Origin of the sequence: Thiocapsa bogorovii (genome assembly GCF_021228795.1) — a bacterium.
GTDB classification, from domain to species: domain Bacteria; phylum Pseudomonadota; class Gammaproteobacteria; order Chromatiales; family Chromatiaceae; genus Thiocapsa; species Thiocapsa bogorovii.
Genome location: NZ_CP089309.1, coordinates 460,830 through 1,383,575 on the forward strand (window position 1 = coordinate 460,830; position 922,746 = coordinate 1,383,575).

Below are 922,746 nucleotides of genomic sequence, written 5' to 3' on the forward strand. Positions count from 1 at the left end.
AATTCCGTCCAAGCGACTCGATCGCCTGCTGGAACAGCTCGCGGCGACCGCCTAGATTGGCCAAAGTCGAGTGTAAATGAACGCGCACAAATACAGAATACTCATTATTACCGCCGACCTAGGCATGGGTGGCGCTCAACCTATGAACGTGCGCCTCGCGCACAGACTCCGTACTCGCGGCCATACGGTTCGCATCGTCAGTCTTTTCCCGCGTGCAGATGCGATCAATGCCGAAGCGATTGCCGGTCTAGAAATTCTGCGAATGAATGCACGAGGATTCCTGCAAAAGTCAGTTTTACCGTTTCGCCTGGCCAGACTAGCCAAGCTATGTCACATCATCATCGGGGGCGCTGAACATGCGGCGACCACCTATGGCTATTTGGCTAGTCAAATCGCTAACGTACCTTTTGTGTCCTGGACTCATATCGCACTCAGCGAGCGAATAATCGACGAGGGCAAACCTATCGATAGTGCTGTCTCGATGGCGATTTATCGCCGTTTACGCTACGTCGTCTTCCCTTCGCAGGGTGCCTTGGACGATCTTCATCATCTACTCGGTCAATTTCCGCGCAATGCCGACTGGCGCGCCATTCCAAACTTTATCAACAAACCGGCTCCTCTTTTCAAGCCACCTCTCCCAGATGCACCAAGTTTTTCCAAACCTGTCGTACTAAGTGCCGGACGCTTCCAGTCACAAAAAGCCTTCGACCGCCTGATACGCGCGCATGCTGTGTTGAGAGGGGAAGGGTTAGATCATCATTTAGTGCTTCTTGGCGACGGTCCGTTGCGTGCTGCATTGATGGACGAAGCGCGCGCACTCGGAGTTCAGGATAGTGTCTTTTTTCCCGGACATAAAGCCGACGTCTCTGCCTGGATGGCGCACGCCTGCGTCTTTGCATTGTGTTCGCGCTATGAGGGATTTGGACTTGTAATCCTTGAAGCTCTTGTTGCCGGCACGCCAGTCGTTGCGATGGACTGCCCTTCCGGGCCGGCAGAGATACTCGACGACGGACGTTATGGCATCCTGACTCCACATGACGACGAAGCGGCGTTTTCCGCGGCCATTGGCCGACTGCTCCGGGACGCTGGCTTACGCAAAGCGTTGTCGAACTTAGGTCGCGAAAGAGCTGAGGATTACAAACCGGAGAAAATCGTGCCGCAGTGGGAAGTGCTCTTCGACGAAATAAGTTCAGTGCAGTCTTGGGGTTGAATCGGTGGGCAAGGCCGGTCGTGCCAAACGCCAACCTTCACGCAACGCGCCTAACGGCACGAAGCTCCGATACCGCGCCGCCCGCAATACAGCGCGCGCGCCCAAGCTTAACGCACGGCCAAGTATCAGCGCAATGAAGTCCAGACGACTTCGCGCGATCTTGCGCGCAATGACCAAGTGGCTTGCCACCAGGCACGTTTCGTAAAAACGCGAAGCCATGCGGCTGCTAGCCGATCCTTCATGCCTCACCCAGACCCCTGGGGTATAGGCTAGCCGCCCGGTATTGCGGTGCGTCCAGCCAAGGAATGCGTCTTCGCCGTACATGAAAAAGTCTTCATCGAATAAGCGCGTCGGCCAGCGCTCCGGGGAAAAGATAATGGCACAGCCGCTTGCGTAGGGAAAACTGCCCGGAAGCGGCGCTAAGGTGATCAGCGCAAACCAGCGCTGGTAGTAAATCGGACCCAGTAATCGACCTCCCTGATCGATGTCAGGGTAGGCGAGAATAGCCTGCGGACGGGCAAGCAATGTACCATGCAATGTGTGCAAGGCCCCCGGCAAGACAGTCGCATCGTTATTGATCAGGAAGATCAATGCTCCGGGATGATGCGCGCGAATCCAATCGATCCCCCGGTTGGCGCCGGCGGCAAAGCCAAGGTTTACCGAGCTATCTTCGATCGAAACACGCGACTCGCCCACCCAATCATCACGAAGTGCCGTAGCGCTTTCGCCGCAATCGGCAGAGTTGTCCCACACCAGCACATGCGCCGCGCCGTCATCAAGCAGACTTTGAACACAGCGCTTGGTACGCCCAGCATCGCGATAATTCAGCGTCAGCCCAACGATGATCGGGTGCATTTCGGCGACTGCGGACATGATATCAAGCTTAACCTCTCTCTTCTAACGGCAGCAACCTATGCTTTTTACAGCACATTTTACAATCTCAGAACACCCGCCCGCCGATTTCACCTTGACGAATGTTCAGTAGAATCTACCTCACGATAGGGAGAGCCCATCTTGTCTCGAATCGTCTGAATCCGGGCACGCACAAACCGATCCGTCAGATGCTGACTGTCACGAAACACCAGCAAACCATCCTCGGTCACGGCGTTGCAAATCCCTTCGGGGCAGACGAGATCGTTCAAGTCCAGAAGACGGACATTGTCGAATCGTTCCGCACTCCGCCCTAGATCCCGCGTGACCCACAACATGCGCTTGGCGGTCCGTCGCCCCGCAGGCAGTGCGGCCGATCTGTCCATCCGCCGACAGGCTTCGCGCCACACAGCCGGGGCCGTCGAAGGGCAGGCTCGGTGTTCCGGGGATGACGATGACGGTGGCGGCGGCCTTGCTGAGCCGCGAGAACACCCGGGCGCTGCCTTCAATCCACTGGGCTTCGGTGAAGTCGTAGGTGGCTGCGCTGCCGGTGATCACCACATCCGGTCGAATACGCTCGATTTCTTCCAGAACCGCGTCGCGCCATTCGTTGCAGACAGTGTAGACCTGTCCGATCCTCGGGTAGAAATAGTCTTCATCGACCATCGCGCAGGCGGATTTCGTCAAGACGACGATACGCCAAGCGGGTGCCGGAAACAGGGCCGGCACCATCGAAAACCATTGTGCCAGGATGCTGTCCCCCACCAGAACAACTGTGCGGGGCGCGTCGTCCGGTCCGAAGATGCATGGCTCCACATCGGCGTGGTGGTACCAGGCATCGCAGGGCATCCGGTAGATCACCGGAAGATCCGTCTGCCATTCGGTCATGTTCGCACCCGGCATATCGTCGCTCTTCGGCGCAAGTCCTCGCCAGAGGTGGAAGAGCACGGCGATCAGGACGGCCATGATCAAGAGGCTCACGAGCAGAATCCTTCGCGGTTCCGCGTAACTGAAACGGCCTTTCCAGATGGGGTACTCGACTAAGCGGTAGCTGAGGATCGCGGCCAGGAGCGACAGCAGCACCAGACCCAGAGTCGGGATGGGCTGACCTTCGAAGCCGAGGGAGAAGCCGAGCATCAGCACCGGCCAATGCCACAGATACCAGGCGTAGGAGCGATCGCCCAACCAGACGAGCGCGGGATGGGCGAGCGGCCCGGCCTGCCCACCGGCCAGACCGTGTCCGGCGGCGATGACGAGGGCGGTTCCCAAGGAGGGGATGAGCGCCCAAAACCCTGGATACCCGAGATGCGGATTCAGAAACAGGGCGCTCCCCACAATCATGGCCAGTCCGCATCCGAGCGCCGGCCAGGCGATGATCCCGGTGGACTGAAGTGACCGGATGCGTGGATGGTCTGCGACGCGTGGCGCGTTGAGCGGTGATGTCTCGAACAGGGCCAGGAAGACGACTGCGCCGAGCGCGAACTGCCAGATGCGCGACGGCATCAGGTAGAAGGCGTAGCCGGGTGCGGTGGATGTCCAGAACAGCGCGAGGGCGAGGCTGGCGACGAGGAGCAATCCCAGGCCCCACCACCAGACGCTCTGTCGACGCCCGGAGCCCGCAGCGCTGCGAGCGATCAGGAAGAGCCCGAGCAGGATCGGAGGCCAAATCAGATAAAACTGCTCCTCGACGCCCAGAGACCAGGTGTGCAGGAAGAGATCACGCGCGGCCAGCTCGTTGAAATAGTCCACGCCGAGGAAGGCGAAGTAGAGGTTGCTGGTCCAGGCCGCGGCGAAGGGTGCGGAAGCCAGTTGCGCACGCGCTTCGAGCTCCGACAGGAGCCAGAGCGCAACGGCGGTGCCGACGACGATCATCGCCGCGAGGGCGGGCAGAAGGCGTTTCAACCGCCTGGCGTAGAAGCGCAGAAAGCGGATGCGGCCGGTTTAGCGAAGGTCCCGGATCAGGAGCCCGCTGATCAAATAGCCGGAGAGGACGAAGAAGACATCGACGCCGATGAAGCCGCCCTGTGCGAACGGCACGTTCGCATGTGCGAGAACAACGAGCAGGATGGCGATGGCGCGCAATTCTTGAAGGTCAGGGCGGAAATCCGGTCGATCCGAGGTCGTGGACATGGGCGTACGCTCCGTGCGAGTCGGGGGCATGGTACACCGATGGGGGTATCATTTTTGGGAAGCCGGTTGGGATTCAGAGCTGGCGTCGACGTCTTCTCGCTCCGCGCTCCGGGGACGATCTCGCTTGACGATCATGCCGCATGGCGTTGGGCTGATGAGGCAGAGTCTTTATCGTGTACGATCGAGTAAGATTCGCAACGACACGAAAATCTGTCCAAGGGGATGCGGCAACTGAACGGTGTCTACACGCAGCATGTCAACCAGACCCCGTGGCCGCGTCGGACATCTGTTTCAGGGTCGCTTCAAGGGGATTTTGGTCGAGAAGGAGTCTCATCTGTTGGAGTTGGCACGTTACGTCGTCTTGAATCCGGTCCGCGCCGGGATGTTTGCGACGCCGAAGGACTGGCGCTGGGGCAGCGATCGTGCGACTGCGGGACTCGATGCGCCGGCGCCCTTTCTGACGACCGATTGGCTGCTGCGGTCGTTCGGCGAAGCGCGCGCACCGGCCGAGGCGGGGTATCGGGGTTTCGGCGCCGCGGGTATCAACACGCCCTGCCCTTGGGATGCCCTGAAGAATCAGATCTTTCTCGGATCGGAGGCTTTCGTCGCTCGGATGCAGGCGATGATCGACCCGGATCGCGCACTGCTAGAACCCCCCGGCAGCAGCGCCGTGCGGCGGCGAAACCGCTGGCTGAGTGTGCTGCGCGATATCCCAAGCGTGATCAAGCGATGGCGCAAGCCTACCGAAACGGCGAGTACAGCCTGCAAGCCATCGCGGACTTCTTCGGGGTCGGGCGGATGACGGTGAGTCGCGCCGTGAAACGAGGCGGCGCGCGAACCTGATGTCGTCGAAAACAGCGCCCAGTGCTCTGGACGCGCGCTGCAGAGCGGCGTTCAATCTTCTCAAGAATCTTCTCAGATGACAGTCCACCGCCCAATGACGACCAAGCATCGACTGGCCCGAGATCGGTTGAGAACGGTTCTCGCCCATCGCGCGGCGATCAAGGCCGCTGACCTGGCGAAGGAACTCGGGGTGAGCGTCCCAACCCTGCACCGGCTGTTGCAGGAAAGCCCCGAGCCGATCCTGGTTGCCGGAAAAGCCCGCCGCACACGCTATGCGTTGCGCCGTCCCCTGCGTGGTGACACAGCGGATCTGCCCCTTTACGCCGTCGATGACACCGGTTGCGCGTCGCTGCTGACGCGGCTTGTGACGGTTTTTCCGTCTGGCTGCTGGATGCCGCTGCATGACACCGATTGGCCACTGGCCGACGACCTGCACGATGGGTGATGGGACGGCTTGCCCTATCCACTCTACGACATGCGACCGCAAGGCTTCATGGGACGGCAAGTGGCCCGCGGTGCGCACCAGTCACTTGGTGTTCCCGAAAACCCGACCTTGTGGACCGACGATCACATCCTGTTCGCGCTGAGTCGGATCGGCACCCGATCTACCGGGCAATCTGATCCTGGGTGACTCCGCCTGCGAGCGCTGGCAGCAGGACTGCCTTCGCCCGGCCGATCCGTGGCGCAAATCCGACACACCCATCCGTTATCTCCAAGCCGCCGAAGCGGCATTAGCCTTGGGACTGGCGGGTTCCAGTGCCGCCGGTGAATTCCCCAAGTTCACCGCCCTGCGCGAGTTGCCCGGAAGCCTGACACCTCATGTCCTGGTCAAGTTTTCCGGGACCGATGCGTCGCCAACCGTCACCCGCTGGAGCGATCTCCTGACCTGTGAGCAGCTTGCCCTGGACTACGCGCAACGCCTGCCAACTGTGGTCAGCGCCCGCAACCGTATCATCGCTCACGGCGGACGGACCTTTCTGGAAGTCGAGCGGTTCGATCGACACGGCCGTTTTGGCCGCAGCCCGCTCATCAGCTTGGAAACGGTCAACGCGGCCCTGTTGGGCAAGGATCCCAGCGACTGGCGTCCATTGGCCGATGCGTTGGTCGCCGCCCGCCTGCTGAGTGTCGAAGAGGGCCGTCGCATTCATGTGATCTGGTGGTTTGGCCGCTTGATCGCCAATACCGACATGCACCTGGGAAATCTGAGCTTTCGCCCGGACAAGGGTCGCCTATTCTTGGCGCCGGTCTATGACATGCTTCCCATGCTCTATGCTCCTCTGGCCGGGGGCGAAGTGCCGACGCGCACCTTTGAGCCACTCTTGCCGCTGCCCCGCGAGCGCGACACCTGGCTCATCGCCTGCGAAGCCGCTGCCGGCTTTTGGGATGGGGGCAGCGCGGATTCGCGCATCAGCGCCGATTTCCGTGTGATGGTTCGGGACCACGGGGCGCGGCTATGGGCAGCCTGCGAGCGGGATTGGTGCAGTTCCGGTCATCGATCGCAACTTCAAGCCGACGTATCCCATGGATTGAGCACCTTGGCGCCAGTGGGCACAAAGTGTCGGAGATTACGCGTCGCGACGGTGAGGCCGTCCTCCCGAGCCGTCGCGGCAATCAGAACATCAGCGCTCTCATGACCGATCTCCGCCGAGAGCCGCCCCCAACGGCGTGCCGCGGCCGTGTCGATAGCGAGTATCCGATCAGCATATCAATGCAGGATCGTTTCCAACCATCCCGCTAAGGTCGATGCAAGCGGGACGTTTTTGGTCTGCTGCAGCAGGATGCCGCGCTCGATCTTGCCGATGTTCACCACGCTGAGAAACAGCTCGGAGGAGCGTTGGCTCGCAAGCCAATTGACCACCCTCGGATTGCGCTCACGACGGCGGAGTTCGGAAAGAACAACGGTATCCAGCAAATACCTCAGAACTCCACATCGCGCTGGCGCAGCAGCATCCGCTCGAAAGGTACATCGTCTTGAGGCAAATCCAGCAGAGAGCCCGTGAACGACGGTGCTGCCGCTCTCTCAAACGCTTAGGAGCACGCAGCGAGGACTCGCGAGTTGCGTGGCCGTGGTGCATGCCGAGGTCTCGGAGTGGACCGATCAGCCGGATCGGTTACCCGGCAGCCGAGACAGCTGGAACCTCAGTCGGCGCGACGCGCGCAACCCATGCTGCTTCACACTCGGCAACGGCGCCGCCGTCAAGGCAGGGGCACGCGCAGCGACCGGCGACATCTTCATTTTAATGGACGGCGACTTCATGGACGGCGACGGACAGCACGACCCGGCCGACATTCCGCGTCTATTCGCCAAACTCGACGAGGGCTACGACATGGTCGTCGGCGCCTGTGGCGACGGCTCGCAGGCCAGCGTCGGCCGTTCGTTGGCCAACGGCTTCTCTAATCGGTTCGCCACCCTCATCACCAGCCACAAGATCCTGGACCTGACCTCCAATTTGCCGGCAAGCGGGTGAAGCGCTGGGGGCCCGATTTGATGCAGCAAGCGCAACGCAAGCTTGCAATGTTGAACTGCGCGGGATCGCTCGACGATCTGCGCGTGCCGCCGCGGAATCGACTCGAAACCCTGAGCGGCGATCGGGATGGCCAATGCAGCATCCGCATCAACGATCAGTGGCGTCTGTGCTTCGAGTGGCGTGAGGGGCAGGCGTGGAACGTTTTGATCGTCGACTATCATTAGGAGAATCGGACGATGGCAATTGCCGTGGAAGACTTGGGTCAACTGGATTTTTCGGATGTCGCAAACGGCGACCTAGCGCCCGTCCCGCCGGGCGAGATCCTGGCGCGCGAGTTTCTGGAACCACTGAACATTTCCCCTTATCGCCTAGCGAAGGCCCTCGGGGTACCGCAACAACGTATCGGCGAAATCCTGGCCGGTCGACGGGCGATCAGCGCCGATACCGGGCTGCGTCTGTCGCGCGTCTTCGCCCTGAGCGATGGCTTCTGGGTAGGATTGCAGGCCGACTACGATGCGGCGAAAGCGCGTCAAACGCTGGGCGCAACCTTGGAACGCATTACGCCTTTCATACAGCGCATCGAACCGCATCGGTGACTGTCTTCGTGCTCATAAACAGGGACGGCAAGATCACATTACCTCCTGCGGCGGAACAACTTCAGGGTCTTTCGTTGCACGCCTGATCGGACATCAAGGTCCTCGGGATCGTGGCCGGATCGCCGCGACTTGAGAGCTCCCCAGGCATACCGGCGAGGAACAAGTCAGGATCTGCACCCGCCCTCCCGGCCGTCTTCCGCGTCGCGGCGCTCTCCAACGCCTTGCGTTTGCTGTTTCCCAAGCTAAGGTACATACACTGTACATCCCTGATCGCGAGCTGCTCATGCGCATCACGAAAGCGTTTAAAAATGGTCATTCGCAAGCCGTGCGGATCCCCGCCGAGCTGGCTTTCGAGCGCATGGATATTGAACTGGAGATCGAAAGATGCGGCGACGAACTGCGTATTCGCCCCGCACGGCGGTCATTGGCAGGGGTATTGACCAAGTTTGCCCGATTCTCCCCTGACTTCATGGCGGACGGTCGCGGCGAGCAAGAGCAGGACGGTCGGGATCGCCTCTGATGCCGCGCTACATGCTCGATACGAACATGTGTGTCTATCTGATCAAGCATCAGCCCGAGATCGTCGCCCGACGCTTTGCCCAATGTCATGTCGGCGATGTCGTGATGTCCGCGATCACCTTCGCCGAGCTGGAATATGGCGTCGCGGTCGCGGCCCATCCGGAAACGGAACGCGGTTATCTGGACAGCCTGATTCAAGACATCCCGGTTGCACCCTTCGATGTGGCAGCGGGCCGAGCCTATGCGTCCGTTAGACTCGCGACACGCGACAGCCGGAAAAACGCTCTCGACAAGCTGATTGCGGCCCATGCACAGTCGCTCAACGTCACGCTCGTCACAAACAACACGAAAGACTTCGCCGGATATCCCGGCGTCATGATCGAAAACTGGCTGATGCCAAACACCTGAAACCCTGAATCCCCCCAGGTCGGATTCCGGGGGCGATCCGGGCCGGCCACAGCGCCCGGGGCCAAAGGGTTACCCTTAACTTACGCCTTTTCCGAGCTATCTTCGGAGTCATGGCCAGACCCCTGCGACTTGAGGTTTGCCGGTGCACTCTTTGACGTCACCTCGCGCGGTGACGGACGGGAGGACATCGTTCGAGACGTCGAGAACCGGCGGCGGTTTTGCGACGTGCTTGCAGGGGTGTGGGAGCGGTTCAACTGGGTCATCCACGCCTGCTGCGTGATGACCAACCATGACCATCTGCTCGTCGAGACGCCCCACGATAATCGCTCCAAAGGAATGCGCGAGCTCAACGGTGTTTACACAAGTGGAATCCGCTGGCCACCCTCGACTTCTCCGCGCGCCGGGGACGATCTCGCTTGAAGATCATCCTGCTTGGCGCCGGGCTGATGACGCGGCGACTTTATCGTGTACGATCGGGTAAGATTCGCGGCGACACGAACACGCCACGGAGAGGCCCATGCGCAAGCCCGCCGCCGATCGCGACGATTATGATTCCCCCTGGAAGGATCTGCTCGAGCGTTGGCAGCGGCCTTTTCTGGAGTTCTTCTTCCCGACGATCGCGGCCGACATCGACTGGTCGCGCGGCTTGGAGTTTCTCGACAAGGAGCTGCAGAAGGTGACGCGCCGCGCCGTGGTCGGTCGCCGTTATGTCGACAAGCTGGTCAAGGTCTGGCGCTTGGGCGGCGAGGAGACCTGGGTGCTGATCCACACCGGGGTGCAGGGCGAGCCGGATCCGGGGTTTGCGCGGCGGCTCTACACCTGCCACTCGCGCCTGATGGACCGCTACGATCGTCCGGTCGCGACCTTGGTGATCCTGGCCGATGAGCGGCGTAACTGGCGCCCGGAGCGCTATCGTCATGCACTCTGGGGCTGCGAAGCGGTGCCGGTGTTTCCGGTCGTGAAGCTGCTGGATTTCAAGACCCGCACGGCCGAGCTGGAGGCAAGTGCCAATCTCTTCGCGCTGGTCGTCCTGGCGCAGCTAGCCGCCACCGAGGCCAAACGCGACCCGACCGCGCGCCTGGATCGCAAGATCGGGCTGACTCGGCGTCTGTACCGTTCCGGACTGAGCCGCGACGAGGTCTTGAGTCTGTATGCCTTCGTCGATTAGGTCATGACATGGCCCGCACCCTTGGAGGACGACTACCATCGGGCTATTGAAGCCATCGAAGAGGCGGAATAGATGCGATACGTGACCACGGCCGAGCGAATCGGCATTCGGAAGGGGATGGAGCGTGGGATAGAGAAGGGTCTGGAATCCGAACGTGCATTGCTGCAGCGCCAAGCTCGGCGACGCTTCGGAGACGCCGTCGCCGAGCGCGCCGCTGTTCTGTTGGCGATGATTCGGGCGCCGGAGACCCTTGAGCAGCTCGGCGAAACCCTGCTCGATGATGACGACGGCGAGGTCTGGTTGACGGCGGTGCAGGCACAGGCTGAACGCGCGGACAATCGCGTCGATGCCGCGGGAGACGCCTCGCCGGCAGGATGAAGGCGTGGTCGCCCCGGACGGCAGCTCGATGGAGATGCTCGAAGGTTCCAAAGGCTGGGGGTCAATCTTCTGGGGCGTGGGTGTCTTTCTCCTCCGTGCTCGGCGGACTTCGGGGCGACGGCATTGACGAGCACGGGATCCAGTGCAACACTGATTTACGTGTTCCACGCTCGGATCAGGAAACGACCAATGGCCAATGTTAACTTTACAGCCGCGATCGACCGCGATCTGCTCAAGCGGGCTAAGGTGCTTGCCGCAAAGGCAGAGACATCGGTCAATGCACTGTTTAACGCCGAGCTGCGTTATTTGGTGGAGACATTCGATGCAGCCGAGGCGACGGGAAACCAAAATTTCCTCGTCTTGCTCGATTTTTCCTTGGGCCGTCGCGATGGCCGGGAAACAATGGATGCGCTCGGCATCGACAGCGAGGAAGATTTGTTCTTGTTGATGGCCCAGGCACATCTGCCCACGCCACGTTTGCCGGAATCCGCGACACGCGGCATTGTCGACGAGTTGAACGCGTTGGCGGACTAAGTGGCCGTGCCTGCGGCACATGGCCCGGTGGTGCTGCCCGATGCGGGGCCACTGATCGCGCTGGCTTATGCCGATGCCTTGGACCTGCTGCTCAAACCGGGGTGGCCGGTACGGATTGTGGACATGGTGCTGCATGAGGTGACGCGCAACGACACCCCTACCAGCGCAAAAATCGGGGCCTGGGTAGCGGAACGTTCGATACCGATCGAGTCGACCCGGACTTTTGCGCACTATTGCGACGCCCAGGCCGAGTCCCTCAGCCAGGTGCGGAAGGCGAATCTCGGCGAGATCGCGGTGCAGGAGGCGATGAACGCACTGGCATTGGCCGCCCCCGGCACGACTGGCGTTTTCCTGTTCGAGGACCACAAGATCGCACGTCCCAGCTTTTTGTTGCCGGACAATTGCCGCAAGGTGAGCACGCGCGCTTGGCTGCTCTTCCTGGAGGGGAAGGGCTGGATCGATTCCGCCGCCGATATCGAGCGCGCGGCGATCTCGAATGGCCGTAGCTTTTCGCGCCTGCGTTTTCCTCGCTAGACTGTTTTCATCGCGCTCGTTCGATCGCGAGTCCAACCGAAAAAGTGAGTTGCCCACGTTTCAACGCCCCCAGGCATGCGTGACAGCACGGAGCGGGTGTCATGAGTCTCTGTAAGGTTTGGATGGTCGACATCATGAGAGAGACCGCAGATCGCCTCGCCAGGCTGCGAGGCCGGACCCAAAAGGAGATTGATGATCCATTGCCCTCGCCGTTGGAGGACGACTGCCATCGGGCCATTCAAGCCATCGAAGAGGCGGAGCAGGTGCGATACGTGACCACGGCCGAGCGAATCGGCATTCGGAAGGGGATGGAGCGAGGCATGGAGCGCGGGATAAAGCGAGGGATGGAGAAAGGCCTCGAATCCGAACGTGCGTTACTGCAGCGCCAAGCTCGGCGGCGCTTCGGAGACGCCGTCACCGAGCGCGCCGCTGTTCTGTTGGCGCTGATTCGGGCGCCGGAGACCCTTGAGCAGCTCGGCGAAGCCCTGCTCGACGATAAAGATGGCGAGCTCTGGTTGACGGCGGTGCAGGCACAGGTTGAACGCGCGGGCGATCGCATGGATGCCGCGGGAGACGCATCGCCGGCAGGATGACAGCCCGGTCGCCCTGGACCGCTGCCGCGCCATTGGGCCGACCGCGCCCGGCCCGAAGGATCGCGGCAACGGAATCACATTGCCGGCGCTCACCCGCCAAGATCGTGCAGCGGAACATGGTCCCGAGAAGCCGATTCCGAGGGTCCGACCGGGGAGATATCCGATGCATGAGAAAGAAGGCGACTTCTGCGTCAAGCTAAAATTGCCTCACCGTCAGGCCCATCGCCGAGGCGGCTTCGGCCATCACGCAATCCGCGGTGGCCAGTACCTCAACAGCCAGATGATTGGCCAGCGCCAAGTGCAGCGCGTCGAGTGTGCGCAGCGGGTGCTCCGGATAACGGGTCATCAGGTTCACGGCTTGGTCGAAGCAGACGTCATTCACAGGGTGATCCTGCAGCCAGCCGCGGGCGATGTCGTCCAGGAACGCGGCATAGAGGACGGATTCGAGCTCAGCGCTCAGTTCGCCCATGCGCCGGCGACGGCTCAGCAGTGAGCGCATCTCGGTGCGGGTGAGCCGGCTGATGACGGCAACATCGACACCCTGCAGGTATTCGGCAAAGACATCGGAACCCGGTTCGTTGAGATACCACTTTGCCAGGGCGCTGGTATCCAGGTAGACGCGATCATCCTCGCTCATCACGTTCGGCGCGGATCAGCACTGCCGAGGAGGTCGACAGCCGCCGGGTACGGGCGCGCAAGTCGGCATGGTCCGGCCGCCGCCGCTTCCCGGCAATTGGCAGGATGCGGACGATCGGCCTCCCGCGGCGACTGACGATGATCTCGCCGGCCTCCTCCACCAACTTGTCGAGCTGACCCATCACTGCCCGCATTTCTCTGACATTCAGTTCTTTCATGGCGTTCGTTCCCGATGTGCTGCAATTACTGATAGTGTGGCACATTCGGCGAGCGTCCTCTTGAAAGATTCTCATATGGAGAAAGGCCTCGAATCCGAACGTGCGTAATTGCAGCGTCTGGCTCGGCGTCGCTTCGGAGACGCAGTCGCCCAGCGCGCCGCTGTGCTGTTGGCGCTGATTCGGGCGCCGGAGACCCTCGAGCAGCTCGGCGAAGCCCTGCGCGATGATGACGATGGCGAGGTCTGGTTGACGGCGGTGCAGGCACAGGTTGAACGCGCGGGCAATCGCGTCGATGCTGCGGGAGACGCGTCGCCGGCGGGATACGAGCGGAGTCGCTCGTCGCGGGGTCGCAGGGTCTTGGCGTTTAAGGACCTCAGTCCGCCGCGGCACACGCATAGCAGATCGGCCCAAGAGAGGCTGTCTCATCGACAAATCCTAGACAAGACAAGGACATCGACGGTGAAACCACATCAGCAAGGATTCAACCTGATCGAGCTGATGATCGTCGTGGCGATCATCGGCATCCTCGCCGCTGTTGCGGTGCCTCAGTACCGCGATTATGCGATTCGCGCGAAGGTCACCGAGGTCCTCCTCGAGGTCGGCAGGGTCAAGACCGATCTGAGCCTTTTCTATGCCAATCATGGTCGGTTCCCGATCGACTCCGCCGAGCGAGAGCAGTTCGAGATCGTCTCCACCGATGACCACCCCACCATTCGCCGGCTGGAGCTCAAAGGAGTCGGGGCCTGTAATGCCAACGCGGGCTGCGCGAAGGCCCGGATGGAGGTGATGCTGCGCCGCTCCGTCTACAACGGCATCGGCGGCGATGCGAACAGTCAGCTGCGCCTCGAAGGGCATGGCGGGCCAAACGGCGGCGTCGTGACCTGGCTGTGCGGACCACGTGATGTCCAACCACTCAGATTGGAATGGCTGCCTGCGACCTGTCGGCATCCGCCGTCTTGAGGAGCGGTGCGGCTTGGATTCAAACACCGGGGCGCCGAGTTGGAGCGAAGCCGAATCCCGCGAGAAACCATTTGGATCTGGAAATCAAAACGTTGCTGCAAATCAGAAGGGGAGCCTTGAGAAGGCCGGCGGATCGGTCGGACCGAGGCACACGAGGCGTTTTGTTGCCGAGACGCCGTGTCCGAGGGCCCGCGACCGGGGAGACATCCGATTCAAACCTACGAAGACGATATCGTTGCGTGGGCGAACGAGCAGGCTCGGCTCTTGCGGGAAGGACAGTTTGACCGATTGGATATCACGCACATCGCCGAGGAGATCGACGATGTGGGAAAGAGCGAGCAGCGCGAGCTGGCGAGACGAATGGCCGTGTTGCTCGCCCATCTGTTGAAATGGAGGTACCAACCGGAGCAACGTGACCCCTCATGGGAAATCACCATTTGCAATCAGCGCAATGGGGTCCGGCGTCGTCTGGCCAAGACGCCAAGCTTGAAGGCAGACCTTGGGGACGCCGAGTGGTGGGACGACGCAACCATCCGGGCGGTTCAAGAAACCCGGTTGACCGGATTTCCCGAACACTGCCCTTGCAGGTCTTGAATCCGGGATTCCAACCCGATTGACAACACGGCGGCATCAGCCGTGCCGACGTCATGCACCGCCCGGATGCTCGGCTGGTCGCGTACAACACACCGGTCCCACGAATCGTGCGGTCGCTGGGGTTCGGCACAATCCGGCGATGTTCGAAAGCGACTCTCGACGGGACGTTCAGGCGCGGACTTGTCGTGCGCGAACGACCTCCTCGCGCTCGAGCTCTTCAAGTGCGGACTCCACTGCTCGCAGGGTCTCGTCGATCTCGGGGAGGAGGACGTCTTCGAGTGCGCGAGCGCGACGGGCGGTGCGGGCGTAGTCGGCACGCAGGCGTTGGAGATTGCCGACCATGGCAGCGAGACGGGCGATGCGCGGGATCAGGGCCTGGAAGGCTCGCCGACAACGATCGGCCTCGGGGCTGTCGGAGACGCTCGGCGGAGGCGATTGCGGCTGCCGGTCGCTTTCGACCAGATCGTGCAGCGTCACGCCGAGGACGCGCCGCGGCGCGAGCCGGCAATCGGTGTCGAGCGGCGGTGCCGGCGGGTGAACGGCGAGTCCTTCCAGGCCGTGACGGGCGACGGCGCCTTGGAGTGCAGCGACGGCCTCGCGGTAGTCGGCTCGAAAGGCGGCCAATTCATGCTCGTAGCGGCCGAGCTCGGCGAGGATCTCGGCGGCGAGGATGAGCCGCTTCTCGTCGAGGAATCGATACCCTTCCCGCATGCCAGAGCGCTCTTCCTTGAGCTCGAGGAAGGCGCTGTGGGTCGGAACGACGGCGCGCTCGGTCATGAGACGGGCTCTCTTCGCGGGGCTTGATCGAGCAGATGCTCGCGGATCTGGCGGTCGTCGAGTCGATGGAGCTCGCCCGCCGGTAAGCCGCGCAGTGCGGACCAGCCGGCGGCCATGCTCTCTTCCAGCGTTCGGGCATCGACGCCTTGATGGATGACCTTTTGCTCGAAGTCGTCGCCGAAGAGGAGCAGCTTGCGATCGTCTTCGGAAAGACCGTCCTCCCCGACCACACCCGCCAGCACCCGTGTCTGCTGGGCCTGGCTGTAGGTGGCATAGAGCTGGGCGGCGAGCGCCGGATGGTCGGCATGGGTGCGGCCTTTGCCGATGCCGTCCTTCATCAGGCGCGAAAGACTCGGAAGCAGGCGGATCGGCGGATAGATGTCGCGCCGATGCAGATCCCGATCGAGCACGATCTGGCCCTCGGTGATATAGCCGGTGAGATCCGGGATCGGGTGGGTGATGTCGTCGTTCGGCATGGTCAGGATAGGGATCTGCGTGACCGAGCCGGGCTTCCCGCGGATGCGACCGGCGCGCTCGTAGAGGGTCGCCAGGTCCGAGTACATGTAGCCCGGATAGCCCTTGCGGCTGGGGACCTCGCCGCGGCTCGCCGAAACCTCGCGCAGGGCCTCGCAGTAGTTGGTGAGATCGGTCAGGATCACCAGGACATGCATGCCTTCGACGAAGGCGAGATATTCGGCCGCGGTCAAGGCGAAGCGAGGGGCGAGCAGGCGCTGGGCGCTCGAATCGCTGGCCAGGTTGAGAAAGAGCACGGTGCGGGCGAGCGCCCCGCTCTTCTCCATCTCCTCGCGAAAGAACTCGGCGCTGTCGTGCGGGATGCCGATGCCCGCGAAGACAATGGCGAACCCTTCCGCCTCTTCGGCATCGCCCGGCAGGCGGGCGTTGCAGGCGATGTCCACCGCGATGCGGTCATGAGGGAGCCCGCCGCCCGAGAAGAGCGGCAGCTTCTGTCCACGCACCAGGCTGTTCATGAGGTCGATCGAGGTGAATCCGGTTTCCAGGAACTCGCTCGGCGCCTCGCGCGCGGTCGGCTTGATCGGCAGCCCATCGACTCGGTAGGCGTGCTCGGCCGCGAGCGGCGGTCCACCGTCGAGCGGTTTGCCGATGCCGTTGAAGACGCGCCCCAGCAGCCCCGGACCGACATGGAAGCGCAGCGGCTCACCGAAGAAGCGCACGCGCGTACCCTGCAGGGCGAGGCCGGCGGTGTCGTCGAGCATCTCGACGGTAATGGAGTCCTCGTCCAAGGCGGCGATGCGCCCAAGTCGCACCGAGCCGTCCGTACCCTCCACCTCGACCGCCTCGTTCAGACCCACGTCGAGGCTGCGGCTCAAGAACAGCAGCGGACCCTCGGCACGATTGGCGATCTCTTCTCCGACGAGTCTGGCGTATGTCATTGGCGTACCTGCTTGCGTGCGATGGGCGCTGGAGGCTCCTGCCTCCTGCTATCAGCAATCGTCAACTCCGTGGTGGTGGCTGATGGCTGATGGCTGATGGCGCGAAGCTATCCTCCGACCTCTTCCCGCGCCTCGTTGATCAGCCTCCGAATCGTTGCGGTCAGCTCCTGATCAAGCGCTGAGAAGGCCTCCCAGTCGCCCTCTTCGATCTCCTCGCCCATGCGCATGAGGCGACGGAAGACGGGTTGATCGCGGATCGCCTCGGGTGCGACGCCGGCATCGAGCAGGCGTTCGGAGCCTTCGATGAAACTGCCGATCAGGCGCATCATGACCGCTTGGCGCGACGGGCTGGCGTAGCGGTCGTTGATGGAGTACGCGGACTGGCGCAGGAAGCACTCGTTGACGAGTTGGGCGCAGATGAGCACGAGCCGCTGACGCGCGGGCATGGCGTCGCGACCGATGATGCGGGCCATGCGCTCCAGGCGGGCCTCGTCCTCCAAGAGCGTTAGAAAGCGTCGACGCAGCTCCTGCCAGCGTGTACATCCGGTGGTGTGCCACCAGCGCGCGAGGTTTCCGGCGACCAGGCTGTAGGATTGCAGCGGGTGAATCGCCGGATAGAAGCGCGCTTGGGCACGCTTGGCGTCGAGGCCCCAGAGCGAGCCGACGTAGCGCCGGGTATGCGTGGTCACGGGTTCGGAGAAGTCGCCCGAGGGCGGACTGACCGCGCCGAGCAGCGTCACCGATCCGGTTTCCCCGCCCAATGTGCGCACCCGTGCTGCGCGCTCGTAGAAGTCGGCCAAGCGACTGCTGAGATAGGCCGGATAGCCGGCCTCGCCGGGCAGCTCGCCGAGTCGGCCGGAGACCTCGCGCAGGGCCTCGGCCCAGCGACTGGTGGAGTCCGCCATCAGGGTGACGTTCATGCCCTGGTCGCGGAAATACTCCGCCACCGTAATGCCCGTGTAGATACTGGCCTCGCGTGCCGAAACGGGCATGTTCGAGGTGTTGGCGATCACGACGGTGCGCTCGAGCAAGGGGCGCCCGCTGCGCGGATCTTCCAGCTCGCTGAACTCGGCGAGCAAGCCCGCCATCTCGTTGCCGCGCTCGCCGCAACCGACATAGACGATGACATCGGCGTTGCACCACTTACCGACGGTCTCGAGCAAGACCGTCTTGCCGGTACCGAAGCCGCCCGGAATAGCCCCGGTGCCGCCGCGCGCGACCGGGAACAGACAGTCGATGACGCGCTGCCCGGTCAACATCGGCTCGTCCGAAGGCAGACGCGCCTGTACGGGCCGCGGCACCCGAACCGGCCACGCGTGAGTCATGGCGACCGCGAGACGTCGACCGTCGGCGGCGTCCATCCAGCAGATCGGCTGGTCGTCCGGGTACTCGCCGGCGTCGGCAATCGCGGACACACGCCCGCCGGGCAGATCCGCGGGCACCAGGCAGCGCTGAGCGATGCCCGTCCCGTTCGCAACCTCGCCGATCGCTGCTCCGGGACGCAGGGAGTCGCCGACGCAGATGCTCGGGGTGAAGTGAAACCGCCGGGCGGCGTGGACCTGCATCCCCGGCTTGACGTAGGGATCGGCGATATCCGCGATGGGGCGCAGCAACCCGTCGAAGATCCCGGCAAGAATGGCGGGCCCGAGCCGGATCGAGAGCAGCCGACCGGATCCCGTGACCTCGATCCCGGGCCTCAGGCCGCTGGTGTCCTCGTAGAGCTGGACGGTGATCTCGTCGCGGGCGATCCGGATCACCTCGCCGAGAAGTGCCTGATCACCGACGGTGACCGACTCGCGCAGACGGAAGGCTCCGTCGGGACGTGCCCGCAGGACGGGGCCGCTGATCCAGGTGGTTTCCGCCGTGCTCATGTTTCGACCCCTGCACCCTTCGGGTGCCGTGCCAATACCGCCAACAGGCGCGCCTCCAACCGTCGGCGGTCACGCATCAGACCTTCGAGGCTTGCATCCAGCACGGCGCCCTGTGTCTCGATGACGAGGCCGGCAGACACGGCGCCGTCGGCCCGAAAATGCGGCGCCTGACCCAAGACCTGGGTCAGCTCGGCCTCGAACGGTTCCCATTCGGCCGCTGACCAATCGGGCGGATGGCGCACCGTCCAAAGGCCTGTCGGGAGCAGTCGCTGCGCTTGCTCGATGGCATGCCTCGACCAGATCGCGCGCGTCTCTTTCACCGCCCAGCGCCTGCTCAGCGCCTCGTGCAGACGCGGCCACGCCAGATCCAAGAGTCGCGTGTTGGCCCGATCGCCGCTCGCACGTAGACGGGTATCGCGCTCCGCACGAGCGGCGTGGAGCCGGGACCGCGCATTCGCCCGTTCCGAAACGACGCGCTGGTGAAGCTGCGCGCGTGCGCGTCGGTAAGCGTCGGCGAGCAGGGTCTTCGCCTCGGCGCGCGCCGTCTCCAAGAGCGTCCGGCACTCCGCGTCCCGATACTCCTGAACCAGGGTCAGCAAACCACGTTCGCGCTCCTCGAGCTTCATTCGGCCATCCCCAAGCGGCGCCGCACATCGGCGACGAGATCCGGTGCAGCAACGCGGTTGCGTACGTCCGGGACGACGAGGACCAGCGGCCAGGTCGCCAACTCCGCCTCTCGCAACTGCTCGGGCGGCAGTGTGGCCGCAATCTCAGCCGTCATGACGATGACCCGGGACTCCTCGCACAGCCGCTGAAAGAGCGCACGCACATCCTGAGGCTCGGGGCAGTGAACCTCGACCCCCGCGAGCCGGAACCCGAGCCCGCTGACCTCGTCGCCGAGAAAGGCACAGGTCACCATCGCGATCCGCCCCTCAGCCGAGCCGGTTGAGGATCAATACCGAGATGATCAGGCCATAGATGGCGATACCTTCCGCGAGCCCGACCAGGATCACCATTCGTCCGAACAGTTCGGGCTTCTCGGCCAAGGCGCCGACGGCCGCGGCGCCGATGGTGGCGACCGCATAGGCCGCCGCAATCGAGCCAGCCATGGTCGCGAGAGCGGCCGCCAGATAGCCCCAGCGCAGCACATCCGGATCCAGCGGCATCACCTCGAGCGCGACGACCTCGGAGGCAAACGCACCCGACTGCCAAAACACCACGCTGGAGATTCCGGCGAGCAGAGCAACGCCCAGCACCATCACGCCGGCGAACAGGATTTGTCGATTCATGACTTCACTCCTTCTTAAACCGCGCCCGGCGCGGTGTGCGATGTGTTTGGATGGGATCGGCCCCGGCAGACTTGACGGCCGTTGGAGCCGGCGCGGTTTAAGTCATAAAAAATAAATCCCTTCTCAACCGCATCCCCGCGAAGGCTCGTGATTGCACCCAATGTCGATCTCACTCGAACATGCGCGTCTGGCTCTGGACGCTGTTCAGCGCGCGTGGAACCGCCGACGGACCCAGGTCCGCTCACGCCGCATCCTGGACGGCCTCCCGCACAATGGGCGGCGGCGCCGGGAGCGGCCGGAAGACCCTCCCGGTGCCCTGCAGGAAGCGGTTGAAGAACTCGAACAGCACGAGCCGCGTGGTCTGAATCGAGACCACCAGCCCTTCCAAAAGGATGATCAGGAGATTGCCCAGGATCATGATGAGGATCCCGGCCCAGAGCGGTACCGCATCCGCCATCGTCACCACGGCGACCGAGAGTGCCGAATGCGCCAACGCAAAGGCGCCGACGCGGGCGAACGAGAGCGTATTGACCAGGATCTGGACGCCCGACTCCAGGAGGTGGCCAATGGCGGCGAGACCGCCGAGCAGGGCGCGATGGACCATGAAGGCGCCGATCAGGTACCACGCCAAACCGAGCAGCGCGACCCAGCCGAGGCCCGGGCGGAAAACCGTCGCGATCAACCCCAGATAGAGGACCAGAAAGCCCAGATCCTGCATCAGCCAGCGCCCGAGCTCGCCGCGCCAGAGTGCGCTCAGGCCCGATAGAAGATGGCCCAAACTCAACAACACGACGGCGAAGAGCAGAGGGACGCCGAGCAAGGTCAATGGATCATGCAGCGGGTGCATCCAGAGTGCGGGGATGATGTCCTCGCGACCGAAGAGGCTCCCGAACAGGACCCCGAAAACCATCGCAGAGCCACCGCCGAGCACCATCAGGCGCGCCTCCGGCCAGCGCCGCTGCAACCAAAGCCCGACGCCGACCAACACCGCGCCCTGCCCCACGTCGCCGAACATGTAGCCGAACAGCAGGGGCACCACGACGATCAGCACCGGCGTCGGATCCGCCTCGTCCGAGCCCGGGACACCCAAGGCTCGCGCGAACAACTCGAACGGACGCATCCAGGGCGGATTGTCGAGGATCTGCGGCGGACGCTTGCCGGGCGGAGGGTTGGTCAGGCGCAGCAACGCGCGGGTCCGTCCCGAGTCGAGGGCCGCTCGGAGCCGCTCGCCGCCGAGATCGTCGGTCCAACCCGTGACCCAAACCAGAAGCTCGCCGGCGCGTTCCAGACAGCCGACATGTTCGGCAAACCAAGCCAGCCCGGCGACCTCGCCCAGCGTGTCGCCGAGATCGTATTCGTCGAACAGGGTGTCCAGCTCCGCCTTCAGATAGACGACCCGCGTCGAGAGAAACTCCCGCCGCGCACCGATCCTTGCCAGCGAATCGCGCGCATCGCCCTTCAGCCAGGGCGGCCGCTCGATGACCCGTCCCTTGGCCGCCTGCACCAAACGCTTAACCGCGTCGAGCCGATCGCGCGGACCTAGAATCATGGCGCAATATTCGTCGCCCCAGGGGATCTGACGCGGAATGACGTCGTCCGGCAACTGCGGCCGCGCATCCCTCGGCAAGATCGTGCAGAAGGTCCCGAGAACCGGTCCGCTGCGCGCCACCGCGCCGAAGTCGAGCGGACTGTCGATGATCTTGCCGATCACTTGCGCCAACCATTTGAGCCGGGTCAACTCCTCCTCGCAGGACTGGAGGATGTCGATCAGCGGATCGGCCTCGTGCCGCCACGCCCCGATCCGCGCCAGAGCGCGCTCCAAGACGACGTCGGGCGACTCGACCAACATCTTGCGGCGCAGCCGTGCGCGCTCCCAATAGCGTGCGTAGCGCACCCTCAGCGCCTCGTAGACCCCGAGCCCTTCGGAGAGATACTCGAGCGAGAAATCCCCGCAGACCCGATCGCGGATCTCGATCTCCACCGCGCCGGTGCGCGCGAGCTCGGTCACGGTGCGCACGCTTTCGCGCCGTGGGCACAGCACTTCGAACCAGCGCGTGGAAGCAGGACGCAACATCAGGAATCCAGATGCCCCCCGTCGAAGAGCGCCCGACTGATCAGGGCCCCTCGCAGCCGCTCGAGATCCAAGAAGACGATCGCGAGATATGCGAAGAGTGCGACGGGCTGAACCGGATGTTGGTGGAAATAGGCACGCAGGCGATCCCGCAGGGCTTCGCGCAGCTCCCACGCGGAGGCGGCAGGCGCACCGCGGAAGCGATCCAGATGGTCTTGGACCAGCCGCGAGAATCCGTCCAGATCGCGCCGGCAACGGCCTCCACAGGTCGGCCAGCGCTCGCGCCAAGCCGCTTGCCAGCGCTCGCCGAGATCGCGCGACGCACTGCTCGCCTCGGTTTTCGCCAACAGCGCGGCGAGCCCGTGCGCCTCCCAAGCCTGCGTATCAAGAGCACCATCCTCGCCGACCAGTCCACGCAGCCGGACGTCCAGGGTCGACCAGTCCGGCAGGGTTTCGCGGCGCGCCAAGTGCTCGAGCTGCGACAACCAAGGCAGCCAGGCCACCCATTCGATCGCTGCCCGCCAGCGCTTGGGCGACCAGTCGGCGACGTGCACTGCCGTATCCAGCGCCAGGGCGCGACAGCCGCGATCCAGCTCATGGGCCTGACTCAACCCGGAGAAGGACCTGACCCAATCGACCAGCCCGGTGACGCGCGCCTCTTCCAGATAGGCTGCCAGGGTGCGTGCGCTGGACAGGCGCTGCCAATCCGCCGCGGTAGGCAGCCGTGAGAAACGCGCTTGAAGGCGGGCCTGGGCGTAGGCGAGACGGGGGCCGGGGTTCATCGAGGAGCGCCCTCGCGACCCACGAAGCCGACCGCAGCTCCGATCATCTCGTCGGCGAGAGCGCCGATGGCTGCGTCCAATCGAGCATCGTCGGCGGCGTCGAGGCCCTCGCCGAGCGGCTCGACCACACGGTCGAGTAGCTCGGAGAGCGCGTGCTGCAGACTCGTGTCTGCGATCCGCTGAACAGCGAGGAGGCGTCGGTCGGTCCGCTCGACGAGGCGACGCGCATGGTCTTCGGCATCGGCCAGCAGTCGATCCGCTTCGATCCGACAGGCCGAGACCGACTCGCGAGCGGCTGCCTCCGCGGCCAGTGCTCGGTTGAACGCGGCATCGATCCGCTCCAGGTCAGCATCGGAGGGCTGCTTGATCACGCCGCGTCTCGCTCCATCGCGCCTCGACCGCGTTCCCGGGATGGCGAGGACCAAAGCCATCGGGCCTCGACCGCGCCTCTCCGTCCCTCGTACCCGTGCATTCCACTCGGGAACCGGTTTCGTTAGAATACGATGATATTCTAGTTCAGGCATCGCAGGATGCGGGGCGACGGCACTCGTTGGATTTGATCCGTGTCAGCTTCGTGACCGATTGCCTCGCCGGCGTGTGCGCATCGAGGCCGATCGAGGGACAACACCTCGCATCGTCGCGCGCATTTTGCCCGGTCTTCGGTTAAGGTAACGCCCCGTACCTCTGTTGTTCTGGCAGGTAGACCACGATGGACGACACCCTCCAACGCCTTCTTGAAGCCGAGATGCGCGCCGAGAAGATCGCTCAGCAGGCCGAGGCCGAGCAGGAGCGGACGATTCAAAAAGCGATGGCGGATGCCAAATCCGAGAACGATCGCTTCACCGCCAGGATCCCGGATCTGCATCGGGGCTTTATCGCCAAGGCCGAGGAACGCGCCGAGCAGAACGTCGCGGAGCTTCGCCGTCGATACGACGAGCGTCACGTCCAATTGCGCGACCAGGCCGAGCGCCGCGAGGGCGAGGCGTTGGATGCCGCCTTTCAGGTCTTGATCGACCCCGATCGCTGAAGGTCGGATACAGGCCTCAACGACGCGCCGACCCACCGGCAGCTTACCCGCGGTGTCTTCATGACCATCATTGCCGATCATGCCTACCTCAACACCCGCGTCTCCGTGATGGCGACGCAGCTGTTGGAGCCGACAGAGATCGCGGCGCTGGCGCACCTGCCCTTGCCCACCCTGGCGGAGCGTTTCGGGTTGACCGCCATCCTCGACGCACAACAGTCCACGCGCGCGCGCAGTCGGGCGGTCGAGCAAAGTCTCATCCAGGTCTTACTCTCGGAGCTTCTCATCTTGGTTCGGCCGATGAATACGGCCGAGCGGGCTCTCGTCCTCGACTGGGGCCGCAAGTACGCCCTCTTCAACCTCAAGACACTGATCCGCGGCAAGCTCTACGACCTCGATCAAAAGGAGATCCACGACAATCTCTATGAGCTCCCGGAGTACATGCGATTGTCGGAGGATATGCACACCGATCTCTTCCGTGCCGAGAACGTGCTGGAGCTCCTGCGGCAGCTGGAGGCCGGGGCCCATCGCACGCTGGCCCGCCAAGCGCGCGAGGTCTACGAGCAACAACGCGAGCCTTTCGCCTTGGAGGCCGCGATCGATCAGCGGTATTACGCCGCGTTGCAACGGCACGTGATGGCTTTCGGCGACCCGGATCTGGCGCCCTTGAAGCGACTTGTGGGCGCTGAGCTGGATCGCATCAATTTGTTGTGGCTGCTGCGTTTTCGGTTCTCCTATCAGCTCTCCGCCTCGGAGACCTTCTACCATCTTGTCCCGTCGATGCGTCTCCTGACGCGGGATCGGCTGCTGAATCTGGCCAATATCGAAACCTTCGAGGGTATCCTCGCGACATTGCCCGCGCCGCTGGATCGGCTGCTTGCCGGCAGCAAGAACATCGTGGAGATTCAGAAGCGCATCGGCGCCTACGCGGCGCACGAGGCGCATTGGGTCCTGCACCGCACGCGATCGGGCGTCGCGCGCGCATTGGCCTACCTGATGCTGCGTGAGCGCGACCTACTGTTGTTGTTCGCACTGGCCCAAGGCCAGATCCTGAATCTCCCGTCCGCCGCCATCGAGATCGCGGTGGAGCTGGCCGAGCCCGGATGTCCCTGGGCAGGCGGTCGAGCCGCCTGATGCGCACCCCGATTCAACATCCAACGCAGAGGGGCTGACACATGTTGCGGTCGACACCGATGAAACATGTCCGGCTCCTGGTTCTTACCGAGGATCTTCCGCAGGCATCGCTCGCCTTGGCGGACATGGAGAGCTTTCACCCGGATACCCGCCCGCCGACCGAGGCCCGACTCGCCGGTCTGCCGGGTCGCGAGTACCGCGAGGTCTTCGCCCAGGCCAATGCCCGTCTCGAGAAGATCGGCAAGTTGATCCCGGTGCCGGCGACTCCCGAGATCGAGCAAGTCCGTGTGGTCGATTTCGCGGAGCTGCAAACCTTGAACGAATGGCTGGGCAAGGTCTGGAACGAGACATCCAGCTACGAGGAGGATCTGCGTCGTCTCGACGACGAGGAGCGATTGGTCAAGGACCAGCAAGCCGCTCTGGCCAACTTCGCGCATCTCAACATCGATCTGGGGATGCTCCGCAGCAAAACGCGTTTCCTGGACTTTTACGTCGGCCTGGTCCCGCGCGAGAACCTGCGCCAACTGGAAGGCGCCATCGGCCTCGCCGGATACATCCTGCACCTTTATATGCAGCAGGGCGAAAACGCCCATGTCGTGATCGTCGGCCCCGCCGGAACCAAAGAGAGCCAGCTCTCCGCCGTGCTCGACGCCGCAGGCTTCCAAAACTTACCGATTCCGCAGGAGCTCGACCGCAACCCCGCGGAGCTGCAACGCGACCTCGATGCCCAGCGCCGATCCATCGACACGCAGCGCAAGACCCTGCTTGAGACGCTCGAGCGGTGGTCCGATCCCTTTGCCGGCCCTTTGCTGGAGGCGCGCCGGACCCTCATGCTCGCCGAACCCTTGGTTTCGCTCGATCCCTCGATCCGCAGCGCGGGCGCCCTCGCCTACCTCGCAGGCTGGGTCCCGGCACGTTCGGCGGAACGTCTCGAGGCACGCCTGCGCGAGTCCCTGAACCATCCCTTCGAGATGAGCGTGCGCAACCCGACGGCGGACGAGCGCGCCCTGGTGCCGACCGTTCCTGTGAAGAGCCGTCTCCTCGCACCCTTCGCCATGCTGGTGAAACAATACGGCGTGCCCGAGTACGGCGAGGTCGATCCCACGCCGCTCTTCGCGGTGACCTTCATCTTGATGTTCGGAAGCATGTTCGGCGACATCGGCCAAGGCGCCGTGATCGCCTTGGCCGCCTGGCTCCTGCGCAAGAAGCTCGGGGGCTTTTGGCCGTTCGGATTGATGGCCGGCCTCTCCTCGATGTTCTTCGGGGTCCTGTTCGGCAGCATCTTCGGCAAGGAACACCTGTTGCCCGCGCTCTGGATGAGCCCGCTCAGCGACCCGCTCCTGATGATGAGGATCGCCTTGGGATGGGGTGTGGTCTTTTTGACCATCGCCTGCCTCCTGGCAATCTACAATCGACTGGTGATCCGCAACTGGTCGGGTGCCGTTTTCGGACATCACGGCGTCGTCAACCTGATCTTCTATCTCGCGCTGATCGGCGGCGCAGTGAACATCGCCACGGCCGGTGAGAGCACAGCCGGGGTTCAGGCGAGCGCAGCCGATACGTTCGGAACGATCCCACTATTGCTGGTGATCGGCTCGCTTGCCGCGCTCGCCTGGCACAGTTGGCAGCACCAGCAGGCGCCGATCAGCGAGAAGATCCTGGTGGTCGTGATCGAGACCCTGGAGACCGTGATCGGCTATGTCTCCAACACCTTGTCGTTCCTGCGTGTCGCCGCCTTCAGTCTCAATCACGTCGCGCTCTCGATCGCCATCTTTACCCTGGCCGGCATGATGGGTGCATTCGGCCATGTCGTGACCCTGATCTTGGGCAACATCTTCGTCATCGTCCTCGAGGGCGGAATCGTGATGATTCAGGTGATGCGTCTGCAATATTTCGAGGGGTTCTCGCGTTACTTCTCGGGGAACGGCCATGAGTTCGCGCCCTTGAAGTTCCGGCGTGGATCGGTCTGAGCCGGTCGTGCATCGGGAGTAAGGCATGGGACTCATCTACGCGGACATCGAACTGATCAACCCAGCGAGCCCGAATAGACCGACGGCAGTCGTCAAGTCTGCCGATCCGTCCGGTGAACCAAACCCTTAATCGCACCGACTCCACGCGCACCGCGAGTCGCCGAAGAAACCTATCGTCACAACCGAAACACAACACTGGAGCATGCAATGTACTGGCTCGTCGCCCTCATGACCTTTGCCGTCCTCGGCCTCATCCTGCTCGGACTCATGCTCGAATTTCGACCGAACCTCGCTACCCGGGCCCGGCCTTGGTACAAACCGGCGATGGCGACCCAGCTGGTGGTCTTCGTCGGCGCACAGCTCGGCTTGCTGGTGTTCGGTATCAGCGACGCGTTTGCCGTGGAGCCGGGCATGGAGGGCGTTGCCGCAGCGGGTGAGTTATCCGTCGGCATGGGCCTGGCCATCATCGGTGCCGGCATCCCCACCGCGCTTTCGACCATCGGTGCCGGTATTGCCGTCGGACCGATCGGCGCCGCGTCGCTCGCCGCCATCACCGAAAAGCCCGAGAACCTCGGCCGCACCCTCATCTATCTGGGCCTGGCCGAGGGTATCGCCATCTATGGGTTGGTCATCTCGATCCTGTTGCTCAACCGGATCTGAGCAGGCTCGGCGTGGACGCGCAGCAGACCTACGATTACGAACGGCCCACCCGGATGGTTTTTTTGGGCGAGGATCGGCTTTCGGACGGCTTTCGACTCATCGGCTTCGAGACCCATCCCAATCCCGATCCGGAGCTCGTCGACCGAACCATCCGGGAGCTCCTGCGCGGACGGGAGAAGGCCTTCGTGGTCGTCGACGATGCCGTCATGCAGCAGGACATCCCAAGCCTCAAGCGTGTGCGCCGTGAGGGAGGCCGCATCGTCGTGATCGCGGTGCCGCCGCTCGGCGAGCAGCCGCAGCTGGGTAGCGATGTGGCGCGACGCCTGGCGGCCCTGTTCGGCAACGCCGTGGTAAACGCCAAGGCAGAGCCGTGAGCCGCCGGGTCTCGCAAGTCGGCGGGTGCGCCCGTGAAGACCTTGGTTGTCATCGAACAGTATTCATTCACTTAAATCGCGTCTGAACCGTCGCGCCCTGGTGTCCACAAGGCAGCAGCAAGCGACAAAACGATGTTTTTCGCTCCGGACGCGATTTAACGAGGGTCGATCGTGAATCAAGTACAAGAGCTTGAGCAGGCCATTCTGGCCCGCGCGGAACGGCTGGCCGGGGAGTATCGCGATCGCGCCAACCGCAGCCGCGACAACATCCTGCGCGAGGCCGCGGAACGGCTGCGCATGCGCGAGAGCCGCGAGGAGAGCATCGCCAAGACGCTCGCGGACCGGACCTTCCGCCAGCACGTGCAGGCCAGCGAGCTGAAGATGCAGACGCACCTGGACCGCATGCGCTGGAACCTCGTGCAGGATGTCGAACGCGCCCTCGCCGGACGCATGAAGTCGTTCAGCGAAGACCTTCAGCGCTACGACCCCTGGCTGGACGGCCTGATCGCGCGCGCAACCAACCTGATCGAGGAAAACGCTCTGATTATCTCCGCGAATGCGCGCGATCAGAAACGCCTGGCCGAGCGCTGGGACGCCATCCTCGAGACCCTGCCGAGCCACAAGAGCGCGACGCTCTCCAAAGAGCCGATCGAAACCCTCGGCGGGGTGCTCGTCACCAGCCGCGACCAGCGCATCCGCGTCGACAACACCTACGAGGGCCGACTCGAGCGTCTGCGTCCCGCCGTCCAACAGGTCATCCTCGAACGGCTGTTGCCGAGCGGGTTCGACACCGGCAACCTATTCAGCGGATGAGGCCATGAGCGAAACCAAGAGAACAGGGATCATCCGAGACATCAACGGTCCCATCGTCACCGTCGAGCTGCCGGGTGTGCGCAGCGGCGAGCAGGTGAAGATCGGCGACCTGGGTCTCTTCGGCGAGGTGATCTCGCTTCGGGGTCAGCTGGCGGTCGTGCAGACCTATGAGTCCACCGACGGGGTGCGCCCGGGCGAGCCTGCGCTGGGCCTGGGCTGGCCGCTTTCGGTCGAGCTCGGTCCGGGTCTGATGGGCGGCATCTTCGACGGCGTGCAGCGTCCGCTCGAGAAGATCGCCTTGGAATCCGGCGACTACATCCGACGCGGCATCTCGGTGCCCGCGCTGGACCGGGCGCGCGAGTGGGAGTTCGAGCCCAATCGTGAGCTGAGCCCAGGCGCCAAGGTCGGGCCCGGCGTTGTCCTGGGCACCGTCCAGGAGACAACAACGGTCCTGCACCGGATCATGGTTCCGCCCGGGGTCGAGGGCGAGTTACTCGAGGTGGCGCCGGCTGGCGATTACGACATCGAGTCGACCATTGCTCGGGTGCGCGATCCACGCGGCATCAGTCACCGCCTGAGCATGTATCAGCGTTGGCCGGTGCGCAAACCACGGCCTTACCTGCGTCGCGACGACGGCATCTCGCCCCTGATTACGGGCCAACGGGTCATCGACACCTTCTTCCCGCAGCTCAAGGGCGGCAAGGGCGCGGTGCCCGGACCCTTCGGTGCCGGCAAAACGGTCGTACAGCAGCAGATCGCGCGCTGGTCGAACGCCGACATCGTCATCTATGTCGGCTGCGGCGAACGCGGCAACGAGCTGGTCGATGTGCTCGAAAGCTTCCCCGAGCTGGACGACCCCTACACGGGGCGCAAGCTGATGGAGCGCACACTGCTGGTCGCCAACACCTCCAACATGCCGGTGGTGGCGCGCGAGGCGTCGGTCTATGTCGGCATCACCATGGCCGAGTATTACCGCGACATGGGCTACGACGTGGTCATGCTGGCCGACTCCACCAGCCGCTGGGCCGAGGCCCTGCGCGAGGTTTCCGGGCGACTCGGTCAGATGCCGGTCGAGGAAGGCTACCCGGCCTACCTGGCCTCGCGCCTCGCTGCGGTCTACGAGCGCGCCGGACGTGTCGAGACCTACGGCGCGGGCTCCGGCTCGGTCACCCTGATCGGCGCGGTCTCGCCCCCGGGCGGCGACTTCTCCGAGCCCGTCACCAGCCACACCAAGGACATCATCGAGACCTTCTGGGCACTCTCCAAGGAACTGGCCGACGCGCGGCACTATCCTTCGATCGACTGGGTGACCAGCTTCTCCAAGCACGTGCACACCGCCGCGCAGTGGTGGCACAAAGAGATCGACCCGGATTGGGAGAAGCGTCGCACCGCCGCACTCGCACTCCTCGCGCGCGACGCCGAGCTCTCCCGAATCGTCAATCTGGTCGGACCCGAAGCACTCTCGGATGCGCAACGCTGGGAGCTGGAGGGCGCCTCGCTGATCAAGGAAGGCGTGCTCCAACAAAGCGCCCTCGACGAGATCGACACCTTCTGCTCACCCCAGAAACAATACGCCCTGCTCGATCTCGCGATCACCATCTACAAGCGCGGCGCCGCCCTGATCAAGCTCGGCGTACCGGTCTCGGAGCTGCAGCATCTACCGCTGATGGCGAAGATGCGACGCCTCAAGTCGATGTACTCCAGCGAGCAGCTCGATCAGCTCCTCGCCTTCCGCGAAGAGGTCAATCACGCGATGGAGTCGGTGCGGATCGAATACGCCAAACACGGCGAGCAGAGCTGAACCGCGTCCGGAGGGGGATGGGGCGTTTCCGGGCGAGCTTAAACTTGTCCCAAACAATGGCGACGGTAGGACGCGGTTCAGGAAAGTAAACATTTTAAGAGACTTGAACCGCGTCTGCGCCAGCGGTCGTGGGCTGAGACGACATCGGATCAACATGAAAAAAATGCATATCATGCGGGACGCGGTTCAATGAGCATCAAAGAATATCGCACCGCAATCGAGGCCCGCGGCGGACTGCTGGTCGTGAAGGACACCGCCGGAATCGCCTTCGGCGATCGCGTGCAGATCAAGGACCACGCGGGCAACACCCGCAACGGCCAGGTCATCCGCAGCGCCGACAACGAGGTCTTGATCCTGGTCTTCGAAGGCACCGACGATCTGGACCTGGAGAACACCTGGGTACGCTTCCTCGACGAGCCGGTCGAGATCGCACTCTCGCCCGAGATCCTCGGCCGCGAGTTCAACGGGCTCGGCGAGCCGCGCGACGGTCGCCCGCCGGTGCTCTCCAACATCCGGCGGCCGGTCGGCGGATCGGCCATCAACCCTGCCGCCCGCACCTATCCGCGCGAGTTCATCCAGACGGGAATCTCCACCATCGACGGGCTGAACAGCCTGGTGCGCGGTCAGAAGCTGCCGATCTTCTCGGGGTCGGGTCTGCCGCACAATCGGCTCGCCGCCCAGATCGGACGCCAGGCCAAGCTGGTCGACCAGGAGTCGAGCTTCTCGGTCGTCTTCGCGGCGATGGGTGTGTCCTACGCGGACGCGAAGTTCTTCCGCGACGAGTTCGCCAGCTCCGGCGTACTGCGCAACGTCGTGATGTTCATCAACCTCGCCGACGACCCGCCGGTCGAGCGCCTCACGCTACCCCGCACCGCCCTGACCGCCGCCGAGTATCTGGCCTACGATCTGGATCGGCACGTCCTGGTCATCCTCACGGACATGACCAACTACGCCGAGGCGTTGCGCGAGGTCGCAACCGCTAAGGGCGACGTTCCGGCCCGCAAGGGCTACCCGGGTTATCTCTATTCGGACCTGGCCGAGATCTACGAGCGCTGCGGACGCATCCACCAGCGTCACGGCTCCATCACCATGATGCCCGTAGTCTCCATGCCCTCGGACGACATCACGCACCCGATCCCGGACCTCACCGGTTACATCACCGAGGGGCAGATCGTGCTCTCGCGCGAGCTACACAACCAGGGCATCTATCCGCCCGTGCACATCTCGCCGAGCCTCTCCCGTCTGATGAAGGACGGCATCGGCAAGGACGACACCCGCGAGGACCATCCCCGCGTCGCCGGCCAGATCTACGCCCTTTACGCCCGCGCCCAAGAGACCCGCAACCTCGCCTCCATCATCGGTGCGGACGAGCTCTCCGAGCGCGACCGCCGCTATCTCACCTTCGCCGACGCCTTCGACGAACGCTTTGTCGGCCAAGGCGAATCCGAAGACCGCTCCATCGAGGCCACACTCAACCTCGCCTGGGAGCTGATGAGCATGTTCCCGCGCGACATGCTCACGCGCGTGAAGGAAACGGACTTGGCGAAGTATTATCAGGGGACCGATTAAAGCGACGCGGAAGCGGATTCAGAAACCTCAACCGAGCTTCGACTCTTACAGGCAGCAGCCCAGGATCAACGCCTTCAGATCTGCAATGCTCGAGCAGCCGTTCAGGGCCAGCGCGTCCAGGCAGAGCTTCGGCCCCTCGTCCGTCACGCGGAACACCGCCGGAAGCGTGGCCGCGAGGCCCGGTTCGCGTTTGTGGAACTCATCGCGGTGCAGAAACTCGCACTCTGCGTCGATGGATGAGACGAACTCTCGCCATTCGGCCTTTTCGCTCAGAAGGCCGTATGTGATGGCACACAGCCGGCAAGCGTAGGTCTCGGGCGAGAAGATTTTGTGGCCGATGTCGGCCATGGCATTGAAGAGTCCGCTGTCGGCGTTGTAGACGAACAGCAGTCGAACGCGGCTTGTCTTAGTCACGCGGCTTCTCGCGCAGCGGCAGCATCAGGAGCTGAAGCGGCGTCTGAAACTGCGGGCCGTCGAAATAGCCGATTCCGAAGCGGATCCGGGCAAGGTCGTCGCGCAGTCGGAAGCTCCCGAGGAGTCGATCCCAGAAGGAGAAGATGGTCCCGTAGTTGGAGTTGGTCTCGGCGATGATCTGCGAATGATGGACACGGTGCATCGAGGGCGGCACGACCAGGATGCGCAGTCGCCGATCCCAGGCCTCGGGCAGGCGGATGTTGCTGTGATGCAGGAGAATGACAACGACCATCAGTGATTTGTAGAGGATCAAGGTCCCGAGACCGAGTCCGAGCCCGAGGATCACGGCGGCATTCAGGAGGGTCGAAAGGGCGATCTCGCCGGGATGAAAGCGAAACGCGGTCGTCGAGTCCATCCGCGGGTCGGTGTGATGGACACGGTGGAGCCGCCACAGCAGCGGGATCTCGTGGTTGGCGCGGTGCCAAACATACATCCAAAGATCGAACAGCAAGAGGCCCGCAACCACCGCGATCGGGGCCGGCACCTCGATCGCGTTCAGGAGGCCCCAGTCGCGGGTCTGCGCGAGCACGATCGACATCATGATCAGTGGCGCCATCAAGGCACCGACGAGGCCGGTCATGAGGGCGAGGCCGATATTGCGAGCCGCGTGGGACCAGCGTCCGGTGGCCTGATCGTAGAAGGGGATCACGCCTTCCAGGGCAAACAGCGTCGCCAGAACCGCGAGAGCCACCCACTGGTCGATGCTCATCCTCGATCTCGCTCGTAGAGCTCGGCGAGCCGCGTCGGGGCTGCGCCGAGCAGATATCTCAGGATAAGCCCCGCATTCATAAGCTGCTGGCGGACCATGCCGTTGCGACGAAAGCGCACGGCGGAGGTCGTCACCACACCGGGAAGCTTGAGAACGCGCGCGCGGCGTCGGGCGCGACGGAGCAACTCGACATCCTCGAACAGGGGCCACTGGGGAAAACCACCGAGATGGTCGAAGGCGCGTCGCCGGATCAGGATCCCCTGGTCGCCGAAGCTGGTGAGGACCGAGTCGAACCGCGAGAACCAGCCGTAAACGCCGAGCAGCCAGTGGGCGTCGTCGAAGCGCAGCCGAAAACAGGCCAGCTCGACCTGGTCCGAAGCGAAGGCGGACTGCGTCAGCGCGGCGGCTTGCCGCGGCAGGATACTGTCGTCATGAAGAAAAAGCAGAAGATCGCCCCGGGCCACGGAAGCGCCGGCATTGCATTGCGGACCGCGCCCCCGGGTTGCGGAAAGGACGTGTGTCGCTCCTTCGATCGGGCCCGGCAGACCTAGCGGATCTGACTGCTCGACAGGTTGAACAGAGTCGGCTCCCGCAGAGGCCACGACAACAATGATCTCGGCGCCTGGGAGGGAGCGTCGACAGGCATCGAGACAGGGCTTGAGATGAGGACCGACGCGCCTGGTCGGGATGACGATCGAGAGGCTTAGCATACTGTGGACTGCGTCGGCGCACCTTTAGCGGGGATAGCATGGATCTGGCCCGCCCGACGCCGAAATCAACCCGTGCGGCCGTCAAGGAAACCCGAGCAGCTTGTGGGTCTGGATGCTCAGACGCCAGCGCGGCCTGGCTTGGCAGTAGGAAATCGCCTGGCGGGTATGCTCTTGCAGGTGCAGGCCATCCATGGGCTGAAGGAAGAAGTGATCGAACGCGAGGTGTTCGAGATCGTCCGGCGAGAGGCCGGGCTGGGGGAAGACGAGCTTGAGTTCCGAACCGTTCTGCTGGAGCAGATCGGCGCCGGCCTTCGGGCTGACGCAGACCCAGTCGATGCCGTCCGGAACGTGCCGTGTACCATTGGTCTCGACGGCGATCTCGAAACCCACAGCATGCAGCGCGTTGATCAAGGCAACGTCGAGTTGGAGCAGCGGCTCGCCTCCGGTCAGCACCACGAAGGGCCGACCACCAGCGCCGGCGTGCTCGGACCAGGTTGCTCCGATCCGTCCGACCAGGGTCTCGGGGTCTCCGAACAGTCCCCCGCCTGCGCCGTCGGTGCCGCGAAAATCGGTATCGCAGAATCGGCAGACCGCCGTCGCACGATCTTGCTCGCGTCCGGACCAGAGGTTGCAGCCTGCAAATCGGCAGAACACCGCCGCTCGTCCCGCCTGCGCGCCCTCGCCCTGCAGAGTGTAGAAGATCTCCTTGACGCTGTAGCTCATAGCGGAAGCGCCGGCCCCAACGCGCCCCAACAGAGCACGGCGCCGCAGCCCGGGGTTTCGTGCAGGTCGATCCGATCCAATCGCGGTAACGTCGCGGTGACCTCTTCGCGGATCCAGAGCAGCAGGTTGGCCGGATCGGCTTGGCGCAGCCGCGGTAGCGCGTCGAGCCGTTGATGGTCGAGGCGGTCGTAGATCGGCTTGAATTGTCTCTTCACATCGCCGTAGTCGATCGTCCAGCCGAGCACCTCGTCCAGCGGGGCAGTCAGATGCAGGCGCATCAGATAGCTGTGGCCGTGTAGGCGGCGGCGCCGATCGTCCTCCGGCGCCTGCACCAACTGCAGGGCGCTCTCGAAGCGTTGCTCCTTCCAGATGCGATAGTGCACACCGTCGTAGTGACAGCCTGCGGTTGCCGTCTCGTAGACCGTCACAACGGACAACTGCGGAAAGACCGGTTGGAGTCGCTCCCAGATCCAACACGCCAACATCTCGCTGGTCGGGTTCTCCAGGCCGGGGATCTCGTTCAGGCAAGCGTGGTCGAGCTCTGCGAACAGAGGCCACCAGATGGCCTCGAGCCGATCGAAATCGATGCCCATGTCGCTTCCGGCAAGATCCTGATTGGCATGAAGGATCACCTCGAATCCGTGGCCGTGCATACGCCCGCACGGGTGACCCTCGGGCACATTCGGCAAGCGGTGGGCAGCCTCGAAACGAAAACGTCGCCAGACATGCGCCTGCTCGATGCCGTCCAGGTCGACACCCTGATCGCGGGTACTCTGGACACCGACCGAAACAACCCCGGGAACGACGAGATGCGCCCGCACCCAGCGTGCTAGATTCTCGTCGGTCGGAATCGGCAGGTGTTCGTTGAGGTCGCTGTAATCGAGCGGGGCGATCGCTTTTGTAAGCGCCTGTGCGAGGGCGTCCGTCTCCCCACCGGGAAAGTGAGCCCAATCGATCGGGAGCTCCGCGCGCACCTTGGCGACGAAGCCGTGGCCGTGCAGACGGCGCGACCGATGTCCGGCAGGCAGGATGGAGACGCGCCGCGCGGCCTCGAAAGGGATTGCGGCGACGTGAAACAGCTGTTCACTCATGGGACGACAAGACCGAACCGAAGGCTGAGAGGATCCGGGCAACCTGCATCCGCGAAGCCCTTGGCGCGAAGCAAGCAGGAATCACAGAGACCACAGGGACGACCGTCCGTTCCGGGATCGTAGCAACTACTGGTGAGGCCGTAATCGACACCGAGCGACAGACCCCGGACAATAATCTCGGCCTTGGTCATCTGCATCAAAGGTGCGTGGATCTTGAGCCTTTGACGCCCTTCGACACCGGCGGCGGTCGCGAGATTAGCCATGTTCTCGAACGCCTCGATGAACGCCGGCCGACAGTCGGGATAACCGGAGTAATCCTGCACGTTCACGCCGATGAAGATGTCCTCGGATCCGAGGGTCTCCGCCCAGGCGAGCGCAAAGGACAAAAAGACGGTGTTGCGTGCCGGGACATAGGTGACCGGAATCCCCTCGCCGATCGCGCCAGCGGAACGTCCCTTGGGGACCGGGATGTCCGCCGTCAGCGCCGAGCCGCCGAAGCGCCGCAAATCAATATCGACGATCGCATGCTCCACGACGCCCAGCGCCTCCGCGACACGGGCAGCGGATTCGAGCTCGACGCCGTGGCGCTGGCCATACCGAAACGACAATGCATGGATCGCGAATCCTTCGGATTGCGCAATGGCCGATGCGGTTGCGGAGTCCAAACCTCCGCTCAAAAGAACGACCGCCGGTTTCATGGTGCTGGAACGCGGAGCATCGCGGCAGGGCGCATCGGACCAGGTCCAAGCCGGCACTCGACGCTCAGTTGCGTTCGCCCGTCGGTCGGACAATCGAGCGGATTCGGGCCAGCGCCGTGTCGCCGACATCGGAGAACTCGATCCCGAGCAACCAGCGCTCCTCGGACGTGCTCGGAGACACCCACGCCACGGAGCCCACAGCTTGGATGCCTTCCGGGATTTCCGGCGCCTCCATCTCGACCAACAGGCGAGAACGCACGGCGAACATGCGATCGGCCCAGACTTGCAGCCCGCCCTCGCTGATGTTCCGCCCGAGCACCGGGTGCATGCCCGGGGCACCGCCACCCGCATCGCTGCCGAGTTGCATCAGGCGGGCGTGGCAATCCCAGGTCACCCGCTCGTAGCTCCGTCGGTCCGCATCTGCTTCGCTGGCCGCCATAAACACCCCAAACGGTCTGATTGATCGAAACGCCTCGCGGCACCCCGGCATCGCGGCAAGCGGGACGACGGTCGCGGGCAATGTGGCACGAATCGCTTTAACGCTGCGCGGTGCTAAGGATAGCGCTCGTTCGGGAGACTGTCGACCGACGATGCGGACGCTCGGAAACGGCAGCAGAGGGATCGGGGATCCCGCATACAGGCCAATCGAGTCGGGATGGGGATGGTTCGTCGAATCGGAAAGAGCGAGGGCGGTGGCCCCAGGCAAGACGCGTGATCGAAGCGCAGACGATCGGTTTTGGCCATGCTCAACGGCACGAAACCGGTGAGCATGTCACGATCCCCGAAAACGCGATAGGCGATAGGCGATAGGCGATAGGCGATGTTGCACGCGAATTCGATCCACGGATGGACACGAATTCGCGTTTCCTTGACTCGGCTCTAGAGCATCGGTTCCGGGGAATCGGTTCTAGTGGTTCAATTCCAGGGGTTCGGATCAGGCCCAACCAAAGCCCATCTGGAACACGACAGCGTGGAGCACCAATGCAATGATCAACAAGAGAAAGAAGATCGGCATCAGCCATGTCGCGGGATTGAGAACCAGCCACACCTTCCAATCGTCTTCCGGGTTCTTCGGCTTTGCAATCTGAACATCACTCATAATCTTGATCTCGTCGAAGTCGAATTAGAACCAGGGATTGGCAGCGATCACGAAGAGGTGAACCAATGCGGCGATCCCTACGTATGCGGTGTAGGTCACCTTGAACTGTTCATGAAACTCTTTTGCTTGTTGGTCGGTAAGGCCGGACAGAGACTGTGCCATGATTCAACTCCTTTGCTGGGTTTTCCTCGAGCGCTACACGCCAAACTGACGCCAGGCGAGCGAAGAGGCTTAGGCTGCCTCGGGAACCACGATCACTTCCACCGGAACCGGCACGACCGCGGGCGCACCTTCTTCGGCAGCAGGTGCGGCTTCGACCGGCGCGGCCTCGGCAGCAGGCGCGGCTTCAACCGGCGCTTCCTCAGCAGCAGGTGCGGCTTCGGCCGGAGCGGCCTCGGCAGCAGGTGCGGCTTCGGCCGGAGCGGCCTCGGCAGCAGGTGCGGCTTCTACCGGAGCAGCCTCGGCGGCAGGTGCGGCTTCGGCCGGCGCTTCCTCGGCGACGGGCACGATCTCCTCGACGACGACGATCACTTCCTCGACGACGGGCGCCTCGGCAACCGGAGCAGGCTCGACGGCCTTGCCGGGCTCCCATGCGTTACCCGGTAGGGAGAAGGCATACAGGTGCACACCCAATGCGATCACGAGGAGGGCCGCCAACATCGGCACCAACCAAACGGCCGGGTTGATCACCAGCCAAATCCGGTAGTCCTGCTGGCTCGGGCTGTAATTGAGAACGTTGCGGAAAGCATCTTGAAGCATGAGTGGGGCCTCCTTGACTTAGAACCAGGGGTTGCTCGCAATGATGAACAGATGCACGAGTGCTGCGATCCCGACGTACGCGGTGTAGGTGACCTTGAACTGCTCGTGGAATTCTTTTGCTTGCTCCGGGGTGAGCCCGGACAGGCTCTTTTCTTGCTGCTGCGCGACGGCAGGCTTAGCTTGTCCGCGCGCTTTGCCGCCGGTCGATGGTGCGGCGGGAGATTGCTGCCCAGCCATTGGGTTGGCCTCCATACGGGTTGTGCCGAGGTCGCCGCCCAGAATTTGTGCGACGGGGGTCGATTTGGTGAGCACCGACGCGGGAGCGAGCCACTCTGCGCGATGCTTCAAATACCACGGGATTTACATGTCATCCCAAGTGTCATATTAGCTTGACGCTTGGCAATGTCAACAAACTTTGACACATAAGCCGTGGGGGCATGGAGGATTCGCCTGCCGCCTGCCGCCTGCCGCCTGCCGCCTGCCGCCTGCCGCCTGCCGCCTGCTGCGAGCGTTCTGACTTTGGTGGCGGGTTGCGCGGCGCTTCCTCAATCGATGGCGTATCGACGCTTCGGAAGCGCGCATGATTTGGAGTCTCGCGCAAATGCTCACCGGGCCGCCTGTCGAGGGCTCTCGGCGATGATCTGAAAAGGCACGAAAAACACTTCCAGTTGCGGCCCGAAGGCCCTAGGCCGAACGCTGGAAGCCGACGGACGCTATACGGCCGCTGGAGGCTGGAGGCTGGAGGCTGGAAGCCGAAGGGTGGTGGCTGGTGGCTGAAAGCTAACGCATCAGCCCGGCCGCGATCTGCCGAATCCGCTCGACCATTGAGACGAGACCGTTGCGGCGGGTCATGCTGAGGTGCTCGTCGAGACCGAGACGGCTGAAGAAGGCTTGCGCATCGAAGGCGAGGATGGCGCCGGCCGTTTGGCCGGAGTAGAGCTGCTGCAGGAGGGCGATGAGGCCGCGGACGATGTTGGCGTCGCTGTCGGCGAGGAACTCGATGACGTCTTGCGAGCCGGGCCGCACGCGTGCCGCAAGATGAACACGACTCTGGCAACCGGGGACAAAGGTCTCGGGGGTCTTCAATGCATCCGGCATGGGTGTCAGATGCTCGCCGAGATCCATGATCTGCTGATGGCGCATGGGCCAATCGGGCAAAAGCTCGAAGATCTCGGCGATCTCTTCCGCGGCCGACTCGGGCGATTCCGCTGCTGCCGCCGGATAGACGACCTCGTCGACCATCGAGCCGGTCACCGCCTTGCGGACGGTCGTAACGCGAGCACCCGAGACGATCTCGGCGAGCGCATCGGCAAGCCGCTCGACTTCGGCCTCGGTGTTGTAGACACCGAAGGAGGCGCGCGCGGTCGAGGCGACCCCCAAGCGCTCCATCAGCGGCTGGCAGCAATGGTGGCCGGTGCGGATACAGATACCCCGAAGGTCGAGCTGCATGCCGATATCGAGGGTTCCGATCGGTGGATCGACGTTGACCCAGGAGACCACGGCAGCCTTATGCGCTGCGGTGCCTTTGATCACGAGGCCGGGGATCGCCGACAGCCGCTCGGTAGCCAGCCGCAGAAGACGCTGCTCGTGCGCGCAGATCCGCTCGAAACCGACCCCTTCGAGCCACTCGATGGCCGCGGCCAGACCGACCGCGCCGGCGATATGGGGCGTGCCGGCCTCGAACTTGTTCGGAATCTGGGCGTAGGTCGTCTTCTCGAAGGTCACCTGCTCGATCATGTCCCCGCCGCCCTGATACGGCGGCATCGCCTCGAGCAGGGTGCGCTTCCCGTAGAGCACCCCGATGCCGGTCGGCCCGTAAATCTTGTGTCCGGAGAAGGCATAGAAATCGGCGTCGAGCGCCTGGACATCGGTCGCACCGTGAGCGACCCACTGGGCGCCGTCGATCAGCGCGAGCGCTCCCGCAGCATGGGCCTCTTCGATGATCGTCTTGACCGGGTTGATGGTTCCGAGTGCATTGGAGACGTGATTGACCGCGACCAGCCGGGTGCGCGGGGAGAGCAAACGACGGTAGGCGTTCATGTCGAGCTCACCGGCATCGTCGATCGGGATGACCCGGATGCGCGCACCCGTGGCCTCGCAGGCCATCTGCCACGGGACGATGTTGGAGTGATGCTCCAAGTGAGAAAGGATGATCTCGTCGCCGGGCTTCAGGTTGGCCCGACCCCAGGAGGCGGCGACCAGATTGATGGACTCGGTCGTCCCGCGCGTAAAGAGACACTCGACCGGCTCGGCGGCGTGCAGGAAGTGCGCAACCATCTCGCGCGCATAGTCGTGCATCCGTGTCGCATTGCGCGAGAGCTGGTAGACGCCGCGATGGATGTTGGCATGGTATTGCTGGTGATAGTCGCTGACCGCCTGGATGACCTGGAGCGGCTGCTGGGTGCTCGCGGCGTTGTCCAGATAGGCCAAGCGCTGGTCGTGCACCCGGGTTTCGAGGATCGGAAATTGGGCGCGCAAGGCCGTCAGATCCAAGGGCACGGAGGGTGCGGGGGTCGGGGAGAGTCGCGGAGTCATCTCGGTTCAGTGCACTCGGATATGGTCATAGATCTCCAGGTACTGACGTGCCGGTCGGCCCCATGAGCGATCCACACGCATCCCGTTGATCTGGAGCTGGCGAAAATACTCGCGGTGATTGCGCCACAGATCGATCGCGCGCTCCATGGCGGCGGCCAGGGCGGACTCGGTCAGATCGTCGAAGAGATAGCCGTTGCGCTCCTCGAAGGGACGATCCGAGTAGTTGGCGTCGAAGACCGTATCGGCGAGCCCCCCGACACGCCGCGCGATCGGGACCACGCCGTACTTCATCGCAATCATCTGGGTCAACCCGCAAGGCTCGTAGATGCTCGGGATGAGGATCAGGTCGGTGCCTGCATAGATGAGATGGGACAACTCCTCGTCATACGCAAGGACCAGGCGGCAATCCGGGTGCCCCTCGGTGTCTTCTTGAAGGCGCCGGAACTGATCGGCGACCACCGGGTCGAGCGCAGCCCCGAGCAGCGCGAGCTGGCAGTCGCAGGCACATGCGTGCGCGATGCCGAAGCGCAGGAGATGCACGCCTTTCTGATAATCGAGCCGGCTGACGACGGCCACGATGGGCTTCTCGTTCTGAACGAGGCCCAAATAAGCGCGCAAGGCCTGCCGATTGGCCTCTTTGCCGTCGAGCCGATCGGCATCGAAGGGCTCCGGGATATGCCGATCGGTCGCGGGGTTCCAGACCGCATCGTCGATACCGTTCAGCACACCGCCGAACTTGCCGTCATGGGTCTTCAGAACGTCCTGAAGACCCATCCCCTGCTCGGTGTTCTGGATCTCCCAGGCATAGCGCGGCGAGACGGTGTTGACGAAGTTGGAAAAAACGATTCCTCCCTTCATCAGATTCACCGCGCGCGGATTGCCGGGATCCTGGAGACGATCCGGCGTGATGAGCCGAGCCGGATCCAGTCCGACCTGCCGCAGGATGGATTCTCCGACGACACCCTGGTAGCCGAGGTTGTGGAGGCTGTAGCAGACGCGCACGTCGGTCATTCCGAGCCGTTGGTACCTCTCGAACAGGAGGACGGGGACCAGCGCGGTCTGCCAATCGTGACAATGGATCACCTCCGGACGCCTTCCCGAGATCAGCATGAATTCCAGCACCGCCCGACAGAAGAAGGCGAAGCGATCCGCATCGTCCGCCTCGCCGTAGATCCGGCCGCGCTGAAAAAACCGATGGGGCGAATCGGACTCGATGAAGAAGCAGCTGATCCCGTCGACCTCGCCCGCATCCACGCGACAATCGATCCATTGGTCGTAATAGGGGACGCGCAGGTCAGGGTAGACCTCGCGGCGCCCCTCGATCAGGTCGTGCCGCAGCGAATCGTATCCCGGTAAAAAGACCTCGACCCTCTGCCCGAGCGCAAGAAGCTCCCGCGAAAGTCCGTGCACGACATCGCCGAGCCCGCCAGCTTTTGCGATCGGCGCACACTCCGCGCTGACCATGGCGATATACATACCCTGATTCCCGATTGGCATTTTTGAATGGCGGACAGGCCGAAACCCTCGACCTGCCCAGGCGCGATATTGCCCCGCACGCGGGACGATCCGGATAACCCCCGGTCCGGTCTTACGACGGCTCGTTCCCGCCGCGCGCCGCGATGTATTCCAACGCCTTATCGATACGGCGCAGCGTCGCGTCCTTGCCGACCAGCCGCAGGGTCTCGTCGATACCCGGCGAGGCGGCACGTCCGACGATAGCCACGCGCAGGGGCTGAGCGACCTTGCCCATCGCGGTCCCGAGCTCCTCGGCGACCCCTTCGACGACGTGCTTGAGCCCCTCGAGCGTCCAATCCTCGTAGGCCATCAGCTCAAAGGCCGCGCGCAGGCGCTCCAGCCCCTCGCGGGCCACCAGGCGCAGATGCTTCTTCGCCGATGCCTCGTCGAAGGTCTCGAAGTCACGATAGAAGAAAGCGCTGATCTCGGCCAGCTCGGTCAGCGTCTTGGCACGCGCGGCCTGGGCCTTGACCACCTCGACCAGGTCCGGGCCGGTCGCCGGATCGATGTCGAGCCGCCCCATGTGCGGGCTGAGCAGACGGGCGATCCGTGCCGGATCGGCGTGATGCAGATACTGCTGATTGAGCCAATCAAGCTTTTCGGTGTTGAAGGCGGAGGCGGCCTTGTTGACGTCGCCGATCTCGAAGAGCTTGATCATCTCTTCAAGGGAGAAGAGTTCCTGATCGCCGTGCGACCACCCCAGACGGACCAGATAATTGAGCAGGGCTTCGGGAAGATAGCCTTGATCGCGATAGGCGATGACGCCTACGGCGCCGTGGCGCTTGGACAGGCGCGCCCCGTCGTCTCCTAGGATCATCGGGACATGGGCGTAGCGCGGCGGCTCGTGGCCGAGCGCACGCAAGATATTGATCTGACGTGGCGTGTTGTTGATATGATCGTCGCCGCGGATGACATGGGTGATGCCCATATCCGAGTCGTCCACGACCACGCTCAGGTTGTAGGTCGGCGCACCGTCGCTGCGTCGGATGACCAGGTCGTCCAACTCGGCGTTGGCGAAGACGATCCGCCCGCGGATCATATCGTCGACGACCACGACGCCGTCGGCGGGATTCTTGAAGCGGACGACGTGCGGCTCGTTCGGGTCGATCTCATGGCCGCGACAATGGCCGTCGTAGCGCGGTTTGAGCCGCTGCGCCATCTGGTCCTCGCGCAGTGTCTCCAAGCGCTCCTTGGAGCAAACGCAGCGATAGGCCAGGCCCTTGGCGAGCAGCTCGTCAATCACCTGGTTGTAACGCTCGAAGCGCTGGGTCTGATAGAAGGGCCCCTCGTCGTAGTCCAAGCCGAGCCAGGTCATGCCCTCGAGAATGGCGTTCACGGACTCCGCCGTCGAGCGTTCCAAGTCCGTATCCTCGATCCGCAGCACGAACTGCCCTCCGTGCTTGCGCGCAAAGAGATAGCTGAAGAGCGCCGTGCGGGCACCTCCGACGTGCAGATAACCGGTAGGGGACGGGGCGAATCGGGTACGGACGGTCATGGGGTTCCGGATCGGTTGTATGAGACGCGTGACGCGATTCTAACAGAGCCCCTTCGACCTGCCCGCTTGTTCGCTCGCCTTCGTCCCTCACCTTGTTCGCGCCTCACCTTGTTCGAGCAAGCGGCATTCGGTTATGTTCGCGCCATGAGATTTTCCGAAGCAGACGGCAGCAGCGGTCAACTGATCGACGCCTACGGGGACGACGGCATCCTGATCGGGGGCCGACGCTTCACCCGCGGGCTGATCGTGACGCCCAACCGGGTCGAAGAGGGCTGGGGTCCGGCGCACCCGGCCGATTTGACGGTCGAGCACTTGGATGCACTGCTCGCGATCGAGCCCGAGACCCAGGTCATTGTGCTCGGCACAGGCGAGACACAGGTCTTCCCCGATCCGGCGCTTTACTTTGCCGTGATCGGGCGCGGTGTCGGCTTCGAGGTCATGGATACAGGTGCCGCCTGTCGGACCTACAACATCCTAATTTCGGAAGGACGGCGCGTCGTCGCCGGCCTGCTGCCCCTGGCGCTGAACCACGCTGAACCGGGCTGAACCGCATCCGGCGTGATCAATGCTGTTTCAGCGATGCGTCGCGTTCGGCTTGGCCCATTCGACTTGGAGTCGACGCGGTTCAGGTGATTTGTTCGGTCTTTTCGGGCTCGAATCTTTACGCCCCACGGGTCGGCTTAAATCTCGCTCGATCGTCATCGCATCATTCGGAGCGCTCTATATCCATGGATCGACAGATTATTCTCTCCGTCCTCGGCGTCGCCGTCTTGGGCTTTTTGGGCGTTCTTCTCTTGATGCCCTCGTCCATCGAGGACGGCCCGGATCGCTTGCCTTGGCGCGTCTCGCACGACGTCGCCGGTCGCACGCAGGTCTTTGGCTTTACCATCGGGGAGACCACGTTGGCGGAGGTTCGCGCGCTCTTCGGAGAAGACGGCAAGGTCAACCTCTTCCAAGACCCGTCGCAAGCCGAGCCCTACGGCGTGGAAGCCTTCTTCGACCAGATCCATCTGCAGCGCCTGCGCGCGGACTTCGTAATCACGCTCGATGTCGACCAGGCCACGCTCGCCGCCATGTACGAGCGCGGTCTGCGGATCAGCCAGGTCGGGAGTGGCAGCCGCAAGGTCAAGCTCGACCCGAACGATGTCGAGACCCTGGCCTCCCTCCCGATTCGGTCCATCAGTTACCTCCCGAAGGCGCGACTGGACAACGATCTGATCGAACAACGCTTCGGTACACCCGAACTGCGCCTGACCGAGCCGGAGACCGAGATCGTCCATTGGCTCTACCCGGAACGCGGAATGGACATCGGCCGCAGCCCGAACGGGACCGTGGTTATCCAATACGTGAACCCGGTCGACTTCGACCGGCTCCTGAGCCCACTGCAGGATGCCGCCCCCGCGGACGAGACGCAGCCGGAGACCTGAGCATGTCGAAGCACGCACTGATCTTCGCATTGGCCTTGGTGGGTTTCGCGTTCTCAGGGTCGACGGCGGCCGCCGACCCGACCAAGATCCGTTTCGTCACCGACTGGAAGGCACAGGCCCCCCTGGGCGGCTTCTATCAAGCCAAGGCGCTCGGGCTCTATGCCGAGCAGGGACTCGATGTCGAGATCATTCAGGGCGGCCCCTCGGTGAATGTCCCGCTCTTGTTGGGCTCCAACCAGGTCGATTTCGGGATCGGCTCCAACAGCTTCATCCCGCTCAATATCGTCGAGTCGGGGATCCCGGCCACGGCCGTCGCGGCCATCTTCCAGAAAGACCCGCAGGTCCTGATCACGCACTCGCGCGAGGATATTCGATCCATCGCCGACATGAAGGGCAAACCGATCATGATCTCGGATGCCGGCGTCGGTAGCCACTGGATCTGGCTCAAGGCCAAATTCGGATTCACGGATCGGCAGATCCGCAAATACACCTACAATCTTGCCCCCTTCCTCGTCGACCCGAGTGCGATCCAACAAGGCTACGTTACCAGCGAGCCCTACGAGATCGAGAAGGCGAGCGGCATCGCGCCGCAGGTGTTTCTGCTCGCCGACGAGGACTACCCCTCCTACGGGACCCTGATCTTGGCCTCGGACGCGCGCATCCGAAGCGATCCGCAGCAGGTCCGGGCCTTCGTCGCGGCCTCCATCGCCGGCTGGGAGGACTATCTCACCGGCGACCCGACACCGGGAAATACGCTGATCAAGGCCGACAATCCGGAGATGACCGACGAGGTGCTCCGACACGCCATCGCCGAGATGAACCGCAACCGGCTCGCCACCGCGGGCGATGCCGAGACCGCCGGGATCGGCGTCATGACCGACGCGCGCTGGCAGGCCTTCTTCGAGACCATGTCCGGCGACGGGGTCTATCCGGCGAACCTGGATTGGCGGCGCGCCTATTCGCTCGACTTTCTTCCCACGGCCATCCCCTCAAGGCCGTGAGCAGGGAGCTGCGCCTCGACGGGCTGAGCAAGACCTTCCCCAACGGTACCGCCGCGTTGGGGGAGCTGAGCGCCGACATCGAATCCGGCGCCTTCGTCTCCCTGCTCGGTCCCTCCGGATGCGGAAAGAGCACGGTCCTGAGGCTCATCGCAGGGCTGGAGGAGCCCACACGGGGTCGGGTCGACTGGCCGCAGTCACGCGGCTCACTCGGCTTCATCTTCCAGGAACCAACCCTCATGGCCTGGGCGAGCGCGGCCAAGAACATCGCCTTGCCGCTCGAGCTTGACGGTATAGCCAAGACCGAAGCGCGTGAGCGAGCCTGTATCGCGCTGGAGAAGGTGGGCCTCGCGGGCTTTGCCGATGCCCTGCCCCGAGAGCTCTCGGGCGGAATGCGCATGCGCGTCTCCATCGCACGCGCGGTGGTCGCCGACCCCGATGTCTTACTGATGGACGAGCCCTTCGCGGCACTCGACGAATTCACCCGCGGCAAGCTCAACGACGACCTGTTGCGCCTCTGGGCCGAGCGCGGCTTCACCGGGATCTTCGTCACCCACTCCGTCTTCGAGGCCGTGTATCTGTCTCAACGCATCCTGATCCTTAGCGGGCGTCCGGGACATCTGGTTGCCGACATCGAAAACCCCGCGCCCTACCCGCGCGAACGCGGCTACCGGACATCCGCCGGCTTCAGTGCGACCGCGCGCGACATCCTCGACACGTTGGAGGATGTCTCGACATGCTGATGCGGGGCCTGCGGATCATCCTGCCGATCGCGCTCTTCCTGGGATTGATCCAATTCTGGGAGTGGTCCGTCGTCTATTGGGAGATCAAGCCCTTCATCCTGCCGCCGCCGAGCGCCATCCTGGCGGTCTTCGCGACCGACGGGGCCTCTCTGCTCGGCTCGGCCTGGACCACCTTGGGCACAACGTTGGCCGCGTTCGCTCTGGCAGTGGTCTCGGGCACGGCGCTCGCGACGCTCTTCGCCTCCAGTCGCATCGCGGAGGCGGCGCTCTCGCCCTATGCCGTGATCCTGCAGGTCACCCCGATCATCGCCATCGCCCCCTTGATCATCGTCTGGGTCGGGCTCGACAACGCCTGGCTCGCCGTGCTGTTACTCGCTTGGATCGCGGCCTTCTTCCCGGTCCTCGCAAGCGCGACCGCCGGTCTCAAGGCTGTCGACCCCAATCTACGCGACCTCTTCAGGCTCTATCGCGCGGACTTCCGGCAGACCTTCGTCAGGCTCATGGTTCCATCCTCCCTGCCCTATCTCCTCGCCGGCATCAAGACAGCGGGGGGACTCGCCCTGGTCGGCGCGGTGGTCGCCGAGTTTGCCGCCGCCTCAGGTAACACGAACGGTCTGGCTTGGCGCATCCTCGAGGCCGGCAATCGGCTGCAGATCGCCAAGATGTTCGCCGCCCTGTTACTGCTCGCAATCATGGGCGTCGCCCTCTACGCGATCCTGAGCTTCGTGGAATGGCTGCTCCTGCATCGTTGGCACGGGGATCAGCGGCGGGCGTAAGGTAGCGTGTCAGATGTCGGTTGAGCACCGAATCTAATCGTTGTCGAATGCGATTACGACAACGACAACGGTGGGAAAAGTCTTCGCGATCAGAGTTTTTTTCCGGTTCCAAGTGCAAAAGCGCAGCGGTTTCGCTTCGGTATTCGCGTGCGGCTCCAACGAGGGTGCCGGAGCCTTCAAGTGAAGAGGGTCAAGACGCCCGTATAGCCGTAGAGACGGTCCTGCGAGATCTCGCCGTTGGCATAAAAACCGACGATGGGCACATCGCCGAGTGCGGCTTGGATCTGCTTGAGCTCGGCCGAATCCGGACCGAACAGGTTGACCCCGCGCCCCAAACAGGAGACGTAGACGCCGCCCCTGGGCGGAGCGGTCAGGCGTCCCTTGATGCCGTTGAGCATGCGGTCGAGATCTTCGCGCGCGGTGTCGGCATCGCGCCTGCAGAACATCAGCTCGCGTCCGGGCTCCACCAAGTCGCCGATCGCGACGAGGCCATGATTGGGATCGATGCCGACCAGATTGCGCACCAAATAATCGCCTGTATCCGAGCCCTGAATCGGCAAACCAGCAAAGATGTAGCCGCCGAGACGCGACAGATCGCGGGCCAGGATCTCGCCGATATCCTCCTTGAGAACATCGAGCGCGGGCTCGCCGTCGAGCCGCATCAGGATGTTGCGTTGGCCTTCGGTGATCAGATGGTGCGGGCCGATCGGCGAGCAGCCTTGGCTAAGCCGAGTCAGGATCCCGACCCGCTCGGAAAAGAGGACGCCGGACAGACCGCCGCGCGTCACTCCGTCGGCGATGGTCAGGGCGTCTGCACGCGCGCTGGCGAGGCCGCCGACAAGAAAACCGGCGGTCGTGCGCTGGGCGAGTTGTTGGATCAGGGTCTCGGTCAGGCCGTTGGAGGGGTCGCCGTGGACCAGGCCCAGGTACGGCGGGTTGGCACGCATCCAGTCCCCGTGGCGCAGGTCGAAGTCGTCGAGATCCTCGACCAGGCTCGGGAAAACGCGAAAATCATCGCTCGGAAACTCGCCGAGCATGACCGCGATTGCGGGCTCTTCGTAGTACTCGGCACCGGTCGCACAGATGCCCATGCCGACGCTTCCGACCCACTGATCGATGCCGGTCGCTTCGCGAAAGGTCCGAAGGATCTCGTCCAGCGCATCGGCGAGGCTGTCCGTCACGTAGAGGAATCCCAGGGTCGCCGTCGCAGGTACCGGGCCAATGCAGGTCAAGCAGAGGTCGGCGGCCTGACGCCAATCAGGATCCGCGGCATGTCCGAGGCGGAATGGAGTCATGGTGATTTTGTTACCTCGGGTGGTCATGTCGAACCGCACCAACCTTGGCCTAAACCTCGGCGAGGTCGCCCTTCTCCTGTAGCCAGGCTCGTCGGTCGGATGCGCGCTTCTTCGCCAGCAACATGTCGAGGAGGTTGTTGCTGTCGTCCTCGGCTTCAACCGTGAGCTGAACCAGGCGCCGGGTATCCGGGTGGATGGTCGTTTCGCGCAACTGGCCAGGATTCATCTCGCCCAATCCTTTGAAGCGCTGAACATTCACCTTGCCCTTGATCTTCTCGGCCTCGATACGGTCCAGGATGCCGCGCTTCTCGCTGTCGTCCAGGGCATAGAAGACCTGCTTGCCGACATCGATCCGATAGAGCGGCGGCATGGCGACGAAGACGTGGCCTTCGGCGACCAGGCGCCTGAAATGACGCAGAAAGAGGGCACACAGAAGGGTTGCGATGTGCGCACCGTCGGAGTCGGCGTCGGCGAGGATGCAGATCTTGCCGAAGCGCAGCCGGGCGAGATCGTCGCTGCCCGGATCCACGCCGATCGCCACGGCGATGTCGTGCACCTCTTGCGAACCCAGGACCTCGGCCGGATCGACCTCCCAGGTGTTGAGGATCTTACCGCGCAGCGGCAGGATGGCCTGGAACTCGCGATCGCGTGCCTGCTTGGCCGAACCGCCAGCGGAGTCGCCCTCCACCAGAAAGAGCTCACCGCGCTCGGGGTCGGTCGTCGTGCAGTCGGCGAGCTTGCCCGGCAGGGCCGGCCCCTGCGTGATCTTCTTGCGGGTCACGGTGCGGCCGGCACGCAGCCGTGCCTGGGCGGCACCGATGACCAGCTCGGCGATCCGCTCGCCCTCGGCCACATGCTGATTCAGCCAGAGGCTGAAGGCGTCCTTGACCACGCCGGAGACAAAAGCGGCACACTCGCGCGAGGACAGGCGTTCCTTGGTCTGCCCGGAGAACTGCGGCTCGATCAGCTTGACCGAAAGGATATAGCTGACCCGACCCCAGACATCCTCCGGGGCGACCTTCACGCCGCGCGGCAGCAGGTTGCGGAACTCGCAGAACTCGCGCACCGCCTCGGTCAGCCCGGTGCGCAAACCGTTGACGTGGGTGCCGCCCTGCACCGTCGGGATGAGATTCACATAGCTCTCGGCGACCGCCTCTCCGCCCTCGGGCAACCAGCCCAGCGCCCAGCTTGCGGCCTCGTTGGCCCCTTCCAGATCGCCGACGAAGAGCTGCGACGGCAGGGTCTCGGCACCGCTCAACGCTTGCAGGAGGTAATCCTTGAGACCGTCCCGGTAGCACCAGACCTGCTCGTCCCCGCTCGCCTCGTCGCGAAAGCGGACCTCGAGTCCGGGGCAGAGTACGGCCTTGGCCTGCAGCAGGTGGGTCAGCGCACGCGTGGCGATCTTGGGTGTATCGAAATACTTCGGGTCCGGCCAAAACCGCAATCGGGTGCCGGTGTTGCCGCGCCCGACGCTTCCGAGCTGAATAAGATCGCTCGCCTTCTCTCCGCCTGCAAAGGCCATGTGGTGCTCGTGACCGCCGCGTTTGACCCAGACATCCAGGCGTTGCGACAAGGCATTCACGACCGAGACGCCGACCCCGTGCAGCCCGCCTGAGAAGCGATAGTTGTCGCCGTTGAACTTGCCGCCCGCGTGCAGCTTGGTGAGGATGACCTCGACGCCGGGCAGACCCTGCTCGGGGTGGATATCCACCGGCATGCCGCGCCCGTCGTCGCTGACCTCGAGCGAGCCGTCGGCGAAGAGCACCACATCGATGCGGCGGGCGTGCCCGGCGAGCGCCTCGTCGACGCTGTTGTCGATGACCTCCTGAGCGAGGTGGTTGGGGCGGGTTGTGTCGGTGTACATCCCGGGGCGCTTGCGCACCGGGTCGAGGCCGCTGAGGACCTCGATGGCTGAGGCATCGTAGTGGCCGGTCATGGGGACTGTAGGTCGATCCTATGTGGTGTCGTGATCGGGTGGAACTGAATGGGTTTGCGGACGAGCGCGCGGCCGCTGCCCTGCTTGCGCGCCGGGATTGCTCGGCCGCCCGCCCGTCTAAGACGCGATGCCGCGCACCACGGGCAGGTGCAGAAGCCTTCCCGCGCGAATGAATCCGGCATCGAGCGTCAAGATCGTTTCGGCGCCTTGCCCCGCCGCGATCGCCAAGTGCAGCGCGTCGCCGGCGCGCAGACCGGTCTCGGGCGTTTCCAGATATCGTGCGGCGAGGTCAAAGTCAGCCGCGGTCGGCACGAGCAACACAAACGACTCATCCAGGACCTGTGTGAGCTCACGGCGAACCGCCTCGGCCTGGGTCTCGGACAACTCGCCGATGCGCCGCTTGCGCGAGATCAGACTCGCCAGCTCGACCCGGGTCCAAAGACTCGCTGCAAGGTCGCCCGGACGCAATGTCATGACGAATGCCTCGACCGCGTCGCTGGTCTTCTCGGCAATGACCAGCGGCGCGATAAAGCTCGTATCCAGGTAGACCATCAGTCGTCTTCGTCGCGCAGCTCTCGAATCAGCTCCGCGCTCGATCGACAGGCCTGCGGCAGGCCGGCACGGAACTGCAAGCGCGAGCGCAGTGCCTTCTTCGGCTCGACGATCGGGACCAGCCTGGCCACGGGCTGCCCGCGACGGGTGATGATGGTCTCCTCGCCGCTCTCGGCCTTGCTGACGAGCTCGCTCAGATGCGCTTTGGCTTCCGCCAGATTGACTGCACCCATGGCCGGCTCCGAATGGTCACATTGTTGGTCATCATTGTAACGCGGATCCGCCGACGACGAGTGCCGGGTGGCGTCGAGCCCGGCGCAACGGCGCCGGGTGAGGCAAGGTTTGCGGTTTGACCCATCCCAGGAGCTGGGGTAACTTACGCGGATACCCGAAAGTCCTCAAACCGCGTCCGGCCAGAACCCGTTGGATTCAACCGAGCGGCGTGATCCAACGAAGCATCGGTATCCGTTCAGGACGCGGTTTAAGCGAATGAAAAAGCCAGTCGCTCCGCCCCCGCCTTCCTTCGAGCAGTCGCTCGCCGAACTGGAATTAATCGTCGATGCCCTCGAGAAGGGCGAGATGAGCCTCGAAGAGTCACTGTCCGTTTTCGAGCGTGGCATCGGCCTGACCCGTGCCTGCCAGCAGGCGCTGGATGCGGCCGAGCAACGCGTGCGTATCCTCACCGACACTCGGCCCGAGGCCGGACCTCGGTCCGATTCCGGCGCCGATCTAGAGCCCTTCGAATCCAATGACTGACGCCACTCTGGACGACTTCCGCGCGCGATGCTGCGCCCGGGTCGAAGCCACGCTCGACACGCTGCTGCCGTCTGCAAGCGTGCAACCGGTCCGTCTGCACGAGGCCATGCGCTACACGGTCCTCGGCGGCGGCAAGCGCATCCGTCCGCTCCTGGCCTACGCCGCCGGCGAGGCACTCGGTGTGGATCCCGCCCTGCTCGACCGCCCTGCCTGTGCCGTCGAGCTCATCCATGCCTACTCCCTAATCCACGACGACCTCCCGGCGATGGACGACGACGATCTGAGGCGGGGGCGCCCGACCTGTCATCGCGCCTTCGACGAGGCGACCGCGATCCTGGCCGGCGATGCACTCCAGACCCTCGCCTTCCAGGCGTTGGCCGAGTCGCCCGGGCTGGATGCCGCCAAACGCATCGACATGGTCGCAAGCCTCGCGCGCGCGAGCGGGGCACGCGGCATGGTCGGCGGTCAGGCGCTCGATCTAGCTGCAGAAGGCAGCGTCCTGGACGTCGCCATGCTCGAGCACATCCACATCCACAAGACCGGCGCGCTCATCAGGGCAGCCGTGCAAATGGGCATACTCGCCCACGATGCGCCCGACCCGGATCACGCCGAACGTCTCGATCGCTACGCCAAATGTATCGGTCTTGCCTTTCAGATTCAGGACGACGTCCTCGACGTCGAGGGCGACACCGACTTGATCGGCAAGACGGCCGGCCGCGATCAGGTCCTGGAGAAGGCGACTTACCCTGCCCTCGTCGGGCTGCCCGAAGCCAAGGAGATGGCCGCTACCTTGATTGCCGATGCCCTTGAAAGTATAAAGATTTTTTCATCCGGTGCCGAGCCCCTGCGCTGGATCGCCGGCGCGCTGATCGGGCGTAAGCACTGAGACGCGCATCGTCTCCGCAAAGGCGACCTCACCAAAGTCTGGCACCGCAGATCGGCACGGGTAAGCCGCGCCGGTTTGTCTTGTCGGCCTCAGCCCCCAAATCTCGGGTTTGAGACCAAAGACGATCCATCGAGAGAAGTCACATCATGGAGCAAGTGCTCGAGCCCAACTGCTGCGCCGCACCCGACAGCGCCGAAATTGCCGACGTCCAGGGGAGCGCCGACTCTCGTCGGATCGCCATCGACAAGGTGGGGATCAAGGACATCCGCCACCCCGTGCGGGTGAGTGATCGCAGCGGCATCGAGCAGCATACGGTCGCCAATTTCAACATGTACGTCTACCTGCCGCACGACTTCAAAGGGACCCACATGTCCCGGTTCGTGCAAATCCTGAACAATCACGAGCGCGAGATCGGCGTGTCCTCCTTCAAAGAGATGCTGACCGAGATGTCGCAGCGTCTGGAGTCCGAAGCGGGACACATCGAGATGCGCTTCCCCTTCTTCGTGAACAAGAAGGCCCCCGTCACCGGCGTAGAGAGCCTACTCGACTACGAGGTCACCTTCATCGGCGAGATCCAGAGGGGCCTCCCGAGCCTGGAGATCAAGGTGATCGTGCCCGTCACCAGCCTGTGCCCGTGCTCGAAGAAGATCTCTGCCTACGGTGCGCACAATCAGCGCTCCCACGTGACGGTTCAGGTTCGCTCGCAGGGTCACATCTGGATCGAAGAGCTCATCGAGATGGTCGAGGCCGAGGCATCCTCGGAACTCTTCGGATTGCTGAAGCGACCGGACGAGAAGTACGTGACTGAACATGCCTACGATAACCCCAAGTTCGTCGAGGACCTGGTACGGGACGTCGCCACACGCCTGAACGAGGATGACCGGGTCACCGCTTACGTGGTCGAGGCCGAGAATTTCGAGTCTATTCACAACCATTCGGCCTACGCCCTGATCGAGCGCGACAAAGACCGCGAGGCCCGCATCGCCGAGGCGACGCTCTGATCCTGTTGCTGCACGGGTTTACCGGCAGCAGCGAAGACTGGTGGGCCTGCTGCCCGCGCCTGAAAGGGCGTGCGATAGCCATCGACCTGCCCGGACATGGCACCCACACGGCACCCGTTCGGTCATTCCGAGACAGCATCGGCGACATTCTCGGCGCCCTACCCGAGGGTATCGACGAGGTCGTGGGTTATTCGATGGGCGGACGATTCGCGCTCGGCATGATGGCGCTCGACCCGGAACGCTTTCGCCGTGCAACCGTCATCTCCGCACATCCGGGCCTCGAAGACGCATCGCAGAGGGCCGATCGGCTCGCAGGTGACCAGGCGTGGATCCGACGACTTCTCGACAACGGGATCGAGGCGTTCGTCGATGCCTGGGAGTCACAACCCTTGTTCGCAACCCAGGTCGGCCTGCCGGCCGCGGTGCTGGAACGACAGCGTCGGCGGCGCTTGAACCAACGCCCGACGGGGCTCGCGGCCTCTCTCGAGCAGCACGGGCTCGGGCGCATGCCGAGCCTTTGGGAGCCTGCTGCGGCCTTTCCGGGAGAGCTGACCTGGATCGTCGGAGCTTCCGATACGCGCTTTCTCGGGATCGCTCGGGAGGTCGCGTGCCGGCGTCCCGCGACAAGACTGCATGTCCTTCCGGGCGTGGGCCACAATCCGTTGCTCGAGTGCCCCGAGATCTTGGGCGATCTTTTGGTCTAAACCGCGCCCGTTACGGTATGCCACGAATGTTGGTTGGCTTGGCCGCGCCGGATCCGATCACTGTTGGAGCTGGGGCGATTTAAGATATTAAACAATATCGACTTTTAAACCGAGCACCCACGAAAGCCGGAAAAGTTCTCAAGCCCGACACCACATGAAAATGACGCATTTCACTCTGGATGCGGTTTAGAATCACGTCTCCGGCATGGTCTCACGGATGCGCCCCCCGGAAACCCGATCACCCGGGGATCGCTGCCCGCGAGGCGACATCGCCAAGAACCCATCGAACCGACACCTCGACCCAAGCCGGAGGAGGCATCCATGCAACACACACCGTCCGAGCCGCAACCGGCAACACCCATGTCCGGTCAAACGCCGGGGACCGACCATGTCCGATCCGAGGACAGCAACCTGACCGTCTTCTTGGGTGAGTGGGGCTTCAAGGCCTTGTTCGCGTTCCTGGGTGCCGCGGCAACGCTGCTCAGCCTGCTCGCACCGCGTCGGCGAGAGCGTTCCTGAGCGACCTCCTCCACCAGGGGTTCGGATTCGACGACTTCCGGAGCAGGCGCTACCGTCGCGCCTTGGAGATCGATCCGATGCCGACGCTCGCGATAAGACCTGAATTCCGAAATCCCTCCGTCGAGTCGGTTTTTTTCGCTCGACAAGTACATTGCAATTCCTGCACCCTTTGATCCTCGCCAACACCTGCTATGATTCAGCGGCAATGTTTTGCGGAAGGCCGTAGATTCTGCGCGGCGAGACGCGGGATAATGTAGGAGCGGACCGAGGGAGCGCCGGGAAGGGAAAGATCCTTTGCCGAGCACGTCTCTATAGAAGCCCGGTGGTCGGCGGCGACTGCCGATGCAAGGCAAGACGAGTCACTTCAGTCCGGAGAATCCAGTGTCCGGCCGCGGCAGTCGATCGACGCCGAGGCAATGGGTCTGAATTGTCCGATTCGTGCGACCAGTAAGGAGAAGAAGCAAGTGAAAACAAAGCAAATCCTGTCCAGTTCTGCTGCGGCACTCGCCATTGTTCTCGCCGGCACTGTTGCCGCCGAGCAGCCTGCCACGCCGTTCGTCTCCGGCGATACGCCGATGAATGTCGGACAAGAGGCCCAGGTCAAGAATCCGACCCCGAATGCCGCGGAACAGGCGGCAACCGAGAAGATGCTCAAGAACGAGAGCGAGGAGCTGACCGGCGAGTATCCGACCGACATGGGCGATCAGAAGCAGATCAAGAATCCGACGCCGAATGCCGCGGAGCAGCAGGCAACGTCCAAGATGCTCAAGAACGAGAGCGAGGAGCTGACCGGCGAGTATCCCACCGACATGGGTGATCAAAAGCAGATAGACCAAAAGGACTAAGACTCCACTTGCACCACCGGCGGCCTGGGCGATCAGTCCGGCGCGCGATGTCCGGGAGGCCGCAACGGCCTCCCACTCCACCGGGACCAAACTTGTTGACCGCGTTGTGACCATGGGTTCCTTTTCACACTGGACAGCGGAAACGGACCCGCATTGAACCAAGTCGTCACTGCACGACCTGGAGCGCGTCGCGCGGATGGAAAACCCGACATGGATTCCACGAATCAAATCACTTGCGAGACCTGTGCCGCCTGCTGCTGCCGCCTTGAGGTCTGGTGCGTGACCGATACCGGCGTCCCCGACCATCTGACCTGCACCGACCCACTCGGCGGAACCCTGATGGATCGCCTCGACGACGGCTGGTGCGCCGCACTGGACCGCGACACACTGCTATGCCGGATCTACACGCATCGCCCCCTCGTCTGTCGGGAGTTGGAAGTCGGCAGCCCCGAGTGCCTTGTCGAGCGCGGCCAGATCTACAGCGGCACCTGACCGCCGCGATATCGAAGCTGCCGGGCGGCGCGATGTCGCGGCTCAAGTGTCGGGTTTGCAGGAGGCCACCCTGTCGGCGACGCGAAGCGGCGGTTTCCTACGGTGTAAACGATTTCCGACCCCGGGGTCGTCAAAGCGGATGGGCGCCGCACCAAAGAGCACCCGCGAGCAGTCGAGAATCGCTATGGCACAACAACTGATCAAGGTTCCGCCGACCAAGAACACCCTCCTCCGACTGAAGAAGCAGGAGAAATTTCTCGAAGAAGGCCACGACCTGCTCGAGCGCAAGCGCGAGTTGCTGACGCGTCTGGTCTACGAACGCATCGGCGAGTACCGTCGGCTTCGGGACGCGTCCGAAAAGGCACTCGCCGAGGCCTATCGCTGTCTCAGCATCACACACTTACGCATGGGCAGCCGCGGGATCCATCAGGCCGCCCTCGGCTCGGAGCTGGCCCTGACGGTCGACATCCTGCCGCGCCGAGCGCTCGGCGTGGAATATCCCGCCGTCACCAGCGAGCGGATCCCGCTCAAGCCGGTCGGCCTTTTGGGGACGGACGCGAGCTTCGACACCACCCGCGAGAACCTCGCCAACGCCTGCGTGCTGCTCGCCCGCCTCGCCGAGGTCGAGACCGCGCTGCACCGCCTGATGGAGGAGCAGCGCAAGGCCCAGAAGCGGGTCAACGCGCTTAAGTACAACATCATTCCGCTCTATCGGCGGACCATCCACTTCATCCAATCCTCGCTCGAAGAAGAGGAGCGCAACACGCTCTTCCAGGTCAAGTTGCTGCGGCAACGGGCCGAGGCTTAAAGAGCCGTCCACCATGCCCGAATTCCCTCGAAAGGTCCTAGGCCTGCTCCTGATCCTATCTGCCGTCGGCATCGCCTCTTGGCAGGCGCTGGCGGTTTCCTGCTCGTCTCCTGCCGCTGCCGCCGAGGCCACCCGGCACGCCGTCCCGCCACGCTGAGCACCCGGGAGCCACGTCCATGATCCGCGTGCTTGCGCTTGTCGTGATCCTCGCCACGATCGCTGTCCTGATCCCGGTCGTCCGCTCCAAACTCGTCGGCACCGCTGAAGACGAGCCCGCGGTTCCGAATCAGCCGAGCCCAGCCAAGGGGCTCTTGATGTTCCTCCTGACGCTGCCGGTCTTGATCGCCGCGGTTGTCGCCATGGCGCGCGGGCTCTTGATGCCGATGATCGGCAACGCCGTCGGTTACGGGCTGCTGCTGGGCGGGGCCTGGTTGCTGTGGCGCGGGCTGGTCTCGGAAGCCGCCTACGCGCGCCGGCTCGTCGCCAAGACCCCTTGGCCGCTCAAGACCTCGGGCGGCGTCCTGATCGCTTTAGGCACAGGTCTGACCGCCTGGCTGGGCGTCGGACACCATCCCGGCATCGCCTTCGCCTTCGGTGTCGTGGCACTGCTCGGGTGCCGACTTTTTTACGGGGGCGATCCGGTTGCTCCCAAGCGTGTGACGGCAGCCTCCGGGCTGGACACCACGGAGCAGGTGCTTGCCGCCTTGGCGCAAGCCGAGCACTCGATCGCCGCCGTCGAGCAGTCGAGCCGCGAGATCCGACAACCCGAGCTCAATCAGCGTCTGCGGCGCGTCGCCGCGCTCGCCCGCGAGATTCTAACCTTGCTTGAAGAAGACCCACGCGACCTGCGACGCGCCCGCAAATTCTTGAACGTCTATCTGGATGGTGTGCAGCGCGTCGTCGAGGGCTACGCGAGGACGCACGCACGCGCCGCTTCGCCCGATCTCGACGCCAACTTCCGTCGGGTCCTGACGAGCATCGAGGAGGTGTTCAACGAGCAACGTCAGAAGCTCTTGGAGTCCGACATCATGGACCTAGACGTGCAGATCGAGGTGCTGACGAGCCAATTGAAGCGCGAGGGGATCATATGAACCGCGTCGAGGAGCGATCCTGAAACGTCGATGCGCTACTCAGCCTTACCGCATTCCAAAAAGGTCGAGGCGACGCGGTTCAGAGGGTAAAGCCGAGAGCGGAAAAGACGCATCGATTTCTTGGAAACGCGTTCGCCGAGCCGATGATTCATGATCTAAACCGCGTCAACGAAGCCCTCTTTGGCTCATGCCAGGTCTAGACCGGATTGAAACCTTGCCTGTCGCTCCGGGCGCGGTTTAAGCGACATCTCGATCACCCTCGCCACGGCGGCGAACCCGAACGTCGCTGTCACGAAGCTTGCCGACCCATAGCCGAGCCGACAGTCGAGCGAGACGCCGCTGATGCCGGGCTTTTGATGGCTGACACATCCATCCGCCCGCGGATACACCGGCTGCTCGAGCGAGTAGACGCAGTCGACCTTGAAACGCCGTTTCGGGTCTCTGGGAAATCCATACGCCTCGCGCAAGCGGCGCCGCACCTTCGAGGCGAGTGGGTCATGCTCCGTTCGGCTCAGATCGGCCACCCTGACCGCGGTCGGGTCGCGGCGCCCGCCTGCCCCCCCGGTTGTGACGATCGGGAGCCTTTGCGCCGTGCAGTAGGCAATTATTGCCGCCTTGAACCGGATGCTGTCGATCGCGTCGATGACCGCGTCATAGCCGCGGCTCAGATACGCCTCGAGCGTCCGATCGGTCACGAAGTCGCGGATCGGCTCGCACCGGCAAAGCGGATGGATGTCCCGGATACGGTCGGCCATGACCTCAACCTTCGGCCGATCAAACTGGCTGGTCACGGCATGGCTCTGCCGATTCACGTTGCCCGGCTCGATCGTGTCGTCGTCGATCAAGGTAATGGCACCCACGCCCGTGCGCGCGAGTGCCTCCGCCGCCCAAGAGCCTACCCCGCCCACGCCGACAACACAGACATGCAGCTCGGCGATCCGCGCGCTCTCCGCCGCACCGTAGAGCCGAGCGATCCCGCCGAAACGCGCCTCGCGCCCGACCGAAACCTCCGAATCGAGCTGCGCATGAGTGTCCAATGTCTCCATCTCGGCATCATCCTCGATCTATGCCCGGACTGAAAGCGTCCGCCCAACGCGACCCCGAACCCTCAAACCGCACCCGATTCTCCGAAATCCCGAATCTCCTGAACCGCACCCCCCGACAGCCATTGAGAAGCAAGGGGTCGAAATCACCGACGCCGGATCGGAGGACTCCGAACGCGGTTCAGCAGCGCTTGACATCCGCGGATTTTTCTCTAGATTGTTAGCACTCGATCCGACCGAGTGCTAACAGCCCGTCGAGATCGCGAACTTTCGCTTTCTTCGCTCAAGGAGTCACGTCGTTTATGAACCTACGTCCTTTGCATGACCGTGTCGTCGTTCGCCGCAAGGAGGAGGAGCGCACCTCCGCCGGTGGAATCCTGATCCCGGACTCGGCGGCCGAGAAGCCGATCGAAGGCGAAGTGATCGCCGTCGGCAACGGCAAGCTGCTGGATAACGGCGATATCCGCCGCCTGGATGTGAAGGTCGGCGACCGCGTGTTGTTCGGCAAATACTCGGGCACAGAGGTCAAGCTCTCCGAGGAGAAGCTGCTGGTGATGCGCGAAGACGACATCATGGGCGTCATCGAATAGCGGACATCCGCCCGCTTACGCCACATCCCCCATTTCGCTCTACCGAGGCAAGCCATCCATGAGTGCAAAACAGATTTCCTTCAGCGAGCAAGCCCGTGCCCGGATGCTCCACGGCGTGGACATCCTCGCCAATGCGGTCAAGGTCACGCTGGGTCCCAAGGGACGCAACGTCGTCATCGAGAAGTCCTGGGGCGCCCCCACCGTCACGAAGGACGGTGTCTCCGTGGCCAAGGCGATCGAGCTCAAAGACAAGCTCGAAAACATGGGCGCCCAAATGGTCAAGGAGGTCGCTTCCAAGACCTCCGACATCGCCGGCGACGGCACCACCACCGCCACCGTGCTGGCGCAGGCGATGGTCCGCGAGGGTCTCAAGGCGGTTGCCGCCGGCATGAACCCGATGGACATCAAGCGCGGCATCGATAAGGCCGTGGAGGCCTCGGTGACCGAACTGAAGACGCTCTCGCGGCCCTGTTCGACCAACAAAGCGATCGCGCAGGTCGGCACCATCTCGGCCAACTCGGACGAGTCGATCGGCCAGATCATCGCCGAGGCCATGGAAAAGGTCGGCAAGGAAGGCGTGATCACGGTCGAGGAAGGCAAGTCGCTGCAAAACGAGCTCGACTTGGTCGAAGGCATGCAGTTCGACCGTGGCTATCTCTCTCCCTACTTCATCAACAACCAGACGAGCCAAAAGGCCGAGCTGGACGCCCCTTACATCCTGCTCTACGACAAGAAGATCTCCAACATCCGTGATCTGCTACCCGTGCTCGAGGCGGTCGCAAAGGCCGGCAAGCCGCTGCTGATCGTCGCCGAAGATGTCGAGGGCGAGGCACTGGCGACCCTGGTCGTCAACAACCTGCGCGGTATTCTAAAGGTCTGTGCGGTCAAGGCACCGGGCTTCGGCGACCGTCGCAAGGCCATGCTGCAGGATATTGCCATCCTCACCGGCGGCACCGTAATCTCCGAGGAGGTCGGGCTGTCGCTGGAGAAGGCGACCCTGAACGATCTGGGATCCGCCAAGACGGTCCAGATCGCCAAGGAAGACACCACCATCATCGACGGCGCCGGCTCCCATGACGATATCAAGGGCCGTTGCGATCAGATCCGCAGTCAGATCGAGGACACCACCTCCGACTACGACCGCGAGAAGCTGCAAGAGCGTCTGGCCAAGCTGGCCGGCGGTGTCGCGGTCGTGAAGGTCGGCGCGGCCACCGAGATGGAGATGAAGGAGAAGAAGGCGCGCGTTGAAGACGCACTGCACGCCACCCGCGCGGCTGTCGAGGAAGGCATCGTTCCCGGCGGCGGCGTGGCCCTGATCCGTGCCATCGGCGCGGTCGTGGGGCTGAAAGGCGCCAATACCGACCAGGATCTCGGCATCGCCATCGCGCGCCGCGCCTTGGAAGAACCGCTGCGTCAGATCGTCACCAACGCCGGTGACGAGGCCTCCGTGGTCATGAGCAAGGTCGCCGAAGGCACCGGCAGCTTCGGCTACAACGCCGCTACCGGCGAGTACGGCGACATGATGGACATGGGCATCATCGATCCGACCAAGGTGACCCGCACGGCGCTTCAAAACGCCGCGTCCATCGCCGGCCTGATGATCACCACCGAAGCCATGGTGGCGGACGAGCCGAAGAAGGATAAGGGCGGCCCCGCCCCGGGCGGCGGCATGGACGATATGGACTACTAAGCAGAACCACCGGGCTTCCGTCTTCGTTTTCCCCCGAGAAGCCCGAAACAACGCGCCCCGCAAGACAGCGGGGCGCGTGCACAATCCGCACCCTGAACGGCCTGCCGATCACCGCAGCCGATTTTGACCAACCACCTCACTCCCCATCGACCTTGCGCTGTCGAGATCCGCTCGGCGGGAGGACGAACGAGCGTTGCCTGCAGGTGGAGCCGACATGTCGTGCCTCGCCGTCGGGACTCTCCGAAGCCCGCAGGCCATGCGGATCAGGTGGGCCAGGCAAAGCAGGCGCTGATCCGGATCGCCATACGCCCAAGACCCCGCCGCTCATCATCCAGCCACGTGGCGTTGATGCCCCTTACTCACCTAAATCCTTCCGAAACGAAGCGACAGCTATCACGACCCCGGCCGCCTTAGCCGAGGGACGATGGGCAAAACTGCCGAATTCAGGTTGAAATCGGCGCCCACGCTCCTGACTCTTCTCCGTGGAACGACGAACTGAAAACGATGCGGAACCACAAGAGGAGTCGCCTGAATGAAGAAGAATGTCTCACGACTGTCGCCCATGGCCCTGTTGATCGCCGCGGGCTTAACCCTTGGCGCGCTGAACGCTTTCGGTGCAGTCGAACGAACCCCGGCACCCGAGGGCGCCCGTGCGTATATCATCACTCCCGAGGACGGTGCGACCGTACCCCAGACCTTCGTGGTGCGATTCGGGCTGTCGGGAATGGGGGTTGCACCGGCGGGCGCCGATCTACCCAAAACGGGACATCATCACCTGTTGGTCGATATGGACAGCCTTCCCCCGCTCGATCAACCGATGAGCGCGGATATCCTGCATTTCGGGGGCGGACAGACGGAGACCGAGATCACCTTGCCGCCGGGCGAGCACACCTTGCAGATTATCTTGGGGGACAAGAATCATATCCCGCACGATCCACCGATCGTCTCGGATCGGATTACCGTCACGGTCGAGTAGGCAACCCGCGGACCCTGCGTGCGCTCCGTCTCAGCGCATTGCGGGTCTCGCATCACCTGCAGACGGCGAAACCGTCTTCGTTGCTGTTCGCGCCCCCCGAGACGCTCGACTAACGATCGCTGTCCATAATCAAACGTTCGATGTCTGCAATTCGAATCTCTCTACCGTCGGCGGTCAAGAATCGCCGGCCGTCGACACTCCCGCGAAGGACCTCGTACCGAGTCACCTCGCCCGTATTGGCATTGACGACCTGAACAGGGATGATCTCCCGATCGCGATCCCAGTCCCGAACGAGATAAGCCACGCTGCCGATCAGCATGACGGCCAATAGCCCATACGCCAGCGGGCGAATCAGCGCCGGCGGGATGAGAGGCGGTCGTGACGCGATCAAGCCGGCGGCTTCGCGAGAGCGCCGGATGCGTGCCCGGATCACCAGGTAGGCCACGAAGATGACAGCTGCAGTGAGGAGGAGTTTCGAGATCATGGCGGTTACGTTAGCACGACCGACCCGATGCAGCAGCCCGCAAGCGCCGCCCGAGAACGAATGCCGAGCGCAACCCGATGCCCCTCGGCAGCGAAGCCGGGCCGAGGGCGTCAAGCGTCGCTCGGGCCGCGCTCTGATCCTCCTCGCGGCCCTCTTCCTCACGGGCTGTACCGAGCCCGCCGAACCGACGGTAAATCTACACCGAGCAGTCGAGATCGGGGACATCGATCAGGTCTCGCGTCACATCTACTGGAAGAGCGACCTCGGTGAGCCCGACGCACACGGCGACCCGCCCCTACACGTCGCCGCGCGCGCCGGGCGTGTCGCCATCACGCGGGAGCTCGCCCGAAACGGCGCGGATCTCGAGGCCCCCAACGCCGCGGGAAAGACCCCGCTGCGCGTCGCACTCGAGAACGATCGCACTCAGGTCGCCGACATGCTCATCAACCAAGGGGCTCCGCTCGATGCGCAGGGCATGCTGATCGAGCTTGTGGGGGCGGGGGCGATCAAACGCGAAACCCTGGATTTCCTCCTTCATGCCGGCGCGCAGCTCGACGGACGGGGCCAGAGCGGGGATGCCCCCCTGCACGTCGCCATTCGAAACGGGCAGCTCGAGACGGTCCGACAACTGATCCTCGCCGGTGCCAATGTGAATCAACCCGCCGACGACGGTCGCTTGCCGCTGCGGATTGCGCGAGAATCGGCGCCCGGGCGCGACGCCCGATTTATCGTCTCGACCCTCGAGCGCAACGGTGCAAGGGTCGTCCCACCCCCCTGACAGACACGCAGAGGTGCGCCGCATGACCGAACGGATCGAAGATCTGACGGTGAAGTACACGGAAGACGGTATCGATACAACCAAGGAGATCGGCAAGGTCGTACTCTCCAAGGGAAGTTGGACCACCATCCTCTTTCGCTACCAAGATTGGGACCGCGTAAAAGAGGCGTACGGTCCGGACAAATATACGATTCGCCGCTATCAGAAGCGCAACGGCGAGTACCGGCAGCAGTCAAAGTTCAATATCTCCAGTCGCGCGCAGGCCCAGGCTCTCGTCGAGGCATTACAGGGTTGGCTGACCGACGACTGATCGCGCGAGAGCGGGAGATCACCGATGACTCGGACTGGTCGCTGAAGCCGGGGGCGGAACCATGACTGCAGACACCCGGACGCGCCGATGGTACGACCTGAGTGTCGCCGAGACGACCGAGGCGTTAGGCGTCGATCCCGCCCGGGGCCTGTCGAGCGCCGAAGCCGAGCTGCGACGTCAAGGTTACGGCGACAACGCCCTTGACGAAACCAAGTCGCGCCCGCTCTGGCAGAGATTCCTGGACCAGTTCAGGAACCTTCTGGTGATCGTGCTCCTCTTCGCCGCCGCACTGGCGTGGACGGTCGGGGATCTCAAAGACGCGGTGGTGATCCTGGTCGTCGTGATCCTGAATGCCGCGCTCGGCTTCTATCAAGAGCACCGCGCCGAGCGCACACTCTCCACCCTCAAGGCGATGGTCGCCGTCCGCGCGCGCGTGCGTCGGGATGGTCGGATCGGCGAGGTCGAAGCGACCGAGTTGGTGCCCGGGGATCTCGTCCTGCTCGAGGCAGGCGATCGCGTGCCTGCGGATGGGCGGCTCCTTACGGCGCTCAACCTGGAGGTCGAGGAGGCCGCCCTGACGGGTGAGTCCCAGCCAGTCGGGAAATGCACGCAGGCCATGGAGGAGGCCGATCCACCGCTGGCCGAACGACTGAACATGCTCTACATGAATACTGTGGTGACGCGCGGCCGGGCCGAGATGCTGGTCGTCGACACCGGCATGACGACCGAGATCGGACGGCTGGCCGGGCTGATCGCCGAGACGCCGGAGTCCGAGACACCCCTGCAGCGGCAGTTGGATACGCTCGGTAAGCGGCTGGCGGCAATCGCCGGAATGATCGTCGCCGCGATCTTCCTTCTCGACCTGACGCGCGGACTGCCCTGGACGCAGGCCGCGATCACCGCCGTAGCCCTTGCAGTGGCGGCGATACCCGAGGGGCTGCCGGCGGTCGTCACCGTGACCCTGGCGATCGGCATGTGGCGAATGGCCCAGAATCGGGCGATCCTCAAGAAACTCTCGGCGGTGGAGACCCTCGGGTCCACCACGGTCATCTGTTCGGATAAGACCGGTACGCTCACGCTCAACCGGATGACCGCGCGCGCCGTCTGGTTTGCGGGCCAACGATTCAATGTCGACGGCGACGGCTACGGGGCCGAGGGCGCGATCCTTCGGGACGATCCGAGCGACTCGAGCGATCGGATCGATCCAATCGACTTGGCCCGTCCGATGGCGCTCTGCAACGAGTCGCGGGTGCGCGACGGCGAGTTGATCGGAGACCCCACCGAGGGCGCGCTCTGGGTTCTCGCCCGCAAGGCCGGCCTCGACCCCGAGTCCGAACAGGCTCGCCGCCCGCGAATCGGCGAGATCCCCTTCGACTCGGCCCACAAATTCATGGCGACCTTTCACCGCGCCGGCGACCAGGTCGAGTTGTTCGTCAAAGGTGCCCCGGACGTCCTGCTCGCCCGCGCGTCGCACTGGCTGGCCGCAAGCGGCGAGCAACCACTCGATGCCGCGACCCGCAAGCGCATCGAGTTCGAGAACGAGCACCTCGCGCGTCAAGCCCTGAGGGTGCTCGCGGTGACTCGGCGGATCATCCCGGCCCGTGATTTCGACCCTGCAGAGGATCTCTGGCGATGGGCCGATGGCTGGACCTTCCTGGGGCTTGCGGGCCTGATGGACCCACCGCGCCCGGAGGCGGCCGATGCCATCGCCCGCTGTCGTCGGGCCGGCATCCAGGTGAAGATGATTACGGGCGACCACAAACTGACCGCGGAGGCGATCGGGCGCGAGCTGGGGCTGACCGGCAAGGTCGTTACGGGAGCCGAGCTCGACGCAATGGGAGAGGCGGATCTCGGGCGCCGGATCGAGGACATCGACGTCATCGCCAGAGTCTCGCCGGCCCACAAGGTCAGGATCGTGAAGGCGCTCAAGGCGCGCGGCCATGTGGTCGCCATGACCGGCGACGGTGTCAACGACGCACCCGCGGTCAAGGCAGCCGATATCGGTGTTGCCATGGGTCTGAACGGCACTGCGGTCACGCGCGAGGCCGCCACCATGGTGCTGATGGACGATAACTTCGCGACCATCGTCAGGGCGGTGGAGGAAGGACGCGTCATCTTCGACAACATCGTGAAGTTCGTGCGCTTCCAGCTCTCGACCAACATCGGCGCCATCCTGACGGTACTGACGGCAACCCTGATGGGGCTTCCGACACCCTTCACGGCGATCCAACTCCTGTGGATCAATATCATCATGGACGGCCCCCCTGCGATGACGCTCGGTGTCGAGCCCGCGCGCCCCGGCATCATGCAGGCCCTGCCCCGCCGACAGGATTCTCAGATCCTCACGCTCAAGCGCTCGGCCGTCCTCGGACTCTACGGCACCACCATGATGGTCGGCACCCTCTGGCTGTTTCAGGATGCTTTGACCAGCCAAGGCGAGGCCTATGCCCTTACCCTTGCCTTCACCACCTTCGTGCTCTTTCAGTTCTTCAACGTCTTCAATGCCCGCAGCGAGCATGGCAGCGCCTTCAACGTACACTTCCTCGCAAACGGCAAACTCTGGCTGGCGCTCGGCGCCGTCCTGGCACTCCAGGTCTTGGTCGTGAATTGGCCCGAGGCTCAGGATATCTTCGCGACCACCCACCTGAGCCTCGAGGACTGGCTCAAAGCCGCGTTCGTTGCATCCAGCGTGCTCTTGCTCGACGAGGCCAGAAAAGCCGTACAGGCGATCACATCCAGGATCAAGAGCGGGGGCGATTCAACCTAGATCCGGCAGCGGCCGGCACCCGGCAGGTGGGGCGTCAGATGTCCAAGATCGTCAACCGCGTCGAACCCTTGCATCGGGCACAAAGCGGTCAACTGCCGGCTTCAGGTTCAAGAACAGAACGAACAGCTGATCCAGGCTAAGCGTCACGCCGGTCTCAGTCGGGCGGATCTTCAACATGGGCACCAGACGCTCGGTCTGTCCTGCTCCAGGATCAATGTCCGCTCGGCGAGCGATTCGCAGACACCGCGGATACTTGCGCCAACCAGATCGGGATGGTTGTTGGTCTCGCTGACGTGGGCCACGCAGAGTCGCGCGATGGCGCGGTGCGGCAAGGCGTCGAGCAGGCGGGCGGCTTGCAGGTTGCTGAGATGGCCGAAGTCACCGGCGACACGTCGCTGCAGGCTCGGCGGATAGGGGCCGCGCCGCAGGAGTTCCGGATCATGGTTGAGTTCCAGGATCAGCGCGTCGCAATCCTGAAGAACCTGCGTCATGTGGGGTGTCACACAGCCGGTATCGGTCAACATCCCCAAACGACGCCCATCGGCCTCGAACAGGAACTGACAGGGCTCGCGGGCGTCATGCGGAACCGGGTAGGAGCGGATACGGAGGCCATCGATCCTGACCGACTGCCCCTGACCGGAGAGCAGCCGCAACCTCGGGATCTCGGGAGCGCCAACGGCCCGCCACGTCCCGGGTGTTGTCCAGACCTCCACGCGATGGCGCCTCGCGAAGGACCAGACACCCTTCACATGGTCGCCATGCTCGTGGGTCAGGAGCAGAACATCGATACTGTCCGGCTCCACATCCGCCGCGAGCAGACGCTGATGCAGCTCGCGTAGGCTGAAGCCATTGTCCACCAGAACGCGGCAACCCGCACTTTCCACCAGCGTGGCGTTGCCGCGGCTGCCGCTGCCGAGAGAGCAGAAACGCACGTCGGGGCAGGTCTAACGAATCTGTTCCTTCATCAGCGTCAGGATCCGTTGGCTCGACTCAGATGTATCCGGTTTCCCGCTCGCATCCAGCACGGTGACACGAGATTCGGTCTCGCCCCCTTGCACACGTACCTGATACTGCTTGACGGGATCGACCTCGTTCTTCTTCCAGAAGGCCATCCGGGAAAGGAGTCCGGGGCTCTTCCTGTCGGAAGCGCCGTCCTGCCCTGCGTATCGGACATAGTAGACGCCTTGACTGAGATCGCGGTCCTCAACCGAGAATCCGGCGCGATCCAGGGCCGAACCGGTGGTTCTCCAAGCGCGGCGGAAATCCTCCTGAATCACCAGCGCTTGAGAGCCTCCCTCGGTGACAAGTCGAGCGCTGACAGGCTGGATCGCAAGACCTCCTCCCGCACGGCCGGAGCTGGCCCCGGACGCGGGGCTCACCGCCGCGGCCCGCTGCTCGGATGCACCAAGGAAAACCATGAGGCGCCGCAGCATCTCGGCTTCCTTTCCCGAATCGGTACCGCTGGGCTCCCAAATGGTTCGGCTCCCGTCACCGATCGCGTTGGTCACGAGGCGTTCTTCCATCCCGCGATGCGTGAGATGGATTTCGGTGGTTCCGGGGGACGTACCGGGCTCGATACGAACGCTGTACTGATCTCGCGTCGAGGTCGCATAGACCCCTTCGACGACCTTGCTGATCATCCGCGTCACGAAATCACGCCGGATCTCAGCGCGATTGTCCAACCAATCCGTGCGCATCACACCGACGGTCGGATTCTGTTCGACCAGGAGGATACCCTGCTCCCGCCAGAAGGAGATGACCTGCGGCCACACCTGCTGCGGCGAGGCCTGGACCTCGAGCCAGCGCTCGTTGTCACGCCGCTTCAGCTCCACATCGGGTGTTTCGGGGAGGACCTCGCCCGAGGCCGCGACCCGCTGGCGTTTAGCGCGACTCCCGCTGTACTCCGAGTAGGTCGCCCCGCCGGCTGGCGGAATATCCAGGGCATCATCGAACGTTCCCGAGGTCAAGTCCGGCGGGATCTCCAGATTCTCCCCGGCCTCCTGCTGCTTTTTATAGGCAAGTCGCTGGTCGGGGATCGCGTCGTTGATGACGTCCGAGCCGCAACCGGACAGAAGCAAAGTCAGCGCCAGTCCGGCGCAGACGCCGCCCGCCAACGAAAAACGTGGTCTCAAGGTGAGCGACCTCTTTAGTCGATTGAGCATACGCAGCTGCTCGGGCGCGTCGACGCGGCCAACGGCGTCAAAGCACACCCGCCAGCTCCATCGCAGCGCGGACGCGTGCATGATGCTCTTCGGAGAGCCAGGTGAGTGGAAGGCGGATACCTTTCGCGCATAACCCGATCTCGGCAACACCCCATTTTACCGGGATCGGATTGGACTGCACGAACAGGTCGTGATGCAGTGCATCGAGTCGCCGATTGATGGCCTCGGCGTTTTCGCGATCGCCCGCGAGCGCTGCATCGCACATGTCCTGCATCAATCGAGGCGCCAGATTCGAGGTCACCGAGATGACCCCGTCGCCGCCGGTCAGCATGAACTCGCATCCGGTTGCATCGTCTCCGCTGTAGAGCGCGAATCCGTCGCCGCAACCGGCCCGCAACCGCGCGACACGGGTCAGATCGCCCGTCGCGTCCTTGATGCCGACGATATTCTCGATGGGCGCGAGCCGAGCCGCCGTCTCGGGCAGCAGGTCGCATGCCGTCCGACCGGGCACGTTGTAGAGGATCTGCGGGATGTCGACGGCCTCGGCGATCGCGCGATAATGGAGATACAACCCCTCTTGAGTGGGCTTGTTGTAATAGGGCGTCACCAGAAGGGCCGCCTGAGCGCCGGCCTCTTTGGCGCAACGGGTCAGGTTGATCGCCTCGCGCGTCGAGTTGGCCCCCGTGCCCGCGATGACGGGGATCCTGCCACCGGCAAGCTCCAGCGTCCGGCGAATGACGGCGCAGTGCTCCTCCTCGTCGAGCGTCGCCGACTCTCCGGTGGTCCCGACAGCGACGATGGCCGTGGTCCCCGCGTCGACATGGAAGTCGACGAGACGCGCTAGGCTCGCGTCGTCGATGCCCCCGTCCTCGTGCATGGGGGTGATGAGGGCAACGATGCTGCCGCGAAGCATGTCCGACTCCGTTAAGCGAAAACCCCGATGGTAGTACGCGAGACGGCGCCGACACAACCGAGATGATCCGAACCGGGGTGCGCGGACCTCGGGCGCTCCAAGCCTAGAGGCTTAAACAAAGACACTTTGGCACCAGCTCAAGAGGGTCGCCGGGAAGAGGCCGAGCACCAAAAGGGAAAGACCGTTGAGACTCATGGCGACGCGCACGCCGCTGCTGGTCGTCAGGACGGGCATGTCCGGGTTCGGCTTGTCGAAATAGATCACCTTGACCACGCGCAGGTAGTAGAAGGCCCCGATGATCGAAAAGGCGACGGCAACAAGTGCGAGCCAGACGAGGTCGATCCGAACAACAGCCTCGAGCACCAGCAGCTTTGCCATGAAGCCGACTGTCGGCGGGACACCGGCCATCGAGAACATCACCAATGCCATCATGGCCGCATACCAGGAATCTCGGTCGTTCAGTCCCTTGAGGTCGTCCAGATTCTCCGCATCGAAGCCTTTGCGGCTCAGGATCAGCAGGATGCCGAAGGCGCCGGTCGACATGACGGCGTAGACGATCGCGTAGAACATCGCCGACGCGTAGCCTTGAGCGGAACCGGCCAAGAGCCCGAGAAAGATGAACCCAACGTGCGAGATGGTCGAGTAGGCCAGCATGCGCTTGATGTTGGTCTGCGCGATCGCGACCAGGTTGCCAAGACCCATGGAGAGCACGGCGAGAATCAGGAGCATGCCCTGCCAATCCGGCTGGATCGCCTCGAGGCCATCGACCAACATACGAATCGCCAACGCGAAGGCCGCGATCTTCGGCGCACTGCCGAGCAACAGAACGGCCGGCGTAGGCGCGCCCTCGTAGATGTCGGGGACCCACATATGGAAGGGCACGGCACCGAACTTGAAGCCCACGCCGATGACCAGGAAGACCACGCCGAAGACCAGGACCTTATTGTCCATGCCCTGCTCGGCCACCGCCTGTGCGACCGGACCGAACTCGATCGAGCCGGTGGCGCCGTAAATCATGGAGACGCCATAGAGGAGCATTCCCGAGCCGAGCGCGCCCAGCACGAAATATTTCATCGCGGCTTCGGCGCCCTTCTTCGAGTCGCGATCGAAGGCGACCAGGGCATAGAGACAGAGCGCTTGGAGCTCGAGACCGAGATAGATCGTCAGGAAACTGTTGGCCGACACCATGATCAGCATCCCGAGGATCGCAAAGAGCCCCAAGACGTAGAACTCGCCGACGAAGAGTCCGCGATCCTTCAGCCACGGGCGTGCATAGACGAAGGCGAGCAGGCTGACGACCAGGATCGCGCCTCTGAGCAGATCGGTCAGGCCGTCGCGCACGACATTGCCGTCGAAGATGATGCGCGCCTCGCCGCCGCCCACGGCACCCGTCAGACCGATCGCGACCAGCAGTCCGATCAGGGTCAGGGTATGGTTGATGTCCTTGTCCTTCTCCTTGAGATAGAGATCCAGCACCAGCACGAGAGTGGCGGTGACCAGGATCGCGATCTCCGGCAGGATAGGGAACAGATTGGCGGCGTCGAATGGCATGTGAGAATTCCGATTAAACCGCGCCCGGTGCGGCATGCTTCGTTTGTTGGATTGGCTTGGCCGCGCCAGCTCCGACGTCTGTCGGAGGTGGCGCGGTTCAAGGTATTCAAAAATATGAAGTGAGACCCGCGCCCGAGCGCATCCTTACGGCTGTCCGGTCAAACCAGCCACGGATGCGGGCACCGCAAGGACGCAGTCCGCCGCCTCGGAGGCCGGCAACTTGCACTCGCTGACGTGGGCGACCAGGTTCTCGACCGAGGCGTGCATCACCTCCATCAAGGGCGCGGGCCAGACCCCGAGGGCCAGGACAGCAGCAGCCAGTACCCCGAGATTCAGCGTTTCGCGGCGGTTGAGGTCTTGCAGACCGGCTACCTTCTCGTTCTTGACCTCCCCGAAGATCACCCGTTTGACCATCCAGAGGGTGAAGGCCGCCGCTAGAATCAAGGTGGTCGCAGCCAGGAAGGCCCACCAGAAATCGGCCCTGAAGGTCGCGAGGATCACCATGAACTCGCCGACGAAACCGGAAGTCCCGGGCAGACCCGCGTTGGCCATCGCGAAAAACACCACGAAGGCACCAAACCAAGGCATCGTGTTGATCACACCGCCGTAGTCGGCGATCTCGCGCGAATGAACCCGGTCGTAAAGCACGCCCACGCAAAGGAAGAGCGCGCCCGAGATGAATCCATGGGAAATCATCTGCACCATACCACCCTCGATCCCCATGACCGACCCGCCGGCGACCTCCGGGTTGCGGATGATGGTGAAGACGATAAAAAAGCCGAGCGTCACAAAGCCCATGTGCGCGATCGACGAATAGGCGATCAGCTTCTTCATGTCCTGCTGAACGAGGGCCACGAATCCGATGTAGACCACGGCGATCAGGGACAACGCAATGATCAGCCAATCGAGCGAGGCGCTGGCGTCCGGTGTGATCGGCATGGAAAAGCGCAGGAACCCGTAACCGCCGATCTTCAGCATGATGGCCGCCAGGATCACCGACCCGCCGGTCGGCGCCTCGACATGCGCATCCGGCAGCCAGGTGTGAACCGGGAACATGGGCACCTTGACCGCAAAGGCGAGCAGAAAGGCGATGAAGATCAGAATTTGATCCGTCATGCCCAATTCCAGATCGTGGAAGTCGAGGATGCTGAAGCTGTCGGCCTGGAAGAACATGTAGATCAAGGCGACCAACATGAACACCGAGCCGAAGAAGGTATAGAGGAAGAACTTGATGGTCGCATAGACCCGATTCGGCCCGCCCCAGACCCCGATGATGATGAACATCGGGATCAGCATCGCCTCCCAGAAGACATAAAAGAGGATGGCGTCGAGTGCCGAAAATACGCCGACCATCACGCCTTCCATGATCAGGAAGGCCGCCATGTAATGGGACGGTTTATACGTAATGACGTCCCACCCCGCGATGATCACGAAGATGGTGATGAAGGTCGTCAGGATAATCAGTGGCATGGAGATGCCGTCGACACCGAGGTAGTACTCGACGTTGAAGGTCGGGATCCAGGCCGCGCGCTCGACGAACTGCATCTGCCCGTTGCCGGCGTCGAAACCTGTCCAAAGGCCGAGGCTGACGGCAAAGGTCAGGATCGCAAAGGCGAGCGCGATCCACTTGGAGATGTCGGAGGCCCGATCACCGCTCGCCAGCACGGCGATGCCGCCGATGATGGGCAACCAGATGACCAGCGTCAGGAGAGGTAACTCGTACATGCGGGGCGTCTCCTTCCGCTTTAGAGCACGACGAAGAACGTCAAGAGCCCGACGAGCCCGACGATCATCGCAATCGCGTAGTGATAGAGGTAACCGGTCTGCAAATGCCGCGCACGCTGCGCCAGCGCTGCAACCCCATGAGCCGATCCGTTGACCACGCCGTCGTCGATGATCGCGCGGTCACCGCCGAGCCAGAGCACCTTACCCAGCCAACGGCCGCCTCCGGCAAAGACCTTCTGATTGAAGTCGTCGAACCCGTATTTGGCCTGCAGGATCTTGGTGACGGGGCCACCCATCGCCTGCAGTTGCTCGTCGATCTTCGGATTCTTTGCGAAGGTGAACCACCAGACGACGGCGGCCAAGACCAGCCCACCCATCGCCAGGAAGAAGGGCGGCATGGTCATGCCGTGCAGGACGAAGGCCCACTGGCCGTGCCAATGCTCGCGCAGGGCGTGCAGGGTATCGTGCTCGGGCGCCACGACGATGGGGTTCCAGTCGCCGGTGGCGAACCAATTGGTCACCAACAGCGGCTCGATGACCAGCCAGCCGAGCACCACCGAGGGTATCGCCAGAAGCACCAGCGGTAAGGTCACGACCCATGGGGTCTCGTGCAGATGGTGTCTGGTATGCTCGTCCATCCGCGGCTTGCCGTGGAAGACCAGGAAATACATGCGAAAGCTGTAGGCCGCGGTCACGAAGACACCGATCGTCAACAGGAGCGAGGCATAACCGGAACCGTAGAGGGTCGAGTGACCTACCGCCTCGATGATGGCGTCCTTCGAGAAAAAGCCGGAGAAGGCCGGGAACCCGATCAGGGCGAGCGAGCCGATCAATGCGGTGATCCAGGTGATCGGCATGTAACGGCGCAGGCCGCCCATCTCGCGGATGTCCTGCTTGTGATGCATGGCGATGATCACCGAGCCGGCAGCCAGGAACAGCAGCGCCTTGAAGAAGGCGTGGGTCATGAGATGGAACATCCCGGCGGCGTAGGCCGAGGCTCCGAGCGCCGTCACCATATAGCCGAGCTGCGACAGGGTCGAATAGGCGACGACCCGCTTGATGTCGTTCTGCACCAGACCGATCAGGCCCATGAAGAGTGCCGTGGTCGCGCCGATGATGAGGATGAAGCTGAGCGCCGTCTCGGACATCTCGAACAGCGGCGACATGCGCGCCACCATGAAGACGCCCGCCGTGACCATGGTCGCGGCGTGAATCAAGGCCGAGATGGGCGTGGGGCCTTCCATCGAGTCCGGCAGCCAGACATGCAGGGGAACCTGCGCCGACTTACCCATGGCACCGATGAAGAGCAGAATACAGATCAGGGTCATGAGCGAGACGCCGCCAAACAGGGCGAGCTGGGTGTCGGCGTGGTCGGGCGCAGCGGCAAAGACCTCGACGTAATCCATGCTGTTGAAATACATTCCGATCGCAGCGATGCCCAGAATGAAGCCAAAATCGCCGACCCGGTTGACCAGGAAGGCCTTCATGTTGGCAAAGATCGCCGTCTCGCGCGTCGACCAGAAGCCGATGAGTAGATAGGAGACCAAACCGACCGCCTCCCACCCGAAGAAGAGCTGCATGAAGTTGTTGGACATAACCAACATCAACATGGAAAAGGTAAAGAGCGAGATGTAGCTGAAGAAACGCTGATAGCTGTTCTTGCCGGTCAGCGCACCGTGCGGCCAGTTGTGCTCGTCATCGGCCATGTAGCCGATCGTATAGATGTGGACCATCAAGGAGACGAAGGTTACGGTCGCCATCATGAGCGCCGTGAGCCGATCGACCAGGAAGCCGATCTCGAAGCGGATGCCGTCCGACACCATCCAGGTATAGACGGCCTCGTTGTAGACCGGCAGATCACCCCAGATAAAGCGCGCGAGCACCATGAGCGAAAGCGCCGTAGAGAGCCCGACGCCGGCAATGGTCACCGCATGCGCCCCCTGTCGGCCGATTCGGCCGCCGAAAAAGCCGGCGATGATGGCGCCCAAGAGCGGCGCAAGCACGATGGTCAGGTAGACGTTTTCCACTGTTTAGTTCGCTCTTTCGCTTGATGTGATCCGGATCGACCCGCGAGCCGCGCAGACGCCGTGCGCGCTACCCCTTGAGGCTATCCAAATCCTCCACGTTGATCGTCTGCCGATTACGGAAAAGCACCACCAGGATCGCAAGCCCGATCGCAGCCTCGGCCGCCGCCACGGTCAGAATGAAGAAGACGAAGACCTGACCCGTCATATCCCCGAGAAAATGGGAAAAGGCCACGAAATTCATATTCACCGCCAAGAGCATCAGCTCGATGCACATCAGCAGCAGGATGACGTTCTTGCGATTCAGGAAGATCCCGGCAACCGCCAGCATGAAGAGCCCGGCAGCCAGGATCAAATAGTCGGAGAGCGCGATCATTCGGTCGATTCCTGTGGTGCAGCCGAGGCGGCGACGGCCGGAACCGCGGCACTCTCTGAAGGCATCTTGACGATACGAATCCGGTCCGGACCCTTTTTGACCCTGACCTGCTTCCCCGGATCCATATATTTGGAGTCGGGCCGACGGCGCAGCGTCAAGCGAATCGCGGCGACGATCGCGACAAGCAGGATGATGGCGGCAATCTCGAACGGATAGACATAGAGGGTATAGAGCAGGAGACCGAGCTCTTCGGTATTGCTCGCCTCGGGGCCGGCCGGCACGGGCGACGGGAAATGCTGCAATCCGAAATTCGCCGGCCCGACGATCAGGAAGATCTCGAGGGCCAGCACGACCGCAATCAGCGCACCGATCGGCAAATAGCGAATAAAGCCGGCACGGAGCGTCGCGATATCGACGTCGAGCATCATCACCACGAAGAGGAAGAGCACCATGACTGCACCGACATAAACCAGGATCAGCACGATGCCGAGGAACTCAGCCTCGAGCAGGATCCACAGGGCCGCGCTGCTGATGAAGGCCAGCACCAAATAGAGGACGGCGTGGACCGGATTGCGGCGCGTGATCACCATCCCTGCAGCAATTAGGGTTATGGCGGCAAAGACATAGAAGAGGAATTTTTCAAAGCCCATGATTCATCCGAATGCCGTGGTTAGGCGCAATGGTCAAATGAGCGCCAACGGAGCGCCCGATCGGCGCCTGATCACCTTGTGATCGATCGAGCCCCGACGCGCCGTAAGAGCGGATCGACGAAAACCCCGGAACGCTGCGCACGAAGGCACCGATCCTCCAGCGTGCCTTCACCCACCGGCTGCGGTCCCTGCGATCCGGGGCCCATCGCGTTCAGCGGTAGGGCGCGTCCGCCGCGCGAGCCGCGGCGATGTCCGCCTCGTACTTGTCACCGATCGCGAGGAGCTTGTCCTTGGTCATGATGTTCTCGCCGCGATTCTCGAAGTGATATTCGTAGACCCCGGTCTCGACGATCGAGTCTACCGGGCAAGACTCCTCGCAGAAGCCGCAATAAATGCACTTGAAGAGGTCGATATCGTAGCGCGTCGTCCGCCTGGATCCGTCCTCGCGCGGCTCGGCCTCGATCGTGATGGCCAGTGCCGGACAGACCGCCTCGCAGAGCTTGCAGGCGATGCAGCGTTCCTCGCCGTTGGGATAGCGCCGCAAGGCATGCAGGCCGCGAAAACGCGGCGAGATCGGGGCCTTCTCCTCCGGATACTGGACCGTGAATTTGCGCTTGAACAGATAAGCGCCCGTCAGGCTCAAGCCCTTGAAGAGCTCGACCATCAAAAGGCTTTGGAGGTATTCGCGTGTGGCTTTCAACATCGGTCGTCTCCGGGTCAGGCGGACCACCAAGGGGGCAGCTCGGCGAGCACCGCAAGCGCCACCACCAGGATCCAGACGATCGTGATCGGGATGAAGACCTTCCAACCCAGACGCATGATCTGGTCGTAGCGATACCGCGGGAAGGTCGCCCGTAACCACAAGAATACGAACATGAAGAAGAAGGTCTTGAGCAGCAGCCAATGGAAGCCGTCACCCAGGATCGGAACGCCTTCGATCCAGCCCTGCGGGAAGGGCGATAGCCAGCCTCCCATGAAGAGCAGGGCCGAAAGTGCCGAGATGAGGATCATGTTCGCGTATTCGGCGAGGAAGAAGACCGCGAAGGCCATCCCGGAATACTCCACATGGAAACCCGCGACGATCTCGGACTCGCCTTCGGCGACGTCGAAGGGCGCACGGTTGGTTTCGGCAATCCCCGAGATCAGATAGACGCCGAACAAGGGCAACAACGGCAGCCAGAACCAGGTGAGGAGGTTACCCTCTTGGGCCGCGACGATGGCGCCCAGATTCAGGCTCCCGGCCGCGACGAGAACGCCGACCAGCGCGAAGCCCATCGCGATCTCGTAGGCGACGATCTGAGCGGCCGAGCGCATAGCGCCGAGCAGGGCATATTTGGAGTTCGACGCCCACCCCGCGATGATGATGCCGTAGACACCGAGAGAGGTCAGCGCAAGCAAATAGAGCAAGCCGGCATTGATGTCGGACAGCACCAGCCCTTCGTCGAAGGGGAACACCGCCCAGGCAGCCAAGGCCGGCGCGATCGCGATCATGGGCGCCAACAAGAACAAAGCTTTGTCGGCCTTGGTCGGGATGACGATCTCCTTCATCATCAGCTTGACCGCATCCGCAATCGGCTGCAGCGAGCCGCGCCAGCCGACCCGGTTGGGTCCGATGCGGACCTGGATATAGCCGATCACCTTGCGCTCGGCCAAGGTGTAATAGGCGACCATTCCGAGGAGCGGCAAAACGATTGCGATGATCTTGATCAGGATCTGGATCACCACGGGAAGCGCATTCCATAGTTCGATCATCGTTGACTCATCCCGCCTCGCTGCCCGTCTCGCCGAACCACGGCCTGATCTCGACCGGGCCGATCTGCGCGCCCAGCCGCCCGCTTCCGGTCACGGCTGCCGGGATCCGCGCACAGCCCATCGCGATAGCGTCGTCCAGGAAGACATTGGCCTCGACCTCGTGGCCGTTCTGAATGATCAAGACCGTCTGATCGGCAATCAGTCCATCGCCACGCGCCTGCTCTGGATGCAGATAGACACCGAAAGCCGCGCCGTGCACGGGTGTGCGCTGCAGGGCCGGAGCCCGTCGGACCAGCGGATCCAGGGCATAGATGGGCACGCTCCCGAGCCGCATCAGGCCGGCGGTTGTGCTGGGTGTAGCCGTCGGATAATCCCTGCGCGGGGTGTTGTCGAGCGAGGCATCGCCGCACAGCCCGTCAAGCTCGTCGCGCACCTGCGCCGCATCCCGATACTCGAAGCCCGGAAGATCCAGCAGATTGCCCAGCACGCGCAACACCTTCCAGCCGGGACGTGCCTCGCCGGGGGGCGCGACCGCACCCTGAAACCGCTGCCACAGCCCCCCCGCGTTGACAAAGGTGCCGGAGGTTTCGGCAAACGCACCGATCGGAAGCAGGACGTCGGCAACGGCCTCGAGCGAAGGCGAGCGAAAAGCCGAGCAGGCAATCACGCGATCGGCCGATTCGCACATGGCCATCGCCCGCGCGGGGTCGATGAGATCCCGATCCGGCTCCAAGCCCCAGAGGACCAGCGTGCTCGGCGGCGCACTCAGCATCTCGCCGACCCCGCGGCCCTTCGACTCGGCCGCCCGACCGCCGGGCAGACCCTGGGGCACGGCGCCGGCCAGATGCGCGCCGATGCTGTTCGCCGAGGCCGGCAGGAAACCCACGACGGCGCCGCTCAATTTACCGATCCGATAGGCCAGCGCCTTGAGCAGCGCGTAGTCCGGATGAGCGGCGGCCAGCGCGCCCAGCAAGACCGCGCCGGCAGACTTCTCTCCCGCAGCACGCAGGGCCTCGGCGATCGCCTGATGGGCGTCGTCGGGCTTGGCCGCGCCGATGACTGTCTTGAGTGTCTTCGACGCCTTGGCACCCAGCGCCTTGGCGATCGCCGCGAGGTCCGCGACCATCTGCGCAGGCGTCCCGACCAACTGCCGGGCGGGATGGGTCAGCGCCAGGGTCAAGGGATTCACGCAGGCGACGGTCGCACCCTCCAGCGCAGCCTTTCGGATGCGGTGGGCCAACAGCGGCTGCTCTTGGCGGATCTCGGTTCCGATTAGGAGGATCGCCTCGCGGGTCTCCAGGTCGGCGATCGGCAGACCCAGCCAAGGCAGCATCGGATCGGCGTCGTCACCGCTGAAGTCCTGCTGGCGCAGACGATGATCGATATTGGCGCAACCCAGGCCGCGCGCAACCCGCTGCGCCAGATAGAGCTCCTCGAGCGTCGCGTTCGGGGCCATCAGCCAGCCCATGCGGCTCGCATCGGCGGCCTTTAGATGTTCGGCGACCGCAGTCAGGGCCTCTTGCCACTCGACCTCGCGCCAGACCCCGTCGATCTTGATCATGGGCGCAGTCAGGCGATCCTCGGCATTCAGACCCGCATAGCTGAAACGGTCGCGATCCGAGATCCAGGTCTCGTTGACCGCCTCGTTGTCGCGCGGATGCACCCGCATGACCCGCCCGCCGCGCACATGCAGACGAATGTTCGAGCCGACCCCGTCATGTGGGGCAATGCTGTCGGCGTCGGTCAGCTCCCAGGCCCGCGCCGTGAAGCGGTACGGCTTGGAGGTCAGCGCACCGACAGGGCAGAGATCGATGATATTGCCCGAGAGTTCGTGGCTCACGGTATGGGCGACGAAGGTCCCGATGCGCATATCTTCGCCGCGACCCGTCGCGCCGAGCTCACGTACGCCGGCGATCTCTGCGCCGAAGCGTACGCAGCGGGTGCAATGGATGCAGCGTGTCATATCGGTGGCGATGAGCGGCCCGAGATCCTCGTCCTTGACAACCCGCTTGCGCTCGGAGAAGCGCGAGACGTCGCCGCCGTAGCCCATCGCGACGTCCTGTAGCTCGCATTCGCCGCCCTGGTCGCAAATCGGACAGTCGAGCGGATGATTGATGAGCAGGAACTCCATCGTCCCCTGCTGGGCATCGATGGCCTTGGGCGAGCGCGTCTGGACCTTCATGCCCGTACCGACCGGAGTGGCGCACGCGGGTACCGGCTTGGGAAAAGGGCGACCGCCCTGCTCCGCCTCGACCAGACACATGCGGCAGTTGGCCGCGATGGACAGCTTCTTGTGATAGCAGAAACGCGGGATGATGATCCCCTCGCGGTCCGCGACCGCGATGATCATCTCTCCCGGTTCCGCCTCGCAGGTGCGGCCGTCGATCTCGATCGTGATCTTATCCGTCATTCAGCTCTCTCGATCGGCGCCCTTGGGCCGGGTGTCGCGCACCGGTGCGGCGCACGTTCTCGGACCTGCTCGCTCGCGCGAACGGGGCCATTCTACAAGTTTGCGATTCCGGGGCGAGGACGGCGAGCCGCGCCCGCCCCGATTCGGATCAGGCCGCAGGTTTCTAGGCTGCCATGCTTTGGCCGTGCTCGATCAGGTGCTCGAATTCGTGTCGATAATGCTTGAGAAAGCTCTGCACCGGCATTGCGGCGGCATCGCCGAGGGCACAAATGGTCCGACCGCCGATCCGACCCGCGACACTGTCGAGCAAATCCAGGTCGCCCGGCCGGCCCTTGCCGTCCAGGATGCGGCGCAGCACCCGCTCCAGCCAACCGGTACCTTCGCGACAGGGCGTGCACTGACCGCAGGACTCGTGCATGTAGAAGTGCGCCAGGTTGTGAAGCACCCTGACCATGCAGGTCCCCTCGGCGATCACGATCACGGCGCCCGAGCCCAGCATCGAGCCGGCCTTGGCGATCGAGTCGTAGTCCATGTCCACATCCATCATGATCTCGCCGGGCACGACCGGGACGGACGATCCGCCGGGAATCACGGCCTTGAGCGCACGGCCGTCTTTCATCCCGCCGGCCAGCTCGAGCAGATCCCGGAAGGGTGTGCCCAGTGGAATCTCGAAGTTATCCGGACGCGCGACATGCCCGGTGACCGAGAAGAGCTTGGGGCCGCCGTTGTTCGGGCGCCCCTGCTCCAAGAACCACTGCCCGCCCTTCTCCAGGATGACCGGGATCGAAGCCAGCGACTCGGTGTTGTTGATGGTGGTCGGACGCCCGTAGAGACCGAACTGGGCCGGGAACGGCGGCTTGAAGCGCGGCTGTCCCTTCTTGCCCTCGATCGACTCGAGTAGAGCGGTTTCCTCGCCGCAGATGTAGGCGCCGGCGCCAAGATGGTTGTAGAGGTCGAAATCCACACCCGAGCCCTGGATGTCCTTGCCCAACAGACCCGCCGCGTAGGCCTCGCGGATGGCCTCCTCGCACCGTTCGATCGGCTCGTAGAACTCGCCGCGGATATAGTTGTAGCCGACCGTTGCGCCGATGCAGTAGCCGGCGATCGCCATGCCTTCAATCAACTGATGCGGGTTATAGCGCAGGATGTCGCGATCCTTGCAGGTCCCCGGCTCACCCTCGTCGGAGTTACAGACGATGTACTTTTGGCCGGGCGCCGTGCGGGGCATGAAGCTCCACTTCAGGCCGGTCGGGAAGCCCGCACCGCCGCGACCGCGCAGTGCCGAGAGCTTGATCTCTTCAATGATGTCGGCCGGATCCGGACGCTCGCGCAGGATCTTTTCCCATTGCACATAGCCGCCGAGGCTGCGATAGGCATCCAAGGTATGCCGGGTCGTCGCATCCAGGTGCATGTTGCGAAAACAGACGCTGTTCTGATTCGGGACCATCGGCCTACTCCAGCTCGTCGATCAACTTATCGAGCGCTTGGGGCGAGAGGTTCTCGTGATAGGTCTTGTCGACCAGCACCGCCGGCGCATGCCGACACGCACCGAGACACTCCACCTCTTTGAAGGTGAAGCGACCGTCGGCGGTCGTCTCGCCGAGACGCACGTCGTACTTGTGCTCGACATGCTCGATCAGCTCCTCGGAGCCCAGCAGCAGGCAAGACACGCTGTTGCAAACGCACACCTTGTGTCGACCCTGGGGCTCCAGATCATACATGCCGTAGAAGGTCGCGACCTCGTAAACGGACACCTCCGGCATATCCAGATAGGCGGCGACATCATTCATGAGCTCGGGGGTCAGCCAGCCGCCATTGGCATCCTGCACGATGGTCAGCGCGGGCATCACCGCGGACTGTTTCCATTCGGCTGGATACTTGGCGATCCACGCATCAATCTGCTCGCGAATCTCGGCGGTGAAGAGGGTCGATTTATCGCGATCGTGAATGACCGCAAGCGGCGCGTTGCGAAAGCTCATCAGCGATCGATCTCCCCGAAGACAACATCCAGCGTCCCGATGATCGCCACGACGTCGGCGAGCATGTGGCCTTGCGACATCTCGTCCAATGCGGCGAGATGCGGAAAGCCTGGCGCACGGACCTTCAGACGATAGGGCTTATTGGCACCGTCCGAGACGATGTAGCAACCGAACTCGCCCTTCGGGGCCTCGACGGCGGCATACACCTCGCCGGGCGGCGGACAATAGCCCTCGGTAAAGAGTTTGAAGTGGTGGATCAAGGCTTCCATGTCGTCCTTCATGTCGGCGCGCGACGGCGGCATGACCTTGTGGTCATCGATCGCGACCGGGCCGGGATTCTCGCGCAGCCATTGCACGCACTGCTTGATGATCCGATTGGACTGGCGCATTTCCTCCATACGGACCAGATAGCGGTCATAGCAATCGCCGTTGACCCCGACCGGGATATCGAAGTCCATCTTGTCGTAGGCGGCATAAGGCTGCTTCTTGCGCAGATCCCATTCGACACCGGACCCACGCAGCATCGGACCCGTAAACCCAAGCTGGAGCGCACGCTCTGGCGAAACGACACCGATCCCGACGGTGCGCTGCTTCCAGATCCGATTATCCGTCAGCAGGGTCTCGTATTCGTCGACATGAGCCGGAAAGCGATCGGCAAAATCCTCGATGAAGTCGAGCAGCGAGCCCTGACGCGGTCCGTTGCGCTTTGCGATGGTCTTGGCGCTGTGCCACTTGGAGCTTCCCGAGTACTGCGGCATCCGATCGGGCAGATCCCGGTAGACACCGCCGGGGCGATAATAGGTGGCGTGCATCCGCGCGCCCGAAACCGCCTCGTAACAGTCGAGCAGGTCTTCACGCTCGCGGAAGCAGTAGAGGAAAACCGTCATGGCCCCGATGTCCAGACCATGCGCGGCGAGCCACATCAGATGATTCAGGATGCGGGTAATCTCGTCGAACATGGTGCGGATGTACTGAGCGCGCTCCGGGGCCTCGACCCCGAGCAGCTTCTCGATCGCCCGGACATAGCCATGCTCGTTGCACATCATCGACACATAGTCGAGCCGATCCATGTAGCCGATGCTCTGGTTGAACGGTTTGGACTCGGCAAGCTTCTCGGTCGCGCGATGCAGCAAACCGATATGCGGATCGGCCCGCTCGATGACCTCGCCGTCCATCTCGAGCACCAGACGCAGAACGCCGTGGGCCGAGGGATGCTGAGGCCCGAAGTTCAGCGTGTAGTTGCGAATCTCAGGCATCCGATGACTCCGAGCTCACGCCCGTCTGCACGTATCGACTGTCGGAGCGGATCACGCGCGGCACCAGGACACGCGGCGGGATCGAGACCGGTTCGTAGATGACCCGACCTTGCTCCGGGTCGTAGCGCATCTCCACATGCCCTGATAGGGGGAAATCCTTCCGAAAGGGATGCCCGACAAAGCCGTAGTCGGTGAGGATTCGACGCAAATCGGGATGGCCCCGGAAAAGGATCCCGAAAAGATCGAAGGCCTCGCGCTCGAACCAATTGGCCGCCGCCCAGACGGGGACGACCGAGTCGACCATCGGCTGACTGCTCCCCGTATAGACGCGCAGACGAACCCGCCGATTGTGTACGAGCGACAGGAGGTGGTAGACGACAGCAAAGCGCTTGGGGTCGTCGACGGCCAGCTCCTGGTCTCGATCGACGCCTCGGCCGAAACCCGTCGTGGATGCCTCTTCAGTCGCCCACTCGGACTTGCCGTAAGCGGCGTAGTCGACACCGCAGAGGTCGATCAGCTGCTCGAACCGCAACTGTGGATGGTCACGAAGGATCCACGCCACGTCGGTCAAACGCTCCGACGGCACGATCAGGGTGACCTCGCCGAGGTCCGTGACGGTCTCGCACCCCTGGCCGAGCAGCGCCTCGCCGAGTGCATCGACGAGCGCGGTCAACCTGGCGGGGTTGGACAGGATGTCTTTTGCCATTGGAATAGGGTACGACTCTAGCGAGCGATGGTATTGGTACGGCGAATCTTGTTCTGCAACTGCAGGATGCCGTAAAGCAAGGCCTCGGCAGTGGGCGGGCATCCCGGCACGTAAATATCGACCGGAACAATCCGATCACAACCGCGCACGACCGCGTAGGAATAGTGGTAGTAGCCGCCGCCGTTCGCACAGGACCCCATCGAGATCACCCACCGCGGCTCGGCCATCTGGTCGTAGACCTTACGCAGCGCCGGAGCCATTTTGTTGACCAGGGTACCCGCAACGATCATGACGTCGGATTGGCGGGGGCTGGGCCGAAACACGATCCCGAAGCGGTCCAGGTCATAGCGCGCCGCACCTGCGTGCATCATCTCGATCGCACAGCAGGCCAAGCCAAAGGTCATCGGCCACAGGGATCCGGTTCGGGCCCAATTGATGAGCTTGTCGGCCGTCGTGGTGACGACGCCTTCTTCGAGGATGCCCTCTATTCCCATTCTAGCGCCCCCTTCTTCCACTCGTAGATGAAGCCGACCACTAGGATCCCGAGGAAGACGAACATGGCCCAGAAGCCGTACATGCCGAGCTCGTCGAGCACCACCGCCCACGGGAAGAGGAAGGCGATCTCCAGATCAAAGACGATGAAGAGGATCGCAACCAAGTAGTAGCGTACGTCGAACTTTAAACGCGCACTCTCGAAGGCCGCAAACCCACATTCATAGGGGGAGTCTTTCTCCGCGTCCGGGCGGCGAGGTCCCAAAAGGTAACCCAATACGAGCGGGCCGACACCGACCAGGATCCCGACAATAATGAAGATCAGGATCGGCAGATAATTGTCGAGCATCAGTCCTCCCGAATTTACTTATTCTCTGACGTCGAGCCGGACGGAGAGTCTAGTGCAGCCATCACGGCACTGTCAACCCGCGGCTCTATTCAAATTATTAGGCTTTTCAAACCTTTGCGCAAAAAAAAGGCATGCCGCGAGAGCGGCATGCCGTTTGCTTTACTGAACTTGCAGATGGTGCCGACGGCCAGACTCGAACTGGCACGGCTTACGCCACTACCCCCTCAAGATAGCGTGTCTACCAATTTCACCACGTCGGCGTTAACTCTCTAATTGCCTGTCGCCGGGTCGGCGCTCACGTCCTTATTCTGCTCTTCGGGCGCACTCCCGTCGAGAGTCGCCTCGGTTGTGTCGACCTCGACAGCGCCCTCTGGCGTCTCCTCGATGACCGTCTCCACAACGGTCTCGGTCGACACGTCGGCAGCGGGTACCTCCCCCACCGGAACATCCGAAGAGGATACCCCCGCTCTTTCAACCTCGCCCCCGGGGATCGCCGGGATATCAGAGGTCGGCGGCACGGCTGCGGGCGGGGGAACAAGGATCGTGCGCTCGTCCACACGGTCCATGATCGTCACCGGCTCTGACCCCTTCGTCGCATAGTACGCTAGAGCCATGCTGGTGAGAAAGAACATTGTGGCCATGATGCCCGTGGTACGCGTCAGGAATGAACCCGACCCGCGAGCACCGAAGACGGTTGCGGACGCGCCACTTCCGAACGCCGCACCGGCATCAGCACCCTTCCCGTGTTGGATCAGGATCAACCCGATCAATCCAAGCGACAGGAAGACCTGCATGACGGTCAAAATGGTTTGCATACGTGTCTCGTTGCCGCAGCATTAGGCCGCGAGCTGTTCTCCGGCCTGACAAATCGCTAGAAAATCGTCGGCGCTCAGCGACGCGCCGCCGATCAGGCCGCCGTCGATGTCCGGCTGCCCCAGCAACTCCGCGGCATTTCCGGGCTTCATGCTTCCTCCGTAAAGGATGCGCAACTTCTCGGCGATCGGACCCTTGAGCGCAGCGATCCGTCCGCGGATGAAGGCGTGAACGGCTTGGGCCTGCTCGGGCGTCGCCGTCATTCCGGTGCCGATCGCCCACACAGGCTCGTACGCGATCTCGATCCCGTCAAAGGCATCGATGCCGATGCGTTCGATGATACCGTCGATCTGAGTGCCGATAACCGACTCCGTTTCGCCGGCCTCGCGCTGCTGGAGCGTCTCGCCGACACACAGGATCGGCGTCAAGCCGCTCTCCACCGCACGTACCATCTTCTGCGCGATGGATGCCTCGTTCTCGCCATAGTACTCGCGACGTTCGGAATGACCACAGATCACGTACCCGCATCCGAAGTCAGCAAGCATCGATCCCGACACCTCGCCCGTGAAAGCGCCACCGGCTTCCGTACAGAGGTTTTGGGCACCTAGCCGAACCGAGCTTCCGGCAAGCAACGATTCGCCGAGATAGAGGTACGGATACGGGACGCACACTGCAACGTCGGTCTTGGAGAGACCGCGAGCGCCTGACACGACGCCGTTCAACAGCGACTCGGCACTGGACTTGCTGCCGTTCATTTTCCAGTTTCCGGCGATCAGCGGCTGGCGCATGGGACCCTCCAGGTAAGTCGAGCCCGCAAATTTAGCCGGCCTCCGTGCGGAAATCAAGCCTCGTTTGATTTACACTTTGAAATGCGTCCGGTGCATCCTGTCTTCTCCGAGCCCGTCGGCCACGCTCGGAGCCAGCAACGAGCGCCGTCCAGACGCATTTCAATCATTTTTTATTCTTAATAAGCCGCGTCCGACGCGAGGCTCGCGTGGGCCTCCCCAGAGCGGCCTCCGATCCGAACGTGGGTTTTTGACTTCCGGGACGCGGCTTATGGCGAAAGGAAAGAAGAAGAACGATGGCGGCTCGACCATCGCGCTCAACAAGAAGGCCGGGCACGAGTATTTCATCGAGCAGCGCATCGAGGCCGGCCTTGTCTTGGAAGGCTGGGAGGTCAAGAGCCTGCGAGCCGGCCGCATCCAGCTCAAAGAGGGTTACGTCAAGATCCTGCACGGCGAGGCGTTCCTGATCGGCGCACACATTTCCGCCTTGGCCGCCGCCTCTACCCATGTCAATCCGGATCCGACGCGCAGCCGGAAACTGCTGCTCAAACGCAGCGAGATCAACCGCCTGATCGGCCAGACCGAGCGCGCCGGCTACACGCTCGTCCCCACGGCCATGTATTGGAAGCGCGGCAACGCCAAGCTCGAGATCGGGCTCGCCAAGGGCAAGAAACAACACGACAAGCGCGACACCGAGAAGGATCGCGACTGGCAACGCGACAAGGAACGCCTCTTCAAGACCGGCTGAGCTTGCCGCGGAACCCCGGTTACTCTAGAGTGTCTGACTCGTGACTTGGGGGCGACATGGTTTCGACGTGGGTCGCAAAACCTGAGGTGCATGCCGAGGTGCGGGTGACCTCGTAAATCCAACCGCAAATCTATAGTTGCCAACGACGACAACTACGCTCTCGCGGCTTAGGCCAGCGAGCCTCTGACCGTTCCCTGCCTATGGGGGGCGGATTCCAGGGGTAACATTACATGGGATCGCGGTGACGGGGGCTCGGACCTGATCCGCTAAAACCTAATTCGAGATCGCCGACTGATCGCCCTGCCCTTCGGGCGGCGGAAGGCTAAAAACAATAGAACGGGCTAAGCATGTAGGGCCAATGGCAGAGGGCTTGCGGACGCGGGTTCGATCAACGCAAAGGTCGCCTTTGCTCGTGAGGGCAAAGTGAAAACGGGGCTCACATCGGCGAACCCTGCAGTCGGCTCAGACCGACACGGCAACGCCGAGGGGTAGGAAGAGGGCCAACCTCAGACCTGCCCTGTAGAGACTCATAGAGACGCTGATCCGGCAACGGTAGAGCGTTCACTAGGATCCGCGGTAACGCGGATAACACGCCCCGCATCCGGACCCCATCGGGTCGTATCCGATACGGATGAAGGCATAGTCCAGGCCTCACCGAAAGGTGGGGAATCACTGTCCCGCCGCCTCCACCAATCAGCGGGCCTTGGAGTCCACTCCAAGGCCCGTTTTCTTTTTGTGTTCAGAGAATCCGTGGCGAATTATGGCAAAGTCAACACCTTGAGCGGCATCGACTCAGCCTATATCGCCGGTTTGATCGACGGGGAAGGCACGGTCTCCCTGCTGCGAAAGCACAAACAGGACAACCGCCAGGTCGTGGTCTCCATTTCCAACACAGACCGCCCGTTGATCAACTACCTGCTCGAGGCCATCGGAGCCGGCAAGGCGACAAGCAAGCGCACCTATTCCGAGCGGCATACGCCGAGTTTCATGTACGCCATCACCAACCGTCACGCGCTCGATCTGCTCCGGCAGGTCGCCCCGCACCTGGGACCTACGAAGCCCGGCGAACCGAGCTGCTCCTTGCCGACGACATCAGGCTCACCCCGCGCAATGGCCGATACTCCCTGGGTGTAGCATTGGAGAGGGATGCCTTCATCGACGCCTTCTTCGCAATCGAGCCGTAGTTTTCCCGAGATGGACTTGGCCCGGCCCGATCCGGAACTTCGTGGTACGCCAGACGTAAGCAGGTCATTGATGTCTTAGAGGGACTTGCCCGGCGAACATCCGACCTTGATCTTGGATAGACCTGAGTAGCCGGTGGGAAACAGCGCGGCGTGCCAGCCGAACAACCGCTCGCGCGTCACCGGCGCACGGCAGTCGGCGGTGGCATCAAGCACCATCTCGACCACGCCTTCGACGTGGCGATCGACCGGGGCCAGGGCGCCGATGTCCACGCCAAGACGACGGGCGATGGACGAACGCACGGATTCGACATCGAGCTGCTCGCCCTCGATCTCGCTGGTCTTCACCACGTCCGCGGTGAGCGCGCCAAGGCTGGCCTGATCGCGCAGCGCGATCCCGACATCGGCCAGGTGTCCCAGCAAGAAACCCGGGGCGCGACTCACGTCCGCCATCGGACCGGCCAATGCCGTCAAGGCAAAGCGCCACCTCGGCCAATCGTTGGCCTGCCAGATGTATGTGTAATCACCGATGTTCATGCGGAAATTGTGGGCGGGATTCCCCGCATGCTCAAGTTATTCGGGAGACGTTGTGCAGTGAAAGTGCGCGCGATTCGCCTTAGTCGGTGGTCAGTCACTCCTCGATGCCCTATCCTGTGATATCAAGATTCATCTTGACGGAATCGCCCATGTCCACCACTGCTCGAGAGAAGTTCTCTTCCCAAGCTGCGCCCGAGGTCCTGGCAGCACTGCGTCAGATCGCCGAAGCCCAAGGGCGCCAATTTCAATCCGTGTTGGACGAAGCCCTGCGCGAGTACATCGACCGCCAGCAGAAAGAGCGGCCGCGACGGCATGTCATGAACGCGTTCGCCTCCAGTCTCGACGAGTTCGACAGCCTCTATCGCGAACTGGCCAAGTGACCGACCGCGATTTTCCAACCGTAGCCGACGTCCTTGGCATGCACACTGTCTTGATCCGGCGCTACGGCGGTGCGCTCGGCGTACGCGATCCAGGCGCGCTGGAATCCGCACTGTTCCGGCCGCAGACCGGTTACTACGACGACATCGTGGCCGAGGCGGCCGCATTGTTCGAGAGCCTCGCCATCAACCACCCTTTCGTGGACGGCAACAAGCGTGTCGCCTTTGCTGCCGTCGACGTCTTTCTGCGCATCGACGGCTGGCACTTACAGCGCTCTCCCATGCAGATCCACGCCGAGATGATTCAGATGTTCGACACCGGCACATTCGACATCGCCCATCTCGATCCCTGGCTACGGGACTTCGCCACGCCCGACGAGTCGAGTTGAGACCTGTTTGAGCCGGGCCCCTCACCCTTCCCGATGACAACGCGTACCAACAAGCCGGACGCAGACGCGATGTCGGGCTTGACATTCGCATCGCTCAAGGCGGCCGACTCGCGGGGCAGCGGAACGGAAGCAACAGCGACTGGCACGGAAGCCCGCGCAGTGCCACACTAAGCCTTCATTGACACGTCGGCGGTCGGTATGGCAACCACTCCTTCCAGCAACGAGATCCAGATCGGCGCCCAGGGGCGGCTGGTGATCCCGGCGGCGCTTCGTAAGGCGTTGAACCTGAAACCGGGCGATCGGCTGGTGGCCCGGCAGGACGGCGAGGCGCTCGTGCTGGAGCGGCGCGAGGCCATCGAGAAACGGTTGCAGGATCGCTTTCGCCACATTCCGGGGGAGGTCAGTCTGGTGGATGAACTGATCGCGGAGCGCCGCGCCGAGGCGGCGAAAGAGGCGCTCGAGGAGTGACACTCGTCCTCGATGCATCGAGTCTGCTGGCGTTTCTGCACGACGAGCCAGGGGCGGAGCGTGTTCGGTCCGCATTCGCGGGTGCGCTGGTTTCAGCCGTGAACTGGTCCGAGGTTGTCCAGAAATCACTGCAACGTCAAGTCAATGTCTCGGGGATGCGGCAGGAATTCATCGAGGTGGGCGTCATTTTTGTCCCTTTCACGGAGGAGCAGGCCGAAATCGCCGCCTATTTGTGGAATCAAACCCGTCATCAGGGATTGTCGCTCGCGGACCGCGCCTGTCTGGCCCTGGCCATAGAACGCAAGCGGCCAATCCTCACGGCGGACCGGGTCTGGTCCGAGCTGGGTCTCGATCTGGATATCCTGCCAATCCGCTGAGATGCGCCGATGGCGGAAAGTCGGTCTGGGACAAACCGCGCGTGATCGGCTCTGCGGAAAGCGATCCCCGGCATCGCGCGCTACCGCGCGGATGCCTCGACCCCGCCCTGAAGCCGCTCCAAGCCAACGGTATTGGATCGCGGAGGACGATCGCATGATCTGATCCGCGGTCTGCGCCCTCGGTCCATCAAAGGTCGCAGACGATCCGGTCCTGAGGCATCATCCGCGGACCATGGACTTCACCACCCTCGACACCCTGCGCACCCACCACCCCGCATGGCGGCTGCTGCGCTCGGATCATGCACCGCTGGTGGCGAGCTTTCTGAACCGCGTCTTCGTGCAGCCCAATGTCCGCGTGATGGCGGCGGCGGATCTGGCCGAGGCGCTCGAAGACGAGTTGTATGCCCTGCGCGAGCGTCTCGGCGAGGGCAGCTTCCCCAAATCGGCGTTGGACTATCTCAACGACTGGGCCGGCCCGGATAAAGGTTGGCTGCGCAAGTTCTACGCCCGTGACTCGGACGAGCCGCAATTCGATCTGACCCCGGCGACCGAGAAGGCCATCGCCTGGCTCGGCACCCTCTCGGAGCGCAGCTTCGTGGGGACGGAGTCGCGGCTCTTGACCCTGTTCGAGCTGCTCAAACAGATGAGCGAGGGCAGCGAGGCCGACCCCGAGAAGCGCATCGCGGAGCTCGTCAAGCGGCGTGACGAGATCGATGCCGAGATCGCGCGCGTGCTGGGGGGCGACGTGCCGCTGCTGGACGACACGGCGCTGAAGGATCGCTTCCAGCAGTTCATGCAGTTGGCGCGCGAGCTGTTGACCGATTTCCGCGAGGTGGAGCACAACTTCCGTCTGCTCGATCGGCGGGTGCGCGAGCGGATCGCGCTCTGGGAGGGCGCGAAGGGTGCGCTCTTGGAAGAAATCATGGGCGAGCGCGACGCCATCGCCGACTCCGACCAAGGGCGCAGCTTCCGGGCCTTTTGGGATTTCCTCATGTCCAGTCGCCGGCAGGAGGAGCTGACCGAGCTGTTGGACCGGGTGCTCGCCCTCCCCCCGGTCGCAGACCTGAAGCCTGATGCGCGCACCCGTCGGGTACATTACGACTGGCTCGAGGCCGGCGAGCACACCCAACGCACGGTTGCGCAGCTCTCGCAGCAGCTGCGGCGCTTTCTGGACGACCAGGCGTGGCTGGAGAACCGGCGCATCATGGACATCCTGCACGGGATCGAGGCCAAGGCGCTGGCCCTGCGCGAGCATCAGCCGACCGGCGAGGTGATGCGCGTTGCCGAGTCCGCCGCCGCGGTGGAGCTGCCGATGGAGCGCCCGCTCTACAGCCCGCCGCTGAAGCCGGTCATCGCGGATCTGGAGCTCGAGGCAGGCGACGCCGATCTGGACGCCGATGCGCTCTATGCGCAGGTCGTGGTCGACCGCGCGCAGCTGGCCCGCCACATCCGTCATGCCTTGCAGGATCGCGCCCAGATCACCCTGCGCGAGCTGACCGAGCTGCAGCCCTTAAAACAGGGCCTCGCGGAGCTGGTGGCCTATCTTCAGCTGGGCAGCGGCGCCTTCAGGACGACCCTCGACGAGGCAACCCCTGAAGTGATCGTCTGGGAGACGCGCGCCGGCGACGGCATGGCGGTGCGAAAGGCCGCCCGACTGCCCCGCGTCATCTTTGTCAGAGAGAGGTGAGGATGGACGACGACCAAGGACAGGCCAGGGACGTCCCGGCGCTCGCGACCGGGGCGGAGCTGTCCGCGTTGGTGATCGGCCTGCTCAAAGGGGTCATCTATCGCGAGGGCGACGAGCGACTCTGGGGCACGCTGCTCGACCTGCAGGCGCGCGTGCGGGACTATGTGTCGGTGCTCGGGCTGGAGCTGGTGCTCGACGAGGCGGAAGGGTACGCCTTCCTCAAGAGCCGCGCCCAGACCGCCGAGGACGAGGCCGCGCCCAAGCTGCCGCGTCTGGTCGCGCGTCGGCCGCTGTCGTTTCCGGTCAGCCTCTTGCTGGCCTTGCTGCGCAAGAAGCTCGCCGAGTTCGATGCCGGCGGGGCCGAGACGCGGCTCGTGCTCTCGCGCGACGAGATCGTCGAGCTGGTGCGGGTCTTTCTGCCCCAAAGCAGCAACGAGGCGAGACTCATCGACCAGATCGAGACCCACATCAACAAGGTCGTCGAGCTGGGCTTCCTGCGCCGTCTGAAGTCTGCCGGCGGCTCAGCCCGCGGCCCGGACAGCTATGAGGTGCGGCGGATCCTCAAAGCATTCGTCGATGCCCAGTGGTTGGCGGACTTCGATGCACGGCTGGCGGTCTATCGAATGCAGGTCGATCCGGACAAGAGCGCTTGAGCCGTCAGGGGCGACGGCCTCGATCATCGTCTCGGCCACATCGGCAGTGTCCAGATCGCCGGAGTTTGGCATCCGGTCGGGGAACCCGAGGGGCCTGGACGAGGGGATGGGCCAAGCTGGGGAGACGAACGCAAGGGGTTGAAACCATGCGACAATCGCGTGACGATGTGACGATCATGCAACGCGAAGGGTGTCAGGAAAGCGATGACAGCGCTCTATGAGCAGGATTTTTCGGAATGGGCCGAGCGCCAGGCGAGCCTCCTGCGGCAAGGGCGGTTCGATGACTTGGATGTTGCGCATCTGATCGAGGAGTTGGACAGCATGGGGGCAAGCGAGCGGCGCGAGTTGATCAACCGTCTGGCGATCCTCCTGGCGCATCTGCTGAAGTGGCGCTATCAGCCGGAAAGACGCGGCAACAGTTGGCGTTTGACCATCAAGATCCAACGACTCGATGTCGCTGCTTTGCTCCGCGACAATCCGAGCCTGCGCGCCCGCCTCGATGGGTTTCTCCCCGACGCTTACGCCAAGGCCACACTCCAGGCCGCACGGGAGATCGGCGTCGAGGAAACACTGTTTCCCGCCGTATGCCCTTTCACCGTCGAACAGATACTAAATGATCACTGGCCCGATGCAGCCGCTTGAATCGCTCGACCTAGACTTCGTCGCCGACGACCGCCTATCCGGCTTTCGTCTGTCGCGCCTGGAGGTCTTCAACTGGGGCACCTTCGACGGGCGCGTCTGGACCCTTTTGCTCGACGGCAAGAACGGGCTGCTGACCGGGGATATCGGCTCGGGCAAGTCGACCCTGGTGGATGCTGTGACGACCCTTTTGGTCCCAGCTCAGCGCATCGCCTACAACAAGGCCGCGGGTGCGGACAGCAAGGAGCGCACGCTGCGCTCCTACGTGCTGGGGCATTACAAATCGGAGCGCAACGAGGTGACCGGGGCGGCCAAGCCCGTGAGTCTGCGCGACCACAACAAGTACTCCGTCATCCTCGGCGTCTTCCACAACGCCGGCTACGACCAGACCGTGACACTCGCGCAGGTCTTCTGGATGAAGGAGGCGCAGGGTCAGCCGGCCCGCTTCTTCGTCTGCGCCGAGCGTGATCTCGCGATCGCGACCGACTTCTCCCGCTTCGGGACCGACATCGCCCAACTGCGCAAGAAGCTGCGCGGACTCGGCGCCGAGATCGAGGACGGTTTCCCCAAATACGGCGCTTGGTTCAGGCGCCGGCTGGGTATCGACGGCGAGCAGGCGCTCGAGCTCTTTCATCAGACGGTCTCGATGAAATCGGTCGGCAACCTCACCGATTTCGTGCGCGGACACATGCTGGAGCCCTTCGCGGTGGAGCCCCGCATCAAGGCGCTGATCGCTCACTTCGACGATCTCAACCGCGCGCACGAGGCGGTGCTCAAGGCCAAGCGGCAGGTCGACATGCTCACGCCCTTGGTGGCGGACTGCGAGCGTCACGCCGGCCTGACTCGGGAGGTCGAGGACCTCAGAGGCTGCCGCGACGGATTGCGTGTCCACTTCGCCGGTTTGAAACTGGCGCTGCTCGGGAAACGTCTGGCGCATTTGCAGGAGGAGCGAGAGCGCGTCGATGCCCTGGTCAAGCGCCTGGAAGGCCGCCGCGAGGATCAGCGGATCCAGGTCGACGAGCTCAAGCGCGCGGTGGCCGAAAACGGCGGGGACCGACTCGAACGCCTGGCCGCCGAGATCAAGAAGCTGGAGGCGCTGCGCGACGCCCGGCAGACCAAGGCACGACGCTATGCCGAGCTGACTGCCGGTCTCGACGAGAGCCCGGCCGCGGACGAAACGGCCTTTCTCGCGCAACGGCGTCGGCTCGGGGAGATCCGGGAGGGTTTGCAGGCTCGCGACATCGATCTGCAAAACGCGGTGACCGAGCATAGCGTGACCCTGCGCCAAGGCCAGCTCGAGCACGATGCCCTTCAGGCCGAGATCGAGAGCCTGAAGCGCCGCCGCAGCAATATCGACGACCAGCAGATCCGGATCCGTGCCGCGCTCTGCGACGCCCTGGGTCTTTCCGAGGAGTCGATGCCCTTCGCGGGCGAGCTGCTGCAGGTGCGCGACGAGGAGCGCGACTGGGAAGGTGCAGCCGAGCGACTGATGCGCGGCTTCGGCCTGTCCCTGTTGGTGCCGGACACGGCCTACAAGACCGTCGCCGAGTGGGTCGACAGCAGCCAGTTGCGCGGTCGTCTGGTCTATTTCCACGTGCGCGCCCGGGTACGGACCGGGGGCCGAGGCGACCTGCCCGAGCTGCACCGCGACTCGCTGGTGCGCAAGATCGCCGTCAAACCCGACTCGCCCTTCTACGACTGGCTCGAGCGCGAGCTGGCGCATCGTTTCGACGTGGCCTGCTGCATCACGCAGGAGCAGTTCAGGCGCGAGACCCGCGCCATCACACGCGCCGGCCAGATCAAGGACCCGACCGGACGGCACGAGAAGGACGACCGTCACCGCATCGACGACCGCAGTCGCTATGTGCTGGGTTGGACCAACGCGGCCAAGATCGAGACGCTGGAGGCCAAGCGTCGCCGGCTCGAGGCGCATCTCGCCGAGATCGGCGCACTCACGAGCAAGCTCCTGTCCGAGCGAAAGGCGCTCGGTGATCGCCTGAACGCACTGGCGCGACTGGAAGAGTTTGTCGACTTCAACGAGCTGGATTGGGCCTCCGTCGCAACCGAGGTCGCCGCGCTGATTGACGAGCGACAACGCTTGGAATCGGCCTCGAATCTCCTCAAACAGCTCAATGAGCGCCTGGGCGAGGCCGTCCAAGCACTCGCGGTGATCGAGGGCGAGCTGGAAGAGGCGAGATCGAAACGCGCCAAGATCGAGCAGAAGCAGGAGGATGCCGAGGCGCTCCGAGCTCAGACCCAAGCGATCCTCGCGCCGAGTGGGGACGAGGACCGTCCCGCGCCATCGGCCGAGCTGACCGAGCGGCTAGAGGCCATGCGCGCCGAGGCGCTCGGCGAGCATCAACTGACCGTGGAGTCCTGCGACAACCGCGAGCAGGACATGCGTGCCTGGCTGCAGAGTCGGATCGACAGCGAAGAACGCAAGATCAAGGGTCTGCGCGATCGGATCATCACCGCGATGGTGGCCTACAAGGACGCCTTCAAGCTCGAAACCCAGGAGCTCGACGCCAACGTCGAGGCGGCCTTCGAGTACCGACAACAGCTCGATCAGCTGGGACGCGACGACCTGCCCCGCTTCGAGGCGCGTTTCAAGGAGCTGTTGAACGTCAACACCATCAACGAGATCGCCAACTTCAATGCCCAGCTCGCCCGCGAGCGCGAGACCATCAAGGAGCGCATCGGGCGTATCAACGAGTCGCTGACCCAGATCGACTACAACCCGGGACGCTACATTGCGCTCGAATCCCAGACCAGCCCTGACGCCGAGATCCGCGACTTCCAGTCCGAGCTGCGCGCCTGCACCGAGGGCGCCCTTACCGGCTCCGAGGATGCGCAGTACTCCGAAGCCAAGTTTCTGCAGGTCAAGACCATCATCGAGCGCTTCCGGGGACGCGAGGGTCAGACCGACCAGGACAGGCGCTGGACCGCCAAGGTCACCGACGTGCGCAACTGGTTCCTATTCGCCGCGAGCGAGCGCTGGCGCGAGGACGGAACCGAGTTCGAGCACTATTCGGACTCAGGCGGCAAATCCGGCGGCCAGAAGGAGAAGCTTGCCTACACCATCCTGGCCGCCAGCCTCGCCTATCAATTCGGGCTGGAATGGGGCGCCGTGCGCTCGCGATCCTTCCGCTTCGTCGTGATCGACGAGGCCTTCGGGCGGGGCTCGGACGAGTCGGCCCAGTACGGTCTACGGCTCTTTCAACAGCTCAACCTGCAACTGCTGATCGTCACGCCGCTGCAGAAGATCCACATCATCGAGCCCTTCGTCTCGGCCGTGGGCTTCGTGCACAACGAAGGCGGTCGCGAGTCCAAGCTGCGCAATCTGACGATCGAGGAATATCGCGAAGAGTCCAGGGCGCGCAAGGCCGAGTCGGGGGCAAGCGTGGCGGCATGAGCTGGACAACGGCGGCGGATCTCAAGGCGCAGCTGAACCGACTCTGGGAGCGCGGCGATCTGCTGCGCCCTCTGGTCACGGACGACGTGGCCGGCGCGAGCGGATTCCCGCTGCGTCTGCGATTGAAGGGACCCGGCTCCGCAGATCTGGCCGATCGGTTCGAGGCGGTGCGGGCTTGGATCGCCGAGCTGACGGCCGTCCCGCGTCTGCGGATCGAATGGCGCGCGGTCAATCATCGCGTGCTCGGCCCTCAGCGTCTGCCCGAGACCCTCTGGGTCGACCGACTCGAGGACGCGCTCGCCCTGATCGGCCGACGGGGCGATGCGGCCCGGTTCAGGCGTTGCCTGGAGATGACGCGATCGCGACAGCCGGCGCTGCTCGATTGGCTCGCCAAACGACCCTTGCAGGCCATCGCGCTCGCCGAGGACTGGGAACGCCTGCTGGCGGTGGTGGACTGGCTGAGCCGCCACCCGCGCCCGAGGATCTACATCCGGCAGGTCGACATCCCCGGCGTCCACAGCAAGTTCATCGAGGCGCACCGCGGCGTCCTCTCGGAGCTTTTCGATCTTGTCCTGCCGGCGACCGCGGTCGATGCCGAACGCGTCGGCGTCGGTCGGTTCGCCGCCCGCTACGGCTTTCTCGACAAGCCCAACCGGATCCGGTTTCGCCTGCTCGATGACGCCGTTCCCTTGCTGCCTGGACCGGTGCGAGCCGACATCACACTGGATGCCGAGGGTTTCGCCCGGCTCGCGATCCCGATTCGGCACGTCTTCATCACCGAGAACGAGACCAACTTTCTCGCCTTCCCCTACGCGGCCGCCTCGCTGGTCGTCTTCGGTTCCGGCTATGGGTGGGAAGCGCTATCCCGGGCCGAGTGGCTCGGGGCCTGCACCCTGCACTACTGGGGCGACATCGACACCCACGGCTTCGCCATTCTCGACCAGCTCCGCACCCGATTCCGCAAGGTCGCCTCCTTCCTGATGGACCGCGACACCCTGGTGGCGCACGAGGCCTTCTGGGGCGAGGAGTCCGATCAGGTCATGCACGATCTGCCGCGCCTCTCGGCGTCGGAGCGGCCCCTGTTCGATGATCTGCGCGATAACCGCATCCGCAAAGGGCTGCGTCTGGAGCAGGAACGGATCGGGTTCACATGGGTGGAGACGGCGCTCGCGGATGCGCTGCTCGACAACAGCGGCCGGGCGGTGGAGGAGATCGACACGATCGCCGCACCGATCAGGCGTTGTTCATCATCCCTGCCGTAGGACGAGCGAGAGCGAAGTCCACCGGCCCCCGCGCCGGCGCTGGGGGACTGTGCTGCGCGTGTCCACCCTACGGCGACGACCGGCGACGTGGCCGAGCTCATGAGCACGCCCACCGATCAACTCACTCGGGACGCGGTTTCGGATCGTCTACCGGAGCGGCACCGTCTTGCCGTTGACGGTCAAGAGCCCGTCGCCCAGACGCAACGCCGAGGAGATCCGGGTATCGCGCCGGGTGACCCAACCCTCGCGGATCCATCCTTCGAGCAGGGTCTCCGCCTCCTGGCGCCCGGCTTTCTCGGCCGAAGGCTCCGACGTCGGGAGAGCCCGATCCTCGATGTCGGGTCCGAGCACGCGGGCGATCCAGTCCAATGCGACCGCTTCGGGAAGCTCCAGGTCACCGTCGGCTCGCAGGAGGACCAGCCAATCGACGACACCCGAGGTCAGCCGGCTCTGTGAATCGTTGCCTGGGTCCAAACGCAGATCCAGGCGCCCCAAGGCAAGGCCGTCGGGGGTCTCGATCCGGATTGGCTCGACGCCGATCCGGGTCCCGCTTGCTACGAAACGCGGTGCCAGACGCGCGATCAGCCCGCCCGCAATCAGACCGCGCATCTCTTGCCCGACCTGGTCGGAGGCCAGCAGGCGGATGCCCTTTCCCAGATCGGCGAGGGCCTCGGCGTCCAGACGCTCGGCCGAGAGGCCGAGCTCCGATCGACCGTAGGTCATGGAGGCGGTGGCGAGTTGCTGGGCGGCGAGTCCGAGGCGCAGATCCAGGAGACCCTCGCGAAGCGCGTGCGATAGGGTTGCCGAGAGGCCCTCAAGCCGCAGTGCCGGCGGTGCAGATGTCGCCGAGACCACCGCGCCCGCGGCACCCTCGAGCTCGACCGATGCAACCTGCAAGCGACCCGTGCCGGAAGCAGCATCGGGCCGATCGGCCTTGAATCGGAGATCGGACAGGCGGACGAGCGGTCCCGTCGGCGTCGTCAGGACACCCTCGGAGAGCATCAAACGAAACTCGATGGCCTCCTGACCCGGCGCAACAAGCAACTCCCCGTCGAGCGATCCGTAGCGCAGCCCCATCACCTGCGACGTCGCTAGGGTCTCCCCCGGCGGCACCCGCAGCTGCATCCGACCCGAACCGTCCGCATACAGATCGATACTCACCGGCAGCACCGGCAGGGCAACCGGGAACCCCTGGACCTCGATCCGGGTGTGGACACGACCTAGGACGGGGGGAAGGCGCGTGGTGAGCCAGGTCCAAGGCCCTTGCTCGATGCGACTGTCCAGTCGAATCCGAGTGGGGCGCAGCGGCGCTTGGGACGCCGAATCAGGCGGGATCAGCACCTCGAATGCGGCGCTGGAGTCAAACCAGCCTCGATGGAAGCTGTTCTCCAAGATCTCCCGGTCCGGCAGATCTTTCATGAGATCGGCCAGGAGATCCTCGTAGCCGACCTTGGCGAGATATCCGAGCGCCAGAGGTCCGACCGCGAGAACGAGGCCGAGCAGGATCGCGACCGTGAGGACCGTCCCGCCGAGAAATCGCCTCATGCGGCGCCGGCGCCCTGGTGTCTGACCCGTGCGCCGCCCGCGGACTTCGCGTCCGCGACCGCCGACAGGTCACGATCGGGAAACCGAACCCCGTAGGCGTCACGCACGGAGGCAAGAATTCCGTCGGCATCCAAACCGCACGCGGCGAGCTGTTGGGCATGCTCGGCATGATCGATATAGCGATCCGGCAACCCGAGATGCACGCACGGGATATCGATGCCCTCTGCAGCCAGCCACTCGGCCACGCCACTCCCGGCGCCTCCGGCGATGCTGTTCTCCTCGACGGTCACCAAGAGATCATGGCCCTCGGCCAGCGCCCGGATCAGCGGACCATCGAGCGGCTTGACGAAGCGCATATTGGCCACTGTCGCGTCCACGGCCTCTGCTGCCGTCAACGCGGGCGTCACCATGCTGCCGAAGGCGAGCAGGGACACCCGGCTCCCCTGCCGGACGACCTCGCCGCGACCGATCGACAGGGCCGGCGTCTCGGGGTCGATCGCCACACCGGGCCCGTTGCCGCGCGGATAGCGAACCATGGCGGGCCCCGGATACTCATACGCGGTCCGAAGCATGGCGCGACACTCGTTCTCGTCTGCCGGGGCCATAATGACGAGCTTGGGAAGCGGCCGGCCGAAGCTCAAATCGAAGCTGCCGGCATGGGTCGCCCCGTCCGCGCCGACCAAACCGCCGCGGTCGACCGCGAAGGTGACGTCAAGACCCTGCAGACAAACGTCGTGGATCAGCTGATCGTAGGCGCGCTGCAGGAAGCTCGAATAGATGGCGACCACGGGTTTAACGCCCTCGCAGGCCATTCCCGCCGCCAGGGTCACCGCGTGCTGCTCGGCGATCCCGACATCGAAAAAGCGCTCGGGAAAGCGTTTCGAAAAGACCGTTAGGCCGGAGCCTTCGCACATCGCCGGAGTGATGCCGACCAGGCGCGAATCCGCCTCGGCCGTGTCGCAGAGCCAGCTCCCGAAGATCTGCGTGTAGGTCGGGCCCTTGGAGGCACCCTTGCGCAGCTCGCCGGTGCGTCGATCGAACGGGGTCACCCCGTGATAGGTGACCGGCTGGCCCTCGGCAGGTTCGTAGCCGTGGCCCTTCTGGGTCACCACATGAAGGAAGCGTTGACCGCGCATCCCCTTGATGTTGCGAAGGGTCTTGACCACCGAATGCACGTCGTGGCCATCGATGGGGCCGATGTAGTTGAACCCGAGCTCCTCGAACAGGGTACTCGGCATCAACATGCCTTTCATGTGCTCTTCCCAGCGACCGACCAGATGACGCAGCTGCGGCATCCCGCGCAGGGCGGTCTTGCTGCCCTCGCGCATGGTCGTATAGATCTTGCCCGAAAGCAGCCGCGCGAGATGGTTTGTAATGGCGCCGACGGGCGGCGAGATGGACATCTCGTTGTCGTTGAGAATGACGACCAGATCGATATCCATCGAGCCCGCGTGGTTCAGTGCCTCGAATGCCATGCCTGCACTCAAGGCCCCATCGCCGATGATGGCGACTGCGTCGCGGCCTTCGCCTTGTTGTCTCGCAGCCAACGCCATCCCGAGCGCGGCACTGATGGAGGTGCTGGAATGGCCGACGCCGAAGCAGTCGTAGTCGCTCTCGCAGCGCTTGGGAAAGCCGGAGAGTCCGTCTTTCTGGCGCAAGGTGGGCATGCGATCGCGCCGCCCGGTCAGGATCTTATGCGGGTAGGCTTGGTGGCCGACGTCCCAGACCAGCCGGTCGTCGGGGGTGTCGAAGACGTAGTGCAAACCGACCGTCAACTCGACCACGCCGAGACCGGCAGCAAGATGACCGCCGGTTTGCGAGACAGTGTCGACGAGAAAGCCTCGCAGTTCGTTGACGACCGAAGGCAACAGATGCTCCGGCAAGGCGCGAAGGTCCGCCGGGGAGTTGATCGAAGCCAGCAACGGATAGCGGTGCAGGGTGATACCGGTGTCACTCGAAGGGCGGTCGGGCATGGTCGGCATTCGCGCATAGCTGAGACGGTCGGCTAGTTTAGACGAATCCCCGCGCGGCTGCGAAGCGGCAGATCCTTTTCACCCCCTGTCTTATCGTGGTAGCGAGCGGGCAGACGCAGACGGTCAACGACCGAACCACGGCGCCGATCGACGGGATCCGACCAACCCACCGGTCTCAAGCGGCGGTCTTACCGAAGATGACGACGAGACTGGTCGTCCCGAGTGCGAACAGCAGCAGAAGTATGCCGACGCCCGGATGGACGAGCATCTCGGGGGCAAGGAGCATGACAGCCCCCAGCCCCAGCATCATCAGGCCCGAGAGAAGCTTCAGGATTCGCCCCTGGCGCTCGGTGAGTTTCTTTGCCCCCAGCGTGAAGGTAAAGACAAGAACGATGGCCAGAAGCGGCAGAACGTAGATCAGATTGTAGAGTGCCAGATACCCGTAATAGGCGGGCGCGGAAAGGTCATGTAGCGTCAGCACCCGCGTGTAGACCATCGGGAACCCCGCGGTGCAGAGCAGCTCGTAGCTGTTCGCCGCCAACGCCAAGACGAGCGTTCCGATCAACATGGCCCCGAGCCGATCCGCCGCCAGCAGAACGCGCATCCGCGCGAAGAGTCCGGGCTTCGCATGGTCGGGGATCGACAGGCTCGGTCCCCGGCGGAAGAAGAAATAGTCCTTCACGTTCAGCCCGCCGACCAGCAGCGCGACCAGCCCGGCGACCGTCGTCACCACCGCCGCCCCGCCGACGACCAGGAAGAGATTCAGCCAAGCGGCCATGAACAGGAAATAGACCAAGCCGGAAAAGAGCACGAAGGTACCGCCGATCAACAGCATCCGCGTCCGGCTGCGGGCATGGACCATCAGACTGAGCAGGAAAAAGAGGACAAAGAAGGCGCAGGGATTAAAGGCATCGAGCCCTGCCAGCAGCAGCGTAAAGACCGGCACCGACATGGCCCCGGGATCGAGATCTCCCAAAAGCGGCACACGGATGCCGTCGAACGGCGGCGACACGGGAGCCTCGGCATCGAGCGCGCCGCCCTGACCCGCGACCTGACGACAGACGCGCGCCAGACCGACCAGCTGCGCCCCGACCCCTTCGGCGTCGTCGAATCCAGTCAACATGCGCCCGCACACGAAGAAGGCCGGCACCGAGCGAGCCTCTTCGCCCAGAGCGGCCGCCATCTCGACATAGCGCCGGACATGCGCGCGATCGGCCGCAAGCTCGTAGGAACGGACCTGGATCCAGGGCGTCTCCTGGCGCAACCTGTCCAGAAAAGCGAGGGCCGCTTTGCAATGCGGACAGGTCCGGGACCAATAGACGTAGAGCGGTACCCGGATTTCGCCTTCGGCGTCGGTCACGACCCAATCCGGGACGGGATCGGGGAGCGGATCGGCGTGCCGATCGGACGATGCGGCAAAGACGATGCTCGGCACCACCGACAGCGAGGCCAGAAAAAGAATCCGCAAGAAGCCCGACAAGAACTTCCTCAGCACCGGACATGGGACCCGCGGCGCGGGTCCGCCGCGGCCTCGTGCCCAACGGAAGACCTGCTTTTTCACGCATGTCTCAGGCGGCATCAGGCGCCACCTTCCGACAGCCGAGAAAGGCTTTTGGGCGCGGCGATGAGTGCGGCCTCCGTCAGCACGAACTCCCGAAAGGCGTTGGCCGCAGGCGAGAGGCGCTTGCCCCGGCGATAGACCAGATACCACTGCCGCTGGTCCGGGAAGCCCTGCACATCCAGCATGACCAGCCGCCGGGTCTCGAGCTCCAGCTCGATGGTATGGAGCGACACGACACTCAGCCCCAGCCCGGAGCGGACCGCCTGTTTCACGGCCTCGTTGCGGGTCATTTGCATCCCGTGGCGGATCGCTAGACCGCGCTCGCCGAAGAAGCGCTCCATCGTCTGCCGCGTACCCGAGCCGGGCTCGCGCATCACGAAGACCTCCTCGGCCAGCTGCGCGAGACTGATCGCCGGCTCGCTCGCGAGCGGATGACCGGGCGGCGCGATCACCACCAACGGGTTTGCCATGAATGCCTCGGACTCGACATCCATGTCAGTCGGAGGCACCCCCATCAACACGAGATCGACCGTGTTGTCGCACAGCATGCGCACCAGTTGCTCGCGATTGGTGACGTCGAGCTGCAAACCGATCCCCGGGTAGCGCTGATGGAAGATCGCCAAGAGGCGCGGCGCAAAGTAGTTGACCGTGCTCGCGACCGCAAGGTGCAGCCGACCTCGGCTGACCCCTTTCAGGGACTCGAGCACCTCCTCCATCTCCTGCAATGCGCTGTTGATGGTCCGGCCGTAGTCGTAGACCTCCCGACCGGCCTCGGTCAGCAGGATGCGATTGCCGAGACGCTCGAACAGGGACAATCCGGCCTCCTCTTCGAGCTGCCGCACCTGCATCGAGACTGCCGGCTGACTCAAATGCAACTCCTCGGCGGCTCGCGTGTAACTGAGGTGGCGCGCCACCGCCTCGAAGACCTTAAGTTGCCGGAGCGAGACGTGCACGAGTAGTGTCCTCTTTCGACTGAGCCGTCTGCCGCCTGCCGTGATCCTTGAGCCCCGCGCACGGCTGAGCCCGGACCGTGGAAGCCGGTCGCATGCCATCTGCTGGCGGCTGGCGGCTGGCGGCTGGCGGCTGGCGGACGAACCATAGACATAAGTCTATGCTTATGACGACTATAAGCAATATTAACTAGTAATTATAGGGTTTTTGCATATACTGCCGCCTCAAGTTCCAAGCGCGCAGCGCATCATGCGGGACTGCGGACCAGCACAGAACTGGACCGGCGAATTTCTTCACAATTTCCGAGGACAAGCGAACATGGCAAAGACCTACAGCGCGGGCGTCAAAGAGTATCGCGAAACATATTGGATGCCGGAATACACCCCGTCGGAGACCGACCTCCTAGCCTGTTTCAAGATCACCCCGCAAGCCGGCGTTCCGCGTGAAGAGGCCGCTGCCGCCGTTGCCGCCGAGTCGTCCACCGGCACCTGGACCACGGTCTGGACCGACCTGCTGACCGACATGGACCACTACAAGGGCCGCGCCTACGCCATCGAGGACGTCCCGGGGAACGACGACGCCTTCTATGCCTTCATCGCCTACCCGATCGACCTCTTCGAAGAAGGCTCGGTCGTCAACGTCTTCACCTCGCTGGTCGGCAACGTCTTCGGCTTCAAGGCCGTGCGTGCCCTGCGCCTGGAAGACGTGCGTTTCCCGATCGCCTATGTGATGACCTGCAACGGCCCGCCGCACGGCATCCAGGTCGAGCGCGACATCATGAACAAGTATGGCCGCCCGATGCTCGGCTGCACCATCAAGCCCAAGCTGGGTCTGTCGGCCAAGAACTACGGCCGTGCCGTCTACGAGTGTCTGCGCGGCGGTCTGGACTTCACCAAGGACGACGAGAACGTCAACTCGCAGCCCTTCATGCGCTGGCGTCAACGCTTCGATTTCGTCATGGACGCGATCGACAAGTCCGAGCGCGAGACCGGCGAGCGCAAGGGCCATTACCTGAACGTCACCGCACCGACCCCGGACGAGATGTTCAAGCGTGCCGAGTATGCCAAAGAGATCGGCGCGCCCATCATCATGCACGACTACATCACCGGCGGCTTCTGCGCCAACACCGGCCTGGCCCAGTGGTGTCGCGACAACGGCGTGCTGCTGCACATCCATCGCGCCATGCATGCCGTGCTCGACCGCAACCCGAACCACGGTATCCATTTCCGTGTGTTGACCAAGATCCTGCGCCTGTCCGGCGGCGACCATCTGCATACCGGCACCGTCGTCGGCAAGCTCGAGGGCGACCGCGAGTCGACCATCGGCTGGATCGACCTGCTGCGTGAGTCCTATGTCAAGGAAGACCGTTCGCGCGGCATCTTCTTCGATCAGGACTGGGGCGCCATGCCCGGTGCCTTCGCGGTCGCCTCCGGCGGCATCCACATCTGGCACATGCCTGCGCTGGTCAGCATCTTCGGCGACGACGCCGTCCTGCAGTTCGGCGGCGGCACCCTGGGCCATCCCTGGGGCAACGCAGCCGGCGCCGCGGCCAACCGTGTCGCGCTCGAAGCCTGCGTCGAGGCCCGTAACCAGGGCGTCCAGATCGAGAAGGAAGGCAAGGAGATCCTCACCAACGCCGCCAAGCACAGCCCCGAGCTCAAGATCGCCATGGAGACCTGGAAGGAGATCAAGTTCGAGTTCGATACCGTCGACAAGCTCGACGTGTCGCATAAGTAAGCTGTCAGCGATTAGCTGTCAGCCATCAGCTACGGGCTATCGCCGCGAAGCGCCGGCCTTACGCTGAGAGCTGACGGCTGAAAGCTCGACGCCAGCGACGCTTGCGATCGACGTTCCAACCGATTTTCACCACGAACCCAGTTTCGGAGCCACACCCATGAGCACCATGCAGGACTATCAATCCAGCCTCGACGATCCGAGCAGCCGTAAGTTCGAGACCTTCTCCTACCTGCCCGAGATGGACCAGGCCCGCATTCGCAAGCAGGTCGAATACATCGTCTCCAAGGGCTGGAATCCGGCCATCGAGCACAGCGAGCCGGAAAACGCCTTCGACCACTACTGGTACATGTGGAAGCTGCCGATGTTCGGCGAGACCGACGTGGACACCATCCTGGCCGAGGCCGAGGCCTGCCACAAGGCACATCCCGACAACCATGTGCGTCTGGTCGGCTACGACAACTACGCCCAGTCCAAGGGCGCGGAAATGGTCGTCTTCCGGGGCAAGCCGGTCTGAGGATCGGTTTTCGCTTGGGCGAAAACCGATGATCCAACAACGGATTGACGGAAGAAGCCCCTGTCCTGACGTGCGGGGCGGGGGCTTTTTTGTCGTCGGCTTGTAAACGAGAGAGCAATGAAATGAGCGAGATCGACCGCAACCAATATCTGATCAAGGACGAGCCCTATTACCGCCCCGTGCAGAACGAGGTCGTCATGTACGAGGCGGCCTACGACGCCCGCATGCCGGTGATGCTCAAAGGACCGACCGGATGCGGTAAATCGCGCTTCGTCGAATACATGGCCTGGAAGATCGGCGCCCCGCTCATCACGGTTGCCTGCAACGAGGACATGACCGCCTCCGACCTGGTCGGGCGTTTTCTGCTGGACATCAACGGCACCAAATGGCAGGACGGCCCGCTCACGGTGGCCGCACGCATCGGCGCCATCTGCTATCTGGACGAGGTCGTCGAGGCCCGCCAGGACACCACGGTCGTCATCCATCCGCTAACCGACCATCGCCGCCAGCTTCCGCTCGAGAAGAAGGGCGAGCTGGTGCACGCGCACCCCGATTTTCAGATCGTCATCTCCTACAACCCCGGCTACCAGAGCCTGATGAAGGATCTGAAGCAATCGACCAAGCAGCGTTTCGGTGCCCTGGACTTCGACTACCCCTCGGCCGATATCGAGACCGAGATCGTCGCCCACGAGGGTCATGTCGACAAGGCGACCGCCGAGAAGCTGGTCCAGGTCGCCCAACGCAGCCGCAATCTCAAGGGTCACGGGCTCGACGAAGGCATGTCCACCCGCCTGCTGGTCTATGCCGCCCAACTCATCGGGAAGGGCATCGATCCACAATCCGCCTGCCGGATGGCGTTGGTCCGACCGCTGACCGATGATCCGGATATGCGCGATACGCTGGATGCGGCGGTGAGTACATATTTTTAGCTATCAGCTATCAGCTATCAGCTATCAGCTATCAGCTATCAGCTATTGGAGCTCAGCTTCGGGCGGTTAGAAGTTTAACTCATGCAGGATTTCCGCGACCTCTTGGTCTGGGTGAAGGCGCATGACGCGACGCTCGCGGTCTATCGTTACACGCAAACCTTCCCATCGGATGAGCGGTTCGGGCTCACATTTCAAATTAGACGGGCCGCCGTTTCGGTAGCTTCCAATATCGCGGAGGGTTCCGGAAGGCGAAGCGACGCAGATTTCGCGCGTTTTCTTTCGATTGCGTTCGGCTCTGCCTCGGAGGTGGAGTACCAAGCACTACTGGCAAGGGATCTAGGCTATATGAGCGATTCCGAGCATCAGGAAATCCGCGACCGACTCTCGGAAGTCAAACGAATGCTCTCATCTTTGATCAAGCGGCTAACCACTGAAAACCGATAGCTAATAGCTGATCGCTGAAAGCTCAATCAAATCATGATCGACTTCTCCGAATACCTCTCCTGCCTTAAGGCCGACGTGGATCACCCGCACACCCAGGCGTTGGAAGCGAGCTACCACGAAGCCGCGCGCGTCATGTCGCCGCGCGGACTGGAGCATTACCTGACCGGCATCAAGGCGATGTGCGGCCTCAATAAAGGCGCCGATCTGGTCCTGACCTATGTGCAGGAGATGCCGCGGGTCGCCAAGGAGGTGGGCGAGGACATCACCCCCGAGGTGGTGAGCGCACTGATGAAGCTGGCATCGCACACCTCGGGAACGGTGGTGGCACTGATCATGGCCAGCATGCCGCTGGCCGCGAGCCGGCTCGGGGATGCGGAGGTGCTGCGCGGGTATCTCAACCTGCTGCATCAGCTCTCGGGCAAGTCGCCGCGGGGCCTGCGCCCGATGATGGAGAACATGGACGAGCTGCTCTCCAAACTCACGCTCGGCGGTTTGCGACGTTGGGCACTCTGGGGCGCTCAGGCCCATGCACGCGATCTTGACGGTCAGATGGCCTATTTCGGTCTTCAGACGGAGTCCTCGCGCGCGGTGCTTCAGAAGGAACGGCGCGGGACCCTGCTCGTCGACAACCAACGCAAGCTCAACTTCTATCTTCGCGCACTCTGGGCCCGGTCGTTCTTCATGCGCCCGACCTCGGGCGACTTCGAGTCGCGCCAAGGACTGCGACCCTTCATCGAAGACTTCCAGATCCATCTGCCGGACGCCTTCGACAGCTTCCGTGGCATCTCCGGGATCGAGACCTACCGCGCTGCCGCCGCCCACTGCGCGGCCCACATGGTCTACGGCACCCGTGCAATCAGCGCCGAACAGCTGATGCCGGCACAGATGAAGCTGATCGAGATGTTCGAGGACGCGCGTGTCGAGGCCCTGGCGATCCGGGATTTTCCGGGACTCAGAAAGCTCTGGCTGTCATTCTTCACGGCGCAGCTCGGGCCGATGGACGACGCCGTCGATCCGCATCCCATGATGGATCTGATGCTGCGCCAGGCGCGCGCCCTACTGGATCCGGACTATGTCGACGGACTCCCGCTCATCGACGACACCGCCGTCGCCTTCCGCGCCGCACTGGCCGAGCGTCCGCACGACAACCGCATCAGTTGGGACGCCGGCGTCACCTTCTACAACCAGGCCATCAAGACCGTCGCGCTGCCCAATTTGCGCATCCTGGAAAGCTGGCCAATCCCCTATCGGGACGACAATCGCTATGTTTGGAACTGTGGCGAGAACCTCTTCCTGAGCCGCGGCGTCGACTATCTGCCCGCCTCGCAGCAACAGGTGCGCAAGTACGTCTCGGCGACGGAGATGGCGAACGAGGTCGATGTCGAGACCGCCGGGGACGACGCTCAGGAGATCTGGGTCTGCGCGACGGAGTTCTTCCCCTACGAAGACGAGGGCGTCTCCTTCAACGCGATGGAGGGCAAGGAGCCCATCTCGGACCCCTACCACTATCAGGAGTGGGACTATCAGGTCCAACTCTTCCGCCCGGATTGGGCGACCGTCATCGAACGGCGTCAAGGCCGCGGCGACCCGGCGCTTATGGACGAGATCCTCACCAAGCACAAGCCGGTCGCGAGCCGCATCCGCCGTCTGATCGACGCACTCCAGCCGCAGGGCAACGTGCGCCGACGCGGCTACGAGGAGGGCGAGGAGCTGGATCTGAACGCCGCCGTGCGCGCCATGATCGACGTGCGCCGCGGCACCATGCCGGATCCAAGGATCAATATCCGCATCACCCGCCATGTCAGGGATCTCGCCATCGTGGTGCTCATGGATCTCTCGGAATCGACCAACGAGAAGGTCGGGGTCAAGAAGGACGACCCGGATTACGCAACGGCACCGAGCATCCTCAGCCTCACCCGCGAGGCGACCGGGCTTCTGGCCTGGGCGATCGACGGCATCGGTGACCGCTTCGCCGTGCATGGCTTCGCCTCCGACGGCCGACACGACGTCCAGTACTATCGCTTCAAGGATTTCGACCAGTCCTACGACGACAACGCCAAGTCACGCATGGCCGGCATGAAGGGCGGACTCTCGACCCGCATGGGTGCGGCGCTGCGCCATGCCGGCTGGCACCTCACGCGCCAACCGGCCCAAAAGCGCTTGGTCCTGGTGATCACCGACGGCGAGCCCGCGGATATCGACGAACGCGATCCGCAATACCTGCGCCACGACACCAAGAAGGCCGTCGAGGAGCTGCGCATGCAGGGCATCCACAGCTACTGCCTCACGCTCGACCCGCAGGCCGACCGCTATGTGGCCCGGATCTTCGGCGAGAACCAGTACTCCATCGTCGATCATGTGGAGCGCCTGCCCGAACGGCTACCGGCAGTCTTCGCTGCGCTCACCGGATAGGCCGGGAGCGCGAAACCGAAGGCTATTCCAGTTGCGCCGCGAACGACACGACGGCATCGGCCGCCATGCTCAGATTCTGCTCAAGTGTGACCCCGGATGCCCGACGCGGCTTGAAGCTGTGCTCTCCGTCCGTGATCCAGACGATCTCGATCGACGGGCTCAAATCATAGCGAACGATCTCCTCCCGGCTCCCGAAAGGATCGCGCTCGCCTTGGCAGATCAGCGTCGGCGTGCGCAGCCCGGACAGATGCGCGACTCGCGTGCGCTCCGGGCGACCCGGAGGATGAAAGGGATACCCCAGACAGGCCAGACCATTCACGCCGGCCTCGTCCGCAATCAGACTGGCGATACGCCCGCCCATCGATTTGCCGCCGATCAGCAGGCGTCGATCCGCGCCATGGGCAGCTTTTTGCTCGGCGATCACCCGCAGCCAGGTCTCGATCAGGATCGGCTCGCGATCGGGAGGACGCCGCCGTCCGTCCACCTCGCTTCGCACCATATAGGGGAACGAGAAGCGAACGACGTGCAGCCCGGCGGCTGCCAACGCATGGGCAACCGCGCTCATGAAGGGGGAGTCGGCGCCCTGCCCTGCCCCGTGTGCCAAAATCAGACGGCAAGACGCATCGGCCGGACCATCGACCAGCAGAGGATCCATCATGCAAGCCCTCTTTTTCGCAAAGCTCTATCTCCTGACCGTTCCGGTCTTCTTCGCCATCGATCTGCTCTGGTTGGGCGTCGTCGCGAAGACCTTCTATCGCGACAACCTCGCCCACGCCCTGAGCCCGACGGTGAACTGGCCGGCCGCATTGAGCTTCTACCTCATCTATATCGCCGGCATCCTCTATTTTGCCGTCGCTCCTGCGCTCGCGCAGGACTCGCTCGGCCGGGCCTTCCTCAACGGCGCACTCTTCGGCTTTTTCACCTACATCACCTACGAGCTGACCAACATGGCCACGCTCCCGAACTGGCCCATCAAGGTGGTGATCGTGGATACACTCTGGGGCATCGCGCTCTGTGCCAGCGTCGCCGCCGGCAGCTTCATGATCGGGAAATGGCTCGGTGGGGTCTGATGGTCCAACCGGGTATACAGCACCGCCTTCGAGCGCCCGCCCGGTCTATGCTTTTCGCCGAACTGCTGCGCCAAGAGTCACCAAATCACCTCCACGTCATAAGGCCCCATAGCCGCATCAGCGGTGACCAGCGCCATGCCTTCGAACTGAGCCTGAGCAACCAGCATCCGGTCGAAAGGATCGCCATGATGCATCGGCAGTTGGCCGAGTTGCACGATATGGGGCAAAGAAACCGGCAATATCCGCAAGCCATTCTGCGCCTGTTGCACATTCAACATCTGTTGCCAGGATACCTTGAGATCACGCTTGCCCAGCTGATGCTTGATCTGGAGCTCCCACAGGGAAATCAGGCTGAGAAACAGGGGGTTTTTCGGATCCCGGCAGGCGTTCAACGACACGGCGCCTAGCTTCTCAGGCTGACCGTTGAGCCAGAGAAAGCAATGGGTGTCGAGCAAGAGCCTCATGGATGGCCTCCCAGCCAGAAATCATCCGGCAAGGGCGCATCGAAGTCATCGCTCATCCAGATCTGGCTGCGAAACTGACCGAATTCCCTGGATGACTTGGCGGCATCGTGTTGAGCCGGAATGTCCCGGTCGGTCGCAGACTCGGCCTCCTCGTACAGCACCACGACCCTGGCCTTGCGCGCCCGGATCGCCTCCGGCAGTTTCAGGCGGATCTCGTGGTTTTCGTCGATTTCGGTCTCGAGTTCGATGGCTTGCATGGCATTCACTCCACTGGGTTGGTTGGCGGCTGACCGAGAGAATCGGCAGAAAACCAGGAGAGGAACAGGGTTTCCTGCAAGGCTCGCCCGGCCGCGCCCTGCTCAACGATGCACTCTTCGGCCTACTCACCTAAATCACCTTCGAGCTGACCGGCACGACCACGCTCCCGGCCTGGCCCGTGTAAGGTCGAGATCATCGACACACTCCCCGGGGTCGCAATCTGCGGCAGTATCGCCGCCGGCAGCTTGATGATCGGGAAATCGCTCGGCGGGGTTTGATGTTCCGGTCGACATGCTAAACGCTGCGCAGCGAAAACGCCGGCGCATGAAATTGCCGGCTTTGTGGTTACCAGCGCCGCCTATGGCCGGTAACCGAACCTCGTCTTTCGTCGATGGTCTCGGGTTTGAGGGATTCGTACCGAGGCCCCAAGACTCACCGATTGCCCCGCCTGTTACCCCATTTCAGAATCGAGGTCTTGCTGGGCCGTCGGCAACTTCATCCAACGGCGCCGTCGTGGACGAGTTTCTTCAGTGCCTCAGGAGCCTCTTTTTCGATGCAGGCATCCGCGACTGACGAAAACTCGGACGCATAATCCCTGAGTCGAATCAGCTCCGCTTTCGCGGTGGTCTGCTGTACGAGCTTGAGTGATTGTGCTCTGAATGTCCTGTGGGTGCTGACATAATCCGAGATGTGCCGAAGGCAATCGTCCAACTTCTCCTTGCGCTTTCGATTGAGCTGGTCCCGAATATTGAGGCCAAGGATTTCGATCGTCTGCTTGGCCCGGATGCGATCCTGGTCGTCGTTCCCTAAGGCGGGCACGGCGCGGCAACCGTCCTCGTCGTCTCTTGGCTGAAAGCAAGAAACGACTCCAGTTGACGTCGGGCGTCCCGGTGCCGCAGGCCGCTGAGGATCTCGTAGTAGGTCCGGAGAGTCGCGTGTCGCTCGTGAATCCGTCCGGGGGCTCCTGCGGCCGGACGGACTCGCTCCTTGGCGACGACCTGTTTTGGCCCCGGTTCGCCCCGCTCCGGGCCGCGCTGCGCCACGACGTGCGCCCGAGGGGCGCGGTCGGGCTGCGCACGGCCCTGCGACGAATGGCTTGACGGCGTGTCCGATGCGCTTTGCATACCGCCTCCGCGGCTTCGCGACCACGGCCGCTTCGCCACTACGGCGCCACGCACGCGCCGACGCCTACCGGGGGCCGCTCGGCCTCGCTCCGCTCTCCATGCCTCGCGGAGACGATACTGAACGTGACGATGTCGTATTGTGCGGTGTAGTCGCCGAACCGCTTGACGACCTGTCCGTGTCCTCGAAAGAACCGCGAGAGGACGTCGGTATCAATCAGCGCCGGTTTCATCGCGACGCCTCGATGCGAATGCCGCGTGCCGGCGCTGGCGCAGCTCGGCCTCGACTCCATCCGGATCCTCCATGTCCTCCCAGGCACCGGCAAAACGCATGACGTTGGAAACGGTTGTCGTAGGCTCGCGCTCCAAGCCGAGTCGAAAAAAATGAATGATGTCGAACACCTCTTGTAAGTGCGAATCGAGAAGCTCCCGGATCTCGTCTCGCAGTTTGTTGCGTAGCTCGCTTGTCGTCATGGTTTGAACCTCGCAAATCGGGTCTAGGCCGTGTCGCGATACAGGCGATGCTCTAGCTCGCTGAGAGCCTCGGTAAATTTGTCGGGCCGGCCGAAGACCCGTCGCCGAATCTGTGTTTTGCTGCCGAGCCGACTGAAGGGCGGCAGCTCCAACACTTTGGGTCTTCGATCTCGGTGATGCCGTGGTCGGCATACTTGTCCAGCAGAGCCTCCAGGACGGCGCGCGCGTCTTCGCCATACTTGCCGAAATAGTTGCGTTTGCGCACCTTGTCTGCACGTTCCTTGCGTCTCAGCGGCGGCTGGTCGAAAGCAATATGCGCAGCTAGATCGAAGGCGTCGAGATCGTCGCCGCCCGGGACCGCCTCTCGCAAGACGGCCAAGGGAACGCCGATCTCTGCCAGTTCATCGATTAAGGCCTGCTTTCGCTCGGATCCGTTCCAGCGGCGCAGGAAATCGTCCAACGATGCGAACTCGTGCCTGAGGCTGCGCTTGAGCTTGTTCTAGAGTGGAGTCCGATAGTACTCGGTCACCAGCCTGCCGTTGGCATCGAGATACTGACCCCGTTCGATCGCCGTCCGACCCTCGACATCTTCAATGGTGTCGCGGAGGCCTGCGGGCGGCGACTGGGGGTTCTCAGGCTGACCTTCGGGGCCAGACTGGGTCGTAGCACCCTCGTCCCCAATCCCCTGACCGTCGAACACCCCTGTCTCCTCGATCTCGGCGGCGTCTGCGCTCCGGTCCTCTGGCGGTACGATCGGCTCGCTCGGCTTCGGTTCATAGACCGTGATCGGTTCACCGTCGAACTCCGGATCCTGGAAAAGACGAGTCGCGTTCTTGAAGTCCACGATGGTGAAGTAGAGCTTGTTGTAGTCCTCGCGAATACGCGTGCCCCGGCCGATCACCTGCTTGAACTGAGTCATGGAATTGATGGTCTGGTCCAGCACGATCAGCTTGCAGGTCTTTGCGTCGACCCCGGTCGAGAGCAGCTTGGATGTTGTGGCGATGACCGGAAAGGGCTCGTCGTTGTCGATGAAGTAGGCGAGTTGGGCCTTACCTTCCTTGTCGTCGCCGATGATGCGCACGACATAGCGCCGGTTGGCGGCGGCCTCCGGAAACAGGTTGACCAGGGCCTGGCGCATGCGCTCGGCATGGGTTTGATCGTCGCAGAAGACGATGGTCTTGGCCATCGGGTCGGTCGCCTCGAGGTACTCCCAGACCCGTCGAGCGACCAGTTCGGTGCGTTTGGTCAGGATCAGTGTCCGGTCGAAGTCCTTCGTGTTGTACTGACGCTACTCGAAGAGTTGGCCGTCCTTGTCGCGCTTGTTCTGCTCCGGCGTGTAACCCAAGGCATCGGCGTCCGTCACGACCCGGATGACCCTGTAGGGCGCGAGGAACCCGTCTTCGATCCCATGTCTCAGCGAGTAGGTATAAATGGGGTTTCCGAAGTATTTCAGGTGGCCATGACCAGCAGGATTCGCTGTTGTCCGCGGGCAATCGCCTCGATCGTGCGGTTGATCGCGACGCGCTGATAGTAACGGGGCTCTTTGCCGCTTCCGTCAGTGTGGTAGGGCTGGGCGACGAGCGCGATCTGAGGTACGGACTGGATTCCTTTCCACTGACGGTAGATGGCCCAGAGATCGTCGAAGGCGGGAAACTCGTCAAGTCCGAGCTCGCGTTCAGCAGGCTGGGTGATGCCGGTGCGGTCGTGGCGTAGAAATCCCTCGCCGTTGGAGCTGATGGCGATCGGGGCGTCGAGCATCTCGGCATACTCGAGCGCCTGTTACATGCCGGCGCCGATCGCATAGACGGCGCGCTTCACCTCGATGACGGCGATCGGGATGTTCCCTCTGGCGTAGATCACGAAATCCGCGCGTTTTGGCCCGCCTTTGGCCGTCGCCTTACTGATGCGGTAGGCAATCTTGCCGCGCACGATGACACGCCCGGCGGAAAGTCGGACCTCCTCGCGGATTTGGCCCTGAGTCCATCCGGCGGTCAGAAGTGCCGGGGTGATGAGCTTGGTGCAGATGTCGCGCTCGCTAAGATCCTTCTTGTTCACAAGACCGGCATCCTCCGGGTATCGCCGAACACGGCAGATGAGAACAGGGTCGCCAACGCGACCGGCCTCGGTTAGGGCTTGAGGCTAGCCGCGGAGCGGGGGCCGGTCAATCCAGCAGTGACGAGACTCAAAGAACACCCGGATGAGGAGTTTCGAAACCCGGAGCCAGGCGCGTAAACGGCTCGGGTAAGATCGGCGAACCCGGGCGGCACTTACCGCCCGGTCCTTTCTTAGTCCTTGTTGCCTTTAAACATCTGCATCGGGTTCGGCATCATCTTCATCGGGTTCATGCCGCTTCCGCCGCGATCATCCTCGCCGGGTCCGTAGCCGGGTCCGTATTCGGGGCCATAACCCTGCCCGTAACCCGGTCCGTATCCCTGCCCGACGCCAGGGGGCGGGGCATAGCCCTGGTCATAGCCTTGGCCGTAACCTGGCGCGTAACCCTGGCCATAACCGGGCGTGTAACCCTGGCCGTAGGCAGGAGCGGGCGGATAGCCTTCTGCGTTGCCTGCTCCGTAACCGGGGACTTGTCCGTAACCCGGCGCTCCGCCGTATCCCTGCGGGGGAATTTGCTGCATCGGAGCAGCCCCCGCTTGCGGGTCTGCGTAGCCGGGCGGAGGCCCGTAGCCTTGGCCGGGTGCGACGCCGTAACCCGGCTGCGTGGATCCGTAGCCCGGTGCCGTTCCGTACCCCGGCGCACCACCGTAACCGGGTCCGCTTTGCGGGTAATAACCCTGAGGCGGCGGATAGTCACCCTCCCCGCGGCGTTCCTTGTTGCCGCCCATCCATTTGGATGGATTCATCATGTCGCCCATGTCGACTGCGACGGCTGGTCCGTTCAGGACCAAGCTCGCAATCCCGGCTGTCACTGCTGCCTTGATGATGTTCATAGCTCTTCGATGCGCTCCTCGTCTGTTGTCGTGATGTTGTCGTCCCACGAGACAATTATGGACCCCGCGAGACCGGATGCCATCACCCGTCCACGGGCTCGGCGCTGTTTGCTCCGCCGTCATGGTGCGACTCGCGGGAAGCTGGGGTACGATTGCCCCGTCTGAAAAGGGCAATGGGAAACGCCTTGGCTCGGCCGCGTTCGAGATGCCGGCTCAAGACACCATCGACCGGCCCCAATCACCCGAGGATCCGACACGATGAGCAACGTACTGAGCGGTTTCAGTCCACCCGCGCGCGGACTCCTCGTCGCGGGCGCCTTCGCGCTGGTGGTCGGCCTCATGAAGATCTCGGCGCCTATCCTGGTGCCGCTCCTGCTGGCCGTATTCATTGCCATCGTCGCCACGCCGGCGCTCAAATGGATGCGGCGGCGCGGTGTCCCGAAATGGGGCGCGCTGGCGATCATCGTCTTCGTGCTGCTGGATGTCGGGAGTCTCCTGGCTCTCGTCACCACGGGGGCGATAGAGGGGTTCCGGGACAGCCTGCCGACCTATCAGGAGCGCTTCATGCTCCTGAGCGATCAGCTCGGAGGCTGGATGGAGGGCGTCGGCGTCGGCGGCTCGCGCGAGGCGATCCCGGATTTGCTGGACCCCAACAAGGTTGCGATCGCCGTTCGGTATCTCTTGTCCAACGCCAGCGGGTTCTTCGCCACCGGGCTTCTGGTGCTGCTCGCCGTCGTCTTCATTCTGCTCGAGGCCAATGCACTTCCGGCCAAGCTGCAGGTCGCCTTCCGGATGACGGAGGCAGGCAATGCGCGCCTGAAACGGCTGTTGGACGCGATCAAAGGCTACATGCTGATCAAGAGCCTCACCAGCCTGGGGACAGCCGTGTGCGTCTGGCTCTGGCTGTGGTTTCTCGGCATCGACTTCGCCATCCTCTGGGCCGTGCTGGCCTTCTTCCTGAACTTCATCCCCGTTGTCGGCAACATCGTGATGATGATCCCGGCGGTTCTGCTCGCCCTGGTGCAGGTGGATGTGTCCACCGCCATCTGGGTGGCGGTGGGCTATCTCGTCATCAATACGGTCATCGGCAATGTCCTGGAGCCGCGGATCATGGGCAAAGGGCTGGGGATCTCGACGCTGGCCGTCTTCATCGCCTTATTGTTTTGGGGTTGGTTGTTCGGCACGGTCGGCATGTTCCTGGCTGTACCGCTCACCGCTACCCTGATCATCGCCCTGGACGCGAGCCCGCATACGCGTCCGATTGCCATCCTGCTCGGTCCCGATATCGAGACCGCAGCCGAATCGGAGTCAGAACGCTAGCGCACACCGCCCCCGAGACGCTCTGCCGATCGGCGCGCAAAACGCGGTCGGATACCCTCAAGGTAACCTTATCGCGTGGAACATGCGTCCGTCGCCGCGTTGAACCAAAACCGCCACCGATCGACCGGACGGTATCGCCTCGAGGATCCTGTTGAAGCCCGCCAAATCCTGCACCGGCTGGTTGTCGAGCATCAGGATCACATCACCGGAGGTCAGCCCCGCCTGCTCCGCAGGCCCGCGCTCGACGCCCTCCACCAGCACGCCACCGCCGGTGACGGACAACTCTTCGCGCTGCTCCGGTGTGATCTCGCTGACGAAGAGACCGATCCGATTCGCAGACGCCTTCTCCGGCTCGCTCGGCCGCGCGGCGAGTTGATCTTCCTCGGGCAGCTCGCCGATCTCGACCTCGAGATCGACCAGCTCGCCGCCCCTGAGCACTTGCAGCGTCACCCGATCGCCGACCGGCGTAATCCCCACCATCGGAGGCAATGCGCTCGAGGTCAGAATGTCGCGTCCGTTGTAGGTGACGATGATATCGCCGGGACGGACCTTCGCCCCCTCGGCAGGACTCCCCGGAAGGATCTGGGCCACCAATGCGCCGCGGGGCTGCTTCATACCGAAACTCTCGGCCAGCTCGCGGGTCACGTCCTGAATCAACACGCCGAGCCAACCGCGACTGACCCGACCTTTGGTCTGCAACTGGTCGACCACGTCCATCACGACGTCGATCGGGATCGAGAACGAGAGCCCCATGAAGCCTCCCGTGCGGCTGTAGATTTGGCTGTTGACACCGACCACCTCGCCGTCGAGGTTGAACAGGGGCCCGCCCGAATTTCCCGGATTGATGGCCACATCGGTCTGGATGAACGGGATATAGTTCTCGCTCGGGAGGCTGCGGCCCTTGGCACTGACAATGCCGGCCGTGGCCGAGGATTCGAACCCGAAAGGCGAGCCGATCGCCAGCACCCACTCGCCGACCTTGAGGTCTTGAGCGGCGCCGATTTTGACCGCCGGGAGCCCCTCGCCCTCGATCTTGAGCAATGCAATGTCGCTGCGCTTGTCGGTTCCGACCAGGGAGGCCACGAATTCGCGCCGATCGCTGGTGCGCACGATGATCTCTTCGGCACCCTCCACGACATGGGCGTTGGTTAGGACGAATCCGTCGGTCGAGACGATGAACCCGGATCCGAGCGAGCGCGACGGGAGGCTATCGTTCGGCAGCTCGCCGTCCTCGCCGAAGAAATGCCGAAAGAAATCCTGCAAGGGGCTCTCTTCCGGGAGGTCGGGAACGGAAAACTCCGGCAACTGCTCGACCGTCACCTGCGCCTGTTTCGTACTGATGTTGACGACGGAGGGGGCGTTCTCGGCGACCAGATCCACGAAGTCGGGAAGCATACGGCTGGCCGCAAGACCCGGCATGAGCGCGCCGCAGACCAATGCCGCGAGGGCGAAGGAGAAGGTTGGTATGGGACGCATGAATGCTCCGGGATCAGTGGATTCGATCGGCTGGCCGCCTCGATGACGGCGTTGCCGGACGTGGCGGAAAAAGGATTTGGAGGGTATCTAAACACGCTCGACCGCCGGGCCGGACCGGCCCTGCGTTTTGTGTCGCCGAACGCTCGCGTCGACGGTCGTCTCGGGGTCGATTCGGATCAGGGCCCCGGAAGGATCTGTACCGGCACGCCCTGCTCGATCCGGGACACCACCGCTTGCTGCTCCGGACGGCTCCATGAGCGCGCACTGTAGCCGCGCAGCCAGAACAACGCCAGACCGAAGCCGAGTGCAGCACCGACCAGAGCCCCCGCATCCGTCCAGGCGCCTTCGGCGACTCCGGTAAGCAGGGCATCTCCCGCGAACGCACCGCCGAGCAGACCGACCAAGGGTGCAAAGTAGACCGCGAAAGACGCCGAAAGAAGGCCACGCTCCGAGATCGCGAGCATCACCCGCTCGCCGACCGATGCGTCCACCTGATTCAGCGCTCGAACCTGCATCGAGCCGCGCCCGAAAAAGCGCTCGATCAAAGATGTACCGCAGGCGCCGTTTGCGGCGCAACCGCCGCAGACCGAGCGCCGCGTGATACGGACCCAGGCATAACGGCCTTCGGTCGAGACGACGACACCTGATTCCTCGATCATCGGCGGATTAGTCCGACGGATCGTCGACGCGCCGTACACTGAGCACGGCCGCTTCGACGGTCTCGGGCGGAACCTCCCCGACGGCCGTAATCTGGTAGCCGTCGATCTGCCGCCCGGCCGCATGTACGGCACCGATGTGGGTCGATCCACGCAGCCCGTCGCGGGTGTCGTCTTCGATATAGATCGAGTACGCGGAAAGCCGATCGGTAAAGAGGAAGTGCTCGACCAGCGCGCCACTCGGATTGTCCATCACGCCCTGACTCACCAATTGAAATCCCACCGGAGGCTCGTCGAAGCGCCAGCGGCCTTCGACGGGGGCCACGGGGGCGCCCCGCAGTCCGGATTCCTCAACCCGCGCAGATACGGTCGGGGTATTCCCGTCGACTGTGATGGCGGTGAACATCAACTGCTCCAGCGATGCACCGTTGCTGTCGATCAGATCCGACTTCAGCGGAAGAAAGGTTTCCTGATCGACATAAAACCGGTACCCGTACCTCAAATCATCGCGCGGAATAATACCGACCACCTCGGTATCACGACCGGCGACCCGCGCGATACCCTGGATCTCGATGCGATAGTGATCACCGAGATGCTCCGGGAATATTCCGTCGGTATTCAAGAGTCCGCCTGCGCCGGATGGACGTTTGACCGAGATCGGATGCCCGTCGGGCAGCACGCACATCACCCGGTCGGGTTCGCGGGTCACGGCCCGCACCGGGCCGTTCAGGGAGAGTAACCGCTCTTGAACCTGTCCCTCCTCGTAGCGGTGGACCAGGTGAAGGGCTTCGAGCCGGTTCTCGTGAGAGTAAACCAAGGTTCCTTCGTAGTTGAGCGACTTCAGCGCATCGGCCATCCTTTGAAGCAGATCACTCGCGCGCTGGATCACGTCATCCGCAAGGCTCGCCTGGACCACGAGCGCGAGCAAGAAGAATATGCCCAACCGGGCCGGGAGCCATGAATCAGCGACCCGCTTCATAACCGACAAAGGTCGCATAAGGCAGCATGCCCTTGGCCCCGGTCGTCGGGGCGGTTTCTTGGTGGGTAACGAGGAAAAGATCGAGCTTGTTGGCCAATTCGGGGTGCTCCAAGTCCCAGCGCTGCGCCGGTATCGCCACAACTCCCGGTTGCGCAGCGAGGGTCGGCGCCGTGCGGACGCTCGGGAGTGGACTCACGCCGTCGAACAGCCCGGGGACGACGAAAACCGCGAGAAAGGCGGCTGCTGCCGCGAGCGCCACGGCTGCGACCGGCCTCTTGGCCTTCGGCGGCTTCGCATCGCCGCGGGGCGGGGCCAAGACCGTCGGCTCATGCGCGATGCGTTCGCGAACCACATCGGCAACACCTCGACGGGTTGCGTGAACGGACTCGCCCCGAATCGCCAGACCAATCGTATGGTAGCGCTCCCATGTACCTCGCAGGCCCGGATTGCCTGCCATGGCATCGACCAGTCGCGCGGTGCCGGCGGGATCGAGCTCGCCGTCCTGAAGCTCGGAAATGCGTTGTCGTAGCTCGTCGCTCATTGCTTCATGCCTGGGCTGAGAAGTCGTGTCGTTGGGATGGCCGTCGTCGCGCCCGGATCTCGAGATCGCGGGCCCGGCGAGCTGGCCGATGAGGAAACCGCACCGCATCTGGAGCAATCGTCCTCGCTGCCTGTTTGACGCGTCGGGATCATCATGGTTCGAGGAGCGGCCTCAACCGCTTGTCGATTGCGTCGCGGGCCCGGAAGATGCGTGAGCGCACTGTACCGATCGGGCACGCCATTGCGGTCGCGATCTCTTCGTAGCTCATACCCTCGAGCTCGCGCAGAACAATGGCCGTGCGCAGATCGTCGGGGAGGTCGTCGAGCGCGCGCTGAACCGTTTGTGCGATCTCTTCGGTCAGAGCGAGCCGTTCGGGCGTCCCCGAGTCACGAAGGCGAACGCCCATATCCATTTGCTCGGCGACCTCGGCCTCGACATCGTCTCCCGGAGGACGACGTCCCTGTGCCACTAAGTGATTCTTTACCGTGTTCACCGCGATGCGATACAGCCAGGTGTAAAACGCACTCTCGCCGCGAAACGCAGGGAGTGCGCGATATGCCTTCAGGAAGGCATCCTGACTGACGTCCATCACCTCGCTCGGGTCGCGGACGTAGCGGGAAATCAGGTTTGCCACCCTCTGCTGATACTTCAACACCAGCAAGTCGAACGCGCGCTTGTCTCCGTTCTGGGCGCGCGTCACAAGCTCCTGATCGGCGGTGCGCTCAGACATGGACACGAGCCTTGGCGCTGCTGACCAGCAATCCCGTTGGCATGGACAATTCCCCGATTCGGAAGTTCGTGAGCCTCCTCAATTGCGGCCGAGGCCCCCTAAAAAAAGCGACAAACCTTGATCCCGCCCATGAAATGGGCGAGTTTACGGCGAACCGCGCCGATCACCCAAACTCAACCCGATCACGTTGGGGATCGAAGGGTCGCCAAGACGTCGAACCTCAACACGTCGCCGACCTCGACGCCCGTGAGATCCCCAAACGAAGGTTCCGATCATGCCAACCACGCCTTACCGCCACGACGTCCTGATTCTCGGCAGCGGCGCCGCGGGACTAAGCCTCGCACTGCGACTGCACGAGGATCTGTCGGTCGCCGTCATCTCCAAGCGCGAGCTCAAAGAAGGAAGCACGCTCTATGCGCAAGGCGGCATTTCGGCCGTGCTGGATGCGACGGACTCGATCGAATCGCACGTCCAGGACACCCTCAAGGCCGGCGCCGGGCTCTGCGACCGTCGCGTGGTTAAGCACATCGTTGAGCGCGGACCGGACAACATCCGCTGGTTACTCGATCAGGGCGTGGAGTTTACACGCGATGAGGCAAGCGCATCGACAGGCGGCTATCACCTGACCCGCGAAGGGGGCCACACCCATCGCCGCGTCATCCACGCCGCCGACGCAACCGGCCGAGCAGTGTCGACGACGCTCGAGGCACAGGTGCGTAACAAGCCGAACGTCACGCTGTTCGAGGAGCACATCGCGGTCGATCTCATCACCTCCAAACATCGCCCCGGCAAGAAAGACCACCGCTGTCTAGGCGCCTACATCCTTGATCTGGGCACGGGACAGGTCGAAGTCCACCTTGCACGTTTTGTCGTCTTGGCGACCGGGGGCGCAAACAAGGTCTATCTCTACACCAGCAACCCCGATGTCTCAACCGGCGACGGCATCGCAATGGCCTGGCGAGCCGGGTGTCGGGTGGCGAACATGGAATTCATGCAGTTTCACCCGACCTGCCTCTATCACGCCGAGGCGCGTTCCTTTCTGATTACCGAGGCGCTGCGCGGGGAAGGCGCACGTTTACTGTTGCCCGACGGAGAGCGCTTCATGCCCCGGTTCGACCCACGTGCCGAGCTCGCCCCGCGCGACATCGTGGCACGCGCCATCGACCATGAGATGAAGCGGCTCGGGACCGCTTGTGTCTATCTCGATATCTCGCATCGTCCCGCCGATTTCGTCATCGAGCACTTCCCGACCATCCACCGTCGCTGCCTCGAGCTCGGCATCGACATCACAACCGACCCCATACCGGTGGTCCCGGCGGCACATTACACGTGCGGCGGCGTGATGGTCGATGACCGAGCCCGTACCGATCTACCCGGCCTCTACGCCAGCGGCGAGACCGCCTACACGGGCCTGCACGGGGCGAACCGGATGGCGAGCAATTCCCTTCTCGAGTGCCTGGTGTACTCCGAGCTGGCGGCCGAAGACATCGCACGCCTGATGAACGACATTCCGCAGCCGCCCGAGGTGCAGCCCTGGGACGAGAGCCGGGTCACCGAGCCGGATGAAGAGGTCGTGGTAACACACAACTGGGACGAGCTGCGTCGCTTTATGTGGGACTACGTCGGCATCGTGCGCACCAACAAACGCCTGCGCCGCGCCAAGCGCCGTGCGGACTTGCTCCAACAGGAGGTCATCGAGTACTACAGCAAGTTCAGGGTCAGCAACGACCTGATCGAGCTGCGCAACCTGCTCGAGGTCGCGGACCTGATCATCCAATCGGCGCTGCGCCGACGCGAGAGTCGCGGGCTGCACTACACCCTGGATTTTCCGGACAAGGACACGACCCAGCGCACCCCGACCATTCTGATCCCGGACACTTACAGACCACGACACGGCGAGTGAGCAAAAAGCCACCGCCGAGCTGTTGACTGAACCGTTTGTGTCACCCCGACGCGCCCTGCCGGGGCCGTGATGTGGATGTGGTGACGAAGGAACCGCTCCGATGCCCGGTGCGGTCGTCGCACTACCCGTTGAGCACGGTGCGGTTCGTACCTCACCGCACCTACGCGCTGAGTCAATCCTCAAGATTGACCCAGGTCGAAGGCGGCCGTTTTCGAACTAGGCTATATTGCCTCGTTACGTCGGAACGATTACAGAGTCTGGCGCGCACCGGGTTTCGCTGTCCAAATGACGATGCGCCATCCCGGATCGAACGTCGAGCACCCGCGGCACAACGGCACTGCCCGGCCCCGAAGCGGTTCCTAGGAGTTCCGCCCGACATCCTCTGAAACTGGAGAACGATCAAGATGACCGACTATGTCCGCTGGCTGAGCGAGCTCGGAATGGACGACGTCCCCGTCGTCGGCGGCAAGAACGCGTCGCTCGGCGAGATGATCCAGAACCTCACCGACGTGGACGTTCAGGTGCCGGGCGGGTTCGCGACGACCGCCGACGCCTACCGCGAGTTTCTCGCCAAAGACGGACTGGACGAGCGCATCCAAACGGTCCTCGACGCATTGGACGTCGACGACGTCACGGCGCTCTCCCAAGCCGGTCCACGCATCCGCGGCTGGGTCATGGAGCAGCCCTTCCCGGCGGCACTGGAAGCGGCGATCGACGACGCCTTCGCCCGCCTCACCGCAGAAGCCGGCACCGCTGCGGTCTCCTGGGCCGTGCGCTCTTCGGCCACCGCCGAGGATCTGCCCGACGCCTCCTTTGCGGGTCAGCAAGAAACCTTCCTCAACGTCGAGGGTCTGGACAACATCAAACACCGGATTAAGGAGGTCTTCGCCTCCCTGTTCAACGACCGGGCCATCTCCTATCGCGTGCACCAGGGCTTCGAGCACCGCAATGTCGCCCTCTCGGCCGGCATTCAGCGCATGGTGCGCAGCGATCTGGCCGCCTCCGGCGTCATGTTCACCCTGGATACCGAATCGGGCTTTCGCGACGCCGTCTTCATCACCTCGAGCTACGGACTCGGCGAGATGGTCGTACAGGGCGCGGTCAACCCGGACGAGTTCTACGTCCACAAGCCGACGCTGGCTGCCGGCCGTCCCGCGATCCTGCGACGCAGTGTCGGCGACAAGGCGATCCGAATGGTCTACGACGACGCAGCGGGCGCCAAAAGCCCGGTGCGCACCGAAGACGTCCCGGATGCCGACCGCCCACGCTTCAGCATCACCGACGCCGAGGTCGAGCAGCTCGCGCGGCAAGCCGTTCTGATCGAGCAGCACTACGGCCGCCCGATGGACATCGAATGGGCGAAAGACGGCAACGACGGCAAGCTCTACGTCGTGCAGGCGCGTCCCGAGACCGTCCAGAGCCGCTCGGGCAACATCATCGAGCGCTACGTCCTGCGCGAGAAGGGTCCGGTGCTCACCACCGGACGCAGCATCGGCAGCCGTATCGGCGCCGGCGCGGCCAAGATCGTCTCGAGCATCGCCGACATGCATCGCGTCGAGGCCGGCGACGTCCTTATCACCGACATGACCGATCCGGATTGGGAGCCGGTCATGAAGCGCGCGGCAGCGATCGTTACCAACCGCGGCGGGCGCACCTGTCATGCTGCCATCATCGCCCGCGAGCTGGGTGTACCCGCCGTGGTCGGCTGCAACGACGCGACCGAGGTGGTGAAGGATGGCCAGCTCGTCACCGTCAGCTGCGCGGAGGGCGACACCGGCCTTATCTACGACGGCAAGCTGGCGTTCGACTACAAGACCGTGGAGCTCTCGGCCATGCCCGAGATCCCGGTCAAGATCATGATGAACGTCGGCAACCCGGACCGCGCCTTCGCCTTTGCGGCGACGCCGAACGCCGGTATCGGTCTTGCGCGTCTGGAATTCATCATCAATAACATGATCGGAATCCATCCAAAGGCGCTGCTCGAATTCGACCAGCTCCCGGCAGACCTCAAGGCCAAGATCGCGCCACGGATCGCCGCCTACGCGAGTCCGCGCGAGTTCTACATCGCCAAGCTTGCCGAGGGCATCTCAACCTTGGCAGCCGCCTTCGCTCCCAACACGGTCATCGTGCGCATGTCGGACTTCAAGTCCAACGAGTACGCCAACCTGGTCGGCGGAACCCGCTACGAACCCGAGGAAGAGAACCCGATGATCGGGTTCCGCGGGGCCGGACGCTACGTGGCGGAGAACTTCAAGGACTGCTTCGAGCTCGAGTGCGAGGCGCTCAAGCGGGTGCGCGACGACATGGGTCTGACCAACGTCGAGATCATGATTCCGTTCGTGCGGACGCTCAAACAGGCCAAAGCGGTCGTCGAGGCGCTCGCCGAGCAAGGCCTGGAGCGCGGCAAGAACGCGCTGCGCCTTATTATGATGTGCGAGCTACCCTCCAACGCCGTACTGGCCGATGAGTTTCTTGAATATTTCGACGGTTTTTCGATCGGCTCCAACGACATGACCCAGCTCACGCTGGGCCTGGATCGCGACTCGAGCCTGGTCGCCGAGAGCTTCGACGAGCGCGACCCGGCCGTGAAGAAGATGCTCTCGATGGCGATCGCCGCCTGCCGCGCCCAAGGCAAATATGTCGGCATCTGCGGTCAGGGTCCGTCGGATCACAAGGACTTCGCAGACTGGCTCCTCAAGGAAGGGATCACCAGCATCTCGCTCAACCCGGATACCGTCATCGATACCTGGATCTACCTCGCGGAACAGGCAAAGACGCTCTGAGGCTGAACCGCGTCTCGTTGCGTGCATGCCGGTGCCGAGGTCGATAGAGCCTCGGTCAACTCCTGCGACCTCGAGCGGACGCGGTTCAGGACGTCGGGGCGGATGAGCGATCGCGTCATCCGCCGCACGCCCTCGGCGGTCCGTGACGCCAACATGTAGGCCGGGGTGAGCTTGCGAACCCCGGCAGGTCACCGACGCCGCGGATTCCGGCGTTTGCTCTGCTCACCCGGGCCGACCCGTCGATCAAAGGTGTTCACCTTATTTGCGAATCGTTACCGAATTGCTTGCCGGGCTGCACGATGAATAGGACCGGTTACCTGCGGGCACGCACCTCGACCTTGACCAGCGGATGCGCCGCACCATCGCGCACGACGGCGCGATTCCAAGGCACCAAGGCCGTCTGAATCGCCTCGCGAAATCGCGCGCGCTCGGAGCTGTCCAGATCCACGGTGATTAGACAGCGATAGCCGCGAATCCCGAAGCCGTCGTCCGGACGCAACTTCAGATCAAAGCCTGCGGCCGGGATGATGCCTTCCCGACGACAGTCTGCGATGACTTGAATGATGCAGGCCGTCATCGTCTCGGTGTTCAGCTCGGCGTTATGCCGAGAACCCGTCCATCCGAGTGCTCTCGCGCGCATTGCCTCGTCGGGCGCCTCGAGAAGCTGCTGTCGCCGCTCCGTGATCCACTCCCCCGCCACCAACTGCACGGCCACCGAGGCCACGCACTCCGACGCAAACCGTTGACCTGCCAGCGCAACAACCGGGCGCGGAACAAAGGTGCCGTAGAGACGCATCGTCCGATTCATGCACGGCGCCCCGGCCCCGCGATCGGCCAGCACATACCAACGCCGGGCCTCGGCCATCGCATGGGTGTCGCGCACCGCCACCTCGCCGCCGGCACCGAGCTCCCATCCGTCGGGCCAGAGTGCGACCTGATAGGCCGGTAAGGCCGCGACGACACGGGCGGCCCGATCCGGGTGCCCTCCCGCGCTGGCGCCCGCGACCGATCGCTTGAGCCGCAACGGCGACAGGGACGCAAACAGTCTCGACGGACCGGCCGCGAAGGATCGGCTCGGCACCCGCTCAGGACCTCTTGGTGCTGGAAAGATCCCAAAGCGCCGGCGAGTGGAAGAGCCGGGCAAGCTGCAGCTCGCGCTCGCTCTCGAGCTCGCGTGGCATGTGGTCGCCGAAGCGCGTGAAGAGCTCCTCCTGATCGTGGGTCTCGAGTCGAGCCGATTCGCGATCGATATTCATGATCGAGTAGAACCGCTCGCGATCGAAATCCAGCCCGTCCCAGTTGAAGGCCTCATAGTCCGGAATCCAGCCGATCGGGCTCTCGACCGCCGAGCCGTCGTCGTTGCAGCGTTTGACGATCCATTCGAGCACGCGCATGTTCTCGCCGAAGCCCGGCCAGATGAAGCGCCCGTGCTCGTCCTTGCGAAACCAATTGACGCGGAAGATCCGCGGCGGGGTGGAGACGCAGCGCCGACCGATCCGCAGCCAATGCCGCCAATAGTCGGCCATGTTGTAGCCGCAGAAGGGCAGCATTGCCATGGGATCGCGCCGCACCGCCGCCTGCCCGATCGCCGCCGCAGTCGCCTCCGACCCCATGGTCGCGGCCAGATAGACCCCGTGTTCCCAGTTGTAGCTCTGAAAGGCGAGCGGGAAATGCCGACTGACCCGGCCGCCGAACAGGAAGGCACTGATGGGCACGCCCTTGGGGTTCTCCCATTCCGGATCGATCGAGGGGCAGGCCGAGGCGGGTGCGGTGAAGCGCGCATTCGGATGGGCCGCGGGCCGACCGCACCCCGGAGTCCAATCCTCGCCCTTCCAATCGATCAGGTGGTCGGGGGGCTCCTTGGTCATACCCTCCCACCAGACGCCGCCGTCGTCGGTCAATGCGCAATTGGTGAAGATGGCGTTCTCACGCAGCGCCGCCATGGCGTTGGGGTTGGAGTCGTCGTTCGTCCCCGGGGCCACGCCGAACAGGCCGTATTCGGGATTGATCGCGTAAAAACGCCCGTCGGCGGGATTGGGCTTGATCCAGGCGATGTCGTCGCCCACCGTGGTGATCTTCCAGCCCTCGAACCCCTTGGGCGGGATCAGCATGGCGAAGTTGGTCTTTCCGCAGGCGCTCGGGAATGCCGCGGCCACATAGCGCTTCTCATGCTCGGGCGACTCCACGCCCATCACCAACATATGCTCGGCCAGCCAACCCTCGTCGCGCGCCATCACCGAGGCGATGCGCAGCGCGAAACACTTCTTGCCGAGCAGGGCATTGCCGCCGTAACCACTGCCGAAAGACCAGATCTCGCGGGTCTCGGGGAAATGCGCGATGTACTTGTCCTCGATGCTGTTCGCGCAGGGCCAGGGAACATCCTGCTCGCCGGGTTGAAGGGGTGCGCCCACGGAATGCACGCAGGGCACGAAGTCGCCGTGATCGCCCAGGGTATCCAACACTCGCTGGCCCATCCGGGTCATGATCCGCTGGTTCACCACGACATAGGGCGAATCGGTAATCTGTACACCGATATGCGCGATCGGCGAGCCGATTGGACCCATGCTGAACGGGATCACGTAAAGCGTGCGCCCGCGCATGCAGTCTTTGAACAGACCCTTGAGCAGGGCCTTCGCCTTGCGCGGCTCGAGCCAGTTGTTGGTGGGGCCCGCGTCTTCCTCGCGAAGCGAGCAGATGAAGGTGCGGTCCTCGACGCGGGCCACGTCGCTCGGATGCGAGTGGGCAAGAAAGCTGTTGGGATGCTTCTCGGGATTCAGCCGGACGAAGGTGCCGGCATCGACCATCTCGGCGCAGAGTCGGTCGTACTCTTTTTGAGAACCGTCGCACCAGTAAACGCGATCGGGTTGGCACAGCTCGGCCAATTGCGTCACCCAGTCCAGAAGATGACGGTTCTGAGTACGGGTCTCCCCGTCGTGCCTGGTAGTCATGCCGGACTCCTCATTGTTGAAAAGGTGCGCGGAACGGGTGCGAATCGGGGTGAGGATACCTTCAGGACGACCACCGCGCATCGTCGAATGCTCGGAGGAACGGTTTTTCCGATCTCGGCATCGACTCGGACTGAATCCTGCGCACGGTGCCTCGAGGGTTCGGCAGCAGTCTTCCTTCGGCATACGCCGGTGCTCGGCTCGGATGCTGGAACCTCATGACGAGCACGCGTAAGATCGAGATCGATCGCGGCAATTTCCCGACGTCCCTGCCACGGCCGGACCCGTGATGCGTCATGGGCAATAGCGAGACTCCTAAGGTTATGAGGGACCTTGTTCAACCCTGATTCGGCGACGCTGCTCACACTGCGCGACCGCCGGAATCGACGTACCGAGATCATCTTCGACGGTGCCGGACTCGACCGACCCGGCGCGGATTTCACCTCGAGACCGGGATGAAACCTAGCTCATCACGGCAATCAGGATGCGACATGAATGCCTCACGCGACCGGGTGGCCCGACAGGGAGCCCAACTTCACCCCGATCAATCGCGACCGGCCTCGACAACCGGCCCTGCATCGACGACAGTCCGGGCTGTCCGCCTCGGCTGGTCGCTCGCCCTGTGGCTCTGTCTATTCGCGTTCGGGGCGAGCGCCGCCCCGGCCCCCGAGGCGATCGCCGAGCCGGTCGGCGATGCCCTGGACATTGATCGCGCCGAAGCCTCGGCGGATCGGCACGCCTGCCTGCGCTGCCATGCCATGTCGACCCTTGCGTACCGCGATCCCGATGACGGGGAGATCGTCGATCTCTCGATCGATCGCGAGGGCCTCGCGCACTCGGTCCACGGCGAGCTGGCCTGCATCGACTGTCATCGCCGCAGCTATCGACGCTACCCGCACCCGAACCGGCCTGCTCCGGGCGATCTGGACTGTATCGGCTGTCACGAAGACGACGACCACGACCTGAGCCGAGGGTGGATCGACATCGATGCCGAGTTCAAACGCAGCGTCCACGCCGTGTCGGACGCACCGGAGGCCTTGGGTTTCAGTTGCCACTCCTGTCACGATCCGCATCGTTTCCGCCCGGCGGTGGTAGGAGAGCCCATCGCCCGGATCGTACGGAACCACAACGAGGTCTGCCTGTCTTGCCATATGCAGCTGGTCGGGCCGTCGAGTACAAGCCACGACTGGCTGCCGAACCGAGACGCTCACTGGACATCGGTGCGTTGCGTGGACTGTCACACGCCCGTCGCCGTGTTTGCGCATCATGAAATTCTGCCCGCCGAGGACAGCGAGCAGAATTGCGTGAGCTGTCACTCCGCCGACCCGCAGCTCCTCGCGCGGCTCTATCAATTCCGATCGGAGGAGGATATCGCCCGCCGCGGCTTGCTCGCCAAGGCCGTATTCAACGAGGCCTATGTGGTCGGAATGAGCAAAAGCCCGGCGCTCGACCGACTCAGCTTGGTGATCATGGGCCTGATGGTCCTGCTGCTTGCGGCGCACGGCCTCGGTCGCTATCTCGCCCGTCGGGCAAACAGGAGGGCATGATGACATCGCTGTATCTCTATCCGGCTTGGCTGCGGCTTTGGCACTGGATAAACGCGCTCTTGTTCCTGGCCTTGATCGCCTCCGGGGTCAGCATGCATTACGCCGGGGCCGATTGGCTGATGCCCTTCGCCACCGCACGCGTCGTGCACAATACAGCCGGGATATTGCTGACCATCGCTTGGATCGGATTCGTCGTGACGAATGCCCGAAGCGAGAATGCACGCCACTATCGCGTCCGGTTTCGCACACTCATCGGGGATTTGATCGCCCAGACGCGCTACTACATGATCGGAATCTTCCGGCTTGAGCCGCATCCGTTTCACGTCACCGAGGCCATGAAGTTCAACACACTTCAACAACTCAGCTATCTCGGCGTCATGTACGGCCTGATGCCGATCCTCCTCATCAGCGGCTGGGCCTTCCTCTATTCGGTCTATCTGCCGGAGACCCTATTCGGCCTCGGAAGCGTTTGGGTCGTCGCCATGACCCATGTCGTCGTCAGCTATCTTCTGGCACTCTTCCTCTTGGTGCACATGTACATCATTACCACCGGCGAGACGGTCTTTTCGAATCTCCGCGCGATGATCACCGGATGGCATCGCGAAACCGACCCTCCCCGTCCCGAGACCCCGGCTTCAGCCCCGCGTGAGACGCCATGAACGCATTCGCCAAAACCCTGTTGACACCCAAGAACGCACGCCGGCTTCTCGTCACGGTTGCGGTGGGACTGCTCGTCTTGTTCGTGCTCTACAAGGTCGTCTATCCGATCGCTTTCGACGCCTACGTGGGGAAATCAAACGCACCTTTGACCTATGCCAACAGTCAGCCGATCACGGAGGAGGAGCTCGAGGCGATGGCGAACGAGCTCTCTATGAGCGCTCGCCGCGCGGCCGCCGAGGCCATCGTCGGGCAAGACGACAACGCCTTCGCGCGACGGGTCAAGGTCGAGATGCTGATGAACACGCAGTCCTTCATGCGTGAGCACGAGCCGACGCACATCAAGTATTTTCGTGATGCGAAGATTCTGCAGTACGAAGGACCCGAGACCTGCCTGCAGTGCCACGCCACCATCACCGTCCGGCATCACGACGGGCGTCTCTCCGAGGTCGACACCCTCGACGACATCGTCAACTCGGTCCATTTCAAGTTTCAAAGCGACGGCGGCGGCGGATTCTCGACCTACGGCTACGACGGACGCCAGGTGAACGCAGAGGGCAGCCGTCCGATCCCGGTCGGCAAGATCAACCGCGCCTGCGGCATCCCCGGCAGCTTCTCCTGGACCGGCTGGGCGGCGCTGGTGGAGAGTAGGCCAGAATCAACGCATGGCGAGGTTGAGTTACGCAGCGAAGGCTGCGGCCAATGCCATATCGGCGGGAACTATCAGCCGGCGACCGAAAAGATGATGCCGATCGGCGACGTGCCCGATGTCGCCAAAGAGGGGATCGACTGTTTGATCTGTCATTCCAGCAAATACGACATGAACCAGCGATACGTGATCCGCGACGATGTCGGACTGCGTTGGAATCAGGACCGCACGATGCGAGCAGCACTCACCGTGGGGCGCTCGACGACCAAGAACTGTCTGAACTGTCATCAGCACAATATGGGCGGGGATGCCTATCTGCACAACGAGGCCGCAAAGGCACTCGGAGACAAGCACCAGCGCCTGCTGCATACGGGCGCCAAACGCGGCAACCCCTTCAGCCCGCAGGACGACGTGCATGCCGCGGCCGGTCTGCAATGCACCGATTGCCATGTCCCGGAAGGCCACAAGATCCCGCGCGGCCGAATGGGTGTCGATCTCGTCGCCAACGACCTGCCGAATGTCGATGTCTCCTGCATCACCTGTCACAGCGTCGCACCGCACAACCGCTCCGAGCACAAGGCGCTGCTCAACGGGCATCTTGATCGGATCGCCTGCGAGACGTGTCATATCAGGGAGCTCCAGGAGAACAACGTCGTGCTCCGCGACTGGGTTCACCCGACGTGGGATGCGGAGGAAGGCATCTTCACGCCCACCGACATCTATCGCTCCGGCGAGGTCAACAAGGGCTTCACCTTCCTCTGGTTCAACGGCAACGGAACCTTCCTGGCGAACGCCCTGGGCAACAACCCCAATGGCTCGACCGAATACAATCCGCTCATGCACCAACTGGCCCGGATCGATGACCCGGAGGTCGTCGCCGCTGTACGCGAACGAGCGATCGAGCTGAAGAAGACCTATCCGGATATCGATGTGGATGCCTATGTCGAAGCCGCGACCGATCCGCTCTCCCAACTCACGCCCGAGCAATTGGACGAGCGGCGTCGAATGCTGGACGAAAACCTGCGTGCGCACATGAACAACGGGGAGAGCCGTATCTATCCCTTCAAGCTCTTCAACGCCATGATGTACGAGGATATGGGGAATCAAGGTCCGTTCGGCGCCATGATCCTGCCGTTCGATTACGCGACCTACTACGAGACGGGAGACACGACCGCGTCCGTGAAGCAGGCGATCCGTGACCCCATCGTCCAGCGCATGTACCAAGAGCCGTTCAAGCTCTACATGATGGACGAGTTCATGGCCTACTTCGGGGTCAGCGGCGGATGGAAGACCGATTACCCGCTGGTCGACGGCACCCTCGAGAACGTCGAGCCTAAATGGATGCGACAGATGGGCTCGCTCATGGTCAATCACGGCATTCAACCCGTGGGCCGCGATTGCGTCGAGTGCCATTCGCCCGACGGCATCCTCGATTATCGTGCCTTGGGCTATTCGGAGGAGCGTGCAGCTGAGCTCGAGACTCTCGACATGGTCGAGAATCTCCGCCCCGCGGCAAAGCTCTCCGCAAAGGGCGACGGGTGGTCCCGAATCCGGTAACGACCTTGCCGACTCGGAAGCCCGCGATGGCGAGCCGTCCGGTCCAATTGAGTCGAGGAGCAACGCATGGGACTCGCCCTGAGATTGTACGAGAACCTGACCGAGGCGCCGGACGACGCAACGCGCTTTAGGCTGATCGTCGAGACGATCGATGCCTTGGAGCAACAGTGGCCGCGCGCCGGCGATGTCGCCCTTCGGTCGGATGTCCGCGAGTCCGAGCTGCGGATCCAAAAAGAAATCGCCGAGCTTCGGGCCGAGGTAAAACGGGATATCGCCGCGCTTCGGGCCGAGGTCCAAAAGGATATCGCCAATGTCCATGCCACCATCGAGCGAACAAAGGTCGATCTGCTGAAGTGGATCGTACCCTTGATGCTGGGCCAGGTGGCCGCCCTCGCGGCATTAGTCAAGCTCCTCTGAACAGACCGCAGGACTCCTGCTGTACCACGTTCCCCCAGGTCCGACAGCCCCGCCGAGCACGCCGGTGACTTCCGTGCCCGGCCTATAGACAGGCATCCCTCAGCGCCTTCATGTATTCAAGTCCCTTCTGGCGGGCGAATGCAATATTACGTTCGGGGATGCCATCCGGATCGGGATAGTGTTGCAGCACGCTCTCGATGCTCTCTTCGCGGAGCAGATGCAACATCGGATACGGGGATCTGTTCGTATAATTTGCCGGATCATCCGCGGGCGCATCCGCAAACCGATAATCGGGATGGAAGCCGGCAACCTGATAATGACCTTCATAGCCTTCCGCTTCCAGAAGCCCTTCCGCCAGCGCAACCAAGTCCAGATAGGCCTCGAAATCCGGAAAGGCTCCCGGCAGGATCAACAGTGTTGTTTCAATCGACGGAGTCGTATCAAGGCGGCGGCATTCCGAAAAAAACGCTTTCAAGCAGGATTCCTGATCGGAGGCGTCCCCGACTTGGTAATGTATCGCGCCGCGATTGAACTCTCGTGCCGCAAAGGGACATAGACGACACCCGATCACGACCTCTGAGATCCATTTTTTGGTCCGCACGATCGCGTCCTCGGATTCACTCATCATCTGTTCCATTCATTCCGGCGAGTCGGTATCTGTATTCGGCGCGGCTCGGGAACCCGCGAGACACGGGTGCAGTATACGCATGCCCCGGCACACTCGATGGAAATCCATCGCAGACGGGCTCGACGACGCTGAAGGGCGCGATCTCCCGCAGTCCCATGCGCGGCTAGGATGGCCGCGACGAGCGGATACGGGTGAACTGCAAGGTTTCCTTGCAAGCCGTCACCGGAAATGCCTGAAAACTTTGCAGTTAGGATTGAGCGCATGCCCAAGAACACACCTAAAATACTGTTTTGATGGACTATAAAGCATGTGGTACAGCGATTGCGTTGTATCGCCTCGACCGTCCGGCTCCATTCAGGCGCCGACGCACAGCGGGGACGACAACCAGATGCCAACCACCGAAACCTATTACGAGGTCATGCGGCGCCAGGGGATCACGCGCCGCAGCTTCCTCAAATTCTGCAGCCTGACGGCCACCGCGCTCGGGCTCGCGCCGACCTTCGCCGGGAAGATCGCGCACGCCATGGAGACCAAGCCGCGGATTCCGGTCGTTTGGCTGCATGGGCTCGAATGCACCTGCTGCTCCGAGTCCTTTATCCGCTCCGCCCATCCGCTGGTGTCCGACGTGATCCTCTCCATGATCTCGCTCGATTACGACGATCTCATCATGGCGGCGGCCGGGCACCAGGCGGAGGCCATCCTGGAAGAGGTGCGCCACAAGCACGCCGGGAACTACATCCTCGCCGTCGAGGGCAATCCGCCCCTCAACCAGGACGGGATGAGCTGCATCATCGGCGGGCGTCCCTTCCTCGAGCAGCTCCTGGAGATGGCCGACAGCTGCAAGGCGGTGATCTCCTGGGGCTCCTGCGCCTCATGGGGCTGCGTTCAAGCGGCCCGTCCCAATCCGACACGCGCGACCCCGGTTCACGAGGTCATCCGGGACAAACCCGTGATCAAGGTCCCGGGCTGTCCGCCAATCGCAGAGGTCATGACCGGGGTCCTGACCTACATCCTGACCTTCGATCGGCTGCCCGAGTTGGACCGCCAGGGTCGGCCGCTGATGTTCTACGGTCAGCGCATCCACGACAAGTGCTACCGACGACCGCACTTCGACGCCGGCCAGTTCGTCGAGTCATGGGACGACGAGGGTGCGCGGCGCGGCTACTGTCTTTACAAGGTCGGATGCAAGGGACCGACCACCTACAACGCCTGCTCGACGATCCGATGGAACGGCGGGGTGTCCTTCCCGATCCAGTCCGGGCACGGCTGTATCGGCTGCTCCGAGGACGGTTTCTGGGACAAGGGCAGCTTCTATCAGCATGTCACCGACACCCACGCCTTCGGTATCGAGGCCAATGCGGACCGCACCGGCATCGCCGTCGCCACCGGCGTGGGCGCCGCCATCGCGGCGCACGCCGCGGTCAGCGTCGTCAAACGCGTTCAACAGAAGAAGGAAGAGGACCAGTCATGAGCGTCACCACGGCCAACGGCTTCGAGCTCGATACCGCCGGGCGACGCCTCGTCGTCGACCCGGTCACCCGCATCGAGGGGCACCTGCGCTGCGAGGTGAATCTCGACGAGAACAATGTGATCCGCAACGCGGTCAGCACCGGGACCATGTGGCGCGGACTCGAGGTCATCCTGCGCGGCCGCGATCCGCGCGACGCCTGGGCCTTCACGGAGAGGATTTGCGGCGTCTGCACCGGGACCCATGCCCTGACCTCGGTGCGCGCAGTCGAGGATGCACTCGGGATCCCGATCCCGGAGAACGCCAACTCCATCCGCAACATCATGCAGCTCACGCTCCAGGCACACGATCACCTGGTGCACTTCTATCATCTGCATGCGCTGGATTGGGTGGACGTGGTCTCCGCACTCGGGGCCGATCCCAAGGCGACGAGCGCACTCGCGCAGAGCATCAGCGACTGGCCCAAGTCCTCCCCGGGCTATTTCCGAGATGTTCAGAATCGGCTCAAGCGCTTCGTGGAGTCGGGTCAGCTGGGACCCTTCATGAACGGCTACTGGGGCAGCCCGGCCTACAAGTTGCCGCCCGAAGCCAACCTCATGGCGGTCACGCACTATCTGGAGGCGCTCGATTTCCAAAAAGAGATCGTCAAGATCCACACCGTCTACGGCGGCAAGAACCCGCACCCGAACTGGCTGGTCGGCGGGATGCCCTGCGCCATCAACGTGGACGGCACGGGCGCGGTCGGCGCGATCAACATGGAGCGGCTGAACCTGGTCAGCAGCATCATCGACCAGACCATCGCGTTCATCGACAAGGTCTATATTCCGGACCTGATCGCGATCGCCTCTTTCTATAAAGACTGGACCTACGGGGGCGGACTGAGCAGTCAGGCGGTGATGTCCTACGGGGACATTCCGGATCATGCCAACGACATGTCCTCGAAGAATCTGCTCCTGCCGCGCGGGGCCATCATCAACGGCAATCTCAACGAGATCCACGAGATCGATCTGCGCAACCCCGAGGAGATCCAGGAGTTTGTCGACCACTCCTGGTTCAGCTACAAAGACGAGACGCGTGGCCTCCATCCCTGGGACGGGGTCACCGAGCCCAATTTCGTGCTGGGGCCCAACGCCGTCGGCAGCCGCACCCGGATCGAGGCGCTCGACGAGCAGGCCAAGTATTCCTGGATCAAGGCCCCGCGGTGGCGCGGCCATGCGATGGAGGTCGGTCCGCTGGCGCGCTACGTCATCGGCTACGCCAAGGGCATCCCCGAGTTCAAGGAACCGGTCGACAAGGTGCTGACCGATCTCGGACTGCCGCTCGAGGCGATTTTCTCGACCCTCGGGCGCACTGCCGCACGTGGCCTCGAGGCCTCCTGGGCGGCCCACAAGATGCGCTATTTCCAGGACAAGCTGGTCGCCAACATCAGGGCCGGCGACACCGCAACCGCCAACGTCGACAACTGGGATCCCAAAACCTGGCCGAAGGAGGCGCGTGGTGTGGGCACGACCGAGGCCCCGCGCGGCGCGCTCGGACACTGGATCGTCATCAAGGACGGCAAGATCGACAACTACCAGGCCGTCGTTCCGACGACCTGGAACGGCTCGCCGCGCGACCCCGCCGGGAACATCGGTGCCTTCGAGGCCTCGCTGCTGAACACGCCGCTGGCCAAGGCGGACGAGCCATTGGAGATCCTGCGGACCCTTCACAGCTTCGATCCATGTTTGGCCTGTGCGACACACATCATGGGGCCTGACGGGGAGGAGCTCACTCGCATCAAGGTCCGCTGAAACGCGTCTCGAGGTCGCTTGACGGCCTCGGGGTAAGTTTGGCCTCGACACCGCATGCGGACCTGGCGGGGACGCGTTTCAGGTGATTATTTTTTTGTGAGAGAAGGGGATCAACGGGGTTTGCATGCTCGCGAGACCGTTCCTGCGATGTCGCGAGCTGCGTCGCGCCTCGCGCCGGGTGCGCCGACAGCCGAGATCCGCCTGACCAACATCCGGGACAACGCCATGAACACCAGCCTTCCCAACGTCAAACAGACCGCGGTCTATGTCTATCAGGCGCCGCTGCGAGCCTGGCATTGGATCAATGCACTCTCGATCACGATCCTGGCCATCACCGGCTACCTCATCGGCAGCCCGCTTCCGACATTGCCCGGAGAGGCGAGCGATCACTATGTCATGGGTTATATCCGATTTGCGCACTTCGCCGCGGCCTATGTCTTCGTGATTGCCTTCATCTTCCGGATCTATTGGGCATTCGTCGGCAATCGCTATTCTCACCAATTGTTCACCCTGCCCTTCTGGCGTGCGAGCTTCTGGCATGAGCTGATTCACGAGGTCCGCTGGTATGCCTTCAAGGAGACCGAGCCCGCGAAATATATCGGCCACAATCCGCTGGCTCACCTCTTCATGGTGGTCATCATCACCGTCGGCGGTTTGGTGATGATCGTCACCGGCTTCGCTCTCTATTCCGAGCAGACCGGCCTCGGCACTTGGCAAGACCAGCTGTTCGGCTGGGTCATCCCCTTCGTCGGTCAGAGTCAGGACGTGCGTATGTGGCACCACTGGGGCATGTGGGTCATCGTGATCTTCGTGATGCTGCACGTCTATACGGCGATTCGCGAGGACATCATGTCGCGTCAGAGTCTGATCAGCACAATGGTCAGCGGCTGGCGGATGTTCAAGGACGATCGGCCATGAGCCCCGTTGGCATGAGCCCCGACGCGACGGGGCCTGAGTCGATGCGATCCGATCCGGAGATCCTTGTCCTCGGCATCGGCAATCTCCTCTGGGCCGACGAAGGCTTCGGCGTGCGCGCGGTGGAGGCCCTTCAAAGACACTGGGTGATGTCGTCCAACGTGCAGCTGCTCGACGGCGGGACACAGGGGATCTACCTGGTTGATCGGGTGCGCAAGGCCGATGTACTGGTGGTCTTCGACGCGGTCGACTACGGGCTGCCGCCGGGCACCATGAAGCGGGTCGAGGACGACGAGGTGCCGCGCTTCCTCGGTGCCAAGAAGATGAGCCTGCACCAAACCGGCTTTCAGGAGGTGCTCGCGCTTGCCGCCATGCTCGGCGACTATCCGAAGCATCTCCTCCTGATCGGCGTTCAGCCTGTCGAGTTGGATGACTTCGGCGGTAGCCTCCGCCCGCAGATCAAGGAGCGGATCACCCCGGCGATCGAGATGGCATTGGAGTATCTGGCGCAGTTCGGTGTCGTCGCGCGGCGGCGAGAGGATTCGACTGTCGACTCCCCTCATCTGCCACACCCGTCGCTCGATTTGATCGCGTACGAATCCGGCCGACCGGGACCCGAGATCGCCTGCCGCATCGGCGACGAGCGCGTCCTGACGAGCCTGTCCGCCCGGACCGTCCAACCCGGAAATCCACACGGAGATCGTCAATGACCACACCGATAGACCTCACCGAGACGCGGCGGATGCCGGGAACGACCTTCAGTGTCGTGGTCGACGACGGCCCTGACTATCTCTCGATGCCCAAGGGGATGGCGACCTATCAAGCCCCGCTGCTGCCCGAGCCGGAGTTGCTCGAGGGCTGCACGGCCGGACTGGAGCTGTTGCGGCAACTGCAAAGGTCCCTGTCGCGACATCGCGTCGGCCGGCCGGCCGATGTCCTGGATCTGGGCCCACTCGACCTCGTGAATCGCCGGCTTGTCGACCAGACCCTCGGCGAGGGCGAGGTCAGCGTGATTGAGCAGGGTCTGCAAGGAACCCGCGCGCAGGAAACACGCCTGGCCGGGGTCTGGCGGCTAGAGGTTCCCGCCTCGGGCGACTGCGCGGGACGCGAACTGATCGAGGTGGCGGAGATCCCTCGCTTCGTGCGGGAGAGCGCCTTTATCGGCACAATCGAGACGATCGGACCCGTCGCCGATCTCGCGGACGGTGTCATGAACGCGCCGGCGCTGATCGCCGAGATCGAGGCCAAGGTCGCCGAATGGCGTCCCGGGGACTCGGCCCACATCATCAATCTGACCTTGCTCCCCATGACGGAGCAGGATCACGCCTATCTCGACGAGCGCCTCGGCCGAGGGCACGTGACCATCCTCTCGCGCGGCTACGGGAGTTGTCGGATCGTCGCGAGCGGCATTCGACAGGTCTGGTGGGTGCAGCACTTCAACTCCGACGATCGTCTCATCCTGAGCACACTCGAGGTCACGGATGTCCCGATCGCCGCGCTCGCTGCACAGGAGGACATCGACGACAGCCGCGACCGGTTGGCGGAGATTCTGGAGGCATTGGGTTGAATCCTAGCCGAGGCATCGACGGGCCGGATAGGGATCCCGTTGATGATGGTGAACGCGACGGCGATCCGCGCATGGAATGCCGGATCTGCTGGTCCATCTATGACCCGGCCGCGGGAGATTCTGTCGGCGAGGTGCCGCCAGGCACCGCCTTCGACGGCCTTCCGGACGCTTGGCGATGCCCCCGTTGCGACAGCGATAAGTCCTATTTTCTGCCCGTCACCTAAACCGCGTCCAGAGCGAGATGCTCGCTTTCGGGGGAGCCGGACCCTTGTTGCGTCCCTGGCCCTTAGCGGGGACGCGGTTTAAACTTTTTATATCTTTTAATATCTTAAACCGCGCCGACTCCAACGCTCGTCAAGGCTGCCGGGGCCGATCCGATCCAAAAACATCCCATACATCGCTGGGCGCGGTTTAGTCCTGAAGGCCGGATCAGCGCAGTGCATCTCGACAGGCGAGCGCGTAACCTTCTGCCGGCGTCGATGCCGGGTGTCGAGGCGCACCGGCTTTGACGTTAACCCGATGCGGGAACCGGCGCGCGTCATCCGACCCGTACCACGATCACCGAGAGACCTTGCGCGCTAGGCTCCTTTCCGGTTCAAATCCAGGTCGAACCCTCATCGACCGCGACGGAATCCCCACCCGGAACGATGCCCAAACCCGAGACTCCGGCATGAGCGCCGCCCGCCCGACCGTCCTGCTGGTCGACGACGAGCCGCTGTCGCTCGAGACCCTCACCCGGACGCTCGACGAGCCGTTCGAGGTCCTGACGGCGACCAGCGCCGCCGCCGCCGAGGAAATCCTCGCGGAGGAATGGGTCCAGGTCGTCGTCACCGATCAGCGGATGCCCGAGACCACCGGAGTGGAATTTCTCTCACGGGTCAGGGAGCGTTGGCCGGACGTCGTGCGCATCATCATCTCGGGCTACACGGATCCTGGAGACATCATCGACGGTATCAACCGCGCGGGCATCTATCAGTACATCACCAAACCCTGGCATCCCGACACTCTCCTGCTGACCGTCGGGAACGCCTGCCATCTTTATCGCCTCCAGCGCGAGCATGAGCTGCTCTCGCTCGAAACCCGCCTCACCGCCGCGACCCTGGAGCAGAAACTCGCCGCACACCGCGCGCGACTGAAACGGACCTTTCGGCTCGACGCCATCGTGCGCAGTCCCGGCGGCCCTCTCGACGCGGTGTGCGACCTGGTTGAACGTGTCGCACCCTACGACATCCCGGTGCTGTTGACCGGCGAGTCCGGCACCGGGAAGGAGCTCTTTGCGCGCGCCCTGCACTACAACAGCCACCGAGCCGACAAGCCTTTCGTCGCGGAGAATTGCGGCGCCATGCCGGATCAACTCCTCGAGAGCGAGCTATTCGGCCACAAGAAAGGCGCCTTTACGGGCGCCGTGAACGATCGAATCGGTCTCTTCGAGCAGGCGGACGGCGGTACCATCTTTCTCGACGAGATCGGCGAGGTCTCGCGGGCGTTTCAGGTCAAACTGCTGCGGGTCCTGCAGGAAGGCGACGTGCGCCCGCTCGGAAGCAACCAGCGTCGCCGCGTCGACGTGCGTGTGGTGGCAGCCACGAATCGGTCGCTGGAGACCGAGATCGGCGAAGGCCGCTTTCGGGAGGATCTCTATTACAGGGTCGCCGCGGTGCGCCTGCATCTGCCGCCGCTGCGCGAACGCCCGGACGACATCCCGGTGCTCGCACGTCATCACCTCGCGGCGGCCATGACGGCTTTCGGAAAGCCCGTGACAGGACTCAGCGACGATTTGATCGACCGCCTCCAACGCTATCATTGGCCGGGAAACGTGCGGGAGCTGCAGAACGAAATCCAACGAATGCTGGTCATGTGCGACGGCAACCAGCTCGGAGCGGACTTGCTCGATCCCGGCATCCCGGGTGCCGATTCGCGCTCCAGGCCCCCGATCCCGGAGCCGTTCCCGGGCCAAACCCTCAAGGCCCGAATCGAAGCCCTCGAGGCCGGCGTCCTCGTCGAGACACTCGAACGCAATCGCTGGAACAAGTCAAAGACGGCCGTCGAGCTCGGCCTGTCGCGCGTCGGCCTCAGTGCAAAGATCGAGCGTTACGGGCTGGAGAAACCGCCGTAGAAGGCTCGACGCGATCCGCACTGAGAGACCGCCGGGCCGGTCGTAGAACCCGTCTCGAAGGTCTGCCCTGTCGCCCGCGAACGCTCGGCGTCAGCAAAGAAGGCATGCTTCGCCCTGGTGCGCGTCGGGCAGTTCACTGCCCGACGCCCGTCTCCGCTAATGCGTATGTGCCTTCATCATCAGCTTCAGAATCTTTAGATTGATGACGATGAAGCGATAGAACTGCCAGACGAGCGATGTCCGCATGTATCGCGTGAAGCCTGTAGGCACCGGCGGATAGTAAGCCTGTTGATAGGGCTCTCGGTTCTTGGCGGTCATGGACGTGTTTCCTCGACGATCTGAAGGTTGTTACCGAGCGCGCCCGGGGCTTTCGCCGCATGCGCACCCGGGGCAGGCCTGCTCGGTCCATCAATCGGGCAGCATCGACCAACCGGGCCTGAGCTTCGCCTGATAGATAAAGACGTGGTGCAGGATGTATTTCATCCAATGCCCCGCCAAGCCGATCTCGCCGAAGGTCAGATCCATGTCGCGACCGTATTCCGGGTATTTGTCGTAGTCCGGCACCACCGGAAACACGGTCATGGTGGCTGCAGTCCCTTTGAAGATGTCCGATCCGGTCGAGGCCACGCAGGCCGCACCGATCTCGGCCATAGACGCCGTCTGCGTGGGAGCGGATGCACCCTTGATCATGTCCCGAATGCTTGTGGCTACAGCCTTTCCGATCGCGGCTGACGGCATGCCCGTCCGTGGCGGCGTCGGGTTGATCGGGGTGCCGTTTGCGCTCTTCATGGGCTTGCTGATCAGGTGCGGGGGCGCAAAGGCGATCCCCACGGCGAACATGTTCTTGTACAGCGGGGTTTGATAGGTCTTCGGCCAGTCCTTCGGACCCCAATCCTCGTAGGGCTTCGGCTCGTAATCGGCGTCCACCTTCATGAAGCCGTTCGGCGCGAAGATCTTGCTCGTGATGTCCTCGCCGGATTTGTCGAACGCCTTCAAGGGCTGTCCGGCAAACGGCGGGATCAGCATGGCGAAATCGAAGTCGATCTCGTGGAAGCTGCCGTCGAGCATTTCGTAGTGGACCTTACCCGGCTCGACCTTCGAAACGGCCGCGCGCGTGATCCATTCCATGCCGCGCTCGACCATGAGCGATTCGGCGAAGACCTTGCCGTTCGTGACGTAGCCGCCGCGGTGGATATGCACGCCGCCCATGCCGAAGTCGCCGAGCTCGTACTCGTTGCTGATCCAGATCAGCCGCCCCTTATCGCGCACGCCGGCCTCGCGCAAGGCGTGGTCGACGTTGTAGATGTATTCGAAGGCTGCGCCCTGGCAGGTGCACATACCATGACCGGTGCCGACGACAAAGGTCTTGGTGGCGCCGGCCTTCATCTCCGCGATCATCTTCTGCAGATGTTCGTTGGCCTCCTTTGCATGGTCCGGGGTGCAGACCGAAAGGCTATGGCCGCCGTCCGGGCCGAGACCCGGGGTCGCGCCGAAGTTCAGCTTCGGACCGGTCGCGTTGACCAAGTAGTCGTATTCGACCGCTTCGGTCTGACCGGCTCGCTCAGCGTCCGTGTACTCGATCGTGACATAAGGATCGTTATGCTCGGCACCACCCTCGGGATGGATCGAAACAGCACCCGCCTGGCGAAAATCGACACCGAGCTTCTTGTAGATGGGGGCCAGCTCGAAGGTCACCTGCTTCTCGGTCATCTCCCCGACGCCGACCCAGATGTTGGACGGGATCCAATTCCACTTCGGTTTGGGCGAAACGACGGTAATCGAATGCGACTTGCCGAGCCATTTTCCGAGATATCGGGCAACCGTGTGCCCGGAGATTCCCGCTCCGAGGATAAGGATTCGTGCCATCTGTGCAGCCTCGTTATGGTGGTCAAGCCACGAACGCTAGCAAGACGGTCGAGACCTGACAAAGACCTGGATCAATGGAATCGACATCCGTCAGGGGCTCGCCGAGGGCTTGCCCCGATTAGCCCCGCACTCGATAAAGATCGGCTTCGGACAGGTCGCGCAGATCGACTTGTCCAGTTTCTGGTAGATCGCGCGAATGGCCGCGTTCTTGGCCTGAAAGACATTACGTCCGCCGGTCGCGTCGATACAGCCGCAGCGCTCGAGCGCCTCCCAGAGGCCGGCCTTGACATTGATCAGATAGAGCCCGCCGCCCTCGGCTTGGCGCCGCTTGGCCTCGCGCACCAAGGTCTCGCCGCCCTGCAGATCGACAAAGTTGATGCCGTCGGCGAGGATCGCGAGATGCTTCTGCTCGGGATGGGTCGCGCGCAGGCGATCGAAGGCGCTCTCGACATGCGCGACCGAACCGAAGAAGAGCGAGCCGTCGATCCGCATAATGCGCAGCTGCGGGCATTGCGCGACGTCCGGCTCGGAGGAGAAGGCTCGATTGGGCAGACGCGAATCCGGTGCCAGCTGGACGATGCGCGGCTTGGATGTACGATCCAGATAGAGGACCAGCGATAGCAAGACACCGGCGAAGATCGCAAACTCGAGCTCCAAGAAGAGCGCCGAGAAGAAGGTGACCGCCAAGACCGAGGTCTCGCGCTTGGAGGCCTTGAGGATATGCCCGATCTCCTTGAAATCGACAAGCCCCCAAGCGACCAGGAAGAGCAATCCGGCCATCGCCGCCTTCGGCAGATAACTGGCATAGGGTGCAACCAAGGGCACGATCCCGATCAGCAGCACGCCCGCGAAGATAGCCGCCAACGGCGTTCGTGCGCCGGCGGCATAGTTCACGCCGCTGCGGTTGAAGGAACCGGTCGCAACGTAGGCCGAAAAGAAGGAGCCGGCGATGTTCGATAGGCCTTGGCCGATAAACTCTTGGTTGCCGTCGATGCGGTAACCCCCGCGCGCCGCGAGAGAGCGGCCGATCGACACCGCCTCGGTGAGTGCGAAAAGGGTGACCGCCAAAGCGGTCGGAGCCAACTCCTTGATGTGGTTAAGCTCCAAGTCAGGGACCGACAGCGGCGGGAAGCCCGCAGGCAAGGCCCCGACGGTCGCGATCCGCGTGACCTCGTTGCCGAGCCAGGCGTCGAGCCCGACGGCGATCAGACTGCCGCCGAGCATGGCGGCGATCATGTAGGGAATCTTCGGCAACCAAAGTTTGAAAGCGATGCCGATCAGCAGGGTCGAGACCGCCACCAGGGTGGTCGCCGGGTTGATCTCGAGCGCGTGATGACCGAACTGGATCAAGATGTCGTGCAAGTGTCCCCCGCTGTCCATCTCGATACCGAAGAAATGCTTGAGCTGCTTGGCCGCAATCAAGAGCGCCGCGCCGGCGGTGAAGCCCACGACCACCGAATGCGAGATGAAGTTGACCAAGGTCCCCATCCGCGCGAGACCGAGTGCAAGCTCCATGAGGCCAACCATGAAGGTCAAGGTCAAGGCAAGGGTGACATAGTCCGGCGAGCCGGGCATCGCCATCACCGACAAGGCCGAGAACAGGACGACCGAGGCCGCCGTCGTCGGCCCGGAAACCAGGTGACGCGACGACCCGAACAGCGCCGCGATGATGGCGGGCACCATCCCGGCATAGAGTCCATATTCCGGTGGCATGCCTGCGATGGTCGCGAAGGCCACTGCCTGCGGCAGCACGACCAGGGCACCGATGGCGGCAGCGAGCGCATCCGCCTTCATCTCCGCGCGCCCGACCGCGGGCAGCCAGGACATGAAGGGGACGAGCCAAGACCAGCGATGCGAGACCGAGTACGACATGATGGCAGCATCTCGAAAGGCGTATCGAAAGCGGCGGCCGGCAGGCGCCGCGCAAGTGGCCGCAGCGACTGAACCGCGGCTCGGCGATCGGCACAGGCCACATGCGCCGCGCACCAACCCCCCGGATTGTACGCGATTTACCACCGGCACCGTCGCGCCGATCGCGTCGAGCCGGCGAACCGACGCGCGCTCTGCTTCATGTGCCGACCAGCGCGAGCTCGCGCTGGTCGGCTATCGATTGGCGAAGGACACGCACGTGGTGATGAAGCGGCGCGATGCACTGCGCCTCTCGAAGAGCGCGCGAGCATAGGCGGTTCTGCGCGTGAAACACCTGGTCGACACCCTGGAGCTAGCCGGTCTGAAGGCGGACGACGACGTGTATCTCATCGCGGACCCGGCAGAGCTCGCCGAGCTGGGTCGGCTCTTCATCGCGAGCGCAGCACCCGCGCGCTCGTCGAATCAGGTCTTCTTCGGGGAGTACGTTCTAAACGGCGAGTCGCGGTTAGGCGATCTTGCGGCCGCCGACGGACTGGATCTACCCACGTCGGACCATGCCCTTGATTCGGATGTAATCGGCCGGCGCGATTTGGACATGGCTCACCCGGTCGTGGGCGACAGGCTCCGACTCAAGTCGGTCGAAGCCCCGCCTCACCAGTCAGACGACGCATTCAGTGCGGCCCGGGCCTCCTCGCTCGGAAACAGGACCACGCCCGCCTCGTCGATCAGCGAGATCGCCAAGGTGGGACAACCCTCTGCAGCAGCACGCATGATGTGCTGGTCACCCAGCCCGCCCGTCGGGAGTGCCTTGAGGTCGTCCCCGATATCGTGCTCTTTGAAGGCTTGGGGGCAAGCGACCCAGCAGGTCCCGCAGCCGATGCAGGCGACGTCGATAACCTCGATTTTACTGATCATAAGTGCGAGCAATCCGTATTCAGAGTCGTTGGGCGGCCCGGGCCGCGCGCGTCGGGCGGAAAGATTACGCCGCACGCCGCCATGGCGCAACGATGCAGGGTAAGGACCTGAGCCTGACGAATCACGCCCTTCGGTGTACCTTACGCGATCCTCAAGATTCAGACGAAACCCAGGAGACGCTTCATGTCAGATGCCCCGTTCGAGCTCGTCGATGCCAAAGACAGCTTCGTCGACAGCGACTGGTTCCATCACTGCCGCGAAACCCGCACACCCTTCGTCGTCGTGCGCAGCGGCGAGCACTCTGCCGATGTCCTCTGGGATTACATCACGTTGCCGCCCGAGTGCGACGCGGCGCTGCAGGAGAACCTGCCCGCATTGGAGCGTGACGCCCGCGCGATTTTCGATCGCTACGCCATTCCCGAGTCCTATCTCCGCGTCAAGGCGACCCTGATCGGCTTCGATCGCCTGCCGTTCGATCGTGCAAAAAGCGCCGCGGCGGATCTCTACTCACTCATCGCCGCCTACCTTCCGGCCGCAGAGGCTGGGGGCGTCGCTGCCGCCGGCGCGCCGCCCGACCGACACACGGAAAACGACCCGCGGGGCGACGCTCCTGCGTCGACATCGCTCCGACTCTGGGTCGAAGCGGTCAGCACTCCGTCCGCAGCCTGAGATCCATGAGGTGCGCGTGAGCACAACATAGGGTCTTTGGCTTCCGATTCGCCCACAAGATCTTGTGTCCTGGTACTGGACATCCGTGACGAATGCCCTAAACTCACGAGTCACGAACGGACGAGACCGACCACCGACATTTTCGGCCGACGGCCGTCGGCAGCCGCCCGAATGCCGATCAGGTCAACCGAATCCCATCGAGGAGACACACGATGCTGAACTGGGACGATCCACTCGCCACGACCGGACCCGCCGCCCGTGATCAGGGAAGGGCATTCATCGTCGATCCGACCGAAACGCCCGACGACTGGGCCGCCGACCGGCAGCCCGACATCGACACCGCGACCCCGGCTCGTGCGACCCTCGAAACCGCGCATGTGCGCCCAGGCCACGGCCTGGTCAGCAATGCCGACCTGATGTCTACCGCCGGCGCGGCCCCGGTCGTCGACCCCAACCCCTTCCCCGCATCCGCCTCGCTCCAGAGCGAGCTGCCGATCGGGGACACCCTGGTGCCCACCGAGCCCCGGCTGCAGACGCAGCATTCGGACGAGGGCATCGTCGGCGGCGCCACCGGTCTCGAGTCGCTTGAGATGGGCGCGGGGCGGGTGCGCGTCGACGACAAGAAGATCATCAACTGTCACGCCGATCTGAACCAGCTCGTCCCCTTCAAATACGAGTGGGCGTGGCAAAAGTATCTCGACGCCTGCGCCAACCACTGGATGCCGCAAGAGATCAACATGAACGCGGATATCGCGCTCTGGAAGGACCCCAACGGACTGACCGAGGACGAGCGCACCATCATCAAACGCAACCTCGGCTTCTTTTCCACGGCCGACTCCCTGGTCGCAAACAACCTGGTGCTCGCGGTCTATCGCCACATCTCCAACCCCGAGTGTCGGCAATACCTTCTGCGCCAAGCCTTCGAGGAGGCGCTGCATACCCACGCCTATCAGTACGTCGTCGAGAGCCTTGGCCTGGATGAAGGCGAAATCTTCAATATGTACCGAGAGGTCCCCTCGGTGGCGCGCAAAGCCGAATGGGCCCTACCCTATACCCAGCACCTTGCCGACCCGCACTTCAAGACCGGAACGCCCGAGAACGACCGCAAGTTGCTGCGCGAGCTGGTCGCCTTCTACGTGATCTTTGAAGGCATCTTTTTCTATGTCGGATTCGTGCAGGTCCTGAGCATGGGCCGGCGCAACAAGATGACCGGCACCGCCGAGCAGTTCCAATACATCCTGCGCGACGAATCCATGCACATGAACTTCGGCATCGACGTGATCAACCAGATCAAGATCGAAAACCCCCATCTGTGGAGCCCGGAGTTCAAGCAAGAGCTCATCACCATGATCCGCGATGCGGTGACCATGGAATCGCGCTATGCCCACGACACCATGCCGCGCGGTGTCCTCGGGCTCAACGCACCCATGTTCGAAGAGTATCTGCAATTCATCGCCAATCGGCGTTGCGCACAGATTGGTCTGCCTGAGCAATATCCTGGCGCATCCAACCCCTTCCCTTGGATGTCCGAAGTGCTTGACCTGAAGAAGGAAAAGAACTTCTTCGAGACCCGGGTGACGGAATATCAGACGGGTGGTGCGCTGAACTGGGATTAAACCGCGTCTTAGTGGCCACTCGCCGGGTATGAGCGGACACCAGCCACAGGAGCATCAATAGACCTTGGCGTCACGCGGTTTAAGATTTTAAAATGCAGTGATGGGCCTCGCTCATTAGACCAGCCACACAAGAGTCAAGGGACTCGTGACACCCGCTTCGCGGTGTCACGAATGCCCGGAGTTGCGGACAAGACACCGTTTGAGGACTTAAACCGCGTCTGCTCCGAGAGTGGCTGGTTTCTATGGCGCTCACCCGGCGCGCATCGGGCGCATATCAAAGGGAGACGGGGGTTAATGCGCACTGAAACGAGCGTTTATGTCTCGATGACGGACGAGGAGAATCTGCTCTCCGCCGTATCGCCTCGACCCTTCTCCCTCGACGGCGCCGAATGGCCGACAGCCGAGCATTATGTGTTGGGCATGCTGTTCGAGGATCCCGCGCTTAGGGCAGAGATCCGCTCGGACCCCGACCCGCAGCAAGCCCGCAAGCTCGCCAAGCGCCACAAGCGCAAGATCCGCAGCGACTGGGACTCGGTGCGACGCGTCTACATGACCCGCGCCATCTATACCCTTTGCCGGAGCCACCCCGCGTCCGCACAGGCACTCCTCCAAACCAGCGACAAACGCATCGTCGAGAGCAGCCTCTATGATTACTACTGGGGCTGCGGCCGTGACGGGCGTGGACTGAACACCTATGGGGAGGTGCTCATGGATGTACGGCAGAAGCTCAGGTCGGCGAAGGTGGACTCTCCGGGCTTATCGAACGGTCAAGCTCTTGATTCACCGAGGCAAACTTGACCGAGGGTATCCACAGTATGCTCATTCAACGACGGAGCTGATGCAGCATCGCGAGATGCAAGAACCGATGCTCGCCGAGAAGCGTTCAGGAGCTCAGTTTCCCGATATGGCCCAAAATGATCACACTTGAATCGATGGAGCTCGGTCTGAGACGGGGTGAGTTCTTCCTCGAGTATCTACCTACGATTTCCCTCGCGAATGGACGCTGTACAGGTGCCGAGGCCCTCATCCGCTGGCGGCGTCCCGATCACGTGATCATGCCTCCCGGGGACTTTATCCCCATTGCCGAGAATACCCGCGTTTCCGGGCTCCTCACCTATTGGGTGGTCGAGACCGTTGCAGCGGAATTGAGCGACTGGCTCAGGGCCAACCCGGACGCGAATCTCGGGATCAACGTACCGCCTGAAATCGTGGGCCGCGGCGGGATACGTTATGCCGCAGATCGCAGCGGCCTCAGCGAATTCACCAAGCAAATCATCCTGGAGATAACCGAGCGGGGCATACCGGACATGATGGCGGTCACGGCGATCAACGACTATTTGTCGATCGGCGGTCGCGTTGCCCTCGACGACGTCACCTTGGTCGGCGGCGGCAACCTGGCCGTCCTCGCGCGCTGCAGCATCAGCATCATCAAGCTCGACCGGTCCCTCGTCTCCCAAATCGTCGAACAAAACCCGGCGCCCGCTTGGCTGGATAGCGTCAGGGCCTTGCTGGGTTCCTCGCAACTGAAGGTCGTCGCCGAAGGGGTCGAAACGCAGTTTCAGCTTGCCTCAATCCGGACCGCCGGCATTCAAGAGGCACAAGGCTTCTATTTTTCCCGCCCCATCCCAGCGGCTGAATTCGTGGCCTTTCATCATAAGACTCGCGGTTATGAGTCACTTGACCGCTGGGCTCAATGACCTTGACCGAGATTTCTCAACGCACGAGATTCGCATGGTCCTCCGGCGGATCGAACAGGTCGGGACAGACCATCCCTTCCGAGCGCTCGATCCCGACCTCGGATCGGCCGTTTTAGATTCGATCCGGGATCTCTGAACTTAAAGCCCGACCGCGATCGCGAGCAAGACCCCGACCTAGGGCAAGACCGAGGCCATCGCCGCCACCCTGGCCAACAACAACGACAACGACTTCAATGACGCCACTGGTCTGGTCGTCGAAAACGGGTCCCGTGACTCATGACCGCCCTGCTCCCAAGCCCCTCCGCACGCGACTCAGCCTGTGCGGCTTTCTGTACCGACCGGACGAAAAGGGCCGCCCGGCTCGGGCGGCCCCAATGCCCGCTTCCGCGAGCAGCGCTCTCAGTCCTCGCCGCGAGTCAGGCTCAACCCCCGCTCCGGCCGCGAGAAGTTGTGACAGGCGGAACAGTCCTTGCGCTCTTCCTGGACATGGCGGCTGTGCACGGACGCAAAATCACGATCTTCGGATTCATTCTCATGACACTGGGTACAGATCGTGTTGAGGGAGCCGTTGAGCGCGGCCCTGCGCGTCCCGATCACGACGCTCGGCAAGGTCCGCAAACCGTAACCGAGCCCCTGCATATCCAGCCGCGTCGGACCGCCACGGAGCGCGCCATGGCAGGAACCGCAACCCGTCGCCTCTCCGCCCAAGGCGTTGGAGTCGGGTTCGACCCCATGGTTGATGGTCTGGTAGGTGAAGACCGGGACCGTGGTCGTTCCGACGGGCATCTCGGTATCGCCCGGGGTGCCGTTGCAGGCGAGGTCGGGATCGTCGCCGAGACCAACCGCCACCGCGCGGCAGAAGCTGCCGGTTCGGAAGAACTCGAAGGTCGAGTGTCCGACCAGGCTTTTTTCGGGGTCATTGCGGTCATTGCGCGCCAGTTTTCCCCAGTGCTTCTTCATGGGATAAAGTTTGGCGGTCGCGCTCGTGACGTCGCCATTGGGCATCCCGAGGGCGTAAGCCGGGCTGCCGGCACTGAAGCCGCCGACGAAATTGGCCGCCACCGCGGCATCCAACGGGACCGTAGGCACGCCGGCGAGCGATTCTTCCAGATAGACCACCTCGGAGGTACCGTCGAACCAGGTGTAGCTGGGGATGAGCGACGTGGCCCCCAGGCCACCCTTATCCTCGCGGGGGAGCCAGCCGCCGCGGCCGTTGCAGGCCGCATCCGACGGATGTGGATCCTGCCAGTCGCGAGCGATCTCGGTGCCGACCGCCGCCTTGGCATAGCTCGGGATGTGGCATGTCTGGCAGGCGACCTTCATGGCGTGCTTGTCCTTGCTGGAGCCTCGGGTGTTGCTGAAGTCGCCATGCGGACGGGTGTCGTGGCAGCCGCCGGTCTCGCAGGTGAAACGCTCGGCCACGTCGTTGGGCCGCAGGTCGAGTCCGCGACCGCGTATGCGATGGCTCTCGCCGTTGTTTCCAATGGCGCTGTGGCAATCCGAGCAGGTCAGATCGGCGCCGTCCGGACTCATATGCAGGTCGTGCGTGACGCTCGGGTTGATGTTTTCCTTCGACAGATCGCCGCGCTTGGCGCCATCCGCCCCGGCCGCCCCGGCATGGCAGTTGAGACAGGACTGGCGGGTGGTGGCATGGACGTTCTGCGCCGCCGCCAGGGTGGTCAGCGGCATCGGCGTCATCGGGACGGACGCGGGCAGTGTGTCGAGGCCCGCCGGCTTGAACAGGAAGTCGCCCGCCGGGCTCACATTCGGGATGCCCTGGAAGCCGGTACGCAGCACCGAGTTGCCGTCGGAGCGGATCAACGCACCGGTCGTGTCCTCGGCCAGGTTGAGCAAGCTGAAATCGCTGAAGCCCTCTCCCGAGGCGGTCCAGTCCGGGAAGCGTTTGTAGACCTCCTGATGGCAGGTTAGGCAGTCGATGTTGGCGAGTTGCGCGTGGGCCCCCGCGGACGCCGGATCAAGCTGCTCGAACAGCGACTGGGCCATCGGAAACCGCCCGTTCCCGACATGACAGCCGGCGCAGGTGAAGCGCGGCGAGTTCTCGTGTGTCCCGCAGTAGGTATTGACGCCGGTCGCAACCAGATCGCCCGCCGCCTTGGCGGGTCGCTCGCCGGCCGCCGCGAAGTCGACCGGGATGTTGGTGACGAAGTCGAAGGCCCCGCCCTGCTGGTAATGCACCGAGCCGTGCATGTCGCGCGCCTCGTCCCGGTGGCAGGCGACGCAGACCTCGGGGCCGCTATAGGCGGTGATGTCGCAGTGATCCTGGATGGGCGAGGTACATCCGACCTGGGGTGAATCCGAGATGGTGGCGGTCGTGGTCGAGGGCGCGGACGTCGCGCCTGCGTTGTCGGTCACCGTCAGGGTGACGCTGTAGCTGCCGACCGCCGCATAGACATGGCTGGGATTGGCCTGAGTGCTCGTCGCGCCGTCGCCGAAGGTCCAGGTGTAGCCGGCGATGCTGCCGTCCGGATCGGTCGAGCCGGCGCTGCTGAAGCTGATCGCCGTGCCGAGAAGGCCGCTGTAGGGGCCGTTGGCGCGTGCCGAGGGGATTTGGTTCCCGCCACCCGGCGCCTTGGGTGCACAGTCGGATGGCGCCTTGTCCACCGCACGCTCGGCCGTCTTTCCGTCCCTTTGGACGGCGCGCACCCGGCAGGGCACCGGCCTGGGCCGCTCTTCACGGATGGACCAGGCACCGTCGCGTTCATCGGCTTCGTCGTCGTCGAGCTTTTGGGCAGGGCATACGCATTGACCAGGGTCACCTTCGCTCGGGGCGTGCCATGCCCGGAGACGCGCAGGCGTCGCTCGCGGCTGTCCCAGGAAGCACTGTCGATGCGTAGCGGCGATGGGGAGGAACCACGCTCGTCATCGTCCTCGCCGTGACGATCCCGGTGGTCGTCCGCCAGGACGAGACCGGCGGCGAAGAGGCAGATCGCGCCCAAGAGGCACGCGCTCGTCCAGCCGTGCCGCATCTGTCCAGGATCGCGTATCGGGGGTGCGCCAAGGGCGCTCGGCGGTTCGAACGGTGTCATCGCTTACCCTCTTGCTGAAAGGCATCGGGCGAACATGCGCGCGCGCCTTGCGTTCATCGAGCCGACTGACCCGACGGAGCGCCCCGGCAAGCCCAAAGGGCCGGCCCGGTCGAAGAAGTGGACACGGCGGTTCGGGAAAGCGGGGCTTATTCCACCCCGACACTAACCCGCCATGCCTTAAGCGAACCTTAAGGCGGCCTTCCGCCCGGGAAGGGAAAATGCAGTTTTGTGACCGACGTCTCACCCCTACGCCACCTTGCGAAAACGCACCTCGACGCGCAGGCCCGGCCCATCCCGGGCGTCGAGCAACTCGATCCCGGCGTCATGCAGCTCACAGATGCGCCGCACGATCGCCAGACCGAGCCCGGCGCCGCTCTCGGTCTGACCGGCGGGGCGATAGAAGCGATTGAAGACCCGCGTCCGGTCCGCGGGCGGGATGCCGCGCCCCGCGTCCTCCACGCAGAGCAGGACGCCATCGCGCAGCGCACTGACCGTCACGGAGACACGCCCGCCCGCCGGGCTGAATTTGATCGCGTTATCCAGAAGGTTGCCGATCAAGATCGCCAAGGAATCCGCCGCGACCTCGGCCAGACACGGTTCGCCTTCAGGGATTTGGCACACTAGTTCGACGGCTTTGGCGCTCGCCGTGCTCCGTCTCTCCGCCACCAACTGCTGCGTCGCCTCGGCCAGCGAGGAGGTTGGGTGCCCGCTGCCGTCCGCCCGCGGTTGCAGCCGGGACAGGGTCAGCAGCTGGGCGATCAGATGCGTCGCCCGGTCGACCCCGCGGATGAGCGCATCGAGCGCCGCCGCGCGTTCGCCGCGGTCGGTGCTGCGTCGCGCAATCTGGGCGTGGGTACGGATGATGGCGAAGGGGGTCCGTAGCTCATGCGAGGCATCGGCGGCGAAATGCCGCTCCGTGTCCAAGGCGGATTCAAGCCGATGCATCAGTCCATCGAGCGCCTCGATCAATGGTTGGATCTCGGTCGGCGCCCGGCTCGCGTCGAGCGGCGCCAGTTGGTCCGCCGAACGCTGCCTGATCGCGTAGGCTAGCCGGCTCAAGGGGCGCAGTCCGTCCGTCACCGCGAGCCAGATCAGCAGCACCGTGAGCGGCAGCGACCAAAGGATGGGTTGCAGCGCATGGAGGGTCAGGTATTCGCTCAACTCCTGCCGGATCCCGTGATTCTGCGCCACATAGACTATCTCGCCGGAGCGCCCCGTCGGGAGCCCGAAGACGCGCCACCGAGTCGTTCCGATCGTCTGATCCGAGAATCCCGGCTGCACTGCCAGCGGTTCCGGCGGCGCCGCCCCGAAGCTCCCGATAAGCACCCCGTCCCGCCAGAGCTGGAAACTGATCATGGATTCGTAGGGATGACCGATAGGCGAAAGGGTTTGGGGCGTGCCGGCGATGGTGGGCAGGTCGCCGGCCAGCGTGATTTGACGCAGCACATGGGCGGTCTGCGCCAATTGCGCATCCATCAATTCACCGACCTCATGCCCCGAGCGGTTCCAGGCAATCAGGGCCACCGCGATCCAGATGACGGTCCAGACGACGCTGAGCGAGAGCAGCAGACGACTGCGCAGCGAGCTCACGGCTGCGGAACCGAGACCAGCCGATAGCCGACCCCGCGGACGGTGAGGATGCGGTGTTTCCCGAGCTTGTTGCGTAGATTGTGGATATGCACTTCCAGTGCATTGCTCCCGATCTCGTCGCGCCAGCCATAGGCCGTTGCCGCCAACCGCGCGCGCGGCGCCACCCGGTCGGCATTGGCGATCAGCGTTTCCAGCAGGGCGTACTCCCTGGGCGACAGGGATAGCGGTCGATCGCCGAGACTGACCTCGCGGCGCACGGTGTCCAACGCCAGGTCGCCGGCCAGCAACCGGGGGGTCGCATGGCCGTCGCGGCGACGCGTCAGCGCACGAATCCGCGCGCTCAGCTCATCGAGATCGAAGGGTTTGACCAGATAGTCGTCTGCGCCCGCGTCCAGCCCCGCCACCCTATCCGCCACCGCATCGCGCGCGGTGAGAATCAGAATCGGCAGATCGATCCCCTGGCTGCGCAGAGCGCGCAGCAGCGAGAGACCATCGCGTCCCGGCAGCCCCAGGTCGAGCAGCAGGACATCGAAGTGCTCCGCCCGCAGCGCGTGCTCGGCCGGGTCGGCGCTGTCGACCCAGTCTGCCCGATAGCCGTCCTGACAGAGTCCGGTGCGCAGGCCCGCGCCGAGGAGCGGGTCATCTTCGACGATCAGGATGCGCATGAATCCGTCAGCCGAGTGCAGCACGGCAGATGTGTCGAGACCGCTCGTTGTCGTTGTCTTTGTCGTAATCGACCATCGATACGACCACGATTGCGACAACGACAACGACAACGTGAATGATCTCGGATGGTCTCGGATTCTCTGCACTGCGCCACTAGGCCGCTTCCCGCCTGTCGTGATCACCCCCGGAGAGCGCCCGGAGAACGCACTTCGGACCTAGGCCGCCCGCGGCCGCTTCCAAGTGTAGACGGCCGTCACCGCATAGTTCCAAACCGCGCCGACCAGGATCCCGGCGAGCGCCGAGAGGAACCAGCCGGAGTGCCCGCCTTGGAAGAGATAGTCCGCGATGCCGACATTGGCCAGTGCACCGACGCTGCAGGCGGCGACGAAGGACAGCCACCCTCGGATCAACTGGCGACCGCGCAGACGCATGTCGCGATAGGTCAGGATGTTGTTCAGAAAGAAGTTGCTGGTCATGGCAACCAGTGTCGCAACGGACTGGCCGATCAGGAAGGCGTCCGTCCCGAGCAGGGTCAGCATGGGCCAGAGCACGGCCATGTGCACGAAAACACCGAGCCCGCCGATCGCCGAGAAGGCGATGAAGCGCACCGGGATCACCGGGCCGATCAGCTTCTGAGTCAGCATCAGCAGGTATTCCCACAGGACCGCGTTGTCGAGCTTGCTGCTGCCGGCCTCGCGCGCACGGAAGGTATAGGGCAGCTCGCGAAAGCGCAGGGGCTGCTCGGCTTCGGCGAAGATGTCGAGCAGGATCTTGAAGCCGACCCCGCTGAGACGCCGCACGCACCCCTGAACAACGGAGGCACGCACCAGAAAGAACCCGCTCATCGGATCCTGCAGGTCCGCATGGATCAAGTACTGGCCGATCCGCGTCGCGAACCGGCTCATGGATTGGCGACGGGCATTCCAGTCACCCATGCCGCCGCCGGAGACGTAGCGACTTCCGACCACGATGTCCAGGTTTTCCGCCTTGATGACCTCGAGCATATTGGGCAAAAGGGTCTCGTCGTGCTGGAGGTCGCCGTCCATCACTGCCATAAAGGGTGCGGCGGTGGACATCATGCCTTCGATACAGGCCGACGAGAGTCCGCGTCGACCGATTCGCTGAACCAGCCTGACACGCGAATCCCGTCGCGCAATCGCGCGGACCCGGTCCGAGGTCCCGTCGGGCGAGTCGTCGTCGACGAAGATCAACTCCCAGTCGATCCCCTGCAACACCGCCTCGACCCGCCGGACGACCTCGTCGACCATATCCGACTCTTGGTAGGTCGGTACGATGACGGCTAACTCGGGCGGAGGGCAGTTGTGTTGGGGCATCGGCTGATCGGAGATCCTGTTGGCCATGAGCGAAGGGTCGATTCGTCGCGGGAAGGAACGTGCGGGGCGCGCCTTTGAAGTAGACTGCCGCCCGCGGACGCCGGAACGGTGACGAGAGCGCAGAGCCGTGCTCCGAAGTCGTTCTATTCTAAACCGCGTCCAGAGCGACATGCGTCATTTTCATGTTGTGTTGGGCTTAGTGATTTTTCCGACCTTTGCGGAGACGCGGTTTAGAATTTAATATTTTTTAATCTCTTAAACCGCGCCGACTCCAACGAAAGTCAAGTCTGCGGGCGCCGATCCCATCCAAGAACGTCGCATACCGCGCTGGGCGCGGTCTAACGCGATCGCGTCCCCTGCACCTCGACCGATCGCGACCGAGCTCCGCCGCATCAGATCACCGACCGAGTCACTGGACCATGGAAACGACCCGAGGCATCGATACACCCCGTCAAGCATGGGGCCTACTGCTCGCCCTGATCGCGGCCATGACGGCTTGGCGGATGGGCGTCGCCGGAATCCTGCCCGTTACGCAGGACGAGGCCTATTATTTCGACTGGGCCCGCAGCCTTGCCTGGGGCTATTTCGATCATCCCCCAGGTGTGGCCCTGCTCGGCATCGGCACCTGGCTCGCCCCGGGGTCCGCGCTCGCAGCACGCACGGGGACACTGATCGCCGGCGCACTGACCCTGCTCATCCTTGCACGCTTCTTCCGCAACTGCGGCCTCACGGCGACGCGCGACCTGGCCTTGGCGTTGGTCCTGGTCTTCGCGACCATTCCCGGATTCGTCGGCGGCGTCATCACGACGCCCGACACCCTGCTGGGCCTGGCCTGGGCGCTCGCCCTGCACGAGAGCGAGCGCGCGCTCGCAGGTCAGAGTCGGCGCTGGCTCACCGCCGGGGCAGCGGTCGGTCTCGGTCTGCTCGGGAAATACACCATGGTCCTGATCGGGCCGGTGCTACTGTTGGCCATCCTTTTCAGCGACCCGCATGCGCTGCGCACACGTTGGCCTTACCTCGGCGGGCTCGTCGCACTGCTGGTCTTTGCGCCGAACATCCTTTGGAATCAGCAGAACGAGTGGCTCACCATGCGCTTTCAGTTCGGCCACGGCTTCTCGACCGAGGTCGGGGCGCTGCCAGTCGGCACGCCCGGTTCCATCGAAAACGCCGGCCCCCAATCGGTCGGAGAGCGTCTCGGCAGCCTTTCGGGTTATCTGGGCACCCAGCTCGCGTTTTGGGGATTGATCGCGATTCCCCTTCTTCTTGCGCCTTTTCTCAACCGGGCGCGAGGTAACAAACCTAGCCAGGAGATGACCGGGACACTCGCTCGACACGCCAAACCTCTGCTGTGGGCGGCGACACTCTTCCCCTTGGGATTCTTTGCGCTGGTCGCAACCGGCAGCGACGTGGAGCCGAACTGGCCGGCCGTCTATTTGATCTCGGCAGCGCCCTTGGCAGCGCTGCTGCTCCGCAATCTGCGCCCTTGGGCCATCGGCGCCGCACTGGGCAATCTGCTGCTTCTGAGTCTCTACGCGTTCCATGCGGCAACCGCGGCACTGCCGCTCGGAGACAGCCAGAATCGCGTCCTGCGCGAGACCCATGGGTTTCGGGAGTTGGCCGAGATCGTCGCCACGCTGGGGGAGCCCGTCTTTGCCGACCGGTATCAGACGACGGCGATGCTGCGGTTTTATACGTCGGGCTTAGACACCACGACCCAATGGCCCGGCCTCACCCGACCCTCCGAGTATCTGCGAGGACAGATCGCACCGCGAATCAACCCGGAATCCGTCGACTCCGCCTTCTGGCTGGTCTCCGGATTCGGGGCGCCGCCCGCCATCGCGGGTTTTCGCAGCGACACCCATCGCCGGCTCTTCGATTGCGCCGGGCAGCCAGTGAGCGAAGCCGCGGAAGCGCCATGCCCGCGCCCGGTGCACACTTGGAATCTGTATCGGTACCTTCCGGAGGGATGAGGCAAACGGTAGGGAGAGGGTGCACGCGGGATTTGTTAAACGACATCGAACAACCGCGTTGTCATGCGCGCCGTCGTTTTTCCTAGCCCGGACAACGTGGCGCGGAGCGCCAAGGGAGGCGTGACACCGCCGGAGCGATGTCACGAGTGTTTTCGGAGAGCGGGTGGCCAGTTGAACGAGTCGTGCTTCAGCATCTAACCCGAAGCACCCGACTGCAGCATTTCACGGACCTCATCGATCGAACGCGTGCATCCTCCGAGATGGATATCGGGTTTCGATTGATCCCTGCATCGTCGCACATTGCAACGATATTCTGGATCTTCATGCTGATTGATGAACGACTGCGTGATTGCAGTGCGTGGATGGTCTCGATGCCTCCGATCTCGGCGATGTCGTATCGCGCGGCATAGATGCAGAGCACGATTTCATCTCGGGTGAAGCGCTTACGAGTTGCCATTGGCGTCTTTCATGTCCCACCGAACCTCTTCGCATCGAAACGTGCCTTTCATAACGCCGCCCCGTAGGATGGACGAGCGAGAGCGAAGTCCATCAAACCCTGCGACTCCGCCGGTGGCCTGCGCTGCACTTGTCCACCCTCCGATGAGCAACGTGGTCAGGTTGATGAGCGAGCCCGACGGGCAAGCAATCAGGAGCGAAGCTCAACCCTCGGGAGCGATGCGGTTGGCTGGATCACCGCATCCGACCGGATGGGTGTTCGAGACGGACTAGGTCGATCAATGATCCTCACCGCGATTGCTCGCCTTGTCCGCCGAGATCCGATCCATCAACGCGAACAAGACACCGGAGACCACGAAGGTCATGTGGATGCCGACCTTCCAGGCCAGCTCCTCGTTGGTCAAGCGATCGACGTACATGAACGCCTTGAGTAGCTCGATGCCGGAGATGGCGACGATGGAGCCGATGAGCTTCATCTTCAGCTCGGCGAAGCCGACATGACCCATCCAGTTGGGTCGGTCCTCGTGGCTTCCCGTATCGATTCGGGAGACGAAGTTCTCGTAGCCGGCGAGCACGATAATGAGAACAAGGTTGGCGATCATCACGACGTCGATCAGTGAGAGCAGCCCGATGATCACCTCGCCGGCCTCGGCATTGAAGACCAGCGGGACGAAGTGGATGAACTCCTTGACGAATTTGACCAGCAGGAGCGCGATCGCGAGGACAAGGCCCAGGTAGAAGGGCGCAAGCAGCCAACGGCTGCTGAAGATCACCAATTCCAGGAAGTGTTCGATCCGTTTCATGTCGAGGTTCCGGTTTGCGTGCAAGCCATTGAGTCGGGGTCCGGCGATTGCGAGCTGCGGACACCGGGACGAAAGCGGGCGGGATGCTACGCGGGCCCGGCCGTCACTTCAACGGCGCGCGGTTGTTCAGCCCTCGAACCTCGGCTTGGGCGTGCGCTCAGGTGACCGGCGGCTCCTCCTCGAAGCCGATCCGGACGATCATGCACGCGGAAAGCGTGCGATAGACCGGGCTGTGGGCGGCGATCCCGAGCAGACGGGTCCGTTCCTCGGGCGTGAGTGCGCCGAGGATGTTCAGACGCACCTCGATCCTCTCGACCCTGCCTTCCTCTTGGTCGCAATCGCGGCAATCCCGACCGTGCACCCGGTCTTGGCTCAGACGCACCTCGACGTCGTCCAACGCAAGCCCTTGGTGCCTGGCGTAGGTCCGCACCGTCATGGAAATGCACGCGCCGAGCGACATGAGCATTAGATCGTAGGGCGTCGGTCCCAGATCCGAGCCGCCGACCGACTTGGGCTCGTCGGCCAGCCATTGATGGCGATGGGTGTAGAGTCCGCGCTGGAAACGGGTATCGAGCTCGGTGACCAGGACCTCTTTCTCGGCCACGCGAGGTGCGGTCCCGATGCTCTGCTCGAAGCCGTGCTGGCCGAGGCCCAGATAACGGCTCGCCCAAGCGACCAGGGTCTCTGCGACGTACTCGGCATCTTCGCGGTTGCTGAGCAGATGGTCGGCCTTGTCGAGCGAGATGAAGCTCTTGGGATGGCGCGCCGCTTGGAAGATCTTGCCGGCCTCCCCGATCGAGACGATGGTGTCGAGCGGCGAGTGAAACACCAGAAGGGCGCGGTTGAGGTGACGGATGTGATCCGCCGAGGCGTATTGATCCAGGTCTTCCAGCAACTGTTTGCGAATGCGGAAGCGCCGCTGCCCGATTTGCACCTCGGCCTCGCCCGTCTCCTCCAACTGGCCGCGCGCCCCGCTGAGGAGGTGTTGAACATGCGAGGCGGTGGCCGGGGAGGCGATGGTCACCACCGCCTCGACGGACGGGAGCGCATGCACCGCGGCCAAGACCGCCGCGCCGCCCAGGCTGTGTCCGATCAGGAGCGCCGGGGCCTCGTACTCCTCCTCGAGCTTGCGCGCCGCGGCGAGCAAGTCGGCAACGTTCGAGGAGAAATTGGTGTTGGCGAAGTCGCCGTCGCTGTTGCCGAGCCCGGTGAAGTCGAAGCGCAGCACGGCGATCCCACGCGCAGCCAGGGCTCGACTGATCCGGGTCGCAGCGGCGATATCCTTACTGCAGGTAAAGCAGTGCGCGAAGAGGGCATAACGCGACGTCGGCACGCGATCCGGAGGGGTCTCTAGCAGACCGACCAGCGTGTGCCCCTCGGGATTCGGAAATTCGAGCTTGATACGAGCCATGCCAGTTCCTCTCGTTGGAGATCCATCGGTTCGGAAAGAGCCTCCAGCTTCCAGCCGCCGGCCACCAGCTTTTTTTGTTTATCCAATGGATAGCGTCGGGATAAGCCGGGCGATTGCCGATCGGATCGGTGGACAAACGCAGCGCAGTCCATCAATGCCGGCGCGGAAATCGGTGGACTTCGGTCTCGCTCGTCCACCGCCTACGGGCTGGAAGCTCTTTCCGGATTCAACCACATCGGCACACCCACAACCGCGCCCGCGGATTAGGCGACGTACCCGCCCTCCCCCGCCCGGCAGAGTGCCTGAAGGCGATCGAGCTCGACCTCGTCGAAGCCGGCCTCGCGACGGGCCGGGAGGTTGAGCGGACAGCGAATCTCGGCACGCATGTATTCCCGCAGTAGCTCGAAATAGAGCGGACCCGGGTCGAGACCGCGGTCATTGCACAGACGCCTGAACCAACGCGAGCCGACAGCGACATGACCAACCTCGTCGCGGAGGATGACACCCAGGCAGGCCGCCGTTTCTGGGTCGCCCGCCGCTTCGAAGCGCGCGATCATCCCGGGCGTCACGTCCAGACCGCGCGCCTCCAAGACACGCGGGACCAATGCCATTCGCACGAGCGGGTCATGTGCGGTTGCGCGTGCCATCTCCCAGAGACCGTCATGGGCGGGGAAATCGCCGTATGCGTAGCCGAGATCTTGAAGTCGGTTGCGCATGAGTCCGAAATGCTCCGCCTCCTCGGCCGCGACCTGGATCCAGTCGGCGTAATACTCCGTCGGCATCTCGCGGAAGCGTTGTACCGCGTCCAAGGCGAGGTTGATGGCGTTGAACTCGATGTGTGCGACCGCATGGATCATGGCCGCCCGGCCCTCGCGGCTCTTGAGCTTGCGCGCCTTGAGCGCACGCGGCGGGACCAGCTCGGGTCTCGCCGGACGCCCGGGCAGATCCCGAACGGGGGACGCATCCGCGGCGTCCGCACGCAGCCCCCCGGCGCGCCATTGCTCGGCCGCCGCCTGCGTCGCGGCCTGCTTTCGGGTCGGATCCGGCTCGCCGAGACAGGCGGCTGCAGCATCGAAGAGGTTGGCCTGCACAGGCGTCATCCTCGCCACCCCAAAATCAGATCCATCACGTTGGTCCCCGTCGGTCCGGTACGGATCAGGTCGCCGCTCGCCTCGAGCAGCGTACCCGAATCAGCCCCTCTCAACCCCTGCTCGGCGTCGAGTCCGGCGTCACGAACCCGTTCCAGCGTGGTGCCGTCGACCAAGGCCCCAGCGTCGTCGGTCGGGCCGTCGGTTCCGTCGGTCCCCGCGCTCAGCAACGCGACATCGGCATGACCGGCAAGCTCGATTGCCGCGGCCAGGGCGAGGTGTTGATTCCGACCGCCCCGTCCCGGAGCACCCGGCAGACGCAGCGTCGTCTCCCCGCCAGCGATCGAGAGACCCCCCGGTCCGGCCAACACGGCGCGAGCCAGGCGTCGACCGGCGAGGGCGGCATCGCCTTCTACCGGCTGCGCGTCGACCCGGACCGCGACACCCGCACGACGCCCAGCCTCGGCCGCGGCGGACTTGGCGGTTTCTAGGGTCGCGACCAGCTCGACCCGCGGACCACGCCTCGGCAACGGACCCCCCTCCGTCAGACCGCGCTCGACCCAATCCGACAGCCAAGTCGGCAGATCAAGCCGAGCAATCGCCTCGGCCAAGCCGACCTCGGGAACCAACAACCCGGAGCCGATCACGCCCGGATCATCGCCCGGCACATCCGAAATCGCCAACACGCGCGCCGGCCGCCCCCCGAGCTCGCTGAGCAGCCCTCCGCCCTTGATCCGAGAGACCGACTTGCGCACCCGATTTACCGCGTCGATCGGCAGACCGCTGCCGAGCAACCATTGGTTCATGCGCTGCAGATCGGCGAGACCCAGTCCCGCGATCGGCACCTCGACCAGACTCGAGGCCCCGCCGGAGAGCAGGAAGAGCACCTCGGCCTGCGACGGCAGTGCGCCGAGCGCGACGATCAAGCGCCGGCCGGCCGCCAGACTCCCCGCATCCGGCAAGGGATGTCCGCCGATTAGGCTTTCGATCCCGAGCCCGGCAAGTGCCGGGGGATGCAAATGACCCGGCTTGGTGATCAGTAGTCCGCCGACAACGCGCGGACCCAGTGCATCGCAGACTCCGAGCACCATGGACTGCGCGGCCTTGCCGATCGCACAGATCCACACCGGGCCGTCCAAGGGTCGCGCGACGAGCGCCTGCCCGACAACCGCACGCCCCTCCGTCGCGCGCAGGGCCGCGGCAAAGACCTCGAGCAACAGACGACGCGCGAAGGCGGCGTCAGCCATCGAGACCAACCCGAGCGAGGGGTTGGAAAACAACAACCCAAGCCTTCAAATTGACAATTCTCAATGTCATCGAGCGAAAAGAAATGTCTAAGTGATGATTAGAAAAGAATCCGGCAGCAAGGAAAGGGACGTAGACGGCCGAAACCCGAGAACAAAAGGACCTACCACTGAAACCTATCCGAACGAGTCCAATCCATGAAGCTGTGCCCGAAATGTAGTCGTTCCCCGTTGCCCTTCGTCATGGTCGTGCTGATCTCGAGCGTGCTCGCCTTCATCACCTGGCTCGTGCTGGGACTCTCCCAGATCGAGCCCACTGTCAGATTGGCCGCCGGCGCGGCGGTCTTCCTCGCCGTCGGCGGCACCCTGGTCCACTATGTGATCACTTGTCTCAAGCGTCATTGCCGGCACGACCACGAACATCAACAGGTCCAGCACGGCCAGACCTTCAGCCGACCCGCGTAACGCGATCCCGCAGATAGACGGGTGCCGCCAGCTCGGGCGGCACCCCATGCCCCGCGGCAAGCTCGGCGGCGCCGAGTACGGCCAGATCCCGTGCCTCGCAGATCGCCTCGCAGAAAGAGGCGTTCGGCGATACGCGGGTTCGCCGGGCAAGCTCGGCGCCGTACACGGACCAGCCCGGCCCCACACCGAACCATCCCTTGCCGTCCGGAGCCTCGACCGCCTCCGGAGGACACACGCGTTCCTCGCAGCGGGCCACCGCCAAGCCGCTGTCGTCGATCTCGAAACACCCCCAGTAGACCTCGCCCATCCGCGCATCCAGTGCCACCAGGAGACGCCGTTCACCGCTGCGCCGGAACGCTCCCTGCGCGATGGCGGCCAGCGTCGAGATCGGCACGAGCGGCAAACCGGCGCCGAAGCCGACCCCCTGCGCGACGGCGACCGCGATCCGCACTCCCGTGAAGGATCCGGGACCGCGCGCGAAGGCGATCGCGTCGAGTTCGTCCAGACGGGTTCCGGCGCTCGCCAGAACCTGCTGAATCATGCCCAGAATCAGCTCGCCGTGCCGACGCGGCGCGGTCTCGAGCACTTGCTCGATCCGCTCGCCCGACAGCAGGGCCGCCGAGCAGGCGTCGCCCGAGGTATCGATCGCGAGAAGAGTCGTCATAAGCAAAGAAGGGAATCAACGCTGCCAAGGGATCGTTGGCAGCGATTCTATACGGAGTCGGCGGCGCGCTGCGGATATCCGACCGAATCGTGGCGCTCGGCATCGCTCTCCAAGCAACATCCCGGAAATCAGTCGAGCACCGAATCCCATCGGTGTGATTATCGTTGCCGTTGTGTTCGCCGTTGTCGGCGTCGAACTCGACAACAACAACCGCGGCAAGGATATTCTCTCGTCGAGCTGTTTTGCTTTTTGGAACCGTTCCTAGACGGGGGACGAGAGAGCACCCCGGTCGCGAAGCAAGGTCTCGGACAGACGCGCCGAGTCGAGCATGCGAACAAAATCCTCCGGCGGGAATAGGACCCAGCCACGAAACTCCGGGCCCAATGGCCCGGTGCACTCGCACGGCGGGGCGTCGTCTGCGAGATCCACGAGCCATAATCCACGCTGGCCGATCAAACCGAACGGATTCTCCAAGCGGGTTTCGACCGCCCAAGCGTGAAAGCCGTTCGCGCAATCCGGTATTGCGGTGACGGCAACCTGCGCGATGAGTCCTAGCAGAAGGACCTCCTTGTATCTCAGCTCGATCGACCTGACGCCCTGATGGCCGACCTCGCAACCGGCATCACGGGAACCGTCGCCCGCTCGCCGAGATCTGGCGCTCACCACGAGCCGCACCGACAGGGCATGAAGATCACGCCACGATCCGGCGGGGAGCGGGATCTGCAGGCGCGCGGCGTGCCGGATCTGATGCTGAAAGACATGGAACAAGTTACGGACCGCCCACGCGTTCAAATCGGCATCGGTAGCACGGTGTCGGTCCGCAGCCCTCTCGATGGCCGCTGCGAGGTTGCGGAACATCAGTCGATAGAGACGCCCCTCGAACACCGATCCGGATCCACCGCCGCTCGCGCCGGTCGCATCGCCGGTCCGCGAACCCGTGTCGACATCGGCGTGTTCGCAGGCATCCAACAAGGGAGCCTTGCAGGCATGGAGAAACCGCAGTCGTTGGGCGGCGTCCAAGTCGCTTGCCAGCAACGCCTCCAACATCTCCGTGAGCTTGGCGGGAGAGATCCGATCCCCGACCGACGGCAGAGTCCCGAGCAGGCTGCTTGCAGATTTGAGATGAGCGGAGGACCCTGAATCGCCGATCGCAATCGACAAGGTCATCCCGGTCGGAAAGCCGGGTATGGGTTGTGCAAAAGTCTGCAAGGTCATCGTGCGAAATCCGCGGGTCGATGACGAACCGCCGCGGATCTCTCGATCGACCAATCCGCGGAAACCCCCTCCCCTGGAGCAAGTCCGTACGCTGAGCAGAATCCATTGACTGAATCCTAGCCCCGGTGGACCCCCTCGAACTGCCGACCGCTCCGCAGAATCGGAACACGATCGATCAGATGTCGAAGCCTTTCAGAATCGCCTGTGTCTCATCGGCGGAAATCCGCGGACCGAGACTGGTCACCAGCTTGGCCGAAGCCGCCGATGCCAGACAGCCCGCCCGCGCAAATCCCCAGCCCTGGCTGAGCCCGTAGATGAAGGCACCGGCGAACATATCCCCCGCACCGACCGTATCGACGGCCTTGACCTTCACCGGCGCAATCTCGATCAGGCTCTCGCCGTCCCAGACCAAGGCGCCTTCGGGCCCGCGCGTGACGGCGAAGGTCCGGCTGATGGTCTTGAGATACTCCACCGCGACACCGAGGTCCTCGCTGCCGGCCATGCCCATCGCCTCGAACTCGTTGGCGAACAGCAGATCCACCCCGGACCCGATCATGTCGAGCAGGCCGGCCTTGAAGAACTTCACCATATTCGGATCGGACAGCGAGATCGCGGTCTTCACCCCCGCCGCGTCTGCGATCCCCTTCGCGAGAACGGACGCCTCGCGAGCGGCATCCGAGGTCACCAGATAGCCCTCCGTGTAGAACCACTCGGAGCCGCGCAGCGCATCCTCGACCAGCTCGTTGGCGGAGAGTGCACCGCTCACCCCCAGGAAGGTACACATGGTGCGATCGCTGTCCGGCGTCACCAGAACCACGCAGCGTCCGGTGTGGCCTTCATCCTTGCGGGTGTGGTTGTTGGTATCCACGCCGCCGCGGATCAGGTCGTTCATATAGAAGTTGAGCACGGCCACCTTCCCTGATGGTTATTTCCCCTTAAATCGTCATCTTTCATGAGGGCGAGCGGTGGGCCTCCCTCGGGGTGCTTGAACAACAGCACCCGTCGGGAGAGTCTCTTGTTTGCGAAGACAAAGAGACGCCATCAGTGTGCCACGCCGTCCTTGAAAGCCCCACGTTTTTCGCCTTGTTGCTGCACATCGACGAGGATCTCGCCGAGGCCGCCCGAGAGGCCGGTTGTCCCGCCTGCGGCGGCACGCTGCATCAGGCCGACTACCCCCGTAAACCGCGCGGCTGTCCGGAGCCATGGCGCGAGGCGTTCGCCACGCGTCGCAGCTTTTGCTGTGCGCAGTGTCGGCGACGCCTGACGCCGCGCTCGGTGCGGTTCTTGGGCCGGCGGGTCTATCTCGGCCTCATCGTCGTGGTGGCCTGCGTGCGCCATAGCGGACATCACCCCAAAGCGGACGCCTTGGCCGCGACGTTGGCGGTCCCGATCCGCACCCTGCGGCGCTGGCAGACCTGGTGGCGGGAGCAGTTGGCGCAGACCCCGCTGTGGTGCAGCGCGCAGGGGGCTTTGTCCCGCCGGTGGATCTGCAGCAGGCGCCGGGGAGTCTGCTCGAGCGCTTCCTCGGCGATGCCGCGGACGCCCTGGTGGCGTTGCTGCGCTTTTTGAGTCCCTTGACGAGTCGTTCGTGCAGGCTGCACGAGGGCGGCTGACGCCACGCAGAGGATGCAGCTCGAAGGCGCCGGGGCACCCGGCTAGGCTGGTCGCGAAGGTGTCGGAACCCCCGGCGCCGTGGCCGGGAGACCCCTATGCCGACCCCCGTGGAGGTTCCGCAACGCGAGCGTTGGGCCCGCGTGCGCTTTGCGATCATCGGACCCTTGCTCGCCGCCCCGCCGTCGGACGGCGAGTTGCAGGCGGCACTCGCCGCCTTGGCCGCCAAGACCTGGCGCCATCCCGTCACCGGCCTGGATGTTCGGTTCGGTGTGTCGACCCTCGAGCGCTGGTACTACGCCGCGCGCGCCGCGCCCGATCCGGTGGCGGTGCTGCGCAATCGCGTGCGCGCCGATCGCGGGGCCTTCCCGAGCGTGCTGCCCGCCGCCCGCGAGGCCCTGCAGGCGCAGTACCGCGATCATCCCGGCTGGACCGCCCAGCTGCATCGCGACAACCTGGCCGCGACCCTCGCCGGCACCGCCACCCCGGTGCCGTCCTATCCGAGCGTGCGGCGCTACTTGAAGGCCCACGGGATGGTGCGCCGCGCCACCCCCAAGCGCGACACCGCCGGCGCGCTGGCCGCGCGCGATCGCCTGGAGCAGCGCGAGGTGCGCAGCTTCGAGGTCGAGCACGTCTCGGCGCTCTGGCACCTGGATTTCCATCACGGCTCGCGCAAGGTGCTCACGGCGGCCGGAACCTGGCTCACGCCGTTGCTGTTCGGGGTCATCGACGATCGCTCGCGCTTGGTCTGTCACCTGCAGTGGTACACCAACGAGACCGCCGAGGTGCTGGTGCACGGGCTGTCGCAGGCGTTCATGAAGCGCGGCCTGCCGCGCGCCCTGATGACCGACAACGGCGCGGCGATGCTGGCCGAGGAGACGACCGCCGGATTGGCCCGTCTGGGCGTCCTGCATCAGACCACCTTGCCCTATTCGCCCTATCAGAACGCCAAGCAGGAGGCCTTTTGGGGCCGCGTGGAAGGCCGCCTGATGGCGATGCTCGAAGGCGAGTCCGGGCTCACGCTGCAGGCCCTCAACCACGCCACCCAGGCCTGGGTCGAGCAGGAGTATCACCGCAGCACCCATTCGGAATTGGCCACTACGCCGCTGGCGCGCTATCTGGAGGGCCCGACCGTGGCGCGCCCCTGCCCGGACGCCGCCGCCTTGCGCGCGGCCTTCCGCATCGAGGTCGCACGACGCCAACGCCGGGCCGACGGCACCGTCAGCCTGGCCGGCATCCGCCTGGAAATCCCCGCACGCTACCGCGCCCTGGAGACGGTGCATCTGCGTTACGCGCGCTGGGATCTGGCCCATGTCGATCTGGTGGATCCGCACAGCGGTGCGATCTTGAGCCCCCTGCGTCCGCTGGATAAGGCCGCCAATGCCGGGGAGGCCCGCCGTGCGCTGGTGCCCGGCGCACCGGTGCCGCAACCGAGCACACCGAGCGGGATGGCGCCGCTGCTGCGCCAGCTCCTCGAGACCCATGCCGCGACCGGCTTGCCGCCGGCCTATCTGCCCCTGAACACCGCCGAGGACACCCGATGAATGCGCGACTGCTCGCCCTCTACGGCCTGAAATGGCATCCCTTCTCCTCGGAGCTGCCGATCGAGGCGCTCTACATCCCCCCGCGCGTGGAACACTTCCTGTGGCGCATCGAACAGGCGCAGATCCGCGAAGGCGGGTTTGCGATGATCCACGGCGAACCGGGCACCGGCAAAAGCGTCGTGCTGCGTCTGCTCGCCGAGCGTCTCGCCCGGCTCCCGGATCTGAGCGTCGGCGCCATCGATCATCCGCAAAGCAGCCTCGGGGATTTCTACCGCGAGCTCGGCGAGCTGTTCGCCGTGCCGCTGCGTCCGCACAACCGCTGGGGCGGTTTCAAGGCGCTGCGTGCCACCTGGCTCGGCCATCTGCAGACCACCCGCCGGCGCGCCGTGCTGCTCGTGGACGAGGCCCAGGAGATGAGCCCCGCCGTGCTCAACGAGCTGCGCCTGCTCGCCAGCGCCCGCTTCGACTCCCAACCGCTGCTGTGCGTCGTCCTCGCCGGGGATACCCGCCTCACCGATCACCTGCGCCGCGAGGAGCTGCTGCCCCTGGGCTCGCGCATCCGCACCCGTCTGGCCACCGAGCATGCGCGCCGCGAGGAGCTGCTCGCCTGCCTGCAACACCTGTGCGCCAGCGCCGGCAACGCCGCCCTCATGAGCGAGCCCCTGCAACACACCCTCTGCGACCACGCCGCCGGCAACTACCGCATCCTCACCACCCTGGCCGCCGAGTTGCTCGCCGTCGCCGCCCAAACCGAGCGCCCCCACCTCGACGAGGCGCTCTTCCTCGAGGTCTTCACCCCGCCCACCACCGCCACCCCGCGGCGGGCCGCCCTGCCACGTTGACCGACTCGGAGCACCACCATGCCGCAGCCCGACACCACCCTGCAGCCATTCTTCTGGCCACCCCTGTCCGATGACGCGGTCCTCGCCATCCGGGAGGTCCTCTTCCGACTGACCGATCAGTTCGAGACCCGCTACGCCTCCCAAATCCGCGATGCCGAACGCGACGACAACCGGCCTCGCGACCACCAACCGGACCTGTTCGACGGACCGGATTTCGACGATCCCCTGTTGTTCTGAGTCCCGTCACCGCGCTTGATCCACCTCGCGCCGCCGGCCCATACCCCGGCCGCGCGAGACCGCGGGAGCGCTTCGCCGACCCCCATCACGCAACTTGATCACGCCACCATCAAAATCGCTGACCGCACTCAGAAGTGACCCAACTCGTCGTCGGCCACCTTGCAGGAGTAGAAGGCCTTGCCGCCGAACTGGCTGAGCGCGATGACCGAGTTCGCGGCCGATCCGCCCGACCCGCGCTGGGGTTGGTGATGTTTGAGGTGCGACATGATCGCCGCTTGCTGCGCCTCGTCGACCAGGGTCATAACACCCTTGTCGATCCCCAGGATGCCGAGATCCGCCGCATCCACCTCGTATTCCATATCCACCAGCGCATTGCCGATGCCGTAGACCTGATACTTCGCCATGAATCCTCTTCTCCTTGCTCAAAAGGCACCAGTGTATACCGAGCGCACGCCGGTTTTCCGTAAGGCAGGGTGCAGGTGACCGCCTCGGTCGATTCGAAGTGGCCGGGGTCGGAGGTGTCTTCGGAGCCCGGCGGAGCCGGCAGGGTTCAACGGCCCAGCCATCCGTCTGCGCGATGGGTCCAGAACCGGCCGGCGCGCTCCCGCCATGTCCAGGGGCCCTCGATGGTACCGTCAGAGCCGAGTCGCAGCTCGATCGCGCCGACAAGACCCGTGTCGAGCGTGCGGATACCGCGCGCCGAGACCCGCTCGCGGACCTCCGCAACGGGGAAACCGAAATGGTTGGCATAGCCCGAGGCGAAGAGGACCAATCCCGGCGCGACGGCGTCCAGAAAATCGGAATGCGTCGAGGTGGCGCTGCCGTGATGACCGGCAACCAGAACATCGCTCCCGATCGCCTCGCCCGACGCGCGTGCCAGGCGGCGCTCGACCCGCGCCTGGATATCGCCGGTCAGGAGAATCGAGCGCCCCCCGGTTTCGACACGCAGCACGCAAGAGGCGTCGTTGCCTCGGAACCCCGCGCCGTCCGGATGGAGGAACCGAAACCTCACGCCGGACCATTCCCAGCCCTCGCCTGCCCTGCACGGCACGACGTTTTGCACGCCCAGACGCATGGGCTCTCCGCTGTCGATGCGATCGATCGGGATACCTTCCGCGAGACCGGCCAGACCGCCGGCGTGATCCCGGTCGGCGTGGCTGACGACCAGTCGCTCGATCCGCCGCACCCCTTGAGCCGCCAGAAACGGCAAGACAACCGCACTGCCCGTATCGAACCCGCTCGGGAATCCAGGCCCGGTGTCGTAGACGAGCGTGCCCTCTCGGGTGCGCACCACGGCGGACAGGCCAAGCCCGACATCCAGCAGGGTGAACCAGGCATCCCCATCGTCCGGCTGCGGTGTCCGAAGAACAAACATCGGAACGACGAGCAGCAGGCCTGGCCAGCGCCCCGGCAACCCTCGCGGCGCGAGCATCAGTAGCACCCCGGCGCCCGCGGCCAGCCAGACCCAGAGCGGACGCTCGGGCAGCGCCATCGCGGCCCAGGGCCAGGCGGCAACCCGGGCGAGCCCGTCCAGACACCACCCGAGCAGATGCGCCGTCCACTGCAACGGCCACGCGGGGACCGAGCCGAGCCCGGGGATCAGGCTCAGCAGGCTCGTCGCCAAGACCAACGGCAGCAGGATCAGACTGAAAGCCGGCACGGCCACAAGATTCACCGGCGGTGCGACAAGCGAGGCACGTCCGAAGAGCATGAACAGCAGCGGCAGCAGGCCGATCCCGACCGCCCATTGAGCGCGACCCCACCGCGTCCAGAGATCGCGGCTCGGCAGCCGTTGTCCGAGGCTGAACAAGAGCGCCGCAACGGCGCCGAACGACAGCCAGAACCCGGGCGACAGGACCGCCCTTGGATCGACCAGCAGCACCCCGACCAGGGCGAGCACGAGGGCGTGGTAAGGCCGAAGCGTACGCCGCCAAACGAGCGCCGCGAAAACCACGGCGATCATGACGAGCGCGCGCTGGGTCGAGATCGCGAAGCCCGCCAGCCCGGCATAGCCGAGCGCGGCGATCATCCCGCCGATCGCCGCCGCGCGCGGTGCGGCAAGCGCGACGGTAAGGCGCGCACTGCGCGACCAAAGCCAACGCACGAGAAGAAAGATCGCGCCGGCAATCAGGCCGACGTGCAGCCCCGAGATGGCGACCAGGTGGTTGGTTCCGGTGCGCGTGAGCACGTCCCAGTCGTTCTGACCGAATCCAGAGCGATCGCCGATCACCAGGGCCTGCACGAGCGGCAGAGCCGGCGCGCCGTCCAAGACTCGGGCGAGATGCTCGGATAGGACCTGCCGCCGACGGTCGAGCCAGTAGCGGCCGGCCCCCGCATCGAGCCGCTGCGGCGGCTCGCCCCGACGCAGGTTGCCCGTCGCCTGTACACCCTGCTCGAACAACCAGCGCTCGAAGTCGAAGGTACCGGGATTGGCGAGACCATGCCTGGGCTTGAGCCGCACCGGCAGGCGCCAGCGCTCCCCGGCGCGCAAGGGCGGCGCGTCCTCGTACCAGGAGAGTCGGACCAGGCCGGTGAAGGGGATCAGCTCGCCCTCATTCCGGGCCTGCTCCACCTCGAACAGAAATCGCCGTGCAAGACCGGACTCGTTCGGGATCGAGGCGATGCGCCCCTCCACGACCAGCGGGGCACGGGCCAGATCATCCGGGAAGGGCGGGCACAGCAGAAGGCAGGCGTGCCAGTGCGCCCAGAATGCGCCGAGCAGCAGCCAGAAGGGCAGTCGGAGCAGGCGCCAGCGCCACGCGGCGACGCCCAAACCGGCAGTAACGAAGCCGGCGAGGACAAGCGGCGGCAGCCTGGGCAGCAGGTAAATGACGGAGACACCGGACGCGAACGCGAGACCGGCGCCGGTCGTACTTCCGATCACCGTCGCGGTGCCATGAGCGGTTTGTGATCGCCGCTCGACGGACCGCAACAGTCGCGACAATACTGACCAAGGCATCTGTCCATGACTGCTATATACTCCCTGCTCTTTCCCTCTGACGTAAGACCCCCCGGACTTGCGGCGTGAAACGATGGCTAAAGCGAAATCTACCCGCCGCCGGAGCCATCCGAGCCAGCGGCCGTTTCGGGGTTTTCGGCAAGCTCCTGCATGACCCGAACCTCTGGCATCTCAACCGGCATTCGGTCTCGGGCGCGACTGCGCTCGGAATATTCGTCAGTTTTCTGCCACCCTTCGGCCAGTCCCTGATCGCCGCCGGGGCCGCTATCCTCCTTCGGGTCAATCTACCGATTTCGGTCGCGCTGGTCTGGGTCACCAACCCGGTGACCATCCCGCCGCTGTTCTATTTCACCTATCGACTCGGCTGCTGGATGCTGGGGATCGAGCCCGGCGAAATCGAGCTCGAGTACTGGCTGAACTGGCATCACTGGCTCGCAGTGATCTGGCCGTTGGCGCTGGGCAACCTGGTGTGCGGAATCATTTGCTCGGGACTGGGGTATCTCACGATTCAGCAGCTCTGGCGCCAACGGCTGATGCGCCGCATCCGGCAGCGGCGTGAACGCTACCGGGCCTCGGCGTCGCGCGACAACCGCCCGTCGTCCAATCGCCAGACCTGATCCATGCGCCCGGCCAATTCCTGATCGTGGGTGACGATGACCAGACTCGTCCCGATCGCAGCATTGAGCTCCAGCATCAGATCGAAGACCCGAGCGGCGGTGACCCGATCGAGGTTCCCGGTGGGCTCGTCCGCCAGGAGACAGGCCGGATGGGTGACCAGGGCGCGCGCGACGGCCGCGCGTTGACGCTCGCCGCCCGACATCTCGCCGGGCTTGTGCCGTGCACGACTCCCCAGACCCACGCGATCGAGCAACGCGGCCGCACGATCGCGTGCCTCCGCCGGCCGGCTGCCGCCGATGAGCAGTGGCATGGCGACGTTCTCGAGCGCGGTGAACTCGGCGAGCAGATGATGGAACTGATAGACGAAACCGAGATGGCGGTTGCGCAGCAGGCCGCGCTTGGCCTCGGAGAGCCGGTTGGCCTCTTGGCCGAGCCAGCGCAGGCTCCCGCTGCTCGGGCGCTCCAGTCCGCCGACGCAATGCAGCAGGGTGCTCTTACCCGAGCCCGAGGCCCCGACAATCGCGATCCGCTCGCCGGCACCGACGCGAAAATCCACATCGCGCAGCACCTCGACCTCCAGCGGCCCCTGTCGGAAGGTCTTCGACAGGCCCTGGACCTCCAACACCGGCATGAGATCACTCATAACGCAGGGCCTCGGCCGGTTGGGTGGCGGCCGCACGCCAGGCCGGATAGATGGTCGCAAGCACCGACATCACGAAGGCCGCGCCGCCGACGAAGAGCACGTCCTTCAGATGCACGTCCGACGGCAGCGCGCTGATGTAATAAATGGTCGGATCCAGAAAGTGAACGCCGAAGAGCCCCTCGATCCCGGCGACGACGCTCTCGACATTGAGCGCCAGGATCACCCCGGCCACCATCCCGATAAGGGTCCCGACCAAACCGATTGCCGTCCCCTGCACCATGAAGATCCCCATAATGCGCGCGGGCGAGGCACCCAGGGTACGCAGCACGGCGATATCCGCCTGCTTGTCGGTGACCACCATCACCAGGGTCGAGACGATGTTGAAGGCGGCCACGGCCACGATCAGGAAGAGGATGATGCTCATCATGCGCTTCTCCATCGCCAATGCGCTGAAGAAGTTGCTGTGGACCTGGGTCCAGTCCAAGACGCGATAGACCCCGTCCAACTCGTAGGCGATGTCGCGCGAGAGCTGCGGCGCCAACCACATGTCGGTCAACTTGAGCCGAACACCCGAGACCGCGTCGCCCAGGCTCAACAGCTTGGCCGCATCGTCCATCTGCATGAAGGCGGCATTGCGGTCGTAATCCGCCATGCCGACCGAGAAGACCCCACTCACGGTGAAGCGCTTAAGCCGCGGCATGATCCCGACCGGCGTCGCGCTCACCTGAGGCGTGACGACGGTGACCTTGTCCCCCGGCATCACGCCCAGGAAATTCGCCAGATCCTGCCCGAGGATGATCCGAAACTCGCCGTCGACCAAGTCGTCCACCGAGCCCGCAACCATGTCTCTGCGCAGCTCCGCGACCTGGTCTTCCTCCGTTGGAATGATGCCGCGGATCAGGGCGCCGCTCACCTGGGAGCCGTTCACCAGCATCCCCTGAACCTCGACGAAGGGTGCCGCGCCGACGACGTCCGGATGGGCGCGAACCCGCTCCAGCACCTCGCGCCAGTCCTTGATACCTCCACCGTAGGGATCGGCGAGGGTCGCGTGCGAGGCCATGCTCAGAATGCGAGCTTGGATCTCCTTGTGAAAACCGTTCATCACCGAGAGCACCACGATCAGCGCCACGATGCCGAGCGTAATGCCCACCATCGAGGTGCCGGAGATGAAGGAAATGAAATGATTACGGCGCTTCGCTCGCGTGTAGCGCAGGCCGATGTAGATGGCGATGGGATGGAACATGGCGCGGGATTTAACCACAAAGGTCGCGGGCGCGCCCGAAAACCGTAGCGGGGTGCCGGCGAACCAGCCCGGAGGGTGGACGAGCGCCAGGTGGACGGTTCCCGTAGAGTGGACGAGCGTTAGCGAAGTCCACCCAGCTATCCGTCAGCTTCGCAAGACCGCGCTGCGCTTGTCCGCCCTACCCGGTTAGGTGTCGGTCTTACTTGCGGGGCGCTCGGTGGTTGCAAACGCGTAGGGTGTTCCGCGCATGTCCAGCAGCGCGATGGGGTGGATCAGCACGGCCAGCGGACTGCCGTCGGCGCGCACGCGTACGCTCTCGAACGTCTCGACGCGCTCGCCGCGCTGCAGGCGCTCGATCGTCGCCCGGTGGAGCGCCTTCGCCTCGGTCGGTATGAGTCGCTCCACCGACATCGCCAAGGCGTCGCTCTCGCGATACCCGTAGATGCGCTCGGCCGCCGGGTTCCAGGCACGGATGGACCCGTCGAAGCCCTGCACCGTAATGGCATCTTCGGCATCCTTCACCAGGGCCGCGAGACGTTGCTCCTGCTCCAATGCATGGCGTAGGCGAGCCTCGGAGGTCTTCACCTCGTCCACGTCGACGAAGGCGATCACCGCGCCCTCGATGCGGTTCTCTGCGGACTTGTAGGGGCGAATCCGCACCGAATACCAGTGGCCGTCCTTATCCTGAAGGTCCAGCGCCTGCGGGGTCACCTGATCGATGACCGCCTGAACCCGCTGTTCGAGATCGGGAATCTCGATATTCGGCTTGATGTTTCCGATGGGCCGTCCGAGATCCGAGGAGATCAGGTTCAAGAGCTGCTCGGCCTGCGGCGTGAACTGACGGATGCGCAGGTCCGCCCCCAGGATCAGCACCGGAAGATGGACGCTGAGGAGGAGATTACCGAGATCGCTGTTGGCCTGGGCCAAGTCGTTGTTGCGATTTTCCAGCTCGCAATTGACGGTCGCCAGCTCCTCGTTGGTGGATTGCAGCTCTTCCTTGGCCGTCTCCAGCTCCTCGATCGTGCTCTGCAGCTCCTCGTTGGCGGACTGGATCTCTTCGTTGGCGGACCTAAGCTGCTCGTTGTTGCGCTCCTGTTCCGTGATGATCGCTTGGAGATAGTCGCGCGTGGAGGTCAGCTCGCGCTCGAGCGCAACGATGCGCTCGTCCACCGGCATCGGGGGCTCGCTCGCGACGCCGAGCGCGGCGACCGAGCCCGGCTCGGCGGCCGCTGTCTCGTCGAACAGGACCAACAGCCGATCGGGTGCCCCGCTGCCGATGTCGATCGGCAGCACCTGCAGACCGACCCAGGCATCGGTTCCGTTGCGCCGATACCAGACCCGACTCTTGCTCACGGATGCGCCGCTCGTGCGCGCCTCCTGGATGGCCGCGCGCAGCTCCACGGCGAGCTCCCTGCGCGCGAGCTTGAGTAGATTCAGGGTTGCCGCACCCGGGATGGGATCCAGATAGCGACCGGTCTCGCCGCGAAACATCAGAATCTCCAGGTCGCTCGAAATCACCACGCCCGGCGGCCCGTAGTGCTCGAGGATCATCCGGTCGGCCGCTTCGGCGAGATCGATCGGCTCCTGAAGACCCTTCGCAGGGGAAACGACAGGGACATCGCCGGGGGTTTGAAACGCACGCGGCATGAGCGCAGGGTCGAGCCGAGGCGCATTGGATTTCTTGGTGTAGATCTTGTTCTTCTGGTCGAGGAGTGCGAAGAGATCGGCCCGCGCCCCGATGGATTCCGAGGAACCCAACATCAAAAACCGATTCGGCTCCAGGGCGTAGTGGAAGATCTGCAGCGCCTGCTTCTGCAGAGGCGGACCGAAATAGATCATCAGATTCCGGCAGGAGACCAGATCCAACTTGGAGAAGGGCGGATCCTTCACCAGATTCTGCACCGCGAAGATGCACAGATCGCGCACCCGCTTGGCGACCTCGTAGCCGCCGGCCTCCTTCACGAAGAAACGCTTCAGCTGCTCGGGTGCCAGGTGCGCGACCAGCGGGTCGGCGAAGAGACCTGTGCGGGCCTTTTCGATCGCCTTCGCGTCGATGTCGGTTCCGAAGATCTGAATGCGTGTCCCGGTCGCCCGATCTCCCAGATACTCGAGCATGGCGATGGCGATCGAGTAGGCCTCCTCGCCGGTGGCGCAGCCGGGCACCCAGACACGGACCGGGCGCTCCGCGTCCGGCTCCGCGAAGACGACCGGAAAGACCTTCTCGCGCAGGGCGTCGAACGCCTCGGGCTCGCGAAAGAATCCCGTGACGCTGATCAGCAGATCGTCGAACAGTCTCCCGATCTCCTCCGGCTCGGATTGGAGATAGCGCACGTATCCGGCAAACCGCTCGATCCGGTGCACGGCCATGCGCCGCTTGATCCGGCGCAGGATGGTGTCGCGCTTGTATAAGCTGAAGTCGTTTCCGGTGCGCGTGCGCAGCATCATGAAGATCTTGCCGAGATCCTCTTCGTTGCCGCTCGGCAGCTGCGCGATCGTGCGCGCAGGTTGGCGCAGATAGGGATGGCGCGCGATGCGCGCGAGCTCGCTCGCAATCTCCGGCGGAGCCAACACCAGATCGACACAACCGGCGGTAATCGCGCTGCCCGGCATCCCGAAGTGCTCCGCGCTGCCCTCGTCCTGGGCGAAGGTCATTCCGCCGGCCGCCTTGATCGCCTTCAGCCCCAGGGTGCCGTCCGAACCGGTCCCGGACAGGACCACACCGATGGCCTTTGGCCCCAAATCGTCCGCCAGGGTTTGCAGGAAGATGTCGATCGGCAGGTGCAGCCCGCGCTCCTCCTGGCGCGCCAACACGAGCAGCCGCCGATGATGCAGCCCGAGCGAGCAGTTCGGCGGGATGACATACACCTGGTCGGGCTGGACCGACTCGCCGTCCACGGCCTCCCGCACCGGCATCCGGGTCGCCCCGACCAGCAGATCGACCAGGAGGCTCGGATGTGCCGGATCCAGATGCTGGATCAGCACGAAAGCCATGCCGGTGCGCGTCGGTAGATGGTGAAGCAGACGACGGAAGGCATCGAGCCCGCCGGCCGAGGCCCCAATCCCGACGATCGGGAAGACGCCGTTCTCGGACTCGGTAACGCGGGAAGGGTCTTGGTAGAGCTCGGGGGAAGACTCCGGCGCAGTGTCATGCCTGGATGTTTGCGGATCAGAGCTCATCGGTGACTCCTCATGGTCGACCAGGGGATCAGTACACGGACGGGGCGGGCTGTCAACTCGCGGCGAGCAACCGCGTGCGATCGCGCGCCCGACCGGGGATCCAATCGATTCATCGGCTGGTCCGTAAGACTACTTAGCCAGCCCAGGTAAAGCCACAATGCAAGAATCCACAATTTACTCATATACTTGCGTTCGGTAAACGACAGGGATGCCAACCGGGCAACGCCAACATCGGAATCCTCGGCACGCAGGTGATCGGCCGGGTAGATTCCACGCGTCGAGGAGCCGGCGCTCGATATCGATTCAATCGGATTCAATCGAACAGGGCACGATGGGCGCACACATGGCAAGACATCCGGAATGGGACGGGGAGGACGCCGATCCATCGAGCAAATGGTCGTTGGAACAGGCGGGCAGCGAAGACGAGCTGCAGCGCCTCATGCACGATTTGAAGACGCATCAGATCGAGCTGACCCAACAAAACCGAGAACTTCGAGATGCCCAGCGTGCGCTCGAGATCTCGCGGGACCGCTATGCCCGTCTCTACGACCGGGCGCCCGTCGGCTATTGCACCCTGGATCGCGGAGGTATCATTCGCGAAATCAACCTGACCGGTGCATCCATGCTCGGTAAGGAACGCGAGCACCTCACGGGCACGCCCTTCTGGAATCATCTCGATGCCGGTCAAGCACGTGCGCTGCACGCGCACATCGAGGCAGTGCAAGGCAGCGCAGAGCACCGCTCCCTCGGCGTCCGGCTGACCCGGCCCCAGACCGGGCATGCCCGCGATCTCAGGCTCGAGAGCGAGCCCGCGCGGGGCGAAGACGGCGAGGCGGTCTGTCTCACCGTCATGCTCGATGTCACCGAGCAGCGACACCTGCTCGAGCAACTCCAGGCGCGGGAGGCGACGCTCTCGCAGCTCGCCCTGCATGACCCGCTCACCGGCTTGGCCAACCGCGCCTTGTTCTCCGACCGGCTCGATCAGGCGATCGCACGGGCGCAGCGCACCGGGGAGCGACTCGCGGTCCTATTTATCGACCTGGACCGCTTCAAGCTGATCAACGACAGCTACGGACACCTCTTCGGCGACGAGGTCCTCAGAGACGTTGCTGCTCGGCTCAAAGAGCAAGTCCGCAGGGACGACACGGTCGCACGCATCGGCGGGGACGAGTTCCTCATGCTCGTCGCCCCGGTGGACTCGCCGGACGCCGCCGCCGCGGTCGCGCGCAAGCTCATCGAGCTGCTGAGGCGTCCCTATGCCGGTCCCCGAGACGAGATCGCGCTGACCGTCAGCATCGGCATCAGTCTCTGTCCGGACGACGGCGCGGAGGCGGAAGACCTGGTGCGTCAAGCCGACACGGCGATGTACATCGCCAAACAGAGCGGTCGCAATACCTTCCGCTTCTACGCCGCGGACATGACCGCGCAGGCCTTCGACCGAATCCTGCTCAGATCGGGTCTAGCCCACGCGGTAGAGCGCGGCGAGCTGATGCTGGCCTACCAGCCCCAGCTCGATCTGGATACCCGTCGCATTCCCGGCATCGAGGCGCTCGTCCGATGGAACCATCCGGTGCTCGGCTGCTTGGCGCCCGATGGGTTTCTAGCCCTGGCCGAGGAGACCGGGCTGATCCGCGGAATCGATACCTGGGTGCTGCGGACCGCCTGCACTCAGCGCAAGCGTTGGCAGACCGAGGGGCTCAACGACGGAACTCGCATCAAGATCAATTTGTCAAAACGCGAACTTGAGCGGCCGGAATTTGCCGACGATCTCGAAGCTTTGCTCCGCGAGTTGGATCTTGATGCGCGACTGGTGAACCTGGAGCTGACGGAGACGGGACCCGTCTCGGACTCCGCCTCGGCACTGGAGACGGTTCGCCGATTGAAGGAGCTGGGGATCGAGCTCACGATCGACCATTTCGGCGCGGTCTCTTCTTCGCTCGTGGATTTGAAACGACTGCCGATCGGGGAGTTGAAGATAGACAAATCCTTGATCGACGGACTCCCGCAAGACAGTGACGATGCAGCAATCGCACGCGCGATCCTCGCGCTGGGCAGGACTCTGGGCATGCGCGTCGTCGCTCAGGGTGTCGAGACGCAGCATCAGGCCGATTTCCTCAAGCAGGCCGGCTGCAAGATCGCGCAAGGGTTTCTCTACACCCAGGCGCTGGGTCCGGACGAGCTGATGCGGTTCGTCAAGACTTGGACCTGAGGAGCCACTCGGCGAGGGCCGGAGCGGGTCCGCCGATCCGGGCCTTGTTGCAAGGAGGGCCGGCAGGGTGGACGAGCGAGAGCGAAGCCCACCGGTTCACGCGCCGATGTTGGTGAACTGCGCTGCGCTTGTCTACGATACGGCTCGATATTCGCGCGTCATCTGCCCGTGCCGATCAGCGACGGCGCCGCGCTGACGGGCGAGGACGCCGGAGGAAATCGGCGCAACACAGAACGATAATGAAGGGGAGGAGAACACCACCATGACACGACTCGACTCGATGCGCGCGCTGACGGCATCCTCGGCCTTGCAGGCTAAGGGCGATCAGGCGATCAGGACTTTCGGACTCGGCGATGACCGGCGCGGGGGCACCAAGCAAACGGGCAACCGTAACCCGAGGATTGCAGCCCCTGCCGCGGATCTCGATTACGAGATCGAGGACGGCCACCTGCGAATTCGGATCGACGGCCCGCTCGATTTGCGCTGCGCCTTTGCCTTGTCGCTGATCGGCCAAACGGTCGACGAGAGTATCGACGCCTGTACCTTCGACCTCACGAGCGTCGACCGGATCTTCGACTCCGGGATCGCAGCACTTGTCTTGGTCGCCCGGCAGCTTCAGGAAAAAGGCGTGGAGCAGATCCGAATCCACGGCATCGATCTAGACAGCGCGACTCTGCGACCCTTCTTGATGTGAGCATCCCGGTCCGCCGACTCATCGGCCATCGCCCGACACCTTACTCAACCCCAGCAGGTCATTGTTGCCGCACCGGAACGACCGAACACGGATCGGCCCGAATCTTCTAGAATGAAGGTGTGTGGAGAGCGTTTTCGCCGAGCTCCGGAGCTGGGCCGAGAGGCCGAGGGCGATTCCGTAAGGCATCGCAGACGGGCGAACCGCGAACCGCAAACATCGAACCGAAACGACACACCCCGGCACGGCAACACCCGAAACGGGTTTCGAGCACACTACCGAATACCGGCATCGGAGCCCAAACCGCCGGCAGCACAATGGAGGTGCCGCTCCAATGGCAAGATTCGACCAAGCAAGCGATGCACAACTGACGCGACTCTTGGCGGAGCTCGAGCGCGCAGGCAATGGGTCGCACGAGCTGACCCGCCTCGTGCATGAGCTGCAGGTCCATCAGATCGAGCTCGAACAGCAAAACCGCGAGCTGCTCGCAATGCGTGAGGTTCTGGAAGAGTCTCGCGAGCGCTACGCGGACCTCTATGATTTCGCTCCAGTCGGCTATCTCTCGATCGACGTCGTGGGCAGGATCCAAGACATCAACCTGACCGGCGCCAAGCTCCTCGGGCAGTCCCGAGACACTCTGATCGGCCGCACCTTGGGTGGTTTCCTGCTTCCGCAGGAGCGCACCCGCCTGCAGGCCCATATCGCCGATGTGCTGCACGGAAAGGAACCCACGATCTGCGAAGTACGCCTGAAGGCGGACGACACGGCCGACGTCGCGGAACCGCAGACCCTGATGCTCGAAAGCCGGCGCGAGGACGGGAGCACGCCGCCGCAGATCCGCGTCATTCTTTCGGATATCACCGAGCGCAAGCGCACGGAGCGCGAGCGCAGGCAACGCGATAGCGCAGCAGCCGCGGCGGAGTCGAGACATCGGCTGGTCAGCGGGCTCGAGCGGCTGTCGGCCGCGGCGACGGCGGCGTTCGACCCACAGACCGTCTTGAACGACCTCTTGCGGGTCGTGCAGAATCTCCTGCGGGTCGATCGCGCCTGGCTGCTCTATCCATGCGATCCCGACGCGAACGAAGTCCGTATCCTGGCGGAGGCCACCGTTCCGGGATGCCCAGGCGAACCCTTGACCGACCGTGCAGTCCCAACCGACGGCCCGCTGCGCGGCCTGATCCGCTCCGCCCTGAACACCTCCGACCCCGTGCAGGATCCGGATCCGCGCGCCGTCCCGATCCTCGGCGGTGGCTTCGCGCCGCGCTCGCGCCTGATCATCGCAGTGCGTCCCGAGGGTGATCGGCCCTCGCTGCTCGGACTGCATCTGTGTCGAGTCGAACGCACTTGGAACGAGGGCGACCTGACCCTGGCACGGGCGCTCGCCGGACGGCTTGCGGACATCCTCGACATCCTCGCGACGCGGCGCGCGCTCTCCGAAAGCGAGGAGCGTTTTCGCGCAACCTTCGAGCAGGCGGCAGTCGGCATCTGCCACCTCGACCAACAGGGCCTGTTTCTCCGCGTCAACCGCAAGCTCTGCAACATCCTCGGCTACACCGAAGAGGAGCTGCTCGCCCGAACCTGTCGCGGTCTGGTCCACCCGGAGGATCACGATGCATTGATGCGCTACATCGCGAGGATCGGCGAGGTCACGCCCTACGACCGGGACAAAGACCGAAGCGGAGCGCAGAGCCTGGAGCTGCGACATATCGGCAAGTCGGGCCAGGCCATCTGGTGCAACCTGACGATGGCCTCCGTGCGCGATTCGAGCGGCGACCTGCGGTATTTCATCGGCGTCATCGAGGACATCACCGCCCGCAAACAGCTCGAAGAGCGCGAGTCCAGACACCGCCACGCACTCTTCAGGGTCGGGCGCATCAGCACCATGGGGGAGATGTCGAGCGCCATTGCCCATGAGGTCGCCCAGCCGCTGATGGGCATCAGCACCTATGCCGGCGGGGCACTCGAGCGTCTCGAGAGCGCACCGACGGATGTCGAGCCGCTGCGTCTCGCGCTGCATGAAATCTCCAGGCTCGCCGCCCGTGCGGGCAGGATCATCGAGCGCATTCGGGATTTTTCCAAGCAGCACGCCAGCACGCCCCGACCCATCGACCTCGAGGCCATCGGCCGCGCCGCGGTCGCTATGATCGAGCCGGAGACCAGGGCGAACGGTGTGAAGGTCGAGATTCGCGTCGGCGCCGACGTTCCCTTCGCCAGCGGTGATCCGGTCGAGATCGAGCAGGTCTTGATTAACCTCCTGATCAACGGCATGGACGCGATGCGCGACACGCCACCCGCCGAACGCCGCTTGCGCGTCGCGATCGAGCGCGCCGACCCGAATCAGGTCAGGGTCGTCGTAGCCGATCGCGGTATCGGTCTGAGCCAGACCGAGCCGAGCCGCCTGTTCGATCCCTTCTACACGACGAAGGAAGGCGGTACCGGGCTGGGGCTTTCGATGAGCCGAACCATCGTCGACTCCTACGGCGGGCGTATCTGGGCCGAGCCACGGCCCAGGGGCGGCGCGGTGTTTACGTTCACGCTGCCCGCCCATCGTCCGGGCCATTCGACCGACGGATCACCCGCGAGCTCGGCCGATGGGCCGCTCGACAGTGCGCCCGACACAGCCATCGGAGACCCGAAATGAGCTCGAAGTCCACGGTGTTCGTGATCGACGACGACGAGGACGTGCGCGATTCTCTGCGCTGGCTCTTCGAATCGGTATCCATGCCGGTCAAGGTCTTCGAGTCGGCAGCCGGGTTTCTCGCCGATCCAGGCTGCGAGGGTTCAGGCTGCCTGGTCTTGGACGTGCGCATGCCTGAGATGGACGGACTCGAGCTGCTCGAGGTCCTGCGCACGCACCGCATCGGTCTGCCCGTCATCATGGTCAGCGGACACGCCGACGTGCCGATGGCGGTGAGGGCGATGCAGTCCGGTGCCGTCGACTTCATCCAAAAACCGGTCAATCACCAAGATCTCCTGCAGCGCGTGCGCAAGGCGCTCGCCGCGGACGAACGCTTCCGTGAGGAGATCGGCGACCCGCGGCTCATCGCCGAGCGGCTCGAGCAGCTCACCGCCAAGGAGCGCGAGGTGCTTGAGGCGATCGTCAACGGGAGCACCAACAAGGCGATTGCCGGCGCGCTCAATCTCAGCGTGCGAACGGTCGAGACGCATCGCGCGAACCTCATGCGCAAGCTCGGAGTCCATTCAACTGCCGATCTGGTCCGCCTAACGCTCGCGTGCCGGCTGCGGCCTTAAACCGCGCCCAGCGCGGTACGCGACGTTTTTGGCTGGGATCGGCCACGGCAGACTTAACGGCCGCTGGAGCCTGCGCGGATTAAGGTATTAAAAATCTCTCATTCTAAACCGCGTCTCCGCTCAGGGCCGTGGATGCTCCCAACATCGAGCTCACTCGAAAACGAGCATCTCTCTGGACACGGTTTGAATGTCAAAAGCACTGAACTGGGCCTAAAGGCGACCGCGCGGCATACAATGGATCGATCGACCACCTGCCGAAGTTGCCTGCCATGCGCCGATTCCCCGCCGAGTGGGAACCCCAGAGCGGGGTCATGCTCACCTGGCCTCACGAGGACACCGACTGGGCCGATCAGTTGGATCGGGTCGAGCGACTCTATACCGACCTCGCCGCTCTGATCGGGCGCTACGAGCCGTTGCTGAACGTCTGCCGGAACGCCGAGCATGCCGCGGCCATCCGCGCACGCCTCGCAACCGCCGGCGCCGATACCGACAGCCAGCGTTTCGGGGTCGCCCCGGGCAACGACACCTGGGCGCGCGATCACGGGCCGATCGGCGTTCGCACCGAATCGGGAGAACGCCTCCTGCTCGACTTCCGTTTCAACGGCTGGGGGGGCAAGTTCGCCGCCGATCGCGACGACCGCATCACCGAGACGCTGAGCGCAGGCGGTCTTTTCGGAGAAACAGCGCGCGAGCCCGTCGACCTGGTTCTCGAAGGCGGCGCGATCGAGACCGACGGTCGGGGCACGCTGCTCGCGGTCACCCGAACACTGGCCGACCCGCGCCGCAACCCGGGCCTGACCCGCGACGCAATCGAGCGGATCCTCGCCGAGCGTCTCGGCATCCGTCGTTTCCTGTGGCTTGAGCACGGCGCCATCAGCGGCGACGACACCGACGGACATATCGACACCTTGGTTCGCTTCTGCGCGCCCGACACACTCTGCTACGCCCGCTGCACCGACCCGACCGATGCGGATTTCGACGCGCTTCAGGCGATGGAGCAGGAGCTTCGAGGGTTTCGCGACCCGCAGGGCAGCCCCTACAGGCTGGTGCCCTTGCCGACCCCCGACCCCATTCTGGACGGCGACGGCGAGCGCCTCCCGGCCGGCTACGCGAACTTTCTCCTCATCAACGGCGCCGTGCTCGTGCCGACCTACGACACGCTCGCCGACACCGAGGCGCTCGACATCTTCCGCCGTCTCTTCCCGGACCGCGCCGTCTTGCCGGTCGATTGTCGGCCCCTGATCCGCCAAGGCGGCAGCCTGCACTGCATCAGCATGCAACTGATGGAGGGCGTGCTGGCTTAAACCGCCGCGTTCGTCGTCTTTCTCATCCAAACCGCGTCACAGCAGAGGGTCTCGGAATCCGCTAGCGTTTGAACACCCGACAGCGTTCAGGTCTTCCAGAGGACGCGGTTTGGATCATTCGATCTCGCTAACGTGCTAATGAGCTGCGCTGCATCAAATCAGGGCTGCAGCAAAGCGCCTAGAATCTCCAACAAGTAGGCCGAGGTGTGCAGAATGTCATTGCTGGATCAGATTCCTGTCGTAATCGAAACCGGCTCGGCCGAGACCGAGGTCGATGCGCAGTGGCACGGCAACGCCGAACCTGTCTTGCATGAAGTCCGCCATGCCTTGGCGCGTCTGGTCGCTAAGGGCGAGACGACGAAGATCGACCTGAAGGCAATGCCGTTTGGTCCGGGCGACCTGGAGCGCTTGCTGTCCGTGCTGGGCACGGGCGAGGTTCAAGCCAGCGTCGACGCCTTGGGTCCGACACGCGTCCAAGAGACCGCCATCCCCGGGGTCTGGCTGGTGGATTACCTGAATTCGGAGGCGCATCGCCTCGCCCTGCATCTCGAGATCGCGACCGTTCCCGAGATCCTGTGTCCGCAGCCGCAGGATCTGGACGACGCGATCGCCGCGCTCGACGCCCGATTGAACCCGGACAAGAGCGACCCGCCTCTCGCGTCCTGACATCTGAAGGAGGGACTATGGCTGCCCGTAACCCCACTGATAAAACACTCGGCGAGAGCCTTCGCGAACGTGGCGTCTCGCGCCGCGGCTTCCTGAAGTTCTGTGCCGCGACCGCCTCGATGATGGCACTGCCGCCGAGCATGGCGCCGGCGATCGCTGCGGCGCTGGAGCAGGCCAAGCGCCCGTCGGTCATCTGGCTGTCGTTCCAGGAATGCACCGGCTGTACCGAATCGCTGACCCGCAGTCATGCCCCGACGCTCGAAGACCTCATTCTCGACGTCATCTCGCTCGATTATCACCATACCCTGCAGGCCGCGGCCGGCGATGCCGCCGAGCACGCGCGCGAGCAAGCGATGGCGGCGAATCCGGGCGAATATCTGGTCATCGTCGACGGCTCCATCCCGGGGCCGGACTCCAATCCGGGCTACTCCACCGTCGCCGGTCACAGCAACTACGCCATGCTCATGGAGACGGTCGAGAACGCCGCCGCCGTCATCGCGGTCGGCACCTGTGCGACCTTCGGCGGCCTGCCGGGCGCCAACCCCAACCCGACCGGCGCCATGTCGGTCATGGATCTGGTGAAAGACAAGCCGGTCATCAATGTCTCGGGCTGTCCGCCGATCCCGATGGTCATCACGGGTGTCATCGCCCATTACCTCACCTTCGGACGTCTGCCCGAGCTTGACGCCTACAACCGCCCGATGGCCTTCTTCGGTCAGTCGATCCACGACCGTTGTTATCGCCGCCCCTTCTACGACAAGGGGCTGTTCGCCAAGACGTTCGACGACGAGGGTGCGCGGCTGGGCTGGTGTCTGTACGAGCTCGGCTGCAAGGGTCCGACCACCTACAACGCCTGCGCGACCATGCGCTGGAACGACGGCACCAGTTGGCCGGTCGAGGCAGGCCATCCCTGTCTGGGCTGCTCCGAGCCGAGATTCTGGGATGCCGGCGGCTTCTACAACACGGTCTCGGTGCCGACCTCGGCATCCGGCGTCAACGTGCTGGCCGCGGGTGCGGCGGGTGCGATCGTCGGCGGCGCGGTCGCGGCATTGGCCAAGAAGCAGACCAAGACGGCTGTTGCCCATCGCCAACCGGTGACGGTCGAAGAATTGGAGGCCAAGCTATGAGCGGCTCGATGGAGTTTCTGCTGTGGACCAAGGGTCCGATGTTCAATATCGCGATCACGATCTTCGCGATCGGTCTGCTGGTGCGCATCGCCGAGATCTTCATGCTGGGGCGCAAGAAGAACTTCGCCGAAGCCCGCGCCGGAGAGTGGGGGCCGGGTTTCCGGACCATGGTCACCCGCACCGTCGCGGACCCGGGCACCTTCGAGCGCGCACCCTTCAATGTGGTGGTCGGCTGGATCTGGCACATCGGTTTTCTGATCGCCCTGCTGCTTTTCCTGCCGCACATCGCGCTGATCGAGAGCCTGACCGGCCTGTCCTGGCCGGCGTTGCCCAACCCGGTGATCAGTCTGGTCACCTCCGTCACGCTGGTCGCGCTGATCGCCACACTCGTGCACCGGATGACGCATCCGGTGAAGAAACGCATCAGCACGGTCGAGGACTATGTGGTATGGGCCGTAGTCTTCGCGGTCGTGCTCACGGGCTGGTTGGCCTATTACCGCCTGGTCAATCCCTATCCGCTGGTTTTGGGCATGCACATCCTCTCGGCCGAGGTCATGCTGATCCTGCTGCCCTTCACCAAGCTGACGCACATCTTCACGACCTTCATCGCACGCTGGTACAACGGGGCCGCATTCGGCCGTAAGGGGGTTCAGTCATGAGCGAGCTGACACTTGAACAGGGCCGTGCGCAGTCTCAGGATGCCCCGAAGGCGAGCGAGCTAACACTCGAACGCGGTCTCGCGGCCTTTCGCGCCGAGGTCGACGGGCCCGTCGCGGCCTTCTTTTCGAGCTGCGTGCACTGCGGTATCTGTGCCCAGGCCTGTCCTTTCTACCTGGAGACCGGCGATCCCAAGTACACGCCGATCCTCAAACTCGAGCCCCTGCGACGCGTCTGGGAAAACGACTTCACCCTCTGGGGGAAGATCAAGGGACTGTTCGGCCTCAATCACAAGGTGACCGACGCGATGCTGGCGGAATGGGAGGAGCTGCTCTACGACTCCTGCTCCATGTGCGGTCGCTGCTCAATGGTCTGCCCGGTCGGCAACGATCTCGCGCTAATGATCCGCAAATCACGCGAAGGCATGGTGCAGGCCGGACATGCGCCGGAAGGCCTCATCGCCGCCTCGGTGCGCGCCATCCAGACCGGCAGCCCCATGGGGCTGCAATGGAAAACGCTGGCGGTGCAGATCAACCATGTCGAGACCAGTTCGGGGCTGAAGGTCCCGGTCGACCAGCCCGGCGCCGAGTATCTCGTGCTGCTCTCCTCGATGGAGATCATCAACTTCCCCGAGTATCTCGAAGCCATCACCAAGATCTTCGACCACGCCGGGGTGACCTGGACGCTCTCGACCGAGTGTTTCGAGGCGACCAACGCCGGCATCCAGATCGGCAACAAGGACATCGCCGCCCAACTGGTCGAGCGTGTCGTGGCCGCCGCCGAAACGCTCAAGGTGCCGAAGGTCATCAGTCCCGAGTGCGGACACGCCTTTACGGCCATCCGTTGGGAAGGCCCGAACCTGATCGGCCGGCCCTACCCCTTCAAGGTCTTCCACATCATCGAGGTCCTCGACGAGCTACGTGCGAGCGGTCGACTGAAGACCGAGGGAATGGAGACCGATCGGCTCTCGATGCACGACCCGTGCAACCTGGCCCGCAAGAGCGGTGTCATCCAGCAGCAGCGCAACCTCATGGGCCTGGTGGCGGAGAATTTCGTCGAGCTCAAGGAGCACGGCAAGTTCCAGTGGTGTTGCGGTGCCGGCGGGGGTGTCAGCTCCAACGAGCGCGCGGAGCCGCTCAAGATGGCCGCCTTCAAGCGCAAAAAGGCGCAGATCGAGGAGGTCAGCCCGGAACGCATGGTCACCATGTGCGCCACCTGCCGGACCCAGCTCGAAGAGGGTCTGGAGGAATTCAACATGGAGATCCCGGTGGTCGGTCTCACCGAGATGATCGCCGAGCACCTGGTGGAGAAGAACTGACATGAGCGAACGCATCGTCGTCGATCCCGTCACCCGTATCGAGGGCCATCTGCGCATCGAGGCCCAGATGGACGGGGAGAATATCGCCCAAGCCTACAGCTCCGGGACGTCGGTCCGCGGCCTGGAAACCATCCTCAAGGGCCGCGACCCGCGCGATGCCTGGGCCTTCGCCCAGCGCATCTGCGGCGTCTGCACCCTGGTCCATGGCATCGCCTCCGTGCGCAGCGTGGAGGACGCACTCAAGATCGAGCTGCCGCCCAACGCCCAGCTGATCCGAAACCTCATGATCAGCTCGCAGTTCGTGCACGATCATGTGATGCACTTCTATCACCTGCACGCGCTCGACTGGGTCGACGTGGTCAGCGCGCTGAGCGCGGATCCGAAGGCGACCTCGGATCTGGCCCAGTCCATCAGCAGTTGGCCCAAATCCTCGCCCGGCTACTTCGCGGACACCCAGAAGCGCATCAAGACCTTCGTGGAATCCGGCCAGCTCGGCATCTTCGCCAACGGCTACTGGGGCCATCCCGCCTACAAGCTGCCGCCCGAGGCCAACCTCATGGCGGTCGCCCATTATCTCGAGGCGCTGGCCTGGCAGCGTGATGTCGCACGGCTGCACGCCATCTTCGGCGGCAAGAATCCGCATCCGAACTTCGTCGTCGGCGGCGTGCCCTCCCCGATCGACATCGACTCGGATTCGGCCATCAACGCCAAACGGCTGGCCGAGGTGCAGCAGATCCTGCAATCCATGCAGACCTTCGTCGATCAGGTCTATGTCCCGGACACGCTGGCGATCGCGAGCTTCTACAAGGATTGGGGCGAGCGCGGCGAGGGCCTGGGCAACTTCATGAGCTACGGCGACCTGCCGGCCACCGGGACCATGGATCCGGCGCAGTTCCTGTTCCCGCGCGGTGTCATCCTCAATCGCGATCTGAGCACCATCCACGAGATCGACCTGCACGACGCCGGTCAGATCCAGGAATACGTCGCCCACTCCTGGTACGAGTATTCGGGCGGAAACGACCAGGGGCTCCACCCCTACGACGGCGAAACCAACCTGGAATACGACGCCCGCGGCGGCGTGAAACCGCCCTATACGCAACTCGACGTGAACGACGGCTATTCCTGGATGAAGGCGCCGCGCTGGAAGGGTCACGCCATGGAAGTCGGCCCGCTCGCCCGCGTGCTCCTGCTCTACGCCAGCGGCCACGAGCAGACCAAAGAGCTGGTCGAGATGACCCTCACCACGCTGGACCTGCCCGTGCGCGCCCTCTACTCGACGCTCGGACGCACGGCGGCCCGGACCTTGGAGACGAAGATCCTGACCGACACCGCACAGGACTGGTACAACCAACTGATCGCCAACATCAAGGCCGGCGACAGCCGCACCTTCAACGAGACCCTTTGGGAGCCGTCGAGCTGGCCCGCGGAGGCCCGCGGCGCCGGTTACATGGAGGCCCCGCGGGGCGCGCTCGGTCACTGGATCGTGATCAAGGACCGCAAGATCGCCAACTACCAGGCAGTCGTTCCCTCGACCTGGAACGCCGGCCCACGGGACCCGAGCGATCAACCCGGCGCCTACGAGGCCGCTCTGCAGGACAACCACCAGCTGGTGGACGTCAAGCAGCCGATCGAGATCCTGCGCACCATCCACTCCTTCGACCCCTGCATCGCCTGCGCGGTGCATCTGACCGATCCGGAAACGGGGGAGCAGATGGAGATCAAGATCACCTAAGACGATCGTTTTGAAGAGAAAAAGGCCGCTCAACGCGGCCTTTTTCTTTGGAATCGATGGAATTCATGAGCACCGGGACCGAGTTCAGGCAGCCAGACCGCCCGAGAGGGCCAACAAGAGCAAGAGCAGAAGCAGGATTCGACAAGCGCGATTCATGATGGAAAACTCTGATGCTGCGATGACACGAACGATGAGGTGCTAACCGGGACGGCCGCGCCGGCGCGGCTGGCTCGGCTTGGAATGCCGTGTTCCTCGCCGACTTCGCCGGCAGAACCGATTCCCTTCGGCGCATTGCTCGATCCGACGTGCTCGTGCCAAGCATCGATGATCCTCGTCAAGACGTTGGTCGAGCGAAAGCGATACCGCCGCTTCGCCGCCGCGACGACCAGCTGCTCGGCGACGACAAGAGGCCATTGCTATGAACCGTGACGACTCCGCACTCCTTCCCTGCAGCGCGAACGCCGGTTCTGTCGGCCGCAATCAGGCGCTGCTCGAAACACTTGGCTGGGGCCCCTTCTTCGCGCAACAGATCAGCGTGGAGGCACTGTCGGATTCGCCCGCGGTGCGCGTCGTCGCCGTGCATCGCAGCGGCCTGCACATCGTTGGCGCCGGCATCGACGAGATTCTCCCACCGCGCGCCGACGCGACCGTGGGGGACTGGCTGCTGCTGGATCGCGCGCTGCCTCGGGCGAGCCGCGTCCTGTCTCGGAAAAGTCTTATCAAACGACGGGCGCCGGGCACGAACCGAGAGGTGCAACTGATCGCGGCGAATATCGACACGGCCTTCGTCGTCACCTCCTGCAATCAGGATTTCAACCTTGCCCGGTTGGAGCGCTATGTCGCGCTCGCCTTCGAGGCGGAGATCACGCCAGTCATCGTGCTCACCAAGGCTGATCTGGCGACGGATCTGCAATCCTGGATCGACGCAGCCCGCGACGTCTCGGACCGGGTGCCGGTCCTCGCGCTCGACGCCCGAGGTGACGAGCCTCCGGAGGTGCTGTCACCCTGGTGCAAGCCAGGCCGAACGGTCGCGTTCCTTGGGTCATCGGGTGTCGGGAAATCGACCCTGACCAACGCCCTTGCGGGCACCGATGCGATCGCGACCCGGGCTATCCGCGAAGACGACGCGAGGGGACGCCATACGACGACGCATCGCGAGCTTCACCTGATCCCCGGAGGCTGCCTCGTGCTGGACACACCTGGCATGCGGGAATTGCAGTTGACAGACGCCGCGTCCGGCATCGCCGATACCTTCGAGGACATTCAGATGCTCTCGGCTCAATGCCGGTTTGGGGATTGCCAACATGAAAGCGAGCCCGGCTGTGCTGTCCGGGATGCGATCGAGCATGGCCGACTCGACCCTACGCGACTTCTCCGCTGGCGCAAGCTTCTGGCGGAGGACACCTTCAACTCCGCGAGTCTCGCCGAGCGCCGGACAAAAGACCGAGAATTCGGCAAGATGGTCCGAAGAGTGATGACCGAGGCCAAGTCGCGCCGACGGTCCTGATCAAGGTCCGACTTGACGACCAGATCGGCGAGCCCCTCGCCGGCACAAGATCGAACATACGACGGTCAGAGCTTCATGGTCTCGAAGGCACTGGGCGTAAAGTCAGCCCGTGAGCTCGACGGTGCGGCGATCTGCATCTTGACGGGCACCACCACCGAACGAAATCGTGCGGACGATTCCCCACGCACGACATAGATCACGAACCGGCGGTGTTCGATCCCTCGGATCAGACCGACCGCGGCTTTGAGGCGAGCCGCTGCGACGCGCCATCGAGCGCCGCCGAACGAGCAGCAGGAGCAACCATGACGATCAAGCAGGTCATCACCGAGGGCGACACGCCGGTCAAGGTTTGGACCGAGGAGCTTGACCCACGCTCGCGCATGCAACTGGTGAATCTCTCCAAGCTGCCCTTCATCCATCGTCACGTCGCGGCCATGCCGGACGTGCACGCCGGCATCGGCGCAACCATCGGCAGCGTCATCGCCACCGACCGCGCGATCATCCCGGCCGCCGTGGGTGTCGATATCGGCTGCGGCATGGCCGCCGCGCGCACCTCGCTCGGCGCCGAGCAGCTCGACGAGCGGGCGCTGAAGAAGGTCTTCGACCAGATCAGCCGCGACGTGCCGGTGGGGCGTTCCCAGCACCGTGACGAGCGCGCCCTGACCGAGGCGGCCACGCCCTTCGCCGCACCCCTTGCCGCACTGACCGAGAAGCACCCGCAGCTGCTCAAGGCCTTCGGGCGCTTCTCCAACTGGGTCAACCAGATCGGCACCCTGGGTGGCGGCAATCATTTCATCGAGGTCTGTCTCGACGAGTCCGGGCGCGTCTGGGTCATGCTGCACTCGGGCAGCCGCGGCATCGGCAATGCCATTGGCCATTACTTCATCAAGCTGGCGCGGCACGACATGGAGCGCTGGATGATTCAGCTCCCCGATCGGGATCTCGCGTACCTGCCGGAGGGCTCCGAGCACTTCGACGACTACGTGGCCGCGGTCTCTTGGGCGCAGGCCTATGCGCGGACCAACCGCGAGCAGATGATGACTCTGGTGCTGGCCGCGCTCGCCCGGCATCTGCCGGCCTTCTCGGTCACCGACGCGGTGGTGAACTGTCATCACAACTACGTCGAGCGCGAGCACCACTTCGGGTCCAACGTCTGGGTCACCCGCAAGGGTGCGATCCGGGCACGCGCGGGCGATCTCGGCATCATCCCCGGCAGCATGGGCGCACGTAGCTATATCGTCCGCGGCAAGGGCAATCCCGAGAGCTTCTGCTCCCGCGCCCATGGCGCCGGGCGGCGCATGAGCCGCACCGCGGCCGAGAAGCAGTTCACGCCGGCGGATCTGGTCGCTCAGACGCAGGGGGTCATCTGCCGCAAGGACAAGGGTGTACTCGACGAGATTCCGGGTGCCTATAAGGACATCGACCAGGTCATGGCCAACCAGGCGGACTTGGTCGAGGTGGTGCATACGCTCAAACAGGTCGTTTGCGTGAAGGGTTGAGGCGGCATGACGATCGCGGCCGACCGAACCGGAAGCGCCCCACGGACGGCGGATGAGCTCGCCGACCAGCGCATCGACCCCAACGAAACCCATTCAGTGCAATCCGCCAAACTGCTCCGCGAACGGCGCCGGAAACCGCCGCTCCCGCGACCGATCGGCATTGGCCAAGCCCCCCGCGAGAAGCCGCCGGCATGGCGAATCAAGGCATGATGCGAATCACGTGCGGTGCACTGGGAATTGTTGCCGAACCCACAGCAGCGCTAGGCGCCGATCACCAGAACGGCCGAAATCGTCTCGGATCGCACGATGTCGCGAGAGTCGGCGCCCTGGGCACCGAGCAGGGCATCGTCGTAGTCGTCGACCAAAAGCGGGAACAGGTCACTGCGTTCGGTGCAGAACCCCATTGGGCTTGGGTCGGCAAAGCGTTGAATTGGCGCGCCCGACAGGATTCGAACCCGATTCTACGATAATCCTAGCGAGGCTTCGCCTCAGACCGACGAGTCATGGGGTGCGCTCGGGTGTCGGGCGGCCCCGGTTGAGCGACGGAAGGCTAAACTTCCGTTGGTAGCCGCACGTAGCGGCGTGTGGCGCGTGGCCAAGATGCCAACCGGGGCCTGCTGTGATGTTAGTCCAAACCGTCGGTGAACTCCTGAAAGATCGAGTCACGCTGGATATCGAAGGAATCGACCGGTTGTATCTGAACCTGTATCAGCCGCGGCTGCAGACCGGCGGCGGGGTGGCCAACTTCTTCAAGGTCCATCGCGGTGCCAAGGTCGCCTCCACGGTGCTGATGGCCCCGATCAGCCGCGCCTTCGTCAAGGCGATCGATCGGTTTGCGCAACGCGAGGGCGTGGAGATCGTGACCTTCGCCAAGGGACAGCGCAAAGACGACATGACCCGCGAGCGGCTCCGCGACTTCGCTCAACCGGAGGGTGTCCTGTACATCGGCAAGGCCCAGGAGCGGTTTGCCAGTTTTCGCATGATCAAGAAGATCAGCGCCCACACCGGTCAGCCGTACCCTTGGTTCACCCGCGGGACGGTGATGTGCAACCATGACTACTTTTATTTGGTCGACGCGGACTTCGGCCCCCTGTTCATCAAGTTCTGCTCCTACTTTCCCTACACCGCACGGGTCTGTCTGAACGGTCATGAGCACGTCAAGCGTCAGTTGGCCAAGGCGGGCATTCCCTTCGAGGCCCTGGACAACGGCCTGCTCGGCTGCGCCGATCCGGCCCTCGCGCAACGCATCCTCGATGACCTGAGCGAGGAGACGATCGCCGCGCTGGTGGCCAAGTGGCTGGGACGCCTCCCGGATCCCTTCACGGCGGAGGACCATGCCGCCGGCTACACTTTTCAACTCTCCATCCTGCAAGCGGAGTTCGCCCGCACGCAGGTGTTCGACCGGCCACTGTCCGGGCGCCATCTGTTCGAGGAGGTCATCCGCGAAAACCTCGATCTTGGGCGGCCCGAGAAGGTCAGCCTGATCTTCAACCGGAGGATCACCAAACGCACGCCGGGGAGCTTTCATACCCGCGTCATCACTCAAGGGGTTATCCCTTCGCTGCATGTCGGCTACAAAGCCTCCAAGATCAAGCAGTACTTCAAGGAAGGTCGGGCCCTGCGCACCGAGACCACGATCAACAACACCCATGACTTCGGCATCGGACGGAATCTCAACAACCTGCCTGCCCTGCGGGCCATCGGCTTCAACGCCAACCGTCGCTTGCTGGAGGTCGAGACGCTCGCCCAGGACTGTCTCCTGGCCGAGGAGGTGTTCGATCAGGTCACCCAACCGCAGGTGGTCGGCGGGCAACGCGCCCCCGGATTGCACTTGGATGATCCGCGGGTGCTGGCCCTCTTCACCGCCCTGTGTCTGTTCCTCACCCTGCCCGAGGGTTTCCGCCACGCCGGGATGCGCACCTGGATGGCCCAGGCCTTGGGGTTGCCGCTCGCGGCCTATTCACCCGGCCGGATGACCTACGATCTGCGCCGACTCCGGCTGCATGGCCTCATCGAACGGATCCCGCAGAGCCATCGCTACCGGGTCACCGATGCGGGACTGCGGGTGGCCCTGTTCTTCACCAAGGTCCACAGCCGCATCCTGCGACCCGGGTTGTCCCAAGTGTTCGACGGCTGTCCGAAGGCACCCAACCGGCCCATCGCCACCGCCATGAGCCGGCTGCAACAGGCCCTCGCGGACCTGTTCGAGCAGGCCAAACTTGCGCCGGTTTAAACTTGACTCACGCGCGCAGAAAGTTGTTCGTCAAGGAACCCTAGTCAGGTTGGGTCGAGAACGGCCCCTGCCACCGCCTCTTGGCCGCTGACGCTGTGCGCGAAGATCGGCGGAAGTCAGGCAAGCGAATCTTAGAAATCCTTGACGAGATCATGTTGGAAGCAACAGCACAGATGGCGGATCGCGCCCCTGGTTCCTCTGCCCCGCAAGTGGTTGCGGGCGAAGAGTGGTCAAGCTCTACCTCGGCGGATCGGGCTTTTTTACCTGCCGGCACAGCTACCGTCTCGCCTATGACTGCCAGCGGGACACTGCTGATCACCGCGCGATGCGGTGAGCGGAGAGCGTTCGGCGACGGCTGAGCTGGGAGCCCTGCATCCTGAACTTAACCGGAGAACGGCCGAAAGGCATGCATCGGCGCACCTTCGAGCGGCTTTGGAGCGAGTAAGACGCGCTCGTCAAAGAGTCGCTTGCGGGGATGGCAAAACGGCTGCGGTTGATGGAGAGAGGGCTGGGCGGGTTGCTCTGCGACTAGGATGTCGAATGGTGAATCTGTTTCGCAAAACGAGCCCCCTGCTCAAGAAACTCCCATCAAGCTTTTCCGGGGGTGGGGGTAAAAGTGGGGGTAATTTTCGACATTTCGCCATAACAGAAAAAGGCTCGGCACCATACTTGATGCCAAGCCTTTGTTCTATATGGCGCGCCCGGAAGGATTCGAACCTCCGACCACCTGGTTCGTAGCCAGGTACTCTATCCAGCTGAGCTACGGGCGCTTTGAGCATGGCGCTCCATCCGTGGAGGCTCTATCCAGTCCGGCATGCCTGCAGACTGTTTGAGCGCTGGTGGTGCAGACTGTCTCTGACACCACCGAGCAGCGTATCTTCCGGATCTGGAGGCCAGCTGTCAAGAGGCTCGATTCACCTCGGTTGACGCCGGAACTGTCGACCAATCGCGCCGGCGGAATTCTCTCTCGCGACGCGCTCGCCGACCGGGATGCCGTCGGGCAGAACCAGTTCCATTTACCGGCCGTACTCATCCTCGAGGGCCAGCTCGGAGGCCTCGCGCACCGAGACCGCTGCCTCGCGCACCACCAGCTCGAACTACCAGGTGATGGTTTGTTTCAGGATATCCCTAAAGACGTGAACCAACGCGAAAGACGTGAACCAACGCGCGGCAGTGCGCCCGAGATGGACCGTTGGTTGGTGGATCCGCTAACATGTCCGACGGCACTGTCGCGCGCACGGCAACCGGCGCAACGCAAACCTTGGTTCGGTCGCATCCCGTTTCGGACGCCCTGGCTCACAGAACCCGAGCCTCTCGACCATCGCAACGAGCTCAAACACTGGCATCGCCGCGACCCCAATGCGCATAGTCCTCATCCTGATCGTCGCCTCTTGGGGAATCGTCGCACTCCTGACGTTCGCAACCACGTCGCAGAAATCTCTGGACGCCAAGCTCACCGCCGGCTATCTCGTGCTCTTGCCGGTCTTGGCCGTGGCGCTGTTCTTGAACGAGCCTGTCCCACTGTGGCTCGCGGTGCCGACGTTTTTCGGATTTCTGCCGTGGTTCATGGCTGCACCGCATCTCTACGAGATCCTCAAGGATCCGACTCGCTCGCGCCCGGACGAGATCGTCGGCATTCCCCGCGCCTACTGGAAATGGGGCGGAATCGGCGCGATCTTGCTTGGAATCGTCTTCGACGGATTCGTGTATGGTTGCGGCTGAGGCTCGGTGCGCGGAGCGACTCCGTTTCGGCCCTGCGTCACCCGAAAACCGTCACCGCCCTTGACCGGAACACCCCGACCCTATGAACCGACACGACTCGATTGCCGACCTCATCGCCATCGTTGCGCGGCTGCGCGACCCTGAGGACGGCTGCCCCTGGGATCAGGAGCAGACCTTCCGCAGCATCCTGCCCTTTACGCTGGAGGAGGCCTACGAGGTCGCCGAAGCGATCGAGAACGAGGACATGAAGGAGCTGCGCGAGGAGCTTGGCGACCTGCTGCTTCAGGTGGTCTATCACGCCCGGATCGCCGAGGAGCAAGGCAGCTTCGCCTTTCCCGACGTAGTGCAATCGATCAGCGAGAAGATGATCCGCCGTCATCCGCATGTCTTCGGAGACGCGGAGCTCGAGGACGAGGAAGCGGTGCGCGCGAACTGGGAACGCGAGAAGGCCGCCGAGCGTGCAAGCAAACGCCAGCGACCCATCGGGAGCGTGCTCGAAGGGGTTGCCCAAGCCCTCCCCGCCTTGGTTCGGGCCGAGAAGCTGCAGAAGCGCGCGGCCGTCGTCGGCTTCGACTGGGACGAGATGGAAGAGGTCTTCGATAAGGTGCTCGAAGAGCTGCAGGAGTGTCGCGAGACGTTGCGCGCCCACGCCGAGCCGACCGAGCGGGTTCATGAGATCGGCGACCTGCTGTTCTCCTGTGTCAATCTCGCCCGCCACATGGGCGTGGATGCCGAGCAGGCGCTGCGGGCGGCGAACCACCGTTTTGAGCGGCGCTTCGGGCGGGTCGAGGTCTGCCTGCGCGCCGGGGGACAGGCGCCAAGTGTTGCTATGCGCGGGGAGATGGAGCGGCTGTGGAATCTCATCAAATCCGAGGAGCGCTAAAACCGCGCATTCTTGAGATCGGCTCGGTCTCATCGGGATCGAAGACTGGAGTCACTAACGGGCGTTGCAGCGGGCGCGGTTTTAAGATTTTTTTATCAACTGAACCGCGTCCTGCCGGGGCACTGGAGGGAGAGGCGGCAGGCGTGACCCGCATCGGTCGCATGAAATTCCAAGACGCGGTTCATCAATGAGCTATCTCGATAAGATCGATGCGTGCAACGCCTGGGAGCCGGCCGCGTTTATCCCCTTCATCCGACGGGGCGAACGTCTCGGGAGCCTGCGGCGCAGTGCTGCCCAGGTCCTTCGGCGCTGGCCGACACAGTTCCGTGTCACGGAGACAGCGGTCGAGTGGGTCGACACGCCGGATGACTTCGACGGCTGCACCGCGGCGCTGACCGAGGTGTCGCGAGGACTCGTCGACGAGGGCGTGATCCCCTATCTGCACGGCGAGCAGTACCCCGTCACCGCCGGCGGGCGCGAGGCGGCGCGCTGTCTGGTCGACCGGGCCTGCGCACCCTTCTTCGGGATGCGCGCCTTCGGTCAGCACCTGAACGGTTTCGTGCGGACCGCACGGGGCATCGAGATGTGGATCGGCCGGCGCGCCGCCGATCGCCGTCTCTATCCGGGGCGGCTCGATAACCTTGTTGCGGGCGGGTTGCCCCACGGTGTCGCTCTGGTCGAGAATCTGCGCAAGGAGTGCGCGGAGGAGGCCGGAATGGCCCCAGCCCTTGCAGATCGGGCGGTAGCCGTCGGGGCCGTCACCTACTGTCGTGATTCGGAGCGTGGACTGAAGCCGGATGTCATGTTCTGCTACGATCTGGAGCTTCCCGAGGACTTCGAGCCGCGCTGCACCGACGGGGAGGTAGAAACCTTCTACCGCCTGCCTGTGAAGGAGGTCGCGGAGATCGTCCGCGAGACCGATGACTTCAAGCTCAACTGCAACCTGGTCATCATCGATTTTCTGATCCGCCACGGACTGATCCCTCAGGACGACCCGCAGTATGTCGCGATCGTTCAGGGTCTGCGTTCCCCATTGCCCTCGTCGGATCGACGCCCGATTCCGACCAACTGACAGGGCCGCTGCGGCGGCAAAGGCACTATGAGCCCAATTCGACTCCCGATTCAAAGACGCAGAACCGTTCCGGTGCGCATCGGCCCGGTGACCGTCGGCGGACACGCACCGATCGTGATTCAGTCCATGACCAACACGGACACCGCGGACATCGCGTCCACGGTCCAACAAGTTGCCGAGCTGGCCCGCGCGGGCTCGGAGTTGGTTCGGATCACGGTCAATCACGAGTCTGCGGCCCGCGCGGTCCCGGCAATCCGCGAGGCGCTGGACGCACAAGGCTGCGACGTGCCCTTGGTCGGCGATTTTCATTTCAACGGCCACCGCCTGCTGACGGACTATCCGGAGTGTGCCGAAGCACTCGCCAAGTACCGGATCAATCCGGGAAACGTCGGACGCGGCGAGAAGAAGGACAGCCAGTTTGCGACCATGGTCGAGATCGCGTGCCGCTACGACCGTCCGGTGCGCATCGGGGTGAACTGGGGCAGCCTGGATCCGGACCTGATCGTCAGGATGATGGACGAGAACGCGCGCTCGCCCGACCCGCGAGACGCCGAGCAGGTGATGCGCGAGGCGATGGTGGAATCCGCCATCTCGAGCGCCGAACGCGCCGAGCAGGTCGGCCTGCCGCGTGATCACATCATCCTCTCCTGCAAGATGAGCGGCGTACAGGACCTGATCGCGGTCTATCGCATGCTGGCCGATCGCGGCGACTATGCCCTGCATCTGGGCCTCACCGAGGCCGGCATGGGGTCGAAGGGGATCGTCGCCTCGACCGCCGCCTTGTCCGTGCTGCTTCAGGAAGGCATCGGCGACACCATCCGCATCTCGCTCACCCCGGCACCGGGCGAATCGCGCACCCGCGAGGTCGTGGTCGCCCAGGAGATCCTCCAAACCATGGGAATGCGCTCCTTCGCACCCATGGTCACCGCCTGTCCGGGCTGCGGACGCACCACCAGCGACACCTTCCAACACCTGGCCCAAGATATTCAAGCCTACCTGCGCGAGCAGATGCCGGACTGGCGCACCCGATACCCCGGCGTGGAGACCATGCAGGTCGCCGTCATGGGCTGCGTCGTGAACGGCCCCGGCGAAAGCAAGCACGCCAACATCGGCATCAGCCTGCCCGGCAACGACGAGCGTCCGTCCGCACCCGTCTATGTCGACGGCGAAAAGGTCGCCACACTGAAGGGCGACGGGATCGCCGAGCAGTTCAAACGGATGGTCGACGACTACATCGAGACCCACTATCGGGCGCAGTGACGGAGGCGTCGGTCCGGTCGGCTGCGGCGATGTCGGAAAGGGAACGACTCGGTTGAGAGACGTCCGGGCGACGTATTGGCGGGCTGCGGCGATGTCGGAAAGGGAACGACTCGGTTGAGAGACGTCCGGGCGACGTATTGGCGACTTCAGTCGCCCGCACCTGTCCTGCACCGGGACCCTATCGAAATTCTTGGCTCCCGGAAATCACCTTGGACCAAACCCACACTTCCCGGCGCGATCGCCGATAAGGTTAAGCGGTCAACCAGTTTTCTTAAAAGAGGAGGAGATATGAAAAAAGCACTTCCTGCACTCGTCGCCGCTGCATCGATCTGCGGGCCGGCCATCGCCGATGATCCGATGGTCGTCCCGTTGCAGCGTCTCTCGATGGATTCTGCGGTGAAGATCGCCCAAGGGGCGATCGAAGAATGTCGCGAGAAGGGGATCCAGATCGCTGTCACCGTCGTCGATCGCGAAGGCACGGTGCAGGTGACGCTCCGCGATACCATCGCCGCGCCTATCACCGTGCCGATCAGCAAGATGAAGGCCTTCACCGCGGTCAACTTCAATGCCGCAACCTCGGCCATGGCCGATCGGGCGGATACACCGATCGGGCGTGTCGAGGGTCTCGTGATGTCCGCCGGCGGTGTTCCCGTCCTGGTCGGCGGCTCGTCGCTGGTGGCCGGTGTGGGCGTCAGCGGTGCACCCGCCGGGGAGACCGACGAGGAATGCGCCCTCGCCGGCATCGCCGAGATTCAGGACGATCTGGATATGGCGATGTAGGGCTGAACCGCGTCCGTTTTTTTTTCGGGTCGGGTCGCGTGAAGGTATGCGTCGGCTCGACACACGAGCTTGGCGCGACGCGGTACAGGATGCGAAATAACCCGAAAAATTCTAAACCGCGTCGTGAAGGGCGTTCCGGGGATCATCGCGGGTTTCGGCTCTGCGAAAACAGCGAATAGTCGAGTCGGACACGGTTTAGACCCACAACAGGATCGGGGGTGACAGATGCGTTTAGTGGAAGCCGAAGCAGCGCTTATCTCAGACCTGAAGGACGAAAGCGAGTTGATCGGTGAGATGCGACTACCCGCATTCAGCGTGGTCACCGCGCGCCACCCGACGCTCGGCAGACTGGTGATCATCGTCGCGCCGGACGGCACGGGTGCGGTTGTCGAGGTGAGCGAGTAGGGCATCAGGGACGCTCGGTCTGCGCCCGCCCCGCACCGGAGCAAGGCCCGGGTTTTCAGGAAAACCTCACTCGGAAAACCGACACCTAATCGTGATCCGACGGGGCCCGGCGCATCCGCTTGCTGCTGGATTGTTTACGCTTGGTCTCCAGACGTCGCTCGGTCGAAGCACGAGTCGGTCGGGTTGCGACGCGGGTTTTCGGCCGCACCGCTGCTTGGGCGATCAGGGCGGCGAGACGCGCACGCGCATCGGCTCGGTTGCGCTCTCGGGTGCGATAGCGGTGTGCCTCGATCATCAGGACACCGTCCGAATCGATCCGCCGTCCGCCGAGTCGCCTCAAGCGCTCGCGCACGTCCTCGGGGAGCGACGGCGAGCGTGCGACATCGAATCGCAACTGGACCGCTGTCTCGACCTTGTTGACGTTTTGACCGCCCGGTCCGGGCGAGCGAATGAACCGCTCGCTCAGCTCCGTCTCGTCGATGCGGATACGGTTGGAGATCTGCAGCATGATGCGATTCTATACGCCTTAAACCGCGCTCAGTGCGGTATGCGATGTTCTTGGACGGGATCGGCCCCGGCAGACTTCAGGACCGTTGGAGCCGGCGCGGTTTAAGATATTAAAGAATAAATTGTTTTAGACCGCGTCCGCGTGAAAAGCCGTCAATGCACGAAACAGCGAACTCACTCGAAAAGGAGCAACTCGCTCTGGGCGCGGTTTAGTCCACCCAAACGCGCGCATTGCGGAACAGACGCATCCAAGGACCGTCCGTGCCCCACTCATCCGAGTGCCATGAATTCTGAACAGACCTGAAGACGCGCTCGGGGTGAGGCATCATGATGGTGACGCGCCCGTCGAGCGTCGTCAGCCCCGCGATGCCCTCGGGCGAGCCGTTGGGGTTGGCGGGATAACGCTCCGCGGCCCGGCCGTCGTTCTCGATATAGCGCGTCGCCACGCTGGCGCGCGCCGCAGCGAGATGCTCGGCATCGCGGAACTCGGCCCGACCTTCGCCGTGCGCCACCGCGATCGGCATACGCGAGCCGGCCATCCCTGCGAGCAGCACCGATGGCGTCTCCCGGACCTCGAGCATCAGGGTGCGAGCCTCGAACTGCTCGGAGCGGTTGCGCACGAAGTGCGGCCAGTGGTCCGCGCCCGGGATCAGCTCGCGCAGGTTGGAGAGCATCTGGCAGCCGTTGCAGACGCCGAGCGCGAAGGTGTCGCGTCGCTCGAAAAAGGCTTGGAATTGATCGCGGGCCCGCGGGTTGAAGAGGATGGACTTGGCCCAGCCCTCCCCTGCGCCCAACACGTCGCCGTAGGAGAAGCCACCGCATGCGGCAAGTCCGCGGAAACGCGCAAGGTCGACGCGCCCGGCCATGATGTCGGATAGATGCACGTCCACGCACTCGAAGCCCGCAGCATGGAACGCCGCGGCCATCTCGACCTGACCGTTTACGCCCTGCTCGCGCAGGATGGCGATCGGCGGACGCGCGCCGCGCTCGACATAGGGTGCGGTCAGATCGTCGTCAGGATCGAAGGTCAGCGCGGCATGAAGGCCCGGGTCCGACTCGGGGATGCGCGCATAGGCCTCGGCCGCACACTCGGGGTGGTCGCGCAGGGACTGCATGCGGAAGCTCGTCTCGGACCAGACCTGCTGGAGCTCGGCCCGGCGCGCCTCGAAGAGCGGACGACAGCGGCGACAGACGCGGATCTGATCGCAGTCGTCGAGCATGCCGATCACCGGGCTGTACTCGGCCAAACCGTGATACTCCAGGATCTGCAACGCGTCGTCCGTCTCCGTATGGCGCACTTGGATCACGGCACCCAGCTCCTCGCTGAACAGGGCCGAGAGGTCGTCGGGCCCGACCGCGGCCAGGTCCACGTCGATCCCGCAGCGACCGGCAAAGGCCATCTCGCAGAGGGTCGTCATGAGCCCTCCGTCGGAGCGGTCGTGATAAGCGAGGATCAACTCCTCGTCTTGAAGCTCCTGGATGGCGGCGAAAAAGCGTTTGAGCAAGTCCGGCTTATCAAGGTCCGGTCCGACATCCCCGAGCTGGCCGTAGACCTGCGCAAGAGCGGACCCGCCGAGACGGTTCCGGCGCTTTCCCAGATCGATCAAGATGAGGTCGGTATCGCCCTGATCGGTTCGAAGTTGCGGAGTCAGGGTCGCGCGTACGTCGAGCACCGGGGCAAAGGCGGAGACGATCAGCGAGAGGGGCGCGGACATCGCGTGCCGCACACCCCTGGCACCTTCCCAGACCGTCTTCATGCTCATCGAGTCCTTGCCGACCGGGATGGCAATCCCGAGTGCCGGGCACAGCTCCAGGCCGACGGCGCGGACCGTCGCATAGAGTTGAGCATCCTCGCGCGGATCACCTGCGGCGGCCATCCAGTTGGCCGAGAGTTTGATGTCGCCGATCGAACCGATGCGTGCCGCGGCAAGGTTGGTAATGGCCTCGCCGACGGCCATGCGTCCGGAGGCCGGGGCGTCGAGCAGGGCGAGCGGCGTGCGCTCGCCGATCGCCATCGCCTCGCCGGTCACACCGCGATAGTCGCTGATGGTCACGGCACAGTCGGCCACCGGGATCTGCCAGGGCCCGACCATCTGATCGCGCGCGACCTGGCCGGTAATGCTGCGATCGCCGATGGTGATGAGAAAGGACTTGTCGGCGACCGTGGGCAGCCGCAACACGCGATCGAGGGCCTCGCGCAGATCGATCTCGGCGGCGCGCAGCGGTGCCCGCGGCGGCTGTCCGGTGATGGCATCCCGCTCCATCTTGGGAGGCTTGCCGAACAGCAGCGACATGGGCATATCGATCGGGGTGTTCACGAAGTGCGCATCGCCGAGCGTGAGGTGCTGATCGGCGGTCGCGGTCCCGACGACGGCATGCGGACAGCGCTCGCGCGCGCAGATCGCCTCGAACTGCTCCAGTCGATCCGCCGCCACGGCCAAGACATAGCGCTCCTGTGCCTCGTTGCACCAGATCTCCATCGGCGACATGCCCGGATCGGCGTTGGGCACCGCACGCAGCTCGAAGCGTCCGCCGCGCCCGGCATCGTGAACCAGCTCGGGCAGAGCGTTGGCCAGTCCGCCTGCGCCGACGTCGTGGATAAAGAGGATGGGATTGTCCTCGCCAAGCGCCCAGCAGCGGTCGATGACCTCTTGGCAGCGGCGCTGCATCTCGGGGTTGGCGCGCTGCACCGAGGCGAAGTCGAGATCCTCGGCCGAGGCGCCCGAGGCCATGCTCGAGGCCGCCCCGCCGCCAAGCCCGATCAGCATCGCCGGGCCGCCCAACACGATGAGTGGCGTACCGACCGGAAAACTGTCCTTGGCGACATGCTCGGAGCGGATGTTGCCGATGCCGCCGGCGAGCATGATGGGTTTGTGATAACCACGCAGCTCCGACTCGCCGTTCGGTCCGGGAATGGCCTGCTCGAAGGTTCGGAAATAGCCGGTGAGGTTGGGCCTGCCGAACTCGTTGTTGAAGGCGGCGGCGCCGATCGGCCCTTCGAGCATGATGTCAAGCGCCGAGACGATCCGTGCAGGCTTGCCGTGATAGTCCGCTTCGGGCGGCTCCCAAGGTTGGCTGAAACCGGGGATGCGCAGGTCCGAGACCGAGAAGCCGCAGAGACCGGCCTTGGGCTTGGCGCCCCGCCCGGTCGCGCCTTCATCGCGGATCTCCCCGCCCGAGCCGGTGGCGGCACCCGGATCCGGCGCGATCGCGGTCGGGTGGTTGTGGGTCTCCACCTTCATGAGGATCGCAATGGGCTCTTCATGCTCGCCGTAGATCCCGGTCGAGGGGTCGGCGAGGAAGCGGCGCCCCTCCCAGCCCTCGATGACCGCGGCATTATCTTTGTAGGCGGAGAGCACGCCCTCGGGCGAGACGTCCGTGGTGTTCCGGATCATCTGAAAGAGCGAGTGCGGCTGCGGCTCGCCGTCGATATCCCAGCGGGCGTTGAAGATCTTGTGCCGACAATGCTCCGAGTTGGCCTGGGCGAACATCATCAGCTCGACATCGGTCGGGTCGCGCTCGAGCGCCTCGAAGCTGCCGGCGAGATAGGCGATCTCGTCGGGCGAGAGCGCGAGTCCCAGCTCGCCGTTGGCTTGGGCCAGGGCCGCCTCGGGATCGGCGCCGAGCGCGACACGGCGCACCGGGCTCGGCTCAGCGTGCGCGAACAGACGCTCGGCATCGGCCAGGTCGAAGAGCGCGATCTGGGTCATGCGATCGTGCAGGAGTGCCGAGGCCTTCTCGACCTGACTTACGTCAAGCGCGCCTGCGCTCCCCGTCAAATAGTAGGCGGTGCCGCGCTCCAGTCGTTCGAGACCCGCGAGCCCGCAGTTGTGCGCGATATCGGTCGCCTTCGACGACCAGGGCGAGATGGTGCCCGGCCTCGGCACGACCAGCACGAGCCGGCCGACCGGCGCATGGCTCGGCAAGGCGGGGCCATAGCGCAGGAGTCGCTCCAGGATGCTCCGTTGATCGTCGGCCAAGTCACCCGCGAGATCCGCAAAATGGACAAACTCGGCGGAGACCTGGATCGGAACGCCGATCTGCTCGCGCAGTTTGCCGGCAAGCTTCTGAAGACGGAACTCGGAGAGGGCGGGCGCACCACGGAGGACGAGCATGGGACATGACTCTATGTTCGGGCTCTTGAACCCACATGATACTTGAGATCCGAGGCCGGGGCGCGCAGAGGCAGACGCGCGTCGGCCGCGCGACCCGGCGCTCCAACCCGAAATGACCACAGGTGGGCAATCCTTGATCGGATCGCAATCCGCCGTGCCCTACCCGCGGGTTAAGGCACGCGCGAACAGCTTATCCACATGAGCGGTCACAGGGGTTGGGGGTAAGGCGGCGGACAAGGTCCGAATGGCGTCCGCACTGACTTGGGATAGGCCAACGTCGCTTCCTTGAAACGCGCGCATGATGAAAAGGCCGCCAGTAGGGTGGACGAGCGAGAGCGAAGTCCACCGAATCACGCGCCGAGGCTGGTGGACTGCGCTGCGCTTGTCCATGACCCGGCGGCGTGAAGTTCACCCTCCGGCTTAGCACCGCGAGTATCATGACGGTCCTCTGTGCATCAGTCCCGAACACCATGCCGAAACACGCCCTTTCCGATCTGTTGACCACGCTCGATTTCGCTTGGCGGCGCGAACCGGCCACGCCCGGCCCCTTGAATAACATCCAATGGCGCGCGAACGCCTGCGATGCCGGCTCGATCCTCTTCTTCCAACGGTTCGACGACGGGCGCACCGACGCCGAGATCATCGAGCGCTATCTCGTCGATAGCGCCTGTTCCGTGCTGGTCACCAACCGCATGATCGAGGGCATCGAGCGACTGCCCGGCAAGGGCATCTATGTTACGCACCCAGGCGACTGGGCCGAGGTCGTCGCGCGCTTCTGCGATCGCGTCTATCCGCTGGACACCGATGGCACGGTCTTTCTGGGCGTCACCGGCACGAACGGCAAGACCACGACGGTCAAATATCTGGAGGCGATCCTCTCGGCACATGGGCGGCCTGTCCTCTCGGTCGGGACGCTCGGCCTCTCCTTGGCGGGCGAGCCGCTGGCCAACACCGGATTCACCTCGCCGCCCCTGATCGAGCTCCGCCGTCTGCTGCACGCCCATCGAGACCGATACGCGGTGGTCGCGATGGAGGTCAGCAGCCATGCCCTGGATCAAGGGCGTGCGCACGGCATCCCGCTGCAGAACGCCGCCTGGACCAACTTCACACAGGACCATCTGGACTATCACGGCGGCGAGGCGGCCTATTTCGCGGCCAAGGCACGCATCCTGGACATGATCGCGGGCGGTGGCCGTCTCTACACGACCAGTCCGGATGTCGCCGAGCGGTTGTCGGAGAATGGCCGACCGCGGGTTCCCGTCCAGGTCCTGCCAGAGGCGACGCTCGCCCCCGAGGCGCTCGCCGCCAAGCCCTTCCTCGCGCTGGCTCACAATCGCCGAAACTATGCCCTTGCCGTCGCCTTGGCCGACGGGGTCTTGGGGCCGGAGGCACGCGAGGACTGGCGCCACCTCAGCGCGGTGGACGGACGCTTCGAGTGCCGCGTCGTCGGCAACCGCACCCTGGTGGTCGACTTTGCCCACACACCGGATGCACTCGAGACCATCCTGACCGCGATCCGCGACGCCTTCCCTCAAGCGCGGGTCGCCACCCTCTTCGGCTGCGGAGGAGACCGCGACCGCTTTAAGCGCCCGCTCATGGGTGCGGCGGTGGCGCGTCATTCCGACTACAGCATCGTGACCTCGGATAATCCGCGTTTCGAAGATCCCGAACGCATCATCGCGGATATCCTCACGGGCATGCCCGACGCGGGTCGTGAGGTGGTGATCGAGCGACCGCGCGCGATCGCGCGTCTGCTCGACTTCCTGGCCGAGCGGCCCGAGGATGAGCCCTGGGTCGCCCTCGTCGCCGGGAAGGGTCACGAGCGCTATCTCGATGCCAAGGGCCACAAGACCCCCTACAGCGATCAGGACGAGGTCGAGCGCAACCTCATCCGTCTCGGCTGGGTCTAAACCGCGCCCAGTGCGGTATGGGATGTTTTTGGATAGGATCGGCCCCGGCAGTTTTGACGACAGCTGGAGACGGCGCGGTTTAAGGGAAAAAAAGATAAATCATTGTAAACCGCGTCCACGTGAAGGGCCGTTGATGCACCAAACGTAGAGCTCACTCGAAAGTGAGCATCTCGCTCTGGACGCGGTTTGACGCCGGTCATCGAGGATGGATATGCCGATCAATGTCCCCTTGCGCCGACTCTACTCGGTCCCCGTCGGTCTGCTGCTCGGCATCGCGCTCGCGCTGCTGGTCCCGGACGGTGCGCCCTACGTGGCCTGGATCGGGCAGATTTTCATCTCCATTCTCAAGCTCCTGATCCTGCCGCTGATTCTGGTCTCCATCTATGCCTCGCTCTCGGGCGGGCGCGAGCTCAGGCGGATCGGCGGATGGACACTGCTCTATTACCTGACGACCTCGGCCGTCGCGGCCGGGCTGGGGACGCTGATCGGACTCGCCCTCTCGCGCGATCTCCCCGCGGGACTGCTCCACCTAGAGCAGGTCGAGCCGGGCGCGGCGAGCTTCAGTGTTGAGCATCTGATCGCGAACCTCGTCCCGAGCAACCTCTTCGCCTCGCTCGCCGACGGGAACATCCTGCATATCGTCTTCGTTGCCATCGTGCTGGCCATTGCCTCGCGGCGGATCCCGGGCGACCAGCGCGAGACCCTGCTCGCCGGTGCACGCGCCACGGACGCACTGCTGATGCAGGTCCTGCGCGGGGTCCTCGCACTTGCACCCGTGGGCATCGCGGCCTTGATCTACGACGGACTCGCCGGGATGGACTGGGCGGAGGTCTTCCAGCTGCACGCATTCGTATGGGCGGTAGCCTTGGCCGCGGTGCTGCATGCGGCGGTCTTTCTGCCGGCCCTGTTTCGTCTGCGCACGGGGTCTTCGCCTTGGCGCTTCGTCGCCGCCTGCCGTGCCCCGCTAATGACCGCGCTCTCCACCGCCTCGAGCGCCGCGACCTATCCGGTCTCCAAGCAGGCATTGGAAGACACGGGCGTGAGCGAGCGTGTCACGGCCTTCAGTCTGCCCTTGGGCGCCACGCTCAACATGGACGGCTCCGCCCTCTACCAGTCGATCCTGCTCATCTTCATGTCACAGCTCGCCGGGGTCGATCTCAGCGCCGCGCAGGCGCTCTTCATCGTCCTGCTGACCATGGCCTCATCCGCCGGCACCGCAGGCATCCCTGGCGGAGGCATCGCCCTGATGGCCTTCATGCTCGACCTGCTCGGCCTGCCGCAGACCTATCTGGCCCTCTATCTCCTCGTCGATCGTTTCTTCGACTATCCCATCACCGCCGTCAATGTCTGGGGGGACTTGGTCGTCGCCGCCCTTGTCGATCGCGACCTTCGGCGAGGCTGAGCTGCGGTCGCAAGGTGCGGTTCGTACCTCACCGCACCCAACGTGTGCGAGAACAAAGGTGTAGGGTGTGGTGACGAAGGAACCGCACCGATAGGCGGCTCGATGATCGCGCCGCGCGGTTCGTATCCACACCGCACCCGACATGCGCGAGAACAAAGGCGTAGGGTGTGGTGACGCAGGAACCGCACCGATAGGCGGCTCGGTGGTCGCGCGGTGCGGTTCGTATCCTCACCGCACCCTACGCGCCCGGGAGCGCAACATCTCGTGCATACCCGAGAGCACTCCCATCGCGCGCCCGCTCGGGATAGACTCGACACACCACGTGCCGGGCCGGTTCAGTCCATGTCGAATCCTCGCTCCATCCGATTGCTGATCCCATCGTTGGCCATCGTCGGTCTCTCCTTGGTCGGGGCCGTGCTCCCCGACACGGCGCAGGCCGCCGACGCTTGTCGAGAAGGCGAGGAGGTACGGATCTGGACCGCTCCGCTGCAACCAAGCCCGGGCGCGCCGCTGGAGATCATCGCGGTCGCCACGGACGCCGATCTCGACGAGGTGCTGATCACGGACCCCGCCGGCCGCCAAACCAGCCTGCGCGCCGCCCGCGCCGGCGGACCACCCTGGAGTCTCTACGGGACCCAGTTTCGTCCGGTCGCCGGGACCTACCGCATCGAAACCACGCGCGCAGGGCGGGTCGCGGCCTGCGCCGAGGTGACGGTCGGCGGCAGCGATCGCACGCAAGGCAGCGCCCGCGGCAGCGGCAGCAGCGAGTGGGATCTGGCGACGGAGGCCTTCTACTCGGCCTGGATCGAGCACCTCTTCGAGGCCCCGCCCGAGCAGTCCCTGAGCTTCGACTCGCTCGGCCCGGTGTTGCGCGACCCCTCGCGCAACCTGCTCTTCAACTATCTCGGCAACGGCGAGGACCACAGCCTCCCCGCCGAGCCTGATTGCGCCGACCTACCCTACTTCCTGCGGACCTATTTCGCCTGGAAGCTCGGGCTGCCGGTCGCCTACCGACCCTGCACGCGCGGGAGCCGGAGCAGCGCACCGACCTGCCAGGCGCCCGTCGCCGAGATGCGTTTCGTCGGCGCCTCCACAGACCAGGGCGCGTCCGCCGAGGTCTTTCGCGAGGCCAGCCGAGCGATGATGAACACGGTCCATTCGGGCAGCGCCCGCACAGCGCTGCGCGATGACGCCACCGACTTCTACCCGGTCGCTCTGGATCGCTCGACACTCTGGCCCGGGACCATCTTCGCCGACCCCTACGGCCACATCATGGTGATCGTGAAATGGCTGCCCCAACGCGGGCGAGAGAGCGGTCTCCTGCTCGCCGTCGACGCCCAGCCGGACAACTCGGTGACGCGCAAGCGCTTCTGGGAGGGCACCTTCCTGTTCGCCCAAACCCCGAGCGCGGGTCCGGGCTTCAAGGCGTTCCGCCCGGTCGTGCAAACAGGCAGCAGCCTGCGCCAGCAGCCCAATCGCGCACTGGACGGACGATCCGGTCTGGCCCCCTTCTCCCTCGAGCAAGCCTCACTCTCACCGGCCGACTTCTACGCCCGCATGCAGCAGCTCATCAACCCACGGGGCCTGGAGCCCGAGGCCGCCTATACCGCGACCCTGGACGCCCTGATGGAGCAACTCGAAACACGCGTCACCTCGGTCGAGAACGGCGAGGCCTACATGCGCAGCCGACCCGGCACCACCATCCCGATGCCGAGCGGACCCGCCATCTTCGAGACCACGGGCCCCTGGGAGGATTACGCCACGCCGTCGCGCGACATGCGTCTGCTCATCGCCATGAAGGTGCTCGCAGACCTGCCCGAGCGCATCAATCGCTACCCGGAGCTCTTCGTGCTGCAGGGCCGCTCACCGAGCGATGCCGCCGCGCGCATCGAGCGGCTCAATGCACAAAGAACGGGCGAGCGGTTCATCACCTACACCCGCAGCGACGGCACGCCATGGCGTCTGAGTCTCGGTGACATCTACAGCCGCCGCGCCGAATTCGAGATCGCCTACAACCCGAACGACTGCGTGGAGCGGCGCTGGGGCGCATCCCCCGGCACGCCGGATGAAGCGACCTGTCGGCGGCGTGCACCGGCGGACCAGCGTGCGCGGATGGAGGAGTATCGTCCCTGGTTCCGCGACACGGTCCGCCCGCCGCGTTAGCGCGACCTTCTCGATCGGCTGAACATACGCGCCCGACACCCACGCCCGGCTGCGCCCAAACGGAGTCCGTCCCATGCCCAGTTGTCCCTCCGTGCCATGCCGAACCGAGCAGGCCCTGCTCCGAGTCGCCTGTGTCGCGGTTTGCCTGACGTTGGTCGCCTGCGGGGCCCCGGGCCCGCGGCCCGGCGAGGCGCCCGGAACCTGGGCCGGACGCCCCATCGGCCAGGCGCCCTCGCCCAACCCCGGGCTCAAACGGGCGATGATCCAACGCGCGACCCGCGAGTGGGAGCAGTTCGATCGCCAGGTCGTGGTCTTCAAGGGCAACGAGGAAAGCATCCCCCACGTCGGCGCCTGGGAGGACGACTACACACATGTCAGTCGGGTCAACGTCTACTGGCGTGCCGTCAACAAGCCGACGCTCGACGGGTTGGACTGCCGGCAACCCTGGTCGGCCGCCTTCATCAGCTGGGTGATGCAGAGTGCCGGCGTACCGACGAGCCAGTTCCGTCCGGCGAGCGCCCACTGGGTCTATCTCTCATCGATGGTCGAGGAGGCGAGCTATCCGGGTCGCTACTTCGTCCCCCGGCGGATTCAGGACTACAGCCCCGAGCCGGGCGACCTGGTCTGCGCAGGGCGCGGCCGCACGCCGTTGCGACCGGTCGACGGCTATACCAGCGCCTGGATGCTCCAGGGAGCGGAAACCCACTGCGACCTCGTGGTCGGGAGGAACAGCCAGACACTGGAAGTCATCGGAGGGAACGTGCGCAACTCGGTCTCCAAAAGCGTCCTTGAGCTCGACGACCGCGGCCGGCTCAAGCCCGTGACGCGCCGGCCCTGGTTTCTGGTGATGGAGAATCGGCTCTGAGGTGGCGCTGCATGACGCTCATCCTTTAGGCAAAGCCCAGCGTGCCCCACCGACCTGCTCATGTTGCCTTGAATCGTTCCTTAATCAGGTCAGCGGAGGTGACCATGAACAACATCGAAAGACAGCCCTGGACAGCATGCCTCGGCGCCGTTCCCGCGATCCTTCTGCTCTTCGTCTTCCACGCCCATGCCGATGAGCCCTGGACAGCACCCCTGCAACGCGGCGGTCAGGTCGAGGTCGATCCACGCACCAACCGCCCGGTCCTCGATCAGAACGGTCGTCGCACGCAACTCTGGGACGGCGTACACCGACTGGAAGACGGCTCGGTCATCCGCATCGAAGGCGGCCGCGTGGTCCCGACGACCGATATGCTGGCGCCGAGCGGCGCGCCGAGCGAGCCGGCCGCCTCCGACGCCGAAGCGCCGGAGGCGGTCGAAGCCGACGAAGGCGCGGCCAAGCAGCCGACCGGCGGACGCCTTACGGGCGCCTCACCTTGCGAGCAACTGGTGCTCCGAGTCTGCGGCGCCGCCCGCACCTGTTGGCAGGAACCCGCTTGCGAGGCCGCGCGCCAACTCCGTCAAATGGAACAGGAGGAGTGGCTTAAAGGAGCCGATCCAGGCCGCGTCACGGAGAGCGGGGAACAGTGCGAGGAGGCCATGAGCAACGCATTCTTTGCGCCGTGTCTCTAAACCGCGCCCAGCGCGGTACGCGTATCAAGCGCGGCTTCGACACGCCAAAAACTGCTTCAGCAGCGTCGGTTGGATCTCGCCCAGCTCGCGTCGCCGGTCGATGGTATCGTCGCCGCTCACCAGCGCATGCAAGAGACGATATGCGGTCGCGCGATCGTCGCTGGACGCGTCACCCGTTTCGCGGATCACCGCAAAGGCCTTCGGATCCTCCAACAGAAGCCACGCGGGGAAATCCTCGGTCTCCAGTTCATCCTCGAGTCCGAGGTCGCCGAACGCCGACCAGAGATCGGCCAGACGACGATCCGGGAACGCCGGGTCACGAAATGCGCGCTCGGCCGCCGACGGATATTCGCGACAGAGCCACAACCAGTCTCGGCGCGCACCGCACAGATCGCGACCTCGCCAGCAGGCCTCCGCATGGAACAGGACCAGGACCGGATGATCGAGCCAGTCAGGCTCGGACTCGATCGTCTCCCGCGCGCGCTCCCAGCGCCCTGCCCGCGTCCAGGCAATCGCGGCGTGGAATTCGCCCGTTCCGGGGTCGAAGGGACGCCCGGCAAGGCGCTCGTCCACTCGCTCCCCCAGCCGCTCCGCGAGCGCCGCCCACAGGGTCCCGAGGAAATCGCGCGCCCGATGGCCCAGCAGTTGCGCGGCCAGAGGCCCGATCTCTTCGAGCTCGCGCCATCGCTCCTCGACACGTCCGTCGCGCCCGTTCGCATCCGCATCGTCGAGGGTCTGGATCAATCGGAGAAAACCGCCGAGCCGCGGATGCTTCGGATCACGGTGCATCAAACGGGCGACCTGATCGCGCGCACGATCCGTGCGGTGCTCGACCAGGGCGGTTCGGACCTCCTCCTCGAGCAGCAGCGCGGTGCTGTCCTGAAACAGGTCCAGCTGGCAACGCTCCGGGGGAGGCGCATAGGCGAGTGCGCAGGCGCGGGTCAGCTCCGGATGCGGACCGATCGACAAGGGACGCTCTCGATCGCCCCAAACCATATGCTCGAGCGGGACGGCGACGAGCTTCTGTCCGCGAGCATAGCCCCCTGAATCCTCCAGGAATCCAGCAATCGCCTTGGGTGAGGCACGCAGGGCCCCCTGCAGATCCGACCTCCCCCCGGTCCGCCAGGCGACATAGTCCTCGTAGCCAAGCAGGTCGGCCGCGAGCAGAAGCTCCAGCGGATCGAGCCGCCCCTGCTCGAGCAGCAGACGATCGACCAGCGGTCGCAGTTCTTGATCCGGGATCGCGTCGCGTACCGAGTCCATCAGGTCGCCCTCAAGCTTCGGTCGAATGGCCGTGAATATGGACGGCCAACCAAAGGCAGCGGGGCTCGGTCGACGTCTTGTTCACGCGATGCGGGGTTCCCGCCGGGATGAACCGATAGTCGCCCGAGTGCATGGTGAGCGTCTCTCCGTCGATCCAGAGCTCCGCCTCGCCTTGCAGCAGACAGACCCACTCGTCCTGGATCTGATCGTAGAGGACGGACTCGGGGCGATCGGTGCTCAGGATGCGCTCGATCCGAACGTTGGAGCAGCGCAACAGCTCCTCGAACGCCTCGCCGCGATCGATCCGGGGGAGGTCTTGATAAAGATTGCGCGGCATCCCGGTCAGCCCTCGTCGAGGAAGAATTCAAAACAACCGAACCTGAACTGCGTCTCGCCGAGTCAGAGATTAGCCTCAACCCAGGTCAAATGCAGTGGCCACTAAAGAGGCACCGGACGCAGTTCAGCCCTACAACAGGACGCGCTCGATTCCGCCGTCCCGCACCCGATCCAAGAACCGCTGCTGCCAGCCCTCGCCCAGCATGCGGTCGGCCAGCTCGACCACGATATAGTCGGTCTTCAGACCCGTGTCGTCGGTGTACTTGGCAAGACCCTGCTGGCAGGCCGGACAGGCGGTCAAGAGCTTGACCTCGCCGGCGCGGACAACGTCCTGCCCCGTCAGCGCCTGAATGCCCGTGGTCAACTCCTCCTGTTTGCGGAACCGCACCTGGTTGGCGATGTCCGGCCGCGAGGTCCCGAGGGTGCCCGCCTCCCCGCAGCAGCGATCCGAGAGCATCACCGACTGGCCGATCAGACTCGCCGCCACCTTGAGCGGAGCATGGGTCTTCATGGGCGAGTGACAGGGGTCGTGGTAGAGATACTGGACCCCCTCGACACCCTCCAGACTCACGCCCTTTTCCATCAACCACTCGTGGATGTCGAGCAGACGACAGCCGGGGAAGATGCGCTCGAACTCGTATTTGAGCAGCTGATCCATACAGGTCCCGCAGGAGACGACGACCGTGCGGATATCCATGTAATTCAGCGTATTGGCGACACGATGGAAGAGCACCCGATTCTCCATCGTGATCTGGCGTCCTCGGTCTTCGAGCCCGGCCGAGCGCTGCGGATAACCGCAGCAGAGATAGCCGGGCGGCAGCACGGTCTGGGCGCCTTGCTCGTAGAGCATCGCGAGTGTGGCCAGCCCGACATCCGAGAAGAGCCGCTCGGAGCCGCAGCCCGGGAAGTAGAAGACCGCTTCGGCGTCCTCCGCCGCCACGCGTGGATCGCGCAGGATCGGCACCTGGGTCTTGTCCTCGAGTTCGAGGATCTGGCGGAAGGTCCGCTTGGGCAGCTCGACCCGGATCGGGCGACTGACCAGATCCACCACCTGGGTCGCAAGCATCGGCCGATGCCCGGTCGCGCCCGGCTTAGCGGTGCGCTTCGCGGTCAGTCCAAACGCCTTGGCGACGCGATGGCCGAGATTCATCCCCGCAAAACCCCATTGGGCGAGGCCCTTGCGAAGCAGTCGCACGGCACGGGGGTCCGTGACGTTCAGGAACTGCATCGCCGCCCAAGAGCCTGCGTTGAAACGCTTTTGACCGCGATCGACCAGGATGCGCCGCATCCGCATGGTGACATCACCGAAATCGATGTTCACTGGGCAGGGATTCAGACACTTGTGACAGATGGTGCAGTGATCCGCCACGTCGTTCATGGCCTCGAAATGGCGCAGCGAGAGACCGCGACGGGTCTGCTCCTCGTAGAGGAAGGCTTCGATAATGAGCCCGGTGCCCAGGATCTTGTTGCGCGGCGAATAGTTGAGATTCGCCCGGGGCACATGGGTCATGCACTTGGGCTTGCACTTGCCGCAGCGCAGACAGTGTTTGACGTCGTCGTTGAGCGCGCCGAGCTCGGTCTCCTCCAGGATGATGGCCTCTTGCTGCACCAACCGCAGCGACGGCGTATAGGCCCCTTCCAGCCCGGAGCCCGGCATCAGCTTGCCCGGATTGAAGCGCCCGTGCGGGTCGACGCGCTCCTTGTAGGCGACGAAGGCGTCGAGCTTCTCGCGCTCCAGGAACTGCAGCTTGGTAATGCCGATGCCGTGCTCGCCCGAGATGACCCCGCCCAGATCTGTCGCCAGCGCCATGATGCGCGCGACCAGGCGATCGGCCTCGTGGAGCATGGCGTAGTCCGATGAATGCACCGGGATATTGGTGTGCACGTTGCCGTCGCCGGCGTGCATGTGCAGGGCGACGAAGAGACGCGAGTCGCGGACTCGAGCGTGAATCTCTGTCAGGCGCTCGCGCACGCGGGCCAGATCCTGGCCCGAGAAGATTTCATTGAGTCGATCGGCCACCTCGGCGCGCAGCGATTGGCGCAGATCGCGACGGAGCATCATGGACAGCAGCGTGTCGCCCTCGCGCATGCGGGCCTTCTCCGCATCGCCAAGTCGATCCAGATGCCTGACCGCCGGCTCGTCCAGCGCACTCAGGATGATCTGCCAGCGCTGCCGCGCGGCCTGCACGGCCTCGCGCGCCGCATCGCGCTTGGCGCTCAGGATGGCGACGGCCTCGGCCGAGTCCTGATACTCGCCCTCCCCGCGCGCCCCAGAGAGATCCCTGGCAAGATCCCCGGCCAGATAGTCGAGCACCGCCGCCATGATGGCGTCCTTGTTGCGGATCGACTGCTCGATGTTCATCCGCTCGATACCGCGGCTGTAATCGCCGAGCCGGTCGAGCGGGATCACCACGTCCTCGTTGATCTTAAAAGCGTTGGTGTGACGCGAGATGGCGGCGGTGCGGGCGCGGTCGAGCCAGAAGCGTTTGCGTGCCTCCGGACTGACCGCGATGAAGCCCTCCCCGTCGCGCGCCTGAGCGAGCGTCACCACCTGCGCGGCGGCCGTATCGACCAGGGCCTCGTCGTCGCTCACCAGGTCGGCGATCAACACCATCTTAGGCAGCTCGCGCCGCGACGCCTTGGTCGTGTAATCCACCGCGCGAACATAGCGCTCGTCGAGATGTTCGAGCCCGGCCATCTGCACGCCCGGCAGGGCTTCGAGATAGTCCTTGACCTCGACGATCGCCGGAACGGCCAGATCCAGATCCGTGCCGAAGAACTCCAAACAGACCGTGCGCACATGATCGGGCATCCGATGCAGAATGAAGCGCGCCGAGGTAATGATCCCGTCGCAGCCTTCCTTTTGAACGCCGGGCAGACCGGAGAGAAACTTGTCCGTCACGTCCTTGCCGAGACCGATCTTGCGCAGGGCCGAGCCGGCCATCTCCAGGATCTCGGGCTCGCCCTTGGGCGTCACCCCGTCGGGCAGGAAGCGTCGAATGCGAAACCGCACGAGCGGCTGCTCGTGGATCTTGCCGAGGTTGTGATCCAGACGCTCGACCTCGAGCCAATCCGCATCGGGCGTCACCATCCGCCAGGAGGCCAGATTGTCCAAGGCCGTCCCCCAGAGAACGGCCTTCTTGCCGCCCGCATTCATGGCCACGTTGCCGCCGATGCAGGAGGCATCCTGCGAGGTGGGGTCGACCGCGAAAGCCAGACCGGAGCGATCGGCCAGGTCCGACACCCGGCGCGTGACCACGCCGGCGCCACAACGCACTGTCGGCACGACACCCTCCACACCGGGCAGCGCGATACGCTCCACACCCGAGAGGTCTTCGAGCTTCTCGGTGTTGATGACGGCCGTCATCGCCTGAAGCGGCACCGCCGATCCCGTGTAGCCCGTACCGCCTCCGCGCGGGATCAACGTCAGACCGGCGTCGATACAGGCCCGCACGATCGGCGCAACCTCCGCCTCGGCGTCCGGCGAGATGACCACGAAGGGCATCTCCACGCGCCAGTCCGTTGCATCCGTCGCGTGCGAGACACGCGCCAGGCCGCCGAAGTCCAAGTTGTCCTTGTGCGTGATCCCGGCGAGCGCCTTGCGCAGGCGCGCGCGCTGCGCCTTCTCCTGCTCGAACCAGTCCGCAAAACGCTGCACCGCCGCTCGCGCCGCGGTCAGCAGCTCACCGGCCCGACGATTGTCGTTGAGCCGCAGCTCAAACTGATCGAGCCGATGCGCCAGCGCTTGAAGCAGCAGACGACGACGCTCCGGGTTGTCGATCAGGTCGTCCTGCAGATAGGGGTTGCGCGTCACCACCCACATGTCCCCGAGCACCTCGAAGAGCATCCGCGCCGAACGTCCGGTCCGGCGGCTGCCGCGCAGCTCCTCGATCAACCGCCACAGCGGCTCCCCGAGGAAACGGATGACGATCTCCCGGTCGGAGAAGGACGTATAGTTATAGGGGATCTCGCGGATCCGTTGCTGGGCAGCGGCGGTCATATCGAATCTGGTCATCGGCGGTTGTTTCTTGCACTGCACAAAATGGTACAGCAAAGGCCGCTGATCATGGCCATGCGGTTGACGAGGCTGCACGCAGGTTCGAGCTTTTTCGACGTGTCGAGAATGCGGTTCGAGACCGTTCGTTGTCGTGGTCGTTGTCGTAATCGTAGTCCTACTCGATCGTCGATTACGACAACGACAACGACAACGACCACGAGAATGATCTCGGACGGTCTCGGAATCTCTGCACCTCTCCACGTCTTCAGGATCTTCGGAGACGCCGATTGACCTTACGTTGATTTGGGTCAAACGGCTGCAGATCGATCCCGGTTAGGTTTGCCCGGATGTCCGCCCCCCCGACCCAACACCGCGTCCTCAGCGATCGCGTCAACACCTTTGGTCAGTATCTGCTGAGCCGCTATGGCCAGCGGGTGCACAAGCTCGCGCTGAACGCAGGGTTCACCTGCCCCAATCGCGACGGCCGGAAAGGCATCGGCGGCTGCACATTCTGCAACAACGTCTCCTTCAGCCCGAATGCGAAGGAACCGGCCCCGATCGCGGAGCAGCTTGATGGCGGGCGCGCGGTCCTGGCAAAGCGCACCGGGGCGCGGCGCTTTATGGCCTACTTTCAGGCCTACACCAACACCTACGACCCGATCGAGACACTGCGCGAGCGCTACGACGCGGCACTCGTCCACCCGGACGTGATCGGGCTCTCGGTCGGTACACGTCCGGACTGTGTCCCGGAAGCCGTGCTGGACCTGCTCGCCCGCTATCGTGCCCGCGGCAAGGAGATCTGGCTCGAGCTGGGCCTTCAATCGGCGGACGACCGCACGCTCGAGCGGGTGAATCGCGGGCACGACTTCGCGGACTTCCGAACCGCGGTTGCGGGCGCCCGCCGTCGCGGTATCCCGGTCTGCGCGCACCTCATCGTCGGACTGCCGGGCGAGGGGCGCGACGCGGCCTTGTCGAGCCTGGAGCGCGTACTCAAGCTCGGCGTCGAGGGATTGAAGATCCACCCGCTGCATGTCGTGCGCCAAACCCGGTTGGCGATCGACTGGCGACGCGGCGACTACACGCCGCTCGAGCTCGACGACTACGTGAATATCTGCGCCGACCTGGTCGAGCGCACGCCGCCCGAGGTGACCTTCCATCGCCTCACGGGTACCGCCTCTCGAGACATCCTGCTCGCACCCGCTTGGTGCAACCGCAAATGGGCGGTCCTGAACGCCATCGAGGCGGAGCTTTACCGACGCGACTCGCGCCAAGGCGATCATTCCGCGCCCGCTTCCCATCCAAAACTTGCAAGCACAGCCTGACCCTCGGAGACCACCCTGTATGGAGCTCGTCTGTCCCGCCGGCAACCTGCCGTCGCTTAAGGCCGCCGTCGACAACGGCGCCGATGCCGTTTATATCGGGTTTCGCGACGACACCAATGCCCGTCACTTCGCCGGCTTGAACTTCGGCGACAAACAGATCCGCGAGGGTCTGAAGTACGCACGCGACCGCAAGGTCAAGGTCTTCGTCGCGGTGAACACATACGCCCAGCCGAGCGGCTGGTCGCGCTGGACGGCCGCGGTCGACCGGGCCGCTGACCTGGCCGTCGATGCGCTGATCCTGGCCGACATGGGTGTACTCGACTATGCCGCCGAACGTCATCCGAACCTCAATCTGCATCTCTCGGTACAGGGCTCGGCGACCAACCCGGCCGCGATCGGCTTCATGCATCGCCATTTCGGGATCCGTCGCGTCGTGGTGCCGCGGGTGCTCTCGCTGGCCCAAGTCGCAAACCTGATCGAGAACGTCGAGGTCCCGGTCGAGATCTTCGGATTCGGCAGCCTCTGCGTCATGGTGGAGGGCCGCTGCCTGCTGTCCTCCTATGCCAGCGGTCAATCGCCCAACACCTACGGCGCCTGCTCGCCGGCCGCGCACGTGGAGTGGCGCGACACCCCGCAGGGTCAAGAGACCCGGCTCGGCGGCGTCCTGATCGAGCGGCGCGGCCACGGCGAGCCGGCCGGTTATCCGACGCTCTGCAAGGGACGTTTTGCCGTCGAAGGCGAGATCCGTCACGCCATCGAAGAGCCGACCAGCCTGAACACACTCGACATCCTGCCCGGCATCCTCGCGGCCGGCGTGAGCGCCATCAAGCTCGAAGGGCGTCAGCGCAGCACCCGCTATGTCTCGCAGGTTACCCGCGTCTGGCGCGAAGCGATCGACGCCTGCAAGCGCAATCCCCAGGCATTTCGCCCGAAAGAGAGTTGGCATCAAACCCTCGCCCAGGTCTCGGAAGGCGCGCAAACGACCATCGGTCCCTATCACCGGCCCTGGCATTAGACCGAGCCCGCATCGGCCGTCCCAGGCGCACGACCTGTAGGGGCGAATTTATTCGCCCCTAAACGCCGGTCGATTCCTGGAAAACACCTGAACCTTCGATGAGTCTTGATCCGGAACGACGATGACAATGGATTCCATGCAGAGCCAACCGCCACGCCCGCGCCTTTCACTCGGCCCGATCCTCTACCACTGGCCGCGCGAACAGGTCCTCGACTTCTATGCCGAGATGCTCGAGACCACTGTCGACGTCATCTATCTCGGAGAGACCGTCTGTTCGAAACGGCGCCTGCTGCGCCCGGAGGATTACTGGGAGCTGGCCGAACGCGTCGTTGCCGCGGGCAAGCAGGCGGTGATCTCGACACTGGCCCTGATCGAATCCGACGGCGAGCTCAAGACCCTCAAACGCATCTGTGCCGACGAGCGTTTTCTCGTCGAGGCCAACGACCTCGGCGCACTCGAGTTTCTCGAAGGGCGCCCCTTCGTGGCCGGCCACTCGATCAACCTCTACAACCAACGCACCCTATCCTTCCTCGTCGCCCGCGGCCTGAAACGCTGGGTCCTGCCGGTGGAGCTCGGCCGCGAGACCGCCGCCGACCTGCTGGCCGCGCGCGCGGACGGCGTAGAATGCGAGCTGTTCGCGTTCGGGCGCCTGCCGCTCGCCTATTCGGCGCGCTGCTTCACCGCCTACAACCGCGATCTGCCCAAGGACGACTGCCGATTCTGCTGCGCCGACTACCCGGATGGCCTACTCGTCGCCACCCAGGACGGCGAGCCCTTCCTGGCGCTCAATGGCATCCAGACTCAATCGGCCGGCACCCATAACCTGCTGCCGTCGCTTCAGGAGGTCACGCGCATGGGTGTGGATCTGCTGCGCATCAGCCCCCAGTCGCAAAACACCGCGGGCATCATCGATGTCTTCGCCGCTTGCCTGACGGGCGACATGGATCTCGCAGCCGGCATGTCGAAGCTGCGCGACTGGACCCCATCGGGCCTTTGCGACGGGTATTGGACGGGCCAGGCCGGGATCGCCAACAGCCCGATGGAGCGGCAGCTTTAGACTTGTCGATCCGCTCGGTTTAACTCGGGCCCTAGCGGTACATGGCGCGGAGCGCCATGGTCCATGCGTGACACCGCGGAGCGGATGTCACAAGATCCTTAGGTTTCAAGTAGGGCCGGAGGTTGTGCCGAGCCGTGCGAGGCACAACCGACCGTCGGCGCAAGTTGTGCTTCCTGTCGTCAGCACAACCTACGGGGAACTCGGCGGCCACGCTCAAAGCCTGGGAAACCGCGGGGCCGGAGGGTGTGCCGAGCCGTGCGAGGCACAACCGACCGTCGGCGGTCCCGCTCAACGTCCCGGAAAGCGCAGCCCCGCCATGCGATCGAGCGCCCGCGTGAGCGGCGCCCAGCGCGCCGGCGGCTCGAACGCGTCCAAGAAATTCTTCAAATAGAGCCCCAGCTCGGTATCCCCGGACATCCTCAGGCGGCGCTGAAAAAACAGCGTATCCGCATCCTCGCGCCGCGCGGCCAACAGCATAAATTCGCGCAAACCGCCGGCAACGCTCGCGTCAGGCGGCAGATCCTTGCCGTATCCGCGAATATGCCCGCCGCTCACACCCAGACAGTAGCGAACCCCGACATCATCGATCTCGATACCGACCCGTCGACCGTCCAGGAAATCCAGCTCGCCTTCCGCGAGCGACTCCTTCATGACCTGATTCAACACGGTCGCCAACGTTTGGCTGTGCAAAACACTCGGAATCAGGCGCAGGGGGAATGTCAAGGGAAAGAGTAAAGGTTGAGCAGCGGGCATAATTGATTTCTCGTGGCGTAAGGGTGATCGCGCAGCCGGCGATTATCAGCTCCACAACCTGACCCGCCGAATGATCCAAGTCAACGGGCGGGGCAGGCCATCATCTCCCTTCGCCTGAAAAGCGTGACCGATTTCGATCCAAGACACCGTGCGAGGCCGGGCGAGATACGGGAGCAGAAACTCCCCCTTCGGATGCGTGCGACAACCGGGGCGCGAGGCGAGACGTCAAGCGTGTCGCCGGTCCGCGACCTGCGGTCTCTGCGGTTGACGCCGTGTCCGAATCCGCCGTCGACTGACCGCTCCTTCCACCCGCTCCCCCCGTGGCTTGGGCCATTGCCGGGGTCACATCGATCCCGACGACCTCGCGCGCCCGCGCCGAGTAAGGCTGAACGCCCTTCTTCCGGAGATAGGACACCAGAACGGCGTGGGTATAGCGCTGCGTCTCGGGATAGGTGACAAATCCGCCGCTGCGTTCCAGGGCGCCCTCACCTGCGTTGTATGCCATGACCGCCTGTCCGATGGAGTCGTATTTATCGAGGAGCCGCTTGAGGTGTCGCATTCCGGTATGCAAGTTGGTTTCCGGATCGAAAAGTGCCTCGACTGACGTGACACCATAGTCGGCGCCCGTCGCAGGCATCACCTGCATCAACCCTACCGCCCCGGCGTGCGAGACCGCATGCGCGTTGTAGGCCGACTCAGCGTTGATCAGCGCGTGGACGAGATCGAGGTCGAGCCGATACTGCCCGGCAAAACGATCGATCGTCGCTTTGACCTGCCGCGGCGACGGCGGCACGGTTCGAGGGGGCGTCGGCAGTAAATGCGAAGACGCCTCGGGGGCAGCGCGATCGGAGCCCTCGCCGATAAAGACATCACTGCCTTCAGAGACGGTCAGAGGCTCGCCCGGACCATCAACGGGCCCGGCCGGATCCGCAACCAGCGACCCCGCCACCACCGCCAAACCGAACGCCAACATCCAATTCCGGTATTCAGCTCGATTCGCCGCCATCCGCGTCAACCTCATTCGAACGTACTCGACTGGAGATAGTCTCGACCGCAACGGCGGAACTACGCCCGGACATCCCCCGAGACGGCCAAAGAGGTTCCATCGCTGCGCCTCCGCGTGTAACATAGGGATTTCACCTACAAACACCTCGACATCTTAACTTGTAGCGCGCAGGTCCCGCTAATCGCAGGACCGCCTCAGGCAGTCTTTCGAGCCCGCTCCAGCGAATACCCGTATGCGACCACCAGCGGGACGCATCGGGATCACGCTCGACATGCATCGAAAAATCCTGAGATCCTCGGGTTTCAGCCTCGGACACAACACGTTTGCCGATCGTAGCTAGCCTCACGGGCCGCGCCTTCCCGTTTGATTTTCGCACACCCACCTTACAGCTTAAAACGCGAAACGGAAGCGCGACCTATTTTGTGGAGAGTTTCGATGGCCTGTTGTCCGCCACCCCTTTCGTTTGTCCGCAAAGTTCTAACGACTCCGTCCATCCCGTCCATTCTCGGACTCGCCCTCGCAGTCACGCTGCTGTCGTTTAGCCCCGTCTCATCGGCTTCGTCACTGACGCTGGCATGGCAGCCCGTAACGGGAGACTCAAGGATCGCCGGCTACGAGATCCATATCGGACGCGCCAGTGGCCAGTACGAATGGGTTCTTGATGCAGACCAAGAAGGCGCGGCGACCGACACAGTGGAGCTCGAAGGCGCCGAGCCCGGTGTCACCTATTACCTGACAGCACGGTCACGTAACCACGACCGAACCCAGTTCAGCGCGTTCTCCAAAGAGATCATCATCTCGCTTGACGGTCCTCCGATCGAGAGCGGAGAGTTGCTTGTAGACGACGCTTGGCAATGGGTCAGCTTCCAAACGGCGTTCACGGACCCGATCGTCGTAGCCACGGCGCCCAGCGAGTCCGGAGCGGATCCCCTAGTCGTCCGCATCACAGGAATCGAACCCGATGGTTTCTGGATACGTCTACAGGAATGGGATTATCTAGACGGTCGACATGCATTCGAATCCGTTGGCTTTATTGCGATGGAACGCGGACGCCATCGACTGCAGAACGGAGCACAGGTCGAGGCTGGACGATTGGTAACGGATGCGACGAAGACCCAGGTTCAAGCCGGGTTCTCCCAGACGTTTGCATCCGCGCCGATTGTGATGGCGGCGGTCACAAGCGACCAAGGCACGGAGGCGGTCACAACGGAAATCAGAAGTGTCGGCCGATCCGGCTTCAGCGTCGGGATGATCGAGCAGGAGGCTAGCGATCAGCAGCATCTCGCCGAACACATCGACTATATCGCTTGGGAGGCATCGAGCGGATCGATCAAGGGCATGCGGTACGAGGTCGGGCAAACACCGACCGAGGTTACCAACCGACCCTATGAGATCGTCTTCAGCACCGTGTTCGAGGAAGCACCGCTGCTGCTTGCCCATCTACAGACCGCAAACGGGGGCGATCCGGCAACACTTCGCTGGCAAACGAAAAGCGAAAAGTTCGCCAGCCTGCGCGTTGTCGAAGAACAGTCGCTCGACGCCGAAACCGTTCATATCGCCGAAACCGCCGGCTACATCCTGATCGGGCCATAAACGGGGCCGTAACACCACGGCCGATAGGCCACGTCCATCAAGGCCGGCCCACCAACCTACCCGTGACACCGTGACACCGCCGCGGCGGTGTTACGTCTCTCACCGTGGTCCGCGGCACACGCACTCTGACCCTGACGATGAGCAAGCCCGAGTCGGGTCCGCGCCTCGGGCGATCGGGAGCCGAGAACCCTGCGCGCCCGCAATCCCACTGCGCGTCGCCCCGGGACCGAGACATCTCGGCGCTGTCCGAGCCCGTACACCTAAACCCCGGACGATCATCTCAAGTGCTAAAATAGCCCCTGCGAAGCAGCTCGACCTTCGCCGACCGATGGACGCCGTGTTTCCAGGGGACCCTGAAGATGTACGAAGCCTTTTTTGAACTTCGCGAGAAACCTTTCTCCCTTCTTCCGGATCCCGGCTTCTTGTACTTGAGCCAGAAGCACCAGGAAGCGCTGACACTCCTCGAATACGGTTTGCTCAACCAGGCAGGCTTCATCATCCTCACCGGGGAAATCGGCTCCGGCAAGACGACCTTGATGCGCTACCTTCTGGATCGCCTTGATTCGGATGTCACGATCGGCTTGATCTCACATACGCATCAATCGCTCGGCGACTTGATGGACTGGATCTGCCAAGCGTTCGATATCCAGGCGGCCACGAACGCCAAACGCGATCTCCATCAGGCGTTCGTCGACTTTCTGATCAAACAATACGCAGCCGGCAAACGCGTGCTGCTCATCGTCGATGAAGCTCAAAATCTGGGGCTCGACAAACTCGAAGAGCTAAGACTGCTCTCGAATATCAATGCGGACAAGGATCTCGTTCTGCAGCTGATGCTCTTGGGTCAACCTCAATTGCGCGATCTCCTGCAGCGGGCCGAACTGGAGCAGTTCGTTCAACGCGTTGCTGCGTCGTACCATCTCGGACGACTCGACGCCTCCGAAACCGAGCATTACATCTATCACCGCGTCCTGATCGCTGGCGGGAAATACAAGATCTTCGATCGCGGAGCCTGCCATGCCATCCATCACTACAGCAAGGGCGTTCCACGTCTGATCAACCTGCTGTGCGATACAGCACTCGTCTACGCCTACGGCGCATCGGAAAAGACCGTGACGGCGAAGGCCGTCGACGAGCTGATCGATGTTCACGCGCCGCATCTACTCATACCCATCGAACGCGACACACTGGGCCGTCAAGCCCAGAGGGAGCGCTTGGCCTCGGAGGCGGAAACCGACGACGACGGCCTAACGCCTTTCCTTGCCCCTGATAGAGCGACGCCACCCGAACCCGAGATCGACCGTTCGATTCACTCGTCTCCGTCAGTGATCTCGAGCGGTGTCGCCCGCAACCTGAATCGCGAGCGCGAGGATGTCTTTCCATCGGTAGCCGATGCGTTGCAGGCAGAGGATGCCTCTTCGTCCGGGATCGCGGAACGCACGCCCGCGACACCCTCTCCGAGGAGCAATGCATCTCCTGAAGCAGGGCCTGCGTCGGGTGCTCGGGGAGTCGCCGAATCGGCGCCGATCCCGGCGGCGGAGAGAGTGACAACAGAGACCTCAAGCGACGTCCGCAAGAAACGTAGGCGCTTTCGGCCAGGCGGACTCTTAATGGCGTTGTTGATTCTGATCGCCGTCGGGGCGGCAATTGTTTGGCTCGGCGCATCGAGCATAAGCGAAGGTTTCCGCGCCGCCGTATTCAATCAATTCGACCGACAGGAACCACGGGCAACCGACCCCGCCTCGACACCACCCCCCGAGGATCTCTCCACAAACACAGCTGCGGTTGACTCCAGCTCGGCATCCAGCCCGGACGCACGGGTCCCGCCCGAACAGCAGCCCGAGGTACCCTCCGACCGGAGCTCATCCGAGCCTTCGGGGGGAAGAGGCATGATGGCGCCGGAGACTCCATCGGCGGAAGCAACCGCCGAAGCCGTGCCCCCGCTGTCGCAAGACCCGTCAACCGCAACCGACAACGAGTCGCAAGACGCGCCCGACCGGATACAGCTCGATCCGAAACCGGCGCGCTTAACTACAGAGATAGGTTTTTCGGCGCCGCCCGTTGATCTGACGGAGAGCGCACAAGCGCGCAACGGCAGCGCGCCCGCACCGCGTCGATCCGCGGTGATGGCGGATTTGGAACGTCGATTCCGTGCCCTCCCTGTAGAAATCAGCGCCGTTGACCAAGATTTCATCAAGGTCGATCTGGGCGAGTCGGTCCAGTTCCCCGACGGAAGCACATCCTTGGACGCAAGAGCCCGCGAGGTGCTGACCGCGATCGCAGAGGCGCTTGAAGAGACCGAGACGGCTATGATCAGCGTGATCGGCCATACCGACAGCTCGGGCGCCGACTCGATCAATCAGGCACTCTCGGCTCAACGCGCGGCAACGGTTTCGCGGTTTCTCGTCCGAAGAGGAATCCCCTCGGAGCGGGTGAGCTCCGAGGGCCGCGGTAAGAGCGAGCCGAAGGTCGACCCCGAGCAGGAACGGATTCTCGGCCCCGGGGTGAACCGCCGGATCGAGCTCGAGCTACGGGCGCCTCAACCGAACATGAATTGAGTCGGCGACGCACTTTGATCCGGGCAACACTGCCAAGGATCAGGGTGCCGCAGGACGTAGGTGTTGCGCAGCGCAAACAGTATCGGATCGATCCGCAACCCGACCTACCTCCAGATGCACCAAGGACGTGATGAAATATGTCGACGACTCGAACCATCGCGGCCGCCTCGTTCGCGGATCTCCGCCGAATGCCGCAGGCTTAAACCCAGCGATATGTCGGCGAGATCGAGGTCGCAGTATGAAGAACTGACAGTAAAGGTTGTGGCAAACCTCCCGGAGACCCGATCGATTTCATCAGCGGCGCACCGCACACCTTCTGGACATCGCGTCGCGAACGAACTAACCTTGCGGTAGGCGCAACAGTGGCAGGATACAGACAATCGAGATCGGCAAAGCAGGCCGAACTTCAACTGCTCGCCCCCTGACCGGCGCCAACGTCGAAGAGAAACCCGGTCCAACCCTGAGTGAAGATCCGCTTAGATCATCGGAGGATTACATCATGTCGCGCGCCATACCGTTAGTAACGTCTCGAGGCCTAGTTGCTGCTTTCATTCTCACGCCCGGCCTTTTGATGGCCGCGACGGAGGAGTTTACTGCATCAGGTACCTTCACGGTCCCTGCTGGGGTATCCAAAGTCAGCGTTCAGATGTGGGGCGGAGGGGCGGGGGGCCGTGATGTCGGAACCGCCGGTGCCAATGCCGGCGGCGGAGGCGGCGGCTTCGCCGCGATCAACGACTTTGCCGTCTCGGCCGGTGCAAATTTCGATGTCGTCGTGGGCCAAGGTGGGGCCGTCAATACACGAGGCGGATCCTCGGCGTTCGGCGGGACTGCGCCGGACGGATGCATCGGCACCACAGCCCCTGCCTGTGCGGCAGGCGGACAAGTCACGGTGCCGCCAGGGTCCTTCGGCGGCTGCGCGGCAGGTTTCGGAGACGTCTGTGTGGGTGATACTATCTTTGCGGGCGGAGCTGGCAACGGACCAGGCGGAAGCACGACGGGAGGAGGCGGAGGCGGCTCTGCATTCACCAATGCCAACGGCGGTGACGGCTTGGCCGGAAGCGCGGGCGGCACAGGCGGCATAGGACAAGGCAATGGCGGGAACGGAGGTACGGTCGGCCTTGCAGGGACTGCGGGCGTATCCCCCGGCGGCGGTGGAGGCGGCAAAGGAGCCGGCGCGGGGGTCGCTCCGGGGGCCGGTGCACCGGGCTTGGTTATCGTGACCTACGAGCTCGACCCGCCGCCACCCCCTGCGTCCGCAACAGCAATACCGACAGCCTCGACTTGGGGCCTGCTGCTTCTAGGCGGACTCCTCAGCGCGTTCGGGGCGCGAAGGCTTCGCTCCCAAAAATAACCATCCCCCAGCCATTGGCAAGCGACTCGACCGCACAGTCGATCCTCGCGTGCAAAGTCGATACCGACGCTGTCCGAGATACCTTGTCTCGGACAGCGTCATTCGGTTTCAAACGAAATGAATCGACTTTCCTGTTCCGGGAAGGCGCACCTTGCCGCTTTGCCTTCGCCACTCCGCGTCCTCGTTATCGGCTATGGAAAAACCAAACGTCACCATCGGCCTGCCGGTCTTCAACGGCGAGAACTTCTTGTCCGAGGCGATCGAATCGGTTCTAGGACAGGACTATGCCGATTTCGAATTGATCATTCGCGACAATGCATCGACGGATGGAACCGCGGCGATTTGCCGCGAAGCATGTGAAAAAGACTCTCGGATCCGCTATTTGCGCAGCGAGACCAATGTCGGGGCTGCCCCGAATTTCAACGCGATCGTCGGCGACGCCCGCGGCCAATATTTCAAGTGGCTCGCGCATGACGACCTGATGGCGCCGACCTTCCTGTCAAGGTGCGTCGAAAGATTGGAGCAGGACCACACCAGCGTCTTGGCATGTCCACGCGTCCGCTTCATCGACGCTGCGGGAAAACCGCTCGAGGACTATATCAGCCCGTTTCGCACAGCGGACTCGGACCCGGTCGTTCGATTTAAAGAGACCTTGTCGGGGCATCCCTGTTACGAGGTCTTCGGCCTGATCCGCCTCGATGAGCTGCGGAAGACCCGGCTCATCGGCAGCTATAAACACGGCGACGGTGTCCTTCTGTCGCATCTGGCGCTGCTCGGTCGATTCGCGGAGATTCCGCAATGCCTCTTTCTCTCACGACGCCACCAGAGCCAGTCGATGTATGTCTATGGCGTAACCAATCCTGATAGAAAGGAGGACCACGATGCCTACGCGCAATGGTTCGACGCACGCAATACGAAAACAATACCATTGAACTTCACGAGGCGCATCGCGGAGTATCGTTGGATGATCGGTCACACGTCACTTCGCGTCACCCAGCGAATCGCACTTTATAATACGCTTGTCGGGTGGTCGTACAGTCATCGGCACCGAATAAAAAAGGAATGGCTGAGCGCCGTGGGGAAAGTTTTAGGCGACTCTTCGGCGAAAACCAAGTACTGAGCTGCTGCAAATGGCAGCAGTGCACCAGTACGGCGCACGACTCCGAAGGCCGGAGAGCGTCAGTTAGGCAAGGTCGTCGGTAAAGTGGAGATCTGCGATGTCGACCGCGGTGACCAAAACCAGCAGCATCCGCATAACGAAGCAAAGCAACGATACCTGATCACCAACTCGCAAGTGCGCACGATTTTACCCTAAACTTCAGGGCCTTACTCCGAAAACAGACCTTATCCTGCGGATCACTGCTGCCACGGATGCTGCTCACCAAGCAGGAGGCTCATCCGTTCCATATGCGGCAAATACCTCTCCTTGAGCTTCGCACGCTCACCGGCGGCCACATCGATTTTCCAAAGGCTCCTTTCCTTTACAAATTTCGGCACCCGTCGTTTAATGAAACGCCGGACGGCATCTGGAAAGGGCATATGGTTAACCCTTACGTCGAAATCCGGTCGCTTTGCATTCACCTTATCATTAAGCCCAGTAGGTTCAAATGAGTCATCGACATCAAGGTGCCTAAATGTCCTTCGCAAAGTCGCGCGCTTAGACCGGTCGTCGCGGATGTCGGATTCATACCAAAGCACCAGAATTCTATCCAAGGGATAGTACTTCAGCCAATTCTCCAGATGGATATCGTAATAACCCATCGACTCGATTCCGTGCAGGTGTGCGACATCCAGGATGCGCTCCCCAGGCTTGACATTACCGGAACGGATCTGGTGAAAATACGAGGAAACCGCTCGGTCGACCGGGTCTCGAAGGGACACGACCAACTTCAAGTCCGGTAAAAGCTCATGGACCAGTCGGGGCACCTCTTCGTTCTGGAGAGCGACTCCTTCGCGATCGTTCTCAAAATACTTAGTGGTCCAGAAGTAATTTGGGCTGAATTCTCCAATCGCCCTCGATTCGGGAGCGACGCTAAAATTTCCCCGATACCAGTCGGCTCCCTTTCGGTAGTTAGCAACGTGATTGAAATAGTTGAGTTCCTTCTTCACCGACAGCGCGATCTGCGGATGCTGCCGAAGCATCCGAGCTAACCAGCTCGTACCACATTTCTGCGCCCCAATACCCAGAAAAGTGGGGTAGGTTTCGCTTCCTTTAAGCATTGGTAGCGACGCTCCTTGCCAGATAGATCCGCGGCAATCCGACCCCAAACAGAGCCGGATGCGGTTGGAAGATGCAAATGGCCATTGAACAGATCAGCATTCAAAAAACCGCGGGGCATTGGCCCCGCGGTCTTCCGTCAAACGTAGATAGACACCCTTTACGGACGGTTAGTAGTTAGACCAACCGCTGAACGTCTGACCCTTAGGGACCACGACAACCGTGAAGCGCATGTCGAGCGGATACCAAAGCTTCGGGTTCTCGCCATTCCAATTCCAGCCCTGGTAGTCGCTGACCGGATCACCCGAGCTGTTCTTGATGGCAACGCCGTAGCGCTGTCTCGGGTTCTTCCAGTCAATCGGTTTGCCTCCAAGCTTCCACATCTGGCCAACCGCCTGAGACCAAGTCACTTCTGTCCCCGATCGGCCCACTACACTTTGAAGGCTTGCGCAGTTCTCAAGGGAGAAGCTGTATTGCCAGATGCAGAATTGTAACTTCATCTTCTGGGGTTGCGGTTGGCTGCGTATCTGCACCCTCATCTGCAGCGTGCCGCCCGCATAGTTGACCGGTGATGTCCAATCACCGTTCGACCCCGCCAACATTGGGAAAATGCGCTTGGCAATGTTCGGGTTGGCGTCGTACTTGGGGAAACCCTTGTCGGCCTCGATGACCGGCATGTTCCAATCGAATACGACGAGTTCGTCCCCTTTACCGCCAGAAGGGGGCGGTGACGAACCTGCGCTGATGACCTTCGTAGCGGTTCCCTTGGCGCCCTTGTCGTCAATGACAGTGAGCGTAACAGTGAAGCTCCCCGAAGACGTGTACTGATGGCTCGGTGAAACCGCGCTACTCGAATCTCCGTCACCGAACGACCAGGACCTACTGACGATCGCCCCGTCGCTGTCCGTAGACGAGGACGAGTTGAAATTGACCGTCAGGGGCACGGAACCACTCGTAGGACTCGCCGTAAATGACGCGATCGGCGCTTTGTTGGTCGACCCTCCACCTCCGTCGGAACCAACCACGATTGTCCGGCTTGCTTCCGTGCGGGCGTTACCATCATCCGTTATCCGAAGCGTCACCGTATAGGTTCCGGACTCGCTGTAGATATGGCTCTTCGTCTTGCCCCATTCAAACGGACTGCCGTCGCCGAAGTCCCATCTGCGGCCCGTAATCCGACCGTCGGGATCATTCGAAGCCGTCGCATCGAGCTTCACTGTCAGAGGTGCAGCTCCGCTGGTGGGATTCGCGGTAAATGACGCGATCGGCGGCACGTTCCCAGTGTCGCCACCGCCACCGCCACCGCCACCCCCGGCGCCGGAGGATGGGCCGGCCTTGAAGTTCTTGATCCCGACAGCGTCGAGTACAACGGGGAGAATCCGGGCCTCGTTGATCTGACCCCCGAAATACCGTTGATAACTCCGGTTCCAGAAATAGCGGCCCAGATCCAACGGCTGTGGATTGCCCTGAATGGGCCCGACCGCGGTGGTCGTCCCGCCGACCACCTTGCCGTCGATGTAAAGTACGATCTTGGAAGATCCGTTCCCCACGTATTCATACGTAGCAGCCACATGCTGCCACTGACCCGCAACCAGCTGTACGTTGGACTCGACCGCCGTACCCCCACCGCTGCCGTCACCTTTGAAGACCTCGAAGTACAGTTTCTTGTTCCCTTCGTCGGTGCCGGCACTCAACATGAAGCCGCGGCGATTACCGGACACCGAGGTCCCCTGCTTGGACAAAATCGGGTTGCGAACGGATAGGTTATCGGGCCGAATCCAGGCCATCAGGGTAAACTGCTGAGGCCCGCCCGAGCTACGCGCCGGAATGCCGGTGCTCAGTAAATTGTTCGCACGATCGGCGTACGCACCGGACCCTGAGAGTTGCAGTCCGCCGTCGAAATCGCCCTGTGGAGCTGCCCATGCGGCACCGCCCCTGAGTGTCAGTGCATTGGTGCCGGCCTGGTCGGAGGCCGTCGTCCCGCTGCCGTCGCCGAGTGGCCAGTAGGCACTCGTAGGCTGATCACAGGCATCCCCGAAACCGTTGCCGTTGGAATCTGCCTGGCCTGAGTTCGGGGTGAAGACGCAGTTGTCGTCGGCATCCGAAATACCGTCGCTGTCGCTATCCGCCGTTTGCGCATACGCCGCCGGAAGTCCAACGAGTGCGAGCAGCAAGAGCAACGCGACCGGGACGGCGAACCGTCGGTGTCGGGCATGTTTAAGCATGATTTGAGAATCTCCAAGAGGGCTGGATGGTTGCTAAAAATTGAGTGTCATAGCAGCAATCGTTGACTTCGCCTCAACCGAGGCGAAAGGTTTGAGCGTGTTTTTCGTCGTCCGACGAGCACAGCTCAAGGGCACGTCCGACCAACAGCACGCCGCTGGCATCCTCAGGACATCCGATATCTCCGTCCATCCAGCTTCGATGCTCGAAACATTCGAAGACCGTCCAATACGGAGAAGGCATACCGCCGTTAAGGGTTTGATCCAAGGTCCCCTATGCGCTATCAAGTCCATTTTCGAGGTATGCCGGCCCTTTCACGGAGTTTATGTTCCGGGTCCTGATACCGGCCGTCAAGCGATCACCCGTCGCGGGAGACCCATCGCTCCTATCATCCGACGGGCGGAGACCGCGCTAACCCACACATGAATCAGGAGTCTTGAGTTGGCCTATCACCTCGCGATCTATTTGTCGGCCCACGGGTTCGGTCACATCGGCCAAACCGCCCCCGTCATCGACGCACTCGCCCAGCGTCTCCCGGATGTGCATGTGACAATCCTGACCGCGACTCCGGCATACAAGATCGCCGAGCGTTTCGGCCTGAACCACACCCTGATCCACAGCGAGAATGACGTCGGCATGCAGCAGTCGAATGCGCTCGAAGTGGATATCCCCGGCAGTTGGATCGCGTACCGGGCATTCCACGAAGCCTGGACCGAAAAGGTTCGAGCCGAAACCCGACGCTTGAAGCAACTCCGCCCGGATCTGGTGCTCGTGAACGTACCCTATCTCCCGCTGGCCGCCGCGCGCCTGGCCAAGATCCCCTCCGTCGCCATATGCTCGCTCGAATGGGGGGGGATATTCGCTCACTACTTCGCCTCGCGCGGCGAACCCGCCAAGCGAATCCTGGAAGAGATGCAAGCCGCCTACGCGAGCGCCCTTTGTTTCCTCCGGCCCGAGCCGAGCATGGCGATGCCCCATCTCGGCAACACCAAGGCGATCGGGCCGATCGCACAGGTCGGTCGAAACTGCCGGTCGAATCTCGAGAAACGGATCGGGCTCGAGCCCGAGGAGCGGCTGGTAATGGTTTCGCTCGGCGGAATGGAGTTTCGGCCTCCGATCGAAGCCTGGCCGGCGCTAGAAGGTTTACGCCTGATCGTCCCCGGGTCTTGGAGATCGCAACACCCGCAAACCGTTGACTTCGAGGCTCTCGGGATTCCCTTCATCGACACCTTGGCGAGCAGCGATCTCCTGATCGCCAAACCCGGCTACGGCAGTTTCGTCGAAGCCGTCTGCCATGGCATCCCCGTCTTGTACGTCGAGCGCACCAACTGGCCGGAAGCGGACGATATGATCGGGTGGATACGGCGCTACGGTGTTTGCGCACGCTTGAAACCAATCGATCTGAATCGCGGCACCCTCATCGATGCGGTGACCGAGATCCTCATGAAACCGCAAGCACCTCCACGGGCGCCCACCGGCGCGGCCGAGGCGGCCGAGGAGATCATCGCACTATTGGGGCAGAGCCACCCGTCATCGCGTTGATGTGGTCGAAGAGATATTCAGCAAAGGGAATCGAGCAGGTAAAGGCCGGCGATACGGCATTGAGCACATGGAACGAGCGATCATCACCCTCGAAGCGGAAGTCCATCTCAAGCTTTCGTTGGCGCTTGTCAAAGAGTTGAGCACGGATCCCCGGAGCGCCCCAAGTCCGGTAATGTTTCGGATCGACCCCGCTCACCAGGTCGCCGGCAAGTCGCACCATGCGTCCTTTGAAGTATTTTGCCAGCTCCTCGATTGCCAGGCCCCGAAAGCCGAAGTCGTCACGGACGAGTAAACCCGCCTCTTGCAGCAGAACCTCTCCGAGCTCGCGCAGATTGAAATTCTCGAGCCCGCGATAGTGCTCTCGCCAAAAAGCCGGAATAGCCGTCGGGCCGATCTTGATCTTCCCGGATGCCGTCAACGTAAAGTGAACACCCAGGAAAGGATTGCGCAGGTCGGGAACCGGATAAATGTTGGTCCTTAATGCGCCGGCGGGTTCGTTGCTGTAGAGATATAGCCCTTTAAACGGGATAATGGCATAGGCCTGCGCGAATCCGAAATCCTTGGCAACGCGATCCGCATAGAGGCCTGCCGCATTGATAAGGTATCCAACCGACCAGTCGCCGCGCGAGGTCCGAACGCCGCCATCACGAGGACCAAGGTAAGCGGTCGACGGGTAGAGACCGATCTCGCAATTGCGCGCATCCTCGAGCAATGCATCGAGGACGCGTCGCGGGTCGACCGAAGCAGTCGACGGGGAATAGAGGGCGCGTTCGAATGTCTTCGCACGTGGCTCGATCTCTCGGGCATCCTCGGCCGAGATCCCCTGAACATCGACGCCGTTGATCCGGCCGCGCCGCAACAGCTCGTCGAGCGGCCCAAGCTCGTCCGGGCCCTTCGTCACCACGAGCTTCCCGCAGCGATTGATCGGCAGATCCCGCTCGAGACAATATTCGGTCAGGCGCCGATTACCCTCGCGCGTGAAGCGCGCCTTCAAGCTATCCGCACTGTAGTAGAAGCCCGCGTGCAGAACGCCGCTGTTTCGACCGCTGGCGTGCTCTCCGAACGTGTCTTCCTTCTCGATGAGGGCCACAGCGGCATCGGGGAAACGCCGCTTGGCCTCCAATGCCAACGTGACCCCGATGATACCTCCACCGATGACCAGAAAGTCAGCCGTCGCTTGAGTCATACATCCATCTCTCGACCATGAGTTGCGCCCCATTCGTCGGCTTGGCGATTTCGTTCACGATCCTCCCACGATAGTGCTTTACCGCGTGGCGCGGAGCGCCGGGAAAGGCGTAAAACTGCGGAGGCCATGTCAGGAGCACTCTCGCGGCCGTCGGTCTTGCGGCAGTCGGACAGCCGATCTTCGGCCCATCGCCTTGTGAGTGCCCTCGGCACCCTCAGACTGCGCAAACGTCCGAGTCGACGCCCGATTCACGCAAGAGGTTCTTGATCTCGTCGAGATAGACCTTGTTCATGACGATGACCTGATCCGGCCGATAGCGCACGAGAAAATCCGCAGACACGACCTGTTGGCCGGTCCCCGGAACGTACTTTCCACGCTTATAAGGATTGAGGTCGACAATATAATCAATAGCCGCGGACTCTCGAACGATATTCAGGAAGGTCACCCCCTTCGACCCGGCGCCCCAAACCACCGTCTTCGTACCCGCATCTTTCGCATTCCGAAGCTGCGACTGCCATTCGCCAACCTTCGCGCGATAGCTCTCGGCGAACGCATCGACATCCAGGGTCACGGCGGCCAGCTCGCCTGGCTCCGGAAGAAGTCCGCTCTCCCCCGATCGCGCCGGCAAGGCTTCGATCGAAAGGAACTGCCCTTCGAAGGCATCGTCCTGCTCCACGACCCGAAACCCGCTGTCCGCAAACACCCGACGCAACGAACCCGGCGTGAAATAGGAGCAGTGCTCGTAGATCAGATCCCAAATCCCGAGATCACGCAGCGTGAAGAGCGCATTCGGAACCTCGAAATACACCAGCGTATCGGGGCGGCGATCCAGGGTCTTACGCAATCCCTCGAGAAAAGCCCTCGGATACTGAATATGCTCCAGGACATGTCTGCAGACCACGAGATCCGCCGGCCGATCGGCGAATTCCTCCGAATAATAGTCCTGCACGAAGGTGAGACCCGGATGGACCGCAGCGCCTTCACGTTCCGATTCGAAGCTCTTGTCGAAGCCCGTACCGCGATTCTCGCCCGCAGCACAGATCATCGCCAGGAAATCCCCCTTGCCGCAGCCGAGCTCGATGACATCCTTTCCGCGGATGTCGTAACGTTCGACCAGGCGATTCGCCAAAGCTGTCGCGTACGCATTGAACTTCGGCGAGAAATGGAGCGAGTTCTCGTAGCCCTCCGAATAGTCCATCAAGCCCGGATCGAAGACACGGTTGAAGACGTGCCCGCATTCCCGGCAAAACGCGAGATCGATGTCTCCGCGCGGAGCTTCGCGTGCCTCGTCGACGCTCGGCCAGAGCACGTTGCAATAGGTCGGCATCGCCTCGATCCGAACGCAGCCCGTTAGAGCCGACGAACCGCAAACCGGACATTCCGTCAACGCGACTTCTGCTTGGGCACGCTCGTTCATTCAATGACCTCTCGGGCTGAACAGGGCCTCGGAACCCTATACGGCGACGACATGCGGTGCGAGCCCAAGCGCGTTCAGGTCGCGGGTAATCTCGTCTTGATAGATCGCGTTCATGATTACCACGACGTCGGGCCGGTAGTTCTGAAGAAATGCGGGCGCGACGATCTCCTGTCCGGTGCCGGACATGAAGTAGCTCTGGCGGTAGGGATTGATGTCGACCACATACTCGATTTGCCCATCGGTATCGATCGATCTCAAGAAGGAAACACCCTTGGAGCCCGACCCCCAGAGCACCGTCTTCAACCCCTTTGCGCGCCATTCCGCGAAGCGATCTCGCCACATCTGCAATTTCGCATCGCAGCGCTGCGGGAACGACGCGACATAATCCTTGAGAAGATCCAGATCATCCTCTCGCGGCAACGGCGCGGTGACGTCTCCGGTCGCGGGTCGCGCTTCTATGGTCAGGTATTGATCCCCGTACTCGGTATCGACATCGAGCACGTCGAATCCATTCTGCCTGAAGAGGCGGGCGAGAGAGCCGGGGCTGAAGTAGGAGCAATGTTCGTAGTAGATGTCTTCGAACGCACAATCGCGCAGGATCCGGATGACCTCCGGGATCTGGAAAAACACGATCGTATCGGACCTGTCGCCGATCGCGCGCCGCACGGTCGCCATAAAGTCATGCGTCCGTGGGATGTGCTCGAGCGTCATCTTGCAGCAGACGAAATCAGCCTGATGCTCGGCGTACTTCTCCGAGTAGAAATCCTTGATGAAGGTCACCTGCCCCTCTTGGATCGGGATCTCTCGGTCCTCCCGATACCCCGGGTCGAATCCGATCCCGCGATTTCCCCCGAGTTGGCTCAGCAGCGCGATAAACTCGCCTTTGCCGCACCCGATCTCGAGCACTTCCTTGCCCCGCAGATCGTACTTCTCGATGAGCCGCTCCGCTAAGGCACGATGGAAGGCGTTGAAGGTTCCGGAGAACCCTTGCGTCTCCTCGTAGCGACCGGAATATTCAGTCAGCCTCGGATCGAAGGCGACATTGGAGATAAAGCCGCACTCCGGACAAAATCCGAGTCGGATATCCCCGCGCGGATACTCGGTCGCCTCTTCTCTGGAGCCGAGCAAGATACAACTGTTCGACGGAACGGCGTCGACCTCGTAGAAGATCTCCATCGCCCCGACGTGACAGCTCGGGCATTGGTGTGTCTGTTTCATACGCTACAGCACCTTAGGCTCGGGAATCGGAACGATGAACCGACCGCCGCGCTCCCGATATGCGGCCTGCTGCTCCAGGATCTCGTCGGCGAAATTCCACGGCAGGATCAACACATCGTCGGGCATGGACTCCAACAAACGCTCCGGGGCGTAGATCGGCAGGTGTTGCCCAGGCATGTACCGCCCTTGCTTATGAATGTTTCGATCGACGACGAAATCCACCAGATCCGGGCCGATCCCGACATAGTTGATCAATGTGCTGCCTTTTGCCGCAGCCCCGTAAGCCGCGATGCGATGGCCTTGCGCCTTGAGGTCGCGCAGCAATCGGGACAAGGCATCCTTGACGTGCTCGACGCGCTTGGAGAAATCCCGGTAATAATCGAGCTGATCGACCTTTTCGAGCCGCTCGGTCTCCAGAAGCGACCGCACTGCGGCGCCGACGTCTTCGCGTTTTTCCACGAACAAACGCAACGACCCCCCATGGATCTGCAGCCGCTTGACGTCGTTGAGGTAAAGACCGTGACTGCGGAACAGATGATCGAGAGCAGTCGCCGAGAAATAGCAAAGGTGCTCGTGGTAGATGGTGTCGAACTCGCAGTGATCGATGAGATCCTTGACGTAGGGCACCTCGATCACCGCAACACCGTCATCCTTGAGAAGACGAGCGACGCCCTCGACGAATCCATTGGTGTCGGCGACATGCGCCAAGACGTTGTTGCCGTGAACAACGTCGGCCTGTCGACCCTCGCTCTTTAATTGCTCCGCCAGCTCGAGCGTAAAGAAGGTGTTCAAAGTGGGAACACCGATCTTCTCGGCGGCCTTGGCCGGACCATCGGCGGGGTCAATCCCGAGCACCGAAATTCCGCGCTCGACATAGTTTTTCAGCAGGTAGCCGTCATTGCTCGCAAGCTCGATCACGAAGGATGAGCCATCAAGCCCCCTCCGAGCGATGATGTCGTCGACATTCTCTTTGGAATGGCGCAGAAGCGCGGGCGAGAACGACGAGAAGTAGGGGTAATCCTCGCAGAACAGCTCCTCCGGTGGCACGGTCTCCAGGATCTGAACCAAGGTGCAGCTCGGGCAAAACGCAACCTCGAGCGGATAGGTTGGCTCATGCTGAGACAACTGGGCCTCGGTGAGCAATCGGTCCGCGAGCGGCGTAACCCCCAGATCGAGAAATGACTGCAGGCCGCGACTCCCGCAGGCCCTGCAGCACGCTTGGCTTGGCATATCAATCAGCTCCTATTCCCGATGATGAATAGATCACTCTTAGACGTTCGAGCGCAGATCCGCGTCGAGTCGACCTTCGGCGACCAGCTTCTGGATATGTGCAATGCGCTTGAACTCGACTTTGGCCATTTCCGGGCCCCGGCGGAAGCGCCGCGAGGCGCCGGGAGCGACGGTGACAGACCCGATTGATGTGGCGGCAGAGGGCCGCGGACGGTATCGTCCGATGTCGACCAAAACCTCGGACCTGCCTGCGGATGTTCCCTCTGCCTGCCGCGATTGTATCTGTTCTGCAGCCCTTTGCCTGCCTGTTCACCGCGCCGACCCTGGCGCATCTGCACGTCTTGCTGACGGGAACGCTGCTGGCGCAAGGGCCGCGCACGGTGACGGCGGCGCTGCGGGCGATGGGGCTGAGCGCGGAGCGGCGCTTCGAGCGTTACCACCGGGTGCTGAATCGGGCACGCTGGTCGTCGCGCCAAGGGGCGCGGATTCTGCTGGGGCTGTTGCTCGGGATGTTGCCGGCGCAGGTGCCGATCGTGGTGGCGGTCGACGAGACACTGGAACGGCGCAAGGGCGCGCGCATTCGAGCGAAGGGGATGTATCGCGATGCGGTGCGCTCCTCGCGCAGCAAGGTGGTGACCTGTTTGGGGCTGGAGTGGATCTGTATGGCGTTGTTGGTGCCCGTGCCGTGGAGCACGCGGCCTTGGGCGCTGCCCTTTCTCACCCGCTTGGCGCCGTCGAAACGGGCCGACGAGGCGGCCGCGCGGCACCATCGCACGGTCGTGGAGCTCACCATCGGGATGGTCTGGCTGGTCTCGCGCTGGCTGCAGCAACGCCGCTGGATCCTGCTCGGCGACGGCAGCTACTCCTGCATTCAGCTGGGGTGGGAAGTGCTGGCCGCGCAAGCGACCCTGGTCACGCGCCTGCGCCTGGACGCACGCCTGTTCGCCTGTCCCGAGCCGGTGCCCGCCGGGCGGCGCGGCCCCAAGCCGAAGAAAGGCGGCGTACTGGCCAAGCTCGCCACACGCGAAGAAGCGGCGCGCACCCGAGGCGAGGAGGTCGCGATTCAATGGTACGGACAGCCCAAAACGCTGCGCCTGCTCAGCGAGGTGTGTCTGTGGCACACCGCGGGATGGCCGCCGTTGCCGATTCGCTGGGTGCTCGTGGTCGATCCCGAAGGCCGGCTGCCGACGCAAGCCTTCTTTACCACCGACCTGAACATGGCGCCGGCCCGCGTCGTGGAGCTGTTTGTTCAGCGCTGGTCGCTCGAGGTCACCTTCGAGGAAGTCCGTCGCCACCTCGGCGTCGAGACCCAGCGCCAGTGGAACGATCTGGCGATCGCACGCACCACGCCGATGCTGATGGCGCTGTTCTCGCTCGTCTGTCTCATGGTCTACCGGTGGCGCGAGCGCTGGGACGCCCTGCCGCGCTCCACGGCCTGGTATCTGAAGTCCCACGCCACCTTCTCCGATTGCCTGGCCCTGGTGCGGCGCACCATCTGGGCCGAGGAGAATTACGCCTACTCACGGTCCGAGGGGGAGATGGTCCTAATTCCGTCCAAGCGACTCGATCGCCTGCTGGAACAGCTCGCGGCGACCGCCTAGATTGGCCAAAGTCGAGTTGAAGCGCTCGCCTTCGAAATCATCCAATGCCAAACCGACCTGCTTGTAGGCCTGATAGAGCTCCTCGACGCCTCGCCGCGCCGTCCACTGTGGCTTGAACTCATGCAAGGTTCTGGCGATGTGGTTGCAGTCGACCCGATAACAGCGTAAATCCGGCCCGGCATCCGGGGCAAAACCGATCTCGCAGTTCGGCACGACGTCGTGGACGATCTCGGCAATCTCGCGAATCTGATAATTCTCGGTGGTCGTGCCCACGTTGAAGGCGTGATCGTGGATAAGGTCGCGGGGCGCTTGAAGGGCGGCGATGTAAGACAGGGCGATATCCTCGACATGGACGATCGGGCGCCACGGTGAGCCGTCGCTCTTCAAATAGACGCTCCCGGTCGTAAAGGCCCAAGCGGTCAGATTGTTGGTGACCAAGTCAAAGCGGATCCGAGGCGAAAGACCGTAGGCTGTCGATGCCCTGAGATAGGTCGGCGAGAAGTTGTCGTCCGCGAGCTCATGCAAGGCTTCCTCGACGCGCACCTTGGACACGCCATAGGGCGTGACCGGATTGAAAGCCGCATCCTCGGTCAGAAAATTATCGCCGGAGGCCCCGTAGTTGCTGCATGAAGACGCAAACAGGAAGCGAGCCACACCCGCATCCTTGGCAAGCCGCGCAACCTTCACGGACGCCTTGTAGTTGATGTCCTCGGTGAGATGCGGTCGATAATCGCCCATCGGGTCGTTTGACAACCCGGCAAGATGGATCACGGCCTCGAAGCCGCGAAGGTCCGCCGCCTCGACATCTCGGACATCCTTGCGAATGTTTTGGACGTCGGCCAGCTCGCCCGTAAAGGTACAGTCCTCGAACCAATCGGCGTCGAGTCCCACGACGTCATGCCCGCGTTTCAGCAGCATCGGGACCAGAATTGTCCCTATGTAACCCAAATGTCCGGTCACCAATACTCTCATCGTCTCGCTCCAAGGTCTCGGGGCAAAAAGGAGGCCTGCGCGAAGGTCGCGGGTCTCCTGCATGGTTCGTCGGCACGAACCAGCAAGGTACGTGCCCGGAATAGATGTCGCAAAAGGGATTCGCCTCGGTTCTGAACCCGATTGCGGCCGTGATTGAGTGTCTCGGCGAAAGCCATGTCAGCACCTCGCATCCGCTGCTCGGGCGTTGTCTAAGCAATTACCGTACACAAATTCCTGATCAACGTCGATCAGGGAGCCCCGCTCATGGATTCGACCCAGTCGGCATGCGGCGCAAGGTGTCTGGAGAAGCCTGACATTGCGGGAACCGGGTTACGAGCGCGCCAGTGATCCGGGTAGACGCCGTATGGGGATGTTCGATACGGGGGGCCGAGCAAGAACGCGCGCGGCAGCGCGCGCACCCGAGGGTGGAGCCGGCACTCGCTCCGCTCACGTCCAGACGGCAACGACGGTCAGGACCAACGCTTCCAAGGCGGATTGCCGTGCTGCCAAAGCTCCTCAAGGAGGTGCTTCTCCCGCAAGGTATCCATGCACTGCCAGAACGACTCGTGCCGATAGGCCATAAGTTGCCCGTCGGCCGCGAGCCGCTCCATAGGTGCGTGCTCGAACATGACCTCGTCGCCCTCGATGTAATTCATCACACCGGGCTCCAAGACAAAGAAGGCCCCGTTGATCCAGCCCTCGTGGATCTGCGACTTCTCCGTGAAGCTGGTCACGGCATCGCCGTCGAACTCGAGATTGCCGTACCGAGCCGGTGGCCTGACGGCGGTGACGGTGGCGAGCTTTCCGTGGGCGCGATGAAAACGCAGCAGCGCATCCAAATCAACGTCGGACACGCCGTCGCCCCAGGTCAACATAAAGGTTTCGTTGCCGAAGTACGGCTGCAATCGCTTGATGCGACCGCCGGTCATCGTCTTCAGACCCGTTTCGAAGAGGTTCACGGTCCAATCGGGTCGATCCCCGTCGTTCGACGTGGTGACCTGTCCGGTTGCTGTTTCGACGCGCATATCGCCGGACAAGATCCCGAAGTCCTTGAACCAGCGCTTGATGTAGTCGCCCTTGTAGCCGAGGGCGACCGCGAAATCACGATGCCCGTAGCTGTAGTAGTGCATCATGATGTGCCAAAGGATCGGGCGACCGCCGATCTCCACCATCGGCTTCGGACGGATCTCCGTCTCCTCGGCCAAACGCGTTCCCAGACCGCCGGCAAGTATTCCGACCTTCATGAAGGTAAACCTCGCTTCGGATGATGTTTCGCCTAGAGCTCACTTCCGATCCACATCGCTCCCGGCGGATGGCCGGGTGTCAGGCATGCACGACCTCCTCGTAGGCGCCTTCGCTGACCAATCGCCCCTTGTCGAGCCGATATAGCTTATCGCAGTGGGCAACGGTCGTAAGTCGGTGGGCCACGATAATAATCGTCTTGTTGCCGTGCAGAGCATCGACGGAATCCATAACGCCTCGTTCGGTCGCCGTGTCGAGCGCGCTGGTGGCCTCGTCCAGAACCAAAACCGCCGGGTCGTGATAAAGGGCGCGTGCGATGCCAATGCGTTGGCGTTGCCCGCCGGAAAGCCTGACCCCCCGCTCCCCGACCTGGGTATCCAAACCGTCCGGTAACGATCCGACGAGCTCGTCGAGCTGAGCCGATCTCACCGCAGCCCATACCGCAGCGTCGTCGATGTCCTTGTCGACGATTCCGAAGGCGATGTTGCGACGCAGACTGTCGTCGGTCAGAAAGATACTTTGGGGAACATAGCCGATCTGATCTTGCCAACCCCTGAGATTCGTTCCGATATCCATCCCGTCGACCAGCACGCGCCCGGAAGAGGGGAGAATCAGCCCGAGAATCACGTCGATCAACGTGCTTTTGCCGGCCCCGCTGCCGCCGATAAATCCGACCGATGCACCGATCGGAATCGCGAGATGGATATCGGCGATGGCCGCGACGCTCGCCCCGTCGTAAGTGAACCCGACGCCTTCAAGCCGAATTTCTCGGTTGAAAGGCAGGAGTCCGATTCGTGGCGCAGGAACCACACGCTCCAGCTCGCGTAACTCTGAATGCACACTGTCGACCACGGGTCCAACAAACCTCAACTCTTGGCTGCTCGTCGTCACCTGCCCCAGTTTGGGCATCAAACGAAAGGCTGCGGCGGCAAACACTGCAAGCGTCGGGATGATGGACTCGATCGCACGCCCTTGCGCCAACATACTGACCACCAGCGCCACCAATCCGAGCACAGCCAGAAATTCGAACCAGAGGCGAGGTAGGCCGTTGAGAAATTTACGTTTCCGCTCCGCTTGAGCGTTCCCGACAGCATGGGTCGCGAATTGAGCCAGAAAACTTTCTTCATGCCCCAGCAGCTTAATGTCCTTCACGCCGCCTAGCCCCTGCTGAAGGTGCTGGATAATCCGGCCTTGATGAAAGCGCCGCGCCTTGCCCCACCGGCGAATCCGTTGTTTGGTGACGTACTGAAGAAATGTCCCGGCCGTACCCAGGACGAGGAGAGCGACCAAACCGCCGATTGGCTCGACGAACAGAAGTAGTGCCCCGATTCCGATCAACACCAGTCCTTGGGTCGACAGCTCGATCAGGCTATTCAAACCGGACGTGAACTGATTGGACTCGACACTAACGTTACGGATTAGTTGCGCCGAGTTGCGCCTGAGATGAAAGGCGTAGGGTTGCAGCAGATAGGCGCGGAACAACCGGCGCGATAAGGTCGCCTGCGTCTCGGCAACGAACGCCGAGCGCTGCCACGTCATAAAGGCCAAGAAGGCATTCTTGACGGCGAAAAAACCGAGCATGCCGAACATTCCGAAAACGATGAGGGTTTTCTGGTCGGGATTCCCCAAGCGCTCCAGGTAAGGCGCCAGCGAGGGATAACGGCTGCCGATGTCGGGCTCGGATACCAGCGCCAAGAACGGAATGATCAGACCCACGCCCGCGGTCTCGAGGACCATCGCAACCAACATCAGGGCAAACAGCCCATAGGCCCGCGTCCGCTGTTCCGGTTTCAAGACTGCAAAGATTTTAGCGATGAGTCTCATGACAGCCTTGTGAAATGATACAACGTCATCGGAATTGCGCGGAGTCAACTCGGCCCGACATTTGCGTCTTGTCGAACGGCGATTCGGCAGCGTTACAGAGGAATCGGCAACCCAAGTCGGACCGATCCGACCCAAGGAGCCCTTTCGTCGGGTGCTCCCGTGCCTTCCCTGCCTCGTTGTGTATCATCGCGTGGAAGAATGAATGGAAAACGCCCTCCCGACGCACACGGCATGATGCATCAGGTGACGTTTCTTGCTTAACATGTCTTGCGACAGGGACAAGCGTTTCGATACAAGAAACACCTAGTCTGCATTGATCCCGAGACCAGGTCAACGCATGTGAGGGAAGCACAGGCGATCGCCGATCGGGTCGACCTCTCAAGTGGGGGTCAGCGGCGCGACCGACATCTTCCTCGAAGAACAACGCAGAAACCGAAGCCGTAAATGAGGTTCGCGATGCATAAGAAAGCAAAACCGACGCACCTGAAGATCCCGATGGCGCTTTTGCTCCTTTTTGTTCTCGCGCTGCTCTTCGCCGGCTCGATCTCGGCACAGACGTCTCCGACACCGGTTGCTTACTGGTTTCTCGACGAGACCGAAGGAGTGACCGCCGCCGATCAATTTGGCGGCAATGACCTCGCCCTAGCGGGCCCGACTCAGTGGCAGCCCGATTCCGGGTATGTCGACGGCGCACTCGCGCTGAGCGGGAGCGGCGCTTACGGAACGCGTGCCGACGCCCAGTTGGGCGCCGGCATTCCGGGCAAGCTCGGCACCCAAACTCGGGATTTCACGTTGTCGGCCTGGATCCACCCGACCAGCTTAGCCGACCGCAATCCAATCCTCGTCAAACAAGGTGCGCCGGAGCGGGGCTTGATGTGGAGCGCCGGCACGTCGGACGGCGCCGGCCGACTCTACGTCGAAGTCTACAAGAGCAACAACACGACAACCGGAAAGACGGAGCTGACATCGAGTATCCCGCTGACCGTCGGCGTGTGGCAGCACGTCGCGGCAACCTATCGCTTCCTCGCCGATGGCAGCTCGGTTCTCACCCTCTATATCGATGGAAACCAGGTCGGACAGACCACCACGGCCATCGGCCCCGTTCGCGCGAACGACCGACCTCTGGATCTAGGTCGGTACACCTGGAACACCTACCAGCGCTTCTTCAACGGACGTCTGGACGAGGTCCAGATCTTCGATGCCGCGCTGACGCCCACACAGATACAAGCCATCATCGACGAGGCCGAGCTGCAGGCAACGAACGCACCGCCCTTGGCCGCCATCGCGGCGACGCCGCAGGGCGGTCTTGCACCCCTTACGGTCAATTTCGACGCAAGCGCATCCTCCGACCCGGACGGTGTAATCTCCTCCTACGACTGGGACTTCGGAGACGGCGCCACCTCTTCGGCGATCGCGCCGAGCCATCAGTACTTGGCCCCGGGCGCCTACCTCGCGACCCTCACCGTCACGGACAATCTCGGTAAGACCGGAAGCGCGGAGCAAACAATACGGGCAACCGATCCTCTGAACATCGAGCCGATCGCGCGCTTCACCGCCCTCTGGAACGGCGTCACGGTCACGCTCGACGCGACCTCGTCTTCCGATGCCGACGGCAACATTGCCTCTTACCGATGGGATCTCGGCGACGGCACCGCCAAGTCCGGCCCGACCATCCAGCACGACTACGCACAGCCGGGAACCTACAACGTCAGCCTGACGGTCACCGACGACAGCGGCGGCATCGATACCCTCACGAAGGCCGTGACCTTCACCGCTCCGGAGCTCAAGGTCTTCGAGATCAATCGCCTCGTCACGACAGACGATCGCGGCTTCCCGTGGGATCAACCGCCCGCGGAAGCGGCCAACGGCGACTGGACGACGCCGATCAACTACGCCGAGGGCACCCTGCACATGCGCGCCGAGATCCGCGGACAACCCGTGGCTCAGGCGATGAAGCTCCAGTTCTGCATGTGGCAGTACGAGCTCACCCTGGAGACCTGCACCTCGACCCAAAACGTCCCCGGCACGAGCGGGACCGTGGCGACCTGGTCGTCGTACATCCCGACCATGTTCAAGAAGGACGGCAACCCCATGGACTGGGAGAATCCGCGGCAGCGCTACGGGCTGGCCATCAAGAACAGCGACGGCCTGCCCGTCAGCGACTTTCTCGACTGGAACTGGAACGGCGAAGATCCCGACGATTGGTATCCGCTCGACATCCGCTTTACCGTGGTCGCCGTCCCGCCCGGGGAGACCTTCGGGGGCTGGACGAACGACGTCTTCGACGCGGCACCGGGTTACATCACCGACAGCACCCCACCGGCGATCGGCCCTGTCAGCGTCTCCGCCGGACAAACCTCGGCGGTCGTGAGCTGGACGACGAGCGAGCCGACCACCGCCGTGCTCGTCTATGGATTGACCTCCGGCCACGGGACGGGCGAAGCCGAATCCCCATCCCTTTCGACCTCCCACAGCGTCACGCTCGGCAACCTGACGCCCGGGACGACTTACCACTATCGCATCGACGCCTTCGACGCGGCCGGCAACAGCAGCGCCACCGGGGATCTGACCTTCTCGACCCAGTCCGAGGACACGCCCTCGCCGGTAATCGTCTCGGACGATTTCAATGAGGGCACCCTCGACACCGACGTTTGGACATTCATCGATCCGCTCGGCGACGCCACCCTTTCGCTCAATGGCGCTCAGGCCGCCATCGCTGCGCCCGGCGGAACCGCGCACGACATCTGGAGCAGCGGCAACTTCGCGCCGCGCCTCATGCAGGCGGCACCCGACGCGGACTTCGAGGTCGAGGTCAAGCTGGACTCGCCGGTGACGCAACGCTTCCAGATCCAGGGTCTGGTCGTCGAAGAATCCCCGGGTCGCTTCATGCGGTTCGACGTCCATCACGACGGTACGGGGGTCCGGGTCTTCGCCGCCACCGTGGTCGACGGCACGGCGTCCATTCGACACAATGTCCTTACGGCGCTTTCGGGCAGTCCGATCTATCTGCGTCTGGCGCGTGAGGGCGATCTCTGGACCCCCAGATATTCCACGGACGGCATCACCTGGCAGACCCTCAACGCCTTCAGCCACGCTATGGACGTCGGCGCGATCGGCGTCTTCGCCGGCAATGCAGCCAGCAGCGGGAGCCCGGTGCCCGCGCATACCGCGGTGTTCGATCATTTCTTCGACACTGCCGCACCGATCGACCCGGAGCCGGGTGCGCCCGTCATCACCACACAACCGGCCGACCTGGTCGTTTCCGAGGGCGAGACGGCGACCTTCTCCGTGGTTGCCGAGGGCGATGCCCCGCTCGCGTACCAATGGGCCCGCGACGGCGTCCCGATCGACGGCGCGAACAGCGCCTCCTACAGCATCCCGAGCGCAAGCACCGCGGACGACGGGGCGCTCTTCGTCGTCACCGTGTCCAACTCGGCCGGCAGCGTCGCGAGCCGGGCCGCGCGACTGGATGTCGCCGCCTCAGGGGCCCCGTTGATCGATGTTTGGTACGGCCCCGAGCAATCCTTCGGGACCCTCGGCGTACCGCAGTGGGCGATCAACGTCCTGGGCAACATCTCAGACCCCGACGGTCTCGGACAGGCCACCTATTCGCTCAACGGCGGAGCAGCTCAGGCCCTGTCGGTCGGACCGTTTCGCCGACTGGAAGCGCCCGGCGACTTCAATGTCGAAATACCCTTCTCGAGCCTGATCTCGGGCGCCAATCTCATCGAAATTCGTGCCACGGACAGCCTCGGCAACGAGGCCGTCGAGACGGTCACCGTTCAGTACTCCCCCGGCAACGCCTGGCCGTTGGACTACGCAGTCGACTGGGCAACGACGGGTAAGATCCACGATGTCGCGCAGATCGTCGACGGGGATTGGGGCATTGTCGGCGGCGCGCTGCGACCGATTCAGCGCGGCTACGATCGCCTGGTCGCGATCGGCGATCTCGCCTGGACCGACTACGAGGTGACGGTCCCGGTCACCCTGCACGGCTTCGATGCGAAGGGATTCGAGAGGCCCAATTTCAAACCCGCCCTCGGCGTGATGCTCAAGTGGCCCGGACACACCAATTGGACGGAGACCCAACCGGCCTGGGGTTACTACCCGGCGGGCGGAGGCGCCTGGTACGAGTTCGAGCAAGACGGCTCCGGATCGCTCTACATGACGGATTTCGAGAACTTCGACGTCGTCGATCCGTTGGGCCGCACCCTGAGCACCGATGTCACCTACATCTGGAAGGTGCGGGTGGAGTCACTGATCGGCGGGAGCACCCGGTACAGCGCCAAGATCTGGCCGGCCACCGATCCGGAACCGACCAGCTGGGAGATCGTCGCGACGGACACCAACGATGTCGAGGGCGGATCGCTCCTCCTGGTCGCGCATTATGTCGACGCGAGCTTCGGCAACGTCGCGATCGGCCCCATCACATCCGATCCGAATGATCCGCCCCCGCCGCCGGTGCTGCACCATGGCGTGCTCGACGGCGTCGGTGCGAGCTGGCAGACCGTCACCTTGCCCTACGACTACACCAACCCGGTCGTCGTGGCCTCGGTGCGTTACCCGGACGCCTCCGTCACCCCCGTCGTGACCCGGATCCGCAACGCCTTCGGCAACCAATTCGAGGTGCGCGTACAAAATCCGAGCGACCAGCCACTGAACGGGACCTACAGCGTCTACTACACCGTCGTCGAGGCCGGCGTCTATACCGAAGCCCAGCACGGGATCAAGATGGAAGCGGTGCGCTTCACCTCGAACAACACCAACTATAGCGGCGCTTGGTGGCAGCAAGAAGCGCGAAGCTACGCCAACAGTTACACCGCGCCGGTCGTGCTGGGACAGGTCATGAGCGCCAACGACCCACGCTGGTCGGCGTTCTGGGCGCGCGGCGGCACCACGAACGACCCACCGGATTCGGCGCAGCTCTCCGCCAGCAAGCACGTCGGCGAGGATCCGATCACGACCCGTGCGAACGAGCAGATCGGCTACCTGGTCATCGAATCCGGCAACGGCGAGGTCGGCGGTATCGCCTATCAAGCCGGGGTCAGCGACGCCGCCATCCAGGGCATCGATGGTTCGCCGCCCTTCTCCGTGACGCATCAGCTTGCAGTGCAGGCGTCCGGGGCGATCGTCTCCTCCGCGGGCATGAAAGGCGGCAACGGCGGTTGGCCCGTCCTCTTCGGGTCCGATCCCCTCGCCAACGGTGGCCTCGCACTGGCCATCGACGAAGACCAGCTCGCCGACGCCGAGCGCTCTCACGGCGCCGAGCAGGTGGCCTATCTCGTGCTCGGAGGTGATGCCGGCCCAAGCGCACCGACCGTCACCGCGCCGCCGGACATCACCGCCGAGGCCACGGGGATCCTCACCGGTGTCGATCTGGGCACGGCCACCGCCAGCGACGGCAGTCCGGTGAGCAACGACGCGCCCACCGACGGCTTCCCGCTCGGCCTCAGCGTCGTGACCTGGTCGGCGACCAACACCGACGGACTCACCGGCACCGCCGAGCAGCAGGTCGAGATCCTCGACACCACCGCGCCGCAGCTCGCGGTGCCGCCGGACATCGTCACGGAGGCCACCGGCACCTTGACGCCGGTCGAGCTCGGCGAGGCCACCGCCACGGACCTCTTCGAGCCGGTGACGATCGTGAACGATGCGCCGAGCGAGGGCTTCCCGGTCGGCATCACCGTCGTCACCTGGACCGCCACCGACGCCAACGCCAACGCGGCAACCGCGGAGCAAAGCGTCACCGTGACGGACGGCACGGGCAACCTTGCCCCCCTTGCGGTCGACGACAGCGCGATCGTCGGGCAGGGCGGCGCCGTGACAATCGCGGTCCTCGACAACGACAGCGACCCCGACGGGACGCTCGACCCCGCCACGGTCGTCGTTCAGAGCGGGCCGGCGAGCGGGACCTTGAGCGACGACGGCACCGGCGTGCTCACCTACACCCACGACGGATCGGCCACGACGACGGACGCCTTCAGCTACCGCGTCGCCGATACCGAGGGGGCCGTCTCCAATATCGCCGAGGTCGCGGTCACGATCACCCCGCCGGATACCGCATCGGCGATCTTCCATCACGGTACCCTCACGGGCGTCGACGACACCTGGCGCACCGTCACGCTGCCGCGCAGCTACGCCAACCCGGTGGTGATCGCCGCCGTGCAGTACGACACGCCTCCGGCGCTCCCCGCGATCGCGCGGGTGCGCAACGCCGCGGGCAACAGCTTCGAGGTGCGGGTGCAGAACCCGGGCGACGCGGAGCTGGAGGCGGTCTATACGCTGTATTACACGGTCGTGGATGCCGGCGTCTATACACTGGCCGAGCACGGCATCCAGATGGAAGCCGTGCGCTTCAACTCCACCCAAACCAGCGGGAAAGGCAACTGGTCGGCCGGCAACACCCGCGCCTATGCCCAGAGCTACACCAACCCGGTCGTCGTCGGTCAGGTCATGAGCGCGAACGACCCGCGCTGGTCGGCCTTCTGGGCGCGCGGCGGCAGCATCAAGCAACCGCCAACCTCGAGCACCCTGGTGGTCTCCAAGCACGTCGGCGAGGACTTCGAGAATACCCGCGCCGACGAAACCATCGGATATCTGGTGATCGAGGCGGGCAGCGGCACGACCACCGACAATACCCTCTATGCGGCCGGTCTCAGCGCCCAAACGGTTGCCGGCGTGGAGGGCGCCCCGCCTTACGCGGTGCCCTACCCCGCCGGCATCGCCCCGAGCACCGCCGCGCTCTCCGCATCCGCCATGCAAGGTGGCGACGGCGGCTGGCCTATCCTCTACGGGCTCGCGCCCCTCGGCGGCAGCACGCTGGATCTCGCCTTCCAGGAAGACCAGCTCGGCGATCTCGAGATGACCCATACCAACGAGCAGGTGGCCTATCTTCTCCTTGAGGGCAACGCCGGCCCAAGCGCACCGACCGTCACCGCGCCGCCGGACATCACCGCCGAGGCCACGGGGATCCTCACCGGTGTCGATCTGGGCACGGCCACCGCCAGCGACGGCAGTCCGGTGAGCAACGACGCGCCCACCGACGGCTTCCCGCTCGGCCTCAGCGTCGTGACCTGGTCGGCGACCAACACCGACGCACTCACCGGCACCGCCGAGCAGCAGGTCGAGATCCTCGACACCACCGCGCCGCAGCTCGCGGTGCCGCCGGACATCGTCACGGAGGCCGCCGGCACCTTGACGCCGGTCGAGCTCGGCGAGGCCACCGCCACGGACCTCTTCGAGCCGGTGACGATCGTGAACGATGCGCCGAGCGAGGGCTTCCCGGTCGGCATCACCGTCGTCACCTGGACCGCCACCGACGCCAACGCCAACGCGGCAACCGCGGAGCAAAGCGTCACCGTGACGGACGGCACGGGCAACCTTGCCCCCCTTGCGGTCGACGACAGCGCGATCGTCGGGCAGGGCGGCGCCGTGACGATCGCGGTCCTCGACAACGACAGCGACCCCGACGGGACGCTCGACCCCGCCACGGTCGTCGTTCAGAGCGGGCCGGCGAGCGGGACCTTGAGCGACGACGGCACCGGCGTGCTCACCTACACCCACGACGGATCGGCAACCACCGCCGACAGCTTCACCTACACGGTCAACGACGACCTCGGCGCCACGTCCAATGCCGCCACCGTCGTTCTTGACGTCACATCCGGAGCGGCTTGGTGGAGCAACCAGCACGGATTCCGCGTGGAATTCGAGGTCAGCCCCGGTGCAACGGCCCTGACCGACAAGGTCACGAGCGTCCCGATCGACTTCACGACCTTGCTCGCGCAGGCCGGAGCAAGCGCTGCAACGCTCGATGCGAATTCGCTGCGCCTTGTCGAGGTCGATGCATCCGGTACCGTCATTGATCCGGCCGTGCCGTTCCAATTCGATCCGGCCGCGGATTACGCTCCGTCCGACAACGCCGTCGGCGAATTGGTGATTCTCCTGACCGGATCGACCCCCGCGAGCGGGAGCCGCCGATTCGCGCTCTACTTCACCGAGACCGGCATCGGACTGCCGCCCCCGCCGGTCCTGCCCCGCGTTTCAGTCACGGATGATCTGATCGACGAGGGCCAGACGAGCATCCGCACGCGCACGCTCGCGGGAGACTGGTTCTATCACAAGGAAGGGGCAGGCTTTTCGAGCCTGAATGACCTGGACGGGAATGACTGGATCGGCTACTCAACCGCGACAGGGTCCGCCGGCGAGTTCCGAGGCACGCCCAATCTCGTGCCTCCTGGAAGCGGCGGTCACTTCCATCCCGGCGCGACCACGTCTTCATCGGTCTTGCTGGATGCCGGACCGCTAAGGGCCCGCATCCAGTCGGAGACCTTGGACGGGGAATGGGGCGCGATGTGGGAAATCCTGCCGACGCACGCAACGATGACGGTCACGCGGGCACCCGAAAACTACTGGTTCCTCTACGAAGGCACCCCCGGCGGTAGCCTCGAGCCCAGCACAGATCTGGTCGTGCGATCGACCGGAACACAGAGCACCGGCGATACCAGTTGGGCACAAGATCTCCCCGGAGAGGAATGGGCATACTTCGCAGACCCCGGCGTCGGGCGCTCGCTCTTCGTTTCCGGACATCTCGATGATTCCGCCATCGACTCCTATCGGCCTCTTGACAACGTCATGACGGTCTTCGGCCTTGGCCGAAACCAGCTCAACGCCCTGCTGTCCGGGACATCGCGGCGCTTCTCCGTCGGTCTCGTCGACAGCACCGCATTCGCATCGATCGCGCCCGTTGTCCGCTCGGCATCGGCAGATGACGTCACCGCCAACTTCGGCCTAGCCGAGGCCCGTTCCTCGGGTTCTCAGCCCGTGGACGCCCGCGCGCTGTCGGACACGGTCTCCGGCCCAGCTTCATTGACGATCCAAGTCGACGGCAGCGCCTCGATCAGCAATGCGGGCAGCATCACCGGATACGCGTGGGATTTCGGAGACGGCGAGAGCGCAACGGGAGCGCTGGCGACGCACACCTATAGCCAAACGGGCATCTTCACGGTCACCTTGACGGTGACCTCCTCGAGCGGAGCAAGCAACACGGATCACTTTGCTGTCGCCGTAGGCGTCCTGTTATCCGAACCCGCCGCACAACCCCCGACCGTCACCCCGCCGCCGGACATCACCGCCGAGGCCACCGGGCTCCTCACCGATGCCAATCTGGGCACGGCCACCGCCAGCGACGGCAGCCCGGTGAGCAACGACGCGCCCACCGACGGCTTCCCGCTCGGCCTCACCGTCGTGACCTGGTCCGCCACCAACGCCGACGGAACCGGCACCGCCGAGCAGCAGGTCGAGATCCTCGACACCACCGCGCCGCAGCTCGCGGCGCCGCCGGACATCGTCACGGATGCCACCGGTACCTTGACGCCGGTCGAGCTCGGCGAGGCCACCGCCACGGACCTCTTCGAGCCCGTGACGATCGTGAACGACGCCCCGAGCGAGGGCTTCCCGGTCGGCGCCACCGTCGTGACCTGGACCGCCACCGACGCCAACGCAAACGCGGCAACCGCGGAGCAGAGCGTCACGATTCTCGGCAGCACCCTCAACGAGCCGCCGCTCGCCGCCGACGATACCGCATCGGTGGTGCGCGGAGGCAGCGTCGCGATCGACGTCCTCGCCAACGACAGCGACCCCGACGGGACGCTCGACCCCGCCACGGTCGTCATTCAGAGCGCACCGGCGAGCGGGACCGTGAACGACGACGGCACCGGCGTGCTCACCTACACCCACGACGGATCGGCCACGACGACGGACGCCTTCAGCTACCGCGTCGCCGATACCGAGGGGGCCGTCTCCAATATCGCCGAGGTCGCGGTCACGATCACCCCGCCGGATACCGCATCGGCGATCTTCCATCACGGTACCCTCACGGGCGTCGACGACACCTGGCGCACCGTCACGCTGCCGCGCAGCTACGCCAACCCGGTGGTGATCGCCGCCGTGCAGTACGACACGCCTCCGGCGCTCCCCGCGATCGCGCGGGTGCGCAACGCCGCGGGCAACAGCTTCGAGGTGCGGGTGCAGAATCCGGGCGACGCGGTGCTGGACGCGGTCTACACCATCCACTACACGGTGGTCGAGGCCGGCGTCTATACACTGGCCGAGCACGGCATCCAGATGGAAGCCGTGCGCTTCAACTCCACCCAAACCAGCGGGAAAGGCAACTGGTCGGCCGGCAACACCCGCGCCTATGCCCAGAGCTACACCAACCCGGTCGTCGTCGGTCAGGTCATGAGCGCGAACGACCCGCGCTGGTCGGCCTTCTGGGCGCGCGGCGGCAGCATCAAGCAACCGCCAACCTCGAGCACCCTGGTGGTCTCCAAGCACGTCGGCGAGGACTTCGAGAATACCCGCGCCGACGAAACCATCGGATATCTGGTGATCGAGGCGGGCAGCGGCACGACCACCGACAATACCCTCTATGCGGCCGGTCTCAGCGCCCAAACGGTTGCCGGCGTGGAGGGCGCCCCGCCTTACGCGGTGCCCTACCCCGCCGGCATCGCCCCGAGCACCGCCGCGCTCTCCGCATCCGCCATGCAAGGTGGCGACGGCGGCTGGCCTATCCTCTACGGGCTCGCGCCCCTCGGCGGCAGCACGCTGGATCTCGCCTTCCAGGAAGACCAGCTCGGCGATCTCGAGATGACACACATCGCGGAGCAGGTGGCCTACCTTTTGCTTCAATAAATCCCTATGCAGGCAGCACGCCGCGGCCGTCCGTGCAGCCTTTCGTAGGCCCGAAGACCACCACCGGACGTGCGGTTTTCCGCGTCCGACGATGGGACCCAGCCACCGTGATGCGGCGGCGAGATCCGATGGAAGCCACGGATGCTGGATGTTCCGGCCTTGATGAAAGGGGCGCGCCTTGGCCCAACGACGAATCGGCTGCTTGGTGACATATTGAAAGAGGGTCCCGGCGGTCCCCCGGCAGCAAGAACGCGAGCAGACTGTTCAACCCGGACGTGAACTGGTTGGACTCCATCCTCATGTTCCGAATCAGCTGCGCCGAGTTGCGCCTGAAATGGAAGGTGGCGGGCTGGAGGAGATAGGCGCGCAACAGGCGACGCGACGGTGCCGCCTGCGTGTCGGCGACGAATGCCGACCGTTGCCGGACCGTGAAGACCACGAACGCGCTCTTGAGCGCAAGAGATCCAAGCATGCCGAGCATACCGAACACGATCGGGGGCTTCCGGTCGGGATTCCCAATCGTTCCAGGTCGGGATTCAGCTATGGTGTAACGGCCGCCCATGTCGGTCTCCGACCCCAGTGCCAAGAACGGAATGATGCGACCGACACCCAAGGTCTCGAGCACCGCGGCGACCAACATGAGCGCAAAGAGCCAGTATCTGCGGCTGCGCTGCTACGGCCTCGAAACTGCGAAGACCTCCCGGATATATTCCATGCTGTAAGGAGAGAGCGATGAGATCGTCACATGAGGCCGGAGGGAAGACGCAGAGCAGGCCGTCGTCTTTCGCCCTATTGGTCGCAGCGACGTCGCCGAATGAGCCAAACGGCGCCCCACCACCCGGTGGGACAAGAGCAGCGCGTTCGTCGGGTGTGCGCGTGGTATCTCGCCCGACTGTGTATCATCGATCTTGACAACGGCCGACAACGGGCTTACGCCGCAAGGCGTGATGCGGTCGCAATCGATGTTTCGCCGCCAAACCATGGCTGATGGCACGAATCTCGGATCCGAGTCATGATGGTCTGGAGTCCGCGTTGAATCCGGGACGAGGTCGACGCATATTCCGGATTGCCCGAAGGGCGCTCCGCAATCCTCCCGAACTGCTCGCGGTCCGCACCACGACGGGACCGGAAATCATTGTAAACGCTAGGAATCGAAGCCGTACACGAGGTCACCCATGCACATGAAACGGATATCGGAACGCACCCGAATCGCGAAACGGCTCTCCTTCCTATCGCTGCTCCTATTGGTTTTCGCCTGCTCGCTCTCGGCGCAGACACTCCCCACACCGGTCGCATACTGGTTTCTCGACGAGGCAACCGGTCTGGCTGCACCCGACGCTGTCGCCGCAAACGACCTTACCCTCACCGGACCGGCGCAGTGGGCGCCCGACTCCGGGTTCGTCGACGGCGCCCTGGCACTCGGCGGGAACGGCGCCTACGCGACCCGCGGCGACGCGCTCTTGGGCCCCGGAATACCCGGAAAGCTCGGCGCGACCACCCGGGATTTCACGCTCTCTGCCTGGATTTTCCCCGACAGTCTGACCGACCGCAACCCGATCCTCGTCAAACAAGGAGCACCCGAGCGTGGCCTCATGTGGAGCGCCGGGACCTCCGACGGTACGGGCCGACTCACCGTCGAGGTCTACAAGAGCAACAATGCGACCACCGGCAAAACGGAGCTGACGTCCAGCGTCCCGCTGAGCGTCGGGGTCTGGCAACATGTCGCAGTGACCTACCGCTTCGTCGCGGACGGCACCTCCGTCCTACGGCTCTATATCGACGGCAATCAGGTCGCGGAGACCACCAGCGCGGTGGGACCGGTCCGCGGCAACGACCGCGCCCTGGATCTGGGACAGTACACGTGGAATTCCTACGCCCGGTTCTTCAACGGACGCATCGACGAGGTTCAGATCTTCGACGCCGCGTTGACGGCAGCGCAGGTTGAGGACCTCATCGACGAGGCGAACCTCCAAGCGACGAACGTCCCGCCACAGGCCGTGCTCTCGGCCACGCCGCAGAACGGCGATGCACCCTTGATGGTCTCGTTCGACGCGGGCGCCTCGTCAGACCCGGACGGCAGCATCGTTGCGTACGACTGGGACTTCGGGGACGGCATTGGCTCCACCGAGGTCGCCCCCGTCCACGACTACGTCTCCCCGGGCGTCTATACCGCGACGCTCCAGGTCACCGACAACCTCGGCAAAACCGGGAGCACCGAGCAGATGATTCGCGCGACGGATCCGTCGAGCACGCCGCCCGTTGCCCGCTTCTCCGCCCGCTGGAACGGCATCACCGTCACGCTCGACGCGACCGCGTCCTCGGATGCCGACGGCTCCATCGTCTCCTACCAGTGGAATCTCGGAGACGGTGCGGCCAAGTCCGGCCCGACGATCCAGCACAGCTACGCCCAGCTCGGGACCTACAACGTCAGCCTTACGGTGATCGACGACAGCGGCAAGCTCGACACGCGCACGCAAGCCGTCACCTTCAGCGCACCCGAGCTGAAGGTCTTCGAGATCAATCGGCTGGTCACCAAGAGCGACCGGGGCTTTCCCTGGGACCAGCCTCCGGCGCCGGCCGCGAACGGCAACTGGCTCACCCCCATCAACTATGCCGAAGGCACATTGCAGATGCGAGCCGAGATCCGCGGGCAGCCCGTGGCTCAGGCGATGAAACTCCAGTTCTGCATGTGGCAGTATAGCCTTACGCTGGAGACCTGCAGCTCGATGCGCGACGTCCCCGGCACCCCGGGAACCGTCGTGACGTGGTCGTCCTCCATCCCGACTATGTACAAGAAGGACGGCAACCCGCTGGACTGGGCCAATCCGCGCCAGCGCTACGCACTGTCCATCAAGAACAGCGCCGGACTGCCCGTGAGCGACTTCTCGGGCTGGAACTGGTACGGCGAGAACCCGGACGCATGGTATCCCCTCGATATCCGCTACACGGTGGTCGCGGTCCCGCCCGGAAAAACCTTCGGGGGCTGGACCGCCGACGTCCTGAACGCCGCGCCCGGTTACATCAGCGACGTGACGGCGCCGACCATCGGGCCCGTCAACGTCTCCGCCGGCCAAACCTCCGCGGTCCTGACCTGGACGACAAGCGAGCCGGCCACCGCTACCCTTGTCTACGGGCCGAGCGCGAGCTACGGCACGGGCGAAGCAACTTCGTCCACCCTTTCGACCACGCATAGCGTCACGCTCTCGAGTCTGAGCCCGGGGAGCACCTATCACTATCGCATCGACGCCGTCGACGCGACCGGCAATACCCGCGCCACCGGCGACCTGACCTTCGCAACCCAGCCCGCGGCCCCACCCGCCGCGGCAATCGTTTCAGACGATTTCAGTCAAGGCTCGCTCGACACCGCCGTCTGGACTTTCGTCAATCCACTCGGGGATGCGGCCCTCTCGCTCAACGGCGCGCAAGCCAGCATCTCCGTACCCGGTGGGACGGCGCACGACATCTGGACGGCCGGCAACTTCGCGCCACGTATCATGCAGGCGGCCCCGAATGCGAACTTCGAGGTCGAGATCAAATTGGACTCGCCCGTGACACAGCGATTCCAGATCCAGGGCCTAGTGGTCCAGGAGTCTCCAAGTCGTTTCCTGCGCTTCGACGTCCATCACGACGGCACCCAGGTGCGCGTCTTTGCGGCAACCCTGGTCGACGGCGCAGCATCCGTCCGGCACAACGTCGCCACGGCGCTCTCGGGCAGCCCCCTCTACCTGCGGTTGGCGCGTCAGGGAAATCTCTGGACCCCGAGGTACTCGACCGACGGCACCGCTTGGCAAACACTGGGCAGCTTCAGCCACACCATGAATGTCGCCGCGATCGGCGTCTTCGCGGCCAACGCGGCCAATTCGGGCAGCCCGGTGCCCGCCCATATGCTCGTGGTCGATCACTTCTTCGATACCGCGGCACCGATCGACCCCGAGCCAGGTGCACCCGTCATCACCACACAACCGGCCGACCGGATCGTCTCGGCGGGTCAGACGGCGACCTTCTCGGTAGTTGCAAGCGGCGATGCCCCCCTCGCGTACCAGTGGTCCCGCAACGGTCTCCCCATCGCCGGCGCCAACGGTGCCTCCTACAGCATCCCGAGTGTGACCACCGCGGACAACGGTGCGCTGTTCGTCGTGACCGTCTCCAACGCGGCCGGCAGTGTCGCGAGCCGAGCGGCGCGATTGGACGTGACCTCCGCGGGAGCTCCCGTCATCGATGTCTGGTACGGCCCCGAGCAACCCTTCGGCGCACTCGGCGCACCTCAATGGGCAATCAACGTCCTCGGCAACGTCTCCGACCCCGACGGTCTCGGCGCCGTGACCTACTCACTCAACGGCGGGCCGGCGCAGGCCCTTTCGGTCGGGCCGTTCCGTCGACTCGAGGCGCCCGGTGACTTCAATGTCGAAATTCCCTTCGCGAGCCTGATTCCCGGCGCCAATCTCATCGAGATCCGCGCAGCCGACAGCGGCGGCAACCAGTCCGTCAGAACGGTCACCGTGCAGCACTCCCCCGGCAATGTCTGGCCTCTGGATTACAGCATTGACTGGGCAGCAACGGGCAACCTCCAGGACGTCGCGCAGATCGTCGACGGGGAATGGGGGCTGGTCGGCAGCGCGCTGCGCCCGATTCAGCGCGGCTACGATCGCCTGGTCGCGATCGGCGATCTCGCCTGGACCGACTACGAGGTGACGGTCCCGGTCACCCTGCACGGCTTCGATGCGAAGGGATTCGAGAGGCCCAATTTCAAGCCGGCCCTCGGCGTCATGCTCAAGTGGCCCGGACACAGCAATTGGACGGGTTCTCAGCCCGCATGGGGCTATTACCCGGCCGGTGGTGGCGCCTGGTACGAATTCGAGCAGAACGGCTCCGGATCGCTCTACGTGACGGATTTCGAGAACTTCGATGTTCTCGATCCGCTGGCCCGTACGCTGAGTACCGGGGTTGCCTACATCTGGAAGGTGCGAGTCGAATCCCTAACCGGCGGGACCACCCGATACAGCGCCAAGGTTTGGCGGGCGACCGACCCGGAGCCGGCCGGCTGGGAGATCATCGCGACCGATGCAAACGATGTGGAAGGCGGATCACTGCTCCTGGTGGCCCATTACGTCGACGCAAGCTTCGGCAACGTGACGATCAGCCCCATCACCTCCGATCCGAACGAGCCGCCCCCGCCGCCGGTGCTGCACCACGGCATGCTCGACGGCGTCGGCGCGAGCTGGCAGACCGTCACCTTGCCCTACAACTACACCAATCCGGTCGTCGTCGCCTCCGTGCGCTACCCGAACGCCTCCGCACGGCCTGTGGTCACGCGGGTGCGGAATGCCGTCGGCAACCGATTCGAGCTGAGCGTGCAGAACCCGAGCGGCCAGTCGCTCGCCGGTACCTACAGCGTGAACTACACCGTCGTCGAGGCCGGCGTCTACACGCAGGCCCAGCACGGCATCAAAATGGAGGCGGTTAAGTTCACCTCGAACAACACGAACTCCAAGGGCTCGTGGTGGCAACAGGAGGCCCGCAACTACATCAACAGCTACAGCGCGCCGGTCGTGCTTGGACAGGTGATGAGCGCGAATGACCCGCGCTGGTCGTCCTTCTGGGCTCGCGGCGACACGAAGGACGACGCACCGAGCCCGACGAAGCTCTCCGCGAGCAAGCATGTCGGCGAGGACACGGTCAAGACCCGTGCGAACGAGCTGATCGGCTATCTGGTCATCGAATCCGGCACCGGCATGACCGACGGCGTGGCCTATCAGGCGGGTGTCAGCACGGCCGCCGTGCAGGGCGTCGGCAATTCGCCGCCCTTCGCCGTTCCGTACCAGCTTGCCACGCAGGCGTCTACCGCAGTCGTCTCCTCCGCCGGCATGAAGTTCAGCGACGGCGGTTGGCCGGTCCTGTTCGGTGCAGACCCGCTCGCCAACGGTGCACTCGCGCTGGCCATCGACGAGGACCAGATCGCCGACACGGAACGCACCCACGGCAGCGAGCAGGTCGCCTTCCTGGTCCTCGGGGGCGCGGACGGCCCGAGTGCCCCGACCGTCACCCCGCCGCCCGACATCGCCGCCGAGGCCACGGGGACTCTCACCTCGGTCGCCTTGGGCTCCGGGAGCAGCAGCGACGGCTCCCCGGTGACGAACGACGCACCGTCGGGCGGCTTCCCGCTCGGCACGACGCTCGTCACCTGGTCGGCGACCAACGCCGAGGGTCTTACGGGAACCGCCACGCAACGGGTGACCGTCTCCGACACCACCGCTCCACAGGTCACGGCCCCGCCGAACATCGTCACGAATGCCACCGGAACCCTGACTCCGGTCAACCTGGGCCAGGCCGCAGCCACCGATCTCTTCGAGCCGGTGACACTCGTCAACGACGCCCCGAGCAGCGGCTTCCCGGTCGGCACGACCCTGGTGACCTGGACCGCTACCGATGCGAACGGCAACAGCTCGAGTGGAACGCAGAGCGTGACCGTCGTCGCAGACGGAACCGGAGGAGGCATCGTCTCCGACACGTTCAATAGGAGCACGCTCGGCACCGGCGTTTGGACCTTCGTCAATCCGCTCGGCGATGCCACGCTGTCGCTCAACGGCGCGCAGGCCGGAATCGCCGTACCCGGCGCAACCGCGCACGACATCTGGACCGCCGGCAACTTCGCGCCACGTCTCATGCAGGCGGCACCAAACGCGGACTTCGAAGTCGAGATCAAATTCGATTCGCCGGTCACCCAGCGCTTTCAGATCCAGGGTCTGGTGGTCGAGGAGTCGGCCACTCGATTCGTGCGATTCGACGTGCACCACGACGGCTCCCAGGTCCGAGTCTTCGCCGCCACACTGGTCGACGGCACCCCGACGATTCGGCACAATGTTGCCACCTCGCTCGCGGGCAGCCCGCTCCATCTGCGGTTGGCACGCCAGGGCAGTCTCTGGACGCCGAAGTACTCGACCGACGGCACAAACTGGCAGACCTTAACTGGCTTCAGCCACTCCATGAACGTCAGCGCTATCGGCGTCTTTGCCGGAAACTCCGGCAGCCCGGTACCCGCGAATACGGCGCTCGTCGATTACTTCGTCAGCACCGCCGATTCGATCGAGCCGCGACCGCCGATCGCCGTCGACGACACGGCATCCGTCGTGCGCGGAGACACCGTCGTGATCGACGTCCTCGCCAACGACAGCGATCCGGACGGCGATCTCGACCCCGGCACCGTCGTGATTCAGAGTCTGCCCGCCTCCGGCACGCTGAGTGACGACGGCACCGGGCGCCTGACGTATATCCACGACGGCTCTGCCACCACGACCGACAGCTTCAGCTACACCGTCGCTGATGCGCTTGGGACCGTTTCGAATGTCGCGGAGGTGTCGCTCACGATCACCGCAGCCCCCGCAACGGCCTCGGTCTTCCACCACGGGACGCTTTCGGCAATCGACGACACCTGGCGTACCGTCACGCTACCCCGCAGCTATACCAATCCGGTCGTCATCGCTGCCGTCCAGTACGACGCGCCTCCCGCATTCCCCGCGATCGCGCGGGTGCGCAACGCCATCGGCAACAGCTTCGAGGTGCGCGTACAGAATCCGGGGAACGAGCCACTCGACGCGACCTACACCATCCACTACACGGTGGTCGAGGCCGGCGTCTATACCCTCGCCGAGCACGGCATCAAGATGGAGGCCGCCCGGTTCAGCTCGAACCAAACCAGTGGAAGCGGCAACTGGTCTGCAGGCAACACCCGCGCCTACGCGCAGAGCTACACCAACCCGGTTGTCGTCGGTCAGGTTATGAGCGAGAACGACCCGCTCTGGTCGGTGTTCTGGGCGCGCGGCGGTACCATTAAAACGCCACCCACCTCCAGCACCCTCGTCGTCTCGAAGCATGTCGGGGAAGACTTCGAGAAGACCCGTGCCAACGAAACCATCGGTTATCTGGTCATCGAGGCAGGCAGCGGCGTGGCCGCGGACACCCGTTATACGGCCGGCCTCAGCGCCCGAACGGTCGCGGGGGTCGAGGGTATCCCGCCCTACGCTGTGCCGTACCCCGCCGGCATCGCTCCGACGACCGCCGTGCTGTCCGCTTCAGCCATGCAAGGCGGCGACGGCGGCTGGCCCATCCTCTTCGGGCTCGCGCCCCTCAGCGCCGGAGCCCTGGATCTCGCCTTCCAGGAAGACCAGCTCGCCGATCTCGAGACCACCCACACCACCGAGCAGGTGGCCTACCTTTTGCTGGAATAAAGCGATTTCCGGAAGATTCCAACGCGGTAGGTTGTGCTGACGACACGAAGCACAACTTGCACCCGCGGTAAGTTGGCTCGCAGGGCTCGGCACAATTTGCGGTCCCGGTGCGAGCCTGCCGCAGTCGGTCGCGCTGGATTCACCGAGACGCCGGAGCGCCGCCACACCATGGCGGGCGCTGATGGCGTTTAAGGATTGCGTCGAAGGCGGGCCAGGCGCCCGCAAACCTTGTAATGACACGACTTGACCGATTCGGCCGAAACTCGGAGCCTATCGGCCGACAGGAAACCCTTGCGCCTAACCGGTTCATGAGACGAAAAATGGACAATAAAATCCAAGCACGACGCACAGTGACACGACCTTTCACCGCACTCACACTCCTTTGTCTGCTGCTCATGGGTCTGGGCGGGGCTTCCCGGACCGCATCCGCCGACGACTGGTGGAGCAATCTCCACGAATACCGCGTCCCGCTCGAAGTCGCGGCGGGATCCACCGCACTCGTCGACAAGATCGTTGCCCTTCCGATCGACTTGACGAGCCTGCTCATGCAGGCCGGCGCCGGATCGACCACCCTGGATGTGCGATCGCTCCGAGTGCTCGAGACATCAAGCGCCGGCGTGGTGCTCAACCCCGCCGCGCCGTTTCAGTTCGACCCGGCGCCGGATTTCGACCCGAGATCGAATGCGACCGGTGAATTGGTCCTCCTGATGGAAGGCGCGACACCCTCGAACGGACGACGGTATTACCAGCTCTACTTCGCGTCCGGCGCATCCCTGCCGGCAGCCCCGGTCCTTCCTCGAATCTTCGTCACCGACGGCGCCATCGACGAGGGCCATCCGAGTGTCGCCGTGAACACGCTCATCGGCGACTGGTACTACCACAAAGACGGCGCCGGTTTCTCCAGCCTGGTGGACACGAGCGGCAACGACTGGATCGGCTACTCCGCCGCGAGCGGTGCAAGCGGCGAGTACCGGGGCATCCCGAACATGGTGCCACCGGCGAGCGGCGGATACTTCCACCCCGGACCCGGCACCGCGCGGTCGAGTATCATCGATCGCGGCCCCCTGCGCACACGCATCCACTCCGAAACAGCGGACGGACGGTGGTCCACGCTTTGGGAGATCCTTCCGACCCACGCCACCATGACCGTCACCCGAGCTGCCGGCAACTACTGGTTCCTCTACGAGGGCACGCCCGGCGGAACGCTCGATCCGGACACCGACCTCGTCGTTCGCTCCAACGGCACCCAGACAAAGGCATCTGCAAGTTGGAAGCTGGATATTCCCGGCGAGGAATGGGTCTACTTCGCCGATCCAGGCGTCGGACGTGCGCTCTATGTTGCGAGCCATCAGGGCGATTCGACGATCGACTCCTATCGGCCTATGGATGGCGCCATGACGGTCTTCGGCCTCGGCCGCGATCGCCTCAATCCCTTGCTTTCCGGCGCACGCCGCTTTTCGGTCGGCTTGGTCGACAACACAAAACTCGCGACGGTCTCACCCCTGGTCCGCTCCGCAGCCGCGGACAACGTCACCGGCACCCTCGGCGCCCCGGAGTCCCGTCCGCAGGACGACGGAATCCCGGTTGCACGCGCCCTGGCCAACCGCGTCGCAGGTCCGGCCGACTTGACCATCAACGTCAACGGCGGAACCTCGAGCTGCGCCTGCGGGCCCATCACCAGCTACGCCTGGGACTTCGGCGACGGCGGCACCGCCAACGGCGCCTTAGCCAGTCACACCTTCGCGCAGGAAGGCATCTTTACCGTGACCCTCACGGTGACCTCCGCCACCGGCACGACCGCGACCGATCATTTCGCCGTCGCCGTCGGGGCGCTCCTGCCCGGTGAAGGACCGCAGGCCGTCTTGAAAAGCAACGTGGCGAGCGGCTCCGCACCGCTCACGGTCGAGCTCGACGGAACCGACTCGACGGATCCCGATGGCGGCACTCTGAGTTACAGCTGGGATTTCGGTGACGGCGCGACCGCCTCCGGACCCTTTGCGAGCCACACCTTCACTCAACCCGGGACTTACACAGTTCTCCTCACAGTCACCGACAGCCAGGGCAGGATCGGCACCGACAGTGCCGCAATCAACGTCATCCCGGCCGTGGGCAGCGCGCCCCCGGTCTTCCATCACGGCAGGGTCGAGAACGTCGGCGAAACCTGGAAGACCGTCGCCTTACCCTATGACTACAAGGATCCGGTCGTGATCGCTTCGGTGCAATATCCGGACGCAGCGGTACAACCCGTCGTCACGCGCGTGCGCAATGCCTCCGGCAACCAATTCGAAGTGCGCGTGCAGAACCCGAGCGATCAATCCCTCGCCCGAACCTACAGCGTCGATTACACGGTCGTGGACGCCGGCACCTACAGCGTCGCCGAGCACGGGATCAAGATGGAGGCGGTCAAGGCCACCTCGACCAAGACGAACGCAAAAGGCGCTTGGACGGCGAAGGAAACTCGCGCCTACACCAACAGCTACGCCACACCCGTCGTCCTGGGCCAGGTCATGAGCGCCAACGACGCGGGCTGGTCGGTCTTCTGGGCACGCGGCGCCACCAAGGACAGCCCTCCGAGCCCAAGCGCACTCTCTGCCGGCAAACACGTCGGCGAAGACACCGACAAAACACGCGCGAACGAGGCCATCGGCTATCTGGTGATCGAGGCGGGAAGCGGCAATATCGGCGGCGTCGCCTATCAAGCCGGCGTCAGCGCACCGGTCGTCGCCGGGATCGCTGCGGGACCTTACTCGATAGCGCTCTCGAGCGGCTCAACGCCCTCGACCGCGGTCGTTTCCGCCTCCGGCATGCGCGGCGGCGACGGCGGCTGGCCGGTCTTGTTCGGCGCAAATCCGCTCGCCGCCGGTGTCCTCGGGCTCGCGTTCGACGAAGACCAGATCACAGACACGGAGCGGTCCCACGGCGCCGAGCAGGTCGCCTACCTCGCGCTCGGAAACGAGGGCGGCGGCACCGGGAACCTTCCTCCTGTTGCATCCTTCACCGCGAGCCCGACCAGCGGAACGGCGCCGTTGACGGTGAGCTTCAACTCATCGACGTCGTCGGACGTCGGCGGAGCGATCGTGAGTCGGACTTGGTCCTTCGGCGATGGCGGCACAAGCACCGCAGTCTCGCCCGGGTATACCTATACGGCGGCGGGAACCTACACGGCGACCCTGACCGTCACCGACAATGACGGAGCAAACGCGACTGCGTCCAAGACAATTACTGTCGGATCCGCTCCTCCTCCGGGGGGCACAGGCAAGGAGCTTAAGGTCTTCGACTGGAATTGGCCGGTCATCGAGGACGACAGAGGTTTCCCGAAGGCCGAGCCGGTCGCGAAGCCGCGTAACCGGATCTTCGAGATGCTCGCCGGCTCCAACGGCGACTGGACGTCGCCGGTCGACTACGCGAATGGCACCCTGCACATGCGCGTACAAGTCAAGAGCCAACCCGTTCCACAAGCCATGAAGATTCAGTTCTGCGTGTGGCAGTGGGAAACTCCGACCTCCGGATGGACGACTTCCCGAGAGACCTGCACGCCGACGGCGAATGTTCAGGGTACGACCGGGAATCAGGTCATTTGGTCCGCCGCGATTCCGACCATGTGGAAAAAGGACGGGAAGCCGATTGTGTGGACGGACCCAAGGACACGCTACGGTATCGCGATCAAGAACACGAACGGGGTGCCGGTGACCAACTATGACGGATTCGTATTGTGGGCAGGCGAGGATCCGAAGGAATGGTATCCGCTCGATGCGCGCTTCACGGTCGTCGCGGTTCCCAAAGGCGCGACCTTTAGCGGCTGGTCAAACTACTAAGGTGATTTCCGGAAAAGGATTTCCCTGCGTGTAGGGGCGAATTTATTCGCCCTTGCTGCCTCGACAGGTCTTCCGGGTATGCACCGTCGGAATGCCCATCATGAGAATCGCCTAACCGTTATGCCGAACGCGTGACCCGCGCTCCGCGGTGTCAATCATGCCCTGCGGCACCACGAGTCCTTTGTCGCCTTAATGACCCAAGACCCTTCGATAGACATCCAATGTCAGTTGGCTGACCAGCTCCCAACTATACCGATCAGATACCCAGCCCCGAACCCGATCCGAGTACGCCGGATCCCTTCCCGCATCCGCGAGCTCACGCAACCGCTCAGCCAAAATCACGACATCGCCTAAAGGAAAGTAATGTTCGGCCGGCAAACCGATCTCGAGATTCGCGGGAATATCACTCGCCAGAACCGGCAACCCGAAGCTCAACGCCTCCAGCAACGCGATCGGAAGACCTTCATGAGATGACGGAAGCACAAAAACCCCCGCGTGCGCAAAGAGTTGCCTCAAAACATCACCGGTCTGAAACCCCGCCATAACCACTCCGGGCGTCGCTTCCGCCAAGGCCTCGACGCGAGCCGAGTACTGATCCGGATGATCCGCACAGCCTACGATGACCAATTTCCATCCCGGAAGGCCCGCCTTCGCGAATGCCCCGATGAGGTCATCATGGCGCTTCTCCGGCACCAACCGGCTGACCAACAACACGTATCGCCCGGCCGTGAGCCCGAATCCAGCGAGCGCGTCCTCCTCGGCAGGGATCACCGGAAGCGTGACGCCGTTCGGGATCCGGACCGAGTCCAACCCGTACGCATGACGCACGTGTGCCTGAATCGTCTCCGAGATCACGATGCGTTCGTTTGCGAAACGCATCCCCCACGATTCGCCCCGCTTAATGACCCACTTGGCGAGACGTCCCCACTTCTGCCGATCGTAATCCGGCCCGTGGTGAGTCACGACGACCCGAAGCCCGAGCAAACGTGCGAGCGGAGTCATAATCGCAGGACCGATCGCCTGGATGTGCAGAATTTCCGGCCGTCTGATTCCGGCATAAAGCACTCCCAGAAAGGTGTGCACGAACGCCTCGAGATTTTTCGATCTCGGCGCCCAGAGTCGCGTCATCCGAACACCGGGAACCCCGACATTTTGCGTCGGCAGATAACCGGCCCGCCCGATCACCTCAACGGTGCAGCCAAGCTCGGCGAGCCGCGGACAGATCTGCTCGGCATGCGTCTCCACACCACCCATCACGCCGGGAAAACCTCGAAAACCGAGCCAAACTACATCCATTGCGTCGTCCTTCACCTAGCATTTCTCGGACAAGGGCAGCGCCGACCAAGCCGTTTCCACCCCGGATCGCCGACCCCGCAGATCGCAGGGTCGATAAGCGCAGCGCATCCACCGACCCCCAACCCCGCCAAAATTGTAGGGTGGATAAGCGCAGCGCATCCACCGACACGGCTTGGAGGGCAGTTCGAACGCTTGCCTCTCAGATGATGTAAGATTTCGTCTAGGACGACGAACCTCCGGCGACGTCACTCGTCATCTCGCCGAGCAAGGTTCCGACATCACCCGACAACATCTCCCGTGGCACCACTCCAGCCGTGTCACAGGCATTGCCAATAAACCCGGCTACGGCGCCGAAACGAGCCGCAGGGTAGGTGAGCGCAGCGCATCCACCAAGTTCGGTATAGGGCTCGGTGGACTTCGCTCTCGCTCGTCCACCCTACCGGCCACCTGTCTGATCAACAAGCACGTGTCACGTTGGTTTTAGGCGCTCCGCCGGCATGAGCGGCGATGGCAGCACTTACGACCAAAACGCCGGCCGAGCACAGACAAACTGGATTTCCGAGTCAGAAAAACAGCGCCGAAGACTCGACCAAACGGCATCGACATCCATAGAGGCCCACTGTGCCCCGATTATTGGCCATCAACAACTACTACTACCGTCGCGGCGGCGCAGAAGTCGTGTTTCTGGAGTCTGCAAAACTCCTCGCCGATGCCGGATGGGATGTCGTCCCGTTCGCCATGAAACATCCGCAGAACCTGCCGTCCCCGTGGTCGGAATATTTCGTCGACGAAATCGAGTACGGCGAAGACTATTCCTTCCTCGAGAAAGCCGCCCGGATCCCGAAGGTCATCTATTCGTTCGAAGCACGCCGCAAGATTCGCGACCTGATCCGTGTTGCCAGACCTGATATCGCCCATGCCCACAACGTCTACCATCACATCTCACCCTCCATCTTCGGGGCACTCAAAGAGGAAGGCATCCCGACGATTCTGACGCTCCATGACCTAAAGCTTGCTTGCCCCGCCTACAAGATGCTGACGCACGACGGAATCTGCGAGCGATGTAAAGGCGGCCGAATTTGGAACGTTGTCGCACACAAATGCGTTAAAGATTCCTATGCACTCAGCGGCACCATCGCCTTGGAGACCTTGGTCCACCGCGCCCTGCAGCTGTACTCGCGCAACGTCGAACGATTCGTCGTCCCGAGCCGGTTCTACCTGGAAAAGTTCGTTGAATGGGGTTGGAGCCGAGACAGATTCACCTACCTCCCCAACTTCGTCGACACCACACGGTTTACACCCGACCCGACACCCGGAAAGGCGTTCGTCTATGTCGGGCGCTTAGGTCATGAGAAGGGGCTTAGAACCTTGATCAAGGCAGCCGCGCTGGCGGATGTTCCGCTACGCATCATCGGCACCGGCCCTGAGGAGGAAATGCTTCGCGCACTTGCAGAGCAGACCGGCGGCCAAGTCGAGTTTCTAGGCTATCTTGCCGGAGAGGATCTGCAAAAAGCCATCAAGGCGAGCCGCGCCCTTGTCCTACCCTCGGAATGGTACGAAAACGCCCCGATCAGCGTCCTTGAAGCGTACGCACTAGGACGCCCTGTGATCGGAGCAAGGATCGGCGGGATTCCCGAACTGATTCGTTCAGGTGAAACTGGGGATACCTTCGAAAGCGGTGACGAGGAAGCCTTGGCTGCGGTCTTGCTGAAGTTCGCAACTCTCAACGCCTCGGAGGTAACAGAGATGGGCATGGCAGGCCGATGCTGGGTTGAAAATAACTTCTCCGACGCCCGCCATCGTGACAGACTCTCTGTACTCTACAGATCCCTTGGCGTTGTTTAGCTGCAACAATCAACAAAACCAAGCGAAATTCCCCGAGGAAGCCTCCGACTCGCTCACAAGGCGGCCGGTGCGGGCGCCTATGACTGCACGCCAAGGTGGAAGCCCTCGGAATGGCGGACGCAACCCTTCGCTTCGCAGCCTTCCGCCCTCGCGTTCCGTGCGATTGAACCGCAGCCGTGCCCGAGCAGCCATAGCCAGTACCTATAGGGCGGAAGGAGGCGAGATTCTCTTCCAACAACGGGCGGTCTTTTCAGCGCGGGTAAACTCTCATACACTCGGCGACAAGCCTTGTGGGATGATACGGTACTCGGACCTCTAGCTTGTTGGCTTCAGAGGTTCGCGGTGATACGACATGCACACAACACCAACACAGATGCGCTGAACTCGCAAACTTCCTGAGCCCGCAACTTGCGTGCACATGCAGCAAGAAGGCGAATTCAAGTTGTTCTTGTCGCTCGCTCCATGCAGTAACGTCTGCGTTAATAAAGACTTAACCACGATACCGAAACCCTGGACTGACAACGCCGCATGGATGCAGCGGATGCGCTAGGTTACCCATGTCCGAGCAGCCTCCAATACTTCGGAATCCGATGGTTTGAAACTCTGAGCCGACGAGGCTTCGGACCCCTACTTCAAGCACGGTGGCCGCCCATGCAGTCTGATACGATTTTCGCACCTAGTCGCTCTCTGGCCAAAAAGGCCGTCCTGACCGCTGGCTTCTTAGTGGCGACTTGGCTGATCCCCGGTACGGCCATCTCCGATGCCGGCCTGCTGAACATCGCTGACTCGGTCGGAATCGCTGAAACGTCGCGTTCTTATGGCGTATCGGTTGAGGACTATGATGGCGACGGACTGGCCGACTTCCTGTACAACCGAGCCTGGATGCAGGAAATGCGACTTTACCGAAACCTCGGCGGCAGATTCTCGCAAGACCGAAAAACGAACTTCGGCCTTGCCGATCGACTCGACTGCCAGTGGGGAGACCCAAACCAAGACGGCTTGCCGGACCTCTACTGCATCGTCGGCGCCAATTTCGGAACGGCGACGAAGGCCAACCAACTGTGGATTCAGCAACAGGACGGAACCTTCCTCGACCAAGCATCCCAATGGCGTGTCACCGATCCTTACGGGCGCGGTCGCCGTGTGGCCTGGTTCAATTACAACGGTGATGAATTCCCCGACCTTTTTGTGGGTAACGACTTCCCGCGCAAAGATGGCATCCCGAGTCCGAACCGCGTCTTCGTGAACCAAGGCGGCAGGCGCTTTACCGAAGCCGTCATCAGCGGTCTGACCCAAGAGCTAGGAGCTTGGTGTGCCCTCGCTGTGGACATCGATCGAGACGGTTATGACGACCTGTTCGTTTGCGGCAGCAAGAGACTTTACGTTTACCGCAATCTTGGAGGAAATGGATTCGAAGACGTAGCACCGGCTCTTAACTTGGCGAAATACTACAACCATGTCGATGCCGCTGATCTCAACGGGAATGGATATCTCGACCTGATCTTGGTCGGGAACGGGCGCGCGTGTATACGGCCGGGAACCGGGTTTTGGAGCTTCGGCCCTCAGCAATGTTATGGCACCGAGGTCAAGCGCACCGTCACCGTTGATACCGACGGCAACGGAATCCTCGACATCTATGTCGGCCGCGGCGGTCAGTCACCGAACCTGCCCGATCTGCTCCTGCGGAACAACGGCGGCGGACAGTTTACCGCGGTCCAAGTCGGAGCCTCCACGGCCGAAGGAACCGGAAACCGCGTCAGACTTGCCGCACTCGACCACGACAACGACGGTCGCGAAGGTGTGCTAGTCGTCAACGCCACCGACGGCATTGCAGGACCTCTGGAATTCATGAATCTCGACGGGCAGACAAACCGACCACCGGTGGCCCGTAACGACAGCGCCGGCATCACACAAGGCGGTGTCGCAGTTGTCGACGTGCTCGCCAATGACACCGATCCGAACGGGGATGCTACGATCGATCCGATGAGCCTGCGGATCGTCACGCCGCCGCGCGCCGGAGTTGCCACCGCCAACGAAAACGGCTCGGTCACCTATCGGCATAACGGCGCGACAGCCACCGCCGATTCCTTCACCTACACCGTCGCCGATACCGCCGGAGCGGTCTCCAACGTCGCCACCGTCAGCTTCGCAATTACTCCCGGCGGTCAGTCGCTCATTCATCATGGCACCGTCTCCGGCGTCGGTGACATCTGGCAAACAGTCACGCTGCCCCGTACCTTCACCAACCCGGTCGTCATTGCCTCGGTACAGTACGACGCGCCGCCGGCCTTGCCAGTGGTCGCCCGGGTGCGCAACGCAGCTGCCAACCGTTTCGAGGTTCGCGTGCAGAACCCCAGTGGGACGCTTCTCACCGAGCCATATACCCTGCACTACCTGGTCGTCGAGGCCGGTGTCTATACCCGCGCAACGCACGGCATCACGATGGAGGCCGTACGAGCGACCTCGACCCAAACCAGCCGCAGAGGTAATTGGTCAGCGGGTAACGCCCGAAACTACGCCCAGCCTTACACCAAACCGGTCGTCCTTGGCCAGATTATGTCCGAGAACGACCCGCGTTGGTCGGTATTCTGGGCCCGCGGCGGCAGCCCCAAACAGGTGCCCACCGCCAGCAGTCTGGTCATCGGCAAGCACGTCGGCGAAGACTCCGTCAACACCCGTGCCAACGAGCTCGTCGGCTATCTGGTGATCGAGGCCGGCAGCGGCACCGTCGGCAGCCTCGCTTATCAGGCCGGTGTGAGCACCGCCCGCGTCGGCGGAGTCGACAATGCCCCGCCCTTTTTGGTGCCCGCCGCACTCGCCTCGCCGACGGCAACAGCACTAATCTCCGCCGCCGCCATGCAAGGCGGCGACGGCGGCTGGCCGGTCCTTTACGGCAACAACCCTCTCGCCAATGCCGCTCTGCACCTCGCCTTCGACGAGGATCAGATCCGCGACCCAGAGCGTATTCACATCGGAGAGGCCATTGCTTACATCATCCTTAATTGAAAATCAGGATTTCGGCTTACCCCCGCCAACTCCCTTGTGAATGCACCGGTGGTGAGCGAAACGATCCACCGGAACTTCACAATGCGGGTGGCGCCGCGACATAGTCCCTTTAGCCACGGGTTGCCGGAGCGACGCGCGCGGATGGCCGCATCAGAGTGGAATCTTTCGCCGGGTCGGCCTGGAAAACCCATTACGTTGCCGTAGGGAGCTGTACTACGCGCTACGCATCCCTGATGTTAGCGCGCGTTGTATCAATTTTCTGCGCGCAGCCCGGAAGCATGGGATTGTACTTCGCGAACAGGTCGGCCGCCGATCGACGCTTCAGCCACGGCCTTGGACTCGATCCACATCACACGACCGCAATATCTATTTAGCGACGAAAGAGCTTCCGACCCGTTCTTCTTAGAAAACGGTAGTCCACCCCGGCTTTTACGAGCAAACCCACCAACCCCTTCTGTGCGAAATTCAACTCCATTTGTTTACTGCGAGGATTCGCGTGAGGGAAAGGAACATCGGGAACAGGGTAACCCAAGAACGGGCACAACTTCTCCCAACCATCACCGCCGCCGAAGTCCAGCGTCAATAATTGCCCCGCCTTCTCTCCTTCAAAGTATTTGGAGACTAGAGCATGATGAGTTTTGTAAACCCAGCGGTACCGATTCTCATTAAAAATACTGCACCCAAAAAGCAATACGCGCTGAAAGTCTCGGACCGAGCCAGCCTTAGGTGTCGCATAGGCTTGATTGAAACCCGCGCGCCGTGATGACTCTAGCCACTTCTCGATCGGCCTTATGGTTAATATGAACTTTGAGCCCGGCCAGGCTTCATCTAGTTGCGCAAAAATGCCGGGGATAGGGTTATCAAGAACGGCATCGTACCGTTCCAGGATCGACAGGCGGTAATTCGCCATTCGCACTTCCTCCGTCGTACGATCATCCGGGTAATGAATCGACCGGATACCCAAAATCTTAAGTGCCTCATGGAGACTTGAAGTCCCTGATTTCGGCAACCCAATGCCAAATATCTTATACAATTACCACCTCGCCGAGTTTGCACATTGATCCGCACGAACAAAGCCACACTTAGATGCCGGATAAAAATGACGTGACTTATACCGCCTTGAGAAATCTAGTACCCTTACAGCAAAGATCACTGCAAAAAAACCATCGTATCGCCGAACTTTAGTAAACGTCGAGAACGACATTGGGACTCTGGAGCCTCTTCGAAACAGCGCCAGTTGTCTCGATGTGTCTTTAACTGGCTCCATCGCGAACTTGTTGCTCTGGATACTGCTCCACGTCAGCCTTTACTAATCCTAAAGTAGGTAAAGCCAGGTTCTGCTATAATAAGAAACATGAAATGCAGGCGCAAAACCGACGGCCGTAAGATGTCGAGTGCGGGCAAAGAAGCACTTCGCCTGCGGGTAGTCCATCTCATCGAAGATGGCGCCAGTCCGGAAGTCTTGGCGAAAACGCTCGATATCAATCCGCGAACCATCTATACGTGGCTGGCGAAATATCATTACGGCGGCGATGATGCGCTCAAAACCCAGCCGAAGCCAGGTCGCCCGCCGAAACTCGACGGACCGCAATTGTCGCGCCTGGCGTCGATCATTCGCGAGAAGAACCCGCTCCAACTCAAGTTTCCATTCGCCTTGTGGACGTTGGAGCTGGTCCGCGAACTGATTCGACGCGAGTTCGGCGTGAGCCTCAGTGCGGTTTCGGTCGGGCGTATCCTGCATCGTTAGGGGCTGACTCCGCAACGACCGCTGCGCCGGGCGATCGAGCAGGATCCGGCCCTCGTGGAGCGCTGGCGCAACACTGACTTTCCGGCGATTCAGCGCGAAGCGAAGGCATGCAACGCGCTGATTTTCGTCGGTGACGAGGCCGGCATTCGGTCTGATTATCACCGCGGCACCACATGGGGCAGGCAAGGCCGGACGCCGATCGTGCCGCGCACCGGGGCGCGCTTCTCGGTCAACATGCTCTCCGCGGTCAGCGCCCAAGGCGACATGCGCTTCATGGTGCACGAAGGCACCGCGACGGCCGCGACCTTCTGCGACTTTCTCGAGCGTTTGGTGACCGGGATGGAGCGACCGATCTTCCTGATTGTGGATCGACATCGTATTCATCGCGCGAAAAAGGTCCAACGCCTGGTCGCGCAGCTGGACGGCAAGCTCAAGCTCTTCTTCCTTCCGGCGTATTCACCGCAGCTCAACCCGGATGAATGGGTTTGGAACAACGTCAAACAGCGTGTCGCCAAAACCTTCATCACCAGCCGCGAGCAGCTGATCGCATCCGCTCGCTCGATCCTTCATTCACTACAGCGTACGCCCGCTAAAATCATCGGATTTTTCAGGGATCCGGATTGTCATTATGCGTTCGCGTAAATTATGTGGCTTTATTAACGTTAGCCTTAGTAACACCGCTTACGCGGCGTGAGAGTGTCACTGGATATTCTTTTGAGAAGGCATGATGTGTTCCTCGTACTGCCGCCTCATAGACGCGGCAGCCGGAGTGCCGCGTGTCCCTCGTGATAACGTCCGGGATCATTCTGGTGCTGGGCGGAATGGCGCTAACTCAAGCCGGCATGCTTATAAAACAGTGATTTCCCGGAATCCTCCGGCGCCGATCCGCGACAGTGCTGGCGGTTACGTGGGCCGAAGCCATTCGGAGCGGCGTCCGGATCGGCCTCCCGCTTGTATTGCAAGCGCGATAAGTAGCTGATCTTTCTTCGGAAGCCCCCTAAGTTAAATCACCCCCGGCAAAGCCGGGGGCTTACTTGGTGACCGCCTCAAAGGCGGAACAACACCGGGAGCCGCCCAAGGCGGCTGACTAGACTCCGAGTTTGATCTGGTCGTAGCGCTCGTCTTCTTGCTCCTGGTTTCGGATGTAGGCCCGAACCATGTTCTCGTCCAGACCGACGGTCGAAACAAAGTTGCCGCGAGCCCAGAAGTTCTCGCCGGTAAAGTTCCTTTGCCGACCGGCGAACTTCCGCGCGATGTGGATCGCACTCTTGCCCTTGATGTCGCCGACCACCTGCGCGACCGCGTACTTCGGCGGAATTCTGATGCACATGTCGACATGATCCGACATCAGATGGCCCTCGATGATCTTCGACTCCCGATGACCGGCCAGCTCATGGAAGATCTCGCCGAAATGCTTGCGCAGCGCCCCGAAGATGCGCTTCTTGCGCCGCTTCGGGATGAACACGATATGGTACTTACAGTCCCATCGCGTATGACTCAGACTTTGGTACTCTTTCATGCGTGAGTTTCCTCTTCTCTTGGCGGAGAGAGAAAATTCACGCCGACCGCGGGAACGGTCAAACCTCGGTGAGTCCCCCGGCAGAGCCGGGGGCTTACCTCACTGAGTTAGCGCCATTCGGTGCTGGGCGGACTCGCTCCTCGCGGAGGGCTCATTTTGCCCCCGACCGAACTCCGCGGTCTCCCGCCGGAGCCGACGCACATTGCTCGCACGGCCCTACGCTACCCTTTAATGGGTTGCCAGCGTTTCGAATGCGCTCTGCAGGATGCCTCCGTCGCCTTCTGGCCTGTGCTCCTTCCTCATTCCTCAATTCGCCTACCGACGCGCGCCGATTCCAACCGGGGCCGCTCGGCTTCGCTTCGCGCTACTTGCCTCGGGCGGGCAAAATTTAGAGCCCTAGAGCCCTAGAGCCCTATTCACAGCCCAACTTAATAAGCAACTGCCTCTCAAAGAGCCACTCGCTCGTAATTAAACCATTATCATCTGCAAGGAGCAATCAACGTAGGACATTTTGATTGTAATCCTCCCGCCGGGTCATTCGGGAAGCGCTGGGGAAGCTTCGACCACAAAGCCTTCACGTTGGCCCAATACGGGTCTCTAGGCGTCCAGGTAGCGAAGTTTGTTTTCAGCGTATCCTTATGCAGGCCGAAAAGATCCTCGATTGGGACAGGCTCGCCGGCAGTTGGACCCTTCTCCCAGCCAAGATAATTCCTTGTCTGAATCGAATACATTAAAGGGACAAGACCGCGCAGACGGATCGCCATATCATACGTACCGGTTACGGTCTGTCCGTATTCCCATGCCGTCGGAATCGTGTCCGGCCCACCGTGACCATTACCTGATTGACGAGCGGAATTCTCGAACGCCGGTAACCAGCTCTCAGGGGAGTTGGCATAAGATAGCGTTGGGGTCTCTTTGAAAACCGAACGGAGATATGGCCCAAGCGAAGCAACGTAGTCTCTTGTCGCCGCTTGCTTCTGAGACCAGTCCAACATATCCGGCGGAGGAGAAACGGCAGACTCGTTGATATTGATGAGCGCAATTGCGGGGTGTGCGTCAACGGCCGCGGCCAAAGCTGTAATTAGCGCCGTGTATCGCTCTTGGACTTTTGGATGCCAGGAATTCATCATCCAACCCCCAGAATTAGACCCGCCAATCTGAAAATGACCGCCGTCATATTCAGCCGTCTCCATGTAGGGTGGGACAACTTTCTGCCCTGGAACAAAAGTTTTATGCTGCAACTGAATAATTAACTTCTTACCGCGCGCATGAAGATAATCCGCATCTGCAAGGATCTTATCGAAACGATAAGATCCTTTTGTTGTTGGCTCCAGCTCACGCCAAACATATCGGACTTGAGAACCTCTTATAATTTGGTATGGCGCATAATCATTATAGGTTCTGACTAGCTGATCGGGCTCATCATCCATAAAATACTTTGAGCGGTTACCAATAAATACGTAATGCCCGGGATACCACTTGACACCTTCCTCTGGGCGATTCGGAGGGCCTTCTCCTTCCTTCAGGAACCGCAGTTCGGTTGGTGCATCCAGCGACGCGAGCATTAGCGCGGAAGGCTGGTGCAGATCGAGCGGCCCTGCAGAGAGCGCGCCTGTTACGCAGAGTAGCGCGATGGACGCGCCGATAGCGACTCGATTCAAAGATTTCATCGTATGGAACTCCAATAGTATTCAGCGCCGCGAAGGACGCGCAAGCACGCCGGTCCCCAAGAGCTGATCGATAGCCGAACCTAGAAAGAATGACAAGTCTCGCAAATCCTTAGCTTACTGTGGCTGTTGTCTTGAGTCCCGACTTGGCTCTCACGGCCGTCTAATGTTGGATAGCTGCTCGCAGCCCTGGCGTAGGCCTGTCAACGAGCGTCCCGAGACTTAGTGGAATCGTCCGCTCTGCACTGTGAGCCACCAAGACCGCTACCCTCTCTTCGGTAGGCAAAGGGTGACACTTTTGAAAGGGACCGGCTGTGTCGACCCTCACAGATTGCGAAAGGACGACACGCAAAGAACCGATGCCCTTCCCGTGCCCAGGCGATCTAGGCAGGACGTGTTCCTAACGTCGGCATATTTCTTGCTTTAACGTCGAAGGGGAAAAGCCCAGAGCAATTGACCAGTTCCAGCTCAGTGTTCGGTGGACTTCGCTTTCACGGGTCCACCCCATCGGACGTTTTCTTCAGCGAGGTCCACTGGGAGCCCCGACCAGCGAGGGTAAAACTACTAAACCTCATGCAAAGTTGCCAGACAACCTGACTGCGACCTTCGAACGACGGCACGATATCCCTCAAGCATCATATGATACCATTTGTAAGGACACTCGACGAAAAGACCCGTTCCGGCACGCGGTATCGAACCCTGTGAACGTTTTGCTGCCAGCCTTGTCGAGAAACCGGGTAATTGACTCCGTCACCTGCGCGTCTCGTAAACCTTTTCCGGCCACGTGGGTTGGTTGGCGGCTTCAAAACTGACCGGACACCGCCCGGCCAGATCCGCGCAGCGAAGTTCCTCAGGGAACAGCGAACCTACGACGTCGGTTCTATATACACTTCAATGACAGACTAAATGCAGGCTCACAGCATGCGGGAACGATGATGGAGCACACCAGATGACTCCCAAACGACGCGTCGCAGTCGTATTGCCTGAACACTGGTCTACATCCAAGGGTGGTGCCGAGTACCAAGCACACCAGATCTGCACTCGACTCGTCGAGACCGGGAACGCCGAGATCCATTATCTCGCCAAGGCTTTCGGGTCCTCGCCAAGCCAACACGAATACCGGTGCACCGAAGTAGGGAGTCGGCTCCCTTTGCGCGCAGCAAAAGGCACACTCCTCGATTCGCTTCGGCTTTGGTCGGCGCTGCGTCGGATCCGACCGGACGTGATCTACCAAAGGGTCGGTAGTGGTTACACGGGGGTATGCGGACTTTACGCGAGGTGGCATGGTTGCCGCTTCGTTTGGCACATCGCACATGATTATGACGTCACTCCAGGGAGGTTCGCCGGCTCTGGTAACCGGCTCAATCTGGCGGCCCATAAATGGCTCTTGGAAAGAGGCATCCCAAGGGCAACGCACGTCATTGCGCAAACGGTCAGGCAGGCTGATTTATTAGGCGAACACTACCGGAGGCACGACGCAATCGTCATCCCGAACTCACATCCCCCCCCCGAGCCGACAACCACTGCGGCCCCACGCACGAAGATCGTCTGGATCGCTAACCTTAAACCGATTAAACGACCGGAAGTGTTCATTCGACTCGCAGGTTTACTCTCCGCCCTAGAGGCTGTCGATTTGGTAATGGTCGGAAAACCATCGTGGAACCCGGGGTGGCAGTCCGCCTTAGAAAAGGCAATCGCTTCAACACCGAGGCTTTCCTATCTTGGCGCGATCACGCAGGACGACGTGAATGCACTCCTTAAGGAGGCGTTGGTTCTCGTCAGTACCAGCGTCGCGGAGGGTTTTCCCAATACCTTCATTCAAGCCTGGATGCGAGGCGTTCCGGTCGTCAGCTTCGGGGCCGACCCGGACGGGGTGTTGGAGAAACACGAGATCGGGTTCGTTGCTGATACTGAAGACCACTTGGCGACGTTGGTTCGAAGGATTGTCGAGGATCCCGCCCTGCGAGAGCGTCTTGCCGCGAATGCTCGAACCTATGCGCTGGCAAACCATGGCCTCGCGAATTTTGACCAGCTGGTGAGTCTTTTGCTCGACGACCGCGACGCAAAGGCTTGACGAAACCGAGAGGCAAGAACAACCGATCGTATTGCCCGCCGGTAGCCCGCGGCAGCCTACGGCACAGGTGGCGTGCGCTGCGATTGTCCACCTTACCGCTCCAATCAGCGACGTGGCCGGGTTCCGGATCGAGACGCGCCAAGACGTCCTAGAGACGTTCATTGGGGCTTTTAGCCAAGCCGTAGGAGACGGCGTACGACAGACAAAGTTGCGGAGCCCAAGGGAAATGTTACCAACCTTCATGATCATCGGCGCCCATAAGGCCGGTACCACATCGCTCGCGGAATGGCTCCGAAACCACCCGGAAGCATACATACCGGCACTAAAGGAGCCTCGGTTCTTTGCCTTCGATCCTGTTGATCCGGTCTTTATCGAGAAGCCACGGCATATCTTCTCGATCCGAACCATGTCCGAGTACGAGCAGCTCTTCAGCGATTCCGTGGGCCACAAAGCGGTCGGCGAGGCCAGCCCCCAGTACTTGACCTCCGCATATGCCTGCAATGCCATATTCAGCGCACTCCCCAGCTCCCAAATCGTCGTTAGCCTGCGGCATCCTGTCCTACGCGCCTATTCCCAATACTGGATGCGAGTGCGCCTCGGCAGGGAAGCCCGAACATTCGAGGATGCATTCTCAAGCTCGGAAGAATGGGTGATGACGAGTTTCTACTACGAAAACGTCAAACGGTACGTCGATCGGTTCGGCCGGTCACAGGTCCTCGCACTGGTCTTTGAGAAACTGATCGCCGATCCGCAATCAGAGCTAGTTCGGCTCTCAGATTATCTGGGGATCGATGTCGCGCTTGGGACAGCTGCGCTCCCTTCCGAGAATGTGGGGCGAATCTCCAGAATACCGGCACTCAATCGACTCAGCGATAATCGTCAACTTTCTCTTTTATCCCGAAAATTTGTACCCCGCTCAGTCGTTCGGGTTTTCCGATCGGTAACCAGTAAATGGTCATCTCCGACACCTAAATTGCCGCCAGATCGGACAGCCGCCTTGACCGCTCGATTCCGTGAGGATATTCAACGAACCGAGGACCTCCTACAGATGGACCTTTCCAGTCACTGGCTGCGCTGAACAGATTCCGAATCATCAGAGGGCGCAACAAAAACGAGACGACGCTCACACGCCCTTTAAACGACTTCGTGCGCGTTTTACAGTCTCCACTAGGACGCGTGGGTGACCTAACTGGGTTGCCAGATCTCGTAATCCGCGGAAGATCAAATGCCGTTTCGTTACGCGCACGTCTCTCAATGATGCCTTGATGATGGCTAGTCCCTCCGGAAAATTGCCGCGAAACATTGCACGTAGAGCCTCATTGACCCATTGCTTCGCCAGCCACAAGGATATCGTGTCGTCAGTCAGATAGCATTCGGGGATTCCCATATCATCGAAGTACCGCTTAACCCCGTCCGGTCGCTGCCAACCCTTCACAGGCTTCTGCCCGCCCGTTTCTAAGACACGCGATTGATCCTGAACTCCGTCGTTCGAGATACTCTTCCCACGCACACGATAATGGCAAACCAGACTTGGCACTTGAATGATACCCGTAAGTTGCCCCTCGTACAGCTCGGCGCTCCGCTTGAACAAATGCGCATAGAAACTGGAATCTTGACCGCGATAATGATACGGAATGAAAGGTACCCCTTTCCGCACCATAAGCGTCTGGAAATGCAGCACCCCGTGGTTACCGAGCGCGAGATTTTTCCAAGTCAAGGAACGACTCGCCTTCCAGGCGTAGCCGCCCGTTATTTTCTTGACCAGCTCTCCCGCTGGCTTCATCGCTGCGCCTGACTCTGAAATCCAATCATAATCCCCGTACGCTGCGAAAGCTCGAGGATGATTTTCCAGGCTCGCCTTCAAAGCCCCGATCGCATTTGGATCTGCATAAAGATCGTCCCCATCCATGAACGTGATATAGCCAGCGTTCTTTGGAACAAGGTTATATAGTGCCACGTTTCTACTGACGCTCGGCCACCCCACATGAGGTATCTGCAACAGGCACGCCGACATCACGGATGAATGCGCGTTCAAATCCTCGAGGGCGATCGCATCGGTTCCGTCAGAAGAGCCGTCATCAACGATCAGGGATGTAATATTCGGATCCGTTTGCCTCCTTATTGACTCCAAGGTAGCGCGAACAAATCCCGCAATATTATATGTCGGTACAACGACCGCCACATTAGCTTCACCTGGCTCCTTAAGAAGATACTCAAAATGTTCCGTCGTGTAGAGAGCCAGCGAGACTTCCGAACAGCTCTGGAGCAGGCGCAAGAGCGTTTCGCGCCGGGGGGTATCCCGGATAGACTCCACGTCCGGGAGTAGCGATATAAGAGGCAGACCATCGAAATTTCTGCAGAACAGATGCGGGTAACTACAGCCTGCTGGCGGCAAATCAAATGGCGAAAAAGCATCGTTGACGTCACCTATCAGCATGTTCCATGGCTCCCAATTATCTGTTGGACCATCGTGGCGTCGGACTATTCCGCCTGCCTATGACTCACCGTGACCGCCGGTCGGAGTTCCCGCCCGCGCCTCGCTCGGATAACCGAGAACTATCTTCGTTCGTGTCTTCTGTCCCACCGTCACTTCGCGTAAGGGCATTCCCCGCCAGCCACAAACTGGAATGTCGAGTTACGTTTCGCGAACCCAACCTAAATCGATGGACTGAGTTCCAAATGACCCCTACCGGGCGTCGCAGCGATATGTTGGATTTGCCGTGCAGAGATCCATCTCCTACGCTTTACTCGCCATAACCGTAGCGTGCTAGGTGTGAATCAAGTATCCGCTCAAGAATGGTCACTTGCTGTTGACTCAGATCCCTTCGATATGCCGAATGACGTGAGGACGAAAAGCGATAACCTTCGACAATCTTGAGGAACTGCGGGGTCATCGGTAAGTCGAGGAAATCCAGCACAAGCTGGAACGACGCACAGGGGTCGCTGGTGAAATCCTCGAAACGCAGAATGAGATACCGATCGGCAGGCAGGGCAGGTTCTGCTGCGCGCGCTGCGTCCATTAAGAGCTTCCAAGCGATCCCGGCCAACGCTACAAACGATCGCCCTTCACGCTCCCATTCACTTCGATACGTTGCCGACAGAGGTCCCCACAGCCAACTTTCCGGGCCAAGGTACCCATTCCACCACGGCATTTGCAGCCAAGAGTTAGCGACCGCTCGGCCGTCACGAACGATATGGATAAACCTGGCATCCGGAAAGATCTCATTGAAGAACAGCAACCGCGGCCAACCGGTGTATTTGTGGAGAAAGAGCTCACGCCGTTGGGCGACCGCACGTTCGCTGAAGAACCTTTGGAATCGATCCCTCATCCAAGGGGTCACATCTTCCGCCACCAAGTCGCGACAGCTATTGACGTAGATGGGAGAGACCTCCCGGCCGATGATCCTGTACCCTTCAGAGGGTGCGAACCGCACTCCGCCCTTGCGTGTCGGTATCGCGATCGGCGCACGATACAGTAGATTGTTCCAACACCCCAGGCGGTTCAACCCGCCAAGATTGTCTTCGATATTCGACAGAAATCCGAACGCGGGATGCCGCGCAAGGACCTCATGGACGACCGTGGAGCCACAACGCCCCGTACCCATCAGGAATGCGATCCTCAACTGCACCTCCCACTTAAGCTATCCATAGAACGTCCAACCCCGGATTGCAGAAGGGATCTCACCTTGTCGAGCATCACCTACATGGCTCGCACCCTGCGACACTGCGTCTGCGGCAAACCGCGCTCATACGGAACGCAGCCTCTTGTCCGGGAGGCCAGTCGAGCCTCCTAGCCGATACTACCATCCGGGCGCGGAGCTCCCTCGGGGCATCCAAACAACTCAAGGTACTTTGCCTCGAGTAGGGGGGTCATTGCTTCATAGGACCGATGACGGCGGACATAATCCGGACCCAGTTGGCCCATACGCTCCGCATCAGCGGGCGATTTCAGCAGCGTCACAACCGCGTCTGCAAAGCGCCGAACGTCATAAGGAACAATAAGCCCGGCGCCGCTCTCGCGAACTACCTTGGATTGGTCAGGCTGATCGTTTGCGACAACGGGGCAACCCAAGGCTAGATACTCCATGACCTTCGTCGGCGACCCGGCGTCCAGCATGGGACTCGGCCGTAGCGGCGATAGTCCCAGCTTCGCGGCCTTGATCAGACTCCATGCCTTTTCCATCTGAACATGCCCCGTGAAATGCACGTAGTCCTGAACGCCTCGCGTCTCAATCACTCGTTCGATGAACGACATATCGGATATCGACCCGTCTCCCACCAGAACCAACAATACGGTGGGGCATTCGACGCGTACGAAATCGAGGACTTCAACAAGAAAATCCAGACGCCTTGCCTTGACCAATGTCCCGACGTAGACGATTACCAGACGATCCTGAAGCCAAGCCTCGTCAGCAGGGGCGACCTCGGACCCTCCGATCTTCGACCACTTAACCCCCATAGGAACCGGCGTCATCTTCGAACGTGCGACGCCCCTCTCGGCGAGGTCGTCCTCCATCCGATCACTCTGGACAAAGATATGGTGCGCGCGCGGTAGAATCACACGATATAGAACCTGCGCGGAGACGTACCCACGGATGAACAGCATAATGCGCTTTGCGAGAGAGAGTCCGAGAGTGTTATCCCGGGCTTTGAAGAGATCGGCCTCGACATATCGGAACGACATCCAAAACACAAAAGGCCGCCGTGCCAGCGCGCACCCGATGACGGCGATCAGGGCCCCGAGAATCTGATCTCGCACCTGCACGAAATCATAGGGGTTTTGCTTGATCAAGCCAATGAGGCTCAACGTGTGCCCTAGCCTACTCAGCGAATTTTCCCACCGCGCTCGTACTGATGAGCTTGGTTTCTTGGCACAGAGGAATACCCGTTCGTTCACCCCGACCTGCCGAACCCCACCGTCAGAGATTTCGGCGGGATGCATGTGCCAATCGATCCGGTGACCTCGGTCGGCGATGCCGGAAGAAAACAACTCCGTCAAATCGACACGATCGTTCGGAAACTCTTCGAATGTCGAATACAGAAAGTACAACTTTCTCATTCCGTTACCTTCGATCCTATTGTCGTCCTGTGTTGGAGCCAGAAGAGGAGGCCGAACGTACTCATCAGCAAGAACATCATATTCCCGGCATAGGGAACGTCGCTTCGATAGAGAACCGCGACACCGAACAGAGGAAAACTCGGAACAAGCGCTTGGGCCAGCGCCCGCTCGAAACCGCCGAACGTCTCGTTCGCCATCAAACGAGACGCCATCAGAGATGCAGACAGCAACAAGCCAAAGAAGGTCACCGCGCCAATCAAACCAACCTCCCACAGCAATAAGGCCAATCCCGTGCGATCGATGAACATAGGATCCTCCTGTTTCGCCACCCACCCTGTCGCTTGGCCGCCTGTTTTCGCGGACCCCAGACCATGCCCGAAAAGCATCTCACCGAGTCCTGCATCGAAATTTTGGCGTGCCCAATAAACGACTGCCCCAGGACGGGTCAAATGTCCGGTGGATTCGTCGTGCTCGCTCTCCACCTGAAAACTATACGCGAACATGTGCGTCGCATCCTTGCCCCGATCATCCCAGTGGATCGCTTGATAAACGGCGAGTAGACCAGAAAGGGCGATCGCAACCACTCCGACGGTCAAAGCAAATGCGAGGGGCCGACGGTAAGCGTAATCTCTGAACAATACCAACGCCCCTAGCGGCACGTACAAAAAAACGATCTTCTCTTCCATGAACACCAGCGGGAGCAGAACGATCATCAGCAACAAGCTCAGCCGCTTCGCGTTGATCAAAGATTGGCGCCAGGCCGACAAGAGCATCAGGGCGATCAACACGAGAAATAGCGCGAGCACTGGAGCCAGCCCGCCCTGGCCAACGCCTCCTCCGAAGGTGCCGGTGACGGAATCGCCCGAGAACATGCCAGTGGCTGCTTTTTGCCGGCCGCCAACGACAAACCATTGGTACAGAACAAGCAACGGCTGCAGGAACGCGATGCCGAGCCAGCCGTAAAACCATGCCTTCAGAGAGGCCAAAGGAATCGGGTACACTGCGAGGAAGACCCAGACACCGCCGAAGAAAGCCCAAGTCTTTATCGACGCCAATAAGAGTCCGGGTGACGGTGGGTAAAAGGACCAGGAAACGACCACCGTAAGCAAGAACACAGTCAACCAAAACAGGACCCATGTCGACGCTGAGCGCTGCTGAAAGCGGGCTTGACCTCCAGCGAGTACCGCGAGGGCCGGCAAATAAAGCAACGCGCCTAACCCGTAGGAAATCCACTGCACGCCCCCTACTCCTGCGATGAAGTATTTCGCGAGGCCGACCACGACGAGGGTCAGGATCGTCACGATCCAAAGTAGTGCAATCGGATGAAGGAACAGCACCGACGCAACAAGCGCACCCAAAGCCGCGGCACCGATCACAGGTGCAGACATCTTCGCAACAAAGGGCTCAAGACCCAATGCCACGATGGCGCTTGTGGCCGCAATAGCGGCCAAGACGAACGTGACACCAACAAATTTCAGCGGGCTATGCATCGGTTTGGCCAAAGAACGCTTCAGTCACAGCTCGCCGATGGTCCAGTAATCGGCCGGCTTACCATAGAAAGCGAGAAACTTTTCCATATCCGGTGTGACCTTTTCGATCGCGTGAGCGCGGATCGCTTCCGGCCATTCGGGCTTCTTCTCAAGCCTGAAGGTCAAGAAAGGTTGAATCGCTGCTCGCAGGCTCGGGGGAAGCTTTTTCCAAAGGCTCAGGCTACCCGGCACCTGTCTCAGGGCGCGACCCGAGCCTTTGTCGGCCCGTCGCCCGAGTGAGCGGTTCTGCGCCTCGCGTGAGTCGGGAATGACAAAGGTTTCGTCTACACCGAGGAATGCGAAGCAGTCGGCCAAAACCATGTCCGGGTCTTTGACGTAGTCTTCAAAAAAGACGACATGGATTCTGTCGTCCGGGAAGTTTTCCCGATACAGGCTGATCTGACGCCAAAACAAAGAGGCGTCCAGCATCCAAGGAACTTCTCGATAGGTTCTCTCGAAATCCCACAAGGGGTTTCGCCTCAAGCGACGTCGATGTAACCAATGCGTCTCCATTCGACGCAAAGGGTGTCTGACCATGTAAATTAGACGTACATTCGGGAGATGGCGATAGATCAGGTCAGGCGCATCCGGCTGATAGACGTTACGGGAATATGTCGTACTCCCTTCGCCGATGGCGGTCTCTGTGGTGACGGTCTTGAAATGCTCCTCGTACCAGCCCCATCCCCTCGCGAACACCTTCGGGTCCGAAAAGAAATGGAGCTCTTTCGGGTTCGTCATAAAGACGTCCGGGTGCTTACCCAGATTCGCACATAGGCTTGTCGTGCCGCAATTCTGTGCGCCGATGACGAGATAATTCGGTCTCATGGCTTTATTTCTTCATCCGTCGACAAATTTTGTGTGAGGCATCCCACATGCTCGCTCGTCACTCGGATCAAGCCTGCACGCGGCGCAGAGCGCCGCTGGGCATGCGTGACACTGCGGAGCGGGTGTCACGAGTACCTTGTGATTTGGAGGGCCGAACTCATGGGCGAGGTCGCGTCCTGCCACTGACTCCAACGCCTCTTTGTGATTCTCGATGACTTACCGTAAAGGACGAGGCGCTTGCTTGTGGTCCGGTTTCTGGGTATGGCTTCCGAAACGCTGAGGCGTGCTCTCAATGATTTTCGTCATACGGAAACGCCGTTTTTGGTGAGCACGCTGTGCGCCCGCCGCAACATACGAATCGGAGCCAGCATGGTATGCCGGGTGCGGTAAGAACGTCGCGTGCGGGTTCTAAATATTCGCCAGCGGGGATTCTCCGGATTATCGAGCTCAGCACTCGTGTATCCGAAGGCGTGTGCCATTTCGCGCACGGACGGAGCAAGCTGGAACCCGTAATCGCGATCGTCCTTCCACTTGCTGAACGATCGGGCGTGGAGATAGTCGGCCGGAACCTGGTCTCGGGTCGCTCCGACGAATCGGATGACCGGATCAAGGGTATCGAGGTCGCTGACCATGTCTTCGTACCGGACGACGACGAGTCGATCATCGAGCCGTTCGCGCAGACACTGGAGATTGCGGTAGGCGAGCTCCCACTCGAATTGGGCCTCTTCCGGAAAGGTTCTCCATCGCGACCAAGCCGAGTATAGGACATCCATCGGGTTTCGAATCAGCCCGATATAGAGAAACTCGGTCGAATCAAGGCGCGCTTCACATTCGAGCATCAGCTCGAGTGCGGACCACTGTACCAGGTGGTGAGGCGATTTCTCGAGGAACACCGGGCGATGAGACTCGCAGAGTTTTTCCCAGCCGAGGAAGATCATGTCGCGGGGATCGGTCGGGATGCGGAAGTCACGGGTGTTTTTCCGGAGAAAAGACACGAGCTCGCGCCGCGCCCGCCTAGCCGGAATCGGGACCTCGCTGTCCAGCATCTTGATCTGCGGGAGACCGAGGACGGATGCCGCCTTTGTCCAGTAGAGGGTCTCGGACTCGCGGTGACGTGTATGACGGACGTGGCGCGCACCGGCCAGACTGCCGATCAGCCGTTGGATCGCACTCGAACCGGATGACTTCGTCGACAGAACAATGACGCATTTGTTCTTCCCCGGTTCCTGCGGGTGTCCGGGACCGCGCACTGTCGGCGTCATGGGTCGATGCTCCTTTCGGATGAGGCGCGTTCGCTCACCTGGCGATAGAAGTCGACGTGGCGCTCGGCGATACGGCGCCGATCGTAACGTTCGGCAAGAAGTCTATTCTCGCGTCCGAGATCGGGATTCTCACGGATCCGCCGGCCCATCTCGAGCAGCGCCGCCCCGAATGCCCCTGGATCGCGATCCTGAACAAGCATGCGGCTGTGGGACTCCGAGAGGATGTCGCGGGATCCTTCGGCATCCATCGCAACCACGGGGAGCCCGGCCGCGAATGCTTCGACCGTGACGAGCCCGAAGCTCTCGATCAGCGAGGGCATGACGAAGCAATCCGCGGCGTGGAAATAGGTGTCGGTGTGGGGTGGATCCGTACCGGGGCCATCCTGCAAATCGACGCCGACGGGCGGCGCAGGCCCGAAGAGAAAGACCTTGTCAGTCAATTGAAGTGAATCGACCTGCGGCTGCAGGTCTGGCACGCGCGCTCCGACGATGACGCAGATCATCTCTGGATCCTGTTCGGCGACGACCTTCATCGCATCGATCAGAGAAGAGAAGCCTTTCTTCGCATGGTTCCGGCCGACGGCCAAGAACGTGATCGGACCCTGCGGGAGGCCCGAACGCCCCTTGGCCTGCGGGTCTCTGCGCGCAAGCAAGGCGGCGTTGATTCCGTTCGGAAGGTCCGCGACTCGGCTAGGAGATACGCCCAACTCCAGGTATTCGGCTCTCACGTCCGATCCAATCGCGATCAGACCCGAGGCACGCCGGACCGCGTCCGAGATCAGGCGGTCGAGATGCGGGTCCAGGCGCATGCCGTATCCAATCTCGGGAAGCTTCTGAATATCGTCGCCGTGGCAGGTCAGGACGAAGGGCATTCCAATGCGATCACAGACCTCCGCAGCGATGTGACCTGCCGGATAGGCGACGTGCGCGTGGACGACATCAGGCTTGAGGCGCCGGACAAGGCGGTTGAGCCGATGCCGCCAGGCGGGAATGCGCAATCCGAGAAGCCCCATCAAGGGTGGTGGTGCGAACCAATGGATGGTGTGGAGCGCGTTAACCTGTCCAGCGCCGGCGCCGCGACGCTTGGGCGCCAGGAGGTGAACCTCATGCCCGGCTTCACAAAGCCCTTCCGCCAGATTGTGGACGGCAAGCTGCACGCCCCCGATTTTCGGGAGATAGTGCGAGGTGACCAGAAGGATCCGCATTAAACCGATCCGCCTCCGCTCGCCGCGCGGCGCGGAGCGTGGTCGGGCCAAGCTTCTGATTCCGCACGCCGGTTCTCGGGACTCTTTTCCGTCAAGGTCTGGAAGCGAAGAAACGTGCGGAAATTCTCCTCGACCCAGTCGGCTCGATACTCGATACGCGGGTCATCGAGGCGATAGTAACGATAGCCGATGTCGTACTCGAGCGCGTTCCGGCCCGTATGCTGCCTGCACTCCACGATCGGAAGCGACTTGGACATGATGGCCTCGTAGAAGCGCATGCTCCACGGCGCGTCACCGGCCGGACACAGGGTAAATTTGCTGGAGCACATGAGACGAAAATAGTCGTCGTCGAAGAAGTCGCGTTCTTTGACGGGGCGCTCCTTGGGGACGAAGCCGGATTGCTTGAAGGTTCGGTCGTACGGGCCGAGGATCTTGTGGCGGCGCTGCAGGAGCCAGTTACGGCGCCGGGCGTTGCGATCCGTGACCTGGAAAAAAGACGATTCCGTGAAGTGCGCCTTCGCGAAATCGAGGACCCACTGGCGGTTTCGTTGCGTGACCTCGTCGATGTACAGGGCACCGCGGAAGTTGAAATCGCGGGTTTTCGCGAAACCGAGTTGCTCGACGCGCTCGATGAAGCTCGCGGGATAGAGTGCGATGCGTGGTTCCGCGTAGGGATCGGGGATGGCGTCGAGGCCGAACCCGGCTTCCAGATGGCTCTGGTTCCAGAGCATCACGAGTCTGGGTGAAAGCCGAATGTTGTTTTGTATGTCCGTCAATGGGCTGGTCCGGAACGTCGGTTGGATCGGGCTCGCGCTTGGCGTTTGCGTTGTAACTCCGGTGCGCCGGCGCGTCGCATCTCGCGCGGGTCGGGCCATGACGCGTAAGGCTGGATGGTGGATGCGCTTCGCTTATCCACCCTACGGCTTGTCGCGGGCTGGTGCGCGGGGGCGTGGTTCATGGGTTGGATGGTGGGTGCGCTGGGCTTATCGACCCTTCGGATTCCTGTTGAGGCTTGACCTGGATCCCGTGAGCTATTCGGTCGGCGGAAGAAGACGACTGCAAGTCGTCGATGCCGGGAGGTTGGCGATCCGCGACGATCGCCGGCGCTTTTTCCAGCGAGTGCTACAAACACGGCCGATGCGCGGGCATCAGGCGTACGCATAGGTATCGTGGTCGCCGACCGCCTTATTCAAGACGGTACCAAGCAGCTGCGACGCACCCAGTGTCTCGTAGGCCCGACGAAGATCGTCCTTGGTTGTGACGCCGTCTTCCACCACCAGAAGGAAGGCATCGACGTTCGGGGCAAACGCCATGACGTCGTCGCCCGCAAGAACGGGCGGGAGGTCGAACAGCACGAAGCGATCGGGGTAACGCGTCTTCAACTCGCCGACCAAGTCGCGGACCAGCGGGCTAGAGAGCTTTTCCGACGAGTCGACCATGGGCTCGTTTCCGGGGAGGACGACCAGACGCTCGATACCCGGATTGAACAGGATCTCGGAGATGGATTTTTCGCCGCGCAGATAGTCGCTGATGCCGGGGACCGGTTCGTCGAGAAGATAACGGGCGACCGCCGGATGACAGAGGTCGAAGTCCGCCACCAGAACGGTCTGGTTCATCTCACGGGCTAGACTGATCGCGAGATTGAGCGTCGTCAGGGTCTTTCCGTTGCCCTGGCGCGCGCCGGTCACGCCGAGTGTGTTCCAACCGTTGGCTCGCATCTTCTGGAGCACGGTGGTGCGCAGCACCTTGTAGGCGGCCTCCGCGGGGTCACGCATGGAGGGTGTGACGATGCGTCGGTCACGAAGTCGGCGCGGATCGATCTCGATGCCGCGGGTCTGCTGGTAGACGACGTCCCGAGTCTGCGTTGATGTCGACCGGCTCGGCTCGCGGGCACGCCCGCCCGAAGACGCCAGCCGTTCTGTCTCGCTGGGTTTGCCCTGCGCCCGTTCGGCGCGAGCGCGGTCCAATGCCTGCTTCAAGCGTTCCATGATCCGTCAATTCCTCACATCCGCATGATTTTAGGAGCGGTGTTCATGTTTTCTCGCGGCGTTGCTCGCCCGGCGTGCGCGGAACGCACCCACCCTGCATTCTCCTCGCGAATCCGCTGCACCTTTCACGCCAACGATAGTCGGCCGATCCATGCGCTGTTGGACCGGCATCGGTCTGCCGTTGCGGGTCGCATTCTGACAATCTGCGGGGACCGAACTCATTTAGGAACGATTCAAACGCAACCGAACTATGTAGGATGAGTAGAGCGCAGCGGAACCCATCCAGGCCGCGCCAAGGGCATCAGACCGAAACCCGGCAACGCGGCGGTTGGGGGATGGGTTTCGCTCCCCCTACCCATCCTGCTGGTCAATCAAGATGTTTGCCTTGTTTCTTGTTGTGCCTCCTATCGTCAGCACAACCTGCGGGTGTGTGATTGTACGTAAATCGCCTTGTTGCTCGACGGCTGCTATTGTTCAACAGCTGTGCTGGTTTCGGACGGATCCGATGCACCGGTGAGCGTTGCGGCAATGTCGCCTAAGGGCATCACGAAGAGATGAACGAGCAACACACCCAAAGCGATTGCGCCCGCGACGGCGCCACTCAGCATCATGACTCGTCTCGAGCGCAGGCGCTGATCTGCCTCGGTCTCGATGAATGGAATCACGGCGAGGGGCGATGAGCCGATGATCGATTGAACGATCTTGGGTCCGTAGATGCGTTTATCCATCGCCTCGCGAACCACGGCATGCCCCATACCACCGCCGACCGAAAGCACGAACCCCAGGAAAAGCAAACCCAGCCGGTTGGGCTTGTAGGGTTTGCGTGGGAGAGGCGGCGGCTCGATCAGCGAGAAGCGCTCGCCTCGACTCTCGGTTTCCAAGGCCTCGGCCAACCGAGCGGCGCTCAGCTTTTCGAGAATATCCTGATAGCTCGTGACGGCGTTGTTGTAATCACGGGTCAACGTCTTGTATTCGCGTTCGATTTGCGGACTATCCGTGATCCGCTGCTCATACTCCTTCAAGCTGGCCAGAAGCTCGTCTCGCGTGACGCGCGCCGAGCGTAGATCGGCTTCGATTGCCGCCAAGCGCGTTTGAAGCTGAACGTACGAGGGATTGTTCGCGTCCGATACGCCGGGGACCCAATCGCTGGCGCCATTTCCTTGCTTGCCCAACTCCGCACGCGTCGCCGCGACGGCCCGTTGGAGACGTTTGACGTCCGGATGCTCCTCGGAATAACGATCAAGCGCGGACCGAAGCTCGGCCTGTTGCTGCACGAGTTGACGGCCGAGATTCTCGGTGTCGGAGGTACCGACGGCCTTGCGCAGTGCCGCCAGCTCTCTCTCGACGCGGACTCGATCTGGGTGTGTCGGCGAATAGCGAGCGGCTAGACTGACATACTCGGCTTCCAGGACGCGCAGACGATCGGCCGGTGTCATCACCCGCTCGCCCGTCGAGGAAAACATCGCAGCATAAGGCTCGGTCGAGGCGAGCTCCGACTGAAGATACATGCGCTGTTGCTCGAGCGTGCGGATCGACTCCTCCTGATTCCGCAGACGTTCCTCCGTGCTCTTCATGCGCTCGAGGTTGAAGTTCATCAACTCGGGCAGGCGATGGCCCTCAGCCTCCTTGAACTCCGCGAGCTGCTTCTCGAGCACGTCGATCTGTCCGGAGAGCTTACGCGCCTCTTGCTCGAGGAAGTCGGACGTCTTCTGTGCCGTTTCCTTGCGGTCGCGAACGTTCTCCTCGAGGAACAACTGAATGATCTCGTTGGCTACGGCTTGCGCGACCTCCGGTGACGGGTGATCGAACGACAGCGAGAAGGCGATCGCAACCTGCTGAGCGCGCCCTCCGCGCGCGTCGGCGACATTGGCGCTGATCGTTTCGAGCTCGATGTCCTTCTGCATCTCGCGCACGGCGTACGCCAGGCCGAAATCGCGCCTGATATCCGAATAGAGATCGTAGCGCTCCATGATCCGACCGAGGTTCTCGGCGGTCATCACCTTTTGGCTGACGATCTGCACGCGCTCGCCGGCGTAGCTCGTCACGGTCGACTGGACGAGATCGCTCGGGATCTCTTGCTGCTCGATGAGGATCGTCCCTGTGGAGCGGTAGACCGCGGGGAGCCCGACGGCGACCGCGGCGGCAGCGAGGAAGATCACCAAAGCAGGCACGATGATTTGCCATCTGCGCCGCTTCAGGGTCGCGACGTAGTCGTCGATGTTTTGGGTTTGGTAGTGCTCGGCCATCGTGCGTCCCTACCGTAACGTTGAGAAACGGCGGAGGGGTTCCCTCGGCCACTTGTAGTTGACGCTCAGGAAGATAGCATTCGACACCGCATCCTCGGCGATGATCTCGCGCTTCTGCCAACGGAGACGATAGCTGAGATCAAGACTCAGGGATTCGCTTAAACGACGTCCGAGTCTTGGCGACACGTCGACGTAGTCGCGGTCGTTCCCGGAGATCTCACCGCCCGGATTTCGGTTGCGATAGGCGCTAGCGTTCAGGCCGAACGTCCACAGGGGGCTGATGGGATAGTCGAAGCCCAGCGTGATGCCGGTGGTATCGAGGAGGGTGCCTCGGCCACTCGGCAGCAAGGATCGCTCCGCCAAGAGCTCGACGCCGCCGACGATGAAGTCTTTCGTCCATTCCAGTTGAAAAATCGGCCCGAAGCTGTCCGTGTCGTCCACGCCATCTTCGATCGGCGTCTCCGCATCCGAATGTCGAACACCGGCGAGTGCTCTGATGGACGAGGTCTCCGACAGTAGATATCGCAGACCCGCTTCCACCCCGACGCTGGTCGTCCGAGTGCCGTCGGCAGTGGATTCGTAATTGTCGTAAGCTGTCTGACCGACGAGTTGCATACGCTCGCTGATCTGGTAGCCGATTGTCACATTCGCTCTTGCAAAGGTGTAGTTCGACAACGGGATTTGGTTGACGTCCTCATAGGAGACGTCTTCGTAGCTCAGCCCTGTATCGAGCGTCGCGCGCTCGGTGATCTGGTAGGCCCAAGTAGGCCGAACCACGAACCGGCTCCGCCGCTTATTGACCTGCACGAAACCTGTTGTCGCCTCTTCGCTGGTCAGCGTCGAGTCGTAGTCGAGATCCGCATTTAACCCCAAACGATGACGGTCAAGCTGGTAACTGGAGATGAAAGCGAGCGAGCCGTTCGTTCGGTCGAGGTCTGACGCATCCGCGTATTGCTTGCTGTTGACCGTCAAACCCAGGCCGATGTCGCTGACCTCCGTCCGGCGCCCCGCCGTCACCGTACCCCTCAGGACGGCACCGAGCGAGCTCTCGGGATCTCTCGTGGAGAGTCGAACGTTGTCGTCGTAAAAGGTGCGGATGCCGGCCCTGGGTTCGACATACCAGATATCGGAAAGCGCTTCGGACGACATGCAGGTGAGAAGCGCTAGCATCACGGCGGCATGGCCGACGAGACGCGGCTGAAAGGTTTCGTTATTCAAGATCTCACCTCAGGCCGTAACACCTACAGCATCCTTATACGCCGCGACGGCGAATCCGAGGGCATCAGGGCACGACAATGACGTCGCCGGCCTGCAACGGGATATTTTGCTCGAGGTCTTCTCCGCGGCGTATCCTACGGTAGTCGAACGGAATCGAACGTTGTTGACCGTTTTCCACTCGGAGGACTTTGATCTTTTTCTCGTCTGCGAACGGGGTTAGCCCACCAGCCATCGAAAGGGCCTGCATGACTGTTACATCCCGGGCGATGATTGCAAAATCACCGGGCTTGTTGACCTTCCCGATGACGTAGATGCGGTTACCGGGGATTTCCTGAAGCGTCACCGTCACGACAGGGTCCGGGATGAACTTTGAGAGGCGCTGCTTAAGTACCGCGCCGAGCTCCTCCAGGGTCAGGCCTTCGGCCCTTAGATCGCCGGCCAATGGAAAGGATATGCCGCCGTCCGGCCGGACGAGCACGAGTTGCTCGAGACCCGGCTCTTGCCAGACCGACACGGCGACGATATCGCCGGGACGCAGCTCGTAACCCTGTTGCGGCACGGCCGCATCGGCGATGGACGCAGCCGCGATGCCGACCAGCATGAGCATGGCGCAAAGCGCTGTTCCCACGTCAGCAACGCGACGAATGCACGGCAGTTCCAGTTTCATGGGCCTTCTACCTCGGGTCCTGGGAGATCGGTGTCTAGTCGTCGGAAAGTGTTGATTTCGACGAAAGTGGTTTCGATGGAATCACGCGAAAACAAGCACGCGGTGACTGCGTCATTAGATCAGGTCTCTCAGGGTTTTTCTACCCGACAAGACCTCGGCGATACAGCCGGATTCCAGATTAGGGCCCCAAAAAAAAGACCGCCGGCGGCGATCCGTTTCGGGTCGCTGAACGGCGGTTGAAGCTCGTCGGAAATCAATGCCTCAGATTACTTCAGGGTGACTGGAAGAGCGGGGTCCCTCCCGCTCCGTCAGCACTCGCCTACTGGAAGACCGCCCAGCCTACGCTCTCTGCAACGTGGTTGGTTTCGGCGTCCTTGGACTGCTCTTCTTCAGCTCGAAGCTCCACGTCGCTCGCACTGAGGTTGGCATGGCGCAGTGCCGTCGGGTCGCCGCCGTTGGCCGTCTGCATGTCCGCCAGAAACACCGGAGTCTCGGTGAAGCCGGCGCCGAAGCTCAGGGTCGAGGGTTGATCGGTCACGGCGTTGGCCTTGATACCGACCGCGAACTGCAACCCGTCCACCGTACCCTTCGAAGGCTGCCAGGCGATGTAGCTGATGCTCTCGGCGCCATGACCGGCCGTGAACGACTCTTGCTCGTCCAGCCGCAGCCGGAAACCCTGCGCCGTGATGTCGCGGACCCGTGCCGATACCGCCTTGGCATCATTAACGCTGCTCACCGAGGCGAACACCACCGGCACCGTCGGGAAGGCTTCGGCGAACCCGAAGCTCGAGTACCAGCGACCGGACTGCGTCAGAGTACCCGCCTCGATGCGTTCGCCGCTCGGCAGTACGTGACTGCCCTTCTCCATCGCCACGTAGGTCACGGTCTCGAAGGCGTGTTTTCCGTCGAGGTAATCCCATTCCTGGATGCGGACCCAGAAGCCGTCCGACTCGATACCGGAGATGCGCACCACGACCGGTTCGCTGCCGTTGAAGCTCGGCGGATTGGCCACGACGACCGGATCGACGAACGACCGACCGAACTCAACCCACTGCCAATTGTGATCGACCACGACCTCGCCGACTTCAATGATCGCCGGAGTCTCGTCTGCGGCTTGGAAGATGGCCCAGCCCACGCTCTCTGCAACGTGTTTGGTTTCGGCGTCCTTGGACTGCTCTTCTTCAGCTCGAAGCTCCACGTCGCTCGCACTGAGGTTGGCATGGCGCAGTGCCGTCGGGTCGCCGCCGTTGGCCGTCTGCATGTCCGCCAGAAACACCGGAGTCTCGGTGAAGCCGGCGCCGAAGCTCAGGGTCGAGGGTTGATCGGTCACGGCGTTGGCCTTGATACTGACCGCGAACTGCAACCCGTCCACCGTACCCTTTGAAGGCTGCCAGGCGATGTAGCTGATGCTCTCGGCGCCATGACCGGCCGTGAACGACTCTTGCTCGTCCAGCCGCAGCCGGAAACCCTGCGCCGTGATGTCGCGGACCCGTGCCGATACCGCCTTGGCATCATTAACGCTGCTCACCGAGGCGAACACCACCGGCACCGTCGGGAAGGCTTCGGCGAACCCGAAGCTCGAGTACCAGCGACCGGACTGCGTCAGAGTACCCGCCTCGATGCGTTCGCCGCTCGGCAGTACGTGACTGCCCTTCTCCATCGCCACGTAGGTCAGGGTCTCGAAGGCGTGTTTTCCGTCGAGGTAATCCCATTCCTGGATGCGGACCCAGAAGCCGTCCGACTCGATACCGGAGATGCGTACCACGGCCGGCTCTGCATCGTTGAAGCTCGACGGATTGGCCACGACGACCGGATCGACGAACGACCGACCGAACTCAACCCACTGCCAGTTGTGATCGACCACGACCTCGCCGACTTCGATCGGCAGGGTTCCGTCTTCAGGCTTTACTTCGACAAAGCCGCTCTTGGTCATGACGTGATCGCCATAAGGCCCTGTGACCGACAGCGTGACGTCGTAGCTACCGGCCTCATCGTAGACATGGGTCGGATTGGGTTCGCCGCTGGTCTGCCCGTCGCCGAAGTTCCAGGTCACCCGCGAGATTTCGCCCGAGGACAGATCTCGGAAGGCCACGCTCAGCGGCGCATTGCCGACGCGGCTCACCGCGTCGAAGTCCGCGACCGGGGGAGGACCGGCAACGGTTACGAGGTTGGTCTTGGTCATGACGTCGGATCCGCCGGCGCCGCTAACCTTCAGAGTGACCGAATAGGTTCCCGGCTCTTGATAGGTCCAAACCGCTTGCGATCCCGTGGCACGCCCGCCATCGCCGAAGTCCCATTCGCAAGCACTGACGTCGCCCCTGGACACGTCGGTGAAGACCAGTGACATCGGGGCAACGCCGCTCGTGGCACTCTCACTGAAACCGGCGACCGGAGGAGGAACCACAACGCTGATCTTGGCCGTCGCTGCTTGCGCGGAGACGCCTCCCGCGCCCTTCACGCGAAGACTCGCGAGGTATTCACCCGCTTTCAAATAGACATGATTCGGTGAACGTTCATTGCTGGTGTTCCCGTCGCCGAGATCCCATTCCCAGGAATCGATTACGCCGGTGGAGCGATCGGTGAATTGAACGGCAAAGGGAGCCTGACCGGCACTGGCGTTCGTTTCGAACGCGGCGAACGGCGCCGGAGTGGCAACCGTGACAACGGCCTTTGCCGGCTGCAGCGCCGCGCCGCCGGGTCCGCTGACCATGAGGCTTACGGTGTAGGTGCCGGGTGTCGTGAAGGTGTATTTCGGCGAGGACTGGCTGCTGGTGGCTCCGTCTCCGAAACTCCACTGCCAGTTGTCGACCTTGCTGGTGGAGGTGTCGCTGAAGGCCACGGTCAATGGCGCCACACCCGAGCTTGCACTCATCGTAAATCCGGCTTCGGGTGCCGGATAGGGAATCGTGGTGCTGACCTCGTTGGAGAAGGCGCTGTCCAGCGAGCGATCGGAGTTGAATGCCTTGACCGCGAAGTAGTAGGTCTTGCCGGCCTCCAGCCCGCTGACGGACTGACTGTTGGTCGAAGACTGCACTGATTTGGAATAGTTTCCGCTCGCTTCGCCGTAATGCAGCTCGTATCCTGCGACACGGGAGTCATCGACCCCGTTCCAGGCCAGGGTGAGATCCGAAGCTGTAACGTTTGCCGACATGGCGAGGATAAAGAGCATCGCCCAAAGGCCGAAGCTCCATTGATAAAATCGCGATTGAGCGAGAGTGGCTACCCGTAGTGTATGCTGAGTGTTCATCGTGTCACCTTTAGTCCGACGTGATCGGCTCTTTCAGGTGTCACAGCTGAGCTCTATGCTGAGCCTAGAAGGCATCGGCGACCGCACTGCCGAGGTCTTATGTGTTGCCGTGTTATACCTGGAGAAGCCAAATCGCCCTGCGTAGCTAGATCCGATCGAGCGATATTTCTGCGTACGCTGTGACTCTAGTGACTTGAGGTAACCGAATCCGTGACGTCATTCCCATCATCGCGGGATGCCCCTTTTCGCGATGCGGTCAATGAGCAAAACGTGAAGCAGATCCCATTTCGGAGCTGATATGAAGAACGGAATTGGAGCTGCGGATTGGCGTTGAATCATTGAATGGATTTGCGTTCCGTGAACCGGGTCACGGAATCGACATCGCGGGGGGCAAGAATTGAGGAACAGAGGTGCGGAGAGCGGCCGGAGAGGGTGAGTCTCGATCGTGACTCAGGTCGAGCCTGAAGCTGGCGACGGGCGCCGGGGGGCGGCATGCTTGGCACCGCTGAGAGTGTGTCGCACGTTTTTTCTGGCGAGCTCTCTCCCGAGACTCTGCCTGATTAGAAAGAATCGTCCGCAAGGCTCACGGAGTGAGCACCGATCAGCGCGGACTCTTCCCAGATCCACCGTCCGATGGAGCCTACCCTGGCCATGAATCGATGCCGGTGGTTTCCGGCTGCCCCGACGGGGCTCACCACGCGAGCCCAGGGCAACGCCCCGGGACCACGACCCCCGTCCAGCCTGAGCCCTGAAGGGGCGGCCCAACGCTTTGATGTGTCGCTCTTAGGGGCGCGTTTCGGGAGGGGCCGAACGGTGACAACGCCCCGGTAGGGGGCATCTCTTGACCGCCCTTTCAGGGCTCAAGGATTTTGGTTGATTGAAACCCGGGGCGCTGCCCCGGGCTGACATCGGTCGCGCCGTTGGCGCTCGACACAAAGTGCCGCAACGCGGCTCGCCAGGCCCGCCCTCGGTGGTTTTGGTTGCTTGATACTCGCGGCCCTCCGCTCAATCGCGGATTCGGCGCGTAGCTGAATCTCCTTACTGGTCAGTAGACCCTGTCAGGTTTGGGTGGCCGGTCTCTGAGCGAGCACCCCGATGGGTGCTATCCGTCAAGCATCCATTCGTATGGCGTTGCGGTGAGATAGGATTTTAGGTCGGAGAAGTTGACGACGATCTCGGAGAGGGTAAACGGTGTCGTTCGAGACAAGCGAGGTGAAACCTCGGCAGGGGTGATGTTCAGGAAATCGCAGAACATGCGATAGGCGCGTGTCGGGTCGGTTTCGATATCCCTTTCGAACTCGAGGGAGAGCATGCGTTCTTGATTCAACTCGGTTCGCAAGCTGTCGTAGCCTGCCTGCAGATAATCGAGCCACCCGATGAGTGAGACCGGATAGTCTCCGCGTGCATCGTGAACGACGTTGCGCTCTTGATCGGTTTCCAGGAATTGGAGCATGGCCGTTTCGAGGTCGATTTCGATTCCTTTGAACTCAGGCTTGGTTTGTCCTTTCTTCTGCCACACACCCGATTGGCGTGCATTGAGTGCCGAAATGACGAGACGGACCAGGTTACGCCGCTCCAGCATGGCGAAGTGAGTAAACCCGAGCTGCTTGAGCTGCGCGATGAAGTCCGGCAGCTCGAATCCGATCGGTTTGAGCTGATAGAGCTGCAGATCGAACCCGTAGAAACGGCGTCCGGCATAGAGCATACGTCCTTTGAGCTTCTTTACGGCATCCTGACGGCGCCCCGGGAAGTGATGGAAGATCTCGCCTCCCCACAGAACCTCCGGATGCTGCCCCATCAGATCGGCGAGCACGGAGCTGCCGCTGCGCGCCTGATGAAAGAGCACGACGTTTCCTTTGCGCAGCGGCGAGGTGGCGGCCCCGTATACCCAGCGCACCCCGTTCTCAAGCGTTTTTCTCGGGTTCATCGCGACAACCCTTATCCGGCGGGAGTTTTACCCAGCAGTTCATCGAAGTAGGCAATCGTGCGCTGAAGTCCGGTGGCAAGAGGCACCTCAGGCTCCCAACCCATTGCGGATCTGGCGAGGCTGATGTCCGGCTGGCGCTGTGTGGGATCATCGCTCGGAAGCGGCTTGTAGGTCAGCTCCGAGCGGGAGCCGGTCAACTCGATGACCTTGGTTGCCAGTTCGAGGATCGTGAACTCGTTCGGATTGCCGACGTTCACGGGGCCCGTGAAGTCGTCCGGCGTATCCATGAGCCTCACGAAAGCCTCGATCAAATCGTCGACATAGCAGAAGGATCGGGTCTGGGATCCGCCACCGTAGATGGTGATGGGTTGATTGCGAAGGGCTTGGACGATGAAGTTCGAGACGACCCGTCCGTCGTTGGGGTGCATCCGCGGGCCGTAGGTATTGAAGATCCGTGCGACCTTGATGCGTAGATTGTGTTGCCGGCGATAATCGAAGAAGAGGGTCTCCGCGCAGCGTTTGCCTTCGTCGTAACAGGAGCGCAGTCCGATGGGGTTGACGTGTCCCCAGTAACTTTCGACTTGCGGGTGCACCTTCGGATCGCCGTAGACCTCGCTCGTGGACGCCTGGAAGATCTTCGCCTTGATGCGTTTGGCGAGCCCCAGCATGTTGATCGCGCCGTGGACCGAGGTCTTTGTGGTCTGCACCGGATCGTGTTGATAATGGATGGGGGATGCAGGACAGGCGAGATTGTAGATCTCGTCGACCTCGACATAGAGCGGGAAGGTTACGTCGTGGCGCAGGATTTCGAAGTGCGGCCGATCCAGCAGGTGGATGACGTTGTCCTTGGTGCCGGTGAAGAAGTTGTCCAGGCAGATGACGTCATGGCCATCGGCGAGCAATCGCTCGCACAGATGGGACCCCAAAAAACCCGCGCCACCGGTCACCAGAACTCGCTTTCTCAGCCCGTAACCCATTACCCTGCCTCCACTTTGATCTCTAAGTCCGTCGCGACGGGGATGCCCCGACTCGTTGTACACGACCCGCCTTATTTCTCACTCTATTGCACGTCCCGCACCCTGCGTTGCAATGATTCCGCGCGTGACGGGGGTCGACTGGATCCCTGCGAGTGCACCGCGACTATGCCAGGACTTGGCGTGGCGGGAAAGCCGCACGGCCCCGATGTTCGCTGGTCGACTGCCTGCTCGGCGGCGTCAGGCTACGGATCTTGATTCGACCATGAAGCGAGAAAGGGCCCCGGCAACCACGGAAACCGCAAAACGTGTCTCGATGCAGGCTCGAGCAGCCCGGCCGAGCTCGGCACGAAGCTCCGGCGCCTCGGCCAAGCGGGACAGGGCGTCTGCAACACCCGTCGAATCCTCGCAGTCGACCAGAATGCCGCCCGATGCCTCGCCGTCGCGGAAGATGTCCGGCAAGCCATGTGCTCGGCTCGCGACAACGGGCAAGCCGCAGGCCATCGCTTCCAACGGGGCCACCGGCATCCCCTCGACGCGCGAGGTCGTCACGTAGATGTCCGCGGCCGAGAGCCAACGACGCAACCTCGGGCGATCGGTCGAATAAGCGTTTTCCCAAATGATGCCTTTGGCGCCGGACCGGTCGATGGCCTCGCCGAACGCAGCTTGGTCCGGTCCCGAGCCCAGGACGACGAGGAGTGCTGGCGGATGCTCGTCCGAGAACGCCGACCAAGCCGCAAGAAGGACATCCAATCCCTTGCGATTCATGTCGATGCGACCGTGATTGACGACCACCAGTGCCTGCTCCGGCAGCCCCAACTCGGACCGGCACTTCGATCGAGAGGACGCGCGCCACTCGTCGGCGTCGATCGGGCTCGGAATATCGGCGATCCGCAGGTTCGATGCCTTATAGGTCCGGGCCAGGCGCTCGCGCTCACGTGTGGAGGGCACAATGAGGCCCTGCGCCAGACGCAACGTCCATGGCCGAGTGCGCGCCTCCAAACGCGACAGTGTCAAATCCCCGCCCTGAAAGGTCGCGAACACCGGCAGACCAAACAGCCTCGAGAGCAGAGCGAGCGCGTCGAAGCGCGCGTACTCGTACTCCTGCACCAAGACGATCGAGCAATCCTCGGCACGCAGGATCCGCCCGAAGGCACGCCAAGGCGTGCGTAGGATCTGTCGCGCGCTTTTGATCGAGTCGCGACGGGCGATGCTGCGACGCCCGGGTACCGCCCAGATGGCGGCACCCGTCTCGGCATGGGTCAGGCACCGGGGGGTTGTCAGCCGCTCGGAGGCGCAGACAATGACGGCATCCCAGCCGAGCGACCGGAACGCCGCGACATAGCCGAAGAGCCAGCCGCCGGTCATCCGATGCGCGAAATCCTCGAGGTCCAGCCCGATTGGATCGAGGAACTCCTCCACCACATCGCCCCAGGGGAAAATCGCAACCTTGGGAGGAGCGCGTGATGTCACGTCCTTGCTCCCTCGCCCGCCGTGTCGGGCTTTTGCCAGGCCATCGCGATCTCGGTGCCCGGCGTTTTCCGTTGATGCAGAAGGTAGCCGAGGAGCGTCATCGGAGCCGCAACGGCGTAGAGCAGCCGACGTTTACGTCGACCCAGATTCGAAAAGGCGATGTCGTGATAAAAGACCGTGAGCGGGTTGATGAAGGTCGCGGAGGCTGTGGGCTTTGCGCCGAACAGTACGGCGAGGACGTCCTTGCGGTAGCCGCGACGCACGTGACCCCACTCCTGCATCAAACTGGACTCGGGCGGACACCAGCGACGCATGACGCGGTAGTAGGGATAGTGCCAATCGGCTCCGGGGGTGGACAAGAGAAGCCACCCGCCCGGACACGTGACACGTAGGGCCTCGCGCGCCGCTAACGCATCGTCTTCGATATGCTTGAGCACGTCGAAGAGGGTCACGACATCGAATGCGCCGTCGGGAAAGGGCAGCCGACAGGCATCGGCGCACACCGGATCGGCCGTGTCTGCAGACGGACCCTGCCCCAGCAACGAACGATCTCGGTCAAGCGTCGTCGCCCGGGCGTCGGGATAGAGCAGACTCGCGAGACCGCTGCGCCCTCCCCCGATCTCGAGCACCCTCGCGGGCGTGCTCCCGGGACCCGACCGATCGGGCGCAATGCGATGGATGGCACGCATCTTCTCGCGGTAGAACAGGCCGTCGGTCAAGCCGTTCGGAAACGGATTTCGGGCGAGAAACGCGCTTAAGGGCGTCTTCTGAATGCGCCTTAGCTCTCCTGATCGGGCGGCGGGGCGAGCGTCGGCACCGCACGGCGCGAGCGCCATATCGGATTGAAAAGAAAGAGCACGCCGCCGAGCCAACCGCGTATCTCTTCAAGCAGCACACGTCCGCGATGGGGCTTGCCGTTGCGCACGATGTCGAGAGCGGTCCGCATGAAATAACGCGGGAGCTGCACGAGGATACGATGGATGTTCCCGCCATGACGATAGCGGTCATGCTGGACCACCAACGCGGCGACATGACCGCGCATGTAGGCGCGCATCTGTCGCTGCAGGCCCGGCCAATCCTCGCGATGGTGGTGGTGAGCACGGCCACCTTCCCTGATGGTTATTTCCCCTTAAATCGTCATCTTTCATGAGGGCGAGCGGTGGGCCTCCCTCGGGGTGCTTGAACAACAGCACCCGTCGGGAGAGTCTCTTGTTTGCGAAGACAAAGAGACGCCATCAGTGTGCCACGCCGTCCTTGAAAGCCCCACGTTTTTCGCCTTGTTGCTGCACATCGACGAGGATCTCGCCGAGGCCGCCCGAGAGGCCGGTTGTCCCGCCTGCGGCGGCACGCTGCATCAGGCCGACTACCCCCGTAAACCGCGCGGCTGTCCGGAGCCATGGCGCGAGGCGTTCGCCACGCGTCGCAGCTTTTGCTGTGCGCAGTGTCGGCGACGCCTGACGCCGCGCTCGGTGCGGTTCTTGGGCCGGCGGGTCTATCTCGGCCTCATCGTCGTGGTGGCCTGCGTGCGCCATAGCGGACATCACCCCAAAGCGGACGCCTTGGCCGCGACGTTGGCGGTCCCGATCCGCACCCTGCGGCGCTGGCAGACCTGGTGGCGGGAGCAGTTGGCGCAGACCCCGCTGTGGTGCAGCGCGCAGGGGGGCTTTGTCCCGCCGGTGGATCTGCAGCAGGCGCCGGGGAGTCTGCTCGAGCGCTTCCTCGGCGATGCCGCGGACGCCCTGGTGGCGTTGCTGCGCTTTTTGAGTCCCTTGACGAGTCGTTCGTGCAGGCTGCACGAGGGCGGCTGACGCCACGCAGAGGATGCAGCTCGAAGGCGCCGGGGCACCCGGCTAGGCTGGTCGCGAAGGTGTCGGAACCCCCGGCGCCGTGGCCGGGAGACCCCTATGCCGACCCCCGTGGAGGTTCCGCAACGCGAGCGTTGGGCCCGCGTGCGCTTTGCGATCATCGGACCCTTGCTCGCCGCCCCGCCGTCGGACGGCGAGTTGCAGGCGGCACTCGCCGCCTTGGCCGCCAAGACCTGGCGCCATCCCGTCACCGGCCTGGATGTTCGGTTCGGTGTGTCGACCCTCGAGCGCTGGTACTACGCCGCGCGCGCCGCGCCCGATCCGGTGGCGGTGCTGCGCAATCGCGTGCGCGCCGATCGCGGGGCCTTCCCGAGCGTGCTGCCCGCCGCCCGCGAGGCCCTGCAGGCGCAGTACCGCGATCATCCCGGCTGGACCGCCCAGCTGCATCGCGACAACCTGGCCGCGACCCTCGCCGGCACCGCCACCCCGGTGCCGTCCTATCCGAGCGTGCGGCGCTACTTGAAGGCCCACGGGATGGTGCGCCGCGCCACCCCCAAGCGCGACACCGCCGGCGCGCTGGCCGCGCGCGATCGCCTGGAGCAGCGCGAGGTGCGCAGCTTCGAGGTCGAGCACGTCTCGGCGCTCTGGCACCTGGATTTCCATCACGGCTCGCGCAAGGTGCTCACGGCGGCCGGAACCTGGCTCACGCCGTTGCTGTTCGGGGTCATCGACGATCGCTCGCGCTTGGTCTGTCACCTGCAGTGGTACACCAACGAGACCGCCGAGGTGCTGGTGCACGGGCTGTCGCAGGCGTTCATGAAGCGCGGCCTGCCGCGCGCCCTGATGACCGACAACGGCGCGGCGATGCTGGCCGAGGAGACGACCGCCGGATTGGCCCGTCTGGGCGTCCTGCATCAGACCACCTTGCCCTATTCGCCCTATCAGAACGCCAAGCAGGAGGCCTTTTGGGGCCGCGTGGAAGGCCGCCTGATGGCGATGCTCGAAGGCGAGTCCGGGCTCACGCTGCAGGCCCTCAACCACGCCACCCAGGCCTGGGTCGAGCAGGAGTATCACCGCAGCACCCATTCGGAATTGGCCACTACGCCGCTGGCGCGCTATCTGGAGGGCCCGACCGTGGCGCGCCCCTGCCCGGACGCCGCCGCCTTGCGCGCGGCCTTCCGCATCGAGGTCGCACGACGCCAACGCCGGGCCGACGGCACCGTCAGCCTGGCCGGCATCCGCCTGGAAATCCCCGCACGCTACCGCGCCCTGGAGACGGTGCATCTGCGTTACGCGCGCTGGGATCTGGCCCATGTCGATCTGGTGGATCCGCACAGCGGTGCGATCTTGAGCCCCCTGCGTCCGCTGGATAAGGCCGCCAATGCCGGGGAGGCCCGCCGTGCGCTGGTGCCCGGCGCACCGGTGCCGCAACCGAGCACACCGAGCGGGATGGCGCCGCTGCTGCGCCAGCTCCTCGAGACCCATGCCGCGACCGGCTTGCCGCCGGCCTATCTGCCCCTGAACACCGCCGAGGACACCCGATGAATGCGCGACTGCTCGCCCTCTACGGCCTGAAATGGCATCCCTTCTCCTCGGAGCTGCCGATCGAGGCGCTCTACATCCCCCCGCGCGTGGAACACTTCCTGTGGCGCATCGAACAGGCGCAGATCCGCGAAGGCGGGTTTGCGATGATCCACGGCGAACCGGGCACCGGCAAAAGCGTCGTGCTGCGTCTGCTCGCCGAGCGTCTCGCCCGGCTCCCGGATCTGAGCGTCGGCGCCATCGATCATCCGCAAAGCAGCCTCGGGGATTTCTACCGCGAGCTCGGCGAGCTGTTCGCCGTGCCGCTGCGTCCGCACAACCGCTGGGGCGGTTTCAAGGCGCTGCGTGCCACCTGGCTCGGCCATCTGCAGACCACCCGCCGGCGCGCCGTGCTGCTCGTGGACGAGGCCCAGGAGATGAGCCCCGCCGTGCTCAACGAGCTGCGCCTGCTCGCCAGCGCCCGCTTCGACTCCCAACCGCTGCTGTGCGTCGTCCTCGCCGGGGATACCCGCCTCACCGATCACCTGCGCCGCGAGGAGCTGCTGCCCCTGGGCTCGCGCATCCGCACCCGTCTGGCCACCGAGCATGCGCGCCGCGAGGAGCTGCTCGCCTGCCTGCAACACCTGTGCGCCAGCGCCGGCAACGCCGCCCTCATGAGCGAGCCCCTGCAACACACCCTCTGCGACCACGCCGCCGGCAACTACCGCATCCTCACCACCCTGGCCGCCGAGTTGCTCGCCGTCGCCGCCCAAACCGAGCGCCCCCACCTCGACGAGGCGCTCTTCCTCGAGGTCTTCACCCCGCCCACCACCGCCACCCCGCGGCGGGCCGCCCTGCCACGTTGACCGACTCGGAGCACCACCATGCCGCAGCCCGACACCACCCTGCAGCCATTCTTCTGGCCACCCCTGTCCGATGACGCGGTCCTCGCCATCCGGGAGGTCCTCTTCCGACTGACCGATCAGTTCGAGACCCGCTACGCCTCCCAAATCCGCGATGCCGAACGCGACGACAACCGGCCTCGCGACCACCAACCGGACCTGTTCGACGGACCGGATTTCGACGATCCCCTGTTGTTCTGAGTCCCGTCACCGCGCTTGATCCACCTCGCGCCGCCGGCCCATACCCCGGCCGCGCGAGACCGCGGGAGCGCTTCGCCGACCCCCATCACGCAACTTGATCACGCCACCATCAAAATCGCTGACCGCACTCAGTGGAAGACCAGGGCGCGGGGCTCGTAGAAACACTCCCCTCCGGTCGCGAGGATGCGATACCAGATCTCGGAATCTTCCGAGCAACCGGCGGCACCGGCGCCGAGCCGCTCATCGAAGCCTCCGATACGCTCGAACAGGGCCCGGCGAAACGCCATATTGGCACCGGCACCGACATGCCAGACCTGTGTGCCGCGATGACGGGTCTCTTCGAAAAAGATCCGACCGAAACGCGTCGGCAGGCAATTCGCTCCGAAACCGCCCATCTCCATCTGAAAGACCCGCTGCGCTTCGGTATCGAGCGTCGCGGAAATCACCAGACCCGTTACCGATTCAACATCCGATTCCTCGAATGCGCGGACGATCTCGCCCGACCAACGCTCGTGGACCTCGACGTCGTCGTCGGTGAAGGCGACGAGTGGACGGGTCGCTGCAGCGACACCGCAATTGCGGGCGCGACTCAGTCCGGAGCTCGACTCATGCAGATAGCGCACCCGAGGGAAGTCGAGACACACCGAGGCGGCCGTGCGATCGGAGGAATTGTCGACCACGAGGATCTCGCCCGGGGGCGCCTTCTGAGCCGACAAGGCATTCAGGCAGGTCCTCAAGGGTCCGGGCCGATCGCGTGTGCACACAATCACCGACAGGTCGTCGGCTTCCGAATGAACAGGCCGCTCGAGCTCGGACAACAGAGCCGGAGTCACATGGGCCTCCCGCACGTCGGTGAAGGGGACCTGCACTAGCGCCCGACCGTCGTAACGCGCGAGCGGCGGACCGCCGAATCCGGCGGCGCGGCTGGCGACCTGCTCGGAAAGGAATCGGGCCGCGAGCGCAAGGAGGCGGTCTCGCCGCAACGGGAGCTCCTCGGGGGCGTAGGCGCGCGCCCAACGGCAGGTCTCCCCACCAGTAGACGACGTAAAGGGGAGAAGCGCCGGCCTCCAGGACGCAGGGCGCCTGCTTGAGATCCAGATGGACGATATCCCAGCTCATGCGACCTGCTCGCGGATTCGGCGGCTGCGTGCCAGGGAACGATCGTATTCGCCGAGCAGACCCTGGATTGCGCCGCGTAATTCCGCAGCGAGGTCGCCGGTGCGCCTCAAATCGAGGTCGCGTAGGGCGCCTATCAACGAGAGCAGCTTGTCGCAGAACCACCATCTCAGCATCGCGTCCTGACGCCGCCGCAGGCCGGGATCCGTGCGACGAGCCTTCTCCAGAAAGGCCATAAAACCGAGGCCCCAGGACCAGTACTGACGTCGCAGCTGCGCCATGCATGGTCTCGCGATGCTCATGGAACACCGCGTAGCGCGGCTCGTAGACGATGGCATTCCCGCTGCGCAGGACGCGATAGAAGATGTCGAGATCGCCCCCGCCCTGGAGCGGCGCTCCCGTATCCAGGGCCTCGTCGAACCCTCCGAGATCAAACAGCAGATCCCGGCGAAAACACGTGTTCGCACCCGCCCCGACAACCCCGGCGCCCACAGGATGGAGCGGGTTTCCGAGCTGAGCGCCTCGATGATGGATGCGCTCGAAACCACGCCCGAATCCACCTTCGCGCTCGAACCGGATCTGCGCAGGCGTCTCGAGCCGATACCGCAGAACCAGTCCGGAATAGCCGCCGGCATCCGGGCAGTCGGCCCAGACCCGGTAGAGCCCCGACAACCAGCCGCGCTCCACGACGACATCGTCGTCCAGGTAGGCGATCAGGTCACCGCTCGCGGCCTCGAGGGCGGCGTTGCGCGCGAAGTCGAGGCCGGTTTTGGGCTCGAAGCGATAGCGTACGTCGGTTCGCGACTCGACGACCTCGCGCGTAGCGGAATCGACCGATGCGTTGTCGACGACCAGGATCTCGAGCGCTCGGAACGCGGACGCGCCCCTGATCGCCTCGAGCGATTCGAGCAAACGGGTCAGGCGAGCGGCCCGGTCTTTGGTGCAGATCGCGATGGTCAGCGAAGGGGGCTCGACCACAGGCGTCGCGTGCCAGCGATCCGCGAGTGATGCCTCGAGCTTGATGGCCAAGATGCGCAGCGCAAACTCGCGTTCGACGATGTCCAGAAGCGCATCCTGCTCCATGCGGAATCCCTCGGGCGTCTCCTTCATGAGAAATCCGATGATGCGTCCCTCCCAGCGCACCACGATGGCGTAACCCGTCTCATGCGATGCGAGGGCGAAGCCGGCAAGCGGCCGGGACAGTTCCAGATCCATCATTCGATACGACACGGACGTCATCCCTCCAAGGCAACCCCTGTCGAAACATGCAGGCGATGAAGACGGGCGAATGGCCCGTTCGCAGCAAGCAACGCTCCGGGCGAACCGCACTCCACGACACGCCCGAAATCGAGCATCACGACCTGATCGGCGTCTTCGACCGTCGTCAGGCGATGGGCGATGGGCGATGGGCGATCACCACGAGCGTGCGGCCCTCGCAGTAGGTCCGCAGTGCACTTTGAAAAAGTCGCTCGGACTCCGCATCGAGGGCGTTGGTCGCCTCGTCGAGCAACAGGATATCCGGATTGCGAAGGATCGTCCGGGCCAGCGCGATGCGCTGACGCTGCCCTCCAGAGAGACGAAACCCTTCATCGCCGAGCAGGGTCTCGTAGCCGATCGGGAGGGCCTCGATGAACCCTGCCGCACCGGCAATCTCGGCGGCGCGTCGGATCTCCTCCCGCGCACCGTTCGCCTTGCCGTAGCCGATATTGGCGGCGACGCTGTCGTTGAGCAGGTAGACGGCTTGAGACATGATCGAGAGCCGCTCGCGCCAACTTCGGATCTCGAGCCGAGACAGAGGAACACCGTCGACCAGAATCTCGCCCTCGGTCGGATCTCGGAACCGGAAGAGAAGGTCCATCAGCGTGGATTTTCCCGAGCCGGAGCGACCGACGATCGCAGTCGTCTCCCCTTTCGGGATCCGGAGCGAGACGCGATCGAGCGCGGGCGAGTCACTGCCTGGGTAGCGAAAGGTGACGTCGCGAAACTCGACGCCGTGTTGCAGGTGAATAAATCGTCGGTCGCCGTCGACCAGAAAGGGCTCGGCGGTCCGTTCCAGGTAATCGGCGACATCCTCGACCGCGGGGAATCCGGCGTCGAAGGCGACCCGCGAGGACAAGACATCTCGGACCGGTCGCTGCATCCGGTAGAGCAAGGCGAGAAACGCCGCCAGCGCGGGGATCCCCACCTCCAGCCGATACCCGACAGGATGAGGATACCGATCAGGACCGCCCCCGAGATCTCGGAGACCGGACCCGGCACGCCCCAGAGCACGTCCATCTTGAGAATCCTCCGCCGCAGCACGTCGGACGCCTGATCGAAACGATCGATCTCGTCGCACTCGCGAGAAAAACTGCGGATCAGACGCAGTCCCCCGAGGCTCTCCTACATGCGCAGCCCGAATTCCTTGTTCTGATCGACGACCTCTTGGCCGAGACGTTGGGCGCGACGCGAGATCAGCATGACGATCAAGGCGGTCGTGCCGAGAAACGCGGCGGCGATCAGCGTCAAGAGAGGCGAAATCATCATCAAGAGGACGAGGAAGACCAGGATGGCCGAGCCCGAGACCGCCATCTGATGGAGCTGAGTCAGGGCACCTCCCACCTTCCAGGTGTTGGTGGCGATCGTGTTGACGATATCCGATCGGCGGTTCTCCACCCGATAGTCGATGCAGGAATCGACTGTTTGGCGAAGGACGCGGGCGCGTAAGCGGTGGGCCACCAATCCATCGAAATAACGGGTCACGATGTGATTGGCCTGGGCGACCAGGTTCTTGAGGATGACCGCGACACAGAGGCCGATCACCAAGGCGGGGATCCGCTACCCATCCGGAATCGGCGCCAAGACGTGCGCGAAGGCGGCCGAGACCGCGGACGCACCGCCCGATGTCGCGCCTAGACTTTCAAGAAGCGGGCTGAAGAGATACATGCCGGCGCCCTCGAGGAGAGCCGCGGTGATTCCAAGCGCAATAATCAGGGGCGAGCCCCACCGAGGCGCCTGTGCGGTGCGCGCGAGTCGGGATATCCGAGCGGTGATGGATCGAACCACGATCAAACGCTCCGGGTGTTGTTGCGACGCGGCGACGCGATGGTCGACCCGCGGGCCGAACGCCTTCGGCTCGAGACGCCGGGCATCACGTATTCGCGGCAGCCGATTCGGAACAATCCGGATCGTACGGCACGGGCCACACGAGCGTCTGCTGCAACCGCGCGAGTTTTCGTTTCCGACTGCGCCAGATCCTGTCCCAGACAACAGCCCAGACGGGAATCGAGCGTGTCGAAAGCAAGATGAGCTCCTCGACTTTGGCCATTTCCGGGCCTCGGCGGAAGCGCCGCGAGGCGCCGGGAGCGACGGTGACAGACCCGATTGATGTGGCGGCAGAGGGCCGCGGACGGTATCGTCCGATGTCGACCAAAACCTCGGACCTGCCCGCGGATGTTCCCTCTGCCAGCCTCGATTGTATCTGTTCTGCAGCCCTTTGCCTGCCTGTTCACCGCGCCGACCCTGGCGCATCTGCACGTCTTGCTCACGGGAACGCTGCTGGCGCAAGGACCACGCACGGTGACGGCGGCACTGCGGGCGATGGGGCTGAGCGCGGAGCGGCGCTTCGAGCGTTACCACCGGGTGCTGAATCGGGCGCGTTGGTCGTCGCGCCAAGGGGCGCGGATTCTGCTGGGGTTGTTGCTCGGGATGTTGCCGGCGCAGGTGCCGATCGTGGTGGCGGTCGACGAGACGCTGGAACGGCGCAAGGGCGCGCGCATTCGAGCAGAAGGGATGTATCGCGATGCGGTGCGCTCCTCGCGCGGCAAGGTGGTGACCTGTTTGGGGCTGGAGTGGATCTGCATGGCGTTGTTGGTGCCCGTGCCGTGGAGCACGCGGCCTTGGGCGCTGCCCTTTCTCACCCGCTTGGCGCCGTCGAAACGGGCCGACGAGGCGGCCGCGCGGCACCATCGCACGGTCGTGGAGCTCACCATCGGGATGGTCTGGCTGGTCTCGCGCTGGCTGCAGCAACGCCGCTGGATCCTGCTCGGCGACGGCAGCTACTCCTGCATCCAGCTGGGGTGGGAAGTGCTGGCTGCGCAAGCGACCCTGATCACGCGCCTGCGCCTGGATGCACGCCTGTTCGCCTTTCCCGAGCCGGTGCCCGCCGGGCGGCGCGGCCCCAAGCCGAAGAAAGGCGGCGTACTGGCCAAGCTCGCCACACGCGAGGAAGCGGCGCACACCCGAGGCGAGGAGGTCGCGATTCAATGGTACGGACAGCCCAAAACGCTGCGCCTGCTCAGCGAGGTGTGTCTGTGGCACACCGCGGGATGGCCGCCGTTGCCGATTCGCTGGGTGCTCGTGGTCGATCCCGAGGGCCGGCTGCCGACGCAAGCCTTCTTCACCACCGACCTGAACATGGCGCCGGCCCGCGTCGTGGAGCTGTTCGTCCAGCGCTGGTCGCTCGAGGTCACCTTCGAGGAAGTCCGTCGCCACCTCGGCGTCGAGACCCAGCGCCAGTGGAACGACCTGGCGATCGCACGCACCACGCCGATGCTGATGGCGCTGTTCTCGCTCGTCTGTCTCATGGTCTACCGGTGGCGCGAGCGCTGGGACGCCCTGCCGCGCTCCACGGCCTGGTATCTGAAGTCCCACGCCACCTTCTCCGATTGCCTGGCCCTGGTGCGGCGCACCATCTGGGCCGAGGAGAATTACGCCTACTCACGGTCCGAGGGGGAGATGGTCCTAATTTCGTCCAAGCGACTCGATCGCCTGCTGGAACAGCTCGCGGCGACCGCCTAGATTGGCCAAAGTCGAGGAGCTCGTCCCAAGGCCCGTTCTCCGAGCTCGGAACCGCACGGCGCGGTCGCAGGTCCGCGAGCAGCGATCTAGCCAGGATGCGCGCTACCCGCCGATCCAACACATGGACCGGATCGATCGAGATCGCTCGGAGCAATAAAAGAACTGTCAAGCCGATGCGACGAGCCTGTGCAGCACGATCTGCCAGGTAGAGTAAGTAGGACGCGCGAGACCACCGGTGAAACCAAACTGGAATTTCCGCGCCCCGCGGACTGAGCTTGGACATCATCAATTCATAGGACCGCATCATTTGCTCGACGTCCACCGACATGTTCCCGCGAACCTGGCGATAGCCGTTGAGGCACTCGGGCTGGCAGAGGAACCGAAACCGCCGAGCGATCCTCATATAGAGATCCCAATCCTCGCAACCCTGCGCGCGCTGCACGAAGTACGCCTCGTCGTAGAGACCGACCTCCCGAAGGCAATCCGCCTTGATCAGGCAGGTGCTCGCGCTTCCCGAGAAATTTCCAAGCATCAACTGAAGCCAGACAATGCCTTCGAATCGCTCTCTGTCCATGCAGGGAGAAAGCCGGGCACCGGTTTCGTCGATCGTGATCCACGGGGAATACACCAGGCCGACATCGCTCGGTGCGTCGAACAAGCAGCGCAACTGCTTGGAGATCCGCTCCGGGTGCCAGATGTCGTCGGCATCCAGCGGGGCGACGAAATCGCCGCGCGCGGATCGAATCCCGAGATTTCGTGCCGCGGCGACCCCTTTGTTCGCCTGCTGCAGGATCCTGATCCGCGAGTCGTGACGCGCGAAGCGACGCAGGATCTCGGCGGTTCCGTCCGTGGAGCCATCGTCGACGATAAGGATCTCCAAGCTTCGATATGATTGCTCGGAAACGGATTTAAGCGTGGAGCCGATGTATTGCTCACCGTTGTAGACCGGGATGACGACGGAAACGAGCTCGTTCATGATCGAGGCGTCATTCGCACCCGGCCGTTACAGCCAGCCTCCCTTCGACCGCAACAACCACCGTGCGAGCGCAACGCTCGGCCCCTTCGGCAAAAACCAGATCACGGCAAGCAAAGAAGACACGACGAGCGCCTTGAGCGGACCGGCTTGGCCTCGACCGTAGGGCGCGGAGACGAAATCCCGCCAAGAGATCCCGCGCCCGGAATCGGACATGCGGTTCAACGTCATCTCGATCAGCATATCGCGCCAGGACCGTTTATACCTCCGCCATCGCAGAGGATCGGTCGGATAACCCCGCTCACCCATAAACGCGACGAGGTAATCGATATTGCGATTGACTTTGTCCACTTAGTCTTGCATGGCCTGACGTGTGAGGACGCGACTCCCGTACCATGAATTATTGCCGTGGATACGGTATTCGACGACCGTTTCCGGTAGGGACTCGATCCGTCCGTGCAGCGGCGCCAGGTCGTGGAGGTAGTCGTCGAGCCAACCGACCGTCGGGAGCGGAAAGACCTGCTGAAGGTAGCGCCTCGACCAGGCATTGCCGGAGGTATAGGCAAAAGGGAGCGGCAGCAGACCGTGCCGCAGCGTAAGCGCCCGATAATCGCCCGAATCGGGTAGCCGCCCGGGGATGCGCTCCCCCATCGCTTGCCCGTCTCGGTCGATCACCGACATGTAGCCCTGGACCTTGACGACGTCCGGACAAGCAACGAAGGGATGACACATACGTTCGACCGCATCGGGTAAAAGCACGTCGTCGGCATCCAGGAAGATCAGGATATCGCCTTGGCTTCGCCTGAATCCCTCAGCGCACGCGCCGATCTGACCCTGATGCTCGACCTGCACACACTGGATCGCGGGCAGAAAACGCGAGATCTCCTCCAGCGAGCGGTCGGTCGACCCGTCGTCCACGACGATGACCTCGACTCGCGGGTAGGTTTGCGCCAGTGCGCTCGCAATCGCGGTACCGATAAACTCTACATAATTGAAGTTCGCGATGATGATACTGACGAGGCGAGGGTCCGCCTTCGCACTATCGTCGACGGATCGGTGTGATGCGGTAGAGGCATCTAGCACGTGTGTGCCGTCGGTCCGCGCTTGAGGCGTATCACGATGCTCTCTCGGGGCCGATCGTCCGGGAGACGGGGGTTCTCGGCCCCGTATCTCGATCCCCTGGCGACGGTTGCGAGCAAGGTGCGGCGCTTTCGTTCGAAGAGGCCGAGTCGAGAGGCGCGACGAGCGAACGACGGCCTCGTGGAGCACCATCGGACGCACGGAGCCCCGATTTGAACCACGACGACAGCCAGTTATCTGTTTCATCAAAGAGGGTTCCGCTCGAATCAAACACCGGAGCTCGGCGCACCATCCCGATACCAACACCGACAACCTTCGATGCAAGACTGACCCACTGCACGAGATAATAGACGCCGATACGATCACGGATGACCGGAAGCGGCACCTCTATCCGACTCTTCGGCATCATGCTCGACGTTCTTCACAGACATACGCATAGGTCAAGCCACTGGGACCGGACATCGCGGCAATTGTCGGACCCGATGTTCCTACGAGGGACATCGATACCGTCCTCGGATACCGTCTTCGTGATTCCGGCCTCTAAACCACCCGCGCTCGCACGGTGTCGTCGCGATGCCCCGCCGCTCGGATCGCTCGGCCACTGTGCCCGAGCGATGAGTAAGGTTGCCCTCGGTGCACGGACCTATCTTGAAAAAAGGGTAATATCCTGACCAGAATTCGCACACAGGGACGAGGATCGAGTTGATGCTCAAGCATCTCGCTGAACGTTCCACAACAACCTCGGCACTCTTACTCGCGTGCCTGTCTGCCGACGCGGACAGCCGACAAGAGCGGAGCTGGCGATCGGTCCTTGATCGCGGCATCGACTGGGATCTCTTACTAACGCTCGGCGAGCATCACGACCTGCTGCCGTTGTTGTTTTCGGGACTGGAGCACGCCCCGCCTGAATTCTTGCCGCAGTCCCTGTTGCCGCTGCTGCGCGACCACTTCCAAGCCAACCATCTGCGAAATCGCTTGGCGCTGCAATGTTTTCTCAGCGCCGAGTCAGCATTGGCCGAGACGGGCGTCCCGGCGCTTGTCTTAAAAGGCTTGGCACTCGCAACAACCGTCTACGAGCACCTCGCGGCTCGACAGTTCGGCGATGTCGATCTGCTGATACCTGAGAACAAGGTCGTTCAAGCCCGCTATGTCTTGGAGCGTCTGGATTATCGGCCAGTCTATCCGCCGAACATGCTGCGCGACCTCAACATACAGCAGCTCACGCCAAGTCAGGAGCGTATCTATTCAGCGTATTACCATGAGCTTACGCTACAAAGCCCGGACGCACTCTTTCAGCTCGACATGCATTGGGCATTGGTACCGCAACATTTTCCGATCATCTCGGATTGCAAAGCAATTTGGCAAGATGCGGCGCGAGCGACATGCGACGGGCGATCCATCGCTACCCTGTCCGCGGAACATCAGATCATTCACACCTGCATCCACGCAACGAAGGACCGCTGGCGCAAGCTCAAGTGGGTCGTGGACCTCGACCGGATCGTTCGCGCCGATTCACGGCTCGGCCGGGCACCACTCGACTGGGAACGACTCGTTTGGTACGCCAAGACGTGGAGGGCGCGGCGCATGGTGATTACGGGGCTCGGGCTCGCCGAAAGGCTGCTCGCAACGCCGATCCCGGAAAGCGCGTCACGGCTATTCGCCCATGCTGCCTCCGAGACGGACCTGTCGACAGTCATAAAGACCCTTCTCAACCCCGAGATTCACGAGCCGCGGGTGCTCAGATGCCTCGGAATCAACGCCACATTACTCCGGCTCTTGGATACGGACGCTTGTCGGCGGCGCTATCTGCTTCAAGCGCTGACCATGCCGAGACCCGAGGACGAGGCCCTGTTCGGACCGGGACCGCCGAACGGCGCGCTGTGGAAATTTCGCCGCCCGTTTTGGGTCCTGGCGCGTTGTGTCGGACGCATCGGGCGGCCGCGACGCAACGATTATCATCGGGTCGATCTCGCGCGGAGCACACCCGACGGCGACTGAAGACCATGCGATATCATGTCGCCGCGAGATGGGATTACCCCGACCCCGGCGATTCGTGTCACCCTCAAAACGCACAAAGGAGTCCAGTCACTTCCTGCGCGGTCTCCTCGAGGGCCGCGGAAGCCAGGTACCAGCATGGCACGGAGCCCGTCATTCGGATCACGTCGTCAAGCCCCATGGAGTGATGCGCCAAGGCGTTGAGAACATTGGGATAAAGGCGGGATGCAGCCTCTGCGGCAGAGAGCTTGCGGAGCGCAGGCACGGAGTGACTCGACGCGTAGTCCACGAACAGGATCGCACCGATCGGAGCGGATTCGGTCGCCGGTGCGCTCGGCAGGGCATCGATCGGGACATAGTGCGAACGATGCGTCGTGAGGGTCGATGCCGGCAGAGGACAGCAATACGGAGGCCGCGCCTTCAATGTGACGGCCAAGGGAAACGGCTTGATCCTGAGTGTCGCGGGATCAACCGGCGCGAGCTCGTCGCTCATCAGGCGGAAGCCATGATGCAGCATCGCCCAACAGAGGGTCGATTTGCCGCTTCCGGACGGTGCCGCCAAGACAAACGCCCGACCGCCGCGCTGGACGACGGCCGCGTGGACAAAAACGAGGTCAGGGCGCAGACATTGAATGCCGACGACGATATCTTGCTGGAGCGCGAACAGAAGTTGCGAAGCGTCAAGGCCCCGGTTGATCACTGCCCCGTTCCGAACGAGGCTGAAACAGGCGTCTCCCGACTCGGAAACGATTCGATAGGACAGAGCGGCCGGCTGGCTCGATGCGCACGGCTCGAAGCCGTCGAAGGCTGCGCAAATCATAGGGTAGAGGCAATCAGCCTCCCACGCGACATCCACGACGCGCTCAACGACACTGAACCGGCTTTGGTTCATCGGCGAGCGAGCCCCGCGCACCGCCATCCGAGCACGACCGGGGCAGGAAAGCCTTCCCGCGGCCCCCCGATCACCCTCCCGACTTCCACAACTTACTGGATAGTTCACGCAGCGCATCGGCACCGGACCGGGCGACGGCCTCGTCGCTGCATGCGCCGACGGTCACCCTGGGCGCGCGGCTTCCGGCCTCTCTGGACGCGGCTGAAGCGGCTCTGGGCAGACCGTAGCGGTCGTCATCGACGGGCTCACATGCACTCGGACCGCCGGTCGACGCGGCATTCCCGAATTCCGGTAGATCAGGCCCAGACGAACTCCCTCCGCCTGCACCACGGCCTGCCGAACGCGGACTCGCCGCCGGCTCCGTGGCCGATGCGATCGTCGGATTCATTGCCTGAACATCCGGCTTCAGCGTCTGAATGCCGGCCTGCGGCGGACCGACCGGAACCGATCCCGGGCGCGCAAACGAGGGTGCGGCATGAAAGCTAAGGAGAAGCGGGGGAACGTAGGTGGCTTTCTTCAGAAAGTCTCGTCGTGAGCTATCGTGTGGCATCTCTTTGCCTCCATTATCCCGAGGATTAAGTGCATCCGGAACATCGTAGTGTCGGACTTTTCTCCCGACCGCAAAATTTCGTCTGCGCGCTCGGCGCCTTCGAAAATCAAGGTGTGCGTCGCGGCAATCATCCTCTAAGCAAACAGGGTTCCGAACGGCCCCCATCGAGAGCGAAATGACCGGCAGGGCTTGAAACCGTGCTCGTTCCGCAATATCGACCTACTGATACGCGTTCTGTTCCCGAACATCGAGCGCGGTCTCGAATCGCGGGAAAGCCTAAGCGATCGGTTCCAGGAGACCGGCACGTTGCAGTTGCTCGACAAAGCCGAGCACATCGCGTCGCGCCTCCTCCGCATCGAGATCGAACTCATCCGAGAGACGGGTCTCGATGGACTCGATCGATGTCCCTCCGTCGAGCAGTCTCCAAATCAAGGCGCCGGTGGGATTCATCTGGTGAATATAGCCCGTCGCGGCATCAAGAACGATCAACTCGCCATCGAGGTCACGATATGTCAGTCCGGCCTTAAAAGATCCCATCGTCACTCCGGGTCCAGTCCGATCAAGATTGCTAAGCACGCAGAGAGCGAGCATGGCCGAGACGACCGATCGTCGACGACTCGCGCTCCATGAGGCCACCGCAAAACGCACGCCAGATTCGTTGCGCTGGATGCGGCGAGTCACGATGAAACAAGAACGAGAGCTGGATGAGGAAGGCCGAAGGCAGATTGAGACCTGCTCGCGGAACGATGGCGAGGCACTCGCGACTCTCCCAACTCAGGACCGAACTTGCCTCGGCGCGCACCGATCGGTGCCGATTCGGATCCGACCGAGAGAGCCAGGTGACAAGAAGTGTCACCCGACATAGGCGCGATCCTGACGCTCAGCGACACCCAATTGGATCGGCGCCCGATCCATCGTCCGGGATATCCGATGCCGAGCGGTGAAGGGATGGAGGTAACGAGACCGGAATCCGTCGGGAAACGGGACGACAATGTCGCCGAGCGGATCTGGTGGGCCGTCTAGGATTTGAACCTAGGACCAAGGGATTATGAGTCCCCTGCTCTAACCGCTGAGCTAACGGCCCGTCTTGCGATGGAGTGGTTGTTGCGGAAACTGCGCCATCCATGGCGACTGGACTGCCGGTTTAGTCGGCGTCGAGGAAGCTGCGGAGCTTATCCGAACGCGTCGGATGCCGCAGCTTGCGCAGGGCCTTGGCCTCGATCTGGCGGATGCGCTCGCGCGTCACGTCGAACTGTTTGCCGACCTCTTCGAGTGTGTGGTCGGTGTTCATGTCGATGCCGAAGCGCATGCGCAGCACCTTGGCCTCGCGCGAGGTCAGGCTGGCGAGCATGTTCTGGGTCGCTTCGCGCAGGCCTTCGGCGGTGGCGGAGTCGACCGGGGAGATGACGCCGGAATCTTCAATGAAGTCGCCGAGATGCGAGTCTTCGTCGTCGCCGATCGGCGTTTCCATCGAGATCGGCTCTTTGGCGATCTTCAGGACCTTGCGGACCTTGTCCTCCGGCATGTCCATCCGGTGCGCGAGCTCTTCCGGAGTCGCCTCGCGGCCCATCTCCTGGATCATCTGGCGTGAGATCCGGTTGAGTTTGTTGATGGTCTCGATCATGTGGACCGGGATGCGGATCGTGCGCGCTTGATCGGCGATGGAGCGCGTGATCGCTTGGCGAATCCACCAAGTCGCATAGGTCGAAAATTTGTAGCCGCGACGGTATTCGAACTTGTCCACGGCCTTCATGAGGCCGATGTTGCCCTCCTGGATCAGGTCCAGGAACTGCAGACCGCGGTTCGTGTATTTCTTGGCGATCGAGATCACCAAGCGGAGGTTCGCCTCGACCATCTCCTTCTTGGCGCGGCGTGCCTTTGCTTCGCCGATCGACATCTTCCGGTTGACGTCCTTGACCTCGCTGATGGTGAGGATGTTCTCCTTTTCCATCTCCTGGAGCTTGCGCTGCGCGCGGCGAATATCCGTGGCGACCTCGGCGAGACGTGCGGCGTAGGGCTTGCCGCTGGCCAGCTGTTGCTCGAGCCACTGCGGATTGGTCTCGTTCTCCGGGAAGGTATCGATGAAGACCTTGCGCGGCATGCCGGCCTGTTCGACGCAGAGGCTCATGATCACGCGTTCTTGACCGCGAATCCGCTCGATGGTGTGACGCAGAAGCTCGGCAAGCTCCTGAAAGACCGGAGCCACCAGCTTGAACTGAAGGAAAACCTCGGAGACGCTTGCCATGGCCGCGCGCGAACGCTCGTCGTCGCGCCCGTATTGTTCCAGTGCCGAGCGGAGCACGGCGAAGTGCTCCCGCAACAGCTGCGCGCGCCGCGCCGCGTCCTCGGGGTCGGGCCCGGTGTCGACGACGGCTGTCTCATCGTCGTCGTCGGTGTCGGCATCGCTATCGTCCTTCGCCTTCTCGCTGCCGACGACGTGCGGGGTGGCGACCGGTTCGTCGTCGCCGTCGTTGAAGCCCGAGATGACGTCGGTCAAACGCGTCTCCTCGCGCTCGACGCGATCGAAGATCTCAATGAGCTTCTCGACGGAGCGCGGATAGACCGAAAGCGCGGAGAGGACCTGGTTGAGTCCGTCTTCGATCCGCTTCGCGATCACCAGCTCGCCTTCGCGCGTGAGCAGCTCGACGGTGCCCATCTCGCGCATGTACATGCGCACGGGATCCGTGGTGCGGCCGAATTCGCTGTCGACCGTTGCTAATGCAGCGGCGGCGGCCTCGGCGGCCTCGTCGTCGGAGACGGCCGAGTCGCTCAGGGTATGATCGACGACATCCGGGGCGGTCTCGTGGACCATGATCCCCATGTCGTTGATCATACGAACGATGTCCTCGATCTGATCGGTCTCCACAATCCCGGGAGGCAGATGATCGTTGACCTCGCTGTAGGTCAAGTAACCTTGTTCTTTGCCCTTGGCAATCAGTTGCTTCAGCTGGGACTGTTGCTGTTCTTGATCCATGGGATACCCTGATTGATACGACGGATGGCGCGTGAAAGGCGAACTACGTAGTTTAGCACGTTGAGCCCGACTTATTCTAATCTGTGGCCGCCTGTCCGGGCGCCGACCTCCTCTTCCGGCTGCGCCCGGTCCCCCTCTCGCGCGACGCCCTGGCCGGCGACAACGGTGCGCGGCTCGGTCAACGGCCGGCGACGTTCTTCCTTGAGAACGTCTTCACCGATTCGCGTCAAGGCACCGATGAACTCCGCGGCAACCCCGTCGGGGGGAATACCTTGGAGGAATGGGGCGACGCTGAGTCGCTGGAGGTACACGAAGTGCTCCCGATCACGCCAACGCTCCACTAGACCGCCCTTGCTGATAGTTGGGTGCGCTGCAATCGTTTCAAGCAGTTGCGCCAGAATCGCGACGCCCGGACTGGGCGAGCGCCGCCAATCGTCAGGGGCATCGACAACCTCCGCCGCAAGCTCGGGATGATCGAGAAGCAAAGCGATCGCCTGTGCGACAAGGCTCGGCCGGGTAGGATGCGCCGTCGGCGTCCGAGCACGCCTCACCGGCCGCCGCGGTGACATCGGCAGTCCGGCCAGCGCAGCCATGCGGTCGGCCAGCATGTCGTGATAGATCCCAGGCGGAACCGCCTGAATAAGTGGCTGCGCCAAGATGGAGAAACGCGCGCGTCCGTCGATGCTCGACATGTCGACCTGATTGCAGAGCTGCTCGAACAGAAATTCCGACAGAGGCTGCGCCTGTGTCATGCGTCCCCGGAAGGCGTCGGCGCCCTCGGCTCGCATCAGGGTGTCGGGATCCTCGCCGTCCGGCAGAAACAGAAATCGAATGGATTGACGGCCGGTCGCCGACGGCAGCGCGCTCTCCAATGCCTTCCAGGCGGCGGCGCGCCCGGCGCGATCGCCGTCGAAGCAGAACACAATCTCGGGCGTCGTCCGCGAAAGCAGCTGGAGATGCTCGGAGGTCGTCGCCGTGCCGAGCGTCGCGACGACGTTGGTCACCCCAAACTGCGCCAATGCGATGACATCCATGTACCCTTCGACAACGAGGACGACATCGAGCTTGCGATTGGCCTTCTGCGCTTCGAACAGGCCGTAGAGCTCGCGACCCTTGTGGAAGATCGGGGTCTCGGGCGAGTTGAGGTATTTCGGCTTACCCTCGCCGAGCAACCGCCCTCCGAAACCGATCACACGGCCGCGCCGATCTCGAATCGGAAACATGATCCGATCACGGAAGCGGTCGCGTCGCCGCCCCTCCTCGTCGTAAATCAGCCCGCAGCTGAGCAAGCGCTCGCGTTCCGACGGGCTCGCCCCGAGGCGCGACAGGAGCAAACGACCATCGGCCGGCGCGAAGCCCAGCCCGTAATGCGCCGCCACCTCGCCGGTGAGACCGCGTCCTTTGAGGTAGTCGACGGCACGCCGTCCGTCCGGATGGATCCGCAGCTGCTCGCGATAAAGCTCGGCGGCCTGCTCGTGAAGCGCGTACAACGGCCCGTGATCGGGACCGGCGGGGCCCGTCTCGGTCGCCCCGGGCACAGTCAATCCCACGCGCTGGGCCAGTTCGTCGACGGCTTCGCGAAAGTCGAGGCGGTCGTATTCCATGAGGAAACCGATCGCCGTACCGTGCGCGCCGCAGCCAAAACAGTGATAGAACTGCTTGTCGGGGCTGACGGTAAAGGATGGGGTCTTTTCGTCGTGGAAGGGGCAGCGGGCTTGGTAGTCTTTGCCGGCCTTGCGCAGCTGGATCCGTGTTCCGACGAGGTCGACGATGTCGGTTCGCGTCAGAAGCTCGTCGATAAATTCGGGGGGAATGCGACCGGCCATGTGCCTCGACAGACCGTTGAAGGACGACGCCGGAGTCAGCCTCCGAGGCGCTGCTTGACGCGGGCGCTGACGCTGCCCACGTCGGCCCGGCCTTGAATCTGCGGCTTCAGCAGACCCATCACCTTGCCCATATCGCTCATCGCGCTCGCCTGAGTCGACGCCATCGCCGCATCGATCAAGGCCGTAAGCTCTTCGTCCGTGAGCGCGCGCGGGAGATACGACTGGATGACCTCGACCTCGAATCGCTCGATCTCCGCGAGATCCTCGCGACCGGCCCCACTGTATTGCGCGATCGAGTCGCGACGCTGCTTGAGCATCTTGTCGAGTACGGCCAGAACCTGAGCGTCGTCGAGCTCGATGCGCTCGTCGACCTCGCGCTGCTTGATCGCCGCTAGGATCAGCCGAATCACCCCGAGCCTAGTCTTGTCGCCCGCCTTCATGGCGGTCTTCATATCACTTTGGATTTGAAGCTTGAGCATGGTAGGGCGTTGAAACCAAAGCGGAAAGAAGATAGAGCCTTGCGAATGCGCCGCAAGTCAGGCAGCCGCCCCGATCATCGCGGGACCGACATCGACGATCCGTCCTCAGTACGGGCGCTCCCAGCGGCGAGACTCGCGCTGCAGCTTCTTCTGATGCCGCTTGACCGCAGCAGCCTTCTTGCGCTTGCGCTCGGATGTCGGCTTTTCGTAAAACTCGCGGCGACGGACCTCGGCGAGTACGCCTGCCTTTTCGCAGGACCGCTTGAAACGCCGCATTGCGACTTCGAAAGGCTCATTCTCTTTGACACGCACGCTGGGCATGGATGATCCCTAAGGTTGGCTCCGGACAAGGGCGGATGGTCAAGGTTAAGCGCCGGGATTCTAGCGGAACCTCGGTGCTGATTGCAAAAATTTCGGCGTGATGCTCGAAATAGATCGGGCGGGCTAGAAACGATCGAGCGATCGCCCTATACTTCTCGGCTTGTTGCCGATGTAGCTCAGTTGGTAGAGCAACGCATTCGTAATGCGTAGGTCCGCGGTTCGAATCCGCGCATCGGCTCCAGATACTCTACGACATCCCCAAAAGCCGGCACAACGCCGGCCCTCGTTGTTTGTGTGTGATCCAAGCGTGGACCTTACGTCGAGCTGCGGCGTTTCCGTGACGGTGCAGCGGCGCAGTCGCGCCGGGAGCCCGCGCGCGAAGGCGACGTTCAGAGGCTGGCCTCTCGCTCCGGGGTATGGCACGCTTCGTATCAACTGTGGTGCCGGCGGTTGTGACCTTCGAAAACTGCGTTGTGTCGCCTGCGGTATCACGCGTTCTTTAGCTTGAGGGTTTGACGTGAACCTGCGCCCCGCTATTTTGATCTTGACCCTGACGACGGCCGGCCTGCTGCAGATCGGTTGCGCCGGTGACCCCGGGAGCCGTGCGTACGACCCGCAACCCGGATCCTTCGCGATCGGGGATCGTCCGCAGATGGAATTTCCAGGCGCAACCCGCGCGGAGGTCCAAGCCTTGGCGATGGGATCCGCAAGGAGCCGGGCTTGGGTCATCGCCGAGTCGACCGACGGTCGTTTGGTCGTCCAGCGACCGCTCGATTCGAGCTCCGCTCGCGCTCTCGGGGCGCAGGCGGCGCCGGGCAGCCTGGTCGAGGTCACATCCTACTTTCTCGAAGACCGCAACGGTGTCAAGGTCGCGTTGGACTCGGCGCTCGTCTCCACGACCCCTGCAGGCCAACCGACCCGCATCGACACCACCGAGACCTTTCGCCCGTCTCTGGAGGATTCGCTTCGCTCCCTACAGACGTCCTGGTCGCGTAATCGCGCTCGGATCGCGCGAGCGGCACCCCCGGTCAGCGACCCGAGCACTCAAGAAACGGACGCAGCCGACTCCGACAGCCTTGGCGCTTCGGGTGCCGAGCTGGCCGATTCCGGCTCATCTCCGCCTCAGGCGGGACGGGGCGCCGACGCGTCCCCTGCCGCGCCGGCGGCTGCGGCGACATCGGATCGGGCGCCGGGAGCAGCGGCATCTGCTTGGAGCGCACCGGCGCAAACACCGCAGGCAGCGCCGGCGGCAAGCGTCGTCGCTGCCACGGCGCCTGTACCGGAACCGCGCCGCCCGGCAGGCAGGCCCGCGCCCATCGTCGACACCAGACCTGCCCTGACGCGCGCCCCGCCAGGCGCGGCCACGCAACCGATGTCGCTCCCCGAACCGCTCTCCGCACCGCTCCCCGAGCCGATCGTCGAGACGATCCCGGAGAGTGAGAACATGATGGCGCTCTCGCCGTCGTCGGAGGATGTCAGCTGGACTTACTACGCAGAGCAGTATGCGCGTCTTCGGGGCTGCAACGTCGAGCCTACCGGGTCAATCCTCATCGACTCGCGCAGCGACGGGGAGATCCACAAGGTGCCCTGTGTGGATGCGGACAGCGTCCTGGTGCAGTGCCAAAACGGCGAGTGCCGCGGTCTGCTGTAGCGCCGCCGACCCGGCGGCGTCGATCCGAATCGCAGGTGCCCACGGCCGGATCCGATGTCCTGGCGATGGAGACACCAGGGCCCTTACCCGAACGACCGCTCGGCTGCGACGCCCACGGCCGTGCCCCATCTCGCGCGACCAACCGATCGTCTCCCGCACTGATGTTTCGAATCGGCCCGATCGCGTTCGGATTTCTCGCGATCGGTTTCGCTGCCGCGTCCGTCCCCGGCGTGCTTCTCTTCGGGGCGACCCCCGAGCAGGCCAGAGACTTTGCGATCGCCTCGGCCTATAGGCGCGGCTGGAGTGTCCCGGAGGTCGCTGCAACCGCAGCCGGGTTCGAGCAGGTCCTCGAAGAAAGCGATCCCGACGATCCTCTCGCCGAACGGCATGTCATCCGCATTTCCGCGTCTTTCGTGGAAGAGACCGCAGGTACACGTGTCCTGTTGCGTGCTCGCGAGGTACGGATATCCGCGACGGGCGACGAGTGGTCGACGGATGTGACCGAACGCTATGCCGAGAATCTCGGGAACGCCTTGAGCTCGCTCAGGAAGCACTGGGATGAACAGCGCGAGCCGGCTGGGGTCCTCCCACGAGAGCCCGATCGATCCAGCGCACTCCGCCCCGAATCGCCCGACCGCCAGGCAGGGACCGTGGCGGTCGGCACTTGGGCATACTATGCCGAGCGCTACGCGGAGAGTCGCGGTTGCCTCTTGACCGACACGGGCACGCTGCTCGAAGCCTCGGGACCGGAGTGGGAGCAGCACAGGGTCAAATGCCGGGATGGCCGATCGCTGAGCGTGTATTGCCGCTTCGGCGACTGCACGGCGCGCGAATAACCATGCCGTATATCGAAAGCCCGCGGCCCGCGCGCTCGCTTCGAAAAGCGCCAACGGCGGTCGTGCAGCCGGGGAGCGACCTTCAGGATGGAGGCGGGGGATCGTCGTCGTTCGATGAGCGGCTGTCGCTTCCGGCCAAGAACAACGCCACAACCGCGAGCGCGATGAGCAGCAGCAAAGACACTGCGATGAGGGATGCGGCGAGATTCATCGTGTCTATCGTTCCTCCAGAGTCGATGCGCGCCTGTCGGCAAGGACTCAAACCGTGTTGATCGATCGAGGTCGGCCGATGCGTCGGGGCACACGATGAAGCTCTTTGCCGTTCAAAAGGTCCTCGGCCTGCTGTTGACGCTGTTCAGCTTCACGATGCTCCCGCCCGTCGTGGTCGGATTGATCTACCGGGACGGTGAGGTTTGGCCTTTCCTGGCGGCCTTTCTACTGATTCTCGGCGTCGGCTTGCTGACCTTTCTCCCGGTGATGCGGCTCCGCCAAGAGCTTCGCATCAGGGACGGGTTCCTCGTCGTCGTCCTATTTTGGACCGGCCTCGGCTTGGCCGGTTCCTTGCCATTCCTGCTCGCCGACGAACCCATGCTCTCGGTGACCGACGCCATCTTCGAGTCCATGTCCGGGCTCACCACCACCGGCGCAACTGTGATCGTCGGGCTCGACGACATGCCCAAGGCCATCCTCTTTTACCGTCAGCAACTCCAATGGTTGGGCGGCATGGGGATCATCGTGCTCGCGGTCGCCGTGCTGCCGATGCTCGGGATCGGCGGCATGCAGCTTTTTCGAGCCGAGATGCCCGGCCCGGTGAAGGACGCCAAACTCACGCCTAGGATCACCGAGACCGCCAAGGCACTCTGGTACATCTACGTCTCGATGACCGTCGCCTGCACCCTCGCCTATTGGGCTGCAGGCATGACCTTCTTCGATGCCATCGGCCATGCCTTCTCCACCGTCGCCATCGGCGGCTTCTCCACCCATGATGCCAGCATGGGTTACTTCAACAGCACCCTGATCGAGATGATCGCGGTGCTCTTCATGCTCCTCGCGGCGATGAGCTTCGCCTTGCATTTCGTCGCCTTTCATCGACTCGATCTCGGCGTCTACCGGCGCGACAGCGAGCTGAGGTTCTTTCTCTTCATCATGGCCTCCGTCACCGCGATCACGACGCTGGCCCTTTTCTACAGCGACACCTATATCACTTGGGACGATGCCTTCACGAATGGCCTGTTCCAAGCCGTCTCGATCGGCACCACCGCCGGGTTCACCACCGCGGAGTTCTTTTACTGGCCTCCGTTCATCGAGATTCTTCTGCTTTTCGCGAGCTTTGTCGGCGGGTGTGCGGGCTCGACCGCCGGAGGTATCAAGGTGATCCGCTTTCTCCTGCTCATCAAGCAGGGGATCCGCGAGATCGAGCGCCTCATCCATCCCAGCGCCCAGATCCCGGTTCGCGTCGGCGGAAACAGCGTGAATCACCGTGTCGTCGATGCCGTCTGGGGGTTTTTCTCGCTCTATGTCGCGAGCTTCGTCATCATGTATCTTCTGCTCGCCGCCACCGGCCTGGACCTGCTGACGTCCTTCTCTGCGGTTGCGGCCTGCATCAACAACCTCGGGCCCGGACTGGCTCAGGTCGGCCCGCATTACGCAAACCTGCACGATCCCGCGAAATGGATCCTCTGCGTGGCGATGCTCCTGGGGCGCTTGGAGATCTTCACACTCCTGGTCTTGCTGACGCCGGCCTTCTGGCAGCGCTGATCGAGCCGGGCGGTATTACATGGACCCGAATCGCGCCGGGGCAGGGTCCGGTTTACAAGTGGGCGCCAGTGATTACCGACAGGGCGGAACGACACGATGAGCATCGTCGACAACCTCGAATCCATGCTGAAGCGGGGACAGGATTCTGCCCTGCTGCGCTACAGCCTGGGTGCCGAATATCTCAAAACAGACGAAACCGAACGCGCGCTCGAGCATCTCGCCGAGGCCGTTCGGCTCGACCCCGACTACTCAGCCGCCTGGAAGCTCTACGGAAAAGCGCTTACGGCAACCGGCCGCCACGCCGAGGCCATCGTCGCCCTCGATCGCGGCATCGCGGTCGCCGAGACCAAGGGCGATATCCAGGCTGCAAAGGAGATGAAGGTCTTTCGAAAGCGCGCCGATCGTGCACTCACGGCCGCCGACTGAATGGCGCCCGGCATAGCCCGGGCGGGGATCGCCGTTCGGAATCGCGGTGCGCTTGCCTGCTCTGCGTGCACGGATATAATGATGTCCATAAGCATTCATCGATATACCTTGGAGAAAGGCGATGCCGACCTATGATTACCGCTGCGAGGCCAATGACCGAGTCCTCGAGGTCAACCACCGCATGAGCGAGAGCGTGACGAGCTGGGGTGAGCTGTGTGCCCGCACCGGAACCGCTCTCGGCGACACCCCGGCCGATGCACCGGTGCATCGTCTCGCGACCGGCGGAAACGTCATCTCAAGCAAGAGCCTCGGCAGCGGAAACGCCCCTGCCTGCTCGACCGGGGCCTGTTGTCCGGGCGGGATGTGCGGCCTGAACTGATCCGAACCGACCCGAGCCAATCAAAGCTTCTCAGAGGCCTGAACCGCGTCCGCTGCGAGCTGCTCGGGCTCGCAGAACGCCCAGGTCGACCCGCAACGCAGGAAGACCCCGGGCGACGCGGTTTAACCGAGCACGACCTCGACCTCGATCATCCGCCCATTGCGGAAAACCCGCAGCTTGACTTTATCCCCGATCCGATAGGCGTCGAGCAGGTCGATCAGCCTCTCGACCGAGTCGACCTCACGCCCGTCTACCGCAACGATCACATCGGCGGCAGCCAGATCCCCGTTCCTATTGATGATTGCGTCGCGCAGCCCGGCCCGCGCGGCAGGCGAACCCTCTTGGACCTGAAGGATCACCACCCCGGCGACGCCGACGGTCTCGGCGAGGCGCCGGCTCAGATCGCCATCCGTGGTGACGCCGAGCGAAGGCCGCACATAGCGACCGTAGGCGATCAGGCGCGGCACGACGCGGTTGATGGTATCCACGGGCACGGCAAAGCCGATCCCGGCAAAATTTCCGGACGGGCTGAAGATGGCCGTATTCATACCGATGACCCGCCCGGCGCTGTCGATCAAAGGGCCGCCCGAGTTTCCGGGATTGATCGCCGCGTCCGTCTGGATCAGATGTTCGATCTTGCGCCCCTCATCCGAGGGAATCGTCCGATCGAGCGCCGAGATCACGCCTCCGGTGAGCGAATAGTCCAGTCCGAACGGGTTGCCGATCGCAAAGACCTTCTGTCCCACCCTCAGGTCGTGACTCGAGCCGATCGCCACCGGCGGCGGCCCGCCGGCACCGGTATCGATCCGCAGTACGGCAATATCGTGCTCCGGACTGACGCCGACCAACACCGCCTCGTAAACGCGTTGACTGGAGAGCCGAACATAGGCCGCCTGCACGTCGGCAACCACATGATAATTCGTCACGACATGGCCATGACGGTCCCACATGAATCCGGATCCCGTACCGCGCGGGACCTCCAATAGATTGCGCGACAACAGATCCATGACCCGCCCGGAGGTCGTGATATAGACAACCGACGGACTGACCGACTCGAAAATCGCAATGGTCGTCTGCTCGTCCGCGGCCAACTCTCCGCGAGCCATGATCGCGCGTGGTTCGGCTTGATAGCGAATGAACAGATCCTCGATCCACGGCCGGCTCGCCAGCGCGAGCAGAAAGAAGATCACGAACCAAAACAGGAATCGACTGAGGGCGAAGGCGTGCATGGGTGCGCCGTAGCGTTGGACGGGCTTGGATTGTATACCGAGCGCACGTGGGTTTTTCGGAAAGCCGGGCGCGTCCCGCGCGCGTCGGGACAAGGCGCGCCGACGAGGCGTAGCGGCCCCTACGGCGGGGAGGCGCAACGCCGGCCCGGCGGGCGCGGGGCTTGCAGCGCGGCGAAACATCCAGGTGTGCTCGGTATGGACCGAGCGTGCGGGTCTCAGGCGAGCGCGTCACCCGGGTCGTCGGGCGGAATGGGCCAGACCGTAAGAATGGCCTGAACCAGGGTTGCAAGCGGGATCGCGAAAAACACGCCCCAGAAGCCCCAGAGCCCGCCGAACACCAAAATCGCCACGATGATCGCGACGGGATGCAGATTCACCACCTCGGAGAACAGCAGGGGCACCAAGACATTGCCGTCGAGTGCCTGAACGATGAAGTACGCGACCGCAAGCCAGATAAAGGTGGGAGTCCAGCCCCACTGGAACCAGGCGACCAATAAAACCGGCACCGTGACCACTGCAGCCCCGATGTAGGGAATCACCACGGAGAAGCCAACCAGCAAGGACAGAAGCATCGCGTATTTGAGCCCGAAGGCCACGAAGGTGGCGTAGCTGACCAACCAGACGATCAGGATCTCCCACGCCTTTCCCCTCACGTAGTTGGAGATCTGCCGATCGACGTCCCTCCAGATGTCGTTCACGATCGTACGATGCGTCGGCAGGAACCGACGAAACCATTTCATGATCAGCTCCTTGTCCTTCATGAAGAAGAACACGAGCAGCGGCATGAGGATGAGGTATACCAGGATCGTGATGATGCCGACGACGCTCGCGAGTGACCAGGAGAGCACACGCTGACCGAACATCACGGTCTCGGCTCGGATCGCCCCGATCAACTCGGCGACTTGGGCCTCGGTCACCAACTCCGGGTAGTGCTCGGGCAGATCCAGAAGGGCCGTGGTCGCAGCCGAGATCATCGACGGCAGTTGCTGCACCAGCTCGGTAATCTGCAGCGACACCGAGGGTAAGACGCCCACCAACACCAAGACGACGAACACCAAAAAGGCCACGTAAACCACCAAGACGCTCGCCAACCGCGGCAACCCGCGACGCTCGAGCGACCCGACCAGACCCTCCAACAAATAGGCGATGACGATGCTGGCCAAGACGGGCATGAGCATGCCGCCCATGGTGATGACCACGGCGAACAGGATCAGCAGCAGGATGGCCAGGAAGATGATCTGGGGGTCGGAAAAATAACGCCGAAACCAGTTCGCGACGATTCTCATGTGGACTGGATCAACCTTCCGAGGGGAATTTGGCTCGGTAGTCGCGATAATGTCGGGCGAACAACGCCTCGAGATCGTCGATGACCTCGCTTGCCGAACGACCCTGCAGGACGTGCGCGGACATGAGCGCCGAGGTCTCGTTGAGCATCGGTCCGCGGTCGAGCATCGCGTAGGTCTTCGACAGACGTTTGATCGCGGCGACCACGCTTTCCGTGCTCGGACGCGGGGCGGGAACCGGTTCGCGCGGCCCGCGATGCGGCTCAGGCGTCGCAGCCCCGCGCTGTGCGAGAAACTCGGCGAATGCGAGCAAGGTGTCACGCTCCGCGGCAGCAAGCGCACGGAACGAACGCACGAGACGCCGCTCCGACTCCGATCCTTGAATTCGACTCATCACGGGGAAACGCTCAGCGGAAGATGGAGGGTCGGATGCAGGGCAATCCGTCATAGATGGTCGGCGCCCAAGTCGCCGGAGCAAGAGCCGTCACGAGGTCCATCGTACTTCGGTGTCAGTCGTCGTGCTCACGGCAATAGGAACGCGCAAACTCAAGCAGCTCCTCCATGACGCGCAGTCGAAACTTCTGCTTCTGATGAACGAACGAGAAAGGGCGATCCAACGGCGGATCCAGGTTGAGCGCAACCAGAGTGCCCAGCTTGAGCTCTTTCTGAATCGTGGCCCCCGAGACGACCGACACACCCATTCCGGCCTCGACGGCGCCCTTCACGGCCTCGGGACTTCCCAGCTCCATCGAGACCTTCAGCACCGAATGACAGTCGTGCTGCAGGTTGAGGTAATCGTTGATCACCTCGCGGGTTCCCGAACCTTCTTCGCGGCAGATGAAGGGATACTCGAGGAGCCGCTCGAAGGTGACCATCTCGGCACCGGCAAGCGGATGACCCGGGGGTACGATCGCGAAGAGTTGATCGCGCTTGCAATGCTCGACGACGAGATTCTTGTTCCCGACCGGCGCCTCGACCACCCCGAGATCGATGGCATTGTTCTCCACCATCGAGACGATCCCGTCGCTATTGGAGACCTTCAGGTGGATGGTCACATCCGGATAGCGTTCCTTGAAATCTCCCAAGAGGGTCGGGAGCATGTACTCGGCGATGGTCGTGCTCGCGCCGATCGCCAGCGCGCCGGTGATCTCCCCGGTGATCTCGCGTACGGCGTTCTCCATCTCGGAATAGAGCTCGAAGATGCGATCCGCCGAGGCGAACACGGTCTTGCCGGCATCCGTTAGGCTGATCCGGTTGTGCGTCCGGTCGAACAGGCGCGTGTTGAAGTGTTCCTCCAGCTGTCGCACCTGAAAGGTCACGGCCGGCTGGGTCATATGCAGCACTTCGGCCGCCTTCGTGAAGCTGAGCAGCCGAGCGACCGTATGAAAAACCTGGAGTCTGCGATCTGCCATCCGGAGACCACGTCGAGATGACGACAGCGAAATAAAGCCGGTTTATATCACAATCACGGGATGCGGGGGTAGCTCTACGGGGTCATCCGATGCCGGCCGAACGAAGGCCGGAAACACGGGATTCGGCGCGATCAGGCTCCTCGAAATTTTTCCGCAACAACTCTGGATAAATGTGGCACCTTCACCTAAAGTGTGGCGCAGAAAAACAACGGACACCGACACGACGAGGAGCCATCCGCATGAATCAACAGATCGCTCGCGCGATTGCGACCGCCATCGCTGCCGGAGCATGTGTCGCTTCCGCCCAATCGTTCGCCGCGGGCTTTTCGCTCCCCGAGGTGTCGACGGCCGGCATCGGACTGGCAAACGCCTTGGTCGCGAATCCCGAGGAAACCGGTGCGTTTGCCTATAACCCCGCTGCCATGGGGTTTCATGATGGGTCGAGCGTCGCTCTGGGCGGAATCCTGATCGGCCCCAACTTCAGCGTCCGGACCGACTCGGGGCAACACGACAGCCAGGGTGCGGACTGGACGGCAGCCCCGATGATCCAGGCCGCGTTGCGGGTCAACGAGGATTGGCGTATCGGACTGGGGATTACAGCCCCTTTCGGGCTTGAGACCCGCTGGGAAGACGGAACCTTCCCCGCGCTGAGCGGCACTGTGCGCATACCGGTTCCGCCTCCGCTGGATCCGAACGTCCCGCGCGGCCAACCCACGGCAAGCAAGCTCGAGATCCTCGACTTCTCGCCGACGGTCGCCTATCGCGTCAACGATAACCTCAGCCTGTCCGGCGGCTTGGATATCTACTGGGTCAAAAACGCCCAGCTCGACTCCACCGCAGGGCGACTCAGCGGCGACGGAGCCGATGTCGGCTTCAACCTCAGCGCGCTCTATCGCTACGAGGCATGGAGCTTCGGCGCCGCCTTTCGATCCAGCGCAACCGTCGGCCTCGAAGGGGATTACCGGCCCTTGAGCCGCACCCTCGTGGCGATCGGCCGACTCCCGCCGGCACAGAGCGCCGAGGTGGACGTCGACCTGCCCTGGCGCCTACAGCTGGGCGTCCGCTACGCCGTTACCGAAGCACTGGCGGTCGAGTTCGATTGGACGCGCACGGGCTGGAGCTCCTTCAGTAAGCTCGAGGTCGAAGGCACAGGCACCGGAGAGACCATCTTCACCGATACGAACGACTGGAACGACAGCAATGCGTACCGACTCGGCGTCACTTACCAAATCCGACCGGACACCCAGCTCCGATTCGGCTATTCCTACGACGAGACCGGACAGGAAGATGCGCACTTCAGCGCACGTGTCCCGGACAACGACCGGCACCTCTTCGGAATCGGGGTGGCGCACCTCTTCGGCGACGGGCTCTCGATCGAATTGGGTTACATGTACGTCAAGGCGAATGATCGCACCATCAACAGCAGCACCCCGTATCGCGGCGGAGGCGTCAACGGAACGGATGCGATCGACGGCGATTACGAGATGGACGCTCACCTCATCGGGCTTGAGATCGTCAAGGTCTTCTGAACCGCGTCTGGAGCGATTTGCGCAGTTGGCGGACTGAATCGGCTACGGCCGAAACGACGGATGTCGGAGTTGACGCGGTTCAGGATGATCAGGAACACACGAAAAACGCCGCCCAGAGGGCGGCGTTTTTCGCTACAACCCCGTCTTCCGGCTGTAGCGTTGGGGTAAGCTCAAAGCGAGACCGTCGTAGAGTGCGCGAAGCGCACTCTAGATGTACAGACAGATGTCGCTTTCCCCCGCAAACTCAAAGAAGGCCGCGGCGCCAGCATACTCGATCCCGTCGATGAAATCGGCTGTGTCCATATCGAAGAGGTCGACCGTCATCTGACAGGCGATCAGCTTGACCTCGGCCTCTTGGCAGAGATCACGCAGTTCTTCCACGCTGGCAACGCCCTTGTCCTTCATCTTCTTCTTCATCATCGAGGTCATCATGCCCTGCATGCCGGGCAATGTCAGACCCAAGACCGGGAACCACTTGTCCATGCCCATCGGCATCGGCATTCCGGGGTTACCGAGCGGGGTCACCTCGAGGGCGAGCTTCTTCTTCAGGAGCTGGAGCCCGTAAAAGGTGAAGAAGATCTGTGTCTCGTACCCGAGCGCGGATGCGGTCGAGGCGAGGATAAAGGGCGGGTAAGCCCAGTCGAGAGAGCCTTTAGTGGCGATAATGGCGAGTTTCTTTTCTTCCATCGTGTCCTCCTCGCGGGTCGATCGCGGCGCGGGTTGATTGGTTTGAGCGAGACGGCTCTGACCGTCAGCCCTTCTTGATCAGGAAGTGGAATTTCCCGCCATCTTCCTTCGACTCCATCAGCTCGTTCCCGGTTTGCTTGGCGAAGGCATCGAAGTCCTTGACGGAACCCGGATCGGTGGCGACGACGTGAAGGACCTGGCCGGAATCCATGGCGTTTAGCGTCTTCTTCGCGCGTAAAATAGGGAGCGGACAATTCAGGCCGCTGGCGTCGAGCTCTTGGTCAAAATCTGCCATGGAGTACCTCCGGTCGGGTGCTGTTTTAGAATATCAGTAGACACAAGAATTCGGTTTTATAGGCGAAATAGGCCGAAAAGGCAAGACACCGAGAGCTGTCTCCCGGGGGCGCACTCGACGGTCGCGACCGTCGAGCTGCGGGAAGTGCGACGGCTCATGCGATCGGGTAGCCGTGACGGGCCCAGGCGATAATGCCGCCCCGAAGATTCAGAACGCGCTCGTAACCCTGCTGCATCATGTAGGCACAGGCTTGATACGAGCGCGCACCGCTGCGGCAGTACAGCACCACATCCCGATCCTTAGGCAACTCACTGATCCGAATCGGGATCAGATGCATGGGCAGCTGCATGGCATCGGGGATAGCGCCTTGCGCGACCTCCGCGGGCGTGCGGATATCCACAAGCAGCACATCCTCGCCGCTCGCGATCCTGCCGTGCAGGGATTCGGAGTCGATCTCGTTGATCACGTCGTTGTCCTACCACAAACCTAAGTATTTAAGTATATTAAGGACTTTTGACGGCCAACTCAACGACCCTTGCGGGCCATACAAACTGAAATGACCATGGAATTCCTTCCGATCTTTCAAGATGTCCGGGACAAACCCTGCTTAGTCGTCGGCGGCGGCGTCACCGCGGCCCGCAAGGTGGGCAGCCTGCTGCGAGCCGGCGCTGCCGTCACGGTCGTCGCACCCGACCTCGTCGATGCGCTGCACGATCAGGCCGCCGCGGGCGTGATTCGTCATCTCGCACGACGCTTCGAATCCGGCGACATCGAAGGCAACCGCCTCGTGATCGCCGCAACGGACGACCGCGGGGTCAACCGTCGCGTCGCCGAGCTCGCCCGCGAGTACGACATCCCGGTCAACGTCATCGACGACCCGGATGCCTGCACCTTCTTGTTGCCATCGATCGTGGATCGCTCCCCCGTCGTGGTGGCGATCTCGACCGGCAAGGCGTCGCCCGTGCTGGCGCGACTGCTGCGGACCCGACTCGAATCCATCATCCCGGCCGGTTACGGACGGCTCGGTGAGCTATGCGCCCGCTATCGCGACCGGGTCAAAGAGCGTTTCAGCGCCCTGCCCGATCGGCGTCGATTCTGGGATCGCGTCCTGGAAGGCGCTGTCGCGGAACGCATCTTCGCCGGCCAATTCGCCGAGGCCGAGGCGGTGATCGAGCGCGAATTGGCCCCCGATGCGCTCGAATCCGATATGGGCGAGGTCTACCTCGTCGGCGCCGGCCCGGGTGATCCCGACCTCCTGACCTTCCGCGCCCTGCGTCTGATGCAACAGGCCGATGTCGTCGTTTACGACCGCCTCGTCGCCGAGCCCATCCTCGAGATGACGCGCCGCGACGCCCGCCGCATCTACGTCGGTAAACAGCGCAACCACCATGCGATGCGGCAGGAAGAGATCAACCGACTGCTTGCCGATCTCGCCAAGGACGGTCATCGCGTTCTGCGCCTGAAGGGCGGCGATCCCTTTATCTTCGGACGCGGGGGCGAGGAGATCGACACCCTCGCCGCGGAGGGCGTGCCCTTCCAGGTCGTTCCCGGCATCACGGCGGCCGCCGGCTGTGCCAGCTATACCGGCATCCCGCTGACCCACCGCGACTACGCCCAATCCGTAACCTTCGTGACCGGCCATCTCAAGGACGGCACCATGAACCTGAACTGGCACGCGCTCGCGCAGCCGAGCCAAACGGTGGTCTTTTACATGGGCCTTGCGGGCCTGCCGATCATCGTCGACCAGTTGATCGCGCACGGCGTCTCGCCGCAGATGCCTATCGCGCTCATCCAGCAGGGAACGACCCACTTGCAGCGGGTCTACTCGGGCACGCTCAAGACCATCGTGGAGCTGGTCGAGGCCGATCCTCCGGAGCCGCCGACCCTGATCATCGTCGGCGAGGTCGTGAAGCTGCGCGAAAAGCTGAGCTGGTTCCGCCCGCCGGACGAGCCGCAGCTCGGAGCCACGACACGCCTGGTCAGCTGAACTAAACTGCGCCTCGCTAGGTCATGCACCGTTCTTGGTCGATCGCGACCTTTCGCTCCCCCAGGACGTCGGAGCCGCCGCAGTTTAGATCATTAGATTGGTCTTTTTTTTATCCTAAAACGCGTCGACTCCAACCTTGAAAATATCGTCCAATGTCGACGCAACACGACAAGAGCACATACGGCAAGGGACGCGGTTTAGCAGCGGTTTAGCGCGTGATGCGGTCTTCCGTTCCGCTGATCAGGTTTCGGATATTGCTGCGGTGCCGCCAGAAGAGCAGACCCGTGATGATGAGCTGCATCCCGATCAAGACGTTGTCGGGCCAGAAGATCCACACGATGACGGGTGCGAGCGCCATGGAGATCAAGGCAGACAACGAGGAGATCTTGAGCACCTTGGCGACAAAGAGCCAGATGGCGGCCACCGAGAGGCCGATCGGCCAGAAGAGCCCGATCTGCACGCCCAGGGCCGTGGCCACACCCTTGCCGCCGCGGAACCCGAAAAAGACCGGATAGAGGTGGCCGATGAAGGCGGCCAAACCGATGCCTGCGAGCACCGCCGGCCCGGCGCCGAGGAGATGGCCGGCCACCATCGGGATGATACCCTTCAGGCTGTCGCCGACGAGCGTGATAGCAGCGGCCTTCTTGCCGCCGATTCGCAGCACGTTGGTCGCACCGGGATTGTTGGAGCCCTGCGTGCGCGGGTCGGGCAATCCCATCAAACGGCAAACGATGATGGCGCTGGACACCGAGCCCAGCAGGTAGGCGGCGACGATCAGGAGCGAGGCTGTAATCATGGGCGGCAATTGGACATGGGAAGCCGGTACAGGTCAAGCGAATGGCAGACCTCCGCGGCAGCCCCGTTCAGTGGGTCCAGCCAACGCCCGTGCAGCGCGGTTTCTTAAGATCGGCGGATTGTCGAGTTGAACTCGATGCCGCTGGCGGTCGGGTCAGCGAAAAAAGACGACTGCAAGTCGTCGATCCCGGGGTGTTGGCGCTTCGCGGCGATCGCAGGCGTCGCTTCCGGCAGGGTCGCATAGGGCCTGCGGCGGTCCGCACTCGCTGAATTGAAGACGACGAAACCTTCGGATGGAGCTGGTCCAACATGAAGAAAGACAACATCCTAGACCGCGTTCGCGACAACGGCGGCGAACCCCTCGGACCTCACGCCGACACGAAACCATCACATGTCCCGCCGGACGCGGTCTAGCGAGCATGGACAGGGTATTCATTCGCGGCCTGAAGATCGACACCACCATCGGCATCCACGACTGGGAGAGGCGCATCCGCCGACCCGTCGTTTTGGATTTGGAGATGGCGAGCGACATCGGGCGCGGCGCCGCCACCGATCGCATCGAAGACGCACTGGACTACGAGACCGTCACCCGGCGCCTGGAGCAATTCGTCTCCGAAAGCCGCTTCGAGCTGGTGGAGACGCTCGCCGAACGCTGTGCGTCCATCCTGATCGACGATCTCGGGATCCCCTGGGTGCGGCTCACGCTGAGCAAGCCAGGTGCCGTCGGCGAAGGCGTGGACGTGGGTGTGGTGATCGAGCGCGGCGATCCGGGCTAGTACCTCGTTCCACCTTATTTTGCATGCTCAGAGCCCCCCCAAAGGCGTCAGGGCAAGGCACAGACCGCGGGGAATAGTGGGTGCTATTTCCAAGGGCTGTAACGCTGCCCTGGCGCCTTTGGGGGGCTCCCGAAGGGGCGAGGCGAGAAGCGTTCAGCGCCGTTGTTGCGCGAGCTTGAAAGAGGGTCACTCTTCCTTCACTCGCGCGCCTAGCCGCTGAACACTTCTCGCCTCGCTGAGCACGCAAAATAAGGTGGAACGAGGTACTAGGGCCGGGAGATCATTTCGCAGGGTTTCCGGTCACCTCGACATCAATGAGGACCTCGTTGCGACGCAGAAAGCCAGGCGTGAAGGGATCATTGTAGTAGGCATAGACTGCAGGACCTGCGGGCGTCAGGCCGCGGGAGGCCATCCAGGTCCGCAGCGCCGCCTCCTGCTCCGCAATCGCGGCGTCGGAGGTCGAGCCGCTGAAACGAACCGCCGCGCGTCGCTGGGCAGGGATCTCGCGCAGTCGGACCTCGGATGAACCCGGCGCGGGTAGCTCGTCCAGACTGTACCGGGAAGGCATGATGAAGCGAACCGACCAGGCGTCCTCCCCCGTCGGCGATTGGATCACCGGGGCCGTCATGGCGATCCGCTCGACGCGCGTCTCGGGGCGCTGCTGGATCACGGGTGCGGTCATCGCGATCTTCTCCCCTTCACGCTCCTTGGCAAAAATGTAGCGCGCGAGCGGCCCGAACCCGGCACCGAGCGCTTCGCGACGGGCGCCGCTACGCGTCGTCTCCGCGACGACGAGTGCGGGATAGTCCCGGATCTCGAAGGCACCGTCACTCTCCACCGCCACATAGTCGGGCGTCTCGACGTTTTGAACCACGAAGACGAAGATGGCCATGGCGACGATGCCGAGCGCCAACACCACTCCGACGATCAGTAGGAGTGTCTTCATCCCTCGCCCCGCGAGGCCAAGCCACCGATGCGCAGCAGTTGAGTGACCAGCTCGCCCGTGTCGTCCGGCTGATCGGCTCGGCCTGCCGGTGTCCAGGAATAATCCGTCTCGAGCCGGTAGGATCCCAGAAACTCGTAAGGGACCTCGCCGCCCCACTCGGCGGGTGACAGCATCGAGAAAAAGGGCTCACCGACCGCCTTGCGGTAGAGGTGATAGGTCCGGCCCGGGATGCGTTTGAAGGCACACTGCGCACGCGTCAGCGTCTGTTCCTCCTTGGCATCCGCAAGGACCTTACGCGCCTCTTGTTGAAGCAGCTTGATCTGGTCGGCGATGACCCGGAGCTTCGCCCCCGTCCGGGCGCCCAACATCGACTCCGCCAGCGCGACCTCTTTGGCCAGCTCGCCGGAATCGAAGGCCGGAGCCAAACGGCTCACCGGATAGGGCGAACTGTGCGCGGCGCCGCGGTGAAGCACGCCTTTGTCGTCGTTGCTCATCTGCGTGTCTCTCTTGTTTTGTCGTCCGTCCGAGGATCGACGGTATGCCCGGTATATAGTGTCGAGGTGCGAAAAGCACGAACGAGGATTTCACGATGGACGACACGACCGAAAGGAGCGGCGACACCGACCGCACGGGGGCGACTGAGGTCTCGGCCCGCCTCGCCGCGCAAATCCGTGACGAGATCGCGGCCGCCGGGGGCCGCCTGCCTTTCGACCGCTTCATGGAGTTGGCACTCTACGCACCGGGCCTCGGCTACTACGTCGCCGGTGCCGTGAAGCTCGGACGTGACGGCGACTTCGTGACCGCGCCCGAGATCTCGCCACTTTTCGGGCGCTGCCTTGCCGTCCAGTGTGCCGAGGTGCTCGATCGACTCGGCGGCGGCGATCTTCTCGAGCTCGGTGCCGGTACCGGCACACTCACGGTCGAGGTACTCTGCGCCCTGGAGCAACGCAATGCCCTGCCCCGCCGTTACCTGATTCTGGAGCCGAGCCCGGATCTTCAAGAGCGCCAGCGTGCGCTGATCCAAGAGCGGATTCCGCATCTGGCCGAACGCTGCGCCTGGCTATCCCGGCTGCCGGCGACGCTGCGCGGGGTCGTTCTCGCCAACGAGGTGCTGGACGCCATGCCGGTGCATCGCTTCAGCATCCGAGATGACGGCGGGATCGACGAGGTCTTCGTCACCGAGCGCGCCGGCGCGTTCCTCGAGGTCACCGCGCCGGTGCGTTCACTCGGACTCGCCGACGCCCTCGGCGCACTGCACGCCGAGGGTTTTGCGAAAACGCCGGGGTACAGCTCGGAGATCAACCTGCGCCTGCCGGCGTGGATGAAGGCGTTGGGCCGCGCGCTGGATACCGGTCTCGTCCTGCTCGTCGACTACGGCTATCCGCGCCCCGCCTACTACCAGCCCGACCGGACCATGGGGACACTCATGTGCCACGTACGCCACCAGGCCCACGGCGACCCCTGCGCCCATATCGGGCTGCAGGACATCACGGCGCATGTCGATTTCACCGCGGTCGCAGAGGCCGGGGATGCCGCAGGCTTCGAGCTCGCCGGTTTCACGACACAGGCGAACTTCCTGATCGGCTGCGGAATCGACCGAATCCTATCCGAATCACCCGACGCCTTCGACCTGACCCCGGGCGCGAAGCAATTGCTCCTGCCGACGATCATGGGGGAGCGGTTCAAGGTCATGGGGCTGACGAAGGGGATCGACGGGGCACTGTGCGGATTCTCGATCCGAGACCTGAGTGAACGGCTCTGAACCGCGTCGGTCACACCCGGTGCAGACGTTGACTCGGTTCGAGCGCGGACCCACTCATCGGCGTCGGAGTCGACGCGGTCCAGAACAAGAAAACGAAAAATTCATCACTTGAATCGCGTCCCCGCAACGGCCGCAAGTCCCGCAAGCCGCGAACTCGATCTCGACTTTCCGTATCCCAAAAAGACGCGATTCAATGCTGAATAACGGCGAAGATGGCGCCCTGCGGATCGCCGAGGAAGGCGAACCGCCCGACGTTCGGGACCTCCATCGGATCCATGACGACGCTGCCGCCCAAGCGCTTGGTCGTGTCGATGGCGCGATCGCAATCCTCGACCCCGAAATAGATCGACCAGTTCGGCGGCATCGAGCCCCATTGGGCATCGAGCTCGATCATCCCGCCGACCTCCTTGCCGTCAAGCTCGAACAGGGTATAACGCCCGTCCATCAAGCTCTTGCTGGTCCGTGCGGTCCAGCCGAAGAGGTCCTGGTAGAAGCGCGTCGCGGCCTTGGTGTTGCGGGTCTGCAGTTCGCTCCAGCTACGCGCGCCCTCGGTGTTGTCGATCTCGGCACCGAACAGCGAGCCCGGCTCCCAGAGGCCGAGCACGGCGCCGGTGGGATCCTGAATGAAGGCCATGCGTCCGAGCTGCATCACATCGACCGCGGGCATCACCAGGCGGCCGCCCAGCTCGACGGCCTGCTCGGCGCTCGCCTGAACGTCCATCACCCGGACATAGCTCGCCCAATAGGGAAAGGCGCCTTGCTCGGGCGCCATCTCGTAGAGTGCGGCAGCGCGCTTGCCGTTGCGCTTGAGGATGCTGTAAGGCACCTCGTACTCGGTCGCGAGGTCCTCGGAGGTCCAGCCGAAGATCTCGCCGTAGAAGGTCTTCGCGGCCTCGGGCGCATTGGTCGCCAGATCGACCCAGCAGAAGGTCCCGGCTGGGTAGCTTGTCATCTCGGCCATGGGGCGTTCCTCGTTTCGGATCCTGGACTCGGATCCTTCAGGTTGAATGCTGCGAGCTCAATCGCCATCCGGATCGCTGCGCCGGCCTTTGCGGCCGGTCAAGCGGCGCGGCGGCGGATCGCCGTCCATCATCATGAGCATGCGCTCCTCCTCGGCGAGACGCTTGGCCGCGAGATGTTTCTCTTGGCGCACCCGGGCGGTATATCCGAGCGCGGCACCCCCTGCCGTCGTCAGGGTGAGCAGCCCGAGCGTGACGAACTGAGCCAACATCATGGCCACACCGAGACCGACGGCACCGCCGACCACGACACCGGTCTTGAGGTTCGCACCCATCGAACCCCGGTGCCGGACCTTGGCCTGGAGGACCGCGTTGTCGCGACCGACCTTGGCACGGATCTGCTCGGCCTTGACCCGGATCTTCTCGCGCTCCTTGGAAAAGCGCTCGCTCACGCGCGAGACGGTACGATGGCGGTCCGCCGCAACGATGGTATTGAACCAAAAGGCGACCAACGTGCCGATCGAGCCGCCCAAAAGCAGGAAGAGCGGCCAGGTCGTGTGCCAATCGGTGCTCAAGGCCGTGTACACCAGGAGACCCGTGACACCCTGGAGTAGAAAGATCCCGATCAGGAAGCGGACCAAGCTACCCACACCGGTTGGAATGATATTCATCGTCTTAGTCTGCACTCCCTGGCGTCGAGCGGGTCAGGCACTCGGCGGCTCGTTCTTCAGGATGCCCGCAACGCCGGGGATCAGCCGACCGATGGCCGCACCGGTCTCGGATTGGCCCGATCCGCCCAGCATGAACAACCACACCGGTTCCACGGTCGCCATTGTCCCCGCATGATCCGATTGTGGCGCCCCGACGTCCCGGAGTCGATCGCGGATCGTCGCCAGGCTCTCAGGTCGACCGCCGAGCGCCGGGGCAATGTCGCGATCGAAGGCGTCGACAACCGCGTACAGGTACTCGATCCCGAGGCCGGAGAGATCCGCAACGAGCCGGTAGTCACCGGGCCCTCCATGCAGTAGATCCGGACCGAGACCGGCAACGAGGAAGGGACCGGATCCCTTCTGCAGACGCGTCGCGAGGGTCGCCTCGCCCCGTTCGCGCAGTTCCTGGATCAGCTTCCCGCGCATCCGATCGGAGAGATCAGCGGCGACTTGATTGAACAAAGGCATCCCTCCGAGCTCCGCATCGACTGGGATCAAAAAAACATGAGCATCGGGGCGCGGTGCGGGCTCGGCGTCGTCGCCGACCGCCGAATAGGTCTCCACGAGTCGAAATAATTCGCGGTGACGGTCCTGATCGGTCTGCGCAAGGCGCTCGACATTCGGGCCGATCATGACGAAGGTGTAGACGCCGAAACCGGGTATCGCACGCCGATACAAACGATCGACGCCGTTCGAGCTCCCGATACGCACCGCCGATCCCGCCGACGGGAAATAGGCCATCGCGTGGTCGCGTGCGAGACGCGTGGGCCCGCTGCTCGAGCCGTTCAACTCGAGATGGCGCGTGAGCCCGTCGGCTGCCGCCGTCTCGATCGCGCGTCGCGCCTGAGGCGCACTCAGAGCGCGGGCGCGCTCCGCAACCGCAGGCATGGCCTGGTCCCCGCCCTTTGCGACCATCTCACGCACGATGTCCGTCGTCGGAGCGCAGTTACCGAGGATCAGCGCCTCGGTGCCTTCGGCCGGGTCGATCACAGACGAATACAGGCTTGCCACCAATGCATCGAGCCCGTCACGCGTCGAGACCGACATGGATCGTGCAGACAAACACTCGGCCGCCACCTCGGCCCGAAGAATCGCGGGATCTTGGCTGAAGAGCACCGGTGGCGCGCCGGGATCGTTGAACAACACACCGTCGACCGGACGAGGCTCGGCCGCAAGCGCGTCGGACGGAACCACCCCGCCCGTCGGCGCTTCGGACGCAAGGGAATCGTCCAAGCCCTCCCATCGTGGAGGCTCCGTCGCCCGAGCGACACCAGGGTCCGTTGTCGACGCGGCGCCCCCCGGGAGATCCGGTCGCACACCGGCACAACCGGCGAGCGAGACGGCGAGCCCGAGCAACCCACACGCCGCGACGGCTCGCACCCGCGGGGCCGCCCGAATCGGGCGAGCCCGGAGCGCAGGCCCCGCGAGGGTGCGGTGCAAAGGTGTCTCCACGATGTGACCGTCTCCGATATCGGGTCAGTAGGAATCCACTCGGCGCCGGACTGCGCGCCGGCGACGCTCTTGTCCATGCCCGCGTGCCTCAGCGCAGAGGGGACCGCGCGGTATGCAGCATAACGGATCGCGCGGACCGATCCGATGCAATTTCGATCCGTTGCGATGCGAAACCGGTTGTCGATCGACCCGTGCGCCCCGACGTCCGGACTGCTCGGAGTGCGACATTGCATCGCGTATGGCCGGAACATGCGAGCATTGCAGCCCCGATTCACCCCCGAACGGCAAAGACCATGTATCCGATCGACAAACCCTACTCGGAAGCCTGCGAAGAAAACAAGCGCCCGATTCTCGACGTGATCGGCCCGCTTTTTCAAGAGGCCCGTCACCTTCTCGAGATCGGAAGCGGCACCGGTCAGCATGCGGTCTTCTTCGCCGCTGCCATCCCCCATCTGATCTGGCAGACCAGCGACTGCGCGCACAATCTTCCGGGAATCCGGGCCTGGCTGGACGATGCCGCCCTGCCCAATCTACCGCCCGTCCGCGTGCTCGACGTGACCGGCCTGTGGCCGGAGGAGCGCTTCGATGCCGTCTTCAGCGCCAACACCGCACACATCATGTCGGAATCGCAGGTGGAGGCAATGTTCGAGGGCGTCGGCCGAGTCCTGATCGATGGCGGGCACTTCGTGCTGTACGGGCCCTTCAACGTTGGCGGTCGCTACACCAGCGAGAGCAACGCACGCTTCGACGCCATGCTGCGCTCGCGCGACCCCGCGATGGGCATCCGCGACCTCGACCTTCTGATCCGAATGGCCCGCGACAACGGCATGGAGCTGATCGCGGATCACCCGATGCCGGTCAACAACCGCACCTTGGTTTGGCAGCGTATCCCTTAAACCGCGCCCGGCGCGGTCTGCGATGTCTGCGGACAGGAACAGCCGCGGCAGACTTAACGACCGTTGGAGACGGCGCGGTTTAAGATATCGAAAAGTTAAATTCTAAGCCGCGTCTCCCCAAAGGTCGGAAAAGACCCTAAGCCCGACCCTCGATGAAAACAACGCATTTCACTCGGGACGCGGTTTAGTCACAATCCAGAAGAAAGCTGAGCACCACACTCTACGTCGTAATGGTTGTGGTCGTCGTTGTCGAGAACGACAACAACCAAAACGAAAGATATTCTCTCGGCGAGTCGTTTTCCTTATTGATGAACCATTTCCTGGTGAGATCCCATGCCCGAGATGCCGACAGACGACCCCCGGATCGCACGTGCCCGCGCGGCATGGCGATTTCGCGGGCAGACACGACCCGACTTCGCCATTGAGCCCGGCCCTGATCAAGAGTCCGTCTGGGACTACCCTCGTCCGCCCGCGATCCGCCCCGAGCCACGACCCGTCCGAGTCCTCGCCGGCACGGTGACCCTGGCCGATTCCAACCGTGCGGTTCGGGTCTGCGAGACCGGCAGCCCGCCGACGCTCTATGTCCCGCCGCAGGATGTCGCGATGGCGCTCCTGACGGTCTCGCCGACGCGCAGCTTCTGCGAATGGAAAGGCCAGGCACGCTATTTCCGGGTCAAGAATGCCGCCGGCCCCGCGATCGACGTCGCCTGGTGCTATCCGGAGCCTCTCGCGGGCTTCGAGCCCCATGCGGGGTGGATCTGCTTCTATCCCGGACGGGTCGCGTGTTTCCTCGACGGGGAACGCGTGATTGCGCAGCCCGGCGGCTATTACGGCGGATGGATCACCGCCGACGTCGTCGGTCCATTCAAGGGCGAGTCCGGGACCTCGCACTGGTAACGGAACCGATGCCGAAAGCACCCGTCACGCAAGCCGTCCGCGCACTGCGCGCCGCCAAGGTGGACTTCGAAGACCACCCCTACACCTACGTCGACGGAGGCGGAACGGCGCAGTTTGCGCGCGAGCATGGCGTCGACGAGCACCTGGTCGTGAAGACCTTGATCATGGAGGACGATCGGGGCAACCCGATGATCGTGCTGATGCACGGGGATCGGCAAGTGTCCACCCAAGCCCTTGCACGCGCCATCGGCGTAAAACGCGTCCAACCCTGCGCGCCGGAGATCGCGGACAAGCATTCGGGTTATCAGGTCGGCGGCACCTCGCCCTTCGGCACGCGGCGCGCCATGCCGGTTTACTGCGATAGCGGAATCGCCGCACTGCCGCGGATCTACATCAACGGAGGCAAGCGCGGCTACATCATCTCGCTTGCGACCGCCGATGCACTCGCGCTCCTCAAACCCACACTGGTCGAGATGGCGACCTGAACGAAGTCGACCGTCGAGCTGGACCGTCGGCCGTTCCGCGAACTCTGGCCGAGGCCTCCGGAACAGTCCGAAGGCGGACCGATCGGCCCGTCTGGGGCCTGCGCCGGTTCGAGCCCCGCCACTCAAGAGTGCCGAACCAGCCCCTCGGCCAACCCACCGCGACGCCAGAAGCGCCGGGCCGAGGATCGCGTCAGCCGATAGACGATCCCCTCGCAGGGGTCGAGCCGGACCTCGTCGAGGCCCCGGCGTTTGATCCGCGCTTCGAGCACGGCGATCGTTCCCTCCAGCGCCTCCAATGCGGTCGACCAGCCCGCGAGATCCCGCTCCAGCAGCGCCGCACCGAGCCGGTCCCAGAGCACGAGTTGGCGCCGCCCCGGGAGCGACTCCTGCGGCGACCATCCCTCAAGCGAGCGGTGCGCAACCCCACACCATCGTGCCAGACCCGCGGTCAGCGGATCATCCCCGATCACCGCGTCCGGAGGCTCGCCCGAGCGCTCCGGCAGCACGCCGCCGCCCCAGGTCCAGATGCCGCTGATCGCCGGACGCCGGACCTGCTCGCGGAGACGATTGACCTCACTGCCGTAAAAGAGCATCTGAACCTCGTTCATCAGGCCACGCCAGCGCCGGGCATCCGCACCGCTCGGGAGATCGATCGGGACAGGCCCGCCGACGACGCGCTCGAGGGTCTCGGTGCGCAGGTCCAGGATCCGATCCGATTTTAGATACCACCGATTCGGGTGTGGCGCGGTGAGGCGCAGCCCATCTGCGGCGAAATGGCTGTTGAAGAGTGCAACCAGGGCATCCGCCTCTGCACGGTCGGGCGCGACACCCTCGCCGGCAAAGAGCAATAGGCGGTCGCGATCCGGGCGCAGATGCACCGGATCGGCATGCATCCAATAGCCGTCGCACCGCGCATCCGATGCCTCGCCGAGGAGGCTGAGCGAGGCCGTCGGGGCGTCCTCGTCCGGGTCGATCGAAACGCCGACGTCCCTCAAAAGTGCGATCCCAGCGCTGTGCCCGCCGGCCGGGATAAGATCCGCGCGCGCGAGCAGCCGATCGATGGCCGAAACCTTCGGGAGTGTCTCCGGGGCCGCCGGGATCGGGCCGAGGAGGCCAGGGCAGATGAGAGTCAGCATGATGATTCCGGAACGGCGGAGACGGCGACAGCCTGAGCCTCAGCGACGCCCCGACAGCCTCACGGACACCCAGCCGAGACCGAGGAGAAGCACGGCCAGCAACACCGGGAGCGGTCGTTCCGCCGCAAGAAAAAGTAGGCTCGCCAGACTGACCAGGATAAACACCAAGGGCGGCAGCGGATACCAGGGCACCCGAAAGGGTCGCGGCAGGTTCGGCTCGCGCCGACGCAAACGGACGACACCGGCGACGGTGATGACCGCGAAGAGTGTGAGCGTGAAACCCGCAAAGCTCAAGACGCCCTCGAATGAGCCCGTGAGGATCATCGCAAGCGCCAAACCCTGTTGCAGCAACACCGCACGGGTCGGTGCGCCGCGCCGATTGCGCACACCGAGCGGTCGGAAGAACGGCAGATCTTCGCCGATACGCTCCAAGACGCGCGGTCCAGCAAGCACCATGGCGCTGACGGTCGAGACCAGCAAGAGGGTCAGCACCAAGCTCATGAGATGCCCGCCGACGGCGCCGAAGATGGTCTCGGCGGAGAGCGCACCGACCTCGACGCGACCGACCAAGGCGCCGTAGTCGACGGTGCGCAGGAAGGTCAGATTGAGCAGAAGATACAGCAGCGTGACACTCAGCGTGCCGAGCAGCAGCGCCCGAGGAACCGCACGGTGCGGGTCCTGGACCTCGTCCACCACATAGGCGGCGGCGTTCCACCCGGAGTAGGCATAGGCGACATAAATCAAGGACACGGCGAATGGCGCACTCCAAACCGCCTCGAGCGTCATTGCGGAGGGCAGCACTGAAAGACTGCCCGAGGTCGCCGGCAGAGCAAGCCCAACGACACAGAACAGCAGGATGACAGCAATCTTCAGCCAGGTGGCGACGACCTGCACGCGCCGCCCCAGATCCAGGTCGAAGGCGTGCACGGCCGTGATCAGGACCAAGGCCGTCACCGCGATCGCCGTGGGCGGCGCCGGAAGGACGGTCGCGGCATAGTGACCCATCGCCATCGCTGCCAAGGCCACCGGGGCCGCGAAACCGACCGTCACGGACACCCAGCCGGCCAACTGGCCGAGCAGCGGATGAAAGATCCGCGATAAGAAGTGGTACTCCCCGCCCGAGCGTGGCAAGGCAGCGGCCAACTCCGCGTAGGAGAGTGCACCGCAGAGCGCAATCAGGCCGCCGATCAGCCAGAGCAGCAGCAAGGCTGCGCCGTCGGGGATTCCGGCCGCCTGGAGGCCGAGCGTCGTGAACACGCCTGTCCCGATCATGTTGGCGACGACGATCAGGATCGCGGTGCGTCGGTCGATAAAGCGGGGTCTGCTCATGGCTACGGCATCGCAGTCCGTGTCGTCGTTGCCTCGAATCGATCGCAATCGAATCAACGAACAAGACGTGGATCAAGATCGAAGGATTCGAGCGTTGCCGTCGCGAACACCGCGCCTGACGCCGCATGACCGGGATTCAACACAAAGTTGCGTTGCTGCGGAATCAGGACACTCGGAACCGACAGCGCGAGTGATTGGCCGCCGGCCAACCAGGCGCTTCCGATCGCCGCGGTCGAGACAGGTGCGGGATCGTCTCGCCAATCCTCGGGCAGTCCGGCGTCGTCCAGAACCAGCACATCCTCATCGGGAAGATCGAGGGTCACCAAACAATACCGATTCAGCACCTCGCTGCGATGCAGATGCACCAGAAGCTCGAGAGCCGCCAGCGCGATGCTGTCCAAGGTGTACACGGCCGCATTACCCTTGCGATTCCAGCGTCCGCCGTAGACCTTCGCGCCCGAACCGTCCAGGGCGTTGTCGGCGAATCGTTCCTTGACGAGCCGAAAGACCCGCATCAGCTGTAGACGCCATGCTCCAGACGCCCGATGAGGTCGTGCACCTGCGTGGCGCCGGCCTCGGTATCCAGATGCTCGATCGGCGCCGTCCCGCCCAGCGCCTTCGCCGGCTCGCCGAGCCACCCGGACGCGGCGGAGGCGTCGCCCTCGAAGAGATCCACCGCATCGCCGAACGCAGCCGCGATGCGGTAGACACGATCGCTCTCTTCCGGAGACAGGCGCCCGTCGGGGCTGCGCCGACGCCGGGTCAGAGTGGACGGTGCAATCTTGGCGATTCGCAGCAGAGTCTGCTGCGGCCGGTCGAGGATCTCGGCCAGCCGCTCGATGACGGTCACCGGAAAGCCACGGCGGCTCTCGGCGACCAGACCCGCCCGATCGGTCGGAAGTCCGAGGCGCAGAAAGACCGTCGCCCCACCTCCGGGAGCGATCTCGGCGTCGGCGGCACCGGAAGACACCGGAATCCGGAAAACTCTCGCGTGCGACTCCATCACAGACCCTCGAAATGCGATATGGCATTAAGAGTACACCCAAACGGCAATCACGCAAGCCCGGGCTCAGCGATCGCCCCGTGGCCGGCCCCACTTGGGACCGCGCGCGAAGGGGGACTCGCCGCTCGGTCGTTTGGACTGCCAAGGTTTTGCCCCGGGGCGGATCTGTCGGCGCTTGGGCACCGGGGGCGTCAGACCGGCCAGCGCCATCAAGGTCTTCTGCTCGTCCTCGGACAAGGGTCGCCAGTTTCCGGTATAGAGGCGTCGCCCGAGCTCGATATTGCCGTAGCGAATGCGGATAAGCCGACTCACCTGGCAGCCGGCGGCCTCCCAGAGACGGCGCACCTCGCGGTTGCGACCCTCGCGCAGGACGACATGAAACCAGCGATTCGCGCCCGTGCCGCCGCGCTCTGTTACGGCGTCGAACTTGGCGAGCCCGTCTTCCAGGTCGATGCCGGCGGCAAGACGTTCGAGCGTTCCTTCGGGCACCTCGCCAAGGATACGCACGGCGTACTCGCGCTCGACCTCGCGCGAGGGATGCATGAGCCGGTTTGCCAACTCGCCGTCGGTGGTGAAGAGGATGAGTCCGGAGGTATTGATGTCGAGCCGCCCGACCGCGATCCATCGGCCCTCTTTGGGTTTGGGCAGGCGACGAAACACGGTCGGGCGCTCCTCGGGATCGCGGCGCGTGACCAGCTCGCCTTCGGGCTTGTGGTAAGCGATGACTTGAGAAATCTTATCTCGCCGCCCCTTGAGCTTGACGTCTTGCCCGTCGATACGGATCCGATCCCGGCTGGTGACCCGATCGCCGAGCTTGGCGAGATCACCGTTGACCCGGATCCGCCCCTCGCTGATCCAACCCTCGATGGTTCGACGCGAGCCCAGTCCAGCGTCGGCAAGGGCCTTCTGCAGGCGCACGGGCTCATCGGCAGGTGGCGGCGGAGGGGAACGTCGGTCGGTTGTCATATCGGGCTCTCGGGTTTATCGTCTTGGGCGGTCAGCGTCCAGGGGCTTGCTTCCTGCTTCCTGCTTCCTGCTATCGGCCTAAAAAGAGTCGTTGAACCGCAAAGGCGCAAAGGACGCTAAGGCGTTCAATGCCTTGCTTCAATGACGCTATTCACGCGAAAGGCGAACATCGTCATTGCAAATTTTTGTTTTCCTTTGCGTCCTTTGCGTCTTTGCGGTTCTCAATGCCGGATTTAGGATCGGCCATCAGCTATCGATTCGGTTTGCGGCTTGGATTCGGTTCTCAGACGGCAGAGTGAAGCTGGCGGCTGGCGGCTGGCGGCTGGCGGCTGGCGGCGATCCTACGATCATACACCAGCGTCGTCTCGGGGCTTTTTATCCGCGGCATCGTGGGTGGGAGCCTCCAGCGCCAATGCCTCGTCGATCAGGAAATCCGGGGCGCGGATCTCGGCGAGGGTCGGCAGCTCGTTGAGGGACCGAAGACCGAAATAATCCAGGAACTTGCGCGTAGTCGCGAAGAGCGCAGGTCGGCCGGGAACATCACGATGGCCGACCACACGGATCCACTCCCGCTCGGTCAGGGTCTTGACGATCTGCGTGCTGACGGCGACCCCGCGGATGTCCTCGATCTCGCCGCGTGTGATCGGCTGCCGATAGGCGATCAGCGAGAGCGTCTCGAGCAGGGCGCGCGAGTAGCGCGGGGGTCGCTCGTCCCACAGGCGGGCCACCCAAGGGGCGATGCTCGCGCGCACCTGAACACGCCAGCCGCCGGCAACCTCGACGATCTCGAGACCGCGCTCGGCATAGTCCTGCTGCAGTGCGCCGATCGCCGCGAGCACATCGGCACGCGACGGACGTTCCTCGTCCAGAAAGAGCGCCAAGAGCTGGTCCGCGGTCAGCGGCCCGCCCGCGGCGACCAGAGCGGCTTCGACGATCTGCTTAAGCACCTGCCGCCTCGTCGAGGACTTCGCCCGCCGCCGTCTCGCGCAGACGCACATGAATGGGGGCGAACGGCTCGGCCTGGACCAGCTCCAATGTCGCCGCCTTGATCAGCTCCAAGAGCGCGAGAAAGCTCACCACAACGCCTTGGCGTCCCTCGGTGATATCGAAGAGGTCCGTGAAGGCGAGGAAACCGCCGTCGCTCAGACGCTCGAGCACCCACGACATGCGCTCGCGCAGCGACAAGGACTCACGCTCGACGCGATGGCGCGTGAAGAGATCGGCGCGGGCCATCACCTCGCGCATGGCGAGAAGCAGCTCGCGAAAATCGACATCGGGTGGGACGCGCTGAACATGACCGGGCGGCACCTCGGCCCGGACGGCAAAGACGTCCCGCTCCAACCTTGGAAGTGCGTCCAGATCCTGCGCAGCCTGCTTGAACCGCTCGTACTCCTGGAGCCGACGCACCAGCTCGGCGCGCGGATCCTCGCCCTCCTCCTCCGCGGCCTGCACACGCGGCAGGAGCATCCGGGATTTGATCTCGGCCAACATTGCAGCCATAACCAAATACTCCGCTGCCAGTTCCAGGCGCAGCTCGGTCATGAGATCGACGTATTCGATGTACTGCGCGGTGATGGCCGCGATCGGGATATCCAAGATGTCGAGATTCTGTCGCTTGATCAGATAGAGCAGTAGATCCAGCGGTCCTTCGAAGGCATCCAAAAAGACCTCGAGCGCGTCCGGCGGAATATAGAGATCCACAGGCAAGGTCAGGAAAGGCAAGCCCCGCACCATGGCGAAGGGCGCCACCTCGAGCGGCATCTCCTGCTGTTGCCCCGGCGGCGGCTGCCGGTCTGTGCCTTCATCCGCCATACTTGAGTCCCTAAATTTGGGTGTTCTAAACCGCGCCCTGCCGTCGCCGACCGACGGCTGCGACGCCGAGAGCACCTCTGGCCAACGCCCGGACGCCGAGCGCGGTTTAGCTCATCACCAGGGACATCGCGTGCCGAACCTCTTCAAGCGTCTCGTGTGCAACATCGCGTGCACGCTCGCAGCCCTCGTTGATGACGTTGCGCAGGAGCTCCGGCTGGGCCGAGTACTCCCTGGCGCGTTGCTGCATCGGCATCAGCTCGGCGAGCACACCGTCGATCACCGGCTGCTTGCAGTCCAAACAGCCGATGCCGGCCGAGCGGCAGCCCTGCTGCACCCAGTCGCGAACCTGATCGTTCGAATACACCAGGTGGAACTGCCAAACCGGGCACTTTTCCGGATCGCCCGGATCGGTCCGGCGCACCCGCGCGGGGTCGGTCGGCATGGTCCGCAGCGCCTTCTCGACATCGGCAGGCTCGTCGCGCAAGGCGATGGTGTTACCGTAAGACTTGGACATCTTTTGCCCGTCCAGCCCCGGCATCTTCGAGGCCTTGGTCAGCAGCGGCATGGGTTCGGGCAGGATGACCCGTCCGCCGCCCTCGAGATACCCGAGCAGTCGCTCGCGATCGGCCAGGGTGATATTGCCCTGCCCCTCCAGAAGCGCATGGGCCACGCTCAATGCCTCCTGATCGCCTTGCTCCCGATAGCTGCGCCTCAGCCGATCGAAGAGTTTGGCGTTCTTCTTGCCCATCTTGCGCTTGGCCTCCTCCGCTTTCTCCTCGAAGCCGGGCTCGCGACCGTAAATGTGATTGAAGCGCCGCGCGACCTCGCGCGTCAGCTCCACGTGGGCGACCTGATCCTCTCCGACCGGGACCTGCCCGGCCTTATACATCAGGATGTCCGCGCTTTGGAGCAGCGGGTAACCGAGGAAGCCGTAGGTCGCAAGATCGCGCTCCTTGAGCTTCTCCTGCTGGTCCTTGTAGCTCGGCACCCGCTCCAGCCAGCCCAGAGGCGTAATCATGGAGAGCAGAAGATGCAGCTCGGCATGCTCCGGAACCCGCGATTGGATGAAGAGTGTCGCCGAGCCCGGATTGATCCCGGCGGCCAACCAGTCGATCACCATCTCGCGAGTGCTCGTCGGGATGATCGAAGGATCCTCGTAGTGCGTCGTCAAGGCATGCCAATCGGCGACGAAGAAGAAACACTCGTATTCGTGCTGAAGCTCCAGCCAGTTCTTCAGGACACCGTGATAGTGTCCGAGATGGAGACGGCCCGTAGGACGCATCCCGGAGAGGACGCGCGAGTGGTGTGCGGAGACGGAAGTCAAGGTTTGGCAGCCTCGTAATCAGACGAAGAAGAGCTCTCTCACGATCGCCGAACCCGGGAGCAGGCCCACGGTCCCGATCACGAGGGGCAGCAGAACCGCTCCGAGGAGCCCGGTGATCAGCAATGCCAGCAGGATGATCAGCCCGAAAGGCTCCAATCGCGAGAACTGCGCGGCCAGTTTCGGCGGAAGCATCGCGTTGAGCACCCGCCCGCCGTCGAGCGGCAGCAGAGGGATCAGATTCAGAACCATCAGGAAGACGTTGATCAGGATTCCGGCAGCGCCCATGTACACCAAAGGAAGGGCAATCCATTGGCTGATCGGCAACAGGAGGATACCCAGCTTGATCATGCCTCCCCAAAAGAGCGCCATCAGCAGATTCGCCCCCGGACCCGCGATCGCCACCAGGGCCATGTCTCGACGGGGGTGATGCAGGTTGCGCCAATTGACCGGCACAGGTTTCGCCCAACCGAAGAGGAATCCCACCAGGAAAAAGGTGGCGAGAGGAACCACGATGGTTCCGATCGGATCGATATGCTTGATCGGATTGAAGGTCACGCGACCGAGCATCAAGGCGGTGCGATCGCCCAGCTTGCTTGCGACCCATCCGTGTGCGGCCTCGTGGACCGTGATCGCAAACAGGACCGGGATGGCGAGGACGGCCAGCAGTTGGTAGGGGTTCAGGGCTTCCATCGCGGCATTATATACCGAGCGCACGTGGGATTTTCGCCGACGCGCGTGCGACGCACCCTGCTCTCCACGGAGCCGTTCCGCGCGCGGCACAGCCGCCGCGCAACGTTACCGCGGCTCATTCCTCGAACAAGGTCGCATCGCCCTTGCCGAGACGCATCAGGCTCGGCGGCTCCGCGGTCATGTCGACCACGGTGGTCGGCTCAACCCCGCAGAACCCCCCGTCGATGATGAGATCGACCTGCTTGTCGAGCAGCTCCCGCATCTCCTCGGGGTCGGTGAGGGGTCGATCGTCACCCGGCATGATCAGCGTGGTGCTGAGGATCGGCTGGTCGAGCTCGCCGAGCAGTGCACGACAGATCTCGTTGTCGGGCACCCGGATGCCGATCGTCTTGCGCTTGGGATGCAGGAGACGCCGCGGAACCTGCTTGGTCGCCTCGTGGATAAAGGTGTAGGGACCGGGGGTGAGTGTCTTCAGCAACCGAAAGGCCTGATTGTCGATCCTGGCGTAGGTCGTGATCTCGGAGAGGTCTCGGCACACCAACGTGAAGTTGTGCTTGTCGTCGAGCTTGCGGATCCGGCGGATCCGCTCCATCGCGGATTTTTCGCCGATCTGACAGCCGAGCGCGTAGGACGAGTCTGTCGGATAGAGGATGACGCCACCCTCCAACAGGATCTCGACCGAGCGGCGGATCAGCCGTGCCTGAGGATTCGCGGGATGGATCTGAAAGAACTGCGCCATGGCCCGCGATCAACCGGCAGCGACTCGAGGCAAGCTCGATTCGGCGTCGAGATCGGGCCAGTCGTGCCAGATCGGCGTACACGCCTTCGGTAGGGCGGGCAAACGTCCCAGATCGATCCAAGGGTTCTCGGGGCCGTGATAGTCGGAGCCGGCAGAGGCAAGCATCTTTTGGTCGCGCGCGAGACAACCGAAATTGAAGATCTCGTCACGGCTGTGGCTCCCGGAGACGACCTCCAGACCCACGCCACCGCACTCGCGGAACTCACCGAGTAACTTCAGCAGGCGGGTGCGCGTGAGCTTGTAGCGCGCCGGATGGGCGATGACGGCCTGACCTCCCGCGCCCGTGATCCAGCGGGTCGCCTCGTCGAGGGTCGCCCATTCGCCGCTGACATGACCGGGCTTGCCGTTGACCAGATAGCGGTTGAAGACATCCCGAAGGTCGTGCGCATGGCCCTGCGCGACCAGGAAGCGGGCAAAATGGGTGCGCCCGATCAGACGACCGTTCGAGAACGCCTTCGCGCCATCGTAAGCGCCCTCGATACCCTGCCGGGCCAGGCGGCGCCCGATCTCCTCGGCGCGCCAGCCTCGATAGGCGAGTAGTCGACTCAGGCCCGCCTGTAGGGCGACATTCTCGGGATCGACATTGAGACCCACGATGTGAACCGTGCGGCCGCCCCAGGTCACCGAGATCTCCACCCCCGGGACGAGCCGAAGACCGAGTGCCTCGGCCGCGGTGCGTGCCTCGGCGAGGCCCTCGGTGGTATCGTGATCGGTAAGAGCGATGGCCTGTACACCGGACGCGCACGCGCGTTGCATCAGCGCATCGGGGGTCAAGGTGCCGTCGGAGGCCGTGGAATGACTGTGGAGATCTGGGCTTTTTCTCATCGTGACTAGTCTAACCGATCCCGCGGATGCATGCCTCGGGCCGACGTGAGACCGCGCACGAGACGGGTATGGTCGCTCTTGCTATATTTTCCAGGTAAGGCGGTCGGAGTCCGCTTGCAACGACTCGATGCCGCGCCGCTGCAGGACGCAGGCCGGATCGGTCGATCCGACCTCGGTTTCTTTCTGTTGCCAGGATGATCAGCCCATGCTCCCGAAGGTCGACCTCAGCGATATCGCGGATGAGCTCAAGCGACTCGGCGACGAGATCCAGCGCGCCTACGACGACTCCGAGCAGACAGTCGAGCCCGCACCGCAGGTGTCGCTGAGCGGATTCGCGCAACTGCTCGACGCCGTGCGCGCCGGCGAGGCCGAACCGCGCGGCGAGTCAGCACAGGTGTCGCGCCCGGTCACCGGCGCGGAACCCGAGGCCCTGCTCGAGCACGGACTCGGCCTGCTTCGCGAGCTCGGCGATGTCGCGCGGCGTCTGAGTCTCGAATCACAGGCGCAAGCGGTCGAGGTCCTCGCAGTCCCTTTCGCATGCTGGATGTTGCGCCGAGGCGGCGAGCTCCAGCACCCGGAGGATGTCGTGAACGCCCTGGCCATACTCGCGAATCGGTTGAGCCGACCCGAGGAGCTCGCCGAGCTTTACGGCCTGATGGGCGAGATTGCAGAGGGCATCGGCGCAGACCGCGTCCAGGGTATGGACCCGACCGACCCGACCGATCCTTGGCTCGTCCTCCTGATCAACCGAGGGATCGTCGCCACGCGCAGCCAGCAGCCCGCCCTGATGGAAGAGTCCTTCGCCGCTATCGGCGAGCAACTGCCCGACCACGCACCCAATTTCTTCCGCGAGGGCATGGGACAGATGGAAGCGCTGAATTACCCTGCACCTGTCCGCGAGGTGATGCAGCGTTACTTCGACAAGTGGTGCAGCGGTCAGCGTTTACACTGAACCGCGCTGAACCGCGTCGGAGGTACATGCATTCTTTCGAGAATTCTTTCGGCGTGGCGCAGTCCACTACCGCCGGCGGAGACGCGGCTCAGAGATTATTTTTCGATCTTCTAAACCGCGTCCGGCGCCGACGCGCAGACACGGTTCCGACCGTCGCCTCAGATTGCAACATCGCCGGACAGCACGGGGACGCGGTTTAGCCGCCGATAATGTGTTTTTGAAGGCGATACAACAACGTATCTCGCGTCAACCCGAGCAGACGCGCGGCCCGACTCTTATTTCCGCCGGCCAGCGAGAGGGCTTGGCGGATCAGCTCCGCCTCGAGGTCGTTAAGATCGATCCCGTGCGGCGGCAGCGAGAAACCGATGTCCTTCTCCGACTGCGGCGCACCCCGTATCACCTCGCCGGGTAGGTTCTCGGGACCCACCTCGGTGCCCGGAAGGAGGATCACGAGACGCTCGCACAGGTTGGCGAGCTCGCGCAGATTGCCCGGCCACGTATACCGGCGCAGCAAGCGCTCCGCACCGGATTTAAGCCGCGGCGGATCGAGCCGATGCCGCGCCGCCGCGGTCGTGATGAAGTGCTGCGTCAGCGCAGGGATATCGAGCGCCCGGTCACGCAAAGGCGGGACCTCGAGCGGAACGACACAGAGGCGCAGATACAGATCGCGCCGAAAGACCCCTTCCTGTACGAGCCGATCGAGGTCCAAAGCCGAGGCCGCGATGACCCTCAGCCTGACTCCGGAGCGAGACCCGTCGCGAGGGGCGTCCTGCGCAACGATGGCATGCAGCAGTCGCGCCTGATCCGCCGCATTCAGCTCACCGACCTCGTCCAGGTAGAGGGTCGCCGGCGCATCCTGCGCAAACGCAGCCAAACAGCCCTCGAGCGCTTCGGGCGGCGCTCCCGCGCAGGCGAGCACGCCGAAGGGACCATCCCGACGTGCGCTGCACGCATGGATCTCGCGCGCCAGGGTCTCTTTTCCCGTACCGGGCTCGCCCAACAGGAGAACCCCCACATCCGTAGCGGCAACCAGCGACAGGGCATTACGAAGTCGGGTAAAGGCGGGGGACTGGCCAATCAGAGTCGTCATGTGACTACGTCCACAATCGTTTGGGTTGTACTCAGGGTCAAGAGTCCGAGCAGGATGACACCGATACCGGCCGCCGCCTGGAAGCGTCTGTCCTGACCGAGCCGGTAGAGCTGACCGGCGAAGACTCCGCCCAGTGCCAAAACCGGCAAGGTTCCGGCGCCGAACAGGGTCATGTAGAGTGCCCCGGCCAGGACGCCACCTTGCGCAGGCGTGCTGAGAAGCATGCTGTAGACCAGCCCGCAAGGCAACCATCCCCAGACCATACCGAACAGCACGGAGCGCGGCAGCGTAGTCACCGGCAGGAGGCGCCGCCCGAGCGGCTCAAGCCGACGCCATAGGGGCATGCCCAAGCGCTCGATCGTCGCGAACCGGGGAAACCAACCCCCGATGTAGAGACCGATGCCGATCATGATACCGGCGGCCAGCACGCGCACGGCTTCGAAGATCCAAGGCGATGCGCCTGAACCGAGCAGTGCCGCCCCGAATGCACCCGAAAGGGCCCCGGCCGCAGCATAGCTGGCGATCCGCCCGAGATTGAAGGCGAGCACGAATAGCCCGAGCCGTCTGCGATCGTTGCGTGTCTCGGGTGGCAGCGAGTAGCTCAAGGCGCCGGTGATGCCGCCGCACATGCCGATACAATGCATGGCACTGAGCAGCCCGACGACGAATGCGAGCGCGTACGCGGAGCCCGTCATCGCGGGGAAACCCGTCCGACCCGATCGCCCGTCATCCTGCCCGACTCCATCGCCACACCTCTCGCCGGGATGAAGATCCCGAACCGAGACCAGGCTAATCCGAAGACGCCCCACCCGCGATGACATCGATCAGGCGCCACTGGAGATTTCTCGCCCTAACGCCTTATATTGTCGGTTCAGTGTCGACTGAAATACTGAAATAACGAGGACGGGACTCATGGCATCACTGAACCTGGACCACATCCAACCCCTGCAGGAACAGCTCAACGCACATCCGATCTACAGCGCCATCGAGCGCATCGAGGACCTCCAGGTCTTCATGAGTCATCACATCTTTTCGGTCTGGGACTTTATGTCCCTAATCAAGTACCTGCAAGCGCGAGTTGCACCCATCGCGGTACCCTGGATGCCGCATGGGGACGCGGGTGTACGCTATTTCATCAACCAGCTTGTCCTGGAAGAGGAATCCGACAGCCTTCCGCTCCCGGGCGGCGGCGTCGAGTACGCCAGCCACTTCGAGCTGTACTGTCGCGCCATGAACGAGATCGGCGCCGACGGCGAGATGCCGAAGCGCTTTCTCGACCTCGTCACCGAGCAAGGTGTCGACAAGGCCCTTTACGCGCCGATGGTGCCGCTGCCATCGCGCTATTTTTCCGAGACCACCTTCTGCTTCATCCGCGAGGACAAGCCGCATCTCGTCGCCGCTGCACTGGCCCTCGGACGCGAGAAGCTCATCCCCGGAATGTTCCGGCAGTTCCTCGGACAGATGCACATCACCGAGGCGCAGGCACCCGTTTTTCATCATTATTTGAACCGGCATATCCACCTCGACGAGGATTTCCATGGCCCCCTGTCGATGAAACTCCTCGAGCAGCTCTGCGACGATGACCCCAAACGGCTCGGCGAGGCCGAAACCGCTGCCGAAGAGGCGATCTGCGCCCGCATTCGGTTTTGGGACGGCGTGCTGGAGGCGATTCAGGCGGGCCGCGGCGGCTGACGAGCGGTCGGACGAGCAGGCAACCAACGCCTTGTATCGATTCGCGTCGCCACCACTATTCTATTGAACTTTTCAATCCTGATCAGACCACTTCCCGGAGTCGTACCCATGACCGAAACACTGAGTGTTCCCTTGGACAATGAAGGATTTCTCGTCAACCGCGACGACTGGAGCGAGGAGGTTGCGATCGAGCTGGCCAAGGCGGACGACTTCGAGATGACCGATCAGGTCATGGACTTCATCCGCGAGGCCCGGGCCATGTACGAAACCGACGGCGTCGTGCCGCCGATCCGCATCTTCGCCAAAAAGCAGAAGGTCTCGACCAAAGACCTCTACAACATCTTCAAGAAGGGACCCATGAAGTTGATCTGCAAATGGGGCGGGCTGCCGAAGCCGACCGGGTGCGTTTAGCGCGCCCTGAGCTTCGACGTCTGAATGGACGTCATCGGTTGGTTCCCAGGCGTTTCGAACCGGGGCTTTCTTAGCGAATGTGCTCTTGGCACAGGGTGAAGCCCGGCACTCCGACACCCCGCCGCCCCCGGGCGGGGCGCGATTCGCTCGCATCGGTTCGACCATCCCGGATGGCTTCCTGCGCGCTCGCCGGGACGAATCTCGGCGACACGTTACCGCGTTCCTTCATGCGAAGCGCGCATCACTCCACGCTCGTCCCCGCTGACCTCCGACGCCTCATCACCACCGGGTCACTCCGGACGCAGAAAAACCCGCTCGGGATCATGTGCAGCCGTTGAAAAAACTGCTGAAATAGGACATGTGGCGAGCCGTCTTGTCGGAATCGTCTTGCGGTCGTATCAGGGCGGAACGTCGCCCCGACACTGCCTCGCGTTGAGAATCATTTGCAACTAGATTAAAGCTGGGCTAGCATTTGAATCAGGCGTCAGGCCTGCCGGGCAAGCGCTCGCCGCAACCCCACGACAAGCCCATCCCGATGGTCCGTCTCGGCGCTCGACCCACCCTGCGTGCGCCATGTCGCCTTTCAGCCCCGACGACGTTCCCGGATCGGGCTCTTTGAAACGGAGAATCAACCATGTTCGGTCAACACGGCCTGTCAAACCCCATCGGCCACGAGCCACTGATGACGAGTGGCCCACCCGTGAAAGGTTTTCCGCTCATGATGGCCGACGAAGGGGCAAGCCTCCGAATCGTCGCTCTAAACGGCGGTAAAGGCTTGACGGTGCGTCTGACGGAGCTTGGCCTGAACGTGGGATCCGAGGTCCGTGTCGTACAACGTCAGGGCGGCGGACTTCTGGTCGCCCGCGGCGAGTCGCGCATCGCGCTCGGCGGCGGCATGGCCGCCAAGATCTTGGTTGCACCGATCCAGTGACAAGGCGCATTTGGCGCAAGCCCTCCGGAAACCGATCTTTTTCGATTCGCAAGTAACGTATCAGCGCTCATGACCACCCTCAGAGATATGAAGTCCGGCGATCACGGCCGGGTCCAGGGCTTTGACGCCGGCACGCCCGCGTATCGCCGCAAGCTCCTTTCGATGGGGCTGACCCCCGGTGCAGAGATCCAGGTGCTCCGGGTCGCACCGCTCGGTGATCCCGTGGAGATTCGGGTACGTGGCTGCTCGATTAGCCTTCGCAAGGACGAGGCGGCCGCTCTGCTGGTGGAGCGACTCTCGTGAGCATCCTCCCGAGCGACACCAAACCGGGAACGGGGAACAAAACGTTGAGCAAGCCCTTGACCGTCGGCGTGGTCGGCAATCCGAACTGCGGCAAGACGACCCTCTTCAACGCGCTGACCGGGTCGCGTCAGCGCGTCGGGAATTGGCCGGGTGTGACCGTGGAGCGCAAGATCGGGCGCTATCGTTTCGAGGGTGCCATCGTTCACCTCGTCGATCTGCCCGGCACCTACTCGCTGGATGTCTCGGACCATGATCTCTCGCTCGATGAACGCATTGCCCGTGACTTCATTCACGATCGCGAGGCCGATCTCGTCCTGAATATCCTGGACGCGACCAACCTCGAGCGGAATCTCTATCTGACCACCCAACTGATGGAGATGGGCCGCCCTCTGGTCGTGGCACTCAATATGATGGACGTCGCCCGCGAGCGGGGTATGCGGATCGACGTCGCAGCCCTCGCGAAGCGTCTAGGCTGTCCGGTTGTCCCCATCTCGGCGGCGACCGGAGAAGGCATCGCGGAGCTCAAGCACGTCCTGCTCGAGAGCCAAGCGACCCATCCGATCCCGCAGGTCGAGATCCCCTATCAGCCGGTGCTCGAAAAGGCGATCGCTGCGCTCTTGCCGCGTGTTGCGACCGTCGCGCGCGACAACGGCGACTCGCCGCGCTGGCTTGCGGCCCGTCTGCTGGAGGGTGACGATCTGGCGCAGCGTCTGGTGGGCGACCACCTGCAGCCGGGCGAGGTCCAGGCGCTGCTCGGCGATCAGGCGGACGATATCGACATCCTGATTGCGGATGCCCGCTACAGCTTCGCCCACGCCATGACCCAGGCCACCGTGACCCAGGTCGGAGAGGTCTCGCGCAACCTCTCCGATCGCATCGATCGCGTGATGCTTAACCGACTGCTCGGCATCCCGATCTTCCTGGTCGTGATGTATCTGATGTTCATGTTCACGATCAACATCGGGGGGGCCTTCATCGACGCCTTCGACCAGGCCGCCGGCACGCTCTTCGTGGACGGGACGGCCCATGTCCTCGCCGCTCTCGGCGCACCCGGGTGGCTCGTCCTGTTGCTGGCCGACGGCATCGGCGGAGGCATTCAGGTGGTGGCGACCTTCATCCCCATCATCGCCTTCCTGTACATCTTCATGTCGATCCTGGAGGACTCGGGCTACATGGCCCGCGCAGCCTTCGTGATGGATCGCTTCATGCGCGCCGTCGGCCTGCCGGGCAAGTCCTTCGTGCCGTTGCTGGTCGGCTTCGGCTGCAACGTGCCGGCGATCATGGCGACACGGACCCTGGAGAACCAACGCGACCGGACCTTGACGGTCCTGATGGCGCCCTTCATGTCCTGCGGTGCGCGTCTGCCGGTCTATGTGCTCTTCGCCGCCGCATTCTTCCCGGTCGGCGGTCAGAACATCGTCTTCGGGCTCTACCTCATCGGCATCGCGGTCGCGGTGCTGACCGGCTTCGTCATGAAGAGCACCCTACTCAAGGGCAACGCCACGCCTTTCATCATGGAGCTGCCGCCATATCATCTGCCGACGCTAAAAGGTGTCGCCTTGCGCACGATCGACCGCACCAAAGGGTTTGTGGTGCGCGCCGGGCAGGTCATCGTCCCCATGGTGCTGGTGCTTAACGTCATGAACAGTGTCGGCACGGACGGATCCTTCGGCAACGAGAACAGCGACAAATCCGTCCTCGCCGAGGTCGGGCGCACGCTCTCGCCTGCCTTTGCACCGATGGGCCTGGACGCGGAGAACTGGCCGGCCACCGTCGGCATCTTCACCGGCATCCTGGCCAAAGAAGCCGTGGTGGGTACCCTGGATGCGACCTATTCGGCCCTCGCAGTCTCGGACGCCGGCGAGGCCGAAGAGGAAACGCCCTTCGATATGAAGGCCGGACTGCTCGGTGCCTTGGCGACGATTCCCGCGAACCTTACCGATGCAATCGGCAGTTGGGAGGACCCGATCGGCTTGAACGTGGGCGACCTCACCGACACGGCCGTCGTGGCCGAGTCTCAAGAGATCACCACAGGTACCTTCGGGGCCATGGCCTCGCGCTTCGACGGAGCCGCCGGCGCCTTCGCCTATCTGCTCTTTATCCTGCTCTACGCACCCTGTGTGGCGGCGATTGCGGCCATCTATCGCGAGACATCGCCGGGCTGGGCGGTCTTCACGGTGCTCTGGACGACCGGGCTCGGCTATATCGTCGCCACCGTCTTCTATCAGAGCGCGATCTTTGCGCGCGACCCGACCAGCTCGGCGGCCTGGATCACCGGCATGTTGGCCCTCTTCGCCGCTGTGGTCATCGGGATGCGGCTCAGTGCAGAGCGCGGAGGTCCGCGGCCGTCCGGGCTCGTCCGCGAAGGGACCTGATTCCCGTCTCGGATCGACGCCCTCGACCCCCACATCATCAAGGAGATCGTGCATGATCCTATCGGAGCTCACCGGTTATCTCGAGCAACACCATCGGGTCGGCTTGATGGATCTCGCCTATCGCTTCGAGTCCAGCCCGGACGCATTGCGCGGCATGCTGAGCATTTTGGAGCGCAAAGGCCGAGTCCGTCGGATCACGGGTTCGGCCGGATGCAGCTCGGGCTGCAGCAAATGCGACCCGGCAACCATCGAAACCTATGAGTGGATCGGCGAGGGAGCTCATGCAGCGGAGGGCTGAGGTCGGCGTGAGAGGATTCATCCGCCGTCGGCGATGAGCTGTCGGTTATCGGTTGTCGGCCAAGAGCACACAGATCGGAGGCGATAGCGGCTTGGATCACAGACGAGATGCCCATGCAGAAACACGACATCAGCGACTGGGATCATAGCCACGACTTCTCGACCGCCGACCAGGCGGATGCCGAGCGTCGAACGCGCTGGGTCGTCGGTCTTACGCTCGCGGCGATGTGCGTGGAGTTGGTGGCGGGCTGGATCACCGGCTCGATGGCCCTACTGGCGGATGGCTGGCATATGGGCAGTCACGCCGCAGCGCTCGGTATCGCCGCCTACGCCTATGCCTTCGCGCGGCAGCGCGGCGCGGATCCTCGCTTCACCTTCGGGACCGGCAAGGTGCCCTCGCTCGCAGGCTATACGAGCGCGCTGCTGCTGGCCGCCGGTGCCGTTTGGATGGTGTTCGAATCCTTGAGCCGACTGATCGATCCGGTCGAGATCCGCTACGAGGAAGCGATCATCGTCGCCGTCTTCGGTCTGGCCGTGAACCTGCTCAGCGCCTGGTTGCTGGGTCATTCCGGACACGATCACCACCATCACGAGCATGCTCATCCGCATGAGCCTAAGCATCCGCACCACCACGCTCACGAGCAGCGTCACGGATTGGCAGACATCCAGGATCACAACCTCAAGGCGGCCTATCTGCATGTGATCGCCGATGCCCTGACCTCCGTGCTGGCGCTGGTTGCACTGGGGATGGGCATGCTCTACGGCTGGGCATTCATGGACCCTTTGATGGGTATCGTCGGCGCCATCCTGGTGGGCCGCTGGGCCTGGGGGCTTGCGCGCGAGAGCGCGCAAGTGCTGCTGGACGCCGGCGATCACGGCGAGATCGAGCGAGAGATCCGCACACGCATCGAGTCCGACGCCGACAACCAGGTCTCCGATCTACATGTCTGGCGGATCGCTCCGGCTGGTCGCGCCTGCATCCTGTCGCTCGTCACTCACCATCCGCGCCCCGTCGAGCACTACCGCGGGCTGCTCTCCGGCATGAAGGGCTTGCTTCACATCACGGTCGAGGTCAATCAGTGCCGACAGCCGGCATGCGGGGGCGAGTCAATAACCCTCGATCCTGCAGTTGACCGCTTCACGCCCCATACAAGTATTTGACACGGTCGGCGATCTTGGACAGCGGACGCCTCACCCGCCGGGCTTGATGATCGCGCCGTATCCAACGGCGGACCGATCACGAGCGACACTGTCGGCGGTCGAAGCGGAGCGCGACGCATGGCGAATCAGGGGATGCGCAGCGAGCCGTCTCGAACGTCTGGCTGCTCCGGGGCCGGCGGCTTGGGTTTCGGGAGCTGCTTCAGGGTCACGGCAACATCCCGGCTGAAATCGCTCAACGTCTCGCTCATCGCCGCGATGAGTGCACCCTCGTCCTTCGGCTCGGCCAGCGGGCGACGGTAACGCGTTTCCTCGACGCGTAAGACCTGATCCGTGCGGTGGTCGAGCACGATCCAGCGCGCCCGCAGCACGGCATATCCATCGTAGGTCCCTTCGAAGGCGAGAACGTCGGCCGTCACCCGAAAATCCAACGGATAGCGCACCTCGCCGGGAACGGCGAAGACGCTGGTCGTGCCCAACAGGGCGGACACGTTCTCGATCCAGACCCGCAGAAAGTCGTCCTGGATGGTCCCGCCCCAGCGATGGAACTCGTCGATGGCCAATCGATTTCCGGCATCGCGCGTCACGATCTGGGGTCTGTCCAAGAACCGAGGAAAGTTCACCGGACCCAGTCCGACGCTCGGCGCCGTGCTCGACGAACCACCCGCATCGGGCAAACCCCGCATCGGCGTCAGGGTATAGAAGCTCGACGGCGGCGTGGTCGCACACCCCGTGGAGAGCAGGACAGCGACCGCGACGACCAGCCCAAAACGCCTCACCTTCATCAACCTCCTCCTTTACCCCTCAGCAGGGCTTCCGGGTGACGCTCGAGATAGTCCGTCAGGACCCGCAGCGATCGCGCCGCGCCCGAGACCTCGTTCAACGAGCGTCGCAGCTCGACGGAGATGGGCGATCCCTCCTCGATCAACTGACGGACACTCCGCAAGGTCGCAGTGGTCTGACGCAGGGTTTCGGTCAACTCGGGCGCAATGCCTGTGTTGAGCTGCTCGGCTAGCCCACGAATCTCGGTCAGCGACGCTTCAAGCTCCACGATACCCTGTTTGAGTGCCGGGGAGTTCACGATCTCGCTCGCTCCGGAGAGCGTGTCGGTCAGATCCTTTCCGATCCGATCGAACGGAAAGGCATCAAGCCGGTCGAGGATCGCAGTGACCTTGTTGGTCAACGCCTCGAGCGAGCCCGGGATCGTCGGCAGGACGTCATAGTCGCCCTCCTTCGCAAGCACCGCCGGCGGTGTATCCGGGTAGAAATCCAACTCGATATAGAGCTGGCCCGTAATAAGGCTGCCCGTCTTGAGCTGAGCCCGCAAACCTTTGGCGACCAATTGCCTGATCATACCCGTCTCGTCGAACGCGCCTCGATCACCGCGGACCGCAACCCGTTCAGGCTCCAGCTCGATCAGGACCGGAATATGGAACTGAAGGTCTTCGACGCTGAGCTGGAGTTGGATATCGAGGACCTTCCCGATCGCAATCCCACGCAGCATCACGGGTGCGCCGACACTCAAACCCCGCACCGAGCCCTCGAAGAGGAGGAGATAGCGCTCTTTGTGCAGGTAGGTCTTCTCGTGGGCGTTGTCGCGGTTCGCATAGAGCGGAAACACGTGATCCGGGCCCGGGGGCTCGCCCGGCGCATCGATGGTATCGGGCGTATCGAAGGCGACACCGCCGATCAAGACCGACATTAGCGACTCGGTATCCACCTTCACACCGGCCGCACTCAAGGAAAAATCGATCCCGCTGGCGTTCCAGAACCGGGTACTCGTCGATACCAAGCGGTCATGCGGCGAAAAGACAAAGACGTCGATACTGACCGCTTCCCCGTCTTCGTCGAGCGAGAAGCCCGCAACCTGTCCGACCTGAATCTGGCGATAGTAGACCGGCGCACCGATGTTCAACGATGCCAAGGTGGGCGAGCGCAGCGTGAATCGCGTCCCCGGCTCCGAGGTCGTGAAGAGCGGCGGCTCCTCGAGACCTTTGAAGTGACGCACTTCTTTACCCCCGAGCACCGGATCGATCGCGATAAAAGAGCCCGACAGCAGGGTTTCCAGGCCCGAGACACCGCTGGCGGTCACCCGCGGGCGCTCGACCCAGAAGCGCGTCTTCGCGGTCAGAAACTGCTCCGCGCCGTGCTTGAGCTCGGCCGTGACGATGACGCTCTTCAGATCAGCACTCACATCGATGGAGGTGACCTGACCGATGTCGACATCCTTGAACTTCACCTTGGTCGTACCGGCTTCCAGCCCCGACGCCGTCCCGAACTCGATCTTGACCGTCGGTCCCCGTTCGGCATACGTCTTTACCGCAAGCCAGCCTCCGATCAACAGGGCCAAGATCGGAATCAGCCAGACGAGCGAGACACCGCTGCGCCCCCTGACGATCGCCGCAGGCGGGTCCTCAAGGGGATTCGGCAAGGGCGGCCCCGAACCGGTGTTCTCGATCTCCGACATGTCCCTGCTCCATTGCGTCCCAGATCAACCTGGGATCGAACGACATGGCCGCGAGCATGGTCAAGACCACGACCGCGCAAAAAAAGACGGCGCCGAGCTCCGCTTGGACGCTCGCAATATTCCCGAGCCGCACCAAAGCGACAAGGATGGTGACCACATAGACATCCACCATGGACCAGCGCCCGATTGTCTCCACGACGCGATAGAGCCGGGTTCTCTCGCGTGGCCGCCAGTTGGAGCGCCGCTGGACCGAGACGAGAAGGGATAACAGAATCACCAGCTTCAACAGCGGAACGAAGATGCTCGCAGTAAAGATCACAAGGGCCAGGGGCCACATTCCGTGATCCAACATGAACCATACTCCGCTGAAGATGGTATCCGATTGGCTGCTTCCCAGCGAAGTCACCGACATGATCGGCAAGACGTTCGCCGGGATGTAGCAGACGATCGCCGCAAACAACAGCGCCCACGTCCTCTGCAGGCTTTGGGGTTTTCGTCGGTGCAGGACATCCGTGCAACGCGGACAGCGCAGACGATTGCCGTCGCGCATGGCTTCGGAGGGCCGAACCACCAGCTCGCAGACATCGCAGGAGACGTGATCCTCGCCATGGCGCAACGGGCGCGCGCGACCGCCTGTGATCGGCACACGCGACCAGACGAGATCGGGATCCAGAGCCGATTGGGCAGCCGCCAGGACAAAGATGAGCGCGACGAGCGCAAAGAGCGAGGCACCGGGAACAATCGACGCCAGGTCGGCGAGCTTGACCACCGCCACAAGAATTCCGACCATGAAGACGTCCATCATCCCCCACGGGACCAAGGTCCGGACCCATCGAAAGAGTGTCGGCAACCAGTGTGGCATTCGGTTCATCGTCAGCGGAACCAGGACGACCAGCAAGAGCGCCAACTGCAGACCCGGCGCCAGAATGCTGGTGAAGAGCACCACCGCGGCGATCGGCCAATTGCCTCCTTGATAGAGATCGACCACGCCCGTCATCAGCGTGGTTTGCGTCCCCCTGCCCTGCATCTCGAACGAGAGAAAGGGGAAACCGTTGGCGATGATGAAGAGGACGAGCCCGGCGATCGTGAGTGCCAGAGTCCGGTTCAGGCTATCCGGTCGATGACGGTGCATCACGCCGCCGCAGCGCACGCACTGCGCCGATCCGCCCGACGGCACCTCCGGGATGCGCTGGAGCAGACCGCATTCCAGACATGCGGTGAGCGGGTCTTGGGCCATGGTGCTCGGTCGTCTGTTCGGTGTTCCGTGCGAATCGGCGCTGGATCGGTTGCGTGACGCGCGCGACGCGTCACCCTGCGAAGAAGGGTTAGGCTGCCGGTATACTACACCGAGCACACGCGGATTTTTCGCTGCATTGCACGCCCCGCGCGCGCACGCCGGGCCGGAGTTGCGCCTTGTCCCGACACGCGCGGTGCGCACCCTGCTTTCCTAAAGACCCCAGTGCTCGGAATAGCCCCCTAGTCGGAAGGCGGAGAGGTCAATTCCCGGCAACCCCGGCACCGCAGCCCGCATCGCCCACGGAGCAGCGCGCCCGAGATCAATGAAATCAAATCAAGGCTCAAGGCGCTTCGACGACGCTGATTTGGGATACATACAAGGCCGGACCCGAACGACAACAGACCATGCCACATCAGACGCGCCTTAATCCATGACCCGAATCGACTTCTACAGCCTCGACGGCAACAGCGGCGGCGATCGCTTCCTCCTCGTCTGTCGCCTCGTCGACCGCATCCGTGCAACCGGCGCGCGCGTGCTGATCCACTGCCCCGATCCGGATCAAGCTCAGCATTTGGATCGTCTGCTCTGGACCTTCCGAGAAGACAGCTTCTTGCCCCACGGACGGGTCGGCCGCACCGATCCGGAACTGACTCCCGTCCTCATCAGCGGCGACGGCTCCCCCGACGAGGAGGATCAGGTCTTGGTCAACCTCTCGAGCGAGGTCCCCGAGTTCTTCGGCCGCTTCGAGCGTCTCTGCGAGCCCATCGACCACGACCCCGCCGCCCGCCTCGCCGGCCGCGAGCGCTTCCGCTATTACCGCGATCGCGGCTACCCGCTGGAGCACCACGAGATTCGGCTCTAAACCACCCCGCAAGACGCGTTGCAATCGAGCTTTGTTGGCCGGGGTGAGCCCCGGAGCCTCGGCATCCGCGAAACCCTGCATCAAGCCGGGTTCGCGGACGCACTCCACCCGGCCCCTTCCCGTCGGTCTCTCATTCCTTCGGTAGCGTCGAGCCACAGGCGGACGAGCCGGCCCGCTTGCGCGCTCGCAATCAGGGGGTTGACGCGCCGTCAATTCTGACTATATTCGTAGGTGAGAGAGCAGTTAATGTCGGCATAAGAATTATTGATCCACCAAAGACCAAGGATAATCACGATGACCCAAACCGCCGTCCGCACCCAGACCCCGCCCAAACATCGACCCCTACCCGTCGACGAGGACGGATTCCTGATCGACCCGACGGATTGGAACGCGGGAATGGCCCGTGTCATGGCGGAGCTCGACGAGATCGGGCCGCTTGGCCCCGACCATTGGTCCATCATCTACTACCTTCGCGAGCACCGCATGACCTACGGCTCCATCCCGCCGGCGTCGCAGATCTGCCGCACCCACGGCATGAAGCGCGATGCAGTGCATCGGCTCTTCGGATCCTGCCGCCAGGCGTGGCGCATTGCGGGTTTACCGCATCCCGGTGATGAAGCCTTGAGCTATATGAGCTAAACCGCTTCTGGAGCGGGATGCATCGGGCCGGGAGTGATCAGCTACGGCAGAAACCAGACCTGTCGTCGCTGACGCCGTTTAGGGTTCGAAAACGATCGAAACACCAAGCACCTCGCTCTGGACAGGGCTTTCAGCCGCGTCGGTAAAACCCTGCCATTCAAGTCAATCACCTGTTTGTTGCCAGCGAAGGGGCCGCGACAAGGTTCACGGGTCGGGCTGAAGCCCGACCGACAGCGGATCGGGTCGTGCGCGCGTCGGATTTGGTCTTCGCCCAGCCGGCCTAGATCACCGATAAGGCTTCAACTCGTTGAAACCCGCGCGGCAGCAAACGCCCGCGGCGCCCGCGTTCGCCCTGGTAGACATCCAGATCGGCCGGCTTCAGGGTCAAGGTCCGTTTTCCCGAGAGCAACACGAGACTCCCGCCCTCCGGGACCACGGCGAGCGCGGTCACCATCTCCTCCCGAGCCGCGGCGCGGGCCGACGGGATTCCGATGATCTTGTTCCCCTTGCCCCGCGGCATCTCGGGAAGCTCCGAAACCGGGAACAGCAGCAGATGCCCCGCCGTGGTGACGGCCGCAAGCCTGGCGCCCTCGAGGCCGCCTTCCTCCCCGGTCAACGCGACCGGCACCAAGACCTCGGCCCCCTTCGGCAGACTCAACACCGCCTTTCCGGCCCGAGACTTCGCGTAAAGATCCTCCATGCGGGCGATAAAGCCGTACCCTGCGTCGGAGGCCATCAGCACACGACTTTCGGGAGGCTCGCCGAGTACCGCGACGAAACGCGCACCGGATGGCGGATCGAGTCGGCCGGTCAAAGGCTCACCCTGCCCACGCGCGGACGGCAGGCTATGGGCCGGCAAGGAATAGCTGCGCCCTGTCGAATCGAGAACGACCACGGCTTGACTGCTGCGCACCCGCACCGCCATGAGGAACCGATCTCCGGAGCGATAGCTCAGCCCGGCCGGATCGACCTCGTGCCCCTTGGCCGCGCGCACCCAGCCCTTCTCCGACAGGACCACGGTCACCGGCTCGCTTGGTGTCAGATCGACCTCGTCGATCGCCGCCGCGCCGGCGCGTGCGACCAGAGGCGAGCGCCGCGGATCGCCGTACTTCTCGGCATCGAACGTGATTTCCTCGGAGATGAGCCGCTTCAGTGCCGCGGCGTCGCCCAGGATGGCTTGCAGCCCGTCGCGCTCCTCGGCCAGCTCCGCTTGCTCGGCACGGATCTTCATCTCTTCCAGACGTGCGAGCTGACGCAACCGGGTGTTCAGCACGTAGTCCGCCTGGGCGTCGGAGAGCGCGAACCGCTCCATGAGCACCGGCTTGGGCTCGTCCTCCGTGCGGACGATGCGGATGACCTCGTCGATATTGAGAAAGGCGATCAGCAGGCCGTCCAAGAGGTGCAGACGTTCCAGGACCTTATCCAGACGATGTTGCGAGCGCCGCCGGACCGTCTCGGTGCGGTAGGCCAGCCACTCGACAAGGATATCGCGCAGGGTCATGACCCGCGGCCGACCGTTCAGCGCGATCACGTTCATGTTGACCCGGTAACTGCGCTCCAGATCGGTCGTGGCGAACAGGTGCGACATCAGGCGATCGACATCCACGCGATTGGAGCGCGGTACGATCACCAATCGGGTCGGAAACTCATGATCGGACTCGTCGCGGAAGTCCTCGATCATCGGCAGTTTCTTCGCATTGAACTGCTGCGCGATCTGCTCCAGAACTCGGCTGCCGGAGACTTGATAGGGCAAGGCCGTGATGACGATCTCGCCGCGCTCGACCTCGTAGACGGCACGCTGCTTCAGGCTCCCGCCGCCGGTCTGATAGATCTTCGCAAGATCTTCGCGCGGGGTGACGATCTCGCCGGCAGTCGGAAAATCCGGCCCCGGAACGAAGCGCATCAGGTCCTCGAGTGTCGCGTCCGGATGATCGAGCAGATGGATGCAGGCACGTGCCACCTCACGCAGGTTGTGCGAAGGGATGTCGGTCGCCATGCCGACGGCGATCCCGGTCGCCCCGTTGAGCAGAAGGTTCGGCAGACGCGCCGGCAGCAGCTTCGGCTCCTCGAGCGTCCCGTCGAAGTTCGGCTGCCAGTCCACCGTCCCCTGATCGACCTCGTCGAGCAGCAATCCCGCGTAGGGCGTAAGACGCGACTCGGTGTAGCGCATCGCCGCGAACGACTTGGGATCGTCCGGCGAGCCCCAGTTGCCCTGTCCGTCCACCAGCGGATAGCGATAACTGAAGGGCTGGGCCATCAGCACCATCGCCTCGTAACAGGCGGAATCGCCGTGTGGATGGAACTTACCCAGCACATCGCCGACGGTGCGCGCGGACTTCTTGAACTTGGCTGCGGCGGAGAGCCCGAGCTCCGACATGGCATACAGGATGCGCCGCTGCACGGGCTTGAGCCCGTCACCCACATGGGGCAGGGCACGGTCGAGGATGACGTACATGGAATAGTCCAGATACGCCTTTTCGGTGAAATCCTTCAGCGGCAGGCGCTCGAGGCCCTCCGCGTTGTAGGTCGTGATTTCCGTCATACCGTCGTCTTGCGCTCACTGAATCCGCGGTCGGGCATGATGCGGCAAGATGCGGCTCGGGACAAACCCGGGCCGAGGCCCGGACGACGGGATTTCCAGCATGGCGCCCCCGAACGCAGCCCGATCATTGATCCTGAACCCCGCCGTGGATCCCTTTCTGCGGCACGCATCCTACTCGAAAAGATCGAGCTGGCTCCCCGGGAGCAGCGGCCGGCGAAAGCGGGACGCGTCGAGATCCCACCCGCTGTCCTGTCGGTCCAAGCCGAGGCGCCGCGCGGCTAGGCGAAAGCGCTGAGCAAGCAGTTCGGCCACTGGACCTTTCCCCGTCATCCGAGTCCCGAAGTCCGGGTCGTTGAGACGTCCGTCTCGGCATTGTCGAATCAGGCTCAGGACCCGCTCGGCCCGATCCGGGACATGCACCCGCAGCCAGGCATCGAACAGCTCCGCAACCTCGCGCGGCAGACGGACGAGCAGGCAGCCGGCACGGGAAGCACCCGCCGCAGCGGCGCGCTCCAGGATGCGTTCCAGATCCGCATCCGTCAGCCCCGGGATCAGCGGCGAGACCAAGACGCCTACGGGCACGCCGGCCTGTGCGAGGGTCTGCACGACCTCCAAGCGCCGCGCCGGAGACGCCGCCCGCGGCTCCAGCCGACGCGCCAAGTGTGCATCGAGCGTCGTCACGGAGATCTGCACCGCGACCAGTCCAAGCTCGGCCATCGGGATCAGCAGATCCAGATCGCGCAGGACCAGGGCCGACTTGGTGGTGATGGCGACCGGGTGGCGACAGTCATGCAACACCCGAAGTAGGGAGCGCGTCAGCGCAAGGCGCCGCTCGATCGGTTGATAGGGATCCGTGTTCGCCCCGAGCACCAGGGTCGCGGGGCGATAACTCCGGGCGGCCAGTTCCTGCTCGAGCTGGCGCGCCGCATCCGGCTTCCAGAAGAGGCGTGTCTCGAAATCCAGGCCCGGAGATAGGCCCAACCAGGCATGTGTCGGACGCGCATAGCAATAGATACAGCCATGCTCGCAACCGCGGAATGGATTCACCGAGCGATCGAAGGGGATGTCGGGCGATTGGTTGTAGCTGATCAGGGTGCGGCTCGTGTCCACCCCAAGCTGCGTGCGAAGGGGCGGGAGCTCAGCGTCGACCGGCCAACCGTCGTCTTCGGACTCGCGTCGCGCGGCCGAATAGCGCGAGTCCGGGTTTAGGGTTGCACCGCGTCCGTCCGGCTTGGTCGGTCGAATCATTCCAAAAGACACCGCCGGCCGCCAGCTTCCAGCCACCTGCCCTTCAAGATCCCCGAATGCGCTCGTCTTGACGGACATTGATCCCGGCTCATCGCGGTCAGGCCCACGACCAAACGATCCCGCATATCACTGCCGGAACCCGGCGACGGGAGGCCTGCGGCATTCTCCGACATAATGGGACCCACCCAATCACAGCAGGCGAATGCATGTCCTTCACCTTCGCACCCATCGGCCACATCCGCTCCCCCTACACCGACAAGTTCGGGATCCCGCGCCAGCCCGGATTGGTGACCGCCGCCGAGGCGCGTGTCGAGCTGCTGCCCGACTTCGCGCGGGAGGAGGCATTCAAAGGGCTCGAAGGCTTCTCGCATGTCTGGCTCCTCTTCGTCTTTCACGAGGACTGCCTGATCGCCGGCTGGAGCCCGACGGTGCGACCGCCGCGTCTCGGCGGCCGCGAGAGCGTCGGCGTCTTCTCGAGCCGCGCGCCCTACCGGCCGAACCCCATCGGGATCTCCGCGGTCGAGCAGCTCGGACTCGTCAAAGACGGACGCGGACTCGCGCTCGAGGTGCGCGGTGTCGATCTCTTGGATGGCACCCCGATCCTCGACATCAAGCCCTATGTCCCTTATGCAGACAGCATTCCTGGAGCCAGAAGCGGCTTCGCCACGGCGCCCGAGATCGTCGCCGCCGACGTCGACTTTTCCGCGGAGGCCCTCCAAGGCATTGCCGAAGCGGATCCGACCGGGGCGCGCCGACTGCGCACGCTGATCGAACAGGTCCTCGCCCAAGATCCGCGCCCGGGCTATATGGGCCGCTACCCCGAACGCCGCGAGTTCGGCCTCCGGCTCTACGATCTGAACGTCCGCTGGAGGATCGACGGAAACACCATGTGCGTCGTCACCGTCGAACCGCTTGTCGACACCGCCGCCGGTGGCCGGATCGGCGAAGCCTAATCCGACAGGCCGCCCCGGACGCCCGATACGACCACGCCGGCCGCGGTCGGCTCAGGCCCGGCGCTGGCGCAACGCCTCGTAGAGACAAACACCCGCGGCGACCGAGACATTGAGACTCTCGACGGCGCCGCACATGGGTAGGCGGACCAGCCGATCGCAATGCTCGCGTGTGAGACGACGCAGGCCGGTGCCTTCGCTGCCCATGACCAGGCCGAGCGGCCCTGTGAGGTCGGCGGCATAGAGCTCGGTGTCCGCATCGCCGCTCGTTCCGGTGAGCCAGATCCCTCGCTCTTTGAGGTAGCCCATGGTCCGGGCCAGATTGGTGACCTGCACATAGGGCAGGGTCTCGGCGGCACCGCTGGCGACCTTGCAAACGACCGGCGTGAGACCGACGGCGCTGTCCTTCGGCGCGATGACGGCATGGACGCCGGCACCTTCCGCGGTGCGCAGACAGGCCCCGAGATTGTGTGGATCCTGCACCTCGTCGAGCAGAAGAAGAAACGGCGGACCTTCGACGCGCTCGAGGAGTCCATCGAGATCCTGCTCGGAGCGTGCCGCCGGAACACGCACCCAGGCCAGTGCGCCCTGGTGATTGGCGCCCTCGGCTGCGCGCTCCAGTTCGTCGCGCTCGACCTGGCGGACCTTGACGCCCGCCTGACTCGCGAGATCGGCCAACTCCGCTAACCGCCGGTCCCGACGACTGCGGTCGAGCCAAAGCTCACCGACCCCTTCGCTCCCGAACTTGATCGCGGCGCGCGCACTGTGAATACCGCCGACCGGATGCAGCCCCGCCGTCGGGCGCCGCACCTCGTCACGGCTCCCGACGAGGCGTCGCGCAGTCTTCATGGTCAGGAGGTCGGGGCCGCGCCGGCCGGCTTGCGTTTGCGCCGGTTGCGCGAACGCGGCTTCTTGGCGCCTTCGGCAGGTTTGTCTGCCTGAGCCGGAGCCGCCGACGAGCCGGCCGCCTGAGCCGTCGGCTTCGCTTTCGGCTTGGACTTGCGCCCGCCCTGTCCGCCCTTAACGCCCTTACCGCTCGCCTCGGCGAGCACAAAGTCGATCTTACGATCGTCGAGGTTTACGGCTGCAACCTGCACCCGCAGGGGATCGCCGAGACGGTAGACGGTGCCGGTGCGCTCGCCGTGTAGACGATGGCCGATGGGGTCGAAATGGTAGAAGTCGTTGTCGAGCGCGGTGATGTGCACCAGGCCATCGACATGGACCTCGTCGAGCTCGACGAAGATGCCGAACGAGTTGACGCTGGTGATGATGCCGTCGAACTTCTCACCGAGCTTGCCCTTCATGAACTCGCACTTGAGCCAATCGTCGGCGTCACGGGTCGCCTCGTCGGCGCGCCGCTCGGTGCCCGAGCAGTACTCGCCGATCTGCTGAAGCTCCATCTTGGAGTAGTCCAGGTCGGCCGCGGTCCCGCCGCGCAGGAGGTGCTTGATGATGCGATGGACGACCAGATCCGGGTAGCGGCGAATCGGGGAGGTAAAATGCGTGTACGCATCGTAAGCCAAACCGAAATGGCCGACGTTGTCCGAGCTGTACATCGCCTGCTGCATGGAACGCAGCAACACGGTCTGGATCAAGCCACGATCCGGACGGTCTTTGACCAACTCGAGCAGCTCGGCATAGTCCTTGGCGGTCGGCTTCTCGCCGCCCGGGAGCTTCAGCGCGAGCTGTCCGAGAAACTCGCGCAGGTCGCTCAACTTCTCCGCGTTCGGCAGGTCATGGATGCGGTAGAGCGCCGGCATCTTCTTGCGCTCGAAGAGACGCGCGGCGGCGACGTTCGCGGCGAGCATGCACTCTTCGATGATCTTGTGCGCCTCGTTGCGCACCAACGGCACCACGGCGGCGATGCGTCCCTGCTCGTTGAAGACGAACTTGGTTTCGACGGTGTCGAAGTCGATCGCACCGCGCTCTGCGCGCGCTTGGTGCAGTGTCTGGTAAAGGGCGTAGAGCTCGTGCAGGTGGGGCAGCAGGTCCGCGTGCTTCTCGCACAGATCGGCATCACCGTCGATGATCATCGCGGCGACCTGGTCGTAGGTCAGCCGCGCATGCGAGCGCATGACACCCTCGAAGAAACGGGTGCGGGTAACCTTGCCTTCCGCGTTGATGTAAAGCTCGGCGGTCATGCAAAGCCGATCGACATGCGGGTTGAGCGAGCAGAGCCCGTTGGAGAGTACCTCCGGCAGCATCGGGACGACACGGTCCGGGAAATAGACCGAGTTGCCGCGCGAATAGCCTTCGGCGTCGAGTGCGGTACCCGGAACGACATAGCTCGAGACGTCGGCGATGCAGACCAGCAGCTTCCAGCCCTTAGGCTTGCGCTCGCAATAGACGGCGTCGTCGAAGTCGCGCGCATCGGCCCCGTCGATCGTCACCAAGGGGATCTTGCGCAGGTCGGTAGGGCCCTCCTTCGCCGCCTCCGGGACCTCGCTCCCCAACCCCGCAATCTCGGCCTCGACCTCCTGGGGCCACTCGATCGGAAGATCGTGGGCGCGGATCGCAATGTCCGTTTCCATCCCGGGCGCCATGTGGTCGCCGAGGACCTCCAGGATCCGACCGATCGGCTGGGTTCGCTGGGTCGGCTGATCCGTGATCTCGGCGACGACGATCTGGCCCTGCTCGGCCCCCGCGATCCGGTCGCTCGGGATGATGATGTCGTGCGTCAGCCGCTTGTTGTCGGGCGCGACGAAGCCGACACCGCTCTCCTTGTAAAGCCGCCCGACCACGGTCCGGGTCTTGCGTTCCAGGATCTCGACGACCGCACCCTCGAGCCGACCCCGTCGATCGCGCCCTGCGACACGCACGACGACGCGGTCGCCGTGAAACAACGCACGCATCTCTTTGGGATAGAGGTAGAGGTCGTCGCCACCCTCGTCCGGGCGTACGAAACCGAAACCGTCCGCATGTCCGATGACACGACCGGCGATCAGATCGCGTCGGTTGACCAGACAGAACGCCTGGTTGCGATTACGCACCAACTGACCGTCACGCACCATGGCGCCGAGTCGGCGCTCCAAGGCGATCAGATCCTGCTCGTCGGTGAGGTTGAGCGCTCGGGCAACCTCGTCGGCACCGGCCGGTGCACCGAGATTGGTGAGTGTTTCGAGGATAAATTCGCGACTGGGGATGGGGTTGGCGTACTTTTTCGCCTCGCGCTGGCGATGGGGATCCGCTTCTTTGGCGGCTGTCGAATTTCGGCGTCTTGTCACTTGGGCTCGTTCTTGTCCGGAAAAGGTTAGTGTAGCCTTGACACCCTTTGGTTGTCTCACTAATATTCGCGCCTTGCCACGGGGACGACCTTCTTCAAGAGATCCCCGGAACCTCATGCCGAGGTGGCGGAACTGGTAGACGCGCATGGTTCAGGTCCATGTGGGCGAAAGCTCGTGGAGGTTCGAGTCCTCTCCTCGGCACCATCTTCTCGGCCCCCTGGATCCCCTCGGTCTCTTCAGCCCGCTACGGGCGCTCAACCCTTAAGTACAGCGGCGACCGGAAAGACGGTCGCGCCAATCGCTACATTCCCGCCTGGAATTCATCGCCGGTCTTCACCGAGCAAACGCTTTTCCGGCTCGGGCGAGCGCTGCTGTTCGCCACATGGGCAGGTACAGCATCTTCGGCGAATCACGGCAGGCGAGGAAGCCGAAGCGCCGATAGAACCGCGCCGCCGCTTCGTCCTTGGCATCGACGGCGATTCCGGCACTGCCGACGGATTGCGCCGCGCCACGGGCCCGATTCACGGCATCCGCCAACAGGATCCTCCCGAGCCCCTGCCCCTGGATGTCGAGCCGAACTGCCAGGCGACCAAGGCGCGTCACCGGAATCTGACGCGGATAACGCTTCGCCAACCCAGACGGTAAGGCTTCGACAAGGACGATGGCCGACGACAGGGCATAGAACCCCAAAATGCTGGATGAGCCGACACCTGCGTAGCCGTTGCGCTGAAACGCCTGCGCCGCCTCGTCGTCGCGCGGGACTGCAACGAATGTCCGCGAGATGCCTTTGCTCTGATGCTGTAGAGCGGTTTGCCTCAACCAGGAATCGAGGGCCCCAACGCCGGAGTCAAACCCGCTTCGGTCGTGGCGCCCAGTCAAGGGTTCCAGTGTGATCATCACGTCGCACCGCGTAGTCCTGAAGTGCCGCCGTCAAGGTCTCGTTGGGCGGCAGCGGGTTATCGAGCGCACGCAGAAAGGCATCGGCGTCACGTTCGGACAGACGAATGACCCGCTCCTGCTCGATAATGCGCTCGGCCTCGCGCAACGCCGTTTGGACGATGAACTGGTTGACCGTCGCGCCCACCATGCCTGCCGCAATCTCCAGTGTCTTTTGGACGTCGGCGGGTACACGGGCGGTAATGCGGCCGCGGTCGATCGATGCTGTTGACATGAGAATATCTCCTGATCGCCTGACACAAGCATCTTAGCAAAGTGGTGACATTTTGTCACCTCACGCGATTGCGACGCTGCGCCGGCTTCGGCGATCGATGGAGCTGCGAAACATCCGTGGACCTCACGGCGTCCGTTTCGTCGATGATCCTGTCTGCGGACTCGACTCCTTTGTTCGGGTTCAATCCTCGATCCGCCGAACCCCATCGAAATTCTCAACGACCGGATGATCACCGAAGTGCCAGGTCACGCCTTCGCGGCGCAGGGCGGTCGTCGCCATCCCGGCATCGCTGGCGGCATCGAGCTCTTCTCGGATGTCCGAGAGGAAGAGGATCTCTCCGGGCGGCAGACCGATCTCGGAAGCAATGGCACCGTAGGATTCGGGCTCGCGCTTCACGCCGATGCGCGTGTCAAAGAAGCCGGAAAAAATCGGCGTGAGGTCGCCGTAGTCGGTGTGCCCGAACAGTAGCTTCTGAGCGTGCACCGATCCCGACGAATACACATAGAGCCGCAGGCCAGCGCCATGCCAGGCTCGAAGGCGACGGACAGCATCTGGGTAGATGTGGCCCCGGAAGTCGCCGCGGGCATAACCCTCCTCCCAAATCAGCCCCTGCAGTGCCTTGAGCGGGGTGATCTTGCGGTCGGTCGCGATCCAGTCGAGCAACTGCCTGATCAGCGCCTCGTCGTCGCCGGATCCACCCGCGGCGGCGCGTGCATCTTCGAGCAACTGCGTCACCTGCGGATCGTCGCGATGCGCCCGCACAAAGTCGGGCAGCCGCTCTGCGGCGTAGGGAAAGAGCACGTCCTTGACGAACGAGAGGCTCGAGGTCGTCCCCTCGATGTCGGTGAGGATCGCCTTGATCATGTGGACTGACTACTCGAAGCGGGGAAAGCGCGACGCGATGTCGCTGCCGGTGAAGTTGGCGACCCAGCCTTCCGGGTTGGTGAAGAGACGGATCGCGGTGAAGTGCGGACGCGGGCCCATGTCGAACCAGTGGGTCGTGCCGTCGGGGACGCTGATGAGATCGCCCTGCTCGCAGATCACGGCGTAGACGCGGCCGCCGGTATGCAAATAGAAGAGACCGCTGCCCTCGACGAAGAAGCGCACCTCGAACTCGGTGTGGGTGTGCTCGTTCAGGAACTTCGCGCGCAGGGCCTCGCGGTCGGGGTGGTCCGGCGTCATGCGCAGGACATCCACCGAGCCGAAGCCGTAGTCGGAGATCAGACGGTCGATATCGGTGCGATAAGCGGCGATGACGTCGTCGGGCGTCGCTTCCGGCGCCAGGACGCGGTCGGCCTGCCAGCGCTCGAAATTGACACCGATCGCGTCCAGCTCGCGCCGGATGTCGGCGAAGTCCGTAAAGACTGCATCGGGGACGGGGCGGTCTTCGGTGTGAATGCGCAGCTCGCTCATCGGCTCATACTCCTCGTGAGGGTTTCGCATTCGAGCAGGAACTCGAACGCCTCGATCCGCCGACGCGCTTCGGCGACGTTGCTGCCCCAGGTATAGAGGCCGTGACCGGCAATCAAGTAGCCGGACAGATCCGGCGTGCGCTCCAGCGCCTGCTCCACCTCGAGCGCCAGACGCCCGATATCCTGGTCGTTGGGGAAGACGGGCAGTGCGAGCCGGGTCTTGTGGGTCTCGATCCCGGGCAACGCCTTCAAGACCTCGTAGTCGGAGAGCATCAAGGCGTCGCCGGCCAGGCGAGAGAGCACGGTGGCGTTGACCGAGTGGGTGTGCAGCACGGCACCGATGGCCGGATCGCGTCGGTACAACATCAGATGGAGCTCGGTCTCGGCGGACGGGCGACAGCCCGCGGTCAGGATTCCGCCTCCGAGATCCATCGCCATGATCCCGCTCGCGTCGAGCTCGCCCTTGTGACGCCCCGACACGGTGATGGCGATGCGGCGCTTATCCAGACGCGCGGAGAGGTTTCCGGAGGTCGCCGGCAACCAGCCACGCGAAAAGCAAAAGTGCCCGACGTCGATGAGCTCGGCGGCGCGCTGTTTGAAGACCTCGGGATCGTCCATCTCGGTTCTGCCGGACAAATCCGCAATCTAAGGCAGAATCCGGATGAGGTCCAATGGTGGAGGCAGATTCAACCGCCGCGATGCGATGCGATGCAGCCCGCCCGGCCGAACCGCCGGGCGGACCGAGTCGGTCCCGCTCCTTATTTCACCAAGTCGCGGTAGGCATGCCAGGTCGCATGCCCGAGCAGCGGAAAGATCGCCACCATGCCGACAAGGAAGGTCGCGAACCCTATGGCGACCAGGATGACGATCAGGGCGGCCCACAGGATCATCGCCGGCAGATCGGCAAGCGTGACACGGATGCTGGTGCGCACGGCTGTCGGCGAATCCACGTGACGGTCGATGATGAGCGGGACCGCGACGACCGATCGCGCAAAGACGACACATGCGAGAAGACCGCCGACCACGGCGTAGGAGATCATCTGCGCCCGGGTCAACTGCTCGAGCACGCCACCCCACATCGTCGCCTCGACGCCCGGACCGGCACTTCCCAAGGCCAGATACAGCATCAGCGTGGAGGCCGCAAACCAGATCGCACCGATCGCCAACAGCTCGGACGAGAACCGAATCAGGGCCGTGCGATGCTCCGCAAGGACCGAGAGCGAGGTGTCGAAATCGGCGGGCTCCCCGGCCGCGAGACGACGCGACAGCTCGCACAAGCCCGCCGCAAAGAGCGGCCCGACCAGCAGGAAGCCGGAAACGGCTGCGGCGATGAAATACGGATGCCGCCAAAAGCCGAGGATCACCGCACCCAGCACGGAGACAAGCAATCCGTAGGCGAGGCTGGCGCCGGGGGTCCGGCGGAGATCCTCCCAACCTCTGCCCAGCCAGACGAAGGGTTTTGCCAAAGAAACTTGCATGACAGGCAACGCATGGCCGCCATGTCCGCTCAGGTAGGTGACGAGACTCATGATTCTTCCTCCCGACGGTTGTCGTGTCTACCGACAGGGGTTGCCGGAACGGCGGCGAGGATCTTCACGGCATCGCGAAAGGATGCGTTTGAAGGTGGCTCGCTGGTCTGGATAAGATCCGATGCACTGCCTCCCGGAAACCCGATCGGCGCGGACTTCAAAACCAACTTTTGCGCTTGGTCTTCAGTGAGAGACTAGTCGCGGGAGGATTGGTTCGCAAGTCACGTCGATGACGTGTATCGATGATTCGAGTCGCTGACCTGGCTCGACAGCGATTACGACTCCGGGAAACGCCGGTTGAGACAGGCGTCCGGACAGGACGTCGCCCAGAGGCGTCCCGGCCTCGCGGCGTGAAAAACCGGCGGGAATCCTTTCCCGCCGTGCGCGGCTACCAGCTCAGAACCACGTAGCGCTGCATATCGTCCTTACGGACCAGCAGCAGCACCCGTCCGGTCTCGCGCCCCGCCTTCACCGCTTGCTGAAAGTCCGCGACGCTCTTCACCCATTCGCGATTGACCTGCAGGATCAGTGTGCCCGGCTCGATCCCCGCGGTTGCGGCGATCGATCCCGGCTTCACCTCCGTGACCAGAACGCCCTCGCCGGCCTGACCGCCGAACTGCTCGGCAAGCTGCGGCGTGAGATTCTGTAGGGTGAGACCCAGTTCCTCGCTGGTTTGGGTGGGCGAGGAGGATGCAAGGGCTTCGGCGTTCAGCGTCCCGATGGTGACATCGAGGGTCTGCCTTTGCCCGTCGCGCACGATGGTGAGCTCCTGACTGCTCCCGGGCGGCGTGAGGGCGACGCGGTTTCGGAAGTTGCCGACATCCGTCACGGGCTCGCCGCGATAAGCGACAATGACGTCGCCTTGGCGCAGACCGGCCTTCCCGGCGGGACTGTCTTCCGTGACCTGTGCGATCAGAATCCCCTCGCCCTGCTGCATCCCGAAGGATTCGGCAAGGTCCGCGGTCAGCGGCTGGATGACGATGCCCAGGAATCCGCGCGTCACCTCGCCTTGCTCGATCAACTGGTTGGCAATGGCGTTGGCGAGATTGATCGGGATGGCGAAACCGACGCCCATATAGCCGCCGCTGCGACTGAAGATGGCGGTGTTCATGCCCACCACGGCGCCGTCGAGATCGACAAGCGGCCCCCCCGAGTTACCCGGGTTGATAGCGGCGTCGGTCTGGATGAAGTCCTCGTAGTCGTTGATGCCGAGGCTGGTACGCCCGGTGGCGCTGACCACGCCGACCGTGAGGGTGTGACTCAGCCCGAAGGGATTGCCGATCGCGACCACCCATTCGCCGACCTCGAGTTTCGCCGAGTCGCCCAGAGCGAGTGCGGGCAGGCCGCCGGTCTTGATCTCGATAACGGCCACGTCGGACTGAGGGTCACGGCCGGTCACCTCGGCATCGAATTCACGTCCGTCCTGAAAGGTGACGCGGATCCGCTCGGCACCCTCGACGACGTGATTGTTGGTCATGATGTAGGTCTTGTCGGTGAGGAGACCACTCTCTGCGGCGAACACGAATCCCGAGCCCTGCCCCATCGAGCGCGGCTCGCTGGGCGGGGCTCCAGGTCCTTGGCCGCGCGGGATTCCCGGAAAGCCCTCGCCGAAGAAGCGTTTGAAGAATTCGTCCCCGAAAGGCAGCTCATCGCCGAAGGGCAAGCCGAGGGGAGCCTGCGCGGTGGCCTGCCGTTGGCCTTCGACTTGGACGAAGACCACGGACGGAGACACCGCCCGCCCGACCGAGGCAAACGCCTTGCCGGTCTCGCGCAGACTCTCGACACCGCCGTCCAAGGCCTGCGCGGGGCCCGCGAGAATCGCCGCCGAAAGTATCGCTACACTCACAAGATGCCTTTTCATCGTTGTCTCCAATGAATTGACTTGTTCAATCGAAATCGCTCGATTCTCCCACGTGCTCCGACGCCGCTCGCCTCTGCGATGCCGTCGGCTGATCGCTCGATCGCCGACGCGGCAATCATCCGCGAGCTTACGCCTCGGCCCAACCGCGCCACCGGTAGACCCACCATCCGACATACTCCTTCAGGGCACGCGTGCTGTCCGACAAGGCTTCGGCGTCCGGGAGCCAGCGGATGAGATGAGCAGGCTCGGGCATCACCTCGAAATCGGTCGCCGCCGGCACCGCATCGATCCCGGCTGCGCGAAAGGTCGCCAGTGCGCGCGGCATGTGCAGAGCCGAGGTCACCAAAAGGACGCGATCGAACCCCTCCGCGCTTAGGATCTCGCGAGTATAGAGCGCGTTCTCGCGGGTGTTTCGACTGCGTCCCTCCAGCAGGATCGCAGCGGACGGCACACGCAGATCGGCGAGGAAACGCAGCATCGCATCGGCCTCGCTGCGGCGCTCGCCCGCCCAAGGCATGGAGCCACCCGAAACGATGACGCGCGGGGCCTTCCCCGCACGATAGATCCGCGCCGCGTGCCAAACCCGGTCCGAGGCCCGCCCCAGATCCGGGTCCGGCCAAGCGGGCGGGCCGCCGCGAATGCCGCCTCCGAGGACGACCACGGCATCCGCCTCCGGCAAGACGTCCACCGGCTCATGCGGGAACCGGCCTTCCAGCGAGAGGCGCAAACCGTCCGAGACGATCGGAATCGACCAGAAACCGAGCCAAAGGATCCCGACCGACAAGGCAAAAAGCCCCGATCGGCGCCGGCCCGCGACGAGAAGCACAAGCGCCAACAGCGCCAGTACGATCGAGAGCCCGAGCGGATAGGCCAGTTGGCTGAGCACCTTATCGAGGTAAAGCATGAGGTCGATAGCTCCGATCGCCGGGATCGTTCGGCCGATCCGGATCCGTGCTCAGGCGGCTAACCCAAATAACCGGGTACCACGGCGTCGACATCGGTCGCCACGATGCCGAGCCGATCGAGTCCATCCTCTCGACAGAGGCTGTCGATCTGAAGGGACAGATAGTTATCCGTACTGAAGGGTTTACCGGGAAGCTTCTCGAAGATGCGCGCCTGAAGTCGGGCGAGACGATCGCTCAGGGCGACCACTCGGACCTTGCGCCCGATCCGGCTTCCCGTGTAGATCAGGATATCGCGCAGTGCGAAGGTGCGCGGTCCGCAAAGCTCATAGATCTGTCCGCGGCTCGCCGGATCTTGGAGCGTGCGAAGCATGGCGGTCGCGACATCGCCGACATAGACCGGGGCGAATCGCGCGTCGGCACAGGCGAGCGGGAATGGCCCCGGAAGCAAACGCAGCAGCGATGCGAACCGATTGAAGAGTCCATCGCCCGGCCCGAAGATGACCGAGGGACGAAACACCGTCACCGCCAATCCCTGTTCGGCCGCCGCCAAGGCGACCGCCTCGCCCCTGCCCTTGCTGCGTAGATACTCGCTTGGACCGGCCGGGTCCGCATTCAGCGCACTCATGTGCAGGTACCTGTCGATGCCGGCGGCGAGCGCCGCGCGTGTCGTCGACTCGACCATCCCGACATGGGTTTGCTCGAAGGTGCGCCCGCCCCCCTCGTTGAGGATGCCGAGCAGATACACCACCGCGTCGCATCCGACCATCAGATCGGCCAAACCGGCTTCGTCCCATTGGTCGAGCTGCACCAGCTCGCAGCCCGGAACGAGCCGTAGGTGTCGATAGCGATGGGGATGGCGCGTCGGCACACGGGTCCGATATCCGGCGCCGGACAGGCGATTTAGGAGATGTCGACCGACGAAGCCGGTTCCCCCAATGACACAAATGCACGGATGTCTCATGATGTCGTCGTGACTCGTCTGGGGCGTCTCGGCGCCCGTGGCCAGACTAAACCGCGTCCAGGTGTGATGCTTTCACCCCGAGGAGCGCACGGCCTCGCCGCCACGTGCGGCGTTGGCGAGACGCGGTTTAGGAAACTCAAAAAGCCATGAAGCTCGCTGCGCCTGTGGATTGACTCTGCCGTGACCCGGGCGAGTCCGTTAGCCGGATGCGATCGAACCCGGCCGGGCGACATTGGCACAAGTCATGCGGGACGCGCAATGCGCGATTCATCCATTCGTTGCGGAGTCATGTCGAAGACAGCCCTGGCCGCCCTTCAGCCATGCCGGCCTTCGATCGTTCAGGACGGAATCCAGTGCTCGAGCTCCTAGCCTATCTCGCCATCGGCGCCGCCTCCGGAATGTTGGCCGGCCTTTTCGGCGTGGGCGGCGGCGTGATCGTCGTCCCGGCACTGATCCTGCTGTTCACACAGATCGGCATGGGATCGGAGTGGATCCCGCATCTCGCCGTCGGAAGCTCACTGGCCGCCATCGTCGGGACGGGAGCGGCGTCGACCTATGCACATCACCGGCGCGGTGCCGTGCGCTGGGATCTGGTCGCCCGACTGGCACCCGGCATCGTCCTCGGCGCCTGGCTCGGCGCCGCCTTGGCCGGGATCATCCCCGAACTTTGGCTGACTCGTCTCTTTGCCGTCTTTCTGACCTATGTCGGGATCCGAATGCTGATTCCCCGGAAGATCCATCTCGAGCACACCCTGCCCGGCTCTCCGGGGATGTGGGCGGCGGGCGGAGGCATCGGGACCCTCTCGGCGCTGGTCGGGATCGGCGGCGGCACCCTGACGGTGCCTTTTCTCGGAAACCGCGGAATCGACATGCGCAAGGCAGTCGGGACCTCGGCCGCCTGCGGTTTGCCGATCGCGCTTGCCGGCGCCATCGGCTTCATGGTCGTCGGCTGGGGACGCGAGGGATTGCCCGAGGCCAGCACGGGTTTTGTCTACTGGCCTGCAGTCGGGGCCATTCTGCTCGCCAGCATGCCCACCGCCCCCCTCGGCGCATCCCTTGCGCATCGTCTCCCGGTTGCCCTCTTGAAGCGGCTGTTCGGGGTGTTTCTGCTGCTGATCGCCCTGCGCTTGGCCTATTGAACCACGTCCGGGTGTCCGATATGCGAGGCTCGCCGACTTGGGCTCGCGTCCGATCGATCCGCAAAGCTCGGAGTCGACGCGGTTCAAGAGTTTTTTGGATTGATTCTGAACCGCGTCTTGCCCAGGTTCTTTAGATCCTCGACGGCGCTTCCAACGACGATATGGCGGATTGCGCCGGACACGGTTCAGCTGCCCTCGAGGACGAGACGGCGATACAGATAGATCTGGCCCTGGCGGTCGCGTAAGACCAAGCGGCCTTGGTCCAAGGCGTACTCGAAGTCCTGAGTGAAGCCCTCGCGCCGATTGGTCAGCTCGACACGGTCTCCGTTGATGCGAATATCCCCGTCGATGTAACCGCTCAAGGGCGCGTAGAGACGGTAACGTCGGCCCTGCACGATCAGGAGTCCATCGTCGCTGCCCTCCCAGATTCCCTCCAGCGGACCCGCGGCCCAGGGCATCGCGCCCGTCATGGCGCTGCCCGGATTAAAGCGCTCCATCATCTGGCCCATCTGGCCCATTTGACCTGTCGGATCCATTTGCGACCCACCCGGAAAGGGCATCGAACCCGCGCCCGGAACGCCCGGCATAGCCCCGAACCCCGACGGCCATCCGGACATGCCCATTGGATTCGGCACGCCGGGCGAACCGCCGGACATAGCTCCGCCGGCGGCGCCGAAGAGACCCATCGCCTCCATCATGCGCACCATGGCATCCGCCATGGCCGAGCGCGTATCGGCGAGCACGGGCGGAGCCGCCAGCGAGAGCCAAATCGCGATACATGCAAGACAAGTGCGGACGACGTTCGACATCAGTGTTTCATTCAGGACTCGAAAAAATCCGCGCCGGGCACGGGGGGGAGCCAATCGGACAGGCGTGTCGGCGGAAGACCCAAACGCTCGCCGTAGATCACCCGATAGGCGAGGACACGTTCGACATAGCGACGCGTCTCGCGGAAGGGGATCGACAGGATCCAGAGATCGGCCTCGACACAGGCGTCCGGCAGCCAGCGTGCAACGCGCGCCGGACCGGCATTATAGGCCGCCGTGGCCAACGCGGCGTGACCAAAACGATCGCGCATGCGTGTGAGGTATGCACTGCCCAGCGCGATGTTGACCGAGGGGTCGAGCAGATCCCACCGTGACGGCGGATCCAAATCGAGCGTCTGCGCGACCTCTCGTGCCGTCGTGGGCAGGAGCTGCATCAGACCGATCGCACCGGCGTGGGAGGCCAGGGTGCCGGCAAAGACGCTCTCTTGTCGAATCACAGCGAGGACCCAGTCCGGCTCCACGCCACGCTGCCACGCCTGCTCCTCGACCAAAGAGCGATGAGCGACCGGGAAGCGCAACTGGATGTCCTCCCAGTAGCCGGACCGTGCCGATGCCTGAATGGCCTGGTCGTGCCAGCGCATCACGTCGGCCACGTAGGCGGCCGCCAACAGATCCGGGCCGCCCAGATGCTCCATCAGCTCGCGCCACTCGCGGCGCATGTCCGTCTCCCGACCCAGTCGGCTGAGCTCGCGCATGCGTGCGAAGGTAGGGCCGCTCGCCAAGGCGCGGATCCGCTCGGGCTCCGCGGGCGTCCCGACTTGGTCGAGTTGATAGGGCAACCCCAACCGATCCGCCGCCAGGAAGGCCCAGAGACTGCGCCCCCCGGCTGCCCGCATCAGGGTGGCGTGCGCGTCCTCGTCGCGCCCGAGCTCGGCCTCGGCACGCCCTTGCCAGTAAAGCCAGCGGTCACGCTTGACGGCACCTTCGGGCATTCGAGCCACCCAATCGGCGACCCGTTCCCAGGCCTTCAGGTCGACCGCCGCGCGCAGGCGAACCTCTTGCTCGGTCAGGGTGTGCTCGGTCGCGCGCACACCGTCCCACACCGCAAGTCCGCGTGGATCCCCGGCGCGGGTCAATGCCTGTCCGATCGCCGCATGGGCGCGATCGGATGCCTCTCCATTCGTGCGCAAAACGTCCGCGAGAGACGCCAGCGCGTCGGCCGCCGTCCCGGGCGAGAGACGCGCCAAACCGACGAGCCCGTGCGCCAGGATCGCAGCGCGTTGGGGATGTCCGTCCTCGACGGATGCCGGATCCAAGACCAGCGACGGATCGGCGTCGACCGCGCGCCAAGCGGCGTAACGATGCTTCTCCGAATCCCGTAGGAGCCCGCCCAGATAGCCGGCGACACCGCGCTCGCCTGCCTCCATCGCCAGGCGGATGCGCTGGAGGACAAGCTCGGTCGTGAGCCCGCCGACATCGCGCCACGCCGCGAAGACGGGATCGCAGGCATCCGGCTGCGACCGGGCCGAGAACCACAGAGGCTCGACCTGAGCCAGCGCCTCGTCGCGCCGCCCCGTCTCGATAAGTGCGCGCAGGTAGAGACAGCGCCGCTCGGGCGCCCGGTCCGGCCGGTAGATCCGCGCGTAATCCGACCAGCGCTCGGCTGCGGCGAGGCGTGCCAGATAGGCCAGGCGAAGCCGGGTCCCAAGCTGTGTTTGCGGGAAATCGCTCAGAAAGCGCTCGATCTCCTCATCCGAGGTCGCCGCGAGATCCCGGGTTAAAACGGCAAAGCGCAGGTAGGGGTAAAGGGGGTGATCGACGAGACCCGCGGAGAGACGGCCGAAGGTCTCGAGGTCATTCGCCTCGAGCGCGCGCTCGGCAGCCAGAAACGCGGGGCGATCGTTTGCGCCGGGCTGACCAACCACAAGGCACGCGACGAGGAACAGGGCCGTCGAAGCGCAGATCCGGAAGACAGCCGACGCGGCACGCGAAGAAGATGGACTGGCGAACATGGACGTGGAAAACATCCTGATACCGAAAGATCCTGATACGCTTGTCGGCACCCGCCGAGTCGGCGACACTTCGGGCTCCGACCCGCTCCGATCGCAGTCGCCGACGGCACAGTGGATAGGATAACGCCGATGCACCTTCGACACCCTGACCTGGCCTTCATACGTTTGAGCGTCGCACTCTTGGCTTCCGCGGTCATCTGCGCGGCTGCCGAGGCGGCGAAGCTCCAAGGCATCTACTCCAACATGGAGCCGTCGGTCGAGCAAGGGGAGCTGATCGGCATCGAGGTCTTCGTCGTGCCTCATGTCGAGGATGACGAGGTCGCTTACGTCGCCTTGGTCCAGTTCTCCGATGGCCTGCCGACGCGACCTCAACTCGTCGATCTGGCGATTCAGGATGACGGCATTTCCTTCTCCGCCGTCCATCCCATCGAAGGTGAGATCGGATTCACGGGGAGCATCGACGCCGAAGGGTTGACCGGACGCTTCGACGCCCTCGGCGAGGTCTCCTTACCTCGCGGAGAGAGTATCTGGCAATGGGGCGCGAGCGGGCGCTGACCTGCCGACGCTATCCGCCAACTCCGACATTTTATTTCTCAAAGAGAGACGTCCATGAAGACTTTCATCCTCGCCCTAATCTTTCTCTTGATCGGAAGCGCCGTCGGAGGTTTCCTCGCGCTTGGCTTCGGTGCCGGATTGGGTGCGGCAAGCGGACTGGTGATCGGATCCCAGGCCGGTGCCTGCCTGGCGGTCGAGACCGCCGAAGAGAGCGGTCTCGTCACCGATCCCGCCCAGATCGACGCGCTGATCGCAACCACGATCGGGAAGATCCGCGACAAGAGCGGCGCCGTGCCGGCCGAGGCCGGATTGCAGTGGATCAGCAATGCCGCCGAGTGCCGGGACATCATCCGTCAGTTGGTCGAAGGCCCCGAGGCGGTCGCCCAGGCACCGGCCGCCCCGCGAGCGGAATAAGCCGACCCTCCGGGGTCGGAGCGGCGGGATCAGGATACCCGCCCGCGCTCGGCATCCTCGGCCCGACCGGCCCGGATCCATTCGTCGGAGAGATCGGCCTTCCGCAGAGCGGGTCGGCTCTCCAACATCGACCACCGGGATAACCGCCTCAAACACGATTCACACCGTACCACCTGTTTCGTCCTCCGGTCGATCCGATGGCACGACCGCCCCGCACCGCACGCCCTCGACGCCGCGCTTCTCCCGTGGCGGCTCCACCACCAGCCGTTTTCCGCTGATCAGGGCGTCCGTCACCTTGCGTCGCGCCTGCGCGAGGGTTCGCGACAAGGTGGTCCGCGAGATCCCCATCTGCACCGCACACTCCTCCTGATACAAACCTTCGAGGTCCGCGAGACGCAAGGCTTCAAGCTCGTCGGCACGCAGGGTCACGGACTCCAGACCCCGTCCGGGTCGACCGCAGGGTTTGAAACAGAGAAAGCCCGGATCGAATCCGATACAGCGGGCGCGTCGCTTTCGACCCGGCATCAGGCATCCTCAGGTTGAAGAGTTCCGATTCGCGGGCTCAGTAAAACGCACATATGTCCGTTTCACATTGACGGATATCAGAGTCATGCCCCACGAGAACAGGGGAGAATACGGATCACCCAAGTCGGAATACGACTTTCATCAGCCGCGACGGTCGAAGACGCCACGCCCGAGAACCCCGATTAGCCCCCAATGAACCCCGAATGACCAGCCGATCAACCAGGAGAGTGAAGATGAAGATCGCCATTAGCGCCGAATCCGGCCAGGGTCTCGACAGTCAGGTCGCCCAGCACTTCGGCCATGCCCCCTACTTCATTGTCGTGAACGTCGAAAACGACGCGGTCACCACGACGCTGGACATCGCCAACCCCTTCGCCGAGGCGCATCAGCCGGGACAGATCCCGGACTTTATCAAGCAACAGGGGGTCGATGTGATGTTGAGCGGCGGCATGGGCGGTCGCGCCATCGCGTTCTTTACCCAAGCCGGCATCAAAACCGCGACCGGTGCGAGCGGCACGGTGCGGGCGTCGCTGGAGCGCTACTTGGGCGGTACGCTCGCCGCCGCAGCGCCCTGTGCCGAGAGCGTGGCGCATGGGCACGCTTGAGGGCGCTCGCGCCTCGACGAGCGATCAACACGCGGCGCTGCGGGCGGGTCGATGCCCGGAAGACGTCCGCACGGCCGCGCCTCTCGCCTCGACGAGGAGGCGCGGGTAAGGCAAGTTCTACACGGAATGACCTCGATCGGAGGAACGCATGACACCTCCCCCACGCCTGACGATCCTGTTCGACAACGAACCGGGACTTCCCGCGCTCACACGCCTTTGGGGATTCGCCGCACTGATCCGCGTCGGCGATCGGACCGTCCTGTTCGACACCGGCAGTCACGGGCGCGTGCTGCTGAAGAACATGGCCGCTCTCGGCCTGAGCGCGGAATCCCTTGATCTGCTGTTTCTCTCCCACCCCCATTGGGACCACATCGGCGGATGGGATTCGGTTCTGGAGTTGAATCCGCGGCTGACCGTCGTGGTGCACGAGGGTTTTTCAAAGCACCTGATCCGAGATCTGCGGGGTCTGTGCGGCGACCTGATCGTGGTCGGAGCCGATCCTCGCCCGCTCGCCCCGGGGCTTTTTTCCACCGGGATGCTCGACAGCAACCCACCGGAGCACGCGCTGGTGATCGATACCGTAGAGGTCACCGCCGCAATCAGCGGTTGCGCGCATCCCGGGATGGAGCGAATCGTCGAACGCGGTGTCGGCCTTCTCGGCAAATCGGTCGACTGGGCGATCGGGGGCTTCCATTTGATGGACGCAGACCCGGTTCGCATCGAGCAATCCGTCCGGAACCTCAAGGCGCTCGGGGTGACCGGCGTCGTCCCGACACACTGCACGGGAGACGCCGGTAAGGCGGCGTTTCGACGTGCCTTCGGCGCAGCCTGTCTCGATGGGGGTGTCGGCAGGGATATCGGCGCATGATCGGTGATCCTCGGCAACGACAGCGTCTTCTCGATGCCTTCCCGTTTCTTCAGGCGGCATCGGAGGAGTTCCAAGCCGAGGTGTTCGCTCACGTCACCTTGGTCCGCCTGCCGGTCGGGCAGCTGATCTCCCACGACGGCGACCATTGCACGCAGCTGCCCTTGGTGCTGACCGGAACAGGGCGCGTCTACAAGCTCGGCGAGAACGGTCGAGAGATCACCCTGTACCGCGTTCATCCCGGCGAGAGCTGCGTGGTCACCACATCCTGCATCCTCAGCGGACGGGCCTTTCCCGCCTTCGCCGTGTGCGAGAGCGCGGTCGAGGCGGTCGTCGTTCGACCGGCAGAGGTCCGCCGCTGGATGTCCACCTCGGAGCCTTGGCGGGAATATATCTTCGGCCTGATCGCCAACCGCTTGCAGGAGGTCTTCGGCGTTCTCGATGCGGTGCTCTTCCAGCGCCTGGATCAACGTCTGATCACCCATCTCCTCGGCCTTCGTGCAACCGGCTCGGGGCCGGGCATCCAGATGACGCATCAGGCCCTCGCGGTCGAGCTGGGATCCTCGCGCGAGGTCGTCAGCCGTGTTCTCAAGGGCCTGGAGTCACAGGGACTGCTGCGCACGACGCGCGGCCTTATAGAGTTGCTGGACATTCCCGCGCTCGAGGTGCGGTCCCAGGAGGGCTGAGCCGGCGCAAACCCGTCCCTCGGTGACAAAGTCACTGAATCGCCAGCTCGCCCCGATTAGTCTTGCACCACACACTCGTCGGATCGGCCGAACACGCCGGTCCCCACAACAGCAGAGAGCATCCTATGACCCCGAATGTCGGAACACTCGACCGCACCCTCCGTATCCTCGCCGGCGTCGCCATTATCGGCTGGGGCGTCTATGCCCAAAACTGGCTCGGCGCCATCGGGCTGGTGCCGCTGGCCACCGGGCTCTTGCGCTGGTGCCCCGTCTACCTGCCCCTCAAGCTGAACACCGGCAAATAGGCTCGGATCGCGGGACAACCGCCGGAACGGCCCGCTCGGTCACCAAGGCAAGCGGCTCTTCGACGGGCCGGCAACACCGGTCCGAATGAAAGCCGCCAACGCGACCTAAGGCTGCTCCGGATCCGGAGCAGCCTTTTTTTCTTATCCGAAATTCGGCCATCGGAACCGCAAAGGCGCAAACGATGCCTATAAAAACAGAGACTTGCTTATCAGCCCCCTTGTTGTTTCCAACATACCCTCGTCGCAGATTTCTAGGATTCGCTCACCTGACTGCCGCCGATCCTTCCGCACTGCGGAACCGGAGGAGAGTCAGCGGAAGGGGCAAGTGTCGAACCGTTGCAGACGCAGGTGCTTCGCCGGCCGGGGTCCGCAGTCGAGTCGGCAGCGGACACTCGCCGTAGCCATGAGTTACAGATACTGTCCACGGAACTCGAAAAATGGGCGCGAATAGTCGAAGACGGGCTAAGTCGCGCCGGATTGATCTGAGCCCAAGACCCCGGGATCGCCCGGCCTCTGCAACAACTCCACCTGCAGCGGCCTGGAGGTATCCATATGCAGATCGCGCTGCGGAAAAGCGATGACGATCCCGGCGTCCGCGAACTTGCGATTGATCGCCTTGTGCAGATCGGTGATGGTGGCGATCCGATAGTCGATCGAGCTCAGATAGGCGCGCAAGATCAGCGTGAGGGAGTTGTCGCCGAAGCCCTCGAAACTCAGAACGGGGGCGGGATCGTCGAGGACGTGCTCGTGCTCTTGTGCCGCCTCGCGCATCAGCGCCAGGGCCTTGTCGACATCGCTGCCGTAGGCCACGCCGGCGACGACGACCACCCGCGTCATCTGGTCGGACAGGGACCAGTTGAGCAGTCGTCCGGTGACGAATTCCTTGTTCGGCACCAGGAGCTCTTTGCGGTCCCAGTTGCGAATCGTGGTCGCCCGAATCTGGATCTTGGTGACGACGCCATCGGTATCGCCGACGGTGACGATGTCGCCCACCCTGACCGGACGCTCGAACAGGATGATCAGCCCGCTGATGAAGTTGGCGACGATCTCCTGCAGGCCGAAGCCGATGCCGACGCCGAGCGCTGCCACCAGCCATTGCAGCTGAGACCACTGGACGCCGATGAGTCCAAAGACCACCAGCAGACCGACGGTGATGATGGCATAGGTGGTCAAGGTCGTGACGGTGTAGCGGCTCCCGGCCGTCACGTCGGCGCTCCGCAGCAGGATCATCTCCAGCACCGCAGGGAGCTGCTTTGCGAAGACGAAGGTTGCTACGCCGATGACTAACGCGAGACCGAGATCGGCCAGGGTGATCGGGTCGAGCCGTTCTTCGCCGTCGACGTTAACGGTCTGTTGCCAAAGGCTGACGTTGTCCAGTACACGCAACGCCGGGATGACATCGGACCAGATGATCCATAGACCAACGACCCCGGCCGTAACGACGGCGGTCGTGATCAGACCGCCGGTCGTATCGCTGAGGGCGTCGAGATCGACCTCCGGCTCTTCCACCTCCGTCAGCCCGGCACCGTTGTCGCCATCACGTTGTTCGGCGTCGCGTTGGCGAGCTGCCTCTGCGGCTCGGCGGCGCTCCATCGCCTTGTTGAAGGCGATGCGCCGGCGTGTGACCTTGACCCAGCGTTGCGCCAGTGCCGCCAGGAGGAGCAGCGCGACCACCATCCAGGTGCTCTGAACGTACCGGCCGAGGAGGATTTGCGCCGTATAGAGGTACCCCAGCAGCTCAAGTACCCCGAGCGCCAGGGGAGCGATGACGAGCAACGAATACCAGAACGGGTACAGGAACGGCAGCTTCCGCTCCTCGGAGCGTCCCGCCGCGTGCGCGAAGACGCCCGACCTCGGGTGCAGCAGGCGGAAGAACGCGAAGGCCAGGGAGACGGCGAGAATCACAAAGGCGACGCGCCCCACCGCCCAGCCGTTATTGAGCGGATCGAGGTGGACGATGACCAGGAGCACCCCGGCCGCCGGCAGGTAGGTCCAGGACAAGCGGTCCAGCTCGCGTCGGAGTAACCGGAGGTTGGGCTCTGGCCAGCGGAAGTGGGCCGCCGCGAGCCCTCGCGGGATGCAGATGAGCCGCAGCGCACGCAGGAAATAGAACTGCATGGCCAGCGCGACGAGTGCCCCGCCCACGGCCATGGAGAAGTCGGTGGCCCGGGGCGAGACCCGAAGCTGCCAGCCCGCGACCGCCGCGACCAAAGGCCAGGCGGCAGCAGCGACAAGGGTGACGACGAGCACCTGCACGCTGTAGGCGAAGCGGTCGGTCGTCGGCTTGCCAAGCCGCTCGCTGGTGGTCTCGATGAACCGGATCAGGTGCTTGCGACCCCACAGGAATGCGGCAAGGACAACGCCGAGCAGGACGAAGACGGCGGAGTGCGTGGCCTGATGGGCGAGCACGCCGGCGACCCCGGTCCAACCGCTCGGCGAAACGATCCGCCAGACCTGATCGGGCAGTGCCCCGAGCTCGTCGAGCTGGGCGCGGGAGGCACTGCGCACCCAGAGCAGGTTCACATCGAGCAACTCCTCGAAGCGTTTGATCGTCGCCAGGAGGTCCGATTGCGCGTTTTCGAGCTCGCCGAGCTTGCGCAGCATCACGTCCTCGGACTCGATGGCCTTCTCCAGCACGGCCTGGCGCTCGTCGACGAGCGCAACGAGCCGTGCCCGCATTGGCGCCAGCGCATCATCCGCACCCGCTTCGGCCAGCAGCGTGCCGAGGTAGGCGTCCGTGTCCGCCAGTCGCTGCTGCTCGCGCCGGTTCAGGACGCGCTTGACGCCGATCTCGCTCGCCTTCTCCTCGCGCTCCCGTGCCGCACGCTCGAACGTGCGCAGGTCAGGCAGGGATTGACGCTGCTGCCGCAGCAGGTTGCCAAGCTTGCCACTGAGGTTGGCGCCGCCGATCGCGATGACCTCCCGGGCGCTCTCGAAGTCACCGTCGAGTTGTTGTTGCAGCCGCCGGGTCGACTCGGTCTGAAGCCGGATCTCGTCGAGGTGAGCGACGGTCTCGGCGACATCGCCGGACAGAGCGGCATTGCGCTCGGCGAGCCGCACGACCAAGGGGTGTCGGCCTTCCGCTTCCAGGCGTGTCGCCTCCGCTGCCACCTTGGCGCGCTCAGCGTCGGCTTGCCGCCGCTGCGTGATCCCTTCTTCCAACTGCGCGACTCGCCGACCGATCGCTGCTGCATCTCGCGCCGCCTTGTCGCGTTTCGCCTCCAACAGCCCGGTCCGGGCCGGCTGGCTCAGGAGCTCCTGACGGAGCATGTCGATCTCGGCGGCCAAGGCTTCGGCATGGGTGTCCAACGCCCATCGCCGCGCCTGCGACTCCGCGGAGGCCTCCCCGGAGGCCGCCACCAACTGTCGCTGGGCAAGGTTCTCGGTCTGTTCCGCTTCGGCCGCTTGCAGACGCTGACGGATCGCGGCGGAGCGGGCGGCCGCCTCGTCGAGTCGGTTCGACAGGTCCGCCAGCCGCTTCTCGGTCAGCGCGAGATCGCCTTTATCCTGTTGCAGGAATGCCTCCAAGTCGGGAAGCGGGACCGAATCCTGTAGCGGCGGGGTGTCCTCGGCGACGGCCGGCTCAGTCAGCGTCTCGCGAATGGCCTGCGCCTCGGCTGGCGCCGTCTGCAATGTCTCCCGAAAGCTCTCCGCGGCGGCTCGATCCGCCATCGCCTCTTCCAGGTTGCTCAGCGCCCGTCGGTAGAGGGAGAGCAGCCGGTTTTTGGGCTCCTCCGGCAGACCGGACGCCGACTCGGTCTCGGCGATCTTCGCTTCGAGGGTCTCCACCGTCACCGGGACGGACGCGTCCTGGATCGCTTGCTGAGCGGTGGCGAGCGGCGCAACGCTGGCCAGCAGCCAGAGACCGAGCGCCGGGAGGCGACGCGGCTGCCGGGGGATTGCGGCGCGGCGCCGCCGGAGGTCACCATTCATAGCCGAGCTTGAGGCGCACTGTGGTATCCGTCGTCTTGGCCTCCACGGCCGGATTGCTGTCGTAGTCGTATTCAAGCTCGATGGCACCCGTGAAACCGCCGGCCAGAGGCACGCTCACACCCGTCCAAGACTGCCAGAAAACCTTGTCTTCGCTGTCGAGGGCCACGTAGCCGAATTGGCGGTGGTAGGGCTGCAGACGGTCCTGCCAGACGAGCTGGTCGTAAAGCAGGAACCATGCCGCGCCCGAAGAATTTTGGTCGGGCTGACCGTAGAAGTCCTCCTGCAGTGCCGCCGGACCGGCCTCGACGGCGAGGTTCAGCGCGTCGCTCTCGAACACCAGATTGCCGAGGACGGGTCCGCCGACGCTCCGCAGGCGGAGGTCCGAGAAACGATCATGCTCCAGCGCGAACCAGGCTGCGCCGTACCAGCGGGACGGGAAGACCCGACTGTATTGATTGAAGGTCGCCCACTTGTCGGTGGTCTCCTCCTCGTCGTCGGTGTCGAATTCGAGCGCCCCACGGCTGTGGAGACGATGCCAGCCGTGGCGGTATTCGACCTGGTAGTCGAAATCGACCTCGCTCTTGTCCGTGTTGCCCTGATCCTGGCTCAGTGCAAAGTTGACGCGCCCGCTCCATTCACTTCCGGGCGTAAAGGGTGATGACCTTGCAGACTCGGCGCGGGCCGGCATGGGTGACGGCTCCGTGGAACGCACCCTTGTCGCGTCGTGCTCATTGGCCGTCGAGCCGTCTGCAATGGGCGTGGTCGTGGCATCGGGGCACTCCTGCGCGACCCGGCGCGCCTGCGTCGCCCCACGGCGCAGCGATCGGACCTGACTGCGCTCGATCCGGACGATGCCGGCGTAGGCGGTTTTCAGCAGGACGCGATCGGCATCGGTCTCGATGATCGTACCACTGAGGCGGTCGCCGTTGGCCGTGATGATCTCGTCGCCGAACGCCGCATCCGACGAGAGCACACCGAGAAGAACGATGGTCGGAGCTGAAGCGATGGCCCCTGAACCTAAAAAGAGCAGTTAGCGCCCGTCGCGGAGCGTTTTCGGCCCGCGGGCGAGTACACATACCGGCGGTTCGGCGGCTACGCCGGCGCCGGTAACACCGCCGGCGGCTGCAATTGGCGGCCGTTGAGATACTTCACCAGCGCCCGCGAGAGGAGCCGGTACCAGCGTTGCAGGGGACTCAACTGCTCCGCAGTTCGGCGCAGCGTGTTGAAGAAGGCCGTGATCTCGCGGCAGGTCGCCTCCACCCACCCGGCTTCGGCATGGGGATGGCTGATGGTCAGGCGCGTCTGCCCGCCGTGACGGGTCAGTCGTGCCGGTGCGCTGAGCAGCAGCGGGCGGCTGGTGATCGCCTCGGTGTGCCGAGTCGGGTCGGCCAGGCGCACGAACAGGCTCCACCAGTTGTAGGTCAAGGCGGTGATGCGCGCCATGAAGCGGCAGCGCTTGATGTCGCGGGTGGTGAAGCCGCCCCAGCCCCAATGGTTCTTGAGCTCGTCGAAGGGATTCTCCGCGTCGGCGCGATCGCGATAGAGTTGCGCCACGCTCAGGATCTCATGGGGCAGCGAGGTCACCAGCACGGCGTACTCGTAGACGATCGTCTCGTCGGTGAGCTCGGCGAAGCTCAGGCGCAGCTGCTCGGGATCACCCTGCTCGACGACGGCCAGGTCGGCCTTGATGCGCCGGCGCAGCACGACGGCGCGCCGGGCACGGCTCCAGCCCGACAGACGCAGGGTCGTCTCGGCCCCCTGCCAGCCTTGACCGGCATCGCACCACTCGGCATCGCGCATCAGGCGCTCGACGGTCTGCTTGACCTTGGAGGTCATGCGCAGCTTGAACAGATACGGGATCCCCTCCTGCTCGGCCCGTGCCATGTTGGCTTGGGTGCCCCAATCGCGGTCGCCGCGAATGCACAGCGGCCAGTGCGCCCGCGGCAGGCGCGCGAGCAACTCCCACAGCCCCGGCGCGCTGTACTTGGACGCGGTTTGGTTGCCGGCCAGCACCTCCACGTCCAGGATCAGACGCAGACCGGCGACGAAATAGGTGTGGTAGGTGTGCGAAGGGCGCCCCGGCTTGTGCGGGTTGTAGCCCTTGAGCGCACCCTCTTGATGCCCGTAGAGCGGCTTGACCGTCACGTCGGTATCGAGAATCCAGGGCACGCCCGGCACCGGCGCCACGCAGGCGTCCAGGTGGTTCTGCAACCAGGCCACCCCGTCGGCTTCATCGAGCTTGCCGAGGTTGCGGCGCACCGAGTCCTCGCTCACCACCGCCTCCATGCCCAGCAGGGCGGCGTTGATGGTGTCGCCGCGCAGGGCACTGATGTGGGCATCGCGCTGATGCCCGGACAGCACCGCCAGGATGGCGGTACCCAGAACGTCGCGCGTGCTCGGGGCGTTCGGGCTGGTCAGCTTCAGCGGGCAGCTCTCGACCCAGGCATCGAAGCGCCCGCCCAGGCGCAAAAACTCGGTGAAGAACGGCAGCTGCCCCAGCGGGGTGACCGCCGCCTGCGCATCCCACTCGACGTGGACGCGCCCGCCAAACGTGTCCACCGCAACCGGGCCGGCATGCGGTACCAATGCGGTGGTTTCGGGTTCACCCTGCGGGTGAGGGATCGGGTTGCTCATGGGGACCTCCTTGCGCCGATATTTCAGCGGCTTGGATCACTCGAGGCAAGGTTTAACTGCTCTTTTTAGGCTGAAGGTCTGACGGTCACTCGGAGTTCGACTCCTCGTCCAGATAACGGCGAACGATTCCGGCGTCATCCAGCATGCCCACGTGATCGGCAAGGTAGAGGTTGATCCAGCGCAGCAGATTGGGCGCGTCGGGGCGCACCGCGATGCGGATGTCGCTGGACTGGCGGATGTCGGGGTCGACGGCGACGTAGATCGCGGTCGCCGGGTTGCGGCGCATCAGGTAGTCGATCTGCAGGCCACCGTGCAGTGCGGCGAATGTCTCCCCGCTTCTCACCGCCGCCATCATCTCATCGAGGCTGTCGAACTCACGCAGCGGAGACTTCGGAAAATCGCGTGCGAGGTTGGTTTGATACACACTCCCCGCAATGACGCCCACGCTCACCTCGGAGGCGGCGGGTGTATCCTCGATCGCCCGCAGCTCCGTGATCCCGTAGTGACGCTTGAGCTCTGCAAACCGGGCTCGGTTGTAGACAAATCGGCCGCTTTGCTGGATGTAGGGCCGCGAAAACAGCACGTAGCGCGCACGCAGCATGCCGCCGGACAGGTACGAGACCGCAATGTCGGCCTCTTTTCGGGCGACTACCTCGACGACACCGTCGTAGGTGTCGGCGGTGCGCACGAACGTGACCGCCACCCCCAGCTTCTTCGCCAGATCGCGGGCCAGATCGGGCTCGGAGCCCGCCGGTTCGCCGTCCGCATCGGTCATGATCATGGGCGCGGCGTCCCTGGCACGGAGCGCGACGCGGATGCTTCCGGCGTCGAGGATACGCTGGATGTCCGGAAAGACAGCCGGCTCGTCCGCGGCCGCCGGGTGGAGCACCGAGGCCAGACCGAGCACCAGCCCGGTTCCGATGGCGATGGTTCGCAGCAGCGTCGTGCTCATGCCGCCTCCGATGATCCGGAAGCGGCCTCCAGCGCCGGCTCCTCGGGCATCTCGTGACCCGGTCGCGCCGTCATGGCCGTCAGCGTGATATTCGCCTGCAGTGTCAGCACCGTGCGCACTGGCCCGATGATGTTGTCGGTGGTGGCGAGCACGACCAAGGCGAGGGAAATGGGGATGCCCACGGCGCCGAGGATCGGTGCCACGGTGGGGATCAGCACCGCCCCGCCGCCGACCGCGGTGGCACCGGCAATGATCGAGCCGATCGAAATGATCACGAAGTCCTGAAAGCCCAGATCGATGACATAGATCTGCGCCAGGAACACGGTCAGGAAGGACAACAGGAACACCGCGCCGTGCTGATTGGCAAAGATGCCGAAGGGGATCACGAGGTCCGGCACCCGACGATCGACGCCGTAGTCCTTCTCCAGCGTATCCAGGGTCGCCGGCAGCGCGACGATCGGGTTGTTGGTCATGAAGGCCAGCACGTTCGCGTTGCTCAGTTTGGACAGCGTCGCGACGACAGGACCGCGCACTGCAAGCCAGAACAACACCAGGTAGGCGACCATCAGGATCACGCCGCCGACATAGAAGGCGACCACGAACTTGGTCAGCGCAAGCAGCACCTCGGCGTCGATCTGTGCCACGAGCCCCGAGATGAACAGCAGCAGCCCCGGGGCCAGCAAGAGGATCGCCCAGCGGAACAGCTGCATGAAGGCGTCGTAGATGGCTTTGAAGAACCCGAGCGCGGGTCCCGCGGTGTCGCCCTCGATCAGCCCGAGCGCCAGGCCGAGACAGACGCTCAGGAACACGATGCTCATGACCTGGTTACCGCTCAGCGCCTCGAACGGATTGGTCGGGATAATCTGGCCCAGGAAACCGAAGATGCCGCCGTCGGCCCTCTCGGCCGCCGGCGACTCGATGATCAAGGCGCCGATGCTTTGTTCCGCCTCGGGGCCCAATCCAGTGCCGGGCGCGAGCGCGAGCGCGGTGGCGATGCCCACGACGCAGGGCAGGACCAAGCCGACGACGTAGAGGCCGGCCATGGGCTTGAACAGCGGCCTCGTGTTGTCATCGCGCAGCAGCCCGGCAATGCCGATGACGATTGCCGTGATTAGAATCGGCAGCAGGCACATCGACAGGAAAGCGATGTAGAGGCTGCCGATGGGAAAGAGGGCCGCGCCGACCGGCTTGGCGAAGAGCCCGATCAAGAAGCCGCCGGCGACGGCTACGAGAACCGATTTCGGGTCGGTCAGGATGCGTTTGAGAGTCATGGCGCTCCGTACGGCTTGTCCAGGTGCGGAACGAGGCGGTGAATGCAGGATCGGACGCGCCGAAATCGTCTCGCCGTCGCACCTTGAGTACCGATTCGGACGGTTGCACACGGCAGCGCGGCAGGCGATCCCGCATGAGTCCGCTTCGCCATTCCCGACAAGCTTATGGGCTCTCGGCAGGAAAGGAACCGACTAGGCGCCCAGAATGGGCGGTTACGGCAGACCCGAAGCGCATGTCAGGGCATCATGCCAACAGGGGCCGCGATGCCGACCAGGCCCGGACAGTTGTGGCGAGCAACGGGGCCAAATCACCCGAGCCTAGGGGATCGATCAGCCCTTTCCCAACGCTGTCGCGGCGGGGATGGACAGGGTGACCGGCTTCAATCGAGCTCCTGGATGCCGCCGCCGGAGACGGTCAGGATCTGCCCGCTGATCCAGGCCGCAGCGGGCGAGCAGAGGAAAAGCGCGGCGTTGGCCATGTCCGCCGGCTCACCGAGACGCTTGATGGGCGTGTGCTTCAGCATGTTCGCCTCGATCTCCGGGGTCAGAACGGTCTGGAGGGCATGCGTCCGGGTCGCGCCGGGGGCGATGGCGTTGACTCGGATGTTCTTCGGGCCGAGGTCGAAGGCGATGTTGCGCGTCAGGTGGTTCTCGGCGGCCTTGGATGACGCATAGGCGGCCATGCGCAGATTCGTGTTGGTGCCGGCCATGGAGGTGATGTTGAGGATGGCACCGCCGCCCGCCTGCTCCATGTGCGGCGCCGCGAGCTGGCAGAGCCTGAAGACGGAGAAGAGGTTCAGCTCGAAGGCGAAGCGCATGTCTGGCATCGGCATGTCGAAGGGCTTCGGTCCGCCGCCGCCGGCGTTGTTGACCAGGATGGTCAGGCCGCCGAAGGCGCCCATGGCGAGGTCCACCGCGGCGGCCAGGTCCTTCTCCCGGGTGACATCGCAGGGGCCGCCTACCGCCTTCCCGCCGGCGCCAACGATCAGGTCCGCGACCCGCCGGGCCGCGTCGGCATCGCGGTCCGTCACTGCAACCGAAGCACCGGCGCCGGCGAAGGTCTCGGCGATGGCGCGGCCAATGCCGCCACCGGCGCCGGTGATCAGGGCGACGGCGCCGTCGAGTCGGAAGGACCGGGGGTCGTACATGGTGTGACGGCTTGCGGCTGGCCTATGGATCGTGCGATTTGACCCGAGGCGCGGACGCGCCGCAAGCAGCCGGGTGCCCAGATTGGGTGTTGGCGATGTGTTGCAGTGCCGTGGCGGTAACCCCCAATGATGGACGAGCGCTACCGGTCCGTTCCCCGTCCTCGGTTGATCATTCACAGACTTGCGTTCCGCTCCGAATCCTGACGCCGACGACGAGCCTAGGAGCCCGATTTCTGCTCAGATATGGCCTCTCTCCACGCGCCGACGACGGCGAGCAAGTAGCGCATGGTCGCCCGGGTGGCAGGCTCAAGATCCACCGCCGCCTTGGCGGTGGCGACCAGATAACCCTTGTCGCGGCGTGTGATCCAGCCCGCCCGCTCCAGGTCGTGGAGCTTGCGGCGGACCGTCTCTCTGGGAATGCCGCTGTAGTCGGCAATGGATTGGAGATTGATCGGAGCGGGCTCGTCGGCTCGTCGGCTGTCCATGAACTGGTCGTAGCTCATGCGGTCGATGCGGCCCTGGGACAGGGTGCGTGAGCCGATGACCGCGAGCACCAACATTCGGTCCAGATCCCCACCGAACTGCCGGCGCAGCGTCACCAGCAGTTCGCAGAAGGCGTCGTTGTGCACCGGCCAGATGCGGCCGAAGTGTGCGGTCAGGCTGTCTTGATCGAAGGTCATGGCCGTTCTGCCCGGGTCGCTTATCGCTGGGTCGGAGGCGCCAGGTGGCGACCTCCTGTCGTCCGACAGTATCGCCGATATTCGGCCCATTTTGGGCGATGTGATCGGACAAGCTCCCGTCTCGATAGGCATACTGACCGTTTCCGCCCTCGATTCAGGATGCACCAGCACTCCATGAACGATGACTACCTCGGGCGGCTCCCGAGGCCGCTGTATCGCGCTGGCAGTGGTTGCCCGACGGCCGTCACCCTCTTGCGCTCTATCGCTCTTGCCGGCTGCGAGCAGCCCGCGCCGCCGCCGAGCGAGCCGACCGACATTTCTCGCCCCGCGCAGACGGGCAACCTGCCGGCGCGCCCAGAGCCGGCGGCGTATCGGACGGCGCTGGACGTGGCTCAGGCGGAGCTGGACGCCGCCGCCAGCCGCGCCCGCCGGGTGGTAGTAGGGGCGCACACAACGATCCTCGGCGTCGCGCCACCCCTGTTCGACCAATCGATCAAGAGCATGGCCGTGACCATCATGTTCGGCCTTGCCTCCGCGACGCTCTTGACGCCCATCGTCGTGCCCCTGCGCTATGCCGCGCTGCTCCGGATACAGAATCGTGCTCCAGCCTGAATGCCCAGCCGATGCCGCACCGGTCGCGGACCGGTCCTCTCCTGCTCCCGTGCGCAGCGACAAGCGGCTCCTTGCGCCAACCGCGCACCCGGCCGGGTCGCGCAGGTCTCCGGCCGCTGCGGGCGGGCTCCTGCTGGCGGGTCTCATGCTGTTGTCGGGCTGCGCCGCAGTGCCGCAGCGCCCTGCGCCGCTGCCGGCGGCGCTGGCCGACGACGCGATCATTCCCGGCATCGTCGGCGGCCGCTATTGGGGTGACGAGCGCCCGGCCGCATTGGAAGACTGGCTCGCCCTGCCCGAGGCGGCGCTGCGCGAGCGCTACGGCGGCATCATGAACCGCCCGCACAACTACCTCGTGATTTCCGGCGGCGGCGGCGACGGGGCCTATGGAGCCGGTCTGCTGACGGGCTGGACCGACACGGGCACCCGGCCGGAGTTCCAGATCGTGACCGGCATCAGCACCGGCGCGCTCATCGCACCATTCGCCTTCCTCGGGCCCGCGTATGACCCGGTACTCCGGGAGGTCTACACCCAGTTCTCCACCGACGACCTGATGGAGCCCCGCGGTCCGCTCGAGATCGTCCGCGGCGATGCCGTCTCCAACACCCGGCCGCTGCGCCGCAAGATCGCCGAATACCTGAACAAAGACGTGCTCGCGAAGATCGCCGCCGAGGGCCGCAAGGGGCGCAGCCTGCTGGTGGGCACCACGAACCTGGACGCGGGCCGACCGGTGGTGTGGGACATCACCCGCCTAGCCGCGAGCAATGCCCCGAACGCGCCGGCACTGATCCACGACGTGATCCTGGCCTCCGCGTCTATTCCCGGTGTCTTCCCGCCGGTGTTGATCAAGGTCGAGGTCGCCGGACAAGGCTACGACGAGCTGCACGTGGACGGCGGCGTCACCGCACAGCTCTTTTTCTCGCCGGCCGGTGCCGACTGGAAGCGCATCGCCGAGCGACTCGACGCCCGGGGCAAGCCCCGGCTCTACGTCATTCGCAATGCCAAGCTGCGCCCGCACTGGCAATCCGTGAAGCGCCGGCTCGTGCCCATCATGAGCCGCAGCATCGACACCCTGATCAGAACCCAAAGCATCGGCAACCTCGCCGAGCTCTACATCGTCGCCCAACAGCAGGGCCTCGAATACCGGCTTGCCTACATCCCCCAGAGCTTTTACGCCGTCGCCAAGGAGCCCTTCGACAAAGATCACATGAACAAGCTGTTCCAGCTCGGCCGCGAGCGTGCGCTCGCAAACCAGGCATGGCTCACGCTCGATGAGGTTGACTGATGCCGCCAACCGGCACTTCGAAGCCTCCCGCAAACCTCAGCCCGACCCTGGCCACAGCATGAGGGCAGTGGTCATGTCGATCGCTGACCTCATACCTCTTGCGCCGCGTTTGCGGGCAAGTTGACATGCACTCGTAAGAGGCCTTGAGCTTCAGCAGCACTCCATTACGAGGATCTCTGCAATCGGCTGCCGGTCGGAGGTGAAGGTTCTTTGGACTCATTGTGCTTGCGCCGGAATGTAACCGCCGCATCCAACATTAAGAATCACTTCGTTTGTGCCGAATGATTGTCCGCTTCTGGCCGTTATGTAGAGCGCTACATAATAGCCGGAAGCCGCCGTTAGAGCCGGCTGAGCCGATCCAAGACCGGCCGAACCGCAGTCAGCCGCAAGAGCGATGGACGCATCCGGTCGGGTCAGCGCGGATTATTCTGAGAAGTTCGCGTGGAATAAAGTGATCGACAACACCCCGCACGCTAAAAAGAGCAATCGAACCGCTTTGTGTTCTTTGCGGTTCAACTGTTCGCGGAGCGGACGCATCTGCCCGATACGGCGTTTCGCCGGCTCGCTCCAAGACCTCGTCACGGACCACCTCAAGCCTCCGCGTCGAGTACCCGTTCGGCCCACTCGGCGAGGTCTTCGAGGATCGCAAGCTTGACGGAATCACCGGCGTATTGCTCGGCCAACGCACTGAGGCACTGCTCGAATTGATCGATCACGATGCTGCCGCCTGCGGCGGGATCGGTGAGTCGGGCGAGGCGGAACAGGTCCCAGTCCTCGCGCTCTTCGGGGGTCAGCGTCTCGGGCCAGTTGCGAGCGCGGTAGCGCAACAACATCTCGCCGAGACGCGGGTCTTGAAAGCTCGGCGCATGATCGCTCAACTCGGCCGGGTCAAGTCCTTGGATCGCGTCCATCGCACGACGATCGGCGTCCGAGAAGAAACCACCCGAGTAGATCATCAGGTCGGGGTCGGTCTCAGTCGGTCCATCAGGGGCGCAATGGGCCGCACGCACCTTCTCCTCGATCGCCGCGGCGGCCTCGCGTAGCCGACGTGCGTGATCGGCGACGGTACCCGGATCGATCGACCAACGCGCCGCGGCGCCGGGCTCGAGGGTCTTCATCGGAGCCAGAACCGGCGCGCGGTTGACGTGGATCGTCTTGAGCGGGACCCGTTCGACACCCTCCGGGAGTGAGCTCGCAGGAGTAAAGAGTCGCGTCCGTATCTCCTCGGCGGAGAGCTCGATCAACAGCTCCGGGGGCGCGCGCAGATCGACACAGATCACGCCGTTGCCGTTGAGCGGATGTGCGCAGAGCGGCAGGATCGGCGCGATGCAGCCTTGGGCGGCCGGGTAGCGCGCCGAGGCATGCAGGAGCGGCACACCTCGATCGAGCAGCTCGCGCACGCGTCGCTTGTCCCGCAGGGTGAGGACATAGTCGAACAACTTTGGCTGGGCGTGCCGCAGCCGGCGAGCCAAGGCGATGGTCGCTCGCACGTCGGCGAGCGCGTCATGGGCCTGACCGTGGTCGATCTCGTTGTCGGCGGTGAGATGCTCGAGCTTGAACGACGTGGTGCCGTCCTCGCGCGTAGGCCAAACGAGACCTTCCGGGCGTAGGGCATGGGCGAGACGCAGGGCGTCGATCAGGTCCCAGCGTGAATTGCCGTTGCGCCACTCGCGCGCATAGGGGTCGAGAAGGTTGCGGTAGAGCAGATTGCGCGTGACTTCGTCGTCGAAGCGCATGCTGTTGTATCCGACCCCGCAGGTGCCGGGGACGCTCAGCTCCGCGTTGACGGCGGCGGCGAATTCGGCCTCGATCAGCCCCGTGCGCTCGGCGAGCCGGGGTGTGATGCCGGTGATGAGACAAGCCTCGGGATGCGGGAGGAGATCGGTCGAGGGACGGCAAAAAAACATGCTCGGATCGCCGATCTCGTTGAGATCGACGTCCGTGCGGACAGCGGCGAACTGGCACGGCCGGTCGCGACGCGGATCCGAGCCCCAGGTCTCGTAGTCGTGCCAGAGGAAGGTCGGCGCGTTCGGGCGACCGGCCACTCGCCTTAGATCTTCTCGCGGATACGGGCGCTCTTGCCGGTGCGGCCTCGAAGGTAGTAGAGCTTGGCGCGACGCACATCGCCCCTGCGCTTGACTTCGATTCCGGCGATCACCGGGCTATGGGTCTGGAAGACGCGCTCGACCCCTTCGCCGTGGGACATCTTGCGAACCGTGAAGGCCGAGTTCAGGCCCCGATTGCGGATCGCGATCACCACGCCTTCGAAGGCCTGCAGACGCTCGCGGGCGCCTTCCTTCACGCGGACCTGCACGACAATGGTATCGCCCGGTGCAAACTCGGGGACTTCGGTCTTCATTTGCTCTGCTTCGAGCTGGAGAATGATGTTGCTCATGGTTTCCTTCGGCTCCTGTTCTCAACCGGCCTCATCGTCGTGATGTGACCGGACAAATTCATCGAGCAGCGCCTGCTCGTGCGGATTCAAACCGCGCCGCTCCAACAGATCGGGGCGACGCAGGTATGTTCGCCCGAGGGCCTGCTGCAACCTCCAGCGCGCGACCGCGGCGTGATCGCCGCCGATCAAGACTTCAGGCACCCGGCGCCCGTCGATCTCGGGCGGGCGAGTGTAATGCGGGTAATCCAATAATCCGTCGCTGTGCGAATCCCGGGCAGCCGAGTCGGCATGCCCCAGTGCACCGGGAAGCAGTCGGATGACCGCGTCCATCACCACCATGGCCGCCAGCTCTCCGCCGCTCAGGACGTAATCGCCGATCGACCATTCCTCGTCGACATGGCCTTCGAGCAAGCGCTCATCGACGCCTTCGTAACGCCCGGCGACCAAGATCCAACCGGGCCGCCGCGACAGCTCCACCATCGCAGCCTGGTCCAAAACCCTGCCCTGCGGCGAGAGGTAGGCGACCCGACTCTCAGGCGCCTGCGCGCGTGCGGCGATGATGGCGTCACGCAAGGGCTCGACCTTCATCAACATCCCCGGGCCACCGCCGTAGGGGCGGTCATCGACGGTACGATGCCGATCCTGCGTGTAATCACGCGGGTTCCAGAGGTGCAACTCCGCCACACCTCGGGTCAGCGCCCGACCCGTGACGCCCTGATCGAGCAGGACATCGAAGAGCTGCGGGAAGAGGGTCACGACGTCGAAACGCATTAGCGACACCGAGACGGGCGTCCAGTCACCGGACCGGACCGGCAACGACGCACTCCCAGCGGCTCGCTCGCCACACCGCGCCTTCGGCAGGGGGCGCAAGCGCTAAAACGACGGATCCCAATCCACCAGCATGCGGCGTTGCCCGAAATCGACATCCTTGACCACGTCGCCCCAAACAAAGGGCAGCAGATGCTCCCGATCGCCCCTGACGACGACGACATCGTTTGCGCCGGTCGAAAAGAGGTGATCGATCGAGCCGAGTACGACGCCCTCGGTCGTCTCAACCGAGAGTCCCTCAAGATCGACCCAGTAAAATTCATCAGGCGACGCCGGCGGAAGCTGATCGCGAACGACGGCGATATCTTGCCCGACGAGTGCAGCCGCTCGATCGCGGTCGTCACAGCCGCGAAGGCTGACGACGAGGCCCTTGCCGTGTCGTTTGCCGTCTGTCACCGTCCAGGCCGCTGCGTCTGCGCCGAGCAGCCAGGGCGAGTAGTTCAGGATGCCCTCAGGCGGATCCGTGTCCGACATCACCTTAAGCCATCCGCGCACGCCGTACACGCCTGCGATGTGCCCGACGACGATGTGCGTCGAATCCGGCTGAACGGCCATCGTTCCGGGCGGTGCGAGTCGGCGTCGCGAGGTGCGAGCGTTCGGACTAGGCAGCGACCGCGGTTGCCGACTCTTCGCGAGCCGCTTGCTTCAGAAGCTGCTTGACACGGTCCGTCGGCTGGGCGCCGCGTTCGATCCAGTGCTGCGCGCGCGCGCGATCGACGCGCAATCCAACCTCGCCGCCTCGGGCGAGCGGATTGAAGAATCCGAGGCGCTCGATATAGCGCCCATCACGCTTGGCGCGGATGTCGGCGACAACAATCTGATAAAAGGGGTTCTTTTTGGAACCACCCCGAGACAAACGAATCGTAACCATGTGCTGTCCTGGACCCAGACGATTTGACGTTGCGGGAATGGCCCCGCAGGTAAACGCGCAAATATACAGAATCCGGCGGAAAATGGAAGTGGCGATCCGGCTTACGGACCAGAATCGCGGGAATGCATCACCCGAGAATCGTCTTCAATCCCGGCGACAGCGCGGCGAGCAGCGTGTGATGATCAGGAAACAAGCCCCCGATGTGCTCCGCCGGAGACTCTTTTCGGCGCAAAAACCCATCGATCCAGACATCCAAGCTCGCTATCCATCGGACCGACGCGCGCTCGCCGAGGTCAAGGTGCGTCGCAGATCGGCCTCGAGACGCTCGAGCTCTTGGCTGGCGACGGCGCGGGCGCGCTTCCCCTCGTCGGCAATCGCCAAGCTCTCCTCGATCGTCTCGATCAAGGTTTGGTTGGCGTGCTTGACCACCTCGATGTCGAAGACGCCGCGCTCGATCTGGCGGCGGGCCTCGGCGTTCGCCGATTTGAGATTGTCGGCATTGGCGCGCAGCAGGTCGTTGGTGAGATCGGTGGCCGCCCGGATGGTGTCGGCCGCCTCGCCGGAACGGTAGATGGTGACCGCCTGAGCCAACTGCTGCCGCCACAGGGGCACCGTGTTGACGAGGGTCGAGTTGATCTTGTTGATGAGACCCTTGTCGTTCTCCTGGACCATGCGGATGCTGGGCAGGCCCTGCATGGTGACCTGGCGCGTCAGCTTCAGGTCATGCACCCGCCGCTCCAGGTCGTCGCGTGCGCCGCGCAGATCCTTTAGACGCTGGACCTCCACCATGTCTTTGCTGGTCTCGACCTGAGCGGCCAAACCGGGGATGGTCGACTCGTCGAGCTCAGCCAGCTTCGCCTCTCCTGCCGCGATGTACTGCTCCAAGGTTCTGAAATAGTCCAAATTGGCGACGTAGAGTCGGTCGAGCGCGGTCACGTCGGTCAGAAGCTTGGTCTTGTGCCGCTCCAATTGTCCCGAGATGGTCTCGATCTGATCGCGTACCGCCTCGTACTCCTGAAGGAACTTGACGACAGGCCGACCTTTCCCCGTCAGACGCGCCAAGAAACCGGGCTTGCGGTTTGGATTCAGGTCATCGACACGAAAGCCTTTGAGCGTCGTCACCATCTCGCTCAGCGCGGCCCCGGCGGGGCCGACGTCTTTTGCCCGTACGCCTTCGAGCATTTGATCGGAGACCTCGGTGAGGCGCTCTTGGGCCTTGGAGCCGAAGAAAAGGATGGAGTGGGTGTCGTTCAGATCGAGCTCCTGCAGCAGGCGTCCGAGCTGCGCCTCGTCGATCTGCGGCACCTGAGCCTCCTCGGCAACCATGAGCGGCCGCTGCGCCGCACGCTGCGAATCGGCGAGGGCGATCTCCGCGACGGGCTCGGCTGTCGGCGCAGGCCGCGCACCCGTCGCTTGCCCCTGCGCGTGAGGATCCATCGCTGCAGCATCGCCTCGGTCTTGCTCGCTCACTCAATCTCTCCCGATGGATTTAAACCGCGCCCGACGCGGTATGCGTTGTTTTTGGATGTGATCGGCCCCGGCAGACTTAACGGCCGTTTGAGCCGGCGCGGCTTAAGATTCCAAAAAAATATTATTCTGAACCGCGCCCCGCCGAGGCCATTATTCACAGCGACGGAAGACCGACGCGGAGGCGTCGCATGTCACCCATGGCGCGGTTTAGTCACTGAATCCCTTCGCGCTCGAGCTGCTTCTTCAGCACCTCGATCTGGATATCGAGGTCCATCACGTCGGTCTTCAGAAGCCGCTGGTGTTGCTCGTCGAACACCTGCTCGACCGTCACCAGGACATTTCGAAAATTTTGCTCCAACTCGCGCGAATCCGCCAGACGATGGGTCCGCGCGTAACCGTCGGCGACCTGCTGGACGCCGTCGAGATAGACGCTCAGAAACTTGCGTGCGCGAAACAAATCGGTGGGCCGATCAGCAATCTGATCGAGGATCGACCGGCCCTGCGATCCGATACGTTGAAGGCGGATCTTCAGTTCCGGGTTGGCGATGGTCTTCGCCGCGCGGTCCAGGTCGATCAGCTTGCGCTCGGCTTCCGCCAAGGCCGCCGCGATCTTGCGCGAGCGCTCGTCGTTGGTCGCGAATGCGCGTGGACGACCCAGCGGCTCGAATCCGTAAAGAAGGTGGAACCCGAGCATGGCGACCGCGGCATAGGCGAGGCCGAGACCGAGCCCCTGATGGACCGAGACCACGGCGGCAAGACCGGTTGCCAGGCCCGTGAGCAGCCCTCCGATGGTCTTCAGAGGAACTCGCTGCAGACGTGTGAAGCGCAGGATCTGTTGCGCAGACTCGGCCTTCAAGCCGCGTCGAGTCAGGTCTGCCGCCGCCATGAAGATCGCGAAAACCCCGCCGTCTGCGAGAACCACATCCAACCGCCCTGCCCCGAGCCCGATCAAGGCGCCGATCAGGAGCGGGATCGGCAGGACATACAGCAGGGTCCCTCTTGCGCGCGGTCGCCTCGCCCACCCCGCACTCTGCTCCGAACCGCTCTGCCGAACGGGCTTCACCCCGAGAATAAGCTCGGTGAGACCTAGGGTACGACGTTGCTCGGGGGTTGTTCCCGTCGGATCGACCATCAGAGGATCCACATCGCCTGGCACGAGACTAAGCCCACGCTGAAGGTCAGCAAGACGCCGCCGAGCAAGCGGATACCCCACGACGGTCGCGTCGGTGTTTGCGGTGCAATTTGTGATTTCTCGGTCATCGTTGGAACGTCTTGCTTAGAGCAGCTTCACCAGCGCCGCCATTGCGCCGACCTGTGCAAACATCAGCGGAATCAGCCATATCAGCAAGATATTCCGGCTGCGCTCGATCTCGGCCTTGACCTCGCCGCGCAACTGTTCAATCTCGGTCTTGACCTCGCCGCGCGACTGTTCGATCTCGGTCTTGACCTCGCCACGCAACTGTTCAATCTGGGTCTTGACCTCGCCGCGCAACTGTTCGATCCGGACCAACAGATCGGCGCGCACCTGCTCGATCTCCTTCTGAAGGCGCAGCTCCGTCTCGCGTAACTGCTGCCGGGTGACCAAATCCGGCAGATGCGGATAACGCTCCTCCAAACGCTCGAACGCCGAAGCGATGACACGCGCACGCGTTCTGTCATCGGGCGCGCTGGCCAATGCCTCGTAAAGTTCGACAACGGAGCTCATCGGATTCCCGTGATTGCTTGCGTCCGGTGAAATGCCCACAGTCTATCTCAGATTCAAAATCGCGGTGGTTCCCGGGAGCCGGGCCAGTGCCTGCGTCAGCCCGTGTTTCGCATCCCCGCCGCGATCGCATTGATCGAGCGCAGCAGAGGATCGAGCCATTCTTCGCGTTTCTCTTCCTCGCGCTCGTGACGATAACGCTCCAGAAGCGAGACCTGGATATGATTCAAGGGGTCCAAATAGATGTTGCGGCGGGCAAGGGAGCGCTGCAGTTCCGGCGTTTCCTCCATCAGACCGCGCAGACCGGCGACGTTCAAGACCTGGACCAAGGTGCGCTCGTACTCGGCCTCGATGATGCCGTAGATCGCCTCGGCCTGCTCCTGGTTCTCGGCGAGACGGGCATAGGCCCGCGCGATATGCATCTCGGCCTTGAAGAGCGACATCTGGGTGTTGGACAGGAGGGCGCGAAAATAGGGCCACTCCTGATACATTTTCTGGAGCTTCACGAGACGCTCGAGATCGTTTCCGCGATACCGCTCGATGGCGTAGCCGATGCCGAACCAGGCGGGCAAGGTCTGACGCGACTGGGCCCATCCGAAGACCCAGGGGATCGCGCGGATAGACTTCAAGGAGCGATCGGCCTTCTTGCGATGTGATGGGCGCGAGCCGATGTTCAACAGCGCGATGCCGTCGAGCGGGGTGCACTCGTAGAAATAATCGAGAAAGCCATCGGTCTCCTGCGTGAGCGCCCGATAGGCATCCTCGCCGTAGCGAGCGAGCTCGTCCATGACACCGAGATAGTCCTTGCGATCCTCGGGCGGAGGCTCGATCAGACAGCGGCTGGCCTTGATGAGCCCGCTGATGCCGAGTGTCAGCTCGTAGCGCGCGGTCTCGGGATTCGCGTAGCGGTAGGAGAGCACCTCGCCCTGCTCGGTGAGCTTGATCTGTCCATGCACCGTATCCGTGGGCTGAGCGAGAATGGCCTCGTGGGTCGGCCCGCCGCCGCGCCCGACCGTGCCGCCGCGTCCGTGGAAGAGTCGGCACGAAACGCCCTCGTCGTCGGCGAGCTGGATCACCCGGCGCTGCGCCTCGTAGAGACGCCAGCTCGAGGCCAGAATACCGCCGTCTTTACATGAATCCGAATACCCGAGCATCACCTCCTGCTGATTGCCCGATGCCTTCAGCAGCGCGCTGTAGGTCGGATCCTTGAACAGCCGCCCCATCACCTCGCCGATGCGATTCAGGTCGTCGATGGTCTCGAACAGGGGCGAGATCTGGATCTTGCAGAACCAACCCCGGCAGTCTTTGCCGGCGAGTCCGGCAAGCCGCGCCAGCAGCATGACCTCCATGACATGACTGGCGTAATGGGTCATCGAGATGACGTACTGCCCGAACAGACTTTCGCTGATCTCGGCACGCATTCGCGCCATCACCTCGAAAACCTCCAGCGTCTCGCGGGTCTCCGGGGTCAAGGTTGCCTTGTCGATCACAAAGGGGTGCGGATGAGCGATTGCCTCCGCCAGGGCCATGAGGCGCTGCTCCTCGTCGAAGGCCTGATAGTAGGGCGCACCGGCCTGGCGCGCGAACAGCTCGGTCACAGCCTCCGTATGGCGAACCGATTCCTGACGGATGTCGAGATGGACCAAGTGAAAGCCGAAAGTCTCGGCGAGGCGGATGAGATCCTGCAAAGGGCCGGCAGCAGCGTTGGCATCGCCATGGTGATGCAGCGAGTCACGGATCAAGTACAGATCGGCGACAAAGTCGCGCTCGCTCGCATATCCGGCCGGCTGCGTCGGATCGTATCGCCCCGCGATTCGGGCGCGGATCCGCTGCAGATTCGCGCTCAGACGATGATCCATCATCGCCAGCTTGCGACGATAGGGCTCGTGCACGTAGCGTCGCAGGCTTTGGCCCATGGTGTCGACCCAATAGTCCTCGTCTGAATCGAGGCTGTCCATGAAGGCCGGCGACGGCTGGCAGATGGAGCTGGCATGGCTGAGCATGCGGTGCAGCTTGCGGATACGCTCCAGATAGAGCTCCAGGACCAGCTCGCCGTGCATGCGAACAGCGAGCTCGGTGGTCTCGGGCTTGACGAAGGGGTTGCCGTCGCGGTCCCCGCCGATCCATGAACCAAACCGGATGAAGCTCGGAACCTTGATCCCGCATTGCGAACCATAGACCCGGCGCACTGCCTTCTCCAGGAAGCGATAGACCTGTGGCACGGCCTCGAAGAGGGATTCGCGGAAGAAATAGAGCCCTTGCCGGACCTCGTCGGTCACCTGCGGCTTGTGGATCCGGACCTCGTCGGTCTTCCACAGGATCTGGATCTGGGTCAGGATGTCCTGAAGTCGGTCCTCCAGCTCCTCGTCGTTGAGCTTGCTGCGGTGCAGATCCTGCCCGACCAAAAAGATCCGCCGGAAGGTCTCCAAGGTCGTTCGTCTCTTGGCCTCGGTGGGATGCGCGGTGAAGACCGGAAGATAGATCAGATGTTCGAGCAGGCTTTGGAAGTTCTCGGGGCTGACCCCGTCGTCCTTGAAACGGCGTGCCAGATCGTCGAAGGAGCCGACCCAGAGCCGTTCGCCCGCGGAGATCAGATCCATGCGCGCGAGATAGGCATTCAATTCCTCGGCCGTATTGACCAGGCCGAAATAGATGTTGAAGGCGCGAATGACCTCCGACAGGGTCTGAGCGTCCAGACTCTCGATCCGCTTCATGAGCTTCCCGCGCAGCTCCGGGTCGTCGCCTTCGCGCAGCTGCATAAAGCCGTCGCGCAGACGCTCGACGATCACCAGCACGCGTTTGCGACTGTGCTCGCGCAGCACCTCGCCGAGCAGTGCCGTGAAGAGCTGGACGTCGCGCTCCAGCGCCTGGTCTTGCGAAACATCGTTCATCGGGCGTTACTCTGTGCGGACAACCACCATCGGCGGCCGTCACGAAGAAGGGGCGAGTCGAGACGGAGATACTACCTTGCCGGAGCCCGGCCGACAAAAGCCCCAACGAGTGTCGTGGACATTGCGCGCATGAGTGTGTCGGCAAGCAGCATCTGAGAAACGATCATTATGACCCTATCGAGACTCCCGCCCGCGGCCCTAGCCCAGCTCGCCGCGGTGACCGACGGTCACTTCCGCGCCGGTCCGTTGTTGGGCATTCCCCAACTGCTGAGGTCCATGGGCCAGGATCCGGACGCGGTGATCCACGCCTCGGGGCTGGATCCGCGCTTTCTCGATGATCCGGAGACAACGATCGATTTCCACGCCGGGGGCCGGCTCCTTGCCCATTGTGCCGCCATCACCGACTGCCCCCACTTCGGCCTTTTGCTGGGACACACCTCGGGTCTGCATTCGATCGGCGTGATCGGGGTACTGGTGCGCCACTCGCCGGATACGGAACGCGCTCTGCACAACCTGGTCCTGCATCTTCTGTTGCATGATCGGGGGGCCGTGCCGAGCTTGACGGTGGAAGGTGCGCTGGTGCTGCTGGGCTACGCCATCTATCAACCCGGAGTCGAGGGCACCCGCCAGATCTACGACCTGGCGATCGCGACTGCGCGCAACATACTGAAGACCCTCCGCGGCTCGGACTGGAGACCATCCGAGGTCCTCCTGCCGCATCGCGCCCCACCCGATGTCAAGCCCTACCTGCGCTTCTTCGAGTCGGCCGTGCGCTTCGACGCCGAGCGCGCTGCCTTGGTCTTTTCCTCCGACTGCTTTGCGCGCCCGGTGAGCGGTGCGGACCCGCGTCTCTACGAGGTGGCACGTGAGCGCGTCGCCGCATTGGAGGCATCGGCGAGCTGCGATATCCTGGCGCGGATTCGCCCGGTCCTGCGTAACCTTCTGTTGAGCGGCGAGGCGTCGATCGGCGAGGTGGCCGGAGTCTTCGAGCTCCACAAGCGCACCCTCAATCGGCGGATGCGGGAATGTGGACTGACCTTTCGGGAGCTGGTGGAGGAGGTGCGTTACGATCTCGCGCGACAGCTCCTGCGCGAGACCGATCTGCAGGTCGTGTCCATCGCCGAGGTGCTCGACTACGCGGACGCCGCCGCCTTCACCCGCGCCTTCCGGCGCTGGTCCGGGACCACCCCCGCCGCTTGGAGGAAGAATCAAAGCCACGGTTGAGGTGGACGATGCCCCCGAGAGGATTTGAGGGAGCGTGCGGCCGGAAGACTACCCCCGAGCTGACGCCGTGGGCGGCGGCTTACACGGCACATTGACGATCTACTTTGACCCGAGCCGTGCCGCAGGCGCCGAAGCCCTCGAAATTCACGCCTGATTTCGCCTGCCATCATGATATTCTTGGCCCGTGTCCCATGCCTCGAGACATCATGGCGGGGGACACTCGGTTGATCCTGTTTTCGCACCCGACAACACATGAAGTTATTCCCAATCATCACTCGGAGATATCTCGAATGACCATGAAACAGTCTATCGTCCTTGCCGCATCCGCCCTCGCCTTGGTCCTGTCGGCCGGAGCCATGGCCGAGTCGGCGGCCAAACTGGAGAAGGCGCACGAGAAAGCAGAAGCCGAATTGACGCTCTCCCCGGAGCATGCGAAGGCCGAGGCCGATCTCAAGAGCATGGACGCGAAGGAGAAGTCGAAGATGGAATCCGCCGAGGAGAAGGCCGAGAGTGATCTGAAGAAGATGGACGCAAAATAAGCGGTCTCGATCGCGATTGATCACGCCCGATGCGGCAACCCCGCCCGCCCGGCTCGCGCCGGCGGGCGGAAATCACGTGCGACCGCGGGCCCTGACCCCGGCCGGCTAAGCATCCAAACAGCATGTAAGGTGACAACGATGAAGAAACTCGCCCAATTGACCTTGGCGGGCACGCTCGCGCTATGCCCCCTTCTGCTCTCGGCACAGACCGCGACCGACAACGTCCCGGTGGCCGCGGGGGCGACGGTGAAGGAAGTCGAAGGCACGGTCGTGGTCGTCAATACCGAGACCCGAATGCTGACCATCCGCAAGCCAGACGGCGTCTTTCAGGTCATCCATGTCCCGCCCGAGGTGACACGACTCGACGAAGTGAGGATCAACGACACGCTGACGATCGCCTACATGGAGGCCGTCGCGATCGATCTGCAGAAGGGAGACGCCGCTGCCGGCGCGCCGGCGGCCACGGCAACCATGGATGTGGACCGTGAAGCGGGACGTTTGCCCGCCGGCTCCATGTCGGAAACCGTCCGAATCGTCGGTATCGTCGAAGCCGTCAATCAAGCCAATTCGACGGCCACCATCCGAGGCCCCGAGAACACGATTACGGTCAACGTTCGCGATCCCGCAATGCTCGAGGGTGTTCGCGCAGGTGACAGCGTCACCGTAACCTACATGAACGCGGTCGCGGCCCGGGTCGATCGAGGGAGCAGCGCGACAAGACCGATGCGGCCGGGTTCGCAATGATCGCCTGCAAATGACACGCGGTCCGGCATGATCCCGACGCCGGGCCTTGCTGGACCGGCCGGCGCCTCGGCGCCGGTCAACCCCGTCCAGTGAGCCTCTTGGACCCCACGTTACCGAGCCCGGTCACAAAACGGCCTTTGTTTCGGGACTTGCGCAGACCCCTGACCGACTGGATCAAGATCCCCTGGCCGCTCTATTTCGCCGCGGGCCTGGTCGGGGCTCTGGCCGGGCTTGCCGGGGCCGCCTTCCACGCCGTCCTCGACCAGGCCGACCATGGCCGTGAGGTCTTGAGGGCGAGTCTGGGCTCAGCGCCGCTTCCGGGCTGGCTTGTGCTGATGGGCGCGGGTGCGCTGGTCCTTGTTCTTGCACTCTGGATCGTGCGCCGCTTCGCCCCCGAGACCGCCGGTAGCGGCGTCCAGGAGGTCGAGGCGATCCTCGCCGGACAACGCACAATGCGTTGGCGGCGGGTTCTACCAGTCAAATTCGTCGCGGGGACCCTGGCGGTGGGCTCCGGCCTGGTCCTGGGACGCGAGGGCCCGACGATCCACATGGGCGCCGCCCTCGGTCAGATGGCCTCCGAGCGGATGGCGCAGAACAATGGCCAAGGTCGCACCCTGATCGCGGCCGGCGCCGCTGCAGGTCTCGCCGCCGCCTTCAACGCCCCGCTCGCGGCCATCGTCTTTGTGACCGAGGAGCTACGCGAAAACTTCGAATTCAGTTTTGCCGCGATCCAGTCGGTCATCCTGGCCTGCTGCGCAGCCGTGGTGGTCAGCGGCTGGATCCTGGGGCAAGGACCGGACCTTCCGATCCCGAATCTCGTCATGGCCCCGCTTTGGGCGCTTCCCCTGTTCCTGATCCTGGGCGTCCTGATCGGAACCCTGGGGGTCATCTTCAACGGCCTGCTCTTGGGATCGGTGCACGCCTTCCGCGCCCTGCCCAAAAATCTGCCGTATCTGGCCGCAGCCGCGGTCGGGATGGCCTTGGGAGCACTCCTTTGGCTCGTCCCCGACGCGGTCGGAGGCGGCGAAGGATTGGTCGAGTCACTCCCGGGGAAACAGACCGGCATTCTGCTCTTGCTTGGTCTGCTCGCGGTGCGCGTGCTCACGAGTGTCGGTAGCTACGGGGTCGGACTGCCCGGCGGCATCTTCGCGCCAATGCTCGCACTCGGCACCATCGCCGGCGCACTGTTCGCCGATCTGGTGGCCCTGCTCGCGCCGACCCTGTCCTTGGCGCCCGGCGTCTTCGCAGTCGCTGCCATGGGCGCGCTCTTCGCCGCCACCGTGCGCGCACCCTTGACCGGGATCATCCTCGTGATCGAGCTGACCGGCGCGGAAGCGCTGGCGCTGCCGATTATTCTCACATGCCTCACGGCGACCTTCACCGCCGAGGCCATGGGCGGCCACCCCATCTACAGTCTCCTGCTTGGCCTTGGCGATCGCCCTGCGCCGCGGGCCCCGGGACGCAGAATCCTGGCCGTCGGAATGATTCTGGCCGCGATGGTGGCGGCGGATCGCCTGCATGTCTCACGGGAGACTGCGGATATCGCGGCACTCCCGCCAACCACCGACGCGGGCCAAGCTGTCCCGGCATCGACGCCGGATGACGAGGGCACGCGGACCGTGACGCCTTCGAGCCAAGCGCAAGCCCGCACGGCCCCGTCCTCGCAGGCGCAGATCCGGACGACGGATCGTCCCCCCGAACCGCAACCGCACGGGCCTGCGATCGCGCGCGAGATGCCCGAGGTCGGCTCGCCGGCGCCTCTCGCCAACGCGGCGCCACCCGAGGCCGACCGAACGACGCGCGTGCAAGACGTGACGAGCACCGGGATGGAGGCGCCGGCACCCGTCACCGAACACCCTGCCCCGGAACCCGCTCCGGTCGTCGAGCGGGTCCGTTACAGCATCCAGCTCATCAGCTTCCGCAAAGCATCGAGCATGGCCCCCTTCGCACGACGCGAAGGTGTCCTGGATCAAGCGCGCACACTGGACGCGGATGCGAGCCGTTCAAGCTGGCATCAGGTCTTGATCGGGGACTTCGGGAACCGCGATGAGGCCGAGGCCGCGCTTGCGCGGTTGCCCGATCGCCTGCGCGACCTCAAGCCGATGATCCGTGCCCTCTCGCCAGAGGAGCGCCTAGCGCCCCTTCGATAAGACCTCGGGTGCGCTCGGCCGCAACGGACAGCGGCGCGTTTCCAAAATCGCCATACCCGCCGGAACGTCCGGCGGAACCCTCGATCCCGTCAATAGATGACGGCACGCCGGAAGCTCCGACGACCGACACCGGCGACGGATAACGGTGTGAGCGGCATCCCGATGATGTCGATGAACAGAGATGCCGATCCGCCCGTGGCCGGCAACTCGCCTTCGAGAAGCGTGACCCGATAGGTTAAATCCTCTCCGTCCAAGACCGGATCGTGGAGCACGACGACAACGTCGGCAAGATCCTTCGCCTCCAGAAACGACAGGGTCGCGTTCGGTGGATCCGCGAGGAAGCTATCCCGACCTTCGCTCCAAAAGGGTACAAAGCGCGCAGTGGTCATGTGCCCGGCAATTCGCTCGGGGCGGTCGGAAAACATTACCGTGACCGGATTGACGCCTTTGAGCGTCAACCGATCGTCGGCAAAGGCGATCGCTTTGGCGTTCTGTACGAATAAGAAGTCAGCGGTTTCCGACTCTTTGGCCGTCGCGCGAGCCCCGGTTGGGGTCACGGCGAGCGACAACGGGGCCAAGGCAACCGCTGCGGCAAGGATCTCTCGTCTAGAGTGCATCACTCGATCTCCGGATTTAGGCAGTGGCGTGAATTCCAGGTTCCATGCGGAAACAAACGTCCGGCCGGGCGACCGGCCGTTCGCTTGAGACCAACCCGGGTCTAGGATCATTGGGGGATCTTGATCGTTGCTCCGGCCTTGATCTCATTTCCCTTCATGCCGTTGAGTTTTTCGATCGACGCAACGCTCGTGCCGAATCGATTGCTGATCGCATACAGATCATCGCCTTTCGCGACCTTGTACGTTCCGTTGTCCGGGTTATAGCGGCCTGTCGCATGCGCCGGCGGAATATAGATCACCGATCCCACCTCGATCTCTTCGGCCGTCTTTCCATTGGTCACCAAGATATCCTCGACGCTGACATCGTAAGTGCCTGCAATCGTCTCGATGTCTTCGTTTTCGGTCACCGTGTAGGCGACTGCGCTGTCGGATGCGGCGTACACAGACGTCACGCTGATGGCCAGAGTCGCAGCAACAGCAAGGGTCTTGATCGTCATAGTGTTCTCCTAATGGATGGATGATGGCGGGTCATTCGCTTTATTTCGGCGAAGCCGGGTTGATACCTGAATGCAGAGTTTCAAGTGAGTGAAAAAGGTTCACGCATCCCCAACCCCGATGGCGATGCCGTTTTGTTCGAAAGAATACACCTTCTCTATTGATCGATGTCGTCATGACGCACCACTGCCCGGACGAGTGACCGGTTGAAGAGGCCTCACCAACGGAATCCTACGCCCAAGGCCGGGCCCGACAAGGTCAGCTCGGCGTCGTTCCCGTTGAATTCGTAACCGATGGCGCGCCACGCCAATGTCGCCTCGCCCCAATCGAACCGATATCCTAGCCCCAGAATAGCTTGCCAGGTCAGATCGGACGAACCGGTCCCGATGTCCGCGTAAAAGGGTACGAACCAGGGGGTATTCCGGACCGAGTATTCACTGCGGATCCCGATGATACCGTCCCAATTGCTCTGATCCATCGACGCCTTGGTCGAGCCTAATAACTGACCGCGCTCATCCGTGAAATCAACTGTCAAGTCATTGTTCAGTTCAAGGTATCGAAATCCGCCGATTAAGTCCAGGCTCCAAGGCGCTTCGTCCGCCACACGATAGCCGCCGGCGAATGTCCAGATGATCGAATTCATATCCGTCTTGGTATCGCGGGTGACCCGCGGAACGGCACCAAGAGGTCCGGTGACATTGCGAATTCGGGTGTCCTGACTTCCCAAGTCGGCGTAAATGATATCGGTCAAGATCGCCCAATGTCCCTTGCGTGCCTCGCCGGTCAGCATGAACGCCATATCCAGATTACTGAGATAGTTATCGGGATTGACCGTGCCGCTGACCTCCAGTCGTCTCGGCGTCCCGCCTAAGGGTCCGGGAAGGCCGTCGACGGTGGTGTCGATGCTCCCGGTGACGGCGGGGAACCAGAGATACGGCATGAGATTGAACTGCCAACCTCCGTCTCCGGATTCGGCGGCCGCACCGCTTGACAGCCCGAGCGCCGCACAAGCACACGCATAGGGTCCGAGAGTCCTGAGTATTTGACGCATTGGTGTCCTCCGCCTGAACTGATCATCGCCGTGACGGCGCCCGGCCTCCGACCTCATGCCCTCCGGCAAATCCCCCGCGGGCTCGGCGCGAGGACTTGCCGAAACCAAAATTGAAGCGAACGGAAGTATGCGCATTCCACAGCTCGACGTCTTGACATTTCGCGACACGACAACCGGCATTCGGCGCGTGTGCGGTTCGCTCGGTCATGAATCTGCGGCCTTAAACCTGATCGGACAGTAGGCCGCATCAGACGAGGTGGCGCGTCCAGATCGCCTGAATAACGACAAACAGAAACGCGGTCGAACATCCGAATTTGAGCAGTCCGGCAATCGCGATGAGCGGACCCAGCATGCGCCAGGGCGGCAGAAGAACCACATCCCCGTAACCGAGGGCGGTCACCGTGACGGCCGTGAAATAGATTCCGTCCGCATAGGTCCGCGTCAGCCCTTGCCCCCACACATAGAGGCCCCACACGGCAGCCTCTGCGAGGTGAGCGGCAAACAGCATGGCGAAGCACCCGAAGATGATCACCTTTCCGGCTCGACCTGCGCCAAGGTGCTCGATCAGCGGATCGACGTTGCGCAGAACCAAAGCGGCCGACTCAAACAGCAGGCTCGTGTGGAAAAAGAACAACACGCAGGCGACGAGGACCGCGAAGCCGAATACGCGGCGGACCCGGCGCCGCCCTGTCCCTTCTGCTCGATTCGACATAACACCTCCTCGCTCATACGACAATCCCGGCAAATCATGAATCCAAGCGTTCCACCGAGAATAGGGATCCGAGCCCTATTCATACACAGAATGACAGCGCCGATTGATTGTGCGTTGTGGTCAACGATCGACGGGGCTCGCGTGCTCGATCTGCACCCGCAGCGGCTTGATGGTGTCCAGATGCAAGTCGCGCTGCGGGAAGGCGATGCTGATGCCGGCGGCATTGAACTTGTCGTTGATGGCCACGTTCAGCGCGCTGATGGTGCTGACGCGCAAATCGATGGAATCGACGAAGCAACGCAGCAGCAGGCCGAGTGAATTGTCGCCGAAGGTGTCGAAGATCACCGTAGGGGCCGGGTCATCGAGCACGTTGGGGTTCTCTCTTGCCGCCTCCTCCAGCAGATCCATGGCCTGGCGCACCGGCGATCCATAGGCGACGCCTATAGCGAGGACCAGTCGCGTGGTGCGATCCGACAGCGACCAATTGAGTAGGCGCCCGGTGATGAACTCCTTGTTCGGCACCAGCAACTCCTTGCCGTCCCAATTACGGATAGTGGTGGCGCGAATCTTGATCTTGGTGACGACGCCGTCGGTTTCGCCGACGGTCACGGCATCGCCGACACGGATCGGTCGCTCGAACAGGATAATCAACCCGCTGATAAAGTTGGCGACGATCTCCTGCAGGCCGAAGCCGATGCCGACGCTGAGCGCCGCCGCCAGCCATTGGACTTGCGACCAACGCGCGCCGAGCGTGCTGAGCACCAGCAATAGACCCGCCGCGACGACGACGTAAGTCGTCAGCGTGGTCACCGTATAGCGGCCGGCAGCGGTCGTCTTGAAGCGCTGCAGCAGCACGATCTCCAGCAGTGCCGGGAGGCGATCCGCCAGCACCCAGGTGCCGATGGCATACAGCAGCGCCAGACCGAGGTTCCCCAGCGTGATGGGCAGCGGCTGCTCCGCGCCATCGACGATGACGGTCCCGTGCCACAAGACCACCTCATCGAAGATCTGCAGCGCCGGCAGGGCGCTGAACCAGATCAGGTAGAGCCCGAAGATGGCGGAGGTGAGCATCAGTATCCGGATCAGCCCGCGCGTCTCGTCGCTCAGCGCCGTAATATCCACTTCCGGTTCTTCGAATTCCAGCTCACCCATCTCACCGAGGGCCTCTTCCTCTTCGGCCTCCTCTTGCTCCGCGCGTCGACGTTCCATAGCGGCCTCATAGGCGAGGCGCCGTCTGGTGACCTGCAGCCAGCGCAAGGCGAGTGAGTTGCCGAGCACCAGCGTCAACAGGAACCAGAGCGTCAGCAAGAATAGATAGGAAAAGGCCGTGGCCGTGTAGACGTAACCGGTAAAGGCAAGGGCGATCAATCCCAGGGGAGAGGCGACGAGCAGCGGGTACCAGATGAGGTAGGTACGGAAGATCATCGGGTAGTCGCCGCCTGATCGCAGGTGCGCAAGCACGCCACGCCGGGGATGCAAGACTCGGTAGAGGAACCACGACAGTGGCAGGTAGCCAAACAGCAGACCAAGCTTGGCCAAGGTCCCGCCGCTCTGGGCCTGGTCGATACCAAGCGCGACATCGACGATTAAGGCCGCGGTCACGAACGGCCAAATGAACAGCATGAGCTGCGTTCGCAACAGCTTCAGATTGCGCTCCGGCCAGCGAAAATGTGCCGCCGCCAACCCCCGCGGTCGGCAACCGGCGATAAAACCGAGCAGAATGGCAAAATGCAGGGCGGCCCGCGTCAGTGCTTCGCCCAGGGCGTGGGACAGCTCTGTCGCGCCGCTGTCGGTCTGAAGCTGCCAGCCCGCGGCCGCCAAGAGCAAGGGTAGCGGTGCCGCGAGCATCAGGGTCAGGCCCAGGACCCGCCCGGTATAGTTCATGCGGTCCGTGGTGGGTTTGCCGATACGGGGCGCGACCGATTCGATGGCGGCGATGATCGCTCGGCGTCGCAACAGTAAGACGCCAGCGCCGACCACGGCCAGCCAGAAGACGGGGCTGCGCCAGAGCTGCTGGCCGATCAGGCGCGGCAAGTCCGGCAGACCAGCGGCCGCGAGCCGGGCACGGAGTTCGCTCGGCATCGTGCGGATGTCCTGCAGTTGGATCGGTTTGGCGTTACGCAACCAGGGGAGTTGCTCGTCCAAGAAGGCGTCGTATTCAGCGGCCGTTGTGAGCAACGCCTCCTCCGCCTCGTCGAGCTCCCGCAGCTTGCCGAGGTAGGTTTGATCGGTCTTCAATGCCTGGTCGAGTAGTTCCTGGCGCTGCTGCACCAGCTCTTGCAACTTGACCTTCTGTGCCTCGGTCCACGCATGAGCCGCAGCCTCGGGCGTCCCCGACGCATCGGCCTGGAGCGCCAGCGCAAGCCGCTCGACGGTGGCATCCGTATCCTCGATGCGTCGCGCCTCGGCGCGATGCTGCAGCCGGCGCACGTTGAGGTCGGCGATTGTCTGCCTGCGCTGTTCGTCGTTCTGAACAAAGGCCCGCAGGTCTGGCAGGGCCTCGAACTGCTGCAGCAGGGTTTTGCCAAGATCGTCGTTGACCTCACCGGACTCCAGCGTTTCACGGGCATCTTGGTAATCGGCGCCAATCTGCTCGACGAGTTGCTCCAGGTTCTGCCGCACCAGATCCTGCGCCTGAAGCTGCTGGGTGGTGTCGTTGATGGCCCGGGACAGTGCCGCGTTTTCCGCGGATAACTCGGCCAAGACCGGGTTCGTCCCCGCGAGCTCGCGCTGGGTCTGCTCGGCTTCCGTCGCTGCTTGTTCCGCCGCTTGGCGGCGTTTTCGGTCGAGCAGGTCGTTGAGTATCTGAATGCGCTCGTCGATGCCTTCGACATTCGCCGCTTCCCTATCGCGCTTTGCCTCCAGCAATTGCGTCCGCAGCGGCAGGGTCGAGAGTTCCTGCTCGAGCATCGTGGTCTCGGTGTTCAACGCCACGTAGCGCGTTTCCAGCACCCACTTTTGGGCCTGCGCAAACGTGGGCCCTACATCATCCCCGACCGGGGTCTGAATCTGCGCCGAGGCCTCTTCGCGTTGTTGCGTTGCCTCCGCAAGGCGCTGGCTGATGGCCGCCGGGCGCTGATCGAAAATGGCCAGACGGGACTCGAAATCCACGCGCCGCGCATCGGCCGCGGTCAGGTCCGCTTGTTCCTTTTGCAGTTCTTGTTCGAGTTCGGGCAGCGGGGTATTCGCATCCGCCTCTAAGCTGTCGAGTGGGTCGCCCTGGGCATCCGGCGTAAGCGCCGCGCGGATGGACTGGATCTCGGCTGGCGCGCGTTCGGCCCTGCGCTGGAACGTGGCGGCCGATGCGGCGTTGTCCTTTGCCGCCTGCAGATTGCTCAACGCCTTACGGTAGAGTTCGAGAAGCCGCGTCTTCGCCTCCTCGGTCCTGTCGGTTGCCGCCTCCGTTTCCGCGATCTTCGACTCCAGCGCCTCCGAGGTGACCAACGATCCGGGCAACGCGCTGTCGACCTCCTGAGCACAGGCGGACGACGGCCACGTTGCCCATAGCGCGCAGGCGGTGATGACAAAGACAAAGGTTCGCATGTTCTAGGGCCAATCGGGATCTTCTAAGCAGAGAGAAAACAGGGACGGATCACGTCAGTCCTCAATAGAGTTGTTCCAGGTTAATTAGGGGGTCTTAAATGATCGGGCTTCCATCACATGGAGGTGCCTGTGAATGATCTGCGCTATCGCCACATCGGCGCCGCACGTGGCGTCATCGTCAATACCCCGCTGCATGGGATGGAGAAATTGGTCAGCAAGTATCCCCTGCGTGGGGCGCTATTCAAGCTGAACGAAAGCGGATCGGCCGCGCGAGCTTGCGGCGCTGGTGCGCGTGGATCATGACGGGGGCACCGAGAACAATAGTCAACGCTGAGAATAGGGAGTGATGCCCTACCTGTTCAAACGGCGCCTAAACCGGCCTCTTTCATAATACCGACCACGTCGGCTGCCGACTGCGTAGTCAGGCCATCCTGGCCTGACATAATCAGCGCCGGAAGCCCTGACGACGAACTGTTTGTCAGCCACTAGCCGGGACTAAGTTCAAGGCCCCTGAACCCATCTCTACGGAAAGACTAGCAGTTGTAAGCGCCGACTGCGCAACGTCGCACCGTGCGACGCCCTACCCCGGCAACGCTCACTGGTGTGAGTGGCCGTCCGACGATAGCTTCGGCCGTCGGGATCAAACTGTGAAAACCGGGGATTGAAAGCCGCTCACCAAATTCTGAAGCGCCAATCACGATGACCACGGCAATCACACTGACAACAAACCGTTTCGACGCCTTCATTCGGCTTCCCCTATCTTGAAATGTTCCGGTAATTCCTCTGTACCCTCGAGATTCTTCAGGTCTACTTTCTTGGCATCCGTCGGGTTCTTGAAGCTGAAATCGGTTGCGGTGACCTCAGCGCCTGCCTTCCAGTTCCTGATCTGAATGCTGTACTGAGGTTCCCCCTTTATGAACTTGGAGGTAATGGTGAATCGGCACGGATAAGGACGCTCTCCTTGAGCAATCCAGATCTGCCAATCGACTTCCTTTGCCCGAAAAGCGAGGTAATCGCATTCGACGCCACCGATCACGCCGCTGCCGAGATCCTTGACGTCGACGACGTCCAGCATCAGTGTATCGTAGGGGTCCATCAACAGCAGATCCGCGGCTGGGAGGGGCCGGTTGCGATCCCGCAACTCATCGACCAGATTGTCGACCGTCCCGGGCACGTCCTGCTGCGCGTAGATGTTCAGGTTCTTACCCAACAAGGTCAGCGTCTTCCCGTCAAAAATCATCTCGACATCCGCGAAGCCGCTGGACCGCGTGGCGCGGATCTTATCGGGCCGATTGAGTATCAGCGTGCCCGAGCTTGCCAGCGCGAGTCTCTGTTGATCATTGGTAATGGCCTCGAGGGTGGCGTCGTAATCGAATGAGATGGCCTGCTGCGCAGACAGGTAATCGGACATTGCCTTCAGCAGCCGCTTGGCATCTTCTTCATCGGCACTCACACCGGTGGATATGGCCAATGAAACGACCATGGACAACGCAATCGTCGGCAAGCTGCGCACCGAACGCTTCACAAGGATTCCCGATGTCTTCATGTCAATGCGCCTCTTCGAGCCGAAATAATCCACAGGGTGATTTTCATTTTCGATCTTCGCTTGTTCGAAAGTTGCCTACATCCGGAAGTTTACGCCTTCTTGCTGCGGAGTTTACTCCAAAGGAATCCTAAAAGCCCTATTTGGGAAACATCAGCTGAACCTGGGCCCGGACCTGCCAGTCGGCGCCGTTGTCAGGCGTCACCGCATTGTAATAACCCGACAATGGCATGTTCACCGGCAGCTTGCCGAAGTGCACGATCTTGCCGAAACCGGGTTAGCGCGTTCAAAATGGACGTCGTACTTTTGCTGTGCGACCGCCTGGTAATAGACGCCGTGGAGGACGTCGTTCGCGGGGTCGTAGGTGAGGGTATAGGTGGACCCGTTGTAGCCGCCGGCACGCAGCTCGAGGAAGACCTTGATCACGTTGCCGACGCGCGACGCCTCCGCCTGCGCGAAGGGGAGCGGATTCGGATTCCGATAGGCGGCGTCGAGACTGCCGTCGGCGTCGACGCCCTGGATGGTGATCAGGTAACCGCCGTCGGGCCGCACCCATCGGCCCACCAGGAGGTCGAATCCAGACTCGGCTGCCACGGTCGGCGCCCCAGCCGCTTGCTCAGGCGCTGCCGTCTCCTGGGCATTGGACGATCCCGCGTGCGCGCCCAAGACGAGCGTGAGCATCGACAGGAACGGCGCTCGCAGTCTTTTCATTGCCTTCTCCGCGGATGGCTTTGCCGGCATGGACTCGTCCCTGAATTCGACCGGCCTCGGCAACGGGCTCGGCCCGTTCACCGAGAGCGAATGTCTTGGCCTTAGTCCAGATGGCCCTTGAGATGCTGATCGTAGAGATAGCCGCCCAGGGCGCCGACCCCGACACCGATCAGAGCGCCGGCTCCGGCCTCGGCGGTCAGTGAACCGATGGCGGCACCCGTGGCCGCGCCCATGAGTGCGCCGCTCGCGGTCCGGGTTCCGGTGGTCGTGCCGCAGCCGCCCAGGGCGATGGTGGTGACCAAGAGGGCGGGCATAATGAGATGTTTTCGGGAATAGGTTGGCATCGGGGAAGCTCCATCGAGTGACCGAGCTCGGCGGCCTGGCCGCTGCGAGCGGTCGGGTGAACGGGTCAGTGCGTCAGCCCTTGCAGGGGTACTTGGCGGCGAGCGCGCGGATCAGGCCCACCGCCGGTTCCTCGCCCATCAGTTTCGCGTCGCCGGTGTTGGCCGCGGCCCAGGCGTTGAAGGCTTTTACGCCGTCAGCGACGGTGCTGCCCGTGGGCATGCAATATAGGCGCTTCATCCGGCCTTTGCTGACGAGGTCGTGGTATTGGGCGACGCCCTCGATAAAGGCTCGGCATGCCTGGCTGGTGACCGGATACTCAGCGGCGCTCGCGGGCACCGAGCAGACCGCGTAGAGGTCGCTGGTGCTGTCGAGCCGAAGGTCGGAGTCCTGCACGGCGAGAGCGAGGCCCGAGGTCAGGCTAAGCGCGGCAGCAATCGCGAGCGCATTTCGGCTCGCGGATTGGCGTGTCGATTCTAGGTCACGGGTACGGGGCCAAAACGTCATCTTGGTTCTGGTGCCTCAAGGTTAAGGTCGCGGTCGATGGAAAGGCAGGATCGCCTGGTTTATGAAAGGCGCTTGAAGCGACCTCCAGTAGCATCGCTTCAAGCTGATTGCATTGATAATACCGTGGGTCGCGCCCTTTTGAAAGCGGCCCCACGGGGTTTCACGACTGGCTTAGCGGATCGCCTATTCGCGACCCGCTTCCACTTTCGTCAAACCCTCCTCAAGCTTCTTGATCTCCTCCGGCGACAGCACCGGCCGATCAACCTTGATCGCCAGCTTATTCAACTCCGCCGTGAGCGGGAACGGCGGCAGGTAGTCCGCATCGTTGACGCCCGTGATGGTGTCGGAGCCGACGTCGAAGCTCTCGTCCCACTGCAGGATGATCGGGATCGTCTTCTCCATCTCGATGGTTTGCACCTCTTTGCCATCGACCTTCAACGTGCCGGTGCCCGAGCGTCCGATGCCGCTGAAGTTATTGAAGGCCATCGTTTCCGCGCCGAGGCCGTCATAGGTGAAGGCGAACTCAATGCTGTGTTCGCCGGGTGCGAGGGCTTCCGGTCCTTCCCACTTGATGCGCTCGAGGTCGAGCAGGTTCCACAGGAAGACCGGCTTGCCCTCAAGTAGGTAGAACCCGAATCCAGCGAAACGTCCGCCCGAGGTCACGATCATTCCCTCCGCGCCACCCTCGGGAACGGTGATGTCCGCCGTGATCGTGTAGGAGGTGTTGAGCAGATAGGGCGCATCGCCCTGCGGCAGACCGGTCATCGGTGACGTGTAGATATACTCGTTGCGACCGGCGGTGAGGCTCGGACGTGGGGCGGCCACGCGCGCGCCCACCGAGGCATCCAGCGGCAGGACCTGATACTTCTTCGCCTCATCGAGGAACATGGCGCGCATTTCCGTCACCTTGTCCGGATGCTGCGCGGCGATGTCGTCGGACTGGTTCCAACTGGTGTTCAGGTCGTAGAGCTGGAACACCTGGTTGTTCAGCGGGTCCGGGTTGGCTGAGGAGAAGGCATCCCAGGGGGCGCGGTCCACCTTGGTGCTCATCAGCCAGCCGTCATGGTAGATCGCCCACTGGCCCATCATCTCGAAATACTGGGTGGTATGACGCGAAGGTGCCTTGGCATTGGCTTCGTCGAAAGTGTAGGCGTAGCTGGTGCCTTCGATGGGCTTCTGCTTGATGCCGTCCACGACCTCGGGGGCTGCGATGCCGGTGACTTCCAGGATGGTCGGCACGTGATCGATGACGTGCATGAACTGCTCACGCAGGGCGCCCTTGTCTTTGATGCGCGCCGGCCACTGGATAACCATATTCTGGTTGATGCCGCCGAGTCGGGAGGCGTTCTGCTTGAACCAGTCGAACGGCGTGTCGAAGGCCCAGGACCAACCGGCCGACATGTGGTTGTAGGCCAGTTCGGTGCCCCAGGCATCAAAGAACTTCATCTGCACGTCCACCGGCGGCTTGACGCCGTTGAAGAACGCCACCTCGCTGAAGGTACCTTCCGGCCCGCCCTCGGCGCTGGTGCCGTTGTCGCCGTTCTGGTAGATGACGAGCGTATTGTCGAGCCTGCCCAGGTCCTCGAAATGCTGGATCACGCGACCGATTTCATAGTCGCTGTAGGCGACGTAGGCGGCAAACACCTCGGCCTGCCGGATAAAGAGCTTCTTCGCATCGTCCGAGAGCTCGTCCCAGGGCGTCAGGATCTCCTTCGGCCAGGGAGTGAGCTCCTGATCCGGAGGAATGACGCCGAGCTTCTTTTGATTCTCGAAGATCCGCTCGCGCAGCTTCTCGTAACCGTCGTCGAAGAGGTGCATCGCGCTGATCTTGTCCACCCATTCTTTGGTCGGGTGGTGCGGCGCGTGCGAGGAGCCGGGGCAGTAGTGGAGGAAGATCGGCTGCGTGGGGTCGGTCTGGTGAATCCGGTCCATCCAGGCAATGGCGTCGTCGGCCATCGCGGTGATCAGGTTCCAGGAACTCTCTTTACCGGTCACCGGCCAGATCGCCGCCTTTGGATCGGAGCGATCCATCTTCAGGGTGCCCTCGTGCCCGATCCAGGGATAGATCTGCGTGGTGTTGCGGAACAGGTTCGGCCCCCATTGGTTGGCATCGCCGCCGACGAAGCCGTAGAAGTAGTCGAAGCCCATGCCCGTCGGCCACTGGGTGAAGGGTCCGGCCTGGCTGGCCTCGTAGGTCGGCGTGTTGTGGTTCTTTCCGAACCAGCTGGTCGCATAGCCGTTGTCGCGCAGGATGCGTCCGATGGTCGCGTTGTCCGCACCGATGACGCTGTTGTAGCCGGGGAATCCGGTCGCCTGCTCGGCGATGACGCCGAAGCCCACCGAGTGGTGATTGCGCCCGGTGATCAGCGCCGCGCGCGTCGGCGAGCAGAGCGAGGTGGAGAAGATTCGGTTGTAGCGCAGACCGTTCTCCGCGATGCGGTCCATCGACGGCGTCGGGATGACGCCACCAAAGGTGCTGGGCACACCGAAGCCCGCGTCGTCGGTCAGGATCAGCAGGATGTCGGGCGCATCCTTGGGCGGCACGATGCGCGGCGCCCACCATTGCTTGGATTGCAGCGCGTCGTCTTTGATCACGCCGCCGAAGGCCGGCTGCGGCGCGGGGAGTTGTGTCCCGCTGATCGTGGTGGTGGCGCTCGGCGAGCCAAGGACGCCAGTGACCTGCGGGGTGACCCGAGGGGTGACCTGGCGAGTCGCCTGGGGGGCGCCTGTTGCCGCGCCCTCGGTCGCGGTGGCGCTGGTGGTCACCACCAGTTCCTGACCGATATCGATCAGGTCCGAGTCGAGCTTGTTGGCTTCCTTGATGTCTGCGACCGGGACACCGAAACGTGCGCTGATCCCCGCCAGATCGTCGCCCTTGACGACCTCATAGCGACCGGTAGCCGCATCGAATGCGCCCCCTGCGTGATTGCGGGGCCCGTTATCCGCGGCTTGAAGGGCGCCGGAGCAGAGAAACACCGCGACCGCTAGGGCTGCGGCGAGTCGTCGCCATGGGTGCGGCGCTGGTTCCGAAAAGTTGACAGCCATTGTGGCGTTGTCTCCTGTGGTGGGTTGGAAGTTGGAAGGCTCAGGTCGCACGCGGTGCGGGCGAGCAACCGGGTTGAAGGGCGCCAAGCGCCCTTAGGATTGCGGCGCGATCTCACCCGGTCGCCAGGTCTGATCGAACCAAGGCTCCAAGGGACCGTACAGGCGCAGGATCATGAACCAGCCCTTGCCGGGAATGGTCTGAACCCAGTTGCTTTCCTTGCCCGCGGGGGCGTTCGGGCCGAACCAGACGTCCACCGAGCCGTCCGCATTGATCTGGATGTCCTTGTTTTGGCTGCTGACGCTCGGGGAGCGCTGGTCGGTCTGCAGCATCGAGCGGGTCTGGGTGTCGTAGACGATGACCGACCAGAAGTCCTTGACCGGGATGTTCGGCGGCAGGTGCAGCTTGTAGGTCTTGGCGCCGTCGAACGGATTGCCGTTGGCGTCCAGGGCGGTCCACGGGTACTGTGAGCCCTTGCCGACCATCTTCTCCTCCATCGCGGGGGTCACCCCGGTGGCGAAAAAATAGAAGAAGGCCGCGCCGTCGAGGTTGGCAACGCCCGGGGCGACCTCGAACTTATAGCCGCCGAAGAAGGGCAGACGCCACTGGCTGTCCGGATAGAAGTAGGCATCCTGCTCGCGCATCTTGAACGCCAGGCTGCGCGCGGTCGCCGCACCGATGTTGGCCGCATCCTCCAGAATCGCCTTCATCCGCGCGTCGGGCGCGAAGGGCTTGCCTTTTTCGATGCCGATGGCGGCAAAAAGACCCAGGGTGGTCGGGTCCGAGCCACTGGACGGCTCTTCCTGAATGACCTGGTTCAACAGCTCCCAGAAGCTGTAATCGCCGGGGAAGACGAAATTCGACGGAATGCCCGAGGCATTGGCGAACGTGATCGGCGGAGCCTTGGCCTCGTCGCCGAGGCGGTAGATCTTCAGGTGTTGCTTGACCAGGTCGACGCCGGGCTTCGGCGAGCCGTCCACCAGGAACGAGCGGAACGGCATCCAGGTGCCATAGGTGCTCGGCCGCACGACGAAGTAGCCCTCCGGCACATTGCCGTCGTAGCCGGGGGGCAGGATCAGATACGTGCCGCCCTCGCCCTTGTCGGGGCCGGTGATGCCGACGTCGGCGACCCACTTGTACCAAAAGTCGTCGATCAGCCCGAGGACCTTCGGCGGCACCTCGACGACCAACGGACCCTCGTGCGTATCGAGCCAGATGAAGCTGTAGACGGTGTTGTCGTTCGCCGTCAGCTCCACGGTCTTGGCATCGACGAGGTTTTCCCAGATGACGTCGGTCTGATTGACCGGACCGAACTCCTGCAGCGAAGCTCGCATGCTCGCCTGGTTGACGATGGGGATGCCGAGCAGATAGGCCTGCAGCGCCCGGGAGCGATCCAGGTTGTCGTAGATCGTCTCGATGCTGTCGGCCGACGGAACGCCGTCGCGCAGGCGCAGCGTCCCGATGGAGGTGTCGAGGGTATCGGGTGTCGCGACGCCAGGTGCGGTAGGGGTCGTCATCGCGTATCGGGCGGCGGAAGGACCGGCAGCAGAACTGCTCGGAGCATGTGTAGCGATCACCAAGGTCTGGCCGGTGTCGATCCGGTCCGAGACGAGCTTGTTCTCCGCTTTCAACTCGCTCACGGTGATGCCGAAGCGTTCGGCGATCCCGGCCAAGTCGTCGCCTCGGACGACAACATAGGTCGCCGTGGCGGCGTCATATTGGCCTTCCGCGAACTTCAGCGGCCCGCGATCCTCGGCCCGGGCGCCACCGAGGGCAAAACAGGCAACCAAGGCCCAAGTCGAAATGATCAGGTGTCTCATCATGCGATTCCCCGAGATGGGATTTCAGAGCCCGCCCACGCGTCCCGGTCCGGTCACGGCCGCAAGCAAAACGCCCTCGTTCCAACAGACGAGTCGAGCGACTCACCTTGCAATTCCGGTCAAGAGACCGCGCGATGGACCTGCCGCCTCAGGGGACGACAAGGGCTCGACAGCGAACACGGGTGCGTCGGGTGTCTCCATTCGATCTGCTCGATCGCGCTGGTGGCGAACGCCACATCTCCAGCGATCCGATGACCGGCCAAAAGGACCAAGAAATCGACCAATCAGATGTTTCTTATCGTTTGAATCGGACGTCGATCATGGTTCCGCCACGCGTCGTCGCGCAGCCCCCTCGGGCGAAGCGCGGGAGCCCCGCCGCGGTGTGCGGGCGAGTCCGCGAGAGGCGAAGACGGGCTAACGGCAATCTAGCAGATCGGGGCCCGGTTCCGTCTTGCATTTCCGGCCACATATTGATCGAACGCCACAAACTGATCGGACCGATGTACAGCCGAAGGGATCCTGAAGATGACAAGAGAAGAGAGGCCGGCGGCCGGTTTCAACGCACTGACCTTGGCGACCGCCAGTCAGGCCGGCGATATTCGGATCGCACCCGTCATTGCGCTTCCCGCCGTCTTGACCGAGCTCGGGGTCAAACCGCAACGCGCGTTCACCAAGGCAGGTGTCGATATCGGGTTGTTTCAGGACCCCGAAGGCCGTATCGCTTTCGAAGCCCTCGGACGCCTGCTCGAGACGTGCGTCGAGCTGACCCAGTGCGCACACTTCGGTCTGCTGCTCGGCGACCGCTTCGACCTAACGTGCTTCGGCCCGCTCGGCTATCTGATGCGCAATTCGCCGACGGTCGGCGCCGCCCTGCGCAGTCTCCTGATGCATCTCCACCTGTACGACAGAGGCGCCACGCCGGTTCTGCGCGCAACCGAACCCGACCGCGTCATTCTCGGCTATTCGATCTACCGTCACGCAACGCCGGCAAGCGATCAGATCTACGACGGGGCGATACTGATCGGGTGCCGGATCATGCGTGAGCTCTGCGGTCCATCCTGGAGGCCGCTGCATGCCCATTTTGCACACGGCCAGCCGGAAAACATCGACGTCTACCAACGCCTCTTCCGATCCAGCGTCAGCTTCGACGCCGATCTCTCAGGGATACAATTCCAGTCGTCCGTGCTCCAGCGGCCGATCGACGGCGCCGACGCGACGCTCCATGGCTTTCTCACCAAGGCGATACTGGAGGCGAACGCGAACGGTCCGATGAGCTTCGCCGAACGCGTCGAAGCCGTGCTGCACCAAATGGTGCTGAGCAACACCGCATCGACGGACGCGGTCGCGCGTCTGTTCGGGATCAGCGAGCGGACCCTGCGCCGCAGACTCAAGGATGAGGGCAAGAACCTGATGCAACTGGTCAACGCCGTGCGCTTCGAGCTGGCGCGGCAGCTCCTCGACAACACCGATCTGCCGATCTCCGAGATCGCGACCGCATTGCAATATACCGATCAGAATGCCTTTTCCCGAGCCTTCCGTCGTTGGGCAGCACTCAGCCCATCGCAATGGCGCATGCGACGGTCTCCCGCCGGCTAGGGTGACGACCCAGGATCCGGCGCATCCCGCCTCAAGACCTTCTCGCACGGGCTACCGAAGGCGCTTAGGCGACCGATGATCTGATCGGCCACCAGGCTCAGGCCGCTGGTCGCCCAGGCAGCGGCGCCTTGGACGAGGAGATCGCCGGTGTCGATGGTTGCACGCGGGGCCTTCAGGGTGCCGGTGACAATGATGAAACGGTCGGCGATGCCGAGCAGACTGAGCCCGACCCCCGTGCGTTTGGCGGCCTTGAAGCGCAGGGCGATCTCGCCCGTCTCCAGCTTGATGGCGCCGCCGCCCATCACATTGAGGTTGTCGGTTTGGAGCGCCAAACCGCGCTTGCTGGTCGCGATACCGTCCGCTACATCGAACTGCAGCACCGCGCACCGGAGGCTGACGAGATCCCGGCGGATGTCGACCGTGGCGAGTCGAGCCGGATTGAGCGTGTCGAGCAGACTGAACACAAGGCCTCCCAAGGGCAGCTTGGAAGCCTTTCGGTCGAGCTGTCCGGCACCCAGGATCAGCTCCACGCGGCCGTCTGCGGAACGCAGCAGCGCAGGAATCGAGGCACCGACACCGCTCAGGCGGATCTCAACGGCGGCTGGCACGCTGGAGAGTACCTGTTGATTTGTCGACCTGATCAACCGACCGAGGTCGAGATTGCCCTTGTGGTGCAGATCGAACCGCCAGTCGGTCTGGCGGGACCGCAGCTCCAGGTCCACCGACATGCGGTTCTGAGCGGCATCGGCCGAAAGTACCAGATGCCCGGCGTCGAGCTGAGCATCGAGCGTGCCGTTGTCGATCCCGAAGTCGCCGAGTTGAACTTGACCCGCACGCAACTTAAGCGATCCGTCGATGGCTTTGAGTCCGTTCAACGGCAGCGGCTGCTCGTCGATGCTGTCCCGCCCGACCCCGGAAACGCCGCTGTCGTTCGCGCCGCTCGGCTCGCCGGCCCGCCGCGGATCCGGGTTCGGCGCCATGAACGGCGTCAGGTCCAAGACCTCGGCGATCAGGTCGGCGTCGATTCGCGCGCGCTCGCCGAGACCGATGCGGGCCTGCCCGGCGAGATCACTTCCCGCGCTGCTTGCCTTCAGGTCCAGCAACGTGATCTGCCCGGCCTGACCCTCGACACGCGCCGTCGCCGAGAACGGCTGCGCAGGCAGCCCGGGATGCAATGCCTCCAGGCTCTTCGCCGCGAACCGCGCCTGAAGTTGGTTTCCCGCCAGGCCGTCGAGTCGGGCGAGCTCGCCGGTTAGGGCACCGGTCAGGCCGGTGTCGTCGGCCACGGTCAGGTCGAGCATCAGACCACGCCCGGTGCGGATGGCCGCCAGCGGTCCCAGATGGCCGCTGATGCTCAGTCGGTGGCGATCGATGCGAGTCCGTGCGGTGACGTCGATCCGCGACCAGGACCGACCCGCGGGCAGCAGGTCGGCTAGCGTCCCGCCTGTCAGCGTCAGGTCCAGAGCTCGCCCTGCCATCGTCAAACCGGTCTCGAAGCTCATCGCCTTGCCGGCATCGACGTGCAGGTTGGGGCCGCTCAGCTCGATGGCCGTGGCCTTCCGGCCTCGCTCGACGGGCGGGAGCAGCCGGGCCGACTTGGCCTTCAGTGTGCCGCTCAGGGCGCGGATCAGCGCTGCCGGCGTTGCCCCGCTGGCCCCGGCGTCCAGACCCACGCCGACGACGCTTCCGCCCAACTTCGGGCTCTGGTCCAGCATCGACAGGGCCTGTGCCAAGTCGATGCGATCCGTGTTCAGCTTGAGTGTGAGCGCAGGCGATACGGGGCCGGCGTCGATCACCGCTTGGCCGGTGAGGGTCAGTCCGGGAAGCACCAGTCTGACCCCGTCGAGCTGAAGCCGGCCGCCGCGGAGTTTGGCCCGAGCCCTCGGCCCGCGCATGGTGATGCGCTGCCAGGTCAGGGCCTCGGCGGCGAGGGTCAGGTCGGCATCGAGCCGGGTCAACATCTCGAACGGCAGCGGCGTATCGAGCCAGGTCGGGGGGGTCGTCGGGTGGGTTTTGGTTGCCGCGGGCCCCAGGGCAGGATTTCCATCGCGATGAGCTGCTTTACCCTGCCCGGTCCCCTCGAAGCTGACCTTTCCGACCTTGAGCGTGCCGCTAAGCAGCGCCCGCTCGTCACCCGATGCCGGCCGCAGCTCGCCGTCGAAACTCCCGTCGGCGAGCGTTGCCTTGATCGCCAGGTCGCCGGTCGTCCGGGTACCGGCTTTCGGCGTCAGTTGCAGCGTCCCGAGCCGATCGCCGAGACTCCCCGCAATCCGCAGGGACCAGGGACCGTCCGCCGAGACGCTGATCTCGCCATCGCTGACAATCAGCGGCGCGGGCAGGACATCGGCCTCCGACGATCCGCTGATCGCACTGGCCTTTAGGGTCCGGCCGTCCCAGGTCAAGCCCGTGTCGAGCCGAAAGGGCCCCGCCGGCAGCCCATGGATCCCGGCGATCTGCCCAAGCGGAGTCGCCGTCGGCCCCTGCACTTGGAGCTTGGCGTCCAGCCCCGTCGGATCAAACGGCGTGGGCGCGCTGCCGTTCAGCTCGACGCGGGTGTCCGCGCTGCGGGCTTGCACCTGGAAGGGCCAGCGGGCGCCGGCCTGAGAATCCGCGGCACCGGCGCTGGCGTTCAGAGTCAGCGGGGTCTCATTGATGACCAGTTCAGCCTGAAGCGCCAACGGTTGGACGCCCAGCCCGTCGAGCTGAAGCCGCGTCACATCGGCGCGTCGCACCAGCCCCTTTGCCGCCGAAAAGGCGATCTCGGAATCCAACACCTGCACCGTCGGCACCAGCAGGCTGATGTCGCCGGTGCCCTTGCCCTTGGCGGCGCCGAGCTGCCAGTTGTCGCGACCATCGGCGGTTCTCTGGAGCATCAAGCGCGCACCACGGATCACCAGTTGATCGATGTTGACCTGTCGGTGCAACAGCGCCCCCAGGTCCAACGACACGTCCACCCGCTTGGTCTCAAGCACGTGCGGACCCAGCGCCCAGTCGGCGACCGGGTCCGGATTCGCCACCCGCAGCCCCGTGAGCACGATCGACAAGGCCGGCCGTGGATGCACCAACCAACCCAGCGTCACGCCGTCGATCGTAACCGGTCGTCCAAGGACCTTGCCCGCGGCGGCCTCCAGGTCCGCCTTGTGCTCATGCAGATAGACCGGCAGATAGGCGATGGCGCCGACCAGCAGCAAAGACGCAGGCAGCAAAATCCAGGCGAGAACGCGTAAGGCTTTCATTCAATGGTGTAGGCGAGTTGAATCTGGAAACTGTTGAAGAATGCAGCCTCAAACGGACGCTGGAGCCTAGCCGCAACCGAGGCATCGTCCCATTGAGGTTCTGGTTCCTTTGCGTCCTCTCATTGCCGCCCGACGGAATCCGGCCCTAACCTGTCCGGAGACGGCGAGGGCGGCGAGCGCGCGTAGTAATCGACGGCAGCCGGATGCAGCGGAATGGTCAGTCCGATCCGGGCGCTGGCCCGAGTGATGAGCGAGCCGGCTGCGCTGCCGGCGCGCAGGAAGTCGATGCGGTCAAACAGGGCCGTGAGCACGCGATCGACGTCGGCCTTCGGCAAGGCCTCGCCGCTCGCGAGCAAGGCGGTCACGGCGACGGTGGGTACCGGCTCACGTTGACCTGGATACGTGGATGCGGGCAGCTCGATGGGGACATAGCCCGTGCCTTCTCGCGTCAGCAGGTCGCGCAGCTCGGCGCCGAGCGGCAGCAGCCGAATACGGCCTTGAGCGGCTGCCTGCTGCAGCGCGCGGGCCGGGGCGCCGATGGTGGCGATGACGGCGTCGGCCTCGCCCCTGTCGAGCAATTCCAGCCCGCCGGCAAGACCGGTCTCGTAGACGGCGCCGAGCTCGGCCGGATCGATACCGGCCGCGGCGAGCAACGCGACGGCATTCAGATGAGAACCGGAACCGGGGTTGCCGATATCCACCCGCTTGCCGACCAGCTCCTGCACGCTGCCGATGGGCGAGTCGGCCGCGACGAGGAGGTGCAGCGGCTCCGGAAACAGGCTGGCCAGGGCCTGGAGGTCGTACTGTGGGCCAAGCGCGGCGAACGGCTCGCCGCCAAGCATTGCCTGGGCCGCGACGTTGTTCTGCACCAGCACGATGTCCACCTTCCCGGCACGCAGCAGTTCCAGATTTTCCTTGCTGCCGCGGCTCTGCACGGCGTTCGAGAGCGTCCCCTCGGCGATCAGTTCGGCGGCGAGCAACTGCGCCACGCGAGCGTACTCGCCGTCCGGCGAGCCGCCGGCGATGATCAGGGCCCGATCCAGCCGGTCGAGCCGCAGCGTGATGTCGGTGTAGGCGCTGTCGAGCACCTCGGTGATGATGCGCTCGCGCTCCCGGGAATGGTCGCCGGCCTTCGCCAACAGGGCGTTGATTTGCTCGATGATGCGGCGCGACTCCGCAGCGCCGGCTGGGCCTGCCGTGGCGACACCGACCTCCGGGCGGAAGACATCGACCGGCATCCAACCCTCGGCACCGCGTTCGAAGCTGACGCTGCCGCGGACATAGACGCGGTCGCCGGCACGGTTTCCGTCCTGTGCGAGGCCCTCGATGCCGCGCTCGGTGGCACCGAGCAGAGTGCTGAAGGCGGCGACATTGAGCGTGTCCCAGGACGAGAAATCCAGATCGCGACCAAAGGTCAGCACGGCGTTGTAGTAAACGATGCGGCGTTGACGTCCGTCCGCACCGGGGTCCAGCGGGCCGCTTCCGAGACGTCGCAGGCTGGTGATCTCCATGGCGTCGGGACCCAGTGCCTGAGTCAGGCGCTCTTGCACCACTTGGGCGACGCCGGACTCATCCGGCCCCTCCACGCAACCGACCAGGAGCAGCGCCAGCAGGGCAGCGCCGAGAACAACGAGGATGCGTCTTGATATCGGCATGATCAGAACCCGAACCAGGGCAGCGCCAGGAAGCCCTGAATGACCAGTGCGTTGCAGATGTCGATCAGGAAGGCGCCGATGATGGGCACCAGGAGGAAGGCCATCGGCGATAACCCGTGGCGACTGGTCACGGCTTGCATGTTGGCGATTGCCGTGGGCGTCGCACCGAGCTGAAAGCCGCACTGACCGGCGGCAATCACGGCGGCGTCATAGTTGCGTCCCATGACATTGAAGGTCAGGAACACGACCAAGAGCACCGCGAGCAAGGCCTGGGCGAGCAGGATGATCAGGATCGGCAGGGCCAGGTTGACCAATTCCCACAACCGCAGCGACATCAGCGCCATGGCCAGAAACAGCGACAGACTGACGGTGCCCATGAGCTCGATGGTGGGACCGTCGATGCGGTACAGCCCGCTCAGGCTCAGGGCATTGCGCAGGATGATCCCCACCAGCAGGCACCAGACGAAGGTGGGCAAGGTGATGCCGGGGATGACCAGATGCTCGGCCAGCAGTGTGCCGACCCCCATGCAAAACATCAGGATCAGGATGGTCTCGATCAGCGATTCCGGGCTCAAGGCGCGGCGCTCGTCACGCGGCACCTCGCCGGGGCCGAGCAGACCCGGTGTCTGAGCCCCCGGCTGCAGCCGGTGCCGGCGGATCAGCCATTGCGCAACCGGTCCGCCGAGGACACCGCCCAAGATCAGCCCGAAGGTCGCGCAGGCCATCGCCACCTCGACGGCACCCTGCAGGCCGTTCACCTCACCGAACATCTGTCCGTAGGCGGCACCGGTGCCGTGCCCGCCGGCCAGCGTCGCCGAGCCGCCGAGGATACCCATCAAGGGGTTCAGATCGAGCCCGATCGCGATAGCGACGCCGACGACGTTCTGCAGCACCAGCGCGACCACCACCGCACCCAGCAGCAACAACAGCTTGCGCCCGCCCTGCCCCAACGTGCGCACATCGGCGCCGAGCCCGACGGTGGAGAAGAAGATCAGCAGCAGCGGCGATTGCAGCCCCATGTCGAAGGACAATTCGGTACCGGTGCCGACCCGCACGGCCGTCAGCATCAGGGCAACAATCAGCCCGCCGACCACCGGATCGGGGATGCTGTAACGGGCCAGGAAGTCGATGCGCCCGATCAGCCAACGGCCGACCAACAGCACCAGGATGGCGAACACCACGGTCAGCGGCAACGGGATTTCGATGGCCATGGCGTCTGACACCTCTGCGACGGTGATGGATAGAGAGCTTTGCCTACTCTTGACTCCGAGTCTATCGGACAAAGCTGTTCGGTGACCATCCGTTCGCGATGGTGATCGCGACACATTGGCTGCCCCGCGCCGGAGTCACCGGCAGTGCCTGCGGAACCGCGGTTCGGCGTGCTGCTGCTGTTCAACCGATGGCCGGACGATCCTGATCGGCAAGGGTCGAGGACGGGCGGGGCATGCCGAGGCGGATGTCGCCTAATGTCAAGCGCGAGTGCCCGCGCCTCTGTATCCTTCGCTGGCCTACATTGCGCCGCGCGTCGAAGCACGCGCCTCCCACGGGCGAGGCGCCTGCTCCGAAACGAAGGGCTTGCACATTGCGGGTGTACAATGCCGGTCGACCCCGATCGAAGCCATGTCCATCGACAGCCCGATCGGGCTGTCTCAACTCTATCTCGAGATCCCTGGCCGTTCTTCCGATGTCGCCAAGCCTGTCACCCTCACCGCGTTCGATAGCCGATGTAGTTGCCTGCCCGGGCTGCGATCTGCTCCAGAGCCTGCCGCCGATTCCGCCCAAGGCTCGGGCACGCTGCCCCAGGTGCGGCGAGGTCGTGGCAACGACGCCTGTCGACCCGATCGAGCGCCCCCTCGCCCTCACCCTGGCTGCCGCAATCACCTTGATCGTGGCGAACGCGATGCCGCTGATGACGCTCTCGGTGGTCGGGCGCTTCGCCGAAACGACCATCCTGGGCGGGGCCGAGGTGATGTGGAAACAGGGCCAACCCATCACGGCCACGCTCGTGGCGTTCTGCACCGCGGTGGCACCGACGACCTATCTCGCATTGATGTGCACGCTTCTGGTCGCGGCCCGCCGCGCGCCGGCCCCTGCCTGGGTCGGCCCGATGCTGCGGCTTGCGGAACATGCAAAAGCCTGGTCGCTGCCGGAGGTGATGTTGCTCGGCATCCTGGTCGCGCTGGTCAAGATTGCCGATCTGGCGACGGTCGAGCCCGGAATCGGGTTGTTCGCCACCGGAGCCCTCCTGGTGCTGCTGGCGTCCCTCTCGGTTCAATTCGATCCCGAAACCATCTGGCATCGAATTGCCTGGGTCGATCCGGTCGCCTCGCATCATCGGGGTCAGGGCATCGCGGCGCTACCGGACAGGGATCTGAACGGGTGAGCACGACATCCCTAACCGCGGCCCGGCTAGGTCTAGTTGCCTGCGACACCTGCGGGCTGCTCTCGCGCCCGGCCGGTCCCGGCGCGGCGGGTTTCTGCCGACGCTGCGGTTCCAAGCTCCATGGGCGGCACCCCAACTCACTTCAGAACACCTGGGCTTTGGCGGTGGCCGCGGCGGTCTGTTTCCTGCCCGCCAACGCCCTGCCGGTAATGGTGACCAACGCGTTCGGGTCCTCCACGCCCGATACGATTCTCGGCGGCGTCGTGTTTCTGTACACCTCGGGCTCTTGGCCGTTGGCCCTCATCGTGCTGGTTGCAAGCTTCATGATCCCGCTGGGAAAACTGATCGCCCTCGCCTGGCTTCTCATCTCGATCCACCGCCGCACGCACGGCGGTGAACGCCAGCGCATGCGGCTCCATCGTGCCGTCAGGGCCGTTGGACCCTGGTCCATGCTGGACGTCTTCGTCGCCACCTTTACCGTTGCCCTGGTGCAACTCGACCCGCTCATGTCGGTCGAGCCCGGGCTCGGCGTCTTGTTTTTCGCCTCGGTCGTGGTGCTGACCATGCTGGCGGCCGAATCTTTGGATCCCAGACTGCTCTGGGATCTTGATCCAGCGGATATCAAACGTGCCTGACCCGATTGCCATCGATGCGCTCCCGCAAGCCAGCCTCGACCCTCCGCGGCGTCGGGGCCCGTCGTTCATTTGGTTTATCCCGATCCTCGCCGCCGCGGTAGCCATCGGGATCGCCGTGCAGCGTGTGATGACCGAGGGGCCCACCGTCACGATCCTTTTCAAGCAGGCCAGCGGGGTTCAGGCCGGCAAAACCTTCGTTAAGTACAAGGACGTGGATATCGGCCAGGTCACGGCCGTCGAGCTTGCGGACGGCTTCTCGAAGGTGAAGGTCACCGCCAAGATGGACCGCAGCGCCGCGGGACTCTTCGTGGAAGACACGCGGTTCTGGATCGTCGAGCCGCGGATCACCTTAAGCGGCGTGACCGGCCTCGGCACGCTGATCTCGGGAAATTTCATCGGCCTGCAACCGGGCAAATCGACGAAGGACGAGCGCGCCTTTGTCGGACTCGACACACCGCCGCCGATCACGGACCAGCCAGGCAAGCGCTTCGTCCTGCAGGCGGCCGATCTCGGCTCGCTGGGGACGGGCGCGCCGCTTTACTTCCGTCGGCTCAAGGCCGGCGAGGTCCTGAGTTACGCGCTCGCGGCCGGCGGAAGCGGCATCGACGTCACCGTCTTCGTCAATGCCCCCTACGATCAATACGTGACGTCCGAGACCCGATTCTGGGATGCGAGCGGCATCGACGTTTCACTCAATGCGGAGGGGCTCGCCGTCCGGACCCAGTCGCTGGTCTCCGTATTGGCCGGTGGCGTGGCCTTCGACCTCCCCTCCTTCGCATCGACGGAATCCCCGGCGGACGAAGGTGCGACCTTCACCCTCTATAAGGACCAAACCAGCGCGATGAAGCAGCCCGACCCCGTCGCGCGGCGTTTCATCCTCTACACCGATTCGATGCAAGGGCTGAGCGTGGGCTCGCCCGTCAAGCTCTTGGGCGTGACCGCAGGGGAGATCGCCGGTGTCGATCTGACCCTGGATCCCGAGACCCGAGCGTTTCGCCCGCGCGTCCTCATCAGCTTCTTCCCGGAGCGCTTGATCGCCCGGTTCATCCCGGAGCAGACTGCCCTTGCCGAAGCCATCGCGCAAGGGGACGAGGCGGAGCGGCTCGCGCTGATCCGGCATCAATTCGACGACCTGGGTCTGCGTGCTCAGGTGCGCACGGGTAACCTTCTCACCGGCGAACGCTATATTGCGTTCGACTATGACCCCAAGGCACCCAAGGTCACGATCGATTGGAACCAAGATCCACTGGTGCTTCCCGTGACGCAGACTGGGCTGGATGACCTGGAGTCCAAGGTCACCGGCATCCTCGAGCAGGTCCGCGCGATCCTCGCCACGGTCGAGAAGATGCCGCTCGAAGGCATCGCGGTGGACCTCGACGGGGCAATCAAGAAAATCGACCGGCTGCTCGCCGGTATCGACACCAAGACGCTGCCCGAGCTCGATCAGGCACTCGGTGCCATGCGCCGCGCCATGACGACGGCCGATCGGGTGCTCGAGGGCACGAATCAAACACTATTGGGAACAGACGCCCCGGGCCAACAGGAATTTCGCGACGCGATGCAGGAGATCGTCCGAGCCGCGCGATCCGTTCGCGTGTTGGCCGACTACCTGGAACGTAACCCGTCGGCCCTGATCCGCGGCAAAGGCAAGGAGTAACCGCCATGACCCTCGAAAAGGCAGTCCGGTGTTCCAAGACCTTCATCCTCGTGCTGTGCGCCCTGGCGACCGGCTGTGCATCGGCGCCGACACGCTTCTACACTCTGAGCAGCACGCTGACGCCCACCGGCGGATCCGACGCGCTCTCGGTATCGGTGGGACCCGTCTCGATCCCCGCGCAGGTCGACCGGCCCCAGATCGTGGTGAGCGAAGGCCCGAATCGAGTCGTCGTCGACGAGACGAGCCGTTGGGCCTCGCCGCTGAGCGACGCAATCGCCGGCGTGGTGGCCGCGAACCTGATCGCCCTGCTCGGAACGCAGAAGGTGACGCTGTTTCCGCAGGTCACGTCTGCGAACGCGGACTATCGCGTCGCGATCGAGGTACAGACGTTCGAATCAGCACCCGGCTCGACGGCTACCCTCTCCGCCGTTTGGAGTGTCCGCCGCAAACAGGACGGCAGGACGCAGTCGGGCCGAACCAGTGTTCGCGAGCCGGTCTCCGACACCGGCTACGAGGCCCTCGCAGCCGCGCACAGCCGAGCCCTAACGACCTTGAGCCGAGACATCGCCGACGCCCTCCGAACCCTCAGCCGCAGCCCGGCTACGCCTCCGCCGACGTGAACCTGCGGCGTCTCATCCGGACGTGCAATATCAACTCTCCGAACGCTCGCTCACGACCCGCAGACAGTGCACACTGAAGAGCTGTTGCTCATCGGTCCAGACCTGTTCGGCGACGAAGCCGGCGTCGGCAGCAAGCCGATGGAAGGCGTCGATCCCGTACTTGTATGAATTCTCGGTATGAATGGTCTCACCGGCGCGGAAATCGAAGCGCTCTCCCGCAACCTCGACCTGCTGCTCGACCCGACTGACCAGGTGCATCTCCACGCGATTGCGCTCGGTGTCGAAGAAGGCCCGATGGGAAAAGGCATCCAGGTCGAAGTGACCGTCCAGCTCACGATTGATGCGGGTCAGTAGGTTGAGGTTGAAGGCCGCGGTGACGCCTTGGGCGTCATCGTAGGCCGCGTTCAGGATCGCCGGATCCTTCGGCAGGTCGACACCGATCAGGAGCCGCCCGCCGGCACCGAGCAGGCGAGCGACACGCCCGAGGAGACGACGCGCCTCGTCCGGATCGAAATTGCCGATACTCGATCCCGGAAAGAAGGCGGCCAGGTCGGTCCATTCCGGTTCCAACGGGAGTTGGAAAGGGGCCGAATAGTCCGCACAAGCGGCACGGATCGACAGACCCGGGAAGCGCTCTGCAAGGGCATGCGCAGATTCCAGCAGATGCTCCTTGGAGATATCCACGGGCATGTAGACACTGGGTTGCAGCGCGGCAAGCAGGGTTTGGATCTTGAGACTACTGCCGCTTCCGAGCTCGATCAGGATGTTGTCCCGGCCGAGCAGGTCGGCCATCTCGGAGCCGTACTCACGTAGAATCCCGATCTCGGTTCGCGTCGGGTAGTACTCGGGCAACTCTGTGATCGCGTCGAAGAGCTGCGAGCCGCGCTGGTCGTAGAAGAGCTTCGGCGACAGACGCTTGACCGGACCCCCTAGCCCTTCCAAAACCTCGGCGCGCACGTTCGCCGGGGTCGGGCGATAGTCGAAAAATCGGATCGAGCCCGGGGTCTGCAGCGACCGGCGTGCGCTCGCGATTTCCCGCTCCGTCATCTCCCGGGAGAATAGCTCGACCTCGGAACGTTGCAAGGCGCTGAAATGGGTCATGGTGTCGTCTCCGCGAGTCGAAATCCCTTGAACTGCCAGCGCTCTTGGGGATAGAAAAAGTTGCGATAAGTCGCCCGTAGATGGTCCTGCGAGCTGGCACAGGAACCGCCGCGCAGCACCATCTGGTTGCACATGAACTTGCCATTGTACTCACCGAGCGCGCCGGCCACCGCCCGGTAACCCGGATACGACAGATAGGCGGACGCCGTCCACTCCCAAACATCCCCGAAGAGTTGCTTGAGCTCTCCTGCGCCCTGCTCCGCTGCGAGCCGCGTGGCCGGGCGCGGATGCAGATACCCCTCGTCGACGAAGTTCCCTTCCACGCGGACACCTTCCGCTGCATGCTCCCACTCGACCTCCGTCGGGAGCCGCTTGCCGGCCCAGGTCGCGAAGGCATCGGCCTCGTAGTAGCTGACATGACAGACCGGCTCGGCCGGATTGAGCGGGCGCATCCCGCCCAGAGTCATGATCTGCCAGACCCCGTCGACCTCCTCCCAATAGAGCGGGGAACGCCAGCCCTCCTTGCGGACCGTTGCCCAACCGTCGGACAACCAAAGGGCCGGATCGCGATAGCCGCCGTCATCGATGAATTGTCGAAATTCACCATTGGTTACGGGTCGATCGCCCAGGGCGAAGGGTTCGAGAAAGCTGCGATGCCGGGGGCCTTCGTTGTCGTAAGAGAACCCCCGCGAGTCCGCGCCGATCTCGACCACCCCGCCCTCGAAACCGACCCAGTGCAGCGGCTCCGGATCGGCCGGCGGGGCTTGCGTCAGGTCCTTGCGGTAGGCGGGGCGCAAGGGGTTGTATGCGAAATTTTGCTTGATGTCGGTGACCAGGAGCTCTTGGTGCTGCTGCTCGTGATGCAGACCGATGTGAAGGCGTTTCGCGACGGTCGGCCAGTCGGTCGTTGCACACTCGGCGATCAGCGTCAGCATCGCCTCGTCGACATGATGACGGTAGTTGTACACCTCGGCGACCGTTGGCCGGGACAAGAGCCCACGCTCGGGCCGAGGCCAGAAGCCGCTTCCGGTTTGCTCGTAGTAGCTGTTGAAAAGGTAATCGAACCTTGGGTGGAAAACCCGGTAGCCGGGCAGAAAAGGCCGCAGCAAGAAGGTTTCGTAGAACCAGGAGACATGAGCCAAGTGCCATTTAGGCGGGCTCGTCTCGATTCGCGTTTGGAGGATGTAATCCTCGATCGCCAGCGGCGCGCACAGCTGCTCGGTCAGGGCGCGAACGCGCCTGAAATCGCCCGCCAGGTCGGCGCGGACGGCGTCCTCGTGGTCGGCCCTTGCGGGTTGAAGGGTCATGTGAGCCTCGCTCTCGGTTGTTGACGGATCGGGTTCCATAGACACGTGCAGCCGAAGCGGTGACTCCTCGGGGTTCAGGGCCTCCCAAACCGCTACCGGCCTCACCGCCAAGCCCGAGATGTCGCGGAAGATTCGCACGCTAGCGTATCAACGTCTTGCCGACCGCGATCATCAATCACCCGCTCGCTGGCAATGGTGCGTCCAGGTCGTCGGATTTCCAGCGTGGAGTCGAAGAATGACTGATTCGAGCATGTGCAAGAGTCGTCCACCCGAATCATGGCTTTCTTTTTCGCCTGACGACACCGGCGGAGAAGCGGCGGAAAGGCCGGGTTCGACTGCGGGTCGTTGATGCGAACCGGCTCAGCGACGCTTAAGCCCCGGGAAAGATCCGCGCCGGTTGCTCGCAACCCATCCAGGTCAAAGAGGGTGAACCGATTTTCGGCTCCGTATGCGCCTTCAGTCTGCAACGCTCGAGCTTGCTGGTCACGCTCACAGTCCTTTCGTGTCCACGCGTGGCTCGTGATGACCCCGGGCGGGAGTCCCGCTCGCTCGAACAGCCGGCCTTGCCGGGCCGCACCGTCCCCGCTCCCCGAGATCGGCGCGCCAAGGCATTGCGGCCAGCAAATGCTCGTCAACGGGAGTCCGCGCGGACGGCCGAGGTATCTCCGTTGACAGCGCACGGAAGCGCTTCTAACGTCCGCAGGGTCGGCATCCCCAACGGCGGCCGATAGACCATAACGATTCGGAGGAGAAAACGATGACTCTCGCGATGAAGCTGATGGCTCCCTTGCTTCTAACGGTCGCAGGTGCCGCTCTTGCCGGGCCGCCGAAACCTGACCATCCCTGTTACGGAGTCGCCGACTGCAAGACACAGGGGTCTCAGGCCGACTTCTCGGCCTGTATCAAGGCCAATAAGGATCTTGCCGACAGCGATGCCGCCTGCGCGTCCTTCCGTCAAGACAAGGATGCCTGGCTGAAGGAGCATGGGTTCGCAAGCGTGACTGATCTGTTCGAGTCTTGACGAAAATCTTACGCGGGGCGCTGCTTCTCGGCGATGCCCCGCGGGGACTCGACGCGCGTGCCCAATACTTCAGTTGAACGAGGGTTGCCCGTGAGGCAGGGGGTCACGAGCCTATGAGCCACGCCATGGATTCACCGTGGCGCCTTGACACCATAGCCCTCGCGGATTCGGCACTCCTCGCGGGTACGCTCCTCCTGGCGGCGCCGTTCTTCTCGGCCTCGGCGGAGAGCGAGCCCGTCTCAGTCGGCGCCTTCTCGACCGCGCCTGCAGAAGCCGGCCTACCCGCCGGTTGGCGACTGGTGCAGCTGCCGGGAATAGCCCCCACAGAATTCCGTCTCGTCGAGGACGCAGGGACGAGGGTCGTCAGGATCAATGCGGATAGCGCTGCCGCATCCTTGGTGCGCCCTTTGCGCGTCGACCCGGCAGCGTATCCCTTGTTACGTTGGCGCTGGCGCGTCGACAACCTGATAGAGGGTGCCGACTATCGCCGCAAGGACGGCGACGACTTCCCCGCACGGCTCTATGTGATGTTCGACTATCCGCTGAGCCGACTGTCCTTGTTCGACCGCGGCAAGATCGAGCTGGCCCGACGCCTGGCCGGCGTCGAGGTGCCAGCGGCCGCGCTCTGCTACGTCTGGGACAAGGACGCGCGCGTCGGCACATCCGTCTGGAGTCCCTACACGGAACGAGTCAGGATCATCGTCTTGCGCAGCGGCGCGTCCAGCGTCGGCCGCTGGGCTTCGGAGCAGCGCGATCTCGCCTGGGATTTCCGCGACGCATTCGGCGAGGACGCCCCGATGATCTCCGGCATCGCCATTGCCGCGGACACCGATCAGACCGGCGCACAGGCGACCGCCTGGATCGGCGACATCGAGCTCAACACTCGTCCCGGCACATCTCAGTCTGGCGCTCCTCTTTCGCCCTTGCATGCCGAGTGAAGCCGCCCTGAAGGAATACGTCCTGCCTGGGAACGAACTCGCATTGAGCAGTAACCAGCAACATTCGAGCGTATTTATATTCTTATCCTACAGAGTATATAAGACGATCGTGTCAGTTGGTCTTGTTCGCCACACGGATCTCGGCTAGTGTCCTCCAGAGATCGGCCTGGGTGCCTTTGGATTTCCTGCCTCCGGCACCGATGCTTGCCCGGCGCCTACGAAAACGTGACGTCCCAAGGCGCATCTTCTTCATCCACATCTTAAGCAAGAGAGCAATGCCATGAGCAAGTTTTTTATTTTCTTGGCCGGGCTAGTGGTTGGCGTACTCGGCATCGCCGCCGTAAGCGTCGCATTCGCGCCCTCCATGATGATTCACGAGCATCAAAGCCCTTACGGTCTGGACGAAACGGTCGAGAAGATCAGCCAAAACGCCATTGCTGCGGGATGGGTCGTCTCCGGCGTCAAACAATTGGATAAATCGGTCGAGAAACACGGCGGGGGCAAGATCCTTCCGGTTCGTCTCATCGATTTATGCCAGGCGAATCACGCGGCGAAGATCCTTAGCCAAGACGACGAGCGATTCGTCTCGGTCATGATGCCCTGTACCATTTCTGTCTATGAGAAACAGGATGGTAAGGTCTATATCGCTCATGTGAACGCCGGACTCATGGGTCGGCTATTCGGCGGAACCATTTCCGAGGTCATGGGGGGTCCTGTGTCGGACGAGCAAAATCAGTTCGTAAGCTTTGCTCATTAATAGACGTCCGCCGCGCTGAATCTTGAACCTTCTCGCCGGCCCGCAACTGCTCGATAAAGTGGGGTGGTTTTCGCCGGATCATCGCGAGCGGATGTTTCCACCGACCGAGACCGGCGATGTTACCGGCGCAGTCGCTCTAGGCGGATAGCGGTTGCCGGCAGGACGTGGACAGTGCGGCCCTCACGCGCTTGATTGCCGGCATGGCGCCGTGCAGCAGCAACACCGCGGCGTACTGCAAGGACCGCGAGTGGCTGACGCAGGCCATGGTCGAGACCTTGGCTTAATTCATCGGTTCGATTTCAGTTGGCTGCCAGGACTTGTCGAAGAACGACGGCAGCGGGCTGTAGAGGCGCAGGATGGTGAACCAGCCCTTGTTCGGATCCGTTTGGATCCAGTTGCCGCGATCGACGCCATCAGGTTGCTCGGGGCTGAACCAGACGGTGGTGGTGCCATCCTCAGCCGCCTTCGCCGCCGGTGAGGGATAGCTTTGCGAACCCGCACGCGGGTATTTCTGCGGCGTCTTCAGCATCGAGCGTGTCTGGTTGTCGTAGACCGTGAATGACCAGAACGCCTTGGCGGGAATGTCTTTGGGCAATGTCACCTGATAGGTCTTGGCACCGTCCATCGGTACGCCGTTCGCATCCAGAAAGCCCATCAGATACTGCGATCCGACACCGGGGATGGTCATGATCATGCCGGGGCTGTCGAGCGTGTAGCCGTAGTAAAAGGCCGTGCGTGAATCGAGTGTGCGGGCGCCGGTCGGGGGCAGCGGTTTGAACACCCCATCCTCAAACACCGGCGGCGGGGTCTCGAAAAATGCGCCGCCATCCCAGAGCATGTTTCCCCACATCGACCCCTCGTAATAGGCCCATTCCGGATGGGCGCCGTAGGGGCGCCAATTCAGCACCCGTCCGGCCGCCTGCCCAACGGCGGCGGCGTCGGTGAGGATCTTCTTCATCCGCTCGTCAGGCGCGAACTCCTTGCCTTTGACGATGCCGATGGCAGCGAGTTGTCCGGAGAGCTCCACGTCATAGCTGGTGGCGGGTTCGGCCTGGACGTTCTCGTCGATCCACTCATAGAAGCCGAAATCGCTGGGCGGGATGGTGTTCATCGACAGGGTGCTGGCCTCGACGAACCTGGTGTCGGGGATCTTCGGGTCTTGCCCGAGGCGAACTGCGCCGGTCAACGCCTGCGCGATGCTCGTGCCGAAGGCACCCTCCGCATAGGGGTAGATCTTCATGTTGGCCTTGACGTTCGCGACTGCCGGCTTGGGATCGTTGTCCACCAGATAGGCGCGCGAGGCATAAAGGACCCGGTTGGTCTTGGAATGGGCGACGAAGTATCCGCCCTCGGGCAGTGGCCCGTCGTAGTCAGGTCCGACGATCAGATACTTGCCGCCCCGACCGCGATCCGGCCCTGGGCCGCCGACGTCGATGATCCACGAGAACCACATGTCGTTGATCGTGCCGACGCCATCAGAGGGCTGTTCGATCACCATCGGGCCTTTTGAAAGATCGATGACGGAGATGTAATAAACGGTGTCGGCGTTGCCGGTCAGGAAAAGGGACGCGGAGTCGAGCAGTTCAGACGTGATGACGACGTCGTTGTAGTCGGCGCCGATGCTCTGGAAGCCCTTGTGGAACCCCAGGGCGGACGCCCCGCGAAAGCTGTTGTTGTAGACGTTCAGCGCGCGCGTGAAGTCGAGCGCATCGAAGACCTTCTGAGCGGTGTCGGCGCTGGGAGCGCCGTCTTTGAAGTCCAGCGTTCCGATCGAGGTCTCGACGCTGTCGGGCGCGCCAAGGGATTCAATCGTCTCTTTCGCCACTTCGGCCTGCGCTGCGCCGGCCAGCGACATGGCCAGCACAAACCCGCAGGTCATGGGAATTCGGGGCATGGTGTGATTCCTCTGGATTCTTTAACTGATGTCCGGTGCGTTCATTGAGCCCGCAGGTGTCGATCATCCTTTCGGCCATTGGCAGTCGACGGGCGGGACTTCTGCCTCAGTGCAATCGATGATCCTGTTCCCCCCAGCCATTTATTGCACGAGTTCGATCTCGCCTGGCCGCCAGGCCTTGTTGATCCAGGGCTCAAGCGGGCCATACATCCGCAGGATCGTGAACCAACTCTTGCCCGGGACGGTCTGAAGCCAGTTTCCTGCTTTCCCTTCGGGGGCATGCGGCGCGAAATAGAGATCATAGGACCCATCCGGGTTTTGGGTCATGCCCTTGCTTTGACTGCCGGCCGTGGGAAAGCGCTGGCTGGTTTGCAACTGCGAGCGCGTCTGGGTGTCGTAGATCGTTACCGCCCAAAAATCGTTGACCGGCACATCCTTGGGCAAATGCAGCTTGTAGGTCTTGGCGCCGTCGAACGGCTGCATGTTGGCATCGAGCAGCGCCAGCGCATAGTCGGACCCTTTGCCTGCATGCGTGGTGGCCATGGCCGGGGTTACGCCGCCCGCGTTGAAATAGTAGAGCACGCGTGCATCCAGACCCATCGTCCCGTCCGCCTCAAAGCGCGTGTTGCGGTTGGCGAATGCGGTGGACCAGACGCTTTTGGGATCGTCCGGATAGATCTTCACGCCGGCGATCCTCGGGTGGTAGGTGATGGCGCGAGAGGTGGCGTCGCCGATGGTGGCGGCCTCGGCCAGCAGCGCTTTCATCCGCTCGTCCGGGGCGAAGGGCTGGCCCTTGACAATGCCGATGGCGGCGATGGCGCCGCGCACCTCGGGACTGATCGCATCGATGGGCTCATCCTGGATGACTTGATTCAACGCCTCGAAGTAGCTGAAATCGCTTGGGAATACCGTGTTGAATGCCTTGCTCGACAGGTTGAAGAATTCGGTCGCCTCCGGGTTTGCGGCATCTTTCAGCGGATAGACCTTCAGATTGGACGTGATATTCTCAACCGCGGGCTTCAGCCCGTCCTTGATCGAGCCGCGCAGGAACAGAAAGTTCCGATTTGTCGGCGGCTTGAGCAGGAAGTAGCCATCGGGGATCTCGCCGCTATAGCCGGGAGGGATCACCAGATAGTTGCCGCCCTTGCCCTTGTCCGGGCCCGTGACGCCCATGTTGCCGACATAGCGCTGCCAGGCGTCGTCCAGAAATCCCAGCATGCCGGGCGGGACCTCGATTACGGTCGGGCCGTCCTGGGCGAGATCGGTGTAGGTGTAGGCGTACAGCGTCGACGTGTTCGCGGTGACGACAAGGGTTTGAGAATCCAGCAACTCTTCGAACAGGGCGATCTTGTTCGCGCCCTTTGCACCGGCATCGGCAAGGCCTGTGCGAACCGCGTACATCGAAACAGCGCCGATGTTGTCGAGGAACACGACCGTTCCCCGCATCCGGTCGAGGTTGTCGTAGACGGCGGCAACGGTGGTGTCCTTCGGCACGCCATCGAAGAACTCCAGGGTGCCAATCGAGGTTTCGACCTTGTCGGGGATCGAGATGGAAGCCAGGGTTTCGGGAGAGACCTGCGCGAATGCCGGTCCAACCGCCAAGACGAGTGCAATCGCGCAGGCGGACGCCATCACTTGAGTCACCGTCAATCCACCTCTGCGAGTTTGATGTTCGCTCTCAACGCTACCTGTTGTCCGATGCCTGTTTTGCCCATTTCACGCCAAGTTTCCGGGGCGCGGCGGGAGGCGAGATGGGTAGCCCGAGGGGGAGGCGAGGGTTGAGCCCCAGGCTCGCGATCGTCAGGGCGGCGCATTTGCGCGATTATCTGGTGGTGATGCGCCGGATCGGGATGCCGGTCGATCGTGAACTCGCGCGGTCTCGTTTGCCGCCCCAGATTGAAGAGACACCGGATCTCTACGTCAGTGTTCCTGTTGCCATCGAGTGGATCGCGCACTGCGGTCGTGACCTGGAGCCCATGGCGCTTGGCTTTCTGGGTGCTCGACAAGCGTCTCGGGCATCCATCAAGCCCGTCCATCTGACGGAGATGCTCGCGGCGCAGACCGGCTACAGGCGTCTGGAGGCATTCATCCGGATCGCCTGTCGGGAGGACAATGGTCTCCGGGTGAGCCTGCGGCAGGAAGGCGATCAGACCCGCGTCATCTGTGACATGGTTCATTTGGGGCGCCACCCCTTCATCTGCTTTGCAGAGTGGCTGAACCTGCAAGGCGTCATGTCCGTCATGAGCGACCTCGCCGGACCGAACTGGCGTCCGCGTGAGCTGACCTTTGTTTCGCGCTACGCCCCACCTGACCTTGCGCGCGAGGCGTTACCCGACACCCGCATTCTCGTCGGCCAACCTTACTCGTCCATCCTGATCGACAGCGTGCATCTGGCGCGACCCTGTGGTGGCACCTCGATCCCGTCCCACACTGTTTCAGACACTGAGTCCCGCACTGGGCTCGCGTCTATTGAGCAGGGAAACGGGGCGAGCGACCAGGTCGAAGCCTGGGATTTCTTGCATCTCCTGCGCATGCTCCTGCAACCCTATCTGAACGGCGGGCGCCCAGATCTTTCCCTTGTCGCCGAGATTGTCGGGATGAGCACCCGTACGTTGCAGCGCCGTCTTCAGCAGAGTCGCAGCTCCTATTCAGAGGTCCTCCAGGAGGCTCGCTTCGATCTCGCGCGCAGCCTGCTCGACGAGCCGGGTGCCAAGGTCATCGATGTCGCCATGACTTCAGGCTACGAGAGCCAACAACATTTCACGCGAGCCTTCCGCCGCTTCACGGGCCTAACACCGACGCGGTATCGTCGCGCAATGGCTGGGAAATCCTGACCCGGTGACGTGATTTTTCCTTCGCCCTGACGCTCGGCCACTTCGACTGGCTGCGTCAAGGTGGCCGCCCCGGCGGCATGTACAAAAGCCGTGCTGCCGCGCTGCACTAGGGAAGTGCGGCCGACACCCCATCTACACCGTTGACGACGCAATCGATCAACCGCATCGCCGGAACCTCTCGCGGGTTCGGGCGCTGGAGCAGCCGATGACCCGCACCCCGTTCTTTCCGAAGTTCTCCGACCTACCCGCCGAGATCCCGATCTTTCCCTTGCCGGGGGCCGTGGTCATGCCGGGGGTTCAGCTACCGCTCAACATCTTCGAGCCACGCTACGTCCGAATGGTGACCGATGCGTTGGCATCGAATCATCTGATCGGCATGATTCAGCCCACCAGCGAGACCATGACCGAAGAGGTCCCGGAGATCCACCGGATTGGCTGCGCCGGCCGGATCACCTCCTACAGCGAGACGACGGATGGCAGAATCGTCCTGGTCCTCACCGGGGTGTGCCGCTTCCAAGTGATCAGCGAGATCGCCGAGGAGCACGGCTATCGGCGGGTTCGCGCGGACTGGGAACGGTTCGCGGCCGACTATCAGGAGAAAGACTCTCCGATCGCGGATCGCAAAGGTTTTCTGACCTCCCTGAAGGCCTACTGCGCACTGCGAGGCGTCGAAGTCCCCTGGGATGACGTCGAGCAGATGGCCGACAAGGACCTGACAAATCTTCTCTGCGCCCATCTCCCTCTGAGCCCCGAGGACAAGCAGGCCTTGATCGAGACCCTCCCAACGGGCGACCGGGCCGCGCTGATGCGGGGGCTTCTGGATATGTCGGCGGCCGCGAGTATGGACACCGCCGAGCACCGCCACTGAGCAGAGTCCGCGCGCTCGGACCGCGTCGGTGGTCGGCGCGATGCGGACTCGGGCAACCGGCGGTTTAGAGAGGCGCGGGGTTGAAAAACCGCCCACGGGGCTTAGTTTCGAGAGCTTAAGTTGTCAACGAGCGAAGGGTTAAACCAATGGCAGTCACACTGACCGAAGCCGCCGCTAGCCACGTCGCCGGCATGCTCAGCAAACGGGGACAAGGCCTGGGTCTGAGGGTCGGCACCCGCAAGAGCGGCTGCACCGGCTTTGCCTACGATGTCGACTACGCGGACGCCGTGGAGCCGACCGATCGGGTCTTCGAAAGCCATGGCGTGAAGGTCGTCGTCGATGAGGAGAGTCTCGACCGCATCGACGGCATGGAGATCGACTTTGTGCGATCCAGCCTGCTCAACCAAGGCTTCGAGTTCCGAAATCCCAAGGTGAAGGACACCTGCGGTTGCGGCGAGTCTTTCAGCGTCTGAATCGCGTCTGGAACGACGTGGCATGTTGTCACATTGCCCAGGATCGGCACTCTTTGGGCTGATCCGGCGTTGACGCGATTCAGGATCCGGAAAGACAGCGAGAAGAACCCCGGCGCCAGCGCAGTGCGAGCGACTCCGAGCGGCCTATTGCACTAGCCCGGATGTTTCATAAACCGACACAGCCGACACTGGCCTCGCGGATTTGCGCGGCGCTGGGCGTCACCGAGGGCGATGACCGGGACGCCGCGGGGGTTGAATGGTGGAAATACCGAGCGGCAACGGGCTTGATCAACGGGGCACGAGTAGTTTTGTCGCCGCGCAGGCGTACGATGCCCTGCCCGAGGTGGGCATAGTCGTCGTGCGCGTGCTGAAATCCCCGTGCGGGGATGTATGTGCGTCTAGGCGGGCGCCGCCCGGGCTGCGCGTTGAAGAGCCTCTCGGTGACCTGCTGCAACAGCGTCTTGACCGGACAGCTCGAGGGCAGGTGCAGGCGCACGCGGTCTTTGTACTGCACCACGCGCACGGCGAGCTTGAACAGTTTGATGATCACGGTGGCAGGCTGGGCGTTGGCCAGTTCCGTGCCGACGAGGACCTCGGTGCGCAGCGTTTGGTGCAAGACGTAAGCGGCGCAGGAGAAGAACAAGCGCATCTGATTGGCCAAGAAGGTGCTGTCGGAAGTGCGATCGCTGGCCAGATCGTTCTTGATCATTTTGATGAAGTTCTCGTCCTGGCCGCGCGCGCAGTACAGATCGCGGTAGACGCACTCGGGACTGGGCAAGTCCAAGGAGGTGACGACGAAGCGGAGGTTGTCGCCGCGCGCCGTCACCTCGGCTTTGAGGATGGTCCGACACGCGCCGGGCCAGGAACCGGCACGGTAGTCAACCTCGTGGTAGGTGCGGGTCCGCTCGGGTACGTCGGCGTCGGCGCGCCGGGCGTTCTCGATGCGCAGCGCATGGAGCTTGCGGGCGTCGGCCAAGAACGGCTCGGCCCGTGGCGTGAGAGCCCGGTTACCCGCCAGGCCGAAGATGAAATCCGTCAACGGATCGGCCATCGCCAAGGCCATCAACTCGGGGTTGGAGAAGTGTCCGTCGCCGCGCAGGATGATGCGTGTGCGTGGCCACGCGGCCCGCAGCCGCTTGAGCACGCGCTTGAGGATCATCGCGTTCTCGGCGCCGGTGGGGCGCTTGCCGGGACGCAGCACCGCGGTGATGAACTTCCCCGAGAGGCCCTCGAAGAGAAACAGCGGCAAGTAGCAATGGTTGCCGTAGTGATGATTGTAGAACGCGAACTCCTGCTGGCCATGGGTGGCGTCTTCGGAGTGGTCCATATCGAGCACGATCACCTGCGGCGCCTTCGGGTAGCTGGCGATGAAGGCCTCGACGAAGGCCTGCGCCATGCGGTAGAGGTCGCGCGCGCCGACCCCATTCTCCAAACGCGAGAAGGTCGGCCCGCTGGCCAGGTCCGTCGTCGCATCCAGCGGCTTGCGCTCCAGCCCCAGCTTGAACAGCGCATCACGGCGCAGCGCATTGGCGTCGTTGCCGTCTTCGTAAGCACAGGCGATCTGGTAGACCCGTTGCGCGATCAGCTCACGCATCGGATGGGTGGTGTAGGACGGATGGCGCCAATCATCGATCGCTGCGCTCAACCGCTCGGTCAGGCCGATCTGCCGATCAACCCCGCGCAGAATCATGGGGCCAAAGTCAGACGACATGGCGCCGCCGTCGAAGTCGCCGCGGACCGTGAAACCGGCGACCGGGGGAAAACGCAGCTGTTCCGGGGTAGACTCGGGCATGGGCGACCTCGTTTAGCTTCTTCCGAAGCGTTCTTGGCGGAACAGCCATTTTATCAATGGGTTGAACGAGAGTCGCCCTTTTTTATGAAATATTCGGGCTAGGTCCTTCGCTTCGATCTATTTGGTCTCAACTTGGAAAACTTCCGCATCCATGCTCAACGATGAAATGGCCGAGATCCTTGAGAACTTCGAGCTTCTCGGTGATTGGGACGAGCGCTACCAATACCTCGTCGAGATCGGCGAACGTCTCCCGCCGATGCCGCCCGAAGAGAAGACCGATAAGAACCGCGTCGTCGAGTGCATGAGCTTGGTGCACACGGCGGCGCGACCGATCCCTGATCAACCTGGACACCTCGAGTTCACGGGTGATTGCGACACCGCGATCATTAAAGGTGTGGTCGCCCTTCTGGTTGGGCTCTTCTCCGAAAAGCGACCCGAAGAGATCGAGGCACTCGACGTCGAGGAACTGTTCGAGGCGCTCCGTCTCCAAGAGCACCTGAGCCCGAATCGGCATGTCGGCGTTTATGCCATCGTCAATAAGATGAAGGGACAGGCCAGATCGACGCCCTGCTGAGATCCGATCGTTCCTTTGTCGACGCGTGCGCCGACAAGGCACAGACCCGGAAACGGGCTCCCGGTGTCTCCAAACCCTGTCGCTGAAGGCGGATCCAACATGAGCGGATGCGAGGCGAGCCGACGCATCGATAGGGATCCGCTAACGCACGCCTGCCCGACAACACGGATTCGACGCATGCCATCCCTACGACCGGTCACCCGTCTCCTCACGCGTTGCCTACCCTGCGTCTTCGTCACCGCAACCCTGACGGCACCGAGCCCCGCATCAGCCGTCGCCGTCTTGGTTGCGGAAGCCCGATCGATGCCTTTGGCCGAGCGGGTCGAAGCACTCGGGACTCTGAAGGCCAACGAATCGGTCAACATCACCGCGAATGTCACCGAGACGATCTCGGCAATTCACTTCGACGACGGCCAACGCGTCAGTGAAGGCGACATCCTGGTCGAGCTGACCAGCGTCGAACAGCATGCCCAACTCGACGAGGCGCAGGTGCGGGCGGTTGAGGCCGAGCGTCAGTACCAGCGGGTCAAGGCATTGGTGGCGCAGGGCGCCGCATCCGAGTCGCTGCTCGACGAGCGTAAACGTGACCTCGACGCGGCCCGCGCCGTCTTGGTGGCCATCGAATCACGCCTGTCAGACCGCCTCATCAAGGCACCCTTCGACGGCGTGCTGGGGCTTCGCAACGTCAGTCGCGGCACGCTGGTCGAGCCGGCCGATACGATTACGACGCTCGATGACGACAGCTTTATGAAGCTTGATTTCACGGTCCCGAGCGTCTTCATGAGCGCGCTTGTGCCGGGGCTGAGAATCGAGGCGCGCGCCCCGGCCTACGGAGATCGGACCTTCGAGGGTGTGGTGCGGGGTGTCGACAGTCGCGTCGACCCGGTCACTCGCTCCATTCAGGTGCGCGCCGTGATCCCCAATCCGGAGCGCACGCTCAAGCCCGGACTGCTGATGCGGGTCGAGCTCCTGGTGGATCCGCGCGACGCGCTGGTCGTGCCGGAAGCCGCGATTCTGCACCAAGGCCAGGATCACTTCGTGCAGGTCATCGTGGAGGACGGGGATGGTTTGACCTCGGAGCGCCGTCAGATCCAGATCGGCGCGCGCAAGCCCGGCCTGGTGGAGGTGCGCGAGGGACTTGCGAAAGGCGATCGCGTCATCGAGCACGGCCACCTCAAAGCGCGTCCGGGACAACCTGTCGAGATCGCACGCAGGGATGACGCTCAAGCCGACACGAAGGGCGTGGCGGACCCCGCACGATGATCCTATCGGACATCTCGATCACCCGCCCGGTACTCGCCACCGTCCTCTCCCTCTTGCTGGTCGCGTTCGGCTTGGTCGCCTTCGATCGACTGCCGCTGCGCGAGTATCCGGACATCGACCCTCCGGTCGTCTCGATCGAGACCGTCTATCCGGGTGCCGCGGCCAACGTCGTCGAGACGCGGATCACCCAGCTGATCGAGGATCGCATCGCGGGTGTGGAGGGCATCCGCACGGTCGAATCCGTCAGCGAGGACGGGCGCTCGGCCATCACCATCGAGTTCAACATCGACCGCGACATCGACGGTGCCGCAAACGACATCCGCGATCGTGTCTCGGCCGTACTCGATCAACTCCCCGTCGAGGCCGAGCCGCCCGAGATCCAAAAGGTCGACAGCAACGAAGACGTCATCATGTGGCTGAATCTGGTCAGCGACCGCATGACCGTCCCGGAGCTCTCGGACTACGCCCGTCGCTACCTGGTGGACCGCTTTTCGGTGCTCGACGGGGTGGCCCGGATCCGCGTCGGCGGCAATCAGGTCTACGCGATGCGCGTCTGGCTCGACCGCAACGAGTTGGCCGCGCGGGAATTGACGGTGACCGATGTGGAGAACGCGCTGCGCGCGGAGAACCTGGAGCTGCCGGCCGGCGGCATCGAGTCGGTCGATCGGCAGTTCAGTGTTCGCACGAGCCGTGCCTTCAACGATGCCGATGACTTCGCCGGCCTGGTCCTGAAGCAGGGCTCCGACGGTTACCTGGTCAGGCTCGGCGACGTTGCCCGGGTGGAGCGCGGCACCGAGGAGAACCGGACCTTCTTCCGGGGCAACGGTGTGCCCATGGTCGGCATCGGCGTGATCAAGCAATCGACCGCGAACACCGTCGCCGTAGCGGATGCGGCCAAGGCCGAGGCGGCCCGGATCAACCCGACCCTACCGGAGGGCATGGAGATCAAACAAAGCTTTGACTCCTCCGTTTTCGTCAAGGATGCCATCGAGGAGGTCTACAAGACGCTCGCGATCGCCATCGGCCTGGTCATCCTGATCATCTTCCTGTTCTTGGGCAGCGTGCGCGCGATGCTGGTGCCGGCCGTCACCGTCCCGGTCTCGATCGTGGCGACCTTCACGGTCCTGCTCTGGCTCGGCTTCTCCGTGAACATCCTCACCTTGCTGGCGCTGGTCCTGGCGATCGGGCTGGTCGTGGACGACGCCATCGTGGTGCTCGAGAACATCCATCGCCGCATGGAGCAGTACGGAGAGACACGGCTGGTCGCCGCCTATCGCGGAACCCGTCAGGTGGCTTTCGCCGTCGTGGCCACCACCATCGTCTTGATCGCGGTCTTCGTGCCCATCGCCTTCTTACAGGGCGACGTCGGGCGACTCTTCGCCGAATTCGCACTGACCATGGCCGCGGCGGTAGCCTTCTCGTCCTTCGTCGCCCTGTCGCTATCGCCGATGCTCGCCTCCCAGATCCTGCCCCAGTCGCATCGGCGCGCATCCCTCACGCACGGGGTCGACTGGGTCTTCCAGTGGGTGCGCCGCGGATACGGTACGGTACTGCGGTTCTTGCTGCGTCAGCCCTGGATCGTCGTGCTGGCCTTCATCGGGACACTCGGCGCAGCGGTTTGGCTGTTCGAGCAGATCCCGCAGGAATATGCGCCGAAAGAGGATCGCGGTGCCTTTTTTGTCCTGGTCAACGGCCCGGAAGGCGCATCGTATGGATACATGAGCGAATACATGGACAAGATCGAGGAACGGCTCATGCCCTATGCCGAGTCGGGCGAGGCGATCCGACTGCTCGTGCGAGCGCCTCGGACCTTCTCCAATACCGCGCTCTTCAACACCGGCATCGTCGTGATGGTCCTGAACGACTTCGACAAACGCCGTTCGGGCTGGATCATCATGGACGAGGTGCGGGCGAAGCTCGCCGATCTACCCGGTGTAACCGCTTTCCCGGTCATGCGTCAGGGATTCGGCGCGCGCATCCAGAAGCCGGTTCAGTTCGTGATCGGCGGCGGGACCTACGAGGAGCTTGCGCAGTGGCGCGACCTGCTGCTCGAGGCCATCAATGAAGACAACCCAGGTCTGACCGGCATCGACTGGGACTACAAGGAGACCAAACCACAGCTCAAAGTCGAGATCGACTACGATCGCGCGGCCGATCTCGGGGTGACGGTCGGCAACATCGGACGCACGCTCGAGACCATGCTCGGGTCGCGCAAGGTGACGACCTATCTGGATGCCGGTGAGGAATACGATGTCATCCTCGAAGGCGAGCGCGACGAGCAGCGCACGCCGGGGAGCCTGGAAAACCTCTATGTGCGATCGGATCGCAGCGGTGAGCTGATCCCCTTGTCCAATCTGGTCAGCGTGATCGAATCGGCCGATTCGCAGAGCCTGAATCGCTACAACCGGCTGCGCGCCATCACCATCGAGGCGAACCTGGATTCCGGGCTTGCGCTCGGCGATGCCCTGAGCTACCTCGAGGCCAAGGTCGCCGAGCACCTGCCCGAGCAGGCCCAGATCGACTATAAGGGTCAGAGCCGTGACTTCCGATCGAGCAACCAAGACATCCTCTTCGTGTTCGTTCTGGGTCTGCTGGTGGTGTTCCTGGTGCTGGCGGCACAGTTCGAGAGCTGGATCCATCCGCTCGTCATCATGCTGACGGTCCCGCTGGCCATGGCGGGTGCGCTCCTCGCCCTCTGGCTGACCGGACAAACGCTCAACATCTACAGCCAGATCGGACTCATTATGCTGGTCGGCCTCGCCGCCAAGAACGGCATCCTGATCGTCGAGTTCGCCAACCAGCTGCGCGACCAAGGCAAGGCGTTCCGCGAGGCGCTGCTCGAAGCGGCCGACGTGCGTCTGCGCCCCATCGTCATGACGGGAATCACCACCGCCGCCGGCTCGCTTCCCCTGCTCCTCTCGAGTGGTGCAGGTGCGGAGACACGCTCGGTCATCGGTACCGTCATCCTCGCGGGCGTGCTCGCGGCGACGGTCTTTACCCTGTTCGTGGTCCCGGTCGCCTATGACCTGCTCGCCCGCCATACCGGATCGCCCGGCGACGTGAAGCGGCGGCTCGAGCGCGAAATGGAGGCATCTTGAGAGACCGAGGGGCTGGGCCGATGATGGGCACCGCCAACGGGCTATCGACGAGCGCCAGCAGGGCCGTGACGAGACCGATTAGGCCGTGACCTGGATCAATGCTCGAACCGGCCCGAAGCTGCGCCGATGCTCCGGACAAGGTCCGAGTCGGCGTAGTGCCTCGATGTGCGAGCGCGTCGGATAGCCTTTGTGGCCGGCAAAGCCATAGCCTGGAAACGTGCCGTCCAGATCGCGCATGAGTCGGTCGCGCGCAACCTTCGCGAGGATCGAGGCGGCACCGATCGATGGGACCAAACCGTCGCCGCCAACGATCGCCTCGGTCTCACACCCCAAATCCGGACAACGATTGCCGTCGACGAGCACCCGCGTCGGCCGCACCTTCAAGGCCGCAACGGCGCGCTGCATCGCGAGCATGGACGCTTGGAGGATATTGATTCGGTCGATCTCTTCCGCGCTCGCCCAAGCGACAGACCACGCCAGGGCGCACTCGCGGATCTCCAGATCCAAGGCGATGCGCCGAGCCGGCGTCAGCTTCTTGGAATCGTCCAGACCGGGGATCGGGCGCGCCGGATCCAGGATGACCGCAGCGGCACTGACCGGACCGGCCAGCGGGCCTCTGCCTGCCTCGTCGACACCTGCGACCCACAAAACCGCGTCCGGGGTGATCAACAAGCTTAACCTCATATCCGCATCGTCGAGGCCGCCAAAGGCCTTTTCTTCGACGCGTTTCTAGTGAAAAAACAAAAACTTCTTGAATCGCGTCCCCAACGGGGCGTTTTGCGCATCGACGCGCGAATCCGAGGTGAGACGGCACGGACGAGACCGGACGCGATTCACTACCCCATGAGATCGAGGACAGCTTGCGCTGCGCTCGCTGCGGCATCCTGTCGGAGCCAGAGATGGATGCGCCGGTACTCGGCCTGGATCTCGGCCACACGCTCCTTATCATCCAGAAAAGCCAGCACAGCCGGCGCAAGTAAATCGGCGCGACAGCGGTCTTGAATGAATTCCGGCGCAAGCTCCTTCTCGGCGAGCAGATTCGCCATCGCGATATAAGGCACCTTGACCAGTCCGAGCTGTTTGACCAGGTGATAGGACATGGGATGGACCCGATAGGCGACGACCATCGGGCGCTTTGACAACAGGGTTTCCAGCGTTGCCGTTCCCGAAGCGGTCAGCACGACATCGGCCGAGGCGAGGACCTCGCGGCTGCGCCCGTCGACCAGGGTGATCGGGAGATGCGGCGCGACCTGCTCCAGGGTTTGGCTGAAGCGTTCGCGCAGCCGGGCGTTGACCAGTGGGACGACGAACCGCAGGTCGGCTCGGGCGGAGAGGCAACGCGCGGCGGTCTCGATGAAGGGCCCGGCCAGACGCTCGACCTCGCCCGTTCGGCTGCCGGGCAGCAGGGCGACGATGGATCCGAACTGAGGCAGACCGAGGGCTCGTCGCGCACCGACGCGGTCGATCTCAAGCGGGATCTCGTCGGCGAGCGGATGACCGACATAACGGGCCGGCACGCCGTGCTCGCGCAGGAAGGTCTCCTCGAACGGAAAGACACTCAGCATGAGATCGACGGAGCGGCGAATCGACTTGACCCGACCCGGACGCCAGGCCCAGACGGTAGGACTGACCATGTGGACGGTGCGAATCCCAGCCTCGCGCAGTCGCCGCTCAAGACCGAGATTGAAGTCGGGTGCATCCACGCCGATGAAGACGTCCGGGGGATTCTCGACGAAATAGCGCACCAGATCGCGTCTGAGACCGAGCAGCTCGCGAAGCTGGCCGAGAACTTCCATTAGACCCATCACCGAAAGCCGTTCCATGGCGAACAGAGACTCGCAGCCCTCCTCCTGCATGCGCGGCCCGGCCACGCCGACGAAGCGGACCTCGGGGACGCGTTTGCGGATCTCTCGCGCCAGCGCGGCACCCAGGATGTCGCCGGAGGCCTCGTTCGCGACGATCCCGACCCGGAACATCAGCGCACGATACTGCGACTGCTGTCGGAGATGAAGTCCGCCATAGGGCCGATCTCGGGAATGTCGGCGGACATCCGGGTCAGCTCGGCGATCGCCTCGGCCAGCTTCAGATTCCCCAGATAGAGTGTGCGATAGGCGCGCTTGATCGCTTGAATGGCCCCATCCGAGAACCCGCGTCGACGCAATCCTTCGGCGTTGATACCCCGAGGCTCGGCCGGGTGCCCGCCGACGGTTACGTAGGGAGGGACGTCTTTGCCCAAAACCGACCCCATGGCACAGAAACCGTGGGTGCCGATCCTGCAAAACTGGTGGACGATGGTGAAGCCGCCGAGGATGGCCCAGTCCTGGATCTCGACATGGCCGCCAAGTGAGGCGGCGTTGGCCATGATGACGTTGTTGCCGATTCGGCAGTCGTGTGCCACATGGACATAGGCCATCAGGAGATTATCGTTGCCGATCCGGGTCACGCCTCGGTCTTGGACCGTGCCGCGATGGAGCGTCGTGAACTCGCGGATCTGATTGCGATCACCGATCTCCAGGCGTGTTGTCTCGCCGCCGTATTTCTTGTCCTGGGGGTCTTCACCGACACTCGCGAACTGAAAGATCCGATTGTCGCGCCCGATCCGGGTCGGACCCTTGATCACGGCGTGGGGGCCGATTCGGCTACCCGAACCGATCTCGACATCCGACCCGACGACGGCGAAGGGACCGACCTCGACATCGGAATCCAGCGACGCCCCCGGATCGACCAAGGCGGTCGGATGAATCAAGCGGTCACGTCTCGCGCCGTGCACATGATCTCGGCGCTGGCCACGACCCGATCATCAACGCGCGCCTCGGCGTCGAACTTCCAGATCCCGCGACGGACGGGGCCGAGCTTGACGTCCAAAATCAACTGATCACCCGGCTCGACCGGTCGTTTGAACCGGGCCTTGTCGATACCGACAAAGTAGTACAGCTTGTTGCCGACCTCGTCCGGACGCGAGACCATCGCCAACAATCCGGTCGCCTGCGCCAGCGCCTCGATGATCAAGACGCCGGGCATCACCGGGCGCACCGGGAAATGACCCATGAAGAAAGGCTCGTTGTATGAGACGTTCTTCAAGGCGGTCAGATAGGCGTTCACCTTGTAGTCGATGACCTTGTCGACCAATAGGAACGGGTAACGGTGCGGCAAGAGGCTCAGCACCTTATGAATGTCCATTGTGCTCACGACGTCCTCCGAGCGATCAAGACGCAAATCAGAATCCGTCGGCATGGAATGCGATCCCTCCATGCTAGGTAGCCTCCCGCCCGGTTGTTTCGTTCATCGTATCGATACGTATCTCAAGTTGTTTGATGCGTCGCGCCAACTCATCCAGATGTCTGAACCGAGCCACGTTCCGTCGCCAATCCGCACTTGGCATGGCCGGGATCCCGCTGCTGTAAGAGCCGGGCCCCGAGACCGATCGGGTCACCATAGCCATCCCCGTAAAGTGAACGCCATCGCCGATCTCCAGATGTCCCGCCATCCCGACGGCGCCCGCAATGGTGCAGTTTCGGCCGATTCGGGTCGAGCCCGAGATACCGGTGTTCGCAGCCATCGCCGTATTCTCGCCGATCTCGACGTTGTGGCCGATCTGGATATGGTTGTCCAGCTTGACCCCGTCATGGATCAGTGTTTCGCCGATCGCACCCCGATCGACCGTCGTATTGGCGCCGATCTCGACATCGTCGCCCAGGATTGCTCGCCCGACCTGCGGAATGCGCACCCATCGATCGCCGTCGCGGGCGAAGCCGAACCCCTCACGTCCGATGACGCTCCCGGGGTGAAGCAGTGCGCGCTTGCCGACAAGCGTTCCGGAACAGAGCGTCACGCGCGCCACCAAACGACTGTCCTCCCCGATCCGGACCCCGTTCCCGAGGATGCAACCGGGACCGATGAACACGCGTGGACCGACGATAACGCCGGCCTCCAGGACACAGGTCGGACCGACCCATGCCGTCGGATCGACCTGCGCTGTCGGATCCACGACAGCGCTTGCGTGGATACCGCCGACAACCGCGGGCTCCGGGTACAGGATCCGAGCCGCGTTTGCAAAGGTCAGATAGGGGTTGTCGCTCAGCAGGACCGGCGCCCGACAGGCATCGGAGTCGACATCCGAGAGGATCACACAGCCGGCCTGCGTGTGCTCCAAATGACATCGGAAACGCACGTCGCCGAGAAACGTCAGAGCGGTTGCGTCGGCGGAGCTCAGCGGCGCGATGCGGCAGACTCGCGCCTCGGGATCGCCCCTCAAGGGAACCCCTAAACGATCCGCCAATTCGCCGAGCGCGATCTCCAAGGCATCACCACATAAGCCGATAGTCTGCCGACGACATCATCATCACTTGTCGACGAACTCCTGCTTGAGTCGCTCGATGACTTGCGCCGAAATGTCGATACGCGGGCTGAAATACACCAGGCCTTCGCTGATCACGAGATCGATCTTCTCCTCCTTGGCGACCTCGACGATCACCTCGCGAACCTGCAACGCAAGCTTGGTCCGAAGCTCGTTCTGTCGCAATGCGAAGTCTTCCTGAAACTCATCCCGCGCATACTTGAGCTTGCGTGTCCGATTTCGAATATCGTTTTGCAGCCGCTGAATCTCGCTTTCGCTCATTAAGGCACCTTCGCGTTCCAAGCGGCCTTGAAGTGCGGAGATCTGCTCTTGCTGCTCGCGCAGAATACGCTCCCGGTCCTCGACTTCCCGCTGAAGTGCGGCGCGCGCAGCCTCGTACTGCGGCGACTGCTCGACGACCTGATTAGGGTCGACCACTGCGATCCGATACTCCGACGCCGACACCAGACCCGACAGCAGAATCAACGCGATCGTCGACGACCAAATCACTGCAAATCTCACGCATCGACTCCCCTAGAAGGTCTGCCCGAAACCGAATTGAAAGACTTGGGTTTCGTCACCCTCTTCTTCGTTGAGCGGAGCCGCAAGACTGATCGAGAGGGCGCCGATCGGAGACAGCCAGGTCGCAGAGACACCGGCCGAATAGCGCAGATCCCCGATGTCGAAGCCGATCGGCTCGATAAGATCGGAGCCGTTCGTCTGCCAGACGTTGCCGAAGTCGAGGAAGGCGCCGAGTCGCAACGTCTTGCTCAACTGAGGTCCACCCGGAGCGGGAGCAAACAGCTCGACGCTGCCGGCCATCCTGAAATTGCCGCCGACCGGATCGTCGTCGCCGATTTCACGGGGACCCAGAGAGTTGGCGACAAAGCCACGCACGGAACGCGGTCCGCCCGCGTAGAAGTTCTCGAAGAACGGCAGGTACTCGGTCTCGCCGTAACCCTCGCCGTAAGCCACATCACCGCTCAAGGACACCACGAACCGAGAGGTCAGGGGGATGTAGAGCTGATCCTGATAGGTGAGCTTGTAGTACTGAAGATCGCTGCCCGGAACCGTCAGGTCGGCTCTCAAGATACGCAAACTGCCTTGCGTCGGGAAGATCGCCGTGTCGCGACTGTCGCTCGTATAGCTGGCGGACAGCACGATGTCGTTGAAGACGTTGCCGTTCTCTTCGACGAACTGCTGTGCCAACTCGGAGGTGTCGCCTGCGATGAAGTTCGTATACTGATAGCGCACACCGAGTCCGGCCCGACTGGTCTCCGTAATGGGTAAGCCGAAATTCATTCCGAGCACGCCGACGTCGGTCGAGTATGCGGCACCGATCAACTCGTTGAAATCGGTTTCGCGGTACGAGACGTTGAAGCCTCGACTGATACCGTCAACCGTATAGAAGGGGTTGGTATAGGCAATCTGATAGAGCTGGGTCGCTTCGCTCGTGTTGAGCCCGAGCGAGACGCGCTTACCGGTACCCAAGAAGTTGTTTTGCGTCACGCTGGCGTTGAACAGGATGCCCTGCGACTGCGAGTACCCGATACCGGCCGAAAGATTGCCGGCGGGTTTCTCGGTGACCGTGACGTCGACATCGACCTGATCCGCAGAGCCGGCCACGGCGGGCGTCTCGATGGTGACATCTTCGAAGTAGCCGAGACGCTGGAGCCGCTCTCGCGACTTTCGGACCAACTCGGCAGAGAACCAGGCCGACTCCAACTGGCGCATCTCGCGCCGCAGCACCTCGTCGCGGGTTCGGGTATTGCCCTTCATGTTGACGCGCCGCACGTAGACACGTTGTCCCGGATCGACAAAGAAGGTGACCGAGACCTCGCGGGTCTCCTCGTCGATTTCGGGTATGGTGTTGACGTTGGCAAAGGCGTAGCCGCGATCCCCGAGCAGGTTGGAGATCCGCTCGGCGCTCTCGGTGGTTGCACGGCGCGAGAAGTAATCACCGCGCTTGAGATGGATCAGCGGAAACAGCTCCTCGGCCGGAATCGAGGGCTCGCCTGCGAGCTTGATGTCGCTGATCCGGTAGGGCTCGCCTTCGTCGACGACAACGTTGATGTAAATCTCTTTCTTGTCGGCGCTGATAGACACCTGCGTCGACGTGATGTCGAACCGGATGAAGCCGCGATCCAGATAGAACGAGCGCAGCGATTCCAAATCACCGGCAAGCTTCTGCTTGGAATATTGGTCATTCTTTGAATAGAACGAGGTCCAGCGGGTGGAGCCGAGCTCGAAGAGCTTGAGCAGCTCCTTTTCCGAGAAAGCCTCGTTTCCGATGATGGTGATCTGCTTGATCCGAGCCGTCAGGCCCTCGGTGATCTCGATCCGGACCGCAACGCGGTTTCGCTCGAGCGGGGAGACCGTCGACTGAATGAGCACACCGTACTTGCCGCGCGAGAAGTACTGCCGCTCGAGCTCCTGCTCGATCCGGTCGAGGACCGAGCGATCGAACACCCGGCCCTCCTTGAGTCCGATGTCCGACAAGGCAGCCGTCAACGCCTCGGTATCGATGTCGCGGTTGCCGGTGATGTCGATCGATGCGATTGCCGGTCGCTCGCGGACCCAAAGAACGAGGACGTTGCCCTCGCGCTCGACACGAACATCGTCGAAGAAACCGGTTTGGTAGAGCGAGCGAATGATCCCGCCGGTCACACCGTCGCCCACGGTATCCCCGACCTGGACCGGAAGGTAGTTGAAGACGGTGCCGGGTGCGATCCGCTGAAGGCCCTCCACACGGATGTCGGCGATCTGGAAGACCTCGGCCCCGACCGGCATGTTGATCGCCAGCAGGAGGGTCATCAGAGCGAGCTGCCGACGTGCGCAGCAACGGAGCATCACAGGTATCGCGCGCAAGACAGGTCCCCTCGATCAAGCCGAAGTCTGCGGCGCAGTCGGCGTTTCAGGGTCGCCAGTATAAGGGATTCGGCGCGCCTAGCCCAATAGCCGGGAGAGATCCAAGTAGAAGGCCAGCGACATGAGGGCGGCCAAGAGAAAAAGGCCGATCTTCTGACCCTGCATCTGGGCCTCCTCGGAGAGCGGGCTGCCTTTGACCCATTCGATAAAGAAGTACAACAGATGCCCTCCGTCGAGGACAGGTACCGGCAGAAGGTTGAGGATGCCGAGGCTGATGCTGACGACGGCGAGGAATTTCACGAAGGATTCCAATCCGTAACTCGCTGTTCGGCCGGCCGTCTCGGCGATCGTGATGGGACCGCTGAGATTCTCCACAGAGGCCTGGCCGATCAACATGCGCCCCACGACACGCAGCGTCATGACGCTCATCTCGACGGTCTTGGACACGGCCCGATCGAGCGACTCGACGGGACCGTAGCGAACCTCGACGCTGTAGTCGTCCATCAGACCGTCCGGCACCAACACACCGGCCCCGATCCGACCGATGGTTTCCCCCTCGACCTGCGCCGATCGCGGCGTAATGCTCAAGGCAAGGCGCTCGCCGTCGGCGCGCTCGATCTCGATCGACAAGGTCTGGTCCGGGTGCTCCCGCACCACGCCGACCCAGTCCGGCCAGCCTTCGATCGGACGGCCGTCGGCGGACAAGATGCGGTCGCCGCTCTCCAGCCCGGCGCCTTCGGCTGCTTCGCCAGGGACCAACTCGCCGATCACGGCGGGCAAGGTCGGACGCTTCGGCGAGAGACCCAGGCGACCGAGCAGATCCGGCTCCTCGGCGAGGCTCTGGACCGCGTCGGAGGGAATCCAGCGGGTCAACTCGCGACCCGAGGCATCGCGTACCTGCACCGACAGCTCTCGCCCGTCGAGTGATTTGCCCACGAACGCGATGAGGGCCGTTTCCCAACTTCCCGCCTCGCGGTCGCCGACCCGGATCAACTCGTCGCCGGATTGAAAACCGGCCGCGGCGGCAATCGATTGGGGCTCCACCTCCCCGACGATCGGCCTCAGGCCCGAGTCCCCGGACATGAAGATCGCCCAGTAAGCGAAGATCGCGAAGAGAAAATTAAACAGGGGGCCGGCAACGACGATCGCCGAGCGCTTCCACAGCGCTTGGCGATTAAAAGCAAGGTGTGCCTGCGCCGCCGGAACCTCCTCTTCACGCTCGTCGAGCATCTTGACGTAGCCGCCGAGCGGGACAAGCGCGAGGACATACTCGGTCGCATCGGGGTGTCGCTGAACGCGCAGCAGAGGCCTGCCGAAACCGATGGAGAATCGAAGCACCTTCACGCCCAAGCGCCTGGCGACCCAAAAGTGTCCGAATTCATGGACGGCGATCAGGATCGCGAGCGCGACGACAAAGGAGCCGATCGTAAAAAGGATATCCATCTTAAATCGCGTCTGGAGTAGCTAATGACAGAGGAGTTGCGGGCAACGTCTCCGGCCATCAACAGCGATCGGAGTGACGCGACTTAGGTCTTTAATTTTCAATCTTATTTAAACCGCGTCGACGACGGCATCACCAGTGAGCCCGGGCCGTCCATTTGCACGGCCGGTCCGGACGCGGCTCAAATAACCCGCGACTGGACGAGTTGCTCCGCGCGCGCGCGCGCCCGTCGATCCACGTCTAAGAGGAAGGCGAGATCCTGCCCTTCGACGTCTTCGTTCGGAAGCGACTCGAGCGTCCCGTCGACGACGGCGGCAATCCCGGGGAGATCGAGGCGTCGGTCCAAAAAGGCGGCGACGGCGATCTCGTTGGCCGCGTTCAGGATCGCCGGTGCCGTTCCGCCCAGTGAGGCCGCTTGAAAGGCCAAACCGAGGCATGGAAAGCGCGCGAGATCCGGCTCTTCGAAATCCAGATGTCCGACCTTGAAAAGATCCAGTGGCGCAACGCCCGCGTCCAGGCGCGCCGGCCAACCGAGCGCATGGGCGATCGGGGTGCGCATATCGGGATTGCCGAGCTGAGCGAGCACGGACCCGTCCTGGTATTGGACCAAGGAATGAATCACGCTTTGAGGATGGACAACGACCTGGATGCGACCGGTATCGGTTCCGAACAGCCAACAGGCCTCGATGACCTCCAGACCTTTGTTCATCATGGTGGCCGAGTCGACCGAAATCTTGCGGCCCATCGCCCAAGTAGGGTGTGCACAGGCCTGGTCGGGGGTGACCGACGCGAGTTGCTCGATCGGCCAATCGCGCAACGGACCGCCGGAGGCAGTCAACAGGATCCGCTCCACGCCGACCGAGGGCAAACCCTCGCAGAAGTTCGGCGGCAGACACTGGAAGATGGCGTTGTGCTCGCTGTCGATGGGCAGCAGCTCCGCGCCGCTCTCCTCCACGGCGCGCATGAGCAAGGCGCCGGCCACGACCAGGGACTCCTTGTTGGCGAGCAGCAAACGCTTGCCGGCATGGGCCGCAGCCAGCGTGGGGGGCAGACCCGCGGCACCCACGATCGCCGCCATGACATAGTCCGTCTCCGGCATGGTCGCAACCTGCTCGAGGCCCTCGACACCCGAGAGGATCTCCGGACGGCCCGGCATGTCCGAGAGCAGCTCGCGCAGTCGCTGCGCCGCCGCCTCGTCGACCATGACCGCGATCCGCGGGCGGTGGCGGCGGCACTGCTCGGCCATACGCTCGCTGTCGCGATTTGCCGTCAATGCGACCGCGCGAAACTGCTCGGGATGACGCGCGACGACATCGAGGGTGCTGACGCCGACCGAGCCGGTCGAGCCGAGGACAGTTACGCCGATCACGTCGCCACTCCAATCAAGGTGATACCCAAGGCAAATACAGGTGCAGCTGCGGTCAAGCTGTCGATGCGGTCGAGCATCCCGCCGTGACCCGGCAGAAGATGACTCGAATCCTTCAGACCGCGGCGGCGCTTGAGGAGGCTCTCGTAGAGATCGCCGACGATCGAGATGACGACCGAGACACCGCAGACCAGAAGGATCAGCGGAGTTGCCGCAAGACTCGCGGACAGGATCCAGGAAAAGGTCAGTCCGCAGGCGACGGCCCCGCCAAGGGCCCCGTACACGCCGACCCTGGTTTTGCCCGGACTCAGCACGGGTGCGAGCTTCGCCCGACCCTCTCCCCAGGCGCGGCCGACGAAATAGGCCATCGAATCGGCGGTCCACATGAGAAAGAGCAAGAACAGGACGAGCGCCCGCCCCGAATCGGGCAGTGCGTGCAGATAAATCAGTGCCGACCAAGGACCGACCAGAACGAGAAAACCCGCGCCGAGCAGAGACCACTGAACACCCTCGACCCTCGGTATGTCCCGGATGCGCGGCAGAGCAAACGCCTGCACCACCCACCAGAGCGCGCTGAGACCGAAGAACCAAGGCTGAGCCTGCGGCCAGATCCAAAGGAGCGCCATCACGCAGAGGACGGCGATCGGATAGAGGGTACGCGAGGTCGGACGCGTCAATCCCGCCAGTGTGCTCCACTCGGCGGCGGCCAGCATCAGGACAGCCGCCAAGACGAGTGCGAAGGCCGGCGTCGGCAGCCAAAGGACCGCGGCGATGACGATCGGCACCAACGAGAGCGCCGTGATCGTTCTGCGCTTCAACGCGTTGGAGGCAGGCAGGACGTCAACCCCGGCCATAGGCACTCATCGGATCGCGCGACGCCACCTGCTCGCCGGTTCGGCCGAATCGCCGCTGACGGCGGGAATAGTCCTCGAGTGCTCGACCGTAGGCCGCCGCGTCGAAGTCGGGCCACAAGAGGTCGGTGAAGTAGAGCTCGGCATAGGCGGACTGCCACAACACGAAGTTGCTCAAGCGCTGCTCCCCGCCGGTGCGAATGAAAAGGTCGGGTTCGGGGAGATCGGGAAACGAAAGGCGGCTCGCCACGGACTGCTCGTCGATCGCATCCGGATCGAGCGACCCGCTCAGTGCATCCGCCACCAAGCGCCGAGCGGCGCGCGCAATGTCCCAGCGCCCGCCGTAATTGGCTGCGACCTGTAGATTCAGGGCGCGGTTGTCTCCCGTGAGCTCTTCGGCCTCGGCGATGCGACGCTGCAGCTTTTCGGGGAAGGCCTGGCGCTCGCCGATGATGCGAAGCCGAACATCGTTCTCGTTCAAACGACGCACTTCGCCCCGCAAGGCGCTCATAAAAAGCTCCATGAGAATATTCACCTCGGAACGCGGTCGCTGCCAATTCTCGCTGCTGAAGGCGAAAAGGGTCAGTGTACCGACACCGCGGCGAACGCTTTCCTCGACAACGGCGCGCACGCTCTTCACGCCCTCACGATGGCCTGCCGTGCGGGGCCGATCGCGCTGCTTGGCCCAGCGGCCGTTTCCGTCCATGATGATGGCGACATGTCGAGGCACGGAGGAATCCGGTGAATCCGGATCGCGCATGCCGACTGCGGGCGTTGCAATATCCACGTTTGTCGTCGTCGGGCTCGCCCGCCCGGCCTCAAATCGACATCAAGTCGGCTTCTTTCTCCGCCAAGACCGCATCCACATCCTTGATGGATTGATCGGTCAGCTTTTGAACCAGCTCCTGACCGCGGCGCTCTTCGTCCTCGGAGATCATCTTGTCCTTCACGAGCTCCTTGAGATCATGATTCGCATCGCGACGGATGTTGCGCACGGCGACCCGCGCCTGCTCGGCCTCGTTGCGTGCGACCTTGATGAGGTCGCGGCGCCGCTCTTCGGTCAGCGCAGGCATGGGAACACGAATGACGGTTCCCGCGGTGTTGGGGTTGAGTCCGAGGTCCGACTGCATGATGGCCTTCTCTACGGCCTGCACCATGTTGCGTTCCCAAGGCGTGACGGCGAGCGTTCGCGCATCTTCCGCGCTGACGTTGGCAACCTGGCGAATCGGCATCTCGGAACCGTAGTAGGAGACCATCACATGGTCCAACAGGGAGGGATGCGCCCGGCCGGTTCGAATCTTGGCCAACTCATGGCTCAGCGCTTCGACGCTCTTGGCCATACGCTCCGCAGCGTCCTTCTTGATGTCGTCGATCATGTCAGTTCCCGCTCACGACCAAAGAGCCGACGTCTTCGCCGCGGATCAACCGCAGCAGCGCACCTGGCTCGTTGATATTCATTACACGTAGTGGCATGCCATGGTCGCGACACAACACGATGGCCGTCGTGTCCATGACCTGCAATCCTTCACGAAGCGCACGATCATAACTGATGCGGGGGTAGAAGGTCGCCCCCGGATCGACCATCGGATCGGCCGAGTAGATCCCGTCGACCTTCGTTGCCTTGATCAGCAGATCCGCACCGACCTCGATCGCACGCAGGCTTGCCGCGGAATCGGTCGTGAAGAAGGGGTTGCCGGTGCCGGCGGCAAACACGACGACCCGACCCTTCTCCAGATGGCGCATGGCGCGCCGCCGGATGTAGTCCTCGCAGACCTGATTGATCTTCAGCGCCGACATGACCCGCGCCGCAACACCCAAACGCTCGAGCGCATCCTGCATCGCAAGCCCGTTCATGACGGTCGCGAGCATCCCCATCTGATCGCCGGTGACGCGGTCCATGCCTTTCGCCGCAAGTCCCGCCCCGCGGAAGATGTTGCCGCCGCCGATCACCAAGGCCACCTGGACGCCGACCGCGGCCAGATCGCGGACCTCGCCGGCAAAACGATCCAGAACCTCCGGATCGATGCCGTAAGCCTCGGAGCCGACCAATGCCTCGCCGCTGAGCTTGAGCAAGATGCGTCGATAAAGTGGCGCCGTCATGGCAGGAGGACCTCGTCGTGTGTTGAGTCGGAGAAGGCCGCGCGCGACTCGCGCGACCTCCGGGGCCCAGTCATCTGGATGGGGTCGCCTGGATGGGGCCGGGTGGCTTCGCGCCGATCGAACCGCGCAGCCTACGTCGAGCGAACCTGCGCCATAACCTCCTCGGCGAAGTTCTCGACCTTCTTCTCGATGCCCTCGCCGACCTCGACACGGGCAAAGCGGTGGACCTGTGCGCCCGCCTGCTTCAGGAGCTTCTCCACCGAGGTGTCGGGATCCTTCACGAACGGCTGCCCGAGCAGGGTTACCTCTTCGAGATATTTACGCACGCGCCCGTCGATGATCTTGTCGACGATCGCCTCGGGCTTGCCGCTGTCGAGGGCCTGCGCCTTGAAGATTTCGCGCTCTTTGGCCAGCGTTTCGGGCGGAACCTCGTCGGCCCCGACGCACAGCGGGTTGGTCGCTGCGATATGCATGGCGATGTCGCGCCCGAGCGTCTCGTCGCCGCCGCTCATGTCGAGCACGACGCCGATACGAACGCCGTGGCGATAGCTGTAGAGACGGCCTTCGACATCGTCGAAGCGCACCAAGCGACGCACCTGGACATTCTCGCCGATCTTCGTAATCAGGGCCTCGCGGGCCTGGTCGACGGTGGTCGCCGGGGCGTCGCGCAGGGGAGTTGCCGAAAGCGTTTGCGCATCGGCCATATCGCCGGCAAGGGCCGTCGCGGCGGTGGACTGCGCAAAGTCGAGAAAACTGGCGTCTTTTGCCACGAAATCGGTTTCACAGTTGATCTCGACCAAGACCCCGCGCTTGCCGTCCGGCGCGATCTCGATCATGACCACGCCTTCGGCGGCCGTGCGTCCGGACTTCTTTGCAGCCTTTGCCTGACCCGCTTTGCGCATGGCCTCGATGGCCGCTTCGATATCGCCGTCGGACTCCACCAGCGCCTTCTTGCACTCCATCATGCCGGCGCCGGTGCGCTCCCGGAGCTCTTTCACCAATGCCGCTGTAATCGCCATCGTTTGCTTCCTCGGTCCCTCGCGGGACGACTTCGGGTTGTACTGGATGCGTTCGCACCCGAGTGATCGGGTGCGAACGGAGAAGAGAGGGGCGCCCGGAGCGAATCCGGAGCGCACCCGGGTCGACGGAGCCGGCCTACTCGGCTTCGGCGACTGCGCTCGGAGCCGATTCGCTCTCGACGGGGGCGTCGATGAAGGTGTCGCCGCGGCCGACCATGGCGGCCGCGGTGTTGCGGCCGTCGAGGATCGCGTCCGCTGCGCCGCTGATGTACAGGCGCACTGCACGGATCGCGTCGTCGTTACCCGGGATCACGTAGTCGACCTTGCTCGGGTCGTTGTTCGTATCGACCACGCCGACCACCGGGATTCCGAGCTTGTTCGCTTCGGTGACGGCAATCTTCTCATGGCCGACGTCGACGACGAACATGGCGTCCGGGAGACCGTCCATCTCCTTGATGCCGCCGATACTCTGCTCGAGCTTCGCGCGCTCGCGCGCGAGACCCAGCGCTTCCTTCTTATTGAAGCGCTCGATCGTCCCTTCCGCGAACATCGTCTCGAGCTCTTTGAGGCGCTTGACCGAGTGCCGGATGGTCTTGAAGTTGGTCAGCATACCGCCGAGCCAGCGATGATTGACGTAGGGCATCCCGCAGCGCTGAGCCTCTTCCTTGATCGCCTCGCGTGCCGCGCGCTTGGTGCCGACGAAGAGGATACGGCCGCCGTTGGCCGTCAAGGAACCCATGAAGTTGACGGCCTCTTGATACAGAGGCAGCGTCTTTTCCAGGTTCACGATATGGATTTTGTTGCGTTGGCCGAAGATGAAGGCCCCCATCTTGGGGTTCCAGTAGCGGGTCTGGTGTCCGAAATGGACGCCCGCTTCCAACATCTGGCGCATGGTGACTTCGCTCAAGGTCTTGCTTCCCGTGGTCTGGGTTGGGCCTCCACGCATCCCAAACGGCAACCTGTGTCCAGGCACCCGGCCGGTTGTGTCGATGCGTGTGCGGACATGTTCCGGCGCCCGCAGATCGGGGCCGGTCTCGATTCGGCGTTGCGCGACCCGGATCACCCGGGCCGACGGCCGATTGCGCGCAGGATCTCGGCAGCTCCTAGACTCGTCGAAAGCCCGACAGCAGCCGATTTGCCGCAGCGCGCCGGGTTTTATACCATAGCCCGTTCATTACGAGCAATTACCTCAAGGTTTTCTGTGAGATCCGGACCTGATGTCGATTCAGCGACGCACGCCATGAGTGTGCCAATCAAGACACCCGAGGCGATCGAAAAGATGCGCGTGGCGGGCCGGCTGGCGGCCGACGTTCTCGATATGATCGCCCCCCATGTCGTCCCGGGCACGACGACGGACGAGCTCGACCGCATTTGCCACGACTTTATGACGCGCGTCCAGCGGGTGATCCCGGCACCCTTGAACTACCGCGGCTTTCCCAAATCGATTTGCACCTCCGTGAACCATCAGGTCTGCCACGGGATTCCCGGGAACAAGCGCCTCAAGAAAGGTGATATCGTCAACATCGACGTCACCGTGATCAAGGACGGCTATCACGGAGATACGAGCAAAATGTTCTTCGTGGGCGAGCCGAGCATCCTGGCACGCCGCCTCGTCACCGTCACGCAGCAGGCGATGCGTCTCGGCATCGCAAAGGTGCGGCCGGGTGCGACCTTGGGGGACATCGGCTACGCCATACAGCAATTCGTCGAATCGCAAGGGTGCTCCGTGGTCCGGGAATATTGCGGGCACGGGATCGGTCAGGCCTTTCACGAGGAGCCGCAAGTCCTGCACTACGGCAAGCCCGGCGAGGGCTTGGTCCTGAAGGCGGGCATGTGCTTCACCGTCGAGCCGATGGTGAACGCAGGCAAGCGTTTCATCAAACTGCTCCCGGACGGCTGGACGGTCGTGACCAAGGATCGCAGTCTGTCTGCACAATGGGAACACACAGTCCTGGTCACGGAGCAGGGCCATGAGATCCTGACCTTGCGCGCCGAGGAGCGTGCAGACGAACCACCGGCCGACGAAGCCGAGCCGGAGCGCGACATCGTCGCCCACCCATGAACGCCTTATCGCGCCCCTCGCCGGGTGCGGCCGCGGAACCTAGGTCTGCGTCCGATCCGATGGTACTGATCGCGGATTGGAAAAACCGCCTCAAAGCCGGGCGCGACCGACTCTTCGCAGACTTCGACCAAGGCGCACCGGTCGGGAGCCTGGTCCTCCGACGCAGCCTCCTCATCGACGAAGTCCTGCGCGAGGTCTGGGACCACCACATCGGAGAGACCGAAGACGCTGCCTTGGTCGCCGTCGGCGGATACGGTCGGCAGGAGCTCCAGCCCGCCTCCGACATCGACATCCTGATCATCGTCGACGCAGAAGCCGACGCGCGACTTGCCTCCCCCCTGGAGGGACTGGTGACCTGCTTGTGGGACATCGGCTTGGAGGTCGGGCATAGCGTGCGCACCCCAGAGGAGTGCGCTCGCGAGGCCGCCGACGACGTCACCGTCATGACCAACATGATGGAGGCGCGCCTGATCCGCGGCAGCAGCACCTTGTGCCATCGGATGCGCGACGTCGTCAGCCCCGACCGGATGTGGAACAGCGAGCAATTCTTCGCCGCCAAGACCCGGGAGCAACGCACACGTTGGCAGAAATACGGCGGCACCGCCTACAACCTCGAGCCCAACATCAAAGAAAACCCGGGCGGCCTGCGCGACATTCAGATGATCGGCTGGGTCGCCAAGCGCCACTTCGATGCGGAGACCCTGCATGAGCTTGTCGGTCACGGGTTCCTGACCGAATCGGAATACGGCACGCTGATCGACGGGCAAACGCTGCTGTGGCGGATCCGTTTTGCGCTGCATCGACTCGCCGGACGGCGCGAGGACCGACTCCTGTTCGAGTATCAGCGAACCCTCGCCACCCAGTTCGGCTTCGAAGACGGTCCGAACAACCTCGCCGTCGAGCAGTTCATGCAGCAGTACTATCGCACCGTCCAAGGGCTCAATCGGCTCAACGAGATGCTGCTGCAGTTGTTTCGCGAGGCGATCCTCCTGCATGACGATGTCGGCCCCCCGGTCCCGGTCAACAAGCGCTTCCAGTCACGCAGCGGCTATCTCGAGGTGACCTCGGCGAGCGTGTTTCAGCGCTATCCGATCGCCCTTCTCGAAGTCTTCCACATCCTTCAGGTCCACACGGAGCTCGAAGGGGTACGCGCCAGCACCATCCGGCTGATCCGCGAGAACCGACACCGCATCGACGACGACTTCCGCGCCGACTTACGCGCGCGAAGTCTCTTCATGGAGATCATCCGTCACCCGAGCGGTCTCACCCATGCGATTCGACGCATGAACCGTTACGGCGTCCTGGCCGCCTATATCCCGGCGTTCGCCAACATCGTCGGGCGTATGCAGTACGATCTGCTGCACGTATACACGGTCGACGAGCACACGCTGTCGCTGCTGCGCAATCTGCGCCGCTTCACCGTCACCAAGCACGACGACGAATTCCCGCTCTGCAGCGCGATCGCCAGGCGCATTCCCAAGCTCGAGCTTCTCTATCTCGCAGGTCTCTTCCACGACATCGCCAAGGGGCGCGGCGGAGACCATTCGCTGCTCGGTGCCGATGACGCCCGCGCGTTCTGTCGGCTCCACGGGTTGTCCGAATTCGACAGCCGGCTCGTAGGCTGGCTGGTGGAGAAACATCTGCTGATGTCGATGACGGCCCAGCGCAAGGACATCAGCGATCCGGAGGTGATCCAATCCTTTGCCGCCGTCGTCGGCGACACGACACGATTGGATTATCTCTATTTGTTGACGGTGGCGGATGCCCGGGCAACCAATCCCGAGCGCTGGAACAGCTGGAAGGATGCGCTGCTGCGCGAGCTGTATCACGGGACACGGCGCGCGTTGCTGCGCGGACTCGAGAATCCGCAAGCCCAGGATGAGTTGATCCAGCAGAAACAGACCGAGGCCCGGCGCTTGGTCGCACGCTACGGCGGGGATCCCGCAGCCTGCAATCGGCTTTGGGCCAAGTTCAGCCTGGATTTGTTTCTGCACAATTCGCCGGACGAGATCGCCTGGCAGACACGCCAGATCCTCGCCTGCGAACCCGAGCAACTGCCGCTCGTGGTCATTCGCCCGGTCACGGCGCGCGGGGGAACCGAGATCTTCATCTACACGACCGATCGCGCAAACCTGTTCGGACGCATCACCGCGCTGTTGGATCAGGTCGGCCTCAACATCATGGATGCGCGCATCTTGACTACCGATGGCGGAATGGCGATCAACACCTACCAGGTGCTGGATCAGGACGGCAGTCCGATCCATGACACCTTGAGGATGGAAGAGATTCGATCCTACCTGGTCGGGGATCTCGCAGAGGATGCCGGGGAGGAGATCCAAGTGGCGCGCTCCATGCCGAGACGCCATCGGTATTTCCCGACGGAGACCCGCGTAACCTTTTCCACGGACGAGCCGAATCGCCGCACCATCATGCGGCTCGCCACCCTGGATCGCCCCGGCCTGCTCGCAGACGTCGGCGCGGTCTTCCAGAATTGCGGCATCCGTCTTCAGAACGCCAAGATTGCAACGGTCGGCGCCGAGGTCGACGATGTCTTCTTCATCACCAACGACGACGAAACCCCCATCACCTGCGAGACCGCCCTATCCTGCTTGCGACGCGAGATCCACGATCGGCTGGAAGGCGATGGGAAGCGCTGAGCATCGCGATATCGTCGGACTCGGGATAACGATGCACTCGCAAGCTCGGTTGAAGGGCATGCGACTCGGCGCCGTCGCGCTGATCTTCGGACTCCTGTCGATCCCGGCCGCCATCGCAGCGGACGAGAATCTCCTCGTGAAGATCCAGCCCGCAAGTCAGACCTTCGGCGATCCATCTCCGGGGGGCGCGCCAACACCTTGGCTTGACGAGGTTCGCGCCCAACGACAGGCGTGGGAGGCCAGACGGGAGGCGACGCGCAGTGCCTACGAGGCGCGCCGGCGAGCCAACAATCCCAGGGCTGCCGCCCAGCAGGAGGCATGGGAAGAGGATGTACGCCGTCGGCGTGCCGACCGTCTCGAACGCATGGATCAGGAGCGCGAGCGCTTTCGCAGCCTCGGACCCGCTCAGCTCCCGCCGCCTTGGCCTTGGGTCACGGGGATGCCCACCCTGCCGGACATCGGCAGCAGCGCCACGTCGCCGGGGACCCCAGGCGATGAGTCGATCTTTGCGCCGCCCGGCTGGGACAACCATTGGTATTTCAGGGGTTTCTGAGGTCGCTCAAGCAGGCGTCTCAACGCCTCACTCGGCCTCGATCAACTCAAGCGCATTGCCGTCCGGATCGCGACAGAAGAGCGCGCGTCGCCCCGAGCGACTGAGGGTATAAGGGAGGCCAGCGGCCTCGAGCCGCGCCGTCACCGCGCTCAGGTCGCTCGCACGCATCGCGAGATGGCGGTCCCGGCCGCCGTGCGCCGGACGGCCCGCAACCGGATCCGGATTCGGCAGCTCGAGCAGATGGATCTGCTGGTTGCCCACCCAGAGCCAAGCCCCGGGAAACAACAGATCCGGGCGCTCCGGATCAAGCTCGAGACCCAAGATCCCTTGATAGAAGTCGAGCGCCCGCGCGGTATCGGCGACGATCAGACTGACATGATGGATAGAATGAGCGAGCGGCATCGGACCCCCCTCGGCATGGAGCCGGCTTGGACGTTCGCCTATACTACACCGCCCACTCAGGATGACCCGATGAACCCGGATATCGGGCGCTTGCAGCCCTACCCTTTTGAACGACTTGCCGCACTGAAGCAGGGACTCGCTCCGCCGGCCGATCGCGACCACATCGCGCTCTCCATCGGCGAGCCGAAACATCCGACCCCGGCGCTCGTCACGGATGCCTTGATCGCGCACCTGCATCAGCTCGCCGTCTATCCGACGACCCGCGGAATCCCGGCACTGCGCGAGACGATCGCGGCCTGGCTCTCGAATCGATTCAAGCTCGGCTCACACGGCTCGACGGGGGCAGGCGCACTCGGCATCGACCCGGACACACAGATCCTGCCGGTGAACGGCACACGCGAAGCACTCTTCGCCTTCGCCCAAGCGGTGATCGATCGCTCGCAGGACGCCCTGGTCTTGATGCCGAATCCCTTCTATCAGATCTACGAGGGCGCTGCCTTTCTGGCCGGTGCACAACCGCGCTATCTCGCGTGCGAGGCGGCGAACGGTTTCGTCCCCGATTTCGAAGCGGTGGACGACGCGACCTGGCAGTCCTGCCGGCTGCTCTACATCTGCTCGCCGGGTAACCCGACCGGTGCCCTGCTCGATCATGCGACCTATGCACGTCTCATCGCACTTGCGCACCGGCACGATTTCGTCATCGCCTCGGATGAATGCTACTCCGAGCTCTATCTGGACGAGTCCGACCCGCCGCTCGGGTTGCTCCAAGTCTCGGCCGCTATCGGCAACCCGGCATTCAGTCGCTGCATCGCCTTCCATAGCCTCTCGAAGCGCTCCAACGCACCGGGTCTGCGCTCCGGGTTCGTTGCTGGCGACGCCGCGCTGATCCGCGACTTCTTCGCCTACCGGACCTACCATGGCTGCGCCATGCCCCTGCCCCATCAGCATGCAAGCATCGCAGCCTGGAGCGACGAGACCCATGTACGTGAGAATCGACGGCTTTATCGCGAGAAGTTCGACGCGGTCCTTGCGATCCTCGGGGATGCGCTTGCAATCGCGCCGCCGAAGGCCGGCTTCTACCTGTGGCCCGAGACACCGATCCCGGACACCGACTTCGCCGCTCGCCTCTTCGCCCAGGAGAACCTGACCGTCCTGCCGGGCCGCTTCCTCTCGCGTGTGGTCGAGGGAGCCGACCCGGGTCGGAATCGCATCCGGCTCGCACTGGTCCCGCCCCTCGACGAGTGCGTCGACGCCGCGTTTCGGATTCGGCGCTGCCTGGAGCGGATCTGACGTGACTGATTTCGCTTGAGCCCACCGCGCGTTCGCGCTTCGAATCCCCGGACCTGCTTTTTCCGGTCTTCAACACGACAGCAGAGAACACCCCATGAGCGACCAGCAATCCATCATTGAAGAGGCTTTCGAACGACGTGCCGAGATCACCCCGCGCACGGTGGAGACACGCGTGCGCGATGCCGTGCAGGACACCATCGAGCGGCTCGACCGCGGCGAGTTGCGAGTCGCCGAGAAGCGCGACGGCGATTGGGTGGTCCACGAATGGCTTAAGAAGGCCGTCCTGCTGTCGTTCCGGATCGAGGACAACGCCTTCATCAAGGGCGGTTTCACCAACTATTACGACAAGGTCGCCTCCAAGTTCGCCGACACCAACTCGCGCGAGTTCCGCGACGGCGGGGTTCGAGTGGTGCCGCCGGCGACCGCACGCAAGGGCGCCTACATCGCGCCGAGCTGCGTGCTCATGCCCTCCTACGTCAACATCGGCGCCTATGTCGACTCCGGAACCATGGTCGACACCTGGGCGACCGTCGGCTCCTGTGCCCAGATCGGCAAGAACGTCCATCTCTCCGGCGGCGTCGGGATCGGCGGTGTGCTCGAGCCGGTGCAGGCCGCACCCACCATCATCGAAGACAACTGCTTTATCGGCGCCCGCTCCGAGGTCGTGGAAGGCGTCATCGTCGGCGAGGGCGCCGTGTTGTCGATGGGCGTCTACATCGGTCAGAGCACCAAGATCTACAACCGCGAGAGCGGCGAGATCCTGTACGGTCGCGTCCCGCCGGGTGCCGTCGTCGTCCCCGGCAGTCTCCCGGCCAAGGACGGAACCCACAGCCTCTATTGCGCCGTCATCATCAAGCAGGTCGACGAGAAGACCCGCGGAAAGGTCGGCATCAACGAGCTGCTTCGGGACATCTAAGGTCGTGGTCGAGGTCTACGGCATTCCCAACTGCGACACCATGAAGAAGGCCCGAGCCTGGCTGGACGCGCACGGTGTCGCCTACCGGTTCCACGATTACAAACGCGAGGGGGTCGACGAGACCCGACTACGAGGCTGGGTCGAGGAGCTGGGCTGGGAGGCGCTCGTCAACCGTCGGGGTACGACCTGGCGCAAACTGCCCGAGGACGTGCGCGAGGGCATGGACGCGGAAGCCGCGATCCGGGTCATGCTCGAGACCCCGTCGATCATTCGTCGACCGGTGCTCGACACGGGCGAGGTCCGGCACGCGGGTTTTTCGGAAACCGATTACGAGAGGCTGCTCGGCTGATGTCGATGTCCCCGACCTTGGAGCTGGCGTGCGAGCTGATCCGCCGCCCTTCCGTCACGCCCGACGACTCGGGCTGTCAGACCCTCATGGCCGAGCGGCTGGCCGCGCTCGGTTTTCGCATCGAAGACATGCCCTTCGGGGAGGTCGCGAACCTCTGGGCCCGACGCGGCGAGGAAGGCCCGCTTTTCTGCTTCGCCGGCCATACGGACGTGGTCCCCACCGGCCCGATCGAGCAATGGGACTCGGCCCCGTTCGAGCCGACCATCCGCGACGGGCGGCTCTTCGGGCGTGGCGCCAGCGACATGAAAGGCTCGCTCGCCGCCATGATCACCGCGGTGGAGGCCTTTGTGGGCGATCATCCCGACCATCGTGGATCCATCGCTTTCCTGATCACGAGCGACGAGGAAGGGCCCTCAGTCGACGGGACCCGCCGTGTCGTGGAGCGGCTGGAGCAGCGCGGCGAGAAGATCGACTATGCCTTGGTCGGCGAGCCCTCGGCGCGCGAGCGTCTCGGCGACACCATCAAGAACGGTCGACGCGGGAGCCTGAACGGCGTCCTGCGGGTGCAGGGCAAACAGGGCCACGTCGCCTATCCGCACCTGGCCAAGAACCCCTTCCACGCCTGCGTCGATGCACTCGCAGCACTCTGCGCCGAGGTCTGGGACCAGGGCAACGATCACTTCCCGCCCACCAGCTTTCAGATCGCCAACCTGAACATGGGCACGGGCGCGGAGAACGTGATCCCGGGCCGACTCGAGGCCCAGTTCAACCTGCGCTTCTCCACCGAGTTGGCCCCGGAGACCATCCAGGCACGCGTGCGCTCGATCCTGGACGCCGGTGATTTCGACTACCAGCTCGACTGGCGGCTCTCGGGAAACCCCTTCCTGACGCCGGCCGGCGAGCTGGTGGCCGCCTCCCGCGCGTCGATCGCGGCGGTCACCGGCATCCAGACCCAGCTCTCCACGAGCGGCGGCACCTCCGACGGGCGCTTCATCGGACCCACCGGCGCTCAAGTCGTCGAGCTGGGTCCGGTCAACGCCAGCATCCATCAGGTCAACGAGTGCGTCGGAGTCGCAGAGCTGGACGATCTCTCCGAGATCTATCGAGGTATCCTCGAACGCCTGTTGGCTCCGGCCTGAACCGCGTCCGGGGCGACATCGGATGTGTCAGTTAGGCCCGGCCTTGTAGGGATCAAAAACTCCGTCAGGAGACGCGGTTCAGAATTTCGATGTTTTTTCCAGATCGGATCTAAACCGCGTTCAGAGCGGGATGCTGATGTCCGAGTGAGTTCGACGCTTGGTGCATCCACGCCTCCTTAGCGGGGACACGGTTTTAAAGATCTCTTTTAATATCTTAAACCGCGCCGGCTCCAGCGGCCGTCAAGTCTGTCAGGGCCGATCCCATCCAAAAACATCGCATCCCGCGCTCGGCGCGGTTTAACGGAGATCGATATGCCCTACGTCAACATCAAGATCACCCGCGAGGGTGCGACCGCGGAGCAGAAGGCGGCACTCATCAAGGGCGTCACACAGCTGCTGGTCGACGTGCTCGGAAAGAATCCGCAGACAACGATGGTCGTCATCGACGAGATCGAGACCGACAACTGGGGCATCGGCGGGGAGAGCGTGACGGTGCGTCGCCGCCGAGACTAAACCGGGCAGAGTGCGGTATGCGTCATTTGCGGGCGTGGATTGGCCCCGCCAGCTCCGACTGCTTTCGGTGCTAGCGCGGTTGAACGTCAAAAAAATCTTCAATTCTAAACCGCGTCTCGGCTAAGAGCCGTAGATGCACCGAACGTCGAACCCACGCGAAAGTGAGCATCTCGCTTTGGACGCGGTTTAGGTTTAATCGCCCAGAATGTAACCCAAGTCGATCTCGACGGCATCGAACGGCGGGATACGCATCTTCCGCTCGTCGGGGCCGGGCGCGGCGACGCTGGCGATGACCCGGTAACTACCCCCGTCGAGTTGCCAGGCGACCAGTGAGCGTTCCTCGGGCCAGATCAGCCAGTAGTAGGACACCTGTTGGCGCTGAAGCAACAGAAACAGGGTCAGCGTGTCCTTGCGCTCATGTCCAGGCGAAACGATCTCGCACACCCAGTCCGGGACGATCTCGACGACCCCGCTCGGGCGATCAGGCAGCCGTTCCTTCCGCCAGCCCGCGAGATCGTGGGTCGGGCACTGGTGGTCGGAGTAGTGGACGCTGACCTCGCTGGCGATCCACCAGCCGCCAGGGCCAGAGGCGCGTCGTAACGAGTCGAGCTCGGCGACCGTATTGCTTTGCACGAAGCCGTGCTCGATCCGCGCCATCGGGCGCTGGACGATCTCGCCATCGATCAGCTCGACACGCTCGTCGGAAGCATCGAACAGATCGGCCAGGGTCTTGAGTTTGAGTGCTTCCATCGCTGTCGCTCCGCTGTTTTTAACATCGACGCTTAACCTGAACCGCGCCCGGTGCGCTCTGCGTCATTCCGTGGAGTGGCTTGGCCGCGCCGGCTCGGACAACTGCCGGAAAACGATGCCGATCGCTCCGGACGCGGTTTAGAGCCCCCGGCCCCCCATCAAGGCCCGGATCTTTTCCTTGGTCGGACGAAGCACCACGCCGCGCTCGGTCACGATCGCGTCGACCAAGTCAGCCGGGGTCACGTCGAACACCGGATTGCGGGCGACGCATCCGGCGGGTGCGAGGCGCCGCTCGCCGCAGCTCAACAGCTCGTCCGGATTACGCTCCTCGATCGGAATCTCGTCACCGCTCGCGATCTCCATGTCGATGGTGGACGTGGGTGCCGCGACCATGAACTTGATCCCGTGGTGTTTCGCGAGGATCGCGAGGCCGTAGGTCCCGATCTTGTTTGCGACATCACCGTTGGCGGCGATGCGATCCGATCCGACGATGACCCAACCGACAGAGCGCCCCGCCATCAAGCTCGCGGCCGCCCCGTCCGCCTGCAGGGTCACCGGGATGCCGTCGTGCATCAGCTCCCAGGCGGTGAGTCGTGCGCCTTGCATCCAGGGCCGCGTCTCGTCGGCGAAGACGCTCCCGATCTTGCCGGCCGCATAGGCGCTGCGAATGACACCGAGCGCCGTGCCGTAGCCACCCGTGGCGATCGCCCCGGCGTTGCAATGGGTAATGACGTCGGTCGGAGCCTCGATCAGCGCCGCACCCAAATCGCCGATCACCCGATTGGCGGCACGATCCTCGGCGTGGATCGAAAGCGCCTCGTCCACCAGGGCCGGGAACGGATCACGTTCATCCAGACTCAAGATCAGACGGCGCATCCGATCGATCGCCCAGAAGAGGTTGACCGCGGTCGGACGCGAGGCGGCCAGACGCTCAAGGTCGGATTCGATCGCGGCTCGCCAATCGGCGCCTGCGGCCGCGTAGGCGTCCCGCCCTGCCAGTGCAACCCCGTAAGCCGCGGCGACACCGATAGCCGGCGCGCCGCGCACCACCATCGCACGAATCGCATCGGCGACCGCACTCGCATCCATCAGTCGCAAGAACTCCGCACGGTCGGGCAGCAGACGCTGATCCGCGAGATAGAGGGCACCATCGTGCCAGAGTGCCGCATCGTCCGGGGTCGGCACGGTCGGGATCGTTGTTTCCATCGGGGGCTCCTTGTGGCATGTTCTCGCCATTGTCACCCATCCCCCGCCCCGACTGAAAGGACCGACCGATGCAAGCCGAGCTTCTGATCCATGCCCAGTGGGTACTGCCCGTTGATCCCCGAGATCGTCAGCTCACCGATCATGCGGTCGCGATCGCGGACGGGCGCATCCTCGCCGTGCTGCCCTCCGAAGAGGCGCGACGCAGTGTCGACGCCCAACGGGTGATCGAGCTACCCGGCCACCTGCTCATCCCGGGCCTGATCAATGCACACACTCACGCCACCATGGTGCTGATGCGGGGGCTCGCCGACGACCTGCCCCTCATGACCTGGCTGCATGAGCATATCTGGCCCGCAGAGCAGCGTTGGGTGGACCCCGGATTCGTCGCCGACGGGACCCGACTGGCTGTGCTCGAGATGTTGCGCGGCGGCATCACCTGCTACAACGACATGTATTTCCATCCCGAGGTAACGGCCCAGGTGACGGCTGAGGCCGGGATGCGTGCCGTCATCGGCATGATCGTCGTGGATTTCCCCACCGGGTATGCCGCGAATGCCGACGAATACATCACCAAGGGCCTCGCCCTGCATGAGCACTATCGGGACCATCCGTTGATCCGGGTCGCCTTCGCGCCGCATTCGCCCTACGCGGTATCGGACGCGCCGCTGCAACGCGTGCGTGCGCTGGCGGACGAACTGGAGGTTCCGATCCATATCCATCTCCACGAGACACGCGACGAGATCCTCCAGTCGCTGCGCGACCACGGAGAGCGGCCGATCTCGCGACTGAATCGACTCGGATTGCTCGGCCCGGGACTGGTGTGCGTACACATGACTCAGCTCGATGAGGACGAGATCGCGCTCTTGGCCGACACGGGCGCCCATGTCGTCCATTGTCCGGAATCGAATCTGAAGCTCGCGAGCGGGTTCTGCCCGGTCGCGAAGCTCTTGGAGGCAGGGATCAACGTCGCAATCGGCACCGATGGCGCAGCAAGCAACAACGACCTGAACATGCTCGGTGAGATGCGTACGGCTGCCCTGCTCGGCAAGGGCGTAGCAGGCTCGGCATCTGCGCTGCCGGCTGCGACCGCCTTGCGGATGGCGACCATCAACGGTGCCAGAGCACTCGGAGTGGAGGATGAGATCGGCTCGCTCGAGCCCGGAAAGTCGGCGGACTTGGTCGCACTGGATCTGCGCGACTCCCACACCCAACCCCTCTACCACCCGATCTCGCAGCTGGTCTATGCGGCCAGTCAGCAACAGGTGCGTCACGTCTGGGTACGGGGCCGCCATTTGCTCCGCGACGGCCTGCCCACCGGGCTGGACAACGGCCGGATTATCGCCGCCGCACAGGCTTGGGGGGATCGTCTCGGGCGCTAAACCGCGTCAGGTATCACATGGATTCGTTTCGAAGCGACACCGGCCAAGGCCGACCGCCCGGCGCCATGGACGACGCGGTTTAGATCAATAGATTCAAAGATCTAAACCGCGTCTGGCACAACGTTTTCAGTTCTGCACGGTGCGTCTACCGCCCGTCGAACGTCGTTTGTCGGGGGATGGACGCCGCTTAGAACAGATCCATCAGGACCCGTTCGGCATCGGCGAGCGCGGGGGTCTTTCCGGCAGGCCACGAGGGACCTCCCGAGTCGACGATCTCAAGACGCACCGGGGCAACGCCCCGTCCCAACATCCCGATCTCCCTGGCAGCCGCCTTCGAGAGATCGATCGTGCGGCCTCTCACGAAAGGGCCGCGATCGTTGATGACAACCTCGACGGATCGGCCGTTCGCCTTGTTCGTAACGCTCACTCGCGTGCCGAACTCCAGTGTCCGATGAGCCGCGGTCAAGGCATTCTTGTCGAATCGGACACCGCTGGCGGTGCGCCGGCCGTCGAAACGATCTCCATAGTAAGACGCCGTACCATCCGTGACATTGGCCTGAAGGGTTGTCGTAGGAAGAAACGCCAACATTGCGAGCGCCGGGATCAACCAGATGTTCTGTCGAATCAAAACAGAGTTCTCCGTTCGTAACGTTTGGTGTTTGAGCCGGGATTCGCATACCTTCCGAATCGCGACCAAGCGCGAGTCTAACGGGAGAGAGGATTTCAATCCACCCCGAGGCAAACACGAAACGCTCGTGGCACGCGCCTTCGGCACGACGCACGGGACGGATTTCCGCACTCGCCGATCGCGAGGCCGGAGATCGCGGTCTTCAGAGAAGACCTGTAGGGCGCACCTCGGTGCGATCGAGGGTCGAGGCGGTAGGATCCGAGCCATGGGTCCCGGACCCAGCTTTGTCACCGTTTCCTTCCGTGAAATCCCGACGGGTGAGGCGAACCGAGGAGTCTTTATCGGGAGGGTTCACAGGCTCGACATTCGGTGTTCGCTCGGGCTTCCCGGGGCTCGGACTCTCGGCCGGAGGCTCAGGGAAGCTGATGCGCGTGCGCAGGACGGGCGCCGAGAAGGCAGCACGCAAGGCCTCGTCACGGCTGTAGATATCTTTTCGAAAGCCGACCTTACCCTGCTCGTCGGCGAACGCCGTCAAATAGTAGAGCAGCACCGGCAACCGGTCCGCGAGGTCGACATAGCGCGTCCGTCCGCGCTCGACCACGCGATCGATTCCGGACCGATCCCAGCTGGGCTGGTCGAGAATCGCCTCCGCAAGCGCGAGCGGGTCTTGCACCCTGACACAGCCGTTGCTCAAGGCGCGTGTTTGGCGCCCGAAAGCGGATTTTCCGGGCGTGTCGTGGAGATAGATCGCATGGCGGTTCGGGAACATAAATTTGACGCGGCCGAGGGCGTTTTTCGGGCCCGGCGCCTGGACAAGCCGATAACGCTTATAATCGCCGGCATTCCCCCCGCCGACCTGCTTCCCGGTGCGGCGATCGACCAACCGATAGTCGCTGGAGACTCGACCCATCTTCTTCTGGATGGACACGGGCACCGTCCAGGTCGGATTGAAGACCAAGTGCTCCATGGTGTCGCGAAACATCGGTGTTTGGGTCTCGGGCGTCCCGACGATGACGCGCGTCGACCAGACGAAGCTCCCGCCGCGCGCAAGGTGAACCTTGAACGCGGCGATATCCACGAAAACATAATCTTCGGGCAGATCCTGATAGAGCCAGCGCAACCGCTCCAGGTTAATCCGGATTTCCTCGGCCTTTGTCTCATCACCGTGCCCGTTAAGCGCAGCGAGGGTCGAGGGACCCACGACGCCATCGGCGGCGAGACCCGATCGCCGCTGGTACGACACCACGGCTTCGTGAAGTGCGGCGTCGAAGAGAGCGGCATCGGGCGGCGTCTCAACCACCGCGCCATCGAGGCGCGCGAGCCGTTCACGCAGCATCGCCACGCGCGGATGCCGCTCTCCTTGGGCGAGATTCGGCCCGGCCGGCAGGGGCGGCAGTCCCACGAGAGAGGTCTGAGCGGTATAGCGCTGCAGCGCGGTTTTTAGGTCGTCGTACCAGAACGGACGGGGAAAGCGAGCGCTCAAGCTCGTTTCGAGATCCTTGCCGCCGAGCGCACGGTGCATCTCGGCTAAGAGGACCTCGCTGGACGCGGGAGATCGATCGTGCCATTTCGAATCGACGGCGACCGGATCGAGCTTGCCGTAACGATGGTGGTGAACATAACGCGCCAAGGCATCGCTGAGGATGAGATCGGCGGCGATACGTGCGTTACCGCTCAAGGATTCGAGGACACCCGGAGGGGCGAGTCGACGGAGACTCTCGGCATGGAAATCATCGGGTCGGAAGCCTTCCGAGCCACTTTGCTGCGCGAGGTCCAAGAGGCCCGAAATTCGCGCCGGATCGACCCAGACCAAGACATCTCCGCGCTGCGCGTAGAATTCGGCCAGCAGACGACCGGACAACAAGGGCACGCCTTCGATGGCGACGGTTCGCGCATCACGGATCGAATCGAGCGTCGGGCGCAGTAGCTCATTCGTGGATGCCGGTGCAGAGACGACGGCCAAGAACCCAAACAGAACCATCAAACGGCAACGCATACCGGGTATCCCTCAGATCCGACCCCTAAGCCGCTCAACATTCGCCGATCAACTGTGTCCTGCCGTTCTCGTCCAAGGTCTCCAAGCGAACGGTGAAACCCCACAATCGCCGGATGTGGCGCAGCATCTCGTCGACAGAATCACCCAGAGGTCGACGATTGTGCCGATAGTGTCTCAAGGTCATGGAGCGATCGCCACGACGGTCGACATTAAACACCTGAATGTTCGGCTCGCGGGATCCGAGGTTGTACTGTTCCGCGAGTGATTGTCGCAAAGCCCGATAACCCTGCTCCTCGTGGATCGCCGTGACCTCCAGGTGCTCCTCGCGATCGTCGTCGGAGATCGCAAACAACCGCAGATCGCGCATGACGGTCGGCGAGAGATACTGCGCAACAAAGCTTTCGTCCTTGAAGTTACGCATGGCGAAGTCCAATACCTTCAGCCAGTCCCCGCCCGCGATATCCGGAAACCAGTGACGATCCTCGTCGGTCGGCTGCTCGCAGATCCTCCGGATATCGCGCATCATCGCAAAGCCGAGCGCGTAGGGATTGATCCCGTTGTAATAAGGTACGTCGAATGTAGGCTGGAAGACGACTCCCGTGTGCGACTGCAGGAACTCCATCATGAATCCGTCGGTGACGAAGCCTTCATCGTACAGGTGATTCATGAGCGTGTAGTGCCAGAACGTCGCCCAGCCCTCGTTCATGACCTGCGTTTGGCGCTGCGGATAGAAGTACTGACCCAGCTTGCGGACGATCCGAACAATTTCGCGCTGCCACGGCTCGAGCAGCGGGGCGTTTTTTTCGATGAAGTAAAGCAGGTTCTCCTGCGGTTCATCCGGCCAGCGCACATCCTGCTCCCCGCCGTCGTCGACGTCGAAGGTCGGCAACGTCCGCCATAAATCATTGACCATCGACTGAAGATATGCCGCGCGGTCCTTTTGGCGACGCTGTTCCTCGGCAAGCGTCAGCGGCGTCGGTCGCTTGTAACGATCCACGCCGTGATTCATCAGTGCATGACAGGAGTCGAGCAACATCTCGACCTCGGCTTCGCCGTAGCGTTCCTCGCATTCGGCGATGAATCGCCGGGCGAAAACGAGGTAATCGATGATTGCATCGGCGCTGGTCCAGGTACGGAAGAGATAATTGCCCTTGAAGAAACTATTGTGGCCGTAACAGGCATGGGCGATGACAAGCGCCTGCATCGGCAGGGTGTTTTCTTCCATGAGGTAAGCGATACAAGGATCGGAGTTGATCACGATCTCGTAGGCCAGCCCCATCTGACCGCGCCGATACGTCTGCTCGGTCGCGACGAATTGTTTACCAAACGACCAATGCGGATAATTGATCGGCAGACCGACCGAAGAATAGGCATCGATCATCTGTTCAGAGCTGATGACCTCGATCTGATTGGCATAGGTATCCAACCCGTAGACATCGCGGGCCAGGCGGCCGATCTCCCGGTCGAACCGTTCGAGCAAGGGGAACGACCATTCGGAGGAGTCCGAGATGAGGTTTTGGGTCATGCCTCCTGCCTCCTGAACAGCTCCCGAAACACGGGAAAGATGTCCTCTGCACCGTCGATTTCCTCCATCGCGAAGTGCCGGTGCATGGCTCTGACCTCTTGATAGGCGTACCAAAGGCTCTGATGCTGCCGCGGAGTGATCTCGACATAGGCGAAATAGCGCATCATCGGCATCAATTTCTCGACCAGAAGATCACGGCAGACCGTCGAATCGGAATCCCAATTATCTCCGTCAGAGGCCTGCGCGGCATAGATGTTCCAAACCGACGAATCGTAGCGCTCTTTGAGAATATCGTACGCCAGATTCAACGCACTCGACACGACCGTGCCCCCGGTCTCGCGAGAATAGAAGAACTCCTGCTCATCGACCTCTTGGGCAATCGTATGATGGCGGATAAAGACGACGTCGATCTTGTCGTAATTCCGTTGAAGGAACAGATAGAGCAGGATAAAGAACCGCTTCGCAAGATTCTTGCGGACCTGATCCATCGAGCCCGAGACGTCCATGATGCAGACCATCACCGCTTTGCTCGTCGGCTCGGGAAGCTTCGTAAAACTTTGATAGCGCAGGTCGAAGGTGTCGATAAAGGGCAAGGCCGCAATTCGCGTGCGCAGTCGATCGATCTCCTCGCGCAGCTCGCGCACACGGAGATCCGTTTCGTCGATGCCGCCGTCGAGCAGGGCCTGAAGCTCCTCCTCGAGCTCGCGCGCACGCGCGCGCAGGGGCGCGCCGATGGCCGTCCGGCGGGCGATGGCCCCCTTGAGCGAGCGCACGACGTCGATATTGGAAGGAGATCCGTCGGTTGAATAACCGGCTCTGACCGTTTTGAACTCGGTCGTTCCCATCAACTGGTTCCGCACCAGATTGGGAAGCTCGAGGTCGTCGAACAAGAGGTCCATGAACTCTTCGCGCGACAGCTCGAAGACGAAGTCGTCGTCGCCTTTTCCGCCCTTGCCGGCCTTTCCTTGACCCGAGCCATCCCCGCCCCCGCCCTCCGGACGCCGGATCCGATCCCCGGCGATGAAGTCTTTGTTGCCTGGGTGCACCATGTCCCGAACTCCGCCCTTGCCGTGATGAAAGACCGGCTCGGAAATATCCTTGGACGGAATCCCGACGCGCTCGCCCGAGTCGATGTCGGTGATGCTGCGTTTGTTGACGGCATCGGCGACCGAGCGCTTGAGCTGCGACTTATAACGCTTCAAGAAACGCTGTCTGTTGACCGTGCTCTTGTTCTTGCCGTTCAGTCGACGGTCGATGAAGTGTGACATAAAGACTCTTGCCTACTCGGCTGGGTGAAACAACGACGAATCGCGCAAGTCGGTGTCCGCGCCTGCGTTCGACTCCCTGATCGCCCGCTCCATTTGCAGGTTTCCACACCGCCATGATGCCGCCGGACACGACGGCCGATCAACCGATCAACCGCTGGGCGGCGGGGCCGAGACGACCTACCCTCGCCGCGAGAGTCACCCGACCGTCGAGGGAGACACCGCTTCGATCGGCGCCTCCCCTTCCCTCTACTGCGATTTGCGAACCCGCAGGTACCATTCCGACAGAAGCCTGACCTGTTTCGGCGTGTAGCCCTTTTCGGTCATACGATCGACAAACTGATCATGCTTCTTCTGCTCGTCGACGGATGCCTTGGCGTTGAATGAAATGACCGGAAGCAGCTCCTCGGTATTGGAGAACATCTTCTTCTCGATGACGACACGCAGCTTCTCGTAACTGGTCCATTTCGGATTGGCACCGCCGTTGTTGGCACGTGCTCGCAGAACGAAGTTTACGATCTCGTTTCGGAAATCCTTCGGGTTGGAGATGCCCGCCGGCTTCTCGATCTTCTCCAGCTCCTCGTTGAGTCCGCTGCGATTCATCATCTCGCCCGTATCCGGATCTCGATACTCCTGGTCCTGAATCCAGTAGTCCGCATAGGTCACGTATCGATCGAAGATATTTTGGCCGTATTCCGCATAGGACTCTAGATAGGCCGTTTGAAGCTCCTTGCCGATGAATTCCGCATATCGAGGAGCGAGGTATTGTTTCAAGAAGCTGAGGTAGCGTTCGTGAGTCTCCGGGGGCAGCTGCTCACGCGTGATCTGGCGTTCGAGGACGTACAACAGATGAACGGGATTGGCCGCAACCTCGCTGTGATCGAAGTTAAAGACCTGCGAGAGGATCTTGAACGCAAAGCGGGTCGAGATTCCCGACATCCCTTCGTCGACCCCCGCATAGTCCCGATACTCCTGCATCGACTTGGCTTTTGGATCGGTGTCCTTGAGGTTCTCACCGTTGTAGACTCGCATCTTCGAAAAGATACTCGAATTCTCCGGCTCTTTCAGTCGCGTCAGCACGGAGAACTGAGCCATCATCGACAAGGTTCCAGGCGCACAAGGGGCATCTGCGAGCGAGCTGTTGTAGAGAAGCTTCTCGTAGATCTGAGTCTCTTCGTTGACACGCAGGCAATAGGGGACTTTGACGATGAAGACGCGGTCGAGAAAGGCCTCGTTGTTCTTATTGTTTCGGAAGCTCTGCCATTCCGACTCGTTGGAGTGTGCCAGGATGATGCCTTGGAACGGCAGCGCGGACAGCCCCTCGGTTCCGTTGTAGTTGCCTTCCTGGGTCGCAGTGAGCAGCGGATGCAGCACCTTGATCGGTGCCTTGAACATCTCGACGAACTCCATCACGCCCTGGTTCGCGCGGCACAGTGCACCGGAATAGCTGTAGGCGTCGGCGTCGTGTTGGGCGAAGCGCTCCAACTGCCTGATGTCAACCTTGCCGACCAGCGAAGAGATGTCCTGGTTGTTTTCGTCACCGGGCTCCGTCTTCGCGATCGCGACCTGCTCAAGGACCGACGGGTAAAGCTTCACGACCTTGAACTGCGTGATGTCGCCTCGGTATTCCTGCAACCGTTTGACCGCCCACGGCGACATGATCGTTCGCAGATAACGGGCCGGAATACCGTAGTCCTCTTCGAGGATGGGGCCGTCTTCTTCGGGCGAAAACAAACCGAGCGGTGACTCGAATACGGGCGAACCGTGGATCGCGTAGAAGGGTCGCAGCTCCATCAGCTCCTTGAGCTTTTCGGCGAGAGACGACTTTCCCCCGCCGACCGGCCCGAGGAGGTAGAGGATCTGTTTCTTTTCTTCGAGTCCTTGAGCCGCGTGCTTGAGGTACGAGACCAGGTGCTCGATCGACTCCTCCATCCCGTAAAACTCGGAGAACGCAGGATAGCGGCGAATCATCTTGTTCTGAAAGATCCGACTGAGCCTCGGATCGTCGCGGGTATTGACGAGCTCCGGCTCGCCGATCGCCGTCAGCAACCGCTGCGCCGCCCCCGCATAGGCGCTCGGGTCGGACTTGCACAGATGCAAGTACTCGTCGAGGCTCATCACCTCTTCGCGGGATGACTCGTAGCGTGCCTGATAGCGTTCGAAGATCGACATAAATGTTACCTCGCTCGGAAGCTGTTGTTGCTCGCCCGACCCAGTGTCGACCGCATCTCGCTTCGCATTATTGCTCGGGGCGAACTGTGGGAAAGACAAGGTTTGGATTCGAATGTTAGCAATACGCGCGCCATGGGATCGACCGTTGCTTCTGCACCGCGTCTGCACCGCGCCGGTACCGAACCTGATCTCGCTCGGAGCACCGACGCACCGCCACGACCGGATTGCGCTCCAAGAGAGTGCATGCACTCGCCGGGACGTCGACAGCGTCAACCGGACCGGCCCATCGGCACCGGCGCCGCCGCCCGGGCGGCATCGAACCGTTTCGGTCGAACGGGTTCAGCCGCGTTCCGCGGAGGCTCAGCCGGACATTCCTCTCTGCACGCTTCGGTGCTGGGCACCGCTCGCCCCACGCCGATGCATAGAGACTAGCACCAAGACGCCATGCCGGTTACAAAGACAGCGCGCCGCCGCCGGGGTTCATCCCGCGAGCAACATCGCCGAGGTGCACTCGCGTGTACGAGGGCCCCTGCTGGCTGCCGGCGGTCGGCAACCGCGCGGCGACCCGGGACGTCGTGCGGGGATGGGGCAGGTCGACGTCAGGCGCTGCGGCCCCGGATGAATTCGTTCAACAGGGCACGCGTCGATGCATCGTGATCCGCGCCGACATGCCCCCTCCCGATCTCGTCGAGGATGACGCCCGCGAGCTGTTTGCCGAGCTCCACACCCCATTGGTCGAACGAGTTGATCCCCCACAGTACGCCCTGCACGAAGATCCGATGTTCATAGAGCGCAATCAGGGCGCCCAGCGTAAAGGGCGTCAGCCGCTCCATCAGAATACTGTTGGTCGGACGGCTGCCGGGAAAGGTCCTGTGGTGCGCGAGAAATTGCGCACGGTCCTTCGGAACGCCGGCGCCGAGCATCTCGGCGAGCGCCTCCTGCGTGGTCCGCCCGCGCATCAGGGCCTCGGTTTGCGCAAAGAAGTTCGCCATGAGCTTCGGGTGATGATCGCCGAGCTCGTTGTGGCTCTTGATCGCTCCGATGAAATCCGCCGGGATCAGCTGCGTGCCCTGATGGATGAGCTGATAGAAGGCATGTTGCCCGTCGGTGCCCGGCTCGCCCCAGACGACCGGACCGGTGGTGTAGTCCACGGCGACACCCTCGCGGGTGACGCCTTTGCCGTTGCTCTCCATGTCGCCTTGCTGGAGGTACGCCGGCAAGAGCCTCAAATACTGATCGTAGGGCAAGACGGCATGCGTTCGTGCACCCCAAAAATTGGCATACCAGACCCCGAGCAGACCCAGGACGACAGGCATGTTCTCCGCCGGGGGGGCGGTTCGGAAATGTTCGTCCATCGCGAAGGCACCCTCGAGCAGCTCCACGAAACGATCGTAGCCGACCGCCAAGGCGATCGGCAGACCGATGGCCGACCAGAGCGAATAGCGTCCGCCGACCCAATCCCAAAACCCGAACATGTTCCGGGTGTCGATCCCGAAGGCGGAAACCTTCTCGGCATTCGTCGACACCGCAACAAAGTGCTTGGCGACCGCCGCCGGGTCGCGCGCCGCCGCCAACAGCCAGTCGCGCGCGCTGGAGGCGTTGGTCATGGTCTCCTGCGTCGTGAAGGTCTTGGAGGCTACGATGAAGAGTGTGCGTGCCGGATCCAGGTCGTTGAGTGTTTCCAGGAGATGGGTCCCGTCGACATTCGAGACGAAGTGCACCCGCAGATCGTTGCTGCCGTAGGCACCGAGCGCCGTGCAAACCATCTTGGGCCCGAGGTTGGAGCCGCCGATGCCGATGTTGACGACATCGCGGATGGACTGACCCTGAAAGCCCTTCCACTCGCCCGAGCGAACCAATCCGACGAACGCCTCGAGACGCTCGAGCACGCGATTCACACCCGGCATCACGTCTTGACCCTCGACCAGAATCGGTCGATTGGAGCGATTGCGCAGGGCCACATGCAGCACCGCGCGCTCCTCGGTGTTGTTGATGGGCTCGCCGGCGAACATCCGGGCGATCCATCCGCTCACGTCGGCGGTTTCAGCCAGATCGAGCAGCAGCGCGAGCGTCTGAGAGGTGATCAGATTCTTCGAGTAGTCCAAACGCAGTCCGGCGACGGACAAGCGCATGCGCTCGGCGCGGCCGGGATCGGATGCGAAGAGATCGCGCATCGCGACGTCCTGCATCTCTTGCCTGTGCTGCTCCAATGCCTGCCATGCGGGCGTTTGATGAATGAGCGACTTCATAACGTTCTCCTGATAAGACATTGGCGAATCTTGTGGCTTGCCGCGTCGACGGTCTCGCAACTTACTCGTCCATCCCTTCGCGCCAAGACTGGTCGTCCCTGTCGAACAAACGGTTCGCCTCGGGCGGCCCGCAGGATCCGGCCGGATACGTCTGGATGAAGTCACGCTCGGTGGACCAGAGCTTCAGCACCGGATCGACGACCCGCCAGGCCCAATCCACCTCGTCGAAGCGCAAAAAATGAGTATGGTCGCCCTCGATCACGTCCAGGATGAGCGCCTCGTAGGCGTCGATCTGCTCCGAGGGGATGGTGCAGCGACTCGCGTCCAACCGCTCGGTCTGGGTGCGCATCTCAAGTCCGGGTTGCTTGACTTGGATCTCCATGCGGATGCACTCGTTGGGCTGGATATTGAGCAGCAGCCAGTTGGGCTTGAGCTGCTCGATGGCCGTATAGCGGAACAGCTGCTGCGGCGGATGCTTGAATCGAATGGCGATCAGTGAGTTGCTGCGGGCAAGCCGCTTTCCGGTGCGCAGATAGAAAGGCACGTTGCGCCAGCGCCAGTTGTCGATGTAGAGCTTCAGCGAGGCATAGGTCTCGGTGGTGCTGTTGTGCCCCACGCCGGGCTCGTCGCGATAGCCCGGAACTTTGCTTCCGCCGGAAGCGCCGGGTCCGTATTGTGCGCGAAAGGCCTGGGCATGTACCGCCTCGCGCGGGATCGGGCGGATCGAGCGCAGGACCTTGACCTTCTCGTCGCGCAGCGCCTCGGCATCCAGACAGGGCGGAGGCTCCATCGCCACCAGGGTCAGCATCTGCAGCAGATGACTCTGGATCATGTCGCGCATGGCACCCACACCGTCGTAGAAACCGGCACGCTCCCCGATCCCGGCCGCCTCGGCGTGCGAGATCTGGACATGATCGATGTAGTTGCGATTCCAAAGGGGCTCGAGCAGCAGATTGGCGAAACGGAACACCAAGATGTTCTGAACCGTACTCTTGCCCAGATAGTGATCGATGCGAAAGATCTGCGACTCGTCGAAACAATGCCGGATGCGGCGATCCAGGATGGCGGCGCTTTCGAGATCGAAGCCGAAGGGTTTCTCTACCACCAGACGGGACCAGCGTCCGTCCTCGGTGTTCAGGCCCTGAGCGGCCAGGTTGTCCACGATACCGCCGTAGTGTCTCGGCGCCACCGCGAGATAAGTCATGAGATTGACCGGGATGTCGGCCTCCTCGCGCAGTCGTTCCGCCAAGCGTCCGTAACCGTCCGACTCTTCCAGGTCGCCTTCGACGAAGCGCATCCGACCGAGCAGACGTTCCAAGACAGGCGCATCGGGAGCACCGGGCAGTCGTTCGACAAGCTTCGACCGGACCTCCTCGCGCCAGTCCTCATCCGACCAAGGGCGGCGGCCGAAGCCCATGATCCGAGTCTCGGGATGAAGACGCTCTGCCGCCTCGATGTGATAGAGCGCCGGGAGCAGCTTGATGCTCACCAGGTTACCCGTCGAGCCGAAGATCAGGATGGTGCAGGGATCCAGCATGAGCTTGGTGCCTCGATCGCGGACAAATATGATAACGTGAGTTTTGTCATACTGTTGCCAAGCCAGGCGTGCCGCGCCGGCAACCGCTTCGCTCGGATTTAGGGACCCTCCATGGAGCCATCGCCTTTTCTATCCCCGGACATTACCGCGCCGGAGCGGCCGCTGCATATCCTCGTGGCGAGCAGCGAGGCTCATCCGCTGATCAAGACCGGCGGGCTCGCCGATGTCGCGGCCAGTCTACCCGCTGCGTTGCGCGATCTGGGCCACGACGCGCGGCTCATCCTGCCGGCCTATCCACGCGCGGCCCGCCGGTTGCGCGATACCAAGATCCTTTGCGAGCTGAAGATCCCGGCGAGCCGCACCCACGTGCGCATTCTCGAAGGCAAGCATCCAGATCACGACTTGCCGATCTATTTAGTCGACGCACCCGAGCACTTCTGTCGCGAAGGCAATCCCTACACCGACCTCAGCGGACGTGACTGGGGCGACAACGCCGAGCGCTTCCTGCTCTTCTGCCGGGCCATTGCCTTGGTCGCTTGCGGTCTTCCGGCGATCGGCTGGCGTCCGGACGTGCTGCACGGCAACGACTGGCAAACCGGACTGGCCCCTGCCCTGCTCCGAGATCTGCCGGGCCATCCGGCAAACGTCTTCACGATCCACAATCTCGCCTACCAAGGTCTGTTCGATCGCGCGACCTTCGATCGGCTCGGCCTACCGCCCGCGCTGTGGAGCGTCTCGGGGCTGGAGTTCCATCAGAGGATGTCCTTCATCAAGGGGGGGATCATCTTCTCCGATCGGGTCAACACCGTCAGCCCATCCTATGCCGCGGAGGTGCGCACGGCACGTTTCGGATGCGGGCTCGACGGGCTCTTGCGGCAGATCGGCACGCGTTTCAGCGGCATCCTCAACGGGGTCGATTACCGGGTCTGGGATCCCCTCACGGATCCCTTCATTCTCCAATGCTATGACCCGGAGACGTTCGGACTCAAGGCGGAGAATAAGCTCGACATCCAACGCGAGGTCGGGCTTCCGCGCAACGAGGAAGCCTTCGTGCTGGGTTATATCGGCCGCTTGGTCGAGCAGAAGGGTGTGGACCTGATCCTCGCCATGCTCCCGCGCCTTCTCGAGGACCCGCGCATCCAGGTCGTGTTCCAAGGCACCGGAGAACGCAGCACGGAGCAGGCACTTCTCGCCATTGCTGCCTTGTATCCGCGCCAGGTCGGGGGCTTCGTCGAGTACGAGGAGGCACGTGCGCATCGCATCGAGGCGGGCTCGGACGCCTTCTTGATGCCCTCGCGCTTCGAGCCCTGCGGGCTGAACCAGATCTACAGCCTGCGGTACGGCACGCCGCCCATCGCCCACCGCACCGGCGGACTGGCCGACACCGTGGTGCATACCTCCCCGGAAACGCTCGCCGACGGCACCGCAACCGGTTTTTTGTTCGAGGAGCCACGCGCCGAGGCCCTTCTCGACGCCGTGCGACAGGCCCTGCAACTGTATCGCGACAACCCGCAGGCATGGCAAAAGCTCGCGACGACTGGAATGCAGCAGGACTTCAGTTGGGAGGCGAGCGCACGCAGCTATGTGCGGCTTTATGCCGAGGCGATCGCCGATCGGGCGATCGCGCAGGAGACGGAGCAGGCGAGCGCAGCGTCTGGGTAACCGCCCGGTCGGACAGAGTCCGATGGGCTTCTACGGGTTAAATTCTGCGTGCCGGTCTACGACAGCAAGCGTTGGTCGGGCGGGTTGGAGCGGGATCAGGCCACCTGAGCCGGGATGAAATCTCCGGTGCGGGTCACGCGGTTGTGCTCGTTGAGATAGACGAGCGCCGGGCGGTGGGCATCGGCCTCGGCCTCCGTCATCTCGGCGTAGGCGCAGATGATCACGCGATCGCCAGGTGCGGCTTTGTGCGCTGCAGCCCCATTGACCGAGATCACACGCGAGCCGGGCTCGGCACGGATGGCGTAGGTTGTGAACCGCTCGCCGTTGGTGACGTTGTAGATCTGAATCTGTTCGTATTCGCGAATGCCGGCGAGCGTCAGTAGCTCCTCGTCGATGGCACAGGAGCCCTCGTAGTCGACCTCCGCGTGGGTCACGCAAGCCCGATGCAGTTTGCACTTCAACAAGGTCAGATGCATGTCTTCAATCCTCCGAAAGGCCCGTCCGGCCGCGCCTTCGTGCCCTGACGAAGCGCTCTCGATCTAAGAATCGGCGTAGTTTACCGCAGCGTTTGTTGCGGCGCAGCATTCGCATCCATCTGCACCGCGAGATTGTCGATCAAACGTGCCCGACCAAGATAGGCGGCCGCGAGAATCACAAGATCTCGGTCGGCCTCCGTGGCCGGTCGCAGGTCCTCCGCCGCACGCACCTGGACATAGTCTGGGGCCAAACCGGCCTTGCGCAAAGCGTCCTCGGCCTCTCGCTCGACCGCCGCGGCACCGCTGCCGGCCAGCAAGGATTGCCGAGCCGCCTCCAATATCCGCCGCAATGCCGGGGCGCGTGCCCGATCCGAAGACGAAAGGTAGCCATTCCGAGAGCTCATGGCGAGCCCGTCGGACTCGCGCACCGTCGGCACTCCGACGATCTCCACCGGCATGGCCAGGTCTTCGACCATCCGCCGGATCACCAACAGCTGCTGGAAATCCTTCTCGCCGAACAGCGCGACATCCGGCTGCACCATGTTGAATAACTTGCAGACCACCGTCGCCACCCCGCGAAAATGTCCGGGACGGCTCTCGCCGCAGAGGATATCGGAGAGCCCCGGCACCTCCACGCGCGTCTGCGCCTCGCTGCCGCGCGGGTAGACGGTCGCGACACCGGGGGCGAACAAGAGGTCGCAACCCGCCGCCTCGAGTCGCTCCCGATCATGCGCCAAGGTCCGCGGATAGGCATCCAGATCCTCGGCGGGGCCAAACTGCATCGGGTTGACGAAGATGCTCGCGACCACCCGCGGCGCGTGCGTGCGTGCCTCCGCAATCAAGCTCATATGCCCGGCGTGCAGATTCCCCATCGTCGGGACAAAGGCCACACGCTCGCCGGCGGCACGCCAAGCACGCACCTGCGATCGCAAGTCTTCCACGGTTTCGATCGTGTTCATCGGACTATCCCGCTGCAGCGTCCGACGCTGATTGATCCGCTCGGATTCGGTATCGATCCGCCATCAGTACGGTATCTCGTCGCGACCGGGGAACTCACGCGATTTGACCGCTCGGACATAAGCATCGACAGCATCCCCGATCGAAACCTGACCGGTCATGAAATTTCTGCTGAAGCTCGGCGGACGCCCTGGATTGAGCCCGAGCATGTCGTGCAGCACGAGCACCTGGCCATCGCATCCGGCCCCGGCGCCGATTCCGATAACGGGAATGCTCAGCATCAAGGCGATCTCCGAGGCCAATGCAGCAGGCACGCATTCCAAGACCAAGAGGCTCGCGCCGGCCTCCTGCATGGCGACGGCATCGTGCCGAATCGCCTCGGCGGAGGCATGGTCTCGACCCTGAAAACGATAACCTCCGATGCGGTGCACCGACTGAGGCAGAAGCCCCAAATGGGCGCAGACGGGCACGCCCTGCTCCGTGAGCCGCCGCACCGTGTCCAGCATCGGCGCACCGCCCTCGAGCTTCACGACCTCCGCCCCGCCCTCCTGCATCAAGCACCCGGCGGCGTCGATTGCGCGCTCCGGCGTCGCGCTGGCGAGAAAAGGCAAATCCACGACAAGAAGTGCCCGCTCCCGTCCGCGCGAGACGCAGGCCGCGTGATAAACCATTTGCTCGATCGTGACCGGCACGGTCGTGCGGTGCCCCTGGAGCACCATCCCGAGAGAATCCCCCACCAGCATCAGATCGACGCCTACACTGTCGAGCAGGCGCGCGAAGCTGGCATCGTAGCAGGTGAGACAAGCGATGGGCTCGCCCTTCGCCTTCATTCCGGCGAGCGTGGCGACCGTAATCGGCGCGAGGGACATGGTCGACTCCGAAGATCAGGCAGGATGTCAGCGAGGATAGTGGCCGAGATCGAGCAACGCTACCCCGCGCTCGATCGCGTCCGAAGAGGAGGATCAGCCGCCGCTCTCCACACCACTCGTCGCCCCCGAAGCGGCGCCCCCGTCCGATTTGCGGCGCCGCGAACGACGCCTCCGCCGTTTGGCGCTGCCTTCAGTCATCGAGGCGCGCTCCTGTCCGCTCGCCTCCTGAAAGCGTGTCCACCACGCCGCCAGCTCCGGATCCGCCTCGCCCGCCTCCGCACGCAGGACAAGGAAGTCGTACGCGGCTCGGAACCGCGGATGCGTCACCAAGCGTTGCGGACGTTTGCCGTCACGCTGCTCGAGGCGAGGCTGCATCGACCAGATTTCGCGCATCGGCAGCGAAAACCGCTTGGGAATCGCCACGAGCGATTGCTGCTGCGTGCAAACCTCGCTCGCCGCCAGGAACATCGCCTCGTTGGCCGCCTCGCCTTCGGCCAGAAACTCCTCGAAACGCCGACGAACCGGCTCCCAGAGGAGCACGCCGAACAGGAAGGCCGGCGTCACGGATTTGCCCTCATGCAGTCGCTTGTCGGTATTGGCCAAACCGCGACTGACAAAGGTGAGCGGGAAGCCTTGATCTTCCCGGGCCAAGCAGTCCTCCGTCGCCGGGAAGAGCTCCCCGAAGAGCCCGTACTGCCGCAGCTTCTCGAAGACGCCGAGGCCGTAACCCGAATGAAAGAGCTTGATCAGCTCATCGAAGAGTCGCGCCGGTGCGATGTCTGCGAGCAGGTGTGCGAGCTTGAACAGCGGCGTCTCGGTCTGCTGCTCGATCGTGAAGCCCAGCTTGCAGGCGAACCGGACCGCACGGAGCATCCTCACGGGATCCTCGCGGTAACGCTGCTCCGGGTCCCCGATCAAACGCAGCCGTCCGGCCTTGATGTCATCGAGCCCGTCGGCGTAATCGATCAGCGAAAAGTCGGCAATGTTGTAGTAGAGCGCATTGACCGTGAAATCCCGGCGCAAGGCGTCCTCGGCGATGGTGCCGTAGGTGTTGTCCCGAAGGATCCGGCCGTTCTCCATCTGCCGATCGTTGTCGTCGCCCTCCGACGCAACGGTCGTGCCGCGAAAGGTCGCGACCTCGATGATCTCGCGCCCGAAATGGACATGTGCCAACCGAAAGCGCCGCCCGATCAGACGACAGTTGCGAAACACCTGTCGGACCTGCTCCGGGGTCGCATCGGTCGCCACGTCGAAATCCTTCGGCTCGTGGCCGAGCAGAAGGTCCCGCACGCCGCCGCCGACCAGATGGGCTTGAAAATTCTCTTGTTTCAAACGGTAGAGCACCTTGAGGGCGTTCTCGCTGATGTTCGCGCGCGAGATCCCGTGCTCGGGCCGAGGCACGATCAAAGGACTCGCCGCGATCGCCTCCGGGCTCGTGTTTTGGAAAGGTTCCTGCATCACCTTTTAGGAGGAATTCCTGATCGCTGGGGCCGCACTCACGTCGGCGTCACCCGGTGCCGAGCACGACGGGGCGCGGAGTTGCAGCCATTGAAAAGACGACGGTCACAGCCGGCTTGTAGAGCGCCGTGATGCGCGTATAATACGCGTTTCCACGCTGCAGTACCTGCTCCCTTCGTCTAGCGGTTAGGACGCTGGCCTCTCACGCCGGTAACAGGGGTTCGAACCCCCTAGGGAGCGCCAAATCCAAGCCGATGATCTGCAAGAGTATTTTGCACGATCCTCAAACTTTCCCCGGACTCCGAAGTTTTTCTTTTCCCAATCGGCACGACCATCGTCAAGTCCGCGACGACGAGGACGCGCGCTTTTCACGGCATGTCCTATCGGGGCGAGCGCAGACGGCAAGTGGTCCGGAACGAGGCACCCCGAGCAGCGGGGCCGGCTGCAAGAACCCGTAGAGCCACAGCCTTGTATTCCCGACCGAGCCGTGACCTTCGGCACGCGATGCCGGGTCGACCCGGCATCGGCCGACCGTGGTGAACTACATCGGGAAGCCGCCCGGCGGCATGCCCCCCGGTGGGAAGCCCCCGCCCGGCGGAAAGCCTCCAGGCATGCGCCCCTGCATCGAACGCATCATCTTGGCCATGCCGCCGCCCTTCATCTTCTTGAACATCTTCTGCATCTGAGCGAACTGCTTGAGCAGGCGGTTCACGTCCTGCACCTCGGTGCCGGATCCAGCGGCAATGCGACGCTTTCGCGACCCCTTGATGACGGCAGGAAAACGGCGCTCCTGAGGTGTCATGGAGTTGATGATGGCAATCAGCTTGCCCATCTCCTTGTCGCTGGCCTTGTTCTTGACGTGGTCCGGGATCTGCCCCATCCCCGGGAGCTTGTCCAGAAGGCCCATCATGCCCCCCATGCTCGCCATCTGGTCGAGCTGCTCCTTGAAGTCGACGAGATCGAACTCCTTACCCTTCTTGAGCTTCTTGACCAGCTTCTCGGCCTTGTCCTTGTCGACCTTCGCCTGGACCTCCTCGACCAACGAGACCACGTCCCCCATCCCGAGGATGCGCGAGGCAACCCGATCCGGAAAGAAGGGCTCGAGCGCAGTGGTCTTCTCGCCGGTGCCGAGGAATTTGATCGGCTTGCCGGTGATCTGTCGGATCGACAGCGCCGCGCCGCCGCGGGCATCGCCGTCGGTCTTCGTCAGCACCACGCCGGTCAGCGGCAGTGCTTCGTCGAACGCCTTTGCCGTATTGGCTGCATCCTGACCCGTCATGGCATCCACGACGAAGAGGGTCTCGATCGGCTTCAACGCGGCATGAACCGCCTTGATCTCGTCCATCATGGCCGAGTCGACATGCAGCCGGCCGGCGGTGTCGACGATCAGCACATCCTTGAAATGCTTGCGCGCCGCATCGAGTGCGCGCTTGGCGATATCGATCGGGTTCTGATCCGGGGTGCTCGGGTAGAACTCGGCCCCGACCTCGGTTGCGACCGTTTTCAACTGCTCGATGGCGGCCGGCCGGTAGACGTCGCAGCTCACGACCATCACCGACTTGCCCTGCTTCTCCTGCAGCCATCGCGCAAGCTTGGCGACACTCGTTGTCTTGCCCGAACCCTGCAGGCCCGCCATCAGCACGACAGCCGGCGGTTGGGCGGTCAGATCCAACTGCTCGTTGGCCTGCCCCATCAGCTTGACCAGCTCGTCGTTGACGATCTTGATCATGACCTGGCCGGGGGTCAGACTCCGGGTCACGGTCTCGCCGAGCGCCTTTTCGCGCACCTCGTCGACGAACTGCCGCACCACCGGGAGGGCAACGTCGGCCTCGAGAAGCGCCATGCGCACCTGGCGAACGGTGTCCTTGATGTTCTCTTCGGTCAGACGACCCTGACCGCGCAAATTGTTCAGGACATCGCCGAAACGATCCTGGAGAGTCTCAAACATAGGGTGGACCTCGATCCTCGTCGGGCCACGATGCCCGCATGAACACTCGATCTGAATCAGGCCGGCGTCGGCCCGGCCAGTCGTGAAAGTTCCGAGTATAATGCCCGCCACCGGCAGGCGATACGACAAGGCCCCGCCATGAAGACCTCAGGTTTGCGCTAGCCCTGTGTGCGATCCCACGTCATCCGCGTCCAGAGCGAGATGCTGACTTTCGAGTGAGCCCGGCGTTTGATGCACCCACACCACTTAGCGGGGAAGCGGTTTAAAATGTTATATTTTTTAATATTTTAAACCGCGCCGGCTCCAACGGTCGTCAAGTCTGCCGGGGCCGATCCCATCCACAAACATCGCATACCGCGCTGGGCGCGGTTTAGGCCCATCGGTTTCCATCTATGACCCATACCCTCATTGCCATCGTCGCCATCCTCTGCTACTCGGCGGCCGCCGCCTTGATCGGCATGCGCTTGTTCCGCAAGACCGACGGATGGACTCCGAAGCGCCCGCTGATGCTCGGACTGATGTTCGTCGGCCTCGCACTACACAGCTGGCTTCTTTGGGACAGCATCTTCAGCCACGCCGGACTCAATCTCGGGTTCTACAACGCGCTGGCGCTCACCACCTGGACCATCATCACGCTGCTGCTGGTGTCGAGCCTGACCAAGCCGGTGGAAAACCTCGGCCTGCTGCTCCTGCCCGCCGCGGCCCTGAGCCTCGTCTTGGAGGCATCGTTCGCCGATGTCGGCTTCATGCGCCCGAGTGCGGACTGGCCCCTGAAGATCCATGTCCTGCTCTCGATGCTGGCCTACAGTCTCCTGACCTTGGCCGCCGTGCAGGCGATCCTGTTGGCCGTGCAGGACAGCCACCTGCGCAGCCGTCATCCGGGCGGCTTCGTGCGCACCCTGCCCCCCCTTCAGACGATGGAAAGCCTGCTCTTCGAGATGATCACCGCGGGCTTCGTACTCCTGACCCTGGCGCTGTTGAGCGGTTTCGCCTTCCTCGAAGACATGCTCGCACAGCACCTCGTGCACAAGACGGTGCTCTCGATCCTGGCGTGGCTGATGTTTGGCGGACTGCTCATCGGGCGGTTTCGCAAGGGCTGGCGCGGTCGTACCGCGATCGGCTGGACGCTCGGTGGGTTCGTTGTGCTGATTCTGGCCTACTTCGGCAGCAAAGCCGTCTTGGAGCTGGTTCTGCAACGCGCCGCTTAAACCGCGCCCAGCGCAGTATGCAATGTTTTCGGATGCGATCAGCCTCGGCGGACTTGGCGGCCGTTGGAGCCGGCGCGGTTTAGGCGAAGACTTGAAACCGCCATGACAAGGCACGCCTCGGGGCATCTTGGTTTGTGCCGAGCCGTGCGAGGCACATGCAACCGTCGACGCCAGTTGTGCTGACGACGGTCAGCACAACTGACGACGACTGCCGGAGCTTCCGGACGTAGCCTCAGACATTGACGTTACGGGCCTTCGGTCGCGCATCACCTCGATCGGCCTTGAGGCAACGATAGCGCATGAGATCCTCGGGACGATCCAGATCCCACAAAACCGGAAGCTCCGAGCAGCGCCACCCCAGAGACGCGATACGTCCCCGCGTCATCGCGGCAACGTGCTCGCCGCCCCACGGCATATCCGTGAACAACGCCGGCGCAGGGGCCTTGAGCCCGAGCAGCACATAACCGCCGTCCTCAGCCGGACCCAGAGCCGCGTCGGACTCCCCAAGGGTCGCCAACGCCGACGCGCAATAGTCGGCATCGAGGCTCGGGATATCGGCACCGAGGAGCAGCACCGCGTCTGCACGACCCAGCGCGTCCTCCGCCGCCGTGCTCAAGCGCTCGCCGAGATCCTCGCCCTGCTGCGTGCGCAGCGCGACACCCGCCGACGCGGCAAGGGCTCGAAACAGCGGATGCTCGGAATCGGGCGAGCACCAGAGCTCCACCGGGGCGAGGTGCGCGCCCGAGAGCCGCCGGACCAGCCGCTCGAGAAGATCGCAAGCAAGCTCGGCAGCGCCCGTAGGTCCCAGCGCCGGGATCAAGCGGGTCTTCACCTGTCCCGGGATCGGGGCCTTGGCGAAGATCAGGATGCGGGCGTTCGGGTAGCGCACCGACCTGCCCTCGGGATGACCCGGGCCGCTCACCTCAAGCCAAGGCCCCGCCACAGCTGCTTCCCTGGCCCGCAGCGCAGCCGTAGCAATGCTCCGCGGTCCGGATGCGCAGACCCTCGAGCCCATCGACATCGACCTCCGAGACGTGCAGCCGCCGCGCGTCCCGTTCGAGCCCAAGACCAAGCATCTGATTGAAATCGCAATCGAAGACGAAGCCCTGCCAATCCACGCTGATCAGGTCGCGGCACATGACGGCGTCGAGATTCTCCGCGCGATAGGCGCCCTTTAGAAGGTTCATATAGTCGGCGAACTGCCCGGTCGACTGAAGCAGGCTGCCGAAGCGCTTGATCGGCATGTTCGTGATCGTCAGCAAGCGACTGAAAACGATGCCGTAACGCTCGCCGAGAACAGCGCGGTAATCGGTCTCCAAGGCACACTGAGCAGGCGGCAAGGTCGGGCCCTGCGGATTGAACACCAGGTCCAGCTCAAGACCGCTGCCTTCGACGCCGTAGCCTAGGCGGTTGAGCAGGCGCAGACCGGCGATGCTGGCTGCAAAGACGCCGCTGCCGCGCTGAGTATCGACATTGTCAGCCAGGTAACAGGGCAAGGACGCAACAACCCGAACGCCTTGCTCCGCCAAGAAGGCGCCGAGATCCTCATGGCCGGGCTCCGAGAGGATCGTCAGGTTGCAGCGGTCGATCACCTCCGCACCGCGACGCCGGCCCTCGCGAGCCAGGCGGCGAAACTCCGGATGCATCTCGGGTGCACCGCCCGTGATATCGAGCGTGCGCACCGGATGCCGGTCCAGGAATGCGAGCACCGCCGCGATCGTCTCCTCGCTCATCGACTCGGAGCGCTTGGGCCCGGCATCCACATGGCAGTGACGGCAACTCTGGTTGCAGCGATAACCCAGGTTGATCTGCAGGGTCTGTAGGCGGCGCCGGTCGATCGCGGGAAAATCCGACGGGAAGAGCAAGGGCAGTGAATCGAGCATGCAGACTCCGGAACAATTGCAGGGCTTGTTTCGAGACATCGGCACGGTGCACAATGCGCCGTCGGCGTTGTCGGACCCGAGGAGAGTCGGGGCGGAGAATCGTCGAAACAATTAGAAGCACGGGGCCGTAGCTCAGCTGGGAGAGCGCCGCGTTCGCAATGCGGAGGTCAGGGGTTCGATCCCCCTCGGCTCCACCACCACCGATACGAAGGCCAGGCTTCTGTCCGGGCGGCTTTCGTCGGGATCGTACCCCCGCTGGATTCGCGCGCGGAAGACTCGCCTTCACCAGCACGGACACCTAAGGGCCACAGGCATCTGACCCGCCCCTCGATCACCTCACCGATCGCTCGACGGCTGACCACGCTGTGGTCCTGTCCTTGCCCATCGTTGGACACCAGGCCTCGAGAAACCTCGCCGTCGGTGCGGACAAGATCCGCTGAGGACAGGCATCTGTACGGTCCGACCTCACGGCTGCGGCGACATCAGGAAGATTCCGGATCCCGGCGGTCGTCGTTAACCGAGTATGCACTCACCAAGGCAGCTTGCGTCTCCACCGTCAGGCGTGCGAGCTCAGGCAGGTCTGAGATCAGCGCATCCAGATCGCCGCGGCGCCCGGCCTGCTCCATCTTGAATGCCAAGGCTCCCAGACAACAGGCACCGAAGGTCAAGGCGCTGCCCTTGAGCGCGTGTGCCTCGTGGCAGGCCGCGGACGCGTCGCGGGCGGAGACAGCAGCCTCGATCCGATGCCGACGCCGCTCCGACTCGGTTCGGAACAGGTCCATGAGGTCCAGGACCGAGTCCCGGCCCAAATCGTCGTTCAGTCGGGAAAGGACCGCGAGATCGAGCAGCGACGTGTCAACGGCCGTCTCGGGCATCATAGCCGCCTCGGCATCGAGCGGATTGTTTAGGTTCTCGTCCACGCGCTCAAGCCGACCCGCCGCCGGGCACCGCGACCCCGCGATCGCGAGCGTCGCCGGCAACGGACGCCGTATCTACAAGGGCTGCCGATCGCTTCGGGGCGAGCGGGAGCACAGGAGACACGACGATGCGTGCGTGGCCGAACCTGGTCGAGGACCCTGCATTGATAACCGACATCGCGGTCTGCCTCCGTCGTGGTTGGGGCGAGAACTTGTCCGCGGCAACGCGCGATCCGGTGCCGAGGCAACGCAATCGTCGCGCGCGCCCAGGTGATGATACGCCATTCGACACTTCGCTCTCGTCTTGGTAAGAGATCCCCTCGGCAATTCCAAGTGTGGCGCTTGGCTCGACCGCACAGGCAGTGAGTTCCGCGCGGGGTATCATGCCGCTCAACATCGAAGCGGCATGCTGAAAACAAACCGCGTACCGCTTGAATCGAGCCCTCTTGACCTCACCGACAGAGGGCGGTCGAACATTCGATGCCGCACGGACTGCCGAGGCACGGCGTCTCGCAGGAGCAATCATCGTCAGCAACGATCGCACCGATACAAACAATCCATTTTCCTTATCATCGATCTGACTCTACTCTACGTCCCATCGACGCAGACCAGACACCCTCAACCCTAACCCAATCTTGGAGAACGACCCCATGTTCGAGAATCGTATCGGAAGCCGCGTCCCGCAAGTCACCTTTCACACCCGTCGTGGCCACGAATGGGTGGATGTGACGACGGACGACATCTTCAAGGGAAAGACCGTCGTCGTCTTTTCTTTGCCCGGCGCCTTCACGCCGACTTGCTCCTCCTCGCATGTGCCGCGCTACAACCAGCTGGTTCCGACCTTCAAGCAGCACGGGGTCGACGACGTGGTGTGCATGTCGGTGAACGACACCTTTGTCATGAACGAATGGAAGAAGGCCCAGCACGCCGACAACGTTACCTTTATCCCGGACGGCAACGGGGAATTCACCGACGGCATGGGCATGCTGGTCGACAAGGACGATCTGGGCTTCGGCAAGCGGTCCTGGCGCTACTCGATGCTCGTGCGCGACGGCGTCGTCGAGCAGATGTTCATCGAGCCCGAGGTCGAAGGCGACCCCTACGGCGTCTCCGATGCCGATACCATGCTCGCCTATCTGGCGCCGGAAGCCGCCAAGCCGCTCGACGTCACCGTCATGACCCGCGACGGATGCCCCTTCTGCGTCAAGGCAAAAGAGGCCCTGCGCAACGCCGGGATCGACTACGAAGAGCTCGTGTTGAATCGCGACTACACCGAGCAGACCCTGCGGGCCGTCGCCAACGCCGCAACCGTGCCGCAGATCTTCGTCAACGGCAAGCTGGTCGGTGGATCCGACGCTCTCGAGACCTGGCTGAAGGAGCATCGCGCCGCGTAAGGCCGACTCTGCAAGACCGACGGGCGACCCGGTTGCGGCCGGATCGCCCGATCTCAGAGGGATTCGAAGACAGGACCGGGAGTCAAGAAGATGAGTCAGCATTTCGACCTGATCGCCATCGGAGGTGGAAGCGGCGGCCTGGCCGTGGCCGAGAAGGCCGCGCAGCTCGGACGGCGCGTCGCCGTGGTTGAGACGGGAAAGCTTGGCGGCACCTGCGTCAACGCCGGCTGTGTCCCCAAGAAGGTTATGTGGTACGGCGCCAATTTGGCGGCGGCTGTCGCCGACGCTCCGGGTTACGGCATTAAGGTCCAATCCGAGGGAATCGACTGGCCCACGCTCGTCGCCGGGCGCAACCGCTACGTCGCCGATATCAACGGTTACTGGGACGGCTACGTCGAGCGCCAAGGCATTACACGCATTCAAGGCCAGGCGCGCTTCGTCGACGCCCGGACCATCGCTGTCGGGGACGATCGCTACAGCGCGGATCATATCGTCATCGCGACCGGCGGTCGCCCGATCGTGCCGCGGATGCCGGGTGCCGAGCTTGGCATCACCTCGGACGGTTTCTTCGCGCTGGAGTCTCAACCCAAGCGCGTCGCCATTATCGGCGGCGGTTACATCGGTGTGGAGCTCGCCGGGGTCTTACGGGCGCTCGGGACCGAGGTCACCATCGTGGCACTCGAGGACCGCGTGCTGTTTCTCTTCGACCCCATGATCAGCGAAACGCTGGCCGAGAACATGGGCGCGGACGGGATCAAGATGCGGCTCGAATTCGAGGTTTCGGCGCTCGAGAAGAATGCCGACGGGCTCGCACTGGTCGCACGCGACGGCGAACGCCTGGGCGGATTCGACACCCTCCTCTGGGCGGTCGGGCGCACGCCGAACACCCGCGAGCTGAATCTGGAGGCCGCAGGCGTCACGATGCAGCCCAACGGCATCATCCCGGTCGATGCCTATCAAAATACGAACGTCTCGGGCATTTACGCCATCGGCGACGTGATCGGTCGCGAGCCCTTGACCCCGGTCGCCATCGCCGCCGGGCGTCGCTTGGCCGAACGCCTGTTCGGCGGCAAACCGGGTCTGAAGCTCGATTACGAGAATGTCCCGACCGTCGTCTTCGCTCATCCGCCGATCGGCAAGGTGGGCTTGACCGAGCCCGAGGCGCGCGAGCGTTTCGGCGATACCCTGACGATCTACGAGACCAGCTTCACCCCGATGCGCTACGCACTGAACGCGCACGGCCCCAAAACTGCCATGAAGCTAGTCTGCGTCGGCCCCGAGGAGCGGGTCGTCGGCATCCATGCGATCGGCGACGGTGTCGACGAGATGATGCAGGGCTTCGGCGTGGCGGTGAAGATGGGCGCGACCAAGGCCGACCTGGACTCGACCGTGGCGATCCACCCGAGCAGCGCCGAGGAGTTGGTCACCCTCAAGGAGCCGGTCAGACGTCCGGGGCAGGGCTCCTGATCCTAGATCCGGCGTTAAGTACCTAAAAAGCTCCGATCGACCGACTCCGATCCAACAATCGGCGGTCGATCGCGCGTGGCGCAGTCACGGCACGACAACTCCGCGACCGTGCGGAACGCGGAGATCGCCACCCGGCCTGCCCGCGCACCCCCGCAAGCTGCGAAATTTCGTTCGCCTCGTCCCAAGTCGGTACCCGCCGGCACCGCACGCAGATAGACTAGGGGCGTCTACTGGTTGCACCTGCTCCTCCAAAACGCCCCGTTGCAAGGTTCGTCTTTGTCTTCCCTAATCGTACCTGTGCTGGATCGCCGACTCTCCGTTGCGCCGATGCTCGACTGGACCGATCGGCACTGCCGGTATTTTCTGCGCCTCATCAGCCGACACACCCTGCTCTACACCGAGATGGTGACCACGGGAGCGCTGATTCACGGGGAGCGCGAGCGCTTTCTCGCCTTCGATGGGGCGGAGCACCCGATCGCGCTGCAACTCGGCGGATCGGACCCGCGGGACATGGCGCACTGCGCACGGATGGGCGCCGATCGGGGCTACGACGAGATCAACATCAACGTCGGTTGTCCGTCGGATCGGGTGCAGAACGGGCGGTTCGGCGCCTGCTTGATGGCCGAGCCGAGACTGGTCGCGGACTGCGTGGCGGCGATGAAGGACGCCGTCGCGGTGCCGGTGACCGTCAAGACCCGGATCGGGATCGACGATCGCGACAGCTACGACGAGCTCCTGGACTTTGCCGGCACCGTGACCGAGGCGGGCTGCGATGCGCTCGTCGTGCACGCGCGCAAGGCCTGGCTCGCCGGGCTGAGCCCGAAAGAGAACCGCGATATCCCGCCCCTGCGCTACGATGTCGTCGAGCAGCTCAAGCGCGATCTGCCGCACCAGACCATCGCGATCAACGGAGGCATCAAGACCCTGGAGGAGACCACAGGTTTTCTCGAGACGGTCGACGGGGTCATGATCGGGCGCGAGGCCTATCACAACCCCTGGATTCTCGCCGAGGCCGACCGGACAATCTTCGGGGATGCCCGACGCGCGCCGACACGCAACGAGATCCTCGACGCCTTCCTGCCCTATGTGGAGCGCGAGCTTGCGGGGGGCACACCCTTGAGCGCCATGAGCCGGCACATCCTCGGTCTCTTCCAAGGCCAACCCGGCGCCCGCGCGTGGCGACGCCATCTGAGCGAGCAGGCACACCGTCCGGGCGCGGGGGTCGAGGTCCTGACCGCGAAGCTGCCGCCCGAGCCGCGGCCTTAGTCGACGGATCTACCGCGAGGCGCCATGGACTGGGTCAGCCTCTCCCTGCTTTGCGCCTTCTCCCTGGCGAGTGCGGACGCCGCGACCAAGGCCTGGCTGCAAGGCTTCTCTGCACGCGAGCTGGTCGTGGTGCGCTTCGGCGTCGCCGGGCTCCTGATGACACCGCTGCTGGTCGGCATGCCGCCGCTGCTGGACCTGCCGCCGGCTTTTTGGGGGTGGATTGCGGCCCTGATCCCGCTCGAGATCGCAGCGATGCTCCTCTACATGGCGGCGATCCGCGACCATCCCCTCTCGCTCACCCTGCCCTACTTGGCCTTCACCCCGGTGTTCGTTATCGCCGTGGCTTGGGGGCTGCTCGGCGAGGCGGTCAGCCCGCTCGGCGCGGCGGGTGTCGGGTTGGTGGTGGCCGGCGCCTGGCTGCTGAACAGCCGGCATGCCAAACGACGCGATTGGCGAAGCTGGACACGTCCCTTCGCGGCCATCGTCGAGGAGCCCGGCTCGCGAATGATGCTGGCGGTGGCGGCCATCTATGCCGTGACCGCCACTCTGGGCAAAGGGGCCATGCGTTACATGGACCCTGAGTTTTTCGGGGCCTTCTACTTTGCGCTGCTCGGCGCGACCGTCTGCCTGCTGATCCTCTTGCCGCGGCCCGGGCTTCTTCTCAAGCTGGCGCGCCGACCGATGCCGGTTTTGCTCGTCGGCGTCCTGATGGGGCTGATGGTCTGCACGCACTTCCTCGCCGTGCAACAGGTCGAGGTGGCCTACATGATCGCCGTCAAACGCACCAGCCTGCTCTTCGGCATCCTCTACGGCGTCCTGGTCTTCCGCGAGACCGGTCTCTCGACACGGCTGCCGGGCGGCATGCTGATGCTCGCCGGTGTGGCGCTCATTGCTCGGTAGGCGCGCGCACCGAGACGAAGGCCGCCTCGATCCGTTCGAGCAACTCGTCCAACGGAGGTGTTCGGCTGGTATCGATAAAGACCGCATGGACACGCTCGTCTGATGCCAAGGGTTCCAGCGCCAGCCGTTGGCGCTCGAGAACCCGCACGTCGGCGTCCGAGACATCCTGTTTCTCGGCACGCCGGGAAACGATGCGGTGACGCAGCACATCCAGGGGGGCATCGAGCGCCAGGATCGCGATCGGTATGCGCTGCCGCCGAGCCAAGTCCCAAAACAGTGCGCGCCGCGCCGCGCGGATGAAGGTCGCATCGACCAACACGTCGTAACCGTAGCCGAGGATCGCCTCTGCCAGACGCAATAGACGGTCGTAGGTCCATTCGGTCGCGGTCGGGAAATAGATCCCGGCATCGAGCGACGCACGGGCGGACACGGTCTCGGAGATTCCGAAGAGCCGCTTGCGCTCGATGTCCGAGCGCAAATGGATCAAGGGGAGTGCCTCGCGAAGCAGCCGCGCCATATAGCTCTTTCCGGATCCGGACAGTCCGCACGCAATCAACAGGCGCGGCGACCGAATGCAGGTGTAGGACTCGGCAAGCTCCAGATAACGGATGCAGGTCGAGCGATCGCGGGCCTCTTGCGCCGGATCCAGATCGGCCTGCGCGAGACGGATCGCCATGACCTTCGCCCGAACCAGCGCGCGATAGACCTTGTAAAGATCCAGCAGGGACAAGAGCTCATAGTCTCCGCTACGCTCCAGATATCGGTTGAGGAAACGCCGCCCCAACGGCTCCGCGCCGGATTCATCGAGGTCCATGGTCAGGAAAGCGATCTCGCTCGCCGTGTCGATCCAGCGTAGGAAGGGGTTGAACTCGATCGCGTCGAAGATGCGAATCTCCCCGTTCACCAATGCGACGTTGCCGCGGTGCATGTCGCCGTGGCACTCGCGCACAAAGCCGTTGCGCCGCCGCCGTTCAATCATCGGAATCAGGGATTGCCAGCGCGCGCGTGTCCAGGCTTCGACGCGATCCAGACGCTCGCGGGGATCCGGCAGCAGGGCCCGGGAGCGAATCTGCACCAGGTTCTCGACCATGGGCGCAAGCACGGCGTCGGGAGTGCCGAAAGGACTCTCGGGATCGGCGACCGGGATCCGGGCGTGAAACTCGGCAATCTCCACGGCCAAGCGATCGATCAGCTCGCCGGAAAGCTCCTGACGGTCAAGCAGGGCCTCTTGCGGGAAACGGTGCATCTGCACGGCGTACTCCTGCACAGGACCGGTTCCGCCGATGCGCGGCGCGTTTGCGGTGCCGGTGACGGCAACCACGCCCAGATAGAGAGCCGGCGCGAGACGCCGATTCAGCCGCAGCTCCTCCTCGCAACAGCGGCGACGGCGTTCCAGCGTGGAGAAGTCGAGAAAACCCAGATCGATGGGCTTCTTGAGCTTGTAGGCAAACGCACCCGCGAGAAACACATGGGAGATGTGGGTCTCGATGTGCTCGACCGGGTCGGCAGGGTGCGGGTAGGCATCCGGTCGCATCAGGGCGTGTATCAGGCACGGAAAGGTGTCGACGTCCACGGGGCAGCTCACCTCATCCGTCCGGCAAAGACCTTACATCAATCGACCTTGAACCGAGTATAAGCGTTCTTTAATATCCCGTGCGATACTCGTCCTCTCCCAACCCGCAACCCGAACCGTTGGAGCTGTTTATGTCTATCGAACGCATCGTATTTGCCGTCGCCGGCGCCTTCATCCTGATCTCGCTCCTGCTTGCGCACTACGTCAGCCCCTACTGGCTGTGGTTCACGGCCTTCGTCGGCCTGAATCTCTTCCAGTCGGCCTTCACCGGATTCTGCCCGATGGCCCTGATCCTGAAGAAGATGGGCAAGAAGACCGGCCCCGCATTTTGACGCCGACTAAACCGCGTACGGAGCGATTCAAGTCGCTTCGTCTTTTGTCTCGGCCTCGTCGGACATTACGGCCTCGGCGCAACGCGGTTTAGGACTATACATAGTTCTTCATGACTTAAATCGCGTCTGCGCCGACTGCTCATGGACGTGAGAATCCCGCCCCAAGCTCCGAGCCCGCATATCGCAGCGGACGCGATTTAATCGGTGACCGGCTGTGCCCACAGATCGTGATCACCCGCGTCCGTGACCTCGACCTCGATAAAATCCCCCGGATCCAGCTCCCAGGCACCCGCGATGATGACCTCGCCGTCGATCTCGGGCGCGTCCGCATAGCTGCGAGCGATGACCTCGTCTTCCCCGACCTCGTCGATCAGCACGGTCAGCCGTTGGCCGACTCGCTCGGCGAGCTTCGCCCGACTGATCTCGGCTTGCACGGCCATGAAGCGCTCGACCCGCTCGTGCTTGACCGGCTCCGGGACAGGGTCCGGCAGCGCGTTGGCCGTCGCACCCTCGACCGGCGAATAGGGGAAACAACCCACGCGGTCCAGTTGGGCTGCGCGCAGGAAGTCGAGCAACTCCTCGAACTCGGCCTCGGTCTCGCCCGGAAAACCGACGATGAAGGTGCTGCGCATGACCAGCTCCGGACACTGCTCGCGCCAGCGCGAGAGCCGATCGAGCACCTTCTCGGTCGCCGCCGGACGACGCATTGCACGCAGAATCAACTCGCTGCCGTGCTGAAGAGGCATGTCGAGATAGGGCAGGATCAGCCCCTCCGCCATCAACGGGATCAGCGCGTCCACGTGCGGATAGGGATAGACGTAGTGCAGCCGGACCCAGGCCGGCAGCACGCCGAGTGCGCGCGCCAGGTTGACGGTGTCGGTCTTGAGCGGCCGGCCATTCCAGAAATCGGGCCGATAGCGCAGATCCAACCCGTAGGCACTGGTGTCTTGGGAGATGATCAAGAGCTCGCGCACCCCCGACTCCACCAGCCGCTCGGCCTCCGCGAGCACCTCGCCGATCGGGCGGCTTGTCAGATCGCCGCGCAGGCTTGGGATGATGCAGAAGCTGCACCGATGGTTGCAGCCCTCGGAGATCTTGAGATAGGCATAATGGCGCGGCGTCAGCCTCACCCCTTGCGGCGGCACCAAACTGACGAAGGGATCATGCGGCGCCGGCAGCTGCACATGAACGGCCGCCATCACCTCGTCGAGTGCGTGCGGGCCCGTGACCGCAAGGACTTCCGGATGAGCTTCGCGGATCAGCTCTGCACGCGCACCCAGGCACCCGGTCACGATGACACGACCGTTCGCGCTCAACGCCTCGCCGATCGCACCGAGCGACTCCTCGACCGCGTCGTCGATAAAGCCGCAGGTGTTGACGATGATCAGATCGGCATCCTCGTAGCTCGGCGGGATGCCGTAGCCCTCCGCACGCAGCTGCGTGAGGATCCGCTCCGAATCCACCGTCGCCTTGGGACAGCCGAGGCTGACGAATCCGATCTTGGGGGTTTGGGTCATCGACATAGGATTAACCGGGATCTACAACATCCAAAGAAAACCGACGATCTGCGAGCAGTCGCTCGGAGGACACCACGAGGGCCTTGGTCCGCACGGCCATCATCCTGGAATGAGCCAGTTGGCTGGCCGTCAGGGTGCGTCCCGCGCGGTGCCCGGCAAGGCGCAAGCCGACGCCATCGTGGTTCTACGGCACGTACTCAAGGGGTACGCCAGGGCGAAAGGGCTTGCACGACGGCAAGCGTCTGAAATGTCTCGGACGTCGCGCGATCAACAAACGGCGGCTCGGACATCTCGGGCTCCGCAAGGGACAAAACCTTCTCCCGGTGCCACGCCATGTTACGCGTCCCGTCGGCGGAAACGAAACGGAGGTCATCATCCCGCCCCTCTCGACGGGTAGACCATAGCGGGTTCCAATGAAAGTATGTATTCCTCGTCGACGGGACGAGTGTCGCCTGTCCGCGCTACCGCGGCCGTTGATCCCCAAGATATCAGCGGCTGGCATGGGTCGTCTGCCGCCATCGTTCCGAGCGGTAAGTGTCAAGGTAGTTGTCGCATCAATCATGTCATGTTCGTGTCGGCCTTCTCCTGTTCACGAGGGGGGTTTTTCCCGGGTTGAGCAAGACCGAAGCGGGCGGCGTCCAATTGCGGGTGGGTCCGGCTGGCTGCGGCGCAATCCCTCACTGGCGAGCACGGCGCCCTTGCTGCCCAACCGCAACGGACAGGCGATGACTCGCTCCAATGTCAACAAACGCTTGGAGCTCGCGGTGGCACGTGCCGCCGAGCGCTACCCCAGCCTCAACACGCGCCACATCTCACCTCACTCGGTGCGCCACTCCACCGCCATGCATATGCTGCAGTCCGGTGTCGCCTTCAGCGTGATCGCACTCTGGCTGGGGCATGAGAGCATGACGACCACGCATCGCTACGTCGAGGCCGATCTGGCGATGAAGCAAAACGCTCTGGCCCGCCTTCAGGAGCCCGCGATGGAGTCGACACGCTATCAACCGCCCGATGAGCTGATGCGCTTTCTCCTGGACCTGTAACTCTGTAGAGCCCCGATCGCGCCGACGCTCAGCAGCACCGGCATCGGCGCGACAACTCAACATAAATGCGACCTCTACATAACGGCCAGTTTCTGCCACTCAGCCAAGTCGCGTGAGCGGCAGGTCAACGCGCTTCGCGGTCACCGACGGCGCTTGGCCTGGGCGAGTGCTTACGACCGCCCCGGTCGTCGAGCCACCGCTTCCAGTTAAGCTGCGGTCGGCCCCAGGCGAAGCCTCAGGCGGATAGCCGCATGCGTCCTTGACCTGCTTTCGGTAGTCCTCGGGGAAGTTATGGAAAGGAGAGCGTCTGGGCCGATGCCCATTCAGAACCTGTCCCTCGGTCGCCTTGTACCGCGGGAGGTTGTTGATCTCCCGGAACGCGTCCTTGAGCTGGATGACGGCATCCTTCTTGTGCGCGCGAACGTGGTCGGCGGAGTAGATGTCGGCGAAGCGCTGGCCCTTGGCCGCGCCACCGGTGAGCGCGTAGCCGGGGCTCTTCTCCAGGTGGACCTTGAGGAACAGGAGCTTGCCCAGCTCGTCGATGGCGGCGTTGGTGGGTTTGACGCCCCCACGGGAGTAGATGGCCTCGTGTAGTTGGTCGAACTTGCGCTGGATGGCCCGGAAGTCGCCGCGGTGATACTCGGCCGAGACCTCTTGCACCATGCGCGTGCGGGTCTCGGAGATCGGCCGGGCGACGGTCTTCCAGTCATCTCGGGCCGGCAGGGCTGAGATCTGGGCGTCCTTCTCGACGTCGAAGATGAAGTCGTTCTCGCCATCCCAGAGCCAGACGAAACGGAAGGGCTTGCCCTCGGCGGCACCGAGTCCGGCCTTGAACTTGGCATCGTCCTGCACCGACGCCTTCGAGGCATCGCCGGGCTCACCACTTGCAAACAGGATGACGGGCTCGTCATCGTCCAACCCAACCAGCTCCGCGGTCTCCGCCATAGAGCCGTCGCCGAGGGGATCAAACAGGGCGAAGCTGGCCTCGATCTGCTGATAGCCGAGCTGTTCGAGCTTCTCGCGCGCGCCATCGCGCAGTGCGTCTGGATTGGTTTTTTTATTGGCCATTGAGGTCCTCTCGTCAGCGACGTCGGTTGAAAATGTTGGTGCCGACGACGACGTATTGCGCCGCCAGGAGCTCGCGGACTTGGTGCTCCGCCAGACCGGTGTCGCTCGCTACGCCTCGAACCGCACTGGCAAAGGGAACACCGCGGCGACCGACGAAATACTTCTCAGCCGACTCCCGAACGCGGCGCTCATCGCTGATCGCGCTGCCGCGCGCGGCCGACTTGTCGGTACCCGTTCGCTCCAGGGTCGGGTCGAGGCGCATCAGCAGCAGCGCGCGTTCGGTGCCTCCGCTCTGAGCGAGTTCCGGCAATGCCTCGGCGACGCGTTCTGCAGTGGCCGGGGTTTGCCAGTCTTTCAATCACCCGATCCGAGAAAGTCGGAGACGCGGCGGTAGCGGAGCATCGTGGCTGGGCCACGATGTCGATCAGGTCAGCCGGAGTGGAGTCTCACCGTCTTCAGAAAGAAGATATGTGGGCACGGAGTGCAGGAGTTAGTTTCGGTGACCTCGATCCGGTGGCCCGCCGGCCATAGGCACAGCAGGGGCACGCCCTGGGCACATGGCCCAAAACAGCATCTGTAGGTCAGTGTGCCCGGGATGTGGGCAGGAATCAGAGACGTAGCCGCGAAGTTTGACTTCAGGTTTCTGATGACAGGAATCGATCGGCGTAGGCCGGTCGCGTTCCGAAGCGGTAAATATTTGAAAAAGATTTGATTTGGCGCGCCCGACAGGATTCGAACCTGTGACCCCAGCCTTCGGAGGGCTGTACTCTATCCATCTGAGCTACGGGCGCTTTTTGCGGTTTCGCTATCCGGGGTGTCGCCGCTCGGTTCGATACCAGCGCAATCTCGATTCGCGAAGACCGTAAAATATACTGCGATTCGCCTCGGGCGTCCATGGGCTCTTGCACCGATGCTCAGCAGCAAAAGCGCCGGCCTGCATTCGGTCGGCCGCTCGGGGTACAGTGCTCAGTCAACGTCGAGGATTCCCTTCAGTGCATGCAGATGGCTCAAGCCTCGGGCTTTGCGGTTCTCGGGGGTCTCGTCGCGCGCATTGTCCCAGCGTAACTGATCCCGCGGCAGCTCGGAGAGGAAGCGGCTGGGCTCGCTGGTCACCCACTCGCCGTAGCGTTTACGCCGCCGCGTGAGTGTGAAGGTGAGTGTGCGTTGCGCACGGGTGATGCCGACATAGGCAAGCCGGCGTTCCTCCTCGATGGTCTCCTCCTCGATGCTGGTGCGGTGTGGAAGCAGCTCCTCTTCCATGCCGACCAGGAAGACGTGCGGGAATTCCAGGCCCTTGGCGGCGTGCAGGGTCATGAGGCCGACCCGGTCGCCGCCTTCGTCCTCGTCTTGACGTTCCATGACGTCCATCAGGGTGAGATGGGTCGCCATCTCGGCGAGTGTCTTCTCTTGCAGCTCGCCCTTTTTGAGTGCGCCGAGCCAGTCGAGCAGATCGGTGATGTTGGCGTAACGGCGGTCGGCGACGGCCTGGCTCGAGGCGTTCTCGCGCAGCCAGGAGGCGTAGTCGATCGTCTCGACCAGCGTGCGCATGGTCCCGACGGGGTCGCTTGCGCCGCGTCGGGCATGCTCGGAGACCAGTACGCTGAAGGCGTGGAGACGCTCGCGTTGGCGCTCGTTCAGGTGTTCGCCGAGACCGAGCTCGCCGCAGGCTTCGAGCAGATGGATGCCGCGCTCGCGGGCATAGTTGGCGAGCTTCTCCAGGGTCGTCGGGCCAATCTCGCGCCGCGGGGTGTTGACGATGCGCAGGAAGGCGGCATCGTCCTGCGGATTGGCGATCAGGCGCAGATAGGCCATCAGGTCCTTGACCTCGGCACGGGCGAAGAAGGACGTCCCGCCGCTCAGGACGTAGGGCACGTTGTGCTCGCGCAGGGCCTTCTCGAAGGTACGCGCCTGATGGTTGCCGCGATAGAGGATGGCAATGTCGCCGAACTCGGCCCCTTCGGCGAACTTGAGATGTAGGATCTCGGAGACGACCTGCTCGGCCTCGTGGACCTCGTCCTTGCAGTGCAGCACTCGCGGCGGCTCGCCCGGACCGTGCTCGCTCCAGAGCCGTTTCTCGAAGACATGCGGGTTGTTCGCGATCAGGGTGTTGGCGAGTCCGAGGATGGTCGCGCTGGAGCGGTAGTTCTGTTGCAGCATGATGACCTTCAGATGCGGATAGTCGGTCTGCAGCCGGGCCAGGTTCTCGGGCCGTGCACCGCGCCAGGCGTAGATGGATTGGTCGTCGTCGCCGACCACGGTGAAGGCCGCCCGCGGGCCGACGAGCCGACGAACCAGATCGTATTGCGCCCCGTTGGTGTCCTGGTATTCGTCGACCAGCAGGTAGCGGATTCTGCCTTGCCAGGTCTCGCGCAGCTCCGGGTGCTCGGCGAGCATCCGGGCCGGACCAAGAATGAGGTCGTCGAAGTCGACCGCGTTGTAGGCACGCAGGCTGCGTTCGTAATCGGCATAGAGCGCGGCGAGCCGGGCCTCGAAGTCGTCCTCGGCGTGGCTGGCGGCCTGGCTCGGGTCGATCAGGTCGTTCTTCCAACGGGAAATGCGATGTTGGATCGCCGCCGGGCTGAAGGCGTCGCCGCCCTTGGTATGGCGCAGGTGCTCTTTGATCAGGGCCTCGGCGTCCTGCGCGTCAAGGAGCGAGAACCGGGGGCGCAAGCCCGCGCGCTCGGGGTGTCGACGCAGCATGTCGAGGCCCAGCGTATGAAAGGTCGAGATGGTCAGACCACGCGTCTCGGCGCCCTTGATCCTGCTGCCGACCCGCTCGCGCATCTCGCGCGCGGCCTTGTTGGTGAAGGTCAGTGCGCAGATGTGGCGGGGCGAGATCCCGCCCGGGCCGATCAGGTGGGCGATCTTGCGGGTGATCACACGGGTCTTGCCGGATCCGGCACCGGCCAGGACCAGGAGCGGCCCGGCGGTGTAGTGCACGGCCTCGAGTTGTCTGGGGTTGAGTCCGCTCATGCGGGATCCTTTCGGGTGCGGGCGATCCGGTGCCCGCATCGCGCAAGGCCGCCTCGGGTTCGGGCCGACAAAGATACCCTATCGGCATCGGTCTAGCGCACCTGCGGATGAGGCAATCCGGGTGCGTTCGTACTACCATGCAAGTCTTTCAATCGACGGTGAGATGGTGGCCCCGTGACGAAGACGATCCTGCTGACGATCCCGCTGATGCTTTGCCTCGGGATGGCGTACGCGCAAGAGGAGCCACCGGCAGCGGCCGGCGGTGGATTTCTGGAGGCGCCGACGGTCATTCCGTCTCCGATCACCGGGGAACCGGTTGAGCCCGAGATCACCATTATCGAATCCGGCGACCAGGTCATCTACGAATACCGGATCCGCGGGGTGCTCTACATGGTCCGGATTCAACCCCAGTTCGGACCGCCCTACTTTCTCTTCGACACCAACGGCGACGGGGTTCTTGACATGCAGGAGAACGCGGCGAACAGCGTCTCGATACCGCAGTGGGTCCTGTTCGAATGGAACTGAAGTCGGATCGAGCGGCATCCGGGTGACACGTCGATCTTGAGTCCGCGAGCGGCCGAGCCGCCCGCGCCGTTCGGCCCCTTCCAATGTCTCGTCCGAGTCGCCTGTTTCTGCGCAATACAGACGCCTGGAGCTCCGTATGAGGAACCATCCCCGAACGGGAGGCCCGACCCGCCTGCTTGTGTTCGCCGATCGGATCGACGCCGTCGTCCGACAAATCGGCGAATGGGCGACCTGGCTTTCACTTGCCATGGTGCTGGTCACCTTCGCCGTGGTGGTCCTGCGCTATGCGTTCGACATCGGCTCGATAGCGCTGCAGGAGTCGGTGACCTACATGCATGCCGTCCTCTTTATGCTCGGCATCGCCTATACGCTGGGACGCAACGGCCATGTGCGGGTCGATATCCTCTACGAGCGTCTCTCGCGTCGCGGCCGTGCTCGGGTGGATCTGATCGGAACCCTCCTGCTGCTGATCCCCGTGTGCGTCCTGATCATCTGGCTCGGTTGGGCCTACGTTGCTGAATCCTGGCGTGTTCAGGAGGCATCCCGCGAGACCGGCGGCCTTCCTGCGGTCTATCTGTTGAAGAGTCTCATCCTGATCATGCCGATCCTGCTTTTGGCGCAGGGCCTGTCGAATGCGCTGCGCAATGGACTCTTCTTGGCCGGGATGGAAGAGGCGCTGCCGCCCTCCGACGGAGAGATGGGCCGTGCATGAGATGATGCCTGTGCTGTTGTTCGTCGGTGTCGTCGTCACCCTGCTGGCCGGCTACCCGGTGGCTCTGTCGTTGGGGGGCACGGCGCTTGCTTTTGCGCTGGTCGGCGAGGTCTTCGGGCTCTTCGAGCCGGCGTTTCTCGAGGCGCTGCCCAACCGACTCTACGGCGTCATGACCAACGAGACGCTGATCGCGGTCCCGCTCTTCGTCTTCATGGGCGTCATGCTCGAGCGCTCGCGTGTGGCCGAGAGTCTGCTCGACACCATGGCGATGCTGTTCGGACCCCTACGCGGCGGGCTCGGGATCTCGGTCACACTCGTGGGCATGCTGCTGGCCGCGAGCACGGGCATCGTCGGAGCGACGGTCGTGACCATGGGCCTGTTATCTCTACCGATCATGATGCGCCGCGGCTATTCTCCGAGCTTGGCGGCGGGAACCATCTGTGCATCGGGGACCCTGGGGCAGATCATCCCGCCTTCGATAGTGCTCGTCCTGCTGGGAGATGTGCTCTCGTCTGCCTATCAGCAGGCCCAACTGGAGATGGGTATCTGGTCGCCGGAGACGGTCTCGGTCGGCGACTTATTTGTCGGTGCCTTGGTGCCCGGATTGATGCTGGTCGGTCTTTACATCCTCTATATCGTGGGTATTGCCGTCTTTCGACCCGAGTCGGTACCGGCGATTCCACGTGAGGACCGACCGGTCGGCGGAGCCGCTCTGGCCTGGCGGGTCGTCTCGGTGTTGATCCCGCCACTCTTTCTGGTTGTGGCGGTGTTGGGGTCGATTCTAGGTGGGTTTGCGACACCGACCGAGGCCGCGTCGGTGGGCGCGGTCGGTGCGCTGATCCTGGCCGCGACGCGAGGTCGGCTGACCCTGTCGACACTGCGTGAGGTCGTGCGTCAGACCACCATGGTGACCAGCATGGTGTTCTTGATCTTCATCGGTGCTGCGATCTTTTCGCTGGTCTTCCGCGGATTCGGCGGCGATGACCTAGTGACCGAGTTTCTCACCGGCTTGCCCGGCGGGACGTTCGGGGCGGTGGCGCTGGTGATGCTGGTGATGTTCCTGCTGGGGTTCATCCTGGACTTCATCGAGATCACCTTCGTGGTGGTCCCGATCGTGGGGCCCGTCCTGCTCGCGATGGGGCTGGATCCGGTCTGGCTCGGGGTCATGATGGCGATCAATCTCCAGACCTCGTTTCTCACACCGCCGTTCGGCTTCTCGCTCTTCTATCTTCGCGGTGTCGCTCCGCCCGAGATCACCACGGTCGACATCTATAAGGGCGTCGCACCCTTTATCCTGATTCAGTTGCTCGTCCTTGGACTGCTTGCGCTCTGGCCTGCGTTGACCACCTGGTTGCCCGGGTTGGTCTATGCATCCTGAGGCCTTTTCCGAACCACTCGGTCGGCAGCGGTGACGCGCGGGAATCAGCGCGCACTCGATCGACGGCCGGTTGAATCGACAGCCTGCGGTGGCGGGGGCTGTCGAGCAAGATCCCGGGTAAGGCCCTGGTAGAGGTCAGGCCGGGGATCCCGGAACATCACGCCGATGCCGGAGCCGCGATGGTGGACCACGATGGCGGGGATGAGCCAATCCTTTCCGAGGCAGGCAAGCTCGAGCTCGACGAGGATACCGGTGGGGAGCGTGAGGTTGCGCACCTCGAGAAACATACCCTGATCGGATAGGTTGCAGGCGCGGGCACAGATGAACCGGCGTTTACGGTAGCGGATAGACACAAGAAGATCGATCGGGTGTCGGGCGCAGTAGCGGCGTTCGATGGCCATTGGATAGTTTCCCCCTCGCTCTTCGGTTTCGCCGGATAGTAGAGGCTCGACTTGACGAATCGGTTGAGGTCGTATGACGGATCGATGAACCTTATCGAGCACGCCGCCGTCTTCATCAGCCATCGCGATGCTGCCAATAGCCCCAGTCATAGGTCCGATATTTCACAGGCATCAGATTCGTATAGAGCAAAGTGCAGCGGATGATCGAATGCACCGTCTTCCGTAATCTGCTGCTTTCTATTCGGCGATGGTCGATCGCATGGACGACCAGATCCTTTTGGAACGAAACCCGAAAGCCCGCTCGTCGAATGCGCCAGACGACCTCCGAGTCCTCGTTGCAGGTCAGTCTCATATCGAAACCGTCCACGCACGCGAGAGCATCTCGCCGTATCAGGAGATTCGAGCCGGACGCGGCAGGAAATCCGCATGCATGGCTGAGCGCTTGGGCGCGTGCAATGCGGTTGTAATAGTGGCGGAAGCGACCTCGGGAAAGCTTCGGTCCGTAGTAGACCGCACTCCCGGAAAGGGCCGCGAGCCTGTCGAAATAATCCGGCGGAAAAAGGATATCGGCATCGCTGAACAGCAGCCAGTCGGTCCGTGCGAGATCGGCGCCGCGCTGTCTCGCTTGCGTAACCGAGCCGGGCTCGCGCAGGACGAGCGTGCGCTCCGGACGCAGGGTCTCGATCAGATCCGGCGTCTCGTCCCGGCTCGCATCCACGACGATGAGCCGGATTTCCGCCGGAACGGACGCCAGAAACTGCCGGATATTGTGGGCCTCGTCGCGCGTCGGAAGGATCAGTGTCAGTTCGGCCGGCAGCATTCGCGTTCATCCCGTCTCGCACGGCAAAATGGCCGTCGGTCGAGTTTAAGGCGGCGTCATGTCAAGCTGATGACACGATGGGGTTGGATCGGAGACCCAATCGAGCGCGAGGCCAATAAGCCCATGGGGCATCGGTCCGGAAACCCGGATAAAGAAACCCCGGAGTCCAGGGGTCGGAACTCCGGGGTAATCGCTTCCCCGGCTGGGGGATGCCGGGTAGTGGGGTTGCCCTCAGGGGGGATAGGCAACCCCGATGCGCTCGGCAAATGTGACCCGGTACACCTGAGTAAGTTCCTTGGGTGTTCGACGCGTAAAACCAAGCTCTGCGACATTCAGCGCTGCGATGTCCCGGGTACGGCAAGACATCCGTACTTGTTCGATATATCAATAGAGGTTTTTCAGCAGCTTAATACCAAAATCTTAATCCAAATCGCGCTCCGCCAGCGCACCCTTAACGACGAGCCTACGCATACCCGAAACCGGCATGGATGACCTCGGGCGCGATCTGGGTCAATGGGCCTCGTCCCAGTTATCCCCTACCCCGATATCGACAATCAAGGGCACAGCCAGGTCCGCGGCTGACTCCATCATCGTGCGGATGCGCGCACCGGCCGTTTCGACCGCATCGGCGGCGATCTCGAACACCAGCTCGTCGTGCACCTGCATGATCATCCGCACCGGCGGCTGCTCGGATTGGATCCAGTCGTCCGTCGCAATCATGGCACGCTTGATGATGTCTGCCGCCGTGCCCTGCATCGGGGCGTTGATGGCGGTCCGCTCAGCCGCTGCGCGCCGGCCCTGGTTGCTGTGCCCGATCTCGGCGAGATAGAGCCGGCGCCCGAAGAGCGTCTCGACATAGCGGTCCTCGCGTGCCTTGGCGCGGGTGCGCTCCATGAAGTCCTTGACCCCGGGATAGCGCTGAAAATAACGATCGACGTATTCCTGCGCCGCACCCCGCTCGATACCGAGCTGCTTGGCGAGGCCGAAGGCGGACATGCCGTAGATGAGCCCGAAGTTGATCGCCTTGGCCGAGCGGCGTTGCTCGCCGGTAACCGCCTCGGGCTCGAGCCCGAGGATCTCGGCGGCGGTCGCGCGGTGGATGTCGAGCCCGCTCGCAAAGGCCGCGAGGAGCCGCTCGTCGCCCGAGAGATGGGCCATGATGCGCAGCTCGATCTGGGAGTAATCGGCGGCAAGCAGTCGGTTCCCGGACTCGGCGACGAAGGCGCGGCGGATGCGGCGGCCCTCGTCGGTACGGATCGGGATGTTCTGCAGATTCGGGTCGCTCGATGAGAGTCGGCCGGTGGCGGCCACCGCCTGGTGGTAGGAGGTGTGCACCCGCCCGGTCTGCGAATTGACCATCTGGCGGAGCTTGTCGGTGTAGGTGGATTTCAGCTTCGAGAGGCTGCGGTGCTGCAGGATCAGATCCGGCAGTGCATGGCCGTCGGCGGCGAGCTGCTCGAGGACCGACTCCGAGGTCGAGGGCGCGCCCGTCGGCGTCTTGGCGACTACCGGCAGGCCCAGCTCCTCGAAGAAGATGGCGCCGATCTGCTTGGGCGAGCCCATGTTGAAGCGCCGACCGGCCGTTTCGTAGGCCCGGGCCTCGATCTCCTGGATACGCTTGGCAAGCTCCCCGCTTTGCACGGCGAGCAGGTCCGGGTCGATCCGCACCCCGTGGCGTTCCATCCGCGAGAGGATGGGGATCAGGGGGATCTCGATGTCCCGGTAGAGTGCGGCCATGCTCGGGACCGCTTCCAAGCGGGGCCAGAGCGCGCGATGCAGGCGCAAGGTCACGTCCGCATCCTCCGCGGCATAGTGTCCGGCCTGCTCCAACGGGATCTGGTCGAAGGTCAGCTGCTTGGCGCCTTTGCCGGCGATGTCCTCGAAATGGACCGTATCGTGGTCCAGGTATTTCTTGGCCAGCGAGTCCATGTCGTGGCGGGTCGCCGTGCTGTCGAGCACGTAGCTCTCGAGCATGGTGTCGTGCGCAATGCCGCGCAGCTCGATGGCGTAGCGGGCCAGGATGCTCATGTCGTATTTGAGGTTTTGGCCGACCTTGTGACGCTGCGGATCCTCCAACAGCGGCTTCAGGCGCTCCAAAACCTCCAGGCGATCGAGCTGATCCGGGGCCCCCGGGTAGATGTGGGCGACCGGGACATAGGCGGCCGTGCCCGGCTCGACCGAGACGGAGAGGCCCACCAGCTCCGCGCGCATGTAATCCAGGTCTGTCGTTTCGGTATCGAAGGCGAAGAGATCGGCGCTCCGCAGCGTCTCGACCCAACCCTCGAAGGCGTCTCGGGTGAGGACGACCTCGTAGTCCCGGCTCGGCCTCGACCCCGTCGCTGTCTCGGCGCCGTTCGGGTCGACCGCGGTGTCTGCGTCCTTCAGTGTGGCGAGCAGCCGACGCGACTCCAGGCGCTCGTACCAACCGCGCAGGGTCTCGCGATCCGGCTCGCTCGGGCGCAGGTCCGTCGGCTCGAGGTCGAGCGTGACGTCGCGCTTGATGGTGGTCAGCTCGCGCGACAGAGGCAAGCGATCCAGCACGGCACGCAGGTTCTCCCCGACCTTGCCCTTGATCTTCTGGGCGTTGGCGATCACGCCGTCCAGATCCCCGTAGTCGGCGATCCATTTGGCGGCGGTCTTGGGGCCACACTTGTCGACGCCCGGAATGTTGTCGACGCTGTCGCCCATCAGGCTCAGATAGTCGACGATGCGCTCGGGCGGCACACCGAACTTCTCCTTCACACCCGTCGGATCCAGGACCGTATCCGTCATCGTGTTCACGAGCGTCACATGCTCGCCGACGAGCTGCGCCATGTCCTTATCCCCGGTCGACACCAGGGTCGGGATGCCCTGTGCCGCGGCGCGGGTCGCGAGCGTGCCGATCACGTCGTCGGCCTCCACATCCGGGACCACCAACAGCGGCAGACCCATCGCCCGAATCACCTCCTGCAGCGGCAAGATCTGCTCGCGCAGCTCGTCCGGCATCGCCGGCCGATTGGCCTTGTACTCGGGATAGATGTCGTCGCGAAAGGTCTTACCCGGCGCGTCGAAGACCACCCCGATATAGTCGGGGTGATGCTCCTCGATGAGCTTGCGCAGCATGCTGACAACACCCATGAGCGCGCCGGTCGCCTCGCCCTTGGAGTTGGTCAATTTCGGGAGTGCATGGTAGGCGCGAAACAGGTAGCCGGAGGCATCGACCAGGATCAAAGGGTAGCGTGTCGCCATGAGGGTCTCGTCGGAGGGAGGCGGATCAATGGGAACAACGGTAGCATAGCAGCGCCTGTGCGACCGTCGATCGATCGCCGGCATGCGGAATTTCACCGGGGACAAATGCCGGCCGGTGGTCAAGACAGGTCGGAGGCTCGATCCCGCGCCGCGCCCTCGATGCGGAGTCGCTGACGCAGACGGCGGAGCTGCTCCGAATCGAGCGCGTCGGCAAAGACCGGGAGCGAGCGGCGACGCAGGAAGCCGAGACGGAAGCTGAGCACGACGAGCGGGAGGGTGATGAAGGTGCCTGGACACAGGCGCGCCTCATGCTCGGCGCCGGAGACGCAACGGATCCGCCAAGTCCCGCCCGGCTCCCAGAGAACCGAACGTATCGACCAAGGCGCACGCCGCAGGACATCGACATAGCCGATGTAGAGCGCACTAACGGCGACCGGAATCAACAGAAACAACCACGACGGGCCCTCGCCGAGCAGAGGAATCACGGACGCTGCAGCGGCATGTGTCAGCCCGACGAACCAAGCGAACCGGCGGGAAAACCCCGGGCGGATCTGTAACGGCGGACGTTCGCGGTGAGAGCCCATTGCAAGACCGGATCAATTGCACTCGAAACGGCGCGCCGGATCCGAATCGCGAATCACCGGCAAGCGCCTCCGATCGATCGCGTTGCAGCTCGAGGACAAAACGACGGTTCCGGGTGGTTGGGCCGAGGCAGGAGGCTCAACGATCAGGCGGTGACCTCGACCTCATCGTTGGTCTTCGTGACACGGCCTAACCGACGAAGAATCCATAACGAACCCCGCTGCGCGGTGCAATGGCGCCGACAGGAGTGTCGGTGGACGTCGCTCTCGCTTGTCCACCGCTCGATCTTGCGAACGGATGCCCGTCGGGTTGCTCGGCCGGATCACGGAATCTCGGGCATGTCCCAGGTCTCACGGCTCGTGAGCGCGCGCAGGAAGGCTCCGAGCTGGAAGATCTCGGCGTCGGTCAGGCCCCGATCGACCAGCAGCTCCGACTTGTTCGGGTCCGGATTGCCGCCCGAAGCCATATAGCGAATCGCCAGCTCAAGCGTAGGTGCACTGGCATCGTGGAAATAGGGCGCGCTCAAGGCCACGGAGCGTAGCGAGGGGGTTTTGAATGCACCACGATCCGCCTCGTCCTCGGTCACCTTGAACCGGCCGGGGTCCGGGGTGTCCTTTCCATGCTCCAGGCCGATGTTGTAGAAGGTGCTGTTTCCGTAGTAAGGCGGGGCGTGACAGGCGACGCATCCAGCCTTGCCGACGAAGAGCGCCTGTCCGGCGACGGCGTCCGGAGTGACCGCGCCCGTCTGCCCCATCTCGTAACGATCCCAGGGAGAATCATCGCTGTTTGTGGTGCGCAGATAGGCGGCCAGCGCTTTGACGATCGTCTCGGGTGTGGCCGGGCCGCCGAAGACGGTCTCGAACTGCTCGGCATATCCCGGGACCGCCTGAATAAGCGGCGCGACCTGCTCCGGGTCGGCGTTGATTTGGGCCTTCCAGGCCGCTAAGACCTGCCCCTCGAGGCTGGTCGCGCGGCCATCCCAATACCAGGCCGTCTGATACCCCGTGTTGTAGAGCGACGGGGTATGCCGCGTGTTCAGATCCCCGTTGTCCTTCCGAGAGAATCTTCGCCCATCGGTCCAGCCGAGATGGCGGTAGTGACAGCCCTGGCACGCCATGGTGCCGCTGCCCGAAAGGCGCGGATCGACGAACAATTGTTTGCCGAGCGCGATCTTCTCGGGAGTCGCGGGGTTGTCGTCCGGATGGACCATCGGGGGCAAGGCGGACGGGCGAGCAGGCGCTGCGGGCGGCTCGGGGGCCGCAGCCTCGGTCGGAGCGACCGGCTCCGCAACCGCGATCGGTGGCTGATCTGGAACAGGCGGCTCGACGCTCTCGTTCCTGCGGTCGTAGACGATCCAGAGGGACGTGACCACAATCAGCCCGGCAATGGGATAGCGAATATCGATCATGCGTTCTCTCCTCCAATAATGGTCGGCCTTGCATGCGGCTCTTGTCTCATCAAGCAAGATGATACCGGGTCGGGCCTTCGAACCCGAATTGTCGCGCCGTTCACCAGCGAGGAGATGATGCGATCGATGATCTATCCGTGCAAGTCGACACTCGCGCTGGGTCGTTCACGCACGACCTCGACGATGTGCCGAACGAGATCGCCCAGCTCGGTATCCGCCGGTTCCTTGCGGGACATAAACCAGTCGCTGAGCCGCTGATCCTGCTCGCCGAGCAGGCGCACGAAGGCGAGGCGTTGAGCCTGATCCAAATCACGGTAGCCGAGATCGAGGAAACGATCCAAAAGATGATCGAGCTCCAACATGCCGCGCCGGCATTGCCAGCGCAACCGTCGGATCTCGAGCTCCGTCTCCGACGCCCCCCGGGAGGCGTCGGTCACGGCCGCGGTCTCGGATGTCGATTCAGTCGCCACAGGTCCGCTAGACACCCTTCTCGAGCATCAGATCCTTGATCTTGCCGATCGCCCGCGTCGGGTTGAGTCCCTTCGGACAAACCTCGACACAGTTCATGATGCTGTGGCAGCGGAAAAGCTTGTAGGGACCGTCGAGGGCATCAAGCCGTTCCTCGGTCGCTTGGTCGCGGCTGTCGGCGAGGAAACGCCAGGATTGCAGCAATGCCGCGGGGCCGTGGAACTTCTCCGGATTCCACCAGAAGGAGGGGCAGGCCGTCGAGCAGCAGCCGCAGAGGATACATTCGTAGAGCCCGTCGAGCTTGTCGCGCTCTTGCGGCGACTGGAGGATCTCCTGCTCCGGAAGCGGATCCTTGCAAACGAGGTAGGGTTTGACGGCGCGGTATTGCTCGTAGAACTGGGTCATGTCGACAACCAAGTCGCGGATCACCGGACGGCCCGGGAAGGGACGGACCTCGATCGGCGCCTTCAACTCGCCGATGGGCGTGATGCAGGCGAGCACGTTGCGGCCGTTGACGTTGACCCCGTCCGAGCCGCAAACCCCCTCGCCGCAGGAGTGGCGAAAGCTGAAGCTCTCGTCCTGTTTCTTCACCTCGAGCAAGGCATCGCGCAGCATCATGCCTTGAAAGGTCTTGACCTCGTAGTCCTGCATCCGGGGCTTGGTGTCGGTGTCCGGATTGTAGCGGTAGACGCTGATCTTCATAACGCACCTGAATTCGTTGTTTTTGAACCCTTAACCCTGAACCCAAATCCGGCAGAGCCTGACCCGAGAAACCTGGTCGATGGCTCTGCTCGTTGTCGTTGTCGGTGTCGTTGTCGTGTTCGTCCGGAATCCGATGACGATGACGACAACGAACACGACGACGAAATAGTCTGCGACGGTTTGCTCAGGGCTTGCGGCGTAAGAGACTAGTAAACCCGCTCCTTCGGCGGGAAGGACTCGACCGTCAAGGGCTTGGTGCGCACCGGTTTGTAGTCCATACGATCGCCCTCTCGGTAGTAAAGGCTGTGTTTAAGCCAGGTCTGGTCGTCGCGCGCAGGATGGTCTGGTCGCGAGTGGGCACCTCGGCTTTCCTGCCGATGCAGCGCCGAGACCGCGATCGACATGCCGACATCCATCATGTTCTCCAGCTCCAGCGCCTCGATTCGGGCGGTATTGAAGACCTTGGACTGGTCGGTCAGACGTGCCTCGGGGAGTCGGTCGCGCAGCTCGCAGAGCTTGTTGTAGCCCTCGGTCATGATCTCCTCGGTCCGGAACACACCGGCGTGATCTTCCATACACTTGCGGAAATCGGCGCGCAGCTGCCCGACCGTAGGGCCGTCTCCCGTTTGTTCCCATCGGCCCAGGCGACCCATCGCCTGCTCCAGGCTCGCGGAGTCGACGGCGCGTTGATAGGGGTTCTCGCGGACATAGTCGATGATGTCCTTGCCCGCCAATCGACCGAACACCAGGATGTCGAGCAGCGAGTTCCCGCCCAAACGATTGGCGCCGTGCACCGAGGCACAAGCGCACTCGCCGGCCGCGTAGAGACCGACCACGACCTCCTCGGAGCCATGGCCCGCCGGCATGGCGACCCGACCGAAGCGGTCGGTCGGGATACCCCCCATGGCATAGTGAGCGGTCGGGAAGACCGGGATGGGCTCGATGACCGGATCGACACCCGCAAAGATCTGGCTCGACTCGCGAATACCGGGGAGACGTTTGGAGATGACCGCCTCGCCGAGATGGTCGAGCTTGAGCATCACATAGTCGCCGTTCTCGCCGCAGCCGCGCCCTTCCTTGACCTCGGTGACGATCGCACGCGAGACCACGTCGCGGCTGGCTAGGTCCTTGGCGCGCGGGGCATAGCGCTCCATGAAGCGCTCGCCGTCCTTGTTGATGAGATAACCGCCCTCCCCGCGCGTGCCCTCGGTAATCAGCATCCCTTTGCCGGCAATGCCGGTCGGGTGGAACTGGAAGAATTCCATATCCATCAGCGGGATGCCGGCACGCAAGGCCATCGCGGCACCGTCGCCGGTGTTGATGTGCGCATTCGAGGTCGTGCGGAAGACCTGACCCCAGCCGCCGGTGGCGAGCAGGGTCGCCTTGGACTCGATCAAGAGCGGTTCGCCGGTCTCGATCTCGAGCACCAGTGCACCGCAGATGATCCCTTCGGCATCCCGCACCAGGTCGATGGCGAAGAACTCGTCGAAGAAGTGGGTCCGCGCCCGGATGTTCTGCTGATAGAGGGTGTGCAGGATCGCATGACCCGTGCGATCGGCGGCGGCGCAGGTGCGCGCCGCCTGATCGCCGCCGAAGTTCTGGCTCTGACCACCGAAGGCGCGCTGGTAGATCTTGCCGTCGTCGAGACGCGAGAAGGGTACGCCTGCATGCTCGAGCTCGTAGACCGTCGGGATGGCCTCTCGGCACATGAACTCGATCGCGTCTTGGTCACCGAGATAGTCCGAACCCTTGACGGTATCGAACATGTGCCAGTGCCAGGAGTCCGGCAAGACGTTGGCGAGCGCGGCGTTCACCCCGCCCTGGGCTGCCACCGTGTGCGAACGCGTCGGAAAGACCTTGGAGACAACGGCGACGCGCAGATCAGCACCGGCCAGTTGAAGTGCGGCGTTCAGTCCCGCGCCGCCGGCGCCGATGATGAGAGCGTCGAAGTGACGTGTCGGAATTCCCATGCCTGGATTACCCCTGCAGACCGGCGGTGATGATGGCCTTGAAGGCCCAGAGGCCCGAGGCGATGAAGACGAAGGCGAAAAGGGTCAGCAGACCGATCCGCAGGCCGAGCGCGTGCACATAGTCGATCAGGACATCACGGATGCCCACCCACGCATGGGCGAGCAGGAGCGGTACGAGGAGCATGAGGCCCAGCGCGACCAGCGGATGGGCGACCCAGGCGACCAGGGCGGCATGGTCGACCGGCGCGTTGAAGGCGAACTTGATCAGTAGATAGGTCAGGAAGAGCGCCAAATAGACGGCCGTAGTACGCTGAATGACCCAGGCCATAAGACCGGATGCTTGCCGGCTCATAATGCCAGCCCTCCACCGATGACCAGTACGACGATCGCCGCTATCAGCGCCGTCCAAGAGCTCCGTCGAGCTGCCGGGCGGTCCAGCCCCAGACCCAGGTCGAGCAGCAGATAGCGGATCCCGGCGAAGAGATGGTGCAGCAGGCTCCAGGCCAGGACCAGCAGGATCAGCTTCACCAGCCAGAAGTCCAGGATGCCGGCGACCTGCGCGAACCCCACGGGCCCGGAGAGCGCGTGGTGTAAGAGGATGGCCGCGAGCGGGATGGCGAGGACCATCAAGACGCCGCTGATGCGATGCAGGATCGAAACGACACCCGGAATCGGCAGCTTGATCCGCCGTAGATCCAGGAATACGGGTCTTGTTGTTTGCATTCTTTAACCTTTGGTGATGCGCCTATGAGGATGCGCCGGCCGCGTCCCGACCCACCCGAGTGCGGCCGAGCCCGGCCGGTTCGACACCGCGTTCGCCCCGGCGTTTTGCGGTCACCGGGACGCGACAGCCTTGAATCGACCATGGGCTTCTGTCGTGTACCGAGGGGTAGGACCGTCGTCGAACTGTCAGATCGGGTCGTTATTGTGCACTGCAACAGGGGGCGATTCAATCTTGAGAACAGCCAAGGGTCTTGCGGTTTCCCGTTCGCCCATCGGTCGGACCCTGGTCTTCCGATCGCACTGTTTAGCGCCCGGACGGCGGCGGGTTGCCGGCGATAGGCACGGAGGCCTTGGGCAGCAGCAATGCGAGGACGCCGAGCACCAGGGTCGACCCGAGCAGGAAGAGGTGTAGATTGACCGCACCGGCCAAGGCCAGTCTCGGGTCCACGCCCAAGGGCGCAAGGGCCGCGACGACCGCCAGCTCGTAGCTCCCGCTGCCGGCGATGCCGTGGAAGGGCAGGACGCTCGACAGCTCCGCCCCCATCACGCCCGTGAGCAAGCGCCAGAACTCGACCGGCAGGAAGTGCTCGAGCAGCACCGCGAAGGCGGCGAATTTGAGGGTCCAGGTCAATGCAGTCCACAGATAGACGCGTGCGATGATCCGGGGCTTCGCGGGAGCGGCACCCAAGACGCGTCGGACGAGCCGCATGAGCTTCACGGCAGGCGCGCGCCCGGACGATTCGCTCTTGCCCGTCACCAACCCCCGCAGTGGCAAGAAGAGCAAGAGCCCGGCGAGCCAGGCGAGCGCCGCGATCCACCACAACGGAAGGGGATCGCGCAAGTACAGGATCAAGATGCCGATCAAGACGAGGAAGTGTAGGTCCAGGATTCGGATCCAGAGCAAAGCCGCCGCGGCGTCGAGAAAGCCGTGACCGAAGTATCGCTGCATCAACCAGGGGAAAACCATCTCCCCGGCACGCATCGGCAGGAGGTTGTTCGCCGTGTTGTGCAGCATGCTCAGACGCAGCACGATCGGAAAGCAGCCGCGAAACCGAGGCCCGAAATAGTCGTAAACCCGCACGGCCCGAAGCACGTAGCTGAGTGCGGTTAAGCCGAAGAGCACGACCAAAAGCAGCGGCGAGAGTGTGCGCCACGGCAAGAGCAGCGGCCCCCATCCGACTGTCCATTCAACCGCGAAGACGACGGCTGCCAGAAGCGCCGCGCCGATCGCCCAATCACGCGGACGACCGAAGCGCGGTGTACCGACCGAACTCCCCTCCCGATCGTGATTGCTGCCGAGCTCCACGTCCGGACCGAGACTCATCGCCGCCGTTTGGGCGGATAAATGGGCGCTTCGCCGGGTGGGCGGGTCTTGAAGCGACGGTGCACCCAGAAGTATTGCTCGGGCATGGTATGAATGCGTGCCTCGATAACCTGGTTCATGCGCAGGGCATCCGCCGTGCGGTCCTCGCTCGGGAAATTCTCCAGCGGTGGATCGAAGATCAACTCCAAGCCGCGCCCCCGGGGCAGAAACCGGGCGAAGGTCGGGATGACCGCTGCACCGGTCATGGCCGCGAAACGCCCCAACATGGGCACGGTTGAAGCCGCGACCCCGCAGAAGGGAACGAAGAGACCGCGCCGTCCGCCGTCCTGATCGGGCAGATAGAAGAAAGGCGTGCCCTTTTTCATCTCCCGCACCAGTCCACGAAGATCGTCGTGGCGCTCGATGGAGACGCTGCCGTACTGCTGACGCGCGCGCCGCACCTGCCGGTCGACCACCGGGTTGCGGATCCGCTGGTACATGTAGACGCCCGAGTGGACCAGCGCTGTGAAGGCGGCGCCGCCAAGCTCGAGGCCGACGAAATGGGGGACGAGGACGATCACTGGCCGACCCTCGGCGATACAGCGGTCGATCGACTCGCGGTTGCGAATCTTCACCAACCGCGCGAGCCGTTCGCGCGAGGCCCCCCAGCTCACACCCTGACAAAAGGCCGCGACGCCCAACCACCCGAAATGCGCCCGCAAGATGCGCTCGCGCTCGCGCGCGCTCGCTGCCGTGAGACAGATCTCGAGATTACGCCGACCGATCCGACGCCTGGGGCCGGCGAGCAGATAGGTCAAGCGCCCGACCCCGGTACCGATCAACCAGATCAGAGGGAACGGCAAGCGACCGAGCCCGTAGATCAAGCCGACGACGAACCAACTCGGCCAAAACTTTGGATGCGCGAGACTCATCGCTCGAAGCTGTAGAAAATATCGGCGCCTTGATTCCCCCCCGTTTCGGTTTGAATCTCGACGTGATCGGTCAAGTCGTAGCGATGTCGTACGCTGTTCGCCTGGTCGCCCAGGCCGGTCTCGTATTCCAGAAAGATCTTGGGCGCAATGTAGGTCCCGACGGCAAGCCCGGTATCACTCTCGCCGCTCCCGCCCGGGGCGATGCCGGTCAAGAGAAACTTGGTGATCTGCGCTTGGGTCATCCCGGGGTCCGTTCCGGAAAAGAAGGTCAGCTTCGGCTCACGCAGGGTTCCCAAGACACGGATGCCCGCAACGGTCGATCCCCCGTCACGCTCGGCCTGGATCACGAGCCCGGGATTGTCGATCGGGCTGCGCGCATAGATCACGCGCCCCTGGGAGATATTGAGCGGAGCACCGATCTCGGCGGACAACCCGAGACCGGTGGTCAGCCGATACTGGCCATCGATGATCTGCAATTGGCCGTTCCCCAGCATGTCGCGGCCGGGCATCTGCGAGACCCCCAGGTTCCCGGCGAGACGCCCGCGCAGACCGAAGGCATCGACGGTCACGGCGTCGCCCAGCTTCACGCGCAGATCGATGGTCAGCGGTAAAGCCGCCTCCTCGGAGCTATCCGCCAAGACCACGTCGCTCGACTGCGTCTGCGTTCCGGCCGGGATGGCGCGAGGCCGGATACGGGCCTCGGGGATCGTGATCTCGCCGCTCAGACGCGCACCCTTCGAGTTGGCCTCAAAATTCAGGTCGGGCGACAACAGCGCGAAATATTCCGTCGTGTCCGCGACCTTGAGACCTGTCCCGAATACCCGTGCCTGTGCGGCGAAGCCTCCCCCGCCGAGACGGGCGTCGCCGGTCAACTCCAATCGACCGCCTCCGATGTCCGCCTGACCCTGCAGGTCCAAACGCTCGCCGGTCGGTGCGCTGGCCGTGAGGTTGAGATCCGCGACCCGTAGTCCGATCAGCGGAACGGTGAATCCGACGTCCCGAACCTGCGCCTCGCCTCGCAATGCCGGTGCGCCGAGCGTGCCGCGCACGCCGAGATCCACGCCGAGCCCGCCGGTCATCCCGGCGATCTCGGGAACCAGATTGCCGATCCGATCGAGCCCTTGGAGATCGGCGCGCAGGGTACCGGCGAGCGGCTGGCTTTTCCGACCGGGGTCGTCGAGCCGCCAACCGGCAAGATCCAGCGTCCCGTCGACGCGTCCGAATCCCTCCAGCGGGATCCCGAGACGCACGGAGAGGGCCTTCGCACCGGCATCGATCGCGAGCCGAGTGCCTGAAAAATCAAGGGTCTCGTCGCGACCTCCACCCATCATCACACGCAGCGACCCCTGCGGGATCTCGGCGCTTGCAGTGCCCTTCAGCACCGAGCCGGCGGTCTCGAATTGCCCGCGCACGCGGGCGTTGCCGGTCAGATCAAGCGTCTCGGGCAACACCGGGGCGAGAAGCGTGAAATCGGCCAAGGTCACGTCCAGACTCGCGACCGCCCGTTCGTTCGCGTCGCGTTTGAGCTCCACGCAACCGCCGGAATCGGCCGGACCTCGAATACAAAAGGGTCCGAAAGCGAGCGTCGGACCGGCTACGGCGATCGGACTCGGCCGCTGCAATGTCCAATCGCCGAAAGATGCGGCATCGACATCCAGGCGCGCGATCCGACCGGTATAGGCGCCGGCCGAATCCAGACCGCCCGCGGCATCGAGGATCACCGAGAGGGGCTCGCCCTTCAGGGCCAGCTCGAGTCGGTGATCCGGAATCCTACCCGCACCGCGCATCGTCAAGGTATCCCAGATCATGTCGCCGACGACGAGGCGGCTCCCGTCCAAACGGATGTCGAAGGGATCCTCCGTGGAGAGCCCGAGGTCCAGGCGTCCGGACAGCGTGGCGATCCCTTGGCCCGACCACTCGGCATCCCGCGCGGCGAGATCGAGCAGAACGCGGGGTGACTCGCGCGGCCCGGAGATCTTGCCGCGGGCGGTGAGGCTCCCGGCGGCCTCCGGCAGCACGCTCGCAAGGTCAGGCGACTCAAGGCTGAAGACCAAATCGATCGTCTTGTCGATCTGTCCTTGCAGATTTAGGGCACTGGAGCCGGATGCAGCATCGAGTCCGTCGATTCGGATGGTCTCGCCGGTCATCGCAACGGTTCCGGATGCGAGGACGGGGTAGCCGCGCAGCAGACCCTCGAACTGCTCGATTCGCGCGACCAGGTCCGGGCCCGAGGGCTCGATCTTCCCCCGGCTGCTCAACCGGGCTGCGAGGTTGCCGCCCCACTCCGCGGCGAAGCTGCCGGGGTCGATGTCGGAGGCATCCAAGGTCGCCTCCCAGGTCACCTGCGGGTCCCAGCCGAGCGTCGCGCCACCCTCGATGCGTCCGTTCAGGGTGTCCAGAACGAGGGTTTCGATCCGGGTTTGGCGCACATCGCCTCGGCCTCCCAAGCGCAACTGGGACGGCGGCAATCCGGGGCCAACGGAGCGAGCTGCGAAATCGTATTCGAAACCGTCGAGGCCGCCGGAGGTCTCGAACTGAAACGACAGGCGATCCTCAAGCCCCTCGACCAAGCCGACGGGGTCGAGGTTCGTGCCGTCGAGCGTGAGCGTCCAACGCACATCCGGCGACCAGGTCACCTCCCCTTTGCCGAGAAGCTCGCCGTCAAGCACAGACAGCTTGAGCGCGTCGATTTGGGCCGCGGTTTGAGAACCGCTGCCGCCGAGATCCAGCGTCGCGGGCGGCACATCCGGACCGCTCGCGGCAAGCGACAGCGAATAGACGAAGGCGTCGAAGTCGCCCGAAGCGTCGAGCTGACCGCGGGGCGATTCGGCGATCAGGTCTCCGCTCAACGGCCAGCGCAGGCGTTCCCAAGCGCCGGTGACCTCGAATCGACCCGGATCGACGTTCAGGTCGAGTCGACCCGTCGCGTTCAAGCGCGCCTCCGAGACCTGCTCGGTCAGCGCAAGGCTGCGGATCTCCAAGACCTTCCCGGCCCAGGCGACATCCAGCACGGCGGCCAGATTCCCGAAATCAGGCAGTTGCGGCGCTCGCGCATCGATATGCCCCTTCACCACGGCCTTTTCGAGGTCGCCCTGCGTCTCCAGCAGACCGGTCACCGTCACTCCGGGAAGATCGGATCCGAAGTCGGGCAGATTCACGCCGAGGATCTCCAGCTGCCCGTCCCAGGCGGGCTTGCCGAGCGGGTCATCGAGACGAACATCGAGGGCCGCCTGCGCGGAGCCGCTCAAGCGGTGCCGGACCTGCAGCGATGCCAGATCTCCCGTGACCTTCGCAGAGCCCTGTAAGGCGATCGCGGGAGCCTGCGTCATCTCCCAATCGAGATCCAGATCCAGCGGATAGTCGCCGCTGAGCTCGACTCGACCGAAGGCGCGCGCGGCGAGCCGCGGGGTCGGCAGCATTACCTCCAGTCGCACGAGTTTCAATTCGCTGCCCCGCAGGCTCGCGGAGAGGATCGTATCCTCGATCACGAAGAAGGGTTCGGCCTCGCCGGACTTGAAGAGGCGCAATCGCTCGACCTGCGCCTCATGCAGATCGATGCGAAGCGGCAAGACCAGGTCGGGCAGAACCAGCGGTGCGGACTCCTCGGGGCTCGGCGGCAACACCAGGTCCAGGCCCTGGATACGGAGCACCTCGATCGGCAGATCTCCGCGCAGGACGGCGATCGGCGACCAATCCAAAACGATGCTGTCAGCACGCATCTCGAAGTCGGCAACCTGTATCGCGAGCCGATCGAGCGTGAGCTGCCCGGTGACTCGCCCTTCGACGCGTTCGACACTCAGGACACCCGGAGCCAAGTCTTCGACCAACCCGACGGCAAAGCGCAGCCCGGTCTGGGTCCCGAGCACCAACCCCAACATTAGGACCAGCACCAATGCGAAAGACATGACCATGCCGAGGAGCAGACGCAGCGGCCGGATGCGCCGACGCCGCGGGGTCGCGGTGGAGGCAACGGCTGTCGGCTCGGGCGGCATGGAATCCTCGGGGGGTGCCTCAGTCGTGTCGATTTCGCTCACAGATCAGGCCCAATCACGAAGACGACCCGCGCCGGTGGCCAGCCGTCGCCGATCTCGTAGTTGTTCTGCGTGAATGGCAAGGCCAGATCCAGGCGGACCTGACCAATGGGCGAGGCATAGCGCACGCCGAAACCCACGCTCTGCTGAAATTTGTTGTCGTAGTCCGGATCGAAGGCATTTCCGAAATCGGTGAAGACGGCGGCGCTCCATGGACCTTTGATCTGCCGCTCGAGCTCGAGGCTGCCGACACCGAGATAACGTCCGCCGACAGTGTCGTAGTTGAAGGGCTCCGTGGGCCCCAGACTGTCGAACCCCCAGCCGCGAATCGTGTTGTCGCCGCCGGTGAAGAAGCGACGGCTCGCCGGCAGCTCGTCGAGATTCTCCGCCAGGGTGACGCCGAGATCGGCCCGCGTGATGAAGCGGTACTTTTCCGCGAAACCCCGGATCCATTTGAACTGCAATACCCCGCTCAAATAGGTTGCATTCGATACCACACCCTCGAGCGCACCCAGCAGCGAGTAACGTATCCTATACCCCCGCTTGGTGTTGATCGGGTCATCGGCCACGGTCTTCGACCAAGAGATATTGGGAACCAGTTCCGAGGAGGCCCCGGTCTGGATGTTGCTGATATCGTAGTCCTCGTAGTTGTAGTCGATGCCGGCGGTGCGTCGCCAGCCGCCCGGGGTGAGCGTCGAATGGGCGAACTGCACCGAATACAACCAGCCTTTTTGGGTATTGAGGTTCGAGTAGGTGGCCTGGGGCTTGACGATGATGTAATCGCGCGTCGGATCCTGGATCGGAATCCGATAATCGAAGCTCCATTGAGAGAGCACGGGCGAGAGCTGCAACTCAGTTCGAAAATTGTGACCCCACTGGTTGACGTAGCGACGCCGCCAATCGGCGCTGACCCGCGGGCCGGTATCGGTCGAAAACCCCGCGCCGACGCGAAACTTGTCGCGTTTGTTGCGGGTTGCGACGACCTCGATCGGAACCAGGGTATCGTCGCCTGTATCATCCTTCCGAGGGACGATCTCCACATCGGAGAAGTACTCGGTACTCAGCAGCCGGCCTTGCATCGCCAGGAGCAAATCGGGGTTGTAAACGACGCCGGGCTCGAAAGTGACAAATTTGTGTAAGAACTTGTCGTTCAAGAGATCCTGCTTGAAAGAGACCTCGCCGAGATAATAACGGGGTCCGGTCGCGAGCTCGAAATCGACGATTGCCTCGTAGGCGACCAGGTCGATGAGCACACGGTGTTGCGCGAGATTGTAATCGAGATAGCCGCCCGAGGACGCGCGAGCACGGAGATCGGACTTGGCCGCCTCATATTCCCGATGCAGGAACACGTCGCCGACCTGCATCGGGAAGGTCTTCGGGAAGGCGGGGTCATCGGCCCCCTCGCCGGTGATCGAAAAGTTGACCTGGCCGATCTTCACGGGTGGCCCGGGGACGACCTCGTACGTGGCCACCCAGGTCCCGTTCGGATCCGCAGCGGCATCGAGCCGATCCGTCACTTCGACCTGATAGAGCCCGAAGGGCGCCAAGGCATCGCGAATCTGATCCGGCGCCAAGCGATGCAATGCCTCGGCCCGCGCCGGCGTCATATCCTCCTGTGCGCGCTCTTGGTAGATGGACAGCAGGGCCAGGACGTTCGTCTCCTGCTCTCCCTCCAGGCCGGTCACCGTGACGTCGAGCTTCATGGCGAACGCGCCGCTCGCCAGAAAAAGCAGAGGAATCGCCAGCACTCGGACCCATGCGCTCGGGCGCACCGGAGGAGCCGAAGCCGCATCCCTTGGCGCGGTCGCTCGATGTCTTTCGGCTCGATCCAAACTCAACCCCTTGACGATCAGACAAAACCGGCGAATCCGAGGTTACGGACCCATCCACGGCTCGGCACCACCGCAGAAAAGCAGCCATGCGTCGACGAATTACAACAGCCCGCATCGCAAAAGCGACAGTTTGTATCATAGTACCAAACACAGAGGCGCGCACGACCCACCCTGCCCATTGGGGCATGGCAAGCCTCGTCAGCTCTGTTTTCCGCGTATCGCCAGGTCTCGTCGCAGACCCTCGATCTCCTCGCGCAGAGCCCGGACCTCGATTTCGACATGGCGGGTATCCTGGTGAACCGTCTCCTCGATTCGCTCGCGCTCCGCGGCATGCTGATCGTCGTGCAGCGTCTGCATCGTGTCGACGATGATGCCGATGAAGAGGTTCAGCATCGTAAAGGTTGCGATCAAGATGAAGGGGATGAAGAAGAGCCAAGCATAGGGATAGACCTCCATCACCGGACGCACGATCCCCATCGACCAACTCTCCAACGTCATGATCTGAAACAGGGTATACATGGATCCGCCGAGCGTGCCGAACCACTCCGGAAACCCCGTTCCGAACAGACCGGTCGCGATCACGGCGGCCACATAAAAGAGCAGCAGCATTAAAGAAGCAATCGAGGCGATTCCGGGCAACGCCTTGAGCAGCGCCTCGACGACAAACCTCAGACGCGGCGATACCGAGACCAACCGCAAGACGCGAAGAACCCGAAGCGCACGCAAGACCGCAAGCGGTCCGCTCGCCGGGATCAACGCAATCGCAATCACGGTAAAGTCGAACAGGTTCCAGCCTCGACGGAAAAAGCCCCGCCCGTGAGCGAAGAGCTTCAGCAGCATCTCCGCGACGAATGCGGCCAAGATTACGCGATCAATAAGATGCAGGAACCCGCCATAGCTGGCCATGATGCTCGACGAGGTCTCCAATCCAAGGGTGACCGCGTTGACCAGAATCAACCCGATGATGATGCCCTGAATCCGGGTCGATTCGATCCATACGCCGACCTTTTCACGGCTCGACATGACAACTGCCTCCGACAAAACGACAGACAACAGACGACGCGGATCGGACGTACCGATCCACGGGACTGGAACGAAAGATTCAGGCGACGCTCGACCGATCCCGGGGTGATCGAGGGTCTAGGCTTAGCGCCCGATCGCGACAACCGCGGCGTCCGCATGGATGGAGCATCGGCACCGAGACTCACCCCACAGGGCGAGGCCGATCGGGACCCGACCCGAGATCATGCCGGTGGGGCCGGCTCCGCGCCATAACCCTCGGCGACGACGGCTGCGATCAAGGCATCGGCATCGGCCTGTCCCTCGACCCTGGCACGACCGAGCTCCAGATCCACCACGACAGACTCGACGCCGGCAACAGACTCCAGCGCCGAGGTCACGGCGCGAACGCAGTGGGCGCAGCTCATTCCGGTAATGCTGAGCATTTGTGTCATGGGTTCCTCTTTATTGGATTTAGGGTTTAGCCTGCTGCCTGCTGCCTGCTGCCTGCTGCCTGCTGCCTGCTGCCTGCTGCCTGCTGCCTCCTGCCTCCTGCTTCCAGCGACTTTGAAACTGGCGGCTGGTGGCTGGTGGCTGGTGGCTGGTGACTGGCGGCTGATAGCCGGAGCTACCTACTGCGACGCCAGAAACCGAGCCGCCCCCATCAGCGGCGTGCTCGGCTGCACGATCACCCGAACCGGCATCGCGCGCATCAGAGGCTCCAAACGGCCTTTATCGAGGAAACCCTCCAGGAAGGCGCTGCTGCGCAGGGCGTCAAGGTTCTTCGGCGCGATACCCCCGCCGAGGTAGACCCCGCCGAGCGCCATCTGCTTGAGTGCCATGTTTCCGGCCTCACGCCCGTAGAGAAGAAAGAACAGGTCCATTGTCTCGGTGCAGACCGGGCAGGAGTTCTCCGAAGCGGCCGCGGCGATCGCCGCTGCGGCGTCCCCGCTCGTGAGGGACTCGCGCAACGCGGGCGGCGATTCGATTCCGCGCCATTCGGACAAGAAGTCGTAGAGGTTTCGGATCCCGAGACCGGAAACGACGCGCTCCCAACTGACCCGCCCGAAGCGTTGCTTCAGGAACGCATGGAGCGCGCACTCGCGCTCGTCGGTAGGCCCGAAGTCCGCATGCCCGCCTTCGGTCGCGAAAGGATGGTGACGCAAGCCGTCCCAGAATAACCCCGCTTCTCCGAGTCCGGTACCCGCAGCGACCACGCAGGCGTTGCCTTGTGCCGCCTCCCCCGGATGGACCTCGACCAGGTCGTCGGGGCCCAATGCCGCGAGCCCCCAAGCCGTCGCCTCCAGATCATTCAGCAGCGCAACGCCGGCAAAGCCGAGTGCCTGCTCCATGGCATCGGCATCCAGGTCCCAGGGTAGATTCGTCGCCTGACTGCGCCGGTCCCGCACCGGCCCGGCGATGGCGAAGGCCGCGAAACGACAGGTCGTTCCGGTCTCCTCGAGATAGCACCGGACGATCTCGTCGAGCGAGTCGAAATCCGCACTCGGATACTGCATCGTCTTCTCGAGATCGACGCGGTCTCCGTGCGTCTTCGCAAGACCCAATGCCGTCTTGGTACCCCCGATATCGCCGACGAGTACTCGCATATCGCTTCTCCGCTCAGATCGCTGACAGGACTCGCTTGCAGACGCGAGCCGACGCGGATGATAGCAGGCAGGAGGTCGGAGGCGATGATGAGCGTGCCGGTCCGGCAACGGGTGGGGCGATTCGAGACGCGAGAAACGTCGCGCTGAAGGCGCGAGCGCCCCTCGCGGCCGCGAACGCGGTGATTCTCGCCCCGATACCGGACGGCATCGAGGCGAGGAGAATTACTTGCTCGAGTCGGTGCTCGACTGCGTCGTCGGGTAGCTATAGGCCGGATAGCCGTAGAGCGGCGCACCCCAGCCGTAGGGGGCACCCCAACCGTAAGGTGCGCCATAAGCTCCGTAGGGATACCCGTAACCACCATAGGGATAGCCCCCATAGGGTCCGTACCAAGGCGAGTTCCAAGGTCCGCCCCAACCGCCCGGGAACATGCCGAAGGGGCCGGAACCCCAGAAGGCGTTCGCGGACATGGAGCCGAAAGCAGCAACAGCGGCGACCGCCGCAGCAAGCACAAGCCGTTTTGTTGTCGTCATCACATTTCTCCCGTCTCGAGAAACCTGTTGAGCACGCCGTGAGCACGATTCGCTCCGACGTGACATCAAGATTAGGACGGAATCCGAGCTAGAGGTTTGATCTTGATCAACAATCGCTAATATTAGCGACCAACCCAAGTTGCCGGCTCAGGTAGCGTCACGAGCGGATGGGGGTGCCGAAAAAGATTGCGCGAAGATCGTCAAAATTAGCGCTTGCTTAATTAGAATTTGCTTATATAATGATCCCCATACCAGCAACCAACCGAAATCGGAGATATACCATGGGTGCATTAGGTGTTCTTGCCGCAGTCGCTCTGCTCGTGGGCGGTGTCCAAACCGCGATGGTGATGCCGGAGTCTGAGCGTCTCGCGAACGAAGAGCTGAAAGAGCCCGTTGTCGAAGTGCAGGCGGTTCCTGCCGAATCGACCGAGACCGTGAGCTTCCTCGACTTCTAATCGGTTCAGGCCTCGGCGAGTCAGGCCCGGAGACGCTTGCGTCTCCGGGCCTGATGTGTCCGGAGCCGTCTAGACCGAGATCTGCAGCATGACCCGGCGACGGTGAACTGTCGGACGAACATGTGCGTCAAGGTCGCCAAGTCCTTTCAAAAGCAACACCCGGTCAACCACCGAAACGCGGTTTATCGCTTCCCGCGCAACACCGCATCCGGATGCCGCTCCAGATAGTCGGCAAGATCCCGAAGTGATCGCGCTGCCGCCGAGGCCTCGCCGAGGAACCGGTCAAGCCGAACCCGCGTCCCGGAGGCATCGCCGGCCAAGGACCCCAGCGAGCGCATGGCGGTCTCGACCTCGCCCAGCGCGGATTGCGCCGCGCCCGAGAGCGGGACCACCTGCTCGTCGACCCTTCGCACCAATACAGTCAGCGACTCGGCGACCGTCTCGAGACTCTCCGCGACCGGCACAACGCTGGAATTCACCGTTTGTGCCATCGCACCGAAATCCCCGAGCGTCGAATCCAGGCGCTGTGCGAGCGGCTGCACCTCCCGATCGAAATCCTCGATCAGCACCCGAGCCGCAGCAAGCGTCTCGTTCAACCTCTCGAGCAAACGCAGCACCTCCCCGGAACCGATCAATTGCCGGATCGACGCTAGAGTCAACGACGCTTCATTGACGAGATCGTCAAGCCGCAGATTGTTGAGCATCTCCGTCATCCGGTCGCGCGTCGCCTCGATCGCGGGTACCTCGACGGCATCGTCGGGATCCTCCACCAACCGCACGGGGCGATCCGGGATCAACTGGAGCGCAATCACGTATTGCCCGGTGACGAAACTCAAGGACTCCAGGCGTGCATGCAAACCGCGCTCCTTGACCAACCCGCGGAGGATCTCCTCGGGCGAGTCGTCAGAGGCCGAACCGAGAATGCTCACGCTTTCCGGCCAGACCTCGTAGGTCACCGGCACACTGAAGGTGCCGGTATCCGGCGAGAACCTCAGCTCGATCCCGGTCACGCGCCCCACCGTCACACCCTCGAACTGAACCCCGGCGCCGACATTCAACCCCTGCACCGAACCGGGGAAATAGGTCACCATCGGAACCTGCTCGCGAAAGAGCGCACCGCTGCCGAAAACCAAAATCGCGATCACGACAAGGGCCAAGGCCCCGAGCACGAAGCCGCCGATCACGGTCGGATTGGCCTGCTTGCTCATGTCTCTCCCCGGCTCAGAAAATCACGGACGATCTCGATCTCGCTGTGCTCGCGCAGCTTGCGCGGGTTGCCCGTGGTGAGCATGGTCTGCGAGGAGGCGTCGAGAAACACCGAGTCGTCCGCGATGGCGAAGATGCTCGCAAGGTCATGGGTCACGACGACCATGGTCGTGCCCAGGCTCTCGCGCAGCTCGAGAATCAGCTCATCGAGCAGACGCGCACTCAAGGGGTCGAGGCCCGCCGATGGCTCGTCGAAGAAGAGGATATCCGGATCCAGGGCCATGGCTCGTGCGACGCCGACCCGTTTGCGCATGCCGCCGCTGATCTCGGAGGGATAATAGTCGCAGTAGGCCGAGAGGCCGACCAACGCGAGCTTGTAGACCGCGACATCGTGGACCTGGCTCGGTCGAAGCCGCGTGTATTGCTCGAGCGGCAAGGCAACATTCTCCTCGAGTGTCATGGAGCTCCAGAGGGCACCGCTCTGATACATCACGCCATTGCGACGCATCCTTCGGATACGCGCGCTCTGGGGCGCATCCCAAAAGCTCTCGCCGTCGAACAGGATCTTCCCGGCCAGCGGCTCCAAGAGTCCAACCAGACTGCGCATGAGCGTGCTTTTGCCGCTGCCGCTGCCGCCCATGATGACGAAGACGTCGCCGCGCCGGATTCCGAAGCTCAGATCGCGCTGAATCACCGTCTCGCCGTAGCCGACGGACAGGGCATCCACGACGATATGTCGATCATCGGCGGAGCTGCCCGCCCGACTAGAGGCTCGATCGGTCGGCGCAGCCGTGGACAGATCGCCGGAGGTTCGGCTTTGTTCGTCACGCGCGGCTCCGGTCGGCATCGTCGTCCAGCCGATCACGAAAGACCGACCGCATCGAAGACGATCGTAAGGACCGCCGATGCAATCACGATGAAGACGATCGAGGTCACCACCGCCGAGGTCGTCGCCTCGCCGACCGCAGCGGCACTGCGACCGCACTGCATGCCGCGCAGGCATCCGGACACGGCGACGATGGCGCCGAAGACGGTCGCACTGATCAGACCCTGCGTGATGTGGTTCCAGCCGATCGCCGCAACCGTCTCGGTAAAATACTCGGCCGGATTCAAACCACCGACCACCGTGCCGGCAAAGGCCCCGCCGAGGATCCCCGTGAGGTTCGCATAGATGGCCAACAAGGGCGTCATGGCAACCAGCGCGATGAGTCGCGGCAAGACCAGGAACTCGACCGGCGAGATCCCCAAGGTGCGCAGGGCATCGATCTCTTCGTTCACCTGCATGGTCCCGAGCTGGGCCGCAAAAGCTGCCCCGGTCCGCCCGGCGAGCACGATCGCCGTGATGAGCGCAGCGATCTGGATGACAATGGCGAGCCCGACCAGGTCGGCGACGAAGATCCGCGCACCGAATTGGGCCAACTGCTGATCGCCGATATAGCCGAGGATCAGACCGACGAGAAAGCTGACGAGACTGATGATGGGCAGGGCATCGGCTCCCACCTCCTCGATCAGCAGCCAAAGCTCCGAGTGCCGAAAGCGGGCTCGCCCCGCCAGCATCGAGCGCACTGCGAGGGTCACTTCCCCGACAAACGCAAGGATCTCGCCCGTGGAGCGCGCCAGATCGATGAAGTCCTGACCGAACCGCCGAAGAAAGGGGTCGGCGTGCTCGTCCTGACCGTCGGCGCGACGCTGCGGCACCGTCGAGGCCAGGTGCAACAGGGCTTGAATCCCCTCCGGGAGCCCGTCGTCCCGCACCTCGATGCCGCGTTCCCGACACCGCCAGACCAGGGACGCGAGGTAGCTCACGAGCCCGGAGTCCCAAGCGACCAGATCGGATGTCTCGAAGGCAATGGACGTGAGTTCTTGCTCGGAGAAAAGATCGGCATCGAGCCGATCGAGGTCCGGCAGATCCGCATCGAGCTGCCAAGCGCCACCGATCGCTACGACGATGTGGCCGGCCTCCTCGCGCGCAAGCGCCACCCGCGGAGCTGATTGCGGCTTGGCGGGATTTGAGACGAAGTCGTTCATGACGCCGATAAGGATGCGCATGCCGGGCCACGCAGCGCAAGTCTGTCGGGGAAGGGGGCAACTTGGGTCGCCCGTTGCCACTCGGTTGCACCTACATGGTCGTGCGCTCGGCCGGAAGAAGGCCATCGTGCGCGACCACCGGTATCAGCTCGGGACGCACGGCCAAGAGAAGATTCAAGGTCGCGGCAGTCATCGCACCCTCGACGAGCATCACCGGGGTCTGACCAATCAGAATCCATTTGGCCGCCACCGGGAATTCGCTCCTGCTCAACGCCGAGAAGATCGACACCGGCCAGCGATAGGGCGGAGGCACCGAACGACAAGGCGCCGACCAGGAAACCGGCAACAACCACCGTCAGCGACCGAGGAGAGATGTCCGAGCGCACCAAGAACCGGTGTGCAAGTGGGCAGATGATGACCCCTGGAAGTGCCAGATTCAGTGTGTTGGCCCCGATCACGGTCGGACCGCCGAACCCGAAAAAGGCCGCCCAGCCGAGCAGTAACCTCATGAACCCGGTCAGCATCAGATGGGCGCTCGACGGACCGACCGGCACATGGATCAGAGAGGCGACGAAAACGACGGCCGTCAGCAAACCGGCACGCAGGATGGACTCTGTATCGAGCGCGCTCAAACCCCGAACGACGCCGGCAACCGCGAGCAGAGAGGCGCGGATCAAGACCGGAGCACCGAGAACACCGTCGACGATGTGGATAGCTGTTATCGATGCCCGCCCAGAGGACGAGGCGCGTAGTACCTCGGCACAAGTGGTAATACCCGCGAAGGTAGCACTCGGCCTCTCAGGCGTCTACCAGGGGGCAACGGCAACGGCGAGACACGCCATTGGAGTCTCGGTCTGCGACCGGATATCTTTGGCGTTCGGAGCCATTCGACCTGATTCACCCTTTGGAGGCGAACCATGGACCAAAGCAACACGAGCCAAGACGAGCAGAGACTCAACGAGCAGCGGGTCATCGACGACCTGTTCGGCAAGCTGCGGCAGGCCGAACATCAAACCGGACCGCGCGATCGGGCCGCGGAACAGCAGATTGCCGCGGCGGTCGAGCGTCAGCCCGCGGCACCCTACTACATGGCTCAAGCGATCCTCGTCCAGGAACGCGCCATCGAGACGCTGGGCCAACGGGTTCAGGAGCTCGAGCAGGAACTGGCGAGCCGGCCGGCCGGAGGCGGATTCCTCGATAGCCTGTTCGGCGCACCCAATCCGCGTCCAGGTGCCCCGGGCGTTCCGGCCGGCGGATCCTTGGGTCGTTCGTTTCAAACGGGCGGCATCGGCGGCGGTATGCAGCCCGGTCAAGCCAACCGGGCGGGCGGCGGCTTCCTGGGATCGGCCCTTCAGACCGCGGTTGCGGTTGCAGGTGGGGTCATGATGGCCAACCTGCTGACCGGGCTCTTCACCGCCGAGGAGGCACAGGCGGCCGTGGAGCCTGTCGAAGATCCGGGGCTGGATTCGGAATACGACCAACAGTTGTTGGACGACGGCGATATGGGCGACTTCGACGGCTTCGATGACTTCTGAGAGACCCGAAATGTCCACTGTCGATGAAGCCATTGTGGAGGAACCCGTTCGCGAGGAAACCATCCGCTTCAGCGTCTCCCTGCCCCGCGCCTTGCTGGAAGAGCTCGATCGCCGCGTCGTGAACAAGGGGTACGCCTCGCGCTCCGAGCTGGTGCGTGACCTGATCCGCGAGCGGATCGTCGAAGAGACCTGGGAGCGCGGCGATGTGGAGGTCGCAGGCGTGCTCACCATCGTCTACGACCACCATCAGCGCGAGCTCACCCAGCACATCCTGGACATCCAACATCGCCAATACATCCACGTCGTCGCGACAACCCATGTCCATATGGACCATCACAACTGTCTGGAAACCATCATCATCCGCGGCATGCCGGCCGAGATCGAGCGGCTGAGTCTGGAGATCGGGGGGTTGCGGGGCGTGCGATTCTCTGAGTTGACGCGGGCCTCGCGCGTCCAGAACTAAAACTAAACCGCGTCCGGTGTTCTCCAAGAACGTCGAGTCGATAGAGAGGTTAAAGCACTCTTGAGACGCCGGAGTCGACGCGGTTTAGGATAATAAAAACAATATCTTACAATTCTTGAACCGCGTCGACTCCGACTTCTTTGGGTCGGACGAGGCAAGACGCAATCCGCGATGTTCGCATATCATTTCGGACGCGGTTCAATTCGCATATCACTCCGAACGCGGTTCAATTGGGGTGACGGCTAGGGTTTCTTCGAGCTCCGGAGTCGATCCGTCGCTGCGACAGGTCTGACGCAGCGGCTGCACGTCGCCTGCATCGCGTCCGACTGCGACGCGCATGTAGGTCGCGTCGGCGAGCAGCCCCATGGCCGGGTCGACGCCGCGCCAGCCGCCGCCGGGGATCAGCACCTCGGCCCAGTGATGAAGCCGCTGCTCACGCGGCTGCGTGCCCGGCGGATCTTCATCGTCCGGGTCGAAATAGCTCGCATCCAGATATCCGGACACGAATCGTGCCGGAATGGACCACTGCCGCATGAGAGCAATCAAGAGGTGCGCCAGATCGGCGGCGCAACCGCGACCGGCGTCGAACAGCGCGGGCAATGCCGCGACCGGCAGCTCGTACTCCGGGTCGAACGGGGTCACCGACTGAATCCAGGCGCTTGCCTCCTGCACCTGATGGAGGACCGGCCGATCCTCACGCAGCGTCGGCACCCGGTGTCCAGAGATATGCTCGGGCAGCGCGGGGGTCAGCGGCCCTTGATGCAGGACGAAATCCCAAAGGCGCGGGGCTTGATGAAGGGCGTCGTCGATCCAGGCGCGTTCGCGCTCCTGCGCAATCACTGGGAAGTCGAAGGGGTTGTGACGGAACGTTTCCACCTCGGCCGTCATGGTGAAGGCGAGCTCTCGGTGCGCACCCATCACTGCGAAGTGATGCGAGAGATTCCCGTACCCGTCCCGGCAAGCGGCAACGCCCGCGTCGGGTGCCACCGAGAGCTGGATCTGAAGGAGCGACTGACTCTCGTCGTCCCATGGCGCCAGTCGGATCTGGACATGGTGCTCACGTGCCGGAGCCGCGAAGTGGATCCGACAAACCCGCTCAATCTGATATCTCACTGAGCATCATCCCCCAGGTGCGCCTCGAAATAATCACGCTGCAGCGCCGTGCCGAGATCGGCCAAGAGCCCCAGGAAGTCGTCGAGATACTCATGCAGACCGAGATCCAGAATCCCTTGAGGTGTTGCGCCGTCGAGATGTCGACGCAGCGCCGCGAGGCGCTCGGGTACTGCTCCGTCCGGCCAGGTCCCGATGCGTGCGAGCGCGCGTTCCATACCGTCCACACAGTAGGCGAGCGAACGCGGGAAATCCGTGTCGAGCACCACAAATTCGACGACGTCGATCGGCCGGATACCTCCCTGATATGTCCTGCGATAGGCCTCGAACCCGGAAAGCGACTTGAGCAGCGCACCCCACTGATAGTAGTCCAACGGCGAGCCGACGAGCTTCAGATCCGGCAGCAGCAGGTGATAGCGCGTATCCAGGATGCGCGCGGTCATGTCTGCGCGCTCCTGGAGACTGCCGAATGCCATGAAGCCGTAGGCTTGACCACGCATCATGGTGCTTTGGGTCAGACCGAAGAAGGCCGCGACCTGGCGATGGATGAAGGCGTAGAACTCGGCCGCACGCCAAGGCTGCAGCGTCGTCTTCAGATGCTTATCCGCCGAGAGCCACAGTTCGTTGAGCGCCTCCCACATCTCGCCCGAGATGCGGTCGCGCACCACCCGTGCGTTCTCGCGGGCGAACTTCAAACTGAGCAGGAGCGAGCCCGGATTGTTGCGGTCCTGCGTGAGCAGATGGATAACGCGCTGAACCGTCACGCGTCCGTCGGCGTGCATTCCCTCGTAGAGCTCGTCGGCACCCATGATGGTGAGCAGGGGACGCCACTGCATCTCCTCGGTCGCACCCTCGTCGGCCTCGAGCATGTAGACGACATTGATATCGAGCACCCGCGCGGTATTGTCCGCGCGCTCCAAGTGCCGGGTCATCCAGTACAGCGATTCGGCGATGCGACTCAACATCAATCGGCAAGCACCCAGGTGTCTTTGCTGCCCCCGCCCTGCGAGGAGTTCACGACCAAGGATCCCTTGGTCATGGCGACCCGGGTCAAACCGCCCGGGACCACCTCGATATCGCTGCCGTAGATGCTGAACGGACGCAGATCGAGATGGCGCGACTCCAGCTCCCCGTCGAGATAGCAGATGTGGCGCGAGAGCTGGATTACCGGCTGGGCGATATAGTTGCGCGGGTTCTCTTCGATCTTGCGGGCGAACTCCGCGCGCTGCGCGGTGGTGGACGAGGGTCCCATCAGCATCCCGTAGCCGCCGGATTCCGCGACCGCCTTGATGACCATCTTCTCCATGTTGTCGAGCACGTACATGCGGTCCTGATGATCGGTCATCTGATAGGTCGGAACACTCGGCAGGATGGGTGATTCGCCGAGGTAGTAGCGGATGATGTCCGGGACATAGGCATAGACCGCCTTGTCGTCGGCGATGCCCGCCCCCGGTGCATTGGCCAAGGCGACGTTGCCGGCACGCCAGGCGTTGATGATCCCGGCCACGCCCAGCTCGGAGTCCGAGCGAAACACCAGCGGATCGAGGAAGTCGTCGTCGACGCGCCGATAGACCACATCGACCTGCCGCAGACCCTGCGTGGTCTTGAGATAGACCTTGTCGTTCTTGCAGACCAGATCGCGTCCCTCGGCCAGCTCCACGCCCATCTCTTTGGCGAGAAAAGTGTGCTCGAAATAGGCCGAGTTGAAGATGCCGGGAGTGAGCACGACGATGGTCGCGTCGTCCGCGCCGCGCGGAGAGAGATGACGCAGCGCCTGCAGCAACAGCGCCGGATAGTGCTCGACCCGGCGGACCCGATAGCGGGCGAAAAATTCGGGCAGGATGCGCCGCTCCACGATCCGGTTTTCGATCATGTAGGAGACGCCGGATGGGGTGCGCAGGTTGTCCTCGAGGACCAGATAGCGACCGTCCTCGTCGCGGATTAGATCCACCCCACTGATGTGGGTGTAGATATCGTGCGGCGGGGTGATATCCATGATCTCGCGCCGGAAATCCTTGCCCCGGTAGATCAGCTCAGGCGGCACGACACCGTCCTTGAGGATCCGTTGACCGTGATAGAGATCCTTGAGGAACAGGTTCAGAGCCCGGATGCGCTGCTTAAGTCCGGCCTCGATCTGCGCCCACTCGATGGCCGTGATGATGCGCGGGAGGATGTCGAACGGCCAGACGCGCTCGATCCCCTCCTCGTCGTTGGAGTAAACGGTGAAGGTCACCCCTTCGGTGTGCAACGTCAGATGGGCATCGCGAGCCTTGGCCCCAAGGATCTGCTGCCCCGTGGTCTGGATGTGCTCCCACATCGGCAGGTAGTGATCGCGCGGCCGGAAGTCGTCCTGATAGAACTCGTGGTAGGCCATCGATTGTCCCGCACGTTGCATCTGGATCTGGCCGGCACCGCCGGATTGAAATTGTCTAAGCATCTGCGTGAACCCCACAACATGGCCCATAACGGAGAAAACCTGTCAAGAAACGCGCCAACGTCGGGTTCGTCGCGACGCGACGCCAAACCCCTTGTTTCTATGAGACTCTTTCCACAGGGAGGACGGCATCGCAGCAGCGTGTCGCACCATCGGGGTGCACCGCTATAAGGAGGGACCACAAAACGAGGCACCGACGCACGAAGATCGAGCGCGCCCTACTGAAACCGCTGGCGGAGTGTTTTCAGACCCCGTGCACGCGTCAGCAACACCACCTCGTCACCGATCTGCAGATGCATCTGCGGATCGGCGAATTTAAGCTCCTCGCCGTTGCGATACACGCAGATCGCCCGCGCGATATCCGGGATTGCCAATTCCTCGAGCGCCGTCGCCGACGCCTCGTCGACCTTGAACGAAAAGATCCGCGTGTCGCCGCGCAGGATGTCGGAGATGGCGATGATGTCCTGGCCCTCGGCCATGTCGGCGAGATAGCGGCCGACGGTGTGCATCGGCACCAGCGAGTCGGCGAGACCCAGCTCGGCGCAGATGTGCTCCAGGTCGGGATCTTCAATCTTGGTCACGACCCGTCGATAACCGAGTGAACGTGCGACCAGACTGGCGATGATGTTGGACTGATCGTCGTGGGTCAGGCAAAAGAGCAGATCGGTATTCTCGGGATCGGCCTCGCGCAGGATCGCCGGCCGGGTCCCGTCTCCGTGGATAAAACCCACGTCGAGCTCGTCGCGAAACCGCTCGATCGTCGTCGGATCGCGCTCGACGATGACGACCTCGTGACCGCGCTCCACGAGCATCCGTCCGGTGAGCACCGCGAGGGTTCCGCTGCCGATGAAAACGAATCGCATGTCGAGTCCCTCGATGCGGGGAAAGCCTCCGGCTTCCAGCCTCCAGCTCCCAGCCTTTAGCCTTTAGCCGTTAGCCGTTAGCCGTTAGCCGTTAGCCGTTAGCCGTTAGCCGTTAGCCGTTAGCCGTTAGCCGTTAGCCGTTACTGTAGTTGATTTCCGGACCTCAGCATCCCGACTACGCATTCCGGCAAGACTTGCAGTCGTCCTCTTCCAAGCGTCCTGAGTGCCGGAGGGGGCAAGCTCCATCCGACCCTATCGGGCCGTCGCGCCGACTGAAGAGGACGACTGCAAGTCGTCTATCCCGGGAGCTGTCGCCGCTTCGCGACGCCCGCCGGATCTAGGTTCAAGGCTTATACCAAGTCCCCGGAAAGAGCAGAACCAGCAAGGCGATGATCTCCAGACGTCCTGCCAGCATGTTCAGGCTCAGCAGCAGCTTGAGCCAGGGCTCGAGGTCTGGGCTGGTGACACCCGCGGACAAGCCGACGGTCGCCGTGGCCGAAACCACCTCGAAGAGTGCGTCCAGCGCCGGATAGCCGGCGACAAGAAAGGCCATCCAGGACCCGAGCACCAGCAGCAAGAACAGCAGGATCAGCACCAAGGCATGCTCGATCTGGAGGCCGTCGAGGGTCCGTCCTGCGATCGCCGGTTGAACCACGGCATGGCGGGGCAGTTGAACGCGCATTACGGCAAGCTGGATCATGCGGATCAGGATCAGCAGGCGCAGGAGCTTGATCCCGCCGGCCGTGGACCCGGCGGCGCCGCCCGTAGCCATCGACAGAATCAGGACACCTTTGGCCGCAGGATTCAGCTCGCTCGAATCCAACGTCGAAAAGCCCGTGGTCGTCTGAGCGGAACCGGCCTGGAGCAGCGCATCCGCAGGCGACAGACCCCCGAGCCACCAGAGCAGTCCCGTCACCAGGGCGACGGCCACGATCAGCGCCCGCAGCTCGGGATCGAGCAGAAGGACGACGGGGCCGGACCTCCAAACCCTGTAGTACAAGAAAAGCGGCAAGGCGCCGAGCAGCGACACGCCAAAGAGCGCGAACTGAGCGCTTCGGCCGAAGCCGGCCAGGCTGTCGGAGACACTGCCGAACCCGCCGGTCGAGATCGCAGCCAGCGTATGAATAACAGCCTCGAAGGGCGACAGATCGGTCGGCAGGACCAGAATCAAACCTGCTACCGTGAGCAGCACATAAATTGTAAAGGCACGCCGGGCGTGGATCCGCGTCCCTTGCGGCAGGCTGTCCTCGTCCGCCCCGGCATCGGCCAGCCGACGCATGTCCTCGCTCCGCCCGAAGGCCAGGGCGAGGGACAAGACCACGATACCCAAGCCGCCGAACCACTGCATCCAAGCGCGCGTGAAAAGGAAGGCATCGGAGTGGAGCTCGGGGCTCGGCACCAGACTCAGACCGGTCGTCGTCACGCCCGAGACCGACTCGAACCAGGCATCCAAAGGTGACAGACCCTCCGCGGTGAGCGGATAGGTCATGAGGGCCGCTGCGATGATGAAGGTCAGGGCCGTGATCACCAGCGCCTCGTTGGCCTGCAGAGGCCGGTCGTTCGGGCGGATGAGAGCAAAGGCACCGAGCGCCAAGGCCGGCAGCACAGCGGCGAGCAGGATGCGCCGCGCCAGCTCCCAGTCAAAGGTCGCCGCCGCGAAGGCCAAAGGCACTGAGAAGAGCACCGCCAGAATCAGCGCAAGCTGACCCAGATGATGCAGCACCATCGCCGGGCGCACCGGCTGCATGAGCGGCTTGACGGCGGGATGGAAGGACATGCCTCAGTCCCCGTCCCGCTCCGACGGGCAGCAAGGGCCCGACGCTTCGGGCGTGCGGGCTTCGAGATCGTCGCTCAGGATCTCGCCGGTCACCGGGTTGGGCCTGAAGGTCGTGCAGCCTTTCAGGCCGAGGTCGTAGGCGCGCCGATAGAGCCGCTCGAAGGACGCGAACGGGATCTGCGTCGGCACGTTGATGGTCTTGGAGATGGCATTGTCGACATAGTGCTGAACGGCCGCCTGCATCGCCAAATGCTCCTCCGGTGCCACTTCGCGCGCGGCGACGAAGGCCGGCGGGCCGGGACGCCGACCGAAGCGCTCGCGCCAGAGCTGAACGGCATGATCTTCGACCCGATGCCGCTCGGAGGTGCCGTCGCCCGTGCGGACTCGCCGATGTTGCACCCGTGCAAAGACAGGCTCGATACCGCTCGAGAGGTCGTTCGCGAGCAGGCTGATGGTCCCGGTCGGCGCAATCGCGGTGAGATGCGAGTTGCGGATCCCGATCGAGGCGATCCCGGCCCGAATGTCCTCGGGCAGTCGCCGCACGAAGGGCGAAGCCAGGTAGGCATCGCGTACCAGGTACGGAAACGGACCCTTCTCCAGGGCAAGGGCAACCGAGGTTCGGTAGGCCGCATGACAGACCGTTCGCATCGCCGCCGCCGCCCGATCACGCCCGGCCGGGCTATCGTAGCGCAATCCCAACATCACGAGCGCATCGGCCAGGCCCGTGATCCCGAGACCGATGCGGCGACTCCCTCGCGCCTGCTCGGCCTGCTCGGGAAGTGGAAAACGCGACAGATCGATCACCGCATCCAACATCCGCGTCGCGACACCCGCCGCGTCCGCAAGCGCGTCCAGATCGAGCGACGCGTTCTCGTCGAAGGGCTCCCGCACGAACGCGGTCATGTTGAGCGCGCCCAGATCGCAGGCGCCCCAGCTCGGCAACGGGATCTCGCCACAAGGGTTTGTGGCACAGATGCGCTCCCGATAGGCCAGATTGTTCTCGGCGTTGATCCGATCGATGAAGAGCACACCGGGCTCGGCCGCGTCGTAGTTGGCCCGCATGAGGCGCGCCCAGAGCGCGCGGGCCGGCAGGATGCGCAGAACCGCACACGCGACAGGCGCATCACAGCCGGGCCAGACGCGCATCAGGCGGCCGGGGAAGCGGGCTCGGTCACGCTGCGCCATCTTCTCGACCGGAAACACCAGCTCCCAAGGCGCATCCGCCGCCAGCGCCTGCATCAAGTCATCCGTGACCAGCACCGAAAGATTGAAGTTGCGCAGCGCATCGGCGTCCCGCTTAACGTCGATGAAGACCTCGATGTCGGGATGGTCGCAGCGCAGCGTCCCCATCATGGCCCCGCGGCGCACCCCGGTCGAGAGCAGCGTCGCGCACATGCTGTCCCACAGGCCCATGAAGGACACCGGCCCAGAGGCCGTGCCCCCGACCCGCTCCGCACGCAGACCGGCGGGGCGCAGCGTGGAAAAGTCGCAACCCACACCCCCGCCCTGCTGCATGGTGAGCGCCGCATCCCGCAGCGCATCGAAGATGCCGGCAAGGTCATCCGGGATCGGGCCCATGACGAAACAGTTGAACAGGGTCAGGTCCCGATCCACGCCGGCCCCGGCGAGGATCCGCCCGCCCGGCAGAAACCGAAAGCCCGTCAGCAGGTCCAGATACCGCGCTGCCCAAATTTCTCGATCGACCGGCTCGGCCGATGCCAGCGCGCGCGCAACCCGTTGCCGAGTCGCATCGAGATCGTTCTCGCCTTCGGCCCGATAGCGGCTCTCCCAGACGAGACGCGAAATTGTCGGCTGCCGGTCGTTCATATCCTGTCAACGTCGCGAAACCATAGCCTGCGGCATGCAGCGATCACGGGCCGGATCGAGGCTCCAGACCGATTCAAGACTGGCACATCGACCGGGTTCCGCCAAGACCGGCACGGCGTCGTTCATAAGATCGGCCGACCCGCAGCAAGGCCATCGCCTGAAACATTCCCGGTGTCGCAAGGTCTGGTTGACTCACGCAGCTCGCGTGTCGGGTAATACGCCAAGTTGCGACGCCATTCCTGTGAGCCGAGGCGCTTGCTCGCTTCGCGGTGCGGATCGCTCGAATCTTAAAGCGAGTGACTTGGCAGGGGTCCGAAAAACAGCTGCTTGGCCTTTTCCTTGCCGATCAGGCGCACCAACTCATGCAAGGTGCAGTACATCAGAATCAACAAGAACAGGAGGATCTGAACGGCCCAGAAATGGGGCCAGATGATCTCGGCGAGCAGTTTCTCGTTGCCCGCGACCAAACCGCCTGCTTGTCTCGCGAAGTCGAAGAGCCGCTCCGCATAATGCACCGCCGCCGCGACCATCTGATACAGCAGCGTCTTCCAGACCACGTTGTAGATCAGCGGTTTTTTGGGATAACGATTGATAATGGGCAGCAAGTCGGCGATCAGCACGGCCTTGCCCAGGATGAGGGCAGCGAGTGCAACCGATAACGATGTCGTAGCCCGGATGCCGGTCCCCTCGAGCATCAAGACGCGGATCACGACCACCAGGTGCAGGGCGACGAAGAAGTAGAGCGTCGGCGGCAGGATCGCCAAAAACTCCTCTTTAAGCTTGGTGAGCATTTTATTCGTGGTGTCCGCTGTTCGTGCCGGACGGAATACCCGGCGCCGTTGGGGTCTCCCGATCCGCGAGTGCGGATCGGGCATCACCCGCATCGCTCTGAACCGCGTCCCCGCCAAGAGTCGTGGACGCGCCAAACGTCGAGCTCACTCGAAACTCAGTATCTCGAAACTCGGTCTCTCGCTCTGGACACGGTTTAGAGCTTCGACTCGACCTTTTTCATCTCGGCCTTGGCCTTCTGCCAGAAGGTCTCCTTGGGAGCCTTCTTGCATTCCTCGACGACGAAGGGGACCACCGTCTCGATGCCCTCGACGTCCACGGCCTCGGCCTCGGGCTTGCCGTTCTCACCGTAGGCGACTGCCCAGGACACCGCCTCGGGCTGGAAGCTCTCTTCCAAACCGAGAAACTCCTCGCACGTCATCTTGGCATCGGGTTTCTTGGACGAAGCATGTTGGCTCTTGGACGTGTCTGCTTTGCCTGTCGTGTGTGCACCGCCAGATGCAATCCGAAGCTTCTCGCCGGTCTTGACCACGTCGGAGCTCAGCTTGTTGGCTGCCTTGAGTGCATCGACCGAGACCTTGAAACGCTGGCTGATCGCGAAGAGGTCATCGCCCTCGACCACCACATAGGTCGCGGTGGCGGAGTCGTACTTGCCTTCGGCATGGGCGCGCGGACCCGTGTCCGCGGCATGGACACTTCCGAACGCCAGACAGGACGTCAACGCCGCGACCGAGCAGGCCGCTTTCAGTGCGGATCGACGGGATGGGGTCTGCTTCATAGCTTTTTCACCTTGGGTTGAGTTGACTGGGTGTGGGTCTTGACCCGGGCAGGGGATGTCGGCCGATCCCGACGGCCGTACCTCGATCGATCACATCAAAGCGGAAGCTGCGGCGGCCGACAACGGCCAAGAACACCGGGATCAGGGGCAATCCGATGATGTCGATAAAGAGCGGCGGTGGTGCTGCGGCGGGAAGCGTACCCTCAAGGACCCGAACTTGGTAGCTCGGATCATCCCCGAGGGGCCCCGGCGCGCCCCGAAACATTCCCGGCCTGCTAGAGGTCTGAGTGATTAACTGACCTCGCTTGTCGGGTAAATCGCCATGACACGACTCCGCGCCCCCGTCCGGGGATGGATGATCGGCTGGCTAACCAAGGAAGGAGAGCCGCACGAGGTCCCCTTGTGCGATTTCCAGCACCTCAGCGAAGCCCTTCAGCCCGGCGATGTGGTGCTGGTCGAAGGTCGAACCCGTGTCGGCGGCATCATCAAACTGATCACTCAGAGTGCCTGGACCCATGCCGCGCTCTACATCGGACGCCTGCACGACATCGAAGACCGCACGCTGCGCAACCTCGTCGTGCAGCACTATCAACGCGACCACAGCGAGCAGCTCCTGCTCGAGGCGCTGATCGGCGAGGGGACGCGGATCTCGCCGCTGGCGCGCTACGCCAACGACCATCTTCGGATCTGTCGCCCGCACGGGCTCTCTCGAGGCGACGCGCAGCGGGTCATCGGATACGCCATCCGCCGCCTCGGAAGCGGCTACGACGTCCGTCAGCTGCTCGATCTCGCCCGTTTCTTTCTGCCTTGGGGCATCGTGCCGCGGCGCTGGCGTTCCAGCCTCTTTCAGGCCAACGCGGGCGGCGTGACGCGCAACGTCTGCGCCGGGCTAATCGCGGAGTCTTTCGCCGCGGTCGACTTCCCGATCCTGCCCTTCATCGATCGCAGTGCAAGCGGGACCCTGCGCTTCTTCAAGCGCAACCCACGGCTCTTCACGCCGCGTGACTTCGACTACTCGCCCTATTTCGACATCATCAAGTATCCCTTCCTCGGGATCGACGAGATCGGCCTGTATCGCCGATTGCCCTGGTGCAGGACAGAGGTGCTGCTGAACGACCGCAGCCGCTCCTATCGTGCCGCCGCGAGTGCGGCTTGGGTGGTCGGTCCCGCCGGCCGAGTCACGGTCGGCGACCTGCCTTGCGGGTGCTCCGAGACGCTCGGCTCGGCGGACACACTTTCGTTGCATCCCAAAGACCTGAAGGACACGGACATCGACCCGATCCGGCGACGCCTGAGGGCGCAGCTGTCCGGTGGCCGCAGCGACCGGCAATCCTCGCGTGACGTCCCGAGCCCGGACAGGTTCTTGGCCCAATTGCGCTGCCTGCTCCCGGGGTCGAGATCGCCGTCGGGCCCGCAGGCGATCATCGGCAACAGGCACTTGAAACCGACCACACCGGGCTCGGAACCGGCGAAGCCCAAGGCGGCCGTCTCGACCGAGGACTGCTGATATGACCATCCCGTTCATTACGTTTGGCACCATCGCCGCGGCGATCGCGGGGCTTCCACTGATCGCGCCGCTGCGCCGGGTTCTGATCACCCGACACCTGCTCGCGCAGTTCCGGCGTGTCATGCCGGCCATGTCCCGCACCGAACGGGAGGCATTGGAGGCCGGGGGGACCTGGTGGGATGCGGAGCTCTTCTCGGGACGCCCGGAATGGACGCGTCTGCGCGACCTGCCCCCGGCCCGCTTGAGCCCCGCCGAGCAGGCCTTCCTGGACGGCCCGGTCGAGCAGCTCTGTCGCATGCTCGATGACTGGCGCATCACCCACGAGGACCTGGATCTCCCGCCCGAGGTCTGGTCCTTCATCCGGCGCGAGCGCCTCTTCGGTGTCGTGATTCCGACCCGCTACGGCGGGCTCGGCTTCTCCCCACTCGCCCACTCGGAGGTGGTCATGAAGCTCGCCAGCCGCAGCATCACTGCCGCGGTGACCGTGATGGTGCCCAACAGTCTGGGTCCGGCCGAGTTGCTGCTGCACTACGGCACGCAAGCCCAGCGCGAGCGCTGGCTCCCGCGCTTGGCGAGCGGCGAGGAGATCCCCTGCTTCGGGCTGACCGGACCGACGGCCGGCAGCGACGCGGCCTCGACACCGGACACCGGCGTGGTCGGTCAGGGCGTCTTCAAGGGTCGCCCCACGCTCGGGATCCGCATCGATTTCGACAAGCGCTACATCACCTTGGGACCGGTCGCGACGCTCATCGGACTGGCCTTCCGATTGACCGACCCGGACCGTCTGCTCGGCGACGATCCGCAGCCCGGCTTGACCCTGGCCCTCATCCCGGCCGACACCCCCGGCATCGAACGGGGGCGCCGACATCTGCCGCTCGGCATCCCGTTCCAGAACGGCCCGCTGACCGGGCGCGGTGTCTTCATCCCGGTCGATTGGGTCATCGGCGGTCGCGACGGGATCGGCAAGGGCTGGCGCATGCTCATGGAGTCGCTCTCGGAGGGCCGCGGCATCTCGCTGCCTGCGCTCGCCACCGGCGGCGGCAAGCTGGCCGCGCGCTATACCGGGGCCTATGCCCGCATCCGCAAACAGTTCGGCCGCCCGATCGGCGAATTCGAAGGGGTCGAGGCCGCGCTCGCACGCATCGCCGGGCGGACCTATCAGATGGACGCCGCGCGCAGGGTCTTCCTCGCCGCGCTGCAGGCCGGCGAGCATCCGGCCGTGCTCTCGGCGGTGCTCAAGTATCAGCTCACCGAAGGCTATCGGCAGGTCATCAACGACGCCATGGACGTACAAGGCGGAAGCGGGATTTGTCTCGGACCCGCCAATCCGCTCGGGCGGGTCTATCAGGCAATCCCGATCGCCATCACGGTCGAAGGCGCGAACATCCTGACGCGCAACCTCATCGTCTTCGGTCAGGGCGCATTGCGGTGTCATCCGCACGTGCTGGAAGAGTTTCGGACCGCGGGAGATCCGAACCCGAAGGCGGCGCTGGAGCGCTTCGATGCAGCCATCGCAGGACATGTCGGCTTCCTGATCCGCAACCTCTTGCGGACACTGCGCGATGGACTGACCGGCGGACATCTCGCCGCACGGCCCATCGCAGGCTGGCTCGGCGCCCACTATCAGCGGCTTGATTGGCTGAGCAGCGTCTTCGCCCTCAATGCGGATCTCGCCATGATGACCTTGGGCGGAAGCCTGAAACGGCGCGAACGTCTGTCCGCGCGGCTGGGCGACATCCTGAGTCTGCTGTTCATGGCTTCCTGCACGCTCAAGCATTTCGAGGACCAGGGCCGACCGGAGGCCGACCGGGATCTGGTCGAGTGGGCCATGGCGGATCACTTGATCCGCATCCAGGGGGCGCTGGTCGCGCTCTGGCGGAACTTCCCCCGGCGCGGTCTTGCACGGCTCCTGCGGGTCATCAGCTTCCCGACCGGACTGCCCTTCCAGGGGCCGAGCGACGCGCTGGAGCATCGCGTGGCCCGGCTGATCCTGGAGCCGGGTGCGTCCCGCGATCGCCTGACCGCGGGGATCTTCGTCAGCCGCGATCCGAGCTTGGCCGTCGGTCGCATCGAGCTGGCTTTGACGGCAGCGACCCGCGCGGAGGAGGTCAATCGCGTCCTGCGCGCGGCCGTCCGTCAGGGGCGCTTGGGTGAAGGAGACGACCCGGCACGGATCCGCGAGGCGGTCGCGGCACGGCTGATCACCGCGGATGACGCGGCGGCGCTTCGGGAGGCGGAACAGCTTCGCGATGCCGTCATCAGGGTCGACAGTTTTGCCGCGCTGCGGCCCGCGCAGCCCCGCGTTCAAGATGAAGCGCGCGCCGCGGCCTAATCCGAGAGGAGGACGAGATGAGCGAACGCACAGGGTCGAACACCCGACCTGTCTATCTGGTCGACGGCTGCAGGACACCCTTTCTGAAGGCACGCGGGGTCCCCGGGCCCTTTAGCGCCGCGGATCTCGCGGTCGGCGCGGGCCGTCCACTCCTGCTGCGTCAGCCGTTCCCGGCAGAGGCGATCGACGAGGTCATCCTCGGGTGCGTGGTCCCGAGCCCGGAGGAGATGAACGTCGCGCGAATTGCCGCACTGCGTCTCGGCTGCAGCGAGCGCACCCCGGCCTGGACGGTCCAACGCAACTGCGCCTCCGGGCTTCAGGCACTGGACAGCGCCGCGCAGTCGATCGCCTCGGGCCGGGCGGATCTGGTCCTGGCCGGCGGCACCGAGGCCATGAGCCATGCACCGGTCCTCTTCGGGCGCGCCTTCGTCGATTGGCTGGGACGCTGGTCGCGCGCCCGCGGCCCGACAGCCCGCGGACGGCTGCTGACGCAGCTGCGACCGCAGGATCTCGTCCCGGTGATCGGCCTGCTCAAGGGCCTCACCGACCCCATCGTGGGTCTCTCGATGGGTCAGACCGCCGAGCATCTCGCCTGGCGGTTCGGGATCGATCGCGAGGCCATGGACAGGTTCGCCCTGCGCAGCCACCAGCGCCTGGGGACCGCACTGTCCGACCATGTCTTTTCCGACGAGATCACGCCGCTCATTGCCCCAGACGGAACTGCTTATGCTCGAGATGAAGGCTATCGGGCCGACTCGGACCTCGAACAACTCGGCGCCCTGCGCCCCGTCTTCGACCGACCCACGGGCGCGGTGACGGCCGGCAACAGCGCACAGGTCACGGACGGGGCCGCGCTGCTCCTGCTGGCCTCCGAGGAGGCGATGGAGCGTTGGGATATGACCGTGCTCGCGCAGCTCGTCGATATTCAATGGGCGGCACTCGACCCGACCGAGATGGGCCTTGGACCGGTCCACGCCATGGCCCCGCTGCTGCATCGCCGGGGGCTCGCGACCGTCGACATCGACCAGTTCGAGATCAACGAGGCCTTCGCCGCACAGGTCCTCGCCTGCCAGGAGGCCTGGTCGGACCGCCACTATCGCGAAGAGGTTCTGGGCGACGAGCCCGATCAGCCGATCCCGGACGATGCCCTGAATCCGGAGGGCGGCGCGGTCGCCATCGGCCATCCGGTCGGTGCAAGCGGTGCACGTCTGGCGCTCCACCTGGCGCTGTCCATGAAGCGTCGAGGATTGACCCGGGGCGTTGCAAGTCTTTGTATCGGAGGCGGTCAGGGCGGAGCCCTGCTGCTTCGAGCCGAAGGAGGTGTGCCATGAAGACACTCTGGACGATCGAACAAGACGCCACGGACGGATTCTGCCGGCTCGGGATCGACGACGCCTCGCACGGCGTCAACCTGCTCTCGATCGCCGCTCTCGATGAACTGGACACGCGTCTGGACGAGATCGAAAGCGCACTCGAAACCGGGATTGCGCCGGGACCCCACTCGCATCCGATCACGGGACTCATCATCCATTCGCGCAAACCCAAGGGATTCATCGCCGGCGCGGATGTCGGCGAGTTCGAGCAACTCACTGATCCGGCCGCGGCCGAGCGCCACATCCGCCGGGTCCACGCCCTGCTCGCGCGCATCGAGGCTCTGCCGATCCCGACATTGGCCTTGATCCACGGCGTCTGCCTCGGCGGCGGCCTGGAGCTTGCGTTGGCGTGCCGTTATCGCATCGCGAGCGACGACCCCGCGACCAAGCTCGGCTTCCCCGAGGTGAGACTCGGGATCTTCCCCGGCTACGGCGGCACCTGGCGCGCCATCCGCACGCTTGGACCCGTCGCGGCCATGCAGGCCATGTTGACCGGAAAAACCTACTCGGCCCGCCAGGCCGGCAAGATGGGTCTGGTCGACCGTGTCCTTCCGCAACGTCAGTTGGACGCAGGCGCTCGCGAGCTGATTCGCGCCGCACCGTTACCAAGCCGGGCGAACTTTTCGCAGCGTCTGCCCAATCTTCCGCCGCTGCGCGGTTGGGTCGCGCGCCGGATCACCCGCCGCACGGCGGCCAAGGTGAGGCAGGAGCACTACCCTGCCCCCTTCGCCCTGATCGAGCACTGGCGCGACAACGGCGCGAGCGCACGGGGTCTGCTCGACGGCGAGGCCCGACGCGTACCCGAGCTTCTGCTCGGCGAGACCTCGACCAATCTGAGGCGCATCTTCCATCTCCAGGAACGCCTCAAGGCCCTATCCGATGCCGAGGTCCCGCGTCCGCAACGGGTCCATGTCGTCGGGGCCGGAGTGATGGGGGGCGACATTGCCGCCTGGTGCGCGCTCAACGCGCTGACGGTGACCCTGCAGGATCTCTCGCTCGATCAGATCGGACGCGCCATGGCGCGTGCCCATCGGCTCTTCGAGCAACGCCTGCGGGATCCCCGGTTGGTCCGCGAGGCCTGGGACCGGTTGATCCCGGACCCGGACGGCGCAGGTCTGCGACGCACCGACCTCGTGATCGAGGCGGTCGCGGAGCAGGCGCAGATCAAGCAACGGCTGTTCGCCGAGATCGAAACGCGCGTCCCCGCCCACGCCCTGCTCGCCACCAACACCTCGAGCATTCCGCTGGAGCGCATCGGCGAGGGTCTTCGAGATCCGGGGCGTCTCGTCGGTTTGCACTTCTTCAACCCGGTCGCACGGATGCAGCTCGTCGAGGTCGTCCACCGCACCTCGACACGACCCGAATCGCTTCGGCGCGGCCTCGCTGCGGTCCGCGCACTCGACCGGCTCCCGCTGCCGGTGCGCAGCAGCCCGGGATTCCTGGTCAACCGCGTCCTCATGCCCTATCTGCTCGAGGCCGTGGACCTGCTCGACGAGGGTGTCTCCATCGCCGCGATCGACGAGGCCGCGATCGGTTACGGGATGCCGATGGGCCCGCTGGCGCTCGCCGATACGGTCGGGCTCGACATCTGCCTGGCCGTCGCCGACACGCTCGGACCCGCCTTGACCGCCCCGGAAGAGACGCCGGAACGTCTGCGCCGGATGGTCGCGGGCGGACAGCTCGGGAAGAAAAGCGGACGAGGCTTCTATCGCTACCGCGACGGACAGGCCATGCGCGAGTCCATCCCGCATGGCGATCGGCCGCCGCAGGATCTCGCCGAGCGGCTGATCTTTCGCCTGCTCAACGAGTGCGTCGCCTGTCTGCGCGAAGGTGTGGTCGAGGATCCGGACCTGCTCGACGCCGGCGTTGTCTTCGGCACGGGCTTCGCCCCGCATCGCGGCGGCCCGCTTCACGACATCGCCCAAGGCGGCTGGGACCGCATGCGCGAGCGCCTGGATGCGCTCCAACGCGACCATGGCCGCCACTTCAGGCCGGATCGAGGCTGGCAGCTGACACCGGCCGGGCTCTATCGAGGAGGACACTGACATGTTGCTGTTCGATCAAACCGGAACGACGGGCGTCTCCACGCGCCTGCTCGATCTCATCTCGGCCGAAGCGGCCGTCAGCCTCTGCGGCCTCTTGCTCGAACGTGTCGCACGCACCCCGGATGAAGTGGCCTACGTTCAGTTCGACGAGCCCACACAGACCTGGATCGAGACGACGTGGCGCGACACCGCCCGCACGGTCGCGCATTGGCAAGCGGCCCTGACGCGCGAGGGTCTCTCGCCCGGGGACCGTGTAGCCATCATGATGCGCAATCGGCGCGAATGGGTTGCCTTCGATCTGGCCGCGCTCGGTCTGGGCCTAGTCACGGTGCCGCTCTATCCCAACGACCGGGCCGAGGCGATCCGGCACATCCTCGACGAGGCAGGCGTTCGACTCCTGCTGCTCGAGACCGCCGCGCAACGCGTCGAGTTGTCCGCGATCGACCCGACGCTCGCCCGGCTCAAACGTCTGCTCATCCTGGAGCCGGGCGAAACGGCGCTGCCCGCCGACACGCACGCGGTAAGCGATTGGCTCGGCGAGGCGCTGACCTCGAGCGATCATCGCCCCATCGACCGGGTCGACAACCCCGACGCCTTGGCGACCATCGTCTACACCTCCGGCACGACCGGGCATCCGAAGGGGGTGATGCTCAGCCATCGCAACATCCTCTGGAACGCCGAGGCATCGCTCGCCCTCATCCCGGCCAGGGTGGAAGACCGCTTCCTCTCCTTCCTGCCGCTCTCGCACACGCTCGAGCGGACCGCCGGATGCGTGCTGCCGATCATGGCGGGCTCCAGTGTCACCTTTGCGCGGTCGATCCCGCAGCTGGCCGAAGACCTGCTGCAGATCCAACCGACCGTGATGATCGCGGTCCCGCGCATCTTCGAGCGGGTCCATGCCAAGCTGCGCGAGCGGCTCGACGGCGAATCCCCGTTGAAGCGCCGGCTCTTCGAGCACGCCGTCAGCACCGGCTGGGCGCGTTTCGAGCACAGCCAGGGGCGAGCGCGTTGGCACCCGCGCCTGCTCGCCGCTCCGCTGCTCGACCGGCTGGTGGGCGCCAAGATCCGCGCGCGTTTCGGCGGACGCCTGCGGGTTGCCGTCTGCGGCGGGGCACCCTTGGCACCGGACATCGCACACGTCTTCCTCGGCCTCGGCGTTCCGCTCGTGCAGGGCTACGGGCTCACCGAGACCAGCCCCGTGATCAGCGTCAGCCCGCTCGACGACAACATCCCCGAAAGCGTCGGCCGGCCGCTGCCCGGACTCGAGTACCGGATCGGAGACCTCGACGAGCTGATCGTGCGCTCGCCCGGCGTCATGTCCGGCTACTGGAAACAGCCGCAAGCGACCGCCGAGGTGCTCGACGCCGAGGGTTGGCTCAAGACCGGCGACCAGGTCCGCATCCAGGACGGCCACATCTTCATTACCGGCCGTATCAAGGACGTCCTGGTGCTCGCCAACGGCGAGAAGGTCGCGCCGGCCGATATCGAGCTGGCCATCACCGTTGACCCGCTCTTCGAGCAAGTCCTGGTCATCGGCGAAGGACGCCCCTTCCTGAGCGCGCTCGTGGTTCTGAACCTGGATGTCTACGCCCGGGTAGCACAAGCGGAAGGACTGCCGGCCGATCCCATGATCGCCGATGCCGACGGCCGATTGGAGCCCGTTCTGCAAGACAGGATCGAGCGCAAGCTCACCGGCTTCTCCGGTTATGCGAAGATCCGACGCGTGGCGTTGGCCGCCTGCCCCTGGTCTATCGAGAACGATCGCATGACGCCGACGATGAAGCTCAAACGGGCTAAGATCCTGGCCGACTATCGCGAGGCGCTCACCCGACTCTATGTGGGACACGAGCATTGATGCAGGGGGGCATGGAGGCGGCAACGCCGGAGCAACCGTTCAACCTAGATCCGGTAGTTGAACGGCCCCTGGAGTGCGTCCCGCGCGGTGTCCGGCAAGGCGAAACGAGGCAGCGTAGTGGTTCTACGACAACGCGTTGCAACGCAGTCGGGCGCCGCGCGGGGCGTGCTCCAGGGGTCGTAGCGGCCTTCACCCAACCGGTGAGCCATTTGATAGGCGCGATCGTTAAGACCGTCAAGACCTTGCATGAAGCACGAAGCGGTCAACTGCCGGATCTAGTTCAATGACACGTGATCCATCTTGGCCCCTCTCCCCTCGCGGAAGAGGGGTTGGGGAGAGGGGGAGAATGAACCGGAATGTCTAAGGTGTCTCTGCGCCGTTGCTGAGCAGGCTCAGGGACAGCATCTCCCGGCGACAGGGCGAATAAATACGCCCCACATCAGACGGCCTGCAGGCAGGGGGCGTCGGGATAGCGTTTCCGAGAATCGCCTCAGTCCCTGTCCTCTCGCTCCAACGCCGGCCCGCGGTGCCAATCCCACGCAGTGCGGATAATGGCGTCGAGGCTCGCGTAGGCGGGCACCCAACCCAACTCGTCGTGGATGCGGCTCGCATCCCCGACCAGGCGCGGCGGATCACCGGCACGGCGCGCGCCGAATTCGACGGGCACAGTCGACCCCGTGACCCGCTCGGTGGCGGCGATGACATCGCGTACCGAGAAGCCCTGACCGTTGCCCAGGTTGTAGACGCGACTCGGCGCCCCGCCGAGCAGTGCCTCAAGTGCCCGGAGATGCGCTTGGGCGAGATCGGCGACGTGGATGTAGTCGCGGATGCAGGTTCCGTCGGGCGTGTCGTAATCGGTGCCGTAGACGGTGAGTCCGGGTCCAGTTCCAGCAGCGGCCGCGATGGCGAGCGGGATGAGGTGAGTCTCCGGATCATGATCCTCGCCGATCTCGGCTTCCGGGTCCGCACCGGCGGCGTTGAAATAACGCAGCGCGATCGCGCGCAGACCGTGGGCTCTGTCGAAGTCGGCGAGCATACGCTCGACCATGAGCTTGGACGCGCCGTAAGGATTGATCGGGTTCTGCGGGTGGTCTTCGTCGATGCGTTCGCTGCGCGGGTCGCCGTAGGTGGCGCAGGTGCTCGAGAACACGAGCGGAGCGACACCGTGATCGCGCATCGCCTCGAGCAGGGTCAGGGTTCCGGCAACATTGTTGCGGTAGTACTTGCCCGGGTGCTGGACGGATTCGCCGACGTAGCAAAACGCGGCGAAGTGCATCACCGCCGCGGGCCGATGGCTCTCGAATACCGCATCGAGCCGCGCTCGGTCCCGAATGTCGCCCTCTTCGAGAGGCCCCCAACGCACCGCCCAACGATGGCCATGCACCAGATTATCGTAGACGATGGGGCGGTAACCGGCTTGGTGAAGCAGCTTGCAGGCGTGGCTCCCGATATAACCCGCTCCGCCTGTGACGAGGATGGGTATTCCGATGGTGTCGTGCATCCGATTCCCTGCGATCTCATAGACCCTGTAAAAGGCATTGAAAAGGGTGCCGGATCGGCCCTGTCCCGATGGGATAGGAGCGTTCGGCGTCCCGCGTCCGTGGCTGAGGCTAGCATGAACCCTTCGCCGACACAGCCGCGTAAAACAACTCAGGCGTTTACCGAATCATGCGCAGAGGGTCAAGCATCTCCGTCGTTATCCCGACCCTCAACGAGGCGAAGGACATCGTCTCGCTCCTTGCGGCACTCGTACCCGTCCGCACGGCAGGCGGCGAGATCCTGATCGTCGACGGGGACAGTCCGGACGGCACGGCCGGTGTCGCCGCACCCCATGCGGACCGCGTTCTGAGCGCACCGCGCGGCCGCGCCGCCCAGATGAACGCCGGCGCCGCGGCAGCCCGGGGCGATCTCCTTGTCTTTCTGCACGCGGACACGCGAGCGCCGATCGAGACGCTGCTTCGACTTCCCGATTGGCTCGCGCGCAGCGGGCGATCCTGGGGCCGCTTCGACGTGCGGATCGAGGGGCACCATCCACTCCTCCCGTGCATCGCCTGGAGCATGAGCCAACGTTCGCGTCTTACCGGGATCGCCACCGGAGATCAGGCGATCTTCGTGGAACGAGCCCTGTTCGAGCACGTCGGCGGTTATCCCGAGATCCCCTTGATGGAGGACATCGCACTGTCGCGTCGGCTCAAGCGCCACGGACCACCGCTGTGTGTGCGCGAGCACGTCGTCACCTCGGGGCGGCGCTGGGAGAGCAAGGGTGTCGCTCGCACCGTGCTGCTCATGTGGTGGTTGCGACTGGCCTATGCACTCGGCGTCCATCCCGACCGGCTGTCGCGCATCTACGGGCATCGTTCGCGGCCGGATTGATCCTGGCGAACGGCCTCGCCGGACGCGGTTGCTTTCGGCACGGCGACGCGGAATACTCCGGTCCGCACTCCTTGCATGCCCTGATCCGATCTCGATGGAGGAAACAACAATGATCGACCGCAAAGTGTATATCGAAAAAATGAAGGCCAAGATGGACGAGTGGGACGCGGACATGGAGAAACTTCAGGCCAAGACTGAGAGTGCTCAGGCCGACATGAAGCTCCAATACGAGGAGCAGATGGAGCGACTGAGACAACAGCAGGACGAAGCCCGCGAGATGCTGACGAAGATGACCAACGCGAGCGAAGCGGCCTGGGAGGACATGCGCAAAGGCATGGAGAGCGCGTGGGAAGCCACCAGCAAGGCATTCATGGACGCCTTCTCGCGCTTCAAATAGTCCGTGAGATCGCCTCCGGCGGCTTTGTTCATTCAACCGGCTGGAAGCGGCGACGGCGATCGTCCCGAAGCGGCGACCTCTCGGAGTCGGCGCCTTGCAGTCGTCCTCTCCACCGGTCCGACGGCCGGCCGGTTGAGGCGTCGCCGGAAGAGCTCGGAAACGGGGCTAAACACACTTTGGTCGGACCGGCCCCGCTCATGAGACCGGCCACCCAAGCCTGAGAGGGCTGGCGACTCCCGCTCCGCGGTGTCACGGATGCCCGGTGGTGCGGCGTGCCACGATGGCCGGAGCGAACGAGCGCGGCCCCCTCGGCCGCTGATTCGGCTGACGGCGCTGAGATCCCCGCCCGGATCTCCGGTGACGGGCCTCGCGGCGGCATCATGTTAAGGCTCTGGAACCACCGGCGTTATGAAGACATTCGTCTGTCAGTCTTGCGGTCAACCGGTCTTCTTCGAAAATACCCATTGCACCCGCTGCGGCGCCGTCTTGGGATTCCTTCCGGATCAGATGCGCCTCTCGGCGCTCGTCGATGCGGGAGACGGGATCTGGGCCGCGGCGCCCCCATCCCCGTCGAGCCGGGCACGACCTCCCGGCTTCCTCGGCCGTCTCTTTCGCACGCGTGCTCCCGAACCCGGTCCGGGTGCAACTCGGCACTATCGCAAATGCCTCAACTACGCCGAGCACGACGTCTGCAATTGGATGGTGCCGGCGGAGAGCCCCGCCCGATTCTGTCTCGCGTGCGCCCCGAATCGCATCGTGCCCAACCTCGGGCGGCCCGGCAACCTGGAGAAATGGGCTCGCATCGAGCGCGGCAAGCGGCGCTTGGCCTACGGACTGCTGCGGCTCGGACTCTCGGTCGAGACACGGCATCAGAATCCCGAGCAGGGCCTCGCCTTCGATTTCCTCAGCAGCGAAGACGCGCCGCCCGATCAACCGATCATGACCGGCCACGCCTCGGGGCTCATCACCATCAATATCGACGAGGCCGATCCGGCACTGCGCGAGCGGGCACGGCTCGACATGGACGAGCGATATCGCACCCTGATCGGCCACTTCCGCCATGAAATCGGCCACTATTACTGGGACACCCTCATCCTCGACGGCGGGCGGTTGGAGGATTTTCGCGCCCTGTTCGGGAACGAGCAGACCGATTACGGAGAGGCCTTGCAACGCTATTACGAGGCCGGCCCACCTGCCGACTGGCAGGATCGGTTCATCACCCCTTACGCCAGTGCGCACCCTTGGGAAGACTGGGCAGAGACCTGGGCGCACTACATGCACATGGTCGACACCCTGGAAACCGCGGGGCATTTCGGCATCGAGGTCGAATGGCCGCTTCCGGACGGGAGCCGAGCGGTCTCGGATCCCGACTTCGACCCCTACGATCTGAAGGATTTTCAGCTGATGATCGAGCATTGGCTGCCGCTCACATACGCGATCAACAGCCTGAATCGCAGTATGGGCCAGCAAGACCTTTACCCCTTCGTCCTGCCGCAGCCGGCCATCGATAAGATGGCCTATATCCACAGGACGATCCGCGCGGCAGCCAAGCGATCTTAGTCGACAACCGCCGCGGAGAAACGATCACGACGAGCACACCATGTCCTCGACACCACTTCACTCTGGACCCCCTCGATCACCCTCGACCGCGGCCGTTCTTGCCGGCGTCGCGGCGAGCCTCATGATGTCCGCAACCATCGGAGCTGCCGTGGACCGGGAACAACGCATCGACGACAGCGCCCAAGAGTCGCTCGCGGTCACCATCTACAACGCCGATCTCGCCCTGGTGAAGGATCGCCGACGCGTCACCCTGAACTCGGCCGAGAACCGTCTCGCATGGCGCAACGTCTCACAGCGGATCCGACCCGAGACCGCCCTGCTCGCCGAGACTTCGGGGACACTTTCGGTTGACCTGCTGGAGCAGAACTTCGACTTCGATCTGCTCACCCCCGAAAGCCTCCTCCAAAAGTATGTCGGGCGCACCGTGCAGGTGATCCGCACCAACGACGCGGGTGAGCAGGAGATCGAAGACGCGATCGTCCTTGCCGCGAACCCGGCGCCGGTCCTGCGCTATGCGGATCGGATCGAGACCGCCGTGGTCGGCCATCTCGCCTTCCCCGACGTGCCGGAGGATCTGCGTGATCAGCCCACACTCGTTCTGCATCTGAATGCCGCGACCGGCGGCGAAGGTCTATTCGAGCTGTCCTATCTGACCGGCGGACTCGCCTGGAAGGCGGACTATGTCGCCGACCTCTCCGCCGACGGCGAACAGATGGACATCAACGGATGGGTCACCCTGACCAACCAGAGCGGCATCGCCTATCGGGGCGCTCAGGTGCAGTTGGTGGCGGGGGAGGTCAATCAGGTCACGGAAAACCTGCCGATGCCGATGATGGCGCGCGGCATGGTCATGTCGGCCGATGCGGCGATGCCGGAGGAAGAGACCCTCGCCGAGTACCATCTCTACACCCTGCCCCGCCCCACCGACATCCTGAACAACCAGACCAAGCAGGTCGCGCTGCTGACAGCACCACGTGTCCCGGTCACCCGCGAGCTCCTCGTCAGCGGCCAACCCTATGTCTATCAGTCCCGCACTTCCGACGGATGGACCAAGCTGCCGGTCGCTGCCACCCTGCGTTTCGAAAACAAGGGCGGCAGCCTCGGTATCCCGCTTCCGAAAGGGATCATGCGCGTCTACGCCAAGGACAGCCGAGGCAACGCCCAATTCGTCGGCGAAGACGCCGTCGACCATAGCCCGAAGAACGAGACCGTCACGCTCAAGCTCGGTGAAAGCTTCGACGTCACCGCACGCCGCCGCCAGACCGAGTTCAAGAAGCTCGCCGGGACAAGCGCTTATGACTACGCCTACGAGACTGCGTTCGAGTTGGAGTTGAAGAACGCCAAGGAGGCCCCGGTCACCGTCAAGGTCACGGAGCAGATCCCCGGCGACTGGACCATGCAGCAGGAGAGTCAACCGCATACCAAAGAGGCATCGAACCTCGCTTCCTGGACGCTGGCAGTCCCCGCCGAGGGCACGACGATCCTGACCTGGCGGGTGCAGGTCAGGTTCTGAGGTCGGGAGCGCAATGAGAAGAGAAGGAGACCCCGGAGATCTTCACCTTCGTTCGGTATCGGAACGATTCGAAAACAAGCAAAACGATCGACGACAGAATATGCCGAGCACATGTGACCTAGCGCCGCCCGACGCGAGAGCGTTCGGCAATACCCTGCACCGCGCAGCTAAACGTTGAACCTGAAGTGAACCACGTCGCCGTCCTTGACGACGTATTCCTTGCCCTCCGAACGCAGCTTGCCGGCCTCTTTGGCACCCTGTTCGCCCTTACAGGCGACGAAGTCGTCGTAGGCGATGACCTCGGCGCGGATGAATCCACGCTCGAAATCGGTGTGGATGACGGCAGCGGCCTGCGGGGCGCGCACCCCGGCCGGGATGGTCCAGGCTCGGACCTCCTTCTCGCCGGCGGTGAAATAGGTTTCGAGCCCCAGCAAGCGATAGCCGGCCCGCACCACACGGTTCAGACCCGGTTCCGTTAGCCCAAGCTCGGCGAGGAATTCGTCGCGCTCCTCGTCCTCCAGGTCGAAGATCTCGGCCTCGATGGCGGCGCAGACGGGCACGACCTCGGCACCCTCCTCCGCGGCGAGCGCGACCACCTTATCCAGAATCGGGTTGTCGACGAAGCCGTCTTCGGCGACGTTGGCGATATAGAGGGTCGGCTTGGCCGTCAGCAGGAAGAGATCGCGAACCTCCCGCAGCGCCTCCGCATCCAAGCCCATCGCGCGGACCGGCTTACCGGCATCGAGCTGATCGCGGATCTGCTCAAGCACGGCCTTGCGGGCCAGGATCTTTTTGTCGCCCGTCTTGACCATGCGCTCGGCGCGATCAAGGGCCTTGGTCACCGACTCCAGGTCCGCGAGCGCCAACTCGGTGTTGATGACCTCGATGTCGTCCAGCGGATCGACCCGCCCGGCGACATGTACCACGTCGTCGTTCTCGAAGCAGCGCACCACATGGGCTATGGCGTCGGTTTCGCGAATGTTGGCCAGAAACTTGTTCCCGAGCCCCTCGCCCTTGGATGCGCCGGCGACCAGACCGGCGATGTCCACGAACTGCATGGTCGTCGGAATCACCCGCTGGGGCTTGACGATGGCGGCAAGGACATCCAGACGCGGATCCGGCAGGGGCACCACGCCGACGTTCGGATCGATCGTGCAGAAGGGGTAATTCTCCGCCGCGATCGTCGCCTTGGTCAGGGCATTGAAGAGGGTCGACTTGCCGACGTTGGGCAGGCCGACGATCCCGCATTTGAATCCCATGGCTGTGTAAGGTCCGCTCGGAAAAACCCGCGAGTCTACAGGAGCCGGAGCCTCCTCGCCCCGGTTTTAAAGGGTCCTGATGTGACGACGCCTGTCTTCAGGGCATTAGGGGGCCAGGATGAGGGCCGGACGGCTCGGCGATCGAGAGCCGTCCGTGAGCGCAGACGATCAGTGCGTCTCCTTCGCCCCGCGGTTGTAGCGATCCTCGAAGCGCACGATGTCGTCCTCGCCGAGATAGCCCCCGGACTGGACCTCGATCAGCTCGAGCATGATGGTGCCGGGATTCTCCAAGCGATGCGACGAGCCGACCGGGATATAGGTCGACTGATTCTCGGTGAGCAGGAACGCCTTCTCGTCGCAGGTCACACGCGCAGTCCCGGAGACGACGATCCAGTGCTCGGCCCGATGATGGTGCATCTGTAACGACAGCGATTCGCCCGGCTTCACGATCAGTCGCTTGACTTGGTAGCGCGGCCCCTGCCCGATGGCCTCGTAAGACCCCCAGGGACGATGGACCCGCTGGTGGTGGCGATACTCGTTGCGCTGCTCGTGCTGTAGGAATTGGGTCACCGCCTTGACGTCCTGCGCATGCTCTTTGGACACGACCAGGACGGCATCCGGTGTCTCGACCACGATCAGGTCCTCGACCCCGACGGCGGCCAGCATCCGGTGGTGGGCAATCAAGAGATTGTTGCGAGCGTCGTGGACGAAGGCATCGCCGTCGAGCACATTGCCGGCCGCATCCTGATCGCGCACCTCCCAGAGCGCCGACCAGGCGCCGACGTCGGACCAGCCGACATCCAAGGGCACGACGACCGCGGGCGGACCGGCACCCCCGGTGTCCCGTGCCAGGGGCTCCATCACGGCATAGTCGATCGAGTCGCCCGGACAGGCACCGAAGTGTTCGGCATCCAGACGGAGAAAGTCCCCGTCGTGGGTCGCCGCCTCGAAGGCGTCCGCCACGGCTTGCGCGATATCCGGACGGAACCGCTCGATCAACCCCAGCCAGAGCGATGCGCGCAAGACGAAAATGCCACTGTTCCAGAGGTATTGGCCGGATTCTAGATAGCCCTCGGCCGTCTCGACATCCGGCTTTTCGACAAAGCCGTTGAGCAGATAGGCGTTCCCGGCGAGACCGTCGACCTCGTAAGCCGGACCCTGCCGGATGTATCCGTAGCCCGTCTCGGGCTTGCTCGGAACGATCCCGAACGTGACAACGGCGCCTTCGCGCGCAATCAAGCAGGCATCGGCGACGGCCGCTCGGAAACCGACCTCGTTGCGGATGGTATGGTCGGCCGGCATCACCAGCAGGACCGGATCGCTCCCGCCTCGGATCGCCGCCAGCGCCGCCAGACTCAGCGCCGGTGCAGTATTGCGTCCCTTTGGCTCAAGGATGATCTCGGCCGGACGACGACCCATCACGCGAAACTGCTCGGCAACCAGGAAGCGGTGCGACTCGTTGCAGACCACGATGGGATCGATCTGGCCAACGGCTTGGCGCGGGTGCTCCTCGTCGAGCCCGTCGAGCCGGCGCACCGTCTCCTGCAGCATGGTGTGCTCGCTGGTGAGCGCCAAGAACTGCTTCGGGTAGGCCTCGCGCGAGAGCGGCCACAGCCGCGTTCCCGAGCCGCCGGAGAGAATGACGGGTTGTAGTGGCATCGACGTACTCCTGGTCAAGGATTCCGGATCGTTTACAAGACGTCAAGATTAACGCAATTCGGTCGATGCGACCTCCGAAGCGGTATGCTCGAGCTCGATCGTCACACCGGCACTTCGGGTCGACGTGCCCTCGTGAAGCCCGCCGAGCACGGGCTCCTCGCCGATAGACAACGTCACGCGCAGTTGCATCTTCCCCGCGACCGCCTCACCTGATCCACCAAGGAGAGCTGCGGCCAACTGCACCCGGACGTTCACACGAACACCGATTTAACCAGAGACCCACGATGAAACCCGACCCGAACCTGATCGGCGACATCCTGCGCGAAGCCGCAGCCACCGAGATCATGCCGCGCTTTCACAGCATCCTCGCCGAGAGGAAGGCCGACGGCAGCCTTGTCACCGAGGCGGATTTCGCGACCCAGGCACGGATCGTCGAGGCCATCGCACGGGAGTTTCCGGAAACGCCGCTGTTGGGCGAAGAGATGTCCGCCGAAGATCAAGGCCGTCTCCTCACCGAGACCGACACCGGCGTCTGGATCCTGGATCCGCTCGACGGCACCGGCAACTACGCCAGCGGCTTCCCCGGCTTTTCGATCTCCCTGGCCTTCGTCGAGCGCGGACAGGTCACCCTGGGCGTCATCTTCGACCCGGTGCGCGACGAGTGCTTCTCCGCCGTACGCGGGTGTGGTGCGACGCTGAACGGCGAGTCCATCCGCCCCTTCGCCCCCGGTCCGAAGCTCAGTGATTGCCTGGCGATGATCGACATGAAACGTCTCCCGCCCGAGCGCATCCCCGCGCTGTTTCGGCCCGGCGGCTTTCGCTCCCAGAGAAACCTCGGATCGGTCGCGCTGGATTGGTGCTGGTTGGCCGCCGGCCGTTACCAGCTCTATCTCCATGGCGGCCAAAAACTCTGGGACTATGCCGCCGGGCACCTGATCGCATCCGAGGCCGGGGCTGCGTCGCGACTCTACGCCGACCGAGGCGCCACGGAGGCCACCGACTTCAGCCTGTCCCCCAGACTTGCCGTCGCGGCGTCCGACGACGCGCTGCTGCAACGCTGGCTCGACTTCGTCGACCTGCCGATGCGTTCGGCCTGAGCGGCACGTGCCCTCGCGCAACGGCACCGGCATCCCCCGACACCATCACCACGAGGAATCCAGCATGACCGAAGAGATCACCGACCTTGACATGGCCCTGTCGAGCGGCATTACCGCCTTCGAATACAAACAATTCTCGCGCGCCGCGGGCCTCCTTTCGCCGCTCGCCGAGCAGGGGATCCCAGACGCCCAATATCGAATCGCCATCATGGCCCAGAACGGTCTCGGCATGCTGCCCAACCCACTGCTGGCCTACACCTCCATGAAGCGCGCGGCCGAAGCCGGCCTCGCCCTCGCCCAGCACGGGCTCGCCTTCATGTACATGGAAGGCGAATGCACCGACAAGAATCCGGAAAAGGCCGTGCATTGGTTCAAGAAGGCTGCCGAGCAAGGTCTCGTCGGCTCCCTGACCACGCTCGCCATGATGTACGAGCAAGGCCACGGCGTGGAGAAGGATCTCGACGAGGCTAACCGGCTCTATCGGCTTGCCGGTTTCGACGAACGTTGATCCGAGCCGTGGAACTCGGATCGCTCGATGCCGGCGCGACCGGGCCGTATCCACACCCAGACGGCTGGCTAGCCATGAGTAAGCACCGCAGGTATACTACGCAGCTGCGTTGCCGGGGTGGCGAAATTGGTAGACGCATCAGACTCAAAATCTGACGGTGGCAACACCATGCCGGTTCGAGTCCGGCCCTCGGTACCAATAAAAGACAAGGGGTTAGGCCAAACGCCTAGCCCCTTTTTTGTTGCTGGACCTGTCCGCGTCGCACTCTCGTCGCACTGCAAAACAACACCCCACAACAAGAGCACCACCCGCAACCTCCCCCGCTAGACCATCTGTCCACGCCTGCGATCGACCGACCTGGAGCAGCAAAACCGACCCTCGGGGCGCCCGTTTTCCGCCGTACTGCGACCTAAGTGCGACGAAACACCGCATGATGCCTGTGATGTCATTTCAGTACATAAGGTTAGAAGCTAAGTGCTTCAGACTTTGTATCTGATGTTGGCGTTTGCGGTGCTTTATCGTAGACTGTTGGTGAAGAGAAGCAGGCCCCGAATCGGCGGCAACCGAAACGAGGCCCTAACCACCACCAGCCTGATGATGAGGTTCGGCAATGGCTACCGCGAAGTATACCGCCCGCAACAGCATGACCATGGGAGCCTGACCCATGGCAAGCATCACGGAACACAGCACCAGCACCGGCGCCAAGAGATACCGCGTCGAGATTCGCCTGAAGGGCTACCCGGCTCAGTGCCAGACCTTCGAGCGAAAGACCGACGCCCGGCGATGGGCGAGCCAGACGGAAGCCGCGATCCGCGAGGGACGGCACTTCAAAACAGCCGAAGCCAAGAAACACACACTCGCCGACCTGATCGACCGCTACACCCGCGACGTGCTGCCGAGACCCCCTCGCAAGTCCAAGCGCCCGCGCGGGGAGCGAAGCAAGCAAATCATTAAGGCGCAGCTCGAATGGTGGAAGGCAGAACTCGGCGCCTACACCCTCGCCGACGTGACGCCCGCCAAGATCGTCGAGGCCCGCGACAAGCTCGCCAGATCCACCAAGCGCGACGGCACGACCTTCTCGCCCTCTACCGTGGTCCGCTACATGGCCCCGCTATCCCATGCCTTCGGGATCGCGGTTCGCGAATGGGGATGGCTGGACGATTCGCCGATGCGAAAGGTAGACCGGCCGTCCGAACCGGACGGCCGCGTCCGATTCCTGTCCGGCGAGGAGCGCACCGCCCTCCTGAACGCCTGTACCGAATCCAAGAACCCTTGGCTCTACATCGTCGTTCTTCTCGCCCTGTCCACCGGCATGCGCAAGGGTGAACTGACGAATCTGCGCTGGCCGGACCTGGATCTCCCGAATCGACGGATCACCCTGCGCGAAACCAAGAACGGCGAGATCCGCGTCGTGCCGTTGGCCGGCCCTGCGCTTGAGGCACTGAAAGCACATGCCAAGGTCCGCCGCCTGGATACCGATCTCGTGTTTCCAGCCCCGGCGAAGCCCCCGAAGGCCGTCAAGCCGATGGATTTCCGGGCGGCGTGGGAAGCGGCACTGAAGCGCGCCGAGATCACCGATTTCCACTTCCATGACTTGCGCCACACCACGGCTTCCTACCTCGCCATGAACGGCGCGAGCCTCGCCGAGATCGCGGAAGTCTTGGGACACAAGACCCTCGCCATGGTGAAGCGTTACGCGCACCTCTCCGAAGCCCATACGGCCGGCGTGGTCGAGCGGATGAACCGCGCGATCTTCGGGGAGGGTTGAGGGATGACCCCAACCGTTGACTGGATTCGTTTTCTAGTCCTGATGGACGGGCAGTGTGAGCCGGGGCTTTCGGAATACGAGGTCTCGGAGTCCATGGCAAGGCTGGCACACCCCGGCGAGGAGGCATGGGATGAGATGACTGCAATCGAGCGAGCCGATTGGCGCGTCATTCAGCAGGAATCACAGCTCGCCCTACCCTGCCACCCGAGCGACGTGAAGCGATGGGCCGACAGTCAATTCCTGGATATCAGCCAAGAGCTGCAATACGCGATCAATGACGAGGAGATCGAGCGCATCCGCTTGAGTGAGCCCGAGCCAAGCGGAGCGCCTGGACGGATTGATTCCAGCGAGGTCGCGCGGGCGCGGGCCGACAAGCGGTGGGCGAAGCTCAATTCAGCGAAGACCGAGATCGAGCGCGAGGCGTTGCCCATGATTGTGCGCGGACAGATGAACCACGCTCAGATCGCCGCCGAACTCCGAGAGCGCGAGGAATTCAAGGCGTGCAGTCCTGCGCAGATAAGGAATGCCGTGAAGACCGCATGCAGGGAAGCGGGGCGTGAAGACCTCATCCTCGGCATCAAGCCCACCTGACCGCCGACAGACCCCAGGGTATGCATTATCCGACCCCCGCATATGCGGGGGTTCACGCATAAGCGGGGCAGACGCGCCCCCAATTCGCGCCGAACATGCTCAACAACAAGCGGCAACACCTGCCCCTTGAAGCACTCACAAGGCATGTTATGGCGAACCGAAACCTTCTGACCGTCAAGCAATTCGCCGACGCCAACCCCGCATTCACCGAAGCCGGGATCCGCTGGCAGATTTTCAATGAGAGGCACAACGGGCTCGCCGAGTCCGGCGCGATCCTGCGTCGCGGGCGCCGCGTCTACATCGACGTGGACCGCTATTTCGCTTGGCTCGATCAATCCAATGGCGTGCAGGCTGCGGCGTGAGGGGATCGGCCAATGAATCCGACCCCCAAAAACAGGCGCGGCCCGACCGGGGACGAGACCGGGCGAGCCGCCGAACACCAACCAGAACAGCGGCTTAATCGTAGCATCGAGGTCGGCATCTGTCGCGCCGCCGTCGCTGCTTGCCTCGCCGGTATTGCAATCACCGTGTGGGCTTTCGGTGTCGGCTCGGCTCTCGGAGGTGCAGCATGATGCAGCTAGCGCGATCGAAAGGCCCCGTCACCAACACCGCGCTGGAAACCTGGACGCTCACGTTCGAGGAGCTGACGGAGACGTTCCAGCGGACCCCGCGCGTCGGGCGCAAGGATGGAAGCTACTTCGTGCGCGGCCCCTTTTCCGAGGGCTACCCGACCCGCGGCGACGCGCATATCACCGAGGCGGCGCTGCTGATACTGGATGGAGACAGCACGCTCGACCCCGAAACCGGCGAGATCACCCCCGGCGCACCTCATCCCATGCTGGTGCATGAGGCGTTGCGCGATCTGGACATTGCCCATGTCGTCTATACGAGCGCGAGCCACGGACAACCCGGCAAGGGGAACCGCTACCGCGTGTTGATCCCGGCGACGATCCCCGACACGACGGCGCTGTCCGCTTGCGTGGAGTGGACTAGCGACCAACTGCACCGCGCAGGCGTGGCGGTGGCGGACGTGAAGGAGAATCACACCTGGAGCCAGCCGTGGTACTTCACGCGCAAGGCAACCCCCGAGGCCGAGTATTTGGTCTATGTCTGCGACACCGAGGAAGTCTTCGACGTGGGCGCGTGCGTCGCGTGGAAGGCCGCGCAAGATCCGCTGACCCCGCAGACACTGGAAGCGGCGGCGCTGGCGGGACCGAAACACGGATCGGGCGGCGGACTGTTCCGCCAGTACAACGCGCTTCACGGCAACCCCGAGGCCATGCTGGCAGTCTTGCAGGGGCACGGCTACGCGCTGAAGAACCGATCCGGCACGCTCAACGGGGAGCCGGTCTATCGGTTGTTGGCCCCCGGCTCGACGAGCAGCACGCCCGGCGTTGCGCTCTACAAAGCCCGCGACGGGCGATGGTTGGTTGCCAGTCATCACGGCGCGCATGACCCCCTGAGCGCGGCCCCGAGTAACGACGCCTTCGATTTGCTCAGGATCTTCGAGCACGGCGGCGATCAGGCCAGAGCGATGAACGCTTGGCGCAAGATCCTGGACCCCCGGCCGGTAGTGCGCATCGTGGGCGGGGCACTTCCCGGCAACCTCAGCGCGGCGGCGAAGGCGTTGGCGGGCGTGCAGCCCCCGGCTGTTTTTCAGCGCGGGCAGACGCTCTGTCGAGTGGCGCACCTGGAAGAGACCGGCGAGATCCAAGGCTGCACCATCCCCAAAGGAACGGCCACCATCGTGACCCTGCAACGCGCGGGGCTGATGGTCGAGCTTGGCAGGGCGGCCAAGTGGGAGCGCAAATCCGAAAACGACGAATGGTATGAAGTCGACCCGTGCAGCAAGGTGACGGCGGCGCTGCTGGAAGGCGTCGGCAATTGGGAGGGAATGCCGAGCCTCTTGGGAATCAGCGAGGCCCCCATCCTGCGCGACGACGGTACCTTGCATGCACAAGCGGGGTATGACCGGGCGACCCGGCTCTATGTCGAGGGGCGCTTTCCCGGATTCCAGCTGCCGGAGCGCATCTCTCTTGACGATGCCCAACGGGCGGCGGCGTTCCTGCTCCAACCCTTTCTGGAGTTCCCGTTCGTCGAGAGTCGGCTGGATCATGCCGTGGTGCTGGCTTACCTGCTGACCCTCGCACTGCGCCCGCAGATCCAGACGGCCCCCCTGGTCTGCGTATCGGCCACCACCCCCGGCACGGGGAAGGGGTTGTTGGTCGAGGCGTGCAACCTACTGGTGCGTGGGCGCGACGCGGCCATCATGCCCGCCATTCAAGGCACCAGCGCCGAGGAGGAGACCCGTAAGCGGATTACGGCCCTGCTGCTGCAAGGCGTCTCGTCGATCAACCTGGACAACTGGACCCGACCCATCGGCGGCGAGGCGCTGAACGCCCTGCTCACGGCCGGGGAATGGTCCGATCGGATCTTGGGGCGTAGCGAGACGGTTTCGCTGCCGGCGCGTCTCGCCCTCGCGGCCACCGGCAACAATCTCAGCGTGCGGGGCGACATGACCCGGCGAAGCCTGCTGATCCAACTGGACGCAGGCGTGGAGCGGCCCGAGCTGCGCGCCTTCAAGGAGCCGAACCTGACAGGCATGGTGACACGGCGGCGCGGCGAGCTGCTGGCGGCGCTGTTCGCCATCCTCAAAGCCTACCGGCAAGCGCATCAACCGGGCGTGTGCGAACGGCTGTTGGGGCGTTTCGAGCCGTGGAGCATGGCGGTTGCGGCGCCGATTCGCTGGCTCGGGTATCCCGATCCGACCGAATCACAGGCCCGCTTGCGCGAAGCAGACCCGGAGGCCGACAAGCTGGAGCTGTTCCTGAGCGCGTGGTTCGACATCCGGGGCGCGCAATGGACCACGGCGGCTGAACTGCTGCGCGAGGCCGAGGCGGTGGACTCATTCAGCACGACGCACAATGCCAAGCGTGCGGCACTCTCCGAGGCCCTGCTGGATGTCGCCAACGACGGGCGCGGGCGGATCAACCGCAAGGCGCTTGGATGGTATCTGCGCCACTTCGAGGGACGCATCGCGGGCGGGTTGCGCTTGATGAAGAAACCGCGCATCGGCAGCACCAAGGTCGCCCATGAGTACCGCGTCGAACGGCTCGCGGACTCACATTGGGCTGCCACCGGCACGGTCGGGCACCCGTTTTGAGGGCGAAAATAGGGTTTCTAGGGTTTCTAGGGTTTTTTTTCCTCAGAGAAAGTTTTGGGCTGATGAAGTCAGTTTCGCCAGAACACCGACGTGGGGAATATCCCCTTCCCCGGACGATACTTTCACCGGGCTCAAGAAACCCTAGAAACCCTAGAAACCCTATCCGGGGCGAAGCAGCAGAAGACCGGCACCTCCAACCAGAGACCGATGACCGCCTGAACACCTCGCGGCAACCACCACCCCGCAAACCGTCGAGTGCACCCGGCGCGGCTGCATGTTGAAGCACGCTGATCCGGCGTTTTGGTCCCGACCGATTGATCGGGGTCTTGGAACATGGCGAGACGAGCCGGCACAAGGCATGATACGTGTCTGTTTGCGCGACTGGAGTCGAGAATGGCGGAAATGACAGGCTCGGGGACGTCCTTGGCGGACTTCATTTGGAAAAACGCCGAGGATCTCTGGGGGGATTTCAAGCACACGGATTTCGGCAAGGTTATCCTGCCCTTTACCCTGCTCCGGCGTTTGGAATGCGTGCTGGAACCCACTCGGGCGGAAGTGCGCGAGGCGTATCTGACGCATCGGGACAGTGGTATGGCCCTGGACCAGATCTTACCCGGTATCTCGGGTTTCCCTTTTTACAACACCTCTGAGTACTCCCTGGCGACATTGGGCGGTACCAAGACGCGTCAAAATCTCCAGGACTATATTGCCCGTTTTTCGGACAACGCCCGCGTCATCTTTGAGCAGTTCGAGTTTGGAAACACCTTGACGCGCTTGGACAAGGCGGGGCTCCTCTTCAGGATCTGCCGGAATTTCGCGACGATCGACCTGCATCCCGATGCGGTCCCCGATCGGGTCATGAGCAATATTTACGAGCACCTGATCCGTCGCTTCGGCGCCGAGGTCAACGAAGGCGCCGAGGACTTCATGACGCCCCGCGATGTGGTCCACCTGGCCACCACACTCGTGCTGGACCCGGACGACGCCCTGTTCGAGTCAACGCCGGGTCTCATTCGGACCCTCTACGATCCGGCCTGCGGGACAGGCGGCTTTCTCACCGACGCCATGAACCATGTCGCCGATCACGGCAGCCGCTTCCAGGTGCCGCCAGCGCTCATTCCACACGGACAGGAACTTGAACCCGAGACCCATGCCGTTTGCCTGACGGCCATGCTGCTGCGTACCCTGGAGACCGATCCAGGGCGCGATCTGTCGCAGAACATCAAGCTCGGCAGCACGCTCTCCGACGATCAGTTTCCCGGCGAGCGCTTTCATTATTGTCTTGCCAATCCTCCCTTCGGTAAGAAGTGGGAGAAAGATCAAAAGGATGTCACGCGGGAGCACAGGGAGAAGGGCTACGCCGGCCGCTTCGGTCCCGGCCTGCCGCGCATCAACGACGGCTCCATGCTGTTCCTGCAGCACCTGGCCAGCAAGATGGAGTGCCCCGAGCACGGCGGCGGGCGCGTGGCGATCGTGCTGTCAGGGTCACCACTGTTCAACGGCGGAGCGGGTTCCGGCGAGTCCGAGATCCGGCGCTGGCTGCTGGAGCACGACCTGGTGGAGGCCATTGTCGCTCTTCCCACGGAGATCTTCTTCCGTACCGGGATTGGCACCTACTTGTGGATCCTCTCCAACCGAAAACCGGTCGAACGAATTGAGAAGGTGCAGTTGATCAACGCCACCGACCTGTGGACCTCGATCAGGAACGAAGGCAACAAGCGGCGGATCGTTAGTCCCGAGCAGATACGCGAGATCGCCGACGTCTATGCCGCGGCCGAAACTCGCGGCATCAGCCGGATGCTCGACTATCGCACCTTCGGCTACCGGCGCATCAAGGTGCTGCGTCCGCTGCGGATGGTGCTAAGCATCGACGAAGAGCGACTTCCGCGCCTGCACGTCGCCAATGCCTGGCTGAAGTTGTCCGACGAGCAGCGAAGGACCTGGGAAGCGGCGCTCAAACCACACTTGGGTCAGGAATACCCCTTCCTCTGGGCGGAGTCGTTCGTCGGGGAGGTGACATCGATCTGTTCCGCCGCCGGCAAGGTCGGCAAGCCCTTCGTCAAAACGCTGATCGATGTCTTCGGCAAGAAGGACCCCAACGGAGATCCGGTCCGTCGGCCGAACGGCGTGCTGATTCCCGACCCCGATTCGACCGACTACGAGAACGTCCCCCTCGGCCAAGACATCGAAGACTATCTTTCCAGGGAAGTCCTGCCCCATGTGCCGGATGCCTACATCGACGAGGACTTTCTCGACGAGAAAGATGGACAAATCGGCCGGGTCGGCTATGAGATCAACTTCAACCGCTTCTTCTACCGCTACGAGCGTCCCCGCCCCTTGGAGGAGATCGACGCCGACCTGAAACAGGTCGAAGCCGAGATTGCCGAACTGCTTGGAGAGGTCACGACATGAATCAAGTGTTCCTGAAACCGCGACTGGTCGGTCGCCGTTTCGACGAGCATACGCTTCCCCTCGAAATCCTGACGGACTTCGCCGCTCTGGAATCGATGCTTGTCGAGGTGGCCAAGCGTGAGTTTCGGCAGGCGAATCCCAGTCGCGCCCGCATTCCGAAAGGCTTCACCAAAGGATTCGAGCTGCATCTCACCGCCGTCGAGAGTGGCAGCGCGGTTCCGGTCATTGCAATCGTGTTTCCTTCGCTGCTCCCACCATCGGCTGTCGACTACTTCGAGCAGGCCAGAGACAAGATCATCGAGGCGATTGCCAGCGTCGAGCTGGGTCAACAGCCGACTCTGGCCCCGGAGCTGCTGCGCTACTTCGACCGATTCGGGCGTGGGCTTCGCGAGGGGGAGGCGATCGAATTCACGCGCTCCGGCGGACAGACGACCGCATTGACGCCCGCGATTCGAGAACGGCTGTTGCGCGCCTCTCAGGCTGAAGAGTGGACCGAGGAGGTCACGCTCAAGGGACGTATTCCCGAGGTCGATCAAGCGGACCTGACCTTCGAGCTGGAGCTGAGCGATGGCCTCAAGCTTAAAGCGCCACTCGCGGAGCAGCAACGCGAGACCGTTCTGCAAGCCTTCGCGACCTACCGCGAAGGACAGATCGTCGCGGTGCAGGGTGTCATCAAACGCGATCGCGCCGAGCGTCCGAAGTCATTCGAGTCCATCGAACACATCAGCCCATTAGATGCGCTGGATGTCGAAACCCGCCTTGAGGAGCTTGCGGCGCTCCCTGACGGATGGCTCGATGGCAGAGGCAAACGCCTTGATCCTGTCGCCTTGCGTTCCTTGGCACAGGCGTTCGACGACTACTTCGATTCCCAGCTGCCGCTACCGTACCTCTACCCGACGGCTGAAGGCGGGGTTCAAGCCGAATGGAGCCTGGGCGATTGGGAGGTCTCGCTAGAGATCGACCTCGGGGGTCGCACGGCCCTCTATCAGGCGGTGCGGTTGAGCACGGACCAGACGCGTGAGCGGACGATTGATCTATCGCTCGGGCAAAAGGAATGGGGCAGGCTCAATGAGGAGTTGTGGAGCCTGGGGGGGGTTGGCGCGTGAGGTCTGAAACGCTGTTGCTCCGCCAGATCCACCCGAACTTCGTCCAAGCAGGCCGTGCGACCTCGCAAGCGTTTCGCCCCACGCCGAAGGACGAGCAGCGATTGTCCGTGGATAACGGAGACTTGATCGAGGCGGAGGCCGCCTGGAAGCGTTTTGTCAGCAATCCAGCCTGCTCCTCGGCTGGTGTCATGGCTGTGCTCCACGGGGAATGCGATGCCCAGTCACTGGCCGTGATCGAGGATGGCGTCCCCTATCCCGAACACTGCTCCATCGATTTCTCTGCCTTCGAGAAGCGCGAGATCGAGCGCAAGGCCAAGCACTTGTCCCGCCAGGCACAGGGCCGGGGTTGGCTGTTCGAGGCGAGTGGAGCGGCATGAGTCACTGCAAGCCATATCCAGCATACAAGGATTCAGGGTCAGCCTGGATCGGCCAAGTCCCCGAGCATTGGATTGTAGCGAAGCTGGCATTTCGGTACCACGTAGCGCTGGGCAAGATGCTCGATGAGAAGCGGATCAAGGGGCATCACTTAGTTCCCTATTTGCGCAACCAGGATGTGCAATGGGGGCGGATCAATACCATCGGCTTGCCAGAGATGGACATCGTCCCAGAAGAGATGGACCGGTATTCGGTATCTCAGGGCGATCTATTGGTTTGCGAGGGTGGTGAAGTGGGCCGTGCAGCGGTTTGGCGAGGACCAGACGGGGTCTTCGGCTACCAGAAGGCGCTCCACCGACTTCGGCCAGTATCGTCTGATTCGGATATAGCCGAGTTCATGTATTACTCGCTGATCGCGGCGAGCGTTTGCGGGACATTTCAGGAAGGGGATACAAAATCGACGATCTCACATCTCCCGGCAGAGAAGTTCCGCACGTATCGCTTCCCTTATCCTCGACTTTGGCCATTTCCGGGCCTCGGCGGAAGCGCCGCGAGGCGCCGGGAGCGACGGTGACAGACCCGATTGATGTGGCGGCAGAGGGCCGCGGACGGTATCGTCCGATGTCGACCAAAACCTCGGACCTGCCCGCGGATGTTCCCTCTGCCAGCCTCGATTGTATCTGTTCTGCAGCCCTTTGCCTGCCTGTTCACCGCGCCGACCCTGGCGCATCTGCACGTCTTGCTCACGGGAACGCTGCTGGCGCAAGGACCACGCACGGTGACGGCGGCACTGCGGGCGATGGGGCTGAGCGCGGAGCGGCGCTTCGAGCGTTACCACCGGGTGCTGAATCGGGCGCGTTGGTCGTCGCGCCAAGGGGCGCGGATTCTGCTGGGGTTGTTGCTCGGGATGTTGCCGGCGCAGGTGCCGATCGTGGTGGCGGTCGACGAGACGCTGGAACGGCGCAAGGGCGCGCGCATTCGAGCGAAGGGGATGTATCGCGATGCGGTGCGCTCCTCGCGCGGCAAGGTGGTGACCTGTTTGGGGCTGGAGTGGATCTGCATGGCGTTGTTGGTGCCCGTGCCGTGGAGCACGCGGCCTTGGGCGCTGCCCTTTCTCACCCGCTTGGCGCCGTCGAAACGGGCCGACGAGGCGGCCGCGCGGCACCATCGCACGGTCGTGGAGCTCACCATCGGGATGGTCTGGCTGGTCTCGCGCTGGCTGCAGCAACGCCGCTGGATCCTGCTCGGCGACGGCAGCTACTCCTGCATCCAGCTGGGGTGGGAAGTGCTGGCTGCGCAAGCGACCCTGATCACGCGCCTGCGCCTGGATGCACGCCTGTTCGCCTTTCCCGAGCCGGTGCCCGCCGGGCGGCGCGGCCCCAAGCCGAAGAAAGGCGGCGTACTGGCCAAGCTCGCCACACGCGAGGAAGCGGCGCACACCCGAGGCGAGGAGGTCGCGATTCAATGGTACGGACAGCCCAAAACGCTGCGCCTGCTCAGCGAGGTGTGTCTGTGGCACACCGCGGGATGGCCGCCGTTGCCGATTCGCTGGGTGCTCGTGGTCGATCCCGAGGGCCGGCTGCCGACGCAAGCCTTCTTCACCACCGACCTGAACATGGCGCCGGCCCGCGTCGTGGAGCTGTTCGTCCAGCGCTGGTCGCTCGAGGTCACCTTCGAGGAAGTCCGTCGCCACCTCGGCGTCGAGACCCAGCGCCAGTGGAACGACCTGGCGATCGCACGCACCACGCCGATGCTGATGGCGCTGTTCTCGCTCGTCTGTCTCATGGTCTACCGGTGGCGCGAGCGCTGGGACGCCCTGCCGCGCTCCACGGCCTGGTATCTGAAGTCCCACGCCACCTTCTCCGATTGCCTGGCCCTGGTGCGGCGCACCATCTGGGCCGAGGAGAATTACGCCTACTCACGGTCCGAGGGGGAGATGGTCCTAATTTCGTCCAAGCGACTCGATCGCCTGCTGGAACAGCTCGCGGCGACCGCCTAGATTGGCCAAAGTCGAGTTATCCTGACTTGCTCGAACAAGAACAAATTTGTCTCGCCCTCGACCGCGAAACCGCCCGCATCGACGCCCTCATCGCCAAGAAGACCCGCTTCATTGAGCTGCTGAAGGAGAAGCGCCAGGCGCTCATCACCCACGCCGTCACCAAGGGGCTGGACCCGGACTTGAAGAAGAGGGATTCCGGGGTGGAGTGGATTGGGGAGGTGCCAGAGCATTGGGAGCGGTACCGAATGGCTATTCTCTTTGACGAAGCGATTAGAGTCGGCGTCGCTGATCTCCCGATCCTGTCCATTTCAATCCACGACGGCATCACCGATGAAGAACTGAATCCAGAGGATCGGGAAAGACAAATCTACCACATCGAGGACCGCACGAAGTATAAACGGGTTTTGCCAGGGGACATAGCCTACAACATGATGCGTGCATGGCAAGGCGCATTCGGGGCTGTGCGAGTCGAGGGACTTGTCAGTCCAGCATACGTCGTCGCACAGCCCAAACGGGTTTTTCGCACGGAGTACGTTGAGCACTTGCTGCGCACACCGATGGCCGTTGAGGAGATGCGGCGCTTTTCTCGCGGAATTGCCGATTTCCGAATGCGGCTTTATTGGGAGTACTTCCGAGACGTATGTGTGTGTTTGCCATCCGTGGACGAGCAAGACGCCATCCTTGATTACATCCAACGAGAAACCATTCGAATCGATGCGCTATCAATTAAGACTCAACACAGCATCGACCTCCTCAAAGAACGCCGCGCCGCCCTCATCACGGCCGCCGTCACTGGACAGATTGACCTGCGGGAGGATGCCGCATGAGCACCTTCTGCGCCGTCAATGACGACGCCCTGATCGCTTTGATCCGGCAGGCCGGCCGCCGCATCGTCTACATCGGCCCAGGACTCTACCTGCCCGTTGCGAAGGCGCTGAGCGATCGCTTCGATGAGATCGGAAAGCTGGAAGTAACCCTGATCCTCGATGCGGATGAGGATGTGTGCCGCATCGGATTCGGCGAGATCGCCGCGCTTCAGGAGGTCCACCGCCAGACCCAGCGAGCCGGGTTCTATGTTCGCTACCAGCCGGCGCTTCGCATTGGTGTCCTTCTGGCCGATGACCGAACGCTCGTCTGGTCGCCAACGCCGCGCTCAGTCGAGGACGCGCCCGAAACCGCCAATCCGTCGGCGTCCGCCGTGGACAAGGCCCCCAATGGCCTCTTTCTTGGCGCAAACCCCGGCGAGCAGATCGCGCAAGCCGTCTGCGCCGAGGGGACCGATACCCATCAACGCGATGCGGAAATCGGCACGCGCGCGGTGAGCCCGGAGCGGGTCGCCGAGGTCGCCAAGGCACTGGCCGACAACCCACCGATTCCGGTCGATCTCGCGCGTGTGACGCGGGTTTTCAGCACCAAGCTTCAGTTCGTCGAGCTCAAGGTGAAGGGCGCCAAACTGGCGCGGCGGCAGATCCGCATCTCCAGTGACCTTCTCAACGCCGATGCGTCCGAACAGTTGCGGAGCCTGCTGGACGCAAAGTTGCGCGCATTCGCGGACTTCAAGGATAGGGAGATCGAGGTGCCGATGTTCGTCCGGGGCGAGCCGGCGTTCGACAAAAGTAGCAACCCGTTGCTGGAGCCCGTCAGCGAAGCGACCTTGAGCCGGGAGCGCCACGCGATCGAGTCGGACTTTCTCTACGACATACCGGGCTTCGGGCGTCTGATGGAGCGGACGCGGCGCGCTGAGTTCGAGGCACGGGTCGAGGCTTACGAGACCCGTTTGATGGCCCACTCGGAGGGCATGCGCAAGACCATTGCTCGGGAAGCAGAGGAGATCATCCGCGATACGGTCAACTTGATTGGCGAACGGATTGCCCGAGCGACTGCGTCACCTGGCCACACTGTCATTGACCGGGGCAAACTGGCCGATGAGTTGCACAAGACCTTGAGCCGGGTCGAGGATGAGGCGCCCACGGTCAACTACGTCTTCAAGGAAGTGACCTACGAGCAGACGCAGGACGAGGATTTCCGCAAGAAGCTGGACCGGGCGCTGCCCGCGACCGTGAAGCGTCGGCTGGGGAACTGGTACGAGAAGTTCAGCGCCGCGAAACAGGTTCAAGAAGCGAATAACGAGATCCAGCCATGAATGGCGATACCGCGCATCGGGAAAGGCATTTCGAGGCATCCATCCTTGCCCAGTTGGAAAAGGAGGGCTGGCTGGTCGGCGACACGCGCCACTTCGACATTGAGCACGCGCTCTATCCCGACGACCTCATCGCCTGGCTGGAGGAGACCCAACCCGAGAAGTGGGCGAAGCTCCAGAAGGATCACGGCGAGCGCGCACGCGCGGTGCTGCTGGATCGTCTTGTCGGAGCATTGGAGCGGCAAGGCACCATCCATGTGTTGAGACGCGGCTTTTCGATCGCCGGGTGCGGTCACATCGACCTCTCCGAGACCGCGCCCAAAGACCGGCGCAACGCGGACGTGCTCAAGCGCTATGCCGCCAACCGATTGCGGGTAGTGCCCCAACTCCAGTATCACCCAGCGCGCAAGCTGGCGATCGATCTGGTGTTCTTCATCAACGGGCTGCCGGTGGCTACCGTGGAGCTGAAGACCGACTTCACCCAGTCGGCCGAGGCGGCCATGGAGCAATACCGAACCGACCGACTCCCGTTCGATCCCAAGACCAAGCGCCGCGAGCCGTTGTTGACCTTCAAGCGCGGGGCGATCGTCCATTTCGCCATGTCCGATTCGGATGTTCGCATGGCGACCCGGCTCGACGGGGAGAATACCCGCTTCCTGCCCTTCAACCGGGGCCATGAGGGGCGCGCGGGCAATCCGCCGCGCGCCGATGGGGATTATCCGGTCGCCTACATGTGGGAGTGGGTCTGGCAACGGGATGCCTGGCTGCGGATCTTCCACAGCTTCGTCTATATCGAGAAGAAGGATGCGGTGGACCTGCGCGGCAACTGGTCCAAGCGCGAAACCCTCATCTTTCCGCGCTTCCATCAGTGGGAGTCGGTCAACGCGATGGTCGCCGACGCCAAGCCTAACGGGCCGGGTCTGTCGTATCTCTGCGAGCACAGCGCCGGCTCGGGCAAGACCAGCACCATCGCTTGGACCGCGCACGATCTCGTCAAGTTGCGCCGGGACAACGGCGAGCCGGTTTTCAACAGCGTCATCATCGTCACGGATCGCACGGTGCTGGATAGCCAGCTCCAGGACGCCGTCAAGCAGATCGACCATCAATTCGGGATGATCGCGGCGATCGACCGGCAGACATCCGCGAAGCCCAAGAGCAAACAGTTGGCGGATGCCCTGTTGGACGGTACCCCCATCATCGTGGTGACCATCCAGACCTTTCCCCATGCCCTGGAGGCTATCCTCACGGAGGAAGGTCTGAAGGACAAACGATTCGCGGTGATCATCGACGAGGCCCACAATTCTCAGACCGGTACCACGGCGACCAAGCTCCAGGCCGTGCTCTCGCTGACAGCCAAGGGCGATCTAGCCGAGCTGACCGTGGAGGAATTGCTGGAGAGACTCCAGAAATCCCGCATTCGCCCCAAGAACATCAGCTACTTTGCCTTCACGGCGACGCCCAAGCATTCCACATTTGAGTTATTCGGGACGCGACCTGACCCCTCGCGACGGTCTGCGAAGGACAATCTGCCTGGGTCGTTTCGCCGTTACCGCATGCGTCAGGCCATTGATGAGGGCTTCATCCTTGACGTGCTGCGCGGTTACGTGCCCTACCAGACGGCTTTCAATCTGGCCAAGCAGTTCGAGGACACCAAGCGGGTGAGCGGCAAGCGCGCTAAAAAAGCGCTGGCGCAGTGGATGACCCTGCACCCCACCAACGTCACCCAGAAGGTCCAGTTCATCATCGAGCACTTCAGCCGTAACGTCGCCCCGTTGCTGGATGGCAAGGCCAAGGCGATGGTGGTGACCAGCTCACGCGCGGCGGTCGTGCGCTACAAGAAGGGCCTCGACCGTTACATCGAGACCCACCCGGAGCATTCAGGAATCCGTGCCCTTGTGGCTTTTTCCGGCAAGCTCACCGGCAAGCAGGTGATGCATGCCGATGACGAGCGTCTGGCAGAGGACGTTTTTGAAGTGGGCGCGGGCGAGGAGTTCACCGAGATCAGCATGAACCCGGGCCTGCCAAGCCCGGATCTGCGCCGGGTTTTCGACCGCCCCGAGTATCGGGTGATGCTGGTCGCCGACAAATTCCAGACGGGCTTCGACCAGCCGAAGCTGGTGGCCATGTACATCGATAAGAAGATCGCCAACGATGTCGAGATCGTCCAGACCTTCTCGCGCCTCAACCGGACGCATCCCGGCAAGGACGAAACCTTCATCATCGATTTCGTGAACGACCCCGAGAATGTGCGGCGCGCTTTTGCGATGTTCGACGAGGGCGCGCGCATCGAGGAGGCGCAGGATCCCAATGTTGTCTACGAGATCAAGGATGCACTCGACGCGGCCGGTCTATACGAGCCCGATGACCTCGCGGATTTCAAGGCGGCGCGCTTCAAGAGCCTCCGCGACATCGCCAGTGCGCGCGATCCCCAGCACAAGGCACTCTACGCCGCGACCGAGCGCCCTACGCGGCGGTTCAACGAGCGGTTGAAGGTCCTGCGTGATGCGGTCAGCACCTGGGAAGGGGCTTTCGAGAAGGCCCATCGCGAGGGCAACACGGTCGCCGAGAAGGCAGCCGACTACCAGCGACGCGACTTCGCCAAACAGATGGCGGATCTGACGAGCTTCAGAAGCGGACTCAGCCGCTTCTGTCGCGCCTACACCTATATCGCCCAATTGATTGATCTCGGCGAACCCGAGCTGGAGAGCTTTGCCGCCTTCGCCAAGCTGCTGCGCAAGCGGCTGGATGGGGACACGCCCGAGACCATCGACCTGAAAGGGCTGTTGCTGACCGGCTTCGACATCAAGGCCAAGCAGGACGATGTCAAACCCGAGACCGACAAACCGTCATTGAAACCGATGGGGCCGGGTGGCGCGAGTGGTCCGGATGACCCCGACTACCTGAAAGAGATCATCGAGCGACTGAATCGACTGTTCGGCGATGCTGCTCCACTGCGAGACCAGGCCGTCTTCGTCAACCACATCGTCTCGATCGCCAAGGAAAACGCGGTAGTCATGGCTCAAGTCGAGAACAGCGCGCGGGACCTGGCTTTGAAAGGCAGTCTGCCCGGAGCGGTCAGGCAGGGCGTCGTCAGGGCACTCAAATCCCACCAGGGGCTTGCGATGCGTGTCCTGAGAGAAGACCGGCAGGCGATGGATGGGCTCACGGACATCGTCTTCGAGCTGATTCATAGCGGCCGTTTGATTGACCTGGATGATACGAACATGGGCATGACACCTGAGTGAGCGGAGGATTGCGGCAGAGCCTCATTCGCGCCGCGAAAATTTGAGCACGATGCTTGGAGCTGACAACAATCGAGGAGCATGAGCGATAACTGTAGAACGAAGCGAGGCCGCGCGGCGCGCGTCGAGTGAGAACCTGAAGAAGGCTCGGGCGGCCATGTTGGAGCCGAAGAACGCTTGGGCGAGGTCGCAGCGCACGGCGGCAGGGAACCGCGGGCGACGCTGGAAGACGGTTGCATGGGCGCTGGCGAAGCTGGAACGGAGCCGCGAAGATGGTGGATTGTCGGAAACGCCGGCTACTGGCCGATCGTCACAGTAACGACTTGACTGTTTCGTCACAGTGACGATACTGAAGCACCCCATCCTGTTACAGTGACGCGACATGACCGAACGGATGAAGCGACCCGCCCGCACCGGCGCCCAACGCCAACGCGAGCTGCGCATCAAAGCCCTGGAGTTGTTGAGCGGCGACGAGGACGCCATTGCAGCGGCCCCCGTGAGCGCGATTCTTGAGGCCATCGCCCCGGCATTCCGCAAGGGCGATCCGTTCGCGGTCGCGGATCTCGTCAACGAGCTGCTGCGGAGGATGGACACCCCGCACCGATTCAAGCTGACATGGATTGATCTTGATCGCGTCACAGTGACGCAGCAACCCGAACCCGAGACGGCACCCCGCATCGTCACTGTGACGACTCAATCCGAGACGCCACCCGGCCCGAAGCCGGCGCGCGGATACTCCCCCGAGGTGCGACGCATGGCACTCTCCATGGCCGATGCAGGCATATCGAGCAGGGAGATTGTCGATGCCATCAAGGCGGCACACGGCAAGGCACCCGACCTGTCCAACATGGCAAAGTTGCTGCGGCAGTGGCGCGCGACGCTAGCCGACTGATCCGAACAGGAGAAAGCAGGATGGCGAAATTTCAGAAAGGCGAGAGCGGAAATCCCCGGGGGCGACCGCCCGGCGTCGTCAGTCAGATGAAGCTGCGGGCGAGCATCGAGAAGGACCTCCCCGAGATCCTGGCTGCGATGGTGACGGCGGCGAAGGGCGGGGACACCACGGCGGCGCGGCTGCTGCTCGACCGCGTGCTGCCGGCGCTCAAGCCAGCAGACCAGCCTGTGACCTTGCCACTGGCCGGTACGGATCTTGGCGGCGATGGCAGGGAGATCATTGCCGCGGTTGGTGCGTCGATCGTGACACCGGAGCAGGGCGGCCGATTGCTGGCCGGTCTGGGGTCGCTCTCGCGTGTCATCGAGACCGACGAACTACTGAAGCGCGTCGTGGCGCTGGAGGCGGCATCCCATGGCAAGCCCACTGAGTAGGCGTGTCGAGACCTTGGAAAAAGCACGCGGAGCCGCGCAACAGAACATTGACCTGTTCGGCTTCAAGATCACCACCACGCAGCTCCGTGAAATCCTCTTCGGCCTTCCGCAGCGATCCATCGGTCCGAAGCCAGATCCATCAGGAGAACGCGAATGTCTATCGCCCTGACACGCCGGGTCGAAGCACTGGAAAATCGCATAGTCCCCCAGGCGGTCATCGTGCTCCGCACCTGCGAGGCTTGCGGCCACGCCCTGGTCCTTGACGACCTCGATAGTCGGTGCGGGACACATCCGCGCCTCGCCGCCCCCGAGCGCGCGACCGTGATTCGTGTCCAGTTCAACGACTCGACGTCATTAGCCCGGATGTTTCATAAACCGACACAGCCGACACTGGCCTCGCGGATTTGCGCGGCGCTGGGCGTCACCGAGGGCGATGACCGGGACGCCGCGGGGGTTGAATGGTGGAAATACCGAGCGGCAACGGGCTTGATCAACGGGGCACGAGTAGTTTTGTCGCCGCGCAGGCGTACGATGCCCTGCCCGAGGTGGGCATAGTCGTCGTGCGCGTGCTGAAATCCCCGTGCGGGGATGTATGTGCGTCTAGGCGGGCGCCGCCCGGGGCTGCGCGTTGAAGAGCCTCTCGGTGACCTGCTGCAACAGCGTCTTGACCGGACAGCTCGAGGGCAGGTGCAGGCGCACGCGGTCTTTGTACTGCACCACGCGCACGGCGAGCTTGAACAGTTTGATGATCACGGTGGCAGGCTGGGCGTTGGCCAGTTCCGTGCCGACGAGGACCTCGGTGCGCAGCGTTTGGTGCAAGACGTAAGCGGCGCAGGAGAAGAACAAGCGCATCTGATTGGCCAAGAAGGTGCTGTCGGAAGTGCGATCGCTGGCCAGATCGTTCTTGATCATTTTGATGAAGTTCTCGTCCTGGCCGCGCGCGCAGTACAGATCGCGGTAGACGCACTCGGGACTGGGCAAGTCCAAGGAGGTGACGACGAAGCGGAGGTTGTCGCCGCGCGCCGTCACCTCGGCTTTGAGGATGGTCCGACACGCGCCGGGCCAGGAACCGGCACGGTAGTCAACCTCGTGGTAGGTGCGGGTCCGCTCGGGTACGTCGGCGTCGGCGCGCCGGGCGTTCTCGATGCGCAGCGCATGGAGCTTGCGGGCGTCGGCCAAGAACGGCTCGGCCCGTGGCGTGAGAGCCCGGTTACCCGCCAGGCCGAAGATGAAATCCGTCAACGGATCGGCCATCGCCAAGGCCATCAACTCGGGGTTGGAGAAGTGTCCGTCGCCGCGCAGGATGATGCGTGTGCGTGGCCACGCGGCCCGCAGCCGCTTGAGCACGCGCTTGAGGATCATCGCGTTCTCGGCGCCGGTGGGGCGCTTGCCGGGACGCAGCACCGCGGTGATGAACTTCCCCGAGAGGCCCTCGAAGAGAAACAGCGGCAAGTAGCAATGGTTGCCGTAGTGATGATTGTAGAACGCGAACTCCTGCTGGCCATGGGTGGCGTCTTCGGAGTGGTCCATATCGAGCACGATCACCTGCGGCGCCTTCGGGTAGCTGGCGATGAAGGCCTCGACGAAGGCCTGCGCCATGCGGTAGAGGTCGCGCGCGCCGACCCCATTCTCCAAACGCGAGAAGGTCGGCCCGCTGGCCAGGTCCGTCGTCGCATCCAGCGGCTTGCGCTCCAGCCCCAGCTTGAACAGCGCATCACGGCGCAGCGCATTGGCGTCGTTGCCGTCTTCGTAAGCACAGGCGATCTGGTAGACCCGTTGCGCGATCAGCTCACGCATCGGATGGGTGGTGTAGGACGGATGGCGCCAATCATCGATCGCTGCGCTCAACCGCTCGGTCAGGCCGATCTGCCGATCAACCCCGCGCAGAATCATGGGGCCAAAGTCAGACGACATGGCGCCGCCGTCGAAGTCGCCGCGGACCGTGAAACCGGCGACCGGGGGAAAACGCAGCTGTTCCGGGGTAGACTCGGGCATGGGCGACCTCGTTTAGCTTCTTCCGAAGCGTTCTTGGCGGAACAGCCATTTTATCAATGGGTTGAACGAGAGTCGCCCTTTTTTATGAAATATTCGGGTTAGGTCCAGCGCGTTAACGATCACCCGCCCGGTGCTCGCAACTGCTATGGTGAAGCACCTTTCTTCCACCTCGGCAGATCATACCTTTTAGTGGCCCACTCGTTGAACTGTTGGCCTGCTACTACACCTGCAACTAATCGAATACCAGCAAGAACACGCCAGATGCCTTGTAACACCCAATACTTCAGCCAATCCAGAAACCCCGTATCGGACACCTTCATCAGGTCGCGCAGCAGGGTCGCTGCTAGCCCGTAGGCTTCCGCTGCTTCATCTTCCGAACTCGGCACGAATGTCGAGGATTCAGTCTCGCGTGGCGTCGAGGTCTACTTGGCTTTCGCCCGCGAGAGTAAAGCCGCCCGGTTCTGCTTGACGGTCTCAAGTCGCGTTTTGGCTCGCTGGTTCAGTTCGTGATGCTTGTTCGTCGCTGATCGCCTGTTCAAGCGGGTCGAGGTAAGTGTCGGTGTCGGACTTCTCATGTTGTGTCGCGATCCGCTCGACCAGTGCGTCATAGGACGGCACCGAGCCGCTACAGAAAACCACAGGTCGCGCGGCTGGTGCGGGGGAGTGCAGTCGGATGCCCGGCGAAATCTCCCTCCGCAAACTTGCGGAATCAGAATCCACGAACGGCCTCGGCATTGGTCCTGGGCGCGCCAGACCCGCCCGCGCTCGGAGTGCACCTCCGACGAGGGGCGACCGGGACTTGTGCCGCGTCGCACTCTCGTCGCACTTGCCCCCAAATTTCGCCAGTTATCCACAACAACCAACAGCAAGAGCTAGGGTGTAATGTACTGTTTTCCCTATCGTTACTTGTTGTGGTTGATGGTTTTCCCAAGACTCAAAATCTGACGGTGGCAACACCATGCCGGTTCGAGTCCGGCCCTCGGTACCATTTAGAAACAAGGGGTTAGGCAAAACGCCTAGCCCCTTTTTCGTTGCATTAGGACTCCATGGCCCACCGAGCGCAGCCGCAACGAAGAGCTGCCCGCCTCATCGCACCACCTTTATCCACGACAGCGACACCAAAGATAGAAGGTTTTCGCCGATCCTCCGCGACAGGCTCGAACAGCACCCGCCCAACCTGATTCGTCTCAACAGCAAACGCATAGGCATCTTGATCGCCGTCGATGAGATCGTCGGCCGGGGGCGCAGGCTCCGCGAAATCAGTCGGATCCGGCCAATCCGACGAGACGATGACTCCGAGCACGCCCCACGGATCCCGGTCGAACCCCAAATCGCCTAAAGAGGCGAGTCAGGGAATGCACATTTGTCAGCCATTCCGGCCAAACCGCTCGCCCCGCTTCTCCGGTCTCTTCAGCTGAATTCAACCTAACTTCAGCGGTAATTCCCGCACAGGCTGCCCTGTTGCCACCAACAGTGCATTCGCTAGTGCCGGTGCTAACGGCGGAACACCCGGTTCACCAATACCACCCGGCTCTTCCTCGCTTTGGACGATCAATACCTCTATCTCTGGAGTTTCATGGATACCCAGAATCGGATAATTATGAAAGTTACTCTGCTCCACCCGGCCATTCTTGATCGTGATTTTTGATTTTGTGGCTGCCGATAGGCCGAATACGATTGAGCCCTCCATCTGTTGCCTGACGATGTCCGGGTTGATCACGATGCCGCAGTCAATGGCACACGTGACCTTCTTGACTCTCCAACCATCCGTTGCGGTCGCGGCCACTTCGACAACCTGGGCGACATGACTACCCCAGCGGGAAACCACCCCGGCACCCATTGCAACTCCACGACCCAAACCGTTGGACCAATTGGCGCTGTCTGCCACCATCTCCAGGACCTTCCGCAGCCGAGGTTGATCACCAAGCAGTTTAAGGCGTAATTCGACCGGATCCTGCTTTCCCGCCAAGGCCAATTCATCCAGGAAATGCTCAACGGCAAACACATTATAGTGCGGAGCCACGGAACGCCAAGCGCCTTTCGGAATGATTGTCGCGTAGTCAAGCACCGAGACGCGAGAATGACCGATCGCATAGGGATGAGGTGCTGCGCCTTCGGCCGATACGTTATGACCCGCGACAAGATGGTCCCAAGCAACCGGCATTCCATTGTCATCCAGGACTCCTTTCAGCTTATGAAGAGTCATCGGATGATAGTGGTCGTGCTGTACGTCCTCTTCCCGCGTCCAGACCAACTGGACCGGTCTATTGTAGTGTTGCGCGATCTTCACAACTTCCGCGACATAGTCCTGCTGAAGTCTCCTGCCGAAGCCGCCACCAAGCAATGTAGTATGGACGTCGACACTCTCATCACGAAAACCGAGCAGTTTTTCCCTAACCTCTTCCAGACCGCGCCTGATCTTCGACTGCGTAATCGACTTTGCAACATTGTAAGCCGCACTTGGAGATTGCGTTGGCGCCCAGATTTCCAGTCGTCCGTCGTCCCTGAAATGAGCGGTACAATTCATCGGCTCCAGCGGCACATGCGCCTGGAAAGGTTGCAGATACTCCGCCTCCACAAGTGTTCTGTGTTCCGCAAATGCTTCGGCTATATCACCGGCTTCCCATGCAACCTCACCATCTTCTACAGCACCGCTGCGTAGTCCTTCGATAATCGAATCAGTCGTCAGATTTCCCTTTTCACCATAATCCCAATCGATCTTCAACGCCTCGACTTTGGCCATTTCCGGGCCTCGGCGGAAGCGCCGCGAGGCGCCGGGAGCGACGGTGACAGACCCGATTGATGTGGCGGCAGAGGGCCGCGGACGGTATCGTCCGATGTCGACCAAAACCTCGGACCTGCCCGCGGATGTTCCCTCTGCCAGCCTCGATTGTATCTGTTCTGCAGCCCTTTGCCTGCCTGTTCACCGCGCCGACCCTGGCGCATCTGCACGTCTTGCTCACGGGAACGCTGCTGGCGCAAGGACCACGCACGGTGACGGCGGCACTGCGGGCGATGGGGCTGAGCGCGGAGCGGCGCTTCGAGCGTTACCACCGGGTGCTGAATCGGGCGCGTTGGTCGTCGCGCCAAGGGGCGCGGATTCTGCTGGGGTTGTTGCTCGGGATGTTGCCGGCGCAGGTGCCGATCGTGGTGGCGGTCGACGAGACGCTGGAACGGCGCAAGGGCGCGCGCATTCGAGCGAAGGGGATGTATCGCGATGCGGTGCGCTCCTCGCGCGGCAAGGTGGTGACCTGTTTGGGGCTGGAGTGGATCTGCATGGCGTTGTTGGTGCCCGTGCCGTGGAGCACGCGGCCTTGGGCGCTGCCCTTTCTCACCCGCTTGGCGCCGTCGAAACGGGCCGACGAGGCGGCCGCGCGGCACCATCGCACGGTCGTGGAGCTCACCATCGGGATGGTCTGGCTGGTCTCGCGCTGGCTGCAGCAACGCCGCTGGATCCTGCTCGGCGACGGCAGCTACTCCTGCATCCAGCTGGGGTGGGAAGTGCTGGCTGCGCAAGCGACCCTGATCACGCGCCTGCGCCTGGATGCACGCCTGTTCGCCTTTCCCGAGCCGGTGCCCGCCGGGCGGCGCGGCCCCAAGCCGAAGAAAGGCGGCGTACTGGCCAAGCTCGCCACACGCGAGGAAGCGGCGCACACCCGAGGCGAGGAGGTCGCGATTCAATGGTACGGACAGCCCAAAACGCTGCGCCTGCTCAGCGAGGTGTGTCTGTGGCACACCGCGGGATGGCCGCCGTTGCCGATTCGCTGGGTGCTCGTGGTCGATCCCGAGGGCCGGCTGCCGACGCAAGCCTTCTTCACCACCGACCTGAACATGGCGCCGGCCCGCGTCGTGGAGCTGTTCGTCCAGCGCTGGTCGCTCGAGGTCACCTTCGAGGAAGTCCGTCGCCACCTCGGCGTCGAGACCCAGCGCCAGTGGAACGACCTGGCGATCGCACGCACCACGCCGATGCTGATGGCGCTGTTCTCGCTCGTCTGTCTCATGGTCTACCGGTGGCGCGAGCGCTGGGACGCCCTGCCGCGCTCCACGGCCTGGTATCTGAAGTCCCACGCCACCTTCTCCGATTGCCTGGCCCTGGTGCGGCGCACCATCTGGGCCGAGGAGAATTACGCCTACTCACGGTCCGAGGGGGAGATGGTCCTAATTTCGTCCAAGCGACTCGATCGCCTGCTGGAACAGCTCGCGGCGACCGCCTAGATTGGCCAAAGTCGAGCAACGCATCCTTGGCTTTGAATGCCGTCCAGGTGTCCGAAGCGACCACCACGACGCCTTCATGGATCTGCAGAACATCTTCAACACCCGAGATATTTTTTGCCCCTGTTTCGTCCACATGTCTGGGTTTGCCGCCAAAAACCGGACAATGGGTGATGGTCGCGTACAGCATATTCGGAAGCTTGATGTCCATGCCGAAACGCGCTTTGCCGTTGATCTTTTCAGGGACATCGGTTCTGGGAACAGGCTGACCAATGATCGTAAACTCATCCTGTTCTTTGAGGAAGACCCTATCAGGGATAGATTGTTTCACCGCAGCCGCGATAAGCTCTCGGTAGGGTTTCTCGCGTCCGGAAGGGATATGAATAACCGTACCCAGTACCGCCCGACATTCACCGGAAGGAACCGCCCATTCTTCAGCTGCCGTATTGATCAACACTTCCCGAGCAATGGCACCTGCTTGCCTGAGTGTCATCCATCCTTTGCGAATACTGCTGCTGCCTCCGGTCATCTGGAAACCGTACACCGGATCCAGCGAGGCATGCTCAACACCGACAAGACTCCAATCGACCTCGAGCTCTTCGGCCACCATCATTGGCATGAGAGTATAGGGACCCTGCCCCATCTCGCTCTCGGCGACGATAACCGTAATCACACCATCTGATTCAAGCCTGAGCCAGGCATTTGGAGAAAAGCCGCTGGATTGACTACGATTGTCATCCTGGTCATCGGCGGTGCAGCTCCAGCTCATCCCAAGCACCAAGCTCGATCCCGCCATCGCTGTACCGAGTTTGAGAAACCTTCTTCTGTCGGGACGGAATGCCTTCATTTGCCCTCTCCCCGCGAAGCGAGTCTACTTGCTACGACTTTGATGGCCTGACGGATTCTGGGATATGTTCCACAGCGGCATAGGACCCCTGACATCGCCTGATCAATATCCTCATCCGAAGGTTCGTCAGTTTCGCGGAGCAGTGCAATCGCGCTCATGATCTGCCCGGACTGACAGTAACCGCATTGGGGAACTTGAAGCTCTTCCCATATCTGCTGCACAGGATGCTTGTTGTCGTTCGAGATACTTTCAATGGTAGTTATTTCCTCGCCTTCCGCCCGCCCGAATGCTGTCAAGCACGACCGTACCGCCTCCCCGTTAAGGAGAATCGTGCACGAGCCACAAGCGCCTATACCACAGCCGTATTTCGTACCCGTCAATCCCAGATGATCTCGAAGTACCCAAAGAAGCGGCGTGTCCTGTTCCGCGTCGACCGTGTAAAGCTTTCCATTGACCGAAATTTGCATGATGCGATCCTAATCCAGTCTTGAGGAGGGTCTATTCAATCACGTGCCGGCATACAAGGTCGACAGCAAGGGTTAAAATTCATTGAGGATGAATTCAAAAAACGAAATCACATAGCCCTCATCATTCGCGCAACCGGCTGGAATATATAGACCCCAAGCGCCCGTGCGAGCCGCACCGGGGCTTGAAACGCGAGGTTAGCGAGGGCGGGAGGGTCGGTCAATGCTCCGCCAAGACGGCTGGCGGCTCTCTCGCCTGGTCGACGTCGACGCACTCAGGTGTAGACGGTAGGTCCGGCCAATTGTGAACGGCGAAGGGGGTGCGCTTGACCTTCCCGAGCAGTGCGATAAACCGGGCCGGGCCGGAAGGGCTCCCGCATCAACCAGGATGCGCCGAACGGCAGCGGAAATCCGAACACGTCGGACGTCCCAAGCAGCGCTGTCGCTGCATCGAGCGGCTGCCTGGCGGCCGCATCTGTCTACCGAACCGACGGAAAGGGTTTGACTCAGAGGAGCACGGGCATCGAGCCGATACGGCGCGGCGTTTGCTAGGGCAGCGTGACCTCTTGCACGACTCAACACCGGCAGCTCGCCGGGCTCAACACGAAAGGGGATCCGTGATGGCTCCGCGTCTGATCATGTATCACAAGCAGTCCACCAGCGCCCGAACCCGGTTTCTGAGACTGCCCTACGGCGGCGTCTGCGGTTTCGACGCCCTGCCGGACGAGGCCGTCGTCGAGGAGAACGGCACGATCTCGCCGAAGGTCGTGACCCACCCCGCACGGGTCCTGCGCGACGCCGAGGTCCGCCTCGGTCTTCCGAGCGGCAGCCTGGAGATGGAACCGGGGTTTCGTTGCGAGGTGGCCGCCGGGGACGAGCGAACGCAGGTCTTTCTCGCCCGATTCACGAGCATCGATCCCCCGTTCGAGACGGCGCAGGCACACGGCAGCAGCTTCATCGACCTGACCCAAGCACGCGGCCTTCCGCCGGTCGAGCTCGATCTGCTGCGACGCAGCTACGAACGGATCTTGGGCTGATCGAGCAAGCCCGGCGGACCGCGGGCGGGACGCGATCCGGTATCGCATGCACAAGCCGCGAATCTCCCCGCCTCGCGTGGGAGTCGCCCCGGTGCAATACCGCTCCCGTTGTAGGGTTCACGCGCAAGACGGGCCGATTGTCGCAACCCCAACAGAGCGCGGGCGCGAGCACCGCGGCAAGGACCGGTTTCGAATGGCGATCCACTGAATGGCAGGAGCCAGCACCATGACTAATGCGCAGTGCATCTACGGACGTCGGCCCGCCCCGGGGGAGCCCGGGTTGGCGCCCGATTGTCGGCCGTCCTGGCGCGAAGATTTGGGCCCGGTTTGGCTCGACCGTGTCGTGCCGCCCCGCTCGTTCCAGGTGTATCGAGATCACGAGATCCCCGCTCGCAGGGTCGTCGGCCATGACGGGGACGACGTTCCCTGCTTCCAAGCCTATGACTACCGACGGCTCGATGTCCGCTCGGACGACGACGAGGAATACTATCTCGCGGTCGCCTACAGCGAGTCCCTCAGTGCCTGGCGTCTGCACGACGGACGCTGGCTGGTGTACCGCCGTGTCGAGCCGCTCGGCGAGGAGGACGCAGCAACCTGCGTGCTGAGCATCGACGATCGGATGCCGCGGTAAAATCGATCCGACGCCGAGCCATGCTCGGAGACGTGGTGAAGACGCGCGCGACCGTGCATGCCCTTGTTGCGACATTCAGGCATGTTTCGTGCTTTTCTTTCGGAAACGTTATATTTTTGTGAATATAGCGAAACCGCCGGACGCTTCCACGGACACGATGACAGACAGGCCCGACGACCGTATCGACACCGCCGCCTCGCTCTGGCTGGACCGCAACGATCAGGGATTCGTCGGTCGCGGACGCATCGAGCTGCTGCGCCGAATCGGTGCAACCGGGTCGATCTCGCAAGCCGCCAAGGCGATGGGCATGTCCTACAAACACGCCTGGGACGCCGTGGATACGATGAACAACCTGTCTCCGCAACCGCTGGTGCAGCGACGCACCGGCGGGCGCCATGGCGGGGGCACGGCGCTCACGGACGAGGGCCGACGTTTGATCGCCGTCTACGAGGCGGCCGAGCGGGAGCACAGAAAATTCCTCGCGCGACTGCGCGAAGGCATCCGCGATTTCGATCGCTTTCACACCTTGATCGGAGCTTTGAATATGAAGGTCAGTGCCAGAAACAACCTGCGCGGGGTCGTCGCGTCCGTCAAACCGGGCGCGGTCAACGCCGAGGTCACACTCGATGTCGGCGGCACGCCGCTGGTCGCCATCGTCACCAACGAGAGCGTCCAGTCGCTCGGACTCGCGCCGGGCGTCGAGGCCTATGCCTTGATCAAGGCGTCGTTCGTCATTCTGACGACCGAGGACGGCGGGCTCAAGACCTCGGCGCGGAATCGGCTTTGCGGGACGGTCGAGCGCGTGACCGACGGGGCCGTCAATACCGAGGTGGTACTGGCCCTCGACGGCGGCGCCCGCCTCACCGCCATCATCACCATGGAGAGCACCAAGGATCTCGGAATCACCGAGGGGGGGCGTGCCTGTGCACTGATCAAGGCGCCTCACGTCATCCTGGCGATCAAAGACTAAGCACTCGCCGAAGCGCTCTTCAAACGCGCGCCGCGCTATATCGACGCGGATATAACGCAGCGGGTCGCACACACATCCCACACCCCGGAGACACTCGATGAAGACCACAAGATCCATGCTCGCCATCTTGATGCTGGCGGGAGCCTGCGCTCCCGCGCTCGCCGACGACATCCAGGTCGCGGTGGCCGCGAACTTCACCGCACCGATGAAAGAGATCGCGGCTGCCTTCGAGAAGGAGACCGGCCATGTCGTGAAGGCCGCCTATGGCTCGACAGGCAAGTTCTACGCGCAGATCAAGAACGGTGCACCCTTCGAGGCATTCCTGGCCGCCGACGACTCGACGCCGACCAAGCTGGTCGACGAGGGGGACGCGGTCGCCGGGACCCAATTCACCTATGCCGTCGGCTCGCTGGTGCTTTGGTCGTCGAAGCCCGACTTCGTCGACAGCGACGGCGCCGTGTTGAAATCGGACGATTTCAACAAGGTGGCCGTCGCGAACCCCAAGACCGCGCCCTACGGCGCCGCGGCCATTGAGGTGCTGACCGGACTCGGGTTGCTCGAGCAGCTCCGGCCGAAGTTCGTGACCGGCGAAAACATCGCCCAAACCTTCCAGTTTGTCAGCAGCGGCAACGCGGATTTGGGGTTCGTCGCTCTGTCGCAGGTCATGGAGAATGGCAACATCACCAGCGGCTCCGCCTGGATGATTCCGGGCACGCTGCACGAGCCGATCCGCCAGGACGCGGTCGTCCTCTCTCCGGGACAAGACAAGCCCGCGGTTGCGGCCCTGATGGAGTACCTCCAGGGTGAAGAGGCGCACGCCATCATCAGGTCCTTCGGCTACGAGATCTGAGCACAGGTGCCGCTCGGGGGTGCGCAGCCGGATCCCCGAGCGACACCTCGGGCGGCATGACCTGCCCGGGTGATCGAGCACCGCATGCTGCTGCCGCGGGGCCTGTTGTGCTCGCGGGCGTTGGAGGCGATCGCCTTTGCCGAGACGCGGTTCAATCACAACCTGCCCGCCCCTAAGATCGGGTTTGCGCCGGGTTGCCCGAGGGTAGCGCGGCTGTGTACCACACGTTTCCGAATCGCTCCATGAAGGGATCGCGCGATGTTCTTGAATGAAACCGACCTGCAGGCGATCTGGCTCACCGTGCGGCTCGCGGGTGTGACCACTCTGATTCTCTTTGTTGTCGGCACCCCCGTTGCCTGGTGGCTGAGCCGGACCCGCTCGCGCTGGAAGGGCCCGGTCGGTGCAGTGGTCGCGCTGCCCTTGGTGCTGCCGCCCTCGGTGCTCGGGTTCTATCTGCTCGTGGCCATGGGGCCGAACGGGCCGGTGGGACAGCTCACCCAGGCGTTGGGAATCGGACTGCTGCCCTTTACCTTTTGGGGTCTAGTCGTCGCCTCGGTCTTGTACTCCCTGCCCTTTATGGTGCAGCCGGTGCAGAACGCCTTCGAGGCGATCGGCGATCGTCCTTTGGAGGTCGCGGCCACCTTGCGGGCCTCGCCGCTGGATACCTTCTTCACCGTGGCCCTCCCGCTGGCGGCGCCCGGGTTCGTAACCGCCGGCATCCTGACCTTCGCCCACACCGTCGGCGAGTTCGGTGTCGTGCTGATGATCGGCGGCAATATCCCCGGTGTGACCCGGGTCGCCTCGGTGCAGATCTACGACCATGTCGAGGCGATGGAATACGGCGACGCCCACCGACTGGCCGCCGTGATGCTGGTCTTCTCCTTCTTGGTCCTGCTCGCGCTCTATCTCTGGCGCCCGAGCCAGAAGAACACGTGAGCGCGCCATGGAACCGATCAATGCACGCTTCAACCTCGACTGGCCCGGCTTCAACCTTGCCGTGGACTTGGAGCTCCCCGGTCGCGGAGTTACTGGCCTCTTCGGTCACTCGGGCTCGGGCAAGACCACGCTGCTGCGCTGTATCGCCGGCCTGGTCCGGGCGCCCGAGGGTCGCCTCGTCTTCCGGGGCGAGGTCTGGCAGGACGCGAACATCTGGGTCCCGACCCATCAACGCGCGCTGGGCTATGTCTTCCAGGAGGCCAGCCTCTTCACCCATCTCAAGGTGATGGGAAACCTGCGTTACGGCCAGAAGCGGGCCCGCTCGCGGGTGGCACGCTCGGATCGGGTCAGTCTCGAGCAAGCGATCGAGCTGTTGGGGATCGGTCATCTTCTCGAGCGCCGGCCGGCCAGCCTCTCCGGCGGCGAGCGCCAGCGCGTCGCCATCGCCCGCGCCCTCGCGTCCAGCCCGCAGGTGCTCCTCATGGACGAGCCGCTGGCCGCCCTCGACATTGCGCGCAAGCAGGAGATCCTGCCCTACCTCGAGCGACTGCACGACGAGCTGGCGATCCCGGTGCTCTATGTCAGCCATGCACCGGACGAGGTCGCACGCCTGGCCGATCATCTGGTGGTGATGGACGCAGGGCGCGTGCTCGCGAGCGGCCCGCTCAAGGACACCCTGGCGCGGCTGGACCTGCTGCTGGCCTTCTCCGAGGACGCCGGCGTCGTCATCGATGCCGTTGTCGCCGCACACGACAACAACTATCACCTGTCGCGTCTGGATTTCCCCGGCGGCAACGTCGTCGTCGCTCAACGCAAGGAGCCGGTCGGTCACCGCCTGCGCGTACGCATCCATGCCCGCGATGTCAGTCTGACCCTGGAGCGTGCCACCGGCACCAGCATCGCCAACCTGCTGCCCGCCACCGTCGTCGAGATCGCCGACGCCGACACCCCCGCCCATTGTCTGGTGCGCCTGGATGCCGGCGGCACGCCCCTGATCGCGCGCATTACCCGCCGCTCGCTGGACCATCTCGGCGTCGCCCGCGGCAAGCCGATGTGGGCGCAGATCAAGGCCGTGGCGCTCTTGGGTGATTGAGCAATACCTCATCGCATCCGAACCGGGATGGTGCCTTCGGGATTCGGACGCTGTGTCCCCGATTCCGGATCTTGCACGAGAGAACCGATGCCGAAATTCCTGACGCCATTCGTCACCGCACTCTTGATCGGCGTTGCAGCCGCGTCTGCGGCGCACGACACCCATGTCGAAACAAGCCCTGTTGCCTCCGAGAGTCTGACCCTGAGTGGTTCAGTGCAGACACCGGTGGTTTTGTCTCTGGCCGACCTGGAGGGTTTTCCCCCGCAACAGGTGGGTGAGGTGGAGATCATCTGCCAGAGTGGCGCGAACAGGGGCAACAAGGAAAATCTGCGCGGCGTCCTGCTCAAAGACGTTCTTGAACGGGCCGGCTTGGCGGCCGCCAGTCCGCGTGAATTCCGCCGAATGGCCGTCATCGCCAAGGCCACCGATGACTACCAAGTGGTTTTCTCCTGGGCCGAAATCTTCAACTCGTCGGCCGGCGACGGCATCATTGTTTACTTCCGAAAAAACGGCCTGCCCCTTGGAAACGAGGAGGGGCGGATCGCCTTGATCTCGACTCGGGACACCTTAACCGGACCGCGCAACGTCAAATGGCTGAGCGAGATCGAGGTGCGCCTGGTTGCAAAATGAGCCGGACCTCAGCCTGAGTCGGGGCACGCGTTTTGCGCCGGCCCCTCCCACCCGACAATATCCACCAAGAGTCACCCGATGACGTCCACCTTATCTTCCGCGCTCGACGATCACGCCCTTCAACAACTACTCAATGAGGATGTGAGCTTCGGCGATCTCACCACCGAGTCGCTCGGAATCGAGGCCCGACCGGGGACGATCCGGTTCTTCGCGCGTGACCCGATGACGGTCTGCTGCAGCGAGGAGGCCGCACGCCTCCTCACCCTCTGCGGGGCGGATGCCTATGTCCGTACCCCGTCCGGCACGCCGGCGGAAACCGGGACGCTCTTGCTGGAGGCAACCGGCACTGCCGCAGCCCTCCACCGCGCCTGGAAGACCGCCCAGACCCTGATGGAGTGGTCCTCCGGAGTCACGACTAGTACAGCCGAGACCTGGCGAGCGCGCGACGCGCGGACCCGCACGCCGTGGTGGCCGGAACGCGCAAGAACACCCCCGGCACGCGCCGTCTGACGACCAAGGCGTTCCGCGCCGGCGGGGCGGTGATGCATCGTCTCGGCCTGTCGGAGACGCTTCTGGTGTTTGCCGAGCATCGGTTGTTTCTCGATCGGGAAGGCCCGACGGAAACGATTGCACGGCTGCGTCGAGCGTGTCCGGAGAAGCGCGTCGTGGTCGAGGTGAGCACGCACGCGGAGGCCCTCGCCTGGGCCGATTGCGATGTCCTGCAACTGGAGAAGTTCACGCCCGACGGCGTTGCCGCGGTCGTCGCTGCACTGGCCGCCGCGGGCTCGACGGCCTTGGTCGCCGCTGCCGGCGGCGTTCATGCCGGCAGCGCCGAGGACTATGTCCGCGCCGGGGCGAGACTGCTGGTCACCTCTGCTCCCCACTTCGCAAAGCCTCGTGATGTCCAGGTGCGCTTCGCCAGCGACGGTGCCGACGCGGTCCGAGTGTCGCCTTGACAGGGACTGAGTAGCTGTCTAGCCTGCCCTGAGGTTGCCTTGGGCCGCCGTAAGGCGCCGCAAAGGCCCGTTAAATCTCCTGATTCATCACGCGCCCATGCACCGGGCCTCGGCCGGTCTGCTCCAGCGGGCCGGCGCACCGTCGAGGCTAGTCCGACGCATGACCGGCGCGAGTACGTCAGGTGATCCAGTCGCCCGGGAATAGACTGCGGGAATGTCGGCTTTTTCATCAGGGTCGAGGAAGCAGGGACCATGCCCAACGGCGTCGAGAAGGCGTTGACCGCGCAGACGCGGCCGTCGCAGGAACAACGCTCGCAAGACGCGGGGGACCCGAGCACGCGCGAAGCCAAGATCCAAGCACCCGACGAGCCCTCCTCGATCCCCGCGGACTTCATTCCCCGGGAAGCAGGGCCTGCACTCGAGACATCTCCCACCGCCTCGTCACGATCGGTCGCGGACTCGGGGGCGAATCATCAGGCCGGCTCGAACCTCGATGGCGTTCCCCCGGCCTGCCCTCCACCCAACCTCCCCGAGACCTGGTACCGGCGCTTGGTGGAGAATCAGCCGGACCTGATCTGCGGGTTCCTGCCCGATACGACCCTCACCTACGTGAACCTGGCCTACGCCCGATTTTTCGGGGCCCGCCCCGAAGAGCTGATCGGCCGGCGCTTCATCGATTTCCTCGCCGTCGAGGATCGCGCCGGGGTGCTGAAGCAGCTGGCGAACATGGTCCCGGAAAGCCCCGAGTACCAGTACGAGCATGAGACCCGCGGCGTCGACGGCGAGCCGCGCTGGCATCTGTGGCACGACTTCGCCCTGTTCGATGACGCGGGTCGCCCGTGCGAGTTCCAGTCCATCGGCGTCGACGTGACCGAACGCCGGCGCATCGAGCAGGCCCTGCGCGAGAGCGAGTATTTTCTGCGCAAATCCCAAGAGATGGCGGGCCTGGGATCCTACCGCTTCGATCCCCGTGCCGATCGTTGGGTGAGCTCCTCGCAGCTCGATCGGATCTTCGGGATCGGTGATGACTACCCGAGAGACGTGGCGGGTTGGCTCGCGCTCATCCACCCCGAGCAGCGCGGGGAGATGGCGTGCTATTTGCGCGAGACCGTCCTGACGGCGCACGAGCCCTTCTCCCGCGAGTACCGCATTCTGCGAGCCATCGACGGGGCAGAACGCTGGGTTCTCGGGCGCGGGGAGCTCGAGCTGGACGGCGACGGGGCACCGGTCGGCCTGATCGGGACCATCCAAGACATCACCGAGCGGCGGCACCTTACCGACCGGCTGGCTCACGATGCCAGTCACGATCCCCTGACCGGCCTGCTCAACCGGGCGGAGCTGGAGCGCCGCCTGCAGGCGGCGTTGGCCGAGTCAAGGGCCGGCAGCCTGCATCACTCCTTCTGCTACATGGACCTGGATCAGTTCAAGGTGATCAACGACACCGCCGGGCACGCGGCCGGGGACGAGCTGCTCAAGGAGATCGCCCGGTTGCTCTCGAGCATGATTCGCGAGCGCGACAGCTTGGCCCGAATCGGCGGGGACGAGCTTGGGCTCCTGCTCTTCGACTGCCCCCTGACACTCGCCGAGCCGATCGCCCGACGGATCGTCGAGCGCGTGCGGGGGCTTCACTTCAACTGGGGCGGGCGCAGCTACCGAACGGGCCTGAGTATGGGCGTCGCCGAGATCCGACCGAAGACCGCCGACACCGCCACCATCCTCTCGGAGGCCGACATCGCCTGCTACATCGCCAAGCAGACGGGTCGCAATCGCTACCACCTGTATTGCAGCGAGAACGGTCAGACCGCCTCCCACCACAACGACATGCTGAACGCCGCCGGGGTGCGCGATGCCCTCGAGCAGGACCGCTTAAGGCTCTACTACCAGCCTATTGTAAGCCTCGGTTCGCCCGACACGCCGCCGGTGCGCTACGAGGCGCTGTTGCGCGTCGTGCCCGAGAACGGAGAGGGCGAGCCCGCACTCCCACCCGGGTTCATCGGCGCCGCGGAGCGCTTCGGGCTGATGGACGAGATCGACCGCTGGGTCATTGCCCGCGCCCTGCACGACCATGGGTCGGGATCGGAGTCCCCGGGGGCGCGCATCGCGATCAATCTCTCCGGTAGCTCCCTGAGTGACGAAACCCTGCTGGCCTACATCGAGGGGCAAATCGATGCATCCGGCATGGCCCCCGAGCGCATCTGCTTCGAGATCACCGAGACCGCCGGCATCCAGAATTTGGACCACGCGCTCGATCTGATGACCGCGCTGAAAGCACGCGGCTGTCACCTGGCACTGGACGATTTCGGCAGTGGACTGTCGTCCTTTCACTATCTGCGGCTGCTGCCGGTGGACTACCTGAAGATCGACGGCGGCTTCGTCCGCAACATCGCGGAGAACGCCAGCGACCGGACCCTGGTGGAGGCCATCAACCGCATGGGCCACACCCTGGGCATCTCCACCGTCGCGGAATACGCCCATAGCGAGGCGGTCGTCACGCGCCTGCGCATGCTCGGCGTGGACTACGCCCAGGGTTATCACTTTGGCCGGCCCGCCCCCTGGGTTACCCCTGAGCCGCGGTCGGGTGGGGAAACTCCACTCTGACGACCCACCGCGAAGACGACCCACCGCGAACAGGCAAGAAAAGGGTCCGCCACTTCGCTGACCCCACGTAAGACGATACCGATCGAGACTGGCCCCGAGCCCGAACCCTCTGCATTTTAGGCCCCGGCCGCACCGAATCTACGGCCCGCGTCCGATGCCGCGCCGGTACTCCATCCACGAACGGTGAGACCGTAGACGCGGCTTAAACACCAAACCCGACAATCCACCGAGAGTAAGAACATGAGATCAGCCAAACGAATCCTGCTGTCCGTTATCCTGATCACCCTGCCGTTGACCGCGCTGGCGGGCACGGAGTCGATTGTGCTCGGCATGGGTTGCTTCTGGGGCGCGGAGAAGCGCATGTCAGAGATTCCCGGCGTCGTCGACGTCGAGGCAGGCTATGCAGGCGGCGATGCCGAAACCGTAGGCTACGAGGATGTGCTCAGGACGGAGAAGACAAGCCTGCGCGGCAAAAACGTTCCGCGCAATCATGCGGAGGTCGTCAAGGTGAGCTTCGATCCCGACCGGGTGAGCCTGGAGACCGTCCTGAAGACATTCTGGGAAAGCCACGACCCCACACAGGGCGATCGTCAGGGCAATGACGTGGGCAGCAACTATCGCAGCGCCATCTTCACGGTCAGTGAGGCCCAGGAGGCGGTGGCGCAGAATACCCGCGCAAGCTACCAGCAGGCGCTGACCGAGGCCGGCTACGGCCCCATCACCACGAAGATCGCGCCGCTGCGCCACTATAATCGCGGCGAGGAGTATCACCAGGACTATCTCAAGAAGAATCCAAACGGCTATTGCGGACTCGGCGGCACGGGCGTGGCCTTTCCCGGAGAACCCGCCAAGGCGATGCCTGTCCCCTTGGCCGCGGATCAGCTCCAATTCGATCGGCAGTTGATCCTGTTCGAGGCGCAGGACTGTCCCTTCTGCGAGCGCTTCCGCGCCGAGGTGCTGGACGGCTGGCAGGCCGAGGTTCCCATCGCAGCGACACTCGCCCCTAAGCCGCCCGAGGGCTGGACGCTGGAGAAGACCCTGTTCGCCACGCCGACCATCGTCCTGTTCGAGAAGGGAAAGGAGGTCTCGCGATACACCGGCTACCAGGGTGATCAGGACCGCTTCTGGACATGGCTGGGCTTCCAAGTACTGACGCCGGAGCAACAGCGCATCGCCTTCGAGCAAGGCACCGAGCCGGCGTTCACGGGCTCCCATCTCGACGAGAAGCGCCCGGGCGTGTTCGTCGACCCCATCACCGGCGCACCCCTCTTCCGCAGCGACACGAAGTTCGAGAGCGGCAGCGGGTGGCCGAGCTTCTTCAGCCCGGTCGAGGGCGCGATTACGCTCCATGAGGACAAGACGCACGGCATGCGCCGGGTCGAAGTGCGCAGTGCAAGCTCGGGCATCCACCTGGGCCACGTCTTCGACGACGGCCCACCGCCCACGGGCAAGCGCTACTGCATCAACGGCAACGTCCTGAGCTTTGTCGCAAACGCCGAATAGATCATGGCCGGGATGGATGGATCGGTGGGCAAGTCGCCTGAACTGCCGGGCGCACGTGCGCTCGGAACAAGTTGCGACGACGATTGCGGTCGTCCTGTCCTTGTCTCGGAGATCGCCCTAGGCCGCCGCACGCAGCTCTTCCGTGGCGGAAGAGATGACTCGAAGCGCGGAACGCATCAAGAGCCACACGAGACCGAGGGCGACCAGGATATCGGCCCAGCCCGAACCCGTGAGCCAAACCACGCCCGCGGCGACAAACACGGAGAGATTCGATGCGATGTCGTTTCGCGAGCACTCCCACACGGAACTCATATTCACATCTTCGTGACGATGTCGCCAAAGCAGGTAGAGACACAGCGAGTTCGCGAACAGACCGAGAAGACTGAAGACGCCCATGACCTCGAAGAGAGGAACGCTGGGCACCACCAGTTTGTAAGCGATCTGAGCCGCGACGACGCACGCGGCCAGGAAAATCAGAGCACCTTTGAAGAGGGCAACCTTCGCCTTGACGGCCGCGCCTCTGGAAACGGCGTACAGGCTCAGACCATACGTCAACGCGTCTCCGAGATTATCGAGGCTATCGGCCAGCAGCGCCGTCGAGTTGCCGTAAAACGCGCCCGCCGCGATGACCAGGAACATGACGGCATTGATGCCGAGCACGATGTTCAGCGTTCCGCGCTGCCGTTCGCGAAGTGCGTCGATGGAACACTCGTTGCCGCAACAGTCACTCATAGCGCAAGCCTCTTGACGGACCCCCCAGGGGCGCCGTTGAACCGGAACGAGGTTAGCCGGGACCTTCCGCGACGGTCAAGCCGCCCAGTCGCGTCCCGACACGCACCGCCGACGGAGATCTGCCCGATGCAGCGCCGACTCGTCATTCTCCGCGTCCTTTTACTCTTGCCGTTGGCCACCGCCATGACACCGATGACAGCCGCCACACCCGATGCCGCTCCGGACACGGCCTCAGCCCCGATCATCATCGCCCACCGCGGCGCCTCCGCATACCTGCCCGAGCACACCTTGGAGGCAAAGGCGATGGCTCATGCGATGGGTGCCGACTTTCTGGAACAGGATGTCGTTCTCACCCGCGACGCCCAGGCGATCGTCCTTCACGACCTCTATCTGGAGGACATCACCAATGTCGCTCGGCGCTATCCCGACCGCGCGCGTGCCGACGGGCGCTGGTACGCGATCGATTTCAGCCTGGCCGAGATCCGCGGTCTGCGTCTGCACGAGCGCCTGGACCCGGCCACCGGCCAACCGGTCTTTCCCGAGCGGTTTCCGCCCGATTCCGATCTGTTCCGGATCCACACGCTCGAGGAAGAGCTCAACTTGATTCGCGGCCTGAACCGCTCGACCGGACGGGCCGCGGGGATCTATGTGGAGTTGAAACACCCCGCGTGGCATATCGCCGAGGGCCAGGATCCCATACCGGTCTTGATGCGCGAGCTGGATCGAGCCGGCTATCGCGGCCCGGAGGACCGCGTCTATATCCAGTGCTTCGAACCCGACACGCTCAAGCGTTTAAGGGACGAGATCCGCACGCGGATCCCCTTGATTCAGCTGATCGGCGAGAACGCCTGGTCCCCGGATCTACCGGTCGACTTCGACCGGATGCGCACCCCCGAGGGCCTGGCAGCCGTGGCCGAGTACGCCCGCGGGATCGGCCCCTGGATCGGCCAGATCCATCAGGGCTTAGACGAAGCCGGCGCCCACCGGATCACTCGATTGGTCGCCGACGCCCATGCCGCCGGACTCCTGGTCCATCCCTACACTCTTCGCCGCGACGCGCTCCCCGAGGGCTTCGCCGATTTCGACGCACTCCTGCGGTTCTTCCTCGTGGATCAGGGTGTCGACGGTGTCTTCACCGACCATCCTGATCTCGTCGTTCGATTGACGAGAGGGCTCATCGGTCAGGATCAGCCGGAGTAGACATCGGCGAGGCTCGAGCCCACTCCACTGCATCGACGAAAAGGCCCCGACGCTCGATCGATGTTGGATATTGGGCCTGTTGTTGTCGCGAATGCGACACCCCGCCGTCGCAGCGGGCATTTTCTCTCGTAGTTTGTTGAAACGTCAGCCGGGATGATTGGCCTATTATTTGCCTTCACGTAAAGAAGTACGCCAGGACCATAGATCGATTGCATGGCACCGACCCACAGACCCAAGCCGAGAACACAGACAAACGCAGCCCGCCACTCAATGCGAGAGCGGTCGTCCTCACTGCTTAAGGCGATGGCTGCGAAAACTTCCATGCTCGGTTTGCGGTGCCTGCCGTGACCACGGACAGCGCACCGGCCGCCTATCCGAACGCGAGCTCGGGCTCCTGACGGATGAGCACGACACAAACCCAGCCCGCTTCGGCACTCGACAAACGCAAGCTACTCGTCTGCGCCAGCGCCGACTTGACGGACCGTCAGCATCGCATCATCCCCGTGCTGTTTAAGCACGAGCCGCAGAGCGCCATCGTGTTGCGTCATGGCGGCAAGGTCTACGCCTACTTGAATCAATGCGTGCACATGGTGCGACGTCTGGACTGCATGCACGACGCGGTCTTCGATGCAGCGCACGCGCACCTGCGCTGCTCCATGCACGGTATCGTTTACGACCCAACCACAGGCGAATCCTTGAGTGTGTTGTGCTCGGGCGAGCGACTCGAGCCCTTGCGCTCCATGGAGATCGACGGTCAGATCTATCTCGTGGACAAACGCGTGACGGGTCTGACCTGATCCTGATCCCGGCGATTTTCGATCTCGCCGGCGCCTGCAATGCGCGGCAGGCTGAGACGAGACGGAGGATCGCGTGTGCGCCGAGCTGGGCCTTTGTTCTCGGTCCCGTCGAGCATGAGCACAGCACGATCGATCTTCGCCCGTTCGCCCGATCACGCGGATCGAATCTCCGGGGTCATATCGCCTCCTATCGCGGTGTCGGCGCCGCGTCGACGAGTCGTCAGGTGATTTCCGGGAAAGGATCTACCGGCAGTGCCGAACCAAGAAGCCGGCGGGCGGCCCGAGCTCGGCGCCCTCCCTTTTGAACCGCACCAGATACCGCACCCGTTCGCAACAAATAACGGGGCAGATTTATTTCCTGCGGAAAAAGAGAGAGGAAAAGGGGCTACCATTTAAGGCGGAGAGTCGCGTGTCGCTCGTGAAAATGCTTAGGCGACCGGTCGAGCCATCACCATTCGTTTTTCGGGAGGGACTGATGCGCAGAATTTGGTTAACGACCTTCATCTTGCTGGCGGCGGTTCGGATCGCCGATGCGGCCCAGTGGCCTGTGGAGATCTTCGAGCGCATGGACGACAAGCGAATCGTCGTCTTTCTCTCCGATGACGACATCGAAACCGACCCGGCCTGGAGTCCTATCGAGGGGGGACCGCCGCTCACCCTTGCCGCGGTGATCCAAGAGCTGAATACATGGATCAAGGACAACGCCGACCTTGCGGGTTTCGACATTCATGAAATCAAGTTAAAGGGCATCCCACATCATGAGGTCGACCGTCATTGGTACTATCTCGTTCAGCTGCACAAATTAGTCGATGGCCGCCCGGAGCGGCGCTATGCCGCGGTCCTGATGAACGGCAAACTCGTCCCGGCGATACGCGAACCCGCGTCAGTGAAATGAAGAAACGGGTTGCGGCGGGAGCACATCGGCCATTTTCAGCGGCCTCGATAACTGCAAAGAGAAAGTCGGCCTAGGGACCGGAGGCGAAGGCCGATCGGCGCGCCATTTCGAATGGATCCGCCGAGGAGCGTCACTCATGACCGGAGCGACGAGATCCACCTCGGCCTTCGGGAGAAAGCCATCAGGCTCGGGCTCGCGCAGCTGCCCGCGGCCCTTAAAAATGCGACCGCGACGCGAGATCACAGCACTCGAACTGGCTCCCACCAGTTGGGGTGGCGCGATGCACGCGCTATCTCGATACTTCGTACGCGTTTGGCGTGCACACGAGGGTGTGTGCTGTCTTCTTAATGCCCCTATGAAGATACGTCACGTTGCGTTGCAGCTTGGCGGCGCCAAAGACGCGACGCACCGAGTGCTCATCGCACCTTCGCCACGATGCGTTGGCGGCACAATCTCCCTGTGCGCCGCGATTAGTACGTTCTGCTTCAGGCGCTCAGAGTCTTGATCGCAGAGATGACTCGCGCGCAGGCTTCTGCGCAGTCCTTGCACTCGATGTGCTTGTCCTCGTGCACCCGGCATTCCTTCTCGCAGTCTTCGCAGGCCTGCATACAAACCGCTGACAGCGCCTTCACATAGGGTGAGTTTGCCGCGAGCTGGTACGAGAAGGCCTTGCAAATGGGCAGCATCTCGTTGACTTTCTTCGCGCAATCGGCGAGCGTCGTGTCGCCCTCCTGAAACGCGACCAGGCAATGCGCCGAGCATTGTTGGGCCGCGACGACGCACTCGTTGACTGCTCGGAGTACGTCGGGGCTCTTCGGGGCATGATCTTCATGGCGGTGGCCGGGCGTATCGCCTGCGATGCCGACGCCAGAGGCGAGAGCGAGGCCTGCGGCGCCGGCACCGATCAGTAGCGAGCGGCGACTGGTCCCACGAGTTGGATCACATGAAGCCTCGTTCTTGACACGTTCGTAGTCGCTCATGAGTTGGGAATCTCCTATCGGTGTGGTTGTTAATCGATCCGCCGCCTCCGGTCGCGCAGAAGAACCGCCGCCAGTACAGGAAACATAAACAAGTTGATTCCCGAAACGCCGGGCCGCGCATCGTTTGTTTGGCGACTGTCAACGCCGCTTTCAAGGGAGTGGCGACCTGGATCCCAGCCTCCCGAGCCGGGAAATTGTACGCAGCGTGAATACCTTGCGGCCCGCCCGTGGGCCGACGGCAATTCGATAGGTGATCGAGTTACCGATCAGTCGGTCCATCGGCCCGGCCTCCGGGCCATCTCCGATCAGACAGCGATTCTACGTGTCCCGCTCCAGCAGCCCCTCGCGTTGCAGAAAGCGCCCGACCCGTTCGGCGGTGGTCTGCGTCAGTTCGCCCAGCTCGGCGGTGGTCGGGGCGTTCATCGGGCGAAACCGGTGCAGCCTTCAATCGGCCCCTCGGAGAGTCGCGTGTCCCTCGTGATACCTCGCGGGGGCATCCTGCTGCCGCGAGGACTCGGTCCTTGGCGACGGCCTTTGGCCTGGGTTCGCCCTGCGGTCGCGGTCGCGCCCGATCCCCGTTGGTCCGCCGGGCACGACCGCGACCCCAAATGGCTTGACGGTGTGGGATGCGCTCTGCATGTTGCCTGCGCGGCTTAGGGACTCCTGCCCCTTCGCCACTGCGGCAACACGCTCGCGCCCACGCCTACCCGGGACTACGCGCCTTCGCGTCGCTCTCCATGGCGCGCAGCGGCGGTGACGCGGGGCGTGCGGCCTAAACGCCCTCTCCAGGTGCGCGATGCAACAGGGTGCTGAGCTCCTCTGGCCAACACCCCGCAGGCGGCCCGAGCTCGGCGCCATCCCCTTCGAACCGCACCAGGTACAGCTCCCGTTCGGGGTCCTCTTCGAGGTGTCCGATGTTGAGGATGACGCCGCGGGTCCCGGCGGCTGCGATCAAGGCATCTTCGGCGAGATCCGGGATGCCGCCGTCGTTGTAGATGTCCGAGGCGGCGTAGACCAAATCGCCGGGACCTAAATGACCGAGCTCCAATTCACTGAGATCCATCAAAGACTCCTGTTGTTGAGATGTGTTGTGGGATTCGCGACCCGACACAGGCGGGCTGTCGTTCGAGAGCCGACATCGACGGGTCAGGGACAGGTCTCGAATCTTTATAAACCAATGAGATACATGAAACAGACGGCGTGGCACACGGTTTGCTGCATGGCTCGGCAAGACAGACGCAAAACTCAAGCCACGGCCTGAGCATCCGTCCCGACTCACTCGCTCATCGCAACGCCAACCGGAGACACGCAATGTGGGATTACTCGGAAAAGGTTCAGGAGCACTTCTTCAATCCCCGCAATGCGGGCGCGGTCGCGGATGCCAATGCGACGGGTGACGTGGGCTCCCTGTCCTGCGGGGATGCGCTGCGCCTGACCCTCAAGGTCGATCCGGAGAGCGAGGTGATCCTCGATGCCGGCTTCCAGACCTTCGGCTGCGGCTCGGCCATCGCCTCGAGCTCCGCGCTGACCGAGATCATCAAAGGTATGACGCTCAACGAGGCGCTCGAGGTCACGAATCAGGACATCGCCGACTATCTCGACGGACTACCCGCCGAAAAGATGCACTGCTCGGTGATGGGTCGCGAGGCGCTGCAGGCGGCGATCGCCAACTATCGCGGCGAGGAATGGAAGGACGACCACGAGGAAGGCGCCCTGGTGTGCAAGTGTTTCGCGGTCGATGCGGTTCTGATTGAAAACACCGTCCGGTCCAACGGTCTCTCCACCGTCGAAGAGGTCGCGAACTACACCAAGGCGGGTGGCGGCTGCTCGGCCTGCCACGAGGGCGTCGAGGCCATCCTGAGCCGCGTCCTCGCCGAGCAGGGTAAGGCGTTCGACCCTTACGCCAAGGCACCCGAGGCGGCAGCGACAGGCGGCGGACGCAAGCTCGGCAATCTGGAACGGATCCGCCGCATCGAGCGCTCCATCGAGGCGATCCGCCCGAACCTGCAGCGCGACCACGGCGACGTGGAGCTGATCGACATCGACGGCAAAAACGTCTACGTCAACATGACAGGCGCCTGCGTGGGCTGCCAGATGGCATCGACCACGCTCGATGGGATCCAGCAGCGCATCGTCGAGGACCTCGGCGAGTTCGTGCGGGTGCTGCCGTCGAAGGCGATGCGCAAGAGCGCGTAAGAGCCGCCAGCCGCCAGCCGCCAGCGAAAGGAAAGTCAATGACGGAATACCGTGCGGCCGGGCTTGCTCATCGCAGCGGTCGGTAGGGTGGACGAGCCAAAGCGAAGTCCACCAAGCCCTGCGCATGCGTCGGTGGACTGCGCTGCGCTCGTCCACCCGACGGCTCCGATCAGCAAGTGGCCGAGTTGATGAGCGTCCCGCCTACGGCGCGAGAGCGCACCAGAATGCCGGAGGCAGACAGCCGCACTCCAATACCACCGAAGGTTTCACGAGGCCATCAATCCATGACGACTCCACCCGACACCCAAGGCATCTATCTCGACAACAACGCCACCACCATGGTCGCGCCCGAGGTGGTCGAGGCCATGTTGCCCTTCTTCACGGAGCAGTTCGGCAACGCCTCCTCGATCCATGCCTACGGCAACCGGGTCGGTCATGCCATCAAGCAGGCGCGGCAGCAGGTGCAGGCTTTGCTCGGGGCCGCGCAGGACTCCGAAATCGTCTTCACCTCCTGCGGGACCGAGTCGGATTCCACCGCGATCCTCTCCGCCCTCACGGCGCAGCCGGAGCGTAAGGAGATCATCACCACGGTCGTGGAGCATCCGGCGATCCTCGCGCTCTGTCAGCACCTGGAGACCGAGGGCTACAAGGTCCATTACCTCCCGGTCGACGGCAAGGGTCGGCTCGATATCCAGCAGTACATGGATCTGCTTTCCGATCGCGTCGCGATCGTCTCGGTGATGTGGGCAAACAACGAATCCGGCACACTCTTCCCGGTGCAGGAGATGGCGGAGCTGGCGAAATCGGCCGGCGTGCTCTTTCATACGGATGCGGTACAGGCCGTCGGAAAGCTTCCCATCGATCTGAAGGACACCGCGATCGACATGCTCTCGCTCTCCGGACACAAGCTGCATGCGCCCAAGGGCATCGGTGTCCTCTATCTGAGGCGCAACACGCGCTTTCGTCCCTTGCTGCGCGGCGGGCATCAGGAACGCGGCCGGCGTGCCGGCACCGAGAATAGCGCATCCATCGTCGGGCTCGGCAAGGCGTGCGAGATGGCGATGGTGCACATAGACGAGGAGAAGACCAGAGTCCGGGCCATGCGCGATCGGCTCGAGCAAGGCATCCTCGCGGCGGAGAGTAAGCCGGGTCCTCACCGTCGGTTAGGCTGATGTTTGTGTTCTCTGTTTGCCGCCTGGTTTCCCGGCGGTGCCACATGATCTCGGCCATACGACGGTTTGTTCCCGGCTCCTCGCAGAACCGGACTTGGAGTGTTACACCATCCGGCTCCCAGCTTGAGTCTTCCACCAAGGAACGGGGTAGAGGTCGTGAATGATCCGCGCCGTCGGGAGCATGGGCTTGATGACCGCGTAGAAGCGCTTCCAGGTCAACGAGCGACGTTGGCTGCGCCGGTTGAGCCATTTGAACAACAGGCCCGTTGCGGCGTAAAGGTAACCCGATACGCCCCGGCTATTGCCGCTCACACCGTAATACTGGATGTGTCCGCGCAGATGCCGGATCAGGTACGCCACCATCGCCCGCCCGCCTCGCGCCCGCAACCCCCGCAGACGCTCGCTCAGGAGCTTGAGCTTCTTGCCGACCCGCTTGCCGTCGCTCTTACGCCCGACAACAAAGCGCCCCCGCCGGCTCTTCCCGACACAGTGAGTGAAGCCGAGGAAGCTGAAGGTACGCGGTCCGGGCGTCTCCGCCCGCGTCCGACCCAGCTGGTCGCTGCCGAAACGCAGCAGCGCCGTTTTGCTCGGCTCGACCTCCAGGTCGAACTGCGCCAGCCGTGCGGTCATCTCGGTGAGAAAGGCCCGTGCATCGCCTTCGTGCTCGAAGCAGGCCACATAGTCGTCGGCATAGCGAATCAGGTACGCCCGTCCCGTGCAGGTCCCCGCAAAGCGTTTCTCGAACCAAAGGTCGAGGACGTAGTGCAGGTAGATATTGCTCAGCACGGGCGAGACCAGACCCCCTTGTGGGGCGCCCTCTTCACTGGCCGTGAACGCGCCGTCCTCCATGATGCCGGCCTTCAGGAACCGCCGCACGATCCGCAACAGATTGGGATCGCCGATGCGGTGCTCCAGGAAGTCCATGAGGTGGGAGTGTGACAGATGATCAAAGAAGCCTTTGATGTCCGCCTCCACCACCCACTGCGTGCGCCCGTTGGTGATGACCTCGGCCACCCGGCGCAGCGCATCGTGCGCGCTGCGACCCGGCCGAAACCCGAACGAGCAGTCCCGAAACTCCGGCTCCCAAATGGCCTGAAGGATGCGGCCGAGGCGATCTTGGACCAGGCGGTCCTCGAAGCTCGGCACCCCCAACGGCCGATAACGGCCGTCCCCTTTCGGGATGTAGGTGCGCCGCACCGGCAACGGCCGGTACCCCAGACGGCGAATCCGTGCCGACAGATCCTCCAGACGCGCGTCCAGACCCACTGCATAGTCGTCCTTCCTAACCCCGTCGACTCCGGGCGCCTTGCGTCCGTCCTGGCGCTCGAAGCTTTCGCGCAACCCCTCCGGGTCAAACAACATGCCCATCAGGGACGTGAACCGCGTGTGCGGTTCCGCGCGCGCCATCAGTGTGAAACGCTCAAGCTTGCTGGTCACGGTCAGAGTCCTCTCGGTGTAGGGCCGTGTTTCACTCTTGCGTTGTCTCAAACCGCCACCCCTTCGCTCCGCCCGCATTACCGGGTATCAACGCTACTATAGGTGGCTCCGACTTCCGCGCATCGCTGCCCGCGTCCTCGCTTTTGACACTTGTTCGCGGGTGCCCGCCTCCGACGGACCGATACACGGATCTCCCTGGTTACCGCGTGCTCTCGATGTCAGGCTCGATACGGCCTCGGACCCGGGGAGTACCCGTGCCACTCGCCATGACGCGACACGGACTGTTGCCTGCCGGAGGGACAAACCCGTCGGCACTCCCGACCAAATGTTTCGGGGCTCAACACCTTCAAGGTCGGCTCCACCCGTTACCTTTGCACCTCGCCTGCTGTCGTGCCTACGCATCGACGCGGCTGTTACCAGCCGCGCCGCAAGGCTCGATACCGGGCTCGTGGCTAGCGATTACCCAGGCGGGAGTTCCACCCGCTAGAACACGCGGCCTTGCCAGGCCGCACTGTCCCCAATTGCTTCGTGACGGGCGACCCGACCAACCGCCTGCCCAACACCAGCAACATCGCCTTTGAATACATCGAGGGCGAGGCGATCCTCCTGCTGCTGAACAAACTCGGCATCGCCGCCTCGAGCGGCTCCGCCTGCACCTCCGGTTCGCTCGAGCCCTCCCACGTGATGCGCGCGATGGGGATCCCTTTTACCGCCGCCCACGGCACCACACGCTTCTCCCTCTCGCGCTACAACCGCATGGAGGAGATCGACCGAGTCATCGAAGCCGTGCCGCCGATCGTCGCCAAGCTGCGCAAGCTCTCGCCCTATTGGTCCGACACGGGTCCTGTATCCGATCCGGCCGCCGCTTTCGCACCGGCCTACGCCTGACCGAAACGCCCCGTCGGACCCGTCCGGCGGCGCGCCGATCACCAACCTTTTTCGGCTCGGCGGGCTCGCAAGTCGCACGTCCGTGTGCGACCAAGCCGATACCGATCCGCTGAGGCCGAGGATCCACCCGTGGCGTCGGCCCCAGCTGCCAGGTCTGCGCCGTCCGGCAACCCTTGCCGTTTCCGTGAAATCCGCCGCGCGAAATCGCCTATGCTTGTCCTCGACCTCGCAGCGGACAGCACGACATGACGCGCGCCTCCACCCAAGCCGATCCCCGCCCCGCCGACCCGCGTCCCGCGGGCATCGCACAGCACGGCGATTGCCCCGAGCCGACGGCAGAGGCGACCTGGATCCATGTCATCCGAAAGATGGACGAGACCTACGCGGATCTGATCCGGCATCAGAGCGAGCTCGAAGAGAAGAACAGCGCCCTGGAGGATGCCCAGCAGTTCATCGCGAGCGTGCTGGCCTCCATGACGGATGTCCTGATCGTGTGCGACGTCCAGGGGCGCATCCAACAGGTCAACCGCGCATTGGAAACGTTGACGGGTTGGAGCGAGGCCGATCTGCGCGGGCGACCCTTCCTGGCCCTGCTCGCCGAGCACTGCCTGCCCATGGCCAGCAGCTTCGCGCAACAGATCCGCGCCGAGGCCATCCACGACTGCGAGCTTGCACTCAAGGGCGTGGACGAGGAGGTCCCGCTCGCGGTGAACTGCACCTCGCGGTACGACCACCGCGGACGTCTGGTCGGCATGGTCCTGATCGGTCGTCCGGTCGGCGAGCTCCGCCGTGCCTATCGCGACCTGGCCCAGGCACACGACGACCTCAAGCGCGCCCAGGGTCGCCTGGTGAACGCCGAGAAGATGGCTTCGCTTGGCCGGCTCGTCGCCGGCGTAGCGCATGAGCTGAACAACCCCATCAGCTTCGTCTATGGAAACGTGCATGCCCTCTCGCGCTATCGCGAGCGGCTGCTGCGCTATTGCGCGGCGGTCGACGCCTCCGGACCCTCCACCGAGCTGCAGGCGCTCAAGGCGGAGCTGCGCATCGAGCGGCTTCTGGCGGATCTCGATCCGCTGATCAAAGGCACGCTCGAAGGCGCCGAGCGCGTCCGCGACCTGGTGCAGGATCTGCGCTGCTTCTCATCCGGCCAGCAGGGCGAATCCACCCGCTTCGATCTTGTCCACCTGGTCCGTACGGCGGTGCATTGGGTGACCAAAGGCGAACGCAGGGAGATCGAGACGACGCTCGACCTCCCCGACACGGTGACGATCCAGGGACATCCGGGACAGATCCATCAGGTCCTCATGAACCTGGTCCAAAACGCACTCGACGCGATGCGGGACAACACGCAGCCACCGCGACTGTCGATCACCGCCGGACAGGAGGAGACGACCGCCTGGCTCAGCGTCCGGGACAACGGCCCCGGCATCGACGAGCAGGACCTGAGCCGCATCTTCGACCCCTTTTTCACGACCAAACCGGTCGGCCAGGGAACCGGACTGGGACTGTCGATCAGCTACAGCATCGTCGCCGACCATCGGGGCAACCTGACCGCCGAAAACCACCCGGATGGCGGCGCCGAATTCCGCCTGGAGCTGCCGCTGAGTCGCGACGCGATGCCCGAAACAGGGCCCAACCAAGATGCCCCTTAATATCACTGAACCGCGTCACCGCGGAGGCATCCCGAGTCCGCTGCGCGACGCAATCCCCGACGGCTTCATGCGCGACACCGGACGCGGTTCACAATGAACCTGTTATGGCTCCAGTCCGGCGGGTGCGGCGGCTGCACGCTCTCGCTGCTCGGCGCCGAGGCACCGGGCCTGTTCGAGACACTCGGCGGCGCCGGGATCCGTGTCCTCTGGCACCCCTCGCTGAGCGAGGCGAGCGGCGGCGAGGTGCTCGATCTGCTCGCCCGCGTCGAAACGGGCGAGGTGGCGTTGGACCTGCTCTGCATCGAAGGCGCGCTCCTGCGCGGACCGAACGGCACAGGCGCCTTTCACCGGTTTGCCGGCACCCGCACACCCATGATCGACTGGGTGAGGCGTCTGGCGGCCCGAGCGCACTACTGCCTCGCGATCGGCACCTGCGCCGCGTTCGGCGGGGTCACCGCCGGCGGCTCCAATCCCACGGATGCCTGCGGACTCCAGTTCGAGGGGACATACCGCGGCGGTCTGCTCGGCACCGACTATCGCTCCGGGGCCGGCTTGCCGGTGATCAATGTCGCCGGCTGTCCGACCCATCCCGACTGGGTCACCGAGACCCTCATGGCGATCGCCTTGGAGGGACTCACGACCCAAGACCTGGATGCCTACGCCCGCCCCCGGATGTACGCCGACCAATTGGTCCATCACGGCTGCCCACGCAACGAATTCTACGAATACAAGGCGAGCGCCCGCACACCGTCGGATCTCGGCTGTCTCATGGAGCATCTGGGCTGCCTCGGCACCCAGGCCCACGCCGACTGCAACACTCGACTCTGGAACGGCTCGGGCTCCTGCACGCGCGGCGGCTATGCCTGCATCAACTGCACCTCGCCCGAGTTCGAGGAACCGGGCCATGCCTTTGCGGAAACTCCCAGCCTCGCCGGCATCCCGATCGGCCTGCCGACCGACATGCCCAAGGCCTGGTTCGTTGCGCTCTCCTCGCTGGCGAAGGCCGCAACACCGGAGCGACTGCGCAAGAACGCCGTGTCGGACCATGTCGCGGTACCGCCGACGATTCGGCCGACAAAGTTGCGGTGATCCGAAAAGCCTCCGGCACCCAGCCGCCAGCCGCCGACTTTTCCGACGTAAGACATCTTCGCAACGTTGATCCGCCTCGACACTCGTCCGCAAGGGAAACCAGCATGACGATCGAAACAGACTCTTTCCCTTTGCAGTCGTGTGGCTCCCATGACCCGCACCAGCCAACCGGCCCATGGTCGGACACTCGGGGCTCGAGCCCGTGGGCTGGAGGCCGGCGGCGAGAGGCTGGACGCCCGCGGTACTCCCCCGAATGAGCACACTCACCTTGGGCCCGTTCAACCGCGTCGAGGGCGACCTGGAGGTTCAGCTCGAGGTCACCGACGGACGCGTGCGCAAGGCCCGCGTCAACTCGCCCCTTTATCGCGGCTTCGAGCAGATCCTCCAAGGCAAGGACCCGCGCGATACCCTGGTGATCACGCCGCGGATCTGCGGGATCTGCTCGGTCTCTCAGTCGGTGGCCGCGGCCTATGCGCTGGCGGACGCGGCCGGGGTCGCCATGCCGCCGAACGGCGAACTGGCCACCAACCTCATCCTCGCCTGCGAGAACCTGGCCGACCATCTGACCCATTTTTATCTGTTTTTCATGCCGGACTTCGCACGTCCGGTCTATGCCGACCGGCCTTGGTATGCGGACACCGAGATGCGCTTCCGGGCCCTAAGTGGCTCGGCAGCGGGAGTGGTCCTGCCGGCGCGCGCGCACTTCATGCATCTGATGGGCCTGCTCGCCGGCAAGTGGCCGCACAGCCTGAGTCTGCAACCGGGCGGAACCGCCAAGCCGGTGCAGGCGCAGGAGCGCATCCGATTGCTCGCCATCCTCGGTGCCTTCAGACGTTTTCTGGAGCGCGAGACCTTCGGCGATCCCTTGGAGACCCTCGTCGCGCTGGACAGTGCTAGCGCCCTCGACGCCTGGGCTGCACGCGACCCGGGCCGAGGCGACCTGCGCCGCTTCCTGCAGATCGCGGATGACCTCGGCTTGGCCCGTCTGGGACGCGCGACCGATCGCTTCATGAGCTACAGCGCTTACCCGAGCGGGGGCGACCGTCTTTTCCGAACCGGTCTTTGGGCCGACACGGGTCCGCAGCCTTTGGACATCGCGTCGATCGCCGAAGACCCGAGCCACAGCTGGATGGTCGGAGGCGACCCTTTGCATCCCGCCGACGGCGTGACCATCCCCGATGCGGAGAAGGCGAACGCCTACAGCTGGTGCAAGGCCCCGCGACTCGCGGGCGGGGTGATCGAGGTCGGCGCGCTGGCCCGTCAGCTCATCGACGGCCATCCCCTGATTCGCGACCTGGTGTCTGAATCCGGCGGGAATGTGCGGAATCGCGTCATCGCGAGACTACTCGAGCTTGCGCGTGTCCTGATGGCGATGGAGGACTGGGTCAAGGCAATCGCGCCGGGCGAGCCCTTCTGCGAGCAGACAGCAATCCCGGACGAGGCAATCGGCGTAGGACTGGTCGAGGCCGCCCGCGGCAGCCTGGGCCACTGGCTCACGATCCGCCGAGGTCGCGTCCTGAACTACCAGATCATCGCCCCTACCACCTGGAACTTCTCCCCGCGCGATGCCGCCGGCGTCCCGGGCGCCTTGGAGCAAGCCCTCGTCGGGGCTGAGGTGCGGCCGGGCGAGACCACACCGGTCGCCGTGCAACACATCGTGCGCTCGTTCGACCCCTGCATGGTCTGCACGGTCCACTGAACCGGGTCTGCCACTGAACCGCGTCCGGCGGTTGCCCTATCGGTCAGCGTTGCGCCGAGCCTCGCCCCCATCCGATCACGACGGAGAGACGCGGTTCAGGATGCTTTTTGCTTTTCGTGAACCGGTCACCCACCACCGGCAATCATCGCGACGCGCCAACACCCCGGGATCGACGACTTGCAGTCGTCTTCTTCGGCTGCCCTGACAGACGGCGAGGTCGAGCCCAAAGCGAGGATCCCGAGAACCGCTCCGCCCCCAAGAAAGGGGTCAAAAGGTTCAACACCAAGTCAAACAGCGCGGCGAGAGAATACCCTTGCTACGTGAGTCGTTGTCGTAATCGACGACAACGACGATCGGATTCGGTGCTCGATTTGTTTCTGACGCGTCGATCGGAAAGCCCCGCCTTTCAATCCGGCCAAACCCTTCGACGACTTTGGTAGGCCTCGGCCGGTGATGCATCGGCAGCCCCGGAAGTCGGCCGCTTGCGCGCAACGGGCCGCGCGGCGGCGCCCGCCGAGGTCGGCTTTGCGCGCCTCGCCGGGGCCGCTGCCGTCTCACCCGCAGGCGCTTGCGCGCCCGCCGGCCCGGCATCACCCGGCTGGCCCGCGTCGCTTTTGGCCTTGCGGATGGAATCCACCAAGCGGCGCTCGGTGCGGGCGGTGTTACGCGTGGTTTTGGTCGGGGTCGTCATGGTCGAAGATCTCCGCGATCAGGTCGTTGATCTCGGCCGCCGCGGCGGCACCGCGACGACCTGCTTGGAAGACGCTGCGCCCCTCGAGCACGCAGAGACGATGGATGGAGCGGCGCTGCAGGGAGGTTCGGGCGACCGGCAGGTCCAGCTCGGCGACGGCCTCGGGCATCAGGCGCGAGAGGGTCGTGCGCGGCTCCATCTGGCTCATCACGATCAAGGCCCGCAGTCGCGGGTTCTCGGGGCGCAATTTTTCGATGACGCGGGCGAGATGACTGGTTGCCCAGAGGTCCATCGGCGAAGGCTGGAGCGGGATCAGCGCATGGTCGGCGAGGCGCAGTGCGTGCTCGGTCTGCGGTGCCTTGATGGACGGAGGACAATCGATGACGACATGGTCGTGGACATCGCGCAGGGCCTGAACCGTCTTCTCGAGCCCGAAGGCGGCGGCCACCACGGCAGGCAGCGCGGCGTTCTCGTCCCCGGTCAGGCGCCATTGATAGGCGGACTGCTGAGGATCGGCGTCGACGATGACGACCGATCCCCGCCGCGCCAGTCCCGCGGCGAGATTCAAGGACAAGGTGGTCTTGCCCGTGCCGCCTTTGTTGCCGACGACGGCGACGATGCTCATCGGCCGGCCTCGTGTCGGAGGTTCTGTGCTGTACAGGGGACAAGCGGCACGGGTTTCGTCAAGGTCTCGACCTCGGCCATCGGCGGACATTGGAGCTGGGCCAAGGCTAGGCGGTGTGATCGAGCGGCGTCAAGCGCGCGACGCACTCCAAGGGCCGTTCAACTGCCGGTTCTTAGGTTAAACTCGGGGCTTGTCTCGCTCTGCCGATGATCCGCCCATGTCGACGCCACTCTACGAAAAGGACTTCTACCAATGGCTGGAGTACACCACCGACCTCGTGCGCGAGGGTCGTTTCGAAGAGATCGATCGCGAGCTGCTGATCGACGAGCTCGAGAGCATGGGTAAACGAGACAAGCGCGAGCTCGCGAACCGACTCATCATTCTCATGGCCCGCCTGCTGAAATGGCAGCATCAACCCGAGGCCCGAAGCTCCGGGTGGATCGGATCGATCGCCGAGCAGCGCGTCCAGATCGCCGGGCAGCTCGAAGACAGCCCGTCGCTGAGAGGCATGCTCCCGGACGCAGCCGAAAAGGCCTATCCGAAGGCCATCGCGCTAGCCGTTCGAGAAACCGGTCTGCCGCCCGATCGCTTCCCTGCCGATTGCCCGTTCTCGCTTTCGCAGTTGCTCGACGAGACCTTCTTCCCTGAGTCCTGATCGTTTGCCCTCATCGCAGAAACAACACGCTGCCTCGCCCCGACCCGCCCGACGCCGGGTTCTGCTCGTCGCGGCGCTCCTCCTCGGGTTGACCGCGGCGCTAGCGCTCTCGGTCCATCCCCTTCTGAATAGCCGTTGGCTTCAGGATCGCCTGACCGAATACAGCGGCCTGAGCATCGCTTGGGACTCGGCGCGTTTTTACCCGAGCGGTCAACTCCGGCTTCGGGACTTGCGCATCGCGCGCGACGACCCGGACTGGCCCCTCGCCCTCGCCCTGCATGAGGCGTCCGTGCAACTTGAGCTGCGCGCGCTCCTGCACCGAGAGCTTCGGATCTCGAGGCTCGATGCCGAGAATTTGCGCTCTCTGCGCTTCGGCGCCTATCGGCTGGAGGGCGACGGCGGCCTGACGCTCGAAGGTGCCGGGTTGCGCCGTGATCACATCGACGTCGACAGCCTGCGTTTCGACCTTTACAAGGCGAGCGTGCTGCGCGAGGACGCGGTCTTGTCGCGCGATCTGACAATCGATGCACATCTGCACCTCGCGCCGCTCACCCTCGCCGAAAACCCGGGCGCACAGATCCTGCGCTTCATCTCGGGCGATCTGAATCTCTCGGCGAAGGCCGATGCCTGGGACCTCTTCAACGATTATCTGCGAGAGATCCCCTGGTTAAGCCTGTCCGGATATGGCGACCTCACGGCCGCGCTGTCGATAGACCGGGGCCACCTCAAACCCGGCAGCCAGCTTCGGCTCGACTCGCCCGCGCTCGGCGTGACGCTCCGGGCCGGCGCTGACATCGGCGCGGATGCCGGTGGCGCATCGCGGCCGATCGGAGGCAACACCCTCTACCGACTCGACGGTGCCGGCCGCGTCGAGATTCAGGTGATCTCCGATGAGCTGAGCCAAACCGAGACCATCCTCGGGATCGACCTCACCGACGTTGAGATGCGCGACCAAGGCGATGACGCGCGCTTCCTCGACAGCCGACAATTTCGCCTGGAATCTCGACTCGCCGGGGCCGACCTCCTCCAAACCCCGGACCTGCCGGAACAAACCGAGCTCAGATGGACATCGGCCGTCGTCCCGGATGTCGCGGTCTTCTCGCGTTATCTTCCGCCGGGTGGCCCGGTGGCCCTGCGCGGCGGACTGGCCGGACTGGATGCCGTCCTGACCTGGGAGGACGACCGACTGCATGGTGTGCTCGATCTGCATGGCGACAATGTCCGACTCTCCCTGCTGGAGACCGACGTCGAGGGCAAGCTTCAGCTCGACCTGCGCATCAACGGCATGAACCCGACCGATCAGACGCTGGACCTCTCGGGTACCCGGCTGACCCTCGAGGCGCTCGCCGACCCGCAACCACGGCAATCGGCCCCCTTGATCACCCGATTCACGCTCGACGAGGCCAAGTTCCGGCTCACCCGCCCGATCGTCGAGTTGCGCGCCATGGATCGGCGCCCCGATCCCATCCCCATCGACGGGCGAGTCCTGATCTCGGGCGAGGTCAACCACCTCGGCTTCTTCGACGCCTTCCTAGGTCGGACGCTGGGGGGCCGCGGCATCCAACTCGACGGCAGCGGCACCCTGGTCGCCGAGCTGAACATCGTCGACGGCACGCCGGCGAAAGGGAGCGGTCTCACGGTCGATGCCGGCGCGCTGAGCGCCCGTCTCCTGGACTTCGAGATCGGCGGCGCCGGGGCACTCGATGCCCGGTGGCAAGAGGGCGACGCAGGCGAAACGCTCACGCTGGGGACCCACTTCACCGAGGCCAGTCTGCGGCACCGCGAGGAGTCCCGACCGCTGCTCGAGTCGGCCGCCATCGCACTGGACATCGAAATACCCGCGCCGTCCGCACAAGCCTTGGCCGACATCTCGGCCGATGCTGCACGCGTGACCTTGCGCTGGGACGGCGCCCGGATGCCGGATATCGGCGTCATCAACCGCTATCTCCCGGATCAGGCGCCCTTTCGATTCCGCGGCGGCAGCGCACTGAGCGAGGGCGAGATCCGGCTCGGCGAACAGCGCGCCGGCGGCAAACTTGCGCTCACGGGCGAGGGCATCCGGGGCGAGCTGTTCGAGACCCCGGTGGAAGGCCGGATCGGTCTCGATCTGGCACTGCAAGACGTCGGCCTCGACGGCACGACGCTGGACCTCTCCGGCACCCGCCTGGAGCTGCAAGCCGGCGGAGACCCCCGAAACGAACGACTGAGCAGCGTACTGACGTTCGAGGAGGCCCGTTTCACCGATTGGCTGGATGCCGAACGCAAGCCCAACCCGGCCATGCAAGGCAGGATCCTGCTCGACGGGCAGGTGACCCAGCTCGGTTTCCTGGACAACTTCCTACCGAAGTCACACGGCGTGCGGATCCGCGGCGAGGGACGGCTGGCGGCCGATCTGAGGCTCCGCCTCCAGACGCTCGCGCCCGGCAGCCAGGTGCGCATCGACGCCGATCCGCTCCAGGTCGACTTCCTCGACTATCGCGCGCACGGCAAGGGTCGGCTGAGCTTGAAGACCGAGGGCGAGGCCCGTGACCCGGGCGCCGAGCTGGATCTGACGCTGGCACGCGTGTCGCTGGGACGACAGGACGGCTCGGCAGACTACATCGAAGGCGAAGACTTCAGCCTCAACAGCCGCACGCCCCACCTGAAAGCCGCGACCGGAGCCGATCGCATCAACGACGTCCGCACCCGGATCGCCCTTCCCAAGGCTCAGCTCAAGGATCTGTCCGTCTACAACCGCTACCTGCCCCAGGACGCCGGGCTCGAGCTCCTGTCCGGCAGCGCGGACCTGACGATGCTCTTCAACCTCGACGGACAACAGGCCGACGGCGAGATCAGCCTGAGCAGCACCGATACACGCCTGCGGTTGGACGAGCAACGCCTCGGCGGCAATCTCAGGCTGGAGGCACGCCTGCGCAAGGGCGACATCGCGACCATGACCTTCGACGCCTCCGGCTCCGGCATTCGCCTCGACGGGGTCACGCTCAGCGCACCCGACGGCAGCGAGACCGCCGATTGGTGGGCACAATTGCAGCTCGACGAGGCCCGCCTGGTCTGGGCCGAGCCGCTCCGACTCGAATCCCGTCTGGAGCTCGGCATGCGCGACACCGGCCCGCTGGCCCGGCTCTTCATCGCCCAAGCGCGTGAGCGCGACTGGCTCGGCCGGCTCCTCACCGTGCCCGACGTCGAGGGCTCGGCCAGGATCGAGCTCCGCGACGAGAGCATCCACATCTGGAACGCCCGGCTCAGCGCCGGCAAGCTCGTCTTGTTCGCCGATCTGCTGATGCGCGACAAACTCCTCAACGGCGAGCTCTCGGCGGTGGTCCAGCCCTTCAGCGTCTCGGTCAGCCTCACCGACAGCCAACCGAGGCTGCATCTCTTCCGTTCACCCGGCCTGCCGGACGCGGACATCGAGAACCCTCCCGCAAATCGGCAGACGATACCGGCGTCCCAATGGCCCGCGTATCTCGAGGGGTTGGTCGGCCCGGACTAGCCCCGTGCGTACGTGCCTCGGTCATTGACAAAGCCTCGGGCGGGGGGCTAGCGTCGGGCCGCCGCTGTCGCTGCAGGAGGTGCGACAACGCAGGAGTAGTCGCACTTGGGGGCGCGCCTGCAGTGTTTTCACCGGCGACAATGGTGCGCGGTTTTCCCACGAAGGCACACACCGTTTCACCAACCAGGAGCATCGATCCAAACATGAACGCGAAGAACAGCGGACTCGGAAGGTCATTCTCTCGCGCAACCGGCGGGGCGCTTGCGCTCTGCGCACTGCTGTCTTTCAGCGGCTGCGCTCAGATCCAACAATCGGAGACCCAAAGCACGGAGCGCATGTTGGCCGCGGCCGGTTTCCAGATGAAGTTCGCCAAGACCCCGGCCCAAAGCGCGCAGGTCGCCGCCCTGCCCCAACGCAAACTCACCCGCACGACGGGTCCGGACGGCGCCATTCGCTTCGTCTGGGCCGATGCGACCGATTGTAAGTGCATCTATGTCGGAACCGAGGCGGCATACGACCGCTATCAAAAGCTCGGAGTCCAGCAGGAGATCGCCGAGGAAAACGAAATGGCCTCGATGGACTGGGACTCCTGGGGCGGTTGGGGACCCGCGTGGTAGCCTGATCCGAGCCCGGCTTGGCGGGCGGCGTCCGACCAAGGACGCCGCCCGCCAATCGACGATGACGGCCTTGGTGCCGACCGGCCTCTGCGCCGAGATTCCGGGGCGCCTTGGGTGTTGAGCGCAAAGCCCAAAACACCTCGTCCGTTATCATGAGCAGCGCGCGATGGCGCCGCGAGACTCTATGCGTCTGAGCATCCGCCGCAAGCTCTTCCTAAGCCATTTCTTGGCCGTGCTGCTGGTATCCGGCAGCATCGGAACCTACTTCTACTACAGCGCGGTGCAAAGCCTGGTCGAGAGCATCCGGCTGCGCCTCCAGAGCAGCGCGGCCCTATTAGGCCAGACCCTGGACGCCCGTGAGGTCGAGGGCATTCGGGATGCCTCCGATTCGGACAGCGACACCTATCGGCGCCACCTCGACCTCCTGCGCGATCTCTCCCGCGCCAATCCCGACATCGCCTATGCCTATATCATGCGGCGCAGCGGCGTTCGGGTCTTCTTCGTCCTCGACTCGGACGAGTCGGAGCGACAAGCCCTGCCGGGACGCGAGTACAAGGACCTCACCCCGGCCCTACTACGGGGATTTCACAATCCCTCCGTGGACGCTCAGGTCTATCGGGACGAGTGGGGATCCTTCATGTCCGGGTACTCGCCCCTTCGAAACGCCCACGGCGAGTATCTGGTCGGTCTCGACATGCGCGCCGATGAGTTCGAGCGCAAGCTGGCCACGATCCGCCTTGCCGGCGCACTCTCCTTAACGCTTTCCATGATCCTTGCCCTGCTGTTCAGCCGCGCCCTCTCGGTTCATTTCACCAGGCCGATCCAGATGCTGGTCGAGCGCTGCCGGGCAATCGCCCAAGGCGATGCCGATTACGCGGTTCGGATTCACAGCGGCGACGAGTTGGAGGAGCTGACGGACGCCTTCAACGCCATGTCGCGCCGAGTGATCCAGAGCCGCATGGAAGCCGACGCCGCCCAGCGGTCGGCCGGGCAGGCCAGGGATCTCTTGGAGCGAAGGGTCTCGGAGCGCACGCGTGAGCTGACCGACACCAATGCGAGGCTGCTCCACGAAGTCGGGGAGCGCGCAAGGGCCGAGGAGATGCTGGCTCAAGTGGCGCGGACGGATCCCTTGACCGGCTTAATGAATCGGCGGGCCATGCTGGAGCAGTTGGACATCCATGCCACTCGCTTTCAGCACAGCAACACGCCGTGCAGCATCCTGCTGGCCGACATCGATCGCTTCAAGAGCATCAACGATACCTTCGGACACGATGCAGGGGATCAGGCCCTGAGTCAGACCGCGAAGGAATTGACCCAAGGTTTGCGGCCCCGAGATCTGGTCGCCCGCTGGGGCGGCGAAGAGTTCCTGTTCCTGCTCCCGGACAGCGATTCGACAGCGGCGTTGGTCGTCGCCGAACGGGTTCGGAGTATGGTTGCCGCCAAACCAATCCGGTTCGGAGACAAGATTCTCCATTTGACCTTGAGTGTAGGCGTCGCAAGCTTCCGCCCCGACGAATCCATACACCACTGCATCAAGGCGGCCGACAAGGCGCTCTACCGGGCAAAGCGCGCCGGACGTGACCGCGTCGTTGTCACCGAGGCGTCCAGCGAAAACGACGAACACTGAGAGACATCCGATAGGTATGGATCGACCTGCCAATGTCCGCCTAAGTGCTCGGACAAGCGCGCCCATCTCAACGTCGGACATCGACCGGGACCTGGCCGACGTGCTCGCCGAGGGTGCCGCAACGGCGGATCATGCGAACCTCAAGGGACCTCGAAGCAGGGCATGCGGCACGAGGTTCAGCGCGGAGCATCCGTCTCGCGCGGCAGCAGCGACTCGGCGTACATGGGCGAGATATCGGAATATTGCCGTGCCGTGTAATGCGCCGTAACGACGGCGAGCATCAGCGGCAGGACGATCTCGTAGTCCATCGTCATCTCGAAGACCATCAGGATCGCCATCAAGGGGGCGTGAGTCGTCCCGGCTAGCATGGCCCCCATGCCGACGACCGCGTAGGCACTCGGCGGCGCGGTCCCGACCGGCAAGACCGCGTGAACAAGGGTTCCGAACAGCACACCGAGCAGCGCGCCGACGAAGAGGGTCGGGGTGAAGGCGCCGCCCACGGCACCGGAGCCGTGGGTCGCCGCGGTCGCAAGCATCTTCAGCACCATCACGGTCAGGAGTGCCTGCCAGACCCAGGGCTCGTTCAACACGGTGTTGACCACGCTGTAACCATTGCCCCAGACCGCGGGCTCGTAGACCGAGATGGCACCGACGATCAGCCCCCCGATGGCCATACGCGCGGCCAGCGGCAAGGGCATCCGAGCGAACGCGCGATGCGAACGCCCGAGCAGACTCAGGAAGACCGGCGCCAGGTGTCCCGCCGTGATGCCGAGCAGAAGGTAGAGCCCCAGCTCCCAGTCGCTGACCAACTGGAATTCGGGAATCTCGTAGACCGGCGCGTACCCCATGATGTCGTGGACGGTCACGCTGGAGATGACCGCGGCGACGATCAGCGGGCCGATGAACTCCAAGGCGATGGAGCCGAGCACGATCTCGGCGACGAAGATGGTCGCCGCAATCGGTGCATTGTAGGCCGCAGCGAGCCCCGCCGCCGCCCCCGCCGCAACCAGAAGCCGCATGCGATCGCGCGGAAACCGGGCGACCCGACCGACGACCGAGGCGACCATCGCGGCCAACTGCACCATCGCCCCCTCGCGCCCGATGGACCCGCCGGTCGCCACCGTCACCAAGGACGAGGCCGATTTGACCAGGCTGTGGCGGACGCTGATCCACCCATCGCCGATTGCGACCGCCTCCATATAGTCGGTGGTCTTGCGCCCGCGCAGCCGTCCCCCGATCTGCGCCAGGATCAACCCGGCCACCAGACCACCCGCAGCGGGGGCCAGCAGGCGCTGCCACGCCGGCAGCGACTCCGCCATCACGACCAAGCTGCCGCTCTGACCCGCGAGCACCCGCTCCAAGGCGTGGATGCCCTCGCGAAACAGTACGGTAACCAGGGCGCCGAGCAACCCGCTGAGGGCGGCCAGCAGAAGCAAGACCAAATCGCCGCGACGCCAGGCGAGCAGCAGCGCGACGCGCCGAGGCGGCGCCGTCGCGACATCCACCCCGGCGTCCCCTTCCGACCCGGACGCCGACCCGGACGCCGTCGCGGCCGCGGCTCGACGCTCGCGGCGAATCAGCGCAGCGGCGAACACAGCGAAGGTGAGTGCGACCAACAGCCAAGCCGGCGCGATCGGCCCCTCCGGCAGCGGAGGCGCTGCGCCCTCGTCCGCCCCTTCCGCCGGCAACGTGACAGGTGGCCGCTCGCTCGGCGACGCCCCGCCCGCTGCCTCCGCCGGACAGGGGCATGTGGACTCCGCAACCGGTCGCTCCGTGCCGACGCCGGAGAGCGATGCCTCCGGCTCGACCCGAACTGCTGCCGGTGGCGGCTCTGAAGGACTCGGGAAGACCTCGGCGGATAGCGGCGACAGCGTCGACACAGGCTCGGCGGGCGGCGTCGCGGCTGACTCCGGTCTCGGCTCCGCGATCGGCTCGGCGATCACCTCCGGGGCTGCCGTCGGCGGTGACTCCGGCAGGCCCCGATCGGCCGGCGGACACACCAGGGGCCGCCCCGTGCGGCGATGCTCCGCCCACTCACGCACTTGACGCGCGATGCTCAGCCGAGCCGTCTCCGCATCCAGCGCGCCAATGCGCTCTGCCGACGGCACCCGCAAAACCGCACCCACACGCAAGACCCCGTTGACATTGCACGCCGGCGAGAAGGCCTCCGGATTCGCCTCCAACAGGGCCAGCATCACCTGATCGCGACTGAACCCCGCCTCGGGCGCGATCCGATCCGCGATCTTCCAGAGACTATCGCCCGCTCGGACCGGAACGACATCTTGTTCCGCCCGCACCGGCAAGGTCGAGACGGCCAACCAGAAGATCAGAACCACGACCGACAGACAACGGACCCTATCGGTCATTGCGAGTGCCCGACGGCATCCGGAACCATCGAAAATATCCACGCCGGAACCGAGACACCGCCGACGACCAACCGGTTGCGTGCCAACCCCTCATAGAACGCGCCTGCCTTGCGCGCGACGCCGGCACTCGACAGATTCCCCTCCGCAACAACGATCTCGATCCGCATCAGCCCCAGCTCCGCAAAGCCGAAACGTGCCATCGCTCGCACGGCGCGTGCTGCAACCCCCTCCCGCTGCCGTGATGCGCGCACCCAATATCCCAGATTGCAGAGCTTGTGCTCGGCGATGAGATGATTCAGACCGATGCCCCCGAGGACCTCGCTCCCGTCCGCCGCAAAGATCCCCAGCTCCACGGCCGTGCCGGTAGCAAGCTCCGCCGCGCAGATCGCAAACCAGGCGCGTGCCTCAGCGACACTGAAACCTTCATGACACCAGGACATCCAGCGCCCCACCGCGCGCGCAGACTCGCGCGCCGCGCAGGCGAATGCCTCGGCGTCCGCGGGGACAAACGGCCTCAGACAGACCCCCTCGCCTCTCGGCGGCTCCGGCAACACTACGAGCATCGATGCCTCCCCGGACGGGTGAACAATCACGCTCGCAAGTCTACCCGGCGAAGCGCAACGCAGGCATTGCGGGTATCGTTCACATCTGGAATTGATTCACATCGTCCGCGAGTTTCTGCTAGCGCTTTAGGCCCTTACGCCAGTCGCCGGCGAAGGTGGCGCGGGACTTGATCTCGACGGCCTGGAGTCGGCCGGCGACCTCGAACAGCAGGTCGTTTCGTTGCCCGTGTCCTTGCGCCAGAAATACGATTCGGCCGGTCGCCCCACTTTAAAGCACTGCTTCGCCAACTCCGATTCCACCTGGGTTTCGAAGAGGGCGCCGCGCTGTGCGTGGATCGACAAGGCGTCGGCTTCGCCAATGCCCAACCAGGCCAGCGCCAACCCCTTGTCGAGAATGAAGAGTTCGGGGGTCTTGATCAGTCGTTTACCGAAGTGTTGACCGAAGCCATCCACCAGCCGAACAAAAGTCGACACAACAAAGCGTGGGCCATGACGTACCACAGCCCGAACTCCCGGCCGACTCACCAATGACCATTGCGAATCCTTGCCCTGGACTGAAGTCGACCTCCATCCGCAGGAATCGCATTCACACGTCAAGCACGATCGGCCCACCGGCGGGCTCACGAAATGAGCCACCGCATGCTGTAGGATGGGACCGTCGAACACAAAAGGACCATCGCTCATGGACACAGCGCAGGAAACGCCTCGACCGCACCCCTCCGATTTCACGGGGCTTTCTGCCGCTGCCCGAACCCTCTGGGCCAAGAGCGGCGACGAGACCGGACACAGCCTGCTCGCCCACATGCTGGATGTGGCCGCGGTCGCCGAGGCCATCCTAGCCCGTGAATCATCGCGTTCACTGGACTGGGCGTCGCGGGCTTTCGCGTTGCCCTCCGACCTGACCGTACGCTGGATCGCCGCGATGGTCGGACTGCACGACTTCGGCAAGGCGATTCCGGGCTTTCAATTCAAATGGCCGGGCGGACAGGCGGCCGACGAAGCAGCAGGGCTTGCGTTCAGGGCAGTCACCCTTGCCGTCCACCGTCACGATCTGGCAGGTGCCGCACTGCTCCGGCGGCTTTTCGCATCAAGGACACCCGATGCCGGCTGGACGCTTGCCGTCTCGCAAGCCTTGAGCGCCCATCACGGCTACATGCCGCGCTCCGACGAAATCAGAGATGCGATGCCGCGATTTGAAGGGCCCGAATGGGCAGCGGCCAGGTCCGAGATCCTCGATGCTTATCTCCAAACCATGGCACCCGGCGATGGTCCCGAATCGGATGACATCCCGCTTCCGGCGGTCGCCTGGCTCGCCGGTCTGACGAGTGTCGCAGACTGGATCGGTTCAAACCCCGACTGGTTTCCGCAGGGGGAGCGAGGAGAAACCCTCTGCGAACATTACGCCAACGCCCACGACCTGGCAGACGCAGCACTCGACGCGATCGGCTGGCCCAAGTTTCGGCCGCTTCTCGACACGGCATCCGATACCGATACGCTGATTCGACGGATTCTGGGCCAGTCAGACGCGGCAATCGAAGCCCGACCGCTGCAACTGGCGGCAGATCGACTGCTCTGTCGGATAACGAGCCCCGTTCTGATGATCGTCGAGGCCCCGATGGGCGAGGGCAAGACCGAGCTCGCACTCCTCGCCCATGTGCGGCTGCAGGCCATAAACGGACACCGGGGGCTCTACCTCGCGCTGCCGACACAGGCGACGGGCAACGCCATGTTCGATCGCACGCTTTCTTTCTTGCAGAGCTTCCTCTCCGATGCGCCGATGGACATCCAGTTGGCGCATGGCGGGGCGATGCTGGACGAGCGCATTCAACGGCTGCGAGGGGTTGATCACTCCCCGGCGGAATCGATCGCATCCTCGGTTTGGTTCTCGCAACGCAAACGCCCTCTGCTGTCGCCCTATGGCGTCGGGACCGTTGATCAGGCCCTGTTCGCCACCCTCAACGTCAAGCACCACTTCGTGCGACTTTGGGGTTTGAGCAACCGTGTCGTGGTTCTCGATGAGATCCATGCCTACGACACCTACACCAGCGGTCTGATCGAGGCCCTCTTGCGTTGGCTCAAGGCACTCGGCTGCTCGGTGGTGTTGATGAGCGCCACCCTCCCCGCCCGGCGCCGAGCGGCTCTGCTCGACGCCTGGGGCGCGGCGGATCGGCCGGACATTCCATACCCGCGCATTTTGATGGCTCGAGACGGCGAGACCTTCGGAGAAACCGTTGCCTGTCGACAGCTGGCGCCGATCCGGATCTCGGGAATCGCCGAGGACATCGAAACCCTCGCGAGCAAAGCCCTGGCCGATCTCGCGAGTGACGGCTGCGGTCTTGTCGTGGTCAACACGGTTCAGCGCGCTCAGGATCTCTATCGGCTGTTGCGTCAGAGGATCAGGGATCCAAACGAGATCCTTTTGTTCCATGCGCGCTTCCCCGCAGACGAGCGTAGTGAGCATGAGCTTGCGGTGCTTCGCCGTTTCGGGAGGGTACCGGAATCCCAGCGACCGAAGCGCTGTCTCCTCATCGCCACCCAAGTGGCGGAGCAAAGTCTGGATCTGGATTTCGACTTCATGCTTTCCGACCTGGCGCCGATGGATCTGCTCCTGCAGCGGGCAGGCCGACTGCATCGGCATGAGCGAGCGCGACCCTCTGCGCACGACGAGCCGCATCTGCGGATCGCCGGCCTCCTCCCGGAACGGCCTCCGGAGCTAACCGACACCGCCTGGGGCTTTGTCTACGACCCCTACATCCTCTATTCCACTTGGGCCGTCGTGCTCCGCGAGCCGTTGTGGCAACTACCCACCGATATCGATCGATTGGTGCAGGCCGTTTACTCGCAAGATCCCTTCGAAGAAGAGGGCAGACCCGAGCTTTTGGCGACCCTCGACAAGGCATTGGGAGAGCACTACGGCGTGCTACAGACGCAGCGGCAACAGGCGGCCAATGTCGCCATCGACGCCGAGGACGAGCCGCAAACGGCTTATCAGGGGAAACCTCGCGCGAGCGAGGAGCAAGGCGAGGGCGGCATACCCGTCATCACGCGCCTGGGAGAGCAGAGTCTGGTGGCCGTGCCGGTCCTGGTCTCGGACGAAGGCTGGCGTCTGCTCCCGGGCGACCAACCCTTCGACCCGGACGTGGTCCCGGACGATTCCTTGGCCAGGCGCATCTTCACCCGTCAGATAAGGATCAGCCGGAAGGGCGTTCTTCATGCGCTCATTGCCGAGCGGTTGCCGAAGGGATTCGACGAACATCCGTTGCTCCGTCACCTTCGTCCCCTACCACTCTGCGATGGCGTCGCCGAGATCGGCGGCGTACGCCTACTCCTCGATCCCGAGCTTGGACTCGTTTATGAGCCTCTGACAACGCTTTCGGAGTCAGCATGACCGATCAGACCCAACCGACCTTCAACCTCTTGGACGAGCCCTGGATACCGGTGCGATTCCCGGACGGAGAGGTTCGCGACGTCAGCCTGACACAGGCACTCGTCGAAGCGAACCGGATCAGCTCACTCGCCGAGACATCGCCACCGAACCTGATCGCCCTGTATCGCGTTCTGCTCGCGCTCCTGCATCGCGCCCTGACCACGCAACACGGACCCTGGAAGGATGCGGACCGGGCGCGCTGGTACCGGGAGGGTGTACCCGAGGCACCGATTCGGGCCTATCTCGATCAGTGGCGCGAGCGGTTCTGGCTGTTTCATCAAGAGGCGCCCTTCATGCAAGTCAAAGCACTGACTGAAGCGCCCGAGACACGAGAAAAACTGAAGCCATGGACGCAGGTCTGCCTGGCTGGCGGGAGCGGAAATACCCCTGTGGTGTTCGATCACGCCATGGATGAAACGCCGTCCTCGATTAGCGCGGCACTCGCCTGTCGGCATCTTTTGGGCTTTCTGCAGTTTACGCCTGGCGGACTGGTCAAGACCATCCGTGACTCCGACAAGGCAGGGCCGCTATCCAATACTGCAGCCGTCATGTCACTCGGTGATCACCTCGACGAATCGTTGCTGCTCAACCTCCATCCGTACAGCGTAAGAGTTGCCGATGATCTGCCGGCCTGGGAGCAACTTCAGCCCGGCATCGCCGCACTCCGTGCAGCACCAAGGCTCGCAACCGGCCCGAACGACCGCTACACACGGATCAGTCGTGCCGTTCTGCTGGTTCCGGAGAGTAACCCGCGATTCGTTCGACACGTCCGTTTCGCCGCCGGCCTCGCCTTGGAAGAAGATGTCAAAAGCCCTGATCCGATGGCCTGTTACCGGATCGCAAAGGATGGAAAGGCGGTTCGCATGTCGTTCTACGAAGGCCGGGCCGTTTGGCGAGAGCTACCCGCCCTGGTTCCGGACCCGAGCGGCAAATTCAATCAGCCGGCGGCCGTTCTTGCATGGGCGACGAATCTTCGCAATCGAACAGGGCAATTCGACGCCCCCGTTCCCGTGCTCGTCGCCGGGTTGGCAAGCGATCAGGCTAAGCTGCTGCGCTGGCGCGTCGAGCGTGTCGATCTGCCGCTGCCGCTTTTGGCCGATCCAGATGCCGCGGCCGAAGTTCGGGCCCGGATTCGCGAGGGCGAAGATCTCTATTTCCGCCTACGCACGCTCTGCGCCGAGATGATCGCAAGCGCGATGCCGGATCCCGACCACAAAGACACCAGGGCGCGCGCAAGAACCGTCCTGGACAACGGACCGACCGCCTCCGCTTTCTTCTCCAGCGTCGAACGTGCGCTGCCGGAGTTGATGCAGCGGATCGCTGCCGGAGACGTCGATGCGGCATATGGGCACTGGGCAAGTGCGCTGAAGCGCGCCACGCAAGACGCTTGGGATGCAACACGCGGCGCGGTCGGCGACTCGCCTGCGGCACTTCGCGCACAAGCGCGCGCAATCCCGAAGATTCAGCGCTTGCTGCGCTCGCTCGATCAGCCAGAGACCGAAACCACCCGAGAAGAGGTCAATTCATGAGCGAGCATGCTCAATCCTTCATCGCCCACCTGACGGGTCTCGCCGATCATGATCGCGGCGCCTTGGCACACTTGCGGCGCAGCCTGGGATTCGATCCCGGAGCCTTCCCCCGCGCCTATCCCTATGTCGAACGCTTCGTCGGACCCGAGCGACATGCGGAGGATCCTTGGCGCAAGGCGCTCTATCTCGGCGCCGGGCTGTTTGCCCTCCATCCGGAGCACCGGCAAGGCGAGACCCTCGCATCAGCGTTGGGGCATCTCGCCCATGTCCGTGAAAGCACGAGCATCGAGCGGCGTTTCATCGCGCTCCTTAGCGCCGAACCGGAGGGCTTGCCCGACCTGTTGCGCCAAGTCGTTTCACTCTTGGCCGCCGACGATTGCGCCGTCGACTATGTTCGCCTACTCGATGACCTCGGCATCTGGCTGCGTCCTTTCGGGGGGGATGGACGGGATCGCATACGTCAGCGTTGGGCGCGCGATTTTTACTGTGCCTACGACGCAGCAACGGCTCGGACCGAATCTACCCCATCAACCCCCGACCCTCTGCAACGATCTGCCTGACAAGGAGAGCACCATGAGTCTGTTCGTCGAATTCCACCTGATCCAGAGCTTCGCCCCCTCAAATCTCAACCGGGACGACACCGGCGCTCCCAAGGACGCCATCTTCGGCGGCCAGCGGCGGGCTCGGGTGAGCAGCCAGTGTTTCAAACGCGCCATCCGACTCAAGTCCGCCGAGCTGGGCGTGATCCCGTCCGAATTCGGATCGGTCCGGACCAAGAAACTTAAGGAACTGCTGAACGAGCGCCTCGCCGAGCGCGGACGCCCCGACGCCGGTCTCCAGATCGAAACCGCCTTGGCCGCTGCCGGCCTGAAGCTGAAAGACGACGGCAAGACCGAGTACCTGCTATTCCTGGGGCAAGGCGAGATCGAGCGATTTGCCGAGCTGATTCATACACACTGGGACGCACTCAGCACGGCGCCCACTGGGGAGGCGAAGAAAACCAAGAAAGAGGCGAAGGCCAGCGCTCCGCCCGAGGTCGTGAAGGAAGCGAAGGCGTTGCTGGACGGCCAGAAAGCCGTCGACGTCGCCATGTTCGGCCGGATGTTGGCAGATCTCCCGGGAGTCAACCAATACGCGGCCTGTCAGGTCGCCCATGCCATAAGCACGCACAAGGTCGAAAGGGAATTCGACTATTTCACTGCGGTGGACGACAAGGGCGACATCGACGAGACCGGTGCCGGCATGATCGGGCAGATCGAGTTCAACTCCGCCACACTCTATCGGTATGCCGTCATCGACGCGCACAAACTGGTTTCAAACCTAAAATCGGATCAGGAGCTTGCCCTGAAGGGAATCGGCGCCTTTACCCGGGCCATGGCCCGCGCCATCCCGACCGGCAAGCAAAACACCTTCGCGGCACACAATCCGCCAAGCTTTGTCGGCGTAGTCCTGCGCCATGCGAGCCCATTCAACCTGGCCAACGCCTTCGAAAAACCCATCTGGCCGCGGCAGGACCGCGAACTGACCGCTCTTTCGGTCGAGAGACTCGCCGAGCACGAAGCAAAGGTGTCTGGCGCCTACGGCGACGGCAAAGATAAGTGGGCCTATCTCGACATTACCGACACTTGGCCGACGACCCGAGGAGAACCCCAAGCGACGCTGGACGATCTAGCCGATTGGGTCGTCGCTCAAACGTGCGCCGCGTTGGAGAGCTGATCATGCCGACACTACTGCTGCGGCTCGCGGGCCCGATGCAGTCCTGGGGCACGACCAGCCGCTTCGACGAACGGGATAGCCAGCTTGAGCCATCCAAGTCGGGTGTGCTGGGTCTTGTCTGCGCCGCCCTTGGGCGTGATCGGACCGCGCCGATCGAGGACCTCGCCCAGCTGCGCATGGGCGTGCGCGTCGATCGGGAGGGGCTGTTGATGCGCGACTATCAGACCGCAACCGGCGTGATGACTGCCGCCGGCAAGGTCGAACTTGGCCGAACTGTCGTCAGCCCTCGCTATTACTTGGCGGATGCCGCCTTCTTGGTTGGCTTGGAGGGACATGACCAAAACCTCTTGGCGCAGATCCAGTCCGCCCTCCGCGCCCCGGTTTGGCCATTGGCGCTTGGTCGCAAGGCGTTCCCGCCAGGCGCTCCGGTCTGGTTGCCCGACGGCGCCTTCGAGACTGATCTACGCGCTACCCTGCTCGGTGCCCCTCGCATCGCCGAGCCTCGCTTCGAGCATCGAGACGCGCCGCTGCGGCTGATCCTCGAGCATGCCGGTCATGGGGCCGTGCGGCTCGATCAACCGATCGCGCCATTCGCCGAGCGCCGCTTCGGACCGCGTCACGTGGCTGCGGAGGTGGTCCATGTACCTGTCTAAGCTGACCCTGGATCCCATGCATCCGCAGGCTCGCCGAGATCTCGGCAGCCCCTACGAGATGCACCGGACGCTCGCTCGCGTCTATGCGCCCGATACACATACCCAACCCCAGCCCTTTCTGTGGCGACTGGAACCGGGCCGCGACCCTGCTCATTCCGCCACGCTTCTTGTCCAATCCGACGTTGTCGGAAACTGGCCCGTTCTCGACCAGATGCCGGGATACGCGGTGGAAGTCCTGGGCGACAAGCCGGTAAACCTGGAACGTCTGATCATGACGGCTGGAGACCGCTTCAGATTTCGTATCTTGGCCAATCCAACCGTAACGCGTGAAGGGAAGCGCCATGGCCTGACCAGAGAAGAGGAACAGCTGGATTGGTTGGGCCGCCAGGGTGGAAAACATGGATTCTCGCTGGACTCCTGTTTAAGGTTGGGCAATGAGCGTATCCAGACCCGTCAAGGCAAGGTGGGGCGTCGTATCACGCTGCGAACGGTTCTGTTCGAGGGCATCTTGGAAGCGTCGGAGGTTGCCCGTCTTCAATTCGCTGTGCGGTTCGGTCTCGGACACGGGAAAGCAATGGGCCTGGGGTTGCTTTCCCTAGCACGGATCACGTAAGGCACCGATGTTCAAAGACCCGGCGGGCGATACTTTGTCTTTAGCCGACGCCGGGAGGAGATAGCGTCGAGGCGAGCGCTACAACTCCGGGAAACCTGAGTGATGATCTCGCCCCCGCACGTTGAACTGCATCCTCAAGCAAAACGGCTCGAAATGAGGACAAGCCATGCGTTACGCCGTCGTGATCGAACGGGCGGGAAATAACTATTCCGCTTACGTTCCGGATCTGCCGGGATGCGTTGCCACGGGCCGCACCCTCGAAGAAACCGAGTTGGAGATTCGGGAGGCGATCGAGTTCCACTTGGCAGGGCTACGTGAAGACGGCCTGCCAGTACCAGTCCCGGAAAGTCGTGTGGACTACATCGAAGTCGCCGCCTAAATCAACCGAACAAGGACGTTGCCATGCTGCCCCCGCTCAAACCCATCGCCATGAAGGAACGCATCTCTCTGATCTTCATCGAGTACGGCGAGATCGACGTGCTGGACGGCGCCTTCGTCGTTATCGACAAGAACGGCGTGCGTACGCACATCCCCATCGGCAGTATTGCCTGCATCATGCTGGAGCCCGGTACCCGTGTCTCGCATCGCGCGGCGGCGCTGGCCGCGCGGGTCGGTACCCTGCTCGTCTGGGTCGGAGAGGCCGGGGTGCGGCTCTATGCGTCCGGTCAACCCGGAGGTGCACGCTCGGATCGTCTGCTCTACCAGGCCAAGCTCGCGCTCGACGACCAGGCACGGCTCAAGGTGGTACGCAAGATGTACGAGCTGCGGTTCGGGGAAAAGCCTCCGGAGCGGCGCAGCGTTGAGCAACTGCGCGGGATCGAAGGGGCTCGCGTGAAAAAGACCTACGACAACCTGGCGAAGCAATACGGCGTGAGCTGGAAAGGGCGCCGCTACGATCCAACGGATTGGGACACCAGCGATGTCCCCAACACCTGTCTCTCGGCCGCAACCGCTTGTCTCTACGGCATCACGGAGGCCGCCATCTTGGCCGCCGGCTATGCGCCCGCGGTCGGATTCATCCATACCGGCAAACCCTTGTCCTTCGTCTACGATATCGCAGACATCGTGAAGTTCGAGACCGTGGCTCCCGTGGCGTTCAAGATCGCAGCCAAGGCTCCTCAGCAACCCGAACGGGTGGTCCGCCTGGCCTGCCGGGACGTCTTCCGCGAAAGCAAGCTGCTCGGCAAGATCATCCCGCTGATCGAGGAGGTGCTGACCGCGGGAGGTTTGGAACCGCCCTACCCACCGAAGGAATCGGTGCCGCCGGCGATTAAGGAGACGGAGGGCCTTGGCAATGTTGGTCATCGTCACTGAGAACGTCCCGCCGCGTCTGCGCGGACGCCTGGCGGTCTGGCTGCTGGAGATCCGGGCAGGCGTCTATATCGGCACCCCATCAAAGCGGCTGCGCGAGTTTATCTGGAATCAGGTCCTCGAAGGCGTGGAAGACGGTAACGCCGTCATCGCCTGGAATACCAACACCGAATCCGGCTACGATTTCGCCACAGTCGGCAAGAACCGACGTGTCCCGGTCGATTTCGATGGTCTTCGATTGGTCAGTTTTCTGCCGCCAGATGAACAGTCAAAAGGTCCTTAACAATTTATATCTGTCCCTGTCGAAACGCCGGGATTTTTCGGTGGATTTTTGGGTGTCCAATTTTCGGAATTGAATCAGCAGGATGCTGGAAGTGTGTTCCCCGCGCCCGCGGGGATGAACCGGCCAACTAATGGAGCGGAGCGCAGCGCAGCGTGTGTTCCCCGCGCCCGCGGGGATGAACCGTCTCATGGGTGAGACTTTTCAGCATAAATGCGGTGTTCCCCGCGCCCGCGGGGATGAACCGTCTCTGTAGAAATCCATGATTAGCTCCGAGCGGTGTTCCCCGCGCCCGCGGGGATGAACCGGCGTCCTGCCCGGCATAGCTTACGCCAATATCGTGTTCCCCGCGCCCGCGGGGATGAACCGACGCTGCTCTCGGCTCCGGACGGCACGCTGCTGTGTTCCCCGCGCCCGCGGGGATGAACCGTCGACGACGAACCGAGATATTCGTGAACGAGAGTGTTCCCCGCGCCCGCGGGGATGAACCGTGAATACATACGGAGGACTTGCTGAGTTAACCGTGTTCCCCGCGCCCGCGGGGATGAACCGCTGGCGCCCGCGGTAGAGCGCTTCGATGAGTTGTGTTCCCCGCGCCCGCGGGGATGAACCGGTTTAAGCATTAAGGCCGGAAGGGCGATCCAAGTGTTCCCCGCGCCCGCGGGGATGAACCGGTGCCCGATGATGCACGTCGAACCTTCAGGGAGTGTTCCCCGCGCCCGCGGGGATGAACCGCATCCGCAATCGCGTGAAGGCGCCGGTAGCCCGTGTTCCCCGCGCCCGCGGGGATGAACCGGCGCCCGTCAGCATCGATCGCTGTTGATTCAAGTGTTCCCCGCGCCCGCGGGGATGAACCGACTTGAATGCGGGATAACAACTTCGCTTTCTCGTGTTCCCCGCGCCCGCGGGGATGAACCGGCTATAACTATGAAAGTCAATGTAAAAGGCATGTGTTCCCCGCGCCCGCGGGGATGAACCGGCAACCGGCAGCAGGACAGACACCTGCCGCGTCGTGTTCCCCGCGCCCGCGGGGATGAACCGGCATCTGTCCGTAGCCCCGATATCGGCAAGCCGTGTTCCCCGCGCCCGCGGGGATGAACCGACCTCGCATTCCTGTTGCGAAAACGCGCTGTAGTGTTCCCCGCGCCCGCGGGGATGAACCGTAGGTCTCGACGAGCCCGGCGCGGTTGGCGGGGTGTTCCCCGCGCCCGCGGGGATGAACCGACCGTTACAGCCAACGCGCCGACACCGGACACGTGTTCCCCGCGCCCGCGGGGATGAACCGGTCTTCGTCTGCTCGACCCCGACCATCAAGTCGTGTTCCCCGCGCCCGCGGGGATGAACCGCCGGAGCAAATGATGGCTATTTCGCTTAGCAGGTGTTCCCCGCGCCCGCGGGGATGAACCGCCGAGACCGTGTTGAGTCAGGCGCGCGTCGATGTGTTCCCCGCGCCCGCGGGGATGAACCGGATCTCGACCGACCGACCGCCTGGTCTGTTGGGTGTTCCCCGCGCCCGCGGGGATGAACCGCATGCGACGGATTTTGAGACTGCAGGAGGCGAGTGTTCCCCGCGCCCGCGGGGATGAACCGTCCCCGAAGGGTCTGCTGTGGTCTTGGGTGCGGTGTTCCCCGCGCCCGCGGGGATGAACCGGCAATGAGACCAATCGATTCGGCATACGACACGTGTTCCCCGCGCCCGCGGGGATGAACCGTCGTGCTCATCATGGTCCTCGTCGTGCATGCCGTGTTCCCCGCGCCCGCGGGGATGAACCGCGATCTTGCTTGCGCTTGAGCCTGATTACACGGTGTTCCCCGCGCCCGCGGGGATGAACCGCGTCAGGTTTATGCCTCGCGTGCTGATTGTCAGTGTTCCCCGCGCCCGCGGGGATGAACCGCGTCAGGTTTATGCCTCGCGTGCTGATTGTCAGTGTTCCCCGCGCCCGCGGGGATGAACCGTGCACTACGTTCAATTGCTGCTCCCGGCGCCGGTGTTCCCCGCGCCCGCGGGGATGAACCGATGGCTAAGCAATACGAAATCAAGCTCCGGGTGTGTTCCCCGCGCCCGCGGGGATGAACCGATGAAGGTTTGCGCCAGCGGATCGCCGCGCCAGTGTTCCCCGCGCCCGCGGGGATGAACCGATATACGTAACGTAGTTGTTGGAGAAATTGTCGTGTTCCCCGCGCCCGCGGGGATGAACCGTGGTTCCCTGGGCATTACTGGCAGGTGTCCGGGTGTTCCCCGCGCCCGCGGGGATGAACCGCCGCGGCGGTGCGTATGGACCGCATCAATTCAGTGTTCCCCGCGCCCGCGGGGATGAACCGCCGCGGCGGTGCGTATGGACCGCATCAATTCAGTGTTCCCCGCGCCCGCGGGGATGAACCTGGTTGTCCTTCCTGGCCGCGTTTCGGTGCGGCGTGTTCCCCGCGCCCGCGGGGATGAACCGCATTATTCAGACACAGCCACATGGCGTCCCCCGTGTTCCCCGCGCCCGCGGGGATGAACCGGCTGGATCGAGGCGTCTGTCCGCACGATCGGTAGTGTTCCCCGCGCCCGCGGGGATGAACCGCTCTTCGCGCAGCCCGATCACGATCTGGCGCGGTGTTCCCCGCGCCCGCGGGGATGAACCGCTCGCGCTCATGCCGGATAACTGCACCGGGATGTGTTCCCCGCGCCCGCGGGGATGAACCGGTGTCGCCGGCTACGGACTTGAACGTCAGTAGGTGTTCCCCGCGCCCGCGGGGATGAACCGAGCACTGGCCCGAGATCACTCGGCGTGTCGTGGTGTTCCCCGCGCCCGCGGGGATGAACCGACGATCGAGTTTGCGGATCCGCCGGCACCGCCGTGTTCCCCGCGCCCGCGGGGATGAACCGCAATGCGAGAAAGCGGGGTTGCTGTTTCATGCGTGTTCCCCGCGCCCGCGGGGATGAACCGCGGATCGGCTCACTCATGCGGCGCGCTCGGATGTGTTCCCCGCGCCCGCGGGGATGAACCGGCTTGCATTAGAAATCCCCCACGCGCTGCTGGGTGTTCCCCGCGCCCGCGGGGATGAACCGATCCGCGCCGAGGTCCGCGCCGGGCATCGGATGTGTTCCCCGCGCCCGCGGGAATGAACCGTGGACCGACCAATCGGGTCAGGATCGCTACACGTGTTCCCCGCGCCCGCGGGGATGAGCCGACCCTCGGCTTCCGATGCGTTCGTGGATCTCAGTGTTCCCCACCCATTCCGGGATGAACCATATCCGTCCGCGCTAAGTGAGCGACCTTCGGTACCGGGGTGGACGACAGCCGCCATGCCGTGGTCCTGAGACGAAGGTCAGGCCCGCAGACCGCGATCACTTCCACCACTTTTCGCCGGAGTCCGCCGGTGATTGCTCCCCGAGATCCCATCCCCCTGCAAGGTCGCGGGATTCGCTCTCGACCGAATCGAGTTCTCCGGCGATCCGGATTGCCTCTTTGCGCAGTATCGGGTTGGAATATCCCGCCGTCGCCTCCGCAACATATTCGGCAATGAATCGTTCGCGATCACGCCGTGCGACCCAGTGCGCGATGGCGTCGCGGACGACATCCGAACGTGACCGCCCGGTAAAACGAGCCTCCAGATCAAGCTTTCGTTCCAGATTATCGGGCAACTGCACGTGGATGACGGCCATGGTACTGAGCTCCGACAACACAGGGTTTATCGAACGACTGTCCGTGTCGTCCCCAGAGGGAGCCATCGATCAGCAACCCAAAGAGGCCGGGGTAGACCCCGCGCGCTCAGGGCTCCAACGCAGCCTCGAACGGCACGAACTCAAACGCTCGAATAGCGAGATCGACCGCTGCCGGCTCCCCGTCGCTGCGGAAGGTCAGGGAAACCTCCGAGATCCCGTGCAGGGCCGGCGTCGCCGGGAGGACGACCTCGATCCTGCCGTCTTCGGTCTTCGGGAAGCGTGCGAAGATCTCGATGGGGATCGCAGGCGGTGGAAGGGGATCGCCCTGCGCGCGCTTGAAGGCGACGACGGCATCCTCGATCGCGGTCTCGGAGCGAAACCGGATGGACAGTTTGCCGTTCGACAGACTTTTAGCGTGGCCCTCGGGGAGCACGAACGCGAGCCCTCCGCTGCCGCTGATATTCGACGCGAAACGCGACGCCACCTCGTCCCGGGAGAAGGCGATCGGATCCTCATGCGCGGTCCAGGGGATGACCCGATTCTCGGCGGCCAGAAGGTCGATCCGCTGTCCCGGCGCGTATAAGGCCTCGAGCTGGCCGGTGAGGTTCATCGCGTCGAGATAGCGCCGCATGTTGTCGTGGGCGGTGTTGATTCCGCCGAGAATGAGAGACAGGGTATGGACCGTCGTCTGGTAGGGGATGACCTTGTCGGTGGCCATATTCCAACCTTCCCAGGGACCGTGTTCGGTGAACAGGCTCGAGACGCGCGCCCACGCGGCCCGCAGAAACTCATCCACCTGCTCGGGCGCGATCCCGTAGGCAACACCGAGGCTGTAGAGCGACGGGGCCTGCGTGTCGAGCGGATAGTCGGTCACCGCGATGTCGCCGATCCCGATCAGACCGGTGTACTCGGTCCCTTTGCCGCTGTAGGCCTCCGATAGGAGTCCCGGCAACTTGTGCCGGGTCGAGAAATCGAGCTCGATGTCGACGAGTGTCTTCAAAGCGCGCCGCCAAGCCGGGTTGCGGGACTCCTGCATGAACAGCGACAGCCCGAGCAACTGGAAGGCGGACCCATCCCAGGCAGCCAGGGCATAGGTGTCGCTGCCGTCGGCCTGTCGGTAGGGCTTGATCTTGAATCCGGCGTTGCGGATCGCCGCGACCGGCAGTCCGTAGCGCAGCACGGTGAATATCAGCGGTCCGCGGAACTCGTTGATGAAGTAATTCATCTGCCCGGTCACCCAGTTCCCCCGATCATCGCTCCAGCCGACGAACCGATCCGCCGTGGCGTCCCAGCCGAACACGAAGGTGCCGGTCTTCGGATCGAACAGATGGGCATAGCCTTCCTTTTGGGCCTCGATGAAGCGCTCCATCGCGTCCCGGAGCGCGACGGCTTGCGGCGCGTCGCGGATCTCGGGTTGCAGGAGTGCGCCGATCGCCCTCGCCAGAGCGGCCGTCAGGTTGGCGTTATCGCCGAAGATGATGGTGACGACACGCTGGTCGAGAAGCCCCATGATGGCGGCCTGCCGCGACGGATCGGCATAAGGCGCAAGCGCCCCGTCGAAATGGAGCGCCCCGTAGCCTTCGCGACGGAGAATCCTGCCTTTTCGGCCATTGTCTTCCTCCTGGAGCCACCCCTTATCGAGGAGGGCCCGCCAGATGGCCTGCCCGTCGGGCTCGCCGAAGGTCTCGATAAAGCGGCTGCGCTCGATGGATTCCAACAATGGCCCGCAGCGCTCTCCGCCGTCGAACCCTATGAAATTCGAGAGCAACCCCTTTGCGGCGAGGTTCGGATCGCGCTGATCGGCACCGAGTGTCGCCACCGCGAGCGCGAGTCCGTCCAAGGCGGCGCCTCGGGAGAGATAGGGATTGTCCGATTGGCCTGCGGCGATATTGGCCAGCAGCTCGATCCAGGCGCCGATCGCCGTGAGTTGCGTGAAGGAGCGAAGAAAGAGCCCGTTGGCCGGCTCCTGATTCCAGCCCTCGGCCGGATAACCGGACACCGGATCGATAATCCTGTGTACCGGATCGACGTAGCTGAAGGCGTTGTTCAACAGTCGCCGCATGTGGCGATGGTGGCGAGGCACCGTGGGATATTCGAAGGCGCTGCGCTCGCCGAGATGCGCCTCTTCGGGTCCGGCGGACGTCGATGCCCCGGTGGCTGCGGAGGCGCACAGGATCAGCGCGACAAGCAGCGAATACAACGCGCAACTCTTCTCGACGTTCGACATAGGGCTTCCACTCTCGCCAAAAAAATCCCGCGGCGTCGGGATCGCTTGTATTCCTTCGGGACGCGACGACGAACGCGCGGCGACGCCCCCTCCGGTGGTCGCACGGCTCCGCCGCGGCGGCGGCGGACATCGCGTCTACGCCGAGCGCGCGTGTGCTTTTCGGAAAGCAGAGTGCTTCCGGCGCGCGGCCTGACTTAGGCGGAACGCCGGCCCGGCTTGCGCGAGGCATGCAATGCCGCGAAAAACACAGGCGCGCTCGGTATAGAATGCGCCGAGCCATTCGACGGAGACAACACCATGCCGGTCTACGAGTTTTACTGCCCCGACTGCCATGCCATCTTCAACTTCTTCTCGCGTCGGGTCGATACCCAGACGCGTCCCGCATGTCCGCGCTGCGGGCGGCCGGAGCTTGGTCGGCAGGCGAGCCTGTTCGCGATCAGCCGCCAGCGGGGACAAGGCGACGAGGACGCGGGGGGCGACGATCTGCCCGCAGGTCTGGACGAGGCGAAGTTGATGAACGCCTTCGCCTCGATGGCCGGCGAGCTGGAGAATCTCGATCAGGACGACCCGAAGCAGGCGGCGCAGACCATGCGCAAGCTGTTTGAGGCGACGGGTCTGAAGCTCGGCGACGGGATGGCGGAGGCAATCCGTCGCATGGAAGCGGGCGAGGATCCGGATCAGATCGACGCGGAGCTCGGCGACGTGCTCGATTCCGAGGACCCCTTTGGCGCAGGCGGGCCCGCGCGGACCTCGGAGGCCCTAAAGCAGCTGAGACGCGATCTGCTGCCGGCCGCGCGCGACGACACCTGGTATCCCCTGCAGGGACCGGATGAGTCGCGAAGGGGGTCGCCTTCCTGACGACCCGGGCGCGCCCCGATTCTCCTTCAAAGCCGCAGCCCGAGCGATCGGCTCGCTCGGGGTCGAGCATCTCGCGTTCGCACAACGCGTCGGAGTGGCCGACATCGCGGACAGGATCTCGGGCTCGGTTGCAGTCAGGCCCGAGAACCGCGCCGGCGCGGCCCAGCCTGCCCTATGCAGGTGTCCGATGGCCCATGCTACACTCCGAGCGGTACCTGTAACCCGCGAACATCGGCAAGGATATGACCAAGCAGAAGACCTACCTCGTGATCTCGGCACTCGGCGAAGACCACCCGGGTATCGTCAACCAGATTTCCAAAACCGTGCTCGAGCACGGTTGCAATATCGAAGACAGCCGGATGACGGTCCTCGGCGGCGAGTTTGCGGCGATCCTCCTGGTCGAGGGCAAATGGAATACGCTGGCCAAGATCGAGAATGCCCTCCCGGAGCTCGAGCGTCAGCTCGGAATGACGATCATCTCCAAGCGCACCGGCGAGCGCGCCACGGGCCGAAATCTGCTTCCTTACGCGGTCGACGTGATTTCGATGGACCATCCCGGGATCGTCAACAACCTCGCCGGCTTCTTCTCCGAGCGCAAGATCAACATCGAGGACATGTCGACCTCCACCTACGCCGCCGCCCACACCGGCACCACCATGTTCGCGGTGCACATGACGGTCGGGATCCCCTCCGACATGCATATCGCCGGTCTGCGTGAGGAGTTCATGGATTACTGCGACGGGCTGAACCTCGACGCGGTGCTCGAGCCGATCAAGGGCTGAGCCCGACCGGCTGCACAGGTGCGCCCGACGACACGAAGGGCTGTGCGCATCACGCCGGCCACATCGATGCCTGTGCGCGAGGGTGAACGAGCACTGTAAGGACAAGCGCCGAGGGGGTGGACAAGCGCAGCGCAGTCCACCAGCGCCGGCGCAGAGTTCGGTGGACTTCGCTCTCGCTCGTCCACCCTACCGATTACCGGTTGGCTCCCTGACCAAGGCTGGTGTGAAACGCCGCCGGCCGCCACAAGATCCAACGCACACCAACATCACCCGAGAGTGGAGGTACCCAGCATGAGCGTCGCGATCGGCGAAACTATCCCGGATATCGAGCTGCCCGCCACGGGCGAGAGGAGCGTCAAGCTCTCCGACTACCGCGGCAAAAACCTCGTCCTCTATTTCTACCCCAAGGCGAGCACGCCCGGCTGCACGCAGGAAGGCCAGGACTTTCGCGATGCGGCGGATGCCTTCGCGGCGGCCGACACGCAGATCCTCGGCGCCTCGCGCGACGGCATCAAGGCTCAGGAGAACTTCAAGGCCAAGCAATCCTTCCCCTTCGATCTGCTGTCGGACAAGGACGAGGCGCTCTGCAAGGCATTCGATGTCATCAAGATGAAAAAGATGTACGGCAAAGAGAGTCTCGGGGTCGAGCGCAGTACCTTCCTGATCGACGCCGAGGGCGTGCTGCGCGAGGAATGGCGCGGGGTCAAGGTGAAGGACCACGTCGCCGCCGTGCTCGCCGCGGCGCAGCGGCTCAACGCCGGCTAGGTCGAGACTCGCGGTGCCTCGGCCACCCGCGCGTCGACCGCGGCACCCCGGATCGACACCCTCTCGGCGCCGACTCACGCGTCGTCCCGCGGCCCCGACCGATGCCGGGCACCCCTGCCGAGAGACGCCAAGCCCCTCCCCCACCCGATCGATCGCTGCTGCCGAATGCTTCGGCGCGGCGCTCCGGTAGCCGATACCCATGATCAAACGCGAAAACGACAAGACCTGCCTCTTCGTTCTCGACACCAACGTGCTGATGCACGACCCCACGGCCATCTTTCGCTTCCAAGAGCACGACATCTTCCTGCCCATGATCGTTCTCGAAGAGCTCGATCACGGGAAGAAGGGCTTGTCCGAGGTGGCGCGCAACGTCCGCCAGGTCAGTCGGTTTCTCGATCAGCTGATGTCCGACGCGGACAAGGAGGAGATCGACGCGGGCCTGCTGATCGGCCCGGTCTCGGCCGGTGGCGGCATCGCGCACCCGGCCACCGGACGCCTTTTCTTCCAGACCGAATTGCTCGACCTGAAGTTGCCGGCCTCGCTGCCGGGCAACGGTGCGGACAACAACATCCTGGGCACCGCCCAGGCGCTGAGCAAGCTACGGACCGATCGACAGGTCATCATCGTTTCGAAAGACATCAACCTTCGCATCAAGGCGGCGGTCCTCGGCATCCCGGCGGAGGACTATTCCAACGATCAGGTCCTCGACGACGTCAACCTGCTCTACACGGGCATGGAGGGGCTCCCCGAGGATTTCTGGGAGCACCACGAGAAGTCGCTCGATGCCTGGAAGGAGGAGGGCCGCACGCTCTATCGCGTCTCGGGTCCGGACATCGCGGACTGGTATCCCGCCGAATGTCTCTACCTGGGCGAGGACCCTGCCTTCGAGGCCATCGTCCGTGAGAAGCGCACCGAGACCGAGGCCGTTATCGAGCTGGTCGACGACTATCGCGTGCCCCGCCGAGGCGTCTGGGGTATCACCGCACGCAACCGCGAGCAGAACTTCGCGCTCAACATGCTGTTGGATCCGGACCTGGATTTCGTCACCCTGCTCGGGGCCGCGGGAACCGGCAAGACGCTCCTTGCGCTGGCGGCGGGTCTCGCCCAGGTGCTGGACCGCAACCTCTATCGCGAGATCATCATGACCCGGGTGACGGTCCCGGTCGGCGAGGACATCGGCTTCCTGCCCGGCACGGAGGAAGAGAAGATGACGCCCTGGATGGGCGCGCTCATGGACAACCTCGAGGTGCTCACCAAACCCGAGGGCGGGGAATGGGGTCGCGCGGCGACCAATGACCTGATCCGCAACCGGATCCGCATCTCCTCGCTCAACTTCATGCGCGGGCGCACCTTCCTGAACAAATACATCATCCTGGACGAGGCCCAGAACCTCACCGCAAAGCAGATGAAGACACTCATCACCCGCTCCGGTCCAGGCACCAAGTTCGTCTGTCTCGGCAACATCAGCCAGATCGATACGCCGTACTTGACCGAGACCACGTCCGGCCTGACGTATGTGGTGGACCGGTTCAAGCAATGGCCGCACAGCGGGCACATCACGCTGTTGCGTGGCGAGCGCTCGCGATTGGCGGATTTTGCGTCGCAGGAGCTCTAAAGCTCGATCGCGTCTCGGGGTGTGCTTTACGGTTGAGTGGATAAGCGGACGCTTCGAGATCTCTGAGGAGACGGCGTTGACGCGATCGAGGTGAACAGGAGAAAAAGGAAAGACGACTTGGCCCTGATCGAGTGGTGACGTGAAAAAAGAGAGACTTGGCCGTCACGACTCATATAACGATGATACAGAGGAGGATTACATGATGAAGACTTTCCGGATTGTTGCCTTGCTGGTTGCATTGATCGGCATCTCGTCTGCTGCTGTTGCGGCGGACAAGCTCAATGTCGTCTACCACCTCTCGGAGCCGGATCGCGCGGCTTTCGTGCTCAACAACATGCAGAATCATATCGACGGGGTCGGCGGACCGGAGAACATCAACATGGTTCTGGTCGTGCATGGGCCGGCGATCAACGCGTTGAACGAGATCGAGGCGACCGAAAGGGTGAGCTCCAGCGTAGCGTCGCTACAGGAGCAGGGCGTCGCCTTTGAGATGTGCGGCAACACGCTGAAAGGGTTCAATATGGAGCTCGACGAACTGCTGCCCGGATTCGTCGAGGTGAGTCAGGGAGGGGTGACGCGTATCGGGGAGCTGCAATCCCAGGGCTATGTCTACCTCCGTCCCTGATGGCCCGGGTCCGGCTAGTGCGGAGCTCGAGCGATTCGTTCGCGAGACGCTCGGGTGCACTTGCCCGGACGCGGTCTTCGAGCGGGTCGAAATGCGAGAGGGTCCGCCGCTACCGTGCGGAGGTAGGGTTCGGCGGATCGCGATCGGCGGGCGACTGCTGATCTCTCTGGTCGACGGGGTGTCGGTCGACGACGTGAATCGCAACATCCACACCTGGACCCTCTCGGGACGGATCGACCGCGATGACGCACGCATGAATCGGTTCAGGCTGGTGATCGGCTTGGATGGACTCTCCACCAATGATGCAGGCGGGATCGGAGATGCCTTTGCCGCCGCATGTGACCAAGACGACGATCGGATGCATCTGCACATCGTCGATTCTGACGCGCTCCGAGCACTACATCTTTGACCCACGCGGGCTACGCGGGTTGGCCGGGATTGAAAGCCTCCGGGTGTTGAGCGCGATGCTCGGCAACACCGAATAACCATCGCGCCTCACGCCGCGTCAAGCATTGCCAGCTCTTGCGCCAATTGCCGTAACCCGATCGCCTCGATTCCGCCACCTTTCGGGTAGCATTCATCACCGGAGTAGACCAGAAAGGCACGGTCGGGTTTAAGGTCGTCGAGCGCGGTTAGGTGCCCGCCTCGGTCTTGGGCGCGAGGCCGCGTTTGATCTCGATGGCCCATAGGCGGTTGCCCAGCAGCTCGAGCACCAGGTCCATTTCAACACCCGTCGCGGTTCGGTAGAAGCTCGCTCGGGTGCGGCCCTCAACAGGGTTTCGACGACGAACCCCTTCCAGCTCATGCCGGCGACCGGGTGTCCGAGCAGGTCGTCGAGCGTGTCCAATCGCAACAACGTGTGGACGAGCCCGCTGTCGCGCACGTACACCTTCGGCGATTTGACGAGGCGCTTCTTGGCGTTCGCGAGATAGGGGGGAAGGCGGCGCACCAAGAGGAGATCGGCCGGATTCTCCAGATCCAGATAGAGTGCATCGTCGGCCGCACGGCACGACACCGCCAGGGTCGTCTTCCCGACCTGGCGAGGACCAAGCAAGGCGACAGCCGGGAACTGGCGGAGTCGGTGATTGAGAGGTGTCGCAAGACGGCGCGGGATCATTCTCGCAATTGTGGACTGGCGTGTCAGATTTGCAACCCTCCCGACCAACCGAGCGTCCGCTATGACCAAACCCTCAGCCGACCTGAGCCTCGCCGAGCGCCACGAATGGTGGATGGCCAACGGCCGCGGCGGCTATGCCGCGGGCGCGGTCGCCGGCAGCCTGACCCGCGGCTACCATGGACTCCTGACCGCAACGATCGATCCGCCGCTCGGGCGTCGCCTGCAGGTCGCCAAGCTGGACGCGACCCTGATCGACGGGGAGCAACACTGGCCGCTCTTCACGAACCGCTGGGCCGACGGTTGCATCGATCCGGCCGGGCATGGGCTGATCGATTCCTTCCGGCTCGACGGGCGCATGCCGGTGTGGCACTGGGCCTGCGGTGATCTCTCAGTCGAGCAGCGCATCTGGATGCCGCCGGGCGAGGACAGCGCCTGGTCGGTCTATCGGCTCCTGAGTTCTCGCCCAGGCGCCGTGCCGAGTCTGCGCGTCGCCCTGCTGCTCGCCGATCACGACCATCATCAGGTCGGGCACAAGGGCGACTTCGAGCCGATCGTGACCCTCGACGGCGACGCGCACTTGACGGCGCGATGCACCGACGGACACGACATCGCCCTGATCGCCGTCGGCGGAAGCCTGCGGATCGACCGCGCATGGATCGAACGCTTCGCCTTGCCGATCGAGCGCGAACGCGGGCTACCGGATCAGCAAGACCTGTTGCGCGTCGGTTTCGCCGAGCTGTCCCTGAGCACGATCGGGTGGTGCGGTGTGTTCGCGACGGTCGCGCCCGAAGCCAAGAGCGACGCCGTGCCGGATCCCGAGCAGGCATTGGAGCGTTTCAGGCAGCGGGATCGCGTGCTCGTTCGGACCGCGCGGACCCATCACAAGGAGATCCCGGACATCCCCGCCTGGATCGAGCAGCTCATCCTCGCCGCCGACAGCTTCCTGATCGAGCGGCCGATCGGCGCCCTGCCCGCTCGGCAACCGCAGACCAAAGGCATGTCCGTGATCGCCGGCTACCCCTGGTTCGGCGACTGGGGTCGCGACTCCATGATCGCCCTGCCCGGACTCACCCTCGCGACCGGTCGAACCGAGATCGCCAAACGCATCCTGGAGACCTTCGCCGGATTCGTCGACCGCGGCATGCTGCCGAACCGCTTCCCCGGTGCCGGAGAAACGCCTGTGTACAACACCGTCGATGCCGCACTCTGGTACATCGACGCCTGGCGCGCCTACATCGAGGCATCGGATGATCTGGATGCGCTCGCAGGCGCCTTCCCGATCCTGGAGTCGATCGTCGCGCACTACCGCGACGGGACCCGCTACGGAATCAGCATGGACCCGGCGGATGGCCTGATCCGCGCAGGCGAGCCGGGTGTGCAGCTTACCTGGATGGATGCGAAGGTCGGGGATTGGGTGGTGACCCCGCGGATCGGCAAACCGGTGGAGATCAATGCACTCTGGTATCACGGACTGCGGGTGTTGGCAGACTTTGCCGAGCGTCTGGGGCGCGATCCGCTGCGCTACCGCAGCGCTGCGGATCGAACGCGGGCGGGTTTTGCCCGTTTCGTGCGCCCGGACGGCGCGGGTCTCTATGATCTCCTCGACGGTCCGGACAGCCCCGATGGCGAGGGCGCGCGGATTCGCCCGAATCAAATCTTCGCGGTCAGCCTGTCACACTCGCCGCTCGACGCGCCCGCCCAAGCCTCTGTGGTCGAGGTCTGCGCGCGTCATCTCCTCTGCCCCCTCGGCCTGCGCACATTGGCGCGAGAAGACCCCGATTATCGGGGTCGTTATGAAGGGGATGTCCGGAGTCGCGATGGGGCTTACCATCAGGGCACGGTCTGGGCCTGGCTGCTGGGGCACTATGCCCTCGCGGAATACCGGGTGACCGGTGATGCCGCGGCGGCGCAAGCACGGCTCGCCCCGATCGCCGATCACCTTCGAGAGGCCGGACTCGGCACCGTCAGCGAGATCTTCGACGGTGACGCGCCGCACCACCCGCGCGGCTGTCCGGCGCAAGCCTGGTCGGTCGCCTGTATCCTGGATGCCTGGACACGGCTGGAACGCATGCGCCTCGGCCCGGCGTGAACCGCAACCGCAGGAGATCCACGTGAGCGAAGCGCCGAACAACGCCGAACGCGAACGCTTGGAAGCCGCGCGCAGCAGAAGCGCCGACTGGCGCCTCTGGGGGCCATATCTCGCCGAGCGCGCTTGGGGTACAGTCCGCGAGGACTATAGCCCGGACGGCACCGCCTGGGAGTATTTCACCCACGACCAGGCCCGCTCGCGCGCCTATCGTTGGAGCGAGGACGGGCTCGGCGGCATCTGCGACCGCGAGCAGCGACTCTGCTTCGCCTTGGCACTCTGGAACGGACGCGATCCAAACCTGAAGGAACGCGCCTTCGGGCTGACCGGACACCAGGGTAATCGCGGCGAGGACGTGAAGGAGTGCTATTTCTATCTCGACGCACTGCCCACCGCGAGCTACCTGCGCTATCTCTACAAATACCCGCAGGCGCCTTTCCCCTACGGTGCACTGGTCGAGGAGAACGCCCGACGCTCGCGCGAGGATCCGCCCTTCCAACTCACCGACACCGGCTGCTTCGACGCACAGCGCTATTGGGACGTCGATGTCTTCTATTCCAAGGCCGGGCCGCGCGAGATCCATATCCGCATCTACCTGAAGAACCGCGGTCCGGACGCCGCCGAAATCCATCTCTTGCCGACCCTGTGGTTCCGCAACATCTGGTCGTGGGGCGACGATGTGCAGCCTCCTGTGCTTCAGGCGACAACCGCCCCGGACGGCGCCGCCTGGACGGTCGAGGCGCAGCACCCGACGCTCGGCACCTATCACCTCTACGGCAGCCATCCCGCGGAGCTGCTCTTCACCGAGAACGACTCCAACGCCGCGCTGCTCTGGGGCACCCCCAACCCCTCGCCCTACGTCAAGGATGCCTTCCACCGTCGCGTGGTCCAGGGCGAGAAGGCAGCCGTCAATCCGGCGTTGACAGGCACCAAGTGCGCGGCCTGGAGCCATTGGACCGTCGGTCCGGACCAGCACGCCATGGTCGATCTGGTGCTCAGCGCCGAGCCGCTCGACGCCCCCTTCGCGCGCAGCGAGCGCACGCTCTCCGTCCGCCAGTCGGAGACCACCGTCTTCTACGACGACCTCTTGCCCGAGGCCGGCGCGACGGACCACCGCATCCTCCGCCAGGCCCTCGCCGGCATGGTCTGGACCCAGCAGTTCTATCACTACGACGTCGAGCGCTGGCTCGACGGCGATCAGCTCCCGCCGCCGGAATCCCGCCGGCAGGGCCGCAACCGCCATTGGCGCCATCTCAAGGCGCACGACATCATCTCTATGCCCGACGCCTGGGAGTACCCCTGGTTCGCGGCCTGGGATCTCGCCTATCACTGCCCGGCGTTGGCCCTGCTGGATGTCGATTTCGCCAAGCATCAGATCGAGTTGATGCTCTCGGATCGCTATCTGCACCCGAACGGCCAGATCCCGGCGTACGAGTGGGGTTTCGACGACGCCAATCCGCCGGTCCATGCCCAAGGCGCGCTCAAGGTGTTCCGCGCCGAGCGGGTCCAGCGCGGCACGGGCGATCTGGACTTTCTGCAACGCGTCTTCCACAAACTGCTGCTCAATCTGGCCTGGTGGATCAACCGCAAGGACGCCGACGGGCACAACCTCTTCGAAGGTGGCTTCCTCGGGCTCGACAATATCTCCGTCTACGACCGCTCGCACCCGCTCCCGCCCGGTCACAGTCTCAAACAGGCCGATGCGACCGGCTGGATGGCCATGTTCAGTCTGGACATGACCGTCATCGCGCTCGAGCTCTGCGCCAAGGACCGCAACTACGAGGCGATGGCGATCCACTGCTACAAACAATTCCTCGCCATCGGCGAGGCAATCGCCGGCAACCCGGAGACCGGGATGCCCTCGCTCTGGGACGAGGAGAAAGGCTTCTTCATGGATCTTCTGGTGACCCCCGACGGGGTCGGTCACCGCATCGAGGTCTATTCCTGGGTCGGCCTCATCCCGCTCTTCGCCACCGAGATCGTCGACCGGCGCCTCCTCGCCAACGCCCCCCGCTTCGCCGACCTACTGAGCGCCCACAAAGGCGGACTCTTCCGGGGCAGCACCGTCTGTCTCTGCCCGGACTGGGAGAACGACCGAGGAGAGCACCTGCTCGCTTTGGTCGATCACACCATGCTGCCGCGGATCCTGGAGCGCCTGCTCGACGAGGAGCAGTTCCTCTCGCCCTTCGGAATCCGCAGCGTCAGCCGGATCCACGCGACCCAGACCCACCTGGGGCGCATCCCCGGCATCGGCGAGGCGCTGATGGAATACGTCCCCGGCGAGTCCAACTCGCCCCTCTTCGGCGGCAACTCCAACTGGCGCGGCCCGATCTGGCTGCCGACCAACTACTCGCTCGTGCATGCGCTGGAGAAGTACCACCGCTTTCTCGGGCCCGACTTTCAGGTCCCGGTTGCCTGCAAGCAAGGCCAACGGCTCAACCTTGCAGAGATCGCCACCTTGATCGCCGAGCGCTTGGTCGATCTCTACCGCCCGCCGAACGGCACTCCGCCCCCGGCCCTGGTGCGCGAGGGACACCTCCACGACGACGTCCACTGGCGCGATCTGCTGAGCTTCTACGAGTATTTCCACGGCGAAACCGGCGAGGGTCTCGGTGCCGCGCACCAAACCGGCTGGACGGGCTTGATTGCGAATCTGGTGATGCGCCGCTATCGCAAGGACGTCACGCCCTGGAGCGGTTTGGATCAGGGAACCGAGGCCGCGCCGATCGACGAGATTGCGTGACCCTGGATCCGGCAGTTGACCGCGTCGTGCCCCACGCGCGAGTGTGAAGCGGTTGACGATCTTGGGCATCTGAGACGGCCTCACCCGCCGCGTGACGGCCGCTACGACCCCTGGCGCACATCCCAGGGCATCATTCGGGCCAGTTTCACGATCTGCTTGAGAACGGCCGGCACCTCGGAAAAGCGGGCCTCGAGAATACGTTTCATCGGATCCGGCAGGAGCCGGGGTTCGGAGTTGCTCACACCAACCTGCGCGGGCCGCCCTTGCCCTTCCCGCCAATCGGCATGCCTCGAGCCAAACGCCAGGGATTTACCACGTGATGGGGAAAGCAAAGATGCGAAACGACAGATTGCTGTTATGTCTTGGCCTGGTATCGGCACTTATTCTTTCCGATTACGGTGACGTCTCGCGCGCGAGGGCGCAAGGCGATTCGATACCAACCATTGACGCCAACTCCTTTGAGCGGGCTGTCCAGAGACTGAGAAAGGAAACTGATGCTCACGCTGTGATCGCAGGCATCTGGATAGGGGACCGCAACATAAGTCAAGTCGCATTGGGTGAATCTATGGCAGGTGTGCCGGCCACCACGGAGATGACGGTAAGGATCGGTGGTGTTTCCCAACTCTTCTTCGGAACCATGTTGATGAGAGTGGTGGAACGGGAAGAGATCGCTTTGGACGATAAGATCTCAACGTGGCTCCCCGATCTATTGGCAGCAGACAAAGTGACTGTCGGGATGCTCGCCAACAATACGGCAGGATACAAAGACTTTGTTCGAGACGAGGGCTTTCAAAAGCAGGTGACCGAGGCCCCTTTTCGAACCTTCACTCGAGAAGAGCTCATCGCGATTTCGGTGGGCGGAAACGAGCTCAACTTTGAGCCAGGGACAGCTCAAGCTTACTCGCATACGGAGTTTATTCTCCTTCGAGAGGTTCTCGAGAAGGCCACGGGCCGGTCAATTGAGGAACTGTATCAAACCGAGGTGCTAGACCCATTAGGTCTGACTCGGACGGGCTACCAGACAACTCCGGAATTGCCCGCCCCGGTTTTGCATGCGTTTAGCTCGGACCGAGCGGTCTATGAGGACTCGACGTTTTGGAACCCATCGTGGGCAAGCGACTCAGGTCCCCTTTACTCCACGTTGGGCGACCAGGGAAAGTGGGGACCGGCCTTTGGACAGGGACGTTTGCTGACTCCAGCAGCCTTTGTGCAACTGACCAAGCGACCCGACGGGGCTCCTCCTACAGGCCCCTATTTCGCCACCGGTTTTGTAGTCTCCAACGGTTGGTACTTTCATAATCCGAACTTTAACGGCTATACCGGCGCCTTGGGTTACAACTCCGACTTGGATATGACCATCGTCGTCTATGCAACCCAGCCGGAAGATCCGAAGGTGGTTCACCCCGGCTTCGAGGTGTTCAAAGGGCTCGTCGAAGAATTCGCTCCGAACCATCCTTTGGGAATCTAGACTGCCGCGACAGTTGGGTCTTGGACGAACCGCGACGATGCCGCTCGTTGTCAATGCAATGCGGCCTGCGCGGCATCGCGGCAGTCTCTTCCCGACTTAGAACTGCCGTTGACTCTCCGAATGGCAATGGCGGATATGTGACCATCGCCGGACACTGAGCCGAGCATTGCGTTGATCATCTATGGCGCTCCGGCTGTATGGACTCCGAACCACATCAGTGAGCCGCCATGTCCGGCTTCATTCGGACCTGTAACGCACACAAGAACAGCGACCGAAATCGCTGTTCTTGACGACACTGATTTAGCGATATGCCGCAGTCCAGTGTTTACGCGGGACTGGAGCACGACGCTTTGTATCAATCCCAGTAGTAGGTATCGGCATAAATTCCGGTGTACTTGTGCTTATTCTTCAACTTGGTTTCATAGGAAAGTTTCTGGTGATAGCGCCAGCCGTTTTTATCTTCGTCCGTAAGCTCGCCGTCATGGTTCAGATCAACAGGGCCGCGCTGTTGCCCGCGCACCAGTTTTATCATCGGCACTTAGGCACGCATCCCGGTTGAAGGAACGCCCAGTCATCCCGATTTCCGGACCTCAGGTGATAACCCTAGATGCGGCAGTTGACCGGTGGCCCATACTCGGGTCTGAAGAAGTGACGATCTTGGAGATCTGACGCCCCACCCGCGGGGTGACGGCTGCTACGAACCCTGTAGCACGCCCCGCGCGGCGCCAGACTGCGTTGCAGCGCGTTGTTGTAGAACCACGATGCCGCCTTGCCGGACACCGCGCGGGACGCAATCCAAGGGCCGATCAAATGCCGAATTTAGGATAATGCTGCATCCCAACGGGCTGCAGACACTGCATTTTTCGTCCATTTTATCCAGCAGGTGATCCCTCTTGTCGATGAAACCCCTTGTGATCGCGAACGATGTCATCTCCGACCTCGCGTTGGATGTCACGCAGGCGGTGCTCGCCCGGACCGAGGAAGCCCAGTCGATCATGGAGGACCAATCCGGTCCGATCGATCTGGCGCGGGCCCTGGCGGACTTCTTCCCGATCGCCGGGGCCTTGGAAAGCGGAGCGGCGCATCTCGAACAGGAACAACTGCAGGAATTCTGTGCCTACGGATTGGATTTGCTTGACCGTCTCGCCTTCCTGGTGCGGAAGGTTGAGATCATGGACAGGAGAGAGACGGTCGCGCGCATGTTTGCCTCGATGGGGGTATGGGTCGCCCGCCGCGGCGCGACCATCGACAATTTGGAGGGGACCGCCGACGGCTTCGGCATCATCGTGAACGCCACGAGCGCGCCCGACGATCTTCGATCCTTGTGCGGCCTTATGGAGGAGGTCATCGATGCAGCATCGATGAGATTACAACTGGACGAGAACCGTGGTGACGCCTGGCGTCCTTGGCGCGTGATCAACCTCAACACCGGCATTGCCGCAACCCGCTCGCTCGACCCAGAGCTCATGGAGCGAACCTTCGAGAAAATGAGCCGGCGGCTGCCTTACGACATGCCGGGTTTCCTTGCCGACGGCATGCGGCAAGCGGCCTTCCAAAACGTACCGGATGCGGTCAAGGATGTGATGCGCAGACACATGGAAAGGTGGCCGGCCAACGCACTCCACTAGTCGCAAGTAAAGGACCGGGGTCACCGGTCCCCGCGGCACTTAGGCGGACGACGCAAGTCGTCGGCTTCGCGGAATCACTCGGGGTTCGATTTGAGAGAGACTGCGATCAGCCAAACGTCAAGATCGGTCCAAGGGTTGGGAGGCGTCCTTGCCTCCGCCGACGTGCGCGCCGAGACGCGGTGATTAGAGCTTGTGTGCGTAGAGGACCTCGATCTCGTCGAGATACGCGATGCCGGAGAAGTTATCGAAGTATTTCTCGGCGATCTTGGCGGCGATCTCGCGCGCGACCCCTTCGTTCGCGGTGATGATCTCGAGCTTGACGTTGGAGAAGGTGTCGGAGACGGCCGGTTGACCGGAAGATCGCGTGTTGCGGCTGCCCTTGCCGCCGGCAGCCATGACCGTGTAGCCGGTCGCGGCGCTCGCCTCGAGAATCTTAGAAATGTCTCTCAGGAGCACCTTTTCGGTGATAACCACGAGCTTGGTCGCTTGCTGTGCCATGACGGATGACCTCTAGTCGCTTTTTGGCGTTGGTTCAGGGGATGACAGCTCGTGCAGCATCACGGCGGCACGAACTGCTTAGCGCTTGATGGCCCACCGCCGGCGGGCCTGCGCCGGGACGTTTAGATTCCGAATACCGCCTGGGCGAGACCGATGTAAAGCGGTATCCCGATGGCGATGGCAACCGGCGTGCCGATACTCGTCGAGGCGCCGACGTAGGCAGACGGGTTCGCCGTCGGGATGCCGGCCCTCAAGGTCGGCGGCCCCGAGATGTCCGAGCTGGAGCCGGCGATCACGGCCAGCAGCACCACGCCGCCGGGACTGAACCCTGTCAAGATATGGGCGATGTAGCCAAGCCCGAACGCGATCAGGCCATGCACCAGCGGCGCGATCAAGGCATAGACCGCATACCAGTGTGCGACACGGCGCAGCTCATTGAGCCGGGTATAGGCTTCCATGCCCATCACCAGCATCAGCACCGAGAGCAGACCCTTGAACAAGGGATCGTAGAAGCCTTCAAAGACCTTCTCGGGTTGGGTAAAGAGGCCGATAGCGATACCGAGCAACAGTGCGGACAGCGCCGAGCCCTGCAGGCTCTCTTTGACGATCGGCCAGATCCTCACCTTCTCCGAGGTTCCGTCTCTGTGCCGCAAGTAGAGGTTCGCGAGCACGATTGCCATCACCAGTGCGGGGATATCCATAAAGGGATACAGCGCTGGCGCCCAATGCTCATAGGAGATGCCCTCGCTCTCCATCACGACGATGGCCGCTGCCAGGGTCGAGCCGCTCACGGCTCCGAACAGGCCCGCTGTGGCGATGCCGTCTTCGGTCCGGACGCTCGGCAGGAGCGCCAGGGTGAAGCGGCCGATCAGGACGATGACGATGCCGATCAGGATCGCAAAAAAGGCCGGCAGCAACATGTCGGCGAGGTTTGCCTCGCGGATCGACATACCGCCGTCGAGCCCGACGCGCATCAGCAGCATGAAGACCACGAACTTGTAGATGGCATCCGGGATTTCGAGCTTCGTGCCAAGCGCGGCGATCAAAATGCCGCCGATCAGGAACGCCAGGGTTGGCGATTGAAATTGCGTCAAGAATCGGGTGAAGAATTCCAGCAATGCTTCCAAGGTTTCGGTCCTCTGTCGTGTATCGGGAAATCGCCGAGCGGCTCAGATAGAGCGTATGGGCATTTACTCCCGACCTTATATTGTTTTTTCTCGTGCAAACCATAGGCGAGCAGTCATTGATTCGGAAATGACGACGGCAGTCGCAGTAAAAAGCGAGCTTGAATCGAGCGCGACGGCCCCGCAACCTTCTCGGTTGTGCGAGGCGATGCGGTCTCCTAAACCATTCGCATCGTCGTCGGCGGTGTATTCGGAACCGAGGACTCGATCATGAAGCGATTGCAATCGATGAACCCAGTATTACGAGTGGGACTCCGCACCGCCCTGGCGGTGCCGCTGCTCGCCGCGTCCCCATTGCTGGTTGCCTGGGGGCCGAGCACGTTCTATCCGACCCCGATGGACCCGGCGATGCCGGGTCCGGAGCGGGCTCAAGAGTTGCGCGGTGAGGTGCCCGGGGTGTTGAGGACCTTGCCTCATGCCCATCGGCAGTCCACGCGATTCGGTTGGAGCGGTGTCTCGGTGCGAGCGGGGGACGATCCGCCCGACTCGGGGGCGTCCGGGTACAGGCCGCCTAGCTCGGCGCGCTGAGTCGGCAAAGAGGATTTACGGGGACCATCGAATCAGGGCCTGAGGATGGCTCGAGACAAGACCGTAGCGACGTCGCGATGAGCCTGGATCCCGCATTAGAGCGGCCCCTGCCGTGCGTCCTGCGCGATGTCCGGCAAGGCACATCGGGGCGTCGTAGAGGTTCAACGGCACCAAGTTACAACGCATCCGGGCGCGGCGCGGGGCGTGTTCCAGGACGCCTAGCGGCCGTCACCCGGCGCCGTTAGGGAGCCGCCATCCGCTGGCCTTCTTGCGGGCCTCGTCGGCCCCTCAGGCCCGATGCACGGCATCCGACTCGTCGGAACGAGCGCCATGGTGCCTTTCGGCTATTGCCCGATGGCGCCAATCGTCTCGCTGCCGGGAGTCACTTGCTTTGCGGTTCCGAGGGGTTCTCATATCTCTCGAGCAAGACCTTCAGCGCATGCTCCTTGTTCGGGAAGAAGTGATCCCGTCCGACCCCCTCGACAATGCCGGTTTTCTCGAAGACCGACATCACCTGATGCTTCAGCCCGCTGAAGTAGAGCCCGATACCGGCGTCCCGCAGCTGTTTTGCAACTTCGTTGACCTTTTCCTCTCCCGACGCGTCGATCTCGTTGATTCCGCTGCCGATGATCAGGATCACCTTGGTCTTCGGAAACTCGGCAATGGCCTCCAGTACGATGTCCTCGAAATAAGCGACGGTGGAGAAGGTCAGCGAGCCGTCGAAGCGGACCGGCACCACCGTTTCGCTGACCGGCGCGAGATTGTGCGCCTTGATGCCCCCGAGCGTTCCATCGGGTTTGCGCGCGACGATCTCGGCGCGCGGACGCATACTCTTGATCAGATAGAGCAGCACGGTCAGAACGATGCCGAGGAGAATCCCGTTGGCGATCGCCGGGGCCATTGCAAGGGTCGCCAGAAAGGTGACGATCCCGACGATCGCGCCGCCACGGTCGACCTTCCAGGCGTGAACCAGCGGCGCGACTCGAATGAGACCGAAGACGGCCATCATCACGATGACCGCCAACACCGACTGCGGCAGGCTGTAGAGGTAGGATGTGAAGAAGAGCAGGACGACCATCACAGCCAGCGCGCTGATCACGGCGAAGAGGCCGGTCTTGGCGCCCGTCTTGGCCGCGACGGCGGATCGCGAGAAGGATCCGCTGACCGTGTAGGAGCTGAAGAAGCTACCGACGATGTTGGCCAGCCCCTGTCCGACAAGCTCCTTGCTGGCGTTGATCCGCTCGCCTGTCGTGGTGGCGATGGCCTTGGAGATCGAGGTTGCCTCCATGAAACCGATCAGGGCCATCACGATCGCCGCCGGAAGCAGCGCGAGGACCAGATCCCAGTGCACCTCGGGCACGGCGAACTGCGGCAGCCCTTCGGGGATCGCCCCGACCACGGCCCCGCCCGAGGAGAGCGTCACCTCCGCGTCGTGGGTCTCGACGAAATGCCAGATCCGACCGTCGCGCGCCAATCCCTCGGGGACTTGGCCTTTGGCGAAGAGGAGCATCGGCCCGTCCGGAATCGGCGAGCCTTCCAAGCGGATCGCGTGCAGGGCGATGCGACGCGCGTTGTTGTGTGACCGCGCCTGATCCAGCTCGTAATGGAAGAGACGGACCGACGCCGACAACTCCGCGGCGCGCTTGATGGCGTCCATCCCGCCCTCCTCCTCGAGGCGAGCGGCCTCGCGGCTGCGCTCCGCGATCAAAGCGGTGAGCGCTTTGATCCGCAACTCGGTCTGGCTGTAAGCCTCGATCGTCTCCACCGTCCGCACGTCTTGGATCTGCTCGATCCCGACGGTCGACTTGTGCTCGAAGCCGATCAGCGCAGACACGGCGGTCGTTGCGAGCACCGCGATCAAGACGCCGGGGAGGCGAGGAGAGACCCGTTTGAGTGCGGTAATCAGAACAAAGGCCGCAAGTGCGAACATCAATGTCGGCCAGTGCGTCTCCCCGATCTGCTCCACGACGCGCCAGAGATCCGCGAGATAGAAATCCGAGCGAGGAAACGGCACGCCGATGACCTTGCTCAGCTGCGAGAGCCCGATGATCAGCGCCGCCGCGTTCGTGAACCCCACCACCACGGGGCTCGACAGCAGGTTGACGATGGCTCCCAGCTTGAACAGGCCGAGTGCGAGTCGCAGCACGCCGACCATCAAGGCCAGCATGATCGAGAGCTCGATGAAGCTCGCGCTCCCCGGCGTCGCGAAAGGGATGATCGCCGCTGCGGACATCAGCGAGAGCATCGCGACGGGGCCGGTGTGCAATTGACTCGACGAGCCCCACATCGACGCGATGATGACGGGAACAAAGGAGGCATAGAGTCCGTACACGACGGGCAACCCCGCCAGCTGTGCATAGGCCATCGATTGCGGCAGCAGCACCAGAGCAACCGTGATGCCGGCGATCAAGTCGTCCCGCAGGCTCGACCGAGTCATGGGGAACCAGCGCAAAAACGGCAAGACAGGATACAAGCGTTCCATCATGACAACTCGTCCGGCTGATAGAAGAACACACACACGCTCGGCTGGCATGCGCGAAGGGTCAGCGACACTCTAGGGTAACCAGGTGTCGGCGGTCGGACCAATCGATGATAGACGTCCCTGGCATAGCTGATTATCAATGGGTACCTCGTGGACAGGCCAGGGTGACCTGCTCTCCGTGGTCCCTGCGAGACAACGACGGATCGCCAAGGCAGCGATGTAGGGTGTGGTGAGGAACGAACCGCACCGAGACACGGTCCGGTCGGGTGCCGCCGTGCAAACGAGTCAATGTAGGGTGTGGTGGTGAGGTACGAACCGCACCGATGCACGGTCCGGTCGTGGCAAGGTGCGGTTCGTTCCTCACCACACCCTACGCGATTGAGCGATCAGAGATCGAGCAGTTAAAACTTGCCTCGAGTGATCCAAGCGGCTGAAATATCGGCGCAAGGAGGTCCCGATGAGCAATCCGATCCCTCACCCGCAGGGTGAACCCGAAACCACCGCGCTGGTGCCGCATGCCGGCCCGGTGGCGGTGGACACCTTTGGCGGCCGCGTCCACGTCGAGTGGGATGCGCAGGCGGCGGTCACCCCGCTGGGGCAGCTGCCGTTCTTCACCGAGTTTTTGCGCCTGGGCGGGCGCTTCGATGCCTGGGTCGAGAGCTGCCCGCTGAAGCTGACCAGCCCGAACGCCCCGAGCACGCGCGACGTTCTGGGTACCGCCATCCTGGCGGTGCTGTCCGGGCATCAGCGCTATGCCCACATCAGTGCCCTGCGCGGCGACACCATCAACGCCGCCCTGCTGGGCATGGAGGCGGTGGTGAGCGAGGACTCGGTGCGCCGCAACCTCGTGTGCATTCGCGGCGACCGCGACTGGGGCACCCAAGCCAACATGGCGCGGGCCGAGCAGGAGGGGATCCCCTATCTGTTCAAGCTGCGCATGACCTCCAAGGTCAAGCAGACCGTCGAGCGCCTGATGCGCGATGCCGAGTGGTGCGATGCCGGTCAAGGCTGGCAAGGGGACGAGACGACCCTGCGTCTGTCGGGCTGGAGCCGCGCACGGCGCGCCGTCGTGCTGCCGGCCCCGGCGTAACCGCCGAATCACCCGCCTTGTGTACCCTCCCGTGGGCCGGAAACTGCCCGCGACGAGCGTCAACTGCTCTCTTTCGGATCAATCGGTTCAGGTGCATCGGGCTGCCGCGACATGAATCCCCCGTTAAGCCAAGGCGTGCGAATCGGACCCGCGAGGACGCGTCACCAGGACCCGAAACCCGGCACCCTGCGGACGCTGAGGGATGTACTCCATGCTGCTGCCGAGCGACTCTACGGCGCTTCGACTCGCCCAGAGCCCCAAGCCCCATCCGGGGATGTGGGCGTGCTGCGGCTCGCGCCAGAACTGCTCGAAGATGCGCTCGGCATCCGACGGCGCGATGCCCTGCCCCTGGTCCACGACCTCCAGCTCCAGCCGCTCGGGCGTGCTCGACAGGCCCAGGCGCACGCGCCCCGGACCGCCGTATTTGATGGCATTGCCGAGTTGGCGACATTCAGGCTCAGGATCGGCCCCGACGAGGCAAGCTGCGGGACGAGGTCGCGGCCGAGCGGCGCCGCGACGAACCAGCGGGCGCGTGGCTGATGACCGAGATGAATGTCGACGCGGGCCGGCGGCAGATCATCGCTCCCGATGAAGGCAGCAGCCGCCTCCCAGCTTTGTACATGCTCGGGCAGGACGCTGAACGCGATCGGTACCGCTGATACGACCAATACCGTCGAGGGACCCGAGGGCAGCAGCAAGACCGCGAACCGGATTCCGATCCAGCGATACCGGTCCTGCCCGAGCCTCGACATCCGACGGGTTCGCGACTGGATGGATGGCGAAGTCAAAGGGGGCATCTTCTGCTCGAACTCGCTCATGCCGGCATTGCGGGTAAGACCGGCCATGCAAACCTTCCCTCCCGACAGGCCCTCCCAACCTCCGATACCGGGCAGGTGAGCGAAGCGTTGCCCGCTCGTCGGCCTTTCGGCAGCCTGGACCGCACCCTCAGGTGAACCGGAATCCGTCGCTCGCGATCACCCGAGCGACCGAAGCGCCTCTGCGCCGCGCGCATCGGGGATCACCTCGGTCACGGCCGCATCCCGACACAGCATCTCCTTGCGGTGAACCCAGACCACGAGGACCGCAACCGCAAGGAGGAAGACCGTGTCGTAGGGTTGCGCTTCCGGCCAAACGGGGTTGATCAGTTGGAAGTGAAACACGGCCGGCAGGAGGATGCTGCCGGCCGATGCATTGAACATCGGCGTCACGATGACGCTGATGGCCACCGCCCCCAAGAAGAAGGGTGCGAACGACCAGTCCCCTTGCGGTGTGCCGCTCAAGAGGAACGCCGGCAGGTGCCACAACCCCCAAATCACCCCGAGGATCAGCGCGGCCCAGAGCGGGGCGAGCTTGCGCTGCAGGAGCGGCAGCGCCAACCCCCGCCAGCCGAATTCCTCGACCGGCCCCTTCACGGCCATGAGCAAGATCGCCGTGGAGAGTGCGCCCGGCGAATCGAACGACAAGGCGCCCGTCAAGGGCCTACCCTGCACGGCGGCACCGGCATAGAAGACCAGCGGAATGCCGACTAGAAGGAAACCGTACCAGCCAAAGGATGTGCGCCACAGCAGAAAACGGGCGAGAAAACGCTTCAGTCCCGCAAGGCCACCCTTACGCGTGACGAGGATAAAGGCTGCGATCGCCGGGGCATAAACCGCCAGGAAGAACAGCGGGTGCTGGCCGGTCAGCGCCCCGAAGATCGTCGTCATGGGCTGCGGCAGGAAGATGAACAGTGCCAGAATCCCCCACGACAGCCCGAAGGTGATGAGGAAAAACGGGACCAACGCCATCACCGAGAGGGACGGATTGCGGGGATCGGATGCTCCTGAGACCACGGGTTTTCCTTCTGTTCGGTCGATGCGAGGCACCGTTATACGCCAATCGAAGCGTGGTCACGCTCGAAAGCATCTCGTGCGGCACGCATGAATCAACCGAGACCCTCGGACAACGCACCGGTGCCGGCGCGAGGCATTCGAATGGCCGCGGTTGGCACATCGCGCACACCCTCGGGCGCTGTAGGCCGATTATTTGCCGGAGATGGCCAAGCATCAATGTGTAGCGGGTTCATCGGGCACTAAAGTTTAGCCAAGTCGACGACAGCGCCCCGGAATCAGTCGATCTAATCTTCCTCTCACATCCGCATTGGGACCATATGGGCGGTCTGGACTCCGTCTTGGAGATGAATCCGCAGGCGACCGTCGTCGTCCACGAGGGTTTCTCGAAGCATCTGCTCAAGGATCTTCATGGCCTCTGCGGCGAGTTGGTTGTCGTCGGGGCGGATCCTGCGGAGCTTGCGCCCAGCGTCTTTTCAACCGGCATACTCGACAGCGACCCTCCCGAGCACGCGATGGTCATCGAGGACGATGGGGTCACGGCAGCTATCAGCGGCTGTGCGCATCCCGGAATGGAGCGGATCGTCGAGCAGGCCTCGCGCCTTTTGGGGAAGAAGATCAATTGGGCCATCGGCGGGTTTCACCTGATGTACTCGGACGCCTCGGGGATCGACCGGGCGATTCGCGCGCTGCAGGCCTTCGACGTCGCCTACGTGGTACCGACCCACTGCACGGGAGACGCCGCGGGGGACGCGGTCCGTCATGCGTTCGGCGCGCGCTGCATCGATGGCGGCGTTGGCCGGGAGATCGGCCTTGTCGGACGGGTGAACCCGCTCGGGTCGCCGACAGGCGTCCATTTCGGCATGATGATCAAGACTCGCTAGAGATGTCAGATCGAATGATGGACCTGCTCGGTGACTTGAGCGACGAGGTGATCGGAACGGTCCCCTACGTCACGGACCTGGTGAAGTCGGCCCTCTCCGGCCACCCGATCGATGAGCAACTGGCCGCGAAGCACGTCGACCCGATCGTACAGCGCCTGGAAGCCATCGCGTCGCAACGTGCTTGACGATCCTCGGTGTGGAATCGCTGGAGTCAGAAGCCTGTGCTGCCTGGCCACGACGTCCGACGGCCGCATCGCGACCGACCCCGGCATCGCGTTGGGATCTGTCCGGTGCGGCTCGTTTACCCAACCGCGGCAAGTGGCCGTCGGACGGACGATCCGCAAGCGTATCCTCAGGGCGTTGGACGGGGCGATCGGCCTTGCTCTTGAGTCCGGCCACCCAGACCTCGAGGGGCTCGTGACATCCGCTCCGCGGTGTCACGCATGCCCCGTGGCGCTCTGCGCCGCGTGCCACCATGGCCGCAATGGCGAACGAGAACCCTGGAGCACTTGCTCATAAACCCGGCCAGGTCGCGGTCTGTTCGGTGGACTTCGCTATCGCTCGTCCACCCTACGGGCCGGCGTGTTGCTCAAAGGCGCCTCTCCCACTCAGCGCACCGGCAGCATAACCTCTACCCTTCCCGTGTCCGTCCAAGCCCGCCGTTGCGGGCGGTACATATCCTCGACCGTCGCGGCGGGGTGGGCGAATACGCCCGGCGAGACGGCGCGCAGCCGGTAGGCGAGCTGGAAGCGGGTCGGGGCCTTCGGGCCTCGGTCGACGGCGGCGACGAAGCGGTCGGCGCGGAACTCGAGATGCTCGGCGGTTTCTTCGAGGCCCAGCCAGGCGATGTCGGCGATGTCGCCGGCCTTGATGAGACTGGGGTTGTCGATCTCGAAGCCTGCGGGGAGCGGGTCGTCGACGATGAGTCGGGCTTGGCGCTGCTCGTCTGCGCTGACGGTGATGACGGCGACCATGCGATCGCCTTGGGTGACGGCGGAGGGGTCGATGCGGCGGCCGTCCAGGTCGTAGTAGGCACGCTCGATCCGATAGCCGTCGCCGCCGGCGGGCTCGGGTGTCAGAGGGATGCCGCCGATGCTGACCAGGGCCTGCAGCGGACGTTGGCCCGCGTTGCCGACGATCAGGGGCAACGCGACTGCAGTGTCGGCCCCGAGTCGGCTGAACCAGGGACCGCTCCAGGATTCGCCCGCGAGTGTCAGCTGCGGTTTGTCGGCGCCCTGCATGAGGGCGTAGGCGGCGAGCAGCAGCCAGGCGTCGTCCTGGGTGCTGGTGTCGTTCGCGTTGACCCAGCCCTGCTCCAGCCGTCGGGCGAGGGCCTGTAGGTCGACCGCGCCGGTTGCGCTTTCGGCGGCCAGGGTCAGAACGGCGGCGCCGTCGCGTAGCTTGGAGCCGAAGTCGGCGCGCCAGGCGCCCTCGTCGTCGCCCTCCTCCAGCATATCGACTGCGGCACGGAAGACCCTGTCGGCACGCGGGCGGTCGCCCATGAGGGCCAGCCCCGCACCGAGCTGGGCCTTAGCCATGGGTGTGGAGAAGGCGTCGAGCTTGGTCTCGGCGTAATAGCGCAGGTCGCCGATGGCGGCGCGACCGTTGCGGGCGAGGACGTAGAGGGCGTAGGCGATGTCTTCGCCGCCGCTCGTGAAGTCCGGCACATAGGCCAGTCGGTTGCGCAGGTTGTCCAGCGCCATGTCGAAGGCGCGATCCGGAACGCTGTAGCCTCGCTCGCGCGCACGGGTCAGGAAGTCCGCGACATAGGCGTCGAGCCAGCCGTCGTCGCCGCCCGTACCCCAGAGCCCGAAGCTCCCGTTCGACGCCTGGTTGGCCAACACCTCGCCGATCGCCTCGCGAACCCGCTCGCGGATCTCGGCGTGGGTCCCGAGCCCGATGGTGGTTGCGACCGCGTTGAGATAAAGCATGGGCAATGCGCGGCTGGTGAGCTGCTCGGTGCAGCCGTAGGGGTAGCGATCCAGGCCCGTGACGAGGCCGGCGACATCCAACGGTCCCGCGCCTGTAATGGAGACCGAGAGCTCTCCGGTGCCGGGCAGCATCTCGGACCAGGCCGAGTCGTGCAGCCGCAGCTCGCCACCAGGTGCCAGATCCACGACCGAGTTGCGCGAGACGGCCGGGGCGTTGGAGCGGACCGGGATCCCCAGGGTCTTACTCAACGCCTGGCCGTCGGGCGTGCGCAGGACCAGGCTCAGGGTCTCGTCGCCGACCGAGACCGCCTCGATGGGGATCTGCACGGCAGTGCGTCCGCCCTGCGCCAAGGTCAGGATCCGTTCGGCCTGGTCGGCGGGAATGCGGACATGCCCGCCTTCGGTCGCAACCGTCAGGGTGACATCGCCCGCCGGTCCATCGACGTGCGTCAGCTCGAGCAAGAGGCGCGAGCTGTCTTCGGGTGCGAGGAAGCGCGGCAAGCTCGCCATCATCACGACCGGATCGCGCACCAGCAGATCCTCGACTGCATGGCCGACGCCTTGCTCGGACCAGGCCATCGCCATGACCCGCAGTGTGCCGTTGAAGTCCGGGATGTCGAAGGCGACGTTGGCCCGGCCTTGGGCGTCGAGACGGATGATCTCGGATTGGAAGGCGACCAGCTCCTCGGTGGGCGGCGGGCCTTCGAGCCGGATCATGGCGCCGTCGCCGCCGGAGCGGACCACGCCGGCCACGCCCTGCATGCGGTCGATGAGCTGGCCGTAGAGGTCACGGACCTCCATGCCGAGACGCCGCTGGCCGAAATACCAGCGATCCGGTGCGGGAGATTCATAGCGTGTGAGATTCAGGATCCCGAGATCGACTGCGGCGAGGGTCACGTAGACCGGCTCGCCGGCCGGAGCGTTGGCGACCTGGATCGGGAACTCGAGCCGTTGGCGCGGGCGGATCACGACGGCGGAATCCACGCCGAGTCCCACATCGAGCCGCCGATCCCCCGGATCGACCCCGGCCCAGGTCAGACCGATCGCGCGACCTGGCATGCGCCGGGCCTCCAGATCCATCGACCGATACAGCGTGGCGGTGACATAGGCGCCCGGCCCCCAGGCGCGCGTGACGGGGAGTTCCACTATCGCACCTTCTTCGGGGACCTCCACAGTGCGCATCTCGATCAGCCGGTCGTCGATGACCATCACCAGGGCCACACCGGGGAAGCGCGGCTCGATGCGCGCCTTGAGCGTCTCGCCGACCCGATACTCGGCCCGATCGAGCGAGACCTTGAGCAGATCCGGGGTGTCGACGGCGCGCGGGGCGACATACCAGCCGGCCTCGAATTCCAGATCCACGGGCAGAGCCGTTCCGTCCGGACCTTCGACACTCAGACGATAGCCACCCCACTCCACCCGAGCCTCGATGCGCGCGGCACCGGTCGCGGCGTCGATCTGACCCGACTCCAGGGTGCCGGAGGCGACGCGTTGGGTCGAGACGATTGGCTCGTATTTCCAGCTCCCGTCGGACTCGTACCATTGAAAGTCGGTGGTCAGGCGCGAGAGTGTCCAGCGTAACCCTTCGGTCGGTTGGCGCTGGCCGTTCGGATCGTTGGCAGAATCGATCAGGATGATCTCGAAACCGGCGTTGCCGCCCTCCTCCACCGCGTCCTCGAACAGGGGCTTCACACCGATGCGGGGCGCGCGGGTCACGATCGGCAGGGTCAGGCTGCGCTCGACCGGGCGCCCGCTGCCTTCGATGAGACGCACGTGCAGATCCGCTTCGAGCGGTCGGCTGGTCGGCGGCAGATCGGGCAGTTGCAGTGCGATCTCGGCCTTGCCTTGGTCGTCGGTGCGGGTGGTGGCGAGAGGTTGGCCGACCGGCTCGACCGGCTCGCTCGCCAGGCCGAATCGGAACCCGGGAAACGCGGCGAGGCCCTGTGCGGGCTTGACCTGCACCTCGCCCTCGACGGCGACACCCGCGGCGGGTGCACCGAAGAGGAAGCGTGCATCCAGTGCGATCTCGGGCAGGTCCTCGGGATCCAGGGTCTTCACCGGGCTCTCCAGCTCGAAGGCGAGACGCTCGGGCTCGAAGTCCTCGACCAGGAAGGTCACCTCGGCCAAGGGCGGTGCCTTGGGGTCGCTGTAGGTCGCCGCGCGCCAGGTGCCGCGCATGGCGGCGCGGCTCAGGTCCAGCGTCGCCCGATAGCCGCCGAGGCCCTGGTCTTGGACGAGGACACGACCATGCTCGACCCCGTCGGGGCGTTTGAAGATGACGGTAATCGGCAGATCCGGGACGGCGTCGGCCTTGGCATCGCGCACCAGGGCGGTGAGCTCAACGGTCTCGCCGGGGCGGTAGGCGCCGCGCTCGGTCACCAGATAGACATCGAGCGGCCCGGGCGCGGGACGACCCGTCACGCCCCGATCGCTCAGATCGAAAGGGGTCTGGGTGAGGACGAGAAAGCCATAGTCGCCGTCGGGACCCTCGGCGACCAAGACGGCGGGCGCATTCCCGCCGGTCCCGCGCAGCAGGCCGGGCTCGAAGCGGGCATGGCCGTCGGCGTCGGTGGTCGCCTCGCCGAGGATGTCGTCGTTGAGCGCGACCAGGCGCAACTTCGTGCCGGCGACCGCATCGGCGCTCGAGAGCGAGCGCACCAAAGCATGCAGACCGTCGTTGCCCGAGAAGCTCGCAAGCCCCAGGTCCGAGACCAGGAACCACTGGGTCGCGAGCGCCTCGGGCTCTTGCGCCGCGTTGTGCGCTTGGGCGGTCATGGCGTAGACGCCCGGACGCAGGTCCTTGACCAGCTCGCCGACCGGTACCGAGGTGGTCACCTCGCGATTGAGCCTGCTCTCAACCGGGGGTTTGACCTCGATGTAGCCGCTCCAGATCGCCTCCCCCGAGCGATCGGCGATCCGGTTCGCGTCCCAGGTCGAGAGCTGCTGGCGGAACCGCCCGCTCGCCACCGCAGAGCCGAGGGCACGGTCGCCGATGCGGTAGACCGCCGCGTCGATCCGATCCGTGTTCACCGAGACGACCGGGATGGCCGGATCGCCGCCTGCAGGCAGGACATAGGCGCGCCCGAGGAAGCGGACCATGGGCGCGCGGTCACGCACGAAGATATCGAGATCCGACGCCTTGGCGAGGGTCTCCCCGTCGGATGCCGGGAGCCCGGCGCGAACCTGGATACGGTAGCGCGCGCCGTGCTCGACACCGTCGATACAGATCTGGCGGGCCTCGACCTCGATCGGCAGATCGGTGCGGTCGGTCACCCGCACGAAGTCGGCAAGCTGGCCGCGGTCGCGGGCCAGAGGGTCGCTGAATTGGAGACAGATGCGGGGGCTCGCGGCGTCCGAGTCGACCTCGTGCCCGGTGACGCGGAAACCGTGCTCGCCGATCAGACGGTTGTATTCGGCGCGAACGGAGGCGTCTTCGACCAGCGCGAGCGAGGCGCGTAGGGCGCGGATCGCAGGGCGCCAGTCGTCGCGCTCGGCGAGGGTACGCGAGAGGACCACCAGGGCATCGGCACGCTCGGCGACCGCTGCAGATCGCCAGTAGGCGTTGACAGCCGCCGCGGTGGCGTCCCGCTTGAAGGTTTGCTTCGCCTGCCAATCGGAGGGCGAGGCCGCCATCGCCGTGCGGGCGAGCTCGAGCCAGAGGACGCGCTCCTCGGGAGCGAGGCGAAGGGCCGCAGCGTAGAGGTCCGCGGCGCGTTCCGGGTTATTGGCGGCAGCCCGCCGGGCCTCGGCGGCCATAGAGTCGGCTGTTTGATTGCGGGGTGTCGTCTCGGCAATGCGCGCCGCCAGCGTTCGGGCGGCCTCCGGCTCGCTGCGCGGGAGGAAACGCAGCTCCGCACCGCGGGTCGCGGCAAGGTCCTCGGGCGGCAGGCTCGCCTGGCCGATCCGGACACGACCTGAAACGGCATCCGGGAAGGGACGCGCGTCGGAGGCGGACTCTTTGAGGAAACACCACCCGGCCTTGCTATTGAAGGTGAAGGCACGGCAGCGGGTGTCGTCGAGACAGGCGTCGCGACAGGTTTCCAGATCGACCTCTTTCAGGGTCTCGTAATCCCCGCCGAAATAGTCCATGCCGGGGGTCAGGAGGATGCTGCGCTCGCCGCCTTCGGCCGCTTCGCTCGCCGTCGGCCAAACCGCCGACAAGCAGGCGGCGAACAGCCCCGCGACAAAACCCAAGGAGACGCGAGGGTAAAAACCGAGCATGACGACACTCCTGTGGTCACCGACGGCGGTGGGTCCGAGCAACTCTAGTGCGCGTTCCGCCCGAGGTAAAGGGAATGCCCTGCCTGGATCGAGGCGCCACTCGCCCCTATCCGCGGAGCCACCGGACGGTGTGGTCGGGCTTCAGCCCGACAAAGCCATCCGGGGAAGACGGCACGGCCTCGTCGGACTCAAGTCCGACCCACGGCTCAGCGACGACAGGAGCGCAGCTGTGCCCCGTAGGTCTTGGCCTGCTTGTCGACGCGGCGCGCGACGCGCACCAGCCAATCCTTTTTTCGATAGGTCCCGCGTTGGAAGCCGCGATGACCCTCATGGTAGGCAAGGTACTGGCTGTAGCCGTCCCATTTGGAGATGCCGAGGGTGCGGTGGCTGACGTCGGTATACCAACCGACGAAGTCGACCGCGTGGTCGAAATTGGTCCGCTTCGCGCGCCGATGACCGGTCTGCTCCCGATACCAGTCCCAGGTCCCGTCGATCGCCTGCGAGTAACCGTAAGCGCTGGAGACCCGCCCCGGCGGCCGGGCGTCGTGCCGGAAGCTCGACTCGGCCTGGATAATGGCCAACTGGACCGGAACCGGGGTTCCCCATTTGCGCTCGGCCTTCTTCGTCGCTTTGTACCAGCTCGGGCGCTCTTTGAAGATCGCGCAGGCATCCAGCGGCTTCGAAGGCGGAGGCGGGGCGGAGGCACAACCTCCGACGAGCAGAAGGACGAGCCCGAAGAGGCCGAGAACGCTTGATCGCGCGCGATGGGAGGCAGGCCATCGACCGATGCGAGCCGGGGTCATCGACAGGACCGGCAGGACCGCAAGGCCGAGCGGAAGGCCCGGTATGGCTGAGTTTTGCCTTGATCTCTCGGTGCGAGAGCACCGTTGGTCTCGCAGACACATGCGCCTGAACCGAACCCGCCAACCGAGCCCGATCCGACCGACAACTGCACTCGGAGAAGACCGAAATCGTCCGGCGCAGTCGGAAAATCCTGCTGAAATTCCCTTAACACTCATCGAAAGTAAGGGTTAATATCCGGTTGCTTGATCAATTCGACGGACCTCCTGACCCGGGGGATGCGTCGATCACTCGCCCACTGACCCGAAAGGAGGGTTCCCCATGTTCAAATCCAAAGACGCTGCCTCGACGGAGACAGCGAAAAAAGCGAAAAGTACCGACCAAGGCTCGCTGATGATGGCTCTCTTGCCGTCGGTCATCCTCTATGTGGCCGCGGTCGTTCTCATTGCATTGACCCGAGACGATGCGACTGGAACCATACCCTATTGGGAAACCTTCGTCCCGGTTGTCGCCTTCATCTCCTTGCTCTCGGGCTTCGGACAGGCCTACGTCCGCGATCAATCTTACCTCTTCTACACCTTGAAGCAGGTCCTGCACTGGGGGATCGTGATCGGTCTGCTGTGGCTGCTGCACACTCACGGGGTGCGCGCCGCGCTCGACGATCAGAAGTACCTGCTTGTGCTGCTCTACCTGCTCGGCCTCGCGACCCTGCTCGCCGGCCTGCACATGGATTGGAAATTCATCTTCTTCGGTGCCTTCCTGGCGTTCTGCACCTATCTCATGGCCGCCCCGGAGAATGTCGCCATCCTCGCCCCGATCGGGGAGACCTTCGGAATCGCCAATGCGCAAGACAAACCGATGGCCATGATGATCGGCACCGCCGTGGCCGCCTTCCTGGCCAGCACCCTGGTCCTCATCGGGATGCGCGGGGCCATCCTGTCCAAGCGCGTCAGTACTGCACGGGCCTGAGGGGATCGCCTAAACCTGCGCCGCGTCGGAAAGCCGACGCGGCGTGCCGGTTCGAAGGTCCCGCCAGACGCCCGATCGGCACCTTGCCCGACTCGGGCGCGCCATATGAAAGAGCGACCTAGCGGGTCCGGAAAGCCTCCGCTGCTCGACGATACTCGGGGCGACACCGACCCGCAAGACGCCGGGATCCTCTCGGTCGATACCTCTCGGCGCGAGAACCAGAGTCCGGGATCACACGATCTCCGACGCCGGCACATACCGATAGCCGAGTGCCTCGGCCACTGCAGCATGCGTCACCTGCCCTTCGCATACATTCAGACCACTGCGAAGATGCGGATCATCCCTTAAGGCTGCACGCCAACCCTCGTCGGCCAACGCCAGCACATAGGGGAGTGTCGCGTTGTTCAGGGCGTAGGTGGAGGTGTGAGGCACTGCGCCGGGAATGTTCGCGACGCAATAGTGCAGGATGCCGTCGATGACATAGGTCGGCCGCTCATGCGTCGTCGAACGCGACGTCTCGAAACAGCCCCCTTGATCGATCGAAACATCGACCAGCACGGCCCCGCGGCGCATGTCGCCGAGCATCGCCCGCGTGACCAGGTGCGGCGCCGTCGCTCCCGGGACCAGGACCGCGCCGATCACCAGATCGGCCTCCCGGAGCGCGTCGCCCAGCGTCGCCCGATTGGAATGCACCACCCGCGCGCGCGACTCGAAGTGTGCCGCCAATCGGTCCAGCACCACCGGATTTCGATCCAGAATGGTCACGTCCGCCTGTAGGCCCACCGCCATCTGCGCCGCGTTGAAACCGACGACCCCACCGCCCAGGATCAGCACCCGACCGGGCGCAACGCCGGGGACACCGCCGAGCAGCACACCGCGCCCGCCGTGCTCAGCCTCCAGAGCCGTCGCGCCCGCCTGGATCGCGAGTCTTCCCGCAACCTGGCTCATCGGCCGCAGGAGCGGCAGGCCGCCGAGTGCATCGGTGACCGTCTCGTAGGCGATGCAGACCGCCCCGGAGGCGACCAGATCGCGCGTCTGGTCCGGGTCCGGCGCGAGGTGCAGATACGAGAACAAGACCTGTCCCGGCCGCAGCCAGGCCCGCTCTTGTGGTTGGGGCTCCTTGACCTTCACCAACAAATCGGCCCGCGCAAAGACCTCCTCGGCCGTCGCACAGACCTGCGCACCCGCGGCGCGGTAGGCGTCGTCGGTCGCGCCCATACCGTCCCCCGCGGCGGTCTCGACCAGCACCTGATGGCCCCGATGGACGGCCTCGGCCACCGCTTCGGGCGTCAGGCCGACACGATGTTCATGGGCTTTGATCTCACGCGTGACTCCGATCAGCATGCTCATACTCCTTCGCTCTGCACGTTGCGATCATGCAGGCTCCAGTGCGGTTGTTGAACCCTTGGGACACCGTCCGATTGTCCGTAGAAACCATGTTTCGGGTGTCGCAAATGCCCTTGTCGGCGAGTTGCGCCGACGGATGCGCGGCATCCATGATCCAACACGAGTGTAGCCTCGGAATCCCCTTCCGGCCGACAGGGCAGGGACTCGCGGCCGGTCGCTCGCCTCCGCGATGGCGATAGCGTACTCTTCGGGCCTTTGTCGATCATGGGAAGGTAAACGTGACCGCCATTCGCAGCCGGCATACCGGACAAGGGGATCAACGCGGATTCGTCGCCGCAATCGGCCACTGGCTCGACCGCAACATCCTGGAGATGGGGCGCGAGATGCGGCTCTCGTATCTACCCCCCTTGATGATCTATGTTGCCTACGGCATCCAGGGGCTGACCGCCATCGTCGGCACCTTCTTCGTCAAGGACTATCTCGGGCTGCCCGCCTCCTTCCTCGCGGCACTGGCCTTCTGGGCCGGCATCCCCTGGGTGCTCAAGATGCCCCTGGGGCACCTGGTGGATCTCATCTGGCGCCACAAGGCCGGGTTGGTCTATCTCGGCGCCGCCATGCTTTCGGCGAGCTTGCTGATCATGATCGGCCTGCTGTCGGAACGCGCGGCGATGGACGCCGTCATGCCCGTAGAAGCCTGGTACGTGCTTGCCGCGCTGCTTGCGCCCACGGGCTACGTCATTCAGGACGTAGTTGCGGACGCCATGACCGTCGAGGCGGTCCCGCGGGTCGACGCCGATGGCCAGCCGATCGATCGTGCTCGGCTCAAGCTGATGCACACCACGATGCAGACCCTCGGGCGGATCGCCATCATCGGCGGCGGGGTGCTGGTGTCGCTGGCCAACATCTACCTCTTTGCGGGCGTCGAGGCCATGTCGGAGGCCGAGAAGGTCGCGACCTATATCCTGATCTACGAGATGGCCTTGGCGATTCCCGTGATCTCGGTGCTCGGCGTCGCCCTGGCGAGCTTCATCAAACGCCGTGACCTGCGCCGCCTCGTCGCCAAGGGCTTGGATGAGAACGACGCCCGTCAGCGGCTGGAACGGCCCACCGAGATCACCACACCGAATTGGTGGATTCTCGGCGGTAGCCTCGCATTCGTCGTCTTTACCCTGGGCATGGGACTCACGGACGTGCCCTTCAACCAGGAGATCATCTTCGTCGGCTCCATGTCGATCGTCGTCTTCCTCATGTCCCGCTTGATGCGGGTCCTGGACGCCGAGGCGCGGCTCTATCTGTTGGGTACGGCCATCATCATCTTCGTCTTCCGTGCCATGCCGGGACCGGGTGCCGGCCAGACCTGGTGGATGATCGACGAGCTGGCCTTCGACCAGCAGTTCCTGTCCGTGCTTTCGCTCATCGGCAGTACGCTGGCGCTTGCGGGTCTCTTCATCTTCCGGCGCTTCATGGCCGAGCACTCCATCGCCCATGTCGTGGTCTTCCTGACCCTGCTCACGAGCGTCTTCTACCTGCCCATCGTCGGCATGTATTTCGGGCTGCACCACTGGACCGCGGCCATGACCGGCGGCATCGTCGATGCACGCTTCATCGCCATCGTGGACACCGCGCTGGAATCCCCTCTGGGTCAGGTCGCCATGGTGCCCATGCTCGCCTGGATCGCCAATTCGGCCCCGGACAACCTCAAGGCCACCTTCTTCGCCGTCATGGCCTCGTTCAGCAATCTGGCGCTATCGGCGAGCCAGTTGGGGACCAAGTACCTCAACGAGATCTTCCTTGTGACCCGCGAGGTCAAAGATCCCATCAGCGGTGTGGTCAACGTACCGGCGGATTACAGCGAGTTGGGGCAACTGATGATCACCGCGTTGGTGATCGGCCTTGCGCTGCCCCTCGCCGCTGTCGCATTGGTGAAGGTGACTCGGCTGCGCAGCGCCTGAGGCGTTCATGCACCGGGATACTCGGGACCCGCCTTGCGCGGGTCTTTCGGGGTGACTATGTTCCGAACCAAGACCATCCTCGGATACGCAAAAGCGCGAGGTCCCGACATGATCACGAGCACAACCGAACCCCGCAGGTCATCCTCGCTCGCTCGCCTCTTTCGGGTCTCGGTCGCGGACTACCATCGCATGGGCGGAACCGGCATCCTCGGACCGGACCTGCGCACCGAATTAATCGACGGAGAGATCGTCGAGATGCCGCCGATAGGGCATCCGCACGCGGGGACCGTGAAGCTCCTGGCCAACCTGATGAAAGAAACCATCGGTCGAGACGCAATCGTCGCGGTTCAGGATCCTGTGTGGCTGAACGGTCACAGCGAACCAATGCCCGATATCGCCTTGCTGCGCCCGCGCCCGGACTATTATCGCAATGGTCACCTGGGGCCGGCCGACGTGCTCTTGTTGGTCGAGGTCGCCGACAGCAGCCTGGCCAATGATCGGGAGATCAAGCTCCCCCGCTATGCACGCGCCGGGATCCCGGAGGTCTGGCTCGTGGATCTCGCGGGCCGCCGGCTCGCAATCCATCGGCAGCCGGCCGCGAACGGATACTCGGAGATCCGCGCTGTCGACGACCGGTCGGCGATCGCGTTGCCGCTGGGCCCCGATGTCCGTCGGACGATCGATCTCACCGCACTCTTCTAGCACCCCGGATCTCCCAAACAATGGGGTACATCGTGGCGAGGACAGAGCGCATTGCAATCATCGGCGCCGGCATGGCAGGACTCACCTGTGCCCGGCGCCTCGCCGATGCAGGCTACGCGCCGGCGGTCTTCGACAAAGGTCGGGGAATCGGCGGGCGGCTGGCTACGCGACGGACACCGGACGGCCTGCAGTTCGATCATGGCGCGCAATACGCCACGGCGAGATCCCCAGATTTCGAGGCCCTGCTGAAACAGGCCCGCAACGCCGGTGCGGCAGCGCTCTGGGCAGACGGGGCAGACCAGGCGCATATCGTGGGCACGCCTGGCATGAGCGGGCTCGGCAAACATCTGGGGCAGGGTCTCGATATCCGCCAGGGCATAGCCGTCACTGGGCTGAACAGGGTGGATGACGGCTGGGCGGTGACCTTTGCCGGCGGAGCAGAGGTGTTCGACCGCGTTGTCGTCACCGTGCCCGCACCACAGGTGTCCGACCTACTCGGACTCGAGCACCCGATGTCCCGAGAGGTTGCCGCAGTGCGCCTCGATCCCTGCGTCACCTTGATGGCCGCCTTCGACCCGCTCGCCCCGCGCCCCTTCATCACCCGCGCCGATTCCGACGACCCGCTGACATGGATCGCGCAGGACAGCAGCAAACCGGACCGGCAGGCGCCCGCGTGCTGGGTGGCACAGGCGAGCACGGTCTGGAGCACCGCGCATCTCGAGCTTTCCCCGAACGCTCTCGTCGCGCTCATGCTACCCATGCTGTGCGACCGCCTCGGCACCGATGTGAGCACACTTCGATATGCCGCCGCCCATCGCTGGCGCTATGCCCGTGTTTCGGTACCGCTCGGTCGCCCGTTCGCCCGCAACCGATCCGGCACGCTCTACGCCGGCGGAGACTGGTGCCTCGGCCCGCGGATCGAGGCAGCGTGGTCCAGCGGCGAGGCCATCGCACAGCACATCCTCGACGCGTCATTCTCCGAATAATCCCGAGATTGAATCGCTATTCGGACGTTCCCGGCCGTCGCGATGTGCATGGCGCCATGCCTGCGGCGAAATCGGGTTTGTCGGTGATTGCCCTTTCCGATCCGAGATTGAAGGCGAACGGATGCCGGCCAAACCGACAATCCGAAGGCGAGCGACAACTTCCATCCAAACGCTGCCTCCCGACCTAGGGCCGGCGCGAGGGCTCAGCAAAAAGAAAGACCCGACCCGCCCCCCGGTCACCCCATGATGCGCAGGGTTCTTGACGCATTCGGGTGGCGTCAGCAAGCCGGCGCACAGCATGCCATGGTGAATTTTTTCCACAAGGCTTGAGGAATATGTACCGCCGCGGCTCGATCTCGTTCATTAATCTAACCCTATGCTCGGCTTTGTCGTCGGGAGCCGGAATCGATACAAAAGAGCGGGGTGTTAAGTCATGCAGAAGCGCGTGGATGTGGCGGTGATCGGTGCGGGACACGCCGGTCTGAATGCAATCAAAGAGATCCGCAAGGTCACCGACAACTGGGTCCTCATCAACGGCGGGCCACTCGGCACCACCTGTGCCCGCATTGGCTGTATGCCGTCGAAGGTTGCCATTCACTTGGCGGATACCTACAAGATGCGCGACAAGCTCAAGCGCTACGGCGTCAGCGGTGGCGAGGCGCTGGCGCTGGACCGCCCGGCGGCACTGGAGCACGTGCGCGACCTGCGCGACACCTTCGTCGATCTGGTGCTCGCCAACACCACCGACGAGATGGACGACGAGCACCTGATCCAGGACTATGCCGAGCTGCTGGACGCCAATCGGCTTCGCGTCGGCGAGCGGGAGATCAGCGCCGATGCCATCGTTATCGCCACCGGCGCACGCTCCGTGGTACCGGACGCCTGGCGCGCCGAATTCGCCGACGGCATCCTCACCGCGGACGACATCTTCGAACAGGAGGAGCTGCCCGCCTCGGTGGCCGTCATCGGCCTTGGGCCCATCGGCCTGGAGATCGGCCAGGCGCTGCATCGCCTCGGTGTCGCCGTCACCGGCGTCGACCACGGCCGATGCCTGTCCCGCATCCAAGACCCGGCCGTGAACCGCGCCGCGGTGGACATCTTCGAGCGCGAGTTTCCGCTCTGGTTCGGCGACGAGCCGCGGGTGGAGCGCTGCGACGGCGGTTTCAGGGTGCGCGCCGGCGCGCGCGAGATCATCGTCGAGAAGCTGTTCCTGGCCCTCGGGCGGCAACCGAATCTGGAGCGGCTTCGGTTGGACCGGCTTGGCGTGGCCATGGGTGACCACGGCATACCGAGCCACGATTCCGAGACGCTGCGAGTGGGCAGGACCTCGGTATACATGGCCGGCGATGCCGCCGGCGGCGTCGCCAATCTGCAGCGGGCCGCGGCGCAGGGGCGCATTGCCGGCTTCAACGCCGTGCATCGCCGCAAGCGTCGCTGGCGGGCACAGACGCCCATGGCCATCGTCTTCAGCGAGCCCAACATCGCCGCGGTCGGCATGCCGTGGCGTGACTTCGACGAACGGCGCATGGCCACGGCGCAGCAACGCTTCGGCCCGGTCGGTCGAGCGCTGATCATGGGCCAGAACCGCGGACTGCTCCGGGTCTACGCGGCGCGTCGGTCCGGGCAAATCCTGGGGGCGTCCATGGTGGGGCCGCGCTGCGAACACCTGGCGCACCTTCTCGCCTGGGCCATCGAGGAGAAGATGACAGTCGAGCGGGCGCTGGAAATGCCTTTCTATCACCCGGTCATCGAGGAGGCGCTACAGGACGCGCTGCTGGAGTTGAAAGCGGAGCTGAGCAAGGCCCGCCCCGGCTGGGTGAGCGGCTGGCTGAAACCCGCGCACACCCCGGTCAGATCCTCCGTGCCCCGCTGAGCCGCCGTTCGGCCCAGGTGCGGAGGACTTCGTCGATCAAATCGCGGACACGTGCGCGGGCGTCGTGTCGATCGTGGCCGCGCAAGAGGAGGTCGTCGTAGGGGGTTTCAGTGTGGCGGATGTGTGCAATCACCGCGAGATCGATGGCTTCTGGATCGAGTGATTCGGCGCTGCCGCTCCTACCGATGCGACCGCTGTACTTCCGGCAGGCGTGCTCCGCAATCGCGGTCTCACGGCGGTCTGGGCAGTGCGGGTAAAGCTCACGGACGCGGGCGGCAAAGCGGGTGACGTAGTCCTGGCCCAATTCAGCGCGCCGAGCGGCTGCGTGGTTGCGTCGCGCGGCGCGGGTGGCGGCGTCCGCATCGCACTCTGTTTCTGCTCGCGTCAACCTAAAAAGAGCAGTTAGCGCCCGTCGCGGAGCGTTTTCGGCCCGCGGGCGAGTACACATACCGGCGGTTCGGCGGCTACGCCGGCGCCGGTAACACCGCCGGCGGCTGCAATTGGCGGCCGTTGAGATACTTCACCAGCGCCCGCGAGAGGAGCCGGTACCAGCGTTGCAGGGGACTCAACTGCTCCGCAGTTCGGCGCAGCGTGTTGAAGAAGGCCGTGATCTCGCGGCAGGTCGCCTCCACCCACCCGGCTTCGGCATGGGGATGGCTGATGGTCAGGCGCGTCTGCCCGCCGTGACGGGTCAGTCGTGCCGGTGCGCTGAGCAGCAGCGGGCGGCTGGTGATCGCCTCGGTGTGCCGAGTCGGGTCGGCCAGGCGCACGAACAGGCTCCACCAGTTGTAGGTCAAGGCGGTGATGCGCGCCATGAAGCGGCAGCGCTTGATGTCGCGGGTGGTGAAGCCGCCCCAGCCCCAATGGTTCTTGAGCTCGTCGAAGGGATTCTCCGCGTCGGCGCGATCGCGATAGAGTTGCGCCACGCTCAGGATCTCATGGGGCAGCGAGGTCACCAGCACGGCGTACTCGTAGACGATCGTCTCGTCGGTGAGCTCGGCGAAGCTCAGGCGCAGCTGCTCGGGATCACCCTGCTCGACGACGGCCAGGTCGGCCTTGATGCGCCGGCGCAGCACGACGGCGCGCCGGGCACGGCTCCAGCCCGACAGACGCAGGGTCGTCTCGGCCCCCTGCCAGCCTTGACCGGCATCGCACCACTCGGCATCGCGCATCAGGCGCTCGACGGTCTGCTTGACCTTGGAGGTCATGCGCAGCTTGAACAGATACGGGATCCCCTCCTGCTCGGCCCGTGCCATGTTGGCTTGGGTGCCCCAATCGCGGTCGCCGCGAATGCACAGCGGCCAGTGCGCCCGCGGCAGGCGCGCGAGCAACTCCCACAGCCCCGGCGCGCTGTACTTGGACGCGGTTTGGTTGCCGTCCAGCACCTCCACGTCCAGGATCAGACGCAGACCGGCGACGAAATAGGTGTGGTCGGTGTGCGAAGGGCGCCCCGGCTTGTGCGGGTTGTAGCCCTTGAGCGCACCCTCTTGATGCCCGTAGAGCGGCTTGACCGTCACGTCGGTATCGAGAATCCAGGGCACGCCCGGCACCGGCGCCACGCAGGCGTCCAGGTGGTTCTGCAACCAGGCCACCCCGTCGGCTTCATCGAGCTTGCCGAGGTTGCGGCGCACCGAGTCCTCGCTCACCACCGCCTCCATGCCCAGCAGGGCGGCGTTGATGGTGTCGCCGCGCAGGGCACTGATGTGGGCATCGCGCTGATGCCCGGACAGCACCGCCAGGATGGCGGTACCGAGAACGTCGCGCGTGCTCGGGGCGTTCGGGCTGGTCAGCTTCAGCGGGCAGCTCTCGACCCAGGCATCGAAGCGCCCGCCCAGGCGCAAAAACTCGGTGAAGAACGGCAGCTGCCCCAGCGGGGTGACCGCCGCCTGCGCATCCCACTCGACGTGGACGCGGCCGCCAAAGGTGTCCACCGCAACCGGGCCGGCATGCGGTACCAATGCGGTGGTTTCGGGTTCACCCTGCGGGTGAGGGATCGGGTTGCTCATGGGGACCTCCTTGCGCCGATATTTCAGCGGCTTGGATCACTCGAGGCAAGGTTTAACTGCTCTTTTTAGGGTCAAGGCTTCGTCCTCGACAAGGAGACCCTGGCGTTGGTAGCGCTTGCGCGCACGGCCCCATTTGAGCACCACGGCACTCAGACGAGAGTGCTTGCGGGCGCGGCGCGTGAGGGCGGCATCCCCCGCCGGAAGAAATACGAGGTGGTCAAGATCGGCACAGGCGAGGCAGAGGGCGCGGCTGTCGCCCTCTAGCGTTATCCAGGCGTGCCGACCGAGGTACTCCCGGCATTCGTCGCAGCGAGTGTCGCGGCCGGTGATGAAAACCTTGAGATCGTTGACGGTGGTCATCGGAGGGCTTACCGATTCAACACCACAGGGGTTTCGCGCAGCATTAGACGATGCGAAAGCGCGAGTGGATCAGGTGCGTATTCCAGCTGTTCCTTCAGCGCATCTAGCCCGGATGTTTCATAAACCGACACAGCCGACACTGGCCTCGCGGATTTGCGCGGCGCTGGGCGTCACCGAGGGCGATGACCGGGACGCCGCGGGGGTTGAATGGTGGAAATACCGAGCGGCAACGGGCTTGATCAACGGGGCACGAGTAGTTTTGTCGCCGCGCAGGCGTACGATGCCCTGCCCGAGGTGGGCATAGTCGTCGTGCGCGTGCTGAAATCCCCGTGCGGGGATGTATGTGCGTCTAGGCGGGCGCCGCCCGGGGCTGCGCGTTGAAGAGCCTCTCGGTGACCTGCTGCAACAGCGTCTTGACCGGACAGCTCGAGGGCAGGTGCAGGCGCACGCGGTCTTTGTACTGCACCACGCGCACGGCGAGCTTGAACAGTTTGATGATCACGGTGGCAGGCTGGGCGTTGGCCAGTTCCGTGCCGACGAGGACCTCGGTGCGCAGCGTTTGGTGCAAGACGTAAGCGGCGCAGGAGAAGAACAAGCGCATCTGATTGGCCAAGAAGGTGCTGTCGGAAGTGCGATCGCTGGCCAGATCGTTCTTGATCATTTTGATGAAGTTCTCGTCCTGGCCGCGCGCGCAGTACAGATCGCGGTAGACGCACTCGGGACTGGGCAAGTCCAAGGAGGTGACGACGAAGCGGAGGTTGTCGCCGCGCGCCGTCACCTCGACTTTGAGGATGGTCCGACACGCGCCGGGCCAGGAACCGGCACGGTAGTCAACCTCGTGGTAGGTGCGGGTCCGCTCGGGTACGTCGGCGTCGGCGCGCCGGGCGTTCTCGATGCGCAGCGCATGGAGCTTGCGGGCGTCGGCCAAGAACGGCTCGGCCCGTGGCGTGAGAGCCCGGTTACCCGCCAGGCCGAAGATGAAATCCGTCAACGGATCGGCCATCGCCAAGGCCATCAACTCGGGGTTGGAGAAGTGTCCGTCGCCGCGCAGGATGATGCGTGTGCGTGGCCACGCGGCCCGCAGCCGCTTGAGCACGCGCTTGAGGATCATCGCGTTCTCGGCGCCGGTGGGGCGCTTGCCGGGACGCAGCACCGCGGTGATGAACTTCCCCGAGAGGCCCTCGAAGAGAAACAGCGGCAAGTAGCAATGGTTGCCGTAGTGATGATTGTAGAACGCGAACTCCTGCTGGCCATGGGTGGCGTCTTCGGAGTGGTCCATATCGAGCACGATCACCTGCGGCGCCTTCGGGTAGCTGGCGATGAAGGCCTCGACGAAGGCCTGCGCCATGCGGTAGAGGTCGCGCGCGCCGACCCCATTCTCCAAACGCGAGAAGGTCGGCCCGCTGGCCAGGTCCGTCGTCGCATCCAGCGGCTTGCGCTCCAGCCCCAGCTTGAACAGCGCATCACGGCGCAGCGCATTGGCGTCGTTGCCGTCTTCGTAAGCACAGGCGATCTGGTAGACCCGTTGCGCGATCAGCTCACGCATCGGATGGGTGGTGTAGGACGGATGGCGCCAATCATCGATCGCTGCGCTCAACCGCTCGGTCAGGCCGATCTGCCGATCAACCCCGCGCAGAATCATGGGGCCAAAGTCAGACGACATGGCGCCGCCGTCGAAGTCGCCGCGGACCGTGAAACCGGCGACCGGGGGAAAACGCAGCTGTTCCGGGGTAGACTCGGGCATGGGCGACCTCGTTTAGCTTCTTCCGAAGCGTTCTTGGCGGAACAGCCATTTTATCAATGGGTTGAACGAGAGTCGCCCTTTTTTATGAAATATTCGGGCTAGTGAGGGTGCGCGTTGCGGACACTTGAGGGTGATGTTTCGGTAGGCCTCGTCCCAAGCAAGCAAGGAGGTCACTAGGCGGCATCGGCCCGCTGTGGCCAGTTCGAATAGCAGCAGCGTCGGACTACCGTCCCGGTAGGCCGCGCTGAACAGGATATTGGCGTCGAGGAACAGCCGCAAATCAATCGCCCCGCGCCAGCGAAGCACGGACGCGCGTCTGAAGAGCGGCGGGGATCGCGTTCTCCCGCTCGAACTCCTCGACGCGCTCCTCGGAATAGATCTCGATTGGGTAGACCACCGCCGGCCGCAGCAGGATCGCGCCTTCGGGTGTTGTCTCCACCAACAGAGGGGTATTCCCGGTCAGGCCGACCGCGCGCAGAATCGTCCGAGGGATAGTTACTTGGCCTTTTGTTCCCAGCTTCACCAGTTCTATGCTCAAGACCTCTACAAATCATGATGTTGCCTTGGAGCTTACGCCAGAGTCCGGTATTCCGGAATCCGGCCGAGGTCGAGAGACTCGAGGTCGTAGAGGATGACGTAGACCGCCGGCACCAGGAACAGGGCCGCGACGGTGGCGGTGACCAGCCCGAAGGCGAGGCTCGCGGCCAGCGGAATCAGGATCTGCGCCTGTCGGCTCTTCTCCAGCAGCAGCGGCAGCAGGCCGGCGATGGTGGTGATGGAGGTGAGGAGGATCGGGCGGAAACGGGCGCGGCCGGCCTGTTTGGCGGCGTCGATGGTGACCATGCCGCGCCGGCGCTCCTGGCGGATGAAGGTGACCAGAAGAATACTGTCGTTGACGACGACGCCGAACAGCGAGGCCATGCCGACGATGCTGGGCATGGTGAGGTCCAGCCCCAGGGCCATGTGTCCGAAGACGACGCCGATGAACGCGGTGGGTATCACCAGCATGACGGTGATGGGCGCCAGATAGCCGCGGAATTGCAGCGCCAGCAGCATATAGACGCCGATCAGGCCGAGCAGGACGTTGCGCCCGATGGATTGGCCGGTCTTGGCGGATTCCTTGCTCTCGCCCTGCACGTCCAAACGCAGGCCAGGATAGCGCTCCAGCAGACCGGGGATGAACTTGGCGCGCGCCTGAGCAAGCAGTTCCTGGGCGTTGGCGACAGCCCGATCGACGTCGCCTTGGACCGTGACCGCGCGCTGACCATCGACGCGGTGGATGCGCGCCCGGGTCCTTCCTCTACTTTGGCGAAAGAAGAATGCAATCCCTGTCCGCTTGCCTAGCAAAAGGCAAGACAAGCCCCCTCTCTTCCTCCTTCGCGCCCTGAATAGGCGACATGCAGTTGGTCTGAGCCCAGACGCGCTTCCATAGCAAGCACGCCGGCGTCCGATTGCACTGTTGATGATGGCGCGCTCCGGCAATTTGCCGTACAGTCAGTGACAGGAGGACAATTCCATGCCATCGCAGACTTCCACCGCTCGCCTCGAGGCCAGAATCAGCACAGAGTTGCACGCCATGCTCAAGCGTGCGGCGGAGCTTCAGGGCCGCACCATGACTGACTTCGTGGTGTCGGCCGTACAGCAGGCCGCCCAACTCGCCATTGAGCAGGCAGAAATCGTCCGACTCTCGCAGGCCGATTCTCAGCGCTTTTCGGAGGCACTGTTGTCACCGCCGCGACCGACACCGGCCTTGGAGCGTGCATTTGCGCACCGCCGCAGGCTGGTTGCTCCGGAGTGAGTGACGCGGCGTTCCGCGTCGTGGCACTCGAGGCCGTCTACGAGCGCACCAGCTTCAACAGCGGCTCGGTGTCGCTGGACCGCTATTTCCGCGACCAGGTCACGCAGGACATTCGGCGCCGGGTGAGCGCTTGCTTCGTGGCCGTGGCTGCGGAGCAGCGCATCGCCGGCTACTACACCCTAGCATCGTCGAGCATGCTGCTGACCGAACTTCCTGCCGCCATGGCCAAGAAGTTGCCACGCTACCCCTTGGTACCGGCCGTGCGCATGGGGCGTCTGGCAGTGGACCTGGTATTCCGCGGCCGGGGTCTTGGCGCTGCGCTGTTGGTCGATGCACTTGACCGTGCCGCGCGATCGGAGATCGCCGCTTTTAGCCTTGTGGTCGATGCAAAGGATGAATCAGCGGTAGCCTTCTACCGGCATCACGGATTCATCGCCTTGCCGGACTCGCCGCTGACGCTCTTTCTGCCGTTGGCGACGTTACGCCAATCCCCCCATGCCTGACGGACGCCTCCTTGTTGGCATCAAGCCAGCTGTGCAACGTCGCAAGTTCCAATTTCGCCTGGTGGCCATCAATGCGAGAGTTCGCCACCATTGGATAGAAAATTGACGAGGGCAGACAGGATGGCAGCCCCGGCCGCTCGCAGTCTCTCCGCCGAGGAGCACCAAGCCCGTCGCATTCGTGCGGCAGCCCATGGCCGTCAGTGCCCCTCTCGGCAGAGGGCAACAGAAACCTTTCCCTGACATTGCCGGCCCGGACCGAGGCGTAGAGCGCTCTCGTCAGGGCTGCATCCGCTCGAGCGCCTTCGAACGGGCGAACCGCTGATAGGTCCACTGCTTCTCGTAGGCGCGCTCCAGGGTGTACATGAGCGCGTTCGTCATGCGTTGGCTCAGGACCAGGGCATCGGTCCGCAGGACCTCCCGGCCGTTCTCGTCGAAAAAGAGTAACGCCGGGAGACGCGACATCCCGGTGACCGCATACCAGTCAGCCGACGTGGTCCGCGTGCCGTCGGGCCCAATGACAGGCGTTTCGGTATCGCGAGCATCGAGACGCACCACCTCGAAGTCCGCCATCAACTTGCGCACCTCGGGCAACGTCAAGACATCGGTGTGAAAGGAGGCGCAATCAGCACAGCCGTCGGTTTCGAAGATCACCAGTAACGGCCGTTGGGCGGGGATGCGGCTGCGATCCAGTGCAAAGGGAGGCGCGCTGAAGAGCGGGTCGGTTGCCATACGGTATGGCGCCGCTGCTGGCTCGGACGAAGTCGCTTGAAGGGCAAGGTAGTCGCGAAAGGATTCCTGCCGATAGCGGCCGCCCATGAGATAGTCCAACAGCTTACTGAACCGCTCGGAATCGTGATAGCCGACTCCGCGATAAAGCAGCTCGCCGCCCTCGCCGAAGAACAGCAGGGTGGGTGCGAAGCCTGCACCCTCACGCTCGGCGAAGTCCTTGACCCGCAGCTCGGTCCCGTCCGGGGCGATCATCTCCGCGTCGCTGAAGATTTCAAGACCGACGGCGTCGAAGCCGGATCTCACGGTTTCGGCAATCGCATCGTCTTCCAAGGTCCTCCGGATGAATTCCGCGCAGTAGGAGCAGCCCTCGGTCGTGAACAGCACCATGAGACCTCGCTTTCCCTCGGCCTGGGCCTCTGCAAGATCTTCGCGCAGATCCAGGAAGCTGTCCTCGAACCAATCCGGATAGTCGATGTGGCTCAGGACCCTATCTTCGAAGTCCGCTGCAGATCCCGCCGAAAGACCGGCGAGCCAGAGGAGGATGGCCAAGAGGGCGCGGCGGGGCATGGTAACAATCATCATTGCTGTCCGAAATCGTTGATTTCCGGTCAGTATAGGCGCCACGCGCTCGGTTTCATCCTGCGTCGGAAAACCGTCGTCGAACCGTCGTATTCCGGCGTCCCTCGTTTCCGCATCGGTGATGGCCAGGGGATCTAAGCTGTCGGACCGGCCGGTTGCGATCAAGTGACGACGGTCTCGAGCACCCCCGTCATCTGCTGGTTGTCCGTCCAGCGAACGGTCAAGGTATCGCCCGTCGCCCCCTGTTTGACGACGTAGGACAGGAAGGGATTTGCCGAGATGCCCCAGCCCCAGTCGAGGGCGAGCACCGGCTTACCGTTGTGCTCACAGACCACCTCGCGGATGAAATGGCGCGGGATGAGCTCGCCGGTGGCGGGATCCTTGCGGCTTCCGGTTTCCATGGGGTGGTTCAAGATCACCTTGACCAGGATCGCGCCGTCCTTGAGTTTTGCTCGAATCTTGCCGAGATCAGCACTCATGACTGTCTGCCTCCATCGTTCTTTTTCCCATTCGCGGAGTTTGGCGTTTGCCCTATCCGCCACATCCGCCCGCGGTGACTTTGACGGCCCGCGTGGCTCGATAGAGTTTTCCGTCGGACTCGACCAGCGCGATGAGAGTGGCGCTCTGGCCCATCTTGACTCGAACCGATAGGGTGGGCTCGACATCAGGCGTGAATCGAGCCCGCGCCAACAAGGGGAATGGATTGCCGTCGGAAAGCAATGTCAGGGTCTTCGGATCGGGGAGATCGATCACGACCTGAACCGGAACCACGCGGCCGTTCTCGGCGATGTCCGGCGCGGTTACGGCAATCCGATCCGTATCCTCGACGGGAGTATCGGCAAAAAGCAGCTTTTCGGTCTCGGCGAGGTCCTCGAGGTAAAAGGCGGCCTTCGGCCAAGCCGCCATGACCGCTTTGGGTTGCAGACCGATCGCGGTCATGGCGACCAAGGGGGCGGTCGCCAGACCGCCTGTGATCAGGTTTCGTCGTTGCATCATGGCCCCTGTCGAGCTGGGTAAGATCGGGGATTCGGCCTGGTTCAGCAGCCATCGTCCTCCGTTTCGAACACACCGGTTTCCGGGTCTTTTACAAGCGCGCCGGTGTCTTCCGTCTTCCGGGTCCGGATGAACATCATTGACTCGACACGATCGAATTCCTCGTCCATTGCGCGCCGCACGTCGATGTCGCGCAACCCTTCGTAGATATAGATCCGTCCGCTGGACTCGGCCGCGAGCTCGGTCTCGGTCGGATCAAAGAGGCGTCGTAGCTCGATCTCGGACACGTCTACCGCGGCGCCCGTCATGGGCGCGAGGCAACAGATTCCGAGGAGTGAATGAACCAGCGCGCGGGCGCTGATCAAGTCGGTTCGCTTCATGGCAATCGGCTCCCATTGGTTCGATCGGCCTCGACACGGAACGAGTCCGTGATCTTGGCCCATACCCAATGCGGGCGCGTGCAGCGTTGTCGTTTTCGTTTTAGTGCCGAGTAGGCGCTCGCTTCGAATCCGGGCGCGTTCCGGGGTGGTACTGTGGCGTCCGGAGTCGATTCAGATGCTTCAAGGGGATCCGGCAGTCGCCCTTTCGTGACGATCTTGGTCGACTGCCGGATCTTGTTTCAATGACCCGAATCGATGGCCCCGTTCAGTGCCCTTCGAACTAAAGGCTAGTACGTTTCTCGGACTTTTGGCGTGAATATGCCACATCGCCACGGTGATGGGTGTCACGTGTCTACGCGGAGGCGCCAACGTCAGGCTGGCTCGACGCACCGATTCCCGTGCACCGATTGAATGGAATGGCGAGTGGTTCGGTTTCGACCGATCCCGATCAAGGCCGAGGCGCGTCAGACGCGGTCGGGCCTTCATAGGGGCCCTCGGGTGACTCGCAGCGAGCGCCTAGCCGTCCGAGCCTTGGGGGAAAACTTGGAGCAGTCGCTTGTCTTTCAGGAGTTTCTGCGCAAAGAGATAGCCGGCAGCCGTCCAGACTTGCCCGATGTTGGCGCGCTGCCCGATCGCGCTACCCTGCCGCCCATCGTAATATTCGGGCCATCGGTCCTTCAATAAGGTGGGTCCGGCGGTGTCCAGTGCCCGCCGTGCCAAGTCCTCGCGGCCGGTCTTCAGAGCGGCCGCGACGAAGGCCCACAGCAATACCGGCCAGTTGCCTCCATTGTGGTAGGACCAGGGCACGTTCTTCGGGTCGCTTCCGGTGACGAGCATCCATTCATTGCCGCTCACCGGCGGGTAGACGAGCTTGCACGGCATCTCGCCGATGAGATCGGCCCAACGGTCGCTGTACAGGTACATGATGCTTGACGCCTCGTCCTGCGTCGTGATTCCGAACAGGATGCTGAGCAGGTTCCCCAAGGCGAAGAAGCGGAAATCCATCCGTCCCGGTCCGAGATTGCCGACGAGATATCCGGCCCTTTCGGGAAGCCATTCCGCCACCCATTCCGGGATCGAATCCGGATAGATATTGAACATGTTTACACTGCTCGAACCGTATTGTTCCGTGTCATAACCGCAGATGGTTTCGAGCTGATTCCTGTCCATCCAGTAGAAGAGTCGCAAATAGCTGCGCAGCGCGGTCGAGCGTTCGGTCGCCAGTTCCATCCGGGCCCGGTTTTCGGGGCAAACCTCCAGGAGATCGAGCGCAGTGATCATCATCGCGTAGAAGAGCGCCTGAATCTCGAGCGGGTGCCCGTAAACACCCATGCGACGGTCGATCATGCAGCATCCGTCCGGTACCAAGAGGGTTGGAAAGACCTCGAACCCCTCTCGTAAGCTCAAATCCAGGATGCCGCATAGCGCTCGCTGCACCGGCACTTCTTGCGCGAGCGCCCGGTCGCCGCTGAGGCGCTGATAGATGCCGAGAAGGATCACCCACCACATCATGGCATCCACGGGAGCGACGCGTCCGATAGCCTGATCGCCGAAATCGGCACGGATCGATTCGCCGGTTTCCGAGTCATGCACGACCCGGAAGCTAGCCGGCAGTATCGCCGGCTCGAGCTCGTGTCCTTGGATACAGATGTGCTGGCCGCGCAGCTCAAGCACCGCCAGGAGAAAATTCCGCACGATCCGATCGTTGCCGTCCGCCATGAAGACAAGTGCGGAGGGAATGAAGTCCCGAATGAAACAGTCGTGGTAGTTCACGGTCACGGCGTCGTCAGGATCCATCGCGGCGACCGTTCCGATCGGCTCGCCGCGGTAGGTCATGACCGAGGTGCTCAAGAGCTCGATGGCGGACTCGATGGCTTCGTTCATGGTTGGTGCATTCACCCCATCAACCCGCTCGCCCGCAACACCCGCCGCCGCACCGCTTGTTCCAGCAACTGATCCCGTCCCGGCTGCACCAAGGTCAGGTGGGCGCGTGCGCGAGTGATGCCGGTGTAGAGCAGCTCACGCGTGAGGATAGGACTAAGGGTCTCGGGCAAGACCAGTGCGGCGTGCGTGAATTCAGAGCCTTGGGATTTGTGGACGGTGAGCGCGTAGACGGTCTCGACCGCTTGGAGGCGGCTGGGGAGGATCCATTTGATGCGGCCTTCGCCGTCACCGGCGGGGAATGCGACGCGCAGCATCCCGTCCCGATCGCCGGGTGTAGGGCGAATCAAGGTGATGCCGATGTCGCCGTTCATGAGCCCTAGGCCGTAATCGTTACGTGTGATCAGGACGGGGCGCCCGAGATACCAGCCGCTGCTCGCCGGGATCAGCCCCGCGTCGTGCAGCAGGCCGGCGATTCGCTGGTTGAGTCCCTCGACGCCCCAGGGTCCACGGCGCAGTGCGCAGAGGCATTGGAACCGGCCATGAGCCTCGAGGACCGCGCGCGCCCAGGCATCGTATGCGGACGCTTCGGCGTCGCGGGAGGGTTGGCCTTCCCGCAAGGTGTCGAGATAGTGGCGGTAGCCTTGTGGCGACGGGCCGGCCTCGGTCTGTGCTTTCCGCGCTCCGCCGCCGGGCTGCGGATCGGCCGGCAAGATCGCCGTCCCGTCGATGATCAGCGACCGGAAGGCCACATCCTCGGTGCCTCGGAGCGCAACGAGGGCGAGGTCGGAATGACCGCGTACCCAGATCTCGCGGACCTGTACGGGATCGCCTGCGTTGACCGCCTCGGCGAGTTGGCCGATGCCGCTGTCGGCCGAGAAGCGGTGGCTGTGCCGAAGCATGACGATGGACTGATCGAGCGCCGTGCCCGCGGAATCGACGAGGTCCGATGGGATGCGCTCGCCGGTCGCGCACTCCAGCCAATCGTGGGTGCCGGGGGTGTAGTGGCCTTCGCGGGCCCGCCCGCAGAGCTCCCCGAGCACGGCGCCGGCCTCGACCGAGGCGAGCTGGTCTTTGTCGCCGAGCAGGATGAGACGCGCGTTCGCAGGCAGGGCATCGAGGACGGCGGCCATCATCTCCAGATCGACCATGGATGCCTCGTCGATGACCAGGACATCGAGCGCCAGCGGGTTGCCGGCATTGTGGCGCAGCCGGCGGCTGTCCGGGCGACTGCCGAGCAGGCGGTGGAGCGTGCTCACGTTGACGGGGATGGCGGCGCGCACGGCCTCGCCGTGATCGAGCTCGGCGAGCGGCAGACCGGCGACCGCGGCGGCGATGGATGCGTTGAGACGTGCGGCGGCCTTGCCCGTGGGCGCCGCCAGACGGATGCGCAGGGCGCGCTGCAGCCGTCCGGGTACCGACTGGTCCGGCGCCGACTCGACGAGCGCAAGGGCTTGCAGCAGTGCCAGCAGCCGGACCACGGTCGTGGTCTTCCCGGTGCCGGGACCGCCGGTGATGATGCTGAAGGCGCTGCGTGCGGCAAGCGCGCAGGCGAGTTTTTGCCAATCGGTCGTCTCGCCGGGTATCGAGGCGGGCGGGAAGAGACGCTCGAGCACCGGGCGCATGGCCGCGATCGGCAGTGCGGCCTGAAGGGCTTCGGAGCGCGCCGCGCGGTCATCGATGCCCGCGCGCACGGCCTGCTCGTATCGCCAGTAACGGCGCAGATAGAGCCGCGGACCGACCAGGACCAGAGGCGTGTCGCCGACGCCGTCGCCAACCAGATCGGGATGGGCGAGCGCCGCCTGCCAGTCTTGCAAGGTCAGTCCCTCCAGCACCTCGGCGGGGTGCGGCGGGATGTCGGTCTCCGCGGTGTCGGTACCCTCGGGGGGCAGCGACAGAGCAAAGGTCGGATCCTTCAGCGTGGCCTGAAGATCGAGACAGGCGTGGCCGCGACCGAGCTGATGGCTCGCGAGCGCCGCACCGAGAATCAGCAACGGCGGCGCATCCGGCACCTCCCGACGGAGAAAATCGGCGAAGGCGACATCGAGCGCGCGCAGCCAGTCGTGCTCGGCCCAGCGGACGAGGAGTGTTTCCATGGGCGGCCGCTCAGCCGTTGCGGCTCGCATGTCCCGGTGCGCGTTCATGCGCATGCGCCCTCCTCCACCCTGCGCGCAAAGCAGCGATCCAACGCCTCGATCAGCTCGCGCGGCGGGCGCTCGGCGTGCAGGCCCCGGCTCGACGACTCGATGCCGCGCAGGAAGAGATAGACGGCGCCGCCGACGTGGCGGTCGTAGTCGTAGTCCGGCAAGCGCGCCTTCAGCAGCCGATGCAGTGCGAAGAGATAGAGGACGTACTGCAGCTCGTAGCGCGCGTGCAGGATCTCGGCGCGCATGGCCTCGGGGGTGTAGGCGGCGGCGTCCGGGCCGAGCCAATTGGATTTGTAGTCGGCCACGTAATAGCGACCTTCGTGCTCGAAGACCAGGTCCATGAAGCCCTTGAACATGCCGTTGACATGGGCGGGTTGGAGCGCCGGACGGGGCTCGCGGTCGAGGGTATAGGCACAGACCAGGCGGTCGATCTCGCGGGTATCGGCACGGTGTGCGGCGAGCCAGAACTCCATCTCGGGTACGGCGCCCGTCAGGTCGACGAGACGAAAGGCGGTCGCCGGCAGCGCGCCCATGGCGGGCACCGGCAACCGCGTCGCCAGGGAGGACCCCAGCCAGGTCGTGAGCGGATCGATCCACTGGGACCAACCGCGCACCTGACAGCGTCGGGCGATGGTGTCGCGCAGTCGCACCGGATCGGCGGCGGTCTCGGCGAAACCCGGATTGGCAGCCCATTCGAGTAAATCGTGAAGAAAGGTGCCCGCCTCCGGCCCGCGCGGGAAGGCGTGAATGGAGCCAGCTGCGGGTGCTCGGTCGCTTGCATCCGTGCCCGACATCGAGGGGGACAGCTCGGTGCCGGGCGCAGCGGCTTGCTCGACCTGCATCTCCCGGAACCGATCCTCCGTCGGCGTCGCGGCCGGTATCTGACCCGCCGCCCGGGCCGACGTCGCGACGTACGCGGTGTCGTCGCCGGCGACGGTGCGCAGCGCCGAATAGCTGGCGATCCACCAGGGCTCGTCTACGACGGGGACCGAGGTCCTCGCGGGCCCGAGGCGGCGTGCCGGACCCGCCGGGACGAAGTGCTCTCGGGATGCATCCGGTGAGGCATCGGGTGAAGGTTCGGGTGCCTCGATCACGGCGATCGACGCACAGTCCCCGCGCAGGTCCTCGAGTGCCTGCGCCAGGCCATCGGGCGCCAGCGCAGCGTCGCCGCCCAGCAGATACCCGAAGGCGCCGCGCTCAAGATCGGCCAGCGGCGCGAGACCCACCCAAGTGGCATGGCGGGCACGGGTCAGGGCGACATAGAGCTTGCGCAGATCCTCGCCCAGACGCTCGCGATCGGCCCGTTTCAGGATCTCGTCGTCGGCGCAGAGGCCGAGCTGCAGCCGGCCCTGCGCGTCGTGCCACTTGAGCGGAAGGTCGTCTCTCTTGGTCTGTCGATAATCGGCGGCGAAGGGCAGAAAAACCAAGGGATACTCAAGTCCCTTGGATTTGTGGACCGTCACCACCTGCACCAGATCGGCGTCGCTTTCCAGACGGATTTGGCGCGCATCGCCATTCGCGCCGCGGTCCGCATCTCGGCACTGCTCGGCGAGATGGCGGATCAGCGCATGCTCGCCGTCGAGCAGGACGCTGGCCTGTTGCAGCAGCTCGGCAAGATGGAGCAGATCGGTGAGGATGCGCTCCCCTTCGAACCCCGAGCCCGGCCCCGGCATCGACTCGGATGCGAGCAGCCGCGCGGGGAGGTCGAAGTCGTTGAGCAGGCGACGCAGCATCGGCAGGACCCCTTGCCGGCGCCAGGCGTCGCGATAGGCGCGGAACTGGAGCACGCGCGACTCCCAGGCGAGCTCGTCGTGATTGAGACGGTCGAGCTCCGGCCAACTCAAGCCGAGCGTGGCGGTGGCGAGCGCGGCGCGCAGCAGGCGCGCGTCGTCGGGCTCGGCACAGGCGGCCAGCCAGTGTTGCAGCTCGCCGGCCTGCGGGCTTTGGTAGACGGAGTCCCGATCGGAGAGATAGACGCTGCGCACACCGCGTTGCGCCAGTGCACGGCGGATAATCGCCGCTTCGGCGCACGTGTTGACCAGCACGGCCAGATCAGCAGGGCGCAGGGCCTTGGGCGCGCCATCGCCGACGAAGGCCGCCTGCCCGGTCTGCCCCAGATTGAGCAGACGCACCATCTCCGAGGCACAGACCTCGGCGATCCGAGTGCGATAGGCGTCCTTGCTCAACGCCTTGCCGGCCTCGTTGGGCGGCAGCCAGCAGGCGGTGAGCGCCGGCACCGGTTGGCCGTCGACCTGCAGCGCGTCCTTGCGCCCTTGCGCGTCCGCCGTGATAAAGGGCACCGGATTGTCGGTCCCGGTCCCGGTGTCTGTTTCGGTCTCGGTGCGGAACAGGAACGCGCCGGCTCCGCTCGCTCGGGTCTCGGCCACCTCGAAGCTGCGATTGGTGGCAGCGACCATCTCGGGCGTGGAGCGGTAGTTTCGCTTCAGGGTGTAGAGACGGCCCGCGAAGTCTCGGCGGGCGGCGAGATAGGTGTAGATATCCGCGCCGCGGAAGGCATAGATCGCCTGCTTGGGGTCGCCGATGAGGATGAGCGCGGTCGTGGGGTCGTTCGCCGCGACGCGGTAGACGGCATCGAAGATGCGGTACTGCACCGGGTCGGTGTCCTGAAACTCGTCGATCAGGGCAACCGGGAACTGGCGGCGGATGATCTCGGCCAGGCGCTCGCCGTTGGGTCCCTGCAGGGCGGCATCGAGCCGGGTCAGCAGGTCGCTGAAGCCCATCTGGGCGCGGCGGGTTTGCTCGGCGGAGAAGCGGTCCGCGACCCAGCGCGCTGCGTGGCGCAGGAGCGCGGAGCGTGGCGTGGGTAGATCGGCCAGGTCAGCAGGGAGGCAGGCGATGGCCTCAAGTGCGGGATGACCGGGCGGATCACCCGATTTCAATGCATCGGCTAGACCCGCGGGCGTAAGACGCTCCCAGCCTTTCCCCAGATCGAGCGACTCGGCGACGTGGTCGGCGGCCCATCCGCGTAGCGCGGTCAACCAGGGTTGATAGTAATGCGCCCGCAGTTTGCGTCCATCGACGCACTTGTCGGTAACGGCCTCATTGAGAAGCGCCTCAAGCTCGTCCGCCCAGCTCACCCAAGGTGCCTTGAGCTCGGCGAGACGGTCCGCCTTCTCCTTGCGGACAGCCTTGAGCGCGATGGCCGGCTCCGCTGCGGGGTCGAGCCGATCGGCATGTTCCACGAGCGGTCGGATGGCCCCTTGCAGCGCCTCCGGACCGGACCACCACCGACGCACCTCGGCGACCGACTCGGCGTCGAGCGGGACCATGAAGGTCCGCCAATAGTCGCGCACCACCTCGGCGAGCAGCTCGCTCTGATCGGATTCCAGGGTTTGGGTGAAGTGACTGTCGCTGTCGAAGGCGTGCTCGCGAAGCATCCGATTGCACCAGCCGTGGATGGTCGAGACGGCGGCCTCGTCCATCCACTCGGAGGCGAGCTGCAGCTTGCGCGCGCAGGCCGGCCAGTGCTCGGGCGGGTATTCCGCACGCAGGTCGTGCAGCGGATCCTCGCCCGGAGGGCGTGCGGCGATGCCGTCCGACTCCGCGCGGAAGGCATTCGCCGCCTCGGCGAGACGGACGCGGATGCGGTCGCGCAGCTCGCGCGTGGCGGCATCGGTGAAGGTGACCACCAGGATTTCGGGCGGGGTAAAGGCGCGCGGTGCGATGTCCTGTGCAGCTTGGGGCGCGGCATCCGGTATGTCGTACGGCGCGACGTGACCGAGCACCAAGCGGACATAGAGTGTCGCGATGGTGAAGGTCTTGCCGGTGCCTGCACTGGCCTCGATCAGCCGGCTTCCGCAGAGCGGGAAGCGCAGCGGATCCAGTGAATCGGAGCCTGTGGGTCGGGCTTCAGCCCGACGAGAGACCGCTGCGATATCCGCCTGATCGGAAATCTCGGTCGCTGTTGTTCGGCCATTCGCGGGGCTCATGCGGCGGCTCCGGTCGCTTGCGGTGCCGAGGGCCGGTCCGGCTTCTTTTTGTCATCGGCGTAGATCGCGGTGTAGAGCGGGCGCAGCAGGCTCTCGGCCAGCTGGGCGAATTCACCGCTCGCGAAGAGTGCGTCGAAGTCCGGATAAGCGCGCGAGAGATAGGGATCGGTCGCGACCTCGCCCGTACGCATGTAGCCACCCTCGTAGGTCGCTCGGGCCTTCGACGTGTCGCCAGCTTTGAGCCACTCGAGCGCGGTCTTCGCGGCCAGCGGGAGCGGACGGCACATGCCCTCCTGCCAGGCCGCCAGCAGGGCGGTCAGGTGCGCCCTCGCATGCTCGACAGGCAGTGGCTTGAGCTCGACATCGCCGGCCTTGCTGAGGACCAGGGTCGTGAGGGGGCCGCCGGCCAGATGCAGGGCCAGATGCGCGATCCAGTGACGGATGAGCTTCTCGCCGCGGTAGTGGTTGTTCTTGACTAGGTCGCTCGCCTCGATGAGCACCCGTCCACGCAGGCCCTCGGCATCGGTGCGAATGCCGCCGACCCAATCCGCCAGCTCGGGCATGGGCTGCGGGAGATCGGCTTGAAACCGGATCTCTTCTTCGTCCTCGAGAGGGTGCGGCCAGCGGATGACTGCCTCTTGATAGCATGCGAAGAGATCGTCCATCGGTTCAACCAGGTCCGCGGCGACGGCCTCGCCGAAGGCACCCGGGGCAAGATCACCGCGACGGCGAATCCGGTCGAGACGGCTCACGCGCGCCGGGGCGATCGGCTCGCCGTGCGCCAGCGCCTGCTCCTGGACCCGGATCAGCTCGTCTTGCAGCTGCCACCGTGCAAGCGGCTCGAGGGTGAAGGGTTCTTGGTCCTCGCCCGTCGGATCGTCGGACTCGAAGAGGACGCCGAGCCGCTGGCGAAAGAAGGCCTTCACCGGTGATTTGACGAGATCGACGAGATCACGGAGCGTAAGCGGCTCGTCGCGGGGCAGCGGCGGCAATGTGGACTCCGTTGCTTGCGGCGCGGCATCCGGGCGATGGAGCCGAGCTGCATCGAGTGGGCGCCACTCGCGGGCATAGGTGAAAAACCGGGTCCTGATTGGATCGGGCGCGAAATACTCGGGGCTGAAGGGCTGGAGCGGATGCTCAAGTGTGAGTGCGTTCAAGAGGGCCTGACCCGGATCGATCGAGCGCGTCTCCTCCGAGATCGCCGTTTCGAGCGCCATCCGCCAGCCCGCGGCGAGGTGATCGCGCAGCTGTGCGACCAACACGGAGGGCGGTCGCACCGCGTTGTCGGTGATGCTGTGCCCGACCCAGGAGATGTGCAGATGGTCCCGCGCCGAGAGCAGGGCTTCGAGAAAGAGATAGCGATCGTCCTCGCGCCGCGAGCGGTCGCCGGGCCGATAATCCCGACCCATGAGGTCGAAGTCCATCGGGATTCGGGTGCGCGGGTAATCGCCGTCGTTCATGCCGAGCAGGCAGACATGCCGGAAAGGAATAGCCCGCATCGGCATGAGGGTCGCGAAGGTGACCGCGCCGGCGAAAAAGCGTTGGGACAGGCCGCCGTCGTCGAGCTGTGACAGCCAGTACTCGCCGACGACCGACAGTGGAAGCTGCTCGGCAAGGGCGGCCTCGTCGCAGGCCTCTTGCCAGCCTTGCAGGACGTGGTCGAGCTGCATGAGGGTGAAGGCCTCGCCGCTGTCGGCGGCGTCGAAGAAATCCGCCATCAGGGCGCGCAGACGCGTGCACCAGTCGGCGACGGTCGCGGGCTCGCGCAGGGTTCGCCAAGTGGCGTTGAGGCGCTCGATCAATTGAACGAGCGGACCGAGCAGGGCCGCATCGAGACCGCCGATCTCGTCGAACGGCTCGATCCCCTGCCATGCCCCCTCGTCGTCGCCGGCGCCGACCGCATAGCCGAGCAGCATCCGGCGCAGACCGAACAGCCAGGTGTGTCGAGCATGCGCATCGAGCTGAGTCGGCAGATCCAGGCTCGCGCGCTGCTCGGCATGTAGACCCCAGCGGATGTTGGCCCCGCGGATCCAGCGGTGGAGCCGCGGGAGGTCGGTCTCGGCAACGCCGAAACGCCGGCGCAGGGCCGGGGCTTCGAGCAGATCGAGAACGTCGCTGACCGCAAGGCGCGATCGAGGCAACTCGAGTAGCTTTTCCAGTGCCGCAATCAAGGGCTCGGTCGCACGCTGACCCCGATCCGCGACGCTGTAGGGGATGTAGCGTGGATCGTCGCGATCGATTAGACCGAACACCGCCTGGATGTGCGGCGCATAGGTGTCGATATCCGGCACCATGACGATGATGTCGCGCGGGGTCAGGGTCGCATCGGCATTGAAGGCCGCGAGCAGGACGTCGTGGAGGATCTCGACCTCGCGCTGGGGACTGTGGGCGATATGGAAGCGGATCGAGTCATCGCCCGTGGAAGGCACCTCCAGCCAACGCGTGCGGGTCTCGGCGAGCGGGCGCAGATCGCGGATATCGTCCTGGAGCTGCTCGAGCAGTGAGCCGGTCTCTCCCGAGGCGTCGAACAGATCGATCCTCTGGCCGATGGCATTGAAGCGCCCGAGATAGCGCACTCGAGCCGCCTCGTCGTCGTACTCGTCGAGCAAGCCGATGAAGTCGCGTCCTTGCTTCCCCCACGCCGCGAGCAACGGGTGGGCGTGCAGGTGCATGCGCTCCTCGGAGAGGTCCGCAGGCATGCCGTCGCGGCGACGCTGGCGGGTACGCTCGGCGCGCAGCAGATCCTTGTCGGCAACGATGTCTGCCCAGTAGTGCTCGCAGGGGTTGTGGACGCACATGAGGACCTGGGTCCAGCGCGCCATCCCGGCCAGAACCTCCAACGACTGACGCGGCAGACTGGAGATCCCGAAGACCATGACCCGACGCGGCAGACCGTGCGGGTGCACGCCTTCCGGCCAGTCGGATACGCGGCGCAGGAAGGATTCGTGGACGCCTGCGCGACCGACCCCGGCGCCCTGCCCACGCCCGTCGCCCTCTTCCTTGACATCCGCCAACAGGGCACGCCAGAGTCCCGACTGCCAGCGCTGCTCGTCCGGAAGGGGGACGCGACCCCCGCGTGCCTCGATCAACAGGTCTTCGCCGCCGGCCCAGGCGGCTAGCCAGTCGGCGCGGTAGACCTGATACTGGTCATAGAGATCGGCCAGACGCTCTGCAAGCTGAAAGCGTTTGCGCAGATCGGTATCCGTCTGGAGGAAGCGCCGCAGTGGAGCGTATTCAGACCGAGCCAACAGCTCGGGCAGGAGCCGCATCAGGCGCCAGACCAGACGCGACTTGTCGAAGGGCGAGATCTCCGGGACCGCATCGGCGCCGAGCACCGCCCGGTAGACACGCCAGAGAAAGCGCGCCGGCAGCGAGATCTCGAGTGCCGCGGCGATCCCGAGTCCCCGGTCGCCGGCGGCGAGGCCCCCCGAGCCCGGATCGGCATCAGCGGCGAGCGCAAGCTTCAGCCACTGCGCGATGCCGTTGCTCTGGACCAGAACGATCTCATTCTCGAGCGGGGCCAACGGATACCGCGCCATCCATGCCACCAGAAGATCGCGAAGATCTTCCGGGCGGTTGCCGTGGACAAGCATCAGGCCGGGCGTCAGGGCGCTTGTGGTCACGTCGAGCTCCATGCAACGGTGAACAGCGTGCATTGTGCGCGAAGGACGACGGGAGCGCACCCGCCTGCCGCATCGAGGGCGGTCAGGCCCAATGCGGCCCCCGCGGACCCGGGGCGCGCTCTGGGCCGAAAAATTCGCGTGTGCTCGGTATACACTAGCGGAACAGTGCAGAGGTTCCCAGGACGTTGTCGTTGTCGTTGTCGTTGTCGTCATGGAGAATCGATACGACAACAAACGGTCTCGACTCATCTGCCGTGCGGCAATAGCGCCTCGCCGACGCACGCCGACCCGACCTTCTTCCTTCCGCCTCGTTGCCGACGGACCCGATGGATCATCTCGCAGTAGACACCGCACCGCCGGACGCCGCCGGTCTCTTCAACGAGACCTTCTTCCTGAAGCTCGGGTTCTCCTTCATGGTCGGGCTGGCGCTCGGGTTCGCGCTGAAGGTCGCCTTCAAGCTGATGCTGCTTCTCGCCGGGCTTCTCCTGCTCGGGGTCTTTGCCTTGCAGTATGTCGGCATCCTGGACGTGAACTGGTCCGGGCTCGAGATCCACTACAACGGCTGGGTCGACTGGCTCGGGGTCAATGCAGGCGCATTCTTCGACTTCATCGGCGGAAACCTGACGAGTGCGGCATCCTTTACGACCGGCGTGGTCATGGGCCTCAAGCTCTAGCGATGTAGGGTGTGGTGACGAAGGAACCGCACCGATGTGCGGCCCGGTCGTCGCACGGTGCGGTTCCTACCTCACTGCACCCTACCCGTGAGCGGACAGGCTTGGTGACGGGCCCCAAGCCCAACCCGAGGCTCGGATCGCTCAGTCGCCGAGCGGCTTCGAGCCAAGGGCGCGATTGATCTCGGCGAGGCGCACCGTTCGATCGAACAAGGGCTCGAGGGCCGCATCGTGACTCACGAAGATCAAGCTCATCCGGGTCTCGGCACATTCCCGAAACAAGAGTCGAATGAAGGCTTCGCGGCGATCCGAATCGAGCGCGGAGGTCGGCTCGTCGGCGATCAGGATCTCGGGAGAGCCCATGAGGGCGCGCGCCGCGGCGACACGTTGCTGCTGCCCCACCGAGAGCTCCGTGACGGACCGCTTCGAGCGCGCGGGCCCGGCCATGTCGAGATGATCGAGCAAACGCAACGCCTCCTCCTCCAGACACCGCACAGAGCGGCCGGCGCCGGCGGCGCGCTCGAGCACGCGCGCGCGACGCAGACGCGAGAAGCGACAGGGCAAGGTCACGTTCTCGACCAGCGATAGATAAGGGATCAGATTGAACATCTGAAAGACATAGCCGACATGGTCGGCCCGGAAATGATCGCGCTTGACGGCGCCCATCTGCTCCATGGGCTGCCCGAGAATGCGCAAACTCCCCTGCTCGGGCTTGACCACTCCGGCCAGCAGACTCAACAGGGTAGTCTTGCCGCTGCCGCTCGGTCCCTCGATGAAGACGCGCTCGCCATGAGCGATCTCGAGGTGGTCGATGGCGAGAACGACCGGCGCCCCGCGTCGCCATCGGAAGGCCAGGTCGCGGATCGCGATGACTGCGGATGAATCGCCGCCTCGGCTGCTCATCCGAAACCGCATCCGACGGAGGCCCTCTCGCCGCCGATTTTGCCCGAACACCGAATCCCGGGAGCCGACGTCGCACGAAAAAGCTTGGCTCTCTGATTAAAAATCTCTTTCACCTAAACCGCGGCAACCCAAGCAGCGTTTGTCGCGCAGCGCTCGCAACCCCTACAGCCGTCCGGCCCAACAGCGGGCGCGGTTTAGAGCGGCACAAAGGTCACGACGGGCGCACGCGGGGTGAGCTCGGCCCCGCCCTGCCCCTCCGCGGTCACGTATTGAAAGAGGACGCGCTCCAGGGCCGGAAAACCGGAGAAGAGGCCGAGCGCGGCCGAACCCAGGGCTTCGGGTCGATCACAAACAAAGCTGTAGCGTACGACGAAGTCTGCGTGCGCGTGCTCCGCCGCGCGGCTTTGCCCGGGCTCGGCAAACGCGGCGTCGATCTCCGCGGTTTCCAGCCGGCAAGCGGCCTCGAGGTTGAGGCGGATCATGGCATCCCCGGCCTCGAGGTTCTCCTTGGCGAGCGCAAGTGTCGCGCGCTCCTCGTCGGTTTGGGGTGCCCGTTCGAACCCGATGAGGCTCGCCGCGGGGCTCGTCAGCTCGATGAGAACCTTGTCGCCCTCGGCGGCAAGGGTCATGTGGGCAATCCCGTGGACATGCGCGCCCTGTCGACGATGTCCGGTGTCGTCGGCCTGGGCACTCGAGACAGCGAGACACATCGTGATCGCCGCAAATGCGACGGCGTGGGTGCGAATTCGATTCATAGTGTCTCCTTGAGAGCCATCAACGGTTCACGAACGCGTTAAACGCGTCCATCGACGCGTTCAGCACTGTCGTTGTCGTTCAACTTGCTTTCGACTCGTGACTCAACGCCCTTTCTGCGTACAACCCGCGCAGGTCCCGATGACTTCCACGACCCGCCGCTGCGGTTGGAAACCGCTCACGCTCGCCGCGCAGCCGAGACTGCGAGCGATCGCCTCGTCCTCGATCTCGGTGACCTCGCCACAGCTGTTGCAGATCAGAAACTGACTCGAGTGCGGATGCTCCGGATGGTTGCAGCCGACGAAGGCGTGCAGGCTCTCGAGCTTATGCACGAGACCCTGCTCGAGAAGAAAGTCGAGTGCGCGATAGACGGTCGGCGGGGCCAGCGTCCGCGAGCCCTCGCGCATGGCATCGAGGATCTCGTAAGCACCCAATGGGCGAGCCGATGCGCACAGGATCGCGAGGACTCGGCGACGCTGGGCGGTGAGCCTTACACCTCGGGCCCGACAGAGGGCATCGGCGCGGTCGAGCACTGTTTTCTCGGATATCGATGCCATCCGTTCATCCTCCCGCTTCGGTCACGAACCCACGTCGCCGCACTCGGCGCCGTGCAAGAAAGCGGCTGAGAACGGCAGAGACGACATAAACGCTCCCGGCCAGCAAGATCATGGTCGGCCCTGCCGGCAGATCCGGCCCGTAGGAAAGCGCTAGGCCCGCGGATGTGAAGAAGCCTCCGAGCAGCGTCGCGATCAGCATCATACCGCCGAGCGAGTGGATGTAATGCCCGGCGATGGCCGCAGGAAGGGTCAGCAGCGCAATCACCAGGATCAGGCCGACGACCTGAATCAGCAGGACCACCGTCACCGCGACCAAACAGAGCAGCAGGAGATAGAAGAAGGCGACGGGCACGCCTCGGAGTCGGGCGAACTCCTCGTCGAAGGTCACGGCGAGCAACTGTCGGTAGAAGAGCATGACCGTGACCAGCAGAACCAGATCCAGGCCGGCCATGAACCAGAGCTCGCGACGCGGAACCAGGAGGATGTTGCCGAACAGAAAGCTCATGAGATCGGTCGTGTAGCCGGGCGTCTTGGCGATGAAGAGGATGCCGATCGCCATGCCGATCGCCCAGAGCGCACCGATCAGGGTGTCCTCCTGGGCATTCCACGCGAGCCGCACCAGACCGATCAGCAGGGCCGAGAGCACGGCGGCGGCGAGCGCGCCGAGCAAGGGATCGAAGCCGAAATAGAGCGCAGCACCCATGCCGCCCAACACCGAATGGGCGATTCCGCCGGCCATGAAGGCGATGCGTTTGACCACCACGAAGGTCCCGATCACGCCGCAGCCGAGGCTGGCGAGGAGTCCTGCAAGCAGGGCAGTTTGCAGGAAGGCGTGTTGGCCGAGTGCCTGAAAAAAGTCCTGCATCGGATCAGTGCCCCTGGTGACCGAGGTGGTGAGCGTGTCCGTGGCCGGATCCCGCGTGCGCGACTTGCCGGACATTGTCGCCGTAGAGTTGATGGATCAGATCGCCGTCGACGCGTTCGGTCGTATGGCAGACCAGGGTGCGGTTGAGACAGGCGACGCGATCGACGTAGCCGGAGATGAAGGCGATATCGTGAGAGACCACCAGGATGGTCAGGCGCGCGTTGAGTCGTGCGAGCAAGTCGAAAATGTCGCCCTCCATGCGTTGGTCGATGTTCGCCGTGGGCTCGTCCAGGATCAGGATCAGCGGCTCGGCGACCAGCGCGCGGGCCAGCAGGACACGTTGGAGCTGGCCACCCGAGAGGGTTCCGATACGCCGACTCGCCAGATCCAGCGCCTCGACCTCGGCCAACGCTTCGCGCGCGGCGGTGCGGTCGCTCGAGCGGTACCAACCGAGCATCGGCCCGAAACCGAGCCGTCCGGTCAGGACCACCTGCTCGACCGAGATCGGAAAGTCCCGCGGAAAGGTCGGAAACTGGGGCACATAGCCGACGCGACGCACCGCTTGGCTCGGCGCCTGCCCGAGCACCTGAATGCTCCCCTGCTGCGGCTCGAGGAGTCCGAGCACGAGTTTCAGGAGCGTGCTCTTGCCGCCGGCATTGGGGCCGACCAAACCCACGAACTCGCCGTCGAGGATCTCCAGATCGACGCCCTCGAGGACAGGCGACTCGCCATAGGAGAAGCCGAGATCCCGGATTGAGATAACGGGTTGTTTGGACGATGCCGCCTGCGGCTCGCCGCTGCCGGGGATCATGGCGCGCCGGCCCCCGCGATAAGCTCGGCAACCCGACGCAAATTCTCGAAATAATCGCCCGACAGGGGGTCGATCACGGCAACCTGTCCCCCGATCGATCGCGCGACCTGCTCGGCGGACGCCGGGTTGAGCTGAGGCTGCACGAAGATGACCCGTATACCCTCCCGCCGAGCCTGCTCGATCATGGCGGTCAAGGCACGCGCACCCGGCTCCTTGCCCTCGCGCTCGATCGCGACCTGCTCCAGACCGTAGTCCTCGGCGAAGTAGCCCCAGGCCGGGTGGTAAACCATGAATCGACGGTTCTCCACACCCGAGAGTCGCTCGCGAATCTCGGTATCGAGCGCATCCAAGTCGGCCGCAAAGCGATCGTAGTTGGCGACGAAGTCCGCAGCATATTCCGGGGCCAGATCGGCCAGCGCATCGTGGATCCGGGTGCCCATGATCTTCACGCGAGCGGGACTCGTCCAGACATGGGGGTCGAAGTCGCCATGAGCATGGTCGTCGTGGTCGTGCCCCGTGGCCTTGCTGCGCACCTCGAGGCCGTCTCGGGCGTCGAGCACGCGCATGTGCGGATTGGCCGCCAGCAGGCGCGGCATCCAGGCATCCTCGAAGCCGACACCGACACGCACGTAGAGATCGGCATCGGCCAGAGCGGCGATCTGACGCGCGGTCGGCTCGTAGGCATGCGGGTCCTGCCCAGGCCGCACCAAGGCGTTGACGCGGACATGCTCGCCGCCGATGCGCGACACGAAGGTCTCCTGCGGGGCGACGGTGACGAAAACCGTGAGCGGATCGGCCGCGCACGCGAGGGCGGGGAGCACGAGAAGAGCGAACAGGAGGCGACGCAGCATCGGTGGATTGCCCTCGTTGGATCGGCCATCGTCAAGCCGTTGGATACAATATAACGTCTCGTGCTGCCTGACTAGAGACTCCACACAGGGACTCGGCGCCTCCCGCTTTCATGCCGACCTCGGATACACTGTCGGCACGATCGGTCGACGGAAGGAAGCCCGCCATGAGCTCTGTTGTCGAGCTTTACGAATTGCTCTGGGCCGCCGGCCTCAGCCTCTACGTCCTCGCGGTCCTCTTCGTGACCCGGATTCCCTACCGGGCCATGGTCGCACGCGGAATGGAGCCCATCCGCGCGGTCTACTACAACCGCAAGATCGTTCACATGCTGGCCGGCGGCGTTGGCTCCTTGATGGTCCCCTTGGTCTTCGACAGCCCCTGGTATCCGTTGATCTGCGGACTCCTGCTGACACTGCTGACGTACGGGGCACATGCCACCGGTTTGCGGTTCTACTGGTTCCAAACCGACGAGAACCGCAACGATGTCAAGTTCGCCCTCATGTGGGCCCTTTCGGTCGCGCTCCTGTGGTGGCTGCTCGACAATCCCTGGCTCGCCATCCTCCCGGCGCTCTATATGGCCTTCGGCGACGGGGTCACGGGGATCGCGCGCAACCTGCTGGTACGCCGTCGCTCCAAGAGTCCGATCGGCAATCTGTTCATGCTGATCGTCTGCGCGCCGATGGGATGGATCATCGGCGGGCTTGCCGAGCCCGCCATTCCGGTCTGGGGTCTGATCTCCGCGATCGTGGCGACCTGGATCGAGCGCTATGAGATCGGCGCAATCGACGACAACGTGCTGATCACGGTTGCAGCATCGGCGGTCCTTCTCCTCGGGACCTACGTGGGTCCTCTGGTGTAATCACCCGGCACGCCCGAGCGCATCTGCCGATCAGAACACGCGCGTCAACGCAAGCCCGGCGAGAACCAGGAACACCACGCCGCTCAGCTGATGGAGTCGATGCAGCGGCATGACCTGCAGCAGTCTGCATCCGATCCAAACGCCGAGCGCAGAGGTCAATGCCAACGCCAGGGTTGCACCGGCCCAAACCGCGACGGGCGGCAAGGTGACGGCCAAGCCGGCGACCGCCATTTGGGTCTTGTCGCCCATCTCCGCAAGAAAGATCATCGAAAAGGTCGCCACGACGATGCCGTGATGGCTCCAGCTGCGCTCCGGCGCGTCCTCGTCGGCCTCTTCGGTACGCAACGCGAGCACCCCGAAGAGCGCGAACAGGATGGCGACGACACCCGCCAAGACACGCTCCGGAATCCACTGCGCGAGCCCCACGCCGAAAACGACGGCAAGGCTGTTCAAGACGACGAAGGCCGCCACAGCCCCGATCAGAACCGGCCATCGACGATGGCGGGCCGCCAAGGTCATACAGACCAACTGCGATTTGTCGCCCAACTCGGCAAGAAAGATCACGCCGAAGGTCGTGATCGTGGCCCAAATCCACCCGGCGAACCCGGACAGGGCAAGATCGCTCATCGCGATGCCCCTCGCGTGCAGCGAATCTCGCCGCACACAGGTCGATGCGCGGCGAAAGGCATGGCCGCGGCGCAAAGGGCTCTGAACGCGGCAACGAGACGGCTCGGGCGGGAAAAGGGCGCGGAAAGGTGACGCATGAGGTCGTGTCTCTAGCCCGGATGTTTCATAAACCGACACAGCCGACACTGGCCTCGCGGATTTGCGCGGCGCTGGGCGTCACCGAGGGCGATGACCGGGACGCCGCGGGGGTTGAATGGTGGAAATACCGAGCGGCAACGGGCTTGATCAACGGGGCACGAGTAGTTTTGTCGCCGCGCAGGCGTACGATGCCCTGCCCGAGGTGGGCATAGTCGTCGTGCGCGTGCTGAAATCCCCGTGCGGGGATGTATGTGCGTCTAGGCGGGCGCCGCCCGGGCTGCGCGTTGAAGAGCCTCTCGGTGACCTGCTGCAACAGCGTCTTGACCGGACAGCTCGAGGGCAGGTGCAGGCGCACGCGGTCTTTGTACTGCACCACGCGCACGGCGAGCTTGAACAGTTTGATGATCACGGTGGCAGGCTGGGCGTTGGCCAGTTCCGTGCCGACGAGGACCTCGGTGCGCAGCGTTTGGTGCAAGACGTAAGCGGCGCAGGAGAAGAACAAGCGCATCTGATTGGCCAAGAAGGTGCTGTCGGAAGTGCGATCGCTGGCCAGATCGTTCTTGATCATTTTGATGAAGTTCTCGTCCTGGCCGCGCGCGCAGTACAGATCGCGGTAGACGCACTCGGGACTGGGCAAGTCCAAGGAGGTGACGACGAAGCGGAGGTTGTCGCCGCGCGCCGTCACCTCGACTTTGAGGATGGTCCGACACGCGCCGGGCCAGGAACCGGCACGGTAGTCAACCTCGTGGTAGGTGCGGGTCCGCTCGGGTACGTCGGCGTCGGCGCGCCGGGCGTTCTCGATGCGCAGCGCATGGAGCTTGCGGGCGTCGGCCAAGAACGGCTCGGCCCGTGGCGTGAGAGCCCGGTTACCCGCCAGGCCGAAGATGAAATCCGTCAACGGATCGGCCATCGCCAAGGCCATCAACTCGGGGTTGGAGAAGTGTCCGTCGCCGCGCAGGATGATGCGTGTGCGTGGCCACGCGGCCCGCAGCCGCTTGAGCACGCGCTTGAGGATCATCGCGTTCTCGGCGCCGGTGGGGCGCTTGCCGGGACGCAGCACCGCGGTGATGAACTTCCCCGAGAGGCCCTCGAAGAGAAACAGCGGCAAGTAGCAATGGTTGCCGTAGTGATGATTGTAGAACGCGAACTCCTGCTGGCCATGGGTGGCGTCTTCGGAGTGGTCCATATCGAGCACGATCACCTGCGGCGCCTTCGGGTAGCTGGCGATGAAGGCCTCGACGAAGGCCTGCGCCATGCGGTAGAGGTCGCGCGCGCCGACCCCATTCTCCAAACGCGAGAAGGTCGGCCCGCTGGCCAGGTCCGTCGTCGCATCCAGCGGCTTGCGCTCCAGCCCCAGCTTGAACAGCGCATCACGGCGCAGCGCATTGGCGTCGTTGCCGTCTTCGTAAGCACAGGCGATCTGGTAGACCCGTTGCGCGATCAGCTCACGCATCGGATGGGTGGTGTAGGACGGATGGCGCCAATCATCGATCGCTGCGCTCAACCGCTCGGTCAGGCCGATCTGCCGATCAACCCCGCGCAGAATCATGGGGCCAAAGTCAGACGACATGGCGCCGCCGTCGAAGTCGCCGCGGACCGTGAAACCGGCGACCGGGGGAAAACGCAGCTGTTCCGGGGTAGACTCGGGCATGGGCGACCTCGTTTAGCTTCTTCCGAAGCGTTCTTGGCGGAACAGCCATTTTATCAATGGGTTGAACGAGAGTCGCCCTTTTTTATGAAATATTCGGGCTAGTACCCCGTTCCACCCTATTTTGCGTGCTCAGCAAGGCGAGAAGCGTTCGGCGGCTAGGCGCGCGAGTGAAGGAAGAGTGGTCCTCTTTCAAGCTCGCGCAACAACGGCGCCGAACGCTTCTCGCCTTGCCCTTCGGGAGCCCCCCAAAGGCGCCGGGGCGGCGTTACAGCCCTTGGAAATAGGATCCACTATTCCCCGCGGACTGTGCCTTGCCCCGGCGCCTTTGGGGGGCTCTGAGCATGCAAAATAGGGTGGAACGGGGTACTAGGGGTCGGGCGAGAACACCGAGGACGCGACATCACACGCCCGACCCCTCGCCGGACGTGACGCCGCACCCAAGGTCTCGTCAAGCCGACCGGCCGCGCGTGCCATGGCGTCACCGCCAAGTGTGTTGACACGAGCCCCTTGCTCATGACTTGGGTCACGATACAAGGGCGACTACTCCCCTCAAGAGAGCGCGACGTTAGCGAGCTGCCGCGGTCCTGTCAACGGCTCCTGGGCGTCGGCAGCATCGTAGGAGATGTGTCCTCGGAATAAACCACCATTATCCCGTGACCGCGCCTTTCCCGGCGACCGCCCTCCCGGTTAGGATCCGCAACCAACCGCACCTTACAGGAGACATTTTCAATGTTCGGCACGACACCGAAATCCCCGACAAGGCTTCTTTCCCTTTGCTCGCTGCTTGCTGCGCTCTGCGCAGTTCCCGCCGCCGCGCAGGACCAGACGCCGACCGGCGAGGTCACGGGCGCCAAGATGCTCAGCCATCCGAGCTGGTTCAAAGAGAGTTTTCTCGACATCCCCGAGGACGTGAGCGAGGCCGCCGAATCCGGCAAGCACGTCATTCTCATCATGGAGATGAACGGCTGCCCCTACTGCTACAAGCTGATCCAGGAGAACTTCGCCACGTCGCCGTACCGAGACTTTATCCAAGAGCATTTCGACGTGATTGCTCTCAATACGAAGGGCGATCGGGAAGTGGCCGTGACCGAGGACATGTCGATGTCTGAAAAGGAACTCGCGGAGCTCTACCAGGTGCGCTTCACCCCGACAGTCGTCTTTCTGGACGCATCCAATCGACCGGTCGCGCGTGTCAGCGGCTATCGCAACCTCGATGACTTCAAGGTCGTGCTCGACTATGTGCAGGAACGGGCCTACCAGCAACAGACCCTGAACGACTATGCCGCGGCGAAACGCTCGAGCGAGGTGTACAGCTTCCGAGAGCATCCGCAGATCCAGACGATCGACGACCTCGCCGCGGTCGCCGACCGCCCCCTCGCGCTCTTGTTCGAGAACGTCGCCTGCGTGGCCTGCGACGCCCTGCACGACGGCCACTTGGCCGATCCGGAGATCCGCGAAATCCTGAAGGGTCTGACTCTCGTGCGTCTCGACACCCGATCGGAGACACCCATCATCGACCCCATGGGCAACGCGACCACACCGAAGGCACTCGCCGAGTCCTTGGGCATTCAATACACCCCGAGCATCGTACTGTTCGATCGGGGACGCGAGATCGTCCGCATCGAAAGCATGCTCTACCGCTACCACTTCGCCGGCATCTTGGAGTATGTCGCCGACCGCCACTACGAGCGCTATCCCGACAGCCCCTTCGACTATATCGACGTGAAGACCGCCGAGCTCACGGCAGCAGGCAAGGACGTCTCAATCGCCGACGAGTGAGGCATCCGGCACGCCGCCGGCGGGGCCGAGCCGGATCTCGGGCGCGACGCGCGACAATGACCATTCGGGTCACATTGGCACGATCCATGTCGGGCGATCCCGTCCTGTGATTCGACGGCGACGGGATATTTTTCGCGGGTTCGAATAGTTGGCCGCGAATTTTGGTTTGGCTCGCAGAATGCTTCCTCAGGGCCGAAACCACCGCTTGCACGAACACGGCGACCGGCGGCGGACACGGAAGATTCGAGCACCGGATCCTCGACGCAGGTGGCCCGAGACCGGGGCGACGCCCCGGTCTTGGATCGAGGCGACCATCGTCGCTCGCCGCGAGCGATCCGCACCATTGAGGAGCGATAGCCATGCTCTCCGTTTTGGAGGAGAGGTTCCCACATGTCATCAAACGCCTCCTTCTCGTTTGGGGAGACCCCGACGCGTTTGACGAGATATTCTCCGATCTCATGCTCGACAAACGCGGAGACCGGACCGGATGGCCCCTCGACGCCTGGGCGGAGCTAATTTTTCTTCAGTCCGTGCATCATTTGGCGTACGGTGTCGCGAAATATCGAGCGTTTCAGCCCGACTCATTCGACACGGGCTGGATTCGATAAGTGTCAACCCGAGGAAAACGAACCATGCAAGCACTCAAGCGCACTCGCGTGCGGAACACCCTGGCCGTGACCGGTGTGGTCATGCTGGCGCTATCCGGCTGCGGCGGCGACCTCGTCGCGCCGGATAGCCTGATCGAAAAGCCCGGCGTCGAGGGTTTCTACGATCAGATCGCGAATGCCTGCGGGCATCTTTCGCTCGGAAATCAGCCGCTGAATTACATCATCAACGTGAGCAACGGCGACGACAACGACTATTTCCTCGACGAGACCAGCAAGCTGTATTACGGCCGCATCGACCGAACAACCTACGCGACCGACATCAATGGCTTCTTCCCGACCGACAAGAACACGCCCGCGTTGAACTGCATCTATGCGCAGCTCGACCAAGCACCGTCGCCTTAAGCCCGTTCGCATTCATGTCGGTGTGCTGTAACCTCGCGCCGGGATTCCGATCGCCCGCACGTGCGAGGGCGTGATGAGCGAGGCACATCCAGAGCGCCGATCGCGATACGCCAGCCATCGCTACGACGACGACGTGCTCCTGAAGGTCCCGATCCTGCTTTGGCTGACACTGGTCTTCCAAGTGCGTCATCTGCTGCTTCTTGGGATGACCTTTCTACCGACAACCGGCGAGGAGATCGAGGTCCTGCGCAATCTCGTTCGGCCCGAGCTCACCGTGGCCGATCTCCCGGCGGCGCTCGTCATGGCAGCAGGATTCCGACGGCGCCGGCCCTGTCCGCGCTGGGTGCGTCGGATATGGCGACGTGCACGAGAGATTCTCACGCTGTCGATCCTCATCTATCTCGGCCTCCTATTCGCGACCTTGGCAGGCTCGGGGCTGTCCCTGCGGGACGCAATTGACGAGCCGCTCTTGGCCTCGCTGCTGCTGAGTCTCGCAGTGCCATTCTATCTTTGGCGCTCGCGCCTCGTCGCGGATGTCGCTCGTGACTGTCCGGAGTCCTGGGACGCGTGAAACATCCCGACCATCAACCGAGCCATTGGAGCGTTCTGGGGTCCGGGATCTGCGCCCTGATCCTGACCTTGGGTATCGCGCGCTTCGCCTACACCCCCATGATCCCGGTTCTGCAAAGCGAGACCGGCATGGGCGAGGCCCTCGCCGGCTGGCTGGCCGGCTGGAACTATCTCGGCTACCTCTCCGGGGTCTTGATCGTCAGTCGACTCAAAGATCTTCGCATCAAGGACCGGCTCTATCGCGCCGGTCTGGTCTTGGCCGTGCTGACGACCCTCATGATGGCGATGGGCGAATCGCCGATCCTCTGGGGCATTAGCCGCTATCTCGCCGGGTTGAGCAGCGCCGCGGGGCTGATGCTGGGCTCGGGCCTGATCCTCAACTGGCTGATCCGACATGATCATCGCAGCGAGCTCGGGGTGCATTTCAGCGGACTTGGGTTGGGGATCGTGGTCGGCGTTCTGGTGGTCGCGGGCGCGGGTCTGGTCTGGTCCTGGCAAGGTCAGTGGCTCGCCTTGACGCTGGTCGGGGCCGTTCTGTTCATCCCGGCTTGGATGGGGTTGCCTACGCCCGATCGCGGGCAGCCGCTCACACCCCGCCATCTCGGCGCCTCGCCCGAACCGAGCGCGTCCTGGTTGTGGCTGCTCCAGGGCGCCTATGTCTGCGCCGGATTCGGCTACGTCATCAATGCGACCTTCACGGTGTTGATCACTGAGCAGCAGCCGCTCCTGCAGGGCATGGGCGATTGGATGTGGCTCCTGGTGGGCGTGGCTGCGATCCCGGCGCCGATCCTCTGGGACCGTGTCGCCCGCCGTTTGGGGTATCTGCGCACGCTCCAAGTCGCCTTCGGTTTGCAGATCGTCGGGATCGTGCTGCCGGTCGTGAGCGGGTCGCTCCTCGCCGCGATCATCAGCGCCTTCCTGTTCGGCTTCACATTCATCGGCATCGTCTCCTTGGTCCTGACCATGGTCGGGGTACGCTATCCTGCACATCCGGCGCAGGTCATGGCGCGCTTGACGCTCGGTTACGGGATCGCCCAGATCGTCGGTCCCGTCCTCGCCGGCGAGGTCGCCGAGATCAACGGCACCTTCGACGGATCCCTGCTGGTGGTGGCCGGATTGATGGTTCTGGGGCTCGTTTGTCTGCAGATCATGACCCGTCTCACGCGGAGTCCACCCTCGAGAACATCCACACATCAAGGGCCGACATGACGACACGCATCCGCGCATCGAAACGCGAGATCTTCGGCTGGGCGATGTTCGATTTCGCCAACCAAGCTTACACCCTACTCATCATCACGGTTGTCTTCGGCGACCTCTTCACGCGGGTCATCGTCGGGGACGGGCCGGATTATCGTCTCGGCAATCTGCTTTGGAGCCTGGCACTTTCGACGAGCTATCTGTTGGTGGTGGTCTGCTCCCCGGTGGCCGGCGCCATCATGGATTACACGGCAAGCAAGAAGCGCTTTCTCTTTGCGAGCTATCTGCTGACCGTCGTCGCGACGGCTGCACTCTATTTCGTCGCGCCCGGCTATGCCCTGCTCGGCGTGCTCCTCCTGATCATCTCCAACTTTGCCTACTCGATCGGCGAGGCGTTCATCGCGAGCTTCCTTCCCGACCTCGGTCCGCCCGAGGATCTCGGCAAGATCTCCGGGTTCGGTTGGGCGTTGGGCTATGTCGGCGGCATGGTCTCGGCGGTCTTCGTGCTCCTCGTCCTCGGCGATGTCAGCGCGGAGAACTTCGAGCGTATCCGTTGGGTCGGTCCCTGGGCCGCCGTCTTCTTCCTGATCGCCGCCATTCCGACCTTTCTTTGGGTCCAGGAGCGCGGACGAGCCCGCGTCTTGCTGCCCGGAATCGGCTATGTGGGTATGGGGATGGCACGGGTCCGCGAGACGCTGACGCGTCTGCGCACCCACCGCGACCTGGGCGTGCTCTTCGTATCGGTCTTCTTCTCGATGAGCGGCATCTACATCATCATCGCCTATGCCTTCATCTACGGGGCGCAGGTGATCGGGTGGGATGCGTCGGTGCGCACGCTGATGTTCGTCCTGGTACAGATCACCGCGGCCGTCGGGGCGCTTGGATTCGGCTTCATCCAAGACCGACTCGGGGCATTGCGGACCTATGCCATCACCTTGGTCATGTGGATGCTGGCGATTGCGCTCATCTATCTCACGCCGCTCCTGAGCGAGGTGGCGCGCGACGTCCTGGGGCGGGATTGGCCGGCACAGTACATCTTCCTGGTCGTGGGCTGTGTGGCGGGCCTGAGTCTCGGCGCCTGTCAGTCCGCGACGCGAACCCTGGTCGGACTCTTCTCCCCGCTGTCGCGCTCGGGCGAGCTTTTCGGCTTCTGGGGCCTCTCCATGAAGCTGGCGGGCATGTTCGGTCTACTCGCGATCGGACTTCTGCAGGTCCTGGTGGGCCTGCAGAACGCGATCCTCTTCTGTGTGCTCTTGTTTGCCGTCGCGCTGGCCGTCGCCTTGCGCATCGACGAGGCCCGAGGTCGCGCGATTGCGGCGGCGCATGATGCCGGGGAGATCGTCTGGTAGACCCGTGTCTCTGCGCGAGACGACTCGATCGGAGCGCTCCGTCGGGCACCCCAAGGCAACGCTCGCGGAGGAAAACGTTTCGATCACCTTTAAGCGCCGCTGATCTCGAGTAAGACCTCGTCCGGATTCACGGCGTCCCCCTTGCCGACGAAAATCCCGGTCACGGTTCCAGCGATCGGCGCTTGGATCTCGGTCTCCATCTTCATCGCCTCGGTCACCAAGACCGGCTGACCGGCCGTCACCGTCTCGCCTTCCTTGACCAACACATCGACGATGTTGCCCGGCATCGAAGTGGTCACATGGCCCGGCTGGGTCGGTTTGGGCCGCTTGCCGGCGATCGCCTTCTTCACCGCACCGTCCGCACCTCCGGTCAGGACGACCTCGTCCAGGGTCTCGACCAGCACCTCCTCCGGGATACCGTCGATGTCCAGATAGAAGTGACGCTCGGCAAGCCCTTTATGGCCGGCGCCCGTGACCTTGACGTGGTAGGTCTCGCCATGCACGGCGATATTGAACTCTGTCGGTGCGGCCTGGGAACCGACGGCACTCGGCGGCGGCTCCAGCGGCTCGGGATGCAGGGTCCCTGCGGCCCGGTGCTCGAGAAAGGCACGGCCGATCTCGGGGAACATGGCATAGGTGAGCGTATCTTCATCCGAGGTCGCCACCGCGCCGATCTCCTCGACGAGGCGTTTGAGCTCGGGCTTCAGGAGGTCTGCCGGTCGACACTCGATCAGCTCTTCGTTGCCGATCGCTTGCTGCTGCAGGGTCGGATTCACGGGCGCCGGGGCCCGCCCATAGCGGCCCTGAAGGTAGAGCTTCACCTCGTTGGTAATGGTCTGGTAGCGCTTCTCGGTCAGCACGTTGAGCACCGCCTGGGTGCCGACGATCTGGGAGGTCGGCGTCACCAGCGGCGGATAGCCCAGATCCTCGCGCACGCGCGGGATCTCCTCGAGCACCGCGCTCATCCGATCCAGTGCGTTTTGCTCCTTCAACTGGTTGGCCAGGTTGGAGATCATGCCGCCGGGCACCTGATTGACCTGGACCCGGGTGTCCACACCCGTGTAGTCGCTTTCAAACTGGTGATATTTCTTGCGGACCTGATAGAAGTACATGCCGACCTCCTGGATGGCTTCCAGATCCAGGCCGGTGTCGTACGGGGTGCCCCGAAGCGCGGCAACCATGCTCTCGGTCGGTGGATGGGAGGTCCCGCCGGCCATGGACGAGATCGCGGTATCGATGGTATCGCAGCCGTTCTCGATCGCCTTGAGATGGCACATGTCGGCCAGGCCGGAGGTAGCGTGCGAATGCAGGTGCAGCGGCAAATCAACGCTGTCCTTCAGTGCCTTGACCAGGTCGGCGGCGACGAAGGGCGTCAGCAATCCGGCCATGTCTTTGACGGCGATCGAGTCGCATCCCATCGCCGCCAGCTCCTTGCCCATGCGCACGAAACCGGGCACGTCGTGGACCGGACTGACCGTATAGCAGATGGTGCCCTGCGCATGCTTGCCGGCGGCCTTGGTCGCCTCGATCGCGGTCTTGAGGTTCCGCAGATCGTTCAGGGCATCGAAGATGCGAAAGACATCCATGCCGTTCTCGGCCGAGCGCTTGACGAAGGCGCGCACGACGTCGTCGGAATAATGCCGGTAACCGAGCAGGTTTTGACCCCGCAGCAGCATCTGCAAGCGCGTCTTCGGCAGCGCCTCGCGGAGCTTGCGCAAGCGCTCCCAGGGATCCTCCTTGAGAAAGCGCACACAGGCATCGAAGGTCGCGCCGCCCCAGCACTCCAGCGACCAATAGCCGATCGTATCCAACTTCGGACAGATCGGCAGCATGTCCTCGGTGCGCATGCGCGTGGCGATCAGGGACTGGTGGGCATCGCGCAGAATGACGTCTGTGATGTTGATCTTGGGCATGTGTCGATCTCAGTTCAGGACGGGCGATTGATCTGCATCGCGAAAGCCGTTAAAGGCCCGCGTGCGCCGCGACGGCGGCGGCGAGGGCGGCGGCGATGTCTTCGCGGCGGCGCTTGGTGGAGTAGTTCAGGAGCTCCGGGTGGGCGTCGAGGAACCCCGTGTTGAACTGCCCGGAGCGAAAATCCGGATGACGCAGGATCTCCTGATAAAACGGGATCGTCGTTCGCACACCGTAGAGCCCCATGTCGCGCAGCGCGCGGTGACTGCGGTTGACCACGTCGTCCCAGTTGAGCGCCCAGACGATGACCTTGGCCAACATCGAATCATAATGCGGCGGGACGGTATAGCCGGTGTAGATGGCCCCGTCGGTCCGCACGCCCGGACCGCCCGGCGCGTAGTAGCGCGAGATGCGCCCGAAACTGGGCAGGAAGTTGTTTTTCGGGTCTTCGGCGTTGACGCGAAATTGAATCGCGTAACCGCGCCGACCGATCTCGTGCTGCTTGAAGCGCAGCGGCAAACCGGCCGCGACACGGATCTGCTCCTCGACCAAGTCCACGCCCGTGATCGTCTCGGTGATGGTGTGCTCGACCTGGATACGGGTGTTCATCTCCATAAAGTAGAAACGCCCGTCGTCGTCCAGCAAGAACTCGACGGTGCCCGCATTGGTGTAACCCACGGCTCGCGCCGCGATCACCGCCAGCCCGTTGACGTACTGGCGCTGCGCCTCGTCGAGCTGCGGAGAGGGTGCGATCTCGATCAGCTTCTGGTTGCGCCGTTGAATGGAGCAGTCGCGCTCGAACAGATGCACGCAGTTGCCGTGATGATCCCCGAGGATCTGCACCTCGATGTGCCGCGGGTTGACCACGCAGCGCTCGAGGAAGACCTCGGCACGTCCGAACGCCTTGGTGGCCTCCGAGATCACCCGCTCGAAGTTGTTGCGCAACGCCTTGGGATCGTCGCAACGGCGGATCCCGCGCCCGCCGCCGCCCGAGGTCGCCTTGAGCATCACCGGATAGCCGATCTCTTCGGCACAGCGCAACGCCGCATCCAGGTTTTCGAGATTGCCGGGGCTGCCGGGCGTCACCGGGACACCGGCCTTCTGCATCGCGAGGCGCGCCTCGGTCTTGTCGCCCATGCGGGCGATCACCTCGGCAGTCGGTCCGATGAAGGTCAGGCCACGTCGCACGCAGGCCCGCGCAAGCTCCGGATTCTCGGACAGAAAGCCGTAGCCCGGATGGACGGCGTCGCAACCGGTCGCGACGGCCAGATTCACGATGTTGTGGACGTTGAGATAGCCAGCCAGCGGATCGCTGCCGAGGCTGTAAGCCTCGTCGGCCTTCTTCACATGGAGCGAATGACGGTCGGCGTCCGAATAGATGGCCGCCGAGCGGATGCCCATCTCGGCACAAGCGCGAATCACGCGCACCGCGATCTCGCCGCGATTGGCGATCAGGATCTTTCGAAGCATCGGTTTGCCTCTGGAGCGGCCGGCAAAGCGGCCAAGGAAACGGGGCGAGATCGGCTCGCGTCTATGCTGCTGCGCAGCAATATAACGAATGCGGGGGATTCTGCAAGGGATTCGACGAGGGCGCCGTGGCCCTGAAGGATCGGCTCTACCAACTCACCTACATCTCCAACACGGGCTTCGGCTACCGTCCCCACGGCCTCTCGCCGATCGAAAGGTTCCATTACCCGCGCCAAGGATGGGGCATGACCACGGACGGCGAGCATCTGATCGTCAGCGACGGCTCTGCAGGCGTGGATTTCTCTGATCCGGAAACATTCGAGGCCGAACGCCAGATCGTGGTCCGTGATGGCTATGGCGAGGTCGGCTTTCTCAATGAGCTCGAATACGTCGACGGCGATATCGGTGCCAATGTGTGGCAGACCGACTACCTGGTGCGCTTTTCAGCCGAGACGGGCGCCGTCAACGGATGGGGCGACCTCTCTGGCCTGAACCCCAACCCGACGCGGCTCGTCTATCCGCACGTGCTCAACGGCGTGGCCTACACCGGCGAGCCGGGCACGCTCCTGGTGACCGGAAAGAATTGGCCGAGCCTCTGGCAGATCAAGCTCGTCGAGGCCTCGAGGACGACGGACTGAGATGGCCGATCCATCGGCCCCGGAGAGTGGCTCCCGCGCCGCAAAACATCTGCGCTGACGCCGGAAAGGACAGCATCCGCGGGCGGTCGGTTGAACCTCGCACGGCCCGGCACGCTCGACGGCCCGCTTCGGGTAGAGCACTCCGGGCCGAAACGTGGGATGACGGCTTACGGAATCCGCCTAAACCGCGTCCAGAGCGAGATGGTCACTTTCGCGAGAGCTCGACGTTGGGTACATCCACGGCCTTAGCGGGGGCGGTTGCGAATTGTAAGTTTTTTAATTCCTTAAACCGCACCGGCTCCGACAATGATCGGAGCCGGCATGGCCAAGCCAATCGAACAAACGACGCATACCGCGCTGGGCGCGATTTAAGTCTCCGGCCAAAAGGCATCGTCGAGCAGTTGGTCGATCGCGTAGCGACGATCCTGCGGAAACGTCGCCTCGGGAAGCCCGGTTTCGGCGATCGCATTTCGACGGGCAAGCGGGTAAGCCTTGTCGACGAGATCCTGTAACGCCGGGCGCAGACTCGAGCTATCTTCGAGGATCTCGGCGGCCGCCGCTCGGGCATTGTTGACCGAGATCCGCCAACTTGGGCCACGTAACCCAGTCTGAAACTGCCATTTCAGAAGATGCAGCATCAGAGTGCCCAGATGGCTCGTCAGGGACCGACGCTCGCTCTTTCCCAAATCCTCCAACTCCTCGGCTAGGTGCAAGGCATCCACCTGCGCAAGACGACCTGCCCGAAGCAAGGCGGCATTCGCCGCGGCCCACCCGACCAGGTCGTCGTCGTAGGCGGGATAGGACACGCGATCATCCTCCCGCACGGAGGGTTGCGGTCTCGACATCGGTTGACCCCGGATCATCGTGGTGACGCCAACGAGTATGGTCGGCACCGATACAGCCCGTCAAACCAACACAAATTCAGTCTTAATCCTCTAAACCGCGTCGGCGCCGGGGTCCGGAAGTCGCTCCGAGCGCGCAACCCTGCGAGCACATCGTGGGTCACGTCGGACGCGGTTTAGGGTTTGCGAGAATCCGGTACGCCTCCGCCAGCGCCTCATCCCCGCCCACATTGCCGGGGAAGATCACCACCGGCAGATCCGGATAGCGCGGATGATCCTGCGGACAGCGCACCACCGAGCAGCCGGGGCGAATCTGCCCGAGCACACGCGCGGTCCGCAGTGCCAGGCCCTGGCTCAGGGTGTCGTTGGAGGTGATGCCGCCCTTGCTGATCAGGAAGCCGATCCTCTGCGGCAGATTCCGCACGATCTTGACCAGAAAGCCGGAGACTCGCTCGCCGAAGGCGAGCCGCTCGGCCGTGCTCGGGAATTGTCTCTCGCCTCTGCTGGTAAAGAGGACGACGCCGCGCCCCTCCTGCTGTGCTGTCTCGAGGCGACCGAGGAGATCCCTCAACAGGGCATCCTCGTCGGCGAGCAAACGGTCCAGGTCGATCTCGACCGGGATGACATCGGTGTGATCGATGAGATGGCGAAGCTGTCGAGTCGACTTCTCGACATGCGATCCCATCAGGACCACGCCCGGCCGCCCGTCTCGGACATAGGTCGACATGGCCGACGGGGCGACCGGCTGGGGCGGCACTGCGGCCAGCGCGGTGAGCAGGCTGGCGGCGCTGCGAAACAGGAAGCGCTTGCCCTCGCCCGCCGCCGTCAAGACTTGACGGGCGAAGCCGTCGAGATCCGACTGGCGCTCGGCGTCCACCACGCCGCAGACGTTCCCGGTCAAGCCACGCAGCCGCTGGCCCACGTCGCCGCGGACATCCTCTAGACCGAAACGCTCGACGTCCCCGGCCGCGATCCGCCCGCCGGTCTTCTCTTCCACATAATCGGGCAGGAAGGCATGGCTGAACCCGAACACCGAGTCTCGCGCGAACTCGGTCTCGTTGACCGGCACCGGCACCCCGTCGACCATCAGATAGTGGACCCCATCGCGCGTGATCCGTCCGCCCTCGAAGAAGGCCGGCACCAGGAAGTGGGCGTCGAAGGGGCCAAGCTCCTCGGCGATGACGTCCGTCTCCACCGGATAATGACCCCGCAGCGTGGAGTCCGAGCGGCTGACGATCAGCGGCTGGATCGGCCGACCGTCCGCGGCGAGCCGATCCATCGCCGTGCGCAGGTTCACGCAGATCTCGCGCGTCACCCGCGCGGCCTCCGCGGCGTCCATGCCGCGGGTGTTGCTCAGGACGAAGAACAGCGGCGCGGCATCGCGGAACGCCTCGATCAGGGTCTCCGGATCCCAGCGCGTCAGCAGCAGACAGCCGTGGACGGTCTGGGACCCGGTCGGGTCGTCGTCGATGACGATGATCTTGGTGTTGGGTTGGTGGCTCATGACACGGGGTACCCGAGTTAAACCGCGCGCGGCGCGGTTTAAGAGATTAAAAGATCAGCTATTTTGAACTTCGAAGGCGCAAAGGGCGTGAAGGGCTTGGGTGATTGGGATCGGCCTTCGGGGATGGCACCGACAGCCGCTTTGGTGCCGGTATACCCCCGATCTCTCTTTGCGCCCTTCGCGCCTTTGCGGTTCGACTCGTCGCGATTCCCTCAGGCGGCGCCGGCGATCAAGTCGCGGGCGCGGCGGTCGAGCGACTCGGCGGTGATGCCGTTGAAGGCCATGATCTCGGCCGGGCTTGCCGTGGTCTCGCCACGCTGCCAACCGAACAGATCACGCGCGGCGGCTCGGCTGCGCAGAAGCACCGGCTCCAAGGCCACCGTCCCGCCGCCGCTCACGCCGATCAGGGCGTCGCCGTCGAAGAGCGTCTGGAAATCGGCATCGGACATGAAGTGGTCGTCCGGCTCGGCCGAATGGCGCCAGGCCACGTCGCTCGGACGATAGAGCCGACGCGGGTTGACCACGGCGACGACGCGCACCCGATAGCCCGCGGCTTCCAGGGTCTCCTTCGCCGCGAAGACCGGCAGCGCGACCATGTCCCCGGTCAGCGCGAAGACCACCGTGCCGACCACACCATGCCCCGTATCGGCCAGACAGACGGCACCCTCCTCGATCGCCTCGCGCGCCTGCTCCGGGTTCGAATAGACCGGCAGCGCCGACTTGGACGCGATGATGCTGATGCACTTGTTGAACTGCTCGGTCGCCCAGCCGTAGGCGGCCTGCATCTGGTTGGCGTCCGCCGGATAGAGAAGATAGACGTTGCCGTTGCGCATCTGGCCGCCGATGTAGTTCTCGATCTCGGGGCGCTGATGGGTCCAGCCGTTGCGGCCCTGCTCCAATGCGCCGGCCGTGAACATGGTCACCAGGGCCGGGGTCTTGCGCCGCAGCTCCGCCATCGCCTGGCCGACGGTCTGCACGATCGGCCAACCGTTTATCGCGAAGCTCTCGTAGCTTAGCCAGAGCGAGCGCCCGCCGAACAGCGCCAGCCCCGCGGCGAAGCCGGCACAGGCGTCCTCGCTCAGCGGCTCGTAGACCTGACCGGTCGGGGACTGGTTGTAGAGACCGTCCTCGGTGGGATGACGGATCTTCAGCGCCTCGTTGATCGCCTTCATGTTCGAAGCCTCGTTGCCGTCGGCGTTGGTTACCACGAACAGCGGGTCGCGCCGACCCAGCTCGGCCACCATCTCCGCCATGGCGCTGGCCGGCACCGCCTTCTCGCCCACCGCGAAGGCGCGCGTCGGCAAGGTCCCGATGTCGCTCGGCACCCGCTCGAACTCGGTCACCGCGGTCTCGCCGGCCGGGCCGCCGCCGGCGCGCTGCATGTTGGTCCGCACCAAGGCCCAGGCCTCGGGGGCCAGCGCGCCGCGCTCGAGTGCGGCGGCGATGTTCGGCTTGGTCGCATTGTCGCCCGGATAGAGATTGTGCGACTTCGCACCCGTGGCATGGACACCCGCACCCTTGAGCTGCTTGACGATAAAGCAGGTCATGGTGCCGCCCAGCGCGGAGGCCTCGGCCTCCCGCATGCCGTCGAGCACGGCGCGGGTAAAGGCCGAACGGGCGGCGTCGCCGAAGCGCGTGCTGTCGACATAGTCGCCCTCCTGCCCGGCATCGTCGTAGTCCTTCGCATCGATCAGGATCACCCGCCCGAAGTCGTGCGCACGCCAGAAAGCCAGCATCCGTTCGTTGTCCATCAGCGAGACCATCGAGTGATGCTCCTGACTGAACCCGTTCCAGACCAGCACCGGCAGGAAATTCGTCACCTCCGGATACGCGGTGTGGAAGTGCTTGAAGGCCGACAGGATATAAGGCTCGCCCAGGCCACCGTCGCCGATGGTCACCGGGAACAGTGTCTCGCGGTGCAGATAGGCCGCAGCCATCGCAAAGTGCTGGCCCTGACCCAGCGGACCGGCCGGAGCAAGCAGGCCCGGGATCGCGCCCGAGAGATGGCCGAGCAGCCCGTCGCGCTCGCGGAAGCGCGCTTGGAGCTGGTGCATATCGCTGATGCCCATCGCCTCCAGCGAGCCGTCCAGGAACATGGCGCTGTAGAAGCCAGGCGCATGGTGACCGACCTCGGTCAGAATATTGGTATGCCCAAGCATCACAAGTGCGGCGTAGGCATCGGCGGAGCTGGCGAAACCACCCGGATGACCGGACTCCTTGGATGAGCAGAGCTGGAGCGTGGTGTAGCGCAGGGCATCAGCCATGAGCCGGGTCTGATAGACCGCCGCGTCGTCGATCTCCTCGATCCGATGGGCGCCCTCGGCGATCGCCGGGCGGGCGCCGAGGCACTCGAAGTCGGGCGGCAGGTTGGCGAAATGCAGCACGCCGTTGCAGAAGTCGGGTGTCGTCGTCTCGGGGGCAGTCGTGGCGGATGCGGTCATGGTGTCTTTCCTCGTTTCTGGTCGTTTCTAGTCGGTTGTCGCGTCGGCCGGGATCACATGCGCCGCGGCGTTGGTTGCACACTAGAAACGAGGACGGGATTCCGCAATAGGTAACGTATTTCACAATGCGGAATCTTTCTTGTTAACGAGAAAACTTAAACTAAAATCAAATATTTAATATGAATTGGCCGGGAAAAAATCTGCCGATATTTGATTTCACAATGCAGAATATTGGTTCTACGAGGACTCGGCTCGTCCTACGGATACCAGACGAACAGCCGATTCCGTCAATTCCTGCAAGCCCCATCACCCCCTTGGAGTTACCATCCGAAACGCGTTCGGCAGAAGCCAAGTCGAGTCGAGTCGACCCGGCGATCGTCTCACCCAACAACCTCGGCGCAACGCGTTTCGGACAAAAACCTCAGAATCTAAACCGCGTCACCGACAGAGGCCGCAGGATGCTGCGACACCACACCCAACCGCGAACTAACCCATATCCCGCATGACGCGGTTTACATGAACGGGATCTTCTTCGGCATCGTCCTGATCGGCTTTCTCGCCACGGCCTGGCGAGAGCTGACCCTACCCGTCGTGGAGGGCGCACAAACGCCGATGGCGGTGCTGTCGAGCGAAATGCTGGCGGCGGCGAGCGGTGCGGTGGAGTTGGCCATCGGCCTGGTCGGGGTGATGACCCTCTTTCTCGGACTGATGAAGGTTGCGGAGGCCGGCGGCATGCTCGTCGTGATCGCGCGCCTGATCCGCCCGCTGATGACGCGCCTCTTTCCGGCGGTCCCGCCCGACCATCCGGCGATGGGTGCCATGATCCTGAACATGTCGGCCAACGCCCTCGGGTTGGGCAACGCCGCCACGCCCTTCGGCATTCGCGCGATGCAGGAGCTCGACAAGCTCAATACGCGACCCGGCACGGCGACCAACTCGATGGCGCTCTTCCTCGCCATCAACACCTCGAGCGTCACGCTGCTGCCGACCGGGGTGATCGCGCTGCGTGCCTCCGCGGGGTCGAGCGATCCGGCCGGGATCCTGCCGACGACACTCTTCGCGACCCTGTGCGCGACCATCGCCGCCATCCTCGCCGCCCGCGTGTATCAGCGCTTCGCACCGCTCGGACCGGTTGAGCCAAACGCGCCGATCCCGGCAGGCGCAACGGTCGAAAGCACCCCGGCCGGCGTCGATCTACCCGCCGACTCCGGCGCCTATCCGATGTGGGTCTCGATCCTGGCCCTGGGCGGCGTGGTCGCGCTCATCCCGGCCGCGATCCTCTGGGGCGACCGCGTCTCGCCCTGGATCGTGCCTTCGCTGATGCTGGGATTTCTGCTGTTCGGCGTGATGCGCGGCGTGCGCGTCTACGAGGTCTTCGTGGAAGGGGCCCAAGAGGGTTTTCAAGTCGCGCTGCGGATCATTCCCTACCTGGTCGCCATCCTGGTTGCGGTCGCCATGTTCCGCGCGAGCGGTGCAATGGACGTCCTGGTCGACCTGATCGGCGGCTTCACCTCCCGAGTCGGCCTGCCGGCCGAGGCCCTGCCGATGGCCCTGCTCCGCCCGCTGTCGGGCTCCGGCGCTTACGGCGTCATGGCCTCCATCATCAACGATCCCGCCATCGGCCCGGACAGCTATGTCGGCTATCTGGTCTCGACCCTACAGGGCTCGACCGAAACCACCTTCTACGTGCTCGCGGTCTATTTCGGCGCCGTGCGGATCCGGCGGATTCGCCACACCCTGGCCGCGGCACTCACCGCCGATCTGGTTGCGGTGGTTGCAGCTGTCGCCGCCTGTTGGTTCCTTTTCGCTGGGATCTGATACCGGTAGAGGTTACCTTGCCGTTCATCGAAAACTGCTGTCTCGCCGACGGTGCGATGTTCTTTCCAACGCTATCTCGTCACAGAATTCTTAGATTCGCTCACCTGCATTCCGCCGATCTTTCCTCACTGCGGCACCGGTGGAGAGGTAGCGGAAGGGTCCGTCCTCGACCCAAGGCGGTCAGCGGCCTTAGCGACGCGAGCGACCGCTGTAGCGCGATCACCAGACGACGGTATCTGGCTCCTTCTGCGACGGGCGCTTAAAGCAAGACCAAACCCCGACGCGTGCCAAGTATTTCAGAAACTTAATCGTATGTCATACCGATCTTAACTGATTCAGGATGTGCCTGTTTCATGCTGATTTTACTCAACGCTCCGTAGTTTTCTCGTACTTCAGATTGCATTCGGATTCTCCTGGGCTCGGCGGCGGTGCTGATCAGGGCGTAGGAGGCGGATGAACCTCACTCAACCAACGCCTTCAGCAGGGCGTCGCGGGCATCCTGGTAAAACTGGGTATCCACCTTTGTCGCCATGTCATCGGACAGGTCGAACAGCTGGCGCCGGCTGGTGACCGGCATCAGTACGGCCTGCGCGCCCTTCTCGACGGCCAGCTCGACCAGCGTCACGGCATTGTGAATCGGCTCGATGGACCCGCCCAGGTTGATCTCGCCAATTATGACCAGGCCGCCGCGAAGTGGCTTCTTGAGCAGGCTGCTGCAAAGTGCGATCAGGGCAGCGACACCGACCTGACTGCCGGTCTTGGCGGCATCGAAGCTCCTGAGCTGGACCGAGAACTCGTGCGCCCTGGGGTCGCGGTCGCCGACGAGTTGCGCGGCGCGGGCGTAAAGGTTCTGCTGCGCGTAGCGCACCGATTCCTGAAATGCCGATGGTGCGGGCTTGTTCAGGATGCGCAGCCCACTGCCCGGCCCCTCGTTGACCTCAATGCGGTAGAGACCGGGGTGCTCGTCCATGCCGCCGGGGCTCAGTGTCCAAGCCTGCCCAGGTTCGAGGGGGTCGGCACCGATGCTGTTCTCGCTCGAAAGCTCCGGCGTCACGACGAACTTCTCGACGCCTTCTTCGCCAAGTAAGTAGCTGAAGTGGGTATTCCGGAACTCCGCTGAGCCGATCCGCTTCTGTTGCTCCTTCACCCTTCGGCGGACCTCCAGCGCGAGGCGCACGGCCCATTCCAGATCCTCGTCCGCAACCCGCATCTCGGCCGAGGGATAGAGCAGCTTCAGCAGGCCGCTCGCGGTCTTGTTGGTAGCGTTGATGTCGCGCCCACTGAGCGCGCCGCCCAAGTGCACCCGGCCTTGCAGTTGCGGCAACCGGCTCTCCATGCGCAGCCGGCTGAAACACTCGGACAGAAAATCGCTGACCAGCCCGAAGTGATCGGTGAACAGGGTCGGCTGCATCTTGGGCACGTCCCAGCCCGGCAGGTAGGCGTGGATGCGGTCCATGAAGGCCGTGTCGTCGCGCATCTCCGGCGGCAGCGGACCGAACAGATGACCGATGCGCTGCTGGTGCTCCACGTCCACCTCAAAGTTGCCGACCAGGACGATGGAGCCGTCGGCCCGAATGCTCTCCTTGCCGCGGCTGAACTCGCCCGACTCCATGTAGCCCTTCATGATGTTGACGCCGTCCTTCTGGTCGAAGGAGACGCCCGAGACCTCGTCGAAGCAGACCACGTCGTACTGGCAGACCAAGCCGCGCTGGCCGTTGGCGTTGTTGACGAACATCTTCGCCACCGTCGCCTTGCCGCCCGAGATCAGGTGGGCGTAGGGCGAGACCTGCTGGAACAGATGGCTCTTACCGGTGCCACGCGGCCCCAGCTCCACCAGGTTGTAGTTGCGCTCGACGAAGGGGACCATGCGCAGCAGCAGGGCGTCTTTGGCCCGCTCGCTGAACTGGTCAGGCTCCAGCCCGACGCTGCGCAGCAGGAAGTCTTTCCATTCGGCGGTGGTCAGATCCTCGCGCGCCTTGGCCAGCACCTCCAGCACGTCGCGCTTGGAGAGCTGGATGGCCCGCAGGGCCTCAACGCCAAAGGGCCGCCCATGGGCCTCCTGAGCGATGGAGGAGTCATAGCTCAGTGTCACCTCGGCATAGAAACCGCCGGTCAAGAGCCGTTCGTGCTCGCGGACCATCTCCGGGGCGATGCGCACGTCCTTGAGCTGCAGGCTCGGCAGGTTGGCCAGATAGGCGTCGGTCTTGGCGTCCAGGCGGGCGCTCACCAGGTCGATGAGCTTGACGGTACCCTGCTCGCGGGCGCGGGCCTTGAACAGCTCCTGCTCACCGGCCTTGACCGTGCGCGAGGCGAGCTGGCGCTGCACGATGTCCAGCCCCTCGTTGATCTCTTCCTCATCGGTCGTTGCGCAATAGCGCCCGAGCAAGAACTCGACCACATAGGTCGGCACCGGGAACTGGCGGCTGAATTGGCGCACCAGGTCCTTGCGCACGACATAGCCCTCGAAGTGCTCGGCGGCCTTTCGGTCCAGTTCGTCTAGCTGCATCTGCTCAGTCCCCGCCGATTACCGTCGCCACCCGCGCGACCGCCTGGCCGTTGCCGTCCAGGACGACCAGCGAGATGGCCTCGCCTTCCAGTTCATCGTTCTCGACCACCAGCGACGCCTTTCCAGCCTTGATCGGCTTGCCGCCGTCGGCCTGGCTTGTCTTCGGGTCGTTCGCCTTCTGCCGTAGGTCCACCGCGTAGCCCGGCTGCGCGCCATCGAGGACAACGCGGCAGCGCAATCCGGTCCACTTGATCTCCGTGACCGTCACGGAAACCGCGTCGGCGACGCCGGCCGGCAGTGTGACGCTGACCCTGGGGATGATGCTCTCCTGCAGGCTCAGGCCGCCGTGCCCGTACTCCTGGCCGGCGATGAAGCTGGAAATACCCGACGCCATGGCGACGCGCACATCCGGGCACCAGCTCCAGGTCAAGGTCAGCTCGGTGGGCTTGGCCGTATCGGTCAGGGCCGCGCAGCGACCCCAGCGAGTGGCGGTGAGGAACTTCGCCAGCTCGGTCTTGGGCATACCGCCCGGCACCAGCAGCCAGCCGTGGTCGGTGACGATGCGGATCTGCTTCCAGCCCGCATCGATCAAGAAACGGATCTGCTCGACGATCGCATCCAGCATCGACGGCACCTCACGCGCCAGCCGCAGGCCGTGCTCGTGGCCGTAGTGGTCCAGATCACCGAATTCCGTCCAGCCGCGCCCTGTTGGATCGCCGGTCTCGCTGCCGCCCAGCACCTGCCAGCCCGCGTCCTTGAGCGTCTTGCGCAGCAGGGCGGCGTTGAACGGCTTGTCCTGTGTCCCGTGGCTTGGGACGAAGTCCTGGTCGGTGCTCCGGCCTTGCGCGACCTGGGCCATGGGCGAGCAGGCGACCTTGCCGGAGGCGGTCACCGACGGTACCGGCGCCCAGGCCGAATCGATCGTCGCCTCCAGCCCCTCTGCCTGCACAGCCACCGCGAGTTCCTGCGCGACATCGAAGCGCAGCCCGTCGACGAACAGCCAGCACCGCCCGCCGGCCTGATAGCCGGCGTCCGGCTCTTTCACCACGCTGGAGCCGGGGTAGCCATCGTTGCGTACCAGATCCTGGAAGTGCCGGTTGGTCACATCCAGCCAGCGGACATAGACAGCCTGCAGCGTGGCGCTCACCGCCTCGGTGTCGGCCTTGGTGCGCAGTCCCGCGAGGGCCTGCCGGGCCGCTGCATCCGCCTGCCAGAACTCGCCCCGGTAGGCGTCGGCCATGTCATCCAGGTGTTGTCCGCCGAACGGCTTCTCCGTCAGCGCGGCCAACCGGGACAGGGGCTCCAGCGCCTGGGCCAGCGGTGCTTGGCCCATCTCCGCCCACAGCCAACGCCGGCGTTGCCCGTGCTCCTGCTCCAGCGCCTTCAGCCTTGCGATAGCCTCGGTTTGACTAGCACCCGCAAGCCCAGCCAGTGCCGAGCGGAGCTTGTCCTCAGCCTCCTCGTTGGCCCTGGGGTAACGGCTGAGATCGGTGAACAGGTCCCGGTGCACAGGGAGCGACGCCAATCGGAGCTGCTCGATCACCTTCGGAAAAGGCCGCCAGCCGCTCTGATACCGTTCCCAAACGGCATCCCACTCCGGGCGCCCCTCACTGATGCGCTCCGCCGCGACCAGCACGCCGTCGGTCTTCGGGTCGAGCTTCCAGTCCGCCTTGCAGCGGCTGCGAAAGGCATCCCAGCGGGCACCCTGCCATTCCTCAGCGGTGCCCTCGGGGTTGCTCATCCAGGACAGCAGGTCGCGGATGGGGTCGCTGCTCAACAAGGCGTCGAAGTCCGCCGCCTCCAGAGGCCGGCCCTTGAGAGCGTCCACCGGTGTGTCGACCAGCACATCGAGCGCCCGGTGCATGGCCTGCTGGGTGGCCTGATCCGCGGACAGGTCGAGGTTTAGCCCGCCGCGACTGCTTGAGAGGAACGCGTTCAGCGTCCAATCCCGGCCATTGAGCTGGCTCCAGAACAGACCCCGGTATTGCAGCTCGGCCAGCGGCTGCAACTGCCGCGGGCAGGTCTCGATGGCGCGCAGGTCGGCGCGCGACACACCGGGCAGATAGAGGATCGGCACCGCGCTCGCGGGCCAGTCTGCCTCCTCGAGGGTGCGCGCCAGCATGCACTTGATCCAGATGGCCGGACCGCGGCGCTCCGCCGGCGCGTGGTCACCGAACACCAGCAACTCCGGGATCATCTCCCGCAGCCGTTCGTCGACCGCTCGCCACTGCGCCTCATGATCCTTCCAGAGCACGGCGGCGGGCCGCGCCTGCTCGGCGCGGCTGACGTTCGCGGCGCTGCGCAGGGAGTCGAGCAGACGGTCGAAGACGGTCTCAGTCATCGGTGTCGCACCGCCACGCCTTTGAAGTTAGGAACAGTCGCCGCGTTCAACTGGATACTCACCTTCGTTTGCTCATTCCGTGCTCAAATCAATAGTGATAATGGCAGGAAATGATGGTGATCTGCTCCGTATCGACGGCGTAGACCAGGCGATTCGCTTGGTCGATGCGACGCGACCAGAATCCGCTCAGGTTTTCCCGCAAGGCCTCGGGTTTGCCGATACCTTCGAACGGCGTCCGCAGCACGTCGGCGATGAGCGCGTTGATGCGCTTCAGGGTCTTGCGGTCTTGGCTTTGCCAGTAGACGTGGTCTGCCCAGGCCTCTTCGGTCCAAGCGAGCCGTCTAGTCATGCTGCAACGGATGCTCGGCGGTCTGTCCCTGGCGGTATTGGGCAATGGAGCGGGCGAGATGCTCGGCGTTGGCCGGTGAGCGAAGCAGGTGGACCGTCTCCATCAGACTATTGAAGCTGTCGAGGGACATCACGACCGCGTCTTCAGCATCTCGACGGGTGATGACCGTGTAGTCCGCGTCGTCTGCTACGCGATCAAGCACTTGCTTCAGTTGATTGCGGGCATCGGAGAAGGTGATGGTTTGCATGGCGGCCGTCGAACTTGTGCGATATGTCGTACAAGTATGCTGTGCTATCTGGCTTCAGTCAATCACGACCACGCGGCAAGGGCTCGATCTCGCTGAGTACGTCGGCCATACTTTCCTTGGCAAGGGCAATGTCATAGTCGGCCTGCAGGCGCAGCCACCAGCCTTCCGACAGGCCGAAGAAGCGGCACAGACGCAGGTCGGTATCCGCCGTCACCGCACGCTTGCCGTGCACGATCTCGTTGATCCGCCGCGGCGGCACATGCACCGCCCGAGCCAACGCATACTGCGACAGCGCCAGCGGCTTGAGGAACTCCTCCATCAGCATCTCGCCGGGAGAAACCGGCGCCAGCTCCCGAGTCATCTGTTTCACCTCTCAGTGGTAGTCGACGATTTCGACATCCAGGGCGTCGCCGTCCGAAAAGCGGAAACACAGCCGCCACTGCGCATTGATCCGAACGCTCCACTGTCCGGCGCGATCACCCTTCAAGGACTCCAGCCGGTTGCCAGGAGGCGCGCGCATGTCGTCGATGACACGCGCCAGATTGAGCTGGACGAGCTTGCGCAACGCCGCGCGTTCAATATGGGCGAACCGCGCAACGCGCCGTGCCGAGAACAACGCCTCCGTGTCTCGACAGCGGAACGTCTTGATCATCGCAGAAGCATAACGCGATGCGTTACTATACGCCAAGCCCCTCAAGTTTCATTACCCAAGCATCGAAATGTGGACACTGGGCACGCATGCAGTCCAACCCGATGTCCATGGCGATCAACGAACCGTGAACCGGTTTCTGGTAGCCCAGCCTGCCCAGGCTCGACTCGATACGTTTGGACGGCGCTGTTTGCGCACCGTCGTTGATGTGTTCCGGGTTTTGAAAGCCCGTCGCGACTGCGTTGAGCTGCTGCAGCGGACCCGGTTCGTCGAACCAGTTTGCGAACCGTGTCGCGTCCGAGAACAGCAGGCCCTCGAACTCATGCACCGACAGGTAAGGAACGAAGTTTCCGCAACCGATGTCACTCGCGAACGCCTGCTCCAGACAATCGACCCGCGAATAGAGCTGTGCGGCCGCACAAGCCTGCTTCCCGGGAAAGTCCTTCGGGAGCCGAAAAAGGTCGATCATCGTTGTGACCTTGGCGCCGGCATCGCTCAGGCACTGGCGCAAAACCTGAGAACGGACCTTGCCATAGGACACAACACCACCCTTGCCTCCGGCGCTCGTGCGCAGCAGGATCGGATTCAGGAAGACGCCGCGATTCACCAATGGGTCGTACAAGAGCTCGCGCACGAAAGTCTCTTCCGTTTGCCCCTCCACCATCACGTGCACGCGCGTCATCGGGTCGGTCTCCCGCCGATGACGTTCTTCTTCCAAAGCTCGCCAAGGCTGTACTCCTCCAGCCAATCCTGTAAGCCCGATGCATCCAAGCGTTGGAATGTCGACCGGCCTTGATCTCGATCCACGACGATCAAGTCCTCGGCATCGAGCTCGTTTACCAATTCGACAGACTGGGTAGAGACGATAATCTGGTTCTTCTTGGCTGCCGACTTGAACAGCGATGCCAGGACAGTAATCGCGTATGGGTGCAGCCCAAGCTCGGGCTCATCAACAAGGATGCTGTCAGGTCGGTTCTGCTCCGGTTGCAAGAGCAGGGTCGCAAGACAGATGAAGCGTAGGGTACCGTCGGATAAGACATGGGCCTTGAACGGGAAGTCCTGACCACGCTCAACCCATTCCAACTCGATGAACTCCTTGTTCGCGGGGCTTGGCCGTAAGTAAAAATTGCCAAAGAAAGGCGCCGCCAGTTGGATGGTCCGAACGATGCGGTCGTAATGGGCTCTCTCGGTCTGATACAGGCGGTAGAGATACGCCGCCAGGTTTCGCGCATCCGGGCGCAGGTAGTCGTTGTCGTTGATCGCGTGGGGCTGTTTGACTCGCGCCTCGTCGCTGGTGTCGTGGAAGTGATAGACCGACCAGCTCTGCATGGCCGGCAGCACGTATTCATCGATTCCGGTGCGGGTGCCTTCGTTGCACTTGCTCTCGAAATGACCCGCGCCGATCTGACGGGGACCAGACACGTCCCACCAGAAGGCTTCATAGGAGAACATCAATCGGTTGTCGAGCGTGGGCTCCAGCGTCGCCTGGTAGCCATTGTGACCGAAGTACAGCTCAAAGCGCAGCGACTCGCTGACCTTGCGCCCGAAGTGCAGCAGCGCATCCGGCCCGCCCGCCTTGGCAACATGCCGCTGCAGGTTCCCATCCGTCATCTCGCGGATCAGCTTGAAGAAGCCGATCAGGTTCGACTTTCCCGCCCCATTGGCGCCAACCAGAACGTTGAGCGCGCCAAGCTCCAGGTCACATGCCTGGATGGATTTGTAGCCTTCAAGCACGAGCCGGGTAAGCTGCGTCCGGGCAGTCACTGGTTTCATGCCGCCGCTCCAGCCTCGGCTGCTTCCCGCGCGGCGCGCTTCTCGGCCAAGGTCAGGTGATGATCGTTGATACGGTCGCCCTGGAACCGGTGAAACCAGGGGGCGCTCTCGACGTCCTTGCCGCGGTCTTTCTTCCAGTGGATGTTGGGCTTGGCGCGCAGGATGCCGGCGCCCGACCTGCCGACGTCGCCGGCGAGCAGGAAGGGGCGGATGTTCAGGCGCACGCCGTCGTTGAGGTCCGGCTCCCAGCCGATGGGCTGCGCCTCGATGGGCTTCCAGCGCACGAAGATGTCGAGCGGGGCCTCGCCCTCCAGGATGGCCTCAAGCCGGGTCTTGAGGGCCTTGGCGGCGGCCAGGCGCTCGTCGGCGCCTTGCGCTCCGTCGGCGGCGGCGCGCTCCTGCATCCGAATCCAGTCGCCGAGGTAGGTGTAGATCAGCCGCTCCAGGTTGGCGCGGTCGAGCTTGTGGTAGTTGACCAGCGCCGCGAAGCCGTCCTTGAGGCCGTCCCAGATGTGCCAGATGAAGGGGCGGTGACGGAACAGCTTGCAGTGCTGCTCGAAGAAGGCGTCCCGCAACCAGACATCCAGGCCCTTGCCCTTGGCGCCAGACTCGGTCAGAAGCTTGGTCAGGGTGCCGGCGGTCCAGTCGTCACCGTAGGCCGCTTCCAGCAGGCGGAACAGGCGCTCGTGGGCGGCGGGCTCGCCACGGATGGCGGGCAAGCAGCAGATGCCGTCGTCGTCGCTGAAGGCGTCGAGCTTGCCGGCCTCGGCGACCAGGGCGCGGGACTCGTCCGACAGCTCCAGCTGTGCGCCCGGGGCCGGAACTGTAGCCAGGCCATCTTGGCCTGGTGAGTCGGGGCTGGGAGTGTTGAGTATGAATCCAGGGCTGGAAGCCCTGGCTACAGTGGAGGCTCTGGCTACAGTGGCGGCTTGGCGCCAGGGCCAGTCCGGAATGCCGGCTTTGTCGGGGTTGTGCCAGACGTAGCGGATCTGAAAGTCGTATTCCTTTTCGTTGCGGATGATGTGGTTGTAGGCGTCTTCCTGCCAGAAGGTGCCGGTGCGGTTCAGGTGTTTGTTGATGGCATTGGCGGTGAAGGATTTCCAGCTGTGGATGATCTTGGACAGGTCATGGCCGGGCAGCGGTTCGACAATGACATGGACGTGGTTGGGCATGACGCACCAGGCATGCAGTCGGTAGCGCTGGCCGTCGAAGTGCTTGAGGGCGTTGGCGAAGATCTCGGCGCATTCGGGCTTGGCGAGGTGGCAGTCGCCATGGCGGGCGTCCAGATAGGTCTCGATCCGTTCCCGGTATTGGTTCGTGATTTGTCTGCGTGCGGCATCGGTGGATTGGCAGCCGTCGCGTTCTGCCACCCGCGCTTGGGCGTCGCGTACCGCGGCCCAGGCTTGGAGCTTGGTCTTGGGGATGGAGTCGGCGAGACGGAAAACGATGTGGTAAACGGCGTTCTCGCAGGTCCAATGGGGCAGGTTTTCGCCGTGGGTTATTTTGAGCGTGCTTTCGTCTAGGCCTTGTGCTGTCGCCGGTACTGTAGCCAGGGCTGTAGCCAGGCCATCTTGGCCTGGGAAATCAGGGCTGGAAGCCCTGGCTACAGTTGATCCAGGGCTAGAAGCCCTGGCTACAGTAGAAGCGCTGGCTACAGTGGAAGCGCTGGCTACGGTGGAAGCGCTGGGTGCAGTTGGAGGGCGGACGAAGCGGAGGTATTCGAGGGCGACGCCGGGGATTGCGGCCTTTCGGCGCAGCTCATCCTCGGTCTCGGCGGTGCGCAGATCGTCCTCGCTCAAGCGCCGGGTGGCCCACCAGGCGCCGAGACTGTTGTCCAGCAGGAAGGCGACCATGTAGGGCTCGGTGAAGAGCTGGGTGACGGCGGGCAGCTCGTCGGCGCCGATCTTGACCTCGGAGGCGTTGACCTGGTCCTTCCGCTTGGTCTGCCAGAACTGATAGACCCAGCCCAGGCTGTCGGATGCCTGGAAGGTGTCCGGGTGCAGCGCGGCCAGCCGGTTCTCCAAGGCGCGCTGGTGCTCCGGGGCGAGCTTGAGGGCCAGCACCGGGCTATCGGGTCGGAAGATCTGCGGCAGCATGCGCGAGGCATAGCGCCCGGCCAGCTCCCAGCCGTCCGCGGCGCCCTCGTCATGGGCCAGCTCGTTGCATTCGTCCAGGGTCAGCGGCACGCCGTCAGGGTGGATCAGCAGACCGTTCTCGGCCAGGAAGCGCGCGAAGAGCATGCGGTGCCAGTGCTCGTAGGCGGCCTCCTGCACCAGCTTGTCGATGGCCTGATGTCCATCCGCTTGTCGCTGATCCCCGAGCTGCCGTCCGGGGGCGCGCAGCCGTCGGCGCAGGGCGCGCTCGGCGTCGGTCAGATGCCTAGGGAGGTCCGCGTCGCCGACACCCAGGTGCATCAGGGCAGCACGGGCGGCCCCTTCTGCGATGTCGCGGGCGGCGACGATGGCGTCTTCCAGTTGCTTGCGCAGGGTTTTGGCGAGGGCTTCCATCTTGTTTGCTGTCCTAGGGTTTGGTTCCGTCGGCTCTCCTGATACGCGAATCAGGCGTCCGGCTCCGGGTGGGCCAGGCCCAATTGTTCCGCGGTCGCCCGCAGGCGTCTGTCGCGGGTCCAAAGCCTGGCCCGGGCATGCAGCGAAACGGATGCGAGCAGGTGCACGCCGTTATAGCCGATGCCACGCCCCAACAGGCGGTTGCGTACCAAAAAGAACAGGGCCTCGGCATCGGTGGCCGCCGGAAGCTGCGGCAGGTTGCGCCACAGGGCGAGGAGGGTTTGGCGGTCCTTGAGATTCCCGCAGACCAGTTCGCCGAGCACCATCGGGCGCATGGCGACGCTCGCGGCTTCGAGCCTTGCCGCCAGCGGGGCATCGCCGCTGCGCAGGTGATCGACCCAAACGGAGGTATCGACCGGGATCACCCGCCAGTCTCGACGCGTCGTCGGGGGATGGGTTCCAACCCGGGCTCGGAGCCCCCGAGCCTGGCGAGGCGGCGGGCGCTCTCCCGCTCGATCAGGGCCTTGAGTCCTTCGCGGATCAGGGCGGTCTTCTCCTGCATGCCGGAGAGGTCCCGGGCGCGCTGGAGCAGGTCGTCGTCGATGTTGAGGGTGGTACGCATGGGCTTGGCGATGCAGATGAGATGTCTGTACTGATCTGTATCATTTTAGTCAGTTGCGGCGATGGGGGCCAACGGGCTCAGGGCCCGCTGAGTCGTCCATAGGACCAGGGCGTCGGGCTCGCCGAGCAAGCAGCGCGGTTAGGGGCATGGTATCGACCGGCAGCTCAATCGAAGCAGCCATGCGCGTTGTAGCCGAGGATTTCGTCTTCGCCGCGTTGGTCGAGGACGGGGAGGAACCAGACCTCGCTCCGCAGCCAGTCCAGGGTTTCCTCCAGCGGAGCCTTCGGCCGCGGCTCTCCGGACACCTCCGGCGTTGGTGCCTTTGCAATTTGCAAGTTGATCATTTGGCTATGCCCAAGAACACGGCCAGGGCGCGCTCGATCTCCACCAGCTTGTCGAGATCGATCCGCCCGAACACCGGGCCGACTTTGTCCCGCTTAACGGTCATCGCTTTGTCCACCATGACCTGAGATGGCTTCGTTAGGCCATTTTCCCCGCTGGGCTCGAGTGTGATGCGGAACAGCGGCGCCGCCACCAGTGTGCTGGTCACCGGCAGCACGGTGCGGGTGGCATGCTCATGGAACTGATCGGCCTGGATCACCAACGCCGGCCGCGGCTTGCCGAAATCACCGGGTATGACGATGGTCACCAGGTCGCCACGTGTCATGCGGACCAGCCATCCAGGTCGGTCAGGGCTTCGTCCATCCATTGCTGCATGTCGCTGTCCGCGGCATCGGCTTGGGCGGCGAGTCGAGACTGTCGCCGACATTCCTCCGCAAAGCCTGCCCGACGCGTATCGGGTACCCAAATCTGCACCGGACGCAGCCCAGCCCTGCGCAGCGCAGCGCGGTGTTTTTGGACGCGTGTGTTGACGTGCGTGGATGCCATCTCTCCCTCCCCCGGTGGTTGCGTTACATGCAACAGTTTAGGTGGCAGGGTCGCTACACGCAACAGCAGGAAGAGCAGGGGCCGGGCGAGCGCCTTATGGGGACCTTGAAAATTGCCGTCCTGGCAATTCTTCAAGACGCGAAGCGAAAACGCGGTTTCCGCTTCACTCCATTTTTCAAGCGCTTAGGCGCTTGAAAAATGGCGGGGCATCCTGCCCCGTACGGGCACCTCGAATTCTTCGAGGTACCCTTAAATCATCACTGGCCCCTCGCTGAGCTTGTCGCGGATGCGCTGCTCGGCCTCCTTCAGCCAGGCGGCAAGGTCGGTCTCATCGGTGAGTGTTCGGCGCGGCAGGTCCACGCGCTGCACCTTGGGCTCCAGCAGCTTCGCGGCCTCCAGGCGGGCCTGCTCGAAGCGGCCCTTGAGCGCTTGGGTGCGGTCGGCCCATTGGGACAGCGCGCAGCGTTCCAGCTCGTCGAGGATGCGCTCCGGTGTAGACACGTCGACCGAGACGGTCTCGTTCAGGCCATGCTTGGCGAGGATTGATTGGCACTGCTCGGCCGTGAGCGACTGCCAGTTGCTGTCCTGCTCCAGCGCGGCCAACTCGGCGTCGTAAGTGGTCCGATATGCCGCGACGTGGTGGTTGAGGCTGGTGCGCAGCAGGTCCACGGTCTTGTCCAACAGGGCCTGGACCGGGTCGTGGCCGGCGAGCAACGCCCGTTGTTTCTGGATCTCCGCGGCCTCGCCTTGCAGCTCCTTGCAGGGTCCGAGGTCCTTGGCGTGGTCGAGCAGGTCCTGAAGCAGCGTCCAGACGGGCCAGCGTTTGGCGATCTGCTGGCCGGTGGTCTGCCAATCCGCGCTGCCCTGGATCAAGGCATCGCGCTGGCTGAACAATTCGGCGAGGAGCGCGTTGCCGGCCAGGGCTTGCAGGTCGTCGATGCCTTTCTGATCGGGAAGCGCGGGCTTGGGGGCCTCGCCGCCGGCCTTTGCCACCAGCTCCCGCAGCACGCGCAGCAGCTCCGGCGCCCGCTCGATCTCGGTGCCGGGCTGACAGGTGACGCCGGCGGCCTGGAAGACCTTGCGGATCTGGATCTTCTGCACCGGGCTGATGGTGACGGTCTCGGGCTTGAAGGTGCTTTGGGTGATCTGGCGGCGCTCCAGCCCCTTGGCATCGACGGGTTTGGACAGGTTGTTCAGCGCGAGCACATGGCCGCTGGCGATCAGGGCATAGAGGGCGCCGTCGACGGCGTCTTGAGGCCAGCCGTAGGGCGGCGCCTTGAAGTGGTCGCGAACGTCGCTGCCCTTCTTGCCGGCGCCGAGTTGCTTGAGGATGGCGGCGCAGACCGGGTGCTGATCGGTATCCGCGCTGTGCTTGATGGGCTGCAGGGGCTGGGTCTCGCCCTTGCGCGCGCGCTCGATGACCTTGTCCCAGCCGAGCTGATCGGCGGTGTCGAAGTCGCCGTACAAACGCACGATGGAGGCGCCGCCCGCGGCCTGGAGCTTGTCGGTGAGCTCGCTGCCATCGACGGTCTGCCCCCCGCCCTGGTAGACCTGGGCGCCGCGGACCACGGCCTTGACGATCTGGGCGATGCGCCGGGCCGCGTCGTTGCGGCGCGTCTCCATCGCGGAGCGGGCATCCTGGCCCTCGGGGGTGGCCGGAATGCCGCGGGTCTCCAGCGTGAGCTGGGCGGCCTTGTGCTCGATGATGGCGGAGCGCAGCTCATTGCGGCTCTGGGCCGGCAGGAAGACGAAGATCGACGAGCTGGTGGGGCCGGCGTTGCGGGCATCGCCCTTGATCTCGGCCTCGGAGCTGCTCCAGTCGTCGCGGAACCAGGCATAGATCTGCTTGTCGGCGTCCGCCGGCAGGATGTCGTCGTAGCAAGGGGTGAGGGTGCGGGCCTCTTTGGTCTGCCCCTGGGTCAGGTGCACGCCCTTGAGCGCATCCCGGTAGGCGGCCTTGAACAGGTCGATGCGCTCCATCTCCAGGCGCTGGGTGTTGGCGGACAGCTCGGAGACCTGCTTGCGGTACTCGTCGTGCCAGGCGCTGCTCTCGGCGGTCTGCAGGCGGTACTCGGTGCCCGCCGGGGTGGCGATGGCCATGACCAGCCCGTCCTTGTCGTGCAGCGCGTCGAGCAGGGCCGGGATGCGTTTGCGCAGCGCACTGGAGCCGCCGGCGAGGTCCGTGACCAAGAGGTCCGCCAGGCTGTCCTCGGTGGCGCGCAGGCCGATGTCCGCCATCGGGTCGGTGGGCAATTTGCCGATCAAATAGACGAGCTTGAGCAGGCTGGCCTTGAGCCGAGCGTCATCGTCACCGGCGGCGAGCTTGCCGATGCGGTCGTAGACCTCGCGCGACAGCAGCCCGGTCTGAAGCAGGTCGGTGCTGAGCTGGTCGTAGATGAAGTCGCCGGACACGACTTGGCCCAGCGGTTGCTCGGCCGTGGCGCAGGCGGCCTCGTGGACGATGCGCAGCTGGTTGCGCAGCTGCGAGATGGTGCCGGACTCGTCGAGCTTGTGCAGGACCTTCTCCCAGAACCGCCGGCGCACCGGCAGCAGCGGGTAGTCCGCGACCATGATCTGCTCGTCGTCGGTGGTGTGCTCGAGCTTGGTGCCGCGCAGGTGGCGTGAGACCTCGCCGAGGTTGTCGGTGAGCGCCTTCTGGATGGCGGGCACGGCGCTCTGCTGCTTCTGCAGGATGATCTTTCGGATGACGGCCTCGACGTCGGTGTCCGAGAGCTGCACCGGCACCGTGAACCGGCCCTTGATCTTTTGCAACGAGGGGGTGCCGGACATGGCGGTCTGGCCGGTGCCCACGAAAAGTAGACGGCCGCCGAAGTGCTTGCTGCAGGACTCGACCACCTCCTGAATGCTGTAGGCGCGGTCGCCGCTGTCGCCGATGAACTGCTGCACCTCGTCGAGGACGATGAGGGTGAGTGGAAAGACGTCTTCGTTGGTCAGCGCATCCTTGACGGCGCGGATCATCTCGTCGTTAGCCCGAATATTTCATAAAAAAGGGCGACTCTCGTTCAACCCATTGATAAAATGGCTGTTCCGCCAAGAACGCTTCGGAAGAAGCTAAACGAGGTCGCCCATGCCCGAGTCTACCCCGGAACAGCTGCGTTTTCCCCCGGTCGCCGGTTTCACGGTCCGCGGCGACTTCGACGGCGGCGCCATGTCGTCTGACTTTGGCCCCATGATTCTGCGCGGGGTTGATCGGCAGATCGGCCTGACCGAGCGGTTGAGCGCAGCGATCGATGATTGGCGCCATCCGTCCTACACCACCCATCCGATGCGTGAGCTGATCGCGCAACGGGTCTACCAGATCGCCTGTGCTTACGAAGACGGCAACGACGCCAATGCGCTGCGCCGTGATGCGCTGTTCAAGCTGGGGCTGGAGCGCAAGCCGCTGGATGCGACGACGGACCTGGCCAGCGGGCCGACCTTCTCGCGTTTGGAGAATGGGGTCGGCGCGCGCGACCTCTACCGCATGGCGCAGGCCTTCGTCGAGGCCTTCATCGCCAGCTACCCGAAGGCGCCGCAGGTGATCGTGCTCGATATGGACCACTCCGAAGACGCCACCCATGGCCAGCAGGAGTTCGCGTTCTACAATCATCACTACGGCAACCATTGCTACTTGCCGCTGTTTCTCTTCGAGGGCCTCTCGGGGAAGTTCATCACCGCGGTGCTGCGTCCCGGCAAGCGCCCCACCGGCGCCGAGAACGCGATGATCCTCAAGCGCGTGCTCAAGCGGCTGCGGGCCGCGTGGCCACGCACACGCATCATCCTGCGCGGCGACGGACACTTCTCCAACCCCGAGTTGATGGCCTTGGCGATGGCCGATCCGTTGACGGATTTCATCTTCGGCCTGGCGGGTAACCGGGCTCTCACGCCACGGGCCGAGCCGTTCTTGGCCGACGCCCGCAAGCTCCATGCGCTGCGCATCGAGAACGCCCGGCGCGCCGACGCCGACGTACCCGAGCGGACCCGCACCTACCACGAGGTTGACTACCGTGCCGGTTCCTGGCCCGGCGCGTGTCGGACCATCCTCAAAGCCGAGGTGACGGCGCGCGGCGACAACCTCCGCTTCGTCGTCACCTCCTTGGACTTGCCCAGTCCCGAGTGCGTCTACCGCGATCTGTACTGCGCGCGCGGCCAGGACGAGAACTTCATCAAAATGATCAAGAACGATCTGGCCAGCGATCGCACTTCCGACAGCACCTTCTTGGCCAATCAGATGCGCTTGTTCTTCTCCTGCGCCGCTTACGTCTTGCACCAAACGCTGCGCACCGAGGTCCTCGTCGGCACGGAACTGGCCAACGCCCAGCCTGCCACCGTGATCATCAAACTGTTCAAGCTCGCCGTGCGCGTGGTGCAGTACAAAGACCGCGTGCGCCTGCACCTGCCCTCGAGCTGTCCGGTCAAGACGCTGTTGCAGCAGGTCACCGAGAGGCTCTTCAACGCGCAGCCCCGGGCGGCGCCCGCCTAGACGCACATACATCCCCGCACGGGGATTTCAGCACGCGCACGACGACTATGCCCACCTCGGGCAGGGCATCGTACGCCTGCGCGGCGACAAAACTACTCGTGCCCCGTTGATCAAGCCCGTTGCCGCTCGGTATTTCCACCATTCAACCCCCGCGGCGTCCCGGTCATCGCCCTCGGTGACGCCCAGCGCCGCGCAAATCCGCGAGGCCAGTGTCGGCTGTGTCGGTTTATGAAACATCCGGGTTAGAGACGTCCTGGACCTCGGGGTACTGGGCGATGAGGCGGTCGCCGACGTGTAGGACGTCCGGCGCCAGCTCGGGCTTGGCCGCCAACAGGGCGGCGTGCAGGTCGTCAGAGACAAAAAGCTCCGGCAGCTCCCGCTCCAAGCTCGTGCCATTCTTCGCAAGGGTCGCCTCGACCGCTTCGAGCATTCCCTCCCGCTTGAGCCAGAGGACTAGGCGCGCCTGGTTGTATTTCTCCGGCAGGCCGGCGGACTTGAAGACGATGCCGAGCAGGGCGAGGCGGACATTGTTGCCGGCGCCGGAGCCCAGCTTGCCGGAGGCGGCGTGCAGGCCGCCGTAGCGCTTGCTCTGGTTGTTCAGCTCCCGGAGGTGGTCCTTGATGTCGGTCGGCAGTCTGGCGATGCTGCGCGCCGTGGCGCCATCGTCGAAGACGCCGTCCACCCACAGGGCGCGCAGCATCTTGGCCAGGTGCGACTTGCCGCTGCCGTAGAAGCCGCTGATCCAGACGCCGGGCTGCTCGGGGGCTTGCCCGAGATTGCCGAGATAGATCTCCAGGATCTTCTGCAGGCCCTTGGCGTATTCGCCGTCGCAGACGAAGGTGTCCAGTTCGTAGCGGAGGATCTCCAGCGCGGCCTGGGAGCGATCCTCCGAGACCTCGGCGACGCCGTTGTTGATCAGCCGATTGGCGAGGGGGTCCTTGCTGTAGATGTCGCGATTGTGCATGGTCATCTCCCTGATTCAGTCCGTCGTGATGGCATGCGCCAGATAGCCCCAGCCATCGCGTGCGTCCAACAGCCGGTAGGTCTTGTCCTCCACCTCGCCGGGAAAAAAGACGACTAACCGGCCATTGATGGCGGAGGCGGCCTGGTCGACGACAGTCGAGACGCTGGAGACGCCAAACAGGGCTCCGACCCCAGCCATCGCAACGACGTCATTCGCTGAAGCCTGCTCGATGTGCGCGCTGGTCCTCTCGACCAGGTGTTTGGTGAACTCGGTCAGCCGGCCCTCGGGGTACCCGGCCAGCAGCTCCGGGCGGCGGAAGTATTTGTCGCGGTAACGCTGGGCGGCCATCCACTGCGGGAAGGCGTCGGTCAGATCGAGCAGGCTCCAGCCGTGGCCGGCGTCGCGTGTGCGAAGCTCGAACTCGTCGATGTAGACCCGAAATTTCAGCTCGTCCGCCGGCGGGTAGACGACGAAGATCACGCGTTCGATGCCGGACAGACCCTCGGGCCAAGGCGTGGCGATGTGCTCCGCGTAGCGTTCGACGAGACGGTCAAGCCTGCTCACTGAGCCACTCCTGTTCCTGCTCGGTCAGATAGTCCGGGAAGCGGACCTCCATGACGCTGCCGGTGCGGCGAAACACCAACAGGCCGCGCTGCGCCGCGGCCTGCGTTAGCTCGATCAGCCGTTCCTCGGGGAGATCGAGCACGCGGACCCAGTCGCTGGTGAAAAGGCGGCGTGCGAGACGACCCTCTAGATAGCCTAGGAACAGCGCAAAGGTCACGTTCGCCGGGGTGATCACCGGGTGCGACCTGGTCTTGTTGACGTGTCCAGTCAGGTAGCCGGCTCGGGTCCAGGTGCCGTTGATATTCTGGGCGAACGACTTCAGCGATGCAGCTGTGAAACGCCCCTCATCCGATTCAGACAGCAACCGCTCAATCGCCTCGCGCTCGAAACGCTGTCCCTCTGGCGTCGCAAGAACCGATGACACACTGTCGCGCAGCAGTGCGTCGCGGGTGAGAGCCATTTGCAGGGCGAAGACGGGCTGTCCGTCCCGATCCTGAGCCCACAGCTCACGAAAGATCCGGAACAGGCAGGTTCCAGGGTCCAGGATGTACAGGTTGCGCAGGTGTCGGAAGGTGAACTTGCGCGCATTGAGCGTCGGCTTGTCGAGCACGTTCTCCTCGACGACAGCCGTGCGGTAGTCGTCCCGCACCCATTCATCTTTTGCGACTTCGAGAAGACGCTGAAGCTCGGACAGCATCATCGTCCGCGCCGCGTGGGCGCCGCCCTTGCCGAACTTGAAACCGAACCGAATCATCTGTTCGGGGTGGTCTACCGAAAACAATCGTACACTCCGTCAGAACTGCCGCCAGGCCGTTTTCGCTGTCGCAAGCCTTGCAACAGGTCCTCCGGAACATAGGCATCCCGCTGTGCAGCCCAGTCTGCGCATTGGAATCTGCAACTGACACCGACAATGACCAGACGAGCCCGGTTGGTGGGGAGCAACATCTGCTCGGCGAGGTTGCCGTCCGACCCCTTGAAGTAGACGGTGAGCGCATCGGTGCCGACCGGCTCGACACTGACGACGCGGACGATATCGTTGGGGTCGAGCCCGGCGAGCTGCGCGTCCTTTGTGATGGCTTCCAGCTGGAGCATGGATGGTAGGTCCCGATTCCGTTGGGTCGTCTTGAGCACAGTGACAGTTCGCGGAGCGATCATACTCGCACCGTGCCGAGTCCGTCGGGATGCGTTTGCAACGCCGCGTGTTCCTTGGACCGGATTCTCCGGTTCAGCCGAGGCATAGCGGCGCCTCGTGCTTGATCCGCGATGCTGGCGGCGCCCTCGTTATCGTTCATCCGCCAAGCCCTAGCTGGACCGCAGGTTGCTGCAAAAGTGGTGGACGAATCCGGTAGGGGCAGCGCGGATTGCTCTGATGAATTCTCGTGGAATAACAGTGAACGACAACCACAGGTCGTCGGGATTCGTGCTCCTGGGCAGCCGGTTTACTCGCACAGGCAGCGGGGTGCGCATCGGCTCCAAAATTTTTTCCGTCAATGGACCCGCAGGCCAGACCAGATAATGGAAGACGCCGCAACCTATTGCTTTAAATCACTTCTTTTCATTCCGTCTCGCCACTATCCAGCGGCAACGATAATGGAGTCTTCGCGCAGGCGCTGCTGCCGGGACGGCTTTCCAGTACGCCGCGGGGCACGTGCCGCGAGATGCGCCCCTATCGCAACTCATCCAATCCATCCAGGAAGGCCAAAACCTGCTCTCGGACCAAACTCAGCGTCGTCTCGAAGCGGAGCGCCACCAGCCGCTCGCGCTCCCAATCCAGCTCGAACGAGTAGGGGTTGCGGAACACATGACGAAAGCCGCGAAAATCCTGTAAGAGCCGGTACAGCTCATCATCGATGACCGCCGGTCGGTAGCCCTCGACACTCAGCTTCATGCGGCGCAGCAGCTCGGCATGCCACGTGTCCGTGCCGATGTCGTTCTCGAAGAAGGCCGCGATGCGCCGAAACATGTTCTCGCAGCCGCTGTAGAAATTGTGCAGCAAGTAGCCGATGGCGCCTCGGTCGTAGACGGAGATCTCGGCGGGCTGCAGGTCGAGCTTTTCGCGGACCGTGGCGAAGACCCGCGCCAACGCTTCGAGCTTGGCCAACTCGTCTTCGATGTCGGCGCGCAGCAGTGCGATGTTATGCGGCATAGATCAGCTTGCCCCGCGCAATGGCCTTGGAGACAAAACGAGCGTCATCGGACTCGGTGTGGAGATCGATCGGGCGCCCGAAGGTCTCTTCCAGATCGCGCCGCAACGCCCAGTAGTCGGCAGGGTCCGTTCCCAACACGACCAAATCGATGTCCGAGCGCGCGTGAGCCCGGCCTTCGACCAATGAACCGAACGCGATGGCTCTAGTCGCGCGGTAGCGGCGAAATACCGCTGCACCCTCGCGTTCGACCTGCTCCCGCAATCGTGCGGACAGACTCGCGGACTCATTGCGCTGCGCGTCCCGACGCGCCTTGAGTGCGCTGTAGTCGAAGCGGCGCGGGGTAACTGTTCGTCCGCGTGAGGCGCGATCCGATGCTGGCGGGTGCGGGTGTGTCATGTGCATTGACAATGGGTTGGTTTGAGCGACGCTTCCAATGGCGGTAAGTGTCAAGGTAGTTGTCGCATCAATCATGTCATGTTCGTGTCGGCCTTCTCCTGTTCACGAGGGGGTTTTCCCGGGTTGAGCAAGACCGAAGCGGGCGGCGTCCAATTGCGGGTGGGTCCGGACCAGCGCGTCGGGTTGTCGTCTCTGGCGGCTTGATAGAGCGCGTCGCGCCGTGCCAGCAGGTCGACATCCTCGCCGCGATGGCGCTGTGCCGGGGTGACGAACTTCAGCGCGCTGTGCAGGTGGATGGTGTTGTACCAGGCGGTGAATGTCGTCATCCAGCGGCGTGCCGCCTCGACGCCGTCGAAGGGATCGGAGGGAAGTCCGGGCGACCCTTGACGGTGTTGAACAGCGACTCCGAGTAGGGGTTGTCGTTGCTCACGGCCGGGCGACTGAAGGACGGCACGACCCCGAGGCGCTGGAGCATCACCAGCATGGTGGCGCCTTTCATCGGCGAGCCGTTGTCCGAGTGCAGGACCAGTGTGCCCGGGTGCACGCCTTCGCGCAGGTAGGCCTTGTGCAGGACGCTGGCGGCGTGCGCGGCGGACTCCTGCGGGTAGACCTCCCAGCCGACGATCTTGCGGCTGTAGACATCCATGATCAGGTACAGATAGAAGAACATCCCCTGCACGGTACTGGCCAGGTAGGTGATGTCCCAGCTCCAAACCCGATTCGGCCCGGTCGCCTCCAGCGGCTGCGGGCGCACCCGTGTCGGCGCCTTGGCGCGACCGCGGCGGGCGAGCTGCCCGGCGTCGCGCAGCACGCGGTAGAAGGTCGACTCGGATCCCAGGTAGCAGCCCTCGTCGGCCAGCGCCGGGACGATCTGATGCGGACTCAAGCTCGCGAACCTGGGCGCGTTGGCGGCTGTGAGGACGGCTTGTCGCTCGTGGGGCGAGAGCCGATTGGCCGGGGTGCGTACCGCGCCTTCGGTCCGGTGCTCGCGCGTGCGCCCGTCGCCGCCGATCGCCCCGTCGCGACGCCAGCGCTGCAGGGTGCGCTCGGACAGCCCCACGGCGGCGCAGGCGCGACTCAGGCGGGCGCCCTCGGCACAGGCTTGGGCGATGTACTCGCTCACTTGTACGCGCCGCTCATAGGCGAGCGAGCGTCCTCTGGCTCCTCCCAGATCGCCCGGACTTTTTTGGAGCACCAGCAACGTGGCGGCTTCGGCCAAGGCCCGGTCCTTGCGCTGCAACTCCCGACCCAGGCGCACGATCTCCGCCTGCTCGGCGCGCCGCTCGGCCCGCTCGGTCGTGCTCGTCAGCGGCGCATTGGCCTGCTGGCAGGTCGTGCGCCACGCGCTGATCTGCTCGGCGAACAGGCCCTTGCGCCGACAGTACGCGCCCAGCTCCAACTCATTGAGGGTGGCGGTCTCCATCACCACGGCAAACTTCTCCTCGCTGCCGAGCGTCCCGGCAGGCACCGTCGATGCCCGTGGTCGACGCGCCCGACCCAACGCCTCGCGCCGCCAGCCGTAGAGGGTGTCGCGCGGGATGCCGGTTTGCGCGGCCAACTGCGGGACGCCGACGTTGTTGGGCGGCAGTAGCTTCGTCAGGATGCTGTCTTTCAGTTCGCTCGAATAGGTTGTCATGTCGCTCGCCTTCTCATGCCTCGGGGCGCTTGCGCCGCGCCCTCCGGGGTCAGCCGTCAGTCGCCCTTCGGGCTCCTTCCCGGCTGACCCCGGAGGGCGCAAAGCCCCGGGTCGGTGATGCCCCATCCTCCCACACATTCTCCCAAAGGGAGGCGACATCTATCCTGACACCTGGGGATGGAAGCAATGCCGGATCAAACCGGACACCGGCAGCTTAGCAGTTGCGACGTCGCCTGGCCGGGTTCCTTCCCGCGCCCCGTCTACCGGAAACGCGGGTTTCGTCCAGCCCCCGCGCCTACGGGAAGATTGAGTTCGAGCCGCGCCGACCTCGCGTCGGCGCCGTGGTCACGCGCCCGATCGAGTCAATCGCAGAGCCGTGCCGGATGATCTGACGGAGCGAGCGATCGAGACGTATGCTTCCTCGTCGCGAGCCTCCGGAGCCGCCCGAGCCACCGCCAAGGCACCCACACGAAGGCCCCGAGCGCGACCAAGAGGTACAACACCCAATCGGGCACATTGACGAACAGACGCGCAAAGACCTGAATAACATTGCCTTTATAGACCATTTTGCTCCCACGGGCGGTGAATTTCGCAAACTTCAGTGCACCGACCTTGTCGAGGACCTGCAGCCCGCCTTTGCCGTAGGTCGCCGCGACCTTGATGCTGTCGACACCCAGATCACCCGCGCGCTGCGCGGTTCGCACGAAGCTGGTGCCGCCGATCCGGTAGAGGGTCGCAGTTTGATCGCCGAAGATATCGGCCAGCTTCGCCATGCGGCGCAGCGAGGCAGCGTCCGTGGTCTTGCTCAACAGGGTCAGGCCACCACGGGTCTTGGCAAGCCGATAGACGTCGCCGAAGAGATCCGTGACCGCGTCGAGCTTTTTGGTCTGCTTGACCGTCTTGGCGCCTTTGATCAAAGCCTTGCCGAGCCAGGGCGGAAGCTTGCCGAGCTTGCGTGCAGTCTTGAGGATGATGACGCTGCCCTTGGCCGTGGTGCTCGCCGCGACGGTCGGGGCCGCCGCCCCGGCGGTGCCGACCGTCGCCGCGCCGCTCCCGAGCTGCGCCGCGGTGGCGACCAGGCCGATGGACGCGAGCGCGGTGACGACCTCGTCGACGTCCTCGCCTTGAGCGTAGTTTATCCCCTGTTTCGCGAGATCGCGGATGTCGCCGATGACGAAGAAGTCCGTGGCGACGCTCGCCAGATTGCCGATGGTCTCGTCGCTGGTGCCGTCGAAAAGACCCTCGGCCAATTTACCGGCCTGATAACTGACGCTGTCGCGCACGGCCTCGATCTCGGCGCGCAGCGCACGAGCGGCCGGATCCTGATTGACGTAGTCATAGGCCATGAAGAAGTCGAGATAGTCGGCCGCGTCCGCATAGCGTTCCTCGGCCACCATCGCCCGTGTCTCGGGCACGGGGTCGATGCGGCTCAAGGCCAGGACGTTCAATTGCGCCTGTTGCCAAAGCACGCCTGCCGCGATGGCCGACAGGAGCAACAAGGTCAATTTAACGGGCAGCTTGAAGAGGATCATGGGTATCGTCCTTGGGTGATGATCGAGGGGCTCGAGCGCGGTAGGCGCTGCGCGTCGGGAGAAGGCGCATTGGATCGCCGAGCATAGTGCACCGGATCTCGTTTCGTGAACCCCGAGGCAGCCGCGCAGGCGGGCCCATCAGCCGACACCATCGGCGTTTCCGTCCGTCGGGTTCGCCGCGCGCTCGCCGAGGTCTACAATCACGCCATGCCATCTCGCCGTTCAGACCCATTCTATGACCCGGAAGATCCTGCCCATCGGCATCCAAACGTTTCGCGAACGCCGACAGGTGGTGGGCTTCGCGGTCGAGACACTGGACTGAGCCGATCATGTCCGAACAAGGCATCGCACCGCATATTCAGGTCATCGACCGGGCCGCCGCCCTGCTCGACGCCATCGCCCGTTATTCCGATCCCGTGAGTCTGAAGATCCTGGCCGCCGAGACGGGGCTGCATGCCTCGACCGCGCATCGTATCCTCGCCTCGCTGATCCAGAACCGGTTCGTCGAGAAGGACTCGGTCGGGCGTTACCGTCTCGGGCTGCGGTTGCTGCAATTGGGTGTCAGACTGCACGCCAACGTCGATGTCCGCGCCATCGCCCGACCCGTGATGGAGTCGCTGCGCGACCGGCTGGGGGAGACGGTAAACCTGACCATCCGCGAGGGCGACGCGGTCGTCTACATCGAGAAGGCGACGCCGAATCGGATGATTCATGTGCAGCAGCTGGTGGGGTCGCGCGCCCCTCTACACGTCACCGCGGTCGGCAAACTCATGCTGGGCGCCGCCGGCGAGGAGGCCATTCGGGCCTATGCCGCACGGACCAACCTACCCGCCTATACCCGCAACACCGTCAGCACCCTTCCCCGCCTGCTCGCCGAATGCCGTGACTCCCTGGCGCAGGGATTTGCCTTGGACAACGAGGAGGCCGAGCTCGATGTCGGCTGCATCGGCGTCCTGCTCTACGACAGCACAGGCAACGTGAGCGCCGGGCTGTCGGTCTCTGCCCCGATCGAGCGCCGCCGGCTGGAGTGGACCGCCGATCTCATCGAGGCCGCCGAGCGCATCTCGGCGCAGCTCGGCCATCAGCCACCGAATGCACAATCCCTCGTGGTCTGATCGCCCCGCCGGCCGGACGAGACGCAGACAACGACCGGGTCACCGCAGTCCACCATCCCGGACCGGCCGTTAGAGCCGCACCGCCTCGAACCAGAGTTCCCGCTTTTGGCAACTTAGCCGCAACACCTTCGCCCCGCACTCGCAACTGCACGGCAACACATCTGTATCAGTAGGCATTTCTGAGATGCCAACAGAACCTGTGGATAAGGATGTGGAGAAAGTCTGGTCAACGCGCCTGAAGGCTTGTGGTTGCTTGACTGAAAACAGATCGGTCAGATCTTGATCGGCTGAAATACACCATTTAGAAACAAGATATTGACGTTTCGTGCACGGTCGGCGCTCGATCGTTTTAAAGATCAAGGAAGGGGCGAGAGGACTCTTTGAGCCCATGTGTACAACCGATTTGTCAAGCCTTGAGCGACAGCCGTTCCTTGTCGAGTCGACGGACGGTTATCGCGACCCGGAACGGCTCATTTCCGCCGACACGGATACGGCATGCAACCGGATAAAACATCTGAATGTACTGATAAATTGAGCAAGCCCGCCGGTCCGGACGAGGCTTGCACTTGCCCCGGAAAAGGCACAGCATTAAGTGGTCGGACGCGACCGATCGGAAGAATCGGCGATCCACGCCCCCTCAAGCAGTCAGCCACCCGGACAAGACGTAACAGAGCATGACGCCAAGCGATCTCAAGCCCGTTCGCGACCACATCGCCTCCCGCATCATCGGACAAGCATCCTTCATCGACAGCATGCTGATCTGCCTGCTGAGCGACGGGCATCTCTTGGTCGAGGGGATGCCGGGGCTGGCCAAGACGACGGCGGTAAAGGCCCTCGCCGACGCGCTCGAGGGCGACTTCCACCGCATCCAGTTCACGCCGGATCTCCTACCCTCGGACCTGATCGGCACCGACATCTATCGCCACGAACGGGGCGAGTTCGAGTTCCGGCCCGGCCCGCTCTTTCACAACATCCTGCTCGCCGACGAGGTCAACCGCGCACCGGCCAAGGTCCAATCGGCGTTGCTGGAGTCCATGGCCGAGCACCAGATCACGGTCGGTCTGAAGACCTACCCGCTGCCGAAGCTCTTTATGGTGCTGGCGACCCAGAACCCGGTGGAGCAGGAAGGCACCTATCACCTGCCCGAGGCACAGCTCGACCGCTTCCTGATGCAGGCAGTCGTCACCTATCCCACCCGCGACGAAGAGCTGATGATCCTCGAGCTCGACGCCCGCCAGCAGAAGGAGCCCGAGGTCGCACCCGTTGAACGCCTCAGCCAGGCCGATCTCTTCGCGATGCGTCGCGACGTCGCCGGGCTCTACCTTGATCCGAAGCTGCATAGCTATATCGTCGACCTGGTGCAGGCGACCCGCCAGCCCAAGCTCTATGATTCCGATCTGGGGCGCTGGTGTCGGTTCGGCGCCTCGCCGCGCGCCAGTATCGCGGTGGCCCGCTGCGCTCGTGCCAGGGCTTGGCTCGACGGCGACGATTTCGTCGCGCCTCACCATATTCAGGCCGTCGTTCCCGAGATCCTGCGCCATCGTCTGCTGCTGACCTTCGAGGCCGAGGCCGAGGGGGTGACCACGGATGCATTCGTCAATCGACTCCTGACCCTGGTGGCCATCCCCTGAGATCGGCCGCGGCACGATGAGTCTTTATCCCCGTCTCGACGACCTGCTGGAGCTGCGCCATCAGGCTCACACGCTCGGGCTTCCCTCGCACCATCTGGTCAACTCGACCTTCGCCGGACTCTATGCGTCGGTCTTTCGCGGCGCCGGGGTCAACTTCGAGGAGGTGCGCGAGTACCGCGAGGGCGACGACATCCGCTATATGGATTGGAAGGTCACGGCGCGTACCAACGAGCCGCACATGAAGATCTTCCGCGAGGAGCGCGAGCGCTCGGTGGTGCTCTGTGTCGACAAGGGTCCGCACATGGCCTTCGGCACGCGTGGGACCTTCAAGTCGGTACAGGCGGCCCGCACGGCGGCCCTGATCGGTTGGGCGGCAAGTCGGCTCAACGATCGGGTTGGCGGCCTGGTCTTCGGCGACCCCACCACCGGACTCCAGCACTTTCGTCCTTCGCGCGGTCGCCGCGCGCTCTGGCAACTGCTGCGCACACTGACCGTGCCCGGTGCCGAGCTGGATCCGTCCATCGACTGTCTCGGCGGTGCGCTTCGGCGGGCAACCTCGGGGCTCCCGACCGGCTCGCTCGTCTTCGTCATCGCCGACCTGAATCGCGACGCCATGGGACTGGAGGCGATCCTCGGCGACCTGGGACAGCGCAACTCGGTCGCGCTGATCCCGGTCGACGACCCGGCGGATTGGGAGATCCCGGCGATGGGCATCACCACCTTTACCGGTACCGACGGCACCCTGGTCGAGGTCGACACCGACGATCCGGAAGCCAGGCGCAGCTATCGCGCGGCATGGGAAGAGCGGCGGGCCCTGCTCCAGGCGGTTGTCCATCGCCTCGGGATCATCCTCCTCCCGGTGCGGACCGACGCCGAGATCCATCTCAGCCTGATCCGTGCCTTAGAGCAGCGAGCGCGCTCGCGAGCGGTGTAATGGACCCGATCCTCGCTCCCTCGCCACCCGTCGCGATGCTCCGCGACATCCACGACATCCCGCCCATCCCCTGGTGGCCACCGGCCCCCGGCTGGTGGCTGCTGGCGATCGCACTGACGCTGCTCGTCCTCCTTGTTTGGCGATCGCGTGCCCGGCTCAGTCTGCGGATCCCCATCCCCGGCATCACGCTCGGCAGTTGGCGTTGGGAGGCCGCCGCCGCGCTCCGTGATCTGAAGCGCCGCGCCGGCAAGGGGCAGGACGCCAAGCAGACACTGGGCGAGCTCTCCGAGCTGCTGCGCCGCATCGCCATGGCCCGACTCGGCCGGCCGGCCTGCGCGGGCCTCACCGGAACGGCTTGGCTTGATTGGCTCTCGGCACAGGATCCGAACGGCTTCCACTGGCACGAGCGGGGACGCATCCTGATCGACGCACCCTATGCACCGGCCGGCGCACTGCGCAGCCGTGTCGGCCCGAAGGATCTCCTCTCGTTGATCGACGCGGCACTCGCCTGGGTCGAGGTCCGCGATGCGCCGCAGGGCCGGCGCCGCGGCCTGAGCCAGCGCCTGATCCAACCGTTGATCCGACGCCTGCCGAGGCTCGGAGCGCGAGGGAATGCCCGTGGTTGAGACCCGCCATGTTTGAGTTTCATTGGCCTTGGGCTGCACTCCTCTTGCCGTTGCCGCTCCTCTTGCCCTGGCTCTGGCCGGAACGTGCGCAGGATCCGGGCGAGGCGACGCTCGAAGGTCAACGTGTCACCCTGCTGCACCCGCAGATCGTTGCACTTCAAGCGGCCTTTACCGTTCGACGCCCCGGTCTTCAGCTCACCGGCTGGCTGTATCGAGCCTTGCTCTATCTGCTTTGGATTGCGCTGGTCTTGGCGCTGATGCGTCCGCAGTGGCTGACGCCGTACACCGAGATCAGCACGCCCGGTTACGACCTGATGATCACGGTCGACGCCTCGCACTCGATGGAGGCACTGGATTTCACGGTCGATGGCCGTCCGGTGAATCGCATGAGCGTGGTCCGCGGGGTCATGGGCCGCTTTATCGAGGGTCGCAGCGGCGATCGCGTTGGTCTGGTGGTCTTCGGCAGCCAGGCGTTCGTGCTCTCGCCGCTGAGCCTGGACCGGCTGGCCGTGCGTCAGTTGCTCGATGGGATCGTCCCGAGCATTGCCGGGCCGGCCACCGCGCTGGGCGACGCCATCGCGCTCGGGGTGGTGAAGCTGCGCGAACGTCCCGAGGGATCGCGGGTCATGATCGTCATCGCGGACGGGGACAATAATGCCGGACGCTTCGCACCGAGCGAGGCGGCGACGGTGGCCCGACAGAACGGGGTGCGCGTCTACGTGATCGGGGTCGGCAGCAAGCAGGCGAGCATCCCGATCCTCGAAGAGGGCGTAGTGCGCTACCGCGACGATCTGACGATGGACGAAGGCGCCTTAGAGGAGATCGCCGAGCTCACCGGAGGGGCCTATTTCCGCGCCACGGACACCCGCGCGCTCGAGGAGATCTCGGCACGCATCGGCCAGCTCGAGAAGACCGAGGCCGAGACTCGCACCGCCTATCTCCCTCAGCCGCTCTACCGCTGGCCTCTCGGGCTCGCCCTGATCGCGCTGCTCGGCCTCGGTCTCTTCCCGGAAGGTCGGAAGCGCTTCGTCGGGAGGACTGCAGGTGTTTGACGGCGGCTTTCACTTCGAACAACCGCTGTGATTTCTCGGCCTACTGGCGTTGCTCCCGGTCGCCTTCTGGCTCAAGCGCAGCGCGGCGCGCGCCGCCGAGGGCCCGCTACACCGCTATGCCGATCCACACCTGCTGCCGCATCTGACCGGGACGCGCGATCTGCGGACCACCGAGCGCTGGGGCCGATTTCTGACTTGGAGTCTCCTGTGGGCGCTCGTCCTCACGGCAATGGCCGGACCGCGCTGGGACGCCACCGACGTGCGGCTCTTCCATCCGGGGAACAACCTCCTGATCCTACTCGACATCTCCCGCTCAATGCAGGTCACCGACGTCACCCCCAGCCGGCTCGGCCGCGCCCGTCACGAGATCAGCGACCTCATCCGCAAGAACCGCGAGGCCCGCATAGGCCTCATCGTCTTCGCCTCCGTGCCGCATGTCATCTCGCCGATCACCGAAGACACCCAGACGATCCTCAACGCCCTGCCCGCCCTTTCGAGCGACCTCGCCGACCCGAACCTGCAGGGCAGCCGCGTGGGCGCGGCACTCGTGCGCGCCGAGCAACTCCTGGCGGGCCTCCCCGAGGATAGCGCCCGCTCGATCCTCTTGATCTCGGACGGCGACTTCGAGGAGCCTGACCTCCCCGAGCAGTTCGCGGGGCTGGCATCCCGAGGGATCCGCATCCACACGCTGGGCATCGGGACGACAGAGGGCGGATTGGTGCCGGGGCCGGCCGGCGGAGTCATCCGCGATCTCAGCGGCGAGCCGATCCGCTCCTCGCTCGATGCCACACTCTTGGCGGGTCTAGCAGAATCCGGGGCCGGCATCCATCGGGTCGCCGACTATCGTGATTCGGACTCGGACGCCATCCTGCGCGCGGTCTCGGTCTCGCGCCTGCCGCCGCAATCGAGCGACGAGCGCACCCGGGTGTGGAACGAGCGCTTCTGGATCCCCGTCGTTCTCGTCATGCTGCTTCTGCTGACCCGCTTCCGCGCACCGATTCGGCGGCGGAGGTCCTCCACATGAGCGCCGCGTCGATTCTGTGCCGAGGTGTTCTTTCCCGCTCGGCCGCGACGCTCGTCATGCTCGCCGTCTGCCTGCCGTATCCGGCGGTCGCCGGATGGTTCAAGACGTCCGAGCAGGAGGCGCTCGAGATCTATGAGGCGGGTGACTTCGACGCCGCCGCAGAGTCGTTCTCCGATCCCTATCGGCAAGGCGTGGCCCTGTATCGCGCGGGACGGCTCGAAGAAGCCGAACACGCGTTCGGCGAGGCCGAGCACGGCAAGCAGGGCCAGTCGGCCCGTTACAACCTCGGCAACACCCGATTCGAGCGCGGCGATTATGCGGGCGCCGCGACGGCCTACGAGTCGGTTCTGCGCGAGGATCCGAGTCACGCGGACGCAGCGCACAACCTCGCAATCACCCGCGCCACTCTGGCGAGGCTCGAGCAGGAGCAGTTTCGCGACGAGTCGGAACAAGAGGAAGGTGACGATCCGACGCAAAGCCCCGAAGAACGCGATCAGGAATCAGAAGAAGAACAGCAACAGGAACAGCAAAGGACTGAGGAGCCATCCGAGGATGAGCAGAAGTCCGAGGACGAGCAGAAATCCGATGAGGAGCAGCAGTCCGAGGACCAGCAGCAGGGGGAGCAACAACAGCAATCCGAGCAACAAGAAGGCGCGGAACAGCAAGAGGAATCCGAAGGCGAGGAATCCGGCGACGAGCAAGGCGAGGATAGCGGCTCGCAAGATGAATCGTCCGAGGGCTCGGGTCAGCAAAGCGAGTCGCAGACCGAGGGCGAAGGCGACGAAGCGGGTCAAGGGCAAGGCACCGACACCTCCGAACCCGCCGAGGGTCAAGCCCTGGGCGAATCCAGCGACGCACGCGGCGCCGATGACACCGAGGAGACCGGTTCGGCACCGGACAGCGCAACCGACTCGGAGACCGGCGAATCCGATCAACCCGAGAGCGACAGCGATCGGGGCAGCGCCGGGCAAAGTAGCACGCCGCAGGGCACATCCGGGGAGGAAACCACATCCGACTCGGAGTCGGGCAAGGACAACGAGCCCTCCGACTCGACTGCCGGTGATGAGACCGGCGGGGAAGACCGGCCCGAATCCAAGCCATCGACCGACCCCTCGGCAACACCGCAAGAGGACAAGCCCGACGACGGCGAGCAGGATCCGACGCAAGCACCACAAGAGGAATCGCCCGGGGACCATGCAAAGGACGGGCGTGACCCGAGTCGCGGGGAGCCCGAATCACCGGACCGAAACGGCGAAGAGCCCGATTCAGCCGATCAAGGGCGCTCGGACGCCCCGGGCTCGGATCCGAGCCAGCCCGAACGCGACGAGGACGGCACAGACGATGCCAACGGGCAGACGCCCCGTGCGGGTCCGCCCCGTCCGGCAGAGGTGAAGCCGCTGGAAGCGCTCGGAACCGAGGCACAGCCGGAGGCCACCGAGCGCTTCGATCAACTCGGTGATCGGCCCGGCGACCAAGCGGGTGAAGACGCGACGGACGAGCGAGGCGCAATCGACGGATCGCCCGCCCTGGGTGCGGGCATGGCCGTGATGGAGCAGCGGCTTAAGCAGGTGGAGGGCGACCCGTCACTCTTGATCCGCAATCAGTATCGCCTCGAGGAGCTGCGTTGGATGCAGACGACGGGTACGCCCATCCTGGAGAATCGTCCATGGTGACGCGCACCGACGGTCTGCGGCGTCCCACCACGCGATCCTCGCGGATGATTCCGGGGCCGGGCGTGGTGATGGGCCTGGTGATGGTGCTGTTCAGCCAAGCGGCAAGCGCCTGGCCCTACGGCCCCCCGGGACAGCAGCCGTTCCAGCCTCAGGGACCCTACGGCCAACCCCCGCCGCAGGCCGGAGCCTGGCAATTCCGCCCGCAGCCACCGACCAACGCGCAAGGCACCCCGCCGGCGTATCCACAGGGCACCCCACCGGCCTATGCGCCTGGTCAGGCGCCGGGGCAGGCGCAGGCACCCGCTTATGGCCCGCTCCCGGGCCAGTATCCGAGCCAGTATCCGAACCAGTATCCGAACCAGTATCCGAACCAGTTCCCAGGCCAATATCCGAGCCAGTATCAGCCCCAACCCCAAACAACGCCGCCTCGGCTCGAAGCGATGCTCGACGAGCCGGAGCCCTATGTGCAGCAACCCCTGCTGCTGCGTCTTCGGCTGATCACCTCGGAGAACCCCGACGAGGCCACGCTCGACCTCCCGGCAACCGGAGACGCACTCCTACGGCGCCTGGATGGGCCGACCCCTGAGTCGCGGGCCGCGGAGGGGGGCCGGCGCGAGATCGTCAATACCTTCATCGTGACCCTGATCCCGTTGCGGCCGGGCAATATCGAGATTCCGGCCATCAAGGTGACGGGAGCCGTGCGAGGCGCGGGCCGGGGCGTGCAGCGCTTCGAGTCGGTGACCGACCGCCCGATTCGCCTTCAGGTCCGACCGGCGATGAGCGCCGTGACCCCTTGGCTCCCGTTGAAATCCTTGAGTCTCAAGGCCGACATCGACCGCGAGACCACCTTGGTCCCCGGGCAGCCGGTCACGCTGGCGTTGGAGCTTGTCGCCACGGGAGGCACTGTCGCTCAGTTGCCGAGCTTGGAAGACCAACTCGACGGGCCGGATCATCGGGTCTATCGCGAGCAGGTGCTGACGGAGGGCGGGCTCTCGGCGAACCGCCGCGATCTGGTCGCCCGCCGGACCGAGTACTACACGCTAGTCCCTCAGTCCTCCGGTCGACTGACCCTGCCCGAGATCAGCGTACCCTGGTGGAACACCGACTTGGGCACCCGGGAGGTCGCGAGTCTGCCGATGCGCACCTTGAGCATCGGCGGGGAGAGCGGCCCCTTGGGCATGCCCTCCTCGGTGATGACCGCGGAAGACTGGAGCGTCGTCTGGCTCCCGCTGACGGGTCTTCTGCTGCTAATCGCCGGCTATTGGGGCGGCGTCTTTTACGCCACCAAACGAGGAACGGCGGATCGGCCGCGAACGCCTCCGGCGGACGCACTCGTCGGCAGACTCCGAGCATTCGTTGCTCTCATCGGCAACCGCTTCAGTCGCCTCGCCCGTCGTCTGCAACCCGAACCTTTGGCGGTACGCATACGCGCCGCCGTGGCCGGGGCCCTCCCCGCGAGCAGCCGGTTTTTGATGTGCGTGCACCACGCCAATCGCGCCTCGGATCCCATCGACTGGTGCGACCGCTTCGAAGCGGACGCCCGCAGCCGGCTGCGCTTCCAGGGCGAGGCCACCCAGCCCAATCTAATCCGCATGATCCTCAGCTTGCGTCCGCACGCGGATCCGACAGCCCTGACCCGGCTGATGCAGGAGTTGGACGCCGCGCTCTACGGCCGACAGGGACTCGACTTCGAGCGATGGAAACGCGACTTCATGCGGCAGGTCGGCCGCAGCGCCGGGCTGCGTCCAAGCAAGGGTCGGGGCGCCCGGATCAAACGCGCCGCGTTGCCCGCATTGAACCCCGGTCATTGATCCTAGATCCGGCAGTTGACCGCGGTCGTTCGTTCTACGCAGTCACCGGCGCCAAAAAAAACCCGCTTGCGCGGGCTTGTTTCTAAGTGCCGGTATGAGAGTCGGAGACCCTCCGGCTATGGAAGACGCTATTTGATCTTGCCTTCCTTATACATGACGTGCTGCCGGACGACGGGATCAAACTTCTTGATCTCCATCTTGCCCGGCTGATTGCGTTTGTTCTTGGTGGTCGTATAAAAGTGACCCGTACCGGCACTGGAATTAAGCCGGATTTTATCGCGTGCTGCCTTGGCCATGGTGTGCCCTCCGGTTAGACCTTATCGCCGCGTGCGCGGATCTCGCCGAGCACGGTGTCGATACCACGCTTGTCGATGATGCGCATACCCTTCGTGGAGACCCGCAGCTTGACCCAGCGCTTCTCGCTCTCGACCCAAAATCGGTGGTCGTGCAGATTCGGCAGAAAACGGCGTTTTGTCTTGTTGTTCGCGTGCGAGACGTTGTTGCCGGTAATCGGGCGCTTACCGGTGACCTGGCATACCTTGGACATGGCGGAATCCCTAGAATTCGGAGGTCGTGCTTCGGGGTAGAAAGAAGCGGAAAGCTAACATGGTTCCGCGATTCGACGCAACGCAAAATTCCCTGTCGTTGTCAGCGGCCGACGTGCGCACGCGTTTCCTCGACCACCGCAACCCCGTGACAAGTACGGACAGCGCGACTATACTTTCGGGCTCGGGCTGAGTGGCAGAGTGGTCATGCAGCGGCCTGCAAAGCCGTGCACCCCGGTTCGATTCCGGGCTCAGCCTCCATATTAACAGTCACTTACAGAATACCCCGCGGTCTCGAAACGCCCCAAGTGCCACTGCAAGTTGGTCACTTGCACTCGCTCGAGGGGCAATGCCACGCGTCCTTCGTCTGGTTTGTCCGTCGACGCCACAAACATCGCGGTCGCCGGCGACGGCACATTGCCGACAGATCAAGGGGCAACATGTCTCCCACGGAAGGCAAGCGCCGTCCGAGCCTCTCCGCATGGGTTCCACGCCCACGGTGAACAAGGCCAGGCGATAGCAGCCGGGATCACGCATCCGCTGCAGCCCGTCATCGTACGCCCCTCGCCCTCCTTATCGAGACCCGAAGACGAGGCTGCCCGCCAGCCCAAGAAGCAAAAGCAACAACGACAGACCCGCCGCGGGCCAATGCCGCAAGACACCGTCGGCCCGCTGGAACACCACACCGACAGCAACAGCCGCACGCCCGGTAACGCTGGGCGTCGCCCCCGCCGAATCGGTGCGAATAGCAGACCCCCGGTCGGGCCAAGGCACCGCCCCAAGCACCAGCAGCCCGACGATCAGCACCGGCCAAAGATCACCCCAGAGTTTGGCCCAGTCGAAGGCACTGGCCATGGCAATGGAGACCACCGCACCGGCATCGATGCCGGTGCGACCGACGCCCAGCAGGTCGAAGGCAACAGGCGGCAGCAGCCCGAGCAACAGCGCGCACAGCGCCAGCATCAGGACCACGAATTCCTGCAAGCGTCCGGGAGCTTGGATCAAGATCGGCAATCGCTCAGCGCCGGATGGCGTGCCAGACCGCGCGCCGAAGACGGCGTAGCCAAGCACCCGAAACAGGTAGGCCGCGGTGAGCAGTCCGCCGGCCTGCATGACCAGCCCCCACCACCACTGACCGCTTGCGTCGGCCGCCGACGTTAGCAATGTCTTGGTGAGATAGCCGCCGCTGGGCTGCAGCCCCAGCAACGCCAGGCCGGCGAGCCCAAACGCCAAAACCGTGACAGGCAAGGCGCGCGCGATGCCGCCGAGCCCGCTGATCCGGTCATGACCGATCGCCGCAGCGATCAGCCCAGCGGCCATGAACATGGCCGCCTTGGCACAGGCGTGGGACACCACCTGGAGCATGCCGCCGGTCAGGGCCGCCGCCTCGGCCCCCGCCGCCAGCGGAAACAGCAAAAACAGATAGCCGATTTGGGCCAGGGTCGAATAGGCGATGAGCAATTTGAGCCTTACCTGCCGCAGCGCGACGAGGTTACCCACCAGGATGGCGCCTGCCCCCATGGCGCCCAGAATCTGCACCCCCGCCGTCGTCAATAACCCCGGCATCAGATCGAACCAGATCCGGATAACCAGGAAAAAGGACGCCTTCACGACCAGGGCCGACAGAATGGCACTCGCGGCAGGTGGAGCGCCCGCATGCGCCGGCGGAAGCCACAGGTGCAGAGGAAACAGCGCGGTCTTGGCCAGCAGACCGACCGTCATCAAGGCGATGGCGGCGATCAACGACGGCGGCCATCGGTCCGCCCCCGCGATTCGCTCCGCAAGAAGACCGATGTCCAGCGTCCCGTAGCTGCCGTAGAGGAGCACCGCGCCCAACAGATAGAGGGCCGATCCCACCAGCGCGAAAAGCAGATAGCGCAGGGCCGCCGCGAGGGTTTCCGGCTTGCCGCTCAGCGCGACCAACGGCACCGCAGAGAAGGTCAAGAGTTCCAACGCGACGAACAGCGTGAACAGATCCTGTCCGAGAAAGACCGTATTGAGCCCGCCCCAGACCCCGAGCAGCAGCAGCCAGAAGACCAGCGACGTCCGCGTCTCGGACTCACCGCCAGGGATGCGGAATGCCCGCTGCCCGTAGAGCACGACCGCCAACATGACCACGGCGCTGGTCACCAACATCACCGCGGAGAGTCCATCCGCCTCCAAGCGGACGCCGAGCGGCGGGCTCCAGTCACCGAGCAGATACTGCAACGCCTCGCCGCCGACAAGCACGACCGCCCCGATGGCCAGAGCCGCGGCGAGCCCCAGCAGCACCAACACCAGCACGAGGCGCCCCAGGTAGCGTCCACCCAGGACCAGTCCCAAGAGCAGCCCGACGATCGGGAGCATCATCGGAAAGACCAGGACGACACCGCCCAGGTCCGTTAGATTGCTCACTCCAAACGCAAAGATTGCATGCGCGTGACTCACGGCAGTCGCTCGCCCGGGGGGTTCGCATCGGCCGGGAGCGAAGAGGCATCCTGCGCATCGGTGTCCAAGGTCGAGCGACCAGCCGTCTCGGCGAGCCGCACCAGCAGCGCGACGGCGATCGCGGTCCCAGCGAAAGCAACCACCAGCCCGGTAATGACCAGCGCCTGCGGGACCGGGTCGCCATCGCTGCCGCTGCCGGCCGCAGCCAGGGCACCGCCGCCCCGCTTGGCGATGACGCCGAACAGCAAAAAGATGCCACTGCCGATGAGGTTAAAGGCGAGGATCTTGCGCAGCGCGCCGGGCTGGCAGATCAGCCCGTACAGCCCCAGCCCCACCAAAGCGGCTGCGCCGAGTCCGAAGAGGGTCGTGCCGTTCATGATCAAACCTCGCGGCGGTGCGCACCCGCCGGTGGCCCTGCAAGCAGCAGGGCCAGAAAGACGGCGACCGAACCCGTCAAGGCCACCTCGATGGCGATGATGAGCGGCTTGGCAAGGTCCTCCGGGTAGGCCAGAAAGGCGTCCGCCAGCCAGATGCCCGCAATGCCGATGGCGATGAAGAGCGAGGCGCCGACGACCAACAGCTCGCGCCAACCGCGGGCGACAACGGGCGGAGGTTGCCGCAGACCCGCCATCATGACCAGGACCCACATCGCCGCCAGTACCGCCGCCGCCTGGAATTTTCCGCCCGGCTCATCGGCCCCGATCCAGACGAGGTGGATGGCGACCAGGATACCGAACGGCGGAAGTACTTGGGCCAGCAGGGTCAAGGCTTCACTCGCCGGCGGGCGCGGCAATGCGCTCGGGCGCCCGACCCAATCGGCATCCGCCGCGACGGACCAGACACCGATCAGGGCCGGCAACAGCACCACCGACTCCAGCAAGGTATCGACCGCGCGATGGGCCAACAACACCCCGGTGACCGGATTCTGCAAGCCGGTAGGCGACAGATTCTCCGCCACCAAGGGGGCGAGCGTGGGGGCAGGCTCGGGCAGCAAGAGCACCACGGCCCCAAGCCCGGCAGCGACCACCGTGCAGAGCAGCCCGATCAGCAACCGCAGGGCGGGGCCCGGTGCACGGGCACGTTCTGCGGCCTCGAATGGCGCCAGGCGCGACGCGGCACCGAACAGCAGGATGCCGGTGAGGCCGCTCCCCAAGGCGGCCTCGGTCATGGCCACGTCCATGGCCGCAAGCCGTACCCAGATGAGGGTCATCAACAGTCCGTAGGCGACGAAACCGACCACCGCGCGATAGGCCGTGCGGGCAATGTTCATCCAGACGGCCAAGCTCAGGACCAACAAGACCAACACCAGGTCGCTGATCAAGCCGAGACTCATCCGCCCTCCTCCTCTCGAGCCCCGGAGACGCCGCCGGTTCGCCAGCGCGCGGGACGCACCGCTGCGCCCATGAACTGAGCGACCACGGCTCCGCCCAACAGGGCCAACAGCCACAGGGCAACTAGATTGAGCGCACCCAACGGCGAACTCGTTTGGGCCAACAAGCCCAGCACCACCAGGCCCAGACCGAGATTGTCCGCCTTGGTCAGGGCATGGAGCCGAGTGAGGGTGTCCGGGAAGCGCAGCAGTCCGATCGTGCCGGCAAGAAAGAACAGGCCGCCGAGGGAGACCATGACGATGGTGAAGAGGTCCAACGCAAATCTCATCGGGCGTCCTCGTGCGCCGGAGCACGATCCGGGGCCAGTTCTGTTCCGGGCTCCGAGCCGGGCTCCGGGCTGAGCTCCGGGCGAATGGCGCCGACGACGAAGGCGACCGAGGCAAAGGCCGCGAGCAACGCCAGCACCATGGCCACATCGGCGATGGCGGCTTCCTGAGATGCTTCACCCAGCAGCAATAGGGCCGCAACGCCTCCGGTCCCCAGGAGCTGGGGGGCCAGCATCCGGTCGACGTCCCTTGGCCCACGCAGGATGCGCCACAAACCCAAGGCGACCGTGCCCAGAACGAAGGCGGCGGCGGCGAGAAGAAAGCTGCTCATGGCCGACCCTGAACCAAAGGCCGCATTCGCCGGGGCTGCGACGCGCTGTACGCTCCACCGCTACGCACGCGCGTCACCGTCCGGGGATGACGCCGCATCCCGAACATCGAGCTTGTTGCACAGGGTCTCGATCAAGAGTGCCTCGTCAATGGCAAGATCTTCCGCAACCGGCTGTGCGACATCCAGACAGTGATAGACCAAAGCCCCGTCCCGATCCGTACCCACCGACAGGCTGCCCGGCACCACGCTGGTGAGGGCGCCGAGAACAGCGCGTGCCGGTCCCGGTGCAAGGCGGACCGGATAGGCCAGGTAACCCGGTGCGATCGACAGTCTTGGCCCAAAGACGCGCGGCAGCAACGAAAAGCCGGAGACGACCGAATTGCGGAGGACACGCGCCGCGAGTCGAAACAGCGCGCCATACCGCAGGCTCCCCGGCGTCGGCGGCAGCAGGCACACACTGGTCCAGGCCGCAACAGCCGCCGCCAACACGCCAACGAGCAGGTCGACAAGGTTGTCGATGATGGGACCGGCGAGGTCTGGCGCGGCGAGCAGCAGCCAGACGAGCAAGAAACCGGACCAACGGACGAACGCCGAGCGCATCACGAACAGCGTCGTCCGGGGCAGCTCATTCCCAGCGGTCGTCATCGATCGATGGTCCGCGGATGTCGTTTAGGTTGCATTGACGTCCTCTTGCCCCGCGGACGCAGCGCGCGGCGCGGTTCCTCTGAACCAGGTGACATAAAGCGTCGGCAAGAACACCAGCGTCAGCAGCGAGGCGACCGCCAGTCCGCCCATGATGGCGTAGGCCATCGAGCCCCAGAACACGGTCGGCGCGATCGGGATCATGCCGAGGATGGTCGACAGGGCGGTGAGCATGATGGGTCGAAATCGCGAGACACTGGCCTCGACCACCGCATCCCAGACCGTCTTGCCGGCGTTGCGCTCGGCCTCGATCTGATCGATCAGGATCACCGCGTTCTTCGCGATCATGCCGACGAGGGCGAGGATGCCGAGGATGGCGACGAAGCCGAGCGGTTTACCGGCGGCAAGCAAGGCGCCGACGACGCCGATCAGGCCCAGCGGCACCAGGCTCAGAACCATGAAGAGGCGCGCGAAGCTCTTGAGCTGGAAGATCAGCAAGCTGAGCATCAGCAGCAGCATGATGGGCACCACGGCGAACACCGAGGCTTGCGAGTAGGCGCTCTCCTCCACCGCACCGCCCAGCTCGATGCGGTAGCCGGCGGGCAGGCTCGCGTTCAGCTCGGCGATGGGCGCTTCCAGCTCGGCCACCACGGTTTCCGGCAGGGTGCCGGGCGCGACATCCGCTTGCACCGTCAGGGTCGGTACCCGGTCGCGCCGCCACACCAGCGGGTAGTCCTGACCGTACTCGAAGGTCGCAAATTGGCTCAGTGGAATGGTGCGCCCGTTCGGCAAGGACACCGGCAGGGTGCGCAGGGTCTCGACCGACAGACGCTGCCCGCCCAGCTCGCGCGCGACGACGTTGACCAAATAAATGTCGTCGCGGACCTGCGTAATGGGGGTGCCGGAGATGTTGGCATTGAGGGCCGTCGCGACCGCCTGGGAACTCAAGCCCAACTGACGCGCCTGTTCTTGGTCGATGCGGATGTGCAACTCCCGCTCCGGCTCCATCCAGTCGAAGTTGACGCGGCGCGCTCCGGGATTCGCGGCCACGAGGGCTGCTAGATCCATGGCGATGTCGCGCAGCTGTGTCGGGGCCGGCCCGAGCACGCGATATTGCAGCGGCCAGCCCACCGGCGGCCCCAGCTCCAGCGGCGAGACGCGCCCGACCACCTCGGGGAATTCCTCCGCCAGCAGCTGTTCGAGTCGCGGCTGCAGTCGCTCTCTGGCCTCAATGTCGTTGGTGACGATGACCGCCTGGGCAAAGAACGGGTTGGCCAACTGCACGTCCAGCGGCAGATAGAAGCGGATCGCGCCCTGACCGATGTAGGTACTCCAGCGTTCGATCTCGGAGGCGAACTCGGGGTCTTCGCGCAGGATCTGTTCGAATTCGTCGACCAGGCGCTCGGTGGCGTGAATCGAGGCGTTTTGCGGCAGGCGCAGGTCGACGATCAGTTCCGGGCGATCCGAGGACGGGAAGAACTGCCGGGGCACCTGTGCCAACGCCAGGATGGCGACGACGAAGACGCCGAGCGTCAGCGCGATGGTGACCCAGCGCGCGCGCATCGCCAGCGTCAGCAGGCCGCGGTAGGCGGTCACGGTCCAATTCGGTTTGTCGTCCGCTCCGGACTTTGGCGGGCGCAGCAGCACCATGCCGAGCAGCGGTGCGAACACCATGGCGACGAACCAGGACGCAAGCAACGCGATGCCGACCACGGCGAAGATGGAGAAGGTGTATTCGCCGGCGGAGCTCTGGGCGAAGCCGATCGGCACGAAGCCGGCGATGGTGACCAGGGTGCCGATCAGCATCGCAAAGGACAGGTGCGTGTAGGCATAGGTGGCGGCGCTGACCTTGTCGTCGCCGGCGGCCAGGCGCCGGCTCATGGCGTCGATGGTGGTCATGGCGTCGTCGACCATCAGGGCCAGGGCGATGATGAGCGCGCCGAGCGAGACCCGCTGCAGGTCGATGTCGACGATGTCCATCATCGGGAAGACCACCGCCAGCGTCAGCGGGATGGCGATGGCCACCACCGTGCCGGCACGCACCCCGAGCGCGACGAAGCTGATCACCAGCACGATGCCGATGGCCTGCCACAGCGAGGTGGTGAACTCGTTGATGGCGAGATCCACCGTCAACGGCTGATCGGCGACCAGCCGCGGCTCGATGCCATGCGGCAGCTCGGCCTTGATGTCGGCGATGGCCCGGGCGACGTTGCGCCCGAGCGCCAGGGTGTCGCCGCCGTCGCGCATGGCGATGGCGAGCCCGATGGCCGGTTCGCCGTTGATGCGGAACATGGGCTGCGGCGGGTCGCTGAAGCCGCGGCGGACATCGGCGATGTCGCGCAGCCGCAGCATGCGATCGCCGACCGCGAAGGTGACGTCGGCGATGTCCTGTTCGTTGGCAAAGGCACCGGACACCCTAAGCGCAATCGTTTCGTCGCTGGTGCTGAGCTCACCGGCCGGGCTGACGATGTTCTGCGCACGCAGGGCGGCGATCAGCGTGCTCGGGTCGAAACCGAGACCGGCCAGCCGTTCGGCGGAGAAGTCGATATAGATGACCTCGTCCTGGGCGCCGAGGATGTCGATCTTGGAGACGTCGGGGACGGTCAGGAGTTCGGAGCGCGCTGCCTCGACCGCGTCGCGCAGCTCGCGATGGGTGAATCCATCGGAGGTGAAGGCGTAGATGATGCCGAAGGTGTCGCCGAACTCGTCGTTGAAGAACGGGCCGCGGATACCCTGCGGCAGCGTATGGCGCATGTCGCCGACCTTCTTGCGCACCTGGTACCAGGCATCCGAGACGGCTTGGCCCTGGGCGCTGCCGACGAGGTCGACGAAGATGGTGGTGCTGCCGGCGCGCGTGAAGCTGCGCAGGTTGTCGAGATTGGGCACCTCCTGCAGGGTGCGCTCCAGGCGCTCGGTGACCTGTCGGATGGTCTCGTCGAGCGTCGCGCCGGGCCAGATGGCCTTGACCACCATGGTCCGGAAGGTGAACGGCGGGTCCTCGGCGCGGCCCAGCTTGTAGAAGGAGCTGACCCCGGCGACCAGCACGGCGACCATGATAAAGATGGTAACCGACCGGTTGCGGATCGCCCAGTCGGAGAGGTTGAAGCCGCTCATGGGCGGGCCTCGGCCTTTTCGACAGACGGCTCGCTGGCGGTATCACCAGTGTCGTCGCCGGCCTCGCCACTGGTCGGTTCACCCACCTGACCAACGGCTGGTTCGCTGGTCTCGGCTTCGGTCTCGTCAGGGACCGGTTCGCCGAGTCGGCGCACCTGCTGGCCGGGGCGCAGGGTCTGGACGCCGGCGGTGACGACTAGCTCGCCGGCGTCGAGACCCTGCGCAATCAGCACCCGGTCCAGCTCGAAGCGCGCGACGTCGATGTTGCGCAGGGCCACGGTGTTGGTTTGCGGGTCCAGCACCCAGACCGCCGGCGCCCCGCGGGCCGAGGTCAGGGCCGAGTTCGGGATCTCGATACCGGCCGCGCCGCCGAGCTGGATGCTGCCGGTCACGGTGGAACCGAGGCGCATGGCGGCCGGCGGATTGGCCAGCCCGACGCGGACCTGAAAGGTGCGTGTCACCGGGTCGGCCTGGGGCGAGACCTCGCGCACGCGTCCGCTGGTGGTGACCGTGGGGTCGCTGCTCAGGGCGACCGTGACCTCGTCGTCGGCGGAGCCCGACTCGATGACCCGAGCCGGCACGTCGAACACCGCGTCGCGGCCAGCTTCGCGGGCCAGGCGGACGATCATGCGCCCGGCCGCGACCACCTCGCCGGGCTCGGCGCCGCGTTCGGTGACCGTGCCCGGTCCATCGGCCAGCAAGGTGGTGAAGCCGAGCTGGTTCTCGGCGGTCGCGACCTGGGCCTGGGCCGCCTCGACTTGCGCCTGGGCGGCGTCGCGCGCCTCGACCGCCCGGTCGAAGTCCGCGCGGGCGACGAAGCCCTGCGGCAGCATCGGCTCGAAGCGTCGCACCGTGTTGCGGGCCTCCACGAGACGCGCCATGGCGGCGGCCAGGTTTGCGCGCGCCGCATCCACCGCGTTGCGTTCGTTGACCGCGTCCAGGCGCGCGACCACCTGGCCGGCGACCACTTGGTCGCCGACGTTGACGGTGCGCTCGATCAACTGCCCGCCGACCCGAAAGGCCAGCGCGACATCGTCCTGAGCCTGGATGTTGCCGGTCAAGGTCACGCGCTCCCCGCCAGGCAGCTCCTCGACCGTCACGACCCGAACCGGGCGGATGGGTTCCGGCACCGGCTGGGACGCCTCCTCGTCGGTCGGCAGGCAACCGGTGAGCAGGGTCGACAACCCCAGGAAACAAACCAGGGACAGTTGGGCCTTTGAGAGAGGAGAGCGAACGTCGCGACAAGAGATCGGGGCAAAGGGCTTCACGGACAGCTCTCCAAGGTAGAAGAATCCAGGGATGGCCGAGGCAATCGGCGGGGCCATGGTAGCGCATTGGCCATCGGATGAGACCTCGAGTCATATGAGGACGTGCGGGCGATCTTCCGTGCAACGCTCGAACACGACGACGTCATACTCGTATGAGGACGGCTCATCGGAGGCAAACGTCGCACCATCGGCTGCATCAATTTGGCGGCGGCAGTAAGTGACAAACTGCTAAGCGTCGGCTCGGACGGCAGCAGAGCAACGGGCTGAATGAATTGTCCGCAATCAATACCTTGCGATGGTCGGCATCGCGCCCGCAAAGGCTGGTCGCAGATTGGTTCGAGCCGACAAAAACGAAGGCGCGAGTCTAGCAGAACGGGGGCGACGGACTCGTTGACCATCAGACGAACGAAGCGTGCGCCACCCGGGGATAACCGCCCGTTCGGGGCGGCACCCACTCTTGAATCCTCGGACCCGAAGTAGTCGGGATAGGCGCCCACACCGAGCCCGATGAAATTGACTTGCGGGATTTCCAGCGGGATCACGAAATCGTCCGCAAGGCTTTTCCGGGCCGCCGCCACCGCTATGGCGAGTGCGACGGCCACCAGCAGGCACGCCCTTATCGACCTACTGCATTTCGCCGTTTTCGGTCCATCGGCACAACGAAAACGACACTTAGTTGACGAGCTCGAGCGACTGGACCCAGAGATAGACGGTGCCGGCGGCATTGCGGTCGACCTCGGCCAACAGCCGAACGGTCGTATCAGGTCCAACTTCACGGTTGCGCCAGACTTCGGGCTCGATCTCGACCCGAATCTCCCCCGTGCTGTCACGGAAGGTGAAATAGTCTTCCCGCAGATGGGCAACGATATTGCCGGTCACGGTGACGTAGGTGTCGACACGCGCATTGCGCGCCTGCTCGACCGTGCTGTCCTGCCCCCTCGCGTTCGGTCCAGTGAATTGCGCCGTGGCGATTGCCGGCAGTAACAACAAGACCATGGAAACGATCAGCAAAACTCTCATCGGAACCTCCTACAAAAGCGGATGTGAGTGAGACCGTGCCGCGGCGGCGGCACCAGCGCTACAGCGACCTGCCGCCCGCGCGTGCAAACCAGCAGGGTCACCGATGCCGGTATTTACAGGCCGCGTGCGACATGTGGCCTCGACATCGCGTCAAGATAAGCAACCCACAACCCCGGTAACATTGTACTTTGGTTAAACAGGAGGGATTGAGCACGCGGGCTGGACACCTGCGCCAAACGCGTGGACCCGGCAACCAGGCACTCGGATGAAAGATGAGCTGGATAACGATTCTCTACCTCATGATGGCGGCCTTGTCGGCCACGATCGCCGGCATCTATCTGGCGGCCTGGCTCATGCAGCGAGGCGCCTGGGCCTATCTCATGTTCGTGCTGCTCGCGCTCAGCATCGCCGGTCTCGCGGGAATGGAGCTCTGGATGCTGCGCGCGCAAACGCCCGCGGAGTATGCAACCGCATTACGCTGGTTCCAGGTTCCGGTCTGGTTCGGCTTTGTCGCCATTGTAGGTTTGGTCACGCTGCGCTTGCGGCCGCGCTTTCTGTGGCTGGGGTGGCTTGCCGTGGGGCTGCGGACGGTCGCGGTGGCAGCGACCTTCCTATCGGGGCCGAATCTCAATTTCACCGAGCTGACCGAAATCGAGCACGTCATGCTCCTCGGAGCGCCGGTCGCGCTGGCCGGAGAGGGTGTCCCCAATCCTTGGATGCTGACGGGTCAGGCGGCCCTGCTGTCGATGATCTTGTTCATCCTCGACGGGGGCGTCAGTGCGTGGCGGCGGGGAGAGGGCGTGCGGTCGCTCGCACTGGCGATCAGCATCTTTGTCGGCGTCGCGGTCGGCACGGCCCAAGCGGTGCTGGTGTTCTGGAACTTTGCCCACTGGCCGATTCTGGTCACGCCGTTGTTCGTCTTTGTTGCAGCCGCCATGGGCTCCGAGCTGAGCATCGGGCTGTTGCGAGCCGCGCGGGCGGAGCGCGACGCCCAGGCGAAGGACGCCGCCTTAAGCGTCAGCGAGCAACGCCTGAGCCTCGCGGCGGAGGCGGCCGATGCCGGGTTCTGGGGCCTCGATGCCCAATCAGGTGCGGTGTGGGCCACGGCAAAGACGCGCGAGCTCTTCGCGCTGCCTGCCGAGGGGGCGCTGAGTCTGGGGGATTTCCTGGAGCGGGTGCATCGGCATGACCAAGCGCGGGTGAAACAACTGATCGCGGCGGCGCTACGCTCGAACGAGCGCTATCGCACCGAGTTCCGGGTCGTCGACCCCGGTGGCCGGGTTCGCTGGCTCGCCGGCCTGGGTCGCAGCGTTGGCCCGACCGAAGCGGGTCCGCGCACGCTGATGGGCGTGAGCGTGGACATGACGGCACGCAAGGCGATGCTGGACGCGCTGCGTCGGCAACGGGCACGGCTTGAACGCGTGTTTAGGGAAGAGACCCTAAGCGAGCTGTCGGTCGCGCTGGCCCACGAGTTGAACCAACCATTGGCCATGATCCTGACCAACGCCGAGGCGGCCCAGGCACTGTTGGCCCAGACACCGCCGAACCTGACCGAAGTCAAGGAAATTCTGGCCGATATCGCCAGCGCCGACCGGCGTGCGGCCGACGTGATTCGGCACCTGCGTTCGCTCCTCGAGCGCGGCGAACCTGACCGAGAAGACCTGTTGCTCGATGATGCGATTGATCGGGTGATCCAGCTGCTCGGTAACGACATCGACGACCAGTGCGTGACCTTGGATCTGAGCCTGGCCGCGGACCTGCCCTCAGTGCAGGCGGATCGCATCCTGATCGAGCAGGTTCTGCTCAATCTCCTCAACAACGCCTGCGCGGCGGTGGCCGGCAACCCGGCGGGCGATCGCCGGGTCTCGGTCGCCACCCGCGCGCAGGCAGACGGGGTCCTGGTCGAGGTCACGGACAATGGATGCGGCGTGTCCGATCCGGAACGCATCTTCGAGACCTTCTACTCCACGACGCCCGGTGGGCTGGGCATGGGGCTGGCCATTGTGCGCTCCATCGTGAACAGCCACGGCGGGCGCGTCTGGGCCGAGTCGCCGGCTAGCGGCGGCGCCACATTGCACCTCTATCTGCCACTGACGGCGCCGCATCATGACCGATGAACCGATGGTCTATCTGCTCGACGACGAGCCCGAGATGCTGAAGGCTCTGACTCGACTGCTCCGCGCGGAGGGGTTTCAGGTTCAAGGTTTCAGCAGTGCGCGGGCGTTTCTTGGACACGCGCATCAGCAGGGCCCCGCCTGTCTGGTGCTGGACGTGGCGATGCCCTACATCGATGGCTTGGCAGTCCAGGAACGGCTGCACCAAATCAATGCCGAGCTGCCCATCGTCTTCCTCACCGGACATGGCGACATTCCCATGAGCGTGCGCGCCATGAAGGCAGGTGCGGAGAACTTCCTAACCAAGCCCGTGAATGCGGCGGAGCTGCTGCCGGCGATCCGCGGCGCGTTGCAACGCGCCGCGGATCGGCACTCCGAGCGCGAGGAACTGGCGGCCCTGCGGAAGCGACTCGCGTGCCTGACGCCACGGGAGCGGGAGGTGCTCGGCCACGTCATCGCCGGCAAGATGAACAAGCAGATCGCGGCGGACCTCGGCACCGGCGAGCAGAACATCAAGGTCCACCGCGGGCGTCTGATGCGCAAGCTGGGGCTGAGGTCGGTGGCGGAGCTGGTGCGGCTGGCGCAGCGGTTGGGCGTGCCGCCGGCAAAGTGAGAGGGCGCGGCTGGCCTTGATTTGGCGTCTTTGGGATTGGCGTCTTGGGTGGTGGGCCTGCTCGATCGGCGTCGATTTTCAAATAGCTGGTTGTCCCGATCGCCGCGTGCAGCTTGGTCGAGCCGCTTACCGGCATTAGACTATACCGCGATCTATACCACGCGAAGGCAGGAGAGCTAAACATGCAAACCGCCAAACTATTCAAGAACGGTCGCAGCCAGGCCGTGCGACTGCCCGCGGAATTCCGCTTCGAGGGCGATGAGGTCGAGATCCGCCGCGATCCGGAGACCGGCGATGTGATCTTGAGCCCGATGAACAAGTCCTTCCGTGACTGGCTGCACGAGCGCGACCGCCTGATCGCCAGCATGACGGAGGAAGAGCGCAAGGAGCTGGACGAATTCCTTGCGGATCGCGACCAGGGAGAAGATGTCGAGCGCGACTGGCCATGAGCGGCCTGCTGATGCTGGACACCAACGCGTTGTCGGCGGTCATGAAGGCCCGTTCTCCCGACCTAGACTTGCGCCTCTCCATTGAGCCATTCTGCATTTCCGTGGTCACCGAGGGCGAGATTCGCTTCGGCCTCGCACGCCGCCCGCAAAGGGTCGGATTTACAGCGCTCGCCGAGGCCGTACTGAGCCGCATCGACATTCGCCCATGGAACTCCACAACGGCGCGTCGTTACGGTCCGTTGCGCGCCGAGCTGACCGCCCTCGGCAGGCCCCTGGCTCCGCTGGACCTGATGATTGCCGCCCACGCCATGGCCGAGGGCGCCACCCTGATCACCGCCGACCGCGCCTTCGCCCATGTCCCCGGTCTGGCCATCCAGAACTACGAGCAAGTCTAACCGTCACCCACGACCTCGTTGCGCCCCTGCGGCGTCCTCAAGGACGGCGGAGCCGTCTACCTCCAGTAACTCACCGAGCTGACCGACCTGCTATTCCTCCAGACGGGCGAGGCGACAGGAACCTAGGCGCGTTACTTGTGTTTAACCAAGGTGCAATAACCGCCTTCCGGGTCCGCTGCGTACACTCCTGGCTATCGCTGATTATCAGTCCTTGAGGTCTGGGCAGCCGCGTCCGTTTGTACATCACGGTTCGGCACGATCGTCGCCCACCACAAACACTTATCACCGCTGTTCTAATCCAGCCGGAGAGACATTCTATGGAAGCAAAACTGAGCCAACGTGTCGGCGAGCTCGTCGCAAACGGATGGGAGCCGGTCACGACAACGGAAACCACCGCATCGCTGGTGGGACGCCGGCCGTTCGCCTGGTGGCTGTTCCTGATCGTGATCTTCCTGTTCCCGTTGTTCGGCGGCATCCTGTATCTCGTGTTTTGGCTCGCCACCTCGAAGGCGACGGTGTTTCTGCACACGGAAGGCGACGAGTTACAGGTCGCCGGAGACGAGTGGCTGATCCGGCTGCAAGAAGCCCAACGGGAGGCCTATGTGGAGCGGCAACAGCGGATCAAGGAAAAGGGGTTCCTGCGGGTGATGTGGCCGCAGCTCGTCGTTTCGCTGCTGCTGATCGCGCTTTGGGTCTATCTGTTGAAAACCTACTGGTAACGGCAAAACGTACCAGCTAGGCAGGGCGGCGGGTGACCCAGCACGTCTTTAGCGCAGGCCTGGCCCAACCAGCACACCGGAGCGACACCGATGGCAGCGGATCAAAAATTCTCCCGGCTGACCCTAACAGCCATGGTCGTGGGGTCCATGGTGGGCGCCGGCATCTTCTCGCTCCCGGCCCGCTTCGGCGCGGCCACCGGACCCTTCGGCGCCATCGTCGCTTGGATCATCGCCGGCGGCGGCATGCTGATGCTGGCGTTCGTGTTTCAGTCGCTGGCGGTGCGCAAACCGGAGATCGACGCCGGCATCTTCGCCTATGCCAAAGAGGGGTTCGGCTCTTATCTGGGGTTCGTGGCGGCCTTCGGATTCTGGATCGGGACCTGTCTCGGCAACACCACCTATTTCGTGCTGATCAAGTCGACGCTGGGGGCCTTCTTCCCGGTTTTCGGCGACGGCAATACGCCCCAGGCCATCGTCGTCTCGTCCGTTATCCTGTGGGCCTTTCATTTCACGATCCTGCGGGGCATCAAGGAGGCCGCATTCATCAACAAGGTGGTGACCTTCGCGAAGATCCTGCCGATCTTTGTCTTCATCGCCTTCATGGCCTTCGCCTTCGATTACGACAAGTTTGCGGCGAGCTTCTGGGGCGGCGGGGACTACAGCGGCTCGCAGGTCTTCGACCAGGTGCGTAGCACCATGCTCGTGACCGTGTTCGTCTTCATCGGCATCGAGGGCGCCAGCGTCTATTCGCGCTATGCCAAGACGCGCGAGGACGTGGGCTGGGCGACGGTGATGGGATTCCTCGGGGTGCTCTGTCTGCTGGTGCTGGTGACCCTGCTCCCCTATGGCGTGCTCGAGCGGCCCGAGCTCGCGGATCTGCGTCAGCCGTCGATGGCGGGTGCCTTAGAGTCGGTGGTGGGCCCCTGGGGGCTCAAGTTCGTCAGCGCCGGGCTCATCGTATCCGTGCTCGGTGCCTTTCTGGCGTGGTCGCTGCTGGCCGCCGAGGTGCTCTACTCCGCAGCCAAATACGGCCTGGTCCCGAAGACCTTCGCCCACGAGAACCGGCATCAGGTCCCGTCCACGGCACTGTGGATCACGAACATCTTGGTGCAGTGCTTCCTGATCGTGACGATCTTCTCCCAATACGCCTTCGACCTCTCGCTGGAGATGACCAGCGCACTGACGCTGATTCCTTACATCCTGGTGGCGGGCTATGCGCTGAAGCTGGTACTGACCCGCGAGACCTATGCGCCGGGCTCCAAGGACTGGGGACGCGACATGACCTGGGCGGCGATCGCGGTCGTCTACACCTTCTTCATGCTCCTGTCCGGCGGGTTCAAGCACCTGGTGCTCGCCTGCATCCTGCTGGCCCCTGGCACTCTGATGTTCATCCTGGCGCGGCGGGAGCAGGGCCAGACGATCTTTCGCCCGCTCGAGATCGCGCTGCTTGGCGTCTTCGTGGTCGGCGCGGCGGCCGGTATCTACGGCCTCGTCACCGGCATGATCACCATCTGATTGCGTCACTTTGAAACAGAGGACTCTTCGCGATGACTAATTCGAGCAATGCGCCCGTGTATGGCGTCCACTCCGAGGTCGGCACCCTCCGCAAGGTCATGGTCTGTGCCCCCGGGCTCGCCCATACCCGTCTCACACCCACCAACAACGACGACCTGCTGTTCGATGACCTGCTGTGGGTGACGAACGCTAAGCGCGACCACTTCGACTTCATGCTCAAGATGCGTGAGCGCGGGGTCGAAGTCGTGGAGATGCACAACCTGCTGGCCGAGACGGTGGCCATCCCCGAGGCCAAGCAATGGCTCCTCGATCGCAAGGTGACCGAGAACAACGTCGGCCTGGCGCTGATCGACAGCACCCGGGCCTTTCTCGAGAGCCTGGAACCGCGAATCCTGGCCGACTTCCTGATCGGCGGCGTCTCGGTGGTCGATGTGCCCGACGAGTACTGCACCACGGGCTACCTGTCCCTGGTACGCGAGGCCCACGGCGTCTCAGAGTATCTGCTGGCCCCACTGCCAAACACCCTGTACACGCGCGACACCACCTGCTGGATCTACGGCGGCGTCACCCTCAATGCGATGTACTGGCCGGTGCGTCGGGAGGAGACCCTGCTGACCACCGCGATCTACAAGTTCCATCCGTCCTTCGCCAACGCCGGCATTCAAGTCTGGTGGGGCGACCCGGACAAGAACTTCGGGTTGGCGACCGTGGAGGGCGGTGACGTCATGCCGATCGGCAATGGCGCGGTCCTGATCGGGATGAGCGAGCGCACCTCCCGCCAGGGCATCGGCCAGGTCGCCGCGTCGCTCTTTGCGAATGGTGCCGCCGAGCGGGTCATCGTCGCGGCCATGCCCAAGCTAAGAGCCGCCATGCACCTGGACACGGTCTTCACCTTCGCCGACCGTGACCTGGTCACGCTCTATGCGCCGATCATGGATCAGGTGCACGCGGTCTCGCTGCGGCCCGGCGACAAGCCCGGCGGCATCGATACGACCCTGGAGAAGAAGCCCTTTGCCGACGTCGTCGCGGAGGCGCTGAACTTCAAGAAACTTCGGGTCATCGAGACCGGCGGCGACCACTATGCCGCCGAACGGGCCCAGTGGGACAGCGGCAACAACCTGGTCGCGCTCTCCCCTGGCGTCGTCGTCGCCTATGACCGCAACACCTGGACCAACAGCGAGCTGCGCAAGGCCGGGGTGGAGGTCATCACCATCGTCGGCGCCGAGCTCGGCCGCGGCCGCGGCGGCGGGCACTGCATGACCTGCCCGCTGATCCGGGACGCCGTCGACTTCTGAGGCTCGGGGACCGTGGGTTGGCTTTCAGTCCGACACAGAACCAGCCGGTCGGCAAGCGTCGTCGTCGGGCTGCAGCCCGACCCATAGCGGACGCAATCAAGAGGAAAAACCGCATGAACGGGGATCGAGGCCGTGGGGTCGGGGCCGGGATTGCGGGATCTCTGATCGCGTCCTTGCTCGCTCTGGGTGGGCCTGCACAGGGCGCGGAGACCAGCGCGACCGAGGTAAAGCAAGACTCCATCTCCAGCCACCTCGAGCGTGGCCAGGCCTATTTGGACAAAGGCGAATACGCCAAGGCGGTGCTTGAGTTCGAGCAGGTCCTGCGCTATGACAACCTGCCCCCGGACCTGCGCGAGCAGGCCGAGATCTACTCACGCGCGGCGCAAAACTACAAGGAAGGCAAACGTCTGAGCGGCTTCGGCTATGCCGAGACGGGCGGCGGCTTCTACCGTGAGAACGTCACCCGCACCACCAATGCCCTGGGCGGCAACCCCACCCGTGACTGGTTCTGGAATGCACGCATCGGCGGCGGATTGGGCTACATCGTGACGGACGACATCTCGATCGACGCTGGCCTGGACTATCAGTTCCGCTACTACGACGACACCAACCGGCGGGACGACTCGGATCTGCGCTGGAACGCGGCGGTGATTCAGTCGCTGGATGCCGGCAGCCAGTCGATTGGCGTGCGAGGCCGGGCCAGTTACCGGGGCGGTGACGGCTATCGCCAGGACTATGGGCTGTTCGTCAATCGGGCCTTCGTCCTCGACCCGGATAACGAGATCGTGATCGAGGGTGAGGTCCGCTCCCGCGAATACCCCCGCGGCGACGAGCGCAATCGCAGCCGGGACGTCGCCCAGGCCTGGCTGGGTTGGACACGCGCCCTGATGGACGGAAGGGCGGCGGTGACCGTCACCGTGAATGGCGGTCGCGAATGGGCGACCAATGATCGTGAGGGCGGGGATCAAACCATCTATGGCGCCCAGATCGACTGGAGCATGGACTTCAACGAACGCCTTGGTGCCTTTCTGTTTGGCTTTTGGGAGCACAACGGAACGCACGAGGATATCCCGTACGAGAACGCCTTTGGCGACCCCGGGCTACTCAGGCCAGACCTCGACATCTACGAGCTCGGTGGCGGGTTAACCTATGCGTTCGCCCCGGGCTGGTCACTGCGGCCGGAGGTGCTGTATATCCGCGATGAGGGCGACGCGGAGTTCAGCGACTACAGCGCGACCGAGATTTGGGTGAACGTGCGCAAGTCCTTCTAGAGAAACAGACAACTGCGTTTCAGTTGTTTTTCCACCGACCCTAAGCGTCTACTTGGAGATCGAAGGGGGCGGTTGCCGCTCCGCCTATTCAATACCCCCTCCGGAGGGATGCATGTCCGAGGCGACCCCGAAGACGACCAACCAATCCAAGGCATCGAGGCCTAGGTTCCAGTTCCCGAGCGCGGTGACGACCCTGGCGTTCGTCATGGTCCTGGTCTGGGTGGCGGCACTGTTCATCCCGTCCGGGCGCTATGCCCGGGACGCCGACGGCTCCCCGATCCCGGGGACCTTCGAGCGCATCGAGTCGCCCCTGACCTTCGATAAGCGGGTCGCGCAGCTCATCCTCGCCCCGGTCAACGGGATCTACGGTCTGCTGAGCCCGGTGGCGGGAGTCGTCGACACCGAGATCGTCGGGCGTCTGTTCGGTCAGATCGGCATCATCGTCTTCATCATGTCCATTGGAGCCTTCATCTCCATCAGCTTTGCCACCCACAGCCTGGAGGTAGCGGTGGCGGCGCTCGCCAACCGCCTGAGGAACCACGGCTGGCTGCTGATCACCGCGGTCATGGTGCTGTTCTCCCTGCTAGGCACCACCATGGGCTTCTCGGTGGAGACTCTCGGGTTCTATGCGCTGTTCATCCCGCTGATGGCGGCGCTCGGCTATGACCGCCTGGTCACGGCCGCGATGATCATCGTCGGTTCGCTGATCGGGGTCATGGCGGCGACGGTCAATCCGTTCTCCATCGGGGTCGCCGCCGGTGAGGCCGGGGTCGGTATCGGCGAGGGCATCCTGCTGCGGCTGATCTTGTGGGTTCTGCTGACCTCAATGGCGGTGGCCTGGGTGCTGCGCTATGCGGCACGGGTGCGGGCGAGCCCGAGCGCCTCCCTGATCGGATTCGACCAGTCGACCTCGGAGGACGCGTCCTCCGCCGATAATACGGCGGGCAGTCCCGACCCTGACCTAGACCCCGACGCGGCCGATCGGACCCTCACCGGCACCCAGAGATGGGTGCTCGCGATCACCGTCTTGGCGTTCGGACTGATGATCTTCTCGGTCATCCCCTGGGCCAGCATCCTCGGCGGCAACACCGGCCCGGCGGACTATTACGTTACCCACGAGGTCGCCGGGGTCGAGCCCCTCTGGTTCGAGCTCGACTGGTGGTTCCCGCAACTGGCGATGCTGTTCCTGATCGCATCGGTGCTGGTAGGCCTGGTCGCGCGGATGGACGAGAAAGAGATCGTGCGGCTCATCAAGGCGGGTGCCTCGGACATGATGGGTCCGGCCATGGTCATCCTCCTCGCGGGGGGTGTCTCGGTGATCATGACCAACACCCAGACCCTGGGCACCATCCTGCACGCCATGGAGCAGCTGATCACCGGCTCGTCCGCGGGGGCCTTTGCCGTCGCGACCATGGTGGTGAACGTCCCGCTGGCCTTCCTGATCCCGTCGAGCTCCGGACATGCCGCGCTGGCGATGCCCCTGCTGACGCCGCTGGCCGACTTCGCCGGGGTCGGCCGTCCGCTGACCATCACCGCCTGGATCCTGGGCCACGGGCTCGCGCTCCTGGTCTCTCCAACGAACGTCGTCCTTATCGGCGGCCTGGCCATCGCGAAGGTGGGGTACGACAAATACCTGCGCTTCATGTGGCCGCTGCTGTTGGCCCTGTTCGTCGTGTCCGCGGCCGTGCTTGCAATCGCCGCCAGCATCGCCTGAGCATCTGGCCCTGCTGTCCCGGGTAAAGAGCGCAACCGCAGCGTTCTGGCTCGATGCCCTGCAACTCGTTCATAAACAGATCGGTTTCGTTGCGCTTCTCCTGGTGCTGATTCACCCGCTGGTACTGCTGCTCGCCGGCTATCCTTGCAGAGGATGCTGCTCGATGTGGGCACGATCAACCAGGGTGAGTTCGACAGGCTCAAGGAGAAGGCGCTCGCCTAGTCGACGCGCGATCGTCGATCGACCAGCCCCAATCGCTCACCCGGGTGCGGGCTTCCGTGTCGAGGAATCAACCCAACTGAGGAGCAATCGCCCCATGAATGTGCTATCCACCTTCAGTGCGCCCGCGCGCGGCCTGGTTGTCGCCGGTGCCGTCGCGCTGGTCGTGACCTTGTTGAAGACCGCCGCGCCGCTGCTCTCGCCGATCCTGCTCGCCATCTTCATCGCGATCGTCGCCACCCCGGCGCTGGCCTGGATGCGTCGCAAAGGGATGCCGAAATGGGGCGCGCTGTTCGTGATCGCCTTTGTGCTGCTTGATGTCGGCAGCCTGCTCGCGCTGATTACGACCGGGGCGCTCGAGGGCTTTCAGGATAGCCTGCCGACCTATCAGGAACGTTTCGCGGCGCTGGCCCAGCAATTCGGCGGTCTGATGGGGGGCACCGGCGTCGACAACCCGGCCGACGCAGCGACGGACCTGTTGGACCCGTCCAGGCTCACGGCCCTGGTGCCGGGATTGTTGTCCAGCGCCAGCGGCGTCTTTGCGACCGGTCTGTTGGTGCTGCTCACCGTGATCTTCATCCTGCTTGAGGTGCCGGCGATACCGAGCAAGCTGAAGGCGGCTTTCAATCTGACCGAGACGGGCGAAGCGCGACTGAAGCGGCTGCTCGACAACATCAACCGCTATATGTTGATCAAGACGATGACCAGCTTCGCCACCGCGGTCTGTGTCTGGCTCTTGCTCAAGTTCTTCGGTATCGATTTCGCCATCCTCTGGGCGGTGATCGCCTTTTTTCTGAATTTCGTGCCGGTCGTCGGCAACATCGTCATGATGATCCCGGCGGTCCTGCTGGCACTGGTGCAGGTCGACTTGGTCACGGCACTGATGGTTGCGGCCGGTTACCTGGTCATTAATACCGCGATCGGCAACGTCATCGAGCCGCGGATCATGGGTAAGGGGCTTGGCATCTCGACGCTGGCAGTCTTCATCGCACTGTTGTTCTGGGGCTGGCTGTTCGGCACCGTCGGCATGTTCCTGGCCGTACCGTTGACCACGGCGTTGATCATCGCGCTCGACGCGAGTCCGCATACCCGCCCGCTCGCGATCTTGATGGGGCCAGCGGTTACGGAGGAGCCCGCGGGGCTCTGACAGCGGAGCCGAAAGAAGGTAGCGGCGTTGCCCTCGACCGATTTTTCGCGCAAGGTCCGCCCCTGCGGCTGTCGACTCGTCGAGTCGGTTTGCGTGTCCGTCCCGAACACTTCAGTGCGATGACGAATTCAATGCAGCTAAACATTGTCGGTCTACTCGTCGGAACCGTTTTCTTTGCCTTTTCGCTGACGCCCTCGCTGCTGCCAAGACCGTTTTTCATTCAGGGCATTCTTTCCGGCCTGTCGTTTTCGGCAGGCTATGGTCTTGGCGTTGCGACGGTCGCCCTGTGGAACTATCTGCAATTGCCCGTGTTGCGCAAGCGTACCGCGCTCGTCATCAAGTCCATCGCAGCACTGCTGTGCCTGGTTGTCGCGGTGAGCTTTCTATGGCAGGCGAACCATTGGCAGAACTCGCTTCGCGAGCTGATGGGCATGGAGGAGCAAGCCGGCCTCCAACCCTTGCTGCTCGGCCCGATCGCGGTGTTGTTGTTCCTGATCCTGCTGGCGCTCGCGCGCGCGTTTCGCTGGGTGTTTCAGGTGCTTGCGGTCAAACTGCGGCGTTTCATGCCGCCGAGAGTTTCACATCTGCTCGGTATTGTCGCCGCAGTGGCGCTCTTCTGGTCCGTGATCGACGGCGTCTTGCTGAGCAGCCTGCTGCGCGTGGCCGATCGTTCGTTTCAGGAGCTCGATGCGCTGATTCAGGACGATTTGCCCCGTCCGACCCATCCCGACCAGACCGGCAGTCAGGCTTCGCTGATCAATTGGGAAGACCTCGGCCGCCAGGGCCGCAAGTTCGTTGCCGGCGGGCCCGACGCCGAAGACCTGAGCCGCTTTTTTTCTTCCCCGATGCCGGCGCCGATTCGCGTCTATGTCGGCTTGAACTCAGCCGACAGTCCCGAGCAGAGGGCACGTTTGGCGCTGGAGGAATTGAAACGCGTCGGCGGCTTCGAACGCTCGACACTGCTGCTTGTGACGCCGACCGGCACAGGCTGGATCGATGCAGCATCGCAGGATCCGGTCGAGTACCTGCATCGTGGCGACATTGCCACGGTGGCGGCCCAGTATTCCTATCTGAACAGCCCGCTCGCACTGCTGACCGAGGGCGCCTATGGGGCCGGGATGGCCCGCGCCCTGTTCGCTGAGATTTACGGCTACTGGCGTAGCCTGCCCCGCGACGCGAGACCGAGGCTCTACCTCAACGGTTTGAGCTTGGGTTCGTTGAACTCCGATCTGTCGTTCGATCTTTACGACATCATCGATGACCCATTCAACGGCGCACTCTGGAGCGGCCCACCCTTCCGCAACGACGCCTGGCGGCGTATGACCGATCAGCGCGATCCCGGCTCGCCCGCGTGGCTGCCCCGCTTTCGTGGCGGGTCGGTGGTGCGGTTCATGAACCAAGACGGCGGATTGGACAGCGGCGATCAACCCTGGGGCGCCTTTCGGATCGCCTTCCTCCAGTACGCGAGCGATCCGATCACCTTCTTCAGTCCGCGTTGGGCGTGGCGTGAGCCGGATTGGCTGCAGGCACCCCGCGGCCCCGACGTGTCGCCCGACCTGCGCTGGTTTCCGCTCGTGACGATGCTGCAACTGGCTGCCGACATGGTAGCGGGCGCCAGCCCGAAAGGCTTCGGTCACGAATTCGCGCCGGCGCACTACATCGACGCATGGCTGGCACTGACCGAACCGCCAGGCTGGAGCGACACCGAGGTGGCCCGGCTTAAGACGATCTTCGAAGCTGAGTGATGCAGCGCAAAAGCGGCTGGTTGCGCCTACGGCGTATCTGCTGCTGATGTTCATGCCGAAGAAGACATTTCCACCGCCTTCGCACGACCGCCCGACCCGCGCCGAAGCAACGACAGCGCAACCGAGAACCGGGTGATGGTCCGCGGGTCGTTCCAGCAGGATTGAACGCCAGCATGATTTAACCAAAGTGCAATGGGCTGCCGATGCCTGCTCCTGTAGCCTTCGCCCGCGGTGGGCCGATCTTAGGGTTCGCTCACCGAGAGCGATGCCGGCTGGATCAATTTAGGCCCTACGAATAGCAAGACAGGGTGACATGACATGGAACCGAATCTCACAAGTCTATTCGTACTTGGGCTGATCGTCGGTGTTTCCGGCTGCAGCTCGGTCAGCCTGAGGCCTTGCCGCACGTTTGATCCGGATTTCGGCTGCTGTGTCAGCAGCAAACCCAGGTCCACCTAACCAACACACCGAACATCGGCCGAGGTAGTCATGTTGAAGAAACTTGTCGACGATTTGCACGTCGCGAAGATCGATGGTCTGGCCGCCACCTTCCAACGCTCGGGCCGGATTGGTTTCTGGTCTCAGCTCATCCTGGCATCGTTTCCGATCATACTGATGCTGTTCATCTTCACCTTCTCCGGCAGTGTGTCGGGTCCACGTTCCGGGCTGCCCATCGTCGGCTGGTTGTCGATGCTGAACCTCATGGTGCTGGTGTTTACCACCATCTGGTTCTTCCGTTATCAGAACCTCGGCAAGCGAATTGCCGATCCCGTCACGCGCCCGACCGAGTCGATGGTTGTCGGTACCGTCTGGATCGGCCTGGTCGCAAGCGGTCTCGGCCTCCTCTTTTCGCTGGTTGTGATGCTGGTGGAGGTTGGCCAAATGCTGTTTTACTTCCTGTCCGCGCCCCAGGGCGGCATCCCGACCTTGCAGACCACGCAGTCCTCGCTCGGCGGGTCGTGGGTATCCGCCGTCGACCTGGCCAGCCTCATGGCTTTGGTCCTGATGCTCGCCGCCGAGGTCCTCGCGACGATGCTCGGCATGTGGCTGTTGTTCCGTACAACACATGTCTACGGTGCGCAAGCGAAAGACGCGGCTTGATCGGGCGCGCGCCCTGGGGACGCGCAAGCCGTTTGCACCGATGACATGGCGCACCCTCGTCTCACGGTCATGGCGCAGTGCCACCCCGCAAGATGAAGCGTTTGTTTCATCGCAAACCTGAGCCGGGCCAGCCTGATGGCACTGACGGCGGCCATCGCCGTCGTCGCCATATGGACCTGGTGGGCCGATCAGCACCCGCGCAATCACGGGCAGCGGCTACTCTCGGGAAAACCGCAATGTCACCACCGATACCCTAGGCGGCGGCCCGGCTCGGCACGGGTCCTCGCCCTGATTCCCAGGTTCTTGGCCTGATTCCCACTAGACTCGTTTCGTGGTGATCCGATGGACCGCTTTGCGCTCGCGCTTCCGCGCCGCGACGATAAGGATGATCAGTCGGCCGTTGCGGCTTGCAAAGCCGCGATGTCTGCGCCTCGCCGCAGTGTTGCCTAACCGGAGCGTCCTCTGCCGGACGCGGCACCGGGTGCAGCCCCGGGCGAATGGGCCGACGCCGATGGGGGTGGATCACCGCCATCTCGCCCGGCGCGGATCGCGATGATCACCGGTGCCAGGATTGCCGCGACGATGCCTGCCGCGAAGCCGTTGTTGTAGAGGTTTAGGCCAGCGTGGACACCGCCGACACTGAGCGCGGCCGAGGAGTGCACGAAGCCGGCGACAATGCCCCAGTGCCAGCCAAAGTGGCCGGCGATCGGCGCCAGGTTGGTCGCAAAGAGTGCGGCCAGCAGGATTGAGGGATCAGCCGCGCCCCATGGTTTCGCCAGAGAGCCGAGAAACACCCCAAGCATGACCGGCACGAAATTGAACGGGTGCTTGCCGAACGCCGCGAAACCGACGATCGACAGGAGCGCGCCAATCACCGGACCATTCAGGTCACCGCCCACGGCCAGCACATACGCCATGCCGATCGCGCCGCTCACACCCATGTTGATTAGCGTTGCCCCAAGCCCGGCGATCGCGACGAAATCGCTCGGCGACTGACCGCTCTCACGCAGCAAGCGGCGAAAGCCGATGAGCGCTCGGCGATCCAGCACAACGCCGAGCACGATCATCGAGGCGAACAGCACGCCGAGGAAGGGCCCCAGCAGGAGGTCGTTGCCGCTGGTCCAGATGAAGACCGGATCAGGTACGAAGCCATAGGACTTGTAGAGTGCGACAACCAGCGTCCCGACCAGTCCGGCGGTGAACCCCATGTTGTACAACGCAAAGCCCATGTGGGCCTTGAACAGCTGGGCGGCCGCCGCCGGCAGAATGAAGCCGATCAAGAGCCCGGTGCCGACGCCCAGCGGTATGGCGAGCTCAAACGGCAGCAGGGAGCTGAACAAGACCTCGCTGACGATCGGCGACAAAGCGATGCCGAAGAACGCCGTATTGATGTTGGTCGCAAATGTCTGCCCCTTAAAGCGCGAATAGAGGGCGACGCCGAGCACGATGAACCAGACATTGAGCAGATTCTTGCCGAACAGCCCGAAACCCAGCACGAGGAAGAGCGCGGCAACGGCCGCACCGGTCATCTTCGCCCGCGACAGAGAATAGACGGCGCAGCTCGCCAGCGTCAGGAGCCCGGCGCTGACCAGACCGGCACCGATACCGCCGACGCCGAAATAGTCCGTAAGCAGGGTGTCGCGAGAGATCAAAATGGCACTCAGGCCTTTCAGGATTTCGGCCGGGCTGTCGACCAGAAAACCAAAGACCACGAACGTGAGCGCGTAGGAGGCGACGACGAGCAGGATCAGCCTATCGCTGGCTGGGCGGTATCCGCCGCTTTCAACGGGTTGCTGTGGATCGGTTGCCATCTGCTAAATCTCGGGCTGGCGATGTCAATCGGACCGAGTTCTTGGCGGTCAGCGGGGTTACCAGGGCCAGAGCGAGTCTAGAGATCGCCCGAAAACTCTGCAACCAAAGGTCGATCGTGTGCAAGGATGTCGGGTACCAAGCAGACGCGGCCCTCGCTCTGGCGCTGCCTAGGCCATGCTCCCCGCCCGGCATCGCTGCGTCGACGATCGGTGCGCGCAATGGAGGAAACCATGAATCAGTCTGACAATTGGTGGGAAAACGCCTGCGAGAGCGCATGGCCCCTTCGCTTCGTCGACATCAATCTGCGCAGCATCGGGCAGGTGATGTTTCAGGACAAGCCGCTCTCGGGTCTGTTTTTTTTCGTCGCGATCGGTTGGGGTTCCTACGCGGCCGATGCACCGGAAGTCGCCATCGGCGGCCTGCTCGCGCTGATCGTCGCAACCCTGACCGCGCTCTGGCTGCGGGTCGACACCGCGGCGCTGAACGCGGGGCTCTATGGTTTCAATGCCTACCTGGTCGGCATCGCATTAACCACCTTCCTTGCGCTCTCCCCACTGCTGTGGGTCTACGTCGTGCTCGGCGGTGCCTTTTCGGTGGTCGCCACGCTGGCCATGACCAACCTCATGAAGACCTGGGGCATCGCCGCTCTGACCGCGCCCTTCGTACTGATCACCTGGTTGCTCTTGCTCTCGTCCAACGCCTTCTCGGCCCTTCCGACCGACGCATTGCCCTTGAGCAGCCTGATCGAGCCGATTGCGCCGGAGGCGGCGAACCCGCTGCAGCTCATCGACTTCCTCGAAGGCATGGTCTCCAGCATCTCACAGGTGTTCGTGAAGGGTAACGGGATCGCCGCACTGCTCATTCTAATCGGTCTCGCGATCGGTTCGATTGCCGCGGCCGGCTATGCGCTCGTGGCGGCGCTGATCTCGGTCATCGTCGCACATCTGCTCGGTGCCGAGAGCCAGATCATTACCGCCGGCCTGGTCGGATTCAACCCGATCCTCACCGCGATCGCCGTTGGAACCGTATTCAATCGGCCCGGCTTACGCTGCGCGCTGCTCACTCTACTGGCGACCGTCCTCACCGTGCTGGTCCAGGGGGCGATGGTCGTGGCATTGAAGCCGTTCGCAATCCCGACGCTGACGGCCTCGTTCGTGCTGGTCACCTGGCTGTTCTTGCTGGCTAAGCCGGACCTGGCCGAAGACTGACGTCGGTTGGAGCTGCTCCCGCCGTTTTGGGTCCGCACCCAGGTCATTGCGACGAGCGTCCGTTGGCCAATCATGCCGGCTCGATCCGGGCCTGACCCGACCAAAACCGCCTGACGCTTGCTTGTTTAACCAAAGGTCAATAGCGGTCACCCGACCCGCTCCCTGGAGGGGGGCGACGTCTGGACCAACACCGAGCAGCGCAAGGCCGGCGTGGAGGTCGTCACCATCGTCGGGGCCGAACTGTGCCGCGGACGCGGTGGTGCTCACTGCATGACCTGCCCGTTGATCCGAGACGCCGTCGATTTCTGATCCCGTGGTCGGTCGGATGAGCCGGAGACGCCCAATGCTCGCCACAGCAAGACGCTCGCCCGAGGACCCGTGCGCCCGGTGCGTCCTCGGTTACTTGCTGCTGGCAGGCTCGATGTGCAATGCCGCGCCCGCATTGGACGCAAGCCCGTCCGTTAAGAGCCCGCACGCTGCTGGTTCGCCCCCTGCTGATTCTAAGGAGCCCGTCGCCGACCACCTCGCCCTCGGGCAGATCTACCTGGAGCGCGGCGAATATGCCAAGGCCGTACTTGAGTTCGAACAGGTCCTGCGCTTCGACAACCTGCCGCCCGACCTTCGCCAGCAGGCGGAGATCTATGCCAAGGCGGCACGCAACTACCGCGAGGGCAAGCGTCTGAGCGGTTTCGGCTTTGCCGAGACCGGCGGCGGCCTCTACCGGGAGAACCGCACCCGCACCACTAATGCCGCGGGCGGCGACCCCGCTCGGGACTGGTTCTGGGAGGCCCGCATCGGTGGCGGATTGGGTTACCTGTTGGAGAATAACCTGTCGATCGACGGCAACCTGGACTATCAATTCCGCGACTACGACGACACCGATCGGCGAGACGACTCGGATCTGCGGTGGAACGCCGCGCTGATCCAGTCCCTCGCCAAGGGCAGCCAGGCGATCGGCGTGCGCGGCGGGGCGAGCTATCGGGGTGGGGACGGCTACCGACAGGACTACGGCCTTTTCATCAACCGCGCCTTCGCCATCGACCCGAACAATCAGATGACGCTGGAGGGGGAGATCCGCTCCCGCGCCTATCCCTCCGGCGACGAGCGGGACAACAGCCGCAACATCGGCGAGATCTGGCTCGGATGGACCCGCGCCCTCGCGGACGGCAAGGCTGCCCTGACCTTCACGCTGAACGGCGGCCGCGAGTGGGCAACCCATGATCGAGCCGAAGACGACCAGACTTTCTATGGAGTGACGGTCGACTGGAGTATGGACTTCAACGAACGCCTGGGAGTCTTCCTGTTCGGCCTGTGGGAGCACAACGGGTATCATGAAGACGTCGCCGAGTACGACGAGCTCGAACAGCTTCGGACACTGACGCCCAATTTGGACATCTACGAGCTCGGAGGCGGGCTGACCTATCAGTTCGCCCCCAGCTGGTCGCTCCGCCCGGAGGTGCTCTATTTCCGCGACGAGGGCAATACCCCATTCAGCGACTACAGCGCGACCGAGGTTTGGGTGATGATCCGCAAGTCGTTCTAGGAGGATGAAGACCGCCGCGCCGCTGCTCTCGCCGATCCTGCTCGCTCTCTTCATCGCGATCGTCACCAAACCGGCGCTGGCCTGGATCCGTCGCAAAGGGTGCCGAAATGGGGCGCGCTGTTGATCATCGCCTTCGCGCTGCTCGATGTGGGCAGCCTGCTGGCCCTGATCACGACCGAGGCGCTCAACGCGAGCCCGCATACCCGCGCGCTCGCGATCTTGATGGGGCCAGCGATGACGGAGGAGCCCGCGAGGCACTGCCAGCGGAGCCGAACGCTACCCGAAACAACGCAGTGACATTGCCCTCGACTGATTTTTCGCGCAAGGTCCGCGCCTGCGGATCTCGACTGGTCGAGGCGGATTGTGTGTTCTTCCTGAAAACTCCAGTGCGATGACGAAGTCAATGCAGCTCAACATTGTTGGTCTACTCGTCGGGACCGTTTTCTTTGCCTTTTCGCTGACGCCCTCGCTGCTGCCAAGACCGTTTTTGATTCAGGGCATTCTTTCCGGCCTGTCGTTTTCGGCCGGCTATGGTCTTGGCGTTGCGACGGTCGCCCTGTGGAACTATCTGCAATTGCCGGTGTTTCGCAAGCAAACCGCGATCGTCATCAAGTCCATCGCAGCACTGCTATGCCTGTTTGTCGCGGTGAGTTTTCTGTGGCAGGCGAACCATTGGCAGAACGCGCTTCGCGAGCTGATGGGCATGGAGGAGCAAGCCGGCCTCCAACCCTTGCTGCTCGGCCCGATCGCGGTGTTGTTGTTCCTGATCCTGCTGGCGCTCGCACGCGCGTTTCGCTGGGTGTTTCGGGTGCTTTCGGTCAAACTGCGGCGTTTCATGCCACCGAGAATTTCACATCTGCTCGGTATTGTCGCCGCCGTGGCACTCTTCTGGTCCGTGATCGATGGCGTCTTGCTGAGCAGCCTGCTGCGCGTGGCCGATCGTTCCTTTCAGGAGCTCGATGCGCTGATTCAGGACGATTTGCCCCGTCCGACCCATCCGGACCAGACCGGCAGTCTGGCTTCCCTGATCAATTGGGAAGACCTCGGCCGCCAGGGCCGCAAGTTCGTTGCCGGCGGGCCCGACGCCGAAGACCTGAGCCGTTTTTTTTCGGCCCCGATGCCGGCGCCGATTCGCGTCTATGTCGGCTTAAATTCAGCCGACACCCCCGAGGAGCGGGCACGGCTGGCGTTGGATGAGTTGAAGCGCGTGGGCGGCTTCGAACGCTCGATCTTGCTGCTGGTGACACCGACGGGCACCGGCTGGATCGATGCGTCATCGCAGGATCCGGTCGAGTATCTGCATCGTGGCGACATTGCCACGGTGGCGGCTCAGTATTCCTATCTGAACAGCCCGCTCGCACTGCTGACCGAGGGCGCGTACGGGGCTGGGATGGCCCGTACCCTGTTCTCGGAAATTTATGGCTACTGGCGTCGCCTGCCCCGCGACGCGAGGCCGAAGCTCTACCTCAACGGATTGAGCTTGGGTTCGTTGAACTCCGATCTGTCGTTCGATCTTTACGACATCATCGATGACCCATTCGACGGCGCGCTCTGGAGCGGTCCACCCTTCCGCAACGACGCCTGGCGGCGCATGACCGCTCAGCGCGATCCCGGCTCGCCCGCATGGCTGCCCCGCTTTCGTGGCGGGTCGGTGGTGCGGTTCATGAACCAGGACGGCGGATTGGACAGCGGCGAGCAACCCTGGGGCGCCTTTCGGATCGCCTTCCTCCAGTACGCGAGCGATCCGATCACCTTCTTCAGTCCACGGTCGGCGTGGCGTGAGCCGGATTGGCTCAAGGCACCCCGCGGCCCCGACGTGTCGCCCGACCTGCGCTGGTTTCCGCTCGTAACGATGCTGCAACTGGCTGCCGACATGGTGGCGGGCTCAACCCCGAAAGGCTTCGGTCACGAATTCGCGCCGGCACACTACATCGACGCATGGCTGGCGCTGACCGAACCCAACGGCTGGAGCGACGCCGAGGTGGCCCGGCTAAAGACGATCTTCGAATGAACGGCGAACCACGATCGCCGGCGGAGCGCCCTATGACGGCACGTCGGCGCGCACTGCATCCGGGCGACGACGACTGCATCTGCGACACAGTCGACCGCCTGCGTTAGCGGCTTGCAAAGCCGCCATGTCTACGGGACACTGACGTTCGCTGAGAACGGACTGAAGGTTTGGCAAGACGCCCGGATGGAGTGTGCGGTAAGGAGCAGGAACAGACTGCAAGGCCATGCACCCCGGTTTGACGCCGACCTCAGCCTCCATCATCAATCCCCGCCGGAACTCTTCGTCGATCGTCTGCTCGGATAGTGTCGCCCCTTGCCGCTCACCGAGGATCGGATGACGCACCGAAAAGTGGACTCCGCCGACGTCCTGAAGCCTCACCCCGCGCCCGGGTGGCGAAACTGGTAGACGCAAGGGACTTAAAATCCCTCGACTTTGGTCATGCGGGTTCGATTCCCGCCCCGGGCACCATCCTCCTTCGGACAGACGTATGTCGGAGCACGACCCCCTCAAAGAACTTCACATCGACCGGGCCGACCGTGACGGCGGCGGTCACCGCGGGCTTTGGCTTCTTCTCGTACTCCTCGTGATCGGTGCCCTCGGCGGCGGCGCCTATTATGCGGTCTCCGAAAGCACGACCCCGGTGGATGTCGCGATCGCGCAGGTGCCGGACGCGGGTCCGACGGCCGTGCTCGACGCGACCGGCTATGTCATCGCCCGACGCCAAGCAACGGTCTCGAGCAAGATCTCGGGCAAGCTCGCCGAGGTCTTGATCGAGGAAGGCGTGAAGGTCGCTGCGGATCAGGTGCTTGCACGCCTCGACGACACGGACGCGGAAGCCCAGCTCGATCTCGCACGGGCACGGCTGGCCGCGGCGCAGGCGAGGCTCGCCGAGATCCAGGTCCAACTGGAACAAGGTCGACGAGGCCTGAAGCGACAGACCGAGCTGCGTTCGCGTCAATTGGCGTCCGAAGAGGCCCTCGAAACCGCCGAAACGCAGGTCGAGACCCTGGCCGCACAACTCGAGGCCCAGCGCAGTCAGGTGCGGGTCTCCGAGGCCGAGGTGCAGGTCGCGCAGGTCGCCTACGACAACACGGTCGTGCGCGCGCCCTTTGCCGGCATCATCGTGGCGAAGGCCGCCCAGCCCGGCGAGATCGTCTCGCCGATGTCGGCGGGCGGCGGGTTCACCCGCACCGGGATCGGCACCATCGTGGATATGGACTCGCTGGAGATCGAGGTCGACGTCAACGAGGCCTTCATCAATCGGGTCCGACCCGATCAACCCGTACAGGCGGTGCTCGACGCCTACCCGGATTGGACGATCCCGGCATCGGTGATCGCGATCATCCCCACGGCGGATCGCAGCAAGGCGACGGTGCGGGTCCGGATCCGAATCGACGCGAAGGATCCGCGCCTGATCCCGGAGATGGGCGTGCGGGTCTCCTTCATGCAGGATGTCGACGACGGCCCGGCGCAGGCAAGCGAAGGCGTCCTGGTCCCTTCGAGCGCGATTCGCGAGCGTGGCGAGGAACGCATCGTCTTCGTGCTGGACGGGGACCATGTGCGCGAGCGACAGGTCGTTGCGGGAAGCGAGGTCGGCGATCGACGCCTGGTCGAGCAGGGGTTGGCGGCGGGCGAGCGGGTGGTCCGCGACCCGCCGCGCGAGCTGACCGACGGCACGCGCGTCTCCTCGCGCGACGGGGCTTGATGACGAACCTCGAGCCCGAGCCGATGTCGGATTCGTCTTTGAACGGACAACACGACGCCGACGCGCCCTTGGTCGCCATCCGCGGCGTGAGCAAGGTCTACGAGCGCGGTCGGCAGCGCATCGAGGTGCTGCATCATGTCGATCTGGATATCCCCGAGGGCGACTTCCTCGCCCTGATGGGCCCGTCCGGATCGGGCAAGAGCACGCTGCTCAATATGATCGCGGGTCTGGATCTGCCGAGCGAAGGCACCTTGAGCGTCGCCGGGCGCCGGATCGACCGGATGTACTCGGCCGAGCTGGCGCGCTGGCGGGCGGCCCACGTCGGCTTCGTCTTCCAGTTCTACAACCTGCTGCCGGCACTCTCGGCGCAGAAGAACGTCGAGCTGCCGTTGCTGCTGACGCGGCTGTCGGCGGCGCGGCGTCGACGCAACGCGGCGGTTGCGCTCGACCTGGTCGGGCTTGCGGACCGCGCCTCGCACAAGCCCAGCGAGCTCTCGGGCGGCCAGCAGCAGCGCGTCGCCATCGCCCGAGCGATCGTCTCCGACCCGACGCTCTTGGTCTGCGACGAGCCCACGGGTGATCTCGACCGCCACTCGGCCGAGGAGGTGCTGATGCTCCTGCAACGACTCAACCGCGACTACGGCAAGACCATGATCATGGTCACTCACGACCCTAAGGCGGCCGAATTCGCGCAGCGTGTCCTGCATCTGGACAAGGGGACTCTGGTGGAGCAGGCGGGAACGTCGGCGTGAATATCCGGTCGCACGCGCAGCCGTCAGCCGTCAGCCGTCAGCCGTCAGCCGTCAGCCGTCAGCCGTCAGCCGTCAGCCGTCAGCCGTCAGCTACGCGCCGCCCGCTGGATGATTCCGAGACCTCAGGCATGTGTCCGTTGACTCGACAAAAATTCGGCACGCGACGCCCGTGCTTCGATAAGCCGACCGGCAGGAAGCTGGAGGCTGGAGGCAGGAAGCTGCCGGCAGGCGGCAGGCGGCTCCCCCCAAGATGAAATACCTGCCTCTGCTCTTCTCCGCCCTCATGCGCAAGAAGATGCGCACCCTGCTGACCCTCCTCTCGGTGGCTGCGGCCTTCGCGCTCTTCGGCATGCTCGATGCGGTGCGGGTCGCCTTCAGCGCGCCGCAGAGCGTGATCGGGATCGATCGGCTGATCACATCCTCGCGTCTGTCGCTCATCCAGCCCCTGCCCTACGCGGATTTGGCGCGCATTACCTCGACCCCGGGCGTGAAGGCCGTCACCTACGCCAGTTGGTTCGGCGGCATCTACCAAGACCCGAAGAACTTCTTCCCGAACTTCCCCGTGGAGCCCGAGAGCTATCTGGACATGTACCCGGAGCTCGTGTTGCCGGATGCGCAACGTCAGGCGTTCATCAAGACGCGCACGGGGGCCGTCGTCGGACAGAGTCTCGCCGACCTGTTCGGTTGGAAGGTCGGCGACAAGATCCCGTTGCGCCCGACCATCTATCCGCATCGCGATGGCGGTGACGTCTGGACCTTCGACCTGGTCGGCATCTTCAAGGCGGCACAGCCCGAGCTGCGCGGCTCGGAGAAGCAGATGCTCTTCAACCACACCTATTTCGACGAGGGACGCGAGATCGGGCAAGGCACGGTGGGGTGGTATGTCGTCCGGGTCGAGGATCCGGCGCGGGCGGACCAGGTGGCGCAGGCGATCGACGATCAGTTCGACAACTCCGCCTTCGAGACCCGCACCCAGAGCGAGCGCGAGTTTCAGCTCTCGTTCGCCAAGCAGATCGGGGACATCGGGCTCATCGTCACGGCCATCATGGCGGCGGTCTTCTTCACGCTCGTGCTGCTCACCGGCAACACCATGGCACAGTCCATCCGCGAGCGGATCCCGGAGTTGGCCGTGCTCAAGACCCTGGGTTTCACCAACCGTGCCGTGCTCGTCCTGGTCTTGAGCGAGGCGCTCGCGATGCTCCTGATCGGCGGACTGCTCGGCCTGGCGCTCGCCGATCTGGCCCTTCCGATCATCGGCGAGGCAAGCTCCGGGCAACTGGATGTCGCCCTGCAACCCGAGAGCTGGACGCTGGGGCTCGGTCTGATGCTGATCATCGGCACCTTGGTCGGGCTGCCGCCGGCGCTCAAGGCGATGCGACTGCGCATCGTGGATGCCCTCGCGGGCCGATGAGAGCCGCACGAGACACGCATGACACAACGCTCGTCCGCCGCATTGAAGTCGGCTTTGCCGATGATCGCCGCGAGTCTTGCCGTCGCGGCCTTCGTCGGGGGCTGGATCCTCACCCCCCGCCTCGTCGGCGGTCTTGGAGCTCTGTTCCTCGGCTGGCTGCTCCTGACCCGGACCGGTCGACAGGCCTTGGCGGTCGCACGCGTCGGGTTGAGCACGGTGCCGGAGCGACTCGGCGCGACCTCGGTCGTGGTGGTCGGCATCGCCGGCGTGGTCGGAGTGCTGGTAGCCTTGCAGGCCATGGCGGCGGGCTTCGAGGCGACGCTCACGGGCGCGGGCAACGACGAAACGGCCCTGGTGCTGCGGGCCGCAGCCAACGCCGAGCTCTCCTCCGCGCTGGATCGTCCGTCGACAACCCTCGTCGCTCAGGCCCCGGGGATCGCCCGCGACGCCGACGGCCAGCCCGTCGCGTCGGCCGAGGTTGTCGTGGTGGCCAGCGTCCCCAAGCAATCGACGGGGACGGATGCGAACCTGGAAGTCCGCGGGGTCGGTCATGCCGCCTGGGATCTGCGCCCGCAGGTGCGGATCATCGCCGGCCGACGCTTTCGGCCGGGACTCCGCGAGCTGATCGTCGGACAGGGCGCGTTGCGACAGTTCAGCGGACTGGACATCGGCGACAGTCTCGTGCTGAACAATCAGGCGTGGCAGATCGTCGGGGTGTTCGCCTCGGGCGACACGCACGAGTCCGAGGTCTGGGGCGACGCCGAATCCATCGCCGGAGCCTACCGGCGCAACGGCTTCCAGTCCGTGGCCGTGCGCCTGACCTCGCCGGCGGCGCTCGAGACCCTCCGCTCCGCGCTGAGCGCCGACCCGCGCCTGCGGGTCGAGGTCCAGACCACGCGCGAGTATTACGGCAAGCAGTCGGAGCGTCTCACCCGGGTGATCCGGGCGGTCGGGATCGGCGTGGCGGTGCTCATGGCCCTCGGCGCCGTCTTCGGCGCGCTCAACACCATGTACGCGGCGGTCGCGAGCCGAGCACGCGAGATCGCGACCTTGCGCGCCTTGGGCTTCACCGGGCTCCCCGTAGTGGTCGCAGTGATGCTGGAGACCATGACCCTGGCCGCGGCCGGAGGGCTGCTCGGCGCCGGGATCGCCTGGGCCTTGTTTCATGGCTTCACGGTCTCGACCTTGGGTTCGAACTTCAGTCAAGTCGTCTTCCAATTCCAGGTGACCCCGGAGCTTCTGATCCGCGGCCTTCAGTGGGCGCTCGGCATTGGATTCATCGGGGGCATCTTCCCGGCGCTTCGCGCTGCAAGTCTTCCGGTCACGACGGCACTGCGGGAGTCTTGATGGGCTGCTGCGCCGAGCTGCTCGCGGCCGTCGTTCGGGGCACTCGCGATCGAGCGGAACGCTGCGGCGAGACGACTCGGCAGCGATGACGCGGCCCCTTGCAGAACCGCGGACACCACACGAAGATCAGGCCGAAGTCACGGTCCGCACATCGAGTTTCATTTGATCCTCGAATGAGCGCCGCATAGACTCGGGAGCAGAGGACCCACAGTCGCGCAACTTCCATGACCTGAGATAGGCACCTAAACCGCGCCGGCTCCGACAATCGTCGAGTCTGCCGAGGCCGATCCCGTTCAAAAACATTACATACCGCGACGGGCGCGGTTTAAACACGCGGGGAAACACGTCCGATGTCCCACACGCTCGTGCGCTACTCCAAGGTCGTCGAGATCGTCGGCGACCTCCTCAAGGTCCTGGTTCCGCCTCCGGTCTCCGAGCAAGGCGAACGTGTCGCGTTCGGCGACCTGGGATTGGTCGAGGATCCGAGCGGTTTCAAATCGATGGCGCGCGTGATCAGGCTCGAAGGCGAGCTGGTCTCGCTTCAGGTCTTCTCGGGGACCAAGGGGCTCTCCACGGAGGCGTCGGTCCGCTTCCTCGGTCACCCGATGCGCGTGACCTACTCTCCAAACGTCCTGGGCCGCGTCTTCCGCGGAGACGGCACCCCGTTCGATACCGGGCCCGGCCTTTCTCAAGATCCCAAGATCGAGATCGACGGCCCCTCGGCCAACCCGGCCCGACGAGCGCTCGCCTCCAAGATGGTGCGCACCGACGTCCCCATGATCGACATCTTCAACTCGTTGGTGGAGAGCCAGAAGATCCCGATCTTCTCGGTCGCCGGCGAACCCTACAACGCGCTGCTGGCGCGCATCGGCATCCAGGCGGATGCGGACATCGTCGTCTTCGGCGGACTCGGGCTCATCTTCGACGACTATCACTTCTTTCTGCGTCGCTTCGAGGACGCGGGCGTGTTCGCCCGAACCGTCATGTTCGTCAACCTCGCCTCCGACCCCGTGGTCGAGCGCCTGCTGGTTCCCGATATGGCCCTTGCGGTCGCGGAGCGGTTCGCGGTCGAGGAAGGCAAGCGGGTCCTCGTCCTGCTCAGCGACATGACCGCCTATGCCGACGCCATGAAGGAGGTCGGCATCGCGATGGAAGCCGTGCCGTCCAATCGCGGCTACATGGGCGATCTGTATTCGCAACTTGCGCGACGTTACGAGAAGGCCGCCGACTTCAAGGACGGCGGCTCGCTCACCATCCTCACCGTGACCACGATGCCGGGTGGTGATGTCACGCACCCGGTGCCGGACAACACCGGCTACATCACGGAAGGCCAATTCTATCTCCACGACAGTATGCTCGACCCCTTCGGCTCGCTCTCGCGTCTGAAACAACACGTGATCGGCAAGGTCACCCGCGAGGACCACAGCCAGATCATGAACACCATGATCCGCTTCTACTCGGGCGCCCGCGATGCCGAGCAGAAGCAGGCAATGGCCTTCGATCTGTCCGAGTTCGACATCCGCTTGATCAAGTTCGGGAACCTCTTTCGGGAACGCTTCATGGACATCGATGTGAGCATTCCGCTGGAGAAGGGACTGGATCTCTGCTGGCGGACACTGGCCGAATGTTTCAATCGGGACGAGCTGCTGATGAAGGAGACCCTGATCGACAAGTATCTCCCGACGCTCGACGACGACGAGCGGATCCAGGCGGCGGCTTGACGCGGAGGAGTCCATCGCATGTCACGCGTCAGCCTCAGCAAGTCCTCGCTCGCCAAGCAGAACCGCGCCTTGCAGACCTACGAGCGCTACCTGCCCTCGCTCGATCTGAAGCGCAAACAGATCATGACCGAGCGCGCCAAGGAGGTCGTGGCCCAAGAGGAGACCCGTCGCAAGATTGCAGCGCTGCGCACGCGCGTGACGGAGAACCTGCCCATGCTCGCCAACCGGGAGATCGAGCTGGCCGACCTAGTGCATGTGCGCGGCGCACGCCTCGGCGAGGAAAACCTTCTCGGGACGCGGCTGCCCGTGCTCGAAGGGCTCGATCTCGTCAAACGCGACTATGGCTTGTTGAGCAAACCCCACTGGGTGGACGTCTTGGTCGATGCACTCTCCGAGATGCTGACGCTTCAAGCGCAGCTCGCGCTGCACGATCGTCGTCTCGTATTGCTCGATGACGCGGTGCGCAAGGTCACTCAGCGGGTCAATCTGTTCGACAAGGTATTGATCCCGCGCACACGCGAGAACATCAAGCGGATTCGCATCCACCTCTCGGACGCCGAGCGCGCGGCGATCGTGCGCTCGAAGATCGCGAAGGGCAAACGACTCAGAGAGGCCTCGGCATGAGCATTCAACGCCTGATGCGCCTGACGCTGGCCGGTCTCGCAACCGACAAGGATGCCGTCCTCGAACGGCTCCAAACGCTCGGCTGTCTGCATCTGATCCCGTTGCGACCCGCGCCGAGGGAACCCGAGAAGGAGCCGGCCAGCCACGCCGTCGAGGCCCTGCAGGCGCTGCGCTATCTACAGGATTCGCGCGAGAAGCGTCGTCAGGTCCGAGAGCCGGAGGGGTTCGATCTGGCCGGCACCATCGCGGCCGTACTCGAGAATCAACAACGGCTGCGCGATGTGAGCGACCGCCGCGACGCCTTGGTCGAGCGCATCGCCGAGCTCGAGCCCTGGGGCGATTTCACGCTGCCGCCCGAGCAGGATCTGGCCGGGCGCAAGTTTTGGTTCTACATCGTGCCGCAGCGCCAGATGGCGCAGCTCGCAACGCTCGAGCTGCCCTGGCAGGTCGTGCATCGCGACAACCGTCAATCCTGGGTCGTGGTGATCGATCCGGACGAACCGCCCCGCGATGCGCTGCCTGTGCCGCGTACCCTGGCCGGGGCTTTGAGTCTCTCCGAGGTCCGCCGCCGTCTCGAAGCGGCCGAGCTCGAGCTCGAAGAGATCCGGGCCGAGCACCTTGCACTGACACGCTGGATCTATCTCATCTCGACACATCTCGCCCAAGCCGAGGACGCGGCCCAGCTTCGCCACGCACAGGCGCAGACACGCGACGAGGAGTCCCTATTCCTGGTGCAGGGCTGGGTCCCCGAAGACGCGGTCGAGCCGGTTCAGGCGCTCGCCGAGCAACAGGGCCTGGCACTCTTGACGGAGACGCCCGGACCGGACGATGCACCGCCGACCCTGCTCGACAATCCCGGCCCCATCGCCGCCGGCCAGGACCTGGTGGCCTTCTACCAGATGCCGGCCTACGACTCCTGGGATCCTTCTCGGGTGTTGTTCTTCTCGTTCGCGGCCTTTTTCGCGATGATTCTCTCCGATGCCGGCTACGCGGCCCTCTTGGGCGTGTTGCTGCTCGCCTATTGGCGCAAGTTCGGCCGCAGCGCGCTCGGCGGGCGTCTGCGCATCCTGGCCGGGGCGCTGGTCGGCACATCCGTGCTCTGGGGTGTCCTGGTGGGGAGTTATTTCGGTTTCGCGCCCCGCCCGGACAGCCTCCCGGGGCATCTGCATCTCCTCGATATCAACGATTTCGAGGTCATGATGCAGCTGTCGGTCGGGATCGGCGTGGTCCATCTCATCCTCGCCAATCTCGAGATGGCCGGCGCTCAACGCGGCCGAGCTGCTGGACGCGTGGCGATCGGCTGGATTGCGGTGATGGTCGGCGGCTTTACGCTCTGGGTCGCGGGTGATGCCGGGGCGCCCGAGTGGGTCGTCCTTTCGGCGCAGATCCTGATGGGCCTCGGGTTCGCCGTGGTCCTGCTTCTGGGCAGCGACCGGCGCGTGGACGGCGTGAAGGCGTTCGCCCTGCGCGGCCTGGACGGTCTGAGCAACCTGGTGCGGGTCACACAGGTCTTCGGGGACGTGCTCTCCTATCTGCGGCTCTTCGCACTCGGCCTGGCCTCCGCCTCGATGGCGATGACCTTCAACGGGTTGGCCAGGGACGTCGCAACCGAGATGCCGGGTCTGGGACTGCTGTTCGCCATCCTCATCCTACTGGCCGGACATGCGCTGAATCTGCTGCTCGCGCTCATGAGCGGCGTGGTCCACGGGCTGCGGCTGAACTTCATCGAATTCTACAACTGGGCCCTGGCCGGCGAAGGCTACCCCTTCAAACCCTTTAAACGGACGGAGTTGCGCGAATGAACGAATTTGTGGTTGCGCTGGGCTGGGCCGGACTCTTCGCCCCCATGGCCCTGGGTGCGATCGGCAGCGTCATCGGCTGCGCGGTTGCCGGACAGGCGGCGATCGGCGCCATGGTGGATACGGATTCGGGCTACGGACGCTACATTGGTGTGTCGGTGATGCCCTCGTCGCAGGTCATCTACGGCATCGTCATCATGTTCAGCCTGCAGCGCGACGTCACACCCGTGACCGCACCGGCGCTCTTCGGTATCGGTCTGCTCTCGGGTCTCGCGTTGCTCTTCTCGGCGATGCGTCAGGGTCAGGCGTGCGCCTCGGCGATTCACGCCAGCAAGACCAAGCCCGAGATCTTCGGTCTCTCGCTGGCACCGGCCGCCATCGTCGAAGGCTTCGCCGTGTTCGCCTTCGTGTTTGCGCTGGTCTTGGCCGGCGGGATCCCCGGATGAGCCGTACGAGCAGCGAGGGGCGCGATACCATGGCCACAGAAGACAAGGTCGCACTCAAGGGCCTCGCATCCTCCGGCGTCGAGGCGCTGATCGAGCGACTGCGCGACGAGGGTGTGCAGGTCGGTCAGGCCGAGGCGCAGCGGATCGAGGCGGAGGCGCGGCGCGAGGCGGCCCGCATCGTGCGCGAGGCCGAGAACCGCGCCAAGGCCATTCGCGAGGAGACCCAACAAGAGGTCGATGCCCTCAGAAAAGGCGGTGAAGAGGCGCTGCGGATCGCCATGCGCGACACGGTTCTAAGGCTCAAGGCCGACCTTTCCGATCGCTTCAGCGACGAGGTCAAACGGCTGATCGCCGCCAAGATCGAGCAGGAGGCATTCCTCGAGCGCTTGATCCTGGAGGTGGCCGCCAAGGCACGCGCGGAGGCCGGGATCGACGCCGGACAGGCGGTCGAGGTCCAGTTGCCCAAGGCGCTGGTCAGTCCCGAGGAGCTTCGTCGCAACCCGCTGGAGCTGCGGGAAGGATCCTTGTCCCACTTCGTGCTCTCCTTGGCGGGCAACATCCTGGCCGATGGAGTGACCTTCGGGGTCGCCGCCGGAACGGACGGCAAGGGCATCCGGCTCGCACTCAAGGGCAAGGACGTGCACATCGACCTGACCGACGAGACGGTCGCCGCCACCCTGCTCGCCCACCTGCAACCGCGCTTTCGGGCGATCCTCGAAGGCATGGTGAAGTAAGGAGACGAGGCGACCGTGGCGCACTCCGACCGTTACGCGATGCTCCTAAGCGCGTTGCCGTATCACGGCCCGCTCTTCGGTGCGAAGCAGACCCCCTTGTCGCGCATCCGACTGAACCAGCGTCTCGCCTTGCTCGATCCAGACGAGGCGGACTGTCTGCGCCATGCCAGACGACTACTCGAGTGGGCGCAACAGGAGCAAGGCCGAACCGACACACAGGCCGTGGTCCGGGCGAAGCAGGTCATCGACGGGATCACGAACCCCTTCATCCGCGATCTGGTGACCTGGCGGCTCGAGATGCGCACGCTGGTCGCCGCTCTGCGGCGGCGGCACCGCGGCGAAGCCGCGCCTCGAGACCGCCGCTGGGGCTTCGGGCGCTGGGTGAGCCGGATCATGCAGCACTGGAACGAGCCTGCCTTCGGTCTCGAGCGTGCCTTTCCCTGGCTGCCCGAGGCCGAGCGTCTGCTCGCGCGCGGCGGCACCGTCGATCTGGAGCGGCTGCTGCTCGGCGCGGTGTGGAACCACTTGGAGAGCTGCAGCGACGGGCACTATCTCGATTTCGAGGCCGTCGTTATCTACGTCCTGCGCTGGGACATGATCGCGCGCTGGACGACGTACGACGGCGAGGAGGCCGCACGACGCTTCGACGAGCTGGTCAAGCAGGCGATGGCGGGGGTCGAGAAGAGCCTGCGGCCGTCCGCCGACACCGCCCGACCCACCCGCGCTTAAACCGTGCCCGGTGCGGTAGGCGAGGTTTTTTGATGGGATCGACCGCGGCAGACGTGACGACCGCTGGAGCCGGCGCGGTTTAAGAATTTGAAACATAAATCATGTTAAACCGCGTCTCCCCGAGATCGAGGACGTCTCCAAAGTCGAACGCAAGATGAAGATTGCGCATTTCGCTCTGGACGCGGTTTAACCCTGTCGACCGCTGGCTCGACGTCGGCGCCCTACTGGATCTACTCATGGCAAGACACACGACCCGAGGCAAACCAAAGCATGAGGAGCGGCCGCGTGCGCCCGACAGCGCACCACCGACACAGGACTTCGCCAAGATGCATGACGACGCCCGGACCGCCCCGCCGGCGCCTCCGGCTCAGGCCGATGCACTCGCCCGTGTCGTGGCGGTGCAGGAGAGCCTGGTGACCATCGAGGCCGGCTGGGAGAACGGGGCACGTCGCTCCCTGAAGAAGAACGAGGTGGTCCTGATCCTGCCGCGGCGGGTCGCCGCCGACGGACGCCAGGAACGGCTCAAGGCCGAGGTCCTGCGGGTGCGCGGATATACCGCCGACGTCCAGGTGTTCGAAGACACGCGCGGCATCACTATCGGCGACCCGGTCGAGCAGACCGGCGAGATGTTGTCGGTCGTCCTCGGCCCCGGTCTGCTCGGACAGGTCTACGATGGTCTGCAAAGCCCGCTCGACAAGATCGCCATCGAGCACGGTGTCTTCCTACCGCGCGGTGTCGATGTCGATCCATTGGACCGAGAGCGCAAGTGGTCCTTCGTCCCCGCCGTCTCGCAAGGTGCGCGCCTGAGGGCCGGCGGCCTGCTCGGAACGGTCGCCGAAGGCCGCTTCACGCACAAGATCATGGTGCCCTTCGACCAGGCCGGCGAGGTCGAGGTCACCTGGATCCAGGAAGGGAGCGTGACGCTCGACACGCCGGTCGCGCGCATCCGCGACGGCCGAGGCGAGGAGCGCTCGCTCGACCTGACCCAGCGCTGGCCGGTGAGACGCCCGCTGACCGAGCACATGCTGCGCGAGCGCACGACCGAGCGGCTCTATCCGAACGAGCCGATGATCACGACGATGCGCACCGTCGACACCTTCTTTCCGGTCGCGCGCGGCGGAACCGCCTGCATCCCCGGCCCCTTCGGAGCCGGCAAGACGGTGCTGCAGCATTCGCTGGCCAAGCACGCGGCGGTGGATATCGTGCTGGTGGTCGCCTGCGGCGAGCGTGCCGGCGAGGTCGTGGAAACGATTCAGGAGTTCCCGCGCATCAAGGATCCGGCGACCGGCGGCTCGCTGATGGATCGCACCATCATCATCTGCAACACCTCGTCCATGCCGGTGGCGGCGCGCGAGGCCTCGATCTACACCGGCATCACCATCGGCGAGTATTACCGACAGATGGGCTATCACGTCCTGCTCCTGGCGGACTCGACCTCCCGCTGGGCGCAGGCGATGCGCGAGACCTCGGGGCGCCTGGAAGAGATCCCGGGCGAAGAGGCCTTCCCGGCCTATCTGGAATCGGCGATCCGCAGCGTTTACGAGCGCGCCGGCCTGATCCGCAGCGCCGACGGCAGCTCGGGCAGCCTGACGATGATCGGCACCGTCTCCCCGGCCGGCGGCAACTTCGAAGAGCCGGTCACCCAGGGCACGCTCAGCACGGTCAAGAGCTTCCTCGGGCTCTCCTACGATCGTGCGTACCGCCGCTTCTACCCTGCGATCGATCCGCTGATCTCCTGGTCGCGCTACCTGGAGCAGTTGTCCGACTGGTACGCCCGCAATCTGGACCCGACCTGGACCGAGCGCGTCAAGGCACTCAAGGATCTGCTGGTCCGCGGCGACAGTGTCCAGCAGATGATGCAGGTCACGGGCGAAGAAGGCATCACCACCGACGACTATGTCGTCTATCAAAAGGCGCTCTTCCTCGACATGGTCTTCCTCCAGCAGGACGCCTTCGACGCTGTCGACGGCGCGGTCCCCATGGATCGCCAGAAACTGACCTTCGACCGCGTCTGGGACATCGTCGAGCAGGAGCGCAGCTTCGAGGACAAGACCGCGGTGCGACACCACTTCAACAAGCTGACCGGGCTCTTCAAGAACTTCCACTACGCCGCGCCCGAATCGCCCGATTACACGCGTCTGCTCGCCGAGATCGACGGAATGACGACCTAAACCGCGTCCAGAGCGACATGCTCGTTTTCGAGTGGGCTCGACCTGTGGTGCGTCCACGACTCTTAGGGTGGACGCGGTTTAAAATGATATTCTTTGTCTCCCTGGCCTTCTCGGTCGTGCCGGCCATCGTCGTCTTCAGCATCCTCTTCGGGGTGGCCCTGATCGGGGTCAAGAACAAAGCGCACTTCGTCGACCTCCTGTCCACGGTCGGCGATACCTTGATGACCATGACCGCCTTCATTGGTCGACCCGCGCCTTACGGGTTTTCGCGGCCGACGTTAAACGGCTGGCCGCCGAGTAAGGTGCTGCATGGACGATTCGATATCCGCGTTTCAACCTGACGATACCGAAGCCGATCCTCGTGATCCCGTTCGGCTATGCGCTGGCACGGGATGCAGATCCGAAGCTGATGACCTTCTTCAACGCCTGGCTCAACAATGCGCGTGGATACGGCACCATCGACACGCTCTATCGCTATTGGATGCTCGGCGAGCTCGACACCACGCGCGAGCCGCGCTGGTCGATCGCCCGCAACGTGCTCGGGTGGCTCGATTGACGGCTCGTGCGGCGGGCCGGCATGAGGGATGCCCCCGAAACGCTCTCCCGCTCATCACATGGGGTGTCATCGGGACGGTTGCGGGCGATCCCGAAGCCCTCGCCGTCGAGATCAGCATGCACAACGGCGACCGCCTGACCGATCGTGTCATTCGCCAGGACGGCAACCTGCTCACGCTGCAGACCGATTACGCGGGGACTCTCGAGATCGCTCGGGCATACGACAGCAAACCGTCCGATCAGGCCTTGACCACCAATACCACGCTGCTCCACAAACTCGGATATCAATGGCAATGACGGAAACCCCCAAGCCTGTTGCGCCGACATCGATCGAGGGATTCCAACTCGCCCGGGATGCCGGAAAGCTATGGCTCGAGCACAACGCATTCAGTCATGCCGGCGCATTGGCCTTCTTCACGCTGTTCTCACTCGCACCGACCTTGGTCATCGTCGTCGCGGTCTTGGGCCTGGTGCTGGGCGAAAGTGCTGCCCAAGGCGAGATTGCCGCCCGACTGCAGGACACCATCGGGGTTAGCGCAGCCAAAGCGATCGAACATGCGGTCTTGATGTCGCGAGTGGACAAGACGGGCTTGATGCCGACCCTGCTCGGGATCGGCGCCGTCGTGGTGGGTGCAACCACCGTATTCACCCAATTGCGCTTCTCGCTCAACACCATCTGGGGCGTCAGACCCAATCCCGAAAGCAGCGGGCTGATGCGCATGGCCATGACGCGGCTCTTGGCGCTGTTCGTCGTGCTCTTGATCGGACTCGCGTTGTTGCTCTACAGCGTCATCAGCTCGGCGCTGGGTGCGATCGCGCCCTATCTGGACCTTTCGCTGCCGGGCTTGGAGCTGTTGTGGAACAGCGGGCAATCGGCGATTTCTCTGTTGATCGCGACGGCCTTCATCGCGACCCTTTTCAAGGTGTTGCCCGACGTCGTCCTCTCCTGGCGGGACGTGATGATCGGTGCCGTCGTCACGGCCCTGATGTTCGTGATCGGGCGCTACGGCATTACCCTATTTCTTGCACACACCGCGAAGGCGTCCACCTTCGGAGCGGCAGCCTCGCTCGTGATCGTGCTGTTCTGGGTGTACTACTCGGCGTTGATTCTCTTGCTTGGGGCGGCCTTCACACGCATGTATCTCCATGCGCGCGGGAAACCCCTCGTCCCCCGGAAATCGGCGGTCAGGGTCATGCAGGAATTCGTTCGGTGATCGCGTTAAACCGCGTTCAGAGCGAGATGCTGATGTTCGAGTGAGCGTGAAGTTTGGTGCATCCACAACCCTTCGCGGGGACGCGGTTTAAGATTCAATATCTTTAATACTTTAAACCGCGCCGGCTCCGACCGTGGTCGGAGCCGGCGCGGCCAAGCCACTCCAACACACGACGCATGCCGCGCCGGGCGCGGTTTAAACGCATTCGCCGAATCGATATGGTACAGGCCGAATCCCCATCCGGCGATGAGACGCGACGCGGCGAATTTCGGACACCCTGCCGGATCGTCTTCGCCGTCGAGAATCTCGCCAAGACCTACGTCATGGGCGAGGTCGATATCCAAGCCCTGCGCGGCGTCGACATCGAGCTTTATGCCGGCGAGCTGGCGGTCATGCTCGGGGCATCGGGTTCGGGCAAATCCACCCTCCTGAACATCCTCGGCGGACTCGACCGCGCGTCCGGCGGCCGGGTCCGCTATCTCGATCAGGATCTGACGGTCGCCGACGACAAGGCCCTGACCGCCTTCCGGCGCCGCCATGTCGGCTTCGTCTTCCAGTTCTACAATCTGATCTCCAGCCTGACCGCGCGGGAGAACGTCGCCGTCGTCACCGAGATCAGCTCCAACCCCATGTCTCCGGAAGACGCACTCGCCCTAGTCGGCCTCGAAGACCGTCTGGACCACTTCCCGTCGCAACTCTCCGGCGGAGAGCAGCAGCGGGTGGCCATCGCCCGGGCCGTGGCCAAGCGGCCGGCTGTGTTGCTCTGCGACGAACCCACGGGTGCCTTGGACTCAAAAACAGGCATCCGCGTCTTACAGGTCATCCAGCAGATCAACCGGGATCTCGGCACCACCACGGCCGTCATCACACACAACGCCGTGATCGCCGACATGGCCGACCGGGTGATCCGTTTGGCCGACGGGCGGGTGCAGGAGATTCAGGTCAACGCGCGTCGAAGGGATCCTGCCGAGCTGGACTGGTGATCTAAACCGCGTCCCAACGCCAGATTTAGGGTTGGAGCAGATCTTGACCGCGTCCGGGTCAACGTCTGTTGGTGTGGACGCGGTTTAGATGGTTGTTTGGTCTAGTACCTCGTTCCACCTTGTTTTGCATGCTCAGAGCCCCCCAAAGGCGTCAGGGCAAGGCATAGACCGCGGGGAATCGTGGGTGCAGCGTCACGACCATCTCTCAGCGTTTAGGTCAAGCCGATGCGGTCCCGACCCGAGTCGCTTCCGGAACCTCGACCAGCTTGCCGGTACGGACGTCGTAGATATAGCCGTAGATCGGAATGTCGGCCGGAACAAGCGGGTGCTGACGGATGCGCTGAACATCTTCGACCACGCTTTGCGCGTTGTCTTTGATCGTCAGCCAGTCCACGTAATTCCCCTCGGTTGAACCCGGCCCCTCGCCACTGTCGTGCCAGCCGGCGGCATCGACACTGGCGGTCTTCAGACTACTGGCGAGCAGACCGCGCATGACTTCGTCGCTAAAGGTCTCCATGCCGCAATCGGTGTGATGGATGACGAACCACTCTCGGGTTCCGAGCAGTTTGTAGGAGATGACGAGCGAGCGGATAGCGTCGTCGCTGGCGCGACCGCCTGCGTTGCGGATGACGTGCGCGTCGCCCTCGGCGAGCCCGGCGTATTTAGCCGGATCGAGGCGCGCATCCATGCACGTCAAAATGGCGAAGTGTCGCCCCGGCGGCATCGGTAAGTCGCCCTTGTCGAAGTCGGCTGCATAGGCGGCGTTAGCGTTCAAGACCTCTTCGAGTGTCTGGCTCATGATGATCCTCTTCAGGTGGGTGCGCCTGTTGTCGAGGGCGGTGCGTCGGCGCTCGATCGAAATGCCCGCCCTCGGTCGAGATGGGGCGGTTTGCTCGGTTTTTCGACTGGCGGCAGATTGGACGTCGTTTTCGCAATCAGAACCGGGCGGGGATTGACGATCCGTTGATCTCGGAACGGACCCCGGGACCGCGATCAGCGCACAATTTCACGCCTAGCTTCGGAATAAGCCTCCGCTCTTGAACCGGTTCAGCCGGCTCTAACGGCGGCAACCGGCCAGGAGCGGACCAAACGCGACCTGTGCTAAGTTCGCATGGACCGCAACCCCCTCGACGGTCGCGGCGCTCCTCATCGGTCCACGGGTGTCTCGTGCTTCTGGGAAACATGCCGTTCACGGGAGTTCTCCGAAAACCAGACAACCTAAAAAGAGCAGTTAGCGCCCGTCGCGGAGCGTTTTCGGCCCGCGGGCGAGTACACATACCGGCGGTTCGGCGGCTACGCCGGCGCCGGTAACACCGCCGGCGGCTGCAATTGGCGGCCGTTGAGATACTTCACCAGCGCCCGCGAGAGGAGCCGGTACCAGCGTTGCAGGGGACTCAACTGCTCCGCAGTTCGGCGCAGCGTGTTGAAGAAGGCCGTGATCTCGCGGCAGGTCGCCTCCACCCACCCGGCTTCGGCATGGGGATGGCTGATGGTCAGGCGCGTCTGCCCGCCGTGACGGGTCAGTCGTGCCGGTGCGCTGAGCAGCAGCGGGCGGCTGGTGATCGCCTCGGTGTGCCGAGTCGGGTCGGCCAGGCGCACGAACAGGCTCCACCAGTTGTAGGTCAAGGCGGTGATGCGCGCCATGAAGCGGCAGCGCTTGATGTCGCGGGTGGTGAAGCCGCCCCAGCCCCAATGGTTCTTGAGCTCGTCGAAGGGATTCTCCGCGTCGGCGCGATCGCGATAGAGTTGCGCCACGCTCAGGATCTCATGGGGCAGCGAGGTCACCAGCACGGCGTACTCGTAGACGATCGTCTCGTCGGTGAGCTCGGCGAAGCTCAGGCGCAGCTGCTCGGGATCACCCTGCTCGACGACGGCCAGGTCGGCCTTGATGCGCCGGCGCAGCACGACGGCGCGCCGGGCACGGCTCCAGCCCGACAGACGCAGGGTCGTCTCGGCCCCCTGCCAGCCTTGACCGGCATCGCACCACTCGGCATCGCGCATCAGGCGCTCGACGGTCTGCTTGACCTTGGAGGTCATGCGCAGCTTGAACAGATACGGGATCCCCTCCTGCTCGGCCCGTGCCATGTTGGCTTGGGTGCCCCAATCGCGGTCGCCGCGAATGCACAGCGGCCAGTGCGCCCGCGGCAGGCGCGCGAGCAACTCCCACAGCCCCGGCGCGCTGTACTTGGACGCGGTTTGGTTGCCGTCCAGCACCTCCACGTCCAGGATCAGACGCAGACCGGCGACGAAATAGGTGTGGTCGGTGTGCGAAGGGCGCCCCGGCTTGTGCGGGTTGTAGCCCTTGAGCGCACCCTCTTGATGCCCGTAGAGCGGCTTGACCGTCACGTCGGTATCGAGAATCCAGGGCACGCCCGGCACCGGCGCCACGCAGGCGTCCAGGTGGTTCTGCAACCAGGCCACCCCGTCGGCTTCATCGAGCTTGCCGAGGTTGCGGCGCACCGAGTCCTCGCTCACCACCGCCTCCATGCCCAGCAGGGCGGCGTTGATGGTGTCGCCGCGCAGGGCACTGATGTGGGCATCGCGCTGATGCCCGGACAGCACCGCCAGGATGGCGGTACCGAGAACGTCGCGCGTGCTCGGGGCGTTCGGGCTGGTCAGCTTCAGCGGGCAGCTCTCGACCCAGGCATCGAAGCGCCCGCCCAGGCGCAAAAACTCGGTGAAGAACGGCAGCTGCCCCAGCGGGGTGACCGCCGCCTGCGCATCCCACTCGACGTGGACGCGGCCGCCAAAGGTGTCCACCGCAACCGGGCCGGCATGCGGTACCAATGCGGTGGTTTCGGGTTCACCCTGCGGGTGAGGGATCGGGTTGCTCATGGGGACCTCCTTGCGCCGATATTTCAGCGGCTTGGATCACTCGAGGCAAGGTTTAACTGCTCTTTTTAGGGACAACCACTTGTTCGGCTTCGAAGGGATCGATCGTAATCTACGAGATCTAAATGGCTAAGATCTACATCGAAACGTCCATCGTCTCCTACCTCACCGCGCGGCCATCCAACAATTTGATCGCTGCTGCGTGGCAAAGGGAAACGGTCGATTGGTGGGAAACGCAAAGGGGCCGATTTGACTTGTACGAGCTATTGTCAAATCTGGTGTATGACCATAGGGCCAGAGTTTGATCAGGCGGCTTCCCGTTGCTCCTCTTGGGTCTCCGGTGGGTCGTCGGACACCGGAATCCCGTCTTCGTAACGTGTCCCGCCGAGCAGTTCGGCCACTTTCTCGGGGGCACGGATGCGCCGCCAGGTCTTGGCGGCCTCTTCGCTCATCTTGAAGGCCAGGCCGAGGAAGGTCGCGCGGGTGACGCAGTTCTTGGTCCGGCCGGTGCGATGGCGCACGGTGGCGAAGGTCGACTCGATGGGGTTGGTGGTGCGCAGGTGCACCCAGTGCTCGGCCGGGAAGGCGAAGAAGGCGAGCAGGGCCTCGCGGTCCTTCTCGAGCTTCTCGGTGGCCTTGGGATATTTGGCCCCATAGCGGTTGATGAAGCGCTTAAAGGCTTGGTCGGCCTGCTTGCGGGTCGGCGCCATCCAGATCGCCTGCAGATCCGCCTTCGCCTTGCCTTGCAACGACTTGGGCAAGGCATTGAGCACGTTGCCCATCTTGTGGAACCAGCAGCGCTGATGCGCGGTCTCGGGGTAGACCTGCTCAAGCGCACCCCAGAACCCCAGCGCCCCGTCGCCGACGGCCAAGCGCGGACCCGTCTGCAGACCACGTGCCTTCAGATCGCGCAGCACATCGAGCCAGGATTCGGTGGATTCACGCAACCCGTCGACGATGGCGACCCACTCCTTGGTGCCGTCGGGCCGCACCCCGATGATCACCAGCAGGCAGAGCTTGGGATCGTCGCTCTCGCGCAGTGTCGTGTAGATGCCGTCGACCCACCAGTAGGCGTACTGCCGGCCTTCGAGGCTGCGCTGGGTCCAGTCCTTGTACTCCTCGGCCCACGCGGCCTTGAGCCGGCCCAGAGCCGCCGCGGAGAGCCCTTTGGCGTCCTCTCCCACCAGCACCTCCAACGCCTCCCCGAGGTCGCCGCTGGAGATCCCCTTCAGATAGAGCCACGGCAGCGCCGCGGCGACCCGGGCACTGCGGCGCACGTACGGCGGGGCCAGCGCGGAGTTGAACTTCACCCCGGCCCCGGAGCGGTCGCGTACCTTAGGCACCTGCACCTCCACCGGACCCACCGTGGTGAGGATCTCGCGCGCCGGCAGATAACCGTTGCGCACCACCGCCCGGCGTCCGTCCATCAGCGACACCCCGGCAAACTCCTCGAGCAGCTGCTCCACCTCCGCCTCGATGGCCCGCTGCAGGATGTCGCGCGCCCCGCGGCGCACCAGCTCCTCCAGCGGCAGGCCCAGCTCGGCCAGCACCTCGCCCCGATCCCCTCTTGCACGGCGGGCCCCCGTACTCGTATCGTCGCTCATGGCGCACCTCTCTCGTTGCTGCTTTGGGTCTCGACAACCACATTGTCAGCAACGGTGCGCCGCCTGCTCAAGCTCTATCAGTCCCCGCTCATACACCAGAATCGAGCATAGCTCCTTGTACATCTCAGAGGTGGTCGTAGAAGAGGCAGGCCGAGGCGATGAGTCAGCAGCGTCGCGACGACTTCGGGCACTTGAAGATATTGAGGTCCTGCAACTTGACAAGAAATCCGTGGCGCTCTCCAAGGCGCTGATTGAACGAGGCGCAGTACCAAAAACAGCGCTGGACGATGCGTTGCACTTGGCCGTTGCCGCGGTGAACGGCATGGAGTTTCTGCTCACCTGGAATTGTCGGCACATTGACAACGCCGAGCTGAAGCCAAAGATCAGAAACGTCATAGAAAGCGAGGGTTACCAATGTCCCGAGATAGCAACCCCAATCGAGTTAATGGGAGTCCATGACGATGACTGACGAGGTAATGAAGGAACTTTGGGCCACAAAAGACAAGATAGCCAACGAGCACCGCTACGACATCGACGAACTGGCCGAGTATTTCCTACAGAAACAATCTTCTCGCCGCGGCAGATTCCACTGCGACGAGCGAGACCTGAGAGCCGAACAAGGCGCTCCAGCCGAAGTCGGTATCTCGCGCGGCTGAGCGCAAGCCTTCAGGGCAAGGCTGATGTCTCCTATGGGTCGAGACCGGACCCTTCCGCCGCCTCTCGGCCGTTGCCGCAGTGCGGAAAGATCGGCGGAAGTCAGGTGAGCGAATCTTCGGAATCTGTGACGAGATCATTTTGGAAACAACAGCTGATGATCGGTTGCAGCGGACGGCGCTCTGCGCCGCCGCTGATAGGGAGCGTTAACGGCAGGCCCGATATCTCCTTTGGATCTTGCGCTGTCAGTGGGCTGCACGCCCGTTCGTCGTAGGACTCCGACACGGCTGACCGACAGCAGTCGGCCAACTTCGGACATCGACCTCGGATCGATGAGCGGCATCTCGACGCCGGAAGTCGAGACCGCAAGCGAACACGGCAGCTGTTCTTCAGGAGCGAAAGAAGACGGATTGGGATCGGTGCGATATCCCCTGGATTTCGTGTTACGTCCCGATTTCCCGCAGGCCGGACGTGCGTGTCCAGGCAATCGCGCGTTGAGCCAAGTCAACCCGCGCCAGCCCGCTACCTCAAAAGAAAGTCTTACGCCTAGGTGTCTCGGACCCGACACCTTCGACCAGTCGCGGACGGCGCGGCTCTGGGGCAGGGAACATCGCCGGGCGATCCTGCTCCAACGCGGGTGCTGGCGCCTCGTTATCACGCATGGCGTTGTAGAGTTCGCTCCGAAGCTGAGGAATCAGCCTGCCCGTCAGTTCTTCAAGGCGCTCGCGGTCGTCCCAACGCATCTTCTCGAACGACTGAAGGCCGCGCTTTTCAGCAATCTCGCGGGCGCGTGGGCTGACCTCTTCCCATATCATGCGCAGGTCCTCCGCCCGGTCGAGCAACAGCAACTCTCGATCATGCAGCTCTTCGAAGATCTGGTCGAAGCGAGCAATCAGACGCCGTTTGGTCCGCGGGAGCGTTACATACCCGATAACAACGAAAGCCAGGACTGCGGCCAATGCAATCCCTGGCAACGCCACTACCATGCCCGTGGCAAACGCGGCAGCGCTCAGCCCGCCCAAGAGCAGGATCGAGAGACCGACCCACCGCGCGCGGACCGATCTTAGCCTGTTGGCGGCCTCGCCGATCACCATCGCGTGCAGCCGGAGCCGCTCAGCATAGGCCTGGATCTGTGTGATCTGGTTGTCCATCCGCCGGGTCGGTGCACGGCGTAACTCACCGATCAGGTCGTTTCGCGCTTTCTCAAAGTCCTCCATCGGTAGGCGCGACTTCGGCTTGTCGGCCACCGGTACAAAGGTGTTATAGATCATCGGCAAGTCTTTGCGCGGGATCACCTTTCCCAGGTTCCAGCAGAGGGCTCCGTAGGCCCGCGCGAAGTCGTGCAAGCTCTGGAACTGATCCACCTTGTTCAGGACGATCAGCATCTTATGGTCGATGCCCGATAAGGACTCGCGGAAGACCTGGAGTGTTTCGCCCGTCGTCCCGGGCTTATCCGGATCAAAGAAGACCAGCACAAGGTCGGCGCGTTCGGCGAACCAACGCACCACACCGGGGAAGTCATAACCACGCCCGGTCTCGTCCTTGGCAGCGTCGATCATGCCCGGGCTGTCGATCAACGTCACCGTTTGCAATAGTTCAGCGGGGCGCAGCTTCAGCCTCACATGTGAAACCAATTGGCTACCAAAGGGCCGGAGCCCCTCGTAGGGCAAGTCCGGATTACTCACGACAGCAGCCCCATCTCGCTCGGTCGCGGTCGCGCCATGGGTGATGATCGTGAACCCGTCATCCGTGGGAGCGACCCCGGTGTTCTGAACGTCGTCGCCCAGGAGATAGTTGACAAAAGTGGACTTCCCCGATGAATGATTGCCCAAGAGCAAGACCTGCGGCGGCCGACGCAATTCGCCCAGAGTTGGGGGACGTCGGAAAAAGAACTCTTTTGCCAGCGGGTCGAGAAGGTCGTCGTAGAAGCCGCGGATCTGGACAGCGATTTTTTCCATGACGGGATGCAGAAGGGATAAGGGTAAAAGGGGATTTATAGGGGACAGGAATCGGGAATCCAAGCGAGCCGTTGCATGCAAGTCGAGCTGGTTGGAGAGGCTAACGTTCAGAATCCGGTCAAAGGCACTGCGACGGTCCGTGTCGCTTTTGGGTCGAGAACGACCAGCGGGGTGTAAAACTTCCCGACACCCGAGAACCGGCTCGGGCGGATTTGTGGTCTGAGGCGGGAGTGGCCGGTCAGGTGCCTCTTATCTCCGCGTGTACTAGTTTCTCGGGGTCGGCACGAAGCGCCGTTGACCGGGGCTGCTCCGGCGACCTGCCTACGCTCGTGTCTGCCGCTGAAGGTGGGGCTTCCGGGAGGCTGTGCCGCACGCGGTACCGGCACCGGCGAGGTAGGCGAGGTAGGCGCAGTACAGGCGAAGCTGAGGTATGGTGAGCAAGCCAAGAGGTCTTCTGGTGAACTCCGGCAGACAAGAACCCACCTTTACGAAAGTCAAGATCCATTTGGCCCTTCCCCTCAACCTAGCTCCGTACAGAGCTTGTAAATCGGACATTACCGTACCCCATGACTACAATGCTCGCGCAGACGCATGCGATCAAAGGTTCTCGGGAATTTGAGCTTGTCGATGACGAGGTTCGGTACATCATCAAGTCGCCGCTCAGAACGGAGTCTTTGAGCGTCGTTTTGAACGTCTTGGACCCTGAGCCTCTGATATCGGGTTCGACGCTTGCGTTTGTCAGCCAGGTGAACAGAGAGCCACTGGTTGAGTTGTTTCTCGATGAGCCGGACAGGGAGACCTTTAATCAATTCGTGAGCACGATGCGGCGACGGATTATCGAGGAGGATTTCGGCCGGCCTCGCGTCCCGGATAAGGTCGTCGATGTCAACGTCGACGGAGTCACTGAATCGATTGATATGCTGCGGAGATACGTGGACCCGCAGGAGATCGAGGCCTTGCTTGCTGCCTTGGAGGAACTAAAGCAGACGCCGGATATCCCGCACTGCCTGCAACGCGTCGCGGAAGCATTCAATGAGCTCGGTATTGCGCAAGGCCAGGTGCTGCTCTATGCGCCTTACATCAATTTCCTGTTGTCAGGGGCCGGTGCAGAGAGTGACCGCGCAGACACCGAGAGGTAGTCCGATCGACATCTCCTTTCGCGACACGATCGCTTCTCTAATTCGAGATCAGAATGACTGCAAAAGTAGAGATTTACGGCACAAGCAACTGCCGGAAATGCGTTGACGTTCGGGCGCTGTTGGACCGATACAGCATCGAATATGTCGACCATCTGATCGATTTGATGCCGCTTGAGAAAGACGAGATGTTCCGGCGCTGCGGGCTCAAGCACTACCCCCAGATATTCATTAATGATGAACATATCGGGGGAGAAGAGGAGTTGATGATGCTGGAGGCCGACGGGCGGTTGCGGAAGCTACTGGGTTCGCGAGTGCAGTCCTAATCCCGGATTCGAGACTGACGTCCGCGAGAGGGGAGTGAAATTTCCTGACACCCCCCGCGGTTCGTGGGGGTGTCCGCTTCGGATCGTAAGCGGTCTGCTCGCATGCCGGGTCCGGTCGCCCCCGAACCAACTTGGTGATGGGCGTGCATCCGACTTTAGAAATTTTCTTCACTCCACTCCTGAAAATGACAACTCGGTGATGAACGCCATCGGCGGCTGCCCGGCGATGGCGTGAAAGCGGCGCGCGAGCCCTGAACGGGACGCGCCGATCCGTTTCGCGGGGTGGCCAAGGTCCATGGATGAGTGGGGACCTCGTGCATCATCTGTAACCTGACCGACCGCGTTCAACGGGCGCTCGGCCGAGCACCGCGCGACTTCTGCGACTATGCGCAAGCCACGGCAGCAATAGGGGTCTGGAGCCTGGAAGAGACGACTGCCAGAGCGATGGCCATCATCGCCGACGGGCTGGACATGGTTGAACCGAGGCAGGTCTGCAGATGACGGCGACTGGCCGTACATCCCGTGGCCTTGTCTGCGCGAGTCGCCACAAGCCGGGTCAGTCAGACGACCCCTGTTCCCGCAGGTAGCGGACGACGCCAGGATGCAGATGCTCGGCCGGCACCTGCGTCGCGGTATTCTGCATGGTCGTGAAGCGCCATTGCGCGAGGCGCGCCGAGAGCGGCTGCGCACCGCGATGAATCGCCTCCGCAAGACGGTACGCGAGGGCATCGGGCAATTGCGGCCGCGTGAGGATCAGGGACCAGAGACCCACCGAGTCGATGCGTTGCTTCTGACCTCGATAACTGCCCGCGGGTACCGACATGGCGCGCAGATGCGGATGCCTGGTGAGGATCTGCTCCACCTGCTCGCCGGTCGGTGCGATGAAGCGTGCGCCCGACGCGCTATCCGCGGCGCGAACGAAGCCAGGCCAGCCGATGCCTGCTCCCCATAACGCCTCAACCTTGCCCTCCAGCAGCAGGCGCGGACCGTCCGCGGCGCGCTCAAGGATGACAGGATTGAAGTCCGTTTCGGGGTTCAACCCGATGCCGTCGAGCACGTCGTAGGCAAGCAGGCGCAGCCCGGATGCATGGGTACCGAAGGCGACGGGTCTGGCCTTGAGATCCTCGATGCGTTGGTAGGGGGAATCGGCGCGTACGACGAACATGCCTGGGTTCGGATACATGACCGATACCACCTTCAAGTCGGCCGATGTCCGCCCAAGACCCTGCAACGAATTGTGTGCGGCGTTGCCCTCGACCAGACCGATATCCACGGCGCCCGCCTCCAGCAGGGTAAGGTTCTCGCTGCTGCCCTGTGTGGCGACGGTCTCAATACGGAGGCTCGGGTCGATCGCGTTGATGACGTCTGCCAGCGTTTGACCGAACAGCTGGAAGCCGCCACCTGGAGTAGCGGTACCGAGCACTAGCGTGGTGGCTTCGGTGCGAGCGCTTTGGGCCGATTCGCCGGAGGCGACCGGAATGGCCGCCATTAGGAGCAGCGCGAGTAATAATCGGGAGGTGCTCGAGTGCATAGGGGGAAGCTTGGACATGCGAGGTTCGAGGGACGCTTCAGTTTTTAGCACGGCATGGTATCAATCGCCCTGTGTCGCCAGCGAGACCTTGGCCCTCGAAACTCGGTTGAAATTTCCGGGAGTCCATCTGGATAACGACAAGCCGTGAGCCGCCAAGCAGACGTTAGCGGACAAACGGCAGGGCTCTGGCGACTACCCGAGCGGGACTTTCACCCGCTAAAGTACGCGGCAGTCCCAAGCCGCATCTTCCCCTATTTCTCGCGAGGTCGCTTCTTAATGATGTGTCGAGCAAAGCAGGGATCGGTGTCGATACTTTGGGCCGCGCGCTGGCTCTTGTTTGCGCCGGCCGCCCCGGCCGCGGAGATCCCGTACGTCCTCGTGCTGTATTCCAACCATCGCTTACCGCCGGCGAATCTCGAGTTCGAAGCCGCCCTGCGCGAGACTCTCGGTGAATCGACCGAGCTGAACGCCGAGTTTCTCGCCGGCCTGCCGACCGATGCGCTGTTGCAACGGCTGAGTGAGCTGGACAGCGACACCCTGGTGGTTACGCCGGGCTACTTCGAAGACGGTGTCGGTCACCTGTTTTCCCCTCGCGAAGCCGCCCGGCCCATAGCCGCTGCCGCCACCGCGCCGGTGTCCACCACTGCTGTTGTCGTGGTTTGTGAGCCAGGCTTTGCCCATCTTGGGTCTTTGTCATGCGGGTAACGAAGGTTGACGGTATCCTCAGACGCATGAGACCAATCCCGTACAGTCAAGCACGGCGGGGCCGCGATGTTGAGCCGATCTGCACCCTCCAGCGCTGGCGCAACACGTTGTTCGGCTCTTTGTTCGGCTCCGGCCAGATGAGCGCGATGCGGATCGCTGCACTCTTCGCTCTCTTGTTCATTTCCCCCGCGCTGCCGGCCCAAGATCGCGGCGAGCCCTACCGGGTGCTGGTGTTGCATTCGCACAGAAGCAGCCTGCCCGCGAACACGGATTGGTATAAAGGTATCGTGCGGGGATTTGCCTCGGCGCCTGACATGCAAGTCCAAATCGATGTCGAAGCGCCTGATCTGACGCGCGTCGACGATGCAAACTACGTCGCTGAGCTACGCCGCAGCTATGGCCATAAGTACCGCGACTACAGGCCTGAGCTGGTCATCGCGACCTACACGCCGGCCTTCGAGTTTCTGTTCAACTATGGGGAAGAGCTGTTTCCTGGTGTGCCGATCGTGTTCTGCGACGCGGATGGCCGCATCGTGGGCGCACACAAACTGCCGGCGACCATGACCGGCGTCACTTTCAATGCCGACATCGCCGGCACGCTGGAATTGGCATTGGCGCTGCATCCCGACACCGAGCGGGTGGCCGTGATCGTCGGGGCCGGTGCGTATGGCCAATGGTACGAGCGCCTTGCAGAACAGGCATTTCAATCACTGAAGACCCGCCCTGACCTTGTCTGGTTGAAGGGTCTGCCATCGAACGAGCTCTCGGAGGCGGTCAGTCGGCTGCCGGCCCGAACGGTGATCCTCTACCTGATCCAATATCAGGACCGAGCCGGCAATGCCTACACGCCGCATAGCATCCTTCGCGATGTCGTCGATGTCGCCAGCGTGCCGACCTATGGTCTCTGGGACACCCTGATCGGCACCGGTATCGTCGGCGGTCGCCTGGTTGCTCTGGAGGACGACGGGTTTCGCGCGGCAGAGATGGGCGTGCGCATCCTCCGGGGCGAAGCGCCGCAAGCGATACCTGTCGTCAACCGGCTGCACAACCCGGCGATCTTCGACGCCCCGGCGCTTGCGCGTTGGCGGATCGACGACGACCGATTGCCCGCGGGCAGCCGCATCCGCAACCGCCAACCCTCGCTGCTGCAGGAACATCCAGGCGCGATCGCCACCGGGGCTCTCGTCATCGCCTTGCAGGGGCTGCTGATCGCGGCCCTGTTCGTGAACCGGAGACGCTTGCAGCGGACCGAGCTCGCACTGCGCGACGAGAACGCCCGCGGCAAGCAGACCATGAACGACATGATCGCACTGCGCGCAGCACTCGCCCGATACGGCAAGCAGCGCAGCCTCGGCGCGATGGCCACGGCCATTGCTCACGAGATCAATCAGCCGCTGATCGCTATCCAGAACTACGCCCAGGCGGCGAAACGGCGCCTGCGCAGTGGCAACGATCAAACCTCCAAGCTGCAAGCCTTGTTCGAGAAGATCGAGGGCCAAGCGACTCGGGCGGGTGAGATCACCCATAAGGTGCGGGCATTCATCAGTACCAAGCAGGTCGCCCTGGAGCCGCTGCCGCTCTGCGCGACCTTGAAAGAGGCGGTCAGGATGATGGAGCTGGAGACCGAGAGGCGTGGCTGCATCATCGACTGCACGTCCGCCGGAGAGCTCCCCGCCGTCCTTGCCGACGGCCTTCAGGTCCAATTGGTGTTGGTCAACCTGCTACAGAACGCGCTTCAGTCGGTCTGCGGTGACGAAGCGAGCGATCGCCGTGTGCGCGTCCATGCCGAAAGGATCGACGGCGACGTCCAGGTCTGCGTCTCGGACCGGGGACCCGGGGTACCGTCGCAGCAGGTCGAGGCCATCTTCGAACCGCTGCATTCCACTAAGAGCGGCGGCATGGGCATGGGCCTGTCGATTTGCCAAGAGATCATTGAAGCCCACGGCGGACGACTTTGGTACGAGCCCAACCCCGCTGGCGGTGCGATGTTCTGCTTTACGCTGCGCGTGGCCAGCCATGATAAAAACAGCTAAGCAAACGGTGTTCATCGTCGATGACGACGATGCGGTGCGCGACTCGATACAGGAATTGCTCGCGTCCGTCGGGCTGCGCGCCGAGTGCCATGCCTCCGGTCAGGCGTTCCTGGACGCATTCGAGCCGGAACGCCCCGGATGCCTGATCCTCGACGTGCGGATGGCGGGCATCAGCGGTCTGGCGGTGCAAGAACGACTCAACGCACTGGGTACGACCCTGCCGATCATCATGCTCACCGCCCATGGCGACGTCCCCATAGCAGTCCAGGCCATGCAGGCCGGGGCCGTCGATTTCCTGCAGAAGCCCTACCGGGACCAGGCCTTGTTGGATAGCGTCAATCGGGCGTTGGGGCTGGACCTTGGCGCGCGGCGATCAGGCACCGGGGACGGCGATCTCGCCCAGGGTCTCAGCTTGCTGACGCAGCGCGAACGCGAGGTGTTCGACAACTTGCTCAAGGGCGGCACCAGCAAAGAGATCGCCCGCGAACTGGATGTCAGCCATCGCACTATCGAGGCCCATCGCCAGAATCTGCTGCGAAAGCTGGGCCTGAGCTCCGTCAAGGAGCTGCTTGCGTTGGCGCTGGCGTCGCGGAGGGAACGCTAGGCGGACAGAGCGCGCGCAAACCTGGTTTCGTGCCCTGAACCGATCCGCACGGGTTCGCTCAGCGCGTTGTCTGTGGCTGTTTCTCCCGGTGACTACGTACGTAGGACGCGTAGTCAATCGTATGTCCCTACTGCCTACGCTCCTCTATCGTCAACGCAGACAAGAATTCCGAGCGCGGTGCTGCCAACGCGGTAAGGCCGGCCTGCCAATCAAAAAGCGCGCTATTGGCGAAGGGTTGTTTCATCGCCGCTGCAGGAGTGATCAAACCCCATGCCAACAGTGACGGTGTCTGTGGTCAGCGCTGACCCCGCCATGCGCGCCTATCTCGCTGATTTGCTGCGCTCCGCGAGCCTGCGCAGCAAGGCGTTCACCGATCTGCAGGCTTGCCTCGATCATGTCGGCTCAGACCGGATCGGCTGTCTGCTTGTCGATATGCCGGCCAATGATTCCGGTGGCTCCGAGCCGAGCCAGCTCGCCGCCGCCTGCGTCCGAATGCCGACGCTGGTCATCGTCGATCGCGGCGACGTCCCGCAGGCAGTCAGCGCCTTGAAGGCCGGCGGGTTGGTCATCCTGGAGAGGCCGGTCACACGCGCCGACCTGTTGGCTGGCATCCGAAGGGCAGGGTCCGACGAGCGGTTACGTACGTAGTCTAGCCCGGATGTTTCATAAACCGACACAGCCGACACTGGCCTCGCGGATTTGCGCGGCGCTGGGCGTCACCGAGGGCGATGACCGGGACGCCGCGGGGGTTGAATGGTGGAAATACCGAGCGGCAACGGGCTTGATCAACGGGGCACGAGTAGTTTTGTCGCCGCGCAGGCGTACGATGCCCTGCCCGAGGTGGGCATAGTCGTCGTGCGCGTGCTGAAATCCCCGTGCGGGGATGTATGTGCGTCTAGGCGGGCGCCGCCCGGGGCTGCGCGTTGAAGAGCCTCTCGGTGACCTGCTGCAACAGCGTCTTGACCGGACAGCTCGAGGGCAGGTGCAGGCGCACGCGGTCTTTGTACTGCACCACGCGCACGGCGAGCTTGAACAGTTTGATGATCACGGTGGCAGGCTGGGCGTTGGCCAGTTCCGTGCCGACGAGGACCTCGGTGCGCAGCGTTTGGTGCAAGACGTAAGCGGCGCAGGAGAAGAACAAGCGCATCTGATTGGCCAAGAAGGTGCTGTCGGAAGTGCGATCGCTGGCCAGATCGTTCTTGATCATTTTGATGAAGTTCTCGTCCTGGCCGCGCGCGCAGTACAGATCGCGGTAGACGCACTCGGGACTGGGCAAGTCCAAGGAGGTGACGACGAAGCGGAGGTTGTCGCCGCGCGCCGTCACCTCGGCTTTGAGGATGGTCCGACACGCGCCGGGCCAGGAACCGGCACGGTAGTCAACCTCGTGGTAGGTGCGGGTCCGCTCGGGTACGTCGGCGTCGGCGCGCCGGGCGTTCTCGATGCGCAGCGCATGGAGCTTGCGGGCGTCGGCCAAGAACGGCTCGGCCCGTGGCGTGAGAGCCCGGTTACCCGCCAGGCCGAAGATGAAATCCGTCAACGGATCGGCCATCGCCAAGGCCATCAACTCGGGGTTGGAGAAGTGTCCGTCGCCGCGCAGGATGATGCGTGTGCGTGGCCACGCGGCCCGCAGCCGCTTGAGCACGCGCTTGAGGATCATCGCGTTCTCGGCGCCGGTGGGGCGCTTGCCGGGACGCAGCACCGCGGTGATGAACTTCCCCGAGAGGCCCTCGAAGAGAAACAGCGGCAAGTAGCAATGGTTGCCGTAGTGATGATTGTAGAACGCGAACTCCTGCTGGCCATGGGTGGCGTCTTCGGAGTGGTCCATATCGAGCACGATCACCTGCGGCGCCTTCGGGTAGCTGGCGATGAAGGCCTCGACGAAGGCCTGCGCCATGCGGTAGAGGTCGCGCGCGCCGACCCCATTCTCCAAACGCGAGAAGGTCGGCCCGCTGGCCAGGTCCGTCGTCGCATCCAGCGGCTTGCGCTCCAGCCCCAGCTTGAACAGCGCATCACGGCGCAGCGCATTGGCGTCGTTGCCGTCTTCGTAAGCACAGGCGATCTGGTAGACCCGTTGCGCGATCAGCTCACGCATCGGATGGGTGGTGTAGGACGGATGGCGCCAATCATCGATCGCTGCGCTCAACCGCTCGGTCAGGCCGATCTGCCGATCAACCCCGCGCAGAATCATGGGGCCAAAGTCAGACGACATGGCGCCGCCGTCGAAGTCGCCGCGGACCGTGAAACCGGCGACCGGGGGAAAACGCAGCTGTTCCGGGGTAGACTCGGGCATGGGCGACCTCGTTTAGCTTCTTCCGAAGCGTTCTTGGCGGAACAGCCATTTTATCAATGGGTTGAACGAGAGTCGCCCTTTTTTATGAAATATTCGGGCTAGGTGGAACGGCCAATAGGAATGTCGGCAGGCGTGGGTTCAAATCACTTCGCGCCGGGGTCGTCGCAACGGCTGTGTGCCACGGTGTCAGTGGCAGCGATCCCGCAATCGAAGACGCCCCTCGAACCGATGCCCGTACCGCGCTTGAAGGCGAAAACCAGAGATTATCAGTGAATTGGAGCATACTGCGATGATTGAAAATCCTGATCCAACGGCGCCGCTGCGCGCCAAGGTTCTTGCCGCGACAGTGGCCGCTATGTTGTCTGGCGCCATGTTGTTTGGCGCTAGCGTGGCTGTGGCGGCAGAGACCGACCCCATCGCCGGCGCCAGAGGCGACTACGACGCTGCCGCGGGCACGTACACCGTTGGCGCGGGCGATAACCTCAGCGCCATCGCAAAGCGCTTCGGTACGAGCGTCGGCGAGCTGGAGACAGCCAATGACCTACGCTCCGACGACCTAGCCGTGGGCCAAGAACTGAAGGTGGCTGCCGCGGACGCAGGGTCCAGCGCTGTCGGCGCGACCGGTGACAAGCCCAACATCCTGTTCATCATGGGCGATGACATCGGCCTGATGCAGCCTAAGGTCTATCACCGCGGCTGGATGGTCGGGGAGACGCCGAACATCGACCGGATCGCCCAAGAGGGCGGTATCTTCATGGACTATACGGCGATGCAGAGCTGCACCTCCGGCAGGGCGGCGTTCTTCACCGGCATGTACCCGGTGCGCGTCGGCTTGACCGTGCCGCAGCTTCCCGGCAGCCCGGCATGGCTGCGCCAGGGCACGCCGACATTGGCCAAGGTGCTGCTCGATCTGGGTTACAACACCGGGCAGTTCGGCAAGAACCACTTGGGCGACCATACCGAGTCCTTGCCGACCGCGCACGGATTCCAGGAGTACTTGGGCTATCTCTACCACCTGGATGCCGTCCAGCAGGTGAGCTTCCCCGACATCAACAAGACGCCGACCGATCAGGTTGTCGCGCCGCCGTGCAAGAACACGCCGATCCCCGGCATAGAGGAGGTGCCCGGCGCGGTCGATCCCAAGACCACGACCTGCCTGACGCCGCCGCGTCCGCTCATAGCGTGCACCTCCAGCGACGGCAGTCTCAAGAACCAGACCTGCAAGGACGAGGGTCCGATCACGCTGGAACGGTCCAAGACCCTCCCCGAGGAGATTTCTACCGCGGCCATCGACTGGCTTGACCGCAACGATCCCGAGAAGACCGGCAAGCCTTTCTTCCTCTGGTACAACAACGTGCGCATGCACGTCACGACGATGCTGCCGCCCAAATATGAGGCCATGTTGGGTGTCAGGGGCAACGGAGATTACGGCATCAACGAAGCCGGCATGCAGCAGATGGACGACAACATCGGTTACGTGCTGAAGAAGCTCGAGGATATGGGCGAGCTGGACAACACCATCGTCGTCTTCACCACCGACAACGGCGCCGAGAAGATCACGTTCCCGGATGGCGGCGTGTCGCCGTTCAAAGGCCAGAAGGGCATGGCCTGGGAAGGCGGCTACCGCTCGCCGGCGGTCATCCGCTGGCCCGGCAAGATCAAGCCTGGGACGGTGTATACCGAGCCGGTTGCGGCGCTCGACTGGATGCCGACGCTGGTCGAAGCGGCCGGTGGACCCAAGGGCATGGAGCTGAAGGCCCAGATCGAGAAGGGCGGTGCGTACGGCTTCAAGAAGACCACGCTCGACGGGTTCAACCAGCTCGACTACATCACCGGCAAGTCCAAGGAATCCGCCCGCGACCACTTCATCTACTACCAGGGCGCGACCCTGTCGGCCGTGCGCTACAAGAACTGGAAGTTCTACTACACGATGGCCAATCCGCTGGCCGAGGGGTGGGTGAATCCCTCCGCGACCTACAACTTCACGTTGGTCCAGAACATCAAGCGCGATCCGTTTGAACAGGCGGTCGGTCCGGACCAGGACTCGTCCAACAGCATTGGCGGCGCCCTGGCCGCGCCCAGCACGGCGTTTATCTACAACTGGAACATGCTGCCGATCGGGCAGCAGATCGCCCTGCGGTATCTTGAGAGCTACGTCGAGTTCCCGCCGATGCAGGCGCCGCCCTCTTACAACCTGGCACAGGTGATGGAGGAGATCGAAGCGCAGAAGCGGGCGATCGGCAGCATGAAAGGTGGGCACCCGAGCGATTAACGGGATGAGCCACCAAGCGTGAAGTGATGAACCGGGCGTCCCTCCGCAAGAGGGGCGCCCGCATCATCGAGAGGAAAGCCGGTAGGCTGGGTCGAGCTTGCGAAACCCAGCTTTTTTTACTGTTCGCAATACTGCCGTTGCTGGGTTTCGTACCGCAACCCAGCCTACTCTTTCGAAGACAGTCTCTTCCCGAAGAGGCGGACTTTTTAGCCCATGATGGCTGCATACCAATCAGTAAGGTATCCACTCATGAAGAAACCCTCAATCCTGGAACTGCCCTTCACCACGAAGTGTAAAGTCGCCTGCTCGGTACTGGCGCTCAGCGCCTGTCTGGCCTTCGGCAGCGCCCAGGCCGCCGACCAGGGGGCTCGCCACCACGCGGAGGGCGACTACGATGCCGCCACCGGCACCTATGAGGTGGTCAAGGGTGATGATCTGATTAAGATCGGCGAACGCTTCGAGGTTCCGCTGGACACGCTGAAGGCGGAGAACAACCTCAGCTCGGACGTCATTAAGCCTGGTCAGAAGCTGACCATCACGACGGGCGCACCGACTGTCTCAGCCCCTGTATCGGCCCAGAAAAAACAATCGGGGCTTGCCGCCGATGATCCGCTGTCCTCTTGGAACGACGGGCCGGCGAAGCAGGCGATTATGGCCTTCGTCAAGGAGACCACGACGGAGGGAAGCCCGCAGTTCGTGCCGCCGGCAGAGCGCATCGCGACCTTTGACCAGGACGGCACACTGTGGGTCGAGCACCCCATGTACAGCCAGGTCGTCTACTGCCTGGACCGGGTTCCGGCGGTGGTCAAGGCAAAACCTGAGCTGGCGCAGGTGGAGCCTTTCAAGACCGTGCTGTCCGGCGACCGTGAGGCCATCGCCAAACTCTCCACAGACGACCTGTTCAAGATCCTCGCCGCCACGCTGACCGGCATGGATGTCGATGAGTTCAAGGCCGAGGCGGAGAAGTGGCTCGCAACCGCCAAGAACGCGCGTTGGGATCGGCCCTACACGGATCTCACCTACCTGCCGATGCAGGAGGTGCTGGAGTACCTGCGCGCCAACGGCTACAAGACCTACATCGTCACCGGCGGCGGTCAGGACTTCGTCCGGGTGTATTCAGCGCCCGTGTACGGCATCCCACCGGAGCAGGTGGTCGGTACCGCTGGCGAGACCAAGTACGGCTATCGCAAGGACGGCAGGCCGTTTCTCACCAAGGAGCCAAAACTGCTCCTGGACAACAACAATGCCGGCAAGCCCGAGGGCATCCACCTGATGATCGGGCGTCGGCCCCATGCCGCCTTCGGAAATTCCACCGGCGACCGGCAGATGCTGGAATACACCAAGGCCGGTGACGGCGCGCGATTGTCGATGATTCTGCTGCACGACGACGCCGAGCGCGAGTACGCCTACGGACCGGCGCAGGGGCTGCCCGACACCCGCGTCGGCACCTTCACCCAGGCGCTATACGACGAGGCGCAGAAGCAGGGCTGGATCGTCATCAGCATGAAGAACGACTGGAATCGGATCTTTGCCTTCGACGAAGGTCAGGACTGAGCTGGCCGGCCCCGCGCCTGTGCCGCAACGCGAGGTGAAATCCGCCCACCGCCGCGAACCTGCAGGCGCAGGCCGGCAAGCCGGTCGGCGTAAGTGAAAACGGGGGCTCCACCACCGGGTGAAGCCTCAAAATAACGTATATCAGGAACGGTCAACTTTGAGCGCCGTGCTGATGAAAGACGGGATCGTCCGCTGCGTCAACGCAGTGGAACAGTCATGCATGAAAAGGCGGGAGAAAGAGACCTCGCGCAGAGACGCAAAGGCGCAGAGAAGAAGAGAGCAATGAGGCAAATCAAATAGACGCCGCGAAAACTTGGGAAGGGCATTACGGTAGTTAAGTCGACCGATTCTATTTCTTCCCTTTGCGTCTCTGCGTCTCTGCGCGAGCCTCTTCTTGCCGCGTCGCAACAGAGTGCGACCTCAATTTACAATTTGTATAGTGAAGAGCCGCCTAAGACAGACGACACAGTCCATTCAAGCAGCATATCCGACAACAAGCATATTATTTCTAGGCCGAACCCGCCGGCGCTCCAACACCGGCGAGCGTAAAATTCGCGCGCGGAACCCAGTCGATTGCCCGGAGATACCCGATGGACGCTCTGTTGTTCCCTACGAACAATGCCCCAATCCTTATTGCCAAGGCACCCATTGCCTCTGTCCGAAGACTGATGTTCATGAAAAAATCATTCAATGCGGGGCGGTCGCGGGGATGGGTCAGGGTCTGGGCCTTGGCCATTACATGGCTGGGGTGCGCGCCTGCGATGGCCGAGATGAGCGCAACGGAACTCGCCAAGCTCGCTCAGAACCCGGTCGGCAATCTCATCAGCGTACCGTTTCAGAACAACACCAATCTGAACTATGGGCCGGAACGGGGCACGCAGAACATCCTCAATATCCAGCCGGTGATCCCGATCTCGATCAACAAAGACTGGAACATCATCACGCGGACCATCGTGCCCGTGATCTGGATGCCCTCGCTCGGTGAAGACATCGGCAGCACCACCGGCATCGGCGATACCGTATTCACGGCCTTTCTGTCGCCGGCCAATCCCGGCAAATGGATCTGGGGTGCAGGACCGGTCGTTCAGGCCCCGACCAACAGCAGCGACGAGCTGGGCAACGGCAACTGGGGGCTTGGCCCGTCTGCCGTGCTGTTGCATCTGGAGAAGGGTAGTCCCTGGGTCTATGGCGCCTTGGTCAACAATATTTGGTCGCTGACCAACAACCAGCAGGGCGGCTATTACAACAACGGCCTGATTCAGCCTTTTATCAACTACAACTTCAAAGGCGGCTTGTATCTGGTCTCGGCGCCGATCATCACCGCCAATTGGGCCGCCGAGAGTGACAACCGCTGGACTGTTCCGGTCGGCGGTGGCGTCGGCAAGATTTTCCACCTCGGCAAGCTGCCGGTGAACATGCAGCTTTCTGGGTACTACAACGCCGTGACCCCGGAATTCGGCGCCGACTGGCAGATCCGCGCACAAATCCAGTTCATGTTTCCCAAATAGGTACTCGACGGTTTGGAGGTGGGCACGATTAGAAAGATCTGAATCCAAATTCATCCCGTAGCCACCGGGATGCCGGAACAACGCGTTCTTCAAGCGAGAAGACGAATGGGTGGGTCCTTGACCTACACGGCAGTCTTCAACCGATTCAATAACCTTTGAACAAAGAGTAAAACAATGTTGCATTCCTATTCCAAAGTGATCGGCGCGGTTGCCATGACCGCCATGGTGCTTTTCGGCAGTCTGGCCGTCGCCGAGGACGCCAAACAGCCCGCTGGCACAGTCACCATTCAAGAAAAAGAGCTCGGATTCATCCTTAGCGGCACCAAGGGCAGCGGGACCTTGACATTCCAGGGTGAAGATTACCCGTTCAGCCTCAAGGGAATCAGTGTCGGGGCCAATGTCGGCATCTCCAAAATGAGTGCCTCCGGCGAGGTCTACGATCTAACCAGCGTTTCGGATTTCCCGGGAACCTTCACCAAGCTCGACGCGGGCGTCGCCTTGGGCGGTGGCATGGGCGGACTGCGCTTGAAGAACCAGAATGGCGTGATCTTGGTGCTGCGCTCACGCACCGAGGGCGTCGATCTCAATCTCGGAAGCATGAGCGGAATGACTGTCACGATGGAGTAGTGATCAGCTTTTGCCAGGGATGGCGCGGACATCTAATGAAAGCGGGCTCTCCAATAGCCGCGGGCGCAACGTATGCGCGTGGACCCCAGTCGATTGCCTGATTTTGAACCGTGCGAGGAGAACCGATGCCCGATCCCCAGTCCGCCGCCCGGAGCCTAATGGCCCCGGTTGTCCCGCACGTCATCGCGGCGGTTCTCAGTATGCTGCTGCCCAGTGTGCCAACGCTCGCGGCCGACGCGACCGCCGCCGACGGCTATATCGGCAGCGCGCGCTGCGGCACCTGCCACGCCGCCGAGCTCACCGCATGGCGCGGCTCCCATCACGACCTGGCCATGGCCGAGGCGACGCCTGAGAACGTCCTCGGCGACTTCGACGACGCCGAATTCACCGCCCACGGCGTCACCACGCGCTTCTACCGTGACGGCGATGAATTCCGAGTCGACACCGACGGCCCGGACGGAAAGCCCGCGAGTTATTCCATCGCCTACACCTTCGGCTGGACACCGTTGCAGCAATACCTGATCCGCTTCCCGGACGGACGGCTGCAAGCGCTCGGCATCGCCTGGGACTCGCGCCCGGTGCAGGAGGGCGGCCAGCGCTGGTTCCACCTCTACCCGGACGAGGCGGACTACGGCCCCGATAACCCGCTGCACTGGACCAACCGCGACCAGACCTGGAACTACCAGTGCGCCGAGTGCCACTCCACCGACCTGCACAAGGGCTACGACCTGGGCACGGACGCCTACACCACCACCTGGGCCGAGATCGACGTCGCCTGCGAGGCCTGCCACGGCCCCGGCGCCGCGCACGCAGCGCAGGCCGAGGCCGCCGCGGCCGGCAATGCCGATGCCTGGGACGCCCACAAGGGCTTGGCGCCGGACCTCGCCGACCGCGACAACGCCACCTGGGTGCAGCACCCGGAGACCGGCCTGCCGCGCCGCGAGCCGCCGCGCAGCGGTCATGCCGAGGTCAATACCTGTGCCCGGTGCCACGCCCGCCGCGGCCAGCTGCACGTCCCCTACACCCCGGACGCACCGCTGGAGGACACCCATCGGCTGGCCCTGCTGACGGAGGGCCTGTACTACGCCGACGGGCAGATCCAAGACGAGGTCTTCGTGCACGGCTCCTTCATCCAGAGCCGCATGTTCCACCAGGGCGTCACCTGCAGCGACTGCCACGACCCGCACTCGCTGCAACTGCGCGCGCCCGGCAACGCCGTCTGCGCCCGCTGTCATGCACCCGCGCGCTATGACAGCGCCGAGCACCATCATCACCCGATGACCGCTGCCTCCGGCGCCAAGGGCAGCGGCACCGCCTGCGTCGACTGCCACATGCCCGAGCGCAACTACATGGTCATCGACGCGCGCGCCGACCACAGCCTGCGCATCCCGCGCCCGGACCTCGCCGCGGCCCTGGGCACCCCCGACGCCTGCACCGGCTGCCACACCGAGCTGACCCCGGCACAGGCGGCGGCGCAGGTGCAGACCTGGTACGGCACGCCAAAGCGCCCGGCGCACTTCGCCACCGCACTGCACGCCGGCCGCAGCGGTGCAACGGACGCCGCAGCAAGGCTCGCCGAGCTGGCCGCGAATACCGAGGCGCCCATGATCGCCCGGGCGACGGCCCTGGACCTGCTCGCCGAGCTGCCACAGCCCGTTGATCCTGCCCTATTGCAAGCCCTCGCCGAGTCCGATTCCCCGCTGCTGCGCTCCGCCGTCGCTGGCGCCCTGGAGCGCCTGCCTCCGCAGGACGCGCTGAGCATGGGGCTTGATCTGCTGAACGACCCGACGCGCCTGGTGCGCGTCGACACGGCACGCTCGCTGGCCGCCTTCGCGCGGCTGGAGGCCAACGTCCCCGGCCGCGAGTCCCCGCTGCGCAAGGCCCTCGCACCGGCGCTGGCGGAGTACCGCGAGTCCCAGCTCACCAGCGCCGAGCGCCCCGAGTCTTGGCTCAACCTCGGCGTGCTCGACAGCCTGCTGGGCGATTCCGATGCCGCGGAGCGCGACTACCGCCAGGCGCTGGCGCTCGACCCCGAATTCACCCCGACCTACGCGAACCTTGCGGACCTGTACCGCGCCCTCGGTCGCGACGCCGACGGTCGCGCCGTGCTGGAACAAGGGCTGGAACAGGCAGCGGACGACGCCGACCTGCTGCACGCCCTCGGCCTGTTGGAGATCCGCACCAAGCACCTTCCCGCCGCGGTGGACCTGCTTGGCCGCGCCGCCGAGCAGGCCCCGGATCAGTCGCGCTACGCCTATGTCCACGCCTTGGCGCAGGAAGCCGCCGGCGACCCGCGCGCGGCCATCGCCACCCTCACGGCAGCCACCGATCGCCACCCCAACGACGCCGACATCGCGCTCGCGCTGGTGAGCCTCAACGCCAAGGCCGGTGACCGGGACGCCACCATCGCCTGGGCGGAGCGTTACCTCGCCCGCTTCCCGGACCCGACCGGGCAGGTCAGCACGCTGCTGGCGCAGCTCCGGGGCGCTGCGGAGTAGATTGCTTGAGGGCGCCAAACGTTTGCAGATAAGTCGAGCTTGCCTTCGTCTCAGTCGTTGTGGTTGTCGTTGTCGTAATCAATCAATCAAACAAACAATGCAATTCGGCCACGAGCAACTCGATGTCTACCGGATCTCGATCCGATACGTGGCTTGGGCAGATGAAACCGCAAAGCCTTTGAAAGGTATCGATCGCCACGCGCGGGACCAACTCCTCAGGGCCTCGCAGTCGATTCCTTTGAATATCGCTGGAGGCAACGGCAAGGGATCCAACGCCGATCGGCGACGGTTCTTCGAAATCGCTCGAGGCTCGAGGTTCGAGTGCGGGTCGATCCACGACTGTCTGGAAGTCTGCGGAGTGCTGACCGCAGCTGATTTTTTCATTCTTGGAGCAAACCAAGACCTACTTGTAAGAGGATGTGAACATGAAAAAACAAGGTATGGCGCTGGCCGTCTCCGCGCTGCTGGTCACTGCCGGCTGCGCTTCGATCGAGAAGTCGGATGCAATAGCCACAGAGCGGGAATTGGCCGCTGCCGGGTTCCAAATGAAATTCGCCAAGACCACGGAGCAGATCGCAAAGGTCACATCGCTTCCGCAGCGCAAGCTCACGCGCACGTCGGGTCCGGATGGTCAAATGCGTTTCGTTTGGGCCGATGCAACCGACTGCAAGTGCGTTTATGTCGGGAACGAGGCGGCCTACGACCGCTACCAGAAACTGTCGGTCAACCAGCAGATCGCAGAGGAGAACGAGATGTCCTCGATGAACTGGGATGCCTGGGGCGCCTGGGGGCCGTATTGGTAGAGACTTGACGAACAGGTCGAAGCGCGAGCCGGTATCCGCCGCGCCTGCGCGCAGAGGTGGCGGCCGGCTGGAATACACCACCGGAGCGGTGGCAGACCCGGCGTGCCAGTTTGGATCGCTTATCCGACGACGCGTCTCGTGCCTAGATTATCGACCGTGTTGATTAACCAGAGGAGCAAATCACGTGTCAACCCTAACCGTTTGGAAGTTCGAGTCAGCAACCGGTGCGGCGCAAATACTGACCAAGTTGGAAGGTTTGCAAAAGCAACATCTCATTGAGATTACTGATGCCGCCATCGTTGAATGGCCGCAAGGTAAAAAGAAGCCTAAGACCAGACAAGCCACGAATCTGACAGGGGCCGGAGCGCTCAACGGCGCCTTTTGGGGCATGCTCTTTGGGCTGCTCTTTTTCGTCCCCTTCTTTGGCCTAGCCGTGGGCGCGGCGATGGGGGCTCTGGCTGGCCATTTCGGCGACTACGGCATTGACGACGACTTCATCAAGTCCGTGCGTGATCAGATCACGGAGGGAACATCGGGCCTATTCTTGCTGACCGAGGAGGTTACGCTGGACAAAGTCGAAGAAGAGCTCAAGGGCCAGATCGGCACGCTGATCAAATCCAATCTGACCAACGAGCAAGAGGCGAAATTGCGAGAAGGATTTGGTGAGGAATAGGCGCATGTTCGTGTGCGCTTGTTGGCCAAGGCCGAGCGAACCGCAACACACTAGCGCGCTTGCTGCGAAATTCTGATATCGACGACGTCCGGCCGCTAGGGATTCATCGAAATCGGGATCCAATTTGATTTCGATCCCGATTTCGATCGGGAAAAGATATTCGGTGATGGATGTGTTTGGCCTATTCGTGAACTGTTCCTTGGCGGGCGCCGCCAATTCCCACGACAGTTCCCTCACCACTTCCTCATATCGTTGACTGGGAGAAATGATGAAAAAGACCTTGCTGAAGCTCGTTCCGCTGATTGCGTTGTCGGCCTGGATGCCCGGCGCAATGGCGGCCGCCGAAAAGCCCAACATCCTCGTCATCTTCGGCGACGATATCGGCATGTGGAATGTCGGCGCCTATACCCACGGCATGATGGGCCACACGCCGAACATCGACCGCATCGCCAAAGAGGGCATGCTGTTTACCGACCACTACGCGCACCCGAGCTGTACCGCCGGACGGGCCGCGTTCATCACCGGGCAATTGCCGGTACGCACCGGCATGACGACCATCGGCATTCCCGGCTCGAAGCAGGGCCTGCAGAAGGAAGACCCGACACTGGCCGAGGTCCTGAGACCGCTTGGCTATGCGACCGGGCAGTTCGGCAAGAACCACCTGGGCGACCGCAACGAGTTCCTGCCGACCGTGCACGGGTTCGACGAGTTCTACGGCAACCTCTATCACCTCAACGCCGAGGAAGAGCCCGAGCAGCTCGACTACCCGGGGGTGAAGAATCCCGCGTTCAAAGAGAAGTTTGGCCCGCGCGGCGTCCTGCATTGCTGGGCGACGGACACCGACGACCCCACCGATGACCCCAAGTTCGGCCCCATGGGCAAGCAGCGCTGCGAGGACACCGGTGCGCTCACGCGCGAGCGCATGAAGACCGTGGACGGCGAGTTCCTGAAGGCGGCCGAGACCTTCATCGAGAGCAGCATCAAGGAAGACAAGCCATTCTTCGTCTGGTTCAACCCCACCCGGATGCACATCTGGACCCATGTCCCCACGCAGTACATGCAGAAGGCCGTCGACGAGGGACGCCCCGAGAACGATGTTTATCGCGCCGGCATGATCCAGCACGACGAAGAAATTGGCCAGTTGCTGAAGAAGCTCGACGACCTGGGGGTTGCCGACAACACCATCGTGATCTACTCGACGGATAACGGCTACGAGCTGATGTTTTGGCCGGACGGCGGCTACTCGCCCTTCCGGGGCGAGAAGGGCACGACCTGGGAGGGCGGCGTGCGGGTGCCGATGATGGTCCGCTGGCCCGGCAAGATCCCTTCGGGGAGCGTCTCGAACGCCATCCAGAGCCATGAAGACCTGTTCGTCACGCTGGCCGCGGCCGCGGGCGAGCCGGACCTCAAGGACAAGCTGCTCCAGGGCGCGGAGATGGGCGGCATGACCTACAAGGTGCACCTGGACGGTTACGACAATCTCGATCTGTGGACCGGCAAGACGGACACATCCGGCCGTAAGGACTACTTCTATTACGACGAGGCGACCCTCACCGGCGTGCGCGTGGGCGATTGGAAGATGCTGTTCGGGGTCAAGGAGAATGGGCTGTGGTGGGACCCGATCGTTTATCCGTCGGCGCCCTATCTCTTCAACCTGCGCATGGACCCCATGGAGCGCTTCGACCCCCTTTCCCACGAATGGGGCTATATCGGCCGCAAGTTCTTAGCCCAGAAGATGTGGACCCTGGTGCCGGCACAAGGGATTCTCGCCGAGCACATGCAGAGCTTGCAGGAATGGCCGCCGCGCCAACGGGCCGAGTCGCTGAGTCTGCAGAAGGCGACGGAGGCGGTGATGCGGCAGCTTGAGAAGAACCCCGGCCAGGTCTGGTAAACCGATCTCCACGGGTCCGATCGCCGGCGAGGAGTCCGGCAATCGGGCCGGGGATCATCTGCTTGCGGCGCCTCGCTCTATCGTCAAGACGCGGAGCAAAGGCACTCGCACCCGCGACATGTTCTCCGGCTTCGGCGCGGAACGAGTGACGGATAGTGTCCCCGTCATTTCCTAGCCCCGTAACGTCCAATCGGCGGGGATCACCCCCGTTCGAGCCCACCACGGAGACAGCGACCTGAATATCCCCGTCGTACGCGCGCAGCATCTGATCGACTATATCGGAGTCCTCCGAGACCTTGGTGTGCCGGTCGAGCGCGAGTTGGAGCGCTCGCGACTCCCTGTTGCGATCGAGGAAACGCCCAACGACTACGTCAGCCTGCCACGCGCCCTCGACTGGCTTTGGAGGTCGAGGGGTGAGTTTGGGATCATGGAGCTTGGCTTCCTCGCGGGCCGCGCGGCTTCGCTCAGTGCGCTCCATCCCGATGTTCAACGTGCAGTGATGGGGGCTTCCACTGGACTTTCCCGCATCGAGGTCCTGTCCGACCGGGTGCACCAGGAGAGCAACGCCGTCAGGATCGACATCCGCCGTGAAGGCATCGATCGACGCGTGGTTTGCGAAATACAGGGCTTTCGGAACAGTCCTCTTGTCGGGTTTGCCGAGTGGAAGGCGATCGTGGGAATCATCGACGTGATGCGCAGTGCCGTCGGACCCAATTGGTGCCCGGCCGAGATCACCTTCGTCTCGCGCGGACGGCCCCCGGAGGCGGCGCTGGACGCCTTCGGCAACGCCCGCATCCTGACCGGTCAGCGGTACTGTTCGGTAATCGTCGCGGCGGCAGATATCGCGCGGACCTGCATCGACCGCCGGTCAAGCTCGGATGAGGTCAAGGATCCGACGATTCCCCCGCGAGCCCCATCCGGCCTGAGCGACGCCTGGGACTTCCTGACCGCCCTGCGCGCGCTCATCCGTCCCTATCTCGCGCAGGGTCATCCGCCCCTGTCGCTGGCGGCCGAGATCGTCGGTATGAGCGAGCGCAGCTTGCAGCGTCGGCTGGCGCAAAGCCGGACGACCTATTCCGCAATTGTCCAAGAGGCGCGTTTCTTGATCGCATCGGACCTGATGGCTGATTCCGATCTAAACATCGCCGACATCGCTTTTGCCGCCGGCTACGAGAACGCGTCACATTTTTGCAGGGCGTTCAAGCGGCTTACCGGCATGACGCCTCGCGACTACCGTTGCGCCCCTGGCCTAAAGCATCGACGACGGGCTGAAGCCCGCGGCAACGCCTTCGGCGCTGTCCTGAGTGCGTACCGCAATGCCGCGGCAAAGACCGGCCATTCTGCTTGGAACGGCGATCATCCTCCACCCGATCCCCACAGCGCTCTTGACTTGGGTATGGGTCAGGCAGCGCTCGACCACCGGGAATTGTCACCTTCCGTTACGGAGGGTGTCGCGCAAGGCCTGTGACTGCAATGCGGCGGCCTGCCGTCTTGTCCAGAACATCTTCTTGTATTCGGTTTGCACCTTTTGCCAAAAGCTCTCCTTCGGCGCTTTCTTGCATTCCTCGACGATATACGGGTTCAACGTCTCCCTCCCCTCCACGTCGAGCGCTTCCGCTTCGGGCTCACCATTGCTACCAGGATTGACGGGTCTTAACGATCGAGCTACCCACGGATTAAGACCCGCTGCGCAAATCATCGTCGACCATGGAAGCGACCGCCAAAGCCGCCGCCGAATCGGTCACCGAAGCCGCCACCGAATCGACCGCCGAAGGCACCACCGCCCGGACCTGCGCCGCCGAATCCCCCTCCGCCGAATCGGTTGTCAAAATCACCTTCGCCGAAACCGAATCCGCCGAATCTGTCGTCGAAACCGAACCCGCTGTTCAGGCGGTCGTCACCGAGAGAACGCGCTTGCTGCTCGCGATCGGCCCAACCGGCATCGCCGGCATCCTGCCAGCCGCCGTCTTCGTGCCGCTGCCACTCATTACCGGTATTGCGGTAGACGTTGCCGTCCGCACCGGCATAGAGATTGTTACCGACACGGGCGGTGTCGAGGGTGCGTGTCTCACCGGTGCGCGGGTTGCTGAAGGTGGTCTGGTGCGCCGCGGCGGTGCCGCCGAACGGACCGCTCGCGCGCACGCTATCACGCGAGACGGAGTCGCCGTCGGGACCGCTTGCCGCCATCCTGGAGCCGTAGGATCGGACGCCCGTTGCCGGGTTGTAGCGCTCGCCGCGAGCCACTCCGCCGTCGACACCGCCCGCGGTGTCGAAGCTGCGTCCATAGCCGCGTTGGGCGACGCCGGTGTAGGGGTTGTAGCTGCGCCCGGCGGCATAGCGTCCGCTGGTGCCGGTGCGCCAGTTGCTGTAATCGCCTCGGGCGCCGGTGCCCAGGGTGCCGTCCGCGCGGTCGTACCAGGTGCGCGTGCCCGCGGCGACCGTATTCCCCCACTGGCGGTAGACATTGGCGCTGGTCACGCCGCAGCAGCCATAGCCCATGTCGTAGGGTCGATAATAGGCGCCGCCCCAGTAGGGCTCCGCCATCGCGGCCGTGGCGAGCCCGAGACCGAAGCCGAAGGCGTAACCGGCGGCGGGGTTGTAGACCGGCTGCGCGGCCAGGCCGAAGGTCTCCGGAGCGGCATACCAGGCATCGCCGATCCAGGGTTGGTAGTCGTAGCCGGTGCCGTAGACCACGACGCCGTCGGTGGACTGCACGGTGCCGAGATAGCCCGGCGTATAGCCCTCGTAGATCACCTCCGGGGTGCTGTCGTAAATGTGCACGTAGGTGACGTAATGCAGCGGCGAACTGGGCGGAATCGCGTAGATGGCGTCCGGCACCGCGGTGGAGAGCTCCCAAGGACCGTCGAATGACGGCGATTGGAACCAGACGCCGTCCTGCAGCGCATAGTACATCTCGCCGTTGACCCGGATGATCGGCGTCTCGCTGTTGACGGCGTATTCCAGGTCCGTCCCCTGGAGGAGCCCAATCGTCGGTGGACCGTCGAACTTGGCCGTAAACACGGGGCCGTCGTTGGCCTTGCGGGGAATGGTGGCGGTCTGCGGAATCGTATTGGCGATGACCGCCTCGCGCGCCTGGGGTGTGCCGGCGACCGTGGAAAGTACCACCCCGGCCGTGCTCTGGGGCGGGATCTGCTTGAAATCGACGGGCAGGTCCGTACTGGCAACAAAGGCCCAGGGCCCGTTGAGGTCGGGGGCGCGATACCAGCGCCCGGCCATCAAGGCGTAATAGCTGTTGTCGTCGGTGTCGACGAACACATCGGCACTCGTGTTCTTGGCGCGCAACAGCGCGGTGCCATCGATCGGCACAAGATCCGGCTGCCCCTGGAAGACGATCAGCTCGGTCGGCGTCTGGCTGACATAGACGTCCGGGATGCCGGCCGCCAGCAGATCGACCGTCGGTGTGCTGGGACTGCCGTTGAGCAGGTCCGCCTCTCCACGCGCGGCGAGTTGGCTGGCAACGGCGTCGATACCCGCCGGGGTGATCTCGGCATGCACCCAGGGCCCGGCGAGCGTGGGGGCGGTCACCCAGCCGTCGAGCAGATGGAGATAAAAGGGTTGGTTCTCGCCGGTGGTCAGAATCACCGCCCTTGTATTGATGATCCGCTGTACCGGGGTGTCCGCATCCGCGGCCGGCTTCAGCACCGGACTGCCCTGGATGGGCACCAGAATCGCGGGTCGTTGACTGACGATCACGCGCGGCACCGGATTCTGCACCGCGACCGCGCCACCGTGATCGACCTTGGCGATTCCTAACGATGCCTCGAGCCGATCCAGCGGGATGATGCGCAGCTGACTGCCGAACTCCTTATCCACATCCGCGGCCAGGGTGTTCGCAAGCTCAGGGAGGGTCGGGAAGTCCGCCTTGGTGATGGCGAGGTCTTGGAGCACCACCATCCGTTGTTCCCGGTCGACCTGGGTGCGCGCTTCGGCGTGGATCACGCCGAAGGCGTCTTCCCTATTCCCCTTAGACTCGACCGCAACCGCGCTGCGCAGCTTCAGCCTGTTGTCATTCCAACTCTCGACCTGCGGCTGATAGACCAACAGGGTACGACCAAGCGCCTGGACCTTGCGCGGCCAAGGGTCCGGAGGCAGGTCCGATGAAGCGGCGGCTGCCGGCGCCGATTCCTGTGTCGATTGGAGCATCGGATTGTCGCCCGGCGGATTGTCCCTTGCCGGAACGCCGAGGCTATGCGGGGCAACCACCAGCTTCTGACCCACCTGGATCTGGTTCGTCGACAGGTCATTCTGCTGATCGATTTGGGCCAGCGACATGCCGAAGCGGGCGGCGATGGCGCTGAGCGCATCGCCGCTGACCACCGTGTAGACACCGGTTGCCGCATCGAAACGGCCGAGCGCATGGGCACTGGGGCCATTGTCAGCGGCAAGTGTGTGACTGGCGACCAAGGTGACGAGTACGAGAAACAGCAAAGACCGGGTCATCATGGTGCAAGGCTCCCGATGAGCGATTGTTAGGGAATGTAGCCAGGGGCATTTGGGCCTAGGTTTGGCTCGTCCGTGATGGCTGCCTCATAGAGCAACACGCCTGTCAGACGGCAAAGGACCGGAATCCGGTCAACGCGAACTGGACACCCATCGACAGTACAAGGAGTCCCATCAAACGCGTTATCGTGTCCCTCAGAAAACCGGAACCCTGCCGTCGGCCAGCGAGACCCGCTGTCAACATCATGGCGAGCCAGGTCGTCGCGACCGCGACGCCGTTGGCAACCAGGGCCGTGGTCGGGAGTTGCAAACGCGTGTGAGCCGCCGCGATCGTAATGACTCCCGTAATGGTCCCTGGACTCGCCGCGAACAGGATCAGGGGTGTCAGCGAGGGTGTTGAATCGGACCCTGCGGCCGGTGACGAGGCAATCGACCCCTTGCCGCTGAGCATCGAGAACCCCATCCACGCGAGCACGCCACCGCCGGCAACCATGAAGGCGTCCAGCGATACGCCGAACAGGTCCAGCACCCTCGTCCCGGCAAGGGCTGCACCCAACAGGATTGCGAGGATGGCCACCGCGGCCTTCGTCGCGTCGGCCAACTGCTTGCGCCGCGAACTCCCCGCCTCGGCTTGGGCGAATAACACCCCGCAGATTGCGGGATTCACGAGCGACAGCACTGTCGCAATGGCCTGGAGTTGTTGTTCCAAAGGCGTTCTCTTTTTAAGCTGAGTAGTCGGTAATGGAAGCGAGGCGCACGCCCCGTTTCATTCGGAATGACACCGGGGCTCCTCGTCACGGCGTCGCTCCGGTCTCGACCGAGGTCTCGCCCTTTCCAGCGGATAGTCCCGCAGGTTCCAGCGCTTGTAGCCCTTGGTCGGCATCCATGCGCGTGGCCGCCGCCTCTAGAATTGCTTCCTCAGCCTCCATGGCCGCCGCCAGTGCAATCTCAACGCTGGTTACGGCATAGGCTTCGGCACGCTCCGCCCGCTTCTCCAGCTTTTGTTTGTCGTGCTTGGCCGTCCACTCCGCGACCCGCTCTTCAAGCTCGGCCTTCTTGGCCTCGGCAAGTTGCAGCAGCTTGGCCTTCGCGGCCTCGGCGTCGGCCTTCATATCCGCCGCCCTGGCGCGCGCCGCGGGGAGCTTGGCGCTCAGCTCGGACTCTGTTGCCAAAACCAAGGCTATAATCCACCGCTTTCCCTTACTGCCCACCGGCCGGGCGCCGATAAGGCCGCACCGCATCCTGGCTGCGCGTAATTTATCCTGCTCTATTGCTGATAGTGAGGTGCTGACGTTGGGGGCCTCATCAGAGGAGTTCAGCGTATTCGCTATATTGAAGGTCGAAGCCGGCGAGCATCTCTACCGTGCCCCCAATGAAAACGCGAGTATTATGCCGGGCCCGATCGCCTCGGTCTGACCACTTCACGCCAATCGGCGAGGCACGCGTCTGGATTGCTTGGTGGCGCCGAATGCATGCAGATGAGTCAAGTTTGTCTTCAGTACGCAACCACGAGCCGGACCCACAGATAGGCGATGGCCAAGGTCACGGCGGAGACGGGCAGGCCGACCTTGGCGAAGCTCCAGAACGAAATCTTAAGGCCCTTCGCGGCCGCCGCATCGACGACGATGATGTTGGCGAGGCTGCCGATGATAATCAGGTTGCTGGCGAGGCCGCTGGCGAGCGCCATCAGCGGCCCGGCCAGGGGGTCTTGTCCGGCAAAGGGGAGCAGCAGCATCACGGTCGGCACGTTGGAGGTGATATCACTCAGCACGGCCGTGACCGCAAACAAGACGCCCGAGTCCTGCAAGTCGATACCCATTGTCCGCAGCCAAGTCACCAGGTCCGTCGCCAAACCGGCCTTGGCGAAGGCGCCGTTGACGATGAACAGCCCAACGAACAGGATCAGCAGGTCCCAGTCCACGCGCTCGAGCATTGGCCGCGCCATGAAGCGGGCGTTGAACAGCATCAGCACGCCACCGACGGTCGCGACCATGCCGCGGTCCCATTCAGTGAACACGAAGGAGTACAGGAAAAACAACAACACCAACAGACCCTTGATCGTCTCCCATCGATCGAAGGAGGGATCAGGTAACGCATCGGGCTGCGGCGCATCACCGGGTTGCAGCGCCCAGCGACCGCGATAGATCAGGGCCAGCACTGCCCAGACCACCAGCAGCGACAGCAGCGCCGGGACCAGTGCATACACCAGATACCCGGAGAAACTCAGATCCAGCCGCTGCGCGATCAACATGTTCTGCGGGCTGCCGATAATGGTCGCGACCGAGCCGGCGTTGGCGGCAAGCGCGATCGCGAGCAAGAATGGCACCGGATTCATGCCGCGGCGCAGCGCGATCGCCAGCACCACCGGGGTCATCGCAACCGCGACCACGTCGTTGGTGAGGAAGGCCGACAGCACGCCCACCAACGCGATCAGGAGGCCCAGCAGCATGACCTGCGAGGCTTGGATTCGCGCCACAAGACCTGAGAGTGCCGCGTAGAGGCCAGCCGTCTGCAGTTGCACTGAAACGAGCATCAGTCCGAACAGCATGCCCAGCGTCCCGAAGTCGATGGTGGCGATGGCGGCCGCCTGATCCAACTCGCCGAGAGCGAGCAGGACGACTGCGCCGCCGAGCGCAACCGAGGCGCGGTCCATCTTCAGCCCGGGCAACCCGCCCAAAATCATGCCGAGGTAGACCACCAGAAAAACGATCAGGGTAATGGACAAATCATCGGCCTCGCGTAGGGGTGATGAACGCGGAAGAGACCTGCAGGGCTGAAGCGCCTGCTCGCACCCCTGCGATGGTCTGGAGGCCGCAAGCTCCGGCGCGCCTGACCAACCTTACGGCGACGCGACCTCGGCGCCGACCACAGGGGCTGCGGCATCGTACGCCCCGAGCGGCTGATTGATCGTATCCCGCTGCTTCGCCTGCCACCCGGCCTTGTGATCAGCCGGAGCATCGGTTGCCCGCTTGATGGTGGCCATCAGCAGGACCCCCGGCGGCTGCGTTCCCCAGCAGGATCTTGTAGGGCATCATCGTCGTGCAGGCGCCCCGGGCTCATGGCGTGCGCGTCTCCTATGCCGAACTGTCCCTAACGCAAAACCTTGACGTCGGCGCTCTGCACGGGCGCGGCGTCATTGCCCCAGGACGCGCGAATGTAGCTCGCCACGGTCGCGATCTGCTCGTCAGTCAGGATCGACCCGAAGGCGGGCATCACGACGTACGGCGAGAAGGCATCGGACGGGTCGGCGGGTGCTCCGAGCAAGAGGGTCTTGATGACGTCGTTGGGCTCAGTGATCGTCACGGCGGGATTGCCGCGCAGTGCCGGAAAGTAGGGGGTGCGGCCCTGCCCGTGATCCTGATGGCACGCACTGCAGTGGGCCATGTAGAGATCTCGACCGCTCTCTTCATCCGCTGCGCTCAGCCGATTCGGTGCTGGCGGTTGATGGGTCGGTTCGGTCTTTGCGGGCAAGTCCTTAAGATAGACTGCCATCGCGTAGAGGTCCGCTTTCGTGAGCTTGGATAGGCTGTCATGCACCACCTCCGCCATCGGACCCAGCGCCTCGGTCACCGGTGCGTCGCCGGTGCCGTTCGGGTCCGAATCGTGGGCCGTCTTGGCAATCCCGGTGCCGAGAAATGCCGCGAGCTCATCGACGCTCCAGCGTTCGAGCCCCGCGTCCAGGGCGTCGGTCAGATTGGGTGCGTACCAACCGTCGATGACGGCGCCTGTCATGGCCTTGGACTTTTCGGTTGCACCGGCGAGATTGCGCGGGGTGTGGCACTCCCCGCAGTGTCCCAGTCCTTCGACGAGATAGGCGCCTCGGTTCCAGTCGTCGCCGCGATTCGGGTCAGCGTTGTAGCGTTCGGCATTCAAATAAAGATCCTGCCAACCGAACATCAGGTCCCGAATCGAGAACGGCCAGCGCAAGTGGGTTTTGGGTGGCCGGTAGCTCGACGGCTCCACGGACATCAGATACGCCTTGATGGCCAGCAGATCCTCGTCGTCCACTTTGGTGTATGAGGTATAGGGAAACGCCGGATAGTAGGGTGATCCGCTCGGCGAGATGCCGTGTTGCAGTGCCCGCAGGAAATCCCGGTCGCTGAAGGCGCCGATCCCGTCTTGTTCCGACGGTGTGATGTTTGGCGTATAGATGGTGCCGAACGGCGTTTCGATGGCGAGACCGCCCTCGAATGGCTTTCCGCCCGGTCGGGTATGACAGGCTACGCAATCGCCGGCGGTCGCCAAATACTTGCCCGCGCTCACTTGGTCGTCCAAGAGTGCGCCGGGCCCGGGGATTCCCGAACCAGGCAGCCGCGAGGGTGAGGACGAGGGCGAGGGCTGTGGCGCCCCTTCGGTCGCCGGCGGAGGAGTAGGCAGAGGTGCCGTCGCACCCGCGGGTGCGTGATTACGATCGCGGGACATGAAGCCGAGGCCGACCGCTCCCGCGGCGAGCAATGCGATTGTCAAGGTTCGGGAGGGTATGCGCATGGTGTATCGCTCGTCTTCAATAGGCCAGGTGTCAGTTTAGCCGGCGGCGAGGTTGAAAGCACTCCGACCGCATCAGTGGAGTTCGATCGATTCGGACGTTGTAGGACCAAAGGGTTCATGAACCTGTCGGCTCTCACCGGACAGGTGTCGGTGATCGCTGCCACTGTCATGCTGCTGATCCTGGTCGCGACCACCTCGACCGATGTCGCGATCACGGCATCGACGGCTTCAAGCGCGACGTCGCCTCGGCGGTGGTGGCGCGCAACATCCAGCGCATCGGCGCCATGCTGCTGGCGCAGGGAGCCGAGCAGGTGCGGCGCGAACGGGGCCGACAGCACCGACGACGCGCGTCATCGTCGACCATGGAAGCGACCGCCAAAGCCGCCGCCACCGAATCCTCTGCCGCCGAATCGATTTTCGAAATCACCATCGCCGAAACCGCCTCCACCGAACCTGTCGTCCGAACCGAACCCGCTGTTCAGGCGGTCGTCACCAACGGAGCGCGCTTGTTGCTCGCGATCGGCCCAACCGGCATCGCCGGCATCCTGCCAGCCGCCGTCTTCGTGGCGCTGCCACTCATTACCGGTATTGCGGTAGACGTTGCCGTCCGCACCGGCATAGAGATTGTTACCGACACGGGCGGTGTCGAGTGTGCGTGTCTCACCGGTGCGCGGGTTGCTGAAGGTGGTCTGGTGCGCCGCGGCGGTGCCGCCGAGCGGACCGCTCGCGCGCACGCTATCGCGCGAGACGGAGTCGCCGTCGGGACCGCTTGCCGCCATCCTGGAGCCGTAGGATCGGACGCCCGTTGCCGGGTTGTAGCGCTCGCCGCGAGCCACTCCGCCGTCGACACCGCCCGCGGTGTCGAAGCTGCGTCCATAGCCACGTTGGGCGACGCCGGTGTAGGGGTTGTAGCTGCGCCCGGCGCCGTAGCGTCCGCTGGTGCCGGTGCGCCAGTTGCTGTAATCGCCTCGGGCGCCGGTGCCCAGGGTGCCGTCCGCGCGGTCGTACCAGGTGCGCGTGCCCGCGGCGACCGTATTCCCCCACTGGCGGTAGACATTGGCGCTGGTCACGCCGCAGCAGCCATAGCCCATGTCGTAGGGTCGATAATAGGCGCCGCCCCAGTAGGGCTCCGCCATCGCAGCCGTGGCGAGCCCGAGACCGAAGCCGAAGGCGTAACCGGCGGCGGGGTTGTAGACCGGCTGCGCGGCCAGGCCGAAGGTCTCCGGAGCGGCATACCAGGCATCGCCGATCCAGGGTTGGTAGTCGTAGCCGGTGCCGTAGACCACGACGCCGTCGGTGGACTGCACGGTGCCGAGATAGCCCGGCGTATAGCCCTCGTAGATCACCTCCGGGGTGCTGTCGTAAATGTGCACGTAGGTGACGTAATGCAGCGGCGAACTGGGCGGCATCGCGTAGATGGCGTCCGGCACCGCGGTGGAGAGCTCCCAAGGACCGTCGAAAGACGGCGATTGGAACCAGACGCCGTCCTGCAGCGCATAGTACATCTCGCCGTTGACCCGGATGATCGGCGTCTCGCTGTTGACGGCGTATTCCAGGTCCGTCCCCTGGAGGAGCCCAATCGTCGGTGGACCGTCGAACTTGGCCGTAAACACGGGGCCGTCGTTGGCCTTGCGGGGAATGGTGGCGGTCTGCGGAATCGTATTGGCGATGACCGCCTCGCGCGCCTGGGGTGTGCCCCGTTTCATTCGGAATGACACCGGGGCTCCTCGTCACGGCGTCGCTCCGGTCTCGACCGAGGTCTCGCCCTTCTCCAGCGGATAGTCCCGCAGGTTCCAGCGCTTGTAGCCCTCCTCGTCGAGGCGCAGTTTCTCGAATCCCGCCGCTTTGAAGTAGGTATAGTCGATCGCGGCCCCCGTGGCGCCGAAACAGGTTAGGAGGACCAGCTCCTTCTTAGCGCGTGGATGCGTTTCGAGCAGACCGATCGGGAGGCTCGCATCGACGTAGGTCAGGCCGTCGACATTCGCCTTGAGCAACGACTCCCAGGGCTGGCTCAGGCTGCCCGGTATCCGGCCGTATTTGATATTGGCATCGTATTTCGACCGTCCCAGCCAGTAGTCGTGCGGGCGTCCGTCCACGACCGGATGATCTCGGTAGAGCCGGGAAAGCTCGCCGACCCCGATCTCCAGCTCGGGCCTGGGGTGCACAGTGAACAGGCCGGGCTCCGGAATCACCTGTGTGTCGTCGGTGTCGCCCCCGGCAGCCTGCCAGGTGTGCCAACCACCGTCGAGGATCGAGACCGCGTCATGACCGAGCAGATTGAAGATCCAATACGCATAGAAGGCCCCTTGTCTCCGAAACTCATCGTGTCGTTGGCATCTCCATGTCCGCTCATGGCTCGGCGCGTTCGAAATAGATGTCGTACTTCTGCTGCGCGACCGCCTGGTAGTAAACGCCGTTGAGGATATCGGTCTGCGGGTCGGAGGTGAGGTTGTAGGTGGAACCGTTGTAGCCCCCAGCGCGCAGTTCCAGGAAGACCGTGATCGTCTTACCTTCCCGCGACGCCTCGGCCTTCGCGAACGGAAGTTGCCGGGGATTCGCGTGGGCCGCGTCGAGCCTGCCACTGCCGTCGATGCCGCGGATCGCGATCATGTAGCCACCGTCGGGGCGTACCCATAAGCCCAACAAGCTGTCGTAACCGGGTGGGACTCCGCTGCTGGCGTCTCGGCCACGACCGCTGGAGACGCGATATCTAGCGCGATGGCATGCCCTGCGGAGACGCCGAGGGCAAGTGCGAGTATCGATAGGGTTCGCAGAACGCGTTTCTTCATTGAGATTTCTTCCACATTGATCCTGCCGACACCCAGCCCACCCGCTGAAGCACCCGCGTCGGGATCTCGTTCCAGCAAGGTTGGAGGGAAACGCGCGGGCCGCTCACTTACGCAGCGGCCTGCTCGTCTCACGGCCGGATCAGCGGCTGGCCTACGCGCGAACTGACTCGACCTTCTTCAGGGCTTCATCGGTTGAACGTCGTCTCCGCTGGCCGGCCGATGCCCGAAAAGTTGTTTTACGCCACCGCGCCGACGCCGAGTCCGTCATACTTGGATTCGAACTCAATCCTGTGCTGACCGGGCGTGAGCGCCTCCGGTCCCTTCCACTTGATACGCTCCGGATCGCGCAGGTTCCACAGGAATACCGGCTTGCCCTCGAGCAGGTACATGCCGAAGCCGGCGAAGCGCCCGCCGGACGTCACGATCATGCCCTCTGCGCCGCCTTCGGGCACGGTGATGTCCGCGATCGTGAAGAAAGAGCTCGTCGGCTGGGTTGAGCTTACGAAACCCAGTATTTCAGAGGCTTAAAATGCCGCCATCGCTGGGTTTCGTACCTAAACCCAGCCTACGGGCTGCGCCTGCACAAGGGATAAGTAAACCGTCACCGCAACTCGCTCGGGCGGACCATATCTGTCCGGAGCGGCTCCCGCTTTCGGAAGGGAACTCGTGTTCCGTAGAGTTCAATACGACCTCCGGCCATCGTTAGAGCGTACAGGTCAACCCCAGTGGACCGCTTGTCATTTCGCGACAGTCGCCTGGCGAGTCGGGGATGCTCATCCTTGAGTCTCTCCAACCGCCGGCATCGCGTCGAAGCTGCCGCCCAAAGCGAGATGCAGCCGGATGCGATTGGCGCGCTGTTCGTTGCTGGTCTTGATCACGGCGGCCCGGGTCGCGATCTGATCCGCCTGAAGGCTCGACACCCAGAGCAGGTCGCGGCTGCCGGCCTCGTATTGGATCTTCGCCAACCGTACCGCCTCGGTGCTGCTCGCCAGGGCGGCCTCCTCGAAGGGCAGGCGCATGGCGACCAGGGATTCGTTCGCCAGGGCGTTCTCGACCTCTTCGAATGCCGTGAGTAGCGCGGCGCCGTAGGCCGCAACCGCCTGTGCCTGTTCGGCGGTCGCGATCTGGACCTGGGCACGCAGCGCGCCGCCCTCGTAGATCGGGATCGACATGCCGACGGCCGCGGAGACCAGCCAGGGGTTGAGCCGCAGCAGCGAGAGGACGTTATCGCCCAAGCGCCCACCCACCAGCGAGACCCCAAGGTCCGGCAGCAGGGCGAGGCGCGCCGCCTCCTGCTTGCGGAAGGCCGCCAGGACCTGCTGCTCGGCCGCGACCAGGTCGGGCCGGCGCCCGAGCAAGGCCGCGGGTGCCCCGGCGGCGACGGGCGGCGGCAACGCGGGCAGCACCAGCGCGGCCTCGATCTCCGCGGCCGGGTAGCGGCCGAGCAGCACCTCCAGCGCCCGGCGTGCCTCGCCGTAGGCGGCGGTCGCCCGCTGCTCCTCGGCCCGGGCCATGTCGAGCCTGGCACTGGTGGCGGCAATGTCCAGTTCCGTCGTCTTGCCGGCCGCCTGCCGGATAGTCACCAGCTTGAGTTGTTCGCCATAGACCTGAGCCGCCTGCTCCGCCAGTACCAGCAGTTGATGCGTCTCGCAGGCGAGATACCAGGCCTTCGCCACGGTGGCCCCGAGTGACTGGCGGGCGTACTGGTAGTCCAATGCCGTTGCGGTCGCCTGGGCCTCGGTCGCGGCGCGTTGAGCACGTAGCCGCCCCCAGACATCCGCCTCCCAGGCGACGCCCGCGTAGACGATATCGCTGGCGGCGGTGCCGGCGTGATCCTGGTCGTGCGTCAACCTTGCTCCGGCATTCGCCCCCACCTGCGGCAGCAGCTGCGCCCCGACCACGAGCACGGCCTGCTGGGCGATGCGCACGGCCTCCGCCGCCTGCGCGAGGTCGCGGTTGTTCACGATTGCCTCGGCCACCAGGGCGTCGAGCACAGGGTCGTTGAAGGTCGCGAGCCAATTGTCAGTCACGGTCGCGTCAGAGGCTGAAGCCTGCCAGGTGGCCGGGATGGTGGTTCCAGCGGGCAGGGCGTCCACGACGATCTGCTGCCCGTCCGGCGGCGCGGAGAGGGCACATCCGGCCACCACGGCGGCCGTCGTGATGGCGGCTGCGGCGGCGATGGCAGGGGCACGCCTCAGCCGGAGAAGGGGTAGATCCAGTTCAACCATGAGTAGGCGCGTATGCCGACTTTGCGCATCCAGGAAAAGCTGCTCTTGGGGTTTGTGTAGATGGCCGCGCGCCCCTGGGTGCCGATGGGGAACTTGCTCTGATCCGGGTCGTCGAGTCGAATGATGACTGCAAACTGTCCCTGGGGGACGTCCGCGGGGACCGCGTTGAAGTTCGGCAGGTTGCCGCTCGGGAGCATCTGTCCGAATCCGCTTCCCTGCCAGATGCCCTCGACGGTGCCCGGCCAGATCTGGCCTGGGTAGAGGTCCAGGGCGACTTCGACCGGTTGCCCTGGCTTCACGTATTTGAGGTTCTCCTGGAAGTATTGGGCCACCAGATAGCGGTCGTCGTCGCAGATGAGGGAGGCGATGGCACCGAAGCGCACGTCGCCGGCCACCATGCCGGGGCGCACCTGTAGATTCATGATGTAGCCGTCCTCCGGGGCCACCATGATGGTGTTGTCGAGGTAGAACCGGGCCAGAGCGAGCTCCGCCTGGATCGTTGCGACACTGGTGTTGACGCCGTCGATGTCGGAGGTAAAGCGCAGGCGCGCGCGCTGCTCGTCGGCCTGGGCCTCAAGGATGCCGGCCTCGCCGGCGGCGACCTGGGCGGCCCACTTCTCGGCGTCCTCCTTGGGACCCGCCCCCTGCTTGGCCAGGTTGGCCGAAAGCTGGCTCTGGTACTTGGTGTAAACCAGTTCGTCCTTCAGTTTCGCGAGCTTGTGCACCGAGATGGCCACGTCGGCTTCATCGATCAGAACGTCCTGCTTGGCCTTGGCCAGCTGCGCCTCCAGGTTCCGCACCTTGTACTCGTAGGGGCGGCGGTCGAACTGGAACAGCGGCGCCCCGGCCTTGACGTGCTGGTTGTGCGCGACCAGCACATCGGTGACCAGGGTCGGCTCCGACAGCCGCGGGGTGAGCTGGATGGTGTGCTGGACCAGCTTGGCCTCGGTCGACAGCGGCGCCACGAAGCGCAAACCGATCATAAAGATGATCAGCAGGTGCAGACCGAACAAGACCGAGACGACGCCCCAGGCAATGCTGAACTTGATCCATTTGAAATAGAAGAAGACTAGCCAGACGACGACGGCGTAGACGAAGCAGATGACGAGACCGGCAATCACGCGGCTTGGGCCTCAGTCCTTTCGGTCGGCGGCGGGTGGTGAGGCAGCCTCCGCGGCCTTCGGCGATGCGCTAGGCTTCGCATTCGGCTGCTCGTTCGGCCCCTCATTCGTCTGGGGCGCCGGCTCGCGCGGCGCGCCTCGGAGCCGTGCGATCTCCTCTTCGGTCGCGCGCGCTTCCTCGCGCGGGAAGCGGCGGATGTCGACGACGTCGGTGGGCTTGTAGGCCCAGATGAAGGCCTGCACCCAGGGATAGATGGTCGGCAGCAGACCAGCCCAGCCAAGCAGCTTGACCGCTTCCGCCTCCGGGTGGTTGCGGGCCATCGCGATGCGCCCGGGCAGCCCGGCCAGCCAGACCCCGAAAGCGACCACCGAGGCCCCTGCCAGGGCGAAGGTGACGAAAGTTAAATAGTCCCAAAAGCCGAGTTCAAATCCCATGGCGCTCCCCGTTCCGGACTTGTTGCGACGGGCCTGCCCCGAACCGGACCGCCGGCGGGAGGGTTCCTGCCTATGCGATCTGGATTCATGACTGTCACGCCCACCATTTGCGTAGGTTGCTAGCCCTCCGCTTCCACCTCGGCGAGGGCATCCCGCAGCGACTGGAGGATCAGCTTACGCGTGGCGCCCTCGTCGACCGCGTCGGGTACGTCCCACTCCATGATTCGGCTGTATTTCTTCAGCATGTGCCGAAGGTCCTCCACGATTTCCCGGTGATAGCGCGTCATCTCGATAGTTTCGATGTCGGTCACTGCTGGTCTCCTGTCGGGTTGCTCGGGGTGCTGCCTCCGTGCGACGCGGCTCTTGAGAGCCGCGCATCAGGCCGGCTCGGCCTGAACTTGCGTACGCTCGCGGCTGAGGAATGTCCTCCTGCGCGGGTCAGCTCGTGTGGATTTCGGTGGGTAAATGCCGGTTCAGGATCTCCTCGATCTCGGCCTCGGCCGTCGTCGGACTCATCACCTGGACCTGCTTCTTGTCGTGGTCGACGCGGATCTTCTCCTGCGGGATGCCCACTGAGATCAGGTCATTACGCACATTCGGGAGGGTGTCCGCCGATGCATACACGGCGGTGATGATTTCTGCCATTTTGTTGATCTCCTCTGTGGTTACGGCCTCTGTGGTTAAGGCCTGTGGTGGTTACGGAAAGAGCAGCGCCAGCTGTACGTTCAACGCCCAGCTCGGCGCGTTGTTCGGACGAGAGGGCAGGCAGCAGCGGGTTCGAGCCCGATTGAGCTGCTGCCCAGCGTGGGCTCGGAACGCGTCGGCAGCAGGGCAGCGGCCCCGAGTTCCCGCAAGAAGCTACCGTTCGAGCGAGGCGCTGAGGTATCCAGCGCCTACGTTCCGGGCCATAGATTAATCCTTCTTCTCGTCCATGTGCTTGATCTCTGCTTCGGCCTTCATGTTGGTGGCGACGCAATCGGCGACGTGATCGTCGATCTTGTCAGCCGCAATGCTCTTCTCCATCGCTACCTGGCGACAGTAATCCTCGACCTCTGCCTTGTCCGCGGCAGCGAGCGCCGCCAGTGGAACCGAAGTGAAGGCGATGAGTGCGAATGAGACCGTGGTCTGCTTTTTCATTGGGTCAGCTCCTTAGAATCATTAGCACTGTTGACGATCGATTTCGCCGCTCCTCGTCCGAATGCGTACGACAACGCGGGACACCATCTAGCCCGCGGCGAGCGGCAAAATTAGCACGATGTGCGTCCCCCCAGGAACAGGGCGTTGGGCGACCTGTTCGCGCGAACGCGGCCCTGACGCTTGCCGGCGAAACCGGAGACGACGAGCATGACCAGCCAAGTTGACAGGGTCGTTCGACCCGTTCAATCCCTCCCGAGCGTCAGCCATCGGTTTATCCGTGTAACCAGGGCCTCGCCCCCCGGGGAGTCCGCTGTAGTGGTCCATTTGAGGGCCATCCCGGAGCCAAATGCCAGCAGGATGATGACCGCCACCAGCGCGGCGAACAGGGAGTCGTCGATGATGTTCAGCGAGCGACCGACACCGACGAAGATCAGTGCGACCTCGCCGCGCGGCAGCATGCCGAATGCAATGGTGGCATGGTCGACTCCAGGCCCCGCGAGCTTTGCGGCGGCCAACTTGCCGACAATCGCCACCAGCAGCAGCGCGAGGGTCAGCAGCAACGTAGGCCATTCGAGAAAGACCGCCAGATTCACCTGCATCCCGATCAACAGGAAGAAGATCGGCGCGAATACCGCGATCAGGGGCACCAGCATCTGCTTGGTCTGGTCGCGCAGCGCCTCGTCCGACAGGATCAATCCCGCCGCGAAGCCGCCGATGGTGCCGCTCAAACCCAGGGTGCTGCACAACCAGGCGAGCAGAAAGGCGAACGCGAGCGGCGCCAGGAAGCGGATCTCCGCCGGACTGATGCGGTTCAGCTGATGTGCGAGCGGGCGCCCGAGCCGGTCACCGAAGACGACGATGGCGCCCAGGAAGAGGGCGCTGGAGGCCAGCAACCAAGCGACCGCGGGCAGGTCAAGGTGGCCCTTGACGACCAGCTCGATTGCGAGCGCAAGCAGCACCAGGCCAATTACGTCATTGAGCACGCAGGCCCCAAGGATGAGCCCGCCCTCGGCGGTGTTTGCCTTGTCAACGTCGTCCAGCATGCGGGTGACGACGCCGATGCTGGTTGAGCAGAGCGTAGCAGCGACGAAGAAGCGACCCGACGCGGACAGGTCCAGCGGCAGCAGCCAAGCTACCCCGAGCCCGAGCAGAAGGGTCCCGAGCGCTCCGCCGACCGCCACCCGCGCCGCCCCCGCCCCGACCTCGCGTAGTTGGCGGACACCGGTCTGAAGTCCGACCCGGAACAGCAGCAGGATGATACCGAGGCTCGAGAAGAGCCATAGGCTCAAGCCGGTATTCACGTTGGCTAACGCATGGTCTCCGCTCAGCAGTTGCAGCACCTGATCACCGCGCCCGCCCGGTGCCATTTCCTCTGTGGAGAAGATCGTTGCTGCCGCATCGCCGACCGAGACGCCGCTCTTCCACACCTCATCGAAGACCGGGCTGGCGGCGCCGTAGCTCATGATGAAGTCGAAGAACGGAAGCCCCAGCCAATAGCCGAGATTGCCAACCAGAACCCCGATCAACAGTTCCCCCAGCACCCCGGGCTGGCGGAATCTGTTGGTCAGCCAGCGCGCCACGACGACCATGGTCAACAGCAGCGCCAACTCCAGCAGGATGCTAGCGAAGGGATCCGTGGTCATCGCCTGTGTCGGTAGTTCGAGCAGATCGGGCATGTCCGTTTCCTCAGGGTAAAGGACGACGGCTGCGTTAGCGGTTCATGTCCGGAGGGCCCGGCTTGCGTTGCTGGGTCTGCGTGACCTCGCCCGCAAGTTGGCTACCGCTGATCTTCGCAACCACGGGCTCCGCTGCCTGCGAAAACGCGACTCCGGGCAACGCTGCGCCAGTGGTTAGCAAAGCGCCTAGGGCAAGTCGGAATAGGTTCTTCTGCATGATAATATCCCCTGATTACAGATATTTATAAGATACAAGATCAGGGTGTGCCCTCGATGGTCGCTCGCAGCGCGTCTTCCTTTTCTTGAAGCTCGGCCTTCTTGGCCTCGACGAGTTCCAGCAGCTTGGCCTTCGCGGCCTCGGCGTCGACCTTCATATCCGCAGCCTTGGCTCGCGCTGCCTCGAGCTTGGTGCTGAGCTCGGTGTCTGTTGACTTGGCTCCGGCTTCGAGTTGAGCCATTCCCTCCTTCAGGCAGTCGCCAGCCGCATCGAGCTTACCCTGCAGCTTCGCCTTCAGTTCTTGCCTATTTCTGATGGTGAGGTGCTGATGGTAAGGGGTTGCTCAACGGGGATCAGCGTATTCGCTATGTTGAACGTCGAAGCCGGTGAGAACCTTCGCCTTGCCCCAATGAAATTACGCGCGAATTATGCCACTCTTGATCGCGCCGGACTGACCACTTTACGCCAACCGGCGAAGCACTAGGCTAGAGCGCGACGGTCATTCGGCGAATGGTGAAGGGACCGAGGGAAAACCGGCCGGGTTCAATTTTTGCTAAGCGGCGACTATGCACCGGCGTACACCCATCCAATTCGACGGTCTGCCGCTGCAAAGCCTGCACCGGGTTTCTGATTTGATTGAGCCTGGCACCTGTTCCTCACTCTCCGAAAGGGCCTTTCGGCAGCTTGTCACGGGTCGGTGACTGAAAATTCCCGCCGGCGACCACCTCTCGCGGAACCGACGGTGCCTCCTGCTGGGGAATCTCCGCTGAGTAGATCTTGTCAATCGCGACCTCGGCGTCTTCTGAAACCGGTGTCGGCGCCTGCTCGGCGGGTGTCGCTGGGCCGCCGGATTGGGCCGCGTAATAGCTTCATCTGCGTCGACAATGCCACCGAGGTGGGTGCGCACTGTTCCTTGTAGCGATTAGGGCGCAGCCCATCGAGTGCATCGCGGCGAAATAGAGGCCTTCAGTACGCAACCACGAGCCGGACCCACAGATAGGCGATGGCCAAGGTCACGGCGGAGACGGGCAGGCCGACCTTGGCGAAGCTCCAGAACGAAATCTTAAGGCCCTTCGCGGCCGCCGCATCGACGACGATGATGTTGGCGAGGCTGCCGATGATAATCAGGTTGCTGGCGAGGCCGCTGGCGAGCGCCATCAGCGGCCCGGCCAGGGGGTCTTGTCCGGCAAAGGGGAGCAGCAGCATCACGGTCGGCACGTTGGAGGTGATATCACTCAGCACGGCCGTGACCGCAAACAAGACGCCCGAGTCCTGCAAGTCGATACCCATTGTCCGCAGCCAAGTCACCAGGTCCGTCGCCAAACCGGCCTTGGCGAAGGCGCCGTTGACGATGAACAGCCCAACGAACAGGATCAGCAGGTCCCAGTCCACGCGCTCGAGCATTGGCCGCGCCATGAAGCGGGCGTTGAACAGCATCAGCACGCCACCGACGGTCGCGACCATGCCGCGGTCCCATTCAGTGAACACGAAGGAGTACAGGAAAAACAACAACACCAACAGACCCTTGATCGTCTCCCATCGATCGAAGGAGGGATCAGGTAACGCATCGGGCTGCGGCGCATCACCGGGTTGCAGCGCCCAGCGACCGCGATAGATCAGGGCCAGCACTGCCCAGACCACCAGCAGCGACAGCAGCGCCGGGACCAGTGCATACACCAGATACCCGGAGAAACTCAGATCCAGCCGCTGCGCGATCAACATGTTCTGCGGGCTGCCGATAATGGTCGCGACCGAGCCGGCGTTGGCGGCAAGCGCGATCGCGAGCAAGAATGGCACCGGATTCATGCCGCGGCGCAGCGCGATCGCCAGCACCACCGAGGTCATCGCAACCGCGACCACGTCGTTGGTGAGGAAGGCCGACAGCACGCCCACCAACGCGATCAGGAGGCCCAGCAGCATGACCTGCGAGGCTTGGATTCGCGCTACAAGACCTGAGAGTGCCGCGTAGAGGCCAGCCGTCTGAAGCTGCACTGAAACGAGCATCAGTCCGAACAGCATACCCAGCGTCCCGAAGTCGATGGTGGCGATGGCGGCCGCCTGATCCAACTCGCCGAGAGCGAGCAGGACGACTGCGCCGCCGAGCGCAACCGAGGCGCGATCCATCTTCAGCCCGGGCAACCTGCCCAGAATCATGCCGAGGTAGACCACCAGAAAAACGATCAGGGTAACGGACAAATCATCGGCCTCGCGTAAGGGTAGTGAACGCGGAAGATACCTGCCGGGCGGAAGCGCCTGATCGCATCCCTGCGATGGTCTGAAGACCGCAAGCCCCGGCGCGCCTGACCAATCTTACGACGACGCGGCTTCGGCGCCGGCCGCGGGGACCTTGGTATCGCTCGCGCCGAGCGGCTGGTTGATCGTGCGCCGCTGCTTCGCCTGCCACCCGGTCTTGTGATCGGCCAGGGCATAGGTTGCACGCTTAATGATATCCATCAGGAAGACCCAGATCAGCGTGTAGGCCAGAACCCAACCGATGGTAGTCCACGACAGCTTGGGCACCAGCCAGCCGTAGGCGCACATCAGGATTGCGAGAATGTTGGTTGCCCAGAGTGCGGCATTGAGCGGGAGGCTCGGGAACGGCGGCAGGAAGAACCAGCGCGCGGTGCGTGTGTTGTAGAGCAGAAAGTGGCCGCCAAGGACGATCTGCAGGAACATCACCGATTGCAGCTCGGCCTGGGTAAAGAGTTGAAACAATGCCTGCTCCGGTTCACTGCTCAGGATCTCGAAACCGATCAGCAGCAGACCGAACGACTGCACCACGGAGAAAAAGCCGAGCACCGAGGACACGCCCAGCACCCGCCGCATCTTCCAGCGGATCGGTTGCGGCGCGACCTCGGTGTTGTCATAGGCGATGGCCATGATCGGCGCATCGTCGAGCACGGCCAGGACGACGATCATGATCGCGGTCAGCGGCGTGAACTCCAGCAGCAGCGTGGACAGCACGACCAGGAACATGATGTCCATGGTCAGCGCCACGCGATAGATGGTGTAGCTGTTGATCCGGCCGAAAATACGCCGGGCCTCGTCGATGGCGCTATTGATGACCGACAGGCCTGGCGCGGTGAGGATCAAGGCCGCTGCGCCGCGGGCGGCGTCGGTGGCCCCGGACACGGCGGTGCCGCAGTCCGCCTGTTTCAGTGCCGGCGCGTCGTTGACGCCGTCTCCGGTCATCGCCACTAGATGGCCGCGATCCTGTAACGCCTTGACAATGGCGTACTTGTGCTCCGGAAACACCCGCGCGAACCCGTCCGCCCGCTCGATGGCCTCGGCGATGTCCGGCGGGACGTTGTTGGGGTCCATGTCTTTGGGGAAGGCTTCCGCCGCCGGGATGATGTTGGTTCCCAGGCCGAGCTGGCGAGCGGTTTCCCGGGCGATGGCGGTATCGTCGCCGGTGACCATCTTGACCCGGACGCCCTTGATAGCGGCCTCATCAATGGTGGTCTTGGAATCGTCCCGCGGCGGATCGAACATCGGCAGGATGCCGAGCAGGCTCCAGGTCTTGCCCTCGTCGTCGGAGCGAGCGACGCCTAGAGCGCGATAGCCCTTGGTGCCAAGGTCCTCGACAGCCTGCTGGACCTTCGCAGCGTCAGCATCGTCCAGGGTAGCCAATGCGGCGATCACTTGCGGTGCCCCCTTGGACACGAGCATGGTCTTGCCGTCGGGTGTTGAGACCTCGGCCTGGGTGCGCTTGCCGACTGGATCGAATGGCTTGTACTTGATCTGTTTGTAGGCGGACAGGGCGGCTTGATCCTTTAGAGCACCGATCACGGCGGTGTCGATGGCGTCGCGGTCCTCGATCTTGGAGGCCAGGGCGCCGGCCAGCACCACCTCTTGCGGATCGGTGCTGGTGAACAGGATCGGGTCGGCCAGGGTCAGGACGTTTTTGGTCAGGGTGCCCGTCTTGTCCGAGCAGAGGATGTCGACCCCCGCCATCTCCTCGATCGCCGAGAGCTTGGAGACGATCGCCTTCTGCTTGGACAGGGCCAACGCCCCCAACGCCATGGTGATCGAGAACACCGCCGGCATCGCGACCGGAATGGACGCCACCAGCAGAATCAACACGAACTGCAGGATGTTGAGCGCGTCGTCCCATTTCCAGTCGTCTCGTATCACGATGTCGCGCCAGACATCGAACCCGACCATAATCAGCGCGAGCACCACCGCGACGACGATCAGGAAGTTGGCGATCTGGAACATGGCGGTCTGGGCATGGCTGACCGATCCGGCGCCGGCCACCAGCTGGGCGGTGCGCCCAAAAAAGGTGTTGGAGCCGGTGGCGATGACGACACCCTCCATCTCGCCCTCCTTGACCACACTGCCGGAATAGGCCGCGTCACCGACCTTCTTGTCAGCCGGCAGTGATTCGCCCGTCAGTGCTGCCTGGTCGATGGCGGCATGGTCGCCTCCGATCAGGCGCAGGTCGGCCGGGACGATCACGCCCAGTCGTATCTTGACGACGTCGCCCGGCACCAAGTTCGCGGCCTGCACGGTCTGCCATTGACCTTCACGCAGCGCGGTGGCCTCCGGCGCCAGGCTGTTCTTGAGTGCGGCCAGCGCGGAGGAGGCCTTGCGGTCCTGCCAGAACTCCAGGGCCGCATTGAACACCAGCAGGCCGAAGATGACGGCGAAGTCGTCCCAGCGCCCGAGGAAGGCAGAGACCACCGCGGCGGCCTCGATCATGTAGGCGATGGGACCGGTAAAGGGGCCCAGCAGCTTGGCGAGCAGCCCCTCTTTCTTTTCGACCAGGGCGTTTGGCCCGTACTGGACCAGTCGTTGTTCCGCCTCTGCGTTGCTCAATCCCTTGTCTGCCTTCACGTCCAGTGCCGCCAGGACCTCGGCGACCGGTCGCTTGTCCAGATCGACCAGTCCGCCTGCCGACGCCGGGTTGCCCACGGCCTTTGCATTGTTCATGTTCGTTCCTCGCTCTTCAGCCCGTGGTCGGCCAGGTTTCAATCAATTGGTGTCGCGGTTGGACGGCACCACTGCGAGCCGGTAGTCAATGTGTCAAAACCGCGTTGGATACAGAAGTCGCGGTCGCCAAAAAAGCGCCGCCACCAGCGCTATTCGTTTGCGCGCTAATTGTCCTTCTTGTTCTTTTTCTTTTTCTTGCCCTTCTTCGAGTTGTCGCTTCCCGCCTCGACCGAAGCATCCGGGTCAGCGATGCCCGCTTGCTCTGCCATGCCGTGGTACTTGCTCGCGATCTCCGCCATATCCACCGAGGGCGCGGGGAAGGACATCTTCAGCGACTCAAGCGTCTCCGCGACGATTTTCGAGATCGCCAGGTTTCGGAACCACTTGTGGTTGGACGGGATAATGAACCAGGGCGCTTGCTCGGTGCTGCATTTGCCGAGCGCATCCTCGAACGCGCTGGTGTAGGCATCCCAAAACGGGCGTTCGGCATAGTCACCCTCGCTGATTTTCCAATGCCGAGCTGGATCATCAATGCGCTGCTTGAAGCGCCGGAGTTGCTCGTCGCTATCGATGTGGAGATAGAACTTCAGGATATGTGTGCCGTTGTCCGCAAGCATCTGCTCGAAGGCATTGATCTGGGCGTAGCGCTTGGACCAGACCGAGCGCGGAACCATTTCATGCACACGTTGCACCAGGACATCTTCATAGTGCGAACGGTTGAAGATGGCCACTTGCCCCTTTCCCGGCGTGTGCTGGTGATAGCGCCACAGGAAATCATGGGCGGCCTCCTCCTTGGACGGCACCTTGAAGCCCGTGACGGAACAGCCCTGTGGATTCATCGCCCCGAGTACGTGGTTGATCGTGCCATCCTTGCCTGCGGCGTCGCGCCCCTGCAGCACGATCAGCAGGGATCGCTTGTCCTCCGCGTACATCAGGTACTGCAGATCGTGCAGCTTCTGGTTATGCGCTTCGATTTCCGTCAGCGCATCCTGATGCGTTTCGTGCTGATCTTTGAACCCCGCGTCGATCTTGCTTAGGTCCACCTTTGAACCAGGGGCGACGCCGAATTGTTTTCTGTAGGTCATGATTCGTAGTCTCCGTGCGAGTTGCTGAGGAGCCGAAGGTTTTGCACGATCTCGCGGTGGCAGCGTGCCATCTCGACCTTTTCGATGTCAGTCATCTGGATCTCCTTTGGGATGACGCTGGGTTCTGCTTGGAGTTGACGCGGCGCTAGCGTCGCCTTCAGGCGGGTTCGGCCTGGACCTGTACAGACTTGCGCGCATCCAGGGCCAGGAAGATGTACGACCACCCGTTGAAGATGAGTTCGATGGCCACGAAGAGACCGATCACCCAAAGGCCGGACGCCGGCCATTGGGCAATGATCATGCCGCCGAGCAGAATGGATACCAGCCCCGAGAGCAGCGCCCAGTACCACCCCGCGGCCGCGTCTCGGACCCGTAAGGCCATCATGATCCGGACCACGCCGACGACGATGAGGATGCCGGCCAAGACCAGGGTCAGTAGGCTTGACGCGAGCACGGGATCAATAAGAATCAGGCCTCCCGCTGCGACATAGAGCAGGGCAATGAGTACATGCGCCAGCATGCCCTTCCAGCCCTTGCAGCCAAAGGCTTGCACGAGTTGAAGCAGGCCCGGGGTCAGGATCAGGGCGCAAAAGAAGACAACGGTCGCTAGGGTCAACCCGAAGGTCATATAGAGGCCGACGCCCCCGAGCAGGATCGAGATGATTCCGAAGGCCAGTAGCCAGCCCCAGTTCTTCTCTAGTGCACCGAACACGGCGGCGACTGCGGCCTTACTCGTTGCATCATTGGTTGGGGTCATGACGATCTCCTCCATATTGCAAGCAGCAACTGGACCTGGGCTCGGTTTTGCCAGTCGGCACCGCTCGCGGAAGAGCCCGCGAGCGGGCCGTCTACATCATTAGAAGTGCTCTTTGATCTTTGTCCACAGCGAGGCCTCTTTGTCGCCCTCGCACGCCGTCACGACAGCTGCAATCGGTTGGCCGAACGCGTCATAGCCGACCTCGAGATCCTCGGCGCCGACCTCTTTCTTGGACGCTGCCGCCTCGATGCCGCTCATCCAGTAGACGATGTCGTCCTGTTGCGATTCGTCCATCGCAAGGAATTGGTCGCAGGTGACATCCTTCAGCTTGTCCGCGCTCGCGGCGCCCGCCGACAACAGAATGCCAAGGCCTGCGCCCAGCGAAAGTGCAATTGCTGCTTTCTTCATCGATATAGATCTCCGAACGATTTCGACCCGCTAGCGGGTCATGAAGGTTTCTTACGATCGCTCCGACCACGGCATTGCCTGGGGAGTCTTTGCTTGGCACCGCCAATAGAGGGCCTTGTGCCGCCATCCGCGTTGGTGCCCAAACGGCATGCGTTCGGGCCGCCTTGTTTGCCGGTGATTGTCCGTTGGCCGGCCTGGCGGCATTGGCGTAGCGCGACCGGTGGTCGGCCCACCAGTCGTTCCTCTCGAGGACCAAGAAAATTCCAGAAACGCGGGCCGGATTTTGCCGGATCAGCCGAGGTCGCGACCTACCATTTGGCGCCAAATAAGCAGGCTGGGCTCCTGCCGCCCAATCTAGCCCGGCAGCGGGAGAAGTTAAGAAAGAGTGGCGCGCACGCTATGTCGCGCAGGGTCATCCGCCCCTTTCGCTGGTGGCCGAGATCGTCGGTATGAGCGAGCGCATCTTGCAGCGTCGGCTGGCGCAAAGCGGCTCGACCTATTCCCAAGTTGTCCAAGGGGCGCGTTTCTCCATCGCATCGGACCTGATGGCGGATTCCGACCTGGACATTACCGACATCGCGTTTGCGGCCTGCTACGACAACGCCCCGCACTTTTCCAGGGCGTTCAAGCGGCTGACGGGCATGACACCGCGCGACTACCGCCGCGCCGGGGCCTGGAGCATCGGCGAGGGGCGGATGCCCACGGCAACGCCTTCGGCGCTGGCCTGAGCTCGTGGGCTGGGTTGGGCCTGCGAAACCCAGCATTTCAGGAGTGACGATACCGCGGTCGCTGGGTCTCGTGCCCCAAGCCAGCCTACGGGCTACACTGATCTCGTGTAGTCGGGAAGGAGACATCTAGGGCAAATCTAACAATCTAACTCGCTCCAGGGTCATTGTTCGGACCCGATATAGCGCTCCAGTACGGACTTCCACGCCTCGCCGCGGGTGATGTCCAGAAGTGAACGATTGATGGGCTCACGCAGCGGGCTGGGCTGCGGCAAGGCGATGCCGTAGTCTTGCCGCTGCAAGACCTGGGGCAGCACGCGCAAGGTGTCCTCGTGATCCCTGGCAATCAGGAAGCGAAGGATCGGTGCGTCGTACAGGACCGCGTCTGCATCACCGGCGGCGAGCCGGCTCAACGCCTGCTCCAAAGACGGGGCGGTCTTGTGGCGAACTCCGTAGCGCGTCAGGAACTCATCGCTGGTGCTGTCGGCGACCGTGACCACCCGGGTGCCGTAGAGGTCGTTCGGGCCGCGGATGGGGTGTCTCAGCTCGCCGACCGTCAGCGCGGTGGCGATGGCGGCGGTGAAGCCTGAGACCATGATCACGCTGGCGAACATCCAGACGAGCGCAATCCCGCGACCGATGGCCGTGATCGGCGTCTTGTCGCCGTAACCGACGGTTGTCATCGTAACCGCGGACCACCAGAGACCGGAGCCGATCCCTCGCGCCAAGCCACCGTGAAAGTGGGCGTTGCGGCGGCGCTCGGCCAGCCAGATCAGCACTCCGATCAACGTCAGCAGTCCGAGCAGGGCCGCCACGCTGTGCAGGAAGCGACCGGAGAAGAGGCGCTGCAGGGTTGCCATGAAGCCACCCTCGGGGTGCTGCACGACAGCGATCCCGAGCCCCGAGGTGTAGAAGGGTTGGGTGAAGTCCACCCGCTCCTCGCGCGCGCCGGTGATGGTCAGCGCCGCCGCGACGGCATCCACCTCACCCTCGGCCACGGCATCCACCATCCGGCTTAGATCCAGTTCCACCAGCCGGTAGTCCAGGTTCAGCCGCTCGGCGATCTGTGCCCAGAGATCGATGGCGATGCCGCTCCAGCTCCCGTCGGCGTCCCGCATCGCGAACGGCGGGACCTGGCGGGTGCCGATGACCAGCGGCGACCGACCGGACCCGACGGCGTCCGGCTCCGTTTCCGGTTGCGCGCGGACCACCCCGGAGGCCGCCAGGCAGGTCACCAACAGCAGGGCGGTCAGCAGCGGGTGCATGCTGTGACGTGAATTGATGAGGATCGCCGCATGCGTGTCGGTGCTGGGGCTAAACCGCATCCGGCGCGGCATGCGTCGTCTCTTCATCGAAGCTGCCTCGGCCGGATCCTGGAACCTGCGAGATGACGCGGTTCAGGATCGTCAATAATCAGAACGTTAAACTGCGTCCCCGCCTGGTTCACGGGTTCACGCACCGTTGGGCTCGCCTGGAAATCAGCAGGTCGCTCAGGACGCGATTGAAGACGATTGCCCGGAATTCTCACACGCTTTCTGCCCGCTGTCCTCACGCAGATACAGCGTCTGACTCGGGAACGCGATGCTCAGGCCATTGGCCTCGACGATGGCGCAACAGCGAAAGAGCACGTCCTGCTTGACCTGGAGCCAGCCCTCCCAGTCGACGGTCTTTGAGAAACAGTAGATCAGGATGTCGATTGAACTGTCGCCGAGGGCATCGAGATAGACCAGCAGCGTCCGCTTGATGCCCTGCCCGTCCATGGTGTCTGCGATCTTGGCGAGTTGCTGTTGCGTGTAGCTGGAGATATCGGTGGTGGCGTCGGCGACGCCCTCATGGGCGATCAGCATGGCGCGAATGTCATCGACGGTCTTCTTCACCTGCTGCATGTCGCTGCCGTATTCGAGCCCAAGCGTGAACTTGATGCGCCGACCCAGTTTGCGCCGACTCCAGTTGCGTACATCGACACCGGCCAGATAGGCGTTGGGCAGAAAGATCACCGCGTTGTCGAAGGTGCGGATCTTGGTGCTGCGCAGGCCGACATCGATCACCATGCCCTCGCCGTTGGGCGTCACGATCCAATCGCCCTGCTGGCACATGTCGTCGGCGATGATGGAGATGCACCCGAAGATGTTCGCGATGGTCTCCTTGGCCGCAAACGCGATGGCCAGACCGCCGATGCCGAGCGACGCCAGGAGTGCGCGGATGTCGAAGCCGAAGCGCTGCAAGAGGTAGAGCGCGGCAATCACGATCAGCGTGAAGCGGATCATGCTGGACAGAAAGTTGACCAACTCTCCGCGTAGGGTCGGATGGCGATGAAGCAGTTCGCTCGAATAGAGCCTCACGAAGTTGTCGATCAGGCGAAGCAGCGCCCACACGATGAGCACGACGTACAGGCTGCCGAGCACGTCCAGGATGCGCTCGTCGGATTCGCGCAAGAACAGGATGCGCGTCGCCTGAGCGATCGCGGTCAGCACCAGCAGGACGCGTAGCGGACCATAAAACGACTGCTCGAGCAGGCGGACAAAGCGCTCGGATTCGGAAGGGTCCGTCCGCGCGATCCGCGCCTGTTTCGGAAAGGCACGTCGCAAGAGTCGCAGCAGCACCGGCAGCAGAATCAGGCCGACACCCGTCAATGCCAGAAACAACACGGCCGCAGCACAGAGTTGGCCAACGCTGATGAGTTGGCCGATGCTGAATTGACTGCCCGGCATCACATAGGCGTTGATGTCGATGGCCCAGGGCTGCGTGTCGATGGCGCCGATCAGTGCGCTGATGCCGACCCAATCCAACAGCTGGTTGCTCCTCGCCGCGTCCTTGACGAAGCCGAACAGAGACTGCGCCACGGCGCCATAGACCTCGGCGCGTTGGCTGTAGTCACGATAGGCGTCGATCAATGCTTGCTCGGAGCTGCTCAAAGAGGTCGGCTCGGCAGCTTGCAGACGCTGCACGGTGCGCCCGAACGGGGCCTGGTTGAAAACGGTTCGATGCTCGAAGCTGTTGAACGCGTCGATGAAGTCCGCGGTGGGTGCGAACCTGATCCAGTCACCCGCCACCCTTGTTAGCAGATCCGCAAAACTCTCGCTCAGGATCGCGCTGTTGAGCCGCAGAATCGCGGTCATCTCGGCGGTCTTGTCCCCGCCGGCACGGGCATGCGACACGCCGTCGCGAAGACGCTCCAATTCGGCCGCGGTGACGGTGGGCGCTATGCCCTTGCCGCCTCCGGAAAGGATTGTCCGTGTGAGTTGCTCCAGCGTGGCGTCGCGCTCGTGCGTGAGCCGCGCACTGCTGACGGCATCGGTGGTGGCGGCAATCCGTTGGTCGAGGTTGGCGACGGCCAGCAGTTGCGGCTGCGTGAACAGTGTGCTGCTGCCGAGGTTTTCCGCGCGGAGTATCGGTGCATCGCTTGCCGACACGATCGCCGGGAACACGAGGAGTCCGATGAGCAGCGCGGCGATCGTTCGGATGCCTCGGCGGCCTCGGCCCGGGACGTTCGGTGGTCGGCTCATGAGTCGCTCCTTATCGCGGATTGGACAACGTCCGGGGTGCGGGCTGGATTGTGCGGCATCATCGGATATCGCAACTGACCATTTCGCGCCACATGGAAACAACGGCCATGTCGGGTAGGATGGTCATCGAGCAGACTTGTCTGGTTGATGGGTATCCTCGGCGGCTCGGCGACACTGGCCGACGGGCACGGCACCGGCGCCGCCTATGGACAGGTGTTCGGCGAGGCCAACGTGTTTGCAAGGTGCCGTCGAGGTGGCGATGGCTTGCGCGACCTTCGGGCCGATCTTCTGGCCATGGCGCTCGCTCGGAGGTCGGCGTCGCCGCGGCAGGCCCAGCCGGCGCTGCGGAGTCGCGCCGCATCATCGAGCGAATCAGCGCCCTGCTGGTCGAGGCCGGCGACCATTCCAGGGAGCGCGAGCGCGTCATCACCGAGAGGTTCGACAGCGCCTACACCGACGTAAGGTGGAACGAGATACTAGAGGTGATTCACCCAAACGCGCTGCAAGACCACGAACAAGAACGCCGTCGAACAGCCGAACATCAGCACCCCCGTTATCGCGATCAGCGTCCCGAGATGTCGCCAAGGATACTTCAGCAGGACGTCGCCATAGCCCAGCGTCGTGAGCGAAGCGGCCGTGAAGTAGATGCCTTCCGTAATGCTTGGCAATAGCCGCGTTCCGCGCAAGAACAGGCCCCATCCCGCGGCCTCCACCACATGTGCAAAGGTCAGTGTCAGGAAGCAGCCGAGAAGGAAGATCTTGCCGGTATGGTTCGGTCCTACATGCTCGAGCAACCATGCCTTGGTCAGGAACATCTCGCCGATCACATCGAAGATCACGACCAGATGAAAATAGAACAGTACGAGTGCAAGCAGCAGTGCAACGGCATGGATCCCAATGATCCTTCCGGCTGAAGCGGGGCGATGTCGCATCACCTGTATTCCATCCGACGCGTCTTGACGCCCTCCTTCGGAGGCGGGCAGAGCGTCACATTGCTTGCTAGGCTCACCACTGCCCTCTTCGAGTGCCGACATCGATCCTGAGCCTGCTGCTACTAGAGTCTCCGACAATCGCCTGGGTTTCTTTTTCGCGGAACTTGCCTGATCCTGATAGCGATCCTGCATCCGAAGGCGAAGCACGAGCCAGGCCAGCAGGGAAATGACGAGAGACAAGCCGGTCACCAGCCAGAAACCAAGCGGATTATGTTGGTCCGGGATTCCCGCGACGTTCATTCCGAGCAGACCGGTAATGAACGTCAACGGCAAGAATACGGTCGCGACGATCGTCAAATTAAGGCTGGAACGGGTCATGGTCTCCGAGCGTTGCGCATCGATCTGATCCACCAGCAGCTGTACCCGTGTGCGGCATTCATCCAGCCCCTCCAGATAGCGGGCCACATGATCCGATGCCCTGTTCAGCGTTTCACGATCGTCGGCATCCAGGGCCAGGGCGGGATCGGTCGTCATCGGAGCAAGCACCTGCCGCGTGGCATTCACTTGCCGTCTGGTACGAAAGATTCGGCGCCGAAGCTCGCTGAGCACCTGCGGGTGTGGTACCGAACCGCCGTCGAGCAGCTCATCTTCGACGTCATCGATATCTTGGGTCAGATCGGAGATGATCGGCTCAATCCGGTAGGTCATACGCGAGACCATGAACCCCAGCAGGTCCACTGCCGTGATCAACGTCCTGTCCGACGACAAGCTCTGTCGTAACTCCTCCACGACGGCGACCGTCCCGGAGTGTACCGTGATCGCCCTATTCGGGCCGATCAACAGCTTCAAGTCGACGAGATCGCTGAGATCCTCCGTCTGACTTCCGCGCAGTGTCTTGATGCTCAGCAAGGTGCCGTCCGGCACTTGTTCGTATTGGTTAAAACGCACCGGCTTCAACAACGCCGTTCTGGTCCGATCGTCGATCTCCTGCCACGCCATCAGCCAGTCGCGATCGGTTTCGTCGGCAATGTCGATGTCATACCAGGTGACGCCGTCGGCACCGGTGTTGTTCGAGGCTTTTCCGGGACCGAATCGTGTCGTCTTAGGCATGGCGAATCGTCTCTACTTGGAAGAAAAATTCATGGCCGGAATTACAACCTCTGGCCTTGTTGGGGCGTCCCTGTCTTCGAGGAATGCGTATTCGGGTGTCCGATATCCTCGAAATGCTGACAGAGAGCGTCACTACCGCCGATATCCTGTGCGTGCTTCCTAACCTGGAAGCGGAGGGACTCAAGGAGTGCCTCCTGTTCGCGGCCGCTTCTACGGCGACGCTCGGCGATGGCGACGCCCTGAATCGAGCGTGGCCGCGACTTGGGCCACCGGTAGCCGGGGGAAGCCACGGGCCAATGAGATGGCCGCCACGGCAGCCCGCTCAGAGCAGGTTGAAGTCGTAATTGAGAATGACGCGGAAGTCGAGCTGATCCACTGCGCCCGGGCCGGCGGCATTGATCACGGCCACTCGTCCGCGCAGCCACAACCCTTCCAAGCTCCCATTTTTTGGTCTCCAATCCAGCGTGAAGTCCAACTCGTCTGTGTTCGGACTCGCGTTGGAGCCACTGTCCGGCGTATCGCCGGCGGTGTAGTTGACGAAGCCGCTGACGCCGGCGAGGCCGCCGATACGGCCAAAGTCATAGGCTGCGCCGACGCGCCAGGCGCGCTCACCGGCGCTGTCGAAGTCCCCGACGATCACGCTGTTGTAGCTGGGCACGCCGCCCCAGGGGTTCTGGATGTCGGCGCCGCTCCCCGTGTCCGTATAGGCCAGCGTCAGGGTCACGCCATAGGCACCGATGTCGAATTTACCGCCGACCTGATAGGTCTGAAAGCGGCCGATTAGTTCTTCGCCGACGCTACGTTGATCCGTGTACTGGGCCGATAAGCGCATCTCCAGCTCCGCCTCGTCGTCGGTAGGGGTCAGCGCCCTGGTGGCCTCGGTATAGAAGGTGTTGAAGGTGTCGATGCCGAAAATGTCGACGGCGCCGATGTTGGCACCCTCCCCGAAGCGCCAGCGCGCGCCCAGCACGCCGGCACCGTGGTTCGCATCGGCGCCGGCGGCGCTGGATAGAGACTGCCAAGTCGTTTCTGTACGTTTTCTGATCTTGTCGATATAACCGAGCACGTAGTTGAAGCGCTTGGCGTCGCGATCAAAAAGCAGGTACGCCTCGAAGGTGTTCGGCGTCATCCGGGTATCATGCTTGTTCACGTAGGGCAGTTCCATGCCCTGACGCCACAGCTGCAGGTGACTGGTGCCGAACGGGCGGAGCAAGAGATAGCTCTCGCCGAGCACCGTATAGCCATCCTGCACCGGCGCCAAGAGTCCGGAGCCGGGTTTGTCTTTCGGGGCATAGACGGGCTGGCTGGTATAGAGCGTGAGGCCGAACCCGACTCGCTCCCGCCAAAGCCCCGATTTGAACCCCAGTGAGCCGCCGGCGGCCCAAGCCTGGCTGTCGGTCGCGCCGTCGCGTAGCCGCTCCAGATAGTAGGTGCGGAACTGACCGCCGAGCTTGGCCCCATCAAGAAGTTTCGACACCAGACCCTTCGGCGCCGGTGGAGCGGCGTTTGGAGTTGGGGTTGTTTCTGCTTTGCCTAGGGCTGGCTTGTCCGGCCGGCCCAGGTAGTCGATGGCGACGTTCAGATCTTCCGGGGACTCTGCCATCGCGCCTTTCTGGGTCATATAGTCGGGCTCGCTGGCATGGACGGACAGCGCGGCGGTCAGCAGCAGTGCCGCGGCCAACTGCACTGAAAGATGGGGTGGAACGCGCAATCGCCTTCGTGGGAAACGCAGCGACGACAGCGGTTGCATTCTTCGTTCAGCCTATTTTTGAGTCTTTACTTTGGAATGTAGTCGAGAAAAAGCTGAATCAGCCCGGTGTATGTCTTGGCGGCATGTTCCAGCATCCGCAGATCATCGGCAACGTTTGTCAGACAAGCAATTTGCTGGGGGCGAATACACCGTGCTAGTGGCCTTGCAGCGGCGCTTGTGGCGCCCCGGATGCCGTGCTCGCGCATCAGACGCTCGACCCGTGAATTGCTCGCACAGATGCCCCGTGCGCGCAGCTCACGCGCCATCCGCGGGCTTCCGAAGGGGCCCTTCAGCTCGGCCTGGATGGATCGGATCAGGGCCAGCAACTGTGCATCCGTTAACCCCAGACGCTCCGGTATGCCGCCACCCTACCAGGCCCGGTAGCCGCCGACCCTGAAGGCGAGGACATCACACTAAACCGCGCCCAGCGCGGTATGCGATGTTTGTGGATGGGATCAGCCCCGGCAGACTTGACGACCGTTGGAGCCGGCGCGGTTTAGAAGCTCGTGACGAAATACTCTTGGAAACAACATCCCGGCAGAGCATCATCGAGCGGGTCGAGCGCGAAACAACCGCGACTGACTCATCACTCACCACCCCTCAACACTCGCCACTTGTCCCCATGATCCCTGAATTCTGGCTCGACCGTTGGCAGCACGGTGAAATCGGATGGCATCTCCCGGAGATCAACGTGCATCTCCAGGAGTTCTGGCCCGGCCTCGGCCTCATGCCCGAAACCTTGGTCTTCGTTCCGCTCTGCGGCAAAACACTCGACCTCCTCTGGCTCGCCAGCCGGGGGCACGGCGTCGTCGGCGTGGAGATCAGCGAGCTGGGCGTGAAGGAGTTCTTCGCCGAGAACCGGCTGGAGCCGCGCGTGACGGAGACGCCACCGTTTCGCACCTACGCGGTCGACGAGCTGCGGGTGCTCGTCGGCGACTACTTCGACCTCACTCCCGCCCATCTCGACGGCGTCGATGCCGTCTTCGACCGCGCCTCGCTGATCGCCCTCCCCCCGCAGATGCGCCCGGCCTACGCCGAGCACTTCAAAACCATCGTGCCCGCGACCGCGAAGAGCCTCCTGATCACGCTCCAGTATGATCAAAGCGAGATGTCCGGCCCGCCCTTCTCGGTCGGCCGCGACGAGGTCCAAACCCGTTTCGGGGACCGTTACCGCATTGAACAACTGGCGAGTTTCGACGTGATCGACGAGTCGCCCGGTTTTCGCCGACGCGGACTCACCGCGCTCGCAGAACACGTGTGGAGGTTGGAGCCGCACCCGTGAAACGTCGCAAGAAAAACATCTAGCGTCTTGGTACGTCGCGACGCTCTTGCCAAGCGGAGCGCGTCGTCGCTGGCGGGGCCGCCGGCGTTGCGGATGACGTGCGCGTCGCCTTCGGCGAGACCGGCGTATTTGGCCGGATCGAGGCGCGCGTCTATACACGTCAAGATGGCGAAATGTCGCCTCGGCATCAGCAAGGCCGGATCCCGATCGTGGCCGCCAACAAATGCTTTCAACGCTTGAGCATCCCGCTTGACCGCGGCCATGGCGGTCGCGTCACGGCGCAGTCCGGCAACGGACTCGACGAGCCGGGTCGTTTCGTTACCGGGCAAGCCAAAACGCTTCATCGGCCAACTCAGCACATGGCCCATCCCAGAGAGACGGTGACGACGAGCTCCGGCCCAGACATGGGAACGAGCGTCTGTGGAACGAGCGTCTGTCTGAGGGCGACGGTTGCGGGCCGAGAACTGGAACGGAAACTGCTGATTCTTGTTCGCAAACGGCGTTCACTCTTGCCTTCCAGTCCGTCCTGGACGGTCGGGTCGGCATGAGCGCTTTCGGAAAGTCTGATCCGCTCGGGAAGACAAACCATGAAATCGAGCATTCAGAAGATCGTGCCCCTATTGCTGGCTGGCCCACGGATTACAGGCGGACCCGCGTTGGCCGATAATCCGCCGCAACCAGAGGGCGCACTCGCTACTGACGCTTCCGCCGGGTGAGCACACATTGCTGCTGATTCCGAGTGAAAAGGACCAGGTTCCAAACTCACAACCAGTGATGTCTGAGCAGATGAAGATCACGGTTGAATAGGTGTGCCGGCAAGCCGGTCGGCTGGCCCCTTGCTAAAGTCCAGTGAGGTCAAACCCAGATGTCAAAAAGGAGTCGCGCCCCAGCCGACGTTAGCCTCGGAGCCGGTGCGTCGATTGTCCAGCGGCTGTTCTGGCTTCCGCTCTGGCTGTTCGTCGGCTTGGCGGGCACGGTCCTGGTCGGGATACTCTTCGTTTCCTGGCACAGTCTGCAGCGGCTGGTGCCCATCGAGGCTCATCTTCGCCACATCGAGCGCATCCAAATCGCAGAACGCGGCATGGAACAGACGCTGCTGAGCGGGTTACGCGGAACACGGATCAGCCCATCGAACTTGCAGGAGCTCGGTGACGAGGTTCGGCAGATCGCTGCGCGCGAGGGGGCGCTTGATCCGCAGACCCCGGCGCGGCTGAACCGGATCGACACCCAGCTCGGCGCCACGCAGACGACGCGCCCAGCCGACCTGCTCTTCGAGACGCTGACCGAGATCCGCCAGGTGCTCGACGATGAGCGCGAGCGCCACAGTGGGCTTCTGGCCCAGATCGGACAGGACACACGCACGGAGTTCAAGCTCACGGTGGTGCTCCTGCTGGCGGGGCCACCCGTGTTCGGCGTCGCGCTGATCTTTCTGCGCGCCCACGTCAAACAGCCGCTGCGGGCACTCGAGGATCTGCTCGGGCGCCTCGCGCGCAAGGACTACCGGCCCGTCCCCCCAGCCGTCATCGGCGAGATCGACAAGGTCGCGCTGCCCGCCTTCCACAGCTACAACGAGCTGGTTCTGCGCCTCCAGGAGCTGGAGTGCGAACATCGCGACCGGGAACAGCGCCTGGAGCAGGAGGTGCGTCGCGCGACCGAGGCGCTGCTTGCCCAGAGCCGCGAGATGGCCCGCGCCGAGCGGCTCGCCGCTGTCGGTGCCGTCTCCGCGGGACTGGCGCACGAGCTGCGCAACCCGCTCGCCGGAATACAGATGGCCTGCGGCAAGCTCCATCGAGCGCTGGGAGACACTGAGCATGCGGCCCGAATCGCGGCGGTCATCGACGAGCTCAAGCGCATCAATCAGCTGCTCACCAGCCAGGTGGATGCGGCACACCACGTGCCGGAGCCGCTTGAGGTGGTCGCCGTCAAACAGCTGGTCGACGAGTTGCTGACCCTGCTGCGCTACCAGATCCCGGACAGGATCTCGATCACCTCGCACGTACCGGGCGATCTGAGCTGCCTTCTGCCGGCCGCCGGTCTGCGCCAGGCTTTGCTGAATCTCATCCTGAATGCCGTGCAGGCGATGCCCGAGCAAGGGCATATCCAAATCGCCGCCGGGCGGGAGGACGGCGCGCTCTGGCTCCGTGTCGCCGACACTGGCCCCGGTTTTCCACAGGAGCTACTGCGCGCCGGGATCCGCCCCTTCGCGACCGGCCGACAGGGCGGAACGGGTCTGGGGCTCGCGATGGTCCGCCGCTTCGTGCGAGACCATGACGGCGACCTGCTCCTCGCCAACCAGACATCGCCGCATCAGACATCCGATGGCGCCATTGTCACCCTGCGACTACCGTACAGACCTGCCGACACATCCGGAGCCCCGCGTTATGCCTGACGCCTTACTGGTCATCGAGGATGAGCGCCTGCTCGGCGCCGAGCTGTGCGCCGAGATGGCAGCCACCGGCTGGGACGCGACCCAGGCCTTCGATCTGGCCGACGCGGAGCGCTTGCTGTTGGAGCGCAACCTCGAGCCCTTGGTCGTGCTCTCCGACATGAACCTCCCGGATGGCAACGCCTTGGACCTGCTCGAGAAGGTCCGCGGGCGCGGCATCGCCGGAGAATGGATCTTTCTCACCGCCTATGGCGGCATCCCAGAGTCCGTGCGTGCGCTCAAGCTCGGCGCCTTCGACTTCTTGGAAAAGCCCTGCGAGCTGGAGCGGCTGCAGATCGTGGTCGCGGGTGCGGCGCGTAGCGCGCGGGCACAGCGTCGCCTGATGGACGAGGAGCGTCTACGCGGCGACCGTTACGCGCCAGATGCCTTCATCGGCCGCAGCCGGGCCGCGGCCGATACCCGCGACATGCTCAGCCGACTGTCGCAGGTGCCCTTCTCGGGTCTGCTCATCACCGGCGAGACCGGCACCGGCAAGGGACTGATCGCAAGGATCCTTCACAACGCCGGGCCGCGCGCCTCGGGGCCGCTGATCGAGGTGAACTGCGCCGCCTTACCCAGAGAGCTGATGGAGGCCGAGCTCTTCGGTCACGAGGCTGGCGCGTTCACCGGCGCCAAAGGCCGGCGGCGCGGGCTCATCGAGCAGGCCAACGGCGGCACGCTGTTCCTCGATGAACTGGGCGAACTGGAGCTGGACCTCCAGGCCAAGCTGCTGAAGGCGATCGAGGACCATCGCATCCGCCGAGTCGGCGGCGAGCGCGAGCTGACGATCGACCTTCAGGTGGTCGCGGCGACCAATCAGAAACTCGAACAGCGCGTCGCGGAAGGCGCATTCCGCGCCGACCTCTACCACCGCCTCGCCGTCTTTCGCCTTGAGGCCCCCGCGCTGCGTGACCGCAAAGAGGACCTGGAGGACCTGCTCCCCGTGTTGATCAAGGAATTCAACGCCCGCTCCGGCCATCGCGTCGAGACGATCCCGTCCAGCGTCTGGCGCCGACTCAATGCCTACGATTGGCCGGGCAACGTCCGCGAGCTGCGCAACCTCGTCGAGCGCTGCGTGCTCTTGGCGGACGGCCCGGTGTTCCCCGAGCGCTGGCTACACCTGGGCGAGTCGACCGCCGCGTCAACCAACGACCAACAAGAGGCGCTCACGGAGGACAACCGCATCTGTCTGCCCTTGGACGGCAGTCTCAGCCTCGACGCGATGGAGCGCGCCATCCTCACCGAGGTGCTACACCGCAACGCCGGTAACGTCAGCATGACGGCGCGCGTGCTCGGGACCACGCGGGAGAAGCTGCGCTATCGGGTTCAGAAATATGGCCTGAAGGCCAGCGACTAAGTCTCGACTCATTCTCGATCACTATCGGCAGCGTCGCGCGCGCTGATCAGAGCGGTTGCCGAGCGCATTCTGCAGATGGACGTCCTCAGACGAGGCCAGCCTGAGCCCGCCGACCGGTAACGAGCCGCGCGGCAGATGCAGTGACTGATCCCCCTTTCTAGTCCAACCAGTCAATGACGATCAACGCTTCGCAGGCCCTCGTGCGCGGCAGCTTGGTGCCTGATCACCAGGTCAACCGGTCTGCCCGGGGAATATGAGCCATCCGCCATCGATTGGTCCCATCCCTGCGCCGCCAAACCGAGCGGCGACAAAGCGGTGACAGAACATCGAGAATCGGCATGGTCGATGCGTGACGACAATTAGGGCGCGCCATCAAGAAGACGCAGCTCCAGGTCGACTCATCAACCGGCGGGTCGGCTGCACTCTCTCAATCTGAAATGCAAGGAGATGACGATGAACCCTAAGCTCACCATGACCCTCATGACGGCGACCCTGCTCTCGGCGGCCATGGTCACCCCGGTCTTGGCGGCGACCCACAAGTCGGGCGAGATGACCTGCGAGGACTTCTTGGCGCTCGACGATGTCGTGCAACCAAAAGTGGTCTACTGGTCTGCGGGCCTAAACGATGAAGGCGACCCGGTGGACGCCGTCATCGATATCGATGCGACGGACCAGCTCGTGCCAGTGCTCGTGACTGAATGCAAGGAGACCCCCAAGGTCTCCTTCTGGGACAAGATCAAAGAGCACTTTTAAGCTGGTGATCCCTTCATGACGGAAGCATCGGGACCCCTGAGTTGCGCCTAACGGTCCTGCGTCTGGCGCCGCGGGTTTGGCGCCAGACGCATACAGGAGTGCTCTCCCGCTGTGGCGATCGCGGTCTTTCGGCGGCTATCTGCCGCCTGAAGCGGCGCGCCGCGCACCTGGTGCTGTTGACTCCTCTACTGCTTTTCATCGGTCGAGGCTGGGCCGACCAGCCCGCGCCCGTCGCCGATCAGGAGGACGCGCTGAGTCGGCTGGATCAGATCGGCCAGACCCCCCCCGGCGCGGCACCGTGTCCGACGCCCGGCTTGCCGCGTTCAGCGATGAGGTCTCCGCCGATCAACGTCAGGCGCAGGACTGCATCAGCGCGCAGACGACAAAACGGCGGCCATTGCCGAGCATCTCCAGGCCCCGAAACCGGCGGTCGATGGGGAGTCCGCGCAGGCGACCGAGGCCCGCGCTCAACTCGCGCGGCAGCAGACTCAGGCCAAGGCTTTGCTCTCGGACTGCCGGCTCATTCAGATGTCACCATCCGTCCGGACGAGCGCATCGACGACCCTTTTCTGATCTCGCATGCGGACGCCGGCGAAGAAGCCGAGCGCAGCTGCCCGAAGGTCGCCGGCGCGATCCTCCACTGGTTTCTGCCCAGCGTCGCACGCGCGGCCGTCGGGGTGGTCGGCTTGCGGTAGATTTGCCATCTGGATGCTGCACCGTCGCTGGTTGGCGGACACCCCGACATCGGGCGCGGCGCGCGGCCCCAGCAGCTGGACGAGCTCATCCCCGCCGACCGTCTCACGCTCCAGCAGAGCTTGCGCGAGGCCATCCAGCCGGTCGCGCGCGGAGGACACGCGCTCGAGGACCGCCGCGTGGCTCTCCGACAGGAGACGGTCGACCTCTGCATCGATGCGCCGGGCCGTCTCCTCGCTGTAGGGACGGCCTTGGCCCAGCTCATAGACCAAAAAGCGATCCTCGCTTGATGACTCATAGGCCGCGAGGCCGAGGTCGCTCATGCCCCAGGCCGTGACCATGCGGCGCGCCAGTCGCGTGGCCTGCACCAGGTCGTTTTCGGCACCAGTGGTGACGTCATCGAAAACGGTCTCCTCCGCGCCGCGTCCGCCGAGCATCACCTGCAGCCGGGCTTGCAGATACTTACGCGAGAGGTTGTAGCGGTCGTCCTCCGGGCGCTGAGCGGTGACGCCCAGCGCCATGCCGTGCGGGACGATGGTGACCTTGTGGACCGGATCGGCCGCGGGCGTGAGCCAGGCGATCAGCGCATGACCGCTCTCGTGGTAGGCGACGACCCGGCGGGACTCCGCATCCAGCGTTAGTGGCAAGGCTTCGCCGAGCACGATGCGGTCGAGTGCCGTCTCGAAGTCTTGGCGCTCCACCTTGGCGTGTCTGTCGCGGGCCGCGACCAGCGCCGCCTCGTTGCAGAGGTTAGCCAACTGGGCACCGCTCATGCCCATGGTGATGGCGGCGAAGGTATCGAGGTCGACGTCTTGCGCCAGCGCGAGCTCCCGCGCGTGGATGCCGAGGATCGCCCGGCGCCCGTTGCGGTCCGGCAGACCCACGACCACCTCGCGGTCGAAGCGTCCGGGTCGGCGCAGTGCGGGGTCGAGCACATCCGGACGGTTGGTTGCAGCCAGGACGATGACGCTCATCCGCGCGTCGAAACCATCCATCTCGACCAACAGCTGATTCAGCGTCTGCTCGCGCTCGTCGTTCACCATGCCGAGTCCGGCACCGCGGCGACGACCGATGGCATCCAACTCGTCGACGAAGAGAATGGCGGGCGCCGCGGCCTTGACCTCCTGAAACATGTTGCGCACTCGGCTGGCCCCGACGCCAACGAACATCTCGACGAACTCTGAGCCGCTGATGGAGAAGAAGGGCACCTGCGCCTCGCCCGCGACGGCCCGCGCCAGCAGCGTCTTGCCGGTCCCGGGCGGACCTGTCAGCAGCACGCCGCGCGGGGTGCGGGCGCCAAGTGCGCGGTAGCGCTCAGGCGACTTAAGGATGGAGACGATCTCCTGGAGCTGCCCCTTGGCAGCGTCGACGCCGGCCACGTCCGCGAAGGTCACCGCCGGGGTCTCATCGCGAACAAAGCGCCTTGCCTGCGACCTACCGGCGCCGAAGATGCTCTGCTGCTGTTGCATGGCACGGCGCCCCATCCACCAGAAGAAGCCGACCAGCAGGGCCGTCGGCAGCAGACTGCCGATGATACTCGCCGTGAAGGGCTCGGAGTTGGGGACCGCGGCGATGGCCACGTGATGCGCTTCCAGCGTGCTCAGGAGTTCTGGGTCGCCGACAGAGCTGGGGAAGACCGTGGCGAACTCCGAGACCTGGACCTGCTGACTGGCCGCCGTCTTGGCCGGTGCCGGCGGCTTGGTGGCGGTCTCCTTGCCGGGGGTGCTGGTGGTCTTGCTCGGCAGTGTCTGGGCGCCGTCGCTCGACGCCTGGATCAGCACGCCAGAGCTGCGGTTCCAAACCCGTGGTGCCTTGAGCTGACCCGCGATCTCGCTGCCCTGGATGCTGACCTGCGGCACATTGTTCTGCTGCACCTGCTCAATGAAGGTGCTGTAGGGGATCTTGGCAACGGTCGGAGCGCCATTGAAAAGGAAGGGCAGCGTATTCCAGACCAGCAGCAGCGCCAGCATCATCCACCAAAACGCTGTTGCGCCGGACGGAGGCTTGCGTTCCGGTCCGGTCGTCAATCCGCCCGCCGGGGACGGCAGTGTCTGCGAGCTGCGGCGACGGATGGGATTGAGCCGCCACCACGCAACCGTGTCGAGCGCGGCTGAACCGAACACCCAAGGTACCCAGACTGGATCAGCTGTCGACAAAGCTTCAGTTGTCATCATCCATTTCCTCTGGATCGCCCGCTTGCGAGTCGAGCAGCGAGATTCGTGCCGTGCCCCCCAGGGTCGGCGACGACGGAACCTCTCAAAGTGTGTGCTCCCTGATAGGCCTAAGACTCCACTGGGCCTGCCGCGGTGCAGTGGTCGTCGTGCGCGCCCCCCTGGTGCCATATCACCACATCCACCGGGCTGACTGGGGCATATGAGCCAGCCGCCATCGATTGGCGCCAGCCCTGCACAGCCAAACCAACCGGCCACAGGACATCGTCAATCGGCATGCTCGATGCTTAACGACAATCAGGGCCAGACCATCGTCAGGCAGCAACCCCGATCAAGAGCACCACGATTGTCGCCACTCATCCCAGCTTCGCCGTCCTCTTCCCATCCGATACATGGAGACATGCACCATGAGCCTCATGCTGGTTTCGCCGCTCGTCGCCTTACTCTCGGGCATTGCGATCCTGATCTGGCCGCGACTGCTCAACTACATCGTCGCCTTCTATCTGATCCTGTTCGGCGCACTGGGGCTCTTGGTGCAGCTGCAGTAGTCGCAAGCCACTGAAGCAGAGCGCGAGGCCCCGCGTCGACTCGTCAACCCATGGGTCGTCTGCACGGTTTTGCACTGAAATGCTAGGAGAAACATGACGAAATGCTAGGAGAAACATGACGACGAAGCCGGAGAGACCATGAACGAGCAGACATCCATGGGCCACCCGAAACAGGCGCTCTTGTCCGCGGACATCGAGGGATTCGATGCCCTCTCCGAGCTGGCCCTGGACATGCGCTCGACCTGGAATCATGCCACCGACCAGCTGTGACGGCGGCTCGACCCGGTGCTCTGGGATCGGACCCGGAATCCCTAGGTCGTCTTGCAGTCGGTCTCGCGCGATAGGCTCCAGGCCGTGCTCGCCGAGCCCGCGTTCAGCGAGCGCATCGACGCCCTGGTCCAGGCCAGGCACGATGAGGCGCAGGCACCCGGCTGGTTTCAGCAGGCGCACCCGGACGCACCGCTCGGCTGTGTCGCCTACTTCAGCATGGAATACATGTTGAGCGAGGCCCTGGAATAGAGAGCGGAGGGCACGATGAGCAATGAACAGGCGGCACCCGAGACGAAAGGTGTCACGGTCGCGCAACTTTCAACGCTTGAACTCGGCCCTGAGAACGAAGGCATGGAAGGGCGCGAGCTTCGCATGCGGATGGTGACCATCGATCCCGGAGGCGTCTTCGGCCCCATTCACGACCATAAAGACCGACCCGGCATGGTCTACAACCTGCGATGGACCATCACTGACCATCGCAATGGAGTCGCTACGGACTATGGGCCGGGAGTGGGCTGGCCCGAGGGTCAGAACGTCATGGACCAGATTGGCAGCACGATCGGATCAGGACCGAAACAGCAGAAGCCGCACAGGGCGACAGATTCGATATGCACAGGATTCCTTCCGTCAAGCGGCAGTGGAGATCGGGTCGGTACCCTCGCTCAGGATTGCGAGATACCCCCGGTAACTGAAGACGCGGCCCCGTTTTCGGCCGGTGACCTCCTCGACAATGCCGAACCGTCCCAGATCGGCCAGCGCCGCATTGACCGTGGGGGTCGAGAGCCCCGTGTGTTGGACGAGTTGGTTGGCCGTCAGATAGGGATGCTGCTGAAACAAATCGTGGATACGCAGCGCCGAGCCCGCCCGTTCGCTCTGGGCCGTGATGCGTTCGCGGTCTTCCTTGAACAGGTCGATGATCCGTGTGGCCGCGTCGAACGCCTGATTGGCGGTATCCGCGACGCCCGTGAGGAAGAAATCGAGCCAGGCTTCCCACGCGCCATGCTCGCGCACCTCCTGAAGCAGGCGGTAATAATCGGCGCGATGGGTTTTGAGGTAAAGGCTCAGATAGAGCAACGGCTTGCGCAGCACCCCGTTGCCGCAGAGATAGAGCGTGACCAGCAAACGGCCGATTCTTCCATTGCCGTCCAGAAACGGATGAATGGTCTCGAACTGAACATGCAGCAGGCCGGCCTTGATCAGGGCAGGCAGACGCGTGCCTTCCTCGTGCATGAAGCGCTCAAGCGCATCGAGACAGCCATCCATCTCGGTCGGCGGTGTCGGTACGAAAAGCGCGTTGCCCGGACGTGTGCCGCCGATCCAGTTCTGCGAACGGCGAAACTCGCCGGGGTTCTTCGTACCGCCACGCCCGCTTTGCAGCAGCCGCGCGTGTACCTCGCGGATCAGACGTAATGACAGGGGCAGCTCTTCCATCCGCTCCAATCCATAGAGCATGGCATCGACGTAGTTGGAGACTTCGCGAATGTCGTCGATAGGCTGGCCGGCTTGCGCCTCGGTCTCGAAGCGGAGCAAGTCCGAGAGAGTCGATTGAGTGCCTTCGATCTGGGACGAGAGGACGGCTTCCTTCCTCACATACATATAGAGGAAAAGTTCTTGGCGCGGGAGCAACATGGTGATGCCGTCCAGACGCCCCAGGGCGCGTTCGGCCAAACTCAGCCGTTCCAGCAAAGCAAGCACGTCGATCGGCGGCTCCGGCGGCAAGGACGGCGGCACGAAGGCGCGAACCATCTCGCCTGCAACAGGCGTTTCGACAAAGCGGCCTAGCCGGAGAGTGGGCGCGGGTTCGGTCATGCTCTGAACATGATGTCACGACACTATTTAAGCAATGGCCTCTTGGCTTAAATAAGACATGAGCTAAGGTAGGCGCTCTTAACTACACGCAACCGCCTCGACGCTAGGCGGCGAGGTCTTCTCCGAGCATTGGCAGGGCCCTGGGTTCGTCGTTTGCAACGCCATGGACCCCGAGGGCAACGTCTTCCAGGTGCCAGAGTGTCAAGGGGTTAGATCTCGTATTGCTGCACCGTAGCGAGGTGCTAGCGGTGCGGCTCGCTGACATCGACTCATTGATGGCGGCTGGGTCCAAGCACCAAGGGCTTGGGGACTACGAACCAACGGGCGTTTGCCCGGATCGCGGCCGATTGAAATTTTCTATTTATATTCAGATATTTAAAAGGATAGCCTGCTTTTTGCATATAGCTGGTTCCAGCAAAGCCATTGACATCAGAATAAGGAGACCGCGGCGGTGAAATTGCGCCACGTACTCATCGGCATTCCGGTCATCGCCGCTGTCGCCGCCGGCGGCTGGTGGTACTAGCGATATTCCAGTGTCCATCCATCGACCTCCGATGCCTATCTCGGCCGTCACGTGGTTCACATCGCGGCCCAGGTGAGCGGCCCGATCCAGTCGGTGCTTGTTCATAACAACCAGGCGGTCAAGAGCGGCGATCTGATGCTGACCGTCGACCCGGCGCCTTTCCAGCTTGCGGTGGACCGGGCAGAGGCACAGCTGCAGCAGGCCAAGGAGGATTTGGCCGCCGCAAACGCGCGCGTCGACGCAGCGCAGGCGCAGGTCGCATCCGCCCAGGCCAATGCCGACCAGGCCGAGCGCCACGCGGACCGGATCGAAACGCTGGTCGCGAAGGGCTCGGCGTCGAAAGACCTGGGCGACAGCGCGCAACAGGACAGGCTCGATGCCCGGGCGGCCCTGAACAGCGCCGTGGCGGAACTGGTTGCCGCAAAGGCCGCGCGTGGCGCCGTCGGCGACGACAACGCGACGATCAAGGCGGCGACGGTCGCGCTGGGGCAGGCGCAGCTCGACTTGAAGCACACCCGCATTGTCGCGCCCGCCGACGGCATCGTCGGCAACTTCGACCTCCGCCCCGGCAGCTACCTCACTGCCGGCAATCCCATGTTCGCGCTGGTGGAGAGCAAAGACCCTTGGGTCGACGCCAACTTCAAGGAGACTGACCTAACCCGTATTCGGCCGGGACAGCCGGCGAGCATCTCGGTGGACCTATTGCCGGGCAGGAGCTTCAAGGGCCTCGTGGAAGGGCTGAGCCCGGCCTCCGGGGCCGCCTTCTCGCTGCTGCCGCCGGAGAACGCGACCGGTAACTGGGTCAAGGTGACCCAGCGCTTCGCGGTGCGCATCCGCGTCCTCGACCCGCTGCCGGAGCTGCGCGTCGGCGCCAGCGCCGAGGTCCGCGTCGACACCAGCCTCGACAGCGGCGTCGACCAGCACTAGCCGATCGTGAGACAGGGTCATGACAGAACCCAACAGCGAAGCCGCGCCCGCGAACCGCGTCCTGACTATCGCCAGCGTGATGCTGACCACGGTCATGGCCATCATGGATATGACTATCGTCAACGTCACGCTGCCGCACATGATGGGCGCACTGGGCGCAACCGCGGACCAGGTCACCTGGGTGCTGACCGCCTATATCGTCGCCGAGGCGGTAACCATCCCGCTCACGGGCTGGCTGGCGGGTCGCTTCGGGCGCCGCCGGGTCATGTTGTTCGGCATCGCCGGCTTCGTGCTCGCGTCGGGCGCCTGCGGCCTGAGCGAATCCCTGTCGCAGATGGTGATCTTCCGGCTGCTCCAGGGGATCGCGGGCGCACCGCTCATCCCGCTCTCTCAGGGCGTGCTGGTGGGGCTGTTTCCGGCCGAGCAGCGCGGCAAGGGCATGGCCATCTGGGGCATCGGCGTCATGCTCGGGACCATCCTCGGGCCCACCGTCGGCGGCATCGTCACCGAGCACCTGACCTGGCACTGGGTGTTCTACATCAATCTGCCGGTGGGCCTGCTCAATTTCGCGATGGTGGCGCGCAGCATCCGCGAGACCCCGCGCCGCGAGACCGGTACCGACTGGCTTGGGGCACTCTTGATGATCCTCGGCATCGGCAGCCTGCAGACCCTGCTCGACCGCGGTAACCAAGAGGGTTGGTGGGATTCGGACCTCATCGTGCTGCTGACCATCACGGCGGTGGTCGGTTTGATACTGTTCGTCTGGCGCGGGCTGGTCGCGGAGCGTCCGATCGTGGACCTGCGTCTGTTCCGCGACCGTAATCTCGCGCTGGCCTCGCTCCTGATGCTGGTATTCGGGCTCGCGCTGTTCGGCACCATCGCCATTCAGCCGCTGCTCATGGAGCGGCTGCTCGGCTACCCGGTTGAGACCACCGGTCTGGTCATGGCACCACGCGGGTTCGGTGCGGCCCTCGGCATGCTGGTCATCGCCCGCCTCGCGGGCCGGATCGACTCGCGCTGGATCATCGCCAGCGGAATGATCATTGCCGGAACCGCCACCTGGATCATGTCCTGGTACAACCTAGACATCAGTCCCGGCTGGCTGATCTGGCCCGGGGTCATGCAAGGTGTCGGCATGGGGTCCGTCTTCGTCACGCTCTCGACGCTGGCCTATGCCACGCTGCCGGCGTCGGCGACCGACGCCGGCGCCGGACTGTACAACTTGGCGCGCAGCATCGGCAGCTCCATCGGTGTCTCCGTCGCCGCGACCTGGTACACCCGGTTCGGCCAGATCGATTGGAACCGCCTCGGCGGCGACATCAATCCCTTCAATCCCGCCCTGCAGCATTGGCTCAAGGTGCAAGGGCTGACCCTGAACGATCCCATAGCGGCCGCACTGCTGACCCATGAGCTCAGCCGCCAGTCCGCGATGCTCGCCTTCACGCAGGTGTTCGACCTGATCGCGCTCAGCTTCGTGTTCATGGCGCCGCTATTGTTGCTGTTGAAGCCGAGCGGCAGGCGTTCTGGCGCGAATCATGACCAACAAGTGACATGAGTTTCCGCGGCCGGTTCGGGTAGGTCGATGCCGGCCCTCTTCCCCTCCCGACTCAGGATGCAAGCCATGTCTCGATCCGACAGGATCGACAGTCCCCGACCCCTTCGCCAGCATCATGCTCGAGTTGGCGCTGCTGCTGACCATGGTCGTCATCGCCCGCTGGCTGACCAGTCGAACACGGCAGCCGGCGGTGCTCGGCGAGCTGCTGATCGGCGTGCTGGTGGGCAATCTCGGCTACTGGCTTGGGCTGCCGTTCTTCCAGTTCGTCATGAGCTACGGCGCGGCCAGTCCGGTGTTCGATCAGGTCTGGCAGAGCGGCGTCTCGGTCCCACAGGCAGCGGCGCAGGTGTTCACGCCGGAGCAGCTGGCCCCGGGGGCCAAGGGCAGCAGGTGCTGCAACTGCTGAGCGGCGACCACGCCCCAGCCAACGTGAACACCGGCATGAGCCTGTGGCTGTTCTCGAGTCTGGGTATCATCCTGCTGCTGTTTAAGGTCGGCTTGAAGACCGGCGCGCGCCAGTTGCGCCAGCTCGGTTCCGATGCTGCGCGGGTCGCGATCGCCGGGGCGCTGGGGACCGTGTCGCTCGCGCTGCTGGTGATCTGGCTGCTGCCGGTGGATCTGTCCGCCTCGGAACGCTTCTTCGTCGCCGCGACCATCGGCGCGACGAGTATTGGCGTTGTGACCCGAATGCTGGACGACATCAACAAGTCCGATACACCCGAGGGGCGGCTGATCCTCGGCGCCTGCGTACTCAACGACGTGATCGGGCTGCTCCTGCTGGCTCTGGCGATCGAGCTGGTGGTCAAGGGCCATCTGGACCTACCCTCAATCGCCTGGCTCCTCGCTTCCAGTACCCTCTTTATCGGCGCCATCGTGCTGTTCGGAGACCGCATCGGCGGTCCGCTGGCACGCCAACTGAATCGCATCGACCCCGCCGAGGTGCGCTTCCTCGCGCCGCTCGCCTTCGCCTTCCTGCTTGGCTGGCTGGGCAAGTTGCCGTCGGCCTTGGCGGCGGGACGGGGCCTGGACCGCCCCACGGTCGCGGTCGGGATGCTGCCGCGCGGCGAGGTCGCGCTCATCTTTGTCGGCGTCGGGCGCACGCTCGATATCATCGACGACCAGCTCTTTGCCGCCCTGGTTGCCGTCATCATCCTGCTGGCCTTCGGCTCCGCGCTGGCGCTGAAGTGGGTCTTTCCACCCAGGTCGCCGGGCGTCGAAGCCTTGCTAGGACGGTTGAGCCGGCGGCTGGCGCGTTAAGGCGATTGCAGTCACTTAGCGGGTCGGCGGCGCCATGAGTTCCGGTCCCACGGGGTCGGTCACATGCTTCGCCCGCTGGCTGTCCATGCGGTCTTGGCCAAACCGGGCGGATCGCACTCGTCACCGAGAATATCCACGCCCAGGCGATACATGACCAGCAGAACGCCCCGCCCGCTAAAGTTCGTAATGGACACCGATCTCGATGAGCTGCTCTGGCGGCGCATCGAGCAGGAACCCGGGGCTCGGGGTGTTGCGCTGCATGAAGCCATACAGCCTTGCCCGCCAGCGGATGAGCGGGCGGATGTTGGCGGTGCCGATACGGGCTCGGCTCAAGAAGAGACTGGGATGCTCGGCTGACGGCGGATAGGCGGTCTGCGACAGCAGGTCCAGGATGGTGTCGAATCGCGGTCTCTCCATGTATCCGAGACGCAGCACGGCGGCAAAAAAACCAGAGCCGAGGCGCTCGACCTCCAGCTTGTTCTCCAGCCGCACGCGCGGGGCGTCCTCGATTTCGACCCGCAGGACATAGGTCTCATGATGCAAAATCTGGTTATGGCGGAAATTGTGCAACAGGCTTTGCGGAACGGAGCAGGCCGTGTGGGTCAGGAAGATGGCGCTGCCGGGCGTGCGCGCGGCGGATTGAACCGCCTCGCTCGCCACGAAGTCCTTCAGCAACGGCGCTGCCCGCTGTTGCCCCTCGCGCAGCCTGTCCTGCCCCCATCGCCAGGTGAGCATGATCAAGAGCATGCATCCGCTGATGACGACGATGACTTGGGCGCCAGAGAGTAGCTTGGTCGCCAGTGCCACCAGAAAGGCCAAATCGACGCCCAAGAACAGGAGACCCAAGGCGAAGATCGTGAGCCAGCCGCGCTGCTTGACGCGGCGCTGAAACGTCAGGAAGAGCAAGGAGGTCATGAGCGTGACCCCACCGATCGCAAGACCATAGGCATTGGCTAGACCGTCCGCAGAACGGAATCCAAGCACCAGCAGGAGGGTACCGGTCATCAATAGCCAGTTGATGGAACCGATGTAAACCTGACCCGCTTGGCGCGCTGAGGTGTGTCTGACGCGCAGTTGCGGATAGTAATCCAAGTCGCTGAGTTGCCGAAAAAGCGAGAACAGACCACTGATGATTGCCTGGGCAGCGATGACCGTGGCCAGGGTCGCGATGCCGATCAATCCGATCACCCAGTAGTCTCCCGACACCAGCCCGAAGCCTGACACCAGCCCGAAGAACGCATTGCCCGGATGCTCGGGCGCGCTCAGCAACAGGGCACCCTGCCCCAGATAGTTCAGCATCAACGCCGGCCAGACCAGAAACAGCCAGCTCATTTGGATCGGGCGTCGGCCGAAATGGCCCAAATCGGCATAGAGCGCCTCTGAGCCCGTCACCACCAGAAACACCGTGCCGAGCGTCAGGAACCCGGTCCAGCCGTTGTCGCGGAAAAACCAGAAGGCATAGCGCGGGTCGACTGCTGCAAGAACGCCCGGCATCTCTTGGATCCAGGCGAGCCCAGTGCCGGCAAGGAGGAGGAACCAGACGAGCATCACGGGGCCGAAGAGCTTGCCGACCCGCGCCGTGCCGCGGTGCTGGATGGCGAACAAAGCGACCAGCACCAGCACCGTCAGCTCCGGCACCACCTCGGTCAGCTCCGGTGCCACCAGTTCCAACCCCTGAATCGCGCTCAGTACGGAGATGGCCGGAGTCAAGAGGCCATCGCCGATCAACATGGCACTCGCCACAACCCCCAGCAGCAGCACCAGCGACCGCGCACGCTTGCGGCTGCGGCGGCGCAGCAGCGTCGCGAGTGCGATGACGCCGCCGTCTCCATCGTTGTCCGCGGACAACACAAAGAGCATGTACTTGACCCCGACGACCAGCACCAACGACCAGAAGATCAGCGACAACGCGCCGAGCACATTGACAACGTCAATCGGCAGCCCGGCCCGCCCGAAGAGAATGTTCATGGTGTAGATCGGACTTGTGCCGATGTCACCATAGACCACGCCCAGCGCAGCGATCAGCAGTGACGCCTTGAGTGGGCGTGAAGGGGAATCAGCTATAGACATGAGTGACCCGAACGACGCTCGACCCTCGCGGAGAGATCACCCGATCGCGCTGCAGATCATCGGCAGACTGCAGAATCATCGGCACGTTGCCGCTTCTCGCTTAAGCAGGACAGCGGAATCCAACATCAACTGATCATCGAGTGTATCCATCGTGGCTGCTCCTGCCACCTGAATGTCGATCGCAGAGCTCTCAAGATTCGCGCCAGAACAGTGAGACCCAGTCGCCACCGGTCTCCGCGCAAGCGATAGGCACCGCTGGGCATTGTCCTGGTTCATGTGGACCAAGGCCGCTGCGTCCTGTCCACCAACGCGGGGCTGCCGCGGTGCAGGTCAGGCGCGCAAGCGGCCGCCGGCCTAGGTTTCAGGGTCTCGGAGCCCCTAGCAAGCGACTTGGCAAGCTTGATGCGAAGTGAGGGACAGAGCATCGGCGACGGGGCAAGCGGCCCCGGATTCACCCCGGATTCACCCCGAATGCTCACAGTGATGCCGACGAGGCATTGATACTCGCTAAACCGGAGGTCAAGTTCATGTCCAACGCAATGACACACAGCGGAGGCGGCCATCTCCTTCCGCGGCCGGAGAGCCGCTTCGCCAGGGCGGCACTGGCCAGCCTGCCTTACGTCGCTCTCTACGCGATCGCAGTCATACTGATCGCGATGACGGACCACAACCCCGCGTCCGCGCAAGGCGCGTGGAACTACTACATCCCCTTGATGGGTATCGTTTCCGCCATGAGCGGCTGGAGCCGGCACGCGGGTGACGAATGGAAGACCCGTTTGCGGTATCTCGCGCGGCAAGTCGTCCATTGGGGCGCGCTGCTCCTCGTGGTTCGTTTGCTGTTCCTGTCCGATGTTCAGCACTTCCTTCGGGCGGAGGACGACGGCTTCGTCATCATTTATCTGTTCGGACTGGCCAGCATCCTGGCCGGCGCCTATTTGGACTGGAAGATGGCCCTGTTCGGACTCTTCCTGATCTTCAGCGGTGTCTTCATCGCCTTTCTCGACGACAACGCCCTGCTGCTCGCCGTCGGCGGCACCGCCCTGATCGCCTTGCTCGTGACCGCAATCGCCTGGATCAGGTATTACCAGAACAGCGAACCTCCGCGAGCAAGAATGCAAGGATGAGAAGCCGATGAGAATGTGGAGCCGGGGGGCAGCCGGGCGGTTCCGCCCGGGTGCCGGCGGCAATTTTGACGGTTGACTCGGAAAGTGCGGGGTTCGATGTATCCCGCGGCGTCGAGGTGACGGGCCGCACGGGCGAGGAGCTGCGAGTGCTCGTGGGCGACGACTTCGACCTCACTCTCGTCCATCTCGAGGGCGTCGGTGCCGTCTTCGACCGCGCCTCGCTGATCGCCCTCCCACCGCCGATGCGCCGGGCGTACGCCGAGCACTTCAAAGCCATCGTGCCCGCGACCGCGAAGAGCTTCCTGATCACGCTCGAGTATGATCAGAACGAGATGTCCGGCCCGCCCTTTTCGGTCGGCCGCGACGAGATCCAAACCCGTTTCGGGGACCACTACGGCATTGAACAACTGGCGAGTTTCGACGTGATCGACGAGTCGCCCGGTTTTCGCCGACGCGGCCTCACCGCGCTCGCCGAGCACGTGTGGAGCTTGGAGCCGCACCCCTGAGACGCCGCGGTCAACTGCCGGATCCAGGCTCAACGGCTGGCCTGATCCCGGCTCACCGGCGAACGGTGGCGATTCCTGTCGTGCGTACCATACTTGGCGTAAGGCACGCCATGGGTCGAAGCGAGGTCGGCGCACACGGTCCGACACAGAAGGCTTCCATCACCCATCGAGCAGGCATTCGAAGACCAACGCGCAGGAGATCCGACGATGAGCCAATTCGGCACCTTCGAAGGAGAGGTTGTCGTGCAGTGGTTGACCCACGGCGGCGATGACCGGGACATGAAGCTGTTGGAGGAGTTTGCCTTTATCGATTCGAACGGAAAACGCTGGGTCGCCCCCAAGGGAAGCGTCGTCAACGGGGCCTCTATACCCTCGGCCCTCTGGAATACGGTCGGGCCGCCGTTCGTCGGGGATTACCGTCGCGCGACCGTGATCCACGATGTGGGTTGTGACCAGAAGACAGCGCCTCACGAAGAGGTCCACCGTACCTTCTACTTCGCCATGCGCGCCGACGGTGTCGGTTGGCTGAAGGCGAACACGATGTACCAAGCGGTGAAGCAGTTCGGGCCAAAGTGGAATCTCAATACCGGGGCAGTCTCGCAGCGCCGATCGCCAAGCGAGGCCGAGATGGCGTCATTTCTCGACGCGGCGAGGCAAGCCGCCGAGGAAATCGGCGAAGAAGGCGGTTTGGAGGCGGTCGAGAGACGCATCAACGAGATTCTCCGTTCGCCGGCGGGACCGAAATCCTCGCCCGAACCCATCACGAAGGCCGTTCCATCCGGACAGCCCACACTCAATAAGCTGACGCCCCTCGAGAAGCCATCCCCCGGCTCGAAGAAGGACGCCGTCACCGAAATCGCCCTGTTTGCCTCAGCGCCCGACGCGACGAGGCGGCAGCTCGCCGGGACGGTCGAGCTCAGGAGCTTCCGAGCAACCACGCACGCCTTATCGAAAGCCGATCGGCTGCGTTTGGTCGAGCAAGCCTTGGTGCTCATCGAGCAAAACTACGTGCACTTGCCGATGAAAGAGGCGATGCATGCGGTGGATCCGATCCAACGCCTACGGCTGCTGCGCCTGCGACTCGAGCAGACCGCGGAAGATGGGCTCGAGGACGCGGCCCGCTTCCATCATGAGCTCGCGTCGGTGTTTATATCTCTGCGCGACCTGCACACCAACTACCTCCTTCCGGATCCGATCGCGAACAAGGTCGCGTTCGTCCCCTTCATGCTCGAGGATTTTTTCGAAGAGGGAACAGCGAGCGGAGGGCGTCGTTTCCTCGTCACGCGTGTCTTCGATGGATTCCGGGAGCCGCCTTTCGGACCCGGCGTCGAGGTCCTGCGCTGGAACGGCATTCCTATCGAACGGGCCGTCGAGATCAACGGGGAGCGCTTTGCCGGCAGCAACCTGGAGGCGCGACGCGCCCGCGGTATCGAGACCTTGACCGTCCGTCCCTTGGTCCAATCGCTGCCGCCCGACGAGGACTTCGTGCTCGTCGAGTACAAGGCCCACGACGGCCGCCTGCAGGAGCTGCGGGTCCCCTGGTTCGTGTTCGAGCCGGACATCAGCCGGACGGCCGGTCTCGGAGAGGTTTCACCGGAGGCGGCCGCGCAACAAGGCATCGACATCGAGCAGACCTTGGTTCGTCTCGCACGCAAGATCCTGTTTGCTCCGCAGGTCGTCGTCGCCGAGGGCAAGATGGCGCGGCGTAAAGCACCGGCGCGCGGACAGGGATTGACCACCATGATGCCCGGGGTGGTCGAGGCACGGACAGTCCCGACCGACGCCGGGGAGATCGGCTATGTGCGGATCTGGACCTTCAGCGTAGAGGATGCCGACGCATTCGTGGCCGAGTTCATCCGTCTGGTCGCACAATTGCCGCAAGACGGGCTGGTGATCGATGTCCGCGGCAACGGCGGCGGGCTGATCCTTGCCGGCGAGCAACTGCTTCAGATCCTGACCCCGCAAAGTATCGAGCCGACCCTGTTTAAGCTCCGAAACACGCCGCTGAACGTGCGCCTGGCCGAACGCCTGGAGTTTTTGAAACCTTGGCGCAAGTCGATGCGGCAAGCGCTGATGACCGGGGCGACCTATTCCGCCGGCCTTCCGATCACCGATCGTAAGGCCGCCAACAGGATCGGCCAGCGGTACCACGGACCCGTCGTGCTGATCACGGACGCCCTCTGTTACAGCACCACCGATATCTTTGCCGCCGGCTTCCGAGACCATGGGATCGGGCCCATCCTGGGCGTGGACGGCAACATGGGTGCAGGCGGTGCCAATGTGTGGGGGCACGACCTCCTGCGGCAGCTGTTGCCGGGCACCGATTCGCCCTATCGACCGCTGCCGGGGAATGCCGCGATGCGGGTCGCCATTCGGCGGACCATCCGTATCGGGCAGAGCGCCGGAACCGTGCTGGAAGACCTCGGGGTGGTTCCGGATCAAATCCACCACATGACCCGCGACGACCTGTTCGAGGGGAACTCGGATCTGATCGCGGCCGCCGCAGACCTGCTCGCCGGTCTGCCGAAGCGCCGACTCGACATCCGCTTCGGCCCGGAAACGGAACAGGGACGAGAGGTCATCGCAGACTGTCTCGGGATCGACCGGCTCGATGCCGACATCGACACGCGGCCAAACGGATCGATCGATGTCGTTGACGGGGAGAACGCGTTCGCAATGCCGGCGACGGGGACCCGGTTTTTGGATTTTCGGGGATTCTCCGCGGGAGGCCTCGTGGCGTCGCGTCGGGTTTTTCTCTAACCGGGTTCACACGGAGGGGCCTCAACCGGCGCAATGCGAGCGGACGCCAGGATCGACCCCAGGATCGACCCCAGGATCGACCATGGACCGGCCCGAGAGCGATTCGGCCCTTTGCGGCCCTTTGCAGAAAGGGTCCGACCCCGGAGCCTGGGGACCGGGATCGCGCTCGCAGCCTTGCCGCAAGGTGGAACGGCATCGGGCTCGTGATGCTCCCTGATCGCTGCTACGGTATAAAGCTGTTTTGATTCACCGTGAGGATGCGTGCCCATGCCGTTCGATCGAATCCCACACCGGTCCTCGTGGCCGGTCGCCTTGCTGTCCTCTCTACTGCTCGCCCTAGCCTTTCCCGTCCAGGCCGAGCGTGGCCCGGACTTGCCGGACTACCCGGCGGACCAGGTCGCGCCCGGTCTTTATGTAATTCACGGACCGGTAGACTACCCCACCCCCGAGAATCAGGGGTTCATGAACAACCCGGCCTTTTTGGTCACCGAGACCGGCGTGATCGTCGTGGATCCCGGATCAAGCGTTCAGACCGGGGAGATGGTCCTGCGTCAGATCCGCAAGGTGACCGACAAGCCGCTCCTGGCGGTGCTGAACACGCACGTCCACGGAGACCATTGGTTGGGCAATCAGGCGATGCTGGCCGCGGCCCCGCAGGTACCGATCTACGGACATCCCGAGATGCTGAAGCTGATTGCCCAAGGAGCCGGCGAAGAATGGGTACAGCGTATGATGAGCGCGACCGAGGGCGCCACCGAAGGGACGGTTGCCAAGGGCCCGACGCAAGCGCTCGAGGGCGGCGAGACCCTGTCGATCGGGGGGTTCACCTTCAAGTCCCATTATTACCCGCACGTGCACAGCACCTCGGATCTGATGTTCGAGATCCCGGAGCTCGAGGTTCTCTTCCTGGGCGACAACGCCTGCAACGGGCGCATCGTACGGATGGACGACGGCTCCTTTATCGGCAGCATCAATGCCCTGGATGGCGTCAAGGAATCGGTTAAGGCGAGCGTTCTGATTCCGGGGCACGGTCAAACCGGCGGTTGGGAGATCGTCGACGACTAC

General features: G+C 63.7%; 790 protein-coding genes, 11 tRNA genes, 1 other RNA gene, 17 pseudogenes, 1 CRISPR repeat array and 1 riboswitch (2 of these 821 running past the window's edge). Of the genes and pseudogenes, 386 read left to right on the forward strand and 433 right to left on the reverse strand.

The features are described 5' to 3' along the window. Both LT988_RS02150 and LT988_RS02155 read left to right on the forward strand, forming a co-directional pair. Nucleotides 1-55: the 3' end of an IS701 family transposase gene (locus LT988_RS02150; RefSeq protein ID WP_232408630.1), read on the forward strand. It extends 1,292 nt beyond the left edge of the window; 55 of the gene's 1,347 nt are visible here — the last part of the coding sequence; its start codon lies off the left edge, out of view; it ends in the stop codon at nucleotides 53-55. 21 nt (nucleotides 56-76) lie between these two features. Then, nucleotides 77-1,210, forward strand: a complete 1,134-nt coding sequence (locus LT988_RS02155; protein WP_232408631.1) for a glycosyltransferase — start codon at nucleotides 77-79, stop codon at nucleotides 1,208-1,210. Here LT988_RS02155 and LT988_RS02160 read toward each other — a convergent pair. Both LT988_RS02160 and LT988_RS25475 read right to left on the reverse strand, forming a co-directional pair. Next, on the reverse strand, nucleotides 1,190-2,083 hold the full coding sequence (locus LT988_RS02160; RefSeq protein ID WP_232408632.1) for a glycosyltransferase family protein: 894 nt from the start codon (nucleotides 2,081-2,083) through the stop codon (nucleotides 1,190-1,192). The genes LT988_RS02155 and LT988_RS02160 overlap by 21 nt on opposite strands. Nucleotides 2,084-2,281: 198 nt before the next feature. Beyond that, nucleotides 2,282-4,240, reverse strand: a pseudogene (locus LT988_RS25475) (acyltransferase family protein). A 223-nt stretch (nucleotides 4,241-4,463) separates the two neighbouring features. Here LT988_RS25475 and LT988_RS02175 point away from each other — a divergent pair. From LT988_RS02175 to LT988_RS02185, 3 genes are all read left to right on the forward strand, one after another. After that, nucleotides 4,464-5,012: a hypothetical protein gene (locus LT988_RS02175; protein WP_232408633.1), complete on the forward strand. Its 549-nt coding sequence runs from the start codon at nucleotides 4,464-4,466 to the stop codon at nucleotides 5,010-5,012. Between the two features lie 135 nt (nucleotides 5,013-5,147). Beyond that, nucleotides 5,148-5,498 carry a helix-turn-helix domain-containing protein gene (locus LT988_RS02180; protein WP_232408634.1) on the forward strand — a complete coding sequence of 117 codons (351 nt, stop codon included), beginning with the start codon at nucleotides 5,148-5,150 and terminating at the stop codon, nucleotides 5,496-5,498. A gap of 352 nt (nucleotides 5,499-5,850) precedes the next feature. Then, entirely contained in the window at nucleotides 5,851-6,687 is an 837-nt protein-coding gene (locus LT988_RS02185; RefSeq protein ID WP_332460596.1) for a HipA domain-containing protein, read from the forward strand. Here LT988_RS02185 and LT988_RS25360 read toward each other — a convergent pair. Both LT988_RS25360 and LT988_RS02190 read right to left on the reverse strand, forming a co-directional pair. After that, nucleotides 6,672-6,746, reverse strand: a pseudogene (locus tag LT988_RS25360) (type II toxin-antitoxin system VapC family toxin); the annotation flags it as partial. The gene LT988_RS02185 and the pseudogene LT988_RS25360 overlap by 16 nt on opposite strands. 12 nt (nucleotides 6,747-6,758) lie before the next feature. Then, on the reverse strand, nucleotides 6,759-6,965 hold the full coding sequence (locus LT988_RS02190; RefSeq protein WP_232408636.1) for a PIN domain-containing protein: 207 nt from the start codon (nucleotides 6,963-6,965) through the stop codon (nucleotides 6,759-6,761). A gap of 259 nt (nucleotides 6,966-7,224) precedes the next feature. Here LT988_RS02190 and LT988_RS02195 point away from each other — a divergent pair. The 11 genes and pseudogenes from LT988_RS02195 to LT988_RS02245 form a co-directional block, all read left to right on the forward strand. Then, nucleotides 7,225-7,512: pseudogene (locus tag LT988_RS02195) on the forward strand (glycosyltransferase); the annotation flags it as partial. A 29-nt stretch (nucleotides 7,513-7,541) separates the two neighbouring features. Continuing rightward, nucleotides 7,542-7,745 (forward strand): type II toxin-antitoxin system RelE/ParE family toxin, encoded by a 204-nt coding sequence (locus LT988_RS02200; protein ID WP_408648036.1) that lies wholly within the window; start codon nucleotides 7,542-7,544, stop codon nucleotides 7,743-7,745. Between the two features lie 12 nt (nucleotides 7,746-7,757). Beyond that, nucleotides 7,758-8,117 (forward strand): HigA family addiction module antitoxin, encoded by a 360-nt coding sequence (locus LT988_RS02205; protein WP_232408638.1) that lies wholly within the window; start codon nucleotides 7,758-7,760, stop codon nucleotides 8,115-8,117. 283 nt (nucleotides 8,118-8,400) lie between these two features. Then, nucleotides 8,401-8,637 carry a type II toxin-antitoxin system VapB family antitoxin gene (gene vapB, locus LT988_RS02210; protein ID WP_232408639.1) on the forward strand — a complete coding sequence of 79 codons (237 nt, stop codon included), beginning with the start codon at nucleotides 8,401-8,403 and terminating at the stop codon, nucleotides 8,635-8,637. After that, nucleotides 8,637-9,044, forward strand: coding sequence for a type II toxin-antitoxin system VapC family toxin (locus LT988_RS02215; protein WP_232408640.1), 408 nt, complete (start codon nucleotides 8,637-8,639; stop codon nucleotides 9,042-9,044). The genes vapB and LT988_RS02215 overlap by 1 nt, the downstream gene beginning before the upstream one ends. A gap of 110 nt (nucleotides 9,045-9,154) precedes the next feature. Then, nucleotides 9,155-9,407 (forward strand): annotated as a pseudogene (locus LT988_RS02220) (transposase); the annotation flags it as partial. Nucleotides 9,408-9,561: 154 nt separating this feature from the next. Then, complete coding sequence (locus LT988_RS02225) at nucleotides 9,562-10,212, forward strand: RpnC/YadD family protein (protein ID WP_232408641.1); 651 nt, start codon at nucleotides 9,562-9,564, stop codon at nucleotides 10,210-10,212. A 72-nt stretch (nucleotides 10,213-10,284) separates the two neighbouring features. Next, nucleotides 10,285-10,590: an RpnC/YadD family protein gene (locus tag LT988_RS02230; protein WP_232408642.1), complete on the forward strand. Its 306-nt coding sequence runs from the start codon at nucleotides 10,285-10,287 to the stop codon at nucleotides 10,588-10,590. Nucleotides 10,591-10,713: 123 nt separating this feature from the next. Beyond that, nucleotides 10,714-11,124, forward strand: a complete 411-nt coding sequence (locus LT988_RS02235; protein ID WP_232408643.1) for a hypothetical protein — start codon at nucleotides 10,714-10,716, stop codon at nucleotides 11,122-11,124. Nucleotides 11,125-11,130: 6 nt separating this feature from the next. Next, entirely contained in the window at nucleotides 11,131-11,658 is a 528-nt protein-coding gene (locus LT988_RS02240) for a hypothetical protein (protein ID WP_232408644.1), read from the forward strand. 101 nt (nucleotides 11,659-11,759) lie between these two features. Then, nucleotides 11,760-12,251: an RpnC/YadD family protein gene (locus tag LT988_RS02245; RefSeq protein ID WP_232408645.1), complete on the forward strand. Its 492-nt coding sequence runs from the start codon at nucleotides 11,760-11,762 to the stop codon at nucleotides 12,249-12,251. Nucleotides 12,252-12,447: 196 nt separating this feature from the next. Here the strand turns inward: LT988_RS02245 and LT988_RS02250 are convergent, their stop codons facing one another. Further along, nucleotides 12,448-12,888: a type II toxin-antitoxin system VapC family toxin gene (locus LT988_RS02250; RefSeq protein WP_232408646.1), complete on the reverse strand. Its 441-nt coding sequence runs from the start codon at nucleotides 12,886-12,888 to the stop codon at nucleotides 12,448-12,450. Further along, nucleotides 12,875-13,501: a type II toxin-antitoxin system Phd/YefM family antitoxin gene (locus LT988_RS02255; protein WP_232408647.1), complete on the reverse strand. Its 627-nt coding sequence runs from the start codon at nucleotides 13,499-13,501 to the stop codon at nucleotides 12,875-12,877. The genes LT988_RS02250 and LT988_RS02255 overlap by 14 nt, the downstream gene beginning before the upstream one ends. A gap of 63 nt (nucleotides 13,502-13,564) precedes the next feature. Between LT988_RS02255 and LT988_RS02265 the strand changes: the two genes are divergently transcribed. Further along, nucleotides 13,565-14,065, forward strand: coding sequence for a pilin (locus LT988_RS02265; protein WP_269752090.1), 501 nt, complete (start codon nucleotides 13,565-13,567; stop codon nucleotides 14,063-14,065). A gap of 177 nt (nucleotides 14,066-14,242) precedes the next feature. Next, nucleotides 14,243-14,659, forward strand: coding sequence for a DUF29 domain-containing protein (locus LT988_RS02270; RefSeq protein WP_332460522.1), 417 nt, complete (start codon nucleotides 14,243-14,245; stop codon nucleotides 14,657-14,659). 168 nt (nucleotides 14,660-14,827) lie between these two features. Here the strand turns inward: LT988_RS02270 and LT988_RS02275 are convergent, their stop codons facing one another. The 9 genes from LT988_RS02275 to LT988_RS02315 form a co-directional block, all read right to left on the reverse strand. Then, on the reverse strand, nucleotides 14,828-15,436 hold the full coding sequence (locus LT988_RS02275) for a V-type ATP synthase subunit D (protein WP_232408648.1): 609 nt from the start codon (nucleotides 15,434-15,436) through the stop codon (nucleotides 14,828-14,830). Continuing rightward, the gene (locus tag LT988_RS02280) at nucleotides 15,433-16,848 is read right to left on the reverse strand and encodes a V-type ATP synthase subunit B (RefSeq protein ID WP_232408649.1); all 1,416 of its coding nucleotides are present in this window, start codon (nucleotides 16,846-16,848) and stop codon (nucleotides 15,433-15,435) included. The genes LT988_RS02275 and LT988_RS02280 overlap by 4 nt, the downstream gene beginning before the upstream one ends. 107 nt (nucleotides 16,849-16,955) lie before the next feature. Continuing rightward, nucleotides 16,956-18,719, reverse strand: a complete 1,764-nt coding sequence (locus tag LT988_RS02285; RefSeq protein WP_232408650.1) for a V-type ATP synthase subunit A — start codon at nucleotides 18,717-18,719, stop codon at nucleotides 16,956-16,958. After that, nucleotides 18,716-19,345 (reverse strand): hypothetical protein, encoded by a 630-nt coding sequence (locus LT988_RS02290; protein WP_232408651.1) that lies wholly within the window; start codon nucleotides 19,343-19,345, stop codon nucleotides 18,716-18,718. The genes LT988_RS02285 and LT988_RS02290 overlap by 4 nt, the downstream gene beginning before the upstream one ends. After that, nucleotides 19,342-19,638 carry a V-type ATP synthase subunit F gene (locus tag LT988_RS02295; protein WP_232408652.1) on the reverse strand — a complete coding sequence of 99 codons (297 nt, stop codon included), beginning with the start codon at nucleotides 19,636-19,638 and terminating at the stop codon, nucleotides 19,342-19,344. Before LT988_RS02295 ends, LT988_RS02290 begins: the two co-directional genes overlap by 4 nt. Before the next feature lie 13 nt (nucleotides 19,639-19,651). Beyond that, nucleotides 19,652-20,008 (reverse strand): ATP synthase subunit C, encoded by a 357-nt coding sequence (locus LT988_RS02300; protein ID WP_232408653.1) that lies wholly within the window; start codon nucleotides 20,006-20,008, stop codon nucleotides 19,652-19,654. 241 nt (nucleotides 20,009-20,249) lie between these two features. Continuing rightward, the gene (locus LT988_RS02305; protein WP_232408654.1) at nucleotides 20,250-22,082 is read right to left on the reverse strand and encodes a V-type ATPase 116kDa subunit family protein; all 1,833 of its coding nucleotides are present in this window, start codon (nucleotides 22,080-22,082) and stop codon (nucleotides 20,250-20,252) included. After that, entirely contained in the window at nucleotides 22,082-22,861 is a 780-nt protein-coding gene (locus LT988_RS02310) for a hypothetical protein (RefSeq protein WP_232408655.1), read from the reverse strand. Before LT988_RS02310 ends, LT988_RS02305 begins: the two co-directional genes overlap by 1 nt. Further along, nucleotides 22,858-23,232, reverse strand: a complete 375-nt coding sequence (locus LT988_RS02315) for a hypothetical protein (protein ID WP_232408656.1) — start codon at nucleotides 23,230-23,232, stop codon at nucleotides 22,858-22,860. Before LT988_RS02315 ends, LT988_RS02310 begins: the two co-directional genes overlap by 4 nt. Nucleotides 23,233-23,570: 338 nt before the next feature. Between LT988_RS02315 and LT988_RS02320 the strand changes: the two genes are divergently transcribed. The 8 genes from LT988_RS02320 (at nucleotide 23,571) to LT988_RS02355 (ending at nucleotide 32,206) form a co-directional block, all read left to right on the forward strand. After that, the gene (locus LT988_RS02320; RefSeq protein ID WP_093191204.1) at nucleotides 23,571-23,888 is read left to right on the forward strand and encodes an ATPase; all 318 of its coding nucleotides are present in this window, start codon (nucleotides 23,571-23,573) and stop codon (nucleotides 23,886-23,888) included. A gap of 60 nt (nucleotides 23,889-23,948) precedes the next feature. Next, nucleotides 23,949-25,019, forward strand: a complete 1,071-nt coding sequence (locus tag LT988_RS02325) for a V0D/AC39 family V-type ATPase subunit (protein WP_232408657.1) — start codon at nucleotides 23,949-23,951, stop codon at nucleotides 25,017-25,019. A 59-nt stretch (nucleotides 25,020-25,078) separates the two neighbouring features. Then, on the forward strand, nucleotides 25,079-26,989 hold the full coding sequence (locus LT988_RS02330) for a V-type ATP synthase subunit I (protein ID WP_232408658.1): 1,911 nt from the start codon (nucleotides 25,079-25,081) through the stop codon (nucleotides 26,987-26,989). Nucleotides 26,990-27,196: 207 nt separating this feature from the next. Further along, nucleotides 27,197-27,649 carry an ATP synthase subunit C gene (locus LT988_RS02335; RefSeq protein ID WP_232408659.1) on the forward strand — a complete coding sequence of 151 codons (453 nt, stop codon included), beginning with the start codon at nucleotides 27,197-27,199 and terminating at the stop codon, nucleotides 27,647-27,649. A gap of 53 nt (nucleotides 27,650-27,702) precedes the next feature. Next, nucleotides 27,703-28,023 carry a V-type ATP synthase subunit F gene (locus LT988_RS02340; RefSeq protein ID WP_232410671.1) on the forward strand — a complete coding sequence of 107 codons (321 nt, stop codon included), beginning with the start codon at nucleotides 27,703-27,705 and terminating at the stop codon, nucleotides 28,021-28,023. Between the two features lie 171 nt (nucleotides 28,024-28,194). After that, nucleotides 28,195-28,836: a V-type ATP synthase subunit E gene (locus LT988_RS02345; RefSeq protein WP_232408660.1), complete on the forward strand. Its 642-nt coding sequence runs from the start codon at nucleotides 28,195-28,197 to the stop codon at nucleotides 28,834-28,836. A gap of 4 nt (nucleotides 28,837-28,840) precedes the next feature. Then, nucleotides 28,841-30,637 carry a V-type ATP synthase subunit A gene (locus LT988_RS02350; protein WP_232408661.1) on the forward strand — a complete coding sequence of 599 codons (1,797 nt, stop codon included), beginning with the start codon at nucleotides 28,841-28,843 and terminating at the stop codon, nucleotides 30,635-30,637. 189 nt (nucleotides 30,638-30,826) lie between these two features. After that, entirely contained in the window at nucleotides 30,827-32,206 is a 1,380-nt protein-coding gene (locus LT988_RS02355) for a V-type ATP synthase subunit B (RefSeq protein WP_007195558.1), read from the forward strand. 45 nt (nucleotides 32,207-32,251) lie between these two features. Here LT988_RS02355 and LT988_RS02360 read toward each other — a convergent pair whose 3' ends face one another. The 14 genes from LT988_RS02360 to gltX form a co-directional block, all read right to left on the reverse strand. Beyond that, complete coding sequence (locus LT988_RS02360; RefSeq protein WP_232408662.1) at nucleotides 32,252-32,620, reverse strand: hypothetical protein; 369 nt, start codon at nucleotides 32,618-32,620, stop codon at nucleotides 32,252-32,254. Further along, nucleotides 32,613-33,389 carry a sterol desaturase family protein gene (locus LT988_RS02365; RefSeq protein ID WP_232408663.1) on the reverse strand — a complete coding sequence of 259 codons (777 nt, stop codon included), beginning with the start codon at nucleotides 33,387-33,389 and terminating at the stop codon, nucleotides 32,613-32,615. Before LT988_RS02365 ends, LT988_RS02360 begins: the two co-directional genes overlap by 8 nt. Continuing rightward, entirely contained in the window at nucleotides 33,386-34,099 is a 714-nt protein-coding gene (locus LT988_RS02370) for a glycosyltransferase (protein ID WP_232408664.1), read from the reverse strand. Before LT988_RS02370 ends, LT988_RS02365 begins: the two co-directional genes overlap by 4 nt. 81 nt (nucleotides 34,100-34,180) lie before the next feature. Next, entirely contained in the window at nucleotides 34,181-34,822 is a 642-nt protein-coding gene (gene queE, locus LT988_RS02375) for a 7-carboxy-7-deazaguanine synthase (protein ID WP_232408665.1), read from the reverse strand. Next, the gene (locus LT988_RS02380) at nucleotides 34,819-35,913 is read right to left on the reverse strand and encodes a 6-carboxytetrahydropterin synthase (RefSeq protein WP_232408666.1); all 1,095 of its coding nucleotides are present in this window, start codon (nucleotides 35,911-35,913) and stop codon (nucleotides 34,819-34,821) included. Before LT988_RS02380 ends, queE begins: the two co-directional genes overlap by 4 nt. Next, on the reverse strand, nucleotides 35,910-36,611 hold the full coding sequence (queC, locus tag LT988_RS02385; RefSeq protein ID WP_232408667.1) for a 7-cyano-7-deazaguanine synthase QueC: 702 nt from the start codon (nucleotides 36,609-36,611) through the stop codon (nucleotides 35,910-35,912). Before queC ends, LT988_RS02380 begins: the two co-directional genes overlap by 4 nt. A 64-nt stretch (nucleotides 36,612-36,675) precedes the next feature. Further along, nucleotides 36,676-37,101: a PilZ domain-containing protein gene (locus LT988_RS02390; RefSeq protein ID WP_332460597.1), complete on the reverse strand. Its 426-nt coding sequence runs from the start codon at nucleotides 37,099-37,101 to the stop codon at nucleotides 36,676-36,678. Nucleotides 37,102-37,545: 444 nt separating this feature from the next. After that, a complete protein-coding gene (pufA, locus tag LT988_RS02395; protein WP_007190880.1) occupies nucleotides 37,546-37,710 on the reverse strand; it encodes a light-harvesting antenna LH1, alpha subunit in 165 nt (54 codons plus the stop codon). 24 nt (nucleotides 37,711-37,734) lie between these two features. Beyond that, the gene (pufB, locus tag LT988_RS02400) at nucleotides 37,735-37,872 is read right to left on the reverse strand and encodes a light-harvesting antenna LH1, beta subunit (RefSeq protein WP_093028681.1); all 138 of its coding nucleotides are present in this window, start codon (nucleotides 37,870-37,872) and stop codon (nucleotides 37,735-37,737) included. 69 nt (nucleotides 37,873-37,941) lie between these two features. Continuing rightward, nucleotides 37,942-38,469 (reverse strand): light-harvesting antenna LH1, alpha subunit, encoded by a 528-nt coding sequence (pufA, locus tag LT988_RS25365; RefSeq protein ID WP_332460523.1) that lies wholly within the window; start codon nucleotides 38,467-38,469, stop codon nucleotides 37,942-37,944. Nucleotides 38,470-38,487: 18 nt separating this feature from the next. Next, entirely contained in the window at nucleotides 38,488-38,613 is a 126-nt protein-coding gene (locus LT988_RS02410; RefSeq protein ID WP_232410672.1) for a light-harvesting protein, read from the reverse strand. Between the two features lie 636 nt (nucleotides 38,614-39,249). Beyond that, a complete protein-coding gene (locus LT988_RS02415; RefSeq protein WP_232408669.1) occupies nucleotides 39,250-41,004 on the reverse strand; it encodes a SufS family cysteine desulfurase in 1,755 nt (584 codons plus the stop codon). A 6-nt stretch (nucleotides 41,005-41,010) separates the two neighbouring features. Beyond that, nucleotides 41,011-42,480 (reverse strand): glycogen synthase, encoded by a 1,470-nt coding sequence (locus LT988_RS02420; RefSeq protein WP_232408670.1) that lies wholly within the window; start codon nucleotides 42,478-42,480, stop codon nucleotides 41,011-41,013. 112 nt (nucleotides 42,481-42,592) lie between these two features. After that, nucleotides 42,593-44,014, reverse strand: a complete 1,422-nt coding sequence (gltX, locus tag LT988_RS02425; protein WP_232408671.1) for a glutamate--tRNA ligase — start codon at nucleotides 44,012-44,014, stop codon at nucleotides 42,593-42,595. Nucleotides 44,015-44,158: 144 nt separating this feature from the next. Here gltX and LT988_RS02430 point away from each other — a divergent pair, with 144 nt between their 5' ends. From LT988_RS02430 to LT988_RS02450, 5 genes are all read left to right on the forward strand, one after another. Beyond that, nucleotides 44,159-44,560 carry an Mth938-like domain-containing protein gene (locus tag LT988_RS02430; protein ID WP_232408672.1) on the forward strand — a complete coding sequence of 134 codons (402 nt, stop codon included), beginning with the start codon at nucleotides 44,159-44,161 and terminating at the stop codon, nucleotides 44,558-44,560. A 182-nt stretch (nucleotides 44,561-44,742) separates the two neighbouring features. Continuing rightward, entirely contained in the window at nucleotides 44,743-45,441 is a 699-nt protein-coding gene (locus LT988_RS02435) for a hypothetical protein (RefSeq protein WP_232408673.1), read from the forward strand. A 2-nt stretch (nucleotides 45,442-45,443) separates the two neighbouring features. Beyond that, nucleotides 45,444-46,442, forward strand: coding sequence for an ABC transporter substrate-binding protein (locus tag LT988_RS02440; RefSeq protein WP_232408674.1), 999 nt, complete (start codon nucleotides 45,444-45,446; stop codon nucleotides 46,440-46,442). Beyond that, complete coding sequence (locus tag LT988_RS02445; RefSeq protein WP_232408675.1) at nucleotides 46,439-47,182, forward strand: ABC transporter ATP-binding protein; 744 nt, start codon at nucleotides 46,439-46,441, stop codon at nucleotides 47,180-47,182. Before LT988_RS02440 ends, LT988_RS02445 begins: the two co-directional genes overlap by 4 nt. Continuing rightward, nucleotides 47,176-47,958: an ABC transporter permease gene (locus tag LT988_RS02450; protein ID WP_232408676.1), complete on the forward strand. Its 783-nt coding sequence runs from the start codon at nucleotides 47,176-47,178 to the stop codon at nucleotides 47,956-47,958. Before LT988_RS02445 ends, LT988_RS02450 begins: the two co-directional genes overlap by 7 nt. 176 nt (nucleotides 47,959-48,134) lie before the next feature. Here LT988_RS02450 and LT988_RS02455 read toward each other — a convergent pair whose 3' ends face one another. The 4 genes from LT988_RS02455 to LT988_RS02470 form a co-directional block, all read right to left on the reverse strand. Next, nucleotides 48,135-49,253 carry an FIST signal transduction protein gene (locus LT988_RS02455; RefSeq protein ID WP_232408677.1) on the reverse strand — a complete coding sequence of 373 codons (1,119 nt, stop codon included), beginning with the start codon at nucleotides 49,251-49,253 and terminating at the stop codon, nucleotides 48,135-48,137. A 49-nt stretch (nucleotides 49,254-49,302) separates the two neighbouring features. Then, nucleotides 49,303-51,189: a DNA topoisomerase IV subunit B gene (gene parE / locus LT988_RS02460; RefSeq protein WP_232408678.1), complete on the reverse strand. Its 1,887-nt coding sequence runs from the start codon at nucleotides 51,187-51,189 to the stop codon at nucleotides 49,303-49,305. A gap of 117 nt (nucleotides 51,190-51,306) precedes the next feature. Further along, nucleotides 51,307-51,741, reverse strand: a complete 435-nt coding sequence (locus LT988_RS02465) for a type II toxin-antitoxin system VapC family toxin (protein ID WP_232408679.1) — start codon at nucleotides 51,739-51,741, stop codon at nucleotides 51,307-51,309. Continuing rightward, the gene (locus LT988_RS02470) at nucleotides 51,741-51,974 is read right to left on the reverse strand and encodes a type II toxin-antitoxin system Phd/YefM family antitoxin (protein WP_232408680.1); all 234 of its coding nucleotides are present in this window, start codon (nucleotides 51,972-51,974) and stop codon (nucleotides 51,741-51,743) included. The genes LT988_RS02465 and LT988_RS02470 overlap by 1 nt, the downstream gene beginning before the upstream one ends. Nucleotides 51,975-52,230: 256 nt before the next feature. Between LT988_RS02470 and LT988_RS02475 the strand changes: the two genes are divergently transcribed. The 10 genes from LT988_RS02475 (at nucleotide 52,231) to LT988_RS02520 (ending at nucleotide 58,843) form a co-directional block, all read left to right on the forward strand. Then, nucleotides 52,231-52,497, forward strand: a complete 267-nt coding sequence (locus LT988_RS02475; RefSeq protein ID WP_232408681.1) for an exodeoxyribonuclease VII small subunit — start codon at nucleotides 52,231-52,233, stop codon at nucleotides 52,495-52,497. After that, nucleotides 52,490-53,383, forward strand: a complete 894-nt coding sequence (ispA, locus tag LT988_RS02480) for a (2E,6E)-farnesyl diphosphate synthase (RefSeq protein WP_232408682.1) — start codon at nucleotides 52,490-52,492, stop codon at nucleotides 53,381-53,383. The genes LT988_RS02475 and ispA overlap by 8 nt, the downstream gene beginning before the upstream one ends. 146 nt (nucleotides 53,384-53,529) lie before the next feature. Then, the gene (gene folE2 / locus LT988_RS02485; RefSeq protein ID WP_232408683.1) at nucleotides 53,530-54,384 is read left to right on the forward strand and encodes a GTP cyclohydrolase FolE2; all 855 of its coding nucleotides are present in this window, start codon (nucleotides 53,530-53,532) and stop codon (nucleotides 54,382-54,384) included. A gap of 5 nt (nucleotides 54,385-54,389) precedes the next feature. Further along, a complete protein-coding gene (locus tag LT988_RS02490; RefSeq protein WP_232408684.1) occupies nucleotides 54,390-55,088 on the forward strand; it encodes an alpha/beta fold hydrolase in 699 nt (232 codons plus the stop codon). A gap of 321 nt (nucleotides 55,089-55,409) precedes the next feature. After that, complete coding sequence (locus LT988_RS02495; RefSeq protein ID WP_232408685.1) at nucleotides 55,410-55,607, forward strand: hypothetical protein; 198 nt, start codon at nucleotides 55,410-55,412, stop codon at nucleotides 55,605-55,607. Nucleotides 55,608-56,071: 464 nt separating this feature from the next. Further along, a complete protein-coding gene (locus tag LT988_RS02500) occupies nucleotides 56,072-56,452 on the forward strand; it encodes a hypothetical protein (RefSeq protein ID WP_232408686.1) in 381 nt (126 codons plus the stop codon). Between the two features lie 210 nt (nucleotides 56,453-56,662). Beyond that, nucleotides 56,663-56,944: a YkgJ family cysteine cluster protein gene (locus tag LT988_RS02505; protein WP_232408687.1), complete on the forward strand. Its 282-nt coding sequence runs from the start codon at nucleotides 56,663-56,665 to the stop codon at nucleotides 56,942-56,944. Nucleotides 56,945-57,128: 184 nt separating this feature from the next. After that, entirely contained in the window at nucleotides 57,129-57,752 is a 624-nt protein-coding gene (locus tag LT988_RS02510) for a V-type ATP synthase subunit D (protein WP_007190903.1), read from the forward strand. Nucleotides 57,753-57,765: 13 nt separating this feature from the next. Beyond that, nucleotides 57,766-57,909, forward strand: coding sequence for a hypothetical protein (locus LT988_RS02515; protein ID WP_232408688.1), 144 nt, complete (start codon nucleotides 57,766-57,768; stop codon nucleotides 57,907-57,909). A gap of 19 nt (nucleotides 57,910-57,928) precedes the next feature. Further along, complete coding sequence (locus LT988_RS02520) at nucleotides 57,929-58,843, forward strand: 5-bromo-4-chloroindolyl phosphate hydrolysis family protein (protein ID WP_232408689.1); 915 nt, start codon at nucleotides 57,929-57,931, stop codon at nucleotides 58,841-58,843. A gap of 185 nt (nucleotides 58,844-59,028) precedes the next feature. Here the strand turns inward: LT988_RS02520 and tcdA are convergent, their stop codons facing one another. Then, nucleotides 59,029-59,889, reverse strand: coding sequence for a tRNA cyclic N6-threonylcarbamoyladenosine(37) synthase TcdA (tcdA, locus tag LT988_RS02525; RefSeq protein WP_232408690.1), 861 nt, complete (start codon nucleotides 59,887-59,889; stop codon nucleotides 59,029-59,031). A 299-nt stretch (nucleotides 59,890-60,188) separates the two neighbouring features. On the opposite strand from tcdA, the gene LT988_RS02530 reads away from it, so the two are divergent. The 3 genes from LT988_RS02530 to LT988_RS02540 all read left to right on the forward strand — a co-directional run bounded on the left by LT988_RS02530 (nucleotide 60,189) and on the right by LT988_RS02540 (nucleotide 63,142). Beyond that, the gene (locus tag LT988_RS02530) at nucleotides 60,189-60,476 is read left to right on the forward strand and encodes a co-chaperone GroES (RefSeq protein ID WP_232408691.1); all 288 of its coding nucleotides are present in this window, start codon (nucleotides 60,189-60,191) and stop codon (nucleotides 60,474-60,476) included. Nucleotides 60,477-60,534: 58 nt separating this feature from the next. Further along, complete coding sequence (gene groL / locus LT988_RS02535; RefSeq protein ID WP_232408692.1) at nucleotides 60,535-62,166, forward strand: chaperonin GroEL; 1,632 nt, start codon at nucleotides 60,535-60,537, stop codon at nucleotides 62,164-62,166. A 532-nt stretch (nucleotides 62,167-62,698) separates the two neighbouring features. Further along, nucleotides 62,699-63,142 (forward strand): DUF4399 domain-containing protein, encoded by a 444-nt coding sequence (locus tag LT988_RS02540; protein ID WP_269752092.1) that lies wholly within the window; start codon nucleotides 62,699-62,701, stop codon nucleotides 63,140-63,142. A gap of 109 nt (nucleotides 63,143-63,251) precedes the next feature. Here the strand turns inward: LT988_RS02540 and LT988_RS02545 are convergent, their stop codons facing one another. After that, nucleotides 63,252-63,626: a hypothetical protein gene (locus LT988_RS02545; protein ID WP_232408693.1), complete on the reverse strand. Its 375-nt coding sequence runs from the start codon at nucleotides 63,624-63,626 to the stop codon at nucleotides 63,252-63,254. Between LT988_RS02545 and LT988_RS02550 the strand changes: the two genes are divergently transcribed. The 3 genes from LT988_RS02550 (at nucleotide 63,625) to LT988_RS02560 (ending at nucleotide 67,481) form a co-directional block, all read left to right on the forward strand. Then, complete coding sequence (locus LT988_RS02550; protein WP_232408694.1) at nucleotides 63,625-64,404, forward strand: ankyrin repeat domain-containing protein; 780 nt, start codon at nucleotides 63,625-63,627, stop codon at nucleotides 64,402-64,404. The two genes, LT988_RS02545 and LT988_RS02550, sit on opposite strands and share 2 nt — an antisense overlap. A 22-nt stretch (nucleotides 64,405-64,426) precedes the next feature. Beyond that, a complete protein-coding gene (locus LT988_RS02555) occupies nucleotides 64,427-64,714 on the forward strand; it encodes a hypothetical protein (protein ID WP_232408695.1) in 288 nt (95 codons plus the stop codon). Nucleotides 64,715-64,775: 61 nt separating this feature from the next. Beyond that, complete coding sequence (locus tag LT988_RS02560) at nucleotides 64,776-67,481, forward strand: cation-translocating P-type ATPase (protein ID WP_232408696.1); 2,706 nt, start codon at nucleotides 64,776-64,778, stop codon at nucleotides 67,479-67,481. 170 nt (nucleotides 67,482-67,651) lie between these two features. Here the strand turns inward: LT988_RS02560 and LT988_RS02565 are convergent, their stop codons facing one another. The 20 genes from LT988_RS02565 to tpiA form a co-directional block, all read right to left on the reverse strand. After that, nucleotides 67,652-68,413: an MBL fold metallo-hydrolase gene (locus LT988_RS02565; protein WP_232408697.1), complete on the reverse strand. Its 762-nt coding sequence runs from the start codon at nucleotides 68,411-68,413 to the stop codon at nucleotides 67,652-67,654. Nucleotides 68,414-68,425: 12 nt separating this feature from the next. Then, nucleotides 68,426-69,643, reverse strand: coding sequence for an outer membrane protein assembly factor BamC (gene bamC / locus LT988_RS02570; RefSeq protein ID WP_232408698.1), 1,218 nt, complete (start codon nucleotides 69,641-69,643; stop codon nucleotides 68,426-68,428). 37 nt (nucleotides 69,644-69,680) lie between these two features. After that, entirely contained in the window at nucleotides 69,681-70,556 is an 876-nt protein-coding gene (gene dapA, locus LT988_RS02575) for a 4-hydroxy-tetrahydrodipicolinate synthase (protein WP_232408699.1), read from the reverse strand. Between the two features lie 111 nt (nucleotides 70,557-70,667). Further along, a complete protein-coding gene (gene nuoN, locus LT988_RS02580; protein WP_232408700.1) occupies nucleotides 70,668-72,107 on the reverse strand; it encodes an NADH-quinone oxidoreductase subunit NuoN in 1,440 nt (479 codons plus the stop codon). 144 nt (nucleotides 72,108-72,251) lie between these two features. Next, complete coding sequence (locus LT988_RS02585) at nucleotides 72,252-73,832, reverse strand: NADH-quinone oxidoreductase subunit M (protein ID WP_232408701.1); 1,581 nt, start codon at nucleotides 73,830-73,832, stop codon at nucleotides 72,252-72,254. 20 nt (nucleotides 73,833-73,852) lie between these two features. Then, nucleotides 73,853-75,859 (reverse strand): NADH-quinone oxidoreductase subunit L, encoded by a 2,007-nt coding sequence (nuoL, locus tag LT988_RS02590; RefSeq protein ID WP_232408702.1) that lies wholly within the window; start codon nucleotides 75,857-75,859, stop codon nucleotides 73,853-73,855. 67 nt (nucleotides 75,860-75,926) lie between these two features. Next, entirely contained in the window at nucleotides 75,927-76,232 is a 306-nt protein-coding gene (nuoK, locus tag LT988_RS02595) for an NADH-quinone oxidoreductase subunit NuoK (RefSeq protein ID WP_007190921.1), read from the reverse strand. Beyond that, entirely contained in the window at nucleotides 76,229-76,882 is a 654-nt protein-coding gene (locus LT988_RS02600; RefSeq protein ID WP_232408703.1) for an NADH-quinone oxidoreductase subunit J, read from the reverse strand. The genes nuoK and LT988_RS02600 overlap by 4 nt, the downstream gene beginning before the upstream one ends. Nucleotides 76,883-77,093: 211 nt before the next feature. Beyond that, nucleotides 77,094-77,585, reverse strand: a complete 492-nt coding sequence (gene nuoI / locus LT988_RS02605; RefSeq protein ID WP_408648038.1) for an NADH-quinone oxidoreductase subunit NuoI — start codon at nucleotides 77,583-77,585, stop codon at nucleotides 77,094-77,096. A gap of 14 nt (nucleotides 77,586-77,599) precedes the next feature. Then, nucleotides 77,600-78,634, reverse strand: a complete 1,035-nt coding sequence (nuoH, locus tag LT988_RS02610) for an NADH-quinone oxidoreductase subunit NuoH (RefSeq protein WP_232408704.1) — start codon at nucleotides 78,632-78,634, stop codon at nucleotides 77,600-77,602. 7 nt (nucleotides 78,635-78,641) lie between these two features. After that, nucleotides 78,642-81,044 carry an NADH-quinone oxidoreductase subunit NuoG gene (nuoG, locus tag LT988_RS02615; RefSeq protein WP_232408705.1) on the reverse strand — a complete coding sequence of 801 codons (2,403 nt, stop codon included), beginning with the start codon at nucleotides 81,042-81,044 and terminating at the stop codon, nucleotides 78,642-78,644. 163 nt (nucleotides 81,045-81,207) lie between these two features. After that, nucleotides 81,208-82,491, reverse strand: coding sequence for an NADH-quinone oxidoreductase subunit NuoF (gene nuoF / locus LT988_RS02620; RefSeq protein ID WP_232408706.1), 1,284 nt, complete (start codon nucleotides 82,489-82,491; stop codon nucleotides 81,208-81,210). A gap of 4 nt (nucleotides 82,492-82,495) precedes the next feature. Next, entirely contained in the window at nucleotides 82,496-83,023 is a 528-nt protein-coding gene (locus LT988_RS02625) for an NADH-quinone oxidoreductase subunit NuoE family protein (RefSeq protein ID WP_232408707.1), read from the reverse strand. Next, nucleotides 83,023-84,279 (reverse strand): NADH-quinone oxidoreductase subunit D, encoded by a 1,257-nt coding sequence (locus LT988_RS02630; protein ID WP_232408708.1) that lies wholly within the window; start codon nucleotides 84,277-84,279, stop codon nucleotides 83,023-83,025. The genes LT988_RS02625 and LT988_RS02630 overlap by 1 nt, the downstream gene beginning before the upstream one ends. Then, nucleotides 84,272-84,985, reverse strand: a complete 714-nt coding sequence (locus LT988_RS02635) for an NADH-quinone oxidoreductase subunit C (RefSeq protein WP_232408709.1) — start codon at nucleotides 84,983-84,985, stop codon at nucleotides 84,272-84,274. Before LT988_RS02635 ends, LT988_RS02630 begins: the two co-directional genes overlap by 8 nt. Nucleotides 84,986-85,002: 17 nt before the next feature. Then, entirely contained in the window at nucleotides 85,003-85,479 is a 477-nt protein-coding gene (locus tag LT988_RS02640; RefSeq protein WP_093028587.1) for a NuoB/complex I 20 kDa subunit family protein, read from the reverse strand. Continuing rightward, nucleotides 85,470-85,826, reverse strand: coding sequence for an NADH-quinone oxidoreductase subunit A (locus LT988_RS02645; protein ID WP_232408710.1), 357 nt, complete (start codon nucleotides 85,824-85,826; stop codon nucleotides 85,470-85,472). Before LT988_RS02645 ends, LT988_RS02640 begins: the two co-directional genes overlap by 10 nt. Before the next feature lie 175 nt (nucleotides 85,827-86,001). Beyond that, a tRNA-Leu gene (locus LT988_RS02650) sits at nucleotides 86,002-86,086 on the reverse strand. 9 nt (nucleotides 86,087-86,095) lie between these two features. Next, the gene (gene secG / locus LT988_RS02655) at nucleotides 86,096-86,620 is read right to left on the reverse strand and encodes a preprotein translocase subunit SecG (RefSeq protein ID WP_408648039.1); all 525 of its coding nucleotides are present in this window, start codon (nucleotides 86,618-86,620) and stop codon (nucleotides 86,096-86,098) included. A gap of 42 nt (nucleotides 86,621-86,662) precedes the next feature. Further along, the gene (gene tpiA / locus LT988_RS02660) at nucleotides 86,663-87,427 is read right to left on the reverse strand and encodes a triose-phosphate isomerase (RefSeq protein WP_232408712.1); all 765 of its coding nucleotides are present in this window, start codon (nucleotides 87,425-87,427) and stop codon (nucleotides 86,663-86,665) included. Nucleotides 87,428-87,695: 268 nt separating this feature from the next. On the opposite strand from tpiA, the gene smpB reads away from it, so the two are divergent. The 3 genes from smpB to LT988_RS02675 all read left to right on the forward strand — a co-directional run bounded on the left by smpB (nucleotide 87,696) and on the right by LT988_RS02675 (nucleotide 89,306). Further along, nucleotides 87,696-88,172 carry an SsrA-binding protein SmpB gene (gene smpB / locus LT988_RS02665; RefSeq protein WP_232408713.1) on the forward strand — a complete coding sequence of 159 codons (477 nt, stop codon included), beginning with the start codon at nucleotides 87,696-87,698 and terminating at the stop codon, nucleotides 88,170-88,172. 55 nt (nucleotides 88,173-88,227) lie between these two features. Next, nucleotides 88,228-88,563, forward strand: a transfer-messenger RNA (tmRNA) gene (gene ssrA, locus LT988_RS02670). Nucleotides 88,564-88,922: 359 nt separating this feature from the next. Continuing rightward, entirely contained in the window at nucleotides 88,923-89,306 is a 384-nt protein-coding gene (locus LT988_RS02675) for an LAGLIDADG family homing endonuclease (RefSeq protein ID WP_232408714.1), read from the forward strand. A 125-nt stretch (nucleotides 89,307-89,431) separates the two neighbouring features. On the opposite strand, the gene LT988_RS02680 is transcribed toward LT988_RS02675, so the two are convergent. Continuing rightward, nucleotides 89,432-89,890 carry a DUF4172 domain-containing protein gene (locus tag LT988_RS02680; RefSeq protein ID WP_232408715.1) on the reverse strand — a complete coding sequence of 153 codons (459 nt, stop codon included), beginning with the start codon at nucleotides 89,888-89,890 and terminating at the stop codon, nucleotides 89,432-89,434. Nucleotides 89,891-90,039: 149 nt separating this feature from the next. On the opposite strand from LT988_RS02680, the gene LT988_RS02685 reads away from it, so the two are divergent. From LT988_RS02685 to LT988_RS02725, 9 genes are all read left to right on the forward strand, one after another. Beyond that, the gene (locus LT988_RS02685; protein ID WP_232408716.1) at nucleotides 90,040-90,270 is read left to right on the forward strand and encodes a hypothetical protein; all 231 of its coding nucleotides are present in this window, start codon (nucleotides 90,040-90,042) and stop codon (nucleotides 90,268-90,270) included. Next, nucleotides 90,267-90,656, forward strand: coding sequence for a type II toxin-antitoxin system death-on-curing family toxin (locus tag LT988_RS02690; RefSeq protein ID WP_269752093.1), 390 nt, complete (start codon nucleotides 90,267-90,269; stop codon nucleotides 90,654-90,656). Before LT988_RS02685 ends, LT988_RS02690 begins: the two co-directional genes overlap by 4 nt. 198 nt (nucleotides 90,657-90,854) lie before the next feature. Further along, nucleotides 90,855-91,124, forward strand: coding sequence for an AbrB/MazE/SpoVT family DNA-binding domain-containing protein (locus LT988_RS02695; RefSeq protein WP_232408718.1), 270 nt, complete (start codon nucleotides 90,855-90,857; stop codon nucleotides 91,122-91,124). Beyond that, nucleotides 91,121-91,501 (forward strand): type II toxin-antitoxin system VapC family toxin, encoded by a 381-nt coding sequence (locus tag LT988_RS02700; protein WP_232408719.1) that lies wholly within the window; start codon nucleotides 91,121-91,123, stop codon nucleotides 91,499-91,501. Before LT988_RS02695 ends, LT988_RS02700 begins: the two co-directional genes overlap by 4 nt. 232 nt (nucleotides 91,502-91,733) lie before the next feature. Further along, nucleotides 91,734-93,188: a DUF3375 domain-containing protein gene (locus LT988_RS02705; protein ID WP_232408720.1), complete on the forward strand. Its 1,455-nt coding sequence runs from the start codon at nucleotides 91,734-91,736 to the stop codon at nucleotides 93,186-93,188. Nucleotides 93,189-93,190: 2 nt separating this feature from the next. Further along, nucleotides 93,191-93,841, forward strand: a complete 651-nt coding sequence (locus tag LT988_RS02710; RefSeq protein WP_232408721.1) for a DUF4194 domain-containing protein — start codon at nucleotides 93,191-93,193, stop codon at nucleotides 93,839-93,841. A 204-nt stretch (nucleotides 93,842-94,045) separates the two neighbouring features. Beyond that, nucleotides 94,046-94,483 carry a DUF29 domain-containing protein gene (locus tag LT988_RS02715; RefSeq protein ID WP_232408722.1) on the forward strand — a complete coding sequence of 146 codons (438 nt, stop codon included), beginning with the start codon at nucleotides 94,046-94,048 and terminating at the stop codon, nucleotides 94,481-94,483. After that, the gene (locus tag LT988_RS02720; protein WP_232408723.1) at nucleotides 94,455-97,892 is read left to right on the forward strand and encodes an ATP-binding protein; all 3,438 of its coding nucleotides are present in this window, start codon (nucleotides 94,455-94,457) and stop codon (nucleotides 97,890-97,892) included. Before LT988_RS02715 ends, LT988_RS02720 begins: the two co-directional genes overlap by 29 nt. Beyond that, nucleotides 97,889-99,154 (forward strand): DUF3322 domain-containing protein, encoded by a 1,266-nt coding sequence (locus LT988_RS02725; RefSeq protein WP_232408724.1) that lies wholly within the window; start codon nucleotides 97,889-97,891, stop codon nucleotides 99,152-99,154. The genes LT988_RS02720 and LT988_RS02725 overlap by 4 nt, the downstream gene beginning before the upstream one ends. Nucleotides 99,155-99,301: 147 nt before the next feature. On the opposite strand, the gene LT988_RS02730 is transcribed toward LT988_RS02725, so the two are convergent. The 4 genes from LT988_RS02730 to LT988_RS02745 form a co-directional block, all read right to left on the reverse strand. Continuing rightward, nucleotides 99,302-100,699: a DUF945 family protein gene (locus LT988_RS02730; RefSeq protein WP_232408725.1), complete on the reverse strand. Its 1,398-nt coding sequence runs from the start codon at nucleotides 100,697-100,699 to the stop codon at nucleotides 99,302-99,304. Next, nucleotides 100,696-102,672, reverse strand: a complete 1,977-nt coding sequence (dxs, locus tag LT988_RS02735) for a 1-deoxy-D-xylulose-5-phosphate synthase (protein WP_232408726.1) — start codon at nucleotides 102,670-102,672, stop codon at nucleotides 100,696-100,698. Before dxs ends, LT988_RS02730 begins: the two co-directional genes overlap by 4 nt. 175 nt (nucleotides 102,673-102,847) lie before the next feature. Beyond that, the gene (locus LT988_RS02740; RefSeq protein ID WP_232408727.1) at nucleotides 102,848-104,152 is read right to left on the reverse strand and encodes a glutaredoxin family protein; all 1,305 of its coding nucleotides are present in this window, start codon (nucleotides 104,150-104,152) and stop codon (nucleotides 102,848-102,850) included. A 98-nt stretch (nucleotides 104,153-104,250) separates the two neighbouring features. Beyond that, complete coding sequence (locus LT988_RS02745; protein WP_232408728.1) at nucleotides 104,251-105,186, reverse strand: LysR family transcriptional regulator; 936 nt, start codon at nucleotides 105,184-105,186, stop codon at nucleotides 104,251-104,253. A gap of 316 nt (nucleotides 105,187-105,502) precedes the next feature. Here LT988_RS02745 and LT988_RS02750 point away from each other — a divergent pair, with 316 nt between their 5' ends. From LT988_RS02750 to LT988_RS02770, 5 genes are all read left to right on the forward strand, one after another. Further along, nucleotides 105,503-106,921: a form I ribulose bisphosphate carboxylase large subunit gene (locus LT988_RS02750; protein WP_232408729.1), complete on the forward strand. Its 1,419-nt coding sequence runs from the start codon at nucleotides 105,503-105,505 to the stop codon at nucleotides 106,919-106,921. Nucleotides 106,922-107,078: 157 nt separating this feature from the next. Next, nucleotides 107,079-107,435 carry a ribulose bisphosphate carboxylase small subunit gene (locus LT988_RS02755; protein ID WP_232408730.1) on the forward strand — a complete coding sequence of 119 codons (357 nt, stop codon included), beginning with the start codon at nucleotides 107,079-107,081 and terminating at the stop codon, nucleotides 107,433-107,435. A 122-nt stretch (nucleotides 107,436-107,557) separates the two neighbouring features. Beyond that, entirely contained in the window at nucleotides 107,558-108,364 is an 807-nt protein-coding gene (locus tag LT988_RS02760) for a CbbQ/NirQ/NorQ/GpvN family protein (protein WP_232408731.1), read from the forward strand. Between the two features lie 81 nt (nucleotides 108,365-108,445). Further along, nucleotides 108,446-108,808 carry a four helix bundle protein gene (locus tag LT988_RS02765; RefSeq protein ID WP_232408732.1) on the forward strand — a complete coding sequence of 121 codons (363 nt, stop codon included), beginning with the start codon at nucleotides 108,446-108,448 and terminating at the stop codon, nucleotides 108,806-108,808. A 30-nt stretch (nucleotides 108,809-108,838) separates the two neighbouring features. Further along, a complete protein-coding gene (locus LT988_RS02770; RefSeq protein ID WP_232410497.1) occupies nucleotides 108,839-111,220 on the forward strand; it encodes a nitric oxide reductase activation protein NorD in 2,382 nt (793 codons plus the stop codon). 22 nt (nucleotides 111,221-111,242) lie between these two features. Here the strand turns inward: LT988_RS02770 and LT988_RS02775 are convergent, their stop codons facing one another. Beyond that, the gene (locus LT988_RS02775) at nucleotides 111,243-111,878 is read right to left on the reverse strand and encodes an alpha/beta family hydrolase (protein ID WP_232408733.1); all 636 of its coding nucleotides are present in this window, start codon (nucleotides 111,876-111,878) and stop codon (nucleotides 111,243-111,245) included. Between LT988_RS02775 and LT988_RS02780 the strand changes: the two genes are divergently transcribed. Then, nucleotides 111,877-112,290 carry a DUF2177 family protein gene (locus LT988_RS02780; RefSeq protein WP_232408734.1) on the forward strand — a complete coding sequence of 138 codons (414 nt, stop codon included), beginning with the start codon at nucleotides 111,877-111,879 and terminating at the stop codon, nucleotides 112,288-112,290. The two genes, LT988_RS02775 and LT988_RS02780, sit on opposite strands and share 2 nt — an antisense overlap. A 77-nt stretch (nucleotides 112,291-112,367) precedes the next feature. Here LT988_RS02780 and LT988_RS02785 read toward each other — a convergent pair whose 3' ends face one another. The 10 genes and pseudogenes from LT988_RS02785 to LT988_RS02830 all read right to left on the reverse strand — a co-directional run bounded on the left by LT988_RS02785 (nucleotide 112,368) and on the right by LT988_RS02830 (nucleotide 117,552). Continuing rightward, a complete protein-coding gene (locus LT988_RS02785; RefSeq protein WP_232408735.1) occupies nucleotides 112,368-112,754 on the reverse strand; it encodes a type II toxin-antitoxin system VapC family toxin in 387 nt (128 codons plus the stop codon). Further along, complete coding sequence (locus LT988_RS02790) at nucleotides 112,751-113,011, reverse strand: hypothetical protein (RefSeq protein ID WP_232408736.1); 261 nt, start codon at nucleotides 113,009-113,011, stop codon at nucleotides 112,751-112,753. The genes LT988_RS02785 and LT988_RS02790 overlap by 4 nt, the downstream gene beginning before the upstream one ends. A gap of 496 nt (nucleotides 113,012-113,507) precedes the next feature. Next, nucleotides 113,508-113,831 (reverse strand): hypothetical protein, encoded by a 324-nt coding sequence (locus LT988_RS02795; protein WP_232408737.1) that lies wholly within the window; start codon nucleotides 113,829-113,831, stop codon nucleotides 113,508-113,510. Between the two features lie 343 nt (nucleotides 113,832-114,174). Then, entirely contained in the window at nucleotides 114,175-114,366 is a 192-nt protein-coding gene (locus tag LT988_RS02800; protein ID WP_232408738.1) for a PIN domain-containing protein, read from the reverse strand. Beyond that, complete coding sequence (locus LT988_RS02805; protein ID WP_232408739.1) at nucleotides 114,347-114,607, reverse strand: hypothetical protein; 261 nt, start codon at nucleotides 114,605-114,607, stop codon at nucleotides 114,347-114,349. The genes LT988_RS02800 and LT988_RS02805 overlap by 20 nt, the downstream gene beginning before the upstream one ends. Before the next feature lie 52 nt (nucleotides 114,608-114,659). Next, nucleotides 114,660-115,091: pseudogene (locus LT988_RS02810) on the reverse strand (type I restriction-modification enzyme R subunit C-terminal domain-containing protein); the annotation flags it as partial. Nucleotides 115,092-115,106: 15 nt separating this feature from the next. Then, nucleotides 115,107-115,793, reverse strand: coding sequence for a hypothetical protein (locus tag LT988_RS02815; RefSeq protein ID WP_232408741.1), 687 nt, complete (start codon nucleotides 115,791-115,793; stop codon nucleotides 115,107-115,109). 263 nt (nucleotides 115,794-116,056) lie between these two features. Beyond that, nucleotides 116,057-116,365 carry a hypothetical protein gene (locus LT988_RS02820; RefSeq protein WP_232408742.1) on the reverse strand — a complete coding sequence of 103 codons (309 nt, stop codon included), beginning with the start codon at nucleotides 116,363-116,365 and terminating at the stop codon, nucleotides 116,057-116,059. 21 nt (nucleotides 116,366-116,386) lie between these two features. Further along, nucleotides 116,387-116,662, reverse strand: a complete 276-nt coding sequence (locus tag LT988_RS02825; protein WP_232408743.1) for a hypothetical protein — start codon at nucleotides 116,660-116,662, stop codon at nucleotides 116,387-116,389. A 230-nt stretch (nucleotides 116,663-116,892) separates the two neighbouring features. Next, entirely contained in the window at nucleotides 116,893-117,552 is a 660-nt protein-coding gene (locus LT988_RS02830; protein ID WP_232408744.1) for a hypothetical protein, read from the reverse strand. 258 nt (nucleotides 117,553-117,810) lie between these two features. On the opposite strand from LT988_RS02830, the gene LT988_RS02835 reads away from it, so the two are divergent. Continuing rightward, nucleotides 117,811-118,872 carry an AI-2E family transporter gene (locus LT988_RS02835; protein WP_232408745.1) on the forward strand — a complete coding sequence of 354 codons (1,062 nt, stop codon included), beginning with the start codon at nucleotides 117,811-117,813 and terminating at the stop codon, nucleotides 118,870-118,872. 57 nt (nucleotides 118,873-118,929) lie between these two features. On the opposite strand, the gene LT988_RS02840 is transcribed toward LT988_RS02835, so the two are convergent. The 5 genes from LT988_RS02840 to rpoE all read right to left on the reverse strand — a co-directional run bounded on the left by LT988_RS02840 (nucleotide 118,930) and on the right by rpoE (nucleotide 123,254). Then, the gene (locus LT988_RS02840; protein WP_232408746.1) at nucleotides 118,930-120,348 is read right to left on the reverse strand and encodes a DegQ family serine endoprotease; all 1,419 of its coding nucleotides are present in this window, start codon (nucleotides 120,346-120,348) and stop codon (nucleotides 118,930-118,932) included. A gap of 176 nt (nucleotides 120,349-120,524) precedes the next feature. Further along, nucleotides 120,525-121,007, reverse strand: a complete 483-nt coding sequence (locus LT988_RS02845) for a SoxR reducing system RseC family protein (RefSeq protein ID WP_232408747.1) — start codon at nucleotides 121,005-121,007, stop codon at nucleotides 120,525-120,527. A gap of 7 nt (nucleotides 121,008-121,014) precedes the next feature. Then, on the reverse strand, nucleotides 121,015-121,983 hold the full coding sequence (locus LT988_RS02850) for a MucB/RseB C-terminal domain-containing protein (protein WP_232408748.1): 969 nt from the start codon (nucleotides 121,981-121,983) through the stop codon (nucleotides 121,015-121,017). Then, the gene (locus tag LT988_RS02855) at nucleotides 121,967-122,524 is read right to left on the reverse strand and encodes a sigma-E factor negative regulatory protein (protein WP_232408749.1); all 558 of its coding nucleotides are present in this window, start codon (nucleotides 122,522-122,524) and stop codon (nucleotides 121,967-121,969) included. The genes LT988_RS02850 and LT988_RS02855 overlap by 17 nt, the downstream gene beginning before the upstream one ends. Nucleotides 122,525-122,675: 151 nt before the next feature. Then, the gene (gene rpoE / locus LT988_RS02860; RefSeq protein ID WP_232408750.1) at nucleotides 122,676-123,254 is read right to left on the reverse strand and encodes an RNA polymerase sigma factor RpoE; all 579 of its coding nucleotides are present in this window, start codon (nucleotides 123,252-123,254) and stop codon (nucleotides 122,676-122,678) included. A gap of 274 nt (nucleotides 123,255-123,528) precedes the next feature. Here rpoE and nadB point away from each other — a divergent pair, with 274 nt between their 5' ends. Continuing rightward, nucleotides 123,529-125,157, forward strand: coding sequence for an L-aspartate oxidase (gene nadB, locus LT988_RS02865; protein ID WP_232408751.1), 1,629 nt, complete (start codon nucleotides 123,529-123,531; stop codon nucleotides 125,155-125,157). Between the two features lie 404 nt (nucleotides 125,158-125,561). Continuing rightward, nucleotides 125,562-127,940 carry a phosphoenolpyruvate synthase gene (gene ppsA / locus LT988_RS02870; protein ID WP_232408752.1) on the forward strand — a complete coding sequence of 793 codons (2,379 nt, stop codon included), beginning with the start codon at nucleotides 125,562-125,564 and terminating at the stop codon, nucleotides 127,938-127,940. Between the two features lie 313 nt (nucleotides 127,941-128,253). Here ppsA and LT988_RS02875 read toward each other — a convergent pair whose 3' ends face one another. Together LT988_RS02875 and LT988_RS02880 are read right to left on the reverse strand one after the other, a co-directional pair. Beyond that, nucleotides 128,254-129,021: a hypothetical protein gene (locus LT988_RS02875; protein ID WP_232408753.1), complete on the reverse strand. Its 768-nt coding sequence runs from the start codon at nucleotides 129,019-129,021 to the stop codon at nucleotides 128,254-128,256. Between the two features lie 4 nt (nucleotides 129,022-129,025). Then, nucleotides 129,026-130,888, reverse strand: coding sequence for a phosphoenolpyruvate carboxykinase (GTP) (locus tag LT988_RS02880; protein ID WP_232408754.1), 1,863 nt, complete (start codon nucleotides 130,886-130,888; stop codon nucleotides 129,026-129,028). A gap of 488 nt (nucleotides 130,889-131,376) precedes the next feature. Between LT988_RS02880 and LT988_RS02885 the strand changes: the two genes are divergently transcribed. The 4 genes from LT988_RS02885 (at nucleotide 131,377) to LT988_RS02900 (ending at nucleotide 135,712) form a co-directional block, all read left to right on the forward strand. Next, nucleotides 131,377-132,432, forward strand: a complete 1,056-nt coding sequence (locus tag LT988_RS02885; RefSeq protein ID WP_232408755.1) for a cytochrome c3 family protein — start codon at nucleotides 131,377-131,379, stop codon at nucleotides 132,430-132,432. Continuing rightward, entirely contained in the window at nucleotides 132,432-133,091 is a 660-nt protein-coding gene (locus tag LT988_RS02890; protein ID WP_232410498.1) for a cytochrome b/b6 domain-containing protein, read from the forward strand. Before LT988_RS02885 ends, LT988_RS02890 begins: the two co-directional genes overlap by 1 nt. Further along, nucleotides 133,088-135,295: a cytochrome c3 family protein gene (locus LT988_RS02895; RefSeq protein ID WP_232408756.1), complete on the forward strand. Its 2,208-nt coding sequence runs from the start codon at nucleotides 133,088-133,090 to the stop codon at nucleotides 135,293-135,295. The genes LT988_RS02890 and LT988_RS02895 overlap by 4 nt, the downstream gene beginning before the upstream one ends. Nucleotides 135,296-135,361: 66 nt before the next feature. Then, complete coding sequence (locus tag LT988_RS02900) at nucleotides 135,362-135,712, forward strand: DUF1640 domain-containing protein (RefSeq protein ID WP_232408757.1); 351 nt, start codon at nucleotides 135,362-135,364, stop codon at nucleotides 135,710-135,712. Between the two features lie 82 nt (nucleotides 135,713-135,794). Here the strand turns inward: LT988_RS02900 and LT988_RS02905 are convergent, their stop codons facing one another. Beyond that, nucleotides 135,795-136,349, reverse strand: a complete 555-nt coding sequence (locus LT988_RS02905) for a DUF1415 domain-containing protein (protein ID WP_232408758.1) — start codon at nucleotides 136,347-136,349, stop codon at nucleotides 135,795-135,797. A 379-nt stretch (nucleotides 136,350-136,728) separates the two neighbouring features. Here LT988_RS02905 and LT988_RS02910 point away from each other — a divergent pair, with 379 nt between their 5' ends. The 7 genes from LT988_RS02910 to LT988_RS02940 all read left to right on the forward strand — a co-directional run bounded on the left by LT988_RS02910 (nucleotide 136,729) and on the right by LT988_RS02940 (nucleotide 144,193). After that, nucleotides 136,729-137,811 carry a hydrogenase small subunit gene (locus tag LT988_RS02910; RefSeq protein WP_232408759.1) on the forward strand — a complete coding sequence of 361 codons (1,083 nt, stop codon included), beginning with the start codon at nucleotides 136,729-136,731 and terminating at the stop codon, nucleotides 137,809-137,811. Continuing rightward, complete coding sequence (locus tag LT988_RS02915) at nucleotides 137,808-139,598, forward strand: nickel-dependent hydrogenase large subunit (protein ID WP_232408760.1); 1,791 nt, start codon at nucleotides 137,808-137,810, stop codon at nucleotides 139,596-139,598. The genes LT988_RS02910 and LT988_RS02915 overlap by 4 nt, the downstream gene beginning before the upstream one ends. Before the next feature lie 225 nt (nucleotides 139,599-139,823). Continuing rightward, complete coding sequence (cybH, locus tag LT988_RS02920) at nucleotides 139,824-140,516, forward strand: Ni/Fe-hydrogenase, b-type cytochrome subunit (protein WP_232410499.1); 693 nt, start codon at nucleotides 139,824-139,826, stop codon at nucleotides 140,514-140,516. Between the two features lie 41 nt (nucleotides 140,517-140,557). After that, nucleotides 140,558-141,223: a HyaD/HybD family hydrogenase maturation endopeptidase gene (hybD, locus tag LT988_RS02925; RefSeq protein ID WP_232410500.1), complete on the forward strand. Its 666-nt coding sequence runs from the start codon at nucleotides 140,558-140,560 to the stop codon at nucleotides 141,221-141,223. Then, nucleotides 141,220-142,080, forward strand: a complete 861-nt coding sequence (locus LT988_RS02930) for a hydrogenase expression/formation protein (RefSeq protein WP_232408761.1) — start codon at nucleotides 141,220-141,222, stop codon at nucleotides 142,078-142,080. The genes hybD and LT988_RS02930 overlap by 4 nt, the downstream gene beginning before the upstream one ends. Before the next feature lie 71 nt (nucleotides 142,081-142,151). After that, complete coding sequence (locus LT988_RS02935) at nucleotides 142,152-142,304, forward strand: rubredoxin (protein ID WP_232410501.1); 153 nt, start codon at nucleotides 142,152-142,154, stop codon at nucleotides 142,302-142,304. A 446-nt stretch (nucleotides 142,305-142,750) separates the two neighbouring features. After that, complete coding sequence (locus LT988_RS02940; RefSeq protein WP_232408762.1) at nucleotides 142,751-144,193, forward strand: sigma-54-dependent transcriptional regulator; 1,443 nt, start codon at nucleotides 142,751-142,753, stop codon at nucleotides 144,191-144,193. A gap of 156 nt (nucleotides 144,194-144,349) precedes the next feature. Here the strand turns inward: LT988_RS02940 and LT988_RS02945 are convergent, their stop codons facing one another. The 4 genes from LT988_RS02945 to LT988_RS02960 form a co-directional block, all read right to left on the reverse strand. Continuing rightward, on the reverse strand, nucleotides 144,350-144,511 hold the full coding sequence (locus LT988_RS02945; RefSeq protein WP_175534495.1) for a hypothetical protein: 162 nt from the start codon (nucleotides 144,509-144,511) through the stop codon (nucleotides 144,350-144,352). Between the two features lie 90 nt (nucleotides 144,512-144,601). Beyond that, entirely contained in the window at nucleotides 144,602-146,059 is a 1,458-nt protein-coding gene (locus LT988_RS02950; RefSeq protein ID WP_232408763.1) for an NAD(P)/FAD-dependent oxidoreductase, read from the reverse strand. A 90-nt stretch (nucleotides 146,060-146,149) separates the two neighbouring features. Then, nucleotides 146,150-147,931, reverse strand: coding sequence for a SulP family inorganic anion transporter (locus tag LT988_RS02955; protein WP_232408764.1), 1,782 nt, complete (start codon nucleotides 147,929-147,931; stop codon nucleotides 146,150-146,152). Nucleotides 147,932-148,579: 648 nt separating this feature from the next. Then, nucleotides 148,580-148,843 carry a ferredoxin gene (locus LT988_RS02960; protein ID WP_232408765.1) on the reverse strand — a complete coding sequence of 88 codons (264 nt, stop codon included), beginning with the start codon at nucleotides 148,841-148,843 and terminating at the stop codon, nucleotides 148,580-148,582. Nucleotides 148,844-149,026: 183 nt separating this feature from the next. On the opposite strand from LT988_RS02960, the gene LT988_RS02965 reads away from it, so the two are divergent. The 4 genes from LT988_RS02965 (at nucleotide 149,027) to LT988_RS02980 (ending at nucleotide 152,825) form a co-directional block, all read left to right on the forward strand. Next, nucleotides 149,027-149,512 carry a hypothetical protein gene (locus LT988_RS02965; RefSeq protein WP_232408766.1) on the forward strand — a complete coding sequence of 162 codons (486 nt, stop codon included), beginning with the start codon at nucleotides 149,027-149,029 and terminating at the stop codon, nucleotides 149,510-149,512. Nucleotides 149,513-149,724: 212 nt separating this feature from the next. After that, entirely contained in the window at nucleotides 149,725-151,128 is a 1,404-nt protein-coding gene (locus LT988_RS02970; RefSeq protein WP_232408767.1) for a ribonucleotide-diphosphate reductase subunit beta, read from the forward strand. A 294-nt stretch (nucleotides 151,129-151,422) separates the two neighbouring features. Beyond that, nucleotides 151,423-151,926: an NADAR family protein gene (locus tag LT988_RS02975; RefSeq protein ID WP_232408768.1), complete on the forward strand. Its 504-nt coding sequence runs from the start codon at nucleotides 151,423-151,425 to the stop codon at nucleotides 151,924-151,926. Nucleotides 151,927-152,060: 134 nt separating this feature from the next. Next, the gene (locus LT988_RS02980; RefSeq protein ID WP_232408769.1) at nucleotides 152,061-152,825 is read left to right on the forward strand and encodes an EAL domain-containing protein; all 765 of its coding nucleotides are present in this window, start codon (nucleotides 152,061-152,063) and stop codon (nucleotides 152,823-152,825) included. A gap of 399 nt (nucleotides 152,826-153,224) precedes the next feature. On the opposite strand, the gene LT988_RS02985 is transcribed toward LT988_RS02980, so the two are convergent. The 4 genes from LT988_RS02985 to LT988_RS03000 form a co-directional block, all read right to left on the reverse strand. Next, complete coding sequence (locus LT988_RS02985) at nucleotides 153,225-155,489, reverse strand: PKD domain-containing protein (protein ID WP_232408770.1); 2,265 nt, start codon at nucleotides 155,487-155,489, stop codon at nucleotides 153,225-153,227. Between the two features lie 629 nt (nucleotides 155,490-156,118). Further along, a complete protein-coding gene (locus LT988_RS02990; RefSeq protein WP_232408771.1) occupies nucleotides 156,119-157,462 on the reverse strand; it encodes an ATP-binding protein in 1,344 nt (447 codons plus the stop codon). Further along, nucleotides 157,459-158,151, reverse strand: a complete 693-nt coding sequence (locus tag LT988_RS02995; RefSeq protein ID WP_269752094.1) for a response regulator — start codon at nucleotides 158,149-158,151, stop codon at nucleotides 157,459-157,461. Before LT988_RS02995 ends, LT988_RS02990 begins: the two co-directional genes overlap by 4 nt. A 192-nt stretch (nucleotides 158,152-158,343) precedes the next feature. Then, nucleotides 158,344-159,462: a glycosyltransferase gene (locus LT988_RS03000; protein ID WP_232408772.1), complete on the reverse strand. Its 1,119-nt coding sequence runs from the start codon at nucleotides 159,460-159,462 to the stop codon at nucleotides 158,344-158,346. Between the two features lie 419 nt (nucleotides 159,463-159,881). Here LT988_RS03000 and LT988_RS03005 point away from each other — a divergent pair, with 419 nt between their 5' ends. Further along, complete coding sequence (locus LT988_RS03005) at nucleotides 159,882-161,432, forward strand: glycosyltransferase family 39 protein (RefSeq protein ID WP_232408773.1); 1,551 nt, start codon at nucleotides 159,882-159,884, stop codon at nucleotides 161,430-161,432. A 734-nt stretch (nucleotides 161,433-162,166) separates the two neighbouring features. Here LT988_RS03005 and LT988_RS03010 read toward each other — a convergent pair. From LT988_RS03010 to LT988_RS03025, 4 genes are all read right to left on the reverse strand, one after another. Further along, a complete protein-coding gene (locus tag LT988_RS03010; protein ID WP_232408774.1) occupies nucleotides 162,167-162,691 on the reverse strand; it encodes a TIGR00645 family protein in 525 nt (174 codons plus the stop codon). Between the two features lie 157 nt (nucleotides 162,692-162,848). Further along, a complete protein-coding gene (locus LT988_RS03015) occupies nucleotides 162,849-164,102 on the reverse strand; it encodes a bifunctional alpha/beta hydrolase/OsmC family protein (protein ID WP_232408775.1) in 1,254 nt (417 codons plus the stop codon). A 263-nt stretch (nucleotides 164,103-164,365) separates the two neighbouring features. Further along, the gene (locus LT988_RS03020) at nucleotides 164,366-165,202 is read right to left on the reverse strand and encodes a ferritin-like domain-containing protein (protein WP_232408776.1); all 837 of its coding nucleotides are present in this window, start codon (nucleotides 165,200-165,202) and stop codon (nucleotides 164,366-164,368) included. Next, nucleotides 165,199-166,437: a glycerate kinase type-2 family protein gene (locus tag LT988_RS03025; RefSeq protein WP_232408777.1), complete on the reverse strand. Its 1,239-nt coding sequence runs from the start codon at nucleotides 166,435-166,437 to the stop codon at nucleotides 165,199-165,201. Before LT988_RS03025 ends, LT988_RS03020 begins: the two co-directional genes overlap by 4 nt. Nucleotides 166,438-166,632: 195 nt before the next feature. Here LT988_RS03025 and LT988_RS03030 point away from each other — a divergent pair, with 195 nt between their 5' ends. After that, complete coding sequence (locus LT988_RS03030) at nucleotides 166,633-166,899, forward strand: hypothetical protein (RefSeq protein WP_232408778.1); 267 nt, start codon at nucleotides 166,633-166,635, stop codon at nucleotides 166,897-166,899. Here LT988_RS03030 and tsaB read toward each other — a convergent pair. The 3 genes and pseudogenes from tsaB to LT988_RS03045 all read right to left on the reverse strand — a co-directional run. After that, a complete protein-coding gene (gene tsaB / locus LT988_RS03035) occupies nucleotides 166,883-167,563 on the reverse strand; it encodes a tRNA (adenosine(37)-N6)-threonylcarbamoyltransferase complex dimerization subunit type 1 TsaB (protein WP_232408779.1) in 681 nt (226 codons plus the stop codon). The genes LT988_RS03030 and tsaB overlap by 17 nt on opposite strands. 261 nt (nucleotides 167,564-167,824) lie before the next feature. Beyond that, nucleotides 167,825-168,778, reverse strand: a complete 954-nt coding sequence (locus LT988_RS03040) for a hypothetical protein (RefSeq protein WP_232408780.1) — start codon at nucleotides 168,776-168,778, stop codon at nucleotides 167,825-167,827. Between the two features lie 175 nt (nucleotides 168,779-168,953). After that, nucleotides 168,954-169,679 (reverse strand): annotated as a pseudogene (locus tag LT988_RS03045) (adenosine kinase); the annotation flags it as partial. A gap of 143 nt (nucleotides 169,680-169,822) precedes the next feature. On the opposite strand from LT988_RS03045, the gene LT988_RS03050 reads away from it, so the two are divergent. The 4 genes from LT988_RS03050 (at nucleotide 169,823) to LT988_RS03065 (ending at nucleotide 173,012) form a co-directional block, all read left to right on the forward strand. Then, a complete protein-coding gene (locus LT988_RS03050) occupies nucleotides 169,823-170,347 on the forward strand; it encodes a hypothetical protein (RefSeq protein WP_232407219.1) in 525 nt (174 codons plus the stop codon). A gap of 140 nt (nucleotides 170,348-170,487) precedes the next feature. Further along, nucleotides 170,488-171,933, forward strand: a complete 1,446-nt coding sequence (locus LT988_RS03055) for a DDE-type integrase/transposase/recombinase (RefSeq protein WP_232407220.1) — start codon at nucleotides 170,488-170,490, stop codon at nucleotides 171,931-171,933. Further along, the gene (locus LT988_RS03060; RefSeq protein WP_232407221.1) at nucleotides 171,930-172,775 is read left to right on the forward strand and encodes an ExeA family protein; all 846 of its coding nucleotides are present in this window, start codon (nucleotides 171,930-171,932) and stop codon (nucleotides 172,773-172,775) included. The genes LT988_RS03055 and LT988_RS03060 overlap by 4 nt, the downstream gene beginning before the upstream one ends. An 18-nt stretch (nucleotides 172,776-172,793) precedes the next feature. Further along, nucleotides 172,794-173,012, forward strand: coding sequence for a hypothetical protein (locus tag LT988_RS03065; protein ID WP_232407222.1), 219 nt, complete (start codon nucleotides 172,794-172,796; stop codon nucleotides 173,010-173,012). A gap of 131 nt (nucleotides 173,013-173,143) precedes the next feature. Here LT988_RS03065 and LT988_RS03070 read toward each other — a convergent pair. Beyond that, nucleotides 173,144-173,416, reverse strand: a pseudogene (locus LT988_RS03070) (PfkB family carbohydrate kinase); the annotation flags it as partial. Between the two features lie 146 nt (nucleotides 173,417-173,562). Continuing rightward, complete coding sequence (locus tag LT988_RS03075) at nucleotides 173,563-175,896, reverse strand: DNA internalization-related competence protein ComEC/Rec2 (RefSeq protein ID WP_232408781.1); 2,334 nt, start codon at nucleotides 175,894-175,896, stop codon at nucleotides 173,563-173,565. A 140-nt stretch (nucleotides 175,897-176,036) separates the two neighbouring features. Between LT988_RS03075 and LT988_RS03080 the strand changes: the two genes are divergently transcribed. Continuing rightward, a complete protein-coding gene (locus LT988_RS03080) occupies nucleotides 176,037-176,588 on the forward strand; it encodes a DUF2062 domain-containing protein (RefSeq protein WP_232408782.1) in 552 nt (183 codons plus the stop codon). Here LT988_RS03080 and lolD read toward each other — a convergent pair. From lolD to LT988_RS03095, 3 genes are all read right to left on the reverse strand, one after another. Then, entirely contained in the window at nucleotides 176,534-177,232 is a 699-nt protein-coding gene (gene lolD / locus LT988_RS03085; protein ID WP_232408783.1) for a lipoprotein-releasing ABC transporter ATP-binding protein LolD, read from the reverse strand. The two genes, LT988_RS03080 and lolD, sit on opposite strands and share 55 nt — an antisense overlap. Then, a complete protein-coding gene (locus tag LT988_RS03090; protein WP_232408784.1) occupies nucleotides 177,225-178,475 on the reverse strand; it encodes a lipoprotein-releasing ABC transporter permease subunit in 1,251 nt (416 codons plus the stop codon). Before LT988_RS03090 ends, lolD begins: the two co-directional genes overlap by 8 nt. A 186-nt stretch (nucleotides 178,476-178,661) precedes the next feature. After that, the gene (locus LT988_RS03095; protein WP_232408785.1) at nucleotides 178,662-181,652 is read right to left on the reverse strand and encodes a chemotaxis protein CheB; all 2,991 of its coding nucleotides are present in this window, start codon (nucleotides 181,650-181,652) and stop codon (nucleotides 178,662-178,664) included. A gap of 343 nt (nucleotides 181,653-181,995) precedes the next feature. Between LT988_RS03095 and LT988_RS03100 the strand changes: the two genes are divergently transcribed. The 12 genes from LT988_RS03100 to LT988_RS03155 all read left to right on the forward strand — a co-directional run bounded on the left by LT988_RS03100 (nucleotide 181,996) and on the right by LT988_RS03155 (nucleotide 197,614). Then, nucleotides 181,996-183,861 carry a putative bifunctional diguanylate cyclase/phosphodiesterase gene (locus LT988_RS03100; protein WP_232408786.1) on the forward strand — a complete coding sequence of 622 codons (1,866 nt, stop codon included), beginning with the start codon at nucleotides 181,996-181,998 and terminating at the stop codon, nucleotides 183,859-183,861. Nucleotides 183,862-184,123: 262 nt separating this feature from the next. Beyond that, nucleotides 184,124-184,555, forward strand: coding sequence for an STAS domain-containing protein (locus LT988_RS03105; protein WP_232408787.1), 432 nt, complete (start codon nucleotides 184,124-184,126; stop codon nucleotides 184,553-184,555). A 331-nt stretch (nucleotides 184,556-184,886) separates the two neighbouring features. After that, nucleotides 184,887-187,193 carry a PAS domain S-box protein gene (locus LT988_RS03110; RefSeq protein WP_232408788.1) on the forward strand — a complete coding sequence of 769 codons (2,307 nt, stop codon included), beginning with the start codon at nucleotides 184,887-184,889 and terminating at the stop codon, nucleotides 187,191-187,193. After that, entirely contained in the window at nucleotides 187,190-187,804 is a 615-nt protein-coding gene (locus LT988_RS03115) for a response regulator transcription factor (protein ID WP_232408789.1), read from the forward strand. The genes LT988_RS03110 and LT988_RS03115 overlap by 4 nt, the downstream gene beginning before the upstream one ends. A gap of 269 nt (nucleotides 187,805-188,073) precedes the next feature. Then, nucleotides 188,074-189,108, forward strand: coding sequence for an agmatine deiminase family protein (locus LT988_RS03120; protein WP_232408790.1), 1,035 nt, complete (start codon nucleotides 188,074-188,076; stop codon nucleotides 189,106-189,108). A gap of 213 nt (nucleotides 189,109-189,321) precedes the next feature. Further along, a complete protein-coding gene (locus LT988_RS03125) occupies nucleotides 189,322-189,774 on the forward strand; it encodes a hydrogenase expression/formation protein (RefSeq protein WP_232408791.1) in 453 nt (150 codons plus the stop codon). A 17-nt stretch (nucleotides 189,775-189,791) separates the two neighbouring features. Next, complete coding sequence (locus tag LT988_RS03130) at nucleotides 189,792-190,901, forward strand: hydrogenase small subunit (protein ID WP_232408792.1); 1,110 nt, start codon at nucleotides 189,792-189,794, stop codon at nucleotides 190,899-190,901. Then, nucleotides 190,898-191,560, forward strand: a complete 663-nt coding sequence (locus LT988_RS03135) for a hypothetical protein (RefSeq protein WP_232408793.1) — start codon at nucleotides 190,898-190,900, stop codon at nucleotides 191,558-191,560. Before LT988_RS03130 ends, LT988_RS03135 begins: the two co-directional genes overlap by 4 nt. Further along, nucleotides 191,557-192,876, forward strand: coding sequence for a (Fe-S)-binding protein (locus LT988_RS03140; RefSeq protein WP_232408794.1), 1,320 nt, complete (start codon nucleotides 191,557-191,559; stop codon nucleotides 192,874-192,876). Before LT988_RS03135 ends, LT988_RS03140 begins: the two co-directional genes overlap by 4 nt. Nucleotide 192,877: 1 nt before the next feature. Then, nucleotides 192,878-194,608 carry a nickel-dependent hydrogenase large subunit gene (locus LT988_RS03145; protein WP_232408795.1) on the forward strand — a complete coding sequence of 577 codons (1,731 nt, stop codon included), beginning with the start codon at nucleotides 192,878-192,880 and terminating at the stop codon, nucleotides 194,606-194,608. A gap of 418 nt (nucleotides 194,609-195,026) precedes the next feature. Next, a complete protein-coding gene (gene rsgA, locus LT988_RS03150) occupies nucleotides 195,027-196,115 on the forward strand; it encodes a ribosome small subunit-dependent GTPase A (RefSeq protein ID WP_232408796.1) in 1,089 nt (362 codons plus the stop codon). A 302-nt stretch (nucleotides 196,116-196,417) separates the two neighbouring features. Continuing rightward, nucleotides 196,418-197,614: an RtcB family protein gene (locus tag LT988_RS03155; protein WP_232408797.1), complete on the forward strand. Its 1,197-nt coding sequence runs from the start codon at nucleotides 196,418-196,420 to the stop codon at nucleotides 197,612-197,614. Nucleotides 197,615-197,874: 260 nt separating this feature from the next. Here LT988_RS03155 and LT988_RS03160 read toward each other — a convergent pair whose 3' ends face one another. Continuing rightward, nucleotides 197,875-198,018: a hypothetical protein gene (locus LT988_RS03160; RefSeq protein WP_232408798.1), complete on the reverse strand. Its 144-nt coding sequence runs from the start codon at nucleotides 198,016-198,018 to the stop codon at nucleotides 197,875-197,877. Nucleotides 198,019-198,236: 218 nt separating this feature from the next. On the opposite strand from LT988_RS03160, the gene LT988_RS03165 reads away from it, so the two are divergent. Continuing rightward, entirely contained in the window at nucleotides 198,237-199,847 is a 1,611-nt protein-coding gene (locus LT988_RS03165; protein WP_232408799.1) for a hypothetical protein, read from the forward strand. Between the two features lie 693 nt (nucleotides 199,848-200,540). Here LT988_RS03165 and LT988_RS03170 read toward each other — a convergent pair. After that, nucleotides 200,541-200,617 (reverse strand) — tRNA-Arg (locus LT988_RS03170). Between the two features lie 589 nt (nucleotides 200,618-201,206). Here LT988_RS03170 and LT988_RS03175 point away from each other — a divergent pair. From LT988_RS03175 to LT988_RS03200, 6 genes are all read left to right on the forward strand, one after another. Beyond that, on the forward strand, nucleotides 201,207-201,569 hold the full coding sequence (locus tag LT988_RS03175) for a hypothetical protein (RefSeq protein ID WP_232408800.1): 363 nt from the start codon (nucleotides 201,207-201,209) through the stop codon (nucleotides 201,567-201,569). Between the two features lie 82 nt (nucleotides 201,570-201,651). Continuing rightward, the gene (gene mazG / locus LT988_RS03180; RefSeq protein WP_232408801.1) at nucleotides 201,652-202,452 is read left to right on the forward strand and encodes a nucleoside triphosphate pyrophosphohydrolase; all 801 of its coding nucleotides are present in this window, start codon (nucleotides 201,652-201,654) and stop codon (nucleotides 202,450-202,452) included. A 187-nt stretch (nucleotides 202,453-202,639) separates the two neighbouring features. Further along, complete coding sequence (locus LT988_RS03185; protein ID WP_232408802.1) at nucleotides 202,640-203,524, forward strand: DUF4743 domain-containing protein; 885 nt, start codon at nucleotides 202,640-202,642, stop codon at nucleotides 203,522-203,524. A 27-nt stretch (nucleotides 203,525-203,551) separates the two neighbouring features. After that, nucleotides 203,552-204,784 carry a flavodoxin-dependent (E)-4-hydroxy-3-methylbut-2-enyl-diphosphate synthase gene (ispG, locus tag LT988_RS03190; protein WP_232408803.1) on the forward strand — a complete coding sequence of 411 codons (1,233 nt, stop codon included), beginning with the start codon at nucleotides 203,552-203,554 and terminating at the stop codon, nucleotides 204,782-204,784. A gap of 288 nt (nucleotides 204,785-205,072) precedes the next feature. Beyond that, entirely contained in the window at nucleotides 205,073-205,564 is a 492-nt protein-coding gene (locus tag LT988_RS03195) for a GlcG/HbpS family heme-binding protein (protein ID WP_232408804.1), read from the forward strand. Between the two features lie 225 nt (nucleotides 205,565-205,789). Then, nucleotides 205,790-205,969 (forward strand): hypothetical protein, encoded by a 180-nt coding sequence (locus LT988_RS03200; RefSeq protein ID WP_232408805.1) that lies wholly within the window; start codon nucleotides 205,790-205,792, stop codon nucleotides 205,967-205,969. An 85-nt stretch (nucleotides 205,970-206,054) separates the two neighbouring features. Here the strand turns inward: LT988_RS03200 and arfB are convergent, their stop codons facing one another. Continuing rightward, the gene (arfB, locus tag LT988_RS03205) at nucleotides 206,055-206,477 is read right to left on the reverse strand and encodes an alternative ribosome rescue aminoacyl-tRNA hydrolase ArfB (RefSeq protein WP_232408806.1); all 423 of its coding nucleotides are present in this window, start codon (nucleotides 206,475-206,477) and stop codon (nucleotides 206,055-206,057) included. Nucleotides 206,478-206,685: 208 nt separating this feature from the next. After that, entirely contained in the window at nucleotides 206,686-210,591 is a 3,906-nt protein-coding gene (purL, locus tag LT988_RS03210) for a phosphoribosylformylglycinamidine synthase (RefSeq protein WP_232408807.1), read from the reverse strand. 470 nt (nucleotides 210,592-211,061) lie between these two features. Between purL and LT988_RS03215 the strand changes: the two genes are divergently transcribed. From LT988_RS03215 to LT988_RS03235, 5 genes are all read left to right on the forward strand, one after another. Continuing rightward, entirely contained in the window at nucleotides 211,062-212,501 is a 1,440-nt protein-coding gene (locus tag LT988_RS03215; RefSeq protein WP_232408808.1) for a Mur ligase family protein, read from the forward strand. A gap of 211 nt (nucleotides 212,502-212,712) precedes the next feature. Beyond that, nucleotides 212,713-213,903 carry a dicarboxylate/amino acid:cation symporter gene (locus LT988_RS03220; RefSeq protein ID WP_232408809.1) on the forward strand — a complete coding sequence of 397 codons (1,191 nt, stop codon included), beginning with the start codon at nucleotides 212,713-212,715 and terminating at the stop codon, nucleotides 213,901-213,903. A gap of 342 nt (nucleotides 213,904-214,245) precedes the next feature. Next, nucleotides 214,246-216,066: a hypothetical protein gene (locus LT988_RS03225; protein WP_232408810.1), complete on the forward strand. Its 1,821-nt coding sequence runs from the start codon at nucleotides 214,246-214,248 to the stop codon at nucleotides 216,064-216,066. Between the two features lie 73 nt (nucleotides 216,067-216,139). Next, nucleotides 216,140-216,931 carry a DUF2272 domain-containing protein gene (locus tag LT988_RS03230; RefSeq protein WP_232408811.1) on the forward strand — a complete coding sequence of 264 codons (792 nt, stop codon included), beginning with the start codon at nucleotides 216,140-216,142 and terminating at the stop codon, nucleotides 216,929-216,931. A 104-nt stretch (nucleotides 216,932-217,035) separates the two neighbouring features. Further along, on the forward strand, nucleotides 217,036-217,620 hold the full coding sequence (locus LT988_RS03235) for a hypothetical protein (protein ID WP_232408812.1): 585 nt from the start codon (nucleotides 217,036-217,038) through the stop codon (nucleotides 217,618-217,620). A gap of 24 nt (nucleotides 217,621-217,644) precedes the next feature. Here the strand turns inward: LT988_RS03235 and LT988_RS03240 are convergent, their stop codons facing one another. From LT988_RS03240 to LT988_RS03250, 3 genes are all read right to left on the reverse strand, one after another. After that, nucleotides 217,645-218,883, reverse strand: coding sequence for a hypothetical protein (locus LT988_RS03240; RefSeq protein WP_232408813.1), 1,239 nt, complete (start codon nucleotides 218,881-218,883; stop codon nucleotides 217,645-217,647). A gap of 10 nt (nucleotides 218,884-218,893) precedes the next feature. After that, nucleotides 218,894-219,220: a cupin domain-containing protein gene (locus tag LT988_RS03245; protein WP_232408814.1), complete on the reverse strand. Its 327-nt coding sequence runs from the start codon at nucleotides 219,218-219,220 to the stop codon at nucleotides 218,894-218,896. A gap of 129 nt (nucleotides 219,221-219,349) precedes the next feature. Next, nucleotides 219,350-223,219 carry a DUF3683 domain-containing protein gene (locus tag LT988_RS03250; RefSeq protein WP_232410503.1) on the reverse strand — a complete coding sequence of 1,290 codons (3,870 nt, stop codon included), beginning with the start codon at nucleotides 223,217-223,219 and terminating at the stop codon, nucleotides 219,350-219,352. Nucleotides 223,220-223,563: 344 nt separating this feature from the next. Between LT988_RS03250 and LT988_RS03255 the strand changes: the two genes are divergently transcribed. The 3 genes from LT988_RS03255 to ubiV all read left to right on the forward strand — a co-directional run bounded on the left by LT988_RS03255 (nucleotide 223,564) and on the right by ubiV (nucleotide 226,610). Continuing rightward, nucleotides 223,564-224,538 carry a TIGR01212 family radical SAM protein gene (locus LT988_RS03255; RefSeq protein ID WP_232408815.1) on the forward strand — a complete coding sequence of 325 codons (975 nt, stop codon included), beginning with the start codon at nucleotides 223,564-223,566 and terminating at the stop codon, nucleotides 224,536-224,538. A gap of 19 nt (nucleotides 224,539-224,557) precedes the next feature. Then, nucleotides 224,558-225,553: a ubiquinone anaerobic biosynthesis protein UbiU gene (gene ubiU, locus LT988_RS03260; protein ID WP_232408816.1), complete on the forward strand. Its 996-nt coding sequence runs from the start codon at nucleotides 224,558-224,560 to the stop codon at nucleotides 225,551-225,553. A gap of 127 nt (nucleotides 225,554-225,680) precedes the next feature. Continuing rightward, nucleotides 225,681-226,610: a ubiquinone anaerobic biosynthesis protein UbiV gene (gene ubiV, locus LT988_RS03265; RefSeq protein WP_232408817.1), complete on the forward strand. Its 930-nt coding sequence runs from the start codon at nucleotides 225,681-225,683 to the stop codon at nucleotides 226,608-226,610. Between the two features lie 288 nt (nucleotides 226,611-226,898). Here the strand turns inward: ubiV and ubiT are convergent, their stop codons facing one another. Then, nucleotides 226,899-227,363: a ubiquinone anaerobic biosynthesis accessory factor UbiT gene (ubiT, locus tag LT988_RS03270; RefSeq protein WP_232408818.1), complete on the reverse strand. Its 465-nt coding sequence runs from the start codon at nucleotides 227,361-227,363 to the stop codon at nucleotides 226,899-226,901. A gap of 100 nt (nucleotides 227,364-227,463) precedes the next feature. Then, entirely contained in the window at nucleotides 227,464-228,384 is a 921-nt protein-coding gene (locus LT988_RS03275; RefSeq protein ID WP_232408819.1) for a lytic transglycosylase domain-containing protein, read from the reverse strand. Nucleotides 228,385-228,804: 420 nt separating this feature from the next. Here LT988_RS03275 and LT988_RS03280 point away from each other — a divergent pair, with 420 nt between their 5' ends. The 4 genes from LT988_RS03280 (at nucleotide 228,805) to LT988_RS03290 (ending at nucleotide 234,991) form a co-directional block, all read left to right on the forward strand. After that, on the forward strand, nucleotides 228,805-229,962 hold the full coding sequence (locus tag LT988_RS03280) for a fibronectin type III domain-containing protein (RefSeq protein ID WP_232408820.1): 1,158 nt from the start codon (nucleotides 228,805-228,807) through the stop codon (nucleotides 229,960-229,962). Nucleotides 229,963-230,321: 359 nt separating this feature from the next. Beyond that, entirely contained in the window at nucleotides 230,322-232,520 is a 2,199-nt protein-coding gene (locus LT988_RS03285; protein WP_232408821.1) for an AAA family ATPase, read from the forward strand. 571 nt (nucleotides 232,521-233,091) lie between these two features. Next, nucleotides 233,092-233,871 carry an IPTL-CTERM sorting domain-containing protein gene (locus LT988_RS25480; protein WP_456300848.1) on the forward strand — a complete coding sequence of 260 codons (780 nt, stop codon included), beginning with the start codon at nucleotides 233,092-233,094 and terminating at the stop codon, nucleotides 233,869-233,871. Nucleotides 233,872-234,064: 193 nt separating this feature from the next. Next, the gene (locus LT988_RS03290; protein ID WP_232408822.1) at nucleotides 234,065-234,991 is read left to right on the forward strand and encodes a glycosyltransferase family 2 protein; all 927 of its coding nucleotides are present in this window, start codon (nucleotides 234,065-234,067) and stop codon (nucleotides 234,989-234,991) included. 236 nt (nucleotides 234,992-235,227) lie between these two features. Here LT988_RS03290 and LT988_RS03295 read toward each other — a convergent pair whose 3' ends face one another. Both LT988_RS03295 and LT988_RS03300 read right to left on the reverse strand, forming a co-directional pair. Beyond that, on the reverse strand, nucleotides 235,228-236,091 hold the full coding sequence (locus tag LT988_RS03295; protein WP_232408823.1) for a sulfotransferase domain-containing protein: 864 nt from the start codon (nucleotides 236,089-236,091) through the stop codon (nucleotides 235,228-235,230). Nucleotides 236,092-236,259: 168 nt separating this feature from the next. Next, nucleotides 236,260-238,314: a PKD domain-containing protein gene (locus tag LT988_RS03300; protein WP_232408824.1), complete on the reverse strand. Its 2,055-nt coding sequence runs from the start codon at nucleotides 238,312-238,314 to the stop codon at nucleotides 236,260-236,262. 439 nt (nucleotides 238,315-238,753) lie between these two features. Here LT988_RS03300 and LT988_RS03305 point away from each other — a divergent pair, with 439 nt between their 5' ends. After that, complete coding sequence (locus LT988_RS03305) at nucleotides 238,754-239,854, forward strand: glycosyltransferase family protein (RefSeq protein WP_232408825.1); 1,101 nt, start codon at nucleotides 238,754-238,756, stop codon at nucleotides 239,852-239,854. Here LT988_RS03305 and LT988_RS03310 read toward each other — a convergent pair. The 4 genes from LT988_RS03310 to LT988_RS03325 all read right to left on the reverse strand — a co-directional run bounded on the left by LT988_RS03310 (nucleotide 239,814) and on the right by LT988_RS03325 (nucleotide 244,905). Further along, complete coding sequence (locus LT988_RS03310) at nucleotides 239,814-241,040, reverse strand: NAD(P)/FAD-dependent oxidoreductase (protein WP_232408826.1); 1,227 nt, start codon at nucleotides 241,038-241,040, stop codon at nucleotides 239,814-239,816. The genes LT988_RS03305 and LT988_RS03310 overlap by 41 nt on opposite strands. Nucleotides 241,041-241,254: 214 nt before the next feature. Continuing rightward, a complete protein-coding gene (locus tag LT988_RS03315; protein ID WP_232408827.1) occupies nucleotides 241,255-242,367 on the reverse strand; it encodes a class I SAM-dependent methyltransferase in 1,113 nt (370 codons plus the stop codon). A 126-nt stretch (nucleotides 242,368-242,493) separates the two neighbouring features. Then, the gene (locus LT988_RS03320; RefSeq protein WP_232408828.1) at nucleotides 242,494-243,675 is read right to left on the reverse strand and encodes a class I SAM-dependent methyltransferase; all 1,182 of its coding nucleotides are present in this window, start codon (nucleotides 243,673-243,675) and stop codon (nucleotides 242,494-242,496) included. 3 nt (nucleotides 243,676-243,678) lie between these two features. Continuing rightward, the gene (locus LT988_RS03325) at nucleotides 243,679-244,905 is read right to left on the reverse strand and encodes a class I SAM-dependent methyltransferase (RefSeq protein WP_232408829.1); all 1,227 of its coding nucleotides are present in this window, start codon (nucleotides 244,903-244,905) and stop codon (nucleotides 243,679-243,681) included. 254 nt (nucleotides 244,906-245,159) lie between these two features. On the opposite strand from LT988_RS03325, the gene LT988_RS03330 reads away from it, so the two are divergent. After that, nucleotides 245,160-246,506 carry an IS701 family transposase gene (locus LT988_RS03330; RefSeq protein WP_232408630.1) on the forward strand — a complete coding sequence of 449 codons (1,347 nt, stop codon included), beginning with the start codon at nucleotides 245,160-245,162 and terminating at the stop codon, nucleotides 246,504-246,506. Here LT988_RS03330 and LT988_RS03335 read toward each other — a convergent pair. From LT988_RS03335 to LT988_RS03345, 3 genes are all read right to left on the reverse strand, one after another. Beyond that, complete coding sequence (locus LT988_RS03335) at nucleotides 246,450-247,541, reverse strand: NAD(P)-dependent oxidoreductase (RefSeq protein ID WP_332460528.1); 1,092 nt, start codon at nucleotides 247,539-247,541, stop codon at nucleotides 246,450-246,452. The two genes, LT988_RS03330 and LT988_RS03335, sit on opposite strands and share 57 nt — an antisense overlap. A 407-nt stretch (nucleotides 247,542-247,948) precedes the next feature. Further along, nucleotides 247,949-248,722: a glucose-1-phosphate cytidylyltransferase gene (rfbF, locus tag LT988_RS03340; RefSeq protein WP_232408831.1), complete on the reverse strand. Its 774-nt coding sequence runs from the start codon at nucleotides 248,720-248,722 to the stop codon at nucleotides 247,949-247,951. A 79-nt stretch (nucleotides 248,723-248,801) separates the two neighbouring features. After that, entirely contained in the window at nucleotides 248,802-250,544 is a 1,743-nt protein-coding gene (locus tag LT988_RS03345; RefSeq protein ID WP_232408832.1) for an ABC transporter ATP-binding protein, read from the reverse strand. A 456-nt stretch (nucleotides 250,545-251,000) separates the two neighbouring features. Between LT988_RS03345 and LT988_RS03350 the strand changes: the two genes are divergently transcribed. Beyond that, on the forward strand, nucleotides 251,001-261,233 hold the full coding sequence (locus tag LT988_RS03350) for a PKD domain-containing protein (RefSeq protein ID WP_232408833.1): 10,233 nt from the start codon (nucleotides 251,001-251,003) through the stop codon (nucleotides 261,231-261,233). Between the two features lie 4 nt (nucleotides 261,234-261,237). On the opposite strand, the gene LT988_RS03355 is transcribed toward LT988_RS03350, so the two are convergent. Continuing rightward, nucleotides 261,238-261,873: a hypothetical protein gene (locus tag LT988_RS03355; RefSeq protein WP_232408834.1), complete on the reverse strand. Its 636-nt coding sequence runs from the start codon at nucleotides 261,871-261,873 to the stop codon at nucleotides 261,238-261,240. A gap of 541 nt (nucleotides 261,874-262,414) precedes the next feature. Between LT988_RS03355 and LT988_RS03360 the strand changes: the two genes are divergently transcribed. Both LT988_RS03360 and LT988_RS03365 read left to right on the forward strand, forming a co-directional pair. Continuing rightward, nucleotides 262,415-269,458: a PKD domain-containing protein gene (locus tag LT988_RS03360; protein ID WP_232408835.1), complete on the forward strand. Its 7,044-nt coding sequence runs from the start codon at nucleotides 262,415-262,417 to the stop codon at nucleotides 269,456-269,458. Nucleotides 269,459-269,778: 320 nt separating this feature from the next. Continuing rightward, nucleotides 269,779-273,273 carry a PKD domain-containing protein gene (locus LT988_RS03365; protein ID WP_232408836.1) on the forward strand — a complete coding sequence of 1,165 codons (3,495 nt, stop codon included), beginning with the start codon at nucleotides 269,779-269,781 and terminating at the stop codon, nucleotides 273,271-273,273. A 189-nt stretch (nucleotides 273,274-273,462) separates the two neighbouring features. On the opposite strand, the gene LT988_RS03370 is transcribed toward LT988_RS03365, so the two are convergent. Then, nucleotides 273,463-274,569 carry a glycosyltransferase family 4 protein gene (locus LT988_RS03370; RefSeq protein ID WP_232408837.1) on the reverse strand — a complete coding sequence of 369 codons (1,107 nt, stop codon included), beginning with the start codon at nucleotides 274,567-274,569 and terminating at the stop codon, nucleotides 273,463-273,465. 621 nt (nucleotides 274,570-275,190) lie between these two features. Here LT988_RS03370 and LT988_RS03375 point away from each other — a divergent pair. After that, nucleotides 275,191-276,414, forward strand: a complete 1,224-nt coding sequence (locus LT988_RS03375) for a glycosyltransferase family 4 protein (RefSeq protein ID WP_232408838.1) — start codon at nucleotides 275,191-275,193, stop codon at nucleotides 276,412-276,414. A 651-nt stretch (nucleotides 276,415-277,065) separates the two neighbouring features. Next, on the forward strand, nucleotides 277,066-279,420 hold the full coding sequence (locus LT988_RS03380) for an FG-GAP-like repeat-containing protein (protein ID WP_232408839.1): 2,355 nt from the start codon (nucleotides 277,066-277,068) through the stop codon (nucleotides 279,418-279,420). A gap of 370 nt (nucleotides 279,421-279,790) precedes the next feature. On the opposite strand, the gene LT988_RS03385 is transcribed toward LT988_RS03380, so the two are convergent. Further along, nucleotides 279,791-280,453 (reverse strand): sulfotransferase family protein, encoded by a 663-nt coding sequence (locus tag LT988_RS03385; protein WP_269752096.1) that lies wholly within the window; start codon nucleotides 280,451-280,453, stop codon nucleotides 279,791-279,793. 354 nt (nucleotides 280,454-280,807) lie between these two features. On the opposite strand from LT988_RS03385, the gene LT988_RS03390 reads away from it, so the two are divergent. Both LT988_RS03390 and LT988_RS03395 read left to right on the forward strand, forming a co-directional pair. After that, on the forward strand, nucleotides 280,808-281,167 hold the full coding sequence (locus LT988_RS03390) for a helix-turn-helix domain-containing protein (protein WP_232408840.1): 360 nt from the start codon (nucleotides 280,808-280,810) through the stop codon (nucleotides 281,165-281,167). Nucleotides 281,168-281,170: 3 nt separating this feature from the next. Further along, nucleotides 281,171-281,809: an IS630 family transposase gene (locus tag LT988_RS03395; RefSeq protein WP_269752130.1), complete on the forward strand. Its 639-nt coding sequence runs from the start codon at nucleotides 281,171-281,173 to the stop codon at nucleotides 281,807-281,809. A 445-nt stretch (nucleotides 281,810-282,254) separates the two neighbouring features. Here LT988_RS03395 and tnpA read toward each other — a convergent pair whose 3' ends face one another. Together tnpA and LT988_RS03405 are read right to left on the reverse strand one after the other, a co-directional pair. Next, complete coding sequence (gene tnpA, locus LT988_RS03400; protein WP_232408842.1) at nucleotides 282,255-282,686, reverse strand: IS200/IS605 family transposase; 432 nt, start codon at nucleotides 282,684-282,686, stop codon at nucleotides 282,255-282,257. A 479-nt stretch (nucleotides 282,687-283,165) separates the two neighbouring features. Beyond that, nucleotides 283,166-284,356 (reverse strand): hypothetical protein, encoded by a 1,191-nt coding sequence (locus tag LT988_RS03405; RefSeq protein ID WP_232408843.1) that lies wholly within the window; start codon nucleotides 284,354-284,356, stop codon nucleotides 283,166-283,168. Between the two features lie 946 nt (nucleotides 284,357-285,302). Between LT988_RS03405 and LT988_RS03410 the strand changes: the two genes are divergently transcribed. Continuing rightward, on the forward strand, nucleotides 285,303-286,427 hold the full coding sequence (locus LT988_RS03410) for a glycosyltransferase family 4 protein (protein WP_232408844.1): 1,125 nt from the start codon (nucleotides 285,303-285,305) through the stop codon (nucleotides 286,425-286,427). 226 nt (nucleotides 286,428-286,653) lie between these two features. Continuing rightward, the gene (locus tag LT988_RS03415; protein WP_232408845.1) at nucleotides 286,654-287,505 is read left to right on the forward strand and encodes a sulfotransferase; all 852 of its coding nucleotides are present in this window, start codon (nucleotides 286,654-286,656) and stop codon (nucleotides 287,503-287,505) included. Between the two features lie 45 nt (nucleotides 287,506-287,550). Here LT988_RS03415 and LT988_RS03420 read toward each other — a convergent pair whose 3' ends face one another. The 18 genes from LT988_RS03420 to LT988_RS03510 all read right to left on the reverse strand — a co-directional run bounded on the left by LT988_RS03420 (nucleotide 287,551) and on the right by LT988_RS03510 (nucleotide 311,101). Then, the gene (locus tag LT988_RS03420; RefSeq protein WP_232408846.1) at nucleotides 287,551-288,864 is read right to left on the reverse strand and encodes a glycosyltransferase family A protein; all 1,314 of its coding nucleotides are present in this window, start codon (nucleotides 288,862-288,864) and stop codon (nucleotides 287,551-287,553) included. A 307-nt stretch (nucleotides 288,865-289,171) separates the two neighbouring features. After that, entirely contained in the window at nucleotides 289,172-290,050 is an 879-nt protein-coding gene (locus LT988_RS03425) for a sulfotransferase family protein (protein WP_232408847.1), read from the reverse strand. A gap of 167 nt (nucleotides 290,051-290,217) precedes the next feature. After that, nucleotides 290,218-291,486, reverse strand: coding sequence for a glycosyltransferase (locus tag LT988_RS03430; RefSeq protein ID WP_232408848.1), 1,269 nt, complete (start codon nucleotides 291,484-291,486; stop codon nucleotides 290,218-290,220). After that, nucleotides 291,483-292,976, reverse strand: a complete 1,494-nt coding sequence (locus LT988_RS03435) for a hypothetical protein (RefSeq protein ID WP_232408849.1) — start codon at nucleotides 292,974-292,976, stop codon at nucleotides 291,483-291,485. Before LT988_RS03435 ends, LT988_RS03430 begins: the two co-directional genes overlap by 4 nt. A gap of 24 nt (nucleotides 292,977-293,000) precedes the next feature. After that, nucleotides 293,001-293,840 carry a sulfotransferase family protein gene (locus LT988_RS03440; protein WP_232408850.1) on the reverse strand — a complete coding sequence of 280 codons (840 nt, stop codon included), beginning with the start codon at nucleotides 293,838-293,840 and terminating at the stop codon, nucleotides 293,001-293,003. Nucleotides 293,841-294,142: 302 nt separating this feature from the next. Beyond that, nucleotides 294,143-295,102, reverse strand: a complete 960-nt coding sequence (locus LT988_RS03445) for a sulfotransferase (protein ID WP_232408851.1) — start codon at nucleotides 295,100-295,102, stop codon at nucleotides 294,143-294,145. Further along, nucleotides 295,099-296,307 carry a glycosyltransferase family 4 protein gene (locus LT988_RS03450; RefSeq protein ID WP_232408852.1) on the reverse strand — a complete coding sequence of 403 codons (1,209 nt, stop codon included), beginning with the start codon at nucleotides 296,305-296,307 and terminating at the stop codon, nucleotides 295,099-295,101. The genes LT988_RS03445 and LT988_RS03450 overlap by 4 nt, the downstream gene beginning before the upstream one ends. Beyond that, nucleotides 296,307-297,083 (reverse strand): exostosin domain-containing protein, encoded by a 777-nt coding sequence (locus LT988_RS03455; protein ID WP_232408853.1) that lies wholly within the window; start codon nucleotides 297,081-297,083, stop codon nucleotides 296,307-296,309. Before LT988_RS03455 ends, LT988_RS03450 begins: the two co-directional genes overlap by 1 nt. A 372-nt stretch (nucleotides 297,084-297,455) precedes the next feature. After that, nucleotides 297,456-298,295, reverse strand: coding sequence for a CpsD/CapB family tyrosine-protein kinase (locus LT988_RS03460; protein WP_232408854.1), 840 nt, complete (start codon nucleotides 298,293-298,295; stop codon nucleotides 297,456-297,458). Nucleotides 298,296-298,762: 467 nt separating this feature from the next. Further along, on the reverse strand, nucleotides 298,763-300,541 hold the full coding sequence (locus LT988_RS03465) for a GumC family protein (protein ID WP_232408855.1): 1,779 nt from the start codon (nucleotides 300,539-300,541) through the stop codon (nucleotides 298,763-298,765). A 9-nt stretch (nucleotides 300,542-300,550) separates the two neighbouring features. Further along, nucleotides 300,551-301,558: a porin family protein gene (locus LT988_RS03470; protein ID WP_232408856.1), complete on the reverse strand. Its 1,008-nt coding sequence runs from the start codon at nucleotides 301,556-301,558 to the stop codon at nucleotides 300,551-300,553. Nucleotides 301,559-301,823: 265 nt separating this feature from the next. Further along, complete coding sequence (locus LT988_RS03475) at nucleotides 301,824-302,426, reverse strand: polysaccharide biosynthesis/export family protein (protein WP_232408857.1); 603 nt, start codon at nucleotides 302,424-302,426, stop codon at nucleotides 301,824-301,826. A gap of 319 nt (nucleotides 302,427-302,745) precedes the next feature. After that, on the reverse strand, nucleotides 302,746-305,673 hold the full coding sequence (locus LT988_RS25200) for a PKD domain-containing protein (protein WP_269752097.1): 2,928 nt from the start codon (nucleotides 305,671-305,673) through the stop codon (nucleotides 302,746-302,748). 1,102 nt (nucleotides 305,674-306,775) lie between these two features. Then, nucleotides 306,776-307,600: a hypothetical protein gene (locus tag LT988_RS03490; RefSeq protein WP_232408858.1), complete on the reverse strand. Its 825-nt coding sequence runs from the start codon at nucleotides 307,598-307,600 to the stop codon at nucleotides 306,776-306,778. An 11-nt stretch (nucleotides 307,601-307,611) separates the two neighbouring features. Next, nucleotides 307,612-308,577, reverse strand: coding sequence for a UDP-glucuronic acid decarboxylase family protein (locus LT988_RS03495; RefSeq protein ID WP_232408859.1), 966 nt, complete (start codon nucleotides 308,575-308,577; stop codon nucleotides 307,612-307,614). Nucleotides 308,578-308,814: 237 nt separating this feature from the next. After that, nucleotides 308,815-310,047: a glycosyltransferase family 4 protein gene (locus LT988_RS03500; RefSeq protein ID WP_232408860.1), complete on the reverse strand. Its 1,233-nt coding sequence runs from the start codon at nucleotides 310,045-310,047 to the stop codon at nucleotides 308,815-308,817. Then, entirely contained in the window at nucleotides 310,044-310,766 is a 723-nt protein-coding gene (locus tag LT988_RS03505; protein ID WP_232408861.1) for a class I SAM-dependent methyltransferase, read from the reverse strand. Before LT988_RS03505 ends, LT988_RS03500 begins: the two co-directional genes overlap by 4 nt. Before the next feature lie 59 nt (nucleotides 310,767-310,825). Beyond that, a complete protein-coding gene (locus tag LT988_RS03510) occupies nucleotides 310,826-311,101 on the reverse strand; it encodes a hypothetical protein (protein WP_232408862.1) in 276 nt (91 codons plus the stop codon). A gap of 184 nt (nucleotides 311,102-311,285) precedes the next feature. Between LT988_RS03510 and LT988_RS03515 the strand changes: the two genes are divergently transcribed. From LT988_RS03515 to LT988_RS03530, 4 genes are all read left to right on the forward strand, one after another. Further along, entirely contained in the window at nucleotides 311,286-311,855 is a 570-nt protein-coding gene (locus LT988_RS03515) for a hypothetical protein (protein WP_232408170.1), read from the forward strand. 96 nt (nucleotides 311,856-311,951) lie between these two features. After that, entirely contained in the window at nucleotides 311,952-313,397 is a 1,446-nt protein-coding gene (locus LT988_RS03520; protein WP_232407220.1) for a DDE-type integrase/transposase/recombinase, read from the forward strand. Then, nucleotides 313,394-314,239 (forward strand): ExeA family protein, encoded by an 846-nt coding sequence (locus tag LT988_RS03525; RefSeq protein ID WP_232407221.1) that lies wholly within the window; start codon nucleotides 313,394-313,396, stop codon nucleotides 314,237-314,239. Before LT988_RS03520 ends, LT988_RS03525 begins: the two co-directional genes overlap by 4 nt. A gap of 18 nt (nucleotides 314,240-314,257) precedes the next feature. Further along, the gene (locus LT988_RS03530; RefSeq protein WP_232407222.1) at nucleotides 314,258-314,476 is read left to right on the forward strand and encodes a hypothetical protein; all 219 of its coding nucleotides are present in this window, start codon (nucleotides 314,258-314,260) and stop codon (nucleotides 314,474-314,476) included. Between the two features lie 128 nt (nucleotides 314,477-314,604). Here the strand turns inward: LT988_RS03530 and LT988_RS03535 are convergent, their stop codons facing one another. The 5 genes and pseudogenes from LT988_RS03535 to LT988_RS03555 form a co-directional block, all read right to left on the reverse strand. Next, the gene (locus tag LT988_RS03535; RefSeq protein ID WP_232408863.1) at nucleotides 314,605-315,459 is read right to left on the reverse strand and encodes a glycosyltransferase family 2 protein; all 855 of its coding nucleotides are present in this window, start codon (nucleotides 315,457-315,459) and stop codon (nucleotides 314,605-314,607) included. A 132-nt stretch (nucleotides 315,460-315,591) separates the two neighbouring features. Next, nucleotides 315,592-315,873, reverse strand: a complete 282-nt coding sequence (locus tag LT988_RS03540) for a hypothetical protein (protein ID WP_232408864.1) — start codon at nucleotides 315,871-315,873, stop codon at nucleotides 315,592-315,594. 58 nt (nucleotides 315,874-315,931) lie between these two features. Continuing rightward, nucleotides 315,932-316,831 (reverse strand): annotated as a pseudogene (locus LT988_RS25485) (glycosyltransferase); the annotation flags it as partial. Between the two features lie 145 nt (nucleotides 316,832-316,976). Continuing rightward, nucleotides 316,977-317,777, reverse strand: coding sequence for an ABC transporter ATP-binding protein (locus LT988_RS03550; RefSeq protein ID WP_232408866.1), 801 nt, complete (start codon nucleotides 317,775-317,777; stop codon nucleotides 316,977-316,979). A gap of 197 nt (nucleotides 317,778-317,974) precedes the next feature. After that, nucleotides 317,975-318,394 (reverse strand): ABC transporter transmembrane domain-containing protein, encoded by a 420-nt coding sequence (locus LT988_RS03555; RefSeq protein WP_332460576.1) that lies wholly within the window; start codon nucleotides 318,392-318,394, stop codon nucleotides 317,975-317,977. Nucleotides 318,395-319,024: 630 nt separating this feature from the next. On the opposite strand from LT988_RS03555, the gene LT988_RS03560 reads away from it, so the two are divergent. Beyond that, nucleotides 319,025-320,371 (forward strand): IS701 family transposase, encoded by a 1,347-nt coding sequence (locus LT988_RS03560; RefSeq protein WP_232408868.1) that lies wholly within the window; start codon nucleotides 319,025-319,027, stop codon nucleotides 320,369-320,371. A 382-nt stretch (nucleotides 320,372-320,753) separates the two neighbouring features. Here LT988_RS03560 and LT988_RS25490 read toward each other — a convergent pair. Continuing rightward, nucleotides 320,754-321,347 (reverse strand): annotated as a pseudogene (locus LT988_RS25490) (glycosyltransferase family 2 protein); the annotation flags it as partial. Between LT988_RS25490 and LT988_RS03570 the strand changes: the two are divergent. Then, on the forward strand, nucleotides 321,346-321,510 hold the full coding sequence (locus LT988_RS03570) for a hypothetical protein (protein ID WP_232408870.1): 165 nt from the start codon (nucleotides 321,346-321,348) through the stop codon (nucleotides 321,508-321,510). The pseudogene LT988_RS25490 and the gene LT988_RS03570 sit on opposite strands and share 2 nt — an antisense overlap. A gap of 185 nt (nucleotides 321,511-321,695) precedes the next feature. On the opposite strand, the gene LT988_RS03575 is transcribed toward LT988_RS03570, so the two are convergent. Continuing rightward, entirely contained in the window at nucleotides 321,696-322,670 is a 975-nt protein-coding gene (locus LT988_RS03575; RefSeq protein WP_332460534.1) for a glycosyltransferase family 2 protein, read from the reverse strand. A gap of 459 nt (nucleotides 322,671-323,129) precedes the next feature. Here LT988_RS03575 and LT988_RS03580 point away from each other — a divergent pair, with 459 nt between their 5' ends. Then, a complete protein-coding gene (locus tag LT988_RS03580; protein ID WP_232408871.1) occupies nucleotides 323,130-324,422 on the forward strand; it encodes a nucleotidyltransferase domain-containing protein in 1,293 nt (430 codons plus the stop codon). A 64-nt stretch (nucleotides 324,423-324,486) separates the two neighbouring features. Here LT988_RS03580 and LT988_RS03585 read toward each other — a convergent pair whose 3' ends face one another. The 7 genes from LT988_RS03585 to rpsU all read right to left on the reverse strand — a co-directional run bounded on the left by LT988_RS03585 (nucleotide 324,487) and on the right by rpsU (nucleotide 331,461). After that, a complete protein-coding gene (locus LT988_RS03585; protein WP_232408872.1) occupies nucleotides 324,487-325,311 on the reverse strand; it encodes a hypothetical protein in 825 nt (274 codons plus the stop codon). Between the two features lie 826 nt (nucleotides 325,312-326,137). Then, complete coding sequence (locus LT988_RS03590; protein ID WP_232408873.1) at nucleotides 326,138-326,398, reverse strand: HPr-rel-A system PqqD family peptide chaperone; 261 nt, start codon at nucleotides 326,396-326,398, stop codon at nucleotides 326,138-326,140. Between the two features lie 471 nt (nucleotides 326,399-326,869). Continuing rightward, nucleotides 326,870-326,945: transfer RNA gene (locus LT988_RS03595), tRNA-Ile, on the reverse strand. Nucleotides 326,946-327,005: 60 nt separating this feature from the next. Then, nucleotides 327,006-328,835, reverse strand: a complete 1,830-nt coding sequence (gene rpoD, locus LT988_RS03600; protein ID WP_232408874.1) for an RNA polymerase sigma factor RpoD — start codon at nucleotides 328,833-328,835, stop codon at nucleotides 327,006-327,008. 71 nt (nucleotides 328,836-328,906) lie between these two features. After that, nucleotides 328,907-330,661 carry a DNA primase gene (dnaG, locus tag LT988_RS03605; protein ID WP_232408875.1) on the reverse strand — a complete coding sequence of 585 codons (1,755 nt, stop codon included), beginning with the start codon at nucleotides 330,659-330,661 and terminating at the stop codon, nucleotides 328,907-328,909. A gap of 35 nt (nucleotides 330,662-330,696) precedes the next feature. Then, on the reverse strand, nucleotides 330,697-331,140 hold the full coding sequence (locus LT988_RS03610) for a GatB/YqeY domain-containing protein (protein ID WP_232408876.1): 444 nt from the start codon (nucleotides 331,138-331,140) through the stop codon (nucleotides 330,697-330,699). A gap of 105 nt (nucleotides 331,141-331,245) precedes the next feature. After that, nucleotides 331,246-331,461: a 30S ribosomal protein S21 gene (gene rpsU / locus LT988_RS03615; protein WP_007041206.1), complete on the reverse strand. Its 216-nt coding sequence runs from the start codon at nucleotides 331,459-331,461 to the stop codon at nucleotides 331,246-331,248. A gap of 165 nt (nucleotides 331,462-331,626) precedes the next feature. On the opposite strand from rpsU, the gene LT988_RS03620 reads away from it, so the two are divergent. From LT988_RS03620 to LT988_RS03645, 6 genes are all read left to right on the forward strand, one after another. Continuing rightward, nucleotides 331,627-331,702 (forward strand) — tRNA-Thr (locus tag LT988_RS03620). 276 nt (nucleotides 331,703-331,978) lie between these two features. Next, nucleotides 331,979-333,112: a hypothetical protein gene (locus tag LT988_RS03625; RefSeq protein ID WP_232408877.1), complete on the forward strand. Its 1,134-nt coding sequence runs from the start codon at nucleotides 331,979-331,981 to the stop codon at nucleotides 333,110-333,112. Between the two features lie 65 nt (nucleotides 333,113-333,177). Then, a complete protein-coding gene (locus tag LT988_RS03630; protein ID WP_232408878.1) occupies nucleotides 333,178-333,948 on the forward strand; it encodes a hypothetical protein in 771 nt (256 codons plus the stop codon). 306 nt (nucleotides 333,949-334,254) lie between these two features. After that, a complete protein-coding gene (locus tag LT988_RS03635; protein ID WP_232408879.1) occupies nucleotides 334,255-335,706 on the forward strand; it encodes a TrkH family potassium uptake protein in 1,452 nt (483 codons plus the stop codon). 96 nt (nucleotides 335,707-335,802) lie between these two features. After that, nucleotides 335,803-336,132 (forward strand): tetratricopeptide repeat protein, encoded by a 330-nt coding sequence (locus LT988_RS03640; protein ID WP_232408880.1) that lies wholly within the window; start codon nucleotides 335,803-335,805, stop codon nucleotides 336,130-336,132. A 121-nt stretch (nucleotides 336,133-336,253) separates the two neighbouring features. Continuing rightward, complete coding sequence (locus LT988_RS03645; protein WP_232408881.1) at nucleotides 336,254-336,511, forward strand: FmdB family zinc ribbon protein; 258 nt, start codon at nucleotides 336,254-336,256, stop codon at nucleotides 336,509-336,511. A 122-nt stretch (nucleotides 336,512-336,633) separates the two neighbouring features. Here LT988_RS03645 and LT988_RS03650 read toward each other — a convergent pair whose 3' ends face one another. The 4 genes from LT988_RS03650 to LT988_RS03665 form a co-directional block, all read right to left on the reverse strand. Continuing rightward, nucleotides 336,634-337,740: a S1C family serine protease gene (locus LT988_RS03650; protein WP_232408882.1), complete on the reverse strand. Its 1,107-nt coding sequence runs from the start codon at nucleotides 337,738-337,740 to the stop codon at nucleotides 336,634-336,636. A gap of 215 nt (nucleotides 337,741-337,955) precedes the next feature. Further along, nucleotides 337,956-339,026 (reverse strand): AI-2E family transporter, encoded by a 1,071-nt coding sequence (locus LT988_RS03655; protein WP_232408883.1) that lies wholly within the window; start codon nucleotides 339,024-339,026, stop codon nucleotides 337,956-337,958. Between the two features lie 10 nt (nucleotides 339,027-339,036). Further along, the gene (locus tag LT988_RS03660) at nucleotides 339,037-339,417 is read right to left on the reverse strand and encodes a hypothetical protein (RefSeq protein WP_232408884.1); all 381 of its coding nucleotides are present in this window, start codon (nucleotides 339,415-339,417) and stop codon (nucleotides 339,037-339,039) included. A 115-nt stretch (nucleotides 339,418-339,532) separates the two neighbouring features. After that, entirely contained in the window at nucleotides 339,533-340,435 is a 903-nt protein-coding gene (locus tag LT988_RS03665; RefSeq protein WP_232408885.1) for a LysR substrate-binding domain-containing protein, read from the reverse strand. A gap of 239 nt (nucleotides 340,436-340,674) precedes the next feature. Between LT988_RS03665 and LT988_RS03670 the strand changes: the two genes are divergently transcribed. Then, the gene (locus tag LT988_RS03670; RefSeq protein WP_232408887.1) at nucleotides 340,675-341,964 is read left to right on the forward strand and encodes an OmpP1/FadL family transporter; all 1,290 of its coding nucleotides are present in this window, start codon (nucleotides 340,675-340,677) and stop codon (nucleotides 341,962-341,964) included. A 207-nt stretch (nucleotides 341,965-342,171) separates the two neighbouring features. On the opposite strand, the gene dsrE2 is transcribed toward LT988_RS03670, so the two are convergent. The 3 genes from dsrE2 to LT988_RS03685 all read right to left on the reverse strand — a co-directional run bounded on the left by dsrE2 (nucleotide 342,172) and on the right by LT988_RS03685 (nucleotide 343,412). Then, nucleotides 342,172-342,651 carry a sulfur carrier protein DsrE2 gene (gene dsrE2, locus LT988_RS03675; protein ID WP_232408888.1) on the reverse strand — a complete coding sequence of 160 codons (480 nt, stop codon included), beginning with the start codon at nucleotides 342,649-342,651 and terminating at the stop codon, nucleotides 342,172-342,174. Nucleotides 342,652-342,715: 64 nt separating this feature from the next. Continuing rightward, a complete protein-coding gene (locus LT988_RS03680; protein ID WP_120799473.1) occupies nucleotides 342,716-342,946 on the reverse strand; it encodes a sulfurtransferase TusA family protein in 231 nt (76 codons plus the stop codon). Nucleotides 342,947-343,100: 154 nt separating this feature from the next. Next, nucleotides 343,101-343,412, reverse strand: coding sequence for a rhd_2599 family sulfurtransferase (locus tag LT988_RS03685; protein WP_232408889.1), 312 nt, complete (start codon nucleotides 343,410-343,412; stop codon nucleotides 343,101-343,103). Between the two features lie 96 nt (nucleotides 343,413-343,508). Between LT988_RS03685 and cysG the strand changes: the two genes are divergently transcribed. Continuing rightward, entirely contained in the window at nucleotides 343,509-344,933 is a 1,425-nt protein-coding gene (cysG, locus tag LT988_RS03690; RefSeq protein WP_232408890.1) for a siroheme synthase CysG, read from the forward strand. 208 nt (nucleotides 344,934-345,141) lie between these two features. Here the strand turns inward: cysG and plsY are convergent, their stop codons facing one another. Next, nucleotides 345,142-345,729, reverse strand: a complete 588-nt coding sequence (plsY, locus tag LT988_RS03695; protein ID WP_232408891.1) for a glycerol-3-phosphate 1-O-acyltransferase PlsY — start codon at nucleotides 345,727-345,729, stop codon at nucleotides 345,142-345,144. A gap of 418 nt (nucleotides 345,730-346,147) precedes the next feature. On the opposite strand from plsY, the gene folB reads away from it, so the two are divergent. Then, on the forward strand, nucleotides 346,148-346,504 hold the full coding sequence (gene folB, locus LT988_RS03700) for a dihydroneopterin aldolase (protein WP_232408892.1): 357 nt from the start codon (nucleotides 346,148-346,150) through the stop codon (nucleotides 346,502-346,504). Between the two features lie 280 nt (nucleotides 346,505-346,784). Here the strand turns inward: folB and LT988_RS03705 are convergent, their stop codons facing one another. Beyond that, nucleotides 346,785-347,450 carry an SOUL family heme-binding protein gene (locus LT988_RS03705; RefSeq protein WP_232408893.1) on the reverse strand — a complete coding sequence of 222 codons (666 nt, stop codon included), beginning with the start codon at nucleotides 347,448-347,450 and terminating at the stop codon, nucleotides 346,785-346,787. Then, nucleotides 347,447-347,944 (reverse strand): DUF2452 domain-containing protein, encoded by a 498-nt coding sequence (locus tag LT988_RS03710; protein WP_232408894.1) that lies wholly within the window; start codon nucleotides 347,942-347,944, stop codon nucleotides 347,447-347,449. Before LT988_RS03710 ends, LT988_RS03705 begins: the two co-directional genes overlap by 4 nt. Nucleotides 347,945-348,039: 95 nt before the next feature. Here LT988_RS03710 and LT988_RS03715 point away from each other — a divergent pair, with 95 nt between their 5' ends. Continuing rightward, nucleotides 348,040-349,212: a class I SAM-dependent methyltransferase gene (locus LT988_RS03715; RefSeq protein ID WP_232408895.1), complete on the forward strand. Its 1,173-nt coding sequence runs from the start codon at nucleotides 348,040-348,042 to the stop codon at nucleotides 349,210-349,212. Nucleotides 349,213-349,402: 190 nt separating this feature from the next. On the opposite strand, the gene LT988_RS03720 is transcribed toward LT988_RS03715, so the two are convergent. Genes LT988_RS03720 through LT988_RS03730 form a run of 3 tightly spaced genes read right to left on the reverse strand, consistent with a single transcriptional unit; the run spans nucleotide 349,403 to nucleotide 352,114 of the window. After that, nucleotides 349,403-350,173, reverse strand: a complete 771-nt coding sequence (locus LT988_RS03720; RefSeq protein ID WP_232408896.1) for a VOC family protein — start codon at nucleotides 350,171-350,173, stop codon at nucleotides 349,403-349,405. 57 nt (nucleotides 350,174-350,230) lie between these two features. Next, a complete protein-coding gene (locus tag LT988_RS03725) occupies nucleotides 350,231-350,842 on the reverse strand; it encodes a hypothetical protein (protein WP_232408897.1) in 612 nt (203 codons plus the stop codon). Nucleotides 350,843-350,875: 33 nt separating this feature from the next. Next, nucleotides 350,876-352,114, reverse strand: coding sequence for a hypothetical protein (locus LT988_RS03730; RefSeq protein WP_232408898.1), 1,239 nt, complete (start codon nucleotides 352,112-352,114; stop codon nucleotides 350,876-350,878). 512 nt (nucleotides 352,115-352,626) lie between these two features. Here LT988_RS03730 and LT988_RS03735 point away from each other — a divergent pair. The 3 genes from LT988_RS03735 to LT988_RS03745 all read left to right on the forward strand — a co-directional run bounded on the left by LT988_RS03735 (nucleotide 352,627) and on the right by LT988_RS03745 (nucleotide 354,611). Then, nucleotides 352,627-353,229: a DUF938 domain-containing protein gene (locus tag LT988_RS03735; protein ID WP_232408899.1), complete on the forward strand. Its 603-nt coding sequence runs from the start codon at nucleotides 352,627-352,629 to the stop codon at nucleotides 353,227-353,229. Nucleotides 353,230-353,562: 333 nt separating this feature from the next. Further along, entirely contained in the window at nucleotides 353,563-354,126 is a 564-nt protein-coding gene (locus LT988_RS03740; protein ID WP_232408900.1) for a DUF427 domain-containing protein, read from the forward strand. An 8-nt stretch (nucleotides 354,127-354,134) separates the two neighbouring features. Then, complete coding sequence (locus LT988_RS03745) at nucleotides 354,135-354,611, forward strand: YbaK/EbsC family protein (RefSeq protein WP_232408901.1); 477 nt, start codon at nucleotides 354,135-354,137, stop codon at nucleotides 354,609-354,611. Nucleotides 354,612-354,733: 122 nt separating this feature from the next. Here the strand turns inward: LT988_RS03745 and LT988_RS03750 are convergent, their stop codons facing one another. From LT988_RS03750 to LT988_RS03800, 11 genes are all read right to left on the reverse strand, one after another. Continuing rightward, nucleotides 354,734-355,747, reverse strand: a complete 1,014-nt coding sequence (locus tag LT988_RS03750) for a phosphoglycerate mutase (protein WP_232408902.1) — start codon at nucleotides 355,745-355,747, stop codon at nucleotides 354,734-354,736. A gap of 39 nt (nucleotides 355,748-355,786) precedes the next feature. Next, nucleotides 355,787-357,076 (reverse strand): APC family permease, encoded by a 1,290-nt coding sequence (locus LT988_RS03755; RefSeq protein ID WP_232408903.1) that lies wholly within the window; start codon nucleotides 357,074-357,076, stop codon nucleotides 355,787-355,789. A gap of 53 nt (nucleotides 357,077-357,129) precedes the next feature. Beyond that, entirely contained in the window at nucleotides 357,130-357,591 is a 462-nt protein-coding gene (locus tag LT988_RS03760; protein ID WP_232408904.1) for an RES family NAD+ phosphorylase, read from the reverse strand. Then, entirely contained in the window at nucleotides 357,591-358,079 is a 489-nt protein-coding gene (gene parS, locus LT988_RS03765; RefSeq protein WP_232408905.1) for a type II RES/Xre toxin-antitoxin system antitoxin, read from the reverse strand. The genes LT988_RS03760 and parS overlap by 1 nt, the downstream gene beginning before the upstream one ends. A gap of 66 nt (nucleotides 358,080-358,145) precedes the next feature. Beyond that, a complete protein-coding gene (rluB, locus tag LT988_RS03770) occupies nucleotides 358,146-359,045 on the reverse strand; it encodes a 23S rRNA pseudouridine(2605) synthase RluB (RefSeq protein WP_232408906.1) in 900 nt (299 codons plus the stop codon). Nucleotides 359,046-359,392: 347 nt separating this feature from the next. Further along, nucleotides 359,393-360,043 (reverse strand): SMC-Scp complex subunit ScpB, encoded by a 651-nt coding sequence (gene scpB / locus LT988_RS03775; RefSeq protein ID WP_232408907.1) that lies wholly within the window; start codon nucleotides 360,041-360,043, stop codon nucleotides 359,393-359,395. Next, on the reverse strand, nucleotides 359,985-360,857 hold the full coding sequence (locus LT988_RS03780) for a segregation and condensation protein A (protein WP_408648040.1): 873 nt from the start codon (nucleotides 360,855-360,857) through the stop codon (nucleotides 359,985-359,987). Before LT988_RS03780 ends, scpB begins: the two co-directional genes overlap by 59 nt. 106 nt (nucleotides 360,858-360,963) lie before the next feature. After that, nucleotides 360,964-362,181, reverse strand: coding sequence for a tryptophan--tRNA ligase (locus tag LT988_RS03785; RefSeq protein WP_232408908.1), 1,218 nt, complete (start codon nucleotides 362,179-362,181; stop codon nucleotides 360,964-360,966). A gap of 18 nt (nucleotides 362,182-362,199) precedes the next feature. Further along, nucleotides 362,200-362,871: a site-2 protease family protein gene (locus tag LT988_RS03790; protein ID WP_232410507.1), complete on the reverse strand. Its 672-nt coding sequence runs from the start codon at nucleotides 362,869-362,871 to the stop codon at nucleotides 362,200-362,202. 115 nt (nucleotides 362,872-362,986) lie between these two features. Then, entirely contained in the window at nucleotides 362,987-363,610 is a 624-nt protein-coding gene (locus tag LT988_RS03795; protein ID WP_232408909.1) for an L-threonylcarbamoyladenylate synthase, read from the reverse strand. A gap of 9 nt (nucleotides 363,611-363,619) precedes the next feature. Continuing rightward, nucleotides 363,620-364,495 carry a PHP domain-containing protein gene (locus LT988_RS03800; protein ID WP_232408910.1) on the reverse strand — a complete coding sequence of 292 codons (876 nt, stop codon included), beginning with the start codon at nucleotides 364,493-364,495 and terminating at the stop codon, nucleotides 363,620-363,622. A gap of 205 nt (nucleotides 364,496-364,700) precedes the next feature. On the opposite strand from LT988_RS03800, the gene LT988_RS03805 reads away from it, so the two are divergent. Then, a complete protein-coding gene (locus LT988_RS03805) occupies nucleotides 364,701-365,447 on the forward strand; it encodes a hypothetical protein (protein WP_232408911.1) in 747 nt (248 codons plus the stop codon). 196 nt (nucleotides 365,448-365,643) lie between these two features. Here the strand turns inward: LT988_RS03805 and LT988_RS03810 are convergent, their stop codons facing one another. Further along, a complete protein-coding gene (locus tag LT988_RS03810; protein ID WP_232408912.1) occupies nucleotides 365,644-366,537 on the reverse strand; it encodes a sigma 54-interacting transcriptional regulator in 894 nt (297 codons plus the stop codon). Then, a complete protein-coding gene (locus LT988_RS03815) occupies nucleotides 366,534-367,232 on the reverse strand; it encodes a sulfite exporter TauE/SafE family protein (RefSeq protein WP_232408913.1) in 699 nt (232 codons plus the stop codon). Before LT988_RS03815 ends, LT988_RS03810 begins: the two co-directional genes overlap by 4 nt. Before the next feature lie 217 nt (nucleotides 367,233-367,449). Between LT988_RS03815 and LT988_RS03820 the strand changes: the two genes are divergently transcribed. From LT988_RS03820 to dmeF, 7 genes are all read left to right on the forward strand, one after another. Then, entirely contained in the window at nucleotides 367,450-368,229 is a 780-nt protein-coding gene (locus LT988_RS03820; RefSeq protein ID WP_232408914.1) for a DUF3050 domain-containing protein, read from the forward strand. Nucleotides 368,230-368,337: 108 nt separating this feature from the next. Further along, nucleotides 368,338-368,640, forward strand: a complete 303-nt coding sequence (locus tag LT988_RS03825; RefSeq protein WP_232408915.1) for a TusE/DsrC/DsvC family sulfur relay protein — start codon at nucleotides 368,338-368,340, stop codon at nucleotides 368,638-368,640. 634 nt (nucleotides 368,641-369,274) lie between these two features. Further along, complete coding sequence (locus LT988_RS03830; protein ID WP_232408916.1) at nucleotides 369,275-369,571, forward strand: FeoA family protein; 297 nt, start codon at nucleotides 369,275-369,277, stop codon at nucleotides 369,569-369,571. 69 nt (nucleotides 369,572-369,640) lie between these two features. Continuing rightward, nucleotides 369,641-369,874, forward strand: coding sequence for a FeoA family protein (locus tag LT988_RS03835; protein ID WP_232408917.1), 234 nt, complete (start codon nucleotides 369,641-369,643; stop codon nucleotides 369,872-369,874). Between the two features lie 2 nt (nucleotides 369,875-369,876). After that, nucleotides 369,877-372,249, forward strand: a complete 2,373-nt coding sequence (gene feoB, locus LT988_RS03840; RefSeq protein ID WP_408648071.1) for a Fe(2+) transporter permease subunit FeoB — start codon at nucleotides 369,877-369,879, stop codon at nucleotides 372,247-372,249. Nucleotides 372,250-372,301: 52 nt separating this feature from the next. Beyond that, a complete protein-coding gene (locus tag LT988_RS03845; protein ID WP_232408918.1) occupies nucleotides 372,302-372,547 on the forward strand; it encodes a FeoC-like transcriptional regulator in 246 nt (81 codons plus the stop codon). Between the two features lie 113 nt (nucleotides 372,548-372,660). Next, nucleotides 372,661-373,707, forward strand: a complete 1,047-nt coding sequence (dmeF, locus tag LT988_RS03850) for a CDF family Co(II)/Ni(II) efflux transporter DmeF (RefSeq protein WP_232408919.1) — start codon at nucleotides 372,661-372,663, stop codon at nucleotides 373,705-373,707. Between the two features lie 125 nt (nucleotides 373,708-373,832). Here the strand turns inward: dmeF and LT988_RS03855 are convergent, their stop codons facing one another. Genes LT988_RS03855 through LT988_RS03865 form a run of 3 tightly spaced genes read right to left on the reverse strand, consistent with a single transcriptional unit; the run spans nucleotide 373,833 to nucleotide 377,408 of the window. Further along, complete coding sequence (locus LT988_RS03855) at nucleotides 373,833-374,489, reverse strand: PqiC family protein (RefSeq protein ID WP_232408920.1); 657 nt, start codon at nucleotides 374,487-374,489, stop codon at nucleotides 373,833-373,835. Continuing rightward, nucleotides 374,489-376,171 carry a PqiB family protein gene (locus LT988_RS03860; protein ID WP_232408921.1) on the reverse strand — a complete coding sequence of 561 codons (1,683 nt, stop codon included), beginning with the start codon at nucleotides 376,169-376,171 and terminating at the stop codon, nucleotides 374,489-374,491. The genes LT988_RS03855 and LT988_RS03860 overlap by 1 nt, the downstream gene beginning before the upstream one ends. Next, entirely contained in the window at nucleotides 376,119-377,408 is a 1,290-nt protein-coding gene (locus LT988_RS03865) for a paraquat-inducible protein A (RefSeq protein WP_232408922.1), read from the reverse strand. Before LT988_RS03865 ends, LT988_RS03860 begins: the two co-directional genes overlap by 53 nt. 430 nt (nucleotides 377,409-377,838) lie before the next feature. On the opposite strand from LT988_RS03865, the gene LT988_RS03870 reads away from it, so the two are divergent. Together LT988_RS03870 and LT988_RS03875 are read left to right on the forward strand one after the other, a co-directional pair. Then, on the forward strand, nucleotides 377,839-378,270 hold the full coding sequence (locus LT988_RS03870) for a DNA polymerase III subunit chi (protein ID WP_232408923.1): 432 nt from the start codon (nucleotides 377,839-377,841) through the stop codon (nucleotides 378,268-378,270). Between the two features lie 294 nt (nucleotides 378,271-378,564). Beyond that, nucleotides 378,565-378,909, forward strand: coding sequence for a TusE/DsrC/DsvC family sulfur relay protein (locus LT988_RS03875; protein ID WP_232408924.1), 345 nt, complete (start codon nucleotides 378,565-378,567; stop codon nucleotides 378,907-378,909). Between the two features lie 280 nt (nucleotides 378,910-379,189). Here the strand turns inward: LT988_RS03875 and parC are convergent, their stop codons facing one another. Together parC and LT988_RS03885 are read right to left on the reverse strand one after the other, a co-directional pair. Continuing rightward, nucleotides 379,190-381,451 (reverse strand): DNA topoisomerase IV subunit A, encoded by a 2,262-nt coding sequence (parC, locus tag LT988_RS03880; RefSeq protein WP_232408925.1) that lies wholly within the window; start codon nucleotides 381,449-381,451, stop codon nucleotides 379,190-379,192. A gap of 171 nt (nucleotides 381,452-381,622) precedes the next feature. Then, the gene (locus tag LT988_RS03885; protein WP_232408926.1) at nucleotides 381,623-382,699 is read right to left on the reverse strand and encodes a PA0069 family radical SAM protein; all 1,077 of its coding nucleotides are present in this window, start codon (nucleotides 382,697-382,699) and stop codon (nucleotides 381,623-381,625) included. A 206-nt stretch (nucleotides 382,700-382,905) separates the two neighbouring features. On the opposite strand from LT988_RS03885, the gene tsaA reads away from it, so the two are divergent. Continuing rightward, complete coding sequence (tsaA, locus tag LT988_RS03890) at nucleotides 382,906-383,652, forward strand: tRNA (N6-threonylcarbamoyladenosine(37)-N6)-methyltransferase TrmO (RefSeq protein WP_232408927.1); 747 nt, start codon at nucleotides 382,906-382,908, stop codon at nucleotides 383,650-383,652. Between the two features lie 51 nt (nucleotides 383,653-383,703). On the opposite strand, the gene rlmB is transcribed toward tsaA, so the two are convergent. After that, nucleotides 383,704-384,498, reverse strand: a complete 795-nt coding sequence (gene rlmB / locus LT988_RS03895; protein WP_232408928.1) for a 23S rRNA (guanosine(2251)-2'-O)-methyltransferase RlmB — start codon at nucleotides 384,496-384,498, stop codon at nucleotides 383,704-383,706. A 2-nt stretch (nucleotides 384,499-384,500) separates the two neighbouring features. Then, on the reverse strand, nucleotides 384,501-386,873 hold the full coding sequence (rnr, locus tag LT988_RS03900; RefSeq protein ID WP_232408929.1) for a ribonuclease R: 2,373 nt from the start codon (nucleotides 386,871-386,873) through the stop codon (nucleotides 384,501-384,503). A 117-nt stretch (nucleotides 386,874-386,990) separates the two neighbouring features. On the opposite strand from rnr, the gene LT988_RS03905 reads away from it, so the two are divergent. Next, a tRNA-Leu gene (locus tag LT988_RS03905) sits at nucleotides 386,991-387,077 on the forward strand. Nucleotides 387,078-387,206: 129 nt separating this feature from the next. On the opposite strand, the gene LT988_RS03910 is transcribed toward LT988_RS03905, so the two are convergent. From LT988_RS03910 to LT988_RS03950, 9 genes are all read right to left on the reverse strand, one after another. Continuing rightward, nucleotides 387,207-387,692, reverse strand: coding sequence for a GNAT family N-acetyltransferase (locus tag LT988_RS03910; protein ID WP_232408930.1), 486 nt, complete (start codon nucleotides 387,690-387,692; stop codon nucleotides 387,207-387,209). Nucleotides 387,693-387,720: 28 nt separating this feature from the next. Continuing rightward, nucleotides 387,721-388,044, reverse strand: coding sequence for a type II toxin-antitoxin system TacA family antitoxin (locus LT988_RS03915; protein ID WP_232408931.1), 324 nt, complete (start codon nucleotides 388,042-388,044; stop codon nucleotides 387,721-387,723). Between the two features lie 180 nt (nucleotides 388,045-388,224). After that, entirely contained in the window at nucleotides 388,225-388,908 is a 684-nt protein-coding gene (mtnC, locus tag LT988_RS03920; protein ID WP_232408932.1) for an acireductone synthase, read from the reverse strand. Nucleotides 388,909-388,917: 9 nt separating this feature from the next. Further along, nucleotides 388,918-389,457 carry a 1,2-dihydroxy-3-keto-5-methylthiopentene dioxygenase gene (locus tag LT988_RS03925; protein WP_232408933.1) on the reverse strand — a complete coding sequence of 180 codons (540 nt, stop codon included), beginning with the start codon at nucleotides 389,455-389,457 and terminating at the stop codon, nucleotides 388,918-388,920. After that, complete coding sequence (locus LT988_RS03930; RefSeq protein ID WP_232408934.1) at nucleotides 389,454-390,074, reverse strand: methylthioribulose 1-phosphate dehydratase; 621 nt, start codon at nucleotides 390,072-390,074, stop codon at nucleotides 389,454-389,456. The genes LT988_RS03925 and LT988_RS03930 overlap by 4 nt, the downstream gene beginning before the upstream one ends. Nucleotides 390,075-390,214: 140 nt before the next feature. After that, nucleotides 390,215-390,985: a DUF2189 domain-containing protein gene (locus LT988_RS03935; RefSeq protein WP_232408935.1), complete on the reverse strand. Its 771-nt coding sequence runs from the start codon at nucleotides 390,983-390,985 to the stop codon at nucleotides 390,215-390,217. Nucleotides 390,986-391,373: 388 nt separating this feature from the next. Next, on the reverse strand, nucleotides 391,374-392,846 hold the full coding sequence (locus LT988_RS03940) for a DegQ family serine endoprotease (RefSeq protein ID WP_232408936.1): 1,473 nt from the start codon (nucleotides 392,844-392,846) through the stop codon (nucleotides 391,374-391,376). A 127-nt stretch (nucleotides 392,847-392,973) separates the two neighbouring features. Continuing rightward, nucleotides 392,974-393,750, reverse strand: coding sequence for a YdcF family protein (locus tag LT988_RS03945; RefSeq protein ID WP_232408937.1), 777 nt, complete (start codon nucleotides 393,748-393,750; stop codon nucleotides 392,974-392,976). A 59-nt stretch (nucleotides 393,751-393,809) separates the two neighbouring features. Further along, a complete protein-coding gene (locus LT988_RS03950; protein WP_232408938.1) occupies nucleotides 393,810-394,712 on the reverse strand; it encodes a complex I NDUFA9 subunit family protein in 903 nt (300 codons plus the stop codon). Between the two features lie 320 nt (nucleotides 394,713-395,032). On the opposite strand from LT988_RS03950, the gene LT988_RS03955 reads away from it, so the two are divergent. Continuing rightward, complete coding sequence (locus LT988_RS03955; RefSeq protein ID WP_408648041.1) at nucleotides 395,033-395,851, forward strand: sulfite exporter TauE/SafE family protein; 819 nt, start codon at nucleotides 395,033-395,035, stop codon at nucleotides 395,849-395,851. Between the two features lie 185 nt (nucleotides 395,852-396,036). Here the strand turns inward: LT988_RS03955 and LT988_RS03960 are convergent, their stop codons facing one another. Both LT988_RS03960 and LT988_RS03965 read right to left on the reverse strand, forming a co-directional pair. Further along, on the reverse strand, nucleotides 396,037-396,660 hold the full coding sequence (locus LT988_RS03960) for a hypothetical protein (protein WP_232408939.1): 624 nt from the start codon (nucleotides 396,658-396,660) through the stop codon (nucleotides 396,037-396,039). An 11-nt stretch (nucleotides 396,661-396,671) separates the two neighbouring features. Next, on the reverse strand, nucleotides 396,672-398,630 hold the full coding sequence (locus tag LT988_RS03965) for a transglycosylase SLT domain-containing protein (RefSeq protein WP_232408940.1): 1,959 nt from the start codon (nucleotides 398,628-398,630) through the stop codon (nucleotides 396,672-396,674). 129 nt (nucleotides 398,631-398,759) lie between these two features. Here LT988_RS03965 and LT988_RS03970 point away from each other — a divergent pair, with 129 nt between their 5' ends. Together LT988_RS03970 and LT988_RS03975 are read left to right on the forward strand one after the other, a co-directional pair. After that, nucleotides 398,760-399,185 (forward strand): hypothetical protein, encoded by a 426-nt coding sequence (locus LT988_RS03970; RefSeq protein WP_232408941.1) that lies wholly within the window; start codon nucleotides 398,760-398,762, stop codon nucleotides 399,183-399,185. A gap of 54 nt (nucleotides 399,186-399,239) precedes the next feature. Then, the gene (locus LT988_RS03975; RefSeq protein ID WP_232408942.1) at nucleotides 399,240-399,599 is read left to right on the forward strand and encodes a hypothetical protein; all 360 of its coding nucleotides are present in this window, start codon (nucleotides 399,240-399,242) and stop codon (nucleotides 399,597-399,599) included. Nucleotides 399,600-399,758: 159 nt separating this feature from the next. Here LT988_RS03975 and LT988_RS03980 read toward each other — a convergent pair whose 3' ends face one another. Beyond that, nucleotides 399,759-400,124: a DUF134 domain-containing protein gene (locus LT988_RS03980; RefSeq protein WP_232408943.1), complete on the reverse strand. Its 366-nt coding sequence runs from the start codon at nucleotides 400,122-400,124 to the stop codon at nucleotides 399,759-399,761. 233 nt (nucleotides 400,125-400,357) lie between these two features. Here LT988_RS03980 and LT988_RS03985 point away from each other — a divergent pair, with 233 nt between their 5' ends. The 4 genes from LT988_RS03985 (at nucleotide 400,358) to LT988_RS04000 (ending at nucleotide 402,585) form a co-directional block, all read left to right on the forward strand. Further along, nucleotides 400,358-400,729, forward strand: coding sequence for a NifB/NifX family molybdenum-iron cluster-binding protein (locus tag LT988_RS03985; RefSeq protein ID WP_232408944.1), 372 nt, complete (start codon nucleotides 400,358-400,360; stop codon nucleotides 400,727-400,729). Nucleotides 400,730-400,877: 148 nt separating this feature from the next. Then, nucleotides 400,878-401,597, forward strand: a complete 720-nt coding sequence (locus LT988_RS03990) for an MBL fold metallo-hydrolase (RefSeq protein WP_232408945.1) — start codon at nucleotides 400,878-400,880, stop codon at nucleotides 401,595-401,597. Next, nucleotides 401,594-402,280 carry a Crp/Fnr family transcriptional regulator gene (locus LT988_RS03995; RefSeq protein WP_232408946.1) on the forward strand — a complete coding sequence of 229 codons (687 nt, stop codon included), beginning with the start codon at nucleotides 401,594-401,596 and terminating at the stop codon, nucleotides 402,278-402,280. Before LT988_RS03990 ends, LT988_RS03995 begins: the two co-directional genes overlap by 4 nt. Nucleotides 402,281-402,405: 125 nt before the next feature. Then, nucleotides 402,406-402,585: a YgaP family membrane protein gene (locus tag LT988_RS04000; RefSeq protein ID WP_232408947.1), complete on the forward strand. Its 180-nt coding sequence runs from the start codon at nucleotides 402,406-402,408 to the stop codon at nucleotides 402,583-402,585. Between the two features lie 462 nt (nucleotides 402,586-403,047). On the opposite strand, the gene LT988_RS04005 is transcribed toward LT988_RS04000, so the two are convergent. The 7 genes from LT988_RS04005 to LT988_RS04035 all read right to left on the reverse strand — a co-directional run bounded on the left by LT988_RS04005 (nucleotide 403,048) and on the right by LT988_RS04035 (nucleotide 413,203). Beyond that, a complete protein-coding gene (locus tag LT988_RS04005; protein ID WP_232408948.1) occupies nucleotides 403,048-406,518 on the reverse strand; it encodes a mechanosensitive ion channel domain-containing protein in 3,471 nt (1,156 codons plus the stop codon). Next, the gene (locus LT988_RS04010) at nucleotides 406,508-407,491 is read right to left on the reverse strand and encodes a DUF481 domain-containing protein (RefSeq protein ID WP_232408949.1); all 984 of its coding nucleotides are present in this window, start codon (nucleotides 407,489-407,491) and stop codon (nucleotides 406,508-406,510) included. The genes LT988_RS04005 and LT988_RS04010 overlap by 11 nt, the downstream gene beginning before the upstream one ends. Nucleotides 407,492-407,610: 119 nt before the next feature. Beyond that, nucleotides 407,611-409,152, reverse strand: coding sequence for a transposase (locus LT988_RS04015; protein WP_232408950.1), 1,542 nt, complete (start codon nucleotides 409,150-409,152; stop codon nucleotides 407,611-407,613). 85 nt (nucleotides 409,153-409,237) lie between these two features. Beyond that, nucleotides 409,238-410,104: a substrate-binding periplasmic protein gene (locus LT988_RS04020; protein WP_232408951.1), complete on the reverse strand. Its 867-nt coding sequence runs from the start codon at nucleotides 410,102-410,104 to the stop codon at nucleotides 409,238-409,240. Next, complete coding sequence (locus LT988_RS04025; RefSeq protein ID WP_232408952.1) at nucleotides 410,101-411,375, reverse strand: dicarboxylate/amino acid:cation symporter; 1,275 nt, start codon at nucleotides 411,373-411,375, stop codon at nucleotides 410,101-410,103. Before LT988_RS04025 ends, LT988_RS04020 begins: the two co-directional genes overlap by 4 nt. A 380-nt stretch (nucleotides 411,376-411,755) precedes the next feature. Further along, a complete protein-coding gene (gene hdhA / locus LT988_RS04030; protein WP_232408953.1) occupies nucleotides 411,756-412,523 on the reverse strand; it encodes a 7-alpha-hydroxysteroid dehydrogenase in 768 nt (255 codons plus the stop codon). 218 nt (nucleotides 412,524-412,741) lie between these two features. Further along, complete coding sequence (locus tag LT988_RS04035; protein WP_232408954.1) at nucleotides 412,742-413,203, reverse strand: helix-turn-helix domain-containing protein; 462 nt, start codon at nucleotides 413,201-413,203, stop codon at nucleotides 412,742-412,744. A 174-nt stretch (nucleotides 413,204-413,377) separates the two neighbouring features. Between LT988_RS04035 and LT988_RS04040 the strand changes: the two genes are divergently transcribed. Both LT988_RS04040 and LT988_RS04045 read left to right on the forward strand, forming a co-directional pair. Beyond that, the gene (locus LT988_RS04040; protein ID WP_232408955.1) at nucleotides 413,378-413,815 is read left to right on the forward strand and encodes a hypothetical protein; all 438 of its coding nucleotides are present in this window, start codon (nucleotides 413,378-413,380) and stop codon (nucleotides 413,813-413,815) included. A gap of 145 nt (nucleotides 413,816-413,960) precedes the next feature. Further along, on the forward strand, nucleotides 413,961-415,097 hold the full coding sequence (locus LT988_RS04045) for a patatin-like phospholipase family protein (protein ID WP_232408956.1): 1,137 nt from the start codon (nucleotides 413,961-413,963) through the stop codon (nucleotides 415,095-415,097). A gap of 590 nt (nucleotides 415,098-415,687) precedes the next feature. Here the strand turns inward: LT988_RS04045 and sbcB are convergent. From sbcB to ppc, 10 genes are all read right to left on the reverse strand, one after another. Next, a complete protein-coding gene (sbcB, locus tag LT988_RS04050; RefSeq protein ID WP_232408957.1) occupies nucleotides 415,688-417,142 on the reverse strand; it encodes an exodeoxyribonuclease I in 1,455 nt (484 codons plus the stop codon). A gap of 5 nt (nucleotides 417,143-417,147) precedes the next feature. Further along, nucleotides 417,148-417,492, reverse strand: coding sequence for a 50S ribosomal protein L19 (gene rplS / locus LT988_RS04055; RefSeq protein WP_232408958.1), 345 nt, complete (start codon nucleotides 417,490-417,492; stop codon nucleotides 417,148-417,150). A 21-nt stretch (nucleotides 417,493-417,513) separates the two neighbouring features. After that, entirely contained in the window at nucleotides 417,514-418,263 is a 750-nt protein-coding gene (gene trmD, locus LT988_RS04060; RefSeq protein WP_232408959.1) for a tRNA (guanosine(37)-N1)-methyltransferase TrmD, read from the reverse strand. 102 nt (nucleotides 418,264-418,365) lie between these two features. Continuing rightward, nucleotides 418,366-418,875 (reverse strand): ribosome maturation factor RimM, encoded by a 510-nt coding sequence (gene rimM, locus LT988_RS04065; protein ID WP_232408960.1) that lies wholly within the window; start codon nucleotides 418,873-418,875, stop codon nucleotides 418,366-418,368. A gap of 46 nt (nucleotides 418,876-418,921) precedes the next feature. After that, nucleotides 418,922-419,191, reverse strand: a complete 270-nt coding sequence (rpsP, locus tag LT988_RS04070; protein WP_232408961.1) for a 30S ribosomal protein S16 — start codon at nucleotides 419,189-419,191, stop codon at nucleotides 418,922-418,924. Nucleotides 419,192-419,318: 127 nt separating this feature from the next. Next, nucleotides 419,319-419,447: a hypothetical protein gene (locus LT988_RS25205; RefSeq protein ID WP_269752099.1), complete on the reverse strand. Its 129-nt coding sequence runs from the start codon at nucleotides 419,445-419,447 to the stop codon at nucleotides 419,319-419,321. 5 nt (nucleotides 419,448-419,452) lie between these two features. Then, on the reverse strand, nucleotides 419,453-420,661 hold the full coding sequence (locus LT988_RS04075; protein ID WP_232408962.1) for a toxic anion resistance protein: 1,209 nt from the start codon (nucleotides 420,659-420,661) through the stop codon (nucleotides 419,453-419,455). Between the two features lie 211 nt (nucleotides 420,662-420,872). After that, entirely contained in the window at nucleotides 420,873-421,793 is a 921-nt protein-coding gene (locus tag LT988_RS04080) for a 5-bromo-4-chloroindolyl phosphate hydrolysis family protein (RefSeq protein ID WP_232408963.1), read from the reverse strand. Nucleotides 421,794-421,937: 144 nt separating this feature from the next. Then, on the reverse strand, nucleotides 421,938-422,366 hold the full coding sequence (locus LT988_RS04085) for a DUF1640 domain-containing protein (protein ID WP_232408964.1): 429 nt from the start codon (nucleotides 422,364-422,366) through the stop codon (nucleotides 421,938-421,940). Nucleotides 422,367-422,461: 95 nt separating this feature from the next. Further along, nucleotides 422,462-425,254, reverse strand: coding sequence for a phosphoenolpyruvate carboxylase (gene ppc, locus LT988_RS04090; protein ID WP_232408965.1), 2,793 nt, complete (start codon nucleotides 425,252-425,254; stop codon nucleotides 422,462-422,464). Nucleotides 425,255-425,422: 168 nt separating this feature from the next. Between ppc and LT988_RS04095 the strand changes: the two genes are divergently transcribed. The 4 genes from LT988_RS04095 (at nucleotide 425,423) to clcA (ending at nucleotide 429,911) form a co-directional block, all read left to right on the forward strand. Next, complete coding sequence (locus LT988_RS04095; RefSeq protein WP_232408966.1) at nucleotides 425,423-426,478, forward strand: AraC family transcriptional regulator; 1,056 nt, start codon at nucleotides 425,423-425,425, stop codon at nucleotides 426,476-426,478. 296 nt (nucleotides 426,479-426,774) lie between these two features. Continuing rightward, nucleotides 426,775-427,017, forward strand: coding sequence for a hypothetical protein (locus LT988_RS04100; protein ID WP_232408967.1), 243 nt, complete (start codon nucleotides 426,775-426,777; stop codon nucleotides 427,015-427,017). A gap of 138 nt (nucleotides 427,018-427,155) precedes the next feature. After that, nucleotides 427,156-427,761: a hypothetical protein gene (locus LT988_RS04105; RefSeq protein WP_232408968.1), complete on the forward strand. Its 606-nt coding sequence runs from the start codon at nucleotides 427,156-427,158 to the stop codon at nucleotides 427,759-427,761. A gap of 149 nt (nucleotides 427,762-427,910) precedes the next feature. Further along, nucleotides 427,911-429,911 (forward strand): H(+)/Cl(-) exchange transporter ClcA, encoded by a 2,001-nt coding sequence (gene clcA, locus LT988_RS04110; RefSeq protein ID WP_232408969.1) that lies wholly within the window; start codon nucleotides 427,911-427,913, stop codon nucleotides 429,909-429,911. 89 nt (nucleotides 429,912-430,000) lie between these two features. On the opposite strand, the gene LT988_RS04115 is transcribed toward clcA, so the two are convergent. The 5 genes from LT988_RS04115 to LT988_RS04135 all read right to left on the reverse strand — a co-directional run bounded on the left by LT988_RS04115 (nucleotide 430,001) and on the right by LT988_RS04135 (nucleotide 436,230). Continuing rightward, a complete protein-coding gene (locus LT988_RS04115) occupies nucleotides 430,001-430,528 on the reverse strand; it encodes a hypothetical protein (protein WP_232408970.1) in 528 nt (175 codons plus the stop codon). A 107-nt stretch (nucleotides 430,529-430,635) separates the two neighbouring features. After that, complete coding sequence (locus tag LT988_RS04120) at nucleotides 430,636-431,025, reverse strand: LysM peptidoglycan-binding domain-containing protein (RefSeq protein ID WP_232408971.1); 390 nt, start codon at nucleotides 431,023-431,025, stop codon at nucleotides 430,636-430,638. Between the two features lie 215 nt (nucleotides 431,026-431,240). Next, nucleotides 431,241-432,074 (reverse strand): hypothetical protein, encoded by an 834-nt coding sequence (locus LT988_RS04125; RefSeq protein ID WP_232408972.1) that lies wholly within the window; start codon nucleotides 432,072-432,074, stop codon nucleotides 431,241-431,243. A 247-nt stretch (nucleotides 432,075-432,321) separates the two neighbouring features. Next, entirely contained in the window at nucleotides 432,322-432,786 is a 465-nt protein-coding gene (locus LT988_RS04130; RefSeq protein WP_232408973.1) for an ion channel, read from the reverse strand. Between the two features lie 120 nt (nucleotides 432,787-432,906). Next, nucleotides 432,907-436,230 carry a mechanosensitive ion channel domain-containing protein gene (locus LT988_RS04135; RefSeq protein WP_232408974.1) on the reverse strand — a complete coding sequence of 1,108 codons (3,324 nt, stop codon included), beginning with the start codon at nucleotides 436,228-436,230 and terminating at the stop codon, nucleotides 432,907-432,909. A gap of 228 nt (nucleotides 436,231-436,458) precedes the next feature. Between LT988_RS04135 and LT988_RS04140 the strand changes: the two genes are divergently transcribed. Further along, nucleotides 436,459-436,632, forward strand: coding sequence for a hypothetical protein (locus LT988_RS04140; protein ID WP_232408975.1), 174 nt, complete (start codon nucleotides 436,459-436,461; stop codon nucleotides 436,630-436,632). Between the two features lie 439 nt (nucleotides 436,633-437,071). Here LT988_RS04140 and LT988_RS04145 read toward each other — a convergent pair whose 3' ends face one another. The 6 genes from LT988_RS04145 to LT988_RS04170 all read right to left on the reverse strand — a co-directional run bounded on the left by LT988_RS04145 (nucleotide 437,072) and on the right by LT988_RS04170 (nucleotide 444,298). After that, nucleotides 437,072-437,875, reverse strand: a complete 804-nt coding sequence (locus LT988_RS04145) for a DUF2092 domain-containing protein (protein ID WP_232408976.1) — start codon at nucleotides 437,873-437,875, stop codon at nucleotides 437,072-437,074. A 231-nt stretch (nucleotides 437,876-438,106) separates the two neighbouring features. Further along, nucleotides 438,107-438,583 (reverse strand): hypothetical protein, encoded by a 477-nt coding sequence (locus LT988_RS04150; RefSeq protein ID WP_232408977.1) that lies wholly within the window; start codon nucleotides 438,581-438,583, stop codon nucleotides 438,107-438,109. A 101-nt stretch (nucleotides 438,584-438,684) separates the two neighbouring features. Beyond that, complete coding sequence (locus LT988_RS04155; protein WP_232408978.1) at nucleotides 438,685-438,927, reverse strand: glycine zipper domain-containing protein; 243 nt, start codon at nucleotides 438,925-438,927, stop codon at nucleotides 438,685-438,687. 73 nt (nucleotides 438,928-439,000) lie between these two features. Then, nucleotides 439,001-439,432 (reverse strand): Rap1a/Tai family immunity protein, encoded by a 432-nt coding sequence (locus tag LT988_RS04160; protein WP_232408979.1) that lies wholly within the window; start codon nucleotides 439,430-439,432, stop codon nucleotides 439,001-439,003. Nucleotides 439,433-439,615: 183 nt separating this feature from the next. Beyond that, entirely contained in the window at nucleotides 439,616-442,564 is a 2,949-nt protein-coding gene (locus LT988_RS04165) for a sulfatase-like hydrolase/transferase (protein ID WP_232408980.1), read from the reverse strand. Between the two features lie 6 nt (nucleotides 442,565-442,570). After that, nucleotides 442,571-444,298 (reverse strand): DUF1214 domain-containing protein, encoded by a 1,728-nt coding sequence (locus LT988_RS04170; protein WP_232408981.1) that lies wholly within the window; start codon nucleotides 444,296-444,298, stop codon nucleotides 442,571-442,573. 522 nt (nucleotides 444,299-444,820) lie between these two features. Here LT988_RS04170 and LT988_RS04175 point away from each other — a divergent pair. Continuing rightward, the gene (locus LT988_RS04175) at nucleotides 444,821-445,891 is read left to right on the forward strand and encodes an AraC family transcriptional regulator (RefSeq protein ID WP_232408982.1); all 1,071 of its coding nucleotides are present in this window, start codon (nucleotides 444,821-444,823) and stop codon (nucleotides 445,889-445,891) included. Here the strand turns inward: LT988_RS04175 and LT988_RS04180 are convergent. The 3 genes from LT988_RS04180 to gltS form a co-directional block, all read right to left on the reverse strand. Then, the gene (locus LT988_RS04180; RefSeq protein WP_232408983.1) at nucleotides 445,888-449,127 is read right to left on the reverse strand and encodes an AsmA family protein; all 3,240 of its coding nucleotides are present in this window, start codon (nucleotides 449,125-449,127) and stop codon (nucleotides 445,888-445,890) included. The two genes, LT988_RS04175 and LT988_RS04180, sit on opposite strands and share 4 nt — an antisense overlap. 119 nt (nucleotides 449,128-449,246) lie before the next feature. Continuing rightward, the gene (locus LT988_RS04185) at nucleotides 449,247-450,782 is read right to left on the reverse strand and encodes a TAXI family TRAP transporter solute-binding subunit (RefSeq protein WP_232408984.1); all 1,536 of its coding nucleotides are present in this window, start codon (nucleotides 450,780-450,782) and stop codon (nucleotides 449,247-449,249) included. 2 nt (nucleotides 450,783-450,784) lie between these two features. Next, entirely contained in the window at nucleotides 450,785-451,993 is a 1,209-nt protein-coding gene (gene gltS, locus LT988_RS04190; RefSeq protein WP_232408985.1) for a sodium/glutamate symporter, read from the reverse strand. Between the two features lie 605 nt (nucleotides 451,994-452,598). Here gltS and LT988_RS04195 point away from each other — a divergent pair. Genes LT988_RS04195 through LT988_RS04210 form a run of 4 tightly spaced genes read left to right on the forward strand, consistent with a single transcriptional unit; the run spans nucleotide 452,599 to nucleotide 456,077 of the window. Then, nucleotides 452,599-453,165 carry a paraquat-inducible protein A gene (locus LT988_RS04195; RefSeq protein WP_232408986.1) on the forward strand — a complete coding sequence of 189 codons (567 nt, stop codon included), beginning with the start codon at nucleotides 452,599-452,601 and terminating at the stop codon, nucleotides 453,163-453,165. Continuing rightward, nucleotides 453,162-453,800, forward strand: coding sequence for a paraquat-inducible protein A (locus tag LT988_RS04200; protein WP_232408987.1), 639 nt, complete (start codon nucleotides 453,162-453,164; stop codon nucleotides 453,798-453,800). The genes LT988_RS04195 and LT988_RS04200 overlap by 4 nt, the downstream gene beginning before the upstream one ends. Next, a complete protein-coding gene (locus LT988_RS04205; RefSeq protein ID WP_232408988.1) occupies nucleotides 453,793-455,457 on the forward strand; it encodes a PqiB family protein in 1,665 nt (554 codons plus the stop codon). The genes LT988_RS04200 and LT988_RS04205 overlap by 8 nt, the downstream gene beginning before the upstream one ends. A gap of 5 nt (nucleotides 455,458-455,462) precedes the next feature. Further along, nucleotides 455,463-456,077, forward strand: coding sequence for a PqiC family protein (locus LT988_RS04210; protein ID WP_232408989.1), 615 nt, complete (start codon nucleotides 455,463-455,465; stop codon nucleotides 456,075-456,077). Nucleotides 456,078-456,107: 30 nt separating this feature from the next. Here LT988_RS04210 and egtD read toward each other — a convergent pair whose 3' ends face one another. Beyond that, on the reverse strand, nucleotides 456,108-457,124 hold the full coding sequence (gene egtD, locus LT988_RS04215) for an L-histidine N(alpha)-methyltransferase (protein WP_232410510.1): 1,017 nt from the start codon (nucleotides 457,122-457,124) through the stop codon (nucleotides 456,108-456,110). 50 nt (nucleotides 457,125-457,174) lie between these two features. Beyond that, entirely contained in the window at nucleotides 457,175-458,485 is a 1,311-nt protein-coding gene (gene egtB / locus LT988_RS04220) for an ergothioneine biosynthesis protein EgtB (RefSeq protein ID WP_232408990.1), read from the reverse strand. 757 nt (nucleotides 458,486-459,242) lie between these two features. Here egtB and LT988_RS04225 point away from each other — a divergent pair. The 3 genes from LT988_RS04225 (at nucleotide 459,243) to LT988_RS04235 (ending at nucleotide 461,201) form a co-directional block, all read left to right on the forward strand. Next, nucleotides 459,243-459,506: a hypothetical protein gene (locus tag LT988_RS04225; RefSeq protein ID WP_232408991.1), complete on the forward strand. Its 264-nt coding sequence runs from the start codon at nucleotides 459,243-459,245 to the stop codon at nucleotides 459,504-459,506. 125 nt (nucleotides 459,507-459,631) lie between these two features. After that, the gene (locus LT988_RS04230; RefSeq protein WP_232408992.1) at nucleotides 459,632-460,444 is read left to right on the forward strand and encodes a DUF3047 domain-containing protein; all 813 of its coding nucleotides are present in this window, start codon (nucleotides 459,632-459,634) and stop codon (nucleotides 460,442-460,444) included. 280 nt (nucleotides 460,445-460,724) lie between these two features. Beyond that, nucleotides 460,725-461,201, forward strand: coding sequence for a DUF302 domain-containing protein (locus LT988_RS04235; protein ID WP_232408993.1), 477 nt, complete (start codon nucleotides 460,725-460,727; stop codon nucleotides 461,199-461,201). Between the two features lie 280 nt (nucleotides 461,202-461,481). Here the strand turns inward: LT988_RS04235 and LT988_RS04240 are convergent, their stop codons facing one another. After that, nucleotides 461,482-463,095, reverse strand: coding sequence for a DUF1254 domain-containing protein (locus LT988_RS04240; RefSeq protein ID WP_232408994.1), 1,614 nt, complete (start codon nucleotides 463,093-463,095; stop codon nucleotides 461,482-461,484). Nucleotides 463,096-463,236: 141 nt separating this feature from the next. Next, nucleotides 463,237-464,739, reverse strand: a complete 1,503-nt coding sequence (locus LT988_RS04245; RefSeq protein ID WP_232408995.1) for a DUF1254 domain-containing protein — start codon at nucleotides 464,737-464,739, stop codon at nucleotides 463,237-463,239. A gap of 134 nt (nucleotides 464,740-464,873) precedes the next feature. Between LT988_RS04245 and LT988_RS04250 the strand changes: the two genes are divergently transcribed. From LT988_RS04250 to LT988_RS04260, 3 genes are all read left to right on the forward strand, one after another. After that, entirely contained in the window at nucleotides 464,874-465,929 is a 1,056-nt protein-coding gene (locus tag LT988_RS04250) for an AraC family transcriptional regulator (RefSeq protein WP_232408996.1), read from the forward strand. 205 nt (nucleotides 465,930-466,134) lie between these two features. Next, on the forward strand, nucleotides 466,135-466,797 hold the full coding sequence (locus tag LT988_RS04255) for an LON peptidase substrate-binding domain-containing protein (RefSeq protein WP_232408997.1): 663 nt from the start codon (nucleotides 466,135-466,137) through the stop codon (nucleotides 466,795-466,797). 146 nt (nucleotides 466,798-466,943) lie between these two features. After that, the gene (locus LT988_RS04260; protein ID WP_232408998.1) at nucleotides 466,944-467,270 is read left to right on the forward strand and encodes a HesB/IscA family protein; all 327 of its coding nucleotides are present in this window, start codon (nucleotides 466,944-466,946) and stop codon (nucleotides 467,268-467,270) included. Between the two features lie 403 nt (nucleotides 467,271-467,673). Here the strand turns inward: LT988_RS04260 and LT988_RS04265 are convergent. Continuing rightward, nucleotides 467,674-469,062: pseudogene (locus LT988_RS04265) on the reverse strand (IS1380-like element ISTro1 family transposase); the annotation flags it as partial. Between the two features lie 151 nt (nucleotides 469,063-469,213). On the opposite strand from LT988_RS04265, the gene LT988_RS04270 reads away from it, so the two are divergent. From LT988_RS04270 to LT988_RS04280, 3 genes are all read left to right on the forward strand, one after another. Next, a complete protein-coding gene (locus tag LT988_RS04270; protein ID WP_232408999.1) occupies nucleotides 469,214-469,636 on the forward strand; it encodes a SufE family protein in 423 nt (140 codons plus the stop codon). Nucleotides 469,637-469,813: 177 nt separating this feature from the next. Continuing rightward, nucleotides 469,814-470,899: an efflux RND transporter periplasmic adaptor subunit gene (locus tag LT988_RS04275; RefSeq protein WP_232409000.1), complete on the forward strand. Its 1,086-nt coding sequence runs from the start codon at nucleotides 469,814-469,816 to the stop codon at nucleotides 470,897-470,899. Further along, a complete protein-coding gene (locus tag LT988_RS04280; protein ID WP_232409001.1) occupies nucleotides 470,896-473,997 on the forward strand; it encodes an efflux RND transporter permease subunit in 3,102 nt (1,033 codons plus the stop codon). Before LT988_RS04275 ends, LT988_RS04280 begins: the two co-directional genes overlap by 4 nt. A gap of 78 nt (nucleotides 473,998-474,075) precedes the next feature. Here LT988_RS04280 and rnhB read toward each other — a convergent pair whose 3' ends face one another. The 15 genes from rnhB to rpsB all read right to left on the reverse strand — a co-directional run bounded on the left by rnhB (nucleotide 474,076) and on the right by rpsB (nucleotide 488,870). After that, on the reverse strand, nucleotides 474,076-474,681 hold the full coding sequence (rnhB, locus tag LT988_RS04285; protein WP_232409002.1) for a ribonuclease HII: 606 nt from the start codon (nucleotides 474,679-474,681) through the stop codon (nucleotides 474,076-474,078). A gap of 152 nt (nucleotides 474,682-474,833) precedes the next feature. Continuing rightward, complete coding sequence (gene lpxB / locus LT988_RS04290) at nucleotides 474,834-475,973, reverse strand: lipid-A-disaccharide synthase (RefSeq protein ID WP_232409003.1); 1,140 nt, start codon at nucleotides 475,971-475,973, stop codon at nucleotides 474,834-474,836. After that, entirely contained in the window at nucleotides 475,973-476,743 is a 771-nt protein-coding gene (lpxA, locus tag LT988_RS04295; protein ID WP_232409004.1) for an acyl-ACP--UDP-N-acetylglucosamine O-acyltransferase, read from the reverse strand. The genes lpxB and lpxA overlap by 1 nt, the downstream gene beginning before the upstream one ends. Then, nucleotides 476,740-477,231 (reverse strand): 3-hydroxyacyl-ACP dehydratase FabZ, encoded by a 492-nt coding sequence (fabZ, locus tag LT988_RS04300; protein ID WP_408648042.1) that lies wholly within the window; start codon nucleotides 477,229-477,231, stop codon nucleotides 476,740-476,742. Before fabZ ends, lpxA begins: the two co-directional genes overlap by 4 nt. A 19-nt stretch (nucleotides 477,232-477,250) precedes the next feature. Further along, nucleotides 477,251-478,297 carry a UDP-3-O-(3-hydroxymyristoyl)glucosamine N-acyltransferase gene (lpxD, locus tag LT988_RS04305; protein WP_232409006.1) on the reverse strand — a complete coding sequence of 349 codons (1,047 nt, stop codon included), beginning with the start codon at nucleotides 478,295-478,297 and terminating at the stop codon, nucleotides 477,251-477,253. Between the two features lie 42 nt (nucleotides 478,298-478,339). Beyond that, nucleotides 478,340-478,855, reverse strand: a complete 516-nt coding sequence (locus LT988_RS04310) for an OmpH family outer membrane protein (RefSeq protein WP_232409007.1) — start codon at nucleotides 478,853-478,855, stop codon at nucleotides 478,340-478,342. Between the two features lie 12 nt (nucleotides 478,856-478,867). Beyond that, nucleotides 478,868-481,201: an outer membrane protein assembly factor BamA gene (gene bamA, locus LT988_RS04315; protein WP_408648043.1), complete on the reverse strand. Its 2,334-nt coding sequence runs from the start codon at nucleotides 481,199-481,201 to the stop codon at nucleotides 478,868-478,870. A gap of 78 nt (nucleotides 481,202-481,279) precedes the next feature. Beyond that, the gene (rseP, locus tag LT988_RS04320; RefSeq protein ID WP_232409009.1) at nucleotides 481,280-482,644 is read right to left on the reverse strand and encodes an RIP metalloprotease RseP; all 1,365 of its coding nucleotides are present in this window, start codon (nucleotides 482,642-482,644) and stop codon (nucleotides 481,280-481,282) included. A 179-nt stretch (nucleotides 482,645-482,823) separates the two neighbouring features. Beyond that, a complete protein-coding gene (gene ispC / locus LT988_RS04325; RefSeq protein WP_232409010.1) occupies nucleotides 482,824-484,011 on the reverse strand; it encodes a 1-deoxy-D-xylulose-5-phosphate reductoisomerase in 1,188 nt (395 codons plus the stop codon). Continuing rightward, nucleotides 484,008-484,862, reverse strand: a complete 855-nt coding sequence (locus tag LT988_RS04330) for a phosphatidate cytidylyltransferase (protein WP_232409011.1) — start codon at nucleotides 484,860-484,862, stop codon at nucleotides 484,008-484,010. The genes ispC and LT988_RS04330 overlap by 4 nt, the downstream gene beginning before the upstream one ends. After that, a complete protein-coding gene (locus LT988_RS04335; protein ID WP_269752131.1) occupies nucleotides 484,849-485,619 on the reverse strand; it encodes an isoprenyl transferase in 771 nt (256 codons plus the stop codon). Before LT988_RS04335 ends, LT988_RS04330 begins: the two co-directional genes overlap by 14 nt. A gap of 58 nt (nucleotides 485,620-485,677) precedes the next feature. Further along, nucleotides 485,678-486,235 carry a ribosome recycling factor gene (frr, locus tag LT988_RS04340; RefSeq protein ID WP_232409012.1) on the reverse strand — a complete coding sequence of 186 codons (558 nt, stop codon included), beginning with the start codon at nucleotides 486,233-486,235 and terminating at the stop codon, nucleotides 485,678-485,680. 1 nt (nucleotide 486,236) lies between these two features. Continuing rightward, a complete protein-coding gene (pyrH, locus tag LT988_RS04345; protein ID WP_232409013.1) occupies nucleotides 486,237-486,959 on the reverse strand; it encodes a UMP kinase in 723 nt (240 codons plus the stop codon). A gap of 131 nt (nucleotides 486,960-487,090) precedes the next feature. After that, nucleotides 487,091-487,978, reverse strand: coding sequence for a translation elongation factor Ts (gene tsf / locus LT988_RS04350; protein ID WP_232409014.1), 888 nt, complete (start codon nucleotides 487,976-487,978; stop codon nucleotides 487,091-487,093). Between the two features lie 136 nt (nucleotides 487,979-488,114). Continuing rightward, the gene (rpsB, locus tag LT988_RS04355) at nucleotides 488,115-488,870 is read right to left on the reverse strand and encodes a 30S ribosomal protein S2 (RefSeq protein ID WP_232410512.1); all 756 of its coding nucleotides are present in this window, start codon (nucleotides 488,868-488,870) and stop codon (nucleotides 488,115-488,117) included. A 348-nt stretch (nucleotides 488,871-489,218) separates the two neighbouring features. Between rpsB and map the strand changes: the two genes are divergently transcribed. From map to LT988_RS04370, 3 genes are read left to right on the forward strand one after another with little or no spacing between them, the layout of a single operon-like run. Beyond that, complete coding sequence (gene map, locus LT988_RS04360) at nucleotides 489,219-490,040, forward strand: type I methionyl aminopeptidase (protein ID WP_232409015.1); 822 nt, start codon at nucleotides 489,219-489,221, stop codon at nucleotides 490,038-490,040. After that, nucleotides 490,037-492,697, forward strand: a complete 2,661-nt coding sequence (gene glnD, locus LT988_RS04365; RefSeq protein WP_408648045.1) for a [protein-PII] uridylyltransferase — start codon at nucleotides 490,037-490,039, stop codon at nucleotides 492,695-492,697. Before map ends, glnD begins: the two co-directional genes overlap by 4 nt. Before the next feature lie 58 nt (nucleotides 492,698-492,755). Beyond that, nucleotides 492,756-493,250 carry a hypothetical protein gene (locus LT988_RS04370; RefSeq protein WP_232409016.1) on the forward strand — a complete coding sequence of 165 codons (495 nt, stop codon included), beginning with the start codon at nucleotides 492,756-492,758 and terminating at the stop codon, nucleotides 493,248-493,250. Between the two features lie 27 nt (nucleotides 493,251-493,277). Here the strand turns inward: LT988_RS04370 and LT988_RS04375 are convergent, their stop codons facing one another. After that, entirely contained in the window at nucleotides 493,278-493,652 is a 375-nt protein-coding gene (locus tag LT988_RS04375) for a VOC family protein (protein WP_232409017.1), read from the reverse strand. A gap of 69 nt (nucleotides 493,653-493,721) precedes the next feature. On the opposite strand from LT988_RS04375, the gene dapC reads away from it, so the two are divergent. From dapC to LT988_RS04400, 5 genes are all read left to right on the forward strand, one after another. Then, entirely contained in the window at nucleotides 493,722-494,942 is a 1,221-nt protein-coding gene (gene dapC, locus LT988_RS04380) for a succinyldiaminopimelate transaminase (protein WP_232409018.1), read from the forward strand. A gap of 94 nt (nucleotides 494,943-495,036) precedes the next feature. Beyond that, on the forward strand, nucleotides 495,037-495,858 hold the full coding sequence (gene dapD / locus LT988_RS04385) for a 2,3,4,5-tetrahydropyridine-2,6-dicarboxylate N-succinyltransferase (RefSeq protein ID WP_232409019.1): 822 nt from the start codon (nucleotides 495,037-495,039) through the stop codon (nucleotides 495,856-495,858). A 4-nt stretch (nucleotides 495,859-495,862) separates the two neighbouring features. Continuing rightward, nucleotides 495,863-496,207, forward strand: coding sequence for an ArsC family reductase (locus tag LT988_RS04390; RefSeq protein WP_232409020.1), 345 nt, complete (start codon nucleotides 495,863-495,865; stop codon nucleotides 496,205-496,207). A 5-nt stretch (nucleotides 496,208-496,212) separates the two neighbouring features. After that, nucleotides 496,213-497,346 (forward strand): succinyl-diaminopimelate desuccinylase, encoded by a 1,134-nt coding sequence (gene dapE / locus LT988_RS04395; RefSeq protein WP_232410514.1) that lies wholly within the window; start codon nucleotides 496,213-496,215, stop codon nucleotides 497,344-497,346. 312 nt (nucleotides 497,347-497,658) lie between these two features. Next, nucleotides 497,659-497,859 (forward strand): tautomerase family protein, encoded by a 201-nt coding sequence (locus LT988_RS04400; protein WP_232409021.1) that lies wholly within the window; start codon nucleotides 497,659-497,661, stop codon nucleotides 497,857-497,859. Between the two features lie 192 nt (nucleotides 497,860-498,051). Here LT988_RS04400 and LT988_RS04405 read toward each other — a convergent pair whose 3' ends face one another. Then, complete coding sequence (locus LT988_RS04405; RefSeq protein ID WP_232409022.1) at nucleotides 498,052-498,609, reverse strand: Uma2 family endonuclease; 558 nt, start codon at nucleotides 498,607-498,609, stop codon at nucleotides 498,052-498,054. A gap of 138 nt (nucleotides 498,610-498,747) precedes the next feature. Continuing rightward, entirely contained in the window at nucleotides 498,748-499,815 is a 1,068-nt protein-coding gene (gene mtnA, locus LT988_RS04410; protein ID WP_232409023.1) for an S-methyl-5-thioribose-1-phosphate isomerase, read from the reverse strand. Between the two features lie 68 nt (nucleotides 499,816-499,883). On the opposite strand from mtnA, the gene LT988_RS04415 reads away from it, so the two are divergent. Then, nucleotides 499,884-501,194 carry a TRZ/ATZ family hydrolase gene (locus LT988_RS04415; protein WP_232409024.1) on the forward strand — a complete coding sequence of 437 codons (1,311 nt, stop codon included), beginning with the start codon at nucleotides 499,884-499,886 and terminating at the stop codon, nucleotides 501,192-501,194. 187 nt (nucleotides 501,195-501,381) lie between these two features. On the opposite strand, the gene LT988_RS04420 is transcribed toward LT988_RS04415, so the two are convergent. The 7 genes from LT988_RS04420 to zwf form a co-directional block, all read right to left on the reverse strand. After that, nucleotides 501,382-501,822: a septal ring lytic transglycosylase RlpA family protein gene (locus tag LT988_RS04420; RefSeq protein ID WP_232409025.1), complete on the reverse strand. Its 441-nt coding sequence runs from the start codon at nucleotides 501,820-501,822 to the stop codon at nucleotides 501,382-501,384. A gap of 202 nt (nucleotides 501,823-502,024) precedes the next feature. Beyond that, entirely contained in the window at nucleotides 502,025-503,818 is a 1,794-nt protein-coding gene (locus LT988_RS04425; RefSeq protein ID WP_232409026.1) for a L,D-transpeptidase family protein, read from the reverse strand. A gap of 34 nt (nucleotides 503,819-503,852) precedes the next feature. Then, nucleotides 503,853-505,343 (reverse strand): SpoVR family protein, encoded by a 1,491-nt coding sequence (locus tag LT988_RS04430; protein ID WP_232409027.1) that lies wholly within the window; start codon nucleotides 505,341-505,343, stop codon nucleotides 503,853-503,855. Next, nucleotides 505,340-506,611 carry a YeaH/YhbH family protein gene (locus tag LT988_RS04435; protein WP_232409028.1) on the reverse strand — a complete coding sequence of 424 codons (1,272 nt, stop codon included), beginning with the start codon at nucleotides 506,609-506,611 and terminating at the stop codon, nucleotides 505,340-505,342. Before LT988_RS04435 ends, LT988_RS04430 begins: the two co-directional genes overlap by 4 nt. Before the next feature lie 246 nt (nucleotides 506,612-506,857). Then, nucleotides 506,858-508,780 carry a PrkA family serine protein kinase gene (locus tag LT988_RS04440; RefSeq protein WP_232409029.1) on the reverse strand — a complete coding sequence of 641 codons (1,923 nt, stop codon included), beginning with the start codon at nucleotides 508,778-508,780 and terminating at the stop codon, nucleotides 506,858-506,860. Nucleotides 508,781-509,379: 599 nt separating this feature from the next. After that, nucleotides 509,380-511,029: a glucose-6-phosphate isomerase gene (gene pgi, locus LT988_RS04445; RefSeq protein ID WP_232409030.1), complete on the reverse strand. Its 1,650-nt coding sequence runs from the start codon at nucleotides 511,027-511,029 to the stop codon at nucleotides 509,380-509,382. Between the two features lie 61 nt (nucleotides 511,030-511,090). Further along, a complete protein-coding gene (zwf, locus tag LT988_RS04450) occupies nucleotides 511,091-512,566 on the reverse strand; it encodes a glucose-6-phosphate dehydrogenase (protein WP_232409031.1) in 1,476 nt (491 codons plus the stop codon). Between the two features lie 111 nt (nucleotides 512,567-512,677). Here zwf and glgA point away from each other — a divergent pair, with 111 nt between their 5' ends. Next, entirely contained in the window at nucleotides 512,678-514,228 is a 1,551-nt protein-coding gene (gene glgA / locus LT988_RS04455; RefSeq protein WP_232409032.1) for a glycogen synthase GlgA, read from the forward strand. Between the two features lie 95 nt (nucleotides 514,229-514,323). On the opposite strand, the gene panD is transcribed toward glgA, so the two are convergent. The 4 genes from panD to pcnB all read right to left on the reverse strand — a co-directional run bounded on the left by panD (nucleotide 514,324) and on the right by pcnB (nucleotide 517,988). Then, nucleotides 514,324-514,704, reverse strand: coding sequence for an aspartate 1-decarboxylase (gene panD, locus LT988_RS04460; protein WP_232409033.1), 381 nt, complete (start codon nucleotides 514,702-514,704; stop codon nucleotides 514,324-514,326). A gap of 80 nt (nucleotides 514,705-514,784) precedes the next feature. After that, nucleotides 514,785-515,663, reverse strand: coding sequence for a pantoate--beta-alanine ligase (gene panC / locus LT988_RS04465; RefSeq protein WP_232409034.1), 879 nt, complete (start codon nucleotides 515,661-515,663; stop codon nucleotides 514,785-514,787). 63 nt (nucleotides 515,664-515,726) lie between these two features. After that, nucleotides 515,727-516,530, reverse strand: coding sequence for a 3-methyl-2-oxobutanoate hydroxymethyltransferase (gene panB / locus LT988_RS04470; protein ID WP_232409035.1), 804 nt, complete (start codon nucleotides 516,528-516,530; stop codon nucleotides 515,727-515,729). Nucleotides 516,531-516,623: 93 nt separating this feature from the next. Then, nucleotides 516,624-517,988, reverse strand: a complete 1,365-nt coding sequence (pcnB, locus tag LT988_RS04475; protein ID WP_232410515.1) for a polynucleotide adenylyltransferase PcnB — start codon at nucleotides 517,986-517,988, stop codon at nucleotides 516,624-516,626. A 168-nt stretch (nucleotides 517,989-518,156) separates the two neighbouring features. On the opposite strand from pcnB, the gene LT988_RS04480 reads away from it, so the two are divergent. Continuing rightward, nucleotides 518,157-518,231: transfer RNA gene (locus LT988_RS04480), tRNA-Glu, on the forward strand. A gap of 298 nt (nucleotides 518,232-518,529) precedes the next feature. On the opposite strand, the gene ffh is transcribed toward LT988_RS04480, so the two are convergent. Further along, on the reverse strand, nucleotides 518,530-519,936 hold the full coding sequence (gene ffh / locus LT988_RS04485; RefSeq protein ID WP_232409036.1) for a signal recognition particle protein: 1,407 nt from the start codon (nucleotides 519,934-519,936) through the stop codon (nucleotides 518,530-518,532). A gap of 392 nt (nucleotides 519,937-520,328) precedes the next feature. Between ffh and LT988_RS04490 the strand changes: the two genes are divergently transcribed. Beyond that, a complete protein-coding gene (locus LT988_RS04490) occupies nucleotides 520,329-521,144 on the forward strand; it encodes a cytochrome C assembly family protein (RefSeq protein ID WP_232409037.1) in 816 nt (271 codons plus the stop codon). A 232-nt stretch (nucleotides 521,145-521,376) separates the two neighbouring features. Here LT988_RS04490 and LT988_RS04495 read toward each other — a convergent pair whose 3' ends face one another. Together LT988_RS04495 and arsS are read right to left on the reverse strand one after the other, a co-directional pair. Then, nucleotides 521,377-522,033 (reverse strand): TIGR04282 family arsenosugar biosynthesis glycosyltransferase, encoded by a 657-nt coding sequence (locus LT988_RS04495; protein WP_232409038.1) that lies wholly within the window; start codon nucleotides 522,031-522,033, stop codon nucleotides 521,377-521,379. Nucleotides 522,034-522,067: 34 nt separating this feature from the next. Further along, nucleotides 522,068-523,027, reverse strand: coding sequence for an arsenosugar biosynthesis radical SAM (seleno)protein ArsS (arsS, locus tag LT988_RS04500; RefSeq protein ID WP_232409039.1), 960 nt, complete (start codon nucleotides 523,025-523,027; stop codon nucleotides 522,068-522,070). Between the two features lie 121 nt (nucleotides 523,028-523,148). On the opposite strand from arsS, the gene LT988_RS04505 reads away from it, so the two are divergent. After that, nucleotides 523,149-523,224 (forward strand) — tRNA-Ala (locus LT988_RS04505). A 285-nt stretch (nucleotides 523,225-523,509) separates the two neighbouring features. On the opposite strand, the gene LT988_RS04510 is transcribed toward LT988_RS04505, so the two are convergent. After that, on the reverse strand, nucleotides 523,510-523,947 hold the full coding sequence (locus tag LT988_RS04510) for an Hpt domain-containing protein (protein ID WP_232409040.1): 438 nt from the start codon (nucleotides 523,945-523,947) through the stop codon (nucleotides 523,510-523,512). Between the two features lie 647 nt (nucleotides 523,948-524,594). Between LT988_RS04510 and LT988_RS04515 the strand changes: the two genes are divergently transcribed. The 4 genes from LT988_RS04515 to LT988_RS04530 all read left to right on the forward strand — a co-directional run bounded on the left by LT988_RS04515 (nucleotide 524,595) and on the right by LT988_RS04530 (nucleotide 528,971). Further along, nucleotides 524,595-525,338 (forward strand): glutathione peroxidase, encoded by a 744-nt coding sequence (locus tag LT988_RS04515; RefSeq protein ID WP_232409041.1) that lies wholly within the window; start codon nucleotides 524,595-524,597, stop codon nucleotides 525,336-525,338. A 90-nt stretch (nucleotides 525,339-525,428) separates the two neighbouring features. Next, nucleotides 525,429-526,805 (forward strand): glutathione-disulfide reductase, encoded by a 1,377-nt coding sequence (gene gorA, locus LT988_RS04520; RefSeq protein WP_232409042.1) that lies wholly within the window; start codon nucleotides 525,429-525,431, stop codon nucleotides 526,803-526,805. Between the two features lie 276 nt (nucleotides 526,806-527,081). After that, nucleotides 527,082-528,071, forward strand: coding sequence for a tRNA dihydrouridine(20/20a) synthase DusA (gene dusA, locus LT988_RS04525; protein ID WP_269752100.1), 990 nt, complete (start codon nucleotides 527,082-527,084; stop codon nucleotides 528,069-528,071). A 24-nt stretch (nucleotides 528,072-528,095) separates the two neighbouring features. Further along, a complete protein-coding gene (locus tag LT988_RS04530; protein ID WP_232409043.1) occupies nucleotides 528,096-528,971 on the forward strand; it encodes a DMT family transporter in 876 nt (291 codons plus the stop codon). Here LT988_RS04530 and LT988_RS04535 read toward each other — a convergent pair. Then, nucleotides 528,958-530,544, reverse strand: a complete 1,587-nt coding sequence (locus LT988_RS04535) for a bifunctional aminoglycoside phosphotransferase/ATP-binding protein (RefSeq protein ID WP_232410517.1) — start codon at nucleotides 530,542-530,544, stop codon at nucleotides 528,958-528,960. The genes LT988_RS04530 and LT988_RS04535 overlap by 14 nt on opposite strands. A 131-nt stretch (nucleotides 530,545-530,675) precedes the next feature. Here LT988_RS04535 and LT988_RS04540 point away from each other — a divergent pair, with 131 nt between their 5' ends. Next, nucleotides 530,676-530,876, forward strand: a complete 201-nt coding sequence (locus LT988_RS04540) for a YgaP family membrane protein (RefSeq protein WP_093191486.1) — start codon at nucleotides 530,676-530,678, stop codon at nucleotides 530,874-530,876. Nucleotides 530,877-531,073: 197 nt separating this feature from the next. Here the strand turns inward: LT988_RS04540 and rimO are convergent, their stop codons facing one another. Further along, complete coding sequence (rimO, locus tag LT988_RS04545; RefSeq protein WP_232409044.1) at nucleotides 531,074-532,399, reverse strand: 30S ribosomal protein S12 methylthiotransferase RimO; 1,326 nt, start codon at nucleotides 532,397-532,399, stop codon at nucleotides 531,074-531,076. A gap of 554 nt (nucleotides 532,400-532,953) precedes the next feature. Between rimO and LT988_RS04550 the strand changes: the two genes are divergently transcribed. After that, nucleotides 532,954-533,436 carry a tyrosine-type recombinase/integrase gene (locus tag LT988_RS04550; RefSeq protein ID WP_269752101.1) on the forward strand — a complete coding sequence of 161 codons (483 nt, stop codon included), beginning with the start codon at nucleotides 532,954-532,956 and terminating at the stop codon, nucleotides 533,434-533,436. Nucleotides 533,437-533,535: 99 nt separating this feature from the next. Here the strand turns inward: LT988_RS04550 and LT988_RS04555 are convergent, their stop codons facing one another. The 4 genes from LT988_RS04555 to LT988_RS04570 all read right to left on the reverse strand — a co-directional run bounded on the left by LT988_RS04555 (nucleotide 533,536) and on the right by LT988_RS04570 (nucleotide 537,477). Then, on the reverse strand, nucleotides 533,536-534,504 hold the full coding sequence (locus LT988_RS04555; RefSeq protein WP_232409046.1) for a hypothetical protein: 969 nt from the start codon (nucleotides 534,502-534,504) through the stop codon (nucleotides 533,536-533,538). A gap of 13 nt (nucleotides 534,505-534,517) precedes the next feature. Next, nucleotides 534,518-534,862 (reverse strand): hypothetical protein, encoded by a 345-nt coding sequence (locus tag LT988_RS04560; protein ID WP_232409047.1) that lies wholly within the window; start codon nucleotides 534,860-534,862, stop codon nucleotides 534,518-534,520. Nucleotides 534,863-535,218: 356 nt separating this feature from the next. Continuing rightward, a tRNA-Arg gene (locus LT988_RS04565) sits at nucleotides 535,219-535,295 on the reverse strand. Between the two features lie 175 nt (nucleotides 535,296-535,470). After that, on the reverse strand, nucleotides 535,471-537,477 hold the full coding sequence (locus LT988_RS04570; protein ID WP_232409048.1) for a UvrD-helicase domain-containing protein: 2,007 nt from the start codon (nucleotides 537,475-537,477) through the stop codon (nucleotides 535,471-535,473). Nucleotides 537,478-537,651: 174 nt separating this feature from the next. On the opposite strand from LT988_RS04570, the gene LT988_RS04575 reads away from it, so the two are divergent. The 3 genes from LT988_RS04575 to LT988_RS04585 all read left to right on the forward strand — a co-directional run bounded on the left by LT988_RS04575 (nucleotide 537,652) and on the right by LT988_RS04585 (nucleotide 540,092). After that, complete coding sequence (locus tag LT988_RS04575) at nucleotides 537,652-538,002, forward strand: DUF2782 domain-containing protein (protein ID WP_232409049.1); 351 nt, start codon at nucleotides 537,652-537,654, stop codon at nucleotides 538,000-538,002. A gap of 136 nt (nucleotides 538,003-538,138) precedes the next feature. Further along, nucleotides 538,139-538,714, forward strand: coding sequence for a TRAP transporter small permease subunit (locus LT988_RS04580; protein ID WP_232409050.1), 576 nt, complete (start codon nucleotides 538,139-538,141; stop codon nucleotides 538,712-538,714). After that, the gene (locus tag LT988_RS04585) at nucleotides 538,707-540,092 is read left to right on the forward strand and encodes a TRAP transporter large permease (protein ID WP_232409051.1); all 1,386 of its coding nucleotides are present in this window, start codon (nucleotides 538,707-538,709) and stop codon (nucleotides 540,090-540,092) included. The genes LT988_RS04580 and LT988_RS04585 overlap by 8 nt, the downstream gene beginning before the upstream one ends. 44 nt (nucleotides 540,093-540,136) lie before the next feature. Here LT988_RS04585 and LT988_RS04590 read toward each other — a convergent pair whose 3' ends face one another. The 18 genes from LT988_RS04590 to LT988_RS04675 form a co-directional block, all read right to left on the reverse strand. Then, nucleotides 540,137-540,493, reverse strand: a complete 357-nt coding sequence (locus tag LT988_RS04590; protein WP_232409052.1) for a PilZ domain-containing protein — start codon at nucleotides 540,491-540,493, stop codon at nucleotides 540,137-540,139. 115 nt (nucleotides 540,494-540,608) lie between these two features. Next, entirely contained in the window at nucleotides 540,609-541,313 is a 705-nt protein-coding gene (locus LT988_RS04595) for a glycosyltransferase (RefSeq protein WP_232409053.1), read from the reverse strand. Nucleotides 541,314-541,823: 510 nt separating this feature from the next. After that, complete coding sequence (gene polA, locus LT988_RS04600; protein WP_232409054.1) at nucleotides 541,824-544,541, reverse strand: DNA polymerase I; 2,718 nt, start codon at nucleotides 544,539-544,541, stop codon at nucleotides 541,824-541,826. A gap of 119 nt (nucleotides 544,542-544,660) precedes the next feature. Beyond that, nucleotides 544,661-545,125, reverse strand: a complete 465-nt coding sequence (locus LT988_RS04605) for a protein YgfX (RefSeq protein ID WP_232409055.1) — start codon at nucleotides 545,123-545,125, stop codon at nucleotides 544,661-544,663. Between the two features lie 320 nt (nucleotides 545,126-545,445). Then, on the reverse strand, nucleotides 545,446-546,531 hold the full coding sequence (locus LT988_RS04610) for a cytochrome-c peroxidase (protein WP_232409056.1): 1,086 nt from the start codon (nucleotides 546,529-546,531) through the stop codon (nucleotides 545,446-545,448). Between the two features lie 131 nt (nucleotides 546,532-546,662). Further along, a complete protein-coding gene (locus LT988_RS04615) occupies nucleotides 546,663-546,968 on the reverse strand; it encodes an FAD assembly factor SdhE (RefSeq protein ID WP_232409057.1) in 306 nt (101 codons plus the stop codon). A 40-nt stretch (nucleotides 546,969-547,008) separates the two neighbouring features. Further along, nucleotides 547,009-547,701 (reverse strand): succinate dehydrogenase iron-sulfur subunit, encoded by a 693-nt coding sequence (locus tag LT988_RS04620; RefSeq protein ID WP_232409058.1) that lies wholly within the window; start codon nucleotides 547,699-547,701, stop codon nucleotides 547,009-547,011. 206 nt (nucleotides 547,702-547,907) lie between these two features. Further along, nucleotides 547,908-549,671, reverse strand: a complete 1,764-nt coding sequence (gene sdhA / locus LT988_RS04625; protein ID WP_232409059.1) for a succinate dehydrogenase flavoprotein subunit — start codon at nucleotides 549,669-549,671, stop codon at nucleotides 547,908-547,910. 7 nt (nucleotides 549,672-549,678) lie between these two features. Then, nucleotides 549,679-550,023 carry a succinate dehydrogenase, hydrophobic membrane anchor protein gene (gene sdhD, locus LT988_RS04630; protein ID WP_232409060.1) on the reverse strand — a complete coding sequence of 115 codons (345 nt, stop codon included), beginning with the start codon at nucleotides 550,021-550,023 and terminating at the stop codon, nucleotides 549,679-549,681. Then, on the reverse strand, nucleotides 550,020-550,394 hold the full coding sequence (gene sdhC, locus LT988_RS04635) for a succinate dehydrogenase, cytochrome b556 subunit (protein ID WP_232409061.1): 375 nt from the start codon (nucleotides 550,392-550,394) through the stop codon (nucleotides 550,020-550,022). The genes sdhD and sdhC overlap by 4 nt, the downstream gene beginning before the upstream one ends. Before the next feature lie 304 nt (nucleotides 550,395-550,698). After that, nucleotides 550,699-551,718, reverse strand: coding sequence for a lysylphosphatidylglycerol synthase transmembrane domain-containing protein (locus LT988_RS04640; protein ID WP_232409062.1), 1,020 nt, complete (start codon nucleotides 551,716-551,718; stop codon nucleotides 550,699-550,701). After that, nucleotides 551,715-552,629 (reverse strand): lysophospholipid acyltransferase family protein, encoded by a 915-nt coding sequence (locus LT988_RS04645; RefSeq protein WP_232409063.1) that lies wholly within the window; start codon nucleotides 552,627-552,629, stop codon nucleotides 551,715-551,717. The genes LT988_RS04640 and LT988_RS04645 overlap by 4 nt, the downstream gene beginning before the upstream one ends. Next, nucleotides 552,626-556,621: a translocation/assembly module TamB domain-containing protein gene (locus tag LT988_RS04650; protein ID WP_232409064.1), complete on the reverse strand. Its 3,996-nt coding sequence runs from the start codon at nucleotides 556,619-556,621 to the stop codon at nucleotides 552,626-552,628. The genes LT988_RS04645 and LT988_RS04650 overlap by 4 nt, the downstream gene beginning before the upstream one ends. A 38-nt stretch (nucleotides 556,622-556,659) precedes the next feature. Next, a complete protein-coding gene (locus tag LT988_RS04655; RefSeq protein ID WP_232409065.1) occupies nucleotides 556,660-558,408 on the reverse strand; it encodes an autotransporter assembly complex protein TamA in 1,749 nt (582 codons plus the stop codon). Nucleotides 558,409-558,690: 282 nt separating this feature from the next. After that, complete coding sequence (locus LT988_RS04660; protein WP_232409066.1) at nucleotides 558,691-559,515, reverse strand: ion transporter; 825 nt, start codon at nucleotides 559,513-559,515, stop codon at nucleotides 558,691-558,693. Nucleotides 559,516-559,736: 221 nt separating this feature from the next. Next, nucleotides 559,737-559,946 carry a CopZ family metallochaperone gene (locus LT988_RS04665; RefSeq protein WP_232409067.1) on the reverse strand — a complete coding sequence of 70 codons (210 nt, stop codon included), beginning with the start codon at nucleotides 559,944-559,946 and terminating at the stop codon, nucleotides 559,737-559,739. A 177-nt stretch (nucleotides 559,947-560,123) separates the two neighbouring features. After that, nucleotides 560,124-561,098, reverse strand: coding sequence for a glucokinase (glk, locus tag LT988_RS04670; RefSeq protein ID WP_232409068.1), 975 nt, complete (start codon nucleotides 561,096-561,098; stop codon nucleotides 560,124-560,126). Nucleotides 561,099-561,320: 222 nt separating this feature from the next. Then, nucleotides 561,321-561,629 (reverse strand): sulfur globule protein CV3, encoded by a 309-nt coding sequence (locus LT988_RS04675; RefSeq protein ID WP_232409069.1) that lies wholly within the window; start codon nucleotides 561,627-561,629, stop codon nucleotides 561,321-561,323. Nucleotides 561,630-561,910: 281 nt separating this feature from the next. Here LT988_RS04675 and LT988_RS04680 point away from each other — a divergent pair, with 281 nt between their 5' ends. Then, entirely contained in the window at nucleotides 561,911-562,084 is a 174-nt protein-coding gene (locus LT988_RS04680; protein ID WP_232409070.1) for a hypothetical protein, read from the forward strand. A 182-nt stretch (nucleotides 562,085-562,266) separates the two neighbouring features. Here the strand turns inward: LT988_RS04680 and LT988_RS04685 are convergent, their stop codons facing one another. The 5 genes and pseudogenes from LT988_RS04685 to LT988_RS04705 form a co-directional block, all read right to left on the reverse strand. Continuing rightward, on the reverse strand, nucleotides 562,267-563,292 hold the full coding sequence (locus LT988_RS04685) for an MlaD family protein (RefSeq protein ID WP_232409071.1): 1,026 nt from the start codon (nucleotides 563,290-563,292) through the stop codon (nucleotides 562,267-562,269). Beyond that, nucleotides 563,289-564,017, reverse strand: a complete 729-nt coding sequence (locus LT988_RS04690) for an ABC transporter ATP-binding protein (RefSeq protein WP_232409072.1) — start codon at nucleotides 564,015-564,017, stop codon at nucleotides 563,289-563,291. Before LT988_RS04690 ends, LT988_RS04685 begins: the two co-directional genes overlap by 4 nt. Nucleotides 564,018-564,151: 134 nt before the next feature. Further along, nucleotides 564,152-565,339 carry an MlaE family ABC transporter permease gene (locus LT988_RS04695; protein WP_232409073.1) on the reverse strand — a complete coding sequence of 396 codons (1,188 nt, stop codon included), beginning with the start codon at nucleotides 565,337-565,339 and terminating at the stop codon, nucleotides 564,152-564,154. Between the two features lie 70 nt (nucleotides 565,340-565,409). Beyond that, nucleotides 565,410-565,589 carry an ECF transporter S component family protein gene (locus tag LT988_RS04700; protein WP_232410680.1) on the reverse strand — a complete coding sequence of 60 codons (180 nt, stop codon included), beginning with the start codon at nucleotides 565,587-565,589 and terminating at the stop codon, nucleotides 565,410-565,412. Nucleotides 565,590-565,653: 64 nt separating this feature from the next. Further along, nucleotides 565,654-565,995, reverse strand: a pseudogene (locus LT988_RS04705) (energy-coupling factor ABC transporter permease); the annotation flags it as partial. A 240-nt stretch (nucleotides 565,996-566,235) separates the two neighbouring features. On the opposite strand from LT988_RS04705, the gene LT988_RS04710 reads away from it, so the two are divergent. Together LT988_RS04710 and nikR are read left to right on the forward strand one after the other, a co-directional pair. Then, the gene (locus LT988_RS04710) at nucleotides 566,236-566,853 is read left to right on the forward strand and encodes a DUF2076 domain-containing protein (protein ID WP_232409074.1); all 618 of its coding nucleotides are present in this window, start codon (nucleotides 566,236-566,238) and stop codon (nucleotides 566,851-566,853) included. Between the two features lie 10 nt (nucleotides 566,854-566,863). Then, entirely contained in the window at nucleotides 566,864-567,316 is a 453-nt protein-coding gene (gene nikR / locus LT988_RS04715; protein WP_232409075.1) for a nickel-responsive transcriptional regulator NikR, read from the forward strand. Nucleotides 567,317-567,526: 210 nt separating this feature from the next. Here nikR and LT988_RS04720 read toward each other — a convergent pair whose 3' ends face one another. The 8 genes from LT988_RS04720 to LT988_RS04755 form a co-directional block, all read right to left on the reverse strand. Next, nucleotides 567,527-568,429 carry a transglutaminase family protein gene (locus LT988_RS04720; protein ID WP_232409076.1) on the reverse strand — a complete coding sequence of 301 codons (903 nt, stop codon included), beginning with the start codon at nucleotides 568,427-568,429 and terminating at the stop codon, nucleotides 567,527-567,529. Further along, a complete protein-coding gene (locus LT988_RS04725; RefSeq protein WP_232409077.1) occupies nucleotides 568,426-569,391 on the reverse strand; it encodes an alpha-E domain-containing protein in 966 nt (321 codons plus the stop codon). The genes LT988_RS04720 and LT988_RS04725 overlap by 4 nt, the downstream gene beginning before the upstream one ends. After that, on the reverse strand, nucleotides 569,391-570,863 hold the full coding sequence (locus LT988_RS04730; protein WP_232409078.1) for a circularly permuted type 2 ATP-grasp protein: 1,473 nt from the start codon (nucleotides 570,861-570,863) through the stop codon (nucleotides 569,391-569,393). Before LT988_RS04730 ends, LT988_RS04725 begins: the two co-directional genes overlap by 1 nt. Nucleotides 570,864-571,078: 215 nt before the next feature. After that, nucleotides 571,079-571,723 (reverse strand): potassium channel family protein, encoded by a 645-nt coding sequence (locus LT988_RS04735; protein ID WP_232409079.1) that lies wholly within the window; start codon nucleotides 571,721-571,723, stop codon nucleotides 571,079-571,081. A 343-nt stretch (nucleotides 571,724-572,066) separates the two neighbouring features. After that, on the reverse strand, nucleotides 572,067-573,500 hold the full coding sequence (locus LT988_RS04740; protein ID WP_232409080.1) for a TrkH family potassium uptake protein: 1,434 nt from the start codon (nucleotides 573,498-573,500) through the stop codon (nucleotides 572,067-572,069). A gap of 3 nt (nucleotides 573,501-573,503) precedes the next feature. Beyond that, on the reverse strand, nucleotides 573,504-575,327 hold the full coding sequence (locus tag LT988_RS04745) for an adenosylcobalamin-dependent ribonucleoside-diphosphate reductase (RefSeq protein WP_232409081.1): 1,824 nt from the start codon (nucleotides 575,325-575,327) through the stop codon (nucleotides 573,504-573,506). A 287-nt stretch (nucleotides 575,328-575,614) separates the two neighbouring features. Continuing rightward, nucleotides 575,615-576,118 (reverse strand): hypothetical protein, encoded by a 504-nt coding sequence (locus tag LT988_RS04750; protein WP_232409082.1) that lies wholly within the window; start codon nucleotides 576,116-576,118, stop codon nucleotides 575,615-575,617. Between the two features lie 194 nt (nucleotides 576,119-576,312). Beyond that, on the reverse strand, nucleotides 576,313-576,894 hold the full coding sequence (locus LT988_RS04755; RefSeq protein ID WP_232409083.1) for an HdeA/HdeB family chaperone: 582 nt from the start codon (nucleotides 576,892-576,894) through the stop codon (nucleotides 576,313-576,315). Between the two features lie 322 nt (nucleotides 576,895-577,216). Between LT988_RS04755 and LT988_RS04760 the strand changes: the two genes are divergently transcribed. From LT988_RS04760 to LT988_RS04780, 5 genes are read left to right on the forward strand one after another with little or no spacing between them, the layout of a single operon-like run. Next, on the forward strand, nucleotides 577,217-578,401 hold the full coding sequence (locus LT988_RS04760; protein WP_232409084.1) for a YiiX/YebB-like N1pC/P60 family cysteine hydrolase: 1,185 nt from the start codon (nucleotides 577,217-577,219) through the stop codon (nucleotides 578,399-578,401). Nucleotide 578,402: 1 nt separating this feature from the next. Further along, the gene (locus tag LT988_RS04765; RefSeq protein WP_232409085.1) at nucleotides 578,403-580,733 is read left to right on the forward strand and encodes an acyl-CoA dehydrogenase; all 2,331 of its coding nucleotides are present in this window, start codon (nucleotides 578,403-578,405) and stop codon (nucleotides 580,731-580,733) included. Between the two features lie 17 nt (nucleotides 580,734-580,750). Beyond that, nucleotides 580,751-582,064 carry an acetyl-CoA C-acetyltransferase gene (locus LT988_RS04770; RefSeq protein WP_232409086.1) on the forward strand — a complete coding sequence of 438 codons (1,314 nt, stop codon included), beginning with the start codon at nucleotides 580,751-580,753 and terminating at the stop codon, nucleotides 582,062-582,064. Continuing rightward, entirely contained in the window at nucleotides 582,061-584,151 is a 2,091-nt protein-coding gene (locus tag LT988_RS04775; protein ID WP_232409087.1) for a 3-hydroxyacyl-CoA dehydrogenase NAD-binding domain-containing protein, read from the forward strand. Before LT988_RS04770 ends, LT988_RS04775 begins: the two co-directional genes overlap by 4 nt. A gap of 1 nt (nucleotide 584,152) precedes the next feature. Continuing rightward, on the forward strand, nucleotides 584,153-586,006 hold the full coding sequence (locus LT988_RS04780) for an AMP-dependent synthetase/ligase (RefSeq protein WP_232409088.1): 1,854 nt from the start codon (nucleotides 584,153-584,155) through the stop codon (nucleotides 586,004-586,006). Between the two features lie 490 nt (nucleotides 586,007-586,496). Here the strand turns inward: LT988_RS04780 and galE are convergent, their stop codons facing one another. Continuing rightward, the gene (gene galE / locus LT988_RS04785) at nucleotides 586,497-587,507 is read right to left on the reverse strand and encodes a UDP-glucose 4-epimerase GalE (RefSeq protein ID WP_232409089.1); all 1,011 of its coding nucleotides are present in this window, start codon (nucleotides 587,505-587,507) and stop codon (nucleotides 586,497-586,499) included. A gap of 164 nt (nucleotides 587,508-587,671) precedes the next feature. Here galE and LT988_RS04790 point away from each other — a divergent pair, with 164 nt between their 5' ends. From LT988_RS04790 to LT988_RS04805, 4 genes are all read left to right on the forward strand, one after another. After that, a complete protein-coding gene (locus LT988_RS04790; RefSeq protein ID WP_408648072.1) occupies nucleotides 587,672-588,379 on the forward strand; it encodes a TIGR04283 family arsenosugar biosynthesis glycosyltransferase in 708 nt (235 codons plus the stop codon). 109 nt (nucleotides 588,380-588,488) lie between these two features. Further along, entirely contained in the window at nucleotides 588,489-588,776 is a 288-nt protein-coding gene (locus LT988_RS04795) for a sll1863 family stress response protein (RefSeq protein WP_232409091.1), read from the forward strand. Between the two features lie 408 nt (nucleotides 588,777-589,184). Then, nucleotides 589,185-590,336: a zinc-binding metallopeptidase family protein gene (locus tag LT988_RS04800; RefSeq protein ID WP_232409092.1), complete on the forward strand. Its 1,152-nt coding sequence runs from the start codon at nucleotides 589,185-589,187 to the stop codon at nucleotides 590,334-590,336. Nucleotides 590,337-590,460: 124 nt separating this feature from the next. After that, nucleotides 590,461-591,849: a DUF4139 domain-containing protein gene (locus LT988_RS04805; protein ID WP_232409093.1), complete on the forward strand. Its 1,389-nt coding sequence runs from the start codon at nucleotides 590,461-590,463 to the stop codon at nucleotides 591,847-591,849. Between the two features lie 167 nt (nucleotides 591,850-592,016). Here the strand turns inward: LT988_RS04805 and ychF are convergent, their stop codons facing one another. From ychF to LT988_RS25210, 3 genes are all read right to left on the reverse strand, one after another. Further along, nucleotides 592,017-593,108, reverse strand: coding sequence for a redox-regulated ATPase YchF (gene ychF, locus LT988_RS04810; RefSeq protein WP_232409094.1), 1,092 nt, complete (start codon nucleotides 593,106-593,108; stop codon nucleotides 592,017-592,019). Nucleotides 593,109-593,276: 168 nt separating this feature from the next. Continuing rightward, nucleotides 593,277-594,767 (reverse strand): mannose-1-phosphate guanylyltransferase/mannose-6-phosphate isomerase, encoded by a 1,491-nt coding sequence (locus LT988_RS04815; protein ID WP_232409095.1) that lies wholly within the window; start codon nucleotides 594,765-594,767, stop codon nucleotides 593,277-593,279. Between the two features lie 48 nt (nucleotides 594,768-594,815). After that, complete coding sequence (locus LT988_RS25210) at nucleotides 594,816-594,944, reverse strand: hypothetical protein (protein WP_269752102.1); 129 nt, start codon at nucleotides 594,942-594,944, stop codon at nucleotides 594,816-594,818. A 107-nt stretch (nucleotides 594,945-595,051) separates the two neighbouring features. On the opposite strand from LT988_RS25210, the gene LT988_RS04820 reads away from it, so the two are divergent. From LT988_RS04820 to LT988_RS04905, 18 genes are all read left to right on the forward strand, one after another. Then, nucleotides 595,052-595,864: an inositol monophosphatase family protein gene (locus LT988_RS04820; RefSeq protein WP_232409096.1), complete on the forward strand. Its 813-nt coding sequence runs from the start codon at nucleotides 595,052-595,054 to the stop codon at nucleotides 595,862-595,864. A 64-nt stretch (nucleotides 595,865-595,928) separates the two neighbouring features. Next, entirely contained in the window at nucleotides 595,929-596,372 is a 444-nt protein-coding gene (locus tag LT988_RS04825) for a tetratricopeptide repeat protein (protein ID WP_232409097.1), read from the forward strand. Between the two features lie 111 nt (nucleotides 596,373-596,483). Then, nucleotides 596,484-596,570, forward strand: a tRNA-Leu gene (locus LT988_RS04830). 466 nt (nucleotides 596,571-597,036) lie between these two features. Continuing rightward, nucleotides 597,037-598,140: a tyrosine-type recombinase/integrase gene (locus tag LT988_RS04835; RefSeq protein WP_232409098.1), complete on the forward strand. Its 1,104-nt coding sequence runs from the start codon at nucleotides 597,037-597,039 to the stop codon at nucleotides 598,138-598,140. A gap of 3 nt (nucleotides 598,141-598,143) precedes the next feature. Beyond that, nucleotides 598,144-598,731 carry a hypothetical protein gene (locus LT988_RS04840; RefSeq protein WP_232409099.1) on the forward strand — a complete coding sequence of 196 codons (588 nt, stop codon included), beginning with the start codon at nucleotides 598,144-598,146 and terminating at the stop codon, nucleotides 598,729-598,731. A gap of 149 nt (nucleotides 598,732-598,880) precedes the next feature. Further along, entirely contained in the window at nucleotides 598,881-599,093 is a 213-nt protein-coding gene (locus LT988_RS04845) for a hypothetical protein (protein ID WP_232409100.1), read from the forward strand. Between the two features lie 206 nt (nucleotides 599,094-599,299). Further along, nucleotides 599,300-601,894 (forward strand): hypothetical protein, encoded by a 2,595-nt coding sequence (locus LT988_RS04850; protein WP_232409101.1) that lies wholly within the window; start codon nucleotides 599,300-599,302, stop codon nucleotides 601,892-601,894. Between the two features lie 393 nt (nucleotides 601,895-602,287). Then, on the forward strand, nucleotides 602,288-604,306 hold the full coding sequence (locus LT988_RS04855; RefSeq protein WP_232409102.1) for a type I restriction-modification system subunit M: 2,019 nt from the start codon (nucleotides 602,288-602,290) through the stop codon (nucleotides 604,304-604,306). Continuing rightward, complete coding sequence (locus LT988_RS04860; protein ID WP_232409103.1) at nucleotides 604,303-605,412, forward strand: hypothetical protein; 1,110 nt, start codon at nucleotides 604,303-604,305, stop codon at nucleotides 605,410-605,412. Before LT988_RS04855 ends, LT988_RS04860 begins: the two co-directional genes overlap by 4 nt. After that, nucleotides 605,409-605,789 (forward strand): hypothetical protein, encoded by a 381-nt coding sequence (locus LT988_RS04865; RefSeq protein ID WP_232409104.1) that lies wholly within the window; start codon nucleotides 605,409-605,411, stop codon nucleotides 605,787-605,789. Before LT988_RS04860 ends, LT988_RS04865 begins: the two co-directional genes overlap by 4 nt. A gap of 116 nt (nucleotides 605,790-605,905) precedes the next feature. After that, nucleotides 605,906-606,361, forward strand: coding sequence for a restriction endonuclease subunit S domain-containing protein (locus LT988_RS04870; protein ID WP_232409105.1), 456 nt, complete (start codon nucleotides 605,906-605,908; stop codon nucleotides 606,359-606,361). A gap of 78 nt (nucleotides 606,362-606,439) precedes the next feature. Further along, entirely contained in the window at nucleotides 606,440-607,786 is a 1,347-nt protein-coding gene (locus LT988_RS04875; protein ID WP_232406313.1) for an IS701 family transposase, read from the forward strand. 26 nt (nucleotides 607,787-607,812) lie between these two features. Beyond that, complete coding sequence (locus LT988_RS04880) at nucleotides 607,813-608,613, forward strand: restriction endonuclease subunit S domain-containing protein (RefSeq protein ID WP_232409107.1); 801 nt, start codon at nucleotides 607,813-607,815, stop codon at nucleotides 608,611-608,613. Continuing rightward, nucleotides 608,610-609,929, forward strand: coding sequence for a hypothetical protein (locus tag LT988_RS04885; RefSeq protein ID WP_232409108.1), 1,320 nt, complete (start codon nucleotides 608,610-608,612; stop codon nucleotides 609,927-609,929). Before LT988_RS04880 ends, LT988_RS04885 begins: the two co-directional genes overlap by 4 nt. Then, nucleotides 609,926-613,171 carry a type I restriction endonuclease subunit R gene (locus LT988_RS04890; protein ID WP_232409109.1) on the forward strand — a complete coding sequence of 1,082 codons (3,246 nt, stop codon included), beginning with the start codon at nucleotides 609,926-609,928 and terminating at the stop codon, nucleotides 613,169-613,171. Before LT988_RS04885 ends, LT988_RS04890 begins: the two co-directional genes overlap by 4 nt. Before the next feature lie 391 nt (nucleotides 613,172-613,562). Continuing rightward, nucleotides 613,563-614,060 (forward strand): hypothetical protein, encoded by a 498-nt coding sequence (locus tag LT988_RS04895; RefSeq protein ID WP_232409110.1) that lies wholly within the window; start codon nucleotides 613,563-613,565, stop codon nucleotides 614,058-614,060. A 20-nt stretch (nucleotides 614,061-614,080) separates the two neighbouring features. After that, a complete protein-coding gene (locus tag LT988_RS04900; protein ID WP_232409111.1) occupies nucleotides 614,081-614,491 on the forward strand; it encodes a DUF5681 domain-containing protein in 411 nt (136 codons plus the stop codon). Then, nucleotides 614,472-614,660, forward strand: coding sequence for a hypothetical protein (locus tag LT988_RS04905; protein ID WP_232409112.1), 189 nt, complete (start codon nucleotides 614,472-614,474; stop codon nucleotides 614,658-614,660). The genes LT988_RS04900 and LT988_RS04905 overlap by 20 nt, the downstream gene beginning before the upstream one ends. 431 nt (nucleotides 614,661-615,091) lie before the next feature. On the opposite strand, the gene LT988_RS04910 is transcribed toward LT988_RS04905, so the two are convergent. Continuing rightward, on the reverse strand, nucleotides 615,092-616,486 hold the full coding sequence (locus LT988_RS04910; RefSeq protein ID WP_232406659.1) for an IS1380-like element ISTro1 family transposase: 1,395 nt from the start codon (nucleotides 616,484-616,486) through the stop codon (nucleotides 615,092-615,094). Nucleotides 616,487-617,906: 1,420 nt separating this feature from the next. Beyond that, a complete protein-coding gene (locus LT988_RS04915) occupies nucleotides 617,907-619,229 on the reverse strand; it encodes a xanthine dehydrogenase family protein molybdopterin-binding subunit (RefSeq protein ID WP_232409113.1) in 1,323 nt (440 codons plus the stop codon). Nucleotides 619,230-619,354: 125 nt separating this feature from the next. Between LT988_RS04915 and LT988_RS04920 the strand changes: the two genes are divergently transcribed. Then, nucleotides 619,355-620,701 carry an IS701 family transposase gene (locus LT988_RS04920; protein WP_232406313.1) on the forward strand — a complete coding sequence of 449 codons (1,347 nt, stop codon included), beginning with the start codon at nucleotides 619,355-619,357 and terminating at the stop codon, nucleotides 620,699-620,701. Between the two features lie 334 nt (nucleotides 620,702-621,035). Here LT988_RS04920 and LT988_RS25495 read toward each other — a convergent pair. Next, a pseudogene (locus tag LT988_RS25495) lies at nucleotides 621,036-621,545 on the reverse strand (molybdopterin cofactor-binding domain-containing protein); the annotation flags it as partial. Then, nucleotides 621,542-622,012: a (2Fe-2S)-binding protein gene (locus LT988_RS04930; RefSeq protein ID WP_456300846.1), complete on the reverse strand. Its 471-nt coding sequence runs from the start codon at nucleotides 622,010-622,012 to the stop codon at nucleotides 621,542-621,544. The gene LT988_RS04930 and the pseudogene LT988_RS25495, both read right to left, overlap by 4 nt. A 617-nt stretch (nucleotides 622,013-622,629) precedes the next feature. On the opposite strand from LT988_RS04930, the gene LT988_RS04935 reads away from it, so the two are divergent. The 11 genes from LT988_RS04935 to msrA all read left to right on the forward strand — a co-directional run bounded on the left by LT988_RS04935 (nucleotide 622,630) and on the right by msrA (nucleotide 633,213). Next, entirely contained in the window at nucleotides 622,630-623,046 is a 417-nt protein-coding gene (locus LT988_RS04935; protein WP_232409115.1) for a hypothetical protein, read from the forward strand. 226 nt (nucleotides 623,047-623,272) lie between these two features. Then, the gene (locus LT988_RS04940) at nucleotides 623,273-623,677 is read left to right on the forward strand and encodes a hypothetical protein (RefSeq protein WP_232409116.1); all 405 of its coding nucleotides are present in this window, start codon (nucleotides 623,273-623,275) and stop codon (nucleotides 623,675-623,677) included. 157 nt (nucleotides 623,678-623,834) lie between these two features. Next, the gene (locus LT988_RS04945) at nucleotides 623,835-624,647 is read left to right on the forward strand and encodes a TOBE domain-containing protein (protein WP_232409117.1); all 813 of its coding nucleotides are present in this window, start codon (nucleotides 623,835-623,837) and stop codon (nucleotides 624,645-624,647) included. A gap of 97 nt (nucleotides 624,648-624,744) precedes the next feature. Then, the gene (gene modA, locus LT988_RS04950; protein ID WP_232409118.1) at nucleotides 624,745-625,497 is read left to right on the forward strand and encodes a molybdate ABC transporter substrate-binding protein; all 753 of its coding nucleotides are present in this window, start codon (nucleotides 624,745-624,747) and stop codon (nucleotides 625,495-625,497) included. A 258-nt stretch (nucleotides 625,498-625,755) separates the two neighbouring features. Further along, a complete protein-coding gene (modB, locus tag LT988_RS04955) occupies nucleotides 625,756-626,433 on the forward strand; it encodes a molybdate ABC transporter permease subunit (RefSeq protein ID WP_232409119.1) in 678 nt (225 codons plus the stop codon). Between the two features lie 7 nt (nucleotides 626,434-626,440). Then, on the forward strand, nucleotides 626,441-627,526 hold the full coding sequence (gene modC, locus LT988_RS04960; protein ID WP_232409120.1) for a molybdenum ABC transporter ATP-binding protein: 1,086 nt from the start codon (nucleotides 626,441-626,443) through the stop codon (nucleotides 627,524-627,526). An 87-nt stretch (nucleotides 627,527-627,613) separates the two neighbouring features. After that, entirely contained in the window at nucleotides 627,614-628,156 is a 543-nt protein-coding gene (locus LT988_RS04965; protein WP_232409121.1) for a molybdopterin-dependent oxidoreductase, read from the forward strand. A 78-nt stretch (nucleotides 628,157-628,234) separates the two neighbouring features. Further along, entirely contained in the window at nucleotides 628,235-628,666 is a 432-nt protein-coding gene (locus tag LT988_RS25370; RefSeq protein WP_332460542.1) for a beta/alpha barrel domain-containing protein, read from the forward strand. Next, nucleotides 628,621-629,112, forward strand: coding sequence for a beta/alpha barrel domain-containing protein (locus tag LT988_RS25375; protein ID WP_332460543.1), 492 nt, complete (start codon nucleotides 628,621-628,623; stop codon nucleotides 629,110-629,112). Before LT988_RS25370 ends, LT988_RS25375 begins: the two co-directional genes overlap by 46 nt. Nucleotides 629,113-629,364: 252 nt before the next feature. After that, nucleotides 629,365-631,710, forward strand: a complete 2,346-nt coding sequence (locus LT988_RS04975) for an EAL domain-containing protein (RefSeq protein WP_232409122.1) — start codon at nucleotides 629,365-629,367, stop codon at nucleotides 631,708-631,710. Nucleotides 631,711-631,950: 240 nt separating this feature from the next. Next, the gene (msrA, locus tag LT988_RS04980) at nucleotides 631,951-633,213 is read left to right on the forward strand and encodes a peptide-methionine (S)-S-oxide reductase MsrA (RefSeq protein ID WP_232409123.1); all 1,263 of its coding nucleotides are present in this window, start codon (nucleotides 631,951-631,953) and stop codon (nucleotides 633,211-633,213) included. Nucleotides 633,214-633,330: 117 nt separating this feature from the next. Here the strand turns inward: msrA and LT988_RS04985 are convergent, their stop codons facing one another. Next, nucleotides 633,331-633,945 (reverse strand): cation transporter, encoded by a 615-nt coding sequence (locus LT988_RS04985; RefSeq protein WP_232409124.1) that lies wholly within the window; start codon nucleotides 633,943-633,945, stop codon nucleotides 633,331-633,333. A gap of 126 nt (nucleotides 633,946-634,071) precedes the next feature. Between LT988_RS04985 and glpQ the strand changes: the two genes are divergently transcribed. From glpQ to LT988_RS05000, 3 genes are all read left to right on the forward strand, one after another. Then, nucleotides 634,072-635,145 (forward strand): glycerophosphodiester phosphodiesterase, encoded by a 1,074-nt coding sequence (glpQ, locus tag LT988_RS04990; protein WP_232409125.1) that lies wholly within the window; start codon nucleotides 634,072-634,074, stop codon nucleotides 635,143-635,145. Between the two features lie 401 nt (nucleotides 635,146-635,546). Further along, nucleotides 635,547-635,942, forward strand: coding sequence for a Rieske (2Fe-2S) protein (locus LT988_RS04995; protein ID WP_232409126.1), 396 nt, complete (start codon nucleotides 635,547-635,549; stop codon nucleotides 635,940-635,942). Nucleotides 635,943-636,243: 301 nt separating this feature from the next. After that, on the forward strand, nucleotides 636,244-636,837 hold the full coding sequence (locus LT988_RS05000; RefSeq protein WP_232409127.1) for a hypothetical protein: 594 nt from the start codon (nucleotides 636,244-636,246) through the stop codon (nucleotides 636,835-636,837). 485 nt (nucleotides 636,838-637,322) lie between these two features. Here LT988_RS05000 and LT988_RS05005 read toward each other — a convergent pair whose 3' ends face one another. Together LT988_RS05005 and LT988_RS05015 are read right to left on the reverse strand one after the other, a co-directional pair. Further along, nucleotides 637,323-637,817: a four-helix bundle copper-binding protein gene (locus LT988_RS05005; protein ID WP_232409128.1), complete on the reverse strand. Its 495-nt coding sequence runs from the start codon at nucleotides 637,815-637,817 to the stop codon at nucleotides 637,323-637,325. A gap of 772 nt (nucleotides 637,818-638,589) precedes the next feature. Beyond that, the gene (locus LT988_RS05015; protein WP_232409129.1) at nucleotides 638,590-638,880 is read right to left on the reverse strand and encodes a nitrogen fixation protein NifZ; all 291 of its coding nucleotides are present in this window, start codon (nucleotides 638,878-638,880) and stop codon (nucleotides 638,590-638,592) included. Nucleotides 638,881-639,128: 248 nt separating this feature from the next. Here LT988_RS05015 and nifU point away from each other — a divergent pair, with 248 nt between their 5' ends. Both nifU and LT988_RS05025 read left to right on the forward strand, forming a co-directional pair. Then, nucleotides 639,129-640,013: a Fe-S cluster assembly protein NifU gene (nifU, locus tag LT988_RS05020; protein WP_232409130.1), complete on the forward strand. Its 885-nt coding sequence runs from the start codon at nucleotides 639,129-639,131 to the stop codon at nucleotides 640,011-640,013. 284 nt (nucleotides 640,014-640,297) lie between these two features. Next, nucleotides 640,298-641,185 (forward strand): aminotransferase class V-fold PLP-dependent enzyme, encoded by an 888-nt coding sequence (locus LT988_RS05025; RefSeq protein ID WP_232409131.1) that lies wholly within the window; start codon nucleotides 640,298-640,300, stop codon nucleotides 641,183-641,185. A 102-nt stretch (nucleotides 641,186-641,287) separates the two neighbouring features. On the opposite strand, the gene ltrA is transcribed toward LT988_RS05025, so the two are convergent. Next, complete coding sequence (gene ltrA, locus LT988_RS05030) at nucleotides 641,288-642,622, reverse strand: group II intron reverse transcriptase/maturase (protein WP_232407872.1); 1,335 nt, start codon at nucleotides 642,620-642,622, stop codon at nucleotides 641,288-641,290. Between the two features lie 498 nt (nucleotides 642,623-643,120). Between ltrA and LT988_RS05035 the strand changes: the two genes are divergently transcribed. The 4 genes from LT988_RS05035 to LT988_RS05050 all read left to right on the forward strand — a co-directional run bounded on the left by LT988_RS05035 (nucleotide 643,121) and on the right by LT988_RS05050 (nucleotide 647,950). Then, the gene (locus tag LT988_RS05035; protein ID WP_232409132.1) at nucleotides 643,121-643,510 is read left to right on the forward strand and encodes an aminotransferase class V-fold PLP-dependent enzyme; all 390 of its coding nucleotides are present in this window, start codon (nucleotides 643,121-643,123) and stop codon (nucleotides 643,508-643,510) included. Between the two features lie 245 nt (nucleotides 643,511-643,755). Then, the gene (locus tag LT988_RS05040; protein WP_232409133.1) at nucleotides 643,756-645,162 is read left to right on the forward strand and encodes a sensor histidine kinase; all 1,407 of its coding nucleotides are present in this window, start codon (nucleotides 643,756-643,758) and stop codon (nucleotides 645,160-645,162) included. 93 nt (nucleotides 645,163-645,255) lie between these two features. Next, nucleotides 645,256-646,251, forward strand: a complete 996-nt coding sequence (locus LT988_RS05045) for an NADH-quinone oxidoreductase subunit B family protein (RefSeq protein WP_232409134.1) — start codon at nucleotides 645,256-645,258, stop codon at nucleotides 646,249-646,251. 253 nt (nucleotides 646,252-646,504) lie between these two features. Continuing rightward, nucleotides 646,505-647,950, forward strand: a complete 1,446-nt coding sequence (locus tag LT988_RS05050; RefSeq protein ID WP_232409135.1) for a nickel-dependent hydrogenase large subunit — start codon at nucleotides 646,505-646,507, stop codon at nucleotides 647,948-647,950. A gap of 662 nt (nucleotides 647,951-648,612) precedes the next feature. On the opposite strand, the gene parA is transcribed toward LT988_RS05050, so the two are convergent. Next, complete coding sequence (gene parA, locus LT988_RS05055) at nucleotides 648,613-649,266, reverse strand: ParA family partition ATPase (protein ID WP_232409136.1); 654 nt, start codon at nucleotides 649,264-649,266, stop codon at nucleotides 648,613-648,615. Between the two features lie 217 nt (nucleotides 649,267-649,483). Between parA and LT988_RS05060 the strand changes: the two genes are divergently transcribed. From LT988_RS05060 to LT988_RS05075, 4 genes are all read left to right on the forward strand, one after another. Beyond that, the gene (locus tag LT988_RS05060) at nucleotides 649,484-649,921 is read left to right on the forward strand and encodes a DUF29 domain-containing protein (protein ID WP_232409137.1); all 438 of its coding nucleotides are present in this window, start codon (nucleotides 649,484-649,486) and stop codon (nucleotides 649,919-649,921) included. 88 nt (nucleotides 649,922-650,009) lie between these two features. Beyond that, nucleotides 650,010-653,411 (forward strand): hypothetical protein, encoded by a 3,402-nt coding sequence (locus tag LT988_RS05065; protein WP_232409138.1) that lies wholly within the window; start codon nucleotides 650,010-650,012, stop codon nucleotides 653,409-653,411. A gap of 203 nt (nucleotides 653,412-653,614) precedes the next feature. Then, on the forward strand, nucleotides 653,615-654,028 hold the full coding sequence (locus LT988_RS05070; protein ID WP_232409139.1) for a hypothetical protein: 414 nt from the start codon (nucleotides 653,615-653,617) through the stop codon (nucleotides 654,026-654,028). Nucleotides 654,029-654,212: 184 nt separating this feature from the next. Then, nucleotides 654,213-655,655 carry a diguanylate cyclase gene (locus tag LT988_RS05075; protein ID WP_232409140.1) on the forward strand — a complete coding sequence of 481 codons (1,443 nt, stop codon included), beginning with the start codon at nucleotides 654,213-654,215 and terminating at the stop codon, nucleotides 655,653-655,655. Between the two features lie 176 nt (nucleotides 655,656-655,831). Here LT988_RS05075 and LT988_RS05080 read toward each other — a convergent pair whose 3' ends face one another. From LT988_RS05080 to LT988_RS05090, 3 genes are all read right to left on the reverse strand, one after another. Further along, complete coding sequence (locus LT988_RS05080) at nucleotides 655,832-658,021, reverse strand: ClcB-like voltage-gated chloride channel protein (RefSeq protein WP_232409141.1); 2,190 nt, start codon at nucleotides 658,019-658,021, stop codon at nucleotides 655,832-655,834. Continuing rightward, a complete protein-coding gene (locus LT988_RS05085; RefSeq protein WP_232409142.1) occupies nucleotides 658,018-658,584 on the reverse strand; it encodes a GNAT family N-acetyltransferase in 567 nt (188 codons plus the stop codon). The genes LT988_RS05080 and LT988_RS05085 overlap by 4 nt, the downstream gene beginning before the upstream one ends. Nucleotides 658,585-658,710: 126 nt before the next feature. After that, nucleotides 658,711-659,085 (reverse strand): DUF4143 domain-containing protein, encoded by a 375-nt coding sequence (locus LT988_RS05090; RefSeq protein ID WP_232409143.1) that lies wholly within the window; start codon nucleotides 659,083-659,085, stop codon nucleotides 658,711-658,713. Between the two features lie 181 nt (nucleotides 659,086-659,266). Here LT988_RS05090 and cas3 point away from each other — a divergent pair, with 181 nt between their 5' ends. The 9 genes from cas3 (at nucleotide 659,267) to cas2e (ending at nucleotide 668,116) form a co-directional block, all read left to right on the forward strand. Continuing rightward, nucleotides 659,267-661,972, forward strand: a complete 2,706-nt coding sequence (cas3, locus tag LT988_RS05095; protein WP_232409144.1) for a CRISPR-associated helicase Cas3' — start codon at nucleotides 659,267-659,269, stop codon at nucleotides 661,970-661,972. Further along, a complete protein-coding gene (casA, locus tag LT988_RS05100; protein ID WP_232409145.1) occupies nucleotides 661,969-663,540 on the forward strand; it encodes a type I-E CRISPR-associated protein Cse1/CasA in 1,572 nt (523 codons plus the stop codon). The genes cas3 and casA overlap by 4 nt, the downstream gene beginning before the upstream one ends. Further along, a complete protein-coding gene (gene casB, locus LT988_RS05105) occupies nucleotides 663,537-664,100 on the forward strand; it encodes a type I-E CRISPR-associated protein Cse2/CasB (protein WP_232409146.1) in 564 nt (187 codons plus the stop codon). The genes casA and casB overlap by 4 nt, the downstream gene beginning before the upstream one ends. Before the next feature lie 13 nt (nucleotides 664,101-664,113). Then, a complete protein-coding gene (cas7e, locus tag LT988_RS05110) occupies nucleotides 664,114-665,256 on the forward strand; it encodes a type I-E CRISPR-associated protein Cas7/Cse4/CasC (protein WP_232409147.1) in 1,143 nt (380 codons plus the stop codon). A gap of 2 nt (nucleotides 665,257-665,258) precedes the next feature. Continuing rightward, nucleotides 665,259-665,909 carry a type I-E CRISPR-associated protein Cas5/CasD gene (cas5e, locus tag LT988_RS05115; protein WP_232409148.1) on the forward strand — a complete coding sequence of 217 codons (651 nt, stop codon included), beginning with the start codon at nucleotides 665,259-665,261 and terminating at the stop codon, nucleotides 665,907-665,909. Then, a complete protein-coding gene (cas6e, locus tag LT988_RS05120) occupies nucleotides 665,896-666,522 on the forward strand; it encodes a type I-E CRISPR-associated protein Cas6/Cse3/CasE (RefSeq protein ID WP_232409150.1) in 627 nt (208 codons plus the stop codon). The genes cas5e and cas6e overlap by 14 nt, the downstream gene beginning before the upstream one ends. A 166-nt stretch (nucleotides 666,523-666,688) precedes the next feature. Then, nucleotides 666,689-666,901 (forward strand): type II toxin-antitoxin system HicB family antitoxin, encoded by a 213-nt coding sequence (locus LT988_RS05125; protein WP_232409151.1) that lies wholly within the window; start codon nucleotides 666,689-666,691, stop codon nucleotides 666,899-666,901. A 23-nt stretch (nucleotides 666,902-666,924) separates the two neighbouring features. After that, complete coding sequence (gene cas1e / locus LT988_RS05130) at nucleotides 666,925-667,836, forward strand: type I-E CRISPR-associated endonuclease Cas1e (RefSeq protein ID WP_232409152.1); 912 nt, start codon at nucleotides 666,925-666,927, stop codon at nucleotides 667,834-667,836. Next, entirely contained in the window at nucleotides 667,817-668,116 is a 300-nt protein-coding gene (cas2e, locus tag LT988_RS05135) for a type I-E CRISPR-associated endoribonuclease Cas2e (RefSeq protein ID WP_232409153.1), read from the forward strand. Before cas1e ends, cas2e begins: the two co-directional genes overlap by 20 nt. Nucleotides 668,117-668,209: 93 nt before the next feature. After that, nucleotides 668,210-671,290: direct repeats of the CRISPR family, unit length 29 nt; unit sequence GTGTTCCCCGCGCCCGCGGGGATGAACCG. Nucleotides 671,291-671,447: 157 nt separating this feature from the next. On the opposite strand, the gene LT988_RS05140 is transcribed toward cas2e, so the two are convergent. Both LT988_RS05140 and LT988_RS05145 read right to left on the reverse strand, forming a co-directional pair. After that, entirely contained in the window at nucleotides 671,448-671,765 is a 318-nt protein-coding gene (locus LT988_RS05140; protein ID WP_232409154.1) for a ribbon-helix-helix protein, CopG family, read from the reverse strand. A 106-nt stretch (nucleotides 671,766-671,871) separates the two neighbouring features. Next, the gene (locus LT988_RS05145) at nucleotides 671,872-673,992 is read right to left on the reverse strand and encodes a hypothetical protein (RefSeq protein ID WP_232409155.1); all 2,121 of its coding nucleotides are present in this window, start codon (nucleotides 673,990-673,992) and stop codon (nucleotides 671,872-671,874) included. Nucleotides 673,993-674,289: 297 nt separating this feature from the next. On the opposite strand from LT988_RS05145, the gene LT988_RS05150 reads away from it, so the two are divergent. The 6 genes from LT988_RS05150 (at nucleotide 674,290) to LT988_RS05175 (ending at nucleotide 679,046) form a co-directional block, all read left to right on the forward strand. Next, on the forward strand, nucleotides 674,290-674,850 hold the full coding sequence (locus LT988_RS05150) for an FmdB family zinc ribbon protein (RefSeq protein WP_232409156.1): 561 nt from the start codon (nucleotides 674,290-674,292) through the stop codon (nucleotides 674,848-674,850). A gap of 242 nt (nucleotides 674,851-675,092) precedes the next feature. After that, the gene (locus tag LT988_RS05155; protein ID WP_007194445.1) at nucleotides 675,093-675,632 is read left to right on the forward strand and encodes a glycine cleavage system protein R; all 540 of its coding nucleotides are present in this window, start codon (nucleotides 675,093-675,095) and stop codon (nucleotides 675,630-675,632) included. A gap of 291 nt (nucleotides 675,633-675,923) precedes the next feature. Next, the gene (locus tag LT988_RS05160; RefSeq protein WP_232409157.1) at nucleotides 675,924-676,397 is read left to right on the forward strand and encodes a peroxiredoxin; all 474 of its coding nucleotides are present in this window, start codon (nucleotides 675,924-675,926) and stop codon (nucleotides 676,395-676,397) included. 199 nt (nucleotides 676,398-676,596) lie between these two features. Beyond that, complete coding sequence (locus LT988_RS05165; protein WP_232409158.1) at nucleotides 676,597-678,012, forward strand: PhoH family protein; 1,416 nt, start codon at nucleotides 676,597-676,599, stop codon at nucleotides 678,010-678,012. Between the two features lie 199 nt (nucleotides 678,013-678,211). Beyond that, nucleotides 678,212-678,637 (forward strand): DsrE family protein, encoded by a 426-nt coding sequence (locus LT988_RS05170; protein WP_232409159.1) that lies wholly within the window; start codon nucleotides 678,212-678,214, stop codon nucleotides 678,635-678,637. A gap of 91 nt (nucleotides 678,638-678,728) precedes the next feature. Beyond that, entirely contained in the window at nucleotides 678,729-679,046 is a 318-nt protein-coding gene (locus LT988_RS05175) for a hypothetical protein (protein WP_232409160.1), read from the forward strand. 204 nt (nucleotides 679,047-679,250) lie between these two features. Here LT988_RS05175 and LT988_RS05180 read toward each other — a convergent pair whose 3' ends face one another. Further along, nucleotides 679,251-679,754, reverse strand: coding sequence for a DUF4143 domain-containing protein (locus LT988_RS05180; protein ID WP_408648047.1), 504 nt, complete (start codon nucleotides 679,752-679,754; stop codon nucleotides 679,251-679,253). A 61-nt stretch (nucleotides 679,755-679,815) separates the two neighbouring features. Between LT988_RS05180 and LT988_RS05185 the strand changes: the two genes are divergently transcribed. From LT988_RS05185 to LT988_RS05195, 3 genes are all read left to right on the forward strand, one after another. Next, a complete protein-coding gene (locus tag LT988_RS05185; RefSeq protein WP_232409162.1) occupies nucleotides 679,816-681,843 on the forward strand; it encodes an amylo-alpha-1,6-glucosidase in 2,028 nt (675 codons plus the stop codon). Between the two features lie 22 nt (nucleotides 681,844-681,865). Next, on the forward strand, nucleotides 681,866-684,583 hold the full coding sequence (locus tag LT988_RS05190; protein WP_232409163.1) for an MGH1-like glycoside hydrolase domain-containing protein: 2,718 nt from the start codon (nucleotides 681,866-681,868) through the stop codon (nucleotides 684,581-684,583). Between the two features lie 319 nt (nucleotides 684,584-684,902). Then, a complete protein-coding gene (locus LT988_RS05195; RefSeq protein WP_232409164.1) occupies nucleotides 684,903-686,051 on the forward strand; it encodes a serine hydrolase domain-containing protein in 1,149 nt (382 codons plus the stop codon). 355 nt (nucleotides 686,052-686,406) lie between these two features. Here the strand turns inward: LT988_RS05195 and LT988_RS05200 are convergent, their stop codons facing one another. After that, the gene (locus LT988_RS05200; protein WP_232409165.1) at nucleotides 686,407-686,589 is read right to left on the reverse strand and encodes a hypothetical protein; all 183 of its coding nucleotides are present in this window, start codon (nucleotides 686,587-686,589) and stop codon (nucleotides 686,407-686,409) included. 424 nt (nucleotides 686,590-687,013) lie between these two features. Here LT988_RS05200 and LT988_RS05205 point away from each other — a divergent pair, with 424 nt between their 5' ends. Next, the gene (locus LT988_RS05205) at nucleotides 687,014-687,679 is read left to right on the forward strand and encodes a hypothetical protein (protein WP_232409166.1); all 666 of its coding nucleotides are present in this window, start codon (nucleotides 687,014-687,016) and stop codon (nucleotides 687,677-687,679) included. 183 nt (nucleotides 687,680-687,862) lie between these two features. Here LT988_RS05205 and LT988_RS05210 read toward each other — a convergent pair whose 3' ends face one another. The 3 genes from LT988_RS05210 to LT988_RS05220 all read right to left on the reverse strand — a co-directional run bounded on the left by LT988_RS05210 (nucleotide 687,863) and on the right by LT988_RS05220 (nucleotide 692,374). After that, a complete protein-coding gene (locus LT988_RS05210; RefSeq protein WP_232409167.1) occupies nucleotides 687,863-688,177 on the reverse strand; it encodes a P-II family nitrogen regulator in 315 nt (104 codons plus the stop codon). Between the two features lie 122 nt (nucleotides 688,178-688,299). Next, nucleotides 688,300-689,304, reverse strand: a complete 1,005-nt coding sequence (locus LT988_RS05215) for a sodium-dependent bicarbonate transport family permease (protein ID WP_232409168.1) — start codon at nucleotides 689,302-689,304, stop codon at nucleotides 688,300-688,302. A gap of 967 nt (nucleotides 689,305-690,271) precedes the next feature. Then, nucleotides 690,272-692,374 carry a SulP family inorganic anion transporter gene (locus LT988_RS05220; RefSeq protein ID WP_232409169.1) on the reverse strand — a complete coding sequence of 701 codons (2,103 nt, stop codon included), beginning with the start codon at nucleotides 692,372-692,374 and terminating at the stop codon, nucleotides 690,272-690,274. A 454-nt stretch (nucleotides 692,375-692,828) separates the two neighbouring features. Here LT988_RS05220 and LT988_RS05225 point away from each other — a divergent pair, with 454 nt between their 5' ends. Beyond that, nucleotides 692,829-693,461 (forward strand): hypothetical protein, encoded by a 633-nt coding sequence (locus tag LT988_RS05225; protein ID WP_232409170.1) that lies wholly within the window; start codon nucleotides 692,829-692,831, stop codon nucleotides 693,459-693,461. Nucleotides 693,462-693,584: 123 nt separating this feature from the next. Here the strand turns inward: LT988_RS05225 and LT988_RS05230 are convergent, their stop codons facing one another. Continuing rightward, nucleotides 693,585-693,986 carry a sensor histidine kinase gene (locus LT988_RS05230; protein WP_332460577.1) on the reverse strand — a complete coding sequence of 134 codons (402 nt, stop codon included), beginning with the start codon at nucleotides 693,984-693,986 and terminating at the stop codon, nucleotides 693,585-693,587. Nucleotides 693,987-694,435: 449 nt separating this feature from the next. Beyond that, nucleotides 694,436-695,293, reverse strand: a complete 858-nt coding sequence (locus tag LT988_RS05235) for a type II CAAX endopeptidase family protein (protein WP_232409172.1) — start codon at nucleotides 695,291-695,293, stop codon at nucleotides 694,436-694,438. A gap of 275 nt (nucleotides 695,294-695,568) precedes the next feature. Between LT988_RS05235 and LT988_RS05240 the strand changes: the two are divergent. Next, nucleotides 695,569-696,174: pseudogene (locus LT988_RS05240) on the forward strand (MBL fold metallo-hydrolase); the annotation flags it as partial. 14 nt (nucleotides 696,175-696,188) lie between these two features. After that, nucleotides 696,189-696,359 (forward strand): hypothetical protein, encoded by a 171-nt coding sequence (locus LT988_RS05245; RefSeq protein WP_232409174.1) that lies wholly within the window; start codon nucleotides 696,189-696,191, stop codon nucleotides 696,357-696,359. A gap of 423 nt (nucleotides 696,360-696,782) precedes the next feature. Here LT988_RS05245 and LT988_RS05250 read toward each other — a convergent pair whose 3' ends face one another. Then, nucleotides 696,783-702,326, reverse strand: coding sequence for an alpha-2-macroglobulin family protein (locus LT988_RS05250; protein ID WP_232409175.1), 5,544 nt, complete (start codon nucleotides 702,324-702,326; stop codon nucleotides 696,783-696,785). Nucleotides 702,327-702,532: 206 nt separating this feature from the next. Then, nucleotides 702,533-703,129: a transglycosylase SLT domain-containing protein gene (locus LT988_RS05255; protein WP_232409176.1), complete on the reverse strand. Its 597-nt coding sequence runs from the start codon at nucleotides 703,127-703,129 to the stop codon at nucleotides 702,533-702,535. A gap of 319 nt (nucleotides 703,130-703,448) precedes the next feature. On the opposite strand from LT988_RS05255, the gene LT988_RS05260 reads away from it, so the two are divergent. Next, the gene (locus LT988_RS05260; protein WP_232409177.1) at nucleotides 703,449-704,096 is read left to right on the forward strand and encodes a hypothetical protein; all 648 of its coding nucleotides are present in this window, start codon (nucleotides 703,449-703,451) and stop codon (nucleotides 704,094-704,096) included. Nucleotides 704,097-704,327: 231 nt separating this feature from the next. Here LT988_RS05260 and ald read toward each other — a convergent pair whose 3' ends face one another. Next, nucleotides 704,328-705,440 carry an alanine dehydrogenase gene (ald, locus tag LT988_RS05265; RefSeq protein ID WP_232409178.1) on the reverse strand — a complete coding sequence of 371 codons (1,113 nt, stop codon included), beginning with the start codon at nucleotides 705,438-705,440 and terminating at the stop codon, nucleotides 704,328-704,330. A gap of 281 nt (nucleotides 705,441-705,721) precedes the next feature. Here ald and LT988_RS05270 point away from each other — a divergent pair, with 281 nt between their 5' ends. The 4 genes from LT988_RS05270 to LT988_RS05285 all read left to right on the forward strand — a co-directional run bounded on the left by LT988_RS05270 (nucleotide 705,722) and on the right by LT988_RS05285 (nucleotide 710,956). Next, entirely contained in the window at nucleotides 705,722-707,395 is a 1,674-nt protein-coding gene (locus LT988_RS05270; protein WP_232409179.1) for an MFS transporter, read from the forward strand. 108 nt (nucleotides 707,396-707,503) lie between these two features. Next, a complete protein-coding gene (locus LT988_RS05275) occupies nucleotides 707,504-708,097 on the forward strand; it encodes a Uma2 family endonuclease (protein ID WP_232409180.1) in 594 nt (197 codons plus the stop codon). A 20-nt stretch (nucleotides 708,098-708,117) separates the two neighbouring features. Then, the gene (locus tag LT988_RS05280; RefSeq protein ID WP_232409181.1) at nucleotides 708,118-709,083 is read left to right on the forward strand and encodes an NAD(P)/FAD-dependent oxidoreductase; all 966 of its coding nucleotides are present in this window, start codon (nucleotides 708,118-708,120) and stop codon (nucleotides 709,081-709,083) included. A 433-nt stretch (nucleotides 709,084-709,516) separates the two neighbouring features. Next, nucleotides 709,517-710,956 carry a dihydrolipoyl dehydrogenase gene (locus LT988_RS05285; protein ID WP_232409182.1) on the forward strand — a complete coding sequence of 480 codons (1,440 nt, stop codon included), beginning with the start codon at nucleotides 709,517-709,519 and terminating at the stop codon, nucleotides 710,954-710,956. Here LT988_RS05285 and LT988_RS25500 read toward each other — a convergent pair. From LT988_RS25500 to LT988_RS05310, 6 genes are all read right to left on the reverse strand, one after another. Next, on the reverse strand, nucleotides 710,934-711,404 hold the full coding sequence (locus LT988_RS25500; protein WP_408648048.1) for a DUF2293 domain-containing protein: 471 nt from the start codon (nucleotides 711,402-711,404) through the stop codon (nucleotides 710,934-710,936). The two genes, LT988_RS05285 and LT988_RS25500, sit on opposite strands and share 23 nt — an antisense overlap. A gap of 16 nt (nucleotides 711,405-711,420) precedes the next feature. Next, nucleotides 711,421-712,962, reverse strand: coding sequence for a transposase (locus LT988_RS05290; protein ID WP_232409183.1), 1,542 nt, complete (start codon nucleotides 712,960-712,962; stop codon nucleotides 711,421-711,423). 36 nt (nucleotides 712,963-712,998) lie between these two features. Continuing rightward, nucleotides 712,999-713,322, reverse strand: a complete 324-nt coding sequence (locus LT988_RS05295; protein ID WP_232409184.1) for a hypothetical protein — start codon at nucleotides 713,320-713,322, stop codon at nucleotides 712,999-713,001. Nucleotides 713,323-713,671: 349 nt separating this feature from the next. Beyond that, a complete protein-coding gene (locus tag LT988_RS05300; RefSeq protein WP_076611726.1) occupies nucleotides 713,672-715,066 on the reverse strand; it encodes an IS1380-like element ISTro1 family transposase in 1,395 nt (464 codons plus the stop codon). Nucleotides 715,067-715,346: 280 nt separating this feature from the next. Continuing rightward, nucleotides 715,347-715,604 carry an AbrB/MazE/SpoVT family DNA-binding domain-containing protein gene (locus LT988_RS05305; RefSeq protein ID WP_232409185.1) on the reverse strand — a complete coding sequence of 86 codons (258 nt, stop codon included), beginning with the start codon at nucleotides 715,602-715,604 and terminating at the stop codon, nucleotides 715,347-715,349. 32 nt (nucleotides 715,605-715,636) lie between these two features. Further along, nucleotides 715,637-716,425 carry an efflux RND transporter permease subunit gene (locus LT988_RS05310; protein ID WP_232409186.1) on the reverse strand — a complete coding sequence of 263 codons (789 nt, stop codon included), beginning with the start codon at nucleotides 716,423-716,425 and terminating at the stop codon, nucleotides 715,637-715,639. A gap of 157 nt (nucleotides 716,426-716,582) precedes the next feature. Here LT988_RS05310 and LT988_RS05315 point away from each other — a divergent pair, with 157 nt between their 5' ends. Together LT988_RS05315 and LT988_RS05320 are read left to right on the forward strand one after the other, a co-directional pair. Next, a complete protein-coding gene (locus LT988_RS05315) occupies nucleotides 716,583-716,864 on the forward strand; it encodes a type II toxin-antitoxin system TacA family antitoxin (protein WP_232409187.1) in 282 nt (93 codons plus the stop codon). Beyond that, complete coding sequence (locus LT988_RS05320; protein ID WP_232409188.1) at nucleotides 716,861-717,367, forward strand: GNAT family N-acetyltransferase; 507 nt, start codon at nucleotides 716,861-716,863, stop codon at nucleotides 717,365-717,367. Before LT988_RS05315 ends, LT988_RS05320 begins: the two co-directional genes overlap by 4 nt. A 276-nt stretch (nucleotides 717,368-717,643) precedes the next feature. Here the strand turns inward: LT988_RS05320 and LT988_RS05325 are convergent, their stop codons facing one another. The 8 genes from LT988_RS05325 to recC all read right to left on the reverse strand — a co-directional run bounded on the left by LT988_RS05325 (nucleotide 717,644) and on the right by recC (nucleotide 731,661). After that, complete coding sequence (locus tag LT988_RS05325; protein WP_232409189.1) at nucleotides 717,644-718,663, reverse strand: thioredoxin family protein; 1,020 nt, start codon at nucleotides 718,661-718,663, stop codon at nucleotides 717,644-717,646. Between the two features lie 173 nt (nucleotides 718,664-718,836). Continuing rightward, nucleotides 718,837-719,154: a thiosulfate oxidation carrier complex protein SoxZ gene (gene soxZ, locus LT988_RS05330; protein ID WP_232409190.1), complete on the reverse strand. Its 318-nt coding sequence runs from the start codon at nucleotides 719,152-719,154 to the stop codon at nucleotides 718,837-718,839. Nucleotides 719,155-719,206: 52 nt separating this feature from the next. After that, nucleotides 719,207-719,671 (reverse strand): thiosulfate oxidation carrier protein SoxY, encoded by a 465-nt coding sequence (gene soxY / locus LT988_RS05335; protein WP_232409191.1) that lies wholly within the window; start codon nucleotides 719,669-719,671, stop codon nucleotides 719,207-719,209. A gap of 41 nt (nucleotides 719,672-719,712) precedes the next feature. Further along, the gene (locus LT988_RS05340) at nucleotides 719,713-720,048 is read right to left on the reverse strand and encodes a hypothetical protein (protein ID WP_232409192.1); all 336 of its coding nucleotides are present in this window, start codon (nucleotides 720,046-720,048) and stop codon (nucleotides 719,713-719,715) included. Between the two features lie 516 nt (nucleotides 720,049-720,564). Continuing rightward, nucleotides 720,565-721,932 carry a glycoside hydrolase 100 family protein gene (locus LT988_RS05345; protein ID WP_232409193.1) on the reverse strand — a complete coding sequence of 456 codons (1,368 nt, stop codon included), beginning with the start codon at nucleotides 721,930-721,932 and terminating at the stop codon, nucleotides 720,565-720,567. 11 nt (nucleotides 721,933-721,943) lie between these two features. Next, complete coding sequence (gene recD / locus LT988_RS05350) at nucleotides 721,944-724,025, reverse strand: exodeoxyribonuclease V subunit alpha (protein ID WP_408648049.1); 2,082 nt, start codon at nucleotides 724,023-724,025, stop codon at nucleotides 721,944-721,946. 44 nt (nucleotides 724,026-724,069) lie between these two features. Next, complete coding sequence (gene recB, locus LT988_RS05355; RefSeq protein ID WP_232409194.1) at nucleotides 724,070-728,026, reverse strand: exodeoxyribonuclease V subunit beta; 3,957 nt, start codon at nucleotides 728,024-728,026, stop codon at nucleotides 724,070-724,072. Then, entirely contained in the window at nucleotides 728,023-731,661 is a 3,639-nt protein-coding gene (gene recC, locus LT988_RS05360; protein ID WP_232409195.1) for an exodeoxyribonuclease V subunit gamma, read from the reverse strand. Before recC ends, recB begins: the two co-directional genes overlap by 4 nt. Before the next feature lie 314 nt (nucleotides 731,662-731,975). On the opposite strand from recC, the gene LT988_RS05365 reads away from it, so the two are divergent. Continuing rightward, complete coding sequence (locus LT988_RS05365) at nucleotides 731,976-732,323, forward strand: FUN14 domain-containing protein (protein WP_232409196.1); 348 nt, start codon at nucleotides 731,976-731,978, stop codon at nucleotides 732,321-732,323. Nucleotides 732,324-732,464: 141 nt separating this feature from the next. Here the strand turns inward: LT988_RS05365 and LT988_RS05370 are convergent, their stop codons facing one another. The 6 genes from LT988_RS05370 to LT988_RS05395 form a co-directional block, all read right to left on the reverse strand. After that, on the reverse strand, nucleotides 732,465-733,223 hold the full coding sequence (locus LT988_RS05370; RefSeq protein WP_232409197.1) for an ABC transporter ATP-binding protein: 759 nt from the start codon (nucleotides 733,221-733,223) through the stop codon (nucleotides 732,465-732,467). A 194-nt stretch (nucleotides 733,224-733,417) separates the two neighbouring features. Next, a complete protein-coding gene (locus LT988_RS05375; RefSeq protein WP_232409198.1) occupies nucleotides 733,418-733,978 on the reverse strand; it encodes a DUF2796 domain-containing protein in 561 nt (186 codons plus the stop codon). A gap of 102 nt (nucleotides 733,979-734,080) precedes the next feature. After that, complete coding sequence (locus tag LT988_RS05380) at nucleotides 734,081-734,533, reverse strand: transcriptional repressor (RefSeq protein WP_232409199.1); 453 nt, start codon at nucleotides 734,531-734,533, stop codon at nucleotides 734,081-734,083. A 4-nt stretch (nucleotides 734,534-734,537) separates the two neighbouring features. Further along, complete coding sequence (locus LT988_RS05385) at nucleotides 734,538-735,398, reverse strand: metal ABC transporter permease (RefSeq protein WP_232409200.1); 861 nt, start codon at nucleotides 735,396-735,398, stop codon at nucleotides 734,538-734,540. A gap of 4 nt (nucleotides 735,399-735,402) precedes the next feature. Then, nucleotides 735,403-736,209 (reverse strand): metal ABC transporter ATP-binding protein, encoded by an 807-nt coding sequence (locus LT988_RS05390; RefSeq protein ID WP_232409201.1) that lies wholly within the window; start codon nucleotides 736,207-736,209, stop codon nucleotides 735,403-735,405. Next, on the reverse strand, nucleotides 736,206-737,060 hold the full coding sequence (locus LT988_RS05395) for a metal ABC transporter solute-binding protein, Zn/Mn family (protein WP_232409202.1): 855 nt from the start codon (nucleotides 737,058-737,060) through the stop codon (nucleotides 736,206-736,208). Before LT988_RS05395 ends, LT988_RS05390 begins: the two co-directional genes overlap by 4 nt. Nucleotides 737,061-737,224: 164 nt before the next feature. Here LT988_RS05395 and LT988_RS05400 point away from each other — a divergent pair, with 164 nt between their 5' ends. Then, complete coding sequence (locus LT988_RS05400; protein ID WP_232409203.1) at nucleotides 737,225-737,917, forward strand: hypothetical protein; 693 nt, start codon at nucleotides 737,225-737,227, stop codon at nucleotides 737,915-737,917. A 30-nt stretch (nucleotides 737,918-737,947) separates the two neighbouring features. Here the strand turns inward: LT988_RS05400 and LT988_RS05405 are convergent, their stop codons facing one another. Both LT988_RS05405 and LT988_RS05410 read right to left on the reverse strand, forming a co-directional pair. Further along, complete coding sequence (locus tag LT988_RS05405; RefSeq protein ID WP_232409204.1) at nucleotides 737,948-738,544, reverse strand: TMEM165/GDT1 family protein; 597 nt, start codon at nucleotides 738,542-738,544, stop codon at nucleotides 737,948-737,950. A gap of 400 nt (nucleotides 738,545-738,944) precedes the next feature. Next, nucleotides 738,945-740,333: pseudogene (locus tag LT988_RS05410) on the reverse strand (IS1380-like element ISTro1 family transposase); the annotation flags it as partial. Nucleotides 740,334-740,714: 381 nt separating this feature from the next. Then, nucleotides 740,715-740,890, reverse strand: a riboswitch (yybP-ykoY riboswitch). Nucleotides 740,891-741,062: 172 nt separating this feature from the next. On the opposite strand from LT988_RS05410, the gene LT988_RS05415 reads away from it, so the two are divergent. From LT988_RS05415 to LT988_RS05435, 5 genes are all read left to right on the forward strand, one after another. Beyond that, on the forward strand, nucleotides 741,063-742,112 hold the full coding sequence (locus LT988_RS05415; protein WP_232409205.1) for a thioredoxin family protein: 1,050 nt from the start codon (nucleotides 741,063-741,065) through the stop codon (nucleotides 742,110-742,112). Nucleotides 742,113-742,744: 632 nt separating this feature from the next. Then, nucleotides 742,745-743,122 carry a hypothetical protein gene (locus tag LT988_RS05420; RefSeq protein WP_232409206.1) on the forward strand — a complete coding sequence of 126 codons (378 nt, stop codon included), beginning with the start codon at nucleotides 742,745-742,747 and terminating at the stop codon, nucleotides 743,120-743,122. Between the two features lie 73 nt (nucleotides 743,123-743,195). Further along, a complete protein-coding gene (locus LT988_RS05425; protein WP_232409207.1) occupies nucleotides 743,196-743,693 on the forward strand; it encodes a DUF2919 family protein in 498 nt (165 codons plus the stop codon). Beyond that, a complete protein-coding gene (locus tag LT988_RS05430) occupies nucleotides 743,690-744,901 on the forward strand; it encodes a YbfB/YjiJ family MFS transporter (RefSeq protein WP_232409208.1) in 1,212 nt (403 codons plus the stop codon). Before LT988_RS05425 ends, LT988_RS05430 begins: the two co-directional genes overlap by 4 nt. Continuing rightward, entirely contained in the window at nucleotides 744,898-746,238 is a 1,341-nt protein-coding gene (locus LT988_RS05435; protein ID WP_232409209.1) for an MFS transporter, read from the forward strand. The genes LT988_RS05430 and LT988_RS05435 overlap by 4 nt, the downstream gene beginning before the upstream one ends. Before the next feature lie 89 nt (nucleotides 746,239-746,327). Here LT988_RS05435 and oadA read toward each other — a convergent pair whose 3' ends face one another. Together oadA and LT988_RS05445 are read right to left on the reverse strand one after the other, a co-directional pair. Beyond that, a complete protein-coding gene (gene oadA, locus LT988_RS05440; protein WP_232409210.1) occupies nucleotides 746,328-748,151 on the reverse strand; it encodes a sodium-extruding oxaloacetate decarboxylase subunit alpha in 1,824 nt (607 codons plus the stop codon). A 49-nt stretch (nucleotides 748,152-748,200) separates the two neighbouring features. Continuing rightward, nucleotides 748,201-749,619: an acetyl-CoA carboxylase biotin carboxylase subunit gene (locus LT988_RS05445; RefSeq protein WP_232409211.1), complete on the reverse strand. Its 1,419-nt coding sequence runs from the start codon at nucleotides 749,617-749,619 to the stop codon at nucleotides 748,201-748,203. A gap of 119 nt (nucleotides 749,620-749,738) precedes the next feature. Between LT988_RS05445 and LT988_RS05450 the strand changes: the two are divergent. Then, nucleotides 749,739-750,254 (forward strand): annotated as a pseudogene (locus LT988_RS05450) (glutaminyl-peptide cyclotransferase); the annotation flags it as partial. A gap of 368 nt (nucleotides 750,255-750,622) precedes the next feature. Here the strand turns inward: LT988_RS05450 and LT988_RS05455 are convergent. The 3 genes from LT988_RS05455 to LT988_RS05465 form a co-directional block, all read right to left on the reverse strand. Beyond that, nucleotides 750,623-751,060, reverse strand: coding sequence for a DUF29 domain-containing protein (locus tag LT988_RS05455; protein WP_232409213.1), 438 nt, complete (start codon nucleotides 751,058-751,060; stop codon nucleotides 750,623-750,625). 196 nt (nucleotides 751,061-751,256) lie between these two features. Beyond that, nucleotides 751,257-752,600: a four-carbon acid sugar kinase family protein gene (locus LT988_RS05460; RefSeq protein WP_232409214.1), complete on the reverse strand. Its 1,344-nt coding sequence runs from the start codon at nucleotides 752,598-752,600 to the stop codon at nucleotides 751,257-751,259. Nucleotides 752,601-752,812: 212 nt separating this feature from the next. After that, entirely contained in the window at nucleotides 752,813-755,041 is a 2,229-nt protein-coding gene (locus tag LT988_RS05465; protein WP_232409215.1) for a phosphoketolase family protein, read from the reverse strand. Between the two features lie 516 nt (nucleotides 755,042-755,557). On the opposite strand from LT988_RS05465, the gene LT988_RS05470 reads away from it, so the two are divergent. Next, nucleotides 755,558-756,859 (forward strand): nucleoside recognition domain-containing protein, encoded by a 1,302-nt coding sequence (locus LT988_RS05470; protein ID WP_232409216.1) that lies wholly within the window; start codon nucleotides 755,558-755,560, stop codon nucleotides 756,857-756,859. Nucleotides 756,860-757,319: 460 nt separating this feature from the next. Here the strand turns inward: LT988_RS05470 and brxL are convergent, their stop codons facing one another. From brxL to brxC, 15 genes are all read right to left on the reverse strand, one after another. Continuing rightward, nucleotides 757,320-759,365, reverse strand: coding sequence for a protease Lon-related BREX system protein BrxL (gene brxL, locus LT988_RS05475; protein WP_232409217.1), 2,046 nt, complete (start codon nucleotides 759,363-759,365; stop codon nucleotides 757,320-757,322). Nucleotides 759,366-759,369: 4 nt separating this feature from the next. Then, on the reverse strand, nucleotides 759,370-761,706 hold the full coding sequence (gene pglZ, locus LT988_RS05480) for a BREX-1 system phosphatase PglZ type B (protein WP_232409218.1): 2,337 nt from the start codon (nucleotides 761,704-761,706) through the stop codon (nucleotides 759,370-759,372). Nucleotides 761,707-761,794: 88 nt separating this feature from the next. After that, nucleotides 761,795-762,055 (reverse strand): Txe/YoeB family addiction module toxin, encoded by a 261-nt coding sequence (locus LT988_RS05485; protein ID WP_232409219.1) that lies wholly within the window; start codon nucleotides 762,053-762,055, stop codon nucleotides 761,795-761,797. Then, nucleotides 762,048-762,302: a type II toxin-antitoxin system Phd/YefM family antitoxin gene (locus tag LT988_RS05490; RefSeq protein WP_232409220.1), complete on the reverse strand. Its 255-nt coding sequence runs from the start codon at nucleotides 762,300-762,302 to the stop codon at nucleotides 762,048-762,050. The genes LT988_RS05485 and LT988_RS05490 overlap by 8 nt, the downstream gene beginning before the upstream one ends. 58 nt (nucleotides 762,303-762,360) lie before the next feature. Further along, nucleotides 762,361-762,663 (reverse strand): HigA family addiction module antitoxin, encoded by a 303-nt coding sequence (locus tag LT988_RS05495; protein WP_232409221.1) that lies wholly within the window; start codon nucleotides 762,661-762,663, stop codon nucleotides 762,361-762,363. 12 nt (nucleotides 762,664-762,675) lie between these two features. After that, a complete protein-coding gene (locus LT988_RS05500) occupies nucleotides 762,676-762,918 on the reverse strand; it encodes a type II toxin-antitoxin system RelE/ParE family toxin (RefSeq protein ID WP_332460545.1) in 243 nt (80 codons plus the stop codon). A 61-nt stretch (nucleotides 762,919-762,979) separates the two neighbouring features. After that, nucleotides 762,980-763,633, reverse strand: coding sequence for a DUF4276 family protein (locus tag LT988_RS05505; RefSeq protein ID WP_232409223.1), 654 nt, complete (start codon nucleotides 763,631-763,633; stop codon nucleotides 762,980-762,982). After that, entirely contained in the window at nucleotides 763,630-764,685 is a 1,056-nt protein-coding gene (locus tag LT988_RS05510; RefSeq protein ID WP_232409224.1) for an AAA family ATPase, read from the reverse strand. Before LT988_RS05510 ends, LT988_RS05505 begins: the two co-directional genes overlap by 4 nt. 35 nt (nucleotides 764,686-764,720) lie before the next feature. Beyond that, entirely contained in the window at nucleotides 764,721-767,231 is a 2,511-nt protein-coding gene (locus LT988_RS05515) for a transposase (RefSeq protein ID WP_232409225.1), read from the reverse strand. 50 nt (nucleotides 767,232-767,281) lie between these two features. Continuing rightward, complete coding sequence (locus LT988_RS05520) at nucleotides 767,282-767,656, reverse strand: type II toxin-antitoxin system VapC family toxin (RefSeq protein WP_232409226.1); 375 nt, start codon at nucleotides 767,654-767,656, stop codon at nucleotides 767,282-767,284. Further along, on the reverse strand, nucleotides 767,653-767,853 hold the full coding sequence (locus LT988_RS05525; RefSeq protein ID WP_232409227.1) for a type II toxin-antitoxin system VapB family antitoxin: 201 nt from the start codon (nucleotides 767,851-767,853) through the stop codon (nucleotides 767,653-767,655). Before LT988_RS05525 ends, LT988_RS05520 begins: the two co-directional genes overlap by 4 nt. A gap of 164 nt (nucleotides 767,854-768,017) precedes the next feature. Further along, nucleotides 768,018-768,197: a hypothetical protein gene (locus tag LT988_RS05530; RefSeq protein WP_232409228.1), complete on the reverse strand. Its 180-nt coding sequence runs from the start codon at nucleotides 768,195-768,197 to the stop codon at nucleotides 768,018-768,020. After that, the gene (locus LT988_RS05535) at nucleotides 768,194-768,520 is read right to left on the reverse strand and encodes a type II toxin-antitoxin system PemK/MazF family toxin (RefSeq protein ID WP_232409229.1); all 327 of its coding nucleotides are present in this window, start codon (nucleotides 768,518-768,520) and stop codon (nucleotides 768,194-768,196) included. The genes LT988_RS05530 and LT988_RS05535 overlap by 4 nt, the downstream gene beginning before the upstream one ends. Next, nucleotides 768,517-768,741, reverse strand: a complete 225-nt coding sequence (locus LT988_RS05540) for an antitoxin MazE family protein (protein ID WP_232409230.1) — start codon at nucleotides 768,739-768,741, stop codon at nucleotides 768,517-768,519. Before LT988_RS05540 ends, LT988_RS05535 begins: the two co-directional genes overlap by 4 nt. A gap of 249 nt (nucleotides 768,742-768,990) precedes the next feature. Further along, nucleotides 768,991-771,720 carry a BREX system P-loop protein BrxC gene (gene brxC / locus LT988_RS05545; protein ID WP_232409231.1) on the reverse strand — a complete coding sequence of 910 codons (2,730 nt, stop codon included), beginning with the start codon at nucleotides 771,718-771,720 and terminating at the stop codon, nucleotides 768,991-768,993. Between the two features lie 109 nt (nucleotides 771,721-771,829). Between brxC and LT988_RS05550 the strand changes: the two genes are divergently transcribed. Then, nucleotides 771,830-773,224 carry an IS1380-like element ISTro1 family transposase gene (locus LT988_RS05550; protein ID WP_232406659.1) on the forward strand — a complete coding sequence of 465 codons (1,395 nt, stop codon included), beginning with the start codon at nucleotides 771,830-771,832 and terminating at the stop codon, nucleotides 773,222-773,224. A gap of 226 nt (nucleotides 773,225-773,450) precedes the next feature. Here the strand turns inward: LT988_RS05550 and LT988_RS05555 are convergent, their stop codons facing one another. From LT988_RS05555 to LT988_RS05590, 8 genes are all read right to left on the reverse strand, one after another. Further along, nucleotides 773,451-774,188 carry a hypothetical protein gene (locus tag LT988_RS05555; RefSeq protein ID WP_232409232.1) on the reverse strand — a complete coding sequence of 246 codons (738 nt, stop codon included), beginning with the start codon at nucleotides 774,186-774,188 and terminating at the stop codon, nucleotides 773,451-773,453. Between the two features lie 15 nt (nucleotides 774,189-774,203). After that, complete coding sequence (locus tag LT988_RS05560; protein WP_232409233.1) at nucleotides 774,204-774,752, reverse strand: BREX protein BrxB domain-containing protein; 549 nt, start codon at nucleotides 774,750-774,752, stop codon at nucleotides 774,204-774,206. Continuing rightward, on the reverse strand, nucleotides 774,739-775,533 hold the full coding sequence (locus tag LT988_RS05565; RefSeq protein ID WP_232409234.1) for a hypothetical protein: 795 nt from the start codon (nucleotides 775,531-775,533) through the stop codon (nucleotides 774,739-774,741). The genes LT988_RS05560 and LT988_RS05565 overlap by 14 nt, the downstream gene beginning before the upstream one ends. Next, nucleotides 775,521-775,844 carry a hypothetical protein gene (locus tag LT988_RS05570; RefSeq protein WP_232409235.1) on the reverse strand — a complete coding sequence of 108 codons (324 nt, stop codon included), beginning with the start codon at nucleotides 775,842-775,844 and terminating at the stop codon, nucleotides 775,521-775,523. Before LT988_RS05570 ends, LT988_RS05565 begins: the two co-directional genes overlap by 13 nt. A gap of 574 nt (nucleotides 775,845-776,418) precedes the next feature. After that, nucleotides 776,419-776,898, reverse strand: coding sequence for a ribonuclease toxin HepT-like protein (locus tag LT988_RS05575; protein WP_232409236.1), 480 nt, complete (start codon nucleotides 776,896-776,898; stop codon nucleotides 776,419-776,421). After that, nucleotides 776,888-777,295 carry a nucleotidyltransferase family protein gene (locus LT988_RS05580; protein ID WP_232409237.1) on the reverse strand — a complete coding sequence of 136 codons (408 nt, stop codon included), beginning with the start codon at nucleotides 777,293-777,295 and terminating at the stop codon, nucleotides 776,888-776,890. The genes LT988_RS05575 and LT988_RS05580 overlap by 11 nt, the downstream gene beginning before the upstream one ends. A 71-nt stretch (nucleotides 777,296-777,366) precedes the next feature. Continuing rightward, nucleotides 777,367-778,931 (reverse strand): IS3 family transposase gene (locus LT988_RS05585; protein ID WP_232409238.1). Its coding sequence is split into 2 segments (ribosomal slippage): nucleotides 777,367-777,677 and nucleotides 777,677-778,931, totalling 1,566 coding nucleotides; the frame shifts between segments, so codons are not numbered across the junction. Nucleotides 778,932-779,293: 362 nt separating this feature from the next. Continuing rightward, nucleotides 779,294-780,463, reverse strand: coding sequence for a hypothetical protein (locus LT988_RS05590; RefSeq protein WP_232409239.1), 1,170 nt, complete (start codon nucleotides 780,461-780,463; stop codon nucleotides 779,294-779,296). Nucleotides 780,464-780,792: 329 nt separating this feature from the next. Between LT988_RS05590 and LT988_RS05595 the strand changes: the two genes are divergently transcribed. From LT988_RS05595 to LT988_RS05630, 8 genes are all read left to right on the forward strand, one after another. After that, nucleotides 780,793-781,578 carry an IclR family transcriptional regulator gene (locus tag LT988_RS05595; RefSeq protein WP_232409240.1) on the forward strand — a complete coding sequence of 262 codons (786 nt, stop codon included), beginning with the start codon at nucleotides 780,793-780,795 and terminating at the stop codon, nucleotides 781,576-781,578. A 674-nt stretch (nucleotides 781,579-782,252) separates the two neighbouring features. After that, nucleotides 782,253-783,209 (forward strand): AAA family ATPase, encoded by a 957-nt coding sequence (locus LT988_RS05600; protein WP_232409241.1) that lies wholly within the window; start codon nucleotides 782,253-782,255, stop codon nucleotides 783,207-783,209. Between the two features lie 16 nt (nucleotides 783,210-783,225). After that, entirely contained in the window at nucleotides 783,226-784,143 is a 918-nt protein-coding gene (locus tag LT988_RS05605) for a DUF58 domain-containing protein (protein ID WP_232409242.1), read from the forward strand. Then, on the forward strand, nucleotides 784,143-784,769 hold the full coding sequence (locus LT988_RS05610; protein ID WP_232409243.1) for a DUF4381 domain-containing protein: 627 nt from the start codon (nucleotides 784,143-784,145) through the stop codon (nucleotides 784,767-784,769). Before LT988_RS05605 ends, LT988_RS05610 begins: the two co-directional genes overlap by 1 nt. An 8-nt stretch (nucleotides 784,770-784,777) precedes the next feature. Further along, a complete protein-coding gene (locus tag LT988_RS05615; RefSeq protein ID WP_232409244.1) occupies nucleotides 784,778-785,821 on the forward strand; it encodes a VWA domain-containing protein in 1,044 nt (347 codons plus the stop codon). A gap of 49 nt (nucleotides 785,822-785,870) precedes the next feature. Further along, a complete protein-coding gene (locus tag LT988_RS05620) occupies nucleotides 785,871-786,845 on the forward strand; it encodes a VWA domain-containing protein (protein ID WP_332460546.1) in 975 nt (324 codons plus the stop codon). Then, nucleotides 786,842-788,518 carry a tetratricopeptide repeat protein gene (locus LT988_RS05625; protein WP_232409245.1) on the forward strand — a complete coding sequence of 559 codons (1,677 nt, stop codon included), beginning with the start codon at nucleotides 786,842-786,844 and terminating at the stop codon, nucleotides 788,516-788,518. The genes LT988_RS05620 and LT988_RS05625 overlap by 4 nt, the downstream gene beginning before the upstream one ends. Beyond that, nucleotides 788,512-790,329 (forward strand): hypothetical protein, encoded by a 1,818-nt coding sequence (locus LT988_RS05630; protein WP_232409246.1) that lies wholly within the window; start codon nucleotides 788,512-788,514, stop codon nucleotides 790,327-790,329. The genes LT988_RS05625 and LT988_RS05630 overlap by 7 nt, the downstream gene beginning before the upstream one ends. A gap of 128 nt (nucleotides 790,330-790,457) precedes the next feature. On the opposite strand, the gene rpmG is transcribed toward LT988_RS05630, so the two are convergent. Both rpmG and rpmB read right to left on the reverse strand, forming a co-directional pair. Next, nucleotides 790,458-790,625, reverse strand: coding sequence for a 50S ribosomal protein L33 (gene rpmG / locus LT988_RS05635; protein ID WP_093034499.1), 168 nt, complete (start codon nucleotides 790,623-790,625; stop codon nucleotides 790,458-790,460). A gap of 14 nt (nucleotides 790,626-790,639) precedes the next feature. Beyond that, entirely contained in the window at nucleotides 790,640-790,876 is a 237-nt protein-coding gene (rpmB, locus tag LT988_RS05640) for a 50S ribosomal protein L28 (protein ID WP_120798017.1), read from the reverse strand. 185 nt (nucleotides 790,877-791,061) lie between these two features. On the opposite strand from rpmB, the gene LT988_RS05645 reads away from it, so the two are divergent. Then, nucleotides 791,062-791,135 (forward strand) — tRNA-Cys (locus LT988_RS05645). Between the two features lie 312 nt (nucleotides 791,136-791,447). Here the strand turns inward: LT988_RS05645 and LT988_RS05650 are convergent. From LT988_RS05650 to LT988_RS05690, 9 genes are all read right to left on the reverse strand, one after another. Next, nucleotides 791,448-793,268, reverse strand: a complete 1,821-nt coding sequence (locus LT988_RS05650; RefSeq protein ID WP_232409247.1) for a complex I subunit 5 family protein — start codon at nucleotides 793,266-793,268, stop codon at nucleotides 791,448-791,450. Between the two features lie 29 nt (nucleotides 793,269-793,297). Continuing rightward, nucleotides 793,298-793,678 carry an NADH-quinone oxidoreductase subunit K gene (locus tag LT988_RS05655; protein WP_232409248.1) on the reverse strand — a complete coding sequence of 127 codons (381 nt, stop codon included), beginning with the start codon at nucleotides 793,676-793,678 and terminating at the stop codon, nucleotides 793,298-793,300. Between the two features lie 2 nt (nucleotides 793,679-793,680). After that, nucleotides 793,681-794,634 (reverse strand): hydrogenase subunit MbhD domain-containing protein, encoded by a 954-nt coding sequence (locus LT988_RS05660; protein ID WP_232409249.1) that lies wholly within the window; start codon nucleotides 794,632-794,634, stop codon nucleotides 793,681-793,683. Continuing rightward, nucleotides 794,631-794,960, reverse strand: a complete 330-nt coding sequence (locus LT988_RS05665) for a monovalent cation/H(+) antiporter subunit G (protein ID WP_232409250.1) — start codon at nucleotides 794,958-794,960, stop codon at nucleotides 794,631-794,633. Before LT988_RS05665 ends, LT988_RS05660 begins: the two co-directional genes overlap by 4 nt. Next, nucleotides 794,957-795,289, reverse strand: a complete 333-nt coding sequence (locus LT988_RS05670) for a monovalent cation/H+ antiporter complex subunit F (RefSeq protein WP_232409251.1) — start codon at nucleotides 795,287-795,289, stop codon at nucleotides 794,957-794,959. The genes LT988_RS05665 and LT988_RS05670 overlap by 4 nt, the downstream gene beginning before the upstream one ends. 60 nt (nucleotides 795,290-795,349) lie before the next feature. Then, nucleotides 795,350-795,934, reverse strand: coding sequence for a Na+/H+ antiporter subunit E (locus tag LT988_RS05675; RefSeq protein ID WP_232409252.1), 585 nt, complete (start codon nucleotides 795,932-795,934; stop codon nucleotides 795,350-795,352). 24 nt (nucleotides 795,935-795,958) lie between these two features. Further along, nucleotides 795,959-799,045 (reverse strand): efflux RND transporter permease subunit, encoded by a 3,087-nt coding sequence (locus LT988_RS05680; protein WP_232409253.1) that lies wholly within the window; start codon nucleotides 799,043-799,045, stop codon nucleotides 795,959-795,961. Further along, nucleotides 799,042-800,229: an efflux RND transporter periplasmic adaptor subunit gene (locus LT988_RS05685; RefSeq protein WP_232409254.1), complete on the reverse strand. Its 1,188-nt coding sequence runs from the start codon at nucleotides 800,227-800,229 to the stop codon at nucleotides 799,042-799,044. Before LT988_RS05685 ends, LT988_RS05680 begins: the two co-directional genes overlap by 4 nt. A 756-nt stretch (nucleotides 800,230-800,985) precedes the next feature. Continuing rightward, nucleotides 800,986-801,333: a YgiW/YdeI family stress tolerance OB fold protein gene (locus tag LT988_RS05690; RefSeq protein ID WP_232409255.1), complete on the reverse strand. Its 348-nt coding sequence runs from the start codon at nucleotides 801,331-801,333 to the stop codon at nucleotides 800,986-800,988. 272 nt (nucleotides 801,334-801,605) lie between these two features. Between LT988_RS05690 and LT988_RS05695 the strand changes: the two genes are divergently transcribed. The 12 genes from LT988_RS05695 to LT988_RS05750 all read left to right on the forward strand — a co-directional run bounded on the left by LT988_RS05695 (nucleotide 801,606) and on the right by LT988_RS05750 (nucleotide 815,630). After that, nucleotides 801,606-803,450, forward strand: coding sequence for a sensor histidine kinase (locus LT988_RS05695; protein WP_232409256.1), 1,845 nt, complete (start codon nucleotides 801,606-801,608; stop codon nucleotides 803,448-803,450). Beyond that, nucleotides 803,440-804,060, forward strand: a complete 621-nt coding sequence (locus LT988_RS05700) for a response regulator transcription factor (RefSeq protein ID WP_007193690.1) — start codon at nucleotides 803,440-803,442, stop codon at nucleotides 804,058-804,060. The genes LT988_RS05695 and LT988_RS05700 overlap by 11 nt, the downstream gene beginning before the upstream one ends. Nucleotides 804,061-804,242: 182 nt before the next feature. Further along, nucleotides 804,243-804,509: an antitoxin gene (locus tag LT988_RS05705; protein WP_007193689.1), complete on the forward strand. Its 267-nt coding sequence runs from the start codon at nucleotides 804,243-804,245 to the stop codon at nucleotides 804,507-804,509. Beyond that, nucleotides 804,506-804,904, forward strand: coding sequence for a type II toxin-antitoxin system VapC family toxin (locus LT988_RS05710; RefSeq protein ID WP_139052835.1), 399 nt, complete (start codon nucleotides 804,506-804,508; stop codon nucleotides 804,902-804,904). The genes LT988_RS05705 and LT988_RS05710 overlap by 4 nt, the downstream gene beginning before the upstream one ends. 317 nt (nucleotides 804,905-805,221) lie before the next feature. Continuing rightward, nucleotides 805,222-805,623, forward strand: a complete 402-nt coding sequence (locus tag LT988_RS05715) for a hypothetical protein (RefSeq protein ID WP_007193687.1) — start codon at nucleotides 805,222-805,224, stop codon at nucleotides 805,621-805,623. 90 nt (nucleotides 805,624-805,713) lie between these two features. Beyond that, nucleotides 805,714-807,138: a basic amino acid/polyamine antiporter gene (locus tag LT988_RS05720; RefSeq protein WP_232409257.1), complete on the forward strand. Its 1,425-nt coding sequence runs from the start codon at nucleotides 805,714-805,716 to the stop codon at nucleotides 807,136-807,138. Nucleotides 807,139-807,170: 32 nt separating this feature from the next. Continuing rightward, entirely contained in the window at nucleotides 807,171-808,433 is a 1,263-nt protein-coding gene (gene arcA, locus LT988_RS05725) for an arginine deiminase (protein WP_232409258.1), read from the forward strand. A 113-nt stretch (nucleotides 808,434-808,546) separates the two neighbouring features. Continuing rightward, the gene (locus LT988_RS05730) at nucleotides 808,547-809,704 is read left to right on the forward strand and encodes a tetratricopeptide repeat protein (protein ID WP_232409259.1); all 1,158 of its coding nucleotides are present in this window, start codon (nucleotides 808,547-808,549) and stop codon (nucleotides 809,702-809,704) included. A gap of 112 nt (nucleotides 809,705-809,816) precedes the next feature. Then, nucleotides 809,817-811,418, forward strand: coding sequence for a YfcC family protein (locus tag LT988_RS05735; protein ID WP_232409260.1), 1,602 nt, complete (start codon nucleotides 809,817-809,819; stop codon nucleotides 811,416-811,418). Nucleotides 811,419-811,734: 316 nt separating this feature from the next. Beyond that, the gene (locus LT988_RS05740) at nucleotides 811,735-812,784 is read left to right on the forward strand and encodes an AI-2E family transporter (protein ID WP_232409261.1); all 1,050 of its coding nucleotides are present in this window, start codon (nucleotides 811,735-811,737) and stop codon (nucleotides 812,782-812,784) included. 131 nt (nucleotides 812,785-812,915) lie between these two features. Further along, a complete protein-coding gene (locus tag LT988_RS05745) occupies nucleotides 812,916-814,529 on the forward strand; it encodes an alpha/beta hydrolase (protein ID WP_232409262.1) in 1,614 nt (537 codons plus the stop codon). A 489-nt stretch (nucleotides 814,530-815,018) separates the two neighbouring features. Beyond that, the gene (locus LT988_RS05750) at nucleotides 815,019-815,630 is read left to right on the forward strand and encodes a DUF3611 family protein (protein ID WP_232409263.1); all 612 of its coding nucleotides are present in this window, start codon (nucleotides 815,019-815,021) and stop codon (nucleotides 815,628-815,630) included. Between the two features lie 446 nt (nucleotides 815,631-816,076). Here the strand turns inward: LT988_RS05750 and LT988_RS05755 are convergent, their stop codons facing one another. Then, entirely contained in the window at nucleotides 816,077-817,441 is a 1,365-nt protein-coding gene (locus LT988_RS05755; protein WP_232409264.1) for a DUF1576 domain-containing protein, read from the reverse strand. A 231-nt stretch (nucleotides 817,442-817,672) separates the two neighbouring features. Between LT988_RS05755 and yut the strand changes: the two genes are divergently transcribed. The 22 genes from yut to LT988_RS05865 all read left to right on the forward strand — a co-directional run bounded on the left by yut (nucleotide 817,673) and on the right by LT988_RS05865 (nucleotide 838,395). Continuing rightward, nucleotides 817,673-818,650, forward strand: a complete 978-nt coding sequence (gene yut / locus LT988_RS05760; RefSeq protein ID WP_232409265.1) for an urea transporter — start codon at nucleotides 817,673-817,675, stop codon at nucleotides 818,648-818,650. Nucleotides 818,651-818,812: 162 nt separating this feature from the next. Then, a complete protein-coding gene (locus tag LT988_RS05765) occupies nucleotides 818,813-818,959 on the forward strand; it encodes an arginine deiminase family protein (RefSeq protein WP_269752133.1) in 147 nt (48 codons plus the stop codon). 34 nt (nucleotides 818,960-818,993) lie between these two features. Further along, nucleotides 818,994-820,193 (forward strand): hypothetical protein, encoded by a 1,200-nt coding sequence (locus LT988_RS05770; RefSeq protein ID WP_232409267.1) that lies wholly within the window; start codon nucleotides 818,994-818,996, stop codon nucleotides 820,191-820,193. Between the two features lie 99 nt (nucleotides 820,194-820,292). Further along, a complete protein-coding gene (locus LT988_RS05775; protein ID WP_232409268.1) occupies nucleotides 820,293-820,490 on the forward strand; it encodes a hypothetical protein in 198 nt (65 codons plus the stop codon). Between the two features lie 106 nt (nucleotides 820,491-820,596). After that, nucleotides 820,597-822,204 (forward strand): alpha/beta hydrolase, encoded by a 1,608-nt coding sequence (locus LT988_RS05780; RefSeq protein ID WP_232409269.1) that lies wholly within the window; start codon nucleotides 820,597-820,599, stop codon nucleotides 822,202-822,204. Between the two features lie 383 nt (nucleotides 822,205-822,587). Further along, nucleotides 822,588-822,672: transfer RNA gene (locus tag LT988_RS05785), tRNA-Leu, on the forward strand. Nucleotides 822,673-822,691: 19 nt separating this feature from the next. After that, nucleotides 822,692-823,909, forward strand: a complete 1,218-nt coding sequence (locus LT988_RS05790) for an efflux RND transporter periplasmic adaptor subunit (RefSeq protein ID WP_232409270.1) — start codon at nucleotides 822,692-822,694, stop codon at nucleotides 823,907-823,909. Between the two features lie 23 nt (nucleotides 823,910-823,932). Further along, a complete protein-coding gene (locus tag LT988_RS05795) occupies nucleotides 823,933-824,661 on the forward strand; it encodes an ABC transporter ATP-binding protein (protein ID WP_232410521.1) in 729 nt (242 codons plus the stop codon). Between the two features lie 250 nt (nucleotides 824,662-824,911). Then, nucleotides 824,912-826,072, forward strand: coding sequence for an ABC transporter permease (locus tag LT988_RS05800; RefSeq protein WP_232409271.1), 1,161 nt, complete (start codon nucleotides 824,912-824,914; stop codon nucleotides 826,070-826,072). A gap of 18 nt (nucleotides 826,073-826,090) precedes the next feature. Continuing rightward, nucleotides 826,091-827,419, forward strand: coding sequence for an ABC transporter permease (locus LT988_RS05805; protein WP_232409272.1), 1,329 nt, complete (start codon nucleotides 826,091-826,093; stop codon nucleotides 827,417-827,419). Nucleotides 827,420-827,769: 350 nt separating this feature from the next. Next, on the forward strand, nucleotides 827,770-829,140 hold the full coding sequence (locus LT988_RS05810; protein WP_232409273.1) for a V-type ATP synthase subunit B: 1,371 nt from the start codon (nucleotides 827,770-827,772) through the stop codon (nucleotides 829,138-829,140). 18 nt (nucleotides 829,141-829,158) lie between these two features. Beyond that, a complete protein-coding gene (locus tag LT988_RS05815) occupies nucleotides 829,159-829,764 on the forward strand; it encodes a V-type ATP synthase subunit D (protein WP_232409274.1) in 606 nt (201 codons plus the stop codon). Further along, nucleotides 829,761-831,566 (forward strand): V-type ATP synthase subunit I, encoded by a 1,806-nt coding sequence (locus LT988_RS05820; protein ID WP_232409275.1) that lies wholly within the window; start codon nucleotides 829,761-829,763, stop codon nucleotides 831,564-831,566. The genes LT988_RS05815 and LT988_RS05820 overlap by 4 nt, the downstream gene beginning before the upstream one ends. Further along, on the forward strand, nucleotides 831,563-832,009 hold the full coding sequence (locus LT988_RS05825; RefSeq protein ID WP_007193661.1) for an ATP synthase subunit C: 447 nt from the start codon (nucleotides 831,563-831,565) through the stop codon (nucleotides 832,007-832,009). The genes LT988_RS05820 and LT988_RS05825 overlap by 4 nt, the downstream gene beginning before the upstream one ends. Further along, the gene (locus LT988_RS05830) at nucleotides 832,006-832,743 is read left to right on the forward strand and encodes a hypothetical protein (RefSeq protein ID WP_232409276.1); all 738 of its coding nucleotides are present in this window, start codon (nucleotides 832,006-832,008) and stop codon (nucleotides 832,741-832,743) included. Before LT988_RS05825 ends, LT988_RS05830 begins: the two co-directional genes overlap by 4 nt. 15 nt (nucleotides 832,744-832,758) lie before the next feature. Beyond that, nucleotides 832,759-833,472 (forward strand): DUF2764 family protein, encoded by a 714-nt coding sequence (locus LT988_RS05835; RefSeq protein WP_232409277.1) that lies wholly within the window; start codon nucleotides 832,759-832,761, stop codon nucleotides 833,470-833,472. 326 nt (nucleotides 833,473-833,798) lie between these two features. After that, entirely contained in the window at nucleotides 833,799-835,643 is a 1,845-nt protein-coding gene (locus tag LT988_RS05840) for a V-type ATP synthase subunit A (protein ID WP_232410522.1), read from the forward strand. 83 nt (nucleotides 835,644-835,726) lie between these two features. Then, the gene (locus LT988_RS05845) at nucleotides 835,727-835,984 is read left to right on the forward strand and encodes a dicarboxylate/amino acid:cation symporter (RefSeq protein ID WP_232409278.1); all 258 of its coding nucleotides are present in this window, start codon (nucleotides 835,727-835,729) and stop codon (nucleotides 835,982-835,984) included. 20 nt (nucleotides 835,985-836,004) lie between these two features. After that, nucleotides 836,005-836,199: a hypothetical protein gene (locus tag LT988_RS05850; RefSeq protein ID WP_232409279.1), complete on the forward strand. Its 195-nt coding sequence runs from the start codon at nucleotides 836,005-836,007 to the stop codon at nucleotides 836,197-836,199. Between the two features lie 116 nt (nucleotides 836,200-836,315). Further along, nucleotides 836,316-836,495 carry a hypothetical protein gene (locus LT988_RS05855; protein ID WP_232409280.1) on the forward strand — a complete coding sequence of 60 codons (180 nt, stop codon included), beginning with the start codon at nucleotides 836,316-836,318 and terminating at the stop codon, nucleotides 836,493-836,495. Then, nucleotides 836,492-837,412: a YihY/virulence factor BrkB family protein gene (locus tag LT988_RS05860; protein ID WP_232409281.1), complete on the forward strand. Its 921-nt coding sequence runs from the start codon at nucleotides 836,492-836,494 to the stop codon at nucleotides 837,410-837,412. The genes LT988_RS05855 and LT988_RS05860 overlap by 4 nt, the downstream gene beginning before the upstream one ends. Before the next feature lie 323 nt (nucleotides 837,413-837,735). Further along, a complete protein-coding gene (locus LT988_RS05865; protein WP_232410523.1) occupies nucleotides 837,736-838,395 on the forward strand; it encodes an ABC transporter ATP-binding protein in 660 nt (219 codons plus the stop codon). A gap of 217 nt (nucleotides 838,396-838,612) precedes the next feature. On the opposite strand, the gene LT988_RS05870 is transcribed toward LT988_RS05865, so the two are convergent. The 3 genes from LT988_RS05870 to LT988_RS05880 form a co-directional block, all read right to left on the reverse strand. Next, nucleotides 838,613-839,194 carry a beta-class carbonic anhydrase gene (locus LT988_RS05870; protein WP_232409282.1) on the reverse strand — a complete coding sequence of 194 codons (582 nt, stop codon included), beginning with the start codon at nucleotides 839,192-839,194 and terminating at the stop codon, nucleotides 838,613-838,615. A 494-nt stretch (nucleotides 839,195-839,688) separates the two neighbouring features. Further along, a complete protein-coding gene (locus LT988_RS05875; protein WP_232409183.1) occupies nucleotides 839,689-841,230 on the reverse strand; it encodes a transposase in 1,542 nt (513 codons plus the stop codon). A 302-nt stretch (nucleotides 841,231-841,532) separates the two neighbouring features. Continuing rightward, a complete protein-coding gene (locus LT988_RS05880; RefSeq protein ID WP_232406689.1) occupies nucleotides 841,533-842,831 on the reverse strand; it encodes an IS256 family transposase in 1,299 nt (432 codons plus the stop codon). Between the two features lie 115 nt (nucleotides 842,832-842,946). Here LT988_RS05880 and LT988_RS05885 point away from each other — a divergent pair, with 115 nt between their 5' ends. After that, entirely contained in the window at nucleotides 842,947-843,300 is a 354-nt protein-coding gene (locus LT988_RS05885) for a type II toxin-antitoxin system VapC family toxin (RefSeq protein WP_232409283.1), read from the forward strand. Continuing rightward, nucleotides 843,293-843,487, forward strand: coding sequence for a hypothetical protein (locus LT988_RS05890; RefSeq protein WP_232409284.1), 195 nt, complete (start codon nucleotides 843,293-843,295; stop codon nucleotides 843,485-843,487). Before LT988_RS05885 ends, LT988_RS05890 begins: the two co-directional genes overlap by 8 nt. Nucleotides 843,488-844,012: 525 nt before the next feature. On the opposite strand, the gene LT988_RS05895 is transcribed toward LT988_RS05890, so the two are convergent. Further along, entirely contained in the window at nucleotides 844,013-845,443 is a 1,431-nt protein-coding gene (locus LT988_RS05895; protein WP_232409285.1) for a dynamin family protein, read from the reverse strand. A 566-nt stretch (nucleotides 845,444-846,009) separates the two neighbouring features. Between LT988_RS05895 and LT988_RS05900 the strand changes: the two genes are divergently transcribed. Beyond that, nucleotides 846,010-846,582: a hypothetical protein gene (locus tag LT988_RS05900; RefSeq protein WP_232409286.1), complete on the forward strand. Its 573-nt coding sequence runs from the start codon at nucleotides 846,010-846,012 to the stop codon at nucleotides 846,580-846,582. Between the two features lie 53 nt (nucleotides 846,583-846,635). Then, the gene (locus tag LT988_RS05905) at nucleotides 846,636-846,905 is read left to right on the forward strand and encodes a glutaredoxin domain-containing protein (protein WP_232409287.1); all 270 of its coding nucleotides are present in this window, start codon (nucleotides 846,636-846,638) and stop codon (nucleotides 846,903-846,905) included. Between the two features lie 556 nt (nucleotides 846,906-847,461). On the opposite strand, the gene LT988_RS05910 is transcribed toward LT988_RS05905, so the two are convergent. Then, the gene (locus LT988_RS05910) at nucleotides 847,462-848,454 is read right to left on the reverse strand and encodes a TAXI family TRAP transporter solute-binding subunit (protein ID WP_232409288.1); all 993 of its coding nucleotides are present in this window, start codon (nucleotides 848,452-848,454) and stop codon (nucleotides 847,462-847,464) included. A 360-nt stretch (nucleotides 848,455-848,814) separates the two neighbouring features. Between LT988_RS05910 and LT988_RS05915 the strand changes: the two genes are divergently transcribed. The 4 genes from LT988_RS05915 (at nucleotide 848,815) to LT988_RS05930 (ending at nucleotide 852,426) form a co-directional block, all read left to right on the forward strand. Next, the gene (locus LT988_RS05915; RefSeq protein WP_232409289.1) at nucleotides 848,815-849,141 is read left to right on the forward strand and encodes a hypothetical protein; all 327 of its coding nucleotides are present in this window, start codon (nucleotides 848,815-848,817) and stop codon (nucleotides 849,139-849,141) included. Between the two features lie 26 nt (nucleotides 849,142-849,167). After that, nucleotides 849,168-851,174 (forward strand): sensor histidine kinase, encoded by a 2,007-nt coding sequence (locus LT988_RS05920; protein ID WP_232409290.1) that lies wholly within the window; start codon nucleotides 849,168-849,170, stop codon nucleotides 851,172-851,174. Between the two features lie 7 nt (nucleotides 851,175-851,181). Next, entirely contained in the window at nucleotides 851,182-851,778 is a 597-nt protein-coding gene (locus LT988_RS05925; protein ID WP_232409291.1) for a response regulator transcription factor, read from the forward strand. 270 nt (nucleotides 851,779-852,048) lie between these two features. Further along, nucleotides 852,049-852,426, forward strand: coding sequence for a response regulator (locus LT988_RS05930; protein ID WP_007192949.1), 378 nt, complete (start codon nucleotides 852,049-852,051; stop codon nucleotides 852,424-852,426). Nucleotides 852,427-852,673: 247 nt separating this feature from the next. Here LT988_RS05930 and LT988_RS05935 read toward each other — a convergent pair whose 3' ends face one another. Then, complete coding sequence (locus LT988_RS05935; RefSeq protein WP_232406659.1) at nucleotides 852,674-854,068, reverse strand: IS1380-like element ISTro1 family transposase; 1,395 nt, start codon at nucleotides 854,066-854,068, stop codon at nucleotides 852,674-852,676. 289 nt (nucleotides 854,069-854,357) lie between these two features. Here LT988_RS05935 and LT988_RS05940 point away from each other — a divergent pair, with 289 nt between their 5' ends. The 10 genes and pseudogenes from LT988_RS05940 to LT988_RS05980 all read left to right on the forward strand — a co-directional run bounded on the left by LT988_RS05940 (nucleotide 854,358) and on the right by LT988_RS05980 (nucleotide 867,362). Continuing rightward, the gene (locus LT988_RS05940) at nucleotides 854,358-856,340 is read left to right on the forward strand and encodes a sulfatase-like hydrolase/transferase (protein WP_232409292.1); all 1,983 of its coding nucleotides are present in this window, start codon (nucleotides 854,358-854,360) and stop codon (nucleotides 856,338-856,340) included. Nucleotides 856,341-856,589: 249 nt separating this feature from the next. Continuing rightward, entirely contained in the window at nucleotides 856,590-857,894 is a 1,305-nt protein-coding gene (locus LT988_RS05945; RefSeq protein ID WP_232409293.1) for an HAD family hydrolase, read from the forward strand. 590 nt (nucleotides 857,895-858,484) lie between these two features. Beyond that, complete coding sequence (locus LT988_RS05950; RefSeq protein ID WP_232409294.1) at nucleotides 858,485-859,402, forward strand: transporter; 918 nt, start codon at nucleotides 858,485-858,487, stop codon at nucleotides 859,400-859,402. 213 nt (nucleotides 859,403-859,615) lie between these two features. Next, nucleotides 859,616-860,029, forward strand: coding sequence for a DUF1134 domain-containing protein (locus LT988_RS05955; RefSeq protein ID WP_232409295.1), 414 nt, complete (start codon nucleotides 859,616-859,618; stop codon nucleotides 860,027-860,029). 125 nt (nucleotides 860,030-860,154) lie between these two features. After that, the gene (locus tag LT988_RS05960) at nucleotides 860,155-862,527 is read left to right on the forward strand and encodes a tetratricopeptide repeat protein (RefSeq protein ID WP_232409296.1); all 2,373 of its coding nucleotides are present in this window, start codon (nucleotides 860,155-860,157) and stop codon (nucleotides 862,525-862,527) included. Nucleotides 862,528-862,624: 97 nt separating this feature from the next. Beyond that, a pseudogene (locus LT988_RS25505) lies at nucleotides 862,625-862,894 on the forward strand (four helix bundle protein); the annotation flags it as partial. A 58-nt stretch (nucleotides 862,895-862,952) separates the two neighbouring features. Beyond that, nucleotides 862,953-863,330 carry a hypothetical protein gene (locus LT988_RS05965; protein ID WP_232409297.1) on the forward strand — a complete coding sequence of 126 codons (378 nt, stop codon included), beginning with the start codon at nucleotides 862,953-862,955 and terminating at the stop codon, nucleotides 863,328-863,330. A gap of 184 nt (nucleotides 863,331-863,514) precedes the next feature. Beyond that, the gene (locus LT988_RS05970) at nucleotides 863,515-864,003 is read left to right on the forward strand and encodes a DUF1269 domain-containing protein (protein WP_232409298.1); all 489 of its coding nucleotides are present in this window, start codon (nucleotides 863,515-863,517) and stop codon (nucleotides 864,001-864,003) included. Nucleotides 864,004-864,271: 268 nt separating this feature from the next. Continuing rightward, complete coding sequence (locus LT988_RS05975) at nucleotides 864,272-865,894, forward strand: arylsulfatase (RefSeq protein WP_232409299.1); 1,623 nt, start codon at nucleotides 864,272-864,274, stop codon at nucleotides 865,892-865,894. 301 nt (nucleotides 865,895-866,195) lie between these two features. Beyond that, entirely contained in the window at nucleotides 866,196-867,362 is a 1,167-nt protein-coding gene (locus LT988_RS05980; protein WP_232409300.1) for a helix-turn-helix transcriptional regulator, read from the forward strand. Between the two features lie 227 nt (nucleotides 867,363-867,589). Here the strand turns inward: LT988_RS05980 and LT988_RS05985 are convergent, their stop codons facing one another. The 24 genes from LT988_RS05985 to LT988_RS06100 form a co-directional block, all read right to left on the reverse strand. Next, on the reverse strand, nucleotides 867,590-870,358 hold the full coding sequence (locus LT988_RS05985; protein WP_232409301.1) for a LysM peptidoglycan-binding domain-containing protein: 2,769 nt from the start codon (nucleotides 870,356-870,358) through the stop codon (nucleotides 867,590-867,592). A gap of 103 nt (nucleotides 870,359-870,461) precedes the next feature. After that, a complete protein-coding gene (locus LT988_RS05990; RefSeq protein WP_232409302.1) occupies nucleotides 870,462-871,064 on the reverse strand; it encodes a MarC family protein in 603 nt (200 codons plus the stop codon). 85 nt (nucleotides 871,065-871,149) lie between these two features. After that, complete coding sequence (locus LT988_RS05995; protein WP_232409303.1) at nucleotides 871,150-871,467, reverse strand: hypothetical protein; 318 nt, start codon at nucleotides 871,465-871,467, stop codon at nucleotides 871,150-871,152. 383 nt (nucleotides 871,468-871,850) lie between these two features. Further along, nucleotides 871,851-873,038: an ArsB/NhaD family transporter gene (locus tag LT988_RS06000; RefSeq protein ID WP_269752134.1), complete on the reverse strand. Its 1,188-nt coding sequence runs from the start codon at nucleotides 873,036-873,038 to the stop codon at nucleotides 871,851-871,853. 156 nt (nucleotides 873,039-873,194) lie between these two features. After that, on the reverse strand, nucleotides 873,195-873,338 hold the full coding sequence (locus LT988_RS06005) for a hypothetical protein (RefSeq protein WP_232409305.1): 144 nt from the start codon (nucleotides 873,336-873,338) through the stop codon (nucleotides 873,195-873,197). A 107-nt stretch (nucleotides 873,339-873,445) separates the two neighbouring features. Continuing rightward, nucleotides 873,446-874,618 (reverse strand): c-type cytochrome, encoded by a 1,173-nt coding sequence (locus LT988_RS06010; protein ID WP_232409306.1) that lies wholly within the window; start codon nucleotides 874,616-874,618, stop codon nucleotides 873,446-873,448. 200 nt (nucleotides 874,619-874,818) lie between these two features. After that, nucleotides 874,819-875,181 (reverse strand): hypothetical protein, encoded by a 363-nt coding sequence (locus LT988_RS25685; protein WP_232409307.1) that lies wholly within the window; start codon nucleotides 875,179-875,181, stop codon nucleotides 874,819-874,821. A 12-nt stretch (nucleotides 875,182-875,193) separates the two neighbouring features. Next, nucleotides 875,194-876,549, reverse strand: a complete 1,356-nt coding sequence (locus LT988_RS06020) for a hypothetical protein (protein WP_232409308.1) — start codon at nucleotides 876,547-876,549, stop codon at nucleotides 875,194-875,196. A 24-nt stretch (nucleotides 876,550-876,573) separates the two neighbouring features. Beyond that, a complete protein-coding gene (locus tag LT988_RS06025; RefSeq protein WP_232409309.1) occupies nucleotides 876,574-877,035 on the reverse strand; it encodes a rhodanese-like domain-containing protein in 462 nt (153 codons plus the stop codon). Nucleotides 877,036-877,192: 157 nt separating this feature from the next. Then, nucleotides 877,193-877,453, reverse strand: a complete 261-nt coding sequence (locus LT988_RS06030) for a hypothetical protein (protein ID WP_232409310.1) — start codon at nucleotides 877,451-877,453, stop codon at nucleotides 877,193-877,195. A 415-nt stretch (nucleotides 877,454-877,868) separates the two neighbouring features. Further along, nucleotides 877,869-878,084, reverse strand: coding sequence for a hypothetical protein (locus LT988_RS06035; protein ID WP_232409311.1), 216 nt, complete (start codon nucleotides 878,082-878,084; stop codon nucleotides 877,869-877,871). Between the two features lie 321 nt (nucleotides 878,085-878,405). Further along, the gene (locus LT988_RS06040) at nucleotides 878,406-879,860 is read right to left on the reverse strand and encodes a TolC family protein (RefSeq protein ID WP_232409312.1); all 1,455 of its coding nucleotides are present in this window, start codon (nucleotides 879,858-879,860) and stop codon (nucleotides 878,406-878,408) included. Next, nucleotides 879,827-880,981, reverse strand: coding sequence for an HlyD family secretion protein (locus LT988_RS06045; protein WP_232409313.1), 1,155 nt, complete (start codon nucleotides 880,979-880,981; stop codon nucleotides 879,827-879,829). The genes LT988_RS06040 and LT988_RS06045 overlap by 34 nt, the downstream gene beginning before the upstream one ends. A gap of 12 nt (nucleotides 880,982-880,993) precedes the next feature. Continuing rightward, on the reverse strand, nucleotides 880,994-881,416 hold the full coding sequence (locus LT988_RS06050; RefSeq protein ID WP_232409314.1) for a DUF3302 domain-containing protein: 423 nt from the start codon (nucleotides 881,414-881,416) through the stop codon (nucleotides 880,994-880,996). Between the two features lie 119 nt (nucleotides 881,417-881,535). Then, nucleotides 881,536-881,727 (reverse strand): hypothetical protein, encoded by a 192-nt coding sequence (locus LT988_RS06055; RefSeq protein ID WP_232409315.1) that lies wholly within the window; start codon nucleotides 881,725-881,727, stop codon nucleotides 881,536-881,538. 127 nt (nucleotides 881,728-881,854) lie between these two features. Continuing rightward, nucleotides 881,855-882,061 (reverse strand): hypothetical protein, encoded by a 207-nt coding sequence (locus LT988_RS06060; RefSeq protein ID WP_232409316.1) that lies wholly within the window; start codon nucleotides 882,059-882,061, stop codon nucleotides 881,855-881,857. Nucleotides 882,062-882,328: 267 nt separating this feature from the next. Beyond that, nucleotides 882,329-882,553, reverse strand: a complete 225-nt coding sequence (locus LT988_RS06065; protein ID WP_232409317.1) for a hypothetical protein — start codon at nucleotides 882,551-882,553, stop codon at nucleotides 882,329-882,331. A 242-nt stretch (nucleotides 882,554-882,795) separates the two neighbouring features. After that, nucleotides 882,796-884,229, reverse strand: a complete 1,434-nt coding sequence (locus LT988_RS06070; RefSeq protein ID WP_232409318.1) for a cation:proton antiporter — start codon at nucleotides 884,227-884,229, stop codon at nucleotides 882,796-882,798. Between the two features lie 257 nt (nucleotides 884,230-884,486). Then, complete coding sequence (locus LT988_RS06075) at nucleotides 884,487-884,687, reverse strand: hypothetical protein (RefSeq protein ID WP_232409319.1); 201 nt, start codon at nucleotides 884,685-884,687, stop codon at nucleotides 884,487-884,489. 725 nt (nucleotides 884,688-885,412) lie between these two features. Next, nucleotides 885,413-886,600, reverse strand: a complete 1,188-nt coding sequence (locus tag LT988_RS06080; protein WP_232410524.1) for an ArsB/NhaD family transporter — start codon at nucleotides 886,598-886,600, stop codon at nucleotides 885,413-885,415. A 156-nt stretch (nucleotides 886,601-886,756) separates the two neighbouring features. Further along, complete coding sequence (locus tag LT988_RS06085) at nucleotides 886,757-889,378, reverse strand: plasma-membrane proton-efflux P-type ATPase (RefSeq protein WP_232409320.1); 2,622 nt, start codon at nucleotides 889,376-889,378, stop codon at nucleotides 886,757-886,759. Between the two features lie 164 nt (nucleotides 889,379-889,542). Further along, a complete protein-coding gene (locus tag LT988_RS06090; protein ID WP_232409321.1) occupies nucleotides 889,543-890,463 on the reverse strand; it encodes a polyphosphate kinase 2 family protein in 921 nt (306 codons plus the stop codon). A 157-nt stretch (nucleotides 890,464-890,620) separates the two neighbouring features. Beyond that, nucleotides 890,621-891,220: an HdeD family acid-resistance protein gene (locus LT988_RS06095; protein ID WP_232409322.1), complete on the reverse strand. Its 600-nt coding sequence runs from the start codon at nucleotides 891,218-891,220 to the stop codon at nucleotides 890,621-890,623. Nucleotides 891,221-891,319: 99 nt separating this feature from the next. Beyond that, nucleotides 891,320-891,628, reverse strand: coding sequence for an HdeA/HdeB family chaperone (locus LT988_RS06100; protein WP_232409323.1), 309 nt, complete (start codon nucleotides 891,626-891,628; stop codon nucleotides 891,320-891,322). A gap of 431 nt (nucleotides 891,629-892,059) precedes the next feature. On the opposite strand from LT988_RS06100, the gene LT988_RS06105 reads away from it, so the two are divergent. Beyond that, on the forward strand, nucleotides 892,060-892,356 hold the full coding sequence (locus LT988_RS06105; protein ID WP_269752104.1) for a helix-turn-helix domain-containing protein: 297 nt from the start codon (nucleotides 892,060-892,062) through the stop codon (nucleotides 892,354-892,356). Nucleotides 892,357-892,517: 161 nt separating this feature from the next. On the opposite strand, the gene LT988_RS06110 is transcribed toward LT988_RS06105, so the two are convergent. The 3 genes from LT988_RS06110 to LT988_RS06125 all read right to left on the reverse strand — a co-directional run bounded on the left by LT988_RS06110 (nucleotide 892,518) and on the right by LT988_RS06125 (nucleotide 897,901). After that, nucleotides 892,518-893,705, reverse strand: coding sequence for a transporter substrate-binding domain-containing protein (locus LT988_RS06110; protein WP_232409325.1), 1,188 nt, complete (start codon nucleotides 893,703-893,705; stop codon nucleotides 892,518-892,520). Nucleotides 893,706-893,843: 138 nt separating this feature from the next. After that, on the reverse strand, nucleotides 893,844-895,859 hold the full coding sequence (locus LT988_RS06115) for a mechanosensitive ion channel family protein (protein WP_232409326.1): 2,016 nt from the start codon (nucleotides 895,857-895,859) through the stop codon (nucleotides 893,844-893,846). Between the two features lie 476 nt (nucleotides 895,860-896,335). Next, nucleotides 896,336-897,901, reverse strand: coding sequence for a CorA family divalent cation transporter (locus LT988_RS06125; protein WP_232409328.1), 1,566 nt, complete (start codon nucleotides 897,899-897,901; stop codon nucleotides 896,336-896,338). A 56-nt stretch (nucleotides 897,902-897,957) separates the two neighbouring features. Between LT988_RS06125 and LT988_RS06130 the strand changes: the two genes are divergently transcribed. Next, nucleotides 897,958-898,245 (forward strand): DUF433 domain-containing protein, encoded by a 288-nt coding sequence (locus LT988_RS06130; RefSeq protein ID WP_408648050.1) that lies wholly within the window; start codon nucleotides 897,958-897,960, stop codon nucleotides 898,243-898,245. Here LT988_RS06130 and LT988_RS06135 read toward each other — a convergent pair. Both LT988_RS06135 and LT988_RS06140 read right to left on the reverse strand, forming a co-directional pair. Continuing rightward, a complete protein-coding gene (locus tag LT988_RS06135; RefSeq protein WP_232409330.1) occupies nucleotides 898,224-899,651 on the reverse strand; it encodes an OprD family outer membrane porin in 1,428 nt (475 codons plus the stop codon). The genes LT988_RS06130 and LT988_RS06135 overlap by 22 nt on opposite strands. A gap of 153 nt (nucleotides 899,652-899,804) precedes the next feature. Then, nucleotides 899,805-900,064, reverse strand: a pseudogene (locus tag LT988_RS06140) (transposase); the annotation flags it as partial. Between the two features lie 209 nt (nucleotides 900,065-900,273). Here LT988_RS06140 and tmpT point away from each other — a divergent pair. The 4 genes from tmpT (at nucleotide 900,274) to LT988_RS06160 (ending at nucleotide 905,468) form a co-directional block, all read left to right on the forward strand. Continuing rightward, on the forward strand, nucleotides 900,274-900,933 hold the full coding sequence (gene tmpT, locus LT988_RS06145) for a thiopurine S-methyltransferase (RefSeq protein WP_232410525.1): 660 nt from the start codon (nucleotides 900,274-900,276) through the stop codon (nucleotides 900,931-900,933). A gap of 865 nt (nucleotides 900,934-901,798) precedes the next feature. Continuing rightward, complete coding sequence (locus LT988_RS06150; protein ID WP_232409331.1) at nucleotides 901,799-903,322, forward strand: ATP-binding protein; 1,524 nt, start codon at nucleotides 901,799-901,801, stop codon at nucleotides 903,320-903,322. Beyond that, nucleotides 903,315-904,715, forward strand: coding sequence for a sigma-54-dependent transcriptional regulator (locus LT988_RS06155; protein WP_232409332.1), 1,401 nt, complete (start codon nucleotides 903,315-903,317; stop codon nucleotides 904,713-904,715). The genes LT988_RS06150 and LT988_RS06155 overlap by 8 nt, the downstream gene beginning before the upstream one ends. A 453-nt stretch (nucleotides 904,716-905,168) precedes the next feature. Next, nucleotides 905,169-905,468, forward strand: coding sequence for an HdeA/HdeB family chaperone (locus LT988_RS06160; protein ID WP_232409333.1), 300 nt, complete (start codon nucleotides 905,169-905,171; stop codon nucleotides 905,466-905,468). A 524-nt stretch (nucleotides 905,469-905,992) separates the two neighbouring features. Here LT988_RS06160 and ftsH read toward each other — a convergent pair. Continuing rightward, nucleotides 905,993-908,335, reverse strand: a complete 2,343-nt coding sequence (ftsH, locus tag LT988_RS06165; protein WP_232409334.1) for an ATP-dependent zinc metalloprotease FtsH — start codon at nucleotides 908,333-908,335, stop codon at nucleotides 905,993-905,995. A 404-nt stretch (nucleotides 908,336-908,739) separates the two neighbouring features. On the opposite strand from ftsH, the gene LT988_RS06170 reads away from it, so the two are divergent. From LT988_RS06170 to LT988_RS06175, 3 genes are all read left to right on the forward strand, one after another. Further along, nucleotides 908,740-908,880, forward strand: coding sequence for a DUF3096 domain-containing protein (locus LT988_RS06170; protein ID WP_232409335.1), 141 nt, complete (start codon nucleotides 908,740-908,742; stop codon nucleotides 908,878-908,880). A gap of 138 nt (nucleotides 908,881-909,018) precedes the next feature. Continuing rightward, entirely contained in the window at nucleotides 909,019-909,150 is a 132-nt protein-coding gene (locus LT988_RS25215) for a hypothetical protein (RefSeq protein ID WP_269752105.1), read from the forward strand. Nucleotides 909,151-909,201: 51 nt separating this feature from the next. Continuing rightward, nucleotides 909,202-909,399 carry a DUF3417 domain-containing protein gene (locus tag LT988_RS06175; RefSeq protein WP_232409336.1) on the forward strand — a complete coding sequence of 66 codons (198 nt, stop codon included), beginning with the start codon at nucleotides 909,202-909,204 and terminating at the stop codon, nucleotides 909,397-909,399. A 378-nt stretch (nucleotides 909,400-909,777) separates the two neighbouring features. On the opposite strand, the gene LT988_RS06180 is transcribed toward LT988_RS06175, so the two are convergent. Continuing rightward, nucleotides 909,778-910,959, reverse strand: coding sequence for a Fic family protein (locus tag LT988_RS06180; RefSeq protein WP_232409337.1), 1,182 nt, complete (start codon nucleotides 910,957-910,959; stop codon nucleotides 909,778-909,780). 574 nt (nucleotides 910,960-911,533) lie between these two features. Here LT988_RS06180 and LT988_RS06185 point away from each other — a divergent pair. The 4 genes from LT988_RS06185 to LT988_RS06200 all read left to right on the forward strand — a co-directional run bounded on the left by LT988_RS06185 (nucleotide 911,534) and on the right by LT988_RS06200 (nucleotide 915,221). Beyond that, nucleotides 911,534-912,409 carry an HlyD family secretion protein gene (locus LT988_RS06185; protein WP_269752106.1) on the forward strand — a complete coding sequence of 292 codons (876 nt, stop codon included), beginning with the start codon at nucleotides 911,534-911,536 and terminating at the stop codon, nucleotides 912,407-912,409. Between the two features lie 19 nt (nucleotides 912,410-912,428). Then, nucleotides 912,429-913,964: a DHA2 family efflux MFS transporter permease subunit gene (locus LT988_RS06190; RefSeq protein ID WP_232409339.1), complete on the forward strand. Its 1,536-nt coding sequence runs from the start codon at nucleotides 912,429-912,431 to the stop codon at nucleotides 913,962-913,964. Nucleotides 913,965-914,079: 115 nt separating this feature from the next. Next, nucleotides 914,080-914,370: a hypothetical protein gene (locus tag LT988_RS06195; RefSeq protein ID WP_232409340.1), complete on the forward strand. Its 291-nt coding sequence runs from the start codon at nucleotides 914,080-914,082 to the stop codon at nucleotides 914,368-914,370. After that, nucleotides 914,355-915,221, forward strand: a complete 867-nt coding sequence (locus LT988_RS06200) for a cation:proton antiporter (RefSeq protein WP_232409341.1) — start codon at nucleotides 914,355-914,357, stop codon at nucleotides 915,219-915,221. Before LT988_RS06195 ends, LT988_RS06200 begins: the two co-directional genes overlap by 16 nt. Nucleotides 915,222-915,395: 174 nt before the next feature. Here the strand turns inward: LT988_RS06200 and LT988_RS06205 are convergent, their stop codons facing one another. Continuing rightward, nucleotides 915,396-917,291: a potassium transporter Kup gene (locus LT988_RS06205; protein ID WP_232409342.1), complete on the reverse strand. Its 1,896-nt coding sequence runs from the start codon at nucleotides 917,289-917,291 to the stop codon at nucleotides 915,396-915,398. Between the two features lie 527 nt (nucleotides 917,292-917,818). Between LT988_RS06205 and LT988_RS06210 the strand changes: the two genes are divergently transcribed. The 4 genes from LT988_RS06210 to LT988_RS06225 all read left to right on the forward strand — a co-directional run. Then, complete coding sequence (locus LT988_RS06210) at nucleotides 917,819-918,415, forward strand: hypothetical protein (protein WP_232409343.1); 597 nt, start codon at nucleotides 917,819-917,821, stop codon at nucleotides 918,413-918,415. A 116-nt stretch (nucleotides 918,416-918,531) separates the two neighbouring features. Continuing rightward, entirely contained in the window at nucleotides 918,532-918,921 is a 390-nt protein-coding gene (locus LT988_RS06215; protein ID WP_232409344.1) for a class I SAM-dependent methyltransferase, read from the forward strand. Nucleotides 918,922-919,128: 207 nt separating this feature from the next. Beyond that, entirely contained in the window at nucleotides 919,129-921,681 is a 2,553-nt protein-coding gene (locus tag LT988_RS06220) for a DUF1353 domain-containing protein (RefSeq protein ID WP_232409345.1), read from the forward strand. 267 nt (nucleotides 921,682-921,948) lie between these two features. Beyond that, nucleotides 921,949-922,746, forward strand: partial view of an MBL fold metallo-hydrolase gene (locus tag LT988_RS06225; protein WP_232409346.1) — the 5' portion only. 186 nt of this gene lie beyond the right edge of the window; 798 of the gene's 984 nt are visible here — the first part of the coding sequence; it begins with the start codon at nucleotides 921,949-921,951; its stop codon lies off the right edge, out of view.

Coding starts and splice junctions, on each gene's coding strand:
- glgA (WP_232409032.1), top strand. CDS start 512,678: ATGGAGCCATCGCCTTTTCTATCCCCGGACATTACCGCGCCGGAGCGG.
- LT988_RS05625 (WP_232409245.1), top strand. CDS start 786,842: ATGAGCGCCGCGTCGATTCTGTGCCGAGGTGTTCTTTCCCGCTCGGCC.
- cas1e (WP_232409152.1), top strand. CDS start 666,925: ATGCTGCCCCCGCTCAAACCCATCGCCATGAAGGAACGCATCTCTCTG.
- parS (WP_232408905.1), bottom strand. CDS start 358,079: ATGGAGTCGCACGCGAGAGTTTTCCGGATTCCGGTGTCTTCCGGTGCC.
- queE (WP_232408665.1), bottom strand. CDS start 34,822: ATGAGCTACAGCGTCAAGGAGATCTTCTACACTCTGCAGGGCGAGGGC.
- rlmB (WP_232408928.1), bottom strand. CDS start 384,498: ATGAAGACTGCGCGACGCCTCGTCGGGAGCCGTGACGAGGTGCGGCGC.
- LT988_RS03945 (WP_232408937.1), bottom strand. CDS start 393,750: ATGCTTTACCTCGATAAGGTGCTCAGCCAACTGGCCTATCCGCTCGGG.
- LT988_RS05810 (WP_232409273.1), top strand. CDS start 827,770: ATGTCCCACACGCTCGTGCGCTACTCCAAGGTCGTCGAGATCGTCGGC.
- LT988_RS04940 (WP_232409116.1), top strand. CDS start 623,273: ATGACTAATGCGCAGTGCATCTACGGACGTCGGCCCGCCCCGGGGGAG.
- LT988_RS04965 (WP_232409121.1), top strand. CDS start 627,614: ATGCCGAAATTCCTGACGCCATTCGTCACCGCACTCTTGATCGGCGTT.
- fabZ (WP_408648042.1), bottom strand. CDS start 477,231: ATGCCGACGGATTCTGATTTGCGTCTTGATCGCTCGGAGGACGTCGTG.
- LT988_RS03365 (WP_232408836.1), top strand. CDS start 269,779: ATGGACAATAAAATCCAAGCACGACGCACAGTGACACGACCTTTCACC.
- LT988_RS03295 (WP_232408823.1), bottom strand. CDS start 236,091: ATGCTTAAAGGAAGCGAAACCTACCCCACTTTTCTGGGTATTGGGGCG.
- panC (WP_232409034.1), bottom strand. CDS start 515,663: ATGAACACGATCGAAACCGTGGAAGACTTGCGATCGCAGGTGCGTGCT.
- LT988_RS02350 (WP_232408661.1), top strand. CDS start 28,841: ATGAGCGAAACCAAGAGAACAGGGATCATCCGAGACATCAACGGTCCC.
- LT988_RS04620 (WP_232409058.1), bottom strand. CDS start 547,701: ATGAAGATCAGCGTCTACCGCTACAATCCGGACACCGACACCAAGCCC.
- LT988_RS06170 (WP_232409335.1), top strand. CDS start 908,740: ATGAGCCTCATGCTGGTTTCGCCGCTCGTCGCCTTACTCTCGGGCATT.
- LT988_RS05740 (WP_232409261.1), top strand. CDS start 811,735: ATGAATGTGCTATCCACCTTCAGTGCGCCCGCGCGCGGCCTGGTTGTC.
- LT988_RS05875 (WP_232409183.1), bottom strand. CDS start 841,230: ATGAGCAACCCGATCCCTCACCCGCAGGGTGAACCCGAAACCACCGCA.
- LT988_RS05170 (WP_232409159.1), top strand. CDS start 678,212: ATGATGAAGACTTTCCGGATTGTTGCCTTGCTGGTTGCATTGATCGGC.
- LT988_RS06195 (WP_232409340.1), top strand. CDS start 914,080: ATGCTCGAGTTGGCGCTGCTGCTGACCATGGTCGTCATCGCCCGCTGG.
- LT988_RS05675 (WP_232409252.1), bottom strand. CDS start 795,934: ATGACGACCGCTGGGAATGAGCTGCCCCGGACGACGCTGTTCGTGATG.
- LT988_RS05395 (WP_232409202.1), bottom strand. CDS start 737,060: ATGCTGCGTCGCCTCCTGTTCGCTCTTCTCGTGCTCCCCGCCCTCGCG.
- nuoH (WP_232408704.1), bottom strand. CDS start 78,634: ATGATCGAACTATGGAATGCGCTTCCCGTGGTGATCCAGATCCTGATC.
- lolD (WP_232408783.1), bottom strand. CDS start 177,232: ATGAGTGATCTCATGCCGGTGTTGGAGGTCCAGGGCCTGTCGAAGACC.
- LT988_RS02710 (WP_232408721.1), top strand. CDS start 93,191: ATGGACGACGACCAAGGACAGGCCAGGGACGTCCCGGCGCTCGCGACC.
- dxs (WP_232408726.1), bottom strand. CDS start 102,672: ATGCCCGACCGCCCTTCGAGTGACACCGGTATCACCCTGCACCGCTAT.
- ychF (WP_232409094.1), bottom strand. CDS start 593,108: ATGGGATTCAAATGCGGGATCGTCGGCCTGCCCAACGTCGGCAAGTCG.
- rfbF (WP_232408831.1), bottom strand. CDS start 248,722: ATGAAGGTCGGAATACTTGCCGGCGGTCTGGGAACGCGTTTGGCCGAG.
- LT988_RS02390 (WP_332460597.1), bottom strand. CDS start 37,101: ATGCCGGGGTGCCGCGAGGCGTTTCGATCAATCAGACCGTTTGGGGTG.
- LT988_RS03715 (WP_232408895.1), top strand. CDS start 348,040: ATGGACGACACGACCGAAAGGAGCGGCGACACCGACCGCACGGGGGCG.
- LT988_RS02885 (WP_232408755.1), top strand. CDS start 131,377: ATGAATGCCTCACGCGACCGGGTGGCCCGACAGGGAGCCCAACTTCAC.
- rsgA (WP_232408796.1), top strand. CDS start 195,027: ATGAACCGTGACGACTCCGCACTCCTTCCCTGCAGCGCGAACGCCGGT.
- LT988_RS03100 (WP_232408786.1), top strand. CDS start 181,996: ATGGCAAGACATCCGGAATGGGACGGGGAGGACGCCGATCCATCGAGC.
- LT988_RS04795 (WP_232409091.1), top strand. CDS start 588,489: ATGATCGACCGCAAAGTGTATATCGAAAAAATGAAGGCCAAGATGGAC.
- LT988_RS02505 (WP_232408687.1), top strand. CDS start 56,663: ATGGATTCCACGAATCAAATCACTTGCGAGACCTGTGCCGCCTGCTGC.
- LT988_RS04240 (WP_232408994.1), bottom strand. CDS start 463,095: ATGCCCCGAATTCCCATGACCTGCGGGTTTGTGCTGGCCATGTCGCTG.
- bamC (WP_232408698.1), bottom strand. CDS start 69,643: ATGCTCAATCGACTAAAGAGGTCGCTCACCTTGAGACCACGTTTTTCG.
- LT988_RS02335 (WP_232408659.1), top strand. CDS start 27,197: ATGTACTGGCTCGTCGCCCTCATGACCTTTGCCGTCCTCGGCCTCATC.
- ubiU (WP_232408816.1), top strand. CDS start 224,558: ATGGAGCTCGTCTGTCCCGCCGGCAACCTGCCGTCGCTTAAGGCCGCC.
- pgi (WP_232409030.1), bottom strand. CDS start 511,029: ATGAAGTCGCTCATTCATCAAACGCCCGCATGGCAGGCATTGGAGCAG.
- LT988_RS05590 (WP_232409239.1), bottom strand. CDS start 780,463: ATGATCCTCTTCAAGCTGCCCGTTAAATTGACCTTGTTGCTCCTGTCG.
- LT988_RS04675 (WP_232409069.1), bottom strand. CDS start 561,629: ATGACGACAACAAAACGGCTTGTGCTTGCTGCGGCGGTCGCCGCTGTT.
- LT988_RS04555 (WP_232409046.1), bottom strand. CDS start 534,504: ATGGCCAATAAAAAAACCAATCCAGACGCACTGCGCGATGGCGCGCGC.
- LT988_RS06210 (WP_232409343.1), top strand. CDS start 917,819: ATGTCCAACGCAATGACACACAGCGGAGGCGGCCATCTCCTTCCGCGG.
- LT988_RS05905 (WP_232409287.1), top strand. CDS start 846,636: ATGACTGCAAAAGTAGAGATTTACGGCACAAGCAACTGCCGGAAATGC.
- LT988_RS03330 (WP_232408630.1), top strand. CDS start 245,160: ATGTTCCCTCTGCCTGCCGCGATTGTATCTGTTCTGCAGCCCTTTGCC.
- LT988_RS03255 (WP_232408815.1), top strand. CDS start 223,564: ATGTCCGCCCCCCCGACCCAACACCGCGTCCTCAGCGATCGCGTCAAC.
- LT988_RS02965 (WP_232408766.1), top strand. CDS start 149,027: ATGTCAGATGCCCCGTTCGAGCTCGTCGATGCCAAAGACAGCTTCGTC.
- LT988_RS04735 (WP_232409079.1), bottom strand. CDS start 571,723: ATGCGATTCGTTTTCATCGGCAGCGGAACCCTCGCGGTGCTCACCGGA.
- LT988_RS05070 (WP_232409139.1), top strand. CDS start 653,615: ATGAACGCGAAGAACAGCGGACTCGGAAGGTCATTCTCTCGCGCAACC.
- LT988_RS03285 (WP_232408821.1), top strand. CDS start 230,322: ATGTACGAAGCCTTTTTTGAACTTCGCGAGAAACCTTTCTCCCTTCTT.
- LT988_RS05225 (WP_232409170.1), top strand. CDS start 692,829: ATGAGCAATCCGATCCCTCACCCGCAGGGTGAACCCGAAACCACCGCG.
- LT988_RS05495 (WP_232409221.1), bottom strand. CDS start 762,663: ATGACTCGGGAGCTGGCGCCGGTTTCTCCCGGCGAGATGCTGATGGAG.
- dapA (WP_232408699.1), bottom strand. CDS start 70,556: ATGCTTCGCGGCAGCATCGTTGCCCTCATCACCCCCATGCACGAGGAC.
- LT988_RS06100 (WP_232409323.1), bottom strand. CDS start 891,628: ATGAAGAAAGCAGCAATTGCACTTTCGCTGGGCGCAGGCCTTGGCATT.
- LT988_RS03760 (WP_232408904.1), bottom strand. CDS start 357,591: ATGCGGGTCTTTCGGCTCGTCAAGGAACGATTCGCCGACAACGCCCTG.
- LT988_RS04185 (WP_232408984.1), bottom strand. CDS start 450,782: ATGCCGATATCAAGACGCATCCTCGTTGTTCTCGGCGCTGCCCTGCTG.
- LT988_RS03560 (WP_232408868.1), top strand. CDS start 319,025: ATGTTCCCTCTGCCAGCCTCGATTGTATCTGTTCTGCAGCCCTTTGCC.
- LT988_RS05595 (WP_232409240.1), top strand. CDS start 780,793: ATGTCCGAACAAGGCATCGCACCGCATATTCAGGTCATCGACCGGGCC.
- LT988_RS02625 (WP_232408707.1), bottom strand. CDS start 83,023: ATGAGCTTTCGCAACGCGCCGCTTGCGGTCATTCACGATCGCGATAAA.
- LT988_RS02225 (WP_232408641.1), top strand. CDS start 9,562: ATGCGCAAGCCCGCCGCCGATCGCGACGATTATGATTCCCCCTGGAAG.
- rpsU (WP_007041206.1), bottom strand. CDS start 331,461: ATGCCCAGCGTGCGTGTCAAAGAGAATGAGCCTTTCGAAGTCGCAATG.
- polA (WP_232409054.1), bottom strand. CDS start 544,541: ATGGCGACACGCTACCCTTTGATCCTGGTCGATGCCTCCGGCTACCTG.
- LT988_RS03245 (WP_232408814.1), bottom strand. CDS start 219,220: ATGCCGCGCAATCTTTATCAAGACCTCCCCCGGATCGATCGCGGCGAG.
- LT988_RS03220 (WP_232408809.1), top strand. CDS start 212,713: ATGCCGATCAATGTCCCCTTGCGCCGACTCTACTCGGTCCCCGTCGGT.
- LT988_RS03670 (WP_232408887.1), top strand. CDS start 340,675: ATGAATCAACAGATCGCTCGCGCGATTGCGACCGCCATCGCTGCCGGA.
- LT988_RS05525 (WP_232409227.1), bottom strand. CDS start 767,853: ATGCGTACCACCCTCAACATCGACGACGACCTGCTCCAGCGCGCCCGG.
- nuoG (WP_232408705.1), bottom strand. CDS start 81,044: ATGACGGATAAGATCACGATCGAGATCGACGGCCGCACCTGCGAGGCG.
- LT988_RS06000 (WP_269752134.1), bottom strand. CDS start 873,038: ATGATTTTGGGCGGGTTGCCCGGGCTGAAGATGGACCGCGCCTCGGTT.
- dsrE2 (WP_232408888.1), bottom strand. CDS start 342,651: ATGGAAGAAAAGAAACTCGCCATTATCGCCACTAAAGGCTCTCTCGAC.
- LT988_RS04595 (WP_232409053.1), bottom strand. CDS start 541,313: ATGCTGCCGGCCGAACTGACACTGATCCTTCCGACGCGCGACGAGGCC.
- LT988_RS04400 (WP_232409021.1), top strand. CDS start 497,659: ATGCCCTACGTCAACATCAAGATCACCCGCGAGGGTGCGACCGCGGAG.
- LT988_RS04145 (WP_232408976.1), bottom strand. CDS start 437,875: ATGAAGACATCGGGAATCCTTGTGAAGCGTTCGGTGCGCAGCTTGCCG.
- LT988_RS03015 (WP_232408775.1), bottom strand. CDS start 164,102: ATGGCTCGTATCAAGCTCGAATTTCCGAATCCCGAGGGGCACACGCTG.
- zwf (WP_232409031.1), bottom strand. CDS start 512,566: ATGCTGGATCCCTGCACCATCCTGATCTTCGGCTCGACGGGTAACCTG.
- LT988_RS04610 (WP_232409056.1), bottom strand. CDS start 546,531: ATGATCGATATTCGCTATCCCATTGCCGGGCTGATTGTGGTCACGTCC.
- mtnC (WP_232408932.1), bottom strand. CDS start 388,908: ATGATCAAGGCGATCCTCACCGACATCGAGGGGACGACCTCGAGCCTC.
- LT988_RS02200 (WP_408648036.1), top strand. CDS start 7,542: ATGCAGCAAGCGCAACGCAAGCTTGCAATGTTGAACTGCGCGGGATCG.
- LT988_RS02715 (WP_232408722.1), top strand. CDS start 94,046: ATGACAGCGCTCTATGAGCAGGATTTTTCGGAATGGGCCGAGCGCCAG.
- LT988_RS05795 (WP_232410521.1), top strand. CDS start 823,933: ATGTCGGATTCGTCTTTGAACGGACAACACGACGCCGACGCGCCCTTG.
- LT988_RS03160 (WP_232408798.1), bottom strand. CDS start 198,018: ATGGGGTTCTGCACCGAACGCAGTGACCTGTTCCCGCTTTTGGTCGAC.
- LT988_RS05735 (WP_232409260.1), top strand. CDS start 809,817: ATGTCCGAGGCGACCCCGAAGACGACCAACCAATCCAAGGCATCGAGG.
- LT988_RS05695 (WP_232409256.1), top strand. CDS start 801,606: ATGAGCTGGATAACGATTCTCTACCTCATGATGGCGGCCTTGTCGGCC.
- LT988_RS02175 (WP_232408633.1), top strand. CDS start 4,464: ATGTCAACCAGACCCCGTGGCCGCGTCGGACATCTGTTTCAGGGTCGC.
- LT988_RS03060 (WP_232407221.1), top strand. CDS start 171,930: ATGAATGCGCGACTGCTCGCCCTCTACGGCCTGAAATGGCATCCCTTC.
- LT988_RS05890 (WP_232409284.1), top strand. CDS start 843,293: ATGACTGACGAGGTAATGAAGGAACTTTGGGCCACAAAAGACAAGATA.
- LT988_RS02880 (WP_232408754.1), bottom strand. CDS start 130,888: ATGACTACCAGGCACGACGGGGAGACCCGTACTCAGAACCGTCATCTT.
- LT988_RS06160 (WP_232409333.1), top strand. CDS start 905,169: ATGAACCCTAAGCTCACCATGACCCTCATGACGGCGACCCTGCTCTCG.
- LT988_RS04590 (WP_232409052.1), bottom strand. CDS start 540,493: ATGGCCATCGAACGCCGCTACTGCGCCCGACACCCGATCGATCTTCTT.
- rplS (WP_232408958.1), bottom strand. CDS start 417,492: ATGAGCAACATCATTCTCCAGCTCGAAGCAGAGCAAATGAAGACCGAA.
- LT988_RS04580 (WP_232409050.1), top strand. CDS start 538,139: ATGAGGAACCATCCCCGAACGGGAGGCCCGACCCGCCTGCTTGTGTTC.
- LT988_RS06050 (WP_232409314.1), bottom strand. CDS start 881,416: ATGGGATTTGAACTCGGCTTTTGGGACTATTTAACTTTCGTCACCTTC.
- LT988_RS03735 (WP_232408899.1), top strand. CDS start 352,627: ATGTATCCGATCGACAAACCCTACTCGGAAGCCTGCGAAGAAAACAAG.
- panB (WP_232409035.1), bottom strand. CDS start 516,530: ATGTCCCTCGCGCCGATTACGGTCGCCACGCTCGCCGGAATGAAGGCG.
- LT988_RS02370 (WP_232408664.1), bottom strand. CDS start 34,099: ATGCTAAGCCTCTCGATCGTCATCCCGACCAGGCGCGTCGGTCCTCAT.
- LT988_RS04605 (WP_232409055.1), bottom strand. CDS start 545,125: ATGGGCTCTCACCGCGAACGTCCGCCGTTACAGATCCGCCCGGGGTTT.
- tpiA (WP_232408712.1), bottom strand. CDS start 87,427: ATGCGCCAGCCGCTGATCGCCGGAAACTGGAAAATGAACGGCAGCAAG.
- LT988_RS03435 (WP_232408849.1), bottom strand. CDS start 292,976: ATGCATAGCCCGCTGAAATTTGTTGGTGTCACGTTCGTCTTGGCCGCT.
- LT988_RS02910 (WP_232408759.1), top strand. CDS start 136,729: ATGCCAACCACCGAAACCTATTACGAGGTCATGCGGCGCCAGGGGATC.
- nifU (WP_232409130.1), top strand. CDS start 639,129: ATGTGGGATTACTCGGAAAAGGTTCAGGAGCACTTCTTCAATCCCCGC.
- LT988_RS04815 (WP_232409095.1), bottom strand. CDS start 594,767: ATGCCACTACAACCCGTCATTCTCTCCGGCGGCTCGGGAACGCGGCTG.
- LT988_RS06075 (WP_232409319.1), bottom strand. CDS start 884,687: ATGGCTCAACTCGAAGCCGGAGCCAAGTCAACAGACACCGAGCTCAGC.
- LT988_RS05445 (WP_232409211.1), bottom strand. CDS start 749,619: ATGCTTCGAAAGATCCTGATCGCCAATCGCGGCGAGATCGCGGTGCGC.
- LT988_RS05050 (WP_232409135.1), top strand. CDS start 646,505: ATGAGCACACTCACCTTGGGCCCGTTCAACCGCGTCGAGGGCGACCTG.
- LT988_RS05250 (WP_232409175.1), bottom strand. CDS start 702,326: ATGCTCGGTTTTTACCCTCGCGTCTCCTTGGGTTTTGTCGCGGGGCTG.
- ftsH (WP_232409334.1), bottom strand. CDS start 908,335: ATGATGACAACTGAAGCTTTGTCGACAGCTGATCCAGTCTGGGTACCT.
- LT988_RS03380 (WP_232408839.1), top strand. CDS start 277,066: ATGCAGTCTGATACGATTTTCGCACCTAGTCGCTCTCTGGCCAAAAAG.
- LT988_RS05160 (WP_232409157.1), top strand. CDS start 675,924: ATGAGCGTCGCGATCGGCGAAACTATCCCGGATATCGAGCTGCCCGCC.
- LT988_RS06150 (WP_232409331.1), top strand. CDS start 901,799: ATGTCAAAAAGGAGTCGCGCCCCAGCCGACGTTAGCCTCGGAGCCGGT.
- LT988_RS02155 (WP_232408631.1), top strand. CDS start 77: ATGAACGCGCACAAATACAGAATACTCATTATTACCGCCGACCTAGGC.
- LT988_RS05435 (WP_232409209.1), top strand. CDS start 744,898: ATGACGACACGCATCCGCGCATCGAAACGCGAGATCTTCGGCTGGGCG.
- LT988_RS05815 (WP_232409274.1), top strand. CDS start 829,159: ATGTCACGCGTCAGCCTCAGCAAGTCCTCGCTCGCCAAGCAGAACCGC.
- ispA (WP_232408682.1), top strand. CDS start 52,490: ATGACTGACGCCACTCTGGACGACTTCCGCGCGCGATGCTGCGCCCGG.
- LT988_RS04175 (WP_232408982.1), top strand. CDS start 444,821: ATGACAAGAGAAGAGAGGCCGGCGGCCGGTTTCAACGCACTGACCTTG.
- LT988_RS03755 (WP_232408903.1), bottom strand. CDS start 357,076: ATGAGCAGACCCCGCTTTATCGACCGACGCACCGCGATCCTGATCGTC.
- LT988_RS04975 (WP_232409122.1), top strand. CDS start 629,365: ATGCCCAACGGCGTCGAGAAGGCGTTGACCGCGCAGACGCGGCCGTCG.
- LT988_RS03215 (WP_232408808.1), top strand. CDS start 211,062: ATGCCGAAACACGCCCTTTCCGATCTGTTGACCACGCTCGATTTCGCT.
- nuoI (WP_408648038.1), bottom strand. CDS start 77,585: ATGTTGAAAGCCACACGCGAATACCTCCAAAGCCTTTTGATGGTCGAG.
- LT988_RS05295 (WP_232409184.1), bottom strand. CDS start 713,322: ATGACCACCGTCAACGATCTCAAGGTTTTCATCACCGGCCGCGACACT.
- LT988_RS02355 (WP_007195558.1), top strand. CDS start 30,827: ATGAGCATCAAAGAATATCGCACCGCAATCGAGGCCCGCGGCGGACTG.
- LT988_RS02730 (WP_232408725.1), bottom strand. CDS start 100,699: ATGAGGCGATTTCTCGGCGGGACGGTCCTCACGGTCGCGATCCTGCTC.
- vapB (WP_232408639.1), top strand. CDS start 8,401: ATGCGCATCACGAAAGCGTTTAAAAATGGTCATTCGCAAGCCGTGCGG.
- glk (WP_232409068.1), bottom strand. CDS start 561,098: ATGCGAGTACTCGTCGGCGATATCGGGGGTACCAAGACGGCATTGGGT.
- LT988_RS05570 (WP_232409235.1), bottom strand. CDS start 775,844: ATGCTCCAGCTGGAAGCCATCACAAAGGACGCGCAGCTCGCCGGGCTC.
- LT988_RS03665 (WP_232408885.1), bottom strand. CDS start 340,435: ATGGCAGATCGCAGACTCCAGGTTTTTCATACGGTCGCTCGGCTGCTC.
- LT988_RS04820 (WP_232409096.1), top strand. CDS start 595,052: ATGAAACCCGACCCGAACCTGATCGGCGACATCCTGCGCGAAGCCGCA.
- LT988_RS06110 (WP_232409325.1), bottom strand. CDS start 893,705: ATGAAGAGACGACGCATGCCGCGCCGGATGCGGTTTAGCCCCAGCACC.
- LT988_RS04945 (WP_232409117.1), top strand. CDS start 623,835: ATGACAGACAGGCCCGACGACCGTATCGACACCGCCGCCTCGCTCTGG.
- LT988_RS02980 (WP_232408769.1), top strand. CDS start 152,061: ATGGAGCTCGGTCTGAGACGGGGTGAGTTCTTCCTCGAGTATCTACCT.
- LT988_RS03830 (WP_232408916.1), top strand. CDS start 369,275: ATGTTCGGTCAACACGGCCTGTCAAACCCCATCGGCCACGAGCCACTG.
- LT988_RS03960 (WP_232408939.1), bottom strand. CDS start 396,660: ATGTCGAACGTCGTCCGCACTTGTCTTGCATGTATCGCGATTTGGCTC.
- casA (WP_232409145.1), top strand. CDS start 661,969: ATGACCGATCAGACCCAACCGACCTTCAACCTCTTGGACGAGCCCTGG.
- LT988_RS06040 (WP_232409312.1), bottom strand. CDS start 879,860: ATGGTTGAACTGGATCTACCCCTTCTCCGGCTGAGGCGTGCCCCTGCC.
- LT988_RS03660 (WP_232408884.1), bottom strand. CDS start 339,417: ATGAGTCGAATTCAAGGATCGGAGTCGGAGCGGCGTCTCGTGCGTTCG.
- tsf (WP_232409014.1), bottom strand. CDS start 487,978: ATGGCGATTACAGCGGCATTGGTGAAAGAGCTCCGGGAGCGCACCGGC.
- gltX (WP_232408671.1), bottom strand. CDS start 44,014: ATGACCGTCCGTACCCGATTCGCCCCGTCCCCTACCGGTTATCTGCAC.
- LT988_RS04280 (WP_232409001.1), top strand. CDS start 470,896: ATGATCCTATCGGACATCTCGATCACCCGCCCGGTACTCGCCACCGTC.
- LT988_RS02230 (WP_232408642.1), top strand. CDS start 10,285: ATGCGATACGTGACCACGGCCGAGCGAATCGGCATTCGGAAGGGGATG.
- LT988_RS05610 (WP_232409243.1), top strand. CDS start 784,143: ATGGACCCGATCCTCGCTCCCTCGCCACCCGTCGCGATGCTCCGCGAC.
- LT988_RS02975 (WP_232408768.1), top strand. CDS start 151,423: ATGCGCACTGAAACGAGCGTTTATGTCTCGATGACGGACGAGGAGAAT.
- gorA (WP_232409042.1), top strand. CDS start 525,429: ATGAGTCAGCATTTCGACCTGATCGCCATCGGAGGTGGAAGCGGCGGC.
- LT988_RS03235 (WP_232408812.1), top strand. CDS start 217,036: ATGAACAACATCGAAAGACAGCCCTGGACAGCATGCCTCGGCGCCGTT.
- queC (WP_232408667.1), bottom strand. CDS start 36,611: ATGAAACCGGCGGTCGTTCTTTTGAGCGGAGGTTTGGACTCCGCAACC.
- LT988_RS03650 (WP_232408882.1), bottom strand. CDS start 337,740: ATGCACGCCTTCGCCCTCAGTCGATTCCTGTTTTGGTTCGTGATCTTC.
- LT988_RS04440 (WP_232409029.1), bottom strand. CDS start 508,780: ATGTCGATCTTCGAACGCTATCAGGCACGCTACGAGTCATCCCGCGAA.
- LT988_RS03275 (WP_232408819.1), bottom strand. CDS start 228,384: ATGAGGTTGACGCGGATGGCGGCGAATCGAGCTGAATACCGGAATTGG.
- LT988_RS05960 (WP_232409296.1), top strand. CDS start 860,155: ATGCCCGATCCCCAGTCCGCCGCCCGGAGCCTAATGGCCCCGGTTGTC.
- LT988_RS02540 (WP_269752092.1), top strand. CDS start 62,699: ATGAAGAAGAATGTCTCACGACTGTCGCCCATGGCCCTGTTGATCGCC.
- LT988_RS05315 (WP_232409187.1), top strand. CDS start 716,583: ATGCCATCGCAGACTTCCACCGCTCGCCTCGAGGCCAGAATCAGCACA.
- LT988_RS02895 (WP_232408756.1), top strand. CDS start 133,088: ATGAACGCATTCGCCAAAACCCTGTTGACACCCAAGAACGCACGCCGG.
- LT988_RS04105 (WP_232408968.1), top strand. CDS start 427,156: ATGAAGAAACTCGCCCAATTGACCTTGGCGGGCACGCTCGCGCTATGC.
- sdhA (WP_232409059.1), bottom strand. CDS start 549,671: ATGGGAATTCCGACACGTCACTTCGACGCTCTCATCATCGGCGCCGGC.
- LT988_RS05280 (WP_232409181.1), top strand. CDS start 708,118: ATGGGGTACATCGTGGCGAGGACAGAGCGCATTGCAATCATCGGCGCC.
- LT988_RS02380 (WP_232408666.1), bottom strand. CDS start 35,913: ATGAGTGAACAGCTGTTTCACGTCGCCGCAATCCCTTTCGAGGCCGCG.
- LT988_RS06005 (WP_232409305.1), bottom strand. CDS start 873,338: ATGGCCACCATCAAGCGGGCAACCGATGCTCCGGCTGATCACAAGGCC.
- LT988_RS05400 (WP_232409203.1), top strand. CDS start 737,225: ATGAGCTCTGTTGTCGAGCTTTACGAATTGCTCTGGGCCGCCGGCCTC.
- LT988_RS03870 (WP_232408923.1), top strand. CDS start 377,839: ATGACCCGAATCGACTTCTACAGCCTCGACGGCAACAGCGGCGGCGAT.
- LT988_RS05840 (WP_232410522.1), top strand. CDS start 833,799: ATGCATGACGACGCCCGGACCGCCCCGCCGGCGCCTCCGGCTCAGGCC.
- LT988_RS05860 (WP_232409281.1), top strand. CDS start 836,492: ATGACGGAAACCCCCAAGCCTGTTGCGCCGACATCGATCGAGGGATTC.
- LT988_RS05290 (WP_232409183.1), bottom strand. CDS start 712,962: ATGAGCAACCCGATCCCTCACCCGCAGGGTGAACCCGAAACCACCGCA.
- LT988_RS02215 (WP_232408640.1), top strand. CDS start 8,637: ATGCCGCGCTACATGCTCGATACGAACATGTGTGTCTATCTGATCAAG.
- LT988_RS06095 (WP_232409322.1), bottom strand. CDS start 891,220: ATGACCCCAACCAATGATGCAACGAGTAAGGCCGCAGTCGCCGCCGTG.
- LT988_RS03115 (WP_232408789.1), top strand. CDS start 187,190: ATGAGCTCGAAGTCCACGGTGTTCGTGATCGACGACGACGAGGACGTG.
- LT988_RS02365 (WP_232408663.1), bottom strand. CDS start 33,389: ATGAGCATCGACCAGTGGGTGGCTCTCGCGGTTCTGGCGACGCTGTTT.
- LT988_RS03795 (WP_232408909.1), bottom strand. CDS start 363,610: ATGGCGCAGTTCTTTCAGATCCATCCCGCGAATCCTCAGGCACGGCTG.
- map (WP_232409015.1), top strand. CDS start 489,219: ATGAGTGTGCCAATCAAGACACCCGAGGCGATCGAAAAGATGCGCGTG.
- LT988_RS02640 (WP_093028587.1), bottom strand. CDS start 85,479: ATGGGAATAGAGGGCATCCTCGAAGAAGGCGTCGTCACCACGACGGCC.
- LT988_RS03230 (WP_232408811.1), top strand. CDS start 216,140: ATGCCCAGTTGTCCCTCCGTGCCATGCCGAACCGAGCAGGCCCTGCTC.
- LT988_RS03810 (WP_232408912.1), bottom strand. CDS start 366,537: ATGACGACTCTGATTGGCCAGTCCCCCGCCTTTACCCGACTTCGTAAT.
- LT988_RS05425 (WP_232409207.1), top strand. CDS start 743,196: ATGAGCGAGGCACATCCAGAGCGCCGATCGCGATACGCCAGCCATCGC.
- LT988_RS05950 (WP_232409294.1), top strand. CDS start 858,485: ATGGACGCTCTGTTGTTCCCTACGAACAATGCCCCAATCCTTATTGCC.
- LT988_RS03705 (WP_232408893.1), bottom strand. CDS start 347,450: ATGAAGACACTCCTACTGATCGTCGGAGTGGTGTTGGCGCTCGGCATC.
- LT988_RS04430 (WP_232409027.1), bottom strand. CDS start 505,343: ATGACCCAAAACCTCATCTCGGACTCCTCCGAATGGTCGTTCCCCTTG.
- LT988_RS05900 (WP_232409286.1), top strand. CDS start 846,010: ATGACTACAATGCTCGCGCAGACGCATGCGATCAAAGGTTCTCGGGAA.
- LT988_RS03410 (WP_232408844.1), top strand. CDS start 285,303: ATGACTCCCAAACGACGCGTCGCAGTCGTATTGCCTGAACACTGGTCT.
- LT988_RS02320 (WP_093191204.1), top strand. CDS start 23,571: ATGGACGACACCCTCCAACGCCTTCTTGAAGCCGAGATGCGCGCCGAG.
- LT988_RS03185 (WP_232408802.1), top strand. CDS start 202,640: ATGAGCTATCTCGATAAGATCGATGCGTGCAACGCCTGGGAGCCGGCC.
- LT988_RS04210 (WP_232408989.1), top strand. CDS start 455,463: ATGACCCTCGAAAAGGCAGTCCGGTGTTCCAAGACCTTCATCCTCGTG.
- LT988_RS03240 (WP_232408813.1), bottom strand. CDS start 218,883: ATGGACTCGGTACGCGACGCGATCCCGGATCAAGAACTGCGACCGCTG.
- LT988_RS04695 (WP_232409073.1), bottom strand. CDS start 565,339: ATGCGCATCCTTATCGGCGTCATGAACGACTTCGTCTCAAATCCCGCC.
- LT988_RS03135 (WP_232408793.1), top strand. CDS start 190,898: ATGAGCGGCTCGATGGAGTTTCTGCTGTGGACCAAGGGTCCGATGTTC.
- LT988_RS02295 (WP_232408652.1), bottom strand. CDS start 19,638: ATGGTGACCTGTGCCTTTCTCGGCGACGAGGTCAGCGGGCTCGGGTTC.
- LT988_RS04660 (WP_232409066.1), bottom strand. CDS start 559,515: ATGTCGAGCCGTGAAAAGGTCGGCGTATGGATCGAATCGACCCGGATT.
- LT988_RS02290 (WP_232408651.1), bottom strand. CDS start 19,345: ATGAAGCTCGAGGAGCGCGAACGTGGTTTGCTGACCCTGGTTCAGGAG.
- plsY (WP_232408891.1), bottom strand. CDS start 345,729: ATGATTACAGCCTCGCTCCTGATCGTCGCCGCCTACCTGCTGGGCTCG.
- LT988_RS02340 (WP_232410671.1), top strand. CDS start 27,703: ATGGTTTTTTTGGGCGAGGATCGGCTTTCGGACGGCTTTCGACTCATC.
- ffh (WP_232409036.1), bottom strand. CDS start 519,936: ATGTTTGAGACTCTCCAGGATCGTTTCGGCGATGTCCTGAACAATTTG.
- LT988_RS02530 (WP_232408691.1), top strand. CDS start 60,189: ATGAACCTACGTCCTTTGCATGACCGTGTCGTCGTTCGCCGCAAGGAG.
- LT988_RS04415 (WP_232409024.1), top strand. CDS start 499,884: ATGCAAGCCGAGCTTCTGATCCATGCCCAGTGGGTACTGCCCGTTGAT.
- LT988_RS04905 (WP_232409112.1), top strand. CDS start 614,472: ATGGCAAGCCCACTGAGTAGGCGTGTCGAGACCTTGGAAAAAGCACGC.
- LT988_RS05985 (WP_232409301.1), bottom strand. CDS start 870,358: ATGATGACCCGGTCTTTGCTGTTTCTCGTACTCGTCACCTTGGTCGCC.
- LT988_RS03575 (WP_332460534.1), bottom strand. CDS start 322,670: ATGAAACAGATAACTGGCTGTCGTCGTGGTTCAAATCGGGGCTCCGTG.
- LT988_RS03175 (WP_232408800.1), top strand. CDS start 201,207: ATGCGCATAGTCCTCATCCTGATCGTCGCCTCTTGGGGAATCGTCGCA.
- arfB (WP_232408806.1), bottom strand. CDS start 206,477: ATGCTGCAGATCTCCAACCGTATCCGCATCGACGAGACGGAGCTGAGC.
- LT988_RS05690 (WP_232409255.1), bottom strand. CDS start 801,333: ATGAGAGTTTTGCTGATCGTTTCCATGGTCTTGTTGTTACTGCCGGCA.
- LT988_RS04230 (WP_232408992.1), top strand. CDS start 459,632: ATGGATTCACCGTGGCGCCTTGACACCATAGCCCTCGCGGATTCGGCA.
- egtD (WP_232410510.1), bottom strand. CDS start 457,124: ATGACGGAGCGGGAAATCGCGAGCGCACGCCGGTCGCTGCAGACCCCG.
- LT988_RS03105 (WP_232408787.1), top strand. CDS start 184,124: ATGACACGACTCGACTCGATGCGCGCGCTGACGGCATCCTCGGCCTTG.
- LT988_RS05345 (WP_232409193.1), bottom strand. CDS start 721,932: ATGAACGAAGCCATCGAGTCCGCCATCGAGCTCTTGAGCACCTCGGTC.
- LT988_RS05790 (WP_232409270.1), top strand. CDS start 822,692: ATGTCGGAGCACGACCCCCTCAAAGAACTTCACATCGACCGGGCCGAC.
- cas5e (WP_232409148.1), top strand. CDS start 665,259: ATGCCGACACTACTGCTGCGGCTCGCGGGCCCGATGCAGTCCTGGGGC.
- LT988_RS02760 (WP_232408731.1), top strand. CDS start 107,558: ATGAGCGAGATCGACCGCAACCAATATCTGATCAAGGACGAGCCCTAT.
- LT988_RS02815 (WP_232408741.1), bottom strand. CDS start 115,793: ATGGCCAAGACCATCGTCTTCTGCGACGATCAAACCCATGCCGAGCGC.
- LT988_RS05515 (WP_232409225.1), bottom strand. CDS start 767,231: ATGGAAGCCCTCGCCAAAACCCTGCGCAAGCAACTGGAAGACGCCATC.
- LT988_RS03440 (WP_232408850.1), bottom strand. CDS start 293,840: ATGAGACCGAATTATCTCGTCATCGGCGCACAGAATTGCGGCACGACA.
- LT988_RS05535 (WP_232409229.1), bottom strand. CDS start 768,520: ATGACACGTGGCGACCTGGTGACCATCGTCATACCCGGTGATTTCGGC.
- LT988_RS05805 (WP_232409272.1), top strand. CDS start 826,091: ATGACACAACGCTCGTCCGCCGCATTGAAGTCGGCTTTGCCGATGATC.
- LT988_RS04800 (WP_232409092.1), top strand. CDS start 589,185: ATGAAGACATTCGTCTGTCAGTCTTGCGGTCAACCGGTCTTCTTCGAA.
- LT988_RS05630 (WP_232409246.1), top strand. CDS start 788,512: ATGGTGACGCGCACCGACGGTCTGCGGCGTCCCACCACGCGATCCTCG.
- LT988_RS03835 (WP_232408917.1), top strand. CDS start 369,641: ATGACCACCCTCAGAGATATGAAGTCCGGCGATCACGGCCGGGTCCAG.
- casB (WP_232409146.1), top strand. CDS start 663,537: ATGAGCGAGCATGCTCAATCCTTCATCGCCCACCTGACGGGTCTCGCC.
- LT988_RS03640 (WP_232408880.1), top strand. CDS start 335,803: ATGAGCATCGTCGACAACCTCGAATCCATGCTGAAGCGGGGACAGGAT.
- LT988_RS04900 (WP_232409111.1), top strand. CDS start 614,081: ATGGCGAAATTTCAGAAAGGCGAGAGCGGAAATCCCCGGGGGCGACCG.
- LT988_RS04375 (WP_232409017.1), bottom strand. CDS start 493,652: ATGCCGCTCGCTCATTCTATCCATCATGTCAGTCTGATCGTCGCCGAT.
- LT988_RS03955 (WP_408648041.1), top strand. CDS start 395,033: ATGCCGGCCTTCGATCGTTCAGGACGGAATCCAGTGCTCGAGCTCCTA.
- cas7e (WP_232409147.1), top strand. CDS start 664,114: ATGAGTCTGTTCGTCGAATTCCACCTGATCCAGAGCTTCGCCCCCTCA.
- LT988_RS05965 (WP_232409297.1), top strand. CDS start 862,953: ATGAAAAAACAAGGTATGGCGCTGGCCGTCTCCGCGCTGCTGGTCACT.
- LT988_RS04490 (WP_232409037.1), top strand. CDS start 520,329: ATGACCCATACCCTCATTGCCATCGTCGCCATCCTCTGCTACTCGGCG.
- LT988_RS03995 (WP_232408946.1), top strand. CDS start 401,594: ATGATCGGTGATCCTCGGCAACGACAGCGTCTTCTCGATGCCTTCCCG.
- LT988_RS05945 (WP_232409293.1), top strand. CDS start 856,590: ATGAAGAAACCCTCAATCCTGGAACTGCCCTTCACCACGAAGTGTAAA.
- yut (WP_232409265.1), top strand. CDS start 817,673: ATGAATCAGTCTGACAATTGGTGGGAAAACGCCTGCGAGAGCGCATGG.
- LT988_RS04650 (WP_232409064.1), bottom strand. CDS start 556,621: ATGCCGCCCGAGCCGACAGCCGTTGCCTCCACCGCGACCCCGCGGCGT.
- LT988_RS03495 (WP_232408859.1), bottom strand. CDS start 308,577: ATGGGTTACGGGCTGAGAAAGCGAGTTCTGGTGACCGGTGGCGCGGGT.
- LT988_RS03815 (WP_232408913.1), bottom strand. CDS start 367,232: ATGACGGGCTCCGCGTACGCGCTCGCATTCGTCGTCGGGCTGCTCAGT.
- soxZ (WP_232409190.1), bottom strand. CDS start 719,154: ATGAGTGCTGATCTCGGCAAGATTCGAGCAAAACTCAAGGACGGCGCG.
- LT988_RS06135 (WP_232409330.1), bottom strand. CDS start 899,651: ATGCAACCGCTGTCGTCGCTGCGTTTCCCACGAAGGCGATTGCGCGTT.
- parA (WP_232409136.1), bottom strand. CDS start 649,266: ATGAGCATCGTCGCCGTCGTCGGCAACAAAGGCGGCACGGGCAAGACC.
- LT988_RS06020 (WP_232409308.1), bottom strand. CDS start 876,549: ATGAAACGGGGCACACCCCAGGCGCGCGAGGCGGTCATCGCCAATACG.
- LT988_RS03965 (WP_232408940.1), bottom strand. CDS start 398,630: ATGTTCGCCAGTCCATCTTCTTCGCGTGCCGCGTCGGCTGTCTTCCGG.
- dapE (WP_232410514.1), top strand. CDS start 496,213: ATGTCCCCGACCTTGGAGCTGGCGTGCGAGCTGATCCGCCGCCCTTCC.
- LT988_RS03645 (WP_232408881.1), top strand. CDS start 336,254: ATGCCGACCTATGATTACCGCTGCGAGGCCAATGACCGAGTCCTCGAG.
- LT988_RS03740 (WP_232408900.1), top strand. CDS start 353,563: ATGCCCGAGATGCCGACAGACGACCCCCGGATCGCACGTGCCCGCGCG.
- LT988_RS02950 (WP_232408763.1), bottom strand. CDS start 146,059: ATGGCACGAATCCTTATCCTCGGAGCGGGAATCTCCGGGCACACGGTT.
- recC (WP_232409195.1), bottom strand. CDS start 731,661: ATGGAGCTCGACGTGACCACAAGCGCCCTGACGCCCGGCCTGATGCTT.
- pyrH (WP_232409013.1), bottom strand. CDS start 486,959: ATGACGGCGCCACTTTATCGACGCATCTTGCTCAAGCTCAGCGGCGAG.
- LT988_RS02915 (WP_232408760.1), top strand. CDS start 137,808: ATGAGCGTCACCACGGCCAACGGCTTCGAGCTCGATACCGCCGGGCGA.
- LT988_RS03680 (WP_120799473.1), bottom strand. CDS start 342,946: ATGGCAGATTTTGACCAAGAGCTCGACGCCAGCGGCCTGAATTGTCCG.
- LT988_RS05415 (WP_232409205.1), top strand. CDS start 741,063: ATGTTCGGCACGACACCGAAATCCCCGACAAGGCTTCTTTCCCTTTGC.
- LT988_RS02790 (WP_232408736.1), bottom strand. CDS start 113,011: ATGCAAGCCATCGAACTCGAGACCGAAATCGACGAAAACCACGAGATC.
- LT988_RS02465 (WP_232408679.1), bottom strand. CDS start 51,741: ATGGTCTACCTGGATACGAGCTTTATCGCGCCGCTGGTCATTGCCGAG.
- LT988_RS05380 (WP_232409199.1), bottom strand. CDS start 734,533: ATGGCATCGATATCCGAGAAAACAGTGCTCGACCGCGCCGATGCCCTC.
- folE2 (WP_232408683.1), top strand. CDS start 53,530: ATGGAGCAAGTGCTCGAGCCCAACTGCTGCGCCGCACCCGACAGCGCC.
- pcnB (WP_232410515.1), bottom strand. CDS start 517,988: ATGCAGGAACCTTTCCAAAACACGAGCCCGGAGGCGATCGCGGCGAGT.
- panD (WP_232409033.1), bottom strand. CDS start 514,704: ATGCATCTGACCTTGTTGAAGTGCAAACTGCATCGGGCTTGCGTGACC.
- LT988_RS05465 (WP_232409215.1), bottom strand. CDS start 755,041: ATGACCGCATCCGCCACGACTGCCCCCGAGACGACGACACCCGACTTC.
- cybH (WP_232410499.1), top strand. CDS start 139,824: ATGAACACCAGCCTTCCCAACGTCAAACAGACCGCGGTCTATGTCTAT.
- LT988_RS03950 (WP_232408938.1), bottom strand. CDS start 394,712: ATGAGACATCCGTGCATTTGTGTCATTGGGGGAACCGGCTTCGTCGGT.
- ubiT (WP_232408818.1), bottom strand. CDS start 227,363: ATGCCCGCTGCTCAACCTTTACTCTTTCCCTTGACATTCCCCCTGCGC.
- LT988_RS05195 (WP_232409164.1), top strand. CDS start 684,903: ATGGGGAAAGCAAAGATGCGAAACGACAGATTGCTGTTATGTCTTGGC.
- LT988_RS04870 (WP_232409105.1), top strand. CDS start 605,906: ATGCTCGATGAGAAGCGGATCAAGGGGCATCACTTAGTTCCCTATTTG.
- cysG (WP_232408890.1), top strand. CDS start 343,509: ATGGAATTCCTTCCGATCTTTCAAGATGTCCGGGACAAACCCTGCTTA.
- LT988_RS03280 (WP_232408820.1), top strand. CDS start 228,805: ATGGCCTGTTGTCCGCCACCCCTTTCGTTTGTCCGCAAAGTTCTAACG.
- LT988_RS05530 (WP_232409228.1), bottom strand. CDS start 768,197: ATGATCAACTTGCAAATTGCAAAGGCACCAACGCCGGAGGTGTCCGGA.
- LT988_RS03710 (WP_232408894.1), bottom strand. CDS start 347,944: ATGAGCAACGACGACAAAGGCGTGCTTCACCGCGGCGCCGCGCACAGT.
- LT988_RS03145 (WP_232408795.1), top strand. CDS start 192,878: ATGAGCGAACGCATCGTCGTCGATCCCGTCACCCGTATCGAGGGCCAT.
- LT988_RS05140 (WP_232409154.1), bottom strand. CDS start 671,765: ATGGCCGTCATCCACGTGCAGTTGCCCGATAATCTGGAACGAAAGCTT.
- LT988_RS05175 (WP_232409160.1), top strand. CDS start 678,729: ATGCGAGAGGGTCCGCCGCTACCGTGCGGAGGTAGGGTTCGGCGGATC.
- LT988_RS03345 (WP_232408832.1), bottom strand. CDS start 250,544: ATGAGACTCATCGCTAAAATCTTTGCAGTCTTGAAACCGGAACAGCGG.
- dnaG (WP_232408875.1), bottom strand. CDS start 330,661: ATGGCCGGTCGCATTCCCCCCGAATTTATCGACGAGCTTCTGACGCGA.
- LT988_RS03980 (WP_232408943.1), bottom strand. CDS start 400,124: ATGCCGGGTCGAAAGCGACGCGCCCGCTGTATCGGATTCGATCCGGGC.
- LT988_RS03745 (WP_232408901.1), top strand. CDS start 354,135: ATGCCGAAAGCACCCGTCACGCAAGCCGTCCGCGCACTGCGCGCCGCC.
- glnD (WP_408648045.1), top strand. CDS start 490,037: ATGAACGCCTTATCGCGCCCCTCGCCGGGTGCGGCCGCGGAACCTAGG.
- LT988_RS04405 (WP_232409022.1), bottom strand. CDS start 498,609: ATGGAAGCACTCAAACTCAAGACCCTGGCCGATCTGTTCGATGCTTCC.
- LT988_RS04540 (WP_093191486.1), top strand. CDS start 530,676: ATGTCTATCGAACGCATCGTATTTGCCGTCGCCGGCGCCTTCATCCTG.
- LT988_RS05910 (WP_232409288.1), bottom strand. CDS start 848,454: ATGTCCAAGCTTCCCCCTATGCACTCGAGCACCTCCCGATTATTACTC.
- smpB (WP_232408713.1), top strand. CDS start 87,696: ATGGCGAAAGGAAAGAAGAAGAACGATGGCGGCTCGACCATCGCGCTC.
- LT988_RS03915 (WP_232408931.1), bottom strand. CDS start 388,044: ATGTCAACAGCATCGATCGACCGCGGCCGCATTACCGCCCGTGTACCC.
- rimO (WP_232409044.1), bottom strand. CDS start 532,399: ATGTCGATGACCCAAACCCCCAAGATCGGATTCGTCAGCCTCGGCTGT.
- rpoD (WP_232408874.1), bottom strand. CDS start 328,835: ATGGATCAAGAACAGCAACAGTCCCAGCTGAAGCAACTGATTGCCAAG.
- LT988_RS02780 (WP_232408734.1), top strand. CDS start 111,877: ATGCAAGCCCTCTTTTTCGCAAAGCTCTATCTCCTGACCGTTCCGGTC.
- LT988_RS04765 (WP_232409085.1), top strand. CDS start 578,403: ATGACCATCCCGTTCATTACGTTTGGCACCATCGCCGCGGCGATCGCG.
- tsaA (WP_232408927.1), top strand. CDS start 382,906: ATGTCCTTCACCTTCGCACCCATCGGCCACATCCGCTCCCCCTACACC.
- LT988_RS05845 (WP_232409278.1), top strand. CDS start 835,727: ATGATATTCTTTGTCTCCCTGGCCTTCTCGGTCGTGCCGGCCATCGTC.
- LT988_RS02300 (WP_232408653.1), bottom strand. CDS start 20,008: ATGAATCGACAAATCCTGTTCGCCGGCGTGATGGTGCTGGGCGTTGCT.
- LT988_RS05470 (WP_232409216.1), top strand. CDS start 755,558: ATGAACGGGATCTTCTTCGGCATCGTCCTGATCGGCTTTCTCGCCACG.
- nuoN (WP_232408700.1), bottom strand. CDS start 72,107: ATGCCATTCGACGCCGCCAATCTGTTCCCTATCCTGCCGGAGATCGCG.
- LT988_RS05125 (WP_232409151.1), top strand. CDS start 666,689: ATGCGTTACGCCGTCGTGATCGAACGGGCGGGAAATAACTATTCCGCT.
- dapC (WP_232409018.1), top strand. CDS start 493,722: ATGAACCCGGATATCGGGCGCTTGCAGCCCTACCCTTTTGAACGACTT.
- pglZ (WP_232409218.1), bottom strand. CDS start 761,706: ATGACTGAGACCGTCTTCGACCGTCTGCTCGACTCCCTGCGCAGCGCC.
- LT988_RS05935 (WP_232406659.1), bottom strand. CDS start 854,068: ATGCCCGAGTCTACCCCGGAACAGCTGCGTTTTCCCCCGGTCGCCGGT.
- LT988_RS03860 (WP_232408921.1), bottom strand. CDS start 376,171: ATGTCGGAGATCGAGAACACCGGTTCGGGGCCGCCCTTGCCGAATCCC.
- LT988_RS02420 (WP_232408670.1), bottom strand. CDS start 42,480: ATGTATATCGCCATGGTCAGCGCGGAGTGTGCGCCGATCGCAAAAGCT.
- modA (WP_232409118.1), top strand. CDS start 624,745: ATGAAGACCACAAGATCCATGCTCGCCATCTTGATGCTGGCGGGAGCC.
- LT988_RS03475 (WP_232408857.1), bottom strand. CDS start 302,426: ATGAAACTGGAACTGCCGTGCATTCGTCGCGTTGCTGACGTGGGAACA.
- LT988_RS04255 (WP_232408997.1), top strand. CDS start 466,135: ATGACCCGCACCCCGTTCTTTCCGAAGTTCTCCGACCTACCCGCCGAG.
- LT988_RS03130 (WP_232408792.1), top strand. CDS start 189,792: ATGGCTGCCCGTAACCCCACTGATAAAACACTCGGCGAGAGCCTTCGC.
- LT988_RS02785 (WP_232408735.1), bottom strand. CDS start 112,754: ATGAGGCTCTTGCTCGACACCCATTGCTTTCTCTGGCTCAACGGTCAG.
- LT988_RS04130 (WP_232408973.1), bottom strand. CDS start 432,786: ATGTCGAATCGAGCAGAAGGGACAGGGCGGCGCCGGGTCCGCCGCGTA.
- LT988_RS03520 (WP_232407220.1), top strand. CDS start 311,952: ATGCCGACCCCCGTGGAGGTTCCGCAACGCGAGCGTTGGGCCCGCGTG.
- LT988_RS06070 (WP_232409318.1), bottom strand. CDS start 884,229: ATGCCCGATCTGCTCGAACTACCGACACAGGCGATGACCACGGATCCC.
- LT988_RS02245 (WP_232408645.1), top strand. CDS start 11,760: ATGAGTCTCTGTAAGGTTTGGATGGTCGACATCATGAGAGAGACCGCA.
- LT988_RS04885 (WP_232409108.1), top strand. CDS start 608,610: ATGAGCACCTTCTGCGCCGTCAATGACGACGCCCTGATCGCTTTGATC.
- LT988_RS02755 (WP_232408730.1), top strand. CDS start 107,079: ATGAGCACCATGCAGGACTATCAATCCAGCCTCGACGATCCGAGCAGC.
- LT988_RS03975 (WP_232408942.1), top strand. CDS start 399,240: ATGAAGACTTTCATCCTCGCCCTAATCTTTCTCTTGATCGGAAGCGCC.
- LT988_RS05710 (WP_139052835.1), top strand. CDS start 804,506: ATGAGCGGCCTGCTGATGCTGGACACCAACGCGTTGTCGGCGGTCATG.
- LT988_RS04745 (WP_232409081.1), bottom strand. CDS start 575,327: ATGAACGACCGGCAGCCGACAATTTCGCGTCTCGTCTGGGAGAGCCGC.
- LT988_RS05150 (WP_232409156.1), top strand. CDS start 674,290: ATGCCGGTCTACGAGTTTTACTGCCCCGACTGCCATGCCATCTTCAAC.
- nuoK (WP_007190921.1), bottom strand. CDS start 76,232: ATGATCGCGCTCTCCGACTATTTGATCCTGGCTGCCGGGCTCTTCATG.
- LT988_RS04930 (WP_456300846.1), bottom strand. CDS start 622,012: ATGCAAATTTCGGTCAATGGAAAGCTTTACACGGTCGACGCGGAACAG.
- LT988_RS05855 (WP_232409280.1), top strand. CDS start 836,316: ATGCACAACGGCGACCGCCTGACCGATCGTGTCATTCGCCAGGACGGC.
- LT988_RS03450 (WP_232408852.1), bottom strand. CDS start 296,307: ATGCGGATCCTTCTGGTCACCTCGCACTATCTCCCGAAAATCGGGGGC.
- LT988_RS03990 (WP_232408945.1), top strand. CDS start 400,878: ATGACACCTCCCCCACGCCTGACGATCCTGTTCGACAACGAACCGGGA.
- LT988_RS04725 (WP_232409077.1), bottom strand. CDS start 569,391: ATGTTGAGTCGCATCGCCGAATCGCTGTACTGGATGACCCGGCACTTG.
- LT988_RS05085 (WP_232409142.1), bottom strand. CDS start 658,584: ATGCTCGTAGTGTTGCCGGAGCCGCCGAGAGGCGAGGGGGTCTGTCTG.
- LT988_RS02450 (WP_232408676.1), top strand. CDS start 47,176: ATGCTGATGCGGGGCCTGCGGATCATCCTGCCGATCGCGCTCTTCCTG.
- LT988_RS03120 (WP_232408790.1), top strand. CDS start 188,074: ATGCGCCGATTCCCCGCCGAGTGGGAACCCCAGAGCGGGGTCATGCTC.
- LT988_RS05420 (WP_232409206.1), top strand. CDS start 742,745: ATGCAAGCACTCAAGCGCACTCGCGTGCGGAACACCCTGGCCGTGACC.
- LT988_RS25480 (WP_456300848.1), top strand. CDS start 233,092: ATGGCCGCGACGGAGGAGTTTACTGCATCAGGTACCTTCACGGTCCCT.
- LT988_RS05995 (WP_232409303.1), bottom strand. CDS start 871,467: ATGAAGGCCGACGCCGAGGCCGCGAAGGCCAAGCTGCTGCAACTTGCC.
- LT988_RS04875 (WP_232406313.1), top strand. CDS start 606,440: ATGTTCCCTCTGCCAGCCTCGATTGTATCTGTTCTGCAGCCCTTTGCC.
- LT988_RS04895 (WP_232409110.1), top strand. CDS start 613,563: ATGAAGCGACCCGCCCGCACCGGCGCCCAACGCCAACGCGAGCTGCGC.
- LT988_RS02305 (WP_232408654.1), bottom strand. CDS start 22,082: ATGTTGCGTCCTGCTTCCACGCGCTGGTTCGAAGTGCTGTGCCCACGG.
- LT988_RS03530 (WP_232407222.1), top strand. CDS start 314,258: ATGCCGCAGCCCGACACCACCCTGCAGCCATTCTTCTGGCCACCCCTG.
- parC (WP_232408925.1), bottom strand. CDS start 381,451: ATGACGGAAATCACGACCTACAACGCGGAGGGCCTCGAGCGCCTGCCG.
- LT988_RS05210 (WP_232409167.1), bottom strand. CDS start 688,177: ATGGCACAGCAAGCGACCAAGCTCGTGGTTATCACCGAAAAGGTGCTC.
- LT988_RS04780 (WP_232409088.1), top strand. CDS start 584,153: ATGTTGCTGTTCGATCAAACCGGAACGACGGGCGTCTCCACGCGCCTG.
- LT988_RS04025 (WP_232408952.1), bottom strand. CDS start 411,375: ATGACTCTCAAACGCATCCTGACCGACCCGAAATCGGTTCTCGTAGCC.
- LT988_RS02520 (WP_232408689.1), top strand. CDS start 57,929: ATGATCCGCGTGCTTGCGCTTGTCGTGATCCTCGCCACGATCGCTGTC.
- cas3 (WP_232409144.1), top strand. CDS start 659,267: ATGGACACAGCGCAGGAAACGCCTCGACCGCACCCCTCCGATTTCACG.
- LT988_RS02945 (WP_175534495.1), bottom strand. CDS start 144,511: ATGACCGCCAAGAACCGAGAGCCCTATCAACAGGCTTACTATCCGCCG.
- LT988_RS05390 (WP_232409201.1), bottom strand. CDS start 736,209: ATGATCCCCGGCAGCGGCGAGCCGCAGGCGGCATCGTCCAAACAACCC.
- glpQ (WP_232409125.1), top strand. CDS start 634,072: ATGCAGCGCCGACTCGTCATTCTCCGCGTCCTTTTACTCTTGCCGTTG.
- ispG (WP_232408803.1), top strand. CDS start 203,552: ATGAGCCCAATTCGACTCCCGATTCAAAGACGCAGAACCGTTCCGGTG.
- LT988_RS02765 (WP_232408732.1), top strand. CDS start 108,446: ATGCAGGATTTCCGCGACCTCTTGGTCTGGGTGAAGGCGCATGACGCG.
- LT988_RS04855 (WP_232409102.1), top strand. CDS start 602,288: ATGGCGGAAATGACAGGCTCGGGGACGTCCTTGGCGGACTTCATTTGG.
- LT988_RS03725 (WP_232408897.1), bottom strand. CDS start 350,842: ATGAATATCATTCCAACCGGTGTGGGTAGCTTGGTCCGCTTCCTGATC.
- LT988_RS06090 (WP_232409321.1), bottom strand. CDS start 890,463: ATGACCTACAGAAAACAATTCGGCGTCGCCCCTGGTTCAAAGGTGGAC.
- LT988_RS04935 (WP_232409115.1), top strand. CDS start 622,630: ATGGCTCCGCGTCTGATCATGTATCACAAGCAGTCCACCAGCGCCCGA.
- LT988_RS03820 (WP_232408914.1), top strand. CDS start 367,450: ATGGCATCACTGAACCTGGACCACATCCAACCCCTGCAGGAACAGCTC.
- LT988_RS03720 (WP_232408896.1), bottom strand. CDS start 350,173: ATGGCCGAGATGACAAGCTACCCAGCCGGGACCTTCTGCTGGGTCGAT.
- LT988_RS03805 (WP_232408911.1), top strand. CDS start 364,701: ATGCTCCCGAAGGTCGACCTCAGCGATATCGCGGATGAGCTCAAGCGA.
- LT988_RS02510 (WP_007190903.1), top strand. CDS start 57,129: ATGGCACAACAACTGATCAAGGTTCCGCCGACCAAGAACACCCTCCTC.
- hybD (WP_232410500.1), top strand. CDS start 140,558: ATGCGATCCGATCCGGAGATCCTTGTCCTCGGCATCGGCAATCTCCTC.
- LT988_RS03525 (WP_232407221.1), top strand. CDS start 313,394: ATGAATGCGCGACTGCTCGCCCTCTACGGCCTGAAATGGCATCCCTTC.
- LT988_RS05155 (WP_007194445.1), top strand. CDS start 675,093: ATGACCAAGCAGAAGACCTACCTCGTGATCTCGGCACTCGGCGAAGAC.
- LT988_RS03935 (WP_232408935.1), bottom strand. CDS start 390,985: ATGAGTCTCGTCACCTACCTGAGCGGACATGGCGGCCATGCGTTGCCT.
- LT988_RS04180 (WP_232408983.1), bottom strand. CDS start 449,127: ATGAAAGCCTTACGCGTTCTCGCCTGGATTTTGCTGCCTGCGTCTTTG.
- LT988_RS04260 (WP_232408998.1), top strand. CDS start 466,944: ATGGCAGTCACACTGACCGAAGCCGCCGCTAGCCACGTCGCCGGCATG.
- LT988_RS05870 (WP_232409282.1), bottom strand. CDS start 839,194: ATGAGCCAGACACTCGAAGAGGTCTTGAACGCTAACGCCGCCTATGCA.
- ppsA (WP_232408752.1), top strand. CDS start 125,562: ATGACCGACTATGTCCGCTGGCTGAGCGAGCTCGGAATGGACGACGTC.
- LT988_RS03040 (WP_232408780.1), bottom strand. CDS start 168,778: ATGACCTTGCAGACTTTTGCACAACCCATACCCGGCTTTCCGACCGGG.
- LT988_RS04845 (WP_232409100.1), top strand. CDS start 598,881: ATGGCGAACCGAAACCTTCTGACCGTCAAGCAATTCGCCGACGCCAAC.
- LT988_RS04835 (WP_232409098.1), top strand. CDS start 597,037: ATGGCAAGCATCACGGAACACAGCACCAGCACCGGCGCCAAGAGATAC.
- LT988_RS04685 (WP_232409071.1), bottom strand. CDS start 563,292: ATGAGCAAGCAGGCCAATCCGACCGTGATCGGCGGCTTCGTGCTCGGG.
- LT988_RS04270 (WP_232408999.1), top strand. CDS start 469,214: ATGCTCAACGATGAAATGGCCGAGATCCTTGAGAACTTCGAGCTTCTC.
- LT988_RS06180 (WP_232409337.1), bottom strand. CDS start 910,959: ATGACCGAACCCGCGCCCACTCTCCGGCTAGGCCGCTTTGTCGAAACG.
- trmD (WP_232408959.1), bottom strand. CDS start 418,263: ATGCGTTTCGACGTCGTGACCCTCTTCCCGCAGCTCTTCGATGTCCTG.
- LT988_RS03335 (WP_332460528.1), bottom strand. CDS start 247,541: ATGCAGGAGACCCGCGACCTTCGCGCAGGCCTCCTTTTTGCCCCGAGA.
- LT988_RS05730 (WP_232409259.1), top strand. CDS start 808,547: ATGAACGGGGATCGAGGCCGTGGGGTCGGGGCCGGGATTGCGGGATCT.
- LT988_RS03655 (WP_232408883.1), bottom strand. CDS start 339,026: ATGAGAATCGTCGCGAACTGGTTTCGGCGTTATTTTTCCGACCCCCAG.
- LT988_RS02435 (WP_232408673.1), top strand. CDS start 44,743: ATGGATCGACAGATTATTCTCTCCGTCCTCGGCGTCGCCGTCTTGGGC.
- LT988_RS05745 (WP_232409262.1), top strand. CDS start 812,916: ATGCAGCTAAACATTGTCGGTCTACTCGTCGGAACCGTTTTCTTTGCC.
- LT988_RS02935 (WP_232410501.1), top strand. CDS start 142,152: ATGGAATGCCGGATCTGCTGGTCCATCTATGACCCGGCCGCGGGAGAT.
- LT988_RS05825 (WP_007193661.1), top strand. CDS start 831,563: ATGAACGAATTTGTGGTTGCGCTGGGCTGGGCCGGACTCTTCGCCCCC.
- LT988_RS05060 (WP_232409137.1), top strand. CDS start 649,484: ATGTCGACGCCACTCTACGAAAAGGACTTCTACCAATGGCTGGAGTAC.
- LT988_RS02955 (WP_232408764.1), bottom strand. CDS start 147,931: ATGTCGTACTCGGTCTCGCATCGCTGGTCTTGGCTCGTCCCCTTCATG.
- LT988_RS05505 (WP_232409223.1), bottom strand. CDS start 763,633: ATGACGCGCGTGCACGTGATGGTGGAGGGGCAAACGGAAGAGACTTTC.
- LT988_RS02835 (WP_232408745.1), top strand. CDS start 117,811: ATGAGCAACGTACTGAGCGGTTTCAGTCCACCCGCGCGCGGACTCCTC.
- LT988_RS03940 (WP_232408936.1), bottom strand. CDS start 392,846: ATGAAAAGGCATCTTGTGAGTGTAGCGATACTTTCGGCGGCGATTCTC.
- LT988_RS03780 (WP_408648040.1), bottom strand. CDS start 360,857: ATGGCGGATGAAGGCACAGACCGGCAGCCGCCGCCGGGGCAACAGCAG.
- LT988_RS06080 (WP_232410524.1), bottom strand. CDS start 886,600: ATGATTCTGGGCAGGTTGCCCGGGCTGAAGATGGATCGCGCCTCGGTT.
- LT988_RS03140 (WP_232408794.1), top strand. CDS start 191,557: ATGAGCGAGCTGACACTTGAACAGGGCCGTGCGCAGTCTCAGGATGCC.
- LT988_RS02635 (WP_232408709.1), bottom strand. CDS start 84,985: ATGGCAAAAGACATCCTGTCCAACCCCGCCAGGTTGACCGCGCTCGTC.
- LT988_RS02725 (WP_232408724.1), top strand. CDS start 97,889: ATGAGCTGGACAACGGCGGCGGATCTCAAGGCGCAGCTGAACCGACTC.
- rpmB (WP_120798017.1), bottom strand. CDS start 790,876: ATGTCCAAGGTATGCCAGGTCACCGGTAAGCGCCCGATTACCGGCAAC.
- LT988_RS03300 (WP_232408824.1), bottom strand. CDS start 238,314: ATGCTTAAACATGCCCGACACCGACGGTTCGCCGTCCCGGTCGCGTTG.
- LT988_RS05605 (WP_232409242.1), top strand. CDS start 783,226: ATGAGTCTTTATCCCCGTCTCGACGACCTGCTGGAGCTGCGCCATCAG.
- scpB (WP_232408907.1), bottom strand. CDS start 360,043: ATGTGCGTCTGCGCGAGACGGCGGCGGGCGAAGTCCTCGACGAGGCGG.
- LT988_RS04825 (WP_232409097.1), top strand. CDS start 595,929: ATGACCGAAGAGATCACCGACCTTGACATGGCCCTGTCGAGCGGCATT.
- LT988_RS05145 (WP_232409155.1), bottom strand. CDS start 673,992: ATGTCGAACGTCGAGAAGAGTTGCGCGTTGTATTCGCTGCTTGTCGCG.
- LT988_RS02970 (WP_232408767.1), top strand. CDS start 149,725: ATGCTGAACTGGGACGATCCACTCGCCACGACCGGACCCGCCGCCCGT.
- LT988_RS03510 (WP_232408862.1), bottom strand. CDS start 311,101: ATGCGCGCCTACATGCGCGGTCATGTCGCCGCGTTGGTGGTCCAGCAT.
- LT988_RS25370 (WP_332460542.1), top strand. CDS start 628,235: ATGACGTCCACCTTATCTTCCGCGCTCGACGATCACGCCCTTCAACAA.
- pufA (WP_332460523.1), bottom strand. CDS start 38,469: ATGCTTCAAGATGCTTTCCGCAACGTTCTCAATTACAGCCCGAGCCAG.
- LT988_RS02775 (WP_232408733.1), bottom strand. CDS start 111,878: ATGATGGATCCTCTGCTGGTCGATGGTCCGGCCGATGCGTCTTGCCGT.
- cas2e (WP_232409153.1), top strand. CDS start 667,817: ATGTTGGTCATCGTCACTGAGAACGTCCCGCCGCGTCTGCGCGGACGC.
- LT988_RS02205 (WP_232408638.1), top strand. CDS start 7,758: ATGGCAATTGCCGTGGAAGACTTGGGTCAACTGGATTTTTCGGATGTC.
- LT988_RS04435 (WP_232409028.1), bottom strand. CDS start 506,611: ATGTCACACTTCATCGACCGTCGACTGAACGGCAAGAACAAGAGCACG.
- ubiV (WP_232408817.1), top strand. CDS start 225,681: ATGGATTCCATGCAGAGCCAACCGCCACGCCCGCGCCTTTCACTCGGC.
- LT988_RS03350 (WP_232408833.1), top strand. CDS start 251,001: ATGCATAAGAAAGCAAAACCGACGCACCTGAAGATCCCGATGGCGCTT.
- LT988_RS05255 (WP_232409176.1), bottom strand. CDS start 703,129: ATGACCCCGGCTCGCATCGGTCGATGGCCTGCCTCCCATCGCGCGCGA.
- LT988_RS02430 (WP_232408672.1), top strand. CDS start 44,159: ATGAGATTTTCCGAAGCAGACGGCAGCAGCGGTCAACTGATCGACGCC.
- LT988_RS04425 (WP_232409026.1), bottom strand. CDS start 503,818: ATGCGTTGCCGTTTGATGGTTCTGTTTGGGTTCTTGGCCGTCGTCTCT.
- egtB (WP_232408990.1), bottom strand. CDS start 458,485: ATGACCCTTCAACCCGCAAGGGCCGACCACGAGGACGCCGTCCGCGCC.
- LT988_RS25215 (WP_269752105.1), top strand. CDS start 909,019: ATGAACGAGCAGACATCCATGGGCCACCCGAAACAGGCGCTCTTGTCC.
- LT988_RS05895 (WP_232409285.1), bottom strand. CDS start 845,443: ATGGAAAAAATCGCTGTCCAGATCCGCGGCTTCTACGACGACCTTCTC.
- LT988_RS04155 (WP_232408978.1), bottom strand. CDS start 438,927: ATGCCAACCTATTCCCGAAAACATCTCATTATGCCCGCCCTCTTGGTC.
- LT988_RS05340 (WP_232409192.1), bottom strand. CDS start 720,048: ATGAAGCGAACCGACTTGATCAGCGCCCGCGCGCTGGTTCATTCACTC.
- LT988_RS05615 (WP_232409244.1), top strand. CDS start 784,778: ATGTTTGAGTTTCATTGGCCTTGGGCTGCACTCCTCTTGCCGTTGCCG.
- LT988_RS03865 (WP_232408922.1), bottom strand. CDS start 377,408: ATGGCCCAAGACCCGCTCACCGCATGTCTGGAATGCGGTCTGCTCCAG.
- LT988_RS02250 (WP_232408646.1), bottom strand. CDS start 12,888: ATGAGCGAGGATGATCGCGTCTACCTGGATACCAGCGCCCTGGCAAAG.
- LT988_RS05580 (WP_232409237.1), bottom strand. CDS start 777,295: ATGACACACCCGCACCCGCCAGCATCGGATCGCGCCTCACGCGGACGA.
- LT988_RS05705 (WP_007193689.1), top strand. CDS start 804,243: ATGCAAACCGCCAAACTATTCAAGAACGGTCGCAGCCAGGCCGTGCGA.
- LT988_RS03415 (WP_232408845.1), top strand. CDS start 286,654: ATGTTACCAACCTTCATGATCATCGGCGCCCATAAGGCCGGTACCACA.
- LT988_RS03315 (WP_232408827.1), bottom strand. CDS start 242,367: ATGCCGACCTATTGCAACGTGCTCTGGCCGAGCGTCGACGAGGCACGC.
- LT988_RS02495 (WP_232408685.1), top strand. CDS start 55,410: ATGCAACACACACCGTCCGAGCCGCAACCGGCAACACCCATGTCCGGT.
- LT988_RS04015 (WP_232408950.1), bottom strand. CDS start 409,152: ATGAGCAACCCGATCCCTCACCCGCAGGGTGAACCCGAAACCACCGCA.
- LT988_RS04640 (WP_232409062.1), bottom strand. CDS start 551,718: ATGAGTCTCGGTCCGGACGTGGAGCTCGGCAGCAATCACGATCGGGAG.
- msrA (WP_232409123.1), top strand. CDS start 631,951: ATGAGATCAGCCAAACGAATCCTGCTGTCCGTTATCCTGATCACCCTG.
- LT988_RS05080 (WP_232409141.1), bottom strand. CDS start 658,021: ATGACCGATAGGGTCCGTTGTCTGTCGGTCGTGGTTCTGATCTTCTGG.
- purL (WP_232408807.1), bottom strand. CDS start 210,591: ATGCTCGTCCTCCGTGGTGCGCCCGCCCTCTCCGAGTTCCGTCTTCAG.
- LT988_RS04570 (WP_232409048.1), bottom strand. CDS start 537,477: ATGAGCGGACTCAACCCCAGACAACTCGAGGCCGTGCACTACACCGCC.
- hdhA (WP_232408953.1), bottom strand. CDS start 412,523: ATGTACGACCCCCGGTCCTTCCGACTCGACGGCGCCGTCGCCCTGATC.
- LT988_RS06155 (WP_232409332.1), top strand. CDS start 903,315: ATGCCTGACGCCTTACTGGTCATCGAGGATGAGCGCCTGCTCGGCGCC.
- LT988_RS02585 (WP_232408701.1), bottom strand. CDS start 73,832: ATGTACGAGTTACCTCTCCTGACGCTGGTCATCTGGTTGCCCATCATC.
- LT988_RS05460 (WP_232409214.1), bottom strand. CDS start 752,600: ATGAGCCACCAACCCAACACCAAGATCATCGTCATCGACGACGACCCG.
- nikR (WP_232409075.1), top strand. CDS start 566,864: ATGTCCACTGTCGATGAAGCCATTGTGGAGGAACCCGTTCGCGAGGAA.
- LT988_RS04775 (WP_232409087.1), top strand. CDS start 582,061: ATGAAGACACTCTGGACGATCGAACAAGACGCCACGGACGGATTCTGC.
- LT988_RS03165 (WP_232408799.1), top strand. CDS start 198,237: ATGTTAGTCCAAACCGTCGGTGAACTCCTGAAAGATCGAGTCACGCTG.
- LT988_RS03360 (WP_232408835.1), top strand. CDS start 262,415: ATGAAACGGATATCGGAACGCACCCGAATCGCGAAACGGCTCTCCTTC.
- LT988_RS03630 (WP_232408878.1), top strand. CDS start 333,178: ATGGAGACACCAGGGCCCTTACCCGAACGACCGCTCGGCTGCGACGCC.
- LT988_RS25200 (WP_269752097.1), bottom strand. CDS start 305,673: ATGAACACTCAGCATACACTACGGGTAGCCACTCTCGCTCAATCGCGA.
- LT988_RS05660 (WP_232409249.1), bottom strand. CDS start 794,634: ATGAGTCTCGGCTTGATCAGCGACCTGGTGTTGGTCTTGTTGGTCCTG.
- LT988_RS03005 (WP_232408773.1), top strand. CDS start 159,882: ATGGAAACGACCCGAGGCATCGATACACCCCGTCAAGCATGGGGCCTA.
- LT988_RS03970 (WP_232408941.1), top strand. CDS start 398,760: ATGCACCTTCGACACCCTGACCTGGCCTTCATACGTTTGAGCGTCGCA.
- LT988_RS04665 (WP_232409067.1), bottom strand. CDS start 559,946: ATGACACAAATGCTCAGCATTACCGGAATGAGCTGCGCCCACTGCGTT.
- LT988_RS03320 (WP_232408828.1), bottom strand. CDS start 243,675: ATGAAACAGACACACCAATGCCCGAGCTGTCACGTCGGGGCGATGGAG.
- LT988_RS05375 (WP_232409198.1), bottom strand. CDS start 733,978: ATGAATCGAATTCGCACCCACGCCGTCGCATTTGCGGCGATCACGATG.
- recB (WP_232409194.1), bottom strand. CDS start 728,026: ATGAGCCCCGCGAATGGCCGAACAACAGCGACCGAGATTTCCGATCAG.
- LT988_RS05575 (WP_232409236.1), bottom strand. CDS start 776,898: ATGCCGCATAACATCGCACTGCTGCGCGCCGACATCGAAGACGAGTTG.
- rimM (WP_232408960.1), bottom strand. CDS start 418,875: ATGGCCGTTCAGCCGGATTCGACGCACATCGTCGTCGGGCACATCGCA.
- LT988_RS04035 (WP_232408954.1), bottom strand. CDS start 413,203: ATGACCTTCGATCAAGACAGCCTGACCGCACACTTCGGCCGCATCTGG.
- rpoE (WP_232408750.1), bottom strand. CDS start 123,254: ATGTCTGAGCGCACCGCCGATCAGGAGCTTGTGACGCGCGCCCAGAAC.
- LT988_RS02890 (WP_232410498.1), top strand. CDS start 132,432: ATGACATCGCTGTATCTCTATCCGGCTTGGCTGCGGCTTTGGCACTGG.
- tsaB (WP_232408779.1), bottom strand. CDS start 167,563: ATGACGACTCTTCTCGCGATCGATACCTCGGGCGACGCCTGCTCGGCG.
- LT988_RS03310 (WP_232408826.1), bottom strand. CDS start 241,040: ATGACTCAAGCGACGGCTGACTTTCTGGTCATCGGTGGAGGTATCATC.
- LT988_RS02555 (WP_232408695.1), top strand. CDS start 64,427: ATGACCGAACGGATCGAAGATCTGACGGTGAAGTACACGGAAGACGGT.
- LT988_RS06220 (WP_232409345.1), top strand. CDS start 919,129: ATGAGCCAATTCGGCACCTTCGAAGGAGAGGTTGTCGTGCAGTGGTTG.
- LT988_RS03010 (WP_232408774.1), bottom strand. CDS start 162,691: ATGAAACGGATCGAACACTTCCTGGAATTGGTGATCTTCAGCAGCCGT.
- LT988_RS04095 (WP_232408966.1), top strand. CDS start 425,423: ATGACCCTATCGAGACTCCCGCCCGCGGCCCTAGCCCAGCTCGCCGCG.
- LT988_RS04915 (WP_232409113.1), bottom strand. CDS start 619,229: ATGGCCAAAGTCGAGGCGTTGAAGATCGATTGGGATTATGGTGAAAAG.
- brxC (WP_232409231.1), bottom strand. CDS start 771,720: ATGATCCGCGCCGTCAAGGATGCGCTGACCAACGAAGACGTCTTTCCA.
- LT988_RS04000 (WP_232408947.1), top strand. CDS start 402,406: ATGACCCCGAATGTCGGAACACTCGACCGCACCCTCCGTATCCTCGCC.
- LT988_RS04910 (WP_232406659.1), bottom strand. CDS start 616,486: ATGCCCGAGTCTACCCCGGAACAGCTGCGTTTTCCCCCGGTCGCCGGT.
- LT988_RS05025 (WP_232409131.1), top strand. CDS start 640,298: ATGACGACTCCACCCGACACCCAAGGCATCTATCTCGACAACAACGCC.
- LT988_RS02330 (WP_232408658.1), top strand. CDS start 25,079: ATGAAACATGTCCGGCTCCTGGTTCTTACCGAGGATCTTCCGCAGGCA.
- LT988_RS02630 (WP_232408708.1), bottom strand. CDS start 84,279: ATGCCTGAGATTCGCAACTACACGCTGAACTTCGGGCCTCAGCATCCC.
- LT988_RS04085 (WP_232408964.1), bottom strand. CDS start 422,366: ATGAGCTCCGTTGTCGAACTTTACGAGGCATTGGCCAGCGCGCCCGAT.
- LT988_RS04985 (WP_232409124.1), bottom strand. CDS start 633,945: ATGAGTGACTGTTGCGGCAACGAGTGTTCCATCGACGCACTTCGCGAA.
- LT988_RS05540 (WP_232409230.1), bottom strand. CDS start 768,741: ATGGCATCCACGCACGTCAACACACGCGTCCAAAAACACCGCGCTGCG.
- LT988_RS04330 (WP_232409011.1), bottom strand. CDS start 484,862: ATGGCCGGGGTTGACGTCCTGCCTGCCTCCAACGCGTTGAAGCGCAGA.
- rnhB (WP_232409002.1), bottom strand. CDS start 474,681: ATGAGGTTAAGCTTGTTGATCACCCCGGACGCGGTTTTGTGGGTCGCA.
- LT988_RS02600 (WP_232408703.1), bottom strand. CDS start 76,882: ATGGGCTTTGAAAAATTCCTCTTCTATGTCTTTGCCGCCATAACCCTA.
- LT988_RS02560 (WP_232408696.1), top strand. CDS start 64,776: ATGACTGCAGACACCCGGACGCGCCGATGGTACGACCTGAGTGTCGCC.
- LT988_RS04225 (WP_232408991.1), top strand. CDS start 459,243: ATGACTCTCGCGATGAAGCTGATGGCTCCCTTGCTTCTAACGGTCGCA.
- galE (WP_232409089.1), bottom strand. CDS start 587,507: ATGCACGACACCATCGGAATACCCATCCTCGTCACAGGCGGAGCGGGT.
- LT988_RS02830 (WP_232408744.1), bottom strand. CDS start 117,552: ATGAACATCATCAAGGCAGCAGTGACAGCCGGGATTGCGAGCTTGGTC.
- LT988_RS05045 (WP_232409134.1), top strand. CDS start 645,256: ATGAACCTGTTATGGCTCCAGTCCGGCGGGTGCGGCGGCTGCACGCTC.
- LT988_RS03155 (WP_232408797.1), top strand. CDS start 196,418: ATGACGATCAAGCAGGTCATCACCGAGGGCGACACGCCGGTCAAGGTT.
- LT988_RS05975 (WP_232409299.1), top strand. CDS start 864,272: ATGAAAAAGACCTTGCTGAAGCTCGTTCCGCTGATTGCGTTGTCGGCC.
- folB (WP_232408892.1), top strand. CDS start 346,148: ATGGACAGGGTATTCATTCGCGGCCTGAAGATCGACACCACCATCGGC.
- LT988_RS03490 (WP_232408858.1), bottom strand. CDS start 307,600: ATGAACCCGAGAAAAACGCTTGAGAACGGGGTGCGCTGGGTATACGGG.
- LT988_RS05665 (WP_232409250.1), bottom strand. CDS start 794,960: ATGAGATTTGCGTTGGACCTCTTCACCATCGTCATGGTCTCCCTCGGC.
- LT988_RS06085 (WP_232409320.1), bottom strand. CDS start 889,378: ATGAACAATGCAAAGGCCGTGGGCAACCCGGCGTCGGCAGGCGGACTG.
- LT988_RS03590 (WP_232408873.1), bottom strand. CDS start 326,398: ATGGGATCTTTTAAGGCCGGACTGACATATCGTGACCTCGATGGCGAG.
- gltS (WP_232408985.1), bottom strand. CDS start 451,993: ATGGCCATCGAAATCCCGTTGCCGCTGACCGTGGTGTTCGCCATCCTG.
- LT988_RS02285 (WP_232408650.1), bottom strand. CDS start 18,719: ATGAGCACGGCGGAAACCACCTGGATCAGCGGCCCCGTCCTGCGGGCA.
- LT988_RS05555 (WP_232409232.1), bottom strand. CDS start 774,188: ATGCACAATCGCGACATCTACAGCAAGGACCCCCTCGCCAATCGGCTG.
- LT988_RS04170 (WP_232408981.1), bottom strand. CDS start 444,298: ATGATGAGACACCTGATCATTTCGACTTGGGCCTTGGTTGCCTGTTTT.
- LT988_RS05040 (WP_232409133.1), top strand. CDS start 643,756: ATGACGCGCGCCTCCACCCAAGCCGATCCCCGCCCCGCCGACCCGCGT.
- LT988_RS06205 (WP_232409342.1), bottom strand. CDS start 917,291: ATGTCTATAGCTGATTCCCCTTCACGCCCACTCAAGGCGTCACTGCTG.
- LT988_RS02685 (WP_232408716.1), top strand. CDS start 90,040: ATGTCCACCACTGCTCGAGAGAAGTTCTCTTCCCAAGCTGCGCCCGAG.
- LT988_RS03540 (WP_232408864.1), bottom strand. CDS start 315,873: ATGGCGCAGCTGCGACGTCAGTACTGGTCCTGGGGCCTCGGTTTTATG.
- LT988_RS03030 (WP_232408778.1), top strand. CDS start 166,633: ATGAAGCTGTGCCCGAAATGTAGTCGTTCCCCGTTGCCCTTCGTCATG.
- LT988_RS05940 (WP_232409292.1), top strand. CDS start 854,358: ATGATTGAAAATCCTGATCCAACGGCGCCGCTGCGCGCCAAGGTTCTT.
- LT988_RS02255 (WP_232408647.1), bottom strand. CDS start 13,501: ATGCGTGTGCCGCGGCGGACTGAGGTCCTTAAACGCCAAGACCCTGCG.
- rluB (WP_232408906.1), bottom strand. CDS start 359,045: ATGACAACCGACCGACGTTCCCCTCCGCCGCCACCTGCCGATGAGCCC.
- LT988_RS05770 (WP_232409267.1), top strand. CDS start 818,994: ATGCTCGCCACAGCAAGACGCTCGCCCGAGGACCCGTGCGCCCGGTGC.
- LT988_RS05680 (WP_232409253.1), bottom strand. CDS start 799,045: ATGAGCGGCTTCAACCTCTCCGACTGGGCGATCCGCAACCGGTCGGTT.
- LT988_RS03355 (WP_232408834.1), bottom strand. CDS start 261,873: ATGTTGGTCGCCGCGGTGCTCGAGACCTTGGGTGTCGGTCGCATCATT.
- LT988_RS04740 (WP_232409080.1), bottom strand. CDS start 573,500: ATGTCCTTCCATCCCGCCGTCAAGCCGCTCATGCAGCCGGTGCGCCCG.
- rpsP (WP_232408961.1), bottom strand. CDS start 419,191: ATGGTTACGATTCGTTTGTCTCGGGGTGGTTCCAAAAAGAACCCCTTT.
- LT988_RS03800 (WP_232408910.1), bottom strand. CDS start 364,495: ATGAGAAAAAGCCCAGATCTCCACAGTCATTCCACGGCCTCCGACGGC.
- LT988_RS05385 (WP_232409200.1), bottom strand. CDS start 735,398: ATGCAGGACTTTTTTCAGGCACTCGGCCAACACGCCTTCCTGCAAACT.
- LT988_RS06115 (WP_232409326.1), bottom strand. CDS start 895,859: ATGAGCCGACCACCGAACGTCCCGGGCCGAGGCCGCCGAGGCATCCGA.
- rpsB (WP_232410512.1), bottom strand. CDS start 488,870: ATGCGCCAGATGTTGGAAGCGGGCGTCCATTTCGGACACCAGACCCGC.
- LT988_RS02940 (WP_232408762.1), top strand. CDS start 142,751: ATGAGCGCCGCCCGCCCGACCGTCCTGCTGGTCGACGACGAGCCGCTG.
- groL (WP_232408692.1), top strand. CDS start 60,535: ATGAGTGCAAAACAGATTTCCTTCAGCGAGCAAGCCCGTGCCCGGATG.
- LT988_RS04100 (WP_232408967.1), top strand. CDS start 426,775: ATGAAACAGTCTATCGTCCTTGCCGCATCCGCCCTCGCCTTGGTCCTG.
- LT988_RS04120 (WP_232408971.1), bottom strand. CDS start 431,025: ATGACGATCAAGACCCTTGCTGTTGCTGCGACTCTGGCCATCAGCGTG.
- LT988_RS04275 (WP_232409000.1), top strand. CDS start 469,814: ATGCCATCCCTACGACCGGTCACCCGTCTCCTCACGCGTTGCCTACCC.
- LT988_RS02705 (WP_232408720.1), top strand. CDS start 91,734: ATGGACTTCACCACCCTCGACACCCTGCGCACCCACCACCCCGCATGG.
- LT988_RS04770 (WP_232409086.1), top strand. CDS start 580,751: ATGAGCGAACGCACAGGGTCGAACACCCGACCTGTCTATCTGGTCGAC.
- LT988_RS02325 (WP_232408657.1), top strand. CDS start 23,949: ATGACCATCATTGCCGATCATGCCTACCTCAACACCCGCGTCTCCGTG.
- LT988_RS05245 (WP_232409174.1), top strand. CDS start 696,189: ATGATGGACCTGCTCGGTGACTTGAGCGACGAGGTGATCGGAACGGTC.
- LT988_RS03930 (WP_232408934.1), bottom strand. CDS start 390,074: ATGGACGATCCCGAGGTCTTCAAACAGCGCGCCGCCGAGCTCATCGAC.
- rpmG (WP_093034499.1), bottom strand. CDS start 790,625: ATGGCCAAGGCAGCACGCGATAAAATCCGGCTTAATTCCAGTGCCGGT.
- LT988_RS04680 (WP_232409070.1), top strand. CDS start 561,911: ATGGGTGCATTAGGTGTTCTTGCCGCAGTCGCTCTGCTCGTGGGCGGT.
- LT988_RS05920 (WP_232409290.1), top strand. CDS start 849,168: ATGAGACCAATCCCGTACAGTCAAGCACGGCGGGGCCGCGATGTTGAG.
- LT988_RS02900 (WP_232408757.1), top strand. CDS start 135,362: ATGGGACTCGCCCTGAGATTGTACGAGAACCTGACCGAGGCGCCGGAC.
- LT988_RS04160 (WP_232408979.1), bottom strand. CDS start 439,432: ATGACGTTTTGGCCCCGTACCCGTGACCTAGAATCGACACGCCAATCC.
- LT988_RS03465 (WP_232408855.1), bottom strand. CDS start 300,541: ATGGCCGAGCACTACCAAACCCAAAACATCGACGACTACGTCGCGACC.
- ppc (WP_232408965.1), bottom strand. CDS start 425,254: ATGAACGATGTTTCGCAAGACCAGGCGCTGGAGCGCGACGTCCAGCTC.
- LT988_RS03250 (WP_232410503.1), bottom strand. CDS start 223,219: ATGACCGCCGCTGCCCAGCAACGGATCCGCGAGATCCCCTATAACTAT.
- LT988_RS04755 (WP_232409083.1), bottom strand. CDS start 576,894: ATGAAGCAGACCCCATCCCGTCGATCCGCACTGAAAGCGGCCTGCTCG.
- LT988_RS04645 (WP_232409063.1), bottom strand. CDS start 552,629: ATGAGTCTCGCGCATCCAAAGTTTTGGCCGAGTTGGTTCGTCGTCGGC.
- ald (WP_232409178.1), bottom strand. CDS start 705,440: ATGCTGATCGGAGTCACGCGTGAGATCAAAGCCCATGAACATCGTGTC.
- LT988_RS03420 (WP_232408846.1), bottom strand. CDS start 288,864: ATGCTGATAGGTGACGTCAACGATGCTTTTTCGCCATTTGATTTGCCG.
- LT988_RS03390 (WP_232408840.1), top strand. CDS start 280,808: ATGTCGAGTGCGGGCAAAGAAGCACTTCGCCTGCGGGTAGTCCATCTC.
- LT988_RS04805 (WP_232409093.1), top strand. CDS start 590,461: ATGTCCGCAACCATCGGAGCTGCCGTGGACCGGGAACAACGCATCGAC.
- soxY (WP_232409191.1), bottom strand. CDS start 719,671: ATGATGCAACGACGAAACCTGATCACAGGCGGTCTGGCGACCGCCCCC.
- LT988_RS02805 (WP_232408739.1), bottom strand. CDS start 114,607: ATGACGACAAGCGAGCTACGCAACAAACTGCGAGACGAGATCCGGGAG.
- LT988_RS03095 (WP_232408785.1), bottom strand. CDS start 181,652: ATGAGCTCTGATCCGCAAACATCCAGGCATGACACTGCGCCGGAGTCT.
- LT988_RS03225 (WP_232408810.1), top strand. CDS start 214,246: ATGTCGAATCCTCGCTCCATCCGATTGCTGATCCCATCGTTGGCCATC.
- LT988_RS05700 (WP_007193690.1), top strand. CDS start 803,440: ATGACCGATGAACCGATGGTCTATCTGCTCGACGACGAGCCCGAGATG.
- LT988_RS02720 (WP_232408723.1), top strand. CDS start 94,455: ATGATCACTGGCCCGATGCAGCCGCTTGAATCGCTCGACCTAGACTTC.
- LT988_RS02550 (WP_232408694.1), top strand. CDS start 63,625: ATGGCGGTTACGTTAGCACGACCGACCCGATGCAGCAGCCCGCAAGCG.
- LT988_RS02695 (WP_232408718.1), top strand. CDS start 90,855: ATGGCAACCACTCCTTCCAGCAACGAGATCCAGATCGGCGCCCAGGGG.
- LT988_RS05865 (WP_232410523.1), top strand. CDS start 837,736: ATGGGCGAGGTCGATATCCAAGCCCTGCGCGGCGTCGACATCGAGCTT.
- LT988_RS05300 (WP_076611726.1), bottom strand. CDS start 715,066: ATGCCCGAGTCTACCCCGGAACAGCTGCGTTTTCCCCCGGTCGCCGGT.
- LT988_RS04530 (WP_232409043.1), top strand. CDS start 528,096: ATGGACTGGGTCAGCCTCTCCCTGCTTTGCGCCTTCTCCCTGGCGAGT.
- LT988_RS25500 (WP_408648048.1), bottom strand. CDS start 711,404: ATGTGTACTCGCCCGCGGGCCGAAAACGCTCCGCGACGGGCGCTAACT.
- LT988_RS05005 (WP_232409128.1), bottom strand. CDS start 637,817: ATGAGCGACTACGAACGTGTCAAGAACGAGGCTTCATGTGATCCAACT.
- LT988_RS06030 (WP_232409310.1), bottom strand. CDS start 877,453: ATGATCGCGATCCGCGGCATCGACGGCAGTGGCAGGCTCGACGCGGCC.
- LT988_RS03125 (WP_232408791.1), top strand. CDS start 189,322: ATGTCATTGCTGGATCAGATTCCTGTCGTAATCGAAACCGGCTCGGCC.
- LT988_RS03855 (WP_232408920.1), bottom strand. CDS start 374,489: ATGAAGGTGAGGCGTTTTGGGCTGGTCGTCGCGGTCGCTGTCCTGCTC.
- tnpA (WP_232408842.1), bottom strand. CDS start 282,686: ATGAAAGAGTACCAAAGTCTGAGTCATACGCGATGGGACTGTAAGTAC.
- tcdA (WP_232408690.1), bottom strand. CDS start 59,889: ATGGAGACATTGGACACTCATGCGCAGCTCGATTCGGAGGTTTCGGTC.
- LT988_RS02275 (WP_232408648.1), bottom strand. CDS start 15,436: ATGACCGAGCGCGCCGTCGTTCCGACCCACAGCGCCTTCCTCGAGCTC.
- LT988_RS04515 (WP_232409041.1), top strand. CDS start 524,595: ATGTTCGAGAATCGTATCGGAAGCCGCGTCCCGCAAGTCACCTTTCAC.
- LT988_RS04335 (WP_269752131.1), bottom strand. CDS start 485,619: ATGCGCGATCCGGATTCACCGGATTCCTCCGTGCCTCGACATGTCGCC.
- cas6e (WP_232409150.1), top strand. CDS start 665,896: ATGTACCTGTCTAAGCTGACCCTGGATCCCATGCATCCGCAGGCTCGC.
- LT988_RS05720 (WP_232409257.1), top strand. CDS start 805,714: ATGGCAGCGGATCAAAAATTCTCCCGGCTGACCCTAACAGCCATGGTC.
- frr (WP_232409012.1), bottom strand. CDS start 486,235: ATGATCGACGACATCAAGAAGGACGCTGCGGAGCGTATGGCCAAGAGC.
- LT988_RS04150 (WP_232408977.1), bottom strand. CDS start 438,583: ATGAAAAGACTGCGAGCGCCGTTCCTGTCGATGCTCACGCTCGTCTTG.
- LT988_RS03195 (WP_232408804.1), top strand. CDS start 205,073: ATGAAAAAAGCACTTCCTGCACTCGTCGCCGCTGCATCGATCTGCGGG.
- LT988_RS03110 (WP_232408788.1), top strand. CDS start 184,887: ATGGCAAGATTCGACCAAGCAAGCGATGCACAACTGACGCGACTCTTG.
- LT988_RS04040 (WP_232408955.1), top strand. CDS start 413,378: ATGAACGATGACTACCTCGGGCGGCTCCCGAGGCCGCTGTATCGCGCT.
- LT988_RS05670 (WP_232409251.1), bottom strand. CDS start 795,289: ATGAGCAGCTTTCTTCTCGCCGCCGCCGCCTTCGTTCTGGGCACGGTC.
- LT988_RS02930 (WP_232408761.1), top strand. CDS start 141,220: ATGACCACACCGATAGACCTCACCGAGACGCGGCGGATGCCGGGAACG.
- LT988_RS03985 (WP_232408944.1), top strand. CDS start 400,358: ATGAAGATCGCCATTAGCGCCGAATCCGGCCAGGGTCTCGACAGTCAG.
- LT988_RS06065 (WP_232409317.1), bottom strand. CDS start 882,553: ATGAAAAAGCAGACCACGGTCTCATTCGCACTCATCGCCTTCACTTCG.
- LT988_RS03925 (WP_232408933.1), bottom strand. CDS start 389,457: ATGAGCGAGCTGCGCATTCACACCGAAGACCGCCCCGTCCCCGATGCA.
- LT988_RS05800 (WP_232409271.1), top strand. CDS start 824,912: ATGAAATACCTGCCTCTGCTCTTCTCCGCCCTCATGCGCAAGAAGATG.
- LT988_RS02515 (WP_232408688.1), top strand. CDS start 57,766: ATGCCCGAATTCCCTCGAAAGGTCCTAGGCCTGCTCCTGATCCTATCT.
- arsS (WP_232409039.1), bottom strand. CDS start 523,027: ATGCTCGATTCACTGCCCTTGCTCTTCCCGTCGGATTTTCCCGCGATC.
- LT988_RS05780 (WP_232409269.1), top strand. CDS start 820,597: ATGCAGCTCAACATTGTTGGTCTACTCGTCGGGACCGTTTTCTTTGCC.
- sdhD (WP_232409060.1), bottom strand. CDS start 550,023: ATGAGCCGGCAAGCATCCGGTCTTATGGCCTGGGTCATTCAGCGTACT.
- LT988_RS06060 (WP_232409316.1), bottom strand. CDS start 882,061: ATGGCAGAAATCATCACCGCCGTGTATGCATCGGCGGACACCCTCCCG.
- LT988_RS03790 (WP_232410507.1), bottom strand. CDS start 362,871: ATGGAAGCCCTGAACCCCTACCAACTGCTGGCCGTCCTCGCCATCCCG.
- LT988_RS03460 (WP_232408854.1), bottom strand. CDS start 298,295: ATGGAACGCTTGAAGCAGGCATTGGACCGCGCTCGCGCCGAACGGGCG.
- arcA (WP_232409258.1), top strand. CDS start 807,171: ATGACTAATTCGAGCAATGCGCCCGTGTATGGCGTCCACTCCGAGGTC.
- LT988_RS04850 (WP_232409101.1), top strand. CDS start 599,300: ATGATGCAGCTAGCGCGATCGAAAGGCCCCGTCACCAACACCGCGCTG.
- nuoF (WP_232408706.1), bottom strand. CDS start 82,491: ATGGTCCCGAATCAGAACAGCGTCTGTTTTCGCAACATGCACCTGGAT.
- recD (WP_408648049.1), bottom strand. CDS start 724,025: ATGGAAACACTCCTCGTCCGCTGGGCCGAGCACGACTGGCTGCGCGCG.
- LT988_RS03750 (WP_232408902.1), bottom strand. CDS start 355,747: ATGCTGACTCTCATCTGCCCTGGCCTCCTCGGCCCGATCCCGGCGGCC.
- LT988_RS03000 (WP_232408772.1), bottom strand. CDS start 159,462: ATGCCCCAACACAACTGCCCTCCGCCCGAGTTAGCCGTCATCGTACCG.
- LT988_RS03055 (WP_232407220.1), top strand. CDS start 170,488: ATGCCGACCCCCGTGGAGGTTCCGCAACGCGAGCGTTGGGCCCGCGTG.
- LT988_RS02680 (WP_232408715.1), bottom strand. CDS start 89,890: ATGAACATCGGTGATTACACATACATCTGGCAGGCCAACGATTGGCCG.
- LT988_RS05185 (WP_232409162.1), top strand. CDS start 679,816: ATGACCAAACCCTCAGCCGACCTGAGCCTCGCCGAGCGCCACGAATGG.
- lpxB (WP_232409003.1), bottom strand. CDS start 475,973: ATGTTCCGGGTCGGGATCGTCGCGAACGAGGCCTCCGGCGACATCCTG.
- LT988_RS05880 (WP_232406689.1), bottom strand. CDS start 842,831: ATGAGCGACGATACGAGTACGGGGGCCCGCCGTGCAAGAGGGGATCGG.
- LT988_RS03875 (WP_232408924.1), top strand. CDS start 378,565: ATGACCCAAACCGCCGTCCGCACCCAGACCCCGCCCAAACATCGACCC.
- LT988_RS05075 (WP_232409140.1), top strand. CDS start 654,213: ATGCGTCTGAGCATCCGCCGCAAGCTCTTCCTAAGCCATTTCTTGGCC.
- LT988_RS03370 (WP_232408837.1), bottom strand. CDS start 274,569: ATGGATGTAGTTTGGCTCGGTTTTCGAGGTTTTCCCGGCGTGATGGGT.
- LT988_RS02840 (WP_232408746.1), bottom strand. CDS start 120,348: ATGCGTCCCATACCAACCTTCTCCTTCGCCCTCGCGGCATTGGTCTGC.
- LT988_RS02180 (WP_232408634.1), top strand. CDS start 5,148: ATGACGACCAAGCATCGACTGGCCCGAGATCGGTTGAGAACGGTTCTC.
- LT988_RS04080 (WP_232408963.1), bottom strand. CDS start 421,793: ATGGTCGATCCGACGGGAACAACCCCCGAGCAACGTCGTACCCTAGGT.
- pufB (WP_093028681.1), bottom strand. CDS start 37,872: ATGGCACAGTCTCTGTCCGGCCTTACCGACCAACAAGCAAAAGAGTTT.
- LT988_RS05165 (WP_232409158.1), top strand. CDS start 676,597: ATGATCAAACGCGAAAACGACAAGACCTGCCTCTTCGTTCTCGACACC.
- LT988_RS03090 (WP_232408784.1), bottom strand. CDS start 178,475: ATGTTCCATCCCATCGCCATCTACATCGGCCTGCGCTACACGCGAGCG.
- LT988_RS05955 (WP_232409295.1), top strand. CDS start 859,616: ATGACCGCCATGGTGCTTTTCGGCAGTCTGGCCGTCGCCGAGGACGCC.
- LT988_RS05015 (WP_232409129.1), bottom strand. CDS start 638,880: ATGGATCTCAGTGAATTGGAGCTCGGTCATTTAGGTCCCGGCGATTTG.
- parE (WP_232408678.1), bottom strand. CDS start 51,189: ATGACCGGCCACTACGATGCCTCAGCCATCGAGGTCCTCAGCGGCCTC.
- rseP (WP_232409009.1), bottom strand. CDS start 482,644: ATGGATATCCTTTTTACGATCGGCTCCTTTGTCGTCGCGCTCGCGATC.
- LT988_RS04710 (WP_232409074.1), top strand. CDS start 566,236: ATGGACCAAAGCAACACGAGCCAAGACGAGCAGAGACTCAACGAGCAG.
- LT988_RS02855 (WP_232408749.1), bottom strand. CDS start 122,524: ATGAGCGACGAGCTACGACAACGCATTTCCGAGCTTCAGGACGGCGAG.
- LT988_RS02455 (WP_232408677.1), bottom strand. CDS start 49,253: ATGACTCCATTCCGCCTCGGACATGCCGCGGATCCTGATTGGCGTCAG.
- dapD (WP_232409019.1), top strand. CDS start 495,037: ATGAGCGACCAGCAATCCATCATTGAAGAGGCTTTCGAACGACGTGCC.
- nadB (WP_232408751.1), top strand. CDS start 123,529: ATGCCAACCACGCCTTACCGCCACGACGTCCTGATTCTCGGCAGCGGC.
- LT988_RS05750 (WP_232409263.1), top strand. CDS start 815,019: ATGTTGAAGAAACTTGTCGACGATTTGCACGTCGCGAAGATCGATGGT.
- LT988_RS04020 (WP_232408951.1), bottom strand. CDS start 410,104: ATGAGCACGACGCTGCTGCGAACCATCGCCATCGGAACCGGGCTGGTG.
- LT988_RS04890 (WP_232409109.1), top strand. CDS start 609,926: ATGAATGGCGATACCGCGCATCGGGAAAGGCATTTCGAGGCATCCATC.
- LT988_RS03610 (WP_232408876.1), bottom strand. CDS start 331,140: ATGCTCAAGCTTCAAATCCAAAGTGATATGAAGACCGCCATGAAGGCG.
- mtnA (WP_232409023.1), bottom strand. CDS start 499,815: ATGGAAACAACGATCCCGACCGTGCCGACCCCGGACGATGCGGCACTC.
- dmeF (WP_232408919.1), top strand. CDS start 372,661: ATGCAGAAACACGACATCAGCGACTGGGATCATAGCCACGACTTCTCG.
- LT988_RS05275 (WP_232409180.1), top strand. CDS start 707,504: ATGATCACGAGCACAACCGAACCCCGCAGGTCATCCTCGCTCGCTCGC.
- LT988_RS05830 (WP_232409276.1), top strand. CDS start 832,006: ATGAGCCGTACGAGCAGCGAGGGGCGCGATACCATGGCCACAGAAGAC.
- LT988_RS05220 (WP_232409169.1), bottom strand. CDS start 692,374: ATGATGGAACGCTTGTATCCTGTCTTGCCGTTTTTGCGCTGGTTCCCC.
- LT988_RS05755 (WP_232409264.1), bottom strand. CDS start 817,441: ATGGCAACCGATCCACAGCAACCCGTTGAAAGCGGCGGATACCGCCCA.
- mazG (WP_232408801.1), top strand. CDS start 201,652: ATGAACCGACACGACTCGATTGCCGACCTCATCGCCATCGTTGCGCGG.
- LT988_RS03445 (WP_232408851.1), bottom strand. CDS start 295,102: ATGACGCCGACAGTGCGCGGTCCCGGACACCCGCAGGAACCGGGGAAG.
- LT988_RS05715 (WP_007193687.1), top strand. CDS start 805,222: ATGGAAGCAAAACTGAGCCAACGTGTCGGCGAGCTCGTCGCAAACGGA.
- LT988_RS04760 (WP_232409084.1), top strand. CDS start 577,217: ATGACACGACTCCGCGCCCCCGTCCGGGGATGGATGATCGGCTGGCTA.
- LT988_RS03020 (WP_232408776.1), bottom strand. CDS start 165,202: ATGACGCCTGTGCAGGCCAACCTCTTCGATGCTGCAGCCGCCTGTCTC.
- LT988_RS03635 (WP_232408879.1), top strand. CDS start 334,255: ATGAAGCTCTTTGCCGTTCAAAAGGTCCTCGGCCTGCTGTTGACGCTG.
- pufA (WP_007190880.1), bottom strand. CDS start 37,710: ATGAGTGATGTTCAGATTGCAAAGCCGAAGAACCCGGAAGACGATTGG.
- LT988_RS04750 (WP_232409082.1), bottom strand. CDS start 576,118: ATGCTCACCAAGCTTAAAGAGGAGTTTTTGGCGATCCTGCCGCCGACG.
- LT988_RS05820 (WP_232409275.1), top strand. CDS start 829,761: ATGAGCATTCAACGCCTGATGCGCCTGACGCTGGCCGGTCTCGCAACC.
- LT988_RS03825 (WP_232408915.1), top strand. CDS start 368,338: ATGACCGAAACACTGAGTGTTCCCTTGGACAATGAAGGATTTCTCGTC.
- LT988_RS02850 (WP_232408748.1), bottom strand. CDS start 121,983: ATGAAGCGGGTCGCTGATTCATGGCTCCCGGCCCGGTTGGGCATATTC.
- LT988_RS03065 (WP_232407222.1), top strand. CDS start 172,794: ATGCCGCAGCCCGACACCACCCTGCAGCCATTCTTCTGGCCACCCCTG.
- LT988_RS04730 (WP_232409078.1), bottom strand. CDS start 570,863: ATGCTTAGACAATTTCAATCCGGCGGTGCCGGCCAGATCCAGATGCAA.
- LT988_RS06125 (WP_232409328.1), bottom strand. CDS start 897,901: ATGCCTAAGACGACACGATTCGGTCCCGGAAAAGCCTCGAACAACACC.
- LT988_RS04550 (WP_269752101.1), top strand. CDS start 532,954: ATGTCATGTTCGTGTCGGCCTTCTCCTGTTCACGAGGGGGGTTTTTCC.
- LT988_RS05930 (WP_007192949.1), top strand. CDS start 852,049: ATGCCAACAGTGACGGTGTCTGTGGTCAGCGCTGACCCCGCCATGCGC.
- LT988_RS02470 (WP_232408680.1), bottom strand. CDS start 51,974: ATGGGTGCAGTCAATCTGGCGGAAGCCAAAGCGCATCTGAGCGAGCTC.
- LT988_RS02645 (WP_232408710.1), bottom strand. CDS start 85,826: ATGCTCGACAATTATCTGCCGATCCTGATCTTCATTATTGTCGGGATC.
- LT988_RS02800 (WP_232408738.1), bottom strand. CDS start 114,366: ATGAAACCGGCGCTGATTGATACCGACGTCCTCTCGCGGTTCTTTCGA.
- LT988_RS02845 (WP_232408747.1), bottom strand. CDS start 121,007: ATGATCGAGGAATCAGGTGTCGTCGTCTCGACCGAAGGCCGTTATGCC.
- LT988_RS05600 (WP_232409241.1), top strand. CDS start 782,253: ATGACGCCAAGCGATCTCAAGCCCGTTCGCGACCACATCGCCTCCCGC.
- brxL (WP_232409217.1), bottom strand. CDS start 759,365: ATGCAGCTAGACGAACTGGACCGAAAGGCCGCCGAGCACTTCGAGGGC.
- LT988_RS04235 (WP_232408993.1), top strand. CDS start 460,725: ATGAGCAAGTTTTTTATTTTCTTGGCCGGGCTAGTGGTTGGCGTACTC.
- LT988_RS05485 (WP_232409219.1), bottom strand. CDS start 762,055: ATGACTAGACGGCTCGCTTGGACCGAAGAGGCCTGGGCAGACCACGTC.
- LT988_RS02160 (WP_232408632.1), bottom strand. CDS start 2,083: ATGTCCGCAGTCGCCGAAATGCACCCGATCATCGTTGGGCTGACGCTG.
- LT988_RS04920 (WP_232406313.1), top strand. CDS start 619,355: ATGTTCCCTCTGCCAGCCTCGATTGTATCTGTTCTGCAGCCCTTTGCC.
- LT988_RS05490 (WP_232409220.1), bottom strand. CDS start 762,302: ATGCAAACCATCACCTTCTCCGATGCCCGCAATCAACTGAAGCAAGTG.
- LT988_RS04370 (WP_232409016.1), top strand. CDS start 492,756: ATGCGACTCGGCGCCGTCGCGCTGATCTTCGGACTCCTGTCGATCCCG.
- LT988_RS05260 (WP_232409177.1), top strand. CDS start 703,449: ATGTTCAAATCCAAAGACGCTGCCTCGACGGAGACAGCGAAAAAAGCG.
- LT988_RS04840 (WP_232409099.1), top strand. CDS start 598,144: ATGACCCCAACCGTTGACTGGATTCGTTTTCTAGTCCTGATGGACGGG.
- LT988_RS02960 (WP_232408765.1), bottom strand. CDS start 148,843: ATGATCAGTAAAATCGAGGTTATCGACGTCGCCTGCATCGGCTGCGGG.
- tmpT (WP_232410525.1), top strand. CDS start 900,274: ATGATCCCTGAATTCTGGCTCGACCGTTGGCAGCACGGTGAAATCGGA.
- LT988_RS03585 (WP_232408872.1), bottom strand. CDS start 325,311: ATGAACCAAAGCCGGTTCAGTGTCGTTGAGCGCGTCGTGGATGTCGCG.
- LT988_RS04995 (WP_232409126.1), top strand. CDS start 635,547: ATGAGCACGACACAAACCCAGCCCGCTTCGGCACTCGACAAACGCAAG.
- LT988_RS05550 (WP_232406659.1), top strand. CDS start 771,830: ATGCCCGAGTCTACCCCGGAACAGCTGCGTTTTCCCCCGGTCGCCGGT.
- LT988_RS05405 (WP_232409204.1), bottom strand. CDS start 738,544: ATGAGCGATCTTGCCCTGTCCGGGTTCGCCGGGTGGATTTGGGCCACG.
- LT988_RS03885 (WP_232408926.1), bottom strand. CDS start 382,699: ATGATTCGACCGACCAAGCCGGACGGACGCGGTGCAACCCTAAACCCG.
- LT988_RS02475 (WP_232408681.1), top strand. CDS start 52,231: ATGAAAAAGCCAGTCGCTCCGCCCCCGCCTTCCTTCGAGCAGTCGCTC.
- LT988_RS02310 (WP_232408655.1), bottom strand. CDS start 22,861: ATGAACCCCGGCCCCCGTCTCGCCTACGCCCAGGCCCGCCTTCAAGCG.
- secG (WP_408648039.1), bottom strand. CDS start 86,620: ATGCAGGTCTTCCTGTCGCTTGGATTGATCGGGTTGATCCTGATCCAA.
- LT988_RS04005 (WP_232408948.1), bottom strand. CDS start 406,518: ATGAATGGTGACCTCCGGCGGCGCCGCGCCGCAATCCCCCGGCAGCCG.
- LT988_RS03290 (WP_232408822.1), top strand. CDS start 234,065: ATGGAAAAACCAAACGTCACCATCGGCCTGCCGGTCTTCAACGGCGAG.
- oadA (WP_232409210.1), bottom strand. CDS start 748,151: ATGCCCAAGATCAACATCACAGACGTCATTCTGCGCGATGCCCACCAG.
- LT988_RS05655 (WP_232409248.1), bottom strand. CDS start 793,678: ATGAACGGCACGACCCTCTTCGGACTCGGCGCAGCCGCTTTGGTGGGG.
- LT988_RS04125 (WP_232408972.1), bottom strand. CDS start 432,074: ATGCGTCAAATACTCAGGACTCTCGGACCCTATGCGTGTGCTTGTGCG.
- sdhC (WP_232409061.1), bottom strand. CDS start 550,394: ATGCAAACAACAAGACCCGTATTCCTGGATCTACGGCGGATCAAGCTG.
- LT988_RS02905 (WP_232408758.1), bottom strand. CDS start 136,349: ATGGAACAGATGATGAGTGAATCCGAGGACGCGATCGTGCGGACCAAA.
- LT988_RS03200 (WP_232408805.1), top strand. CDS start 205,790: ATGCGTTTAGTGGAAGCCGAAGCAGCGCTTATCTCAGACCTGAAGGAC.
- LT988_RS05370 (WP_232409197.1), bottom strand. CDS start 733,223: ATGAGCAGCCGAGGCGGCGATTCATCCGCAGTCATCGCGATCCGCGAC.
- LT988_RS05365 (WP_232409196.1), top strand. CDS start 731,976: ATGGATCATCTCGCAGTAGACACCGCACCGCCGGACGCCGCCGGTCTC.
- LT988_RS04115 (WP_232408970.1), bottom strand. CDS start 430,528: ATGCACTCTAGACGAGAGATCCTTGCCGCAGCGGTTGCCTTGGCCCCG.
- LT988_RS03570 (WP_232408870.1), top strand. CDS start 321,346: ATGATCGAGGCGTCATTCGCACCCGGCCGTTACAGCCAGCCTCCCTTC.
- modB (WP_232409119.1), top strand. CDS start 625,756: ATGTTCTTGAATGAAACCGACCTGCAGGCGATCTGGCTCACCGTGCGG.
- LT988_RS06190 (WP_232409339.1), top strand. CDS start 912,429: ATGACAGAACCCAACAGCGAAGCCGCGCCCGCGAACCGCGTCCTGACT.
- LT988_RS02415 (WP_232408669.1), bottom strand. CDS start 41,004: ATGACTCCGCGACTCTCCCCGACCCCCGCACCCTCCGTGCCCTTGGAT.
- LT988_RS03430 (WP_232408848.1), bottom strand. CDS start 291,486: ATGAGAAAGTTGTACTTTCTGTATTCGACATTCGAAGAGTTTCCGAAC.
- LT988_RS03580 (WP_232408871.1), top strand. CDS start 323,130: ATGCTCAAGCATCTCGCTGAACGTTCCACAACAACCTCGGCACTCTTA.
- LT988_RS02545 (WP_232408693.1), bottom strand. CDS start 63,626: ATGATCTCGAAACTCCTCCTCACTGCAGCTGTCATCTTCGTGGCCTAC.
- LT988_RS02440 (WP_232408674.1), top strand. CDS start 45,444: ATGTCGAAGCACGCACTGATCTTCGCATTGGCCTTGGTGGGTTTCGCG.
- LT988_RS03325 (WP_232408829.1), bottom strand. CDS start 244,905: ATGCCAAGCCAAGCGTGCTGCAGGGCCTGCGGGAGTCGCGGCCTGCAG.
- modC (WP_232409120.1), top strand. CDS start 626,441: ATGGAACCGATCAATGCACGCTTCAACCTCGACTGGCCCGGCTTCAAC.
- LT988_RS03025 (WP_232408777.1), bottom strand. CDS start 166,437: ATGGCTGACGCCGCCTTCGCGCGTCGTCTGTTGCTCGAGGTCTTTGCC.
- LT988_RS02280 (WP_232408649.1), bottom strand. CDS start 16,848: ATGACATACGCCAGACTCGTCGGAGAAGAGATCGCCAATCGTGCCGAG.
- LT988_RS05285 (WP_232409182.1), top strand. CDS start 709,517: ATGCAGAAGCGCGTGGATGTGGCGGTGATCGGTGCGGGACACGCCGGT.
- LT988_RS03845 (WP_232408918.1), top strand. CDS start 372,302: ATGATCCTATCGGAGCTCACCGGTTATCTCGAGCAACACCATCGGGTC.
- LT988_RS04045 (WP_232408956.1), top strand. CDS start 413,961: ATGCTGTTGTCGGGCTGCGCCGCAGTGCCGCAGCGCCCTGCGCCGCTG.
- LT988_RS04860 (WP_232409103.1), top strand. CDS start 604,303: ATGAATCAAGTGTTCCTGAAACCGCGACTGGTCGGTCGCCGTTTCGAC.
- LT988_RS05180 (WP_408648047.1), bottom strand. CDS start 679,754: ATGATCCCGCGCCGTCTTGCGACACCTCTCAATCACCGACTCCGCCAG.
- LT988_RS03405 (WP_232408843.1), bottom strand. CDS start 284,356: ATGAAATCTTTGAATCGAGTCGCTATCGGCGCGTCCATCGCGCTACTC.
- LT988_RS05325 (WP_232409189.1), bottom strand. CDS start 718,663: ATGCCCCGCCGCGCCCTCTTGGCCATCCTCCTCTGGCTCGCCGGTCTT.
- LT988_RS02820 (WP_232408742.1), bottom strand. CDS start 116,365: ATGCTCGACGCCCCGATCGCCATCAGCTCCAACGGCGAGGGATTTCTA.
- LT988_RS02750 (WP_232408729.1), top strand. CDS start 105,503: ATGGCAAAGACCTACAGCGCGGGCGTCAAAGAGTATCGCGAAACATAT.